772 protein-coding genes, 1 rRNA gene and 15 pseudogenes (1 of these 788 only partly in view) are annotated in these 922,746 nt (G+C 63.8%); 376 read left to right on the plus strand and 412 right to left on the minus strand.

Annotated elements, in window-relative coordinates; translation table 11 throughout:
• Positions 1 to 230: 230 nt before the first annotated feature.
• Positions 231 to 344 (plus strand): 5S ribosomal RNA (gene rrf / locus IAG25_RS00010).
• A 72-nt stretch (positions 345 to 416) separates the two neighbouring features.
• Here the strand turns inward: rrf and IAG25_RS00015 are convergent.
• The gene (locus IAG25_RS00015) at positions 417 to 1,607 is read right to left on the minus strand and encodes an MFS transporter (RefSeq protein WP_187602917.1); all 1,191 of its coding nucleotides are present in this window, start codon (positions 1,605 to 1,607) and stop codon (positions 417 to 419) included.
• Between the two features lie 149 nt (positions 1,608 to 1,756).
• On the opposite strand from IAG25_RS00015, the gene IAG25_RS00020 reads away from it, so the two are divergent.
• Positions 1,757 to 2,701: a GlxA family transcriptional regulator gene (locus tag IAG25_RS00020; RefSeq protein WP_187602918.1), complete on the plus strand. Its 945-nt coding sequence runs from the start codon at positions 1,757 to 1,759 to the stop codon at positions 2,699 to 2,701.
• On the opposite strand, the gene bfr is transcribed toward IAG25_RS00020, so the two are convergent.
• From bfr to IAG25_RS00055, 7 genes are all read right to left on the minus strand, one after another.
• Positions 2,702 to 3,178, minus strand: a complete 477-nt coding sequence (gene bfr / locus IAG25_RS00025) for a bacterioferritin (RefSeq protein WP_187602919.1) — start codon at positions 3,176 to 3,178, stop codon at positions 2,702 to 2,704.
• A 98-nt stretch (positions 3,179 to 3,276) separates the two neighbouring features.
• Positions 3,277 to 4,329, minus strand: a complete 1,053-nt coding sequence (locus IAG25_RS00030; protein WP_187602924.1) for an ABC transporter ATP-binding protein — start codon at positions 4,327 to 4,329, stop codon at positions 3,277 to 3,279.
• A complete protein-coding gene (locus tag IAG25_RS00035; protein ID WP_375336495.1) occupies positions 4,326 to 5,951 on the minus strand; it encodes an ABC transporter permease in 1,626 nt (541 codons plus the stop codon). Before IAG25_RS00035 ends, IAG25_RS00030 begins: the two co-directional genes overlap by 4 nt.
• Positions 5,952 to 5,965: 14 nt before the next feature.
• Positions 5,966 to 6,934 (minus strand): iron ABC transporter substrate-binding protein, encoded by a 969-nt coding sequence (locus IAG25_RS00040; protein WP_255503506.1) that lies wholly within the window; start codon positions 6,932 to 6,934, stop codon positions 5,966 to 5,968.
• 100 nt (positions 6,935 to 7,034) lie between these two features.
• On the minus strand, positions 7,035 to 8,321 hold the full coding sequence (gene efeB, locus IAG25_RS00045; RefSeq protein WP_187602928.1) for an iron uptake transporter deferrochelatase/peroxidase subunit: 1,287 nt from the start codon (positions 8,319 to 8,321) through the stop codon (positions 7,035 to 7,037).
• A 29-nt stretch (positions 8,322 to 8,350) separates the two neighbouring features.
• Positions 8,351 to 9,460, minus strand: a complete 1,110-nt coding sequence (locus IAG25_RS00050; RefSeq protein ID WP_187603679.1) for a hypothetical protein — start codon at positions 9,458 to 9,460, stop codon at positions 8,351 to 8,353.
• 97 nt (positions 9,461 to 9,557) lie between these two features.
• Positions 9,558 to 10,949: a carbohydrate porin gene (locus IAG25_RS00055; protein ID WP_375336496.1), complete on the minus strand. Its 1,392-nt coding sequence runs from the start codon at positions 10,947 to 10,949 to the stop codon at positions 9,558 to 9,560.
• A gap of 554 nt (positions 10,950 to 11,503) precedes the next feature.
• Here IAG25_RS00055 and IAG25_RS00060 point away from each other — a divergent pair.
• From IAG25_RS00060 to IAG25_RS00070, 3 genes are all read left to right on the plus strand, one after another.
• Positions 11,504 to 13,294 carry a serine hydrolase domain-containing protein gene (locus IAG25_RS00060; RefSeq protein ID WP_250487575.1) on the plus strand — a complete coding sequence of 597 codons (1,791 nt, stop codon included), beginning with the start codon at positions 11,504 to 11,506 and terminating at the stop codon, positions 13,292 to 13,294.
• Between the two features lie 265 nt (positions 13,295 to 13,559).
• A complete protein-coding gene (locus IAG25_RS00065) occupies positions 13,560 to 14,117 on the plus strand; it encodes a carboxymuconolactone decarboxylase family protein (protein WP_187602932.1) in 558 nt (185 codons plus the stop codon).
• A 31-nt stretch (positions 14,118 to 14,148) separates the two neighbouring features.
• Positions 14,149 to 15,036: a helix-turn-helix domain-containing protein gene (locus tag IAG25_RS00070; protein ID WP_187602933.1), complete on the plus strand. Its 888-nt coding sequence runs from the start codon at positions 14,149 to 14,151 to the stop codon at positions 15,034 to 15,036.
• On the opposite strand, the gene IAG25_RS00075 is transcribed toward IAG25_RS00070, so the two are convergent.
• The 4 genes from IAG25_RS00075 to IAG25_RS00090 form a co-directional block, all read right to left on the minus strand.
• Complete coding sequence (locus IAG25_RS00075; RefSeq protein ID WP_187602935.1) at positions 14,990 to 15,505, minus strand: hypothetical protein; 516 nt, start codon at positions 15,503 to 15,505, stop codon at positions 14,990 to 14,992. The genes IAG25_RS00070 and IAG25_RS00075 overlap by 47 nt on opposite strands.
• Before the next feature lie 45 nt (positions 15,506 to 15,550).
• Positions 15,551 to 16,789, minus strand: coding sequence for a glycosyltransferase family 4 protein (locus IAG25_RS00080; protein ID WP_187602937.1), 1,239 nt, complete (start codon positions 16,787 to 16,789; stop codon positions 15,551 to 15,553).
• 396 nt (positions 16,790 to 17,185) lie between these two features.
• Positions 17,186 to 18,409, minus strand: coding sequence for a glycosyltransferase family 4 protein (locus IAG25_RS00085; protein WP_187602948.1), 1,224 nt, complete (start codon positions 18,407 to 18,409; stop codon positions 17,186 to 17,188).
• Between the two features lie 470 nt (positions 18,410 to 18,879).
• Entirely contained in the window at positions 18,880 to 20,112 is a 1,233-nt protein-coding gene (locus tag IAG25_RS00090; protein ID WP_187602950.1) for a hypothetical protein, read from the minus strand.
• 543 nt (positions 20,113 to 20,655) lie between these two features.
• Here IAG25_RS00090 and IAG25_RS00095 point away from each other — a divergent pair.
• Positions 20,656 to 21,516 carry an ATP-grasp fold amidoligase family protein gene (locus IAG25_RS00095; RefSeq protein ID WP_187602952.1) on the plus strand — a complete coding sequence of 287 codons (861 nt, stop codon included), beginning with the start codon at positions 20,656 to 20,658 and terminating at the stop codon, positions 21,514 to 21,516.
• A gap of 31 nt (positions 21,517 to 21,547) precedes the next feature.
• Here IAG25_RS00095 and IAG25_RS00100 read toward each other — a convergent pair whose 3' ends face one another.
• The 5 genes from IAG25_RS00100 to prpB all read right to left on the minus strand — a co-directional run bounded on the left by IAG25_RS00100 (position 21,548) and on the right by prpB (position 28,975).
• Positions 21,548 to 22,675, minus strand: a complete 1,128-nt coding sequence (locus IAG25_RS00100) for a YbdK family carboxylate-amine ligase (protein ID WP_187602953.1) — start codon at positions 22,673 to 22,675, stop codon at positions 21,548 to 21,550.
• 130 nt (positions 22,676 to 22,805) lie between these two features.
• A complete protein-coding gene (gene prpF, locus IAG25_RS00105) occupies positions 22,806 to 23,999 on the minus strand; it encodes a 2-methylaconitate cis-trans isomerase PrpF (protein WP_187602955.1) in 1,194 nt (397 codons plus the stop codon).
• Positions 24,000 to 24,031: 32 nt separating this feature from the next.
• Complete coding sequence (gene acnD, locus IAG25_RS00110; protein WP_187602956.1) at positions 24,032 to 26,629, minus strand: Fe/S-dependent 2-methylisocitrate dehydratase AcnD; 2,598 nt, start codon at positions 26,627 to 26,629, stop codon at positions 24,032 to 24,034.
• Positions 26,630 to 26,891: 262 nt separating this feature from the next.
• A complete protein-coding gene (gene prpC, locus IAG25_RS00115) occupies positions 26,892 to 28,055 on the minus strand; it encodes a bifunctional 2-methylcitrate synthase/citrate synthase (protein WP_187602957.1) in 1,164 nt (387 codons plus the stop codon).
• Positions 28,056 to 28,078: 23 nt separating this feature from the next.
• Positions 28,079 to 28,975, minus strand: coding sequence for a methylisocitrate lyase (gene prpB, locus IAG25_RS00120; RefSeq protein ID WP_187602958.1), 897 nt, complete (start codon positions 28,973 to 28,975; stop codon positions 28,079 to 28,081).
• Positions 28,976 to 29,173: 198 nt separating this feature from the next.
• Between prpB and prpR the strand changes: the two genes are divergently transcribed.
• Complete coding sequence (prpR, locus tag IAG25_RS00125; RefSeq protein ID WP_187602960.1) at positions 29,174 to 31,120, plus strand: propionate catabolism operon regulatory protein PrpR; 1,947 nt, start codon at positions 29,174 to 29,176, stop codon at positions 31,118 to 31,120.
• Here the strand turns inward: prpR and IAG25_RS00130 are convergent.
• Entirely contained in the window at positions 31,104 to 32,900 is a 1,797-nt protein-coding gene (locus tag IAG25_RS00130; protein ID WP_187602964.1) for an ABC transporter transmembrane domain-containing protein, read from the minus strand. The genes prpR and IAG25_RS00130 overlap by 17 nt on opposite strands.
• 274 nt (positions 32,901 to 33,174) lie before the next feature.
• On the opposite strand from IAG25_RS00130, the gene pstS reads away from it, so the two are divergent.
• On the plus strand, positions 33,175 to 34,206 hold the full coding sequence (gene pstS, locus IAG25_RS00135) for a phosphate ABC transporter substrate-binding protein PstS (protein ID WP_187602965.1): 1,032 nt from the start codon (positions 33,175 to 33,177) through the stop codon (positions 34,204 to 34,206).
• Between the two features lie 20 nt (positions 34,207 to 34,226).
• On the opposite strand, the gene IAG25_RS00140 is transcribed toward pstS, so the two are convergent.
• From IAG25_RS00140 to IAG25_RS00180, 9 genes are all read right to left on the minus strand, one after another.
• Positions 34,227 to 34,673 carry a DUF2501 domain-containing protein gene (locus IAG25_RS00140; RefSeq protein ID WP_187602966.1) on the minus strand — a complete coding sequence of 149 codons (447 nt, stop codon included), beginning with the start codon at positions 34,671 to 34,673 and terminating at the stop codon, positions 34,227 to 34,229.
• Positions 34,674 to 34,800: 127 nt separating this feature from the next.
• Positions 34,801 to 35,646: an NAD(P)-dependent oxidoreductase gene (locus IAG25_RS00145; RefSeq protein WP_187602967.1), complete on the minus strand. Its 846-nt coding sequence runs from the start codon at positions 35,644 to 35,646 to the stop codon at positions 34,801 to 34,803.
• Between the two features lie 9 nt (positions 35,647 to 35,655).
• Positions 35,656 to 36,612, minus strand: a complete 957-nt coding sequence (locus IAG25_RS00150) for a D-2-hydroxyacid dehydrogenase (RefSeq protein WP_187602968.1) — start codon at positions 36,610 to 36,612, stop codon at positions 35,656 to 35,658.
• A 23-nt stretch (positions 36,613 to 36,635) separates the two neighbouring features.
• On the minus strand, positions 36,636 to 38,615 hold the full coding sequence (gene tkt, locus IAG25_RS00155) for a transketolase (RefSeq protein WP_187602969.1): 1,980 nt from the start codon (positions 38,613 to 38,615) through the stop codon (positions 36,636 to 36,638).
• Positions 38,616 to 38,670: 55 nt separating this feature from the next.
• Entirely contained in the window at positions 38,671 to 40,530 is a 1,860-nt protein-coding gene (locus tag IAG25_RS00160; protein ID WP_187603680.1) for a TRAP transporter large permease, read from the minus strand.
• A 5-nt stretch (positions 40,531 to 40,535) separates the two neighbouring features.
• Entirely contained in the window at positions 40,536 to 41,576 is a 1,041-nt protein-coding gene (locus tag IAG25_RS00165) for a TRAP transporter substrate-binding protein (protein ID WP_187602970.1), read from the minus strand.
• 86 nt (positions 41,577 to 41,662) lie between these two features.
• Complete coding sequence (locus IAG25_RS00170) at positions 41,663 to 42,427, minus strand: SDR family NAD(P)-dependent oxidoreductase (RefSeq protein WP_187602971.1); 765 nt, start codon at positions 42,425 to 42,427, stop codon at positions 41,663 to 41,665.
• Between the two features lie 52 nt (positions 42,428 to 42,479).
• Entirely contained in the window at positions 42,480 to 43,478 is a 999-nt protein-coding gene (locus IAG25_RS00175; RefSeq protein WP_035509509.1) for a transketolase family protein, read from the minus strand.
• Entirely contained in the window at positions 43,475 to 44,245 is a 771-nt protein-coding gene (locus IAG25_RS00180) for a transketolase (protein ID WP_222946356.1), read from the minus strand. Before IAG25_RS00180 ends, IAG25_RS00175 begins: the two co-directional genes overlap by 4 nt.
• A gap of 222 nt (positions 44,246 to 44,467) precedes the next feature.
• Between IAG25_RS00180 and gcvA (IAG25_RS00185) the strand changes: the two genes are divergently transcribed.
• The 3 genes from gcvA (IAG25_RS00185) to IAG25_RS00195 all read left to right on the plus strand — a co-directional run bounded on the left by gcvA (IAG25_RS00185) (position 44,468) and on the right by IAG25_RS00195 (position 47,631).
• The gene (gene gcvA / locus IAG25_RS00185; protein ID WP_187602973.1) at positions 44,468 to 45,361 is read left to right on the plus strand and encodes a transcriptional regulator GcvA; all 894 of its coding nucleotides are present in this window, start codon (positions 44,468 to 44,470) and stop codon (positions 45,359 to 45,361) included.
• Between the two features lie 95 nt (positions 45,362 to 45,456).
• Positions 45,457 to 47,130 (plus strand): hypothetical protein, encoded by a 1,674-nt coding sequence (locus tag IAG25_RS00190; RefSeq protein WP_187602974.1) that lies wholly within the window; start codon positions 45,457 to 45,459, stop codon positions 47,128 to 47,130.
• 105 nt (positions 47,131 to 47,235) lie between these two features.
• Complete coding sequence (locus IAG25_RS00195) at positions 47,236 to 47,631, plus strand: hypothetical protein (RefSeq protein ID WP_187602975.1); 396 nt, start codon at positions 47,236 to 47,238, stop codon at positions 47,629 to 47,631.
• A gap of 21 nt (positions 47,632 to 47,652) precedes the next feature.
• Here IAG25_RS00195 and IAG25_RS00200 read toward each other — a convergent pair whose 3' ends face one another.
• From IAG25_RS00200 to IAG25_RS00220, 5 genes are all read right to left on the minus strand, one after another.
• Positions 47,653 to 48,981, minus strand: coding sequence for a type II toxin-antitoxin system HipA family toxin (locus IAG25_RS00200; RefSeq protein ID WP_187603681.1), 1,329 nt, complete (start codon positions 48,979 to 48,981; stop codon positions 47,653 to 47,655).
• Positions 48,981 to 49,301, minus strand: a complete 321-nt coding sequence (locus IAG25_RS00205) for a helix-turn-helix transcriptional regulator (protein WP_187602976.1) — start codon at positions 49,299 to 49,301, stop codon at positions 48,981 to 48,983. Before IAG25_RS00205 ends, IAG25_RS00200 begins: the two co-directional genes overlap by 1 nt.
• Positions 49,302 to 49,425: 124 nt before the next feature.
• Positions 49,426 to 50,910 (minus strand): aldehyde dehydrogenase family protein, encoded by a 1,485-nt coding sequence (locus IAG25_RS00210; protein WP_187602977.1) that lies wholly within the window; start codon positions 50,908 to 50,910, stop codon positions 49,426 to 49,428.
• A gap of 2 nt (positions 50,911 to 50,912) precedes the next feature.
• Positions 50,913 to 51,878 carry an agmatinase gene (speB, locus tag IAG25_RS00215; RefSeq protein WP_035504913.1) on the minus strand — a complete coding sequence of 322 codons (966 nt, stop codon included), beginning with the start codon at positions 51,876 to 51,878 and terminating at the stop codon, positions 50,913 to 50,915.
• Between the two features lie 113 nt (positions 51,879 to 51,991).
• Positions 51,992 to 52,837, minus strand: a complete 846-nt coding sequence (locus IAG25_RS00220; protein WP_035504910.1) for a helix-turn-helix transcriptional regulator — start codon at positions 52,835 to 52,837, stop codon at positions 51,992 to 51,994.
• Between the two features lie 201 nt (positions 52,838 to 53,038).
• Here IAG25_RS00220 and IAG25_RS00225 point away from each other — a divergent pair, with 201 nt between their 5' ends.
• The 6 genes from IAG25_RS00225 (at position 53,039) to IAG25_RS00250 (ending at position 59,930) form a co-directional block, all read left to right on the plus strand.
• A complete protein-coding gene (locus tag IAG25_RS00225; RefSeq protein WP_187602978.1) occupies positions 53,039 to 53,386 on the plus strand; it encodes a cupin domain-containing protein in 348 nt (115 codons plus the stop codon).
• A gap of 157 nt (positions 53,387 to 53,543) precedes the next feature.
• On the plus strand, positions 53,544 to 54,893 hold the full coding sequence (locus tag IAG25_RS00230) for an NAD(P)/FAD-dependent oxidoreductase (protein ID WP_255503507.1): 1,350 nt from the start codon (positions 53,544 to 53,546) through the stop codon (positions 54,891 to 54,893).
• Positions 54,894 to 54,908: 15 nt separating this feature from the next.
• Positions 54,909 to 55,862 (plus strand): LysR family transcriptional regulator, encoded by a 954-nt coding sequence (locus tag IAG25_RS00235; RefSeq protein WP_187602979.1) that lies wholly within the window; start codon positions 54,909 to 54,911, stop codon positions 55,860 to 55,862.
• Between the two features lie 140 nt (positions 55,863 to 56,002).
• Positions 56,003 to 57,514, plus strand: a complete 1,512-nt coding sequence (locus IAG25_RS00240) for a purine-cytosine permease family protein (RefSeq protein ID WP_187602980.1) — start codon at positions 56,003 to 56,005, stop codon at positions 57,512 to 57,514.
• 183 nt (positions 57,515 to 57,697) lie between these two features.
• Positions 57,698 to 58,834, plus strand: coding sequence for a porin (locus IAG25_RS00245; RefSeq protein ID WP_187602981.1), 1,137 nt, complete (start codon positions 57,698 to 57,700; stop codon positions 58,832 to 58,834).
• A gap of 64 nt (positions 58,835 to 58,898) precedes the next feature.
• A complete protein-coding gene (locus IAG25_RS00250; protein WP_187602982.1) occupies positions 58,899 to 59,930 on the plus strand; it encodes a sensor domain-containing diguanylate cyclase in 1,032 nt (343 codons plus the stop codon).
• On the opposite strand, the gene IAG25_RS00255 is transcribed toward IAG25_RS00250, so the two are convergent.
• Positions 59,917 to 60,342, minus strand: a complete 426-nt coding sequence (locus tag IAG25_RS00255) for a hypothetical protein (protein WP_222946330.1) — start codon at positions 60,340 to 60,342, stop codon at positions 59,917 to 59,919. The two genes, IAG25_RS00250 and IAG25_RS00255, sit on opposite strands and share 14 nt — an antisense overlap.
• 58 nt (positions 60,343 to 60,400) lie before the next feature.
• On the opposite strand from IAG25_RS00255, the gene IAG25_RS00260 reads away from it, so the two are divergent.
• A complete protein-coding gene (locus tag IAG25_RS00260) occupies positions 60,401 to 60,721 on the plus strand; it encodes a hypothetical protein (RefSeq protein WP_187602984.1) in 321 nt (106 codons plus the stop codon).
• 108 nt (positions 60,722 to 60,829) lie between these two features.
• On the opposite strand, the gene IAG25_RS00265 is transcribed toward IAG25_RS00260, so the two are convergent.
• Positions 60,830 to 61,285: a ribonuclease gene (locus IAG25_RS00265; RefSeq protein WP_187602985.1), complete on the minus strand. Its 456-nt coding sequence runs from the start codon at positions 61,283 to 61,285 to the stop codon at positions 60,830 to 60,832.
• A gap of 322 nt (positions 61,286 to 61,607) precedes the next feature.
• Between IAG25_RS00265 and IAG25_RS00270 the strand changes: the two genes are divergently transcribed.
• The 5 genes from IAG25_RS00270 to gcvA (IAG25_RS00290) all read left to right on the plus strand — a co-directional run bounded on the left by IAG25_RS00270 (position 61,608) and on the right by gcvA (IAG25_RS00290) (position 67,387).
• Positions 61,608 to 62,504: an NAD(P)-dependent oxidoreductase gene (locus IAG25_RS00270; RefSeq protein WP_187602986.1), complete on the plus strand. Its 897-nt coding sequence runs from the start codon at positions 61,608 to 61,610 to the stop codon at positions 62,502 to 62,504.
• A 64-nt stretch (positions 62,505 to 62,568) separates the two neighbouring features.
• Positions 62,569 to 63,999: an aldehyde dehydrogenase family protein gene (locus IAG25_RS00275; protein ID WP_187603683.1), complete on the plus strand. Its 1,431-nt coding sequence runs from the start codon at positions 62,569 to 62,571 to the stop codon at positions 63,997 to 63,999.
• Between the two features lie 249 nt (positions 64,000 to 64,248).
• Positions 64,249 to 65,481 (plus strand): MFS transporter, encoded by a 1,233-nt coding sequence (locus tag IAG25_RS00280; RefSeq protein ID WP_222946332.1) that lies wholly within the window; start codon positions 64,249 to 64,251, stop codon positions 65,479 to 65,481.
• 153 nt (positions 65,482 to 65,634) lie between these two features.
• On the plus strand, positions 65,635 to 66,381 hold the full coding sequence (locus tag IAG25_RS00285) for an SDR family oxidoreductase (protein WP_187602988.1): 747 nt from the start codon (positions 65,635 to 65,637) through the stop codon (positions 66,379 to 66,381).
• Between the two features lie 91 nt (positions 66,382 to 66,472).
• The gene (gcvA, locus tag IAG25_RS00290) at positions 66,473 to 67,387 is read left to right on the plus strand and encodes a transcriptional regulator GcvA (protein WP_187602989.1); all 915 of its coding nucleotides are present in this window, start codon (positions 66,473 to 66,475) and stop codon (positions 67,385 to 67,387) included.
• Between the two features lie 10 nt (positions 67,388 to 67,397).
• Here the strand turns inward: gcvA (IAG25_RS00290) and IAG25_RS00295 are convergent, their stop codons facing one another.
• Positions 67,398 to 68,009: a TMEM175 family protein gene (locus tag IAG25_RS00295; protein WP_187602990.1), complete on the minus strand. Its 612-nt coding sequence runs from the start codon at positions 68,007 to 68,009 to the stop codon at positions 67,398 to 67,400.
• A 102-nt stretch (positions 68,010 to 68,111) separates the two neighbouring features.
• Between IAG25_RS00295 and IAG25_RS00300 the strand changes: the two genes are divergently transcribed.
• A complete protein-coding gene (locus tag IAG25_RS00300) occupies positions 68,112 to 68,804 on the plus strand; it encodes an NnrU family protein (protein ID WP_187602991.1) in 693 nt (230 codons plus the stop codon).
• A 22-nt stretch (positions 68,805 to 68,826) separates the two neighbouring features.
• Here IAG25_RS00300 and IAG25_RS00305 read toward each other — a convergent pair whose 3' ends face one another.
• Positions 68,827 to 69,483 (minus strand): helix-turn-helix transcriptional regulator, encoded by a 657-nt coding sequence (locus IAG25_RS00305; RefSeq protein ID WP_273654946.1) that lies wholly within the window; start codon positions 69,481 to 69,483, stop codon positions 68,827 to 68,829.
• A gap of 31 nt (positions 69,484 to 69,514) precedes the next feature.
• Positions 69,515 to 70,504 (minus strand): ornithine cyclodeaminase family protein, encoded by a 990-nt coding sequence (locus IAG25_RS00310; protein WP_304502643.1) that lies wholly within the window; start codon positions 70,502 to 70,504, stop codon positions 69,515 to 69,517.
• 190 nt (positions 70,505 to 70,694) lie between these two features.
• On the opposite strand from IAG25_RS00310, the gene IAG25_RS00315 reads away from it, so the two are divergent.
• The 3 genes from IAG25_RS00315 to bluB all read left to right on the plus strand — a co-directional run bounded on the left by IAG25_RS00315 (position 70,695) and on the right by bluB (position 73,463).
• On the plus strand, positions 70,695 to 71,477 hold the full coding sequence (locus IAG25_RS00315; RefSeq protein WP_187602993.1) for an ABC transporter substrate-binding protein: 783 nt from the start codon (positions 70,695 to 70,697) through the stop codon (positions 71,475 to 71,477).
• A gap of 22 nt (positions 71,478 to 71,499) precedes the next feature.
• Positions 71,500 to 72,741, plus strand: coding sequence for an NAD(P)/FAD-dependent oxidoreductase (locus IAG25_RS00320; RefSeq protein ID WP_187602994.1), 1,242 nt, complete (start codon positions 71,500 to 71,502; stop codon positions 72,739 to 72,741).
• A 71-nt stretch (positions 72,742 to 72,812) separates the two neighbouring features.
• A complete protein-coding gene (bluB, locus tag IAG25_RS00325) occupies positions 72,813 to 73,463 on the plus strand; it encodes a 5,6-dimethylbenzimidazole synthase (RefSeq protein ID WP_187602995.1) in 651 nt (216 codons plus the stop codon).
• 19 nt (positions 73,464 to 73,482) lie between these two features.
• Here bluB and IAG25_RS00330 read toward each other — a convergent pair whose 3' ends face one another.
• The gene (locus tag IAG25_RS00330) at positions 73,483 to 74,622 is read right to left on the minus strand and encodes a branched-chain amino acid ABC transporter substrate-binding protein (protein ID WP_187602996.1); all 1,140 of its coding nucleotides are present in this window, start codon (positions 74,620 to 74,622) and stop codon (positions 73,483 to 73,485) included.
• A gap of 265 nt (positions 74,623 to 74,887) precedes the next feature.
• Positions 74,888 to 75,253, minus strand: coding sequence for a BON domain-containing protein (locus IAG25_RS00335; protein WP_187602997.1), 366 nt, complete (start codon positions 75,251 to 75,253; stop codon positions 74,888 to 74,890).
• Between the two features lie 425 nt (positions 75,254 to 75,678).
• On the opposite strand from IAG25_RS00335, the gene IAG25_RS00340 reads away from it, so the two are divergent.
• The 6 genes from IAG25_RS00340 to flgM all read left to right on the plus strand — a co-directional run bounded on the left by IAG25_RS00340 (position 75,679) and on the right by flgM (position 79,999).
• Entirely contained in the window at positions 75,679 to 76,794 is a 1,116-nt protein-coding gene (locus IAG25_RS00340; RefSeq protein ID WP_255503509.1) for a SpoIIE family protein phosphatase, read from the plus strand.
• A gap of 12 nt (positions 76,795 to 76,806) precedes the next feature.
• Positions 76,807 to 77,370, plus strand: a complete 564-nt coding sequence (locus IAG25_RS00345) for a SiaB family protein kinase (protein WP_187602999.1) — start codon at positions 76,807 to 76,809, stop codon at positions 77,368 to 77,370.
• Between the two features lie 19 nt (positions 77,371 to 77,389).
• A complete protein-coding gene (locus tag IAG25_RS00350) occupies positions 77,390 to 77,785 on the plus strand; it encodes a DUF1987 domain-containing protein (RefSeq protein WP_035504868.1) in 396 nt (131 codons plus the stop codon).
• Between the two features lie 2 nt (positions 77,786 to 77,787).
• Entirely contained in the window at positions 77,788 to 78,513 is a 726-nt protein-coding gene (locus IAG25_RS00355; protein ID WP_187603000.1) for a GGDEF domain-containing protein, read from the plus strand.
• Positions 78,514 to 78,616: 103 nt separating this feature from the next.
• A complete protein-coding gene (locus IAG25_RS00360; RefSeq protein ID WP_187603685.1) occupies positions 78,617 to 79,525 on the plus strand; it encodes a CHAD domain-containing protein in 909 nt (302 codons plus the stop codon).
• A gap of 183 nt (positions 79,526 to 79,708) precedes the next feature.
• Positions 79,709 to 79,999, plus strand: coding sequence for a flagellar biosynthesis anti-sigma factor FlgM (flgM, locus tag IAG25_RS00365; protein ID WP_187603001.1), 291 nt, complete (start codon positions 79,709 to 79,711; stop codon positions 79,997 to 79,999).
• Between the two features lie 15 nt (positions 80,000 to 80,014).
• On the opposite strand, the gene IAG25_RS00370 is transcribed toward flgM, so the two are convergent.
• From IAG25_RS00370 to IAG25_RS00405, 8 genes are all read right to left on the minus strand, one after another.
• On the minus strand, positions 80,015 to 80,515 hold the full coding sequence (locus IAG25_RS00370) for a cupin domain-containing protein (protein ID WP_187603002.1): 501 nt from the start codon (positions 80,513 to 80,515) through the stop codon (positions 80,015 to 80,017).
• A gap of 99 nt (positions 80,516 to 80,614) precedes the next feature.
• Positions 80,615 to 81,391 (minus strand): sulfite exporter TauE/SafE family protein, encoded by a 777-nt coding sequence (locus tag IAG25_RS00375; protein ID WP_187603003.1) that lies wholly within the window; start codon positions 81,389 to 81,391, stop codon positions 80,615 to 80,617.
• Between the two features lie 428 nt (positions 81,392 to 81,819).
• Complete coding sequence (locus IAG25_RS42210; protein ID WP_187603004.1) at positions 81,820 to 82,164, minus strand: DUF4952 domain-containing protein; 345 nt, start codon at positions 82,162 to 82,164, stop codon at positions 81,820 to 81,822.
• 89 nt (positions 82,165 to 82,253) lie between these two features.
• The gene (locus IAG25_RS00385) at positions 82,254 to 82,856 is read right to left on the minus strand and encodes a hypothetical protein (RefSeq protein WP_222946334.1); all 603 of its coding nucleotides are present in this window, start codon (positions 82,854 to 82,856) and stop codon (positions 82,254 to 82,256) included.
• Positions 82,857 to 83,044: 188 nt separating this feature from the next.
• Positions 83,045 to 83,605: a hypothetical protein gene (locus IAG25_RS00390; protein WP_187603006.1), complete on the minus strand. Its 561-nt coding sequence runs from the start codon at positions 83,603 to 83,605 to the stop codon at positions 83,045 to 83,047.
• Positions 83,606 to 83,881: 276 nt separating this feature from the next.
• A complete protein-coding gene (locus IAG25_RS00395) occupies positions 83,882 to 85,681 on the minus strand; it encodes a thiamine pyrophosphate-requiring protein (protein ID WP_187603007.1) in 1,800 nt (599 codons plus the stop codon).
• 104 nt (positions 85,682 to 85,785) lie between these two features.
• Complete coding sequence (locus tag IAG25_RS00400) at positions 85,786 to 87,336, minus strand: alpha/beta hydrolase (protein WP_187603008.1); 1,551 nt, start codon at positions 87,334 to 87,336, stop codon at positions 85,786 to 85,788.
• A 19-nt stretch (positions 87,337 to 87,355) separates the two neighbouring features.
• Positions 87,356 to 88,519 (minus strand): citrate synthase family protein, encoded by a 1,164-nt coding sequence (locus IAG25_RS00405; RefSeq protein ID WP_309243898.1) that lies wholly within the window; start codon positions 88,517 to 88,519, stop codon positions 87,356 to 87,358.
• 113 nt (positions 88,520 to 88,632) lie between these two features.
• Between IAG25_RS00405 and IAG25_RS00410 the strand changes: the two genes are divergently transcribed.
• The 3 genes from IAG25_RS00410 (at position 88,633) to IAG25_RS00420 (ending at position 91,400) form a co-directional block, all read left to right on the plus strand.
• Positions 88,633 to 89,988, plus strand: coding sequence for an MFS transporter (locus IAG25_RS00410; RefSeq protein ID WP_309243899.1), 1,356 nt, complete (start codon positions 88,633 to 88,635; stop codon positions 89,986 to 89,988).
• A 55-nt stretch (positions 89,989 to 90,043) separates the two neighbouring features.
• Entirely contained in the window at positions 90,044 to 91,012 is a 969-nt protein-coding gene (locus IAG25_RS00415) for a 2-hydroxyacid dehydrogenase (protein ID WP_187603010.1), read from the plus strand.
• 94 nt (positions 91,013 to 91,106) lie between these two features.
• The gene (locus IAG25_RS00420; protein ID WP_187603011.1) at positions 91,107 to 91,400 is read left to right on the plus strand and encodes a hypothetical protein; all 294 of its coding nucleotides are present in this window, start codon (positions 91,107 to 91,109) and stop codon (positions 91,398 to 91,400) included.
• 74 nt (positions 91,401 to 91,474) lie between these two features.
• Here the strand turns inward: IAG25_RS00420 and IAG25_RS00425 are convergent, their stop codons facing one another.
• Together IAG25_RS00425 and IAG25_RS00430 are read right to left on the minus strand one after the other, a co-directional pair.
• Positions 91,475 to 91,921: a type II 3-dehydroquinate dehydratase gene (locus IAG25_RS00425; protein ID WP_187603012.1), complete on the minus strand. Its 447-nt coding sequence runs from the start codon at positions 91,919 to 91,921 to the stop codon at positions 91,475 to 91,477.
• Positions 91,922 to 91,925: 4 nt separating this feature from the next.
• Positions 91,926 to 93,212, minus strand: a complete 1,287-nt coding sequence (locus tag IAG25_RS00430; protein WP_187603687.1) for an MFS transporter — start codon at positions 93,210 to 93,212, stop codon at positions 91,926 to 91,928.
• Positions 93,213 to 93,400: 188 nt separating this feature from the next.
• Between IAG25_RS00430 and IAG25_RS00435 the strand changes: the two genes are divergently transcribed.
• Positions 93,401 to 94,186 carry an IclR family transcriptional regulator gene (locus tag IAG25_RS00435; protein WP_187603013.1) on the plus strand — a complete coding sequence of 262 codons (786 nt, stop codon included), beginning with the start codon at positions 93,401 to 93,403 and terminating at the stop codon, positions 94,184 to 94,186.
• A gap of 9 nt (positions 94,187 to 94,195) precedes the next feature.
• Here the strand turns inward: IAG25_RS00435 and IAG25_RS00440 are convergent, their stop codons facing one another.
• Together IAG25_RS00440 and IAG25_RS00445 are read right to left on the minus strand one after the other, a co-directional pair.
• Positions 94,196 to 94,525 carry a DMT family transporter gene (locus IAG25_RS00440; protein ID WP_187603014.1) on the minus strand — a complete coding sequence of 110 codons (330 nt, stop codon included), beginning with the start codon at positions 94,523 to 94,525 and terminating at the stop codon, positions 94,196 to 94,198.
• Positions 94,522 to 95,226, minus strand: a complete 705-nt coding sequence (locus IAG25_RS00445; protein ID WP_187603015.1) for a glutathione S-transferase family protein — start codon at positions 95,224 to 95,226, stop codon at positions 94,522 to 94,524. Before IAG25_RS00445 ends, IAG25_RS00440 begins: the two co-directional genes overlap by 4 nt.
• A 121-nt stretch (positions 95,227 to 95,347) precedes the next feature.
• On the opposite strand from IAG25_RS00445, the gene IAG25_RS00450 reads away from it, so the two are divergent.
• Both IAG25_RS00450 and IAG25_RS00455 read left to right on the plus strand, forming a co-directional pair.
• Positions 95,348 to 96,280 carry a LysR family transcriptional regulator gene (locus tag IAG25_RS00450; RefSeq protein ID WP_187603016.1) on the plus strand — a complete coding sequence of 311 codons (933 nt, stop codon included), beginning with the start codon at positions 95,348 to 95,350 and terminating at the stop codon, positions 96,278 to 96,280.
• A 129-nt stretch (positions 96,281 to 96,409) separates the two neighbouring features.
• Positions 96,410 to 97,300 carry an alpha/beta fold hydrolase gene (locus IAG25_RS00455; protein ID WP_187603017.1) on the plus strand — a complete coding sequence of 297 codons (891 nt, stop codon included), beginning with the start codon at positions 96,410 to 96,412 and terminating at the stop codon, positions 97,298 to 97,300.
• Positions 97,301 to 97,372: 72 nt separating this feature from the next.
• On the opposite strand, the gene IAG25_RS00460 is transcribed toward IAG25_RS00455, so the two are convergent.
• Complete coding sequence (locus IAG25_RS00460; protein WP_187603018.1) at positions 97,373 to 98,128, minus strand: SDR family NAD(P)-dependent oxidoreductase; 756 nt, start codon at positions 98,126 to 98,128, stop codon at positions 97,373 to 97,375.
• A 124-nt stretch (positions 98,129 to 98,252) separates the two neighbouring features.
• Between IAG25_RS00460 and IAG25_RS00465 the strand changes: the two genes are divergently transcribed.
• Positions 98,253 to 99,140, plus strand: a complete 888-nt coding sequence (locus IAG25_RS00465; protein WP_187603019.1) for a LysR family transcriptional regulator — start codon at positions 98,253 to 98,255, stop codon at positions 99,138 to 99,140.
• A 12-nt stretch (positions 99,141 to 99,152) separates the two neighbouring features.
• Here the strand turns inward: IAG25_RS00465 and IAG25_RS00470 are convergent, their stop codons facing one another.
• Positions 99,153 to 99,587: a hypothetical protein gene (locus IAG25_RS00470; RefSeq protein WP_187603020.1), complete on the minus strand. Its 435-nt coding sequence runs from the start codon at positions 99,585 to 99,587 to the stop codon at positions 99,153 to 99,155.
• Between the two features lie 327 nt (positions 99,588 to 99,914).
• Here IAG25_RS00470 and oxlT point away from each other — a divergent pair, with 327 nt between their 5' ends.
• From oxlT to IAG25_RS00490, 4 genes are all read left to right on the plus strand, one after another.
• Entirely contained in the window at positions 99,915 to 101,267 is a 1,353-nt protein-coding gene (gene oxlT, locus IAG25_RS00475; protein ID WP_187603021.1) for an oxalate/formate MFS antiporter, read from the plus strand.
• 205 nt (positions 101,268 to 101,472) lie between these two features.
• On the plus strand, positions 101,473 to 103,215 hold the full coding sequence (oxc, locus tag IAG25_RS00480; RefSeq protein ID WP_035504803.1) for an oxalyl-CoA decarboxylase: 1,743 nt from the start codon (positions 101,473 to 101,475) through the stop codon (positions 103,213 to 103,215).
• A gap of 29 nt (positions 103,216 to 103,244) precedes the next feature.
• Positions 103,245 to 104,498 (plus strand): formyl-CoA transferase, encoded by a 1,254-nt coding sequence (gene frc / locus IAG25_RS00485; RefSeq protein WP_035504801.1) that lies wholly within the window; start codon positions 103,245 to 103,247, stop codon positions 104,496 to 104,498.
• 108 nt (positions 104,499 to 104,606) lie between these two features.
• Positions 104,607 to 105,035, plus strand: coding sequence for a PAS domain S-box protein (locus IAG25_RS00490; RefSeq protein WP_187603022.1), 429 nt, complete (start codon positions 104,607 to 104,609; stop codon positions 105,033 to 105,035).
• 34 nt (positions 105,036 to 105,069) lie between these two features.
• Here IAG25_RS00490 and IAG25_RS00495 read toward each other — a convergent pair whose 3' ends face one another.
• The gene (locus IAG25_RS00495) at positions 105,070 to 105,258 is read right to left on the minus strand and encodes a hypothetical protein (protein WP_075583909.1); all 189 of its coding nucleotides are present in this window, start codon (positions 105,256 to 105,258) and stop codon (positions 105,070 to 105,072) included.
• A gap of 136 nt (positions 105,259 to 105,394) precedes the next feature.
• Between IAG25_RS00495 and IAG25_RS41165 the strand changes: the two genes are divergently transcribed.
• The 7 genes from IAG25_RS41165 to kdpE all read left to right on the plus strand — a co-directional run bounded on the left by IAG25_RS41165 (position 105,395) and on the right by kdpE (position 113,606).
• On the plus strand, positions 105,395 to 105,502 hold the full coding sequence (locus tag IAG25_RS41165) for a potassium ABC transporter ATPase (RefSeq protein ID WP_222946335.1): 108 nt from the start codon (positions 105,395 to 105,397) through the stop codon (positions 105,500 to 105,502).
• Positions 105,499 to 105,594 (plus strand): K(+)-transporting ATPase subunit F, encoded by a 96-nt coding sequence (kdpF, locus tag IAG25_RS00500; RefSeq protein WP_008350504.1) that lies wholly within the window; start codon positions 105,499 to 105,501, stop codon positions 105,592 to 105,594. Before IAG25_RS41165 ends, kdpF begins: the two co-directional genes overlap by 4 nt.
• The gene (kdpA, locus tag IAG25_RS00505) at positions 105,591 to 107,375 is read left to right on the plus strand and encodes a potassium-transporting ATPase subunit KdpA (RefSeq protein ID WP_187603023.1); all 1,785 of its coding nucleotides are present in this window, start codon (positions 105,591 to 105,593) and stop codon (positions 107,373 to 107,375) included. Before kdpF ends, kdpA begins: the two co-directional genes overlap by 4 nt.
• Before the next feature lie 85 nt (positions 107,376 to 107,460).
• Positions 107,461 to 109,518, plus strand: coding sequence for a potassium-transporting ATPase subunit KdpB (gene kdpB / locus IAG25_RS00510; protein ID WP_187603688.1), 2,058 nt, complete (start codon positions 107,461 to 107,463; stop codon positions 109,516 to 109,518).
• 5 nt (positions 109,519 to 109,523) lie between these two features.
• Positions 109,524 to 110,099 (plus strand): potassium-transporting ATPase subunit KdpC, encoded by a 576-nt coding sequence (kdpC, locus tag IAG25_RS00515; protein ID WP_187603689.1) that lies wholly within the window; start codon positions 109,524 to 109,526, stop codon positions 110,097 to 110,099.
• A 31-nt stretch (positions 110,100 to 110,130) separates the two neighbouring features.
• Positions 110,131 to 112,914: a sensor histidine kinase gene (locus IAG25_RS00520; RefSeq protein WP_187603024.1), complete on the plus strand. Its 2,784-nt coding sequence runs from the start codon at positions 110,131 to 110,133 to the stop codon at positions 112,912 to 112,914.
• Positions 112,911 to 113,606 carry a two-component system response regulator KdpE gene (gene kdpE / locus IAG25_RS00525; RefSeq protein WP_187603025.1) on the plus strand — a complete coding sequence of 232 codons (696 nt, stop codon included), beginning with the start codon at positions 112,911 to 112,913 and terminating at the stop codon, positions 113,604 to 113,606. Before IAG25_RS00520 ends, kdpE begins: the two co-directional genes overlap by 4 nt.
• 10 nt (positions 113,607 to 113,616) lie before the next feature.
• Here kdpE and IAG25_RS00530 read toward each other — a convergent pair whose 3' ends face one another.
• Positions 113,617 to 114,735, minus strand: coding sequence for an AraC family transcriptional regulator (locus tag IAG25_RS00530; protein WP_187603026.1), 1,119 nt, complete (start codon positions 114,733 to 114,735; stop codon positions 113,617 to 113,619).
• 160 nt (positions 114,736 to 114,895) lie between these two features.
• On the opposite strand from IAG25_RS00530, the gene IAG25_RS00535 reads away from it, so the two are divergent.
• From IAG25_RS00535 to IAG25_RS00555, 5 genes are all read left to right on the plus strand, one after another.
• Positions 114,896 to 115,330: a GFA family protein gene (locus IAG25_RS00535; protein ID WP_187603027.1), complete on the plus strand. Its 435-nt coding sequence runs from the start codon at positions 114,896 to 114,898 to the stop codon at positions 115,328 to 115,330.
• A 134-nt stretch (positions 115,331 to 115,464) separates the two neighbouring features.
• Positions 115,465 to 116,298 carry a class I SAM-dependent methyltransferase gene (locus tag IAG25_RS00540; protein WP_187603028.1) on the plus strand — a complete coding sequence of 278 codons (834 nt, stop codon included), beginning with the start codon at positions 115,465 to 115,467 and terminating at the stop codon, positions 116,296 to 116,298.
• Positions 116,295 to 116,471 (plus strand): hypothetical protein, encoded by a 177-nt coding sequence (locus IAG25_RS00545; protein ID WP_187603029.1) that lies wholly within the window; start codon positions 116,295 to 116,297, stop codon positions 116,469 to 116,471. Before IAG25_RS00540 ends, IAG25_RS00545 begins: the two co-directional genes overlap by 4 nt.
• A gap of 53 nt (positions 116,472 to 116,524) precedes the next feature.
• On the plus strand, positions 116,525 to 116,695 hold the full coding sequence (locus IAG25_RS00550) for a DUF3563 family protein (RefSeq protein WP_255503453.1): 171 nt from the start codon (positions 116,525 to 116,527) through the stop codon (positions 116,693 to 116,695).
• Complete coding sequence (locus IAG25_RS00555) at positions 116,688 to 117,539, plus strand: alpha/beta fold hydrolase (RefSeq protein WP_187603030.1); 852 nt, start codon at positions 116,688 to 116,690, stop codon at positions 117,537 to 117,539. Before IAG25_RS00550 ends, IAG25_RS00555 begins: the two co-directional genes overlap by 8 nt.
• 15 nt (positions 117,540 to 117,554) lie before the next feature.
• Here the strand turns inward: IAG25_RS00555 and IAG25_RS00560 are convergent, their stop codons facing one another.
• Both IAG25_RS00560 and tauA read right to left on the minus strand, forming a co-directional pair.
• Positions 117,555 to 118,544 (minus strand): sulfonate ABC transporter substrate-binding protein, encoded by a 990-nt coding sequence (locus IAG25_RS00560; protein ID WP_187603031.1) that lies wholly within the window; start codon positions 118,542 to 118,544, stop codon positions 117,555 to 117,557.
• Between the two features lie 52 nt (positions 118,545 to 118,596).
• Positions 118,597 to 119,631: a taurine ABC transporter substrate-binding protein gene (gene tauA, locus IAG25_RS00565; protein ID WP_187603032.1), complete on the minus strand. Its 1,035-nt coding sequence runs from the start codon at positions 119,629 to 119,631 to the stop codon at positions 118,597 to 118,599.
• A 205-nt stretch (positions 119,632 to 119,836) separates the two neighbouring features.
• On the opposite strand from tauA, the pseudogene IAG25_RS00570 reads away from it, so the two are divergent.
• The 5 genes and pseudogenes from IAG25_RS00570 to IAG25_RS00590 all read left to right on the plus strand — a co-directional run bounded on the left by IAG25_RS00570 (position 119,837) and on the right by IAG25_RS00590 (position 126,453).
• A pseudogene (locus tag IAG25_RS00570) lies at positions 119,837 to 121,166 on the plus strand (LLM class flavin-dependent oxidoreductase).
• A 282-nt stretch (positions 121,167 to 121,448) separates the two neighbouring features.
• The gene (locus IAG25_RS00575) at positions 121,449 to 124,466 is read left to right on the plus strand and encodes a patatin-like phospholipase family protein (RefSeq protein WP_222946336.1); all 3,018 of its coding nucleotides are present in this window, start codon (positions 121,449 to 121,451) and stop codon (positions 124,464 to 124,466) included.
• A 198-nt stretch (positions 124,467 to 124,664) separates the two neighbouring features.
• Positions 124,665 to 124,985, plus strand: coding sequence for a DUF4148 domain-containing protein (locus IAG25_RS00580; RefSeq protein WP_187603033.1), 321 nt, complete (start codon positions 124,665 to 124,667; stop codon positions 124,983 to 124,985).
• A gap of 155 nt (positions 124,986 to 125,140) precedes the next feature.
• Positions 125,141 to 125,626: a hypothetical protein gene (locus tag IAG25_RS00585; protein WP_187603034.1), complete on the plus strand. Its 486-nt coding sequence runs from the start codon at positions 125,141 to 125,143 to the stop codon at positions 125,624 to 125,626.
• On the plus strand, positions 125,623 to 126,453 hold the full coding sequence (locus IAG25_RS00590; protein WP_187603035.1) for a hypothetical protein: 831 nt from the start codon (positions 125,623 to 125,625) through the stop codon (positions 126,451 to 126,453). The genes IAG25_RS00585 and IAG25_RS00590 overlap by 4 nt, the downstream gene beginning before the upstream one ends.
• A gap of 29 nt (positions 126,454 to 126,482) precedes the next feature.
• Here IAG25_RS00590 and IAG25_RS00595 read toward each other — a convergent pair whose 3' ends face one another.
• Positions 126,483 to 127,259, minus strand: a complete 777-nt coding sequence (locus IAG25_RS00595) for a hypothetical protein (protein ID WP_187603036.1) — start codon at positions 127,257 to 127,259, stop codon at positions 126,483 to 126,485.
• A gap of 124 nt (positions 127,260 to 127,383) precedes the next feature.
• Between IAG25_RS00595 and IAG25_RS00600 the strand changes: the two genes are divergently transcribed.
• On the plus strand, positions 127,384 to 129,174 hold the full coding sequence (locus IAG25_RS00600; protein WP_187603037.1) for an ATP-binding response regulator: 1,791 nt from the start codon (positions 127,384 to 127,386) through the stop codon (positions 129,172 to 129,174).
• A 25-nt stretch (positions 129,175 to 129,199) separates the two neighbouring features.
• Here the strand turns inward: IAG25_RS00600 and IAG25_RS00605 are convergent, their stop codons facing one another.
• From IAG25_RS00605 to tssJ, 9 genes are all read right to left on the minus strand, one after another.
• The gene (locus IAG25_RS00605) at positions 129,200 to 129,955 is read right to left on the minus strand and encodes a hypothetical protein (protein ID WP_035504764.1); all 756 of its coding nucleotides are present in this window, start codon (positions 129,953 to 129,955) and stop codon (positions 129,200 to 129,202) included.
• Positions 129,952 to 130,650 carry a LuxR C-terminal-related transcriptional regulator gene (locus IAG25_RS00610; protein WP_187603038.1) on the minus strand — a complete coding sequence of 233 codons (699 nt, stop codon included), beginning with the start codon at positions 130,648 to 130,650 and terminating at the stop codon, positions 129,952 to 129,954. The genes IAG25_RS00605 and IAG25_RS00610 overlap by 4 nt, the downstream gene beginning before the upstream one ends.
• A 19-nt stretch (positions 130,651 to 130,669) precedes the next feature.
• Positions 130,670 to 132,541, minus strand: a complete 1,872-nt coding sequence (locus tag IAG25_RS00615; RefSeq protein WP_187603039.1) for an MltA domain-containing protein — start codon at positions 132,539 to 132,541, stop codon at positions 130,670 to 130,672.
• A gap of 71 nt (positions 132,542 to 132,612) precedes the next feature.
• On the minus strand, positions 132,613 to 134,451 hold the full coding sequence (locus IAG25_RS00620; protein ID WP_187603040.1) for a serine/threonine-protein kinase: 1,839 nt from the start codon (positions 134,449 to 134,451) through the stop codon (positions 132,613 to 132,615).
• Positions 134,448 to 135,194 (minus strand): type VI secretion system-associated protein TagF, encoded by a 747-nt coding sequence (tagF, locus tag IAG25_RS00625; protein ID WP_187603041.1) that lies wholly within the window; start codon positions 135,192 to 135,194, stop codon positions 134,448 to 134,450. Before tagF (IAG25_RS00625) ends, IAG25_RS00620 begins: the two co-directional genes overlap by 4 nt.
• Positions 135,191 to 138,817, minus strand: coding sequence for a type VI secretion system membrane subunit TssM (tssM, locus tag IAG25_RS00630; RefSeq protein ID WP_187603042.1), 3,627 nt, complete (start codon positions 138,815 to 138,817; stop codon positions 135,191 to 135,193). The genes tagF (IAG25_RS00625) and tssM (IAG25_RS00630) overlap by 4 nt, the downstream gene beginning before the upstream one ends.
• Before the next feature lie 2 nt (positions 138,818 to 138,819).
• Positions 138,820 to 140,130 carry a DotU family type VI secretion system protein gene (locus tag IAG25_RS00635; RefSeq protein ID WP_187603043.1) on the minus strand — a complete coding sequence of 437 codons (1,311 nt, stop codon included), beginning with the start codon at positions 140,128 to 140,130 and terminating at the stop codon, positions 138,820 to 138,822.
• Positions 140,131 to 140,150: 20 nt separating this feature from the next.
• Entirely contained in the window at positions 140,151 to 141,500 is a 1,350-nt protein-coding gene (gene tssK / locus IAG25_RS00640; RefSeq protein WP_187603044.1) for a type VI secretion system baseplate subunit TssK, read from the minus strand.
• 122 nt (positions 141,501 to 141,622) lie between these two features.
• Complete coding sequence (tssJ, locus tag IAG25_RS00645) at positions 141,623 to 142,183, minus strand: type VI secretion system lipoprotein TssJ (protein WP_255503455.1); 561 nt, start codon at positions 142,181 to 142,183, stop codon at positions 141,623 to 141,625.
• A gap of 152 nt (positions 142,184 to 142,335) precedes the next feature.
• On the opposite strand from tssJ, the gene IAG25_RS00650 reads away from it, so the two are divergent.
• The 6 genes from IAG25_RS00650 (at position 142,336) to tssC (IAG25_RS00675) (ending at position 156,227) form a co-directional block, all read left to right on the plus strand.
• Complete coding sequence (locus IAG25_RS00650) at positions 142,336 to 144,708, plus strand: CHAT domain-containing protein (RefSeq protein WP_309243900.1); 2,373 nt, start codon at positions 142,336 to 142,338, stop codon at positions 144,706 to 144,708.
• A 58-nt stretch (positions 144,709 to 144,766) separates the two neighbouring features.
• Positions 144,767 to 146,515 (plus strand): ShlB/FhaC/HecB family hemolysin secretion/activation protein, encoded by a 1,749-nt coding sequence (locus IAG25_RS00655; protein WP_187603045.1) that lies wholly within the window; start codon positions 144,767 to 144,769, stop codon positions 146,513 to 146,515.
• A 41-nt stretch (positions 146,516 to 146,556) separates the two neighbouring features.
• Positions 146,557 to 153,003, plus strand: coding sequence for a two-partner secretion domain-containing protein (locus IAG25_RS00660; RefSeq protein WP_187603046.1), 6,447 nt, complete (start codon positions 146,557 to 146,559; stop codon positions 153,001 to 153,003).
• A gap of 13 nt (positions 153,004 to 153,016) precedes the next feature.
• Positions 153,017 to 154,048, plus strand: a complete 1,032-nt coding sequence (tssA, locus tag IAG25_RS00665) for a type VI secretion system protein TssA (RefSeq protein ID WP_187603047.1) — start codon at positions 153,017 to 153,019, stop codon at positions 154,046 to 154,048.
• A gap of 84 nt (positions 154,049 to 154,132) precedes the next feature.
• Positions 154,133 to 154,675: a type VI secretion system contractile sheath small subunit gene (gene tssB, locus IAG25_RS00670; RefSeq protein ID WP_035499928.1), complete on the plus strand. Its 543-nt coding sequence runs from the start codon at positions 154,133 to 154,135 to the stop codon at positions 154,673 to 154,675.
• 46 nt (positions 154,676 to 154,721) lie between these two features.
• Entirely contained in the window at positions 154,722 to 156,227 is a 1,506-nt protein-coding gene (tssC, locus tag IAG25_RS00675) for a type VI secretion system contractile sheath large subunit (RefSeq protein WP_187603048.1), read from the plus strand.
• Between the two features lie 33 nt (positions 156,228 to 156,260).
• On the opposite strand, the gene IAG25_RS00680 is transcribed toward tssC (IAG25_RS00675), so the two are convergent.
• The 7 genes from IAG25_RS00680 to IAG25_RS00710 all read right to left on the minus strand — a co-directional run bounded on the left by IAG25_RS00680 (position 156,261) and on the right by IAG25_RS00710 (position 165,287).
• A complete protein-coding gene (locus IAG25_RS00680; protein ID WP_187603049.1) occupies positions 156,261 to 157,043 on the minus strand; it encodes a PP2C family protein-serine/threonine phosphatase in 783 nt (260 codons plus the stop codon).
• A 19-nt stretch (positions 157,044 to 157,062) separates the two neighbouring features.
• On the minus strand, positions 157,063 to 158,424 hold the full coding sequence (gene tagH, locus IAG25_RS00685) for a type VI secretion system-associated FHA domain protein TagH (protein ID WP_187603050.1): 1,362 nt from the start codon (positions 158,422 to 158,424) through the stop codon (positions 157,063 to 157,065).
• Positions 158,425 to 158,427: 3 nt separating this feature from the next.
• Entirely contained in the window at positions 158,428 to 161,091 is a 2,664-nt protein-coding gene (gene tssH / locus IAG25_RS00690) for a type VI secretion system ATPase TssH (protein ID WP_187603051.1), read from the minus strand.
• 94 nt (positions 161,092 to 161,185) lie between these two features.
• Positions 161,186 to 162,256, minus strand: a complete 1,071-nt coding sequence (gene tssG / locus IAG25_RS00695; RefSeq protein WP_309243901.1) for a type VI secretion system baseplate subunit TssG — start codon at positions 162,254 to 162,256, stop codon at positions 161,186 to 161,188.
• A gap of 2 nt (positions 162,257 to 162,258) precedes the next feature.
• A complete protein-coding gene (gene tssF, locus IAG25_RS00700) occupies positions 162,259 to 164,142 on the minus strand; it encodes a type VI secretion system baseplate subunit TssF (protein ID WP_187603053.1) in 1,884 nt (627 codons plus the stop codon).
• Between the two features lie 27 nt (positions 164,143 to 164,169).
• A complete protein-coding gene (tssE, locus tag IAG25_RS00705; RefSeq protein WP_187603054.1) occupies positions 164,170 to 164,676 on the minus strand; it encodes a type VI secretion system baseplate subunit TssE in 507 nt (168 codons plus the stop codon).
• An 11-nt stretch (positions 164,677 to 164,687) separates the two neighbouring features.
• Positions 164,688 to 165,287 (minus strand): type VI secretion system tube protein Hcp, encoded by a 600-nt coding sequence (locus tag IAG25_RS00710; protein ID WP_187603055.1) that lies wholly within the window; start codon positions 165,285 to 165,287, stop codon positions 164,688 to 164,690.
• Between the two features lie 150 nt (positions 165,288 to 165,437).
• Between IAG25_RS00710 and IAG25_RS00715 the strand changes: the two genes are divergently transcribed.
• The 4 genes from IAG25_RS00715 to IAG25_RS00730 all read left to right on the plus strand — a co-directional run bounded on the left by IAG25_RS00715 (position 165,438) and on the right by IAG25_RS00730 (position 172,286).
• Positions 165,438 to 165,920, plus strand: a complete 483-nt coding sequence (locus IAG25_RS00715) for an Hcp family type VI secretion system effector (protein ID WP_187603056.1) — start codon at positions 165,438 to 165,440, stop codon at positions 165,918 to 165,920.
• A gap of 35 nt (positions 165,921 to 165,955) precedes the next feature.
• Positions 165,956 to 168,337: a type VI secretion system Vgr family protein gene (locus tag IAG25_RS00720; protein WP_187603057.1), complete on the plus strand. Its 2,382-nt coding sequence runs from the start codon at positions 165,956 to 165,958 to the stop codon at positions 168,335 to 168,337.
• Between the two features lie 219 nt (positions 168,338 to 168,556).
• Positions 168,557 to 169,264, plus strand: a complete 708-nt coding sequence (locus IAG25_RS00725) for an OmpW/AlkL family protein (RefSeq protein ID WP_187603694.1) — start codon at positions 168,557 to 168,559, stop codon at positions 169,262 to 169,264.
• 193 nt (positions 169,265 to 169,457) lie between these two features.
• A complete protein-coding gene (locus tag IAG25_RS00730) occupies positions 169,458 to 172,286 on the plus strand; it encodes a DUF2235 domain-containing protein (RefSeq protein WP_187603058.1) in 2,829 nt (942 codons plus the stop codon).
• A 13-nt stretch (positions 172,287 to 172,299) separates the two neighbouring features.
• Here IAG25_RS00730 and IAG25_RS00735 read toward each other — a convergent pair whose 3' ends face one another.
• Positions 172,300 to 175,644 carry an adenylate/guanylate cyclase domain-containing protein gene (locus tag IAG25_RS00735; RefSeq protein ID WP_255503456.1) on the minus strand — a complete coding sequence of 1,115 codons (3,345 nt, stop codon included), beginning with the start codon at positions 175,642 to 175,644 and terminating at the stop codon, positions 172,300 to 172,302.
• Positions 175,645 to 175,954: 310 nt separating this feature from the next.
• Entirely contained in the window at positions 175,955 to 176,191 is a 237-nt protein-coding gene (locus IAG25_RS00740) for a GMC oxidoreductase (RefSeq protein ID WP_309243902.1), read from the minus strand.
• 62 nt (positions 176,192 to 176,253) lie between these two features.
• Between IAG25_RS00740 and IAG25_RS00745 the strand changes: the two genes are divergently transcribed.
• The gene (locus IAG25_RS00745) at positions 176,254 to 177,282 is read left to right on the plus strand and encodes a LuxR C-terminal-related transcriptional regulator (RefSeq protein ID WP_187603060.1); all 1,029 of its coding nucleotides are present in this window, start codon (positions 176,254 to 176,256) and stop codon (positions 177,280 to 177,282) included.
• A 34-nt stretch (positions 177,283 to 177,316) separates the two neighbouring features.
• Here IAG25_RS00745 and IAG25_RS00750 read toward each other — a convergent pair whose 3' ends face one another.
• Positions 177,317 to 178,087: a hypothetical protein gene (locus tag IAG25_RS00750; protein ID WP_035499937.1), complete on the minus strand. Its 771-nt coding sequence runs from the start codon at positions 178,085 to 178,087 to the stop codon at positions 177,317 to 177,319.
• A gap of 363 nt (positions 178,088 to 178,450) precedes the next feature.
• A complete protein-coding gene (locus IAG25_RS00755) occupies positions 178,451 to 179,392 on the minus strand; it encodes a LysR family transcriptional regulator (RefSeq protein ID WP_187603061.1) in 942 nt (313 codons plus the stop codon).
• Between the two features lie 186 nt (positions 179,393 to 179,578).
• Here IAG25_RS00755 and IAG25_RS00760 point away from each other — a divergent pair, with 186 nt between their 5' ends.
• The 6 genes from IAG25_RS00760 to IAG25_RS00785 are packed head-to-tail and all read left to right on the plus strand — an operon-like array spanning position 179,579 to position 187,713.
• Positions 179,579 to 181,624 (plus strand): hydantoinase/oxoprolinase family protein, encoded by a 2,046-nt coding sequence (locus IAG25_RS00760; RefSeq protein ID WP_187603062.1) that lies wholly within the window; start codon positions 179,579 to 179,581, stop codon positions 181,622 to 181,624.
• Between the two features lie 4 nt (positions 181,625 to 181,628).
• Positions 181,629 to 183,377, plus strand: a complete 1,749-nt coding sequence (locus IAG25_RS00765) for a hydantoinase B/oxoprolinase family protein (RefSeq protein WP_187603063.1) — start codon at positions 181,629 to 181,631, stop codon at positions 183,375 to 183,377.
• Positions 183,374 to 184,543, plus strand: coding sequence for a CaiB/BaiF CoA transferase family protein (locus IAG25_RS00770; RefSeq protein ID WP_187603064.1), 1,170 nt, complete (start codon positions 183,374 to 183,376; stop codon positions 184,541 to 184,543). Before IAG25_RS00765 ends, IAG25_RS00770 begins: the two co-directional genes overlap by 4 nt.
• On the plus strand, positions 184,540 to 185,352 hold the full coding sequence (locus IAG25_RS00775; protein ID WP_187603065.1) for an enoyl-CoA hydratase-related protein: 813 nt from the start codon (positions 184,540 to 184,542) through the stop codon (positions 185,350 to 185,352). Before IAG25_RS00770 ends, IAG25_RS00775 begins: the two co-directional genes overlap by 4 nt.
• A 51-nt stretch (positions 185,353 to 185,403) precedes the next feature.
• Entirely contained in the window at positions 185,404 to 186,765 is a 1,362-nt protein-coding gene (locus IAG25_RS00780; RefSeq protein ID WP_187603066.1) for an MFS transporter, read from the plus strand.
• 12 nt (positions 186,766 to 186,777) lie between these two features.
• The gene (locus IAG25_RS00785; RefSeq protein ID WP_187603067.1) at positions 186,778 to 187,713 is read left to right on the plus strand and encodes a hydroxymethylglutaryl-CoA lyase; all 936 of its coding nucleotides are present in this window, start codon (positions 186,778 to 186,780) and stop codon (positions 187,711 to 187,713) included.
• Positions 187,714 to 187,726: 13 nt separating this feature from the next.
• Here IAG25_RS00785 and IAG25_RS00790 read toward each other — a convergent pair whose 3' ends face one another.
• Complete coding sequence (locus IAG25_RS00790; protein WP_255503457.1) at positions 187,727 to 188,494, minus strand: alpha/beta fold hydrolase; 768 nt, start codon at positions 188,492 to 188,494, stop codon at positions 187,727 to 187,729.
• 249 nt (positions 188,495 to 188,743) lie between these two features.
• Here IAG25_RS00790 and IAG25_RS00795 point away from each other — a divergent pair, with 249 nt between their 5' ends.
• Both IAG25_RS00795 and IAG25_RS00800 read left to right on the plus strand, forming a co-directional pair.
• The gene (locus tag IAG25_RS00795) at positions 188,744 to 190,105 is read left to right on the plus strand and encodes an MFS transporter (RefSeq protein WP_187603069.1); all 1,362 of its coding nucleotides are present in this window, start codon (positions 188,744 to 188,746) and stop codon (positions 190,103 to 190,105) included.
• Positions 190,106 to 190,182: 77 nt separating this feature from the next.
• Positions 190,183 to 191,172: a D-2-hydroxyacid dehydrogenase family protein gene (locus tag IAG25_RS00800; RefSeq protein ID WP_187603696.1), complete on the plus strand. Its 990-nt coding sequence runs from the start codon at positions 190,183 to 190,185 to the stop codon at positions 191,170 to 191,172.
• Positions 191,173 to 191,205: 33 nt separating this feature from the next.
• Here the strand turns inward: IAG25_RS00800 and IAG25_RS00805 are convergent, their stop codons facing one another.
• Entirely contained in the window at positions 191,206 to 192,180 is a 975-nt protein-coding gene (locus IAG25_RS00805) for a helix-turn-helix domain-containing protein (RefSeq protein ID WP_187603070.1), read from the minus strand.
• Between the two features lie 93 nt (positions 192,181 to 192,273).
• On the opposite strand from IAG25_RS00805, the gene IAG25_RS00810 reads away from it, so the two are divergent.
• A complete protein-coding gene (locus IAG25_RS00810) occupies positions 192,274 to 193,518 on the plus strand; it encodes a DUF1479 domain-containing protein (RefSeq protein WP_187603071.1) in 1,245 nt (414 codons plus the stop codon).
• Positions 193,519 to 193,568: 50 nt separating this feature from the next.
• Positions 193,569 to 194,816, plus strand: a complete 1,248-nt coding sequence (locus IAG25_RS00815; protein WP_187603072.1) for an ABC transporter substrate-binding protein — start codon at positions 193,569 to 193,571, stop codon at positions 194,814 to 194,816.
• A gap of 10 nt (positions 194,817 to 194,826) precedes the next feature.
• Here IAG25_RS00815 and IAG25_RS00820 read toward each other — a convergent pair whose 3' ends face one another.
• Genes IAG25_RS00820 through IAG25_RS00840 form a run of 5 tightly spaced genes read right to left on the minus strand, consistent with a single transcriptional unit; the run spans position 194,827 to position 200,654 of the window.
• Complete coding sequence (locus IAG25_RS00820) at positions 194,827 to 195,630, minus strand: amidohydrolase family protein (protein ID WP_187603073.1); 804 nt, start codon at positions 195,628 to 195,630, stop codon at positions 194,827 to 194,829.
• The gene (locus IAG25_RS00825; RefSeq protein WP_187603074.1) at positions 195,627 to 196,634 is read right to left on the minus strand and encodes a hydroxyacid dehydrogenase; all 1,008 of its coding nucleotides are present in this window, start codon (positions 196,632 to 196,634) and stop codon (positions 195,627 to 195,629) included. The genes IAG25_RS00820 and IAG25_RS00825 overlap by 4 nt, the downstream gene beginning before the upstream one ends.
• Positions 196,631 to 197,692 carry a LacI family DNA-binding transcriptional regulator gene (locus IAG25_RS00830; RefSeq protein ID WP_187603075.1) on the minus strand — a complete coding sequence of 354 codons (1,062 nt, stop codon included), beginning with the start codon at positions 197,690 to 197,692 and terminating at the stop codon, positions 196,631 to 196,633. Before IAG25_RS00830 ends, IAG25_RS00825 begins: the two co-directional genes overlap by 4 nt.
• Positions 197,693 to 197,711: 19 nt before the next feature.
• Positions 197,712 to 199,607, minus strand: coding sequence for a TRAP transporter large permease (locus tag IAG25_RS00835; protein ID WP_187603076.1), 1,896 nt, complete (start codon positions 199,605 to 199,607; stop codon positions 197,712 to 197,714).
• A gap of 15 nt (positions 199,608 to 199,622) precedes the next feature.
• Positions 199,623 to 200,654, minus strand: a complete 1,032-nt coding sequence (locus tag IAG25_RS00840) for a TRAP transporter substrate-binding protein (RefSeq protein WP_187603077.1) — start codon at positions 200,652 to 200,654, stop codon at positions 199,623 to 199,625.
• 261 nt (positions 200,655 to 200,915) lie between these two features.
• Here IAG25_RS00840 and IAG25_RS00845 point away from each other — a divergent pair, with 261 nt between their 5' ends.
• Positions 200,916 to 201,557, plus strand: coding sequence for a dihydrofolate reductase family protein (locus IAG25_RS00845; RefSeq protein WP_187603078.1), 642 nt, complete (start codon positions 200,916 to 200,918; stop codon positions 201,555 to 201,557).
• Between the two features lie 50 nt (positions 201,558 to 201,607).
• Here the strand turns inward: IAG25_RS00845 and IAG25_RS00850 are convergent, their stop codons facing one another.
• A complete protein-coding gene (locus IAG25_RS00850; protein WP_187603079.1) occupies positions 201,608 to 202,735 on the minus strand; it encodes an aminotransferase class V-fold PLP-dependent enzyme in 1,128 nt (375 codons plus the stop codon).
• Between the two features lie 182 nt (positions 202,736 to 202,917).
• On the opposite strand from IAG25_RS00850, the gene IAG25_RS00855 reads away from it, so the two are divergent.
• Positions 202,918 to 203,847 carry a LysR family transcriptional regulator gene (locus tag IAG25_RS00855; protein ID WP_187603080.1) on the plus strand — a complete coding sequence of 310 codons (930 nt, stop codon included), beginning with the start codon at positions 202,918 to 202,920 and terminating at the stop codon, positions 203,845 to 203,847.
• Complete coding sequence (dctA, locus tag IAG25_RS00860; RefSeq protein ID WP_187603081.1) at positions 203,844 to 205,145, plus strand: C4-dicarboxylate transporter DctA; 1,302 nt, start codon at positions 203,844 to 203,846, stop codon at positions 205,143 to 205,145. The genes IAG25_RS00855 and dctA overlap by 4 nt, the downstream gene beginning before the upstream one ends.
• 15 nt (positions 205,146 to 205,160) lie before the next feature.
• On the opposite strand, the gene IAG25_RS00865 is transcribed toward dctA, so the two are convergent.
• From IAG25_RS00865 to IAG25_RS00880, 4 genes are all read right to left on the minus strand, one after another.
• Positions 205,161 to 205,943 carry a substrate-binding domain-containing protein gene (locus IAG25_RS00865; RefSeq protein ID WP_187603082.1) on the minus strand — a complete coding sequence of 261 codons (783 nt, stop codon included), beginning with the start codon at positions 205,941 to 205,943 and terminating at the stop codon, positions 205,161 to 205,163.
• 20 nt (positions 205,944 to 205,963) lie between these two features.
• Entirely contained in the window at positions 205,964 to 207,262 is a 1,299-nt protein-coding gene (locus IAG25_RS00870) for an MFS transporter (protein ID WP_187603083.1), read from the minus strand.
• A gap of 146 nt (positions 207,263 to 207,408) precedes the next feature.
• Positions 207,409 to 208,497, minus strand: coding sequence for an extracellular catalytic domain type 1 short-chain-length polyhydroxyalkanoate depolymerase (locus IAG25_RS00875; protein WP_187603084.1), 1,089 nt, complete (start codon positions 208,495 to 208,497; stop codon positions 207,409 to 207,411).
• 31 nt (positions 208,498 to 208,528) lie between these two features.
• Complete coding sequence (locus IAG25_RS00880; RefSeq protein WP_035499960.1) at positions 208,529 to 208,945, minus strand: CopG family transcriptional regulator; 417 nt, start codon at positions 208,943 to 208,945, stop codon at positions 208,529 to 208,531.
• Positions 208,946 to 209,189: 244 nt separating this feature from the next.
• Between IAG25_RS00880 and IAG25_RS00885 the strand changes: the two genes are divergently transcribed.
• Positions 209,190 to 209,834, plus strand: a complete 645-nt coding sequence (locus IAG25_RS00885; RefSeq protein WP_187603085.1) for a hypothetical protein — start codon at positions 209,190 to 209,192, stop codon at positions 209,832 to 209,834.
• A 12-nt stretch (positions 209,835 to 209,846) separates the two neighbouring features.
• Here IAG25_RS00885 and IAG25_RS00890 read toward each other — a convergent pair whose 3' ends face one another.
• Entirely contained in the window at positions 209,847 to 210,803 is a 957-nt protein-coding gene (locus IAG25_RS00890) for a GlxA family transcriptional regulator (RefSeq protein ID WP_187603086.1), read from the minus strand.
• A 162-nt stretch (positions 210,804 to 210,965) separates the two neighbouring features.
• Here IAG25_RS00890 and IAG25_RS00895 point away from each other — a divergent pair, with 162 nt between their 5' ends.
• Together IAG25_RS00895 and IAG25_RS00900 are read left to right on the plus strand one after the other, a co-directional pair.
• On the plus strand, positions 210,966 to 211,952 hold the full coding sequence (locus tag IAG25_RS00895) for a nitrilase-related carbon-nitrogen hydrolase (protein ID WP_187603087.1): 987 nt from the start codon (positions 210,966 to 210,968) through the stop codon (positions 211,950 to 211,952).
• Positions 211,953 to 212,035: 83 nt separating this feature from the next.
• A complete protein-coding gene (locus IAG25_RS00900; protein WP_187603088.1) occupies positions 212,036 to 212,578 on the plus strand; it encodes a carbonic anhydrase in 543 nt (180 codons plus the stop codon).
• Between the two features lie 19 nt (positions 212,579 to 212,597).
• Here IAG25_RS00900 and IAG25_RS00905 read toward each other — a convergent pair whose 3' ends face one another.
• Positions 212,598 to 213,143: a cysteine hydrolase family protein gene (locus IAG25_RS00905; protein ID WP_187603089.1), complete on the minus strand. Its 546-nt coding sequence runs from the start codon at positions 213,141 to 213,143 to the stop codon at positions 212,598 to 212,600.
• Positions 213,144 to 213,456: 313 nt separating this feature from the next.
• Between IAG25_RS00905 and leuC the strand changes: the two genes are divergently transcribed.
• The 9 genes from leuC (at position 213,457) to IAG25_RS00950 (ending at position 222,132) form a co-directional block, all read left to right on the plus strand.
• Positions 213,457 to 214,887 (plus strand): 3-isopropylmalate dehydratase large subunit, encoded by a 1,431-nt coding sequence (gene leuC, locus IAG25_RS00910; RefSeq protein ID WP_187603090.1) that lies wholly within the window; start codon positions 213,457 to 213,459, stop codon positions 214,885 to 214,887.
• Position 214,888: 1 nt separating this feature from the next.
• Positions 214,889 to 215,485 carry a 3-isopropylmalate dehydratase small subunit gene (gene leuD / locus IAG25_RS00915; RefSeq protein ID WP_187603091.1) on the plus strand — a complete coding sequence of 199 codons (597 nt, stop codon included), beginning with the start codon at positions 214,889 to 214,891 and terminating at the stop codon, positions 215,483 to 215,485.
• A 39-nt stretch (positions 215,486 to 215,524) separates the two neighbouring features.
• Positions 215,525 to 216,595 carry a 3-isopropylmalate dehydrogenase gene (gene leuB / locus IAG25_RS00920; protein WP_187603092.1) on the plus strand — a complete coding sequence of 357 codons (1,071 nt, stop codon included), beginning with the start codon at positions 215,525 to 215,527 and terminating at the stop codon, positions 216,593 to 216,595.
• A 96-nt stretch (positions 216,596 to 216,691) separates the two neighbouring features.
• Positions 216,692 to 217,717, plus strand: coding sequence for an ABC transporter substrate-binding protein (locus IAG25_RS00925; RefSeq protein ID WP_187603093.1), 1,026 nt, complete (start codon positions 216,692 to 216,694; stop codon positions 217,715 to 217,717).
• On the plus strand, positions 217,714 to 218,568 hold the full coding sequence (locus tag IAG25_RS00930) for an ABC transporter ATP-binding protein (protein WP_035499971.1): 855 nt from the start codon (positions 217,714 to 217,716) through the stop codon (positions 218,566 to 218,568). The genes IAG25_RS00925 and IAG25_RS00930 overlap by 4 nt, the downstream gene beginning before the upstream one ends.
• A complete protein-coding gene (locus IAG25_RS00935; protein ID WP_187603094.1) occupies positions 218,549 to 219,355 on the plus strand; it encodes an ABC transporter permease in 807 nt (268 codons plus the stop codon). Before IAG25_RS00930 ends, IAG25_RS00935 begins: the two co-directional genes overlap by 20 nt.
• Positions 219,356 to 219,372: 17 nt before the next feature.
• Entirely contained in the window at positions 219,373 to 220,128 is a 756-nt protein-coding gene (locus IAG25_RS00940) for an SDR family NAD(P)-dependent oxidoreductase (protein ID WP_187603095.1), read from the plus strand.
• Between the two features lie 36 nt (positions 220,129 to 220,164).
• Complete coding sequence (locus IAG25_RS00945) at positions 220,165 to 221,190, plus strand: ABC transporter substrate-binding protein (RefSeq protein WP_187603096.1); 1,026 nt, start codon at positions 220,165 to 220,167, stop codon at positions 221,188 to 221,190.
• Positions 221,191 to 221,208: 18 nt separating this feature from the next.
• A complete protein-coding gene (locus IAG25_RS00950; RefSeq protein ID WP_187603097.1) occupies positions 221,209 to 222,132 on the plus strand; it encodes an SMP-30/gluconolactonase/LRE family protein in 924 nt (307 codons plus the stop codon).
• Here the strand turns inward: IAG25_RS00950 and IAG25_RS00955 are convergent.
• From IAG25_RS00955 to IAG25_RS01015, 13 genes are all read right to left on the minus strand, one after another.
• Complete coding sequence (locus IAG25_RS00955; protein ID WP_187603098.1) at positions 222,123 to 223,040, minus strand: LysR family transcriptional regulator; 918 nt, start codon at positions 223,038 to 223,040, stop codon at positions 222,123 to 222,125. The two genes, IAG25_RS00950 and IAG25_RS00955, sit on opposite strands and share 10 nt — an antisense overlap.
• Before the next feature lie 127 nt (positions 223,041 to 223,167).
• Positions 223,168 to 224,103 (minus strand): LysR family transcriptional regulator, encoded by a 936-nt coding sequence (locus IAG25_RS00960; protein ID WP_035499977.1) that lies wholly within the window; start codon positions 224,101 to 224,103, stop codon positions 223,168 to 223,170.
• Positions 224,104 to 224,204: 101 nt separating this feature from the next.
• On the minus strand, positions 224,205 to 225,770 hold the full coding sequence (locus IAG25_RS00965) for a UbiD family decarboxylase (protein ID WP_187603099.1): 1,566 nt from the start codon (positions 225,768 to 225,770) through the stop codon (positions 224,205 to 224,207).
• 22 nt (positions 225,771 to 225,792) lie between these two features.
• Positions 225,793 to 226,518, minus strand: a complete 726-nt coding sequence (locus IAG25_RS00970; protein ID WP_187603100.1) for an enoyl-CoA hydratase/isomerase family protein — start codon at positions 226,516 to 226,518, stop codon at positions 225,793 to 225,795.
• Between the two features lie 23 nt (positions 226,519 to 226,541).
• Entirely contained in the window at positions 226,542 to 228,875 is a 2,334-nt protein-coding gene (locus tag IAG25_RS00975; RefSeq protein WP_187603101.1) for a xanthine dehydrogenase family protein molybdopterin-binding subunit, read from the minus strand.
• Positions 228,872 to 229,381, minus strand: coding sequence for a (2Fe-2S)-binding protein (locus tag IAG25_RS00980; protein ID WP_187603102.1), 510 nt, complete (start codon positions 229,379 to 229,381; stop codon positions 228,872 to 228,874). The genes IAG25_RS00975 and IAG25_RS00980 overlap by 4 nt, the downstream gene beginning before the upstream one ends.
• Before the next feature lie 29 nt (positions 229,382 to 229,410).
• Positions 229,411 to 229,878, minus strand: a complete 468-nt coding sequence (locus tag IAG25_RS00985; RefSeq protein ID WP_187603103.1) for an SRPBCC family protein — start codon at positions 229,876 to 229,878, stop codon at positions 229,411 to 229,413.
• A 22-nt stretch (positions 229,879 to 229,900) separates the two neighbouring features.
• Entirely contained in the window at positions 229,901 to 230,719 is an 819-nt protein-coding gene (locus IAG25_RS00990) for an FAD binding domain-containing protein (protein WP_187603104.1), read from the minus strand.
• Between the two features lie 24 nt (positions 230,720 to 230,743).
• Positions 230,744 to 231,511: an alpha/beta fold hydrolase gene (locus tag IAG25_RS00995; RefSeq protein WP_187603105.1), complete on the minus strand. Its 768-nt coding sequence runs from the start codon at positions 231,509 to 231,511 to the stop codon at positions 230,744 to 230,746.
• Positions 231,508 to 232,860: a fumarylacetoacetase gene (fahA, locus tag IAG25_RS01000; protein ID WP_187603106.1), complete on the minus strand. Its 1,353-nt coding sequence runs from the start codon at positions 232,858 to 232,860 to the stop codon at positions 231,508 to 231,510. The genes IAG25_RS00995 and fahA (IAG25_RS01000) overlap by 4 nt, the downstream gene beginning before the upstream one ends.
• Positions 232,857 to 233,390 (minus strand): VOC family protein, encoded by a 534-nt coding sequence (locus IAG25_RS01005; protein ID WP_187603107.1) that lies wholly within the window; start codon positions 233,388 to 233,390, stop codon positions 232,857 to 232,859. The genes fahA (IAG25_RS01000) and IAG25_RS01005 overlap by 4 nt, the downstream gene beginning before the upstream one ends.
• Positions 233,391 to 233,434: 44 nt before the next feature.
• Entirely contained in the window at positions 233,435 to 234,622 is a 1,188-nt protein-coding gene (locus IAG25_RS01010) for an FAD-dependent monooxygenase (RefSeq protein WP_187603108.1), read from the minus strand.
• Between the two features lie 186 nt (positions 234,623 to 234,808).
• The gene (locus IAG25_RS01015) at positions 234,809 to 235,387 is read right to left on the minus strand and encodes a UbiX family flavin prenyltransferase (RefSeq protein ID WP_035499986.1); all 579 of its coding nucleotides are present in this window, start codon (positions 235,385 to 235,387) and stop codon (positions 234,809 to 234,811) included.
• Between the two features lie 275 nt (positions 235,388 to 235,662).
• Here IAG25_RS01015 and IAG25_RS01020 point away from each other — a divergent pair, with 275 nt between their 5' ends.
• From IAG25_RS01020 to IAG25_RS01050, 7 genes are all read left to right on the plus strand, one after another.
• Entirely contained in the window at positions 235,663 to 236,754 is a 1,092-nt protein-coding gene (locus tag IAG25_RS01020; protein WP_187603109.1) for a porin, read from the plus strand.
• 238 nt (positions 236,755 to 236,992) lie between these two features.
• The gene (locus IAG25_RS01025; protein ID WP_187603110.1) at positions 236,993 to 238,378 is read left to right on the plus strand and encodes an MFS transporter; all 1,386 of its coding nucleotides are present in this window, start codon (positions 236,993 to 236,995) and stop codon (positions 238,376 to 238,378) included.
• Between the two features lie 148 nt (positions 238,379 to 238,526).
• A complete protein-coding gene (locus tag IAG25_RS01030; RefSeq protein ID WP_187603111.1) occupies positions 238,527 to 239,876 on the plus strand; it encodes an MFS transporter in 1,350 nt (449 codons plus the stop codon).
• Between the two features lie 393 nt (positions 239,877 to 240,269).
• A complete protein-coding gene (locus tag IAG25_RS01035) occupies positions 240,270 to 241,337 on the plus strand; it encodes a TauD/TfdA family dioxygenase (RefSeq protein WP_187603112.1) in 1,068 nt (355 codons plus the stop codon).
• Positions 241,338 to 241,458: 121 nt separating this feature from the next.
• On the plus strand, positions 241,459 to 242,262 hold the full coding sequence (locus tag IAG25_RS01040) for an ABC transporter substrate-binding protein (RefSeq protein ID WP_238286930.1): 804 nt from the start codon (positions 241,459 to 241,461) through the stop codon (positions 242,260 to 242,262).
• A gap of 13 nt (positions 242,263 to 242,275) precedes the next feature.
• On the plus strand, positions 242,276 to 243,421 hold the full coding sequence (locus IAG25_RS01045) for an amino acid ABC transporter permease (protein WP_187603114.1): 1,146 nt from the start codon (positions 242,276 to 242,278) through the stop codon (positions 243,419 to 243,421).
• A 12-nt stretch (positions 243,422 to 243,433) separates the two neighbouring features.
• Positions 243,434 to 244,177, plus strand: coding sequence for an amino acid ABC transporter ATP-binding protein (locus IAG25_RS01050; protein ID WP_035499995.1), 744 nt, complete (start codon positions 243,434 to 243,436; stop codon positions 244,175 to 244,177).
• Between the two features lie 23 nt (positions 244,178 to 244,200).
• Here IAG25_RS01050 and IAG25_RS01055 read toward each other — a convergent pair whose 3' ends face one another.
• Genes IAG25_RS01055 through IAG25_RS01070 form a run of 4 tightly spaced genes read right to left on the minus strand, consistent with a single transcriptional unit; the run spans position 244,201 to position 249,298 of the window.
• Positions 244,201 to 245,514 (minus strand): MFS transporter, encoded by a 1,314-nt coding sequence (locus IAG25_RS01055; protein ID WP_187603115.1) that lies wholly within the window; start codon positions 245,512 to 245,514, stop codon positions 244,201 to 244,203.
• Complete coding sequence (locus IAG25_RS01060; protein ID WP_035499998.1) at positions 245,511 to 246,053, minus strand: GAF domain-containing protein; 543 nt, start codon at positions 246,051 to 246,053, stop codon at positions 245,511 to 245,513. The genes IAG25_RS01055 and IAG25_RS01060 overlap by 4 nt, the downstream gene beginning before the upstream one ends.
• Positions 246,054 to 246,076: 23 nt before the next feature.
• A complete protein-coding gene (locus IAG25_RS01065) occupies positions 246,077 to 247,486 on the minus strand; it encodes an MFS transporter (RefSeq protein ID WP_187603116.1) in 1,410 nt (469 codons plus the stop codon).
• A 27-nt stretch (positions 247,487 to 247,513) separates the two neighbouring features.
• Entirely contained in the window at positions 247,514 to 249,298 is a 1,785-nt protein-coding gene (locus tag IAG25_RS01070; RefSeq protein ID WP_187603117.1) for a gamma-glutamyltransferase family protein, read from the minus strand.
• Between the two features lie 184 nt (positions 249,299 to 249,482).
• Between IAG25_RS01070 and IAG25_RS01075 the strand changes: the two genes are divergently transcribed.
• Positions 249,483 to 250,139, plus strand: a complete 657-nt coding sequence (locus tag IAG25_RS01075; RefSeq protein ID WP_035500002.1) for a FadR/GntR family transcriptional regulator — start codon at positions 249,483 to 249,485, stop codon at positions 250,137 to 250,139.
• 15 nt (positions 250,140 to 250,154) lie between these two features.
• Here IAG25_RS01075 and IAG25_RS01080 read toward each other — a convergent pair whose 3' ends face one another.
• A complete protein-coding gene (locus IAG25_RS01080) occupies positions 250,155 to 251,300 on the minus strand; it encodes a porin (protein WP_187603118.1) in 1,146 nt (381 codons plus the stop codon).
• Between the two features lie 222 nt (positions 251,301 to 251,522).
• On the opposite strand from IAG25_RS01080, the gene aldA reads away from it, so the two are divergent.
• From aldA to IAG25_RS01110, 6 genes are all read left to right on the plus strand, one after another.
• On the plus strand, positions 251,523 to 252,947 hold the full coding sequence (gene aldA, locus IAG25_RS01085) for an aldehyde dehydrogenase (RefSeq protein ID WP_187603119.1): 1,425 nt from the start codon (positions 251,523 to 251,525) through the stop codon (positions 252,945 to 252,947).
• Positions 252,948 to 253,075: 128 nt separating this feature from the next.
• On the plus strand, positions 253,076 to 254,377 hold the full coding sequence (locus tag IAG25_RS01090) for an MFS transporter (protein WP_187603120.1): 1,302 nt from the start codon (positions 253,076 to 253,078) through the stop codon (positions 254,375 to 254,377).
• Positions 254,374 to 255,591 (plus strand): mandelate racemase/muconate lactonizing enzyme family protein, encoded by a 1,218-nt coding sequence (locus IAG25_RS01095; protein ID WP_187603121.1) that lies wholly within the window; start codon positions 254,374 to 254,376, stop codon positions 255,589 to 255,591. The genes IAG25_RS01090 and IAG25_RS01095 overlap by 4 nt, the downstream gene beginning before the upstream one ends.
• A 27-nt stretch (positions 255,592 to 255,618) precedes the next feature.
• Positions 255,619 to 257,274 carry a GMC family oxidoreductase gene (locus tag IAG25_RS01100; RefSeq protein WP_187603122.1) on the plus strand — a complete coding sequence of 552 codons (1,656 nt, stop codon included), beginning with the start codon at positions 255,619 to 255,621 and terminating at the stop codon, positions 257,272 to 257,274.
• Positions 257,275 to 257,434: 160 nt separating this feature from the next.
• On the plus strand, positions 257,435 to 258,349 hold the full coding sequence (locus IAG25_RS01105) for a LysR substrate-binding domain-containing protein (RefSeq protein ID WP_187603697.1): 915 nt from the start codon (positions 257,435 to 257,437) through the stop codon (positions 258,347 to 258,349).
• A 47-nt stretch (positions 258,350 to 258,396) separates the two neighbouring features.
• Positions 258,397 to 259,278 (plus strand): LysR substrate-binding domain-containing protein, encoded by an 882-nt coding sequence (locus tag IAG25_RS01110; protein ID WP_187603123.1) that lies wholly within the window; start codon positions 258,397 to 258,399, stop codon positions 259,276 to 259,278.
• An 8-nt stretch (positions 259,279 to 259,286) separates the two neighbouring features.
• On the opposite strand, the gene IAG25_RS01115 is transcribed toward IAG25_RS01110, so the two are convergent.
• The 4 genes from IAG25_RS01115 to fae form a co-directional block, all read right to left on the minus strand.
• The gene (locus IAG25_RS01115) at positions 259,287 to 260,648 is read right to left on the minus strand and encodes an MFS transporter (RefSeq protein WP_187603698.1); all 1,362 of its coding nucleotides are present in this window, start codon (positions 260,646 to 260,648) and stop codon (positions 259,287 to 259,289) included.
• Between the two features lie 118 nt (positions 260,649 to 260,766).
• Positions 260,767 to 262,206: an NAD-dependent succinate-semialdehyde dehydrogenase gene (locus tag IAG25_RS01120; RefSeq protein WP_187603124.1), complete on the minus strand. Its 1,440-nt coding sequence runs from the start codon at positions 262,204 to 262,206 to the stop codon at positions 260,767 to 260,769.
• Complete coding sequence (locus IAG25_RS01125) at positions 262,203 to 263,240, minus strand: aldo/keto reductase (protein ID WP_187603125.1); 1,038 nt, start codon at positions 263,238 to 263,240, stop codon at positions 262,203 to 262,205. The genes IAG25_RS01120 and IAG25_RS01125 overlap by 4 nt, the downstream gene beginning before the upstream one ends.
• A 13-nt stretch (positions 263,241 to 263,253) precedes the next feature.
• Positions 263,254 to 263,766: a formaldehyde-activating enzyme gene (fae, locus tag IAG25_RS01130; RefSeq protein WP_187603126.1), complete on the minus strand. Its 513-nt coding sequence runs from the start codon at positions 263,764 to 263,766 to the stop codon at positions 263,254 to 263,256.
• Between the two features lie 678 nt (positions 263,767 to 264,444).
• On the opposite strand from fae, the gene aspT (IAG25_RS01135) reads away from it, so the two are divergent.
• The 9 genes from aspT (IAG25_RS01135) to IAG25_RS01175 all read left to right on the plus strand — a co-directional run bounded on the left by aspT (IAG25_RS01135) (position 264,445) and on the right by IAG25_RS01175 (position 276,430).
• Positions 264,445 to 266,133 (plus strand): aspartate-alanine antiporter, encoded by a 1,689-nt coding sequence (aspT, locus tag IAG25_RS01135; protein WP_187603127.1) that lies wholly within the window; start codon positions 264,445 to 264,447, stop codon positions 266,131 to 266,133.
• A gap of 138 nt (positions 266,134 to 266,271) precedes the next feature.
• Positions 266,272 to 267,957: an aspartate-alanine antiporter gene (gene aspT / locus IAG25_RS01140; protein WP_035500016.1), complete on the plus strand. Its 1,686-nt coding sequence runs from the start codon at positions 266,272 to 266,274 to the stop codon at positions 267,955 to 267,957.
• 22 nt (positions 267,958 to 267,979) lie between these two features.
• Positions 267,980 to 269,629, plus strand: coding sequence for a bifunctional aspartate transaminase/aspartate 4-decarboxylase (locus IAG25_RS01145; protein WP_187603128.1), 1,650 nt, complete (start codon positions 267,980 to 267,982; stop codon positions 269,627 to 269,629).
• 261 nt (positions 269,630 to 269,890) lie between these two features.
• Positions 269,891 to 271,534 carry a fatty acid--CoA ligase gene (locus IAG25_RS01150; RefSeq protein WP_187603129.1) on the plus strand — a complete coding sequence of 548 codons (1,644 nt, stop codon included), beginning with the start codon at positions 269,891 to 269,893 and terminating at the stop codon, positions 271,532 to 271,534.
• A gap of 21 nt (positions 271,535 to 271,555) precedes the next feature.
• On the plus strand, positions 271,556 to 272,023 hold the full coding sequence (locus IAG25_RS01155) for a MaoC family dehydratase (protein WP_187603130.1): 468 nt from the start codon (positions 271,556 to 271,558) through the stop codon (positions 272,021 to 272,023).
• A gap of 45 nt (positions 272,024 to 272,068) precedes the next feature.
• A complete protein-coding gene (locus IAG25_RS01160) occupies positions 272,069 to 273,772 on the plus strand; it encodes an alpha/beta fold hydrolase (protein ID WP_187603131.1) in 1,704 nt (567 codons plus the stop codon).
• 63 nt (positions 273,773 to 273,835) lie between these two features.
• The gene (locus IAG25_RS01165; protein ID WP_187603132.1) at positions 273,836 to 274,255 is read left to right on the plus strand and encodes a phasin family protein; all 420 of its coding nucleotides are present in this window, start codon (positions 273,836 to 273,838) and stop codon (positions 274,253 to 274,255) included.
• A 46-nt stretch (positions 274,256 to 274,301) separates the two neighbouring features.
• A complete protein-coding gene (gene phaZ / locus IAG25_RS01170) occupies positions 274,302 to 275,135 on the plus strand; it encodes a poly(3-hydroxyalkanoate) depolymerase (RefSeq protein WP_187603133.1) in 834 nt (277 codons plus the stop codon).
• Complete coding sequence (locus IAG25_RS01175; protein WP_255503458.1) at positions 275,132 to 276,430, plus strand: DUF445 domain-containing protein; 1,299 nt, start codon at positions 275,132 to 275,134, stop codon at positions 276,428 to 276,430. Before phaZ ends, IAG25_RS01175 begins: the two co-directional genes overlap by 4 nt.
• Here IAG25_RS01175 and IAG25_RS01180 read toward each other — a convergent pair whose 3' ends face one another.
• A complete protein-coding gene (locus IAG25_RS01180; protein WP_187603134.1) occupies positions 276,431 to 279,166 on the minus strand; it encodes a LuxR C-terminal-related transcriptional regulator in 2,736 nt (911 codons plus the stop codon).
• A gap of 301 nt (positions 279,167 to 279,467) precedes the next feature.
• Here IAG25_RS01180 and IAG25_RS01185 point away from each other — a divergent pair, with 301 nt between their 5' ends.
• Positions 279,468 to 281,258 carry an acyl-CoA dehydrogenase C-terminal domain-containing protein gene (locus IAG25_RS01185; protein WP_187603135.1) on the plus strand — a complete coding sequence of 597 codons (1,791 nt, stop codon included), beginning with the start codon at positions 279,468 to 279,470 and terminating at the stop codon, positions 281,256 to 281,258.
• Positions 281,259 to 281,418: 160 nt separating this feature from the next.
• Positions 281,419 to 282,537 carry a porin gene (locus tag IAG25_RS01190; RefSeq protein WP_255503459.1) on the plus strand — a complete coding sequence of 373 codons (1,119 nt, stop codon included), beginning with the start codon at positions 281,419 to 281,421 and terminating at the stop codon, positions 282,535 to 282,537.
• A gap of 62 nt (positions 282,538 to 282,599) precedes the next feature.
• Here the strand turns inward: IAG25_RS01190 and IAG25_RS01195 are convergent, their stop codons facing one another.
• Genes IAG25_RS01195 through IAG25_RS01205 form a run of 3 tightly spaced genes read right to left on the minus strand, consistent with a single transcriptional unit; the run spans position 282,600 to position 286,507 of the window.
• Positions 282,600 to 283,412 carry an acetoacetate decarboxylase family protein gene (locus IAG25_RS01195; RefSeq protein WP_187603137.1) on the minus strand — a complete coding sequence of 271 codons (813 nt, stop codon included), beginning with the start codon at positions 283,410 to 283,412 and terminating at the stop codon, positions 282,600 to 282,602.
• Positions 283,413 to 283,471: 59 nt separating this feature from the next.
• Positions 283,472 to 284,911 (minus strand): coniferyl aldehyde dehydrogenase, encoded by a 1,440-nt coding sequence (locus tag IAG25_RS01200; RefSeq protein ID WP_187603138.1) that lies wholly within the window; start codon positions 284,909 to 284,911, stop codon positions 283,472 to 283,474.
• 51 nt (positions 284,912 to 284,962) lie between these two features.
• On the minus strand, positions 284,963 to 286,507 hold the full coding sequence (locus IAG25_RS01205; RefSeq protein WP_187603139.1) for an acetolactate synthase large subunit: 1,545 nt from the start codon (positions 286,505 to 286,507) through the stop codon (positions 284,963 to 284,965).
• A 137-nt stretch (positions 286,508 to 286,644) separates the two neighbouring features.
• Here IAG25_RS01205 and IAG25_RS01210 point away from each other — a divergent pair, with 137 nt between their 5' ends.
• Complete coding sequence (locus IAG25_RS01210; protein ID WP_187603140.1) at positions 286,645 to 287,631, plus strand: LysR family transcriptional regulator; 987 nt, start codon at positions 286,645 to 286,647, stop codon at positions 287,629 to 287,631.
• 52 nt (positions 287,632 to 287,683) lie between these two features.
• On the opposite strand, the gene IAG25_RS01215 is transcribed toward IAG25_RS01210, so the two are convergent.
• A complete protein-coding gene (locus tag IAG25_RS01215; RefSeq protein WP_187603141.1) occupies positions 287,684 to 288,004 on the minus strand; it encodes a DUF4148 domain-containing protein in 321 nt (106 codons plus the stop codon).
• Positions 288,005 to 288,435: 431 nt separating this feature from the next.
• Between IAG25_RS01215 and IAG25_RS01220 the strand changes: the two genes are divergently transcribed.
• On the plus strand, positions 288,436 to 289,620 hold the full coding sequence (locus tag IAG25_RS01220) for a porin (RefSeq protein ID WP_187603142.1): 1,185 nt from the start codon (positions 288,436 to 288,438) through the stop codon (positions 289,618 to 289,620).
• A 35-nt stretch (positions 289,621 to 289,655) separates the two neighbouring features.
• Here the strand turns inward: IAG25_RS01220 and IAG25_RS01225 are convergent, their stop codons facing one another.
• On the minus strand, positions 289,656 to 290,699 hold the full coding sequence (locus IAG25_RS01225; protein WP_187603143.1) for a LacI family DNA-binding transcriptional regulator: 1,044 nt from the start codon (positions 290,697 to 290,699) through the stop codon (positions 289,656 to 289,658).
• Between the two features lie 275 nt (positions 290,700 to 290,974).
• On the opposite strand from IAG25_RS01225, the gene IAG25_RS01230 reads away from it, so the two are divergent.
• The 10 genes from IAG25_RS01230 to IAG25_RS01275 all read left to right on the plus strand — a co-directional run bounded on the left by IAG25_RS01230 (position 290,975) and on the right by IAG25_RS01275 (position 301,570).
• Entirely contained in the window at positions 290,975 to 291,889 is a 915-nt protein-coding gene (locus IAG25_RS01230; RefSeq protein ID WP_187603144.1) for a LysR family transcriptional regulator, read from the plus strand.
• 132 nt (positions 291,890 to 292,021) lie between these two features.
• On the plus strand, positions 292,022 to 292,942 hold the full coding sequence (locus tag IAG25_RS01235) for an intradiol ring-cleavage dioxygenase (protein WP_187603145.1): 921 nt from the start codon (positions 292,022 to 292,024) through the stop codon (positions 292,940 to 292,942).
• A 66-nt stretch (positions 292,943 to 293,008) separates the two neighbouring features.
• Positions 293,009 to 293,887, plus strand: coding sequence for a sugar phosphate isomerase/epimerase family protein (locus IAG25_RS01240; RefSeq protein ID WP_187603146.1), 879 nt, complete (start codon positions 293,009 to 293,011; stop codon positions 293,885 to 293,887).
• A gap of 42 nt (positions 293,888 to 293,929) precedes the next feature.
• Complete coding sequence (gene iolG, locus IAG25_RS01245) at positions 293,930 to 294,922, plus strand: inositol 2-dehydrogenase (protein WP_187603147.1); 993 nt, start codon at positions 293,930 to 293,932, stop codon at positions 294,920 to 294,922.
• A 24-nt stretch (positions 294,923 to 294,946) separates the two neighbouring features.
• Positions 294,947 to 296,035: a Gfo/Idh/MocA family protein gene (locus IAG25_RS01250; protein WP_187603148.1), complete on the plus strand. Its 1,089-nt coding sequence runs from the start codon at positions 294,947 to 294,949 to the stop codon at positions 296,033 to 296,035.
• A gap of 97 nt (positions 296,036 to 296,132) precedes the next feature.
• On the plus strand, positions 296,133 to 297,203 hold the full coding sequence (chvE, locus tag IAG25_RS01255; protein WP_187603149.1) for a multiple monosaccharide ABC transporter substrate-binding protein: 1,071 nt from the start codon (positions 296,133 to 296,135) through the stop codon (positions 297,201 to 297,203).
• A gap of 90 nt (positions 297,204 to 297,293) precedes the next feature.
• Complete coding sequence (mmsA, locus tag IAG25_RS01260) at positions 297,294 to 298,832, plus strand: multiple monosaccharide ABC transporter ATP-binding protein (RefSeq protein ID WP_187603150.1); 1,539 nt, start codon at positions 297,294 to 297,296, stop codon at positions 298,830 to 298,832.
• The gene (mmsB, locus tag IAG25_RS01265; RefSeq protein WP_375336492.1) at positions 298,810 to 300,033 is read left to right on the plus strand and encodes a multiple monosaccharide ABC transporter permease; all 1,224 of its coding nucleotides are present in this window, start codon (positions 298,810 to 298,812) and stop codon (positions 300,031 to 300,033) included. The genes mmsA and mmsB overlap by 23 nt, the downstream gene beginning before the upstream one ends.
• A 141-nt stretch (positions 300,034 to 300,174) precedes the next feature.
• Complete coding sequence (locus tag IAG25_RS01270) at positions 300,175 to 300,471, plus strand: Dabb family protein (RefSeq protein WP_187603152.1); 297 nt, start codon at positions 300,175 to 300,177, stop codon at positions 300,469 to 300,471.
• Positions 300,472 to 300,508: 37 nt separating this feature from the next.
• Positions 300,509 to 301,570 (plus strand): maleylacetate reductase, encoded by a 1,062-nt coding sequence (locus tag IAG25_RS01275; RefSeq protein WP_187603153.1) that lies wholly within the window; start codon positions 300,509 to 300,511, stop codon positions 301,568 to 301,570.
• Positions 301,571 to 301,605: 35 nt separating this feature from the next.
• On the opposite strand, the gene IAG25_RS01280 is transcribed toward IAG25_RS01275, so the two are convergent.
• The 5 genes from IAG25_RS01280 to IAG25_RS01300 form a co-directional block, all read right to left on the minus strand.
• Positions 301,606 to 303,009, minus strand: coding sequence for an MFS transporter (locus IAG25_RS01280; protein WP_187603154.1), 1,404 nt, complete (start codon positions 303,007 to 303,009; stop codon positions 301,606 to 301,608).
• Between the two features lie 97 nt (positions 303,010 to 303,106).
• Entirely contained in the window at positions 303,107 to 303,922 is an 816-nt protein-coding gene (gene aroE / locus IAG25_RS01285; RefSeq protein WP_187603155.1) for a shikimate dehydrogenase, read from the minus strand.
• Positions 303,923 to 303,937: 15 nt separating this feature from the next.
• A complete protein-coding gene (locus tag IAG25_RS01290) occupies positions 303,938 to 304,930 on the minus strand; it encodes a 2-hydroxyacid dehydrogenase (protein ID WP_187603156.1) in 993 nt (330 codons plus the stop codon).
• Between the two features lie 39 nt (positions 304,931 to 304,969).
• Complete coding sequence (locus IAG25_RS01295) at positions 304,970 to 306,160, minus strand: YncE family protein (RefSeq protein WP_187603157.1); 1,191 nt, start codon at positions 306,158 to 306,160, stop codon at positions 304,970 to 304,972.
• 19 nt (positions 306,161 to 306,179) lie between these two features.
• Positions 306,180 to 306,953: a glucose 1-dehydrogenase gene (locus IAG25_RS01300; RefSeq protein ID WP_187603158.1), complete on the minus strand. Its 774-nt coding sequence runs from the start codon at positions 306,951 to 306,953 to the stop codon at positions 306,180 to 306,182.
• Positions 306,954 to 307,103: 150 nt separating this feature from the next.
• Here IAG25_RS01300 and IAG25_RS01305 point away from each other — a divergent pair, with 150 nt between their 5' ends.
• From IAG25_RS01305 to IAG25_RS01315, 3 genes are all read left to right on the plus strand, one after another.
• Positions 307,104 to 307,997 (plus strand): LysR family transcriptional regulator, encoded by an 894-nt coding sequence (locus IAG25_RS01305; protein ID WP_187603159.1) that lies wholly within the window; start codon positions 307,104 to 307,106, stop codon positions 307,995 to 307,997.
• A gap of 383 nt (positions 307,998 to 308,380) precedes the next feature.
• Entirely contained in the window at positions 308,381 to 308,554 is a 174-nt protein-coding gene (locus IAG25_RS01310; protein WP_187603160.1) for a hypothetical protein, read from the plus strand.
• Between the two features lie 148 nt (positions 308,555 to 308,702).
• On the plus strand, positions 308,703 to 309,761 hold the full coding sequence (locus IAG25_RS01315) for an LLM class flavin-dependent oxidoreductase (RefSeq protein WP_187603161.1): 1,059 nt from the start codon (positions 308,703 to 308,705) through the stop codon (positions 309,759 to 309,761).
• 63 nt (positions 309,762 to 309,824) lie between these two features.
• Here the strand turns inward: IAG25_RS01315 and IAG25_RS01320 are convergent, their stop codons facing one another.
• Genes IAG25_RS01320 through IAG25_RS01335 form a run of 4 tightly spaced genes read right to left on the minus strand, consistent with a single transcriptional unit; the run spans position 309,825 to position 313,690 of the window.
• A complete protein-coding gene (locus IAG25_RS01320; RefSeq protein WP_187603162.1) occupies positions 309,825 to 311,066 on the minus strand; it encodes an acyl-CoA dehydrogenase family protein in 1,242 nt (413 codons plus the stop codon).
• Between the two features lie 19 nt (positions 311,067 to 311,085).
• Positions 311,086 to 312,090, minus strand: a complete 1,005-nt coding sequence (locus tag IAG25_RS01325) for an NrtA/SsuA/CpmA family ABC transporter substrate-binding protein (protein WP_187603163.1) — start codon at positions 312,088 to 312,090, stop codon at positions 311,086 to 311,088.
• 44 nt (positions 312,091 to 312,134) lie between these two features.
• On the minus strand, positions 312,135 to 312,854 hold the full coding sequence (locus IAG25_RS01330) for an ABC transporter ATP-binding protein (protein ID WP_187603164.1): 720 nt from the start codon (positions 312,852 to 312,854) through the stop codon (positions 312,135 to 312,137).
• Positions 312,851 to 313,690: an ABC transporter permease subunit gene (locus tag IAG25_RS01335; protein ID WP_187603165.1), complete on the minus strand. Its 840-nt coding sequence runs from the start codon at positions 313,688 to 313,690 to the stop codon at positions 312,851 to 312,853. Before IAG25_RS01335 ends, IAG25_RS01330 begins: the two co-directional genes overlap by 4 nt.
• Before the next feature lie 320 nt (positions 313,691 to 314,010).
• Between IAG25_RS01335 and IAG25_RS01340 the strand changes: the two genes are divergently transcribed.
• The 5 genes from IAG25_RS01340 (at position 314,011) to IAG25_RS01360 (ending at position 319,093) form a co-directional block, all read left to right on the plus strand.
• Complete coding sequence (locus IAG25_RS01340; protein ID WP_187603166.1) at positions 314,011 to 315,093, plus strand: ABC transporter substrate-binding protein; 1,083 nt, start codon at positions 314,011 to 314,013, stop codon at positions 315,091 to 315,093.
• Positions 315,090 to 315,929, plus strand: a complete 840-nt coding sequence (locus tag IAG25_RS01345) for an ABC transporter ATP-binding protein (protein ID WP_187603167.1) — start codon at positions 315,090 to 315,092, stop codon at positions 315,927 to 315,929. The genes IAG25_RS01340 and IAG25_RS01345 overlap by 4 nt, the downstream gene beginning before the upstream one ends.
• Positions 315,930 to 316,019: 90 nt before the next feature.
• A complete protein-coding gene (locus IAG25_RS01350) occupies positions 316,020 to 316,787 on the plus strand; it encodes an ABC transporter permease (protein WP_187603700.1) in 768 nt (255 codons plus the stop codon).
• Positions 316,780 to 317,658, plus strand: coding sequence for a substrate-binding periplasmic protein (locus IAG25_RS01355; protein ID WP_187603168.1), 879 nt, complete (start codon positions 316,780 to 316,782; stop codon positions 317,656 to 317,658). Before IAG25_RS01350 ends, IAG25_RS01355 begins: the two co-directional genes overlap by 8 nt.
• A 49-nt stretch (positions 317,659 to 317,707) precedes the next feature.
• Positions 317,708 to 319,093 (plus strand): LLM class flavin-dependent oxidoreductase, encoded by a 1,386-nt coding sequence (locus IAG25_RS01360; protein ID WP_187603169.1) that lies wholly within the window; start codon positions 317,708 to 317,710, stop codon positions 319,091 to 319,093.
• A gap of 93 nt (positions 319,094 to 319,186) precedes the next feature.
• Here the strand turns inward: IAG25_RS01360 and IAG25_RS01365 are convergent, their stop codons facing one another.
• Entirely contained in the window at positions 319,187 to 319,471 is a 285-nt protein-coding gene (locus IAG25_RS01365; RefSeq protein WP_035500077.1) for a hypothetical protein, read from the minus strand.
• Positions 319,472 to 319,792: 321 nt separating this feature from the next.
• On the opposite strand from IAG25_RS01365, the gene IAG25_RS01370 reads away from it, so the two are divergent.
• From IAG25_RS01370 to IAG25_RS01380, 3 genes are all read left to right on the plus strand, one after another.
• A complete protein-coding gene (locus IAG25_RS01370) occupies positions 319,793 to 319,996 on the plus strand; it encodes a cold-shock protein (protein WP_035500078.1) in 204 nt (67 codons plus the stop codon).
• A gap of 202 nt (positions 319,997 to 320,198) precedes the next feature.
• Positions 320,199 to 320,417, plus strand: coding sequence for a hypothetical protein (locus IAG25_RS01375; RefSeq protein ID WP_187603170.1), 219 nt, complete (start codon positions 320,199 to 320,201; stop codon positions 320,415 to 320,417).
• Positions 320,418 to 320,527: 110 nt separating this feature from the next.
• The gene (locus IAG25_RS01380) at positions 320,528 to 320,950 is read left to right on the plus strand and encodes a hypothetical protein (protein WP_187603171.1); all 423 of its coding nucleotides are present in this window, start codon (positions 320,528 to 320,530) and stop codon (positions 320,948 to 320,950) included.
• Positions 320,951 to 321,049: 99 nt separating this feature from the next.
• On the opposite strand, the gene IAG25_RS01385 is transcribed toward IAG25_RS01380, so the two are convergent.
• A complete protein-coding gene (locus tag IAG25_RS01385; RefSeq protein ID WP_187603172.1) occupies positions 321,050 to 321,235 on the minus strand; it encodes a hypothetical protein in 186 nt (61 codons plus the stop codon).
• A gap of 563 nt (positions 321,236 to 321,798) precedes the next feature.
• Between IAG25_RS01385 and IAG25_RS01390 the strand changes: the two genes are divergently transcribed.
• Positions 321,799 to 322,671 (plus strand): transglutaminase family protein, encoded by an 873-nt coding sequence (locus IAG25_RS01390; protein ID WP_187603173.1) that lies wholly within the window; start codon positions 321,799 to 321,801, stop codon positions 322,669 to 322,671.
• A 53-nt stretch (positions 322,672 to 322,724) separates the two neighbouring features.
• Entirely contained in the window at positions 322,725 to 323,528 is an 804-nt protein-coding gene (locus IAG25_RS01395) for a transglutaminase-like domain-containing protein (protein ID WP_187603174.1), read from the plus strand.
• A gap of 48 nt (positions 323,529 to 323,576) precedes the next feature.
• Here the strand turns inward: IAG25_RS01395 and IAG25_RS01400 are convergent, their stop codons facing one another.
• The gene (locus tag IAG25_RS01400; protein WP_187603175.1) at positions 323,577 to 324,665 is read right to left on the minus strand and encodes a LacI family DNA-binding transcriptional regulator; all 1,089 of its coding nucleotides are present in this window, start codon (positions 324,663 to 324,665) and stop codon (positions 323,577 to 323,579) included.
• A gap of 316 nt (positions 324,666 to 324,981) precedes the next feature.
• Between IAG25_RS01400 and IAG25_RS01405 the strand changes: the two genes are divergently transcribed.
• The 11 genes from IAG25_RS01405 to IAG25_RS01455 all read left to right on the plus strand — a co-directional run bounded on the left by IAG25_RS01405 (position 324,982) and on the right by IAG25_RS01455 (position 338,026).
• Complete coding sequence (locus IAG25_RS01405) at positions 324,982 to 326,001, plus strand: Gfo/Idh/MocA family protein (protein WP_187603176.1); 1,020 nt, start codon at positions 324,982 to 324,984, stop codon at positions 325,999 to 326,001.
• 33 nt (positions 326,002 to 326,034) lie between these two features.
• Positions 326,035 to 327,627 (plus strand): acyl CoA:acetate/3-ketoacid CoA transferase, encoded by a 1,593-nt coding sequence (locus tag IAG25_RS01410; RefSeq protein ID WP_187603177.1) that lies wholly within the window; start codon positions 326,035 to 326,037, stop codon positions 327,625 to 327,627.
• Positions 327,620 to 328,402 carry an enoyl-CoA hydratase/isomerase family protein gene (locus IAG25_RS01415; RefSeq protein ID WP_187603178.1) on the plus strand — a complete coding sequence of 261 codons (783 nt, stop codon included), beginning with the start codon at positions 327,620 to 327,622 and terminating at the stop codon, positions 328,400 to 328,402. The genes IAG25_RS01410 and IAG25_RS01415 overlap by 8 nt, the downstream gene beginning before the upstream one ends.
• 1 nt (position 328,403) lies before the next feature.
• Positions 328,404 to 329,945 (plus strand): aldehyde dehydrogenase family protein, encoded by a 1,542-nt coding sequence (locus IAG25_RS01420; RefSeq protein ID WP_187603179.1) that lies wholly within the window; start codon positions 328,404 to 328,406, stop codon positions 329,943 to 329,945.
• 50 nt (positions 329,946 to 329,995) lie between these two features.
• Positions 329,996 to 331,249: an ABC transporter substrate-binding protein gene (locus tag IAG25_RS01425; protein WP_187603180.1), complete on the plus strand. Its 1,254-nt coding sequence runs from the start codon at positions 329,996 to 329,998 to the stop codon at positions 331,247 to 331,249.
• A gap of 76 nt (positions 331,250 to 331,325) precedes the next feature.
• Complete coding sequence (locus IAG25_RS01430; protein WP_187603181.1) at positions 331,326 to 332,291, plus strand: carbohydrate ABC transporter permease; 966 nt, start codon at positions 331,326 to 331,328, stop codon at positions 332,289 to 332,291.
• Positions 332,292 to 332,331: 40 nt separating this feature from the next.
• On the plus strand, positions 332,332 to 333,225 hold the full coding sequence (locus IAG25_RS01435; RefSeq protein ID WP_375336493.1) for a carbohydrate ABC transporter permease: 894 nt from the start codon (positions 332,332 to 332,334) through the stop codon (positions 333,223 to 333,225).
• A gap of 5 nt (positions 333,226 to 333,230) precedes the next feature.
• On the plus strand, positions 333,231 to 334,337 hold the full coding sequence (locus tag IAG25_RS01440; RefSeq protein WP_187603182.1) for an ABC transporter ATP-binding protein: 1,107 nt from the start codon (positions 333,231 to 333,233) through the stop codon (positions 334,335 to 334,337).
• A 23-nt stretch (positions 334,338 to 334,360) separates the two neighbouring features.
• On the plus strand, positions 334,361 to 335,140 hold the full coding sequence (locus IAG25_RS01445; RefSeq protein ID WP_187603183.1) for a 3-ketoacyl-ACP reductase: 780 nt from the start codon (positions 334,361 to 334,363) through the stop codon (positions 335,138 to 335,140).
• Positions 335,141 to 335,151: 11 nt separating this feature from the next.
• Positions 335,152 to 336,843 carry a GMC family oxidoreductase gene (locus IAG25_RS01450; protein WP_187603184.1) on the plus strand — a complete coding sequence of 564 codons (1,692 nt, stop codon included), beginning with the start codon at positions 335,152 to 335,154 and terminating at the stop codon, positions 336,841 to 336,843.
• A 10-nt stretch (positions 336,844 to 336,853) separates the two neighbouring features.
• Complete coding sequence (locus IAG25_RS01455; RefSeq protein ID WP_187603185.1) at positions 336,854 to 338,026, plus strand: dihydrodipicolinate synthase family protein; 1,173 nt, start codon at positions 336,854 to 336,856, stop codon at positions 338,024 to 338,026.
• 21 nt (positions 338,027 to 338,047) lie between these two features.
• On the opposite strand, the gene IAG25_RS01460 is transcribed toward IAG25_RS01455, so the two are convergent.
• Positions 338,048 to 338,368 (minus strand): DUF4148 domain-containing protein, encoded by a 321-nt coding sequence (locus IAG25_RS01460; RefSeq protein WP_187603186.1) that lies wholly within the window; start codon positions 338,366 to 338,368, stop codon positions 338,048 to 338,050.
• Between the two features lie 302 nt (positions 338,369 to 338,670).
• Here IAG25_RS01460 and IAG25_RS01465 point away from each other — a divergent pair, with 302 nt between their 5' ends.
• Positions 338,671 to 340,545: an ATP-binding response regulator gene (locus tag IAG25_RS01465; RefSeq protein ID WP_187603187.1), complete on the plus strand. Its 1,875-nt coding sequence runs from the start codon at positions 338,671 to 338,673 to the stop codon at positions 340,543 to 340,545.
• Here the strand turns inward: IAG25_RS01465 and IAG25_RS01470 are convergent.
• Positions 340,466 to 341,218 carry a response regulator gene (locus tag IAG25_RS01470; protein ID WP_187603188.1) on the minus strand — a complete coding sequence of 251 codons (753 nt, stop codon included), beginning with the start codon at positions 341,216 to 341,218 and terminating at the stop codon, positions 340,466 to 340,468. The two genes, IAG25_RS01465 and IAG25_RS01470, sit on opposite strands and share 80 nt — an antisense overlap.
• A 203-nt stretch (positions 341,219 to 341,421) precedes the next feature.
• Between IAG25_RS01470 and IAG25_RS01475 the strand changes: the two genes are divergently transcribed.
• Together IAG25_RS01475 and IAG25_RS01480 are read left to right on the plus strand one after the other, a co-directional pair.
• Entirely contained in the window at positions 341,422 to 341,865 is a 444-nt protein-coding gene (locus IAG25_RS01475) for a hypothetical protein (RefSeq protein ID WP_187603189.1), read from the plus strand.
• 477 nt (positions 341,866 to 342,342) lie between these two features.
• Entirely contained in the window at positions 342,343 to 346,497 is a 4,155-nt protein-coding gene (locus tag IAG25_RS01480; RefSeq protein ID WP_187603190.1) for a CheR family methyltransferase, read from the plus strand.
• Positions 346,498 to 346,518: 21 nt separating this feature from the next.
• Here IAG25_RS01480 and IAG25_RS01485 read toward each other — a convergent pair whose 3' ends face one another.
• Entirely contained in the window at positions 346,519 to 348,201 is a 1,683-nt protein-coding gene (locus tag IAG25_RS01485; RefSeq protein WP_187603191.1) for an alkaline phosphatase family protein, read from the minus strand.
• Positions 348,202 to 348,537: 336 nt separating this feature from the next.
• Between IAG25_RS01485 and IAG25_RS01490 the strand changes: the two genes are divergently transcribed.
• From IAG25_RS01490 to IAG25_RS01505, 4 genes are all read left to right on the plus strand, one after another.
• Positions 348,538 to 349,215 carry a heavy metal response regulator transcription factor gene (locus tag IAG25_RS01490; protein ID WP_035500116.1) on the plus strand — a complete coding sequence of 226 codons (678 nt, stop codon included), beginning with the start codon at positions 348,538 to 348,540 and terminating at the stop codon, positions 349,213 to 349,215.
• Positions 349,215 to 350,678 (plus strand): heavy metal sensor histidine kinase, encoded by a 1,464-nt coding sequence (locus tag IAG25_RS01495; protein WP_187603702.1) that lies wholly within the window; start codon positions 349,215 to 349,217, stop codon positions 350,676 to 350,678. Before IAG25_RS01490 ends, IAG25_RS01495 begins: the two co-directional genes overlap by 1 nt.
• 131 nt (positions 350,679 to 350,809) lie before the next feature.
• Positions 350,810 to 351,085 (plus strand): DUF4148 domain-containing protein, encoded by a 276-nt coding sequence (locus IAG25_RS01500; protein WP_187603192.1) that lies wholly within the window; start codon positions 350,810 to 350,812, stop codon positions 351,083 to 351,085.
• Positions 351,086 to 351,178: 93 nt separating this feature from the next.
• Positions 351,179 to 351,448: a DUF4148 domain-containing protein gene (locus IAG25_RS01505; RefSeq protein WP_051626757.1), complete on the plus strand. Its 270-nt coding sequence runs from the start codon at positions 351,179 to 351,181 to the stop codon at positions 351,446 to 351,448.
• A gap of 723 nt (positions 351,449 to 352,171) precedes the next feature.
• Here the strand turns inward: IAG25_RS01505 and IAG25_RS01510 are convergent.
• From IAG25_RS01510 to IAG25_RS01525, 5 genes are all read right to left on the minus strand, one after another.
• Positions 352,172 to 353,599, minus strand: coding sequence for an efflux transporter outer membrane subunit (locus tag IAG25_RS01510; RefSeq protein ID WP_187603193.1), 1,428 nt, complete (start codon positions 353,597 to 353,599; stop codon positions 352,172 to 352,174).
• A gap of 11 nt (positions 353,600 to 353,610) precedes the next feature.
• Positions 353,611 to 354,780, minus strand: a complete 1,170-nt coding sequence (locus IAG25_RS01515; RefSeq protein ID WP_255503460.1) for an efflux RND transporter periplasmic adaptor subunit — start codon at positions 354,778 to 354,780, stop codon at positions 353,611 to 353,613.
• Between the two features lie 11 nt (positions 354,781 to 354,791).
• On the minus strand, positions 354,792 to 357,980 hold the full coding sequence (locus IAG25_RS01520) for an efflux RND transporter permease subunit (RefSeq protein ID WP_187603195.1): 3,189 nt from the start codon (positions 357,978 to 357,980) through the stop codon (positions 354,792 to 354,794).
• A 179-nt stretch (positions 357,981 to 358,159) separates the two neighbouring features.
• Positions 358,160 to 358,288 carry a hypothetical protein gene (locus tag IAG25_RS41310; RefSeq protein WP_255503461.1) on the minus strand — a complete coding sequence of 43 codons (129 nt, stop codon included), beginning with the start codon at positions 358,286 to 358,288 and terminating at the stop codon, positions 358,160 to 358,162.
• A gap of 138 nt (positions 358,289 to 358,426) precedes the next feature.
• Positions 358,427 to 359,251, minus strand: coding sequence for an undecaprenyl-diphosphate phosphatase (locus tag IAG25_RS01525; RefSeq protein WP_187603196.1), 825 nt, complete (start codon positions 359,249 to 359,251; stop codon positions 358,427 to 358,429).
• 325 nt (positions 359,252 to 359,576) lie between these two features.
• Between IAG25_RS01525 and IAG25_RS01530 the strand changes: the two genes are divergently transcribed.
• Positions 359,577 to 361,799, plus strand: a complete 2,223-nt coding sequence (locus tag IAG25_RS01530) for a TonB-dependent receptor (RefSeq protein ID WP_187603197.1) — start codon at positions 359,577 to 359,579, stop codon at positions 361,797 to 361,799.
• Positions 361,800 to 361,823: 24 nt separating this feature from the next.
• On the opposite strand, the gene IAG25_RS01535 is transcribed toward IAG25_RS01530, so the two are convergent.
• The 4 genes from IAG25_RS01535 to IAG25_RS01550 all read right to left on the minus strand — a co-directional run bounded on the left by IAG25_RS01535 (position 361,824) and on the right by IAG25_RS01550 (position 366,501).
• Positions 361,824 to 362,672, minus strand: coding sequence for an ABC transporter permease subunit (locus IAG25_RS01535; RefSeq protein WP_222946370.1), 849 nt, complete (start codon positions 362,670 to 362,672; stop codon positions 361,824 to 361,826).
• Positions 362,673 to 362,695: 23 nt separating this feature from the next.
• Positions 362,696 to 363,475: a taurine ABC transporter ATP-binding protein gene (locus IAG25_RS01540; RefSeq protein WP_035508026.1), complete on the minus strand. Its 780-nt coding sequence runs from the start codon at positions 363,473 to 363,475 to the stop codon at positions 362,696 to 362,698.
• A 231-nt stretch (positions 363,476 to 363,706) separates the two neighbouring features.
• A complete protein-coding gene (locus IAG25_RS01545) occupies positions 363,707 to 364,882 on the minus strand; it encodes an acyl-CoA dehydrogenase family protein (protein WP_187603199.1) in 1,176 nt (391 codons plus the stop codon).
• A 221-nt stretch (positions 364,883 to 365,103) separates the two neighbouring features.
• Complete coding sequence (locus tag IAG25_RS01550) at positions 365,104 to 366,501, minus strand: LLM class flavin-dependent oxidoreductase (RefSeq protein WP_187603200.1); 1,398 nt, start codon at positions 366,499 to 366,501, stop codon at positions 365,104 to 365,106.
• Between the two features lie 172 nt (positions 366,502 to 366,673).
• On the opposite strand from IAG25_RS01550, the gene IAG25_RS01555 reads away from it, so the two are divergent.
• Entirely contained in the window at positions 366,674 to 367,519 is an 846-nt protein-coding gene (locus IAG25_RS01555) for a glutathione S-transferase family protein (protein ID WP_309243903.1), read from the plus strand.
• 9 nt (positions 367,520 to 367,528) lie between these two features.
• On the opposite strand, the gene IAG25_RS01560 is transcribed toward IAG25_RS01555, so the two are convergent.
• Positions 367,529 to 368,899, minus strand: a complete 1,371-nt coding sequence (locus tag IAG25_RS01560) for an FAD-dependent oxidoreductase (RefSeq protein WP_187603201.1) — start codon at positions 368,897 to 368,899, stop codon at positions 367,529 to 367,531.
• Positions 368,900 to 369,015: 116 nt separating this feature from the next.
• Between IAG25_RS01560 and IAG25_RS01565 the strand changes: the two genes are divergently transcribed.
• Positions 369,016 to 370,566, plus strand: coding sequence for an alpha/beta hydrolase (locus IAG25_RS01565; RefSeq protein ID WP_187603202.1), 1,551 nt, complete (start codon positions 369,016 to 369,018; stop codon positions 370,564 to 370,566).
• Between the two features lie 28 nt (positions 370,567 to 370,594).
• A complete protein-coding gene (locus IAG25_RS01570) occupies positions 370,595 to 371,086 on the plus strand; it encodes a flavodoxin family protein (RefSeq protein ID WP_187603203.1) in 492 nt (163 codons plus the stop codon).
• 52 nt (positions 371,087 to 371,138) lie between these two features.
• On the opposite strand, the gene IAG25_RS01575 is transcribed toward IAG25_RS01570, so the two are convergent.
• Complete coding sequence (locus tag IAG25_RS01575; RefSeq protein WP_187603204.1) at positions 371,139 to 371,561, minus strand: ACT domain-containing protein; 423 nt, start codon at positions 371,559 to 371,561, stop codon at positions 371,139 to 371,141.
• Between the two features lie 282 nt (positions 371,562 to 371,843).
• Between IAG25_RS01575 and IAG25_RS01580 the strand changes: the two genes are divergently transcribed.
• A complete protein-coding gene (locus IAG25_RS01580) occupies positions 371,844 to 372,281 on the plus strand; it encodes a hypothetical protein (RefSeq protein ID WP_187603205.1) in 438 nt (145 codons plus the stop codon).
• A 5-nt stretch (positions 372,282 to 372,286) separates the two neighbouring features.
• On the opposite strand, the gene IAG25_RS01585 is transcribed toward IAG25_RS01580, so the two are convergent.
• Both IAG25_RS01585 and IAG25_RS01590 read right to left on the minus strand, forming a co-directional pair.
• The gene (locus tag IAG25_RS01585) at positions 372,287 to 372,754 is read right to left on the minus strand and encodes a YybH family protein (RefSeq protein WP_187603206.1); all 468 of its coding nucleotides are present in this window, start codon (positions 372,752 to 372,754) and stop codon (positions 372,287 to 372,289) included.
• 103 nt (positions 372,755 to 372,857) lie between these two features.
• On the minus strand, positions 372,858 to 373,481 hold the full coding sequence (locus tag IAG25_RS01590; RefSeq protein WP_187603207.1) for a glutathione S-transferase family protein: 624 nt from the start codon (positions 373,479 to 373,481) through the stop codon (positions 372,858 to 372,860).
• A gap of 289 nt (positions 373,482 to 373,770) precedes the next feature.
• Between IAG25_RS01590 and IAG25_RS01595 the strand changes: the two genes are divergently transcribed.
• Positions 373,771 to 374,595, plus strand: coding sequence for a GGDEF domain-containing protein (locus IAG25_RS01595; protein WP_187603208.1), 825 nt, complete (start codon positions 373,771 to 373,773; stop codon positions 374,593 to 374,595).
• A gap of 25 nt (positions 374,596 to 374,620) precedes the next feature.
• Here the strand turns inward: IAG25_RS01595 and IAG25_RS01600 are convergent, their stop codons facing one another.
• A complete protein-coding gene (locus tag IAG25_RS01600) occupies positions 374,621 to 375,535 on the minus strand; it encodes a DUF2950 domain-containing protein (RefSeq protein WP_187603209.1) in 915 nt (304 codons plus the stop codon).
• A gap of 11 nt (positions 375,536 to 375,546) precedes the next feature.
• Positions 375,547 to 377,130, minus strand: coding sequence for a DUF3300 domain-containing protein (locus tag IAG25_RS01605; protein ID WP_187603704.1), 1,584 nt, complete (start codon positions 377,128 to 377,130; stop codon positions 375,547 to 375,549).
• A gap of 265 nt (positions 377,131 to 377,395) precedes the next feature.
• On the opposite strand from IAG25_RS01605, the gene IAG25_RS01610 reads away from it, so the two are divergent.
• From IAG25_RS01610 to IAG25_RS01620, 3 genes are all read left to right on the plus strand, one after another.
• Entirely contained in the window at positions 377,396 to 378,097 is a 702-nt protein-coding gene (locus tag IAG25_RS01610) for a CBS domain-containing protein (RefSeq protein WP_222946371.1), read from the plus strand.
• Positions 378,098 to 378,339: 242 nt separating this feature from the next.
• Complete coding sequence (locus tag IAG25_RS01615; protein WP_187603211.1) at positions 378,340 to 379,335, plus strand: LysR family transcriptional regulator; 996 nt, start codon at positions 378,340 to 378,342, stop codon at positions 379,333 to 379,335.
• A gap of 62 nt (positions 379,336 to 379,397) precedes the next feature.
• A complete protein-coding gene (locus tag IAG25_RS01620) occupies positions 379,398 to 379,781 on the plus strand; it encodes an RT0821/Lpp0805 family surface protein (RefSeq protein ID WP_187603212.1) in 384 nt (127 codons plus the stop codon).
• Positions 379,782 to 379,792: 11 nt separating this feature from the next.
• Here IAG25_RS01620 and IAG25_RS01625 read toward each other — a convergent pair whose 3' ends face one another.
• From IAG25_RS01625 to IAG25_RS01635, 3 genes are read right to left on the minus strand one after another with little or no spacing between them, the layout of a single operon-like run.
• On the minus strand, positions 379,793 to 381,544 hold the full coding sequence (locus IAG25_RS01625; RefSeq protein ID WP_187603213.1) for a SulP family inorganic anion transporter: 1,752 nt from the start codon (positions 381,542 to 381,544) through the stop codon (positions 379,793 to 379,795).
• Positions 381,545 to 381,564: 20 nt separating this feature from the next.
• On the minus strand, positions 381,565 to 382,905 hold the full coding sequence (locus IAG25_RS01630; protein WP_187603214.1) for an SLC13 family permease: 1,341 nt from the start codon (positions 382,903 to 382,905) through the stop codon (positions 381,565 to 381,567).
• A gap of 18 nt (positions 382,906 to 382,923) precedes the next feature.
• Positions 382,924 to 383,985: an amino acid ABC transporter substrate-binding protein gene (locus IAG25_RS01635; protein ID WP_255503462.1), complete on the minus strand. Its 1,062-nt coding sequence runs from the start codon at positions 383,983 to 383,985 to the stop codon at positions 382,924 to 382,926.
• A 442-nt stretch (positions 383,986 to 384,427) separates the two neighbouring features.
• Here IAG25_RS01635 and IAG25_RS01640 point away from each other — a divergent pair, with 442 nt between their 5' ends.
• The 5 genes from IAG25_RS01640 to IAG25_RS01660 all read left to right on the plus strand — a co-directional run bounded on the left by IAG25_RS01640 (position 384,428) and on the right by IAG25_RS01660 (position 390,525).
• Positions 384,428 to 385,600, plus strand: a complete 1,173-nt coding sequence (locus tag IAG25_RS01640; RefSeq protein WP_187603215.1) for a monovalent cation:proton antiporter-2 (CPA2) family protein — start codon at positions 384,428 to 384,430, stop codon at positions 385,598 to 385,600.
• Positions 385,601 to 385,717: 117 nt separating this feature from the next.
• The gene (locus tag IAG25_RS01645) at positions 385,718 to 386,818 is read left to right on the plus strand and encodes an AI-2E family transporter (protein WP_187603216.1); all 1,101 of its coding nucleotides are present in this window, start codon (positions 385,718 to 385,720) and stop codon (positions 386,816 to 386,818) included.
• A gap of 13 nt (positions 386,819 to 386,831) precedes the next feature.
• On the plus strand, positions 386,832 to 388,376 hold the full coding sequence (locus tag IAG25_RS01650) for an efflux transporter outer membrane subunit (RefSeq protein WP_187603217.1): 1,545 nt from the start codon (positions 386,832 to 386,834) through the stop codon (positions 388,374 to 388,376).
• Positions 388,373 to 389,506, plus strand: coding sequence for an HlyD family secretion protein (locus tag IAG25_RS01655; RefSeq protein WP_187603218.1), 1,134 nt, complete (start codon positions 388,373 to 388,375; stop codon positions 389,504 to 389,506). Before IAG25_RS01650 ends, IAG25_RS01655 begins: the two co-directional genes overlap by 4 nt.
• A gap of 8 nt (positions 389,507 to 389,514) precedes the next feature.
• On the plus strand, positions 389,515 to 390,525 hold the full coding sequence (locus tag IAG25_RS01660; protein WP_187603219.1) for a DUF2955 domain-containing protein: 1,011 nt from the start codon (positions 389,515 to 389,517) through the stop codon (positions 390,523 to 390,525).
• Between the two features lie 43 nt (positions 390,526 to 390,568).
• Here the strand turns inward: IAG25_RS01660 and IAG25_RS01665 are convergent, their stop codons facing one another.
• Entirely contained in the window at positions 390,569 to 390,826 is a 258-nt protein-coding gene (locus IAG25_RS01665; protein WP_187603220.1) for a hypothetical protein, read from the minus strand.
• A gap of 191 nt (positions 390,827 to 391,017) precedes the next feature.
• On the opposite strand from IAG25_RS01665, the gene IAG25_RS01670 reads away from it, so the two are divergent.
• From IAG25_RS01670 to IAG25_RS01685, 4 genes are all read left to right on the plus strand, one after another.
• Positions 391,018 to 391,821, plus strand: a complete 804-nt coding sequence (locus IAG25_RS01670; RefSeq protein ID WP_187603221.1) for a MipA/OmpV family protein — start codon at positions 391,018 to 391,020, stop codon at positions 391,819 to 391,821.
• Positions 391,822 to 392,056: 235 nt separating this feature from the next.
• Positions 392,057 to 392,317, plus strand: coding sequence for a hypothetical protein (locus tag IAG25_RS01675; protein ID WP_187603222.1), 261 nt, complete (start codon positions 392,057 to 392,059; stop codon positions 392,315 to 392,317).
• A gap of 243 nt (positions 392,318 to 392,560) precedes the next feature.
• Positions 392,561 to 393,658 (plus strand): DUF3300 domain-containing protein, encoded by a 1,098-nt coding sequence (locus IAG25_RS01680; protein WP_309243905.1) that lies wholly within the window; start codon positions 392,561 to 392,563, stop codon positions 393,656 to 393,658.
• A gap of 10 nt (positions 393,659 to 393,668) precedes the next feature.
• Entirely contained in the window at positions 393,669 to 394,583 is a 915-nt protein-coding gene (locus IAG25_RS01685) for a DUF2950 domain-containing protein (RefSeq protein ID WP_187603224.1), read from the plus strand.
• 70 nt (positions 394,584 to 394,653) lie between these two features.
• On the opposite strand, the gene IAG25_RS01690 is transcribed toward IAG25_RS01685, so the two are convergent.
• The gene (locus IAG25_RS01690; RefSeq protein ID WP_255503463.1) at positions 394,654 to 395,595 is read right to left on the minus strand and encodes an alpha/beta hydrolase fold domain-containing protein; all 942 of its coding nucleotides are present in this window, start codon (positions 395,593 to 395,595) and stop codon (positions 394,654 to 394,656) included.
• Positions 395,596 to 395,766: 171 nt separating this feature from the next.
• A complete protein-coding gene (locus tag IAG25_RS01695) occupies positions 395,767 to 397,125 on the minus strand; it encodes an epoxide hydrolase family protein (RefSeq protein WP_187603225.1) in 1,359 nt (452 codons plus the stop codon).
• 429 nt (positions 397,126 to 397,554) lie between these two features.
• Between IAG25_RS01695 and IAG25_RS01700 the strand changes: the two genes are divergently transcribed.
• The 11 genes from IAG25_RS01700 to IAG25_RS01750 all read left to right on the plus strand — a co-directional run bounded on the left by IAG25_RS01700 (position 397,555) and on the right by IAG25_RS01750 (position 409,926).
• A complete protein-coding gene (locus IAG25_RS01700; RefSeq protein ID WP_187603226.1) occupies positions 397,555 to 398,184 on the plus strand; it encodes a TetR/AcrR family transcriptional regulator in 630 nt (209 codons plus the stop codon).
• A 45-nt stretch (positions 398,185 to 398,229) separates the two neighbouring features.
• Positions 398,230 to 399,141, plus strand: a complete 912-nt coding sequence (locus IAG25_RS01705; protein WP_187603227.1) for a LysR family transcriptional regulator — start codon at positions 398,230 to 398,232, stop codon at positions 399,139 to 399,141.
• A gap of 138 nt (positions 399,142 to 399,279) precedes the next feature.
• Positions 399,280 to 401,133 (plus strand): 3-hydroxyacyl-CoA dehydrogenase NAD-binding domain-containing protein, encoded by a 1,854-nt coding sequence (locus IAG25_RS01710; RefSeq protein ID WP_255503464.1) that lies wholly within the window; start codon positions 399,280 to 399,282, stop codon positions 401,131 to 401,133.
• A gap of 45 nt (positions 401,134 to 401,178) precedes the next feature.
• Positions 401,179 to 402,360 (plus strand): acetyl-CoA C-acyltransferase, encoded by a 1,182-nt coding sequence (locus tag IAG25_RS01715; protein WP_187603228.1) that lies wholly within the window; start codon positions 401,179 to 401,181, stop codon positions 402,358 to 402,360.
• A 13-nt stretch (positions 402,361 to 402,373) separates the two neighbouring features.
• Complete coding sequence (locus tag IAG25_RS01720; protein ID WP_187603229.1) at positions 402,374 to 403,582, plus strand: acyl-CoA dehydrogenase family protein; 1,209 nt, start codon at positions 402,374 to 402,376, stop codon at positions 403,580 to 403,582.
• Positions 403,583 to 403,592: 10 nt separating this feature from the next.
• Entirely contained in the window at positions 403,593 to 404,705 is a 1,113-nt protein-coding gene (locus IAG25_RS01725; RefSeq protein WP_187603230.1) for an acyl-CoA dehydrogenase family protein, read from the plus strand.
• A gap of 4 nt (positions 404,706 to 404,709) precedes the next feature.
• A complete protein-coding gene (locus IAG25_RS01730) occupies positions 404,710 to 405,522 on the plus strand; it encodes an oxepin-CoA hydrolase, alternative type (protein ID WP_187603231.1) in 813 nt (270 codons plus the stop codon).
• A gap of 38 nt (positions 405,523 to 405,560) precedes the next feature.
• Positions 405,561 to 406,769, plus strand: a complete 1,209-nt coding sequence (locus IAG25_RS01735) for a CaiB/BaiF CoA transferase family protein (RefSeq protein WP_187603232.1) — start codon at positions 405,561 to 405,563, stop codon at positions 406,767 to 406,769.
• 20 nt (positions 406,770 to 406,789) lie between these two features.
• A complete protein-coding gene (locus IAG25_RS01740) occupies positions 406,790 to 407,776 on the plus strand; it encodes an NAD(P)H-dependent flavin oxidoreductase (protein WP_187603233.1) in 987 nt (328 codons plus the stop codon).
• A 143-nt stretch (positions 407,777 to 407,919) separates the two neighbouring features.
• The gene (locus IAG25_RS01745; RefSeq protein ID WP_187603234.1) at positions 407,920 to 408,237 is read left to right on the plus strand and encodes a DUF485 domain-containing protein; all 318 of its coding nucleotides are present in this window, start codon (positions 407,920 to 407,922) and stop codon (positions 408,235 to 408,237) included.
• 3 nt (positions 408,238 to 408,240) lie between these two features.
• A complete protein-coding gene (locus IAG25_RS01750) occupies positions 408,241 to 409,926 on the plus strand; it encodes a cation acetate symporter (RefSeq protein ID WP_187603235.1) in 1,686 nt (561 codons plus the stop codon).
• Positions 409,927 to 409,981: 55 nt separating this feature from the next.
• Here IAG25_RS01750 and IAG25_RS01755 read toward each other — a convergent pair whose 3' ends face one another.
• The 6 genes from IAG25_RS01755 to IAG25_RS01780 all read right to left on the minus strand — a co-directional run bounded on the left by IAG25_RS01755 (position 409,982) and on the right by IAG25_RS01780 (position 415,832).
• Positions 409,982 to 410,929 (minus strand): LysR family transcriptional regulator, encoded by a 948-nt coding sequence (locus IAG25_RS01755; RefSeq protein WP_187603236.1) that lies wholly within the window; start codon positions 410,927 to 410,929, stop codon positions 409,982 to 409,984.
• Between the two features lie 72 nt (positions 410,930 to 411,001).
• Entirely contained in the window at positions 411,002 to 412,252 is a 1,251-nt protein-coding gene (locus IAG25_RS01760) for an acyl-CoA dehydrogenase family protein (protein WP_187603237.1), read from the minus strand.
• 24 nt (positions 412,253 to 412,276) lie between these two features.
• Positions 412,277 to 413,041 carry an SDR family oxidoreductase gene (locus IAG25_RS01765; RefSeq protein ID WP_187603238.1) on the minus strand — a complete coding sequence of 255 codons (765 nt, stop codon included), beginning with the start codon at positions 413,039 to 413,041 and terminating at the stop codon, positions 412,277 to 412,279.
• A gap of 53 nt (positions 413,042 to 413,094) precedes the next feature.
• On the minus strand, positions 413,095 to 414,123 hold the full coding sequence (locus IAG25_RS01770; RefSeq protein ID WP_187603239.1) for a phosphotransferase: 1,029 nt from the start codon (positions 414,121 to 414,123) through the stop codon (positions 413,095 to 413,097).
• Between the two features lie 39 nt (positions 414,124 to 414,162).
• Positions 414,163 to 414,837, minus strand: coding sequence for a histidine phosphatase family protein (locus tag IAG25_RS01775; protein WP_187603240.1), 675 nt, complete (start codon positions 414,835 to 414,837; stop codon positions 414,163 to 414,165).
• 110 nt (positions 414,838 to 414,947) lie between these two features.
• Positions 414,948 to 415,832 carry a LysR family transcriptional regulator gene (locus tag IAG25_RS01780; RefSeq protein WP_187603241.1) on the minus strand — a complete coding sequence of 295 codons (885 nt, stop codon included), beginning with the start codon at positions 415,830 to 415,832 and terminating at the stop codon, positions 414,948 to 414,950.
• Between the two features lie 151 nt (positions 415,833 to 415,983).
• Between IAG25_RS01780 and IAG25_RS01785 the strand changes: the two genes are divergently transcribed.
• Entirely contained in the window at positions 415,984 to 417,015 is a 1,032-nt protein-coding gene (locus IAG25_RS01785) for an NAD(P)H-quinone oxidoreductase (protein ID WP_187603707.1), read from the plus strand.
• A gap of 27 nt (positions 417,016 to 417,042) precedes the next feature.
• On the opposite strand, the gene IAG25_RS01790 is transcribed toward IAG25_RS01785, so the two are convergent.
• On the minus strand, positions 417,043 to 417,984 hold the full coding sequence (locus IAG25_RS01790) for a LysR substrate-binding domain-containing protein (RefSeq protein WP_187603242.1): 942 nt from the start codon (positions 417,982 to 417,984) through the stop codon (positions 417,043 to 417,045).
• A gap of 182 nt (positions 417,985 to 418,166) precedes the next feature.
• Here IAG25_RS01790 and IAG25_RS01795 point away from each other — a divergent pair, with 182 nt between their 5' ends.
• The gene (locus IAG25_RS01795) at positions 418,167 to 419,405 is read left to right on the plus strand and encodes a CaiB/BaiF CoA transferase family protein (protein WP_187603243.1); all 1,239 of its coding nucleotides are present in this window, start codon (positions 418,167 to 418,169) and stop codon (positions 419,403 to 419,405) included.
• 9 nt (positions 419,406 to 419,414) lie between these two features.
• Here the strand turns inward: IAG25_RS01795 and IAG25_RS01800 are convergent, their stop codons facing one another.
• Both IAG25_RS01800 and IAG25_RS01805 read right to left on the minus strand, forming a co-directional pair.
• On the minus strand, positions 419,415 to 419,864 hold the full coding sequence (locus IAG25_RS01800) for a MaoC family dehydratase (protein ID WP_187603244.1): 450 nt from the start codon (positions 419,862 to 419,864) through the stop codon (positions 419,415 to 419,417).
• A gap of 124 nt (positions 419,865 to 419,988) precedes the next feature.
• Complete coding sequence (locus IAG25_RS01805; protein ID WP_187603245.1) at positions 419,989 to 420,684, minus strand: TetR/AcrR family transcriptional regulator; 696 nt, start codon at positions 420,682 to 420,684, stop codon at positions 419,989 to 419,991.
• 283 nt (positions 420,685 to 420,967) lie between these two features.
• On the opposite strand from IAG25_RS01805, the gene IAG25_RS01810 reads away from it, so the two are divergent.
• The 5 genes from IAG25_RS01810 (at position 420,968) to IAG25_RS01830 (ending at position 426,949) form a co-directional block, all read left to right on the plus strand.
• Positions 420,968 to 421,732 (plus strand): enoyl-CoA hydratase/isomerase family protein, encoded by a 765-nt coding sequence (locus IAG25_RS01810; RefSeq protein WP_035498378.1) that lies wholly within the window; start codon positions 420,968 to 420,970, stop codon positions 421,730 to 421,732.
• Position 421,733: 1 nt separating this feature from the next.
• Positions 421,734 to 422,969: a CaiB/BaiF CoA transferase family protein gene (locus IAG25_RS01815; RefSeq protein WP_187603246.1), complete on the plus strand. Its 1,236-nt coding sequence runs from the start codon at positions 421,734 to 421,736 to the stop codon at positions 422,967 to 422,969.
• On the plus strand, positions 422,959 to 424,275 hold the full coding sequence (gene fahA, locus IAG25_RS01820) for a fumarylacetoacetase (protein WP_187603247.1): 1,317 nt from the start codon (positions 422,959 to 422,961) through the stop codon (positions 424,273 to 424,275). Before IAG25_RS01815 ends, fahA (IAG25_RS01820) begins: the two co-directional genes overlap by 11 nt.
• Positions 424,276 to 424,321: 46 nt before the next feature.
• Positions 424,322 to 425,686 carry an MFS transporter gene (locus IAG25_RS01825; RefSeq protein ID WP_187603248.1) on the plus strand — a complete coding sequence of 455 codons (1,365 nt, stop codon included), beginning with the start codon at positions 424,322 to 424,324 and terminating at the stop codon, positions 425,684 to 425,686.
• A gap of 75 nt (positions 425,687 to 425,761) precedes the next feature.
• Positions 425,762 to 426,949: a porin gene (locus tag IAG25_RS01830; RefSeq protein WP_187603249.1), complete on the plus strand. Its 1,188-nt coding sequence runs from the start codon at positions 425,762 to 425,764 to the stop codon at positions 426,947 to 426,949.
• Positions 426,950 to 427,014: 65 nt separating this feature from the next.
• Here IAG25_RS01830 and IAG25_RS01835 read toward each other — a convergent pair whose 3' ends face one another.
• The gene (locus IAG25_RS01835) at positions 427,015 to 427,497 is read right to left on the minus strand and encodes a MarR family winged helix-turn-helix transcriptional regulator (protein ID WP_187603250.1); all 483 of its coding nucleotides are present in this window, start codon (positions 427,495 to 427,497) and stop codon (positions 427,015 to 427,017) included.
• A 307-nt stretch (positions 427,498 to 427,804) separates the two neighbouring features.
• On the opposite strand from IAG25_RS01835, the pseudogene IAG25_RS01840 reads away from it, so the two are divergent.
• Both IAG25_RS01840 and IAG25_RS01845 read left to right on the plus strand, forming a co-directional pair.
• A pseudogene (locus IAG25_RS01840) lies at positions 427,805 to 428,953 on the plus strand (2-isopropylmalate synthase); the annotation flags it as partial.
• A gap of 188 nt (positions 428,954 to 429,141) precedes the next feature.
• Entirely contained in the window at positions 429,142 to 430,236 is a 1,095-nt protein-coding gene (locus IAG25_RS01845) for a branched-chain amino acid aminotransferase (protein WP_187603252.1), read from the plus strand.
• Positions 430,237 to 430,314: 78 nt separating this feature from the next.
• On the opposite strand, the gene IAG25_RS01850 is transcribed toward IAG25_RS01845, so the two are convergent.
• The 16 genes from IAG25_RS01850 to IAG25_RS01925 form a co-directional block, all read right to left on the minus strand.
• On the minus strand, positions 430,315 to 431,205 hold the full coding sequence (locus tag IAG25_RS01850; RefSeq protein WP_187603253.1) for a LysR substrate-binding domain-containing protein: 891 nt from the start codon (positions 431,203 to 431,205) through the stop codon (positions 430,315 to 430,317).
• Positions 431,206 to 431,278: 73 nt separating this feature from the next.
• Positions 431,279 to 432,004, minus strand: coding sequence for an amino acid ABC transporter ATP-binding protein (locus IAG25_RS01855; RefSeq protein WP_187603254.1), 726 nt, complete (start codon positions 432,002 to 432,004; stop codon positions 431,279 to 431,281).
• Positions 432,005 to 432,047: 43 nt separating this feature from the next.
• A complete protein-coding gene (locus IAG25_RS01860; protein WP_187603255.1) occupies positions 432,048 to 432,704 on the minus strand; it encodes an amino acid ABC transporter permease in 657 nt (218 codons plus the stop codon).
• Positions 432,701 to 433,465: an amino acid ABC transporter permease gene (locus IAG25_RS01865; protein ID WP_187603256.1), complete on the minus strand. Its 765-nt coding sequence runs from the start codon at positions 433,463 to 433,465 to the stop codon at positions 432,701 to 432,703. Before IAG25_RS01865 ends, IAG25_RS01860 begins: the two co-directional genes overlap by 4 nt.
• 43 nt (positions 433,466 to 433,508) lie before the next feature.
• Positions 433,509 to 434,321 (minus strand): transporter substrate-binding domain-containing protein, encoded by an 813-nt coding sequence (locus IAG25_RS01870; protein WP_187603257.1) that lies wholly within the window; start codon positions 434,319 to 434,321, stop codon positions 433,509 to 433,511.
• Between the two features lie 37 nt (positions 434,322 to 434,358).
• Positions 434,359 to 435,432 carry an ABC transporter ATP-binding protein gene (locus tag IAG25_RS01875; RefSeq protein ID WP_035498343.1) on the minus strand — a complete coding sequence of 358 codons (1,074 nt, stop codon included), beginning with the start codon at positions 435,430 to 435,432 and terminating at the stop codon, positions 434,359 to 434,361.
• A gap of 13 nt (positions 435,433 to 435,445) precedes the next feature.
• Positions 435,446 to 436,288 (minus strand): ABC transporter permease, encoded by an 843-nt coding sequence (locus IAG25_RS01880; RefSeq protein WP_187603258.1) that lies wholly within the window; start codon positions 436,286 to 436,288, stop codon positions 435,446 to 435,448.
• Positions 436,285 to 437,205 (minus strand): ABC transporter permease, encoded by a 921-nt coding sequence (locus IAG25_RS01885; protein ID WP_035498339.1) that lies wholly within the window; start codon positions 437,203 to 437,205, stop codon positions 436,285 to 436,287. The genes IAG25_RS01880 and IAG25_RS01885 overlap by 4 nt, the downstream gene beginning before the upstream one ends.
• 5 nt (positions 437,206 to 437,210) lie before the next feature.
• Positions 437,211 to 438,308 (minus strand): ABC transporter substrate-binding protein, encoded by a 1,098-nt coding sequence (locus IAG25_RS01890; RefSeq protein ID WP_187603259.1) that lies wholly within the window; start codon positions 438,306 to 438,308, stop codon positions 437,211 to 437,213.
• 160 nt (positions 438,309 to 438,468) lie between these two features.
• Positions 438,469 to 439,944 carry an aldehyde dehydrogenase family protein gene (locus IAG25_RS01895; RefSeq protein WP_187603260.1) on the minus strand — a complete coding sequence of 492 codons (1,476 nt, stop codon included), beginning with the start codon at positions 439,942 to 439,944 and terminating at the stop codon, positions 438,469 to 438,471.
• Entirely contained in the window at positions 439,941 to 441,638 is a 1,698-nt protein-coding gene (locus IAG25_RS01900; protein ID WP_187603261.1) for a 5-guanidino-2-oxopentanoate decarboxylase, read from the minus strand. The genes IAG25_RS01895 and IAG25_RS01900 overlap by 4 nt, the downstream gene beginning before the upstream one ends.
• Before the next feature lie 296 nt (positions 441,639 to 441,934).
• Positions 441,935 to 443,452: a hypothetical protein gene (locus IAG25_RS01905; protein WP_187603262.1), complete on the minus strand. Its 1,518-nt coding sequence runs from the start codon at positions 443,450 to 443,452 to the stop codon at positions 441,935 to 441,937.
• 78 nt (positions 443,453 to 443,530) lie between these two features.
• A complete protein-coding gene (locus IAG25_RS01910; protein ID WP_187603263.1) occupies positions 443,531 to 444,517 on the minus strand; it encodes an ABC transporter permease in 987 nt (328 codons plus the stop codon).
• On the minus strand, positions 444,514 to 445,494 hold the full coding sequence (locus IAG25_RS01915) for an ABC transporter permease (protein ID WP_187603264.1): 981 nt from the start codon (positions 445,492 to 445,494) through the stop codon (positions 444,514 to 444,516). The genes IAG25_RS01910 and IAG25_RS01915 overlap by 4 nt, the downstream gene beginning before the upstream one ends.
• The gene (locus tag IAG25_RS01920; RefSeq protein ID WP_187603265.1) at positions 445,491 to 447,053 is read right to left on the minus strand and encodes a sugar ABC transporter ATP-binding protein; all 1,563 of its coding nucleotides are present in this window, start codon (positions 447,051 to 447,053) and stop codon (positions 445,491 to 445,493) included. Before IAG25_RS01920 ends, IAG25_RS01915 begins: the two co-directional genes overlap by 4 nt.
• A 35-nt stretch (positions 447,054 to 447,088) precedes the next feature.
• Positions 447,089 to 448,216: a sugar ABC transporter substrate-binding protein gene (locus IAG25_RS01925; protein ID WP_187603266.1), complete on the minus strand. Its 1,128-nt coding sequence runs from the start codon at positions 448,214 to 448,216 to the stop codon at positions 447,089 to 447,091.
• Between the two features lie 377 nt (positions 448,217 to 448,593).
• On the opposite strand from IAG25_RS01925, the gene IAG25_RS01930 reads away from it, so the two are divergent.
• The 9 genes from IAG25_RS01930 to IAG25_RS01970 all read left to right on the plus strand — a co-directional run bounded on the left by IAG25_RS01930 (position 448,594) and on the right by IAG25_RS01970 (position 457,495).
• Complete coding sequence (locus IAG25_RS01930; RefSeq protein ID WP_187603267.1) at positions 448,594 to 449,322, plus strand: FadR/GntR family transcriptional regulator; 729 nt, start codon at positions 448,594 to 448,596, stop codon at positions 449,320 to 449,322.
• A 75-nt stretch (positions 449,323 to 449,397) separates the two neighbouring features.
• The gene (locus tag IAG25_RS01935) at positions 449,398 to 450,882 is read left to right on the plus strand and encodes a sensor histidine kinase (RefSeq protein WP_187603268.1); all 1,485 of its coding nucleotides are present in this window, start codon (positions 449,398 to 449,400) and stop codon (positions 450,880 to 450,882) included.
• Positions 450,867 to 452,249 (plus strand): sigma-54-dependent transcriptional regulator, encoded by a 1,383-nt coding sequence (locus IAG25_RS01940; RefSeq protein ID WP_187603269.1) that lies wholly within the window; start codon positions 450,867 to 450,869, stop codon positions 452,247 to 452,249. The genes IAG25_RS01935 and IAG25_RS01940 overlap by 16 nt, the downstream gene beginning before the upstream one ends.
• A 138-nt stretch (positions 452,250 to 452,387) precedes the next feature.
• Positions 452,388 to 453,176 (plus strand): hypothetical protein, encoded by a 789-nt coding sequence (locus IAG25_RS01945; RefSeq protein WP_187603270.1) that lies wholly within the window; start codon positions 452,388 to 452,390, stop codon positions 453,174 to 453,176.
• A 51-nt stretch (positions 453,177 to 453,227) separates the two neighbouring features.
• Positions 453,228 to 453,788 (plus strand): hypothetical protein, encoded by a 561-nt coding sequence (locus tag IAG25_RS01950; RefSeq protein WP_187603271.1) that lies wholly within the window; start codon positions 453,228 to 453,230, stop codon positions 453,786 to 453,788.
• A 78-nt stretch (positions 453,789 to 453,866) separates the two neighbouring features.
• A complete protein-coding gene (locus IAG25_RS01955) occupies positions 453,867 to 455,111 on the plus strand; it encodes an MFS transporter (protein ID WP_187603272.1) in 1,245 nt (414 codons plus the stop codon).
• Between the two features lie 7 nt (positions 455,112 to 455,118).
• Positions 455,119 to 456,372, plus strand: a complete 1,254-nt coding sequence (locus tag IAG25_RS01960) for an arsenic transporter (protein ID WP_187603273.1) — start codon at positions 455,119 to 455,121, stop codon at positions 456,370 to 456,372.
• A gap of 22 nt (positions 456,373 to 456,394) precedes the next feature.
• A complete protein-coding gene (locus IAG25_RS01965; protein ID WP_187603274.1) occupies positions 456,395 to 456,841 on the plus strand; it encodes a DMT family transporter in 447 nt (148 codons plus the stop codon).
• 6 nt (positions 456,842 to 456,847) lie between these two features.
• The gene (locus IAG25_RS01970) at positions 456,848 to 457,495 is read left to right on the plus strand and encodes a CHASE3 domain-containing protein (RefSeq protein WP_187603275.1); all 648 of its coding nucleotides are present in this window, start codon (positions 456,848 to 456,850) and stop codon (positions 457,493 to 457,495) included.
• A 7-nt stretch (positions 457,496 to 457,502) separates the two neighbouring features.
• Here the strand turns inward: IAG25_RS01970 and IAG25_RS01975 are convergent, their stop codons facing one another.
• From IAG25_RS01975 to IAG25_RS02005, 7 genes are all read right to left on the minus strand, one after another.
• The gene (locus IAG25_RS01975; protein WP_187603276.1) at positions 457,503 to 459,131 is read right to left on the minus strand and encodes an FGGY-family carbohydrate kinase; all 1,629 of its coding nucleotides are present in this window, start codon (positions 459,129 to 459,131) and stop codon (positions 457,503 to 457,505) included.
• A gap of 63 nt (positions 459,132 to 459,194) precedes the next feature.
• Entirely contained in the window at positions 459,195 to 459,923 is a 729-nt protein-coding gene (locus IAG25_RS01980) for an SDR family oxidoreductase (RefSeq protein ID WP_035498318.1), read from the minus strand.
• A 25-nt stretch (positions 459,924 to 459,948) separates the two neighbouring features.
• Positions 459,949 to 461,232 carry a sugar ABC transporter permease gene (locus IAG25_RS01985; RefSeq protein WP_187603277.1) on the minus strand — a complete coding sequence of 428 codons (1,284 nt, stop codon included), beginning with the start codon at positions 461,230 to 461,232 and terminating at the stop codon, positions 459,949 to 459,951.
• A gap of 27 nt (positions 461,233 to 461,259) precedes the next feature.
• Positions 461,260 to 462,063 (minus strand): ATP-binding cassette domain-containing protein, encoded by an 804-nt coding sequence (locus tag IAG25_RS01990; protein ID WP_187603278.1) that lies wholly within the window; start codon positions 462,061 to 462,063, stop codon positions 461,260 to 461,262.
• Positions 462,064 to 462,125: 62 nt separating this feature from the next.
• Positions 462,126 to 463,184, minus strand: a complete 1,059-nt coding sequence (locus tag IAG25_RS01995) for an ABC transporter substrate-binding protein (RefSeq protein ID WP_187603279.1) — start codon at positions 463,182 to 463,184, stop codon at positions 462,126 to 462,128.
• A 134-nt stretch (positions 463,185 to 463,318) separates the two neighbouring features.
• On the minus strand, positions 463,319 to 464,290 hold the full coding sequence (locus IAG25_RS02000) for an AraC family transcriptional regulator (protein ID WP_187603280.1): 972 nt from the start codon (positions 464,288 to 464,290) through the stop codon (positions 463,319 to 463,321).
• A gap of 204 nt (positions 464,291 to 464,494) precedes the next feature.
• Positions 464,495 to 465,556, minus strand: a complete 1,062-nt coding sequence (locus IAG25_RS02005; protein ID WP_250487685.1) for a LacI family DNA-binding transcriptional regulator — start codon at positions 465,554 to 465,556, stop codon at positions 464,495 to 464,497.
• A 236-nt stretch (positions 465,557 to 465,792) separates the two neighbouring features.
• On the opposite strand from IAG25_RS02005, the gene IAG25_RS02010 reads away from it, so the two are divergent.
• From IAG25_RS02010 to IAG25_RS02030, 5 genes are all read left to right on the plus strand, one after another.
• On the plus strand, positions 465,793 to 467,169 hold the full coding sequence (locus IAG25_RS02010; protein WP_051626643.1) for a uracil-xanthine permease family protein: 1,377 nt from the start codon (positions 465,793 to 465,795) through the stop codon (positions 467,167 to 467,169).
• Positions 467,170 to 467,178: 9 nt separating this feature from the next.
• Positions 467,179 to 468,609 carry an amidohydrolase family protein gene (locus tag IAG25_RS02015; protein ID WP_187603281.1) on the plus strand — a complete coding sequence of 477 codons (1,431 nt, stop codon included), beginning with the start codon at positions 467,179 to 467,181 and terminating at the stop codon, positions 468,607 to 468,609.
• Positions 468,610 to 468,621: 12 nt separating this feature from the next.
• A complete protein-coding gene (locus IAG25_RS02020) occupies positions 468,622 to 469,341 on the plus strand; it encodes a sulfite exporter TauE/SafE family protein (RefSeq protein ID WP_035498311.1) in 720 nt (239 codons plus the stop codon).
• Between the two features lie 52 nt (positions 469,342 to 469,393).
• The gene (locus tag IAG25_RS02025) at positions 469,394 to 470,482 is read left to right on the plus strand and encodes a porin (protein WP_187603282.1); all 1,089 of its coding nucleotides are present in this window, start codon (positions 469,394 to 469,396) and stop codon (positions 470,480 to 470,482) included.
• Positions 470,483 to 470,573: 91 nt separating this feature from the next.
• Positions 470,574 to 470,969: a tautomerase family protein gene (locus IAG25_RS02030; protein WP_187603283.1), complete on the plus strand. Its 396-nt coding sequence runs from the start codon at positions 470,574 to 470,576 to the stop codon at positions 470,967 to 470,969.
• Between the two features lie 11 nt (positions 470,970 to 470,980).
• Here IAG25_RS02030 and IAG25_RS02035 read toward each other — a convergent pair whose 3' ends face one another.
• Entirely contained in the window at positions 470,981 to 471,928 is a 948-nt protein-coding gene (locus IAG25_RS02035; RefSeq protein ID WP_187603284.1) for a GlxA family transcriptional regulator, read from the minus strand.
• A 175-nt stretch (positions 471,929 to 472,103) separates the two neighbouring features.
• On the opposite strand from IAG25_RS02035, the gene IAG25_RS02040 reads away from it, so the two are divergent.
• Complete coding sequence (locus IAG25_RS02040; RefSeq protein ID WP_187603285.1) at positions 472,104 to 472,904, plus strand: SDR family NAD(P)-dependent oxidoreductase; 801 nt, start codon at positions 472,104 to 472,106, stop codon at positions 472,902 to 472,904.
• Between the two features lie 23 nt (positions 472,905 to 472,927).
• A complete protein-coding gene (locus IAG25_RS02045) occupies positions 472,928 to 473,794 on the plus strand; it encodes a type 1 glutamine amidotransferase domain-containing protein (RefSeq protein WP_187603286.1) in 867 nt (288 codons plus the stop codon).
• An 88-nt stretch (positions 473,795 to 473,882) separates the two neighbouring features.
• Here the strand turns inward: IAG25_RS02045 and IAG25_RS02050 are convergent, their stop codons facing one another.
• Positions 473,883 to 474,986, minus strand: a complete 1,104-nt coding sequence (locus IAG25_RS02050; protein ID WP_255503468.1) for a LacI family DNA-binding transcriptional regulator — start codon at positions 474,984 to 474,986, stop codon at positions 473,883 to 473,885.
• A 128-nt stretch (positions 474,987 to 475,114) separates the two neighbouring features.
• Here IAG25_RS02050 and hisD point away from each other — a divergent pair, with 128 nt between their 5' ends.
• Positions 475,115 to 476,428: a histidinol dehydrogenase gene (gene hisD / locus IAG25_RS02055; RefSeq protein WP_187603287.1), complete on the plus strand. Its 1,314-nt coding sequence runs from the start codon at positions 475,115 to 475,117 to the stop codon at positions 476,426 to 476,428.
• A gap of 71 nt (positions 476,429 to 476,499) precedes the next feature.
• Positions 476,500 to 476,886: an acyl-CoA thioesterase gene (locus IAG25_RS02060; protein ID WP_309243906.1), complete on the plus strand. Its 387-nt coding sequence runs from the start codon at positions 476,500 to 476,502 to the stop codon at positions 476,884 to 476,886.
• Positions 476,887 to 476,918: 32 nt separating this feature from the next.
• On the opposite strand, the gene IAG25_RS02065 is transcribed toward IAG25_RS02060, so the two are convergent.
• Positions 476,919 to 477,350, minus strand: a complete 432-nt coding sequence (locus IAG25_RS02065) for a MarR family winged helix-turn-helix transcriptional regulator (protein ID WP_187603289.1) — start codon at positions 477,348 to 477,350, stop codon at positions 476,919 to 476,921.
• Between the two features lie 332 nt (positions 477,351 to 477,682).
• Here IAG25_RS02065 and IAG25_RS02070 point away from each other — a divergent pair, with 332 nt between their 5' ends.
• The 3 genes from IAG25_RS02070 to IAG25_RS02080 all read left to right on the plus strand — a co-directional run bounded on the left by IAG25_RS02070 (position 477,683) and on the right by IAG25_RS02080 (position 480,288).
• Positions 477,683 to 478,054 carry a tautomerase family protein gene (locus IAG25_RS02070; protein WP_187603290.1) on the plus strand — a complete coding sequence of 124 codons (372 nt, stop codon included), beginning with the start codon at positions 477,683 to 477,685 and terminating at the stop codon, positions 478,052 to 478,054.
• A gap of 114 nt (positions 478,055 to 478,168) precedes the next feature.
• Complete coding sequence (locus tag IAG25_RS02075; RefSeq protein ID WP_255503469.1) at positions 478,169 to 479,467, plus strand: MFS transporter; 1,299 nt, start codon at positions 478,169 to 478,171, stop codon at positions 479,465 to 479,467.
• A 62-nt stretch (positions 479,468 to 479,529) separates the two neighbouring features.
• Complete coding sequence (locus tag IAG25_RS02080; RefSeq protein WP_187603292.1) at positions 479,530 to 480,288, plus strand: SDR family NAD(P)-dependent oxidoreductase; 759 nt, start codon at positions 479,530 to 479,532, stop codon at positions 480,286 to 480,288.
• A 1-nt stretch (position 480,289) separates the two neighbouring features.
• On the opposite strand, the gene IAG25_RS02085 is transcribed toward IAG25_RS02080, so the two are convergent.
• Positions 480,290 to 481,390 carry an enolase C-terminal domain-like protein gene (locus IAG25_RS02085; protein WP_187603293.1) on the minus strand — a complete coding sequence of 367 codons (1,101 nt, stop codon included), beginning with the start codon at positions 481,388 to 481,390 and terminating at the stop codon, positions 480,290 to 480,292.
• Positions 481,391 to 481,439: 49 nt separating this feature from the next.
• Positions 481,440 to 481,832 carry a tautomerase family protein gene (locus IAG25_RS02090; protein WP_187603710.1) on the minus strand — a complete coding sequence of 131 codons (393 nt, stop codon included), beginning with the start codon at positions 481,830 to 481,832 and terminating at the stop codon, positions 481,440 to 481,442.
• Between the two features lie 104 nt (positions 481,833 to 481,936).
• Here IAG25_RS02090 and IAG25_RS02095 point away from each other — a divergent pair, with 104 nt between their 5' ends.
• A complete protein-coding gene (locus IAG25_RS02095) occupies positions 481,937 to 482,827 on the plus strand; it encodes a LysR family transcriptional regulator (RefSeq protein WP_187603294.1) in 891 nt (296 codons plus the stop codon).
• A gap of 27 nt (positions 482,828 to 482,854) precedes the next feature.
• Here IAG25_RS02095 and IAG25_RS02100 read toward each other — a convergent pair whose 3' ends face one another.
• A complete protein-coding gene (locus IAG25_RS02100) occupies positions 482,855 to 484,246 on the minus strand; it encodes an aminotransferase-like domain-containing protein (protein WP_187603295.1) in 1,392 nt (463 codons plus the stop codon).
• A 381-nt stretch (positions 484,247 to 484,627) separates the two neighbouring features.
• Here IAG25_RS02100 and IAG25_RS02105 point away from each other — a divergent pair, with 381 nt between their 5' ends.
• From IAG25_RS02105 to scpA, 9 genes are read left to right on the plus strand one after another with little or no spacing between them, the layout of a single operon-like run.
• On the plus strand, positions 484,628 to 485,110 hold the full coding sequence (locus IAG25_RS02105; protein WP_016348771.1) for an MSMEG_0572/Sll0783 family nitrogen starvation response protein: 483 nt from the start codon (positions 484,628 to 484,630) through the stop codon (positions 485,108 to 485,110).
• A gap of 5 nt (positions 485,111 to 485,115) precedes the next feature.
• Complete coding sequence (locus IAG25_RS02110; protein ID WP_187603296.1) at positions 485,116 to 486,123, plus strand: Nit6803 family nitrilase; 1,008 nt, start codon at positions 485,116 to 485,118, stop codon at positions 486,121 to 486,123.
• Positions 486,116 to 487,186: an MSMEG_0568 family radical SAM protein gene (locus IAG25_RS02115; RefSeq protein ID WP_187603711.1), complete on the plus strand. Its 1,071-nt coding sequence runs from the start codon at positions 486,116 to 486,118 to the stop codon at positions 487,184 to 487,186. Before IAG25_RS02110 ends, IAG25_RS02115 begins: the two co-directional genes overlap by 8 nt.
• Position 487,187: 1 nt before the next feature.
• Entirely contained in the window at positions 487,188 to 487,748 is a 561-nt protein-coding gene (locus tag IAG25_RS02120; RefSeq protein WP_187603297.1) for an MSMEG_0567/Sll0786 family nitrogen starvation N-acetyltransferase, read from the plus strand.
• Positions 487,745 to 488,695, plus strand: coding sequence for a sll0787 family AIR synthase-like protein (locus IAG25_RS02125; protein WP_187603298.1), 951 nt, complete (start codon positions 487,745 to 487,747; stop codon positions 488,693 to 488,695). Before IAG25_RS02120 ends, IAG25_RS02125 begins: the two co-directional genes overlap by 4 nt.
• 21 nt (positions 488,696 to 488,716) lie before the next feature.
• On the plus strand, positions 488,717 to 489,001 hold the full coding sequence (locus tag IAG25_RS02130) for an MSMEG_0570 family nitrogen starvation response protein (protein ID WP_187603299.1): 285 nt from the start codon (positions 488,717 to 488,719) through the stop codon (positions 488,999 to 489,001).
• A gap of 25 nt (positions 489,002 to 489,026) precedes the next feature.
• Complete coding sequence (locus tag IAG25_RS02135; protein ID WP_187603300.1) at positions 489,027 to 490,316, plus strand: MSMEG_0569 family flavin-dependent oxidoreductase; 1,290 nt, start codon at positions 489,027 to 489,029, stop codon at positions 490,314 to 490,316.
• A gap of 9 nt (positions 490,317 to 490,325) precedes the next feature.
• Entirely contained in the window at positions 490,326 to 491,150 is an 825-nt protein-coding gene (locus tag IAG25_RS41315; RefSeq protein ID WP_255503516.1) for a Pnap_2097 family protein, read from the plus strand.
• A complete protein-coding gene (gene scpA / locus IAG25_RS02140) occupies positions 491,147 to 493,261 on the plus strand; it encodes a methylmalonyl-CoA mutase (protein ID WP_255503470.1) in 2,115 nt (704 codons plus the stop codon). The genes IAG25_RS41315 and scpA overlap by 4 nt, the downstream gene beginning before the upstream one ends.
• A 1-nt stretch (position 493,262) precedes the next feature.
• Here the strand turns inward: scpA and IAG25_RS02145 are convergent, their stop codons facing one another.
• From IAG25_RS02145 to IAG25_RS02155, 3 genes are all read right to left on the minus strand, one after another.
• Positions 493,263 to 494,567: an MFS transporter gene (locus IAG25_RS02145; RefSeq protein WP_250487708.1), complete on the minus strand. Its 1,305-nt coding sequence runs from the start codon at positions 494,565 to 494,567 to the stop codon at positions 493,263 to 493,265.
• A 261-nt stretch (positions 494,568 to 494,828) separates the two neighbouring features.
• The gene (locus IAG25_RS02150) at positions 494,829 to 495,572 is read right to left on the minus strand and encodes a GntR family transcriptional regulator (RefSeq protein WP_187603302.1); all 744 of its coding nucleotides are present in this window, start codon (positions 495,570 to 495,572) and stop codon (positions 494,829 to 494,831) included.
• Between the two features lie 88 nt (positions 495,573 to 495,660).
• Positions 495,661 to 496,638, minus strand: a complete 978-nt coding sequence (locus tag IAG25_RS02155; protein WP_187603303.1) for a LysR family transcriptional regulator — start codon at positions 496,636 to 496,638, stop codon at positions 495,661 to 495,663.
• Positions 496,639 to 496,748: 110 nt separating this feature from the next.
• Between IAG25_RS02155 and IAG25_RS02160 the strand changes: the two genes are divergently transcribed.
• The 3 genes from IAG25_RS02160 (at position 496,749) to IAG25_RS02170 (ending at position 498,590) form a co-directional block, all read left to right on the plus strand.
• Positions 496,749 to 497,483, plus strand: coding sequence for an SDR family NAD(P)-dependent oxidoreductase (locus IAG25_RS02160; protein WP_187603304.1), 735 nt, complete (start codon positions 496,749 to 496,751; stop codon positions 497,481 to 497,483).
• A 72-nt stretch (positions 497,484 to 497,555) separates the two neighbouring features.
• Entirely contained in the window at positions 497,556 to 498,155 is a 600-nt protein-coding gene (locus tag IAG25_RS02165; RefSeq protein WP_187603305.1) for an NADPH-dependent F420 reductase, read from the plus strand.
• Between the two features lie 18 nt (positions 498,156 to 498,173).
• Positions 498,174 to 498,590 carry a nuclear transport factor 2 family protein gene (locus IAG25_RS02170; RefSeq protein WP_187603306.1) on the plus strand — a complete coding sequence of 139 codons (417 nt, stop codon included), beginning with the start codon at positions 498,174 to 498,176 and terminating at the stop codon, positions 498,588 to 498,590.
• Positions 498,591 to 498,617: 27 nt separating this feature from the next.
• Here IAG25_RS02170 and IAG25_RS02175 read toward each other — a convergent pair whose 3' ends face one another.
• The 5 genes from IAG25_RS02175 to IAG25_RS02195 all read right to left on the minus strand — a co-directional run bounded on the left by IAG25_RS02175 (position 498,618) and on the right by IAG25_RS02195 (position 504,087).
• Positions 498,618 to 500,351 carry a PHA/PHB synthase family protein gene (locus IAG25_RS02175; RefSeq protein ID WP_187603307.1) on the minus strand — a complete coding sequence of 578 codons (1,734 nt, stop codon included), beginning with the start codon at positions 500,349 to 500,351 and terminating at the stop codon, positions 498,618 to 498,620.
• A 95-nt stretch (positions 500,352 to 500,446) separates the two neighbouring features.
• Positions 500,447 to 500,848: a phasin family protein gene (locus IAG25_RS02180; RefSeq protein ID WP_187603308.1), complete on the minus strand. Its 402-nt coding sequence runs from the start codon at positions 500,846 to 500,848 to the stop codon at positions 500,447 to 500,449.
• Positions 500,849 to 501,023: 175 nt separating this feature from the next.
• Positions 501,024 to 501,899 (minus strand): DUF3667 domain-containing protein, encoded by an 876-nt coding sequence (locus IAG25_RS02185; RefSeq protein WP_255503471.1) that lies wholly within the window; start codon positions 501,897 to 501,899, stop codon positions 501,024 to 501,026.
• A 182-nt stretch (positions 501,900 to 502,081) separates the two neighbouring features.
• Positions 502,082 to 503,479 (minus strand): FAD-dependent oxidoreductase, encoded by a 1,398-nt coding sequence (locus IAG25_RS02190; RefSeq protein WP_187603310.1) that lies wholly within the window; start codon positions 503,477 to 503,479, stop codon positions 502,082 to 502,084.
• Between the two features lie 68 nt (positions 503,480 to 503,547).
• On the minus strand, positions 503,548 to 504,087 hold the full coding sequence (locus IAG25_RS02195) for a carboxymuconolactone decarboxylase family protein (RefSeq protein ID WP_187603311.1): 540 nt from the start codon (positions 504,085 to 504,087) through the stop codon (positions 503,548 to 503,550).
• A 119-nt stretch (positions 504,088 to 504,206) separates the two neighbouring features.
• On the opposite strand from IAG25_RS02195, the gene IAG25_RS02200 reads away from it, so the two are divergent.
• On the plus strand, positions 504,207 to 505,178 hold the full coding sequence (locus IAG25_RS02200) for a cupin domain-containing protein (protein WP_187603312.1): 972 nt from the start codon (positions 504,207 to 504,209) through the stop codon (positions 505,176 to 505,178).
• A gap of 28 nt (positions 505,179 to 505,206) precedes the next feature.
• Here IAG25_RS02200 and IAG25_RS02205 read toward each other — a convergent pair whose 3' ends face one another.
• Positions 505,207 to 506,322: an NADH:flavin oxidoreductase gene (locus IAG25_RS02205; protein WP_187603313.1), complete on the minus strand. Its 1,116-nt coding sequence runs from the start codon at positions 506,320 to 506,322 to the stop codon at positions 505,207 to 505,209.
• A gap of 105 nt (positions 506,323 to 506,427) precedes the next feature.
• Here IAG25_RS02205 and IAG25_RS02210 point away from each other — a divergent pair, with 105 nt between their 5' ends.
• Positions 506,428 to 507,324 carry a LysR family transcriptional regulator gene (locus IAG25_RS02210; RefSeq protein ID WP_187603314.1) on the plus strand — a complete coding sequence of 299 codons (897 nt, stop codon included), beginning with the start codon at positions 506,428 to 506,430 and terminating at the stop codon, positions 507,322 to 507,324.
• 187 nt (positions 507,325 to 507,511) lie between these two features.
• Positions 507,512 to 508,252, plus strand: a complete 741-nt coding sequence (locus IAG25_RS02215; protein ID WP_187603315.1) for an SDR family NAD(P)-dependent oxidoreductase — start codon at positions 507,512 to 507,514, stop codon at positions 508,250 to 508,252.
• 134 nt (positions 508,253 to 508,386) lie between these two features.
• Here the strand turns inward: IAG25_RS02215 and IAG25_RS02220 are convergent, their stop codons facing one another.
• Both IAG25_RS02220 and IAG25_RS02225 read right to left on the minus strand, forming a co-directional pair.
• Positions 508,387 to 509,256 (minus strand): manganese catalase family protein, encoded by an 870-nt coding sequence (locus IAG25_RS02220; RefSeq protein WP_187603316.1) that lies wholly within the window; start codon positions 509,254 to 509,256, stop codon positions 508,387 to 508,389.
• A gap of 638 nt (positions 509,257 to 509,894) precedes the next feature.
• A complete protein-coding gene (locus IAG25_RS02225; RefSeq protein WP_187603713.1) occupies positions 509,895 to 511,559 on the minus strand; it encodes an outer membrane protein assembly factor BamB family protein in 1,665 nt (554 codons plus the stop codon).
• A gap of 600 nt (positions 511,560 to 512,159) precedes the next feature.
• On the opposite strand from IAG25_RS02225, the gene IAG25_RS02230 reads away from it, so the two are divergent.
• The 4 genes from IAG25_RS02230 (at position 512,160) to IAG25_RS02245 (ending at position 516,780) form a co-directional block, all read left to right on the plus strand.
• Positions 512,160 to 512,819, plus strand: coding sequence for an SCO family protein (locus IAG25_RS02230; protein WP_187603317.1), 660 nt, complete (start codon positions 512,160 to 512,162; stop codon positions 512,817 to 512,819).
• 26 nt (positions 512,820 to 512,845) lie between these two features.
• On the plus strand, positions 512,846 to 514,810 hold the full coding sequence (locus IAG25_RS02235) for an RICIN domain-containing protein (protein WP_187603318.1): 1,965 nt from the start codon (positions 512,846 to 512,848) through the stop codon (positions 514,808 to 514,810).
• Complete coding sequence (locus IAG25_RS02240; RefSeq protein WP_187603319.1) at positions 514,811 to 515,248, plus strand: hypothetical protein; 438 nt, start codon at positions 514,811 to 514,813, stop codon at positions 515,246 to 515,248. It begins immediately after the preceding gene.
• 320 nt (positions 515,249 to 515,568) lie between these two features.
• Complete coding sequence (locus IAG25_RS02245; protein WP_187603320.1) at positions 515,569 to 516,780, plus strand: phosphatase PAP2 family protein; 1,212 nt, start codon at positions 515,569 to 515,571, stop codon at positions 516,778 to 516,780.
• Between the two features lie 163 nt (positions 516,781 to 516,943).
• Here IAG25_RS02245 and IAG25_RS02250 read toward each other — a convergent pair whose 3' ends face one another.
• The 6 genes and pseudogenes from IAG25_RS02250 to IAG25_RS02275 all read right to left on the minus strand — a co-directional run bounded on the left by IAG25_RS02250 (position 516,944) and on the right by IAG25_RS02275 (position 534,046).
• Positions 516,944 to 519,037, minus strand: coding sequence for an HlyD family efflux transporter periplasmic adaptor subunit (locus tag IAG25_RS02250; protein ID WP_187603321.1), 2,094 nt, complete (start codon positions 519,035 to 519,037; stop codon positions 516,944 to 516,946).
• Positions 519,037 to 520,386: an efflux RND transporter periplasmic adaptor subunit gene (locus tag IAG25_RS02255; protein ID WP_187603322.1), complete on the minus strand. Its 1,350-nt coding sequence runs from the start codon at positions 520,384 to 520,386 to the stop codon at positions 519,037 to 519,039. The genes IAG25_RS02250 and IAG25_RS02255 overlap by 1 nt, the downstream gene beginning before the upstream one ends.
• 10 nt (positions 520,387 to 520,396) lie before the next feature.
• Positions 520,397 to 521,164, minus strand: coding sequence for an efflux RND transporter periplasmic adaptor subunit (locus IAG25_RS02260; RefSeq protein WP_255503472.1), 768 nt, complete (start codon positions 521,162 to 521,164; stop codon positions 520,397 to 520,399).
• The gene (locus tag IAG25_RS02265) at positions 521,145 to 522,773 is read right to left on the minus strand and encodes a TolC family protein (protein WP_255503473.1); all 1,629 of its coding nucleotides are present in this window, start codon (positions 522,771 to 522,773) and stop codon (positions 521,145 to 521,147) included. Before IAG25_RS02265 ends, IAG25_RS02260 begins: the two co-directional genes overlap by 20 nt.
• Positions 522,774 to 522,795: 22 nt before the next feature.
• On the minus strand, positions 522,796 to 533,295 hold the full coding sequence (locus IAG25_RS02270; RefSeq protein ID WP_255503474.1) for a VCBS domain-containing protein: 10,500 nt from the start codon (positions 533,293 to 533,295) through the stop codon (positions 522,796 to 522,798).
• 238 nt (positions 533,296 to 533,533) lie between these two features.
• Positions 533,534 to 534,046 (minus strand): annotated as a pseudogene (locus tag IAG25_RS02275) (hypothetical protein).
• A 242-nt stretch (positions 534,047 to 534,288) separates the two neighbouring features.
• Between IAG25_RS02275 and IAG25_RS02280 the strand changes: the two are divergent.
• Together IAG25_RS02280 and IAG25_RS02285 are read left to right on the plus strand one after the other, a co-directional pair.
• Positions 534,289 to 535,053 carry a bestrophin-like domain gene (locus IAG25_RS02280; RefSeq protein WP_187603324.1) on the plus strand — a complete coding sequence of 255 codons (765 nt, stop codon included), beginning with the start codon at positions 534,289 to 534,291 and terminating at the stop codon, positions 535,051 to 535,053.
• 496 nt (positions 535,054 to 535,549) lie between these two features.
• Positions 535,550 to 537,049: pseudogene (locus IAG25_RS02285) on the plus strand (transglycosylase SLT domain-containing protein).
• A gap of 313 nt (positions 537,050 to 537,362) precedes the next feature.
• On the opposite strand, the gene IAG25_RS02290 reads toward IAG25_RS02285, so the two are convergent.
• Entirely contained in the window at positions 537,363 to 538,070 is a 708-nt protein-coding gene (locus IAG25_RS02290; RefSeq protein WP_187603325.1) for a TetR/AcrR family transcriptional regulator, read from the minus strand.
• A gap of 205 nt (positions 538,071 to 538,275) precedes the next feature.
• Between IAG25_RS02290 and IAG25_RS02295 the strand changes: the two genes are divergently transcribed.
• From IAG25_RS02295 to IAG25_RS02330, 8 genes are all read left to right on the plus strand, one after another.
• Complete coding sequence (locus IAG25_RS02295; RefSeq protein ID WP_187603326.1) at positions 538,276 to 539,544, plus strand: alpha/beta hydrolase; 1,269 nt, start codon at positions 538,276 to 538,278, stop codon at positions 539,542 to 539,544.
• A 36-nt stretch (positions 539,545 to 539,580) separates the two neighbouring features.
• Positions 539,581 to 540,453 carry a VOC family protein gene (locus IAG25_RS02300; protein WP_187603716.1) on the plus strand — a complete coding sequence of 291 codons (873 nt, stop codon included), beginning with the start codon at positions 539,581 to 539,583 and terminating at the stop codon, positions 540,451 to 540,453.
• Between the two features lie 32 nt (positions 540,454 to 540,485).
• Positions 540,486 to 542,204, plus strand: coding sequence for an AMP-binding protein (locus IAG25_RS02305; protein ID WP_187603327.1), 1,719 nt, complete (start codon positions 540,486 to 540,488; stop codon positions 542,202 to 542,204).
• Positions 542,201 to 542,677, plus strand: a complete 477-nt coding sequence (locus tag IAG25_RS02310) for an acyl-CoA thioesterase (protein WP_187603328.1) — start codon at positions 542,201 to 542,203, stop codon at positions 542,675 to 542,677. The genes IAG25_RS02305 and IAG25_RS02310 overlap by 4 nt, the downstream gene beginning before the upstream one ends.
• The gene (locus tag IAG25_RS02315) at positions 542,674 to 543,471 is read left to right on the plus strand and encodes a maleate cis-trans isomerase family protein (RefSeq protein WP_187603329.1); all 798 of its coding nucleotides are present in this window, start codon (positions 542,674 to 542,676) and stop codon (positions 543,469 to 543,471) included. Before IAG25_RS02310 ends, IAG25_RS02315 begins: the two co-directional genes overlap by 4 nt.
• Positions 543,468 to 544,619 carry an FAD-dependent monooxygenase gene (locus IAG25_RS02320; protein ID WP_187603330.1) on the plus strand — a complete coding sequence of 384 codons (1,152 nt, stop codon included), beginning with the start codon at positions 543,468 to 543,470 and terminating at the stop codon, positions 544,617 to 544,619. The genes IAG25_RS02315 and IAG25_RS02320 overlap by 4 nt, the downstream gene beginning before the upstream one ends.
• Before the next feature lie 21 nt (positions 544,620 to 544,640).
• Positions 544,641 to 546,029, plus strand: coding sequence for an MFS transporter (locus IAG25_RS02325; protein ID WP_187603331.1), 1,389 nt, complete (start codon positions 544,641 to 544,643; stop codon positions 546,027 to 546,029).
• 186 nt (positions 546,030 to 546,215) lie between these two features.
• The gene (locus IAG25_RS02330) at positions 546,216 to 546,413 is read left to right on the plus strand and encodes a DUF2934 domain-containing protein (RefSeq protein ID WP_187603332.1); all 198 of its coding nucleotides are present in this window, start codon (positions 546,216 to 546,218) and stop codon (positions 546,411 to 546,413) included.
• Between the two features lie 277 nt (positions 546,414 to 546,690).
• Here the strand turns inward: IAG25_RS02330 and IAG25_RS02335 are convergent, their stop codons facing one another.
• A complete protein-coding gene (locus IAG25_RS02335) occupies positions 546,691 to 547,929 on the minus strand; it encodes a Gfo/Idh/MocA family protein (protein WP_187603333.1) in 1,239 nt (412 codons plus the stop codon).
• Positions 547,930 to 548,611: 682 nt separating this feature from the next.
• On the opposite strand from IAG25_RS02335, the gene IAG25_RS02340 reads away from it, so the two are divergent.
• A complete protein-coding gene (locus IAG25_RS02340) occupies positions 548,612 to 549,823 on the plus strand; it encodes a DUF2252 family protein (protein WP_187603717.1) in 1,212 nt (403 codons plus the stop codon).
• A gap of 106 nt (positions 549,824 to 549,929) precedes the next feature.
• On the plus strand, positions 549,930 to 551,180 hold the full coding sequence (locus IAG25_RS02345; RefSeq protein ID WP_187603334.1) for an MFS transporter: 1,251 nt from the start codon (positions 549,930 to 549,932) through the stop codon (positions 551,178 to 551,180).
• Positions 551,181 to 551,406: 226 nt separating this feature from the next.
• On the opposite strand, the gene IAG25_RS02350 is transcribed toward IAG25_RS02345, so the two are convergent.
• From IAG25_RS02350 to IAG25_RS02380, 7 genes are all read right to left on the minus strand, one after another.
• A complete protein-coding gene (locus tag IAG25_RS02350) occupies positions 551,407 to 551,649 on the minus strand; it encodes a hypothetical protein (protein WP_187603335.1) in 243 nt (80 codons plus the stop codon).
• Positions 551,650 to 551,691: 42 nt separating this feature from the next.
• Positions 551,692 to 553,431 (minus strand): ABC transporter substrate-binding protein, encoded by a 1,740-nt coding sequence (locus IAG25_RS02355; RefSeq protein ID WP_187603336.1) that lies wholly within the window; start codon positions 553,429 to 553,431, stop codon positions 551,692 to 551,694.
• Between the two features lie 102 nt (positions 553,432 to 553,533).
• On the minus strand, positions 553,534 to 553,815 hold the full coding sequence (locus IAG25_RS02360; RefSeq protein WP_187603337.1) for a DUF2160 domain-containing protein: 282 nt from the start codon (positions 553,813 to 553,815) through the stop codon (positions 553,534 to 553,536).
• Positions 553,815 to 554,627 carry a carbohydrate ABC transporter permease gene (locus IAG25_RS02365; protein ID WP_061173924.1) on the minus strand — a complete coding sequence of 271 codons (813 nt, stop codon included), beginning with the start codon at positions 554,625 to 554,627 and terminating at the stop codon, positions 553,815 to 553,817. Before IAG25_RS02365 ends, IAG25_RS02360 begins: the two co-directional genes overlap by 1 nt.
• A complete protein-coding gene (locus tag IAG25_RS02370; protein ID WP_187603338.1) occupies positions 554,617 to 555,513 on the minus strand; it encodes a carbohydrate ABC transporter permease in 897 nt (298 codons plus the stop codon). Before IAG25_RS02370 ends, IAG25_RS02365 begins: the two co-directional genes overlap by 11 nt.
• Positions 555,510 to 556,634: an ABC transporter ATP-binding protein gene (locus IAG25_RS02375; protein WP_187603339.1), complete on the minus strand. Its 1,125-nt coding sequence runs from the start codon at positions 556,632 to 556,634 to the stop codon at positions 555,510 to 555,512. Before IAG25_RS02375 ends, IAG25_RS02370 begins: the two co-directional genes overlap by 4 nt.
• On the minus strand, positions 556,621 to 557,712 hold the full coding sequence (locus IAG25_RS02380; RefSeq protein WP_187603340.1) for an ABC transporter ATP-binding protein: 1,092 nt from the start codon (positions 557,710 to 557,712) through the stop codon (positions 556,621 to 556,623). The genes IAG25_RS02375 and IAG25_RS02380 overlap by 14 nt, the downstream gene beginning before the upstream one ends.
• 555 nt (positions 557,713 to 558,267) lie before the next feature.
• On the opposite strand from IAG25_RS02380, the gene IAG25_RS42085 reads away from it, so the two are divergent.
• From IAG25_RS42085 to IAG25_RS02395, 3 genes are read left to right on the plus strand one after another with little or no spacing between them, the layout of a single operon-like run.
• Entirely contained in the window at positions 558,268 to 559,401 is a 1,134-nt protein-coding gene (locus IAG25_RS42085; RefSeq protein WP_187603341.1) for an acyl-CoA dehydrogenase family protein, read from the plus strand.
• Positions 559,402 to 559,403: 2 nt separating this feature from the next.
• On the plus strand, positions 559,404 to 560,171 hold the full coding sequence (locus tag IAG25_RS02390) for a 3-ketoacyl-ACP reductase (protein ID WP_187603342.1): 768 nt from the start codon (positions 559,404 to 559,406) through the stop codon (positions 560,169 to 560,171).
• Positions 560,172 to 560,179: 8 nt separating this feature from the next.
• Positions 560,180 to 561,025, plus strand: coding sequence for a sugar phosphate isomerase/epimerase family protein (locus tag IAG25_RS02395; RefSeq protein ID WP_187603343.1), 846 nt, complete (start codon positions 560,180 to 560,182; stop codon positions 561,023 to 561,025).
• Between the two features lie 12 nt (positions 561,026 to 561,037).
• Here the strand turns inward: IAG25_RS02395 and IAG25_RS02400 are convergent, their stop codons facing one another.
• The 15 genes from IAG25_RS02400 to IAG25_RS02470 all read right to left on the minus strand — a co-directional run bounded on the left by IAG25_RS02400 (position 561,038) and on the right by IAG25_RS02470 (position 576,195).
• Complete coding sequence (locus IAG25_RS02400) at positions 561,038 to 562,627, minus strand: acyl CoA:acetate/3-ketoacid CoA transferase (RefSeq protein WP_187603344.1); 1,590 nt, start codon at positions 562,625 to 562,627, stop codon at positions 561,038 to 561,040.
• 13 nt (positions 562,628 to 562,640) lie between these two features.
• Complete coding sequence (locus IAG25_RS02405) at positions 562,641 to 563,801, minus strand: acyl-CoA dehydrogenase family protein (RefSeq protein WP_187603345.1); 1,161 nt, start codon at positions 563,799 to 563,801, stop codon at positions 562,641 to 562,643.
• A 12-nt stretch (positions 563,802 to 563,813) separates the two neighbouring features.
• Positions 563,814 to 565,361 (minus strand): CoA-transferase, encoded by a 1,548-nt coding sequence (locus IAG25_RS02410; protein WP_187603346.1) that lies wholly within the window; start codon positions 565,359 to 565,361, stop codon positions 563,814 to 563,816.
• A 1-nt stretch (position 565,362) separates the two neighbouring features.
• A complete protein-coding gene (locus IAG25_RS02415) occupies positions 565,363 to 565,827 on the minus strand; it encodes a MaoC family dehydratase (RefSeq protein WP_187603347.1) in 465 nt (154 codons plus the stop codon).
• A 33-nt stretch (positions 565,828 to 565,860) separates the two neighbouring features.
• Positions 565,861 to 566,679 carry an aldo/keto reductase gene (locus tag IAG25_RS02420; RefSeq protein ID WP_187603348.1) on the minus strand — a complete coding sequence of 273 codons (819 nt, stop codon included), beginning with the start codon at positions 566,677 to 566,679 and terminating at the stop codon, positions 565,861 to 565,863.
• A gap of 3 nt (positions 566,680 to 566,682) precedes the next feature.
• A complete protein-coding gene (locus IAG25_RS02425) occupies positions 566,683 to 567,441 on the minus strand; it encodes an enoyl-CoA hydratase/isomerase family protein (protein WP_187603349.1) in 759 nt (252 codons plus the stop codon).
• 11 nt (positions 567,442 to 567,452) lie between these two features.
• Positions 567,453 to 568,619, minus strand: a complete 1,167-nt coding sequence (locus tag IAG25_RS02430) for a dihydrodipicolinate synthase family protein (RefSeq protein ID WP_187603350.1) — start codon at positions 568,617 to 568,619, stop codon at positions 567,453 to 567,455.
• 40 nt (positions 568,620 to 568,659) lie between these two features.
• The gene (locus IAG25_RS02435) at positions 568,660 to 569,454 is read right to left on the minus strand and encodes a 3-ketoacyl-ACP reductase (protein ID WP_187603351.1); all 795 of its coding nucleotides are present in this window, start codon (positions 569,452 to 569,454) and stop codon (positions 568,660 to 568,662) included.
• A complete protein-coding gene (locus tag IAG25_RS02440) occupies positions 569,430 to 570,695 on the minus strand; it encodes a TRAP transporter large permease (RefSeq protein WP_187603352.1) in 1,266 nt (421 codons plus the stop codon). The genes IAG25_RS02435 and IAG25_RS02440 overlap by 25 nt, the downstream gene beginning before the upstream one ends.
• Positions 570,692 to 571,252 (minus strand): TRAP transporter small permease, encoded by a 561-nt coding sequence (locus IAG25_RS02445; RefSeq protein WP_187603353.1) that lies wholly within the window; start codon positions 571,250 to 571,252, stop codon positions 570,692 to 570,694. Before IAG25_RS02445 ends, IAG25_RS02440 begins: the two co-directional genes overlap by 4 nt.
• A gap of 23 nt (positions 571,253 to 571,275) precedes the next feature.
• The gene (locus IAG25_RS02450) at positions 571,276 to 572,259 is read right to left on the minus strand and encodes a TRAP transporter substrate-binding protein (protein ID WP_187603354.1); all 984 of its coding nucleotides are present in this window, start codon (positions 572,257 to 572,259) and stop codon (positions 571,276 to 571,278) included.
• A 226-nt stretch (positions 572,260 to 572,485) separates the two neighbouring features.
• Entirely contained in the window at positions 572,486 to 573,520 is a 1,035-nt protein-coding gene (locus IAG25_RS02455; protein WP_187603355.1) for a LacI family DNA-binding transcriptional regulator, read from the minus strand.
• Between the two features lie 72 nt (positions 573,521 to 573,592).
• Positions 573,593 to 574,408 (minus strand): shikimate dehydrogenase family protein, encoded by an 816-nt coding sequence (locus tag IAG25_RS02460; protein ID WP_187603356.1) that lies wholly within the window; start codon positions 574,406 to 574,408, stop codon positions 573,593 to 573,595.
• Positions 574,405 to 575,451, minus strand: coding sequence for a Gfo/Idh/MocA family protein (locus IAG25_RS02465; RefSeq protein WP_187603357.1), 1,047 nt, complete (start codon positions 575,449 to 575,451; stop codon positions 574,405 to 574,407). Before IAG25_RS02465 ends, IAG25_RS02460 begins: the two co-directional genes overlap by 4 nt.
• Before the next feature lie 84 nt (positions 575,452 to 575,535).
• Positions 575,536 to 576,195 carry a TetR/AcrR family transcriptional regulator gene (locus tag IAG25_RS02470; protein WP_187603358.1) on the minus strand — a complete coding sequence of 220 codons (660 nt, stop codon included), beginning with the start codon at positions 576,193 to 576,195 and terminating at the stop codon, positions 575,536 to 575,538.
• Positions 576,196 to 576,474: 279 nt separating this feature from the next.
• On the opposite strand from IAG25_RS02470, the gene IAG25_RS02475 reads away from it, so the two are divergent.
• The 5 genes from IAG25_RS02475 to IAG25_RS42095 all read left to right on the plus strand — a co-directional run bounded on the left by IAG25_RS02475 (position 576,475) and on the right by IAG25_RS42095 (position 581,513).
• Positions 576,475 to 577,230, plus strand: a complete 756-nt coding sequence (locus IAG25_RS02475; RefSeq protein ID WP_187603359.1) for an enoyl-CoA hydratase/isomerase family protein — start codon at positions 576,475 to 576,477, stop codon at positions 577,228 to 577,230.
• A 115-nt stretch (positions 577,231 to 577,345) separates the two neighbouring features.
• Positions 577,346 to 578,686, plus strand: a complete 1,341-nt coding sequence (locus IAG25_RS02480) for an MFS transporter (protein ID WP_187603360.1) — start codon at positions 577,346 to 577,348, stop codon at positions 578,684 to 578,686.
• 45 nt (positions 578,687 to 578,731) lie between these two features.
• Positions 578,732 to 580,336, plus strand: coding sequence for an acyl CoA:acetate/3-ketoacid CoA transferase (locus tag IAG25_RS02485; RefSeq protein ID WP_187603361.1), 1,605 nt, complete (start codon positions 578,732 to 578,734; stop codon positions 580,334 to 580,336).
• The gene (locus IAG25_RS42090; RefSeq protein WP_309243907.1) at positions 580,333 to 581,364 is read left to right on the plus strand and encodes a shikimate dehydrogenase family protein; all 1,032 of its coding nucleotides are present in this window, start codon (positions 580,333 to 580,335) and stop codon (positions 581,362 to 581,364) included. The genes IAG25_RS02485 and IAG25_RS42090 overlap by 4 nt, the downstream gene beginning before the upstream one ends.
• A complete protein-coding gene (locus IAG25_RS42095) occupies positions 581,274 to 581,513 on the plus strand; it encodes a DUF993 family protein (RefSeq protein WP_309243915.1) in 240 nt (79 codons plus the stop codon). The genes IAG25_RS42090 and IAG25_RS42095 overlap by 91 nt, the downstream gene beginning before the upstream one ends.
• On the opposite strand, the pseudogene IAG25_RS42100 reads toward IAG25_RS42095, so the two are convergent.
• Both IAG25_RS42100 and IAG25_RS41345 read right to left on the minus strand, forming a co-directional pair.
• Positions 581,507 to 581,569 (minus strand): annotated as a pseudogene (locus tag IAG25_RS42100) (hypothetical protein); the annotation flags it as partial. The gene IAG25_RS42095 and the pseudogene IAG25_RS42100 sit on opposite strands and share 7 nt — an antisense overlap.
• Before the next feature lie 61 nt (positions 581,570 to 581,630).
• Positions 581,631 to 581,726: pseudogene (locus IAG25_RS41345) on the minus strand (hypothetical protein); the annotation flags it as partial.
• Positions 581,727 to 581,735: 9 nt separating this feature from the next.
• Between IAG25_RS41345 and IAG25_RS42215 the strand changes: the two are divergent.
• From IAG25_RS42215 to IAG25_RS02505, 4 genes and pseudogenes are all read left to right on the plus strand, one after another.
• A pseudogene (locus tag IAG25_RS42215) lies at positions 581,736 to 581,780 on the plus strand (hypothetical protein); the annotation flags it as partial.
• A 94-nt stretch (positions 581,781 to 581,874) separates the two neighbouring features.
• Positions 581,875 to 582,321, plus strand: coding sequence for a DUF993 family protein (locus tag IAG25_RS41350; RefSeq protein ID WP_375336497.1), 447 nt, complete (start codon positions 581,875 to 581,877; stop codon positions 582,319 to 582,321).
• 20 nt (positions 582,322 to 582,341) lie between these two features.
• A complete protein-coding gene (locus tag IAG25_RS02500) occupies positions 582,342 to 583,181 on the plus strand; it encodes a sugar phosphate isomerase/epimerase family protein (protein ID WP_187603362.1) in 840 nt (279 codons plus the stop codon).
• 34 nt (positions 583,182 to 583,215) lie between these two features.
• The gene (locus IAG25_RS02505) at positions 583,216 to 583,716 is read left to right on the plus strand and encodes a MaoC family dehydratase (protein WP_255503476.1); all 501 of its coding nucleotides are present in this window, start codon (positions 583,216 to 583,218) and stop codon (positions 583,714 to 583,716) included.
• A gap of 57 nt (positions 583,717 to 583,773) precedes the next feature.
• On the opposite strand, the pseudogene IAG25_RS02510 reads toward IAG25_RS02505, so the two are convergent.
• Positions 583,774 to 584,005, minus strand: a pseudogene (locus IAG25_RS02510) (NAD(P)/FAD-dependent oxidoreductase); the annotation flags it as partial.
• 278 nt (positions 584,006 to 584,283) lie between these two features.
• Between IAG25_RS02510 and IAG25_RS02515 the strand changes: the two are divergent.
• A pseudogene (locus IAG25_RS02515) lies at positions 584,284 to 585,437 on the plus strand (ISNCY family transposase); the annotation flags it as partial.
• On the opposite strand, the pseudogene IAG25_RS41355 reads toward IAG25_RS02515, so the two are convergent.
• Both IAG25_RS41355 and IAG25_RS02520 read right to left on the minus strand, forming a co-directional pair.
• Positions 585,432 to 585,548 (minus strand): annotated as a pseudogene (locus IAG25_RS41355) (integrase); the annotation flags it as partial. The pseudogenes IAG25_RS02515 and IAG25_RS41355 sit on opposite strands and share 6 nt — an antisense overlap.
• 287 nt (positions 585,549 to 585,835) lie before the next feature.
• Positions 585,836 to 587,464: an electron transfer flavoprotein-ubiquinone oxidoreductase gene (locus IAG25_RS02520; protein WP_187603719.1), complete on the minus strand. Its 1,629-nt coding sequence runs from the start codon at positions 587,462 to 587,464 to the stop codon at positions 585,836 to 585,838.
• A 734-nt stretch (positions 587,465 to 588,198) separates the two neighbouring features.
• Between IAG25_RS02520 and IAG25_RS02525 the strand changes: the two genes are divergently transcribed.
• From IAG25_RS02525 to IAG25_RS02540, 4 genes are all read left to right on the plus strand, one after another.
• A complete protein-coding gene (locus IAG25_RS02525; RefSeq protein WP_187603363.1) occupies positions 588,199 to 589,488 on the plus strand; it encodes an MFS transporter in 1,290 nt (429 codons plus the stop codon).
• A 62-nt stretch (positions 589,489 to 589,550) separates the two neighbouring features.
• Complete coding sequence (locus tag IAG25_RS02530) at positions 589,551 to 591,239, plus strand: GMC family oxidoreductase (RefSeq protein ID WP_187603364.1); 1,689 nt, start codon at positions 589,551 to 589,553, stop codon at positions 591,237 to 591,239.
• A 112-nt stretch (positions 591,240 to 591,351) separates the two neighbouring features.
• Positions 591,352 to 592,269 (plus strand): TauD/TfdA dioxygenase family protein, encoded by a 918-nt coding sequence (locus IAG25_RS02535; protein ID WP_187603365.1) that lies wholly within the window; start codon positions 591,352 to 591,354, stop codon positions 592,267 to 592,269.
• A gap of 17 nt (positions 592,270 to 592,286) precedes the next feature.
• Positions 592,287 to 593,708, plus strand: coding sequence for an aldehyde dehydrogenase family protein (locus IAG25_RS02540; RefSeq protein WP_187603366.1), 1,422 nt, complete (start codon positions 592,287 to 592,289; stop codon positions 593,706 to 593,708).
• A gap of 67 nt (positions 593,709 to 593,775) precedes the next feature.
• Here the strand turns inward: IAG25_RS02540 and IAG25_RS02545 are convergent, their stop codons facing one another.
• The gene (locus IAG25_RS02545) at positions 593,776 to 594,126 is read right to left on the minus strand and encodes a BON domain-containing protein (protein WP_187603367.1); all 351 of its coding nucleotides are present in this window, start codon (positions 594,124 to 594,126) and stop codon (positions 593,776 to 593,778) included.
• A gap of 79 nt (positions 594,127 to 594,205) precedes the next feature.
• The gene (locus IAG25_RS02550) at positions 594,206 to 595,369 is read right to left on the minus strand and encodes a porin (protein WP_187603368.1); all 1,164 of its coding nucleotides are present in this window, start codon (positions 595,367 to 595,369) and stop codon (positions 594,206 to 594,208) included.
• Between the two features lie 277 nt (positions 595,370 to 595,646).
• Here IAG25_RS02550 and IAG25_RS02555 point away from each other — a divergent pair, with 277 nt between their 5' ends.
• The 9 genes from IAG25_RS02555 (at position 595,647) to IAG25_RS02595 (ending at position 606,606) form a co-directional block, all read left to right on the plus strand.
• Positions 595,647 to 596,264, plus strand: a complete 618-nt coding sequence (locus IAG25_RS02555; RefSeq protein ID WP_187603369.1) for a DUF2889 domain-containing protein — start codon at positions 595,647 to 595,649, stop codon at positions 596,262 to 596,264.
• A 130-nt stretch (positions 596,265 to 596,394) separates the two neighbouring features.
• Positions 596,395 to 599,241, plus strand: coding sequence for a LuxR C-terminal-related transcriptional regulator (locus IAG25_RS02560; protein ID WP_187603370.1), 2,847 nt, complete (start codon positions 596,395 to 596,397; stop codon positions 599,239 to 599,241).
• A gap of 157 nt (positions 599,242 to 599,398) precedes the next feature.
• On the plus strand, positions 599,399 to 601,279 hold the full coding sequence (locus IAG25_RS02565) for a feruloyl-CoA synthase (protein ID WP_187603371.1): 1,881 nt from the start codon (positions 599,399 to 599,401) through the stop codon (positions 601,277 to 601,279).
• Positions 601,280 to 601,324: 45 nt separating this feature from the next.
• Positions 601,325 to 602,464, plus strand: coding sequence for an acyl-CoA dehydrogenase family protein (locus IAG25_RS02570; protein ID WP_187603372.1), 1,140 nt, complete (start codon positions 601,325 to 601,327; stop codon positions 602,462 to 602,464).
• A 30-nt stretch (positions 602,465 to 602,494) separates the two neighbouring features.
• On the plus strand, positions 602,495 to 603,679 hold the full coding sequence (locus IAG25_RS02575; RefSeq protein WP_187603373.1) for a lipid-transfer protein: 1,185 nt from the start codon (positions 602,495 to 602,497) through the stop codon (positions 603,677 to 603,679).
• A gap of 30 nt (positions 603,680 to 603,709) precedes the next feature.
• Positions 603,710 to 604,150 carry a MaoC family dehydratase N-terminal domain-containing protein gene (locus IAG25_RS02580; protein WP_187603374.1) on the plus strand — a complete coding sequence of 147 codons (441 nt, stop codon included), beginning with the start codon at positions 603,710 to 603,712 and terminating at the stop codon, positions 604,148 to 604,150.
• A gap of 12 nt (positions 604,151 to 604,162) precedes the next feature.
• On the plus strand, positions 604,163 to 604,576 hold the full coding sequence (locus IAG25_RS02585; protein ID WP_187603375.1) for a MaoC family dehydratase: 414 nt from the start codon (positions 604,163 to 604,165) through the stop codon (positions 604,574 to 604,576).
• A 25-nt stretch (positions 604,577 to 604,601) separates the two neighbouring features.
• Entirely contained in the window at positions 604,602 to 605,426 is an 825-nt protein-coding gene (locus IAG25_RS02590) for an SDR family NAD(P)-dependent oxidoreductase (RefSeq protein WP_187603376.1), read from the plus strand.
• A gap of 103 nt (positions 605,427 to 605,529) precedes the next feature.
• Positions 605,530 to 606,606, plus strand: coding sequence for an MBL fold metallo-hydrolase (locus IAG25_RS02595; RefSeq protein ID WP_187603377.1), 1,077 nt, complete (start codon positions 605,530 to 605,532; stop codon positions 606,604 to 606,606).
• Between the two features lie 57 nt (positions 606,607 to 606,663).
• On the opposite strand, the gene IAG25_RS02600 is transcribed toward IAG25_RS02595, so the two are convergent.
• The 10 genes from IAG25_RS02600 to IAG25_RS02645 form a co-directional block, all read right to left on the minus strand.
• Positions 606,664 to 607,824 (minus strand): CaiB/BaiF CoA transferase family protein, encoded by a 1,161-nt coding sequence (locus tag IAG25_RS02600; protein WP_304502652.1) that lies wholly within the window; start codon positions 607,822 to 607,824, stop codon positions 606,664 to 606,666.
• Positions 607,825 to 607,958: 134 nt separating this feature from the next.
• Positions 607,959 to 609,515 carry an acyl-CoA synthetase gene (locus IAG25_RS02605; protein WP_187603379.1) on the minus strand — a complete coding sequence of 519 codons (1,557 nt, stop codon included), beginning with the start codon at positions 609,513 to 609,515 and terminating at the stop codon, positions 607,959 to 607,961.
• 58 nt (positions 609,516 to 609,573) lie between these two features.
• Entirely contained in the window at positions 609,574 to 610,368 is a 795-nt protein-coding gene (locus IAG25_RS02610; protein ID WP_187603380.1) for a crotonase/enoyl-CoA hydratase family protein, read from the minus strand.
• A 47-nt stretch (positions 610,369 to 610,415) separates the two neighbouring features.
• On the minus strand, positions 610,416 to 611,444 hold the full coding sequence (locus tag IAG25_RS02615; protein WP_309243916.1) for an acyl-CoA dehydrogenase: 1,029 nt from the start codon (positions 611,442 to 611,444) through the stop codon (positions 610,416 to 610,418).
• Positions 611,444 to 612,601 (minus strand): acyl-CoA dehydrogenase family protein, encoded by a 1,158-nt coding sequence (locus IAG25_RS02620; protein ID WP_187603382.1) that lies wholly within the window; start codon positions 612,599 to 612,601, stop codon positions 611,444 to 611,446. The genes IAG25_RS02615 and IAG25_RS02620 overlap by 1 nt, the downstream gene beginning before the upstream one ends.
• Positions 612,602 to 612,643: 42 nt before the next feature.
• Positions 612,644 to 614,212, minus strand: a complete 1,569-nt coding sequence (locus IAG25_RS02625; RefSeq protein WP_187603383.1) for an acyl-CoA synthetase — start codon at positions 614,210 to 614,212, stop codon at positions 612,644 to 612,646.
• Between the two features lie 33 nt (positions 614,213 to 614,245).
• Positions 614,246 to 615,181 (minus strand): SDR family oxidoreductase, encoded by a 936-nt coding sequence (locus IAG25_RS02630; protein WP_187603384.1) that lies wholly within the window; start codon positions 615,179 to 615,181, stop codon positions 614,246 to 614,248.
• Positions 615,182 to 615,252: 71 nt separating this feature from the next.
• Entirely contained in the window at positions 615,253 to 616,440 is a 1,188-nt protein-coding gene (locus tag IAG25_RS02635) for a lipid-transfer protein (protein ID WP_187603385.1), read from the minus strand.
• 25 nt (positions 616,441 to 616,465) lie between these two features.
• Positions 616,466 to 617,605 (minus strand): acyl-CoA dehydrogenase family protein, encoded by a 1,140-nt coding sequence (locus IAG25_RS02640; protein ID WP_187603386.1) that lies wholly within the window; start codon positions 617,603 to 617,605, stop codon positions 616,466 to 616,468.
• A 143-nt stretch (positions 617,606 to 617,748) separates the two neighbouring features.
• Positions 617,749 to 620,493 carry a LuxR C-terminal-related transcriptional regulator gene (locus tag IAG25_RS02645; RefSeq protein ID WP_187603387.1) on the minus strand — a complete coding sequence of 915 codons (2,745 nt, stop codon included), beginning with the start codon at positions 620,491 to 620,493 and terminating at the stop codon, positions 617,749 to 617,751.
• Between the two features lie 129 nt (positions 620,494 to 620,622).
• Between IAG25_RS02645 and IAG25_RS41365 the strand changes: the two are divergent.
• A pseudogene (locus IAG25_RS41365) lies at positions 620,623 to 621,318 on the plus strand (LysR substrate-binding domain-containing protein).
• A 712-nt stretch (positions 621,319 to 622,030) separates the two neighbouring features.
• Here the strand turns inward: IAG25_RS41365 and IAG25_RS02660 are convergent.
• Together IAG25_RS02660 and IAG25_RS02665 are read right to left on the minus strand one after the other, a co-directional pair.
• Positions 622,031 to 624,016 (minus strand): peptidase M4, encoded by a 1,986-nt coding sequence (locus tag IAG25_RS02660; RefSeq protein ID WP_187603390.1) that lies wholly within the window; start codon positions 624,014 to 624,016, stop codon positions 622,031 to 622,033.
• A gap of 1 nt (position 624,017) precedes the next feature.
• On the minus strand, positions 624,018 to 627,026 hold the full coding sequence (locus IAG25_RS02665; RefSeq protein WP_187603391.1) for a caspase family protein: 3,009 nt from the start codon (positions 627,024 to 627,026) through the stop codon (positions 624,018 to 624,020).
• A 381-nt stretch (positions 627,027 to 627,407) separates the two neighbouring features.
• On the opposite strand from IAG25_RS02665, the gene IAG25_RS02670 reads away from it, so the two are divergent.
• Positions 627,408 to 628,493 carry a DUF3616 domain-containing protein gene (locus IAG25_RS02670; protein WP_187603392.1) on the plus strand — a complete coding sequence of 362 codons (1,086 nt, stop codon included), beginning with the start codon at positions 627,408 to 627,410 and terminating at the stop codon, positions 628,491 to 628,493.
• Between the two features lie 300 nt (positions 628,494 to 628,793).
• On the plus strand, positions 628,794 to 629,294 hold the full coding sequence (locus tag IAG25_RS02675) for a hypothetical protein (protein ID WP_222946339.1): 501 nt from the start codon (positions 628,794 to 628,796) through the stop codon (positions 629,292 to 629,294).
• 261 nt (positions 629,295 to 629,555) lie between these two features.
• Here the strand turns inward: IAG25_RS02675 and IAG25_RS02680 are convergent, their stop codons facing one another.
• Genes IAG25_RS02680 through IAG25_RS02705 form a run of 6 tightly spaced genes read right to left on the minus strand, consistent with a single transcriptional unit; the run spans position 629,556 to position 636,500 of the window.
• Positions 629,556 to 629,978 carry a RidA family protein gene (locus tag IAG25_RS02680; RefSeq protein ID WP_187603393.1) on the minus strand — a complete coding sequence of 141 codons (423 nt, stop codon included), beginning with the start codon at positions 629,976 to 629,978 and terminating at the stop codon, positions 629,556 to 629,558.
• Positions 629,965 to 630,675, minus strand: coding sequence for a DUF3726 domain-containing protein (locus IAG25_RS02685; protein WP_187603394.1), 711 nt, complete (start codon positions 630,673 to 630,675; stop codon positions 629,965 to 629,967). Before IAG25_RS02685 ends, IAG25_RS02680 begins: the two co-directional genes overlap by 14 nt.
• 8 nt (positions 630,676 to 630,683) lie before the next feature.
• On the minus strand, positions 630,684 to 632,432 hold the full coding sequence (locus tag IAG25_RS02690; protein WP_187603395.1) for a hypothetical protein: 1,749 nt from the start codon (positions 632,430 to 632,432) through the stop codon (positions 630,684 to 630,686).
• Positions 632,429 to 633,988, minus strand: coding sequence for a BCCT family transporter (locus tag IAG25_RS02695; protein ID WP_187603396.1), 1,560 nt, complete (start codon positions 633,986 to 633,988; stop codon positions 632,429 to 632,431). Before IAG25_RS02695 ends, IAG25_RS02690 begins: the two co-directional genes overlap by 4 nt.
• A gap of 59 nt (positions 633,989 to 634,047) precedes the next feature.
• Positions 634,048 to 635,043 (minus strand): dipeptidase, encoded by a 996-nt coding sequence (locus IAG25_RS02700; RefSeq protein ID WP_255503477.1) that lies wholly within the window; start codon positions 635,041 to 635,043, stop codon positions 634,048 to 634,050.
• Between the two features lie 14 nt (positions 635,044 to 635,057).
• Positions 635,058 to 636,500: an aldehyde dehydrogenase family protein gene (locus tag IAG25_RS02705; RefSeq protein WP_187603397.1), complete on the minus strand. Its 1,443-nt coding sequence runs from the start codon at positions 636,498 to 636,500 to the stop codon at positions 635,058 to 635,060.
• A 104-nt stretch (positions 636,501 to 636,604) separates the two neighbouring features.
• Between IAG25_RS02705 and IAG25_RS02710 the strand changes: the two genes are divergently transcribed.
• Together IAG25_RS02710 and IAG25_RS02715 are read left to right on the plus strand one after the other, a co-directional pair.
• Positions 636,605 to 637,522: a LysR family transcriptional regulator gene (locus tag IAG25_RS02710; protein WP_187603398.1), complete on the plus strand. Its 918-nt coding sequence runs from the start codon at positions 636,605 to 636,607 to the stop codon at positions 637,520 to 637,522.
• A gap of 4 nt (positions 637,523 to 637,526) precedes the next feature.
• Positions 637,527 to 637,670: a hypothetical protein gene (locus IAG25_RS02715; protein WP_187603399.1), complete on the plus strand. Its 144-nt coding sequence runs from the start codon at positions 637,527 to 637,529 to the stop codon at positions 637,668 to 637,670.
• A gap of 118 nt (positions 637,671 to 637,788) precedes the next feature.
• On the opposite strand, the gene IAG25_RS02720 is transcribed toward IAG25_RS02715, so the two are convergent.
• Both IAG25_RS02720 and IAG25_RS02725 read right to left on the minus strand, forming a co-directional pair.
• Complete coding sequence (locus IAG25_RS02720; RefSeq protein ID WP_309243909.1) at positions 637,789 to 640,089, minus strand: two-partner secretion domain-containing protein; 2,301 nt, start codon at positions 640,087 to 640,089, stop codon at positions 637,789 to 637,791.
• 628 nt (positions 640,090 to 640,717) lie between these two features.
• Positions 640,718 to 642,382: an ABC-F family ATP-binding cassette domain-containing protein gene (locus tag IAG25_RS02725; RefSeq protein WP_187603401.1), complete on the minus strand. Its 1,665-nt coding sequence runs from the start codon at positions 642,380 to 642,382 to the stop codon at positions 640,718 to 640,720.
• Positions 642,383 to 642,765: 383 nt separating this feature from the next.
• On the opposite strand from IAG25_RS02725, the gene IAG25_RS02730 reads away from it, so the two are divergent.
• Together IAG25_RS02730 and IAG25_RS02735 are read left to right on the plus strand one after the other, a co-directional pair.
• Positions 642,766 to 643,257 (plus strand): low affinity iron permease family protein, encoded by a 492-nt coding sequence (locus IAG25_RS02730; RefSeq protein ID WP_035508998.1) that lies wholly within the window; start codon positions 642,766 to 642,768, stop codon positions 643,255 to 643,257.
• Between the two features lie 414 nt (positions 643,258 to 643,671).
• Complete coding sequence (locus IAG25_RS02735; protein ID WP_187603402.1) at positions 643,672 to 646,116, plus strand: two-partner secretion domain-containing protein; 2,445 nt, start codon at positions 643,672 to 643,674, stop codon at positions 646,114 to 646,116.
• Positions 646,117 to 646,258: 142 nt separating this feature from the next.
• Here the strand turns inward: IAG25_RS02735 and IAG25_RS02740 are convergent, their stop codons facing one another.
• Together IAG25_RS02740 and IAG25_RS02745 are read right to left on the minus strand one after the other, a co-directional pair.
• Positions 646,259 to 648,922: a DEAD/DEAH box helicase gene (locus IAG25_RS02740; protein WP_222946340.1), complete on the minus strand. Its 2,664-nt coding sequence runs from the start codon at positions 648,920 to 648,922 to the stop codon at positions 646,259 to 646,261.
• Complete coding sequence (locus tag IAG25_RS02745) at positions 648,919 to 656,469, minus strand: sacsin N-terminal ATP-binding-like domain-containing protein (RefSeq protein ID WP_187603403.1); 7,551 nt, start codon at positions 656,467 to 656,469, stop codon at positions 648,919 to 648,921. The genes IAG25_RS02740 and IAG25_RS02745 overlap by 4 nt, the downstream gene beginning before the upstream one ends.
• A gap of 557 nt (positions 656,470 to 657,026) precedes the next feature.
• On the opposite strand from IAG25_RS02745, the gene IAG25_RS02750 reads away from it, so the two are divergent.
• A complete protein-coding gene (locus IAG25_RS02750) occupies positions 657,027 to 658,691 on the plus strand; it encodes an alpha-amylase family protein (protein ID WP_187603724.1) in 1,665 nt (554 codons plus the stop codon).
• A 6-nt stretch (positions 658,692 to 658,697) separates the two neighbouring features.
• Here IAG25_RS02750 and IAG25_RS02755 read toward each other — a convergent pair whose 3' ends face one another.
• From IAG25_RS02755 to IAG25_RS02770, 4 genes are all read right to left on the minus strand, one after another.
• On the minus strand, positions 658,698 to 659,129 hold the full coding sequence (locus IAG25_RS02755; protein WP_187603404.1) for an RDD family protein: 432 nt from the start codon (positions 659,127 to 659,129) through the stop codon (positions 658,698 to 658,700).
• A gap of 52 nt (positions 659,130 to 659,181) precedes the next feature.
• Positions 659,182 to 659,394, minus strand: a complete 213-nt coding sequence (gene tatA / locus IAG25_RS02760; protein ID WP_187603725.1) for a Sec-independent protein translocase subunit TatA — start codon at positions 659,392 to 659,394, stop codon at positions 659,182 to 659,184.
• Between the two features lie 193 nt (positions 659,395 to 659,587).
• Positions 659,588 to 660,316 carry an SIR2 family NAD-dependent protein deacylase gene (locus tag IAG25_RS02765; protein ID WP_187603405.1) on the minus strand — a complete coding sequence of 243 codons (729 nt, stop codon included), beginning with the start codon at positions 660,314 to 660,316 and terminating at the stop codon, positions 659,588 to 659,590.
• Positions 660,317 to 660,422: 106 nt separating this feature from the next.
• Positions 660,423 to 660,803, minus strand: coding sequence for a nuclear transport factor 2 family protein (locus IAG25_RS02770; RefSeq protein WP_187603406.1), 381 nt, complete (start codon positions 660,801 to 660,803; stop codon positions 660,423 to 660,425).
• A gap of 340 nt (positions 660,804 to 661,143) precedes the next feature.
• On the opposite strand from IAG25_RS02770, the gene IAG25_RS02775 reads away from it, so the two are divergent.
• Entirely contained in the window at positions 661,144 to 663,135 is a 1,992-nt protein-coding gene (locus tag IAG25_RS02775; protein ID WP_187603407.1) for an AAA family ATPase, read from the plus strand.
• Here IAG25_RS02775 and IAG25_RS02780 read toward each other — a convergent pair.
• The 4 genes from IAG25_RS02780 to IAG25_RS02795 all read right to left on the minus strand — a co-directional run bounded on the left by IAG25_RS02780 (position 663,119) and on the right by IAG25_RS02795 (position 673,291).
• Entirely contained in the window at positions 663,119 to 669,325 is a 6,207-nt protein-coding gene (locus IAG25_RS02780) for an autotransporter outer membrane beta-barrel domain-containing protein (protein WP_309243911.1), read from the minus strand. The two genes, IAG25_RS02775 and IAG25_RS02780, sit on opposite strands and share 17 nt — an antisense overlap.
• 1,012 nt (positions 669,326 to 670,337) lie before the next feature.
• Positions 670,338 to 670,628, minus strand: a complete 291-nt coding sequence (locus tag IAG25_RS02785; protein WP_187603409.1) for a hypothetical protein — start codon at positions 670,626 to 670,628, stop codon at positions 670,338 to 670,340.
• 372 nt (positions 670,629 to 671,000) lie between these two features.
• Positions 671,001 to 671,534, minus strand: a complete 534-nt coding sequence (locus IAG25_RS02790) for a hypothetical protein (protein ID WP_187603410.1) — start codon at positions 671,532 to 671,534, stop codon at positions 671,001 to 671,003.
• Between the two features lie 797 nt (positions 671,535 to 672,331).
• Positions 672,332 to 673,291 carry an alpha/beta hydrolase gene (locus IAG25_RS02795; RefSeq protein ID WP_187603411.1) on the minus strand — a complete coding sequence of 320 codons (960 nt, stop codon included), beginning with the start codon at positions 673,289 to 673,291 and terminating at the stop codon, positions 672,332 to 672,334.
• Between the two features lie 191 nt (positions 673,292 to 673,482).
• Here IAG25_RS02795 and IAG25_RS02800 point away from each other — a divergent pair, with 191 nt between their 5' ends.
• From IAG25_RS02800 to IAG25_RS02825, 6 genes are all read left to right on the plus strand, one after another.
• Positions 673,483 to 675,852, plus strand: a complete 2,370-nt coding sequence (locus IAG25_RS02800) for an ATP-binding protein (protein ID WP_187603412.1) — start codon at positions 673,483 to 673,485, stop codon at positions 675,850 to 675,852.
• A gap of 90 nt (positions 675,853 to 675,942) precedes the next feature.
• Complete coding sequence (locus IAG25_RS02805; RefSeq protein WP_187603413.1) at positions 675,943 to 677,223, plus strand: acetyl-CoA hydrolase/transferase family protein; 1,281 nt, start codon at positions 675,943 to 675,945, stop codon at positions 677,221 to 677,223.
• Positions 677,224 to 677,283: 60 nt separating this feature from the next.
• Positions 677,284 to 678,555 (plus strand): CaiB/BaiF CoA transferase family protein, encoded by a 1,272-nt coding sequence (locus IAG25_RS02810; protein ID WP_187603414.1) that lies wholly within the window; start codon positions 677,284 to 677,286, stop codon positions 678,553 to 678,555.
• Positions 678,552 to 679,661, plus strand: coding sequence for an NAD-dependent epimerase/dehydratase family protein (locus tag IAG25_RS02815; RefSeq protein ID WP_187603415.1), 1,110 nt, complete (start codon positions 678,552 to 678,554; stop codon positions 679,659 to 679,661). The genes IAG25_RS02810 and IAG25_RS02815 overlap by 4 nt, the downstream gene beginning before the upstream one ends.
• 208 nt (positions 679,662 to 679,869) lie before the next feature.
• Positions 679,870 to 680,625 carry a DUF4118 domain-containing protein gene (locus IAG25_RS02820; protein WP_187603416.1) on the plus strand — a complete coding sequence of 252 codons (756 nt, stop codon included), beginning with the start codon at positions 679,870 to 679,872 and terminating at the stop codon, positions 680,623 to 680,625.
• 70 nt (positions 680,626 to 680,695) lie between these two features.
• Positions 680,696 to 681,532, plus strand: a complete 837-nt coding sequence (locus IAG25_RS02825) for an alpha/beta hydrolase (protein ID WP_255503520.1) — start codon at positions 680,696 to 680,698, stop codon at positions 681,530 to 681,532.
• Between the two features lie 66 nt (positions 681,533 to 681,598).
• On the opposite strand, the pseudogene IAG25_RS02830 reads toward IAG25_RS02825, so the two are convergent.
• Both IAG25_RS02830 and IAG25_RS02835 read right to left on the minus strand, forming a co-directional pair.
• A pseudogene (locus IAG25_RS02830) lies at positions 681,599 to 681,691 on the minus strand (H-NS family nucleoid-associated regulatory protein); the annotation flags it as partial.
• A 666-nt stretch (positions 681,692 to 682,357) separates the two neighbouring features.
• A pseudogene (locus IAG25_RS02835) lies at positions 682,358 to 682,471 on the minus strand (IS5/IS1182 family transposase); the annotation flags it as partial.
• 885 nt (positions 682,472 to 683,356) lie between these two features.
• Between IAG25_RS02835 and IAG25_RS02840 the strand changes: the two are divergent.
• From IAG25_RS02840 to IAG25_RS02855, 4 genes are all read left to right on the plus strand, one after another.
• Entirely contained in the window at positions 683,357 to 684,736 is a 1,380-nt protein-coding gene (locus IAG25_RS02840) for a DUF1329 domain-containing protein (RefSeq protein WP_187603418.1), read from the plus strand.
• Positions 684,737 to 684,851: 115 nt separating this feature from the next.
• Complete coding sequence (locus IAG25_RS02845) at positions 684,852 to 686,669, plus strand: DUF1302 domain-containing protein (protein WP_187603419.1); 1,818 nt, start codon at positions 684,852 to 684,854, stop codon at positions 686,667 to 686,669.
• A 67-nt stretch (positions 686,670 to 686,736) separates the two neighbouring features.
• Positions 686,737 to 689,097: an efflux RND transporter permease subunit gene (locus tag IAG25_RS02850; RefSeq protein WP_187603420.1), complete on the plus strand. Its 2,361-nt coding sequence runs from the start codon at positions 686,737 to 686,739 to the stop codon at positions 689,095 to 689,097.
• A 12-nt stretch (positions 689,098 to 689,109) separates the two neighbouring features.
• Positions 689,110 to 690,105, plus strand: coding sequence for a WD40/YVTN/BNR-like repeat-containing protein (locus tag IAG25_RS02855; protein WP_187603421.1), 996 nt, complete (start codon positions 689,110 to 689,112; stop codon positions 690,103 to 690,105).
• Positions 690,106 to 690,188: 83 nt separating this feature from the next.
• Here the strand turns inward: IAG25_RS02855 and IAG25_RS02860 are convergent, their stop codons facing one another.
• The 10 genes from IAG25_RS02860 to IAG25_RS02905 all read right to left on the minus strand — a co-directional run bounded on the left by IAG25_RS02860 (position 690,189) and on the right by IAG25_RS02905 (position 702,587).
• A complete protein-coding gene (locus IAG25_RS02860; protein WP_187603422.1) occupies positions 690,189 to 690,722 on the minus strand; it encodes a DUF1097 domain-containing protein in 534 nt (177 codons plus the stop codon).
• A 50-nt stretch (positions 690,723 to 690,772) separates the two neighbouring features.
• Complete coding sequence (locus IAG25_RS02865) at positions 690,773 to 691,789, minus strand: aromatic ring-hydroxylating oxygenase subunit alpha (protein WP_222946343.1); 1,017 nt, start codon at positions 691,787 to 691,789, stop codon at positions 690,773 to 690,775.
• Between the two features lie 51 nt (positions 691,790 to 691,840).
• On the minus strand, positions 691,841 to 692,800 hold the full coding sequence (locus tag IAG25_RS02870) for a PDR/VanB family oxidoreductase (RefSeq protein ID WP_187603424.1): 960 nt from the start codon (positions 692,798 to 692,800) through the stop codon (positions 691,841 to 691,843).
• 43 nt (positions 692,801 to 692,843) lie between these two features.
• Positions 692,844 to 693,689 (minus strand): alpha/beta fold hydrolase, encoded by an 846-nt coding sequence (locus tag IAG25_RS02875; RefSeq protein ID WP_187603425.1) that lies wholly within the window; start codon positions 693,687 to 693,689, stop codon positions 692,844 to 692,846.
• Positions 693,686 to 694,048, minus strand: a complete 363-nt coding sequence (locus IAG25_RS02880; RefSeq protein ID WP_222946344.1) for a RidA family protein — start codon at positions 694,046 to 694,048, stop codon at positions 693,686 to 693,688. Before IAG25_RS02880 ends, IAG25_RS02875 begins: the two co-directional genes overlap by 4 nt.
• A 146-nt stretch (positions 694,049 to 694,194) precedes the next feature.
• Entirely contained in the window at positions 694,195 to 695,955 is a 1,761-nt protein-coding gene (locus IAG25_RS02885; RefSeq protein ID WP_187603427.1) for a hydantoinase B/oxoprolinase family protein, read from the minus strand.
• Positions 695,948 to 697,735 carry a hydantoinase B/oxoprolinase family protein gene (locus IAG25_RS02890; RefSeq protein ID WP_187603428.1) on the minus strand — a complete coding sequence of 596 codons (1,788 nt, stop codon included), beginning with the start codon at positions 697,733 to 697,735 and terminating at the stop codon, positions 695,948 to 695,950. Before IAG25_RS02890 ends, IAG25_RS02885 begins: the two co-directional genes overlap by 8 nt.
• A 9-nt stretch (positions 697,736 to 697,744) precedes the next feature.
• Complete coding sequence (locus IAG25_RS02895; RefSeq protein WP_187603429.1) at positions 697,745 to 699,808, minus strand: hydantoinase/oxoprolinase family protein; 2,064 nt, start codon at positions 699,806 to 699,808, stop codon at positions 697,745 to 697,747.
• A 642-nt stretch (positions 699,809 to 700,450) separates the two neighbouring features.
• Positions 700,451 to 701,140 (minus strand): TetR/AcrR family transcriptional regulator, encoded by a 690-nt coding sequence (locus tag IAG25_RS02900; protein ID WP_187603430.1) that lies wholly within the window; start codon positions 701,138 to 701,140, stop codon positions 700,451 to 700,453.
• Positions 701,141 to 701,369: 229 nt separating this feature from the next.
• Entirely contained in the window at positions 701,370 to 702,587 is a 1,218-nt protein-coding gene (locus IAG25_RS02905; RefSeq protein ID WP_187603431.1) for a GGDEF domain-containing protein, read from the minus strand.
• 577 nt (positions 702,588 to 703,164) lie between these two features.
• Between IAG25_RS02905 and IAG25_RS02910 the strand changes: the two genes are divergently transcribed.
• A complete protein-coding gene (locus IAG25_RS02910; protein WP_187603432.1) occupies positions 703,165 to 704,346 on the plus strand; it encodes a porin in 1,182 nt (393 codons plus the stop codon).
• Between the two features lie 381 nt (positions 704,347 to 704,727).
• On the opposite strand, the pseudogene IAG25_RS41375 reads toward IAG25_RS02910, so the two are convergent.
• From IAG25_RS41375 to IAG25_RS02940, 6 genes and pseudogenes are all read right to left on the minus strand, one after another.
• Positions 704,728 to 705,018, minus strand: a pseudogene (locus IAG25_RS41375) (hypothetical protein); the annotation flags it as partial.
• 141 nt (positions 705,019 to 705,159) lie between these two features.
• Positions 705,160 to 706,605, minus strand: coding sequence for a DEAD/DEAH box helicase (locus IAG25_RS02920; protein ID WP_187603433.1), 1,446 nt, complete (start codon positions 706,603 to 706,605; stop codon positions 705,160 to 705,162).
• Between the two features lie 159 nt (positions 706,606 to 706,764).
• Positions 706,765 to 707,574 (minus strand): hypothetical protein, encoded by an 810-nt coding sequence (locus tag IAG25_RS02925; RefSeq protein WP_187603434.1) that lies wholly within the window; start codon positions 707,572 to 707,574, stop codon positions 706,765 to 706,767.
• A 194-nt stretch (positions 707,575 to 707,768) separates the two neighbouring features.
• Entirely contained in the window at positions 707,769 to 709,145 is a 1,377-nt protein-coding gene (locus IAG25_RS02930; RefSeq protein ID WP_187603435.1) for a nucleobase:cation symporter-2 family protein, read from the minus strand.
• A 54-nt stretch (positions 709,146 to 709,199) separates the two neighbouring features.
• Positions 709,200 to 711,476, minus strand: coding sequence for a xanthine dehydrogenase family protein molybdopterin-binding subunit (locus IAG25_RS02935; protein ID WP_187603436.1), 2,277 nt, complete (start codon positions 711,474 to 711,476; stop codon positions 709,200 to 709,202).
• A complete protein-coding gene (locus tag IAG25_RS02940; RefSeq protein WP_187603437.1) occupies positions 711,473 to 711,946 on the minus strand; it encodes a (2Fe-2S)-binding protein in 474 nt (157 codons plus the stop codon). The genes IAG25_RS02935 and IAG25_RS02940 overlap by 4 nt, the downstream gene beginning before the upstream one ends.
• A gap of 158 nt (positions 711,947 to 712,104) precedes the next feature.
• On the opposite strand from IAG25_RS02940, the gene IAG25_RS02945 reads away from it, so the two are divergent.
• From IAG25_RS02945 to IAG25_RS02975, 7 genes are all read left to right on the plus strand, one after another.
• The gene (locus tag IAG25_RS02945) at positions 712,105 to 713,004 is read left to right on the plus strand and encodes a LysR substrate-binding domain-containing protein (protein ID WP_187603438.1); all 900 of its coding nucleotides are present in this window, start codon (positions 712,105 to 712,107) and stop codon (positions 713,002 to 713,004) included.
• Positions 713,005 to 713,303: 299 nt separating this feature from the next.
• Positions 713,304 to 714,206: an amidohydrolase family protein gene (locus IAG25_RS02950; protein ID WP_187603439.1), complete on the plus strand. Its 903-nt coding sequence runs from the start codon at positions 713,304 to 713,306 to the stop codon at positions 714,204 to 714,206.
• A 44-nt stretch (positions 714,207 to 714,250) separates the two neighbouring features.
• Positions 714,251 to 715,177 (plus strand): amidohydrolase family protein, encoded by a 927-nt coding sequence (locus IAG25_RS02955; RefSeq protein ID WP_187603440.1) that lies wholly within the window; start codon positions 714,251 to 714,253, stop codon positions 715,175 to 715,177.
• A 122-nt stretch (positions 715,178 to 715,299) separates the two neighbouring features.
• Positions 715,300 to 716,724: a UbiD family decarboxylase gene (locus IAG25_RS02960; RefSeq protein WP_187603441.1), complete on the plus strand. Its 1,425-nt coding sequence runs from the start codon at positions 715,300 to 715,302 to the stop codon at positions 716,722 to 716,724.
• Positions 716,721 to 717,311 (plus strand): UbiX family flavin prenyltransferase, encoded by a 591-nt coding sequence (locus tag IAG25_RS02965; RefSeq protein WP_035498137.1) that lies wholly within the window; start codon positions 716,721 to 716,723, stop codon positions 717,309 to 717,311. The genes IAG25_RS02960 and IAG25_RS02965 overlap by 4 nt, the downstream gene beginning before the upstream one ends.
• Positions 717,312 to 717,349: 38 nt before the next feature.
• On the plus strand, positions 717,350 to 718,480 hold the full coding sequence (locus tag IAG25_RS02970; protein WP_187603442.1) for a CobW family GTP-binding protein: 1,131 nt from the start codon (positions 717,350 to 717,352) through the stop codon (positions 718,478 to 718,480).
• A gap of 183 nt (positions 718,481 to 718,663) precedes the next feature.
• Positions 718,664 to 719,761 (plus strand): porin, encoded by a 1,098-nt coding sequence (locus tag IAG25_RS02975; protein ID WP_187603443.1) that lies wholly within the window; start codon positions 718,664 to 718,666, stop codon positions 719,759 to 719,761.
• A 111-nt stretch (positions 719,762 to 719,872) separates the two neighbouring features.
• Here IAG25_RS02975 and IAG25_RS42220 read toward each other — a convergent pair whose 3' ends face one another.
• The 3 genes and pseudogenes from IAG25_RS42220 to IAG25_RS02985 form a co-directional block, all read right to left on the minus strand.
• A complete protein-coding gene (locus tag IAG25_RS42220; RefSeq protein WP_375336498.1) occupies positions 719,873 to 720,445 on the minus strand; it encodes a molybdopterin cofactor-binding domain-containing protein in 573 nt (190 codons plus the stop codon).
• A gap of 9 nt (positions 720,446 to 720,454) precedes the next feature.
• Positions 720,455 to 722,081, minus strand: a pseudogene (locus IAG25_RS02980) (molybdopterin cofactor-binding domain-containing protein); the annotation flags it as partial.
• A complete protein-coding gene (locus tag IAG25_RS02985; protein WP_035498132.1) occupies positions 722,082 to 722,537 on the minus strand; it encodes a (2Fe-2S)-binding protein in 456 nt (151 codons plus the stop codon).
• 106 nt (positions 722,538 to 722,643) lie between these two features.
• Here IAG25_RS02985 and IAG25_RS02990 point away from each other — a divergent pair, with 106 nt between their 5' ends.
• On the plus strand, positions 722,644 to 723,549 hold the full coding sequence (locus tag IAG25_RS02990; protein WP_187603444.1) for a LysR substrate-binding domain-containing protein: 906 nt from the start codon (positions 722,644 to 722,646) through the stop codon (positions 723,547 to 723,549).
• On the opposite strand, the gene IAG25_RS02995 is transcribed toward IAG25_RS02990, so the two are convergent.
• The gene (locus IAG25_RS02995; protein WP_187603445.1) at positions 723,527 to 724,420 is read right to left on the minus strand and encodes a LysR substrate-binding domain-containing protein; all 894 of its coding nucleotides are present in this window, start codon (positions 724,418 to 724,420) and stop codon (positions 723,527 to 723,529) included. The two genes, IAG25_RS02990 and IAG25_RS02995, sit on opposite strands and share 23 nt — an antisense overlap.
• A 150-nt stretch (positions 724,421 to 724,570) precedes the next feature.
• Here IAG25_RS02995 and IAG25_RS03000 point away from each other — a divergent pair, with 150 nt between their 5' ends.
• The 4 genes from IAG25_RS03000 to IAG25_RS03015 are packed head-to-tail and all read left to right on the plus strand — an operon-like array spanning position 724,571 to position 728,248.
• Positions 724,571 to 724,717: a hypothetical protein gene (locus IAG25_RS03000; RefSeq protein ID WP_187603446.1), complete on the plus strand. Its 147-nt coding sequence runs from the start codon at positions 724,571 to 724,573 to the stop codon at positions 724,715 to 724,717.
• 36 nt (positions 724,718 to 724,753) lie between these two features.
• The gene (locus IAG25_RS03005; protein ID WP_187603447.1) at positions 724,754 to 726,094 is read left to right on the plus strand and encodes a nucleobase:cation symporter-2 family protein; all 1,341 of its coding nucleotides are present in this window, start codon (positions 724,754 to 724,756) and stop codon (positions 726,092 to 726,094) included.
• Positions 726,095 to 726,118: 24 nt separating this feature from the next.
• Entirely contained in the window at positions 726,119 to 727,504 is a 1,386-nt protein-coding gene (locus tag IAG25_RS03010; protein WP_187603448.1) for an amidohydrolase family protein, read from the plus strand.
• A gap of 12 nt (positions 727,505 to 727,516) precedes the next feature.
• The gene (locus IAG25_RS03015) at positions 727,517 to 728,248 is read left to right on the plus strand and encodes a maleate cis-trans isomerase family protein (protein ID WP_187603449.1); all 732 of its coding nucleotides are present in this window, start codon (positions 727,517 to 727,519) and stop codon (positions 728,246 to 728,248) included.
• A 142-nt stretch (positions 728,249 to 728,390) separates the two neighbouring features.
• Here IAG25_RS03015 and IAG25_RS03020 read toward each other — a convergent pair whose 3' ends face one another.
• From IAG25_RS03020 to hpnJ, 3 genes are all read right to left on the minus strand, one after another.
• Complete coding sequence (locus tag IAG25_RS03020) at positions 728,391 to 730,715, minus strand: FdhF/YdeP family oxidoreductase (protein WP_187603450.1); 2,325 nt, start codon at positions 730,713 to 730,715, stop codon at positions 728,391 to 728,393.
• 236 nt (positions 730,716 to 730,951) lie between these two features.
• Positions 730,952 to 731,941: a DUF535 family protein gene (locus IAG25_RS03025; protein WP_255503479.1), complete on the minus strand. Its 990-nt coding sequence runs from the start codon at positions 731,939 to 731,941 to the stop codon at positions 730,952 to 730,954.
• A gap of 675 nt (positions 731,942 to 732,616) precedes the next feature.
• Positions 732,617 to 734,038 carry a hopanoid biosynthesis associated radical SAM protein HpnJ gene (gene hpnJ, locus IAG25_RS03030; RefSeq protein WP_187603452.1) on the minus strand — a complete coding sequence of 474 codons (1,422 nt, stop codon included), beginning with the start codon at positions 734,036 to 734,038 and terminating at the stop codon, positions 732,617 to 732,619.
• A 408-nt stretch (positions 734,039 to 734,446) separates the two neighbouring features.
• Here hpnJ and IAG25_RS03035 point away from each other — a divergent pair, with 408 nt between their 5' ends.
• The gene (locus IAG25_RS03035) at positions 734,447 to 734,788 is read left to right on the plus strand and encodes a hypothetical protein (protein WP_187603453.1); all 342 of its coding nucleotides are present in this window, start codon (positions 734,447 to 734,449) and stop codon (positions 734,786 to 734,788) included.
• Between the two features lie 61 nt (positions 734,789 to 734,849).
• Here IAG25_RS03035 and IAG25_RS03040 read toward each other — a convergent pair whose 3' ends face one another.
• Both IAG25_RS03040 and hpnI read right to left on the minus strand, forming a co-directional pair.
• Positions 734,850 to 735,860 (minus strand): lysylphosphatidylglycerol synthase domain-containing protein, encoded by a 1,011-nt coding sequence (locus IAG25_RS03040; protein ID WP_187603454.1) that lies wholly within the window; start codon positions 735,858 to 735,860, stop codon positions 734,850 to 734,852.
• Between the two features lie 46 nt (positions 735,861 to 735,906).
• Positions 735,907 to 737,088 carry a bacteriohopanetetrol glucosamine biosynthesis glycosyltransferase HpnI gene (hpnI, locus tag IAG25_RS03045; protein WP_187603726.1) on the minus strand — a complete coding sequence of 394 codons (1,182 nt, stop codon included), beginning with the start codon at positions 737,086 to 737,088 and terminating at the stop codon, positions 735,907 to 735,909.
• A 232-nt stretch (positions 737,089 to 737,320) separates the two neighbouring features.
• On the opposite strand from hpnI, the gene IAG25_RS03050 reads away from it, so the two are divergent.
• The 6 genes from IAG25_RS03050 to IAG25_RS03075 all read left to right on the plus strand — a co-directional run bounded on the left by IAG25_RS03050 (position 737,321) and on the right by IAG25_RS03075 (position 741,819).
• Positions 737,321 to 738,631, plus strand: a complete 1,311-nt coding sequence (locus IAG25_RS03050; protein WP_187603455.1) for an MEDS domain-containing protein — start codon at positions 737,321 to 737,323, stop codon at positions 738,629 to 738,631.
• Positions 738,621 to 739,265, plus strand: coding sequence for a response regulator (locus IAG25_RS03055; protein WP_187603456.1), 645 nt, complete (start codon positions 738,621 to 738,623; stop codon positions 739,263 to 739,265). Before IAG25_RS03050 ends, IAG25_RS03055 begins: the two co-directional genes overlap by 11 nt.
• 145 nt (positions 739,266 to 739,410) lie before the next feature.
• A complete protein-coding gene (locus tag IAG25_RS03060; RefSeq protein WP_187603457.1) occupies positions 739,411 to 739,650 on the plus strand; it encodes a hypothetical protein in 240 nt (79 codons plus the stop codon).
• Positions 739,651 to 739,761: 111 nt separating this feature from the next.
• A complete protein-coding gene (locus IAG25_RS03065) occupies positions 739,762 to 739,932 on the plus strand; it encodes a hypothetical protein (RefSeq protein ID WP_187603458.1) in 171 nt (56 codons plus the stop codon).
• 126 nt (positions 739,933 to 740,058) lie between these two features.
• Complete coding sequence (locus IAG25_RS03070) at positions 740,059 to 740,319, plus strand: hypothetical protein (protein ID WP_187603459.1); 261 nt, start codon at positions 740,059 to 740,061, stop codon at positions 740,317 to 740,319.
• A 624-nt stretch (positions 740,320 to 740,943) separates the two neighbouring features.
• Entirely contained in the window at positions 740,944 to 741,819 is an 876-nt protein-coding gene (locus IAG25_RS03075; RefSeq protein WP_187603460.1) for a lipid A biosynthesis lauroyl acyltransferase, read from the plus strand.
• Between the two features lie 318 nt (positions 741,820 to 742,137).
• Here the strand turns inward: IAG25_RS03075 and IAG25_RS03080 are convergent, their stop codons facing one another.
• Positions 742,138 to 742,728, minus strand: a complete 591-nt coding sequence (locus tag IAG25_RS03080; RefSeq protein WP_187603461.1) for a BPSL1445 family SYLF domain-containing lipoprotein — start codon at positions 742,726 to 742,728, stop codon at positions 742,138 to 742,140.
• 502 nt (positions 742,729 to 743,230) lie between these two features.
• Between IAG25_RS03080 and IAG25_RS03085 the strand changes: the two genes are divergently transcribed.
• Complete coding sequence (locus IAG25_RS03085; protein WP_187603462.1) at positions 743,231 to 744,736, plus strand: DASS family sodium-coupled anion symporter; 1,506 nt, start codon at positions 743,231 to 743,233, stop codon at positions 744,734 to 744,736.
• A 186-nt stretch (positions 744,737 to 744,922) separates the two neighbouring features.
• On the opposite strand, the gene IAG25_RS03090 is transcribed toward IAG25_RS03085, so the two are convergent.
• Positions 744,923 to 745,129 carry a hypothetical protein gene (locus IAG25_RS03090; RefSeq protein ID WP_255503480.1) on the minus strand — a complete coding sequence of 69 codons (207 nt, stop codon included), beginning with the start codon at positions 745,127 to 745,129 and terminating at the stop codon, positions 744,923 to 744,925.
• A gap of 198 nt (positions 745,130 to 745,327) precedes the next feature.
• On the opposite strand from IAG25_RS03090, the gene IAG25_RS03095 reads away from it, so the two are divergent.
• Both IAG25_RS03095 and IAG25_RS03100 read left to right on the plus strand, forming a co-directional pair.
• Positions 745,328 to 746,254, plus strand: coding sequence for an aldo/keto reductase (locus IAG25_RS03095; RefSeq protein ID WP_187603463.1), 927 nt, complete (start codon positions 745,328 to 745,330; stop codon positions 746,252 to 746,254).
• A 159-nt stretch (positions 746,255 to 746,413) separates the two neighbouring features.
• Positions 746,414 to 748,021, plus strand: a complete 1,608-nt coding sequence (locus IAG25_RS03100) for an acyl CoA:acetate/3-ketoacid CoA transferase (RefSeq protein ID WP_187603464.1) — start codon at positions 746,414 to 746,416, stop codon at positions 748,019 to 748,021.
• A gap of 57 nt (positions 748,022 to 748,078) precedes the next feature.
• Here the strand turns inward: IAG25_RS03100 and IAG25_RS03105 are convergent, their stop codons facing one another.
• The 10 genes from IAG25_RS03105 to IAG25_RS03150 form a co-directional block, all read right to left on the minus strand.
• Positions 748,079 to 748,894 carry an IclR family transcriptional regulator gene (locus IAG25_RS03105; protein ID WP_255503481.1) on the minus strand — a complete coding sequence of 272 codons (816 nt, stop codon included), beginning with the start codon at positions 748,892 to 748,894 and terminating at the stop codon, positions 748,079 to 748,081.
• A 24-nt stretch (positions 748,895 to 748,918) separates the two neighbouring features.
• Entirely contained in the window at positions 748,919 to 749,722 is an 804-nt protein-coding gene (locus IAG25_RS03110; protein WP_187603466.1) for a shikimate dehydrogenase family protein, read from the minus strand.
• Positions 749,719 to 751,341 carry an acyl CoA:acetate/3-ketoacid CoA transferase gene (locus IAG25_RS03115; RefSeq protein WP_187603467.1) on the minus strand — a complete coding sequence of 541 codons (1,623 nt, stop codon included), beginning with the start codon at positions 751,339 to 751,341 and terminating at the stop codon, positions 749,719 to 749,721. Before IAG25_RS03115 ends, IAG25_RS03110 begins: the two co-directional genes overlap by 4 nt.
• Before the next feature lie 25 nt (positions 751,342 to 751,366).
• Positions 751,367 to 752,218, minus strand: coding sequence for a fumarylacetoacetate hydrolase family protein (locus tag IAG25_RS03120; protein WP_187603468.1), 852 nt, complete (start codon positions 752,216 to 752,218; stop codon positions 751,367 to 751,369).
• Positions 752,219 to 752,246: 28 nt separating this feature from the next.
• Entirely contained in the window at positions 752,247 to 752,987 is a 741-nt protein-coding gene (locus tag IAG25_RS03125) for a hypothetical protein (RefSeq protein WP_187603469.1), read from the minus strand.
• Positions 752,988 to 753,002: 15 nt separating this feature from the next.
• Positions 753,003 to 753,797: an enoyl-CoA hydratase/isomerase family protein gene (locus IAG25_RS03130; protein ID WP_187603470.1), complete on the minus strand. Its 795-nt coding sequence runs from the start codon at positions 753,795 to 753,797 to the stop codon at positions 753,003 to 753,005.
• Positions 753,798 to 753,830: 33 nt separating this feature from the next.
• Positions 753,831 to 754,682, minus strand: a complete 852-nt coding sequence (locus IAG25_RS03135; RefSeq protein WP_187603471.1) for an ABC transporter ATP-binding protein — start codon at positions 754,680 to 754,682, stop codon at positions 753,831 to 753,833.
• Entirely contained in the window at positions 754,679 to 755,203 is a 525-nt protein-coding gene (locus IAG25_RS03140; protein WP_255503482.1) for a MaoC/PaaZ C-terminal domain-containing protein, read from the minus strand. The genes IAG25_RS03135 and IAG25_RS03140 overlap by 4 nt, the downstream gene beginning before the upstream one ends.
• Before the next feature lie 25 nt (positions 755,204 to 755,228).
• Positions 755,229 to 756,170, minus strand: a complete 942-nt coding sequence (locus tag IAG25_RS03145; RefSeq protein WP_309243913.1) for an ABC transporter substrate-binding protein — start codon at positions 756,168 to 756,170, stop codon at positions 755,229 to 755,231.
• Positions 756,171 to 756,303: 133 nt separating this feature from the next.
• On the minus strand, positions 756,304 to 757,164 hold the full coding sequence (locus IAG25_RS03150) for an ABC transporter permease (RefSeq protein ID WP_255503484.1): 861 nt from the start codon (positions 757,162 to 757,164) through the stop codon (positions 756,304 to 756,306).
• A gap of 530 nt (positions 757,165 to 757,694) precedes the next feature.
• On the opposite strand from IAG25_RS03150, the gene IAG25_RS03155 reads away from it, so the two are divergent.
• Positions 757,695 to 758,789, plus strand: coding sequence for a LacI family DNA-binding transcriptional regulator (locus IAG25_RS03155; RefSeq protein WP_187603474.1), 1,095 nt, complete (start codon positions 757,695 to 757,697; stop codon positions 758,787 to 758,789).
• A gap of 132 nt (positions 758,790 to 758,921) precedes the next feature.
• Here IAG25_RS03155 and IAG25_RS03160 read toward each other — a convergent pair whose 3' ends face one another.
• Positions 758,922 to 759,908, minus strand: coding sequence for an AraC family transcriptional regulator (locus tag IAG25_RS03160; RefSeq protein ID WP_255503485.1), 987 nt, complete (start codon positions 759,906 to 759,908; stop codon positions 758,922 to 758,924).
• 164 nt (positions 759,909 to 760,072) lie between these two features.
• Between IAG25_RS03160 and IAG25_RS03165 the strand changes: the two genes are divergently transcribed.
• Complete coding sequence (locus IAG25_RS03165) at positions 760,073 to 761,449, plus strand: NAD-dependent succinate-semialdehyde dehydrogenase (protein ID WP_187603475.1); 1,377 nt, start codon at positions 760,073 to 760,075, stop codon at positions 761,447 to 761,449.
• A 49-nt stretch (positions 761,450 to 761,498) separates the two neighbouring features.
• Here the strand turns inward: IAG25_RS03165 and IAG25_RS03170 are convergent, their stop codons facing one another.
• The 28 genes from IAG25_RS03170 to IAG25_RS03305 form a co-directional block, all read right to left on the minus strand.
• The gene (locus tag IAG25_RS03170) at positions 761,499 to 762,872 is read right to left on the minus strand and encodes an MFS transporter (RefSeq protein ID WP_187603476.1); all 1,374 of its coding nucleotides are present in this window, start codon (positions 762,870 to 762,872) and stop codon (positions 761,499 to 761,501) included.
• Positions 762,873 to 762,936: 64 nt separating this feature from the next.
• Complete coding sequence (locus IAG25_RS03175; protein WP_187603477.1) at positions 762,937 to 763,758, minus strand: enoyl-CoA hydratase-related protein; 822 nt, start codon at positions 763,756 to 763,758, stop codon at positions 762,937 to 762,939.
• 30 nt (positions 763,759 to 763,788) lie between these two features.
• Positions 763,789 to 764,565 carry an enoyl-CoA hydratase-related protein gene (locus IAG25_RS03180; RefSeq protein ID WP_187603478.1) on the minus strand — a complete coding sequence of 259 codons (777 nt, stop codon included), beginning with the start codon at positions 764,563 to 764,565 and terminating at the stop codon, positions 763,789 to 763,791.
• The gene (locus tag IAG25_RS03185; protein WP_187603479.1) at positions 764,562 to 765,803 is read right to left on the minus strand and encodes a CaiB/BaiF CoA transferase family protein; all 1,242 of its coding nucleotides are present in this window, start codon (positions 765,801 to 765,803) and stop codon (positions 764,562 to 764,564) included. The genes IAG25_RS03180 and IAG25_RS03185 overlap by 4 nt, the downstream gene beginning before the upstream one ends.
• 138 nt (positions 765,804 to 765,941) lie before the next feature.
• Entirely contained in the window at positions 765,942 to 766,826 is an 885-nt protein-coding gene (locus IAG25_RS03190; protein WP_187603480.1) for a LysR substrate-binding domain-containing protein, read from the minus strand.
• A gap of 191 nt (positions 766,827 to 767,017) precedes the next feature.
• Positions 767,018 to 769,075, minus strand: a complete 2,058-nt coding sequence (locus IAG25_RS03195) for a sigma-54-dependent Fis family transcriptional regulator (RefSeq protein ID WP_187603481.1) — start codon at positions 769,073 to 769,075, stop codon at positions 767,018 to 767,020.
• A 209-nt stretch (positions 769,076 to 769,284) separates the two neighbouring features.
• Positions 769,285 to 770,922, minus strand: coding sequence for a molecular chaperone GroEL (locus IAG25_RS03200; RefSeq protein WP_187603482.1), 1,638 nt, complete (start codon positions 770,920 to 770,922; stop codon positions 769,285 to 769,287).
• A complete protein-coding gene (locus IAG25_RS03205; protein ID WP_187603483.1) occupies positions 770,900 to 771,679 on the minus strand; it encodes an iron-sulfur cluster assembly protein in 780 nt (259 codons plus the stop codon). Before IAG25_RS03205 ends, IAG25_RS03200 begins: the two co-directional genes overlap by 23 nt.
• Positions 771,676 to 772,701, minus strand: a complete 1,026-nt coding sequence (locus IAG25_RS03210; RefSeq protein WP_187603484.1) for an amidohydrolase family protein — start codon at positions 772,699 to 772,701, stop codon at positions 771,676 to 771,678. Before IAG25_RS03210 ends, IAG25_RS03205 begins: the two co-directional genes overlap by 4 nt.
• A gap of 59 nt (positions 772,702 to 772,760) precedes the next feature.
• A complete protein-coding gene (locus IAG25_RS03215) occupies positions 772,761 to 773,114 on the minus strand; it encodes an MmoB/DmpM family protein (protein WP_187603485.1) in 354 nt (117 codons plus the stop codon).
• Between the two features lie 35 nt (positions 773,115 to 773,149).
• Positions 773,150 to 774,235, minus strand: a complete 1,086-nt coding sequence (locus IAG25_RS03220; protein ID WP_187603486.1) for an aromatic/alkene monooxygenase hydroxylase subunit beta — start codon at positions 774,233 to 774,235, stop codon at positions 773,150 to 773,152.
• A gap of 41 nt (positions 774,236 to 774,276) precedes the next feature.
• Positions 774,277 to 775,320 carry an NADH:ubiquinone reductase (Na(+)-transporting) subunit F gene (locus IAG25_RS03225; protein ID WP_187603487.1) on the minus strand — a complete coding sequence of 348 codons (1,044 nt, stop codon included), beginning with the start codon at positions 775,318 to 775,320 and terminating at the stop codon, positions 774,277 to 774,279.
• Between the two features lie 60 nt (positions 775,321 to 775,380).
• The gene (locus IAG25_RS03230; RefSeq protein WP_187603488.1) at positions 775,381 to 777,051 is read right to left on the minus strand and encodes an aromatic/alkene/methane monooxygenase hydroxylase/oxygenase subunit alpha; all 1,671 of its coding nucleotides are present in this window, start codon (positions 777,049 to 777,051) and stop codon (positions 775,381 to 775,383) included.
• A 210-nt stretch (positions 777,052 to 777,261) separates the two neighbouring features.
• Complete coding sequence (locus tag IAG25_RS03235; RefSeq protein WP_187603489.1) at positions 777,262 to 777,438, minus strand: hypothetical protein; 177 nt, start codon at positions 777,436 to 777,438, stop codon at positions 777,262 to 777,264.
• A gap of 2 nt (positions 777,439 to 777,440) precedes the next feature.
• Positions 777,441 to 777,755 (minus strand): hypothetical protein, encoded by a 315-nt coding sequence (locus IAG25_RS03240; protein WP_187603490.1) that lies wholly within the window; start codon positions 777,753 to 777,755, stop codon positions 777,441 to 777,443.
• A gap of 33 nt (positions 777,756 to 777,788) precedes the next feature.
• The gene (locus tag IAG25_RS03245; RefSeq protein WP_035498098.1) at positions 777,789 to 778,832 is read right to left on the minus strand and encodes an NAD(P)-dependent alcohol dehydrogenase; all 1,044 of its coding nucleotides are present in this window, start codon (positions 778,830 to 778,832) and stop codon (positions 777,789 to 777,791) included.
• A gap of 246 nt (positions 778,833 to 779,078) precedes the next feature.
• A complete protein-coding gene (locus tag IAG25_RS03250) occupies positions 779,079 to 779,330 on the minus strand; it encodes a DUF3563 domain-containing protein (RefSeq protein WP_187603491.1) in 252 nt (83 codons plus the stop codon).
• 163 nt (positions 779,331 to 779,493) lie between these two features.
• A complete protein-coding gene (locus IAG25_RS03255; protein WP_187603492.1) occupies positions 779,494 to 780,327 on the minus strand; it encodes a class II glutamine amidotransferase in 834 nt (277 codons plus the stop codon).
• A gap of 117 nt (positions 780,328 to 780,444) precedes the next feature.
• Entirely contained in the window at positions 780,445 to 780,939 is a 495-nt protein-coding gene (locus tag IAG25_RS03260; RefSeq protein ID WP_187603493.1) for an MOSC domain-containing protein, read from the minus strand.
• 148 nt (positions 780,940 to 781,087) lie between these two features.
• A complete protein-coding gene (locus tag IAG25_RS03265; RefSeq protein ID WP_187603494.1) occupies positions 781,088 to 781,921 on the minus strand; it encodes an AraC family transcriptional regulator in 834 nt (277 codons plus the stop codon).
• Positions 781,918 to 782,640, minus strand: a complete 723-nt coding sequence (locus tag IAG25_RS03270; protein ID WP_187603495.1) for an NAD(P)H-dependent oxidoreductase — start codon at positions 782,638 to 782,640, stop codon at positions 781,918 to 781,920. The genes IAG25_RS03265 and IAG25_RS03270 overlap by 4 nt, the downstream gene beginning before the upstream one ends.
• Positions 782,633 to 783,367, minus strand: coding sequence for an enoyl-CoA hydratase/isomerase family protein (locus IAG25_RS03275; protein WP_187603496.1), 735 nt, complete (start codon positions 783,365 to 783,367; stop codon positions 782,633 to 782,635). The genes IAG25_RS03270 and IAG25_RS03275 overlap by 8 nt, the downstream gene beginning before the upstream one ends.
• Complete coding sequence (locus tag IAG25_RS03280; protein ID WP_187603497.1) at positions 783,364 to 783,852, minus strand: DUF2000 domain-containing protein; 489 nt, start codon at positions 783,850 to 783,852, stop codon at positions 783,364 to 783,366. The genes IAG25_RS03275 and IAG25_RS03280 overlap by 4 nt, the downstream gene beginning before the upstream one ends.
• 98 nt (positions 783,853 to 783,950) lie before the next feature.
• The gene (locus tag IAG25_RS03285) at positions 783,951 to 784,721 is read right to left on the minus strand and encodes an SDR family oxidoreductase (RefSeq protein WP_187603498.1); all 771 of its coding nucleotides are present in this window, start codon (positions 784,719 to 784,721) and stop codon (positions 783,951 to 783,953) included.
• 10 nt (positions 784,722 to 784,731) lie between these two features.
• Positions 784,732 to 786,528 carry an IlvD/Edd family dehydratase gene (locus IAG25_RS03290; RefSeq protein WP_255503489.1) on the minus strand — a complete coding sequence of 599 codons (1,797 nt, stop codon included), beginning with the start codon at positions 786,526 to 786,528 and terminating at the stop codon, positions 784,732 to 784,734.
• A 19-nt stretch (positions 786,529 to 786,547) separates the two neighbouring features.
• Positions 786,548 to 787,882, minus strand: coding sequence for an aspartate aminotransferase family protein (locus IAG25_RS03295; RefSeq protein WP_187603500.1), 1,335 nt, complete (start codon positions 787,880 to 787,882; stop codon positions 786,548 to 786,550).
• A 51-nt stretch (positions 787,883 to 787,933) separates the two neighbouring features.
• On the minus strand, positions 787,934 to 789,061 hold the full coding sequence (locus IAG25_RS03300; RefSeq protein ID WP_187603501.1) for a branched-chain amino acid ABC transporter substrate-binding protein: 1,128 nt from the start codon (positions 789,059 to 789,061) through the stop codon (positions 787,934 to 787,936).
• A 13-nt stretch (positions 789,062 to 789,074) separates the two neighbouring features.
• Entirely contained in the window at positions 789,075 to 789,776 is a 702-nt protein-coding gene (locus tag IAG25_RS03305; protein WP_187603502.1) for an HAD family hydrolase, read from the minus strand.
• Positions 789,777 to 790,019: 243 nt separating this feature from the next.
• Here IAG25_RS03305 and IAG25_RS03310 point away from each other — a divergent pair, with 243 nt between their 5' ends.
• A complete protein-coding gene (locus IAG25_RS03310) occupies positions 790,020 to 790,772 on the plus strand; it encodes a TetR/AcrR family transcriptional regulator (RefSeq protein WP_035498086.1) in 753 nt (250 codons plus the stop codon).
• A gap of 41 nt (positions 790,773 to 790,813) precedes the next feature.
• On the opposite strand, the gene IAG25_RS03315 is transcribed toward IAG25_RS03310, so the two are convergent.
• The 7 genes from IAG25_RS03315 to IAG25_RS03345 form a co-directional block, all read right to left on the minus strand.
• On the minus strand, positions 790,814 to 792,172 hold the full coding sequence (locus IAG25_RS03315; protein ID WP_187603503.1) for an MFS transporter: 1,359 nt from the start codon (positions 792,170 to 792,172) through the stop codon (positions 790,814 to 790,816).
• 89 nt (positions 792,173 to 792,261) lie between these two features.
• Positions 792,262 to 793,785, minus strand: a complete 1,524-nt coding sequence (locus tag IAG25_RS03320; RefSeq protein ID WP_187603504.1) for an AMP-binding protein — start codon at positions 793,783 to 793,785, stop codon at positions 792,262 to 792,264.
• On the minus strand, positions 793,778 to 794,341 hold the full coding sequence (locus IAG25_RS03325) for a (2Fe-2S)-binding protein (protein ID WP_375336494.1): 564 nt from the start codon (positions 794,339 to 794,341) through the stop codon (positions 793,778 to 793,780). The genes IAG25_RS03320 and IAG25_RS03325 overlap by 8 nt, the downstream gene beginning before the upstream one ends.
• Positions 794,338 to 795,153 carry an FAD binding domain-containing protein gene (locus tag IAG25_RS03330; protein ID WP_187603506.1) on the minus strand — a complete coding sequence of 272 codons (816 nt, stop codon included), beginning with the start codon at positions 795,151 to 795,153 and terminating at the stop codon, positions 794,338 to 794,340. The genes IAG25_RS03325 and IAG25_RS03330 overlap by 4 nt, the downstream gene beginning before the upstream one ends.
• Complete coding sequence (locus IAG25_RS03335) at positions 795,150 to 798,149, minus strand: xanthine dehydrogenase family protein molybdopterin-binding subunit (protein ID WP_309243918.1); 3,000 nt, start codon at positions 798,147 to 798,149, stop codon at positions 795,150 to 795,152. Before IAG25_RS03335 ends, IAG25_RS03330 begins: the two co-directional genes overlap by 4 nt.
• A 281-nt stretch (positions 798,150 to 798,430) precedes the next feature.
• Complete coding sequence (locus tag IAG25_RS03340) at positions 798,431 to 799,303, minus strand: helix-turn-helix transcriptional regulator (protein ID WP_187603508.1); 873 nt, start codon at positions 799,301 to 799,303, stop codon at positions 798,431 to 798,433.
• A gap of 72 nt (positions 799,304 to 799,375) precedes the next feature.
• Positions 799,376 to 800,182 (minus strand): enoyl-CoA hydratase/isomerase family protein, encoded by an 807-nt coding sequence (locus IAG25_RS03345; protein WP_187603509.1) that lies wholly within the window; start codon positions 800,180 to 800,182, stop codon positions 799,376 to 799,378.
• 110 nt (positions 800,183 to 800,292) lie between these two features.
• Between IAG25_RS03345 and IAG25_RS03350 the strand changes: the two genes are divergently transcribed.
• The 3 genes from IAG25_RS03350 (at position 800,293) to IAG25_RS03360 (ending at position 801,763) form a co-directional block, all read left to right on the plus strand.
• Entirely contained in the window at positions 800,293 to 800,730 is a 438-nt protein-coding gene (locus IAG25_RS03350) for an ArsR/SmtB family transcription factor (RefSeq protein ID WP_255503490.1), read from the plus strand.
• 52 nt (positions 800,731 to 800,782) lie between these two features.
• On the plus strand, positions 800,783 to 801,229 hold the full coding sequence (locus IAG25_RS03355; protein ID WP_255503491.1) for an SRPBCC family protein: 447 nt from the start codon (positions 800,783 to 800,785) through the stop codon (positions 801,227 to 801,229).
• A gap of 78 nt (positions 801,230 to 801,307) precedes the next feature.
• A complete protein-coding gene (locus tag IAG25_RS03360) occupies positions 801,308 to 801,763 on the plus strand; it encodes a RidA family protein (protein WP_187603511.1) in 456 nt (151 codons plus the stop codon).
• Between the two features lie 34 nt (positions 801,764 to 801,797).
• On the opposite strand, the gene IAG25_RS03365 is transcribed toward IAG25_RS03360, so the two are convergent.
• From IAG25_RS03365 to IAG25_RS03395, 7 genes are all read right to left on the minus strand, one after another.
• Positions 801,798 to 803,279: a M81 family metallopeptidase gene (locus IAG25_RS03365; protein WP_187603512.1), complete on the minus strand. Its 1,482-nt coding sequence runs from the start codon at positions 803,277 to 803,279 to the stop codon at positions 801,798 to 801,800.
• Positions 803,276 to 804,547, minus strand: coding sequence for a Zn-dependent hydrolase (locus tag IAG25_RS03370; protein ID WP_187603513.1), 1,272 nt, complete (start codon positions 804,545 to 804,547; stop codon positions 803,276 to 803,278). The genes IAG25_RS03365 and IAG25_RS03370 overlap by 4 nt, the downstream gene beginning before the upstream one ends.
• Positions 804,548 to 804,583: 36 nt before the next feature.
• Entirely contained in the window at positions 804,584 to 805,285 is a 702-nt protein-coding gene (locus tag IAG25_RS03375) for an ABC transporter ATP-binding protein (protein ID WP_187603514.1), read from the minus strand.
• The gene (locus IAG25_RS03380; RefSeq protein WP_035498072.1) at positions 805,282 to 806,049 is read right to left on the minus strand and encodes an ABC transporter ATP-binding protein; all 768 of its coding nucleotides are present in this window, start codon (positions 806,047 to 806,049) and stop codon (positions 805,282 to 805,284) included. Before IAG25_RS03380 ends, IAG25_RS03375 begins: the two co-directional genes overlap by 4 nt.
• The gene (locus IAG25_RS03385) at positions 806,046 to 807,068 is read right to left on the minus strand and encodes a branched-chain amino acid ABC transporter permease (RefSeq protein ID WP_187603515.1); all 1,023 of its coding nucleotides are present in this window, start codon (positions 807,066 to 807,068) and stop codon (positions 806,046 to 806,048) included. The genes IAG25_RS03380 and IAG25_RS03385 overlap by 4 nt, the downstream gene beginning before the upstream one ends.
• Positions 807,065 to 807,925, minus strand: coding sequence for a branched-chain amino acid ABC transporter permease (locus tag IAG25_RS03390; protein ID WP_187603516.1), 861 nt, complete (start codon positions 807,923 to 807,925; stop codon positions 807,065 to 807,067). The genes IAG25_RS03385 and IAG25_RS03390 overlap by 4 nt, the downstream gene beginning before the upstream one ends.
• Before the next feature lie 84 nt (positions 807,926 to 808,009).
• Positions 808,010 to 809,218 carry an ABC transporter substrate-binding protein gene (locus IAG25_RS03395; protein ID WP_187603517.1) on the minus strand — a complete coding sequence of 403 codons (1,209 nt, stop codon included), beginning with the start codon at positions 809,216 to 809,218 and terminating at the stop codon, positions 808,010 to 808,012.
• A gap of 213 nt (positions 809,219 to 809,431) precedes the next feature.
• On the opposite strand from IAG25_RS03395, the gene IAG25_RS03400 reads away from it, so the two are divergent.
• The 3 genes from IAG25_RS03400 to IAG25_RS03410 all read left to right on the plus strand — a co-directional run bounded on the left by IAG25_RS03400 (position 809,432) and on the right by IAG25_RS03410 (position 812,622).
• The gene (locus tag IAG25_RS03400) at positions 809,432 to 810,268 is read left to right on the plus strand and encodes a FadR/GntR family transcriptional regulator (protein ID WP_187603518.1); all 837 of its coding nucleotides are present in this window, start codon (positions 809,432 to 809,434) and stop codon (positions 810,266 to 810,268) included.
• Positions 810,269 to 810,531: 263 nt separating this feature from the next.
• Positions 810,532 to 811,995, plus strand: coding sequence for a beta-1,3-glucanase family protein (locus tag IAG25_RS03405; protein ID WP_187603519.1), 1,464 nt, complete (start codon positions 810,532 to 810,534; stop codon positions 811,993 to 811,995).
• Between the two features lie 138 nt (positions 811,996 to 812,133).
• Positions 812,134 to 812,622 carry an Hcp family type VI secretion system effector gene (locus IAG25_RS03410; RefSeq protein ID WP_035498061.1) on the plus strand — a complete coding sequence of 163 codons (489 nt, stop codon included), beginning with the start codon at positions 812,134 to 812,136 and terminating at the stop codon, positions 812,620 to 812,622.
• 36 nt (positions 812,623 to 812,658) lie between these two features.
• Here IAG25_RS03410 and IAG25_RS03415 read toward each other — a convergent pair whose 3' ends face one another.
• The 12 genes from IAG25_RS03415 to IAG25_RS03470 all read right to left on the minus strand — a co-directional run bounded on the left by IAG25_RS03415 (position 812,659) and on the right by IAG25_RS03470 (position 823,792).
• Positions 812,659 to 813,588: an alpha/beta hydrolase family protein gene (locus IAG25_RS03415; protein WP_187603520.1), complete on the minus strand. Its 930-nt coding sequence runs from the start codon at positions 813,586 to 813,588 to the stop codon at positions 812,659 to 812,661.
• An 8-nt stretch (positions 813,589 to 813,596) separates the two neighbouring features.
• Entirely contained in the window at positions 813,597 to 814,127 is a 531-nt protein-coding gene (locus IAG25_RS03420) for a DUF2889 domain-containing protein (protein WP_187603521.1), read from the minus strand.
• Positions 814,124 to 815,056: an electron transfer flavoprotein subunit alpha/FixB family protein gene (locus IAG25_RS03425; RefSeq protein WP_187603522.1), complete on the minus strand. Its 933-nt coding sequence runs from the start codon at positions 815,054 to 815,056 to the stop codon at positions 814,124 to 814,126. The genes IAG25_RS03420 and IAG25_RS03425 overlap by 4 nt, the downstream gene beginning before the upstream one ends.
• Positions 815,056 to 815,805 carry an electron transfer flavoprotein subunit beta/FixA family protein gene (locus IAG25_RS03430; RefSeq protein WP_187603523.1) on the minus strand — a complete coding sequence of 250 codons (750 nt, stop codon included), beginning with the start codon at positions 815,803 to 815,805 and terminating at the stop codon, positions 815,056 to 815,058. The genes IAG25_RS03425 and IAG25_RS03430 overlap by 1 nt, the downstream gene beginning before the upstream one ends.
• A 24-nt stretch (positions 815,806 to 815,829) precedes the next feature.
• Positions 815,830 to 816,639 (minus strand): HpcH/HpaI aldolase/citrate lyase family protein, encoded by an 810-nt coding sequence (locus tag IAG25_RS03435; protein ID WP_187603524.1) that lies wholly within the window; start codon positions 816,637 to 816,639, stop codon positions 815,830 to 815,832.
• 19 nt (positions 816,640 to 816,658) lie between these two features.
• Positions 816,659 to 817,408: a GntR family transcriptional regulator gene (locus IAG25_RS03440; protein ID WP_187603730.1), complete on the minus strand. Its 750-nt coding sequence runs from the start codon at positions 817,406 to 817,408 to the stop codon at positions 816,659 to 816,661.
• Positions 817,409 to 817,479: 71 nt separating this feature from the next.
• The gene (locus IAG25_RS03445; protein ID WP_187603525.1) at positions 817,480 to 818,670 is read right to left on the minus strand and encodes a CaiB/BaiF CoA transferase family protein; all 1,191 of its coding nucleotides are present in this window, start codon (positions 818,668 to 818,670) and stop codon (positions 817,480 to 817,482) included.
• Positions 818,667 to 819,851 (minus strand): acyl-CoA dehydrogenase family protein, encoded by a 1,185-nt coding sequence (locus IAG25_RS03450; protein ID WP_255503492.1) that lies wholly within the window; start codon positions 819,849 to 819,851, stop codon positions 818,667 to 818,669. The genes IAG25_RS03445 and IAG25_RS03450 overlap by 4 nt, the downstream gene beginning before the upstream one ends.
• Positions 819,852 to 819,878: 27 nt before the next feature.
• Positions 819,879 to 821,279 (minus strand): MmgE/PrpD family protein, encoded by a 1,401-nt coding sequence (locus IAG25_RS03455; RefSeq protein WP_187603526.1) that lies wholly within the window; start codon positions 821,277 to 821,279, stop codon positions 819,879 to 819,881.
• Positions 821,276 to 822,622 (minus strand): MFS transporter, encoded by a 1,347-nt coding sequence (locus IAG25_RS03460; RefSeq protein WP_222946386.1) that lies wholly within the window; start codon positions 822,620 to 822,622, stop codon positions 821,276 to 821,278. Before IAG25_RS03460 ends, IAG25_RS03455 begins: the two co-directional genes overlap by 4 nt.
• A gap of 175 nt (positions 822,623 to 822,797) precedes the next feature.
• Positions 822,798 to 823,301 carry a MaoC family dehydratase gene (locus IAG25_RS03465; RefSeq protein WP_086968128.1) on the minus strand — a complete coding sequence of 168 codons (504 nt, stop codon included), beginning with the start codon at positions 823,299 to 823,301 and terminating at the stop codon, positions 822,798 to 822,800.
• A gap of 155 nt (positions 823,302 to 823,456) precedes the next feature.
• Complete coding sequence (locus tag IAG25_RS03470; protein WP_222946345.1) at positions 823,457 to 823,792, minus strand: DUF3253 domain-containing protein; 336 nt, start codon at positions 823,790 to 823,792, stop codon at positions 823,457 to 823,459.
• Between the two features lie 215 nt (positions 823,793 to 824,007).
• On the opposite strand from IAG25_RS03470, the gene IAG25_RS03475 reads away from it, so the two are divergent.
• Both IAG25_RS03475 and IAG25_RS03480 read left to right on the plus strand, forming a co-directional pair.
• A complete protein-coding gene (locus IAG25_RS03475; protein ID WP_255503493.1) occupies positions 824,008 to 826,197 on the plus strand; it encodes a TonB-dependent receptor in 2,190 nt (729 codons plus the stop codon).
• A gap of 176 nt (positions 826,198 to 826,373) precedes the next feature.
• Positions 826,374 to 826,676: a protealysin inhibitor emfourin gene (locus IAG25_RS03480; RefSeq protein WP_187603529.1), complete on the plus strand. Its 303-nt coding sequence runs from the start codon at positions 826,374 to 826,376 to the stop codon at positions 826,674 to 826,676.
• Positions 826,677 to 826,773: 97 nt separating this feature from the next.
• Here IAG25_RS03480 and IAG25_RS03485 read toward each other — a convergent pair whose 3' ends face one another.
• The 3 genes from IAG25_RS03485 to IAG25_RS03495 are packed head-to-tail and all read right to left on the minus strand — an operon-like array spanning position 826,774 to position 828,733.
• Positions 826,774 to 827,118 carry a hypothetical protein gene (locus IAG25_RS03485; protein WP_187603530.1) on the minus strand — a complete coding sequence of 115 codons (345 nt, stop codon included), beginning with the start codon at positions 827,116 to 827,118 and terminating at the stop codon, positions 826,774 to 826,776.
• 46 nt (positions 827,119 to 827,164) lie between these two features.
• A complete protein-coding gene (locus IAG25_RS03490) occupies positions 827,165 to 827,398 on the minus strand; it encodes a hypothetical protein (RefSeq protein ID WP_222946346.1) in 234 nt (77 codons plus the stop codon).
• Positions 827,399 to 827,428: 30 nt separating this feature from the next.
• A complete protein-coding gene (locus tag IAG25_RS03495; protein WP_187603531.1) occupies positions 827,429 to 828,733 on the minus strand; it encodes a M4 family metallopeptidase in 1,305 nt (434 codons plus the stop codon).
• A gap of 658 nt (positions 828,734 to 829,391) precedes the next feature.
• Here IAG25_RS03495 and IAG25_RS03500 point away from each other — a divergent pair.
• Positions 829,392 to 830,078, plus strand: coding sequence for a response regulator transcription factor (locus IAG25_RS03500; RefSeq protein WP_187603532.1), 687 nt, complete (start codon positions 829,392 to 829,394; stop codon positions 830,076 to 830,078).
• Between the two features lie 564 nt (positions 830,079 to 830,642).
• Here IAG25_RS03500 and IAG25_RS03505 read toward each other — a convergent pair.
• Positions 830,643 to 832,160 carry a P-loop ATPase, Sll1717 family gene (locus IAG25_RS03505; protein WP_187603533.1) on the minus strand — a complete coding sequence of 506 codons (1,518 nt, stop codon included), beginning with the start codon at positions 832,158 to 832,160 and terminating at the stop codon, positions 830,643 to 830,645.
• 264 nt (positions 832,161 to 832,424) lie between these two features.
• On the opposite strand from IAG25_RS03505, the gene IAG25_RS03510 reads away from it, so the two are divergent.
• Both IAG25_RS03510 and IAG25_RS03515 read left to right on the plus strand, forming a co-directional pair.
• Positions 832,425 to 833,192, plus strand: a complete 768-nt coding sequence (locus tag IAG25_RS03510) for a C1 family peptidase (RefSeq protein ID WP_187603534.1) — start codon at positions 832,425 to 832,427, stop codon at positions 833,190 to 833,192.
• A gap of 48 nt (positions 833,193 to 833,240) precedes the next feature.
• On the plus strand, positions 833,241 to 833,570 hold the full coding sequence (locus tag IAG25_RS03515) for a protease inhibitor I42 family protein (protein ID WP_187603535.1): 330 nt from the start codon (positions 833,241 to 833,243) through the stop codon (positions 833,568 to 833,570).
• 21 nt (positions 833,571 to 833,591) lie between these two features.
• Here IAG25_RS03515 and IAG25_RS03520 read toward each other — a convergent pair whose 3' ends face one another.
• Both IAG25_RS03520 and IAG25_RS03525 read right to left on the minus strand, forming a co-directional pair.
• Positions 833,592 to 834,407 carry a helix-turn-helix domain-containing protein gene (locus IAG25_RS03520; protein ID WP_187603536.1) on the minus strand — a complete coding sequence of 272 codons (816 nt, stop codon included), beginning with the start codon at positions 834,405 to 834,407 and terminating at the stop codon, positions 833,592 to 833,594.
• A gap of 258 nt (positions 834,408 to 834,665) precedes the next feature.
• Positions 834,666 to 835,154: a helix-turn-helix transcriptional regulator gene (locus IAG25_RS03525; protein WP_187603537.1), complete on the minus strand. Its 489-nt coding sequence runs from the start codon at positions 835,152 to 835,154 to the stop codon at positions 834,666 to 834,668.
• Between the two features lie 531 nt (positions 835,155 to 835,685).
• Here IAG25_RS03525 and IAG25_RS03530 point away from each other — a divergent pair.
• The 3 genes from IAG25_RS03530 to IAG25_RS03540 are packed head-to-tail and all read left to right on the plus strand — an operon-like array spanning position 835,686 to position 843,375.
• Positions 835,686 to 838,481 carry a PAS domain-containing protein gene (locus IAG25_RS03530; RefSeq protein ID WP_187603538.1) on the plus strand — a complete coding sequence of 932 codons (2,796 nt, stop codon included), beginning with the start codon at positions 835,686 to 835,688 and terminating at the stop codon, positions 838,479 to 838,481.
• Positions 838,478 to 840,148, plus strand: coding sequence for a CHAT domain-containing protein (locus IAG25_RS03535; RefSeq protein ID WP_187603539.1), 1,671 nt, complete (start codon positions 838,478 to 838,480; stop codon positions 840,146 to 840,148). Before IAG25_RS03530 ends, IAG25_RS03535 begins: the two co-directional genes overlap by 4 nt.
• A 29-nt stretch (positions 840,149 to 840,177) precedes the next feature.
• Entirely contained in the window at positions 840,178 to 843,375 is a 3,198-nt protein-coding gene (locus tag IAG25_RS03540) for a CHAT domain-containing protein (RefSeq protein ID WP_187603540.1), read from the plus strand.
• A gap of 122 nt (positions 843,376 to 843,497) precedes the next feature.
• Here the strand turns inward: IAG25_RS03540 and IAG25_RS03545 are convergent, their stop codons facing one another.
• Positions 843,498 to 844,745, minus strand: coding sequence for a TIGR02270 family protein (locus IAG25_RS03545; protein WP_187603541.1), 1,248 nt, complete (start codon positions 844,743 to 844,745; stop codon positions 843,498 to 843,500).
• 48 nt (positions 844,746 to 844,793) lie between these two features.
• Positions 844,794 to 845,228 (minus strand): DUF6484 domain-containing protein, encoded by a 435-nt coding sequence (locus IAG25_RS03550; RefSeq protein ID WP_255503494.1) that lies wholly within the window; start codon positions 845,226 to 845,228, stop codon positions 844,794 to 844,796.
• 230 nt (positions 845,229 to 845,458) lie between these two features.
• Between IAG25_RS03550 and IAG25_RS03555 the strand changes: the two genes are divergently transcribed.
• From IAG25_RS03555 to IAG25_RS03570, 4 genes are read left to right on the plus strand one after another with little or no spacing between them, the layout of a single operon-like run.
• Positions 845,459 to 846,550, plus strand: coding sequence for a DUF2169 family type VI secretion system accessory protein (locus IAG25_RS03555; protein WP_187603543.1), 1,092 nt, complete (start codon positions 845,459 to 845,461; stop codon positions 846,548 to 846,550).
• Positions 846,547 to 847,572 carry a hypothetical protein gene (locus tag IAG25_RS03560; RefSeq protein ID WP_187603544.1) on the plus strand — a complete coding sequence of 342 codons (1,026 nt, stop codon included), beginning with the start codon at positions 846,547 to 846,549 and terminating at the stop codon, positions 847,570 to 847,572. The genes IAG25_RS03555 and IAG25_RS03560 overlap by 4 nt, the downstream gene beginning before the upstream one ends.
• Entirely contained in the window at positions 847,569 to 848,510 is a 942-nt protein-coding gene (locus tag IAG25_RS03565) for a PAAR-like domain-containing protein (protein ID WP_187603545.1), read from the plus strand. The genes IAG25_RS03560 and IAG25_RS03565 overlap by 4 nt, the downstream gene beginning before the upstream one ends.
• Before the next feature lie 24 nt (positions 848,511 to 848,534).
• Positions 848,535 to 849,449 carry a WD40/YVTN/BNR-like repeat-containing protein gene (locus IAG25_RS03570; protein WP_187603546.1) on the plus strand — a complete coding sequence of 305 codons (915 nt, stop codon included), beginning with the start codon at positions 848,535 to 848,537 and terminating at the stop codon, positions 849,447 to 849,449.
• A gap of 150 nt (positions 849,450 to 849,599) precedes the next feature.
• Here IAG25_RS03570 and IAG25_RS03575 read toward each other — a convergent pair whose 3' ends face one another.
• Entirely contained in the window at positions 849,600 to 850,697 is a 1,098-nt protein-coding gene (locus IAG25_RS03575) for a transglutaminase domain-containing protein (protein WP_187603547.1), read from the minus strand.
• A gap of 278 nt (positions 850,698 to 850,975) precedes the next feature.
• Positions 850,976 to 852,556 (minus strand): isocitrate lyase, encoded by a 1,581-nt coding sequence (locus tag IAG25_RS03580; RefSeq protein WP_187603548.1) that lies wholly within the window; start codon positions 852,554 to 852,556, stop codon positions 850,976 to 850,978.
• Positions 852,557 to 853,000: 444 nt separating this feature from the next.
• Here IAG25_RS03580 and IAG25_RS41380 point away from each other — a divergent pair, with 444 nt between their 5' ends.
• From IAG25_RS41380 to IAG25_RS03605, 6 genes are all read left to right on the plus strand, one after another.
• The gene (locus IAG25_RS41380; protein ID WP_255503495.1) at positions 853,001 to 853,135 is read left to right on the plus strand and encodes a hypothetical protein; all 135 of its coding nucleotides are present in this window, start codon (positions 853,001 to 853,003) and stop codon (positions 853,133 to 853,135) included.
• Positions 853,136 to 853,187: 52 nt separating this feature from the next.
• The gene (locus IAG25_RS03585) at positions 853,188 to 854,723 is read left to right on the plus strand and encodes a hypothetical protein (protein ID WP_187603549.1); all 1,536 of its coding nucleotides are present in this window, start codon (positions 853,188 to 853,190) and stop codon (positions 854,721 to 854,723) included.
• A gap of 126 nt (positions 854,724 to 854,849) precedes the next feature.
• Positions 854,850 to 855,740, plus strand: coding sequence for a FecR family protein (locus IAG25_RS03590; protein ID WP_187603550.1), 891 nt, complete (start codon positions 854,850 to 854,852; stop codon positions 855,738 to 855,740).
• On the plus strand, positions 855,737 to 856,615 hold the full coding sequence (locus IAG25_RS03595) for a Tll0287-like domain-containing protein (RefSeq protein ID WP_187603551.1): 879 nt from the start codon (positions 855,737 to 855,739) through the stop codon (positions 856,613 to 856,615). Before IAG25_RS03590 ends, IAG25_RS03595 begins: the two co-directional genes overlap by 4 nt.
• 1 nt (position 856,616) lies before the next feature.
• Positions 856,617 to 858,005, plus strand: a complete 1,389-nt coding sequence (locus tag IAG25_RS03600) for a serine/threonine-protein kinase (protein ID WP_222946347.1) — start codon at positions 856,617 to 856,619, stop codon at positions 858,003 to 858,005.
• Positions 858,006 to 858,045: 40 nt separating this feature from the next.
• Positions 858,046 to 858,873, plus strand: coding sequence for a PP2C family protein-serine/threonine phosphatase (locus IAG25_RS03605; RefSeq protein WP_187603552.1), 828 nt, complete (start codon positions 858,046 to 858,048; stop codon positions 858,871 to 858,873).
• Here IAG25_RS03605 and tagF (IAG25_RS03610) read toward each other — a convergent pair.
• From tagF (IAG25_RS03610) to IAG25_RS03685, 16 genes are all read right to left on the minus strand, one after another.
• Positions 858,870 to 859,445: a type VI secretion system-associated protein TagF gene (gene tagF / locus IAG25_RS03610; RefSeq protein ID WP_187603553.1), complete on the minus strand. Its 576-nt coding sequence runs from the start codon at positions 859,443 to 859,445 to the stop codon at positions 858,870 to 858,872. The two genes, IAG25_RS03605 and tagF (IAG25_RS03610), sit on opposite strands and share 4 nt — an antisense overlap.
• Positions 859,445 to 862,855 carry a type VI secretion system membrane subunit TssM gene (gene tssM / locus IAG25_RS03615; protein ID WP_187603554.1) on the minus strand — a complete coding sequence of 1,137 codons (3,411 nt, stop codon included), beginning with the start codon at positions 862,853 to 862,855 and terminating at the stop codon, positions 859,445 to 859,447. The genes tagF (IAG25_RS03610) and tssM (IAG25_RS03615) overlap by 1 nt, the downstream gene beginning before the upstream one ends.
• Before the next feature lie 34 nt (positions 862,856 to 862,889).
• The gene (locus IAG25_RS03620) at positions 862,890 to 864,191 is read right to left on the minus strand and encodes a DotU family type VI secretion system protein (RefSeq protein WP_187603555.1); all 1,302 of its coding nucleotides are present in this window, start codon (positions 864,189 to 864,191) and stop codon (positions 862,890 to 862,892) included.
• 32 nt (positions 864,192 to 864,223) lie between these two features.
• A complete protein-coding gene (gene tssK, locus IAG25_RS03625; RefSeq protein ID WP_187603556.1) occupies positions 864,224 to 865,564 on the minus strand; it encodes a type VI secretion system baseplate subunit TssK in 1,341 nt (446 codons plus the stop codon).
• Positions 865,565 to 865,583: 19 nt separating this feature from the next.
• The gene (gene tagH, locus IAG25_RS03630; protein WP_187603557.1) at positions 865,584 to 866,930 is read right to left on the minus strand and encodes a type VI secretion system-associated FHA domain protein TagH; all 1,347 of its coding nucleotides are present in this window, start codon (positions 866,928 to 866,930) and stop codon (positions 865,584 to 865,586) included.
• 20 nt (positions 866,931 to 866,950) lie between these two features.
• Positions 866,951 to 868,957: a type VI secretion system Vgr family protein gene (locus IAG25_RS03635; RefSeq protein WP_187603558.1), complete on the minus strand. Its 2,007-nt coding sequence runs from the start codon at positions 868,955 to 868,957 to the stop codon at positions 866,951 to 866,953.
• A gap of 15 nt (positions 868,958 to 868,972) precedes the next feature.
• Positions 868,973 to 869,362 carry a DUF4280 domain-containing protein gene (locus IAG25_RS03640; protein ID WP_035498960.1) on the minus strand — a complete coding sequence of 130 codons (390 nt, stop codon included), beginning with the start codon at positions 869,360 to 869,362 and terminating at the stop codon, positions 868,973 to 868,975.
• 10 nt (positions 869,363 to 869,372) lie between these two features.
• Complete coding sequence (tssH, locus tag IAG25_RS03645; RefSeq protein ID WP_187603559.1) at positions 869,373 to 871,967, minus strand: type VI secretion system ATPase TssH; 2,595 nt, start codon at positions 871,965 to 871,967, stop codon at positions 869,373 to 869,375.
• Entirely contained in the window at positions 871,964 to 873,007 is a 1,044-nt protein-coding gene (tssG, locus tag IAG25_RS03650) for a type VI secretion system baseplate subunit TssG (RefSeq protein WP_187603560.1), read from the minus strand. The genes tssH (IAG25_RS03645) and tssG (IAG25_RS03650) overlap by 4 nt, the downstream gene beginning before the upstream one ends.
• Positions 872,992 to 874,887 (minus strand): type VI secretion system baseplate subunit TssF, encoded by a 1,896-nt coding sequence (gene tssF, locus IAG25_RS03655; RefSeq protein WP_187603561.1) that lies wholly within the window; start codon positions 874,885 to 874,887, stop codon positions 872,992 to 872,994. The genes tssG (IAG25_RS03650) and tssF (IAG25_RS03655) overlap by 16 nt, the downstream gene beginning before the upstream one ends.
• Complete coding sequence (gene tssE, locus IAG25_RS03660; RefSeq protein ID WP_187603562.1) at positions 874,884 to 875,432, minus strand: type VI secretion system baseplate subunit TssE; 549 nt, start codon at positions 875,430 to 875,432, stop codon at positions 874,884 to 874,886. Before tssE (IAG25_RS03660) ends, tssF (IAG25_RS03655) begins: the two co-directional genes overlap by 4 nt.
• Positions 875,433 to 875,473: 41 nt before the next feature.
• Positions 875,474 to 876,976 carry a type VI secretion system contractile sheath large subunit gene (gene tssC, locus IAG25_RS03665; protein ID WP_187603563.1) on the minus strand — a complete coding sequence of 501 codons (1,503 nt, stop codon included), beginning with the start codon at positions 876,974 to 876,976 and terminating at the stop codon, positions 875,474 to 875,476.
• A 4-nt stretch (positions 876,977 to 876,980) separates the two neighbouring features.
• Entirely contained in the window at positions 876,981 to 877,508 is a 528-nt protein-coding gene (gene tssB / locus IAG25_RS03670; RefSeq protein WP_187603564.1) for a type VI secretion system contractile sheath small subunit, read from the minus strand.
• 34 nt (positions 877,509 to 877,542) lie between these two features.
• Positions 877,543 to 878,592 (minus strand): type VI secretion system protein TssA, encoded by a 1,050-nt coding sequence (gene tssA, locus IAG25_RS03675; protein ID WP_187603565.1) that lies wholly within the window; start codon positions 878,590 to 878,592, stop codon positions 877,543 to 877,545.
• Positions 878,593 to 878,636: 44 nt separating this feature from the next.
• Positions 878,637 to 879,122 carry an Hcp family type VI secretion system effector gene (locus IAG25_RS03680; RefSeq protein WP_035498968.1) on the minus strand — a complete coding sequence of 162 codons (486 nt, stop codon included), beginning with the start codon at positions 879,120 to 879,122 and terminating at the stop codon, positions 878,637 to 878,639.
• A 174-nt stretch (positions 879,123 to 879,296) separates the two neighbouring features.
• A complete protein-coding gene (locus tag IAG25_RS03685; protein ID WP_035498969.1) occupies positions 879,297 to 879,533 on the minus strand; it encodes a hypothetical protein in 237 nt (78 codons plus the stop codon).
• Positions 879,534 to 879,701: 168 nt separating this feature from the next.
• On the opposite strand from IAG25_RS03685, the gene IAG25_RS03690 reads away from it, so the two are divergent.
• Positions 879,702 to 880,235 carry an RNA polymerase sigma factor gene (locus IAG25_RS03690; protein ID WP_035498970.1) on the plus strand — a complete coding sequence of 178 codons (534 nt, stop codon included), beginning with the start codon at positions 879,702 to 879,704 and terminating at the stop codon, positions 880,233 to 880,235.
• Complete coding sequence (locus tag IAG25_RS03695; RefSeq protein ID WP_238211708.1) at positions 880,232 to 881,062, plus strand: anti-sigma factor family protein; 831 nt, start codon at positions 880,232 to 880,234, stop codon at positions 881,060 to 881,062. The genes IAG25_RS03690 and IAG25_RS03695 overlap by 4 nt, the downstream gene beginning before the upstream one ends.
• Before the next feature lie 36 nt (positions 881,063 to 881,098).
• On the opposite strand, the gene IAG25_RS03700 is transcribed toward IAG25_RS03695, so the two are convergent.
• Entirely contained in the window at positions 881,099 to 881,818 is a 720-nt protein-coding gene (locus IAG25_RS03700) for a TetR/AcrR family transcriptional regulator (RefSeq protein WP_187603566.1), read from the minus strand.
• 175 nt (positions 881,819 to 881,993) lie between these two features.
• Here IAG25_RS03700 and IAG25_RS03705 point away from each other — a divergent pair, with 175 nt between their 5' ends.
• The 5 genes from IAG25_RS03705 to IAG25_RS03725 all read left to right on the plus strand — a co-directional run bounded on the left by IAG25_RS03705 (position 881,994) and on the right by IAG25_RS03725 (position 887,979).
• Positions 881,994 to 882,842, plus strand: coding sequence for a fumarylacetoacetate hydrolase family protein (locus IAG25_RS03705; protein WP_187603567.1), 849 nt, complete (start codon positions 881,994 to 881,996; stop codon positions 882,840 to 882,842).
• Positions 882,843 to 882,900: 58 nt separating this feature from the next.
• Positions 882,901 to 883,839 (plus strand): VOC family protein, encoded by a 939-nt coding sequence (locus IAG25_RS03710; protein WP_187603568.1) that lies wholly within the window; start codon positions 882,901 to 882,903, stop codon positions 883,837 to 883,839.
• 89 nt (positions 883,840 to 883,928) lie between these two features.
• On the plus strand, positions 883,929 to 885,545 hold the full coding sequence (gene mhpA / locus IAG25_RS03715; RefSeq protein ID WP_187603569.1) for a bifunctional 3-(3-hydroxy-phenyl)propionate/3-hydroxycinnamic acid hydroxylase MhpA: 1,617 nt from the start codon (positions 883,929 to 883,931) through the stop codon (positions 885,543 to 885,545).
• Positions 885,546 to 885,569: 24 nt separating this feature from the next.
• Complete coding sequence (locus IAG25_RS03720) at positions 885,570 to 886,670, plus strand: porin (protein ID WP_187603570.1); 1,101 nt, start codon at positions 885,570 to 885,572, stop codon at positions 886,668 to 886,670.
• A gap of 55 nt (positions 886,671 to 886,725) precedes the next feature.
• Positions 886,726 to 887,979 carry an MFS transporter gene (locus IAG25_RS03725; RefSeq protein ID WP_187603571.1) on the plus strand — a complete coding sequence of 418 codons (1,254 nt, stop codon included), beginning with the start codon at positions 886,726 to 886,728 and terminating at the stop codon, positions 887,977 to 887,979.
• 15 nt (positions 887,980 to 887,994) lie between these two features.
• Here IAG25_RS03725 and IAG25_RS03730 read toward each other — a convergent pair whose 3' ends face one another.
• Positions 887,995 to 888,930 (minus strand): LysR family transcriptional regulator, encoded by a 936-nt coding sequence (locus tag IAG25_RS03730; RefSeq protein WP_187603572.1) that lies wholly within the window; start codon positions 888,928 to 888,930, stop codon positions 887,995 to 887,997.
• A 151-nt stretch (positions 888,931 to 889,081) separates the two neighbouring features.
• Here IAG25_RS03730 and speB (IAG25_RS03735) point away from each other — a divergent pair, with 151 nt between their 5' ends.
• From speB (IAG25_RS03735) to mdcH, 12 genes are all read left to right on the plus strand, one after another.
• Entirely contained in the window at positions 889,082 to 890,056 is a 975-nt protein-coding gene (speB, locus tag IAG25_RS03735; protein ID WP_187603573.1) for an agmatinase, read from the plus strand.
• Between the two features lie 81 nt (positions 890,057 to 890,137).
• On the plus strand, positions 890,138 to 891,646 hold the full coding sequence (locus IAG25_RS03740) for an aldehyde dehydrogenase family protein (protein WP_187603574.1): 1,509 nt from the start codon (positions 890,138 to 890,140) through the stop codon (positions 891,644 to 891,646).
• A 46-nt stretch (positions 891,647 to 891,692) separates the two neighbouring features.
• On the plus strand, positions 891,693 to 893,213 hold the full coding sequence (locus IAG25_RS03745; protein WP_187603575.1) for a purine-cytosine permease family protein: 1,521 nt from the start codon (positions 891,693 to 891,695) through the stop codon (positions 893,211 to 893,213).
• A 26-nt stretch (positions 893,214 to 893,239) separates the two neighbouring features.
• Positions 893,240 to 894,931 carry a choline dehydrogenase gene (gene betA / locus IAG25_RS03750; RefSeq protein WP_187603576.1) on the plus strand — a complete coding sequence of 564 codons (1,692 nt, stop codon included), beginning with the start codon at positions 893,240 to 893,242 and terminating at the stop codon, positions 894,929 to 894,931.
• A gap of 254 nt (positions 894,932 to 895,185) precedes the next feature.
• Complete coding sequence (mdcA, locus tag IAG25_RS03755) at positions 895,186 to 896,847, plus strand: malonate decarboxylase subunit alpha (RefSeq protein ID WP_187603577.1); 1,662 nt, start codon at positions 895,186 to 895,188, stop codon at positions 896,845 to 896,847.
• Positions 896,847 to 897,737 (plus strand): triphosphoribosyl-dephospho-CoA synthase, encoded by an 891-nt coding sequence (locus IAG25_RS03760; RefSeq protein WP_187603578.1) that lies wholly within the window; start codon positions 896,847 to 896,849, stop codon positions 897,735 to 897,737. The genes mdcA and IAG25_RS03760 overlap by 1 nt, the downstream gene beginning before the upstream one ends.
• A gap of 8 nt (positions 897,738 to 897,745) precedes the next feature.
• A complete protein-coding gene (locus tag IAG25_RS03765; RefSeq protein ID WP_035498982.1) occupies positions 897,746 to 898,054 on the plus strand; it encodes a malonate decarboxylase subunit delta in 309 nt (102 codons plus the stop codon).
• Between the two features lie 5 nt (positions 898,055 to 898,059).
• Positions 898,060 to 898,911: a biotin-independent malonate decarboxylase subunit beta gene (locus IAG25_RS03770; protein WP_035499153.1), complete on the plus strand. Its 852-nt coding sequence runs from the start codon at positions 898,060 to 898,062 to the stop codon at positions 898,909 to 898,911.
• A complete protein-coding gene (gene mdcE, locus IAG25_RS03775; RefSeq protein ID WP_187603579.1) occupies positions 898,908 to 899,723 on the plus strand; it encodes a biotin-independent malonate decarboxylase subunit gamma in 816 nt (271 codons plus the stop codon). The genes IAG25_RS03770 and mdcE overlap by 4 nt, the downstream gene beginning before the upstream one ends.
• Positions 899,724 to 899,781: 58 nt before the next feature.
• Positions 899,782 to 900,177 carry a malonate transporter subunit MadL gene (gene madL / locus IAG25_RS03780; protein ID WP_035498984.1) on the plus strand — a complete coding sequence of 132 codons (396 nt, stop codon included), beginning with the start codon at positions 899,782 to 899,784 and terminating at the stop codon, positions 900,175 to 900,177.
• 14 nt (positions 900,178 to 900,191) lie between these two features.
• Positions 900,192 to 900,959, plus strand: a complete 768-nt coding sequence (madM, locus tag IAG25_RS03785; RefSeq protein ID WP_187603580.1) for a malonate transporter subunit MadM — start codon at positions 900,192 to 900,194, stop codon at positions 900,957 to 900,959.
• Positions 900,960 to 900,981: 22 nt separating this feature from the next.
• Complete coding sequence (gene mdcH / locus IAG25_RS03790) at positions 900,982 to 901,911, plus strand: malonate decarboxylase subunit epsilon (protein ID WP_187603581.1); 930 nt, start codon at positions 900,982 to 900,984, stop codon at positions 901,909 to 901,911.
• A gap of 4 nt (positions 901,912 to 901,915) precedes the next feature.
• Here the strand turns inward: mdcH and IAG25_RS03795 are convergent, their stop codons facing one another.
• On the minus strand, positions 901,916 to 902,830 hold the full coding sequence (locus tag IAG25_RS03795) for a LysR family transcriptional regulator (RefSeq protein WP_035498987.1): 915 nt from the start codon (positions 902,828 to 902,830) through the stop codon (positions 901,916 to 901,918).
• Between the two features lie 207 nt (positions 902,831 to 903,037).
• Between IAG25_RS03795 and IAG25_RS03800 the strand changes: the two genes are divergently transcribed.
• From IAG25_RS03800 to IAG25_RS03810, 3 genes are all read left to right on the plus strand, one after another.
• Positions 903,038 to 903,943, plus strand: coding sequence for a LysR family transcriptional regulator (locus IAG25_RS03800; RefSeq protein WP_187603582.1), 906 nt, complete (start codon positions 903,038 to 903,040; stop codon positions 903,941 to 903,943).
• 146 nt (positions 903,944 to 904,089) lie between these two features.
• On the plus strand, positions 904,090 to 904,794 hold the full coding sequence (locus tag IAG25_RS03805; protein WP_187603583.1) for a glutathione binding-like protein: 705 nt from the start codon (positions 904,090 to 904,092) through the stop codon (positions 904,792 to 904,794).
• Positions 904,795 to 904,877: 83 nt separating this feature from the next.
• Positions 904,878 to 905,333 (plus strand): DUF4437 domain-containing protein, encoded by a 456-nt coding sequence (locus IAG25_RS03810; RefSeq protein ID WP_187603584.1) that lies wholly within the window; start codon positions 904,878 to 904,880, stop codon positions 905,331 to 905,333.
• A gap of 7 nt (positions 905,334 to 905,340) precedes the next feature.
• On the opposite strand, the gene IAG25_RS03815 is transcribed toward IAG25_RS03810, so the two are convergent.
• Genes IAG25_RS03815 through IAG25_RS03860 form a run of 10 tightly spaced genes read right to left on the minus strand, consistent with a single transcriptional unit; the run spans position 905,341 to position 914,577 of the window.
• Positions 905,341 to 906,357, minus strand: coding sequence for a branched-chain amino acid ABC transporter permease (locus IAG25_RS03815; RefSeq protein WP_187603585.1), 1,017 nt, complete (start codon positions 906,355 to 906,357; stop codon positions 905,341 to 905,343).
• An 8-nt stretch (positions 906,358 to 906,365) separates the two neighbouring features.
• A complete protein-coding gene (locus IAG25_RS03820; RefSeq protein ID WP_187603586.1) occupies positions 906,366 to 907,250 on the minus strand; it encodes a branched-chain amino acid ABC transporter permease in 885 nt (294 codons plus the stop codon).
• Between the two features lie 15 nt (positions 907,251 to 907,265).
• Positions 907,266 to 908,030 (minus strand): ABC transporter ATP-binding protein, encoded by a 765-nt coding sequence (locus tag IAG25_RS03825; protein ID WP_187603587.1) that lies wholly within the window; start codon positions 908,028 to 908,030, stop codon positions 907,266 to 907,268.
• Positions 908,011 to 908,781 (minus strand): ABC transporter ATP-binding protein, encoded by a 771-nt coding sequence (locus IAG25_RS03830; RefSeq protein ID WP_187603588.1) that lies wholly within the window; start codon positions 908,779 to 908,781, stop codon positions 908,011 to 908,013. The genes IAG25_RS03825 and IAG25_RS03830 overlap by 20 nt, the downstream gene beginning before the upstream one ends.
• A 10-nt stretch (positions 908,782 to 908,791) precedes the next feature.
• On the minus strand, positions 908,792 to 909,481 hold the full coding sequence (locus IAG25_RS03835) for a DUF2848 domain-containing protein (protein ID WP_187603589.1): 690 nt from the start codon (positions 909,479 to 909,481) through the stop codon (positions 908,792 to 908,794).
• A 12-nt stretch (positions 909,482 to 909,493) separates the two neighbouring features.
• Positions 909,494 to 910,720, minus strand: coding sequence for an ABC transporter substrate-binding protein (locus IAG25_RS03840; RefSeq protein WP_187603590.1), 1,227 nt, complete (start codon positions 910,718 to 910,720; stop codon positions 909,494 to 909,496).
• Between the two features lie 37 nt (positions 910,721 to 910,757).
• Positions 910,758 to 912,101 carry an amidase gene (locus IAG25_RS03845; protein WP_187603591.1) on the minus strand — a complete coding sequence of 448 codons (1,344 nt, stop codon included), beginning with the start codon at positions 912,099 to 912,101 and terminating at the stop codon, positions 910,758 to 910,760.
• A gap of 2 nt (positions 912,102 to 912,103) precedes the next feature.
• Positions 912,104 to 912,490: a hypothetical protein gene (locus IAG25_RS03850; RefSeq protein ID WP_035498997.1), complete on the minus strand. Its 387-nt coding sequence runs from the start codon at positions 912,488 to 912,490 to the stop codon at positions 912,104 to 912,106.
• Positions 912,491 to 912,532: 42 nt separating this feature from the next.
• Positions 912,533 to 914,014, minus strand: coding sequence for a 4-hydroxyphenylacetate 3-hydroxylase family protein (locus tag IAG25_RS03855; RefSeq protein WP_035498998.1), 1,482 nt, complete (start codon positions 914,012 to 914,014; stop codon positions 912,533 to 912,535).
• A gap of 32 nt (positions 914,015 to 914,046) precedes the next feature.
• Positions 914,047 to 914,577 (minus strand): flavin reductase family protein, encoded by a 531-nt coding sequence (locus IAG25_RS03860; RefSeq protein ID WP_035498999.1) that lies wholly within the window; start codon positions 914,575 to 914,577, stop codon positions 914,047 to 914,049.
• 241 nt (positions 914,578 to 914,818) lie between these two features.
• Between IAG25_RS03860 and IAG25_RS03865 the strand changes: the two genes are divergently transcribed.
• Entirely contained in the window at positions 914,819 to 916,030 is a 1,212-nt protein-coding gene (locus IAG25_RS03865; protein WP_187603592.1) for an IscS subfamily cysteine desulfurase, read from the plus strand.
• Between the two features lie 20 nt (positions 916,031 to 916,050).
• On the opposite strand, the gene IAG25_RS03870 is transcribed toward IAG25_RS03865, so the two are convergent.
• Positions 916,051 to 916,593: a MarR family winged helix-turn-helix transcriptional regulator gene (locus IAG25_RS03870; protein WP_187603593.1), complete on the minus strand. Its 543-nt coding sequence runs from the start codon at positions 916,591 to 916,593 to the stop codon at positions 916,051 to 916,053.
• A gap of 80 nt (positions 916,594 to 916,673) precedes the next feature.
• Here IAG25_RS03870 and IAG25_RS03875 point away from each other — a divergent pair, with 80 nt between their 5' ends.
• Positions 916,674 to 917,255 (plus strand): hypothetical protein, encoded by a 582-nt coding sequence (locus IAG25_RS03875; protein WP_187603594.1) that lies wholly within the window; start codon positions 916,674 to 916,676, stop codon positions 917,253 to 917,255.
• A 13-nt stretch (positions 917,256 to 917,268) separates the two neighbouring features.
• Here the strand turns inward: IAG25_RS03875 and IAG25_RS03880 are convergent, their stop codons facing one another.
• The 5 genes in view from IAG25_RS03880 to IAG25_RS03900 are tightly spaced (at most 54 nt apart) and all read right to left on the minus strand, a layout consistent with a single transcriptional unit that may run on beyond the window.
• A complete protein-coding gene (locus IAG25_RS03880) occupies positions 917,269 to 918,582 on the minus strand; it encodes an MFS transporter (protein ID WP_187603595.1) in 1,314 nt (437 codons plus the stop codon).
• Positions 918,583 to 918,636: 54 nt separating this feature from the next.
• Positions 918,637 to 919,455 carry an enoyl-CoA hydratase gene (locus IAG25_RS03885; protein WP_187603596.1) on the minus strand — a complete coding sequence of 273 codons (819 nt, stop codon included), beginning with the start codon at positions 919,453 to 919,455 and terminating at the stop codon, positions 918,637 to 918,639.
• 22 nt (positions 919,456 to 919,477) lie between these two features.
• Positions 919,478 to 920,896 (minus strand): aldehyde dehydrogenase family protein, encoded by a 1,419-nt coding sequence (locus IAG25_RS03890; RefSeq protein WP_187603597.1) that lies wholly within the window; start codon positions 920,894 to 920,896, stop codon positions 919,478 to 919,480.
• Positions 920,893 to 921,651, minus strand: coding sequence for an enoyl-CoA hydratase/isomerase family protein (locus IAG25_RS03895; RefSeq protein ID WP_187603598.1), 759 nt, complete (start codon positions 921,649 to 921,651; stop codon positions 920,893 to 920,895). The genes IAG25_RS03890 and IAG25_RS03895 overlap by 4 nt, the downstream gene beginning before the upstream one ends.
• On the minus strand, positions 921,648 to 922,746 hold the 3' portion of the coding sequence (locus IAG25_RS03900; protein WP_187603599.1) for an acetate--CoA ligase family protein. Its footprint extends 1,004 nt past the window's final position; 1,099 of the gene's 2,103 nt are visible here — the last part of the coding sequence; its start codon lies off the right edge, out of view; the stop codon is at positions 921,648 to 921,650. Before IAG25_RS03900 ends, IAG25_RS03895 begins: the two co-directional genes overlap by 4 nt.

Genomic DNA, 922,746 nt, shown 5'->3' on the forward strand with positions numbered 1-922,746 from the left:
AAGTGCAGTAATGCATTGAGCTAACTGATACTAATTGCCCGTAAGGCTTGATCCTATAACCAGTGTGTTTCGCGATGATCGTCAGTGCTTCAGCACTTACGAGCATCTCGCCCCCGTAGGGGGTAGTACTGGTTGAGCAAAGCGTGTGTGCACAGTCACCACCCGAATTCTTTACCGCTTCTTCCCAGATTGGTTGTAGCGCCCCACAGGCGATACAACAACAAGTCATGCCTGATGACCATAGCGAGTCGGTACCACCCCTTCCCATCCCGAACAGGACCGTGAAACGACTCCACGCCGATGATAGTGCGGATCGCCCGTGTGAAAGTAGGTAATCGTCAGGCTCCTCATGCCGAAAACAAAAACCCCACCCCGAAAAGGTGGGGTTTTTGCGTTTATGGGCCGTTTCATAGATCTCATTCAATGGTCGTCCGCATGTTGACCGATTCGCGATGCCGAATGACTGGTCGCCGCATATAACGATGCGCAGCCTCGGCGAAAACGAAAGCCATTGCAATCAGCGCAGCAGCGATCAGGCTCAGATACTGTCCGCCGATTCTCGGAATCAACGCCCCGCCCAGCAAGCCCGAACACGCGAGTCCGACATACGTAGCGGTGTTATTCAGCGCGAGCACCAGCGGCGCGATATGCGGCGAGATCTGCACGAGACGATGCTGTTGTGGAACGAGAAGCCCCCATCCGCATACGCCCCATATAACGAGTGCTATCGCCGCACCGAATGCGTGTGCCGAAGTCCACGGCAAAGCACAAAAATTGATGACGGCGATCCACAGCATCGCATTGATCAGCGTGCGACTCTCGAACCGGTCCACGAGGCGGCCGGATAGCAGGTTACCGGCCGTCGCCGCTACGCCCCACAGCAAAAACAGGCCTGCGAGAACGCTTTCATCGCCGTGCGTCACGCGCTCCAGCACGACACCCGCATACGTGTAGACCATCAGGAATCCGCCGAACGCGAATAGCGACGTGAGCAAGGTGAGCGCGATACGCACATCGCGGACAGGCGCCAGTCGCTCTTGCAATCTGACCGATGCCGGCCGCGCAACCGATGGCAGCATCGCCCAAACGCCGATCATCGCGACAATCCCGAGCGCGGTGACGAACCACAGCGTCATCCTCCAGCTTCCGAATCCGCCGATGAACGTGCCCATCGGCGAGCCGAGCGCGGTTGCTGCCGTCAAACCGGCGGTAACCGTCGCCAGCGCGCGACCGCGTCTTTCGGGCGCTGCAACCGCCGAAGCAACGCCCAATGCGGTCGGCGAGAATAGCGCGGCGCCGAATCCGGCCAGCGCGCGGGCGAAGAGAACCCACTGCAAATCGGCGGCCAGGGCGCTGACCGCGTTGCCGACGACAAAGATGCCCAGCGCCGAAATCAGCAGAAGCTTGCGCGGCCAGTTGCCGGTGACGGCCGCCATCACGGGCGCGGCCACCGCGTAGGTCAACGCGTAGAAGGTCACCATCAGCCCGGCGAGGCCGATGGACGTATGCAGTGACGCGGCGACGTCTGGAAGAATGCCGGCGACGACAAAGTTGTCGGTGCCCATCGCGAACATGCCCGTTGCCAGTATCAGTAATCGACGATCCATACGAGAGTTTTTTCTGAGGCACGGTTGAGGTTCGGTCGTCCGGTCCGCTTTCACCCGCGGCAACGGCTCGTGGAAAAAGCATAATCGGCGTTGACCGTGTCTCAAATGTCATATATACAATCGATTTAGGACATGACGAGCGGCACGCGATGCACACGATCGGCTTTGTGGTCTTCCCGAACTTCTATCTGCTGGGATTCGCGGCGGTGACCGCCTTCGAGCTGGCCAACGCCGTTTTGGGCGAGCCTGCCTATGGCGTGACTGTTCTGTCCGAACAGGGCGGGCTCGTCCTGTCTTCGGCGGGCGTGCGCGTGGAAACGCAAGCGTTCGGCGATGCCGCATTCGACACGGTGATGTTCAGCTCGGGCGTCGAAATCGATACGAAGTCGGCCGCGTTGACTGCGTTCGTCAGGCGCTCGCTGAGCACGTCGCGACGAATCGCGGCTCCATGCACCGGCGCTTTCATCCTGGCGGAAGCAGGGGTTCTCGACGGCCGCCGCGCAACGACCCACTGGCGTTTCGCCAACGAACTGCAGCGCCGCTTTCCCAGGATCGCTGTCGAAGAGGACCAGATTTTCATTGTCGACGGGCCGATCTGGACCTCGGCAGGCATGACCGCCACGATCGACATGGCGCTCGCGATGATCGAAAAGGATCACGGCCAGGACGTTTCGCGTGCGGTCGCGCGCAAGCTCGTCGTCTATCATCGGCGCGCCGGCGGGCAGTCGCAGTTCTCGACTCTGCTGGACCTCGAACCGAAATCGGACCGCATCCAGAAAGCCATCGACTACGCGAGCGCCAATCTGCGCAATCCTTTGACCGTCGAGGAGCTAGCCGATGTAGCGAGCCTGAGCCCGCGCCAGTTCAGTCGCGCGTTCAGCGCCGAGACGGGGCAATCGCCTGCAAAGGCAGTTGAACATCTGCGTGTGGAAGCCGCGAGATTGTTGCTGGAGAAAGGGCGTCTGTCGCTAGACGTGATAGCGGACGAAGTCGGTTTCTCGGATCGGGAGCGAATGAGACGGGCGTTCCTGCGCACGACCGGGCAGCCACCGCAGGCCGTTCGTCGTGTCAGCAGGGAAAGCGCCGGCGCGTGATCACACGACCTTGTGAATGGCAGACTGCTGATAATTCTGGATGCCGATCTTGTCGATGAGGCCGATCTGAATCTCCAGCCAGTCGATGTGATCCTCGGTGGCGTCGAGAAGTTCGACCAGGATTTCTCTCGACACGAAGTCCCGCACCGACTCGCAATAGACGATGCCCTCCTTGCATTGCGCCTGAGCCGCCATCTCGAGCTTGAGATCGTTCTGGAGTGCTTCGAGCGTGTGACTGCCGATGGATAGCGGGTGCAGATCCTGCAAATTGGGCATGCCGTCGAGCATGAGGATGCGCTCGATCAGCTTGTCCGCATGCGTCAACTCATCCATCGACTCGTTGTATTCGTGCGCGCCGAGCTCTTCGAAACCCCAGTGCTTGTAGAGGCGCCCGTGAAGAAGATACTGGTGCACGGCCGTCAGTTCGTTCTTCAGTTCGGCGTTGAGGTAGTCAATCACTTTCGGATCGCCTTGCATACCGTCTCCTGCCTGATCACGTGGCTACCCAATCAGAATAGACGCTGAGCGACAACAGGCCCACAACGAGACTCATTTTCATTCGCAGGGCAAATTGGTCAGAAATCGCGCGATAGGCGATAAGCCACCGCATCGCCTTCGACCGATATATGGACTTGCTCGTCGATACGCGGCGCACGAAATCCCGGCACGCAGGCTACGACCGTGCACTCTTCCCCATGTTTCAGCCTGAGCGTGACGAGCGCGTCGCGGCCATTGAAGCCGACGTCGATCACGATCGCCTCGCGCGACGCGGGCGACGTTTCCGCGGCGAGGCGAATCTGTTCGGGCCGGATCATCACATCGACCGGGCCTGTCGCGACAGGACTCGAAAGCGGAAGCCTGCCGAGCGCGCAGCTCGCGAAATTGCCATTGGCGATGCCGCGCAGCAGCACCGCGTCGCCGACGAATGACGCCAGTTCGCGCGTCGCCGGCCGTCGATAGATCTCCTCCGCGGACGCGTTCTGCACGAGCCTGCCGTTCCAGAGCACAGCGACCTGCTGTCCCAGCGAGAGCGCCTCCGCCTGATCGTGCGTGACGAGCACGGCGGTCGTACCGGTTTGCGCCAGCGCACCCGCGACGGCTTTGCGCGTCTCGATCCGCAAGGCTGCATCGAGCGAAGAAAACGGTTCGTCGAGCAGGATCAGTCCGGGCGACGGCGCGAGCGCCCGCGCCAGCGCGACGCGTTGCTGCTGCCCGCCGGAAAGCTGTTGCGGCGCACGCTGTGCGTAGTCGAGCGGCAATCCGACCAGCGCCAGCAACTCCGCCACCCGATGATGCGCACGGCGCTCGCCACGCGGCAGCCCGAACACGATGTTTTCCGCCACCGACAGATGCGGAAACAGCGCGCCTTCCTGCGGCACATAACCGATGCGCCGATGCTCCGTCGGCACGAACGAGCCGAGGCCGTCCACCCGACGGCCGTCGATTTCGATGATGCCGCCATCCGCGCGCTCGAAGCCGCACAAGAGTCGCAGCAGCGTCGTCTTGCCGCTCCCGGACGGGCCGAGCAGCGCGAAAAGCGTGCCCCGCGAAACAGTGAGATCGACGCCATGCAGCACGGGATGGTCGTCGAAGGCCTTGCGCAGACCCTGCACGCGAAGTTCGCTCATGGGTTGGCTGAATGTCGAGGATCGAGCAGCGCGGAGCGTCCGAGCAATACGAAAAGCAGGCCCGACGCGCAGAACGAGATGAGCGTCAGCAAGGCCGCATAGGGCGCGGCGGCGGCGAATGCGAGCGTCGATGTATCGGACCAGACTTGCGTCGCGAGCGTGTGGGTGTCGAGTGGCGCAAGCAGCAGCGTGGCGTTCAGTTCCGTGACAACGGAGATGAAGACCATCGCCGCCGCCGCGCCGAAGCCCGGACCGGCGAGCGGCAGCATCACGCGCAGAAAGGTCTGCGTGACGTCGAGGCCGAGCGAGCGCGCGGTGTCTTCCAGACGCGGTTGCGCCTGCATCAGCGCGGCGCGCACGCTGACGAGCGCGAGTGGCAGAAAGAGAATCGCGTAAGCGGCGATCAGCAGCGTCACGCCCTGATACAGCGGTTGCAACGCGCGCACCGCGAGCGACACGATCGCCAGTGCGATCACGAGTCCCGGCACGCCTTGGGCGAGAAAGACGACGCGCTCCATCGCCGTCGCGATGCGTCCGGGATAGCGCACGAGCAAGAGCGCGAGCGGAAACGAAAGAACCACGGTGAAGACCGCCGCGAGCAGGCCGAAGCCGACGGAAGACATCGTCGCATCGAACAACAGTTTCGGCGATACCTCCGCAGGCGTGACGGCCGCCGCGCCTTCCTGCGTGAGCCAGAACGCGATCATGCCGAGCGGCACGCCGAGCGTGACGACGACGAGCGCGGCGAAGCCCCCGACGACCGGCCAGCGCCATCGTCCGAGTTCGTAACGCAGCGCCGCGCGGCGCGCGCCGCGATCGACGCGTTCGTAACGCGCGCGTCCGCGCAGCCGGAATTCGAGCGCGAGCACGATCAGACACAGCAGCAACAAAACGCACGCGACGAGCGACGCGCCGCCGCCGTCGAAACTCGTGCGGTACTCCGCGTAGATTTCCGTCGTGAACGTGCGATAACGCAGCATCTGAAACGCGCCGAACTCCGACAGCACGCCGAGCGCGACGAGCAGCATGCCGCCGAGCAGCGCGGGCCGCAATTGCGGCAACACCACGCGTGCGAACACGGCCCATCGACCGCAACCGAGCGACCGCGCGCTTTCCTCCAGTGCTGGATCCATGCCGCGCAAGGCCGCGGCGACAGGCAGGTAAACGAGCGGAAAGTATGCCGACGTAATCACGAGCAACGCACCCGCGAAGTCCTGCAGGTCGAGGCTGATCGATACCCACGCGTAACTCGATACGAAAGCGGGCATCGCGAGCGGCGCGGCGGCGAGCATCGCCCAGATGCGTCGTCCGGGCAGACGCGTGCGCTCGATGAACCAAGCCGCCGCCGTGCCGATCACCGCCGATGTGATTGTCGCGCCGAGCGTGATCCACAGCGTGTTGAGCAGCAACTCGCCGACGAGCGGGCGAAACAGCAGTTCGATTGCGTCATCGAGTCCGTTCGCGCTCGCGCGCCAGAACGTGAACGCGAGCGGCGCCAGCACGAGCAGCGCGGCGAGCGATGCGCACGCGAGCAAGACACGCGGCGCTCGCTTCGTCGTCCGAAGGAGCGCGCCGTCCGCGGACGGCTCCAGTGCCGCGACCGCTTCGCCCGGCTCGATCAATTCGCTCACCGGCTTCAGATCAGCCCGGCCTGACGCAGAAGCTTGCCTGCCTGACTGTCGTCGCCGAGTTGTTCGAGTGTGAGTGTGGGCGGCTGCAACTGGTCGAACGGTTTGAGCAGCGGATCGGGTGCGACGCCCGCGAGCAGCGGATATTCGTAGCTCACGCGGCTTTTCGCCATCAGCGCCTGCGCGCGTTCGCTGACGAGATACTTGAGGAACTGCTGCGCGCCTTCGACGTTATGGGCGCTCTTCATGATCGCCGCCCCCGACACGTTGACGAGCCCGCCGACATCGCCGTTGCCGTAGTGATAGATCGCGCTGCGTGTGGCCTTGTCGCCGAGTTCGGCATGCAGGCGCGCCCAGTAATAGTTGTTGATGATGCCGGTCGTCACGCCGCCGCGATTGACGGCCGCGACCACGCCTTCGTCGTCGTCGAAGATCTGTGCGTTCGTCTTCAGGCCCTTGAGCCATTGCAGCGTCTGTTCCTGACCCTTCAACGCGAGCACCGCGCTCACCAGCGGCAAAAAATCCGCGTCGCTCGGCGCGATGCCGACCTTGCCCTTCCATTCGGGCTTCGCGAGATCGAAGAGCGATGGCGGCAGTTGCGATGGCTGGATCTTGCCCGTGTTGTAGGCGAGCACGCTCTCGCGCGCGGTGACGCCGACCCATTGTCCGGTCGGCGAGTTGTAGCGCGCGGGAATGATCGAGAGCGTCGCCGGATCGACTTTGGCGAGGAGGCTTTTCTCTTCCAGCAACATGAGCTCCGGCGAATTCTCGGTGAAGTACACGTCCGCTGGCGTATTCGCGCCTTCCGCGACGAGCTGCGCCGCGAGCGCCGGCCCTTCGCCGTTGCGAATCTTCACGCCGATGCCGGTCTGCTGCTCGAAGTCTTTCGCGAGCATGTTCATGACCTGCTCGTGCTGCGCGTTGTACACGACGATCGACGCCGCGTGCGCGCTCACCGCGATCGACAGCGTCAACATCACCACTTGCGGCAACTGCCGCCATATGCCGAACCGAGATTGAGCCATGGAGCCTGTTCCTCTTGACGTTATGTTTTTATGCACGGGCCTGTGACTGTCTTCAGGCCTCGAACAACTGCGCGCCGATATACGAGCCTTCCTTCGCGCCCGGCGGCACCGCGAAAATCGCGCTGCCGACATGCGTGGTGAACTGGTTCATCATGTCGAACTTCGCGAGCTTCGCGTTGATCGGAATGAAGCCCGTGCGCGGGTCCGACTGATGCGCGATGAAGATCAGCCCCGCGTCGTATTCGGTTTCCTGCCGCCACGGCGGCCAGCGCTCGATATAGAAATTGGTGCCGTCGTTGTATGAGTACGAGCGGCGCAGGATCTGCATGCCGCTGTTGCTCTGGTGGTTCGACAGCCGCACGTGCGAGTTTTCCGCGATCGTCGGATTGCCGTCCTTGTCGGCGGCGTCGAGATCGACCGCATCGAATTCGTTCTTCTTGCCGATGGGCGCGCCGCTGTACTTGTGGCGTCCGAAGACCTGCTCCTGAAAGCCCAGCTCCATCGTGTCCCAGTGCTCCAGCGTGATGCGGATTCGGCGCACCACGGTGTACGTGCCGCCTTTCATCCACGGCGCGTCGGCGCCGTCGGCCCAGACGAACTGATTGATGAGCGGCGGCTGCGCAGTGGCCGGATTGTTGGTGCCGTCCTTGAAGCCCATCAGATTACGCGGCGTCTGTCCCTTCGGGCCCGACAGAAATCCGGCCTGACCCCAGCGGATCGTCGTCACGTTCGCGATCGTGCCCATGCGCGCGAGTTGCCGCACCGCGTGAAACGCGACCTGCGCATCGTTCGCGCAGGCCTGGATCATCAGATCGCCGCCGGTCTTCTCGGGGATGAGCTGATCGCCATTGAAGCGCGGCAGATCGACGAGCGCGGCGGGACGCTTCGATGCGAGACCGAAGCGATCCTTTCCGTCGCTCGTCTTGAAGAGGCCCGGCCCGAAGCCGAACGTGATCGTCAGCGCCGATGCGCCGAGGCCCAGCACATCGGCGGAGTCGGGCGCGGACTTGTCGTCGGGCGTGTTCAGCGCGGCGGCCGTGTCACCGCGCGTCATGCGCGCCGCGGCGATCGTCCATGCGCGCAGCAACGACACGAGTTCGTCGCGATTGTCGGTCTTCACGTCGAACGCCGCCATGTACGTGTGGCTCTGCTGCGGCGTCACGATGCCCGCCTGATGCGCGCCGTAGAACGGCTCGGTTTGCCGTTGCGCGTCGTCGGCGGGCGTGCGCGTGAGTGCGGCCCGCGCGACGCCCGCACCGGACGCGAGTCCCGCCGCCGCGCCCGCTTTCAGAAAACCTCGCCGGCCCGGACGGCGTGGCGTCGATTGATCGTCGTTCATGATGCTGCCTTCCCTCGCGTGCCCGCCCGTCACTTCGCGATGACGAGCGTGTTGACATCGTCCTGCACGTAATAGAACCCGTCGCCTTCCGGCGTCATCGCGATGCCGAACAGGTCGCCGTTGCCCGGAGGGCTTTGCGCCTTGTCGGTGTCGATCCAGCGCGCATAAAGCTGCTTGCCGCTTTCGGGAATGATTTCGACCACCTGGCCATTGAGCGCGTTGGTCACGAGCAGATGGCCGTTGGGCGCGGTGACCATCGCGAGCGGACGATGCAGCAGGCCGTCGGCGGTCAACTGCCGGCCGACGCCCGCGCTGGTGTCGCGCGTCAGCGGGTCATCGATTTCGTTGATGCGGTTGCCGATCGCATCCGATACATACAGCAGCTTCTTGTCCGCCGAAAGCGCGAGCCCGGTCGGGCCGACGAGGAACACGCCCTTGTCGGCCTGCGCGCCGAAGCCGCTGCCGACCACGGTTTCCTTCCTGATGACCGGCGGCTGTCCCTCGGGAATGTCGAGATCAAGCCGCAGCACGGTGGCCTGCTTGAACACGGGCGGCTTGCCTTCGGCGCTACCCACGCCGAAGCCCGCCATGCTGATGAAGAGCGTCGCGCTCGTGCCGTTGTCGTCCACGGCCATGTTGCCCCACGGATCGTTGATGTTCGGGCTCGACCACACCTTCGCGATCTTGCCGCTCGAATCGAGCACGACGAGACAGCCCGCGCCTTTGGTGCCGGTGGTGCCGTCGTTGCTGGGCGTGCTGCCGACGATCACCCAGCCCGACTTGAGCATGGTCATCGCCGTCGAGAGGCCGACGCCGCCCGGGCACTCTTTCAGATCGCGCGGAATCTGCGCGAACAGCGTCATCTCTTTCGTGTCGGGGTGATAGTTGACGATGGTGCTGCCCGTGCCCTGCAGATTGGCCGCGTTGTTGAAGTTGTCGATGAGCACGTCGCCCTTCTTTATCGTCCCCGCCGACACCGGCGCGACGAAGATCGCATACGGATTCTGGTCGCCGTTGTCCGGCACCGTGTTGATGAGCGTCGTGTTATGGTGCAGCGTTTCGAGGAAGCCTTGCGGCTCGGCGTGCGCCGCGCATGGAAGAAGGCTGGCGGCGATGACCGTCGCGAACGCGAGGAGCATGCGTCGCGTCGAAGAGAATGCTGCGCGCGTGTTTTGAGTGGCCGTCATGATCTGAATGCTTCGCTTGGGTCGTGGAATGTCGCGCGTCGATTTGGGCTTAGAACGTGAGGTTCGCCCGCACGCCGATCACGAAGGTGTTGCGCAGCGGCTGCGTCGGATCGTTCGGATTCTGGCCTGCGCCCGCGTTGAACGTATATTGCGCATCGGCCTGCATGGTCCACCACGGCGTGACCTGATAGATGTACGTCGCTTCGATGGTGGTTTCCTGCGTCCTCACGCCATACGGCGAGTTGAGGAAGTTGCGGTAATCGAGATCGAGATCGTGCACGTGATTGCCGACCTTGATGTAGGTGACCGCGAGACCCACGCTGTCGTCATCGCGTCCTTTGAAAGGCGCTTTCATGACGATGCCCGCGTTCGCCGCGAAGCTCACCAGATTGCGATCGCCCGGCGCGCCCATCAGCCGCGTGAACACGCCGATGCTGCGCGGTTCGTCGGGATCGGGACGCCAGATCATTTGATCCGCGACGGCATAGAAGCTGTAATTGCCGTGATGCGATTGCGGCACGCCCGTCGACGCGGGATTGGCCAGCGACAAGCCGGTGTTGTCGAAACGCTGATCGTCGAAGCGGTTGTTGTTGTACCAGACGCCCAGCTTGTAAGTGCCCGGCAGCTTGTTGCTGTTCATGCCGACCATCTCGCCGTCCGACGGCTGGTTGATCGCATATTGCAGTTCGCCGATGAACAGCGTGCCGTTGTGCAGATTGAAGTTGGTGCCGTGCAGATTGTCCGGGTTATTGCCGAGCGGATCGCCGTCGAACACGCCCGCGAGCGCGGTGAGTTGCGGCGTGATCTGACCGCGCACGCGCACACCGAGCGCGGAAAGCGGATAAGCGGGTCCGCCTGAAGGCATGTCGTACGAGGGCAGGGCGGGCCAGCCGAACATCGTGTTGATGAAGGTGGCGGAATACTGACTCGTGATGAATTCCTGATCGATACTTTGCTGACCGATCTTGATATCGACACGCTTGTCCAGGAACGACTGCTGATACCACAACTCCCACAGCCGCGTGGTGGCTTCCGCTTCGATTCCGCTCGCCGTGTTCAACGTGCCGAGATAGCGCGTGCTCAGATTGGTGCCGTGAATCTGCAGCGCGCTGACATTGAACTGGCCGCCGGGCAGGCCGAACGCCTTCTGCGTATCGATGCCTACCGTCGCCGTGGTGAGGCCATCGTATGCGCCGCCGCGACCGAGGCCGCCGCGCACGTTCGCGAGGTACTCGCTCGTCTCAGTCAACTGGAACGTGACGCCGTATTTGCCGAGCCACGGGCGCAAGCCGCCCATGTCGCCGAGCATGGTTTCGCGTGTCCAGAAGCCGGTCCAGAAGTTGGACGGCTGCGCCTGAATCTGAAGGTCGGCTTCGGGCGCTTCCGGCGCGGCATCGGGACTGGTGGCCGCGAACGCGCTGCCGGCGAGAGCGTTCAACATCAGCGCCGTGGCTACGGTCAGGCATCTGGCCGCGGGCATGACGGACCGCGCGGACGCCGCACGCCCGGTTCGTCGATGCCGATATGCGGATCGGTCGATTTTCATTGAACTCCTAATTGTTATTTTCTTGTCGATCGCATTGATCAGGAAAATTGAATTAATGCGGCGTTGCGACTTGAGTCCTGAATGGCTTGAATCGAATCGTACGTTGGACGTTTATTCTCGTCAATATAAATGAGAATGATTCTCAGGTAGGTTACTTTTACCTATCTTCATATTGCTGAATTGACAGGTTTCGTTGAGCTAATGGAAGTCGAAGCTAAGTTAGCGGTCTCTTAAAAAGGAGTGAAGGCAGCATCGACTTTCGATCAAGCGATGAGTCGCCGCGCAATTTCATGCCTATAATCCACCGCGAAAGGACCGAGCCGCACAAAAACACGCCCCTGCGAAAAACAACAAGGAGAGCCGTCGTGTCCCGATCCAACCGTACGAGCTTCAGCCCCCGTGCGCCCAGCGCGGGCCGACGGCAATTTCTCGGCGCGGCCGGCGCCGGCATGCTGGCGACGATCCTTCCGGGCTGCGGCAGCGATCACTCCGACTCGCAGCCGTATCCCCAAACGGTCGCGATGGGCCAACAGTCCATCCAGCAGATGATCGCGGACCCGGCGCAACCGGTCGCCGCAATTTCCGTCGCCATGCTCAAGGGCGGCAACGTGTTCTGGCAGCAGGCGTTCGGCGTGTCGTCGGTGCCGAGCCAGACCCAGGCGACGATCCAGACGCGCTTTAACATCGGCTCGGTCAGCAAGCTCTTTGCGGCGCTCGCGGCTGCGATTCTTCAGGATCGCGGACTCATCACGCTCGATACGCCGATCGTCCGATACCTGCCGACGTTCACGATGCTGTCCCCCGAGTACGCGAAGATCACCACGCGTCATCTGCTGTCGCACTCGTCGGGATTGCCCGGCACCAATTCGCGCAACCTCTTCACCTTCGCGCCGGTTCCCGGTTACGCGGCCGACACACAAGCCGAACTCGCGAACACACATCTCAAGCATCTGCCGGGCGAACTCGCCGTGTATTGCAACGACGGCTTCACGATGGTCGAGCAGATCGTCCTCGCGATGACCGGGCAAAGCTTTGCGAGCTTCGTCGAAGCGAACATTCTCGCGCCGCTGAAGATGACGAACTCCAGCTATCTCACGGCCGTGCCGAACGGCGGTTCGTTTTCCTATCCGTTCGCAAATGGCACGCAGTACCAGGAGTTCGTCAATGCGTACGCGACCGGCGGGCTGAGCTCGACGCCCGGCGACATGATGAATCTCGCGCAGATGATCATCGGCGGCGGCATGTTTCAGGGCCAACGCGTGGTGTCCGCGGCGGGCATCGCGGAGATGGGCACGGACCAGTCGACGGGACTCTTGATCAACCCATCGCCCGAATGGCGCTGGGGTCTCGGCTGGGACTCGGTCCAGCAGCCCGCGCTTCAGGCCGCGGGCATCCTCGGATGGGAAAAGGACGGCGGGACCGCGTTCTATTCGAGCGAATTTTTCGTCGTGCCGCAGGCGCAACTTGCGCTGATGGTGACCGGCAACTCGGGCTACGATGCGCGCAAGCTGGCGGAATCGCTCGTCCTGTCCGCGCTGAAGGAGGACGGCACGATCGCGTCGCTCCCGGCCAAGGTCAGCACGACGGCGCCGCCGGCCGCGTCGGCGCCGGGCATCGCGAATGCCGGCGGCATCTACGGCAACTCCGATTCCCCGCTGCAGGTGATCGCCAATCCCGACGGCAGCCTGCAACTGAATAAGTGGAACGGCCCCACGCGCGCGTGGACGCAGGTCGGCACATACCAGTACCGCAGCGACGGATGGTGGTGGAGCAACAGCGATGCCGCGTCCTATCGTTTCACGGTCGTGTCGGGAACCGATGGCGAGGGCAACGCGTTCAGTTATCGCTATGTGATGAAGCGCGTCGTGCCGGGCGCGGGCTACGCCTATCTCACGCTGCCGATCGGGCAGCAACTCGCGCCGCTGGCGCCACTCGACGCCGCGTGGCAGCAGCGCGCGGGCACACAGTGGACCTTGACGAACGATTCGCCGACGGCCGTACCGATCGTCATCCTGGGCAATCCGCCGGCCTTCCTCACCACGTTGCCCGAACTGGCGGGCTATGTCCTGTACGGCAACGAAGACCTTCGCTATCAGCTCTTCGTGCCGCTCGCGGACGATCGCGGCGGCATGTCGGTGAAGGTGCCCGGAAACTTCGGCCGCGATCTCTATGAAATCCGTTTCGGATCGACGGGCGGGACGACATTGACGCTGGGCAGTTCGATCTACGACAAGGCGTAAAGGCGTCCGCATCCACGCTGCCGGCCGGCGCCGATCGAGACATGATGTCTTTCCAAAGCCCGGCCAGCACGTCGGGCGCGTCCCCATAGCCCTGTCCGATACCCTGCCTCTCGAAGCCTCGGTGTTCTACAGCGCAGTCGCGAAGCGACTCCCGACCCGGCCCGCAAGTCGATTACATGCGATGTAATTGGCGCAATGCACGAGCGCTCCTACTCTATGGCTTTCGCGCCTCCGTTCCGGTTGCGCGTTACTGCCAGGAGATACCATGCTCAACTATCCCGTTCACACGATCGAATCCGCGCCCGCGCAATCGCGGCCCGTGCTCCAGCAATTGCAGCAGGCGTTCGGCCTGATCCCGAACGTCGCGGGCACAATGGCCGCATCGCCGGTGCTGATCGACGCTTTCATCGGCGTATTCCAGCGCGTGCATGCGAGTAGTCTGACCGAGCCGCAGATTCAGACCGTGCTGTTGACGAACGCGGTCGCGAACGCGAGCGAATGGCCGGTCGCGTTTCATACGGCGCTCGCGCTGAAGGAGGGCGTGCATCGCGGAGACGTCGAGGCGATCCGTCGAGGCGTCTTGCCCGGCGATGCCAAACTGGCCGCGCTGTCGGCATTGGCGCGTGCATTGATCGGCAAGCGCGGCCGTCTGGACGAGTCGGACCAGCGACGTTTTCTCGAAGCGGGTTTCGATGCCGCGCAGATACTGGAAGTGATTGCGGTGGTGGCGGCATCGACGATCACGAACTACACCAGCAGCGTGACGCGCCCGCCGCTCGAGACGCAGTTCGAAGCGTTCGTCTGGCATGCGCCGATAGCCTGAGTGTCCCTTCACAACCGATACCGGAGATCCGATGAACGCCATGCGTCCCGATCCGAATGCTCCGCCGGGCGAACTCGGTGATCTGTTGCGCTACTGGCGCGATGTGCGGGGCATGAGCCAGCTCGGTCTGTCGCTGGAGGCCGGCGTCTCGCAACGTCAGATCAGCTTCATCGAAAGCGGACGCAGCGTGCCGGGGCGGGATACGTTGCTGACGCTGGCGCAGACGCTCGATGTGCCGCTGCGCGAGCGCAACGCGCTGTTGCTCGCGGCGGGCTATGCGCCGATGTATTCGGAGGCGCCGTGGAACGCGCAGGAGATGCACGGCGTCGTGCGCGCGCTGGAACGCGTCGTTCGCCAGCATGAACCGTTTCCGGCGATCGTGATGGATCGCCACTGGAACGTCCTCATGACGAACGACGCCGCGCCGCGCTTCTTCGGCTGTTTCATCGACATGGCTTCGCGTGAAGGCCCGCGCAACATGCTGCATCTGATCTTCGATCCGCGAGGGATGCGCCCCTTCGTGGCCGATTGGGAAACCGTCTCGCGAAGCCTGCTGCAACGGGTGTATCGGGAATCGGTCGGCCATATGGTCGATGGCGGCACCCGGCTTCTGCTCGACGAACTACTCGCCTATCCGGATGTGCCGCGCGACTGGAACACCCATCACGGGCGATCCGCCGCGCCCACTATGCCGGTCATTCCGATCGGCTTCGTCAGCGAGGGCGCGGTGCTTCGCTATTTCTCGATGGTCACGACCGTGGGCGCACCGCAGAACGTCGCGACACAGGAGCTGCGTCTGGAGTGCATGTTTCCCGCCGATGACGAGACCGAAGCACGTCATCTGCAATTGCTCGACGCGCATTCGAAAGGGATCAGCGACTCGCGCCGAGATGCGACCGCCGGGCATCGAGGTCCTTGATCGCGGGAAACACCTCGTCGTCCCACGAATCCAGACCATAGGACCGAACGATTAGATTTTGCGCGACGAAGACCTCGAACATCGGCGTGCCCGGATGCAGGCGCTGCTCTTTTCGATTTCGCTCCGACAGCCAGCGAAGGGCCTGAGGATAATCGTCCGGCGTCTCGTTGCTGGCAATCGATGCGCGCTCGACGATGAAAAGCTGCGCGCCGGGATGCGTGCGCGCCCAGGATTTGAAGTGTCCCTGTCCCGCGAAAGGCCCCATCCAGCGCACGCAATATTTGCAGTCCGGAGCCGAGTGGACGACCAGCGTGATGACGTCGCCTTCGGCTATCGTCGTGCGGCTGACCTTTGCCGGGACTGCACTGTGCGCTTCATTCGGAAGGCGCGCATTCACGAACACCACGGCCAACGCGGCCAGCAGCGTTGCAAGCACGCACTTCACAGCAGCGTTCATGGAGTTGCGCATGATGACCTCGCAAGGCCGACTCGCTGACTTCTAACCCACCCGGCTTCAGTTCGCTTCCCGTCCCGTCGCCATCGACGGCTTTCGCTCTTCGACGCAAACCATCCCTTCGTACAATTCGACGTACGCGTTGATCATCGCGTCGTGGCTGAACTTCCTGGCATGCTGGCGCAGCCGATCATGTGCCGAGGGATCGTCGAGCAAGGCGCTCGCTTCGTGAATCTTGCCGATCATCGTCTCGGGGCGGGCAACGTCGAACAGGAGATTCGATTGCGGCTCGATGATCTCGGGGATGCCACCCAGGTTCGACCCCACGACGGGCACGCCGTGTGAGTACGCTTCGAGAACGACGAGCCCGAACGGTTCGTTCCACACGGACGGCACCACGAGAATATCGATACCGCTCAGGAAATCGGAGGGCTCCACCCGGCCAAGGAAAGTGACACGCGGGTCCGCATATTTCGTCTTGATGCTTTCGACGTAGTCCGGATCGCCGGTTCCGCCGACGGCGAGCGTCCAGTTGAGCGTCTGATCCGCGAGCAGTTGTTCGAGCAGGAGTTCGAGGCCTTTTTCGGGCAGCACGCGTCCGAGCATGCCGAGTTTCAATGGCGCGTTTTCGACTCGCTTCGAATACTGCTTCGCTGCTGAATCCAGGGTCGGCTTATAGCAATTGTTGATGACGGTGGTTTTCGCGGCACGCGAAAAAAACCCGCTCTCGATATGCTTCTGCAACACGAAGCCGCTCACGCCGATCGCCGCGTTGACCTGCGCGGACGCGAGCTGCTTCGGCTTTGCGTACAGCGAGCACACGCCGCATTGACTCGGGCAAGGCTTTCCGCCGGTCAGCATGGTCGCCGTGGGGCACAGCAGATAATAGTCGTGGATGGTGTGCACGATCGGCACGCCTGCGTTGCTCGCGACGCGCCACGCATCGACGGAAAGACAGGAGAGATTGGCCGTATTGACGATGTCCGGCTTCTCGCGCCTGATGATGTCGGCGAGCTTTCGTGACATGGCCGTGTTGCGTACGTCGATCGCGTGCCATATCAGTTTGGCGACGCGGGAATGCTCGCCGGGAGCATGCGGCCAGTAGAGATTGCTCGATCGAAGACGGTAGACCTTCGCGCCGTTGACTTCCTCGCTGCGGTCCTCGCCGACGCCGGTGGCGCAGACTACGCACACCTCTACACCGGCCTTGACCAGTCCTTCGGCAAGGAGTCGCGTCGCAACTTCGGCGCCGCCGACCTCGTCTGGAAAATATAACGTGTTCGCGATCAGTACTTTCACGGCGTATGAAGAAGATGCGGATCGATGCGGGCCGACGGCTTGACGGTCTGAAGGTCTTCGCGCAAGCCACAGCCTGATGAGCGCTTCCCGATGATTCGACGGGTCGTGTGTCCCTTCATGAGTCGCGGCTCCTGTATTCCTGCGTATGGCCTGACGGCTAACAGTTGGCGCCGCGTCATCTCGATCCGGTCGGCAAACGAAAACAATATGAATGTGACCGGGCGAACTGATCAAACTTGCTACGAGCTGTGCGGATCAGTTTACCCCATCGAAGCTTGAGGCATCGCAGTTTTTCAATTTGCGTGCTTCTGCTTACTTTCCAGGTTCCAGGTGAATCAATACTTCGATCCGGCTACCTGTAAAAACGATATGGGCCTCGACAAAAGTAGGCGAGGTTCACGGGCATACGACGCGCGGAATGGCCTGCTCGGTGAGCACGCTTTCATATAGCGCCCGATAAGCATCGACCATCGCATCCACGTTGAAGCGCCCGGCGTATTCGCGCAGACGCTCGTGTACGTCCGGGTCTTCGAGCAGCGCAATCGCTTCATGCAACTTGCCGATGATCGTCGATGGACGCGCCATGTCGAACACCAGATTCGTGCGCGGCTCGATGACCTCGGGAATGCCGCCGGTGTTTGCACCGACGACGGGCACGCCGTGCGAATACGCTTCGACCGTCACGCGACCGAACGGTTCGTTCCAGATCGATGGCACCACGAGAATATCGATGCCATTGAAGAATTCATCGGGGTTCACACGGCCGAGATACTCGATGCGCGGGTCGTCGTACTTCGCCTTGATCGCACTGAGATAGTCCGCATCCGCGTGGCCGCCGACGGCGAGCGTCCATTGCAGCGTGTCGTCGCCGAGCAGTTGCTCGAGCAGCACTTCCAGCCCTTTCTCTTTCGACACCCGCCCGAGCAGGCCGAGCCGCACCGGACCACCGCGATAACGGCGCGTGCGTTGCGGCAAGCTCGAATCTTCGTTCGACTCGCAGGCGTTGTAGATGACCGCCGTGCGTGCCGCGCGTGAAAAGTAGCCGCTTTCCAGGTGCTTTTGCAGCACGAAGCGGCTGACGCCCACGGCGGCCGCGACGCGCGCCGACGCGACGCGCTTGGGCTGCGCATACACCGCGCAGACGCCGCACTGCCGCTGGCACGGCTTGTCGTGAGAGAACATGATGGCCGTCGGACACATCAGATAATAGTCGCGCGCCGTATGCACGATCGGCACGCCGGCATTGCGTGCGAGCCGCCAGATATCGACGGAGAGGCAAGACAGGTTGCTGGTGCTGATGACGTCCGGCTTTTCGCGCGCGATGATGCTGGACAGCTTGCGCGACATGATGACGTTATATACATCGATGGCGTGCCAGATGAGCTTCGCGACGCGGCCGTGCTTCTCTCGCACATGCGGCCAGTAAAGATTGACCGAACGTAGCCGATACACCTTCACGCCGTTCACATCGTCGACACGGTCGGCGCCCGTGCCTGTCGCGCAGACCACGCAGACTTCGATGCCCGCCCTGACCAGGCCCTCGGCGAGAAGCCGCGTCGATATCTCGGCGCCTCCGGGTTCATCCGGAAAGTAGAGGGTGTTCGCGATCAGTATCTTCACGACGTCGAAGTCTCCTTGGAAAGGCCTATTCAGAAACACGGCGGTGCGAAGTGCTATCAGGGTGCAACAGTCGAGGACACGACAGAAAACCCTGTGAATCGAGGCATAAAGTTAAATCATCATACTCGACGTGAGATCACTCGACGTCGTGTCGATGCATTGAGCAGCAGCGCCCGGCGACGCAATGTCGTACCGTGCTCATCTCTGCCATGACAGGTACTCGCGCGAGCGCATTTCTGCTGCGGATAGAGAAGGCGTGCGCATCGTGAATCCGCTCGCAGAGACTACGCTGCAGAAAACATAACAGTTTGCGCACCATCGTTCAATGCAGTACCGCACAGACATCGCGGGTCCTGCCGTGAGCGTGCGCAGTCTCGGGAGAAACGACTGACGAGGATGCCTGAAGCACGATAGAGGTTCGCGAAAAATGAAAAACGCCGCGGCTCGCGCCGCGGCGTTCGTCCGCGAAGTTACTGCGGTTCGTACCAGGAGTACGTCGGAAGCGACGGCAACGGCGTGCCGATCTGGAACGTGATGTCCCGCAGCGAAGTCAGCACGATGTTGCGCGGGTCGCCCATATATCGACGGACATCGCCGTTATCGTTGATATACACCACGATATTGCCCGTGATACCCGCGACGTTCGTACTCGATAGCGGCTGTCCCCAGATATCGAAAACCTGGCCGAGCGTGAACGTCTTCACGTTCGGTGTTTCGATATGGATGATGCCGGTATTGTCATGCGTATGCATCTCGTAGTTGCACTGCGACAAGATGCCGACGTTCTTCGGGAACGCGAGCCACTGGCCGTCCTTGAAGATGGCGACATGCGAGTGCACGTGGAAGGTTTCGGCCATGCCCGCCGCGCAGATCACGCCATCCACCGGCGCGCCCGTGGCGCCTGTCGCCGTCATGCCGTCCGCCCAGAACGCGCTACCCACGACGCCGCCGAAAGAGAGCGTGGTGACGGTCGATGTGAACGGCGGCGGATCGGTCCATGTATATGTAGCGATCTGGGCCGGCGGCGTTCCGATGACGAGCGTCACTTCGCCGTGCTGCGGCAGCGCGAGGCTCGCGAGATCGCCGGTGTATTTCGTGAGCGTGCCGCCCGTGTTGACCCAGGCGGTCACCGTGCCGGTGATGCCTGCCACGTTGGTGGTGCTGAGCGGCTGACCCCATACGGCGAAGAATTGACCCAGCGTGTACGTGCCGTTCGACGTCACGTCCATGCGAATCTTGCCCGACGCATCGACCGTGTGGACCGGATAGACACAGCCCCGCTGCAGCGCCATGGTCGGCGCCACGCTGCCGATGTTCGCCGGCAACGCGAGCTGCTTGCCGTCCTGATAGATCGACAGATGCGCGTAGCTATACTTGTTACCTGCCACCGTGCAGGTGAGGTTACTGACCGCCTGGCCAGTGCCGCCGGAGGATGTCGAGCCGTCGTTCCATTGCGCGGTGCCGAGCGTCGCGCCGTCGAGGACGGCGGTGGCCGCGGCGAGCGTCGGTGTGGTGGGCGTTGTCGGCGTCGATGCCGGCGCCGGTGCGCTCGCGCCGGTATCGCCCGAGTTTGCGGGCGAACTCGAGCCGTTGCTCGAAGTACTGTCGCCGCCACCACCGCCGCAAGCGGCAAGCAATGCAAGCGCTGCGCCCGAGAGTGCGCCGGCGATCCAGCGCGTATGCATATGTTTCTCTTTGAGCATGTGTCGACTCCGCCCCTTGGATGGATTTCTGAAGGTGCTGCGGGCTGCACTGCGGGCGCATGCGCGATGCATGCGTGGCGTGCATCCGGCATCGGAAGCATCGCGATCCGCTCCGGCGCAAGAAGACGCTTGCCCGTCGAGACGGTACCGATGCGATTGACGCAAGTGTTGACGCCTGTCGCTGCGGCGTGCGGTTGAATGACCGGATGCGTATTGGTCGGCGCACGCCGATGAAGCTCAGCGATTCATCGAAAGAGAGAAACCGGTCCGGCCATCTGTTTCGCCGGCAGAGGCAATGTAGCGTCGATGTGTCGTAGTCGCAAGCAAAACTACCGTTGGATACGAGTTCAGGTAACGCCGTTTGCAAGTGTGTGCGGTCGCGTACATACGGCGGGTCGGCGCTTAAGCAGAAAATCAAGGTTGTGATCGAAGTGTCGTCCTTCAGCAAACAACGCCTCGATAAACGCGGTACGCTCAAGGCGCAACCGAAGCATGGGCGGGAGCGATTTCGTCTGACGTGTAAGGAAATTTGGAGGCGAGTGCATGACTCTCTCAAAGGCGCTGATCCACAGCGTACGGGACTGGTTGCCCGACAACCTGTATTTGAGCATTTATCATCGTCGCAGGATCGGGCGCTTTCCGAAGATGCGCCATCCGACGACATTCAATGAAAAGATTCTTCGACGCTGCCTCGAACCCGATCCGCGCTTTGGCGACCTTACCGACAAGCTGAAGGTTCGAGAATATGTTGCCGATAAGATCGGCAGCGAGTATCTCGTACCGCTCGTCGCCGAGCCGTCGGATTTCACCAGAGATGTTTTCGATGCGCTGCCGCCGGCGTTCGTCATGAAGGCGAATCACGGCAGCGGCTTCGTGCATCTCGTCAAGGACAAGAGCACCACGACGTTCGAAAAACTCGATGCGCTGGCGCAAAGCTGGCTGTCGACCGACTTCTATGCGATCGCACGTGAGCGGCATTACCGCACCATCGAGCGGCGCATTTTCTTCGAGGCGCTTCTTGTCGAACCGGATGGAAAGGTTCCACCCGATCTGAAGTTTCATGTCTTCAATAAGCAGTCGGGCGACCCGAAAATCTTCATCCTCGTGATCTCGGACCGCTTCGGCGAATCTCCGCGCGGCGATATCTACGACGCTGACTGGAACCGTCTCGACATCTCGATGGGCCACTACAAGCGCAGTGTAACGCCGGATCCGCGGCCGGAGAAACTGGACGCGCTGCTATCGGTTGCGCGCACGCTGGCCAGCGATTTCGAATTCGTGCGTGTCGATCTCTACGATTCGAATGACGCAATCTATTTCGGTGAACTGACGTTCACGCCCGGCGCGGGAATGTTTCGGCTGCGGCCGGACAGGGTGGACTACGAGTGGGGCAATCTGATGTGATTGCGGATGCGAAACGTGGCGTGCGGGAAGCCTATTCGAGCGCCTGCGCGCCACGCCATACGCGGCACTGCTGACGCACGACTTCATGCAGTGAATCGTGCGCACCGTAGATTCGGCGCAACCACATGGCATCGCTCAAGCCGGATGTCACGGTACGCCTGACGATGTCGAGACCTTCCTCCGCGCCCAGCACTTTCGCATGGCTCGCGATTGCGTCGAGCGTCGCAAGAATCTCGCCCCGGATCGTATCGCGCTGCCCGGTATGCGGATTCACGCAGGTGCCGTCGAGTCCGAAGCGGCAGGCCATGAAGCGATTGGTTCGATACACTTCATAGTCCCGCTCGCTGAGGCGCACAGGCTTGTCGATCAGCAGATAGCGTGCGAGCGCCTGAATATAAGCGGCAATCGCCGCAGCCCATTCGACACGCAGCGGCGTGTCCATCACGCGTACTTCGATCGTGCCGTAACCCGGGCTCGGACGAATGTCCCAGTAGAAGTCTTTCAGGCTTTTGACGAGGCCCGTGTTCGTCATGCGATCGAAGTACTCTTCGAATTCGGACCAGCTCGTCATGAAAGGCGCTTGCCCTGCCAGGGGAAATGGCGCGACAGAATTGAGCCGCGCACATTGAAACTGCGTATCGCTGCCCTGCACGAATGGCGAAGAAGCCGCGAGCGCGATGAAGTGCGGGACGTAGCGCGAAAGCGAGTGCAATAGAACGAGCGCCGAATCGGGATCGGGACAGCCCACATGCACGTGCTGGCCGAAGATCGTGAACTGCTGGTACAGCGCTCCATACAAACCCATGAGGTATTCCGAGCGCTCGCGCCCGTCGGAGCGTTGGTCGTACCAGTTCTGGAAGAAGTTCGTGCCTCCGCCGCACACGCCGACGTTCAGAAAGTCCGCTGCCCGAACGAGCGTATCGCGCAGCACCTGCAATTCGCTGCGCGCCTGATCGAAGTCCTTGCAGATGCCGGTCGACAACTCGATCATCCCTTCGGTCGTCTCCGGGTTGATCGCCCCCGCGAAGCTCTCTTCCTTTACGCGATTCAGCAGCTCCGTGGTCGCCTTGGTCAGGTTGTAGTCGTGAGTGTTGACGACCTGAACTTCGAGTTCGACGCCAATCGTGAACGGCTCTGATGACGCAAATGGCTGCAGCATGGGATGTCCTGTCGCACGGAGTCGAAGACCGAGATCGGCGTTTTCATTCTACGCGACTCGGCTCGACTCAATGACGCCTGCGTCACAGACGAGCGTGCGATTCGGCGGCGCCCACGGAACAAACGCCGGCTCAATCCGGCAACACGTTCGGAACCCACACGCGGCCTTCCATCAGCACGCGCGCGCTGCGGCTCATGATGGCTTTCTTAACCTGCCACTCGCCGTTCGCTTCGACAGCTTCCGCCCCGACGCGCAACGTGCCCGACGGATGCCCGAATCGCACCGACTGACGCTCGCCGCCGCCCGCCGCGAGATTGACGAGCGTGCCCGGAATCGCCGCCGCCGTGCCGATCGCGACGGCAGCCGTGCCCATCATCGCGTGATGCAGTTTGCCCATCGACATCGCGCGCACGAGGACATCGACATCGTCCGCGCCGATCCGCTTGCCGCTCGATGCGACATAGTCCGCCGGACGCGCGACGAACGCGATCTTCGGCGTGTGCTGCCGCGTCGCGATTTCATCGAGGCTCTTGATGAGCCCCATGCGCAGCGCGCCGTATGCGCGAATGGTTTCGAAGCGCTTCAACGCCGCGTCGTCGCCGTTGATCGCGTCCTGAAGCTCGGTGCCCTTGTAGCCGATGGCATCTGCGTTCACGAAGATCGTCGGAATGCCCGCGTTGATCATCGTCGCCTTGAAGGTGCCGATGCCCGGAACGTCGAGATCGTCGACGAGATTGCCCGTCGGGAACATCGCGCCTCCCGCGCCTTCTTCCTCCGCTGCCGGATCGAGAAATTCGAGCTGCACTTCGGCGGCGGGGAAGGTCACGCCGTCCAGTTCGAAGTCGCCGGTTTCCTGCACCGAGCCGCTCGTCATCGGCACATGCGCGATGATCGTCTTGCCGATATTCGCCTGCCAGATGCGCACGATCGCGACGCCGTTGTCCGGCACGCGTTCCGGATCGACGAGCCCGCCCGCGATCGCGAACGGTCCGACCGCCGCGGAAAGATTGCCGCAATTGCCGCTCCAGTCGACGAACGGCTTGTCGATGGCGACCTGACCGAAGAGATAATCGACGTCATGACCGGGCCGCGCGCTCTTCGAGACGATGACCGTCTTGCTCGTGCTCGACGTCGCGCCGCCCATGCCGTCGATCTGCTTGCCATACGGGTCCGGACTGCCGATCACGCGCAGGAAGAGCGCATCGCGCGCGGGGCCGGGCACGCGCGCCGCTTCGGGCAAATCGTTCAGGCGAAAGAAAACGCCCTTGCTGGTGCCGCCGCGCATGTAGGTCGCGGCGATCTTGATCTGTGGTGCGTGTGCCATGTGATTCCTTGTGAGAGAGATGGCGTCCGATGTCAGGCCGCCGCCTTCGACGACTCCAGGAAGTCCTGCGCGAAGCGTTGCAGCACGCCGCCGGCTTCGTAGATCGACACTTCTTCGGCCGTGTCGAGGCGGCACGTCACCGGCACCTCGACACGCTCGCCGTTCGCGCGACGGATCACGAGCGTGAGATCCGCGCGCGGCTTGCGCTCGCCGATCACGTCATAGGTCTCGGTGCCGTCGATGGCGAACGTCTGGCGATTCGCGCCCGGCTTGAATTCGAGCGGCAGCACGCCCATGCCGATCAGGTTCGTGCGATGAATGCGCTCGAAGCCTTCCGCAACGATCGCTTCGACGCCCGCGAGCCGCACGCCTTTCGCGGCCCAGTCGCGCGACGAGCCTTGCCCGTAATCCGCGCCCGCGACGATGATGAGCGGCTGCTTGCGCTCCATGTAGGTTTCGATCGCTTCCCACATGCGCGTGACTCGGCCTTCCGGTTCGATACGCGCGAGCGAGCCCTTCTTCTGTTGACCTTCGACGATCGCCATTTCGTTGATGAGCGTCGGGTTCGCGAAGGTCGCGCGCTGCGCCGTCAGATGGTCGCCGCGATGCGTCGCGTACGAGTTGAAGTCTTCCTCCGGCAAGCCCATTTTCGTGAGGTATTCGCCAGCCGCGCTGTTCGCGAGGATCGCGTTGGACGGCGAGAGATGGTCCGTCGTGATGTTGTCGCCGAGCACGGCGAGCGGGCGCATCCCCGTGAGCGTGCGCTCACCCGCGAGCGCGCCTTCCCAATACGGCGGGCGGCGAATGTACGTGCTTTGCGCGCGCCAGTCGTAGAGCGGGCTGATGGCTTCGCCGCTCGCCGGGGTCAGCGCGAACATCGGCTCGTAGACCTTTCGGAACTGCTCCGGCTTCACGCTTTGTTTGACGATGGCGTCGATTTCCTCGTCGCTCGGCCAGATGTCTTTCAGATACACCGGCTGACCGTTCGCGCCGATGCCGAGCGCGTCGCGTTCGATGTCGAAGCGGATCGTGCCCGCGATCGCGTACGCGACCACGAGCGGCGGCGACGCGAGAAACGCCTGCTTCGCGTACGGATGAATGCGGCCATCGAAGTTGCGATTGCCCGAGAGCACGGCGGTCGCGTACAGATCGCGATCGATGATTTCCTGCTGGATCGCGGGATCGAGCGCGCCGGACATGCCGTTGCACGTCGTGCAGGCGAACGCGACGATGCCGAAGCCGAGCTGTTCCAGATCCGGCAGCAAACCGGCTTCCTGCAAATACAGTTCGACCGCTTTCGAGCCCGGCGCAAGCGACGATTTCACCCACGGCTTGCGCGTGAGGCCTTGCGCATTCGCATTGCGCGCGAGGAGCGCCGCCGCGATCACGTTGCGCGGATTGCTGGTGTTGGTGCAGCTCGTGATCGCAGCGATGATCACCGCGCCGTCCGGCATCTGCCCCGGCGTGTCTTCCCATTTGCCCGCGATGCCGCGCGCCGCCAGTTCCGAAACCGGCAGGCGCTTGTGCGGATTCGACGGCCCGGCCATGTTGCGCACGACCGCCGACAGATCGAAGCGCAGCACGCGTTCATATTCGGCGTGCGTCAGCGAATCGGCCCACAGTCCCGCGGTTTTCGCGTATTGCTCGACGAGGCTCACTTGCTTGTCTTCGCGGCCGGTGAGACGCAGATACTCGATCGTCTGCTCGTCGATGTAGAACATCGCGGCGGTCGCGCCGTATTCGGGCGCCATGTTCGAGATGGTCGCGCGGTCGCCGAGCGTGAGGCTCGATGCACCTTCGCCATAGAACTCGAGATACGCGCCGACCACTTTTTCCTTGCGCAGGAACTCGGTGAGCGCGAGCACGATATCGGTTGCGGTGATGCCCGGCTGACGCTTGCCGCTCAATTCGACGCCGACGATATCCGGCAGGCGCATCCACGACGCGCGGCCCAGCATCACGTTTTCGGCTTCGAGCCCGCCCACGCCGATCGCGATCACGCCGAGCGCATCGACGTGCGGCGTATGGCTGTCAGTGCCGACGAGCGTATCCGGATACGCGATGCCGTCGATCGCGTGAATGACCGGCGACATGCGCTCAAGATTGATCTGATGCATGATCCCGTTGCCCGGCGGAATCACATCGACATTCTTGAACGCCTTCTTGGTCCAGTTGATGAAGTCGAAGCGATCCTCGTTGCGCCGGTCTTCGATGGCGCGGTTCTTCGCGAACGCATCCGGATCGAAGCCGCCGCATTCCACCGCGAGCGAATGATCGACGATGAGCTGCACCGGCACCACAGGATTCACCTTGGCCGGATCGCCGCCCTGGTCCGCGATCGCGTCGCGCAGGCCCGCGAGATCGACGAGCGCGGTCTGTCCGAGAATGTCGTGACACACGACGCGCGCCGGGAACCACGGGAAATCGCGCTCCCGCTTCCTTTCGACGAGCTGCATCAGCGATTGTTCGAGCATCGCCGGATCGCAGCGGCGCACGAGATTCTCCGCGAGCACGCGCGAGGTGTAGGGCAGCTTGTCATAGGCGCCCGGCGCGATGGCTTCGACGGCTGCGCGCGCATCGAAGTAATCGAGCGAGGAGCCGGGCAGGGGTTTGCGGTTTGCAGTATTCATCGCGGTGTCTCGGTCATTGCATGGTCTTTCAGATGCCACGCTCGAAGGGTACTGTGGGGAGACCCCTTCGTTTAATAATTCGGTCTATTTTATGCGCCGCTGGCGTTACGGTTCGAGGAGAGGTTACGCTCAACTCGCGTATCGGTCATCAGCGGCTTTCGCATCGATTGCGGCAAAAAAAGGGGCCCGCTGCCGGGTGCGGCAACGGAGCCCGAAGCCCTCACGTATCTCGCGTATCAACGTCAAGGGGGTTCGATGTGCCTCAGGCGCGCTTTGCCAGCGGGACGAACTCGAGGTTTTCCGGTCCGGTGTAATTTGCGCTCGGCCGGATGATCTTGTTGTCGATGCGTTGCTCGATGATGTGCGCAGCCCAACCCGACGTGCGCGAGATCACGAACAGCGGCGTGAACATCGCTGTGGGCACGCCCATCATGTGATAGGAAACCGCGCTGAACCAGTCGAGATTCGGGAACATCTTCTTCGCGTCCCACATCACCGTTTCGAGGCGCTCGGCGATATCGAACAGCTTCGTGTCACCTGCTTCCTTCGACAACTTCTTCGCGATTTCCTTGATGACCTTGTTGCGCGGATCGGAGATCGTGTACACCGGATGGCCGAAGCCGATCACGACTTCCTTGTTCTCTACGCGGCGCTTGATGTCGGCTTCGGCTGCGTCGGGCGTTTCATAGCGCGATTGAATGTCGAAGGCCGCTTCGTTCGCGCCGCCATGCTTCGGGCCGCGCAGCGCGCCGATCGCGCCGGTGATCGCCGAGTACATGTCGGTGCCGGTGCCCGCGATCACGCGTGCCGTGAACGTCGATGCGTTGAACTCGTGCTCGGCGTAGAGATTCAGCGATACATGCATCGCATCGACCCAGGACTTCGACGGCGCCACGCCATGCAGCAGATGCAGGAAGTGCCCGCCGATGGAATCGTCATCCGTTTCGACTTCGATACGCTTGCCATTGTGCGAGTAGTGATACCAGTACAGCAGCATCGAACCGAGCGAGGCCATCAACTTGTCGGCGATATCCTTCGCGCCCGCAACATTATGATCGTCCTTTTCGGGCAGGATGGTGCCGAGCACGGAGACGCCGGTGCGCATCACGTCCATCGGATGCGCGGACGCGGGAATCCATTCGAGCGCGGCCTTCAGGTTCGCGGGCAGGCCGCGCAGCGCCTTGAGCTTCGTCTTGTACGCCTTCAGTTCGGCCGCATTCGGCAGCTTGCCGTGCACCAGCAGATGCGCGATTTCTTCGAATTCGGAAGTGGTCGCGACATCGAGAATGTCGTAGCCGCGATAGTGCAAGTCATTGCCGGTCTTGCCCACCGTGCACAGCGCGGTATTGCCCGCCGTGACGCCGGACAGCGCGACGGATTTTTTCGGCTTGAATGCGCCTGCGGTGCTGTTGTCTGCTTCGCTCATTGATTTCGTCTCCTTCACAAGGGTTATTTCTTTGCTGCAAAAAGCTGATCGAGCTTGTCTTCGTAGGCGTGATAGCCGAGATACTTGTACAGATCGGCGCGCGTCTGCATCGTTTCGACAGCGGCCTTTTGCGTGCCGTCGCGCTTCACCGTCTCGTAGAAGTTGAGCGCGGCGGCGTTCATCGCGCGATACGCGCCGCAGCAATACAAGGCGATATCGACGTTCGCGTCCTTCAGTTCATCGACGGTGAAGAACGGCGTCGAGCCGAACTCGGTCAGGTTCGCGAGAATCGGCACGCGCACGGCGGCCTTGAAGCGGCGATAGTCGTCGAGCGTCTTCATCGCTTCGGGGAAGATCATGTCGGCGCCTGCTTCGACATACGCGACCGCGCGCTCGATCGCCGCGTCGATGCCTTCGGCGCCCGCGGCGTCGGTGCGCGCCATGATGACGAACGACTCGTCGGTGCGCGCATCGACGGCGGCCTTCACGCGATCGACCATTTCGCTCATCGGCACGACTTCCTTGCCCGGCCGATGCCCGCAGCGCTTCTGCCCGACCTGATCCTCGATATGAACGGCAGCCACGCCCGCCTTGATGAACGAACGGATCGTGCGCGCGATGTTGAACGCGCCGCCCCAGCCCGTATCGATATCGACCATCAGCGGCAGCGAGGACGCGTCGGTGATGCGGCGCGCGTCGATGAGCACGTCTTCCATCGTGCTGATGCCGAGGTCGGGCATGCCGAGCGAATTGGCGGCCACGCCGCCGCCGGACAGATAGAGCGCCTTGAAACCGACGGCTTCGGCCATTTTCGCGGCGTACGCGGTGATCGCGCCGACGACCTGAAGCGGGGCTTCGTCGCGGACGGCCTGGCGGAACCGCGCGCCTGCGGTCTGTGCGGACTGAAATTCGGAACTCACGTTTTGTCTCCTGATGAAGTCGGCTCATTAATGCAATTTGCTTGCCAGGGCGTTTTCTTTCTGCAAGTCATTGATTTTGCAGCACAAGCAAAATTTGACCGAACGTAAGTGCTTTCACGGATGAAATCCCGGATTTCGAATCTGAAACGGATGTTGCATACTAAATGAGCTCCATCGTTTCATTCACCGCAGAAGATCATGCAAACGGAAACCGCGTCTCGCCCGCGCATCTGGGCCGTCGGTATCAGCCGGCTCCGGGATTTGTTCATCGATATCGCCGGCGCCTATGCCGATCGCGCCGAACTCGACGTCGTCCCGCTCGGCTACGAGGACGCCGCGAACAGCATCGAAGGCGCGCGCGACGAGCGGCCCGATGTCGTCGTGGCGGGCGGCTCCAACGGCGCTTATCTCAAGAGCCGCGTGTCGGTGCCGGTCGTTGTGATCAGCCCGACCGGCTTCGACGTGATGCACGCGCTCACGAAGGCGCGGCGCGAGGGCGCGAGCGTCGCGCTCGTCACGCACGGCGACACGCCCGCCGAAATACGCCGGTTCCTCGCCGCATACGGCATCGACATGATCTGCGAATCGTATCGCTCGGCGCAGGACGCGGAGAGCCTCGTGCTCGATCTGCGCGATCGCGGCGTCGATGTCGTGGTCGGCCCCGGCCTCGTCGCGGACCTGGCCGCCGACGCGGGCATGAGCTCGGTGTTTCTGTATTCGCGCACATCCGTCGTCGCGGCGTTCGAGACCGCGCTGGAAGTCGCGCAGGCGATGCGCCGCGAAGTCGCGCGCCGCAATCGGCTCGACAACCTGTTGCAGCATCTTCGCGATGGCGTCGTCGCGGTCGATGCGGGCGGCCGCATCGAAGCGATCAATCGCCGGCTCGCGACCGCGCTCGGCATCGGCGACGCATCGCGCGCGGTCGGCCGGGCGCTTCTCGATGTCGCGCCCGAACTCGACGGCGTGTTGCCCGTCGCCGATGGCGATGTGTTCGGCGCCGTGCGCGGCGTGAGCTACGCCATCCATCGCGGACCGCTTGCGAGCGATGGCGCAGCGGGCGGCACGATCTTCACGTTCCAGGAATCGCGCGCGGTCGAGCGTCTCGACCGGACTTTGCGATCGCGGCAGGGCGCGCAGGAATTCGTCGCGCGCTATCGGCTGGAGGACGTCGTAGGCGAGTCGGAATCGATCGAGCGCGTGAGAGCGCTCGTGCGCCGCTACGCGAAGTCCGATGCCACCGTGCTGATTCTCGGCGAAAGCGGCACCGGCAAGGAAATGGTCGCGCAGAGCATGCATCGCCTGAGCCGCCGCAAGGACTTTCCGTTCGTCGCGATGAACTGCGGCGCGTTTCCCGAAGCGCTGCTCGAAAGCGAGCTGTTCGGCTACGAGGAGGGTGCGTTCACGGGCGCGCGCAAGGGCGGCAAGGCCGGGTTGATCGAAGCGGCGCATCGCGGAACCTTGTTTCTCGACGAGATCGGCGAGATGCCGCCTTCGCTGCAAAGCCGCCTGCTGCGCGTGCTGCAGGAAAGAGAAGTCATTCGCCTCGGATCGACGGAGCCGACGCGCGTCGATATCCGCGTGATCGCCGCGACGCATCGCACGCTCGCGGAAGGCGTCGCGGATGGATCGTTTCGGGCCGACCTGTTTTATCGAATCAATATCCTGAGCATCGCGGTGCCGCCGTTGCGCGCGCGATCCAGCGACATCCTGCCGCTGGCGACGGAGCTGCTGATGCAGGCCGCGAGACGCGACAAGGCGCTTGCGCAGCGCGTGCCCGGCCGCGACGATGCAGAGCGCCTGCTCGCGCCGCTGGAGCAGGCGCTCTGCGCTTATCCGTGGCCCGGCAACGTTCGTGAGTTGCAGAACATTGTCGAGCGCATTGCCGTGGAGATTCCGGACATGGACATCGACAAGGGGCAACCCCTTGCATTGACGCTCGAAGACTTGCTGGCGATCGCGCCCGAGCTGTCCGAACTCAGGACCGAAGGCAGCGCGGATCTGTCGCTACGTGACCTGAGCCGTTCGGTGGAAGCCGATCAGGTCCGTGCGACGCTCGCCGCGTTCGGAGGCGATCGGGACGCCGTCTGCAAGGCGCTCGGCATCAGCAAGACGACGTTGTGGCGAAGGCTCAACGCGAAGCGTTGAAGTCCTGGCGAGCGGCAACGGCCTGCTCGCCGAATTGCAGAGCCGCGAGTTGCGCGTAAAGCGGCGAGCTTCGCAGCAACTCGGCGTGTCGGCCTTGCGCGACGATGCGCCCCTGTTCCATCACGACGATCCTGTCGGCCTGCTGGACAGTCGCCAGCCGATGCGCGATGACGAGCGTGGTGCGGTTCTGCGCGGCGTTGTCCAGCGCCGTTTGCACGAGTCGTTCGCTCGCCGCATCGAGCGCGCTGGTGGCTTCGTCGAGCAGCAGAACGGGTGGATCACGAAGGATCGCCCGCGCGATCGCAATGCGCTGACGCTGCCCGCCCGACAGCCTCACGCCGCGCTCACCGAGAAACGTGTCGTAGCCCTGCGGAAGCTGCTCGATGAAACCGGCAGCGGCGGCCATGTCGGCGGCGTGCCGCACTTGCGCGAGCGTCGCGTCGGGCATGCCGTAGCGGATGTTGTCGAATACGCTTCCCGAAAAGATCACCGAGTCCTGCAACACGACGCCGACCGTCCGGCGCAACGTGCCGAACGACATATGCCGTGTCGCGACGCCGTTGATCGAAATGCTTCCGGACTGCGGGTCATAGAAGCGCAGCAGCAACTGGAACAGCGTGGTCTTGCCCGCTCCCGACGGCCCGACGAGCGCGACATGCTCGCCCGGTCGGACATGGAGCGAGAATCCGGACAGCGTCGCGATGCCTTCGCGGGAAGGATAGGAAAAGCTCACATCGTCGAAGCGGATGCCTTCGCCGGCGGCCGGCATCGGCGTGGTCGTTCCGGCCTCGGTGACGGGCGAGCGCGCGGCCAGAAGCTGCATGAGACGTTCGGTTGCGCCGGCGGCGCGCTGCAGGTCGCCCCACACTTCGGCGAGCGTGCCGACGGCGCCCGCCGTGAACACCGCGTACAGGATGAACTGCGACAACTGGCCCGCCGTCATCTGTTTCGCGAGCACGGCCTGCGCGCCGAGCCAGAGCACGAAGACGACGGCGGCGAACACGAACACGATGACCACGGCCGTCAATCCTGCGCGAGCGCGGATTCGCGTAAGCGCCGTCTCGAAGGCGGATTCCACGGCCGTGCCGAAGCGCTTCGCCTCGAAGGTTTCCTGCGTGTACGACTGCACCGTCGGCATTGCGTTGAGCACTTCGCCCGCCAGCGCGCTCGCGGTCGCGACCTTGTCCTGGCTGGCGCGCGAAAGCCGCCGCACGCGCCGTCCGAAGAAGACGATAGGCGCGACCACCACGATCAGCACAGCGATGATGTAGCCGGACAGCACAGGGCTCGTGGTCACCAGCATCGCGATGCCGCCGACCGTCAGCAACGCATTGCGCAATCCGAGCGACAGGCTGGTGCCCACTACCGTCTGGATCAGCGTCGTGTCGGTGGTGAGGCGCGAGAGGACTTCGCCCGTCTGTGTCGTCTCGAAGAACTGCGGGCTCATTCGCATGATGTGATCGTAGACCGCGCTCCGCAAGTCGGCCGTCACGCGCTCGCCCAGCCACGATACCCAGTAGAAGCGCAATGCCGTCGCGCCCGCGAGGACGAGCGAGACGACAAAAAGCGCGATGAAATAGCGGTCGATATGCGTCCGGTCACCGCTGGCGAATCCACGATCGATCAGGTATCTGAAAGCCATCGGCAACGCCAGCGTCGCGCACGCGGACGTCACGAGCGCGAGGAACGCGAGCGCCCAGCGCCCGGCATAAGGCCGCAGAAAGGGAGCGAGCGAAAAGAGCAGGCCGACGCGCGGCAAGCGAGCTGCTGCAGATGACATGGAATCCTGGCGTAGTGGAGAGCGGTCGATGGCATCGAGCGTTGCAAGCCAGTTTATCTTCTTGCGCGAGTGCTTCCATCTGCAAACACGAGCGTTCGTTCGATTCGAACCTTTCTTTCCGATCCGCGTAATCGCGAAGCGACGGCATTGGGAAAATCGTCCGCACATCCTAAGATCAGAAACAGTGACTTTGAGGGCGCGGCCAAGTGGCCGCGTCATGACGTTCCGGAACGCATCGTCCCGTACCGCGCAAAGCATGTCGAGGGTCTCAACGATGAACAAGAAACCGACCGGTTCAAGGCGACTGCTTCTTGCCGTCGCGTTCTGCCTCGCCACGTGCCATGCGGTGATCGCATTTTCCGCGGAGATTTCCGGCGCGGGCTCCACATTCGTCTACCCGCTGTTGCTGAAATGGGCGGACACCTACCATACGAAAACCGGTCAGCGAGTCGCTTACCAGCCTACCGGATCGGGCAACGGCGTCCGCCAGATCAAGGCAGCGAGAGTGACTTTCGGGGCATCGGACATGCCGCTCGCGCCCGAGGAACTGCGCGCGGCGGGACTGGCGCAGTTCCCGGTCGTGATCGGCGGCGTGGTGCCCGTCGTCAATCTTCCGGGCGTAGGTCCGGGGCAGATTCGTCTGACCGGGCCGCTGCTCGCCGACATCTACCTCGGCAAGATCGTCAACTGGAATGATCCGGCCATCGTCGCGCTCAATCCGAACGTCAGTGTTCCGAATCTGAAGATCGTCGTCGTGCATCGGAACGAGAGTTCGGGCACCACCTTCAACTGGGTCAGCTTCCTTTCGCAGAGCAGCGCTGCATGGAAGAGCGGCGTGGGCGCGGGCACGACGGTCAAATGGCCGACCGGCGTCGGCGCGGCCGGCAACGACGGCGTCGCGATGTACATCAAGAACGTGGAAGGCTCGATCGGATATGTCGAACTGACTTACGCGCTGCAACGAAATCTGGCCTTCACCGCCGTGCAGAACAGGAGCGGAGCCTTCGTGGAGCCATCGCGGGCGAGCTTCAGCGCAGCAGCCGCTGCCGCCGACTGGACTCAGCAGCCAGACTTCTATCAGATCGTGACGGACGCACCCGGAGAGAACGCATGGCCGATCGCCGGCGTGGTGTTCGTTCTCGTGCCGCGAGAGGCGAAGGACCCGGCCGCGTTGAAAGCCGCGCTCGCGTTCTTCAGATGGGCGCTCAACGAAGGACAGGCCGACGCCGATGCCGAGCACTACGTCTCCTTGCCACCCGTTCTCGTCAGGCAGATCGAGGCTTACTGGAACGAGAACATCAAATAAGCGCCGCTCGATCACGACCGTTACAGCAACGACTTTCCCTGAGCGAGAATCTTGTCGCAAACCTGCTTCGTGAGTTGTTCCTTCAGACCGCCGCCGCTCAGATCGACCTGCTTGCCGTTGCCGCTATCGAGGATACCCTTGGCGCCGCTGGTGTATCCGCTGTCGCTCGAAGCCGAACCGCCGAGCTTGCTCATGAGCCCGTCCTTGACCGACGATGCGCCGCCTCCGAGGTAGTTGTTCTTGATGCAGAACTCGAGCACGCCGGCGACATTGCTCGTGCTGCCGGAACTCAGCGAGTCGAGCGACATGCCGCTGCCCAATCCGCCGAGACTGCCGAGCGCGCCACCCGCGCCGCTGCTCTTGCCCTGATCGAGAAGGTTGCCGAGCTGGGCGTGAGCCATCGGGAGATAAAGCAAGCTTGCGGCCAGGATCGTACGGATCCAGAGGTGACGTTTGCACGAAATCATGGTGCCTCCGTTTTTGTGAGCTTTAACTATAGTTCTTCTGAAGGAAGCGAACAGCGGGCGTGTCACGTCATGGCGGAAGTCCGCGTAACCGCATCGAAAGTATTGGTGTTGTCGATGGCCGCGGCGCTCAGTCCCAGGTGTCGATGACGCGGCTGTCGTCGCGTGCGCCGAGGCCCGCGTCCGCTGCGGCGTGATAGCGGGCATTGGCGGTCGACAGCAGCGGCACATCGGCGCCGCACGCCCGCGCGGCCGCCACTACGAGATCGCTGTCCTTCACGAAGATGTCGATGGCGCTCGTCACGGTGACATTGGCGCCTTGCAGCATGCGCGGCCCGCGATCGGACAGCATCCACGAACCGGCCGCGCCTGTCTCGACCAGATCGAGCACGGCGGCCGGATCGAGACCGAGCGAGCGCGCCAGATTCAGCGCCTCCGCCGCGGCGACGATATGCACCGAACACAAGTGCTGGTTCACGAGCTTGATCGCCTGGCCGTCGCCGAGCTTCGTGCCTGTGATGCGCACGGTGCCCATCGCGTCGAGCACGGGGCGCGCGTCGTCGATGTCGCGTTGCGCGCCCGCCGCGAAGATCACGAGTTCGCCGCGCTTCGCGCGCGCGGTGCCGCCCGTCACGGGTGCGTCGATCACCCGCGCGCCCGCTGCCGCCAGCCGTTCGCCCTCTCGACGCACGGCGTCCGGGCCGACCGTCGACATGATCACCCACGTCTGGCCGGCAAGGTTCGCGCCGACGCCATCGACGAGCGATGCCAGTTGCTGCGGCGTCGCCACCATCGCGACGACGACGCTGGCGGCTGGCGCAGCCGCGAAGCCATCCACGGCGGCGAGGCCGCTTTCCTGCGCGAGCCCGCGCGCGCGGCTCGACAGATCCACGCCCGTCACGGCATGGCCCGAGGCGCTGATCCGCTGCGCCATCGGCAAGCCGATCGCGCCGAGGCCGATGAAGGTCACGTTCATGGCTGGCCTTTAGCGCACGACATTGACCGGCGCGCCCGCCACGAATGCCGCGATGTTGTCGATCAACTGATCCGCGAGCGTCTGTTGCGCTTCGTCCGATGCCCACGCGACGTGCGGCGTCACGATCACGTTGGGCCGGCCCGCGACGCGCATCAGCGGATTGCCGGGCGCGGGCGGCTCGGTCGCGAGCACATCGAAGCCCGCGCCGCTGATCCAGCCTTCATCGAGCGCCTCGACGAGCGCGGCTTCGTCCACGAGGCCGCCGCGCGCCGTGTTGATGATGAGCGGCTTCTTCTTCATCGCGCGAAATTCGGCCGTCGACAGCATGCCGCGCGTCTGCGGCGTGAGCGGGCTGTGAATGGTGATGACATCGCTCGTCGCGAGCATTTCGTCCCACGGCGTGTAGAGCGGGCCGAGTCCCTCGCGCCCCTTGTGCGCGGCGAAGATCGGCCGCATGCCGAACACGCGGGCGATTTCCGCGACGCGCTGCCCGAGCACGCCTTCGCCGATGATGCCGAGCGTCGCGCCGCCCAGATCGCGAATCGGATGATTGAAAAAGCAGAATTGCCCGGCCTTCTGCCATTCGCCTTCGAGCACGTCGTCGCGATAGGCGACCAGATTGCGCCGCAGTGCGAGCATCAGCGCGAACGTATGCTCGGGCACGGTGTTCACCGCATAGCCGCGAATGTTCGAGACGACGATGCCGCGCCGCTCGCACGCGCTCTTGTCGATGCAATCGGTGCCCGTCGCGGCCACCGCGATGAGCCTGAGCTCCGGCAACTGGTCCAGCAGCTCCGCCGTGAGCGCGACCTTGTTGGTGATCGCGATGCTCGCACCCGCGAGACGCGCCACCACTTCATCGGGCGCGGTGCGCTCGAACTCGACGAGCTCGTGTTCGAACGCGGGCCGCTTCAGGCGGATCTGCGGCGCGAGCGTCTCGCGGTCCAGAAAAACGATCTTCTGCATGCTCTTTCCTTGCTGTTCGGGATTCAAAGATGCCGCTTCACTTCTTCGACGATATGCCGCGGCGTGATGCCGAAATGTTCGTAGAGCGCCTCGGCCGGCCCCGAAGCGCCGAAGCCCTTCATGCCGACGAAACCGCCGCGCTCGCCGATGTAGCGGTCCCAGCCGAAGCGCACCGCCGCTTCCACGACGACACGCACCGCGTCCGCGCCGAGCACGCTCGAGCGATACGCCGCGTCCTCATCGTCGAAGCGTTCGCAACAGGGCATCGACACGACCGCCGTCGCGATGCCCGCCGCCTGCAACTGCTCGCGCGCCGCGAGCGCCAGCGCGACCTCCGAGCCGGTCGCGATGAGCGTCACGCGCCGCACGCCGCCTTCGGCCTCTGCGAGCACGTAGCCGCCGCGCGCCGAGCGGTTGTCGTCCTCGTGCTTCGTACGCACGAGCGGCAGCGCCTGGCGCGCGAACACCATCGTGCTCGGGCCGCTCGTGCGCTCGTAGGCGAGCATCCAGCATTCGGCGGCCTCGACGGCATCGGCGGGACGGAACACGTGCATGTTCGGCATCGCCCGCAGGGACGCGAGAATCTCGACGGGCTGATGCGTCGGCCCGTTCTTGGCGACGCCGATCGAGTCGTGGCTGAAGACGAACTTCACCGGCAGGCCCATGAGCGCGGCCATGCGCATCGCGGGGCGTTCGTAATCGGAGAACGCGAGATAGGTGACGGTGAGCGGGATCACGCCGCCGTGCGCGGCCATGCCGTTCGCCATCGCGCCCATCACGTGCTCGCGCACGCCGCAATGGACATAAGCGCCGCCGCGATCTTCGACCGTGAATGCGCGCAGGCTGCGCTTGTGGCTCGTCGGCGCTTCGAGATCGGCGCAACCTACCATGCGTTCGGGCAACACGTTCGCGAGGAGATCGTTGATCTCGGCGGAGATCATGATGCCGCCCGGCGCTTCGTCGCGCGTTCCGGCATCGCGCTTGTAGGTTTCCAGCGTTTGCCGCCATCCTTCGGGCAATTCGCCGGCCTGGATGCGGTCGAACTCCGCGCGCGCGGGTGCGGGCAACGAAGCGACACGCTCGCGCCATGCGCGATATTCGTCTTCGCTGCGACGTCCCGCTTCGCGCCATGAATGCAGTACGTCGTCGGGAATCTCGAAGGGCGCATGCGGCCAGTTCATCGCGTTGCGCGCGGCGTCGGCGTCCTTGTCGAAGAGACGTCCGCTGTGTCCGCCGCGCTGACCTTGCAGACGCGCGACGCCGCGTGCGATCGTCGTGCGGCATGCGAGCATCGACGGACGCGGATCGGCTTTCGCTTGCGCCAGCGCATCCGACACGGCTTCGAGATCGTGCCCGTCCACTTCGACCACATGCCAGCCCGCGACGCGAAAACGTTCGCTCACGTTCTCGCTGATCGAGAGCGTCGTGCTGCCGTCGTCGGTGATGCGATTGTCGTCCCAGCACAGAATCAGCTTGCCGAGCTTCAGATGCCCGGCGAGCGAGATCATTTCCTGTCCGACGCCCTCTTGCAGACAGCCATCGCCGACGAACGCATACGTGTAGTGATCGACGATGCCCGCGCCGAACTTCGCATTGAGATACGCCTCGGCCACCGCCATGCCGAACGCGTTCGCGATGCCCTGGCCGAGCGGGCCGGTCGTCACCTCGATGCCCGAGGCCGTGTCGAATTCCGGATGGCCTTCGCAATGCGAGCCCATCTCGCGGAACGTGCGTATCTGGTCGATGCCGAAGTTCGCATAACCCGTAAGATGCAAGAGCGCATAGAGCAGCATCGAGCCGTGGCCGTTCGAGAGCACGAAACGGTCGCGGTCGGGCCATTGCGGATCCGCGGGATTGAATTTCATGTGCCGCGTGAACAGCGCCGTGGCGATTTCCGCCATGCCGAGCGGCACGCCCTGATGACCTTCGCCCGCGCGCACGATGGCGTCGATGGCGAGAAAGCGAATGGCGTTCGACAGCTTTTGCTTGTCGATGGAAGACATGACTTCTCCTGGCCGCTCCATCGAAGGAGCGGCATCACTGAGCGTTGAACGGAATTTATTTCAGGAAGCCCGTGGAGATCCACGGAATCGCGGCGACGAAAATCAGCCCGACGATCAGGGCCGCGATATAGCCGACGATCGGCTTCATGCCTTCATCCGGATGGATGCGGCTCACTGCGCAGGCCGAGTAATAGCCGACGCCGAACGGCGGCGCGAACAGGCCCACGCCCATCGAGAGGATCACGACCATCGCGTAGTGCACGTCGTTGATGCCCATCTGGCGCGCGATCGGGAACATCAGCGGGCCGAACAGCACGATCGCGGGAATGCCTTCCAGCACGCTGCCGAGCACGATGAACACGAGTATCGACGCCGCCATGAACATCCATGTGCCGCCGGGCAGCGCGCCCATCGTGCGCGCGAGCTGGCCCGAAAAGCCCGATTGCGTGAGCGCCCACGCCATGCTCGTCGCCGCGCCGATGATCAGCAGGATCGCGCCGGAGAGCGCGGCGGTGTCGATCAGCATCGGCTTCAAGCGGCCCCATTCGAAGCGGCGATAGATCAAGAGACCCGCGATCACCGCATAGCCGATGCCGATGGTCGATACTTCCGTCGCCGTGGCGATGCCTTCGACCACGGCCGCGCGAATCACGAAGGGCAGCGCGAGCGCGGGCAGGGCGATCGCGAGCTTGCGCACGATCTCCTTGCGGGTCGCGCGCTTCACGCCGGAGAGATCGTCGCTGCGATAGCGCCACCAGACGACCGTGCACAACGTCACCGCGAGCACGATGCCGGGCAGCATGCCGCCGGTGAAGAGCGCCGAGATCGACACGCCCGTCACCGAGCCGAGCGTGATGAGCACGAGACTCGGCGGGATGGTTTCGGTCTGCGCACCCGTGGCCGCGAGCAGCGCGACGAGATCGCCCGGCTTCGCGCCGCGCGCCTTCATCTCGGGAAACAGCACGGGCGCGACCGCCGCCATGTCGGCCGCTTTCGAGCCGGAGATGCCCGACACCAGATACATCGCGCCGACGAGCACGTACGACAGGCCGCCGCGCACGTGGCCGAGCATGCTGGCGAGGAACGCGATCATCGCGTTGGCCATGCCTGTCATCTCGATCAGCTGGCCGAGGAACACGAAGAGCGGCACGGAAAGCAGGATCAGATGCGACATGCCTTCGTCCATGCGCCCGACGACCACGACGAGCGGCGTGCTCGTGGTGAGCGCGAGATAGCCGAAGGTCGCGAGACCGAACGAGAACGCGATGGGCACGCCCGAGAGCACGCACAGCGCGACGAGGCCGACGAAGAAGATCAGCAGGTTGAGATTGCCGAGGCCTTTGAGCAGCGGACTCGCCGCATAGAACGCGATGGCGACCGCGGCCACCAGCGCGAGCGCGCCGATGGTGAGCTTCCAGTTCCCCACGCGCACGAGCCGCAGGCACGCGACGAGCAGCATCAGGCCCGCGCCGATCGGCAACGCGGCGGCGCGCCACGAGTTGGCGATATCGAGCGCGGGCGTCGTGATGAACGATTCGTCCTGCGCGAAGTCCACCGCCGGTCCGATCACCATCAGCAGGAACGCGAGCGGCGCGGCGATCGCGATGACATCGAGAAACGCGCGCACGCCCGGCGAGGCCATGCCGACCAGCGCCGTCATGCGCATGTGCTCGCCGCGCCGCAGCGCCACGACCGCGCCCAGCATCGCGAGCCACAGGAACAGCATCGACGCGAGTTCGTCGGACCAGACGAGCGGCGTGTGCAGCGCATAGCGGCTCGTCACGCCGGCGAACAGCACCACGATCTCGGCCAGGACCAGCAGCGCGGCGGGAATCTCCACGCAGTGGCCGAGCCAGGTGTCGAGAAACGCGGCGACGCGGTGTGGCGCCGGATGCGGAAGCGGGATCGTGTGCATGGCTTTCATACCAGTTTTCCGGTGTACTTTTCGAGCGTGCCCCAGCCTTGATCGCCGTACTTGGCTTTCCAGTCGCTATAGAAGCTGGTCTTCTTGAGCGCGCCGCGGAAGGCTTCGCGGTCCACATCCACGATGGTGATGCCTTTGCCCTTCAACTGATCGCGCAACGAGCCGTTGAGCTGGGCGATGTCCGCGCGTTGCAGCATGCCGGCGGCGTCGAATTCGCGCGTGACGATGGCGCGCATGTCGGCGGGCAGCGCTTGCCACGCGCGACGGTTGCCGAGAATCCAGTACGCGTCCCACACGTGCGAGGTCAGGCTGATGGACTTCTGCACTTCGTAGAGCTTGGCCGTCGCGATGATCGGCAGCGGATTCTCCTGGCCTTCCACCACGCCGGTTTGCAGCGCCGAGTAGAGCTCGTTGAAGTTGATGGGCGCCGGGCCCGCGTCGAGCGACTTGAAGAGCGAGGTGAGCATCGGCGCTTGCGGCACGCGAATCTTGAAGCCCTTCAGATCGGCGGGCGTCTTCACGACGCGCGTGGACGAGCTGATCTGGCGAAAGCCGTTGTCCCACGGTTTCGACACCGCGAGAATGCCGGACTTCTCGACCTGCGAGCGGACATAGCCGCCGAGATCGCCGTCCATCGCTTTCCAGACGTGGTCGTAATCGGGGAACGCGAAACCCGTGTTGACGATGCCCGCGGCGGGCGTGAGCGTCGCGAGAATCGACGAGGCGAGATTGAAGAACTCGACGCCGCCGCTGCGCACCTGCGAGAGCAGGTCCGTGTCGGAGCCGAGCTGGTTCGCCGGGAACAGCTTGATGTCGAGCTTGCCGCCGGTGGCTTCGCGAATCTTGTCGCAGGCCTGCTGCGCGCGGATGTTCACCGGATGCGTCGGGTCCTGGCCCGTCGCGAGCTTGTACGAGAAGTCCGCCGCCGACGCCTTGCGTGTCGTGAGGCTCCAGAGCGGCGCGGCTGCGGCGATGGTGGCGCCCGTCTTCAGGAACGTGCGCCTGTCGATGCCGCTTTTGATCGAGCGGGTGGTCATGATGTGCTCCTCCAAACCTGGTTATGGCGATCGGTTTTGTCTGCGTGGAGCACGCGCTCTCGACGGCGCGTGTCTCCGATACTGCGTCAGCCGTGGATCAGCATGCCTCCGTTCACATCGATCACGGCGCCGGTGATGTAGGACGAAATCGGCGACGCGAGGAACAGGAATGCGCCCGCCACGTCGTCCGGCCCGCCGAGACGGTTGAGCGGAATGCCGGCGAGAATCTCGACGCGCTTCTCGTCGCTGATCTTGCCCGCGTTGATGTCGGTCTGGATCAGGCCGGGCGTCACGCAGTTCACGCGGATGCCGTCGTTGCCCAGTTCGCGCGCCATCGCCTTGGCGAGACCGAGCACGCCCGCTTTGGCCGCGGAATAGTGCGGGCCGCCGAGAATGCCGCCGCCGCGCTGCGCCGATACCGACGACATGCAGCCGATCGAGCCGCTGCCCTGACGCTTCATCTGCGGCACGACCGCCTGCGAGAGATACAGCACGCCGCGCAGGTTCACGTCGAGGACGCGGTCCCAGCTTTGCGCGTCGATGTCGAGCAGCTTCACGGCCTGCGTGATGCCCGCGTTGTTGATGAGCACGTCGATGACGCCGAAATCCGCGATGACTTGTTGCACGGCTTTATCGCAGGCGGCGCGGTCGGTGACGTTGCACGCGTAGCCGCGATGCTCCGGTCCGATTTCGCTGGCGGCTTCGCGCGCGGCGGTTTCATCGAGATCGAGAATGGCGACTTTCGCGCCGTGCTTCGCGAACATTCGGGCGGTCGCCATGCCGATTCCTCGCGGCGACGCCGCTCCGGAAATGACGGCGACCTTGCCTTCGAGAAGACGCGACTCTGACATGATGGTGTGCTCCTGATCGATGATGAAATTGTTCGGGACGAGTGGTGACGGCTCAGCCGAGCCAGCCTTTGATGGTGTTGCACATCGCTTCGGTGGAAATGCCGTAGCGATCGTGTAGCGTGGGCAATGCGCCGGCGTCGAGGAAGGCGTCGGGCAAGGCGATCTGGCGGAACGCCGGCGTCACGCCCGCGCCGAGCAAGGTGCGCGCGACCGCTTCGCCGAGACCGCCGATCACGCTATGGTTCTCCGCGACGACGACCATGCGGCCGGTGCGCTTCGCCTCGCGCAGAATGGTGGCGGTGTCGAGCGGCTTGATGGTCGGCACGTGCAGCACGGCGACATCGACGTTGTCCTGTTCGAGCGCTTTCGCGGCTTCGAGCGAGCGCATGGTCATGATCCCGGAGGACACCAGCAACACGTCGGCGCCGTCGCGCAGCAGCTTGGCTTTGCCAAGCTCGAAGCGATAGCCGTATTCGTCGAGCACGGCGGGCACATTGCCGCGCAGAAGTCGCGCATACACCGGACCTTTGTGTGCGGCGATGGCAGGCACCATCTGCTCGATATCGAGCGCATCGCACGGATCGATCACGGTCATGTTCGGCATCGCACGCATCAATGCGAGGTCTTCGGCCGCCTGATGGCTCGGGCCGTAACCGGTCGTCAAACCCGGCAGCGCGGCGACGATCTTCACGTCGAGATTGTCTTCAGCGATCGTCTGATGGATGAAGTCATAAGCGCGTCGCGTCGCGAACACGGCATAGGTCGTGACGAACGGCAGCGCGCCTTCATGCGCCATGCCCGCCGCCGCGCCCATCAACAGTTGCTCGGCCATGCCCATCTGGTAATAGCGCTCGGGAAATTCCTTCCCGAAGATATGCAGGTCGGTGTACTTGCCGAGGTCGGCTGTCATGCCGACGACATTCGCGTTGCTGCGCGCGAGTTCCGCGAGCGCGTGGCCGAACGGCGCGGAACGCGTGACCTGTCCTTCGCCCGCGATGGACGCGATCATCGCCGATGTCTTCAGGCGCGGCTTCTTCGCTACGGTGCTCATGCGTTTCTCCCGGCTTCCAGTGCTTCGAGCGCGAGTTGCCACTCGTGCGGATCGACGCGGATGAAGTGATTCTTCTCACGCTCTTCGAGGAACGGCACGCCAGAGCCCATCTTCGTATCGCACACGATGATGCGCGGCTTCGCGTCCTTCAAGTTGCGTGCGTTGTCGAAGGCCTGCTTCACGGCGTCGATATCGTTGCCGTCGATGCGCTGCACGTACCAGCCGAACGCTTCGAGCTTTTCGACGAGCGGCTCGAACGCCATGATCTGCGTCGAGGGGCCATCGGCTTGCTGGTTGTTCACATCGACCATCGCGATGAGGTTGTCGAGCTTCCAGTGCGCGGCGGACATGAGGCCTTCCCAGACCGAACCTTCGTCGAGTTCGCCATCTGAAAAGAGCGTGTAGACGAAGGACTTGGAGCCCTTGCGCTTCAGGCCGAGACAACGGCCTACTGCAATCGTGAGTCCTTGCCCGAGCGATCCGCCCGACATCTCCATACCGGGCGTGTAGCTCGCCATGCCGGACATCGGCAGACGGCTGTCGTCGCTGCCGTAGGTTTCGAGTTCGTCCTGCGGCAGGATGCCCGCTTCGAAAAGCGCGGCGTACAGCGCGATCGCATAGTGGCCGTTCGAGAGCAGGAAGCGGTCGCGCTCTTCCCAGTCGGGGTCTTCAGGGCGATAGTTCATCGCGCCGAAGTAGGCGACGGCCAGCACATCGGCGATATCGAGCGCCTGGCCGATATAGCCCTGGCCCTGCACTTCACCCATGAGTAGCGCGTTGCGGCGGATGCGATGAGCATGTTCCGCGAGCTGCGTGATGCTCGTGTTCACGGCGATGTCTCCTTGTTTGCTTTTGTCGGTTGCGCCTGCGATCCGGGTATTCCCTTGTTTGGTGCGTCAGGCCCGTATATGAAGCGTATTCGCTTGATGACGCGCGCTCAAACGAATTAAAGTGGCTGATCGTTGAACTGAATTCATGCGATCACTGCAATGCAACATCGAGTCACGCTCAAGTCCATACAGGCTTTCGAGGCCGCTGCGAGGCTTTCGTCCTTCTCGCTTGCTGCGGACGAGCTTTTCGTGACCCCTTCGGCGGTCAGTCATCAGATCAAATTGCTGGAGGAGCAACTGAGCGTGCGGCTCTTTCATCGCATGCACCGGACGGTGATCCTGACCGACAGCGGGCGGCGCTATGCGGAGGAGATCGGCGCGGCGTTCGCGCGCATCGACAAGGCGACGCGCGATATCGGGCGCGTGGCCAAGAGCGACATCCTCACGCTGCATTCGACGCCGAGCTTCGCGACGCAATGGCTGATGCCACGGCTCGCGCGCTTTTCGGCGCTGCATCCGGATATCGACTTGCGGCTGAATGCATCCAACGATCCGGTGGACCTGACGCGCGAGGCGGTGGATATCGATTTGCGTTATGGCGCGCGCCGCTTGCAGCCTGCGGGGACGATGGTGCTCGATCTGCCCACCGAAACGATCGTGCCGCTGTGCTCGCCGACGCTGCTCGAAGGCGAGCATCCGATACGCACGGTCGCGGACCTGCGGCATCACACGCTCATTCACAGCGAGGGATGTCTCGTCGGCTGGCGCGACTTCATGCGGCTGCATCGCAAGACGCCGATCGACATCTCACGCGGGCCGCGTTTCGATCGCTCGTTCATGGCGATCAGCGCGGCGACGGATGGCGGGGGCGTGTGTCTGGAGAGCTTACTTCTGGTGCAGCGCGAGCTGGAGACGGGGCGGCTCGTCGCGCCGTTCGGCTTCGACGGACTCAAGGTCAATGGCTATACGCTCAATCTGCTCAAGTCGTGCGCGGACTTGCCGAAGGTGCGCAGTTTTCAGGACTGGTTGTTCGAGGAGCTGGACCGGTCTTGAAGAAGCGTCAGCGTGATCGCACTGCTTTCTGAGACTTCGGGGTTCGCTCGCCATGCCCGATGTATCATCCGTCATGTCACTTGCGCCGACTGACTATGCCCGAGCACCGTACCCACAGGATCGAGGCAAGAGCGGGAGCCACCGGGTTCCTCTTCGTTGTCGCGTATGCGGCGCTTTCGTTGACAGCGATAGCGCTCGTCGGCCCCTATGGCTGGGACGACGGCGCCATCACCGTGGCCTATGCGCGCACACTCGGGCGGCACGGTTTATTTGCGTTGACGCCCGCTTCGGTGTCGGCCGAAGGTACGTCGAGCCTGCTCATGACGGCGATGCTGGCGATGGGGCAGTGGCTGCTTCAGCCAGGCTTTCTCGAAGCAATCAGGACGGCGCAATTGCTCTCCTTCATCGCACTGAGCGCGACTTTGGCGCTCGTGTGGCGCGCCCTTCAACCGTTCCTGCCGAGCCCGACGCATCGCCTCATCGTGGTGAGCTTGCTTGGGCTGCTGCCGGCCTGTCAGGCCGAGATCGTCAATGGCATGGAAATGACGGTCTTTGCGTTGCTGCTGTTTGCATTCGTGCTCTGCTGGCGCGCGCAATCGACGTTCGCCTTTGCCCTGTTGCCGCTTCTGTTGCTGGTCCGCTTCGAGGCGGTGTTCTATCTGGGTTTCGCGCTTGGCTGGATGGTCGTGTTTTGCCCGCACGATCGTCCGCGTGCCATTCGAATGTGCGCGTGGCTCATGCTTTGTTTTCTGCTGCTGACGATCTGGAGGTATTGGGTCTTCGGAGCGCTTGTGCCGAATACCATCCTGGCCAAGCTTCAGGTGCCCTACAGTAAAAAAGGCTGGGAGGGCGTAGCGGAGAAGCTGCGCGGGCTGGAGGATTTCCTCTTCGTGAACGCTGCGTTTCTGGCTGGCATGTATATGAGCCGGAAGCGCGTTCAGGAGCGCCGTCCGGATCCGATGCCCGTACTGCTGATATGTGCCTTCGGCGTGTTCGCACTGATATCGGGAAGAAACTGGGGTTATACGGGGCGGATGTTCGTGGCGGTGCTGCCCGTGTTCGTCCTTGCTCTCGCGGAACGTTTCGCAGATATGCGTCAGCCACGTGTATTGCGCGGACTATTGCTGTGCCTTTGTGGAAGCTTCCTGGTCAACCTTGCGGTGCTGCGCGAAAACGTCGACACGATCATCCTCGGTGCGGCGATGCGCGGCGTATTGCCGTCCGTATTGAATGCCGCCGGAGACGAGATCCGAAAGCGAGTGTGGGGCGAATCTCCCGGTGACTGGCGCGGTGTCACGCCACAGAACTACGCGATGACGGGTACATCGGTCGATCATCTGCGCGAGCATCTGGGGCAATCGACGCTCAAGTTCATGACGCCGGACGTCGGTGGCACCGCGTTGTGCTGCGAACGTCTTGACATTCTGGATTCGGGGCTCCTGACCAACCCTTCGCTCGCGCGTCGCGGGTATGCAGGGCTTGCCGAGTATCTGAACAAGGAGCGCCCGGAAGTCATCGAAACGCATGGCCTATGGAGCCGCGAAAGCGGCATATATTCGGTCGCCGAATTCGAGGCGAACTATCTGCCGGCGATATACGACGGAACGCTCTTCTGGTTGCGTCATGATGTCCTTCAGCGCCTGGTGGCTCGCGGCCTCGCCGCCGACCCTGTTCGGCTGGACAGGCTGCCTGATATTCGTTATCTGGGAGACAGTGGCGACGTTTCGCAACTGACGCGATTTTCCGCCGTGACAGTGCTCGGCCGATGAACCGGCAGTCTCCCGGATTCGCGTGGATGGTGAGTATGAAACCGCATGGACGAAAAGCCTCGTTTGCCTGATACTGTGCCCTCTCCAAAGGGCTGGGAGATTCAGATGCGCGCGTACGTCTCGCTGCCTGTTCTGGCTTTACCGATTCTCCTCGCCGCCTGCAACACGCCGCCCATTCCACCGGGGAAGTCGGTGGACATACCGACGGCGCTCCAGAATGTCCTGGACGGCGTGTGCAACTTCAAGAAGGCTCAGGCCGAACACGGGCAGAACTACGGCGTCGCGATCGATTCGATCACCGTTGAACTCGACCTGACCGTCGATGGCGCGCAAACCCCGCCCGTCTCCGTCGCGCCCGATATCAAGTTCATCCCGACCGTCAGTTACGGGCACATCATCACGGCGAATACGGGAAGCAGGCTGCTCGTGTCGCTGAAGAACGTCGATGGCGCGAAGGGCGCCGACATGAAGTGTCCATCGTCCGCGCCTCCGCCGAAATGAACGACGCCTCGGCGCACCCCGTCACACGAGCTTGCGTGCGAGCCGGCGCATGCCGTCGAAGATGGCGTCGGCGACGTCCATCGGGAAGTCGCCGGGTAGAAGCGCGGCCACTTCGTCGATGACCGCGGGCGTGCGCGCGCCGAGATCGTCGATCATCGATTCGACTTCGGGGACTGCGAGCCCGACGCGCCGTCCCTGCGCGATCCAGTGCCGGCGCTGGATTTCGCCGATCAGATAGTGGACGTTCTTGCCGCGCACGGCCATCGCGAGCCGCACGCGTCGCGCGGCGAACTTGTCGGGCCCGCGGCCGATGAGCGGATGCGCCGAAAGCACGTCGTAGAGCGGCGTCGATTCGTACTGGTTGCCGGGCAGATGCGCGATGCTGAAGTTCTTCGCATGGCCATCGGTTGCGGCGAGGAGCCAGAAGATCATCTGCGTCAGGAAAAAGTGACGGCGATCCTGCGCGGCGCGCATCGATCCGGAGAGCACGTCCATGATGCGCTCGATGCCCGGGCCGCCGTCCGATTCGTACTTGTGCAGCGCGGGCGTGCCGGTGGCCTGACACATGTCTTCCTGCGGCAGGCGCAGAATCCACGACTTGTCGCTCGACAGGCGGCGATCGAAGCGCTCGACGACCAGCACCTTCTGATCCGCGAACCGGTCCATCTCGCAGCGCGCGATGGGCAGGCCGTACGCGGCGACGATCTTCGAGCAGAGCCATTCGTTCTCGACCGACGTGCGCATGTCGGCGCGCATGTTACCGACGAGGCCGAGCGGCAGCTTGAAGATATGCGTGGTCGGGGTGCTGCCTTCCGGCAGAAGCCAGCGCCTGCCGTGACGCAGGAGCGCGGTCTTTTCCTGCGCGCCGGCGATGGACAGGCGCAGGTCGTCGACCGCTTCGTGCTGGCCGAGCTGCGGCGCGGTTGTCGTCTCGCGCAACAGTCGCGCGATCTGTGCTTCGGTGAGCGCGCGGCCCTTGATGCTTTCGAGATCGGCGGGCTCTTCGCCTGGCGGCAGCATCTGAATGGCGCCGACGCAATCGCGGCCCAGTTGCGCGAGCAACTCGAACGGCGTCGTGCCGCCGGTGCGAAAGCGCGTGGCGATGCGGCGGCGGATCGGCTCGCTGTCGGGCAGGAGGTTGTCGAAGAAATCCGTGACGACCTGCCCGCGCCACGGCTGATTGCCCGGCGTAAAGGGCAGCGACAGCGATAGCGGACGGCCTTGTGTATCGGCGATCCAGTCTTCGCGATAGACGAGCCGTTCGCCGCCGGCGCCGTTTTCCCAGTATCCGACGGGCAGACCGTTCATCCACAGGTCGAGCCGTCCTGTTTGCGTGCGGCGCGCCATGATTACCAGTTCTCCCGCTTTTTCGTGGCGTCGGTCTGCCGCGATGCGCGGCGGGTGCGCGCCGGCGTTGCTTTCGCGGCGACGGGCGGCGGGTCGGCCGGCGGGGATTCGCTTCGGGTGAGCGCGAGTTCGACGTCGAGCACGCGCAGAACCTTGAACAGGCGCTCGACGCTCACGGCCGCGGGATTGGCTTCGAGTTGCGCGTAAGTCTGCTGGGTGACGCCCAGACGTTCCGCGACCGTCGCTTGCGTCAGGCCCGCGGCCTTGCGGAAGCCGAGCAGGATCGGCCTGAGCTGGCCGAGTGTTTTCAGGGAATAGTCCACCGCGTGCTCCTACAGGCTTTAAGCTGTAAATCGATTTTACAGCTTATGGGCTGTTTGTGCAGAAAACAGGCCATCGACTGTAAATAAAATATACAGCTTATCGACTGTAGGAGGATGCGCGGCGCTATCCGCGTGACACGATGGTATGACGCAACTCCTGATAGCTGCGCAAACCGGCAACACCCAGTTCACGGCCGATGCCGCTCAAACCGAGTCCGCCCCAGCACACTTGCGGGAAGATCAGTTGCGGTGTGTTGATCCAGACGAGGCCCGCACGCAGCGCATTGCGATAGCGGCGTGCGGCTTCGTCGTCACGCGTGACGACCGTCGCCACGAGTCCATAGCGCGTGTCATTGGCGAGCGCGATGGCTTCGTCGTCGGTTCGGAACGATTTCACGCACGCGACCGGCCCGAACACTTCCTCCGTCCACAACACGTTGGCCGTATCCGGCTCCGCGACGACGACGGGCGCCATGAAAAAGCCTTCCGCGCAGGCACTGTCGAGCGCGCCGCTGAACGCGATCTTCGCGCCGTCGGCCACGCCTTGTTCGAGCAACGCTTGTACGCGCGCGCGCTGCGCGCCCGAAATGAGCGGGCCCATCGCGACGTTTTCAGTCCCCGGCGACCCGACCACGAGCGCGCGCACCGCCGCTTCGAAGGCGGCCATGAACTTGCGATAGACATCGTCGTGCACGATGACGCGCGAGGTGGCCGAACACATCTGCCCCGCGTTCGTGAACGCGCCGCCGACCGCGAGCGCGACCGCGTGTTCTATGTCCGCGTCGGCACGCACGATCAGCGCGGATTTCCCGCCGAGTTCGAGCGTCACGCGCTTCATGTCCTGCGCTGCGCTCTGCATGACCTTGCGGCCCACGGCCGTGCTGCCCGTGAACGAAATCTTGTCGACGAGCGGATGCGCCGCGAGCCGCGCGCCCACTTCGCCGCCGCCGTTCACGAGATTCACGACGCCATCGGGCACACCCGCTGCCGTCATGATTTCCGCGAGCCTGTGCTCGACCGGCGACGTGAATTCGGAGGGCTTCAGCACTACGGTGCAACCCGCAGCGAGCGCGGGCGCGATCTTCCACGAAGTCGTGACCATCGGGAAATTCCACGGCACGATCAGCGCGGCCACGCCAACCGCTTCGTAATGACGTTCGCCAGTCACGGTGTCGTCGGGCAATGCGAGCGCGTCGGCGGCGAAGAGCAAACCGTTCCCGCACAGGTCCGCGTAGTAATCGAACGTGGCGATGGCGTCGCTTACATCGGTGTCGGCTTCGAGCGGCGGTTTGCCGCTCACCTGCTGCTGCATCGCGGAGAGGCCCGCGCGCTCCGTTGCGAGCAGTTCGGCGATCTTGCGCAGCACCTCGCCGCGCGAAGCGGGCGTCCGGTTGCGCCATGCATCGAGCGCGGCGCGCGCCGCACGCACGGCGGCATCGATTTGCGCGGCATCGGCGTGTTCCTGCCAGCCGATCACCTCGCCCGTCGATGCATCGTGAATCGCATTGCCCGCTTCCCAGTTCGATGCGCCGTAGCGCGTACCCGCAATCGTCGCGGCGGGCAGCAGGAGCGAGCCGTCTTCGGGATGTCGTTCGAGTCGAGCAGCCATGTTCAACCTCGCGTGCTTTGACGGTAAGTGACGCCCGGCATCACGCAGAGCATTTCGAACGCGAGATTGGCGCCGACGAGCGCTGTCGTGCCGGCCTGATCGTAAGGCGGCGAGACCTCGACGAGATCCGCGCCGACGACGTTGAGCCCCTTCATGCCGCGCACGATTTCGAGACCTTGCTGCACGGTCAGGCCGCCCACTTCGGGCGTGCCGGTGCCGGGCGCGAACGCGGGGTCGAGCCCGTCGATATCGAAGCTCAGATAGACGGGCGCATCGCCCACGCGCGCGCGCACTTCCTCCATCAACGGCGCGAGCGACCTGTTCCAGCACGCTTCGGCCTGCACCACGGTGAAGCCCTGTTCGCGGCACCAGTCGAAGTCGTCGGCGTGGTAGCCGGTGCCGCGCAGGCCGATTTGCGTGACCTTGTCGCACTGGAGCAGACCGTCTTCCACCGCGCGTCGAAACGGCGTGCCGTGCGCGATCTTCTCGCCGAACATCGTGTCGTTGACGTCGGCGTGGGCATCGACATGCACCACGGCAACCTTGCCGTACTTCTTGTGCAACGCGCGCAGGATCGGCCACGCGATCGTGTGATCGCCGCCGAGCGTGATCGGACGGCAGCCGTTCGCGACGATCGCGTCGTAGGCCGATTCGATCAGGCGGATCGAATCCTTCAAATCATAGGGATTGGTGGCGACATCGCCGATGTCGGCCACTTGCAGCGAATCGAAGGGCGCGGCGCGCGTCGCCATGTTGTAGGGGCGCAGCAGCACGGATTCAGAGCGGATCTGGCGCGGCCCGAAGCGCGCGCCCGAGCGGTTGGAGGTGCCGATATCGAGCGGCACGCCGACGAAACACGCGTCGAGGCCTTCGGTGCTGTTCGCCTGCGGCAGGCGCATCATGGTCGCGATGCCGCCGAAGCGCGGCATGTCGTTGCCGCCGAGCGGCTGGTTGAGTTCACGCTGCATGGGCTCGTCTCCCGTCATCGTTATGTGGACGGGGCGATGTTAGGCGACGAGACTGCCGCGCAAATCACGAAGTCGAAATGTTCACATCGAGCCGGTTCGATGTGAACGGGGCTTCAGGTGGCCGTGAGACGGGGGCAAGCCTGCCCCCACGCGATCAGATCGCGCTTGGTGCGCACGCCGAGCTTCGCGAACGCGCGCTTCACATACGACTCGGCCGTGCCGATGCGCACGCCGATGATCTCCGCCGCCTCGGGCACCGTGCGGCCCGTGATGAGATGCGTGCAGATTTCGTACTCGCGTTTCGACAGGCGCACGTCGTCGGCGGCGATGCGCGCGTCGAACTGCGCGAGCGGATGCAGGAACGAAGTGGGATGCGCGACGCGTTTCGCCGCGCTCGTCGAAGCGTGCAATTCGAGCAGCGGAAACAGGAACTCGCTCACGTTGCGAAAGCGGTTCATCTCGGCGAGCGTGAACGGCGGCGCGTCGAGCGAGCGTTCGAGCGCGATCGAATCCTGCGCGTGAGGCGTGCCGCGCGCGAGCACGCATTCATGCGCGATCAGCGCTTCGTCGAAGAGGCGCTGGCGAAATTCGCCGGGCGGTATCGCGCCGATGTCGCGCACCACGAGCAGCGTGCCGATCTTGCCGCGAATGCCCGCGAAGAGCGGATCGGTATCGTAGAAGCGGTCGTAGTAGAGCGTCATGACTTCGGAGATCACGCCCGTGTCCATGCCCACGCCGCTGCTGCCGATCCATTCGCAGCGAAAGCCCGTGGGCTTGCTGCGGTCTACCCGCGAGCGCTCGATGTGCACGACATTGAGCGGCACGACTTCATTGAGAAGCAGCGTGAGACGCGGCACGAAATCCGGTGTGCCGACAGCTTCGATGACTTTGCCAAGCGTCTTGAACGAGAGCGCGAACTCGGCTTGATCCTGATTGAGCGGGGGTACGTTGAGCAGCATGGCGCGCCGCGAAGAAAAGTCCCTTCGATTGTAGACCATGCGTTATAGCCCTTGCCAGAAGGGGTTTTCAGCAAATCTAGGTATTTACCCGCGCTTCGCTAAACGCCGCTTGTCCCCCCCGCGGGGGGGCATACCGGGGCAGCGTGAATCGGTAACTTTGGCGCACCGATTCAATTCAAACCGACGCAACAAGGGAAGCACATGAGCAAGCTGATTCAGGACATCGCGCCGCTGGGCGAGGGCATCGGGCAGTTCACGAAGCTGGACTACGGCATGGACGAAAGCGACTGGCGCGCGGCCGAAGGCCAGAGCGGCAACTACGTGATCGGCTGGTGGGAAGGCAAGGCCGGCGCTGTCGATTTCCCTGCGACGACGGCCGACGAAGCGGTCTGGCTCGTCGAAGGCAGGATCGCGCTGATCGACGTGAACGGCGGCCGCAAGGAATTCACGGCGGGGCAGGGCTATCTTCTGCCCGCGGGTTTCGCGGGCCGCTGGGAAACGATCGAGGACGCGAAGAAGTTCTACGTCGTGCTCGAACCGCAGCAATAACCGTCGCGCGCCGCGCCCGAGGAGGAGACACGTCATGAACGAAAGCGCGCAACTTTTCGAAGCCGACATCGCCGCGCCCGCGCAGAAGGCGTCGCGCGGCGTGCGTCGCGCGTCTGTCAAATTGAGCGTCGAGGAAGCGCTCGCCCGCACGCGCCTCATGCCTTACTGGCTCGACAATCCCGCCGAGCCGCCCGCGGAACCGGCGCTCGTGAGCGATATACGCGCCGATCTGCTGATCGTCGGCGGCGGCTTCACCGGGCTGTGGGCCGCGGTGCAGGCGAAGGAGCAGATGCCCGAACTCGATGTCGTGCTGATCGAGGCAGGCCGGATCGCGCATGGCGCATCGGGGCGCGCGGGCGGCATCATATCGACATCGGTGATGCACGGGCTGCCCAACGCGGTACGCGTGTTCCCGGACGATATCGCGGAGCTCGAAGAGTTCGGCCAGCGCAACCTCGACGGCTTCGAGGCGACGCTCAAACGCTACGGCATCGATGCCGACATCGAGTGGAACGGCGAGATGACGGTGGCCGTCGATCCGGATCACGTCGATCATCTGCGTGCCGATTACGATCTGCACAAGTCTTATGGCCACGACGTCGTGCTGCTCGACGCGGCGGCCACGCGCGCACAGCTCGATTCGCCGCTGTTCGCGGGCGCGCTCTGGTCGCGCAACCGCAGCGGCATCGTGCATCCGGCCAAGCTCGCGTGGGGTCTCAAGCGCGCGGCGCTCGAACTCGGCGTGAGGATCTACGAACACAGCCCGCTGATGACCGTAAGCGACGAAGGCGAGACCGTCTTCGTGAAGACGCCCGCAGGCACCGTGCGCGCGCCGCGCGTCGTGTTCGGCAGCGGCACCGCGAAAGTGGGCATTCCGGACATCAACCGCCGTGTGTTGCAGGTGCGCGATCACGTGCTCGCAACCGAGCCGCTCACCGACGAACAACTGTCGCGCATCGGCTGGAAGCAGCGCCAGGGCATTTACGACACGCGCACGCAGCTCAATTATTTCCGCCTCACGAAGAACAACAACATCATCTTCGGCGGCCTCGTGAGCTATCACTTCGACGGCGATCCCAATCCGCCGAGCGACCAGCAGCGCGACACCTACTACCGGCTCGCCCAAGCCTTCTACACGACCTTCCCGCAATTGAGCGATGTGCGCTTTTCGCACGCGTGGGGCGGCCCGATCGACTATTGCTCGCGCGGCTCGGTGTTCGCGAAGCGCTATCTCGGCGACAAGGCGGTGTTTGTCGCGGGCTACACGGGTTTCGGCGTGGCCGCGAGCCGCTTCGGCGCGTTCATGGGCCTGAACATCCTGTTCGATCGCGCAAGCCCCGAGCGCGCGCTCGACATCGCCAATCAAAGCCCGACGTACATCCCGCCCGAGCCGGTGCGATGGCTGGCCGCGAAGGTGACCTTCCACGCGTTCGACGGCGCCGATGCAGAAGGCGGCTGGAAGCGCGCGTGGATCAAGGGCATCAAGGCGATGGGCTTTCCCATGTGAGCGCGGCGTAATCGTATGTTCTCCAATACCTCCGATCTCGACCTGCGCCTCGTGCGCGTCTTTCTCGCGGTCGTCGATGCGCGCGGCATCACGGCCGCCGAAGCGACGCTCGGCGTGCGCCAGTCGACCATCAGCTCGCAGTTGTCCGCGCTGGAAGCACGCATGGGCTTTCGGCTCTGCGAACGCGGACGCGGCGGCTTTCGGCTCACGTCGAAAGGCGAGCGTTTCGTCGCGTCGGCGCGCGCGCTGGTTGCCGCGACGTCGCAGTTCGTCGCTCAGGTGCGCGATATCGATCGCAAGCTCGTGGGCACGCTGTCGATCGGTTTGATCGGGCAGGCGTCGCACGTCGAAAACGCGCGGCTCGCCGAAGCCATCGGCGCGTTTCGCAAGCGCGATCAGGCCGTGCGTTTCGCGATGCACGTCGCGCCGCCGCAGGAACTCGAAGAAAGCCTCGTCAATCAGCAGCTCGATATCGCGATCGGCTACTTCTGGCATCGCGTCGCGGGACTGTCGTACAGGAGGCTGTTCAGCGAGCGGCAGGTGATCTGTTGCGGGCGCGGGCATCCGCTCTTTCATGCCGGCCCGCATGTGACGTTCGACGATCTGCGCGCGCACGACTGGATCTGGCGCAGCTATCCCGTGCCCGAAGAGCTTGCGAGCATCGGCGAGCGCCGCGTGACGGCCATCGCGGACAACATCGACGCGGCCACCGTGCTGATTCTTTCGGGTAGCCATATCGGCTATCTGCCCACGCATCACGCCGAACCGTTCGAGCAGCGCGGCCTGATCCGGGTGCTGGGACGTACCGCCTTCGGCTTCGACGTGCCGCTGCATCTCGCGATGAAGCGCGGCATGGCCGACAAGCCGATCGTCCGGGCCTTCTGTGAAGACCTTCTCGGCGTCTATGGCATGCGCACGAGCGAGCGCGAGTCGCTCATGGATCAGCCTGAACACGCAGTAGAGGTGTGAGCGCGGCCAAACATTGGCCGGACCTGATGTGAACGTTTTGACTACGCAATATGGCGCGCATTCCGCTGCAGCAGAATGACCGCCGATAACGATAGTGCGTGAACCGGCATGCCGGACCACGCCTCAAGGAGCGAGACAACATGGCAGACAACACCAGCATCACGCAGGTCGAAACATTCGGTTTCGAGCGCATTCCCGACGCTTCGCGATACGCGCGGCCGATCGATCTGTTCCGGCTGCTGTTCGGCGGTTGCAACACGTTTTCGACGTCGGTGCTCGGCAGCTTTCCGATTCTGGTCGGGCTTTCGTTCGAGGCGAGCCTGTGGGCCATCGTGCTCGGCGTGCTCGCGGGCACCTGCATTCTCGCGCCGATGAGCCTGTTCGGGCCGCGCAACGGCACGAGCGATCCGGTGTCGTCGGGCGCGCACTTCGGCATTCATGGCCGTATCGTCGGTTCGTTTCTCGCGGTGCTCACGTCGGTCGCGTTCTTTTCGCTCGCGGTGTGGAGCTCGGGCGATGCGCTCGTCGGCGGCGCGCACGACATGGTCGGCCTGCCGGTCAACCCGTGGACGCTCGGCACCGCGTACATGGTGTTTGCTGTGCTCGTGCTGATCGTATGCATCTACGGCTTTCGCTTCATGCTGTGGGTGAACAAGATCGCCGTGTGGGCGGCGAGCCTCATGTTCGTGCTCGGCGCGTTCGCGTTCGCGAAGGCCTTCGACGTGCACTACGCGGGCACGCTTCATCACGGCGGCGCGGGCTTCTGGGCGGCGTTCATCGGCGCGGCGCTCGTGGCGCTCAGCAATCCGGTTTCGTTCGCTTCGACGCTCGGTGACTGGGCCCGCTACATTCCGCAATCGACGCCGCGTCATCGCGTGATGGGCGCGGTGTTCGCCGCGCAGATCGCGACGTTCGTGCCGTTCTTCTTCGGCCTCGTGACCGCGACGATCATCGCGACGCAGGCGCCGACCTACATCAGCTCGAACGATTACGTGGGCGGTCTGCTCGCGGTGTCGCCGCGCTGGTTTCTCTTGCCGATGTGTCTCATCGCGATCATCGGCGGCATGTCGACGGGCACGACCGCGCTCTACGGCACGGGCCTCGACATGTCGAGCATGTTTCCGAAGTACCTCAATCGCGTGCGTGCGACGGCACTGATCGGCACGCTTGCCATCGGCTTCATCTTCGTCGGCCGCTTCGCGTTCAACCTGGTGGAAAGCGTGGCGACGTTCTCGACGCTCATCTGCACGTTCAGTTGCCCGTGGATGGCGATCATGGTGATCGGCTTCGTGCAGCGCGGCGGCTTCTATCTCGCGGACGATCTGCAAGTGTTCAACCGCGGCGGGCGCGGCGGCCACTACTGGTTCTCGCATGGCTGGAACTGGCGCGCGATGGGCGCGTGGCTGCCGGCGGCGTTGATCGGTCTCGCGTTCGTGAATCTGCCGGGGCAATTCGTCGGGCCGCTGGGCGCGCTCGCGGGCGGCTGCGATCTCAGCGTGCCGGTGTCGTTCGTGGTGGGCGGCATGCTGTATCTGGCGATGCTGTGGCGCTTTCCCGAACCCGACGCCGTTCATGGTCCGCAAGGACGCCGTCTCATCGGTGCGGCGCGCGAACGTGACGATGACGTCGCGCGCGCGGGATCTCGCGGGTAATCGCGAACAGGTCGAATAACGCTGCACGTTTCACAACGGAGCGCCGGGTCCGGCGCTCCGGTTGCGATCCTCACGCTCGAATTCCTCAATCGATAAAGCATGTGCTCGTGAATCGGGCAGGGCGCCGCGCGCGCTCGGGAAACATATAGAACTCAAATCATTCAAACGCTGGAGACAAGCAGCATGAATTCGAAGATGGTCCTCGCGGCGATATCGCTATTCGCCTGCGCCACCGCACATGCGCAAAGCAGTGTGACGTTGTTTGGCGTGCTGGACGAAGGCATCAATCTGACGAGCAATGCGGGTGGACACAAGGCATGGCAGACATCGAGCGTCGATCTGGTGACGAGCCGATGGGGCCTGAAGGGCAGCGAAGATATCGGCGACGGACTGCATGCGATCTTCGATCTGGAAAGCGGCTTCATGCTGGATAACGGCGCCGCCTATTACAACGGGCGGCTGTTCGGTTATCAGTCTTATGTCGGACTGCAATCCGATACGCTCGGGACGCTCACGTTCGGACGCCAGTTCGATTCGATGACCGATATCATCGGGCCGATGACGGCCAATGGTTACTGGGGCGGTTATCTGTTTTCGCATCCGCTCGATAACGACAATACCGACGCCACGTTTCATGCGAACAACTCGGTCAAGTTCACGAGCGGCGAATACGGCGGCGTCACGGCGACCGCGCTATACGGATTCAGCAATCAGGCCGGCGCATTCGCGGGCAATCGCATGTACAGCGCCGGGCTGAAGTACAGCTATGCGACATTCACGATCGGCGCCGTTTATGAAAACCTCGCGGCACCAGGCGCGACATCGACAGGCTCCGTGGCTTCGGACGAGGCGGGCTTCGTCGCGGCGAACCAGAAGATCTACGGTATCGGCGCGAGCTATGGAGCAGGGCCGGCGACGCTGGGTCTCGTCTATACCCATGTGAACGTGCAGCAGCCGGTGTCGTCGCTTTATCTCGGCGATCTCGGGGTGAATGACGCGAGCCTGCGTTTCGATAACATCGAATTCAACGCCAAGTACGACATTCAACCGGATTTGTCGATCGCCGGCATGTACACGTACACGATGGCGCATCTGAAGCATGGCGGTTTCGATAACTCGATGCACTGGAATCAGGTCGGCCTGATGGCTCAATACTTCTTGTCGAAGCGCACCGGCGTTTATACGCAACTGGTTTATCAGAAGCTGAGCGGCGGCAATACGGGCACGGCGCTCGATACGGCGTTCATTCCCGGCGCGGCGAGCCCGTCGTCGAATTCGCATCAGATGGTGGCGCGAATCGGGATGACGCACGCGTTCTGATCCTTTAAGCGAAGCCGACTTCCGCACCGTTACAATTCAGTTTCTCAGGCTAAACGAGGTGCCTATGGAATTGATGCTCGAGCGGCTTTCGGAGTCGGTGGCTTCAGCGCAAAGTCTGGAACAGCTCACGAGACCGCTGCTTGAAATGCTTGAAATCGTCACGGGGCTGGAGTCGGTCTATCTGACTTCCATCGATGAAGCCGCCGGGATTCAGTTCGTCGATTTCGCGCGCAACACGGGCGAGCTTCGCATCGATGAAGGACTGGAGGTGCCCTGGTCGGACACGCTTTGCAAGCGCTGCATCGAGGATGGACGCCGCTTCACGTCCAACGTCAGCGAAGTGTGGGGCGACTCGCAGGCTGCCCGGGCGCTCGGCATCGAAACCTATGCGAGTGCGCCGATATGCGCGAGCAACGGACTGATCATCGGCACGCTCTGCGGCGCGAGCAGAAAAAGCCAGGCTATCGGGCCGCGTGCGCGCAGTGCGCTCAACCTGTTCTCGAAGATCATCGCGCAGCATATCGAGCGTGAACGCCTGCTGGAAGAAGTGCGCCGCTCCAACGAATATCTGACGAAGTTCGCGCTGACGGACACGCTGACCGGACTGCCGAATCGACGCGCATTGCAGGACGAACTGGGACGGCTGCTCGCGAGGGCCGCCAGAGATGGCTCATATGTGATCGTCGGCATGATCGATCTCGACGATTTCAAGAAGATCAACGACGAGTTCGGGCACGCCGCCGGCGACAGTCATTTGAGGGACTGCTCGGAGCGTATTGCCAGCGTCACGCGCGACACGGATATGCTCGCGCGCATCGGTGGCGATGAATTCGCCTTCGTGGGTCCGGGTCCCGCCGATCTCGACGAGGCGAACCGGATCGCGGCCGAGATTCGGGCGCGCTTTGCGCGGGCAGGAAGTGGAACGAGCTTGCCCGGTCGTCACCCGGTGGGCGCTTTCGGCTTGAGCATCGGTGCTGTCGCGGTGCGGTTCGTGAGCGCGGATCAGGCGATCGCCCTCGCCGATACCGCGATGTACGAAGACAAGCGCGAACGAAAGCGCGGGCGAAACGAGGCCAACGATGTTATCGGGCGATAGCGCGCGCGAGTGACGAAGCGGGTCCTCGGTCGATTGCGGTCGGGGTATCGTCACGCTCCGCTTCGCCGATCTTCTCGATCCTCGTAAGCAGGTCGGCTACCGCCGAGAACTGATGGTGCAGAAGGTGCCGGCTGCGCAGCAAATGCTCCAGACGCCTGCGCCAATACAACATCGGAAGCGCCGAATTCGACTCGTGCAGAACCGCTTCGATCGCGAGTCGAATATGGGCGATGTCAGCGTCGATCATCCGAAGCTCGAACGCGCCAACGATGTTGGTATCACAGGTGTCCATAGCCTTGTTATCGACATGAACTCGATGCTTCTGAAGGGCATTGCTTTCTTGTCGTTGTACTGTCGAATCGGAAATGTAAGAGGGGCTGTAAAACTGCGGCACGGCGATTGCGGGGTTCATGTTAAGCAGGCGGCGAGCGTCTGCGTCCATACTTCAGCCCGATTAGGAGGGACGGAACATGAGCAAGACAATCAGCACTTTGATGGCGGCCGTGGCCGCACTCGCCCTGTCGGCGGGGGCTTATGCACAAACGGCTGGCGGCTCGAACGGCGCGGGCTCGGCTGGCAGTACGGCCAGCCCGGCAAATCAGGTCAACGGTGCGACAGGCGGCTATGGCACGCCAGGCATGACGAACTCGGACAGCGGCATGGGCGCCAGGGCGCCGAACTCGGGCCTGCCTAGCAGCACGAACAGCAACACGACTTCGGGCACCACCGCACCGACTACGAGCAATAACACGCTGGCGACTCCGAGCGTGAAGTCGCCTGCGGCGCAATAAAGACGGTAGAAATGACAACCTGCGGGGAATGGTGCCGGGTCGGGCGACCGACCCGGCAGTTCGTCGTGTTCAAACCCCTTCCACGATCTTCCGCCATCGCTGCACACCTCATTCGGCGATGCGCTTGAAGGTGACGTAGTAATCCTCAGTGTAATAGCACTCCGCGACGTGCTTGCGCGGCCCGCCGCATACGATGCGGCGCTGCCCGCGGTCGGTCGATCCGGGCGTGCGAACCGTGTATGCGTGGTAATAGCCGCGCGGATGCTTCGGTAGCAGGTTCGAACTGTTACGGAACAGGACGCCGTCCTCGCCGAAAGGGAAAGGTCCGCCCGCTTTGATGAGCCGCAGTGTCTCGCCCGCTTCCGCCGGCAACTGTGTCTTGGTGACGGTGCCTACCGCGCCCGATGCGGCGGGCGCTTCGCTTGCGTTTTGCGCCGGCTGAACCGGAGCCTGACTCGCGGATGCGCCCGATGCCTCGGTGGCGTTTTGCGATCCGCCCTTGTTGCATCCGCCGAGGATCGCGCCGACGACAACGACGCACGAGAAAACCCATGTTTTCTTCACGAAGCGGCTCTCCACTCGTTGACCAGGGCACGACGACAAGGATGGATGTAAAGGTATCGCTAATAGCGGAGCGAAGCAACGTGCGGCTGGGAATTGGCGGATTTTGTATGACCAGCGCGCAGGCTTGTCATGCGGTATCCCCGGCACGAATACGCCGGCGTTCTCAACGAAAAAAAGTAAATCGAAGTGACAGGAAAACTGAGTTGAGCGTGCCGCCGGCACGACATACCATTCAACCGAATTCTTCGACAAGGGCCGATACGACATGGCGTCAGCGCATACGTTCGCCAGTTCGCCCTCGTCACCAATCGGGAGACATGGTATGGCGACGTACGGATTCGTGGGGCTTGGCGCAATGGGCAAACACATGGTGTCCCATATGCTCGCCAAAGGCCTGGCGGTTGTCGTGTTCGACCGCAACGAAAATGCTATCCGCGAGGCCGTCAGCGGCGGCGCTGAACCTGCGAAGAGCGCCCGCGATCTCGCGGACCGCGCGGAGGTCGTGATGATCTGCCTGCCGACGCCGGATATCGTCGAGGCTGTCGCGACAGGACCGAACGGCTTGATCGAAGGATCGAAGATCAAAGTCTTCGTCGATCATTCGACGACAGGTCCGACGGTCGCACGAAAGCTCGCGGACGCATTTGCCGGGCGAAACATAGTCTCCCTGGACGCGCCGCTTGCAGGCGGCGTTGCCGGTGCGAAGGCCGGTACGCTCAGCGTTCTCGTGTCGGGTGCGGCTTCCGGATTCGAGAGCGCAAAACCCGCATTCGACGCATTCGGCCGCAATGTCGCGCATCTCGGCGAGCAGCCGGGACTGGGGCAGACCTTGAAGCTCGTGAACAACATGATCGCCGGCGCGGCGCTCGTCACTGCCGCGGAAGCGGTCCTCTTCGGCGTGAAAGCCGGAATTCCCGCACAGGTGATTCTCGACGCGTTGTCGAAGAGTGCAACTGCCCGAAGCTTCGCCGTCGATACGCTACTCGGCGAGAAGGTTCTGTCGCGCAACTTCGATTTCGGATTTCGGATGGACCTGATGCGCAAGGACATGCGCCTCGCTTTGAGTGAAGCCGAAGCGGTGAAATCTCCCATGCTGGCCTGCTCCGTAGTGAAGCAGGTTTTCGATGCAGCAATTGCGGACGGTTTCGATGGTGAAGACATGACGAAGGTCGTCATCCAGTTGGAAAAGCTTGCACACGCCGAGATAAAGGCGACCTGACGAACATCCCGGGCGAGCGATGTTCGTCTGCATGGCTTTTGTGAAAACCAGCTTGGGCTTGAAAATGGAAAGAGTTCTGAACTTCATCTCCGGGCAACCGGTCCCGCCTACCACGAACGAATATCTCGACAAGTTCGATCCTCGTTCCGGACTGAAGCAAAGTGAAGTTGCCGATAGCGGCGCGGCGGATGTCGATGCCGCCGTCGCGTCTTCTGTCGCGGCACAACCGCATTGGGCGGATATGCGTCCGTCCGCACGCGGCCGGATACTCGTTGAAATAGCGAGGCGCTTGCGGGACAGCGTGGAGCGACTCGGGTCGCTCGAACGCGCCGAAACCGGGAAGCCAGGCCGCGAGATGGCTCAACTGATGGATCTGACCGCGCAGTACTTCGAGTATTACGGCGGGATCGTCAATTCGATGGATGGCGAGATCATCAACGCCGGTGCCGACTATCACGTGTACACGAGACGCGACCCGTTTGGCGTCGTGGGCGTGATCCTGCCGTGGAACGCTCCATTGCATCAGGCGGCGCGCGCGATCGCACCGGCCCTGGCGACGGGGAACGCAGTGGTGGCGAAGCCGTCGGAATTCACATCCGCTTCACTGGTGGAACTGGCGAGACTCGCCATCGAGTGCGGCCTTCCGCCTGGGATTCTCAACGTTGTTGTCGGTACCGGTCCGAAGCTTGGGCCGGCGTTGGTCGGCAACTTGGATATCGGCAAGATTTCATTCACCGGCAGTGTGCGCGCGGGAAAAGAGCTGGGACGGCTTGCAGCAGAGCGAATCCTGCCGCTGACGCTGGAGCTCGGAGGCAAATCCGCAAACATCGTCTTCGACGACGCCGACATCGAAGCGGCGGCCAAAGGTTGTGCAACCGGTTTCACATGGAATGCCGGGCAGTGGTGCGCGGCGGGCACGCGCTTGCTCGTACAAGAGGACATTCACGATGAGTTCGTCGCCAGGCTCGTCGATCACGTATCGGCGCTCGATGTCGGACCCGGCGACGAGGCTTCCTATGGCGCGATCACTACGCAAGCTCAATACGAGCGGATCAAGGCCTACTTCGAGATAGCGAAGCAGGATGGACTGACGCCCCTCATCGGCGGCGAAGCGGGATTGAAGAAGGACGGCGGAAAAGGATGGTTCATCAAGCCGACGGTCTATGTCGATGTGACGAACCAGATGAGAATCGCCCGCGAGGAGATCTTCGGTCCGGTCGTGTGCGTTATCAGGTTTCGTGACGAGCAGGAGGCGATCGCTATCGCGAACGATTCGGACTATGGGCTCGCTGCCGGTATCTGGACGCGCGATGTGAGCAGGGTGCATCGCGTTGCACGTCGGCTCGACGCGGGTCGCATTCTGGTCAATGAGTACAGTGGCGGATTCGTTCAGACGCCGTGCGGCGGCTTCAAGCAAAGCGGATACGGCAGGGAACAGGGCGTCGAGGCGCTCGCTCATTACACGCAACTCAAGTCCGTCATCATTCGGCTGTAGCCACGCAGGCCATTTGTCCAGCGAGGGCACATTCAAATTAATTCGGAATACTATGCAAAAAGAACGAGCGATTGCGGGTCGCTCGACATTGATCAAAGGAGACTTCGTATGTCGATACAAACTGGAGTTGATATGGGCGGAACGGACGCACGCATGAATCAGCAAGAGCCGGCAGGAAGCGCCTGCCTTGCCACGCTGGATACCGCTCCCTCGATAACCGCCGAGCAGCGACGATCGAGAACGGCGATCGTGGCGGCATCGTTGGGGAATATGGTCGAATGGGTCGACTGGCTGATCTATGCGACGTTTGCCCCTGTATTCGCCGGTCAATTCTTCGATGCCAGCGAACCTCTCGCCAATCTGCTCTCCACCTTTGCGGTCTTTGCGGTGGGTTTCCTGATGCGGCCCGTAGGCGGGGCGGTACTCGGCGCATATGCGGACCGCTACGGCAGAAAGAAGGCGCTGACGCTATCGGTGCTGCTGATGGCGGGATCATCGCTCGTGATCGCGGGATGCCCGACTTACGGAACCATTGGCATCGCCGCACCGATCGTGCTCGTGCTCGCGAGACTCGTTCAAGGCTTCTCCGCCGGTGGCGAGTTCGGCTCCGCTTCTGCGTTTCTGGTCGAATCCGCCGCACCGGGCGAGCGGGCCTTTGTCGGTTCGTGGCAGCACTTCGCGCTCAACGGCGGGATATTGCTGGCATCGCTGATCGGATTCGTGACGACCTCATCGCTTCATGAAGGAGACCTTGCAGCGTGGGGCTGGCGCGCGGGCTTCGCGTTCGCCGGGGCGTTGGGAATCGTCACGCTCTGGGTCCGGAAGCATGCGAAAGAGACAGCGTCGTTCGAGCACATTCGGTCGTCGGGGGCGCGCAGGAAAAGCCCGGTGAAGGACTTGCTGCTGAAGCATCCCGGTGCCGCGCTCCGGGTCGCGGGCATTTCGATTGCCGGCACGCTCTTCAACTATCTGTGGATGGTGAACTTTCCGACGTATGCGCACTTGCGCACCGGCGTCGATCTGAAAACCGCGCTGCTGGCAAACGCGTGTGCGCTGGTGGTATTCCTCGTCCTGCTTCCGTTCGGCGGCAAGCTGTCGGACCGATATGGCCGCAAGCCGACATTGCTGGCCTTCTCGATCGGCTCTCTGCTCTATGTCTGGCCTGCCCTGCATTTCGTCTCCGCGAGCTTTCTCAGCCTGTTCATGACGCAGACGATCGGCATGGTGCTGCTCATCGGATACTGCGCCAACTGCGCTGCCGTGATGGCCGAGCAGTTCCCTGCGGAGGTTCGCGTCACGGGCATCGCGCTCCCTTATGCCATATCGGTGGCGATCTTCGGGGGAACAGCGCCTTACATCGTGACGTGGATGGTCAAGTCGGGGCGTGTCGACTTCGTGTGGGTGTATCTCGCGGCAGCGGCCCTGATCGGCTCGATTGTCTACGCGTGCATTCCGGAAACGAAAGGCAAGACGCTCGACTGAGCGCGCGTCATCGACGGGCCGCATAGTTTTTCTTTTCCGCCCCGCAAGATCTTCTCATTTGTCGGCATGGATGGCAGCGACGATAGTGTGTGCACCGGCAACGCAAAAGCCGATCGAAGTTTCCGATACGTCACACACATCAAGGAGTCTGTCATGAAGCTCAAGAACAAGATCGCACTGGTCACCGGCGGAACCTCGGGCATCGGCCTCGAAGCTGCCCGACTTTTTCAGAGCGAAGGGGCCACGGTCGTCGTGACGGGGACGAATGCCGAGCGGCTGGCGAATGCCGCCAGCGTTCTCGGCGAAGGCGCCATGACGCTGTCGGTCGATTTGCGCGACCCTGCGCAAATCGACAAGGCTATCGCGGATGTCGTCGAAACGTTCGGACGCATCGACGTGATCTTTGCGAATGCGGGGGCGGGAACGGCGGCGCCCCTCGAAGCGGTCACGCCTGAACAGATCAGCGACCAGTTCGCGCTCAACTTCAACGGTGTGTTCTTCACCATTCAAAAGGCGGCTCCGCATCTGTCGAAAGGATCGTCGATCGTCATTACGACGTCGTTTCTCAATGAAGTCGGTACGCCCGGCCTGTCGATCCTTTCCGCGACGAAGGCGGCGACGCGCTCGCTCGTACGTTCGATCGGCGCAGAGCTTGCACCGCGCGGGATCCGCGTCAATGCCGTGAGTCCCGGTCCGATTGCGACGCCGTTCCATGAAAAGTTGGGGCTATCGGAGAAACAGTTGGCCGATACCGGGTCCGCGATTCAGGCCGCTGTCCCTCTGAAGCGTTTCGGCGAAGCGCGCGAAATCGCAACTGCTGCGCTGTTCCTGGCGAGTGGTGATTCTGCGTTCATGACGGGTTCCGAGCTTGTCGTCGATGGCGGACTCACGCAGCTCTGAACCCGCGGGCACGCGTTGAAAGCGGGCGCTGCACGTTTGAAGACATGTCGCGGTAAAGTCCTGTTTTCGACTTTCGCGAGTACGAAAAGCGATGCGAGCGCCGAACAACCTTAACGCCCTGCGCGCATTCGAAGCTGTCGCGAGACATTTGAGTTACCCGGCCGCCGCCGCGGAGTTGAATGTGACGCCTGCGGCAATCGGGCAACTCATTCGCGGCCTCGAAGCTTATCTGGACATCGAACTGTTTCACCGCTCCAGTTCGGGCCCCGCGCGTCTATCGCTGACGGATGCCGCGCGTGCCGCGCTCCCCGACCTGCAAGGCGGCTTCGATCTCCTCTCGAGCGCAGTGGAGAGGCTGAGGGCGAGTAAATCCCGCATCATTTTTACGGTGACCGTCCCTCCGGCATTCGCGGAAAAGTGGCTTCTGTGGCGTGTCGGCCGCTTTCAGGGCCGACATCCCTATTACGATCTGCGAATCGAGACGAGCGGGCATCTCGTCGATTTCACCTCCGAGCGAATCGATGTCGGCATCCGATATGGTGCGGGTGCATGGCCCGATCTCATGTCCACCTTCTTGCTGCGCGACGAATTTTTCCCGGTCTGCAGTCCTGCGCTCGCGCACGGTCCGAATGCGTTGAGGCGGCCGTCTGATCTGAAGAATCACGCGCTGATTCATGACACATCGATGAGCGGCTTCGGTGTCTTTCCCACATGGCGATCGTGGCTGCTGCATGCGGGTTATCGCGATTCGTTCGAAACGGATCGGGGCCTGCAATTGAACGACTCTGCGATGGCCATTCAGACAGCGATATCCGGGAACGGCGTTGCGCTCGGAAGGACCACGCTGGTCGAACGTGATCTGGCGGAAGGGCGTCTGGTGAAGCCTTTCGATCATGTCCAGAGTTGTGAGCTGGCGTACTACCTCGTCTACAGGAAGGAGCGCGAGCAGCACGCGCCGGTGCTGGCATTCAAGGAATGGTTGCTGGAAGAAGTGGGCTCGAACTAGCGACAATCGGCTAATGCCCGCCCCGTCGACTTTGCACCGCCGATCTGGCGCGCCGGAACGGATCGGGACGGCAGTACAGAATGAGAAAGGAAGCGAGCAGCCCGAGCCGGAGAAGCGGCGGGATGATGACACCTGCGGCGGAGACAAAGAATACGCCGAACATGATCCACGCCCGGAACCACTGCCACTTGCGCGCGTACGGATCGTCGTCGCCTGTCTGGTGAGAAAAGCTTTCCCACATCAAAACCATGTAGGTGCCCTGCACGAGGAAAAAGACCAGCGCATAAAGCGTCAGCGGAAAAGTTGCCATTTCACTTTCGGCGAGCCAGGCTGTGGTAAATGGAATGAAAGAAATAGCGAACAGGTTGGCGAAGTTAGCGAGGGCAAGCGTACCGGTTAGCTGTTGTGCATGCCGGAGCACGGCGTGATGATTCAACCAGACCACGGCGATGAATGCGTAACTCACCGCGTAGCTGATGACATCGGGCCATAGGCCGATCAGCGCGTGGAAATCGTGACCTGTCGGCGGTTTGAACGCCAGGACCATCACAGTGATGATGACGGCGAAAATTCCGTCGGAAAGGGCGTAGAAACGCGCTAGTCCGTCTTCGACCTTGGCCATGATGTCGGCACCTTGAGGGGGCTTCGCCATATTACCCGGCATCCGGGCCGCCCTGTACGGACGTGACGGTCACCTACGACATGAGTTGAGGAGCACGGACAAATGGACAACAGCAATGCGGTTCTGGCTGCGGCGATCGCCTTCGTGGGCAGCCACTTTCTCCTGTCGCATCCGCTGCGCAAGCCTGTGATTCGCGCAGTCGGCGAAGCGGGATTTCAGGGCGTCTATTCGCTGATTGCGTTCCTGACGCTCGGCTGGCTCGTACTGGCCTACCGGAAGGCGCCCGTGACGGCGCCCTTGTGGCCGGTAGGCGACGTGCTCTGGGCGATCGTGACCGTGATCATGCTGATCGCGTCGATCCTCCTGATGGGCTCCCTGATTCGCAACCCGGCGCTTCCCTCCGGCAAACGTCCCGCCGCGTTTCCGGACGCGGCGCACGGCGTGTTCGCGGTGACGCGTCATCCGATGATGTGGTCGTTCGCACTCTGGGGGCTGTGCCACATCGCGGTGTTTCCGGTGACGAAAAACATCATCGTTGGGGCGGCGATCGTCATTCTTGCGCTCGTCGGCGCTGCTTTGCAGGACCGGAAGAAGGAACGTCTCCAGCCCGATCTCTGGCCGGCATGGGAATCGAAGACGAGTTACTTGCCGTTCGCGGCGATCGCGGCCGGACGCGCGCGGCTGGGCGGATTCGGCTTGCACGCGCTCTTGGGCGGACTCGTCGTGTGGCTTGCGGCGACGTGGGCTCATAAGCCGCTCGCCGGATGGGCAGCGGGTATCTGGCGCTGGTTGTAGGCCCGGACACGATGCGTGACGTTCACGCCCCGTCTTTCATCTCGCGCAGATGCTTGTAGACGGTCGCGCGCCCCATGCCGAGCACCTTCGCGACATAGTTCGCCGAGCTCTTGCCCTTGAACGCGCCCTGCGCGTGCAGCGCCTCCACGAGTTCGCGCCGATGATCGCGCGTAAGCGAGTTGAGCGCGAGTTGCCGATCGCGCAGCCATCCGTGCAGGAACGTGTTGATGCGTTCCTGCCAGTCGTCCTTGAATAGCTCGACCGGCTGCGCGACGACGCCCGCGCCGCGCAGGAAGACATCGAGCATGGAGCGCATCTCTTCGAAAGCCGCGATGTTGAAGTTGATGCACATCACGCCCGCGGCGTTGCCCGCGTCGTCGAAGAGCGCCGTGCTCACGCAGCGCATGCGGCGTCCGTCCCAGTTCAGCTTCTCGTACGGACCGACGAGCCGCTCGCGCGCAGTCTCTTCGACATCCTCCAGCGCGGAGTCGTCGCCGATCTCGCGCTTGGAAAGATTGTTCGAGAGATACGCGATCGTCTGATCCGAGAGATCGTGGATCACCACTTCCGCGTACGGGAAGAAGAGCGTCGTGATGCTGTCCGCGATGTGCGCATAGCGTGCGAGAAGCGCGTCGCTATCCGGCTTTTGCGTCTTGCGTCGTGGCATTGAAATAGACATGGATTCGAAACCGCGAAAACCGATGATACCGCTACGCCGCCGCGCGCCCCTTCGCGAGATGGACGTGCAGCGCATGCGCGAGCGCGATATCTTCGAGACCGAGACCGATCGAGCGGAAGAACGCCGGACGTTCAAAGGAAGGCGCGGGACATGCGCCGCGCACGAGTTCCGCGAGGTCGCCCCGGATGGCCTCCGGCGACCAGCCGTGACGCTCCCGCGCGATCACCATTTCTCCCGCGCTCGATGGCGTGGTCTGCCGATAATCGCAGTAGACATCGAGCGCGCCGAGCGCGGCCGGGTCGATCTCGTGGGCGCGCGCGACGTTCGTGCTGATCGACGTGACGAGCGCGGGCGTGGTGAGCGCGTCGAGCGAGAGAACCGGCGTGCCTGAAGATGTGCACAGCATGACGACATCCGCGTCGCGCACGCACTCGTCGACGGATGCCGCCACGCGTGCGCGCGCGTCGAGCGCTTCGATGGCGGCGATCCGCGCGCGATCGTTCGCGAGGCGCGGCGAATGGATGCGGATCTCCGACCATTCGCGCAATGGAGCGACGTGCCGCAGATGCGCGAGCGCGATGTCGCCCGAGCCGATGATCGCAAGACGCCGGCTCGACGCGCGCGCGAGGCGATCGACGGCAAGCGCGGTCGTGCCTGCCGTGCGCTCGGTGGTGAGGAGCGCGGCATCGCACCACATCAGCGGCGCGCCGGTGCGCATCGACATGAGCGCGGTCCACGCGGTGACGACCGGTGCGCCCGCATTCACGAGATAGGGCGAGAGCTTCACGCCGAATACTTCGTGTTTCGCGAGCACGCCGAGGTAGGTGATGAAATCTCCCGCGTCGCGCGGAAAGAGCGTGAGCGTTTGCGGCGGCTGGACGGCTTCGCCATCGCCGAGCGCGATGAACATGTTTTCGAGCGCGCCGCGGATGTCGAGCGACGGCAGAGCCTGCCGCACCTGCGCTTCGTCGGCGATGAAAGGCGCCTGGGCGCCACGCATGAGTTCGGGCGAGAGAGTCATTCGTCAGCCTCCGGTTCTCGAATGTTGCGACAGCGCGTTTCGTGCGGCGCCGTCCAAGAGTGGACATTTTTGTCTATTCTAGACTTTAATTTTATTTCTGGTCTATATTTCGGTGAGCGCGCGACAAACGCTGCGCGCCTGGTGCAGGACCTACGTTGCTGATTCACACACACGACCTTTGGTGACGACAATGAACTGGAAGATGATTTGCCTGGCGGGCGCGGCGGGCCTCGCGTTCACATTCGGCGTGGCGCATGCGGATACGCAGACCTTGCGATTCGGCGTCGAGGCGTCGTATCCGCCGTTCGAGAGCAAGACGCCGACGGGCCAGCTCGAGGGCTTCGATATCGACATCGGCAACGCGGTGTGCCAGCGGATCAAGATGAAGTGCGTCTGGGTCGAGAACAGCTTCGACGGGCTGATTCCCGCGCTGCAGGCGCGCAAGTTCGACGCGATCAATTCGGCGATGAACATCACCGACAAGCGCAGGCAGGCGATCGACTTCACGCCGCCCGTCTACGTGATGCCGATCCAGATGGTCGCAAAGCGCGGCTCGAACCTGCAGCCTTCGCCCGCGAGTCTGAAGGGCAAGTCGGTGGGCGTGCTGCAGGGCTCGACGCAGGAGGATTACGTGCGCAAGCACTGGGCGAACGAGGGCGTGCAGGTCGTCACGTATCAGAGTCAGGACCAGATTTTCGCGGACCTCTCGGCGGGACGGCTCGACGGCGCGGTGCAGGAAGTGCAGACGGCCATCGACGGCTTCCTCGCGAAGCCCGAAGGCAAGGGCTTCGATTTCGCGGGCGCGGCGCTGACCGACCCGACGACGCTCGGCGAAGGCACCGGCATCGGCTTGCGCAAGAACGATGCGGCGCTGAAGGCCAAGGTTGTCGCCGCGCTCGATGCGTTGAAAAAGGACGGCACGCTCAGTCAGTTGTCGCAGAAGTACTTCAAACGCGACATCATTGCGAAGTAGGCACTTCATCAGGCATCGGAATATGACTCAGGACGTGATCGTGCTCGGCGCGGGCATCGTGGGAGTGAGCGTCGCACTGCATCTGCGGCAGCGCGGATGGCAGGTGACGCTCGTCGATCGCCGCGCGCCCGGCGAGGCGACGAGCTTCGGCAATGCGGGGCTGATAGAGGCGTCGTCGGTCGTTCCGTATGCGTTCCCGCGTGACTGGGGCACCGTGCTGAAGTTCGCGCTCAACCGCTCGACGGCGCTGCGTTACGACCTGCGCTCGCTGCCGGCCTATGCGCCGTGGCTCGCGCGGTTCTGGTGGGAGTCGGCGCCCACGAGGCTCGCGGCGGCTGCGCGCGACATGCTGCCGCTCATCCGGATGAGCGTGGCGGAGCACGAGGCGCTGATTGCGCGGGCGGGCGTCGCCGATCTCGTGCGGCCGACGGGCTGGCTCGAAGCCTATCGCTCGCAGGATCAGTTCGAACGCGAGGCGGTCGCGGCACAGCGGATCGCGAAGGAGCACGGACTCGGCATGAAGGTGCTCGACGCGGGCGCGTTGCAGCGGCTGGAGTCGTCGCTCGATGGCGGCTACGCGGGCGCGATCCACTGGGCGGACCCGCGCAGCGTGATCGATCCGGGCGCGTTGACGAAGGGCTATGCGGCGCTCTTCGAGCGCGAAGGCGGACGCATCCTGACCGGCGACGCCGCGACGCTCGAACGAACGGGCAGCGGATGGCGCGTGATGACTGCGGACGGGCTGGTCGAAGCGCAAGCGGCGGTGGTGGCGCTGGGCGTGTGGTCGGGCGACGTGGCGCGCAAGTTCGGATATCGCATTCCGCTGATGGCCAAGCGCGGCTACCACATGCACTACGCGAACGATGGACGTGCCGCGCTTTCGAGGCCGGTCGTCGATATCGAGAATGGCTACGTGGTCGCGCCGATGCGCCGCGGCTTGCGGCTGACCACGGGCGTCGAACTCGCTTGCAGGAACCGGCCGCCGAGTCCGGTGCAGCTCGAACGTGCCGAGCGCATCGCGCGGCCGGTGTTCGGGCTTGGCGAGCGGCTCGACGAGTCGCCGTGGCTGGGATTGCGGCCGTGCACGCCGGACATGCGGCCCGTGATCGGCGCTGCGGAGCGGCACCCGGGGCTGTGGTTCGCGTTCGGGCACGCGCATCATGGGCTCACGCTCGGGCCGGTCACGGGGAGGCTCTTGGCGGAGATGATGAGTGGCGAGGCGACGTTTGCGGATCCGGGCGCGTATCGGGCGGGGAGGTTTTAAATCCTGTCGATAGCGCCGGCGACCCGACGCAGTATGATGCTTCTCCATGCGTTGAACCTTCATCGATATCCATGGAAAAAGCATTCAGCGAGGCGGATCGCGAAGCGGTCTATCGCGCCATTCACGAGCGTCGCGACATGCGTCACTTCGTGAGCGATCCCATCGCGCCGCCGGTCATGCAGCGGCTCATCGACGCCGCGCTGCATGCGCCGAGCGTCGGCTTCATGCAGCCCTGGCGCATCCTGCGCATCACGCGTGCGCACATTCGCGCGCAGTTGCGGGACGCCGTCGAACGCGAACGCCTGCTCACCGCCGACGCCCTCGGCGAGCGACGCGATTCGTTCATGCGACTCAAGGTGGAAGGTTTGCGCGACTGCGCTGAAGTGCTCGTCATGGCGCTGATGGACGGTCGCGAAGACTACGTATTCGGCCGACGCACGCTGCCCGAGATGGACCTCGCTTCGGTGGCTTGCGCGATCCAGAACATGTGGCTCGCCGCGCGCGCGGAAGGGCTCGGAATGGGCTGGGTTTCCCTCTTCGATCCGCAGGAAGTCGCCGCGTTGCTGAACATGCCTTCGGGCGCGAGACCCGTCGCGATTCTCTGCGTGGGGCATGTGGAACGCTACTACGCTGCGCCGATGCTCGAGACCGAGCGCTGGGCCAAGCGCCGTTCTATCGAGGAATGCGTCTTCGAGAACGAATGGCCGTCAGCGGAGGAATAAGAAGAGCGAGCGCCGTAGGTTACTTCTCCGCGCCGATGGTCGTCACCGGCTGCCACTTCATCGACTTCACCTGATAGAGCGTCGAGGTCGGGCTATTCAGATCGCCGTACTTATCGAACGAGATATGGCCGGTGATGCCGTTATATTGCATTGTGCGCAGCGTTTGCATGAATGTGGCGGGCTGCGTGGAGTTCGCCTGCTTCATCGCCGTGATGGCGAGCCATGCGCAGTCATAGGCGAACGGCGCATAGGTCAGCGTATCCGCGCCGAAGCGCTTCTTGAATTTGGCCGCGAACGCCCGGCCTTCCGGCAATGAATCGACGGGCCGGCCGTATTCCCAGGCCATCGCGCCTTCGGCCGCGTTGCCCGCAGAACTGATGAAGACGCTATCCGCGATGCCGCCGCTTCCGACAAACTGCGCGCGTATGCCGAGCTGCTTCATGCGTTTCACGATCAGGCCCGCCTGACCGTCGAGACCGCCGAAGTACAGCAGGTCGGCGTTGGCCGCCTTGATGTTCGTGAGTTGCGCGTTGAACTCGACGGCTTTGTCGGTGGTGTATTCCTCGGATACGATCTGGCCGCCCGCCGCCTGCACGGCCTTCTTGAATTCTTCGACCGCGCCTTGTCCGAATGCCGTGCGGTCGTCCATGACCGCGATACGCTTCGCCTTCGTGACCTTCACGGCATACGTGCCGGCGTTGCCGGAGTTCTGCGTGTCCGTCGCGATGATGCGGAAGATGTTGTTCAATCCCTGGCGCGTGATGGCCGGATTCGTCGCTGCCGGATCGATCAGCGGGATGCCCGCTTTCGCGAAGATCGGCGATGAGGGAAGCGCCACGCCGGAGTTGTAATAGCCGACGACGGCGACGACGCCATCGTCCACGAGCTTTTGCGCCACCTGCACGCCGATGCGCGGATCGCCCTGATCATCGACGGATGCGAGCTCGAACTGAACCGGCTGTCCGCCGATGTTGATGTGTTGCGCGTTCGCCTCTTCCACGGCGAGCCGCACGCCGTTTTCGATGTCCTTGCCATTGGCCGCGCCGATGCCCGTAAGCGGCGCCGAAACGCCGATGCGAACCGCCTGTTGCGCGCTTGCGATGAGCGGGGCGATGCACAACGCCGAGGCCGCCAGAAGAGAAAGGATCGCTTTTTTCATGACAGGGCGCTCATCAAGAGGAATGTCACGCGGTCGAGCCGGCGTCGCGAGCCCGCGTCGAATCAGGTGGCTGCCGAGCATCGTGCACAAGGCGCGTGATCCGACTCACTATATCGACAATGTTCCGGTCGAAAAAATGTTTCGGGAGCCATTCTCCGCTGAAATCCGCGTTTCGGTTCTCGGGGTAAATTCCTATCCGTGGCGCTATCCGCCGCGGACCGACCGTGATTCTCGTGGCCGGTCCGCGTCGCGGCGAGCGGCTTTCTTATTGCCCGATTTCGCGGATCGTCAACGCGTTCCTGACGGATGTCACGCCAGCCGTTCCCTTCGCGGCCTCGGTTGCCTTGTCGATCTGCGCGGCGTCGGGGACGGTGCCCGCGAGCGTCACGGCGCCGCCGTTAGCACGAACCGATATGTTCGACACACTCAAACCCTTCACCTTGGTCAGGCTCTTGCGCACGTCCTTGGCGAGTTGCCGGTTCGCGGCCTTCGTGGATTTGGCGCTCGGCGCGGCCGATGTCGCCGGCGCTGCGTCGCTGCTCTGAGCGTATGCGCTGCCGATTCCCGCATTGAGCGATACCGCGACGGCGAGGATGCCAGCCGCCAGTGCAAGTGGTTTTCGTGCATTCATTGTGATTCTCCTTTTTGAAGAAGTTAGTCAGACGCACCGGGCACGGGCCATTGCCTTCGCACGCGACTGGCGGCAAGCCCGAAGGGAGTGCGCTGGGAAGTAAAGATACGCCGATCCGCAAAGTGTTGTCAGTCGAGTGTCAGATATCGCAGACGACGGCGATTGCATCTCGTCGCACAGGGCAAACGATTGCGCGAACGATCGTTCTCCACATTCGCGCTAATCGGCCTATCTTTCTTTGATCTGACACATAAAGTACACACAGAAACCGTAGCGTGCGGGGTTTCTTCATATGTCATCCGCGTGCCATGCAGCCAGCGTTTTCGAGGTTTCGCCGATCTTCTGCCCAGATAGAGCCACGCACGGCGGGAGACTTATGTCAGGAAGTGCCATTCGTCGACGCAGAGGACTCCAACTCGCTTGTGATGGAGATTTTCTCGGCGCGTCGTGACATGGGAAGTCTCGCGGTCATCGATGGCCTTCGTCCTATCGGCCTGATCAACCGCGATATCTTCATGTCGCAAATGAGCAAGCCGTTTCATCGCGAGCTATACGATAAGAAGACCTGCATCGCGTTCATGGACAAGGAGCCTTTGATCGTCGATGCGGACGAGAGCATCGAAACGCTTGCATTCAGAACCGTCGAGGCCGGAGAGAAAGCGCTCGTCGATGGTTTCATCGTCACGCGCGGCGGCCGCTTCACGGGCGTGGGCAGCGGGCTGGAACTCGTCAGCGCCGTAGCGGAAATGCAGGCGGAGAAGAACCGCCAGATCATGCAGAGCATCGAGTACGCGAGCGTGATTCAACGCGCGATGCTGCGTACTTCCGATGAAACTTTGTCGACGCATATACGCGATGCCGCAATGGTCTGGGAACCGCGCGACGTGGTCGGCGGGGACTTCTATCATTTCGCGGCGAACTCCGGCGACTGGTTCGGCGCGATAGCCGATTGCACCGGTCATGGCGTGCCCGGCGCGTTCATGACGCTGCTCGCTTCGGCGTCTCTCTCGAAGGCGCTCGAACAGATGGGACCGCGCGATCCGGCCGCCTTGCTGTCGGCGCTCAACCGCAACGTGAAGGGCTTGCTCGGGCAGGTGAACAACGCGAGCGGAGGACCGCAATCCAACGACGGGCTGGATTCCGCGTTCTTCTGGTTCGATGCTGCAAAGAGCGTGCTGCATTTCGCGGGGGCGAGGATTGCGTTGCATATCCTGTCGCCCGACGCGACAGAGTTCGAAACGATCGCGCCCGATCGCATGGGCGTAGGTTATGTCGATAGCCGCGCAAACTATGAATGGAAGGCGCACGCCATTTCATTACCGAAGGGCAGCCTCTTCTTCATTTGCACGGACGGACTGACGGATCAGATCGGCGGCCCGCGAAGCATTTCTTTCGGCCGGCGCCGCGCGCTCGACGTGATTCGCGAACATCGGGCCGAGCCACCATCGACGATCTGCGAAGCGCTTCGGCTCGCGCTCGCCGACTGGCAACGCACGCAACCGCGCCGCGATGACGTCACGTTTTTTTGTGCCCGTATCTAGTCAATTTCCAGAATGTCTCAACTACTCGATCAAGACAGCGCCTTTTTCGATCTGGCGCGGCGACGCAATGTTCTCTTCTATCACAAGGGCTATTTCTCGCATAACATCGTCGCGGCGATGGGCGAGGTGGTCAAGCTGCAGCTGGAAGTCGCGGGCGTGAACGCGCCGACTCGCCGCAAGCTTTTCTCGTCTTTTGTCGAACTGTCGCAGAACATCGTTCACTACTCGTCGGACGCATTGAAAGCGGGCGGCGAGACGGCGGGAGCCATACGCGAGGGAGCAGTCTGCATCTCGAAGGACGGCGAGCATCACGTGATGTTATGCGTCAATCCGATGGCGACCGCTGAAGTCGAGAATCTGCGCAATAAGCTCGAACCCCTGCGCAATATGTCGCTTGAAGAAATCAGGCAGGCGTACAAGCTATCGCTGCGGTCCGACACGCCGGAAGACAGCAAGGGCGCGGGCCTCGGATTTCTCACGATGGCGCGCGATGCGAGTGCGCCGCTCGAGTTTGCTTTTCATCCGCGTGCCGACGACCCCGGAACCACGCTGTTTTGCCTCATGGCCAAAATCTGAGCAGGAAGGCGCAAGAACCATGGATAACCTCTATATCGCCGCCACGACGACGTCGCCCGAGGTCGATTTTCGCTTCGACCAGCACGCGTTGTCGCTCAAGGGCGAGTCATACCCGGAAAACGCGGCGGCTTTTTATGCGCCTGTCATCGAGCAGATGCGCAAGTATCTGGCCGAGAACGCGGGCGCTGTCATCACCATCGATGTCGCGCTGACTTACTTCAACAGTTCGAGCACCAAGATGCTGTTCAGCATGTTCGACGCGCTCGATCAGGCGGGTCAATCGGGAAGCCGCGTGTTGATGAACTGGTATCACGATGAAGAAGACGAGACGATTGCCGAATTCGGCGAAGAGCTGAAGGCCGATTTCGGCGCAATCGAATTCACGGATCGTCCCATCATCTATCAGGGACGTTAAGGATGCCCTCGACATCCTCGCCTGATCTGCCTCCGGACGCGGCGCCCGATCTGTTTCAGAAAGAGAGCGCGGCGCTCGTGAAAGCCCGCGCCGTGCATGCGGCCGCCGATGCGGATGCGCATGTATATCGCGAGTCGCTTGGCGAACTCATCGATCATTTCGAGCGGCTGATGCGGGACACGCGGCGTTTGATCGGCAGAAGCGATCGTGCCGAGCGCGAGATGCAGGCGCTTGCCACGCAGCTCGAACATCGCGCGTCGCACGATGCGCTGACAGGCGTGCTCAATCGCAGCGCCGTGATCGAGCGGACCGGCAAGATGCTGCGCACGAACAGCGCGGTGATGATTGTCCTGGACATCGACGAGTTCAAACGGATCAACGACGATTTCGGCCATCCCACAGGCGACGCAGTGATACTGGGCGTCGTCGATTGTCTGCGGCGAATCGTGGGCGAGCGCGGCTTCATCGGGCGCGTGGGTGGAGAGGAATTCACGGTGCTGTTGCCCGGTCATGATCCTTCCAGCGCCGCACTTCTTGCGGAACGCATGCGCGAAGCCATCAGCGATTCGCTGATTGTTCCGCCGGTAGATCGCCGCATCACCGCGAGTTTCGGCATCAGCAACAATGAAGCCGGAGCCGGCTTCGACACGGCCTATGCGTCGGCCGATGCAGCGCTCTATCGCGCCAAGCGAGGCGGGCGCAACCGCGTCGAATTCGCCGATCGATAAACGGGTTCTACCTTCATCAAATCGTCATCGAGTTCAGCTTTCGGGCACTTCGCTGTGGTATGGTCAAGTCCACCAAAATTCTGTCTGACTCGAGGCCTCGATGGTGGATATGGATGCTGACTGGCCCTTGCCGCGGCCGATCAATTTCAAGGAAGGCCGACGACCGGCCGATTCATCGACACCCGACGCGGAATCAATCGCGAGCACGTTTTCATCATTGGCGGCACCCGTGGTCGCCGAAGCCGTGAGGCGGGCGCGAGAAGTCGCCACGGATTGCGATGCCGAAGCATTCCATCAGCTTCGCGTCTCCTTCAGAAAACTGCGTGCCTTGTACTGGGCCTATTCGCCTTATCTCGGCGAAGAAGCGACCGCACACGCCACCGAAGAATTCAAGCGCCTGGCCGCTGTCGCCGGTGGAACGCGAGACTGGGATATCGCCGGCGATCTTCTGAAAGCCGCGCAGGCGTCGCGTGCATCGATGGGCATTCTCGTGGCCGCCGCGAGAGAAAAGCGGGCGCAGGCCGTGGTGCATAGCCAGACGATGATCAAGAGCGATGATGTCGAATCGTTTCTCAACGACGTCCTGCTTCGCGCGCAGATCGCATTGGAGTCGAGCTGCAACGATCTTCCCATTCGGGACTTCGCGGAGGATCGTGTTCGCCGGGCGGAGCGCGCGCTGAAGAAGCGCAGCAGATATGCATCGCGTAACGAGACCGCCCACGAGGAAGATCTCCATGACGTTCGCAAGGCCGGCAAGAAGCTGCGCTATCTGCTCGAGTTTTTTCAGCCCGTGATCAAGGGCGGACACGATCGCACGATCAAGGAATTGACGTCGGTGCAGAACAAGCTCGGCCAGTTCAACGACATCGCCGCGAGTGAAATGCTGATTCGCGACGCCTCATTCGACGACGTTCCGCCCGAAGTCGTGCAGGAGTCGCTGCAATGGCTGGAGAAGCAAAAGTGCCGGCGCATGCGCGCCGCAGCGCGACGCGTTCGAGCCATCGCGAGTTGACGCGATCGCCCTTGTGTGGCTTTGCTCACACTTTGTTTCAATTTGTTTCAAACGACTGAGACGCCCGCCCGATAAGGCTTCGCGGGTTGCGGCAAACGTCGGGATCGGTCACGCGTTCCCGCGCATGGTGAAGATTTCAAACCCCGGACCGTTAAAGGATTCAACACGTCGGGAGTAGACACCATGAAAATCGAATCCATTAACTACACGCTCGCAGCCGCCCAGAACGACACGCAACGCGCGACGAAAGGCGCCGTGCAGTCGGTGAGCGCCGCCGGTGCGCTGAACTCGACGGTGAATCTGTCGTCGATGTCTGCGCTGGGAGAATCGAGCGGTTCCGATATCGATACGGCCAGGGTCGAGTCGATCAAGGCCGCGCTGCGTGACGGTAGCTACAAGATCGATTCGGGCAATATCGCCGACGGCATGCTGAGCACCGCGCGCGACCTGCTGCAAGCGAGAAGCCACATCTGACCGCGCGTACGCCCGTTACGCGCTCAACGCGTCGGGCGCGAGTTCGGCGGACATCGTAAGCGGCGGACCGACAAACTCGATGTGCCACTCGTCGCCGAATGCTTTCAACACCGCCGGGTCCGGCGAACCATTCGCCATCACGTCACCGAGTTCGCTGAAAAACGCGTTGGCGTCCCAGCCAGGCGTGACCAGCACCAGCATGCGCGACGGTCGATCGTCGATGTTGATGAAACGGTGCGTGGTGCCTTGCTTCGCGACTATCGTCTCGCCTGCGCTAACGACGGTCTGCTTACCGTCCACGTCGAAAAGATAACGGCCTTGCACGACGTGAAAGACTTCCGTCTCGATCTCATGCCGATGCTGCGGCGGGCCGAACCCGGGCTGGTTCGTCGTTTCCAGTAGCGTCGCCGATGCGCCCGTCGCTTTCGAATCGATTCGTACTTGAAGACGCAGCCCGATGGCCGGAATATCGATAGGGGCGGCATTCTGCTCGCCGTGCAGGAAATCTGTTTTCATGACGTTTCTCCTTGAATCAGGGTGCGGGGTCCGCGGCCCGGTCAACGTCATGATGTCGGCGGCGACTTAGCTCAGAATTACTGCGAGGCGCGTCTTCGATCAGTGCAGCAAGTGAGCGAAATAACGTATCGACAGGTTAGCCAGCTCGCCCACGATCACGACGATGAGAAGGCCCACGATCCAGCGCCGTGCCTGCTCGGAGATGGCGAGCCGCGCACCCAGCAGGCCACCGGCGACGCTGCCGAGCGCCATGATGCCGCCCGTCGTCCAGTCGACGCTCTCGTGCCCGGCGAAGATTGCCATCGCCACCGCGGTCGCCGTGGCGGTCGCGACGTTTCTGAGCGCGTTCGCCTCGGGCAGCGCGAAGTCCGCCGCGAGGACGAGAACGAGCAGCATGTACGTTCCGGCATCCAGCACGATGAAGCCTGTCCAGACGCCGACGCAGAAAAGCAGAAGCATCACCTTCCAGTCGACTCGCGCGTCGCCTTTGGCGGCCGAGTTCAACAGCTTCTTGAGGTTGGTGAGGATGAGAACCAGCGCGACGGCCACGGCCACCACGATCACCATCCGAAGATCGTGACCGGGAATCCGTTCGCTCAGTAGCGCTCCTGCTGCCGCGCCCAGCGTGATCGGACCGGCCGTGCTCAGCGTGCGTCGCCAGGGGATGGCCCCGCGTCGCGCCAGTCCGACCGTGGCAGCAATGGCGCCGACGAGAACCGGAACGCGGTTGGTCGCATTGGCGGTGACGGCATGCAGACCGACCGACATCAGAACCGGAAGGGATACGGCAGATCCCGAAGAGGCGACCGCGTTGAGAAAGCCGCAAAACAGGCCGGCAGCGATAATGATGACGATGGTGTCGGGGGTTAAAACCATGGTGCTTGATCGGCTCGGATGCGTAGCGGGGCGCGCTCGTCCGGTGGGGGAGCGGTGGTTGCGTGCCGGGGGAGGTGGGCACGCGGGAAGTGTCGCTGGCTTGACTTAGTTGAGAATTACTTCGAGGGACGTGCGTCGAGTACTACGATGGGTGCGGCGAGCGCGTCAGCGAGCGCATAACGGGAAGCCCGACTGGTCGCCGAGTAGCGCGGCTAAATCCGGACGCGCTCATTTGCTTCCTGCCGGTGGCTTGCGAGAAGCATGCGAGCACGGCGCACGTTTGGGGCGTCGACAGGCGGGTGATGGTGGCCTCGTGCACCAGCGCGCGGGGGGCGCGTTTGCGTCAACCGCAGGAACTTCGGCCATCCGATAGCGGGTTAGGAACGCAACTGTTATGTCTCGAAAAAAAGCCGCCATGCATGATGCACTCAGGGACTTCGAAGATAGTGAGTCACGGTCAAGTGGAAAAACGGAACTTTTGGTAGGTCTCGACGCGAACTGACTGTTGTTTCTGCTGCCATGGAAACTTCATATTCGGAACCGTCCCGACCTTTGAAGTTCCCTCTACTGGTTTCCCAAATGCAACAGGCGCGTTTAAGGCGTCGAACGTGAGCGAGCTTGACCAGCCAGTTTTCGACGCTCGTGACATCTTTCCCTTGTACACGGTATTCCGCGCTGAGCTTGTCTATTCCGCCAAACTCTCCGGGCTTACACGCAACGAACTTTACGTCCGCGCGCTGAAGTCCTTCCGCTTTGAGAAAGTCGCCGCACATCGTTGGCGGGTCTAGTCGCTCGCTTGGCGGGTTCTCGTCTGCGCGAGCACCGCTTAACGCAACGGCTAGAAGGCAAGTTATAAACCACCTCACTTCGCTACCTCAATCATGGCGACGTACTTTCCCTGCTCATTAGGCAGACGATGCGAGATCAGGAAGCTATAAACATCATTCCATCGATCTAGTGCATAAGCGGTCACGCACCCTTCAGAGAGGTTGCCAATGTGAATGTATCTGCTCGAATTTCCGCGCGAACCTGCCAATTCGAGAGGAAACCACACCTGGTCCGCTACGATGTCTCCGAGGCCTTTCGTTTTTGCGTAGTCGACGTAGAAGTTTGTGTACGAAGCGTCATGCGGCGCATCCGGGGCCATGATACGGTGAGTTCCAACAGGTATTGGCGTAAAACTTCCGTTCCAGACCGAATTCAACGTTACAGTAATTGCGTTGCTTACTCCCGGAATGGCAAGCGTCCCCCACTGTTGGTCTAGCGCTTGATTGTTCCGAGGCTCCGAAAGCGCCACAGACCGCTTTCCATAACGAACCTTAAGAGTCTGCGCGAGGGTATTTGGAGGTTGTTTAGACAGGCAACTGTCAACATTATCGTCGCTGAGACTAACCGTTTCTCCGACATAATCGCTGTGCCCATCAGCTATTCGAAAGTACGTGCGGCCGCCCGTTGCTTTGATCATTGTGACTTTTGTGTATTCGCAAATAGACACTTTTTCACCTGTCCTTTCGCGCCGGACAAGTAGCCAGCGGTCCCGAAACGGTGCTCGGGTATACCGTGTCTCGACAGTCGCCGTGTGGATGCTGCCTTGATCGGCGTTCGTCTGTGCGCAGCGGTTTCTCAAATAGTCTACGTATGAATCAGCCATCTTTAAATCAGGAGTTCAATTTCAATGCTCATGGGAGCGTTCGTGCGCACACGCACCGTCTCGCCTGCGTCATTCGTGGTCCCATCCTGCGCCGACCCGTCAGCCGTCGTGATGCGAAAGCGCTGATTCGGAACCGGGTTGCCGTCTTCATCACACAACACGATCATTTCGTCGAAGCCCGAAGCATCGTTACCCGACGACCAGGACGCCCTCGAAGACTGCGCGTAACCATACGTTCTCGGGGTGTCCTCAATAATCCAGTACCTCCCGTAACGCGCCACGATTGTCGGTCTCGTACTGCATTGACATTGCACGAAGTCACCCGCGACCGCCTGCCGACGACCCGTTATTTCGTCGTACAAGCGACCACTATCGCTGCACCCTGAACCGCCGATGATCGTCCCGATGCTCTTGCACTTGCCGCAGTAGGCACTGCCTCCCACAAATGCCATCGTGCGATTGCCTTCGTCGATAAAAACTGCATTTGCGCCCGACGACATGACATAGCTATCGGAACTGCCGGAAAGTGGATCGCCTTCGACCGCCGAAAAATATTGGCCCATCGCGTTACGCCACCAGTGCGGTTGCGAAAAGATGCATCGTCCCGCTTTGTTTCATTGTCTCGACTCATAGTTGTGTGAAAGCATAAAGCTAACGGATGCCGAACTAATTTTGGAGTCCTTGAAGTCAAGATTTGTCGAGCGCTGAGCGCGATGAGACCACAACCGCGAGACTAATTGCCTATAGACATTCACATAAGGTGATGCAGCTGCCAGCGAGCAGGCACTAAAGCTCGCCTCGCTGTAGTCGTGAAGCCGCAGCTACCATCGAGCCGCGCCTTACTTCTCCTTATGCCCCGGCAACACCGCACCAAGCACCTGCTTCGCCGTATCGACGATCACGTTCGCCTGACTCGGATCACCCTTCATGAGCGTGGTCGCGAACGCCTTCGCCTGTTGCAGCGTGATGTGCGGCGGCAACGGCGGCACGTTCGGATCGGCCTTCACCTCAATCACCACCGGACGATCAGCGGCAAGCGCCTCATCCCAAACGGCCGCCATGCGCTCCGCATCATCGACATAAAAGCCCTTCAAACCGATCATTTCCGCGAACTTGTGATAAGGCACCGACGGAATGTCCTGCGACGCCTCGAACTTCGGATCGCCTTCCATCACGCGCTGCTCCCACGTGACCTGATTCAGGTCCTCGTTATTGAGCACCATGCAGATCCAGCTCGGATTCGACCATTGCTTCCAGTACTTCGCGACCGTGATGAGTTCGGCCATGTTGTTCATCTGCATTGCGCCATCGCCGACGAGCGCGATCACCGGCCGCTCCGGATACGCGAACTTCGCGGCGATCGCATACGGCACGGCCGCGCCCATCGATGCAAGCCCGCCCGACAGCGAGCACATCATGCCGCGCTTCACCTTTAGATCGCGCGCGTACCAGTTCGCGACCGATCCCGAATCGCTCGTGACGATCGCGTTCGCGGGCACGCGCGGCGACAACTCCCACACGGTGCGCTGCGGATTCACGCCGCCTTTCGCGGGCGTTATCGCGCGCTTCTCCAATGTCTTCCACCAGTCTTCGACCCAGTCCTCGATGTCCTTGCGCCACGCGAGGTCCGTCTTCTGTTGCAGCAAGGGCCGGAGCGCGCGCAAGGTCTCGGCGCTGTCGCCGACGAGATTCACTTCCATCGGATAGCGGATCGAGAGCATGTCCGCCTTGAGGTCGATCTGCACGCCGCGCGCGGCGCCTTCCTTCGGCAGAAACTCGGCGTACGGAAAGCCCGAGCCGATCATGAGCAGCGTGTCGCATCCGTTCATCATCTTGTAGCTGGGCTCGGTGCCGAGCAGGCCGATCGAGCCCGTGACGAACGGCAGATCGTCGGGCAACGCGGCCTTGCCGAGCAGCGCCTTCGCGACGCCCGCGCCGAGTTTGTCCGCAACCGCGATGACTTCGTCGGTCGCCTGCAACGCGCCCGCGCCGACGAGAATCGCGACCTTCTTGCCCGCGTTGAGGACATCGGCGGCGCGTTGCAGGTCATCGTCATACGGCACGATCTTCGGCGCGCGATAGCCGACGCCCGAATGCAGCGTGCCGTGCTTGCGGCCCGGCGGTTCGTATTCGAGGTCCTGCAAGTCGTTCGGCAGGATGAGCGCCGTCACCTTGCGCTCCGACAGCGCGATACGCACCGCACGATCGACGAGATGGCGAATCTGCGACGGCACGCTCGCCTGCTGCACGAAGGCGCCGGCCACGTCCTTGAACATTGAGGCGAGATCGACTTCCTGCTGATAGTGGCCGCCCAGAGCCGCACGCGCTTGCTGTCCCGCGATTGCGAGGACCGGCATGTGATCGAGGCGCGCATCGTAAAGGCCGGTGATCAGATGCGTCGCGCCCGGTCCCGATGTCGCGATGCACACGCCGAGTTCGCCGGTGAACTTCGCATGCGCGGAGGCCATGAAGGCCGCCATCTCTTCGTGCCGTGCCTGAATGAACTCGATCTTGCCTTTCGCGCGATTGAGCGCGCCGAATACGCCATTGATGCCGTCGCCGGGATAGCCGTAAATACGGCGTACGCCCCAGGCATGCAAACGTTCGATAAGAAAATCGCCGACAGTAGGATTGGACATGACGCGATGCTCCTTTTGACGTCCGGGTGAGAAGCAATCACCCGCGACGGATAGCATCGACGCGCAAAACGCATGCCGGGGTCGGGAAACACCGGAACGGCTGGCTATCGACCGGTATCGAATTTCAGCGTTTGTTTCGCGGCGCACGAGCCATCGACAGGATGCGTCGGATCATCGAGGAAGGCGGCCATGATCGATTGCGCGCAACCGGATTTGCCGAGCACCGAATGCCCCGTGTACGGAAACGACACGACCTGCGCGCGGCCGAGATCCGGCGTGATCGCCCCGACCCACGCCGGCGCGGTCGCGGCATCGAATGCGCCTTCGAGTATCAGCACGGGCACATCGCTCACGGTTCGGGCACTGGCCGAAGGACGCGCCTTGCCGACGTTCCAGACCGGACACTCCGTGAAGAGCCGCCCTTGCTTGGGCTGAATCCGGAGCACGCGTTCGGGAAAGCCGGGAAGGGCAGCTTTCGCTTTTGCGAGCGTCGCTGCCTCGGTCGTCAGATTGGCGCTTTCTTCGCAGAACACACCGAGGGCGAGACCCATGCCGCCCAAACCGACGAACTGCTGCGGACCGCGCAACGCGAGATAGCGGGCGGCGACCGCGCGCGCGTCGCCTCGCGCCGTATCGGAGATCATCCTCGGGACGTCTGACGCATTGCCGCGCTCGCTCGACATGATGAGCGTATAGGCGAACGCGAAGCCGTCGATGACTACGTTCACCGAAGCACCCGAGTCGTCCTTGACTCGTGTCGTAAGCGGCTTCCGATCGAGTCGCTTCACTGCGAGGTTCAGGTCGGCTTGCAGATGCGGGTAGGCCCGGGCGCAAGACGCGTCGGCGGCACACGCGGCGGAGATCGCCCTGAACGAACTCGCTGGAGCCGTCCACCAGTCCTCGACGATATTGACCGTGGGCGGCGATACCGAATCGAGCACCACGCTTCGAATGCCTTGTGGATGATCGCGCAGCAGAGTCAGTGCGAGCCGCGATCCATACGAGACGCCGTAGACGTCCCATTGGTCGATGCCGAGTGCGACGCGTAGATCGGCGATGTCGGCGGCGTTTTCGGTGGTGTTGTAGGCGGCGAGATCGACGCCGGCGGCGGCCATTGCATCGCGACACGACTTGAGAGCCGATGCGTCCGCCAGCGTGCCGGATCGAGTCGTGAAGCGGCTGCTGACGGAATCGAACACATACTGCTCCCACGCGGGGCACGCAAGGAGCGGATCGGCGCGGTGGGTGCCACGTTGATCGACGAAAATGACCTCGCGCCCGGCATTGATGCCCTGCTTCATCATGAACGCCGCTTCGAACGAGCCCGCGCCGCCCGGACCGCCCGACAGATAGACGAGCGGATCGCGCCGCGGTTTGTCCGCGACAGCGGGTGCGCGCATGACGAAGATGCGGATATGCCGTCCGTCGGGCAGCGCGCGATTTTCAGGGACGGTGAGATAGCCGCATTGAACGGTCGATGGGAAATCGAGATCGGGGAATCCGGCGATGTTCGGCTGCGGGCAAGGCGTAGTCTCGAACGAAGCCGCGTGGCTCGCTCGACTATCGGCACCGCCCGCAGCGCACGCGCAAAGCAACGACACGGTCGCGATGACCGCCGTCACTCGTACCAACAATCGTTTCGCAGTTCTAATCATGGAAGTGATCCGGCCGCACTCATTCACCGACAGCCAGCCCGACATAACGCGCGCGCGGCCGCAACAAACTTCCTTCCATCACGTGCTCGATCGAGTGCGCCATCCAGCCGACACTGCGCGCGATGGAAAACAACGCGAACGCCGCTTCGTCGGGAAGCGGGCAATGCTCGACGAGCGCGGCAAGCGCCATGTCGATCGCGGGCAGCTTGCCCGTCAAGCGTTCGACGCAATCGATCAGCTCGCGTGCATCGTCGGGCGCTTCGAAAGCGGAGAGGAGATCGGCCGCACGCGGATCGCCCTGCGGATAAAGCTCGTGACCGAAGCCCGGCAACGGCTCGCCTTGCGCGATCCTTCGCCGGACGGCGGTCTCGGTTCCGGATCGTCTGGCGTCATCCATCAATTGACGGACGCGCACGATCGCATTGCCATGCATGGGTCCGGAGAACACGGCGAGACCCGCGATCATGCTCGCCCCGAGCGACGCTCCCGTCGATGCGGCCACGCGCGCGGCGAACGAAGAACTCGTCAGTTCCTGATCGGCCAGCAAGACGAGCACGCGGCGAAGCAGGTCCGCATGACGCGGAACGTCCCACGCATTCGCGATGCGCAGATGCAATGGTCCTTCATCCGATCGCAACTCGACGAAATTGCTCGCGAGGCGGCCGACCAGCGCCGCAGCCTGTTGCGCCTCGTCCGCCAGATTGCGGGCCGACTCGATTCGATCATGCGCGGCGTCGCGGGCCAGGGCGGCGAAAACACGCGCACCGACGGGGCCGTCGAACGCAACCGGTTCGAACGACGCGAAGTGCGGCGCTTCGGCCACATTCCAGAGCAGGCGCGCGACATCTTCGAGCGTCGCCGATGCAGCCAGTTGCACCGCATCCTGGCCGCGATAGTAAAGCCTGCCGCGCGTGATCGTGGAGATGCTCGTATCGATGATCGGCTCGCCCCAGGCCATCGTGCTCGCGGCGATGTTTTTGCGCGCCCGCCCGAGGCTGCGCTTCTTGAGAAGCGTCGTGATATCCGCTGCGCGATACAGGTTGCGGTTTGCGTGCTGCGGATCGCCCTGGACTTCGATCTGACCGCGGCTGACATACGCATAGAGCGTTTGCTTGCGCACGCCGAGAGCCTCGCAGGCTTCTTCCTGCGTCATCCAGTTCTTCACGTTGATCGAATCAATCAAGATTGACGGTCATCCACGGCATCGGTCTAATGCGAAACATAAACCAACCCCGGACCAGGCGCTCGCATCGCGCGACATCGCGAACCGTTCAGGGGCATGAAGAGGAGATATCGGTGGCTACAGAGCGAACGACCCAGTATATAGCGGGCACGGCGGCCCGCACGACCCGCACGCGTTACTCGATCCTCGCGATGATACTGCTGCTGGCGACCGTGGCCTATGCAGATCGCGCCATTCTGTCGATCGCCGGTCCCGGCATATCGAAGGAATTCGGCCTGAATCACGTGCAGCTCGGCTATGTGTTGTCGGCGTTCAGCTGGGCTTATGTCGTCGGTCAGATACCCGGCGGCCTGCTGCTCGATCGGCTCGGCACCAAGACGATGTACGGCGCCACGCTCATTCTCTGGTCCATCGCGACCATGCTCGTCGGCTTCATCGGCAACTTCACGTCGGATCTGTCGGTCACTCTCGGCTTATTGTTCGCGCTGCGCTTCGCACTCGGACTGATCGAAGCGCCGAGCTTTCCCGCCAACGGCCGCGTCGCGGTCATGTGGTTCCCCAAGGAAGAGCGGGGTCTTGCCACGTCGCTGTTCGCATCGGCATCGTATTTCGCGGTGGCCATTTTCTCGCCGTTCGCGGGATGGCTCACGTCGCGCTTCGGCTGGCCTGCGCCGTTCATCGCACTGGGTTTGATCGGCATCGCGGCGGCGGGCGTGTGGGCGGTCGTCATGCATGAGCCGCGCAAGCATCCGCGCGTGTCCAGCGCCGAACTCGAACACATCATCGCGGGCGGCGCGATGATCGATATCGACTCGAAGCAGGAACTCAAATCACGTCCCGTGCTGGCGCCCGGCGCGATTCGCGCGCTGCTCGGCAATCGCATGTTGTGGTGCGCGTATATCGGCCAGTATTGCACCATCGCGTTGAGCTACTTCTTCATCACCTGGTTTCCGATCTACCTCGTTCAGGCGCGCGGCATGAACGTGATGCAGGCCGGCTTCGCGACGATGGTTCCGGCTGTCGCGGGCTTCGTCGGCGGCATTGCGGGCGGCACGATCTCCGACTGGCTCATTCGTCGCGGATGGAGCGTGTCGTGGGCGCGCAAGACGCCGTATATCGTCGGCATGGCAGTGGGCTGCAGCATCGTGCTCTCGGCCGTCACCGAAAGCAATGTCGTGATCGTCCTGCTGATGGCGCTGGCCTTCTTCGGCAAGGGCGCGGCGGCGGGCGCGGGAACGTGGGCCATCGTGAGCGACACGGCTCCGCGCGAGGCAGTGGGTCTTGCGGGCGCGATCTTCAACTGCATCGGCAACATCGGCGGCATCGTGACGCCGATCGTCTTCGGCTATATCGTGCAGGCGACGGGCGGCTATACGGTCGGACTGTACTTCGTCGCTGCGCACTGCCTGATCGCGGCCATCGTCTATCTGTTCTTCATGGGCAAGATCGAGCGCGTGAAGATGAGCTGAAGCTTCGTTGCGCGCTTCGCCCTGCATCAATTGCATACATCATCGAATTAGAACCATGACCAAGCCGATCATCCTCAACGCGGCAGAACTGCCCGAATGGACTCACGCGGAATTGCGAGCGCTTTTCACCGTGCTCGATCTGCCGCAAGAGCCCGAATCCGCGCGCGCGTTCCTGAAAGAGCACGGCGGCAAGGTGCGCGGGATCGCGCTGCGCAAAACGAAGATCGATACGGCATTCCTCGATGCGCTTCCCGCCCTCGAAATCATTTCGAGCTATAGCGCGGGACTGGATAACGTGGACATCGGCGCGACGCGCGCGCGCGGCATTCGCATCGAGAACACGTCGCATATCCTGGCGGAAGACGTGTCGAATGCGGCTGTCGGTCTCGCGCTCGCAGTCACGCGCGACTTCGTGAACGCCGACGCTTATGTGCGCTCGGGGCAATGGCCCGTGCAAGGTCAATACCGGCTCGGACGTTCCATCTCGCGCATGAAAGTCGGCATCGTCGGACTGGGGACGATCGGATCGGCGATCGCACATCGTTTAAAGGCGTTCGGTTCGAAGCTCGCGTATTTCGGACCGAGCCGCAAGCCCGTCGATATTCCGTACTACGACGACGTCACCCGGCTCGCGCGTGACTGCGACATGCTCATCCTCACGTGTCCGCTCTCGTCGGCGACGCATCATCTCATCGATGCGACCGTGATCGATGCGCTCGGCCCCGACGGATTTATCGTGAACATCGCGCGTGGTCCGGTGGTCGATGAGCAAGCGCTCATCGCGGCGCTCGCATCGGACAGGCTCGCCGGTGCCGCGCTCGATGTGTTCGAGCACGAGCCCGCCGTGCCCGAAGCGCTCATACGCGATCGCAGGCTGGTGCTCACGCCTCATATCGGCTCGGGAACGGAGGAGACGCGCCGCGCGATGGCGAAGAACGTCGTCGATGCGCTCGCGAGGCATTTCGGCATCGAGAGCCCGCGCAGCGGATTGGTCATCGACACGGAGCTCGCAAGCACGCATTGAAAGCCTGGAGTCGCCGGCCCTCGCCATCACGCAGGGCTGTTCAAGCCCTGCAAACCAGCTCCCGCTGCACAACCCCGCATTTTTTCGAATCGAAATGAGTGCCGAGTCGCGCATCGGTCAGGCCGACGTATGCGCGGCGGCCTACATGAAGGGCAGCAGCATCGCATCGACGACGGGAGAAAACGGCGGAGCAACATATCATCAGGGCGTGTTGAGCGCGGATTACTTTCTGTCCAAACGCACCGATGTCTATTTGATGGGCGTGTATCAGCATGCGTCCGGAACGGACTCGCGCAACCGGCCGGCGGTCGCGGCGATCAACAGCCTGACGGCGTCCACGAGCGATGCGCAGACCAGCGTGCATATCGGCTTGCGGCACAAGTTCTGACGCGCATCGCCAGGCAAGGTCGATTCGAACAGCGGGTGCACGCGGACTCATTGTGGAGCCCGCGTGCGCCGGGTTCAACTCTGAACGTCCCAGAGATCGTCAGCCGCGCGAATCGCCAGCAAGTAGCCATTCGCGCCAGCGCCGCAGATCACCGCCGTCGCCGCCACGGAGATGGTGGAGTGACGATATTCCTCGGAGCGCCGATGGATGTTCGTGATGTGCACTTCCACCACCGGCCGGCGCACGAGCTTCACCGCGTCGAGCACCGGAATCCGTCCGAACGAAAATCCGGCCGGATTGATGATCAGCGCGGCGTCCTGCAGAAACGCTTCCTGAATCCAGTCGATCAACTGGCTTTCGCTGTTGGTCTGACGGAATACGCAGTCGAATTCGAGCGTATCGGCCAGCGCGAGGCAGTTCTGTTCGATGTCCTTCAGCGTCGTGCTGCCATAGAGGTGAGGTTCCCTGACGCCCAGCATGTTCAGGTTCGAGCCATTGAGGATATAGAGCTTGCGGGTCATGGTTTCAGTGTGTAGCGCTGCGTTCGAGGGCGGTGCCTTTGGTTTCCCGGGACGTCGCGATCATGAGGAAGGAGAGGAGGTTCAGTGAGCCGCAAACCGCGACGATCGCCCACGGCGAACCGTGAAAGGCGTTGAGCAGCGCCACGGCGACGATCGGCATCGGCCCGCCGGTGAGCAGGTTCGCTCCCGAGTACGACAGTGCGGAGCCCGTGTAGCGCGCCTCGGTCGGAAACGATTCGGCGAACCACACCGGCTGGATGCCGCTCTGGAACTGCGTGAAGCCGAGGAACGCGCCCATCACGGCCATCGTCATGCCGATCGAGTGCTGGTTGAGGATCGGAAAGTAGATCAGGCAGCAGACGAGCGTGCAGAACGAGCCGATGAGCAGCGCGCGTTTGCGCCCGATCCGGTCGCTCAGATAGCCGCCCGCCAGGGCGCCGCCGATGGCGCAGACATTCGCGACCATCAGAAGCATAAAGCCGGTCTGCTTCGGAACGCCGAGGTTCTTGGTCAGATAGCTGAGCGAGAAGACCACGATCAGGTAGAACAGCGCAGCCGGGCCGCAGAAGAACAGCGTCAGGCGCAGCGCGGTGCGCCAGTGAAATTTGAAGACGACGCCGAGCGGATTCGCAGTGCGCACGCGCTCGCCCTTGTTCTTCTTGAGCGCTTCGAAGGCCGGAGTCTCGCTGACCTTCATGCGGATATAGATGCCCAGCAGCACGAGCACGAAGCTCGCGAGGAACGGGATTCTCCATCCGAACGATTCGAAGTCATCGGCCGAAAGCAGACCAGCCAGCGCGAACAGCGCCAGGTTGGCGAGTATCTGGCTGAGCGGCGAACAGATGCCGAGCAGGCCCGAATACAGCCCGCGTTTCGTCGCGGATGCATGTTCCACCGCCATCAGTTGCGCGCCCGTCGATTCACCGCCGAGCGCGAAGCCCTGAATGATGCGCAGCGAGACCAGCAGCGTCGGCGCGAGAATGCCGACCTGCTGATAGGTGGGCAGCAATCCCATCAGGAATGACGACACGCCCATCACCGAGACAGTGACCAGCATCAGGTTGCGGCGTCCCCAGCGGTCGCCGAGCATGCCGCAGATCACCGCGCCGAGCGGGCGTGCGGCCAGCCCCGCCCAGAAGCTCGCGAGCGACGCGAGCAGCGATGCGGTCGGGTCCAGCGACGGGAAAAAGAGCTTCGGAAAAATGGTTGCTGCGACCACGCCGTACAACGCGAAGTCGAACCATTCCAGCGCCGTGCCGACGGTGGCGCCCGCCACCGCGCGACGCGCCATCAAGTGAGTCTGTGCGGTTTGTTCGCCCGCGGCGATGTCTGAGTCAGCAAGAACTGACATGGTGTCTCCCCTTTGTTCGATATGGTGAATCGTTCGTTTCCGGCCACGAACAAGTGCTATTGTTTGCGCTGCAAAGGCGGGACGTTCCGCACCGGAACTGCATTTCATATCACGAAAACAAACGCGACATGTCGCTTAAAAACGGCCTGAAGATTCTCGATTTCCTCGCGTCGCAGGGCGAAGGCGCGGGGCTTCTCGCCATCGCCGATGCTTTGGCTTTGCCGCGCAGCACGTGTCACCGGTTGCTCGTCGATCTCGTCGATAGCGGATATGTCCGGCAACTGGTCGATCACGGCCGCTACATCCTGACCATGCGCATGACGTCGAACGGGCTGGAATTTCTGAGCTTGACGGGCATCGCGGATATCGCCCAGCCGATCATCGAACGCGTCGCCGCGCGGACCGGCGAACTGGCGCGGCTGTCGCTCGTGGACGGCGAGGCGATCATCTGGGTGGGCAAGGCGGACGGACAGCGCACAGGCTTTCGCTACGATCCGGACATGGGGCAGGCGGCACGGCTTTCATGCACGTCGACCGGGCACGCATGGCTCATGACGATGACCGACGAGCAGGCGGTCGCGCTCGTGTTGAAGCAGGGCTTCGGACAGCCGAACGAGTTCGGACCCAATGCGCCGACGACGCTGAAGGCCCTTCTGGGTTTTCTGCATGCGGCACGCGTGCGCGGCTACGCGATGATCGATGAAGTGTTCGCCCCGCGCATGTCGGCGGTGGCGGTGCCCGCGGTGAGCGGCTCGCGATGCGTCGGCGTCATCAGCCTGGCCGGTCCGCGAGTGCGGCTGACGGTCGAAAAGATTCACGAGTACTCGGTACTGCTGCGCGAGGCGGCCAATGAACTGGCGCAGTTGAGCAATATGGCCGGGTTTCCCGGCCGGCCGCCGCTCGGCAAGGGATAAATGCTTGCGTCAGACCGGCGCCTGCTTCAGCGCCGCGATCCCCGCGATGACCAGCACCGCGCCGATAACCCTCAGCGCGCTCACGGTTTCGCCGAACAGCACGACGCCGAGCACCACGGTTCCCAGCGCGCCGATGCCGGTCCATACCGCATACGCGCTGCCCACGGGCAATAGCGCCAGCACCTTGCCGAGCAGATAGACGAAGGCCGCGAGCAGCACGATCGACAGCGCTGTCCATCCGGGGCGCGTATAGCCCTGCGTCAACTTCATCGAGACGGCCCACGCTACATCGAGCAATCCGGACAGGATGAGCAGCAGCCACGCTGCACTCTGGCTCATCGCGGTCTCTTGGCGTCGGCGCGAAGCAGATACGCATCGCGTTCGTGCAGGAAAGCGCGCAAGCGCTGTGCGTAGTCCGCAGGCGCCGCGCCGATCACGCTCGGGCGCGCAGCGAGCGCGCGTCGCCATGCGATGACCTTCGGCGTATCGGTGAACACCTGAAGGTCCGCGAGTTCATCGAATACATCGAAATAGCGAAAGATCGGCGCGAACACGGCATCGACCATGCCGAACTCGCGGCCCGCAAACCACGGCCCCGCGTTCAATACGCGCTCGACCGTCGCAAACCGCTCCGCGAGCGCTTTTCGCTGGGCGTGATACGCCGATTCATCGATGGCGATTTCCAGCTTCCATATCTCGGCGAGAATCGACGAGCCGAACTCGATCCATCCACGATGCTGCGCGCGTTCGAGCGCATCCTGTGGAAGCAGCGTGCGGCCCGGCTGCGTTTCGTCGAGATACTCGCAGATCACGGCGCTTTCGAAAATCACGGCGTCTTCGCGGCCGTCACGCGCGATCATCAGCAAGGGCACTTTCCCGAGCGGCGAAAGCGTTTCGAACCATGCGGGCCTGTTCGCCAGATCGACGTAACGCTTCTCGAAACCGACGCCTCTTTCCGCCAGCACGATCGCAGCGCGTTGCACGTATGGACAAAGCGGATGACTGACGAGCGTGAGCGTCGGCGCTCCGATTGGCTTCATGACCTGCCTCCCGTTGATGTGTGTCTGCACAACGGCAGAGTAGTGGTTGCGATGATGCAAGTCCATTGTCAGCGCGAAAGCCGCGCTTGCATCGATGCAAGCGCTGGTTTAACGTCGATACATGGAAGACTGGAACGAACTCCGACTCGTGCTCGCGATTCAGCGTGGCGGCAGTCTCAATGCCGCATCCGAAGCGCTCGGCATCGATCATTCGACGGCGTACCGCCGTCTGAAGGCGCTCGAAACGCAGCTCGGCGCGCGTCTGTTCGAGCGCTTGCCGGGCGGCGTGTATCAGCCGACGGAGGCCGGCGCGCGCATTGCGGCGGGCGCCGAGCGTATGGAAGATGAATTCCTTGCGCTGGGGCGCGATGTCGTCGGCGGTGATCATCGGCTAAGCGGACGCTTGCGCGTCACATCGTCGGAAACGCTCGCTTATAGCCAGCTCACCACGCATCTCGCCGCATTCCGTCAGGCGCATCCTGGGATCGTCGTCGAACTGTCGATCGAAAATCGCGTGCTCAGTCTGTCGCGGCGCGAAGCGGATATCGCGTTGCGTCCGGTTCGGCCGAAAGAGGGCGAGCTATGGGGCAAGAAGCTCGCGGGCGTTGCGTGGGCGTGGTATGCCGCGCCGTCGTATGTCGCGGATGCCGGCGGCCTGCGTCGCAACTGGAAGCCCGACGATCACGCGTTGATCGGCTGGGATGAAACGGCGTCGGCTATTCGCGCGGCGCAATGGCTTGCGCTCAATGCGTCGCCGTCGTCGTTCGTGTACCGGACGAACAGTCTGGTGAATCAGTTGACCGCGGCGCGCGCGGGCATCGGCCTCGCGCTGCTGCCATGCTATCTTGGCGACGGCGATATCGGCGTCACGCGTGTCGCCGCGAATCCGGTCGCCGAACTGGAAGGTGAACTATGGATCGTCACGCATGCCGATCTGCGAAAGACCGCGCGCGTGCGAGCGTTTTTCGATGTGGTGGGAGAAGGGCTCGCGCAACAGCGTGATTTGTTCGAAGGCAAGCGCCGGAGTTCAAGGCAGGGCAACTCTTCTCGATGAAAGAAGAGTGCATTCTGCACGATGAGGATTCCGTCGGATTGGCGACGGGTGCACCATGCATTCAACGCTGCATCAGGACCGGTTTGAAGCGGATGCGGCACTCGATCATCTTTCACAGGAATTCTCGTCATGACTTCGATTCCCGTCGTTCGCTACCAGTCCGAAACCATCGATGGCGTCAATGTGTTCTACAGGGAAGCCGGCCCATCGGACGCGCCGGTTGTTCTTCTGCTGCACGGCTTTCCGACCTCTTCGCACATGTTTCGGAATCTAATCCCGATTCTCGCGCAGAAGTACCGCGTCGTCGCACCCGACTATCCCGGCTTCGGTGAAAGCGACTCTCCCGATCGCGCCGCGTTCAGCTACGGCTTTCAACGATACGCCGACATGATCGACGCGTTGCTCGGCCGGCTGAATATCGATCGCTTCGCGATGTACGTGATGGATTACGGTGCGCCGGTGGGCTATCGGCTTGCGCTCAAGAATCCGTCGCGCGTGACGGGCATGATCGTTCAGAACGGCAATGCCTATACCGAAGGTCTGCGCGAGTTCTGGGATCCGATCAAGGCCTATTGGGCCGATCAGTCCGTGAAGAATCGCGAAGCGTTGCACGGCCTCGTCACGCTCGACACGACGATCTTCCAATACACGGACGGCGTTTCCGATGTGTCGAGAATCAGCCCCGATAACTGGCTGCATGATCAGGCGCTGCTCGACCGTCCGGGCAACCGCGAGATTCAGATGGATCTGTTCCTCGATTACGGTACGAACGTCCCGCTCTACCCGCAGTTTCAGGCGTTCTTCCGCGAGCACCGGCCACCTACGATCATCGTGTGGGGCAAGAACGACAAGATCTTCCCGGAAGAAGGCGCGCACCCGTATCTGCGCGATTTGCCCGATGCGGAGATGCACATTCTCGACACGGGGCATTTCGCGCTGGAAGACAAGCTCGACGAAATCGCTCCGCTGCTGCTGAGCTTTCTCGATCGTTCGATCGGCGCTGCGTCCAAAAAGGCGTAAGGCGCTCAGGTTCACTAACGACGTCCCGGACAGGCTCGAAACTGCGAGCTTGTCCGGCACGCGAGCGGTCAATCAGACCTGGGCCAGCCCGCCGTCGACAAAAAACTCAGCTCCGGCGACGAAGCTGGACTCTTCCGATCCCAGGAACAGCACGACCTTGGCGACCTCGTCCGGATCGCCGACGCGTCCGAGCGGCACGTTCGACGCCATGTAGTCGAGCAGACCCTGCTGCTGCGCCGCATCGGGGCCCGCCAGCTCGACAAGACCCGGCGTCTTCACCGGTCCCGGGCTGACGACATTCACACGAATCCCACGCTCCTTCAGGTCCAGCGTCCAGCTACGCGCGAGACTGCGCACAGCGGCCTTCGACGCGCTGTAGACGCTGAACGCGGCGGTGCCGGTGCTGCCTGCCGTCGAGCCCGTGAGGATCACGGAAGCGCCGTCGCGCAGAAGCGGGATCGCTTTCTGAACGGTGAAGATCACGCCTTTCACGTTGCGCCCGAAGGTGTCTTCGTAATGTTCCTCGGTGATGGCGCCCAGCGGCAGCATGGAACCGCCGCCGGCATTGGCGAACAGCACGTCGATATTCGAATGCTTCTGCTGCACGGCATCGTAGAGCCGGTCGATATCCGCGAGTTTCGACATGTCCGCCCGGATGCCCACGACACGTCCGTGCATCGCTTCGACAGCCGCATCCAGCTCCTTCTGACGACGACCGGTGATGAACACCGATGCGCCTTCCGCGGCGAAGCGCTTCGCGGTCGCAAAGCCGATTCCGCTCGTACCGCCCGTCACGACCACGACCTTGTTTTCGAATTTGCCAGTCATTTTCAACTCTCCGTCTGGTTTGGCGGCGCAGGCTGCGTCGCGTTGAGAGCATCATGCCAATGAGACAATCGGCGCGGTAGACTGTGAAACCGGGTTTGATAGTTCCAAAAATGGGTCAATAGGCATGGCCGACATCAACGATTACGTCCTCTTCGCTGAAGTGGTCGGGCATGGCGGGTTCGCCGCGGCGAGCCGCGCGCTGCGCACGCCAAAATCGACCATCAGCCGCCGGATCGCCGCACTCGAAGTGCGGCTCGGGGTGCGTCTGATCGAGCGCTCGACGCGCCGCTTTCGGGTGACCGAGATCGGGCACGCCTTCCATGAGCGTTGCAGGACGATCATGCTCGACGTGCAGCAGGCCGACTCCGTCATCTCCGAGGCGCTGAGCGAACCTCGCGGGGTCATCCGCTGCAGTTGTCCGCTCGGGCTCATGCCGACACTCTCGAAGGCGTACAGCACGTTCCTCACGCGCTTCCCGAAGGCGCGTCTGCAGGTCATCGCCGTGGATCGCCCGGTCGATCTGATCGAGGAACGTATCGACATCGCCATTCGCGTGCGCGTGCGGCTGGATACGGACGCGTCGCTGATCGTGCGCACGCTGGGGCACTCGAGCCGCATTCTGGTGGCTGCGCCTTCGGTCGCGTCGCTTTGCATGAGCGGGGACATCGCCGCGCTCTCCGCCTTGCCGACGCTCGCCACCACGGATCAGATGGGCGAGATCGAGTGGACCTTCACCGGACCGGACGATGCATCGCATACGATCCGCAGCGAGCCGCGGATGACGTGCGTGGACTATGTCTCACTGCGCGATAGCGCGATGGCGGGACTCGGCGTCGCGTTGCTGCCCGATCACGCGTGCCGGGAGCAACTCGCGAGCGGCGCGCTCGTTCATGTATTTCCGGAATGGAAAACGGAGAGTGGCATCGTCCATCTCGTATTCACCACGCGCCGAGGACTGCCGCCCGTCGTCCGTGCGTTCATCGACCACGTGGCGTCCGTTTTCCAGCTTTGAAGCGCTTGCCGCTCAGTCGTGACGGTGATGCTTGTGGTGCTTGCCGTGATGACCGCGGCTGTAGTCGTCCTCGTACGAGTTCGAGCGCGAGACGTTGCCACCCAGCGCTGCGCCGGCGCCACCGCCCAGCGCCGCGCCCATCAGGCCGCCGCCACGACCGCCCATCGCGTTGCCTGCCGCTGTGCCCGCGCCGCCGCCCAGCGCGCCGCCGACGATCGCGCCCGTGCGCTCGCGCCGGTTCGACGTGACCGCGCCGCCAGCGCCGCCGCCGACCGCACCGCCGAGCACCGCGCCCGTGCTGCCACCGACAGCGCCGCCGAGCGCCGCTCCGGCCACACCGCCGAGCGCGCCGCCGAGCGCATTGTTCATATCGCCAGCCAGGGCCGGCACCGAGGCCGCCGCCGTGAGCGCTGCGACAGCAAGAAGTTTGATGATTCGTTTCGACATTGTTCGGACGTTTGATTTTGAGACGACGCCGAGTATAACCGCAGCGCTGAAAGGCTTTAGTAACGCGATCCGCCCCCGTCGGTAAGAGGTGTAACAAGTTCGCGATTGCTGCCGATGCCGTCGTGCGTCGTCATCCATTCACGATCGTGAATCCATATCGAAATTTTTTATAACTTTCCCCTATCGTTTTTCTGCCGCACGATGGCCTCGTGTATTTCCCCGATCCCCTTTGCATCGGGGCCGCGTGTCTCGCCACCGATGCATCGCGTCGGTTTTCGCAGTACCTCAGGCGCCGAACGAGCGCAATGACACATAACGGAGACAGACATGGCAAGCGCAGATACGGCGGTCGCCGGGCAGTGGCACGGACGTCGTCATAACAGGTGGGTGCAGTTGGTGATCGGCATCGTCTGCATGGGGCTCGTGGCCAATTTCCAGTACGCGTGGACGTTGTTCGTGATTCCGATGGACGCGAAGCATCACTGGGGGCAGGCGGCGATTCAGACCGCGTTCACGATCTTCATTGTCACTGAGACGTGGCTCGTGCCCGTCGAAGGCTGGCTCGTCGACAAGTTCGGACCAAGGCCCGTGGTGATGGGCGGCGCGATCTGCGCGGCGATCGGCTGGATCATCGATGCCCATGCCACCACGCTCATGCATCTGTACATCGCCGCCGTGGTCGCGGGTATCGGCGCGGGCTGCGTGTATGGCACGTGCGTCGGCACGGCGCTCAAGTGGTTCCCGGACAAGCGCGGTCTCGCGGCCGGTCTGACGGCGGCGGGCTTCGGAGCGGGCGCGGCCGTCACCGTGATCCCGATCTCGAACATGATCCAGCACTCCGGCTACGAAAGCGCCTTCATGTTCTTCGGCAGCCTGCAAGGCGCGGTCATTTTCGTGCTCGCGCTGTTGCTCGTGCGGCCGAAACCGCCCGCGAACATCGTGCCGGCCAAACGTGTCGTCGCTACCAAGATCGACTATACGACCGGGCAGATGGTGCGAGCGCCCATCTTCTGGGTGCTGTATGCGATGTTCGTCGCGGTGGCTGCGGGCGGCGTGATCGCCACCGCGCAGTTCGGGCCGATCGCCAAGGAATACGGCTTCGCCAATATGCCGGTGACAATCCTCGGCGCGACGTTGCCGCTGCTCGCGATGACGCTGTCCATCGATAACCTCTGCAACGGCTTCACGCGCCCGCTATGCGGCTTCATCTCGGACAAGATCGGCCGCGAAAACACCATGTTCATCATCTTTCTGGGCGAAGGCGTCGCGCTGCTCGGGTTGATGCAGTTCGGGCAGAGTCCCTACATGTTCATGCTGTTCGCGGCGTTGACGTTCCTGTGCTGGGGCGAAATCTTCTCGATCTTCCCCGCGACCTGCGCCGATACGTTCGGCAGCAAGTACGCCGCCGCCAACGCGGGGACGCTCTACACCGCGAAGGGCACGGCCTCGATGATGGTGCCGCTTGCATCGGTGCTGGCTTCGCTCGGCTCGTGGAACACCGTGTTCATCGCTACGGCGATCACATCGATCGCGGCGGGCATCTGCGCCAAGTTCGTCCTCGCGCCGATGCGCCGGCGCTGGATAGAGAACACGCTCGCGGAGGCTTCGCCGCAGCCGGTCATCGGCATGGCTTTTCAGCCTGACTGGACGGAAGCGCCGAGCAAGTCTTCAACCCGATGACAACGTCCGGCATGCGTGCTTCATAGGGCCGGCGAGGGGCCGCGCGACAGCAATGTCCGCGGCCCTTGAGCCATGCCGCAATGCACCAGAGCGTGCGCCGTATCTCTCCCTCAGTTTTTCGCACAAAACTCAAAATAAAGCTTTGACAAATGCAGTATCTGATATCTAGTATATCAGCACATAACCGGCCCTCAGGAGGAGACAAATGGCAGACGTACTCGAGGCAACAACGCAGGCGCCCGTTGAAACGAAGGCGCCGCAAGTGACCGATGGCTTTCACCTCGTCATCGATGCGCTGAAGCTGAACGACATCGACACGATCTTCGGTCTCGTCGGCATTCCAATCACCGACCTGGCGCGCCTCGCGCAGGCGGAAGGCATGCGCTTCATCGGCTTTCGTCATGAGCAGCACGCGGGCAATGCGGCCGCGATCGCGGGCTACATGACGCAGAAGCCGGGTATCTGCCTGACTGTGTCGGCGCCCGGCTTCCTGAACGGACTGACCGCGCTCGCCAACGCGACCACCAATTGCTTCCCGATGATCCTGATCAGCGGCTCCAGCGAGCGCGAGATCGTCGATCTGCAGCAGGGCGACTACGAAGAGATGGATCAGTTGAACGCGGCGAAGCCCTATGCGAAGGCTGCGTATCGCGTGCTGCATGCGGAGGACATCGGCGTCGGCATCGCGCGTGCGATCCGCGCAGCCGTGTCGGGGCGTCCGGGCGGCGTGTATCTCGATCTGCCCGCCAAGCTGCTCTCGCAGACGATGGACGCGCTCAAGGGCCAGCAATCGCTCATCAAGGTCGTGGACGCTGCACCGCGTCAGTTGCCGTCGCCGGATTCGGTGAAGCGCGCGCTCGACGTCATCAAGGGCGCGAAGCGTCCGCTGATTCTGCTCGGCAAGGGCGCTGCCTACGCGCAGGCCGACGCGCAGATTCGCGAGCTGGTCGAGAAGAGCGGCATTCCGTATCTGCCGATGTCGATGGCGAAGGGCCTGTTGCCCGACACGCATGAGCAGTCGGCGTCGGCGGCGCGTTCGTTCGTGCTGCAGGAAGCGGATTGCGTCGTGCTGATCGGCGCGCGCTTGAACTGGCTGCTTGCGCACGGCAAGGGCAAGACCTGGGGCGCGGCGCCCAAGCAGTTCGTGCAGATCGACATCTCGCCGACCGAAATCGACAGCAACGTCGCGATCGCCGCGCCGGTGATCGGCGACATCGGCTCGTGCGTGTCGGCGCTCGTCGCGGGCATCGGCGCGGGCTTCCCGAAGCCGTCGAGCGAATGGACGGGCGCAATCAACGAGCGCAAGAACAAGAACCTCGAAAAGATGGCGGCGACGCTCGCGAAGAATCCGTCGCCGATGAACTTCCACAGCGCGCTGCGCGCGATCCGCGACGTACTCAAGACGCGCCCCGACATCAACGTCGTGAACGAAGGTGCGAACACGCTCGACTATGCGCGCAGCATCATCGACATGTACGAGCCGCGCAAGCGTTTCGATTCGGGCACGTGGGGAATCATGGGCATCGGCATGGGCTTCTCGATCGGCGCGGCGGTGACGAGCGGCAAGCAGGTCGTGGCGATCGAAGGCGACAGCGCGTTCGGCTTCAGCGGCATGGAACTCGAAACCATCTGCCGATACGACTTGCCGGTCTGCACCATCGTCTTCAACAACAACGGCGTGTATCGCGGCACCGATGTGAATCCTACGGGTGGCAAGGACGTCGCGCCGACCGTGTTCGTGAAGAACGCGCGCTACGACAAGATGATCGAGGCATTCGGCGGGATCGGCTTCAACGCGACGACGCCGGAAGAGTTGACGCACGCACTGGAAGAGGCGATCAGATCGGGCAAGCCGACGCTGATCAACGCAGTGATCGATGAAGCGGCCGGCACGGAGAGCGGACGCCTGACGAATCTGAATCCGCAAAGCGCGGCGATGAAAAAGTAACGACGACAAAGCCACCCAGGAGAACTCAATTGAGCGACAAACCACTCAAAGGCATCAAGATCATCGACTTCACGCACGTGCAAGCCGGTCCCGCATGCACTCAGATGCTGGCCTGGTTCGGTGCGGATGTGATCAAGGTCGAACGTCCCGGGTCGGGCGACGTCACGCGCAACCAGTTGCGCGACATTCCGGACGCCGACGCGCTGTATTTCACGATGCTCAACAGCAACAAGCGCTCGTTGACGCTCGATACGAAAACGGACGAAGGCAAGGAAGTGCTGACCAAGCTGATCCGCGAATCGGACGTGCTGGTCGAGAACTTCGGTCCGGGCGCGCTGGACCGCATGGGCTTCTCGTGGGAAAACATCCACGAACTGAACAAGAAGTTGATCGTGGCATCCGTCAAGGGCTTCAGCGACGGCCACCATTACGACGATCTGAAGGTTTATGAAAACGTCGCGCAATGCGCGGGTGGCGCGGCATCGACGACGGGCTTCTGGGACGGTCCGCCGACCATCAGCGCGGCCGCGCTCGGCGACAGCAACACCGGCATGCATCTGGCGATCGGCATTCTCACGGCGATCATCGGCCGCCAGCAAACGGGCAAGGGGCAGAAAGTCGCCGTGTCGATGCAGGACAGCGTGCTCAACCTGTGCCGCGTGAAGCTGCGCGATCAGCAGCGTCTGGACCGCATCGGCTACCTGGAGGAGTATCCGCAATATCCGCACGGCACGTTCAGCGACGTGGTGCCGCGCGGCGGCAATGCAGGCGGCGGCGGACAGCCGGGCTGGGTGCTCAAGTGCAAGGGCTGGGAAACCGATCCGAACGCGTATATCTACTTCACGATTCAGGGTCACGCGTGGGCGCCGATCTGCCGCGCAATCGGCAAGCCGGAATGGATTCAGGACCCGAACTACATGACGGCCGAAGCGCGCCAGCCGCATATCTTCGATATCTTCAATACGATCGAAGCATGGCTCGCCGACAAGACCAAGTTCGAAGCCGTCGATATCCTGCGCAAGTTCGATATCCCGTGCGCGCCGGTGCTGACGATGAAGGAACTCGCGAACGATGAATCGTTGCGCGCGAGCGGCTCGATCGTCGAAGTGGATCACAAGGTGCGCGGCAAGTACCTCACGGTCGGCAGCCCGATCAAGTTCTCGGATCTGAAGCCGGAAATCACGGGCTCGCCGCTGTTGGGCGAGCACACCGAGGAAGTGTTGCTCGAGCTTGGCTATAGCCCTGAGCAGGTTGCACGCATGCAGGAGATCCGGGCCGTCTGACGCGGTTATATTGGCAGGTGAAGGGTAATCGCTGCCTTCTGCTGTCCGGCTTTTTTGCGGCAGAATGGCAGCGCCCTTCAAAAATACTATATCGATCCGGACGACACCATGACCCCCACCATCGACTACGAACAGCTCGTCAATGCGATCGGCGACGCCGTGATCATTTCGGATGCGAGCGGCGCGATCACGTTATGGAATCCGGCGGCCGAACGCATGTTCGGCTTCACCCAGAGCGAAGCATTGGGACAGTCGCTGGACCTGATCATTCCGGAACGCCTGCGCGGCCGTCACTGGGACGGCTATCACAAGACGATGGCGACCGGCGAGACGCGCTACGGACACGATCTGCTCAAGGTGCCCGCCGTCGATAAGGCCGGACGCACGATGTCGATTGCGTTCACGGTCGCGCTGTTGCAATCGCAAGGCGAAGTGACCGGCATCGTCGCGATCATTCGCGATGAGACGGCGCGCTTTCAGGAAGATCGCGCGTTACGCAAGCGCATCGCGGAGCTGGAGGCAAAAGCCACCGCCTGAAGATCAGTTCGAACCGCTGACCCGCAAACCGCGATCAGCGGCGCCCGCTGCGTCCCCACACGTAGCGCACCCATCTTTGCCATCGGGATTTCGGCGCAACTGATTTATGCGCGGCCTGCGCTTCGCGGTCGCGCTCGACCGATTTCCGCACCTGTTCGTGAATCTCCCGCAATGTCATTCCACCTGGGCCTTTCAGCTGCTCGGGATCGGGATCGTCTGTCATAAAAATCGCCTCGCGAGAATGGCAGTCCACATCTTTACACCATTTTTATACCTTCTCCCGACCTCTTGTTAAGTCGTTTACGTCCGTTTTCGTATTCTCCACCCTGTCCTGAACCGCATAAGGGGAGAACACCAAAATGGACTTCATTTATCTCGCCGGCATCGTCCTGTTCTGGGGACTTTGCGTGGCGCTCACACGCGGCTGCGAGCGACTGAGCCGCCGCGCGACGGGAGGCCGTCCATGAGCGCCTGGATGTTGTGGCTGGCGGCGGCTTCCACGCTGCTGCTCTTCGTGTACCTCGTGTACGCGCTTTTGCGTGCGGAGGATCTCGAATGAACGCCAATACTTTCATGCAGACGGCGATTTTCATCGTCGTTCTGATCGCACTCGCCATTCCGCTCGGCCGCTATATCTCGAACGTGCTCGATGGATCGTCCGTCGTCGTGCGCAGGATCGGGCGTCCGGTCGAGAACGTGCTGTATCGCATCGCCGGCGTCGATCCCGATGCCGAGATGTCGTGGAAGCACTACGCGCTCGCCGTGATGCTCTTCAACGTGCTCGGCGCGCTCGTGCTGTATGCCATCCTGCGCTTGCAAGGCATGCTGCCGGCCAATCCTCAAGGCTTCGCCGCGATGTCGCCGGACGCCGCGTTCAACACCGCCGTCAGCTTCGTGACCAACACGAACTGGCAGGATTACGGCGGCGAGAGCACGCTCGGCTATCTCGCGCAGATGCTCGGCCTCACCGTGCAGAACTTCCTGTCGGCGGCGACCGGCATCGCGGTGGTCATCGCGCTGATCCGCGGCTTCAAGCGCCATTCCGCGCAGACCATCGGCAATTTCTGGGTCGATCTGACGCGCACGACGCTCTACATTCTCGCGCCGCTCGCCGTCGTCTTCGCGCTCGTCTTCGTGAGCCAGGGCGCGATCCAGAACTTCAGGGCATATCAGGACGTATCGACGCTGCAGGTCACGAGCTATCAGACGCAATCGACCGACGCGCAGGGCAAGTCCGTCACGCAAACGCTCAAGGCCGACAAGCAGACTCTGCCGATGGGCCCGGTCGCCTCGCAGGAAGCGATCAAGATGCTCGGCACCAACGGCGGGGGCTTCTTCAACGCCAACTCCGCGCACCCGTACGAGAACCCGACGCCGTTTTCGAACTTCATGCAGATGCTCGCCATGCTGATCATTCCGGCGGCGCTGTGCGTGGTGTTCGGACGCACGGTCGGCGACAGGCGCCAGGGCTATGCCGTGCTCGCGGCGATGACCATTGCGTTCGCCGCCGCATGCTTGTTCGAGATCTCGGCGGAGCAGGCGGGCAATCCGGTCTATGCGTCGCTGCACGTCGATACGCAGGCGTCCGCGTTGCAGGCGGGCGGCAACATGGAAGGCAAGGAAACGCGTCTGGGCATCGCGCAGTCGGGCATCTTCACGGTCGCGACGACCTCGGCTTCCTGCGGCGCGGTCAGCAACACGCACGATTCGCTCACCCCGCTCGGCGGCCTCGTGCCGATGCTCCTGATCCAGCTCGGCGAAGTGATCTTCGGCGGCGTCGGTTCCGGTCTGTACGGCATGCTCGCGTTCGCGTTGCTGGCGGTGTTCGTCGCCGGGCTGATGATCGGCCGCACGCCCGAGTACGTCGGCAAGAAGATCGAATCGTTCGAAATGAAGATGGTGTCCATCGTCATTCTGCTGACGCCGCTGCTGGTGCTCGTGGGCACGTCGGTCGCCGTTCTGAGCGCGGCGGGCACGGCGGGCATCGCGAATCCGGGCGCGCACGGCTTCTCCGAAATCCTCTATGCGTTCAGCTCGGCCGCCAACAACAACGGCAGCGCGTTCGGAGGTCTTTCGGTGAACACGCCCTTCTATAACTCGATGCTCGGCATCGCGATGTGGTTCGGCCGCTTCGGCTCGCTCATCCCGATTCTCGCGATCGCCGGTTCGCTCGCCGCGAAGAAGCGTCTTGCCGTGACGGCGGGCACCTTGCCGACGCACGGTCCGCTTTTCGTGGTCCTTCTGCTCGGCACGCTGCTGCTCGTCGGCGCGCTCACCTACGTGCCCGCGCTCGCGCTCGGACCCATCGTCGAGCACATCACCATGATCGCAGGCCATTGAAGTCGAGGACAGCATGACTCAAATGAATCAACCGCCGATGCACCGCCCCGAGAATCTGGGGCAGGCACGCACGGCCGTACGTTCGATGTTCGACCCGGCGCTGGTCAAGCCGGCGATCGTCGATTCGTTCAAAAAGCTCGCGCCGCGCACGCAGTTGCGCAACCCGGTGATGTTCTGCGTCTATGTCGGCAGCATTCTGACGACGGTGCTCTTCTTCGCCGCGCTTGCAGGCCAGGCCGAAGCGCCCGCGGGCTTTATCCTCGCGATCGCGCTGTGGCTGTGGTTCACGGTGCTCTTCGCGAACTTCGCGGAAGCGCTCGCGGAAGGGCGCTCGAAGGCGCAGGCCGCATCGCTGCGCCAGGCGAAGCACAACGTGATGGCGAAGAAGCTCAACGAGCCGCATCCGAAGTCGCCGATCCGCATCACGACATCCACCGATCTGCGCAAAGGCGACGTGGTGCTCGTCGAAGCGGGCGATGTGATTCCCGCCGACGGCGACGTGATCGAAGGCGTCGCGTCCGTGGACGAATCCGCGATCACGGGCGAATCCGCGCCGGTGATCCGCGAGTCGGGCGGCGACTTTTCATCGGTGACGGGCGGCACGCGCGTGCTGTCGGACTGGATCGTCGTGCGCGTGGGCGTGAATCCCGGCGAGGCCTTTCTCGACCGCATGATCGCGATGGTCGAGGGCGCCAAGCGCCAGAAGACGCCGAACGAAATCGCGCTGACGATCCTGCTCGTCGCGCTGACGCTCGTGCTGCTCTTCGCCACGGCCACGCTGCTGCCGTTCTCGATGTTCTCCGTGGAAGCGGCGAAGCAGGGCCATGTCGTGACGATCACCGCGCTCGTCGCGCTGCTCGTGTGCCTGATTCCGACGACCATCGGCGGCCTGCTTTCGGCCATCGGCGTCGCGGGCATGAGCCGCATGATGCAGGCGAACGTGATCGCCACGTCGGGCCGCGCGGTCGAAGCGGCGGGCGACGTCGACGTGCTGCTGCTCGACAAGACCGGCACGATCACGCTCGGCAATCGTCAGGCGTCGATGTTCGTCGCGGCGCCGGGCATCGCCGAACGCGATCTCGCCGATGCCGCGCAACTCGCATCGCTCGCCGATGAAACGCCGGAAGGGCGCAGCATCGTCGTGCTGGCGAAGCAGCGCTTCAATATCCGCGAGCGCGACATGGCGACACTGCACGCGACGTTCCTCGCGTTCACGGCGCAGACGCGCATGAGCGGCGTCGATCTTCCCGGCCGCGAGATTCGCAAGGGCGCGGCCGACGCGGTGAGGAAGTACGTCGAGGAGCGCGGCGGGCGCTTTCCGCAGGAAGTGCAGAACGCTGTCGATGACATCGCGCGGCGCGGCAGCACGCCGCTCGTCGTGGCGGAGCGCGTGAACGAAACGGCGCGCGCGCTCGGCGTTATCGAGCTGAAGGACATCGTGAAGGGCGGCATCAAGGAGCGCTTCGCGGAACTGCGCAAGATGGGCATCAAGACGGTGATGGTCACCGGCGACAACCGCCTCACGGCCGCGGCGATCGCGGCGGAAGCGGGCGTCGACGACTTCCTGGCCGAAGCGACGCCCGAAGCGAAGCTCTCGACGATCCGCGCGCATCAGGCCGAGGGACGTCTGGTCGCGATGACCGGCGACGGCACCAACGACGCCCCCGCGCTCGCGCAGGCCGACGTCGCGGTGGCGATGAATACCGGCACGCAGGCCGCGAAGGAAGCGGGCAACATGGTCGATCTGGACTCGAACCCGACCAAGCTGATCGAGATCGTCGAGATCGGCAAGCAGATGCTGATGACGCGCGGCTCGCTCACGACGTTCTCGATTGCCAACGACGTCGCCAAGTACTTCGCGATCATCCCGGCGGCGTTCGCGACGACCTATCCGCAACTTCGGGTGCTGGACGTGATGCATCTGGCGTCGCCTTCGTCGGCTATCTTGTCGGCGGTGATTTTCAACGCGCTGATCATCGTGTTCCTGATTCCGCTCGCGCTCAAGGGCGTGAAGTATCGCGCGCTGGGCGCCGCCTCGCTCCTGCGCCGCAACCTGCTGATCTACGGCCTCGGCGGCATCATCCTGCCGTTCCCGTTCATCAAGCTCATCGACATGGTCATTACCGCACTTGGCTGGAGTTAAACATGATGAAGACAATTTTGCGTCCGGCGATCGTGTTGTTCGTCGCGCTGACGGTGCTCACGGGACTGGTTTATCCTGCTGTCGTCACCGCGATCGGGCAGGCGGCGTTCCCGCATCAGGCGAACGGCAGTCTGATCGAGCGCGACGGCAAGACGGTCGGCTCGGAGATCATCGGACAGCAGTTCGATGCGCCGCAGTACTTCTGGGGACGTCTGTCGGCGACGACGCCGAATCCGTACAACGCGGGCAGTTCGAGCGGCTCGAATCTCGGGCCGACCAACCCCGCGCTCGCCGATGAGATCAAGGGGCGCATCGACGCGCTCCACGCCGCCGATCCGGACAACCGGGCGCCGTTGCCCGTCGATCTCGTGACGTCCTCCGGCAGCGGCCTCGATCCGGAGATCAGTCCGGCGGCGGCGGCTTATCAGGTCGCGCGTGTGGCGAAGGCGCGCGGGATGACGTCCGCGCAGGTCGAGGCGCTCGTCGGAGAGGCCACGAGCGCGCGCCAGTTCGGCGTGCTCGGCGAGCCGCGCGTGAACGTGCTGAAGCTCAATCTGGCGCTGGATGCGGCGCGCGGCTGATACAGTGCGCCCTTGAAAAGAGACGATGACGATGACGCGGCCCGATCCCGACGAACTGCTCGACAAGCTTCAGCGAGAAGAGGAGAAGCGCCAGCGCGGGCGGCTGAAGGTGTTCTTCGGCGCCTCCGCGGGCGTCGGCAAGACCTTCGCGATGCTGCAGGCCGCGCGCCGTCGCCTCGACGAAGGCGCGGATGTGGTCGTCGGCGTCGTCGAAACGCATGGCCGCAAGGAGACGCTCGCGCTGCTCGACGGGCTCGACACGCTGCCCGTGGCGCGCATCGAATATCGCGGACGCCTGCTCGCGGAGTTCGATCTCGATGCCGCGCTCGCGCGCAAGCCGGAGCTGATTCTCGTCGACGAGCTCGCGCATTCGAACGTGCAGGGCTCGCGCCACATGAAGCGCTGGCAGGACGTTCAGGAACTGCTCGATGCGGGCATCGACGTCTACACGACCGTCAACGTCCAGCATCTCGAAAGCCTGAACGACATCGTCGGGCGCATCACCGGCATTCGCGTCTGGGAGACGGTGCCGGATCGCGTGTTCGATCTCGCCGATGAAGTCACGCTCGTCGATCTTCCGCCGGAGGAACTGCTCGACCGCCTGCGCGACGGAAAGGTCTATCTGCCGACGCAAGCCGAGCACGCGGTGCGCAATTTCTTCCGCAAGGGCAACCTGATCGCGTTGCGCGAACTCGCGCTGCGGCGCACCGCCGACCGCGTCGATGCGCAGATGCGCGAGTACCGCGCCGATCAGTCGATCGAGCGCATCTGGCGGGCGCGCGAGCGCCTGATCGCGTGCGTCGGTCCCGGTCCGGAAAGCGCGGCGCTCGTGCGCGCGGCCGCGCGGCTCGCGGCGGCGCTCAAGGCCGACTGGCTCGCCGTCTATGTGGAGACGCCGAAGCTGCAGCGGCTCTCCGATGAACAGCGGCGGCGCACGCTCGATGCGCTCAAGCTCGCGTCCGAGCTCGGCGCGGAAACCGTCACGCTCGACGGCGCCGACGCAGCCGCGACGCTCATCGACTATGCGCGCATGCGCAATGTGTCGAAGCTGGTGGCGAGCGCATCGATGACGCAAGGCTGGCGGCGCTACTTCGCGCGGCCGGTGAGCGAGCGCATCATCCGGCAGGCCGCGGATATCGACGTGACGCTCGTGTCCACCGGCACGCGCGAAGGTCCGCAACGCCCGCCGCTCACGTTCAGCGCGCTGCGGGACGGCACGCATTCCCCGCCGCGCGCCTACGCCTTCGCACTCGCGATCGGCGCAGGGATCACGCTCGTTGCGAGTGCGCTCGCCGCGCAGCGGTTCGCGGTGACCAATCTCGTGATGCTCTATCTGCTCGGCGTGATTTTCACCGCCGTGCGCCTCGGCCGCGGACCGGGCGTGATGCTCTCGTTCCTGTCGGTCGCCGCGTTCGATTTCTTTTTCGTCGCGCCGGTCATGTCGTTCTCGGTCGGCGATACGCAATACCTTCTGACGTTCGCGGTCATGCTGCTGACTTCGCTCACGATCAGCCATCTGACGTCGAGCCTGCGGCGCGAGGCGCGCATCGCCTCGCAACGCGAGCGGCGCACCGGCGCCATGTACGCGATGACCAAGGAACTCGCCGCCGCGCTGATGACCGAGCAGATCATCGAGATCGGCACGCGGCACATCGCGGAAGTATTCCAGGCGCGCGCGGCCATTCTTCTGCCCGACAGCGCGGAGAAGGTGCAGCAGAAGGTGGCGGAGGCGAGCCCGGAGACGACGATCGACAAATCGGCGCTGGACCTCGATATCGCGCAGTGGGTCTACGACCAGCAGAAGCCCGCGGGACTCAGCACCGACACCTTGCCTGCCGCGCAGGCGCTGTATCTGCCGCTCAAGGCGCCGATGCGCACGCGCGGCGTCCTGGCCTTCGCGCCGCAGCGCATCGCTGATCTCGCCATCCCCGAGCAGCACCGGATGATCGAGACCTTCGCGGCGCAGATCGCGCTCGCCATCGAGCGCGTCCACTATGTCGAAATCGCGCAGGACGCGCTCGTCAACATGGAATCGGAGCGCATGCGCAATGCGCTTCTGTCCGCCATCTCACACGATCTGCGCACGCCGCTCACGTCGATCGTCGGCTTCGCTTCGATTCTCGAAGAACAGGTCGATGCCGCCGAGCCAGGCGTCGGCCGCGCTCAGGAACTCGTCCATGCGATTCACGAGGAAGCGCTGCGCATGAGCGGTCTCGTCACCAATCTCCTCGATATGGCGCGGCTGCAAGCGGGCGCGATCCGGCTGAACCGGCAATGGTCGATGCTGGAGGAAACCGTAGGCGCCGCGCTCGCGGGACTCAAGCGGACGCTCGCGGGCCGCCGCGTGCAGACCCGCATTCCGCCCGACTTGCCGCTCTTGCAACTCGACGCCGTGCTGATGGACCGGCTCTTCGCCAATCTTCTGGAGAACGTCGCGAAGTACACGCCCAAAGGCACCGAGATCGAGATATCCGCGCGCGAGGAACAGCTATCGGGACAGCGATGCGTGCGCGTTTGCATCGACGATCGCGGGCCGGGCATTCCGCCCGGCATCGAGACGCGTCTTTTCGAAAAGTTCACGCGCGGACAGAAGGAGTCCGCGCAGTCCGGCGTGGGGCTGGGCCTCGCGATTTGCCGCGCGATCGTCGAAGCGCATGGCGGGCAGATCGGCGTCGAGAATCGTATCGAGGATGGCCGTGTCGCGGGATCGCGATTCTGGTTCACGCTGCCCGCGGACGGCACGCCGCCGACGCTAGACGTACCGGTGGACGAGCAGCCCGCGCTTGACCACGGAACCGGCGAGACGAGACCATGAGCGAAACCGGGCACACGGTGCTGATAATCGAAGACGATCCGCAGATCAGACGCTTCGTGCGATCGACGCTGGAGTCGCATGAACTGGCGGTCGTCGAGGCGGAGACGGGCAAGGCGGGATTGCGCGAGGTCGCCACGAGGCAACCCGATATCGTCGTGATCGATCTCGGCCTGCCCGATACCGACGGCATCGACGTGATCCGCGAGTTGCGCGGCTGGACGCAGGTGCCGGTGATCGTGCTCTCGGCACGCACGAGCGAAGCCGTGAAGGTCGAAGCCCTCGACGCCGGCGCGGACGACTATCTCACGAAGCCTTTCGGCGTGTCCGAGCTGCTTGCACGCGTTCGCGCGCATTTGCGCCGCAGCATACGTGCGCTGGAGGAAGCGCCCGCGGTATCGTTCGGCGAGGTTGCCGTGGACCTCGCGAAGCGGGAAGTGACGCGCGCAGGCCGGCCGGTTCGCCTTACGCCCACGGAGTATCGCTTACTCACGGTTCTGATGCGGCATGCCGGGCGCGTGCTCACGCATCGGCAGTTGCTGCGCGATGTGTGGGGACCGGAGCAGGTCGACAATGCGCACTACCTGCGCGTTTATATGGGACATCTTCGCCAGAAGCTGGAGAAGGATCCGGCGCAGCCCGAGCACATTCTTACGGAGACGGCCGTGGGCTACAGGCTCGTCGGCATCAGATAGCGGGTGGACATCACGCAGCGTCGTTGAGGCGGCGTTCAGGACGAGCATTCAAAGGCGTCGCCGCGGAAAATGGCGCGCAAGCGTCTTCGTTCGCATCGGCTCCAGCGAAGACCTCATCGGACGATGCTTCGTCGCTCGCGACGCGTCCCTGGCTGCGCCGCCAGCTCGCAGGCGGCATCCCGAACTGGCGCTTGAACGCCCGATTGAACGCTGCCTCCGATTCATAGCCGACACGCTCGGCCACCGCTGCGATCGAGCGCGGCCCGGAGAGCAGATCCTGCGCTGCAACCTGCAATCGCCAGCTTGCGAGATATTGCATCGGCGCGTGACCGAGCAACTGCGTGAAGCGCTGAGCCAGCGCGGAACGCGAGAGACCGACACGGCGCGCGAGTTCGTCGACGGTCCAGTCGTGCGCGGGCTGCGCGTGCAGCAATGCGAGCGCCTTGCCGACGAACCGGTCGGCGACGCCCGCGAGCCAGCCGCGGCGATCCTCGGGCATGGAGCCGATGCACCGCCGCACAGCCTCGACAAAGAGCAATTCCGAGAGTCGTGCGAGCACGGTCGCGCTGCCGGGGCGCCACTCGGCCGCCTCGGTCACCGCAAACCTCAGCGACGATTCGAGCCACGCGGATTGCGGATCGTCGCGCATGTCGACCTTGAAGAGGCGCGGCAGCGACGACAGCACCGGATTCGCGAGCATGTCGTCGCAAGCGAGAAAGCCGCAGACGATGCGCGTGCGGCCCGCTTCCTGGCTCGCGCCTTCGGCTCCGACGCTTAAGCGCATCACGTCGCCGGGAGACGTCGCCAGATATCTGGACACCATTTCGTCCGATGGTGTCGGCGTGAGTTCGAGCGAGCTGCCCATCAGATGCGCCTCGCCTTGCGGCACGACGAGCAACTCTCCCGCATCGACGCGAATGGCCGAGGCCGGATCATCGGTCAGCGCCGCCCAGCAGCTTCCTTCCAGAATCAGGTGATAGGACACGACGCGCTCGGCGCGCGGCAGAAACGTCGCGCACATCGCGGGCGAAACCTGACCGACCACGCACCACGGCGCCGTGAAATCGCCGTTCAGATACACCGCGCCGCTAAGACGCAGGAGACGAAGAACGTCGGAAAGCGCATCCATCGCAGGCCCCAAGTTTCGGCGTCCCGCGCAAAACATCTGGACGCTCGGTCATTCAAAGAAGCGATTCGCGCGCCGATACTGGCATCACGCGAAACATCACTGACGCAAGGTTAAGCGCAGTTCGACCAATCGCCAACCCACATTAACGAGGGATGCGTAAATGAATGACGCAGATACTTACCATTGCCAATGTTTTTGCGGTGCAGTGAAGTTCACGGTGACCGGCGAGCCCGAAGGCATGGGGTACTGCCATTGCGAATCGTGCCGGCGCTGGTCGGCGGGGCCGGTCAATGCGTTCACGCTCTGGAAGCCCGATGCCGTGACCATCACGCACGGGACCGATCATATCGGCACTTACAACAATACTGAGCACAGCTATCGGAAATGGTGCAGGGACTGTGGCGGCCATCTTTTCACCGAGCATCCGGGTCTCGGGCTAACCGATGTCTACGCCGCCGTCATTTCCGACTTCCAGTACGACCCGTGCGTGCACGTTCATTACGCGGAGTCGAAATTGCCGATGAGGGACGGTCTGCCCAAGATGAAGGATCTGCCGAAGGAAATGGGCGGTTCGGGCGTGAGCGTCGCCGAATAGTCCGAGTCGTGTGATCGGCATGCCGGTGCGTCGCGTCGGCGTGTCGAAGTGGGTCTTTTCGCGGCGCAATCGAAACAGGCAGTGCGAACCAACGGTCTCGCAACGCCGCCATCTCGTTTATCAGGAGCCATGTTATGTCCGCAGTCGATACCGCCATCTCGCCCGCCGCCGATCTCGCCGCCGTCAAGGTCCGTCAGCAAGCCGCCTGGTCGACGGGCAACTATGCCGTCGTCGGCACCACGCTGCAGATCGTCGGAGAAAATCTTTGCGAGGCGCTCGATCTGCGCTCCGGCAGCCGTGTTCTCGATGTCGCGGCGGGCAATGGCAATGCGACGCTCGCGGCCGCGCGCCGCTATTGCGATGTCGTCTCCACCGATTACGTTTCTTCGCTCCTCGACGCGGGCCGCGCACGCGCCAGCGCCGAAGGACTTGCCGTGCAGTTCCAGGAAGCAGACGCCGAAGCGCTGCCTTTTGCGGACGCTTCGTTCGACGCCGTGCTCTCGACCTTCGGCGTGATGTTCACGCCGAATCAGGAACTGGCGGCAAGCGAACTCATGCGCGTGTGCAGGCCGGGCGGAATGATCGGTCTCGCGAACTGGACGCCGGAGAGTTTTATCGGACAGGTCTTCAAGACGATCGGCAAATACATCGCGCCGCCTGCTGGCGTGAAGTCGCCCGCGCTATGGGGCACGGAGGCGCGTCTCGCGGAACTGCTCGGCAGCGGAGCCAAACGTATCGAAGCGAAGAAGCGCGACTTCGTCTTCCGATACCGCTCGCCCGCGCATTTCGTCGAAGTATTTCGCGCGTACTACGGTCCGATGAACAAGGCGTTCGCGGCGCTCGAAGGCGATCGGCAAGCCGCGTTTCACGGTGATCTGATGGCGCTCATCGAGAGTCGCAATCGGTCGGGCGATCAAACGCTCGTGTTGCCCAGCGAGTATCTCGAAGTCGTGGTGGAACGAAAATGATCCGATTCAAACATATGGTCGACGCTGCCCTGGAGATCGGGTCGCGCCTGCAATCGCTGCTGTGTTTTACAGGGCTTCGGTACGGGTCGGTGGTCATGACTTTGCCGCTGTTGTCGTCGGTGTGCTTCTTTGCTTTTCGATTCGCGCTGTCGCGGCTCGGAGTGCCGGTTTGAGGCGGGCTTAGCCGCTCCTTCGCCTTGAGCAGTTGCAAGGCGAAGGAGCCAGCATGTCCGCTCGAAGGAAGGGGAACATGTTCGTCTATCTTCTCTTGTGCCTCGAAAAGGCGCTCGATCGCGCGGAAAACAGCCGGCGCGACGCTTATCTCTCATCGGCTGTTGATATGGAAGAACTCGAACGTCGCATGCGTGCGATGGAAACGGATCGACGATATGAATAACCCTCTCCCCATCGAGCCCGTGTCGGCTCCATCGACGGTGATCGCATTGCATTGTTCCGGCTCGGGCGCGTCGCAGTGGCGCAAGCTGGGCGAGGCGCTCGGCTCACGCGTGTCGTTCGTCGCGCCCGAACACTACGGTTGCGACAGCACAGGACCGTGGAGCGGCGAACGCGCGTTCACGCTCGCCGACGAGGCCGGAAGAACCGTCGATATCATCGATGCCGCGCGAGGGAAGGTGCATCTCGTCGGGCACTCGTATGGAGGCGGCGTGGCGCTGCGGGTGGCGATGGAACGGCCGGAGCGTATCGCGACACTGTCGCTTTACGAGCCTTCGGCGTTCCATCTCCTGAGGACGATGGGCAAGCACGGCGCCCACGCGCTGGCTGAAATCGACGCGATATCGAAGCGCACCGCCGACAGCGTGAGTTGCGGCGACTATCGAGGCGCGGCGGCATCGTTTGTCGATTACTGGGGCGGCGAAGGCGCGTGGGAAGCGCTTCGTCCCTCGGTCAAGGCCGCGCTCACCCGCTGGGCGCCCAAAGCGCCGCTGGATTTCCGCGCGCTGCTCGATGAGCCCACGTCCGCCACGGCATACGCGAGCCTTCGTATGCCCGTACTCGTGATGCGCGGCGAACACGCACCGCTGCCCACGCGGGCGCTCGCCGAGCGCTTGCCGATCCTGCTCTCGTCGGCGCGGCTTGCAATCGTCCCGCGTGCCGGCCACATGGGACCGCTCACGCACGCTGACGAAGTCAATGCCGCCATCACGCGGCATATCTTCGCGTTCGAAGCGCACGGTCGCCCGAGGCACGTCGAACGCCGGCGCACGGCAGTCGTTTCATGAACGCGTCCGCGTCGCTCAGGCGAGATCGGGCGGCGCGGCCCTGAGCACATCGACGTGCTTCGGTATGAGGCCGAGTTCGACGAAGGTATCGGCGATCTGCTGCTGTTCGCCGATGATGTTCCGCGTAATCGCCTCGGTGCCGAACACCTGCCGGCTCACCGCAAGATCGACGACGGCTTTCGGCAAGCCCCATAGCCGCGCGAGCTCGCTCGCGAGTTCATCGGGATGCTGCTTGCCCCATTGATCGACCGCCCTGATTTCCTCGACGACGATACGGAGCACATCCGCATTCTTCGCGACATAACTCTGCGACGAAAAGTAGTACGCACGGTTGCCGACGACGCCGCTCGCGTCCGCCACGATGCGCGCATTCAGGGTCTTCTGCGCCGCGGCGAAGAACGGGTCCCAGATGACCCACGCGTCGATGGAGCCGCGCTCGAACGCGGCGCGCGCATCGGCGGGAGCGAGGAAGGCCAGTTCGACGTCGCCGTACTGAAGACCGTGCTGACGCAGCAGCTTCACGAGAAAGTAATGGACGTTGCTGCCTTTGTTCAGCGCCACGCGCTTGCCCTTCAGATCCGCCACCGTTCTGACCGGCGATTGCGCCGGGACGATCACGGCTTCGGATCGCGGGCGCGCCGGCGTCGCGGCGACATAGGCGAGCGGCGCACCGGCAGCCTGCGCGAAGATCGGCGGTGCTTCGCCGACATCGCCGAAATCGATCGAGCCGACATTGAGCGCTTCCAGTTGCACGGGCCCGGCGGAAAACTCCGTCCAGCTCACGGATACGTTGAGCGGAGCGAGCCGCTTTTCGAGCGTCGCGCGACCCTTGAGCAGGTTCAGATAGCCTTTCTGGTTGCCGATGCGAAGCACGCGCGGCTGTCCTTGCGCGCTCTGCTGGGCGAAGGATGCGGGCATCGCGGCCAACGCGGCGGCGCTCGCCGCGGCGCGCGCGGACAGGGACAGGAAAGCACGACGATCGAAGATGGATTTACGTTTGGACATGACGGGTATTCGATGTATTCGGAAGCAATTCAGCCGCGGATGAAAAGCGACGTCACTTCGCGGCCTGCTGCACGAAGCGCGGATCGACGCCCGTGGAGTAATCCGCGAGCACGTTCTGGATCGTGCCCTGCTGCCTGAGGAACTGCGCGGTGGCCGCAAGCGATTTCGCCGCGCCGGACTGCTGTCCGCCGCCGAGCCATGTCGGCGACGCCTGTTCGCCCGCGCTCGGGAAGGCGTAGAGCGCGAGACTCGCGGGCACGTCGGCGGCGTTCGCGCCGGATTCCTGCGCGACGGCCTGCACCTGTTTCGATGCGGCGGTCCAGTCGGCCTTGTGGTTGCGATATTGCGCATCGGTATCGGCGAGCACCTTGACGAGACCATTCAGGAACGCGGGATTGTCCTGCGCGAACTTGCGCGACGCGACGAAGCCGTCGAACGTCGCCTTGCCCGATTCCTTCGCCACTTCGCCCGACGTGATGAGCACGCGGCCGCTCTGCTTGGCCTTGGCGAGCACCGGGTCCCAGATGTAGGTCGCGTCGATATTGCCGCGCTCCCACGCCGCCGCGACTTCGGGCGGACGCAGATTGACGATCTTGACCGTCGACGGATCGACGCCCGCCTGCTGCAAGGCGACGAGCGTATGGAAGTGCGACGTCGATACATACGGCACGCCGAGCGTCTTGCCCTTCAGATCGGCGAGCTTGCTCACGCCGGAGCCGTTGCGCGCGACGAGCGCTTCGGCGTCGTTGATGTTGTCGAGAATCCAGAAGAGCGAGAGATCGACGCCTTGCGAGAGTCCCGCCGCGATCGGACTGGAGCCCGCTTCGCCCAGCTGTATGGAGCCCGATGCGAGCGCGCGGATGACGTCCGCGCCGCTGCCGAGCTTGCGATAGGTGACCTTGTATCCCGTGGCCTTCTCGACGGCGCCGCTTGCCTGCGCATAGCGCCACGGCACCACCATGTCCTGATAGCCGATGACGACCTCGCGCGTTTCGGCCCTGGCGTGAACGGGCGCGAGCGCGACGGCTGCGAGCATGAAGGAAGCGGCGCCGGCGATCAGCGTGCGGCGAAGGGTCGTATGTTTCATGGCGCGGACGGAGTGATGTGAAGAAGCCTCCGACTATAGGCACTTTGCATGCCGCCGCTACGAATCAATTGTGCGTAGCAAATGACACGGCGCGTGCTTCGCATATACGGTTCAGTCGAACGGCGAGCGGTCATTTCCATCTCAGCGCGTTTTGGCGAGTTGCAGTAACTTGGCGCGATCCGCCACTCGTTCATCAACCGACGCGATGCCATATACCCGACAACTCCACCTCGGCGCGTTCATGCGGCCGGTCAGCCTGCATACCGGCGCATGGCGATTTCCGGGCGCGTGGCCCGACGCCAACTTCAACTTCAGGCATATCAAGCGATTCGTGCAGACGCTCGAAAGCGCCTGCTTCGATGCGTTCTTCATGGCCGATCATCTCGCCGTGCTCAACATGCCGGTGGATGCGTTGAAGCGCAGCCATACCGCGACATCGTTCGAGCCGTTCACGCTGCTTTCCGCGCTCGCTTCCGTGACCGAACGCATCGGGCTGATCGCGACGGCTTCGACCACGTTCGACGAGCCGTATCACATCGCGCGGCGCTTCGCGTCGCTGGATCATCTGAGCGATGGGCGCGCGGGCTGGAATCTCGTCACCACATCGAATCCCGACGCCGCGCGCAACTTCGGCCGCGACGAACACATGGAGCACGACGAGCGCTATCGCCGTGCGCACGAGTTCTACGATGTCGTCACGGGCCTCTGGGATAGCTGGGCCGACGACGCCTTCGTGCGCGACACCGAAAGCGGCCTGTTCTTCGACCCCGACCGCCTGCATGTACTCGATCACAAGGGCGCGTATCTGTCGGTGCGTGGCCCGTTGAACATCGCGCGGCCGGTGCAGGGCTGGCCGGTGGTGGTGCAGGCGGGATCGTCGGAAGCGGGCAGGCAGCTCGCCGCCGAAACCGCCGATGCGGTCTTCACCGCGCAACCGAATCTCCCAGCGGGCAAGCGTTTCTATGCCGATGTCAAAGGCCGCATGGAACGCGTCGGCCGGGCGCGAGCATCTGAAGATCCTGCCGGGCGCGTTCGTCGTGGTGGGCGACTCGCGCGACGAAGCGCAGGAGAAGCGCGCGCTGCTCGATACCTTCGTGCATGACGACAGCGGCTTCGCGTCGCTCTCGATCGCGCTCGGTCACGATGTCTCATCGTTCGATCCGGATGGCCTCCTGCCCGAGATTCCGGAGACCAACGCGAGCAAGAGCGCGCGCGAACGCGTGATCGACATGGCGCGCGCCGAAGGGCTCACCGTGCGTCAACTGGCGCAGCGTGTCGGCGGCTATTCGGGCTTGCAGATGGTCGGGACCGCGACGGATATCGCGGACGAGATGGAGCAGTGGCTCCTCGAAGAAGGCAGCGACGGTTTCAACGTGATGTTTCCGTATCTGCCCGCGGGCCTCGATGACTTCGTTGCGAAAGTGGTCCCCGAGTTGCAACGGCGCGGCATCTTTCGGCGGGTTTACGAGGGCACGACGTTGCGGGAGCATCTCGGCCTGCCGAGGCCCGGCAACCGCTTCTTCGAGAATCGATGACCCGCTCTGTCATCCATAGGCGATATTGAACGGTAGAGCAAGCCTTTCGCGACAAACTCGAAAACAGTCATACTATTTTCTGTAACGCAATTGATAAGGGTTGCTGCTTATTCTATGCTTCGATGCATGCGAAGAATTCGGGGTACACGCTCGAACGCAGCGTGCATCGATCAGGATCACCGATCGTCAGTGTGACATTGCCCCGCGCCTTGAAAGGATGTGTCCCGAGCGGGCGGCGGCGTATGCGTCGCCTCGAATGATCCGAATCGAGCGAGGCTGGCGATGGCGAATCCCGATGGTCAGGCGGACACGAACAGCTCAGCGGAAGATCCTTTCAAAAAGGTGATGGCCGACGAGCTCAGGCAGATCAATCGCACGAGAAATGTGGTCTCTCCTTCAGCGCGCGACGCGATGACCGGAGAAGGAACCTCGCTCACCGGGCTCGCGCTCTCGGGCGGCGGCATTCGCAGCGCGACGTTTTGCCTGGGCATGATTCAGTCGCTATGCGAAAAAGGGCTGCTGCGTCATTTCGATTATCTTTCGACCGTTTCCGGTGGCGGCTATATCGGCGCATGGCTTTCAGCGCAGATCTACCGCAGGTGTTCCAGCGGCACGCCGAAGGAGTTGGAGGCGAAACTCAGTCCGACGACGGAGAAGGGTGTCCAGAAGGACCGTGAAGATCCGTCGATCGTCTTTCTGCGCGAGTACAGCAACTATCTGACGCCGAGACTCGGCCTGCTGAGCACAGATACCCTTGCCGCGATCGCCGCCTATCTGCGCAATCTCACGCTGATCCAGAGCATGCTGATCCTGATGCTCAGCTTCCTGCTTCTGGTGCCGAGAGTCCTGTTTCTCCTGATGCGCTGGACGCAGTCGCTCGTCGGGCAGGATGCCCAATGGCCGGTCGCCGGGATGATCGGGATCGTGGCCGTGCTGCTGTGGGTGAGCATCCGGAATATCGAGCGCAACATGAACTCGAACGGGAACGCAAAGACCGCCTGCACGAGCTTCGTGCTCGTGCGGATTCTCGGCCCCGGCATCCTCGCCTCGTTCATCCTCACGGCGGCGATGACGATTCTGGCAACGCTCGACCATCCGCTCCCCCGTGACGGCGTTCTGACCTGGATAGTCGTCTTCGTGGTCATCTTCGGCGTCGGCTCGACCATGCTTCCGGCCGAACGCAGGAACGTCGAGTTCGATGCGCCCGCGAACAAGCCGCAGACCGGTCCCGCGCCGCCGTCAGTGTCCAGTAACCGCGCGCGCTGGCGCAATCGCTGCTGGATCGTGTTCTTCGGCCTGTTCGCCGGCGCGACCGGCGGATTCGGGCTGTGGCTCGTCCGCAGCCTGCTCGGCGTTGCGCACGCGACGTTCGGCATAGCGGCTTCCGGCGCGCCGGATGTCGAGTCCGTGATATGGATCGCGATATCGGTCGCGCCGTTCCTGATTCTGGGCGTGCTCTCGTTGATCATAGTCGTGCATCTCGGACTCGTGGGCCGCATCTTCGAATACGAAGTGCAGGAGTGGTGGGCGCGCTACGGCGGCTGGCTGATGTCCATCATCGTTTTCGTAGGCGGGATTTTCGTCGTGTCGGTGTATGGGCCGGCGCTCGTCGTCTTCGGCTCGAACTGGGCGCGCGCGGGCGGTGCGGCGTGGCTGCTGGCGTCGCTCTGGGGCGTGCTGAAGGGGGCGTCGAACAAGACGGGCGGCCCGGGGCCGTCGTGGACCGAGCGTCTCCTGGTCGTGGTGCCGCATGTGTTCATCATCGGACTGCTAATCCTGCTCTCGTACGCGATTCACGCGATCTGGCAGGCGGCGCTCGATCCGTCCGACGTTTTGTCCGCATGCAGCACGCCGCCCAAGGGCGATTCGCACCCGTACCTGTGCGTGCTCGACACGACGCTCGCGCAAATGACGGCGCAGACCAGTCTTCCGGTCGTCAAGCCGTGGGCACATATGGGCTTGGTGGTCATGCTCGGCACGGCGGCTGCGTGGGCGTTGCTGGCGTGGCGCGTGGACGTCAATCTGTTCTCGCTGCACAACTTCTACCGTAACCGGCTGACCCGTTGCTATCTCGGCGCGTCGCGCTGCGGCGACGGGAATCGGAAGCGCGAGCCCGATCCGTTCACGGGTTTCGATCCCGCCGACGATATCCCGCTCGACCGGCTGGCCGCGTGCAAGCCCGAGCCGGAAAAGGGCGGCGGCGCGACCGCGCAGTGCGCGCCGCCGCAGGGGGACGAGGGCGCCTATGTGCAGCGGCCTTATCACCTTCTGAATACGTCGGTGAACCTGACCGAAGGTGAGAGCCTCGCGTGGCAGCAGCGCAAGGCCGGCTCGTTTTTCTTCTCGCCGCTCTATTGCGGCTTCGGCCTGCCGCCGGCCTACGTTTCCAGGCAGGAAGGGGCGGGCAAGTTCGTGCGGACCGCGGACTATATGCGCACCGGGTCCAGATCCGGATCCGTGCGCGCTCCGTCGCGCAAGTCCGGCACCCTTCGCGACGTCGGCCCGATGCTCGGCGGCGCGGTGGCGATCTCGGGCGCGGCGGCGAGCCCGAACTGGGGCTTCCATACCGATCCGGGCGTGGCGTTCCTGCTGACGCTCTTCAACGTGCGGCTGGGCAGATGGTGTCCGAACCCGGTCCGCGAGACGCCGGAAGGGCCGGTGCCGCCGAGTCCGGCGTTCAGCGGCAAACTGTATCTCAACGAGCTGTTCGGTCACGCGGACGCGAAATCCGACTATCTCTATCTCTCCGATGGCGGTCACTTCGACAATCTGGGCCTCTACGAACTCGTGCGCCGGCGCACCGAGCTGATCGTGGTCTGCGATTGCGGCGAGGACGCGCCGCTGCATTTCGACGATCTCGCCGACACGATCCGCAAGTGCTCGGCCGATTTCGGCGTCGATATCGTCATCGACGTGGATCCGCTGCGGCATCTGGAGAAGGGCAGCAAGAGGCCGCCGCCGCAGAGCAAAGCGTACGTGGTGGACGGCATCATCAAATATCCGGCGAGCAGCACGGATCGCACGATAAAATCGTTCTGCGGCACGCTGATTCTGGTCAAACCCACATTGACCAAGGACGTCATCTCGACCGCATCGGACCTCGTGAATTACGCGCTGACCAACGATACTTTTCCGCAGCAGACCACGCTCGACCAATGGTTCGACGAAGCTCAGTTCGAGAGCTACAGAAAGTTGGGATACCTGATAGGTTGCCGCTTGCAGAAGAAGTCATTCGGGAAAATGTTCGAGAAGGGCAAGACGCTTCAGGAGCTGCTGCACGGTTGCACGGGCATCGAGTGACCAGGGTGCAGCGGTATTCCAATTTTCCAGCCCGTCGTTCGTTTGATAGCTGCGAACAGGTGTCAGCCGTATCCCGTCATGTCGGATGGGCCGTGTCCGGTCGTATCGAAGTTGAAGGCTTCGCCGCCTAAACTCTGATGGCCAGCTACGGGTCTCCTTTTTCGAATCCTGCTCGCTGGCATTCATGAGGAGGTCGCCATGAAAATGTTCGTTATTGCGATTGCTGCTGCGTCGGCGCTCGCCGTGCCGCTTTCCGCGTTCTGTCAAACCGATGCGTCACCGACGCGTGCCCAGGTGCGCGCCGAACTGGAAAAACTCGAGCAGGCTGGTTATAACCCGGCAAAAGACGATCCAAACTATCCGGTGGACATTCAGACGGCTCAGGCGCGCGTATCGGCCCAGAGCGGCGCAACCGGCTATGGAGGCGTGACATCCGGCGCATCGACATCGGGTTCCCGCACTGTCGTTCAGCCCGCTTCATCCGAAGAGTTAAAGCAGATCTATTTCGGCGGACAGTAAGCGCTTCGATCGCCGTAGAACATGTGCGCCGCGGATTCGCGAATCTTCGGCGCATTTTCATTTCATCGCAACCGTTCCAACGCATTCAAACCAAATCGCTTCCGCTCGTCTATACGCAAGGAACAATCGAACAATCATCCGACGGGAAGGACATCATGGGTTTCTTCGATCTGGGCGTGCAGGAGGAAGCTTCGTTTCTCACAACCGTTCGACACACCGTTCTGGAAGGCCCGCTCACCGTGGTGCGCTTCTCGGACTCGAACCGCCACGAGCAGGGCGCATATGGCAAGTACTGGATGTACGGCTCGGAAGTGCTCGAAGCCCTGGCGCAGCGCACGATCGATCGCCTGATCCGCGATGTCCGGCGTCGCTGGGCCATCTCCAACGACTGGGGCGATCTGCGAAACTGCTGGGTGCTGCGCCTGCCGCAAGGCGCCGAGCTCAACGCCTACTGGGGTTTCACGAAACCGCAGTCACGGGTCTCCGAAGAGGCGGCGAAGAGCCTTGCTCAACCCACCACGAAGTGCTATGCGGGCGGCTCCATTCAACTGATCCTGTCGATCGGACCGCGCGAGCGTGGCTACATCACCGGACCGTTCAGCACGCTGTGCCTCACATCGGCGATGATCGAAGGCCGATGAAATTCGCCGTCACCGTGGTCTCGCCGCCGGGCTATGCGCATTCCGCCGCATTTCACGAAGTGGCCGAAACGCTTCATCATGCGCTCTGCTCGCTCGGTCACGACAGCGTGATGACATGCGAGGCAAAGCTCGACGGGCGGCGGCATATCGTGCTCGGCTCGAACCTTCTGCCGCATTGCGGGCTGACGCTCGCGCCGGACGCGATTCTCTACAACCTCGAACAGGTCCACGCGGGATCGGCATGGATCACGCCCGGTCTGCTCGCGTTGCTGCGCCGTCATGTCGTGTGGGATTACAGCGCCGCGAACGCACGCGCTTTCGCGGCGCTCGGCGTGCATGTCGGGCGTGTGGTGCCGATCGGTTACGTGCCGGAACTCACGCGCATCCGCTTCGCCGAGCCGCGCGATATCGACGTGCTGTTCTTCGGTTCGCTGTGTGCGAGACGCGCGAACATCATCGACAGGATGCGCGCGGCGGGCATCGATGCAATCGCGGTGTTCGGCCTCTACGGACGCGCACGCGACCGCCTCATCGCGCGCGCGAAGCTGCTGCTCAACGTGCACAGCCGTGCCGACGGCGTACTCGAGATCGTGCGGCTTTCATACTTGCTCGCCAACGGATGCGCGGTGCTGAGCGAGCGTTGCGCGAACCCGCAGGATGAAGCGCCGCTCGCGCGCGCCATCGCCTTCGCCGATTACGATGCATTGCCCGCACGCGCCGCCGAACTGCTCGCCTCGTACACGGAGCGCGAGCGGCTCGCGCGCGACGGTTTCGCGCAGATGCGGGCGCGTTGCGCGGCGGACTATCTGCACGCCGCGCTCGCATGAGGTGCGAGCGCGATGCGCTCAAGAAACCATCACGGCGCGCACTGACTGGACTCCAGCGCGAGCAGATTCAGCACGAGCAGAATGGCGGACTGATTATCCGCGCTGATCGAAATGCCGAGCGTGCCGCCGATCCATCGGCCGATCTTGGTCGCCGCGAAATCCTCGCTTTGCGCGGACTTTTTGAGCGTGACACCGAGCTTCAGCGCCCGATAGTGGTACGAAGGAATGTGATGCCGTGACGCGAGGCCGAAGAGGCCGCCCTTGTCGCCCGAGCACCAGCCGAAGGTGCCGGCGAGCACGAGTTGCTCGTACCTGTCGAGTCCGCCGATGAACTCGCGCGCGAGATGCCGCACGCGCGCTTCATCGAGTCCATGTTGAATCAGAACCGAGCGGATCGGATCGTCCACCGCGTGCGCGTGTTCGTCCATCTGCTCTTCGACGCCATCCACTTCCATCGACACATCGCGCTGATGGCTCGCGCTGCGCAGGTGATCGATCAGAAAGCGCCTGAAATACGCGCACACCGCGTAACCGCTCGATGGCGCGCTGTGCTCGCCTGCATGCGAAGCGCCGTGGCCGGGTTCGAGGCGCAACACCTTGGCATAGATGAACTGGGCGATCAGCTCTTCCTTGTCCTCGCGCAGCGCGTGCAGCTCGGGCGGATGATACGTGCGCAGCGCGCCTTGCACGAGGTTATAGATCGACAGCATCTCGTCGTGCGACAGGTTCGTGCGCCGCCGCCACAGATCGGTGAGCATCGGAGTCGCGCCGCTTGCCTGCGCGACGTCCAAGGTCAGGGTTTCCATCTCGTCATCCCCCCATTCAGGTGGCCACGAATCGAGTATGGTTTTTTCCTACCAACCGACCAATATGCCGTTGGTAATAGCCGTCGTCTAAACGCCTGGGTAAACCGGCCAAGGGGATGACAGAATGCATGGCGATCAACGAAAGCGCGAGCTCGACGCCGATATCGACCGCGATGTCGCGAGCGCGCTCTATGCCTCCGACCCCGCCTCCTTCGCGACGCACGCCTGTGCGATCGTGCTTCTCGTCGTCGTTTATGGTGCACGCGCAGGCGAAGGGCCGCTGCCGCTCTTTTGCGTGCTGCTCTATGGCGCGACGATCTGGCTTTCCATCGGCTTGTGGACGTGGCGTCGGCGCCGGCCTTTGCGATTCGGCGCGCGCCGGTGGATCGAGCTGCACGCGTTAAGGAACGTCGCGCTTCACAGCGCGCCGGGCCTGTCCGTCTGGCTCGCGTTCCAGCATGCGTCCGCGGGACTCGCCGCCGCGCATATCGTGCTGCTCGTCGCGCTCGCGGCGCTCGCTTATGGCGCGAACGGCCTGAACTTGCTCAACCTTCGCTGCGCGGTCATGCCGCTGCTTCTGCCCGCTGCCACGCTGCATCTTCTGCAACCGGAACATGGCCGGCTCGAACTGGGCGTCGCGCTCGTCATTTTCATCGCCGCCGTGGATCGGCTCGCATCGCAATATCGCGGACTCTTTCGCGGCATCGTCGAGGCGCGCGTCGATCAGCAGCGGCTCGCCGAAACCATCGCGCGGCAAAAGAGCGTGATCGAGGAGGCGAGCATCGCGAGGACGCGTTTCTTCGCGGCGGCGAGTCACGATCTGCGTCAGCCGCTGCATGCGATCGGCCTGCTCGCGCAGTCGCTCACCGATCGCCGCGCGAGCGAAGCCGAGCGCGAGGACACCGCGCAGCACATCGTCGGCAATGTCGAAGCGTTGAACCATCTCTTCAATCAGGTGCTCGATCTGGCGCGCATCGAGAGCGGCGTGACGCAGGTGATGCTGCAGCACTTCCATCTGTCCGACGTGCTCGCGCGCATCGAGCGGCAGTTTCGCCCCGCCGCGGCCGCGAAGGGGCTGGCGTTGCGCATCGCGCCGACGACCTGCGTCGCGTTCACCGATCCCGTGCTGCTCGAACGCGTGCTGGTCAATCTCGTCGCGAACGCGGTGCGCTATACCGAGCGCGGCGCTGTGTGGGTCGGTGTGCGCCGGGCCGCGAGCCGCGAGCGCTGCTTCGTCGAAGTGCGCGATTCGGGCATCGGCATTGCGCCGCAGGAGCACGCGCTCGTGTTCGAGGAGTTCTATCAGGCGCCGCTCGCGCATCGCGACGGCCGCCAGGGTCACGGTCTCGGCCTTTCGACGGTGCGCAGCCTCACGCACCTGCTCGGCTGCGAGCCGATGCTGCGCTCCGCGCCCGGCCGCGGCACGACCATGCGCGTGCCGGTCGAAACAGGCGATGCGAGCCTCGTCACCGCGAGCCTTGTCGCGTCGCCCGCGATGAGCGCGTTCATCGACGGCCGCCGCGTGCTGTGCGTCGATGACGATCCCGCGAATCTCGATGCGCTCGGCGCCTTGCTCGCGCGCTGGGGCTGCGTCGTGCGCGGCTGTCGGGACGAGCTCGCCGCGGTGCGCGCGATCTCCGAAGGCTTCGTGCCGGACGTGCTGTTCTGCGACTATCGGATCGACCGTCATCAGACGGGCATCGAAGCGATGCAGGCGGTGCGCGAGGCGTTGCGCCGTCGCGGCCACAACGGTCTCGCACGCGTGATGATCACGGGCGACATGACATCGCCCGAACTCGCGGCGCTGGCGGCCGAAGGCGTGCCGGTGCTGCACAAGCCGGTCACGCCGACGCGCCTGCGCCGCACGCTCGACATGCTGCTTCAACCGCACGGGCAAGGGCACGAGGCGGCGTGATTCGCGGGCTTGCGCTTGGCGCGCGTCACGCGACGTTGCCGCGCATGCGCAGCGCCCGCAGATACTGCCCGGCCACTTCCGACGCGCCGTAATGCACGACGGTCTCATCGACGAGCGCCCAGACTTGCGCGCCCGCGAGGCGCACGCGCCGGCAGAACGAAAGGTCTTCGGACAGGTAATGTCCCTGTTCCTCGATGGTGTCGAAGAAACCGTAGAAGCGGCCGTCGGGCAGCGCGTCGCGGTATTGCTCGGGCGGCGCATAGCATTGCGTGAACGGCAGCGTGACGTCGAACGCATCGCGGCGCGCGAGAAAGATGCCGGTGCCGACGTGCTCCGCTTCCACGAAACCATCGGTCACGCGCGCGTGGCCATCGCCGGAAGTCCTGAGGCGCACCGTGTAGTCCGCATGCTTTTCGAGCCATGCGCGCAGCGTCAGCCCCTGATCCGCCTCGCCGATGCACTTGTCGAGGTTCACGCGCCGGTACGGATACGCGACGCCCGCCACGCACTTGCCGGCGGCGAGCAGCTTCATGACCGCTTGCGGCGCGAAGCGCATGTCGGTGTCGAGAAAGAGCAGATGCGAGAACTCCGGATGCGCGACGAAATAGCTCGCGAAGAAGTTGCGCGCGCGAATGACGTGCGACGAGCCCACGTGCATCGTCTGGAAACCGCAGCCCGCGTCGGTGAGCGCGCGGGCGGTTTCCATCAGCGAGAAGGCGAAGTTGATGTGCACGTCGTCGTGATGGGTCGGCAGGCAGATGAGCACGTTGGGCGCGGTCATAGCTCGCGTCCCGTGCGCAGCCAGTCGTTGATGACGGCGATCGCAGCCGAGCGGCTGTGCACGCCGAGCGCCCGGAAGATCACCGAAAGGTGGACCTTGACCGTGCCTTCGGCGAGCTGCAGTTCGCGCGCGATCATCTTGTTCGTGCAGCCGCGATGCACGAGCCGCATGATCTCGCGTTGACGCGGCGAGAGGTTCTCCATCATATGCCGGTGATGCGATGCGAGCGGCGCGCCGGGCGCGCTCCTGAGCGGTTGCGTCGCGTCGGCGGGGTGCGGCGCGACGGCGTCCGCATCGACGAGGCAGAGCGCCTCGATCGGCACGTAGGCGCCGCCCGAAAGCACCAGCTCGATGGCCTTGAGCATCACGTTGGCGGGCTCGCGCTTGGGCACGAAGCCGAGCGCGCCGGCGGCGAGCACGGCGCGCATCTCATCGACGGATTCCTCCGCCGACAGCACGACGAGCGGCAGCGCGGGATTGGCCTTCAGCAGCGCCGTCAGCGACGACGCGCTCGCCATGCCCGACATGTGCAGATCGACGATCGCGAGATCGTGATTCGCGTGGGGATGCGCGGCGGCGGCGAGCGTGTCCCAGCTATCCGCTTCGTCGAACTGCGCTTCCCGATCCAGACCGCGCAACAGCGACTTCACCGCATGGCGGATCAGTTCATGATCGTCGGCGACGAGGAATTTCATGCTCGCTCCAGCGTGTGCTTCATGGCGCGCTCGATGGCGTATCGTCGACGCACAGGTCCGGGTCGCTCACGACGCAATCGGCGCTCGGCATCGCCGGGCCGCCGCGCACGCGCACCGCCGATTCCTTCGCCGAGATGCGCAGGCCCTTGGGCAGCAGCACCCACATCTGCGCCGGCTGCTTCATGCGGCTCGCCTTCTGTTGCGCCTTCTCGCCGGTGCCGAAGAAGTAGTCGGCGCGCACCGCGCCGCGAATCGCGCCGCCCGCGTCCTGCGCCATCAGGAGGCGCGAGACCTGCGAACCGTTCGCCGCTTCCGTCGCGTTGATGAACACCGGTGCGCCGAGCGGAGTCGTGCGTGGATCGACGGCCGCGGAGCGTTCCGCCGATAGCGGCACGCCGAGCGCGCCGATCGGTCCAGCGGCGGAATCGGGGATGGCCCGGAAGAAAACGTAGCTCGGGTCCGAGGATGCGAACGCATAGGCGAGCGATGGCGCGGGCGCGTCGGATGTGCCGGTGGCATCGGCGGCGGGCGCAGCGGATTGAACCGCCGTGTGCACCGCCGACGGCGAAGTGCTCACGCGCGCCGGCCGCACGGCGGGCGTCGCGCCCTTCGCGAGACTGAAGCCGCGCAACAGCGGCGATTCGGGCGGGCCTTCGGGGCGTGCCGCCGTGTCGTCGGGCGGATCGGCGTCGGCGGCGCCGCGCAGCAGCGCGGACTTGGGCGCGTCGTCGGAACCGGGCGCATCGATATGGCCGGGCGTTTCCTGCGTGCTCACGTCGCGTTCGTCCAGATCGATCTCGACGCCGCGCACGAGCACCTTGCGGCCTTGGCTCGACGCACTCGCGACCGGCGGATTGAACGCGAGCCCGTTCTGCTCGGCGTACGCGAGCCGGATGACGCCCGCGCCATCGGGCAGCACGATCTTCCCCGCGCCCTGCAACTGCATCGCATAGAGCATCGCGGGGTCCGCGACCCAGGCGAGCACCGGCGCGTCGATGCGCCCGCGCTCGATCTGCGCGCGCGAATAGTACGGCACGATGCGGTTGCCCTCGCGACGCAGCCGCAGCTTCTTGTCGCGGATGTCGGGCACGCTGTTGCCGAGGTCGAGCGCGTAGACGCCTTTCGCATTGCCGGTCGCGATCGCCGCGAGCGGCACCACCGTGCGTCCCTCGACGCGCGCCATGACCGCTTCGCTGCGCGCATTCGGCGGCAGGCGGCGCGCATCGAGGAACAGCATGTCGCGCGGCACGCCATAGACGGGAAAGACGTAGGGCGAGCCGTATTTGCGGCTACCGCGCAGGACCGGCTCGTAATAGCCGGTCAGCACGCCGCGCGAACTCCTGTCGACGTTGCGGATCTGGTAGACCGTGAAGTTGTCCTCGAAGAAGCGGCGCACCGCGGCGTTGTCGCTGGCGGCGATGCCGCGCGCCGCCGCACAGGGCGCCGCCCACGCGGCCTTGCCCGACAGCACCGAGCAGCCGCGCCGGAAGGCGTCCCACGATTGCGCGACGTCGTCGCCCGACCAGCCCGGCACGCTGGAAAAGGGCACGGGTGTGTAGAGCGCGTTCTTCGTGGCGAAGGGCGTCGCGGTTCCGGACAGCGCGGCTGTGGGACTCGCGGGCAACGGATTGACGATCCCCGGCTCACGTCCCGATGCGGCCGCGCTGACGATCGGCGCCTGTTCGACCGGCTCGTCGGAAGCGGCGCTGGTCGAAGCCGTGTCGCGCGCCTGCGCGACTTGCGGCGGCGTCTGCGTCGGCGAATTCGCGCACGCGGCGAGCGCGCCCGCGAGCATCGTGCAAAGCAGGGAAAGCGCGGCGCGCGCGGCTAAAGGAGAAACGCCGGGCGTGCGTCCCGACTCCGCGGCTCGGCCGCGCGTTCGTGGTGCCATGATGTCCTCGTCCAGCCGCAGTGGCTTTCGACTTGCCGTGCCGCGCGTCATCGGGCGTGAGGCGCGTTGCGCTATTTAGACGAATGGACGACATCGATTTTGAAGGCGGCCGCGCCGAACGTGACCGGGCACGAGGGCGTCCCGCTGCCGCACGACGGCACGCCCGCGAACGGCGACGCCGTGAGCGTGCGCTGCGCCGCCGCCGCGTTCTGAGCCTCGGGCGAGAGGCTCGCGAACACGGAATCGTGCGTCATGTCGAGTGCCGCGAAATCGCGCGGCGCGCTCGACACGATCGCGATGAAATGATTCGCGCCGACGGGCTCGCCCGCTTCCATCGGCCAGCTCGGGCGCGGCAGCACGAGGCGTTTCTTCGCGCCGATGCGGTTGTCGCGGTCGAGCTCGTTCGGGAACAGTTGCAGATACTGATTCGCCGGATCGACGACGAACACGTAGAGATAGCCATCGCGATTGCTCGTGATCGAGAAGCGCAGCCGGTCACGCCCGATCACGGCGCGCGGCTGCGGCACTTCCGCCTTCACGACGATGGACGGGTCCGCAAGCGAGACGATGCGCGCGAATTCATCGGCGGGCGTGAAGGATGGCAACGCGGGCGGCGGCGCGGGCGGCGGCTTTGCATCGGATGCAGCCGATGCCACCGCGACCGCCCCGGACGATGCCACGACAGGCGCGGCGGAAGTCGGAACCGGCGCGCTCGCGACGTTCGCCGCGCGATCGACAGAGTTCGAAGGCGCGTGCGACAGCAGCTTCGGCACGAAGAAGCCGAGCGCCGCCGCCGTCGCGAGTCCGCACGCCGCACCAAGCAACCAGCCGGCGCGTCGCCGCGCACCGGGCGTCATGCCGTTCGCGCCGCCGCTTGCCGCATCCTCGTCGAGGGAAATGCCGAGTTCGGCGGCGAACTGCCGGTCCGTCTGCGGCCGGTTCGCGGGCTGGACGCTGAGCGCGTGATCGATCGCCTTCAGGAAGCGCTCCGAATAGCGCCCGGCGGCGAGCTTCGCGAGCGGCTGATAGCTGTCCTTCACCATGCGCCCGACGGACGGCGGCGGCGTCTTCCCGGTGATCGCGAAGTAGACGAGCGCGGCGAGCGCGTAGTGATCGGTCCACGGTCCCTGCCTGAGCGACGGCACTTCGGCGTACTGCTCGATCGGCGCATAGCCCGGCTTCAGGATCACGGTCAGCGCCTGCGTCATGTCGCCGATCACGCGCCGCGCCGCGCCGAAATCGAGCAGCACGGGCCGATGACTTTCCTCCAGCAGAATGATGTTGTCCGGCGCGATATCGCGATGAAAACAGTTCGCCGCATGCAGCACGGCGAGGGCATCGACGAGCGGCGTGAGCAGCGCGCGCAGCCAGGCTTCGTCGGGCGGCGTTTTTCTGGCCTTGAGCGCGTCCCTGAGCGTCACGCCCTTGTAGTACGGCATCGCCATGTACGCGGTGCCGTTGGCTTCCCAGAAGCGGTACACCTTCACGAGCGACTGATGATCGAAGCGCGCGAGCAGCCGGGCCTCGTCGTTGATGAAGCTTTTCAGACCCGCGCGGAACATGCTCTCGTAGCGCGCGGAGCGGACCTGCACCTGCGTTGCGCCGACCCGCGCGGCGAGCGCCGACGGCATGTACTCCTTGAGCGCGACATGACGGTCGAGCGAGGTATCGAAAGCCAGATAGACGATGCCGAACCCGCCTTCGCCGATCAGCCCGAGAATCTCGAATTCGCCGAGCCGCGTGCCCGGCGGCAGGACGTTGTGCGTGGCGGCCTGCTCGAAGGCTTGCGTCGCACCTGAGGCGTCCTGTTGCCGAAAGCCGCTCACGATCACCGTCCGGTCGTCCCCGGCGTTGTTCTCGGTCCTGCCGTCGTCGCGGTCGTCTTCGGGCGCGCGGCCAGTCGCGTTCATGATCCGCAATCCCGCAACAGGGTGGTGAAGAGCGCCGTGTCCGGCAGCCCGTAGACCGGCCATACGGTGAACGGGCGCGGCGCGTCGTCGGGCGGATCGGCGGCGCTCGCGGCCTGCGCCGAGGTCCACATGCTCATGCCGTAGACCTCGCTCTGCCACGCCGGCGCGAAGCTGCGCGCGAGCGTTTCGGGCAGCGCCTCGGGCGACTGCACGATCCACGGCTCGTCGAGCACGGCCGAGCGCGTGGCGGCGGCCGGCGCGCTCAGCACCGGCACGGGCAGCGCGGCGAGTTGCTCGTCGAGGCGCTCGATGCTGTGATCGAAATCGAGCGCGACGAGCGCGACGCCTTCGATCGCCGAAAGCCATTGCCACAGCGCGGCGACCTCCGCGCCCGTGGACGGCGCGCACGGCAGCGCCGCCGCGATGGTCAGCGGGAAATGCCGTCCGACGCGGTCCACCGATGCCATCACGACGCCCGTCCAGCACGACGCGAGCGTCGGCGCGATCGCGCCGGGCATCGCGAAGAAGCGCCATACCGGACACGTGAGATAGAGTTCGAGCCAGTCCGCGCCGAGCGCGTGCTGCGTTTCCGCGACGCGCTGCGCGAGCCACGCGTCCCACGGCGCGACGAACGCGTCGGACAGACGCCGCGCGGCGAAATCGCCGAGCGAGGGCAGCTTGCCGTACCAGCCGGCGATGCCCGCGCCGCCATCGACGAGCGTCGCGCCGAGATCGTCGCTCATAGGCGTTCCGGACAGGAAAACTTGCGCAGATCCGCGAGGCGGAACGGATTCTCGACGCTGTTCGCCGTCACCTCGAAGCGCGCCTTGCGGCCTTCCACATCGAAGGTCACGATGAAGCGCTCGGGCTGATCGGTCGGCTCCACGTCGAGCCGGTCGAACATGCGGAACAGCGCCCACGGTCCTTCGAACATCACGTTGCTCGCGCCGCTCGACGGCGGCGGCGTCAGTTGCAGGCTCACGCGTCCCGAGCCGCGCGCGCCGGGCCACTGGATCGTCGTCGCGATCTGCGGGCCGTGCGCGTAGTTGAGCACTTGCCCGTCGACATCGAGCGTGAAGGAGAGAATCGTCGGGTCCATGTCGAGCGGCTTGAACTTGAGCGTGAGCGCGGGCGTCTTGCCGCCCGCCGCGAAGAACACGCCGCGGATGGTCGCGGCGCGCTCGAACTGCGCGAGTCCCGCGGGGCTCACTTGCGTCGCCGACGAATCCGATTTCTTGAAGGCCCACGGCTTCGCGGAAACATCGACGTCCTGCGCGAGGTTCTTCTGGAAGAAGTCGTCGAACTTGCCGCCCGGCGCGAACAGCGCGCCGAAATCCTCGGGCAGCACGTCGCGCGTCGAGCCGGGATTGAACGGATAGCGCCCGCCCACCGCGCTCACGCAGTACGCGGAAATCGACTCCTTCAGGTCGCCCGTCATGTTGGCGCGCCGCACCTGCTGCGTCTGCGCGGCGCCCTGACTGCCGAGATCGAGCAGCGCCGTGCGGATCGGCTCGGGCATGCGCGCCGCCTGCGTGCGCAGCTTCGCGGGCGCGTCCGAGGGCGGCGGCGCGGTTTTCTGCTGCAGGGCTTCGTCGGTCGCGCTCAGGTATGTGTAGACGTCGTTGATCAACGCGAGCATCTGCGTGACGGGCGGCGGCTGACCGCCGCCGGGGCTCGTCACGAGCGCGCGCAGCCCGGTGAAGCGGTCATCGACGATGCTCTCCAGGCGCGTGCCCGGCGCGACCGGCGCGATGCGCGTCGGGTCCGGCCCGCCGATGATGTTCAGCAATTGCTGGCGCGCCGCGCTGATCTTGTCGGTGGCTTTATCGACGACCGTGGTTTCGCTGTCGGGCTTCGCGCCGAGCGTGGTCTCGCGCGAGGCGGCCTTGATCAGCATCGCGAGCGGCGAATCCGGCGCGGACAGGATGCGGGCGATCTGCACCGACTGCGTCAGATTGTCCGAGCGCACGATGCGCACGTCGTTCAGAAACTCGGTCCAGACGCGCACGTAGTCCTGAAGATAGAGCAGCCGCACGTCTTCCGTGAGACGCTGCATCGCCGCCGGATCGCCGCGCGGCAGGCCGCTCTGGTCGCGGATGCCGAGCACCCACGGCTCTTCGGCGGCGAGCTGCACCGAGACCTGATCGACGGCCTTCAGAAACGCCTTGTGATAGCCGTCGAACGAATACAGGCCGGGCACGCCGCTCGTCAGCGGCTTGCCGCTCGAACGCACGAACACGAGCGACGCGTTCGGCCCCGCCGCGCGCGCCACGGTGAATTCGGGAAAGTCCGCGCCGACGCCTTGCTGCTTCACGCGCCCGTACACGCGCTGCGCGAGCGTGCTGGTGGCGAGCATCGCACGCACATGCGCGACTAGGCGTTCGTCGAACGGCAGATTCGGATGCACCACGCCGCGCGCGAACAGCGTATCGAGATGCGCGGCGAGGGTGGCGCGCTCCTCGTTGCCGACTTCGCGCGGCAAGCTGCGGTCCCAGTCGGTGACGATCCAGGTCTTGAGCGCATCGGCGTTCTGATGATCGGGCTGGTTCATCATCAGATACGCCTTCAGCGATTCATACGCGTAGCCGGGATTCGACGGGTTCGCACCGCGCGCCTGTTCCTCGATGCGCGCCGCGAGCTTCGGCAGGAACAGATCGTCGAGCAGGCGCTCGTACGCGTCGTTCGCTGCGGCGTCGAGCTTCGCGCCTTGCCACAGGCCGAGCTTCATCGCGAGCGGCGGATGCGCGGCATCGACCTGCGGAGTCGATGCAAGACTGCGTACCGCCGAGAGCAGCGGCAGCAGCGCGACCACATTCGCGTTCGCGGCCGTCGTGCCCGCCGCTGCTTGCTTCGCGAGCTGCGCGGTCTGATCGACGCTCGCCACGTAGGAACGGTTGCGCAGATAGCTCGTGCCCCAGAGCGTGAGCGCGCACGCGCTCACCGCCGTGATCGCCGCGTAGGCCGAAAGCCGCCACAGATGCCGCCGCCGCGCCCATTGCAGGTTCGATCCGGCGAGGCCCTGTTCCGTGAACACGACCCGCGTGAGCAGCCGTTCGAGAAAGAAGCTGCGCCCGCTCGATGCGCGCGCCGGCTGCACGCCTCGCTCGATGCCGAACGCGCGCGTGAGAGACCCCATCACGCGATCGATGGGTGTGCCTTCCTGCGTGCCGCTCGTGAAATAGACGCCGCGCACGAGTGGGATGTCGTCGTGTTTCGATTGCACGAAGGTCGCGCGCAATGCCTCGGCGAGCACCGGCTTCAGCGCGGCGAACTGCTGCGGAAAGCCCATGATCGCGGCGCGCTGCGCGATGCCGGTCTCCGCGTTCAGGCGCTCGGGCAGACGCGCGACGAGGCGTGCTTCGAGCGCATCCAGCTCGGCATCGACGCGCGCGGCGAATTCGGCTTCGCTGAGCGGGCGCTTCGGATCGTGCGGAAAGGTGAAGCCGAAGACCTGCGCGCGCTCGTCCTTCGACAGGTCCGCGAAAAACTCCGTGAAGCCCGCCAGCAGGTCCGTCTTGGTGACGAGCACGTAGACCGGAAAGCGCGTGCGGAATGCCTGCATCAGCTCGCGCATGCGCGCGCGAAGCGTCGCCGCCATGTCGCCGGCGCTCGCGGGCGTCGCGGCGAGCAGATCGGGCACGGCGAGCGTCATCAGCACGCCGTTGATCGGCTGGCGCGGACGCGTCTTGCGCAGCAGCGCGAGGAAGCCCTGCCACGCGGCCTGATCGGTGTCGCGGTCGCTTTCGTGGGTGGTGTAGCGGCCGGCGGTGTCGATCAGTACGGCGTCGTCGGTGAACCACCAGTCGCAGTTGCGCGTGCCGCCGACGCCGCGAATCTTGTCGGTGCCAAAGCGCTCGGCCAGCGGAAAGCGCAGCCCGGAATGCACCAGCGCCGTGGTCTTGCCCGCGCCCGGCGCGCCGATGAACATGTACCACGGCAACTGATACAGATACTGTCTGCCCGAGAGCGTGATCCAGTCGCGCCAGCCCGGCTTTCTTCCCGACGCGGTGATGCGCGCATCGCGCAGCGCGCCGAGCGCTTCGTCGAAGCGTTTGGCGAGCGTCGCGACTTCCGCTTCGCCGGGCGTGGGCGCGGCATTGGTTCGCGCGATCTCAGGCGGCGCGGCGAGTCCGGCACAGAGCGCGGCCTGCGTGCGCCGCGCGCGCCACGCGACCCACGCATGCCGCAGCACGAGCAGCAGCACGACGCAGCCCATCGCGATGAAGCGCGCATCGCGCGTTTCGAGCGGATACTTGCCGGCAATCGACACGAGCGGCCCGGCGATCCATATCGCGCCCGAAACGAGCAGGAGTCCGATGACGAGCAGCAGCAGCGGATGGAAGACGATCTTCAGAAGCTTCTTCATGGTCAGGACCCGGGCTTCGCGAACAGCGTGACTTCCACGCGCCGGTTGCGCGCGCGGCCGGCGAGCGAATCGTTCGGCGCGACGGGATCGGCTTCGCCCTTGCCTTCCGCCTTCAGACGCGCCGCCGGCACGGTGGCCGCGAGCAGGTCGCGCACGTTCGCGGCGCGCTCCTGCGACAGTTCCCAGTTCGACGGATAGCGCGCCGAGCGGATCGGCCGGTCGTCGGTGTGGCCGGTGACGAGCACGTTGCCCGGCACCGCCTTGAGCGCCGCCGCGATCCGTTCGATGAGCGGCCGCACCTCGTCCGACACTTCCGCGCTGCCGGGCCTGAAGACGTTGTCGCCGTGCAGCGTGACCACCGAGCGATCGACGCGGTCATCGACGGCGAGCTGGCCATCGCGGATTTCCTGCGCGAGAAATTCGGCGAGACGCGGCCGCGCCGCCTGCGTGACGACGAGCGGCCGTTGCGCGCCCGCGCGGATCGACGCGAGCGTGTTGAACGCGGGATCGGACAGTTGCCCCAGGCGAAAGCTCATCGCCAGATAAGCGAGCGTCAGCACCAGCAGCGCGAACGCGCCGGCGACCCACACCGGCAGCACGTCGGTCGTGCGCCGCCGGGCCGCGGGCACGCCTTCCCAGTGCGGCGAGAGCGCGCGTTCCGGCTCGCCGCGCTCCTTGCGGATCAGTTGATAGAGCCGCGCGCGGATCGCATCGAGCGCCTGCCTGCCTTGCGCCGCCACGCGATAGCGTCCCTCGAAGCCGAGCGCGAGCACCATGCTCGCCAGTTCCAGCAGATGCAGATGTTGCGCGGGCTTCTGCGCGAGCCGCGCGAGCAACTGGAACACTTTCTCGCCGCCCCACGCCTCGTTATGGAAGGTGACGAGCAGGCTCTGACGCGCCCACACCCCCGCGCCCCACGGCGTACACGAAGCGGCTTCGTCGAGCATCGTGCAGACGATGTAGCGCGCCGCCGTCACCTGTTCCGCCGCGACGCCGTTCACGCGCGCCTGCGCTTCGAAGCGGCGCACGCCGGCCGCGAGCGAATCGCGCAGCGCGGCAGGATCGGCGCACGCGCTCATCGTGCGGATGCGCGGCGCGAGCTGCAACAGCGGCGCGCACGCGGCGACCAGCGGATTGACCGCGCCGCCCTGCGCGAAGGCCGCGTCGAAGGCATGCGCGTTTGCATCGGGCGATGCCGCGCCGGGCGTGAACGGCCCCTGCGTGTTCCCGGTGCGGCGGCGCGCGCCGGGATTGGGCTTGATCATCGTCTGGTCGGATTCGAATCCGGCGAAGGGATCGTCGTCGTTCGTCATGTCGTCGGGAAACCTAATGATCAGTGGCGGATTGCCCAGCACTCCAGTTCCAGCGCCGGAAACTCGCCCGCGATGTACATCGCCAGATTGCCGGTCTGCTCCAGCTCCTTCCACAGTTCGCCGCCGCGATCCAGCTCGAAATACGAATAGCCGGCGTGAAACGGAATCTGACGCGGCGCGACCGGCATCGCGCGCAATTCGATGCCCGGCAGCGCGAGATTCACCAGATCGCGCAGCTTTTCGGCGGGTGCGACCTTGACCTGCGTCGGGAAGCGCGTGCGCAGCGCCTCGCCCGGCATCTGCGCGCTCGCGGCGAGCACGAAGCCGGCGGTGCGCAGCAGTTCGAGATCGTTGATGACGGCGACGCGCACGCCGGGCTTCCTGCTCTGCAATTCGATCGCGATGGCGTTCGGCTCCGGCACCTGCGCGAGCAGTTGCCGCACGTCGCGCATGAGCGGTTCGAAGGAACTGGCGAGATCGTCGTGGCGATACGGCGGATAGGCGAGCACGCGGCGGCGCTCGTCGAAGGCGGCGAGATCGCCCGCGAGCGCGAGGGTCGTCTGATAGAGGCGTTCGGGATGCAGGAGCGGCACCTGCAGCAGATGCGCGAACTGCGGCTCGAAGCGGTTCAGCGTTTGCAGCAGCAGGAAGTCCGCGATCTCGGAGACGCCGCCGCGACCCGGATTGGCGATATGCCGCGCGAGCCGGTCCGCATGCTGATGCAGCAGCCCCGCGATTTCCTGTGCGTGGCCGAGCAAACGCGCATCGGCGAGCGCGTGGAGCATCGGCGGGACATAGCGCGCGTCGAGCATCACGCGATTGTCCGCGCGCCGCTCAAGCACGCGCGCAATGCCGATGGTCGCGAACGCGTCGGTGGCGTCGCGGGCGAGCATGAGCCGCAGGTTCGGCGCGCCCACGCGCATCTCGGCGACGCGGTCGGTGCTGGTCGTGACATCGGCGACGGCGGTGTCGGTCGTGCGATAGCGCAATGCGTCGGCGTGACCGTTGAGCGCCGGAGCCGTGCCGTCGGGATCGAACTCCTTCGCGCCGGAGCGTTCCAGCGGCAGCGCGAGCAGCACGGTTTCGTCGCGCGCGCCGGCGGGGATGTCGAGCGGCGGCGGCGCGGGGAAGTCGTCGGGAAAGGAGAACGCGGTGCCGTCGGGCAACACGCCGAACGCGTGCGCGAGCGCGATCTTGCCGAGCCCGAGCGCGACTTCATCGAGCATGACCGAAGCCCAGCCCCACGACCATGCCTCGGTCGCACGCGCATGCGAGCGCACGAGATGCTCGATGAAGCGGTCGTGCTGCTGGAAATGCTGAGGTTCGAGAAACAGCCCCTCGGACCAGATCATGCGTTGGTGCCAGGTCATGGTGGCGTATCCGCTTCGCGTGGGTTCGGCGTTCCGCTCGCGCATTGCCGCTGCATGGCGCGAGCGCTCCGCTCATAGAACGATCCAGCGGCGCGAATTTGCAAAGCGGCGCGGGGGCGGATTCACTTCGCCTTCTTCTTCGACGGCGGCGGCGCGGGAGCGGGCTTCGCTGCGATCGACACATCGGCGGTGTCGATGCTCACGCTCATGATCGTCGTCTGGTTCGGCGGCACGGGCGCTGTTGCCCGCCAGCGCGAGCGCTCGATATCGCGATACGCCGCCACGACCGCGATGAACTTCGTGCCCGGCTGCACCGGCTGCTCGACGCTCTGCTTATCGCCGGGCTTGAGCAGGAACTCGTTCTTCGCATTGAGATCCGCACCCAAGGTCGCCTGATCCTTGCCGTAGAGCGTGAAGAAGTCGGCGCTGTCGAAGGCGGCGGTCGCCTTCAGCTCGTACACGCGCACGAGCACGGGCGACGGACGGCCGCTGCGATCCGGATTGACCTTATCGATGGCGTTCACGTCGATATGCACGATCGTCGGCGGCGGGGGAGGAGGCGGCGGCGGCGACTTGCACGCCGTGACGGCCAATGTGCACATCAGGACGAAAGGCGCGACGACGCGCGCGGCAATGAAGCGCATGAAGCGCCCGAAGCGTGAAATCGGCTCGACGTTGCTCATGGTTCGTCCGTATGCCTGCCAACACAGCAGCAGACGAACGGCGCCGCTGCATTTTTCAAACCGGCCGCAATGGATCGTCTACTCGTGACACCGCCGCGAACGTTTGCCGCTCGCGTCGAAACAAAAGCCGGGGTCCATCGAGGAGCGCATCTGTGAAACCGATCGAGCGGATCGCGTCGGCCTGTATCGAGGCCGATGCACACGCGCCCATGAGCGGCGCGGCCAAACGGGTCGAAATTCTGTTCGCGCTGCTTACGATGTTGGCGCTGAGTGCGCCCGCCGTTCATGCGCAGGCCACGCTGCGCGCTGCCGGATCGGCATGCGCACCGGATGCCGCCAGCATTCAGCTCGCGTCGAACGATCTGCACGAACCGGGCATGCAGCTCGCACAGAACGACGCGCCTGCCGGACAACCCGCGCGAGGCGCGCGCAACGCGCCGGACACGAAGGAAACGCACGCCGCGTCTGCATCGGACGCCGCGCAAGGCGCGCCGCTCACGAGCGCGGCGCGCGACGCCGAAGCCCGCGTGCGCGACGCCGAAACCATCGCGACGCTCTCGAAGGAAGGCCAACTGCTGCTTGCGCGCGATCAGGTCAAGCTAGACGGCTACGCGTATTGCAGCATGTCGGTGGCGGCGGCGGAGCGCGGCGACTTTCGCGAGAGCATCGAGGCGGCGTCGCGCGCGCTCGTCGTCGCGAAGGAGACGGACAACGCCAATCTCGCCGCGCTGTCGCGCCGCGATCTCGCGATCGCCTACAGCTACGCGGGCGATCTCGACGACGCCGCGCGCTACGCAAAAGAAGCGCTCGCCGCGGGCGAGAAGAATCCGCAGCAAGTGCTCGCGCCCGCGCACAAGGTGCTCGGCGACATCGCGGCGCGGCGCGGCGATGCGGCGGCGGCGCTCACCGAATATCGCGCGGCGCTGGATGCGGCCTCGCCGCGCTATCGGCCGCTGGTGCTCTTGTCGATCACCAATGCGCAGATCGCGAGCGGCGATGCGGCGGGGGCGCGCGCGACCTTCGAGCAGACCCGCGATGCCGACGGCACGCTGCTCGCGCCGCTCAGGAAACGTATCGAAGGCAATCTGCTGCTCGCCGAGAACAAGCCCGAGCAGGCGCTCGCCGCGTTCTCCGCGAGCGCGGCGAAGGGCGGCGGTTCGGATGCGAGCTACGACAATCTGTGGGCGCACGAAGGCATGGGCCGCGCGTATCTCGCGCTCGGCAAGCGCAAGGAAGCCCGCGATGCGTGGCTCGCCGCGCTCGACGATTCCGAATCGATCCGCGCGCGCTTTCGCAGCGACGAGTTCAAGACCGGCCTCTTCTCCGACACGCAGACGGTCTTCGAGGAAACCATCGCGCTGGTCGTCGAGGACGGCGACTATCCGCTCGCGTGGACGCTGTCGGAACGCAGCCGCAGCCGCGCGCTGCTCGACGTGGTGCGCAACCGGCTCGACAAGAACGTCGATGAAACGCAGCTCAACGGCCGCACGCTTGCGCTCGCCGACGTGCGCGCCACGCTCGCGCCCGGCGAGGCGATCGTCGAATATCACGGCCTGCCCGACCGGATGATCGCGTGGGTCGTGCGCGCCGATGGCATCACGGGCTTCACGCTGCCGATCAGGCGCCACGACATGACGCTCGCCGTGAGCGACTTCCGCAACGCGATCATTCGCGGCAAGCCGCAGGCGATCGCCTACGGCACGAAGCTCGATGCGCTGCTGATCGAGCCGCTTGACCTGCGTGCCGACGAGCGGCTCATCATCGTGCCGAACGGGGCGCTGCACTACATGCCGTTCCAGGCGCTCAAGAACGCGCAGGGCTTTCTGATCCAGCGTCACGCGATCTCGCTCGCGCCTTCTGCGAGCGTCGCGGTGCAGCTCGTGCGCCGCCAGCAGCACATCGCGAGCAATCTCGTCGCGTTCGGCAATCCGCGCATCGGGCCGGAGTACGAACTGCCGTCGGCGGAGGCGGAAGTGCGCGCCATCGGCCCGCTGTTCGCGCGCAACGAGACCTTCCTGCGCAGCGACGTGACGCGCAAGGCGTTCGACGACAACGCGCCGGCCGGCCGCATCGTGCATGTGGCGACGCACGCGCAGGCGGACACCATCGATCCGCTGCATTCGCGCGTGCTGCTCGCGCCTTCGAGCCAGCCCGCCGATGGCCCCGACCCGCTGCTCGCCGCCGACATCTACAACCTCAAGCTCGACACGGTGGCGCTCGTCACGCTGTCCGCGTGCGAGACGGCGCTCGGGCGCGTCGGGCGCGGCGACGAAATCATGGGCTTCACGCGGGCGTTCTTCTATGCGGGCGCATCGGCGCTGCTGGTGTCGATGTGGCCGGTCGCCGATGAATCGACCGAACTCACGATGCGCACGTTCTATGGCTCGCTCACGAAGGGCGAGCAGGCGATCGACGCGATGCGCGACGCCCAGCTCGCGGTGCTCGCCAATAGCCGTTTCGCCCATCCGTTCTACTGGGCGCCGTTCGATCTGATGGGCAACTGGCGGCTTTCGGTCGCCCGCTGAGTTTCGTCCGACGCCGTGCCGCGCCGGTCCCGATGAGGATGTCGCCGTGAACCATGCCATGAAAACCGAACTTCCCGCCCGGCGTTTGCCTTTGCGTCTGCGTCCGCGCCGTCTCGTGCGCATGGCGGGCGCGAGCCTCGCCTGCGCGAGCGCGATCACGGCGTGGGCGCAGCAGGTGCCGCTGCCCGGCACGGCGCAGGTGCCGAGCGCGGGCACGCTGCTCAACGAGCAGCCGCGCCCGCCCGTCACCGCGCCGCCGCCCGGCGGCGGGGCCAACGCGCTGCCCGCGCCGATCGCGCCGCCCGAGCCCGTGCCCGAGGGCAAGAAGTTCGTGCTCAAGAGCATCCGGCTCGCGGGCAACGAGACCTTGCCCGCCGACACGCTGCTCGCGCCCGTCGCCGACAGGATCGGTCAGGAAGTGTCCATCAACGATCTCAACGCGATGGCCGCGCGCGTCGCGCAGGTGTATCGCGATCGCGGCTATCCGCTCGCGCAGGTCGTGATTCCGCCGCAGGACGTGACCGAAGGCGATGTCACCTTCACGGTGCTCGAAGGCAAGATCGGGCGCGTGCGGCTGACCTTGGCGCCGGGCGCGCCGATCAAGGAGTCGCTCGTGCGCGCGCGGCTCGCCGCGATCGAGCCGGGCAAGCCGCTCAGGCAAGGCGAGCTCGAACGCACGATGCTGCTGCTCTCGGACGTGCCCGGCATCAAGGTGAGCTCGGCGCTGGAGTCGGGCAGCGCGCCCGGCACCGTCGATCTGAACGTGACCGTCGAGGCCGCGCGCCGCTACGACTTCGCGCTCGCCGGCGACAACTACGGCTCCGCGCCCGCCGGGCGCTGGCGTCTGGGCGCGGTCGGCCGGCTGGCGTCGCCGTTCGGCATAGGCGACAACCTCGACGTGAACCTGCTCGCCGCCGAGCGCGCGGACACGCTCTACGGACGCGTGGGCTATGACGCGCCGGTCGACGCCAACGGCACGCGTCTCGGGATCGCGTACTCGCATCTCTACTACTACCTCGGGCAGGACTTCTCGGCGCTGCAGGCGCACGGCAACGCCGATGTGGTCACGGCGTCGGTCACGCATCCGCTGATCCGCTCGCGCAGCCAGAACCTGCTGTTGCGCGGCGCGCTGGAGTATCGCTCGCTCACGGACAAGATCGATACCGTCAACTTCGACAATCCGCAGAAGCTGTATGTGGCGAGCGTCGGGCTGTCGTACGAGAGCCGCGACAATTTTCTGGGCGGCGGATTCAACAGCGCCGACCTGCAACTGGCCTTCGCACACCTGAATATCGATTCGACGGCCGGGCAGCTGATCGATCAGGGTCCGGGCGGACGCGACACCGCGGGCAACAGCGTGCGCATGATCATGCAGGCCAACCGCCTCAATGCGATCACGCCGAAGACGAGCTTCTTCGTCGGCGTGTCGGGGCAGTGGGCCAACCAGAACCTCGACAGCTCGTCGCGCTTCGCGCTCGGCGGGCCGAAGGCGGTGCGCGCGTACTCGCCGTCGGAGGCGATCGTCGACGAAGGGCTGGTCGCGACGGCCTCGTTGCGCTACGCCGTGATTCCGACGCTGACGCTTTCCGCCTTCTTCGATATCGGCGTGGGCCGCTACAACGCGCGCTCGGTGCCGGGACAGGGCGCCAACACCGTCACGCGCAGCGGGGCGGGCCTGGGCGTCTTCTGGAACGCGCCTTACGGCATCACCGTGGACGCCAGCGTGGCGTGGCGCACCACCCGCGCCGACAGCACCGGCGATGACAAGGTGCCGCGCGTATATGTTCAGGTTTCCAAATCGTTTTAGCTGATCAACGCCGCATCGGAGCGGTCAGACAGGAGTTCGACATGAGCGACGACATCAGCCTTCGGACCCGCCGGCATCGCCGGGAGTGGGAGCGAGCGATCCGGCGGCTTGCCAGGCGCGCCGCGCGCCATGCGGGCATCGACGTCAAGCCGGCCGCGCTGTTGCCGCTGATCGCGCTGGTGGCCGCGCCCGGCGTGTTTGCGCTGCCAGGCGGCGGGCAGGTGGTGACCGGCAACGTGAGCATCAGCCAGCCAGATCCGCACACGATGACGATTACGCAGGGCATGCAGAAGGGCATCGTCAACTGGAACTCGTTTTCGATCGGCGGGAACGAGACGGTGAACATAGCGCAGCCCTCGCCGCAGGCGGTGCTGCTCAATCGCGTGACGGGCGGCGAGGCGAGCAACATTGCCGGGCATCTCAACGCGAACGGGCGGGTGTTTCTCGTCAATCCGGCGGGCGTGCTGTTCACGCGCGGCGCGTCGGTGAACGTGGGTTCGATCGTCGCCTCGACGCTCGGCATTTCGGACAGCGATTTTCTCGCGGGCAAGTATCGCTTCACGAGCGCGCAGAACGCGGGCGGGCTGGTGCGCAACGAAGGCACGATCACGGCGAATGAGCGCGGCACGGTCGCGTTGCTCGGCGCGCAGGTGGACAACAGCGGCACGGTGAGCGCGAAGCTCGGCACCGTCGCGATGGGCGCGGGCAGCGACATCACGCTCGATTTCGCGGGCGACGGCCTCACCATGCTCAAGATCGACGGCCCGGCGGCGCAGGCGCTCGCGAGCAACTCGGGCGTGCTTCAGGCCGACGGCGGCCAGGTGATGATGTCGGTGCAGACCGCCGATGCGCTCGCCTCGACCGTGCTGAACCAGACCGGCACGGTGCGGGCGAGGAGTGTGGCGGAGCGCAACGGGCGCATCGTGCTCGATGGCGGCAACGCGGGCCTGACGCAAGTGGCGGGCAGCGTCGATGCGACCGGCGGCGCGGGCCTTGCCGGCGGCAATATCGATATCACGGGATATCACGTCGAACTGAAGAGCCCCGTGTTCGATGACGAGGGCAAATTGCTGCAGCAGGGCGCGACCATTGACGCGAGCGGCGGTGCGGGCGGCGGGCGCGTGCGCGTGGGCGGCGGCTCCGCAGGGAAGGAAACCGATATCCACAACGCCGATGCCGTGTGGATGGGGCCGGGCGCGCAAATCCACGCGGATGCGCTCGACAGCGGCGACGGCGGCAACGTCGTCGTCTACGGCGCAAACGCGGCGCGCGTGTACGGCACGCTCACGGCGCGCGGCGGGAACGTGGCGGGCAACGGCGGTCTGATCGAGACGTCGGGGCGGTTTCTGGATGTGGCGGGCGCGAATATCGATGCATCGGCGCTGCATGGCATAGGCGGAACGTGGCTGCTGGATCCGTACGACCTGACGATCACGTCGACCAGCATCGACAGCGGCGGCGGGCCCAATTTTTCCGCGTCGTCGGACCTCTCGACGATCTCGGTCGGCACGATCAACAACCGTTTGAACGCGGGGACGTCGGTCACCATCAATACCGGGACGGGCGGCACGCAGAGCGGCGACATCACGCTGCAAGGCATGATCGACAAGTTTCAGGGCAACGCGGCGACGCTGACTTTGCTCGCCGCGCGCTCGATCATCATCGACAGCACGGCGGAGGGAAGCGGCGGGGCGGGGATCATCTCGTCGCAGGCAAGCACCGCGCCGGCCAGCCCGCTGTCGGTCGTGCTGACGGCGAACACCGCGGGTCACACCGACGGCACCGCGCAAGTCCTGCTGCGCGGATCGGAAGGCAATGCGCCGCTGCAGTTCTTCACCAATGGCGGCGACGTCACCATAGGCGGGCAGGCGGGCGGCGTCGCGCCGCGCGTCGTGGTCGACAACGTCAACATGGACACGCGCACGCGCACGGATACGCTGTCGGGGGACGGAGCCGTCCAGATCGGCACGGATGCGCCGAGCGGCCGGATCTCGATCAATGGTTCTGCCCCGGTGGACGCGGTCGGCGACGCGCGCGGCCTCGGCTACGGCGTGAATGTCGAAGGCGGGTCCACGCTGCAAACGACGACCGGCGCGATCGCGCTGACCGGCGACGGCGTGACGGGCGGCGTGAAGGTCGGCGGCAGCGCCGGCAACAGCACGCGCGCCTCCAGCATCACTTCGACGGCGGGCGAAATCAGCCTGAACGGCACCGGATCATCGGCAGGAACCGGCGTGATTCTCACCGGCGCGAACCTGAGTTCGGGGGGCGGCGCGATCTCGGTGACGGGCACGGGCGGGACCGGCGGCGCGAGCACCGGCGTGGCCATGAGCGGCGGCAGCCTCTCGACGACGACGGGCAACGTCACGCTCACCGGCAACTCGTCCACGGGCGTCGGAGTCGCGATCAACGGCGCAACCCTCGATGCGACCGGCGGCGGCGCGATCACGGTTTCGGGCACGGGCTCCTCGCAAGGCGTGGCGCTTTCCGACGGCGCGCTCAGATCCGCCACCGGCAATCTCTCGGTCATCGGCAACTCGGCGGCGGGCAACGCCGTCTCCATCAGCGACGCGACGCTCTCCACGTCTGCCGGCGCAATCTCGGTGACGGGCACCGGTCTCGCAGGCGGCGTCACGCTCTCGAGCACGGACGTCGGCTCGGTGACGGGCAACGTGACCATCGACGGCACCTCCGCGGACGGCATCGGCGTCGCGCTCGGTCAGGCGACGCTCACGTCTCGCAGCGGCGCGTTCTCGCTGACGGGACACGGCGGCGCGGGCGGCGTCTCCGCGCAATCGGGCAGCATCGAGCCGGGTTCCGGCAACGTCACGATCGACGGCACCGCGCTCGCCTCCGGATCGGTTGCACGCGCGGACGGCGTCTCGCTCTCCGTGATGCCGATCACCACGACGGGCGGCATCACCATTCGCGGCCACGCCGCACTCGATGGCCCGCTTGGCGGCGGCGTGACCATCGAGGGAGCGGGCGAGGGCAACATCACGCTGCGTTCGGGCCTGCCCGGCATCCGCGTCTACGGCAGCGGCAACGGCTACGAAGGCGTCTCGACCTCGGCGGGCGGCGTGGACAGCGGCCGGGGCGTCTTCTTCGTCGCGTCCAACGGCAACGGCACCGGTGGCCCGATCGACATTCGCGGCGTGACCAACGGCACGGAAATCACCGCGTCGGGCGCCGATGCGCGCTTTCATTCGGGCGTGAAGCTCGTCAACGCGAGCCTCGACGGCTCGGACATCACGCTCGCCGGCTCCATCTCCGGCGGCGCGACGGTGGAACTGGCGGGGCTGCAGATCATCGATTCCAGCGTGGGCTCGACGGCCACGAAGACGCTCACGCTGCGCGCGTCGAACACTGCCGCGAACACGTCGTCCATTGCGTTCGATACCGGCTCGACCTCGCTCGATGCACGCTCGACGCTGGCCGCGCCCCACGGCACGCTCGTGCTCGCGCCGGGCAGCGTGTCGGCGACCGCGTTCGACATTGCCGCCGACGATGCCGCGCCGATCAGCATCGGCGTGACGGGCGCGACCGGGCGCGGCTTCACCATCGACAGCACGCTGGGCACCCGCTTCACGACGAGCGTCGATAACATCTATATCGGCTCCGCGTCGCACACCGGGCATATCGCGGTCGGCGCCACGTGCGCCGCCGCGCCGTGCGCGGGCCTGCCGACCTTCGGCAATCTGTCGGTCGCCAACGGCGGCGCGGGCAGCCAGGGCATTTCCTTGCTCTCGGGCATTTCGCTGGGCGGGAAGCTCACGCTCGATTCCGCCGGACCCGTGACGCAGGCGGCGCCGATTGGCGCGGTCGGGCTCCTGCTCACCGGGCCGGGCACGTTCACCCTGACCAACGCGAACAACGTCTTCGGGCCGGTCACGCTCGTCGGCACCGGCAATACGTCGCTCAGCGGCACGAGCCTGACGCTCGACAGTGGCAGCGGAACCGAATTCGATGCGGCCACCAACGCCTTCAGGACGATCGACGGCACAACCCGCTCGACGCTCGCGGGCAACCTGACGCTCACATCGACGACCGGCGATATCGAGATCGGAACGCCGCTCCAGAACGCATCGGGCCACGACATCACGCTCGATCTGCACAGCGCCGATTCCGTCACCATCGGCTCGAACATCACCTCGACGCTCGGGGCGCTCAATCTCGTCGCCGACGCGCTGAACGAAGTGTTCGTCGGCGGTTTCGCGAGCGGCGACGGCACGGCTTCGCGCGTCGCCATCCAGACCAACGGCGGCAACGTGACGCTGACCGGGCATGGCGCCACCGTGACCACGTCGGACGGCCCGACCAGCACCACCGGCGCGGGCGTCGTGCTGCGTCTGGCCGACATCGATACGCGCACGGGCGCGGCGAACGACACGCCGACGTCCACGGGCGGCGCCGTGACGATCCACGGCACCATGCCCGCGCCAGCCGGCGCCGCCGGATCGTTCCTGGGCACGCGCGCGGGCATCGAAGTCAACGACGCGACGATCGCGACCGGCAGCGGCGACGTCACCCTCATCGGGCAGAGTCTGAATCCCGGAGTGAATCCGGGCGGCGGCGTGGTGCTGGGCGATGCCGCGCAGTTCAAGTCCGGGCCGGGCGGTCCCGCGCGCATCACCACGGGCACCGGCGCGATCCGCATTTACGGCACCGGCAGCGGCCCCGGCTATGCCGGCGTGACGGTGACGGACGGCGCGTCGATCACGAGCGCGGGCGGCCTCATCGACATACGCGGCAGCAGCGCGAGCGTCTACGACATCACCGGCGCGAGCGCGTCTTCGCCTACTTACGGGGTGCTGCTGCTGAACGGCTCGATCAACGCGAGCGCGCCGTCCGGCACGGTTTCGATCGCCGGGTCGACGCCCAGCGCCGATGCGGGCATCGCCTACGGCGCCGTGCCGCTGCCGGGCTTCCCGCCGCTGACGGCCGGGCCGTTCTCGATCACGACGGGTGAGGGCGGCGTCATCTCGCTGCGGGCGTCCAACAACGGCACGGCCACGAGTCTCCTGGGCCGCGTAGGCGCGGGCTCGATCGATCCGAAGGGCGGCACGCTCGCGATCTCGGCTGCATCGGTCGATCCGTCGAGCTTCAACGTGACCGCGCTGAACGGCGTGCCGATCACGCTCTTCGGCACGAGCGCGACGCCGGGCCTCTCCATCGACAACGCCACGTATCAGACCTTCTCGACCAGCCTGCAAACCCTCGTGCTCGGCTCGCCGACGCAGACCGGGCGCATCACGGTCGCGGGACCGTGCGCGGGCGGCGCGGGCTGCGCCACGCGTCCGGCGGTTGCGACGAGCCTCACGCTCGAAAACACCGGCGCCGGCAGTCAGGGTATCGATCTGCCTTCCGGCATCGCGCTGCCGGCCAACGCCACGCTCGCGCTCGACACGACCGGCACGGTCAGCGATCCGGGCGGCGTTCAGACCGGCACGCTGGTGCTCGCGGGCGGCGGCGTCTTCAATCTGCTCGATCCCAACGACGTCGGTACGCTCGTCATCGCGGGCGCGGGCACGGTGAACTTCAGGAACGCGGGCAGCTTCACGATCGGCACCGGCCGCGCGAACGGCGTCGATGCGAACGGCCGCGTCGTCCCGATCGGCGGCCAGCCGGGCACGCTCACGGGCAATCTCGTCGCAATTTCCGACAACGGCCAGGTCACGCTCGGCGCGCCGAACGCGCCGCTGAATCTGCAGGCGGGCGGGAGCATCGACCTCGTGATGGAGAACGCATTCTTCGCCAATCCGTACGGGAGCACGCTGGGCGCGGGCAACGCGTGGCGCGTGTGGGCCATGACGTGGCAAGGGGAGAACCGCAATGGCATCGATCCGCGCGGCCCGCTGCCGAACTTCTACGGCTGCGTCTACGGCGGCGTGTGCGGCTGGAACGGCCGGCAGTCGATGGATGTCGTGTCGGGCAACGGCAATCATTTCGTGTACACGCAGCGGCCGGCGATCACCGTCGATATCGGCAATCAGGATCGTTACGCCGGGCAGGATAACCAGCCGTTCAGCTACTCGTCAGGGCAGCGCTTTCTGAGCGGCGATCAGCAGGGCAACGTGCTCGCCGGTTCGATGAGCTCGCCGGCGAACCGGAATTCCGCCCCCGGAACATACGCGATCAACGGCACGTTCTCGTCGGCCGTGGGCTACGACGTGACCGTCGTTCCCGGCACGCTCACGGTGATGGCGCCGCCCCCGCCGCCTCCACCGCCGCCCCCGCCTCTCGAAGGCGCGGTCTTCAACCGCACCGGCCTGCAACCGCTCTTCACCGCGCAGGAGCAGAGCTTCGTCTACGAGAGCAATCTCGGCGGCGTCAATGTCTGTGTTGGCACGAGCGAGCCGATCCTTGCCTTGCAGCAGTCCGAAGGACCGGCCGACTCGCTCGCCTCCGAATGGAAGCGCGTGCGCTCGCGGCCGAACCTGAACAACTGTCTGGTGGTGAACGGCCAGCACGGCTGCGGCGAATTCTGAGAACGGAGCCGTGATGATCGATGTAGAACCGCTGCTCGCGCCCGCCGAAACGATGCCGCCCGCCGGCGTCGATCTCGAATACGATCCGGCATTCCTCGCGTTCGAGGCGCTCGCGCGCGGCAATCCCGAGCGCCAGTTCGAGGCGCTCGCTGAACCGACCGCGTGGCCCGATGTGCTCGAAGAGTCGCGGGCGCTGCTCGCGAAGTCGAAGGATCTGCGCATCGCCGTGGTCTACGCGCGGGCCGCCGCGCGCGTCCACGGCCTCGCGGGTTTTCATGCGGGGCTGCGGCTTCTGACGGGCTTGTTCGAGCGCTACTGGGACAACCTCTATCCGCCGCTCGATGCCGACGACGACAACGATCCCGTGCTGCGCGTCAACGCGCTCGCGCCTCTCGCGGACGCCTACACGCCGTTCGCGGAAGCCGAAACCCTGCTGCACGACCTGCGCGAGACCGAAGTGTGCCGCGCGCGCGGCGAGCGGCTGACGGTGCGCGACATCCTGATCGCGCAGGGGAGGCTCATGGCGGCCGAAGGGGCGAGCGCCGCGACGCCCGCGCGGGTCGAAGGCATGCTCGCCGATGCGCTCGCGCAGGATCGCGACGTCTTCGCTGCCGGTATCGATCTGCCGCGCGTGGTGCAGACGCTCGGCATCGTCATGACCGGGCGGCTCGGCGCGGAGCGTACGCCGCTCATCGAAAAGATGATGGACACGGCGCGCTGGATCGCCACGCAGTTGCGCGCGGCGGCGCAGCCGGATGCGTCGGAGCCGGCCGATGCGGCTCCTCTCGGCGCGATGGCCCCGACGCCCGCGAACGCTCCCCGCGTGGCGGCGCGTCCCGGCGAGATCGCGACGCGCGAGGACGCCATCGCGCTGCTCGACGCGGTCTGCGCGTTTCTCGAACGCACCGAGCCTGCGCATCCCGCGCCGCTTTTGATCCGGCGCGCGCGTGGATGGCTCGGCAAGGACTTCCTCTCCGTGATGCAGGACCTGGCGCCGGAGAGCCTCACGCAGATTCACCTGATCGCGGGAACCAGGCCGCGTTGACCGCGCGGGCCGCAACCCGCTTTAAAACAAGCCACGCGTGAATCGTCTTCCAGGCGTGGCTCATGCACATGCACAGGAGGCCTCATGGCAACCAGCAGTCAGAAGTTCATCGCCCGCAATCGCGCGCCGCGCGTGCAGATCGAATACGACGTCGAGACTTACGGCAGCGAGAAGAAGATCCAGCTTCCGTTCGTGATGGGCGTCATGGCCGACCTCTCCGGCAAGCCCGCCGAAGCGCTGCCGCCCGTCGAACAGCGCAAGTTCCAGGAAATCGACATCGACAACTTCGACAGCCGCATGAAGGCGATGCAGCCGCGCGTCGCGTTCCAGGTGCCCAACAAGCTGACGGGCGAGGGCAATCTGAGCGTCGATATCACCTTCGATACGCTCGACGATTTTTCTCCCGCCGCCGTCGCGCGCAAGGTCGACTCGCTCTCGAAGCTGCTGGAGGCGCGCACGCAGCTCGCCAATCTCGTCATCTTCATGGATGGCAAGAACGGCGCGGAGGAACTGATCGCGCGCGTGCTCGACGATCCCGCGCTGCTCAAGACGCTCGCGACCGCGACGCCCGACAAGGCCGCCGCCGACGACGCTTCGACCCCAGCCGCCGCGCCCGCCGCCGAGTGAGCACATCGCGCAAGCCATCACGAACGAGCCCTGAAAGGTAACGACCATGTCCGACATTCCTCAAACGGCGGAAGCCGCACCCGAACTGCAGGGCGCGACGCTCGAAGGCAACGACCTCGCCTCGCTGCTGAACCGCGAGTTCCGCCCCAAGAGCGACGAGGCGAAGACCGCGGTGCAGACGGCGGTGCAGACGCTCGCGCAGCAGGCGCTCTCGCAGACGCAGATCATCTCCGGCGACGCCATCCGCTCGATTCAGGCGATGATCGCCGAGATCGACAAGAAGCTCACCGAGCAGGTCAACGAAGTGATGCATCATGCCGACTTCCAGAAGCTGGAAGGCTCGTGGCGCGGGCTGTACTACCTCATCAACAACACCGAAACCGACGAGATGCTCAAGATTCGCGTGATGAACATCTCGAAGAAGGACCTCGGCAAGACGCTCAAGCGTTTCAAGGGCGTCGCGTGGGACCAAAGCCCGCTGTTCAAGCAGATCTACGAGCACGAGTACGGTCAGCTCGGCGGCGAGCCGTTCGGCGCGTTCATCGGCGACTATTACTTCAATCAGACGCCGCCCGATGTCGAACTGCTCGGGGAGATGTCGAAGATCGCGGCCGCGGCGCACTCGCCTTTCATCGCCGCAGCCGATCCGAGTCTCCTGCAGATGGACTCGTGGCAGGAACTCGCCAACCCGCGCGATCTCACGAAAATATTCGGTACACCGGAATATGCGAGCTGGCGTTCGCTGCGCACGTCGGAAGATTCGCGCTATATCGGCCTTGCGATGCCGCGCTTTCTGGCGCGCGTGCCGTACGGCGCGAAAACCGAGCCCGTCGATGAATTCGACTTCGAGGAAGAAACGGGTTCCGCCGATCACTCCAAGTACACATGGGCCAATTCGGCCTATGCGATGGGCGTGAACATCACGCGTTCGTTCAAGCTCTATAGCTGGTGCTCGCGCATTCGCGGCGTGGAGTCGGGCGGCGCGGTCGAAGGGCTGCCCGTGCACAGTTTCCCGACCGACGACGGCGGCGTCGACATGAAGTGCCCGACGGAAATCGCCATCTCGGACCGCCGCGAGGCCGAACTCGCAAAGAATGGCTTCATGCCGCTGATCCATCGCAAGAACTCGGATTTCGCGGCGTTCATCGGCGCGCAATCGCTGCAGAAGCCATTCGAATACGAAGACCCCGACGCCACCGCGAACGCCGCGCTCGCCGCGCGCCTGCCGTATCTGTTCGCCTGCAACCGCTTCGCGCATTACCTGAAGTGCATCGTGCGCGACAAGGTCGGCAGCTTCAAGGAACGCTCCGACATGGAGATCTGGCTCAACAAGTGGATCACGCAGTACGTGGATGGCGATCCGGCCAATTCCTCCGAGCACACCAAGGCGCAGAAGCCGCTCGCCGCCGCCGAAGTGAAGGTGCAGGAAGTGCCGGGCGCGCCGGGCTACTACACGTCGCAGTTCTTTCTGCGTCCGCACTATCAGCTCGAAGGGCTGACGGTCTCGCTGCGGCTGGTGTCGCGTCTGCCATCGCAGAAGGAAGCGGCCTGAACGTTTCAGATGTTTCGTACGCTGATGCCCGCTTCACGCGGGCATCAGCAACACCGTGGTTTCCGACGCATCGCCCACCCACACCGCGCTCGCGGTGAAATTGTCGTGTCTGGGCCGCGCGCTGCCGCGCAGACGCGTCACCATCAGATCGAGCCAGGCGGCAGGCGTCTGCGCCTGTCCGATCGCCTCGATCATCATGGATTCGTCGAGATACTCCCAGAAGCCGTCGGTGCAGAGCAGGAACGCGTCGCCATCGGCGATCGGGAACGGCTCTCCGGACGCCGCAATGTCGAGATCGTCCGCCGTGCCGAGCGCCGAGAACAGCACGTTGCGTCGTGGATAGCTGCGCACGTCGCGTGCTTCGAGCAGGTTCGCATCGATCATGCTCTGCACGAGACTGTGATCCTGCGTCTGCACGACCGTCGCGCCGCGCCGGAAGCAGTAGAGCCGTGTGTCGCCGCAATGCGCCCACGACGCGAGGCCCGCCGCTTCGTCGATGCCGAGCAGCACGGCCGTCGAGCGCATCTGCGCCAGATCGCCGTCATGCTCCTGCGCATCGATGATGGCGTCGTTTGCGCGCAGCAGCACGCGCAACAGGTTCGGCCCCGTGAGTGCGACGCCCGTTTGCGCGACGCGCGCGAGTTCGGCGAGCACGGTATCGACCGCGATGCGCGAAGCGGTATCGCCGCCGCCGTGACCGCCCGCGCCGTCCGCAACCACGCTCGCGAACAGCGCCGCGTGCCGCCATTGCCCGTAAGCGTCCTCGTTGCGCGAGCGTCCGCCCACATCGCTCACGCTTGCGGTTTGAAGTTGCATGTCGGTTCTCCGGCGCGCGTCACGGGCGGCCGCGGCGTTTCAGTTCGCTGATCTGCGCTTCGTAGGCGGCGACGAACGCCCGGCCGAACAGCATGTGGAAATCTTCGGTCGCCTCGCTCGACAACTGGCCGTAAAGCTCGGTGAAGAGATCCCAGCAGCGTGCGCGGCGCTTCTTGCCGGACATGAGATCGTCGAACCGCGAGCGCCCGGGCAGACGCGCCTCGATGCGTTGCGGCTCGAAGCGCTCGAACACGCCGTCGAGCGCCGCGCGCATGCCGGCGACCATGCCGACCTGATGCGCGCGCAGATCGGCGCAGGCATCGGCGAGCGCCGCGGCGGGCGGCATGAAGCCGCGCGTGGGCCCGCTGAGCAGATGCGCGAGCGCGGCGTCCACGTTCGGCGAGAACTTGAGCGGATTGTTGTCCGCTGCCGCGATGATCGTCGCCTCCGTGCGCATTTCGCGCTTGAACGCGGCGCGCGCGGCGAGCAGTTCGAGCGTGCCTTGGATCGACTCGCGCAACAACGTGCCGATGAGCTGCATCAGCGCGGGCGTGAGCGCTTCGATCCGCACGCCGGGGGCGTCGAGGCCTTGCAATAGGGCTGCGATGAGGGCGCGCTGATCGCCCTGCACCGCAGGCGCGGGCGCAGGCGCGGCCACCTGCGCTGGCGCGGCGCGCGCGGACGGCGGCGTGAACGCGCTGTGCAACTCCGAGCCGGCGTCGGACAGCGTGGCGGGCGGCGCGACCGGCCGCGCCGCGCCGGTCAGACTCGCGAACGGGTCGTCGTCGTGGGCGGTGTTAGGTTGCGTGATGGGATCAATAAGCGGCTCGATGAGCGGTTCCGTCAGCGGATTCGACGCCCCCGGCGCGAGACCGAAAAGCTCGTCGATGGAACGCTTCGAAGCCGGATCGTCGAACTCGAAGTCGAAACGCTCATGCGGCGCGCCGGACTCGGGCGCGGCGAGCGGTTCGGCCGCGGCGGGCGCATCGAAGAGGCCCGCGAACGGATCGTCCGGAGTCGCGGCGGCGCTCGCGTATGCCGTCTCGAAGGACGTCTCCGTGCGATCCTCGTCGCACACTTGCGCGCGCAACTGATAGCCGCCGATCTGCACTTCGTCGCCGTGCGCGAGCGGCACTTCCTGGCCGGGATCGAGCGGCACGCCGTTGACGAGCGCGGGATTGCTGCCGCGATCGGTCAGCCGGTACGCGCCGTCGCGCCACGCGATCTGCGCGTGCATGCGCGAGACGGTGCGCTCGGCGTCGTCGAGCACGAGCCGGTTCGTCACCGCGCGCCCGATGGTGCCGCCCTCGGCGCTGAAGCTCGCCGCGAGCGGCGTGCGCGGCGGCTGGCCGTTGTGACGGGTCACCGTGAGTGTGAGCATGGTTCAGTCGAACGCGTAGACGAAGTCGTTCCCGCTCGCCGACAGCCGGATGCGCCCGAGCGCGCCGCCTTCGGTGAGCCGCGTCAGATACTCCGTGGAAATGCGTGGCAGCACGGTGTTGGTGAGCAGCGCGTCGATCACGCGTCCGCCCGATTCGGCCTCCGTGCAGCGCGACACGATCAGCCGCACGGCGTCGTCGTCGTAGTCGAACGGAATGCCGTGATTGTCCGACACGCGCCTGCGGATGCGCTCCAGTTGCAGACGCACGATATCGGCCATCATCGCGTCGGAGAGCGGATAGTAGGGCACCGTGACGAGCCGCCCCAGCAGCGCGGCGGGAAACACGTCGAGCAGCGGGCGGCGCAGCGCGGCGGCCAGCGCGTCCGGCGCGGGCGCGTGCGCGGGATCGCGGCACATCGACATGATCAGCTCCGAGCCGACATTCGACGTCAGCAGGATGATCGTGTTCTTGAAGTCGATGTAGCGTCCCTCGCCGTCCTCCATCCAGCCCTTGTCGAAGACCTGGAAGAAGATCTCGTGCACGTCGGGATGCGCCTTCTCCACTTCGTCGAGCAGCACGACGCTGTACGGGCGGCGGCGCACGGCTTCGGTGAGGATGCCGCCTTCGCCGTAGCCCACATAGCCGGGCGGCGCGCCCTTGAGCGTCGAGACCGTGTGCGCTTCCTGGAACTCGCTCATGTTGATGGTGATGACGTTCTGCTCGCCGCCGTAGAGCGTTTCGGCGAGCGCGAGCGCGGTTTCCGTCTTGCCGACGCCCGAAGTGCCCGCAAGCAGGAAAACGCCGACCGGCTTGTCGGGATTGTCGAGACGCGCGCGCGACGTCTGGATGCGCTTCGCGATCATCTCCAGCGCGTGGCGCTGGCCGATCACGCGGCGATCGAGCGCATCGGCGAGATTGAGCACGGCGGCCAGCTCGTTCTTGAGCATCCTGCCGACGGGAATGCCGGTCCAGTCCGCGACCACGCCCGCGACCACGCCCGCATCGACGCTCGGCAGGATCAGCGGCGCGTCGCCCTGCAGTTCGACGAGCCGCGCCTTGAGTTCGGCGAGACGCGCGAGGCGTTCATCGCGCGAGGGCGGCGCTTCGCCTTCCGCCGGGGTATCCACGGCCGCGCCGCTTTCGCGCAACGCGGCCCGCAACGCCAGCAATTCGTCGACGACCTGCTTCTCGTCCTTCCAGCGCGCTTCCAGGCCGGCGAGCGTGTCGCGTTCGCGGGCGAGCGCCGCTTCGACATCCGCCGCACGCGTGCCGACATCGACGCCCACGTTCGCCTCGCGCGCGATGATCTGCGCTTCCACGTCGAGCGACTCGATGCGCCGCTGGCAATCGTCGACCTGCGGCGGCGTCGCGTGCTGGCTGACCGCGACGCGCGCGCACGCGGTATCGAGCAGCGACACGGCCTTGTCGGGCAACTGCCGCGCCGGAATGTAGCGATGCGACAGCCGCACGGCCGCCTCGATCGCCTCGTCGAGCAACTGCACGCGATGATGGCCTTCGAGCACCGCCGCCACGCCGCGCAGCATGCGCACCGCTTTCGTTTCATCGGGTTCGTGGACCTGCACGACCTGAAAGCGCCGCGTGAGCGCCGGGTCCTTCTCGATGTGTTTCTTGTACTCCGCCCATGTCGTCGCGCCGATGGTGCGCAGGTCGCCGCGCGCCAGCGCCGGCTTGAGCAGATTGGCCGCGTCGCCGGTGCCCGCCGCGCCGCCCGCGCCGACGATGGTATGCACTTCGTCGATGAACAGGATCACCGGCTTCGGGCTCGCCTGCACATCCTCGACGACTTGCCGCAGCCGCTGCTCGAATTCGCCCTTCATGCTCGCGCCCGCCTGCAACAGACCGAGATCGAGCGACCAGAGCGCGACTTCGCGTAACGGCGGCGGCACGTCGCCGCGCACGAGACGCTGCGCGAAGCCTTCGACGACGGCGGTCTTGCCCACGCCCGCCTCGCCGGTCAGAAGCGGATTGTTCTGGCGCCGGCGCATCAGAATATCGACGAGCTGGCGGATTTCCTCGTCGCGGCCCGTGACCGGATCGAGCGCGCCACGGCGCGCCTTGTCCGTCAGATCGGTGGCGTATTTGTGCAGGGCTTCCTGCTTGCCCATGCTCGCGGGCGCGGTCTCGCCTTCGGGCGCGCTCGCTTGCGTGCGCGGCTCATCGGCGCTTTCCTCGACGGAATCCGCGACGATGCGTGCGAAGTTGTCCGAAAGATCTTCTGGCCTGATGCGCTCGAACTGCCGCGAGATGCCGACGAGCACGCCGCGCAAACGCGGTGTCTTCAGCATGCCGACGAGCAGATGGCCCGTGCGCACCTTGCTCGCGCCGTACAGCAGCGTGCCGTAGACCCAGCCGCGCTCGATCGCATCGGTGATGTGCTCGGAGATGTCGGAGATGGACGTCGCGCCGCGCGGCAGCCGGTCGAGCGCGGCGGTCAGCTCGCGGGCGAGCGCGGCGGCGTCCACGTCGTAGTGCGCGATGATCCGCTGAAGATCGGAGCGCGGCGTCTCCAGCATCTGCATGAGCCAGTGCGCGAGTTCCACGTAGGGATTGCCGCGCATCTTGCAGTACACCGTCGCGCTCTCCACGGTTTTGTAGCCGAGCCTGTCCAGCTTGCCGAACAGCGCCACACGACTGATTTCCGCCATCGTCCGACTCCTTTGAACGCGCGCGCGCCGACTGGAGGCGCGGCTTCATCCGATAAGACGGCGCTCGTGCGGTGTTTTTGCAAAGCGCATCGATTCAGGCGACATGCGCATCGGCGTCGAGCGCGAGATCGGCGCGATCGGTCTTGCGCGCGAGCGTGCCGAGCCACGCCGAATACCCGAGGCGGCCGTAGCGCCCCGGCTGTGCGGTCGGCACTTCCTTTGCGGCGAGCACGAGTTGCGCATCCCATGCAAGCTCGCCGTTCAGATGCCGGCGAACCAGCGCAACGAGCGTCGATAGCGCCGCGCCGCCCGGCAGGAACGATTCGTACTGCGCGAGCGTGAGCGGCCCGAGCACGAGCCGGAATGCGTGCTGACGGTCCCACACGCGCGCGCCGAGCACCGCGCCGTGGCCGAGTTGCGCGAAGCCCGCCGAACGCGATGACAAGCGCGCCGCACGCGATCGCAACGCGGTGCGCTCGGCGCGCGGCAGCGTCATCCAGTGCCCGCGATACGGCTCGATGCGCACCGGCACCCGCAACAGCGCGGACGCGATGCCTTCGAGCACGTCGGCCGGACGTGTCTGCATGTTCAGGAGACCCGCGAAATGCAGCTTCGCGTGATCGGACACGGCGTCGCGCGCCCGCGTTGCCGGATCGGCATGACCGATCAGCGCGCCGGCATAGAACGCGAAACGATCCTGCGCCGGACGGTCCAGCCCGTTGACCGGACGACCCTGCGCCCACGCGCGATAGAACAGCAGCAGAAAGCGATGCAGCAGCGTGTCGAGCAGCCGCGCGAACGCCGTGTCGCCATGATGCAGCGCGCGCTCGCGGGCGAAGTCGGTCAGATGCAGGGGCAGCGGCCCGTTCGGTCCGAGAAAGCCGAAGAAGCGCTGCGCGAGGCGCGGCGCATGGCCGCCGTCATCGCGTGCGAGCGCGGCGAGCGGCGCGGGCGCGAAGGCGAGCGAAACATCTTGCGCGAGCCGCAACGGTTCGTCGGCGGGCCGCGCGCCCGCGCCGAGACGCGGCAGCTCCGGCGTGAGCGCCTCGATATGGCGCATCAGCCGATAGAAGTCGTGGCGATGCGGCTCGGCGGCGACGGCGTCGAACAACTCCAGCAGCGCGCGCGTATGCGCGGGCGCTTCGGCGGGCGCTGGCCGCGCCACGGCTAGAAGATCGCTCGCGTGCCGCATCGCGCGGGCAGGCTCAGGATTTCGCCGCGCGCGCCGGTGCGCAGCACCGTCTGCACGAACGAATTGATCGACACGTAGCGCGCGAAAAAGCGGTCGAGCACGCAGCCGAAGAGCCACGCGCTGCCGCCCTGAAACGCGAGATCGTCGACGGTGACGTCGATCGAGAGGCCGCGCCCGAAGGCGATCGGGCCGGGCATCGGCAGGCGGCGCACGACGGGCTTCGCATCGACCGCGACCACGCCCGCGACCTGATTGCGGCCGGTGTGATCGGCGGGCGCGACATGCAGCGCCAGGAGGGCGCGCAGCGCCGCCGCCGCTTCGCGCGGACCGTTGCAGAGCGACAGATAGTGCAGCGACAACTGATCGATCAGACGCCAGGTCTGCGCGGCGTCGAGCGGCGCGGGCGCGGGCCGCGACGGTCCGCTCACGCATTTCACCGCGGCGACGGGCGCCGCGATGTCGAGCGAGAAGTCGCTGCCCGGACCGCTTGCCGCCATCATCATCGGCAGGTCGCGGTTGCTGCAAAGCGTTTCGAACGACAGTTGCCGCAGCGAGCCGCGATACGGCGCGGCGCGCGGATCGACGATCGACACATACGTCTCGCTGCCGACGTAATCGGTGCGCGCGCCGCTCTTGCGCCGCGCGGCGGGCACGAGGCGCGGCTCGCGCTCGGTCGTGAAGTACGCGGCCTCGGCGGGGCGGTCGGCGAGATAGTCCGCGTAGAACGGATGAAAGGTCTGCTCGCTGTCGTCGTGCGCGCCGTAGCCGGAGACGCCCGTGACCGAATGCACTTCGAAATCGAGCGGATGCGTGCGGTCGGGCACCACATGAAAGCGCGCGCTGGAATCGGTGACGAGCGCGCGATCCGCGTGCCTCGGAAAGAGATTGACGGCGGGCACGCAGTCGAGCAGCACGTTCTCCTTCGTGACGATGCGTTCGAGCGTGGCATCGCCCGCATCGAAGAGCAACGTGAGTTCGATGTCGCGCACGGCGAAGGCGGGCAGCACGTCCGCAAGCGCTTCGATGCGCGCGAAGCGCAGGCGCTGCGGCAGCGCGAAATATTCATGCAGCAGCCGATAACCCTGGAACGCGTTGGGCGTGACGGGCAGCAGCGCTTCGTCGTCGGCGAAGCCCGCGGGCGCGACGGCATCGCCCGGCAGCACGGCGAGTGTCGTGGCCGGACGTTCGGGCGTCGATACTACGATCGCGAGCGTGTGACCGAGCACGAGCTCGTGCAGCCGGAACGCGATGTCGTCGCCGCCGGCGAAGTAGAGGCTCAGCGCATCGAGACGCAGCGCATCGAACGAAAAGCCTTCCGGCGTCGCGAGCCGGATGCGCAGCGCGCCCTTCACATGCGGCGCGAGCGCGCGCGTCGCGGGCAGCGCGGCGAGCGGCAGATCGGGCGTCTGCGCGAGGTAGCGCGCATCGGTTACCTCGACGGGCCAGAGCGTGAGCGCGGCGCCGGTGCGGAACTCGCACGGCGTCGTCTGCGCGGGCGTGCGCAGCGAAAACAGCGCGGTGTGACGCGGCACGGTGAAGCCATCGGCGAGATTGGGATTGGCGAGATCGGGCGCAAGACGCGCGATCAGCATCGCGGGTGTGGGACACGCGGCCTGCGGCAGCACGACGTGCGTGAGCTGCTGCGTGAAGCGCGGAAACTCTTCTTCGAGCTTCAACTGGACGCGTGCGGCGAGAAACGCGGTGCCTTCGAGCAGCCGTTCGACGTATGGATCGGCGACGTCGATGCCGCTCATGCCGAGCCGCGCCGCGATCTTCGGAAACTGCTGCGCGAACTCCGCGCCCATCTCGCGCAGATGCGCGAGCTCGGTGTTGTAGTGACGCAGCAGGCGCGGGTCCATGAGTGTGCTTTCGTCCTTCGCGCGCGATCAGCGCGGCAGTTCCATCACCGTGATGCCGCCTTCTTCGAGATCGATCTGCGTGCGCAGCGCGAATTCGAGCGGCACCGGCTGCGCCCACAGGAGACCGCGAATGACGAGCGCGATCTGGTTGTGCATGTCGAGCACGGAGCGGTCGAGGACGGGTTCGATCTCCAGCGTCGACGGATCGATGCGCGGCTCGAAGCGCTCGATCGCGGTGCGGATCGCCTGTTCGAGCACGACGGGATCGACCGTCGATGCGAAGCGCCCCGACAGGCACGGCAAACCGTAGTTGAGCACCGACGCGAACGCATGCGCGAACTGGTCCTCGTCGATCTCGCTGCCGAGATTGGTCGTGTTGAAGAGCCACGAGACGTCGCGCAGCACCGCCGCGCGCAGCCCGCGATGCGAGAGAAAGCGCTCGCCGGCGGGTTCGGTGCGCGACGCGGGATCGTCGTCGATCAGCCGGTCGAGCAACGTGGGCTGGAGGCGATCGGCGGCGCTGGGTGCGTTCATCGACATGATGCTCAGCCGATGCGTCGCGTGGACACGTCGAGTGCGAAGGTCACGTCTGCGCCGCGCGCGCCGGTTTCGGTCTGCGGCGCGCAGGTCATCGTGAGTTGCTGCGCCGACAGCTCGAAAATTTCGCACAGGCGGCCGAAACGCGGGCTCGTGAAAATCTGATAGTTGCGCAGATACGCCTGTTCGAGCTTCATCGACAGGAACTCGATCTGCACGCCGTGATCGGTGCCCGCCGACTTGAAGCAGCGGATGTGCGCGAGCGCGAGCAATTCGGCCTGCGCGCACAGTTTGGCGATGACGGGCGAGGCCGAATCCACCGTGCGGATCAGGCCGAGCGAGCTCACGCGCAAGTCGCTCGCGTTGAGCGCGGCGGTGTGCTGTACCGCGTCGTAGCCCTGCGCCCAGCGCCAGCCGTGGATCTGCATCGGCGTGTCCCAGTCGCCGCGCTTGCTCGCTTCGCCCTTCACGGGCGTGTTGCTGCGCTTGGGCACGACCTGCAACAGCATGTCGTTGGATTCCGGCAGCGCGAGCTCGTCGAACTGGCGAAGGGCATCGAGCGAGAGGCAGTCGTGCGGGCGCGGCTCGCGCGTGTCGGAGCTTGGCATCGTCCTGGTCCGGGAAACGGTCATCGAACATAAGACGGCGGCTGCGCTGCGATTTTGAACGCGATCGATATTGAAAATTTTCCGCCGATGTTCGTCCTACCTGCAAGCGCGAATTCGCGCGACGCAAACCGGACCACTACGGAGGACCACATGGCAACGATCGACTGCTATCTGAAGATTGACGGAATCGAAGGTGAATCGAAGCACAAGGGCGCGGAGAACCAGATCGAGGTGCAGTCCTTCGACTGGGACGTGACCAACGCCGGCAGTCCGGCGGTCGGCGGCGGCAGCGGTCAGGGCAAGGCGAAGCCCGGCATGTTCACGTTCGCGCATTTCTACGACAAGGCCTCGCCCACGCTCGCGAAGAGCTGCGTGAGCGGCAAGCACCTCGCGAACGCGAAGCTCACCGTGAGCAAGTCGGGCGAAGGGCAGAAGGAATTCCTCACCGTCACGATGAAACAGGTGACCGTGACGCACGTCGGCATGGGCGGCGGCATGGGCGGCGAGTTGCACGAGAACGTGAGCCTGCTCTATGCGGACATCGAGTTCGAATACAAGCCGCAGGACGACAAGGGCGCGCTGGGCGGCGCCGTCAAGTTCGGCTACGACGCCTTGACGACCGAAGTGCGCTGACCTTCGCAACCGACTCTCAAGACGCGGGTGCGCCGATGTCCACCACCGATGTCGCAACGGCGCAGCCGCTCGCAAGCGTCGAGACGCCGCTCGCCGACGACTTGCGCTTCCTCTCGCTGCGCGCGAGCGCCGAGCTCGGGCGCATGCCGCGCTGTGAACTCACGCTTGTATCGAAGCGCGCGGATATCGACTTCAGCAAGATACTCGGCAAGCACGTGAAGGTATCGCTGCGCGTGGACGGCGCGAAACCGCGTGTGTTCGGCGGCTACGTGGTGAGCTTCCGGCAGACCGGGATGCGCGGACGTCTGTACGCTTATGAAGCGGCGGTGCGTCCGTGGCTGTGGCTGCTCACGCGGCGCAGCACCTGTCGCATCTTTCAGAACAAGACGGTCGAGGAGATCGTGAAGGCGGTCTTCGCCGATCCGGTCTACAAGCAGCTCGAACTGGGCGAGATCAAATGGAAGGCCAATTCGCGCGCGCACCGGGCGCGTGAGTACTGCGTGCAGTACCGCGAGTCGGACTTCAATTTCGTGAGCCGGCTGCTCGAAGACGAAGGCATCTACTACTGGTTTCAGGACAAGGACGGCAAGGAATCGCTGATTCTCACCGACACGCTCGCCGCGCACGAAAGCGTCGCGGGCTGCGAATCGCTGCCGTACGGCGCGGTGATGAGCGCCGCGCCCGGCATGGAGTACGTGAGCGAGTGGCGCGTGAATCACATGATCGAGACGCGCAACTGGGTGCTCACCGACTACGACTTCAAGCATCCGTCGCGGCCCTTGCAGAAGCAGGCCGTCAAGCAGATGCCGGGCTTCGACGCGTTTTCCGGGCTCGAACATTTCGATTATCCCGGCGGCTATGTCGAGGCGGATCACGGCGAGAGCCGGGCGAAGTCGCGCGCGGACGAAGGGCTCGTCGAGGCCAGCGTGACCGATGATCCCGCCATCAACTGGCATCAGGTCGATGCGCGCAGCAACGGCAGGAGCGTGCGCGCCGGCACGCTGCTGAAGCTCACGCGCCATCCGCGCGCCGATCAGAACGCGCAGTATCTCGTCACGCGCACGAACTACGAGATCGATCTCGCCGACTACGAAGCCTTCGACGGCGCGCAGTCGAATCGCTGCGAGTGCTGGTTCTCCGCGATCGACGCCAAGCAGCACTTCACGCCCGCGCGCGTGACGCGCAGGCCCTTCGTGCAGGGGCCGCAGACGGCGGTGGTCGTCGGCCCCGGCGGCGACGAGATTCATACGGATCAGTACGGGCGCGTGAAGGTGCAGTTCTTCTGGGACCGTCAGGGCAAGCGCGACGAGAACAGTTCCTGCTGGATTCGCGTGTCGCAGCCGTGGGCGGGCAAGGGCTTCGGCGCGGTTGCGATACCGCGCATGGGGCAGGAAGTGATCGTCGATTTTCTGGAGGGCGATCCGGACCGGCCGATCATCACGGGGCGCGTCTACAACGCCGAGCAGATGCCGCCGTACGACTTGCCCGGCAACATGACGCAGACCGGCATCAAGAGCCGTTCGAGCAAGGGAGGCAGCGCCGCGAACTGCAACGAGTTGCGCTTCGAGGACAAGAAGGGCGCGGAGCAGGTGTTGCTGCATGCCGAGCGCAATCAGGACATCGAAGTCGAAAAGGATGAGACGCATTGGGTCGGGCACGACCGCAAGAAGAACATCGATCACGACGAGACGACCGTCGTAAAGCACGATCGCACGGAGACGGTCGGGAACAACGAGAAGATCGACGTGACGATGAACCGCACGGAGACCGTGGGCGTCAACGAGAGCATCACGATCGGTGCGAACCGGACCAAGACCGTGAAGGCGAGCGAGACCGCAACGGTGTTGCTGCAACGCACGCATAGCGTGGGCATCAACGAGACGATTACCGTCGGCGCGGCTCAGGAAGTGACGATCGGCGCGTTTCAGGCGGTGACGGTTGGCGCTTATCAGGCGGTGACGGTCGGGGCTTATCACACTGAAACCGTCGGCGCGAGTCAGACGGTGAGTGTCGGATCGAGTCAGAGCGTGACGGTGGGTTCGGATCAGACGGTCAATGTCGGCGGGAAGCAGGCGACGACCGTGGGCGGGGATCAGTCGTTGAGCGTGAGCGGCGGGCAGACGGTGTCGGTCGCCAAGGACGCGAGCGAGTCGATCGACGGCGCGCAGGCGAGCAAGGTGGGGAAGGGGCGCACCACGGAGGTGGGCGAGGACGATGCGCTCAAGGTCGGGAAGAATCTCGTCATCGAGGCGGAAGAGTCGGTGGTTATCAAGACTGGCGATGCGAGTTTCAGCATGAAGAAGGATGGGACGATTCAGATCAAGGGGAAGGATATTACGGTGATTGGGAGCGGGAAGATCAATGTGAAGGCGGATGGGGATATCACGATGAAAGGGTCGAAGATTTTGCAGAATTGAAGGATGGAAGATCCGCGTACCCGAAACCAGGCACCCGATCATTTACAAAATCGCGTGCCCTTATTTCCCGAACACCCACCCCCACCACGCGTTACCACGCCGCGCCTCACTAAGCAATCGATAGTCATCCCAATCGTATCCGACATGCCCTCGCGTACGATCAATATTCCTGAGCGAATGCGATGCAGGGAGACACATCCAGTGAAAGCATCCCGTTTGATGGTCCTCTGCGCCGCGCTTGCCTCGTCTCCCATGACCAGTCACGCGCAATCCCTGCAGAATCTCTACGTCACCGCCGGCTGGTTCCATCTGGCGCCGCAGGACAGCAGCGGCCCCTTCACGGTGACTTCGGTGAACGGCCGGCCCGTCAACATCGTCCAACCCAACACAGGCGCGGGCGCATCGAGCGCCGACACGTTCGGCGGCACGATCGGTTACTTCGTGACCAGTCATATCACGGCGGAGCTCGAAATCGGCATCCCGCCGAAATTCGATATCACCGGCACCGGGTCGCTCGAAAGCTTCGGCAAGCTCGGCACCGTCAAGCAATGGAGCCCCGCGCTGATCTTCAAGTACGTGTTCTTCGAGCCGCAAGCGAAATTCAGGCCGTATATCGGCGTGGGCGTCACGCGCACTTCCTTCAGCGACGCGGAAATCACCAACACGGCGTTCGAAATGCGTGCGCTCGGCGGCACGACCACCGCCGACGCGGACTCCACCTGGGCGCCCATCTTCAACATCGGCTTCAACTACGCCGTCAACGAGCACTGGTTTGGCGTGATGTCGCTGTCCTACATTCCGCTGCATACGACCGGACACTTCACGACCACGAGCCAGACGCCTCTCGGGCCCGTCACCCGGCGCTCCGAGGCCAAGCTCACGCTCGATCCCATCGTTTTCTCGCTGCGCGTCGGCTATCGGTTCTGACGCGAAAAGGCAGCCCGGCTTTTCAAACCGGGCACGCGCGCTTCGTCTTGTCGGCATGATCCGCCCGAAATAGCACGGACGGATGGCGTAGCATTCCTAACGTCTGTCGGGAGGACATGCTGCGTCTGTCACATAGTGAATCGGCGCGAGACACCGTGACACGTGTGCCTGCCCAATCGACGGGAGCTCGGCGATGACCAGTATCGTGGTACTTTCGGACGGCACCGGAAACAGCTCCGCCAAAGCACAGAAGACCAACGTGTGGCGCATGTTCCAGGCGCTCGATCAATCGGCGAGCGATCAGATCGCGTTCTACGACGACGGCGTCGGCACATCAGCCAACAAGTATCTCGCGCTCGTCGGCGGTGCGTTCGGCTGGGGCCTCAAGCGCAACGTCATCGATCTCTACAAGTTCGTCTGCCGCAACTATCGGCCGGGCGACGACATCAGCGGCTTCGGCTTCAGCCGCGGCGCCTTCACGATCCGCGTGCTCGTCGGCCTGATCGACTCCGAAGGTCTGCTCGAGCCGACCTCCGAGGAAGATCTCGATCGCGATGCCCGCAGGGCTTATCGTCACTACCGTTCCGCGCGCTTTCCGTCGAAGAGTCCGCTGGTCTGGGGACTGCGCGCATTGCGCGACGGCTTGCTGTGGGCATCGGACCGGGTGCGGCGGCGGCCGCTCTATGCGCAGGTCGAGAAGCGGAAACAGATACCGATTCGATTCCTCGGTCTGTGGGACACGGTCTCCGCGTACGGCGTGCCGATCCTGCCGCTCAAGCGCGCAATCGACGCGACCATCTGGCCGATGATGTTCGGCGATCTCAAGCTGTCGCCGCATGTGAAGCGCGCGTGCCATGCGCTGTCGCTCGACGACGAGCGCTCGACCTTCCATCCGCTGCCGTGGGATGAAACCGGCGAACCGCAGACCGGCGACGCGCACGGCGGCATCCAGCCGGGGCGCATCACGCAGGTATGGTTTCCCGGCGTGCACTGCAACGTCGGCGGAGGCTATCCCGAAGATCAGCTTTCGCTCGTCTCGCTGCACTGGATCCTGAACGAGGCGATCGCGGTGGGAATTCGCGTGCTGCCTTCGGCGCTCTCCGATATCGTCGCGACACAGTCGCCCTTCGCGCGCGTCTACGATTCGCGCAAGGGGCTCGCGGGCGGTTATCCCTATCTGCCGAGGCTGGCGTTGCCCTGCGTGACGAAGGATGGGAAACCGTTCTGGCCGATCGTGCACTGGAGCGTGCCGGTGCGCGTCGCGTTCGGCACCGACCGCTATGCGCCCGTCGCGCTGCGCGAGAGCTTTCAGGTGCTCATGCCGGACGGCACGCTCGAAGCGGTTCCCGCGAATCCGGGCATCGCCGCTCCGCCGTTGCTGCGTCCGGCGCAGGCCGCGACGCGGCCCACGGGCGAAGCCGCCGCCAGGCTAAAGGAGAACGAAACGACCCTCCAACAGGCTCTCGCCTCGCTGAAGGAGCGTGACACCGCTGCGATGGGCCTCGCCTGGGACACGGTGTTCTGGCGCCGCGCAGCGTATCTCGCGACGCTCATCCTATCGGCGCTGCTGATCCTCTTCCCCTGGTTCACGATCGGCATCGAATGGCTGGAGAAGTGGCACAACGGCGCGCTGAGCGTTTCGAATCCCGCGCAACTCGAAGACGACATGTTCAACACGGCGCTGACCTTCATCAAGGGCATGCTTCCGTCGTGGAGTTCTCCGTGGACGAGCGCATTCGGCGCACATTCGAGCGTCTTCGTGCTGACGCTGCTCGTCTGGCTGGGCTCGCTCCAGTTCGGCGGCGTGCTGAGAAAGCGCGTGCATGACCGCGCCTATCTCGCGTGGCACCCGAAGCTTTGCCTCAACTATCTCGAATGGCGCCGGCTGTCGGAGGCGGGCAGCCGCAACATGACGCTGGCCGGCGCGGCGTTGTTCGCACTGCTCGCGGCCTTCGCGTGGGGCACGGTGAAGAACCAGCGCACCAGCTGGGAGCTGACGGGAGTCGCCGTCGCGCTATGCGCCCTCGCGTTGTGGCGACAAGCGCGCGTGAGGCGGCTCGACCGGAACCACAGGGCCGTGAACCAGCGCGATGCCTCGCCTGCGGCGATTGCGCAGGCCATGAAAGGCGGATTCGCGCTGAGCCTCGCGCGCAGGCTGCGTGACAACGGCGCATTCGGGTATGTCTGCAAGAAGATCGAATGCGTGATTCTGCCGGGCCTGTGCCTGGCGTTTGTCGGGCTGCTCGGCATCGCCGTGGCGAACCGCGCGTTGTTCGACGGGCTGAGCGCAGTCGGCAAGGTTTGCGCAATCCAGAAGGCCGGCGATACGGCGGCCGATCCCGCGAGGCCGATGGGCGTCGCGTTCCACACGAAGGATCTGTGCTGGGATTCGGGCGTGACGCTTGCGAAGGACGCGCGCTACGAAATCCGGCTCGTGACCGACGGCGACTGGCTCGACCGGAGCGAGCGCGCGGACGTGGGCGGTTTTCCGACGGATACGGCCGCTCACTTCGCCGCGGCCGGGCTCAAGCGCTGGTGGTTCGAAGACTGGTTCAAGCCGATCGCGCGGATCGGCGAGAAAGGGCACGACGAATATGTGCTCGAACCCGAAGCGCCGTTCGCATCGTATCGATATGCGAACAATCATCGCGCGGGCGGCGTGATTGCCGCGGGCTCGAAGCCGCCGCTGTGCGACGTCGGCGGCGTACATCTCGAACCGCTCGGCGCGCAGCAGGCCGCGTGCGTCGTGGGCGGCGATCCGACGCCCGCCGGCCGCAAGGTGCTCGTGTCGCAGATCACCGCGAAGTCGAGCGGGCGGCTCTTTCTGTACGTCAACGACGCAGTCGCCCCGATAGGCTTCGACAAGGGCCGCTTCTACCCCAACAACCTCGGCTGCGCGCAGGTGATCGTCTCGCAGGTGATGGACGACCGCACGCGTAAGCTCGTCGGGCAGAGCTTGCCGTGCTCGACGGCGTTGCCGGCCGCGAACGCAATCGTGCAGAACACGCCGCCGTCGCGATAGCGCGCGACGGCGTCTACTCCGGCGTCGCGCATGTCGACAGCAACTGCCGCGCTTCTGTGACGAGCGCGCAGTCCTGCTCTTCGGCGAAGCTGGCGACGAGCGCTTCGAGACACTCGCTCGCTTCGTTGCCGCGTCCTTCGATGCGCAGCACGCCGGCAATCTCGATGCTGGCGCGCAGTTCGAGCAGCCGCAGGTTCTGCGCCCGTGCGTCGGCAGCCGCTGCGCGCAGCAGCGTGAGCGCGCGACCCGGCTCGGCGCGCGGATCGGCTTTCTCGACGACGCCCGCCGCGTAGGAGAGATCGACGAGACCGGTCCGCTGGCCCGTGCGCAGGCAATCGGCGCGCGCCGCAGCAATGCACTGCCGCGCGTCGTCGTGGCGTCCGAGATGCGTGAGCGCCTGCGCGCGCCACGCGTGCACATAGGCGAGGTCGTTGCGCCCGCCGTTGCCCGCGAGATGCTCGACCGCTTCCTCCAGCCGTGCAAGCGCGCTCGCGTGCTGTCCTTCCCGCGCCGATGCGACGCCCTCATATACCATCGCCCAGCCTTTCCAGAACGGCAGACGCTGCGTATCGCACAGGTCGATGCAGCGGCGGCACAGCTCGCGCGCCGCGCCGATATCGCCGATCTCGACGAACGGCCGCGCCCCGACAGCCAGCGCCTGCGACAGCACGAACGGCTGAGCGAGCGCGTCGGCGTGATCGATCGCCATGCGCGCGAGCCAGCGGGCGCGGCCGAAGCGGCCCGCCGACAGCTCGCAATAGCCGAGCCAGCAGCACGCGGTCACCTTGGCGTCGTTGAAACGCCCGTAGCCGGTCGAATGCGCGAGGTCGTAAGTATCGATCACATACTGCAGGAGCTTTGCGCAGCGCTCGAACTGGGCTTGCTGATAGAGAATCGGCCCAACCGCTGCATAGGCCACGATCTTGCTGTCGGTATCCTGCGTGCCGGAAGCAAGCTCGATCAGCCGTTCCGAGGTCGCGACGCACTTGGGCGAATCCGCTGCGGCATAGGCAAAATTGTTGATGCCGACGAGCGCCAGCACGCGCAGCCGTTCCTGCGTCACGCCGTCGAGCAGCGCTTCGGCGCGGGTCCACAGCGCGGCGCATTCCTCGCACGCGTAACCCTTGAGCGCCCAATGGCATGCCGCGCCCATCACCAGTAGCGCGACCTCGCAGTCGGCGCGCCGGGCCGGATTCGAGTGCGCGACGAGCGCGAGCCCCGAATCGACATGCGCAAGCGCCTCGCGATGCCGATACCGCGCCATCGCGACCCGCGTGGCCGCGATCCATTGTGCAAGCGCTTCGTCGGTCAGGCCCGCGCGCGTCAGGTGCAGCGCGAGCAGTTCGGGACTCACCTTGACGCGATCGGCGAACACGTCCGCGAGCGCCTTCGCGATGCGCGCATGGATGCGCACGCGCTGACTCTTCAGGAGACTGTCATAGGCGACATCGCCGACGAGCGCGTGCTTGAAGCGGTAGATCGCGTCGTCGCCGCCGCCGCGCCGGAAGACCAGCCCGCTCGCTTCGAGCGACGCGAGCGCTTCGGCGAGCCGCGCATCGTCGACGGGCGCGATCGCGGCCAGAAGCGCGTGATCGAACTCGCGCCCGATGCACGCGCCGATCTGCGCGATGGTCTTGACTGGCGCGAGGTGATCGAGCCGCGCCATCAGCGAGTCGTGCAGCGTGAACGGAATCGCGAGCGGCGCGGCGGGCCCGTTCGTTTCCCAGTGATCGCCGGCGTCGCGCAGCAGCCCGGCTTCGAGCACGGTCTGCGTCAGTTCCTCGACAAAGAGCGGCACGCCGTCGGCGCGTTCGAGAATCTGTTCCAGGACGTCGGGCGGAAGCGGCTTGACGGCGGTCAGCTCCGCCGCGATCTGCGCACCCTGGCGCCTCGCGAGGCGGTTCAGATGCAGGAGCGTCACGTTGCCGTGCGCGGTCCACGCGGGGGTGAACTCGGGGCGGCAGGTGATCAGCATCAGGATCGGCCAGTGGCGGATTCGTTCGATGAAGCGCGCGATGGTTTCGAGCGTGTCGGCGTCGGCCCATTGCGCATCCTCGAAAATGATCAGGAGCGGCTGTCCGCTCGACAGCCGGATAGGCTGCTCGACGAGCGCTTCGATGGTCACTTCGCGCAGCCGCTGCGGGGAATCCATGCGCGGCGGATAGCGGTCGGTCGGCAGCGAGAGCAGCGCGGCGAACAGCGGCGCGACCTCGGCGCGCTCGCCGGGTTCGAGCCGCAGCGCCGCTTCCAGCTTGTCGAGGCGCGTTTCGGGCGAGTCCTGGCGCTGGAAGCCGCTGGTTTCCGACAGATGCCCGATGATCGGGTGAAACGACGAGCTGGTCTGAAACGGCGAGCACTGGTAGAGCAGGGTCAGATGCTGCTCGCCACTCAGCCGTTCGCGCAGCACATGGGCGATGCGGCTCTTGCCGATGCCAGGCTCCCCCATGAGCAAGACGGCCTGGCCTTCGCCGTCGCGCGCGGTGCGCCAGCGCGAGACGAGCAGATTGACTTCGTGTTCGCGGCCGACGAACGGCGTCGCACGAATCGGTCGGAACGCGCTGTAGCGGCTTTCGCGGTACGCGAGGCCCGCGACGCGGGAAAGGTTGACGGGCACGCTAATGCCCTTGAGTTCGTGCTCGCCGAGCTCTTCGAGTTCGAAGGTGCTGCCGAGCAGGCGACGCGTGCTCGGGGCGATCACGATTTCGTCGGGGCCGGCGTGGGCGCACAGGCGCGCGGCGAGGTTCGGCGTCGCGCCGACGGCGGTATCGAAAGGCGAGGATTCGTGGCCTTCGAGCTCGCCGACGACGACCGCACCCGTCGCGACGCCGATATGCACGCGCAGCGGCGCGCTGGCGGAAAGCCGCCCGACTTCGGCGACGATTTCGAGCGCGGCGCGCACCGCGCGCTCGGCGGCATCTTCGCGCGCCTGCGGGAATCCGAAATAAACGAGAACGCCGTCGCCGAGATATTGCGCGACGTGTCCCTCGTAACGCGTGACGACCCGTGCGCAGGTCTCCTGATAGATCCGCATCACTTCGTGCAGTTCTTCGGCGTCCAGACGCTGCGCGAGTTCGGTCGAGCCGGCGAGATCGCAGAAAAGCACCGTGAGCTGACGCCGCTCGCCCGGCGCACGATGACCGCGGGAGGGCAGCGGCGCCTGCCGCGCGGCTTCGCGCTGGGGTTGAGGGTGCGACAAGGCATCGAGCAGACGCCGGCGGTGACCGAGCAGCATGCCCAGTTCGGCGAGATCGCGATCGGTCAGGAGCGGCAGCGATTCCAGGTCCACGCCATTGGCCTCGAATACCGTCGCGTAACGTTCGAGGCCAAGCTCGCCAAGCCATGTCGAAAGCGGATCCATCGAGCGACTCCTCTGTGCCAACGTGCGTGCGCAACATCGGCACGCTGCGACTCGCGCGTGCATCGGCGACGGGTCGAATCGGCAGGACTACATGACGCCAGCGTTCCTCTGGCCTATTAGATTATCGTGGATATGCGCGCTTTTAATTAGCCCTAAGTGGGCTGTATCGAAATGATTTGCGCAGGCGCGACAGACGACGATGAAGCGGACGCTTCAAATGTGCCGATTGCCGGTCCGACGACGCACCGATCGCGCTCGCGGCGAACGATCGGTCACGTCAGGGTGAAGACGCGTGGGGCGCGTGCCGCGATCATCCGCGTCTTGCGTCTTCGAGGATCACGTCGCTGGCTCTCTCGCTGATCATGTACACGGGCGTGACGATGAAGAATCCCGGAATGCGCGGAAAAATGGACGCGTCCAACGCTCTCAGACCGGTCGTGCCGAACACGCGTAAGCGCGAATCGACGACCGCGGCCGGGTCGCCCGGCTTCATTTCGCGGCGCACGACCGCGCGCGAGCGGTGCATCACGCGGCGGGCGAACTCCACGCCCCTCACCACCGCATCGAGATATCGGGCATGGCGGCGCGAGTCGGTATAGCATGCATCGCATGTACATACTGCTTATCGGACCGGCGGGACTGCTTCGCGACGGCGTTGCGGCGCTCCTGCGCGCGTTCGTGCCGGATGCCGACGTGCAGGGATGCGAGCGTCTCGGCGCCGAATGGCCGGAGGGCCGCAAGCCCGATTGCATCGTGATGGATGGCGACTCCATGAGCGAGTCGAGCGAGGCGCTCGATGTCGTGCGCGGCCATGCACGCACCACGCCCGTCATCGTGCTGCTCGCCAGAGCGAAGCGCGAACATGTCGATGAACTGATCGCGGCGGGCGTCGCGGGATGCGTCGAGAAATCCGCGTCGGCGGAGCTGCTGACCGGTGCGTTGAGTCTCGTGCTCGCGGGCGGCGTGTCGCTGCCGCGTTCGCTTCTCGTAGCGGGGCGCGACGCGCCGTCCGCGTCATCGGAAAGGGCCGCGCCGCGCGCCGCGGCCGAGCCCGGTCCGGACCTGCATCTGACGCCGCGCCAGATCGAAGTGCTCGCGCTTCTCGCGCGCGGACGCTCCAACAAGATGATCGCGCGCGAGCTCGATTGCGCCGAAGCTACCGTCAAGACGCATCTGACGACGATCTTCAAGGCGCTGAACGTATCGAGCCGCGGCGAAGCGAGCGCGGTCGCGGCGCGCATGGAAAAGATCCGCGATACGCAGGTCAATCATGCGGTCAACGGCCTCTTGCCGGTTGCGCGGCTGCTCGGAAGGATGGAGAGCCAGCGGTTTCGCGCCGGCGAAGTGCTGTTTCGCAAGGGCGACCCGAGCGGCCAGATGTTCTACGTCGAGACAGGCGTCGTGCGGCTCTCGGAGCTCGGCATCGAACTGGGCGCGGGCACGGTGCTCGGCGAGATCGGGCTCTTCTCGCCGGAGCGCCGGCGCACGTCCACGGTGATATGCAAGACCGACTGCGAAATGCGCACCGTTTCGGCCGCCGACGCGATTCGGCTCTACTATCAGGAGCCCGAATTCGCGCTGTATCTGGTGCAGCTCATCGCGGGCCGCCTGCAGGCCGACAAGGAACGCGGCGCATAGGCGTTTCGTGACCCGAAGCATCGCCGCGCGTCGCTCATTCGTGCGCTTCCAGCGCGAGCAGGTTCAGCACGATCAGGATTGCGTCGCGATTCTCCGGCGTGATCTCGATGCCGAGCGTCTGCACCATCCATCGGCCGATTTTCGTCGCGGCGAAGCACGCCGGCGTCGCGTCCTTCTTCATCGTCACGCCGAGCTTGCGCGCGCGATAGTGATACGAAGGCACGTCGTATTGCTCGGCGACGCCCTTGAGGCCGCCCTTGCGTTCGCTGCTCGCGCCGAGGCTGCCCGCGAGGATGAGCCGGTCCGGCGCGTCGCACATCGCGATGAACACCCGTGCGAATGCCCGCACGCGCGCCTCGTTCAGCCCGAAGTCGGCGAGCGTGGCTTCGACTGGATCGTCGGGTGCATGTGCGCGGGAGTCGACTTCGTCCTGCACGCCGTCGACTTCCAGCGACAGATTGCGCTGCAGGCTCGCGCTGCGCAGGCAATCGATCAGAAAGCGGCGAAAGTACGCGCACAGCGCATACGCGGTGGACGGCGCGCTCTCGGCGGACGCGTGCGACGGGCGCTGCTCCGAGTCGAGCCGCAACACGCGCGAGAAAAAGAACTGCGAGATCAGTTCTTCCTTGTCCTCGTGCAGGCCGCGCAGTTCGGGCGGGTAGTAGGACCGGAGCGTCGACAGCACCAGCCGGTAGATATGCCCGATCTCGATATCCGAGAGGCTTGCGCGGCGATGCCAGAGGTCGGCGAGCGAATAACCCTCCCGCGCGAAGGCGCCGGCGTCCTGATGGGTCAGTGCGTCCATGACGGCACCGCATCGTGTGGAACCGGGGCGCGGCGCGCCGTGTGCATCGCCGTGAAGTCGAGTTTCTTGAACATGGCCCCTCCTGGGGAGACCGGTTCGCTGCCAAGCGAGTGGCCCGAGGCGCTTCGGCTTTGCAGCCGTTCCTGCGAGTCGGCGCTTACAAATTAGTGGCAGGAGGAGGGGGGCGAAATCAGCCGGACGACCTACATCGAAAGTCGTAGAGGGGCAATGCGGGTGCTGTAAGGCCAGCCGGATTCATCGGAGCCGGAGCGTCAGGGCGACGTCCATGCTCGTCACAGATAAGGACGATGGTGGACGCGGTATTTCGAACGCTTCACGACGCCTTGTCGGAGGATGCGCGCCCTAGCGAAGCTGTTCGTCCCGCTTTTGCTTGCATAGCTCGATGAATCTCTGCACCGGAGCGGTCGCCGTGGCTCCGCGACGCGTCGCGATTCCATAGGGCGCGCCGCGCCGCTCTATGCGGATCGGCAACACCGCCATCATTCCGTGCACCTGAAAGTACTGGGCGACTTTCAACGGCATCAGTGCGACGGTCCCCGCGCTGGCTCGCAGCAACGACAACGTGGCGAACGTCGAAGACGTTTCGATGGCGTAACGCGGAAAGGGCACCTCGGCGTCGTCGAAAAGCTGTTCGAGCAGGGAGCGCATCGGCAGGGCTGCCTGCGGCACGATCCAGGGGTTGTCGGCAAGCTCCGCAAGCGTCATGCGCTGCACGCTCGCGAGCGGATCGGCGCCGTCCACGACCAGACACACTTCCTCCACCTCGAGCGGAATGAAGTCGTAAGCTTCCGGATGCACGCTGATGCTCGGCCGCCCGATCACGAGATCCAGGAGACGCTGATCGAGCATCGATAACAAACGCGCGCTGTTGTCCTCCCAGACCTCGACGGACACGTCCGGCTGAACTTCCCGCAACGAGCGCAGTATGGGCGCCAGCCATTCGGGCATCGAGCCCATCACGGCGCCGATGGCGAGCATGCCGCCGCCGCCGCGCATGATGGCCGCAAGCTCGTCGCGCAGCGCACCGATCTCGGATCGCACGGCGCGCGCATGCCGGATCACGCAGCGCCCGAGTTCGTTCGGCACGATGCCGCGCGGCGAACGCGCGAACAGCTCCGTGCCGAACATCGACTCGATTTCGCGCAGCGACTTGGTCGTCGCGGGCTGCGAGAGCGACACCTGCTGCGCCGCTTTTCGCAGCGAGCCGTGGTCGTCCAGCGCGATCAGCAGCGCGACATGATTGCCGCGCAGCCGCCTCAATATCGCATCGATACTGGTTATCACCGATATAACTCCAACGTCTCACCTGATCGGAAGGTTTCATTATCTGGCCGCGTCGATGCCTCTTTAAACTGGCCCGGTCGATGTTCGTCACGGCGCGGCGCCCGGCGGCGCGGCTCGATCATAGCCGGAACACACGCGGCATGAGCAAGCGAACCAGAAATCACGCATCCACAGGAGAGAAGCAAATTGAAAAGAATCGGACTCGATGTCGGCGGCACCTTCACCGATGTCGTGATGGTGGACGATGAGACTGGGCGCATCTGGTCGACCAAGGTGCCGACGACGCCGAAGGATCGCGTCATCGGCACCATCGAAGGCTTCCGCAGGATTCTCGAACTGTCGGGCACCGACAGCGCGGACGTCTCGTTCCTCGGCCACGGCACGACGATGGCGACCAACATGGTCGTCGAAGGCACCGGAGCAAAGACCGCGCTCGTCACCACGCGCGGCTTTCGCGACATCCTCGAATTGAGGCGCGTGTCGCGTCACGATCGCGCCGATCTGTACGATCTGCTGTTCGACAACCCGCGTCCGCTCGTCGAGCGCCGCTGGCGGCTCGAAGTGAACGAGCGTCTGCGCCATGACGGCAGCATCGAAACGCCGCTCGATCACGCGCAGCTCGAAGCGCTCGCCGATCAGATCCGGGCGTCGGATATCGAAGCCGTCGCCGTGTGCTTCCTGCACGCGCATGTCAATCCAAGCCATGAACGCGAAGCCGTCGATACGCTGCGCCGCCTGTTGCCGGACCACTTCATCTGCGCATCGCACGAAGTGAATCCCGAATCGATGGAATACGAGCGCGCAAGCTCGACCGTCATCAACGCGATGCTCGGACCGGTGTGCGGACGCTACATCGGCCGGCTCATCAGCGCGCTGGCGCAACACGGCTTCGCGGGCAAGTTCCTCTTCATGCAGTCGAACGGCGGTCTCGCGAGCCCGGCGATGGTCGCGGACAAGCCCATCGTGCTGCTCGAATCGGGGCCGGCGGGCGGCGTCTCGGCGGCGATCCGCAACTGCGAGAAGAGCGAACTCAGGAACGCGATCCTCGGCGACATGGGCGGCACGACCTTCGACGTCTCGCTGATACGCGACTTCCGCCCCGAGCTGCGCAACAAGAGCCTGCTGCATACCTATACCGTGCGCTCGCCCAGCATCGACATCGATTCGGTCGGCGCGGGCGGCGGCTCGATCGTGTGGATCGACGCGGGCGGCGGCGTGCGCATCGGGCCGGAGAGCGCGGGCGCGGACCCCGGTCCCGCGTGCTACGGACGCGGCGGCACGCGTCCGACCGTCACCGACTGCAATCTGGTGCTCGGCTATATCGATCCCGACAGCTTTCTCGGCGGCGAATTCAAGCTCGATGCGCAGGCGGCGTGGCGCGTGGTCGATGAAGTCATCGCGCGGCCGCTCGGCGTCTCCGTGCCCGAAGCCGCGCAAGTCGTGCGCTCGGTCGCCAACGCGCTGATGGCTCAGGCCATCCGCATCATGACGGTCGAGCGCGGCTACGATCCGCGCGAGTTCTCCTACATCTGCTACGGCGGCGCGGGGCCGGTGCACGCGGTCGATCTGGCGCACGAAATGGGCATCCGCCGCGTGGTGATACCGCCGCTGCCGGGTCTCTTCAGCGCGTTCGGCATGACGGTCGCGGACCAGCAATACGACTATCAGCGCCCGCTCGAAAGCGATCTCGCGAGGATCGACGACGCAACCCTGCACGCCGCGCTCGACGAACTGACCGCGCAAGGCATGGACGAGCTGCGGCGGCACGGCGTCGAAGCGCAGGGCGTGAAAGCCGTGCGCCTCGCCGATTGCCGCTACGCGGGCCAGCCGGATGTCATCACCGTCGAAGTGCAGGGCGAGGCGCAGGGCATCCGCGAGGCGCTCGTGCGCGCCTTCGAAGACGCGCATCTGCGGCAATGGAATTTCATCAGCAAGGACAAGCCGGTGGTGGTCGCCAACGTGCGCCTGCAACTCGTGACGACGACCGGCTGGCGCGGCGGCGTGGCGAGCGCCGATGGCGGCGAACTGCCGAAGCCGGTACGCACCCGCGAGGTGTATTTCGATGGCGGCGTGCGCACCCTGCCGGTGTTCGCGCGCACGCAGATTCCGGTCGGCGCGACCATCGAAGGGCCGGCGGTCATCGAGGAGCACAGCAGTTGCGCGGTGCTGAAGGCGTCGCATGTCGCGCGCGTCGATCCCGATCTCAATCTCGTCATCGAACTGGCAGCCTGAATCCATGGACATCGTCACTTACGAAATCATCCGCAGCAGTCTCTTCGCGGTCGCGCGTGAAATGAAGATCGCGATGATGCGCACCGCCGGCAGCCCGCTCATGCACGCGAGCGGCGATTCGTCGGCCGCCATCTTCGACGCCGACATGCAACTCGTCGCGCAAGGCAACGACATTCCGACGATGCTCGGCTCGGCCGTCATCTCGACGCGCGTGTCGGTCGAAGCGGTCGGGCGCGAGAACCTGCGCCCCGGCGACGTCATCGTCAGCAACGACGCCTACGTGGGCGGCGGCAATCATCAGCCGGACGTGCAGTTCACGCGGCCCGTGTTCGCCGGCGGCAGGATCGTCGCGTTCGTGATGACGCGCGGCCACTGGACCGATATCGGCGGGCAGTCGCCGGGCAGCTACACCGTCACGACCTGGGACGTGTTCGCCGAAGGCATCCGCATTCCGCCGGTGTTTCTCTATCGCAACGACGAGCCGGTGCAGGACATGCTCAACCTGCTCACGAGAAACAGCCGCAACGCGCACGAACTGCTGCTCGACATCCAGGCGCAATACGCGGGCACCTTCGTGGGCGACCGCCGCATCGGCGAACTGGTGGCGAAGTACGGCGCCGATGCGCTGCGCGACGTGATGAGCCAGAGCCTCGATCACTCGGAAAAGCTGATCCGCGCGGAGATCGCGCGCATTCCCGATGGCGTCTATGAAGCGCAGGAGTATCTCGATCCGATCGAAGCGCCGGGCTGGAAACAGGAGCGCCCGCTGCTCAAGGTGAAGATCACCAAGACCGGCGACCAGATCACTTTCGATTACACCGGCACCGGCCCGCAGGCGCGCGGCGGCATCAACTGCCCGCTGTCGGTCACGTGCAACAGCACGTGGTTCACCGTGAAGGCGCTGACCGATCCCGGCATCCCGATCAACCAGGGCTGCTATCGGCCGGTGACGATCATCGCGCCCGAGGGCAGCGTGCTGAACTGCCGCTATCCCGCATCGGTCGTGTCGGGCAACACGGAAACCTCGCCGCGCGTGATCGACCTGCTGCTCAAGGCGCTCGCGCCCGCGGTGCCCGAGCGCATCACGGGACAAAGCAACTGCGCGTCGTGCGCGGGGATTTTCAGCGGACGCGATACCGATGCGGCGCGCGTCGTTCGCACCGGCCAGGAATTCGTCACGATGCACGATGTCCACGCCGGGGGCATGGGCGCGCGGGCACAGAAGGACGGCGTGAGCGGCGTGCGCGTCTATGTGGGCAACGCGGGCAGTCAGTCGGTCGAGATGATCGAAGCGACTTCGCCGCTGCTGGTCGAGGAATGGTCGCTCGTCACCGACAGCGGCGGCGCGGGTCGCCGGCGTGGCGGGCTGACCTCGCGGCGCGTGTATCGCGTCGAGTATGACGAAGCCACCTTCACGGTCTCCGGCGAGCGCGGACGTTCGGCGCCCGAAGGCCACTTCGGCGGCCAGCCCGGCACGCGTTTTCAGTGCGTAGTCGAGCGCGCGGACGGCAGCGAGCACAAGGTCGCGGCGAAGGGCGGGCAGACGGTCGTGTATCGCGGCGATCGAGTGACGGTGCAGCCCGCGGGCAGCGGCGGCTACGGCGATCCGGGCGAACGCGAGCAGACGCGTATCGACGCCGATGTCGCCGATGGCTACATCAGCGCGGACGCGGCGGCCCAACTCTACGGGCAACGTAATCATGCGGCGCCGGAGCAGGCGGCCGACGCGCCGTTGGAAGTGGCGGCGCCATGAGCACGCACGAAACCATGAGCCAGACACTGCCGCTCGCGGGCGTGTGCGTGATCGAGATCGGCCATAGCCTCGCCGCGCCGTACGCGGGCATGATCCTCGGTTCGCTGGGCGCGGAGGTGATCAAGATCGAGAGCGCGGAGCATGGCGACTACGCGCGCGACTGGGGCCCGCCCTTCGTCGATGGCGCGGCCGCGCTGTTTCATGCGGTGAACCACGGCAAGCAGAGCATCGCGATGTCGCTGTCGAATCCGGATGAAGCGCAGGCGTTGCGCGAACTGATCGCGCGTCGCGCCGACGTCGTGCTGCAGAACCTGAAGGCGGGCGGCACGGAGAAGTACGGTCTCGGCGGCGAGCAGATGTTGCGCATGAAGCCGTCGCTCGTTTATTGCAACCTCGGCGCGTTCGGCACGGCCGGGCCGCTGCGCGACAAACCCGGCTACGATCCGCTCGTGCAGGCGTTGTCCGGTCTGATGAGCTTTCTCGGCCAGCCGGGCGAACCGCTGTCGCGCATCCCGGTGTCGGTGAACGACATGGGCACGGGGCTTTGGGCCGCGATCGGCGTGCTCGCCGCGCTCTTCAGACGCCAGGCGACGGGCGCGGGCGAAGTCGTGTCGGTGTCGCTGTACGAAACCGCGATCAGCTGGGCGGGCATCCAGATCGCCGACTATCTCGCCTCGGGCGTGTTGCCCGGACGCTGGGGCTCGGGGACGGCCGCGATCGTGCCGCATCAGGCCTTCGAATGCGCGGACGGCACCATCATGGTCGCCGCCGGCAACGACCGCCTGTTCCGCCGCCTGTGCGACGTGCTCGCGATTCCCGCGATCGCCGACGACGCGCGCTTCGTCACCAACGGCGCGCGCGTGAGCAACCGGGTCGAGCTGATCGATCTGCTGCATGTCGAATTCGGCAAGCGCGGCACCGCGCACTGGCTCGATGCGCTCGATCGAGCCGGCATTCCGTGCGGACCGATCCAGACCATCGATCAGGTGGTGCGGCACGAGCAGACCAAGGCGCTCGACCTGCTGCGCACCACCGACGACGGCGCGGCGACGATCGTCGGCGTGCCGATCTCGTTCGGCGGCGCGCGGCCCGCGCACACGGGCGTCACGCCGAAGCTCGGCGAACACAATCATCTGCTGGCGAAGACGCCACTGGAGACATCTTGAAACTTGCATCGCAACTGGCTGGCGCGCTCGACGCGCTGACGCTCGAAGAAATCGACGAACAGATCCTCATCGTCAAGCTGAACCGTCCGGAAGTCTCGAATGCGATCAGCACGGCGATGGGCGAGGAAATCATCCGCGTATTCGGCGCGCTCGAAGCGAACCCGGCGCTGTATCGCTGCGTGATCCTGACGGGCGCGGGCGAGCGCGCGTTCTGCGGCGGCGCGGACCTCAAGCAACGCGAAGGCATGACCGACGAGCAATTCGGCGTGCAGCACTATCTGTTCGAGCGCATGAACCGCGCGATCACTTATTGCCCGGTGCCGATCATCTGTGCGGCCAACGGATCGGCGGTCGCGGGCGGGCTGGAACTGCTGCTCGCCTGCGACTTCGCCTATGCAGCGTCGAACGCGGTGTTCGGCTTCACGGAAGTGAAGCGCGGCATCATGCCGGGCGGCGGCGGCACGCAACAATTGCCGCGGACCATCGGCGTGCGGCGGGCGAAGGAGCTGATCCTGCGCGGCGCGAAGTTCACGGCGCAGGAAGCGCTCGCGTGGGGCGTCGTCAACCGGCTGTGCGAACCGGGACGTGTGCTGGCCGATGCCATCGACGCGGCGCGCGACATCTGCACGAGCGCGCCGCTGTCGGTCGCGCAGGCGAAGAAGGCGATCGACCTCGGCATGCAGGGCGACCTGCGCACCGGGCTGTATCTGGAAATCGAAGCGTACAACCGGCTGATTCCGACCGAGGATCGTCTCGAGGGCATCAGCGCCTACAACGAGAAACGCTCACCCCGATTCAAAGGCCGCTAGACCATAACGGCACGGCCGACCCGAAACCCGGATTCACCGGAGGAGACAGACATGACACCCGACATCGGCAGCTTCGACAGGCCGGACGCCGAAGCGACCTACGGCAAGATCACGCGCAGGCTCATACCGTTCCTGTTCCTGTGCTACGTGTTCGCGTTTCTCGATCGCATCAATATCGGCATCGCGCAGCTCGACATGAAGCACGACGTGGGCTTCAGCGATCTCACCTACAGCATCGGCGCGGGCATCTTCTTTCTCGGCTATGTGCTGATGGAAGTGCCCAGCAATCTGCTGCTCGCGCGCATCGGCGTGAAGCGCACGTTCTCGCGCATCATGATCCTGTGGGGCTTGATCGCGGCGGGCACGGCGTTCGTCACGCTGCCTTCGCATCTCTACACCGTGCGCTTTTTTCTCGGGCTCGCGGAGGCGGGGCTTTATCCCGGCGTGATTTTCTATCTCACGCGCTGGTATCCGGTCGAGCGGCGCGCCAAGGTGATCGCCATCTTCACCTGTGCGACCGGCATCGCGGGTCTTTTCGGCGGGCCGCTGTCGGGCGCGCTGATGACCTACTTCAACGGCTACTTCGGCCTGCACGGCTGGCAGTGGATGTTCATCGTGCAGGGCTTGCCGGCGAGCGTGCTCGGCGTGATCGCGTTCTTCTTTCTCGATGACGGTCCGCAGCAGGCGAAGTGGCTCACCGAGCGCGAGAAGGCCGTCGTGCTTCACGACATTCGCCGGAGTTCGAGCGTTTCGACGACCCACACGGAGCACACCTTCGGCCGCGCGCTTCGGGACTTCCGCGTCTATGTGATGGGCTTCGTGTGGTTCACGCAGATCGCCGGCGTATTCGCGATCGGCTTCTGGCTGCCGACGCTCATCAAGAGCGCGGGCGTGTCGAGCGCATTGCAGATCGGCTGCTATTCGGCGATCCCGTATTTCGTGAGCTGGATCGCGCTCATCATGCTGAACCGTCATTCCGACCGCACCATGGAGCGGCGCTGGCATTGCGCCATCGCGATGGTGTTCGGCGCGGCAGGCCTCGTCGTCGCGGCGTTCACGACGGGCAACCTCGCGTTGTCGCTGGCGGCGCTGTCGGTGGCGACGGCGGGCATCCTCGCGCCCAATCCGCTCATCTGGGCGATCTCGACCGATTACATTCGCGGCAGCGGCGCGGCGGGCGGCGTCGCGGTGATCAATTGTGTCGGCCTGCTTGGCGGCTTCGTCAGTCCGATGATCATCGGCTCGATCAAGACCATGACCAACAGCATGGCGGGCGGTCTCGGCGCGATCGCGCTGCTGATGGTGCTCGGCGCCATCGCCGCCGTGGTGCTCGCGCCTGCGACATCGACTGCATCGGCTACCGCCGGACATACCGATGAAAGCAGCGATGCGGTCGCCGATGCGACGATCTGAACCGGAGCTCACATGAACGATAGAGAAGTGCAGATTCGCGAAGTCGGCTTGCGCGACGGCTTGCAGATGGTGCGCACCATCCTCACGAGCGAGCAGAAGCTCGAATGGTGCGCGCGTCTCGTCGATGCGGGCGTGACCGATATCGAAGTGACGTCCTTCGTGCCGCCGAAAGTCGTGCCGCAGTTCGCGGACGCGGTCGAGGTCGCGGCGGGCGCGCTTGCCATCGACGGCCTTCATGCCGCGGCGCTGGTGCCGAACCTGAAGGGCGCGCAGCGCGCATTCGACGTGGGCCTCGCCAAGGTGCATTACGTGCTGTCCGCGAGCAACGAGCACAATCTGAAGAACGTGCGGCGCAGCACGGCGGAGTCGGTGGACGACTTCGTGCGCATCGCGGCGGCGCGCGACGAACTTAGCCGCGATATCGTGCTCGGCGCGGGCGTGGCGACCGCGTTCGGCTGCACGATCGCGGGCAAGGTGGACGAAAGCATCGTGCTGGGTCTGGTCGAAACGCTCATCGAAGCCGGCGCGCAGGAGATCACCATCGCCGACACGGTCGGCTACGCGAATCCCGCGCAGGTGCGTGCGCTCATGCGGCAGGTGCTGGCGCTTGCGGGGCAGGTGCCCGTCGCCTGTCATTTTCACGACACGCGCGGTCTGGGCCTCGCCAACGTCATGGCCGCGCTCGATGCCGGCGTGCGTGCGTTCGATGCCTCGCTCGGCGGTCTGGGCGGCTGTCCATTCGCGCCCAACGCGACGGGCAACATCAACACCGAGGACACGGTGTTCATGCTCGAAGCGCAAGGCCTGCGCACAGGTATCGATATAGACGAACTGCTGGCGATTCGCGAGACGATCGCCGCATGGCTGCCAGGCGAGCCGTTCACGGGCGCGATCGCCCGCGCGGGATTGCCGAAGACCTTCGTGCATCGGCAGGCAATCGCCGCGTGAGTCGCTCGAAGGCTTAGGACGCCGCCGCGAGCCGTTCGAGCAGATCGGCCAGCAGGACGGGCGCGAGTACCATCGCATCGTGGCCTGTGTCGATGCTCTCCCAGCCCCAGTCCGGCTGTCGCGACCGAACGTGTTCGCGCACGTGCGCCAGCGTGTCGTACGAAGGATTCGCGCAATGCACGTAGGTGCAAGGCAGCGCATTGCCGGGCGGATGCTCGAGCAGAAGCGGCGTGGTATAGGTCGCGAGCGGATGCGGCGTGAGCCGCCGGAGAACCCAGCCGGCAAGCGGATGATCGTCCGGAATGCCGGTGCCCTTCAAGCCGCTGACCGGCATGCCGAGTGACTGGCCGCTTGCCCTCACCGATTCGCGACGCTCGTCGACCACGCTTGCGGGCAGGACATCGAACGCGCACTGTCCGCTTTCCACGAGCAGGCTGTCGAGGAATACGATGGTGCGCAGCGCGTGGGGAATACGATCGGCGACGCCCGATGCAACGAGACCGCCATAGCTATGACCCACGAGCACGACATCGTTCAGTTCCTCTGCTTCGATGACGTTGACGATATCGGCGATGTTCACATCGAGCGACGTTGCCGATGCGATCAAGTGATGGCGCTCGCCGAGTCCGGTCATCGTCGGCGCCATCACGCGATGGCCGCGCCCGGTCAGTTCGTCCATGACGGATCGCCAGACCCAGCCGCCGTGCCAGGCGCCGTGGACCAGGACGAAGTTGAAGCGAAGCGGGGTATCGGGCGAGTCGTTCCGTGTGGTGTCGTTCAAGCCGGTCTCCTGATCGATGCATGCGTGCATGAAAGCACGGTGAATCGTCGCAGAGATAGAGCCGCTACGCAACCGATCGACGGGTGCTTCGAGCGTAGCCGGTTACTGGTTATCACCGATATAACCCGGGCGTCTCACCTGATCGGTACTTTTCATTATCTTCGCGCATCGATGTTTCTTAGACTGACCTGATTGCCGGATTCTCGAGCCGATCACATTAGCCCTAGCCGCAAGACATGGAGACAGCGAGTGAACCAGTCCGTTCTAGAGTCCGATCCGACATCAGCCGATTCTCTCGAGTCCGGCTCGAGCGCAAGCGCGCGCGAGCGCGCGCTCTATCTGCGAGTCACGCTTCGCATCGTGCCGCTGCTCTTCGTGTGTTACGTCGTCGCGTTCCTGGATCGCATCAATGTCGGCTTTGCGAAGCTGCAGATGCAGGATGCGCTCGGCTTCAGCGATAGCGTCTATGGTCTGGGCGCCGGCATCTTCTTTCTCTCGTACTGCCTGCTGGAAGTGCCGAGCGCAATGCTGCTCAGGCGCATGGGCGCGAAGAAGACCATCGCGCGCATCATGATCTGCTGGGGAATCGTCGGAGCGTGCTCCGCGTTCGTGACGAACGTCCCTCAGTTCTATGCCGTGCGTCTGCTCCTGGGCGTCTTCGAAGCAGGCTTCTTCCCAGGCGTGATCTTCTACCTGAGTTCATGGTTTCCGGAGAGAAGGCGCGGCGTGATCATCGCGTGCTTCATGGTCGGCTTCCCGGTCGCGGGGCTCGTCGGCGGACCGGTGTCGGGATGGGCGATGACGAGTCTTGCGCACGTCGCCAACCTCGCCGGATGGCAATGGCTCTACATCGTCGAGGCGTTGCCGGCGGTCGTGCTGGGTCTCGTCACGCTGTTCCTGCTCGACGACAACATCGACAAGGCAAGATGGCTCACCGAAGCGGAGAAGAGCGTGCTTCGTCAGGGCTTCGAAGTGGAGATGGAGCGAAAGCGCAGTGCCGGGCAGCATGGTCATGCGAAGCTCGCCGAGGCGCTTTCGGATCCGAAAGTCTATATGCTGGCGTTCATCGATTTCGCCTTTGTCTGCGGAACCTATTCGGTGACGTTCTGGCTCCCGACTGTGATGAAAGACGCGGGCATTTCGAATCTTTCCCTGCTCGGATGGCTTTCCGTCATACCCTACGGCATGGGCGCGATCGGCATGGTCGCGATAAGCCGAAGCTCGGATCGGATGCTCGAGCGCCGGTGGCATGCGGCCATCGCGGGCTTCATAGGCGCCGTCGCGTTATTGCTCGTGTCGCATCCGACTAATTCTCCCGCGCTGACCGTCGGGTTGTTGACGGTTGCCTGCGTCGGCATCTTCGCCACGAACGTGCTCATCTGGTCGCTCGCAGCGGACTATCTGAATGGCTCTCCGGCGGCCGCGACGAGCATCGCTTTCGTCAATTGCATCGGCTTGCTGAGTGGTTTTTGCAGTCCGTTCGTCATCGGATGGCTCAAGACCGCGACGGGCACGCTCGTCAGCGGCCTTTACGTGATGACGGCAATACTCGTGGCGGGCATTCTCGTCATGTTGCTCGGTTTCAGAGGCCGGGGCGAAGCGCAGGCATGATCTGCAACGAGAGGACCGATGCACAGGATGACGGACGTATCGGCCGAATTCGATTCGACAGGAACAGACTGAGACATATGCACAACATTGCCATTCTCGATGATTTCCAGAACACCGCGCTTCGATTCGGAGACTGGGACAGCTTGCGCGAACACGCCAACATCACCGTCTTCACGAACACGATCAGTGACGAGGACGATCTGGTCGAGCGTCTGCAACCCTACGACATCCTGTGCGTGATGCGCGAGCGCACCTGGTTCACGCAACGCATCCTGTCCAGGTTGCCGAATCTGAAGTTGCTGGCAAGCACGGGGCCGTGGAACGCAGCCATCGATATCGAAGCCGCGCATGAACTCGGCATCACGGTTTGCGGGACCGCATCGTCGCCAACGGCCGCGGCGGAACTTGCCTGGGCGCTTATCCTCGCGGCGACGCGGCACATCCCGAGCGAAGTCGCTTCGTTCCGGAACGGAGGCTGGCAAGTATCGGTCGGTGGCGACCTGCATGGCAGGACGATCGGACTTCTGGGCCTCGGCTACACCGGCGGCGCGACCGCGCGGGTGGCGCAGGCTTTCGGGATGCGCACGATCGCATGGAGCCAGAACATGACCCGGGAGTCGGCCGCGAAGCATGGCGCGCTTTACGTGCCGAAGGAGGAGCTGTTCGCTTCCAGCGATATCCTCTCGGTTCATGTACGGCTATCGGACCGAACGCGGGATCTGATCGGCGCAGCCGAACTGGCCACGATGCAACCGCACGCCTTGCTGGTGAACACCGCGCGCGGACCGATCGTCAACGAGCAAGCCCTGATCGATGCCTTGCGAGAGAAACGCATCGCGGGCGCGGCGCTCGACGTTTTCGATCAGGAGCCCTTGCCGGCAACGCATCCGTTCCGCTCTCTGGACAATGTGATAGCGACGTCGCACATCGGTTACGTCACCGATGAGTCTTATCGCATCTACTATGGCGAGTCGGTTGAAAACATTCGAGCCTGGATAGGCGGTACGCCCGTCCGCGTGCTTACGCCAGCGAAACGCGAAATCAGCTACATCGCGCAGAGTGCATAGACGCGCGTTTGCAGCCGACATGGCTGATACCGGCTAAGCGTCGACCGCTTCGCCGTTTCGCCGCCGCGCGGCTTTCGTTTTTCGTTGCAGCGACGGAGACCGTTCGGTCAGGCTGGTCGCCGTGTCCTTCTCCGCGATGCCCGCAGCCAGAAACCGACGCCGATACTCGGCCGGCGTCGTCTGCTTCGCGGCCTTGAACTGCCGATTGAAATTGGCGACATTCGCAAAGCCCGAGCGGGCAGCGATGACGGAAATGGGCAAGGACGTGTCGCCCAGCATCCGGCACGCATGGCCGATGCGAACCCGCGCGATATACCGTCCGACGCTCTCGCCGATATGCTGCACGAAATAGCGCGTCAGCGTGCGTTCCGACAGGCTGGCCGCCGCGCAGAGCTCCGCGAGCCGCAGCGGTTCGGCGAAGCGGGCATCGATCATCGAAAGGACGCGATTGATCCTCTCCGGTTCGTGGCCGGATGGGCCCGCGTTCGTCTGATTGAACGCGCTCGGCGACGCGAGCGGATGGCCGGGCGCTTCGCCGAGCGTGCACAGAATATCGAGCGCCGCGCTCAGGCGTTCGCGTGGCGCGTTCGAGAGCAACGGCCCGAGGCGGCCGCGCATCCATTCCCCTACAGCCGGCTCGAAAGCGAGTCCGCACGCCGCACGGCGCAAGAGCTTGCGAAGCGGCTCGTATTCACGGCAGCAATCCGCCATGCGCCGCGCCCACTCGCCGTCGAACCAGATGACGATGGCGACTTGCGGCAAGCCGGAATCGATCGACCGGTTCGATGACCACGTATGCGGCAAATCGGGCGGCACGAGCACGAGATCCTCGGCCTGATAGTCGTTGACCGAATCGCCGATGTAGCGCTTGCCCTGGCTGTTCATCGTCAGCGTCAGCTCGTATTCCGGGTGGTGATGCCATTCGAACGGAATGCGCGGAAGCCGCCGATGGTAAACCCGCACCGAACAATCCTCGCCGAACTCGACATGTTCGTACGCTGGTTTCATGGCCGAAAGTGCGAATGAATTGCCTGAATAGTATCACCCGCGCCTGCGCCGGCGTCATATGCTTTTCGCACAGAAATTTACGTGGAGACGATCATGGCGCTGAAAATCGATGACTTGTCGAGCGCGATCCGGCAGGCGAAAAAGGAACTGCGCGCGGCGCTGCCGAACTACCGGGAAGTCTTCGCAGAAGTCGAAGAATCGATCGGTGAAGAAGCGAAGCGAATCGCCGCGCAACGCGATCGCGGAGAGAACGTCATTCCCGAGATCCGGTTCTCCGACATCGCCGGACAACGTGTGAGCGCGGATGAAATTGCGCTCGTCAAATCGCGCGGCGCATGCGTGATCCGCAATGTCTTTCCTCGCGAGCAGGTGCAAAGCTGGGACGACGACATCGCGCAGTACGTCGAGCGTAACCATCTCGACAAGCGCCTCGAGAACCGCGCCGAAGACAAATACTTCGGGCAACTGGCATCGAGCAAGCCGCAGATTTACGGCGTGTACTGGTCGAAGCCGCAAGTGCTGGCGCGTCAGTCGGCGTCGCTCACGGCCGCGCGTGTCTTTCTCAACAAGCTCTGGCGCAACGAAAGCGAAGGGCGCGTTCACTTCGATCCGGAGCGCGTGCCCGTCTATGCCGATCGTCTGCGCCGCCGGCCGCCCGGCTCGGCGTCGCTCGGGCTGTCGGCGCATTGCGATGGCGGCTCGGTCGAACGCTGGATCGAAGGCAATTTCCGCAAGGTGTATCGACATGTGTTCGCGGGCGACTGGCGCGATTACGATCCGTTCGATGCCGCCTTCCGCCCCGATGTCGAAGAGATCGCATCGCCTGCCGTCTGCTCGATGTTCCGCACGTTCCAGGGCTGGACCGCATTGACGCCGCAAGGCCCTGGCGACGGCACGCTGCAACTCGTGCCCATCGCCAACGCGATGGTGTACATCCTCCTGCGCGCCCTTCAGGACGATGTCGCCGACGACGATCTGTGCGGCGCGATGCCGGGACGCGCGCTCTCGATCAAGCCGGAATTTCACGCGCCGCTGTTCGAAGCGCTGTCGTCCATCCCGAAGATGGAAGCGGGCGATACCGTGTTCTGGCACAGCGACGTCATCCACGCAGTCGAAGACGAGCACAAGGGCGCGGGCTACAGCAACGTGATGTATATCGCCTCCGCGCCCGCATGCGCGAAGAACGATGCCTATCTCAAACGGCAGTCGCCGAGTTTCCTGAAAGGCGAAAGTCCGCCTGACTTCCCGGCCGATCATTTCGAAACCGATTTCACGGGCCGCGCAACAGTCGACGATCTGTCGCCGCTCGGACGCGCGCAACTCGGGCTCGACCTGTAGCCGGCAAAGAACGCGTCGCATCACTCATAAAGACAAAATCGGAGACTGCAATGAATCACTCACTGACGTCGGCGGCAGCGGCCGTCGCGCTCGTCATCGCCGGTACGCATGCGGCACTCGCCGCCGAACAGATTTCGGTCCTGCACTGGTGGACGTCCGGCGGCGAATCGAAAGCCATCCGCGTGCTCAAGGACGACATGAGCAAACAGGGCTACGAGTGGAAGGACTTCGCTGTCGCGGGCGGCTCGGGCACGGCGGCCATGACGGCGCTCAAGACGCAGGTGATTTCGGGCAACGCGCCATCGGCTGCGCAGATCAAGGGGCCGCTGATTCAGGACTGGGCCGACCAGGGCGTGCTCGTCACGATCGATCAGGCGGCATCGGACTGGAAAAGCCAAACGCCCGCGCAGATCGATAAAGACGTGAAGGCCGGCGGGCATTATGTGGCGGCGCCATTTTCGGTGCATCGGATCAACTGGCTATGGATCAACAAGGCGGACCTCGACAAGGTGGGCGGTGCGCCGCCCACGACATGGCCGGAGTTCTTCGCGCTCGCCGACAAGTTTCGCGCAGTGGGCATCACGCCTGTCGCGCACGGCGGTCAGCCCTGGCAGGACATGACGATCTGGGAGACGGTGGTGTTGTCGCAAGGCACGGACTTTTATCGCAAGGCGCTCGTCGATCTCGATCAGAAAACGCTGACGTCGCCGCAGATGGTGCAGGTCTTCGAGACCGTGCAGAAGATCCGGACTTACTTCGACAAGGCCTATCACGGCCGCGACTGGAATCTCGCCACCGCGATGGTGATTGCCGGAACGGGCGGCATGCAGTTCATGGGCGACTGGGCAAAAGGAGAGTTCGCCAACGCGAACAAGAAGGCCGATGTCGATTTCATCTGCGCGCCCGCGCCGGGCACATCGAACGCCTACACGTACACGGCGGATGCATTCGTGTTCTTTCAGCAGAACGGCAAGAAGGACGCGACGCCGGGACAGCTCGCGATGGCCAAGACGATCATGTCCCCCGAGTTTCAGGAGCAGTTCAGTCTCAACAAGGGTTCGATACCCGTCAGGCTCGATGTGCCGATGGACAAGTTCGATAGCTGCGCGAAAAAATCGCGTGCGGACGAACAGGCGACGATCAAGTCGGGCGGATTCTTTCCTTCACTGGCCTTCGGCGAACTTCAGTCTCCGGTGACGGCCGGCGCAATCACCGATGTCGTGACGAATTTCATGAACTCGAACGAGGACGCGAAAGAGGGCGTGCGCAAGCTCGCTGCCGCGGCGAAGGTCAAGTAAAGGAATTCGATCAGAAGCCGTACAACGCCGCCGGATTATCGACGAGTATCTTGCGGCGAGTCTCGTCCGTTTCCACGAGCCGCATCGCCCAGTCGAGCATGCGCGTGTTGTCGGGAACGGGCTTGACGTTGGGGTGCGGCCAATTCGATGCCCACACGCCGCGCTCGGGAAATCGTGTCGAAATCGTGCGAACGAGCCACGACACGTCATCGAAACCGGGCGCGCCGTCGCGCGAACTTTCGTACGGCGCGGACAGCTTGATCCAGCAACGCGGCCCGTCGAGCAGACGGCACAACGACGCGAACCCGGGGCTTTCCGGCGTGACCGGCGCGAGAAACTTGCCGAGATGATCGATCACGAGCTTCGACGGCAAGCGCGCGAGCATCGCTTCGTGTTGCGGCAGCGTGTGGCCGTCGAGTTGAAGATTCACATTCCAGCCGAGCGGCGCGATGCGCGCCGACATATCCACGAGCGCGTCCCACGGCAACACGCCGCCCGGAAGCATCATGAATCGCACGCCGCGTATGCCCGCATCGTGCAGACGCTGGAGTTCGTCATCGCCGACGTCGGGCGGCACGACCGCGATGCCGCGCGCGCCGTCGCCGAGCTGCGCGATCGCCGCGAGCGTGCAGCGGTTATCGAAACCGTATCCCGTCGGCTGCACGACGATCGCGCGCGAGAAGCCCAGCGCGCGCTGCACGTCCCGATAGGCAGAGGCAGGCGCGGGCGGCGGCGTGAACGTCGCGCTCGCGGCCAGCGGATAACCCTTCTCGTACACGTGAATGTGGCAATCGCACGCGCCTTCGATGTTCATCGCGCGTCCGCCTGCAAGTGGAAACCCGAAAGGCGGAACGCATGCGCCGCATTCACCGCGCCGGCCGGCACGCGGCCCTGAAACAGCGCTTCGGTCTGCGCGACCGTTTCCATCGACTGATGCTCGATCGCGCCCGGCGTCAGTCCGCCGATATGCGGCGCGGCGATCACACGCGGATGCGCCGCGAGCTTCGGCGCGGGCATCTGATCGGCGGCGCGGCCCACATCGAGCGCGCAGCCCGCCAGATGACCACGCTCCAGCGCGGCGAGCAACGCGTCATCGTCGACGAGCTCGCCACGCGCGGCGTTGATGAAGTACGCGCCGGGTTTCATCGCGGCGAAGCTTTGCGCGTTCATGAGATTCGCGGTCTGCGCATTGGCGGGCGCGAGGCACACGACGAAGTCGGACTGCGCGAGCAAGTCATCGAAACGCACGTGTTGCACGCGGGCATCGTCGACGGTCGCGTATGGATCGGACACGAGCACGCGCATGCCGAATGCCAGCGCGAGATCGCACAGATAGCGCGCAATCTGTCCGTAGCCGATCACGCCGAACTTGCTGCCGCGCAACTCGCGGCCCATCTTCGGCACGGGCGCTTCGTGGCGGTGATACGCCTCGGCATACGCGGTCGTGCCGCGCGCGAGATCGAGCATCGCGCCGATCACCCATTCGGATACGGAGGGCACGAAGCCCGCGCTCGCCTGAGTGACGAGCACGCCCATTTCGCTGGCGGCATCGACATCGACGGTGCGGATATCCACCGCGCAGCGCACGAAGGCGGCGAGCTTCGGCAGCGCCTCGAACAATGCGCGCGGCGCGGGCGTCTGCCGGTACGCGATGATGACATCGGCATCGCGCGCGGCGTCGGCGAGTTCTTCGGTCGTCAGTTCGCGGTCTTCGGCGTTGTACGCGACGTCCGCAAACCGCGCGAGCGCAGCCGATGCGCGCGCGCCGAAGTAATGGTCCAGCATGTGCCGGGGATGACTCACGAAAACCTTGTTCATATCCTCGTCCTGAATTGCTTCGCGGGCCGCGCGACCGACTCGCGCTCGACCAGCGTGATATCCGTGAAAAGCGCCTGCTCGGATGCGGGCATCGGTTCGTCGTGCGGACGCATCGCGCGTTCGACCATCGCGGCGGCCATCGCGGGCACCGGAAGCTGGACGGTGGTCAGCGCCGGGTTCGAGATTGCCGCGAGGAAATGCCCATCCATGCCGACGATCGACACGTCTTCGGGCACGCGCAAGCCGCATTCGCGCAAGCCCGCCATCAGGCCGAGCGCCATCAGATCGTTGACGGCGACGACGCCCGTCGGACGCGCATCGTCTTTGGCCAGAAGACGCGCGAGCGCGCGGCCGTTTTCGGCGATCATCGAATCGCCGTATTCGTTCACCGGGCCGCTGTCGAGCACGCGCGCGTCTTTCGACAGGCCCGCATCCTCCGCCGCCGAAAGAAAGCCGTCGATCTTGTCGCGGCGGCTCATCGTCATGCCGGTCAGCGTGGCGAAGGCGAGCCGCGTGTGACCGTGCGCGATCAGATGCCGCGTCGCGATTCTCGCCGCCTCGAAATTGTCCGGCGTGACGTGCTCGACACGCGTGGTTTCGCCTTCGGTCGCGCGGCGGTCGTAGCTGACGACGACCATGCCGCGCTCGACGGCGGTTTCCAGATGGCGCTCGTTCGCGAGCGACGAGATCACGATCACGCGCCGCACGCCTTGCGACAGCAGGTCTTCGAAGAACGACGCTTCCTTCGCCGGATCGCGATACGTATTGCCGATCATCACGCGATAGCCGTAGCGCTCCTGCGCGCAGGTTTCGACTTCGCGCGCGATATAGCCGTACATCGGATTGGCGATCGACGGCACCAGAAGTCCGATCAGCGGCGTCTGCCCCGTCTTCAACTGACGCGCGAGCGTGCTCGGCCGGTATTGCAGCGCGCTCATCGCGGCCTGCACGCGCGCGAGCGTTTCCTGGCGCATCTGGTCGGTGCGGCCGTTGAGCACGTTGGATACCGTGCTGACGGACACACCGGCCTCGCGGGCGACATCCTGAATGGTGCTCATAAGGTTTTGCTTCTGCCGGCTACAGGCCGAGCCGGGTCGGCAACCACAACGAAAACGACGGCACCAGAATCAGCACCACCAGTGCGACGCACAGCACCAGCAGGTATTTGAGCATAGGACGCGCCACCGCTTTCATTTCCGTGCCCGTGATCGCGCAGGTCGCGAACAGGCCGAGGCCGACCGGCGGCGCGAACAGGCCGAGGCCCATCGCGACGACGATCACCGTGCCGAAATGCAGCGGGTTGATGCCGAGCTGCGTCGCGATCGGCGTGAGCAGCGGCCCGAAGATGATGAGCGCGGGCGCGCCTTCCAGCACCGCGCCGAACACGATCATGATCAGCACGGACAGCAGCAGGAACATCGTCGGTCCGTATTGATGCGCGAAGGCGATCATCGAATCGGACACGAGCGCGGGAATCTGCTCGATGGTCAGCGCGAACGACACGCTCGACGCCGCCGCCACGATGAACAGAATGCTGCTCGCCATCGACGCCGAGCGCACGAACACGCGCGCGACCGATTTCGGCGTGAGTTCGCGAAACGCCAGCCAGCCGACGACGAGCGCATAGACCACGGCGAACGCGGACACTTCCGTCGATGTCGCGATACCCGAAGTCACGCCCTTGCCGATCATCGTGATCATGACGAGCGCGACCAGCGCGCCGCCGGCAAGCGGCATCCACGCTCGCGGGTTGGAGAGCGCATCGGCGAGATTGATGCGGCGTCCGAAGATCACCGCGACGATCGCCAGCGCCACCGCCAGCACCGCCGCCGGCACGACGCCCGCGAGAAACAGCCCCGCGATCGAAATGTTCGCGACGAAGCCCATGATAATCATGTTCACGCACGGCGGAATGGTCTCCGCCATCACGGCGCTGCAGGCGAGCAACGCGGCGGCTTCGTTCGGGTCTTCCTTGCTCTGGCGCACGGCCGGCATCACGACACCGCCGACCGCCGCGATATCCGCGAGCTTCGAACCGGACACGCCCGAGAAGAACGCGGTCGCCATGATCGTGATGAGGCCGAGACCGCCGCGCACGCGTCCGAACATCCGCAGCAGGAGTTCGATCAGGCGTGAGGACATGCCGTTGGTTTCCATCAGCAGGCCGGCGAGCACGAAGAACGGAATCGCGAGCAGCACGAAGTGATCGGTGCCGGCCATCACCTGCTGCGAATAGACGAGCATCGGCAGGGACGGCTCCGCGAGGAAGTACAGCAGCGCCGAAAACGCGAGCACGAAGCCGATCGGCACGCCGAGCACGAGCCCGCCTATGAAGCCGGCCATCAGCAGGAAGCCGGGCCTGAGCGCGTGATCGGGCACGAACGCGTTCCACGCGAACACGGCCGCGGCGAGCAGCACGCAGCCGATCAGCGTGCCGAGCACGGTCTTGCGCGCGCCGTTGACGGCATTTGCGAGCGCGAACACCGTCATGAAGACGCTGCCGATCACGAGCGGATAGACGTTGATCCACGCGGGCAGGCCGCTCGGCGTCATCTGTCCGTAGGAATCGATCAGCAAGAGACACGACGACACGCACAGATTCCCCGCGACGCCCGCGATCACCCAGTGTCCGACATGCACGAGCGGGGTCTGCCAGCGCCTGGGCAGCATGCCGCGAAACAGATCGACGCCGACATGCTGGCTGCGCCCGAGCACCGTGGCGGCGCCGAAGAACACCAGCACGATCATGAGCGCGCCGGCGACTTCCTCGGCCCAGTCGAACGGATCGTGCAGAAAATAGCGGTAGATCACAGAGAGGAACACGACGAGCACGTCGGCCGCCAGCACGGCCGCGCACAAGTATTCGATCCAGTGCATGAGGCGCACGAGGCCGCGCGCGAGCACGGTCTCATGGCCGAAGCCCGGCGCGGCGAGCTGCGCCTCCGGTCCGGGCGTCGCGGAGAAAGTGGTCATGGTGTGCCTGCCTCGTTAGCCGCGCGTGGCGGCGATGGCGGTGAAGAGCGGCGCGGTCGCGGGATACTGCTTCGAGAAGCTCGCATACAACTGCGACTGCATCTCGCCGCGCGCGGTGTCGCGGTCGGCCTTCGACATCGGATAGAAGGTCATGCCGCGCTTTTTCAGCTCCTGCTCGGCGCTGGCAGCCGTCTGGATGGCCGAGACGCGCTGCTTCGCGGTTGCGTCCTGCGCCGCCTTCTGAAACGCGGGGCGCAGGTTCTCCGGAATCTTTGCGAGCGCGCGGCGGCCCATCGCGACGACGAGCGGGCTGAAGACGTGCTGCGTCTGCCAGCACGACTTCACGACTTCGTCGTACTTGCTCGCGAGCACGGTCGCGCAGTCGTGCTCGAAGCCATCGACGACACCTGTTTGCGCGGCCATATACAGCTCGCCGATGGGAATCGGCGTCGGAACCGCGCCCATCAGCTTGAAGGTCTCCATGAAGGCGGGCGTGGGCAGCACGCGCAGCTTCACGCCCTTGATATCGGCGAGCGATTGCGTGGGCTTCTTCGTGAACACGTTGCGCGCGCCGAACGAATAGCCCCACGTGAGCACCGAGCAGCCCGCGCGCTGTTGCAGCATGGTGTCGAACGACTTGCCGACGGTGCCATCCATCGCGCGGCCGACATGGTCGAAGTTGTCGAACACGTAGCCGAGATCGAGCATGCCGAGTTCCGGCAGCACGGTCGCCCAGATCGACGAGCCGGTGACCATCATGTCGACCGCGCCGACCTTCACCTGCTGGACGACGTCGCTTTCCTTGCCGAGCTGGTTGTTCGGGAAATAGTCGATGCGAATCTGGTCGCCGACGCTCGCCTTCAGGTTCGCCGCGAGATTCTGATACCACACGTAGTGCGCGGCGTTTTCGTTGGGCGGCATCGATGACGAGAGCCGCAACGTGGCAGCGGGCTGGGCGCGCACGATCGCGGGAAAACCGGCTCCCGCCGCCGCGAGCGAGGCCGCCGAGGCCGTTTGAAGGAATCGTCGCCGGGAAATCGAATGCATGGTGTTGTCTCCTGGATGCCGCTCCGAGCGCGGGCGGACGGGTTCAGTGCGACACCATGGGGCGGCGCGACTGTATCGATTTAGTGTATCGATACAGTAAGTCATCGGATCGGGCGGTCAAATGGGCGTTTACCCGCAACCGGGGCTCACTATGCGTTGTGACAAAACGAGGGAGCGTCGGTAGTAAAGTGAGCGCGTGTAGGAAAATCCGCCGGTGCGGATTTCGTGTCATGAAGATTCACAGCAGCTACGGAGATAAGAATGACCAAGGTAAAAGTGGCCGGCTTCAGTGTTTCGCTCGATGGCTTCGCGGCGGGCACCGATCAGAGCCTGGATAATCCGCTGGGTATGCGAGGCGCGGAGCTCTTTCAGTGGTTTTTCCCGACGCGGACGTTTCGTCAGATGCAGGGAAAAGACGATGGCGACACGGGCCTCGATGACAGCTTCGCGCGACGCGCAATGGATGGCTTCGGTGCCTTCATTCTCGGCCGCAACATGTTCGGACCCATTCGCGGGGAATGGCCGGACGAGGAATGGAAAGGATGGTGGGGCGACAATCCGCCTTATCACGCCCCGACCTTCGTGCTGACGCATTACCCGCGTGCGCCGATCGAGATGCTGGGCGGCACGACATTTCATTTCGTCTCGGAAGGCATCGAGGTTGCGCTGCAAAAGGCGCGCGAAGCGGCAGGCGAAAAGGACATCAAGATTGGCGGCGGCGCCGAAACGGTGAGGCAATACATTCAGGCCGGCCACGTGGATGAAATTCACCTCGCGTTCGCGCCGGTGGCGCTCGGCCAGGGGGAATCGCTTTTCAGCGGACTCGATTTACGCGCGCTGGGATATCGGACGATCGAGCATGTTCCGACGGAGCGAGCCACACACATCGTTCTAGCGAAGTAACTCGTCTGACCGGACGGTTCTCGGTCGAGAACCGTCTCTTGTCCAGCAGGTTAAAGAATACGGTCCAGTGCCTTGGCAAGCCTGTTCACGGAACCTTCGACGTCATGCAGTTTGTCCAGCCCGAACAGTCCGATACGGAAGGTCTTGAAATCCGCGGGCTCGTCGCATTGAAGCGGAACGCCGGCCGCGATCTGCAAGCCGGCATCCGCAAACTTCTTGCCGGAACGGATGCCGTCATCGTCGGTGTAGCAGACCACCACACCCGGAGCCTCGAAACCATCGGCTGCCACGCTCCTGAAACCTTTCTCGGCCAGCAGTGAGCGAACGCGCTTGCCGAGTTCGAGCTGCTCCGCTCTCACTTTGTCGAAACCGTACGCCTCGGTCTCCTTCATGACGTCACGAAGAATCGTGAGGCCGTCCGTGGGCATCGTGGCGTGATACGCGAACCCATTGTTCTCGTAGGCTTCCATGATTTGGAGCCACTTGCGAAGGTCGCAAGCGAAGCTGGTGCTGGTTGTCGAATCGATTCTCTCGCGGGCGAGCGGGCCGAGCATGACGAGTGCGCAACACGGTGAGGCGCTCCATCCCTTTTGCGGCGCGCTGATCAGGATATCGATGCCACTCGCCTGCATATCGACCCATACCGTGCCGGAAGCGATGCAATCCAGCACGAACATTCCGCCTGCTTCATGCGTCGCGTCGGCCACCGCGCGCAAGTAGGCATCGGGCAGCATCATTCCGGATGCGGTTTCGACATGCGGCGCAAACACCAGATTCGGCTTGTTTTCCCTGATCGCCGCGACCACTTCTTCGACCGGAGGCGGTGCATAGGCGGCCTGCCTCCCTTCCGCGACCGGACGCGCCTTCAGAACGATCGACTCCGCCGGAATGCCGCCCATGTCGAAAATCTGCGACCAGCGGAAACTGAACCAGCCATTGCGGATGACCAGACACTTCTTGTTCGTCGCGAACTGACGGGCGACGGCTTCCATGCCAAAAGTCCCGCTGCCCGGGACGACAACGGCCGACTTCGCGTTGTAGACTTTTTTCAGGGCATCGGAGATGTCGCGCATAACGCCTTGAAAGAGCTGCGACATGTGATTGATCGATCGGTCTGTGTAGACGACCGAATATTCGAGGAGCCCCTCGCGGTCCACATCGGGAAGTAACCCTGGCACGTTTGCCTCCTTTGAATTACGAATTCGACGTTCAGAAACAGATTCTAACGAAAGCGACCCACGGCTGACGTGACGACCATTGTGCCGCCAAATCGCGGGCTAACGCTTGAGCGCTGCCGCTTCGATAGGCACGCCCGTCGGCATGATGCAAAATACGCGCACGTCAATTGCGAGGATGGCTTGTGGGCGTTAATTTCGACCTGAACGATTTGCAGGCGTTTCGAGCCGTCGTCGAGACAGGCAGCTTTCGCAAGGCAGCGGAGGCCGTCAGCATTTCTCAACCGGCGCTGAGCCGGCGCATCGAGAAGCTCGAGGCGGCGCTCGGCGTGCGGCTCTTCGATCGGACCACTCGCAGCGTGATGCTCACCACCGTGGGCCGCGTGTTCGCCCACAGCGCGGAACAGCTTCTCGACGATCTCGATGTCGCATTGCTCGGCATCCGCGACGTCTCCAGCAGCCGCCTCGGTCACGTGACCATCGCGTGCGTGCCGTCGGTTGCCTACTATTTTCTGCCGAGCGTCGTGGCCGCCTATCACAGCCGCTATCCGCGGATCCGGATCAAGCTGCTCGATTCGAGCGCCAACGAAGTGCTCGGCTCGGTGATCAGCGGTGAAGCCGATTTCGGCGTCAGCTTCATGGGCAGCCAGGAAACCGAGGTCGAGTTCAAGGTCCTGCTGCAGGAACGGTTCGTCGCCGCGTGCCGTCGCGATCATCCGCTGGCAAGAAAGACACGCGTGTCCTGGAATGAGCTTTATGAACACGAATACGTTTCAGTCGACAAGACTTCCGGCAATCGCCTGCTGCTGGATCAGGCGTTGACCAGCGTGTCGCCGGCCGCGCCGAGCGTGTGCGAGACTCGCCATGTCACCACCATGCTCGGCCTGATCGAAGCGGGACTGGGTGTAGCGGCCGTGCCTTCGATGGCGATGCCCATGCGTGACCATCCGATTCTCACGAGCGTCCCGCTCGTCGATCCGGTCGTGACGCGGCGAGTGGGCATCGTCAGGCGGCGGGGACGCCCGCTCGCGCCGGCCGCGCAACAGTTCTATCAGATGATCCTCGAAACGAAACGCAGCGGCATGGGCCGAGCGGCGAAGAAGACCTCGAAGTGAACCTGCCAAGGCCCTTCAATCTGCTGTACGTACAGGTACTGCTCGGCATGGGGCTCGGCATGACCGTCGGCCACTTCTGGCCACAGGCCGGCGCGGCGCTCAAACCGCTCGGCGATGCGTTCGTCGCGCTGGTACGCATGATGATCGCGCCGATCGTCTTCTGCACGATCGTCACCGGCATCACGTCGCTGTCGAGCGGTTCGACAATCGGCCGGACCATCCTGAAAGCGCTGGCGTTGTTCTACGTCCTCACCGTCGCCGCGCTCGTTCTGGGCCTCGCGATGGCGTTCGCGCTGCAACCCGGCGCCGGACTGCACATCGATCCACGCCATCTCGACGCCGCCGTTCTGGCGCAGTATTCGCCGCGCACGCAGCCGCGCGGGTTCGTCGAATTCGCGCTGCATGTGATTCCGAAGACGTTCGTCGGCGCTTTCGAGAAAGGCGAGGTGCTGCCGGTCCTGTTGCTCGCGCTTCTGTTCGGCTTCGCGTTGAACGCCAGCCAGAGCGCCGGGCAGCGGGTACAGGAATTCATCGACGGCATCGCGCACGTGCTGTTTCGCATCCTCGCGCTGATCATGCGGCTCGCGCCCGCCGGCGCATTCGGCGCGATGGCGTTTACGGTAGGCCGCTTCGGAATCCGATCGATTGGCTCGCTCGGCATGCTGATGGTGACGTTCTATGCGGCATGCCTGCTGTTCATCGTATGCGTGCTCGGGCCGCTCGCGCGCCTGCATGGCTTCTCGCTGTGGCGGCTGCTGCGCTACATTCGCGAGGAACTCGTCATCGTGCTCGCGACGTCGTCGACGACACCGGTGTTGCCGCGCCTCATCGTCAAGCTGGAAGCGCTGGGCTGCGACAAAGGGATCGTCGGTCTCGTGCTGCCGGCCGGCTATTCGTTCAACCTCGACGGCACGGCGATCTACCTGACGCTCGCTACGATGTTCATCGCCCAGGCGTGCGACGTACAACTCTCCGCCGGCCAGATCGCGACGATGCTCGCGGTCATGCTGTTCACGTCGAAGGGCGCGGCGGGCGTATCGGGCAGCGGGCTGGTCGCGCTCGTCGCCACGCTCGCCGTCATCCCCGATCTGCCGCTGGCGGGTGTCGCGCTCCTGGTCGGCATCGATCGCTTCATGTCCGAGGCGCGCGCTCTGACGAGCGTGATCAGCAACGCCTGCGCGGTGATCTTCGTATCGATGTGGGAGCGCGCCTGTGACCGGGCGCGTCTGAAGAAAGCGTTGAGCGTTGCGCGCGAGCCGGAAGAACCGCTCGATCAGCCCGCCGACCTGCCGGGCTGAGGCGTTGCCGTCGTCTCAATGCGTGGCGACGGAATCGAGCCCGGTCGATGTCACCTCGGGCTGCACGGCGGGCGACGCGAGATAGTCGAGCAGCGCTTTCGCCTCCTTCGGATGCTGTGCGCCGACCGGTATGCCCGCCGCAAAGCGCGTGACGGATTGCACCGACTCCGGAATCTTGCCGACGTACGCCGCGCCCTTCACCGGCAGCAACTCGCTCACCTGCTGAAAGCCCACGTCATAGTCGCCGGTCGCAACCACCGACGCCACCGGGATCTTCGGAATCATTTTCGCCTTGGCCTTCACCTGGTCCTCGATGCCGAGCCGCCTGAACAACTCGCGCTCGATATAGACGCCGCTCGCGCTGTCCGAATAAGCGATCGACCGGGCATGCAGCAAGGTCTCCCTGAGCGCCGCCTCGGACCCGATGTCGGGCTTGGGCGCTCCGTCGCGCACGACCATGCCGATGCGCGAATCCGCGAGTTCGACGCGTGAATCGGGGATGACCTTGCCCTGCCTGATCAGGTCGTCGAGCGCGTAGCCGACCATGATCACGACATCGGCAGGCTCGCCGCGCTGAAGACGGTTCGGAATGGCTTCCGGCGACTTGCCCATCGACGGGCCGAGCGCGGTATCGAGCGTATTGCCCGTCGATGCCGCGAACTTCGGGCCGAGCAATTTGTACGCCGCGGTGAACCCGCCGGAGCTCATCACATGCAGATCGGCGGCCTGTACGTTTGCCGCCGCGACGGCGCAGCCGAGCAGCGCGGCGGTGCAGCATTTCAGCAGGATGGATTTCATGTTCGAACGCATCCGATATGTCAGGACGCCACTTGCAACGCCACAGGACGGCGCCGAAACAGCATCAGCGTCGCGGCGAGCCCGCACACGGCCGCGAAGCTCATCCAGTAGCCGGGCGCGGCCTTGTCGCCGGTCATGTGAATCAGCGCGGTCGAGATGACAGGCGTGAATCCGCCGAAGACCGCCGTCGCGAGGCTGTAGGCGAGCGAGAATCCGGCGACCCGCACTTCGACCGGCATCACTTCGGTGAGCGCGACGACCATCGCGCCGTTGTACATGCCGTACATGAACGAGAGCCACAACAGCACGAGCAGCATGTTGACGAAGCTCGGCGCGTGGGCAAGCAGCGACAGCGCGGGATAGGCGGTCGCGATCGCCAGAATCGTCATCGCGAGGAGGAGCGGGCGGCGACCGATCCGGTCCGACAGCGCACCGCCGATCGGCAGCCAGATGAAGTTGGAGATACCCACGCACAGCGTGACGAGCAGGCTGTCGGCGGTGCTCAGATGCAGGACCGTCTTGCCGAAGGTCGGGGCGTACACGGTGATCAGATAGAAGCTCGTGGTGGTCATCGCGACCATCAGGACGCCGGCGATCACGACAGTCCAGTTTTGCGCGAGCGTGGCGAAGACTTCCTTCATGCCCGGACGATGCTGGCGCTGCTTGAATTCCCGCGTTTCCTCGAGATTGCGCCGCAGAATGAAAATGAACGGCACGATCATGCAGCCGACGAAGAACGGCACGCGCCATCCCCACGCGGCGATCGTCGCCGTGTCGAGCCATTGGTTGAGCGCGAAACCGAGCGCCGCCGCGACCACGATCGCCACTTGCTGGCTGGCGGATTGCCAGCTCGTGAAGAAGCCCTTGCGTCCGGGCGTCGCCATCTCGGCAAGATAGACCGATACGCCGCCCAGTTCCGCGCCCGCCGAGAAACCCTGCAGCAGGCGGCCGATCAGAACCAGCGCCGGCGCAAAGAGTCCGATCGACGCATAACCGGGGACGATCGCGATCAGGATGGTGCCGGCCGCCATGATCGACAGGGTGACGATCAGGCCCTTGCGCCGGCCGACCTCGTCGATATACGCGCCGAGAATAATCGCGCCCAGCGGCCGCATCAGGAAGCCGGCGCCGAATACCGCGAAGGTCATCATCAGCGAGGCGAACTCGCTTCCCGCCGGGAAAAAGACGGAGGCTATCTGCGTGGCGTAGAAGCCGAACAGGAAGAAGTCGAATTGTTCGAGGAAGTTGCCAGCCGTCACGCGCAGCACGGCGGATGCCTTCGATTGAGTGGAAGCGAGGGGCGTAGGGGAAGGGTGCATCGAGGTGTCTCCAGATATTCTTGGCTTACGGTGTTCGGGCGATTTATTGTTTGCCGAATACTCGCCCGAACCTCGCGACACGATAAGTGCTATTTTTGGAACGATTGATGTGCGCCGGTTATCAATGCCGATCGGGCGCTCGTGCCTCAGTGACCGCGAGGATGCGCAAGGAAAAAGCGCACCATCTCCGCGCTGGCGTTCGGTCCAGTGGGGTCCGTATAACTGCCGTTCGAGGAACCGCCCGACCACGCATGAGGCGCGCCGTGAATGGTCCACAATTCCGCGGGCGTGCCTTCTGGCGACTTCATGCGCTGGACCGCGTGCTTGCGTGCGCCGCTATCGGTCGATGAGCGGTGTCCCGCTTCGGCCTCGTTCGGCGTGAATCCGCGCAACAGTTCGGTCGCGTTGACGGGATGCACGGTCGTGTCGGCATCGCCGTGAAAGACGATCAGCGGGCATCGGGATGTCGAGGTTGCGGCCTTCGGCTTGGTCTTGCCGCCGCGCATGGCCGCGAGCGCGGACGGCAGATCGTGTGCGCATCCGACAGGCAGGCCCGAGTGGACGCCCGCCGCCGCGTACAGATCGGGGTAGCGCTGCGCCATGACCGCCGCCATCGCGCCACCGGCAGACAGGCCCGCCACATACACACGCTTCGGGTCCACGTTGTGTTGCGTGATGATCTCGCGCGTGATGCCCGCTATCAGCGACGGCTCGCCCTGATCGCGTTGCTGATCCGACGGCTTGAACCAGTTCCAGCACCTGGACGGATTCGCGCCTTGCGGTTGAATCGGATACGCGACCATGAAGCCGTGGGTTTCGGCGAGCGCGTTCATCTGCGTGCCCGCTGCGAAATCGTCGGCGTCCTGCGTGCATCCGTGCAGCATGACGACGAGCGGCAGCGGCTCATCGCGATAGCTGCTCGGCACGTAAAGCTTGTAGCTGCGTTGACCCGCGCCGTTCGCATAGTGTCGGGTGCTGAAGTGCCCGCGATCCTGCACGTCGGCGTCTGTCCGAGCGGGCTGCGAGGGGCGCCGGGCGCGAAAGACATCGGTGAAGCGCGTTCGCGCCTTGTCGATGTCGATACCGATATCGGCGTCGTTGTGCGTGCGTGCCACGTTCGTCTGCTCGCCGTGCATGGCGCGCTTCACGATTTCAGCCGCCGCGGCGGGATCATTCTTGCGAAAGAGCGCAAACGCCTCTTTCATCGAGTCGAGAAAGCCTTCGTTGAGTTTCATGTTTTCCATTGCCGAGTATTGGGTGAGGCCGCTATCGGATGCGATCCGCCAGCGCAGCCTTGACTGCCGGTGATGCATGCAGCGCGCCGCGAACCAGGATCGAGTCGATCGTTGCCAGCGCGAGTTCGGGCGATACGTCGCTGGCGATGCTGGCAAGACCCAGCACCTGGATCTTGAGCCGCTGATTGGCGGCGCGCGCCGCTTCGAGGTCCTGCTTGGAAAAGTACTGGAGGCCCAGCACCAGTTCGCGTCGCGTCACGGTGTCCTTGACCACCGGCGCGTGTATGGACAACTGGTTGCGGATCGCCGTCCGGATGAGATCGGTCCGGTTCGAGTAAAAGCCTTCCTCCACAAGCAAATCGATCTGGCCCAGGTCGATCGGGCCGAGATTGATCGTGATTTTTTCGGTATCGCTGCCTCGGGAGCGATCGACCGGTTCTTTTGCCATATAGTCCTCTTGCCTTCCGGATACCATCCATATGGATGGTTATAGGCTGATTTCAAGGAAGAGGCAACGAAAGATTTCGATTCGGCTGGTCACCGGCGGAACAAGCCGCGCGCAGGTGTTCGGTCCGAGGGGGATCGTGAGATGATTGATGAACGCGCGCCATCATCCATCGCTCGAACAGACCGCTTTACAGCAAAGAGACGCGTGCACGTTCGAGCAGATCCAACCTTGCCACCAAACGACCATGAATAAGGGAAAGACGAAACTGACGCGTCAGGATGCCGAGCGCCTTTTCGAGGGGTTGCCCCCGTCGAATGCGAAAGTGTCTAGCCGGCCCGAGAATCCTTTTGGACCGGCGGCGCCCGACGTCGTCAAACGCGTCGAGGACGAATCCGCCCTCTGGAAGGACAGCCTGATTACGCTCCCGATCGCCATCGAGTTGCCTGCGGGCTACGCGTCGGTGGCTCGCCTGCGCGAAGCGGTCACGCGAGCGTGGCGCGTGAAGTGGGTGAGGGAGACCAAAGACGAGGTCGTCGCCGATTTTCCCGACGGATGGACCGCGGTTCGCCCGAAAAGCGGCCCCATCGAGTTGCGGGATCCGTCCGGCGTGGTCCGCGGCGTATTCGGCTGGGCCAAGGATGCCGAGCTCAGAATCCTGCCGCGCTATCTCATCGAATCGCAGGCAAACAGCTCGAACGGACTCGGCAGCGTGCTGATTCGCGATCGCGGGAACGGCCGGATTCTCGAGCGCTCTTCGACCTGGTCGGCGCGCACGGGTGTCAATCATCCGGATTGGCCCAGACTTGAAGCGTGGCTCGACCAACGCTATCCGGACCATCATGACCCGCTTCGATACTGGGACGATTGCGAGGAAAATCTTCGAGGCTGAGCGCGTTCGGATTCAGGCATCCGCGACTATTTCGCGTCGCGCGTTTCTGCGCAGCACATCGGCGGGCACACCGTAGGTTCGAACGAACGCGCGACGCATACGCTCCCTATCCGCAAAGCCCGTCTCCTGAGCCACGACGTTGATCGTATGTCGCCCTTGCTCGATCATGAATCTTGCCGCTTCCAGCCGAAGCTGTTCGACCGCCTTCGCCGGCGATTGACCGGTTTCGGCCAGAAACGCGCGGCTGAACTGGCGGGGGCTGAGGTTGGCCACATCCGCGAGTTCGTCGATGGTGAGCGGATTGCGCAGGTTGCGCCGTATGTGCGCCAGGACCAGTTCGATCCGATCTGACTTCGGCGTCATGTCGAGCAAAGCCGAGTGTTGCATCTGCCCGCCCAGCCGGCGCTGATTCATGACGAGGAGCCTCGCGACCAGCTTCGCGGCATCGGGACCGAGGTCGTTATCTAGCAGGGCCAGCGCAAGGTCGATACCGGCTGTCATGCCCGCCGAGGTCCAGATCGGACCGTCGTTGATGAAGATGCGGTCCTCTTCCGTGACGACATCGGGGAAACGTGCCCTGAACTCGGACGCATGCGCCCAGTGCATCGTCGCGCGCCTGCCGTTCAGAAGTCCCGCCTCGGCAAGCACGAATGCGCCGCTACAGATGGAGGCTATGCGTCTCGACGCTTTCGCGGCCTCTTTCACGAACGCGATGACGGCCGGATCGAATGGCGGAATCCGCATCTCGGTGATCGAACCCACGATGACCGTGTCGAATGCCGTCTCTTCGAATGCCGTGGTTTGAAGAGTCATTCCGCCGGACGATACGACGGGTCCGCCGTGTTCGGACAGCAGGCGAATGTCATAGCACGGGCCTCGCGGCGGCATGTTCGCAAGCTCGAACGTGGTGAGCGCGGCAAGACTCATCAGCTGAAATCTTTGCGGCACGATGAAGCCGATCCGATGCATATCCACTCCTGCCTTTCGTGATCCGGACGCGGTTGCCAGCGAGCCCGATCGCGACTCGCGCCCACGCGACGGATGGCACGAATGGTGGCAACAACGACATACATGCTAATGGCTCGCGGCGCTAAGGTATAGGCACTTCTTCAACCGCCAAGGAACGACGTCATGTCGAAAATCATCCGGGCCGCAGCCGTGCAGATCGCCCCCGTTCTCTATAGCCGCGAAGGCACTGTCGCCAAGGTCGTCCAGAAAATTCTGGAACTCGGTCGGCAGGGCGTCCAGTTCGCGACCTTCCCCGAAACCGTCGTTCCCTACTACCCGTATTTCTCGTTCATCGAATCTCCTTTCGCCATGGGCGCCGAGCATTACAAGCTGCTCGATCAGGCAGTGACGGTCCCGTCGGAGACGACCCGCGCGATCGGCGAAGCGGCGCGACAGGCGGGGATGGTGGTGTCGATCGGCGTCAACGAGCGCGACGGGCGCACGCTCTACAACACCCAGTTGCTGTTCGATGCCGATGGCACGCTGGTGCAGCGCCGTCGCAAACTCTCGCCGACTTATCACGAGCGAATGGTCTGGGGGATGGGCGACGGCTCGGGCTTGCGCGCGGTCGATACCGCCGTCGGCCGCGTAGGCCAGCTCGCCTGCTGGGAACACTACAACCCGCTCGCACGTTACGCGCTGATGGCGGACGGCGAGGAAATCCATTCGGCCATGTATCCCGGGTCATTCGCCGGCGATCTGTTCTCGGAGCAGATCTCCGTCAACATTCGTCAGCACGCGCTCGAAGCAGGCGCGTTCGTGGTCAACGCGACGGCGTGGCTGACGCCCGAACAGCAACAGCAGATTCTGCTCGATACGAACACGTCGCAGATCGGCCCGATATCGAGCGGCTGTTTCACCGCGATCGTGTCGCCGGACGGCGAGTTCATGGGCGGTGCGCCGCTGCGTGAAGGAGAGGGCGAGATCATCGCGGATCTGGACTTCTGGCAGATCGACAAGCGCAAACGCATGATGGACTCGCGCGGCCATTACAGCCGCCCCGACGTGCTCGGACTCGTGATCGACCGGGCGCCGAAGACGCACGTCATCGAACGTTCATTGCACGCGCCGGCAGAGGCGTCGCCCGTGGACCTGGAAGTTTCCGCCTGATGTGGCACGCGCTCATGCGGGCGCGCAGCGACGGCCGAAACGAAATCAACCGGGCGGCTTCGCCCGAACAACTTGGAGTGAGAATGGACTTCAACGATGTCATGCTCGAGCGCAATGCCGAGTTCGCCGAAACGGCTTTCTCGGCCGAACTCAAGATGATGCCGTCGACCGGAACCGTGATCGTCGGTTGCGTCGATCCTCGCGTCGATCCGGTGCACGTGCTGGGTTTGAAGCAAGGCGAAGCGGCAGTGATTCGCAATGTCGGCGGCCGGGTCAACAAGCCGCTGCTCGAAACGCTGGCGGTGCTTGCCGTCGTCGCGAAAGCGGCCGGACGTCCGGACGGCGCCCGCAATCTGGTTCTGCTCCAGCATACGGACTGCGGGATCATCGGTTGTCACAGGCATGCGCCGGCCTTGCTGGCGAAGCATCTCGGCGTCGAAACGGACGCGCTCGACGCGCTTGCCATTACTCAGCCCTACGAAGCAGTCGCGCTCGACGTCGCAGCACTCAGGGCGAACAAGGACTTGCCGGACAGCCTGATCGTGTCGGGGCTCGTCTACGACGTCAAGACCGGCCGTATCGAGACGGTCGTTCCTGCCGCGCCCTTGCGTGCGCCCGCAGCCTGAAGGGCTACGCGCGGAATAGTCAGCGCGTGAACTCTTTCGCCGACATCAATTTCGCATACCCGAAACGCAGCGCCGCCATGAAGGCCGCATGCACGTGCGCTGCCGGGACATGCACGCCATCGAATTCGAGATCGTGCGTCGCGCAGGCATCGTGGATCACGGTGGTCGCATAGCCGAGGTCCACCGAATGACGCGTGACCGCGTCGATGCACATGTGGCTCATGTTCCCGACCACGACAACGGTTTCGATACCATTCGCCTTCAACACGTGCTGAAGGTCGGTCTCGCGAAACGGATTCATGTGGTGTTTCAGGATCACTCGCTCGCCCGGAAGACTCGCCGCCTTCGGATGAAGCTGCGCGCCTTCGGTATCCGGCACGAAGAACGGCGCGTCTTTCGCCAGAGTTTCATGTCGAATATGAACGACGAGGTCGCCGTTCTTTCGCGCCTGCGCGAGCACGGCGGCTGCATTGTCGGCGGCAGCATCGACTCCGTTGAGAATCCACTTGCCTCCCGGAAAGTAGTCGTTCTGAATATCGACCGCGATAAGCGCCTGCTTTGTCATGCTTCCTTCTCCGCGTATGGGGATTGATGTCGTGCACCGCATGCTGCGATGCGATAGAAGGATCATGACCAATCCGACAGGATAGGGGAATGGCCCGATAGCGCAAACCACAATTCTCGCTTCGAGAATAATGTGGAGACGACAGCGCATGCGCGGCGCGATGCATGGTCATCGCGATCGGCGATGGTGCCTTTCCAAAAGACCACGAACAACCGCGCTCGCCTGGTCCATGATGCTCGCAAACCACAACCGATTGCGAAAGCGCATACCCGCGCTTGCCGCAGCCGGCAGATCGATGGAGCGAGACGAAGCAATGCAACTCGACCAGAAAAGCGATGGTCCGCGGACGCTTTACGACAAGATCTGGGACAGTCACCGCGTGATGTCCCGCGACGATGGACAGGATCTGCTATTCATCGACCGGCATTTCATCCACGACGTCACCGCGCAGTCGTTCGACCTGATGCGCCAGCGCGGGCTCAAACCTCGCTCGCCCGAGCGCATCTTCGGCACGGCGGACCACTACGTTTCCAGCACGGCAAACGACATCGCGGCAGTCGCCGATCCGGAACGGCGCGCCATGATCGAAGCGCTGCAGCGCGACACAGCCGAGTCGCGTATCACCCTGTTCGACATGAACGATCCGCGACGCGGCATCGTGCATGTCGTCGGACCCGAGCAGGGGCTGAGCCTGCCGGGTATGACCGTCGTCTGCGCCGATAGCCACACGTCGACGCACGGAGCAATGGGCGCGCTCGCGTTCGGCATCGGTGCGACCGAAGTGGCCCACGTGCTCGCGACGCAATGCCTGTGGCAGCGCAAGTCGCGAAACATGCGCGTCACGCTCGACGGCGAGCCGGGTGCGGGCGTCACCGCGAAAGACCTGATCTTGGCCGTGATCGCGCGGATCGGCGTGGCCGGGGCAGTGGGCCACGTGATCGAATATGCCGGCTCCGCGATCGCGGGCTTGTCGATGGAAGGGCGGCTCACGCTGTGCAACATGACCATCGAGGCTGGCGGTCGCGCGGGCATGATCGCGCCGGACGAAACCACGTTCGCGTATCTCGACGGGCGTCCCTACGCGCCTTCGGGCGACGAATGGAACCGGGCAATGGCGCACTGGCGCACCTTGTTCACCGACCCCGGCGCGACGTTCGATCGCGAAGTGCACATCGACGTGGCCGGCATCGCGCCGATGGTGACCTGGGGCACGACGCCCGAATATGCCTGCGCCATCGACCGCCGCGTGCCCGATCCCGCGATGCAGTCCGATCCCGATCTGCGCGCCGCGATGTCGCGCGCGCTCGACTACATGGGACTGGCCCCGGACGAAGCACTGGAAGGCGTGGCGATCGACAGGGTGTTCATCGGCTCGTGCACCAACGGACGCATCGAGGACATGCGCAGCGCAGCGGAGGTCGCGCGTGGCCGCCACATCGCGCCCGGCGTCGAGGCGTGGGTGGTGCCGGGCTCGCACGAGGTGCGCACGCAGGCGGAGGCCGAAGGGCTCGACCGCGTGTTCAAGGACGCGGGCTTTCAGTGGCGTTTCCCCGGCTGTTCGATGTGCCTCGCGACCAACGGCGATATCGCCGCGCCCGGGCAGCGCTGCGCTTCCACGTCGAACCGCAATTTCGTGGGCCGTCAGGGGCCCGGCGTGCGCACGCATCTGATGAGCCCGGCGATGGCGGCTGCGGCCGCGGTGACCGGCCGCCTGACCGATGTGCGCCGCCTCCTGGGAGCCTGACATGGAAAGCCTCACGCACCTCGACGCAGTGGCGGCGCCGATCGTCGCCATCAACTGCGATACCGATCAGATCCTGCCCGCGCGCTACCTGCAAAAACCCCGCTCCGACGATTTCGGCCAGTTTCTGTTTCGCGCGCTGCGCTTCGGCTCGGACGGCGCGGAACAGCCGGACTTCGTGCTCAACAGGACGCCTTTTCGCGAGTCGCGCATCGTCGTCGCCAACCATAACTTCGGTTGCGGCTCGTCGCGCGAACACGCGGTGTGGGCGCTCTACGACTACGGTTTTCGCGCGGCGATCGCCCCGAGCTTCGGCGACATCTTTTTCATCAACTGCCTGAAGAACGGACTGCTGCCCATCGTGTTGTCGGAGGCCGTGGTCCTGCCGCTCTTGGAGACGCTGTCGGCCAGTCCCGGCAGCCGCATCGCCATCGATCTGCCCGCGCAGACCGCGACCTTGCCCGACGGTTCGTCCCATGCCTTCGACATGGAGCCCTTCGCAAAGGAGTGTCTGCTGCGCGGGATGGACGAGATCGACTACACGCTTTCGCATCGGGACCGCATCGATGCTTTCGAGCGCAATCGTGCCGGAGACTTTTGAAGGCGCGCGCTTCCTGAAATCGACCAAGGAGAAGTACAGATGAAGATTGCAGTCATGCCCGGTGATGGTATCGGTCCCGAAGTGGTGGCGCAGGCGCTCAAGGTGCTGCGGGTCGTGGCGCCTCAGGCCGAGACTCAGGAGGCGCCCATCGGCGAGGCGGGCATTCAGGCGCATGGCGTGCCGCTGCCCGAGCCCACGCTCGCGATGGCGCGCAAGGCCGATGCCATCCTGTTCGGCGCGGTAGGCGTGGCCGATGAAGCCGCGATCGAGCGCGAACGCCGTCCCGGTACCGGCTTGCTGCAATTGCGCGAAGCGCTGACCCTTTACGCCAACTTCCGCCCGGCCTACATGTTCCCGGAGCTTATCGGCGCTTCGACATTACGGCCCGAAGTAGTCGACGGGCTGGACATCGTGATCGTGCGCGAGTTGAACGGCGACGCCTATTTCGGCCAGCCGCGCGGCTTCGAGATCAATCAGGCGGGCGAGCGGGTGGGTTTCAACACGATGCGTTATTCCGAATCCGAGGTCGAGCGGGTCGCGCATGCCGCGTTCCGGGCGGCGCGCCGTCGTCATCACAAGCTGTGCTCGGTGGACAAGGCGAACGTGCTGGAGGCGAGCCAGTTGTGGCGCGAGGTTGTCACGCGTGTCGGGCAGGATTACCCGGACGTCGAGCTGAGCCATCTCTTCGTGGACGCCGCCGCGATGATGCTAATGCGCCGGCCCAAACAGTTCGACGTGATCGTCACGGGCAACCTGTTCGGCGATATTCTCTCGGACGCCGCCGCGATGCTGACCGGTTCGATCGGCATGCTGCCTTCGGCCTCGCTGGGTTACGAGCGCAAGGGGCTGTACGAGCCGGTGCACGGTTCGGCGCCGGACATCGCCGGCAAGGACGTGGCCAATCCGCTCGCCGCCATTCTTTCGCTCGCGATGATGTTGCGCGAGAGCTTCGAGATGGACGATGCGGCGAACCGCGTCGAACAGGCTGTACGCGCGGTGCTGGCCGCAGGCTACCGCACCGCCGATATCCGCCAGGACGGCACGCAATGCGTCGGCACCCGTGACATGGGCGATGCGGTGGTCGAGGCGCTTCACGGGCAGGCGGCCTAGTCTCGAAGCGCGTCAGGCGGACCGGGTTCGGCATGAGGCCCGGTCATCCCAGGCAGTTGTTGCACCAGAAAATCCCGCGAAAGGGAGGAGACGATCATGAAGCTGAAACTTGGCATTGCGCTGTGCGCAGCGTTCGGGCTTGCCTTCGGTTCCGCCACGGCCGTGGCCAAGGATGTGCCCGAGAAGCCCGACCTGCACATCGCGGCGGCTTCGACAGGCATCACCTATCTGCCCATGCTCGTCGCCAAGACGCGTGGCTACTTCAAGGACGAAGGGCTCGATGTGACCATCGCCGCCTTCTCCGGCGGCTCGAAGACGCTGGAGGCGCTTCTTGGCGGCAGCTCCGACATGGTGGCGGGCGCCTATTCGAACACGATCACGATGGCGACCAAGGGCCAGCATCTGGTGGTGGTGGCGGCGCAGGTCATCTGTCCCGGCTGGATCTTCGGCGTTTCCCAGAAACGCCAGGCCGAAGTCAAATCGCCGAAGGATCTGAAGGGCATGCGCATCGGTGTGAGCGCGCCGGGTTCCAGCACGCACATGGCGGTCAATTACATCCTGCACAAGGCGGGACTGCAGTCTTCGGATGTGTCGATCATCGGCGTGGGGCAGGCGGCGGGAGCGGTGGCGGCGGTGCGGGCGGGACAGATCGACGCGCTGATCGTCAATGATCCGAGCGCCACGATTCTCGTCAAGGACGGCAGCCTCAAGCCGCTGGAGAACATGCGCACCGCCGACGGCAACGTCAAGGTGTTCGGCTCCGACTACCCTGAATCGAGCCTGTTCGCGACGCAGGACTTCGTCAACAAGAACCCGAAGACGGTGCAGGCCGTCGCCAATGCGATCGTGCGGGCCGAGAAGTGGATCGCGAAGGCCACGCCGGAGCAAGTCGCGGACAATGTGCCTCCCGAGTTTCTGGGCGACAACAAGGCGCTCTATGCCGAGGCCTTCACGAACAGCCGCCGCTGTATCGCGCAGAACGGGGAGATCACGGCCAAGGGCGCGCAGACCGTGCGCGACGTGCTGGCGGCGTTCGATCCGACCGTGGCCTCGGCCAAGATCGACCTCGCCTCGACCTATGACAACCGGTTCGTCAGGAAGGCCGCGGAGATCCAGCCATGAGCACCGCGACCTGCAGCATCCCGATCGATAGCGGACAAGCCGCGCGGCGCGAAGCCCTGCGCTTCGACAACGTGACATGCACTTTCGCGGGCAATGGCAAGAACGCGCAGACCTACACCGCCATTGCCGGGGGCAACCTGACGATCGGCGATGGAGAGTTCGTCTCGATCGTCGGGCCCACGGGCTGCGGCAAGTCCACGCTGCTGAATGTCGCGGCGGGACTGACCCGGCCTTCTTCCGGCAGCCTGAGCGTGTTCGGCGAGAAATTGACGAACGGCCTGAACAGGCAGGCCGCCTATCTGTTCCAGGTCGATGCGCTCATGCCGTGGAAGACGGCCGAAGAAAACATCGCGATGGGTTTGATCTTTCGCGGCACGCCGCGCGAAGAGGCCCTGAGCGTGGCGCACGACTGGTTAAAGCGCGTGGGTCTGCACGGGCACGGCAAGAAGTACCCGCACCAGCTCTCCGGGGGCATGCGCAAGCGTGCGGGCCTCGCGCAGGCGCTGGCGCTGAACCCTCGCATCATCCTGATGGACGAGCCATTCAGCGCGCTCGATATCCAGACCCGGCATCTGATGGAAAACGAGCTGCTGCAACTGTGGTCCTACGATCGCAAGTCGGTGATGTTCGTGACGCACGATCTGGAAGAGGCTATCTCGTTGTCGGACCGCGTCATCGTGTTGTCGGCGGGGCCCGGTACGCGGCCTATCGCCGAGTTCGAGATCGATCTCGAGCGGCCGCGCGAAATGTCGGAGATCCGCATGACGCAGCGTTTCCTGCAACTGCACACCCAGATCTGGGACGTGCTTCGAGGCGAGGTACTGAAAAGCTATGCGCGCAACCGTGTTTGACCCCAACAATCGATTCACGGTGCTGGTCGCCCGGCTGGCCATCCTGTTCGGTGTCCTGTTTCTGTGGTGGCTCGGCACCGGTCAGAAATGGCTGTCGCCGTTTTTCTTCGGGGATCCGGTCGGCGTGGCGCTGCGCATCGTCGACTGGTTCGTGACGGGTTCGGTGTTTCGCCATCTCTACACGACGCTGGTCGAAACCATGCTGGCGTTCGCGATCGGGACGGCGTTCGGCCTGGCGTTCGGTCTGTGGCTGGCGCTCAACCCGTTCCTCGCGGTGGTGTTCGATCCGTTCATCAAGGCCATGAATTCGATGCCGCGCCTGATCTTCGCGCCGATCTTCGCGCTCTGGTTCGGCCTTGGCATCTGGTCCAAGGTGGCGCTCGGCGTCACGCTGGTGTTCTTCGTCGTGTTCTTCAACGTCTATCAGGGCGTGCGCGAGGTCAGCCCGACGGTGTTGTCCAACACCCGCATGCTGGGCGCCAATTCGCGCCAGCTATTGCGGCATGTGTATCTGCCTTCGGCGACGAGCTGGGTCTTTTCCAGCCTGCATAACGCGATCGGCATCGCCTTCGTGGGCAGCGTCGTCGGCGAGTACCTGGGATCGGAGAAGGGCGTCGGCTATCTGATTCTGCTGGCCGAAGGCGTATTCGATATCAACTCGGTGATCGCGGGCATTCTGGTGCTGACCGTGTTCGCCCTTCTGCTCGATACGGCGGTGTCGATGGTCGAGGACCATCTGCTGCGCTGGCGCCCCGTCGCCGGCCAGACCGTGGCCGCGGGCGCCTGAACTTCGAGGAAACCATCTTGCAGACCAACGCGATCAATCTGAAGGACCGCGTCGCTGTCGTGACCGGCGGCGCGCAGGGCATCGGCCTCGCGGTCGGGCAGCGGCTGCTCGCCTCCGGCGCGCGGCTCGCGATCTGGGACATCAACCCCGCGGGCATGGAGCAGGCCCGTGCCGAACTGGGCGGGCACGATGTCCATTTCGAGCGTGTCGATATCGCCGATTACGAGAGCGTGCAGGCCGCGGTCTCGGGGACGCTGAAAGCCTGCGGGCGTATCGATATCCTGATCAACAACGCGGCGATCGTCGGGCCGAATGCGACGTTGATCGACTATCCGGTCGACGTGTGGAAGCAGGTGCTCGATATCGACGTCAACGGCACGTTCCACTGCTGCCGCGCGGTGGTGCCGGGCATGATCGGCCAGAACTACGGCCGCATCGTCAATCTCGCTTCGGTCGCGGGCAAGGAGGGCAACCCGAATGCGGCGGCCTACAGTTCGGCCAAGGCTGCCGTCATCGCGATGACCAAGTCGCTCGGCAAGGAGCTGGCGAGCCACGATATCGCCGTCAACTGCGTCACGCCCGCCGTGGCGCGCACGCCCGGCGCGATGGAGCAGTCGCCCGAGCATATCCGCTACATGCTGGGCAAGATCCCGCGCGGCCGTTTCCTCGAACTCGACGAAGCAGCCGCGATGATCGCCTGGCTTGCCAGCGAAGAGAATTCGTTCACCACCGGCGCGGTCTTCGACCTGTCCGGCGGACGCGCGACCTACTGAGTCGAGCCTCTGCATGAGGCCGGGAGACAAACCATCGTGAAAGCGCTTTGGCGTCTGGTGTTGCCGGTGCTGGCCACCTGCGCGGTCGTCGTGAATGCGTCGGCCGCCGGAGCCGCGCCTGTGCCGGAGAAACCGAAACTTCATCTGGCTGCAGCGGGCGTGGGATTCCCTTATCTGCCTTTCGTCATCGCGGACAGCCGCGGGTATTTCAAGCAGGCAGGGCTGGATGTGGAGATCGGCGTGTTCAGCGGCGGCGCGAAGGCACTTCAGGCGCTGATGGGCGGCAGCGCCGATATCGTGGCGGGCGCCTACTCCAACACGATCACGATGGCCGCCAAAGGGCAGCAACTGGTCTCTTTCGTGACGCTGGCCTCCTGTCCCGGCTGGGTGTTCGGCGTGACGCGCGCGAGCCACGGCAAGGTCAAGACGTATGCCGATCTCAAGGGCATGCGCATCGGCGTGAGCTCGCCCGGATCGAGCTTTCACATGGGCGTGAACTACCTGCTGAGCAAGTCGGGCGTGAAGCCGGGCGATGTGTCGATCATCGGCGTGGGATCGTCCGCCGGTGCGATCGCAGCGGCACGCAGCGGGCAAATCGATGCATTGATGAGCAACGATCCGGTCGCGACCGTGCTGCAAAGTAGCGGCGATCTCTTCCCGCTGGCCGTGATGCGTGATCCGGCCGGCACCCGCGCCACGCTGGGCGGCGATTATCCGGAAGCGGCCATCTACACGACGAAAGCGTTCGCCGCCAAAAATCCGAATACCGTGCAGGCGGTGACCAACGCGATACTCGCGGCCGAACGCTGGATGGCGCAGGCGACGCCCGAGCAGGTCGCGGCAGCCGTGCCGCAGCAATACGCGCTGGCCGACAAGGATGTCTTCGCCCAGGCCTACGGCAACATGCGAAGCTGCATCTCGCGCGACGGCCTGATGACGGACGCCGCCGCGCATACCGTACACGATGTGCTGGCCGCCTTCGATCCCGACATCGGCAAGGCGTCGATCGATCTGAAGGCCACCTACGACAATCGCTTTGTCGAGAACGCCGGCAAACACTGACCTGGCGAGGGAGCGACGATGGAGAGCGGCATCCGCATTCTGGCCGAAGGCCTGAAATTTCCCGAGGGACCGGTGGCGATGCCCGACGGCTCCGTCGTGCTGGTCGAGATCGAGCGCGAGACCATCAGCCGCGTGGCCGCCGACGGCACGGTGAGCGTGATCGCGCAGGTGAGCGGCGGGCCCAATGGTCTCGCGCTGGGACCGGAAGGCGTCTTCTACATCTGCAACAACGGGGGCTTTCTGTTCCGCACGGTCGCCGGGCTGAATCGCACCAGGCCGGGCGTGCATCCGGGTTATACCAGCGGACGCATCGAGCGATTCGATCCGCGCACAGGCGCGCTGACGACGCTGTACGACCGCTGCGGCGACCATCCTCTGTGCGGTCCCAACGACATCGTGTTCGATCACGACGGCGGCTTCTACTTCACCGACTTCGGCAAGAACCGGCTGCGCGATCGCGATCATGCGGGTCTCTACTACGGGCGCGCCGATGGTTCGATGATCGTCGAAGTCGCTTATCCGCTGACCACGGCCAACGGCGTGGGCCTGTCGCCGGACGACAGTGTCGTCTATGTGGCGGAGACCGAGACCGCGCGGCTGTGGGCGTTCGATCTGGAGGCGCCCGGCCGGGCGCGCAAGCATCCGTATCCGTCGCCGCACGGCGGGCGTCTGGTGTGCGGCCTGCCGGGTTATCAGCGCTTCGACAGCCTGGCCGTGGACGCGGAGGGCAACATCTGCGTGGCGACGCTCGTCACCGGCTGCATCACGGTGGTCGCGCCCACGGGCGAGGTGCTGCGGCAGGTGATGGTGCCGGACGGCATGGTGACCAACATCTGCTTCGGCGGCGCCGACATGAAGACGGCGTATGTCACGCTCTCGGGCACGGGGCGGCTCGGAACGCTGCCCTGGCCGCAGGCCGGACTGAAGCTGGCTTACTCGTGATCGCCCGATGCCGGGTGCGCATTCTGGCTCGCGAGCAGATGCTTGAGAAAGAGCTGAACCGGCGCGGGAAGCGACTCCGCCTCGCGCACGCAGATTTTCCAGTGCCGCTCGGCCCAGGGTTCGTCCAGCGTCACGGCGACCAATGGAGCCGAGCTGACATAGCGCTCGGCATGATGCTCGGGCACGAGGCCGATACCGAGGCGCGCTTCCACCATGCTGCGCACCGGCTCGAAGCCGTTGACCCGGATCGACAGCTTGAGCGGGTGATCGAGGTCCGCCGCCGCGCGCAACACCAGAGAGTTCAGATAGCTGCCCGCTTGCGGTCCCACCAGCGGGTACTTCGCCACTTCGCGGAACTTCACCCGACCGGCGTGACTGAGCGGATGATCGGGCGGCATGATGACCACCAGCCGGTCGCTGCGATAGGGAAAGACTTGTAGTCCGGTGGTCACGGTCGTGCCGCCGAACACGCCGATATCGGCCGTGTTTTCCGCCACCGCGCGGACCACCGCGGGGCTGAGGCTTTCCTGAAGATCGATGCGCAGCCCCGGGTGCAGCTCCAGGAACTCGCGGATGTCGTTGGCGATGTACTGCACGATCGTCGAGAGGCTGGCATGCAGCCGGATCTGACCGCGCACGCCTTCGGCATGATCGAGCAGTTCGCTTTCCATCTGCTGGATATCGCGTAGGAGCACGCGGGCATGCTGCAAGAGGGCCGCGGCCGCCGCGGTCAGTTCCAGCCCCTTGTTGCTGCGCACGAAGAGGGCGGTCTTGAGCGTGTCTTCGAGATGCGACATGCGCTTGCTGAGAGCCGAAGGCGCGATATTCTCGGCCTCCGCCGCGCGGGCAATGCTGCCCTGCTCGCAGACAGCGACGAACAATTTCAGCGATTGCAGATCGAAACGCATCGACTCTCCGGGAAGCCGTCTCCCAACGGCAGTGTTGCTTCGGTGCAGAGAGTATGCACGCGGGCAGTTGCAAGTGCAAAGCCACGGCAGTGGCAGGACCGATGCGCCGATTCGCCTCGCGCGAGTGTCAGTCCTCGTCCTCGTCGATATCGTTGTCGCCCACGCCGATGGGATCTTCCTTCGCGGCTTCTGTGAACATCGTCGTGAACTGATCGAGCGTGGCGAGCGTGTCGCGGCCGGTTCGCGTGATGCGATAGAACGACAGCGGCACCTCGGGTCGCAACGCATCGACGCGCACGTTGTAGCGGTAGCAGATATGTTCGCTGAAGGACGGCATGACCGCCGTGCCGAGCCCTTCCTGAGCCATCGCGATGGCCGTCTGAAGATGGCCCACGACGATGCGGCGGCTGACCGTCACTTCCTCTTTCGACAGCGTGGCCTCGATCAGCCTTTGCAGCGGATTGTCCTTCGGCAGCGTGATGAGCGGCTGATTCTCCAGCGCGGTCCAGCGGATGCCGGGACCGCGCAGCGGCGTGCCGGCTTGCGCGGGCGACACCGCGACGAGCCGCGTCGGGAAGATCGGCGTGCGGTCGATGCCGGAAAGCTGCGAGAAGAACACGCCGAACGCCGCATCGAGATGACCTTCCTCGACCATCTGCACGAGCTCGGTCGGATTGCGATCGACGAGTTCGATCTGCGCATTCGGATACACGCTCGAAAAGCGCGCGAGCACCGAGGGCATCAGGCTCGCGGCGATCATCGGCGTGCAGCCGAGCAGCAGCGACGATTGTTTCTGACGTCCCAGCTCATTGAGCTCGATGACCGACTTCTCCAGCGACTCGACGATCGCCATTGCGGTGGGATAGAAAAGGCGGCCCGCTTCGGTCAGCGAGACCGTGCGCGTGGTGCGTTCCAGCAGCCGGCAATCGAGCTGCGTTTCCAGCTCCCGAATGATCGCGGAAAGCGCCGCCTGGCTCAGATGCATGCTCTGCGCGGTCTTCGTGAAGCTCGACGCGTTCGCGACACCAAGAAAAACCTTGAGTTGTTTGAGGGACAGGTTCATTGACGACAGCCGTTTCTTTTTCGCGCGTGGAGCCCGATTCTATCCCGTCCGTTGCAGCGGCTGCCGTACCCTGGAACTGCGGTTCGGCAGCCGCCGGGGCGTTACGCGAGGACGTAGCGGCCTTCTTCGTCCCGCGCGATCCCACGGCGTTGCGCCGTGTCTTCGAGCCAGCGCACGACTTCGCGGCCGTCGCGCGTGCCCGTCGCGGCCATCAGCTCGGAAAAGCGCTTCGGCCCGTCTTCGAGCGCCGCGTCGAGCGATTCGAAGCGCGCGCCGCGATACGCAGGCGGCGTCGGCACGCGATGCTCAAGGTCGCGCTCGGCGCCCGGCGCAAGTAGCGGCAACGTGAGATCGAAGCCGGCCTTCGCGGTCTTCGTCGCACCGAGCAGCGACGGGTCGAGCGGCATCGCGCGCAGGCTGTCCTGAAGCACCAGATCGCGATCGGCCTGGAAACGCGTGGCGAGCGCCCAGTCCATCTGTTCGTCGGAGAACACGTCGATGTCCGGATCGACCACGAACACATGCTTCACGTTCGCGAGCGACGCGAACACCGCCGCGATCGCGTTGCGCGCCTCGCCCGGCACGCGCTGCTGCATGGCGACGCGCACGTTGAACATGCCGCCGGTGGCCGGGTTCGCATAGACGGCCTTCACTTCGCGCACGGCGGTTTCGAGCGCGCGCCACACCGTCACTTCCGTGCGCAGCGCGGCGAGTTGCGCGGTGTCGGTGCGCGCCATCGAGCGGCCGCCGATCGTGCAGGTCTGAAACACCGCGTCGCGCCGATGCGTGATCGCGGTCAGATGAAACAGCGGATTCGTCTTCACGCCGCCGTAGTAGCCGAGGAATTCGCCGTACGGGCCTTCGGGCTCGGCGTGGCCGCGTTCGTCGAGATAGCCTTCGAGGATGAACTCGGCGTCGGCGGGCACGAGCAGGTCGTTCGTCACGCACTTGACCACGCCCATCGGCGCGCCGCGCAGTGCGGCGACGAGTTCGAGTTCATCGGCGGGAATGCGCATGGTCGCGCCGACGTGATCGATCGGATGCGTGCCCACCGCGAACGCGATCGGCGTGCGCTCGCCGCGCTTCGCATGGCCGATGGCGATCGCGCGCAGATCCGATGGCGCGACGAGATCGATGCCGGCCGTGCGACGCCCGCGCAGCATCAGCCTGCGAATGCCGACGTTGGTCCAGCCCATTTCGGGATCGACCGCGAAGTCGATCGACGCCGAGATGTACGGCGCGCCATCCAGTTCGTGCTGGAGATGCACGGGCAGGGCGGTGAAATCGCAGTCGTCGCCGGTCAGCACGACCTGCTGCACGGGCGCTTCCTCGCGGCTCACTTCGACGAGCCGGCCCTTCGCGCGCAGGCGTTCGCGCACGGTGTCGAGCAGGCGTTGCGGCGTCGTGTCGAAGGCTTTCGCGAGGCGCGAGCGGCTCGCGGCGACGCTGCCCGCGAGCGAGATCGCGCCGCCGGACGGACGGCTGAACCACACGGCGCGCGGATTGCCTTCCATGATGCCGGCGATGTCGGCGAGATCGACGCTCGCGTCATGGCGTTCGAGTTCGGTCTCGTCGAGCGATTCGAGAAAGCGCCGCAGGCGGAAGCGTTCGAGGTCGGGCGCGGGCGTGCCGTCTGCGGTCGAGGGAATGGCGGTCTTGGGTCTCAATCTGGGTTCCTTGATGCGTGTCTTAGAAGCGCGCGGAAAGCGCCGTCGCCGCGAGATGGGCGGCGAAACCGCTCGCGCCGCTCGCCGGCATTTCAGGCGCGAGATGCAGGAACTGCTTCACCGCGCGCAGCGTGACGGCGCTGCAGCCGAGCAGGGTCTCGACGAGCGCGTCCGCTTCGGCGTCGAGGCTTGCGGCCGGGACGACGCGGCTCACGAGACCCGCCTGGAGCGCTTCGCTCGCGGACAGCCGCACGCGGCTCAGCACCATGTGCGCGACGGTCTTCACCGGCACGCGGCCGATCAGCGCCGACATCACGAGCGTCGGCGGAATGTCGCGTTCCATTTCGGGAATCTGGAACACGGCGTCGTCGGAGGCGAGCGCGATGTCGCATACGCCCGCGAGCGCGCAGCCGACGCCGAGCGCATCGCCGCGCACCACCGACAGCACCGGCACGCGCACCGCCTTGAGCGCGTCGTACAGCGCGAGCGGCGGCGCGGCGACCACGCGGCGCAGCGTTTCGGCGGACGGCTTTGCATCCTTTGGCGGCATCGGCGAGAGGCGGCCCTTGCAGAAGTCCGGGCCGCTCGAAAGGATGCGCACGAGCTTCACTTCGTCGTCGAGCGTCGTGACGGTGTCGATGATCGTTTCGCTCATCGGCGCATCGATCAGGTTGCCGTTTCCGGGATGGTCGAGCACCACGTCCACGAGCGGGCCGTTGCGTCGAATCGCAACGTGAGGGCTGGTCATGCAGGTCTCCTTGTTGAGCGTATTCATGCGTCGCGGTGGATGAATTCCCACACGACTTTCGGCGTGGCCGGCATCGCGAGTTCTTCGGTGCCGTATTCCTTCAGGGCATCGGCGAGCGCGTTGAAGATCGTCGCCGTGGCGGGCGTGATGCCGCTCTCGCCGCCGCCCTTCACGCGCAGCGGGTTGCCGTGCGTCGGGTCTTCGGTGAGTTCGAGATTGAGCCGTGGAATCACGCCGGCGCGCGGCATGCCGTAGTCCATGTACGAGCCGGTCAGCACCTGCCCCGTGTCGCGATCGAGATAGCAGGTTTCCGAAAGCGCCTGCCCGATACCCTGCGCGAGACCGCCATGCACCTGACCTTCGACGATCAGCGGATTGATCGGCTGGCCGACATCGTCGACGGACGTGTAGTTGACGAGCTTCACGACGCCCGTGTCCGGGTCCACCTCGAGTTCGCACACGGCCGCGCCCGTGGGATGCGCGGGCACGCGCGTGTTGACTTCGGCTTCCGCGTAGAGCTTGCGCGTGGAGCGCTCGCCGGGCATGCCGTCGCGCGCGATATGCGCGGCCACGTCGAAGAGGCCGATTTCGCGCGATGAAGCCGCATCGGCGAACACGCCGTTCGCGAAGCTCACGCGTTCCGGCGAGACATCGAACAACTCGGCGGCCACACGCTTGCCCTGCGCGACGATCTGCGCGGCGGTATCGACGAGCAGCATGCCGCCGAGGCGCATCGAGCGGTCCGAATGGCTGCCGCCGCCGACGCTCACGAACGCCGTGTCGCCGGTGCGCAAAGTGATCGATGCGATCGGCACGCCCAGATGCTGCGCGATGACCTGCGCGAAGGTCGTTTCGTGGCCCTGACCGGTGGACTGCGTGCCGGACACGATATCGATGCGGCCTTCCGGCAGCACCGTCAGCTCGATGCGTTCGCGCGGCGCGCCCACCGGCGACTCGATGTAGTTGGCAAGCCCGATGCCGCGCAGCATGCCGTTCGCACGCGAAGCCGCGCGACGCGCCTCGAAACCGTCCCACTCGGCGAGTTCCAGCGCGCGCGCCATGTTGCGCGCAAATTCGCCGCTGTCGTAGGTGAGGCCCATCGGGCTGCGATACGGCAGCTTCTCGTGAGCGACCAGGTTGCGGCGGCGAATCTCCGCGCGCTCGATGCCCAGTTCCGCTGCCGCGAGATCGAGCATGCGTTCGATCACGTGCGTCGCTTCGGGGCGGCCCGCGCCGCGATACGGCGCAGTCGGCACCGTGTTCGTCAGCACGGCGCTGATGTGCACGGCGGCGAGCGGCACGTCGTAGACGGTCGTCATGATGCGCGTGCCGTTCGACATCGGCACATAGGACACCGTATGCGCGCCGACATTGCCGATCCACGCGTTGTCGATGGCGAGAATGCGGCCATCGCGCGAGAAGCCGAATGTGGCGCGCACGATCTGGTCGCGTCCCTGATAGTCGGAGAGAAATGCTTCGCTGCGATCGCTCGTCCACTTCACCGGCCGTCCGATGCGCCGCGCGGCCCACACCACGGCAAGCTGCTCGACGTAGATGAACGAACGCGGACCGAAACCGCCGCCGGTATCGGGACAGACCACGCGCACCTGCGCGGGCGGCACTTTCAGCGCGACGGCGAGGCAGAGCTTCTGGCGCACCGCGCCCTGGCTGCCCGAGATCAGCGTATAGACGCCGCTTGCGCCGTCGAACACGCCGATCGCGCCGCGCGGCTCCATCTGGCAGTTCACGACGCGGCTGTGATGGAATTCGCGCGTGAGCACGAACGGCGCATCGGCGATGATGCGGCGCGCTTCCTCGCGATCGCCGATCTGCGTCTGAAAGCACAGATTGTTCGCCGCGCCGTCCCACAGTTGCGGCGCGCCGTCCTGCATCGCATCCGCCGCGTTGACTACGGCGTCGAGCACGTCGTAGTCGACGTCGATCATCTCCGTCGCGTTGCGCGCGGCGAGCGCGGTCTCGGCGATCACCATCGCGATCGGCTCGCCGACGTATCGCACGCGGTCGATCGGCAGCGGTATATGCGGCTGGTTGAAGATCTCGCCGGTCAGCGAGCTAAGGAAGGCTTTCTTCGTGGCATCGACGGCGTCGATGGGATTCGGCACGTGATCGACGCCCTGAAAGCCGTCATCGAGATAATCCTGGCCGACGAGCACCGCGATTACGCCGGGCGCTTCGCGCGCAGCCGATACGTCGACCGAGCGCAGCGCGGCATGCGCGTGCGGCGAGCGCAGGAAGGCGGCATGCACCTGGCCTTCGACGCGCAGATCGTCGGTGTACTGGCCGTTGCCGGTGACGAAGCGCCGGTCTTCGAGGCGCGGGATGGGTTGGCCGATCATCGCGTGGCTTCCTCCGTCGCGGCGTCGCCGGGCGTCGGATACATCTCGCGCGCCGCATGCCGCACGGCCTCGATGATGTTCACGTAGCCCGTGCAACGGCAGATGTTGCCTTCGAGCGCATGGCAGATGCTTTCTTCGTCGAGCGACGGCTGCTCGCGCAGATAGTAGCTCGACGCCATGATCATGCCCGGCGTGCAGAAGCCGCACTGCAAACCGTGACACTGCACGAACGCGTTCTGCACCGGATGCAGCGGCGCGCTGTCGTTTTCGCGCAGTCCTTCGACCGTCGTGACCGCGCCGCCGCTCGCCTGCGCGGCGAGCACCGTGCACGACTTCACCGAGACGCCGTCGAGATGCACCGTGCACGCGCCGCACTGGCTCGTGTCGCAGCCGACGTGCGTGCCCGTCAGGCGCAGCGTTTCGCGCAGGAACTCGACCAGGAGCGTCTGGTCCGGCACCTCGCGCTTCACGTCGACGCCGTTCACCCGTAGTTGGATTTCAGCCATGATTCACCTCGTTCGTCTTCCTGCGTGCTTTACTGCGCGGCGGCGGCGCTGGCTTCGGCGCTCATCGTCGCGTTGAAGCGCGTGAAGAATTCCGCCGCGAGCTTGTTCGCGACCGACGTGACGAGGCGCGAACCGATCTGCGCGAGCTTGCCGCCCACTTGCGCATCGGCGACATAGGTGAGGAGCGTGCCGCCCTCGTCGGCGTCGACGAGCGTGACCGTCGCGTTCATCTTGCCGAAGCCCGCGATGCCGCCTTCGCCCTGGCCCAGAATCCGGTAGCCGTTCGGGCCGTCGCGATCCGAAATCACGAGCGTGCCTTTGAAGCGCGCCTTCACGGGGCCGACCTTGGCGACCACCACGGCCTTGTATTCGTCGTCGCTTTCGCCGATGAACTCCTCGCAGCCGGGCACGCATGCCTGCAACACTGCGGCATCGTTCAAGCCTTTCCATACCTGCTCGCGCGTGGCGGCGATGGTCTGCGATCCGGTGAATTCCATGTCTTTGTCTCCTGAAAACGGTTTAGGCAGGCTGGCGCAGCGGCTGCGCCAGCAGCGCCCGCAATGCGCGGCGCGTGTAGGTTTCGATCAGATGGGCGCGATAGGCGGACGAACCGTTGGCGTCGTCGGGCAGTGCGGCGGCGTCCATCTTCAGCGGGGCGAGCGCGGCTTCGGACAGATCGGCGGCAAGCGCGGCTTCGGCATCGAGCCAGCGGAATACCGACGCGCCCGCGCCCGTCACCGCGACGCGAATCGCATCTTCGAATTGCGCGATGAACACGCCCACCACGGCATAGCCCGACGCCGGCTGGCGGAACTTCGCATAGGCGGCGCGCGAGGGAAGCGGATACTCGAATCCCGTCACGAGTTCGCCGGGTTCGAGCGCGGTCTCGAAGGTATCGACGAAGAAGTCGTCCGCGCCGATACAGCGTTGTGAAGTGAGCACGCGCGCGTTCAGCGCGAGCACCGCGCTCGGATAATCGGCGGCGGGATCGTTGTTCGCGACCGATCCGCCCATCGTGCCGCGATTGCGCACCTGCGGATCGGCGATCACGTTCGCAAGCTGCGCGAGCGCGGGGATCGCCGCGCCGACCACTTTCGATGCGGCCACTTCCGCGTGTTTCGTCAACGCGCCGACGCGCAGCACGCCGCCTTCGACGCTCACGCCGCGCATCGCTTCGATGCGCGTGAGGTCGATCAGATGCGACGGCGCGGCGAGGCGCTGCTTGAGCGTCGGAATCAGCGTCATGCCGCCCGAGAGCGGCCGGGCCTCCTCGTGTTCGCGCAGCAGGCCGAGCGCTTCGTCGAGCGAGGACGGGCGCAGGTAAAGGGTTTCGTACATGAAGTCTCCCGCGGCCAGTGGCCGTCAGGCCTGTTTCAGCCAGTTTTCGAGTGCTGTCGCGAGCGCGACCGGCACTTCGTACATCGGGTAATGTCCCGCGTTCGCCATCGTTTCGACGCTCGCGTGCGGATACCACGCGAGCCAGGTGCGATTCATCACGTCGGCGGTGAGCGTCGGGTCGTGTTCGCCGATGAAAAGCTTCACCGGCGTCGCGTTGCCCATCACCTCGGACGAGAAATCGCTCGCGGCCCAGTGCGGCAGATAGCCCGCGAAGGCATCGGCGCGCGCTTGCCGCTGCGATTCGCGCGCGAGATGCGCGGTGAAACGCGGCGCGAGACGATTGCCGGTCGAGAACGCGATGATCGCCGCGCGCCGCTCGATGTCGTCCACCGCCGCGCGAAATCCGGCGAGGCGCGTCTCATCCATGCGCGAACCGCACGCGGGCACGGCGCACACGCCCGCCATGCGATCGATACGCCCGTTCGCGGCAAGCAGCACACGCTGGATCGCGACACCGCCCATCGAATGGCCGATCAGACTGAAGGTGCCCCAGCCGAGATGATCGGCGAGCGCGAGCGCGTCGCCGGCGGCTTCGTCGAAGGTGAAGGCGCCGTCGCGTTCGCGTGAGCGGCCGTATCCGCGATAGTCGAAGAACACATAGGTGAAGGCATCGGTGTCGAGTGCGGGCACGAGCGGCTGCCAGTCGGCGGCGCTGCCGAACCAGCCGCTCATCGCGAGCACCTTGCGCGGACCGTGGCCGACCTGCACGTAGCCGTTGAGCGTCTGCGTCATGCCGCCACTCCCGCTTCGCGCGACGCGAACGCGAACGCCGGCGCGATGCGGCCACGGCATTCGCCAAAGCCGATCGATACCGCGCCCGCCTTCGACGCGCGCGCGCTCAGCACGATCTCGTCGCCGTCTTCGAGCGCGGTGCGTGTTTCGCCGTTCGGCAGGCGCAGCGGATCGCGGCCCGCGTTCGTCAGCTCGGTGAGGCAGGCGCGCGCCGCGTCGTTCGCGCCGGAAATCGTGCCGCTGCCGAGCAGATCGCCGCTGCGCAGATTGCAGCCGTTGCTCGTGTGATGCGCGACCATCTGCGCGAAGCTCCAGTACAGATTGTCCAGATGCGTGTGCGTGATGCGCACGTCGTCATGTCCGGCTTCGCGCAGTTGTCGCGTCGACAGATCGGCGTGCAGTTCCAGATGCAGCCCGCCTTCTTGCCGGTCGCGCGCGCCATGCAGATGCGCCATGAGCGGCGGATCGTCCGCGGCGCGCGCAACGGGCGCCTTGCGGAACGGCGCGAGCGCCTCGGACGTGACGATCCACGGCGACAGGCTCGAATGAAAGCTCTTGCCGAGAAACGGGCCGAGCACTTGTTCGAACCACTGAATGCTTTTCGCGGACCAGTCGTTGAGCAGCGAATAGCCGAAGATGTGCGCGTGCGCATCGTCGACGGAAATCGGTTGCGTGAGCGCGTTGCCTTCGCCGATCCACGCCGCCAGTTCGAGCTCGAAATCGAGCGCGGGCGCGGGGCCGAACACGATCTGTCCGTTCGCGTCGCGATACTGGCCGTGCGGGCGGCGCACGTCGCCGCCGCTCACGCGCAAGGACGATGCGCGGCCGTGATAGGCGATCGGCAGCGACTTGAACGCGGGCGGAAGCGGATCGGCGAGACCCTTGTAGCGCCCGTGCCGCTCGGTGTGATGCAGCGACGTGAGGAAGTCCGTGTAGTCGCCGACTTCGCAGGGCAGGCGCAGCTCGAGCGTATCGATGCGCGGTAGCAGGGCATCGGCTTGCGCCTGCATGCGCGCGCGCTGCGGCGCGTCGCTCTTCAGCAGATCGGACAGCGCGGCGCGCAGGGCGCTCGCATGGCGGGACGGCATCGCCATCAGGCGGTTCAGCGTGCCGCCGCGCGTGGCTTCGCAGGCGATCGCCGCATCGCTGCCCGCGTCGAGCAGGCCGCTGTCCGCGAGCGCGTGCAAGTCCACGGCATGTTCGCCGATGGCGACGGCGGCCCGAGCGACGCCGTCGCGCACGAACGCGCCAAACGGCAGGTTCTGGATCGGAAAGTCTGCTTCAGGAAGGTTCGCCGAGTCGATCCAGCTACGCCGGGCCGGATCGTGAGTGGAGTTGAGCGCGGTCATGCGAGCGGCGTCTCCGCGATGGCGCTCTTGCCTTCGCCTGCCCACGCGTCGAGTGCGGGCCGCGCCTGTCGTCGATAGGCAGCGAGCGTTTCGAGCGACGCGACGGGCACCGTCAGTTCGAGCCGCAGGCCGTTCGGATCGAAGAAATAGATCGAGCGCACGAAGTGATGATCGACGACGCCCAGCACTTCGATGCCGTGATCGACGAGGCGCTGCTTCATCGTTTCGAGCTCGTCGAGCGTGCCGAGCCGCAGCGCGATGTGGTTCACCCACGGCGGCGTGTTGGGCGAGGGCTCGGCGGCCGTGTCGTCGCCGAGATCGAAAAACGCGATGTTCGAGCCGTCCGCCATCTCGAAGAACAGATGCACGTAGGGGCAATGCTCGCCGGTGCTCGGCACGCGGTCGAGGCGGATCAGATGAACCAGCGGCAAGCCGAGAATGTCCTCGTAGAAATGACGCGTTTCTTCGGCATTGCGGCAGCGCCAGGCGAAGTGATGCAGGCCGCGCACGGGCGGCAGATGGTCGGACATGCTGTGTCTCCTTGATGCTGCTTGATGAAGCGAGCTTTGCGCGCTCAGACTTCGATGGCGTCGACGTCGTATTCGAACAGCCAGTTGTAGCGTTCCTTCACGCGCTCCTCGCTCCACTCGCGATCGACGTATTCCGCCGCGCCTTCCGCATGCGCGAGCGCGGGGTTGTGAAAGCGCTGCGTGTTCGCTGCCGAACCGCGCACGATGCGCGCCGTGCGTTCTACGCGCAGCGCCTCGTAACGTTCGAGCGCGCGCGGCAGATCGTTCGCGTGGCGCGCGAGGCAGCGCGCGATCAGATAACCGTCTTCGAGCGCCATGCCCGCGCCTTGCGCGAGGAACGGCAGCGTGGGGTGACAGGCGTCGCCGAGCAGCGTGGCGTTGCCCGACGTCCAGCGCGTCATGGGCTCGCGGATCATGAGCGCCCACTTGTACGGGATGTCGATGGCCGAGATCATCGTGCGCACGTCTTCATGCCAGCCGTCGAAATCGGCGAGACATTCGTCGATGGTGCCGCGCTCCGACCACGATTCGACCTGCCAGCCATCGCGCTCCACCGCGCCGACGAAGTTGATGAGCTTGTGGCCGCGCAGCGGATAGTGGATCACGTGTGCGCCCGGACCGACCCAGTTGGTGCCGTAGGGCGTGCGCAGATGCTCGGGCAGCTTGGTGGCGTCGATCACGCCGCGCCAGGCCATCACGCCCGAATAGACCGGCTCGTCGGCGCCGAAGAGCGCACGGCGCACGCGCGAGTGCACGCCGTCAGCGCCGATCAGCAGGTCCGCTTCGAACGTCGCGCCCGAGACGGTCTGCACTTCGACGTGGTCAGCGTGCTGAACGATCGACTCGACCTTGTGATCGAGCTTGATCGCATCGGGGCTGAACGCACGCACCGCATCGACGAGCGCTTCGTGCAGATCCGCGCGGTGCACGGTCAGATAGGGGAAGCCGTACACTTCGCGCGATGCCGCGCCGAGATCGAAGAGCGGCCAGGTCTGCCCCGTGTTCCAGAGGCGCACGCGCTTGCCGGGCGGTTCGCACGCGAGGCTTTCGAGGCGCTCGCCGACGCCGATTCCGTAAAGCACGCGCGTCGCGTTCGGACTCAGTTGCACGCCCGCGCCGATTTCCCCGAGGGCCTTGGCCTGTTCGAGAATGGTGACGTGAAAGCCTGCTTTCAATAATGCGGCTCCCGCCGTCAGGCCGCCGATACCGGCCCCTGCAATGACGATCTTCATTCGACCTCTTTCGTATTAACGCTGTCTCTTATCGAGAAGATTTATGATTCGATCGATAAATCTTTTAAATGGGGTTTCGTTCTGAAACAAAACCACTTTAAATGAACGTCAGCCGCTAAAGAAGCAAAAGAATTCGAACGAGTTATCAGTGAAAATTGATAATGCGAGAGAGCGCGCGCGTGAATCTCACATGCCCCAGCGATGCACCACGGAGGATTCGATGCCGAAGAGATCGAGCACGCGCCCGATGGTGTGATCGACCATTTCGTCGAGCGATTCGGGGTTCGCGTAGAATGCCGGCACCGGCGGATAGACGATTGCTCCGGCCTCGGTCACGCTCGTCATGCTGCGCAAGTGGCCCAGATGCAGCGGCGTTTCCCGAACCATCAGCACGAGCCGGCGGCGCTCCTTGAGCGTGACGTCGGCGGCGCGCGTGAGCAGGCCGCTCGTCACGCCCGTGGCGACTTCCGAGAGGGTGCGGATCGAGCAGGGCGCGACGATCATGCCCATCACGGGGAACGAGCCGCTCGAAATCGCCGCGCCGATGTCCGTGTTCGGATACGTGACCGTGGCGAGCGCGCGGACATCGGCGACGCTGTAGGGCGACTCGTGCGCGAGCGTGACCTGCGCGGAGCGGCTCATCACCAGATGCGATTCGATGTCGAGTTGCCTGAGCAATTGCAACAGGCGGACACCGTAGACGACGCCCGATGCGCCGCTGATGCCCACGATCATGCGCCTGGGCTGTACTGCGCTGAAATGCATCTGTGCTCTCCGTTTTATCGGTGATGAATTAAACGTCGCGGATGTTAGCACGGCGATTCAATCTGTCGATGAGGTTATCGGCATTTTTGGAATCGATGAGTAAATACCCTGAGCGAGTATTCGGGATGTTCGATTGATTGATAAATAACTCGTGATTCAAAAGCCGAATTGAAGTAGTTAAACTCGGTTCCGCATCGGGCAGAGCAGCACTGCGCGATGCAAGAAGCCGGCGCCGACGAGCGACCGGCCAACGATAAAAACATTGGAGACTTCGGTTGAGAACTTGTCTGCTGGTCGGCGGTTGCGCCGCGATCCTGGCTGGCCCCGCGTGGGCGCAGTCGTCTGTGACGCTGTATGGGAGCGTCGATGTTGGCGTCGATTTCGTATCGAACTCCCAGGGCAAGCGTCTGTATCAGGAATCGTCCGGCAAGCGCACGCCGGATCGCTGGGGCCTTTTGATCAAGGAAGATCTGGGCGGCGGCAATTCCGCGTTCGCGCGGCTGGAATCGGGCTTCCTGACCAACACCGGCGCGCAGATCAACCCGACGAGCTTCTTCAACCGCAATGCCTACGTCGGGCTCTCGAACGATACCTGGGGCTCGCTGAGCTTCGGGAACATCAACGACTACATCTACCAGTACGTCGGGCGGCTGAACAACTCGGTGCCGGGCATCTCGTCGTACTACACGCCCGGCAATCTCGACGGCCTCGCGAACACCCATGCGCTGAACAACGCCGTCAAGTACGAGACGATCAACTTCCACGGCTTCCAGGCCGGCGCGATGAACGCGTTCGGCAATCAGGCGGGCGACTTCAGCGCGGGACGCCAGTACAGCGTCGGCGCACAGTATTCGAGCGACACAGTGAATTTCGGCGTCGCGTACACGATGTCGCATAACCGCACCGCCGACATCTTCGGCACCTTCAGCCTCAACTCGCTGCTCGGCCAGCCGTTGAGACAGGGCACGATGTTCAATGCGAGCCGTTACAGCACGCTCGCCGCCGGGGCGTCGGTGAAGTTCGGCATCTTCACGCCGCACGTGACGTACACGGGCGTCAAGCTCCAGAACGCGCAGGGCTCGACCACGCTCAACAACTATCAGGCCGGCGTGAACACGGAACTGGTCGGCAATCTGGGCTTTTTCGTACTCGGCCTGTCCGCGGATCACTCCCTGTTTCAGGGACTCACGATCAACCAGTACAACCTGTTCCTGACCGATTATTTGTCGAAGCGCACGCAGGTCTACGCCGGCGTGGGCCTGCAGCGCGCTTCGGGCCCCGGCGCGCGCGCCGCGCAGTTCGGCTATCAGCCTTCGTCGAGCGGCAGCCAGACGGTCGCGCGCATCGGCGTCAACCATATGTTCTGAGGACACGGAGGGCGGCCATCGTGCGGTGAAACATTGTGCAAACGGGGTGCGAATGAGCGCGCGAGGCGGATTCATCACTTATTTCGATCGCATCATCGTTTCTTTTTGATTGAGCCGCGCGGGGCCGACTCTTATATTGTGGCTCGGGCCACGGCGCCGTCATGAGAGACATTCAGCAGCAGTGCAGGCGGGCGCGCCCCTCGGGTGCGTCCCTTGGCACGAGGTAAATGGGACATACATGCAAGCAGACCGGACTTTCAACATCGCGACATTGATAGAAGAGCAGAAGACGGGACGCTTCGCCGCCGGTCTGCTCTTCTGGTGTTTCCTGATCATGCTGATGGACGGCTACGACCAGACGGCCGTGTCGTTCGCGGCGCCGGCCATCATCAAGGACTGGCACGTCGCGCGCGGCGGCTTCGGCCCCGTCTTCGGCGCGGGCCTGTTCGGCACGCTGATCGGCTCGTTCATCTTCGGCTACCTGGGCGACCGGCTCGGCCGCAAGCGGGCGATCATCATCGGCAGTCTTTTCTTCGGCGCGCTGACCTACGCCTCGGTGTGGGTGACCTCGCTGCAGGAACTGATGCTGCTGCGCTTCCTGGCCGGCATCGGCATGGGCGGCGTGGTGCCGAACTCGGTCGCGCTGGTCGCGGAATATGCGCCGAAGCGTTTGCGCGCCACATGGGTCACGCTGATGTTTTCGGGCTTCTCGATCGGCGCGGGCTCGGGCGGTCTGGTGTCGTCGTCGCTGATTCACCGGTTCGGCTGGCCTGTCATGTTCGCGGTCGGCGGCGTCGGCTCCTTGCTCGTCGCGCTGCTGCTGATATTCACGCTGCCCGAATCCGCGAAGCTGCTCGCCATCCGGCAGCGCGATCCGCAGATGCTGCGCAAGCTCATCACGCGCCTGCGTCCCGATCTGACGATTCCCGCCGATGCGCAGTTCGTCGCCGGCGAAGTGCGCGAAAAGCAGCGCTTCGTGCTCAAGCTGATTTTCTCCGACGGCCTCGCCGCGATCACGCCCTTGCTGTGGATCGTGTTCATCGCGAACTCGATGGCGCTCTATTTCCTGCAGAACTGGCTGCCGATCCTGATGGAAGGCATGGGTATCGATCCGCGCGGCGCGGGTCTCATCACGATGATGTTCTCGGTCGGCGGCGTGATCGGCGGACTCGTGCTGTGCCGATTCGTCGATCGTCACGGCGTCGCGGCGATCATCTCGCTGCCCGTCATCGGTCTTCCGGTCGTGGCGGCGCTCGGTCACGGTTCCTCGCAGGGCTGGCTCATGCTCGCTGTCTTCGCCACCGGCTTCTGCGTGGTGGGCGCGCAGTACGGGCTGTATGCCGTGGCGGGCATGATCTATCCGACGTCGTTCCGCTCTGCCGGTGTGGGCAGCGCGATTTCGGTGGGCAAGATCGGCTCGGTGTCGGGGCCGGTGATCGGCGGTCTTCTGCTGTCGATGCATCTGCCGATCACGCAGCTTTTCTACGCGGCGTCGGTGCTGTTCCTCATTGCCGCCGTGTTCTCGACGATCCTCGCACTGCTGTACCGCAAGCGCTTCGGCGAAACGCCGGGCGTCGGGGCGACTGCTGAAACGGGCGGGGGTTCGCTGGTGCAGGACGCGTAATTTCCACAGCGAGGCATGTCGTATCGATGCCGCGCTTTGTGAATCGGTTCGGATACCGAAACATAAATGCGTCGACGAAAATAAAGGAGACAGAGATGCACCGAAACGGCGTGTCGCCGCGACATGAAGCCCACGGAGGTTCACGACGATGAGCAACGTCGCCGCCCCGGAGACCACCATCAACGTTTCGGCGTTGATCGAGCGCCAGAAGCTCAGCGGCTTCGCGCTCTTCCTGATCATGTGGTGCTTCCTGATCGTGTTGATCGACGGTTACGATCAGGTCGCGGCCGCCTTCGCCGCGCCTGCGCTGATGCACGCCTGGCACACGAATGCGGCCGGCTTCGGACGCGTGTTCGGCGTGGGACTGTTCGCCGTGCTCGTCGGGTCGCTCTTGCTCGGCTTCAGCGGCGACCGCTTCGGACGCCGCCTCACGATCATCTACGGCTCGCTCTGGTTCGGCATTCTGACCTTCATGTGCGGCTATGCGGACTCGCTCGGGCAACTCACGCTGCTGCGCTTTCTCGCGGGCATCGGCATGGGCGGGGTCGTGCCGAACACGGTCGCGCTCGTTTCCGAGTACGCCCCGAAAGCGCGCCGCGCGACATGGATCACGCTGATGTTTTCCGGCTTCTCGATAGGCGCGGGCGGTGGCGGAGCGGTCGCCTCGTGGCTGCTGCCGCGCTTCGGCTGGCCCGTCCTGTTCACGCTGGGCGGCGTCGCGGCGATCGTTGTGGCGCTGGCGTCGTTCGCGCTGTTGCCCGAATCGATCCGCTTTCTCATCATGAACGGGCGCGACGTTCGCAGGATTCGACGCATCGCGGCGCGTCTCGGCGCAACGGCCGAGGGCGAAGGCGTGCGCTATGTCGTGGATGATGAAACCCGCGTGCGCGTGCGGCCAGCCGCGCTGTTCCAAGATGGCCTCGCCAAGGTGACGCCATTGCTTTGGGCGATCTTCATCCTCAATTCGCTCGCGCTGCACTTCCTGCAGAACTGGCTGCCGATCCTGTTCAGCATGAGCACGCTCGCGCCCGCCCGCGCGGCTCAGGCGGCGATGATGTTTCCGGCCGGCGGCACCGTCGGCGCCCTTGCGCTGAGCCGCTGCGTGGATCGCTATGGCGTGCGCGTGATTCTGCTGCTTGCGCTGGCCGGTTGTCCCATCGCCGCATTGCTCGGCATGCAGATGCCGACGGCGTGGCTCTTCGCGGCCGTGTTCGCGAGCGGCGTGTGCGTGATCGGCAGCCAGTTCGCGCTCTATGCGGTGTCGGGCATGGTGTATCCGACCACGCTGCGCTCGACCGGCGTCGGCACGGCGATCGGTATCGGCAAGCTTGGTTCGGTCGCGGGATCGATGCTCGGCGGCGTGCTGCTGTCGATGCATCTGCCGGTCGCGCAACTGTTCTTCAATCTCGCCGCGGTGTTCGTGCTGATCGTGTTGCTATCGGCGTGGCTCGGCGGCGTGCGGCGATACGAGCGACGTATCGCAACGGAGCCATGCTGAACACGGGCATCGTCGCGTCGGGAAATGTCTTTGATTCGGGCGTCGTACGTGGCGCCCGTTTCTTCGTTGACGATCTCGCGTGATCGAATAATTTGTCTAGACAAGACTCGACGATTCATAGAATTCGCAAGAATAGAACCGGCCGCGCACGCTCCGCGCGGCCGTCGAGCATCGTATCCAGATACGCTTCGTCTCCATCCCGAACCGCTACCCGACGCGATAAAACCGGCCTAGGTGTTTGCCCGCATGGCTGTCACATCTTCTTGATGGAAAAGTCGAGCGGGTTTAGATTGCAAATCTTGTATATACAAGCGTGCGATTTGCCTAAGGCGCGCATTCGCTGGCGCGTCGCGGCATGCACCGAGCCCAAGGTCCCAAATCACTGGAGCGCAAATGTCTTCCGCCGAATATCTGCAAGGTGCGTGTGTGTGGAATGGCGTCGAAATGCGGGAGAATCAGCGATGGATCAAACAGATTCCTTCTGCCGTGCTCGACGAGATCGACGCGGCTGTCACCCGAACGGCCGATATCGGCTGGCGTGACATCACGCGCGAGAACTTCCCGCTGCCGGGCGCCGCTGCGTTCTTCGACGACGTGCGCGCCGAACTGGAAAACGGCTCCGGGATGGTCAAGATCCGTGGCCTCGATGTCAGCCGCTACGACGCGGAACAACTGCGCCGCATCTGGTACGCACTGGGTCGGCATCTCGGCACGCCGATGTTCCAGAACCGCCGCGGCGAACTGATGCGCGAGATCAGGGACGAAGGCGCGGGCGTCGGTGCGAAGCTCTATGGCTCGACGGTGGACGCATCGGGGAAGGAGTTTCTTTCGTCGGGTGCGCGGACACTGTCGCCGGGCGAGTTGCGTTTCCATACGGACCGTTGCGATGTCGTCGGCTTGCTGTGTGTGCGGCAGGCGTCGGAGGGCGGCGTGAGCAAGCTCGCGAGCAGCGCGACGATCTACAACGAAATGCTCAGACGCCGCCCGGACCTGCACGCGCTGCTTTGCAGGCCCATTCCGCGAAGCCGCTTCGGCGAGGAAGCGGGCGGCGAACACGTCGCCTACGATCTGCCGGTGTTCGGCGTACGCGACGGCAAGCTGACGAGCCATTTTTCGCTGACGTACATCGAGAACGCGCAACTGCTTCCCGGCGTGCGCAAACTGACCGATGCCGAGCACGAAGCGATTCGCCTGCTGCTCCAGCTTGCGCAGGAGCACTGCTTCGAGATGCGTTTCGCCCCCGGCGATATCCAGCTTCTCAACAACCACGTCATCTATCACGGACGCACCGCGTTCAAGGACGACGTGAGCACCGGCCAGGACAGGATGCTGATGCGTCTCTGGCTTTCGGTGCCCAACTCGCGCGCGCTGCCTGAAGATCATGCGATCCTCTGGGGCGATGTGTCGGGCGGCATGCCTCATGGCGGCATCGCGCAACCGGCGACGCCGTGCATGAACTGAGCGTGTTGCCGGTAGAAGTCGTGCTTCATTCCACCAAGAGGAGACTAACGTGATGCAAAGCAGTATGCCTCGCGCAACAACAGGTGCACTCCGGCTTCAACGAGCGATCGTTTCCATCGCGATGAGCGCGTTCGCTGTCGCGGCGAGCGCCGCGACGGACTATGGGAATTGCGAAGTCAAGGGCGACAAGGGCTCCGTCAAACTGACGACCGTCACGCCCGGCGCGCTTTCGGTGCGCCCCGTGCTCGGCGTGCCCGGCTGGTGGAACGGCGACTCGCTGGAGACCATCAAGGATGGCTTCGAGTACTGCATGGCCGCCAACATGGCTTATCGTGCGGGCCTCGATCGCGTCGTCCTGGTGAGCCGATCGTTTCAGCAGGTCCTCACGGGACAATCGCAGGGATTCGATATCGCGTTGAGCGAGATCACCATCACCGACGCGCGCAAGAAGGTGGTCAACTTCACCGAGCCTTACTTCAGCTCCGATCAGGGCGTGCTCGTGAAGGCAGGCACCAAGGTCGACAAGAGCAACCTGAGCAGCCTCCGTTATGCCGTCGAGCGCGGCACGACGGCCTACGATTACATCATGGAGAAGATCAAGCCCGCGGAGCAGCCCAAGGTGTTCAACGATCCTCCGTCGATGTACACGGCGCTGGCAGCCGGACAGGTGGACGCCGTGATCTACGACACGCCGAACGTGCTGTTGCGCGCGAAGAACTCGAATGGCGCACTGCAGGTGGTCGGACGCTTCGATACGGGCGAGAAGTGGGGCGGCGTGGTCAACAAGGATTCGCCGAATCTCGCGGCCTTCAACCAGCTGATCGAAGGTCTCAAGAAGGACGGCACGCTCGAACGGCTGAGCGCCAAGTATCTGACGCCGGAGCTCGGCACCGATCCGACCAAAGTGCCCGTGCTGAACCCCTGAGCGAGCCTGAACCATGAGCAACGCAACGCGACACACGAGCGAGGTGGGACAGGCACAGGCTCCGGTGACGAACGGCCGCCGCCTGAAGACGGGCGGCATGCCGTGCGTGCCGACGTCCCTGCTGAGCACGTCGATCGTGACGGTCGTGGCCGTCGTCCTGGCTAGCTGGTACACGATTGCCGTGATGCGAAGCTCGCTGCTGGCCGCGCAGCTCGACAGCGCGGCGGTCAACGCGCTCGCTGTCGTGCTGGCGTTGCTCTCCCTCGCGATCGTCGTGCCGCTCGTCAGGGCGCTGCGATTCGGCAATGCCATCCGCGATGCCGCCGCGCGCCGCGATCTGGCGAAGGCGCGCGGGGCCCGCTCGGCCACGAGGGATCAGTGCTTCATCGCGCTGGGTTATGCGCTGGCGCAACTGGTTCTGGTCATCGTGCTGCAGTTCTTCCTGATCAATCATCAGGCGGTCGCCAAGACGTTCTTCGCGGTGCCGTTGATGATCAAGACGTTTCCGCTGGTGCTCGCCGCCTTCTGGATGAACGTCAAGATCGCCGTCATCACGGAGATACTCGTCCTGATCTGGGGCTTGATAGTGGCCCTCGCGATGTTCGCGCCGGGCGCGGCGGGCAAGCCGGTGCGTCTCATCGCGACGGCGTATGTCGATATCTTCCGCGCCGTGCCCGCGGTGCTCGTGATCTATCTGGTCGGCTTCGGCATTCCGCTGACCGGCATCCCCGTTCTCAAGGACCTTTCGCTGACGATCTTCGTCATCGTCGCGCTGACGTTGACGGTGGGCGCGTACGTCGCGGAAATTTACCGCGCCGGGATTCTGAGCATCCACTGGAGTCAGAGCGCGGCCGCGCGCTCGCTCGGCCTGTCGCACTTTCAGACCCTGCGATTCGTGATCGTTCCGCAAGGCGTGCGGCAGATCATTCCGCCGCTGCTCAATTCGTTCATCTCCCTGCAGAAAGATACCGCGCTGGTGTCGGTGGTCGGCGTGATCGATTCGTTCAATCAATCCATGCTGATCGCGTCGAACTACTACAACCTGTCCGCGGTCAGCACCGTGGCGCTGCTGTTCATCGTGATATCGATTCCGCAGACGCGCTTCGTCGAGCGGATGATGCGACGCGACCGGGCGCGCATGCGTGCCGGCGAAGCCTGAGGAGACGAGCCCATGTCGTTCATCGACATCCGTGACATATCGAAGTCGTATGGCAAGGTGCCCGTCATCCAGCGTCTCGCGATGACGGTCGAGGAGCACGAGGTCGTGTGCCTGATCGGGCCGTCCGGCTCGGGCAAATCGACGCTGCTGCGTTGTATCAACGGTCTGGAACTGATCGACGACGGCGAGATTCTGGTCCACGGCGACCCGATCACCGGCCCCGGCGTGGACGTGGACGCATTGCGCCGGGACATCGGCATCGTGTTTCAGGGCTATAACCTGTTCCCGCATATGAGCGTGCTGGAGAACGTGACGCTCGCGCCGATCCGCGTGCTCAGGCAATCCAGGGCCGAGGCCGAAGAGCGCGCGATGGCGCTGCTCGGGCGCGTGGGTCTCGCGCACAAGGCGAAGGAATATCCCGACCGGCTCTCGGGCGGGCAGCAGCAGCGCGTGGCGATCGTCCGCGCGCTGGCGATGGACCCGATGGTGCTGCTGCTCGACGAAATCACTTCCGCACTGGACCCCGAACTCGTCTCGGAAGTGCTCAACATCGTGCGCGATCTCGCGAGCGAAGGCATGACGATGCTGCTTGCCACGCACGAAATGGGCTTCGCGCGGGAAGTATCGTCGAAGGTCTGTTTTTTGTGCGACGGCGCGGTGTATGAAGAGGGGCCACCGGAGCAGATCTTCGGCGACCCCGTGCGCGACAGAACCCGCGCGTTTCTCAGAAGCATTCGGGAAGCGAAGCGCATCTAGGCGACGGCTTCCCGGCGATCACATCAACGCGGCGTCAATGCTTCTGCTGCGGCTTCATCGGCCTTCGCATCGCGCGAGGGCGTCGCGGGGCCGGGATCGTTCGGTTCCCGTGCGCTCGTATCGTACAGGCGGTCGGGAATGAAGAACGCGCAGACGCCGCTCAGGAAGAACACCGCGCCGACCATCAGAAAGCTCACGCCGAACGTAAATTGCGTGGCGACATAGCCGATCACGACCGGCGCCGCGCCGGAGCAGAAGCGTCCCACGTTATACGAACCGCCGACAGCCGTGCCGCGAATGCGCGTGGCGAAGCTCTCGGACATGAACGCGCCCATCGTTCCCAATGGCACGCCGTAGAGAAAGCCGAAGAACAGCATCAACCAGACGATGTTCTCGCGCGTGTGAAGAAACACGATGACCGGCAGAAACAAGGCCGCGCCGATGCAGCCGAGCACATACACGCCGCGCCGGCTCCACAGGTCGCCGACCCAGCCCGCGACGATCTTGCCCACGAACGCGACGACGTACGTGCCGATCATATAGCCCGCCATCGAGCCGAAGCGCACGTGCAGTTCCTTCTCCAGATAGGTCGGCAACCAGTTGTTCAGCCCGTAAAAACCCGACAGCGCAAACACGGATGCGAGCGCCCACAGGATGAATATCTTGCGTGCCTCGCGATCCGAGAAGATCAGGTAATAGCGGTTCTCGCGCCACGGGCGGCGCACGCGCGGCGCGCCTTGCCGCATCGCCACGCTGGCGCGCCAGCCGGGCGGCTCGGGCACGAACCAGTGAATCGCCAGCGCCAGCACGACGGGAATCGTCGCGACGTAGAAAAGCATGCGCCAGCCGTAGAGCGGCAGAATCCAGTTGGCGAGCGAGATCACGACGATATAGCCCGCCGATACACCCGTCTGCAACATGCCGAGAATCAGCGAGCGCCGTTCGGTCGGAACATATTCGGCGACGAGCGTGCTCACGAGGACCATGCAGCCGATCCCGAGCGAGCTGATGAAGCGCACGAGCGCGAATTGCGCGAAGGTGTGCGTGAGTCCGAGCAGGCCTGCGCCGAGCGAGAAGAGCGCGAGCGCCCACACGACGACGCGCACGCGCCCGAGCGTATCGCTTGCCCAGCCGCCGAGGATGCCGCCCACCGCCATCCCGACGAGCGTGAGGCTGCCCAGCGCGCCCGCCTCGACATTGGTGAGGCCGAATTCGCTTTTGATGCGGGTGAGCGTGAGGCCGTACATCATCACGTCGGCGCCATCGACGAGCAGCGCGAGATAGCCGAGCGCGAACACCATCAGCCAGCGCCCGGTTTCAGGAGAAGCGCGATTCATGAGCGCGGTTCCTCGTCGGCGAAGAGCGGCATGCGGGCGACCAGCGCGGGCGCGAGAAACGAGCCGAGCAGCACGCCCGTGTCTTCGTGCTCGCGCTTGTACCAGTGCTCGACGTGCGTGAGATTCATCGTGCCGATGCATTCGCCGTCATAGGCGATCGGGATGTTGAGGATCGAGCCGAGGCCCATGTTCGCCATCGTCATGTGATCGTCGAACGCGCGGCGGATGTCGTGCGCGGTCTCGCCGCGAAACGGCCGCAAATCGTGGAGGATTTGCGTCGCCCAAGCGGTGCCGCGCTTCTTCTTGCGGCCCCCGGTCGGATAGACCTCGGGCATGTTGGTGAAGACGCGCTCCACTTCGTGATTGCGCGCATCGTAGGCCATGATGGTGAAGAGCCGGAAGCCGATGGTCTCGGCGGCGACCGCCGCGACAGCGTCGAAGAGCGTCGCGGGCTGGGCTCGCTCGCGCATCGCGTGTGCGAGCCGTTGCAGGTCGTTCAGTTGCAACGGGCGCGTGGTGTGTGCTTCGGTGTCGCGCATGATGTCGTTATCGGTGTAGGCGCTCAGCCGCGCAGATGGGTGGAGGCGAGACGATCGCGCGCATCGTCCTCGATCGCGCCGTTGATCTCGATGTCTTCGAGCGAGCGATTGCGCGTCTCCATGCCGAGGAAGAACACGACGCACGCGCCCGCGAGCAGCACGGCGGTCGTCATCGCGAAGACGCCGAAGAAGCCGAACGACGGATACACGATGCCGACGAGAATCGGCGCGCTCACCGAGCCGATGCGCCCGAACGAGGACGACGATCCGGTGCCTGTGGTGCGCACGGCGGTCGGGAAAATTTCCGGCGTGTAGGCATAGACGCCCGCGAACGCGCCATTCATGAAGAACGACAGGCAGATGCCCGCGGCCATGATCTGCACGCCGGTATGCGACAGCGACAGCATGATCGCCGCGATGCCGCCGAGCGTCATGTACGACGCCACCACGCCCTTGCGGCCGATCTTCTCGTTGAGCCACGCCGCCGAGAAATAGCCCGGAATCTGCGCGCCGTAGATGGCAATGGAGAAGCCGAAGCTCTTCGTGATCGTGAGCCCTTCCTTGACGAGCAGGCTCGGGATCCACGAGAAGAACGAGTAGTACGCGAAGGCCACGGCGAACCACATCAGCCAGCTGACGGCGGTCGTACCCGCGAGGCGCTTCGACCACAGCGTCTTCACGTTTTGCCAGGCGCTGCCGCTGCTCTTTGCGGTGGACGGAATCGCGCCCACGGCGGACAGCGGCGCGAGCGCGATGCCGCGTTGCGCATACCATGCCTCGATATCGTCGACGATGCTGCCGGCCTCGGCGACGCGGCCCTGGCTTTCCATCCAGCGCGGCGATTCGGGCAGCGTGCGCCGCCACCACAGCAGCATGACGACGGGCAGGGCGGTGATGACCGCGAGATAGCGCCAGCCGTCCGGGAAATTGCGCACGACGGTATAGCCGAGAATCGACGAGCTCAGATAGCCGAACGACATGAAGCCGACCAATGCGCCGCAGAACATGCCGCGATAGCGGCGCGGCACGAATTCGGCGAGAAACGGCGCGATCACGACGGTTTCGGCGCCCGAACCGAAGCCCGCGACGATGCGCAGCGCGAAGAACGTATGCCAGTCGTTGGCGGTGGCGCTCGCGAGCGACGCGACGCAATAGATCGCGAGCGCGCTCATCATGATGCGGCGCCGGCCGATGATGTCCGCGAGCACGCCCGACAGGAACGCGCCGAAGAAATAGCCGATATACGTGCTGCTCGCGACCAGCCCTGTCTGCGCGCTCGTCAGGTTCCATAGCTTGCTGACGACCGGAAGCAGGAACGCGAGCGACGACGAATCGAGGCCGTCGAACAGATAGCCCATTCCGCCGATGATCAGCAGCTTGCGATGAAAGCCGGATAGCGGCAGCCGTTCGAGGCGGGCGGCGACAGCGGACATGATCGATGTTCTCCGGTGGATGCTGCGTCAGCGCCCGATGGCGTAAGCCTGCATCTGGCGCGGCGTGGCGGCGCCGCGCATCAGGCCGTGGCGGATGCCCACGGCGCACACGCGCCCGAGCGACCAGGGTTCGGCGACCGTGAGTTCGTGGCCGCGCGCGCGCAGTTCGTCGAGCGTGGCTTGCGGAAACGCGCCTTCCGCCGACATCTTGCCGAGCTGAATGTCGCGCGGATAAAACGAGCCGGGGAAATGCGCGGTCTGGAACGAAGGCGAATCCACGGCGGCTTGCAGATTCAGGCCGAAGTGCACGTGCCGCAACAGCAGTTGCAGCGACCATTGATCCTGCTGATCGCCGCCCGGCGTGCCGAGCGCGGCATACGGCTTGCCGTCGCGGGTGACGAGCGTCGGCGAGAGCGTGGTGCGCGGACGGCGTCCCGGCCCGAGCGACGAGGGCAGTCCTTCTTCCATCCAGAACATCTGGCCGCGCGTGGTCACGTTGAAGCCCAGTCCGGGCACCGCGGGCGATGCCTGCAGCCAGCCGCCCGACGGCGTCGCCGACACCATGTTGCCCCAGCGATCGACGACATCGAGATGCACGGTGTCGCCGCGCAATTCGGGCAGCGGCGCGAACGTGGGCTCGCCCTGACCGAAGCCGCCCGGTTGCTGGCGGCCCGCGTTGGCCAGAATCTTTGCGGCGCGCGCCTCGCTGTCGAGCAGATTGCCCGGACGGAATTCGAACGATGCGCGGCGCGGATCGATTTGCCGGCGGCGTGCATCGTTATAGGCGTCGCTTAGAAGCGTGTCCATCGGCACGTCGGAGAAGTTCGGGTCGCCGTAGAAGACGTCGCGGTCCGCGAACGCGAGCTTCGCGCATTCGATGATCGTGTGAACGAAGTCCGGTCCCAGCGGGTCCATGCTCGCGAGATCGAAGCCCTTCAGCAAAGCCAGTTGCTGCAGGAACATCGGGCCCTGGCCCCACGGTCCCGTCTTGTGAACCATGAAGCCTTCGTATTCGTAGGAGACGGCGTCTTCGTAGGTCGCTTCCCAGCGCGCGAGATCGGATGCATCCAGCAGCCCGCGATTACGCTGGCCCGACGTATCGAGCACGTCGGTCGAGCGGAAGTACTGATCGATCGCATCCGCGACAAAGCCGCGATAGAACGCCAGGCGCGCGCGCTCGCACTGCTCCGCGCGGTCGCCGCGCGTGTTCGCTTCGCGCAGGATGCGCTTGTAGGTTTCCGCGATGGCCGGATTCGCGAACAGATGATTGGGTCGCGGCGCTTCGCCGTCGCGCAGCCATTGCTCGGCGGACGTGCGCCATTCGCGCTTGAAGAAATCCTGGATCGCGAGAATCGACGACGCCATGCGCGGCAGCACCGGATAGCCATGTTCCGCGTAGCCGATGGCATAGCTCAGCACGTCTTCCAGCGGCAACTGCCCGTAGTCGCGCAGCAAGGTCATCCAGCCGCCGAACGCGCCCGGCACGACGGCGGGCAAGAGGCCCGTGCCGGGCATCACGGTGAGGCCCAGCTCCTTCATGCGCTCGATGGTCATGGCGGCGGGCGTCACGCCCTGGCCGCACAACACGCGCACGCGGTCTTCCTTCGCGCTGTAGAACACGGCCGGCAACTCGCCGCCCGGCCCGTTCAGATGCGGCTCGACGATCTGTAACACGAAGCCGGCTGCCGCCGCCGCGTCGAACGCGTTGCCGCCTTTTTCGAGCACCGCCATCGCGGACGCGCTGGCCAGCCAGTGCGTCGACGCCACCATGCCGAAAGTGCCGATCAGTTCGGGTCTTGTCGTGAAGCTCATTACTGTCGTCCGTTGATTGAACCATTGTCGAATGGTTCGGTTTTTCAATACCGATGCGCGTATCGTAATGCGAAACATAAAGCGCTTCACGTAGCGTAAATCATCATAAAAAGTAAAGCAATCCGTGTGATTCAGCCGGCGATCTGCTACATTGAACCAATGCACATTGGTTCAAAAATAGATCATGGAAAAGCCCACGCTCGACAGACTGCTCGACTACGTCGCGCAACACAATCTGAAGGACGGCGACGCGCTGCCGTCGGAACGCAGTCTCGCCGAGGCGCTCGGCCTGAGCCGGCGCGAATTGCGCGGGGCGCTGGCATCGCTGGAAGCAGCGGGACGCGTGTGGCGCGGCGTCGGGCGCGGCACGTATCTGGGCACGCGTCCGCTTAAGTTTTCGGCGTCGCTAAGCAGTCTGCGCGCGGGGTCGAGCCCGGCGGATATCGCGGAAATGCGGCTGGTGCTCGAACCGGCGTTCGTCGAACTGGCGACGAGCAAGGCGAGCCCGGACGATCTCGCGGAACTGGAGAAATGCGCGCGGCGCAACGCCACGGCGAAGGACGATGACGAGTGGCAGCAGTGGGATCACCGCTTTCATTTGCTGATCGCACAGGCCACGCGCAATCCGGCGATCATCGCGCTGATGGAAGTGGTGAACGGCATGCGCATGAAGCCCACCGCACGCGAAAAAACCGCCGATCAGGACACGCGGCGGCATTTCGCGGAGCAGCATCAGGCTGTCGTGAAGGCGATGATCAAGCGCGACGGCGCGACGGCCGCCGCGCGCATGCGCGACCATCTACTGAATGTGCAATGGCGGATACCGTCGCAAAAAGGATGAGCGTGCCTGGCAGCCTCAGAACGCGTGCCGCACGGCCACGCGCGCGATGAACTGCTCCGCATTTGACGACACACCCTGCGCGCCCGGAATGTACGCCTGATCCAGAACCGAACCGGTCGATGCGCCGGCGATCTTCTGATACGCGCCTTGCACGTACACGTCGGTGCGTTTGGACAGGAAGTAATCCGCCATCAGACCGGCCGAATGGATACGCGGCTTCACGGTGCCGGCGGCCGAGTCGTAGGTTTCGATCGAATAGACATACTGCGCGCCGATGAAGAACGCCGGCGTGAACTGATACTTGCCGTTCACTTCGAAGTTCTGATAGCGGAGATTCTTGAGCGTGTTGCCCGCCGACGCGAGCGGCACGCCGATGTAGCCGTTCGTGACCGGATCGCGATAGCTGGAATTCGTGTATGCGAAGCCGACCGTGGCCTTGTCGAAGGTGTAGTTCACGCCCGCACCGAAAATCTGCATGCGTTGCGCGATGAAGCTCGCATCGTTCGCCGCGATCGCGCCATTGGCGTTGAGGCCCGTGCCGTCGGCGCGCAGATAGGCGGCGCCGAGCAGCAGGCCGGCGTTCGCATACGACGCGCCGAAGCTGTACTGGCGGTTGTTGGCGAAGTTCGTGTCGTTGCTGAAGCTGTACGTGCCGCCGAACCGGAAGCCGCCGAGCGCCGGGCTCGTGTACTTCACCGTGTTGTTCACGCGAAACGAGTTGTCCGTGTTGTCGTTGTCGAACGGATGCGCGAACAGGTAGCCCGCGAAATTGCCGTTGGCGGTGGTGGGCGCGAGATAGTCGACCACGGAATCGTATTGACGGCCGAGCTTGACCGAACCCAGGCGATCGTTCGCCAAGCCGACATAGGCCTGCCGTCCGAACATGCGGCCGCCTTGTCCGGCCGCACCATTGCTGATGTTGACGCCGCTCTCCAACTGGAACACGGCCTGCGTTCCGCCGCCCAGATCCTCGACGCCGCGCATGCCCCAGCGGCTGCCCGACGCATAGCCGCTGGTCAGTTCGTAGGCCCGGTTCGAGCCGACATTGCTGGTGAAATCGAATCCTTCGTCGAGGATGCCGTAGAGCGTGACGCTGCTTTGAGCATGCGCTGAAGTTGCGATGCAGGCGAATGCCGCCAACGAGATGGCTGTGATTCTCATGAAAGTCTCAAGTCTTTTAATTTTCGTCAAAAGTCCCGGCCATCAAGCGTCACCGGGACCGCGAGCGAGCGATTGTGCGACACGGAAGCGAGGGCTGCCAAAGGATTAAGTTGAAGGCCAAACGTGAGTTTTTCGAATGTTTCGCCCGCGAATTCTTCGCTTGTTGCTGCACTGCGAAGCGCGAAAGAATGGGCCGCAAATACTCACGGGACAGCGCTGCCAATGAAGCCAGAACGGAATTTTGTGAACGGGCGTTTCATCGCCCCTTTGAGCGATGACGTCGTCGCGATCCTGAATCCCGCGACCGAAGCGATCGCGGGTCACGTCCACAACGCGTCGCGCGATCAGGCGCTGCTGGCCGTCGAGCAGGCCGCCGCCGCGCAACGTCTGTGGCGCGCGCTGCCCGCCGTCGAACGCGGCGCGCACATGCAGCGTCTCGCGGATGAGATCACCAGCGCGTGCGCCGAAATCGGCGCCGCGCTCGCGATGGAATCCGGCAAGAGCGTCGCCGATGCGGGCAACGAAGCCGTCTACGCCGCGCAGATCACGCGCTATCACGCGGAATGGGCGCGCCGCATCGAAGGCGAAGTCATTCCGAGCGATACGCCTGACGAAAACCTCGTGCTGCATCGGGAGCCGATCGGCGTGGTCGCGTGCCTGATCCCGTTCAACTTTCCGATCTACACGCTGATGCGCAAGATCGCGCCGGCGCTGATCGCGGGTAACACCGTGGTCGTGCGGCCGAGCAACAACACGCCGCTGTCGGCCTTCGCACTCGCGCGTGCCGTCGAGCGCGCGGAGCTGCCCGCGGGCGTCGTCAACATCCTGGCGATGGATCACGCCACCGCCGAAGCCGTCTGCACACATCCTAAGGTCGGCATGATCACGCTGACGGGCAGCGTCAACGCGGGCCGCAAGGTGCTGGACTACTGCAAGGCGAATATCGCGAAACCGTCGCTCGAACTCGGCGGCAAGACGCCCGCCATCGTCGAGCCGGACGCCGATTTGCAGAAGGCGGCGCGCGAACTGGTCGCCTCGAAGCTCACGCATTGCGGGCAGCTCTGCACGGCGATCGAGCGCGTCTATGTGCACGAAAGCATTCACGACGCGTTCGTCGGCATGCTGCGCGACGAGATGCGGGCGAAGCGCATCGGCGATCGCAGCGAAGATGCGGGCTTCATGGGACCGCTCGTCAATGCGGCGTCGCGCGACGGCATCCACGCGATGGTGCGCCGCGCGATCGAAGCCGGCGCCCGGCTCGAAACCGGCGGCGAAGTGCCGGACCGCAAGGGCTTTTTCTATCCGCCGACGCTGCTGTCGAACTGCAGTCAGGACATGGAGATCGTGCAGGAAGAGACCTTCGGTCCGGTGCTCGCGGTGCTGAAATATTCGACGCTCGATGAAGCCATCGGGATGGCGAACGATCATCAGTTCGGGCTTTCTTCGGTGCTGTACACCGAGAACTACCGCAACGCGATGAAGGTCGCCAATTCGATCGAAGCGGGCGAGCTTTATATCAATCGCACGCCTGCCGATCCGTATCAGGGCTTTCACGCCGGATGGAAGCGCTCCGGCATCGGCGGCGACGACGGCAAGCACGGCATGCTGGAGTTCACGCAGACGCGTCTCGTCGTCATGAAGTACTGAGTTTCGCGGCCGGTTGTCAAAACGCAACCGGCCGTTTCGCAGCAACAAGTCCATCCATAAAAACATATCGAAGGCCAGCCGCGCGGCGTCCACATGCCGCGCGCCGCTGTCCTTTCAGGAGTACAAACGTGTCATCGAATCCCGCTCAATCCAGCCGGAGTGTCGCCGCGTCGCGCGAAGGCTCGCGCGCCGACCGCTATATCCAGCTCACCTTGCTCGTTCTGGCCGCCGGCGCCATTTATCCGATTCTGTATCTGCGGCAGGTTTATCAGCCGACGATGCTCGAAGTCTTTCACATCACCGAATCGCAACTCGGTTATCTGTATTCCGCGCTCGGCACGATCTTTCTCGTCTGCTATCTGCCGAGCGGCTGGCTCGCGGACCGCATCGCGCCGCGCGTGCTCATCAGCTTCTCGCTGATCGCGACGGGCGCGCTCGGCCTGTGGTACTCCACCGCGCCGGCGTTCGGCTCGCTGATCGCGATCTTCGGCTGCTGGGGCCTGACGACGGGCCTCACGTTCTGGGCCGCGATCATCAAGCGCGTGCAGATGATCGCCGGCACCGACGAACAAGGCCGCTTCTTCGGCTTTCTCGACGGCGGGCGCGGCCTGATCGAAGCGCTGCTCGCGACCATCGCGATATCGCTGTTCGCGTGGGCCACGCAGACGCACGGCGAATCGACGGCGGCGGGCTTCCGGCTCGTCGTCTACATGTACGCGTTCCTGTGCATCGGGCTCGGCGTCGTGCTCGGTCTCGTGCGCGATCCGGCCGCTGTCGAGGCGAAGGAAACGAAGCGCCGCGACAGCAACGTCATGCGCGATCTCGCCGTGCTGCTGAAGAACCCGCAACTGTGGCTGCTCGCCGCGATCGTGTTCTGCGGCTATCAGGTGTTCTGGGCGACTTACAGCTTCTCCGCGTATCTGCATGAGCGGGAAATCGGCCTGTCGGTGGTGGCAGCCGGCTTCATCACGACGCTCAAGCTGTGGATGCGCCCGATCGGCGGCATCGGCGGCGGCTTTCTCGGCGACCGCTTCTCGAAGACCTCGGTGCTCGTGTTCGCGCTGTTCGCGGCGGCCGCCGCGCTGCTCGTGCTGATGGCCGCGCCGTCCATCGGCAGCCACGCGGTCATCGCCGTGGTCGTGCTGTTCATCGGCGTGATGACCTACGCGATTCGCGGCCTCTACTGGTCGCTGCTCGATCAGTGCAAGGTGCCGCCCGAAACCATGGGCCTCGCCATCGGCCTCGTCTCCGTGATCGGCTATTCGCCGGATGCGGTGCTGCCGCTCATCAACGGCTATCTCACGCAGAACTATCCGGGCGTGCATGGCTACCAACTCTACTTCGGCTATATCGCCTGTATGTCCGTGCTGGGCGGTGTCGCCGGTCTCGTCTTCAAGCATCGTCTCGACAAACAAGAGGCTCAAGCATGAAAATCGCCGCGCTGGAAACTCATATCGTCGCCGTGCCGCCGCCGCATGTGGGCGGCATGTACTGGATCTTCGTCAAGCTGCGTACCGATTGCGGCATCGAGGGCGTGGGCGAGATCTATTCCGCGACGTTCCATCCGAAAGCGATGACGCCGATCATCGAGGACGTGTTCGAACGCTATCTGCTCGGACACGATCCGCATCATGTCGAGCGCTTCTATCGCGAATGCTATTCGAGCGGCTTCACGCAGCGCCCCGATCTCACGATGATGGGCGTCGTCAGCGGCCTGGAAATGGCGTGCTGGGACATCATCGGCAAGGCGGCGAACAAGCCGGTGTACGAACTGCTCGGCGGCCGCGTGCACGAGCGTCTGCGTTCGTACACGTATCTCTATCCGAAGAACGCGCGCGGCGAATACGATTACGACGATCCCGATCTCGCCGCCGAATGCGCCGCGCATAACGTGGAACTCGGCTTCACGGCCGTCAAGTTCGATCCGGCCGGCCCGTACACCGCGTATTCCGGACATCAGGTGTCGCTCGACGTGATGGACCGTTGCGAACTGTTCTGCCGCAAGGTGCGCGAGGCGGTCGGCAGCAAGGCCGATCTGCTGTTCGGCACTCACGGACAGATGGTGCCGTCGTCGGCGATCCGTCTCGCGCAGCGTCTGGAAAAGTACGATCCGCTGTGGTTCGAAGAGCCGGTGCCGCCGGGACAGGAAGACGCGATGGCGCAGGTCGCCGCGAAGACCAGCATCCCGATCGCGGCGGGCGAGCGTCTCACGACCAAGTACGAGTTCTTCAAGCTGCTCGAAGCGCGCGCGGCGTCGATTCTGCAGTTCAACGTCGGACGCGTGGGTGGCCTGCTCGAAGCGAAGAAGATCGCAAGTCTCGCCGAAGTCCATTACGCGCAGATTGCGCCGCACCTCTACAACGGGCCGGTCGGCGCGGCGGCGAGCATCCAGATCGCGGCGTGTTCGCCGAATTTCCTGATCCAGGAAAGCATCGGCACATGGGACGGCTTTCACGCCGACGTGCTCAAGTCGGGCATTCGCTGGGAAGACGGCTACATCATTCCGTCGAGCGAGCCGGGTCTCGGCGTGGAACTGAACATGGACGTCGTGCGCGCGCACACGCCGTACACCGGCGAGCGGCTGCATCTGCAGATGGCGGCGAAGCCGTTCGACGTAAAGGACCTCGCGCCCGCAAGGGGCTGAACCGAAGGCACTGAAGGCGACAGAATCATGGAATTCGATTACATCATCGTGGGCGCCGGATCGGCGGGCTGCATTCTCGCGGACCGGCTCTCGGAGTCGGGACAGCATTCGGTTTTGCTGCTTGAGGCGGGCGGCGCGGACAGTTCATTCTGGTTCAGGGTTCCGGTCGGGTTCACCAAGACCTACTACAACCCGGAATACAACTGGATGTACTACAGCGAGCCGGAAGCGCAGCTCAACGGCCGCCAGCTTTATTGTCCGCGCGGCAAGGTGCAGGGCGGCTCCGGCTCGATCAACGCGATGATCTACGTGCGCGGCCAACCCCACGATTTCGACGACTGGGCGCGTGCGGGCAACCCCGGCTGGAGCTTTCGCGACGTGCTGCCGTACTTCCGGCGCGTCGAATCGCACTGGGCGGGCAACACCGAATATCACGGCGCGGACGGCAAGATCGCCATTACGTCGATGAAGGACGGCGCGCATGCCATCTGCGGCACGTTCCTGGAAGGCGCGCGTCAGGCGGGTTATCCGGTTACCGGCGACATCAACGGCCCGGACTACGAAGGCGCCGCCATCTATGACCTCAACGCGCGCAACGGCGAGCGCTCGTCGAGCAGCTTCGAGTATCTGCATCCGGCGTTGTCGCGCAAGAACCTGCGCGTCGAGCGCAATGTCTCCGTGCGCCGCGTGATGTTCGACGGCAAGCGCGCGACGGGCATCGAGGCATCGCGCAAGGGCGAGCCGCTGACGTTTCGTGCCAAGCGCGAAGTCATTCTCTCGGCAGGCGCGGTCGATACGCCGAAGCTGTTGCAACTGTCCGGCGTCGGCGACGCGGCGCTGCTCGCGAAGCATGGCATTGCCGTGCAGCACGCGTTGCCCGCGGTGGGCCGGAATCTGCAGGACCATCTGTGCGTGAGCTTCTACTATCGCGCGACGGTCAAGACGCTGAACGACGAACTCCGTTCGCTGGCGGGCAAGGCGAAGGCGGCGCTGCGCTATCTGCTCTCGCGCAAGGGGCCGCTGTCGATGAGCGTCAACCAGTCGGGCGGCTTCTTCAAGGGCGACGCGCAGGAAGCGGAACCGAATCTGCAGCTTTACTTCAATCCGCTGTCGTACCGTATTCCCAAAAGCAGCAAGGCGCAGCTCGAACCGGAACCGTATTCGGGCTTTCTGCTGTGCTTCAATCCGTGCCGTCCGACGAGCCGGGGAAGCATCGAAATCACGTCGAACCGCGTCGAAGATGCCGCGGCGATCCGCATCAACGCGCTGACGACCGAAAAGGACCTGCATGAAGCCGTGCAGGGCAGCAAGCTGATCCGCAAGATCATGAATTCGAAGGCGCTGCGCGGCATCACGGCCGAGGAGATTTCGCCGGGACCGGACGTGCAAAGCGACGAAGCCCTGCTCGATTATTTTCGCGATCAGTCGGGCTCGATCTACCATCTGTGCGGATCGTGCGCGATGGGCGCGGATGCGGCCACATCCGTCGTCGATGCGCGGCTGCGCGTGCATGGCGTCGACGGGCTGCGTATCGTCGATGCGTCGGTGTTCCCGAACATCACGTCCGGCAACCTCAATGCCCCGACGATGATGGTCGCCGAAAAAGGCGCCGACATGATCCTCGAAGACACGCAGGCCGACCCCGCGCAGGCGTCCACGCCGGCGGAACTCGTGCCGGTGTGAGCTTCGCGGCGCGAGTACGCGTCGCCGAAGCTGCATAATTTGCCTCGATTCGTAAAATGCCGTCAAAGAACGGCATGCTCCGGTGCACTTGCGTGTCGAATGCGCGTCGCGTGCCGGAGCCGCCTCCGGCGGCGAAAAGGAGATCGTCTTGAAGCGAAAAATGCCCGCCCTCAATGCGCTGAGGGCTTTCGAGGTAGCCGGACACACCGGCAACTTCACACGTGCCGCGGAAGTGCTGCACGTCACGCAAAGCGCGGTGAGCCGGCAGGTCCGCCAGCTCGAAACGCAACTCGGCGAGACGCTGCTGGTGCGCCGCCATCATCATCTCGAACTTTCCGCGACGGGGCGCCTGTTGTTGCAGGCGCTCAAGTTGTCATTCGACCGCATCGAACTGACGGTACGCAGCATTCAGGAGAAGACGCACCTGAAGCGCCTGCGCGTCAACGTTCCGCCCACGTTTTGCAGCCGCTGGCTGATGCCGCGTCTGCAATCGCTGCGCGCGGCGGCGCCCGAACTCGAACTCACGGTGACATCCAGCGTGAAGGACGATCTCGTCGAATCGGGCTCGCTCGACTGCGCGGTGCGTTTCGGCGACGGCGAGTGGGACGGCCTCGACAATCAGTTGCTGATGAACGAGCGGCATCTCGCCGTGTGTGCGCCGTCGCTGCTCGGCGGAAGCACAGGCGCGGCGGAGAATTTCGGCGCGTTCACGCTGCTGCACGTTCTGGCGAGCAGCGATCAGCGCTACCTGACGTGGCAGCACTGGCTGAAGGCCGCGCATATCGACGATGTCGATCTCGGCGGCGGCCACGAATTCGATCTGCTCGATCACGCGATCCGCGCGGCGGTGGACGGGCTCGGCGTCACGATGGCCGACCGCCACATGATTTCGTCCGAGTTGCGGCAGGGGACGCTCGTGCCGCTGAGCGACGTCGAAGTGGACGGGCATCAGTCCTACTGGCTCGTGACGCGCACCGGCCAGGACGACGCGCCGCCGGTCGCCGTGTTCCGCGACTGGCTGCGTCGCGAGATCGAAGAACAGGAGCGCGGCTGGCCGTTGCGCGCGAGAGAATAGGACAGGCGGCCGGAGCGCCGCCGCCAATAAGAAACCAGGAGACAACCGTGCGCCGTCTGCCATCCCTGACCGCATTGCGCTTCTTCGAAGAAAGCGCGCGCCATATGAGCTTCAACAAGTCGGCGGCCGCGCTGTGCGTGACGCCGGGCGCGGTCAGCCGGCAGATTCGCCTGCTCGAGGATGCGCTCGGCACGAAGCTGTTCGACCGCGATCACAAAGGCATTCGCCTGACGCGGCAAGGCGAGGAACTGCTTCAGTGCCTGGCGCAAGCGTTCGATTCGATCGAGCGCGTGACGCGATCGCTGTCCAGCGCGAAACCCGGCGAACGCAAGCGGCTGACCGTGACCGCGCCGCCGACCTTCGCGTCGCGCTGGCTGTCGCCGCGGCTCGGCGCGCTGATGGACGCCGTGCCCGATATCGACCTTTCCGTGCGCACCGATGCCGCCGACGATCGTCATTGCAGCATTCGCTTTGGATACGAAGCGCGCGCGGATCATCGCTCGGAGTTGCTGTTCATCGAACGGCATGTGCTCGTCGGTGCGAAGAAATATGCCGGGCAGCCGGTCGAAACGCTGCTCGAACGCACGCCGACGCTGCATGTGCTGCACAACGACGTGCGCTTGACGCTCTGGCCCAACTGGCTCGATTCGGCCGGTTTGCCGCGCGCTTATGCGGAGAACGGCATCGAGTTTTCCACGCTCGATCAGGCGATCCATGCCGCGCGCGCGGGCTCGGGCCTCGCGGTGGTGGACCGCAACATGATCGTCGATGATTTGCATGACGGCGCGCTCGTGCAGTTGTCGCCGGTGGAATCGAGCGGGCCTTATGGCTACTGGCTGGATATCGCGCCGTCGCACGCGGGGCTGGATTGCGTGCAGGCGTTCGCGGAATGGCTGCGCGGCGAGGGGGCGAAGGCCGCGCAGCTCTGAGCGGGCGATCAGTTGCCGCTTGCCTGGTTCAAAGTCAGATGCTTCGTCTCCGGCGCCCAGGCAATCGACACGATCATGCCGACCAGCAGCACCGCGGCCAGCGCGAGCATGGTCATCTGGATGCCGGCTTGCGCAATGCCGACAGGCAGCAGAAACGTCCCGACCGCCGATCCCAGCCGGCTGCACGCAATCGACAGCCCCACGCCGCAAGCACGCGCCTCGGTCGGAAAGCACTCCGGCGGAAACACGCCGACGAGATTCGAGAACGCCGACATCGTCAGCGTGAAGATGCCGAACGCGACGATCATCCCGAGATTCGCCGAAGCCGGCAGCACCGCCAGCGCAAGCAGCGACGCGCAGCACACCGCGAAGGAACCGATCAGGAACGAGCGGCGCGACAGCTTGATGGTCAGCCAGATGCCGAGCAGCGCGCCGAGCACGAGAAACGCATTCAGCAGCAGATCGGCACCCGAGCCTTCGGGCACGCGAATCGCGGTGAGAATGCTCGGCAGGAACGTGTAGATCGCGAAATACGGAATCACGAGACACACGAAGAATGCGCAGTTGAAGATCGTGCGCCGGATCAGATCCGGCTTGAAGAGCCGCGCGAAACCGCCCGCGGGTGCGTGGTGTCCGCCAGAATCGGCGCCGAGCGTCACGTTCGGACCGAAGTGCTTGCGCACGATGCGCAACGCTTCGTCCTTGCGTCCCTGGCCAAGTAGCCAGCGCGGCGACTCCGGCGTGCCGATGCGCAGGATCAGCACGAGAAACGCCGGCACGCCAGCCGACGCGAGCAGCCAGCGCCACGCGTCCGGCGAGGCGTCGGCGTAATGCATACCGAGCACGTTCGCGATCACATAGCCGATCGTCCAGATCACACTGAACGAGCCGAGCAACGTGCCGCGATGCTTGCGCGGCGAAAACTCCGCGAGAATCGCGTGTCCTACGGCGAAGTCGCCGCCCATGCCGAAGCCGATCAACACGCGCAGGCCGACGAGCATCGCGGGCGTCGTCGCGTAGAACTGCGCGAAGGCGGCCGCCGTGATGATGACGAAGCTCAGCAGGAAGATCTTCTGCCGTCCGAGCTTGTCGGAGAGCCAGCCGAACACGAGACTGCCGATGAAAATGCCGATCAGCGCGGACGAGCCGAGCAGGCCCATCCAGAATGCATCGAGCGGAATCTGCCTGTTCAGCGACGTCAGCGCATAGCCGATCGTGCCGAGCGCATAGCCTTCCGTGAAATGCGCGCCGAAGGTCAGACCCGCGATCTTGACGTGAAAGCGGTTCAGCGGAACATCGTCGAGCGCGACGCGATCGGGGGTGCCGGCGAAAGGCGCGGCGGCATGCACAGCGAGCGCGTCCGCGCTCATGCTTCGAGTATCCAAGAGTATCTCCTCCAGTTCGGAGTGCAGCGGCGCGGATCGCGCCGCATGAAAGCCGCGCACGCGATGGTTTTATCGTTCGTGCGTGCGCGGCGGGGGTGATGCCTCAGCGACCGAGGCCGGCCATCATCATGTACTTGAGCTCCATGTATTCATCGAGCCCGTACTTCGATCCTTCGCGGCCCAGTCCCGACTCTTTCACGCCGCCGAAGGGCGCGACTTCCGTCGAGATGATGCCTTCGTTGATGCCGACCATGCCGCTTTCCAGCGCTTCGCCGACGCGCCATGCGCGACCCAGATCGCGCGTGTAGAAGTACGCGGACAGGCCGTAAGGCGTGTCGTTCGCCGCGGCGATGACTTCCTCTTCCGTCTCGAAGCGGAAGCACGCGGCCACCGGACCGAAGGTCTCTTCACCGGCGATCAGCATCGACGGCTTTGCGTCCGCGAGCACCGTCGGTTCGTAGAAGGTGCCGCCGAGCGCGTGCGGCTTGCCGCCGGTGAGAATCTTCGCGCCGTGGCTCACGGCATCGGCGACATGTGTCTGCACCTTCGCGAGCGCCGCCTCGTTGATGAGCGGACCCTGATCGAACTCGCCTGCCAGGCCGTTGCCGACGCGCAAGGCATGCACGGCGCGCGTGAGCGCCTGCGTGAACGCGTCGTAGACGCCGTCCTGCACGTAGAAGCGGTTCACGCAGACACACGTCTGTCCGGTGTTGCGGAACTTCGACGCGATCGCGCCCTGCACGGCGGCGTCGATATCGGCGTCGTCGAAAACGATGAAGGGCGCATTGCCGCCGAGTTCCAGCGAGAGCTTCTTGAGCGTATCCGACGATTGCTTCGCCAGCAGCTTGCCGACGCGCGTCGAGCCGGTGAACGACAGCTTGCGCACATCGCGCGATTCCGTCAGCGTCTGGCCGATAGCCACGGCGTCGCCGGACACGATATTGAACACGCCCGGCGGAATGCCGGCTTTCTCTGCGAGCACGCCGAGCGCGAACGCGGACAGCGGCGTTTCCTCCGACGGCTTCAGCACCATCGTGCAGCCCGCCGCGAGCGCCGGGCCGGCCTTGCGCGTGATCATCGCGAGCGGAAAATTCCACGGCGTGATCGCCGCGACGACGCCGACCGGCTCGCGCGTCACGATGATCTTCGAATTCGGCTTCGGACTCGGAATCACGTCGCCGTAGCTGCGCTTCGCTTCTTCCGCGAACCATTCGAAGAAGCTCGCGGCATACGCGACTTCACCGAGCGCTTCGGCAAGCGGCTTGCCCTGTTCGCGCGTCAGCAGTTCGGCGAGCGTGTCGCGGTTGGCGAGCATCAGTTCGCCCCAGCGCTTCACCCGAGCGCCGCGTTCCTTCGCGGTCAGCGCGCGCCAGGCCGGGAAGGCGCGCCGGGCGGCGTCGATCGCCTGGCGGGTTTCCGCGCTGCCGCCGCGCGCGACGTTCGCGATGACTTCGCCCGTCGCCGGATTGCGCACGGCATAGGTGCTCGCGCTCTCGCGCCACTGGCCGTCGATATAGTGATTCGTCTGCAACAGGGTCTTCATGCTGCGCGCTCCAAGGTGTCGTCGAACACGCCTTGCGCGGCACGCGCCTCGCGCGCGATGCGCCGTCCCGCCGTGTAGTCGTTGATGAGATCGCACGGCGTGTAGTTGCGCTCCAGCTCGTGCAGTTCGTCGGCGTCGAGGCGCGTGTCGAGTGCGGCAAGCGCGCTGTCGAACTGCGCCGCCGAGTCCGCGCCGACCAGCATGCTCGCGATGCCCGGACGGCTCAGCACCCACGCCTGCGCGATCTGCGCCGCCGATACGCCGCGCCGCGCCGCCACGCGCGCCACCGACGACGAGACTTCCTGCGAGGCATGGTCGCCGTACATTTGCGCGGTGAAGAAGTCGGTCTGATTGCGGTTGGACTTCGCATCGCAGGTCAGAAGGCCGCGCGCGAGCGGGCTGAACACCGAGATGCCGACGCCCTGATCGATGCAGTACGGAATCATCTCGCGCTCTTCCTCGCGATACGCGAGATTGAGCTGCAACTGCATGTTGACCGGCTTGTGCCAGCCGTGGCGCTCGCATGCCTGCATGATCTTGGCGAACTGCCAGGTGTACATCGTCGATACGCCGATATAACGCGCCTTGCCCGCGCGCACGATGTCGTCGAGCGCGCACATGGTTTCCTCGACGGGCGTGTTCACGTCGAAGAAATGCAGCATGTAGACATCGACGTAATCCATGTCGAGACGTCTGAGCGACGCGTCGATGCCGTCCATGATGTGCTTGCGCGAATGGCCGCCCGCGTTCGCGTGGCTCGCCATGCCGTAGCCGACCTTCGTCGTGACGACGATTTCGTCGCGCTTCACGAGACGCTTCAGGATGCGGCCGACGACTTCCTCGCCGACGCCCGTCGAATAGAAATCGGCCAGATCGATGAAGTTCACGCCGTGATCGAGCGCGTGCTTCACGATCGGCTCGCTTTGCGCTTCATCGAAAATCCACGGCTTCCATTGCGGCGTGCCCATGTTCATCGTGCCGAGGCACAGACGCGAAACCTTGAGGCCGGACTGGCCGAGACGCACGTATTCCATTTGCGAGAACTCCTCAGCTTTTCTTCGGCGTGTAGAACGGGTTCGACACTTCGCGTGCGGCCTTGAACACCGCTTCCTTGCGCGGCAGACCTTCCATTGCGGCGATGAGCGCGTTCTTGCACGCGCGATAGTTGTTTTCGTAGACGGCGTCGAGATCGTCGGTCTTCGGGTTGACCCAGTTCGCCGACACGACGACCCAGTCGTTCTCCGCTTCCGGCGGCAGCGTGCCGTTTTCGAGCGATTCCGCGACCGCCTTTGCGATGCCCGCCTGCGATGCGCCCCACGTCGCGTTGCCGTGGAAGTCGCCGTCGATCTGCGCCTTGTTGACATACAGCGTGAGCGGCTTGGTCGGCACGCCCGGCTGTGCGATCACGACGAACGGCGCGTGACCGGCCGAGGGTGTCGCGAGCGCGGTCGAGAATGCCTGACCGGCCGGGCCGTTGCGCGGTCCGACCAGCACGTTGATGTGGGCGAGGTTCACGCCCGGTCCTTCGAAGCCTTCGCCGATGAAGAGAGTCTTTTCCATTGCCACGTTCCTGTTTTCCGTCAGAGAGAATCGGTTGCGCCACCGCCGCGGTGGATGAAGGGCATTCTGCGGCGGCGCTCGCGCGAGCAGGAATCGACGATTTTTCAGGCCGGCGTTGAGGAAAGCTCAACTCGGGGTTGACCCGTAGGTTTTTCGGATTGGGTTGTGGCAATGTCCGCGCGGCGTCGTTATTTGCTGACCGGTCGGCGACGCGGGTTTCGTATTCGGTCAATACGAAACTTCATCGATGGTGTTTCGTCAATTCGAGGTAAAAACCGGTAATCCCGATTACGATATTGACGCCATCAGCGCGAGAAACTCAGGGATCAGTTTCGTATTGCCAAAGCGCAATCGATCGAGTCAATCGGTATAAAACTCGGCCCCATTTGGCGCGACAGCGCAAGCGCAGGTTCTGCCGGAGCCACGCCGGGAAGCTTTCAGATAGCGCCTTTGGACCTGTCTGCACGGCGAATGCTTTCTTGAAAGACATAGGCGTCTATCAGAAAAGCATTTCTCATAAATTTAATCGACTACCCAAAGCGGCGATTTATATTATCGGTCTAAGCCACGACCTTTCGCCAGCGCGACTTGTCGGAAGTTTCTCTTTAAACGGCTGAATTATCCGTTCGAGATTCAGAGCAATCCATACGAAGCGGCGCAATTTCCGGGGATGCGTAGATGATTGCCGAATTGTTCAGATCTCAGCCGGAAATTGCGTTGTTCGCGAGTCTTGCATTCGGCTATCTGATCGGTTCTTTCAAGATCGGCCCGATCCAGCTAGGCGGCGTGTGCGGCACGCTGATCGTTTCGCTGCTGCTCGGCCAGACAGGCGCGCGTCTGTCGCCCGACCTCAAGAACATCGCGTTCGCGCTCTTCATCTTCGCGCTCGGTTTCACGGGCGGCCCGCAGTTCTTCGCCAATGTCGGGCGCGGCTGGCGTTACGGGGTGCTGTCGATCGTCGAAATCGTCTCGGTGCTCACGCTCGTGATGATCGCCGTCGCCGTGCTGCATCTCGATCCCGGCACGGCAGCGGGACTGCTTGCGGGCGCGGCGACCGAATCGGCGGTGATCGGCACGGCGTCGGAAGCCGTCGCGAAGCTCGGCTTGCCCGACGCGGACACGGTGCGCCTGCAGGCGAATATCGTCACCGCGTACAGCGTCAGCTATCTGTTCGGACTTATCACCATCGTGCTCTTCACGAGTCAGTTCGCGGCGCTGCTATTGCGCGTGAATCTGCGCGAAGAAGCCGAGCGCGTGTGGCGCAAGCTCGGCGGCGGCGATTCGCTGGGCGAAGGCGAGCGGCTCGCCGCGCCCGCGCTGGTGGGACGCGCGTTTCGCGTCGGCCGGGCGGCGGGCGTGAGTGTCGGCGCATTCGAAGCGCAATACGGCCACAACCTGACCATCGAGGAGATCGAACGCGGCGGCGCGGCGCTTGCCGTCGCGCCCGGCCTGGTGCTCGCCGCGGACGATCTCGTGCTGGTCGGCGGGCGGCGCGAGGCGCTGATCGAGGCCGCGCCCGCGCTCGGGGAAGAGGTCGCGTCGGGCCATCATTTTTCGACGGCGCTCGCCGATATGGTCGACGTCGTGCTCACGCGCAAGGACGCGCGCGGCGCGACGATCCGTCAACTGCGCGAGCGCTCGGACCCCGAGCAGGGACGCGGCATCTACATCGCCGCCGTGACGCGGCTGGAGAACCGCATACCCGCGCTTCCGGGCACCGAGCTCAATCGCGGCGACGTGCTGACGCTGGTCGGCGCAAAGGCCGACGTGCTGCGCGGCGCGAAGCGGCTCGGCTACCTGCTGCCGGCGACCCTGAAAACCGACTTCGTGTATCTCGGCCTGGGCGTGCTCGTCGGCATGGCGATCGGCCGGCTGTCGGGCACCTTCGGCGGCGTCACGCTCGCGCTCGGCACGGGCGGCGGGTGTCTGCTGTCGGGGCTGCTGTTCGGGTGGCTGCGCTCGTTCCATCCGATCGTCGGTTCGCTGCCGCCGGCGGCCGCGCAAATCCTCAAGGACTTCGGACTCGCGACGTTCATCGCGGCCGTCGGGCTGTCGGCGGGGCCGGACGCGATCAAGCTCGTGCATCAGTACGGTCTCGCGTTGCCCGTCGCCGGGATTCTGCTGGTGCTGGTGCCGGGGCTGTTGTCGCTGTGGATCGGCCGCGCGTTTCTCAAACTCGATCCGCCGATGCTGCTCGGCGCGATCGCCGGCCAGCAGTGCAGCACGCCTGCGATCAGCGCGCTCGTCGGCGTGACGGGCAATTCGACGCCGGTCATCGGCTACACGATCACCTACGCGCTTTCGAACATTCTGCTGCCGCTGATGGGGCCCGTGGTGGTCGGCCTCGCCGCGCAGTTCAAGGGCTGAAGGGCGTCATGCGCAATGGACGCAACCGCGTCGATCGCGTTGCAGGCGCCGATTTGCGATCGGGCAAGGGAAGGTAGTGCCATGTCGTCCGCCGCGTTTCGTAGCGGACCCCAAGCGCGTTTTCAATGAGAGGGCACGATGGACTGGATACACAACATCTTTCACAAGTCACCCGAGATAGCGTTGTTCCTGTCGCTGGCCGTGGGGTATTTCATCGGCCAGATCAACTTCGGCAAGTTCCAGCTCGGCGGCGTCGGCGGCTCGCTGCTGGCGGCCGTCGTGATCAGCCAGGCGGGCGTGTCGATCGACAACGGCGTGAAAGCCGTGATGTTCGCCGTGTTCATCTACGCGGTCGGCTACGACTCGGGGCCGGGCTTCTTCAACTCGCTGAACCGCAAGACGCTGCGGGAAATCGCGATGGCGGTGTTTCTCGCCGTGTCGGCGCTCGTCACCGTCATCATCTGCGCGAAGATCTTCCATCTGAACAAGGGCCTGGCCGCCGGGCTCGCGGGCGGCGCGCTCACGCAATCGGCGATCATCGGCACGGCGGGCGATGCGATCGCGCGGCTCGGCCTGCCAGCCGAAGAAGTGAAGTCGCTGCAGTCGGACGTGGCCATTGCGTACGCGGTGACGTACGTGTTCGGCTCGCTCGGCGCGATCATCGTGTGCGTGAACATCCTGCCGAAGTTCATGGGCCGCGATCTGCGCTCGGCCGCGCTCGACGCCGAAGCGAAGCTCGCGGGCGGCACGCCGTCGCGCGCGCCGGGGCAACTGGCGGCGCTGCCCGAACTGGTCGGGCGGGCGTTCAGGGTCGGGGCGGCGGCAGGGCGCAAGGTCTCCGAGATCGAAATGGCGGCGCAGGACTTCGTGTCGGTCGAGAAGATACGGCGCGCGGGCAAGGAGGTCGAGCCGGGGCCCGATGTCGTGCTCGCGGCCGATGACGTCGTGCTCGTGGTCGGGCGGCGCGAAGGCATGGTGCCCATCGCGCCGAAGATCGGCACCGAAGTGTCGGACGTGACGGATGTCAGCGCGGTCATGCAGACGCGCCAGGCCGTATTCACGGCGAAGGGCCTGAACCATACGACGATCCAGAAAGTGCGCGAGACCGTCGACCGCGACTTGCGTCACGGCGTCTTCCTCGAAAGCATCACGCGCGTCGGGCAGCCGGTGCCGATCCTGCCCGAAACCAAGCTCGAACACGGCGACGTGCTCACCTACTTCGGCTCCGCGAAAGACACGAAGCGCGCGGTGGCGGCGACAGGCTACGAGCTGCCTTACTCGATCAAGACCGACTTCATCTATATGGGCGTCGGCATGGTCGTTGGCCTGTTGATCGGGCTGGTCGTGGTCAATATCGGCGGCGTGCCGCTCACGCTCGGGTCGGGGGGCGGCTGCCTGCTCGCGGGCCTCGTGTTCGGCTGGATGCGCGGCAAGCATCCGATGTACGGCGTGATGCCGCCCGCCGCATCGCGCCTGTTGCAGGACTTCGGGCTGGCGGCGTTCGTTTCGGTGGTCGGTCTGAACTCGGGACTGCAGGCGGTGACGACGATCAAGGAACTCGGCGTCACGATCTTCCTGCTCGGCGTGGTCGTGACGATGCTGCCGCTGCTGCTCACGATGCTGTTCGGCCGCTACGTGCTGAAGTACGACAACGCGGCGATCCTGGCGGGCGCGCTGTCCGGCTCGCGCAGCGCGAACCCCGCGTTCGGCGGCGTGCTGGACAAGGCCGAAAGCGCCGTGCCGACCGTGCCGTTCGCGATCACCTATGCGATCGCGAACGTGCTGCTCACATTACTGGGGCCGCTCGTCGTCGGCCTGGTTTGAATCTTTCACTGGAGAACGCATCATGGCAAAGGCCAACAAGAGCAAGGATCAGGCAGCGCTGCAGGCATTGAGTCCGTTCGAACTGAAAGACGAGCTGATCAAGGCGGCGGGCGGCGGAGCAGTCGAACGTCCGGCCAACATCTCGATGCTCAACGCCGGGCGCGGCAACCCGAACTTTCTCGCGACGATCCCGCGCCACGGCTTCTGGCAGCTCGGGCTCTTCGCGATGCGCGAGTCGGAGCGCTCGTTCGCATACATGCCCGAGGGCGTGGGCGGCTTCCCGAAGCGCGAAGGGCTGTCCGAGCGCTTCGAACTGTTCCTGCGCGAAAACAAGGGCGTGCCGGGCATCGCCTTTCTCGCGGGCGCCGTGTCGTACGTGCGCGATCAGCTCGGCCTGTCGGGCAACGATTTCCTCTATGAGATGTGTGAAGGCATTCTCGCGTCGAACTATCCGGTGCCGGACCGGATGCTGAAGCTCTCGGAGACCATCGTCGGGCAATATCTGCGCCGCGAGATGATCGGCAAGTATCCGTTCGTCGGCGAATTCGACATCTTCGCCGTCGAAGGCGGCACGGCCGCGATGACGTACATCTTCAACACGATGAAGCAGAACCACCTGATCAAGGCGGGCGACACCATCGCGCTCGGCCGTCCGATCTTCACGCCGTACATCGAGATTCCGACGCTCGGCGAGTACGACCTGAATGTCGTGAATCTGGATGCCGACGTCGAGAACAACTGGCAATACTCGAAGGCCGAACTCGACAAGCTGCGCGATCCGAAGGTGAAGGCGTTCTTCCTCGTGAACCCGAGCAATCCGCCTTCCGTGAGAATCAGCGACGAGAGCCTCGAATACATCGCGCAGATCGTCAAGGAACGCCCCGATCTGATCCTGCTGACGGACGACGTGTACGGCACCTTCGCCGACGACTTCGTGTCGCTGTTCGCGCTCGCGCCGAAGAACACGATTCTCGTGTACTCGTACTCGAAGTATTTCGGCGCGACGGGCTGGCGTCTGGGCACGATCGCGACGCACAAGGACAACGTCCTCGACAAGCTGATTTCCGAGTTGCCGAAGGACACGAAGAAGCTCCTGCACCATCGCTACGAGTCGATCACGACCGAGCCCGACAAGCTGAAATTCATCGACCGGCTGGTCGCGGACAGCCGCACCGTCGCGCTGAATCACACGGCGGGCCTGTCGACGCCGCAACAGGTGCAGATGGTGCTCTTCTCGCTGTTCTCGCTGATGGATACGCCGGATGCCTACAAGGACGCGCTCAAGCGCCTGATCCGCAGCCGCAAGCGCGCGCTCTATGAAGAGATCGGCATTGCGTTCGACGAGAAGGACGCGAACCAGGTCGATTACTACTCGATCATCGACATGGAATATTTCGGGGAGCGCGCGTACGGGCGCGAGTTCGTCGACTGGCTGCTCAAGCACACGGAGGCGTCGGAGCTGCTGTTCCGTCTCGCCACCGATGCGCGTGTCGTGCTGCTGCCGGGCATGGGCTTCGGCACGAAGCATCCGTCGGGGCGCGTGTCGCTCGCGAATCTCAACGAGTCCGACTATCGGAAGATCGGACGCGCGATCCGCAAGCTCACCGACGAGTATGTCGAGCGCTACAACAAGGAGACCGGCAAGAACATCGAGAGAAAAGAGGTCAAGTGAAGGCGTCGCGGCCGCGCCGCCGCGTTAGATGACCCGAACGACCGCTCGCCGCTCGCCGCTCGCGTCTCGCGAAGCGGGCGGGGTTTCCCTTACGTATAAACCCCTGAAGTCTCGGGGCTGAGCGGGCTCGATCACGGCTCGCTCCCCCGTTCAGGGGATGGTTCCGAATCCTGTTCCCTTCGATCATTCTCTTACCGGAAACGACACCGCCGCCAGCCGGCGATGTCCGCCCCTCTAACAGAATGAGACAAGGAGACACAGATGCGGGACGACCTCCAGGCCGCCGCGCCCTCGGCCTACGCCTACCCGTTGCTGATCAAGCAACTGCTGCACACGCCATTCCTTCAGGCGCCCGACCAGGAGATCGTCTACCGGGGCCGGACGCGCATGACCTACACGGGCCTGCGCGAGCGCATCGCGCGGCTCGCCGGTGGCCTGAGCCAGCTCGGCGTACAGCACGGCAGCACCGTCGCCGTGATGGACTGGGATAGCCACCGCTATCTGGAATGCTACTTCGCGGTGCCGATGATGGGCGCCGTCCTGCAGACCGTCAACGTGCGTCTCTCGAATGCGGAGATCGCGTACACGATCAATCACGCTGGCGCGGAAGTTCTGCTTGTCCATACCGATTTCCTTCCGGTGCTGGCGGCGATCAGGGATCAGCTCGAAACCGTGCGCACCTTCATCCTGATCGACGAACAGGACGGCGAGACCTGCGAGCACGCCATGTCGTTCGCGACCGAATACGAGGCGATGCTCGCCGCCGCCGCCGATCACTACGATTTTCCGGACTTCGACGAAAACACGCGCGCCACGACCTTCTACACGACCGGCACGACGGGTCTGCCGAAGGGCGTCTACTTCTCGCATCGCCAGATCGTGCTGCACACCATCACCGTGATGGCCGCGCTGGCGAGCCCCGAGTCGGGTCAGCGCTTTCATCGCGGCGACGTGTATATGCCGCTCACGCCGATGTTCCATGTGCATGCGTGGGGCATGCCCTACATCGCCACCATGCTGGGCGTAAAGCAGGTCTATCCGGGACGCTACGTGCCGGACCGGCTGGTGCGGCTGCTGCACGATGAAGGCGTGACGTTCTCGCATTGCGTCGGCACGATCCTGCACATGCTGCTCACTTGCGGCGAAGCGAAATCGGCCGACCTCAGCAGATGGAAGGTGGTCATCGGCGGCGGCGCGCTGACGCACGGGCTGGCGCGCGCCGCGCTCGATCGCGGCATCGATGTCTTCACGGGCTACGGCATGTCCGAGACGTGCCCGGTGCTGAGCCTCGCGCAACTGAAACCCGGCGACGAATCCCTCGACCTCGACGAGCAAGTGCGCCTGCGCTGCCGAACCGGTTCGCCGATTCCGCTCGTCGATCTGCGCATCGTCAACGCGAACATGGAAGACGTCGCGCACGACGGCAAGGCCAACGGCGAAATCGTCGTCCGCGCGCCGTGGCTCACGCAAGGCTATCTGAACAACCCCGAGGCATCCGGACAGCTCTGGGACGGCGGCTATCTGCATACGCAGGACATCGCGAGCATCGGCGCGAACGGCAGCCTTCTGATCACGGATCGCATGAAGGATGTGATCAAGTCGGGTGGCGAATGGATCTCGTCGCTCGAAGTCGAGAGCCTGATTTCGATGCATCCCGGCGTCGCCGAAGTCGCCGTGATCGGCGTCAGCGACGAGAAGTGGGGCGAGCGACCGGTCGCGCTCGTCGTGGTCCGCGCGGACGCGGTCATCACCGAGGACGAGATCAAGCGTCACGTGCTGACGTTCAGCGCATCGGGGCGCATCTCGAAGTACGCGGTGCCGCAAGTCGTCAGGTTCGTCGAGGGACTGGAGAAGACGAGCGTCGGCAAGGTGAACAAGAAGTGGCTGCGCGCCCAGTTCGTCTGATCGGTCACAAGGAGCCAGGCAATGTCGAGCATCAAGGAATACCGCGTCGCGTCGATCGAGGATTTCGTGGGTCGGGAGCTGGGCGTGTCGGACTGGACGGTCGTGGATCAGGCGCGCATCGATGACTTCGCGCGCTGCACCGGCGATACGCAGTGGATCCACGTCGATGTCGAACGCGCGAAGCGTGAAAGTCCGTTCGGCGGAACCATCGCGCACGGCTATCTGACGCTGTCGCTGCTGGCGCCGCTCGCAATGGAGATCGGCGTCATCCCCGAGGACGCGTCCGCCGGTCTCAACTACGGACTCGACAAGGTGCGCTTCATGACGCCGGTGAAGGCCGGCGCGCGCGTGCGCAACCGCGTGAGCTTGTTGTCAGTTGAGCGAAAGAGCGGCGGGCGGGTCATCGTCAAGACGAAGAACGAGCTGGAGATAGAAGGTGAGGACAAGCCGGCGCTCATCGCCGAGACGCTGGCGATGCTGATCGCGTAAGCAAACATAACGAAGAACCTGAGAGCAAGTCGGAGGAGCATCAAAATGGCGGTAAGCACTAAAAGACTGGCGCGCGGAGCGGCAGCGAACGACCTCGTGCATTCGGCAACGGAAGGCATGTCGGGCCCGAATCCGTTCGTCGGATTGCGTCCTTGCGACGTCGTCGCGACCGCGCGCCATATCGGCGCGCAGGCGTGGCGGCAACCCGCGCTGATCGTCGAACAGGAAGCCGCGCTGGTCCGCGATCTGATCGCCGCGCTGAGCGGCGACGCGCCGGGCGCGCCGCAGAGCGACAAGCGTTTCGCGGATGTCGCGTGGCGCGACAACGCGCTCTATCGCATGACGATGCAGGGCTATTTCGCGTGGCGCGATGCGCTCTCCGGCTTCGTCGACCGCTCCGCGCTCGACCCGAAGAGCAAGGAGCGCGCGCAGTTCGTGATGTCCCTCTTCACCGACGCGATGTCGCCGACCAACACCCTGCTCGGCAACCCGGCCGCGCTCAAGAAAGCCGTCGATTCGGGCGGCGCGAGCCTGATCGGCGGCCTGAAGAACGCCGTGACGGACATGGTGAAGAATCAGGGCATGCCCGCCCAGGTCGACCGGACCGCATTCGAGGTCGGCAAGAATCTCGGCACGTCGAAGGGCGCTGTCGTGTTTCGCAACGAAGTGCTGGAGCTGATCCAGTACGCGCCGGCGACCGCGAACGTGCATAGCCGGCCGCAACTGATCGTGCCGCCGCAGATCAACAAGTTCTACGTGTTCGATCTTTCATCTGGCAAGAGCATCGTCGAGCATCTGTTGAAGAGCGAGTTTCAGGTGTTCGTCGTGAGCTGGCGCAATCCGACCGCGGCGCAATCCGGCTGGGATCTCGACACCTACGTGACGGCGCTTCTCGAAGCGATCGCGGCCGTGCGCGACATCACCGGCAGCGACGATGTCAACCTGCACGGCGCATGCTCGGGCGCCATGACCATCTCGGCTTTGCTCGGACTTCTGGCAAGCCGTGGCGATAAATCCGTTCACGCCGCCACGCTGATGGTGGCCGTGCTCGACAACACGGCGGACTCGCAGCTCGGGCTCTTCGCGACGCCCGAAGCCATCGCGGCGGCGAAGCATGCGAGCACATCGCGCGGCGTGCTTGCCGGCGAGGAGATGGGACGCGTGTTCGCATGGATGCGGCCCAACGATCTCGTCTGGAATTACTGGGTCAACAACTACCTGATGGGCAACACGCCGCCTGTGTTCGACATCCTCTACTGGAACAACGACACGACGCGTCTGCCGGCGAAGCTGCACGGCCAGCTGCTCGACATCTTCACGGACAACCTGTTCACGAAGCCCGGCGCGCTGAGCGTGCTGGGAACGCCGATCGACCTGAACGACGTGGCCTGCGACAAATACATGGTGGCGGGCATCACGGACCACATCACGCCGTGGAAGGGCGTCTACGACACAGCGCGTCTCTTCGGCGGCAACACGCGCTTCGTGCTGAGTTCGAGCGGTCACATCCAGAGCCTGATCAATCCTCCGGGCAATCCCAAGGCGAAGTTCTATCTCAACCCCGAGCTGTCCGCGAGCGCCGACGCCTGGCTCGACGCTGCCGAACCGAAAGCGGATTCGTGGTGGAACGACTGGAGCGTATGGCTCGCCGCGCGCTCAGGCAAACGCCGCGCGGCGCCCGCCGCGCTCGGCAACGAACGGCATCCGTCGCTCGCGGCCGCGCCGGGCACTTACGTCCTGCAGGACTGACTTCGATGCGCCGGCCGCGTCGCGGCTGGCATCGACTTATTATCATCGAAAGGAAAACGGATCATGGAATCGACCAATCAAAGCAATTTCTTCGACGGATGCCTCAAGTTCATCAAGCCTTTGCGCTTGTCCGGCTTCAATGCCAACGCCATTCTGGATTCGCGCCGCAAGGACGTCGAAGCGCTCGCGACCGTCGGCACCACCGCGCTGACGGGCATCCAGTCGCTCGGCCAGAAGCAGATTGAAATCCTCTCCGGAACGATGACGCGGGTCCGCGCGCTGACCGGCAAGCAACCCGGCCAGGAGGCCAGGCCGGCCGCCGCGAGCGAAGCGGTGCAGCAGGCGTTCTACGCGACGCTTTCCGACGTGCGGGAACTCTTCGGCACGGCGTATCGGGCCCACTCCGACAGCTACGCGGTCATTTCGAAGCGCGTCGCGGAGAACGTCGAGGAGTTGAGGGCGCTGCTGCAACCGCGCAAGTAACGCGTCCCGCGCGGCGCATCAACGAGATCAGGTCTGGATGAGAGCAATGAATAACACTTCCGAGTCTGTCGGCATCATGGAAACCCAGACCGTCGATCTCGACGGTCAGCTCGTGCGCGTCGGCGTGCGGCAAGGAAGCGACGCATCGCCGCCGCTTCTGATCTTCAACGGCATCGGCGCGAATCTGGAACTCGTCGAGCCGTTCGTCGAGGCGCTGGGGGATGTCGGCGTCATCATTTTCGATATCCCCGGCGTCGGCGGTTCGCCCGTGCCGCTCGCGCCTTACCGCTTCTCGACGCTCTGCGTATTGACCGACAAGCTCCTTAAGCGGCTGGGACACGATGGGCCCGTCGACGTGCTCGGCGTATCGTGGGGCGGCGCGCTCGCGCAGCAGTTCGCGCGGCAATATCCCGAGCGCTGCCGCCGATTGATTCTCGCATCGACATCGGCGGGCGTGCTCATGATACCGGCGCGGCTTTCCGTTCTGTCGAAGCTGATCGGCCCGCGCCGTTACACCGATCCGGCGTATCTTCAGCAGGTCGGGCCGGAAATCTACGGCGGCGCGTACCGGCGCGATCCGGAGCTTCTCAAGGAGCACAGCCGCCATATCCAGCCGCCGCGCGGCCGCGGATATCTCTATCAATTGATGGCCGCCTGGGGCTGGACCAGCCTGCACTGGCTGGGCACGCTGCCGCAGACGACGCTCGTCATGCACGGCAACGACGATCCGATCGTGCCTTTGTCCAACGCGAAGATTCTGGCTGCGCGCATCCGGCAATCGGTGCTGTATGTGATCGACGACGGTCATCTGTTTCTGATCACGCGTGCGAAGGACGTCGCGCCGGTCGTGCGCAGGTTCCTGCGTCAGGAGCCGGGTTGAGCTTGCCGTTTCGCGACGGGCGAGGGGCGGCCGCGAACGCGTCCGCCGCGACGGAAAGCGAGAAGGAACGCCGGATGACCCGCATGCGGCGCGCGGCGACCGGTCTGCTCGGATGCATGGCCGTGCTGCTGTTCGCATGCGTCGTTCTCGAGGAGCGGTATCCGTGGCTCGCGTGGCTGCGATCGTTCGCCGAAGCGGGAACCGTCGGCGCAATCGCGGACTGGTATGCGGTGGTCGCGCTCTTCCGTCATCCGTTCGCGCTGCCGTTGCCGCATACGGCGATCATCGCGCGGAATCAGCCGCGCATCGCGGAGAGTCTCGGCAGGTTCGTCGAAGAGAATTTCCTGGAGCCCGAACTGATCGTCGCGAAGCTCGGCGGTCACAATGCCGCGAAGTCGCTGGCGCAATCGCTGTCGAATCGCGCGAACAGCGAGATCATCGCGGCGGCGCTCGTCGAATCGCTTCCCGGCGTGCTGGACACCATCGACGAGAACGAAGCCGCGCGCTTCATCGAATGGATGCTGCTGCCGCGTCTGCGCAGCTTCGACGCGTCGCGCGCGGCCGGCCGCGTGCTGGGCATGCTCGCCGAGGGCGACCGGCATCGGCCGCTCGTGGAGCACGGACTTCGCGCGCTCGAACGCTGGCTCGTGCGTCATGCGGGCGTGCTGAATGCGAAGTTCAGCGAGGCTTCGCGATACACGCCCGCGCGCTTCGACGCCTATGTCGTCGACCGTTTTGTTGCGGGCATCGTCGCGCTGGTGCAGGAAGTGGCCGCGACGCCGGATCATGCGCTGCGCCGCGAGATCGACCGCGCCTTCCTGACTTTCATCGAGCAGTTGCAGACATCGGATACGCATCGCCGCTTCGGCAAGTCGTTGCTGCGCGACTGCATTCGTCAGGTCAGGCGAGCGGGTCATGCGCGCGTCGTGCTGAGGCGCATTCGCCGCCATGTCGCCGAGGATGCCGGCCACGAGCGCTCCGTCACGCGCGCCATCGCGACTTCCATGCTGGTCTCTTTCGGCGACGGCGTGGCGCGCTCGCCGGCGCTTCAGCACACGCTCAACGCGTGGTGGCTGGAAGCGGCGCGCGCACTCGTCGTGCGCTACCGAAGCCGGTTGACGGAACTGATCACCGAGGTCGTCAAGGGTTGGGACGCAACCGAGGTCAGCCGGAAGATCGAGGCGGAAATCGGCCGCGATCTGCAGTTCGTGCGCGTCAACGGCACGCTGGTCGGCGGCATCGCGGGCGTGCTGCTTCACGCTGGCACGCTCGCCGTGGCGCATTACGCGATCTAGTCAGCCGTGGCGCACGAGCCCCAAAGCTTGCGCGCGCGCGACGGCGTGTGCGCGCTTGTCGACCGCCAGCTTCACGAAGATGTTCTTGACGTGCGACTTGATCGTCTCGGGCGTGACGCCCAGGTCGCGCGCAATCTCCTTGTTCGACAATCCCTGCGCGATCAGCTCGACGATGTTGCGCTCCCTCGCGCTCAGCGGTTCGCGTCCGGCGTCGCGGCGCGATGTGCCATCGGGCTGGTACTGCGCGCGCCAGCCATCGAGCAGACGGTCGATATAGCTCAGCACGTCGCGGGTCTGCGCCGAGTTGCGCGTGTCGTCGCGAAGCGCCTGCAGCAATGGTCCGATCTGCTCGCCCTGATCGAGCAGCGACTGATGGAGCCCCGCGGGCGCGGCCATCCTCACGACTTCGCCGATGACCTCAACCGCCTCGCCGCGCATGCCTGCGCTCATCCACGCAAGCGCCTGCATGGTGCGCAAGCGCAAGCCCAGGTAATGATTGTGCCGGCGCCCGGCGCTTTGCCGCGCCTCCTCCAGCAGATCGACGGCTTCGAGGCTGCGGTTCTGGCTCATCGCGACGCAGGCTGCCGCGAGCGCGCGATAATTCTCGATCTCCGCCGACACGGGAGCGTCCGCCCCGGCGCCGTGCGCGGCGAGCGCATCGAGCTGTGCCACGCATGCCGACGCTTCCATCGTTCTGCCTTCCCGCAGATGCAGCCGCGTGCGTTCGACGAGCCCCGCGGCAAGGAGGCGTTGCCAGCCGCGCTTGTGCCCGAGCGTCTGCGCGCGGTCGAGGAGCGCGTAGGCATGCGCCGGGTTCGAACGGGCGATCGCGATCCGGATCAGCACGCGATAGGCGCTCAGCACGCTGTCCAGCATGGCCGCCAGATCGACGACGGGCATCAGGTCGAGGAGCAGCGCTTCGGCTTCGTCGAGGCGTCCCTGCTCGTAGCGCAACTGCGCGATCATCGGCGCGCACAACGCCGCGGAGACGGACTGCGGGCCGGCGTAGCGCCGGGCCATGTGCATCGCCTCCGTGAAGTACTGCTCGGCCAGCGGGAAGTGCAACTGCTGCATTTCCGTATGGCCGAGCAGGCACAGCCGATAGACCGGCGTAACCACATTGCGCTGATCGTCCTCGATGGCGCAGGGAATCCAGGGCGTCGCATACAGCGCTTCGAGATTGCCCGCTCGCCAGTGCGCGAAGCGCACGACGTTGGAGACGACGTTGACCGTCCAGAGATCGCTCGACGGCCGTTCGAGACAGGTCTGCGCGAGTTCGAGCGCGCGTTGCGGGTCGTCCTGCAGGCCCGCCAGCACGGAGCGGATCGCCAGACATTCCCGGCGCAGTTGCTCCGCCTCGGCGGCGACGGCAACGCCGTCGGCATCGCGCTCCAGAGCGTCGATCATCGCGAGCGCGTCGTCGAAACGCAGCGCGAGCGCCATGCCCCACGCGATCGCCAGCCTCACCTGCAACTGCGCCTGCATCAGATTCGCCGGGAACTCGCGCTGCCAGCCGAGCAGCGTGAGCAGATCGCCTTTCATCACCAGCGTCATCGCGCAACGGCTCATCAGCGCGAGCGCCTCGTCGGTCGCGCCCGCGGCGAGCGCGTGCCTGACGGCGTCGGTCCATTGCGTCTCGCGTGCGTACCATCGGCACGCGCGCAGATGCAGGTCCGCCACCTGACGGCGATACAGCGTGTCGAGCCGCTGGCGCAGATAGTCGCGCATCAGATGGTGGTAACGGAACGAGCGCCCTTCGAGGTCCATCGGTTCCAGCAGGAGCTGGCGCGCGGCGATCGTCTCCAGCATGCCCTGGCTGTCCGCGACGCCGGTGATCGCCTCGCACAGCGACGCGTTTAGCCCCTCGACGATCGACGTGCGCAGCATGAACTCGACCACCTCGGCGGGCAGGCGCTTCAGCATCTCCTGCAGATAGGCCGCGAACGGCCGGGACGCGCCGGACGGCATCGGCGATTCGGCGTCCGCGCGAGACTCCTCGCGCGCCAGCACCGCCGCGGAAATTCGCAGTGCGGCGGCCCAGCCCTCGGTGTTCGCGAAGAGCGAGCGGAGCGTCGACGCGTTCAGCTTGCCTGGACACTCGCGTTCGACGAAGGAACGCGTTTCGTCGAAGTTGAAGCGCAACGCCGATGCATCGATTTCCAGCAACTCGTTGCGCGCCCGCAGGCGTGCGAGCGGCAGCGTTGCGTCATCGCGGGTGCAGATCACGACGTGGACATGCGACGGCGCATGCTCGATAAAAAACGCGACGACTTCGCGCACGACCGGCAGGCCGATCAGATGATAGTCGTCGAGAAAGAGATAAAGCTCGTCCTCGACTTCGATCAGCTCGTTGATCAGCGTCGCGACGATCGATTGCGCGGGCACGAGCGACGCATCGGCGGTCAGCGCGATCGCGGACGCACCGATGTTGCCGCACGCCTGCCGCAACGCCTGCGCGAGATGGTGAAGGAAGCGGGCGGGTTCGTCGTCGTCCGCGTCGATGGAAATCCACGCGACCAGCGCGCCGCGCTCGCGCAGCCAGCCGAGCCACGTGAGCGCAAGCGAAGTCTTGCCGAAGCCCGCGGGCGCCTTGATGACGGTGAGACGCCTGTTTTCGGCCTGCGCGGCCAGATCGACGAGCCGCGGCCGATCGATCAGCCCGGCGGGAAGACGTGGCGGAAGGAGCTTCGTGGCGAGCAGAAGGGTGGGCCTGATCGGCTCGATGACTTCGGTCATATGCGTCGGCGGCTGCGGTCCTCGGGTGACGCCCGGCTGCCATCTCCCGCCTATGCGAATCGCGCTCCCCTGTACGGGGGATATCGCGCGGCACCACGCTGGGAGACCATGGATTCCCATAGGGGAGATCGGCGTGCAGCCTGGCAACGGCGCAGTGCGAGGCACTGCTCACCCGATGATACGCGAGTCTCGATCGCGTGCATCGCATTGCAACGCACAAATCGATCTCGCCGGACGATACGACGCGATCCGCGTCCGCCGTATGTACCGAACTCATAACCGACAAACTTAGAGACAAACGATGAGCACTTACATTGCACCCGTGCGCGACATGCGCTTCGTGATGATCGAACTTGCGGACCTCGACGCGCTGTCGTCGCTGCCGGGTTTCGAAGAAGCCACGCCCGAGCTGGCCGACGCGGTACTCGAAGAAGCCGCGAGATTCGCCACCGAAGTGCTCGCGCCGCTCAACAAGACGGGCGATGCACAGGGCGCGCGTCTCACCGACGGCGGTGTGATCGCCGCCGATGGTTTCGCGCAGGCTTACCGGCAATTCGCGGAAGGTGGATGGACCGGCCTCGGCGGCGATCCCGAATTCGGCGGACAGGGATTGCCGGAACTGTTGCACGCGGCGGCGGTGGAGATGTGGAATTCGTCGAACATGGCCTTCGCGCTGTGTCCGCTGTTGAACGCGGGCGCCACCGAGGCATTGCGGCACCACGGTTCGGACGATCTCAAGCAACGCTATCTGCCGAAGCTCGTCAGCGGCGCGTGGACCGGCACGATGAATCTCACCGAGCCGCAGGCCGGATCGGACCTCGCCGCCGTGCGCACGAAGGCCGTGCCCGAGGGCGATCACTATCGGCTGCACGGTCAGAAGATCTTCATCACGTGGGGCGATCACGACATGACCGACAACGTGATCCATCTCGTGCTCGCGCGCACGCCGGATGCGCCCGAAGGCGTGCGCGGCATCTCGCTCTTTCTCGTGCCGAAGTTCCTGCCGAACGCCGATGGATCGCCGGGGCAACGCAACGACGTGCATTGCGTGTCGCTCGAACACAAGCTCGGCATCCACGCGAGCCCGACCTGCGTGATGAGCTTCGGCGACAAGGAAGGCGCGATCGGCTATCTCGTCGGACAGGAAAACAAGGGCCTCGCTCATATGTTCACGATGATGAACGAAGCGCGCCAGAAAGTCGGCATTCAGGGTCTCGCGATCGCGGAGCGCGCGTATCAGCAAGCCCGCGACTATGCGAAGGAGCGCGTGCAGGGACGTCTTGCGGCGAGCCGCACGGGCGGAGCGGTCGCGATCATTCAGCATCCGGACGTGCGGCGCATGTTGCTGACGATGAAATCGCAGATCGAAGCGATGCGCGCGTTCGCCTACGTGATGGCCGCCGACATGGATCGCGCGCATCGGCATCCTGACGCCGCCGAACGCGCGCTGCGTCAGGCGCGTGTCGATCTGCTGATTCCGGTGGTGAAGGGATGGTGCACCGAGCTGGGTGTCGACATCGCGTCGCTCGGCGTGCAGGTGCATGGCGGGATGGGCTTCATCGAGGAAACCGGCGCGTGCCAGTATCTGCGGGATGCGCGTATCGCTCCGATCTACGAGGGCACGACGGGCATTCAGGCGGCGGATCTGGTGGGACGCAAGCTCGCATCGGACGGCGGCGCCGCCATGTCCGCGCTGCTCGCCGAGATGCGAAGCGTCGCGCACGAACTGGAGCGCAACGCCGACGCGCGGCTCGCGCCGATGGCGCCCGCCTTCGCCGCGAGCGTGCAGGCGCTCGAAGACGTCACGAAGTGGATGTGCACGGCCGCGAGCACGCACGTCGATGAAGCGCTCGCGAGTTCCGTCGACTTTCTGATGATGACGGGCTATGTCTGCGGCGGATGGCAGATGGCGCGCGCCGCGCTGATTGCATCGGCGAACGAGGAAGCGGGAGAGGATCAGGAGTTTCACCGGACCAAGGTCGCTACCGCGCGTTTCTATATGGAGAAGATTCTTCCGAAGACGCACGCGCTTCGCGAGATGATTCTGCGCGGCGCGGCTGGAGCGATGGACATCGGGATCGAGCAGTTCTGAAAGCAGGCGCCACGGTTCGTGGCGTCGCTTTTATTTTCGTTAGGCATACGTATCGATTTAACTTTTCTAAGACGCAAAGAGAAAATCGATCCGACATGCCGGTTTCACACAAACATAAACGTGAGACAGGATGCATCACATGAAGGAGACAAAGAGGAGAATGAACAGCCGCCCGGTGAGCCTGCTGGCAGGACTCATGTCGACGGCGACGCTGCATGCCGTCCCGGCGGCGGCGCAGTCGACGGTGACGCTTTACGGACTTGTCGATGCAGGCGTTCGATACTCGACGCACGCGAACGCGGCCGGCGATTCGCAATATCAGGTGACGAGCGGGGCGAGCGAGAGCCACTTCGGCTTCAAAGGCACGGAGGATCTAGGCGGCGGCACGAAGGCCGTCTTCAATCTCGAGAATCGCTTCTTCCCGAACACGGGGCAGAGCGATCCGGCTTATCCGTTCTTCAATACGGCATTCGTCGGCCTGCAGTCCGACAGCTTCGGCAGGCTGACGATGGGACGCCAGCTCAATCCGCTGTCGGATGCGGTGATCGGCGCCTTCGCGAGCAATCGCTGGCTGCCGACGTTCTACCGCTTCCGCCCGGAAGTGACGATGGCTCAGGGCGTATGGACGAGCAACATGGTCAAGTACGCCGCACGATGGGAATACCTCAGGGCCGAAATCTCGTACGCGTTCGGCGGCACCGCGGGCCAGTTCGGCGCGGGAAGTCAGATCGGCGCATCGGTCCTGTATCTGCCGCCCGCGCCGCTCACTTTCGGCGCCGCCTATCTCGATTCGCGCGATGCCGTGAACACCTCCGCGCACTTCAAGTCGTGGACCGCGGGCGGCTCGTACACGTTCGGCTCGACGACCTTATCGGCGGGATGGGCCGTCAACCGGCAGGATCAGGGATTCGTCGGCAATTTTCCCAACGGCCCGTTCACGCCGCCCGAGTTGAGCGCCCTGAAATTCAACACGTTCAGCTCAAGGCAGATGTTCTTCGGCGGCGTGACGCAGCAGATCGGCTTCGCGACGCACCTCTCCGCGAACGTGTGGCGCACGATTCAGACCGGCAAAACCCAGTCCGCCGACGGCAACGCGACGCAATTCCAGTTGCTCGCCGATTACAACTGGTCGAAACGCACCGACACCTATCTTGAAGTCGATTACTCGCAGTATCGGGGAGGACTGGTGGGCGCGCAGTTGCAGGGGGTCAACGCGATAAGTTCGTCCTTCGGCACGACGCAGCTCGGCGTGATGGCAGGCCTGCGTTACATGTTCTAGTGGACGGATGTAATGACGCTCCCGCCAGCCGGTGGGAGCGTTGCGGCCTCTGGATTCGCCCGTCAGGCTTGTTTCGTGTTGTCCACCAGTGTCTCGAGATTCGTCACGCTATACGCCATCGAGCCGCGGAATCCGGCGCCCGTGCGTACGGGCTGGAGATCCGCGATCTCTTCGCCGTCAGCGAGCGGGAATGACAGCGCGCCTTCGCCGGTCCACACGTCGGTGATCTGCGCGTTATCCATGACCGACAGCACCAGCTCGTTCACGGCCGGCGTATCGTGCTGGCCGGCGGCGAGGCGCGGGAAGTAGCGCAGATTGACGACCGGCCGCCCGGCGATGGCGAGCTTCGACACGTCATCGACCGCCGATTCAAGCCTGACTTCCGCGCGCGCGATGCGTTGTCCGGCGGCGGACGCCGTCGCGGCGAAGCGGGTGCCTGCCGCGACCGGCGCGGCGGCCGGACTCAGTGCCGCGAACGAGCGCGTCTGGTGTACCTGGCCGTAGCGCTTCGGGAAGCCCTGGATCAGCCCGCGCATCATCGCGGAATCGTTGTCGACGAAGATGTACGGGCAATACGAAACGGGCTTGCCTTCGTAGAGCGCGTCGACCAGTACGAAAAACTCGCGATACTGATAACGCGCCGGATCGAGCATCTCGTCGTTGTCGGCGGTGAACTGCCAGTCGATGAAGAGCGCGGTTGCGTGTCCGGGCGACGCGGAGTCGGCGCTCAGGCCTTTCGGCAGCACGGCAGCCGCCGCGGTGGGATCCGCCCAGAACTCGACGAGCATGAAGTCGCCGGCATAGTGCCAGGGCGGCGGGGGCGCGATGCTCGACAGACCGCGCTGCGAAAGGGGAACGGCAAATTGCTTCGGCATGGAGAACTCCGTTTGGCGATGCCGCAATCGCTGCGGATCGCCGTGTTGAGATCGACTTCTCAGGCGTCGATCAGGCCATGAATCGCGGTTTCGGAAGCCGGCAGATACGGCGCTCGCATCAGCAGGTTCGACTCGCCGCCCACGCTCTGGAACACGACCGGTTTCGCGTGGCTGAACGTGCGGTATCCGTATTCGCCGTGGTAGTGGCCCATGCCGGATGCACCCACGCCGCCGAAGGGCAGCGTGTCGAAGAACACGTGGGTCATCGCGTCGTTGACGACGAGTGCGCCGGATGTGGTGCGAGTCGCGACCTGCCCGGACTCGGCTGCATCGTCGCCGAAGTAGTAGAGCGCGAGCGGTCGGGGACGCGCGTTGATGTACGCCAGTGCTTCGTCGAAGGTCTCGTACGTCACGACCGGCAGCACCGGGCCGAAGATTTCCTCCCGCATCACGCGCATGGCATCGGTGGCGCTGCGAACGATGGTCGGCGCCATCTTGCGCACGAGCGGATCGGACAGTTCTTCGCCAGCGGGAGCGAGACTTACGACCTGCGCGCCCTGGCTGCGGGCGTCGTCGACGAGCGCAAGCTGGCGCTCGAAGCCGCGAACATCGATCATCGAGGTGTAGTCGGGATTCTCGCGGATGGTCGGATACATCTGCGAGACGGCCGCTCTGGCGTGCTCCACGAACGCGTCGGCGCGATCGGCGGGAATCAGGACATAGTCGGGAGACAGGCAGATCTGGCCGGCATTGAAGGTCTTCACGGTCATCACGCGCTCGGCGGCGAGCCGAAGGTCCGCATCCTTCCCGATGAGGACCGGCGACTTGCCGCCCAGTTCGAGCGTGACGGGCACGAGGTTCTCCGATGCCGCGCGCATGACGTGGTGCGCGACCTGCGTGCTGCCTGTGAACACCAGATGATCGAACGGCTGCGCGCTGAATGCCGCGCCCGTTTCGGCTGCGCCGAGCACGGTCGTGAGTTCGTCGGCGTCGAAGTAACGGGCGATCAGCACGGCCATCAGTTCCGACGTGGCGGGTGTCAGCTCGGAGGGCTTGAGCATGGCCCGGTTGCCCGCGGCGAAGGCGCCGCCGAGCGGTCCGAACGCCAGTACGACCGGAAAATTCCACGGACTGATGATCCCGACTACGCCGAGCGGCTGATAGTCGACCCGCGTCCTGACGCCGGGAAACGGCTCAGCCGTCGCCGGTTGCGCCGTCCATGTTTCGAGGTGTTCGCGATTGAAGCGCAGCCCTTCGACCGACGCGAGGATATCGGCGAGCAAGGTCTGTTGCGTGTTGCGACAGCCGTAATCGGCATTGATCGCGTCGACGAACGCGCGCTTGTTCGATCGAAGCAGATCGATTGCGCGGTCGATACGGTCGCGGCGCAGCGCGGCGGACGGCGGACCGTCCCTGAGTTGCGCCTGCTTCATGGCGTCGAGGTGAGCGCGAATCTGCGCGGACGTAGGTTCGACGGGCAGTCTGAATTGATTTGGCATGCTAAATATAAAGAAATGTTGAGCGGTTCATTGGACTTGCTTGCGACGCGGTCAGATCACGGCTTCGATCAGCATCGGGCCGCGACGCTTCATCGCGTGCGCGAATGCGGCGTCGAAATCGCGGGCCGATTCGGCGCGCACCGCTTCGACGCCCATGCCCTTCGCAAGGGCGACCCAGTCGAGCGACGGATTGTCGAGGTCGAACATGGATGCGGCCTGCGCGCCATCCGTGCGGGCGCCCACGCGCGCGAGCTCGTTGGCGAGGATCCTGTAGCCGCGGTTCGCGTAGATGACGGTCACGACGTCGATGTTTTCCCGCGCCTGCGTCCAGAGAGACTGGAGCGTGTACATGGCGCTGCCATCGCCCTGAAGGTTGACGATCTTTCGGTCGGGGCAGGCGATGCCCGCGCCGATCGAAACGGGCATCATGCAGCCGATCGCGCCGCCGGTCAGCGCCAGAAGATCGTGCGGCGCGGCCGTTTCGGTGAGACCCGAGTACGCCATCGCCATCGATGCCTCCTCGGTGATGATCGCGCCTTCGGGCAGGTGCTTCGCGACAGTGCGCATGATCGACGCCGCGTCGAGCGTGCTGCCCGGCGAAAAATCGGCTGCGGTGAGCGCGTTCGTCCGGGCGACGGCACGCTGCGCGCCGAGCATGTCGACGAGGGCTTCGAGGGCAGCCGTGCCGTCCTCGTGAGGATGCGACAGAATCGCGATGCGGCATCCTTCGGGCGTGAGCCAGCTGGGTTTGTCCGGGTACGCGAAGAAGCTGACCGGCGCTTGCGCGCCGACGAGCACGAGCAACTCGATGCCGGCGAGGAAATCGGCGGCCTGCTCCGCAAAATACGGCAGCCGTTCGATGGTCACGCGCCCCGCGCCGCGCTCGATGCGCGGTGCGAAAGTGTCGCTGAGAAGCCGTGCGCCGGTCTTCGCGGCGATCTTGCCGGCCGCTTCAAGCCCCCGGCCCCGCAATGCCTTGCCGCGCAGCAGAAACGCGGTGCGCACGCCGCTTTGCGCGAGGGCGGCAACGCGCTCGATGGTGTCCGCGCCGACGAGGGCCGGCCTCGGGACCGGCAGCGGCGAAGCCACGCCGTCGGCTTGCGACCAGGCCGTGTCGGCGGGAAGGATCAGCGTTGCGATCTGGCCTGCGCCTTCCAGCGACGCCTGAACGGCACGGGCGGCATCGGCTCCGACTGTCAGCGCGCTGCCCGACGAATGGATCCATTCCGACACGGGGCGGGCGAAGCCCTTGATATCGGACGTAAGCGGCGCTTCGTAGCGGGCGTGGCTCGATGCATGATCGCCGACGATATTGACGACCGGACTCGATGCGCGGCGGGCGTTGTGAAGATTCGCGAGACCGTTCGCCAGCCCGGGGCCGAGATGCAGCAACGTGCAGGCGGGTTTGCCCGCCATTCTGCCGTAACCGTCGGCCGCGCCGGTAACGACACCTTCGAAGAGGCCCAGAATGGGACGCATGCCTTCGACCGAATCCAGCGCCGCCACGAAATGCATCTCGGACGTGCCCGGGTTTCCGAAGCAGACATCCACACCGCTCGCGATGAGCGAACGCAACAAGCTTTCAGCACCGTTCATATTGGATCACCTCGTTATCGATTCAATCAGTCCTTGCTCCGGGCGTTTCGGCACCCGGATGGCAACGACGTACGGGCTGATCCTAGCTATTTCGCCATCGTGGGAAAATACCGTCGGATTCGAAAAATTGTTACGTCATGCGCAAAAATCTCGACTATGGACTGCTTCACGCGATGACTGCGTTCGTGCGGGTCGTCGATGCCGGCAGCTTCACCGCTGCGGCGGAGCAAATGGAACTGACCACGGCGCAGGTGTCGCGGCTCGTCTCCGAGCTGGAGAATCGGCTGCAGGCGAAGCTGCTTCAGAGGACGACCCGGCGCATGGCCATGACGAGCGCGGGCGAGCGTTATGCGAACCAGTGCCGGACGATCCTCGAACTGGTGACGGAGGCAGAGGGCGAGGTCAGCGGCGCGCGCATCCAGCCGTCCGGACGACTGAGACTGCTATGCATGGCGAGCTTCGGCGATCACTACGTGGTGCCGCTGGTGGCGAAGTATTGCGCGATGTATCCGACGGTGACCGTCGAGTACAGCGCCTCGCAGTACGTGCCGGATCTGCTGGCGGAAGGGGTGGATGTGAGCGTCTATCTGACCCAGCGTCTGCCGGATTCGAGCGTCGTCGCGCAGCGGCTCGGCGCGGTTCACGGGGTGCTTTGTGCGGCGCCTGCTTACCTCAGGCGGCGCGGTTCCCCGAAGAACGTGGCGGACCTCGCGGACCACGCATGCCTGCGCCTCGTGAATGCGTCGACGACGCCGGACTGGGAACTCAGCGACGGCAAGACTTCGCTGTCGTTCGAGCCGGCGGGTCCGCTGATCGGCGATCATCCCGAAGCGGTCGTGCATGCTGCTTCGAGTGGACTCGGCATTGCGCTGCTGCCGGCTTTTGCGGTGCTGGACAAGATACGCAGCGGCGAACTCGTGCATGTCTTGCCGCGATGGCGCTCGCCGGATGTAGGCGTCTATGTGCTGATGCCTTCGAGAAAATATCTCGAAGCAAAGACGCGGGCGTGGATCGAACTGCTAAAGGCAGAGTTGCCGGCGGCGCTTCAGAGCGACGCGGAACAATTGCAGGGAAACGAGAAAGCGAAATCGCGACGCGCTCGTGCGACCGGCAAGTCGCGTTGAGCGGCCGCTTTGCCGATCTTCTCTCAATGTGCGTTAGCGTGTAGACCCGGCATCACGGCGCTACTGCCGGTGCGTTCGTTGGCTTCTGTCCAGCCGCCTTCTGCTGGGCATTCTGGAGATTCTGCGGATAGTTGGTCTGGCTTCCTCCCGGGTTGTACCCATTCTTTTCCAGCGTGCTCAGCTCGGCGTTCTTCTTTGCGCGCCGCGCTTTGCTTTCCGCCTTCTTCTGCGCCTTGAGTTCCTGCTTCGACATCGTAGCGCCGGATGCGTCCGCGTCGCTGGCGGCGGCGTGAGCTTGAACCGCCGGGATCAGGACGAGGCTCAAAGCCATACCTGCCGAGCCAGCAAAAACGGACAGTTTCTTGAGGTTCATACGTATCTCCGCGTAGGGTAGGTTGGCGACGGAAGACTGCTTCAACGTTAACTGGCTGGTTCCTGATCGGAACGCCCGAACCGTAAACGATGAGGCGTCGAAAGGGATACGGGGGTTAACCGCAAGGATCAACACAGCATACCGCTGAAGTGCTTTTGCGCGCGAGCCTCAAGCGACACTTTCCCTGATTCCGCGAAAGAGATTCCCCCTTCCGCTCTTTGTTCGAGTGAATAGGGAAGATAGACTCGCCAAAAATACACAAGAGCAGTGCGGGAGAAGGCGACATGCGGAAGTATCGTACCCCACGCTCGATGAACGATAGACGGGCGCGAAAGAAGCGAGCGTCAGCAGTTCACGCGTAAATGGCGGCACAAGTTAGCGCGTGATAACAAAGTATGTATGTAGCATAACTAAATGAATGGAGACGGATAATGAAGAAGCTCTTGTTCGGCGTGTTCGCGTTGTCAGCCACGGCGACAGCCACGGCTCAGAGCAACGTCACGCTATACGGCATCGTGGATAACGGTATCGTCTACGAGACAAATCAGCCGAAGGGTCATGTATTCGGAGCGCAGAGCGGAGGCTGGGCGCAATCCAGATTTGGCCTCAAGGGTGCAGAGGATCTCGGCGGCGGCACGCATGCGATCTTCCAGCTCGAGTCCCGGCTGAACACGATGAACGGCAGTGTCGCGAACGGGAGCTTCTTCGAAGGACAGGCGACTGTCGGCCTGCAGAACGACACGTGGGGGCAAATCAAGTTCGGAAACATGGGCTCGGCGGAGATTAGCCAGTATTCGGGCGATGTCGATCCGCAGCAGACGAAGAAGTACGCGATCGGAACACTGGTTCGCGGCCGCATCTTCTCGCAGGCAGCGAATGGCGTCGAGTATCTCTCACCGACAATCGCGGGCTTTACGTTGCAAGGCCAGTATGACCTGACCAACGCACCGACGTGGAATGCCGGCAACCCGGGCAGCGCGCCTGGTCAATTGGGCACGTCCACCGGACTCGGAAGCGCTCAGGGACGTTCCGATGGCATCAAACTGTCGTACGCGAATCGTGGTCTCTTCTGGCAAGCGACCTACGACGAAGTCCGCGACCCGAACGGCCAGTTCAGCAACGTGTACCTGACGTCGCGCTCGATTCTCACGGGCTTGACCTATGCATTCGGTCCTGTGACGGCGTATCTCGGCTACCAGCACCTGAGTGCTCCCGATGCATCCAACGCGGGGTATTTCGGTGCGGCGGCGCCGTCGGCATTGCCGTCGGGTACCGGCCTCCCGACGACCGTCAATCACGAATGGATCGGCGCAATCTGGCAGACGACGCCTGCGCTCGCTATCACCGGCGCGGTGTATCACGCCAACGCGAACAAGGGGAACGGGAACGCAACGCTGTACACGCTGGGCGCAAATTACTCGCTCTCGAAACGAACGCTCCTCTACACTGAACTCGCCTACGTGCGCAACAGCTCGACGTCCAACCTGGGCCTCGACGGCAGTCTGTACGGTGCGAACACCAATGACGATCCGGTCAACGGAAACCCGTCGAGCACTAACCCCAACTATGGCAAGAGCCAGTTTGGCGTGATTGCGGGGCTGGCGACGAGGTTCTGATGGCACGCTCACGAAGCGAGTTGCGAGCGGTCGAGTCAGTCGCGAAAGCGGCTGGCAATGTAATCCGGGATATTTTCCGGAGTGACGACAACGACCGAAGAAGAAGTCGCGACGGATGATGCTGGCAGAAGCTTGTGATAGTGCATGATGTGATGACAGGCCGAGCGCATGTCCTGTCGCAGGTCGTGATGCAGAATGGCCTGTATCCGTCCATCGCGCAGCAACTGCACATTGTCTCTGTCGAGGTCGTGTCCGATGAAGAAGACCGGCGCTTGTTGCTGCGCCTCCAGCGCGCGAAGAATGGCGATGTTGCCGCCGCCCATCGAATAGACGGCTGTGACATGGGTATCGCCGCCGAGCGCGCTGCGGACCCGGTCCTCGGTCGGCATATCGAGGCCATGTCCACCGCTCGCATCGACCAGCTTCAGACGCGGATGATGTTTGCGCAATGCCCGGCGAAAGCTGATCTCGCGTTCCTCTTCGCCCCGGAAATGCTCGTCACTCATCGTTATCAACACATTGGCGGGCTGCGTTCCCAGCAACAGGCCAAGAAGATACGCGGCCGTGGCACCGGCAGCGCGATTATCGAGCCCCGCATAGGCGATGCGCCCCGACAGCGGTATGTCGGTGACGATCGTGACGACCGGAATGCCGTGGCGCTGAAGCTCCGCCACCGCCTCTGCAATCTCGGGAACGTCCCGGGCCTTCAGGAAAACACCGTGACTTCCGCGTCGAATAATCGACCGGAGCGCCTCCACGACTTCCGAGGTCGTCATCGTCTCCTGCAACATAAAGCGCGGTCGAACGACCGCGGGGTGCATCAGAGCGAGTTCGCCTTCGAGGGCATGCTTGATTTCATCGCTGAACCGCAAAGGCGCCTCGACAACAACATCGACGATGAGTTTTCGTCCCGTGGTCGCGAGATTCAACTCCTGCTTCTCCAGCTCCTTGATGGCCTGCTCGACCCGCCGGCGAGTGTGCTCGCGGACGTTGGCACGCCCGTTCAGTACGCGGTCTACGGTCGCCACACCGAGCCCTGCCTGAAGCGCGATTTCCTTGATCAAAAACCGGTGAGCCACTGCGACCCTCCGCTACAGATAGATTCTTGATGTGTTTATGAGACTTCAGAAAAGCTATACCGGGCTATCCTACATCGAAAAAAAGAGGGATTGCGCTGTCTTTAACCTTGAACGCGAACTGATAGATTATTGATGCGTTTTTGTAGCATCAAGATAGATCTGCCGCACTATGATGATGCATGCGCGACACCCAAATAATGATTCGACGAGATCGCGCGTGCTCCCTCATTCCAACGGAGTGCGGGCGGAGTCAAAAGGCGTGATGGTGCAAGGGCATGGACCAGTTCAAGGAACTTCAGTTGTTTGTGGAAGTAGCCGAGTCGGGCAGCATCAGTCGCGCTGCGGAATCAGTCGACCTGTCCATTTCGGCGGCGAGCCGGTATCTGATCTCGCTGGAGGCGAGACTCGGAGTCCAACTGGTTCGCCGGACGACGCGTAACCTCTATCTGACCGAGGCGGGCGCCGAATTTCATCGGCGCTGCAAATCCATACTGTCCGACCTCGGCGAAGCCGAAGCCGTCATCAAGGAAGCCGTCGTACGTCCGAGCGGCGTGCTTCGAGTCACCGCTTCCTTGTCCTTCTGCATGCTGCACATCGCGCCGATGCTTCCCGAGTTCACCGCGCGTTATCCGGACATCGCTGTCGATGTGGTCGCGGCCAACCGCTACTACGACATTATCGAGAACGGCATCGACGTCGCGATTCGAACCAAAGTGCTCGAACCGGATAGCAACATCACGATCAGACGGCTCGCATCGACACGCCGGATTCTCGCCGCTTCTCCGGGCTACATCGAGGCGAACGGTCGCCCCCGGTTCCCGACGGAGCTCGTGAAGCACAGGTTGCTGAACTATCAACTCGCCGACAATGCACGCGAGCTCTCATTCACCCGCGGCGGCGAGAACGTGGTGGTCAAAGTGAAGCCATTGGTCGAGTCGAATGACGGTCAGATACTCCGCGTCGCCGCGCTCGACAACATGGGCATCCTTGTGCAGCCGAAATACATCGTCTACGACGACCTCAAGGCCGGCCGTCTGATCCCGGTGCTGGACGATTGGGATCTTCCGCGGCTCACCATGAACATCGCGTTTCAGACTCGCGCGCATCTGCCCGTGAAAGTGCGACTGTTCATCGATGCGCTACTGGAGCGCTTCCAGCAGAACGACTACGAACGTCACTGGACGGCGTGAGCCCGCTTCGCGCTGCCGTTGAGGCGTATTCCCACTCAGCGCGAAAGACTTTCCCTTTCTAGCTCTGTTTTGCCAGCCACGGCGAATATAGACTGGTCTCAAAGCTACACAAGAGATCGATGGAGACAAGTGATGCAAAGCGCATTCCCCGCAGTTCAGTCCGCCTCGCCGTATTTCGATGAAGCACGCTCGGCAGACGTGGTCAACGCTCGCATGAGCGACGACGCCGACCCTCGTCTGAAGCAAGTGATGTCGGTATTGGTCAGGCATCTTCATGCCGCCATCAAGGAAATCGAACCGACTCACGAAGAGTGGTTCGCTGCCATCCGCTTCCTGACCGAGACCGGTCAGATGTGCACCGACTGGCGGCAAGAGTACATCCTGCTCTCGGACATCCTCGGCGTTTCGATGCTGGTCGACGCGGTCAATCACCGTCGTCCGAGCGGCGCCACGCCGAACACGATTCTCGGACCCTTCTATGTCGCCGATGCACCCGAATATTCGAATGGCACGAACATCTGCCTGGATGAAAAGGGTGAGCCCATGGTCGTTGAAGGCCGCGTGACAGACATCGAAGGCAATCCGATTCCGAACGCGAAGCTCGAAGTGTGGCAGACCAACGATGACGGCTTCTACGATGTACAGCAAAAGGGCGTTCAGCCTGACTCGAACATGCGCGGCGTTTTCACGTCGGATGCCGATGGCCGCTACTGGTTCAAGTCCGTCAAGCCGCGCCACTATCCGATTCCCTCGGATGGTCCGGTCGGAAAGCTTCTCGGCGCGATGGGGCGGCACCCCAACCGGGCCGCGCATTTGCACTTCATCGTGACTGCGCCCGGATTCGACCCGGTCATCACTCACATCTTTACGCCGGACTGCCCGTACTTGCCCGAGGATGCGGTCTTCGGCGTCAAGCGTGAGCTTATCGCTGACTTCAACAAGATCGACGACGCGGATGCGGCGAAGCGCGTCGGGTTCTCGTCGCCCTTCTGGTCTGTGTCGTGGGATTTCACGCTCGCGACATCCGGCAACCTGCATCGGCAAAACACGTAGTCGTTTGGCACGTCAGAACGTGCTGCATGATCACAGATGATATCGAGAGACATAGGAGTACTACACATGAATGCAAAGAAAGAACTGCTGGCGGCGTACTGGACCCTCGCAGGCGACGTCTATCCGTGCGCAGCCAATGAAATCAGTCCGTTCCCGCTGCGCGACCGCTGCGAAGCGGCGATGCGTGCGGGATGGAGCGGCGTCGGCCTCATCCTCGATGACCTCGAATACAGCATCGAGAAGTACGGTCTGTCGGGTGTCAAGAACATTCTGGAAGACACGGGCATGAAGTACTTCGAGCTCGAAATTCTGATGGACTGGTACTTCGACGGCGAGGCGCGTGCGAAGTCGGACCACTCTCGCCGTCGCTTCATCGAATTGGGCGGCGAACTCGGCATGCGCAATCTGAAAATCGGTGCGAGCCCGTTCGACAACAATCCGCCCGACTTCCCCCGCATGACGGACGAGTTCGCAAAGCTTTGCCAGGACGTGGCGACGGTCGGCGCGACGGTCGCAATCGAGTTCATGCCTTTCTCTCCGATCCGAAACGTCGCAGAGGCGCTGAAGGTTGCGGAAGGGGCCGCACAGCCCAACGGTGGACTGATGGTCGACCACTGGCACGTGGCCCGCGCCAATACGCCGTATAGCGAGGTCGCGCAAATCCCGGCGCGCTTCATCAAAGGCGTTGAGATGGACGACGTTGCCGCACACGTGAAGGGAACGCTCTTCGACGACTCGACCTTCAACCGCCAGCTCTGCGGCGAAGGCGCCGGCGACTGCGTTGCGTTCGTCGATGCGCTAGAGCAGGCAGGCTGCACTTTGCCTTACTACGGCGTCGAACTGATCTCCGAAGTTCACCGGAAATTCCCTCTCGACGAGATGGCAAAGCGCGCCTACGACACCACCGTCGCACAGTTCTCTGCGAAGCCCGCCACTACCGCTTAAGCGCTTCCCACCCTAAACGACAAAGTACTTTTGGAGACTCACATGATTCGAATCGCCGTACTCGGTGCAGGCCGCATTGGCCGCATTCACGCTGGCAACGTCGCCGCGAGCCCCAACGCGAAACTCGTCGTGGTCGCGGACCCGATCGAAAGCGCGGCACAGTCGCTGGCGACCAAGCTCGGCTGCGAAGCGTCGACGGACCCGGCAGGCGTGCTGGAGCGCAACGACATCGACGCGGTGGTCATCGGCACGCCCACGGACACGCACATCACGTTCATGCTTGAAGCCGTGAAGCGCGGCAAGGCTGTGCTTTGCGAAAAGCCCATCGATCTCGACATGGCAAAGTCGCTCGCCGCCGCGAACGAAGTCGAACGCCAGGGTGGCCGCGTCATGCTCGCTTTCAATCGCCGTTTCGATCCGACGTCCCAGGCGTTCCGCAAGGCGATCGATGCGGGTGATGTCGGCGAAGTGCGTCAGGTCATCATTTCGAGCCGCGACCCCGGCATGCCGCCGCGCGATTACGTCGAGCACTCGGGCGGCATCTTCCGCGACATGGTCATCCACGACCTGGACATGGCGCGCTGGCTGCTGGGCGAAGAACCGGTCGAAGTGATGGCTATGGCCAGCCGCCTTATCGACAAGTCGCTGGAAAAGCTGACCGACTTCGATACGGTGATGGTTCAGTTGCGCACCGCTTCGGGCAAGCAATGCCACATCAACTGCTGTCGTGAGGCTGTCTATGGATACGACCAGCGCATGGAAGTGTCCGGTTCCAAAGGCATGCTTCTGCAAGAGAATCTCCGGCCGTCGACGGTTCGGCGCTGGTCGAAAGACGTCACGGACGCGCGCGAGCCGCTCCTCAACTTCTTCCTCGAACGCTACGTTGAAGCGTACAAGGCCGAACTCGAAGCCTTTGTAGATGCGCTGAACACGAAGTCCCCGTTGCCGACGTCGGTGCAGGACGGGCTGAAGGCGCTGCGCCTGGCGGATGCTGCACTCGAGTCCGCGCTGACGGGCAAAGCCGTCAAGGTGTAACCGAGAATCCGGAGGAGATACGTCATGACACGAAAGATTGGTCCCAACGAAACGCTCGGTGTGGCATGTCTTGGCATCACTCACCCGCATACGTCCGGGCGAGTCAAGGCGATTGCCCGCCGTTCCGACGCGAAGATGCTCGGCGCGTGGGATACGAGCCCGCTGCTTACGCCGTTCGTCGATGCGCTCGGCCTCGAAGCCCGCTCGAAGGAAGACATTCTGGCGGACAAGAATGTTCATGTCGTGCTGGTTCATTCGAAGAGCGAGAAGATGGCCGACCTGACCATCGAAGCACTCGAAGCCGGCAAGGCTGTGTTGTGCGAAAAGCCGGCCGGACGCAGCTCGGCGGATGCGAAGCGCATCGTCGACGCGGTCGAGCGTACCGGCGGACTTGTGCAGGTCGGTTATTGCTGGCGCTTCGCGCCTTCCGTGGACGCCATGCAGGCGGCGCTCAAGAGCGGCCGTCTCGGGAAAGTCGTTCAGGTGCGCGCTCACGGCGGATGCTCGCACGATGAGGCGGGCACGCCGCATATGACCCAGCCCGGCGACATCGGTGGTGCAGTGTTCGTTATCGGCTGCCACCTCATCGACCGCATTCTTCTGCATTTCGGTTTGCCGCGTTCGGTGAACGCCCGCATCACGAAGTTCCCGAACTTCCATGGCGACGAATCGCGTGAAGACGCGGCAGGCGCGGTGCTGAACTACGAAGACAAGATCGTCAGCGTCGACTTCATGTCGTGGGACGTCTTGCCGTGGACGGAAAGCTGGGACATCACGGCCTACGGCACTGAAGGCATCATGTCATCCCGCTCGCTGCCCTCTAGCTACAAGATCTATGACGCGGGCAAAGGCGACTATCCGGAAGGCTGGACCGAGTGGCAGGAGACCAGCTTCCCCGAAATCTGGGCGACGAAGAAGACGGAGTATTCGCCTGACATCGCTGAAATCGGCAATCCGGTGTACTTCGACCGCGAGTCGAACGCATTCGTCGACGCATTGCGCAATGGCACGCCTTCGGTTGTATCAGCGACGCAGGCATACAACATCAGCCGAGTTATCGAGGCCATGTTCGCTTCCTCGAAAGAAGCCGGCGCAGAGGTCTTTATCGGATAAGCGCTTGCAAGACTGACGCGCAAAAGCGTCAGTCAAAAAAATACGCAGATCATAAATCGGGAACGTAAATTCGTATTCCTAATCAGGAGACAGTGTCATGAAGATTTTGAAGAGTGTCGTGGTGGTTCTCGCAGCTTCGGCTGCTTTCGCAGCAGCTTCGGGCGCCGCTTTTGCAGAAGATAAGGGCGTCGTCGGTATCTCGTTGCCGGACAAGACGGAATCCCGCTGGATTACCGACGGGAAGAGCATGGTCGACGCGCTGAAGGCGAAGGGCTACTCGTCGGACCTTCAGTACGCGAACTACGATGTTCCCACGCAGGTCAACCAGGTCGAGAACATGCTCGCGAAGGGCGTCAAGGCGCTGGTCATCGCGCCCATCGACGGAAAGACGTTCTCTGACGCGTTGGCTCTCGCCCAGAAGAAGGGCATCAAGGTTATCTCCTACGACCGTCTGATCAGCCAGACGAAGGACGTCGACTATTACGCGACGTTCGACAACTACGGCGTCGGCGTTCTGCAGGCGCAGAGCATCGTCAATGCATGGCAGAAAGCGGGCAGCAAGACGCCGTTCAACATCGAAGTGTTCGGCGGCTCAAGCGATGACAACAACGCTCACATGGTCTACGCGGGCGGCATGTCGGTTCTCAAGCCGTACATCGACAGCGGCAAGTTCGTGATTCGGAGCAAGCAGGTTGCCTTCGAGAAAGTCGCGACGCGCAACTGGGATGGTGCGACTGCGCAGTCCCGCATGGATAACCTGCTGAGCGCGTTTTACGGCAAGGACCATCTGGATGCGGTCTGGGCGCCGAACGACGCGCTGGCGATCGGCATCATCTCCTCTCTCAAAGGCGTGGGATACGGTTCGGCTCAACAAGCAATGCCGATCATCACGGGACAGGATGCGGATGTTCAGAACGTGAAGAACATCGTTCGCGGCGACCAGACTTCCACTGTGTTCAAGGACACGCGCAAGCTCGCCGGCGTCGCAGCCGATATGGTCAACGACGCGCTCGCCGGCAAACAGGTGCCCGTCAACGACACGAAGAGCTACAACAACGGCGCGAAGGTTGTTCCCACTTATCTCGTGAAGCCCGTTCTGGTCGACAAGGCCAACTATCAGTCGGAGCTGGTCACGAGCGGCTACTACACGCAGGCCCAGATCAAGTAAGGCGCCTGAACGTCAGCGTGGCGCGGAATGTTGCAAGGCCCCGCCACGCGGGTACGCCTCGGAGCGTGACCAATCGGAGAAAGTTTGACCATGGATACCATTCTGGAGATGCGCGGCATTCAGAAAAGCTTTGGCCCTGTCAAAGCCCTGAATAACGTGAATATGAGGGTGCGCCAGGGCGAGATTCACGCCATTTGTGGAGAGAATGGCGCAGGAAAATCGACCCTGATGAAAATTCTCAGTGGCGTCTATCCGCACGGCTCGTACGGTGGCGACGTCCTTTACGACGGCCAGGAGCGAGCCTTCGCCGATATATCCGATAGCGAGGCGGTCGGCATCATCATCATTCATCAGGAACTCGCCCTCGTACCGATGCTATCGATTACCGAGAACATCTTTCTCGGTAACGAACAATCCAGGCGCGGGGTTATCGACTGGCAGATCTCGCGTGCGAAAGCCAAAGAACTGCTGGCGAAAGTCGGCCTCACGGATTCTCCCGACGCTGCAGTTGGCACGCTCGGGATCGGCAAGCAACAACTTGTGGAAATCGCAAAGGCGCTTTCTAAAGAAGTTCGTCTGCTCATCCTCGACGAACCGACAGCGAGCTTGAACGAGAAAGACAGCGACACGCTTCTTACGCTGCTGCTCGAATTGAAGGCGAACGGCGTAACGTCGATCATCATCTCGCACAAGCTGAACGAAATCTCGCGTGTCGCGGACGGGATCACCGTGATTCGCGATGGATCGACGGTCGATGTTCTCGACTGCAGTACTGAAGCCGTGAGTGAAGACCGCATCATCAAGGCGATGGTAGGGCGCGAGATGTCCGACCGCTATCCGCCGCGTACGCCGGATATCGGCGACGTGATTTTTGAAGTGAAGGACTGGCGCGTAAAGCATCCCACGCAGCGAGACCGCGCCGTCCTCAAAGGCGTGAATCTGACGGCACGCAAGGGCGAAATCGTGGGTATCGCCGGCCTGATGGGTTCTGGGCGCACCGAGCTTGCGATGAGTGTTTTCGGCGGCACGTACGGTCAGAACATCACAGGCCAGGTGCTGATGCACGGGAAACAGGTCGACACATCATCGGTGAAGAAGGCCATCAATGCGGGCATCGCCTATGTCACCGAGGACCGCAAAGGCAATGGCCTTTTGCTCGACGACAACATCAAGCGAAACATTACGCTGGCCAACCTGTCCGGTGTTTCGAAGCTCGGTGTCGTCGATGAGCATGAGGAGATCAAGGTCGCGACCGAGTTTCTCAAGAAGCTTCGAATTCGTGCGCAAGGCGTGACGCACGTCGTAGGAAACCTGTCGGGCGGAAATCAGCAGAAAGTTGTCGTCAGCAAATGGTTGTTTTCCGAACCCGAAGTGCTGATTCTCGACGAGCCCACGCGAGGCATCGACGTCGGAGCGAAGTACGAGATCTACAACATCATCAATCAGGCGGTTGCAGCGGGCAAATGCGTGGTCATGATTTCTTCGGAAATGCCCGAGCTACTTGGAATGTGCGACCGCATCTATGTCATGAACGAAGGCCGGTTCGTCGGCGAATTAACCGCGGAAGAAGCCTCGCAGGAAAGCATCATGCGAGCGATCATGCGAAATGGAGACATTCAAAATGCGTAAGGCACTCTCTCCGGTAGCCGCCGAAGGCGCCGAGGTCAAGAAAAGCGAAGTATTCGGGATGGTCAAGCGTATCGGTAGCGAATATGGGTTGCTGCTGTCGCTCGTCATCATCATGGTGTTTTTCCAGGTTGCGACGAACGGCGTGCTGATGCAGCCGCTCAATCTGACCAACCTGGTGCTGCAGAACAGCTATATCGTCATCATGGCGCTCGGCATGCTGATGGTGATTGTTTCGGGTCATATCGACCTGTCTGTCGGCTCGACGGCGGGGCTCGTGGGCGCATTGGCCGCCGTATTGATGGTGCAGTACGAAGTCAACTACGTGTGGGCGACCATCATCTGTATTGCGGCGGGCGCGCTCATTGGCGCTATGCAAGGCTACTGGATTGCTTTCTGGCGGATGCCGTCGTTCATCGTTACGCTGGCCGGCATGCTGGTGTTCCGCGGCATGACGAATCTCGTGCTCCAGGGACAGTCCATTGGACCGTTCCCCGAAGGGTTTGGCACGGTGAGTTCGGGTTTTATCCCGGATGTCTTTCACGGCCAGGCGCTTCACCTCACCTCCATCCTTCTCGGCGTATTCGTCGGCGTGCTCTTTTTCGTGATCGAGCTTCGGCATCGCGCTGGTGCGGCGAAACATGGCGTCGAGAGTGGCTCATTCACGATGTTCGTTACGAAGAACGTCGTGCTCACAGCGCTCATCGTGGGGTTCTGCTACCTGCTCGCATCTTATCGCGGCTTGCCGACGGTGTTGGTCATCATGGGCGTGCTGATCGGCGTGTACACGTTCCTCATGAATCGCACGACCATCGGACGTCGCATCTATGCGGTTGGCGGGAATGCAAAGGCTGCGCGTCTGTCAGGCGTCAGCGTGCCGGCAGTGAGTTTCCTGACGTTCGTGAACATGGGTATTCTCGCCGCGCTCGCGGGCCTCATATTCGCCGCGCGTTTGAATAGCGGTACGCCCAAGGCAGGTACCGGATTCGAGCTCGATGTGATCGCAGCGTGCTTTATCGGCGGTGCATCGGCCTCTGGCGGTGTCGGAAAGGTTGTCGGCGCGGTAGTGGGCGCTTTCATCATGGGCGTGATGAACAACGGCATGTCCATCATGGGTATCGGCGTGGACTATCAGCAGGTCATCAAGGGCATCGTGCTGCTCGCCGCCGTGTTCGTCGATGTCTACAACAAGAACAAGGCATAAAGCCCAGTTTCGACAGCAGACCAGATTCAGAAGTTGGCGGGACCGGTTGCGTGGTGAGGTTCCGCCGACATGCAGACTTGAATCACGAGATTGCATCTCGAACATTTGGCCTGTTTTTCAGCATCATCAATGGAAATGATTATGGTCAAGCATATCGTGATGTGGGACGTTCGCGGCAACACGCCCGAGCAGAAGAAGGAATCCGCAATGCTCGTGAAGTCCGCATTTGAAAGTCTGAGCGGAAAGATTCCCGGGCTTACGAAGCTCGAAGTTGGCGTCGATGTCAGCGCTGTCGACTACGCGTGCGATGTCGTCTTGTACACGGAGTTCGAAACCAGGGAATTGCTCGACGCGTACGCCTCGCATCCGGAGCATCTGCGGGTGAAGGAAGTCGTCGGTGATGTGCGTATCGCTCGTCATCAGGTCGATTACATCTGAGCGAGTTTCACGATGGACGAGCGAGGAAGCTACTCTCATGTATGAATTCACCTATACCACGCCTTCAGCCCGAGTTGTCTTCGGTGCAGGGAGCATGAAGCTTATTCAACAGGAAGTCGAGGCTCTGGGCGCACGGCGCGCGCTGGTGCTATGTACGCCGGAGCAGAAGGCTCAGGCGGAAGTCGTTTCGTCCCTCCTTGGTCCTTCGAGCGCGGGCGTCTTCGATGGCGCCCAGATGCATGTTCCGATTGAGAACGCTCGTCGCGCACGCGAACATGCGAAGGAAGTGGATGCCGACTGCGCGGTGGCCATCGGCGGAGGTTCGACGATCGGACTCGGGAAGGCGATCGCGCTGGAATCTTCGCTGCCGATCATTGCAATACCGACGACGTATGCCGGGTCGGAGATGACGCCCATCTACGGGATAACCGAGAAGGGCTTGAAAAAGACAGGCCGCGACGCCAGGGTCATCCCGAAGACGGTTCTGTACGACCCGGAACTGACGATGGGGTTACCCGTAAAGCTTTCGATCGTGAGCGGACTCAACGCAATCGCCCATGCTGCCGAAGGCTTGTATGCGAAGGACGGTAATCCCGTCATGTCGCTGATGGCGGAGGAGGGCATCCGCGCTCTTGCCACGGGTCTGCGTGGCGTGAAGAAAAACGAAAAGGACAAAGCCGCGCGCAGCGAATGTCTTTACGGCGCGTGGCTGTGCGGGATGGTGCTCGGCAATGTCGGCATGGCGCTTCATCATAAGCTCTGCCATACGCTGGGTGGCACGTTCAACCTGCCGCACGCCGAGACGCATGCGATCGTCCTGCCCCACGCGCTTGCGTACAACAGTGCGGTCGCGGGGGATGCCATGGAGCGGATTGCACGGGCACTGAGCGTGAGCTCGGCACCCGACGGACTCTATCAACTGAACAAGGAGCTTGGTGTGCCGCAAGGTCTCCGTGAGATCGGTTTGAAAGAAGCCGATCTCGATCATGCCTGCGAGGTGGCGCTGTCGAACCCGTACTGGAACCCGAGGCCGGTGGAGGAAAAGCCGCTTCGAGCACTGTTGCAGCGTGCCTGGGAAGGTGCGCGGCCTGCCGTCTAACGGTCGTTCGACCTGGTTCGTGAGGACGTCGCCGACTAAACAGCATCGGCCGCATCGCGCAAATCGTCGAGATCCCGGCCACGCGTCTCAGGCGTGTAGTACGTCGTCACGACACCGATCAGGCTCAGAATGGCGACATAACTCGCGAGCGGAATCCACGCGAGGATGCGTCCTTCGCTGCCGCCCCAGTGCGCGGTCGCCCACGCGATGATCGACGCTCCGATCAGCGGCGCGACCCCGCCCGCGATCACCGCGGACACCTCGCGGCCCACGGCGACGCCCGCATAACGATGCTGCGCGCCGAAGAGCTCGGGCAACAGCGCGCCTTGCGTGGCGAACATGCCCCAGACGCCCGCGAGCGCGACGCACAGCATCGCGATGCTGGCCGTCGCATTTCCCTGGCTCAGCACCCACCATGTCGGATAGGCGAGCAGCAACTGATACAGCGCAAAGGCGCGATAGACGGGCACGCGCCCGAAGCGATCGCTGAGCTTGCCGGTGAGCGGGATGATCACCGCGCCCGAGACACCGGCAAGCAGCAGCGCGATCGGCCCGATGGGACCTTTGAGTCCCGTCGCGGTCGCCATGTAGCTGATGGCGAGCGACTGATAGATCGACGAGCCGCCGTTTTCCGCCATACGCATGCCGATAACCTTGAGCAGCGTCGGCTTCGAATGCTTGATGAGATGTTTGAGCGGACTGTCATTGATCTGATGACGCGCTTCGAGTTTCGCGAACGACGGCGATTCCTTGAGCTTCAGCCGGATCCAGATCGCCACCGCGATGATGAGCACGCTCAGCAGGAACGGCACGCGCCACAGCCAGCTCTGCGAGATGTCTTCGACGCGCACCAGCGCGAAGTAGATCGCGGCCGCCATCACCGTGCCGAGCAGCACGCCCATGAAGGGGAGTGCGGCGAAGTAGCCGCGTCTTTTCGCGGGCGCGTATTCGGCCATCAGCACGGCGGCGCCGGCCTGTTCCGCGCCCGCGCCGAGACCTTGCAGCAGACGGCAGCCGACCAGCAGGATCGGCGCCCAGATGCCGGCGCTCGCATATGTCGGCAACACGCCGATGAGCGTGCTGGCGACGCCCATCAGCAGGATCGTCGCCATCAGCACGAACTTGCGGCCGTAGCGGTCGCCGAGGGTGCCGAAGACGATGCCGCCCACTGGCCGGATCGCAAAGCCGAGGAAGTACGCGCCGAAGCTCGCGATCAGCCCGATGGCGGGATCGGCCGAGGGAAAGAAGAGCGGCCCGAAAATCAGCGCCGACGCGAGGTTGTAGAGCGCGAAGTCGTAGTATTCGAGCGCGCTGCCGAGCGATGCGGCCCACGCGGCGCGATACAGGTCGCCTGTCGTGACCTCGTCGCGGTTCGTGCCGGCGCTGGCGTTGCGCGCGAGTCCGCCGTCGGCGGCCGCGATGGTTGGCTGGTGTTTCATGGTGTCTCTCTCCGTTCCTGCGACTACTGGCAGCCGTCCCGTTTCGTCTTCGCGCGAAATGCGGGACCGCCGGCTCTTCCTGATAGGCGAATGGGCGCTAGCCCACCCGGGCGATTTCGTCGAGGAGGGCGACGCTCATCGCTTCGAGCGGCGCCTCCTTGCCCGTGTAAAGCTCGACCTGGCCGCAGAACTGATGCAGCAGCATGCGCGTGCCGTCGATCACCCGGCAGCCGAGTTCGGCGGCATCGCGGATCAGCTTGGTGCGAACCGGGATGAAGGCCGCATCCATCACGACGAGATGCGGCGCGAGCTGTCCCGCCCGCAATGGATTCACGTCCGGCGCGCGGAATCCGGCGGCGGTCGCGTTCACGACGACATCGAACGCATGCGGATCGAAGTCGCCGAGATCGCCGCCGTATATGAGGCCGAAGTCGTGCGCGAGCGCCTGTCCGCGCGACGCGGTGCGATTGAACACGGTGACGCGCGCGCCGGCGCGCCGCACGCCCCACGCGATCGCGCGGGCAGCGCCGCCCGCGCCGAGCAAGGCGATGCGCCTTCCGTCGAGCGGCGTCGCCTCTTCGAGCGCACGCACGGCGCCTACGCAGTCCGTGTTGTAGCCCGTGAGATGCCCGTCGCGATTGTCGATGGTATTGACCGCGCCGATCTCGCGGGCGGTTTCGTCGAGCGCGTCGAGATGCGGTATCACCGCCTGCTTGTGCGGCATCGTCACGTTCAGTCCGCGGATGCCGAGCGTGCGCATCGCGTCGATCGCGCCGGCTGCGTCTTCCACGCCGAAGCTGACGAACGTGTAGTCCACGCCGAGCGCCCGATAGGCCGCGTTATGCACCTTGACGTTGAAGGTGAAGGGCTGGCCCGCGAGCGAGCCGCACAGGGAAGGAATCGAATGAGGCATGGTCGGAATGCTCGGTCAGTGCTGCGAAAGATCGAACGCGGCGACGGGCGCAACGCCATCGAGCGCTCGCAGCAGATTGTCGGTGGCGAGTTCGGCCATCGCGCGGCGCGTTTCGTGCGTCGCCGATCCGATATGCGGAAACGGCGTGACCTTCGGATGCGTGCGCAGCGGCGAATCCTGCGCGAGCGGTTCGACGGCGAACACGTCGAGCCCGGCCGCACGCAAATGGCCGCTTTCGAGCGCGGCAAAGAGCGCGTCCTCGCGCACGATCGCGCCACGCGAACCGTTCACGAAGATCGCGCCGGGCTTCATCGCGGCGAACGCCTGCGCGTCCATCAGGCCGCGCGTGTCGTCCGAGAGCGGCAGCGTCAGCGCGACGATGTCCGCGCGTGCGAGCACCTCGTCGAACGATGCGCGCGTTGCATGCCCGGCGAGCATCGCGGGAACCGGCACATCGAACGGATCGTGAAAGAGCACCGGCATGCCGAAGCCGAGCGCCGCGCGCCGTGCCACCGCCTGCCCGATACGGCCGAAACCGAGCACGCCGAGCGTCTTGCCGTGCACGTCCCAGCCGAACAGGTCTTCGCCGATGTTGCGCGTCCAGCGCCCTTCGCGCACATGATTCGACAGCTCGACCAGGCGGCGCGAACTCGCGATGATCAGCGCGAACACCGTGTCGGCGGTGGTTTCGGTCAGGACGCCGGGCGTATGGCAAAGCGTGATGCCGCGTTGTCTGAGATGCGCGAGATCGTAATTGTCGACGCCGACCGATATGCTCGAAATCACCTTCAGCCGCGGGGCGCGCGCGAGGTCGTCCGCGCCGATTTTGAAGCTGGAGCCGATCAGGCCGTCGGCGTCGCCCAAGGCTTCGCGAAAGCGCGGCAGTTCATCGGCGCGTCGCGGGTCGGCGACGGTCACGTCGTGTCTCGTCTGAATCCGGTCGAGCAGATCGTCCGGCAGCTTTCGAAAGACGACCACGTTCCTGCGTTCGGCGCTGGGCGTACGCATGCTTCTCTCCTGTTGTTCGTTGCGTGAAAGACGGGCGCGTCAGCGCGGCGTAGTGCGCAGGGACGAAGGTCCGCCCGTCAGTGAAATGCGTTGTCCGGTGTCGCGCAATTGGCCGCCGTTCACGGCGTAGAACGCGAGTTGCTTCTCGACGTTGAACTGCACGATCAGATGCTTGCTGTCGGCGGTGAAGACGATGCCCTGCGCCGCTTCGCCGCCCGGCGCTTCGGCGACCTTCACGGCCTGCCCATCGCGGATCGCGAACAGCAGCACCTTGCCGCGCGCGCGGCGTCCGGGGTTGTCCGGCGTCAGGTTGGAGCCGTCCATCGCCTGCACGCCGATCCATTTGCCGTCGGGCGAGATCGCCACGCCCTCGGGCAGCGACGGCACCGTCACGTGCTGAACCGCGCGAAACGGCGTGCGCGAGACGTCGATGAGCGTGACCGTATCGGCATCGCCCGCGAGCTTGCCCGGATAGCCGGGCAAGCCGGCCAGCCCGACATCGCTGACGACAGCCCACTTGCCATCGCTCGATACGTCGATCGTGTAAGGCGCGACGCCGCTCGAAAGCCGCGTGCCGCTGTCGGTCACGCGGCCGTTGGCGACGTCGAGCACGGCGACGCCCTGTTCGTCACGCAGCGCGACGAGCGCATGCGCGCCGTCATGCGTGAAGCTCACGCCGGCAAGCCGCTTCTGCGCGATCTTCAACGTGTCCAGAAGCGTCACGCGGTTGCCGTCGATGCCGAGCACCGCCACGCTGCCATCGACGCACGGGACGAGCGCGAGCGTGCCGCTCCGGTCGATGGCGATGCCCTGCGGATGGCTGCCGATATCGAGCCGGGTCACGGCGGGCGGCGTCGCCTGCAAATCGACGATCTGCACGAACGAATCCATCAGCAGTTTCTTCGCGGCGTAGTCGTAGCGCGTGGGCGCGCCGACCAGCGCAAGCCTCGCGTCGGGCGTGATGGCGACCGCCTGCGGCGGCCCTTGAATGCCGTTCTCGACTTCCACCTGCATCCTGACCCGCGGGGGAAAGACGCTTGCGTCCAGCAGCGTCAACGTGTCCGGCGCGGGGTTGTCCGGGTACGTGTCGCGGCCTTCGACGCGCTGATACTTGCCGTCGTTGCCCGACACGATCCAGTCGGACGCGTGCGCAGCGCACGCCGCGACGGCCATCGTCAGACCGGCGAGCGCCCGGACGCGGCGGCTTCGGTTTGCCAGTGAATCAAGCATCTTGTTGTCTCCTTTGGGCTCAGACCACGCTGGTCAATCCGCCATCGACGAAAAGCGTCTGGCCGTTCACGAAATCCGACGCCGCCGACGCAAGAAACACCGCCGCGCCGCACAGCTCCTCGACGCGGCCCCAGCGGCCCGCCGGCGTGCGCTTGCAGAGCCACTCGGAGAACGCCGGGTCGTCGACGAGCGCGCGATTGAGATCGGTCTCGAAGTAGCCGGGCGCGATGGCGTTGGCCTGAATGCCGTGGCGCGCCCACTCCGCGCACATGCCTTTGGTCAGCATGCGAACCGCGCCCTTGGTCGCGGCGTAGGGCGCGATGCCCGGCCGCGCCAGCTCGCTCTGCACCGAACCGATATTGACGATCTTGCCGCGCCCGCGCGCCAGCATGTGCCGCGCGACGGCCTGCGACACCTGGAACACGCCGTCGAGATTCACGCGCAGAAGGTCGTGCCAGTCGCGCTCGCTGAAGTCTTCGAGCGGCGCGCGGCGCTGGATGCCTGCGTTGTTGACGAGAATGTCGATTGCGCCGATATCTTTCTCGACGCGATCGATCGCCGCGACGACCTGCTCGCGGTCGGTCACGTCGAAGACCGCGTAGGCGGCGTCGAAGCCTTCGTCGCGCAGGTGTGCGGCGACGCTGGCTGCCTTTTGCTCATTGCGATCGTTGATGACGATCGCGGCGCCGGCGCCCGCGAGTCCTCGCGCCAGCGCCAGCCCGATGCCGCGCCCGGAACCGGTGATCAGCGCGCGCCTGCCGTGCAGGCTGAACAGTTTGAGTGTCTCGTCCATTTTTTAGCGCCCCATTCGTTGATGGATGCGGTTTGTCTCCGAATGCGCCTAGTTCACCCGAAGAACGGCCGTCGCGCCAATAGTCTTTCATGACGCTGTTATCATGAATCGTGATGACGGGCGCCGTACGCCCGCGAGCCGGGGGGTTTCATGGAGCTGAAGCATCTGCGCGCGTTCGTCGCGCTTGCCGAGGAATTGCATTTCGGCCGGGCTGCCCAGCGCCTGTGCATCGTGCAGCCGGCGCTGAGCATGCAGATCAAGGCGCTCGAAGAGGAACTCGACGTGCGCCTGTTCGAACGCGACCGTCACAAGGTCGTTCTTAACGCGACCGGCAGGCTTTTTCTGCCCGAGGCGCGCGCCACGTTGCATCAGGCGGGTCGTGCGGAGCAGATCGCGCGGCTGTCGGCGCGCGGCGAGATCGGCACGTTGCGCATCGCGTTCGTGTCGTCGGTGCTGCCGAAGCTGCTGCCGGCGCTCATCCGCGAAATGCACACGCGCTATCCGCTCATCACGCTCGAACTGAAGGATATGCCGACGCCGGATCAGATCGCCGCGCTCCGGGAAAATCAGCTCGACTTCGGCCTGATCCGCCTGCCGGTGAGTGTCAGCGGCCTCGACATCCGCGTGGTGCTCGAAGAACCGTTCGTCGTCGCGCTCCCCGACGATCACGCGCTCGCCATGCAAACGATGATTCATCCGCCCGATCTCCGGGGTTTTCCGGCTTTCGTCCTGGCGCGCCGTTACGCGCCGGGATTTCACGACGACATGCTGGTGGCGCTCAAGCGCGAGGGCGTGGACCTGAACATCGCGCAGGAACTCGGCGAATTCTCGACGATGCTCGCGCTGGTTTCAGCGGGGCTCGGCATCGGCGTGATTCCGGCTGCCGCAGCGATGGCGCTGCCGCCGAAGGTCGTTGCCCGGCCGCTCGAACTGCGCGATCACACGTCGGGCATCGGGCTTGCCTCGTGCGGCCCGGAAAATGCAATCAAGCGCGCCTTGCTCGATGTAATCGAGCTGTGCACCGACATTGGAAAGCAGGCGTGAGTAAGTGCGGCAGAGGCCTGAAAAAGAAAACGCCCGCGCTGAACGCAGGCGTTTCCGTGGCCCCGCTACCGCGCCCCAATGAACGGTTTCTCGTTCGTCTTTCTTCAGGGGCCGGCTTCCGCGCGGCTCACTTTCAGTATAGGCGATGCGGCGGGATATCCAAGCCGACGGATCATATTGCAGCGGTTAATTAACTGTCGTGGTTTTGATCGAGTGCTCACTTCCTCGTCAATGTAATTGGCAATCCAAAGCATTCGCGCGATGTAACTGAGGCCAGCGCTGATTTGCTTTCTTCAAAGCATTCGTTGGCGATGCGCGCATCGAGCTTTAGCATCGGGCGCCAGAGATGATTTTCACGCTCCAGCGCTTTCCAGGAAAACTTCATGCGATACAAGGGATATGACGTGGCACCGTCCGCACATGCATTGCCGAGCGGCCTGTATGCGGCGAACCTGATTATCGAGAGCCCCACGGCGGCAAGCGGCGCATCCTTCACCTTCGATGCGCTCGACTACTTCTTCGAGCCCGATCACGCCATCGCATATGCGGCGCGCTAGGCCCGGCTCTGGATCGATCAGCGCAGCAAGTCCGCGCGCGCCTAATGCCGATATGGCAATTCCTTATCGATAGAAATTGGATCGCCATGTGATCGCCCGGCGTTAGCATGAGCATCCTTTCCACTCTGTCTATCGGTTCATTCAAGCGATGTCCAAATTTCCCCGCTTCGGCGTCTGGGCGCTCGTGCATGGCAGCCGCGCGGCGCTGCAGGATCCCGAGGAGCCGTACGACGCCTCGTGGACGCGCAACAAGGCGCTCGTGCTGGAGGCCGAACGCCTCGGTTACGACTCCGTGCTCGTCGCGCAGCATACGATCAACCCGCACGATCCCTCGCTCGATCAGCTCGAAGCGTGGACGGCGTCGGCGGCACTGGCGGCGCTCACTTCGCGCATCGAGATCATCGCGGCCATCAAGCCTTATCTCTATCATCCGGTCGTGCTCGCGAAGATGGCGCAGCAGATCGAGCACATCAGCGGCGGGCGCTTCGCGATCAACCTCGTGAACGCGTGGAACCGTCCCGAGCTCGAACGCGCCGGCATCGGCTTTGCCGAGCACGACGAGCGCTATGCGTATGGCCGCGAGTGGATAGCTGTCGTCGAGGCGTTGCTGCGTGGTGAAGCCGTCACGCATCGCGGCGACCACTTCCGTATCGATGACTATCGGCTGCGTCCCGCCGATCCGTTCCGCGCGCGTCCGCGCATCTATGTCGGCGGCGAATCGGAGCCGGCGCGCTCGCTCGTGGCGGCGCATGGCGACGTGTGGTTCATCAACGGCCAGCCGCACGACGACGTGGCCGCCCTCATCGCCGATGTCTCCGCCCGCGCGCGACCGGCCGGACGCGAGGCGTTGCGCTTCGGCTTGTCGGCGTTCGTGATCGCACGCGAGACGCAGGATGAAGCGCAGGCGCATCTCGAACGTCTCTTCGCGCTGGCGGAACTCGACAAGCCGCTGCGCGAACGGCAGAAGGCCAATACCGATCCGAAAGCGGTGATGCACCAGACCTTCGCGCGCTCGGCGCGGGTCGGGTCGAATGGCGGCACGGCGGCGGATCTCGTCGGCGATTACGATACGGTCGCGCGGCGCATCGCGGAATTTCATCGGGCAGGCATCGAACTGTTCATGCTGCAGTTCCAGCCATTCGAGGCCGATATGGGCCGATTCGCGCAGGAAGTGATGCCGCGCGTGCGCCGTCTGCTGGGCGGCTGAGCACGCGGGTCCGCTCGTCGCGTCGGGCCTTCAGCGGCGCGCGAGCGGACCCGTTACGCACGATCAGAAGAACGCGCCCGTGGGCGGCAGTTGCCCGGTCAGCAGGTTCTGCCCGAGCAGGCGCTCTTTGTAGAGCCGCGGATTGTGCGAAGCGATCACCTTGATGTTGCGCCAGTGCCGGTCCAGTGCGCCGATGCGTGAGACGACCGAGCCCGAGCCGAGATCGATCAGCCAGCTCGCGATCTGCGGAGCGAGATCGTCGATCACGACTTTGGCTTCGGAAGCCGCGAAGGTGGCGGCGAGCGTGGTCTCGTATTCGTCGCGCGTGCCCTGCGCATCCCATACGCGTTGCAGAGCGACGACCGCGCGGTCCGCGGTCGCCTCGACGCTCGCCGCGTACGCGCGAATACGGCCGAGCAGCGATTGCAGCGCGGGTTCGTCGGCGGGATGCGCGGCTTCGCCGTGATAGAAGTTGCGTCCGCGCGCGCGCAGCACGTCCACGGCGTCCAGCGCCACGCGACGCACGATGCCCGCGATGCAGTTGGTCAGATAGACCTGATGGAAGGTATAGCCCCACGGCGCCGCTTCATCGGACTTGGGCGGGTCCGTCGGATAGAGATGCGCGGCGGGCAGCGTCACGTCGCGGAACCGCGCTGTGCCCGAGCCGGTCAGGCGCTGCCCGAAACCTTGCCAGTCGTCGTCATCGCTTACGCCTTCGCCGCGGTCCAGCACGTATTGCACGGTGCGGCCCGCGCGGCTTTCCACCGCGAGTCCGATGAACGCGTCGTTGTACAGATTGCCCGTCGCGTACACCTTGTCGCCCGAGCCGACGTAGACATCGCGGGACGCGTCCCATTCGAGCCGGCTCAGCACCTTCGTCGGGCGCGCGCCCGCCGCCGTCACGTCGCTGTCGACGAAGCTCAGCCCGATGGTCTTCTTCTGCGCAGTGAGTTCCAGCACGCGTGCATGAAAGGGATGCTCGCGCCTTCTGAGCGCGGCTTCCACTTGCCACAGATGATTGCGGAACGCATGGGCGATGTTCGAGTCCGCCGCGGCCACATCGCGCGCGACGACGAGCAATTCGCGCAGCGACACGCCGCGTCCGCCGGCATCGACGGGAAGCCGCAGCGCGCCGAAGCCGAGCGCCTTGAGACTTGCGATCTCCTCGCGCGGAAGGCGATGATCGCGTTCACGCTCGGCGGCGCTCGCGGCGATATCGTCGATGATCTGCGCGAAGCCGAGGCTTGCCGACAGCGGCGATACGAGCGCGGGCCCGGCGCTCGATACGTTGGTGTGTTCAGACATGATCTTGCATTTCCTCGAATCAGACCTTGATGCTGTAATCCGCGACCCTGATGCGCGAATTGATGATCTTGCGTTCCGCGAGCCAGTCGGCGGCGCGTTGAAATTGCGCGATGAAAGCGGCATCGTCGGGCTCGTGAAACTGATTCACGCGCTTGAGGCTCGCGAGATAGTCGCGCACCTGGTCCGGATACTTGCCTTCGCGTTGCACGAGAAGTTCGGCGTCGGCGGAATGCGCGGACTGCCATGCGCCTTCTACGCGGTACGCATCGATCACCGCGCGGATCAGCTCGGAGTTCTCTTCGGTGAACTTCCGGCGCGTCACGAGCGAGCTGTAGTCGATCAGGAAATCCAGATCGCGGCCTTCGTTGAAGATGTCCTTCGCGTCATTCGAGAAGCGCGAGATGTCCACGCCGGGCGACCACATCGACCATGCATCGACTTTGCCTTGCGCGAAAGCGGGCGCGGCGTCGGGCGGATTCAGATAGACGAACTGGACCTTGTCGCGATCGACGCGATGCTTTTCCAGCGCCGCGATCAGCAGGAATTCGCCGAGCCCCGAACGGTTGACGGCGACCTTGCGGCCCGCCAGATCGGCGACCGAATCGATGCCGCTCGACTTCTTCGCGATGATGGCCGTCGAGCGGGGCGAATAGATATCGAACGCGTTGAAGACGATCGGCGAGCCGGCGAGCATCGCGGCGAGCGCGGGGGTCGTCGATCCCCAGAAGCCGAAGTCGGCGCTGCCGCCGACCACGGCCTGAATCGAGGGCGCATGGTTCGGAAACGGGCCGATCCATTCGACCTTGATGCCTTTGGCGGCGAGCGTCTTCTCGAACACGCCGCGTTGCCTGGCGATGTCGGGCAGGCTGCCGTAGCCCCAGCCGATGCGCACCGTGTCGGTATTGCGCGTGAGCTTGCGCGGCTCGGCGGCTCGCGCGGGTAAAAGTCCGCTGGTGGCGACGCCGGCCAGCAGGCCTCCTGCCGCGCGTAACAACTGGCGGCGGGTCAGCGAAGAATCGGTCATCCTTTGAGGTCCTTCTGGTTGTACGGAAAGAGGTCAGTGAGAGGTCAGTGAGTCCGGACGCCCAGCTCCGCGAGCAGGATGGGCCGCAGCGCCAGCGGCGCGTGATCCTTGGGCTGGAACGCAGCCGCGATGCGTCCGGCGCGCATCACGAGAATCCTGTCGGCGAGCGTGAGCGCTTCGTCGACGTCATGCGTCACGATCAGCACGCCCGGCTGATGCAGCGCGACGAGTTCCTTGACGAGGCCGTGCATCCGGATGCGAGTGAGCGCATCGAGGGCCGCGAACGGCTCGTCGAGCAACAGCAGCGCAGGGTCGTGAATGAGCGCGCGCGCTAGCGCCACCCGCTGCGCCTGACCGCCCGACAGATTGCGCGGCCAGTCGTCCTCACGTCCGGCGAGTCCGACTTCGGTAAGCGCGCGCGCCGCGCCTTCGCGGCCGATCGTGTTTTCGTGACCGAGCGCGACGTTCTGCCATAACGTCGCCCAGGGCAGCAGCCGATGCTCCTGGAACACGACGGAAGGGCGCTCCGGCGCACGTATGTTTCCAGCGTCGGGCAGATCGAGCCCCGCCAGCGCGCGCAGCAGCGTGGTCTTGCCGCATCCGCTCTCACCCAGCAGCGCGACGAATTCGCCTTTGCGGATGTCGAGGTCGAGTGCATCGATGACGACACGGCTGCCATAGCGCCGTTGCAGTCCGCGCACCGATACGGCCAGCGCCGATGACGAACTCACGCGCTCGCGGGACAACACATTGCTCTGCGTCACTTGCGCGCCCCTTTGGCATAGTTCGCGTGCCACGAGAGGAAACGGGCTTCGAGCAGGCGCACGAGCGCATCCGCAACGACGCCGATGATCGCGTAGATGATCACGGTCAGCAGGATGACGTTAGTGTTCAGGAATTCGCGGGCGTCCATCGCGAGAAAGCCGATGCCTTTCGTCGTCGCGAGCGTCTCGGCGATGACGAGCGCGAGCCATGCATGCGCGAGCGCATAGCGCACGCCTGTCAGGATGGAAGGCATCGCGCCGGGAAGAATGATTCGCCGCACGATCGCGAGCCGGTCCATGCCGATCACGCGTGCGAGTTCCATCAGCTTCGGATCGATCTGCCGGATGCCGAGCATCGTGTTGATGTAGATGGGGAAGAGCACCGCGAGCGCGACCAGAAAGATCTTCGCGACTTCGCCGACGCCGAACCAGACGATCACGAGCGGCAGCATCGCCAGAAAAGGAATTGCGCGCACCATCTGGATCGAGCGATCGAAGAGCGCCAGCGCGAACGGCGAGAAGCCGACGGCGACGCCCAGCGCGAGCCCGATCGTCCCACCGATGACGAAGCCTCCCGCGGCACGCAACAGCGACACGCCGAGATGAACGAAAAGCTCGCCGTTCCTTGCGAGATTCACGGCGGTGTCGAAGACGCGGCTCGGAGCGGGAAGCACTTGAGGCGCGATCAGCCCGATGCGCGATGCCGCTTCCCACACGAGCACGACGATCGCGGGAATGGCCCACGAAAGCCATCGATAGAGCACGACTTTCGATATGCCCGCGCGAGGTGCATGCGAAGACACATAGCTGTTGCGGGTGGAAGTCAGGTCAGCCATTTCATTTCCGTATCAGCCATGAAGGATGGGCGCTGCGATAAAAGTTATCCGCGAGTCGAGAAGGAGAGCTGCTTATTAGAAGCCGCCGAATGGCGCGTCGACAAACGTTTTATTGTTCTTTGCTTTGCAGTGTTCATATCTGCCGATGCCGCTAATGCCATCGCGCATCGGCTGAATTGCATTTCAGTTTTCATCGCAAGAGCTATGCATATTTGCTTCGTTCGCGCGCGTCGCTCGCGGCGTGAGAATGCCTGAGCACCGCATGGCCGGTCGCGCCGTGCCTGACCATTTCCCTTTGCTGCTCTTCTCATCCCGATCCCATGAAGGCGTCCAATTCGCATCGCCGGCCATACGTTGCCGGAAAGCTCACTGTGGTGGCCTGCGCGGCCGCCGCGCTCGTTTTGCTGGGCGGCTGCAAGCCTCACGAAGAGCAGGCGCAATCGTCGGCGTCGCCGGTCGCGCAGAGTAGCCGGCAGGAGGTGACGTACTTCAAGTATCCCGACAACCCGGCGTTCGATCTCGTCTACCTCGCCGACAAGCTCGGCTATTTCGAAGGCACGAGCACGCGTCCGAAGTATGTCGGCAAGATATCCGCGCCGCAGATCATTCCGCTCGTCGGCACAGGGGAGATCGATTTCGGCACGCGCATGGTGCCGCTCGTCATCTCCGCGATCGCGAGCGGCGCGGATATCAAGGTCGTGTCCGCGGGCGGCGAGACGCTGCCCGATGCGCCGCATATGAAGTACTTCACACGCAAGGATTCGGGCATTCGCGGGCCGAAGGACTTCGAGGGCAAGACAGTGGCGTTCAACAGCTTCGGCGCCTGCGCGGAGTTCGTGACGAAGAAGTATCTGTCGCAGCATGGCGTGGACGTGTCGAAGGTCAACTGGCTCGTCGTGCCCGACAACCAGTCGCAACAGGCGCTCGTCACGAAGAACGTGGATATCGCCATCATTCATCCGCCTTTCTCCGGCGCGGCCGAGGCCGATCCGCAACTGCACAAGCTGTGGAGCGACTGGGACGAGGACGGCGGACTGGGCGGCATGGCGCCCTACAGCGTGAACGGCGCGTTCGCGCGCGCCCATCCGCAAGCGGTGAAGGATTTCGTGACGGCCATCGCGAAGGCCGGCAACTGGGTCAACGCGCATCCGGACGAAGCGCGCCAGCTCACGGCTGAGCGGCTCGGCATCGACGTGAAGCTGGTCGAGCGCTATGCCTACGTGAAGGATCTCGTGGTGACCGAACCGCCGATCCAGTACTACATCGATATCCTCGAACAGGCCGGCAAGATCCCGAAGGGCAAGGTGCAGGTGAAGGACGTCTACACGAACCAGTACAACCCGTTGGCCGCGAAGCAGTCGCAGGCAAACGCGACGCCGGTCGCGAACGGCAGGCCATCATGAGCGCGACACGCACGGCACCCGACAAGATCGTCGTGCGCGATCTGTCGCTCGCTTACGTCAACGAGGCGACGGCGTCGAGCCATACCGTGCTCGAACACTTCGACCTGCGCGTGCGCGAGGGCGAGTTCCTCGCCGTGCTCGGTCCGAGCGGCTGCGGCAAGTCGACCCTGCTCAACCTTCTCGCGGGGCTGACCTTGCCGACCTCGGGCCGCATCAGCGTGGACGGCGAGCCTGTCGGCGCGGCGCGCAACAAACTCGGCTTCGTGTTTCAGGGCTATGCGCTGTTTCCGTGGCGCACGGTGCGCAAGAACGTCGAAACAGGGCTGGAGATTCGCGGCGTGAAGCGGGCGCAACGCCGCAGCGAGGCCGAACGGTTCCTGCGTCTGGTCGGCCTGCTCGATTTCGCCGATCACTATCCGCATCAGCTTTCTGGCGGCATGCGGCAGCGTGTGGCGATCGCGCGGGTGCTCGCCTACGGCCCCGAAATCCTGCTGATGGACGAGCCTTTCGGCGCGCTCGATGCGCAGACGCGCGAGTCCTTGCAGCACGAGTTGCTGGGCATCTGGGAGCAGAGCGCGAAGACGGTCGTGTTCGTCACGCACAGCATCGACGAAGCGATTTTCCTGGCGGATCGCGTGGCTATCGTCGGGCGCGGGCCGGGGCGCGTGAAGGAGATCATCGATGTCGATCTGCCGCGTCCGCGTCCCGCATCGATACGACACAGCGCCGCGTTCGTCGCGCTGCGGCAGCGCGCGTGGGCGAGCCTGAGCGATGAACTGGACGACGCGCGCGGCGCACCGCGTGAGCTTGTAGCCGAAACACTGACGGGGGCATGAGACGTGGCAGAGCAAGAGACCTTGAACAAGCTGCCCGTGCTGATCGGCGCAAGGCGGGACGTTGCGCGCAAGGCCAAGCGCGGACGCGGCATGAACGTTTCGTACGCGTTCGAGCGTTCGATCGCGCTGATCGTTTTTGCGGTGCTGTGGGAAGTGCTGCCGCGCTCGGGCATCGTGAGTCCGGCGTATCTCAGCCCGCCCTCGCAAGTGGCGCTCGCCATCGCGCGCCTGTTCGATAGCGGCGACGTGTGGAAGCATCTCGGCGCGAGCGCGCTGCGCTCTATCGTCGGTCTCCTGCTGGCCATCGCGGGCGGCGTCGTGTCGGGCTTCGCGCTGGGATGGTTTCGTCGCGCCGAACGCATTATCGATCCGCTCTATCAGTTGCTGCGCCAGGTGTCCGCGTTCGCGCTGTTTCCGGTGTTCATGCTGTTCCTCGGCATCGGCGAGTCGTCGAAGATCGCGATCATCGTGTGGGCCGCGTTCTGGCCGGTGCTGCTCAATACCATTTCGGGCGTCAAGCAGGTGGAGCGCGTGTTCATCGATTGCGCGCGCTCGATGGGCGCTTCGCAAGGCTTCATCTTCGCCAAGGTGGTGCTGCCCGCCGCGTTGCCCGAGATTCTCACCGGCATCCGGCTCGCGGGCGCGTACAGCATCACGGCGCTGGTCGCGGCGGAGATGATCGGCGCGCGCTCGGGCCTCGGCTTCTACACGCTCAATTCGCAGGAGACGTTCCAGATTCCCGACATGTACGCGGGCATCGTGCTGCTCGCGCTGTTCGGTTTGCTGATCAACAAGAGTCTTTCCTTGCTCGAACGGCGCTTGCTTCGCTGGCGCGTGGGGCTCGCGCAAAATGGCTAGGAGCGCGTTCGCAGCGCTTCCGGGTCACGGCAAGCGGCTGCGCTGGCTTGCCCTTGCAGTCATGGCGATGGTCGCGCTCTCGTCGTTGCCGCTGCGCGATGCATGGCGCAATCGTCCGGACGATGACCGGCCCTTCGCCGCCGCGCTCGCACGCGGAACGCTGATCGTCGCGGTGCCGTCGCGACCTGCGCCGACGCTCAACGTCGGCCGGGTCGATCATTTCGCGCGCGTGGCGGACGGCTTTGCCGCGGCGCTGGCCGAAGACATCGGACGGCGCGCGGGACTGCCCGTTACCCTGTTGCTCGCCGGACCGCGCGAAGCCGCCGACGCGCTGCGATCGGGCCGCGCGGATGTCGCCGTCGCGGGCTTGGGCTTCAGCGCTGAACCGTCGATCGCCTATGCGCCGAGCGCCTATACGTCCGGGCGCGGCATGGCGCTCGTGCTTCGGCGCGGCGCGGTGCGCGACTGGAGCGATCTCGCGGACGGCGTGATCTGCGCATCGCGCGGCAGTCCGTTCGCGACCGAGGCCGCCCGCCGCGCGCATGCGCACATACAGGCGTTCGACCGTCCGCTCGATGCGTTGCTGGCGTTTCAGGCGGGCGAATGCGCCGCGCTCGTCGACGACGAGTATGTGATCCGCCAGTTGCTGAAGCAGCCCGACTGGGCTTATTACCGGAGTCTGCCCGGCACGGTTGCGCCTGCGCCTGCCTTCATCGCGACGCGCACCGGCGATATCGCGAGCACGGCGTTCATCGAACGGATAGTCGAGGGCTGGCGGCGGCAACGCTGGCTCTCGACGGTGCGCGAAGATCAGGCGACGCGTCTCGCATTCGACATGTTCAACGCCCAGAACGATCTGTATTGCCACTGAGCGGGCACGGCATAACCTGCACCGCACGCACAACGAGAAACCATCGGACATGACTCAACGGAACGGACATCTGCATCTCGGCGCGTTTCTCTATCCCACGGGCCATCACATCGCCGCATGGCGGCATCCTCATGCGAGCGCCGATGCGGGCAGCAATTTCGCCCATCACGTCCAACTCGCGCAAGCGGCGGAAGCGGCGAAGTTCGATCTGATCTTTCTCGCCGATGGCTCCGGCACGCGCGGCGACGATGCGCAGTTCCTGAGCCGCACCGCCCACAGCTACGTCGCGCAGTTCGAACCGCTCACGCTTCTTTCGGCGCTTGCGGCAATCACGCGGCGCATCGGTCTCGTCGGCACGGCATCGACCTCGTTCAACGAGCCGTATCACATCGCGCGCAAGTTCGCGTCGCTCGATCACATCAGCGGCGGACGTGCGGGATGGAATCTGGTGACATCATCGAGCGAGCATGAGGCGCGCAACTTCGGCTTCGACGAGCATCTCGCGCACGCGACGCGCTATGAGCGCGCGGACGAATTCGCGGATGTCGTGTCGGGCCTCTGGGATAGCTTCGACGAAGATGCGTTCCTGCGCGACAAGTCGTCGGGGCGATACTTCGATCCGGACAAGCGCCACGTGCTCGATCATCGCGGCGCGTTCTTCAACGTGCGTGGGCCATTGAACGTCGCGCGCTCGCCGCAGGGTCATCCGGTGACCGTGCAGGCGGGTTCGTCCGAGGCGGGCAAGGAACTCGCCGCCCGCACCGCGGAAGTGATTTTCACGGCGCAACAGACGCTCGACGACGCCGTCGCGTTCTACGCCGATGTCAAAGGCCGCATGGCGCGCCACGGCCGTCATCCGGACTCGCTCAAGATCATGCCGGGCGTGATGCCGATAGTCGGCCGCACGGAAGGCGAGGCGCGCGCGAAGTTCGACGAACTGCAGGCGCTCATCGATCCGGTCGTGGGCCTCGCGATGGTTTCGATGCTGACGGGCGGCTTCGATCTGTCGGCTTATCCGCTCGATGGACCGATTCCAGAACTGCCCGAGACCAACGCAAGCAAGAGCCGTCAGACGCTGATGATCGAGCTTGCGCGCCGGGAAAATCTCACGATTCGCGAGCTTTATCGTCGCATTGCAGGCGCGCGCGGACACTGGCAACTGGTCGGCACGCCTGCGCAGATCGCGGATGCGCTGGAAGAGCGCTTCGTGCATTACGGCGCGGACGGATTCAACGTGATGCCCGCGTTGCTGCCCGATTCGCTGAACGATTTCATCGAACTGGTGCTGCCCGAGTTGCGGCGGCGCGGACGCTTTCGCAGCGAATACGAAGGCCGCACGCTACGCGATCATCTCGGTCTTGCCAGGCCGGCGTCGCGTTATGCGAGCCGGGAAGATGGAAAGTTTGCAGTCCCCTGCGCGGCTCACGCGGCATAAAGAAATTCGCCAGCAATTGCGGTGGCGCGACGGCCACCTTGGCGAACGAGCCATTCGAATGGCTGCTTACACCAGGTACTCCAGGAATAAGGCTCACATATCGGCGACAGACGAGCCTTCCACCTTTCCATCGACGATATCCTCACCGCGTTGACGAGCGGCGCGCCGGGCAATTCCGAAGTCCACAAACACATCTTGCCGATCGAGCTTGAATACGCGGCTCGTGCCGGCCTCGCCCGATATCTCCGGGCGACAGATGCGAATCGCGACATCGTAGCCTTCGTCGTAGCGAGAATGCCTGTCGAAGCGGCTGAATGCGCGCGAGAACACGAGAGGATGGAGTTCGAAGCCCTTGTAAAGAGGCGGGAATGCTGGCATGAACGTCTCCTCGAGAATGAAGATCCACTATACCCGTAAAGCCCGCCGGGGTCGCGCGGTAAACGGTTTGCGTTATTCCGGACACGCAGGCCCGTCGGGGCGGGGACGAGCAGTTAGACAAATCGCTTGCCGTGCCGCGGGCCGAAAGATCTTGACGGTTTTCGAGGCGAGGCGTAATTTTCTTAATGAAGTCTTCAAGAAGCGCGATTGCTGCTCATCATTGACCGCAGCCTGCGGTGTTCGTTGTCCTCTCCCTCCTTGATCCTTTGTTCCGGGACCCTCTCGCGGTCCCATTTGTTCGTTCATCTTCAGGAGAGTTTCATGGATACCGGCACCGTCAAGTGGTTCAACGACAGTAAGGGTTTTGGGTTTATCACACCCGACAGCGGCGGCGATGACCTGTTCGCGCATTTCTCGGAGATTCGCGCCGAAGGGTTCAAGACGCTCGCGGAAAATCAGAAAGTCAGCTATGAGACGAAGAGCGGCCCCAAGGGTCTACAGGCCGCGAACATCACGCCGATCTGAGTAGCCTTCCTGCCGGTTCCGCATGCGGAACCGGCAGTTTCGTATCTGGGGTAATTAAACTTCGTTCAGGTGTTTTCGTCGAAATGAATAGCACGCCTGATCATTTCGATGCAGTGAACGCAAATGCCCGAGCCCCAGCGACACAAGCGCGGGTTCGTTCTTCATCGCGTGGTACGATGGCTCACCACTACTGGAGTTCTCGATGTCACGCATGTTGAAAGTTGGAAACCATGAATTCCATGTTGTGGTTCAACCGCTTCCTGCCGGTGGCTTCACCTACGCATGTGTCGATGTAGATTTGAGTAGTTCGAATGTCAGCGAGATCCGCTACGACAGTCATCTTCGCTTCGAGACCGAGGACGAGGCCTATGAAGGCGGCTCGGCTCACGCGCGACGCCAGGCGGTGAGAATAAGGCGTTAGCTCTTGCGCGACAAATCAAAAGGGCCGGACTTGCTTTTACAAATGAAGTCTCGCAAGCGCACGAGACGACGCGTAACCTGTTTGCTTGCATCGACGACGCGGAGGTCGCCATGTGGAACTGCAAGCACTGCAAAGTCGATGTATCCCGGCACAACGCGCATCCAGCCATCGATAGCCTCGGGATTTATTTCGTATGCCCGGGCTGCTTCGAACGTAATCCATTGACCGGATCAAAAAGAGGCGGCGTTCGTTTGCAGCAAGCCGCTGCTTCCGAGGCTCTGTCTTTAAATCGTCCTTTCCTTCGGTCAGACGGCGATCTTTTCTTCAGCCAGACAATCCAGAACAAGCGCTTGCAGGTGCAGGTCACGCGCGAATGCCTTGACCGTGTTTTCGGCTCGGACGGGTCGGTGTCGCAGGACAGCGAAGTCCTCCGTGTGAACCTGAATCACATCGTCGGGATAGCGACTCAGAAACAAAGGGATGGCTCCCGCTCACCGATCAAAGTGCTTTGCGCCGACTTCGGGCTCATCTGATACGTGTTCAAATGCCAGCTCGCATCTCACCAAAATAGTCAGAAATCCGAATCAAACTCCATGCCGAGATACCTCGTCAGAGGGAAACTTCGAAGCGATCTAGTTCGTCGGTGATACATAACGCCACTTCGCAGCGTTGACGTCGATGCGCGCATCGTTCTCGAGTCGCTTTTCGGCGCGGTCGGACTCTGCCTGCCGCAATGCTTCCACGCGCGCTTTTTGAGTTGCCGTAAGGTCCTGCTTTCGAAACGGTGCGGCGGGGTCGGTCGGGATTCGCTTCAGCATGTTGATGTCCGCAAAAAAAGAAGGTCGATGAACGTTAGCCACGCGAGCGTGCGCCGCATGGCGAAACAAAGCAAGAACAATCGTCAGACTCGACGGGGCGATGCATCGAGGAAATCTGCGGACGCGCCGCTCAACGCTCGTCGTCGAGCCAATTAAATAGACCGCGACAGCAATTAAAAATGCGCTCAGAATAGGCCAATTAGCGGCCCATTCCGTGGCCGCCACACAGGGGCGCAAAATGGCAAAGGGTCAAATGCGAAGTAATCGCGAGGCAAAGAAGCCCAAACAAGCCAAAAAATTGTCGGCGCCAGTCGCCGATCCGTTCAAGATCCCGGTTCCCAAGACTACGGGGTCAACCAGCGCCGCCAAAAAGAAATAGCCGATTGCCGCCATGCCTTGCATGGTCGTGTACGTGAGTCAGTCTTACTTCATGCCTGGCTTTTCATTCGATGTTCGGATTATTTGACGCGCTTCCGAGTCTCGGTTGACTCATTCGCGCATTTCCGCGCGGATTAACCCTTTGGGAGCGAAATAGTGATCCAGTCTCTCCGCTGCGTGCCGCAATGAGCGGCCCGCAACGTCTTACCGTGCGACATCAAAGTGCATATCGCTATTCGGAGCCGGTGCGCTTCGGAGAGCATCGCATGATGTTCCGCCCGCGTGCGAGTCATGATCTGCGTCTTCTGAGTACGCAGTTGATGATCAGCCCGACGCCCGATCGCCTGCACTGGTTGCATGACGTATTCGACAATTCGGTCGCAATTGCGACGTTCTCGGGCGAGGCGTCCGAATTGATCTTCAGAAGCGAGGTGACGCTCGAACACTACGAAGCGCCGTTGCCCGATTATTCGCTGGAAGGGTATGCATCGAAGTGGCCATTCGCATACACCAGCGAGGAGGCGTCGAATCTCGTGAACGCGCGAAGCCGGCCCATTCTTACCGGCGATGTGGACGCATGGGCGCGACGTTTCATCGGACCGGGCGGTTCGACCGAAACGATGACCTTGCTACGCAGCATGACGCTCGAGATCAAGAACAGCTTCACGTACGTGCGGCGAGTCGAGAAGGGCGTCAATCAACCTGCCGAGACGCTTCGGCTGGGCAGCGGCAGTTGCAGGGATTTCGCGGTGCTCATGATGGATGCGGTCCGCTCGCTCGGCCTGGCGGCCCGGTTTGTCAGCGGCTATATCTTCGTGCCGAACCACGACACCACGCTGGGCGGCGGCGCGACGCACGCATGGTTGCAGATCTATCTGCCCGGCGCCGGCTGGGTCGATTTCGATCCGACCAACAGCATCATCGGAAATCGGCATCTGATTCGTGTGGCCGTAGCCTGGAATTCGGATCAGGCGCTGCCGCTGTGGGGCACATGGCACGGCGCGATGCATTCGTTCCGGAGCCTCGACGTAGACGTGAGCGTCACCGAAGACAGCTGATGGAAACATCTTTGCGCCCCGCGCCAATGACTTCTCAATGCAAGGATGATTCGATGAAACTCCGCGTGGGCTATGAACTGATCTACGAGTGTCCGCAGCCGACCCCGATGATGCTGATGTTGAACACGCACTTCTCCCGCGCGCAGGATGTGCTGTCGGGTGATCTGCTGGTCGTCGATCCACCCGTGCCGATCACGCAGTATCGCGACAGCTTCGGTAATCTGTGCAGTCGCATCGTCGCACCGGCGGGGCTGATCTCGCTGTCCACCAGCGCATTGCTCGAAATCTCCGACCAACCCGAGACGCGCGAACCGCTCGGGCATCAGCATCCCGTCGAGACGCTGCCGGATGAATGTCTGGTGTTTCTGCTCGGCAGCCGATATTGCGAAACCGATCTGTTGTCCGCCATCGCATGGAAACTGTTCGCCGCGACTGCCCCGGGGCGTGACCGGGTGCAGGCGATCTGCGACTACGTGCATGGCCACATCAAGTTCGGATACGGATTCGCACGACCGACCAAGACCGCGTTCGAGGCGTTTGAGGAACGACAGGGCGTTTGTCGCGACTTCGCTCATCTGGCCGTGGCGCTGTGCCGCGCGATGAATATTCCGGCGCGCTACTGCACCGGCTATATCAGCGATGTCGGCGTGCCGCCGCCCTATAGCGCGATGGATTTCGCCGCCTGGTTCGAAGCCTATGTGGGCGGTTCATGGCAGACCTTCGACCCGCGCAACAACGTGCCGCGTATTGGCCGCGTGCTGATGGCTCGAGGTCGCGATGCCGCCGATGTCGCCATCAGCAATACCTTCGGCCCGACCAAGCTGATCAAGTTCGACATCCACTGCGCGCCTGTGTGAGTTCGAACGGGCAGCATCGAGCGCAACGCAACGCGCGCATTGGTTCGTTCACGAGGCCCGGGCTGTACGCTTGCGGCCGGGCTGCTTGCCTCGAACGGTTTGCGTGGCGTCTTCCGCATCGATCGCATGCTCGCTTGATTCACGGATGATGAGTTCCGGCACCGCAAAGAATTGCTTTGCCGGACCATCCGCCACAGCGCCTTCGACCAACCTCGAGAGAAGGGTCTCGCTTGCAAGCGTGCCGAGTTTATCGGAGCCTGCCGAGAGCGTCGTAAGCGGTGGATTCGTATGTTCGGCCGCCACGATGTTGTCGCAACCCACAACCGCCAGATCCTTGCCTGCACGTTTGCCCATCCGATCGAGTTCATGCAGTACGCCGATCGCGACCTGGTCGTTGTAGCAGAGCACGGCCGTGGGACGGAGCGCCATATCAAAGATCGCGCGCACCGCTTTCTGGCCGCCCTGTGGCGTGAGCTCGACGTCGATAGTCCACTCGTCGGCGACAGGAAGCTCGTGCTGCTTCATCGTTGAGAGATAACCCTCGCGACGCTGACTAGCCACCGCGTAGCCTTTGCGATTGCCGGCGAACGCGATGCGCGTATGTCCCTGGGCGATCAGGTGCTCAGTGGCGAGCGCGAAGCCGAAAGCGTTATCGACGCCTATGGTATCGACGTCGTCGCCCATCGGACGCATCACCAGCACGAGCGGAATGCCCCACGATCGAATCTCCGCCGGAAGCGCATCGTCCGTCCCGAGCGCGGGCGACATGATCAAGCCGGCGACATTCTGTTCCCGCATCGAGCGCAGCACGCGAGTTTGCGTGGCGACGCTTTCGGCCGTATGCGCCATCAACGTGGTGTAACCCGCCTCGGCGAGCACGCGTTCGATCGCCACCAGCAACTCGACGAAGAAGGGGTTCGTCAGGTCGTTGATGACCATGCCGATCGTGGCGCTGCGTCGACCGCGCAACGCCGCCGCGCCCCGGTTGTACACGTATCCGAGCTGTCGCGCGGCCTGCCGCACCTTTTCCGCGGTGTCTGCCGGGATACGCGGGTTCTCCTGCAACACCAGCGACACGGTCGATTTCGACACGCCCGCGGTTCTGGCGATGTCGAGGATGGTTGGATTGCTTTTCATGTGGGACGGGGCTCGGGAACGGCTTGCTCACCGGAAGATTATCACCGCAGCTAGAACGTTCCACTGAATTTTTTGAATAGTCGGATGTTTTGCGTGCCCGGTTATCCAAGGGATCAGGGTTCGTCTCTAGTTGACTCGCCAGAACCTGCGAACTACATTAAGTGGAACGATCCACCACGAAGAACGGCGCCAGGCGCCGAATTTTTCAGCAGCTTAGTGGAACGATCCACCAACGGTGACGATAGCCAGGAACGCGGAAAACGCGTTTTTTCCCTCCGCTAGTGGAACGTTCTACTTGAACGATATGGAGACAAACATGGCGGCACGATTTGGATGGGCGCTCGTTGGCGCCAGCACGATCGCAGACGAGTGGATGGTCGACGCCATCCGGGCCCAGGCTGACGCGACGATCGAAACCGTCGTCAGCGGCAATGCAGCGCGCGCACGAGAATTCGCCGCGAAGCACGGCATCGCCAGGCATTCCACCGATCTCGATGCCGTGCTCGCCGATCCGGCAGTCCAGGCGGTGTACATCAGCAGCACCAACGAGAAACATCTTCCGCAAGTTCTGGCCGCGGCGCGCGCCGGCAAACATGTTCTCTGCGAGAAGCCGCTTGCTCTTTCCGAAGCAGACGCAGCCCGGATGATCGAGGCCTGCGCCGAACACGGTGTCATTCTCGGAACGAACCACCATCTCCGGAATGCTTCCACGCATCGCAAGCTGCGCGAACTCATCATCGAAGGCGCGATCGGAACGCCGCTCTTTGCCCGCGTCTTTCATGCGGTGTCGCTCCCGCCACATCTGCGCGGGTGGCGCATCGAAAAGCAGGACGCTGGCGGCGGTGTCGTGCTCGACATCACCGTTCATGACGTCGACACGCTGCGCTTCGTGCTGAACGCGGAGCCGATCGAAGTCAGTGCAATGACGACCACCGGCACGATGAGCAACGCGGGTCTTACCGACGGCGTCATGGCGATCGTGCGTTTTGACAATGGCGTTCTCGCGCAACTCCACGACGCCTTCACCGTGCCATTCGCGGCGACCGGACTCGAAGTGCATGGTTCGGACGGTTCGCTGATCGCAAAGGACGTGATGACCCAGCGCGCAGTCGGGGAGATCGAACTCCGCGACGCGAACGGTGTGCGTTCGATCGAGGTGGAACACGCAAACCTCTACCACACCGGCGTTGCCCAGTTTCACCGAGCCATCCGCGAAGGCCAGAGCCCCGCCGCCAGCGGCGTGGACGGATATCGCTCGCTGATCACGGCCCTCGCGGTCGCACAGGCTGCGCAAGCCGGTGGACATGTCGATGTGTCGCGTCGCTACGCCGAATAAATCAGCCAGAACCGCTTTATCAGGAGACTCACCGTGAGTTCCAGCAAGGTCATCACCCTCGCACAAGCCGCCAGCCTCATCAACGATGACGATGTAGTCACCGTCAGTTCGTCGAGCGGCCTGGGCTGTCCGGACGCGATGCTCGCCGCGATCGGCGCGCGCTTTGACGCGCAAGCGCATCCGCGCAATCTGACGATGCTCCATCCTATCGCCGCCGGCGACATGTACGGGATCAGAGGCATCGATCACGTTGCAAAGAAAGGGCTCATCAAAACGGTCATAGCCGGCTCGTTCCCCAGCGGCCCGTCGAGCCTGCCGATGCCGGATATCTGGCATCTGATCGTCGATAACGAGATTCGTGCGTACAACCTGCCGAGCGGCGTGTTGTTCGATATGCATCGCGAGGCGGCCGCCAAGCGTCCCGGCGTATTGACCAAGGTCGGACTGGACACGTTTGTCGATCCGTCGCGCCAGGGCGGCGCAATGAACGCCAGCGCGGCCGAACACCCCATCGTGGAGAAGGTGACTTTTGCCGGCGACGAGTGGCTGCACTACCGGAACTTCGTCCCGCGCGTTGCCATCGTTCGCGCGACGACCGCGGACGAGCGCGGCAACCTGTCGTTCGAACACGAAGGCGCGCTGCTGGGCGGACGCGATCAGGCGCTTGCGGTGCGCAACAACGGCGGCATCGTTATCGCGCAGGTCAAGCGTGTCGTGAAAGCGGGATCGCTGCACACGCAATCGGTGCACATTCCCTGCAATCTAGTCGACTACGTCGTGGTCGATCCGGCTCAAAAGCAGACCACGCAGATCGAATACGACCCGGAGATCAGCGGCGAAATCAAGCTGCCCGAAAGCGCATTCGAGTTTGCGCAATGGCATCCGGACAAGATCATCGCCCGGCGCGCCGCGATGGAGCTGGCGCAGAACGACGCGGTCAATCTGGGCTTCGGGATCTCCGCGAATGTGCCGCGCGTCTTGCTCGAAGAAGGCTATCCGAACGATGTGACGTGGGCCATCGAGCAAGGCGCGGTGGGCGGTGTGCCATTGCTGGGTTTCGCGTTCGGCTGTTCGGGCAACGCGGACGCCATCATGCCGTCGCCGTCCCAGTTCGTCTATTTCCAGGGCGGCGGTTTCGATGTGTCTCTGCTCTCGTTCATGCAGGTCGATCGCTTCGGCAACGTGAACGTATCCCGGCTCCCGAGCAAGCCGTATTTGACGGCGGGGTGCGGGGGCTTCATCGACATCACGACGCATGCGAAGCGCCTTGTCTTCAGCGGCTACTTTACGGCTGGCGCGCAATTCGAAGTCGGCAGCGGAAGACTTTCGATCGTCAAGGAAGGCAAGAGGAAGTTTGTTGCCGATGTTGATCACGTGACCTTCAGCGGTCGCATGGGGCAAGCCCGCAATCAGGAAGTCCTGTACATCACCGAACGGTGCGTGATCAGGCTCGGCAAAGACGGGCTCGAAGTCGTCGAGATCGCTCCCGGTATCGATCTGCAAAGGGACGTGCTGGATCAATGCGATATCGAGTTGAAGGTGTCGTCGTCGCTCAAGCCGATGGACCCCGCGATCTTCACGGACGCGCCGTTCGGACTCAAGCTGAAGGAGGCGCGTCATGGCTGATCAAGCCTTTATCCGCATCGAGAAACGCGGTCCGGTTGCGGTCGTCACGCTCGATCGGCCCGACAAGCTCAACTCGCTCACGCCGTCGATGCTTGGACAACTCGAAGACGCCGCTGCGCAACTCGAAGCGGACAGCAGTCTGCGCGCCGTCGTGCTGACAGGCGCTGGTGAACGTGCCTTCTGTGTCGGTGCGGATATCAATGAATGGTCCGCCCTCGCGCCGCTGGATATGTGGCGTGTCTGGGTCACGCGCGGACATCGCATCTTCGATCGTTGGGCTGCACTGCGCCTGCCCGTGATCGCTGCGATCAACGGTCATGCGTTCGGCGGCGGTCTGGAACTCGCCGCAATCGCCGACGTTCGCGTGACCGATCCGGCCGCGACCTTCGCGCTGCCCGAAGCGAGCATCGCGACCTGTCCCGGCTGGTCGGGAACGCAGCGGCTCGTGTCCCTCATCGGACCCAGTCACGTGAAGTCGATGGCGCTCACCGCACGACGCATCGACGCGCAGCGCGCCTATGCAATCGGCCTCGTCGACGAAGTGTCCGAAGCGGGCAAGTCGCTCGATGCGGCGATCGCCGTCGCCGGGCAGATCGCGACGCTTGCGCCCGTGTCCGCGCAACTCACGAAGCAACTGATCAACGCAGCCGCAGGCTTCAATACCGGCGCCACGCTGGAAGCGATGGCCGGCGCGCTGTCCGCCACGACGCAAGACGCCCGCGAGGGTATGGCCAGTTTCCGCGAACGCCGCAAGGCGCAATACGAGGGTCGATGAAATGACGAGTCAGATTGCTGTTCCCGCCGCAACGGCGCTGCTTGAGAATGCAAAGCCGCTGCAACACGAGGCGTTCGCCGGAAAGATGTTCATCGATGGCCAATGGAAGGAGGCCGCAAGCGGCGAGCGCTTCGAGCGTAGCAGCCCGGCTCACGGTCGAGTGGTGAGTTCATTTCCCGAAGCCACGGGCGCAGACGTCGAAGCCGCGATCCAGGCCGCTGACGTCGCTTTCAGGAAAGGCCCGTGGCCCCGGATGAAGGGCGTCGAGCGCGCTCGCGTGTTGCTCGCCGTGGCCGAGGGCATCAAGGCGCGGGTCGAAGAGATGTCGTTGCTCGAATCGCTGGAGACCGGCAAGCCCCTCACGCAAGCGCGTGGCGAAGTCTCGGGCTGCGTCGATCTCTGGCAGTACGCCGCGAGCCTCGCCCGTACGACGAGCGGCGACGCCTACGACTCGCTCGGCGAAGACATGCTGGGGATCGTCCTGCGTCAGCCGATAGGCGTGGTCGGGCTCATCACGCCTTGGAATTTCCCTATCTGGATTCTTTCGCAGAAGCTTCCGTTTGCCCTTGCCGCAGGCTGCACGTGCGTCATCAAGCCGAGCGAACTGACTTCGAGCACGACGGTCATCCTCGCGGAAATTCTCGAACAAGCTGGCGTTCCGAAGGGCGTCGTGAACGTTGTCACCGGCAAGGGGCCCACGGTCGGCCAGCCGCTCGCCGAACACCCGGCCATCGGCATGCTGTCTTTCACGGGTTCGACGCGCGTGGGCGGACTGCTCGGCGGCATCGCGTCGAAGCAGTTGAAGAAGGTGGCGCTCGAACTCGGCGGCAAGAATCCGCAGATCGTCTTCCCCGACTGCGATTGGGACGCGATGGTCGATGCCGTTGTCTTCGGCGTCTATTTCAATGCGGGCGAATGCTGCAATAGCGGCAGCCGTGTTCTCGTTCATGAGTCGGTAGCGGAGCAGTTCGCGCAGGCTGTCGTCGAGCGCGCGCGACAGGTTCCGGTGGGCGATCCTCTGCACCCCGAGACCAAGATCGGCGCCATCGTCAGCGAAACGCAGCTTGGGGAAATTCTCGCCAACATCGACAAGGGCGTAGCCGCCGGCGCGCGCCTTCGTCTGGGCGGCAAGCGCTACGACGCCAAGGGTCTTTATCTCGAGCCGACCATCATCAGCGATGTCACGCCAGAGATGAGCGTCGCGCGCGACGAGATCTTCGGTCCCGTTCTCTCGATCGTGACGTTCAAGGACGTCGAAGAAGCGATCGAGATCGCCAACGACTCGGCGTATGGACTGTCGGCCGCCGTCTGGAGCAACGACATCAACACGTGCCTCACGGTCGCACGCGGCGTAGACGCAGGGACTGTATGGGTCAACACGTTCCTCGACGGCTATCCGGAACTGCCCTTCGGCGGCTTCAAGTCCAGCGGCGTCGGTCGCGAACTCGGCAAGCAGGCGGTCGAGGACTACACCGAAACCAAAACCATCCAGCTGCACATCGGCGCACGCAAGAACTGGTGGCTGCCCCAGTCCACCAAGTGACAGTCATATACGAACGCTCCCGTCGCGGGGCGATCAACAAGGAGACGAAGATGTTCAAGAAGCGTATTGCCGCCGTCGCGGCTGGATTGTTCGCGTGCCACGCACTCTCGGCGATCGCCGCCGACAAGCAAGTGGAAGTGATGCACTGGTGGACCTCCGGCGGCGAGGCCAAAGCGCTGGGCGTTCTGAAAGACAACCTGAAGCAGCGAGGCTATGCCTGGAAAGACAGCCCGATCGCGGGCGGCGGCGGCGAAGCGGCGCGCACGGTGTTGCGCGCGCGCATAGCTTCGAACAATCCGCCCGACGCGGTGCAGATGCTTGGCTTCAGCGTGCTGGATTACGCGGAGCAGGACCTGCTCACAAACCTCGACAGCATCGCCAAGAAGGGCGACTGGGACAAGCAGGTGCCCGCTCCGCTGCAGCGCTTCTCCAAGTCGGATGGACACTGGTATGGCGTGCCCATCGACGTGCATAGCGACAACTGGATCTGGGCCAACAAGAAGATCTTCGATGAACTCAAGCTCACGCCGCCGCAAACCTTCGAAGAGCTCGTCGCCGACGCGGACAAGATTCGGAAGGCGGGTTATATCCCGCTGGCTCACGGCGGACAGGCGTGGCAGGAAGCTACGATTTTCGACAGTGCAGTGATGTCGGCGGGCGGCCCCAAGTTCTATAACGATGCGTTGGTCAAGCTCGATCCCAAGGCGCTCGGCTCGAAGACAATGGAAAAGGCGTTCGACCAGTTGCGCGCGTTGCGTGGCATGGTGGATCCGAATTTCCCCGGCCGTGACTGGAATCTCGCTACCTCGATGGTCATCAATGGCAAGGCCGCCATGCAGATCATGGGCGACTGGGCGAAAGGGGAATTCGCCAACGCGGGCAAGAAGCCGGGCGTGGACTACCTTTGCATGCGATACCCCGGCACGCAGGGCGACTTCATCTTCGTGACCGACCAGTTCGCCACCTTCAAGGCGGGCGGCGACCGGCAGGCCGGACAGTACGCGTTTGCGGAAGCCGTGATGGACCCCAAGGTTCAGGCCCAGTTCAATCAGATCAAGGGCGCAGTGCCGGCACGTCTCGATGTGCCCGCCGATGGCTTCGACGAGTGCGGTCAGAAGTCGATGGCCGACATGCGTACGGCGCTCAAGAACGGGACGATGGTCGGCAGCTTCGCCCACGGCCAGGCGATGCCCGAAGCATCGAAGACAGCGCTCTATGACGTCGTCACGCACTTCTTCAATTCGAATCAGTCGTCGGCCGACGCTGTTAAGGCGCTCGTCACGGCTATCCAGAATTCGAAGTGACGATCTGACCGCTCAGGCGGACGGCAAGCGTCCGCTCCGCTCTCGTGTTCGATGTTCTCGACGTGCAGGTGAAATCATGCTCTTACACTCTCGTGCCCAGTCCATAGACCCGGCAAAGTCCCCAGCCCGAGCGGAGAAAGTCGGGAAAAAGCGTTCTGCGCGCAACGCGTTCGAAGCGCTTCTCCCGAAGCTCGTGCTCAGCCCGACACTCATCATCACGCTGGTGTTCGTCTATGGCTTCATCGTCTGGACGACGGTGCTCTCGTTCACACGTTCCCGCGCATTCGCCACGTTCAAGTGGGCTGGATTCACACAGTTTGCGCGCGTGTGGGAGCACCCTCGCTGGCACGTCGCCGTGGAGAACCTCGGCATCTATGCGTCGCTGTATGTGGTTCTGTGTCTTGCAATCGGCCTTGCGCTCGCGATCCTTCTGGATCAGCGCATTCGGGCGGAAGGTTATTTGCGCGCGATCTTCCTGTACCCGATGGCGTTGTCGTTCATTGTCACCGGCACCGCGTGGAAGTGGATTCTCAATCCGGGGCTCGGCCTGACGAAGCTCTTCCACGACTGGGGATGGACGAGCTTCCAGTTCGACTGGATCATCAGCGACGACATGGCAATTTACACCGTCGTCATCGCGGCGGTCTGGCAAGCGTCCGGCTTTGTCATGGCGATGTTCCTTGCGGGCTTGCGCGGCATCGACCAGGAGCAGATCAAGGCAGCGTCGATCGACGGCGCACGCATGCCCTCGATCTATCGCCGCATCATCATTCCGCAACTGCGCCCGGTCTTCATCTCGGCACTCGTGATTCTGGTTCACCTGGCTGTGAAGAGCTATGAGCTGGTGATCGCCTTGACGGGTGCGGGCCCTGGTTATTCGACCGAACTGCCTTCGACGTTCATGTACTCGTTCACGTTCACACGTAACGAGCTGGGTATGGGAGCCGCGAGCGCCGTGATGATGCTCTGCACCGTTGCCGCAATCATGGTGCCCTACCTCTACTCGGAAATGCGCCCCCGTCGTTCCGGCGGCGGTCACTGAAGCAATTCGTACCTATCCACGTAGCCTGAAGGAGACAAGCATGGCTGCCAAGACCTGGGACTCGCCGCAAATGGTGGTGGGAAAGCATAACAACGTATCGCGCATCGTCATCTATTCGATGTTGTTGATCGTCGCACTCGTATATCTCGTGCCGCTCGTGGTGATGTTGCTCACCTCGTTCAAACCGCTTCAGGAAGTGTATGCGGGCAACATTCTCGCGCTCCCGCACGAATGGACGCTCGCTGCATGGGAGAAAGCCTGGGGCTCGGCCTGTGTCGGTCTCGACTGCTCCGGCGTGAAAGGCTTCTTCTGGAACTCGTTCCGCATGGTCTTTTCAGCAGTGTTCCTTTCGACGCTGATCGGCGCGCTCAATGGCTATGTGCTGACGAAGTGGCGCTTCAAGGGCGACAACGTTTTGTTTGCGCTCGTCCTGTTCGGCTGCTTCATCCCGTTCCAGATCGTGCTGATCCCGATGGCGACGTTTCTCGGCAAGATCGGTCTCGCTCAATCAATCACCGGCCTCGTGTTCGTGCATGTGGTCTACGGGCTGTGCTTCACGACACTGTACTTTCGCAACTACTACATCTCGTTTCCCGATGAACTCGTGAAGGCCGCGATGATCGACGGCGCGCGCTTCTTTCGCATCTTCTTTCGGATCCTCCTGCCGAACTCGGTGCCGATCATCACCGTGACCGTGATCTGGCAGTTCACGAACATCTGGAATGACTTCCTGTTCGGCGCGTCGTTCACGACCGGCGCATCGGCACCGATCACGGTAGCGCTCAACAACATCGTCAACACTTCTACCGGCGTCAAGGAATACAACGTGCAGATGGCCACCGCGATGATCGCGGCGCTGCCCACGCTGCTCGTCTACGTCGTTGGAGGTCGTTATTTCGTCCGCGGTTTGATGGCTGGTTCGGTCAAGGGGTAATCATCATGTCTTCTCTTCATGTCAGCAACGTGCGCAAGGCCTACGGCTCTACGGAAATTCTTCGCGAGATCAATATCGACGTGAACGATGGCGACTTCCTCGTGCTCGTCGGCCCGTCGGGTTGCGGCAAATCGACCTTGCTCTCGCTCATTGCCGGACTCGATACGCTATCGGGCGGCGAAATCCGCATCGGTGACGACAAGGTCAACGACCTGCATCCGAGCGAGCGCGATATCGCCATGGTTTTTCAGAGCTATGCGCTGTACCCCAACATGACCGTAGGGCAAAACATCAGCTTCGGGCTCGAGATGCGCAAAGTCTCGAAGGCCGATCGCGAGAAGGCGGTACAGGATGCGGCGCGTCTTCTCCAGATCGAACATCTGCTCGATCGCCGTCCGGGTCAGCTTTCGGGCGGCCAGCGCCAGCGCGTCGCAATGGGCCGTGCGCTCGTGCGCCACCCCAAGATCTTCCTGTTCGACGAGCCGCTCTCCAACCTCGACGCGAAGCTGCGCGTGGACATGCGCACGGAAATCAAGAAGCTGCACCAGCGGCTGGGCGCAACCATCGTCTATGTGACGCACGATCAGATCGAAGCGATGACGCTTGCAACCCGCATCGCGGTGATGAAAGGCGGCATTCTTCAGCAGCTCGGCACGCCGGCCGAGGTCTATAACACGCCTGCCAACACGTTCGTGGCGACGTTCATGGGATCGCCGTCGATGAACCTCATTCCCGCGCGCATCGAGGGCAGAGACGGTTCGCTGCATCTGAAGATCGGTCAGGGCAATGACGCGCTGGATCTCGAACTTCCGCCGCAATCTCAAGCCGTGGACCGCTATGTCGGCAAGGAAGTCATCGCAGGGTTACGGCCGGAGGCGATTGGCGTAGAGAACGAGCGCGCGGCGTCTGCTATTCGAACTGTGCCCGTCAGGATCAACGTGCTTGAACCCACTGGACCGGACACGCTCGCTGTCCTCGATTTCGGCGGCATGGAAGTGTCCGCGCGGCTCGGGCCGGACATGCCGCACGAGTCGGGTGAACGTTGCGAACTGCGTGTCGATCTGTCGAAGCTGGTGCTGTTCGATAAAGACACGGAAGCACGCATTCATTGATCGATGACTCGGACGGTGGACTTATGAGCAAGTCGAATGGACCATGCCCGACCGCGCTGGTTACGGGCGGACGCAGGGGAATCGGCCGATCGATCTGTGTCGAACTGGCACGGCGCGGTTTCGATGTCGTGCTGACCGACGTGACCGATGACGAAGACGCGCACGCGACGTGCGACCTTATCCGCAACGAGGGACAAGATGCGCTTTTCGTTCGCAGCGACCTGAGCGATATCGAGTCGCACGCAGAGGTTGTGAACGCCGCGATAGGTTTCAAAGGCAGCTTGGAGTGCCTCGTGAATAACGCGGGCGTGGGTTCGCCAAGTCGCGGCGACCTCCTCGACGTTCGTTCAGACGCGTTCGACACCGTGCTCGGCATCAACCTTCGCGGCACGTTCTTCATGACGCAAGCTGTCGCGCGGCACATGATCGCGACGCCATCGAAACGTGCGCGCTCGATCGTGACGGTCTCGTCGGTCTCGGCGCAGATGGCCTCGACGGAGCGAGCGGAATACTGCCTGTCGAAATCCGCTTTGCCGATGCTTACGCAGCTTTTCGCGTTGCGACTGGCGAAGTCGAACGTCGGCGTCTTCGAAGTACGGCCCGGAATCATCCGCACGCCGATGACGGCAGGCGTCGCACAGAAGTACGAGGCCCGATTCGAGGAAGGGCTCGTCCCCGCGGCTCGTTGGGGTGAGAGCGAGGAAGTGGCCCGCGCGGTCGCAACGCTCGCCGATGGATCTCTTCCGTTCTGCACTGGCAGCGTGTTGCACGTTGACGGCGGCCTTTCGATCCCTGCATTTTGAGCGTGACCGACATGAATACGACGACATATGACTACGTGATCGTGGGCGGCGGCTCGGCTGGATGCGTGCTGGCGAATCGGTTGAGCGCGGACCCCGCGGTGAACGTGCTTCTTCTGGAAGCGGGCGGTTCGGATCGCCACCCGTTCTTTGCGATGCCGGCAGGCTTCGCGAAGATGACCAAGGGCATCGGGTCATGGGGCTGGCATACCGTGCCGCAGAAGCATCTCAACAATCGCGTTCTGCGCTTCACGCAAGCAAAGGTGATCGGCGGCGGCTCGTCGATCAACGCGCAACTCTATACGCGTGGTGTGCCCGCCGACTATGACGAATGGGTCAGCAAGGCCGGAGCGACGGGTTGGTCCTATCGCGAGGTACTGCCGTATTTCAAGCGTTCCGAAAACAACCAGCGCTTCGCGAATGAGTTCCACGCGTACGGCGGACCGTTGGGCGTCTCGAATCCGATCAGCCCGCTTCCTATCTGCGAAGCGTTCTTCCAGGCCGGGCAGGAGTTAGGCATTCCGTTCAACCCCGATTTCAACGGCGCTTCGCAAGAGGGCCTTGGGTACTATCAACTGACGCAACTTGACGCGCGTCGTTCGTCGGCAGCGACGAGCTTCATCAAGCCGGCGCTTGGACGACGTAACCTCACCGTGCAAATGGCCACGCGCACGTTGCGCGTCATCGTCGAGGGCCATCGCGCGGTGGGTGTCGAGGTAGTCGTCGGCGACAGCCGCGATACGCAAATCATTCGAGCCGCGAAAGAAGTGATCGTGTCTTCCGGCGCTATCGGCTCGCCGAAGCTTCTGCTGCAATCGGGCATCGGACCCGCAGCGCATGTTCAGTCTGTCGGGATCAAACCCGTCCATGATCTGCGCGGCGTCGGTGAAAATCTTCAGGATCACCTCGATCTGTTCGTCATTTCTGAATGCACGGGCGATCACACCTACGACAAATACAACAAGCTGCATCACGCTGCGTGGGCCGCGTTGCAATACCTCGTGCTGAAAAAGGGCCCGGTGGCGTCGAGTCTCTTCGAAACCGGCGGGTTCTGGTACGCAGACCGTGACTCGCCCGACCGCGACCGCTCGCCCGATATCCAGTTCCATCTGGGGCTCGGTTCGGGAATCGAGGCGGGTATGGCCAAGCTGCAGAACGCGGGCGTGACGCTGAACACGGCTTATCTTCGGCCACGGTCGCGCGGCACGGTTCGTCTCGCGAGCAGTAATCCCGCCGATGCGCCTCTGCTTGATCCTAACTACTGGTCGGACCCGCACGACAGGGATATGGCAATCAAGGGCTTGCGTTTGGCACGCGATATTCTCAGCGCGCCCGCCATGCGCCGCTTCGTGCAGAACGAAGTTCTTCCGGGATCGCGGGCCAACAGCGATCAGGAGCTTTTCGAGTACGCATGCGCAAATGCGAAGACCGACCATCACCCGGTGGGGACATGCCGCATGGGACAGGCAAACGATCCGGACGCGGTGGTCACGCCCGACTTGCGGCTGATCGGTCTCGATGGACTGCGCGTCGTCGATGCGTCGGTGATGCCTTTCGTGCCTTCCTGCAACACCAATGCGCCGACCATCATGGTCGCCGAGAAAGCAGCGGACATGATCATTCAATCCGCGTCTGCGAGCATCGCCGCGCCTACGGTTGCACCCGTCACGCACCTGTCCGACTTCGCCATTCCTTCCAGACACTGAGAGGTACAGCATGAACATCAATCTGCCACTGCAGGACGGTACGGTCCGGGCATATTCGCTACAGAATCTCGAGAACCAGCTTCCGGGATCGAACGCACCGACGTTCAACCGGATCGCGTATGCCGCCGCGCACGTCGTCATTGATCCGCGTTCTGCTTACGAGCCGTCGGGTGATGCACCCGCTGTCGATTGGGACGCCACGTTGGCATTCCGTACGTACCTTTATAGTCTCGGATTCAAGGTCGCCGAAGCGATGGACACTGCCCAGCGCGGCATGGGCATCGGCTGGCCTGTCGCGGCCGAATTGATCCGACGCAGCATCGCTCACGCGAAGTCGATTCCCGGCGCAGACCTCGCATGCGGCGCGGGCACCGATCATCTCGACGGCAAGAAAGCGCATTCTCTCGACGACATCGTTGCCGCTTACAACGAGCAGTTCGAGGTTGTCGAATCTGCGGGCGGCCGTCCGATCATGATGGCGAGCCGCGCGCTCTGCGCCGCTGCGCGCTCCGCCGACGACTACAAGTACGTCTACGAAAAAGTCGTCTCCGCGTCGCGCGAGAAAGTCGTGCTGCACTGGCTCGGCGATGCGTTCGATTCGGCGCTCGCCGGTTACTGGGGCAGCAGCGATGTCGATACCGCGATGGCCACGGTGCTCGACATCATCGGTCATCAAAAGGAGAGGATCGAAGGAATCAAGATCTCCCTGCTCAACGCGGAGTATGAACGGCAGTTGCGCTCGAAGTTGCCGGAAGGTGTCATCATGTTCACCGGCGACGACTACAACTATGGCGAACTCATCGCCGGTGACAACACAGGCAAGTCACATGCATTGCTCGGCATCTTCGATCCGATCGCGCCGGTGGCGTCGAAGGCGCTGGCATCGCTGGCCCGAAACGACATCGACACCTATCACGCGCTAATGGCGCCGACGGTCACGCTGTCTCGCGAACTCTTCGTCGCGCCGACTCAGTACTACAAGGCTGGCGTCGTGTTCCTTGCGTGGCTCAACGGACACCAGAACCATTTCTCGATGGCAGGCGCAATGCAATCGGCGCGATCGGCACTTCATTACGCGGACGTCTTTCGTAAAGCCGATGCTTCCGGCGTGCTGATCCGTCCAGAACTTGCAGCAAGGCGGATGAAGCATTTCATGCAGCTGGTCGCCGGCATAGAGAACTGAGCGCTCGACGATTACCAGATGCTACTGGCCGCCAGAATAGAGGTGCTTCATGTCTTCGTCGGAGGCGGGGCGAACGACGGTGCGCGATCCGGACGTGGATGAGCCGGATGGCATGCCGCCATACTCTGTCGCGTGATCGGTCGATACTCGTGCCTCAGCCGCCTGGATGTCGCCCGGATAACTTGCATCCGCGCTTTTGGCCGGATCATAGCCGGCCTGTTCGAGCTGTTGCAGCTCCGCACGCACCTGGGCACGCGTCAATGCCGGATCCGTCTGGGAGAACGCAGCGAGAGGCAAGGAAAGCGCCGACGCTGCGGCGACCGCGATAACGACTGATTTCATGACAACCTCCTCGTAAATGCCAGGCAGAAGATTCAGGTGCAAAGCGGCCGTTACGAAAGACAGGTCAAGTCTCGGCTCTGTGCACCGTCGTATCGATTGTCGGCCAGTGCCGATGCCGTCGACACCCACGTAGGTAGGCGAGCGCCCGAAATCGCGCCGCGAAGATGTAGGCATTCTTAAGCGAACAGATACATTCGTACCGCTACATTTGTATATCCGCATTCGAATGCGGTCCTGCTATTCTGTCTGGATGTCATGCTGCCGTATTCGCGGACGGCGACATTTCCGGATCGGGCATCGCGATGAGATCGTCAGACCTCTGGGTGCGCAGGTTCAGATCGGCGGCTCAGGAACGGGCGTTTCTGAGGGACTACGCGCAGCGCATGTCCGGACAGCGAAGACTCGCCATCGCGATCTTCACCGCGTTGTGGATCGTTTTTTCGATCCGTGACTTCGGGCGGATCGACATACTCGATCCCGCCCATCTGCACCACCACGAAATCATCTTCGCGAGAAGCGCCGCGGCCATCGGCATGAGCGTGGCCGTCGTACTATGGACGCCGCGCGCACTCGATGAACGCTGGGCCGTCGGGCTGCTCTGCCTGTGGACGCTCAGTGCGTGGCTCGCCACCTTGAGATTGCTGCAGATCGTGGACCTGCCGTGGCACGAACACTATTCGATCCTGACACTCACGCTGTTCACGATCTTCATGGCGTTCCGGCTACGCGTGGTCACCACAGTGTGGCTCGTCGGGCTGTGCATTGCGAGTTACCTGCTCATGCTGTTCCTCCAGCCTCCGGGTGAGAAGTTCGGCATGCACCTGTCGTCGGTGATCGCGCACGGCACGAGTCTGCCGCTGACGTATGCCATCGGTCTGCTCGTCAGTATTCCGCTGGAACGCTCGGCACGGCGCGAATTCATGTACCGCCGCACCTTGCGCGCGGCCAAGGCGCGCGTCGAAGCCACGTCGCGTGCGATCAACGAGCAGAACAAACGCATGCAGGAACTCGTCAAGGAGAAGGAGCGGTTCTTTTCGTCGGCGTATCACGACATCCAGCAGCCGCTCGCCGCGATCAACCTCTTCATCCGCAGCGCCCGGACGAGGATCAGGGACGGACACGCGGTGGATCGCGATCTCGACGTGATCGAAGAGACCGCGTCAGAGATCCTCGACATGTTCAAGGAGATCCAGGACTACAGCGAGCTGGGCTCGCAGGCTCCTCGCCTCGTGCCGGTCAATACGTTCGATCTGCTGACCGAAGTCCTCGAGCAATATCGGGAGACGGCCCAGTCGCGAGGAATCGATCTGAGACTCGCGAGGCGGCGAGTCGAGCCGCCGTCCATCGAGACCGACCGGTCGCTCTTCAAGCGGGCCGTATCCAATCTCGTATCGAACGCGATCAAGAACACGTCGTCGGGCGGCGTCGTGCTCGGCTGGGTGCAGGTGGATGACCGGTTGAGAGTCGATGTATGGGACACGGGAATCGGCATTGCACCGGCCTATCGGGAAGCTATTTTTGCCGAGTACTACCAGATCAACAATCCGGGACGCGACCGTTCGAAAGGGCTGGGACTGGGGCTGTCGATCGTGCAGCGGGTGGTTCGCATTCTTCCGGGACACGCCATGAGTTTCGCTTCGGTCGAAGGGCGCGGATCGCGCTTTTCGCTCTACGCGAGCACATCGGCATCGAAGCCGGCTGGCGGGACGCCCCAGCATGGCGAGCGCCACCGCCCCGATCTCGACGGCACGTTCATGCTGCTGTGCGACGATGAACCGATGGTCCTCGAAGGCCTGCGACGCCTCTTTTCGAGCGCGGGCGCGCTCGTGCAGGCCGCCGAATCGCTGGCCGGGTTCGAAGCCATTCTTGCCGATGACAGCCGCATTCCCGATCTCATCGTGACCGATATCCGGCTGCGCGATGGCGTCTCCGGCAAGGAGGTCGCAGACCGGATCAGGCGTCACTTCGCGTGGGCCGGCGTGATTCCCGTCGCTTTCATCACCGGCGAGTTGCTGTCCGTTCAGGTGCTGCGCGACTTCCCCGAGCCGTTCGTGCTGCTGCGCAAGTCGTCGGCGCCGGAAGACTTGCTGGCGGAGATCAGCCGCTTCGTTGCCGCCCATCGGCAGATGAATCCCGATCTCGCGACGGATCTGTCACCGGCAGCGTCCCGAGCTTGATGCCCTTGTCGGCCAGCATCACGATCAGTTCGGTGCGCCGCCGCAGATTGAAGTGCGCGAGCAGATGACTGATGTACTTGCGCACCGTGATGTCTTCGAGCCCCATCTTCGACGCGATGGCTTTGGACGGGAGGCCGCGCACGAGCCACGCGAGCGTTTCGTATTCGCGGGGCGTGAGTCCGAGATCCGGCGCGTCCCAACGTGCCGCGCCACCGTGCGTCGGCTGTGCATGCCCTGATTCGCGTGCCGGCGCCTCGGCCATGTCGATCGTGCGCCTCAACCCGGCGATGCTCGCCGCGGGCAGGTAGACGCCGCCCGAAAGCACGGCGACGATCGCGGCATGGAGCGCTTCGGGCGACGACGATTTCGGCACGTAGCCCATCGCGCGCAGTGCGAGGCATCGACTGACCGTCTCCATGCGCTCATCGGCCGATACCACGACCACGGGCAAGGACGGTCGTGCGTCTTTCAGGCGGACCAGCGCGTCGCAACCGTGCCCGTCGGGAAGTTCGAGGTCCAGAAACACGATGTCCGGATGATCGATCATCGCCGAATCGACTCCATGCGACAACGTGCTCGCATGCAGCAGTTCGACATGCGGAAAAAGCTCCTTGATGAGCAGTGCAAAACCGGCTCTGAAGAGCTCGTGATCATCGATGAGCAGCACGCGCATCGCATCGTCTCCCTGACGGTACTCGAATAACTTTATACGCGGTTTACGGCTGGGACGTGGTTATTCGATCCCTGTCGATCAAGATTCCCTGCGACCTTCGACGTACACCGTCTAGCCGATAGGTTCGATATCCCGCGGATTGTAGGCTCATGCAATCGCACGAGATTCGGCGTGGCACGCAAGCAGTGTCGCCTTGAACGAGGATGTGCGATATCGAGCGTGCTCGTCGACTGACCTCGATATTCGGCACGCGCAATTTACCAGCAATGAAGGAGCGAAGCATGGAAATGAAAGCGCACGATCCGTCCCCGGAACAAGCGGTCACTCATGAAGTGAGCGCCGACCATCACGGCGTCGTTCAGACTCGTCTGTCCGGCACCATGACTGGCGTGGCGTATCGCTACGATGCGTGGCCCTCGCTGCACGGCGAGGTGTCGTTCGGGTTCAACGCAGGCCCGATCCAGGCAGGATCACACGTGTTCGTGTCCGTCAGCGAATGCGATAACGGCGGCAACCGCTTCATGGGTTCTGCCATCTACACCGTGCAAAACATCGTGGTGAAGCCGGGCCGTACCGAGTTCCGCATCAATATCGGATGGAATTCGCCGCTTCGGGTATCGACCGATATTCTCGTCATCAATCCGTAAGTTTCGCCGCGCGGCCTGTCTCTTCGTACATCAAGTAGTTCGGATGGCGAAGTAATGCGCGAGAGACGAGCTTTTGCGCGAGGAGACCTCACGTACAGAGGGCGCAACAGAAAGCGCAGAAGCAACCGAGCGCCGCGCCCCGATTCGCACACGATCCCGCATTGGTATTGCACGTCCGTATCGCGCGTCACGAAGCCGCCGCGGCCGGGTAGCCTGGCGACGCCCGCTAGCATATAGCCGAGCGGGGCGCCCTAGCGCAGAGTTCAAAGCCTGCCGCTACGTTTGGCTTATCGATGCGCGCGCACGCCACGTGCGCGCGCTTTTCGTTTGCCGGCGCGTTCGATTCGCATGCTTCACGCATGCGCCTTCTCTGAGGCGCCGCCGATATCCGACTGCAGCGCGACGAACCCGCGTCTGCTCCCACGCACGCCGGATCGGCTTAAACTACCTTCAGACCTACCTCAATTTCTTCGTCAGATGGAAAACGCAAATCACGCCGCGGGCAACCCGACCGCAGCGCACCGCGCGAAGCCTGCGCTCGACTTTCCGGTTGTCGGCATTGGCGCATCGGCAGGCGGCATTCAGGCCTTGATCCGGTTCTTCGAACACATGCCACGGGATCCGGGCATGACGTTCGTGATCGTGCTTCACCTCTCGCCTTCGCACGAAAGTCAGGCCGACATCGTTCTGCGGCGCGTCACGCGCATGCCGGTTTCGCAGGTGACCGGAGCCACGCCCATCGAAAAAAATCATGTCTATCTGATTTCTCCGGCGACCGCGCTATCGATGAACGATGGCTACCTGTCCGCCACGCCGGCAGAGCGCGGGCGAGGCCGCGGGCGAGGGCGGGCCGTCGCGATCGACCTGTTTTTCCGCAGCCTCGCCGAAGCACACGGCGAGCGTGCGATCAGCGTCATCCTGTCAGGGTCGGGCAGCGACGGCGCAATAGGCATCGGCCGCATCAAGGAGTGCGGCGGCGTCACGCTGGCCCAGTCGCCGGAAGATGCCGAGTATGGAGAGATGCCGGCCAATGCGATGGCAACCGGCCAGGTCGACATCGTGTTGCCGGTGGTCGACATCCCGCAGAAGCTGATCGAACTGAATGAGAACGCTCGTTCGATCGTTTTGCCGTCAGCCGATATTGAGCCGGCAGGGGCGGAACCCGACCCGGCGGAGGACGGCACGGTCTCGGCGGAACACGCGCTGCAACGCATTCTGAAGACGCTGCGCATCCGCACCGGCCATGACTTCCGGCACTACAAGCGCGCCACCGTATTGAGGCGAATCGAGCGCCGTTTGCAGGTCAACGGCCTGCCGGACCTGCTGGCCTATCAGCGCTTCGTCGAAACGCATCCGGAAGAAACGGGCGCGCTGCTTCGCGACATGCTGATCGGCGTGACGAACTTCTTTCGCGACCGTGACGCGTTTGAGGCCGTCGAGCGTCAAATCGTGCCGGCCGTCATCGAGAGGAAGACAGAAGGCGATCCGATTCGCGTATGGGTCGCCGGATGTTCCACAGGTGAAGAGGCCTACTCGCTCGCCATGCTGTTCAGCGAGCGCAAGGCGACGGGCGCCGAGTTACCGAGACTTCAGGTATTCGCAACGGACCTCGACCAGCAGGCGATCGAACTCGCGCGCACGGGCAGCTACCCGGAGTCGGTGCTGACCGACATCCCGCCCTCGCGCCTGCGGCGTTTCTTTACGCTGGAACGCGGCCGCTATGTCATCAACAAGGCCCTGCGCGACAGCGTGCTGTTCGCGCCGCACAACGTGCTGCGCGATCCGCCGTTCTCGCATCTCGATCTAGTGTCGTGCCGCAATTTGCTGATCTATCTCGACCGGACCGTGCAGCGTCAGGTGCTCGAAACCTTCCATTTCGCGCTTCAGCCTGGCGGTTTGCTGTTTCTGGGGACCTCGGAGTCGGTCGACATCGCGGACGATCTGTTCAGCACGGTCGACAAGAAGAACCGGATTTATCGGGCGAGGATGCTGCCCACGAAAGTCCCCGTGATCTCGTCGCCGGCGGTGACCGGCAACCAGGCGGCCGCGCCGCGTGCGCTCGCGCCGGCGCCCATGCGCGACTCGGCGAGCCTGACTTTCGCGAGCCTTCATCAGCAGGCGATCGAACGCTACGCACCGCCGAGCGTGCTGGTGGACCGCAACGCGGAGATCCTGCACATGTCCGATGAAGTCGGGCGGTTCCTGCGCTATGTCAGTGGCGAGCCCTCGCACAATCTGCTCACGCTCATCAATCCTGACCTCGGGCTCGAACTTCGCACCGCGCTCTTTCAGGCGCTGCAAAACGGCAGGAGCGTCGATGCGGAGCGCGTGCGCTTCTCGCGCGGCGACACGCATTCCTACGTGACCATGACCGTTCGTCCGTTCAACGACGCGACGAACTCGCCGGAGTTCTGCACGATTTTCTTCGATGAAGTCGATGAGACGACCCGGCCCGACGAAGCAGCGCAAGACGGCGCGGATCAGAATCCCCTCGTCGCGCATCTCGAGGGCGAACTGCATCGCACCAAGGAACTGCTGCGACTGAGCATCGAGCAATCCAACGCATCGAACGAGGAACTGAAGGCGTCGAACGAAGAACTTCAGGCGATCAACGAAGAGATGCGCTCGGCGACCGAAGAACTCGAAACGAGCAAGGAAGAACTGCAATCGGTCAACGAGGAACTCGTCACCGTCAATAGCGCGCTTCAGCTCAAGGTCGAAGAAACGGCGAAGGCCAACGACGATCTGCAAAACCTCATCGCGTCGACGGGCATCGCCACGATTTTTGTCGACAGCGACATGCGCATCAAGCGATTCACGGCGCCCGCCGTCAGGTTGTTCAACCTGATCGAATCGGACATCGGACGTTCGCTGTTCGACCTCACGCATCGCCTGATTTACCCGGAGCTGGCCGTCGACGCGAGTGCCACTTTCCAGAGCCTGCAGATCACGCAACGCGAAGTCGGCACGACGAGCGGCGAATGGTATCTGGTCCGGCTGCTGCCTTACCGTACCGCCGAAGACCGCATCGATGGCGCGGTGCTGACGTTGATCGACGTCACGGAGCGGCGCGTGGCCCAGCACGAGGTTCGCCTGGGAGAGGAACGGCTCAAGCTCGCCGCACTCGCCACAGACGATTACGCGATCATCGTGCAGGACCTGGACGGCAGAATCGTGAGCTGGAACAAGGGCGCGCAGCGCGTGTTCGGTTACGACGAACGGGAGGTGCTGGGCAAGCCCGTCGATCTCATCTTCACGCCGGAGGATCGCGCGCAGGATGTCGCGCTTCGGGAACGCGAGACCGCGAAGGCGATCGGCCGGGCGGAAGATGAACGGTGGCATCAACGCAAGGATGGCCGGCGAATCTATTGCAGCGGGGTGATGACCACCATCACCAGCGAGGGCTTCAACGGACTGGCCAAGATCGTCCGCGACATGACCGACAGGAAGAGCGTAGAGAGTCAGCAGCAATTGCAGCTCGAGATCGAGCGAGCGACGCGTGCCCAGGCGGAATCCGTCAATCGGCAGAAGGACGAGTTCTTCGCGGTGCTCTCACACGAACTCAAGAATCCGCTGAATCTCATCCACGTGAAGGCTGAACTGCTCGGTCGTGCGCCGGATGCAAGGCACATTCCGCTGGTTCAGAGTGCGGCCGAGGCCATTCAGCGCTCGGTGATCAGTCAGGCGAAGATCATCGACGATCTGCTCGACCTGTCGCGGGTGCGCACGGGAAAGCTCGCGCTGAATTTCGCCGACGTCGATCTCGCGGCTGTCGTTCGCTCTGTAACGGAAGCCTGCGCCAGCGATGCAAGGAATAGCGGCATTGCCCTGAGTACGTCGCGGACCGAGACTGCGCTCGTCATCCAGGCCGATACCGTGCGCGTCGAACAGATGCTATGGAATCTGCTTCGCAACGCGCTGAAATTCACGCCTTACGGAGGCAGTATCAGGGTCGTGCTGTCCGAAGACAATCGCTTCGCCTGCATCGAAGTGACGGACTCGGGCAAGGGCATTGCGCCGGAGTTCCTGCCCAAGGTCTTCGACATGTTCAGTCAGGCGGAAGGAAGCGTCAAACGTGACAGCGGCGGACTCGGGATCGGTCTGTCGCTCACGAAGCAACTGGCGGAAATGCATGGCGGAAGGATCGAAGGGGAATCGGCCGGGATCGGTCGAGGCGCCTGTTTCCGGTTGTGGTTGCCCAAGAATTCGCCTTTTGCCACGCGCGCGAAGATGACGGGCGTCGCCGACCCGAGCATCCTCAGGGGGCTGAGGATCCTGCTCGTGGACGATTCGATCGAAGGCCTCGAAGCGTTCGGCGCGCTGCTCGAACTCGAAGGCGCCGAGGTCACCGCCGAGTCGAGTGCGCGAAAAGCGGTCGCCCTGGCGATGGATGGTCAGTTCGATCTGATCTTGTCGGACATCGCCATGCCCGACATGAGCGGGTACGAATTAATCGAAGCACTGCGCGAGCAACCCAATACCGCGAACGTTCCAGCCATAGCGCTGACGGGGTTCGGGCGCGATCAGGATGCTGCGCGTGCGTTGCGCGCCGGCTTCGATGCGCATATCGGAAAGCCAGTGACGTTGAGTGCGTTACTGGCTGTCCTCGGAGCGAACATGCTGCGACCGTAGCAAGCCGGCGCGTGCGCTTTACTAGAAGCGGTCGCCTTCGAAACCGGGCAATGCCTGCGTTCCTTCGATCTCGACCGAATGCAGACGCCTTGCATCCACGCCGAGAAGTCTCAGCATGGTCGGCGCGACCTGCGTCGTCAGCACGCGGTCATCGACCGTGCGGCCCGCGTGCTTCACGCCCGGCGCGTACACGATCAGGCCGAGGTGACCGTCGTCGGGTGCGTTGCCGCCGTGCTCTTCATCCTTCGATCCGCTCGACGTATAGATCACACCCGGATTCGGCTGCACGATGATGTCCGGCGTGCGCCCCTCGCGCGGATCGCCGAAAGCGGCCGCGATGCGCGGACCATAGAGCAGATAGGCATGGGGCCCATCCGCGCAGATGCCCGGCGCGTTACAGCTCAGATTGTCCTTGAGCGACTTCACGGCTTGCGCCAGTTGATGCTGATCGCGCAGCCAGATGAGACTGACATCGTCGCTTTGCACAAAGCCCGTGTCGACGAGGCCGCTACCATCGTTCAGGTTGCCGGTCTTCGTCGCATTCTGGCCGTAGTTGCCCTTCGGATCGAGATAGTTGTTCGCCTGAAGCAGCGCCGCGACCGTATCGCCATTCTTCACGAGCTTGCTGTGATCGGTCGGCGACTGGCCGTGCTTGGCCGTCACGATGATCGCCGTGGACCGGTACAGCCCGCGCTGCTTCAGTTCCGACACGATGCGCCCGAGCGATGCATCGACATAAGCGATGGCCGCGCTCACCTGCGGACCCGGCGTGAAGCTCGCGTCGAGATAGCCGCCGTTCGTTGCCACCGTGGCCTTCTGCGCGACGCTCAGCGTCTGGAAGTTCGCGCCGAAGATGGTCGGAACGCCGGGCGCGGCGTCGCCTGCCGAACTCTTGCCGTCGATCTGGTTGATGAGCGCCTGCACATGGAGATCGTCGAAGACTTCGGTGTGCGTGTAGATGTCGGTGTAGTTCGTGTTCGTCTTCGGGTCGATCGCGTTGATCTCGGTGCGCATGAGGTCGTCGACGCCCGTACCCGACGGTCCGTTCAGCCAGTCGTAGCCCCACGCATGTTTGTCGGCCCACGCCGTGCGCGCCTGCGGCACGCGCGCCTTAATGACTTCGAAGACGGTGTTGGTCTTCACATAATCGTGCGGATAAACGGGCTTGCAGACGCCATCGACTTTCGCATGAGGAATCGCTTGCGGATTGAATGCATTGCCGCCGTCGAGATGCACGAGTGCGCCGCCGTTCTGGGCATCGATGCCGGTGGTTTCGTCGAAGACCACATTCCAGCCCTGCGCGCCGCTGCAGTTGGTGTCGGACGGGGCGTACAGGGTGCGGTCGTACGACACGTCGTAAAAGAGTCCGGTCGTCTTGGGCGAACCGCCGGTCACGAGTGCGGCGAGACCGGGAAAGGAATCGGACAGCCCCGGCGTATGAGCATTGGTGTAAGTGACGCCGTCCCTGGCGAGCAGCGCAATGTTGGGACACGCATTGGATGCCACGCAGCGCGCGACGTCCTGTTCGTGCAGACCGTCGAAGCTGATGAGAATCACATGCTTCGTGACGGCGCGGTCATCATGATCCGAACGGCGATGATCGCGGTCGTCCGCCCTTGCATGCGACGCGTTGAATGTAGCCGCCGCGAGAATCGCGACGACGAGAGGGCTGTGCCTGAGGGTGCGTCTGTTCGTCTTCTTCATGTCTCACCTTGTTGTCAATTGATGAAGCTTTCGCAGAGGCCTATCAATTTGCGGTGCAATTGCGGCGTGTCCATGAACAAGGGCTTTCGTTTGACTGTCTTCTGCGTACTTTATTTTTCGTCGGATGCGGTCGTTGTTAAGGATTTCATAAGGAGTGTTGTGCTTCGCGGGGGTAAGAAATGGCCGCGCGGCGATTGCCCGGCTTCTGTTCTCCATCGAGATTCGCAGGAAAATCGTCTGACTGAATCATCCCCAGATAACAGATTTGTAATTCAGCCTGCGTAAGGCGCGCGTAGAATTGCTTGCAGACGAACTGGAGCAAACGGGACTGCCAGAATGCGGGTACTCATTGTCGAAGACGAGCAGAAGGCGGGCGCCTACATAAAAAAGGGCCTCGAAGAAGCGGGTTATTTTGTCGACGTCGTTGGCGACGGCGCCGAGGGCCTCATTCTCGCGAAAGAAGAGAACTACGATGTGATCGTTCTCGATGTCATGCTGCCGTCGATGGACGGCTGGTCCATCGTCAAGAACCTGCGCGAGTCGAAGTCGACGCCCGTTCTCTTTCTGACCGCGCGCGATGACGTGGCGGACCGCGTGCGTGGCCTGGAGCTGGGCGCCGACGACTATCTGGTCAAGCCGTTCGCCTTTGTCGAACTGCTCGCGCGGGTGCGCTCACTTGCGCGTCGCGGTCCGCCTCGGGAGAGCGACCTCATCGTTCTCGGTGATCTGGAAATCGACATCACGCGGCGGCGCGTCAAGCGCGCGGGCAAGCGCATCGATCTCACGCCGCGCGAATTTGCGCTGCTTCAACTGCTCGCGAGGCGGCACGGCGAAGTATTGAGCCGCACGCAGATTGCGTCATACGTCTGGGACATGAACTTCGACAGCGACACCAACGTGGTGGAAGTCGCGATACGAAGACTCCGCGCGAAGATCGACGACGAATTCGCCACCAAGCTGATTCAGACCGTTCGCGGTGTGGGTTACGTCATCGCGCTGGAAGACTCCGCGTGATCAGGCCACGTTCGCTGACCACCACACTTGCTCTGGCGTTCGCGGCGACCACACTGGCGGTATTCGGGCTTGTCGGCACTTTCGTCTACCTTGCGCTGGAACAACAGGTCAAGGTTCAGGACGATCTCGATATCGTGCTCGCGGCCCGGCACACACGCCGCCTCGCCGACGAGCTGAGCGATTACGCCGATATTCTGCGGCATCGAGAGCGACTCGAAAGCCAGGTGCTCGGCAACGAAGCACTATCGCTGCGAATCTCGGACTCGGCCGGAAAGACGCTTGTGCAACACAACGTCGATCCGGCGATTGGCACGCTCGAGATGCCCGCCGCCGCGGTGCCTGCCAACGCCCAGATCACGGAGCGTGCCATCGCGCCGCTCGCCACCGCCGGCGGTGCGCTGATTCGCGCGCTCGCCGTCGATGCCGCGCTGCAGAACGGAACGATCGCGACCATCGTCGTCATGCGCGACATGCACGATCGCTGGCTGTTGCTGGATCGATACCGCGACAAGCTGCAACTGGCGGGCGTGCTCGGCGTTCTGCTGGCATTCTGCATCGGCTATTTTCTCGTGCGCCGCGCGATGCAGCCGGTGCGTGAAATGGCGGTCAACGCAGCCAGCATCACCGCGGACAAGCTCGATACCCGCATCGAAGCGTCGCGCGTCCCCATTGAACTCGAACCGCTCGTCGTGTCGCTGAACGGGATGCTCGCCCGACTGGAGAGCAGCTTTCAACGACTCTCGCAGTTCACCGCCGATCTCGCGCACGACATGCGCACGCCGCTTTCGAACATGCGCGGCGCGATGGAGGTGGCGCTTGCGCGGCCACGCCCGGTCGAGGAGTATCAGGCGACACTCGAGTCCGGCCTCGAAGAATGCGAGCGGCTTTCGCGGATGATCGAGAACGTGCTGTTCCTCGCGCGCGCCGAGCATCCGCAGTTTTCGAAGAACATGCGCGTCATCGATGGCGGCAAGGAATTGCAGCATATCGCGGACTACTTCGAGGGATTGGCGGACGATGCCGGTGTTCACATCGTCGCGTGCGGGTCCGCGACGTTGCGGGTCGATGTGGAACTCTTCAGGCGCGCGGTCAGCAACCTGCTTGCCAACGCGATGCGATTCACGCCGGCGCAAGGCATGATCACGCTGTCGATCCACAGCGCGGAAGACCGGGTCCGCGTATGCGTCGAGAACGAAGGCGCGCCTATTGATCCTTCCTTGCTCGAACGGATCTTCGATCGCTTCTACCGGGCGGATCCGTCGCGCGGTGCATCGGGGACGACCGCGGGATCGGCCGGACTCGGACTTGCAATCGTTCGCACGATCATGGACCTGCACGGTGGCCGTGCGCACGCCGAGAGCGATGCGCGCAGCACGCGGTTCATACTGACCTTCCCGGTCGTGGAAGCGTCTGACCTGCCCGAAGGCGGCAGCGTTTCACGCGCTCAGATTTCAAACTTGTAACGTCAGCGTCAGACTTTCGGCAGTGCTCCGAATCCAGAATAACTTCAACGTCGGCATTCATTGAAGCCGGTGTCGCGAAGGTAAATTGCACTCGGGCAAGACCCTCGTCTTCTATTCGGAGAGGGAACACCATGAAAGCTATCGCATGTGTCGTGCTGGCAGTAACAACGCTGCTGCCGTTCAGCGCTTTCGCGCAAACCACGGGCGGGCAGGTGACACGCGCGGAAGTGCGGGCCGATCTCGCGCAACTGGAAGCGGTCGGATATCGGCCGAGCACGCATGACGCGGATTATCCCAATGCGCTCATGTCCGCCGAGGCGAAAGTCGCAGCGATGCAAGGCCACAACGCCGCGTATGGCGGCGATCAGGGCGGCGCGCAACAAGTGGGTAGCGCAGGCGCGCAATAACTTGTGAAGCGGCATCGCCGCGAAACTCATTCAATCGAATCACATTAGTCGAGTCATCGGCTTATATTCACGCACTCCTTAAGGATTAAGATCATGAAAAAGACTGTTTTGCTTCTTCTCGCTTCATTGGCTATCGGTGTGGCGGGGCAGGCGTCCGCGCAGACCAGCGGAATCACGCGCGCCGAAGTCAAGCAACAACTGGTTCAAGCCGAAGCGCAGGGTCTGTTGCCTGCGAACGGCGTCGACTATCCGCCGAACGCGGCCGCCATCGCACGGAACAAGGCCGCCTTTCAGGCGCGAGAGCAAGCGCATGCCGCGGCAACGGGTTACGGCGGAGCAGCGGACGGTCAGACGTCGAACTGAACGCTGGCGCGTGTTATGTGCTTTTTCTAAGAAATGCAGAATTTCTTGGAGAGAGCGCGTGACACGCTTCTGGCTTTTCGCTGGATCCCGTATTCGTGTCGGTCTATTGGCACTGCCCCTCCCCGGGGCGGGGGTCACTTTCTTTGCTGCTGCAAAGAAAGTAACCAAAGAAAGCAGCTTCTCACCGCCCGCGGTCACACGCACGTTGGCCATGCTTGCCAGCCCGCGGTGGCCCTCGCCTAAGTGTCGCCCTCGAAGGACCAACCGGGCTTGGCTCGCGCACGGTCTGCCACCCCAAATGTTTTAGCGCGCTGGTTCAGCACAAAAGAGCTTCGGCACAGCGCTACGCGCTGCCGTTGGGTATGCGAGGGAAACCATCGAAGAAGAAGCGCGCGCGCACCCGATTGACCCCTCAGCCGCGAAGCGGGCTGGAGCTATTTGGTGCTGAACCAGTTTCTTATGTGGTGCGATGTATCAGACCGTGCGCGGTCCAAGCCCTTGTCTGCTTGTGGGGGCACTCGCTACTGCCGGGCCATTAGGCCAATCGCCTGTGCCGCGGCCGGCATGAAGTGCTTAGGCTGGGGATAGCTGTTTCTTTGGTTACTTTCTTTGCAGCAGCAAAGAAAGTGACTGCCGCCCCGCACAGGGGCAGTGCTAATAGACCACTAAGAAATCGGGATCCAGCGAAAACGCCCTCATCAGGCCACATTGCCAAGCCCGATATCACTGATCTGCGCGTACCCGCCAGTCGCCGCCCAGCGCGACCAGGAGGCCCACGGAGGCGACGGCCCGGCGCGCATCGATCTGCTCGGCGGTGCGTTCGTTGGTGAGCGCAATGGTCTGCGCGGTCACGACATCCAGATAACTCACGGCGCCGGCATCGAAACGATTCGTCACGAGCTTCAGCGAGAGCGCCGCCGCGTCCGATGCCAAGCGTTGACTGCGTGCTTCGTCCGCAAGTGCGTTGAGCGCGGTGAGGTTGTCCTCGACTTGCTGGAACGAAGTCAGCACGGTTTGCCGGTAATCCGCGACATAGCCGTCATAGCGCGCATGCGCGCTCGCAAGCGATGCCTTCCGACGCCCGCCATCGAACAAGGTGCCCGCAAGCTGCGGACCGAGTGACCAGAAGAGACTCGGCGCGGTGAGCCAGGGCGCGAAGAAGCTCGACTCCAGACCCGCGCTCGCGCTCAGGATCAGATCGGGAAAGAACGCCGCGCGCGCCTCGCCGATTTGCGCATTCGCCGCGAACACGCGGCGTTCCGCTGCGGCGATGTCCGGCCTGCGTTCGAGCAATTGCGAAGGCAGCGCCTGCGGAATGTCCGGCAACAGGAAGGCTTGCTTGCGCGCGGGTATCGAGAAGGTCGAAGCCGGTTCGCCGATGAGCGTCGCAATCGCATGTTCGAGCATCGCGCGTTGCGAGGCGGCCTCGGTTGACTGCGTGCGCGTGCTTTCCAGTTGCGCCTGCGCCTGCGCCACCGCCGATGCATCGATCGCGCCGCTCGCAAGTTGCCGCTTCAGCAGTTGCAGGGCGGCGTCATAGGCGGTGACGGAATCGTCGAGAAGCTGCTTCTGAGTATCGAGCGAGCGCAGATTGAAATAGTCCACCGCGAGCTGACTCGAAAGCGACAGACGCAGCGCTTCGACATCGGCGGCGCTCGCCTCGGCGCTGGCTTGCGCGTCGAGCGTGGCATCGTGTATTCGGCCGAAAAGATCCGGTTCCCACGACGCCGATACGCCTGTCGAATAGTCGGAGATGGTCTGTCCCGCCAGCGATTTGCCGAGCAGATTCTGCGATGTGCGGTAGCGGCTCTGCGCCACGCCGGCTGTCACTGTCGGGAAGAAACCCGCGCGCTGATAGTCGACCATGGCGCGCGCTTCCTGCAACGAAGAGACGGCTTTCTTCAGCGACTGATTCGAGACGTTCACACGCGCTTCGAGATCGTCGAGTTGCGGGTCCTTGAATGCCGTCCACCAGGGGCCGCGCGGTGTCGAATCGGCGGGAGCGGCAACCGACCATTGCGGTGAGCCCGCGAAATGCGCCGGAACGGCGACCTCCGGTGTCTGATACGGCGGCACGGTCGAGCAAGCGGCGAGCGTCACGCAGACGAGGGCAGCGGCGCAACGGCGCAGCGCGAAAGGGACACGTTTCATTCTGTCCTCCTTCACGATGCGCTCGCGGACTTTGCGATCTTCACCGCTTCGCCGCTCGTGATCGCGTCGCCGGGGTTGTCGATCACTTTATCGGACGACTGCACACCGGTCATGATCTCGACATGCGTGCCGAAATCTCGGCCGAGCGTCACCGTCTTGAGACTGATCCTGTTCGATGCATCCACGGTCGCCACTGTTACGCCGTTCGGCCGGAAAAGCAGGGCGCTGACGGGGAGATCCAGTTTCGGCGTCTGACTGACGAGCTCCAGATGCGCCTGCGCGTAAGCGCCCGGCAACAGCGCGCCATCGCCGTTCGCGACATCCAGTTCGACGCGCAAGGTGCGGGTCACCGGGTCCATCGCGCCGGCATTGCGCGCGACCGTCGCGGGGAAGCGTCGTCCGGGATATTGCTGCGCGGTGAGATAAGCCTGGGTCGTCGAGGTCACGTAAGGCGCATCGCCTTGCGGCACATCGATGAATACGCGCAAGGTATCGCTCTGCACCACATGGAAGAGTTCGCCCGTGGTGCCGCCGAGGCCGGGCGTGCCGCCCGCCGTGACGAGCGCGCCGACATCGACACGTCGCGCGCTGACCACGCCATCGAACGGCGCGAGCACTTTCTCGTAGGACACGAGTTCCGTGAGGCGGCGCACGTTGGCTTGCGCGGATGACAACATGGCCTGCTTCGCGAGCATATCGCCCGACTTCGTATCGGCGTCCTGTTGCGACACCGACTGCGTCTTCAGCATGTCCTGCCAGCGTGCGGCCGTGTCCCGCGCATAGACATAGTTCGCTCGCGCGGTGGCTTCGTCGGCGCGTGCCTGCTGCAATTGCGCATCGACTTCGGGTGTCTGGATCACCGCGAGCAACTGCCCTTGCTTCACGTGCGCGCCGATGTCGGCATACCAGTGCTGAACATAGCCGCTGGTGCGCGCATAGACCGACGCGTCCGAGTACGCCGACACGGCGCCCGGCAACAACAGCTCCTGCGTGGCCGGGGCCTGACGCGGCGCGATAACCGATACATTCATCACGCTCTGGACATCGGCCTGCGCGGCGAGCGCGCTCTGTGCGTGCAGGCGCGGAATGATGCCGGCGCCGAGCAGCGCGGCGGCGATCCCGAGAAGGATTAGCGCTGGGAGAAAGCGCCGCTTGGTCGTGTGTTCGTCTTGCTGGTTCATGATGGTCGCTATTAGGCGTCGATGGAAGGTTGTGCACTCGATGCGCCCCTCGCAGCCTGCCGGCGCGCGAGCCATGCATGCACGACGCCGAACACCACGGGCACGAAAAGGAGCGTGGACACCGTGCCGAGCATCAGGCCGCCGATCACCGCGCGTCCGAGCGGCGCGTTCTGTTCGCCGCCGTCGCCCAGTCCGAGCGCCATCGGCAGCATGCCGATCAGCATCGCGAGCGCGGTCATCAGCACCGGGCGAAAGCGTGAGAAGCCCGCTTCGATCGCGGCCTGAACCGGTGCCATGCCGTTGCTCAAGAGTTCGCGCGCGGCGTTGATCACGAGGATGCTGTTCGCCGTCGCGATGCCGATACAGAGGATCGTCCCGGTGAGCGCGGGCACGCTCAGCGTGGTGCCGGTCGCGAAGAGCATCCACGCGATGCCCGCAAGCGAAGCAGGCAATCCGCCGATGATGATGAGCGGATCGAGCCACGACTGAAAATTCACGACCATCAGCAGATACACGAGCGCGATCGCGAAGACGAGTCCGAAGCCGAGGCCGCTGAACGACTGCGTCATCGACTGGACCTGCCCGCGCATGACGATGGTCGAGCCGCCCGGCAGATGCGCACGGCTCTGTGCGATCAGGCGCGACACGTCCGCGGCGACGCCGCCCAGATCGCGACCCTGCACCGACGCGTAGATATCGAGGACGGGCTGCACGTTGTAATGCGACACCACCGCCTGCTGCGAGCCGCGCTGCATGTTGCCGAGCGACGCCAGAATGCTTTGCGGCGCGCTAGACGCCGCGTGCTGGTCGAGCGGCAGATTGGCGAGCGTCTGCAACGAGTGGATATCGTACTGAGGCACCTGCGCCATGAGCGGATAACTCACGCCGTTCTTCGGATCGAGCCAGAAATTCGGCGTGGTCTGCGAGCTGCCCGAGAGCGAGATCAGCATGTCCTGCGCGATCTGCTTCTGCGTGAGGCCGGCCAGCATCGCCTTGGTGCGATCGACGCGGATATTGATCGCCGGGGCATCGTCGGGTTGCTGGATGTGGGCATCGACGAGGCCGTGCACGCCGCGCATTCTGGCGAGCAGATCGTTGGCCACGGCACGATTGGCGACCAGGTTCCTGCCGACGATCTGTACGTCGATCGGCGCGGGCTGGCCGAAGTTGAGAATCTGGCTCGTGATGTCGGCGGGCAGGAACGAGAACGTCGTGCCGGGGAATGAAGCGGCCAGCACGCCGCGCAGTTTCGCGACATAGGATGCGGTCGGCGCATGACCGGGCTTGAGGGCGATCATGATGTCGGCATCTTCCGAACCGATAGGCGCCGACGACGAATACGTGAGGTTGATGCCGCTCACCGGCAGGCCGATGTTATCGAGCAGCGACGCCTCTTCGGACTTCGGTATCACGGTACGGATTTTCGCTTCCACCTGATCGGCGAGCCGCGCGGTCTCTTCGATGCGCGTGCCGGTCGGCGCGCGCATGTGCAGGCGAATCTCGCCGGTATCGATACTGGGAAAGAAGTCGCGTCCCGCGAATGGAATCAGCGCCATCGAAGCTGCGCAGAAGAGCGCGAAGAGCAGGATGACCGTGCGCGGCCGGCCCGTGTTGTTCGTGAGCGCGGCCTTGTATCGCAGGCGCAGGCGCTCGAAGCGATGTTCGAACGCCGCTTGCCCGCGCAAGAGAAACGCAAGCCGGCCGGCCGGCGCCTCGTTCGAGCGTGCCTTGAGCAGGTACATGGCGAGCGTCGGAATCAGCGTGCGCGAGAAGAAGTACGACGCGCACATCGCGAACACGACCGCTTCGGCCATCGGCACGAAGAGATAGCGCGCCACGCCCGACAACATGAACATCGGCGCGAACACGATGCAGATGGAAAGCGTCGAAACGAAAGTAGGCACGGCGATTTCGCCGGAGCCGTTGAGAATGGCATCCGCGAGCGGCGCGCCGTTCTCCAGATGATGCGTGATGTTTTCGATCGCGACGGTCGCATCGTCCACCAGAATGCCGACGGCGAGCGCGAGTCCGCCCAGCGTCATGATGTTGATGGTCTCGCCGAGCGCGGACAGCGCCAGCAGCGAAGTGATGACCGACAACGGAATCGTCACCGCGATGATGAGCGTCGCGCGCCAGCTGCCGAGAAAGAGCAGGATCATCATCGCGGTCAGGCACGCGGCGATGAGCGCCTCGCGCACCACACCGAGAATCGCGGACTTGACGAACACCGATTGATCCGCGAGCGGCACGATATGCAGCGCCTTGGGCAAGCCGGCCGAGATCGTGGGCAGCATCGACTTGATCTGCTGGATGATGGTCAGCGTCGACGTGCTGCCGGTCTTCTCGACGGTCAGCAGCGCGGCGCGCTTGCCGTCGCTGCGCACGATGTTGGTCTGCGGCGCATAGCCGTCGCGCACCTGCGCCACGTCGCGCAGATAGACCACGCCGCCGTTGACCGCCTCGATGGGCAAGTCGTTGAGCGCGGCGACGCTCTCGGTGCTGCCGTTCATCTGAACGTTGTATTCGCGCGTGCCGATCTTCGCGGTACCGCCCGGCAGAATCAGGTTCTGCACGTTCACCGCATTGACGATATCGCTCGGCGACAGATTGCGCGCCTGGAGCTTGCGCGGATCGATATCGATCATGATCTGGCGGATCTTGCCGCCATAGGGCAGCGGCACGGCCGCGCCCTGCACGGTGGCGAGCTGCGTGCGCACGAAGCTGTTGCCGAGGTCGTACAGCGATTGTTCCGGCAGCGTCGCACTGGTCAGGCCCAGTTGCAGGATGGGCACCGTGGACGCGTTATACGTGATGATATTGGGCGGCAGCGTGCCGGGCGGCAGCACCCGCAGAATCGACGCCGAGCTGGATGTCGCTTGCGCCACTGCACGATTGATGTCCGCGCCGGGGTGAAAGAAGATCTTGATGATCGACACGCCATTGAGCGATTGCGACTCCACGTGCTCGATATTCTCGATATCCGACGTCAGCGCGCGCTCATAGTTGGTCGTGATGCGCCGGGCCATGTCCTCGGCTGAAAAGCCGTTATAGGACCAGACGATGCTGACCACCGGAATATTGATGTTGGGGAAGATATCGGTCGGCGTGCGCAGGATCGTCAGCGGGCCGATGATGAACAGCAGCAGCGCCAGAACGATGAAGGTATAGGGCCGCCGAAGGGCCAGGCGAACGATCCACACGAGCAGTATCCACGGTTGTTACCCGACGCCAGTAGGCGCCGGGTCTTGTGATTGCACAACGGGATGGAGTGTGCGGGCGGCCGCCTTACCTGATACTGTCCGCTAAATGACAAGCTTGTAATCTGCGTCGACGTTTGGCGACGCGGCTAGCCCGGAGCCGAGCGTGTACCGGACCGTCTTCAGGCGAAGCGTCCGTGCCGTCGCGTCGTCTCGCTAAGTTCGATCCGCTCGAAAAATCGGCCCATCGACAGGGTTAACAATGCGCCCAGCGAGACGGCGTAGACGGAGCCAATGATCAGTGTCAGCATGAAAATATCCTCGAGAGTGATTCGATTGATTGAGGCGCTCGCGAAGCGTTCTTCTTATAAAATCGACGTCGCGCCTTCGACCAAATTGCTACCGAATCCTTAGCAGCGTCTTAGTACGAGAATTTCGTCCAGGGCCCGTCAGTCGGCCCAGCTGACCCAGCCGAAGTGCGCCGTCACCAGCACCGCGACGCCGAACGCGATCCGATACCACGCGAACGGCACGAAGTCATGCGTCGCCACGTAGCGCAGCAGCCAGCGCACGCACACCCATGCGCTCAGGAACGAGAAGATCAATCCGACGGCGAACAAAGGCGCGTCGGTCGCCGAGAGCAGATGACGTTCCTTGAAGAGGCTGTACGCGCCCGCGCCGATGAGTGTGGGTATCGCGAGAAAGAAGCTGAACTCGGTCGCCGCGTTACGGCTCAGTCCGACCAGCATTCCGCCGATGATGGTCGATCCCGAACGGCTGACGCCCGGAACAAGCGCGAGACATTGCAGGAGACCGACCTTGAGCGCATCGAACGGCGACATGTCGTCGACGGTGAAAACGCGCACCGTGCTCTTGGGACGGCGCTCGGCCCACAGGATCACCAGCGCGCCGGCGATGAAGGACGTGGCCACGACCGTCGGAGTGAAGAGATGCGCCTTGACCGCCTTGCCCACGAGAAGACCGATCACCACCGCGGGCAAAAACGCGATCAGCACGTTCAGCACGAACCGCCGGGCGCGCGATGAATCGCCGAGTGCGGCGGCGGTGTCCACGAGACGACGCCAATAGAACAGGATCACGGCGAAGATGGCGCCCGTCTGGATCGCGATGTCGAATACCTTGGCTTTCTCGCTGGTGAAGTCGAGCAGCGACCCGGCCAGGATCAGATGCCCGGTCGACGAGATCGGCAGAAACTCCGTCAACCCTTCGACGATTCCCATGATCGCGGCTTTGACGAGTAACAACGTATCCATGTGCGTTCCGGTCTGGTTTTTTGATTGGTATGAGTTCGCTCGGGCTCACGCGTCGAGTCAGGCGGCACTCTGCCGGGGTTTACTTAGACGTCGCTTAGTGACCTCTGTTTACTTAGCGTAATCTTTCATTTTTACTGTTTCGCCTTATGTGGCGGGGCATTTCGGCAAATGCACGTCCGAAGACGTTTACACCTTTGTAAATAAACATTACAATCCGTCCCGTCAGTTATTGAGGATGATTCTCATTAACTGAGTCTAACGCGATCCGTCTCGCGCCCGTCCGCTCCATGCAACGTGGGGCTTCATCCTTCTTCACATTGTCACCATGCCCGCTCTGTTAAAGACGCGGACGCGTCTGCTCGCGTCCGTCGGTGCTCTTTATTGCGCAAGTTTTCTCGCTCCGTCCCAGGCCGTCGCGCAGTCCGTGTCGGCGCCTGGCTCGAACGACGCTTCGCCCCAATCCTTGCCCGCGGTTCAGGTGAACGCGACCACGGCGCAGTCCGACCTGCAGACGAAGGAACTGCCTTCGTACAAATTCACCGCGCCGCTGCTGGACACGCCGCGCTCGATCACGGTCATTCCCGAAGAACTCATCAAGGAAACCAACGCGACGACCTTCGCCGACGCGCTCAAGACCGTGCCGGGCATCACGTTCCTCGGCGGCGATGCGGCAGCGAATCCGTCGGCGGACCGGCCGGTGATCCGCGGTTTCGAATCGCGCAATTCGATTTTCGTCGATGGCATTCGCGACTCGGGCGTGCAGAACCGCGAGACGTTCGACATCGAGAGCATCACGGTGATCAAAGGTCCGGACTCGGTGTATGCGGGGCGCGGCGCGGTGGGCGGCTCGATCGACATCGAAACCAAGATGCCGAAGAACGAGAACTTCATCAACGGCAGCGCAGGAATCGGGACCGATGCGTACAAGCGCCTGACGCTCGACGTGAACCAGAAGTTCGCCGGCGACAACGCGTTCCGCTTCAACGCGATGGGCTTCGATGCCAATCAGGCGGGCCGCAATAACGTCTATAGCAAGCGCTGGGGCATCGCGCCGTCCGTCGCATTCGGCCTGAACAGTCCGACGACGGTCACGCTCAGCTACTACCATCTGAATAGCTATGACATGCCGGACTTCAGCGTGCCGTTCCGCTCGACGGGCGGCACGCCGATCAACAGCGATCGCGGCCAGTTCTACGGCCTCAATAACCGCGACTATCGCTATGGGCAGACGGACACGGGCGAGGTGCGCATCGAGCATCGCTTCAACGAAAACCTGAAGCTCAGAAACACGACGATGTTCGGCCGGTCCACGCTCGATTACATCGCGACGAATCCTCAGTTGACGAGCCCGACGTCGAACATTCTCAGCCTGCAGGCGAAGAGCGGCAAGTACGCGACCAACAGCATCACGAACCAGACCGAGCTGACCGGCAAGGCGACACTCCTCGGCATGCAGCACACGATGACGGGCGGCGTCGAGTTCAGTCACGAACATAGCCTCTATGAAGGCTATCTCGTCTCGGATAGCGCCGGAAACAATATCCGTACGGGCGGTCCGTGTTCGGTGGCATACAACTGCACGCCGGTCAACGCGTGGAACCCGGACAATCCGTGGCTCGGCAGCGTTCTGCTCAACGGCGACAAGGGCTTTCCCGGCGCGGCGACGCATACGCAGACCAATACCGCATCCGCGTATCTCTTCGATAGCGTGAAGATCACGGACCGATGGATCTTCAACGCGGGCGTGCGTTTCGACCGCTTCGACGTCACCTCGACTCAGGCAGGCGCGAAAGACCTCTCCAACAACTCGAATCTCTTCAGCTATCAGCTCGGCCTCGTGTACAAGCTGATGCCGACAGTGAGCCTGTACACGTCGTACGGCACGTCCGCGAATCCGCCGGGCGCGAACGCGGGTCTCGGCGGCGGCACGGATCAGCTCACGGCCACGAATCAGGATCTGTCGCCGGAGCGCAGCCGCAACATCGAAGTGGGCGCGAAGTGGGACGTGCTGGATCGGCTGTCGATGAACCTCGCGCTGTTCCAGACGGACAAGACCAACGCGCGCGTAAGCGACGGGCTGGGCGGCACGATCAACGCGGGGCATCAGCGCGTGCGCGGCGTCGAAGTCGGCACCGCGGGCAATATCACGGGCAAGTGGAGCGTGTTCGGCGGCTACTCGTATCTGGATGCGATCACGATCGACGCGGGCGCGGCCAGCGCGGCATCGTCCGGTCTGCCGATGGTGATGGTGCCCAAGCACAACTTCACGCTCTGGTCGTTCTATGACGTGCTGCCGAAGCTAAAGGTCGGCGCGGGCGCGACGATCGCGAGCAAGTCCTACGCGTCGGTTTCGCCGACGGTGCTCAAGTGGACGCCCGGCTATGCGCGCTTCGATGCGGTGGCGACTTATCACGTCGCGAAGAGCGTGGACTTGCAGTTGAACGTGAACAACATCTTCGACCGCAAGTACTTTTCGAGCGCGTACCCGATCTATGCGACGTGGGCGCCGGGACGTTCCGCGATGCTGACGCTCAACTTCTATCAGTGACGTCACCTTCGACTTGCACGCGGCTCAACGCCCCTTCCACGGCACGAGCCGCCGTTCCAGCGCGCGCATGCCGAAGTCGAAGATCCACGCGATCGCGCCGATCAGCACGATGCCCATCACCACCACGTCGGTGCGCAGAAAGCTCGATGCATTGAGCACCATCTGCCCGAGGCCAGCGGTGGCCGCGACCATCTCGGCGGCGACGAGCGTGGTCCACCCGAAGCCCACGGCGATGCGCAGGCCCGTGAGTATCTCGGGCAACGCGGCGGGCAGCACGACGTGCCGCACGACCTGCCGGAAGTTCGCGCCGAGCGACCATGCCGCGTTCACCTGCTCGGCGGTCGCGCTCTTCACGCCGGCGCGCGCGGCCATCGCGATCGGCGCGAAGCACGCGAGCCAGATCACGACGATCTTCGCGGTCTCGTCGATACCGAAGTAGATGACGACGAGCGGCAGATACGCGAGCGGCGGCAGCGGCCGATAAAACTCCAGCGGCGGATCGAGCACGCCGCGCGCGATGCGGCTCACGCCCATCAGAATGCCGACAGGCACCGCCGTGACGACCGCCAGCGCGAATGCGCCGAACACGCGGATCGCGCTCCACAAAAGATGTTCGGAGAGCGGCAGGCCGCCCTGGAGCCGCCCATGCAGTGCATCGACGAATGCCTGCCAGACGGCCTCGGGCGAGGGCAGAAAGAGCGGCGGCAGCCAATGAAAATGCGTGGCGGCCCACCACAGCAACGCGAGCGTCGCGACGCACAGCGCGCTGGGCAGCGCGGTCGGGCCCGCGCCCGGCATGCCGCGATAGCGCGCGCGTTGTTTCGTGCGGGCGGCGCGTCGTGGAGTCTGCGGCGTCGTGGCGGCGCGCGGCAGCGGGACTTCGTGTGCGGGATGAGTCACGCTACCTCCGTATCGGTGCGATGCAGGCGGCGCGTCAGCCGCTCGCGCCACTCGATGAACGCGGGCGACGACTTCACCGCGCGGGCATCGCGGTTACGGATGTAGTCGCGCGAAAAGGGCAGTTCGTGCACTTCCTCGATGCGTCCGGGGCCGGGCGTCATCAGCACGAGGCGCGTGGCCAGAAAGAGCGCTTCCTCCACGCTGTGCGTGATGAAGAACACCGTCTTGCCGGTGCGCGCCCACACGTCGAGCACGAGTTCCTGCACGTTCTCGCGCGTGAGAGCGTCGAGCGCGCCCATCGGCTCGTCCATCAACAGCACTTCGGGATCGCTCGCGAGCGCCCGCGCAATCCCGACGCGTTGCTGCATGCCGCCCGAAAGCGCGTAGACCTTCGCCTGCTCGTGCTGCGCGAGGCCGACGAGCGCGAGCGTGCGGCGCGCGATCTCGCGGCGCTCGTCGCGCTTCACGCCGCGAAAGCGCAGGCCGAGCGCGACATTGTCGATGACATTGAGCCACGGCATCAGCGCATGTTTCTGGAACACGACGCCACGCTCGGCACCGGGCCCGACGATCGGCTCGCCGTTGAGCGATGCATCGCCTTCGGTCGGTTCCAGAAAGCCGGCGAGGCAATTGAGCAGCGTGGTCTTGCCGCAGCCCGATGCGCCGAGCGCCACCACGAACTCGCCGCTGCCGATCTGCAAGTCGACGCCCTTCAACGCGGGCGTGCTCGCGCCTTCGTAGGTGACGCCGAGATTGCGGATGGAAAGCGACGTCATTTCGCCCCGCCAACGATCAGCGTGCGGCGATGGATAGCAGGTTTCATGGCGCGGACGAAGTGATGTAGAGAAGCCTTCGACTATAGGCACTCTGCATGCCGCCGCTACGAATCAATCATGCATAGCAAATCACGCGTCGCGTGATTCGCATATACGGCCGGCCGTACTTCGAACCGTTCGATGCGAGCGGTCATCACTTGCCGACGATGCGAACCGCGCCATGCGCGACGCTCACGAATAGAACGAAGGCTTCGGAATCTTTTCGTTGAGCGCCCAGTCGCCCAGTTCGCGCACCTTGTAGTCGATCGGATCGTGCAGCGTATGCACACGCACGTTGCGCCAGAACCGGTCGAGGCGCAATGCCGCCGTGGTCGAGCGCGCGCCCGCCACTTCGAACATGCGATGCGCGACCTCCAGCCCCGCGCGCGCCGCCGCGACTTTCGATGCCGCCACGGCGACCGCCACTTCGCCGCGCTCATGTTCGGTCAGGTCGAGTCCGCGCGACCACGCGCGGTCGAATGCCTGCATCGCACGCTCGACGAAGAGGCGCGCGCCTTCGAGCGCGACCCAGAAGTCGCCGTAATGCGCGAGCACGTAGGGATCGTCGGCGGGACGCTCGGCAGCCGAAGCGATCCACGGCCGCGTCTGCGCGAGCGTCGCGTCGCGCGCGGCCTGCAACGCCCCTTCGCCGATGCCCAGATAGATGTGGCTCAGGATCGACTGCGCGAGCAGCGGCCGTAGCGTGGCGAACGGGCTGGAGAGCGGTCCGGGCTGAAGCAGCAGTTCGTCCGTGGCGATAGGCACGCGCTCGAACACCACCGTGCCGCTGTCGGTCTGACGCTGACCCATGTTGTCCCAGTCGTCGAGCACGGTGATGCCCGCGCGATTCGTCGGCGTCGCGCCGATGAGCAGACGCCCGTCGCCGTCGAAAGCGGAAGCGAGCAACTGGTCCGAATCGCGTGCGCCGGAACAGAAGCTCTTGCGGCCGTCGAAGACATAGCCGCCTCCGTTATCGGGCAGGGCGCGCGTGCTCTTGTCGAGCGGATTGAGCGCATTGCCCCAGAACCACCCTTGCTCGACGGTCTCACCGAGCCAGCGGCGAATCTGCGTGTCGCTTCCGAACAGACGGATCGTCGCCAGTTGCAGGTGATGGAACGCGAAGAGATGCGCGAGCGAACTGTCGACCTGCGCCATGCGCCGCACGACATCGAGAGTCGTCGACCAGTGCGCGCCGTCGCCGCCGAGCTCCACCGGAATCGAAAGCCTGAGCAGGCCGCTTTCGCGAAGCAGGTTGCGTTCATGAAAAGCGGTGCCGCCCGACTTGTCGCGCGCGGCGGCCGTTTTCGCCCACTCGGTTAATACCGCGTTCAACGGCTCGATCCATGCGGCGTCTTCGGTACGACTCATTGCGCTATCTCCTGGATTTTCACGGTTTCGCCGATGCGGAAAACCATTCGTTGATTTGGCTTTTCGTGGCCGGTTTGCTGTGTCGCGTCCATTGCAGACGCGAGAGCCACATGAATGAGTTTCGCCGATTGCGAGCCAGCGCGCTGGTTATCGCGTCGGGTTCGCTTCGTCCGGAGAGGGCTTCATCCTCGAAGCGGCTCTGGAGCAGGGCATCGAATGACTCATCGCGCGTGTGTCGTCGTTGCGTCAGACAGATCGCGAAAGCTCGCGGCCGCGTGACGCGGCCCGAGCCGCGCGCCATCGCCGAAAAGCTTTTCACGCAGCGTTCCCTGCGCATACGAAGTCTTGTAGATGCCGCGCGACTGCAACTCGGGAATGACGAGATCGATGAAATCCTCGTAGCTTTCCGGCGTCACCGTGCGCGCGAGATTGAAGCCGTCGACGCCGGCTTCATCGACCCAGGATTGCAGCGCGTCGACCACCTGCACGGCATCGCCGACGATGGTCGTATAGCGTCCGCCCAGTTGCATCTGGTCGAGCAGATGCCGCACCGTGATGCCGCGCTTGCCGTCGGTCACGCGCTGCACCGATGATTCGATGCCGCGTCCCTTGTGGCCGCCGGGGGGCGCGAGTTCGTCGTCGGGCGCGTAAGTGGAATAGTCGATCCCGCTGCCCGCCGCGAAGTGCGCCAAACCCGCTTCGGGACTCGCATACCGCGCGTATTCGGCGAACTTCTCCTCGGCCTCGCGCTGCGTGCGGCCGACCACCACGGTGATGCCCATGACGATCTTCAGATCGCTGGCGGCGCGTCCGGCCGCGACCGCCTGCGCGCGCAACGCGTCGACCAGCTTGCGCGTGCCTTCCTTGCTCTGGCTCGACACGAACACGCATTCGGCGTGACGCACGGCGAACGCCTGACCGCGCCCCGACGATCCCGCCTGGAACAGCACCGGCGTGCGCTGCGGCGAAGGCTCGCACAGGTGATAGCCTTCGACGTCGTAATAGCGGCCGCGATGCCGAACCTTGCGGACTTTCGCGGGATCGGCGAACACGCGGCCTTCACGATCGCGCCGCACGGCGTCGTCCTGCCAGCTTCCTTCCCAAAGCTTGTAGAGCACGTCGAGATATTCGTCGGCGCGGTCGTAGCGCTCGTCGTGCGGAATCATTTCGGTGCCGCCCATCGCGCGCGCGGCGCTGTCGAGATAACCCGTCACGATGTTCCAGCCGATGCGGCCTTCGGTCAGATGATCGAGCGTCGAGAAGCGCCGCGCGAGCAGATAGGGCGCTTCATACGAGAGATTCACCGTGATGCCGAAGCCGAGATTCTGTGTGACGGCGGCCATCGCGGAGACGAGCATCATCGGATCGTTCACGGGCAACTGCACCGACTCCTTCAGCGTGATATCGACCGACTGCCGATAGATGTCGTAGACGCCGACGATATCCGCGATGAACAGTCCGTCGAACAGGCCGCGTTCGAGCAGCTTCGCGAGATCGGTCCAGTAGGAAAGCTTCCGATAGTCCGTCGAACGATCGCGTGGATGGGTCCAGAGACCATGATTGATATGGCCGACGCAGTTCATGTTGAACGCGTTCAGAATGATGTGCTTCTTGGTCATGGAAGGACGGGCGTGAGATTCAGGCGACGCCGATGCGCCATTGTGATTCGTGAAGCGAAGATTATCAGCAACGACCGCGCCGGCGCTAAACGACGAATTGTCAGAAGCTAAGGCGAAATCGTCGTGACATGGCAGCTTCAGGCATTCGAAATATTTATCGATTGCCTGTGGCGTGCTGTCGTCGGAAGGTTCAGACTCATTGAGTCGATCAGTCCGTGCCAACGCGTGGACGCGCAGTGCATCCGTCATGGAGGAAAACATGCGCAAGCTTTTCTTCACAACAGGATCGCCCTTCGCGCGTGCCGTACGCATCGTGCTCGTCGAAAAAGGACTCGACTTCGAGCGTGAGGAAACCTACACGACGCCCAGCGCCGAAGAACGTGCGAAGGTGGCGCCCACTCTGCAAGTTCCTACATTGGTCGATGGCGAGCTGACCTTATGGGATTCGGCCGTGATCATCGACTATCTCATGTCGAGTTATGCGGGGAGTCCTGTGCCCCAAGGCATGCCGCCGCTTGCGACTGATTACGTGCGCGCGACGGAAGGCTGGCACGACAAGCTCGTTCTCGCCACGTTGCAAACCTTCGGCGTGTCGACGACGACGGTGTCGCAACTGCAATGGTCCGGAGTCCGGCATGAAGAGAACGGACATGCCGCGCGATGCGCCATTCGCAATCAGCATCTACTCGACTGGTTCGAGGCGCAGCTCGTCAGCGTCGACGACGGTTTCGTCGCCGGCGTGGTTTCCGCTCAGGACATCCTGCTTGCATGTTTGTGTCACTTCATCGAACGTCGGCCACTGCGATTATCGTGGCGGTCTCCATCTCGGCCCAAGATCGAGTCGTTGGTGGCGCGAATGGAAAGACGACCGTCTTTCCAGCAGGAGGGCGCGCTCTGGTGGGAGCCGGGCGTGACGTATGCAACCGTCGCTGAAGTGGAATGGGCGAGCCGTAAGACCATTTACGACGGGCCCAGCTTCAGCGACTGGTCCGCGCAGTCCGCAGGCTCCAGACAGTAACCGCCCACGCTATTGCGCCTCGTTGGTTCGATTGCAGGCGAGCGCATGAACGGATGCAGGCCGCCGGTTACCCTGCCAGACGCGTCTGACGATCGCGGGGCTGAACAGCGACGACGGCGGCATCATCAGGTTGACGACCTTCAGAAACGCGGTCGCCAACGTGCTGTCCCGTGTCGCGGCGAGATGAAGCTTGCCGATGTACCAGTTGATGAAACGCATCGCCGGCGAGCGCGCGCCCTTGACGTCCGGATGGCGGAGATCGTTGCCGACCGCGATGTCCCACGGAATATCGACGATCCTTGCGGCCGCCCCGAAGAACCGGCGCGCAAGGCCGGTCGAGCCCGCGCGCAGGCATTGATGCAGCGTCAGCGCTTCCTCTGCCGCGACCGTCATGCCCTGGCCGTAGACAGGATTGAAGCTGCAGATGGCGTCGCCGAAAACCAGGTAATTGTCGGGGAAACGCGCGAGCCTTTCGTACCGCCGGCGCAGGCTGGAAACGTGGCGGTAGCGCCTGTAATCGGTCAGCGGCTCCGCTCTTGCGACGACGTCATGAATCTCCATGGTCGGCAGCGTCGCCAGATATGCGAGAAAGCCCGCGTCGTTGTCGGGGGCGTCGTCGCCAAGATATCCACCTGCGCTGACGATCCAGGTTTCGTTTTCCTGTGCGAGCATGACGCCGTTGCGCCAGTTCGGCGCGCTGCCCGCGACGACGATACCGTGCTTGCCGTCGAGATCGCCCGGTCTGCGCCGATAAGTACGGGTTATATAGCAGATGCCGATCTCGACCTTCTCATCGGCGGGTGAAGGGTAGCCGAGCGCTTCGAGCCACGCGGGACTGGATGAGCCACGACCGGTTGCATCGACGACAAGGTCCGCTTCGATGATCTCTTCCGGCTTGCCCTCGGCACATGCGCGCACGCCCGCCACGCGCTTGCGAGCGGGATCAGTGACAAGCGCCCGCACAGCGCAATTTTCGATGGCATGCACGTTGGGGAACCTCAGAAGCCGTCGACGCAGATGGCCTTCGAGCACCGGACGGCTCGCAAGCAGACCGATCAGGTCGCTTGTGCCGTTTGCAAGCCTGACGTTGCGGCCGATCCAGATCACATCGTTGGCTACATCGCCGATCAGACCGCCGCTTTGCGCGACGACGTCATCGTTATATCCGGGGAAGAACTCCTCGAAGATCGCACTGCCGCGGGCAAGTAGCCCGTGCGTATGACGACCCTGCGGCACGCCCTTGCGCGCGCTGTCCGTCGCCGGAAACGCATCGCGTTCGAGCACGGTGACGCTGGTATAGAAATCCGACAGTACGCGGGCGGCCAGAAGCCCACCTACGCCGGCGCCGATCACGATCGCATGCTCGCCCAGTTTCTTCATGGCAATCCTCCAGTTCAGTCTGTCGCGATGAGCCGGCGGCCATCGTCTGCAGGCAAATGCTAGGATTGCGTCGTCCCCTGAGCGTCCCCCGGACGCCGTCGTCGAGAGCTTCCTTCATGGCTTTGTTCAGCGTGCGAACGCTTGGATTTCCGGAGATTCGTCGGGACGGCCGGCCGTGCCAGCTGGCCTTGCGCAAGGGCCTGGCTCTGCTGGTCTATCTGGCCGAAGCGAAGACGCCGGTCGGGCGCGACGCCTTCGCCACGATGCTGTGGCCGGAAGGCTCCGAAGAAGTCGTGCGGGCGCGGCTGCGGCGTCTGTTGCATCGTCTCCAGCTCGCGCTCGGCGAGAGCGTTTTGACCATCGACCGCTCGACGGTTCGATGGTCGGAATCGATCGACCTGCGAGTGGATTCACGGCTATTCGAAGAGGCCTGCGACCGCGGCGAGTTCGAGCGGGCGTGCCGCGAATATTCGGGCGACTTTCTCGAGGGTTTTTCGCCCGGCGACTGCCCCGAGTTCGACGAGTGGGCTTTCTTTCGCCGCGAAGCGTTGCGGGGCCGGGCGATCCAGGCGCTCGAGCGAGTGGTGCAGGACAAGAATGCGGCCGGTGATTATGCTGCGGCGGCCGCGCACGCCGGCCGTCTTGTCGAGTTCGATCCGCTCAGTGAAGTGTACGGCCGTCATCTCATCCGCAACCTTCTGCTTGCCGGAGACCGGGCCACGGCCCAGCGGCACTTCGAGGCGCTGACACGTCGCCTTCGCGACGAGCTTTGCGTGACGCCCGAATCCGAGACGCGCGCGCTGCTGAGCGACAGCGCAACGTTGACCATCGACGATCCGCCGTCGACGCGCTACGTGAGCGGCGGTGGCGTCCATCTCGCGTACCAGACCTACGGCGTCGGCCGGATCGATGTTCTGCTTCTGCCCGGTTTCGTCTCCCATGTCGAGCGGGTGTGGGAGGAGCCGCGTTGCCGGGCGTTTCTGTCCGCCCTCGCCAGCATGGGCCGTCTCATCCTGCTCGATCGTCGCGGTGTCGGACTCTCCGATCGCGTTGGGTTCAATCCCGGCGTCGACGCAACCGCGCAGGACATCGGCACGGTACTCGACGCCGCCGGCAGCCGTCGGGTCGTTCTGTTCGGCGCGTCGGAGGGCGGGCCGGCGTGCATCAAGTTTGCCGTCGATCACCCCGATCGCGTCGCCGGCCTCATTCTGTTCGGCTCCCTGGCGAAAGGGACCGCGACGCATGACTATCGCCACGCGCTGCTGGCAGATCAGTATGACGAGTGGCTGCGGCAACTCATTGCAAGCTGGGGCGGGCCTGCGGGCATTGAGACATTCGCGCCGAGCCTGTCCGGCGATCCTCAGGCGAGAGCGTGGTGGGCAGGCATGCTTCGGGCTGCGTCGAGCCCGGGAGCCATCAAGGGCGTGCTGGAGGCGTTGCGCGATATGGATGTGCGGCATCTTCTGGGCCGGATTTCCGTCCCGACGCTGGTGCTGCACCGTTACGACGACCGCGCCGTTCGCATCGGCGCGGGCCGCCATCTCGCCAGCCATATCGCGCATGCGCGATTCGTCGAACTCGATGGGGCGGATCACTGGGCTTTCGCCGGAGATCAACGACCTGTCCTGGACAACGTCAGGCAGTTCGTCGAAAGTCTTGCGGCCTAAGTGCGAATGGAGGGCACACAGACTAGTTATGAAGACATTGTTGATCGTCTATCACACGATGACCGGCGGCACGCAACAAATGGCCGAGGCGGCCGCTGCCGCCGCGCGAGAACAATCCGGTGTCTCGGTCAATTTGAAGCAGGCCATAGAAACAGGCCCGGAAGACGTCCTTTCGGCCGATGGTTACCTGTTCGCAACGCCGGAAAATCTCGCGACGATGTCGGGTCTGATGAAGGACTTCTTCGATCGCTGCTACTACACGGCGCTCGATCGCCTGAACGGCCGTCCCTACGCGGCGATGATCTGCGCAGGTAGCGATGGACAAGGCGCGTTGCGCCAGATCGAACGTATCGCACTGGGATGGCGTCTAAACGCGGTGGCGCCGGGAATCATCGTCTGTACGCATGCACAGACGCCAGAGCGCATTCTGGCGCGCAAGGTCATCGGTAGCGCCGATCTTGCGCGCTGCGCGGAGCTTGGCGCGGGATTGGCGGCCGGTCTTTCGCTCGGCGTGTTCTAGCGTCGCATCGACCTTTAGAGGCGCGACAACCCGGCGGTTCGATATGAGCGGTTCAGGCCCTCTGCAAGATGTCCATCGCCGTCTCGGTATCCTGCAAGGAATCGACGGCGATATAGGCGATGAACTGTGAGCCAAGCACCGCGGCGGACACACCGCGAAGGTTGACGCCACCATCGGCAAGCATTTGAGTTACTCGCGCGACGATTCCCAGTTGATCCATACCCATCACACGGACGGAGTGAAGGCTCGGAGTCACGCTGAATCCCGCCTGCGTAGCGGCACGGATCTCGCTTTCGCCCTGCAATGGTGCGACGAATACGACGCCCTTACCCGATGCTTCAGGCGTGCGCCGCGCGACGACGAATTGCAGATCGACGCCAGCATCGCGCAATGCATTCAACACCTGTGCAAGGCCGCCCGGTTTGTCATCGATGGTGGCGGCCCAGACATCGACACGTTCGACGTGCAGTTCCATGGCAATTTCTCCCGACAATCGCATTGCAAATCAAAATCTAGTTCATCGATCGCGTGCGAACAAGAAACCGAGTTAAGCGACGCGCGAAGACTGGCGGTTACGCATCAGGAGCCTGCGGCCTCGGTTGTGCGGTGTTGTCATCCGTGGAATAAGCAAAAACTTATAGGTCGGCGATAAATACTAAATAGTGTAAATATTTTTGGGACCTTATATTTTTTGTCGACGTCAAACGAGCCGGCCCACGGCGACGTGCACGCATTCAACGATTCTGAGAGGCAAGCAATGGCAATCGACGCGATCGTAGCGAACATGGACCCCGTATGGACCAGCACTGTCGAAGACACGAAGCCGGCAGTGAGATACGAGCAGAGCGCCGCGCTCAAGCGCTTCCTGCAAAGCGTGCGGGACGACGGTTATCCGCTGCTGCTCATGAGCGAGCTCAACGCGGAGACGCTGAACGACGCCATCAGCGAAACTCTCGGTGACGACGGCATTACATACTTCTCATCGATCCTGTCATCGAGCGCATGCATCTCGCGCTATGAGGTGGCGCTTCATACGCTCGCGACGCCCGCGCACCGCGTGGTCGCGGTGGGTGTCGATGAACGTGAAATGGAAGAGGCGCGTAGCTCGGGCATCACGCAGTGTGTGCCTTTGAGCGATGCATTGCGCCGCGGCGACGCACGGTTCGGTCCGTCCGATCGCAACGAATCGGTGTAAAGCACTCAGTCTTTTTCAGGGTAAGCAATATAACGGATGATCTTCCAGCTACCGTCAGGCTGGCGGCCGAATACGTCGAGGCCCGTCTCATCGTTGGACTCCTGCTTGCCGTCCTTGGTAACGATCGATCTCCATGTCAGGCGCACGATCGCGAGGTCGCCGGAGACGATGATCTCCTTGATCGTGAGGTCGTAACGAAGCGTTTGCGCAGGGTCGGCCAGCGCGTGGTGCAGACGGGCACATAACATCGGATAGGAACGCTCGGGCGCGCCGTAGAAATCGTAACGAAGATCGGGCGCGAAGAGGTCGCAGATATGCGCGGCACGTCGAGCGTTGAAATCTTCGCGCCACTGTGTCAGAGCGGAGCGGATGGTGCTCGCGGGATCATCGTTGACTGTCGCTGCGTTCAGCGCGCAAGAGAGTGCGGTGAAGATAACGCCGACCGTGGCGATGCGGAGTATCCGTCGAGTCATTTCGGCTCCTCTTTTATGCGTGCGCGGGATCGTTAGGATTCCGCAGGTAATCGCAGGACACGGCACTACTGTCGATGCACAAACACGAAGTCCAGTTCGCTGGTCAAGGCACGCCGTTTCGGCAGTATTGAGCGAAGCCGGGCCGGTCGAAAAGACGTTCCAGATACGCGGATACGGCGGGCAACGCCGGATGGTCGAACGGCGTTTCAAGCCAGCGATTCACGGAAAGCGCAATCGGAATATCGGCGAGGGAGAATCGCTCTCCCGCTACGAACGCTTCAGTTGCATTTAACTGTCCGTTCAGTATCTCCATGTTTCTGTTCCATGCAGCGATCGATTGGGCGGTCTCTTCCGCCGCGCGGTGTGTCGGCGACTGCCGAACCAGCGCAAGGAACGCGTAGCTCCACGAGCGGTTCAAGTCTGTTGCTTGCCAATCCATCCACTGGTCGACACGGGCACGCATCTTCGGCTCCGCTGGATACAGGTGCAGACCATCGTAGCGTGACGCAAGGTATCGGATGATGGAGTTTGACTCCCACAGAATGAAGTCATCGTCCTTCAGCACGGGCACCTGGCCGTTCGGATTCAACGCAAGAAAATCGGGCGTCAGCGTGGACCTGAATCCGCTGCCCCAATCCTCTCTCTCGAAAGGCAGGTGCAACTCGGTGCAGGTCCATAGCACCTTGCGCACATTGATCGACGAAGCCTTACCCAGGATGTTGAGCATGGAGAGTCCTGAAAGCGGAGGGTTCGCGTCACTGTAGACCGCGTTTCGATGCGAACGCAATGCACAGTTTTGCGCGATACCGCCGCTTCAGTCCGATTCGTGGACGACCTGATGTAGTTCTCTAGTAAGGCCTGTTTTACGCATTCTTGCGGCGACTTGTCGCGGATTCGGTCCAACGGACCAATTATTATTTGCTTGATCCGTCAACCATTGCCCAGGCCAAAAATATCCAAAGCAGCGTGACGGTCCCGGTACCCATCAGGGCCCGGCACTTGAAGAGATTCGAGTCATGGCAACGCGTCATCCCCGCAGCTCGCCGGCCAGAAGTTATACGGGCGTCAGCACGCAAGTCGTTTTAAGCCGGACTGCGCAGATTCTCGGCGTGCACCCGATGATCATCGGGGTCCTTGGCACCGGTCTTGCGATTGGTTTGATGACCTTAATGCTCGATGCGGTACAGATGAGTCTCGGCGATGCAACGGTGCTCGTGCTCGCGGTGACGCTTGGGTTCGTTGCTGTTTGCGCCTCCTGGCTCCTTGCATTCATGCTTCGTGAGCAGGTCAGCAAGGAGACCAAGCTCAGGCGCTTATCATCGACCGACCCGCTTACCGGGCTTGCCAATCGCCGCAGCCTCGAACTGCATCTTGCTCAGGAGTGGGACAAGGCGCGGGAACGTGGCTCGCCTCTTTCCGTCCTTTTCATCGACATCGACCACTTCAAGCGATTCAATGACACGCTCGGACATGCTGCCGGCGACGAGGTGCTCATCGCGGTCGCGCACTGTGTTCAGCGGGTGGCTCGTCGGTCCGTCGACTTTGTCAGCCGGTACGGCGGTGAAGAATTCGTGGTGGTCTTGCCCAAGGTGACGGCCGAAGCAGCATCGGCGATGGCCGATGCGATCAGGACGGAAGTGCAGGGCATGAAGCTTCCGCTCCTCACGGGCAAGGATCAATGCATCACGGTATCCATCGGTGCTGCGACATGCGATCCGGATGACGACTTCGCGCCGATCCGCCTGGTCGAAGCGGCCGACGCGCAGATGTACGCCGCCAAAATGGCTGGCCGCAATCGCGTATGCGCTATCGCATTGGGCGAAGCCGCTGTAACGACTTGAGCGTTACTGTAGGCAAGGCAGCGCTTCAGGGCGACTCCTTTTCCCAACCCGGTCCGGGATCGAACGACTTCATCGCCTGCGCCTTTTTCGCACCGTCCGGGCCAAGATCGCGTTCATAGACCTGTCCGTCGTGACTGACCATAAAGCTCTTGATGCCGGTTTCCCCATAATGGGCGGGCCACGCGATCACGGCAAAGCCGCCGAACAGACGGCCGTTGACCATATAGTCGTATGCGCCGCCCGGTGCGTGAGACCCCTGGGCGCGGAGCAGCTTGTAGTGATAGCCGTAGTAGCCACCCTCCGATCTCGCACGGGCGCCGGCCGTCAGGAAGGCCGGACCGAGCGGGCTCGGTTCTTCATCGGTGCTGGTCGGCCAATACAGTCCGTCGTGCTTGCCGTTGCTGCTGGCGAACTTGTCGGCGTAGACATAGACCTTGTTGCCGTCGTGATACTTCGATGCGTAGTCACGTTGGGCATCGTAGATGGCGAGCATCGTCTGGATCACGGCAAGCTCGTTGCGTCCGATCTGCCGAAGGCGCATCTCGTCGGCGCCTGCGCGCATGTCGAATTCCCAGCCTCGCTGTGTTTTCACGAGCGGGATGGGCAGCGTCCAGCCATCGTTGCCGACGACGATCCGGGCGTGGTCGCTGTCGGTCGTCTTGATCGCGTGGGAAGCCTGCCACGCGGTCAGGAACTTGCTGCGGAGGTCCGCGCCGACCGAAGGAATCACGTCGCGAAAGTCGGCGCCCAGCAAAGCCTTGAGTTCGCCTTCGTCGTTGTCGGCGATCGCGGTTCCGAAGGCGTTCATCGCTGCATCGGGTGTCTGGAAGAACTTCTGCGCGCTTATCGCCGGAACCGGGATGACGGCAAGCGTAAGCGCGACGATCATCGTGGTTCCGGCCACGGCGAGGAGCGCGCGAATCTCAGGTAGTCTTTTCATGATCGCTCTCCTCATCGCCGTCCGCCGCCACGCCCACCGCCGCCACCGCCGCCGCCACCGCCATGACGCGCGCCGCCACCGCCGCCACGATTGAAGTTCGACGACTGGACGCTCGACTGTCCACGGTTGAAATCGCGTTGCGCCGCACCACCCCCGCCTCCGACGCCCTGAAATGCGGTGTCGCGCGCGCCGCCGGCGTATGCCCCTCGATTGCCTGCCTGCGCGCTCGCTGCGCCGCCACGGGCGGGCGATTGAGCGCGATCCGGCATTTGAGCCGCCCGATTGGCGGTCTGAGGACGATTGCCCGCCGCCGCCTGACGATTAGGCGTATTCGCTCGATTGCCCGCCGCCGCCTGACGATTGGGCGTGTTCGCGCGATTGCTCGCGCCCGCGGTATTTGCGCCGGCGCGGTTGGCGACGTTCGCGTTGTTTGCGCGGCCCGTCCGGTTAGCGGCTCCCTGGTTGCGTGCCGCCGACCGATCCGCCGTGCTCACGCGCTCGGGCGTAGCGCCGGTGCGTCCGCGATAGTCGCGTCGCGCATCGGCGCCTTGCACGCCGCGTGAGTACTTGTCGCGCGTCGCGTTATCGCGATAGGCAACGCCCTGGCGGTGCCCCGCGTCATGCTGCCACTTGCCGCCGCCTTGGACCTTGGTGCGATCGAAGTTGCGGTCGATGTTCGTCGCCTTGTTGATGTTGACGTTGACGTCGTTGTTGTTCCAGTTGCAATTGCTGAAGATCGCGCCCGCCGCGGCGATGCCCAGGCCCCACGCGAATCCACTCGCGAGGGCGGCTCCGGGGTAATAGGCCGGTGGCGGCGGCCAGTACGTCGGCGGGTAGGCCGGGGCGGGCCAGGCGCCATACACGACGGTCGGATTGTAGGAGGGCACATAGATGACCTGCGGGTCGGCAGGTTCGATGCGCACGATATTTTGCGTGGGAGGTGCCTGACCCGGCTGGCCGGTCTGGCTCGTGGCGGAACGTGGTTCGACACTCACTTTCTGCTGCGGGGTCGACTTCAGATGTCCGGAATCCTGCGCGCGAATCCTCAGGCGCTGCACCGCGGCGAGCACGTCGTTTGGCTGAGCGAGAAAGGCATCTCCGAGTCGCTGGGTCCAGTCCAGCTTGTCGTTCATCGGTACGAGCACCTGCGGAAACGCCACCAGGGATTTGACGCTGACGTCCCATGTCTCATTCTGGACGGCCTTTACCGCGGCGTCGCCCTTCACGTCCGGATGCGCTTTGACCCACCGGCCGGCGTGCACGATTTCCAGCGGATACGTCGAGGCCATCAGCACCTGCGACAACAGCGAATCGGGATAGAGCGCGATGGGCGCGACCAGCGCCTCCAGTTCCTCGGGCGGATATTGTTGAGCCGAAGGCTGGGACGTCGAGGCGGGCAACGGAGGCAACGCCGCAGCGGAGGCCGGAGCGACCTCCGAGGCCGGCGCCGCGACGGAGGCAGGGGCTGCTGCCGAAGCTGGAGCGGGCGTTGATGCGGACTGACTCTGAGCCGGCTGATCCTGTTGTTTCGAAGGGCAGCCTGTCAGCAAGACGAGGAGGCTTGCGCTAAGGAGCCGTCCACTCCATGTCGTCATGACCACCCCCGTTCAGTCCGTTGTCGGCAATACGGTCGCTCAGTGAATAATGGTCTGGCTCGTCGTGTCGGGTGAGCGGCCACACTATCAGCATAGGTCGGGTGGTCGTGTCTGTCAGGTTATCGCCGACACATCGTCTCGTTGAGACACGCACGCGTCCAGTTCCTTGAATTCACTCTGGTGTTCGCATACTGTGACCAAAGAAGCCGTCTGCTCTCTTGTGACGGGAGTGACGTAGCGGACCGCGATGACTTCCCTGAAGGAGATGAACGTGCGAGCTTCCGACATCATGACGACTTCGATCATTACGGCCAGCCCGGACATGTCGATACGGCACGCTGCGGGAATGATGGTGTTCGCCGGCATCAGCGGGATGCCTGTGGTCGACGCGTCCGGCAGGCTGCTCGGCATGGTTACGGAAGGCGATCTGATGCGTCGCGCGGAGATCGGGACGGGCGTCAAACAGCCCTCGTGGTGGCTCGAGCTTGCCGCGTCCACGACTGAACTCGCGAGCCAGTATGTGAAGGAACACGCGAGGAAGGTCGAAGATGTGATGACGACCGACGTCTCGACGGTGACCGAAACATGTCCCGTCGCCGATATCGCCGAGTTGCTCGAGCGTCGGCGTATCAAGCGCGTGCCGGTCATGCGCGACGGAAAGGTCGTGGGCGTGGTAAGCCGGGCCAACCTGATTCGCGCGCTCGTGACCATGGCGCCCGACGTGTCCACGGCGGCGGAGAGCGGCGATAACGCCATTCGCGAAGACGTACTCGCGGCCATGAAGGATCATCCCTGGGCGCTCGCGCGGGAAAACGTCACCGTCGAAAACGGAACCGTGCATCTCTGGGGGCCGGTCGTTCGTCCGGAAGAAGGCAACGCGATTCGCGTCGCAGCCGAGAACGTGCCGGGCGTGAGAGACGTCAAGACGCACTTCGGGCTTCCGCCGTCCGATTCGTCGTCGCGCTAGCAAAGACGAACTTCTTTATTAGCGTCGATCGCGCGAAACTGTCCACGACAGGTGCGCGAGTGTCAGTCGCGTTGTCGGTCGGCGCTTGACGAGCCGCACAAAAAACCAGTGACAAACGATGAACAATCAACTATCTACTTTGAGAGATTGAAATAGTTGGCGTGGTCCGATATTGCTTTCGCGGTGCGCAGCAAACTATGTAATACGCAGGCAAGACAATTCCGCGCATTGAGGGCGATCAAATGAACGAGATTCATGCGATGCGTGTCTTTGTGCGCGTAGCGGATACGGAAAGTTTCCACAGTACCGCTCGACAACTACGGGTCTCCAACGCGTTGATCAGTCGCGCGATCGCCTCGCTCGAGGCGCGGCTGAAAACCCGGTTGATCAATCGCACCACCCGCAGGGTATCACTGACCGAAGCTGGCGCGCGCTACCTCGAAGGATGTCGCACATTTCTGGAGGAGCTGGATCATCTCGGGTCTACCATCGCGCGTACGGAAGACGAACTCAGCGGCGCGTTGCGCGTCGTCGCTTCGACCGTGGTTTCACAGTTCACCTTGACTCAACTCGTCGACGGGTTCCGAAAGCGCTATCCGAGCGTAACGGTACGGCTGACGCTTGCCGAGCGGCATGTCCATTTCGTCGAAAATGGATTTGATGTTGGCATTGTCACGGGAATGGCGGATGACACCGCGGTCGTCAAGCGGACGGTCGGCGTCAATGCGTTTGTCCCTGTGGCCACGCCGGCATTTCTGCGCGAGCATGGCTTTCCTGCCACGCCGGGAGAGTTGCGCAGCCTGTCGTCGGTCGGATTGCAAGAGGAGATACGCAGTCAGACCTGGAATTTCCGTGACCGTCACGGCATCGTGGATGAAGTCACGCTCGCACCGGCGTACTCGGTCGATAACTGGTTTCTGGCTCGTCTCGCGACGCTGCACAGCATCGGGTTCTCGATCCTGCCAAGAGGCGTGGTGCAGACGGATCTCGACGACGGCATACTCGTTCGCCTGTTGCCGGACTATTCGATCGACGAGCCCGACATGCATATCTTCATTGCCTATCCGGCGCGTCAGCATTTGCCTCGCAAGACGTGCGCGTTCATCGAATATGCACTGGACTATCTGAGCCGGGAACTGGCAGTCTCGAATCGGCGAACTGAAGACATCGACACGTCGGCTCTGCAGCAACCGCGATCGCTTCCTGATGCGATAAGCGTCGCAGCGAATGCGATCTGACGGATAACGAAATAAATGAATAGTTGTTTTAGATCGGCCTAATGCTATGAACGGAGGCGGACATGAAGGTGAACCCACGTGGTTTCACAGGTCGCGTTCTTGCCGGACTGTTGTTGTCATGCACATGCGCCCATGCTGCGAACCTGAACTTCCTCAAGGACACGCCGATCAGCTATATGAAGCCCGCCGACCGCAAGGCGCTCAATCGCGCCGCTCAGGAAGCGCTCGATACGAAGAAGGACGGCCAGTCGATCAAATGGAACAACAATGGCACGGGTAACACGGTGCATATCGAAGGCACGGTCACGCCGCGCGACACCGTGAAGCGCGACGGCGGGACGTGCCGCAAAGTCACGCTCGTCGCGGTCGCGAAGGGACAGACGCAGACCTGGACGCCGACCGCGTGCAAGAAAGGGGGCGCGGAGTGGCGCATCGAGAAGCAATGACGCGCCGACCCTCAGATCGAAGATGTGCGATGCGCGCGCGCGGCGGCGCGATACGCATCGACCGCGCTGCCGATGGTCGGATGAAAGCACGCGTCGGGAAAAATCGACGTCAACTCGAAGCGTCTGAGCTTGTCGCGGACGGGGTCTTTCATCTCGGCGAAATGCAGCTCGATACCGCGTTCTCTCAACGCGCGATGCAGCTCGCGCAGCATGTCGGCGGACGTCACATCGACGCTCGTCACCGGCTCGGCAGTGACGAGGACGCGCTTCACCGGCGTCGGTGCTTGATTCACCGCTTCGATCACACGCTGCTGAAACAGCTCTGCGTTTGCGAAGAAGAGCGGCGCATCCCAGCGAAACAGCAGTAGTCCCGGAATCTGTTCCGCGTTGGGGTAGCGCTTCAGGTCGTGATAGCCGCGCAATCCCTCCACACGGCCGAGCACCGCGAAGTGCGGGCGCCAGCCGTCCCATAGGAACTCGATGACCGCGATCACCACGGCGATGCAGATGCCGGGTATCGCGCCGAACACGGCAACGCCGACGAAGCAGCACACGGAAAGCCAGAACTCCCATTGCTGGATACGATAGATGCGCTTCAGATCGCTGAATTCGAAGAGGCCGATCGCCGCCGCGATCACGACGGCCGCGAGCGCGCTATTGGGCAGATGCCGCAGAAGATTCGGCGCGGCGAGCAAGACGGCCGCGACGGCGAGCGCGCCGACGATGCCCGTCACCTGCGTGCGCGCGCCCGCCGCTTCGGCGACCGGCGTGCGCGACGAACTGCTGCTGATCGGAAAGCCCTGGAAAAGCCCGGTCGCGAGATTGGCGACGCCCAGCCCGATCATTTCCTGATTCGGATCGACTCGCATGTTGGCGCGTGCCGCGAAGGTGCGCGACAGCACGCTCGTGTCCGCGAACGCGATCAGCGCCACGGCGCAACCGCCGAGCACGATCCGGACGATATCCGCGCCGTTCGCCCACGGCAGCGACAACGCGGGCAATCCCTGAGGAATCGTCCCGAGCACCTTCACACCTTCGCGGTCGAGATGAAACACCATGACGCACAGGGTCGCGAGCACGACCGCGATCAGAATTCCCGGCACCTTGTCGAAGCGCTTCAGCAGCAGGATGAGCGCGAGACTGCCTGCGCCCACGGCAAAGCTGCTCCAGTTGGATTGCCCGGCCGCGATGGCTTTGACAAGTTCAAACAGATCGCGCAGCGGTCCGCGGTCCTCGATGGAGATCGCGAAGAGCTTGGGCAACTGGCTGATCAGCACTGTCAGCGCGATGCCGTTCATGTAGCCGTAACGGATCGGCTTGGACAGCAACTCCGTGACGAAGCCGAGCTTGAGCAGGCCGAAGACGATGCAGACGACGCCCGACACGATCGCCATCATGCCCGCGACTGCGATGGCGCGCGAAGGATCGCCCGACGCGCCGATCACGACGACCGCGAGGACGGGCGCGGCGAGCGCCGAGTCGGGACCGAGCACGAGAATCCGGCTCGGACCGAAGATCGCGTAGGCGAGCAGAGGCACGATCGTCGCGTACAGACCGCAGACGCCGGGCACGCCCGACGCCTCCGCGTACGCGATGCCGACCGGCACGAGCATCGTCGTCAGCACGAGGCCGGCGATGATGTCGTTCTTCAGCCACCCGGCGCGATAGCTCCCGAACATCGCGACAATCGGCAGATGGCGCATCCAGCGCTGCACCGTGCCGGTGACGACCTGTCGCGACCGGGGCGTGTGATCAGTCTGCATGGATCGGCATCGTCGAACGTTCAATGAAGAAAGCGCGCAAGCACGACGACGTATGCCGCCGTGATCGCGAGCTGACATAGCGTCACCGGAAGGCCATAGCGCAGGAACCGGCCGAAGCTGATCGGCGCGCCTTCCTGCGTGCAGATTCCCGCAGCCACGACATTCGCGGCGGAACCGACGAGCGTCGCGTTACCTCCGAGCGTCGCGCCGTACATCATCGCGATGAAGACGGGAATGACCGGCGCGGGCCACTGCGTGAACTGGTCCGACAAGGCCGATTCCGGCACGAATTCCGCCGTGACGAGATAGCCCTTGACCATCAGGATGGACGCGGCCGCGACCGGCACGTTCGCGAGCAGCGAAGAAAGCAGTCCGATCCCGCAGATCATCGCGAGCGCGACGAGCGTGAGGCGTGTGCCGAACACCTCGTATAGCTTGAGCGACATGACCTGCAGCAGGCCGGTCTTCGCCATGCCCTGCACGAGACAGAAGATGCAGGCCAAAAAAAGCAGCGTCTTCCAGTCGACATCGCGCAGCACGCGATCGGTGGGCTCGACCTTGAACGCGTACGCGACGAGCAGCGCAAGCGCGCTGGCGATCACCGCGACCACGGGCGGCACGATGCGCGTGGGCAACTCCTCGCCGAGCACGAAAAGCACCATCATGAGCGCGAGCACGAGGACCGCCAGCGCGGCGTAGAGCGGCCGCTTCAGTTTGGCCCGAGAAGTGCGGGGCGGCAGGGGCTTGACGCTGCGCCAGATGCCGCGCATCAGAACGGGCAGGAGCGGAATCACCACGCCGATCGCGAGCAGGCCGCCGAGGCTCGCACGCTTCAGATACTCGCCGAAGCTCATGCCGATCGAACTGCCGACGAGAAAGGTCGCCGGGTCGCCGACGAGCGTCAGCAGGCCGGCGGCGTTGCTGAGGAGGGCGGTCAGGATCATCGGCGGCACGATGTCGATGTCGAGCGCACGGGCGACGCGAATGATGATCGGAGCGAGCAGGATCACCGTCGTCGCATTGGGAAGCAGCGCGCACAGCGGGGCGACGATCACGATCAGCAGGAGCAGAAAGCGCTTGCCGCTGCCCGCCGTGGCCCTGAGATAGTAATCGCCGACGAGATCGAAGAGGCCGGTGGTCGCCAGTATGCGCGCGACGACCATGCCGCCGAACAGCAGGCTGAGCGGCCCCGCCGCGGTTCGCGCGGTCGCGAGCAGATCCTGTTCGTCGATGATGCCGAGCGCGATCAGCACGCTCGTGCCGACGAGCGCGGCGACGGCCATGTCGATCAGATCGAAGGCGATCACGAGGATCACCACCGAGAACACGCCGACGACGAGATAGATTTGCCAGTCGCTCATGATGGGCCCGCGCAGGCGTCATTGCATCGGCGGCGCGTACATCAGGCCGCCGCGTGTGTAGAGCTCGTTCAGGCCGCGATCGAGCTTGATCGGACTTCCGGTGCCGAGATTGCGGTTGAACATCTCGCCGTAGTTGCCGGCGCTCTTGAGCGCGCGAAGCGTCCAGCCAGGGCCGATGCCGAGCGTCGCGGTCACGCTCGGGTCCGGAACCAGCGCGCGAGCCACGAGCGGATCTCTCACGCGCTCGGCCTGATTCTGACGGGTCACGCCGAGTTCTTCCGCGGCGATCAGCGTGAAGAGCACCCAGCGCACGATGACGAGCCATGCGTCATCGCCGCCGCGCACGGCTGGCGCGTGCGGCTGCTTCGAGATTCGTTCCGACAGGATCGCGAGCGCCGATGCACCGCCGGGCGTGCGGCTGCGCAGCGTGGCGAGCAGGGATAGATCGGCCGTCACGGCGCGGCATCGCCCGGAGGTGAAAGCCTGCTCGAGTTCTGCCGCCGAGCCGAGCACCACCGGCTTAAGATCGAGCGCATTCGCATTCGAGTAGCCGACGAGATTGTCTTCGCTGGTCGTCTCACGTTGAACGCAGACGGTCACGCCCTTGAGGGATGCGAGCGTGCGAACGCCGCTCGACGTCGAAACCATGAAGGCCTGCGCGTCATAGAACAGCACGCCCGCGAATTGAATCCCGAGTGTGCCTTCACGCAAGAGCGTCCAGGTCGTGTTGCGCGCGAGCAGATCGATGCGGCCCATTCTGAGCGCCGGGAAGCGGGCGGACGCCCGGAGCGGGACGAAGGCGACCTTGTTCGCATCGCCGAGCGTCGCGGCGGCCACCGCGCGGCAGAAATCCACGTCGATGCCGGACCATTGTCCCGACGCATCCCGCTGGGAAAAGCCGGCGATGCCGTCGCTGACGCCGCATCGCAGGACACCTCGCGCTTCGACCTGCGCGAGCGTTACCGATCCCGCCGCGAAGGCGGGGACCGGCGCTGCCGGCAGCGCGAGCAGCGCGGCGCCTACGATCGCGATGAGATTCGCCGCAGAATTGCGCATCGTCTTCTCGATATGAAGACTCATGTTCACGTCGTCTTGTCACGCGGTTCGCCGTCCGGCGGGACACATGCCAGATTAGGTTGTAGACGAAAACTGGTCCAGTTCAAGCGTTCGTTTCTTCGAAGTCGCGCGCGTTGGCAGCCAAGAAGCAGGACGAGATCACGATCCAGTGAAGCATGTGCCTACGGGCTCCACGTTATCGACGCACGCCCGGCGCGGAATCTGTCTGCTCGCGACAAACCTTGAACCCTTTACGTATATCACTATGCTGTAAGAAGGCCGAAGCCCGATCCGCGCGTGAGCGGTCCCGGGTTTCCTGCGTTGTCCGCGCTCGATGACCCGAACGCCTCGCCGCGTCGAACAACCGCTTTCGTCAAGCGCGCCAGCCGCCGGTACAACGATGCAGATGCGTCGACGCAAGTTTTCGTGTCTGCGTTGGTTGCGAGCCGGTTCAGGAGAACAACGCATGACAAAGCTGCTGATCGACGTGGTCATCTTTCTTGCGTCGGCGCTGATCACCGTGCCGCTCGCCGTTCGCTTCGGCTTCGGCGCGGTGCTCGGCTACCTGCTTGCGGGCGTCCTGATCGGCCCGTGGGTACTGAGGCTCGTGACCGATGTCGACGCGATCCTTCACTTCTCCGAGCTGGGCATCGTGCTGATGATGTTCGTGATCGGACTCGAAATGAAGATCGACGCGTTGTGGGCAATGCGCCGCACCATCTTCGGCTACGGGACCATGCAGATGACCGTTTGCGCCGCCGCGCTGCTGGGCGTTTTCATGATGCTGGGGCTGCCCTGGCGCATTGCATTGACGGGCGGCCTTGCGCTGTCGCTTTCGTCGACGGCGATGGTCATGTCCGAACTCCAGGAGCGCAAGCTCATGGACATGCCGACGGGCCGCGCCGGGTTCGGCATTCTGCTGTTCCAGGACATGGCCGCCATTCCGCTGATCGCGCTTCTGCCGCTGCTCGGGCCGACGTTGCCCATGCCCGCCGCGGAACCGGGCTGGCTCCTCGCGCTGAAGGCGCTCGCCATGCTGGGCGCAATCGCGCTCGTCGGGCGCTATCTGCTGAACGCCGTGCTGCGGCTCATCACCAGCACGGGCGTCCCGGAGATCTTCACCGCATTCGCGCTGCTGTGGATCGTCGGCATCGCGCTTCTCATGCAGAGCGTGCATCTGTCGATGTCGCTGGGCGCGTTCGTCGCGGGCGTGCTGCTCGCCGATTCCGACTTTCGTCACGAAATCGAAGTCGATATGGCGCCGTTCAAGGGCTTGCTGCTCGGTTTGTTTTTCATCGCGGTAGGCATGTCGATGGATTTCAGCGTGCTCACGCGTGAGCCGGTGCGGGTAGCGGTGCTCGTCGTCGCGGTGGTCAGCGTGAAGGCGGTCGCGCAGTGGTTCCTTGCGCGCCGCTTCGAAGTGCCGGCATCGCACCGGAGCTTCTTCGCCATTCTGCTGTCGCAAGGCGGCGAGTTCGCGTTTGTCGTGATGGCCGCGTCACTGGCGGCGGGTGTCATCGATCAGCGTCAGGCATCGCTCGTCACGCTGGTCGTCGCGCTCTCGATGGTCTCCACGCCCCTGTTGCTGCTCGTGCACCGCCGGCTGTCCGAAGCGACTACGCGGGCTCGGGCAGGGTAAGCGTGTTTCCTCGATCACCGCATTCATACCGCGATCGCCGGCTTCATGCGCCGATTTGTTCTGGAAGTCATGCTGCCCGTCCCGTATTCGAACGGGTCAACGCGAGGAGGCACGAAAATGCTATCGCCGATTTCTGAGCGCACGCTCTCCAGGGAACTGCTCGATGTTCTGATACGCGCCGGTCTCGTCGCCGTTCTGGCGGTCTTCTGTTTTCGGGTATTCGTGCCGTTCCTCGACCTGATGGTCTGGGCGCTGATTCTCGCGGTCACGCTGTACCCGCTTCAGGTTCGGCTCCGCGGCGCGTTTGGAGGCAAGGACGGTCTGATCGCCACGTTGATCATCTTCGTCGCGTTCGCCGTCATCCTCGTGCCGACGTACCTGCTCGGCGTGGCGGTTGCGACGTCCATCGAGCGCGCGATGGGCGTCGTCAGGAGCGGCACCTTCCAGATTCCGCCGCCCGCGGAATCGGTGGCCGCGTGGCCTCTGGTCGGTCAGCGGGTGTACGACTTCTGGGCGCAGGCATCGACGGATGTCTCGGGTCTTGCGCAGAAGTTTGCGCCGCAGATCAAGGAAGCCGGTCTTGCCGTGCTCGGCACGATCACGGGACTTGGCGCCGGGCTGATCGTGTTCTTTCTCGCGCTGATCGTCGCGGGTATCTTCATGGCGCATGGCGAGAAGGGTTATGGCAGCGCCGTGCAGATCGCCTCGCGCATCTCCGGGCCCGAGAACGGCCAGCAGATCGCGGATCTTTGCACGGCCACGATTCGCGCGGTGGCGCAAGGCGTGGTCGGGATCGCGTTCATCCAGATGCTGTTGATCGGCATCGGCTTCGTCATCATGGGCATTCCCGGCGCGGGGCTGCTCGCGCTCGCCGTGCTGCTGATCGGCATCATGCAGTTGCCGGCGACGTTGATCACGATTCCCGTCATCATCTTCGTGATCGTGACAAATGGCGTGAGCACGGCGACGATCGTCTTCTCGGTCTATACCTTCATCGCCGGTCTCGCCGATAACGTGCTCAAGCCGATGCTGCTGGGTCGCGGCGTCGCGGTGCCCATGCCCGTGGTGCTGATCGGCGCGCTCGGCGGCATGGTGACGGGCGGCGTGATCGGCCTGTTCATCGGTCCCGTGATGCTCGCGGTCGCCTACAAGCTGTTCTGGCGGTGGGTGAAACAACAACCGTCCCTGGAACCCCCGCAACAACAGGAGCGGCTCTGAGAGGTCGCCTTCGATGCACGCCTCCCGGATCAGACGGCCGCGGCTGACGGACTGCGTCATCGTGGGCCTTGCGTCGTTGCTGAGCGGCTGTATGCGCGTGGGGCCGGACTTTCATCCGCAACACGAGCCCTGGAGCGAACACTGGAGCAGCACGTCGCTCGAACAGGTCACGCAGCAAGCGCCGCAGCCCGATGTCCGGCAATGGTGGCGAATCTTCGGCGACGAGAATCTCGAACGCCTGATGGAACAAGCCGATGCCGGGAACGGCGACCTGCAGATCGCCGGATTGCGCGTGATCGAGGCGCGCGCACAACTGGGCATCGCGCTCGCGGGACGCTATCCGCAAGTGCAGCAGGCCAGCGCCGAGGCGCTTGCGTCGGCGCAAAAGCGTTCGGATGGTTTCGATCCGCGCTCGGGCGTGTATCTGCAGTACGGCGCGGGCTTCGTCGTCGGATGGGAGCTCGACTTCTGGGGGCGTTTCGCACGCGCGATCGAGTCGGCCGACGCCGCGTTCTTCGCCGCGCAGGCGAACCGCGACGCCGCGCTGGTCCTTCTGCACGCTCAGGTCGCCGAAACCTATTTCACGCTGCGCACCGGCGAGGCGCGCCTGCGCATCGCCCGCGAGAACGCTCAGTTGCAGAAACGCAGCTACGACATCGCGCAAAAACTCTTCAAGGCCGGCGAGACGGATGAACTGGATTTCCAGCAGGCGAATACGCAGTATCTGGGCACGTTGAGCAGCATCCCTGAACTCGAAAGCCAGATCGTGCTCGCGAAACACGCGCTGTCCCTGCTGATGGGCCGGCCGCCCGGCCCGTTGCCGGAACTCGGCGTGTCGTCCGGTAAGGGTGGCGTGATTCCGCTGGTGGATCGCGCCGTCCTGCAGGACGTACCCGCCGATCTGCTGCTGCGCCGCCCCGACGTGCGCGCCGCCGAATATCAGATGGCCGCGCAATCGGCGCTCATCGGCGTGGCGGAAGCGGATTTCTATCCTTCGGTCTCACTGCTTGGCACGCTCGGCTTCAGCGCGAGTTCGCTGAAGGGCTCGCCGAGCACGCTTGCCGTGGCGATCGGTCCCAGCGTGGTCTGGAACGTCTTCGATCACGGCAGAATCACGAACAATGTGCGCGTTCAGGACGCGCGGCTGCAACAGCTGACGGTCGCTTATCAGAATACCGTGCGCGAAGCGGCGCGCGAGGCCGATGACGCCGCCACCTCGCTGATCGCCGCGTCGCGCCGCGATGCCATCCTGAACGAGGCGCAAGGGGCCGCGCGGCGCTCGCTGACGCTCGCCAGCACGATCTATCGGGAAGGTTACTCGGACTTCCAGCGCGTGCTCGATGCGCAGCGCGCGCTGTTCGCCCAGCAGGACGCGTATGTCGTCAACCGGCGCAACGCGGTCGGCAGCCTGATCGCGCTCTACAAGGCGCTGGGCGGCGGCTGGACCACGCGCCAGCCGCTCGTCGATGCCGCGACACGCCAGCAGATGCAGCAACGCACCGACTGGGGCGATCTGCTGAACGAGGTGAGCGTGCCATCCGAAGGAGCGGCCCGATGAGCGAAACGTCCGGGCCTTCGGAAACCGCATCGGCGCGCACGCCGCCGCCTGCTCCGGCTAACGATCCTTCGGGCAGGGCGCTGAAGTGTGTGATCACGCTGATCGTCGTGAGCCTGATCTGGTATCTGCTTGCCGACCGCATCACGCCCTATACGCAGCAGGCGCGCGTGCAGGCCAATGTGGTGCCTGTCGCCGCGGAAGTATCGGGCCGGGTGACGCGCGTGCTGGTGCGTGACAATCAGGAGGTCAACGCAGGCGACGTGCTTTTCGAAATCGACGGCGAGCAATACCGGATCACTGCCGATCGCGCGCGCGCCGATCTCGAAACCATGCGCCGGCAGATCGGTGCAAACACGGCCGGCATCGATTCGGCGCGTGCGTCGCTGCGCGCGGCCATCGCGAACGAGGTCAAGGCGCGGCAGGACAGCGAGCGGCTTGAACGGCTGTATCGCGAGGACGAAGGCACGATCTCGCTGCGGCGCCTCGAAGTGGCGCGAGCGACTTACGAGCAAGCTCAGAGTCAGGTTGTCGCGGCGCGTGCGGAAGTCGAGCGTGCACGCGAACAGCAGGGCGGCATCGAGGCGGAGAACGCGCAGTTGCGTAGCGCGGCCGGGGCGCTTCAGAAGGCCGACCTCGATCTCGCCAACACGCGCATCAGGGCGCGAACCGGCGGCGTCATCACCGATCTCGGCACGGAAGTCGGCCAGTTCGCATCGGCAGGCAAGCCGGTGATGACGCTGATCGCGATCCGCGACGTGTGGATCAGCGCGGACATGACCGAAAACAATCTCGGCCGCCTGAGGCCCGGCACGCCTGTGGCCATCGTGCTGGATGCGCTGCCGGGCGAAGTCTTCAATGGGCGGATTCGCAGCATCGGGTTCGGCGTAAGTGTGGGACAGAGCACGCCGCCCGGCAGTCTGCCTTCCGTACAGACAAGCCGCGACTGGCTGCGGCCGGCCCAGCGCTTTCCGGTGATCGTCGAATTCGATAAGGACGAGCGTGCGCGCCTCTACAACATGCGTGTCGGCGGGCAGGCCGAGGTGATGGCGTTTCCGAGTCAGGGCAATCCGCTCAATCCGCTCGGCCGCATGTTCCTGCGCGTGATGAGCTGGCTGGCGTACGTCTACTGAGCACGCCGATGGAAAACACGCTCCAGCTTCCGGGCCGTCGCACGCTGCGCATGGCGACCGGGACGGCGCTGTGCCTCGCGATCAGCTTCGCGTTCGATTTCCCGATTCCCGTGATCGCGCCGGTGTTCGCGGTCTTTCTGCTCGCGACGCAGAACCGGCCGATGTCGTTCAGGGCAGCCGCGATGTTGGCGCTGGTCGTGATGCTGACGACCGGTAGCGGCCTGCTGCTCGTTCCGCTGCTTCGACATTACGCGCTCGCCGGTGTGATGCTCGTCGGCCTGTTGATGTTCGTCGCTTTCCTCTATGGCGTGCGCGGCGGCAACAACCTCGTCGCGACCTTTCTGGTGGCGGGGCTCACGATGATCTCCGCGGCCGGCACCGCCGACTTCCAGGTGGGCGCAACGGTGGTCGGCGCGCTGGTGAAGGGGCTGCTGCTCGCTTTGCTGGTGTCGGCGCTCATGCACGGCCTGTTTCCCGAGAACGCGAACGCGCGGCCACCGCCTGCCGCGAGAACCGTGTCCGCCGATCAGGCCGCGCGCATTGCACTTCGCGCTGCGCTCGTGGTCATGCCGGCGTACCTCCTTGCAATGACCGACCCGGCGAGCTATATGCCGATCATCATGAAGTCGGTCAGTCTCGGCAGACAGAGTTGCACTACGACCGCACGCGGCGCGGCGCGGGAGCTTATCGGCTCGACACTGCTCGGCGGGCTGCTCGCGATCCTGTTCTGGTTCGCGCTGAAACTCTCGGTGCACCTGTGGATGTTCTTCCTGTGGATGCTGCTGTTCGGTTTGATGGTCGGGCGCAGGCTCTACGGCATCAGGATGACGCGCTACCCGCCGGGAGTCTGGCTGAACGGCTTCATCACGATGATCATCCTGCTGGGCCAGTCAGTACAGGACAGCATCGCGGGCAAGGACGTCTATACGGCGTTTGCGGTGCGCATGGGGCTTTTTCTTGCGGTCAGCCTGTACGCGTGCCTGATGCTCCAGGTTTTCGACCGGCCGCGCAACGGCTGATGGCGCATGACTCGCACGTTCGACTTGACCGCGTCTCGTGTAATCAGTATTTGATGTCTCTTGCGGTTTGACGCCCGTGCTGCTTCGTCTGCCGCTTGTCGTGCCGGCAATGCGCGTTCGATTGCTGGTTGGCGGCGCGGCAGTCCTGCTTGGTGTGCCGGGAGTCCTGGCGCGTATCCTGACGAACGTCGCGACCGGCGCGACGTTGTTGTGCCTGCTCCGTTGCCAAGGACACGTCCGGCCAGGAGCAGACGAGCATCGCAGTGACCAACGCAGTGAGCCTGAGGTTGCGAGCGAACATGATGTGAGTTCCGGAGGACGAGTCGAGACATCTTGGATAAGGTGCGTGCATCAAGATAGCTGCATCCTCGACCATTGTGAATCGGCTTTTGCAACGGCGACGCATAGCGGTAAGCAGCACGATGATTCGATTGATCAAGAAATCGAAATACTGCCACGCAGACGGGCTCATATCGACCGGAGAGCGCACCCGTGAAACGATGCAAAGCGATCACCGGAGCATGCTTCTCGCTTGTCGTAGGCAGCGCCTGCGCAAGCCCGGTCGATTTTTCCAACGCATTGCCCAATTTCTTTGGCGCGGGGATCGGTTCGACCACCGAATATGCCGGCGGCAAGGATCGCATCGTCGGTGTGCTTCCTGGTATGCGATACGTGACGAGCGGCGGCCACCTGTTCGAGTGGTACGGAACATATACGCAATACAACTTCGGGAGTCTTACCGGATTTCAGTGGGGTCCGGCGCTGGCGCTTCGTCTGGGACGACGGAATGTCGATGACGCGGTCGTGTCGCAGGTTCACGACGTCTCCACCACGGTGGAAGGGGGCGGATACGTCGGCTACGAATACAGTCACGTCGGCGATGTGCCGTTCCGCTTGCGAGGGGAGGTGACCGTTGTCACGAATGCCGGCTCCGTCTACACGGGTGCGCGTACCACGCTGAATACGAGCGCATGGCTTCCACTGCATTCGCGCGTGTTCATCGGCGGCGGACTCGGTGCGACATGGGTGAGCGGCGGCTTCAACGAAACCTACTACGGCGTGACATCCGAGGACTCTCAGAAAAGCGGATTACCGGTCTTCAATCCCGGAGGCGGCCTCAATCAGATTACCGGCTGGGTCGCCGGTATCTTTCAAGTCAGCCCGAAATGGTACGCGGGCGCGATGGTCTATTACCAGCGCCTGATGGGTGATTCGGCAGCGAGCCCCATCGTGACGCAGCGTGGCACGCGCAATCAACTTACATACGGCGTCGGGATCGCTTATGCCTTTCAATGACCTTCACTGAAACCGGCGCCAACGGGCGCGGTTGATCGGCAATTCCATCATCGTCTGGGTCCACATCGATCTGATCAGGTTGCTTGAATTCACGAACGAGTTCGCATACTGTGAGCAGAGCAGCGTGCGGTTTATACCGCGTTGTCGTTCCTGGAAAAGTTCGCGCGGAGAGGAACGGCCGGCACACCTCATATCTCCGTGAAGCGTCGATAGCAGTCAAAGAGAGGAGGTAGCCATGAATCGTCTCAAAGGAGCTGTAGTGCTGATGTCGATCGCGTTCGCAACGAATGCGTGGGCACAAACCGATCAGGGCGCGGCTCAGCCCGCGCATAACGACGAAATCGTCAAGATGCGAATGGAAGTCTCCGCAGCCAACAAGAAATATAACCAGAAGGTCGCAGCGGCCAAGAAGGTTTACGACCACAAGAAGGCGGAAGCCGCCAAAGAGCGCGACGCGGCCATCGCGGCAGCACATGGTGGTGCGACTGCGCAATGATCGCTGCGTGAAAGGGCAAGTGCAATCCGATGTTCTTTGGAACTGAGACGGCCCTGTAACGACCCGGGCTCTGGAACACGCGCGGTATAGCCGATCCTGGTGGTGCTGGACATGCGTGAGTACTTTAGCGTGATGGTCATCGCATCCGCGCTGTGTGCAGGCGGGTGCGCAGTTCCTCAAACGCCACCGGAAAGCGGTGCGCAAACGGTCGCTCCGACATCTGCCGCAAGCGGTACGCAAACCGTGGCTCAGGCGTCGGAGGCAGCACGTGCGCAACCCGTCGCGATGGAGTCGGGTTCGCTGGATGCGCTCGTCGGTCCGATTGCGCTCTATCCCGACGATCTCGTCGCGATCATTCTTCCTGCATCGACTTATCCGGTCGAAGTGGTGCAGGCAGACCGGTTTCTCGATCGCAGAAAAACCGAGAAGGACTTGCCGGTCAACGAAGCGTGGCAGGATCCGATCAAGGCGCTGCTGAACTACCCCGAAGTGCTCAAGACAATGAGCACCAACCTCGACTGGACCGTGGCGCTCGGCGAAGCCGTGGTGACGGATCAAAGCGCCGTGTTGCAGGCCGTGCAGCGTTTCCGGCGTCAGACTCAGTCGGTGGGGAATCTCAAGACGGATGACAAGCAGACGGTGGTAGTCGAGAAGGAAGTCATCAAGATCGTTCCTTCGAATCCCGAGGTCATCTACGTGCCGCAGTACAACCCGTCGACGGTCGTCATCAGCAGCCCGACGCCGGTGTACACCTACTGGCCAGCGCCTTATCCGGTCTACTACTATCCCTACGCACCGGGCGCGGTGTTCGCGACTGGCCTCATCTGGGGCGCCGCGATCACGGCGGCGTGGAACGGCGGGCACTACGTGTCGCACTACGAGGGCGGCAACAACACCATCAACATCAACCGCGAAGGTAATGTCAACCGGGCCGAGGTCAAGAACGAACTGAGCAATCGTGCTGCGAACCGCTCGGCGGACGGAACCTCTGCGTCTCAGCGCTCGACCCAGTGGCGCTCGGAAAAGAAGCCTGGACAGGTATCGGGCGCGAGCACGCGTGCATCGGCGCAACGCGTGGGCGATGCGCCATCTCGCGCCGGCGCGCGAGCCCCGACGACCGCGCAGTCGCCACGCGCACAGAGCGCCGGCAACCTTCAGGGCCGAGGCGGCGACGCGTTCAGCGGCTACGGGTCCGCCCAGGGCGCAAGAGCGGACAGTGCGCGCGGCGCGGCGAGCCGTCAGTCGATGTCGGGCGGGCAAGGTGGACGCAATTTTCAGGGCGGCTTTTCCGGCGGCGCGCGTGGTGGACTTGGCGGAGGCGGCCGCGGCGGTCGCCGATAGGAGACGCTTCATGAATAGCACGTCTCGTCGATTCGTCGCATGCGCGATCGTCGCGATGCTCATCGTTCCTCTGCGCGTTCTCGCCGCCGGGGATCAGGAGACGTTCAGGACACCGGAAGAAGCCGTCAGCGCACTGGAACAGGCGCTCAAGTCGAACGACGACGCCGCGCTCATCGCCATCTTCGGCAATGCGCACAAGGAACTCGTCGTGACGCCGGATGAAGCCGAGAACCGCGAGCTGCGCGCCAATGCGCTCGCCGAGTTCAATGCGTATCACATGCTGGAGGAAACGTCGCCGGACCGCCGCGTTCTGCGTATCGGCGATGAAGCGTGGCCCATGCCGATTCCGCTCGTCCGCACGCAGGGCGCGTGGCGCTTCGCGACCGAAGAGGGTGAGCAGGAAGTGCTGGACCGGCGCATCGGCGCGAACGAGCGCGAGGCCATCAAGGTGATGCGCGCGTATGTCGATGCGCAACGCGAGTACGCGACGCGCGACCGTGTGGGCGATGGCGTGCTGCAATACGCGCGCAAGCTCGGCAGCACGCCAGGCAAGCGTGACGGGCTGTATTGGCCCGCGGACGAATCGAAGGGTGAAGAGGCGAGTCCGTTCGGGCCGCTGATCGCAGCAAGCGCGAATTATCTCAAGGATCGAAATCCGGGCGACGCGTATCACGGCTATTACTTCCGCATTCTCACGCGACAGGGAAAGCACGCGGCGGGCGGTCCTTTCACGTACATCATCAACGGGCGCATGCTGGCGGGCTTCGCGATGGCCGCGTACCCCGCGCAATATGGCGCAAGCGGGGTGATGACTTTTGTGGTCAATAACAACGGTGTCGTGTATCAGAAGAATCGCGGCGCGTCGGCGAAGCCGCTGACCGAGTTCGATCCGGATGCGTCGTGGAGCCGTGTGCAGCAGCCTTGAGGGTGCACGGGTCTTGGCCTGCAATCGGCCACGAGCGCGGCGCAAGATCTCATAACAATGCCCGAGGCGATCATCTTCCCATGTGTTCGTCCAGGAAAGCGGCGGTCTGATCGAGCGCTTCACGCGCGGCTTCCAGGCGCTCGACGTTCTGCTGAAACACGTGGTCCATGCCCATCCACTCCTGGAGCGTGACGGCGTGGCCGGCAGCACAGGCCTTTTGCGCATAGCGCGAGGCGTCGTCATAGAGAATTTCCTCCGAGCCCACCTGGAGGAGCAGCGGCGGCAGCGCATCGGGAATATCGAACAGGGGAGACGCGCGTGGATCGTCGGATGCAGCCGAGCCGAGATAGCCGCGTGCGGCCTCGCGAAGATTGGTCTCGTCGAGCAGCACATCTCTCGATGCGCGTTCGCGGACACTCGGCCCGCTCAAGGTCAGATCGGTCCACGGTGAAAATACGACCGCCGCCGATACCTTCGCGACTCGCGAGAGCGTTGCCAGCGTGAGACCGCCGCCAGCCGAGTCGCCCACGACACCGACCTTGCCATGAATGCCGAGCAGCCGTTCGAGTGCTCCGGAGGCGAGATCGAGCGCACCGGGCAACGCGGTTTCGGGCGCGAGCGGGTATTCGAGGATGAACGTCGTGCGCCGCGCGCGCGACGCGATCTGGCTGACAAAGCCGCGATACGCCGGCGCCGTGCCCATCATGTATGCGCCGCCGTGAAGATAGAGCAGCGCCTGATCGTCCACGCGCTTGTCCGGCACGCAGATCCAGCCCGGAATGGCTGCGTCCGTGGACGGATGGAACGTCACGTCGGGCGATGGCGGCGTCATCGCGAAGAACGCATCGTACGCGACGCGCGGCGCGGTCTTCGCAAGCGTACCGGACCATAGATGCCTGAACGTCGCATGTAGCGCTGGGAGGGCGTCCCGGTCCGATGACGTCAACGGAAAGACTTCGACCGCTTTCGGGTCGGCGTTGTCGCGGGTCATGCGGGATCGCGTCGTGGTCATCGTCGTCGTCTCCTTGCGGGATGTATCGCAGCTTAGTCGTCCGGGCGCGCGAAACAAGGCGCTGGCGCCGGACGCTGCGTGCAACGCGTTGGACGATCGGCGCGCCGGGCCTTGTTCCCGGCTCCCCCGCGCGGGCGTCCGAGCGGCACGTCGGTCGACGAGCGCGCCTGTCTAAGTACGCAGCGACCTCAACCCAGCACGGACTTCGTCGGCGAAGAGATCCGGCTGTTCCCACGCCGCGAAGTGGCCGCCCTTGTCGAGCCGGTTGTACCAGATGAGGTTGTGATACGCGCGTTCCGTCCAGCTTCGCGGCGCCTGATAGTTCTCGCGCGGAAATACGCTGACCGCAGCGGGCACCGACACGTCCGCCGCGCCGATGAAGTTGAAGTGCGATTCCCAGTAGAAACGCGCGGCCGAGACGCCGGTGTTCGTCAGCCAATAGAGCGTGATGTCGTCGAGCACGTCGTCGCGCGTCATCGCACCCGACGATTCGCCGTTGACGGTGCGCCCGAACACCGCCGACGTCAGCGCTGCCGCGGGCTGCACGTAACCGTCGCCGTGATCGAGCAACCAGCCCGCAAGACCGATGGGCGAATCCGCGATACCGTACAGCGTCTGTGGGCGCGTACCCATTTCCAGCGCGTATGCGCGGCGTTTCATTGCGGCGCTGGCGAGCTGGTCGTACGCGTGCTTCTCTTCATCGTTGAGCGCCGCGGGCGGCGGATCGCCGGCTTGCAGCGCCTTGGCGATATCGGCGGGAACGGTCGCCGGGAAGTTGACATGGATGCCGAGCAATTCGGGCGGCGCCTGCTTGCCCATCACGTTCGCGACGACACCGCCCAGATCCCCGCCTTGCGCCGCGAACTTCTGGTATCCGAGCCGCTTCATGAGCGTCACCCAGGCGCGTGCGGTGCGTTCGGGGCCCCAGCCGGTTTGCGTCGGCTTTCCCGAGAATCCATAGCCGGGCAGTGACGGAATGACCAGATGAAAGGCATCCGATGCACTCGCGCCGTGTGCCGTGGGATTGGTCAGTGGATCGATGATCTTGAACTGCTCGATCACCGAACCGGGCCATCCATGCGTCACGATGAGCGGCATGGCGTTGTCATGCTTCGAACGAACATGGATGAAGTGAATGTCCAGTCCGTCGATCTCGGTCACGAAATTCGGATAACCGTTCAGTTTCGCCTCGACCTTGCGCCAGTCGTAATCCGTGACCCAATGACGCGCAAGCTCTTGCATCATCGCGAGCGGCACGCCTTGAGAATCGTCGGATACGGTTTCGCGTTCGGGCCATCGCGTCGCTCTGATGCGTCGACGCAGATCGGAGAGTTGCGCCTCGGGTACGTGCACACGAAGCGGACGAATGGCGTCGTTGTCGCCGTTCGCCGCCTTCGCAACTGAAACAATGGACGGATTCGTTTCGGCAAAAGCCAGCCGGCTCAGCGATACCGCCGCGACACCGGCCGCTGCGGCCTCCACGAAACGGCGGCGTGAGGGAGATGGGGGAACGGTCTTGTTGTCGAACATGAGAACTCCTGATGAAAATTAAGCGATCCACGTATCGCCGAAGACACCCACCGCGCCGGCATCGCCCGTTACGAGAATCGGCCGATCGTGTCCAGATGAGTTTTTCGTTTCAATCTTTTGCTTGTGTACACGCACATACATACATGTGCAGTGTTCGAAGCGTTGATGAGTTTCAGATGATATGCGCCACGCTCGCTGATTGTTTCAGGCTGCTCGTTCTGAAGCGAAGTGCCCGCTGTTCTTATTGAAGCGTGCGAACGTATCCCGCACGTGTCGAAAAGCGACGCGTTGAGTAAGCGTGCGTATCTGCATGAGCCGCAGATACGTTGCGATACACAATCGAGTGCGCAGATACACGTCAATGGTGATCGACATTGTATTTTGTTAAGGACGCTATAATCGAACGGAGAACGATGCGGAGCATGGACGATGGGCGTTTCGAAACAGCAAGCGGCGGAGAACCGCAAGGCGATCATCGCGGCGTCGGAGAAGTTGTTCCGTGAGCACGGGATCGACGGCGTCGGGCTGAGTGCGTTGATGAAGGCCGCGGGCTTTACTCACGGCGGCTTCTACAACCACTTCGAATCGAAGGAAGCGCTGGCCGCCGCGGTCGTGGCGAATGCGATGGACAAGGCCAATCGCGACCTGAAGGAAGCCATCGACGCACCGATCGGGCGCGGCGGCAACCGCCTGAAGCGCCAGGTGGACTTCTATCTGTCCGGCTCGCATTGCGGCGACATCGAGCAGGGTTGCGCGGTGGCCGGACTGACCGCCGACGTGCGCCGCCTCGGCCCCGAAGCGCAGTCGCACTTCGCCAGCGGCTTCGAAACGATGATCGATACGCTGACCGCGCTCATCGCAGAGCAGCGCGGCGTAGGCGCGGAACACGACGCAGCCCGCAGCGAAGCACTCGCGTTCTATAGCGAGATGGTTGGCGCGCTGATCCTCTCGCGGGCGATCGGCGGCGCGAATCCGGCGCTCGGCGAGGAAATACTGGAGGCGAGCCGGCGGACGCTTCTCAGGAACTTTGCACTGGACGGGCGACGCGGCAAGCGCTGAAGCCGTGAAGCATCGGTCAGAGAGTCAGACGACGGAACGTTCCTCATGGACCTGAACCTCATCGGCCTGTTCGTCGAGATCGTCGAATCGCGCAGCCTGAGCGACGCCGCGCGCAAGCTCGGCATGACGCGCGCGAACATCAGTCAGCGGCTCAAGCTGCTGGAGCGCGAAACCGGCGCGCAACTGCTGCGCCGCTCGACGCGCAACCTCGAACTCACGCAGGCCGGCCACACGCTCTACGACTGCGGGCGACGCATGCTGGAGGACCTCGGCGCGGCGCGCGCATCGATCGACACTCTCGGGCAGTCGCTGACCGGCCGTGTGCGCGTCAGCGTGCCGACGGGCTTCGGGAGAATGTTCATCGGAACGAAGCTGCTCGACTTCGCGCACACGCATCCGGGCATCACGCTGAACGTGACGTTCAACAACCGCATCGAGGATCTGATCGCGTCGGAAGTGGATGTCGCGTTGCGGATCACGAGGACGCCGCCGCTCGATTGCGTGGCGCGCAATATCTGCTCGTTCGACTGGAGCCTGTACGCGTCGGCGGACTACGTCGGCAAGCATGGGCCGATCGAATCGCCGGCGGATCTCGAAAGGCTGGCGCTGGTCGCGGCGCCGCATCCAGACCGGCGGATCACGATGACGCTCACGCATCGGCAGGACGAAGCCGACGTCCACGCCATCACCATGCAGCCCGCGCTGCAGTCGTCCGACTTTCCGTTTCTTGCGGAGGCGGTATGTGCGGGGATGGGCGTGGGGCTTCTTCCGGCCTATGTGCCGTATGCGCCCGCGGGCCGTGGACTGCTGCGCATCCTGCCGCAATATCGTGTCGCGGGCCCGCTGAACACGCTTTATATCGTGACGCTCCCCAACCGCTTTCCTTCGCCGGCGACACAGGCGCTGATCGACTATCTGCGCACCGAAATCACGGCGCTCGCACAAACCTGGGCCTGAGTTCAGGCTTCTCCTTCGATGGCCGCGCGGTCATCGATGTCAATTTTCAGTTAACAGTTCGTCAACTGCCACTTGGATTGTCAAGGCCAACACTGCATTCCACAATCGCCTCACACCAAATATACGGAGACAAGGGCGATGACCCCGGAAGTGTCTGCAGACGTCGTCCCGCAGGAATTGCGCGGCCGCATCCTCGTCGTGACCATCGACAACCCGCCCGTCAACGCGCTCGGCGCGAACGTGCGATACGAACTGCAACTTGCCATCGAGGCCGCTGAAACCAATGCCGCCGTCGATGCCGTATTGCTGCTCGGCGCGGGGCGCAACTTTATTGCCGGCGCGGATATCCGCGAGTTCGGCAAAGCGCCGCTGCCGCCGTCGCTGCCCGATGTGTGCAACCAGATCGAAGCCTGCGGCAAGCCTGTCGTCGCGGCGATCCAGGGCGCGGCGCTTGGCGGCGGCCTGGAAATCGCGCTCGCGGCGCACTACCGTATCGCGCTCGCCGATGCAAAGCTGGGCCTGCCCGAAGTGACGCTCGGCCTCCTGCCCGGCGCGGGTGGCACGCAGCGTGCGCCGCGTCTGCTCGGCGCGAAAGCCGCACTCGATCTGATGTTGAGCGGCCGTCATTTGGGCGCGAAGGAAGCTCACGCAATCGGGCTCGTCGATCGAATCGGCGAAGGCGACGATGTTCTGACCGAAGGCCTCGCCTATACGCGGGCATTGCTGGCCGCGCGTGCACCGGCGCGCCGGACGCGCGACGCGAACGGCCTGGCCGATCATGTCGCGAGCCGCGCGGCCATCGACGTGGCGCGAGCCGAAACATCGAAGAAATCGCGCGGACTCTTTGCGCCGCTGAGGATCGTCGATGCCGTGCGCGCGGCGCTCGAATCGCCCTTCGACGAGGGCTTGCGCCACGAACGCAAGCTCTTCCTGCAATGTCTCGACAGCCCGCAGCGCGCGGGGCTGGTCCACGCCTTCTTCGCGGAGCGCGAGGTGCTCAAAGCGCCCGAAACGCGCGATGCCACGCCGCGCGCGATCGCGAGCGTGGGCGTGGTGGGCGGCGGCACGATGGGCGCGGGCATCGCAGTGGCCGTGCTCGATGCGGGTCTGCCGGTCACGATGATCGAGCGTGACGACGCGGCGCTGGCGCGGGGCCGCGCGCATGTGGAGAAGGTCTACGACGCACTGATTGCGAAGGGCCGCATGACACCCGAGACCAGGGCCGCCGTCCTCGCGCGCTTCAGCGGCAGCACGTCGTACGATGCGCTGGGCGCGGCCGATCTCGTGATCGAAGCGGTGTTCGAAGACATGGCCGTCAAAGAGGCCGTGTTTGCCGAGCTCGACCGCGTCTGCAAGCCGGGCGCGGTGCTCGCGACCAACACTTCGTATCTCGACATCGATGGGATCGCCGCGAGCATTTCGCGCCCCGCGGATGTCGTGGGCCTGCACTTCTTCTCGCCGGCGAACGTCATGAAGCTGCTGGAAGTCGTGGTGCCCGCGCAGGTCAGCGCCGACGTTGTCGCCACCGCATTCGAACTGGCGAAGAAACTGCGCAAGGTGCCGGTGCGCGCGGGCGTGTGCGACGGCTTCATCGGCAATCGTGTGCTCGCGATCTATCGCGCGGCCGCCGATCACATGATGGAAGACGGCGCTTCGCCCTACCAGATCGACCGCGTGCTGCGCGAGTTCGGTTTTCCGATGGGACCGTTTCAGGTGTCGGACCTCGCGGGCGGCGACATCGGCTGGGCCACGCGCAAGCGCCGCGCCGCCACGCGCGATCCGAAAGCGCGCTACGTGCAGATCGCCGATCGCAAGACGGGACGCGGCTACTACCTGTATCCCGATGGCGCGCGCAGCGGCGTGCCCGATCCCGAAGTCGAGGCGATCATCGACGCCGAGCGTGAGCGCGCCGGCATCGCGCCGCGCGCTTTCACGGACGTCGGGCTCGTCGAACAGGGCGAAACGCTTGCGAGCCTCAACCAGTCCGCCTGATCCGTTCGATATTTTATTTTTTTCATTGACTTAGGATTACTACGCATGCGAGAAGCCGTCATCGTTTCTACCGCGCGCACGCCGCTGACCAAGGCGCATCGCGGCGAATTCAACATCACGCCCGGTCCCACGCTCGCGTCGTTCGCGGTGCGCGCCGCCGTGGAGCGCTCGGGCGTCGACCCGTCGATGATCGAGGACGCGATCCTCGGCTGCGGCTATCCGGAAGGCATCACCGGCCGCAATATCGCGCGCCAGACCGTGATCCGCGCGGGCCTGCCGCTGTCGATCGCGGGCACGACCATCACCCGCTTCTGCGCGTCCGGCCTGCAGGCGATCGCGATGGCGGCGGGCCGCATCGTCGTCGATGGCGCGCCGGCGATCATCGCGGGCGGCGTCGAAAGCATCTCGGGACTGCGCACCCGCGAGGACGGCGTGAGCGGCCTCGATCCGTGGATCGTCGAACACAAGCCCGAGGTCTATATGGCGATGATCGACACCGGCGATATCGTTGCGCGTCGCTACGGCATCAGCCGCGAAGCGCAGGATCGTTTCTCGGCGCAGAGCCAGCGCCGCACGGAGGAAGCTCAGCTCGCCGGGCGCTATGCCGACGAGATCGTGCCCGTCACGACGACGATGGCCGTCACCGACAAGGCAACGGGCGCCGTCAAATACCGCGAGGTGACCGTTTCCGGAGACACCTGCAACCGCCCCGGCACGACCTACGAAGCGCTCGCGAGTCTCGTTCCCGTCAAAGGCCCGGACAAGTTCGTCACGGCGGGCAACTCGTCGCAACTGTCCGACGGCGCATCCGCCTGCGTGATGATGGAAGCCAAAGCCGCCGAGCGCGCGAACCTCACGGCGCTCGGCGCATTCCGGGGCTTCGCGGTCGCGGGTTGCGAGCCCGACGAAATGGGCATCGGCCCCGTGCTCGCCGTGCCGAAGCTGCTTGCGCGTCACGGTCTCACGGTGGACGACATCGGCCTGTGGGAACTCAACGAAGCGTTCGCATCGCAGGCGCTCTACTGCCAGCAACGACTCGAGATTCCATCGGAACGTCTCAACGTCGACGGCGGCGCGATTTCCATCGGTCATCCGTTCGGCATGACAGGTTCACGCCTCGCGGGACATGTGCTCATCGAAGGCCGTCGTCGCGGCGTGAAGTACGCCGTCGTCACGATGTGCATTGCCGGTGGCATGGGCGCCGCCGGGCTGTTCGAAATCTACTGAGAGACACGACGTCATGGATCTGAAATTCAACGCCGACGAGGAAGCCTTTCGCGCGCGCGTCGTGCGCTTCCTCGAGGAGAAGCTGCCGGCGCGGCTATCCGCAAAGGTACGCGGCGGTCTGCGCCTCACGCGCGCCGACATGGCCGAGTGGCACGCCATCCTGAACGAGCAGGGCTGGCTCGCGAACCACTGGCCCGAACAGTATGGCGGGCCGGGATGGAGCGCCGTGCAGAAGTTCATCTTCGAAAACGAATGCGCGCTCGCGGGCGCGCCGCGCATCGTGCCCTTCGGCGTGAACATGCTCGGGCCGGTGCTCATCAAGTACGGCAGCGAGGCGCAGAAGTCCTGCTGGCTGCCGCGCATCCTCGATGGCTCCGACTGGTGGTGCCAAGGCTATTCCGAACCGGGCTCGGGCTCCGATCTCGCGTCCGTGAAGACGAGCGCGGTGCGCGGCATCGATGCACAGGGCGAGCACTACATCGTCAACGGCCAGAAGACGTGGACCACGCTCGGCCAGCACGCGAACATGATCTTCTGCCTCGTGCGCACGGCAACCGACGTGCGCAAGCAGGAGGGCATCAGCTTCCTGCTCGTCGATATGAACAGTCCGGGCGTCGAAGTGCGTCCGATCATCACGCTCGAAGGCGAGCATGAGATCAACGAAGTGTTCTTCACCGACGTGCGCGTGCCCGCAGCCAACCTCGTGGGCGAAGAGAACCGGGGCTGGACGGTCGCGAAATATCTGCTGACTTACGAACGCACGAACATCGCGGGCGTCGGGTTTTCGGTTGCGGCGCTGGCGCGCTTGCGGCGCATCGCGTCGAAGCTGAAGCGCCGCGGCCGTCCGCTCGCCGACGATCCGCTCTTCGCGGCACGCATGGCGCGTGTGGAGATCGACCTCGAGAACATGAAGACGACCAACCTGCGCGTGATCGCCGCAGTGGCGGGCGGCGGCGTGCCCGGCGCGGAAAGCTCGATGCTCAAGATTCGCGGCACCGAGATCCGGCAGGAAATCTCGTCGCTGATGCGGCGCGCGATGGGTCCGTATGCGCAGCCGTTCATCGAAGAGGCGCTGCACGAAGGCTACGACGAAACGCCCGTCGGACCGGAAGGCGCCGCGAGCGCCGCCGCGCTTTACTTCAACAACCGCAAGCTGTCGATTTTCGGCGGCTCCAACGAAATCCAGAAGAACATCATCTCCAAGATGATCCTGGGACTGTAAGGGGATCGCGATGAATTTTCAGCACACGGAAGACCGCCGCATGCTGGCGGATACGCTGAACCGTTTCGTTGCCGAGCAGTACGGCCTTGCGATGCGCGATGCGGGTTTCAATGCGGACATGTGGCGGCGCTTGGCCGATCTGGGCGTGGTGGGCGCGCTCTTCAGCGAGGCCGACGGCGGCTTCGGCGGCGATGGCTTCGATATCGCCGTCGTCTTCGAGAGCCTCGGGCGCGGCCTCGTGGTCGAGCCTTTCTTGGGCGCGCTGGTGGCCGGTCATGCGCTCGCTCATGCGGGCAACGAAGCGCACAAGGCGCTCATCGCGGGCATGGTCGAGGGCCGCACCGTCGCGGCGCTCGCCCATGACGAAGCCGGCTCGCATTACGAACTGTCGCGCGTATCGACGCGTGCGACACGCAGTTCGAACGGCTGGGTGCTGACGGGCACGAAGGCCGTCGTACAGCAAGGCGAAGCGGCCGACTTCTTTCTCGTCTCCGCGCGAACGAGCGGGGCGAACGATGCCGAAGAGGGCATCTCGCTCTTCGTCGTCGCCCGTGACGCGGCGGGCGTCGAGCTGCGCGGCTATCCGAAGATCGATGGAGGACGGGCCGCCGAGGTGCGGTTCAAGGAAGTATGCATCGCCGATCACGCGTTGCTCGGCGAGCCGGACGCGGGATTCGCGACGCTCGAGCGCAGCATCGGCGCCGGCGTGCTTGCCTTGTGCGCCGAGGCGATCGGCGCGATGGACGTCGCGAAGGAATACACGCTCGACTATCTGCGCACGCGCAAGCAGTTCGGCGTGCCGATCGGCAGCTTTCAGGCGCTGCAACACCGCATGGCCGATCTGTTGCTGGAGATCGAGCAGGCTCGTTCGGCGGTCATCAACGCGGCCGCCGCTCTGGGCGCGAGTCGCATCGAGCGCGAGCGCGCGCTGTCGGCGGCGAAGTACACGATCGGGCGCATCGGCACGCGCGTGGCCGAAGAGTGCATCCAGATGCACGGCGGCATCGGCATGACCTGGGAGCTGCCGCTCGCGCACTACGCCAAGCGCCTTGTGATGATCGACCATCAACTCGGCGACGAAGATCACCATCTCGAACGTTTTATCACTCTCGGCAGGAGCTGAAGCCATGAACGAACCCATTCTTGCGCGTCGCGACGGCGCGGTGCAGGTGTTGTCCCTCAACAATCCGTCCGCGCGTAACGCGCTCACGGCGGAGGTGTACAAAGCGCTGCCGGCCGCGCTCGCCGAGGCAGAGCGCGATACGAGCGTCGGCGCGATCGTGCTGACGGGCGTGGGCGCCACTTTCTGCGCGGGCGGCGATCTGAACCGCCTCGCGCAACGGCGCGCGATGACGCCATCCGAGCGGCGCGAAGGCATCGAAAGTCTGCACGGCATGATCCGCGCGATCCGCGACTGCGGCAAGCCGGTGATCGCGGCCGTGGAAGGCGCGGCGGCCGGCGCGGGCCTGTCGATCGCGCTCGCGTGCGACTTGCTGGTCGCGGCGCGCAATGCGTCGTTCTCGGTGGCGTACGTGAAGGTCGGACTCTCGCCCGACGGCGGCGCGACCGCGTTTCTGTCCGACTTCGTCTCGCGGCAATTGCTGACCGAGCTATGCCTGACCGGCAAGCCCGTGACGGGCGAGCGCATGCAGGCGCTGGGCGTGGCGAATCGCCTCGCGGAGCCGGGCGACGCGCTCACGGAAGCGCTCGGCATCGCCCGCACGCTCGCCGCCGGTCCCGAGCGCGCGATCGGCAGGATCAAGGCGCTGTGCCGTCGCGCGGGCGAGAACTCCGTCGATGCGCAACTGGATCTCGAAGCGCGCTACATGGTCGAGTCGCTCGGCGATGACGAAGCTGCCGAAGGCATCAATGCCTTCTTCGGCAAACGGCCCGCCGATTTCGCCGCCTTGCGTCTCGCGACGGTCGCGCAGTCCGATTAGGTTTCGATTCGGCATCCTAATTTTGTATGGAATTCGCCATGTCAAACATGCATTCTTCTTTACCGCTCGCCGGCGTGCGCGTGCTCGATCTGTCGCGCGTGCTCGCGGGGCCCTGGTGCGCGATGGTGCTCGGCGATCTCGGCGCCGAAGTCATCAAGGTCGAGCACCCGACGCGCGGTGACGATACGCGCGACTGGGGCCTGCGCGTCGGCGCGACGGAGACGACCTATTTCAACAGCGTCAATCGCAACAAGCGTTCGGTGTGCCTCGATCTGCAAACGGCGGAAGGCCAGCAAATTGCGCGGGAGCTCGCGCAGCAAAGCGATGTCGTGTTGCAGAACTTCAAGTTCGGCGGCGCGGAAAAGCTCGGCCTCGGTTACGAACAACTCAAGGAAGGACGCGACGATCTCATCTATCTGTCCATCGCCGGATATGACCGCCACGGACCGGAAGCGGCGCGTCCCGGCTACGACATCGTCGTTCAGGGCGAGGCGGGATTGATGGCGATGAACGGCAACGCGGACCAGCCGCCGCTCAAGTTCGGCATCGCCGCGGTCGATCTGTTCACCGGGATGTATTCCGCGCAAGCGGTGCTCGCCGCGCTGTTCGAGCGTCAGAAGACCGGCAAGGGACGCCACATCGAGATGGCGCTCTTCGACTGCGGCCTGATGATCACCTCGTACTGCGGACTCGAATCGATGCAGCTCGACGGCGACCCGCCGCGCTACGGCAATGCGCATCCGTCGATCGTGCCCTACGGCGTGTTCGATGCGCAGGACGGGCCACTCGTGATCGCGGTGGGCACCAACCGCCAGTACGAGCGCTTCTGCCGCGAGGTGATCGAACGCCCGGATCTCGTCGATGACGACCGCTTCCGCACGAACATCGTCCGTGCTGCTAACCGCGACATGCTCGTGCCCGAACTCAGGCGTGCGATCGGTACGCAAAAGCGGCAAGTGCTGTTGGAGCGCTTGGTAGGCGCCGGCATTCCGTGCGGCGAAGTGCTCGGCCTTCACGAGGCGCTCACGTCGAAGCGCGCGGGAGAAGCCGGCCTCGTGACGACATACAGCCATCCCGAAGCGGGCGAAACGCACGTGCTCGCGCCGCCGTATCGCTTCGACGGTGCGCGTCTGCCGGTGCGCAGCGCGCCGCCGCAACTCGGGGAAGGCACCAACGACGTTCTTCGGTCGCTGCTCGGGCTGTCCGAAGAACGACTCTCGCGACTGAAATCCGAAGGCATCGTATGAGCGTTCGGGAAGGACATATCATGACTCAGCCTGTTTTTTCGAACGCCGTCACCGAACTGTTCGGCACACGCTTGCCGATCGTCGCCGGCGGCCTCATGTGGCTCGCCGATGCGGACTATGTCGCCGCCGCGTCACGCGCCGGCATCATCGGCTTCATCACGGCGGCGAGCTTTCCCGAGCCGCAAGCGTTGCGCGACGAAATCCGCCGCTGCCGCGACCTGTGCGAAGGCGGCCCGTTCGGCGTCAACGTGTCGATGCTGCCGAAACTCGTCCCCGGCGAGAAGACGCGGGATGTCTTCGAACTCATCGTCGATGAAGGCGTGAAGTGCGTCGAAACCTCCGGGCGCAATCCGGAGGAATTCATGCCGCTTCTGAAAAGTGCCGGCGTGAAGGTGCTTCACAAGGTGCCGTCGGTACGGTTCGCGGTCAAGGCGGCCTCGGTCGGTGTCGATGCGGTCGCCATCGTCGGCGCCGAATGCGGCGGGCATCCGGGGCTCGACATGGTCGGATCGTTCGTGAACGCCGCGTGGGCCGAGAGCCACCTCGAGATTCCTTACCTCATCGGCGGCGGCATCGGCCGTGGTTCGCAACTTGCCGCGGCGCTCGCGATGGGCGCGTCGGGCGTGGTCGTCGGCACGCGTTTCGCCGTGGCCGAGGAGATCTGGGCGCACGATGACTACAAGCGCCGTCTGGTGGAAGCCGGACCCACGGACACCGAGCTGTGCATGCACTCCGTGCGCAACACCGTGCGCTCGCTGCGCAACGAGACCACGGCCGCCGTGATGGAAATCGAGGCGCGCAACCCGAACGTGACCATTCAGGATCTGATGCCATTCGTCGCCGGCAAGATCGGCCGCGACGCCTACGTCACCGGCGACTGGTCCAAGGGCTTGCTCTCCGCCGGGCAGTCGCTCGCTTTCGTCGACCGCATCGAACCGCTCGCCGACATCGTTAATCGCTTCGAGCGCGACATGCGGCAGGCGCTGGCGCGCGTGGCAATCGGCTGACCTGTGTTCATCGACGCCGCGTGGCCGTGCCGGCGTCGGGCATCGACTCAAAACAAGAGCTGCCTGAGGCAGCCGCTGAATACGTTGCAATCGAGGCCGTTCCGATACTCGAAACATCATCCTGAAACAGGAGGGAGACATCCATGCAGCAAATCCATATCGATCTGACCAAGGCAAGCCCCGCATACAGGCGGCTAGTCGCCTCGCGCCGGCGCTTCAGTTTCACGCTGACCGCGCTGATGATCCTTACGTACTACGGCTTCATCCTGTTCGTCGCGCTGGCGCCGCACATGCTCGCGCATCCGCTGTATGCGGGCGCCACGACGAGCATGGGTATCGTCGCGGGCGTCGGCGTCATTCTCGTCGCCGTGGGCCTGACCGGCTGGTACGTGCTGCGTGCGAACCGCGCTTTCGATCCGTCGATGCGCGCGCTCATCTCCGCTGCCGCGCAAGGAGACTGACCCATGAAACCCGGTCGTTTTCTTCAGGGCGCGACGCTCGCCTCGATGTCCGCGCTCGCTCATGCTTCATCCATCGAAGGTCCCGTGCCGGATCATGTCGATCTGAATCCGGTCGCGATCGGCACGTTCCTGCTGTTCGTGCTTGTCACGCTCGGCATCACACGCTGGGCCGCGCGCAGGACGCGCACGACGAAGGACTTCTACAGCGCGGGCGGCGGCATCACGGGCTTTCAGAACGGGCTCGCCATCGCCGGAGACTACATGTCCGCGGCTTCGTTCCTGGGCCTTTCCGGCATGGTGTTCGTGTTCGGTTTCGACGGTCTCATCTATTCGATCGGGTTTCTCGTGGGCTGGCCGTTCGTGATGTTTCTGCTCGCCGAGCCCTTGCGCAATCTCGGCAAATTCACGTTCGTCGACGTCGTCGCGTATCGCTTCGAACAGGCACCGATCCGCCTGCTGACTGCCAGCACCTCGCTCGTCGTCGTGATCTTCTATCTGGTCGTGCAGATGGTCGGCGCGGGCAAGCTGATCCAGTTGCTCTTCGGCTTGCCCTACTGGATGGCCGAAGTCATCGTCGGCGCGCTGATGGTGGTCTACGTGTTCTTCGGCGGCATGACGGCCACCACGTGGGTGCAGATCATCAAGGCCGTCCTGCTGCTGGGCGGAGCGACGTTCATGGCCGTCATCTCTCTCGCCCAGTTCGGCTTCAGTCCGGAGGAGATGTTCCGGCGCGCCGTCGAGATTCATCCGGGCGAAGCGAGCATCATGGGCCCCGGCAAGCTGCTGAAGGACCCGCTCAACGCGCTCTCGCTCGGCATTGCATTAATGTTCGGCACCGCGGGATTTCCGCATATCCTGATGCGCTTCTTCACCGTGCCCAATGCGAAAGAAGCACGCAAGTCCGTGTTCGTCGCAACCGGGTTCATCGGATACTTTTATCTGCTGACCTTCATCATCGGCTTCTCCGCGATCACCTTGCTCGCGCAACATCCGGAGTTCTTCAAGACGGCGGTGGACGGACACTTCAACCTCACGCGCGATCTGCTCGGCGGCTCGAACATGGTCGCGGTCAAGCTGGCGCAGGCCGTGGGCGGCAATCTGTTCTACGGCTTCATCGCCGCCGTCACCTTCGCGACGATCCTCGCGGTCGTCGCGGGCCTCACGCTCTCGGGCGCGACCACGGTATCGCATGATCTCTATGCCTGCTGGCTCGCGCGCGGCAAAGGCAGCGAAGCGCAGGAGATGCGCATCTCACGCATCTCGACGCTTATGCTCAGCATCGTGGCGATCGGGCTCGGCATTCTCTTCGAACACGTGAACGTGGCTTTCCTGGTTGGCCTCGTCGCTGCTGTTGCGGCGAGCGCGAACTTCCCGGTGCTCGTGTCATCGATATTCTGGCGCGGCATGACGACACGCGGTGCGGTTGTGGGCGGCGGTCTCGGACTCGTCTGCGCAGTGCTGCTGACGCTGTTCTCGAAGTCCGTATGGGTCGATGTGCTGCATCAGGCGCACGCGCTGGTAGCGCTCGACAATCCGGCGCTGATCTCGGTGCCGCTCGCGTTCGCGGGCATCTGGCTCTTCTCGATGCTGGATCGCGGCGCGCGTGCGCAGCGCGAACGCGAGGCCTTCGCGCTGCAGGAGTTTTATTCGCAGACAGGCATTCTGGCGCTGAAGGCAGCCGAGCATTGAGCGCGATGAGCGTTGCTTGCCGAACGCTACAAACGCTCGCCCGAAGGACGAAGTTCTACGCCGGGGCCTTGCCGGCCCGGCGCTTGCGCTTCGGCACATCGAGCGTCGCCGCCGGGCCGCTCAGAATATCGATTATCTTTTCGCCGAGCCAGATGCTGGCCTGGTCCTGTTCGCTGCTGCGATGCCAGTACAGGTGCCATTCCTGCCTCGGAAGCTGGAAGGGCAGTTCGAGAATCCGCGCGTCGTGGCGTTGCAGCAGTTGCATGGGAGCACTCAGCGCGAGGTCGGTGCGCAAGGCCACGAGCGGCGCAACCATGTAATGCTGCACGCGCATTTGTATCCTTCGCTCCTTGCCGAGCTTCCTTAGCTCCGCATCCACGAGACCGCTGCCCTGACGCCGGCTCGATACCTGGATATGGCCGAGAGCCAGGTAGTCGTCGATGCTCAAGGCGTCGCCCCTGAACGAATGGTCATGCCGCAGCATGCAGGCATAGCGGTCGCTACCGAGCGACGCCTGACGCAATTGCGGGTCGTTGATGAGCGGCACGTCGATTGCGAAGTCGATCTTGCGCGTCGCGAGTGCGGAGGACACCTCGCTGCGCGGCGTGAAGTAGCTCTCGATGCTCATGCTGGGAGCCTGCTGCTGAAGCACTTCGCCGAGCAAAGGCAACAGAACCGCTTCCGTCAGATCGGGCATGCTCAGGCGAAACGTGCGCCTGGACGTGCCCGGCACGAAGACGTCGCCTTCGGACGCGCTCGCCTCCAGCAGTTGCAGCGCCTCGCGCACGCGGCCGATGATGTTTTCGGTGAGCGGCGTGGGCACCATGCCCGATGGCGTGCTCACGAAGAGCGGATCATCGAAGGCCTTGCGCATGCGCGCAAGCGCATTGCTGACCGCGGGCTGAGTGATGTATAGCGCCTCCGCCACGCGAGTCAGATTGCGCTTCTCATAGATCGACTCGAATACGACGAACAGGTTCAGATCCAGCTTCGGCAAACGCATCTTGCAGTCTCCGTTTGCACGACATCATAAGCGAGAGGCGTCGGAGATGCGTTCGCCAGAATTCTCGACGCTTCAGTTTCGCGGCGGAATGTTCAGGTACGCTGCCGTCGCGCCGAGCCTTTGCTCGCCATGCGCGATTTCCATGCGCGCAATGGCTTGCAAGTGGACCTCATCGGGGCCGTCCGCGTAACGCAATGCGCGGGCCCAGGTCCAGTGGTCGGCGAGCGGCGTGTCCGGGCTCAGACCCATCGCGCCGAAGACCTGCATCGCACGGTCGCATACCGTCGAATAAACCTGCGGCACCAGTGCCTTGATCATGGAAATCTCCTTGCGCGCTGCTTTCGCGCCGACTTCGTCGAGGAGCCACGCCGCCTTCAGCACGAACAGGCGAGCCTGATCGATTTCGATTCGCGATTTCGCAATCCATTCGCCGACCGTGCCGTGCTGATGAAGGAACTTGCCGAACGCCTTGCGTTCTACGGCGCGCTCGATCATCAGTTCGAGCGCGAGCTCGGCCGCGCCGATGGAGCGCATGCAGTGGTGAATACGGCCCGGCCCGAGCCTCGCCTGAGCGAGCGCGAAACCTCCGCCTTCTTCGCCGAGCAGATTCGACGCCGGCACGCGGACATTCGTGAACACGATCTCGCAATGACCTTCCGGAGAAACGTGATTCATCACCGTAATGTTGCGCACGATGCTCACGCCGGGCGTGCCCGCCGGCACGAGAATCATGCTCTGCTGCCGATGACTTTCCGCGTCCGGATCGGTCTTTCCCATGACGATGAAAAGCTTGCAGTTCGGATGGGCGGCGTTCGTGATGAACCACTTGCGCCCATTGATCACGTAGTCGTCGCCGTCGCGCCGGATGGAAGTCGTGATGTTCGTCGCGTCGGAAGAGGACACGTCAGGCTCGGTCATCGCGAACGCCGAACGGATCTGCCCATGCAGTAGCGGTTCGAGCCAGGCCTTGCGCTGCGCTGGCGTGGCGAACATATGAAGCAGTTCCATGTTGCCGGTATCGGGCGCGCTGCAGTTGAAGACTTCGGAGGCCCACGAGACGCGGCCCATCAGCTCGGCGAGCGGGGCGTATTCGAGGTTCGTGAGGCGAGTGCCTGGCTCGCCGTCCTCGAGATGCGGGAGGAAGAGATTCCACAGCCCTTCGGCCTTCGCCGTGGCTTTGAGGTCTTCCATGAACGAGACAGGATATTGGCCCGCGTGCACTTCTTCGAGCCACTGTCGCTGGCGCGGCACGATATGTTCGTCCATGAAACCGCGCACGCGGCGCAGCAGATCTTCGACTTTGGGGCTATTGGCAAAATTCATGATGAGTTTCTTCTGTGCTGTTGACTAGATCGTCAGCCCGCCATCGACGACGATACATGCGCCATTCGTGTAGCTGGCCGCGTCGGACACGAGATAAAGAACGGTCCCGGCCATTTCCTGCGGCTCGCCGTGACGGTGCAGCGGGATCTCGTTGATGAGGCGGTCGTAGATCTCCCGGTTTTCGAACAGCGCGCCGGCGAATTTCGTCTTCGTGATACCGGGCAGCAATGCATTGACGCGAATGCCCAGCGGCCCGCATTCCCTGGCAAATGCCCTTGTCATGTGAGCCACTGCGGCCTTCGAGATGGAGTAGATCCCCTGCATGTCGCCGGGCTGCAACGCGTTGACCGAGGCGACATTGACAATGGCGCCGCGACCCTGGCTCTTCATGAGCTTTCCGGCTTCGACCGACATGAAGAAATACCCGCGGATGTTGACCTCGACAGTCTTGTTGTAGGCGGCGAGGTTGGTATCCAGGATGTGACCGAAATAGGGATTCGTTGCCGCGTTGTTGATGAGTATGTCGAGCCGGCCATGCTGTTCGCGGATATGAGCGAACGTCGCGGCGATGTCTTCCATGCGGCCGACGTGGCAGGCGAGTGACTCGGCGCTGCCGCCGGTCGCGCGGATGCTTGCCGCGACCGATTCGCAGTCGTCGAGCTTGCGGCTCGACACGATCACATGGGCGCCCTGTTCGGCGAGGAGCCTCGCGATGGCTTCGCCGATGCCGCGGCTTGCGCCTGTCACGAGGGCGATCCGGCCCGTGAGGTCAAAGAGGTTCGTGCTCAATTTTGTATCCTTGGTTCGGGTTGAATGGCATGGCGCGTCATGCACGTCGTGCTTCAGGCGATCAGTTCCACGGCGAGACTGGCGAGCGGCTCGACCATCCCGCCCACCTCGGACGCGCGGGCGTTCGAAGCGTTGCCCTGCAGGGCGCGCGACTTGACACCCTGGGCAATCGAGGCGAGCCGGAAGAAGCTGAACGCCAGATAGAAGTTCCAGTTCTCGATACCGGGCAGGCCGCGCAGTTCGCAGTACTGCGCAACCATCTCCTCTTCCTCGGGGATGCCGAGCGCCGAGCGGTCGTGGTCGCGCAGTCCCGTGATATCTCCCGTCGACGGCAGGCGCAGGCACATGGAGAAATACGCGAGGTCCGCAAGCGGATTGCCGAGCGTCGACAGTTCCCAATCGAGCACGGCGCGCACGCGAGGCGCGTCGCTGGCGAAAATGAGGTTGTCGATTCGAAAGTCGCCGTGCACGAGCGAGGGACGTTGCGTATCGGCGGGGCAATGTGCGGGAAGCCACGCGATCAGCGCTTCCATCGGCGCGATTCGTTCTGTTTCGGCGGCGCGGTATTGCCGCGTCCAGAGTTCGATCTGACGCTGGAAGTAGTTGCCGGGACGTCCGTAGCCGGAGAGACCCACCGCATCGACGTCGACATCGTGAAGCGTCGCGAGCGTCGCGACGATCGACTCGTAATAGTCGCGGCGCGCGTCGCGATCGATCTCCGGCAGGGCGGGGTTCCAGAATATGCGCCCTTCTTCATAGCTCATCAGATAGAACATGCTGCCGATGACTTCGCGGTCTTCGCACAAGTGCCATGCATGCGCGACGGGCACAGCGGTTTCGCCGAGCGCGCTCAGCACGCGGAATTCGCGATCGATGGCATGGGCGGACTTGAGCAACTGCCCCGGCGGCTGACGGCGCAGGACGAAGCGGCCGCCGGGCGTGTCGAGCAGGAACGTCGGATTGGACTGGCCGCCTGCGAACTTCGTCGCTGTCACGGGCCCCTGAAAACCGCGCACGTGCTGCTGCAGGTAACGGACGAGCCGGTCTACGTCGAGAGCGGGTTGGGTCGATTCGCTGGTCATAGGTTTCGCTGCCTGACTCATGGGACTTGAGGACGGGATTCAACCGTAGGTCTGAAACGCATGGCGTTGCAGGCTGTCGAGATGTGCGACGACATTGAAGCTCGACAACTGAAAAGTTGCGCGGTTGAAAAAGCAATGAGTGACGCTGCTGTTGCGGATCTGCATGTTGAGCGCGATGGCCGTCGATGCCGGCGCTTGCAACGCCTGCTGCATCAACGCTCCGATCACGCCGCCCGAGGTGACGGCCAGGACGCGCTGCCCGCCGCCTTGCTGGATGGCCGCACGCGCAGCGGCGACGCGCTGCTGGAATGCGCTCCACGTTTCGGGCACGCGGTCGTCGAGCGCGCCTTCGGCCCATCGTTGCAGCACCCGGCGCAGGGCCTTGAAGAACTCGCGCGGATCGCTGGTCGCGGATTCGGCAAGGTGGCGATGTTCAGTGCCCGTCGCGCGAAACAGCGCGTGGAAATCGTACTCGTCGAGTTCAGGAAGAATTTCGCATTCGACGGGCAGATCAGGCAGCGTGCGACGGATCGCATCGAGCGTCTGCGCATGGCGCCGTAGCGTGCCTGTCACGACGCGATCGAACTGCAGATCGTTCTGCGCGAAATGCTCGGCGAGCCACACGCATTGCTGCTCGCCCTTTTGTGAAAGCCGGTCGTAGTGCTCGGAGCCAAGCGACGCTTGCCCGTGTCGCACGAGGTAGAGTTCCGCCATCGCAATCTTTGCCCGTGGAGAAGGTAGGGCCAGCGTAGCGAGGCTGGAGGCATTGATGAAGTTTATTTTATTGATGCATCGTCATTCATGTGCGTGATGCTGCGGCGTGATCATGCCGATTGTGTTCGATGATCTGCGAACGCTGAGACGATGCCGTCGATCATTGCCGCGATGCGCGCGGTATGCCGAAGGTCCTGGTGCGTGACGAGCCAGATTTCATAAACCGCTCCGCGTGCGGATGAAGGCCCTATCTGCACGAGGCCGTCGTGTTCGGCGAGATGTATCGGAAGCTCGCCGATGCCGATGCCGGCCTTTATCGCGGTGCGCAGCATGAGGCTTGAATTGAAGGTCGATACGATGCGCCCCGCATGGTTCGGTTCGCCCGCAAGCGACGGTGATCGGTTATTGGTCCAGTTCCCCTGATAGACGACAAGATCGTGGCCCGCGAAACCCGAGCCGGCGGCGGGTTTGCCATGCTGCTCCAGATAAGCATTCGATGCGAAGAGCGCCATCGGCCACCGCGCAAGGCGACGCGCGACGAGATCGGGATTCTCCGGCCTCACTGAACGCACCGCGATATCCGCCTCACGCTTTGCGAGATTCAGCATGCGTGTCGACGTGTCCAGCAGAACGCGCACTTCGGGATGTGCAGCGTGCAGGCGTTCGATAGCCGGAAGCAGGAATTCGAGCGCGATCGAATCGGTGCTGGTGACTCTTACGTCGCCCGCGAGCCGCGTATCCGTGCCTTGAGTCCGCCGGACGAGTTCGTGTGCGGAGTGCTCCATCTTCTCCGCCGATCTCAGCGCGGCTTCGCCCGCGGCGGTCAGCGCGTAACCGTCGGATGTGCGCAGGAAGAGCGTTGCGCGTAGCGCGTGTTCCAGCGCCGCGATCCGTCTGCCGACCGTCGCCTGATCGAGATTGAGCGTCCTGGCCGCTCCACGAAGCGTTTTTTCGCGCTCCACCGCGAGAAATACCCGCGCGTCATCCCAGTTCATGGTGCCTCCCTCCTGATGCAAATTTGCATCTGCCAATCTGAATATTGCTGCATGTATTCATCAAGGTCGAGGCCTAAACTGAACTCAGGAGTTCCTCGTTCAATGATCCGCCCGGATCGATCGAGCCTCATTTTCCGAAGGAGTGTCATCCATGTCTGCTTCAACGTATCGTGTGCCGTCGTCCATGACGGCGATTGAAATCAAACAGCCCGGCGGTCCCGAAGTTCTGGTGCCGACAACGCGCCCGATTCCGATGCCGGCCGGCGATCAGGTTCTGATCCGCATCCACGCGGCTGCCGTGAACGGCCCGGACGTTTTCCAGCGCAAAGGGCTGTATGACCCGCCCCCCGGCGCTTCGGACATTCCGGGGCTGGAAGTGGCGGGTCAAGTAGTAGCCGTCGGTTCCGACGTGTCCAGCTTCCGGATCGGAGAACTGGTGTGTGCATTGATTCCCGGCGGCGGATACGCGGAGTATGCAGTCGCGCACGCCTGCAACACGATGCATATCCCCAAGGGCCTGACGCTGGTGGAAGCGGGGGCCATGCCCGAAACGTTCATGACGGTGTGGCTGAACCTCCTCCAGCGCGGCAAGCTGCTTGCCGGCGAATCGGTGTTGATCCACGGCGGCGCGTCGGGTATCGGAACGACGGCGACCATGCTGGCGAAGGCGCTCGGCGCTGCCAAAATCATCACGACGGTCGGCTCGCAGGCGCATCGAGAGGCGAGCCTGAGGTTAGGCGCCGACGTCGCGATCGATTACCGCGAGGAAGATTTCGTCGCCGCAACGAAACGGGCTACCGATGGAAAAGGCGTCGACGTGATCCTCGACATCATTGCTGGCGACTATGTGGCGAGAAACTACGACGCCGCTGCCATGGACGGACGAATCCTGCAGGTGGGCGTGATCAAGGGCCCGGCGAAGGATCTGAACGTCGTGCCGATGATGACGAAGCGTCTGACCCATATGGGCTCGACATTGCGATCCCGTACACCCGAGGACAAGGCGACCATCATCAGCGAACTGGAGCGGCACGTATGGCCGCATATCGAGAGCGGCATGATCAAGCCGGTCGTCTACAAGACCTTCGCGCTTGCCGACGCTCGCGGTGCTCACGAACTGATCGATTCCGGTACGCACTTCGGGAAGATCGTCCTTACGACGGGCGCCGATCTCATCGGCTAATAAAGCCGGTGCGGGTGCGCGGCGGCCTCAGGCATCGCGACTCGCTGCCGTCTGCTTTTTTCTGTACCCGGTCGTTTCCCCATGCCGCGCCGCCTCCCGCGCGATCCATTCGCGAAAGGCGAGCAGCGCGGGATTGTGGGACTTGCTTTCGGGAACGATGAGGTAGTACGAGCGACCGCTCGGCATTTCATGTGCGGCGATCTGTACGAGCAGGCCGCGACGCAACTCGTCTTCGATGATCAGGCGGGGAATGAGCGCGATGCCCATGCCGTGAACGGCCGCCTCCGTGAGCATGGAGAAGAGTTCGAAGCGCGGCCCCGTCATGTCGCCATCGACCGACATGCCGCGCGAGGCGAACCATTCGCGCCATGCATAAGGACGCGTGCTCTGTTGCAGTAGCGTATGGCGTCGCCAGTCGGCGGTCGTCAGCTTCTTGCGCGGCGCGATGAGATGCGGACTGCACACCGCGATCAGCGTCTCCTGCATGAGCCACTCGCCCTCCGTTCCCGGCCACGGCGCGACGCCCGGATGGATCGCCGCATCGAAATCCGTTTCGGCGAAAAGAAACGGCCGTGTGCGCGAAGCGAGATTGATCGTGATGTCCGGATGCTCGTCGACGAAGCCCGGCAACCGGGGCAGGAGCCACTTCGTCGCGAACGTCGGCACGACCGCGAGTTCGAGCGCGCCGCCGTGGCCTCGTTTGGCCATCAACTCCAGCGTGTCGCGCTCGGCTTCATCGAGCAGCGCCGTCACCTTGCGGCTATAGGCCAGCCCCGCCTCCGTCAGCGCGACGCCGCGCCGGTCCCGGCGAAAGAGCCTGAGTCCGAGGAAGTCCTCGAGCGAAGCGATTTGCCGGCATATCGCGCTTTGCGTCACCGCGAGTTCGTCGGCGGCCTTGGTGAAGCTCTGATGGCGCGCCGCCGTTTCGAACGCGGAGAGCGCGGCGGTGGAAGGGATCTTTCGACGCATGATGAAGGCTCGACAAGGTGTTCGTTCAATTGTGCGATCTTCGCACAGGTCCATGAGAACAAGTCGGTTGTGGTGCGTACGCGATCCCTTTAAATTGCAGACAGGACTTCCGATCGGCTCAATGTGGCGTGCGATTTCCGCACAGATCGGAAGCGCGATCCGATGACACTCCACATGACCCCATGAATCCATCCTTGCAGGAAGGCGCGCTCTCAGGCCTGCGTGTTCTCGATCTTTCCCGCGTGCTCGCCGGTCCCTGGGCCGGTCAGTTGCTCGCGGATCTCGGCGCGGACGTGATCAAGGTAGAGCGTCCGCAAAGCGGCGACGATACGCGCGCCTGGGGACCACCCTGGCTTGCCGACGCCGATGGAGAGCCGACGGGCGAATCGGCGTACTATCTCGCCGCGAATCGCAACAAGCGCTCCGTGACGGTCGATCTCGGCCGGCCAGAGGGGCAAGCGCTGATCCGCCGGCTGGCCGACAAGGCCGATGTGCTCATCGAGAACTTCAAGGTCGGCGGCCTCGCCCAATACGGGCTGGATTACGCGAGCCTCAGCGAGGTGAATCCGCGCCTCGTCTATTGCTCGATCACGGGCTTCGGACAGACCGGCCCCTATGCCGCGCGGGCGGGCTACGACTTCCTGATGCAGGGTATGGGCGGGCTGATGAGCCTCACTGGCCGCGCCGATGGCACCGCCGGAGAAGGGCCGCTGAAAGTGGGCGTCGCGCTCACGGACATCATGACCGGTCTTTACGCGACCGTGGCGATCCAGGCGGCGTTGGCGCATCGCGCACGCACGGGGAAGGGGCAGCACATCGACCTCGCATTGCTCGACGTGCAGATCGCATGCCTCGCGAATCAGGCTTCGAATTATCTGATCGGCGGCGTGGTGCCGGAGCGCATGGGCAACGCGCATCCGAGTATCGTGCCGTATCAGGATTTCCCCACCGCCGACGGTTACATGATCATCGCGGTCGGCAACGACGGCCAGTTCGCCCGATGCTGCGAAGCGCTTGGCAGACCCGAGTGGAGCCGCGACGATCGCTTTGCGCGCAATCCGCAGCGCGTCGCGCACCGTGACACGTTGATCGCGCTGATGCGTGACATCACGCCGAACCGCACGACGAGCGAGTGGATCGGCATCATGGAGGCGGCAGGCGTGCCGTGCGGGCCGGTCAACAGCATCGACAAGGTATTCGCGGACGCGCATGTGCAATCGCGCGAGATGCGCATCGAGATGGCGCATCCGTTATCGGAGACGGTGCCGCTGGTCGCGAATCCGATCCGCCTGTCCGAATCGCCCGTGCAATACCGCCACGTTCCGCCGACGCTCGGCGCGCATACCGACGAGGTCCTCGACGCCTGGCTGGCCATGTCCGGTGCGGAGGTCCAAACGCTTCGCCGCAACGGGGTCATCTAGACCGCCTGGTCAGGCATCGCGTGCCGTCACGAGCAGTTTCGATACGAGGCGTTGCACGACTTCGCCGGAGTCGTCCATCGTTTCGGACATCACGGTCGCGATGCCTTGCGATGGCTTCGATCTCGATCGCTGCACCTCCTGCACGGTGCTCACGACCCGAAGCACATCGCCGGGACGCACCGGCCTGACCCAAGCAAGCTCCACGCTCATGCCGACGATGCCGCCCGCGAGCGGCAATCCGCCCGATACGAGCAGACGCATCGTGAGCGCCGCGGTATGCCAGCCACTCGCGGCGAGGCCACGAAACACCGACGCCTTCGCGGCGGTTTCGTCGAGATGGAATGGCTGGGGATCGAATTCCGATGCGAAGCGGCGAATGTCCCCCTCGCTCACCAGGAACTCCGGCGAATCGAACTGCATGCCCGCTTTCAGGTCGTCCAGATAAAGAGGTTCGGTCATCGCGTGTGCTCCGGATTGCGCAGCGAGCGACGTGCTTCTTGTCAAATCGCGCTCACGATCATAATATGCGCATATCAACATATGGGCAAGACGCAGTGCGCGATGGGAGCAAGAGTGCGCCGCGTCACGCTTTCGGGGCTGCGGCGCGGGTGTCGCCGTTCATCGCGGGAAGCTGATCGAGCATGTTTTCGAGGTGCGTGGGGCCCGCCGCGACCGCGCTCAGGAACATGCCGATCGAGAAGTGAATCATGTGATCTATCTCCACCGGACGATCGGAGCGCGGCACGCGATCGGAAAGAATGAGCGTGGCGAGCCCGTGTTCGATGCTCCACGCCGCGTGCGTGACGAGCGTCAGCGTGCTTTCGGGCCAGCCGTTTTCGAGCGCGGCCCGCTCGACCGAGGATGCGAACAGCCTGAACGAAATCGAGCCTTCCTCCGTGAGTTCGGGATGCAAGTCGCGCGCGACGATGCGCGGTCCGACCATCAGATCGAACAATCCCTTGTGGCGCTGCGCGAATTCGACATACACGCGCAGCATGCGATACGCGACGGTCATCGCGGTATCGTCGGTGCCGAGGATTGCGCGACGCATGGCGGCGAGATCCCGCCAGCCGTCGGCCGCGATCGCGGCGAGCAATCCGTCCTTGCCGGCGAAGTGCCGGGACGGCGCCGCTTCCGAAACGCCGACCGCGCGGGCGAGGTAGCGCAGGCTCAACTCATGCGCGCCGACATCCTCGAGCGCACGCCGGCCTTCGGCGATCAGGGCTTCACGCAGGTTTCCGTGGTGGTAGGGCACATCGGCGGATGGTTTCGGGCTCACGATTCGGCGGCATCTCGGTTAGAGGTGGGAAGGAATTATAGGTGTGCGGCTTCGCTGGCGGCAACGTGCGGCAGGCGCGCGGGAATAGCGGGATTACCCTGATTTTCTTCAAAGTTAACACTGTTATCATCAATCCCAGTTCGAGCCGGTTAACGCAGATGCGGCGCCAGTTCATCGGATGTCGCGCTTTACCGGCGAGGCGATCATTCGTAATCCTATTGGAAATTTGGATCGTTTATTTCGTTCGTCTGACGTGAAGTCGGACTCACATGCAGGAGGCCAAATGAGCACGGTCGTGTTTGAAAAGGACGGTATGGTCGGCGTCGTGACGATGTCGAAGCCACCTCACAATCTGATCGAGGATGCATTCCTCAAGGATCTGCTCGCTGCCTACGGCAAAGCGGTCGAGTCGGGATGCCGGTCGATCCTCTTGCGCAGCGGCATGCGCCATTTTTGCGCCGGCGCGGACGTCGCGGGCTTCGCAAACGGCGGCCGTCGGCGCGATCAGGCCAGCCTCGACGCGTTGCTCGATGCACTCGAGAACGTGCCGCTTCCTTCCGTTGCGGCGGTTCATGGCGGCGCGCTCGGCGGCGGCTTCGAGCTCGCGCTGACTTGCGACATGATCGTCGCAGCCGACACCGCCTTCTTCGGCATGGCCGAAGCCTCGCTCGGCCTGCTGCCGCTTCTGGGCGGCGTGCAGCGAGTCGTGCAGCGCGTCGGTCCGGCGCGTGCGAAAGAAATGGCGATGTTCGGACGCCGCCACGATCCCGCGGCGCTCGAACGCTGGGGCGTGGTCAATCTCGTTGCGGCGGAAGCGGAGCTGGCGGCCGTATCGATGTCGTGGGCGCGGCAACTGGCTTGCGGCCCAACCGTCGCGCTGCGCGGCATCAAGACGCTGGCGAATCTGTCGGCGCGGCACGGCATCGCGGGCGCGGATGCGCAGCAGACCGACGTGAACAACATGATGTGGGCGAGCGCGGATCAAAAGCGCGGGCTCGCCGCGTTTGCCAAAACCGGCCCCGGTTCGGCCGTCTTCGAGGGGAACTGATATGGGCGCGCCTCTTGAGGGACTGAAGGTCATCGACTTCACGCGGGTTCTGGCGGGCCCGCTGTGCACCAAGACGCTGCGCGACCTGGGCGCGGAAGTCACCAAGATCGAACCGCCCGGCGGCGATTCGGGACGCGGCGGCGTGCCGCACATCGGCACGATGTCGGTCTATTACGCGCAGCAGAACGCGGGCAAGCGCAATCTCAGTCTCGACCTCAACTGGCCCGAAGCACGCGCGATCGTGACCGACCTGTGCCGCGAAGCGGATGTCATCGTCGAAAACTTTCGGCCGGGCACGCTGGCGCGCTTCGGGCTGGGCTACGAACAGGTGCGCGAGTTCAATCCGGCCGTCGTGTATGTGTCGATGAGCGGCTACGGGCAATCGGGCCCGTGGCGCAACCGGCCGGCGTTCGCGCCGACGGTGCAGGCGGAAACCGGTCTCACCGATATCCTGCGCGAGCACTACGGCCATGCGCCCGACGCGCTGATGAACGACGCGTGCAGCCACGCGGACGTCTACACCGGCCTGCATGGCGCGATCGCCGTGCTCGCCGCGCTCGCGCAGCGCGACCGCACGGGCGAAGGGCAGCATGTCGACGTGTCGATGGCCGCGACCATGCTCGCCGTCAACGAGCGCGCCGGCGCGCAACTCGCGGGCGTCGACACGAACGGCGAGCCGCCTGCGCTGAGCGCGCCGGAATCGCATATCTTCATGTTGCCCGACGGACGTCAGGTGACGATCGCGGCAAGCCCGATCTATTCGCCGATGTTCGTGCGTTTCTGCTCGATGATGCGCCGCACGGACCTCTTGGGCGATCCGCGTTTCGCGAGCGCAACGCTGCGTCGCCAGAATCTCGAAGTGCTGCTCGCCGAAGTGCGCGCGTGGATTCTCACCTTCAACGATCTCGAAGAGCTTCAGGCGCAGGTCAGCGAGCAGGGACTGGCGATCGGCGTGGTGCGCAGCACGCGCGAGCTGGCCGAGTCCGAGTGGGCTGCCGACTGGGGCGCGATCGTCAATGTCGACGATCGCACGGGCGGCACGATGCGCATGCCGGGGCCGCCCTGGCGCTTCAGCGGCGCGACCTTGCCGCAGCCGGGAATTCCGGCGTTTCAGGGCGAGCACAACATCGAGCTGCTCATGGAGCGCAACGTCGACCCTGCGATGATCCACGAACTCAGGCAGCGCAAGATCCTGCTGAGCCGCAAGAGCCTGCGTGGTGATTTCGATGAAGTCTGACCATACGCACGACATCGATGCGAGAAGCTGGCTCGCCTCGGCCAACGACGCGTCCACGCCTTTTCCTTTGCAGAACCTGCCGTTCGGCGTATTCCGGCGCGCCGGGACGAACGAGGCGTTTCGTGGCGGCGTCGCGCTGGGCGATCAGGTGATCGACCTCGGCGCGTTGAGCGAAGCGGGCGCGTTCTCGGGACTTGCGGCCGACGCCGCGCGAGCGTGCGCGCAGCCGTCGCTGAACGCGTTCTTCGACATGGGCCCGGACGCGTGGCGTGCGCTTCGCCATGCGCTTTTCGCACTGTTCGACGCACGCCGCGAAGGCGCGGGTTCCGGCCAAGACTGTCTCGTGCCGCAAGCCAGCGTGGAACACGGCATGCCCGCGCATATCGGCGACTACACGGACTTTTATACGTCGATCGATCACGCGCGCAACATCGTGAAGCTGCTGCGTCCGGACGGAACGGTGTCGCCGAATTTTCAGTGGATGCCCGTTGCGTATCACGGGCGCGTATCGAGCATCGGGCTTTCCGGACAGAACGTTCGACGGCCCTGCGGCCAACGCATGGCAGTGGGTGCGCGCGTGCCGGATGTCGGACCGTGCACGCGGCTCGATTACGAGCTTGAACTGGGCATCGTCATCGGCGTCGGCAACGGGCAGGGCGAGCGCATTCCCGTCGCGTCGGCCGAGGATCACGTGTTCGGCCTGTGTCTGCTCAACGACTGGTCCGCGCGCGATATCCAGGCGTGGGAATCCACACCGCTCGGACCGTTTCTCGCCAAGAGTTTCGCAACGACGTTATCGCCGTGGATCGTCACGATGGACGCGCTCGCGCCGTATCGCACCGCGTGGACGCGATCGGCCGACGATCCGCAGCCGCTTGCGTATCTGTCGGCGCCTGCGCTTGGAGAAAGCGGCGCGATCGATATCCGGCTGGACGTCGCGCTCGAAACCGCGATGCATCGCCGCGACGCGCTGCCGCCGACGCGCCTCTCGCGCACGAGCTTCCGTCATCAATACTGGACGCTCGCGCAGATGGTCGCGCATCACACGATCGCGGGCTGCAATCTGCGCAGCGGCGATCTGCTCGGAAGCGGGACGATATCGGGTCCATCGCGCGAAGAGGCGGGCGCGCTGATCGAGCTGACGCAGGCAGGCCACGCGCCGATACGCCTGCCGACCGGCGAGACGCGCGCCTTCCTCGAAGACGGCGATGCCGTCGTGATGAGCGGATGGTGCGAGCGTCCCGGTTATGCGCGCATCGGCTTCGGCGAAAACCGTGCGGAAGTGCTTCCGGCGAAATGGGACTGACCGGCTCCGGATGACGAGACGGCCCTGCAAATCAGGAGACAAATCGATGAACGCGGTATTCGAAACAGACGCGCCGCTCGCCGGCAAGGATGCGGACCGGGCTTTGCGCGATGCCTATCGCGCGACGGAATGGCGCATCATGCCCATTCTCTTCGTTCTTTGGCTGCTCGCGTGGGTCGATCGCGCGAACGTGGCCTTCGCCAAGCTGCAGATGCTGTCGGACCTGCACTTCAGTGAAACCGTATACGGCCTCGGCGCGGGTTTGTTCTTTCTCGGCTACGTGGTGTTCGGCGTGCCGAGTTCGATGATCCAGCAACGCGTCGGCGCGCGCACGACCATATCGGCGATTGCGCTTGGCTGGGGCGTGACCAGCGTCGCGATGATGTTCGTTCACAACACGGCCACGTTCTATGTGCTGCGTTTTTTGCTCGGCGCCTTCGAGGCGGGCTTCTATCCGGGCGTGATTCTGTACATGAACCAGTGGTTCCCGTCGAAGCGGCGCACGCGCAACTTCAGCATCTTCCATTCGGCGGCGATCTGTTCGACCGTGGCGGTCGGCCTGACCGGCGGCTTCGTGCTGGAGCACATGAGCGGTCTTTTCAGCATCGCCGGATGGCGATGGATGTTCCTGCTCCAGGCGGTGCCCACGGTGCTGATGGGATGCATCGCGTTCGCCGTGCTGACGGATGGACCGGGCAGCGCGCGCTGGCTGTCGCCGCAACAACGGCGTCTCGTGCAGGCCGATCTCGAACGCGATCGTGGCGACGCGCCTCCGGCTATCGATCGCGCCGGCTCGTTGCTCGCGAATCCGCTCGTGTGGATGCTGTCCGCCGCGTACTTCTGCATTCTGACGGCGAACTCGGCGCTCAGCTTTTTCATCCCGACGATCCTTCACGAAGCGGGCTTCGGCGGCTACAGCGCGATCGGCAATGCGATCGCGGCGATCTGCGTGCTCGGCGCGCTCGGCAACATCGCGCTCTCGACCTTTGCCAGCCGTTACCGCGATGTCCGGGGACATTGCGCGATCGCGTCGCTGATCAGCGTCGCAAGTCTGCTGGTGCTCGTTTTCGTGTGGCATAGCAGCCGGTCGGTCACGTTCGCCACGCTGGTGCTCGGGCTCGCCGGCACGGGCGCGGGCATCTCGCTGTTCTGGCAGATTCCGGGACGCTATCTGCACGGCAACGCGATGGCGCTCGGCGTGCCGTTCATCAGCTCGGTCGCGAATCTCGCTGGCTTCCTGACGCCCTGGCTCACGGGCTATGTACGCGACGTCTCCGGCAGCTATACGAGCGGATTCGTGACCGCCGCCGTGGTTCAGTCGCTTGCCGCGATCGTGCTCGTTGCCGGCGTGCCGATAGCCGCCCGCAGACGGAACATGCGCGCCGCGACGCGCGGACACGAACCCGCCTGATTCATCGGCAAGGTCGTTCTTCGAAGGAACGACTCGATGAAAAATAATTAGATATACGAATCAACGGAGACAGGAATGAAAAAGTCCATGCGGCTGGCGGGCGCATTCGTCGTGCTGACGCCGATGACCGCGTTCGCTCAAAGCAACGTCACGCTCTACGGACTCGTCGACGCGGGCATCAGCTACGCCAACAACGTCGCGCCCAAGGCCGGCGCTGTCGGCGGACGCAAGATTCAGGAGACGAGCGGCGTCGGCGTGCCGTCACGCTGGGGCTTGCGTGGCGTCGAGGAACTGGGCGGCGGAAACACCGCGGTCTTCGTGCTGGAGAACGGCTTCAGCGTCGCGAACGGCACGATGCTGCAAGGCTCGCGTCTCTTCGGACGCCAGGCCTATGTCGGCCTCGGCAACAAGCAACTGGGCACGGTCACGTTCGGGCGTCAATACGAATCCGTCGTGGACTTCGTCGGCCCGTTCGTGTCCGCGCGGCAGTGGGGCACGCAATACGGCGCGCATGTCGGCGATATCGACAATCTCTACACCACGTTTCGCATCAACAACGCGGTCAAGTATCAAAGCGCGACGCTGTGGGGCATCACGCTGGGCGGTCTCTACGCGTTCAGCAATCAGGCCGCGGGGCCGGGCGGGACGGGCTTCGCGAACAATCGCGCCTGGAGTGTCGGCGGCAGCTATACGCACGATGCATTCTCGTTCGGCGTCGGGCATTTTCATCTGAGCAACCCGTCGGCGGGCGGAACGGATGGCAGCAATACATCGGGCGCGGTGGTCGGGGACTATTCGAATCCCACGGCCATCTTTTATACGCGGCCGGTGACATCGCATGAAGTGACCGCGGTGGGCGCTGCCTATGCGTTCGGCGCGTTCACGCTGGGCGGCGCCTATACGTATGCGCACCTGAGCTATGCAGATCACACGAGCTTTTCGATGTCCAACTACGAGGCCAACGCGCGATACCGCTTCACGCCGGCGCTGGTAGCGGGCATCGCGGCGATATACAGCGTCGGGGACGTCGGAGGCGCGTCCTCGATCGCCAATATCAGCGACGGGCCGCATCCACACTGGCTGCAATTGAACGCCGGTCTGATCTACTCGCTAAGCAAGCGCACGGATGTCTACGGTGCTGTCGTGTATCAGAAAGCGTTGAACGGCGCCCTGACTGCCGCGATCGTGAATGTCGGCGGACCGAGCGGCACGAACTCGCGGTATCAGATTGCGACGACCGCTGGTGTACGGCACAGGTTTTGAAGGCACTACAAAAGTCTGTGGCCGGACTGCAATTGCATCGGCCGATATCGTGCCGCGGGCGCTGACTACTCGCCTGACGCCGCCGCTTCGCCCTCCGACCACGGACTGAAACCGCTCTGCAGCACACTGCGCAACGAACTGCGCAATGCCTCGGCGCGCTTTTGTCCGAAGCTGTCTTCGAACTCCCGCTGAACCGCTTGCCACAGCGGAAACGCCATCCGGTAACGCGATAAACCTGCGCTCGTGATAACCACCTTTCTGACGCGCCGATCTTCTCCAGGCACCATTTCGAGCAGCCCGTCACGATCGAGCGGCTTCAGGTTTGCCGATAGGGTGGTGCGGTCCATCGCCATCGACTCCGCGAGCTCGCCGATGGTGAGCGGTCCATTGCGGGCGAGCCTGTACAGGATCGAGAATTGGGTCGACCGTAGGTTCGACGGGCTTAGAGCCTGATCGTATGCTGCCGTGAGATATCGCGCGGCCTGACGTGCCGCGAGACAGGTGCAGGTTCCGTCGATGTTTTCTACTCGCTCTTTTCTCGATGCCATCTCGCGTTTGTTTCGTTTGAAGTCGATGTGATGCTTGCCAGTGTGTCCCGATTCATCATGATATGTGCATGTCAACGTATAGTAAAGGCAGGGTGAGCATGGGCCGGGCGTGCGCGCCGGAATGATCCGAGGTTGGCTCGAACACGCGATGCGCGAACCAATCGATGCGGGTTGACCCTAGATTTGCCCGCGTCATCGTTAGCTATAATCGCGCGGTCAGGCGCTGTGATCCAGCGTCACGACACGCAGGAAGGGTTACCCCCCATTCCCTGATCAACGCAATTGCCGTTCCCCACAGGAGACTGGCATGTCAGACCGACTCATCATTTTCGACACCACCTTGCGCGATGGAGAACAGTCGCCGGGTGCCTCGATGACCAAGGACGAAAAACTGCGCATCGCCCGACAGCTCGAACGCATGCGCGTCGACGTGATCGAAGCAGGCTTTGCCGCGAGTTCCGAAGGCGACTTCGAGGCGATTCGGGCAATCGCCGGCGAGGTCAAGGACAGCATCGTCTGTTCTCTGGCGCGGGCGAACGAGCGTGACATTTCGCGTGCCGCCGAGGCGCTGAAGCCGGCCAGCCGATTCCGCATTCATACCTTCATCGCCACATCCGCGCTGCACATGGAAAAGAAGCTGCGCATGTCGCCCGATCAGGTCTATGAACAGGCGCGGCGCGCAGTGCGTCTCGCGCGCGGTCATACCGATGACGTCGAGTTCTCGCCGGAAGACGCGAGCCGCTCCGACCTCGACTTTCTCTGTCGCGTGATCGAAGGCGTGATCGACGAAGGTGCGACGACCATCAATGTCCCCGATACGGTCGGCTATGCCGTTCCGGATGGCTACGCTGCGTTGATCCGCGAACTTCGCGAACGCATTCCCAATTCCGACCGGGCGGTCTTTTCCGTCCACTGTCACGATGATCTCGGCCTGGCCGTGGCCAACTCGCTCGCGGCTGTCAAGTCGGGCGGAGCCAGGCAGATCGAATGTGCGATCAACGGTCTCGGCGAGCGGGCGGGCAATACGGCGCTCGAGGAAGTCGTGATGGCAGTCAGAACGCGACGGGATGTCTTCGGCCTCGATATGCGCGTGGACACGACTCAGATCGTCGAAGCCTCGCGACTGGTTTCGGAGATCACGGGGTTCACGGTGCAACCGAACAAGGCGGTCGTCGGCGCCAATGCGTTCGCTCATGCGTCGGGGATCCATCAGGACGGCGTGCTGAAAGCGCGCGACACTTACGAAATCATGCGCGCGGAAGACGTAGGCTGGAGCGCGAACAGGATCGTGCTCGGCAAACTGTCGGGTCGAAACGCATTCAGGCAGCGCTTGCAGGAGCTGGGAATCGAGATCGACAGCGAAGCCGAACTGAATGCCGCGTTCGTTCGCTTCAAGGCGCTTGCCGATCAGGAAGCCTCCGTGTCCGACGACGCACTCGTCGCCTTGTCGCGGCAAGGCAAGGTCGCGGATACGACCGGCGTGCAACACTGACGACGTGCGCCGGATGCAACGATGCGGTTCGACGAAGACATGCCTTCGAAAACGCCAGTTCCGGGAGACGAACGCCTCCGCGTTCGCTCTCCTTCCATTTCAATCCCTCGCGAGTCTGGTGGGACCCGTCCCGTCATTGGTCGCTTGAAAGTATGAAAACCGCTATGCCTACACAGTTTGCCGTTTCCCCGAGCGCGACGCCGACTCCGCACGATGAGATCGTCGCGAGCATTTCAAACCCCGTGTTCGGTAAGGTGTTCACCGATCACATGGCAACGATGCGCTGGACCAACACGCTTGGCTGGCACGATGCCAAGGTCGAGCCTCGCCGGCCGTTTCAGATCGATCCCGCGTGCGCGGTGTTGCACTATGCGCAGGAAATTTTCGAAGGCATGAAAGCGTACCGCGGCGAAGACGGCTCGATCTCGCTGTTCCGCCCGTTCGAAAATGCCCAGCGGTTTCGTGCGTCCGCCGCACGTCTTGCCATGGCCGACCTCCCGGAAGCGCTCTTCGTCGATGCGGTGGAATCTCTCGTCAAGGTAGACCGGGACTGGGTGCCCGGTGGCGACAGCAGCCTCTATCTGCGTCCGTTCATGTTTGCGTCCGAGAGCTTTCTCGGCGTGCGCGCATCCCACGAGTACGTGTTCTGCGTCATCGCCTGCCCGGTAGGTCCGTACTTCAAGGCAGGCAAGTCGTCGGTGACCGTCTGGGTGTCCGACCAATACACTCGCGCGGCGCCGGGTGGAACGGGCTCGGCCAAATGCGGCGGCAACTATGCCGCCAGCCTGATCGCGCAGACCGAGGCGGCGGCCAAAGGTTGCGACCAGGTCGTTTTTCTCGATGCCGCCGAGCACAAATGGATCGAAGAGATGGGCGGGATGAATCTCTTCTTCGTCATGGACGATGGCTCGCTGACGACGCCGCCGCTGTCCGGCACGATTCTGCCGGGTATCACCAGGGCGTCGATCATCGAGCTTGCGAGGCGTGAAGGCATCGTGGTCAACGAAACGCCTTATGCATTCGATGCATGGCGTGCGGATGCCGCGAGCGGCCGTGTGCGGGAGGTATTCGCTTGCGGGACCGCCGCTGTCGTCACTGCGGTCGGTGAGGTTCGCCATGCCGCCGGAGAATTTCAGATCGGCGACGGGGGAGAAGGACCGGTGACACAACGCATGCGCACGCAGCTGACCGGAATCCAGCGCGGCAGGCTCGCCGATCCTCTCGAATGGGTGTATCGCATCGACTAAGGCCGATTGGGCCTTTAGTCGCGCTCGTCCTCTGCGACATGAGTGCGTGACGTCATGCGTCGCGCACTTTCCGCGAAGTTACCCGACAGCCAAAGCAGTATCCCGGTTGCGCGTGATCCATTCGCTGAAGAGCTTGACCTTCGGCTGATTCGCGACGCAATCCGGATAGACGAAGTAGTAGCGCGACCCCGTCTCGAGCACGGTGTCGAACGGCATGACGAGCCGCCGGGCCGCCACGTCTTCGCTGACCAGCGTGCGGTCGCTGATCGCGACCCCGAAGCCCTGCATCGCGGCGTTCGTCGCCAGATCGAGCGTTTCGAATGTCGGACCGAGCGTCGCGTCGATCTCGCTCGCTCCCGCACGATCGAGCCACAGCTTCCAGTCGCGATGATCGCGCGTCGGATGCAGCAGCGCATGATGCGCCAGATCCGCCGCTGCGGCGAGCGGCCGTTCGCTGAGGAGATCGGGCGAGCACACGGGCGTGAGCTGCTCGTTGAAGAGCGGCACCGCGTGCACGTCCGCGCCGGGCGATGAGCCGTAGATGATCGCCGCATCGAACGATTCAATCTGAAAATCGACGTCGTGCTGCCAGGTCGTCGTGATCTGCAATTGCAGTTCGGGATGCTCGCTCTGAAAGCGCATGATCCTCGGCAGCATCCAGCGCATTACGCATGTCGGCACTTTCAGCGCGAGATCGGTGCGCTGGCGCGTGAGACGCAGCGATACCTCCTCGATGCGCGCGAAACCCTCTCTCACCACGGGCAGCAGCACGTCGCCTTCTGCCGTCAGCGTCAGCCCCCTTGCGCCCCGTTTGAAGAGCGGAAAGCCGAAATATTCCTCCAGCGTGAGAATCTGTCTGCTGATCGCCCCTTGTGTGAGGCACAGATGCTCCGCCGCACGCGTGAAACTGCGGTGACGCGCGACCGTCTCGAAGATCTGCAGCGCATTGAGCGGAGGAAGTCGTCGCATGGGCGTGTCTCCGATCATGGAAGGCATGTCAGTCGGAACTATAGTGCAAGTCCGACGCGACGTAACGGCGGTGTTAGTGGAGTATCTTGCCCAGGAATTCCTGCGCCCGTTCGGAGCGTGGATGCGCAAAGAACGCATCCTTGGCGTCGTCTTCGACGATGCGCCCGTGATCCATGAAGATCACCCGATGCGCGACCTTCCTCGCGAACCCCATCTCGTGCGTGACGCACATCATCGTCATGCCTTCCTGGGCCAGTTCGACCATGACGTCCAGCACTTCGTTGATCATCTCCGGATCGAGCGCGGAAGTCGGTTCGTCGAACAGCATCGCGACGGGGTCCATCGACAGCGCACGCGCGATCGCCACGCGTTGCTGCTGGCCGCCGGAAAGCTGTCCGGGATACTTGTCCGCGTGCGCCCGCAGGCCGACTCGCTGGAGCAGGCGCAGCGCCTTGTCGGATGCTTCGTCTTTCGAGCGACCCAGCACTTTCGTCTGCGCGAGCGTGAGGTTCTCCGTGATCGACATATGCGGAAACAGCTCGAAATGCTGAAACACCATCCCGACCTTCGCGCGCAGTTTCGACAGATTCGTCCGCTTGTCGTGGACGGCCTCGCCGTTGATCGTGATGCGCCCGCTCTGGAACGGCTCGAGTCCGTTGACCGTCTTGATGAGCGTCGATTTGCCGGACCCGGACGGCCCGCAGACCACGACCACTTCGCCTTTACTGACTGTGGTGGTGCAATCGGCCAGAACCTGAAACTGGCCGTACCACTTCGACACGTTACCGATGGAAATCATGCGCAAACCCGTTTTGAAATGACGTTGGACACCGCGTCGAACTTCAGCGATGCCTGCCGATCCGATACCGGCGTTCGAGCGCACGCGCATACCAGGTCAGCGGAAAGCACATCGCGAAGTACAGCAACGCGACGAGGGCGTAGATCGGGAAGGGGCGAAACACCGCGTTCGTGATCATGGTCCCGGTCTTGGTCAGCTCCGTGAGCCCGATGATCGACGTGAGCGCCGTGCTCTTCACGACCTGCACGAGAAAGCCGACGGTAGGCGGCACGGCGATCTTCCATGCCTGCGGCCAGACGACATAACGCAACTGCTGCATCCACGTCATGCCGAGGCTCGCCGCCGCGCTCCATTGACCGCGCGGCACCGCTTCGACGCAGCCTCGCCAGATGTCGGAGAGATAGGCGCCCGTATACAGCGTGAGCGTGACCGTAGCGGCGGCCCACGGCGACACCTCGACGCCCAGCATCGGCAAGCCGAAGAAGCCGAGGAAGAGCTGCATCAGGAGCGGCGTGCCCTGGAACACTTCGACATACAGCACGACGAACCTGCGCAGCCACGGCAAGGGCGAAACGCGCATGGCGAGCAACACCAGCCCTGTGAGGCCGCCGCCGGCGAACGCGATCAACGAAAGCAACAGCGTCCAGCGCGCGGCGAGCATCAGGTTGCGCGCGATATCCCATAGCGTGAACTCGATCATCGTGAACGCTCCTTCGGAAGGCCGGGATCTACCACGGCTGCACGCACGGAGAAGAGGCCGCGCAACCCGCGTCGAGGCGCAATCGTGACGCCGCGAGCGGCGCGCCCCGCGAACAGCCGCTTGCCGAGCCGGTTGATCAAGAGGCGCAGCACGATCGACAGCAGCAGATAGATCGCGGTGACGATCACGTAGCATTCGAACGAACGGAAGTTACGCGACTGAATGAAGCTGGCTGCATGGGTCAGGTCCGGCACCGAAATCTGCGATACCACCGCGGAGCCGAGCATCACGATCAGCACCTGGCCGAGCAACGCCGGAAATACGTTGGCGAGCGCCTGCGGCAACACGACGTGGCGAAAGACGTGCGGACCCCGCAAGCCGAGCGCCATCGCGGCCTGGACTTGTCCGCGCGGAATCGAGTCGATGCCCGCCCGGACGATTTCCGTCGCATACGCACCGAGGTTCACTGTCATCGCGAGCACGGCGGCCTCTATTTCGCCGATGTGCACGCCGAAGCTCGGCAGCCCGAAGAACACGAAGAACAGCTGCACGAGAAACGGCGTGTTGCGAATGAGCTCGACATACGCGGCCACGACGGCACGAAGCGGCTTCGGCCCCGCCACGGCGATGCACGCTCCGCCGATGCCGACCAGACCGCCCAGGAGCGTCGATACGGCGGTGAGGCCGAGCGTGACCGCGATGCCATGCGCGAGCACGTCCACATAGAGGCCGAAGTCGCTGAAATCGAACGTGTAGGTCATCGAAGCATCCTCGGCGTGCGATCGAACGAAAAGGCGAAGCGCATCACAGATCGGCCGGCAGCGGCGCGCGCAGCCACTTCTGCGAGATGGCGTTCATCGTGCCGTCCTTCTTCGCGGCGGCGATGGCCTCGTCCACCTTCTGCTTCAGACGCGGCTCGTTCTTGTTCAGGCCCACGTGATCGGGCGAGCTGAAGAGCGAAAACTTCTGCTCGGGATCGATCGAGGGGTGACGGGCGATGATCGTCGCGCCCACGTCGTTACCGACCACGAGCAATTGGGTCTGTCCCGCGAGAAACGCGGAGATAGCGCCATTCGGGTCATCGAATCGCTTGATGGTCGCGGACGATGGCGCGACCTTGCTCACGCTCAGGTCTTCGAGCGTGCCGCGCGCAACCGCGATGCTCTTGCCGCCCAGATCGCCCGCGTTCTTCACGGCGAGCGACTTCGGACCGAACACGGCGAGGTTGTACGGCGCATAGGCTTGCGAGAAGTCGATCACCTTTTCGCGTTCCGGTGTCTTGCCGACCGAGAGCAGCATGTCGGCCTTATGGTCGACGAGATACGCCATGCGGTTGTCGCCCGTGACCTGAATCAGTTCGACCTTCGCGTTGAGGGTCTTGCCGATCAGACTGGACACGTCGATGTCGTAGCCTTGCGGCTTCATGTCCGGCCCGATCGAGCCGAACGGCGGATAGTCCTCGAACACGCCGATGCGCACCACACCGGATTTGCTGATCGAGTCGAGCGCATCGGCCTGCGCGAGCGGCGCAAATGCGCCAAGGCCCACGACGCCGGCGAAGGCGAGCGTGACGGACGAGCGTTTGAAGAAGCGCTGCACGGAAGTCGTCGTGTTCATAGGGTGTCTCCTGTGACTATGGTTTGGTCGGCGTGAATCAATGCGCGGTACGTGCCGCAATGAGCTTGCAGGCATGCGGCGGCAATTCCGCGAAGATGGGCATGCCCACCCGAAGATCCGGTGTTTCGCGCGGGGTCGTGGCCGCGGTGAGCGTGAAACCGGCGCAGTCGATGGTGGCTTCGAGCGACGAGCCGACATCCCGGATGAACGCCACTTTGCCGGCCAGCACGTTGGGTCCCGGATTGGCCGTGACCGCCCGCATCGATACGTCCTCGGGGCGAATCAGCAAGCGGACATCATCGGTTGCGGCGCCTGCGCGCGGCGCGCCATCGACTGTGATCTGCTGGCCGTTAGGAAGCGCGATCCGGTTCGTGCCGTCGAGCGTGACGGGCAGGATATTGCCGAGGCCGATGAAATCGGCGACGAATTCGCTGACGGGATTGCGATAGATATCGAGCGGCTTGCCGATCTGAGCGATGCGTCCTTTTTCCATCACGACGATTTCGTCGGCCATCGTCATGGCCTCGCGCTGGTCATGCGTCACCATGATCGTCGTGATGCCGAGACGTTGCTGCAGCAGACGGATTTCGACCTGCATCGCTTCGCGCAGCTTCGCATCGAGCGCGGAGAGCGGCTCGTCGAGCAGCAGCAGCTTCGGCGACGACGCGATCGCGCGGGCGATGGCGACGCGCTGGCGCTGTCCGCCCGAGAGCCGCGAGACCGGACGGTCCGCCATGTGCGGCAACTGGATCAGTTCGAGCAGCTCGGCGACCCGCGCCGCCTGCGCGTCTTTCGCGACGCGGCGCAGCCGCAGCGGATAGGCGATGTTCTGCGCCACCGTCATGTGCGGGAAGAGCGCGAGCGACTGGAACACCATGCCGAAATCGCGCTGGTTCGCCGGCACGTTCGTCAGATCGCGCCCGGCGAATGCCACGGTCCCGGACGTTGCCGTTTCGAGGCCCGCGATGATCCGCAACAGTGTCGTCTTGCCGCAGCCGGACGGTCCGAGAAAGCACACCAGCTTGCCGTCGGGCACGGCGAGATCGACGTGATCGACTGCGTACGCGGTGTGAAAGCGCTTCGTCACCGCCTGAAGTGTCAGATGAGTCATGAGGGTTCCCTCGTTAAAGCGCGACGCCTTCGTCGCCGACCAGCTTTTCGAGCAGCCAGATCAAGGCGAAGTCGATGAGCACGATGACGACCGCGAACGAAAACACGGTCGGATCCAGCGACGACACGGTGCGGCTGTACAGCCAGACGGGCAGCGTCATCGTGTTGATGTCGTATAGAAAGAACGTCACCGTGAACTCGTTGAAGGAGATGATGAAGGCGAACAGCATGCCGGCGAGGATGCCCGGACGCATGAGCGGCAAGACCACATCGACGATGGCGCGGCGCGGGCTTGCGCCCATCAGGCACGCGGCTTCCTCGAACTCGGGGCCGATCGAGGCGACCGAGGCCGCGCAGTTCTTCACGGTGAACGGCAGGACGAGAATCACGTGCGCGATGATGAGCCGCAGCAGGCCGAGTTCGACGGGCAGCACGTTGAACACGAGCAGCAGCGAAAGCCCGAGCATCACGAGCGGATAGACGAGCGGCAGCGCGACGAGCTGTTCGATCACGGCCTTGCCGCGAAAGCGGTAGCGCGAGAGCGCGTAGGCGGCGGGCACCGAGACCGCGGTGGCGATGATCATCGTCGAGACCGCGACGATGAGGCTCGTCGTCAAAGCGGTTCCCATCGAGAGCACGTCGCTCGCGTCGGGCGACACGAAGGTGTGCCACGCGGCCTGATACCAGCGCAGCCCGAAGCTCGGCGGCGGGAATTCGAGCGTATCCGAATTGCCGAACGACATCGTGATCATCGTGAGGATCGGCAAGGCCGCGAGAAACAGCACGGTCGTAGCCAGCAGGCTGGTTGCACGGCCCAGACGTCCGGGCATGGCCGAGGCAAGGCGCAAGGTACTCATGAGCGGGATTCCTCCGTGCGTTGCATGCCGCGAACGAGCCGTTGAGACACCGACATGACGACGAGCGTCGCCGCCATCAGCACCACGCCGGATGCCGACGCGGCCGGCCAGTTCAGAAGCGGGGCCACCTGATCGTGCACGAGCACGGCGAGCATGGGCACGCGTCGGCCGCCGAGCAGCAGCGGGACGGCGAACGCACTCGCGTTGTAGGCGAAGACGAGCAGGGCGCCGGAAACGAGGCCGGGCATCGCGAGCGGCAGGACGATGTGGCAGAGCGTCTGCCAGCGAGTCGCGCCGAGCGTGGCGGCCGCTTCCTCGTAAGCGCGCGAGATGGCGCGCATCGCGCTCGCGAGCGGCAGCACGGCGAGTGGAAACGCGGTCTGGATCAGGCCGAGCAGCACGCCGTTCTCGCGATAGAGCCACTGCACCGGGCGCTGCACGACGCCGGCGGCGAGCAGCGCATGATTGAGCAAGCCGGCCGGCCCCAGCATGACGAGCCAGCCGTAGCCCTGCAGCAGCAGGTTGACGAGCAGCGGCAGAAGCACGCCTGCGAGGAGCAGCCGGCGCGCGAGCCGCGACTCCGTGCGCGCCATGGCAAGCGCCACGGGAATCGCCAGCAGCACCGCGCAGACCATGCTTTGAAACGCGAGTTTCAGCGTGAGCCAGAGCGAGTGCAGGAAGTACGAATCGGCGAGGTCCGCGTAATTGCGCAGCGTGAGCGCGTGCCACTCGTTCCCCGACACGCCGAAGCTCATGCGCAGCACGACGAGCGAGGCTGCGACAAGCACGGCGAGAAAGGCCAGGATGGGCGCGAGCAGCACCCAGGGCGGCACCCTGGGCAGCGCAGGCGCCGGCGCCTGCCCGTGGGCGACGTCTGCCATCGCTGCCGTCCTGCGGCGGAAAAGAAGTGCGGACATGGGGCTCAGGCCGAGAAGAGTTCCGTATAGCGCTTGATCCAGGCGGGCTGCACCGCCGCCAGCGCCTTGTCGTCGTGCAGCACGGCGTTCTGCGCGATCTGCTGGGCCGACGGCACGAACGCGCGGCTTTCGGCGGGAATCAGCGCCTTCGAGTTCACCGGACCGTTCAGCACGTCGGCGGCCATGCGGCCTTGCACGCCGGCATCGAGCGAATGGTTGATGAACGCGTGGATCAGGTCGATGTCGCCCGGATGCGCCTTCGGGATGACCGTGAACATCAGCTGGGTCGCGAAACCTTCCTTCATGCCGTACGTGACGGCCATCTTGTACTCGGGCTTGCGCAACTGGTTGGGGAAGAATGCCGGGGAGTAGATGCCGCCGATGTCCAGCGATCCGGTGCGAAACAGATCGGCGACCTGATTCGGATTCTCGCCGAGCGTGAGCACCCGGTCCTTCAGTTGAGCGAGCTTTTTGAAGCCGGGCTCGATGTTCTGCTGCGAGCCACCGGCCATCTTCGCCGCGATGATCGCGAGATCGACCGCTTCGGCCCATTCCGGCGGCGGCAGGAAGATCCGGCCCGCATACTTGGGATCCCACAGCGCCTCGTAGCTCGACGGCGCCGTCTTGACCGACGACGTGCTGTAAATAAGCCCGTCCGACCACAGCAGGTAACCGATGCCGAAGCCATTGGCGCCGGTCTGATACTGCGGGGCGACATCCTTCAGGTTGGGAAGCCGGTTCAGATCGGGCTTCGTCAGCAGGCCGGCATCCGCGAGACCCGAGGCGCCCACGCCCGCGAGCGTGATCACGTCGTAGGTGGGCTTCTCGCCGGCCGCTTTCACTTTCGCCACCATGCCGGAGGTGCCGTCCGCACGGTCGGCGATGACCTGCGCGCCGGTCTTCTGACTGAAGGTCGCGGCGATGTTGCGCAGAGCCGCCGCGCCCGTGTCGTCGGACCATGTGAGCAGACGCAGCGTCTTGCCGGCGAAGCTCTTTTCCTGCGCCCGCGCCGTGCTGATGAACGGCATCGGCAGGCTCGATGCAGCGAGCGCCATGCCGATGGTCTTGATGGCCTGCCTTCTGCCTCGTTTGATGTCCTGCATGGTTATCTCCTCGCTGAGCGTGCAGCAGTCGGTCGATGCGGTCGGTCGATCTGAAACGGCGTTGGTGAGAACACTCTAGGGATGCCAAATTTCGGCAACAATCGAAATCTCGGCATGGTTGCCATGAGCCGAGCGCATGGCTCGAGCTTGAAAAGACCTTTCAGACGGGGCCCGTTGCGCTCAGGACCTGCTTGATTTCCTGGAAAGCCGCGAGCCCGAACGGCCCGAGTTCGCGGCCGATGCTGCTCTTCTTGTAGCCGCCCCACGAAGTCTGAGGAAAGATCAGTTGCGGTGCATTGATCCAGACGACGCCCGCCTCCAACGCCCCGGCGACCCGCTGGCCGCGCGCCGCGTCGCGCGTGACGACGGTGGCGACCAGCCCGAACTCGGTGTCGTTGGCCGCGGCGATCGCATCGTCTTCCGTATCGAAAGCGCGCACGCACATCACGGGTCCGAAGATCTCTTCGCGCCAGATCGCACTGTTCGTGGGCACGTCGACGAACATCGTCGGCTGCACGAAATAGCCCGGCCCTTGCGGCGCCGAGCCCTCGACCACGAGACTCGATCCGTCGGCCTTGCCCCGCGCGATGAAACGCTGCACGCGTTCGTACTGCGCGCGGTTCGTGAGCGGCCCCATCTGCACGCCGGACGCGAACGGATCGCCGACGACGGTTCGCGCCACCCGGTCGGCGAGGCGCGCGATCAGCGCCTCCGCGAGCGGCCGCTCGACGAGCACCCGCGACGTGGCCGAGCACATCTGTCCGGCATTGAAGAACGCGCCGCCCGTGACGAGATCGACGGCGAGATCGAGGTCGGCGTCCGCGAAAACGACGATCGACGACTTGCCGCCCAGTTCGAGGCTCACGCCCTTGATGGATTGCGCCGCCGCTTTCATGACCTGCTCGCCGACCGCCGTGCTGCCGGTGAACGACACCTTCGACACGAGCGGATGCGTCGTGAGCGCCGCGCCGACCTCCGTGCCGGTGCCGGTCACGACGTTGAATACGCCCGGCGGCAGACCCGCCCGCTCGACGATCGCGGCCAGTTCAAGCTCCGGCAAGGGCGTGAATTCGGAGGGCTTCAGCACGACCGTGCATCCCGCGGCGAGCGCGGGGGCGAGCTTCCACGCCGTCGTGACCATGGGAAAGTTCCACGGCACGATCAGGCCGACCACGCCCGCCGGTTCGCGACGGATCACGGCGCGATGATCGCTGCTCGGAATCGCGATCTCTTCTTCCACTGCGTCCAGCGTTTCGGCGAGGCCCGCGTAGTAGTCGAAGGTCGCGACCACGTCGCCGACGTCGATGCGCGATTCGGCGATCGGCTTGCCGTTGTTAAGCGACTGAAGCGCGGCGAGTTGTTCGCCGTGCGCCTCCACGCCGCGCGCAATCGCCCGCAGAAAACCCGCGCGCTCCGTGCCCGATGTCTGCTTCCAGGTGCGAAATGCACGCGATGCCGCGCGCACCGCGCAATCGACATCGGCGGGGCCGCCGGCCTCCACTTCGACGATCGTTTCCTCAGTCGATGGATCGATGACGGGCAGCCGCTGCCTCGTCTCGGGCATGCACCAGCAGCCATCGATGAAGAGCCGGGTGCGCAGCGGAAAATCGAAAACCGGGCGTGCCTGCGCGCTCATGACGGCACCCGTGCAAACCAGTCGGCTTCGCGAACCTCGATCACGGTCGGGACCTCGCGCGATACCGCCCGCCGCAATTGCGCGTCGAGCGCCTGTGGTTCGTCGACGCTCGCGGCCTCGCATCCGAAGGCTTTCGCCAGCGCCATGAAGTCGGGCGTGTAGATATCGACGCCAACGGGCGAGATATCGCGCTGGTCCATGTATTTGCGGATCTCGCCGTAGCCGAAGTTGTTCCAGAGCAGCACGATCACGGGCACGCGCGCTTCCATCGCGCTCGCCAGTTCCGGCAGCGTGAACTGAAGGCCGCCGTCGCCGATCAGACACACGACGGGCCGCTCACGCGCGGCGAGCTTCGCGCCGATTGCGGCAGGCAGCCCGTATCCGAGCGTGCCGTAACCGGTCGACGAGTTGAACCATGAGCGCGGGGCCGGCGCATCGTGGAGGAAATTGCCCGCGTAGACCGGGCTCGTCGAATCGCCTGCAATGATGACGCCCGGCAGCGCGTGCACGATCTTGTCGATCAGGCGCTTCTGCGATCGCATCGCGGCGTCGCAGTTGGCGAAGATGGCGTCGCGCACCGCCGTCACGCGCGCCGCGCCCCAGTCCGGCGACGCGGGAAGCACTTCTCGCTCGTGCAGTCGCGTCGACAGTGCGCTCAGCGTCTCGCGCGAATCGCCGACGATAGCCACGTCCGGCCGGGCATTGCGCATGACCTGCTGCGCATCGATATCGATGCGGATGAGTTTTCCGTCGATCGCGATGCCGCCATCGAAGAGCACGTCGTAGTCGGTCTCGCCCAGTTCGGTTCCGACCGCGAGCACGACGTCGGCTTCGCGAATCATCGCGCGGGTCGGCGGCAGCGATTGCGTCGAGCCGATGAGAAGCGGGTCCGCGCCCGGCAGAAGTCCTTTCGCGTTGGTGGTGAGCGCGACGGGCGCCTGAAGCCGCGCGGCGAGTTCGCGCAATTCGACCGCGGCGTGCGCCGCGCCGCCGCCGGCGAGAATGAGCGGGCGGCGGGCATCGGCGAGCAGGTCCACGGCAGAAGCGAGCGCGGCAGGATGGGCTGCGGGCTTCGCCGCGCGCACGGCGGGCGCAGCCTTTATCGCGTTCGCCGGCGACACGATGACATCGAGCGGAATCTCGATATGCACGGGCCGCGGCCGCGCGCTCTCGAACACGGCGAACGCGCGCGCCAGCACCTGAGGCAACTCGGCGGCATCCAGCAAGGTGTGAGAAAACGCGGCGAGGCCGTCGAATACTTCGCGCTGCGAAGGAAGTTCATGCAGACGTCCGTCTCCGTTGCCGAGGTGGCTACGTGCATTGACGCTCGATATCACGAGCATCGGAATGGAGTCGGCATAGGCTTGCGCCATCGCGGTCGCGATGTTGGTCATGCCCGGCCCGGTGATGATGAAGCACACGCCGGGTTTGCCCGTGACACGCGCGTATCCGTCGGCCATGAAGCCCGCGCCCTGTTCGTGACGAGGCGTAACGTGCCGGATCGAGGAGTCTGCCAGCCCGCGATACAGCTCCACGGTGTGCACGCCCGGGATGCCGAAGACATACTCGACGCCATAGGTTTCGAGCAACGTGACGAGCGCTTCGCCACAGGTTCGAAGACGTGCGCCCGCACGGCCGTTCGCCGCTCGTGCATTGCGTTCGTCGAAGTGCTTGCTGGATTCGCGAAGGTTCATCGGTCGTCGCATTCCTGGTTGGTTTGAGCGCGGACGCAGTCGGCTCTACGAGTCGACAGTGCGCACGGGTCTCGGGCATCGGTGGAATCATTCTCGATGCGGCCCGGTCGCGACGACAATCGAAAAGATCTCATGGGGCGCATGACTTCCCTGCATGAGGCAGTGAGGGCGTGAGCAGACGGATATCGTCGGAGATGGCGATCGAAGAGATCGCGCTGACGCGGAAGGCGCGCGTCGAGACGACGGAGCAGGGCGTTACCGGGAAGGCGCGGACTGGCCTCCGGTCATGTGGCGTTTCATTGCTCGTCGCACGCGCTGCGGCCGTGATCCGGGCCGTCCGGCAGGTCGGTATCGCCGAACATCTGGCGCACGAAATCGAGCAATGCGGGGTTCATCACGTCGCCGTGTCCGTCGATGATGCTCGAGTCCGCCTTGACGTTCCAGACGAGCGTCTGCGCGTTGACGACGCCATCCTTCGCCTCGACGTCGAGCGTGGCGCCGCCGCAGAACTTGCGTTGCCATGTCGATGGAGCCGGCCGTTGCGCATTCAGTCCCGCGATGAAGGCTTGCGACTGCGCCACTTCGAGCCGCTTGTTGTTCGTCACCGCCCGCGCGAGTTCGTCGTTGGTCATGCCGAGCAGCTTGTCGCCCGACGTCCAGCCATCGCAGACGGCGCTGTGCGCCGCCGATGCGTCCTGTGCCGGGCCGTGCAGCCGATGCGTGATATAGCCGTCGTCATGACCCGGCGTCTGCTTGATGGCGGTCGCCTGCGCGTCGGAGGAAGTGGGGCGCTCGAAGAGCGTGTTCAGGAAGCGGCCGGCGGGAAAGGCGATACCGGTGGCATCGTCGGTTGCGGACGTGATCGACATGAACATCGGCGCAACGTAGCACCGATGCTGCTGCCGGTTCGCCACGCGATAGAGCGCCTCGAACTGCGACGCCTCGAACGCCGGGTTCACGAGCACGATCATGTCCGCGACACGTTCAGCCTCGGCGGTGCGCTCGTTCGACGCGCTCTGCTGCAAGGGCGGCAGGTCCGCGAGATCGCTTTCCTCGGTGAGCGTCTCGATCAACGGACCCGACGTGGCGGCGTACAGAATCAGCCCGCCGAAGCTGTGGCCGATCATCAGCGTGCGCATCGCGGGGCGGCGGCCTTCCTTGAGCGCCTCCAGATTGAAATAGCGCTGCATGCTGCGCAAGCGAGCGAACAGTTCACGCACGGTGCCCGCCGATACGCGCGACGCCGTAGCCTTGCGGTTCCAGAACGAGAGATTCAGCACGGGATCGGGCAGCAGCCAGGGCTTGCCGCGCCATCCGATATAGATGCCTATGACCTGACGCTTGCTCTGCTGATAAAGCTCGTCGGAAGCCGCGCGTTCGAGCAGGCGGCGGAACTTCATCACGTTGTCGTCGTCGGTCTCGGCGTTGTGCTTCCAGCCGTGCACGAACAGGATCACCTTGACGTCGGTTCTTGCCTTGAGATACTGCTTGAGGTTGTCCATCATCGCATCGATTTGCATTGCCGACTGATCGGGCGCGGCATCCGGCGACGCGGCCGTCTGGGGATGCAGCCAGCCCTGATCGTCGAACTCGACGAAATGCAGTTCGTATTTTCCGTCGACGATTTCCGGCGTGCGTCCGGCGCATTCGGGCGCGGTCTTGCCGTCGCGATCGGTGCGACATTGCTGGCTGTCGAGCCAGGGATTGACGACCTGGGTGCGATAGGCTTCGTGAGAGGCGCAGCCGCCGAGCATGATGGCCGCTAGAAACATGACGATCGCCGCGATTGCATGCACGGATCTGCTGGCAGCCATGATGGAATGACCTCGCTGATAACCCTCGCTCTCAGGAGAACGAATGCAGATCGCTTCTTTTGAACCGATGCGTCGGCCCTACGCCTCCGGCTTGCTGCGCCCGTACAGCAGCAGCATCGCCGCGATCACCACGCCGTAGATGATCTGACGCCCCGCTTCCGGCATCTGCGCGACCGAGAGAATCGACTGCAGCAGCGTGATGAGGATCGCGCCAGCCACGGTGCCGAGGTACGACCCGCGACCGCCCAGAATCGACGTGCCGCCGAGCACGACCGCCGCGATGGCCGGCAACAGGTAGGCATCGCCCATCGACTGCGCGGCCTTCGACGCATAGCCCGCGAGCAGCACGCCGCCGAACGCCGCGAACGCGCTGCACACGGCGAAAGCGGCCACGGTCACGAGCCGCGTATCGATGCCGGAAAGGTATGCCGCGCGTTCGGTGTTGCCGATCGCGTATAGCGTGCGGCCAAAAGTCGTGCGCGACAGCAGAAACATCGTCGCGCCGCCGATCACGACCCACAGCGCGACCGCGTTCGGCACACCCGGCACGAGCCAGCCCGCCGCGAGCCATCGCATGACGTCCGGCGCGGAATCCTGCGGCGACGATCCCCCCGTGTAGACGATCATGATGCCCTGCGCGACTGCATTGGTCGCGAGCGTCGCGATCATCGACGGAATGCGCAGGAGCGCGACGAGAATGCCGTTGACGACGCCGATCAGCACGCCGCAACCAATCCCGACGGGAATCGCGAGGACGCGTCCCAGTTCGCCGTGCCCCGCGACGGCGCACGCCATCATCGCGCCGACCGTGATCGTCCACGGCAACGACAGATCGATGTGGCCGAGCAGGATCACCATCATCAGTCCGGTCGCGATGATGCCGAGAAACGCGCCGACCTTCAGTTGCAGCAGGATGTACTCCGGCGACAGAAAGCTGCGCGAATACATCCCGCCGACCAGCAGCAGCGCGACGATGCACGCGAACGCGATCACGATCGGCTTGTCGATCCGGCGTGCGAGCCTCGACACGAATGTGCTGCGTCCGTTCGCGGAAACGTCGCTCATTGGAACCACTCCAGGCGGTTGCGCACCCGGAACAGCCCGCACGCGCCGATCGAAACGGCGAGCAGAAGAATCACGCCCTGGAAGAGCGGCTGCCATAGCGCATCGACGTTGAACACGAACAGCAGGTCGCCGATCGAGCGGAACGCGAATGCGCCGAAGACCGCGCCGATCGCGCTGCCCCTGCCGCCCAGCAGCGACACGCCGCCGATGACCACGGCGGCGATCGAAAACAACGTGTACGAGTTGGCGCTGCCGAGGCTGGCTTCGCCGGTGTCCGTGAAGAACGTCAGAAAGAGGCCGCCGATCGCGGCGAGCAGGCCGGCGAGCGTATAGCTCATGAACTTCGCGCGGCGGATCGGCATGCCCGAGAGAAAGGCCGCGGGTTCGGAGGAGCCGGTTGCATAAGCCGCGCGGCCGATCGCGGAGCGCTTGAAGGGAACCCAGACGATCACCACGGCCGCGAGCAGAATCAACAGGCTTGCCGGCACGACGCCGGCGACCTTGCCGGTCAGCGCGTCGGCGAGGTCTTCGTTGATCGCGCCGCCGGGAACCGGGCGAAGCAGCAGCGCCAGTCCGTAGTACACCGCGCCCGTTGCGATCGTCGTCACGATGGGCTGCAAGCGCCCGAAAATGATGATGACGCCGTTGAGCGCGCCGCACAGCGCGCCCGCCGCGAGCACACCGGCAATGCCGAGCGCGCTGTGCAGCGCGCCGCCCGTGACGATCCACGATCCCAGGCAATTCGTCAGCACGAGCATCATCCCGATCGACAGGTCGATGCCCGCCGTCAGTACGACGAGCGCCTGGCCCATCGACACCAGCGCGAGCAGTACCGCCTTGTTCGCCGCCGTCTGAAACACATTCGCCGACAACGTCGACGGATAGTTGAAGAGGTAGATCGCGAACATCAGCACGAACAGGGCGAATGCGAACGCCGACCCGCGATTTTCCGCGTACCAGTAGCGCAATCCGCTCATGGCGCGACTCCTTTGGAAAGCGCGACCTGTCCGACGGGCAGGTCGAGCGCACTGGCGATGAGATTCTGCTCGGTGATCGCGGCCCCGGCGAGCTCCTTCTTGATCCTGCCTTCGTACAGCACGAGGACGCGGTCGCAGCAACCGATCAGCTCGTCATAGTCGGTCGAATAGAACACGATTGCTGCGCCCTCGTCGGCGAGCCGCCTGAGCAACTGATAGATCTCCTGCTTGGTGCCGACGTCGATCCCGCGCGTCGGGTCGCACAGGAGCAGGATGCGCGGCTGCCGGACCAGCCATTTCGCGATGACAACCTTCTGCTGGTTGCCGCCCGACAGCGAGCCCACGGCCGCGTCGGTGCTGAACGACTTGATCGCGAGGAGCGCCATCATCCGGTCGACGAACGACTGCTGGCGGTCGCGATCGATCACGCCCGCGGTGGACATGCGATCGAGCGCGGCGAACGACAGGTTCTCGCGCACCGACATCGGCAGCATCAGGCCTTCGGTCTTGCGGTCCTCCGGAATCAGCGCCATGCCGATGCGTTTGGCGCGGGCGGCCACGGGGCTCCCGATCGACACCGCCTTGCCGTCGATCTCGATCACGCCCGCGCAACCGCGCAGCACGCCGAACAGCGCGAGCAGCAGTTCGCGCTGGCCTTGTCCGTCGAGGCCGCCTAGCCCGAGGATTTCGCCGGGCCTCACCGAAAAGCTGACGCCGCGCAATGTGTCGTTCCACGCGAGGTCGCGGCAGGCGAGAACCGCTTCGGCGGGGCCGCGTTGCCCGGGCTCGTTCGCGGGCTTGGCGGGAAACACATGCTGGTACTTGCGGCCGATCATCATCTCGACGACCTCGTTGTCGGAGCGCGTGCCCGCCTCGAAGCTCATCACGTGACGACCGTTCCGGTAGACGGTGCATTCGTCCGCGAGCGCTTTCACCTCGTGCATCCGGTGCGAGATGAAGAGCAGCGCGAGCCCTTCGTCGCGCAGGCGCTTGAGCACGTCGATGACGCGCGCCACGTCGGCCGCGGTCAGCGCCGACGTGGCTTCGTCGAGAATCAGGATGCGCGGCTCGTGCGCCAGCCCCTTCGCGAGCTCGACCATCTGCTGGCGCGACAGCGGCAGATCGCGGACTTTCGTGAGCGGATTGATGTCGGCCGCGCCGGCGCGGGCCAGCGCGGCCTCGGCCTGGCGGCGCTGCACCCGGCGATCGATCATGCCGAAGCGCCGTGGCGGATTCGCAGCGAAGATGTTGTCCGCCACGCTCAGGTCGGGGATCAGCGACAGCTCCTGATACACGCAGACGATGCCCGCCGCGTTCGCCGCGGCGGGCGACGCGAACGAGACTTCGCGGCCATCGAGGTGCATCGTGCCTTCGTCCGGCTGCACGACGCCGGACATCACCTTCAGCAGCGTGGACTTGCCCGCGCCGTTCTCGCCGAGGACCGCGTGGATGCGTCCCCTGCGCACCGCCAGTTCCGCGTGATCCAGCGCGACGGCGCCGCCGTAGCTCTTCGACACGCCGGACATCTGAAAGAACGGCCGCTCTGCGTCGTCCCGCATGCTTCGTCTCCCGTCACGTCGCCGCCATTATCCGCTTACTGGTTGCCCTGGCTCTGCTTCATGATTTCCTGCGCGGAGAAGTTGATGCCGCATGTCGGAAACGAGTTGCCGACAAAGAAGTTGTCGGATTCGTTCGGGAAGTAGTTGACGCCCGCCTTCAGCTTCGCGTCGTCCGTGATGTCGAGGGGCAGCTTGATCGCCACCGGAATCGTCTGACCGTCGAGTGCCGAGAGCGCGGTCTTGATCGCCACGGCCACCTGCGCGGGACCGCTGCCCGCCGACGTGCATTTCAGGCCCTGGCTGCCGTACTGCGCGCAGAACTTGCGAAAGCCGTTTTCCGTCTCGCCGCCGAACGGCACGAACGGATGCTTCGCGTCGATCATGGCGCGCACGACGCCGGTGTCGCCGCCCTGCGCCGAAATGCCGTCGAAATGGCCTTGCACCGCGATGGCGTCCGCGGCGGCCTTCTGCGCGACGCCGTCGTCCCATTTGCCGTAGACCTGCACGACGTTCCACTTCTTGCCGGTCTCGTCGAGCGTTTTCAGGAAACCGTTGTGCCGGTCCGTATCGACCGACGTGCCCGCCACGCCGCGAACCTCCAGCACCTTGCCGCCGTTCGGCACATGGGTCGCGAGCCACTTGGCCCACAGCACGCCGAGCCCGTACTGATCGACGTCGACGTTGATCGCGTCTTCGCTGTCGAGCGTGTTGTCGAACGCGATCAGCACGACGCCGGCTTTCTTCGCGCGGCGGATCGCCGGGCCGAACGAGGAGGGATTCTGCGCATCGACGATGATCGCGTCGTAGCCCGCATCGATGAAGTTGTTGACGGCCGAGATCTGCGCCGGGACGTCCTCGCCGGTGGAGACGACCTTGAATTCCTTGAGCTTCGCGGCGACCGCCGGTTGCGCCGTGTAGGCCTTGGCCGTCTTGATCATCTGGATGCGCCAGGTGTTGGCGATATAGCCGTTCACGAGCGCGATGCGGTACGGGCCGTTCTTCTTCGGATACTTGACGAACTTCGTGTCGCTCTTCCAGGGAACCATGCATGCGGGATCGCTGGATGGACCGGAAACGATCGAAGCCTGCGCGAAAGCCGCACTCGTGCACAACGCCAATGCCGCGCTCGCCGTCACTCTGAGCACCTGGATTCCTGGACGCATGTTGTCTCCTTGTTGTTGGATTCAATCTACCGACTGCGGGCGCGCATGGCTCGTCGTGGATTGGCGACACGGTGCGCGAGAAGCACGGAATCTTGCGGATTTGCCAGGCGGGACGCGATCGAACTAGCAGCAGGACCATTTTCAAAAGCGCCCCTCGAAGTGTCAGGAGGGCACGCGCGTGCGCGTTCGCGTCTGACAGTACTGGCATACCAATCCACGCGCGATAGTGGTTTACGAGCGTGCGCCGTTCGGCTTGAAACGCTTGATGGGTAAGGCTAGCCCGCGATCGGCCGATGCTGCGTTGCACAGGGATTGGTGTACCATTTTGACCAGCTTCGAGCGCCGCCCGGCGTCCTTGACGATCTCGAGAGTCCCAGATGGCCGATCTTTCGCACACGCCAGCCGGCCGTCTCGCCAACACGGACGCGGGCGACCGTTCGTATGTCGGGCTGGCGAACCGGATCTACGACCTGATCGCGGCCGGCGACATCGGGCCGCGCGCCCGCCTGCCTTCCGAACGCACGCTGGCCGAGCGTTTCGGCGTGAGCCGCACGCAGGTGAGGGAGGCGATCATCGCGTTGGAAGTGCAGGGCGTCGTCGAGGTGCGTGTCGGGTCGGGCATCTACGTGGCCGAAGCACCGGAGGCGCGCTCCGTGACGTTCAGGATGCCGCGCGGGCTGGGCCCGATCGAGACGCTGCGCGCCCGGGCGGTGATCGAAAGCGGGATCGCGGCGCTCGCCGCTATCGAACGCAAGGATGCGGACCTCGACCGGCTCTTCGCCGCGTTGCGCGCGATGCGCGAAAACATGCACGACAAGGCCGCCAACGAAGCCGCCGACCGCGATTTCCATCTGGCGATTGCGCGGGCGACGGGAAACGAAGTGCTCCACTCGGTCGTGACCGCGATATGGGACAACTCCCGCGCCGATCCGTTGTGGAAAAAGATCGAGGAGCACTTTCACACGCCCGCGTTGCGCGAGGCTTCGCAGGATGACCATCAGCGCATCTTTTCGGCCATTATGGCGCGCGATGCGAGCGCTGCGCGCGGGGCGATGCAGGCGCATCTCGCGCGCGTGGTCAGCGAGTTCACGCAGGCCTGGCGCTAGCGGGCGGCGACGTAACGGACCGTGGCGAGAGACTTGCTTCAATTCGCACCAACCCAATTGGCGCAGAGACTCTTCATGCCGCGACCGTCGTTCTCCACCCAGCTCTTCGCGCTCTGGATTCTCGTCGCCATCCTGTGCGGGCTGCTCACGGCGGCCGTGTGGCTCATCCTTTCGTCGGCGCTCGGCGAGCGCGTCACGACCGCGAAGCAACAGGCGGCTGCGGCCTGCACGGCGGTCGCATCGCGCTACGACCTGTCGATGCAGCGCCCCGGCGAAACCAACATCGATCTCATGCACGCGGTGCTCGATCTCGTGCTGATCCGCACCGATGGCATCGAAGGCGGCTTCTGGAACGACAAGACGACGGCCGGCGCGCCCAACGGCTTTCTGGCCTATGCGTTTCCCACCTACGAAGGCAGCGGCGTGAAGCGCGATGTCCCCGAGGCCGAGACGCCGCTCATTCTGCGCACGCTCAGAAAAGCGGGCGGCGCGGGCCAGATGCAGGTCGATGTCGTATCGAGCGGCGCGGATGCCGTGGTCGCGGTCGCCTGTCCCGTGCCGCGCCACACAGGCCTGCTGGCGTGGATGCTCACGCGCGCGCGGCCGCCGCTCGGACCCTACGGCGAGCGCGCCGCGACCATCCTGGCGGGCGTACTCGCGATCATCGTCGTGCTGGCCTTGTTTCTGGCCGTCGCGCTCAGGCGCTGGCGGCGCAACCTCACGCGGCTGGAACAGGCGCTCGCGCCCGATGGCGGATTCGAGCAGGGCCGGCGGCTCGAACGGCTCGGCGAGCGCGATCTGGACCAGATCGTCGATGCACTCAATCGCTATGTCGAGCGCGCCGCGCGTCTCAAGCGCGAGGCGAACGCGCTCAGCACGCAACTGGCGCAGGCCGAGCGATTCGGCGCGCTCGGCAAGATGGCGGCGCAGATCGCGCACGAGATCCGCAACCCTGCGGGGGCCATGCGTCTGAAGGCAGAGAATGCGCTCGCCGGCGACGGCGCGCGCCGCGAAGCCGCGCTGCGGACGATCATCGAGCAGGTGGGGCGCATCGAGGCGCAGGTGACCAGTTTGCTCGCGCTCACGCAGCCGGTGACCGTGAACGCGCGCGCCGTCGATCTGCACGCGTGGCTCGGCGACATCGTTCATACGCATGAAGCGAGCGCCGAGAGCCGCGCGATATCGTTGCGCGCGGAGATCGAAACCGGGGCGACGCAGCCCGTCTTCGATCCCGCGCAAATGGCGCGCGCGCTCGACAACCTGATCGTGAACGCGCTGCGCCATGCGCCGCCGGGCGGCCGCGTGACGGTGCGCGCGAAGGGCGCACAATGGACCGGAGGCGAACGGCTCAGGCTGGAAGTGACCGACGATGGTCCCGGCGTGAGCGCGGCCGAGCGCGAGCGCATTTTCGAGCCGTTCGTGACGGGCCGCCCCGATGGCTCCGGCCTCGGCCTCGCCGTCGTGCGCGAGATCGCGGCGGCGCATGGCGGACGCGCTTACCTCGCGGAGGATTCGAACGTGACATGCTTCGTGATCGAGGTGCCATGGCGACCATACTGATCATCGACGACGACGACGCCTTTCGCGAAGGCCTCGTCGAAACCATCCAGGACCTCGGTCACACGACGCTCGAAGCGCGCTCGGGCGAAGCGGCGCTGGAGCACTTGCGCGAGCGTTGCGCGCCGGACTGCATCTTTCTCGACTTCCGTTTGCCGGGCGCGGACGGTCTCGCCGTGCTCGAATCGCTGCGCGGCATGGCGGGCCTGCAACATGTGCCGGTCGTAATGCTGACCGCGCATGCGACGAGCGACAACACCATCGGCGCGATGCGGCTCGGCGCGTTCGAGCATCTCACCAAACCCGTCGGCCGCGACGAGATCGCGGTGCTGCTCGCACGCATGCTCGCGGCGCATCCCGATGCGCCCGTCGCCGCGACGCCTGCCTTCGCGGACGAAACGCCGTCGCGCGAGCCGCAACTGCTCGGCGTGAGCGATGCCATGCGCGATGTGCAAAAGCGTCTGGGCCGCGCGGCGGGCACGCACTCGACGGTCCTCATCACCGGCGAGACGGGCACAGGCAAGGAAGTGGCGGCGCATGTGCTGCATCGCGCTTCGGCGCGGGCGGGCGGGCCGTTCGTGGCGGTGAACTGCGCGGCGATTCCGGATGACCTGCTCGAAAGCGAGCTTTTCGGGCATGGCAAGGGCGCGTTCACCGGCGCGCACGCGGAGCGGCGAGGGCGCTTCGAGGAGGCGCACGGCGGCACGCTCTTTCTCGATGAAGTCGGCGACATGCCGCTCGCGATGCAGGCCAAGCTGCTGCGCGTGCTTCAGGAACGGCAGGTCACGCCGCTCGGCACGAACCGGCCCGTCGCCGTCGATGTGCGCGTCGTGGCGGCGACCCATCGCGATCTGCCGGCGATGGTCGCCGCGGGAACCTTCCGGCAGGATCTGTTGTATCGGCTGAACGTGATCCCGCTGCACTTGCCGCCCCTGCGTGAGCGGGTAGCGGATATCCTGCCGCTCGCGGAGCATTTCCTGTCGACGCTCGCGGCATCGCCGGATGCGGCTCACAAGCGGCTCTCCGCCGATGCGCAGCGCATGCTCGTCACGTTCAGCTGGCCCGGCAACGTGCGTGAACTGGCGAACGCGATGGAACGGGCGAGCGCGCTCGCGCCGGGCGCGCTGCTCACGCGCGAGGACTTCGCCTTCCTCTTCAACGCGACCGCGAGTCCGAGTGACGCGATCCCTGCCAGCCTCGCCGAGCTTCCACTCAACGATGCGCTCGCGCAACTCGAACGCGCGCTGATCGTCCGCGCTCTCGCGCTCACCGACGGCAATCGCGCCGAGGCGGCGCGCAGGCTCGGCATCAGTCGTCAATCGCTCTATACGCGTCTGGCGAACCTCGGGATGTCCAGCTCCGACAGTTGAGTGTCAAGAGATCGGACACCCGGCGTCCGATTCCCCGACACCACCGCGCGCTTCGTCACGCCGATACCTTGAGCAGTGGGCTTTCGTTGGATGGCATAGCCCTTGCAGATCACTCCGCGTCAAGCGAAGGAGTGAATCATGCAATCGACATCGACCAAGGCAAGCCGCAGCAACACCGCCCGCATCGCAAGCGCGATGAGTCTCACCGCGCTGCTGGCGATCAGCGCGGGTTGCGTTGCCCAGACCCAACCGCCCGTTGCGCCTGCGCCGCCCGTCGCGGCAGCGGGTTTGCCGCCGCCGCCGCCCGGAGCCGCGCCTGTGCCGCCGGCGCCCGGAGCCGGCCCCGCGCCGCTCGCGGACCAAGGAACGGCGGTTACGACGCAAGCCACGGTGTCGCGTTTTCTCATCAACCCCGATGGCGATGTCGACGGCTTCCTGACCGGCGACGGCGCGCTCGTCCACTTCCCGCCGCACATGAGCGCACAGCTCACGTCGGCGATACATCCGGGCGACAGCGTGCAGATCGAAGGGTGGCGCGATGCGGGCGGCAATCTCAAGGCGCAACGCATCACCGATGCGAGAAGCGGCCAGCAACTCACCGATCAGCCACCGCTGCCGGGCGCGCAGCCGCTGCCGCGAGAGTTGCGCGGCGCGGGTCTGTCGCGCCTGAGCGCGCAGGGACAGGTGGCGCACGTCACCACTGCTCCGCGCGGCGAGCCTGACGGCGTGATTCTCGCGGATGGCACCGTCATCAAACTCACGCCGCCCGTCGCCCAGCAATTCCCCCGGCTCGTGCAGGCGGGCGCGCGGGTATCGGCGCAAGGCTACGGCACGCGCAACCAGTACGGCACCGCGCTTCAGGCGACATCGTTCGGTGCGCCGGGCAACCTGACCCGGCTCTATGACCGCGCGCCGCCGAACCCATGAGCGTGTCGATGACCGACGCGCTTTCATCATCATCAAACGAGGATCAACGACATGCATTGGATCGACCCTGAAAGCCTTCCCGAAACGCGCGGCAAGGTGACGCGTTTTCTGCTGAACCCGCACGGCGAAATCGACGGCATCGTGCTCGGCGTGCGACAGGCGCTGCAGGTTCACTTTCCGCCTCATCTGTCGCGACAGATCGCGCGGCAGGTCGCCGTGGGCGACGAGGTTCGCGTGCGGGGCGTGAAGCCGCGCGGCGCGGACATGATCGCGGCGGTCTCGCTTACGCCTAAGAACGGCAAGGTCATTCTCGACGAAGGCCCGCATCACGATGGCGAGAAACATCAGAAGCCGCACGTCGAACGCAAGCCGATGGAAGCGAGCGGCGAAGTGGTGCTGTCGCTCTTCGGACCGAAAGGTGAACTGCGCGGCGCGCTGCTCGACGATGGCACGTCGCTGCGGATGCCGCCGCATGCCGCAGCCGAACTGACCGCGTATCTCGCGCCGGGCGCGCACGTTCAGGCGTGGGGGCACGGCATCCGCAACCGCCACGGGCGGACGATCGAAGTGGATGAGATCGCCGAACTGATCGACGCGCCGGTCGCCGCCTGACGCAACACGGGCGTGCAACTCTGGAGAGCGACATGCCGAGCTGGCCCAACAAGAACGGACGTCCCTGGTGAGCAGCCCATGAACCCTCTCTATGCGCTCGAAGGACTGAGCTTTTTCATGGCCGATGTGCAGGCGGGCATCGGCCCTTTCCTCGGCGTTTTTTTGCAGGCGCAGGGCTGGCATCCGGCATCGATCGGCACCGTGATGACGCTCGGCGGCATCGCCGGCATGCTCGCGACTTCCCCGGCGGGCGCGCTCGTCGATGCGACGCATCACAAGCGCGGCCTCATCGTGACGGCGGGCGTCATGACGACGCTCGCATCGCTCGTGCTGTGGGTGTCGCACGACTTCTGGATGGTCGCCGCCTCGCAGATTCTCACGGCGGTGACCGGCGCCGCGCTCGGTCCGGCGGTCGCGGGCGTGACGCTCGGCATCGTGCGCGAACGCGGCTTCGACCGGCAGTTCGCGCGCAATCAGGTGGCCAATCACGCGGGCAATGTCGTGGGCGCGGCGCTTTCGGGATGGCTCGGCTGGCGCTTCGGATTCGGCGCGGTGTTCGCGCTCGCGAGCGTATTCGGAGCGCTGACGGTTCTATCGACGCTGCTGATCCGCGCGGATTCGATCGATCACGACAGCGCGCGCGGCCTCGCCACCTCGTCGCCAACGTCGTCGTCTTCGGAGCATGAGCACGCGAGCGGCTTTCGCATGTTGCTCACGTGCAGGCCGCTGCTGTTGCTCGCCGCCGCGCTCGCGATGTTCCACCTCGGCAATGCAGCGATGCTGCCGCTCTATGGCCTCGCCGTGGTCGCCGCGCATCAGGGCGATCCGAGCGCGTTCACCGCGCAGACGATCGTCGTCGCGCAACTCGTGATGGTCGCGGCAGCGTTTTTCGCAAACCGGCTGATCCAGCGCACCGGCTACTGGGGCGTGATTCTGATCACGTTCCTTGCGCTGCCGTTGCGCGGTCTGGTCGCGGCGATGTTCATCAACGCATGGGGCGTGTGGCCCGTGCAGGCGCTCGACGGCATCGGCGCGGGGCTGCAAAGCGTGGCTGTTCCCGCGCTCGTGGTGCGTTTGCTGCAAGGCACCGGGCGCGTCAATGTCGGGCAGGGCGTGGTGATGACGGTGCAGGGCATCGGTGCCGCGCTCAGTCCCGCGCTGGGCGGCGCGCTCGCACAGCATTTCGGCTATGTGACCGCGTTTCTCGCGCTGGGCGCCGTGTCGACGGGCTCGCTCGTGCTCTGGCTCTCTTTCGGCACATCGCTCAAGAAAGCATGCGGCAGTTGCCGCGATTCCGCCAACGATCCTTCTCTCGCCACATGATCGCCACATGAATCCGATTTTTCTGTCCTGGGGCATCGGGCTGGCTGCGACCGCCGGCGTCATCCTCCGTCCCTTCAGATGGCCCGAGGCGATCTGGGCCGTCGCGGGCGCCTTGCTGCTCGTCGCGCTCGGCCTGCTTCCCGCGAATCTCGCGTGGCAGGCGGTCGGAAAGGGCACCGATGTGTACCTGTTCCTCATCGGCATGATGCTGCTCTCCGAGCTCGGCAGGCGCGAAGGCCTGTTCGACTGGATCGCGGTCCTTGCCGTGAATCATGCGAAGGGTTCGCCGCGCAGGCTCTTCTTGCTGGTGTATCTCGTCGGCGTCGTGGTGACGACTTTCCTTTCCAACGATGCCGCCGCCGTCGTGCTCACGCCCGCCGTGTTCGCCGCGGCGAAGAAGGCGCAGACGAAGCCGCTGCCGCTTCTGTATGTGTGCGCGTTCATCGCGAACGCGGCGAGCTTCGTGTTACCGATATCGAATCCCGCCAATCTCGTGCTCTATGCGAATCACACGCCGGCGCTGGGCCTATGGGTAGCGCGCTTCGCGTTGCCCTCGGTGCTGTCGATCGTCGCGACGTTTTTCATGCTGCGCTGGACGCAACGCGGCGAGCTCGTCGGCGCGTGCGCCTCCGATCTTCCCGTCGACAAGCTGAGCACGAACGGGAAGGTGACGCTCGCGGGCATCGGCGTGACGGCGATCGCGTTGCTCATCGTTTCCGCCCTCGACATGCAACTGGGCTTGCCGACGGCCATCCTCGGCATTCTCACGGCGCTGGTCGTGCTCGTGAAGGAACGTCAATCGCCGGTCGAACTCGTCAGCGAGATTTCGTGGAGCGTGCTGCCGCTCGTCGCGGGCCTGTTCGTGCTCGTGGAGATGCTCGCGCACACGGGCGTCGTCGCGGCGCTCTCGCATGTGCTCGCGAGCATGGCGCAACAGAATCAATCGCTCGCGGCTGCGGTGTCGGGCGTCGTCGTCGCTTTGGGCAGCAATGCGATCAACAACCTGCCGGCCGGGCTCATCGCCAGCGCGACGGCGTTGCAGGCGCACAGTCCCGAGCGCGTGATCGACGCGTTGCTGATCGGCGTGGATCTCGGGCCGAATCTGTCGATCACCGGTTCGCTCGCGACCATTCTCTGGCTCTCGTCCATTCGGCGCGAGGGCGAGGAAGTGAGTTTCATGCAGTTCTTCAGGGTCGGCGTGGCCGTCATGCTGCCCGCGCTCGTGCTGGCGCTGGGTGCGCGGCTTCTGATCGCGCATTGAACGAAAACAACGGAGGACAACGATGAGCCAGGTGTGGATTTTTCCGTTCATCATCGCGGGCGGCATCCTTCAGGCCGCGGGTGCGCCCATCAACGGCGTGCTGAAAGGCTCGCTCGTCAATCCGTGGCTCGCGTCGAGCATTTCGTTTCTGCTGGTGACGTTTCTCGCCGTCGCGTTGTTCTTCATCCAGCCGACCCCGCTGCCGACGCTCGACGATCTGCGCAGCATGAAATGGTGGGCGCCGCTCGGCGGCATCGTCGGGGCTGTCGCCGTATTTGCAGGTCTGACGCTGGTGCAGAAAGTCGGTGTCGGCACGCTCAATGGGCTGACCATCTGCGCGAACCTCGTGGCGTCGGTCGCGATCGATCACTTCGGTTTGATCGGCGTGGCGGAGCATCCCATCAGCTGGTTGCGCTTGCTGGGCACCTTGCTGATGGTGGCCGGTGTCGCGCTCGTGATGCGCTTCTGAACGGCGATGAAACGCGAACGCGGACGGTGGCGTTTTCGCGAGTCGTTCGACTGGCGCGTCGTGCCGCTCACGGCGCTCGTGATCGTCGCTGCTGCGACGTCCTATGGCTATCACCGCATCCTGCTCGCGCAACGCGACTGGATCGAACACACGTATCGGGTGATGTCGACGCTGGAGACGACACTCCAGTTGATGACCGATGCCGAGACCGGTCAGCGCGGCTACATTCTCACGGTCAACGAAGCGTATCTCAGGCCGTATTTGCAGGCGATCAAGGAAGTGCAGGCGGAACCGACGAAGCTCAGGAAACTGGTTCACGACAGCCCCGCGCAGCTTGCGCGCGTCGATGCACTGGACCTCGCCTTGCAAGACAAGCTTGCCGAACTCGCACGGACGCTGAGTGTTCTGAAGGAGCAAGGGACAGCGCAGGCGCGCGACATGATACTGAGCGATGTCGGCCTCGAACGCATGGACCGGATTCGGATGCTGATTGCGCAGATGCGTCAGTCGGAAACCGAACTGCTGATCGAGCGCACCGATCGTGCAACACGAACCGAGTGCGCGATGCTCGTCGTGACGATCAGCCTTGCGATGCTCTCGATAGCAGCACGGCTCGGGCTGCATTTCGTGCGCGGCAATAAAGCGAGAACCTGAACGCGATCTAACCCTCGCGAATCTCCCGCGCGCAAGCCTGCAAGCGGATGAATGCGCGGTACCGCGCATCGTGCAACTGCGCGAGGTCGCCGCTTGCCGGCGTGTACGTCTCCTTGACGCGCGCCATGCCGCTCATCGCCGAGCGAACGTCGTCGAACAGGCCGCCCGCCACGGCGCCGAGCATCGCAGCGCCGAGCAGCACGGGCTCCTCGGCCTGCGTGGCCAGCACCGGCTTGCCGGTCGCATCGGCGAGCAGTTGCCGAACCAGATCGAGCCGGCCCGCGCCGCCGCTGATCATCACACGCTCGATCGGCGCGCCGGCCTGAGCCTGCGCTTCGATGATCTGACGCAGGCCGTAACTGATGCTGCACACGCCGGCGACATACAGCGCGACCAGACTGTCGAGGCCGGTTTCCATGCCGAGACCGGCGATGACCGCGCGCGCGTGCGGATCGGCGAAAGGCGCGCGGTTGCCGAGGAACTCGGGAACGATGTGCAGGCCGTCGGCGAGCTTTACCGCGTCGGAAAGGCTTCCGGACGCCTGCGCCGCGAGCCCGGCCAGCATGCCCGGGAGCGATTCGCCGCGCTCTTGCGCGCGCCTCCCCGCATCGGCGGCGGCGGGATGCATCGCGAGCAGGCGTTCGATCGCCGCGCCGGCGACCGACTGACCGCCTTCGTTGAGCCATGCCTGCGGCACCATCGCCGAGAAGTAGGGGCCCCAGACGCCGGGCACGAAGACCGGCTCCGCGGTCGTCGTCATCGTGCATGACGAGGTGCCGAACACATAGGCCAGGCAGGACTCCGGATTGCCTTGCGCGCCCACGGTGCCGATGCCGCCCGCATGGGCATCGATCACACCCGCGCCGACCGGCGTTCCGGCGATCAGGCCGAGTTCCGCGGCGGCACGTTCGGTGAGCCCGTTGCCGAGTCGCGTGCCCGGTTCGACCACCTGCCGACCGATGCGCGCGAAGTCCTCGTCCGCCAGCGCGCCGAGTCCGATGGTCCGGAAATAGCTGTCGTCCCAGCGCCGTTCATGCGCGAGATAGGTCCACTTGCAGGTCACGGTGCAGACCGACCTCGACAGATCGCCGGACGCGCGCCATGTCAGGAAGTCGGTGAGATCGAAGAACTGCCACGCGGCGTTAAAGGTCTGCGGGCGGTTTTCCAGAAGCCACAAGAGCTTCGGCGTCTCCATTTCCGGCGAGATTCTGCCGCCGACGAACTTCAGCACCGCGTGGTCCGTCGCGTTGATGCGCGCCGCCTGTTCGAGCGCACGATGATCCATCCAGACCACGATGTCACGCCCGGCCACTTCCGACGGTCCCACGGGCAGCGCCGTGCCGCCATCGCCCAGCACGACGAGCGAACAGGTTGCGTCGAAGCTGATTCCGGCGACGGACTCGGGCGCGATCGCCGCCTGCGCGAGCGCTTCCTTCACGGCATGGCAGACGGCGTTCCAGATTTCCCCGCTCGACTGCTCGACGATGGCGCCGCTCTCATGGAACAGCGTAATGTCCTTCTTCGCCGAGGCGGCCATATTGCCGGCGGCATCGAAAATTCCGGCGCGGGCGCTGCCGGTGCCCACGTCGACGCCGATGACATGGCGTGCGCCGGCGCTCGGGTTGCTTGCGTTCATCTCTCTGTCCGTGGTTGGAGTGGGGTCATGACGGCGAGCCTACATCGCCCGCCCGATGCGTGCTCACAGATCGACGCTGTTGGGCAGGATCACGAGATCGCGAATGGTCACGTTGCGCGGACGCGTCAGCATGAAGAGCACGGCTTCGGCGACCTCGCGCGGCTGCATCAGACTGCCGGATGCGAGCGCTTCCTCCATCTTGGCTTTCGGCCAGTCGTCGAGCAGGGCGGTGACCACCGGGCCGGGCGCAACGGCGCCCACGCGCACGCCGTGCTTCGCGACCTGACGCCGCGTGGTGTGCACGAACGCCTGCACGGCGAACTTGGATGCGGTGTAGATCGGTTCCCACACGACCGGCACGATGCCCGCGATCGAACTGGTGAACACGATATCGCCCGATTTCTGCGCGACCATATGCGGCAGGACGGCGTGCACCGAGCGGAACGCGGCGTTGATGTTCAGGTTCAGCATGCGATCCCATTCGTCCGGATTGCCGTCCACGATTTCGCCGCCGATATACGCGCCCGCGTTGGCGTGAAAGATGTCGAGACCGCCGGCGAGATCGAGAATCTTCGGCAGCATCGCCGAGACTTCGGACGGCTTGAGCAAATCCACGGACAAGGGCAGCGCGTTCGCGCCCAGTTCCGCGCAGCAGGCCGCGAGCCGGTCCTGCGCGCGATCGATCAGCACGACCTTCGCGCCTTCCTCGATCAGGACGCGCGCGCACTCCAGGCCGATGCCCGACGCCGCGCCGGTGATGGCGGCCACTTTTCCCGCGATGGATACTGACATTGACGATTCTCCTGTTTGAGTCCGATCACGCGCGACCGTGCGACACGCGCGATTGCCGGGCGAGCGAATCGACGATCACCGCGATGGCCAGCACCGCGCCGGTGATCATGAAGCGCAACGAAGAAGACAGATTCAGCAGCGTGAGGCCGCTTGCAATCGACTGAATCACGATGATGCCGAGCACCGCCGAATACGCGTTGCCGCGGCCGCCGAACAGACTCGTCCCGCCGATCACCGCCGCCGCGATGGCGTTCAGGTTGACGTCGCCGGTGCCGGCCTGCTGGCTCGCGGATGCGAGGCGGGCTGCGGTGAGAATGCCGCCGAGCGCGGCGAAACTCGCGCACAGCACGAACGCGCTCGTATAGATGCTCGCGACCTTGATGCCCGCGCGCCGCGCGGCCTCGCGGTTGCCGCCGACCGCGTTCATCGAGCGGCCCCAGCGCGTGCGCGTCAGCGCGTAGTCCATGAGCACGGTGAGGCCGAGGAAGACGCCGAACATCAGCGGCACGCCGCGCCCCGAGTTGAGATAGGCGACGACGATCTCCAGAAACACGGTGATCGCGACGGCGCGCGCCAGCAGGCCGCCCATCGAGGGCGCGGAAAGCCGCGCGGCCTGACGGCGCGCGCGCGTGCGTAGACCGAGCACGAGGATCGTCACGCCGGGCAGCAGCGCCAGCACGTGCGAGACGAGCGCGGGGATGATCATCAATTGCCCGAAGTCCACCATCGTCGTGGAGTACGGCAGGTTGATGGAGCCGCTCGCGCCCAGCACATAGAGCTGCATCCCGAGAATCGCGAGCAGTCCCGCGAGCGTCGAGACGAAACTCGGCATGCCGAGCCGGTTGAGCAGCAACGCGTACAGCGCGCCGATCGCGCCGCCCACCACGATTGCCGCGACGCACGCGAGCAGCACGGGCCAGCCTTCATTGACCCACAGCGTGCCGACGAGCGCGGAGGCGAAGCCGCTCATCGACCCCACCGACAGGTCGATCTCGCCGACCAGCAGCACGCAGACGATGCCGAGCGAAATGACGCCGACCGTCGAACAATCGAACAACAGGTTCACGAGATTGTTGGCGGACAGAAAGACCGGGTTCAGACTCGTGAACACGGTCCAGATGATGATGAGACCCGCGATGACCGGCAGCGATCCGAGATCGCCGGAGCGCACGCGGTCGACGAACGCGGAAACGCTTTCACCGACGCCGCTCGCGTGCTTGACGCGGACATCGCTGCGGTCGAGCAGGGTGGAAGGCTGGGGCGCGCTTTGCGTATCGGGCGGCGCGCTGCCCGGAGTGTGCTTGCTCATGATCGATCCTTTACCCGATGTCCTGTTTCATGCGTCCTGTTGAGCCTGACGGCGTCCGGCGCGGCGCGATACGGCGTTCTCGGTCGCGCCGGTGATCGCGGCCACCAGCTCCGCGTTCGACGAATCGGGATAGAAGATGCCGTTGTTGCGGCCGAGCCGCAGCACCACGATGCGGTCCGCGACCGCGCGCACGTCCTCCATGTTGTGACTGATCATGATGACCGCGTGGCCGCGATCGCGTACGCGCTCGATCAGGTTCAGCACTTCGGCCGTCTGCGCGACGCCGAGCGCGGCCGTCGGCTCGTCGAGCATGATGAGCTTCGGGTCGAGCAGCAGCGAACGCGCGATGGCGACCGTCTGGCGCTGCCCGCCCGAGAGCGAGGCGACGACGTCGCGCACGCTCGGAATGCGCGCCGAGAGTTCGTTCAAGAGCGTCCAGGCGCGCACTTCCATCGACACTTCGTCGAGACGCATGGGAGCGAGCTCGCGCCCGAGATAGATGTTGGCGACGACATCCAGGTTCTCGCACAAGGCGAGGTCCTGGAAGACCGTCGCGATACCCAGGTCGAGCGCCATGCCCGGATCCGACAGCGTGACTTCCTTGCCGCCGAAGGTGATTGTGCCTGCGCTCGGCTGATGCACGCCCGCGAGGATCTTGACGAGCGTCGATTTGCCCGCGCCGTTGTCGCCCACCAGCGCGACGACTTCGCCGGCGTGGACGTCGAGCTCGATGTCGGTGAGCGCCGACACCGCGCCGAAATGCTTCGAGACGCCGCGCAGGCTCAGCACCAGCTCGCCGCGCCCGGCGTGTGGAGTGGGGATTGCATTCATGATGTTCCTCTTCGGTGCGGCGGAACCCGCAGGCAGCCGGGCTTCGCCGCGATCAGTCCCGGTCAGTGCGTGATGCCGAGCTTCTTGCAGCCGTCCGCATAACGGTCCGTGCAAAGCTCCTTCGCGTTCGCGAAGCCCTTGTCCACCACTTCGGCCTTCAGGTTCTGCGCCGTGATGACCGACGGTTTGAACAACTGCGTCGGCGTGTTGAAGAGCGAGGTTTCGCCCTTCGGCGCCTGTCCCGAGAGAAAGCCGACCGCTGCCTTCGCCGCCGCCGCCGCGACGATCTCGCTCGGCTTGAGGATGGTGTTGTACTGGTCGCCCGAGATGATGAGCTGCAGGCCGGCGATGGTCGCATCGTTGCCGGTCACGGGCGGCACGGGATTGACGCCGGCCGCCTTGAAGGCAGCGATGGTGCCGCCGGCGGTGCCGTCGTTGGCCGCCACCACGCCGACGATCTGCGAGCTGAAGCGCGTGATCTGCCCGCTGACCCATTGCTGGGCCTTGGGCGGCGCCCATTCCGGCGTGTCGTATTCCGCGAGGGTCTTGTAGCCGCCGCTTTGCAGACCGGTGTGAATGCCCTTCTTGATGAGACCCGCCGCCGCATCCGTGGGCGAGCCGTTGACTTCGAGCACGCCGCCCTTGCTGGTCGCGACGCCCGTCGCCTTGAGATGTTCGACGAGCGACGTCGCGATTGCCTTGCCGATGCCTTCGTTATCGAAGGAAACGTAATAGTCCGCCGGCGTCGACGGCACGGGCCGGTCATAGGCGATGACCTTGATCCCCTGACTCTGCGCCATATGCACGAGCGACGCGGCAGCCGTGGAATCCACCGGATCCAGGACGATCACCTTCGCGCCTTGCGCAATCACGGAATTGAACTGCTGCTGCTGCGTCGCGACGGCCGCATTGGCGTTCTGATAGAGCACTTTGCAATCCGGACAAAGCTTCGCCATTTCGGCCTTGAAGCCGGGAAAGTCGTGTTGCTCGTAGCGCGTCGAGGCCTGATCGGGCATCAGGAACGCAACCGTGCCGCTGGGCGCGGCCAGCGCCGGCAGGCTGCACGACAGGCCGAGACTCAGCGCGCCCGCGCTGATCAGTTGGGTTGAGAGCTTTTTCATTGCATGTCTCCGGGTTCTTGGGATTTGAATGTCGTACTACCGTGGTTGGCCTGCCGTTTGCGCCTTTGAACAGGTTAGGTATCCTTTTCAAGAAGTCTGTTATCGGATGCCTGACGCCGCCATTGCGCCGCACCCTAGCCGGCGATTTCCGGCATCTCGACCTGTTCGATCGAATCAGCCGCGCTCGCGGCGTTGAGCCGTTGATAGGTGCGCCAGCGCGTCGGCGACATCTGCTTGAGCAACAGGAACTGGCGATTGAAATTCGAAAGATTATTGAAGCCGACCTGATAGCAGATATCGGTGACGCTCAACTCATCCGACATCAGCAACTGGCAGGCCAGGTTGATGCGCAGGCGGTTCACGTACTGGACGAACGGCACGCCCGTATGGCGGCGGAAATAGCGCGAGAAGGCGCTCGCGCTTTGTCCCGCGAGTTCCGCCAGCTCGGTCTCGCGCAACTCCTGCGAGAGATTCTTCCCGATGAACGAAAGCACGTGATTGATGCGGGTCTCGCCGTAACGGTCGGGGTCGGCGCGATAGGCGGCGCTCGCGAGCCTTCGCGGTTTTTCGCTCTGGGCGAGCAACTCGAACAACGCCGCCAGCAGGCCGATGCGCCGCATGCCTTGCGCGCCGAGCATCTCGCGCATGATCGGTTCGGCGGCCGCGCCCGTCTCCTGTGTGAAGAGCAGGCCCCAGCGCGATGAATCGAGGAGTGACTCCATGCGCCTGAACTCCGGAAACGCCTCGGTCGCGCGCGTGACGAATCCGCTATCGAACTGGAGCACGAGGCAGCGTTCGGCGACGCGATCGCCGCCCGGGACGTTGCTGACCCAGTTGTGCGGCAGGTTCGATCCAACCATCACGAGATTGCCCGGCGCGAAATTGCCGATGTGATCGCCGACGAAGTATTTGCCCGTGGTCGCGGTGATGAGATGGATCTCGTACTCGGGATGAAAGTGCCACCGCACGGTGCGATAGGGATAGCCATGCGACCACACCTTGAACGACTCATCGCGCGGGACAGCGACCAGCTCCAGATCGGGCTCGGTCGCTTTGGCGCGACGGGCATCGTCGTTGCGCGCCATCGTCTCCCGGTTTGCTGTCATGCATCGTCTCCACGGCTTTTTGTCCTTTTGCGCAGCGCGTTTCATCGCGTCTTGCCATGACTGAAAAGTAGCCCTTTCGGTGTCATCTCACCACTTAAAATAACACCGCGGACTGATACTTTCTTGCATCGGGGTTAGTCCTTAGCGGAAGAAAGTCAACTTTTGTGCAAAGCAGCAGCATGCCAGGGGCGACGATGCGCGCGGCTATTTGGCGAGCCTCGCGTCCGCGACGCCGGAGGATTCGCGCATCACGAGTTCCGGCAGGGCCGGCACGACCGACCGCGCGCCTTCCTTGCTTCCGAGATGGGCGAACAGCAACTCGACAGCTTGCAGCGCCATGTCATCGAGATGCAGATCGACGGCGGTGAGCGGCGGCCGGCAGCTTCGCGCGCGCATGCCGTCGTAGCGCGTGACGACCTTGATGTCCTCGGGCACGCGCTTGCCGGCCTGCGCGATCGCCTGAACCGATCCGACCGCGAATGCATCGACGAGCGCACAGAGGCCGTCCACCTCGGGATGGTCGCGCAGCAATGAAGCGCACGCATCGCGGCCCGCATCCTCGCCGCCCGATTCGTCGGCGATCGCGATCACCGGCGTCATGCCGTGCGCCGCGCAGAAACGCTCGTAACTCGCGCGCGCTTCGATGTACGAATTGCGCTGCTGCGCGCCGATGAGCAGCGCGATCCGCTTGCTGCCCTGTTCCCGGAGATGGTTCAGCAGCAGCTCCGTGGTCGCCGACGAGTGGATGTCGACGAACGGTACGGCATCGTTGCCCGGCTGACGTCCGAGGCATACGACGGGCAGGCCGCGATCCTGCAGATGCGCGACATTGGCGTCGTCCGTCGTGGGCTCGATGACGATCGCGCCGTCGATGTCGAGTTGCCCGAGCGGCAGTCGTCCCGCCATCACCGGCGGCACCAGCACGAGCGCGAGCCCGCGCGTGAGCGCGGCCGCCGCGGCGACGGCGGCGACTTCCATGAGGAAGCCGAGCCTCGATGCGCCGCCCGCGATTTCGAAGGGCATCGACGAGATCAGCGCGATGGTGTGGGCCTCCCCCGTGCGCAACCGCTGCGCTCGCACGCTCGGGCGATAGCCGAGCGCGCGCGCCGCTTCCTTCACGCGCTCGCGTGTGTGCGGATCGACGTAACCCTTGTCGTTGAGCGCGTGCGAGACGGTCGTCGTCGAGACGCCCGCGGCGCGCGCCACATCGGCGATGGTGGGCCGCTGCTTGTTCGGCGCCGGGTTCTGCATGGTCTTTTCGTTCACGCTGCTCACGTTTCGATGCGGGATTCTCTCACGGCACAGCCGCCCCTCCGGCGATCGATTCCTGTGATCAAAAACCGAAGACGACTTCGCTTGACCTGATGAAATCCCCTGCTTGACAGGCCAGAAATGAAGCACCATTCTACGATCACAAATCGATTTGGGGCAGATGCCCATTTCTTTTGTCGCGGTCCCAAATCGATTTGGGATTCATTAATCGTCCACCGGAGTCGACCGTCATGGCCCATCATCCACCGGTTCACGCAGTCGACGAGCGCCTGCCGCTCGCGAAGCTCGTCCTGTTTGGTCTGCAGCATGTCCTCGTCGTGGCGGCGTCGCCGATCACGGCCGTGTTTCTGGTGGCGAAGGCGCTCGGGCTTTCGTCCGCGCTCACCGTCGATCTGATCAGCGCGACGTTTCTCGTCTGCGGGCTCGGCACGCTGTTGCAGTCGTTCGGGCCGCTCAAATTCGGCGCGCGCCTGCCGTTCATCATGGTGCCGGGCGGGGCGCCGGTCGTGCTGTTCGTGCTCATCGCGCAGCAGACGAATCTCCAGACCGCCGCGGGCGCGACCATCCTCACGGGCCTGTTCTACTTCCTGCTGCTGCCGGTCTTCGCGCGCTGCCTGCGCTTCTTTCCGCGCATCGTGATCGGCACGATGCTGATTCTCGTCGCCGTCAATCTGATCCGCATCTACGGCGTGGTGATCGTCGGCACGCCGGGCACGGCGGAGTTCGGCAGCCCGCTAGGGATCGGCCTCGCGCTCGCGACGGTCGGCTTCACGGTGCTCTTCGCGAAGCTCTTCAAGGGCATGCTTGGGCAGCTCGCCGTGCTGCTCGGCCTGTTCGCGGGCGCGGCGCTCGCCTGGGCGCTCGGCGTGATGAGTTTCGCGGACGTCTGGAACGGCGCGCTCGTCACGCTGCCCACGCCGCTGCCGTTCGGCATGCCGCGCTTCGACGTGCTCGCCGCGCTGCCGCTCATCATCTTCAGCGTGATCTCGATGGCCGAAGCCACCGGTCAGACGGTCGCGATCGCGGAAGTGGTCGGCAAGGAAATCGATCCTCAGACCGAAGTGCCGAAGACCATTCGCGGCGATGCGTTGATGTCCGTGCTCGGCGGCCTCTTCGGCACGTCGCTGATCATCACGAGCAGCGAGAACATCGGCATCGTGCAGGCGACGGGCGTGCGCTCGCGCTTCGTCACGGCGGCGGCGGGCGTGCTGCTCGTCGTCATCGCGCTGCTCGCGCCGCTCGGACGGCTGGCGAACGCGATCCCCGCGCCGGTGGTGGGCGGCACGGCGCTCATCGTGTTCTCGATTATCGGCGTGATGGGCATCAACCTGCTGCGCCAGGTCGAGCTACGCTCGCGCGCCAACATGTACACGCTCGCCGCGGCGCTCACGATGGGCGTGCTGCCGATCGTCGTCCCCGGCGTGTACAGCCGCTTTCCGGCCGCCTTGCAGATCGTGCTGGGCAACGGCCTCGCGATGGGCGCGCTCACCGCCGTCCTCGTCAACGCGCTGTTCGCGCATCTGAACCTCGACTGGCGCGAACGCCGCGCCGCCGATCCCGCCGCGCATCTCGAAGCCGCCGTCAACGACAACCGCTCCTGCCACTGAAGAACCATCATGAAGAACGATTCCCTCACGCCTGCCCGTCTGCACGACGACGAATTCCTGCTCCTGCCCGGCTATGTGCTGCTCGCCGACGGCCCGCAGCGCGATCACGCCGTGGTCGTGTCCAACGGCACGTTCACGGCGGTCGGCCCCGCCGATGAACTCATCGCGCGCCATCCGCATCTGAGCCCGCTTGCGCTGCCGGAGAAGCTCGTGATGCCGGGCTTCGTCGATGCGCATCATCACCTGACGCAATCCTTCGGCAAGGCGCTTGCGTTCGGCGAGCCTTCGGAGATCTATCGGCGCATCTGGGTGCCGCTCGAGAACTGTCTCGACGAAAACCTCGTGTATCTGTCCGCGAAGCTCGCCGCGCTCGAAGCGCTGCGCGGCGGCTTCACGACCGTCTGCGATGCGGGCACGCGTGCGAGCGGCGATGCATCGACGATCGCGGCGGCCACGCAGGAAGCCGGCGTGCGTTGCGTGCTCGGCCTCATCTGCAACGATCTCGCCGACGACATCGACGCCCGCGCGCGCGCCGCGATCGTCGTGCGCGCGCAGCAGCATCTGGCGCGCTGGGAAGGGCATGCGCTCGTGCATCCGTCGCTCGCGGTCTCGGTGCCGGAAGCGGGCTCGGACGGCATGCTGCAAACGGCGGCCGCGCTGTGCGCCGACGCGGGCGCGGTGTTCCAGACGCATGCGAACGAGCATCTCGCGGCGGTCGAGCGTTCCATCGTGCGACGCAAGATGCGGCCGATCGAGCATCTGCATTACGCGGGCGCGCTGGGGCCGCAGACGCTGATCGCGCACGCGACGCTCGTCACGCCTTCGGAGCTGAACCTGCTGGCCGGAACCGGCGCGGCCGTGAGCTACAACCCGGTCGCGAGTTCGTGGAAGGGCAATGCCGTCGCGCCCGCGTTGCAGATGGCCGCGCTCGGCATCCGTTTCGGTCTCGGCACGGACGGCACGCGCAGCGACGCGTTCCGCCTGATCGATGCGGCCGAAACCGCGCAGCGCTTCGCCTTCGGCCTCGCGACCGGCGATTCGTCGTGCGGCGGCGGCGAGCTGTGGCTCGATCGCGCGTTGCGCGGCGGCGCAAACGCGTTGCGTCTCGACGCGCGCATCGGCGAGATCGCGCCGGGCAAGGCGGCGGACTTTCTGCTCGTCGATCTCGACGTGCCCGAGATGCGTCCGTCGTGGGACCTCACATGGGAACTGGTGCGGCTCGCGAATCGCAGCCAGATCGAAGCCGTGTTCGTCGCCGGCAAGCTGCGTCTCTGGCAAGGCTGGCCGACCGACTGGGACGCGCGCGCCTTCCTGCGCGAAGTCGACGAAATCGCGAGCGAAGTCGTCGCGCGCGCGCCTATCCAGCGCGTGCACAGCGCGCCGCGCGTGCACGAAGCCGCGCGTCACGCGGCATCGGACGCGATCCTTCCCACCGCCTGAGAGAGCCTGCCCGTGAGTCTCACTGTCTTTATCGTTCTTGCATCGACCGTCGCGATCGCCGCGTTCATTCAGGGCGCGGTCGGCGTCGGCTTCGCGCTCATCTGCGCACCCGTGATCGGACTGATCGAGCCGGGCCTGCTGCCGGTGTCGCTGCTGATTTTGATGCTGCCCCTGAACGTCTATCTCGCCTGGCGCGAGCGGCCCGCGCTCGATTCGAAAGGCACGCTATGGATCACGGTCGGCAGAACGGCCGGCGCGGTGGCGGGCGTGTGGATCATTTCGCGCATCTCGGCGCACGACCTGAACGTGTTCATCGGTGCATCGACGATCGCGGCCGCGGTCGCGACGCTGTGCGCGCCGAGCTTCCTGCCGGGCCGTAATGCGCTGATGGCGGCGGGCGCGGTGACGGGCATCACCGAAACCGCGACGGGCATCGGCGGCCCCGCGCTCGCGATGGTCTTCCAGCACTATCGCGCGCCGGCGCTGCGTTCGACCATCGCGCTGTGCTTCGCGATCGGCGAGGCGCTCTCGCTCGCGATGCTGAGCGTGACGGGCACGATCACCGGCGCGAAGTTCATGTCGGCGCTGTGTCTGGTGCCGCCGGTGATCGTCGGCGCGTGGATCAGCCAGCACGTGCATCAGCGGCTCAATGCGCGCGTGTTGCGCATCAGTGTGATGGCGTTCGCCATCGTCTCGGGCGCGGCGATTCTTTATCAGACGCTGGCGTCCTGACCCTTCGCCGGCGTTCGGCCGGCTCATCCCTTCGATCGATCGAGAGACCCTTATGAACAAGAGTCGGAATGCGCTCGCCTTGTCGATGCTGCTCGTCGCGTGCGGCGTGCATGCGCAAAGCAGCGTCACGCTGTACGGCAGTCTGGATGCGGGCGTCGGATACGTGAGCAATCTGCGCGGCGGGCGCGCGTTCATCGCGGAGCAGGGTACCCTGCAGGCCGATCGCTGGGGGCTGACCGGCGTCGAGGATCTGGGCGGCGGGCTCAAGACGGTATTCAAGCTGGAATCCGGCTTTTCGACGATTACCGGCGCGATGTCGAGCGCGGGCACGCTGTTCAACCGGCAGGCTTACGTCGGACTGAGCGAGAGCAGCATCGGCACGGTCACGCTCGGACGGCAGACGGACTTTCACTTCGAGATGCTCGGACCCGTGTCGACGGCGCAGACGCTCGGCGATTTCTCCGCGTTTCACCCGGGCAATATCGACGGTCTGGGCAATACGGTGCCCGTCGAACTGTCGAACACGATCAAGTTCCGCAGCCGGACGATCGCGGGCGTGACGCTCGGCGCGATGTACGGCTTCACCAATCAGTCGAGCAGCACGACAGGGCGCAGCATCAGCTTCGGCGCGACATATGGCTATGGCCCGCTCAATCTCGCGGCGGCTTACTCGGAGTATCGCGATCGCACGTTGAATCTCGCGGGCGGCCTCGGGCTGACGAGCTTCGAGGGCATCGGTCTCACGGCGGGCGCGCCCTTCGTCGCCGACAGCGTGAGGAACGCGGGCATCGGCGGAAGCTTTCAGATCGGACGCGTGCAGTTGCACGCGCTGCTCACGCAGGTGCGTATCGAGGAACGGGGCAGGGCGGACAACTATCGGACGATCGACGGCGGCGCGAACTTTCAGGTGACGCCCGCGTATATGATCGGCGTGGGCGCATGGACCACGACATTCGCCGGCGAGCGCTGGACCCAGGTGACGATCGCCAACGTCTATGCGCTCTCGAAGCTCACGCAGCTTTACGCCGACGTAATGGTGGAGCAGGCGTCATCGGGGGCGGTGGCGAACACGCTGGGCATCGGGCCATCGTCGTCGAACCGGCAAACGGTCGTGCTGGCGGGCATTCATCACCTGTTCTGAGCGTGTCGCGTGTCCGGAAAACCTTGTACATGCGACATTGGAACGGCGCTGCATCCGGTGAAAAATGAGGCTTTCGAGGAGTGTGACGACCATGCCCTACCTGCAACTGGACGTGAACGACCACTATTCAGTGGAAGACAAGCGGCGCCTCGCGCTGAAGATGAGCGAAACCTACGCGCGGATGATGTCGGTGGACATCAGGCGTATCAGCGTCGCGATTCGAGAACTGGGCGAGGGAGGCGTCTGGCGGATTCCCGAAGCCGGCGAGGAGCCAACGCCGGTCGCGGTGATGATGCTGGACATCAGAAAGGGCAGGCCGCCCGAACTGCGTATGGACGTGGCCAAGGCGCTTTGCGCGCATTGCATCGAAATTCTCGGCTTGCGTGAAGACCGGCTCAACGTCGAATTCACTCAGCATTCCGGCGACGAGATGTATCACCCGGCATTGGGTGGCTATAGCCCGGAATGGACGCCCGGGGAGCAGTAAAGCGAGCGACGCTAAAGCGCAAGCGGCGTGACACCCGACGCCCGCTGAATGGTTTGCGGCGGCTGACCGAACGCACGCAGGAACGCCTGACGCATGCGTTCACGGTCACCGAAGCCCGTCTCTCTCGCGACCACCTCGATCGGATGACGCGTCGTTTCCATCATCAGGCGGGCGGCCTCGACGCGTAGCCGCTCGACTGCCTTGGCGGGCGATTGACCCGTTTCCTCACGAAATACCCGGCTGAACTGGCGGGGGCTGAGTCGCGCCGCTTCGGCCAGCCGCTCGACCGACAAATCGCTCGCCAGGTTTTCACTCGCGTAGGTGAGCGCCATCTGCACGCGGTCCGAGCGTGCTCCCATCTCGAGCAGCGCCGAGAACTGCGACTGGCCGCCGCCGCGTCGCTGATACAGCACGAGTTTGCGGGCGACCATGCGCGAAGTCTCCAGCCCGAAATCGCTTTCGACGATCGCAAGCGCGAGGTCCACGCCCGCGCTCATACCCGCTGACGTCCACATCTGATCGTCGACCACGTAGATGCGGTCTTCTTCGAGCCGGATGTTCGGATACTGCGCCTGGAAGGCACGCGCGTGGAACCAGTGCGTCGTTGCTCGCTTGCCTTCCAGCAGACCCGCGGCGGCCAGAACGAACGCTCCCGTGCAGATCGAAGCAATGCGCCGTGAATGGCGCGGTGCCTGCCGAAGGTATTCGACAAGCGCTGCCGAAGGCAGGCGGCATTCGTTGTCGCCCGCGACGATGAGCGTGTCGTAACCCTCTTCGGCCAGCGGTTCGCTATGAACCGAAAACCCCTGCGATGACGCGACCGGTCCGCCGTGCTCGGACACGATGCTGAACTGGTACGACGTCTCGCCGCGCAGAAGGTTGGCGTATTCAAAGACGCTCGCCACGGCCAGCGCGAGCGACTGGAAATTCGGATAAACGAGAAGTCCGACGGTATGCATGATGTTCGGTGTTCGATGGCCTGATTCGTTGAAGTTAGCACAAAAGAGACAGGCGCAACGGCAAATCGATGGCCTGAATCATTGCATATATGGCATTGAGGTCGAGGGCAGTCGAGGTCAGAATTCGCTCCATGAACCAACACCCTGTTGGCTCAACCCACTCAAAGGAACGATCATGACTGCTTCTACGAAAGGTTTTGCACTGGTTACGGGCGCATCGGCCGGCATCGGCGCCATCTACGCGGACCGCCTCGCCCGTCGCGGCTTCGACCTGATTCTGGTGGCGCGCAACCAGTCCCGGCTGAATGCGCTCGCAGACCGCCTCACGAGAGAGACGGGCCGCGCGATCGAGACCGTCGCCGCGGATCTCAACGACAAGGCCGCGCTCGCGAAAATCGAAACCGTGCTTCGCGAAGACCCGCGCATCACGATGCTGGTGAACAACGCGGGAATTGGTTCGGTTGCGTCGGTGCTCGACGGCAATGTCGACGCCATGGAATCGATGATCGACCTGAACATCACGGCGCTGACACGCCTCACCTATGCAGCCGCGCCTGCGTTCGTTGCGAAGGGTGCGGGCACCATCATCAACATCAGCTCGGTGGTCGGCATTGCGGTCGAACTGCTGAACGGCGTCTATAGCGCGTCAAAATCCTTTGTGCTGAGCTTCGGCCACGCGTTGCAACGCGACCTCGCAGGCAAGGGCGTGCGCGTGCAGACCGTGCTGCCGGCCGCGACGGCAACGGAGTTCTGGGACGTGGCGGGTTACGCGAAGCAAAAGGAAGCGGCGAGCACGATGACCGCCGACGACCTCGTGGATGCCGCGCTCGCCGGTCTCGATCAGGGCGAACTGGTGACCATCCCGACGCTGCATGACGGCGACCAATGGACGAAGTGGGAAGCGGACCGTCGCGCGCTGACGCCCCGGTTCGCGAATGCCAAGGCTGCGCCGCGTTATGCGTCGAATGTCGAGTAACCCTGCGTCTAAAGAGAACCATCATGAATATCCTCAAATTCGGCGCGGCCGCGCTCGCGATGGCCACTGCCTTTGCGTTGCCGGCGAGCGCGTCGGCACAATCGCGCGGCAAGGTGCTTGTCGTGATGTCGAGTGCGCATGAACTCGAACTGCGCGATGGCAAGCACTATGAAACGGGCTACTACCTGAACGAGTTCGTCGTGCCGTATCGAAAGCTCGTCGAAGCAGGCTACGAGCCGGTCATCGCGAATCCGAAGGGCGACATGCCGGTCATGGACGCCAATTCGAACAACAAGATGTTTTTCGGCGGCGATGACACAGCGCGCGCGGATGCACTCAAGTACGCGCAAGGCATCGCTCAGCTGAAGCATCCGAAGACGCTTGCCTCGGTGGTCGCCGAGGGAACGGGCGGGTATGTCGGCCTGTTCATTCCCGGTGGCCACGCGCCGATGGTGGATCTGCTCAGAGACCGCAATCTCGGCAAGATCCTCGTCAGCTTCCATGACAGTGGGCGTCCGACCGGAATCATCTGTCACGGGCCGATCGTGTTGCTGTCGGCGCTCCACGATCCGGACGCCTTCATCGCATCGATGATCGCCAATGACGGCAAGGCGAATTCGTTTGCGGCGGGCTGGCCGTATGCGGGTTATCGCTTGACCGTTTTCTCCACGGGCGAGGAACAGCAACTCGAAGGCCCGAACGGACTCGGCGGCAATATGCAGTTCTATCCGGTGAATGCGCTTGCGGAAGCGGGCGCGCATGTCGATACGGTCGCGAACTGGCATAGCAACGTGATCGTCGACCGTGAGCTGATTACGGGTCAGCAGCCGATGTCGGCGCCGGAATTCGGTGACCTGCTGGTGGCGAAGCTGAATGCGCAGACTCACTGACGTCTGAGCCTGGGCGCGCACGTGAACGGACCGGATTGCGTGGTTGATACCGATCTCAAACTGATTCCGACGTTCTACGTGATTCTTTTCAGCCCATCGGCCCCGTTGTATCGCGACGAACCAGCTGGATGGGCAGGACATCGTGGACCGGTGCGCCCATCCCTCCGGCTCGAATGCGCTCGACGAGTCTGCGTGCGGCGGTGCGCGCCATGGCTTCGACGGGCTGTCGGATCGACGTCAACCCGACCAGCGGCGATCCCGCAAGGGGCATGTCGTCGAAGCCGATGATCGAGAGTTGCTGGGGCACCGCGATGCTCTGCCTTTTGGCCGCTTCGAGCACACCGAGCGCGATCGTGTCGTTTCCGGCGACGATGCCCGTCACTCGGTTTTCCTCGCTCAGCATCGCGATGGCGCTGGAGTATCCCGCCTCGCTGGTGTAATCGCAGTAGATCAATGGCACCGATGTCGGCGATATGCCCGCGCCCGCAAGCCACTGCAAGGCTCCTTTGACGCGGTCTCTGCTGGTCGACGTGTTTTGCGAACCCATGACCAGCCCGATCCGTCGATGCCCAAGCTGATACAGATGCTCGACCGCGAGGGCGCCGGCGTGAACGTTGTCGACCTCGACCGTATCGACCTTCACATCGTCCACGGACCGGACGACGAGCACCAGCGGAATGCCGCGTCTTTGCATCTCCGCAACCACGGGTGAGTCGAGCGTCGCGGTGGCGAAGATCATCCCGTCGAGATAACCGTCAATCAAAGGTCGAAATGCCAGCAGATTGTCCGCGTCGTTCATCGAGTCGATCATCAAGGTGATCTGATAGTCGAACTCCTGCAGGGCGTCATGAAGATGCGTCAGCAACAAGGTCATGAACCGGTTATGCAGCGCGCCGACGACCACCCCGATCAGCTTCGTCGCCGACTTGCGCGTGGATCGACCCTGTGACGGCATTCGGTAGCCCAATTCGGCCGCAACTGCCTGCACGGCGCCACGGGTCTCGCTACTGATGGCGGGGTGACCGGCCAATGACCGTGACACCGTGGACACCGATATGCCAAGACGCTCCGCAACATCTTCGAGCCGGACTTTCGAAGCCCTTGCGCGGATGCCTGTACGAGGTTTCGTTTGCATAAATTTGCATTGATGCGTTGTGATTGCGATGCCGTATTTCCGCTTGAAATCGGCCATCTAGGGAAAGTATCGAGCATTTGCGCAAAATTTGCATAAAAATTTGCGCTACATTTTCATCAACGCAGCGAGCCTTCAAACATACGGCGCACGCTGCTTCCCGGTCACCCCGCAAAAAGGAAATGCAAATGGCAATCCAGTACTTGAAGCATGGTCGTAGCGCGGAAGAATCGTCGCAAGACGCCGCCAAGGTTCGTGACGTGGTTACGGGCATCCTCGGCGACGTTGCATCGCGCGGCGACGCAGCGGTCGCCGAACTCTCGGCGAAGTTCGACAACTGGTCGCCCGAAAGCTTCCGGCTGTCGGAAGACGAGATTGCGCGCTGCGTTCGCACGCTGTCTCCGGGCCAGCTCGACGACATCAGGTTTGCACAGGCTCAGGTGCGCAACTTCGCTCAGGCACAACGCGAGTCGATTCGTGATGTCGAAATCGAAACGCTGCCGGGCGTAGTGCTGGGCCACAAGAACATGCCGGTCGACAGCGTGGCGTGCTACGTCCCAGGCGGAAAGTTTCCACTGGTTGCATCGGCACACATGGGCGTCGTGACGGCGAAGGTGGCGGGCGTTGCGCGCATCATCACCGCATCGCCGCCGGTCGGTGGCAAGCCGAATCCCGCTGTGGTCGCGGCCATGCACCTCGGCGGCGCCGACGAGATTTACACGTTCGGCGGTGTACAGGCGATCGCGGCGATGGCGCTCGGCACGCAGACGATCGATCCGGTTGCGATGGTGGTCGGACCGGGCAATGCCTATGTCGCGGAAGCGAAGCGTCAATTGTTCGGCCGCATCGGCATCGACCTGATCGCGGGGCCTTCCGAAACGCTGGTGATTGCCGACGACAGCGTCGATGCGGAACTGTGCGCGACCGACCTTCTGGGTCAGGCGGAGCACGGCTTCAACACACCGGCCGTTCTTCTCACCAACTCGATACAACTGGCGAAGGACACCATCGCCGAAGTCGAACGCCTGCTCGAAATTCTGCCGACCGCCAACACGGCAGGCGTCTCGTGGCGCGACTATGGCGAAGTGATCGTGGCGGATACGCTCGAAGAGATGGTTTCGGTGGCCGATCGCATCGCATCCGAGCACGTTCAGGTGATGACGCGTGACCCGGATTACTTCCTGAAGAACATGAAGAACTACGGTGCGCTCTTCCTCGGCGCCCGTACCAACGTCGCTTATGGCGACAAGGTCATCGGCACGAATCACACGTTGCCGACTGGTAAAGCCGCTCGTTACACCGGTGGTTTGTGGGTCGGCAAATTCATCAAGACCTGCACATATCAAAAGGTGCTGACGGATGAAGCGAGCGCGCTGATTGGCTCGTATTGCTCGCGGCTGTGCGCGATCGAAGGCATGATCGCGCACGGCGAGCAAGCCAACATTCGTGTGCGTCGCTTCGGCAATCGCGATGTGCCGTACGGCACGGCCGTTCCCGCGTAATTGCCGCTGAGGAGACGCTCATGACTCGGACCAGACCGCGGCCTCGAAGTGACTTCCACTGGTTTTGTCAGGTGAACACCCAGTGGAAAGACATCGACATCTACGGGCACGTGAACAATGCCGTTCATTACACCTGGTTCGATACCGCGGTCAATGGATGGCTGATCGATCGCGGTCTTCTCGACCCGGTTCGCGGCGAGGCTGTCGGGCTGGTTGTGCGCACGAGCTGCGAGTACTTCGATGAGGTCGTCTTTCCGGACCTCGTCACGTGCGGATTGTGCGTCAGCCGAGTGGGGACGACCAGCGTGACATACGAGATCAGTCTGTTCAGAAACGACCGTGATCAGTCGTTCGCGCATGGCACTTTCGTTCACGCCTACGTCGACCGTGTTACGCGAAGGCCTGTGTCGCTGTCTGATGAATTGCGGCAAGCGGTCCATCAGATCCAGGGACCTTGAAGATGCACATCGACGACACGCGGCGCAGCGCTCTACCGTTCACCGCCCACGTTCTGCAGCGTCTCGAGCGCCTCCAGGAGCACATTTCTGGCCGGCCCCTTGAGGTACTTCCTGAGTTCTTTCTCGACCTGAGTCTGCGCCGCGCGCCAGTGCGGCTCAGCCTCCTTCAATACGCGGGTGCCGGCAGGGCTGAGCTTCGCCAGTTTGTAGCGCGCATCGTCGTCGCTGGAGACCTCGACCCATCCGGCATCGATGAGTAATTTGATGTTGCGCGAGATAGTGGTCTTGTCGAGCGATAACTCGGCTGCAATCTCGTTATAGGTTGCCGAGCCAAGTCGATCGAGGCCGCGAAGCAGGGTGTGCTGGGTGATTTTCAGGCCCACCGGGCGCAAAGCCTCGTCGTAAATGCTCGTCAGGGCATTCGCGGAGCGCCTGAACTGGGTGCAATAGCATTCGGTGAACATCGACGATCCCTTTTAAAGAGTGATCAGTGTATATGCAACTATCGTAGCACTTCCTGACGAGAGACGGCACAGGCTTTCCGGAGAAAGAGGCCGGTACGGGTTCTCACTAGGTTGAAGAGGTATCGATTCTTACTAGACTGTTGCATATACATCGGTTGTAGATGCATCTGTTTAGATCGGCATGGTCATCACGGGCCGGTGCGGCAAACATCGATTTCCGTGCGCATCGGCTTTCCTTGGACACGCTGCGCCCATATAGATGCATATGCAACAGATTAATCGGTGCCGTTCAAAGACTTATTCCCCAACTAGCTTCGAAGGAGTTACCGGAAATGCCCATCATCGTTTGCAACACGCGCGCCGGACTGGACGTCGACATCAAGCGCAAGATCGCCAAAGCGATCACCACCGCCGTGAACGAGACAATCAAGTCGCCGCTCGAAATCATCAGCGTGGTCTTCAACGACCTCGCGTCCGAAAGCAGTTACGTGGGCGGAGAACCGGGCGGCGACACGCTCATCATGTGCAATATTCGCGCGGGTCGATCGGACGACGCGAAGCTCACGCTGGTCAGAAAAGTGAGCGCTATTTTCAGCGACTATGCGGGCGTCCCGGAAGACCGTATCGAAACGGGCCTGCTCGAATACAACCCCAAGTTCATCATTCGCGGCGGCCAGCAGTTGCCTGATCCACCCTACGCGTGATCGACGACACGGTAAGTGAACAATCGATAAGTTCATACATTTTGCATTCCTATGCATCAGGAGACGGGCTTGAATACTAGACACTCGACTGCGACAGCGCATTCGTCACCGAAGATGCTGACGATCGCCATCGCCAGTTTCATGGGAAGCGCCATTGAATGGTTCGACTTCTTTCTCTACGGAATCACCTCGGCGCTCGTTTTTGGCAAGCTGTATTTCCCCGGTGGCGATCCGTTGACCGGAACGCTTCTGGCATTCGGCACATTCGCGGTCGGATTCATCGCACGACCATTCGGCGGCATCGTCGCGGGTCACCTTGGCGATCGTGTCGGACGAAAATTCGTGCTGGTCACGACACTGCTGGCAATGGGCGTTTCGACCACGCTGATCGGTCTAGTGCCGTCGTACAACAGCATCGGACTCGCTGCGCCGATTCTCCTGATTCTGCTTCGCATCGTGCAAGGGTTGGCCGTAGGCGGCGAATGGGGAGGGGCCGCTCTGATCGCCGTCGAGCACGCCAACCCGAATCGCCGTGGCCTCTATGGCAGCTTCCCTCAGATGGGACTTCCCGCAGGGTTGTGTATGGCGGTGGGCGGGATGGAGCTGGCTAGCCGCCTGCCTGAGACGGAGTTCCTCGCGTGGGGCTGGCGTATCCCGTTCCTGTTCAGCGCGGTACTCGTCGCGGTTGGTCTCGTGATCCGCCTCCGTATCGAAGAACCACCCGCTTTCAAGAAGGTGCTCGACTCCGACTCGACCGTCAAGCTGCCCATCGTCGAGGCGGTTCGCAGATTTCCGAGGGCGATCCTGATGTCCGCGGGACTTCGCTTTGCAGACAATATTATGTACTACGTATTTACAACCTTCGGCCTGACTTACATGACGAGCCATCTCGGCTTGCCGCGAAAGACGGTGCTGGTCGCCATCCTGATTGCGGCCGCACTTGAACTGCTAACGAATCCGATCTTTGGTGCGTTATCGGACAAGTTTGGTCGAAAGCAGATCGTGATCTTCGGCGCACTGGTCGCAGTCGTTGCGCCATTCCCGTTCTTTCACATGGTAGGAACCGGGAATCCGACGATGATCCTGCTTGCCGAGATCATGGTGATCACGATTGCTCATGCGGCCGTGTTCTCGCCGATGGCTGCATGGTTCGCCGAAATGTTCAGCCCCGAAGTCCGTTATAGCGGGGTGACGATCGGATTCCAGCTGGGTGCACTGCTCGCCGGCGCGCCCACGCCGCTGATCGCCACGGCGCTGCTCGCAAAGTACGGTGACTACACCCCTGTGGCCATCTTCGCGATGATCGCGGCAGGCATCACGCTCGTCTGCGCCCTGTTCGCGAGGGTCGTTCAGGAGCGCAGAGCGCCGTCAGCGGCGACCCTGATTCCAGCCAGCACGACGCAGGAAGGCTGACCGAACTAACGCCCGAGTCGTGACGCAATCGATCAACCGAATTTGAAATCCTGAAGGGACATATGTCTAACGAACTTTTTAACCTTGAAGGGAAGAGCGCTGTCGTGACTGGCGCGGGGCGTGGCCTTGGCGCGGACATCGCTTCTTTGCTCGCACAATCCGGCGCGCACGTCTATCTGCTCAGCAAGGATGCGCGAGAACTGGATGAAGTCGCCGCTCGCATCCACCGAAACGGTGGCGCGTGCACACCTGTCGTATGCGACCTCCTGAAAGACGATCAACTGGAGCGGGCGTTCAGCGAACTTCCCCGACTGGACATCCTCGTCAACAACGCGGGCACCAACGTCCCTGCGCGACTCGCAGACGTCAAGACTTCAGATCTGGATTTCGTGATCGGCCTGAACGTCAGAGCGACATTCCTGGCGACACGAGCGGCCGTTCGCAAGATGCTCGAAGGTGAAGCAACCGACGACCGCGCCATCATCAACATATCGTCGCAGATGGGGCATGTAGGCGCGCCCGATCGATCCGTGTACTGCATGACGAAGCACGCGATGGAAGGGCTGACGAAAGCAGCCGCAGTCGAGCTTGCACCGAGGATACGCGTGAACTCGGTGGCGCCTACGTTCGTCGATACACCGATGACGCAGCCGTTCTTCGAGAACGAGCAGTTCAAGCGCTGGGTCTTCGACCGCATCCCGATGGGCCGTCTGCTCTCGAGCGATCACGTCGCTGCGGCGGTGCTGTATCTCGCGTCTCCTGCCGCATCGATGATCACCGGAACGAGTTTGCGTATCGACGGAGGATGGACGGCGCAGTAGATCAGTCAAACGCGAAACGGGACAGCGCCTCCTTATCGAAGTCGAACCCTGTGCCTGGCCGATCTGGAATCTCGATCAGGCCGTCTTTGACAGGAAACGGCGCCTCCAGGATCGGGTCGACCCAGTCCTGCCATTCGAGCCAATGGGCTGTTTCGGTAACCCGCAGAAGGTGCGCGGAGGCCTCCGGATACAGATGACTCGAAACGTCGATGCCCAATGCGCCCGCAATGGGTACCGAGCGAAGCCAGCCCGATACGCCGCCGATGCGCATCATGTCCGGCATCATGAAGGTTCCTGCCTTCGCCGTGACCGCACGCGACAGCGCACGCGGCCCGTAGAAATTCTCACCGAGGCAGAGCGGGGTCTTGAGCCTGGCCGCCAGGTCCGAGTAGCCGTCGATGTTGTCGTAGGCGATGGGCTCTTCGAACCAGTAGAGCCCGAAATCGTCCAGTTCATGGCAGCGGCGCACTGCATCTCCGAATCTCATGCCCTGATTGAAATCGACCATGAGTTTGATGTCGCCGCCCACGGCATGGCGGACCGCTTCGATGGCGTCGATATCCTTCTGCAATCGATCGCGCCCGAGCCGGAGCTTGATTGCCCCAAAGCCTCCTTCGGCGATCAGGGCAAGCGCTTCGTCGGCCAGCTTGCCGGTATCGGTGAGCCACAATGCGTTGCTGTTATAAGCGGGCACCGTGCCGATGTCGCCGCCCAGCAATCGCGCCAGCGGGAGCTTCACGGCTTTCGCCAACGCGTCCCAGGCCGCCATATCCAGGCCTGCGATGGCGATCATCGCAAGACCTTCGTAACCGACCAGACTCAAAGACTTGCGCTCGGCCTGAAAATCGGACAAAGGCGCGATGCGCTTACCTTTCTTATTGGCCGCCAGGTCGCTCATGATCGATACGATGTACTTCATCGAATGAGCGAGATACGGTTCGAGATAGCTGCATCCGCTTACGCCTTCGTTGGTCCTGAGCGTGATGGCGACGACCGGCCAGTCCGAGAAGCTTCCGACCTTCGACACGATTGGTCGCTTCAACGGGATCAGCACGGGCTGTAACTCGAGCGAGTGAAAGGTCAAATGCTCCAGTGGCTTCATGTCGTCCTCCATGCTGATATCTTTTTGGCGGGCTTATACCGATGCGAGGCTAATCCGCAGGCGCGTATTGCATTTCCCCGTTGCCGAACGACCAGTTCTCTCGTGCGACCTCGACCAGACTGATCCAGACATCTTCCTTTCGCAGACCCGTCTTCGAGGAAATGCCGTTGGCGATGGCAGCGTAGAACGCCTTCTTCACATCGATCGAACGACCGATATTCCAGGTGATCTGGATGAAGACAATCAACGGAGAGTAGGAGATGCCGAGATAGCCATCGGCCGGATAGACGAGTTCGTCAGCGTCGTGTCGGGTGACGATCTGAAACTTGTCGTTGGCGGGGACGCCGGCGATCGAGGTCATCGCCTCGTAGACGGTGTCGCTGACAGCCTGAACGACGGCGGGTGCCGCGGCTTTCGAAAGATCGATTCGGACGAGTGGCATAGTGGCCTCAAAACAAGAGTGCGTGATAACGCCCACTAGGCTAGACTCAATCGATGCTTTCCTAAAGCGAATATTCAGACTGCTTTGAATGACGGAATGGAATAATGATCGAGGAACTGAAGTCTTTCGTGACGGTGGTGGAGGAAGCCTCTCTGACGCGTGCCGCACAAAAGCTGTGCGTGACGCAGTCGGCGGTATCGAAGCGCATCCAGCGACTGGAAGATGTGCTCGGCGCGCAACTGCTCGACCGCAATTCCAAACCTCCCCGTGCAACTGCACTTGCGCATCGTATTCACGAGCATGCCGTGCCATTGCTCGCTGCCTTCGACCGGCTGATGAATGTCACCCGGGAAGACGGAGATCCTTCGGGAAAGCTGCGTTTTGGTTTGCCACAGGGTATCGCCGATATCGTCCTGTTCGATGCGCTGACCGCGCTCGGCGATGCATTTCCGGCGCTCGACGTGACACTCAAGTCGGACTGGAGTCCCGGTCTGCTTCGTCTGCTCGACGCGGGCGAACTGGATGCCGCCGCAATTCTGAGTCCGAAGGGCAGACAACCCGCCGACGCATACGTGCGCCGACGCGTCTCGACCATCGAACTGGTCGTCGTGCAAAGTAAAAGGCGTCCGCTGGTTTCGAGTCGGGCGACACTCCCCACCATCGCGGACGGTGGATGGATCCTGAACCCGGAAGGATGCGGTTATCGGGCGGCGCTGCAACACGCAGTCGAAGCGGCCGGCTACGCGTTGCGCGTCAAAGCGGATACGCACGGCAGCGAAATGCAATTGCAGCTCATCGCCTCAGGCTTGGGATTGGGTCTGGTTCCGCGAAGTGTGCTGACTCATAGTGCGTGGCAGCGGCGGCTCGAAGTCGTGAAGGTCGCACGCTTCGCGCCTCAGCTAGACGTTTGGCTTTTGCATCCGCCTCATCTCGGGAATCTCAGCCGCGCGGTGGCGCGCCTCGGAGACAGGATGGAAGCGTCGTTCAAGTCTTGAGGCCTCCGTCCCGAGTCTCCAAACGTTTCAAAGCGTCGGCATATGCAGATGGTGCGGATCGCCCATCATGTCGGCGACGCGCCTTAGCGCCTCGCGGCAATCTTCCCGGTTCTGAGGTCCGCCAAGGCACAAGCGCAGCGCATTCGGTGGATTCCCGTCTGCGGAAAATGCGGCACCGGCCACCGCGCCGATGCCTTGAGTCCGCAACTGGAGAGCCAGTTCCGGCGCACTCCAGTCACACATCGAAGGCACGGGCAGCCAGAGATGAAACCCGTGCGGGTCGGCGTCGAACGCGAGGCCTCGAAGCTCGTCCGACGCAATCGCCTGTCGGGCCGATGCCTCTTCGCGAATAGCGTCGAGCACGTCTGATGCCGTACCGTCGTTGACCCATTGGGTCGCGAGAAGGACGGTGAAAGGACTCGGCATGACCGTGGTCGCACGCAATGCGCCCGCGATCCGCTGCGTCTGCCGCAGCGTCGGCGCTTTGAGATATGCCACGCGCAACCCCGCACCCAGCGTCTTCGATAAACCCGTCACGTGATACGTCAGTTCGGGCGCGAGTTCCGCGAGCGTGGCGGGCGCATCGAGAGGCAACATGCCGTAAGGCTCATCTTCGATGATCGGCACGTTGTAACGCAAGGCCACATCGGCGAGGGCTTCGCGCCGCTGCCGTGTCAATGTCAATGTGCTCGGATTCTGCAGCGTCGGATTGCAGTAGAACGCTCCCGGCTTCTCCGTCTTGCACAACGCTTCGAACGCATGCGGCAACGGCCCTTCGTCATCGCGGGCGAGGGCCTGCAAGCGCACGCCCAGTTGCGAAGCAATCGCCTTGATCCCGGGATAAGCGAGCGAATCCAGACAGATGATCTCGCCCGGCCGCGCAAGCTGCGACACCAGCGCAACGAGCGCGCCATGAATGCCCGGACAAACGAGCACGTTATCGACATCGCAATCCGCAACGCGCTTCCGAAGCCATTCGCGTCCCGCCGCGCGATCCGCCGCCGTACCGCCGAAATCCTGGTAACGCAACAACTGGAACGGATCGGCACGCTCCATCAGGCTCGCCGCCGACGCGCGCAGTCGCGCTGCCACGAGCGGCGGTTCGGGCGGCATGTTCATCGACATCTCGACGCTGCCGCCCCCGGCGAGCGGCAAGGTCTGCGTCCTGCCGCGCGCGAAGGTTCCGCTGCCCGCGCGCGCATCGAGCAGGCCGCGCTTGCGCGCTTCCGCGTACGCACGCGCGACCGTCGTGTAGTTGAGGCTGAGCAGGTCGGCGAGATCGCGCAGACCGGGCAATCGATCGCGCGGCCGCAATCGTCCGGTCGCAAGGTCCTCTTCGATCAGATCGGGAATCGTCAGATAAGCGGGCTTTCTACTCTCTTCGAGCTTTCTGATCCAGTGATGCGCCGGCTGATTCATGACCGCGATGTCCTCGGCAAAGGTTCGATTCACCTTAGCATGACAAATCAATCAAAAGAAAAGAGATCGCATGCGCTGATCGCAGTTGATTGCATTGATCGCTTTTATGCACGGCTTCGGTGTGCTACGCACCACGCAAAGGATCGGCTGCGCTGAAAGTGTGCGCGCATCGCTCGTGCAAGGCTCCCGCCCATGACAGCGAAAGGCCGCCCGGATTGGCTTGGACGAAAATTTTTCGCGTCGCGCATGCAAGTTCGTTTTGCTTGATTGCAAAGTGATTGCATTTTACGGGCCAATCATTGGCATATCCGTTGCGTTTGAGCGTTCGCCGTCGCGATGAAACGAGACGGTAGAGACGTGAACCCAACATCGGAGAATGCCATGCCCGCAGTCAATCAACCGCTTCACAAGAACGGCGACTATCTGGTCGACTACGAAGAGAAAGTATTCGAAGACGTGAAGGCCGAACCTGGCGAAAAAGCGCTCGTCACGTTTCATACGGTTGCATTCGAAGGCTCGATCGGCTTCGTGAATCTGCTGCAAGCCACGCGTCTGCAACGCAAGGGCTTCGACACTTCCGTGCTGCTCTACGGACCGGGCGTGACGCTCGGCCTCCAACGCGGCTTCCCGACGCTCGGCGACGAAGCATTCCCCGGCCATCTCAACTTCAACAAGCAACTGCAGAAGTTCATGGCCGAAGGCGGGAAGGTCTACGCATGCCGCTTCGCATTGCAGGCTCTGTACGGACACGGCGAGGCGTCGCTCATCGAAGGCATTCGTCCGATCAACCCGCTCGATGTGCTCGATCTCCAGCTGCTTCATCGCAAGGAGAACGCGCTCGTCATTCATACGTGGACCGTGTGACGATCATGGCCGATGACCTGACGACCAAGCGCGTCGTGCGCGCCGCCGCCGTGCAGATCGCGCCGGATTTCGAGCGCCCGAACGGCACGCTCGACCGCGTCTGCACGGCCATCGATGAAGCCGCCGCGAAAGGCGTGCAGCTGATCGTGTTTCCCGAGACCTTCGTGCCGTATTACCCGTACTTCTCGTTCGTGCGCGCACCGGTTGCCTCGGGCGCGGATCACATGAAGCTCTACGAACAGGCAGTTGTCGTGCCGGGTCCGGTCACGCAGGCAGTCGCGGAACACGCGCGGCTCGCGAACATGGTGGTCGTACTCGGCGTGAACGAGCGCGATCACGGCAGCCTCTACAACACGCAGCTCATCTTCGATACCGACGGCCGCCTGCTGCTCAAGCGCCGCAAGATCACGCCGACCTTCCACGAACGGATGATCTGGGGACAAGGCGATGCCGCGGGGCTGAAGGTCGCCGAGACGCGCGTCGGACGTGTGGGCGCGCTGGCGTGCTGGGAGCACTACAACCCGCTCGCGCGCTACGCGCTGATGACGCAGCATGAAGAGATTCATTGCAGCCAGTTTCCCGGCTCGCTGGTCGGCCCGATCTTCGCGGAGCAGATCGAAGTGACGATCCGGCATCACGCGCTGGAGTCGGGCTGCTTCGTCGTCAATGCGACAGGCTGGCTGACCGATGCGCAGATCGAAGCCATCACGCCCGATCCGAACCTGCAACGCGCGTTGCGCGGCGGCTGCAACACGGCGATCGTCTCGCCCGAAGGCCAGCATCTGGCCGAGCCGCTGCGCGAAGGCGAAGGCATGGTGATCGCCGATCTCGACATGTCGCTCATCACCAAGCGCAAACGCATGATGGATTCGGTCGGCCACTACGCGCGGCCCGAGCTGCTGAGTCTCGCGATCAACGACCGGCCCGCCACGCCCGTCACTTCTTTCAAGGACACCTACGACGATGAGCGCAAGAGAGAACCTGCCGGCGTCGAGCCGGCAATTGATGACTGAGCTTCAGTCGAGCGGCCTGCGGCTGGTCGATCCGCGCGCCGGTGTGTCCAGCCGGCGCGGCGGCGCGGGACCATCCGATCACAAGGCGGTCACCGTCGATGGCGTGACCATCATGGTGCCCGTGCACACGAGCACGGCATGGGATTCGCCGTTCGTCGCGGGCCAGCCGGACGCGAACGGCAACAGCCCGCTGATGCGCAACACGATCCCGATCGCGAGCATCAGCTTTCCGAAGGCGCCGCGTTTCTACGCGATGCAGACACTCGACGGCGTGCCGTATTCGCACATCGCGACGCTGCACAGCGCCGATGTGCTCGCGACGACCGTGCTGCAAACCTGCATCCGTTACGAAAGCCGCCGCAAGTCGTGCAAGTTCTGCGCGATCGGGCAGTCGCTCGCGGCGGGACGCACCATCGCGCGCAAGACACCGGAGCAGCTCGCCGAGGTGGCGCGCGCCGCCGTGTTGCTCGACGGCGTCAAGCACATGGTGCTGACCACCGGCACGCCGCCGACGCCCGATCGCGGCGCGCAGATTCTCTGTGAGAGCGCGTTCGCGATCAGGGCAGCCGTCGATCTGCCGATCCAGGCGCAGTGCGAGCCGCCCGATGACGACCGCTGGTTCGAGCGCATGAAGGCGAGCGGCATCGACACGCTCGGCATGCATCTCGAAGCGGTGACGCCCGCGGTGCGCGAGCGCATCATGCCGGGCAAGGCGAGCGTGCCGGTGTCGCGCTACATGGAAGCCTTCGAGGCGGCGGTCGCGGTGTTCGGGCGCGGTCAGGTGAGCACGTACATCCTCGCGGGACTCGGCGACAGCGCGGACGCCATCGTCGACATGGCGCGCGATCTGATTGCGCTCGGCGTGTATCCGTTCGTCGTGCCGTTCGTGCCGATCAGCGGGACGCCGCTCGAAGATCATCCCGCGCCCACACCCGATTTCATGCGCTCGGTGCTCGCGCCGATCGGCGCGATGCTCGCGCAGGCGAACATGCGTTCCGCCGATATCAAGGCGGGCTGCGGCAAATGCGGCGCGTGCTCGTCGCTTTCTTCGTACGAGGTGTGACATGTTCGTCGAAGCCATCGAGGGCGATGCGTTCGAGCTCGACTACACGCCGGTCGAATACCGCGTGAAGTGGGCGACGCTGCCGTGGGAAGAAGATGAAGCGTACAAGCTGCGGCGCGCGGTGTTCTGCATCGAGCAGGGCGTGTTCGTCGGCGACGATCGCGACGAGATCGATGAGCGCGCGCAACTGCTGGTCGCGCTGAGTTGCGTCGCAGGCATGCCGGAGCAGGTGGTCGGCACGGTGCGCATCCACGAGACGGAGCCGGGCGTGTGGTTCGGCTCGCGGCTCGCGGTGCATGCGGCCTTCCGCTCGCACGGCAAGATCGGCTCGACGCTCATCCGGCTCGCGGTATCGAGCGCGCATGCGCTGGGCTGCGAGACTTTTCTCGCGCATGTGCAGGCGCAGAACGTGCCGCTCTTTCGCCGTCTGCGCTGGGACACGCAGCAGGAGGAAACGCTCTTCGGCCGCCCACATCATCTGATGCGCGCGCAACTCGACGCGTACCCGCCGTGCATCACGCCGCAAAGCGGTTTCGTCGCGCTGGCGCGGAGGCTGCCGTGAACGCGCTCGCCGGACTCGTCGAACGCCTGCGCGAGAGTCGCGGCTTTCGTCACAAGCGCGATATCTCGCATGTGCTTTCGCGTCTTCCTTCGAACGCGCAATCCGTGGCGATCGGCGATGACTGCGCCGCGATCCCCGATGGCGATGGTTATCTGCTCTTCGCGATCGAAGGCATGGTGAGCGATTTCGTTCATTCGATGCCGTGGTTCGCAGGCTACAGCGGCGTCATGGTGAACGTGAGCGACATCTACGCGATGGGCGGCCGCCCGCTCGCCGTCGTCGATGCGCTGTGGAGCGGCAGCGCGGACGCCGCCAGCGAAGTGCTCGCCGGCATGGCGGCGGCATCGGAGGTGTATGGCGTGCCTGTGGTCGGCGGGCACAGCAACGTGCGCAGCGACGGCGCGCAACTCGCGGTCGCGATCGTCGGGCGAGCGCGCAAGCTGCTGACCAGTTTCGATGCGCGCCCCGGCGATGCGCTCGTGATGGCCGTCGATCTGCGCGGCAGGTTCGAGGAGCCGTATCCGTTCTGGAACGCATCGGTGGGATCGCCCGAAGGCCGCGCTCGCGCCGATTTCGAACTGTTGCCCGCACTCGCCGAAGACGGTCTGTGCGATGCCGCGAAGGACATCAGCATGGCGGGCGCGCTCGGCACCGCATTGATGCTGCTCGAATGCTCGGAGGTTGGCGCGCGCATCGATCTCGATGCATTGCCGTGTCCCGCCGATGTCGATATCGAACGCTGGCTCACGGTATTTCCGAGCTTCGGCTTCGTGCTTTCAGTGCGTCGCGAGCATGTCGGCGAGGTGCTGGCGCGTTTCGCCGGGCGCGATCTCGCGAGCGCGGTGATCGGTGAAGTCGATGATTCGCGCGAAGTGGTCGTAACGCAAGGCAATGAGGCCGCCTTGCTGTGGAACTTTCGCGAGGAACCGTTCATATGTGCGCGATGAACCCATAACGGAGGCTCGGACATGCCTGTCATGCACTTTCGAATTCGCTGGCCGGATGGCGTCGAAGCGAATTGCTATTCGCCCTCGACGGTCGTCGGCGAATACTTCGCGGCGGGCGAGAGCTATGCCGTCGGCGACTTCGTCGCGCGCTCGCGCGAGGCCCTCAGCATCGGCTCCGAGCGCGTGCGCGAGAAGTACGGCTTCGCGTGCTCCGCGGCGTTCGATCAGCTTGCACGTATCGAAGAGGACGCGCGACGGTTCAGCGAGGCGCACGATGCGCGCGTGACCGTGCTCGCGCTCGATTGACCCATTTGTCGAAGAGGAAGCGGATATGTCGAACATCGAATCCACTCAGGCCGCGCCGGAGCATGTCGGCGTGATCGTCATCGGCGGCGGCCAGGCCGGACTCTCGGTCAGCTACTTTCTGCAACAGGCGAATATCGGGCATCTCGTGCTCGAAAAGCACAGCGTCACGCACACGTGGCGCACTCAGCGCTGGGACACGTTCTGTCTCGTCACGCCCAACTGGCAATGCGCGCTGCCGGGCCATCCATACGATGGCCCGGACCCGCACGGCTTCATGAAGAAGGACGAGATCATCGCCTATCTCGATGCGTTCATCGCCAAGGTGAACGCGCCGGTGCTCGAAGGCGCGGCAGTCACGCGGGTAACACGTGACGCCAATGGCGGCTACGTCGTGCAAAGCACGCGCGGAACGTTTGCGGCCGATCAGCTGGTCGTCGCGTCGGGCGGCTATCACACGCCGATCGTGCCGCGCATGGCGGAGCGCCTGCCGCAGAGCATCGTGCAGATGCAGTCGTCGGAATACCGCAACGCCGACGCGCTGCCACCCGGCGCGGTGCTCGTCGTCGGCTCGGGGCAGTCGGGCGCGCAGATCGCGGAAGATCTGCACCTGTCGGGCCGCAAGGTGCATCTCGCGGTCGGCGAGGCGCCGCGTTGCGCGCGCTTCTATCGGGGCCGCGATGTCGTCGACTGGCTGGCCGACATGCGCTACTACGACATGCCGGTGACCGATCATCCGCTGCGCGAAGGCGTGCGCGACAACACCAATCACTATGTGACGGGCCGAGACGGCGGACGCGATATCGACCTGCGCCGCTTCGCGTCCGAAGGCATGGAACTGTTCGGGCGGCTTGAGGACTTCCGCGATGGAAAACTGCGCTTTGCCCCGAACCTGCGCGCCAACCTCGACGACGCCGACGACACGTATAACCGCATCAACGCGAGCATCGACGGTTTCATCGAGAAGCATGGTATCGATGCGCCGGCTGCCGCGCGGTACGAGCCGCTGTGGCATCCGCCGGGCGAACGCGCGGAACTCGATCTGCAGGCGAGCGGCATCACGTCCATCGTGTGGTGCATCGGCTTCACGCCGGACTTCGCCTGGCTCGACGCGCCGGTGTTCAACGGGCGCGGATATCCGGCGCATATGCGCGGCGTGACGGCCGTTCCGGGCATCTATTTCGTCGGTCTCCCGTGGCTGCATACGTGGGGCTCGGGACGCTTCTCCGGCGTCGCGCGCGACGCGCAGTACATCGTCGACGCGATCTGCGCGGAGCGTTCGAACGTGCCCGATCATGTATCGATTGCGTGTGCGTGAAGAAGCATGATGCCTCGCCACGACGACACTTACCGCGCCGGCATGCCGCAACTCAACTACGCGGGCCTGTCCGAAAACTGGCTGCTCAAGGAATGCGGCGACCGGCACTGGGGCGCACTCGCGCAAGCCACCGGCAGCGACTTCGTCGCCGATGAAGGCACGCGCGCCTATGCCGCGTTCACGTCGATCCGGCTGCGCGCGCACGGCATGCACGAGGTGCGCGAGAACGACGCGTTGCGCATTCGCACGGAGCTTGCGCGGATCGGCGCGGCGCGCCATGTCAGCGAGCATCGCGTGGAGCGTGAACATGGCGCGATCGCCTCGCTGTCGATGATGTCCACGTTCGTGCGGCGCACCGAGGCGCGCAACAACCGCTCGGTCGCGCGCGCGAGTTTTGCGAAAATGAAGGGCGACATTGCGCCGATGAACGCGGCGATCACCGACATGCAGGAGGCCGCGCGCGAACTGCGTCTGCGCGAAGCGGGGCCGCGCATCGCCGAAATGGGCGTGCGCGCGGCGGACTGCGCGCCGGTCGAATTTCTGCCGTGCCCTTACAACGATTTCAACGGCGCGGACTTCCTCTATTTCGCGAGCTTCCAGGGCTTCGTCGATCGCGCCGAATGGCAGACCTGGCGTCTCGCGGATACCCCCGCGCTCGTTTCGCGCGAACTGCACTATCACGGCAACATCGATGTCGGCGAGCGCTTGCGGCTGACGTTCCGGTGCGCGTTCGTCGACGAGACGCGCGTCGCGCACTGGTGCGAGATCGAACGCACGAGCGACGGCAGGAAGATCGCCGATGTCCTCACGCACAAAGCACGGAGGCGCGCATGAGCCGTCCGCGACGCGTTCCATTGAAGCCGCTCTACACGTCGGCGGATCTCGACGGCATCGGGCATCTCGGTTCGCAACCCGGCGCGCAACCATTCGTGCGCGGACCGTATGCGTCGATGTACACGTCGAGGCCCTGGACCATTCGCCAGTACGCCGGTTATGCGGACGCCGCGGATTCGAATCTCGCGTTTCGCAAGGCGCTCGCACATGGGGCGCAAGGCTTGTCCGTGGCCTTCGATCTGCCGACGCAGCTCGGCTACGATTCCACCGATCACGAAGCACGCGCGGACGTCGGCCTTGCAGGCGTGGCGATCGATACGGTCGAAGACATGGCGCGTCTTTTCGAAGGCATCGCGCTCGATCGCGTGTCCGTCTCGATGACGATGAACGGCGCGGTGCTGCCGGTGCTCGCCGCTTTCATCGTCGCGGCCGAAGAGCGCGGCATTGCGAGGGATTCGCTCTCGGGCACGGTGCAGAACGACATTCTCAAGGAATTCATGGTGCGCAATACGTATGTGTTCGCACCGGAGCCTTCGATGCGCATCGTCGCGGATGTCGCGCAGTTTCTGCATGATCACATGCCGCGCTTCAAGGCGCTTTCCGTGTCGGGCTATCACTTTCAGGAAGCGGGCGCGGATGCTTCGCTGGAACTTGCGCTCACGTTTGCGAATGCCCGCGAATATCTTCGCGCGTTGCGTGCGCGCGGTCTGGAGGCCGATGCCGTTTGCGAGCAACTGAGCTTTTTCTTCGGCACCGGAACGGACTTTTATACAGAGATCGCGAAGCTGCGCGCCGCGCGCCTGCTGTGGTCGGAAATCGCGGCGCAAGAGGGTGCGAGCACGCCGAAAAGCCGTGCGCTGCGCATGCACTGCCAGACTTCGGGCTGGTCGCTCAGCCCGACGCGCACGCATAACAACATCGTGCGCACGACCGTCGAGGCGATGGCGGCGGTGTTCGGCGGCACGCAGTCGCTGCACACGAATGCGCATGACGAGGCGCTCGCGCTGCCGTCCGCATCGGCGTCGCAACTTGCACGCGACACGCAACTGATCCTTCAGCACGAATTGGGCTTGTGCGACGTGATCGATCCGTGGGCCGGCTCGTACATGATGGAATCGCTGACGGCCGATCTTGCCGGGCGGGCGCGCGAAATGATCGATGAAATCGAGGCGGGCGGCGGCGCGCGCGAGGCGATTCGCACGGGCTGGGTTCGGGAGCAGATTCACGCAAGCGCGGCAGCGACGCAGGCGCGCATCGATACGGGCGAACAGATGATCGTCGGCACTAACGCCTTTCCGGCAATCGAGGCCGATGACGATGTTCCCGAATGCGTCGCGATCGATGGAGAGCGCGTGCGCGTGCAACAGTCGCGCAGAATCTCCGACGTCAAGCACCGACGCGACGAATATCGCGTGAGCACCACGCTCGCGGCATTGACTCGCGCCGCACACGACGATGCCGGCAACCTGCTTGCACTGACGATCGACTGCATGCGCGCGCGGGCGACAGTGGGTGAGTGTACGCGTGCCCTTGAAGCAGTTTGGCCACGCTATGTGCAGCCATCGGACGTTACGTCGAATGCGTATGGAACACAATGCGCAGAGGACGAGGCATGGCACGCGGCGAGCGCACAGGTTGCGCGACTCGCGCAGAAGCTGGGCAGAGAGCCGCGCCTGCTGATGGCGAAACTCGGACTCGACGGACACGATCGCGGCGCGAATGTGGTGGCGGCGGCGCTGAAGAACGCGGGCTTCGATGTTGCGATGAGCGGCCTGTTTGCTTCGCCGACGCGTGCAGCGAGATTTGCAGCGGACGAAAGGTGCGACGTAATCGGCATTTCGTCGCTTGCGGGAGCGCACGAAAGTCTGGTGCTTCAATTCATGGGCGAGCTTGGAGAAAGAGACGTATGTGCGCCGGTCGTCGTCGGCGGGATCGTGCCGGATAATGACGCGCTTTCGCTACGGAACATGGGCGTGGCGGAAATCTTCGGACCGGGGACAACCGTACACGAGATCGTCGCGCGGCTCGTGCGGCTGATCGAAACGAGCCGCTTCGATGTGTCGGCCCGGCCAGGACGCGTCACTGATCTAGACCGGGAGCGCTACGGGTGACTCAGGTCCGCTGCACGGTGGTCCCTACTGCCTGACGCCGGGCGCCGACCGACCGTGCGATGGCTGTTCCGATCGCGAGCACTAAAAGACATGCGGTAGGAACAAGCATCGGCGCAGTGTGGCTCTCGCTGATCTTGCCGACATAGGGCATGAGGTTTTGGCCGAAGAAACCTCCAAGATTTCCGATGCAGTTGATGGCCGCAACGCTCGCTGCGGCTCGGGCACCCGAGAAGAAGCGCGGCGGAAGCGACCAGAAGCACGGATACAGCAAAGGAATACACGCCCCGCCCAGGCACAGAGCAATGAAGCGAAGGGAAACGGTTGGCAATACCAGGCTCGAAGCGAAGCAGACGACTCCAACGCCCGCAACGACGGTCATCGCTCGAAGGACAACGCGCTCTCGTTTGAGCTTGCCCGGCAGCCACAGCAGGAGCAAGGCCGCCAGTGCCCACGGAATCATGTTGAGCAGACCGTTGACCGTCGACGAGACGCCATAGCTTTTCACCAGCGTAGGCATCCAGTAGGTCACGCCATAAAGTGACGTCGACATCAGCATGTAGGTCGCAGCGAACATGAGAACCTTGGGGTCGATGAATGCAGCCCAGGGATGCGACGCCTTCGCCTCGGTAGGCGCCTCCCTTTGAAAAGCCGCCAGTACAATCTCCTTCTCCGCCTGCGAGAGGAATGGCGCGACTTGCACCGAGTTCGGAAGATACTTCAGCGCGACAAAGGCGATGAGGATGGCCGGAATGCCGGTTGCGATGAACACCCACTGCCAGCCCTGCAAATCCCACGTGCCGCCGAGCGAAAGCAGCAGTCCACCGACAAGCGACCCCAGCATGTTGGCCAGTGCGCTACCCAGGGTGAAGAACCCGAGCACCCGCGTTCGATAGCTCTGCGGGAACCATTGCGTGAGGTAGTAGATGACGCCAGGATAGAAGCCGGCCTCAGCTACGCCGAGGGCGAACCTGTAAAAGTAAAACAGGGGCAGCGACTTCGTAAAGGCGAGCAGGACAGTGATGATGCCCCACGTAATCATGATTCGCGCCAGCCATGTACGCGCCCCAAAGCGGTGGAGCGCCAAAGTGCTTGGCACCTCGAACAGCAGATAACCGATGAAAAACAGTGATGCGCCAAAACCGTAGGCCGCCTCGGTCATCCCCAGCGCCTGCACCATTTCAAGCTTTGCGAATCCGACATTTTGCCGGTCGATGAACGCGATGAGGAACATCACGATGAGCAGCGGCATGAGTCGCCACGCCATCTTTCTCATCACGTGCTGTTCAGAAATCGGAATCGAATCCATGTACCCCCCAGAAATGTCGCCTGCAACACTGGTCCCTCGCGGAGATGGCCGGTAGCATCCAGTGCAAGATATAAACATATATATCTTTATATCTCTGGATGACGTCGGTGAACTATGAGGTGTTACCCGAACGATGCAGGGAGCAGCCGGAGCGCGAACATAAGTCGGTCAGGCGCAAAAGGGCACGCGCGGGTTGCGCGAAAAGCCGGGAGAACGTTGTCTGTCAAGGAGCCCGCGCTCGGGCGGGCTAGAGAGGGAGGGTTACCGGATTTCTACCTGATATTGGAACCCTGTCGCGGCACCTCGCGTTGTGCGCCATTCAATCGGCGTTCCGGCGAAGTCCAGCGCCACTCGATTGACCATAATGACGGGGCTGCCGACGTCAACGTGAAGTGCCGCCGCATCCTCTTGATTGGCCTGTTCGACGGTCAGGGTTTCAGTAGCCGATGCCACTATCTGCCGGCAAGCCCGCTCATAGAGGGGATACATGAGGTTCCCGAAGTCGTCGAGCGGAAGGGTCGCCAACGCATCGAAGCGGGGTCGGGCGAGCCAGATTTCCTCGCGCAGAACCGGTTTCGAATCGATGAGGCGCACTCGGGACAGGTGGATGCTCTTTTCAGTCGGCTCCATTTGGAGCGCATCGCGGATCGCCTTAGTCGGCTTCACGATCTCACGCTTCAAAACTCGGCCGATCGGCTGGACTGCTTGGCCTTCCGCCGATTTGAACCGAAAGAAGCGAAAAAGGGATGAATCGAACCGCGGACGACGCACGAACGTTCCTTTCCCTTGCGTGCGCGTGACGACGCCTTCCGCTACGAGCAGTTCGATGGCTTTGCGTAGCGTACCGATCGAGACGACATAGGCCTCGCAAAGGTCGGCCTCGGTCGGCAGCGCCTGCTCGGGCGTCCATTCCCCATTGGCGATTCGACGCACGAGGTCGTCGCGGATCAGCTGATAGCGCGGAAGCCGTAGGTCGGCGTTAGCGTGGAAGGAGGCCGTGTTCATGATTCATATAGTTAACCACAACTCTAGCTCTCCGTGTGGATTCAGGACGAGTCCGCACCATTCAACTCACGATTGGTTGCTTTCGGGTTTACGACCGTCGCTTGCGCGTCGCAGGTCTTCGGACTTTTTTGCCCTTGGGTGAGACGGAGCGCTGGCTGGCATCCTTCGGCAAGCGCCGAGGATCGCCAAGGAGTTCGACCAGCCGTGTCTCGCATTCGGAAAACGAGTATCCGCGCCGCTGCGAGACCACAAAGGTGAGGGGGCGCATGTGCCATGCGCGCCGTTGAAGTTCGACAAGGCTTCCATTCACGAGGTCTTCCGCGACGATGTGATGCGGCATGTGCCCCCAGCACAGGCTTCCCTTTAGCAGATCGTGCTTCGCGCCGAGGTCATTCACTCGCCACTGGCGTTCGCTCGCAACCCCCTGTTGTGTCTTTTCTGCATCGGGCTGATTGTCGGTTACGACGAGCTGGATGTGCCGGCCAAATTCCTCCCGCGGGATCGGCCCCGCGATTGCGGCCAGCGGATGCGATGGCGCACAGACGGTCACCATGCGCGCTTCACATAAATGCTGCCTTTCTATGGTGCCTGGGCTCAACTCCGGCACGTCGGTGATCGTCACTGCCAATGCGCACGTGCCTTCGAGAACCAGACGCTCGCCGCCTTGCATCGTCGTCATGCGCAGATTGATTGCAACCGTCGGAAAGTCGGCCTGCAGGGTACGCAGGCATTCGATCAAATGCGCACGCGCAAAATAGGTATCCACGGCAACCGAGACCTGTGGAACCCCGGCCTCGGCAATCGACGCCGCGCGCATCTTCATTTCCTCGGTGCGTGAGATCACCCCGCGCGCATCGGGCAAGAGGCTGCGGCCCGCGGCCGAGAGCGTCGCTTTCCGAGTATTGCGCTCGAACAGCACCACGTCAAAGGCGCTCTCGAGCGCGTTGATCGCGTGACTGATCGCCGACTGTGCACGTCTCAGCTCCCGTGCAGCCCCGGAAAAGCTTCCTTGGTCGCACACGGCGACGAAGGCGCGAAGTTGATTGATGGTGACGTTGTCGAGCATGGATAGATATCTAAAAATTAGATGGCACTTATAGATATTCAGTCAATTGGCTTCATGAAACAAGAGTCTCAGAATGGTGTTTGTCACTTTTGTTTCGAAGGAAGCACGACATGAACAGACTGAATGGAAAGACCGCTGTGATCACCGGCGGCGCTACCGGCATCGGCCGCGCCGCGGCAAAGCGCTTCATCGAGGAGGGCGCCTTCGTCTTCATCTTCGGCCGCCGGCAGGAAGCGCTCGACGCCGCTTTGGCCGACCTTGGGCCCAATGCCCGCGCGGTGAAGGGCTCGGTCTCGGATCCGGCCGACCTGGATCGACTCTACGCGGCGGTGAAGGCCGAGCGCGGAACTCTCGACATCGTCTTCGCCAATGCAGGAGCGGGAAGCCAGCTTCGGCTGGGCGAGATCACCGCCGGGCACATTGACGAAACCTTCGACACCAATGTGAAGGGTTCGATCTTCACGGTCCAGCAGGCGCTGCCGCTAATGGGCGAGGGCGGTTCGATCATCCTGACCGGATCGAGCGCCGGCACCACGGGCGCCCCGGGAATGAGCGCCTATAGCGCGAGCAAGGCGGCAGTGCGCAACCTCGCGCGGACCTGGGCGGAGGACCTGAAGGGGACCGGCATCCGCGTAAATGTGCTGTCGCCCGGAGCGACGGCCACCGAACTCGCGAAGGAGGCGCTGGGCGAGGAAGGCCAGAAGGTTTTCGCTTCGATGACGCCGCTTCAGCGGATGGCCGATCCGGCGGAGATCGGAGCGGTGGCCGCCTTTCTCGCGTCGCCGGACAGCAGCTTCATGACCGCCAGCGAGGTCGCCGTCGACGGCGGCCTTGCGCAACTCTGACACGCCGCGCCCTGCCGGTCACTCCATTCGATACTCGCGGCCCGCAGGGCGTTGCAAACCAAAGGAGATTAAATGAGCTACGCAATCATTGGTTTCGGCAAGATCGGCCAGGCGCTTGCCAAGGCGTTTGCCCGAAGCGGCATCGAAGTATGCGTCGCGACCACTCGCGACCCGGAAAGCTTTGCCTCCGCCGCGGCTGCCATCGGACCCACGATCGTTCCAACGAAACTGGCTGAAGCGGTCAAGGCGGACATTGTCTTCCTGGCTGTCCGGTTCGAGTCGCACCAGGATGTCGCGAAGGCGTTGCCGAGCTGGCAGGGGAAGACCATCGTCGATGTGACCAATGCATACGGCGTGTCCCCCGAGAAGCTGGGAGGACAAGCTTCGTCCAGGTTCGTCGCGCAGGCCTTCGCTGGTGGAAGGCTGGTCAAGGGCTTCAATCATCTGGCCGCCGCGGTCCTCGCGCAAGACCCGGCCGTACATGGTGGGAGGCGAGTCGTGTTCCTGGCGAGCGACGATGACGGCGCCGCAGCGGAGATTGGTGCGCTTGCGGAAAATCTCGGTTTCTCGCCGATCGAACTTGGCGGACTTTCGGAAGGCGGACTGCTCGTGCAGGGGCGCGGAAACAGCTGGGGTCAACTGATCTTCAAGGACCTGGTCAAGTTCGACTGATGAAATGGAGAGATTTCGATGAGCACTGAAGAGAATGTCCGGATCGTGAAGGACTTTTTTGCAGCAATCGGTCGCGGCGATGAGCAAGCTCTGCTGGCGTTGGCTGCCGAAGATATCGAGTGGATCATTCCGGGCGAGGATTGGCCGCTGGCTGGCACGCATCGCGGGCACGCGGCATTGGCGAACGTGCTTCAGAAGGCTTCGAACGAGGTGGACATGACATACCCGGAGCCCCCCGAATTCGTGGCGCAGGGAGACCGGGTTCTGGTCATCGGCGTCGCTACGGGCAAAATCAAAGCGACGAACAAGACGTTCAAGGACGATTGGGTCTTCGCCATTACCGTTAGAAATGGCAGGCTCGCGAACATCCGGGAATATATCGATACGCAAGCCCTCGCACGGGCCAGCGAGACGGACACGACCCCTGGATCCTGACCCGGCTTTCGGCGTGTTTATGAATGCTCAGGCGACCGTTGCCTCCGGTGGATGCTTCGCAACATAACGTCCCGGCGCGGGCTCGATCGGCGCGAACTTCGCGCTGCCCAGCTTCTTCGGCGCGGCGACCTGCTCGCCCGCGTACGTTTGCAGCCACTTGCTCCAGTGCGTCCACCAGCTTCCCGGCTGCGAAGTGGCCGATTCGAGCCACGCTTCTGGATCGTCGCCGAGCTTGCCGTCGATCCAGTAGGAGCGCTTGTTCTTCGATGCAGGATTGATCACGCCCGCGATATGTCCGCTCGCGCCGAGCACGAACTGCGTCTCGCCGCCCAGGAGACGCGTCGACTGATACGCGCCCTTCCACGGCACGATGTGATCCTCCTGCGTCCCGAAGATATAGCTCGGCATGTCGATGCGCGCGAGATCCACCGGCGTGCCGCACATGGTGAGCCGCCCCGGCTGGCAAAGGTTGTTCTCGAGATACATGTTGCGCAGATACCAGGCGTACATCGGCCCGGGCAGGTTGGTGCCGTCGGCATTCCAGTAGAGCAGGTCGAACGCCTGCGGCGCGCCGCCCTTGAGGTAGTTGTCGACGACATACGGCCAGATCAGGTCGTTCGCACGCAGCGTCTGGAACACGAAGCCCAGTTCGCCGCCCGAATAAATCCCGCCGCGCCCGATGGTCTGCTCGCGCTGCGTGACGCCCGCCTCGTCGATGAATACGCCGAGGTCGCCGGGATCGCTGAAATCGAGCATCGTCGTGAGCAGCGTGAGGCTCGCGACCGGATCTTCGCCGCGCGCGCGCAGCACCGCCAGCGCCGACGACAGAATCGTCCCGCCGACGCACCAGCCGACCGCATTGACCTTGTCGGCGCGGCTGATCGCGCGCGCCACTTCGATCGCCTTGATCGCGCCGCTCTCGATGTAGTCGTCCCAGGTGATGTGGCCCAGTTCCTTGTCGGGGTTTCGCCACGACACGAGGAACACGGTCTGCCCCTGTTCGCACGCGAAGCGCACGAACGAATTCGCCGGCTGCAGGTCGAGGATATAGAACTTGTTGATGCATGGCGGCACGATGACGAGCGGCCGCTCGGCAACCTTCTCCGTGAGCGGCGCGTACTGGATCAGTTGAAACAGTTCGTTCTCGAATACCACCGACCCCTTCGAGACCGCCACATTGCGCCCGACTTCAAAGGCACTTTCATCCGTGATGGAGATGCGTCCGCGCCTGAGGTCTTCGAGCAGATTCGCGAACCCCGTGCGCATGCTCTTGCCCTGCGTCTCGATCGCGGTTTGCATCGCCTCCGGATTGGTGACGGCGAAATTGACCGGACTCATCGAGTCGATGAACTGGCGCGCGTAGAAACGCAGCTTGTGCTTCTCCTTCGCGTTGATATCCGCAGCTTCGACCATGTCGTTGAGCAGCTTCGAATTGAGCAGATAAGTCTGCTTGAGGAGGCTGTACCACGGATTGTCGTGCCAGGAATCCGACTTGAAGCGGCGGTCGCCGCGCTCCGGCTGAATGGCGGGCTCTGGCTTCTGGCCGGTCGCGCTCGCCATCATGCCCGCATAGAGCGCCATCTGCTGCTGCCAGTAATGCGCCTGAGCCTGCGCGAGCGCCAGCGCGGGCAATGTCCTGCCGGACCTCGAAGGCGAGTCGGTCGTGGTGCCGGCCACGCCCATATAGGCTTCCAGCAGCGTCTGCCCGGATTTGAAAAGCCCCCGGACGAACTCCTCCGGCATGTTGAACGGCGAGGCCATGTTGTCTCCCTGGGGTCATCGTCAAAGGCACGCCGCGCGCCTTGTCGTCAGACAGGGCGCGCCGGGGTGCAGAATTGCGACTGGACGAAACCGCGCTATTTTTGCTGCAGCATCTTCTTTATTTCGTCGACGTGCTCGTTGGCGCGCTGCGTGATGTTCGCCATCGTGTCGGCCTGCGACTTCCGTGCGATTTCCGCGAGATCCTTGATGTCTTCGAGCGCTTTCACGCAGGCATTGCGCACGAATTCGTTTTGCTTGCCCGGATCGCTGATGCCGGTTTTCGCCGCTTCCTGAATGTCCTGCATCGCGCGCGTGAGCATGTCGGTCTGCTTGCGGGCGAGTTGCTGCATGGACTCGTACGCGGTCTTGTTCGCTTCGACGATAGCCTCGATGTCTTTCTTGCGCGATTCGACCAGTGCCGACATGTCGACGCCGGGCACCTTGAACTGTTCGAGCATCCTGGTCAGATCTTCGAAGGGATTCTTTGGGTCAGCCATGACTGTCTCCTGGGTTGTTTGTGTGATGCGGAGGGCTCGGATCGCGATGCTGGATTCGCGGAACGCTCGTGCGGTTCGTCGGCTTGGGTGGCGCGTCGAGAACCGGGCCTCGCGGACATCACTTTACGCCGTCCGGGCGCAGCGTGCTCCGCGCTTTGCACAAGATGTTCCGTGGTTACGCCGTGTAGAGCGTGATGAGAAATATCGCGAATCGGTAGCCTAGAGCGATGAGGCCAGCCGTCAGCGCCAAAGTTGCCGCTTTAAGGAGCCTTGTCATCCCGTGAGAGCCGAAGACTGGGTTCAACGCCAGGAACACATAGCCGCCGCAGAGGCTTAGATTGAGGATCGAAAGAAGGTTGTCGACGACGGGTGAATCGAGTCCGAGGCCGCCGAGACGGACCTCGATGGCCGCGACGCCGAGCGCGAGCGAGAACAGCAACAGCAGGAACGCATAGAGATGGAGCGAGAAATAGACAAATGTGACGAATGGCTTGCGCGCGCGGAGGAAGGTCATCCACAACAGCAGCGTGAACGGAATCACCATGAGAATGATGAGTGACTTGGCATTGAGCACCGCCGCACGGTCGAAAATGGACGTGTACTGGGGCAGGTCCGTCCGTAGTTTCGCGACGCGTTCGGCCACCAGCGACCGCGCCAGTGGACTCCAGTCCTGAAGATAAAGATGGGACTGCAGCGTCGAGCCGAAGACCTGAGTGTCGGTCAGCGACTGCATCGCGAAGAAGAACGCGTTGGCGATGAGAAACAGTTGGAACGGCGGCACATAAGGCATGCGCTTTCCGTTCAGATGCGCGACCGTCAGCTCGCCGGGATGACGCAGCAAAATCCAGATCGTGCGAAGCAGGCGCCCGTCGATGGTCGTCGCCGCGTGCAGGAGCTTCGCTCCGATCCCGCGCAGGGTCAGGTCGGGAGGCCGGAGCGGGCTCTCGCCGCACATCGGGCAGAACGGTGTGGTGACGTGATTGGCGCACGTCGGACATATCCAGGGTTCGGTCGCAGACATGACGTCCTCCGTTGGACCGCTCGTACACATGGACTAACAGAGTCGATCGTGAGCCCTGCGGCCGTATCATCTGCGCGATGCAGCGACGAATCTCACCCGTCGAGGGGGCGCAACGGGCTCTGCGCCATGGAAGCAGTTTAGACGACGAACGGCTTCGCACATGCTGCGAACAGGCGCGGTAGCTCGGACTCCCGAGCTACCGCGCGCCACTACTACACGGCGCGCTCAGGCAACCTGGACAGCAATGGCCCGAGACCTTCGGCAATCGTCAAATGGGAGATCACGGCATCCCGGAGCTTCGGATACGGAAGTTCCGCGATCATCGCCGTCTGCACCGCGGCCAGCACTTCTCCCGCCTCCGAGCCGATCATCGTGAAGCCGAGAATGCGGTCGTCTTCCGCGCCGACGAGCACCTTCATGAAGCCCTGCGTTTCGTCGGTCGCTTCGGTTCGCAGCACACTGCTCATCGGGAGCGTCGCGACGCGCGTGGCGATTCCCTCGCGCCGCGCATCGGTTTCGCTCAGGCCGACACGCGCGAGCGGCGGATCGGTGAACAGCGTGTATGGAATCAGCCGATCGCCGGTGCTGCGTTGTCCGCCCGCCATGTTGTCGCGCACGATCCGGAAGTCATCGACGGAAACATGCGTGAATTGCGGGCTTCCCGCGACCTCTCCGATTGCCCACACATCGCGCGCCGACGTTTGCAACCGATCGTTCACGCGGATATAGCCGCGCTCATCCAGTTCGATGCCTGCACGCTCCAGGCCGATATCGGTTGTGTTCGGAATGCGCCCGGCCGCGACCAGAATGTCGCTGCCCTCTACGGTCTGCTCGCCCGAAGACGTGCGCACGACGACGCGCACCTGCGTGCCCGAGTGTCCTTCGACGCGGATCGTCTGCGCGTCCAGCACGACGTCGATCTTTTCCGCGCGAAGTATGCGCAGCATTTCGTCGCCGATGTCCGCGTCTTCGCGGGCCATCAGTCGCGCACCGCGCTCGATGATCGTCACGCGGCTGCCGAAGCGCCGATACGCCTGCGCCATCTCGACGCCGATATAGCCGCCGCCCATCACGATCAGATGCGCTGGCGCGCGATCGAGATCCAGCGCGCCGATGTGCGTCAACGGATCGGCCGACGCCAGGCCCGGCACATCCGGAATCGCGGCATGCGTGCCGACGTTGACCACCACCTGATCGCCGCCGAGCGTGCGGGTGCCGCCGTCGTTGAGCTGCACCCCGATGGTCTTCGGCCCGACAAACTGTCCGACGCCCATGATCAGCTCGGCGCCGCTCGATGCATACGCCTGCACGTGAAACGCGGCTTCCCGTTCGACCATGCCGCGCTTGCGATCGCGAACCTTCGCCATATCCACGGCAACGGCTCCCGTCGCTACGCCGAAATCGGCGGCATGCCGCGTCAGATGCGCCACGCGCGCGCTCCAGATTTCATTCTTGCTAGGCAGACACGCGACGGCGGGACACGAGCCGCCTACCCACTGCCGCTCGACGACGGCGACGCGCTGCCCCGAGCGCGCCAGATGCCACGCCAGAAGCTTGCCGCCCTGACCACTACCGAGAATCAACGTATCGAACTGTTCGATCTGAGACATGACCTTCTCCCAATCAGCTAACGGATGAATCGATGTGGAGCGGACGGGTCCGCTCGCGAATGTCTGCATTACTCGACGGGCGGAAAATCGACGTCGGTGTCGTTGATGCGGTTGAACGTGTTGGTGAAGATCGTCATCGCAATCGCCAGCGATATCTCCGCCAGTTGCGAATCGCGATAACCAGCGGCGCGAATGGCGGCGAGTTCGTCAGCGCCGATCGTGCCGCGCGTCGTCTGCAAAAGCCGCACGAAGCGGATCAGCGCATCGCGCTTGAGATCACCGGTCGGCTGGCCGGCGCGAATTTGCCTGAGCGCTTCCGGCGTCAGACCGGTCATCTTGCCGAGCATCACGTGCGCGGCTACGCAGTAGTCACAACCCGTCTGCTCGCTGACCAGCAGCTTGATGGTTTCCAGATCCTGCTTGCTCAGGCTGCTGGCGGCCAGCGCGCCTTCGGCGTCGAGCGCGGCGTTCAACGTCGCGGGCGCGAGATGGCCGAGCGCCGCGAACAGATTCGGCACGCTGCCGCCCGCGATCTTGCGAACGCGTGCGTAGACGTCGGCGGTGTCGCCGGTGGCGTTGGCGACGGCGGGAATGGCGATGCGGCTCATGGTGGACCTCATTCGGTGGTGGTTAGGAGCCTCCACTTTAGGGTCGCCGGATGAGCTTGTTGAGTCGCTAAATTCTCAATATCATGCTCAAAAGTCTCATCGTTTCATTCGAGGTAAGCATGTCGATGTCGATCGATTGGCTGAGCCGCCTGCTCGGCATGATGACCGTGCGCGGCCAGCTCGAACTTCGTTGTTCGTACGGCGCGCCGTGGGAAGTCATCTACGCCGATTCGGACGCGGGCGAGATGCCGTATCACATCGTGCTCGGTGGATCGGCCGTGCTGGAGACGCCCGGCGGCGGCAAGCCGCAACATCTGCGCGCCGGGGACATCGTGATGCTCACGCACGGTTCGGCGCATACGCTTCGCGATGGCAGCGGGGCGCGGCCCAAGCCTGCCCGGCAACGGGCGGCGCTGAACCTGATCATCAGCGAAAACAAGGGCGCCGGCGAGCGTCTGGACATGCTGTGCGGACGGATCATCCTCGCGCCGCCGCATGACCGCTTCGTTCGTGCATATCTGCCGGCGCGGCTCGTCGTGCGTACGTCGATAGCGAAGGGCAGCGGACAGGGCGCGGCGCTGGAACAGTTGAATGGTCTCGTCGCGTTGATGCGGACGGAATCGATCGCCGACAATCTCGGCGGCTACGCGATGATGAACGCGCTGTCGGCGGCGCTTTTCGCGCTGGCGTTGCGTGCGAGCGCGGAGTCCGACGAAGCGCCCGCCGGTCTGCTGACGCTCGCGGGACATTCGCGTCTGTCGCCCGCGCTCGCCGCGATCTTCAACGAGCCGGCGCGCGACTGGACGTTGCCGGAACTGGCGAGTCTATGCAGCATGTCGCGCGCAACGTTGATCCGTCATTTTCAGAACAGGGTGGGGCGTTCACCCATCGATCTGCTGACCAGCGTCCGAATGGCGCTGGCGGCAAACGAGTTGAAGAGGCCAGGCGTCTCGACCGAAGTGGTGGCCGAGACCGTCGGCTACCAATCCGTCGCGGCCTTCAGGCGTGCGTTCAGTCAGCACTTCGACATGACGCCGGCGCACTGGCGGCGCTCGCATGTGGAGACGCAGCAGGCGCGCGTCGAGGATTGAGGATACGCGCCCGCGCTCACAATCGCGTTCAGGCGGAGAACTGCATCGCGAGCTCGTCGTCCTTGATGCTGGCGATGGGTTGCAGTATCGAGCTATCGAACTGCCTCGGTTCGCGCCCGCTCGCGAGCATCATCGGCAGATCGGGATTGGCGAGCGCGCCGCGTCCGACCGTCACGATGTCCGCGCCGGACCCGAGCGCATGGGCGATACGCTCGGCCGTATGCAAGCCGCCGTTCGCGATGATCGTCGCGTTCGGCGCATAGCGGCGCGCCAGTGAGATGAGGCTATCGCGCGTGCCTTCGAATGCGGGCTGCCACGCTTCGTGCTCGGTCACGTGGATGAAGTTCACGCCTGCGTCGGCGAGCGTGCCGAAGATCACTTCGGCGTCCGCCTCGCCGCCGGGCCACTTCGATGCGAAGTCGTTGACCTTGCCCTGCGAGATGCGGATGCCGACCGGCACTGCATCGCCGACGCCGAGCCGGACCGACTTCACGACATCGACGAGCAGTTGTACTCGCGCCCTCGTGCTGCCACCCCAACGGTCGTTTCTGAGATTCGTGTGCGCGCCCAGAAACTGGTCGAGTAGATAGCCATTCGCGCCGTGAATCTCCACACCGCCGAATCCCCCGATATTCACCGCGCGCCGCGCCGCCTGCACGAAGCCCCGGATCGCCTCGTCGATCTCGGCATCCGTCATCTGCCGGGGTTCGGGATACGGTCCATCGCCGTAGTAGAACGCCATTTGTTCGCCTTTGGGCCGCACGGCCGATGGCGCCACCGTGTGCTTGCGATAAACATTGCCCTGACTCAGCGCGCCTGCGTGCATCAGTTGCGCGAACACGCTTGCGCCATGTGCCTGCATGTCGCGATTGAAGTCTGCCCATGCGCGCGCCTGTTCGTCATCGGCCAGGCCAGGCTGAAAACGGTATCCTTGCGAAAACGCCTTGTCGGTATAGATGCCTTCTGTCGTTACGAGACCGAAGCCGCCTTTCGCGAACCGGCTGTAGTAGTCGAACATCGTCTGTGTCGGATGGCCGTATTCGGTGGCCGTGATGCGCGTCATCGGGGCGACTGCGATGCGGTTGCGCACTGCAATGCCGTTGCCGTCGTAAGGGGAAAGGATCTGCGAGGTGAAGTCGTTCATTTCGCGGCTCGTCAAGGAAGGAAAGTGACTTCATCCTAGGCGTTGGGAGGGCGGGGAAACAGACGTCGAATGGTGAAGCCGCCGTAACGTTATCGGATATAAACCATGTTCCTTCCAGACGTTCGAACCTTCCTCGCCGTTGCGTCGGCGGGCAGTCTTTCCGCTGCGGCGCGCCAGCTCGACGTCGTTCCCATGCAGGTGTCGCGTCGCATCGCCGCGCTGGAAGAAGATCTCGGCGTGCGTCTTTTTCATCGCACGACCCGGTCGCTCACGCTGACTGCCGAAGGCGAAGCGTTCGTCCCGTTCGCCTCAGCAATGGTGGATGCGGAATCCGGCGCGCGCGCCGAGCTCAGCCCGTCGCAGGGAAAGGCATCAGGCGTGCTTCGTCTGACGGCGCCGAGCGGGTTCGGACAATCCGTCGTGCTGCCCATGCTTGCGAGTTTGCTCGAAGCCAATCCGGAGCTTCGCATCGACCTCGATCTTTCGGATCGTCAGGTCGATATCGTCGGGCAGGGCCTCGACGTGGCCTTGCGGATTGCGCCCCTGGAGGACTCCGAGCTGGTGGCGAAGAAGATCGCTCCCAATCCTCGCCTCGTTTGCGCCGCGCCGGCCTATCTGAAGAAACACGGACGACCTTCGTCGGTTGCCGATCTGGACAATCACGCCTGTATCCGACTGAGTGCGGTGCGACGGTGGCCGCTTGTCGTCGACGGCGCGTTGATCCGCAAGCGCGTGGATGCTTGTTTCACCACGACCAGTGTCGAAGCGGCGCGAACCGCTGCCGTGCAAGGTCTCGGACTCGCGCAGTTGACATATTGGGACGTCTTCCGACAATTAGCCGACAACTCGCTCGTGCAGATTCATTTGGAGGATGCGGCGATGGAGGACTTGTCGGTCTGGGCGGTGATGCCGAGCCGGCGATACGTGCCCAACAGGGTGAGTGTCTTTCTTGGCGCGCTGCAAAGTCAGATCGCCGAACTCGGCGAAGGAGATCGACGCTGAACGCTGGCTGCCTGATCAACAGGAAATCAACCAGAAATGTTGGCCGCCGAACATTCGCCGAAAGGAAAGACCGTCCACAACTCTTCAACCGCCTATAAATAACGGGGCTTGAATCAGCACACCCGGCGCGCTTTGTCATCTGGAAGCCGAAGCGGACCGTTCGACTCACCGAAAGCATGGAGTTCTTATGACTAAGCTAAGTAATAAGGTTGCCCTTGTGACGGGCGGTTCGAGGGGCATCGGCGCTGCCATTGCGAAGAGACTGGCCGCAGACGGCGCGCGCGTGTCGATTACTTTCTCCAAGGGCAGCGATGCGGCCGACAACGTAGTCAAAGAAATAAAAAGCGCCGGCGGAGAAGCGATTGCGATCCAGGCAGATGCAGCGAAGCCGGAAGCGATCAATCAGGCGGTGCAGCAGACGGTTGCCGCGTACGGCGGCCTGGACATCCTGGTCAATAACGCGGGGACGGCGATTCCGAAACCCTTCGAAGAGACGACTATCGAGGAACTCGATCACGTCATCAACCTGAATGTTCGGGGCGTGTTTCTGACAACGCAGGCAGCCCTCAAGCATTTGAAGGAAGGCGGCCGCATCATCAATATTGGCTCGTGCGTCGGAGAGCGAATGATGACTCCGGGCCTCGTCCCATATTCTGCGACGAAGGCAGCCATACGGATGTTCACGCAGGGCCTGTCCCGGGAAGTTGGCGAGCGAGGTATCACGGTCAACAATATTCAACCCGGCCCCATCGACACGGATCTCAATCCTGCGGCGGGCGATTGGGCAGCGCCTCAATTGGCGATGACCGCGCTCAAAAGATACGGGAAGGCCGATGAAATCGCGGCGATCGTCGCTTTCATTGCCAGCGATGAGGCGGCGTACATCACTGGGGCAAATCTTACGATCGACGGCGGCACGAATGCCTAGCGTCAGGGGCACTCAGATCATTTGCTTGCTTTCCGCTTCTTGTCCCGGCTGGTGGTGAACGTCGATTCGACTGGCAAGCCGCACCGGATGAATCCGTACGGCTTGCCTGCCTCATGAAATGCCTCGCAAGGCGCTCAGCTCGTCTGACCCGAGCCGATCTCCGCGCCCGTGACAGGATCACTTGACGGATCGGAAGCTGTCCGTGCCGCCATCGCCTTGAGCACCTCGACATCGGCCTGATTGACGCCTACGCGTGCTGTCCCGTCTCCGCCATCGACTGCCGGTTGCGGATCCTCGATGAACTTCCAGTCGTTTCCCTCATTCCACGGGCCACGCGCGTCCTCGCCCTGCGACATGTTGTAGTAGACGCTCGCGTATTCCGGCACGCCCGGCAACTTTCCTTGCGGGAAGTTGGGCTGGATGGAATGCAGCGCTTTTTCGAATGACTTCTGATGCGCGATTTCACGGGTCATCAGAAATCCGAGCGCATCCTTGATACCCGCATCGTCCGTCACATTGATGAGCCGCTCGTAGACGATTTTTGCGCGGGCTTCCGCGGCGATGTTCGAGCGAAGATCAGCGGTCGGCTCGCCGATCGTGTCGATGTAAGCGGATGTCCACGGAACGCCGGCGGAATTAGTGAGGGCCGGTCCGCCGCCGTACAGCAGCGCCGTCGTGTGCGAGCCGTTGCCGTTACCCGTCATCGAGCGGTACAACTCGGCCTCCGATTCGACGGCTTCGGCAAGCTGGCCTTTCGCGCCCTTGTTGAGCATCGCGACAATCGAGCCGATGATTTCGAGGTGACTCAGTTCTTCCGTTGCGATGTCGAAGAGCAAGTCCTTCCGACCGGGATCGTCTTCACTGACGGCCTGGGTGAAATATCGGCACGCGGCGGCCAATTCGCCTTGCGGACCGCCGAACTGCTCGAGCAGCAGATTGGCGAGCCCCGGATTGGGTGCAGCCACGCGGACGGTGTACTGGAGGCGCTTGTTATGAACGAACATGAACCACTCCTTTTCGTTAGGACGACCTGAGCCACTGCGCTGACGGCGAGTCGCGCAGGTCAAAAGTTGACTGTTTGGAAGTGCCTTGCAACGGCAGGCCGAGGCACGCGGATGCGTTACTGGCCTACTCGGTTCAAGGTCTCGGAGCGAATGCCCCGGCGTGTGCCCAGCCCGAACATGTTCGGGCGGTTGAGGCCGGCTCGGTTGTCCGGCAGCAACGTAGGCGCGAGATAAAACGAATGGTTGAGCGCTTCGTGACGGCATCGGACGTCACGACTTCGCTGGGAGGTGTTCCGCAAACGCCGTACCCGGCACGTGCTAACCTTGGTCGCCAGACCGACATCTGGTCCGCGGTCTTCTTGAGTTGTGACACGAAATGATCTGCAGAACTCCTCGACTTCCAGCGTGCCGCGAAGGCGCGGCTACGTCGAGGAAAAGGCGTTTCCGGGTCGGCGCGGGCTGCGTCCGCGCGTGAGCGAGAACCTCCGCGACCCCAATGCGCCCACGGTCGGTCTGGGCAGGACGCACTGGCAAGTGGCAAACATTCCGCCGTCGCACAACGACGCTCCAGGAAGGACCGAGATCTCGTTCCGTTCCTGGAGCATGTGCGCGACGTGCTCGTTCATAGGCAGACAGCGCTATTGCGACCGCAACCCGAACACGGCGACGCCATTCTTCGCGCCCACGTACACCTTGCCGTTCGCGATCATCGGCGTGATGAACTTGTTGCCCGCACCGAACTGGTCGCGCCCACCGGCATCGACGCTGCTGTAGAGCTGGTGATTGAGATTGGTCGCGTCGTAGGCGCGCAGAACGCCGATCGACCCGTTCTCCGCCGCCCACAGAATCGCGTTCGACGTGCCGTTCGCCGAAATGCTCGGCGTCGCGCCCGGGAAGCCGAACGAGTTCAGCGTCTGACTCGACGGCGTTCGCGACAGCGCGGCGTTCGTTACCGTGAACGCCTTGATGTTGTCGCCGACCGAGCCGAAATAGACCCTGTTGTTGAAGTACGCGGGTGCGCCGAACATCGGTCCGCGTATCTGGCCGACGAGCTCCTGATAGATGTGATCCGCATTCGAATCGAACTTGCCCATCGACCAGCGGTTCACGACATAGATCGTCGAGTTCTTGCCCGCGCCGACCGCGAGACGCCAGACCTTGCCGTTTGCATCGGTGAAATCGGGCAAGACCATCGCGCCGCCGGAACCGAGGTCTTCGTCCTCGTTCGATTCCTGCACCGTGTTCGAGGGCTGGAAGTAGTCCTGCACTCTCAATGGCCCGAGGTTCAGCCGCAGGAAGCCATTGCCGAAGTTGCCGTTGATCGGCATCTCGTGCTCGTTCTGCGTCGGATCGAAGGTGCCGTTGGCATCGAGGAAATAGATCGATTCGCCGTCCGATGCAAGGCCCGCGCCGCTCATCCAGATCGAGCCCATCTGGCCGTTCGGCGTGACGTTCAGCACGCTCGACTGTTGCAGCGTGTTCGCGTCATAGCCCATGACCCAGCCGGTGTACGGCATGTAATCGCAATGCGAGGTCCACGCGGTGTAGACAACGCCGTTGAGCAGGAGCAACGACGCGCGCTCGGCGTACTGGCCCGGATCGAACGTGAGCGTGCCGTTCTGGCTGCCCGCGCCGTTGCCGGAATAGGTCGCGCGGATTTCGGTCGGGCCATTGAAGAGCTCGGCGCCCGTCGTGATGTCGAGCGCGTGGATGCGCTGGTGATAGCCGCCCGACGCGTCCTTCGACATGCCCACGACATACATCGCGCCGTTCGGTCCGCGCCCGCGATCGATGACGGGCGTCGCCGTCACACCGATGGTCGGCGTGATCTGATTGCACTTGTGATCGTCGCTCGGATTCTCGCCGTTACCGAGCGTCGAGATTTTCCATAGCGTCGCGCCGCTATCGGCATCGAATGCGTAGACGCTCCCGTTCTCGGTCGCGGCGTACACGACGTTATGCGTGGCCCCCGCGATCGGGACGCCCGCCAGAAAGAGCGGCTGGGCATCGACGGCGCCATCGACGGAATAGAAAGCGAGCTTGCCGAACGTGTTTTGATTGACGTTCGCGAGCGTGAGGGTCGTTTCAGCGAGTTGCTGGCCAGTGCGAGCGATGTCGTTGTGCCAGGTGACGACGTCCATCGCGTTGCCGGGCGACGATGCATTCGCGACGCTCGAAGCGGCCCGGCTCGCTGCGGCCGATGTTGCACCGCCGCCGGAGTCGCCGCCACTGCACGCGGCGATGATTGCCGCGATCAGCACGGCGCCGAGTGCGGCGGCAAAAGCGGAAAAGCGCGCGTTCATTTGCATTCTCTTTCTCCGGAAGGGCCGGAACGGACAACGCGGTGTCGGGCAACATCGTGCTGCAACAGAGCAATCGTGATGCCCCGTAACAGCGTCTACCCGCAAACCAGCGCATCAGCGAGGCGAGGAAGCCGTCGAGCGCAGTGAGTGACGCCAATCGGCCGCTATTGAACATCGAGAAACGGAGGGCGAGCGATCAGCCTGGCTTACAAAAGAGCGCGTCAGCTTTGCTCGCGACTCGGGCGCCCCGCGGGATGGTGACGGAGAACAGGAACAGTCTCGCCACCGAACGTTCGGGCAACGTGGAAGGCTCTTTACCGATTGAAAGCTATCGCAAATCGCGGAGGGAAGCAATCGCGCAGGTTTTACAGTGCGCTTTCGAACCCGAAAGCGCCGTCGGCCATACGTTGCCGGGATACAAAAACGAATGTGTCCAAATGCACATATTTACCTACTTATTTCGTGTTTCGAATTTTCATTGCCGATTTGGGCTGCTAATCTTTGACGCAATGGTCATGCAAATCGCGACGCTTGACTGTGCGCATTTCCGAAATGTAAGTCTCACCTTGAGAGCCCTCACCGGGGATCATGAACGTGCCGATGACGACGATTTCGGAAAGCCGTGAAACGATGCCCGATAGCATTACATCCGGCATGCATGCACCTGCGCCATCACCAGCTCGCCGCTCGCTGCTTTGCCGCATGGCCGCGCTGGCTCTTGGTGCGGTGTCGTCGCCCTCGTTCGCGCAGCATGGCGATCTGGGACTCGTCACGCCGCCAGTTCGTCTCGACGATGCCTGGCTCGTCGATCAGACCGGCGAGAAGCGTCTGCTCAGCGACTTGCTGCACCAGCGCGTGACCGCACTGCAAACGGTCTATACGGGTTGCGGCACGATATGTCCCTTGCAAGGCGCGCTGTTCAGCGCGGTTCAGGGACGGATTGCGCAAATCCGCACGCGTCGTCCCGTGCATTTGCTGTCGGTCGGGATCGATCCGCTTTCGGATTCACCCTCGGCATTACGCGCGTGGCTCGCGCGCTTTCAGGCGGGTTCCGCGTGGAATGCGGCGACGCCGGCACTGGCCGATGTGGACCGGATGCGCGCGGCGCTGTCGGGCAGCAACGCGCCGCTCGGCGACATCGCTGACCATTCCACGCAAGTCTATTGCTTCGATGCCAACGCGATGTTGCGCTGGCGAAGCGCCGATCTTCCTCGTGTCGAAGACATCTGCGATGTACTCGGCGCGCTCGCGCGTACGTAACCCGCTTTCATGTACGGGGGGCAACCATGCCTGCAATCCGTTCGACGAGCCACGCGTCCAGCCTGCTCGTCCAATGCATGCGCTTCTTGCTGCTCGTCGCGTTGCCGCTGGCATTGGCGGGCATGCCGCACGCCGTCCGCGCGCAAAGCTCGGCGCCGATCACACTGAGCGGCACGAGCCTGTGCGCCGACGTCAGCGGCGAGTCCCGAACGCCGGGCGCGCCCGTGATTTCGTGGGTCTGCACGGGCGGCGCGAATCAGCAATGGTTCCCGTCCGCTACCGGCACGCGATATAACCTCATCAATCAGAACAGCGGCCTGTGCATGGACGTGTCGGGCCAAAGCCTGAGTCCGGGCGGTCCCATCATCCAGTGGACCTGCAATGGCGGCACGAATCAGACCTTCTCGTTGACGCCGCAAGGCGCGGGCTATGCGATCGTCGCGGGACATAGCGGCTTGTGCGTGACGGCATCGAGCACGACGTCGCAAGGAATCCAGTTGACGCAGCAGGTGTGCAACGCAAGCGCGACACAGACGTGGCAAGTGGCTGGCCTGCCGATACAGCATGCCGCATTGCCATCGAAGTGGACGACGCCTTATCAGTTGCCGCTCGTTCCGCTGGAAGCCGCCAATCTGCCCAATGGAAACGTGCTCGTCTGGTCGGCCGACGCCCCGCTCGACTTCACCGACAGCGCGAATCCGCCGGCGAGAACCTACACGGCGATCTTCAATCCATCGAACGGCACGAGTTCGCAAATGATCGTGACCAATACCGCGCACGACATGTTCTGCCCCGGCATTTCCAATCTCCCCGATGGCCGCATCTTCGTGACGGGGGGATTGAGCGTGCGACAGACCAGCATCTATTCACCGACGACCGGCACATGGACCGCGAGCGATCAGATGAACATCCCGCGCGGCTATCAGGGCAGCGTGACGTTGAGCAACGGCAATGTGTTCGTCATGGGCGGTTCGTGGAGCGGAGGGCTCGGAGGAAAGTCCGGCGAAACGTGGACCTCGGGTTCGGGCTGGCGGATCAATAGCGCGATCCTCGACGACTACATCCTCACGAACGACGCGAGAGGCCTGTTTCGCTCCGACAATCACGCATGGATGTTCGCGGTCGGCAATGGACGCGTGTTCCATGCGGGACCGAGCCGGGCCATGCACTGGTTCGATACGGCAGGCAACGGCAACGTGAGCGCAGCCGGCAACCGTGGCAGCGACGGCGACGCGATGAACGGCAATGCGGTCATGTACGACGTCGGCAAGATTCTCGCGGTCGGTGGCGCGCCGAGCTATGATCAGTCACCGGCGACGGCCAACGCGACGCTCATCGACATCAGCAGCGGCAACGCGACAACGCAGACCATCGCGCCGATGAGTTACCGGCGCGCGTTCAACAACAGCGTCGTGCTGCCGAACGGCCAGGTCGTCGTGATTGGCGGACAAACCTTCGCCGAGCCCTTCTCGGACAACAACGCGGTCCTCACCCCGGAGCTGTGGGACCCCGCGACCAACACGTTTTCCCCTCTCGCCCAGCAGGCCGTGCCGCGCACCTATCACAGCGTCGCGCTGCTGCTGAACGACGGACGTGTGCTCAGCGGCGGCGGCGGTCTGTGCGGATCATGCTCGACCAATCACACCGACATCGAGATATTGACGCCGCCGTATCTGCTCAACTCCGACGGATCGGCCGCGTCACGTCCGACTCTCAGCTCCGTGCCGAGCGATGCGCAACTCGGCACGACGATCGTAGTGACGGCCAGCAGGAGCACGCGCGCATTCGTGCTGATGCGCTCCTCATCGGTCACGCATTCGCTGAATAACGAGCAACGGCGCGTGCCGCTCACGTTCAGCGTCGGCACCGCGGGGGAGTTTCAGTTGAACATTCCTTCCGATCCGGGCGTCGTGGTCCCCGGCTATTACATGCTGTTCGCGTTGAACGCCAACGGCGTGCCGAGCGTTTCGCGCGTGCTGCGCGTGCATTGAATGGCCCGACGCCGCTTCCTTGAAGCGCGGGCCGCAGCGATGCTCGTTGCACTCGTCGCGATGACGCCGCTCGTGCGCGCGCAGACCGCATGCGAATCCGCCGACATGGGCTGCGCGATCTTCAACGGACAACACCCGATGACCGCACATCTGCGCGACGACGATCGCCCGTTGCCTTCCTTTACGACGCGATGCGTCAATTGCCATGTGAGCACATCGACGAAACCCGCGTTCGCGCCGCCGCTAACGCACGACGCCTTGCTCGGCGCCGCAAGCCGCCGCGGCGGGCCGATCAGTCACTATGACGCGATGGCTTTCTGTCGCGCCGTGAAGGACGGCGTCGACCCGGCGGGCGTCCTGCTTCGCAAGTCGATGCCGCACTACCGGATTGCCGACACCGAATGCCAGGCGCTTTGGCAATACGTCATGCATCGATGAGGGCGGGTGCGATTGCTCAGTTGCGCTGAGACCGGCACGCTCACGGCGTGGTTGGTCGAAACCGGCGACAGTGCCGACGCTCTGCTCGTCGGGTTCGGCGATCGTTCTGAACGGGCCGGCGGCTCGCACTCGTTGCTGGCGTGAACGGCTCGCGCTGGCTCGATGACAGACGTTGGCTTGTGCCAGCCGGCTTGCGGTACGCGGCCGCGCAGTATCCGGTTCGTCCAAAGTAGGAAGCCGCCATTTATAGGGCGCTTCTATTCCCAAAGCGGGCCGAAGGGAGAGGCGAACGGGGCGACCTTTGCGGAAGTTGGAGCGGGTTGAGTTCTACATCCGCATTGCGGCGGCGAATTGTTGACGCTGGCGGCGTCATGCGCCTGCGGTTGCCTAAAGTTTGCAATGCGTCTGCCGTTAGAAAGGGCGCGACCCTGCAACAGGCCGACCGACGAAACTTACCACGCGCGATCGAAGCGATTCGCTTTCCATACATGATTCAGAGTGATTGTGCCGATCTTGGCCGTGCAAGTTTGCGACCGTCTATGTCGCGGCGATATGCTTTCGGCTGCACCATCGTCTTGCTTATCGCCGTCATTGATACGGCGTGGATGTCGCTAAGCGGGCATGCCTTCGTTTTGGCGAGCATTTCCGACAAATGCAGGGCGGCAGGATCCATGATTTTTCTTGTTGTACTGTTGCGCGCGCTCATGTGTGTACGAGGGTATCGCGCTGTTGCGCAGAGGTTTCAATACCCCAGAGTGGCTGACACGGCCGCATGGGGCGCGCTGCTCATCTGCTTCGTATCAGCTGCTGGCGTTCTTTCATATCTCTGCGTGTCGATAGACGCGCCACTCATCGACGGCCGCCTGATTGCTTTCGACCGCGCGCTCGGGTTCGACTGGCTTGCCGTCTACAAATGGGTACAAGCTCATCCTTACCTGCGCGAAGCACTTCAACTCGCTTATGGAAGTGGACACGTCCAATTGATAGCGATCCCGCTGATTCTCGGCTTAACCGGCAAGCCGGAAGAATTGTCGGATTTTTTCTTTTATCTGGCGATCGCAACCGTTTACCTTGTTTTGATCTCGACACCCTTCCCAGCAACGAGCGCGTTTATTCACTTCGATGTAGAGGACCGCGCTGCTGCGGAAACCGTCTCCGATTTTGCCTTGCTCCGTGACGGCTCATTGAAGATGATTGACCTTTCCAACCTGCAAGGTTTGGTGTCGATGCCATCTTTTCACACGACATTGGCGGTCCTGTTCACTTATTCTCTCGCGAGGATTCGTTGGCTGTTCTGGATTGCCATTCCACTTAACGTGACCATGATCGTTTCCACGCCGACGCAAGGCGGCCATTATCTGGCAGACGTTATCGCAGGACTCTTTTTGTCCATGTTGACCGTCCAGACCTACAAGAAAATTGCCAGACGAAGCGAGCGCACTTTTGTTACCCGTCGCACGCCTTCAACCCAAAGGATAGCTGAGGTCACGTCTGAGCGTCTGCTGCAAGCGCATCCCTCCGACCGCATTTAGGAGAGGGGTTGCATTGGAGGCGGGAAAGACTGAGCGCGCTCGGCGCCGGCGACGTGCGAATGGCCGGAGCGAGCTTCCACCTAATCAGCGCCCGATAGAAACATCCGTTCGACCGCCCGCCGGCAGGCTCCCCGTCACAACGCCTTCCTCAAGCGCGAACGCCTCAAAACCCGCTCTGCCGGATCAGCGCGCCGAGCACATGCGTGCCGCCCTCGATCAGCAGACTTCGACGCGCGCCATCGATCTGCAACTGCCCGCGCGTTTCCCACAGGTTGGCGGGCGGCGCATCCAGCCCAACGAGCACATGGAACAGCGCCGGGTTGGGAACCAGCGCGCCACGCTCCGACGAAACCGCAAGCGGCCCCTTGTAGCGCGAAGCGAGCATCGGGTGATCGAGCTGACGCACGCGCGTGGTGTCGATGGCAAGCACACGCCCGGCGATCGGCGCGACCTGTCCGACGGGATAGAAGCGCGCCCGGTCGCCGACGGCGATACGCTGAACCTCGTCCTGTTTGACGAACGCGTCGACCTGCCAGCTACGCGGATCGATCAGCACGCCCACCGGCACCTTCGGATTGATCCATTGCCCGGCGCGCCATTGCGGATCGACGTCGGTCCAAAGGCCTGCGAACGGCGCACGCAGGCTCAGACGCGCGATCTCCGAGTGCGCCGCGGCGGTTTCCTCGTATTGCACGCGCAGGCGCTCGCGCACCGAGGTCTGCTGGTCGAGGCCGTTCGCATCGGCGATGAGACCCGCGAGCCGCCCTTCGTAACCGCGAATGCCGGCCTCGCTGCGGCGCATTCGCGCGGCGATGTCGGGTTCGTCCATCTCCATCAGCGTCGCGTCGGAGCTCACCGGACTGGAAGGCAGAATCGTCTGGATGCGTGCGGGAAACGGCACGAACACGCGCAGCACGCGCTCCGCGCGCGCGACGCCGTCCGCGTGGATCTGCGTGCGCCACGGCACCGCGAGCAACACGAGCGCGCCGGCGACAAGCACGCCGAATACGAGCCGGCGCCCATGCGCCACGCGCCGCCGATTCGCCCACCAGTAGCCGAGCTCGCGCCATACCGGCAGCACGATAAACCAGCTCACTTCCACGACGAAGAGCATGATGCCGAGCAGCTTGAAGAAGAACAGATACACCGTGACCGCGATGCCGAGAAACAGCACGAGCCGATAGAGCCAGGTCACGAACTCGAACGCGACGAGCAGGCGCCGCTGCATGCGCTCGAACGGCTCGGGCCACGGATCGTCCAGGCCGAGAAGCGCGCGTCGCAGACTCACCCGCGCGAGCGCGGACGCGCGGAAATGCAGGTTCGGAAAGTCGAGCAGATCCGACAGGATGAAGTACCCGTCGAAGCGCATGAACGGACTCGCGTTGAGCGCAAGCGAGAGCACCCAGCTCGTCGTCGCGAGATAGAGGAACGCGTTGCGCAGCGGCCCCGGATCGCTCAGCGCCCAGCACAGCGTCGAGAGGCCCGCGAGCGAGAGTTCGCACAGAATGCCCGCCGACGCGATCGCGAGCCGCTGGCGCGCACGCTTGAGCTTCCAGCTTTCGCCAGTGTCGGTGTAGAGCATCGGCCACAGCACGACGAACGCCACGCCCATGTGCGCGACCTTCAACCCGAGGCGCGTGGCGACGATCGCATGCGCCATCTCGTGCAGCGTCTTGGCAACGATGAGCGCAAGCGCGAAGCTCAGCATGCCTTCGACGGAGAAGGACTCGACCACGGCCTTCGTGAACACGTCCCACTGCTGAAGCACGAGCACGATCCCGACAATGCTCGCGATCACGACGATGATCGGCGTAACCGGCGTGAAGAGCCAGTCGAGGCGCATCGCGAGCCATGCGAGAAAACGCTGCGGGCGCACCAGCGGAATGCGGAAGAACAGATAGTGATGGAGCCACCAGCGCCACGTGAACCATTGCGCGCGCTGGGCGTTGCGCAGGCGCGCGAGCGTGTCGGGTGTCGGCTTCAGCAGCCCGTGTCGTTCGAGAAACGCGCGGAACGCGATCACCTGTTCGATCACGGGCCGCAGCGCAGTATCCCGTTCGATCTCGCTGCAGATCTGCGCGGGCGGCCGGTCCCAGCGCAGCAGACATTCGAACTCCAGCCAGCCGATGCGATAGAAGCGGTTGACGACGACGTCCTGGATCACCCACGCGGGTTCGCCATTCCTTCCCGGCGATGCTTCCGAGAGACGCAGGTCTTCGCGCAGGGCGGGCGAGGGCGCATCGGGATCGATCGTCATCACAGTCCCGTCCAGGCGCGCAGCGCGGCGAGCGGGCGGCGCAGCAGGTAGTACGCGAGGCTCACCGGCCGGCCGTACAGTTTCGCGGTGCCGTGCAGGCCGAGCCGCGCATGCTCGCGCTCGTTCGCATCGTCATCGACGCTCGCGAGCAGCCGGTACGCGACGATGTCATCCTCGGTCGCCTTCGCTTCGTAGCTCGTCTCGACGATGCGGCCGTGCAGCGGCGCGAGCGGCCACGCGGTCAGATAGAGCGTGACCTCGTCGCCGGGATCGAGCGCGATGGCGTCCGCGACGGCCAGATGAATGAGGATCGCGGGCTTGCCCGGATCGGCGAGTTGCAGGATGCGCTCGCCCGTGATGACGGGCTTGCCGATCCAGTCGTTCGGATCACTGAACACGGCCACGCCGTTTTCCGGCGCGAAGACGCGCGTGCGTTGCAACTGCGCCGTCACCGCCGCGAGTTCCGCGCGGCGCTGTTCCGCGACGCCGTTCAGCAGGGTCAGCTCGTTCTTGCTCTGCGCGTTGTCGAAGGCGCGCTGGCTCGCGGCGGTCAGTTCCGCATCCGCGACAGCGACCTGTCTTTGCAGCACGTCGACACGGCTCTTCAGCGACGTTTCGTCGAGCGAGAAGAGCAGCGCGCCCGCGTCCACCCGCTGATTGGGCCGCACGGCGAGCGAGGCGATGACGCCGTCGATCGGCGAGCTGATGATGCGTGCGCTGCCCGAGACGATTTCCGCAGGCGCGAGCACGGTCTGCCGCACGGGAACGAACAGCAGCAGCGCGGCGGCCGCGCACGCGGCGAGCGCCTGCCGGCGCGACGGCCGCCAGCCGAAGCGCAGGCTGCGCCGGGTGAGCGACCACCAGCAGTAGCCCCAGGTCTTGACCGTGCCGCGCAGCACGGCGGCGAAGGCAACGGCCGGCGGATCGTCCAGCAGCACGAAAAGCAGCGCGAGCCGCTTGCCATTCGGCGCATGCACGGGCACGCACCAGACGCCCTTCGGCCACCATTCGGCCCAGCCATCGGCGATGTCGGGCGGCGGATCGACGGCGTCACGCGCGAACCATTGCGGCTCGTCGCTGGCGAGCTGCGCCGCGATCCACGCGCTCGCGCGTCCGAGCCAGACGAGATAAGGCGAGTCCTCGGCGGGCGAAGCGAGACCGGATGCGCACACGAGCTCGCAATGCCTGCCGCGATCGGCGAACACGAGCGCCTGTCGAAACGGCTGCACCGCGTGCAGATCGTTGGCCATCGTGAACGCGAGCGCATCGACGGATTCAGCCGCCATCGCGCGTTCGCGCAGCGCGTCCAGATAGAGCAGCAGCGGCGCGGGCGGGAAGGGTTCGTTCATCGCGGCTCGTTCAGGGATTCGCCGGAATCCGCGCGACGCCGCTCATGCCCGCGACGAGATCCTGGGGCGCGCCGTCGAGTTGCGCTTCGAGTTCGACCGTCTGCGCGACCGCATCGACGCGCGCGTTGACCGCGCTCACGTGCGCCGGATAGGTCTTGCCGGTTTCGTGAATCGTTATGTCGAGCCGGCTGCCCGAGCGCAGCCTGACGAGCAGCGCGGATGGCACATTCAGCCGCACTTTGAGGGCGCCGTCGCTGACCAGATCGACGATCGGCGTGCCCGCGCTGACGGTCTGATACGGCTTGACATACACCTTGGCAATGCGTCCGCTGAAAGGCGCGATCACCTGGCAATAGCCGAGCTGCGCTTTCGCGAGCGAGAGCGCGCCCTTGGCCTTCTCGACATCGGTGGACGCCATCGCCACCTCGATGTCGCCTGCCGCCTTCAGTTCGCGCAGGCTGCGCTTGGCGGCGAGATTCTGGTTCGCCATGTTCAGTTCCGCCTTCGCGACGCTCGCGCGGGCTTGTACTTCGGCGCAGTTCATCTGCGCGATCACGGCGTTCTTCGCGATAGGCTTGCCGAGCGACGCATGCAGATCGGTGACGGTGCCGTTCATCTCGCTCGACAGCGTGGTTTCGAGACTGGGCGCGAGCAGCACGCGGATCGCGTTGGGATCGTCGAGACCGTCGCCGGCAGGCTTCGCGGCCTGCGCGAGCGGCAGCGCGAACAGCAGGAGCGCCGCCGCGCGCCGGATGCGTTCAGCGCACGGATAGGGCATCGCTCGCTCCGGCGGGCTGGGCGACAAGCGGTTGCGCGATTTCATGCGCGGGCGGCGACATCTGTCCGAACGGCGCGAGCGGCGCGGCCGAATCGGGTGCGGGAAGCCTCGGCAGATACTCTTCCTGCCGCGTCATCGTGCGCTTGATTTCCAGTGCGAGCGTATCGACGTCGTCTTTCGCGATGGCATCGGGCATGACGTCGTAGCCGAGCGAGTTGTAGAGCCGTCCCCACGCCGACTGGCAGTCAGAATACGCCGCCTCACGCAGATAGCGCGACAGCAGATAACGCCCTTCGGCGCGGATCACTTCGAGCTCTGACCCGATCGACGCCGTGCGGGCGGCGTTGGCGTAGTCGAGGAGATCGTGATCGACGCGCAGGCTGTCGTCGGCGAAGTTCAGTTCCTGCAACGCAAGCTGATAACGCAGCGAGCCGATGCGCACCTGCGTAAGAATCGCCATCGAAAGGGCCATGCGCCGCAGGTTGTCGGTCTGCTCCTGCGAGGCCGCCTGCTCGTTCAGCGCCGGCAGTTGCAGCAGCCGGAACAGGTTCAGCGACACGCGCACGCCTATCGCCGCCCAGTAGTTGTTGTAGAGATAGGTGTTGGAGTCATAGTTCACGTTCATGTCGATGCCGATGTTCGGCCACAACTGCGCCTTCGCGATCTTGATGTCGTTCTCGTTGACCCGCTTGCGATACCACTCTTCCATGATCTCCGGGCGGTTTTGCAACGCGATCAGTTCGAGCGTCGGCTGCGGCGTGGACAGGGGCGGCAATGGCAGCGCGCCGTCGTTGGTATCGGCGAGCACGAGCGGCGTGCCGGGCGGCAGCGACATCAACGCGACCAGTTCGGCCTGCGCGAATTCGAGATCCTGCCGGCGCACGGTCAGGAGCGAGATGGCGTCGAGGAGCGCGCGCTGATAGGCCAGCACGTCCTGCCGCGGCATGAGCCCCTTGTCCTGCGCCTCGTGTGCATTGCGCAGCGCGGCCTGGGTGCGCGCGATCAACTGATCGACTTCCGGTTTCAGGCGCTGCGCGGACAGCGCGCGCCAGTAGGCGTTGCGCACGTCCTGAAGCACGTTCTGCGCGACCTTGCGGCGGCGCTCCTCGGCCATCAGCATCTGATCCGACCGTTGCTGCGTGCGGTAGTACGCCATGCCGAAGTCGATCAAATTCCACGTCATGCCGAGCGACACGAGTTCGTGATAGCGCTGCTCCGAGGTAGACGGCCGCAAGCTCACCTGCCGATCCTCGATGCCGATCGACGTGCCGCCCGAGTCGTTGCTGCGATACGAATAGCCCGCCGAGGCCACCAGTTGCGGCAGGAGTGCATTGGTCGAGACATCGCGCAGATTCGCGGCGAGCGCGCTTTCCATCAGCTTGAGCCGGTAGTCGAGGTTGTATTTCAGCGCCCGCGCGGAGGCCTGATAGAACGTGATGGGGCCTTTGACCGGCTCCTGCGCGTCGTACATGGCGAGCTGGTCGGTGACGACGCGGTCGCGAATCTGGTCGGTCGTCGCGGGTTGCGGCTGAAGGGACGAGCAGCCCGCGAGGACGCACAGCGCGAAGGCGGTCGCGGCTCCGGACAGATGCGGCTGATGTCGTGGCATGGCGCGAATCCTCGTTCGAGAGCTAGCGACTGGCCGTTCTGCCGCGCATGGCGGGCAGCTTGCGCGCGGCTTCATGCAATTGCGACCCGAAAGCTTGCGCGGTCTTTGCCGGCTCCTTTTCGACGGGCGGATGCATGCCGTCCGTCAGATGGCTCGCGAGCGCGGCGAACACCGAAGGATCAGCGAGCAGGCCGTCCGCATCGAGGCTCACGCGTCCGTGCCGGCCGAATATCCACGCCTGATCGAAGGTGCTCGCGAGCTGACTGTCGCGCACCGTGCGGCCGACGAACTCGCCAGGCTGAAGCTCGGGCATCGTGCGGGACGCCAATGACACATCGGGTTCGAGCGGCCAACCGATCTGGCTGCCGTCCGCCTCGCGCGAGCGCTCGGTCGCACGCACGGCATCCGCCTCGACGACGGGCGTCACGAACACGGTGGGCACGAAGTTCTGCTCCGTCTGCGAATTGGCCGTCGTCGCGAGTGCCTCGTTCCAGTACGGGCCCGCGCCCGCTGGCGGAATATAGGGCGACGAAATGTCGAGATGGATGACCAGCGCGGCTTGCGCGGTCGCGCCCGCGGTGTCGCTCACGGTGTAGGTGAACGTGTCCTGCAGCACCTGGCCGAGCCCGGCCGCCGCCAGCACTTGCGGGTTCGTCAGGTCGATCGCGTAGACGTACGTGCCGTCCGCGTTCAGCGTGAGCGTGCCGTAGCGGCCCGCCAGCGCGTGCCCCGGCGCAGCCGTGGCGCCGGTTGCCGACTGCACGCCGGCGACGTCGAGATGATCGTTCGCATCGACATCGCCGTCATTGGGGAGCACGTTGCCGCGTGCCTGCGGCGCGGACGTCTGATCGCTCGCGACGTTGCTGTCGTCATGCGGGGCGGGCGTATCGTCGGCGCCGTGGATCGTGACCGTGAGCGTGGCTCGCGAGTTCGCGCCCGCCGTATCGCGCATCTGGTATGCGAACGTTTCGGTGAGCGTATCGCCGCTCGTGCGCAGCGCCTGCACGGCCGCATTGGCATTGTCGACCACATAGTCGTAGCTGCCGTCCGCCTTCACGACGAGCGCGCCGTAGTGCCCCGCGAGCGCCTGTCCCGCTTCGGCGCTGCGGCCCGCTTCGCTCGCGATGCTCACGACCTGTTTCGTCTCGCCGTTGGCCGTGGTGTCGACATCGGTATCGTTGGCGAGGACGTTGCCGGTAGCATCCCGTCCCGGCGTGCCGTTGCTCACGCCGCCCGCTTCGATCGCCGTGCTGCTGTCGTCGTGCGCGACGGGCGCGTCGTCACGCCCGTCGATGGTGACGCGCAACTGCGCCGTGCCCTGCGCGCCGAGCACATCCTCGCTCGTATAGGTGAACACGTCCTGCAGCGTCTGGCCGCTCGTGCGCAGCGCCTGCACGGCGGCCGACGCATTGTCGAGGGCATAGCGCCAGGTGCCGTCGGCGTTCATCGTCAGGGTGCCGTACGCGCCTTGCAGCGGCGTGCCGACCGCGCCGCTTTCGCCCTGCACGGCGCTCACGTGGATGGCGTCGCCGTCGGCGTCGGAGTCGTTGGCGAGCACGTTGCCCGACGGATCGACGCCTGGCGTCGCGTTGTTCACGCCGCCTGCTTCGACGGCGGTTGCGGTGTCGTCGCGGGCGACGGGCGCATCGTTGCGTCCGCGCACGACGATCGTGAGCCGCCCGAGGTCCGTCAGATCGTCGCGATCCCGCACCCGATACGTGAAGACATCGTCGACGGTCTGCAGCGGACCCAGCGCGATGACCGTCGGATTGGTCGCATCCACGCGATAGAGATAGGTGCCGTTCGCGCCGATGAAGAGCGTGCCGTACTGCCCTTGCAGAATCGTGGCGTCGACGCTGCTGCTGCTGCCCGGTGCGATCGCCGACAACGGCACGGCCGCGGCCGGGCCGCCTGCGCGGGCCGCGTTGCCGCTGAGCGAGTCGTTCAGGTCGACGTCGGTGTCGTTGGCGAGCACGTTGCCGACGGCGTCGAACGCTCTGCCGTTGCCGATATTCGCCGAAGCGAGGGCGAAATCGTCGTGGGCGACGGGCGCGTCGAAAGCGCCGCGAATCTGCACGGAGATTTGCGCCGTGTCGGCAGCGCCCGCTGCGTCGTGCATGCGATAGGTGAAGGTTTCCTGCACGCTCTGGCCGATGATCAGGCTCTGCACGGCAGGCAGGCTGTTGTCGACGACGTAGGTGTAGCTGCCGTCCGGGTTGATCGTGAAGGTGCCGTAGGTGGCCTTGACCGAGGTCGCGCCCGCGACGGCGGCGAAGCTGCCCGGCGAGGCCTCGGCGCCGGCCCGCACGCCATCGACGGCTTTGGTATCGCCGGCGTCGACGTCCGTGTCGTTGAGCAGCACGTTGCCGGACGGATCGATGCCCGGCGTCTGGTTGAGCGTGCCGCCGGCTTCCAGCGCGCTCGCCGCGTCGTTTTGCGCGACCGGATTGTCGTTTCTGCCCGAAATGACGATGTCCAGCTCGGCCTGCGCCGCCGCGCCGTGCGAGTCCGTGACCGTGTAGGTGAAGCGCTCGGTGAGGGTGTCGGTCGCGAGCCGCAGCGCCTGCACGTTCGGGTTGGCGTTGTCGACGATGTATTGCCACGCGCCGTTCGCGCCGAGCGTCAGGCTGCCGAATGCGCCGCGCAGCGGCTGGCCCGGCACGCCCGCCGTGCCCGCGCCCGACGATGCGCCCGTGCGGATCGCGGTCACGGTCAGCGGGTCGTGCTCGGGATCGCTGTCGTTGGCGAGCACGTTGCCCGACGGATCGACGCCCGGCGTGCCGTTGTTCGCGCCGCCTGCTTCCACCGCACGGCCGGTGTCGGTCTGGGGCGTCGGCGCGTCGTTCACGCCGCGCACGGTGATGACGAGTTGCGCCTGATCCGCGAGGCCGCTCGTATCGACAATGCGGTACGTGAAGGTTTCGGTGAGCGTCGCGCCGGCCGCGAGCGCGCGCACCGCCGCGTTGTTGCTGTCCACCGCGTAGTCGTACGCGCCATTCGCGCCGATGCGGATCGTGCCGTACAGGCCCGCGATGCTCGTGCCGTTCGCGGCGGTCGTGCCCGCCACGACCGCCGTAAGGCTGCCGCCCGCCGCTTCTGCGCCCGTTCGGACGCCGTTCACCACGAGCGACGTGTTCGGATTGTCGGTATGGTCGACGTCCGTGTCGATGCCGTTGCCGCCCGGCTGCGTCGGCGTGCCGGGGCGGCTCGCCTGCGTGACGACGTTGCCGGTCGCATCGACGGGATTCACGCCGGTACTGACCGAACCGGCGCTCGCCGCGCCCGCGTCGTCGCTCGCGACGGGATTGTCGTTCGCGCCGTGAACCTCGATGCGCAACTGGGCGAGATCGGAGAGCCCGCCCGCGTCCGCCAGCGCATAAGTGAAGGTGTCGACGAGCGGCGCATCGGCGGGCACGAGCGCCTGGACTTGCGCGTTGCTGTTGTCGATCACATAGCGATACGAGCCGTCCGCGCCGATGATCAGCGTGCCGAACGCGCCCGCGATGCTCGTGCCATTGCCGCTCGTCGTGCCTGCGGAGACCGTCGCGAGCGGCGCATCGACCGCGCTTTCGGGCCGATTCGTGATGCCCGTCACGCGATGCGTTTCGCCGTTGGCCGCGCTGTCGACGTCGGTGTCGTTGGTGAGCACGTTGCCCGTCGCGTTGCCGCCGGGCGTGCCGTTCGCGACGCCGCCCGCTTCGGTAGCGGTTCCGGTGTCGTCGACGCCGATGGGCGTGTCGTTCGCGCCGTGGATCGTCACGGTGAGCGTCGTGCTGGCGCTCGCGTTCGCGCTGTCGTTCACGACATAGGTGAAGCGTTCGGTCAGCGTCTGGCCGGAGAGCCGCAGCGCCTGCACCGCCGCATTGGCGTTGTCGACGACATACTGATAGCCGCCGTTCGCGCCCAGGCTCAACGTGCCGTACAGCCCGGCGATGACGCCGCGCCCCACGTTCGGCAGAAAGATGCTCGCGCCGCTCTGGTTGCTCACCTGCACGACGCGCAGTGCGTCGCCGTTGGTGGCGATATCGACGTCCGTGTCGTTGTTGAGCACGTTGCCGGTCGGATCGACGCCCGGCTGCGCGTTGGCGTTGCCGCCGGCTTCGGTCGCGCTCGCCGCATCGGGGACGGCCACGGGGGAGTCGTTGACCGCTGTGATCGTGATCGGCAGCGTGCTGGTGGCGATGCGCGCATCGGCCGCTTCGCCCGGAATGCCGTTGCCGTTGAAGTCGCCGAAATTGCCGCGGTCGTTGGTGCTGACCGTCAGCGTATCCGGGCCGTTGAAGTTCGCGTTGCCGAGATATTGCAGGTTGGCGAGCGCGCTGTTGAGCGAAGCGAGCGTGCCCGTCAGCGTGAGCGTCGCGGTGTGATCGCCCGATTCGGTGACGCCGGCGGGCAGGGCGCTCAGAAAGAGCGTGCCGTGCAGCACGTTGAGCGCGACCTGAAGCGTGCCGCCGCCCGCGTCCACGTCGCTCACGGTGATGCCCGCGAGGCTGAGCGTCGTGTCTTCGAAACCGGTCGGCGATGCGGGCAGCGTGTTGACAGGCGCATCGTTCTGCTCGACGTAGCCCGCATTGGCGCTCGCCGTGCCGCCATCCGCGAGCGTAAAGCCGATGGTGCCGAGCGGCGTGGCGGCATCGCTGTCGATGCGCACCGCGAGCGCGCCGACCGGTTGCGGATAGGTGATCGCGCCCGTGGGCGCCTGAATGCGATAGACGCCGAGCGGCAGCACGCCGAATGCGTAGTGTCCGTTCGCGTCGGTGGTGGCGGTGTAGACGAGATTGTCGGCGGTGGTGGCGAGGTTGCCGTCCACGCCCGCCCACGTCAGCGTGACGGTCTGGCCGGCGAGGCCGGGGCCGTCGGGCGTCGCCGACGTTGTCGCGGATGCCGTGTCGTCCCACAAGGTGCCGCTCACCACGCCGAGGCCCGCCGCGCTCGTGCGCACGTAGGTGTTGGGGCTCGTGCCCGCGCCGGTGCGCTCGCCGTCCGCCGTGCCCGCGACGCCGACGCCCGAGCCGCCCCAGTTCGTGAAGCTCTCGGGCAGGCTGGTCCACGTGAGCGTCGCGTTGGTCGGCGCGATGGGCGCGGCGTTGGGCACATCGGCTGAATAGAACACCTGCACCTGACTGTTCACCGCGAGTTCGGCGAAGGTGACGCGAAGGCCGTTGCTCGTGTCCACCGCCGCGCCGATGCCCGCGAGCTGCGCCGCCGTGTAGGTCGTGCCGTTGAGCACGAGACGGTCGAACGTATAGCCGGTCGCGCCCGTGAAGCTGTCGGTGAGCACGACGTCGTAGGCCGGTGACGTGCCGCTCTGCGTGAAGCGCACGTCGACCTGAGCCGTGCCGCCATTCGTGCCGACGCCCGGATCGAAGCCGTAGACCTGCTTCTGCACGCCGGTGAAAGTCGGCTCGACGATATCCTCGCGCACCGTATCCGCGGTCGACAGCAGATTGGTGCCCGAACGGTCGACGGCGCTCATCGTCAGCGCCGCGCCCGCAACATTGGATGCCTGATTGGCCACGCGCGTGTTGAATTCGAGCGAGATGCCTTCGAGGTCGGCGTCGTTGTCCGGGTTGACGATGTTGCCGAGCCGGAACGTGATGGTCTCGTTGCCGCTCGCATCGGTGACGACGCTGATGTTCGCCGCGTTGAGCACGCCCGTGGGCGCGGCGCCCGACAGGTCCGGCGTGATCGGCAGCGCCTCGGGGCTGGTTTCGTTGCCGGTTTCGTTGAGCGTGCCGCCCGTAACGAGACTGGTGAGGTCCGTCGTGATGCCGTTGTTCGAGATGAACACGATGCGCGCCGTGCCGTCGTTGATGAAATGCAGGCCGTTCTGCAGCGTGATTTGCAGCGAGTAGTCGTTGGTCGCGCCCTCGGCGAGCAGCGACACCACGCGGTATCGGACCACTTCGCCCACAGTGACGCTTTCGTCCGATGCGTCGGTGGGCGAGGGCGCGGGCGTGTCCGCGAGGCCGCCCACGCGCGAGATCCTCACGACCTGCGCGACCGGCACCGTGAGCGTCGCGCTCGTGCGGTAGTCGTTGAGCGCGCCGCCGTTGAGCAGGCCGTCCGCGCCGGTGCGCTCGCCGGCAGGATCGGCGCTGGCCGATGTGGTGCCGTCGAGGCTCGTCCACTGAACCGTCGCGGTGTTGTCGAAGGACGGCACGCTCGCCGCCGACGCGAGCACCGTTCCCGAGACGCGGATCGTCACGCTGCCGCCCTTCGCGATGTCGACGTTCGCGCCCGCCGCCGTGCGCAACTGGCCGCCCGCCAGTTCGAAGTCCGGGCCGCCGTGGTTGGTCGCGCCGTTCTGGTACGTGACGCCGAGGATCGCCAGATTGCCGAGCTGCGCGGGAAGCGTATCGAGAAAGCTCACGTCGAACGCGTTGAAATCGGTCGCGGCCGCGCCGTTGCCGATCGTGATGTCGTACTCGACCGTATTGCCCGCGTCGACACCGAAGCGCGGTAGCGCGGGCGTCGTCTGCGTGACCTGCAGCGTCGGCTCGCGGATCACGACGGTCGGCGACGCGCCGCTCTGCGCGACGCTGCGATCGAGCGCGGCCGTGCCGTTGGGCGTGTCGCCGTCCGGATCGCTGTAGACCAGCCGGCCTGGATCGGCGAGCGTCACGCCCGCCTGATTGCCCGTCGTGTTGCTCGCCACCAGATGCACGCGGACCACGAAGGAGTCGTTCGCGCCGATGTTGTCGGCGTTCGCGCCCGCGCTCGCGAAGGTCAAGCGCGCGCCCGCACCGTCCGCGCCGAGCTGGCCCGAAAGCGCCGCGAGGCTCGCCACGCTCACGCTGCCGTTGAAGTCCGCCGCGAGCGCGGCGCTGCCCGCGGCGGTCGTGATGATTTGATAGCCGAGCCCGCCATTGAAGCTCGTGTCGAGGCGCAGGCCGGCGGGAATTAAATCGTCGACGCGCAGATTGCGCGTGCCGCCTTCGGGCAGTGTCACCACGATGTCGTAGGTCATGCTCTCGCCGATCACGAGGTCGCTGCCGGTCGTGTGGCTCGCGCTCGAATCGGCGTCGTCGAGCGTGCCGCCGCCGTACTGCACGCTGACGGTGGGCGCGGCGATCTGCTCGTTGGCCGTGTCGGTGAGATCGGTCGGCGTGAAGTCCGTGCCGCCCTCGACGCTCGCGTAACGCGTGAGCGCGGCGCTCGTCTGTAGCGTGCTCCCCGCGGCGATGCCATTGACGACCGTCGCATCGTAAGTCACGACGACGACATTCGAGCCCGCCTGGTCCGCCGCCGTGCCGGCGCGCCCGGCGACGAGCGTCGCGACGCCGCCTGCGTCGAGGAAGGTGATCGTATTGCCGCTGACGCTGTAGTCCACGCCGGCCGTCAGCCGCGTGCCGTCGCCGCGATAGATGGCGAGATCGGCTGCCGCGAGACTGCCGCCGACGAACTGAAGGCCGCCGGGCAGCGTGACCGTGGTCGAGGCGTCGAACGCGCCGCCGCCGCCCGTGTTCTTGATCGCGGTGGCAAGACGCACGGTGTCGCCGCCGTCGATGCCGCTGACGTTGCCGTCGACGGCTCTCACATCGGTCACCGAGCCCGCGAAGGGCACGCCGCCGCTGCCCGGCGCATTCCAGGTTCCGGTCGTGCCGGACACGGTGCCCTCGCTGCTCGACACGACGCCCTGTCGGATATCGAGCACCGGTTCGGCGACCGATGCGACCACGGCGACATCGGACGATACGAGCGGCGTGTGCGCGATCGTCGTGACCTGGTTCGATTGCGCGAGCACGTCGAAGGAGCGCTGATCGGCGTAAGGCTGATCGCCCACGCGCATCGTGAAGAGAATCTGGATGGTGCTGCCGCTCGTTGCGCCCGTCGCGAAGCTGCCGAAGTCGAACACGAGCGAGTTGCCGCTGCCTTCGGTCACGCTGATGAGGCCGCCCGCGTTCGTATTGGCCGCGCCGAAGCTCCACTGGCCGACGCCGCTTCCCTGCGTCCAGTTGATGCCGGTCGCGTTCAGGAGCGGCAGCGGCAGATAGGCCGCGAGCGAGAACCGCTCGTAGTCTCCGGTCGCGAGGTCGTAGCGCAGGCTGAAGGTGACGACGTCGCCCGGATTCAGCTCGCCGCTCGCGGGCGGCGTCGTTCCGTTGACCGTGACGAGCGCGATATCCACGTGACCCGTGGGCACCGTGCTCGTCGTCGATGAATCGTCGCTTACAGAGCCGCCCGTCAGGTTGAGCCGGTCGAGCAGCAGCGTCGCGGCGACCGTCGCGTGATTGCCGAACGAATCGCCCTCGTTGATGTCGCTCTGCGTGTAGTTGCTCGCGTAGCGCTGGCCGACCACCGCGAGATAGTCGATGCGCGCCGTGGTCGCGCCCTGCCGGCTACCATCGGAGATGATGTCGCCCGCCAGCGCGCCGGGTTGCAACGCGCGCGCCGTCGCAATCGACGCGCCGATGTCGAAGGCGAGCGTGGTCGTGCCGTTCGCGTTGACGGTGCGCGTCGAGACGAGCGCGATGGTGTGCGCGACGCCGTCCTGCGTGTAGGTGAGCGTCGGGGTGCCGGTGAGCGTCTGGCCGTCGCCGAGCTGGTCCGTCACGATGAACTGTCCCGCGCCGAGCTGCGTCTTGCCGAGCGCGAAGTAATCGGACAGCGCGACATCGAGGGAATAGGCGAGCGTGTCGCCGGGCGTCGCGCCCGCCGTGCCGGTGTCGGTTTGTTCGCTGACCTGCTTCTCCAGCGTCGCCGCCTTGGCGATGAAGGTCGTGCCGGTGCCGTCGGCCGAGCCGGAAAACGCGACGCTCGTATTCGGCGGCGTGAGATCGCGCGGATCGAGCGGCACCCACTGACCGCTTCCCGATGCCGTGCCGAACGCGATCGTCACCGGCGCGCCCGTGGTCGGATTGATCACGCTGGCGCCGGACGCATCCGTTTGCGGCACGTAGAAGCTGACCACGGTATCGACCGAACCGCTGAGACTCGCATATTCGACCGAGTACGAACGGATGAACACGGTGTCGCTGCTGATCGCGGCACTGATGAGCGCGGCATTGGTCAGCACCGACCCGTCCTGCAACGTGAGCGACGTGATCGTGCCGCCCGCGCCCGGCGTGATCGCGGTGATTTGAACGTTTGCGGGGACGTCCTGATTGATGACCACATCGGTGAGCGTCTGTCCGGTCGCGGCGGTTGCGGTGACGGTTTCCGTGCGCACGAAGTTCGGGCCGGTGGCGGTCTCGCCTTCGGGCGTATTGACGGTCTGCGTCAGCGATACGACCGTCGGATGCACGGTGAAGTCCCGCAGCGCGGTCTCGATGATCGCCGGGTCCGCCGTCGGATTGTCGAGCGAGTCGTTGCCGAACTGGAATGCGCCGCGCGCGCCGATCGTCAGGTCGGGGCTGCTGTCGGAGAACGCGGTGTCGGCGAGATTGCTCAACTGCGCGTTGACCTGCACCGTGATCGCCGGCTGCCCTTGCGCGACGCTCGCGAACGGGAGTTCGAGCACGACGAGTTCGTCGCCGGGGCGCAGGCCGTAGGTGGCGGCGTTGACGACGAGCGCGTTGCCGCTCGCGTCCTTCGCGAGCGGATGCACCGCTCGGCCGTTGGCATCGAATGTGATGGTGAAGGCCGTGACCGCCTGGCCGAGATAGCTCGCGGAGACGAACGTGACGCCATCGTTGCCGTCGCGGCCCGTGGAGGGCATCAAAAGGTCGACATAAGGACCGTATCCGACCTGGCTCGACGTGTTCGTGAACGAGACATCGAAGGAGAACTGATTGCCGAGCAGGACGTTCTGCGTCGCCGTCGCGAGCGTGACCGTTGGGCTCGCGTCGGCGAGCAGATGGTCATAGTGCGCGAGCGCGTAGGCGGAGAGCGCGATCGGCTTGTCGAGCGTGCCGCTCGTTACTTCGAGCGTCCAGTCGCCGCCGAGCGCGGCGCTGCCGGTTGCGTCGTCGGATGCGCCGACGGTTGCGCCCGTCGTGCTTGCGAGCGTGTGCACGAGTGACTTGCCGGCCGCGCCCGCGCCGATGTCGCAACCGTAGAGCTCGATGTCCGCGTCGCGATTCAGATGGCTGCGCCACGTGCCGAGCGCATCGGCCATCTGTATGAGTGTCGTGCTCGTGAAGGTCTGATTGCCGAGGGTGAACTGGCCCGCCGCGCCGTGCGAGAAGATCTGCACCGAGTCCGCGTGGCCCATGCCGGCGAGGGCGGCCGTGATCGCACCGATCGCATCCTGCCCCGGCTGAACGACGAGCACCTGCGTGCCGGGCGGCTTTTGCGCAACCAGATCGCTGCCGTTCTCGACGCGGCTGTCCAGTACCACCAGGTTACGTGGCGCGACCGGCGCTGCCGCTGGCGCCGAGGCCGTTGCCGTGCCACTGCGCGCGTCCGGTGCTGGAGCGACTTCGGGCGCGGCTGCGGCATGGGCGGAATCGGCATGATGCTGGTGATCGGCGGCCGATGCGGCGGCGCCGTCGAACAGGATGCGCTGTTCGAGCGCCAGGGCCTGGCTGCGCGGCCGCAGATGAAGGGCGCCATTCGACGAACACGGGAAGTCGGCCATTTTCGCCTCGCAGATGCCTGCTGAATTGAAAGCGCTCCCCGGAGTTCATTCTTCGACTTTCAGAGACACGGCGAATTTCGCTTTCCGAAACGAAATGGGCCCGTATTTCTATTTTTCTTCGAAATGCATCTCGTTCTTTCGAATGAATTGGTATACGTAAATATATAAAGGACGGCTCCGAACGCAACACGCGGCATGAGATTTTTTCGATTTTTTCGCGCCGCGTTGCAGCAATCGGTCAGTCGCGATGAGGAGGGAGGGGGCCGAAGAAGATTGTTTTGAGTCGATCTCGGCCGAATGCCCGGGAGAGCTCCGCGATCATGCAATAGTTGAAGATCAGGGTGACGAGCAGAATCTGAATGGCCTAGAAGCGCGACCAGTTGATGCCGGCCCACAGCTCGTGATTTGCGGCGATGAGGTTGGGCGCGTCCTTCCAGGAATCGTACAGGCGCTCGAGGTAATGAACGACGAGTGCTACGAGCGCATACATCAGCGTCTTCCAAGAGACGTTCCAGATCAGCGGCTTTTCGGGGAAACGGTTGATGAACGGGAGCATGTCGGCAACCAGCACCGACTTGCCGAGAATGAGCGATGCAAAAAGGACCGATGCCGACGACTCCATCGAAATCCCGGTGCCGCGAATCATCAGGGCGCGAATCAGTACAACGATATGCAGAATCACAAAGAAGAAGATCGTAGGCGGCAGCGCCTTGATGAGTTCATGTTTGAGTTTTGCTGCGACCGTGCTCATGATGCGAACCTCCCAATGTTTCCCGGCGCCGGCAGAGTCGTCGTAAGCCTTGCTTTTGAACCAGCCATTCAAGAGATTGAAGCGTCACTGGTCTATTGCTACGTGATTTTCATAGTTTAAAACGAATATATTCTCGCCAGTGCTTTCCATTATCGATTGAAGGTCGATGAACGCCCGCTGGCAGCCGCGATCAATCGCAAATTCCCAACCTGCGCTGCTTATCTATACGACAGGGGTTTCGAATGACAGGATTCGTGGATCATCCGGCTGTGTTGTTCGTTGTTCTTCTGGCGTTGTTCGTCGGCGCGGTGGCAGTCGGCGCGTTAGTTTTACGACGCCTTGCTTCGCTCCCGGCGGAAGACCACGAAGACTTCAATATCATCCAGACGTCCACGCTGACCCTGCTCGCACTTCTGGTCGGTTTCAGTCTTTCGATGGCAGTGAATCGGTACGACCTCCGCAAAACTTTGGAGGAAAGCGAAGCCAATGCTATCGGCACTGAGTATTCGCGCGCTGATCTCGCCGATGTTGTCGTGGGCGCGCAGATCAAGTCAGCCTTGATCCGGTATGCGAAGCTTAGATTGGCCAACTATAAGACGCGAGAGCGCGATGAACTCGCGAAAATCAACCGCGATACCGCGAATGTCGAGACGGAACTATGGCAACTCGCGACGCGGGTGGCGAAAATGCAACCGACACCCATCGGTGCGCTGGTTGTCTCCGGCATGAACGACGTTCTGAACTCCCAAGACTACTCGGAGGCCGCGCGCATCAATCATATCCCGCTAGGCGCGTGGTACCTGATGATCGTTACCGCGCTGCTCGGTTGCGTTTTGCAGGGCTACGGGGCAAAGGGCAGCCTGCGCAGGGGACTACTCATCACGATTCTACCGACCACCATCGCGTTGTCGCTCGCGCTCATCGCGGATATCGACAGCCCGAAAGGTGGAATGATCCACATCGAGCCCCGAGATCTCACAAGACTGATAACTTCTCTTGAACCATAAAATAACGTGGACAAAAAGTAGTGCGAAATGGGGACGGTCGCTTCGGCCAAAGCTTTCGTCGCGCGTTAATCGTCTGAGCGGAAATAATTCTTGCCAACCGCTCGTGGAAGCGATATCGCTTCGACGTGCAGGTGTCAGCTGTTGTCTGGCTCTTCAGCAGCCGTTGGTCCAATACGCGGATGATTAGCTTCAATGTGTCGTGCGTCTTTCGACAGTCTAGGGCGACGAAAATGAACCTTGGAGCATGTTTCACGTAGGTGGCAAGACCGTTGGCGCGCGAACGTTCGACGAATGGCATAGAAAAGACGTTGGTCGCGTGCTGGTGAACCTGTTCGAAACGGCTGTCGTGCAGACGATGGCGCGTCCCGCGCAGACGTGTGTGACCGCTGAATTCTGTGGCAAGGCGCTTGCGATTGGACATGACGGCGAAGTCTTGGAGCGACAAGGAAGCACGGGGAGACTGGATATGCTTCACTGCAGATTGTCGATCTGGGCAATGGCGCTTTGCATTTCGGTCGTGTTCACGGGGTCGCAGGCGGCAGAACCGGCCGCCCCCGAATCGGCGCCGGCCGCCGCCAGTGTGCTTCCAGAATCTTCCGCCCCGCCAGCTGAGCCGAAAGGTGATGCCCGGCAACTGAGCCTCACGAACAAGCCCTGGACGGGCGACTTCGACGCCATGCTCGACCGGCGCATGATCCGCTTTCTGGTGCCCTACAGCCGTACCCTTTACTTCGTCGACAAGGGGCGCGAGCGCGGGCTTGCTGCCGAGCTGGCGCGCGACTTCGAACGCTATGTCAACAAGAAGTATGCGGCCCAGTTGAACAAGCGGCCGCTCACCGTCTATCTCATTCCGACGACGCGTGACAAGCTGCTGTCGTCGCTCAATGATGGGCTAGGCGACATCTCTGCGGGCAACCTGACCGCAACCGACGAGCGCCTGAAAATAGTCGATTTCATCGCGCCGCGCGATCGCAAACCTGTGCGCGAGCTCGTAATCACTGGACCGAACGCGCCATCGCTGGTCAAGCTCGACGATCTCGCGGGCAAGGAAGTCTTTGCGCGACGTTCGTCGAGCTACTACGAGAGCCTGAATGCGCTCAACGAGCGCTTTCAGAAGGAAGGCAAGGCGCCGATACGGATCACGCCGCTGCCGGAAGCGCTCGAAGACGAAGACGAGATGGAGATGCTGAACGCCGGGCTGCTGGGCATAGTCGTGGTCGACGACTGGAAGGCGCGTCTCTGAGCTCAGGTGTTGCCGCGCGTTAAGGTGCATGAGGATCTCTCCGTTAGCGACGAAGGCTATCCGGGTTGGGCGATACGCAAGAACAGCCCGCAACTGCAGGCGGCGCTCAATGACTTCTACATCAACTTCGTGAAGAAGCAGGGCGTGTACGAGTACCGACTCGCGCAGTACATGAAGAAGATCAAGCAGATCCGCAACAACGCCGGTGACGCCGAACAAAAACGCTTCCAGCAGACGCTAGAACTCTTCCAGAAGTACGGCACGCAATACGGCTTCGATCCTCTGATGCTCGCTGCGCAGGGCTTCCAGGAATCGCAACTGAATCAGCAGGCGCGCAGCCACGTGGGCGCAATCGGTGTCATGCAGCTCATGCCGGCGACGGGCAAGCAGATGGCGGTGGGGAGCATCTCAGTGACGGAGGCAAACATCCATGCCGGCGCGAAGTACATGGATCAGCTGATGACGAAGTACTTCAAGGACGCGAAGTTCAGCGAGACCGACCGTCCGCTATTCGCGTTCGCGAGCTATAACGCGGGGCCGGGCAACATCGCGAAGATGCGTCAGCTCGCCGCGCAGCGCGGCCTCGATCCCGACAAGTGGTTCAACAATGTCGAGATCGTCGTGGCCGAGAAGATCGGCATCGAAACGACCACTTATGTACGCAACATCTACAAATACTATGCGGCGTACAGGTTGATCGTCGATGCGCAATCGGCGCGCGAGAAGGCGATGGAGGGGTTGAAAAAGCAGTGAACGGTGAAACGCATTGGACGTTGAGGCCAGTGGGGTCGCCGTAGCCGAGTTGCGCCTTCGAACGGCGGTTGCGCGTTCAAGACCGGTCGGCCGAGTGCTCAAATGGCGAATGGCGGAGATGGGTCGCGAAGACTCATTCGCCGTTCCCGGAAGCCGACATTCAACTGCGCCACACCGCCAACGACAGCGATAGCACTAGTCATGTAACCCGTAAGCCGCGATCTTCCCTCGCAACGCAAGTTGTTTCAAAGCGAACTGCGCCGAGGAAGATTCACGTGTCGCTCAGAACTCGATGCGCTCTTTCGTTGAAGAATCAGCGACGCTCGGGGATGCTCCCGTCCGACGAGAGACGCCGTTCCAGCATGTCGATATCGTCGCGCAGCAACTGAATCACTGCGGCGGTGCTCGGCTCCCGCAACTGTCTTTCGTTTTCCATTTGGACAGCGTGCAGGGCCATATCGGCGATCTGCTCCGCGACCTGCTCGAGCGAGCGCGGACCGGAAGGCGAATACCACCACGCACTCCAGTTGCACATGCCGATGATCGAGAAGGCCGCCACCTTCGCATCCAGCGCGCGAAACTGCCCTTGCCCGATGCCGAATTCGATCGCGTGCTGAAACTGCTCGAGCACCGCTCGGCGCGCCTGCTCCGCCAGTTCGCGTTGCTTTGGCGGCAGGTTGCCTTCGTTTCTCTCCACGACCCGAAACTGTAGCGGATGCGTGAGGATCAATTGCGCATGACGCAATACCAGATGCCGCAGCATGCCTGCCGGATGCTGCATGTGTTCGGGCACCGCCTCTGACGCCAGTTGTCCCGCCGCACGCGTAACCGTCTCCGTGAGCACTTCGAGAATCGCTTCCTTGCTCTTGAAATAGTAGTAGAGCGCGGGCCGGCTCACGCCGATCGCATCGGCGATGTCGTTGAAGCTCGTGCCGTCGAAGCCTCGTTCGATGAAAAGGCGCGTCGCCACTTCAAGGATGTTTTCGCGCAAGGCGTCGCTCTTGGTCTGGGTTCGGGTCATACGGCGTTTTTCGACGAATCTGTCAGAAAGAACATCACGATACCTCATTCGGGCGTCGCGCCGTGAGCCCGCCGCTCTTGGTGGCAAGGGCACGCGTGGCAAACCGCACCGCTCGATGAGTTGACGTATCCGTAAAAACCATAATCAAAAATCGACGATATCGTAAAATAATTCGACTAAGATGTAAAAAAAGGAGATGGCCTCGATGAATCGATCTGAACAAGTACGCGTTGGCGGCACGACCGCAGGATTTCTCAACACCGACTGGAATCCGCGTGATCTGCCGGCGGGCGCCAGCACGCGCAACGTCGTGCTGCGCACACAGGACGGTGCCGCGACGAGTGGCTCGCTGTATTCGAGCGGTGCGGCGGATACGGTCGTCTGCATCATGCATCCGCGCGAATTCATGGCCTGCCATTACCTGATCCCGGATATCGTCGCGGCGGGCTACGCCGCGTGGACACAGGCGCCGCGTTCGGTGGGCAACGACATGCGCCTCGAACACGAGTTCGCACTTTACGACGTAGCGGCCGGCATGCGATTTCTGCGCGACGCAGGCTTCAGGCGCGTCGTGCTGCTCGGCAATTCGGGGGGCAGCGGGCTCTACGCGCTCTATGTGCAGCAGTCGAATCTGGAGCCGGCGCAGCGCATCGAACGCACGCCGGGCGGACGGCCAACGAAGCTTGCGTCGCTCGACATGCCGCCCGCGGATGGCGTGATATTCGTCGCCCCGCATCCGGGACAGGGCGCGTTGCTGCAAGGCTGCATCGATCCTTCGGTCACGAACGAAAACGATGCGCTCAGCGTCGACGATGCGCTCGATCCGTTCGCGAGGTCCAACGGGTTCGACGCGCCGCCTCGTCCCTCCCACTACGACGCAGCCTTCGTTACACGCTATCGCGCGGCGCAAATCGCGCGCGTGGAACGGCTCGACGCCATCGCGCGCAATCTGATCGACGAGCGCCTCGACGCCCGCGCGCGCGTCAAGTCCGCCGGAGAGGCAGCCGATGCCCGCTCGCGCCGCGTGGCCGCGCACACGCCGCTGATGACCATCTGGCGCACCGATGCCGATCTGCGCTGCTTCGACCTGTCGCTCGATCCGTCGGATCGCCGCTACGGGTCGCTGTGGGGCGCGGACCCGTTCGCATCGAACTACGGCTCGGTCGGCTTTGCCCGATGCTGCTCGCCAGAAGCGTGGCTGTCGACGTGGTCGGGCGTGTCGTCGAACGCGCTGCTGTCGAAGACAGCGCCCGCGGTCACGCAACCCTCGCTCGTCGTCGAATACACCGGCGATCAGGCGTGCTTCCCGAGTGTCGTCGCGGACATCTACGCGAGCCTCGGCTCGTCGGCGAAATCGCATCGCCGGGTACGTGGCGATCACCACGGCCGGGCGCTTGCCGAAGGCGAGGAGGCGGGCCGCTATATCGCCGGGCGCATCGTGCGTGACTGGCTGCGCGAAACCTTTCCCCAATGAGATCCGCTTGATCAGATACGGAGTACCGATATGAAAATGAGCGACATGCCCGCCGAAGGTCAGACCCTGCGCTTGAGCGGCGTAGATCACACAGCGCGTCCGACCTGGAGGCTCAAGGAGACCGTCGAGTTTTATCGCGACGTGCTCGGCCTGCCTTTGATCCATACGATTTCCGCGCGTGGATGGGGGCCCGCCACGCACCCGGATTTCCTGCACTTCTTTTTCGATAGCGGCAACGGCAGCACGATCGCGTTTTTCTACTACCTCGGAAGTCGCGAACCCGACACGCTGGATGGAAGGGCGACGCATCCGCCGCGTCCCGACGATCATGTCTTCGATGCCACGCACACGGCCTGGCTGGTCGACACGCAAGAGGAACTGCAAGCGTGGAAGTCACGGCTCGCGTCACGCGGGGTGGAGGTGTCGGTGGAGACGGCCCACGAGGTGATCGAGTCGATCTACTTTCGCGACCCGAACGGCTATTTCATCGAGATCACGCGCAAGCTGCGCGCTTTGGAGCCGCTCGATTCGCACGACGCCGCCGCGACCCTCGAAGCGGCAATCGAACTGGAGACGCGCGAGCGAGGCCTGACTTGCATCGATGAAGTTTGGGCGCGCAAGGCGGAACGCATCGGCGAGCGTCGCGAGACCGACACCGGGCACTTGCAGATCTTCGTGCTGAATGTGCCGGAGTTCGCGTCGCTCATCGAAGCGGCGCGCAAGCTGGCTGGCTGCCGTGTCGAAGATCGCGGCGATTACACGGAAATCAGCGCCGCCGGGCCGGTCTCGTTCGAGCGCCGCGCGCTGGGCCTGAAGCCCGCCGTCTGGTACGGGCTCTTCACCGGCGGACTGAACGGACGCATCGAGCGCTATGACCGCGATGTCGTGCGCATCGCGCCGCGCGGATGAAACGGTACATGGACATGCGGGAGACAGAACATATGAGAGGCATTTTTCACCCGATCGAAGGCGTGATCTATGGTCCGCGCGAGCTCGCGCAAGGCTATTTCGCATCGGGCGCATGGATCGACACGACCCTCGGCGACGCGCTGCGCGCCACGGCCGCGCGTGTGCCCGAGCGGCCCGCCTACATCTCGGACGAAGCGACCATCACGTTCGCGGAACTCGACGAGCGCAGCGAGCGGCTCGCCGCGGCACTGCTCGAAACCGGGCTGCGCCCCGGGGATCGCGCGATCTTCCAGATGGGCACGACGGTCGACACGGCCGTCGCGCTGATGGGCGCATACAAGGCGGGCATCGTGCCCGTGTGCGCGGTGCCGCAGTATCGTGAAGTCGAAATCGGCCAGCTTGCGGCGCAGTCGGAACCGCGCGGCTACTTCGTGCAGGCGGATTTCTCGGCATTCGATCTCGTCGGCTTCGCGCAGCAGATGTTCGGGCGGATCGCATCGCTGGAACATCTCATCGTTGCGCGCGCCAGGGAGACGGAGGTCGGCGCGGGCCATCGCACGATCGACGCGCTCATCGACGCGATGCCGCTATCGCGCGCGCGCGCCGTGCTGGGCGACATCCGCATCGGCAGCGAGGACGTGCTGAGCTTCCAGCTTTCCGGTGGCACGACCGGCGTGCCGAAGATCATTCCGCGTTTTCATGCCGAGTACATCGGTCACGCGCTTGCCTGGATGCGTCACATCGGCATGAGCGAGGCGAGCCGCATGATCTGGTCGCTGCCGTTGCTGCACAACGCAGGTCAGTTGTATGCGTTCGTCTCGACGGTGGCCGCAGGCACGACGACCGTGCTGATGCCGCGCGTAGACATCGCCCGGATGCTGGAGCTGATCGAAACGCATCGCGTGACACACGGGCTTTCCATCGGCCCCGTCGCGCCGCAGATGATCGCGTATCGGGAGATGGCGCGGCACGATCTGTCGTCGTTGCAACTGTTCGGCACGTTGAGCCGCGCCGATTCGCTAGAAGCGCATCTCGGCGTGCCGTGCTTCAACCTGTACGGCACGACGGAAGGGCTGCTGATGGGTGCGGGACCGGCACATGCCGCTCAGTTGCGGCATTTCACACAAGGCCTGTCGGGTTGCCCGGCGGACGAGATCCGCGTGCTCGTGCCCGGCACGGACGTACCCGCGACGGAGGGCGAGGCAGGCGAGTTGTGCTTTCGCGGACCATCGAGTCTACGCGGCTACTTCCGCGCGCCCGAGGCGACCGCGCAGACGCTGACGCCCGACGGCTTCGTGCGCACCGGCGACATGGTGACGCAAAGGCTGATCGACGGCGTGCGCTGCTTCGCATTCGAAGGGCGGCTGCGCGACAACATCAATCGCGGCGGCGAGAAGATCGGCTGTGAGGAAGTCGAGGCGTACGTGAGCCACCATCCGGCGGTCGCGGATGCGAAGCTTGTCGCCATGCCCGATGCGCTGTACGGCGAGAAGGCCTGCGTCTATCTGATCCTGCGCGCGGGCCATACTGCGCCGACGGTGCGGCAGCTTGCCGATTTCCTCGTCGCTCAGGGGCTTGCCAAGTTCAAGTGTCCCGAACGCATCGAGATCGTCGACGAGTTTCCGGTGACGCGCGTGGGCAAGGTCGACAAGACGGCCCTGCGCCGCGACGTCGCCGCGCGGATGGCGCAAGAGCAGCCCGCACACGCCTCGCATGCCGATGCGCCGGGCATCGCGAAGGAGGGCGCATGACCGGCACCGAATACGTCGCGCTCACGCAGCCGTTCGTCGTGCGCCGTCGCGTTCGCTGGGGCGAGTGCGATCCGGCGGGCGTCGTCTACACCGCTTCGTTTTCCGATTACGTCATCTCGTTCGCGGAGCTCTTCTACGGCTTTCTACTCGATGGCGCGCCGCAGGCGGCGAAGAACCATCACGGTTTCGGCACACCCACGCGCGCGCTCGAATTCGACTTTCGCCGCTCGCTCAGACCCGACGAGACCTTCGACGCGACGGTGGAAGTCGAATCGATCCGCACCCGCACGTTCACGCTTGTTATCACCGCGCGCATGACCGATGGCGAGATCGCCTTCATTGCGCGCCTCACGCCGGTATGCATTCGCCGCGACGCGCGCGAATCGATCGAGATGCCCGTCGTGTTGCGCGACGCGCTGGAACAGTATCAGGCGCGCTGCGCCGAACACCCTGACGCAGGAGAAACCGAATGACGCAGGCAACATCCCGCACGTATCGGATCGGCCAGATCGTGCCGAGCTCGAACACGACCATGGAGACCGAGGTTCCCGCGATGCTGCGCGCGCGCGAAAGCATCTTGCCGGAGCGCTTCACGTTCCATTCGAGCCGCATGCGCATGCATCGCGTGGTCAAGGAAGAGCTGGAGGCGATGAATCGCGAGGGTCTGCGCTGCGCGGCCGAACTCGCCGATGCGCGCGTCGATGTGATGAGCACCGCGTGCCTCGTCGCCATCATGGCGATGGGGCCGGGCTATCACCGGCAGGTCGAGCAGGACCTGCGGCGCATCGCACGCGAGAACCACTGCGAGGCGCCCGTGATGACGTCGGCGGGTGCGCTCGTCGCCGGTCTCAAGACAATGGGCGCGCGCAGGATCGCGCTCATGGCGCCGTACATGAAGCCGCTGACGGCCGCCGTCGTCGCTTATATCGAGGACGAAGGCATCGAAGTATTGGATGCGCTGTCGTTCGAGATTCCAGACAACCTCGAAGTCGGTCGCCGCGATCCGCTGCAACTGCTCGACGATGTCCGACGGCTCCATATCGCGAATGCCGATGCGGTCGTGCTGTCGGCCTGCGTGCAGATGCCGTCGCTCGCCGCGATCCAGATCGCGCAGGACAGGCTCGGCGTGCCGGTCACGTCCACGGCCGTCTGCACGGTGCGGCAGATGCTCGATCATCTCGGCCTCGCGCCGATCGTGCCGAACGCCGGCGCGCTGCTTGGCGAGTCCGCGCGTCATCTCACGGAAATGCTGAGGAAAACATCATGAAGATCGCGGTGATTGGCGGCGGCCCCGCCGGGCTGTATTTCTCGATGCTGATGAAGCAGCGTTATCCCGGCGACGAAATCGTCGTTCACGAACGCAACGAGGCGGGCGCGACTTACGGCTGGGGCGTGGTGTTCTCTGATGTCGCGCTGAGCTTTCTGAAGGAAGCCGACGAAGCGTTCTTTCGCAGGTTCACGGCGCATCACGAGCGCTGCGACTATATGGAGATCGTGCATCGCGGCGTGCCGGTGCGTCTGTCGAATAACCATTTTTCGCGCACATCGCGCATCGATTTGCTGAACGTGTTGCAGCAGGCGTGCCGCGACACGGGCGTGGTCGTGCGCTACGGCAGTTGCATGAACGATCCGGCCGCACTGGAAGATTACGACGTCGTCGTCGCCGCGGACGGCGTGAACAGCGAAGTGCGCGCGCGGCTTGCCGAACACTTCCAGCCGAGCTTCGACGAGCGGCGCAACAAGTTCGCGTGGTACGGCACGACGCGTCTGTTTCATCCGGTGTCGCTGATCTTCCGCGACACGCCGCACGGCGTGTTCATCGCGCATGCGTATCAGTACAGCAAGACGCATTCGACTTTTCTCGTCGAGGTCGATCCGCAGACGTGGCGGCGTTGCGGGCTGGATACAGCCACCGAGGATGAGAGTCGCGCGTTCTGCGAGCAAGTCTTCGCGGAAGACCTGCAAGGCGAGGCGCTGTTGACGAACCGCTCGCAATGGTTTCAGGCCAAAGTAGTCAGCAATGCGCGCTGGTCGCACGGCAATGTGGTACTTCTCGGCGACGCACTGCGCAGCGTGCATTTCTCGCTCGGCTCGGGCACGCGCATGGCGATGCAGGACGCCATCGCGCTGTGCGAAGCGCTGTCGGTTCATCGCGATGACGTTCCCGCTGCCTTCGCTGCTTTCGAGGCGAGCCGGAAGGACGCGTCGAATCGCTTTCAGGACGCGGCGCGCAAGAGTCTCGACTGGTACGAGTCCGTCGATACCCGCATGAACCTCGATCCTGTCAGCTTCGCCTACGACTACATGCGACGCACCGGGCGGGTCAGTCACGAAGACCTTCGCGAGCGCGATCCCGCGTTCATCGAGCAGGTGGAAGCCATCGCCGCCAGCAAAGCGCAAACCGCGCACGTCTGAGCATCACGTCAAGGAGACTTCATGGACGCCAACGAATTGCGGCGTGAGCCGGTGAACGTGCGCGACATCATTGACGAGGCGCGCGTGTCGCGCTTCCAGATCATGATCGGACTGCTGTGCTTTCTGATCGTGGCGCTGGATGGATTCGATATCGCCATCATCGGCTTTATCGCGCCGCATGTGCGCAGCGACTGGAACCTGTCGGTGATGGCGCTCGGACCGCTTTTCAGCGCCGGTCTGCTCGGTCTGATGCTGGGCGCCTTCCTGAGCGGGCCGTTGGCGGACCGCATAGGGCGGCGCGGCGTGCTGATCCTGTCGGTCGCGTGGTTCGGCGCGGCATGCCTCGCATCGGCGGCCGCGCCGGACATCGTGTGGCTGGTCGCGCTGCGGTTCCTGACCGGGTTCGGACTTGGCGGCGCGATGCCGAATGCAATCACGCTCACATCGGAATTCAGTCCGGAGCGGCGGCGCGGTACCTTGCTGACCTTGATGTTCTGCGGCTTCTCGCTGGGCTCCGCGCTGGGCGGCGTGGTCACGGCGTATCTGGTCGCGGAGTTCGGCTGGCGCGGCGTGCTGATCATCGGCGGGTTGCTTCCGTTGATGCTGGTGCCGGTCTTGTGGCTCGCGTTGCCCGAATCGGTTCGCTTCCTCGCGCTCGGCAAAGGAAACGAAATGCGTATCGCAGCGATCCTGAAACGCGTGGCGCCGGATCGCGCGGCAGCCGAGCAACGCTACTTCGCATCCGACGAGCGGGCCAGTGCGTCGCCCGTCAGGCGCCTCTTCGATCCCGATTATCGGCGCGGCACGCTGCTATTGTGGCTCGCGTTCTTCATGAGCCTGCTGCTCCTCTACATGCTGATCAACTGGCTCCCGATTCTCGGAGCGCGTTCGGGCTTGTCCCTCAAACAGGCGTCGGTTTTCGCGGGCCTGCTGCAAGGCGGCGGCGTGCTTGGGGCGATCGTGCTGGGCGTGATGATCGACCGGTTCGACGCCTACAAGGTTGTGAGCGCGGCTTATCTCATCGGCGCTGCGGCGGTCGCATCGCTCGCGGTTGCGGGCTCGGCCTGGTGGCTTGCCGCGTGCATCTTCCTGACGGGCTTTTGCGTGAGCGGCTCGCAGGTTTGCGCGAATGTCATCGCATCGGGTTTCTATCCGACATCGAGCCGGGCGACGGGCGTGGCCTGGGCGCTCGGCGTCGGGCGGATCGGCGCGATCGCGGGATCGTTTGGTGGCGCGTTGATGCTGTCAGCGGGCTGGTCCAACGCAGCGCTCTATCTCATCCTGGCAGTCCCCGCGACACTGTCCGGCGCGGGTATCTTCTTCGCCGGCGCCCGTCGAGCGCGGATAACGGCGGCTTCGTCTGGCGCGGACGCTGCACTGGACATGCCCGGTACCGAGATGGGCTCATAGCCGATCCGCCGCTTCGGTCGGCATTGCCTTTCAGGCGGCGCCGACCCAGAAGCGGATTCCTGCAGGCAATTTGCGCAAGGTCTTTCCGAAAGACGGGCGCAGGGAACGCACGCGGCACGATGGTTGCGTCATCGTCGTGCAAGCTTCGATCCGGCGGCGACATTGCCGCATTCCAGGGAGAAGGTCATGGATGATCAGAAAGAGCAAGACCGCATTCGTCGTCGTGCCTATGAGATATGGGAGCGGGAAGGCTCCCCTGAGGGGCGCGCGGAGGAGTTCTGGGAGCAGGCGATAGCGTCGATCAGCGCAGAGGACGCGCAAGGGGTAACTCCGAGCAATGCCGCCGCAGACGAGCCCGTACAAAAAGAAGGGGCCAGCAAGTAGATCACTCGTCGTAAGAATCGGACTTCCGCTGCTTACATGGCGCGCAGATTGCGTCTGCTCGTCTAATGCTCGAGCCTGGTACAACCTCGAACGATCGACTCGTATGCAACCGACTATGAGGCCCGCGCGCAAGCCGCTCGACCGGGAACTGGAAATTGCGCTGCGACGCGTCTTCGGTTTTCCGAATCTGCGAGCAGGCCAGGAAGACGTCATTCGCAGCGTGATGGATGATCCCGGATGTGTCCTCGTCCGCACGAAGGATGAATCGCAGAACTGCTCAAAACTCTTCCATCTGCGGATCGGGGCCGCGTGTCGGGACTGCGGGCGCGGCGAGCCGGATTGCGCGGCCGGTGCGCGCGGACTCGTAGATCGCCTCGATGATCCGCTGATCCTGTAAGCCTTCTTCGCCCGGTGTGTGCGGCACGATGTCATCTTTCACGCACACCGACATGTGATCGATCTCGCGCGCGAACTGATTCTGCGGATCGATCTGCACTTCGGTGGTCGCGCTCTTGCCGTCCAGCAATGTGCCGTGCCGCATGCGCAATCCGTTGTAGCCGAACGCCGGATCCATCTCCACCCAGCCCTGCGCGCCCTGCAGCCTGAAGAAACGCGACTCGTGACTTGCATAGCTCGACATGCACGTCGCCGTCAGTCCGCTTGGAAATCGCAGGATGAAGTGCACGGACGCCTCCACTTCGACAAAGCGCGGATCGGACTCCGGCCGATACACCGTCGCGATGACTTCCTGCGGCTCCTCGCCGGAGAGAAAGCGCGCTGCATTCAGGCAGTAAAGCCCGATATCGGGCAATGCACCGCCGCCCGCCAGCGCTTTGTTCAATCGCCATTGCGACGGATCGCCGACGTTCTGTGAATTGCCCGCGATGAACTCGCGCAGCGGCCCAAGTTGCCTGTCCTTCACCATCTTCGCGATCATGCGATCCATCGGCTCGTATTGGCTGCGATATGCGATCATGAGTTTGCGGTTCGCGCGCTTCATCGCGTCGACCATTACCTGGCAATCGGCGACGCTGTTCGCCATGGGCTTTTCGCAGAGCACGTGCTTGCCGATCTTCGCGGCACGCAACGTGAATTCCTTGTGCATGCCGTTGGGTAAGACGATGTAGACGACCTGCACGCGCGGGTTGTCGGCGAGGCGCTCGAAACTCGGATAGTCGTGGACGTCAGCCTCCGGCACGCCGTACTGGTGCGCGACGCGCAGCGCCTTCGTGCGATCGCCCGAAACCAGCGCGGAGACCTTCGAGTATTTGCACTGCGCGAGCGCGGGCAGGATCTGATTGAGCGACAGTCGACCGAGTCCGACGATCGCATAACCGATGCGATCGTCGGGCGGCAGGTTGGCGTCCGGCGTCTCTTCCTTCTGCTCGGTGTTCGGATCCTGAATCAGCGGGAGCTTGACTTGATTGGCGTCGGAGCCCGACGGACCGGAGGACCACGCGCTGCCGGCCGAAGCGGCGGTGAGCGCAACCGCGATGCCCGCGCTTCCGCGTAACAAGAACGAGCGCCGCCCGGTTTCTGGCGGAGTGGAAGTCGATTGGGATTCAGCAAGCGTGGGGTCGTTGCGGACAGGCATCGGAGGCTCCAGGGACAGGCGTGATGCGGCAGGGCCGTCCGGTGGAAATCGGCCGTCGCGGCGTTGAGACAGTGTCAGCATTGACCGTGCCGTCGGCTCGTCGACTGCGGGTGAGGCGAGTTTTTTTGGGGAACCGAACTCTTCCATGTCGTCCTCGACGGCGCGTGCGTGCGCGCTTCGAGACCCGATCGTCGCTCGGCGCTGCTCGATCACATGGGGCAATCGCAATGCGGCGGGCTGAAAGCGAAGGAGAGAGCCGCTCGCGTCGCGATCGAGCGAGTACGCGGGTACGCGATTACGCGAGCGACTATCTGCGAGCACTGGCTGCGTGGATGCGCGGCGGCGGACCGCTGCCAACGGCAGAACGTTTTCTCGGGCCGCTGAACGATGCGTCCGCGGCTATCCGGTCCGACATCGCGGCCGCTATTTCCGGCATCGAGGCAGATTTACGTCAGTTGCAGTCGTTGTCGAGGCTGTCGTTCGCACTGGAACAGGTCGGGGGAAATTTGGAGAGCATCACCGGGCACTTTGCCGACCGCGTAAGCCGTTTGGAAGACAACGGCACAGCTCCTGCTCTGCTGATCAGTCACCCACGGCAAACAACATGACCAAGAACAGCGAAACGAACAAGCGGATGCCCGCGCCCGATGACCGACAGGCGCTTCTCAACGAACTGCGCCGTTGCAAGATGGCACGCTCGCCGCACGCATACGTCAGGGGCAATACAGAACGATTTTACGAGTGGGTGATCGAAGCGAACGGAGATTCGCTGCCTCACGGCCCGGCGATCTGGATTTGCGGCGACTGCCACACCGGCAATCTCGGGCCGATCGCCAATGCGAAAGGCAAAGTGGAGATCCAGATTCGCGACCTCGATCAGACGGTGATCGGCAATCCCGTGCATGACGTCGTCCGCCTGGGATTGTCGCTCGCGACGGCTGCGCGCGGGTCCTCATTGTCCGGCCTGAACGTCGTGCGAATGATCGAGGCGCTGGCTGCCGGATATGAATCGGCGTTCGCAGGTGAGGTCATTGACATCAAACGTCCTGAACCCGTTCACGTAACGATGAAGGAAGCCGTGCGCCGGTCGTGGCAGCATCTCGCGCGTGAGCGCATCGACGATCTGCATCCGGCGATTCCCCTGGGAAAGCGATTCTGGCCTCTTGCCAGAGACGAGCGAAAGGCGATCGAAGCGCTTTTCGCCGACGAAGACATTGCGAGTCTGCCGACCAGCCTGAAGGGTCGCAAAGACTCGGGCGAGGTTGTCGTGCTGGACGCGGCGTATTGGGTGAAGGGTTGCAGCTCCCTCGGCCGTCTGCGCTATGCGGTCCTGCTCGATGTCGATGGTGGCGTCGTGGAAGGCGACGACCTGTGTCTGATGGACATCAAGGAAGGCGTGAAGCCCGCGGCGCCCCGTTATGATGATGTGGCGATGCCGCGCGACAACGCGTTGCGTGTCCTTGAAGGTGCCCGAAACCTCTCGCCGTATCTCGGTGAGCGAATGCGCGCAGCGCGCCTGCTCGATCGCGGCGTCGTTATCCGCGAGTTGTTGCCGCAGGACATGAAGCTCGAGATCGAGGAACTCGGCAAGGATGACGCGATGCACGTCGCGCACTATCTCGCGGCTGTCGTAGGTAAGGCACACGCGCGGCAGATGGACGACGCAACGAAGCGGGAGTGGCGAGCGGAACTCGGTCGCAATCGATCGAAGACCATCGACGCGCCGCTATGGCTTTGGAACAGCATCGTCCAATTGGTGAGCAACCATGAAGCGGGGTACCTCGAGCATTGTCGGCGTTACGCGACCGGAACTTGACCGTACGATTCAATCCGATTACTCGATGCGGTCGCGCCCGCTGTGCGTGCTCGGAGGCATGCCTGGCTTTTCTGGTTGCGCAACAGACTCGCGATCTTCGCGCGACATGGAAGACGATCAAATGACCGTGGGGCGTTCGCTGCGTTCGATAAGCGTGATGCGCGCAAAAGGCTTCATGCCGCTCTGGACCGCCGGAGCGGTGTCGACCTCGATGATGTGGCTCGAAATGCTGGCCGCCGCGCTGTTCACCTTCAAGGCGACGAACTCCGCCGTGGACGTTGCGGTGGTCTCTGCCTGCCGAAGTCTGCCGCTTCTTCTAAGCGGAGCGGTCATGGGCGTGGTCGCCGAGGCAGTGGACCGGAAGAAGATCGTGTTTTTCGGATTGCTACTGGCGAGCGCTTCGTCGACGACAGTCGCGGTCTTGTCGTTCCTCGGCGCGCTGTCTACGTGGCAACTTTGCGCTGCCGCGTTCGTAAGCGGTGTCGTCTATGCCACCGAGATGCCTGCACGACGGCGCATGATCGCCGAGACGGCAGGTACCGCGAAGGCGTCTCGCGCGGTCGCCATCGACAGCATGACCAACTATGCGACGCGATGCATCGGCCCGTTGCTGGGAGGCTGGATCTACGGAGCGCTCGGGGTCGCTACATCGTACTTTCTCTCTGCGGCGGCTTCTCTTTGCGCCGCCGCGCTCATTTACCGACTCGATACCGTGCAAGTGTCGACCGGGCGGCTTTCCTTGTCCCGGATTTGCGGAGATCTCGTCGAAGCAGGGCGTTATGCGCGCGACAGCAGAACGATCATGGCGCTTCTTACCGTGACGGTTATCACGAACTTGTGCGGTTACAGCTACAACGTTCTGCTGACGCCTCTCGGAAGGGAGACCTTCAACCTGTCGGCCTTGATGATTGGCGTGCTGTCCTCTGCGGAACCGGCGGGTTCCTTTGTCGCCGGCGCGGTGATAGGAAGCGCTCGGATGCGCCGGCACTCTCTTCGCTGGTTGCTGTCGGGATCGATCCTCCTGTTTCTGGCGATAGCGGTTGCCGGATTCGCGAGCTCATACCAATGCCCGGTTGCGTTGCTGCTGCTTGTGCTCTTCATCGGCGGACTCGGGAGCGCCGCATACAACATTCATCAGACGACCATCGTGATCGAGTCCGTGCCCGGTGCCATGCGCAGCCGTGTCTTCGGCCTCGTGACTGTGGGAATCGGATGTTGGCCAATCGGAACGCTTCTGGCCGGCGCACTTGCAGCGGCGATCGGACCGACCGGAGCGCTGATGCTGTTGGGCTTGACTGGCATCGCTGGTAACGGCCTATTGGCACTCCGTGCAGCGCGGGCTGGATGGCTTCGGTAGGTCGGCCGTCGGCGACGCAAGCGCTGGCGTGACGCCCTTCATCCTCGAATCGAGAGCCGGGCGCCGCGCGATTCGCTCATCGGTGTGCAAGCATGTACTGACGCTTCGGCACGAACGCACGAACGCACGAACGCGACGCGGCTAAAGACCTCAGACTTTGACGACTCCGATGCGGTACTACGCTACGAAGGCGGGCCAATCCACATGCTGCGCCAGCGGCAGACCTTCAATAGCTACCACCTTCGCTCGTGCCCTGTGAAAGAGAGCAATGCACGGCGCCGGAAAATTGTTTCGAGAAGGGTAGAGCAGGTCGAAGATCGGTCCTTCCTTCGGTACCAGTCAACCCGTGGATCTGCCCGGAGATACGCTGCATGTAACGTCGGCTGGCAAGTAGCGTCTCGACGTAGGCGCCGCGCTGCTGCGGATGCAATTCGTCGACAGGACGCGATAAAAAAAACGGCGGCACCATCAAGTGCCGCCTTTTCATAAGCGCCGAGCGCCGTCGGATGACTTACCGCACCTTGCCCGCCTTCCACGCCGACAGCAGTTGCTCATACTTCACTGTTTCGCCCTTCGGTTTTTCGTTGGCGAGCGCCTTCCACGGCGCGTGTTGGTCCGACAGCCACTTGGACGGATCGCTTTGCGCATTCAGCTCCGGCGCGCAAACCTTCATGCCGGCCCGCTGCAAACGGGACAACACCTGGTCCATTTCCTTCGCGAGGTTATCCATTGCAGCCTGAGGCGTTTTTTCGCCGGCGACGGCGGTGCCGACGTTCTTCCACCAGAGTTGCGCCATCTTCGGATAGTCGGGCACGTTGTTGCCGGTCGGCGTCCACGCGACGCGCGCCGGGCTGCGATAGAACTCGATCAGGCCGCCGTACTTGTCCGCGTTTTTCGTGAAGTAGTCGCTATGAATGTCAGAATCGCGAATGAACGTGAGGCCGACAATCGACTTCTTGAGCGACACGCTCTTCGACGTCACGAACTGCGCGTACAGCCACGCGGCGGCGCGCTGATTCGGCGGCGTCGACTTGAAGAACGTCCACGAGCCGACGTCCTGATAGCCGTTTTGCATGCCGTCCTTCCAGTAAGCGCCGTGCGGGGACGGCGCCATGCGCCACTTCGGCGTGCCGTCCGCATTCGTGACGTTGCCCGGCTTGAGCATCGACGCCGTGAACGCGGTGTACCAGAACACCTGTTGCGCGATCCGGCCTTGCGCGGGCACAGGGCCCGCTTCGCTGAAGGTCATGCCCGACGCTTCTGGCGGCGCGTATTTCTTCAGCCAGTTGATGTATTTGGTCGTTGCATAGACCGCTGCCGGGCTGTTAGTGCCACCGCCGCGCGACACCGACGCGCCTACCGCATGACAGCCGTCAGGCGTCACGCGAATGCCCCATTCGTCGACGGGCATGCCATTCGGAATGCCCTTGTCGGCTTCGCCCGCCATGGAAAGCCATGCGTCCGTGAAGCGCCAGCCGAGCGACGGGTCTTTCTTGCCGTAATCCATATGACCGTAGACTTTTTCTCCGTCGATGGTTTTCACGTCGTTCGTAAAGAACTCGGCGATGTCTTCATACGCGGACCAGTTGACCGGCACGCCGAGATCGTAGCCATATTTCGCCTTGAACTTGTCCTGCAAGTCCTTGCGTGCGAACCAGTCCGCGCGGAACCAGTAAAGGTTCGCGAACTGCTGATCGGGAAGCTGATAAAGCTTTTTGTCCGGCGCGGTCGTAAAACTCGTGCCGATAAAGTCTTTCAGGTCAAGACCGGGGTTCGTATATTCCTTGCCTTCGCCTGTCATGTAATCGGATAGCGGAACGATCACGCCATAGCGATAGTGCGTGCCGATCAGGTCCGAGTCCGAGATCCAGCCGTCGTAAATGCTTTGCCCGGATTGCATCGAGGTCTGCAATTTCTCGACGACGTCCCCTTCCTGAATGATGTCGTGCTTCACCTGAATGCCGGTGATTTCACTGAACGCGGTGGCAAGCGTTTTGGACTCGTAGGTATGCGTGTCGATCGTTTCCGATACTACGTGAACCTCCTTGACGCCTTGCGATTTGAGTTTCGCCGCGGTGTCGATGAACCATTTCATCTCGTCCATCTGTTGCTGCTTCGAAAGCGTGCTTGGTTGAAACTCGCTATCCACCCATTTCTGCGCCTCAGGCGTGCCCGCCAAAGCCTGGTTCGCGAAGGCACCAGACACGATGCTTGCCACTGCCAGCGCGACGATCCGTCTCCTCTGATGCATGGTCTTCTCCTGTGTCTTTCGTGCCCCTTCGATCTTGCCGGCACCCGCTGGGGGCATCAGCGGAACCGGAAGTTGCCAGTCTTCATTGCATGCGTCGGCTTTCTAGCCCTTCCACATGATCGCGAGCAACACCAGCACCGAGGCTGCGAAGCCCGGCCAGGAACTCGAGCCCTCGGCGCTGATCGCGAGCCACGCGAGATTCACAAACGCGGCAGTCAGCAGGCCGATGAACAGGCGATCACCGCGAGTCGTCGCGATAGGCAGAAAGCCCTTGCGTTCATGAGTCGGCGAGCGCAGTTCCCATACCGTCATGCCACCCAGCATAACGACGATGCAACCGAAGAAGATCGCCACCTCGGGCGTCCAGTACATCCACGTGAACATCACACTCTCCCCATCGCGAAACCCTTCGCGATGTAGTTGCGCACGAAGTAGATCACCAGCGCGCCGGGAACGATGGTCAGCACGCCCGCCGCCGACAGCACGCCCCAGTCCATGCCGGCCGCCGACACGGTGCGCGTCATCACGGCCGCGATAGGTTTCGCGTTGACCGACGTCAGCGTGCGCGCGAGCAGCAGTTCGACCCAGCTGAACATGAAGCAGAAAAAAGCCGTGACGCCGACGCCCGATTTGATGAGCGGCAGGAAGATCTTCACGAAGAAAGCGGGAAACGTGTAGCCGTCTATGTACGCGGTTTCGTCGATTTCGCGCGAGACGCCCGACATGAAGCCTTCGAGAATCCACACGGCAAGCGGCACGTTAAACAGCATGTGCGCAAGTGCGACGGCAATGTAAGTGTCGGTCAGGCCGACGCTCGAATAGAGCTGGAAAAACGGCAGCAAGAATACGGCGGGCGGCGTCATGCGGTTGGTGAGCAGCCAGAAGAACATGTGCTTGTCGCCGAGAAATCGATAACGTGAGAACGCGTACGCGGCAGGCAGCGCGACCAGCACCGACATCACCGTGTTCATCAGCACGTAGATGATCGAATTGATGTAGCCCCAGTACCACGAAGGATCCGTGAAGATCACCTTGTAGTTTTCGAACGTCACGTGCTGCGGCAGCGTGGCGAACGTCGACATGGTCTCCTCGTTTGTGCGCAGGGAGATCGAGAACATCCAGTAAAGCGGAATCAGCGCGAACAGCATATAGACGACGAGCATCAACGTCCGCATCCAGCGGCGCTTATCCTGCATGGTCATCTCCTTGCGCGGCGGGGCCACCTTTGCCCACGCGGCTCATCCAGTTATAGAGAATGAAGCACAGCAGCAGAATGATCAGGAAATAGATCAGCGAGAAAGCCGCGGCCGGGCCAAGATCGAATTGGCCGACCGCTTTTTGTGTCAGATACTGACTGAGGAAGGTTGTGGAATCGCCGGGACCGCCGCCTGTCAGCACGAACGGCTCGGTATAGATCATGAAGCTGTCCATGAAGCGCAGCAGCACGGCGATCATCAGCACGCCGCGCATCTTCGGCAATTCGATGTAGCGGAATACCGCAAAACGGCTTGCGCCATCTATTTCCGCAGCCTGATAGAAGGCGTCCGGAATCGCGCGCAAGCCCGCATAGCAGAGCAGCGCGACGAGCGGGGTCCAGTGCCAGATGTCCATCACCAGCACGGTGAGCCATGCGGCCGTGGGACTCGCCGTGTAGTTGTAGTCGAAGCCAAGACTATTGAGCCAGTAACCGAGCAGTCCGATGTCCGGGCGCCCGAAGATCTGCCAGATCGTGCCCACCACGTTCCATGGAATCAGCAACGGCATGGCAAGCACGACGAGCGTGGCCGATGCGCGCCATCCCGAAGCCGGCATCGAAAGTGCGAGGCCCACGCCCAATGGAATCTCAAACAGCAGAACGCACGCGGAGAAAATGACCTGTCTGCCGAGCGCTTCGCGCAAATCCGGATCGGTCATGATGTTGCGAAACCACTCCGTACCGACGAACACATGCTGCGTCGGGCCGATGATGTCCTGCACCGAATAGTTGACCACCGTCATTAGCGGCAGGATCGTGGAGAAAGCGACGCAGATGAACACCGGAATGACCAGCAACCACGCTTTCTGATTGACGGGCTTGTTCATCGCGCGGCCCCATCGGAGATGCGTGTCTCGATTCTTTCGTCGTTGCAGAAGAACACGGTTTCAGGCGCAATGAGATGCAGCCAGGCGGGTCCGTCGACAATCCGCACATGCGGCTCGAGCCTCGCATTAAACACATTGCCGTCGCATTGCGCGGTAACCAGTTGATAGTTGCCGAGCTGCTGCGCGCGCAGCACCCGCGCGTTGACCGCGCCGGCTCCTCCTTCCTGCGAAAGGCGGACGAATTCCGGGCGAATCCCCAGTTTAAGCGCGCCGTTTGCCTGCTGATGCGCGGCACGTAGCGTCGCAAGCGTGCCGGCGTCGAGCGGCAAGCGCTGCGAGCCGATTTTTGCGCCGTCGGCATCGAGCTCGATCGGACAGAGATTCATGCCCGGACTGCCGATGAAGTAGCCAACAAAAGCGTGATCGGGCCGCAGAAAAAGCGCATCGGCTCCGCCCTTCTGAACGACGCGGCCATTTGTCATGACCACGACTTCATCGGCGAAAGTCAGCGCCTCTACCTGATCGTGCGTCACGTAGATAAGCGTGAGCTTGAGTTGCTGGTGGATCTTCTTCAACTGCCGGCGCAGGATCCACTTCATCGCGGGATCGATCACGGTCAACGGTTCGTCAAAGAGAATCGCCGCGACGTCCTTTCGCACGAGGCCGCGCCCGAGCGAGATTTTCTGCTTGGCGTCGGCGGCCAGATTGCTCGCCTTGTTCGGCAGGTCGTGCGTCATATCGAGAATATCCGCGACTTCGTGCACGCGCTTCGTGACCTCGGCGGCTGACATCTTGCGATTGCGCAGCGGAAACGCGAGGTTGTCGAACACGGTCATCGTGTCGTAGACCACGGGGAACTGGAACACCTGGGCGATGTTGCGCTGGCGCGCGCCGAGCGCCGTCACGTCGCGTCCGTCGAACAGCACCTTGCCCTCCGACGGCCTGACGAGCCCCGACACGATGTTCAGCAGCGTGGTCTTGCCGCAACCCGATGGCCCGAGCAACGCATAAGCGCCGCCGGAATCCCAGACCATGCTCATGGGTTGAAGCGCGTAGTCGTCGAGCGTCGCGGGGCTCGGTCCGTATGCGTGCGCGAGGTTCTGGAACTCAATGCACGCCATAAGCCGCCTCCGGGCTGGACACCAGTTGGGTGTCCGCGCCGAACACAAACAGTTCGTCAGGGTCGATGAAAACGTCGAGTTGCGTGCCGAGCTCGATCTGATGCACGCCCTGCAACTGCGCGACCAGGTCGACCGCGCCGGTCAGCGTGCGCAAGTGCAGGTAGGTTTCCGAGCCGCTCAGCTCAGCGAGTTCGAGCCGGCACGGAACAGCGATCGCATTAGAGGCCTTCGCCTGAAGACGCAGGTGTCCCGGCCGGATGCCGATGCGGCATGCGCCGTTCGCAGCGGGACCGTTCTGGACTGGAACCTCCACGCCGATCGGCAGACGCGCGCGGCCGTTGCCGCAGTCGCTCGTCAGCATGTTCATCGGCGGGTCGTTGAAGACGGCCGCGGCCGCGATGTTGACCGGCGCGTTATACACATCGAGAGTCGGACCGAACTGCAGAACCCGGCCTTTGTCGACGATTGCCGTATAGCCGCCGAGCAGTAGCGCTTCGAGAGGCTCCGTGGTCGCGTAGACGACGGTCGTCTTGCCGTCAGCGAAAAGCGTCGCCAGTTCCATGCGCAATTCCTCGCGCAATTTGTAATCGAGATTCACGAGCGGCTCGTCGAGCAGCACCAGCGACGTGCGCTTCACGAGCGCACGCGCGAGCGCGCAGCGCTGCTGCTGGCCGCCCGACAGTTCACCTGGCCGCCGCTCCAGCAAATGGTCGATATGCAGTTTGGCGGCGACCTCCTGCACGCGCCGGCGGATTTCGGCAGGGTCGGTTTTTTGCAGGCGCAAAGGCGAGGCGATGTTCTCGGAAACCGTCATCGCCGGGTAGTTGATGAACTGCTGATAGACCATCGCGAGATTGCGCTGGCGCACGCTGACGCCTGTCACGTCCTGGCCGTCGACGAGCACTCGGCCGCCGTTCGGCCTGTCCAGACCCGCCATCACGCGCATCAGCGTGGTTTTGCCGGCCTGGGTGGGTCCGAGAAGCACATTGATGGCGCCTGGGACGAGGCGCAAATCCACGCCGTACAGATACGGTTGCCCGCCAGAAACGACACTGACTCGCTCCAGTTCCAGGACCAAATCGCTCTCCTTTGCGGCGTGCGCGACGCCAGCCGCAGAAGCCGGCGCTTTAAGGTGGCGTCAATTGGATTGCACTTGGATTACATGCAGCAGGCAAAATGTCCCTTTTGTTGGTTTGCGTTTAAATCGGGGTAAACCTTACGACAGGATGAAATAGAGAGCATCCTCGGCGGGTTGGGGGGAAATCGCGACGAGATTGGTTGAGATCCAGCGTTGACTTGATTGCCGACACGCGACGGCGACGATCATGCAAAGGGCGTCTGACCTGCTACCTGCGGAGCACGCGGACCGGGAAAAAACGGCAGAGCAGGGGTGGATGCAATCCAGGGAGGCTAAATAGGATGGCAGCACCGAGTTTTGTTAATACGATTTTCTGTATCGCAAAGATACTCGGAGGGCTGAAAGTCGCTGTCAGCCGGCGTTTAAAAAGACCGATTCTCGACCCAGTCCTACATCCAACACCTCCTCCACGACCTGCTTGCTAGATCGATCTAACAGGCATAAAGTAACGTCACGTCAGCACAGCGAACACCGCGCATAACCAAGGGAGACGAGGTGATTCTTTCCACCGAGCATCAGCAAGTCGCGGACATGGCCCGGCGCTTCTCCAACGAAGTTATCCGGCCCGAAGCAGAGCGGCTGGACCGCGAAGAGTGCTTTCCGGCCGAGATATACCGGCAGATGGGCGAGACCGGCCTCTTTGGCATCACCGTGCCCGAGTCGATGGGCGGCGCGGGGCTCGACTGCCTCGCGTATTCAATCGTCATGGAAGAGCTGAGCCGCGGCTATTCGTCGGTGGCGGATCAGTGCGGGCTGGTCGAACTGCTCGGCACGCTGCTCGGCAAGCACGGTACGCCCGCGCAGATCGACCGCTGGCTCGGCTCGCTGGTGCGCGCGGAATCGAAGGGCGCGTACTGCATCACCGAGGCCGGGGCGGGGAGCGATGTATCCGGCGTGAAGACCACGGCCGTGCGCGATGGCGACGGCTGGTCGCTCAGCGGCTCGAAACTGTGGATACACAACGCGCCCGTCGCGGACGTGGCCCTCGTGCTTGCACGCACCGACCCCGACGCGGGCAAACGCGGCATGAGCATCTTCATCGTGGATTGCGCGTCGAAGGGCGTATCGCGCGGGCCGAAAGAGCACAAGTTCGGGCAGCGCGCATCGCAGGTAGGGGAACTGCATTTCGACGATGTGAAACTTCCCGCCGACGCACTGCTCGGCACTGAAGGGCGCGGCTTTCACATGATGATGAGCGTGCTCGAAAAAGGACGTGTGGGCATCGGCGCGCTGGCCGTAGGCATCATGCAGGCGGCGCTGGAGGCGGGCATCGAACAGGCGAAGATGCGCAGGCAGTTCGGCCAGCCGATCGCCGAGTTTCAGGCCATCCAGTTCATTCTCGCCGACATGGCCAAGGACACGGAAGCGGCGCGCCTGCTCGTGCGCTCCGCGGCATCGAAAATGGATTCGGGCGTCGAGGCGACCGTCGCCGCGTCGATGGCGAAATGCTTCGCCGGGGACGCCGCCGTGCAGCACACGAGCAACGCCATCCAGATTTTCGGCGGCAGTGGCTACATTCGCGGCTATGAAGTCGAACGTCTCTATCGCGACGCCAAGATCACGCAAATCTACGAAGGCACGAACCAGATTCAGCGGATCATCATCGCGCGTCAATTGCTGAAGGCATGACCATGAGCAGAACCGCAATCGTCACCGGCGCCTCGCGCGGGATCGGGCGCGCCGTCGCGCTCTCGCTCGCCGCCGAAGGCTTCGATATCGCCGCCATCGCCTTGAACGACGCCGACCGGCTGCGCGCGCTGGAAGCCGAAGTCGAAGCGCTCGGGCGCCGTTGCGCGAGCTTCGATCTCGATATCGGCGATATCGACGCGCACGCCCGCGTGCTCGCCGCGATCAACGAGCGCCTCGGCGACATCGACTGCCTGGTGAACAACGCGGGTGTGTCCGTGCTAAGCCGCGGAGATCTGCTCGACGTGAACGCGCAAAGCTACGACCGCTGCTTCGACATCAACACGCGCGGCACGTTCTTTCTGACGCAGGCCGTCGCCAGGTCGATGACAGCGCAAGCGCCGGCCGCCGAAGGCGCGCGCAGCATCGTGTTCGTGACATCGTCGAATGCGGTGGTGGCGAGTGTCGAACGCGGCGAATACTGCATGTCCAAAAGCGCCTCGTCGATGGCCGCGCGTCTGTTCGCGCTGCGGCTGGCGTCGCATGGCATCGGCGTATTCGAGGTGCAGCCCGGACTCATCCTCACGGAGATGACCGCGCCGTCGAAGGGCAAGTACGATGCGCTGATCGCCGAAGGCATGACCGCCACGCCGCGCTGGGGCCAGCCCGAAGACGTGGCGCGCGTGATCCGCACCATGGCGGCGGGACTGCTGCCGTACACGGTGGCGCAGGAAGTGCGCGTCGATGGTGGGCTGATGATTCAGCGCTTCTGAGGAACACCATGCGCAACTTGAACGGACGCGGCGATCTCTGCTGCATCAATACCGGCACGCTGGGTTACCGCGAGCCGATCGAGATGACGGCCGCGCGCATCGCCGGGCAAGGTTTCGGCTGGATCACGCCGTGGCGTCAGGAAATCGACGAGACCAAGCCGCAGGCCGCAGCCAGCGCCATTCGCGCCGCGGGCCTCAAGGTCAACGCGTATTGCCGCACCGCGTTTTTCGCGGCGAACGACGCGGCGGGGCGTCGCGCGGCGATTGATTCCAACCGCCGCGCGCTGGAAACCGCCGCCGTGCTCGGCGCGCCGGTGCTGGTCGCGGTGGTGGGCGGTCTGCCGCCCGGTTCGCGCGATATCGACGATGCACGCGCGCAAATTCTCGACGGCCTCGCCGCGTTGCAGCCGACCATGCAGGAGACGGGCGTGCGCATCGCGCTGGAGCCGCTGCATCCCGTCTATGCCGCCGACCGCAGCCTGCTCAACACGCTCGATCAGGCGCTCGACTGGTGCGACACGCTCGATCCGTCGCGCGAGGGACATTTCGGCGTAGCCATCGACGCTTATCACGTGTGGTGGGACCCGGCGCTGATGCCGGCCATCGCGCGGGCGGCGGGGCGCATACTCGCGCTGCACGTCTGCGACTGGCTCGTCGAAACGCGCGATCCGCTTCAGGACCGCGGCATGATGGGCGATGGCGTGATCGACCTTCGCCGTCTGCGTGCGGCGGTAGAAAGCGCCGGTTTCGACGGTCCCGTCGAAGTGGAGATCTTCTCGCGGCTCGACTGGTGGGCGCGCCCCGCCGACGAGACCTTACGCATCTGCCGCGAGCGCCTGTTCGCGTGCTGCTGATGCTGCTCAGTTCTACGAGCGCTCGCGCGGCTTGAGCCGGAGTCCGAACGGCGCATCGGTGAAGAGCGCGGTGCTCATTGTGCGGAGATCGGGCGCGACCTTCAGCGCGATCTCCGCCTGATCGAGAATGTCGCGTCGCAGGTCCACGCCGGGCGCGATTTCACACACGGTCAGGCCATCGTCCCTCGACTCGATGACGCAGCGCTCCGTCACGTACGTCACGCGCTGCCCGCGCTCGCGTCCGATACGGCCGCTGAAGGTGATCTGTTCGGTCGTTTGCACGAACTTGCGCGTGCGGCCTTCCGCGAGAATCGAAAGCGTGCCGCCGCCCACATCGAGTTTCGCGCCGGCCGTGAAGAAGCCCGAAAACACGATGCGTTTCGCATGCGCGGTGATATCGACGAAGCCGCCGCAACCGGCAGTCAGATACGGCTTCGATGCGAGCCGCGACACGTTCACGCTGCCGTCGCCATCGACCTGAAGAAAGGACAGCAGCGCGATATCGAATCCGCCGCCCTGAAAATACGTGAACTGATTCGGCGACGCCACGATGGCATCCGCGTTCGACGCGCAACCGAACGCGAATCCGAGCAAGGGCACGCCACCGACCGCGCCCTGTTCGATCGCCCACGTCACCTCGCCATGCAGTCCTTCTTCCAGCAGAATGCGCGGCACATTCGCCGAAATGCCGAAGCCGAGATTGGCCGCGTAGCCGTGTGCGAGTTCCATCGCGGCGCGGCGGGCGATGACCTTTTCCGGGCCCCAGGGCGTGCTGTCGAACGCACTCATCGGCAACGAGACTTCGCCGCTGATGGCGGGATCGTACGGCGTTTGCGTGGTCTGCCACTGATCCGCATCGACGACGATGTAATCGACCAGATTGCACGGCACGCGCACGTCCTGCGGCCGCAGCGTGCCGGACCTCGCCACGCGCTTGACCTGCGCGATCACGATGCCGCCGCTGTTGCGCGCGGCCAGTGCCTGATCGATGCCGCCCAGAAGCGCGCCTTCGTGCTCGTATGAGAGATTGCCGGCTTCGTCGGCGGTGGTCGCGCGAATGATCGCCACGCGCGGCGCGATGGCCGGGAAATACAGCCAGTCGCCGCCATCGAACGAGACCTTGCGCACGATCGGCTTCGCGCGCGCGGCGGCGTTCATCGCGCAGCCTTGCAGTTCGGGATCGACGAACGTGCCCATGCCGACCTTCGTCAGCACGCCGGGGCGGCGCGCGGCGGCGTCACGGTGCATGTCGAAGAGGATGCCGCTCGGAACGTTGTACGCCTCGATCTCGTTGTCGACGATCATGCGCCATACGTTGGGCATCGGCAGCGACGACGGCCCGCTCGGATACGATCCGGCCAGCGTGCGCGCGAGCAGCCCGCGCCGCGCGAGATGATCGATGCCCTTTACGCCGTACATGTCGCCCGCCGCGATCGGATTCAGCGTCGTGATGCCGCGCGGCCGTCCCTCGCGCTCGAAGCGCGCGCCGATGGCCGCCAGCACCTTGTCGGGACAACCCAGGCCGCTGGACGAACTGATGCTGACAATGTCGCCGTCGTGAAGCAGTTGCGCGGCTGCGTCTGCGGAAATGACCTTGCTCATGGCGATGTCCGTCCTAGCGGTGAAGATCGAACAACGCCGCGCCGCGCTTCATCGCATGACGCGCGATGATGCCGCGATGAATCTCCGACGTCCCGTCGAAGATGCGATAGACGCGCGCATCGCGGTAGTAACGTTCGATGGCCAGCTCCTTGCAGAAGCCCATGCCGCCGAACACCTGCACCGCGCGGTCCACCACGCGGCCGAGCGTTTCCGACGCCTGCACCTTGACCATCGAGATCCACGCGCGCGCGTCCTGCCCGGCGTCCATCATCGCGGCGGTGTTGAGCAGCATGAGACGCGCCGCGCTGATCTCCATGACGCTGTCGGCGATGAGTTGCTGGATCATCTGAAAGTCGCCGATGCGCGTGCCGAACTGCCGCCGCTCGCCCGCATACCCGATCATCATCTCCAGGACGTGCGTGGCCTTGCCGATGCCGCGCGCGCCGATCAGCGCGAGACGCACGCGGCCGAGCATGTTCATCGCCAGTCTGAAGCCTTCGCCCTGGTTTCCGATGAGCGCCATCGGTTCCAGCGGGACATCGTCGAAGAAGAGTTCGTGATGCGGCGTGCCGCGCAGGCCCATCATCTGCTGATCCTTGCCGAGCGTGAAGCCGGGCAGGTTCTTGTCCACCGCGAACAACGAGATTTCCTTTTCGCCGGTGCGCGCCGAGACGAGGAAGAAGTCGCTCCATTGCGCATCGCTGATGAAGTGCTTGCTGCCGTTGAGCACCCAGCCGGACGCCGTCTTGCGCGCAGTGGTTCTGATGCCCTGTGCATCCGAACCCGCGCCCGTTTCGGTGATCGCGAGCCCGCACGTGCGCTCGCCCTCGACCGATGGCCTGAGCCAGCGGTCGATCTGTTCGCCTTCGCAGGCGAGCAGCGCGTCGTAGACGTTGCCGAACGCGCGCCGCACGAGAATGTCCGAGCTATGGCCGAACTGCTCCTCGCAGAGCATCGAATCGACGGTATTCAGGCCGCCGCCGCCCAGTTCGGCGGGCATGTTGACTGCGTACAGCCCGAGCGCGCGGGCGCGGTTTTGCAAACCCCGCGCGATGTCGCGCGGCAGCGCGCCTTCGTCTTCCACTTGTTGTTCGAGCGGCTGCAACTCGGCGCGCACGAAGCGCCGCGCCGTCTCGACCATCATCTTCTGCGTGTCGCCGAGCGTGAAATCCATCGATATCTCCGGTCAGCCTTCGCTGGAAGCCGCCGCGTGCGACGCCTGCTCCGCGCGCTCGCGCAGCGACGGATGCAGCGCCACTTCGAACGGCATGCGCTCGAGCACGTCGCGCACGAGGTCCACGCCCGGCGCGACTTCGATCAGCCGCAAGCCCTCGGCGGCGAGTTCGAACACGGCGCGCTCGGTGATGTAGATCACCTGCTGGCCGTCGGCGCGCGCCCGCCTGCCGCTGAACGTGATGTGGCGCACCTGCGGCACGAGCTTCGGCACCGCGCCGTGGCGGCGGATATGCACCTGTCCGTCCGCGAGTTCCACGTCCAGTCCCTTCGCTTCGAACGTGCCGCAAAACACGACCTTGCGCGTGCGCTGCGTGATATCCACAAAGCCGCCCGGCCCGACGATGTTCTCACCGAGCCACGACACGTTGACGTTGCCTTGCGCATCCAGTTCGCCCATGCCCAGAAAGGCGATGTCGATGCCGCCGCCGCTGAAGAAATCGAACTGGTCGTTGGACTTGAGGATGGCGCTCGCATGGCGCGTCGCGCCGAACAAATCGCCGCCGAGAAGCTCGCCATTGTGGGAGCCCTGCTCGATGACCGTCCAGCTGATATCGACGCCCGCTGCGTGCGCCACGGCCGGAATGCCGTCGGGCAGGCCGTACCCGAAGTTGACGCACGCGCCCGGCACCAGCTCTTGCGCGGCGCGCTTCGCGATGATGTAGCGGATGCCCTGCGGCAAGGCGGGCGGCGTGCGCATGTCCGGCGCGGGCAGCTCGCCGCTGATGGCGGGATCGTAGGCTGCGCCGGTCGTCTGCTTCTGTTCGGCGTGGACGCAGATGTCATCGACGAGCACGCCCGGCACCGTCACCGCGCGCGCGGGCGTGATCGGCGCCGCCGATACGTCGCGGACCTGCGCGAACACGCGGCCGCCGCCATTGTGCGCGGCAAGCGCGGCGGCGAACGCATCGATGTCGGCGGGTTCCTCGCGTGACGTGAGATTGCCCTGCATGTCCGCAGTCGTGCCGCGCACGATCGCGAAATCGATCTCGAAAGGCTTGTACCAGAGCAGTTCCTTGCCGCCGAGCGTGATGACTTCGACGAGATCGTCGCGTGCGCGGGCGTTGACGCGGCCGCCGCCGTGACGCGGATCGGCGAACGTGTCCAGACCGATGTGCGTCACCAGTCCATGCCGCCCCGCGCCCGCTTCGCGGATCAGCGTCTGAATGACGCCTGCGGGCATGGTGTACGCTTCGACGCGCTCTTCGCGGGCGAGCTTCTGCATCGGCTTGGACCAGGTCCAGTGGCCGCCGACGACGCGCTTCACCATGCCTTCGTGCGCGAAGCGGCTTACGCCGCTAAAGAGCCCGTCGCCGATGCCGAGTCCGTGAATCAGCGTGAGATCGCGCGGATGCCCGGTCGTGAGAAAGCGCCGCTCGATGGCCGACGTGATGTGATCGGGTTCGACCAGACCGCCGCCCGAGCCGCTCAATACGACGACCGCGCCATCGAAGATCGCGGCGGCCATGACGTCCGGATCAGTCAGGTTTGCACGTTTCATTTCATTGTTCCTCGTGGCCCGTCCGCGCGCCCGTGCGGACCATCAGCACATTGATGCCGTCCTGGATCAGCACGCCGTCCTGGTTGCGCACTTCCACCTGCAGACGCACGATGCCGCGATCGCCGCGCCGCGTCGGCCGCTTGTCGAGCACGGCGATGCGCCCCTGAATCCTGTCGCCGATCAGCACCGGCTTGTGAAAGCGATACGTCCATTCGAGCGTCGCGACGGCGGCCAAGCGCGTGGCCGCGCGATTCTTCAGGCCGTCGACCATCGCGAGGCACAAGAGGCCATGCGCGACGCGCCCCGAAAAGCCGACGCCGCGCGCGAATTCGTCGTCCATGTGGACATCGAAGAAATCGCCCGAAATGCCTGCGAACTGCACCACGTGGCTTTCCGTCACCACGATGCCCGATGTCGCGAAGGCGAGACCCGGTTCGATCTCCTCGTAAAGCAGGGAATGGCTCATGTCGTTGTCCTTGTCGGCTATCCTGCGTCGCAGTCAGTCGAATTCCGGCGCATGCGGCACCCGATCCCGATTGACGATGCGGTGATTCGTCGCGTTCAGCGCGTCGATGCGTTCCATGTCGACGCTCGACAGCGTGAAGTCCATCACGTGGAAATTGGCCTCGATGTTCTTGCGCTGCGTGGACATGGTGTTGATCGGCACGCCTTTCTGGAGAATCCAGCGCAGCACGACCTGCGCGGCGCTCCTGCCGTATTGCGCGCCGATCTCGCCGAACAGCGGATACTTGAAGACTTCGCCGCGCGCGACCGAGCAATACGAGGACAGCGGAATGCCGGTTTCGGTCGCGGCGCGCAGCAAGATGCGCTGGTCCAGCAGCGGATGAAACTCGACCTGATTCGTGACGAGCGGCAGCGCCGTCGCGGCGCGGGCGGCGCGCATCATCGCGGCGGTGAAGTTGCTCACGCCGATATGCCGCGTCAGTCCCGCGCGCTGCGCCTGCTCGAGCCTTCGCACCGAAGGCCCGACATCGCCATCGGCGGGCGGCCAGTGCAGCAGGAGCATGTCGACCTGTTCGACCTTCAGCTTGTCGAGGCTTTCGCGCAGCGTCGGCATGAAGCGTTCGTCGGAATCGTTGGCGGGCGCGATTTTCGTGGTGATGTACAACTCGTCGCGCGGCACGCCGATCGCACGCAGCGCCGAGCCTACGCCGATTTCGTTGTCGTAGAGCTGCGCGGTGTCGATCGCGCGATAACCCGTTTCGATGGCGGCGGCGAGGGCGTCGTGCAGTTGCCGGCCCTGTAGCGGCCACGTGCCGAACGAGCGTTGATGCGTGCGCTGGAAGAGAACGTTCATGGTTTAGAAGACAGCGGTGGTTTTAGCGAAGAAGGCGTCGATGCCGCGTTGCGCGTCGGCGCTGTTGCGCACGTCGAGCGCGGCTTGCGGATAGGCGATGCGCGCGTCCTTGGCATCATCGAGAATCAGCGCCTTGGCGGAGGCGGCAGCGCGCGGCGACACCTCGCACAGCCGCGCGGTCCAGTCGGCGAGGTGTGCGCCGGCGGCTTGAGGCGCGCAGACGGCATTGAGGACGCCCCATTGCAGCGCGGTCGGCGCATCGATCTCGCGCGACAGCAGCACGGCTTCGAGCGCGCGCGCGCGCCCCGCGATGCGCTGCAGGCGGTCGCCGCCTTCCCAGCCGGGAATCGCGCCGATGGCCACTTCCGGAAAGCGCAGCCGCGCGGCGCTCGTGGCGAGCCGCAGATCGCAGCACAGCGCAAGCTCCAGCCCGCCGCCGAAGCACAATCCTTCGATCAGCGCGACGCTCGGGCAGCGCAGGCGCTCGAAGCGCCGGAACGTTTCGTTGCCTTCGCCGACCCATTTGCGCGCGAACACCTCCGGCTCCAGCGCGGACCATTCGCGGATGTCCGCGCCCGAACTGAACGCGCCGCCTTCGGTGCCGCGCAGCACGACGGCGCGAATGCGTTCGTCTTCTTCGATGTGCGCAATCTGCTCGTCGAGCGCGGCGAGTATCGTGAAATCGAGCGCGTTCGCCTTGCGCGGATTGCACAGCTCCAACGTGAGCACGGCGCCGTCGCGGCGCGCGATAAGTTGTCCCATCGAATGTCTCCTCAGTCCTGGGACACGCCGTAGACGGCGAGAAAGCGCTTCATGCGCGCGACCGCGAGTTCCGGTTGGCGCAGCAGGCCGGCGGCATCGGCGAGTTTGAAGAGATCGACGAAATAGGGCAGAGGGCGCATGGCCTGATGGCCCGCGAGCATCGTCATATGCGATTGATGGCCGTTCAGGAACGCGAGAAAGACAATGCCCGTCTTGTAGAAGCGCGTCGGCGCGCAAAAGATGTGGCGCGACAGCGGCACCGTGGGCGCGAGAATGGCGTGGAAGCGTTCGCGACGTCCCGCCGCGAGTTCGGCGAGCGCGGCCGAAGCGGCGGGCGCGATGCCATCGAAGATGCCGAGCAGCGCGTGCGAATAGCCCGCTTCGTCGCCGGCGATCAGTTCCGGGTAGTTGAAGTCGTCGCCCGTGTACATCTTCACGCCGGCGGGCAGCAGGCGGCGCATGTCGATCTCGCGCTGCTTGTCGAGCAGCGACACCTTGATGCCGTCCACCTTCGCGGCGGATTCGCGCATGACTTCGAGCGCCACGTCGCGGGCGGCGGTGAGATCGTCCGTGCCCCAGTAGCCGGCGAGCGCGGGATCGAACATGTCGCCGAGCCAGTGCAGGATAACCGGCTGCTCCACCTGCGCCAGCACCCGGCGATACACCGTCGCGTAGTCCTCCGGCGTTCGCGCGATGCGGGCCAGCGCGCGGCTCGCCATCAGGATCAGCCGGCCGCCGGCCGTCTGGATGGCATCGACCTGTTGCAGATACGCGCTGATGACGGCATCGAGCGAATCGACGGATGCGGGATCGAGATGGTCCGTGCCGCAGCCGTTGAAGATCGGCACGCGGGCGTCGGCGAGTTCCGCGCGCGTGCGGCGAATCAGTTGCAGCGCTTCCTGCCAGCTCAGGCCCATGCCGCGCTGCGCGGTGTCCATCGCTTCGGCGATGCCGAGTCCGAGCCCCGCGAGATAGCGGCGATATTCGAGCGTCTTGTCCCAGTCGATCCGGCCGCCGTCGCAAGGATCGGCGTTCGCGAACGGATCGGCCACCACGTGCGCCGCCGACAGCGCGATGCGGTTGAAGGGTGCGGCATTTGGCACATCGGGGAGCGGCGTGCCGGCGAGCGTATAGCGTTCCAGCGCACCGGAAGAGGTAGGCAGTTCGAGGCTGTTCATGTCGCGTGACTCGCGCTTGAGTTGAAAAAGGACGGAAACCTCACAGACGGGGGATGGACAACGCGCCGTCGATATTCAGCACGCTTCCCGTGGCGAAACCCATGCGCCCGGACGCGAGCGCCGCCACCGCCGAGGCGACGTCCTGCGGCGTGCCCCAGCGCTGCATCGGCACGATGCCGCCGGCGATGCGTTCGTCGTATTGCGCGGCGACGGATTCGGTCATCGGCGTGCGGATGATGCCGGGCCGCACCTCGAATACGCCGATGCCGAGCGCCGCGAGGCGCAGCGCGAAAAGCCGCGTGAGCATGCCGAGACCCGCCTTCGACATGCAGTATTCGCCGCGCTCGATGGACGCCAGCTCCGCGCTCACCGACGACACCGTGACGATGGCGCGCGCATGCTCGTTGCCGCTCGACGCCATGTGCCGCGCCACCGCCTGAGTGAGAAAAAACGTTCCCCGCATGTTGATGTCCACCACCCGGTCATAGGACGATTCGCCGAGTTCGAGCAGGTCGCCGCGCCGGTCGGCGGACACGCCCGCGTTGTTGACGAGACAAGCGAGCGGCCCGCACGACGCGACGATGCGCCCGACGAGCGCCGGATGCGCGGCGCTGTCGGCGAGATCGTGCCGCCAGAAGCCCGCGCGGCCGCCGTGCGATTCGACGGCGGCGCAGGTATCGTTCGCGCCGGTTTCGTCGATATCGACCAGCGCGAGGTCGAAGCCGCAGCGCGCCAGTTCCACCGCGATGGCCGCCCCGATGCCGCGCCGCGCGCCGGTCACGAGTGCGAGCGGCCGCGCCCGTTCGGGCGCTAGTACAGGAGACGAGGCAGCCATTCGGAGAATGCCGGCACGAAGGCGAGCAGCAGGATGGTGACGAACATGACGGCCATGAAGGGCAGCATCGGCCGGACCAGATTAACCATGCGGATATTGGCGACGCCGGTGACGATGAAGCAGGCCGTGCCGATCGGCGGCGTCACCAGCGAAATGCCGACGATGGCGATGGCGAGAATCGCGAAGTGAATGTCGCTGAAGCCCGCGTCCTGCGCGATGGGCAGAAACAGCGGAATCAGCAGGATGAGCGCGGGAATGCCGTCGAGCAGCGCGCCCAGCAGCCAGAACACCACGACGATGAACACCGTGAACACGATCTTGTGGCTGGTCAGTTGCGAGGCGAATTCCGCGACCTGTTCGCCCACCGAGTTGTAGGCCAGCATGTAGCCGAGAATCTGTGCGACGCCCACGAGCGACAGCACGATCGCGCTCGTGCGGCCCGCCTTGATCAGGATGCCGAGCCACGCGCGGCTGGGAATCGAGCGTTGCAGGAGCGTGATGATCGTCACGTAGGCGACCGCCGCCGCCGCCGATTCGGTCGCCGTGAAAAAGCCCATGAAAATGCCGCCGAGAATGATGATCGGCGCACCCAGCGCGGGAATGGCGAGCACGAACGCGCGGCCCAGTTCCGGCACGCTGAAGTGGACCGGCGCGACCGGCGGCTCCAGGCGCGCCCGGTACATGATGATGAGCATCTTCGTCACGCCGACCAGAATGGCGGGCAGCGTGGCCGCGAGAAAGAGCTTGGTGACCGACATGTTCGCCACCGTCGCGAGCACGATGATGGTGATCGACGGCGGAATCAGGATGCCCGTGCCCGCCGCTGCCGCGATGATCGCAGACGACCATTCCTTGCGGTAGCCGGCCTTTTCCATCGACGGGAGCATGGCGGAGCTGATCGCGGCGGCGTCGGCGTTCACCGAGCCGCTCAGGCCCGAGAACACCATCGTCGATGCCACCGCGCTCACGCCCAGTCCGCCCGGCACGCGGCCGACGAGCAGGTTCATGAAGTTGACGAGCCGGCCCGCCGAGCCGGAGTGGAACAGGATTTCGCCGGCGAGGATGAACAACGGCACGGCGAGCAGCGTGAACGAGTCCACGCCGTGATACATCGCCTGCGCGATATTGGTGAGCGGCAGGCCCTGCATCAAGCCGTCGATGGTGCCGACCGCGCCCAGCGACGCGATGATCGGCGCGCCGGCGAGCACGAACAGCGCGAGCAGTCCGATGGTCAGAATCATTGCGTCCTCGTTTCGGTATGGCCGTGGCCGCGATGCGCGCCGTTGTCGAGATCGACGTGCGCCGCGACGTCCCACGCATGCGCCGCGAGATGCACAAGCCCGAGCGCGCTGCCGGCCGGAATGGCGGCGAACGAGATCCACTGCGCAATGCCGCTCGGCGTGAGTTGATTGAAGCCGAGTTCCGTGAACTGCCAGCCGCCCCACGCGAGCGCGACGAGCAGAAAGCCCATCAGCAGCATCTGCACGAGCGAGGCAAACGTGAGCCAGCGGCCGCTCAGCTTGTCCTCGAACAGTTCGAAGGCGACATGCACCTTGTCGCGCACGCCCACCGCGATGCCGATGAACGTCATCCAGATCATCAGCGTGACGCTGATCTCGATGTTCCACGAAAGCGAAACGTGAAAGACGAAGCGGGACAGAATGCCCGCGAGCACGACGCAGAAGATCGCGAAAACCAGCACGGCGATCAGCAGATCTTCGGCGCTCGCGAGCACGCGAAACGCGCGGGTCTGATTGATGCCGTCGCGGTGCGCAGGCGAAAGCGGTAGAGGTTTCATGTCGGAGAACCTGTGGCTGAAGGTCAGAGATCCGGCAGATACGTCGCCAGTTCGGCGAAGTTCGAGCGGTACTTCGTGTAGATCGGCTTGACCGCCGTGCGGAACGCGGGAATGTTCGCGTCGTTGAAGGCCGCGCCGTTCTTCTTCGCTTCGGCGAGATACTTCGCGTCCGAAGCCATCCACAGTTCGCGCTCGTGCTGTTGCGCTTCGACGCCCGCCTGCTTCACGGCGTCGCGCTGTTTCGGGTCGAGCGCATCGAACCATTTCTTGCTGGCGAGCATCGGGTCGATGGAGAAGAAGTGATTCGTGTACGAGTAGTACTTGGCCACCTCGCTGTGATGCTGCTGCACGAAGAACGTGACGGAGTTCTCCGCGCCATCGACCACGCCTTGCTGCAGCGCGGAGTAGATCTGCGTGGTGTCGAGCGGCGTAGCCTGAGCGCCAAGCTGGTTGAAGGTGGCGATCATGATCTGATTGCCCTGCGTGCGTACTTTCAGGCCCTTGAGATCGTCCGGTTCGTGAACGGCGCGCGTGCGGTTATAGACGCTGCGCTGGCCCGAATCGAACCAGCCCAGCAGCACGAAGCCGAGCTTGTCCAGAATGCCCGCGTACGCCTGGCCGAGCGCACCGTCCTGCGCCGCGTACAGCGACTTGCGATCGGGAAAGGCGAAGGGCATCGCGAACAGTCCGAGACGCTTGTCGTAGCCTTCCAGATCCGCGACGTTCGTGACCGTGATTTCGAGCGTGCCGTTGCGCAACTGCTCGTTCATGCGCGTGTGCGAGCCGAGGACGCCGTCGGGAAACACGCGCGCGTCGAAGCCGGTCGATTCCTTCAGCTTCTTCGCCATCACGTTCTCGGTGATGACTTCGGGATTGTGGCGATCCACGACATCGCCGATACGGATGGTCTGTCCGTCTGCCAGCGCGAGGCGCGGCATATAGCCCGCGGCGGCGGACGCGGCGGCGAGGATCAGCAGCTTGCGGCGAGAGAGCAGGTAGTCACGCATGAATCGGATTCCTATGGTTTTCATGTCCGTATCGCACTTGCACGGAGGAGCGGCTGGAACTGACCGGAAGGCTGCCGCATGAACACGTCGTTGACCTGTGTTAGATCGATCTACTATGGGCGTAGATTAGGGGCTGCGCAGACGTGACGCAAGCGGATTTTGCCTAAGGGAAACCCGAACCGGGCGGCTCGGGAAAGTTCGGACGATGAGAAAGCGAGCCTGTTTTTCAGGGCTTGCCGCGTGCGCCGCAGGTTCCGCGCACGATGAGCACCGGCTCCGACACGATGCGCGTCGGCGTGCGCGACGGCTCCGTCATGCGCTTGAGCAGCAGGTCGGCGGCGGTCTGGCCGATCTCGTCCTGCAAGACCTGTACCGTGGTGAGCGGCGGCTCCCACAGCGCGGCTTCGGGGACATCGTCGAAGCCGACGACGCCGAAGTCCGCGCCCGGTTCGATGCCGTGCGCGCGCAGGCCGAGCATCACGCCGAACGCGACGATATCGTTGCCGCACACGACCGCCGTCGGCGGATTCTTCAGGCGCAGAAGTTCGGTGATGATGCGCTTGCCGTCGGAGCGCGTGAGCGGCGACGGCACGATCAGCCGTTCGTCGAGCTTGATCTTCGAGGCGCGCAGGGCTTCGCGATAACCTTCGGCGCGGTCGCTGCCGGTGGAGGCGCGCATCACGCCGCCGATCATCGCGATACGGCGATGCCCGAGGCCGATCAGATGCGAGGTCGCGAGCGCCATGCCGCGCCGGTTGTCCACGCCCACGTAATCGGCCTGCAGGCCCGCCACATAGCGCGAGGCGAACACGCACGGAATGCCCCACGCGAGCACCTGACGCATCTGCGACGCCGTGGTGGACTCAGTCGGACAAACGATGAGACCGTCGATGTTGTGCTGCCGCACCGTATCGAGAAAGCGGCTTTGCCGTTCGAGCGATTCGTCGGTGTTGCCGAGCAGCGTGATGAAACCTTGCGTGCTCAGGCTCGCCTCGATGGCGCGCACGAGCATCGTGAAATAAGGATTGGCGAGATCGTTGACGACCACGCCGACCGTGTGCGTCTGATTGCTGCGCATGCCCGCTGCGTGGCGGTTATAGACATAGCCTTTGCGCTTGAAGGCTTCGAGCACGCGCTCGCGCGTAGCCTCGGAAATGCGCGGGCTGTTGCGCAGAACGAGCGAGACCGTGGCGCGAGACAGGCCGAGATCGTTGGCGATGTCCAGCAGCGTGACGGATGAACCTGGTTTGCCTCGGGACATTGGAACGGTCGATGAGTCGTATGCCCGGAGTGTATCCGAAACGGCCGGACGTTCCGCTGCCGGCGTCTTGCGTCACATCGGTGCGATGCCGAAGAACTCCGCGACGAGTTCCGCCTGATTCTCCAGCAGATGCCGGCCGAGATGGATGCGATGTCCGCGCTCTTCCGCCCGACAGAGCAGCGGCGTGCGCTCCGGCTTCATGATGATGTCGGCGACCAGCACATCGCGGCCGAGCCTGTCGATGGCGAACGGCAGCGGGTCGCCCGGCGCCATGCCGCACGGCGTGGCGTTCACCACCATATCGACGTCCTCGGGTTCGGCGCCGCCCGCGACGACGCGCACGTCCGGATACGCCCGCGCGATCTGCGCAACGAGCGCGTCCTGCTTCGCGCGATCCACATCGGTCAGTTGCAGCGAGCGCACGCCCGCGCGGGCGAGCGCATGCGCGAGCGCCTTTCCCGCGCCGCCCGCGCCCGCCTGAAACACCGCCATACCGCGCGGCTCGTGGCCCTGTTTGCGCAGTCCGCGCGTGAAGCCTTCGCCGTCGTACATGTCGCCTTCCCATTCGCCGTTTTCGGCGCGGCGCATGCAGTTGATCGCGCCCACTTGCTGCGCGGCGGGCAGCAGCCGGTCGACGAGTTCCGTCATCGCGATCTTGTGCGGCACCGTGACGACGATGCCGTCCAGATTGCCGACGGCCTTGAGTCCCGCGATCGCCGTTGCGAGCGAAGCCGCGGGAATCCGCATCGGCACGAGCACGGCATTGACGCCCATGCGCCGAAAGATGTCGTTGAACACGAGCGGCGAGCGTGCCTGCGCGATGGGATCGCCGACGATGGCGAAAAGGCGCGTATCGCCGGAGACGGCGGCATTGAGCGTGTGGGTCATGTTGGCGAGCCGGGCTTGACCGGCATGGGTCGACGATTCGCCGACGACGCGATGAGCGCATCGATCAGCAGGTGAACGGTGAGCGCGCTGCGCAGCGACGCGACCGGCTCGGCGCCGCGCGTGGCGGCATCGATGAAATTGGCCATGACCGCCCGATGCGCATGGTGCGAGAAGGCCATCGGATTCGCACCCGAACCGAGGGACGCCGTTTCGCCTTCCTCGATCACGGAGCCGTCCATGTAATGCACGACGAGCCTGCCGCCGCTGAGCGTAGCGCTGCCGTTCGCACCGCTGATCTCGATGCGTTCGTCGAAGCCGGGATACGCCGCCGTGCTCGCGTGCAGCGACGCGACGCAGCCGCTGCCATAGCGCATGACGCCCGCGACCGTGTCCTCGCATTCCATGCGATGCGCGCGGCTGGTGATCGCGTAGGCGAACACTTCGTCGGGACAGCCGATGAGCCACAGGAACAGATCGAGCGTATGAATGGCCTGCGTCATCAGCACGCCGCCGCCGTCGCGGGCGAGCGTGCCGCGCCCGGGTTCGTCGTAATAGGATTGCGGACGCCACCACGGCACCGCGACGCTCGCGCTGTGGATGTCGCCGAGGGCGCGCGCATCGAGCAACTGGCGCAGCTTGCGTGAGGCATCGCGCGTGCGATGCTGCAACACCGTCGCCGCGACGATGCCGTGCCGCTCGCATGTGTCCGCCAGTTCGCTGGCGCGCGCGGTCGTGACATCGATCGGCTTTTCGATCAGCAGATGCTTGCCCGCCGCTGCGATCCTCGCGCCGAGCTCCAGATGCGTGTTCGGTGGCGTGAGCAGCAGCACGGCGTTCACGCGCGGATCGGCCAGCGCGGTGTCCAGATCGAGCGTGACGCGGGCCCGCGGCAGAGCATGTGCGAAGGCGCGCGCGCGGTCTTCGGAACGCGCGACGACATGGCGCACGGTCACCCGCTCCCGCAAGTCCAGAAGACCCGCGAGATGCGGCGCGGATGCCATGCCCGCGCCCACGACGGCGATGCTGAAAGCGTTATCGCTCATGAATTGTCTCCGTACCTCGACAATAAGGTAGATCGATCTAATTGTCCAGCGCGCGGCACGTCCGCGATGCGCAAAAACGCTGGATTACTTCGTGTATTTCGCGAGCACGACGCGCGAGAACGAGTTCATGAATTGCTCGACGCGCTCGAAGCCACCCGCGTCCTGGGCGAACACCGACAGGCTGTCGATCAGATGCGTGAGCAGGAAGATCAGGTCTTCCTTGGGCGTGTCGCGCTTGAGCTCGCCGCTGCGGCTCGCGTGCGCGACCGCGAACTCCACCGCGCCGTGGATTTCGGTGGTGAAGCCCGCGAGCGCGGCGCGCGCTTCGTCGGTGAGGACGTCGCTTTCGAGGCGCAGCCGGCCGATCAGGCTCCACGGCTTGCGCGTCTTGCCGGTGGGGTTGTACTTGCGAAAGAGATTGCGGTTGAAAGCGATTTCCGCCTGCACCTTTTCCTGCAAGGACATGGTTTCGTCGAGCCAGATATTCTTCTGACCTTCCGTTGCGCCGGCCACGTAATCCTTCACCACTTCCTCGACGAGACTGTTCTTGTTGCCGAAGTGATAGTGGATGTTGGTCGTCGTGATGCCGAGTTCCTTCGCGATCACGCCGAACGTCGTCTTGTGATAACCGTGCGCGATCAGAAGCCGCTTGGCCACGTCCTTGATGCTGTCGTACATGGAGGACCGCTGCCGGGTCGCTGGAGCCGTCTTGTCGGTTTTCGCGGGCTTCTCGGTCTGACTCAAGGTTTTCCCTCGGTGAGGATCGGTGTGGTGACTAAGCCTCATACGGGGCGAAGCAACGGCTGATTTTACACGACCCCTATCGGTCGGCCGCTTTCCTGCGTGTGCTTCGAGCGTCTTCCCATGCGCTGTGTCGCCTCGCATTTTTCCCTCCTCGAAATTCCCGTTGCGCAACGTTTGAGATTGATGTTAATGTCCGCTCAAGCTACTTACTAGTAAGTAAGTATAAGGGAAAACACGAAAGGGACATGACTGCCACGGCAGTCGGCAAAAGGAGGCGCGATGCAGGAACAGATACTGATGCGCAAGCACGGTGCGGTGGCGGAGATCGTCATCAACCGGCCGGAGAAGATGAACGCGATCACGCCCGAGATGACGCAGACGCTCGTCGGCATCCGGCAGGACATCGAGCGCGACGAGACGGTTCGCGTGGTGATGCTGCGCGGCGAAGGCGAACGCGCGTTCAGCGCGGGCAGCGATCTGCATTCGCTCAAGGCGTACCGGAGCGCGTGGGAATTCCGCGCGCGCACCGATTACGCGATGGTCGTGCGCGATTTCACGAAGCCCGTGGTCGCCGCACTGAAGGGCTGGGTGCTCGGAGGCGGACTGGAAATGATGCTCGGCGCCGATATCCGCGTGGCCGGCCGGAGCGCGAAGTTCGGCGCGCCCGAAGTGCTGCGCGGCTGGGTGGGCGGCGGCGGCGCCTCGCAGATGCTGCCGCGTCTGGTCGGCTACGGACAGGCGATGCGCCTCCTGCTGACCGGCGACACCATCGATGCGGACGAGGCACGCAGTATCGGCCTGGTCGAGATGGTGGTGGACGACGAGGCCGTCGTCGATCACGCCATGTCGCTGTGCCGCAAGATGGCCGAGTTCAGCCCGATCGCCACGCAGTCGGTGAAGGCAGCGGTGCGCGCGGCGCTCTCCATGAGCGTGGACCAAGGCATCCGCTACGAGAACGAACTCACCTCGCTCTGCTTCGCATCGGGCAATTACGAGGAGGGCGCCAGCGCGTTCGGCAATCGCGGCCGGAGCTGATTCACGAGATCGACACGATCGACACGATCAGCAGCGAAACCGTCAACGGATGCCGTGACCTTCAGGCGCGCGGCATCGCACACGAGATCAGACAAGAAAAGCAGGAGACAGCGCCATGCAACCAGCACTCGCGCGGGCAGACCGCAGGAACATCCGGCGCGCCGTATTCGCGTCCACGCTCGGAACCATCATCGAATGGTACGACTATGGGCTTTATGCGGCGGCATCGGGCCTCATCATCAACAAGCTGTTCTTTCCGCATTTGTCGTCGCTGGCGGGCACGCTCGCCGCGTTCGCGACGTTCGCGGTGGGCTTCATCATCCGGCCGCTGGGCGGCATCGTCATTTCCCACATCGGCGATAAGTACGGCCGCAAGCCCGCGCTCGTGTTCTGCGTGACGATCATGGGCGCGGCGACCGTCGGCCTCGGGTTGTTGCCGACCTGGCAGCAGGCGGGCATCCTCGCGCCAATTCTGCTCGTGCTCTTGCGCATGATGCAGGGCTTCGGCGCGGGCGCGGAACTCGCGGGCGCGATCACGCTGATCGCCGAATACACGCCGCCGAGCCGCCGCGCATTCTTCACGTCGATTCCGAACGCCGCGACCAACTTCGGCGTGATGATCGCCATCGCCACCTTCCTGATGATTTCGTACGTGCCCGAGGACATTCTCTTCTCGTGGGTGTGGCGCGTGCCGTTCCTGTTGTCGCTCGCGCTGTTCGGCGTCGCCATCTACATTCGTTCGAAACTCGACGAAACGCCCGAGTACGTCGCCGCGATGGAGAAGGCGAGCGAGCAGGCCAAGGCCGGGAAAGTGCCCGTGGCCGAGCTGTTCCGCAACAGCCGGCGCGAACTGCTGTGCGGCTTCTTCGCGATGGGCGGCCATCAGGCGCTGTCGTACGTGCTCAACACCTTCGCGCTGAGCTACATGACGAACACCGTCGGCATGGCGAAGGCGGACAGTTTAGTCGTGCTTATCATCGCGCTCGGCTTTTCACTGTTCTGCGCGCCCGTCGGCGGCATGCTCGCGGACAAGTACGGCAGCGGCAACGTGTTCGCCGCCGGCGCGATGATCGCGCTCGCACTCGTGTGGCCGCTCTTCCAGGCGATCGATTCGAAGGACGTCGTGCTCGCCACCATCGCGATGAGCGCAGTCTACGGCATCAGCTGGGGCTGCACGTGCGGCGCGCAGGGCGCGTTCCTCTCCAACCTGTTTCCGACCCAGTACCGCTTTTCCGGCATCGCCATGTGCCGCGAGTTTTCGGGCGCGTTCATCGGCGGGCCGACGCCTTTCATCGCGACGGCGCTGGTCGCCTATGCCGACGGCAAGCCGACCTACGTGATGCTGTACCTCGCCGCGTTCTGCCTGTTCACGCTGATCGCCGCGCTGCTCGGCAAGCATCTTTCGCGTCACCGCGACGACGAGCAGGTATTCGCGGAATCGCGCTCGGCGGCATAGCAGCGGCACGCATCGACAGACACAGAAAACACCGGAGCAGAGAACATGCAAATTTTGACCGCCGACCAGGCTGCATCCCTCCTGAAGGACGGCGACACGTTGATGATCGGCGGATCGGGAAGCGGACACGCCGTGCCCGAATCGCTCATCGAGGCGCTCGAGCGCCGCTTTCTCGCGCAGGGCGAGCCGCGCCGGATCACCTCCGTGCATCCGGTCGGTCTCGGCGATCGCGGCGAGCGAGGCGCATCGCGGCTCGCGCATGCGGGACTGCTCAAGCGCGTCGTGTGCGGCACGCTGGTCGATTCGCCGGCGCTCGCGCAGATGGCGCTGAACAAGGAAGTCGAAGCGTGGACGCTGCCGCAGGGCGCGCTGTCGCAACTCACGCGCGAAATGGCGGCGGGAAGGCCGGGACTCGTCAGCCACGTCGGCCTGCATACCTTCGTCGATCCGCGCAACGGCGGCGGCCTGCAAGGTGCGCCGAGCGACGACGAGCTCGTGAGCCTGATCGAGATCGAAGGGCGCGAGTGGCTGTTCTACAAGCCTTTCGAAGTCGATGTCGCGTTTCTGCGCGGCACGACCGCCGACGAAGACGGCAACGTATCGATGGAGCACGAAGCCGTGTTCGCCGACATGCTTTCGATGGCGCAGGCGACCCGGCGCAACGGCGGCCTCGTGATCGTGCAGGTCAAGCGGCTCGCGCGGCGCGGCACGCTGCCCGCCAAGACGGTGAAGATTCCCGGCATGCTGGTGGATGCGGTGGTCGTCGAACCGGATCAGCCGGTGACCTACCAGACCGCCTATGATCCCGCCTTCACCGGCGAACTGCGCATCCCGCTCGGCGGTTTTCCGCGCCTGCCGCTCGACGAACGCAAGATCATCGCGCGGCGTCTGGCGATGGAACTGCGCGTCGGCGCGGTGTGCAACGTGGGTTCCGGCGTGTGCACGGGCATCGGGCTCGTCGCGGCGGAAGAGGACGTGCTGCATCACATCGTGCTGACCAACGAGCAAGGGCTGATCGGCGGCGCGCCTGCCGCGGGCCTGGACGCGGGCGCTGCGCGCAACTACAGCGCCATCGTGGACATGCCCTATCAGTTCGATTTCTACGATGGCGGCGGCATCGACATCGCGTTTCTTTCCGCCGTGGAAATCGACGCGCAGGGCAGCGTGAACATCAGCCGCTTCGCGAACAAGCTGATCGGCGTGGGCGGGTTCATCAACATCAGCCAGAACGCGCGCAAGATGGTGTTCGGCGGCACGTTCACGGCGGGCAGCCTGCAAGTGTCGTGCGAAGGCGGGCAGTTGCAGATCCTCAAGGAAGGCGCGCACCGCAAGTTCGTGTCGAAGCTTCAGCAGGTGTCGTACAGCGGGCCGTACGCGCGGGAACTCAACCAGACGACGCTCTTCGTCACCGAGCGCGCGGTGTTTCGCGCCATCGAGGGTGCGCTGGAACTGATCGAGATCGCGCCGGGCATCGATCTCGAACGCGACGTGCTTGCGCACATGGCGTTCAGGCCGGTCATCTCGCCCGATCTCAAGCTGATGGACGAACGCCTGTTCCGCCCCGAGCCGATGGGCCTCGCTGCCGCGATGGACGCACAGTCGTGGCCGCGTCATGCGCGCCTCGCCGGTTTCGCGGAGGGACAGCGGTGACGCCACCAGCCACGCGCAAGCATCGCATCGGCGGGGCGACGCGCTTGTTCGGCATCGTCGGCATTCCGGTGACGCAGGTGAAAACGCCGCAATTGATGAACGCGCTGTTCGAAGCGGGCGGCATCGATGCGGTCTGCCTGCCGTTCGATGTCCCCGTGAATGTGTTCGAGCCGGCCGTCGCCGGGCTTCAGGCGCTCGGCAACGTCGACGGGCTCGTCGTCACGGTGCCGCACAAGGTGCGCGCCATGTCGATGGTCGATGAAGTCTCCGACACCGCCCGCCGCGTCGGCGCGATCAATGTCATGCGCGAGCGTCCCGACGGAAGCTGGTTCGGCGACATGTTCGACGGCACCGGCCTCGTGCTGGGCCTGAAGCGCATCGGTTTCGAGGTGCGCGACAAGCATGTGAAGCAACTCGGCGCGGGCGGCGCGGGCGCGGCGGTGGCGCATGCGCTGGCGGAAGCGGGCGCGGCGAGCATCGCGCTTGCCGATCCGCAGCGCGAGTTGCCCGAGCAACTGGCGGCGCGGCTGAACCGGTTCTATCCGGGCTGCGCGGCGAGCGTCGATATCGATCCGGCGAATCTCGCGGGCATCGATCTGCTCGTCAACTGCTCGCCGGTCGGCATGCGGCCGGGTGACGGCATGCCCGCGGCGTTCGGCGCGTTCTCGCCGGCGCTTCAGGTGGTCGACATCATCATGACGCCCGCCGAGACCCCGCTGCTCGAACATGCGCGGCAGTGCGGCTGCCGCGCGACCAACGGCCGGCCGATGATCGAAGGACAACTCGCGGCGTTCGCGAACGTTCTTCGGCATCGAAATGCCCGCCTCGTTTTCATGTTTCTCCGACGAGCACGCCTGAGCGCGCCACCACCATCATGCAAATCGTTCTTCCGGCCGCTTCCGGCCAGTTCGACACCTACACGCTCAAGGGCGACCCGATCGGCGGTGCGCCGGCGGGCGCGACGTTCAACCGCATCGCGTATTCGGCGGCGCATGTCGTCGCCGATCCGCATCGCAGCGGCGAATTGAATCAGCCTGCCGCGCTCGACTGGCCGCGCACCATCGAATACCGGCGCTATCTTGATCGGGCAGGGCCTCGGCATTGCCGAAGCGATGGATTGTCGCCGAGCCAGTGCAGAATCACGGGCTGTTCGCACATCGCAAGCACTTCGCGGTAGACCCGCAGATAGTCGTCGCGGTGCCGCGCCACGCGTGCGAGCGCGCGGCTCGCCATCAAGGATCACGCGGCTGCCGGTGCGCTGAACGGCGTCGAGCTGCATCGCGTAGGCGCGAATCACGTCATCGCACGATGTCGCCGCATGCGCGGGAAGATGGTCGGTGCCGCAGCCCGACGCGATCAGCGCGTTAGGCATGTCGCGCGTTTCGGCCATCGTGCGTTGATGTTCGATCCCGAGCTCAAGGGCTATTGGGGCAGCGACGATCTCGACGAAGCCGCCGATGCCTGCCTCGCGGTGATCGCGGAGAACGCGCAGAAAATCCGACGGCATCAAGATTTCGCTGCTCGACGACGCGCGCGAGATCGCGTTCCGCCGCCGTCTGCCCGAAGGCGTCAAGATGTATACGGGCGACGACTTCAACTATCCGTTGCTCATCAAGGGCGACGAAGCGGGCTTTTCGCACGCGCTGCTCGGCATTTTCGATGCGATCGCGCCCGCCGCGTCGCAGGCGCTCGCCGCGCTCGCCAGCGGCGATATCGGGCGATACGAGCGCGTGCTCGAACCCACGGTCGCGCTCTCGCGGCACATCTTTCGCGCGCCGACGCAGTACTACAAGACGGGCGTCGTCTTTCTCGCGTACCTGAACGGATTCCAGCCGCACTTCTTCATGCCGGGCGGCCATCACGGCGCGCGTCCGCCGCTCTATCTCGCGGACGTGTTCCGTCTCGCCGATGCGGCCAACCTTCTGCGCGATCCGGAGCTCGCGGTGCATCGCATGCGGCTCGTCATGCAGACTTTCGGCCTGTGAACGATGCAAGGGAGCGCGAGATGGATTCACTGAATCGATGCGCCATCAATACCGCGACGCTCGGACATCGCGAATCGCTCGATGTGACGCTGGAGCGCATCGCGCGCGCGGGCTTCGGCGGCGCCGCGCCGTGGCGGCACGAGGTCGAGGCGATCGGCGCGCAAGCGGTCGCGCGCCGGCTTCGCGCGCTGCAACTCACGGTCACCGGCTATTGCCGCTCGACGTATCTGACCGGCGCGACGCCAGCGGACCGGCGCGCGAGCGTCGACGGCAATATCGCGGCGCTGCACGATGCCGCCGAACTCGACGCGCGCTGTTTCGTGCTCGTCGTGGGCGGCGTGAACGCGAACGGGCGCGATCTGGCGGGCGCGCGTGCTCAGGTCGACGAGGGCATCGCGCGTTTGCTCGAAGAGGCGCGCAAGCTGAAGGTGCCGCTTGCCATCGAGCCTTTGCATCCGATGTACGCGGCGGACCGTTCCGTCGTCAACACGATCGGGCAAGCGCTCGCGATGTGCGAACGCATCGCGCCGGACGATCCGTCGATGCTGGGCATCGCCATCGACGTGTATCACTGCTGGTGGGACCCGCTGCTGTCGGCGTCGATCGCGGCGGCGGGCCGCGCGCGGCGGATTCTCGCGTATCACGTGTGCGACTGGCACGCCGACACGAAGGACATGCTGATGGATCGCGGCATGATGGGCGACGGCGTCATCGATCTGGCGGGCTTTCGGCGCGAGATGGAAGACGCGGGCTACGCCGGCATGATGGAAGTCGAAATATTTTCGCGCGACCGATGGTGGAAGGTCGCGCCGGACGAAGTGCTGGCCGTATGCGCGCAGCGCCTGCAATCGGTTTGCTGACGACAACAGAGACGACAGAGACAAGAGACAGGACATGACACAGGACATGACCCAGGCAATCAACGAAGACGCGCGCACGGGACGTCTGCTTCCGGCGGGCAAATACGACCTCAACGACATCGAGCCCGGCGATCACTACGTCACCTCGGGGATGACGGTAACGGAGTCACACGTCGTCAACTACGCGGGCGTCTCGGGCGATCTGTACGACCTGCATATGGACGACGTCGCCGCGCAGGAGGCGGGCTTTCCAGGACGCATCGCGCATGGATTGCTCGGACTCGCGCTGGCCGACGGCCTCAAGACACGCAGCGACGTCCGCTTCAGCGCACTCGCGACGTTGAGCTGGAACTGGGCGTTTCGCGCGCCGCTGATGATCGGCGATCGAATTCAGGTGCGTATCGAAGTCGTCGAGAAGCGCGTTACCAAACGAACCGACCGCGGCATCGCGACGTTGAAGCTGACCGTGCTGAATCAGCACGGAGCGGTGCTTCAGGACGGGCAAACGCTTTTGCTGATGGCGAATCGGGGTTAGCGTATTGGGTGACGCATTCCGCACGGCGCGTTCGTGTTTTCGCCGTTCGCTCGAGCAGAACCGATCCGCACGATACGGACGCGGGTGCACGAGCGGATGCTCGCCGATCATCATCTCGGCGATGATGCGTCCGGTGATCGGGGCCGAGCGTGAGCCCGTGATGCGCGTGACCGAATGCGAACCACAAATTTGCATGGCGCGGCGCCGGGCCGACCACAGGCATCATGTCAGGCGCGCATGGTCGGCGCCCGAGCCAAGGCTCGGCGTCGAGGCGCCCGCCGAGCGGGAACGGCCGTGTAGAAGGCCGTCGTGGAACTGGACAAATCGCTCGCCGTCAGGCTGCTGCCGCGTTCACTGCACGTTGGAAAAAGGTCAACGGCGCGAGCGGTGGAGTTCTCGGCAATTCGAAACGGTGTCGGGATAATCTATGGAGTTTACATAAACCTAATTATCGACTTTTTGTTTGTAGCGGCAATATCCTAATGTCGTGTTCTAGCAAGATAGAAATGTCGTGTTTTGCTACGGGTGCCATGCTGGGCGCTTCCGATCCGACGCCGGGAGTTCGCCATGAAGCCAACCGAACGGGTGACCTTGACTATGCACGAACTCGAACGCATCAAGGTGATCGAGGCAGTCTGCGAGCATCGGCTGACGATGGTGCGGGCTGCCGAGCGACTGGGCCTGTGCGAGCGCCAGATTAGCCGTCTGGCTCGCCGCTATGCCGCGAGCGGTCCGGCCGGGTTGATCTCGGGCAAGCGTGGACAGCCGAGTAATCGCGAATTACCCGTTGATCTGCGCGCCCGGGCAATGGCGCTGGTGCGCGAGCGCTATGCCGATTTTGGGCCGACGCTCGCCTGTGAGAAGCTGCGTGAATGTCACAACATCGAGTTGGTCAAGAAACGGTACGGCGCTGGATGCGCGATGCCGGGCTCTGGATTCCGAGCCGGCAGCATCCACCGACGCTACACCAGCCGAGGAACCGCCGATCGTGTCTGGGTGAACTGATTCAGATCGATGGCAGCGATCATCGCTGGTTCGAGGATCGCGCACCGGCTTGCACGCTGCTGGTGTTTATCGATGACGCGACGGGCCGGCTGATGACCCTGCACTTTACGGCGACCGAGTCGACCTTCAGCTACTTCGAGGCCATGCGCAAGTATCTTTAAGCGCATGGCAAACCAGTGGCGCTATACAGCGACAAGGCTGCGGTATTTCATTGCAACAACCACGCCGAGGCCGCTGGCAAAGGCGTCACGCAATTTGGACGGGCTTTGTTTGAGCTCAACATCGATACCTGGTGCGCCAATAGCAGCCAGGCGAAGGGACGGGTCGAGCGGGCCAATCTGACCTTGCAGGACCGGCTGGTGAAGGAACTGCGCCTACGTGGCATCAACACGCAGGAAGACGCCAACGCTTACGCGCCCCACTTCAGTGCCGACTTCAACGACCGCTTTGGCAAGGTTCCAAGAAGCGCGTTCAATGCCCATCGCGCGCTCAGAAGCGACGAGAACATCGAGTTGATCCTGACCTCACGCGTGGCGCGGCGCGTGACCAAGGTGTTGACGGTTCAATACGACCGGGTCATTTACATGCTCGACGATACGGCGCAGAACCGCGCGCTGATCCACCAGTATCTCGACGTCTTCGAGTACCCGGATGGGCGTATCGAGATCCGCGTGAATGGGGCGGCCCTCGCCTATCGTCGATACGCTCGGCTTGCTGTCGATTGCAAGGTTGAACAGCGCCAGCTCATGAGCATTAGACGACATCCGGAGCCTCGTCCGAATCGCCCAGATCTCACGGAGCTTCAATGGTGGCTTCTGACCGGTCAGCCGTCTCTTGTTTCAAGGCATCCGGCGCGAGTCCGAGGCATTAAGCGTTTCCATGACAACCTCCTCGTCAATGAAGGGAGATTGTTTTTGTGTCTCGGGAAATGGTCGCTGTCCGACCCACTCCAGCCATTCGCGCTACCCGATCCGAACAACCGTTGCCGGCTCGATAACGGCCATCGCATCGCATGGAACTTGCAACGCAGGGCTGAAAAGCAGGGCCGTCCGAACCGATATCAAACGGCCCCATCCCTGAACCCCGGCGGTGTACGACCGACCGGCAAGTCCAATCACATATTCGAATAATTCGGACCGCCGCCACCTTCCGGCGTGACCCATACGACGTTTTGCATCGGGTCCTTGATATCGCACGTCTTGCAATGCAAGCAGTTCTGCGCGTTGATCACAAGGTGCTCGCGGCCGCCAGCATTCTTCGCAAACTCATACACCCCGGCTGGGCAGTAACGCGATTCCGGCCCGGCATAGATCTGCAAGTTGACACTCACCGGCGCGGTCGAATCTTTCAGCGTCAGGTGAGCCGGCTGGTTCTCTTCATGATTCGTATTCGAGATGAACACCGAAGACAACCGATCGAACGTCAGCTTGCCATCCGGCTTCGCATATTCTATTGGCTTGAACTCCGAAGCCGGCCTGAGCATCTCATGATCCGAATGCCGGTGATGCAGCGTCCACGGCACGTTACCGCGCAGCAGCTTCTGCTCGATGCCGACCATCAGCGTGCCGAGGAAGAGCCCTTTACTCATCCACTGCTTGAAGTTGCGCGCGCGATACAACTCGCCATGCAGCCACGACGTCCTGAAGCTTTCCGGATACGCGGCGAGTTCGTCGGCCTCGCGGCCCGACTGCACCGCGTCGAAGGCGGCTTCGGCTGCGAGCATGCCGGACTTGATCGCCGCATGCGAACCCTTGATCCGCGATGCATTCAGGAAACCCGCATCGTCGCCGACCAGCGCACCGCCGGGGAAAACCAGCTTCGGCAGCGACATCAGGCCGCCCGCTGTGATCGCCCGCGCGCCGTACGACAGTCGCTTGCCGCCCTCCAGAATGGCGCGGATCGCCGGATGCGTCTTGTAGCGCTGAAATTCCTCGAACGGCGACAGATAGGGATTCGTGTAGCCCAGCCCCACCACGAAGCCGACCACGACCTGGTTGTGATCCATGTGATAGAGGAACGAGCCGCCGTACGTGTCGTTCTCGAGGGGCCAGCCGGCGGTGTGCATCACCAGCCCCGGCTTGTGCCTCGTCGGGTCGATCTCCCACACTTCCTTGATGCCGATGCCGTAGACCTGCGGATCGGCCCCGTCGCTCAGGTTGAACCGGTCATTCAAACGACGCCCCAGATGCCCGCGCGCGCCTTCGCAGAACAACGTGTACTTCGCGTGCAGTTCCATGCCCGGCTGGAAGTGCGCGGTGGGTCGACCGTCCTTGCCCACGCCGAGGTTGCCGGTCGCGACGCCTTTCACCGAACCGTCGTCGTTGTACAGCACTTCAGCGGCCGGAAAGCCCGGAAAGATTTCGACACCCAGCGCCTCGGCCTGCTGTCCCAGCCAGCGCGTGACTTGCGCGAGGCTGACGACGTAGTTGCCGTGGTTCCTGAAATTGTCCGGCAGCGCCCAGGCCGGCACGCGCTTCGAGGCCGATTCGGTCAGGAACAGGAAGCAGTCTTCGATCACCTCCACCGTGAGCGGTGCGCCTCTCTCCTTCCAGTCCGGGATCAGCTCGGTTAGCGCGCGCGGGTCCATCACCGCGCCCGACAGGATATGCGCTCCGATCTCCGAGCCCTTTTCCAGCACGCACACACTGAGCTCAACGTCTCTTTCCGCGGCCAGTTGTTTCAGGCGGATCGCCGCGGACAGGCCAGCCGGGCCGCCGCCGACGATCACAACGTCATACTGCATCGACTCGCGCTCGACAGCGATCTCATCGTCAAGGATGGTCGGGATTGACACTGCGTTGGTCTCCGATACTTTTGAATGGATGAAAAACAGGATGTCGGGCCGCGGTCGACATTCAACCCGCCGACGCAATCGGGCCCGGCTCGCCGTGCGGAGCCGGCATGCGCGACGCATTCATCGTCGGCCGCCGTGCTTGCGGCGGGAACACGGACCACGACCCGTCTTCGTGGCGAAAGAAGAAGATCGATAGCTCGCCGCTCGCTCGCCGCGACGCCACACACACGTACCGCCAACGGCTTGCCCGCGAGTGACTGAAAAGCGTCACGCGCGCCCGAATTTCCGACTCGGGCCCAAGCCACTTTTCCACAAGACGGCGCAACGACGTTTCCCGGGTATTCACTGCCCCTCCTCTCGCGCAGGCTGACACGGATGCGAAACGGGGACGGTCATCGACCAGACCTCGGATTCCGCCTGATCTGCGATCGCCCCGATACTGCCAGCCGCCACGGTAAGGCAATGCTCCCGTCGAACCACCACTCCTGCCGGGTAGAAGACGGTTGCGAGCACACCAACAGCCAGGACCGCATACCTGCGATCCCGGAAAACAAGGTTTTCCCTAACCTACCTGATCCGGGTGGTGGCCCATCCCCCCGTACCGCTTACCTTGGCGCTACAAAGTCCGCTTCACAGGCAAGGACAGGAACGCCCACCGTGAACGGGACGACAGGAGACAACCCATGACCGCCTCACCCGATTTCCAGGCGAAGTCCGCCTGGACGATGACCCTGCTGCTGACCGGGCTCGCCCTCATCAATTTCCTGGACAAGATCGTGCTCGGTCTGGTGGCGGTGCCATTGACGGCTGAACTGAATCTGTCGCCGGAAAAATTCGGTGTCGTCGCCGGCAGCTTCTTCTGGCTTTTCTCGCTTTCGACTGTCCTCGTCGGCTTCCTCGCGAACCGCTTTCAGACCCGCTGGCTGCTCCTCGCGATGGGACTCAGCTGGGCCGCGCTTCAGTTGCCGCAAGCCTGGGCGACGAGCGCGCTCGGGCTGCTCGTCTGCCGCGTGATCCTGGGCGCAGCCGAGGGGCCCGCGTTTCCGGTCTCCGTGCACGCGCTGTACAAGTGGTTCCCCGACCGCAAGCGCAATCTGCCCGTGGCCGTCATCAACCAGGGCGCGGCGTTCGGCATGCTGCTCGCCGGCCTGCTGATTCCGCTCGTCACGAGGCAGTGGGGATGGCGCATGAACTTCCTGCTTCTCGGCGCGATCGGCGCGGGGTGGAGCGTGCTATGGGCGTGCTTCGGGCGCGAAGGAACACTCGGCAGACTAAAGGCCGCGCCCATCGTGCAAATCGACGCGCAACGCCTGCCCTACCGGCGAATCCTCGCGGACCGTTCGGTCCTCTCCGTGTTCGCACTCGGATTCACGGCCTACTGGACGCTGGGTCTGAGCCTGACGTGGATACCCATGTACTTCGAAAAAGGACTCGGCTTCACCGGCGTCGAAGCCGGTCGCTGCTTCGCGATCGTGGTCGCGACCACGACGCCCGTCAACGTCGGCCTGAGCTGGCTGTCTCAGCTGATGCTCGGACGCGGCGTAAGCGCACGCAAGGCGCGGGTACATCTGATCTGCGTGTCGGCGGTGGCCGGAGCACTGACATTCATCGCCCTGATGCTGCTTCCGTTGCAGCCGTTGCAGAAAGTGGCGCTGCTGGCGATCGCATGTGCGCTGCCCACGCTGAGCTTTACGCTCGCTCCTGCACTGCTCGCCCAGATGGTCCCGGACAGCCAGCGCGGATCGCTCGTCGCCATCCACACGGCGCTCGCCAGTCTCGGCGCCGCATTCGCGCCCGCCGTGATGGGACGAATCGTTCAGGTCCATGGCGGCGCTAACAGCCATGCGTATGAACTCGGCTTCGCGGTCAGCGCAGCGCTGCTGATCGCGGCCGCCCTCGCGGCGCTGCGCTGGCTTCATCCCGATCGTTCGCACCACACACTCGACCACCTTTCGACGCGCGCCGCGGCCTGACGGCGGCGAAAAAGCAGCGGCCACCGTGCTTACCCAAACCCCTTCCATTGAACAGACGCGCAATGACCCGAACCGGCAACCACGCCCGCAACAGAAAGATCGCCGCGGAGTATGACTACATCGTCGTGGGCGCAGGCTCGGCGGGCTGCGCGCTGGCTGCGAGGCTCGCCGAGGATGCATCGGTCACGGTCGCGCTGCTCGAAGCCGGGCCGCATGACCACCACATGAGCGTGTGGATGCCGATCGGTCTTGCATCGACTGTGCAGAGGGCCGGTCCGCGCAACTACGCCTATTACACGGAGCGCCAGAGCGGCCTCGACGGACGCCCCTCCTATCAGCCGCGCGGACGCGGACTGGGCGGCAGTTCGTCGATCAACGGAATGGTCTACATCCGGGGACATCGAAGCGACTACGACGAATGGGCGAGCCTCGGCTGCACGGGCTGGAGCTATGACGACGTGCTGCCCTATTTCCGGCGCAGCGAATGCAATCAACGCCATGCAGGCCGCAGCGACGACCGCTGGCATGGCGGCGACGGCCCGCTGCACGTGAGCGATCTGCGCACGCCGAACCCGTTCTCACATCGTTTTGTGAAAGCCGCGCTGCAAGCGGGCTTGCCGCTCAACACGGACTTCAACGGCGAGGAGCAGGAAGGCGCGGGGCTCTATCAGGTCACGCAATACAACGGCGAACGCTGGAACGCCGCGCGTGCCTATCTGCATGGCGGCAATGCAAAAGACGCGGATCTGAATGGCGGCCGTGCGAATCTTGCGGTGCTCACGGACATGCAGGTATTGCGTGTGGTCATCGAGGACAAACGGGCGCGCGGCGTCAGCGTCGTGCGGGGAGGTGTCGAGCAAATACTGCGGGCCCGGCGTGAAGTCGTGCTCAGTTGCGGCGCGTTCAATTCGCCTCAACTGCTGATGGCATCGGGCGTCGGTCCGGGCGAACATCTGCGCAGCCACGGCATCGAGGTCGTGAAGGATCTGCGCGGGGTCGGCGAGAACCTGCAGGACCACCTCGACGTGATCGTCAACAAGCAGGTCAGGTCCACCGATCTCTACGGCTATTCGACAGGCGGCTTCCTGCGTCTCGCCTCCGCGATGTTGCGTTACCGGCGCAACCGCACGGGCATGGTCAGTTCCAACTTCGCGGAAGCGGGCGCGTTCGTGAAGAGCCGTCCTGATCTGGCGCTTCCGGATATCCAGCTGGCCTTCGTTCTCGCGCTGCTTGGCAATCGCAACGTGGCGAAGCGCCGCGCGCTCGGGCATGGCTACTCCTGTCACGCCTATGTCCTGCGTCCGCAGAGCCGTGGTCGCGTGCGTCTGCGCAGCGCTGACATGCGCGATGCGCCGTCGATCGACCCGCGCTTTCTGTCGGCGGAAGCAGACATGGACGCGCTGGTCGCTGGCGTCAGGATCGTGCGACGAATCTTTGCGCAGCCCGCGCTCGCCGATGCAGGTGGAAAGGAATTGCTCACCGACGATTTCGGACCCGACGATTCCAACGAAGAAGCAATCCGCGCGTTCGTGCGCGCTCATGCCGACAGCGTCTTTCATCCGGTCGGCACCTGCAAGATGGGTATCGACGAGATGGCCGTGGTCGATCCGAGCCTGCGCGTGCACGGCATCGAAGGTCTGCGCGTGGCGGACGCGTCGATCATGCCGACGCTGATCGGCGGCAACACCAACGCGCCCGCCATCATGATCGGCGAGAAAGCCGCCGATCTGATCCGCGCCGGCGACCGCTAGCCTGTGCCTTTCGCCGCCTGACAGCAAAAAAAATCCGGCATACGCGAACCGCGTGCGCCAGTGACATCGACCCAGCCGCAGCCCGGCGGACCCAGACAATTGGAGACATGACATGCAAGCAACAGAGATCGCACCCGATACGAGCCTGGCGCAGCCGGCTTCCGGCGCGTGGCCCTTCACCGTCGAGCGCCATACGCCGACGATCGGTGCGGAGATTCGCGGCATCGACTTGCGCGATCCGCTCGACGACGAAACGTATGCCGCGCTGCGTCGCGCATTGCTGAAGTACAAGGTGCTCTTCTTCCGCGATCAGGATATCAGTCCATCCCAGCATGTCGCGGTGGCGAGGCGCTTCGGCGAACTGGAGATTCATCCCGCGTTTCCGCATCATCCCGAGCATCCGGAGCTCGTGATACTCGGGCGCAACGACACGAAACGCGGCCGCGAGAACCTCTACCACTCCGACGTATCGTGGCGCGAAATCCCATCGATGGGTTCCATGCTGCGATGCGTGCACTGCCCGGAAGTCGGCGGCGACACCATCTGGATCAACATGGCGGCGGCCTACGACAACCTGCCCGACGACGTGAAGGCGCGTATCGACGGCCTCAATGCGGTCCACGACTTTCTGCCGCTCTTCGGCATTGCGGTGCCGGAAGACCAGCATCCGGCAATGCGCGCCAAGTATCCGCCCGTCGAACATCCGGTCGTGCGCGTACATCCCGAAACCGGCGAGAAGATCCTCTATGTCAACGAGGCGTTCACCACGCATCTTTCGAATTACGGCCGCCTGACCGCGCAGGAATATCGCATCGGCTTCGACTACAAGCTCGCCGAAATGGAACTGCTGCAGTACCTGTTCCGCCAGGCGCAGGCACCCGAGTACCAGGTCCGCCTCAAGTGGCGCCCGAACACGATCGCGTTCTGGGATAACCGCTCGTGCCAGCACTACGCGGTGCAGGACTATTTCCCGGCTCCGCGTCACATGATGCGGGCGACGGTGATCGGTGATCGCCCGGTCGCGGGCTGAGAATCCGAGGAAACGAAATGAAAACGCTGAACACCTTTTATATCGATGGCCAATGGGTCGAACCGTCCGCCGGCGCCACGCAAATGGACATCGTCGATCCGGCCACCGAGACGCTGACCGGACAGCTCTCGATGGGCACCGCGCACGACGCGGACCGTGCCGTCGCCGCCGCACGGGCCGCGTTTCCGGCCTGGTCGGAATCGAGCCGCGCGCAACGGATCGCACTGCTCGAACGGATCATCGAATGCTATCGCGCACGGCTCGACGACATTGCCGATGCGGTGCGCATCGAGATCGGCGCGCCCATCACGCTGTGCAGACAACTGCAGGCCGCGATCGGACTCGCGCAGCTTCAGGCCGCGGTGGAAACGCTGCGTCACTTCGAGTTCGAGACGCATCACGGCAAGAGCTACGTGCGTCACGAGGCAGTCGGCGTCGCGGCATTGATCACGCCGTGGAACTGGCCGTTGAATCAGATCGCAGCGAAGGTCGCGCCCGCTCTTGCCGCAGGTTGCACGGTCGTGCTGAAGCCTTCCGAGATCGCGCCGCTCGATGCCGTCATTTTCGCGGAAATCATGCACGAAGCGGGCACGCCGCCCGGCGTGTTCAACATGGTCTTCGGTGACGGCCGCGTGGTCGGCGCGCGCTTGTCCTCGCATCCCGATGTGGACATGGTGTCGATCACCGGATCGACGCGCGCCGGCGTCGAAGTGGCGATCAGCGCCGCGCCCACGGTCAAGCGCGTGGCGCAGGAACTCGGCGGCAAGTCCCCGCTCCTGATTCTCGACGACGCCGACCTGAAGGCAGCAGTGACGAGCGGAGTGTCGCAATGCATGGTCAACTCGGGTCAGACCTGTGTCGCACCCACGCGCATGCTGGTACCGCGCGAGCGCTACGACGAAGCCATCGCGATCGCCGCAGCCGTAGCCAACGGAATCGTCGTCGGCGACCCGGCGGACCCCGCCACGAAAATGGGTCCGATCTCCAATCGCGCCCAATACGAGAAGGTGCAAGAGATGATCCGCGCCGGTATCGAGGAAGGCGCGCGCGTGATCGCCGGCGGTCCGGGCAGACCCGAGGGACTGGCACGGGGCTTCTACGCGCGCCCCACCGTATTCGCGGATGTCCGTAACGACATGAAGATCGCACGCGAGGAAATCTTCGGACCGGTGCTCGTGCTGATTCCATACGACGGCGAGGAACAGGCCATCGCAATCGCCAACGACACGCAGTATGGCCTCGCGGCGTATATCGCCACGGGCGACGCCGAGCGCGCGCGCCGCGTGGCTGCGCGCCTGCGTGCGGGATCGGTGCGAATCAACGGCGCGATGCTGGACATCACGGTTCCGTTCGGCGGCTACAAGACATCGGGCAACGGGCGCGAGTACGGTCGCGAAGGGCTTGCGGAGTTTCTCGAATGCAAGTCGGTCACGGTCTGAGGCTTCAAACAAAAGGCCCGCTCATCGATGATGAGCAGGCCCTGTTGCAACTTCCGGCAATGCCTCTCTACAGCGTCGACAACGTCAGCGCATTCGTCACCGACGTGACGCCTTCGACACCTTCGGCCGCCTGAGTCGCCAGCCCCATCTGCGACTGTTCGGGCACCGTTCCTTCCAGCGTCACCACGCCGTTGCGTGCGCGCACCGTGATCGTGGTAGCCCTGAGCCCTTTCGTCCTGCTCAGCGCGCGAATCACGCTCTTCTGCAGCGCGCGGTCGGCGGTCTTGGCGGCTTTCGCATCCGATGCATACGGCCGCACGGGCGCGGCCAACGCATCGCTGCTTTGTGCGTATGCGTCGAGTGAGGCCAGAACCAGCAGCGCCCCGCTCACCAGTCGGCAAACCTTTCCTTGATTCATCGATTTCTCCCCGTCGTCGTGTTGAAACCTCGAAGACACGTCCGACGCCGCCGGGCGGCGTCGATCGCGCCTGTCGTCGTCAGAAGCGATGCGTCATGCCGAGCACCGCGAGAACCTGCTTCGACCCGCTCGCGACAGCCGTAACACCCGGCCAGCTCATGTTCGCGGTGCCGTTGTTCTTCAGATAGCCGGCTCGCATGTAGAGGCTCGTGCGCTTGGAAAGACTATGATCGACGCCCACCTCGATCCCGGGCGTGTTGTCGTGCACGCCGCGCACGTTTCTCTCGATGCCGGCGATCGCGATCACGTCCTCCGGCGTGGCCTGGATCGTCGCCCCCAGTTCCATGATGCTGTATGAGTGAACCAGCGAAGCAAGCGGCACCTGAACGGCGGGCGTGATCGCCACCACCGCGCCGGGCGGAGGATCCTTCGGCCGGTTATACGAATAGTTGAACTGGAAATTCACGATGCCCACGCGGTAGGCGAGCGCGCCCGTGAAGTGTTCCGTCGCCATCAGGTCGAACGTGGTCAGCAAGCCCGGCGCGCTCGCCACGAGCGGCGCAGTCTCCTGCGCGCCATGCTGATACTGATAGCCGACGCCCGCGTAGAAGCCATAGCCCGAATAGTTCGCCGCCAGGTCAAGCATCGCGCCGGAGCGAACCGGCACGGGTTGCGTCACGGTGGCAGGCAGCGCGTACATCGCGTAGACGTGCACGCCTCTCAGATCCGGCGACGTGTACACGATCGAATTGCTGGTCCGCCCGGACACATACTGCGTGGCGAGCGTGGACCGGTCGGTCGCGCCCGCGAGGTCGGCAGCCGCCAGCGGCGACAGCACTTCGTTGCCGCGAAACGGATCGGTGAAATAGACGGCCCAGAAGCTCGGCTGATACTGGCGGCCGAACGTGAGCGATCCATAGGTATCGTGCTTCAGCCCCACCCATGACTGCCGATAGAACATTGCCGTCGAGTCGGCGAAGAAGGCACCGTTATTGATGTTGTAGCCGTTCTCGAGGTCGAACACCGCCTTGAGCCCGTTGCCGAGGTCTTCGACTCCCTTCAGGCCGAACAGGGAACCGGTGGATCCGCCGCTTCGTACGGAGTACGAATGTTTTCCGCCATTGTCGAGGTACTGGACAAAGGTGTCCGCGACCCCGTATAGCGTTACGCTCGACTGAGCCGCCGCTCCTCCGGCGGCCAATAACAACGTAGCCCCACACATACCCTGACTCATGAAACGCATGCATGTCTCCTCTTTGTGATTGCCGTGTCCGATGGGCACGGGTCAAGCCAACTCATGCAGATGCCATCCAGGACGACGCGCGGCCGATAGCCGTGCCGATCGTTGCGGGGCCATCTTGCAGGGACGTCGGGGCGGATCAACTACCCGAACAGAGGGGGAACGGGAATACCCCGAGCAATGAAGAGACAGCAACACGCGTCACGCCCCCCCGATGCAGGGGGCGGCCGGCGTTCGTCGTTCACCTAGGATCGGTGCTATCGATCACCTGCAATCACCTATGCCTGCCATTCCATCGAATCCTTCGGCACGTCGGCTCGTGCATACGCGCCATGTCGAATGCATGGGCTTCGAACGAAGCGACGGTCTGTTCGACATCGAAGGCCGCATGCGCGACACGAAGTCCACCGACTCCGATCTGCTCTTCAAGACCGTGCCCGCCGGTTCGCCGATTCACGACATGCACATCGTCGTCACGATCGATGCGAAGCTCGTGATCCGGCGCATCGACGCGCATAGCGACGCCGCGCCGAGCCGCTTCTGCGCGGAAATCAATCACGCGTATCGGAGCCTCGAAGGTCTGAGCATCGGCGCGGGCTTCATGAAGGAGGTCAAGAGCCGGTTGAGCGGATCGAAGGGCTGCACGCATCTGACCGAGCTGCTCGGTCCCATCGCCACGACAGCGATCCAGACACTGATGGGCTGGCGCAAGCCCGCCGACGCGCCGAACGGCGCCGATGAAGGGCAGCCAGCCGTTCAGGCCCATCCGATGATCGACACCTGTCACGCATGGCGCGCAGGCGGCGAGGTCGTGCAATTCGCTCTCCGGCGCAAGCATGAACTGGCGCCAGGCGAAGCGCACGTCGACGACGCGGACCCTCCGTCGCATCGCGGCTGATCCGGGTAGTCACTCCCCTGCGGGCGATGAAAACGCTGCCAGCGCTGCGCTACAATGTGCCGATCATCATTTCGTCCTTTGGCCGTCGCCGACGAGGCGCAAAGCCGAAGCGCGCAAGGCGCAGGTCACGATGCCGCAGAATTCCTCTCCCGCGGACCCGCGCCGCGCCCAACGAGGCGCCGCCGAGTTCCGGGCTGATCCACGCTTGATTCCGCCCCGCAACACCGCCCGCATCGTCGCGCGCGAACGTCTGCTGGCTCAGTTGCTCGACGCGCGGCGCAATCGTTGCGTCGTGCTCCAGGGGCCCGCCGGCTGCGGCAAGACGAGCCTCCTGATCGCGTGGCGCGAAGCACTGCTTTCGCTCGGCTTCGATATCGCATGGCTCACGCTCGCGGCGGAAGACAACGAGCTCACGCACTTCCTCGACTACCTCGTTGCGAGCCTCACCCGCGTCGACCCGGCGATGTGCCATGAAGCGACGCTGCTGGGCGGCCGCGGCATGGACGATGAAGCGGTCGAGCGCACGATCATCTCCCTCGTGCGCGGCATCGCCGCCCATTCGAACGATGTCGTGCTGGTGCTCGACGACCTGCATCACGTCTCCAACGCGCGCAATCACGAAGCATTGCAATGGCTGCTCGATTACGCACCCGCCAATCTTCACCTCGTGCTGGTCTCGCGGGCCGCCGTGCCGCTCTCGCTCGGACGCCCGCGCGATCAGGGTCTGGTGCTGGAACTGGACATGCGCGACCTGCGCTTCACGGCCGCCGAATCCGAGGCGTTCCTTAAAGCTCAGTTGGGTGAGATCAGCCAGCGCGATGCGCGCCACTTGCATGAACTCGCCGACGGCTGGGTGGCGGGACTGCAACTCTTTGCAATGCGCCTGAAAGGCAAGAAGCAGGCGGCGACGGACCCCGCGTCCGCCGATCCGCTCGCGAATGCCCAGCGTCTCGATGCCCGCGGCTTTGCCGCGTATTTCGAGCGCGAGGTGCTGTCGCGTCTGGCGCCCTCGGAAGTGGAGCTGCTGGTCCGGATGGCGAGTTGCACGCGCGTGTGCGCGCCGCTGTGCATCGCCCTGACCGGCGAGGAGCAGTCGCCCGCCGAAGTGCGCGCGCTGCTGACGAGACTCGAGAGCGATAACCTGTTCATCGCGCCCATCGAGAGTTCGGGAAGCGAGACGTGGTATCGGCTGAACCCGCTCTTTCGCGAAACCTTGCTCGAACGTTTTCGCGAACGCAGCGAACTGCATCAGCGCGAGGTGCATCTCGCCGCGTGGATCTGGTTCCGCGACCACGAACAGCCCGACGATGCCGTGCGCCATGCGTTGCTCGCCGGCGAATCGTCGGCGGCGGCCGATCTCGTGTTGCGCGTCGCGCGCACGATGCAGATCAGGGGCGAGCTGCGTCAACTGGTCGGGCTGATACGCTTGCTGCCGCTCGCCGAAGTGCAGGCGCGCATCGGGCTGCGGCTGTGGATGGTGCACCTGCAACTGTATGCGCGCGAATTCGATGCCTGCGCGGCGGCCATCGCGCGTCTGCAGGCCGACATCCCGGAAGACGATATGCATTCGCGCTATCGGCTCATCCTGTTGCGCGCCGCCCTTGCCCTCCAGCGCGACGAAACCGACGAAGCAATGGCCGTGTTGCCGCAGATGCTGCAAATCCCCGCCCACGCCGACAGCCTCGCCGTGGGCGGGCGCAACAATCTGCTGTCGTGGATCTACATGCGGCGCGGCGAATACGAAGCGGCGCGGCGCGTGCAGAGCGAAGCGCCGCAGCTTCTGGTCGAAGGCATGCCGCTCGTGGGCACCTCGGCGGGCATGCTGAACGGCCGCTGCATCGCCGGGTTCAGCTACGCGCTGGAGGGCAAATTCATCCAGGTGGAGCGCATCAGCCGCGACGTGTTGTTCGAAGCCGATCAACTCGGCAGCGCCGCCGCCGAAGCCGCGTGTTTTGCCGCGGCGCTGCTCGGCGAAGTGCTGTATGAGTTCAACGAACTGGACGCGGCGCGCAGACTGTTGGAGGACCGCGTCGACGTGCTCGAACGTGTCTCCATTCCGGATTCCGTGTTGCGGGTGTTGACCGTACTGTCGGCGGTGCATGGGGCGGCGGGTCATCACCTCGATGCGTTCGCCTATCTCGAACGTCTCGAAGAGTACGCGATGCAATACGGCCTGCATCGGCTCATCGCCCATAGCGTGGCCGCACAGATCAGTCGGCATCTGCAGAGCGGCCAGTTCGACGCGGCGGAAGCAGGCCTCGCCAGAATCGACATGATCGCGGCGCGCATCCCGATGCCGCCGGCCGAGACCGCGATCGGGACGGCCGCGGAAATCCATGCGATGGCGCAGGGCGCGCACGTCAACTGGTGTATCGCTCATGAAGATTTCGACGGCGCCGCAAGCCGTCTTCAGGCGCTGATTCCATTCTGCGAAGCGCGCGGCTGGCAACGGCATGTGGCGCACTTCCAGCTCCAGGCCGCCGTCGTCGATGCGCGGCGCGGCCGGGCCGACGCCGCTCGCGCCGCCGTGCTCGCCGCGCTGCGCCGGGGCCATCGGCTGGGTCTGGTGCGCAGCCTGCTCGACGCCGATCCCGGCGCACTGGATCTCATCGACGCCGTGGTCCAGCGCGAGACGCACGACCCGGTCCTGTCCTTCTATGTGAGCCGGCTACACGCCGCGCAGAACGCGACTTCGGCCCTGCGCGCGCAGCCGGCGACCAAACCCGGCAACCGCGGCGCGCCGCCCACCGGCGCGGAAACGCTGAGCGAGCGCGAGGCACGAGTCGTCGGCCTGCTCGCGCAGGCACTGCCCAACAAGAAAATTGCCCGCACGCTCGGCATCTCGCCCGAGACCGTCAAGTGGCACCTGAAGAACATCTACGGCAAGCTCGGCGTGTCGAGCCGCGACGAGGCCGTGGCCCGCGTGCGCGATCTCGAACTGGGCACGCCTCCCGTTGCTGGTGGCGAGACGAACTGACGCCCCCCGCTACCCGGCTCGGGTGGTCCGTAATCGTGCGCGAGCCACTATTCTGTGACTCAAGGGATCGCGCGCAATCGTCGATGACAGGCGCACCTCATAAAAACCAACGCCGGCGCGCGCCAAGACGCGCGCTGAAGCTCAGGAGACACGCGTAATGACTACGCTCATCGCTGGTGAATCCACGGTAGCGCCTTATCGTCCAGTACGCTTTCCGGACCGGCGGCCGATCGTCGAACGCCGCGCCGACGGCACGCTGGTGCTGCGCTCGTCCAGCCTGCCTCCCGATATCGCGCAGAACAGCTTCGCCGCGTTCATCCCCGAATGGGCCGAGCGTCTCGGCGACAGCCCGGCGTTCTGCCAGCGCGATGAAAACGGCGCGTGGCGCTCGATCAGCTGGCGCGCGCTGTGGCTTCAACTGCAAGCGGTCGCGGCCGGCCTGCTCGACATGGGCCTCGGCCAGACGCGGCCGCTGGTGCTGCTTTCGGGCAATTCGATCGAGCAGGTGGTGATGCTGCTTGCAGCCGAGTACGTCGGCATCCCCGCCGCACCGGTGTCGCCCGCCTACTCCACGCTGAGCAAGAATTTCGCACGCCTGAAGGGCGTGCTCGAACTGGTGCCTCCCGCTGCGGTGTTCGTGCAGGACTCGGCTCAGTTCGAACGCGCGCTCTCCGTTACCGAACTGGCCGCGACGCCGGTCATTGCGGTGCGCAACGTCCAGCACACACAGCGCGCCTGGGCCGACCTGCTCGCCGCCGACCTGACACCGGCGCGCGTGGCCGCGGTTGCGGCAGCGCACGCGTCGATTCGCCAGGACGACACGGCGCGCATCCTTTTCACGTCGGGCTCGACCGGTACGCCGAAAGGCGTGCCCCTCTCCTACGGCAATTTCCGGGCGGTCGCCTCGTACTACGCCGACAATCTCGGCTGGATGCGCGAGTCGCAACCGGTCTTCCTCGACTGGCTGCCGTGGCATCACGGCCTCGGCGGCGTACTGAATATCGGGCGCTCGATCCAGTTCGGCGCGACTCACTATATCGACGATGGACGGCCGCTTCCCGGCCTGATCGAACGTACCGTGCGCAACCTGCGCGAAGTCTCGCCGACGATCTTCACCAGCGTTCCGTCCGCATGGGCCGTGCTGGCAACCGAAATCGAGCGAGACCCCGTGCTTGCCCGCAGCCTGTTCGCCAATGTGCAGTATTTCGGCTACGGCGGGGCCAGCCTGCCTACAGACGTCTGGCAGCGCATCCAGCGCGCGGCGGTCGACACGGTCGGCTTGCGCATCGTCTTCTCGACGGGCCTCGCCTGCACCGAGACGAGCGGCATGGGCACCTATTGCGGCTGGCCCTCGGGCGATGTCGGCAACATCGGCGGGCCGGTGCCGGGCTCGGAAGTGAAGCTCCTGCCGCTCGAAGGCGGTGACGGACGCTACGAGATCCGCATGCGTGGCGCAAATGTGTTTGCGGGCTATATCGGCAACCCGGCGCTCACGGCCGCCGCTTTCGACGATGAGGGCTACTTCCGGCTGGGCGACGCGGTGCGCCTCGCGAATCCGGACGATCCGGGCCAGGGCCTGCTTTTCGCGGGCCGCGTGGTCGAGGACTTCAAGCTGATGAACGGCACCTGGGTGCAGACCGGCGCGGTGCGCCTCGACCTGCTCGACCTCTGTGCGCCCCTCATCTCGGATGCGGTGATCTGCGGCCATGACCGCGACTTTCTCGCCGCGCTCGCGTGGCCGAACGTGGTCGCCTGCCAGCGCCTCGCGCCCGAACTCGCCGAACTCGATGCGGCGGCGCTGGCCGAGCATCCCGTCGTGGTCGCGGCGCTGCGCGAACGCCTCGCCAGGAACCAGGGCGGCGGTGCGAGCCGCACCGTCGAGCGCCTGATGCTGATGGCCGAGCCGCCTTCGATCGATGCCAACGAGATCGCCGAAAAAGGCTATGTAAACCAGGCCGTGACGCGAGCGCGCCGCGCGCATCTGATCGAGCAGCTCTACCGCACCGAAACAGCAGCGCATATCGCCCGCATGCGATAACGCCATTCACGCAATCACGCCGACTCCAATTTCAGGAATTTAGTTATGCAAATTACACGCACCGTCTTTCGTGACGATCATGAAATGCTGCGCACCACGGTTCGCCGCTTCCTGGAACGGGTGTGCGCGCCCAGACAGCTGGAATGGGACAAGGCCGGCCGGGTCGATCGCGAGACCTGGCTCAAGGCAGGCCGCGAAGGTCTGCTGTGCCTCACCTTGCCGACGGAATACGGCGGCGGCGGCGGGGACTTCGGCCACGCGGCGATCCTCAACGAGGAAGTGAATCGCGCCGGCCTGAGCGGTCTCGGCTTCGGCGTGCACTCGGACATCATCGCGCCGTATATCGCGCGCATCGGCAACGAGGAGCAGAAGCAGCAATGGCTGCCGAAGGCGTGCACCGGCGAATCCATTCTCGCGATCGGCATGACGGAGCCGGGCACCGGCAGCGACCTGAAGGCGATCCGCACCACCGCATTGCGCGACGGCGACGAGTACGTGATCAACGGCAGCAAGACCTTCATCAGCAACGGACTGAACGCCGATCTGATCGTGCTCGTCTGCAAGACCGACCCGAGCGCGGGCGCCAAGGGCGTCAGCCTGATCGTCGTCGAGGCGAGCCGCGAGGGATTCCGCCGCGGCCGCAAGCTCGACAAGGTCGGCATGCATTCGCAGGATACGGCCGAGCTCTTCTTCGACAACGTCCGCGTTCCGGTGAGCAACCGTCTCGGTGAGGAGGGCAAGGGCTTCGCGTACCTGATGGGCGAGTTGCCGCAGGAGCGGCTCTCGATCGCCATCGGCGCCGCCGCGAAGCTGGAAACCTGTCTCGAACACACCATCAACTACGTGAAGGACCGCAGGGCTTTCAATCAGACCGTATGGGACTTCCAGAACACGAAGTTCAAGCTTGCCGACATCAAGGCGCAGGCAACCGCCGTGCGGCTGCTGGTCGATCACTACCTCGCCGAGCATGTGCGCCGCCGCCTGACGCTGGAAGAAGCGGCGATCGCCAAGCTGTTCGCAACGGAATCGCTCGGCAAGGCGCTCGACGACATGGTGCAGTTGCACGGCGGCTACGGCTACATGCTGGAGTATCCGGTGGCCCGGGCATTCGCCGATGCGCGCGTCAACCGTATCTACGGCGGCACGAGCGAGGTCATGCGCGACCTCATCTCCCGCAAGCTGTAATTCGAACATTCCATACCAAGGAGCAGTGATATGACTCGTAACGTGTTCGTCGCCGGCGTCGGCATGATTCCGTTCAAGAAGCCCGGCACCAGCGATGCCTACGACGTGATGGGCGCGGGCGCCGTGCGCGAGGCGCTGGCCGACGCGGGCATCGATTACGCGGACGTGCAGCAGGCCTACGCGGGCTATGTGTACGGAGATTCAACCTGCGGTCAGAAGGCGCTCTATCACGTCGGCATGACGGGGATCCCCGTCATCAACGTGAACAACAACTGCGCGACGGGATCATCGGCGCTGTTTCTGGCGCGGCAGGCGGTGCAAAGCGGCGCGGTCGATTGCGCGCTCGCGGTGGGCTTCGAATTCATGCAGCCCGGCGCGCTGTCGTCGAAGTGGAGCGATCGTGCGCCGGCACTCGAACGTGCGCTGAATCTCGTCAACGAACTGGTCGATCGCACCGATCTGCCGGGCGCGATCCGCCAGTTCAGCGGCGCGGGCCGCGCCCACATGGAAAAGTACGGCACGAAGCTCGAAACCTTCGCGAAGATTCGCGCGAAGGCGAGCCGGCACGCGGCGCGCAATCCCCTGGCCGTGTTTCGCACCGTCGTGAGCCCGGAGGAAGTGCTCGCCTCGCCGATGATCTGGGAAGGTGTGCTCACGCGCCTGATGGCCTGCCCTCCGACCTGCGGCGCCGCCGCGGCGATCGTGGTGTCGGAAGCATTCGCACGCAGGCACGGCCTGCGCACCGACGTGCTGATCGCCGGCCAGTCGCTGACCACGGACCAGCCCAGCACCTACGACACGCGCGACATGATCCGCGTGGTCGGCTTCGACATGACGCGCGCCGGCGCCGCGCTCGCCTACGAGCAGGCCGGCGTCGGCCCGGAGGACATCGACGTGATCGAACTGCACGACTGCTTCGCGCAGAACGAACTGCTGACGTACGAAGGGCTCGGTCTGTGCGCGGAAGGCGAAGCCGAAAAGCTCGTCAACGACGGCGACAACACCTATGGCGGCAAGTGGGTGGTCAATCCATCGGGCGGGCTGCTGTCGAAAGGACATCCGCTGGGCGCCACCGGTCTCGCGCAGTGCTACGAACTGACGCATCAGTTGCGCGGCACGGCGGAGCAACGCCAGGTCGAAGGCGCGAAGGTCGCGCTCGCGCACAACCTGGGGCTCGGCGGCGCGTGCGTGACCACCGTGTACAAGGCCGCCTGATGCGCTGCCGCTTCCAACGGAGTGTTCGACATGATCGATAAAAAGCACATCGGGAAGGTCATTCCCGCGTTTCGCGCGGTGGCCGAAGCGGGCCGGCTGCGGTTCTTCGCCAAGGCGACCGGCGAAACCGATCCGGTGTACTTCGACGAGTCCGCCGCCCGCGATGCGGGTCATCCGGGCCTGCCCTTGCCGCCCACTTTCCTGTTCTCGCTGGAACTGGAGCAGCCGGACAAGCGCTGGCGCGACGAGATCGGCATCCAGGTCGCGCGCATCCTGCACGGCGAGCAGTCGTTCACCTATCACCGGATGGCGTATGCGGGCGACGCGCTCCTGTTCGAATGCCATATCGCCGATATCTACGACAAGAAAGGCGGCGCGCTCGATTTCGTGGTGCGCGAGACCCGCGTGACCAACCAGAGGGGCGAGCACGTGGCCGATCTGCGCAGCGTGCTGGTGCATCGCAACGGCTGAGGAGAGACACGAATGAACCCATTGTTCGACAACGTAAAGGTCGGCGACACGCTGCCGCCGCTGACGCTCGCGCCCATCGACCGCACGACGCTGGCGCTCTTCGCCGGCGCGTCGGGCGATCACAACGCGGTCCACATCGACCTCGACTTCGCGCGCCGCAGCGGCATGCCCGACGTGTTCGCGCACGGCATGCTGTCGATGGCGTATCTCGCGCGCCTCTTGAACGGCTGGGTGGACCAGCGCCAGTTGCGGCAGTTCGGCGTGCGCTTCGTCGGCATCACGCATCTCGGTCACTGCATCACCTGCAGCGGGCGCGTGGTCGAGAAGTTCGAGGCCGATGGCGAGCGCCGCGTGAAGGTGGAGATCCAGACGGCCAATCAGTATGGCGAACCACGCGTCCTCGGCGACGCCGTGATCGCCCTGTAAATGCATCAATCAAGGAGACAAGGAAATGGGCAAGCTTGAGGGCAAGGTGGCGCTCGTCACGGGTTCGGGTCGCGGCATCGGCCGGGCCATCGCCGAGAAACTGGCGAGCGAAGGCGCACGCCTCGTGATCAACGATCTCGACGCCGACCCGGCGCACGAAACGGTCGAAGTACTGAAGAAGATGGGCACCGACGCCGTCGCCTGCGTGGGCAACGTGGGCGCGCCGGACTTCGCGGACCGCTTCATCAATACGGCGATGAGCACGTACAAGGGCATCGACATCATCGTCAACAACGCGGGCTATACGTGGGACGACGTGATCCAGAAGATGACCGACGAACAGTGGTACGCGATCATCGACTGCCACATGACCGCGCCGTTCCGCATCCTGCGGGCCGCCTATCCGCACGTCAAGGCGCTGCACGCCGCCGACAAGGAAGCGGGCCGCGACGTGTATCGCAAGATCGTCAACATCTCGTCGACGTCGGCGCTCAACGGCAATGCCGGCCAGATGAACTACTCGTCCGCCAAGGCCGGCGTGATCGGCATGACGCGCGCGCTGTCGCGTGAATGGGGACGCTTCAACGTCAACGTCAATTGCGTCGCGTTCGGTCTGATCCACACACGCATGACGACCGCCGACGCCCACGCCGGCGCGACGGTGAAGATCGAAGGACGCGATATCCGCGTGGGCGTCAATCCCGACGCGCTCAAAATGCACGCGCAGCGCAATCCGCTCGGCCGCGGCGGCACGCCGGAAGAAGCGGCTGGCGGTGTCTACCTGTTCTGCTCGCCCGAGTCGAACTACATCACCGGTCAGACCATCGCGGTAGCGGGCAATCTGCAGTAACGCACGAGGGACGGGCTTTGTCTTCGCTGGCATGCGTCGAGGCGCTTGCCAGCGTTTTCATTTCCGGCCTCATGCGCCTCGTTCGATCATCAGGAGCCAGACCATGACCGATCTCACACGCGCCGACTCCAGCGGCAGCGCGCCTGCTTCGGTGAGCTATCCGTTCGCCTCGCCTCCCGCTCCCGGCGGCGCCGTGGAAGTCGCCCCGGGCGTGCAATGGATTCGCATGCCGCTGCCCTACTCCCTGGATCACATCAACGTGTGGACGATCGCGGACGGCGACGGCCAGGCGATCGTCGACACGGGCGCGCGCACGGACGCCGCGACGGCCTTGTGGCGGCGCATCTTCGCCGGATCGCGCGCGCCGCGCCCCGTCACGCGCGTTTTCGTCACCCACATGCACCCCGATCACGTGGGCATGGCAGGCTGGCTCACGCGTACCTTCGAATGCCGTCTGTGGATGACGCGCGTCGAGTATCTGAACTGCCGCGTCGCCGCTTCCGACAGCGGCCGCGAAGCGCCTGACGACGGTGTCGACTTCTACCGTCGCGCGGGCTGGAGCTCGGCGGCGATCGAGCTTTATCGCGCACGCTTCGGCCGCTTCGGGCAGCACATCCACGCGCTGCCGGACAGCTTCCGGCGCTTGCAGGACGGGCAGGAAATCGCCATCGGCGAACACGTGTGGCGGGTCATCGTCGGCACGGGCCATTCGCCGGAGCACGCGTGCCTGTACTGCCCGGAGTTGAAGCTCTTCATATCGGGCGACCAGGTGCTGCCGCGAATCTCGTCGAACGTGTCGGTGTATCCGCTCGAACCTCACGCCGATCCGATGGCCGACTGGTATGCGTCGATCGACAAGCTGAAGCAGCAGGTGCCCGACGATGTGCTGGTGCTGCCGGCCCACAACGACTGTTTCCGCGGCCTGCATGCGCGGCTCGACCGTCTGCGGCGCGGCCAGGACCGCAGCCTCGACCGCTTGCGTGAGACGCTCGGCGAACCGCGTCGCGCCGTCGATGTATTCGGCGCGCTGTTTGCGCGCCACGTCGGCGAAGAGGATATGTCGCGCATGAGCCTCGCGACCGGCGAAAGCCTCGCGTGCCTGAACTATCTGATCGGGCGCGGCGAAGTTCGATGCGAACTTCGCGATGATGGAATCAACTGGTATTCGCTCGTGGCATGAAAGCGCCAAGGGCATCGCCGCGCGATGCAGCGATGCCCTTGAACGCGTCGAACAGGCTCACGCTTCAGGCTTATAACCCAGGCCGTGTTCGCGCATTCGTTCGACCGCGGCCTCGTCGAAGCCCCAGTCGCGCAATGCGGCGAGCCCATGTTCGCCGCGCTCCGGCGCGGGCTTCGCGATCGTCGACGGCGTCGCCGAAAAGCGCGGCGCAGGCGCGGGCTGAACCACGCCCGCCACTTCGACGAAGCTCCCGCGAGCACGATGCTGCGGATGCGCCGGCGCTTCCGAGAAGCTCAGCACCGGCGCGACACACGCGTCGCTGCCTTCGAACACGGCGCACCATTCGTCGCGCGTGCGCGTGAGAAACGCCGCTGCAAAACGTTCGCGCAGCACCGGCCAGCCGCTCCGGTCGTGCTGTGCGGGCAGACCCGCGTCCGCAAGACCGAGCTTCGACAGCAACTCCGCATAGAAACGCGCTTCGACCGCGCCCACCGACATGTACCCGCCATCGCGCGTGCGATAGCTGTCATACCAGGGCGTGCCGCCATCCAGCAGATTGCTCTCGCGCTCTTCCCGCCAGTTGCCCGATGCGAGCAGGCCCCAGATCACCGAACCCAGTTGCGCCGCGCCCTCGATCATCGCGGCATCGACGACCTGGCCCTCGCCGCCGCGCTGAACGTTGAACAGCGCCGCCACCACGCCCAGCGCCAGCAGCATGCCGCCACCGCCGTAATCGCCCACGAGGTTGAGCGGCGGCACGGGCGGACCGTCGGCGCGGCCGATGCCCGACAGCACGCCCGACAGCGCGATGTAGTTGAGGTCGTGACCCGCGCGCTGCGCGAGCGGACCCGTCTGCCCCCAACCCGTCATGCGGCCGTAGACGAGACGCGGATTGCGCGCCAGGGCGGCTTGCGGTCCGAGCCCGAGCCGCTCCATCGTGCCGGGGCGAAATCCTTCGATCACCACATCGGCGCGCGCCATCAGATCGAGCGCGGCTTCGGCCGCCCGGGGCTCTTTCAGATCGAGCGTGACCGAGCGGCGGCCGCGCCCCGTGACGTCCGCACGCTTGCCATTGGTCTTCGGCCCCAGGTCCTGAGGCGCGAGCGGCCTGTCGATACGCAATACGTCGGCGCCCATGTCGGCGAGCAACATGGCGCCGAACGGTCCCGGTCCAATGGCTTCGAATTCCAGCACGCGAATACCGCTTAAAACACCCATCATCCCTCCACGTTCCGTTTTGTATCGCGGCGAAGCGCCTTCGCCGTCGATGATCTCTTGTCAGACATTGCCTGAATGGAAGTAAGCCAGAAAAAGCGGCAGACCGGACCACCCGGGCGGAGTGGCGAGGCGCGCTAGTTGCCCGCGCGCGTCTTCTGCGCCCAGTACGGCGCGCGAATTTCGCGCTTCAGAACCTTGCCCGCGCCCGACAACGGCAATCGATCGCGGAACTCGACCGTCTTCGGGCATTTGTAGCCTGCGATCGCCTGCCGGCAATGCTCGCGCACCTCTTCTTCGGCGAGCGTCGCGCCTGGCTTGCGCACGATCACCGCGTGCACGGCCTCGCCCCAGATGTCATGCGGAATTCCGATGACCGCGCACGCGGCGACCGCCGGATGACGGACGATCACGTTCTCCACTTCGGCGGAATAGACGTTCTCGCCACCGCTGACGATCATGTCCTTGATGCGATCCACGATGTAGAGATAACCCTGCGCGTCCATGTAGGCGCCGTCGCCGGTGTGCAGCCACCCGTCGCGCACGGCCTGCGCGGTTTCGTCGGGCTTTTTCCAGTAGCCCGCCATCACGTTCGGCCCGCGCACGGCGATCTCGCCGACCGTACCGCGCGGCACTTCTTCGCCGTGCACATCGACCACTTTCACCATCAGGCCCGGCAGGCCGCGACCGATCGAGCGGTACAGGCCGCTCCGGCGCCCCGCCTCGTCGTGGTTCGACGGCGGGTTCGCCGAAATGCTCGGACACGCCTCCGTCATCCCGTATGAATGCGCGAGCTCGACGCCGGGCAGCGACGCGATCACCCGGTCGAGCAGCGCTTCGGGGATCGGCGAGGCACCGTAGGTCAGCCGCTTCAGGCTGCTCAGATCGGTGCGGACGAAGTCAGGATGATCGAGCAGCGACTGGATCATGGTCGGCACGAGCAGCGTTTCGCTCACGCGCTGCGTGCCGATCGCGTCGAGCACGTCGCCGGCATCGAAGGCGGGAATGATGACGTGCGCCTCGCCGGCCATGAACTGCACGAGCGCGCGGCCGAGTCCTGCCGCATGGAAGAAAGGCGCCGCGTGCAAAACCGCGCTGTCGGGCAATGGCGCTGACTCGGCGATCCGCATGATGCACGAGGACCACATGTTCAGATGCGTCTGCATCACGCCTTTCGGAAAGCCGGTCGTGCCGCCGGTGTACATGATGCACGCAAGGTCCTCGCCGCCCCGGCCGGCGTCCGGCAGCGGCGACGCGGCCGCGATCAGCGCGTCGAACGAAAGCATGCCGGCGGGCGCCGCGCCGTCGCCCGCGTGGATCAGGATCGGCGTCGTGCGGGCAAGCACGCACACGGCGCGGGCCGTATCGACGAAATGGTCATCGACGATCAGGATGCGGGTGTCGCAATCATCCAGCGAATAGGCGATCTCCGGCGCGCTCCAGCGGGTGTTGACCGGATTGAGCACGCCTCCGCCCCACCACACGCCCATCACGTATTCGAGGTAGCGGTCCGAATTGAGCGCGAGCATGCCGACCCGGTCGCCTTCCGCCATGCCGAGGCCGCGCAACGCGGCGGCGAGGCGCGCGACATGATCCGCGAAATCGCGGAACGTGCGCCGGCGCTCCTTGAACGTGATCGCCAGCCGATCCGGATTCTGCTGCAGCGAGCGATGCAGGCCCTGGGTCAGATACATGCGTTGTCTTCCTGCCGTGTTTGAGCGCAAGCGGCGCGCCGGATGATCCGCAACCGCTCTATCCGTGGAATGCCGGTGACCGTTTCTCGATGAATGCAGCAACGGCTTCGCGATGATCGGCAGTCTGATGCGAGAGCGCCTGATACGCCGCCGACATTTCCAGCAGCGTATCCAGGCGGCAGTGCATGCCTTCGCGCAGCAGCCGTTTCGCGAGCCGCACCGCGTGGGGCGGGTTGGCGGCGATCGCTTGCGCGAGACCTTGGGCGGTCGCGAGCAGCGCGTCGTGCGGCACGACACGGGACACCAGATTCCAGTCGAGCGCCTGTTGCGCGTCGATCGTCTGGCCGGTGAAGGTCAGCTCCGCCGCGCGCGACAGACCGACGATGCGCGGCAGCAGCCACGCGCCGCCGTCGCCGGGGATGATGCCCAGTCTGACGAAGCTCTCCGCGAACTTCGCGCGCTCGGACGCGATGCGGATATCGCACATGCACGCGAGATCGAGCCCCGCGCCGATCGCCGCGCCGTTGACGGCGGCAATGACCGGCACTTCCAGATTGAACAGCGCCAGGGGCAGTTGCTGAATGCCGTGCCGGTAGTCCTGGCGAATCTCCATGCCGGGCATGCTGTTCGACGCGTGCCGCTCCATGTCGTGGATATTGCCGCCCGACGAGAACGCCGTGCCGGCGCCCGTCAGAATCACGGCACGCACTGAACGGTCGGCTTCGATCCTTCCGATCGCCGCCAGCAACTCCGCCACCGCCGTGTTGCCGGTGAGCGGATTGCGCCGCTCCGGTTCGTTCATCGTCAGCGTGACGATGTGCTGGTCCTGCTCGTAGCTCAGAAAGTGATTCATAGGATGTCTAATCGTCTACGCTGCTGTAAAGGTGCCCGTGCGTGCGCTCAGGCGGCGACGTCATACGGCGCGGTGCGTGCGAAATCCACGATCGTGCCGTGCTCCCGCGCGAGCGCCGCGCTTCCCACCATGCGGTTCCAGAAAGTCTCCGAGCCATCCGCGATACGCCATTCGTGCAACCTGCGCGTATAGAGCTGGAGATCGTATTCGGCGGTGACCCCGATCGCGCCATGCAGCGCGTGCGCCGTCGATGCGATCAACGGCACCGCCATGCTGGTGCGCGCCTTGGCGATCGCCGTCGCGAGCCGTCCGGGGACAGCGCCCGGGCCGCAGAACGCCAGCGCCGATGCCATTCCGGCCGACGCCACGTGCTGGGCCATCACGCTCAACTGATGCTGGACCGCCTGGAACTTGCCGATCGATTTGCCGAACTGCGAGCGATCGTTGCAGTACTGGAGCGTCATCGCGAACACGCGATCCATCGCGCCGGCGATAGCGGCCGCATGAATCGCCGCGCTGAAGAGCAGCACCTCGTCGCCGTTCGAACCGAGCGATGCGGGAACGGCGTCCGGGCGCCAGCGAAGCGTGCCGCAAGAGCTTCCGTGCACGCCGTCCGGCTCGCGCCCGGCACGCGTCGCGTCGAGCAACAGCAGATTGCCGTCGACGTTGGCGAGCACCTGATCGCAGATCATGCCGAACGGCACCTGCGGCGCTTCCAGTGAGCCGTCCGCGTGACGCCGGCAGTTACCGGCGAGCGTCGTCATTCCGGCCGGGGCCGTCACGCCGGTGTCGCGCAACAACGCTCGCGCCGCGATGCTCTGTGCGAGCGGAACCGGCACCGCATGGCGTCCAAAGGCTGTGAAAATCGGCTCGATCGCCGACAGTGACAATCCGGCGCCGCCTGCGCTTTCCGGCGTCAGCAATTCCAGAAATCCGGCTTCCTCGAAGGCGCTCCAGATCGACTCGGCCGAGCCGCCGTTTTCGATTGCGCGTACCGCTTCGGATGTGGCGCGGTCGCGCAGAATAGCTTCAATGGCTTCGGTGAACATGCAGGTCTCTTTCGTGGTCCGTAGGATTAGCGCAATCCGAGTCCGCGCGCGATCATGCCGCGCAGCACCTCGCGCGTGCCGCCACGCAGCGAAAACGTCGGCGAAATCTGGCTGAGGTACGCCACCGTGCGATAGAGCTCGGGATCGACGGTCTGCGCGGGGTTCGCGCCAAGCACGGCTTCAAGTTGCGCGGGAATGGCCTGTTCGAACCCGGTGCCGATATCCTTGACGAGCGCCGCCTCGATCACCGGGCTCTCGCCGCGCGCGAGCCGCGCCGTGACCGCGATCGACAGACAGCGCAACGTGGCCAGTTGCGTCGCGAAGCCGCCGAGCAGCGCAAGCTCGGCGTCGCTGGCGCCGTGGCGGCGCAACTGCTCGCGCCAGCAGTCGAGCAGCACGACGCTCGAATAGAGCCGCTCCGGTCCGCTTCGTTCGAACGCAAGCTCGGCCGTCACCTGCTCCCAGCCCGCGCCTTCGTCGCCGATCAGCGCATCGTCGGCGAGCAGGACGTCGTCGAATGTCACCTCGGAGAAGTGCGCGTCGCCGGCGAGATCGACGATCGGCCGCACATGAACGCCAGGCAACGACAGATCGACGATGAATTGCGACAGCCCCTTCTGCCGGTCTTCCGGCGCACCCGACGAGCGCACGAGCGCGATCATGTACTGGCAATGCTGCGCGTTGGTCGTCCAGATCTTGCGCCCGGTGAGACGCCAGCCGCCGTCGCAGCGCACCGCGCGCGTGCGCACGCTCGCGAGATCGGAGCCCGCGTCGGGCTCGCTCATGCCGATGCAGAAGAACGCGCGCGCGGCACAGATGCGCGGCAAGTAGAAGTCCTTCTGCGCCTCGGTGCCGTAGCGCAGGATCAGCGGGCCGCTTTGACGGTCGGCAATCCAGTGCGCGGCGACGGGCGCACCCGCGGCCAGCATTTCCTCCACCAGCACGAAGCGGCGGAACGCATCCATGCCCGCGCCGCCGTAGCCCGTCGGCAGTGTCAGTCCGATCCAGCCGCGCGCGGCGAGGCGCCGGCTGAACTCCGCGTCGAAGCCCATCCACGAGCGCGCGCGAACGTCGGCCGGCGCAGGCGGCAGGTGTTCATCGAGAAACTGCTTCACTTGCGCGCGAAAAGCTTCGGCCTCGGCGGGCAGCGCCGTCAGGTGGAAAGCATCCAGCAGGTTGTTCACGTCTCACTCCAGATTTTTTTGTGGTCGCCGTTGCGCGGGCCGCTATGACTGCGCGTGTCCCGCCTGTCCGGCGTAGCGCGCGCGCAGAGCCTGCTTGTACAGTTTCCCGGTGGGCAGGCGCGGCATCGTGTCGATGAAGTCGATCGAGCGCGGCAGCATGTAGCGCGCGACGCGCGTGCGCAGATAAGCCAGCAGCGCTTGCGCGAGCGCGTCCGATGGCACGACGCCAGGCGCCGGTTCGACGATCGCCTTGACCTGCTCGCCCATCTCGGCGTCGGGCACGCCGATCACGGCCGCGTCCTGCACGTCGGGATGCACGGCGAGCGCGTCTTCGATCGCTTGCGGGTAGATGTTGACGCCGCCCGAAATGATCATGAACGCCTTGCGGTCGGTGAGATACAGATAACCGTCGCCATCGACATGACCGATGTCGCCGACCGCCGTCCACGCCGGATGACGCGGGTGCTGTGCGGCACGGGTCTTGTCCGGATCTTTGTGGTAATGAAAAGGCAACTGGTCACGTTCGAAGTAGACGAGCCCGTCTTCGCCCGCCGGCAATTCGTTACCCTCGTCGTCGCAGATATGGATGACCCCGAGCAACGCGCGCCCGACCGAGCCCGGATGCGCGAGCCACTCTTCGGTATTCAGCGTGGTCACGCCATTGCCTTCGGTGGACGAGTAATACTCCTCGATGATCGGCCCCCACCAGTCGATCATCTGCCGCTTGATCTCCTGCGGGCACGGCGCGGCTGCGTGGATCGCCACCCGATGACTCGACAGGTCGAAGCCATTGCGCAATGCCGGGCCGAGTTTCAGCAGGCGGATCAGCATGGTCGGCACCCACTGGCTGTGCGTGACGCGATAACGCTCGATCGCCCGCAATGCGTCGAGCGGATCGAACTTCTCCATGAACACGACAGTGCCGCCGCCGAACTGCGTCTCCAGCCCGTAGCCGAGCGGCGCGGTGTGATAGAGCGGCGCCGGAGACAGATACACCGTCTGCGCATCGAAGCCATAACGCTCGAACTGCGGGCGGCGCGCGGAGCCAGACCCTTCCGAGACGCGCCCTTGCGGCTGCGCGCGAATGATGCCCTTCGGGCGGCCGGTCGTGCCCGAGCTGTAGATCATGGTCGCGCCTAGCCATTCGTCGTCGAGCCGCGTCGGCGGATAACGGTCGATCACCGCTTCGTAGCTGTCCCAGCCGGCGATGGTGCCGTCGATCATCAGCCGCAGGCCGCAGGTCGGCATCATGCCGGTCAGTTCGGCTGCGAGCTCACGCATCGCATACGAGCTGACCACGACGCGCGCGTCGCTGTCCGCGATGATGCCGGCCGCCTCCGGCGCAGTCAGGAAGCGGTTGACCGGAGTGATCAGCAGGCCCGAACGCAACGCCGCCCAGCACACTTCGAAGCAGCGCATGTTGTTCTCGAGCACCATCGCGATGTGGTCGCCGCGCCGCAGGCCGATCGCGTACAGACACTGCGCGAAGCGATTGGAACGCTCATCGAGTTCGCGGTAGGTCAGCACGTCGCCGGTGGTGCTGTTGATTGCCGCGGGCTTGCCGGGCGTCAGCTCCGCATGGTCGCCGAGGTACTTCGGGAGTTTGCTCATCCACGCTCCTGCGATTCGAGACGGTTCGGACGCTTACGCCATCGCTGCCGGAATTTCGCCGGAGGTCAGCGCGTTCGGCGCGGCCCGTTCCACCAGTTCCGGTATCAGCGCGCCGAGTTCGGCCGCATCCCAGCGCCCGTGCTTTTCGATGCGCGGACCGGCGCTCCAGCCTTCGGCCATCGTGATACGGCCGCCGCGCACGCCGAACACGCGTCCGGTGACGCCGCTCGATGCATCGCTGCCAAGCCATGCGACCAGCGGCGCGACGTTGCTCGCATCGAGCGGATCGAAACCGGGCGCGGCGCCTGCGGTGAATTCGTCGCGCCGGGCCGCGAAGATGTCCTCGGTGAGGCGGCTCATCGCGGTGGGATAGATCGCGTTCACGGTCACGCCGTAGCGCTCGAGCTCGCGCGCCGCAATCACCGACATCGCCGCGATGCCCGCCTTCGCCGCGCCGTAGTTGGCCTGCCCCGGATTGCAGTACAGCCCCGACGACGAACTCGTATTGATGAGCCGCGCCACCCGCGCGCGACCCGCCTTCGCCTCGTCGCGCCAGTATGCGGCGGCGTGGCGCGAGGGCGCAAAGGTGCCGCGCAGATGCACGCGAATCACCGCGTCCCAGTCTTCTTCGCTCATGTTGGCGAGCGTGCGGTCGCGCAGAATGCCGGCGTTGTTGACCAGCACGTCGAGTCCGCCGAAGGCGGAAATGGCCGTGTCGATCATGCGTCTTGCGCCGTTCCAGTCGGCGACGTCATCGAAGTTCGCGACAGCGTGGCCGCCGAGCGCTTCGATTTCGGCGACCACGTCGAGCGCGGGGCCGCTCGCGGCGCCGGAGCCATCACCGTGGCCGCCGAGATCGTTGACGACGACCTTCGCACCCTGCCGGGCGAACTCCAGAGCGTATTCGCGTCCGAGGCCGCGCCCGGCCCCGGTGATGATGACGACGCGGTCCTTGCAAAGCTGCTGCATGGGTAATCCTCAATGCTGTTTGCGATCCGGGTTTGCACGAGGCGCGCCGTGGCGCCTTCCGTGCCCAAGGTTCAGTGCTTGCCGTACAAGGTCACCACGCACGCGCCGCCGAGCCCGAGGTTGTGCTGAAGCGCATGCCGTGCGCCCTGCACCTGCCGCTGATCGGCGGTGCCGCGCAACTGGTGGGTCAGCTCGTAACATTGCGCGAGGCCCGTCGCGCCCAGCGGATGCCCTTTCGAGAGCAAACCACCGGACGGATTGACCACGACCTTGCCCCCGTACGTGTTGTCGCCGTCGCTGACGAACTTCTCCGCGCCGCCTTCCGGACAGAAGCCGAGCGATTCGTAGCAGATGACTTCGTTGTGCGCGAAGCAGTCGTGCAGCTCGCATACGTCGATGTCTTCCGGTCCGATCCCGGCTTTCTCGTAGACCTGGTTCGCGGCCGAGCGCGTCATATGGGTGCCGACGTAGTTGAGCATCGACGGCGGATCGAACGAAGCGGGCGGATCGGTGGTCAGCGCTTGCGCAACGATCTGCACATCCGTGCGCAGGTTGTGCCTGCGGGCAAATTTCTCGGAGACGAGGATCGCCGCCGCGCCGCCGCACGTGGGCGGACAGGCCATCAGACGCGTCATCACGCCGGGCATCAGCACCGTGTCGTTCATCACGTCTTCGGTCGTCACCTGCTTGCGAAACAGCGCGAGCGGGTTGTTCGCCGCGTGGCGGCTCGCCTTCGCGCGCACCGCCGCGAAGGTTTCCATACGGGTGCCGTAGCGCTGCATATGCTCGCGTCCCGCGCCGCCGAAGGTGCGCAGCGCCTGCGGCAGATGCGCGAGGTCGGCGGTCAGGCCGTGCATGATCGGCACGAAGCGCGCACGCGTCACGGGCCGGTCGTCCCAGTGCGACTTCAGCGCGCCGGCCTGCATCTGCTCGAATCCGAGCGCCAGCACGCAGTCCGCATCGCCGGTGGCGATCGCCTGGCGCGCGAGATAGAGCGCGGTGGAACCCGTCGAGCAATTGTTATTCACGTTGACGATCGGAATGCCCGTCATGCCCACTTCGTACAACGCGGTCTGTCCGCAGGTCGAGTCGCCGTACACGTAGCCGGCGAACGCCTGCTGTACGAGGTCGTACGCGATGCCGGCATCGGCCAGCGCGCGGCGGGTTGCTTCGGCGCCCATTTCGGTGTAGCTCCGGCTCGCGCCCGGCTTGGCGAACTGAATCATGCCGACGCCCGCCACCAGTACTTTTTCGCTCATCTTGCTGCCTCGAAAGATAGGGGATTCAAAGCTTGCGCGAGATCAGATCCCGCAACACTTCGCTGGTGCCGCCGAAGATGCGCGTCACGCGCATGTCGGCGAAAGCACGGGCAATCGGGTACTCCAGCATGTAGCCGTAGCCGCCGTGCAGCTGAACCATCTCGTCGATGCACTTCCACATCGCTTCGGTCGCGAAGAGTTTGGCGATCGCCGCTTCCTGCAGCGTGAGCTTGCGCTCCATGTGCTCGCGAATGTAGTAATCGACCAGCGTGCGGACCGCGACGGCTTGCGCCTTCACGTCGGCCAGCTTGAATTTGGTGTTCTGGAAGTCCCACACGGTCTGATTGAACGCGCGGCGGTCCTTCACGTATTGCAGCGTCAGTTCGAGCTGCCGTTCCAGCTTCGCCGCGCAATACACCGCGATGATGAGCCGCTCCTGCGGAAGCTCTTCCATGAGGTGAATGAAGCCGCCGTTCTCGTTGCCGATCAGGTTGCTCGCCGGTACGCGGACGTCGTCGAAGAAGAGTTCGGCGGTGTCGGCGGCGGCCTGGCCCACTTTCTCCAGCTTGCGGCCACGGCGAAAACCCGCGCGCCCGGTTTCGACCATGATGAGACTCACGCCCTTCGCACCCGCCGACGGATCGGTCTTGCAGACCACCACCACCATGTCGCAGTTCAGGCCATTCGAAATGAAGGTCTTGCTGCCGTTGATGATGTACTCGTCGCCGTCGCGCACGGCAGTCGTGCGGATCGATTTCAGATCGGAGCCGGTGCCGGGCTCGGTCATCGCGATCGCGAGGATCTTTTCGCCGCGGCAGATCGGCGGCAGCCACTTGCGTTTCTGTTCTTCCGTGCCGAGCCGCACGATGTACGGCGCGGTGATGTCGGAATGCACGGAATAGCTGAAACCCGACACGCCCGCACGATGCAGCTCTTCCGCGACGATGGCCGAATGACCGAAATCGCCACCGCCCCCGCCATACTCTTCCGGCACGGTCACACACAGCAGACCTTCGCGGCCGGCCTTCAGCCAGGTCTCGCGATCGACGCATCCGGCCTCGTCCCACTGAGCCTGACGCGGCAGGCACTCGCGTTCGAAGAAACGGCGCGCGGTATCGCGCAACATTTCGTGATCCTCGCGATAGACATTACGCTTGACTTCCACCGCACGCTCCTTATCGATTGAATGCGTTGGCAGTGCGGACCGGTGTTGCGCGATCGGCTGGCTGCTTTGATGAACGCATTGTGCGTGGCGGGAGGAGCGAGCAAGCCTACCCCCGTGGAGTGGGGGCGACAGGTGCGCGAGCGCTAGCGCGCGCCCGCGTCGCGCATTCTTGCGACAGCGCCGTCGCGACCGGTCACTTCCAGCTTCCGGTAGATGTTCTTGAGGTGCCACTTCACCGTGTCGAGCGACACGTCCATCACGCGCGCGATCTTCTTGTTCGGCAGTGCTAGCGCGAGCAGACCCAGCACTTCGTTTTCGCGTTCGCTCAGCGACTGGATCGGCACGCGCATCGCAGCCGTTTGCGGTTCGACAGCCGTGGCCGCCTGTGCGGCGTCGATCAGCCGCTGCGCATAGAAGCCCAGTACGGGGTCGAAGTCCGCCTCCAGCGGCAGACGCTCGAGGATGGGCCGGCATTCGCCAAGCTCGTCGAGCAGGCTGCGCATCAGCCCCAGCCGGTGGCCCACGCGCAAGGCTTCGACCAGATGCTCACGGGCCGCTCCGTCGTTGCGGCGTCCCATTTCCGCAATCGACATCTGCAAGCGCAAACCCACCACGCGGCACCACCGCCCTCCCGCTTCGGACAATGCGTGAAGCGGCTTGAGCCGGCGCATGGCGCCTTCGAAGTCGTTCAGATGCAGGCACATGCGAATGCGCGCGAGATCCGCGCAGACCCTGATTTCCCACGTCGTGCTGCGCACCGCGCCCGCATGGCGCGCCGCCAGCGCTTCGCAGCGCAATACCGCCGCTTCGGCTTCATCGGGCCGGCCTTCTTCCAGCAGCCAGCGCGTGCGCAAACACAATGCGTTGGCGAGCAGCCGATCCACACCATGACGCTTCGCGTGATCCTCGAGCCGTTCGAGGCAATCACGCGCCTCGAGGCGGCGTCCCGCGAACCAGTGCGCGCTGGCGAGCACCGTCAGGGCGCGCAGGACCGTATCGGGAATCGACACGCGCTCGAGCACGTCGATGCGTTCGTCCATCAGCCGGAGTGAAGCATCGACGTCGTTCAGTTCGTAAAGCGCCTCGCCCAGCAGGGCCGCCGCCATGCACGCAATACCGACGTATGCCGTGCCCTGCTTTTCCGCCTGCGCCAGCACGTCGCGGAACACGCGCTCGGCGACCAGCACCCGGCCCTCGGCGGCATGCGTCATGCCGCTCATGCAGCGACCGAGCAGGATGCCGCGCGGCGCGCCGCCATGCGCCGCGCCCTCCTCCAGGACCTTGCGAGCCTGCTCATGCTCGCCACGATGGATGAACATCCACGAAAGGATATTGCCGCGCGCGACCCGGGTGAAATCGTCCGCGTTGGGCGGCACGCGCTGCAACTCCGGCAATAGCGCCACGACCAGATCGGTATCGTCGCGCTGTAGCGCGAGGCCGCCGCGAAGCAGCGCGAGCGCGTAGCGCTGACGTGGATCCGGTCGCTCGCTATGCGCGGCGATCTGCTGAATGCTCTGCATCAGCGCATCGGTTTCACCGGCGTACATCTGCAGATACGCGGTGATCACGCGCAGATCGAAGCGCTCCGCGATCTGCGCCGGCGGCAGGCGGCGCACCAGACCGGCAAGCTGGCGGAGTTCGCCGCGCGCGAGCAGATCGTGTGCGCATCCTTCGACGAGATCGCCGGCAGCCTGCGCGTTGTCCGCCAGTACGGCGTGATGCACGGCTTCGTCGACGTGGCCTTGCGCATCGAACCACTGCCACGCCGCCGCGTGCAGCTCGCGCAGTTCCGCTGGCGGCAGCTCGGCGACGCGGCGCTGCAGGACCTCGCGCAGCAGAGGATGCAGGCGATACCAGGGTTCTCCGTCCCGTCCGACGCCACTCTGAGTAATGAACAGATTGTCGTCTTCCAGACGACCGAGCCGCGAGGCGACATCCGCGACGGTGACCGGATGCCGCATCAGGCCAGCGCAAAGGGGTGCGCAAAATCGCTCGCAAAGCGCCGCACGAGTGAGCAGCAGCAGGTCCTCGGACGCGAGTCGGATCAGCACTTCGCGTTCGAAATAACAAGCGAAGGTTTCGGCATCGCGCACGGTCGCCGGCGTGAAGGCCGCGCCTTTGCGCGTCTTCAGGTCGATCGCGAACAATTGCAGGCCCGCAGCCCAGCCGTCGGTCAGCTCATGCACCACGCGCGCGTCGCGTCTGGCGATTTCGCCGAGCTGCTCGCGCAGGAAGCGCTCCGATTCCTCGGCTGAAAAGCGCAGATCATGGCGATCGAGTTCGATCGCGAGACCTTGCGAACGCAGACGCGCCAGCGAGAGGGGCAACGAACGCCGCGAAGCCAGCACCACGTGAAGCTGCGGTGGCGCGTAATCCAGCAGCCAGCGCAAGGCTTCGACGATCCGGGCGTTCTGGAGGTAGTGAACGTCGTCGAGCATCAACACCAGCTCGCGCTTGCGGCGGCCGATAGCGCGCACGAGCGTGATGACCCAGTGCTCGACCGCGGTCTCGTCGCTCTCGCGACCGACCAGCAATTCCGCTTCGCGCACGATCGCCGGGTCCACGGTAGCAAGGCTTGCGAGCAGGCCGTGGAAGAACGCAGTCAGGTCGTCGTCTTCGGGGGCGAGGGAAAGCCAGGCGACATCGAAGTCCAGTGTGAGCATCGCCTGTCTGAGAGCCAGCATCGTGCTGGTTTTTGCGCTCCCGGCCGGTCCCTGGACCACGACGCAACGATGCCGGCGCGCTTCGAGAAGCCGCGCCATCAATCCTTCGCGCGGCATGAGTTGCCGTGCGCAACGCGGCGGGATCAATCTTCCGCCTGTCACGGCCTCCACGGAGCGTCGGGGCGAGACGTCACGGTCTATTGGATGATCTGCGGAATCGGACATGCTGGGAAAACGAAAAGGCGAAGATCGTAGGTCGAGTCAGGCGACTGTTGCGCTCGCGAAGGAGCGTGTTCGACACGAGTATAGATTCGCAATGCGGTCGTTCGACGCGAACCTGTGGTCACCCACCCGATGCGGGTGGGTGCGAATCTCGGGCTTGCCTCCGACGTATGGAGCGATGTTCGGTCCCAGGTTGTGAAAAAGGCCGCTTCGAACGCCCGAGCGAACGCCGCGACAGCGACGCAGCTCGGCGCACGGGACACCGAGAGCGTCGTAAGAGAATTATCGGTTGGCTGTTTTGCAACCCCAGGCGCGCGCCACCTTCCGCCGATCATCCGGCATTTTCAGAATCACTACCCCGACGTTCGGCTGATGATCCGGGAAGGTGATCCTGTCGAAGAGGTGGAACGGGGCACGCTAGATCTGGCGCTGATCTACGACATGGATCTCGCGCGCCAGGTAGTACTTCACACGTTTGGCGAGTAATCACCCTATGTGCTGCTACCAGAGGGTCATCGGCTTGCGAGGCCAGTTGTCGTAACGATCCATGACCCGGTCGATGAGCCGTTCTTCCTCCTCGACATGCCACACAGTCGCGACTATTTTCGTTCGTTGTTCCGGCTAGCTGGCATATCGCCGACGGTTGCGCTGGAATTGCGCTCCGTCGAGATGATCCGGTCGCTGGTCGCGAACGGGCACGTTTGCTGTCCTTTTGACTCCACTGTGCCTGCACAACGGGTTTTCGCCGCAGCGCCGCAGACCGCACAGCGGCCGAGGCCGGCTACCGCGTTTCTTGAGGTGATGCGCGACCGGTTCATGAAGTCCTAAAAAGTCGAGTAGTGCGAGACGCATGATCGAGTTCGTTACATTTGTCTCGCTGAATCGAAATCCGGAGACTGGGACTTGTTTGTCGTGACTTCGAGACGGGATAGTTCGACGTCGGAACGACCGTTGCCAGGACAGTGCCGCCGTTGGGATGTCTGTCTGCGCACTCGATCGGATGGCCGAAAGTGGCCGTAGCCGGAGATGGCAGTAGGAGCGCTGCGCATCATCGGCGACCTCGGGCGGTACTTCCGAACCCGACACGAAAGAGACGTTCAGCTATTCCTTGTATGAACGTCGGCTTCGGGATACAGAAGGGACACCCGTGAGCTGCGATCTTTCCCCGAGCCCATGCGACGAAATACAGCGGGTCAGGCTACAGCTAGGCGGGCCTGCAGATCGCTTTACATCTGACTGCAAAACGGACAGCTCCATGTGCAGCCCACCGTGCCGCAGTCGTGGGTCATGTCCGTGGCTGCCGATCGACGATCTGAGCAGAAATTGACATCGATCTACTGCAATCGCATTCGCCTGCGTGAACGCTGAACATTGCAATGCGCGCTAAATACGGCATGGCGGAATCGCGGTTGTAGCCTGCCTCGGAAACGCTGCCCGCCGAATTCGCCGCGCAACCAAACCCAGTTCGATGCCAGCGGAGGTTTTTCCGAAGATGTTCTGCCTCTAGGGATGGGGTCCATGAACGCCGTACTCAGATGCCTTAGCGACCTTTCGGAGGCCGCGCAGGTGTCGTTTCGGCGTCGTGTCCGTGAAGCGCGAGGAAGAGCGGGTGCGTCTGCTTGTAACGGTCACCCGCGATGGACCAATACGCCTCACCCTGCGACGACGCCATATAATCCGCCCTCCGCTGCATGCGTCCGTCGCCGAGCACGCTTTTTGAAATGGCATAGCGCACGTCCCCGTCAGGGCCAAGAATGACGGTGCATCCGCCGTAGATCGTGAAGCCCGGCCCGCGTGCGCCGGGTTCGACTTCGCAGGTCTGAATCACTTCGCTGACGAGATCGAAGATCACCTGCCCGTTCGGGCCGATGCGTCGCGCGGTGCGGATCGACTCGACCTGCACCGGCGTCGCGTGCATGCGGCGCCCGCTCACATCGCTCGTGCCGGGCGGGATGATGCCGAAGTCCGCGCGATGCGCCGGACGCGACACGAATTCGCCAAGCACGTGCGCTTGCCGCACGAGTTCCGCGGCTTCGGCGGGTTGCGCCGGATCGCCGCGAAAACGCAGATGCGCGAAATCCAGTTCGCGAATGCACGCCCGCGTAACGGTCGGAGGACGCCACAGCAGCGCGTCCTCCGAGAGGCTGCTCACGTTGCGCGGATAAATATCGCGGCGCAGGAACGCATCGATGAGCGCTTCGCGGTAGCCCCACTTGTCGTCGGGAACGAGATCGAAATCCGCGGTCACGGCGGCGCGCAGAAATTCGCCGAACGACAGGTCGACAGGAGGACAGTAATCGATCGCGCGGATAAGCACATTGAGAAACTGGCTCGCGAGCCTGCTCGCCTGTTCGGCGAGCATCTGCGCGAGTTCGGCGGGCACGTTGCCGGGCGGAAGAATTCCGGTGCCGTGGGTCGCGAGCCGCAGGTAGGGCGCGATCTTGCGCCGATACACCGTCTCAAAGGCCTCGAACACGGCGGCGACCAGCACGCTGCCGAGTTCGTGCGCTTCGAGACGGCGGTCGTACTGGCGCGGCGGATCGGCATCGATCGCGCTGCGCAGCGCCTGCTTGTGACCGAGACTGTGCCCGAACTGGCGCGCGAGATCGGTCAGCAACTGCGCCTTGCCGATGTCCGCGCCGTTTGCGCGAATCGCCGCGAGCACCACTTCCGGATAGCTGAAGTGTTGAAACAGCGCGATGAGGTCCGCGAAGCCTTCATGAAACGCGCCGACATCCGGACCGCTCGGCACCGCGAGGCTGGAGCGCAGGCCGTCGAGCAAGGCGTGCGTCATCTCGTGCGCGACGATATCGTGCGACAGGCAGGTGAACACATATCCGCCGGGCAACGTGCGATCGGTGGACGGCCCGTTGCGCGCGGCATAGTAGCCGAAGCACAACTCGCCGTTGACTTCGTCGTACCACGCGTTGTCGCTTTCGAACGCGTGCGGCCGGATGATGAGCTGGTCGGCGCCTTCCGTGCGCTTGAATCCCCATGAAACCTGCCGTCCGAGCGCCGCGCAAAACGCCGCATGTACATTGCTGCACACGGCATACACCATTTGCTGATGAAAGCGCGGATCGGCGGGCGACGGATCGACCCCGCGCCTGAGCAGCACATTGTGATCGTCGAGATCGAGCCGCCGATAACGCACGCCGCGCGTGTCGTCGATATCCTCCACGCGCAGCAGACGCCCGACCGGCCCGGGTTCGAGCCGTTCGTAAGGAACGTTCAGCTCGGCGAGCGCCCCTTCGAGACGCGAGGCCGCAGGGTCCAGCGCGTAGATGCGGAGCGGCCGGTACAGCGGCTCCTGCGGCTTGCGCAGCGGCGGCACGGGCTGCGTGCGCATCACGTTCGCGCCGACGCCGTAGCGCGTGCCGTAGCCGTCGCGACGGCCTTCGTCGAGCGGCGCACGCCGGTTGACCGCGCGCATCGGCTGCGCGCTGTCGCGGCTCTGCGCGCGCGCCGCGACAGCCTCCGGCGTCGCCGGCCCGGCGGCCGGAGACGAGATATTCTCGCGCTTCATCTCAGGCGGGCCCGCGCCGCAGTTCGTCGATCGCGCTCTGCAGTGCACCGATCACGCGGTTCACATACAGTTCGCCCGCGTAGATGCCGTCGCCGTTCTCGCGGCCGTCGTGCATGTCCGGCGAAAAAACATCGCTGTTCGCATTGCCATTAGCTTTGCCGTCGATAGCGCCATTGCCAGGCGGATACGCGCTCGCGTATCCGTTGATGCGGCCGTTCGCATGCCCGTTGCCAGTGGCCCACGCCTGCGGCCTCGCGAACCTCACGGGCGCGACGCCGAGCGGATGCAGGAGAAGGTTGTCCTGCGCATCGCTCATGGCATACAGGCGCGGATGCTGGTTCGCGTTCGGCCCGAACGCGTCGGTCATCTGCTGCGCGAAGCCGGCGTTCGTCAGCCCCGACGCCCCCGGTCCCGACAGCACGCGCATTGCGCGGTCGGTGAATGCGCCGTGTCCGTTGCTCTCCCACGCCACTTCTTCGGCAAGACACGCGGCGAACAGCAACTCGCGGCGCGCCTCGGCCTGCGCCGCACGAACCGCGCGCGAGCGGAACGTCGAGCCCGACCGGCGAAAGCGCTCGTGCGCCGCGATCAGCGACGCCGTGGGGATGACGAAGCGCGCCCGTGCCCCGCCCGGCCCCGCTATCACTCCGCCGTTGGGGCCTGCGCCCGCGAAGCGCGAGATCGTACCCGAATGACAGCAGTCCGTGAAAAGCGTGAGGTTGACACCCGCCGGAAGCCGGTCGCACAGTTCGCCGATGTCGTCATCGATCAGGAACGCGCCGTTAGCGAAGTCGTAAGGGCAGATCGCTTCGTCCTTGCCGTCCGGGCCTTCTTCATCGCCGTTCAGATCGGGCAGTTGCGTGCCGTGGCCCGAGTACTGGAACACGATGACATCGCCCGCGCGGCTCCCGTCGATGAGACTGCCGAGCGCGCTCACGATCTGCGCGCGCGTCGCCTGCTGATCGAGCAGCAGCGCCGGCGGTTCGAAGCCGAGGCGGATGAGCGCGTCGCGCCATGCTTTCGCATCGGCCACGCAGCCGCTGAGCGGCGCGGTCGGATAGCTGTTGATGCCCACGCACAACGCACGCCGCCGCCCCGCGCGCCCGCTCGCGACACGCGGCTCGAAGCGCCGCGACCGCTCCTGCGTCACGCGCGAAGCGGATGCGTCGGCGGGCGCGGTGTACGGATACGCGTCCGCGCCCCACACTTGCGCCTCGCGCGAAGCAGGCACGATGCGCTCGTAGTCGGTAATGGGATCGGCGTCGCTCTTGTTCAACACGCGGCGCAGGACGCTGTTCATGGTGGCCGCGTCGTCGTCGAATCCGCCGTGCGTGTAGGAACTGCTCGCGCTCCTGCCCGCCCCCGTAGCCGTCTTCGACCAGACGATATTGAACGCGCGCGACGCGGGCATCTTCAGGAACGACGCGAGTTGCGGCTCGGCGCGCAACGATTCTTCGAGACCGAGAATCGGCGCGCGCGGCTCCGGTTCGAGCGCATGATGAATCAGATACAGCAGCGACTTCCGGTAGATGAACGCGCAATTGTCGGCCTTCTCGAGGTCCTTGCTCATCGTGAAGATGGACAGGTTTTCGATGCCGTTCGACTGGCCCACGTGCGGCAGCAGCGTGCGCGTGAAAAGATCCATGCGCGCGGCGGGCGCGAGAAACGCCACCGACTTGAACTGCGGCACGCCAAGGAGGAGCGCCGCCGGAATGAAATAGCTATGGAAAATGGACCCCGCGCTATGTCCGACCGCATGTACCTCCACCTTGCCTGCGTGGTCCTTGCAGAAAGCCGCGAGCCGCTTCGCCACATACCAGCCGCCGCCCGCATCGGCCTCGGACGCCTGCAACGCGCTCAGTTTCATGGCGCCCCAGATCTGCGGACCGCGCAAGCCGCGCACCACTTTTTCTATGATCGGATCGCTCGTATAGTCCGCGAGATCGCGTGATGCTCCCGCCTCGTCGCGCGCACGCCTGAGCAATTGACCGATGCTCTCGAACGCGCCCGTTTCCCACACGAAATACAGCGGATAGACGTGATTGTCCTTCCACCATTGCAGCGCCTTGTGCGCGATCTGCAGACCACTTTTCTCGTCGACCAGACCGCCGTGCGAGAACACGACGACGCGCAACGGCTCCGACGCCGCCTCTCGTTCGCGCAATGCCTGCACGAGATGGTCGTCGAAGATCGCGTCGACATCGCTTGCCGATGTGGCCCATTCGCCGTCGTTCGAAAAGCGCCCCATGGTGAGGTTGACGACGTGCGGACGCATGGCCTGAAGATCGTCGGGCGTGAGATCCCTGAGGGTATCGCGCGAGCGATCGTCCTCCCTCGCCGCATGCGCGTGGTCACCGTGCTCGGCGTTGGGGTCGTCGTGTAGCGTGGAGGGCGCGCGCCGCAGCATGGACAGCGCTTCTTCGATGTCCGCATCCGGCTCAATCGCATGCGCGGGGAAAGGATCGTTCGCGCCTCGCGAGCGCGTTTCGTGCGCCGCGCGCGCTTCCGTGACGGCCGCGATCATCGCGGCGCGATCGATGGAATCGCCCGGACAAGTCTTTGACGACATCATGTTATGGAACATGAGCGTTTCGGCCGCGAGTCCGAAGCGCTCCTGAATGGCCGCGATGACGCCGATGGCCGTGTCGCGCTGCGCGCCCTCGAACGGATCGCGGCCCACGTCGAAGTCGCCGATCATCTCGAACATGAACGGCCCCGCCGATTCATTGCCGTTGTGACCCACCGCGCTCGCGGGCGGCATGTTCCAGTTGCGGCCGGTCCAGATCATGCCGTCCGGATCGATGGTGATGTGCTGTGCGATATCGGACCAGTGGTTCGTCTGTGTATGAAACTTCCACATCGACTCGATCGTCGATTCGCCCTTGAAGTCCGCATGCGAGGGCTTCCACGTGTGATGCATGTGAACCGCGTTGATGCGACGGACCCACTCGAACTGCCCGACCAGCTCGTTGAACTGGGCGAGCGAAAGCCTCTTGAAGCGCGACGGCATGGCGGTCTCCTGACGTGTGAGGAACGCGCGCGATCGCATGCCGCATCCGAGCTTCATGCAATCTATTTGTAATGGTTATCGGCCGCGCATTTCAAATTAGTTACACGTCTTTCATAAGTCAAGGGCCAAAAATGCGAACCCACGTCCTTTAAATTTGGATGACTATCCAATTTGAAAGCGGTCGACAGTCGTGACTGGCCGACCGGTCGAAGCATTCGGCGCTTTGAATTAATCGCTTACCCGTCCGACCGGGAACGCGTGTGCGCTTGCGCACATAAGCCGCTTCATTTTCCGGAATCCTTTCGATCAGCTTCTAAGCTGGAAAGCAAAAAGACAACTCGAAATCACCAGCGCCGCATCGACAACGACACGAGGTTCACCATGCCAGGCGAGACCATCACCGCGCGTCCGACAGGACAATTGCGTCTCTACTTCGAAGGCGCCGATGCGAACGCGACGCCCGCAAGTCTTTCGGCGGTCGAGCAGATCGACAACGCGCTGTGGGTCGCGGGCGACGAGTCGACCACGATCGAAAGACTCACGAGCGACGATTACGCCAACTACAAGGATCACGTGAGCCTGGATCTCACGCGATCGTTCGACTTGCCGGGCAAGGAGCAAGAGGAGATCGACCTCGAAGGCATTGCATGGGACAAGAAAAACGAGCGCCTGTGGCTCGTCGGCTCGCATAGTCTGCGACGCAAGAAGCCGCGTCCCGACGACTCCGACGCCGATGCCTTCAAGGCGCTCTCGAAGATCAGCCGTCAGGACAATCGCTATCTGCTGGGTTATTTGGACTTCACGCGCTCCGACCGGCGCGGCGACGCACGCGCGCTGGCGGCGCATCCGCCGTCGGGGCATGCCTTGCCGTTCGACAAGGAGGACAACGCGCTGATCAGGACATTGCGCAAGAGCAAGACGTATGCGCCGTTTCTCGATCTGCCGTCGAAGGACAACGGCCTGGACATCGAAGGCATGGCGGTGGCGAACGACCGCGTTTTCCTCGGCTTGCGTGGGCCGGTGTTGCGCGGCTGGGCGACGATCCTGCAAATCACGCTGGACCTCCGCGCCAACGGCGAGCTTGAGCTTCGACCGACGGACCGTAAGGATCGCGATTACGTGCGGCATGTTCTCGATCTTGACGGACTCGGCATTCGCGATCTGTGCGCGCACGGCAACGACCTGCTGATTCTCGCCGGCCCGACGATGGTGCTCGATGGCCCGATGCGCGTCTTCCGCTGGCGCGATGCGCTCGGGCATGAACAGGGCAAGTGCATCGACGGGCGACAACTTGAAATGCTGCTCGACCTGCCTTATGGAGACCGCGTGGATCACCCGGAAGGCATCACACTGTTCGAGCAGAATGGTGCGGCGCCGCTGCTTCTCGTGGTGTACGACAGTGCGTCGGGCGGCCGGATGCACGAGGGCGAATATTTCAAAGCCGATCTCTTCGCTTATCCCCAATGACGCGCTCGCTGGCCGCGCCACCGGAGACGACTCCAAGCGTAGTCACGCGGCCCCGAGTGCGCAAAGGCTCAGGACGGCGGGACGGATACGCCAAGGCCGGTAGTCCTTCGCGCTAGGACTCGTGTTTGCGTCGCGCGGCTGGTAGACGAAACGTGGCGCTACGTACGCTGGTTCGCCAACGACCAGCTTGTTCGGACTCACAGCGTTCGATTTTGGCGTTCAACCCTTGAAGGCCACACGTGTCCTTCAAAATCCGCGGCGATGGGCGTGAGCGGGTTTGCCATATCGGAGGAAATGAAAATGACTGAAAAGCATTCCTCACCATACCTTACCGATGGCAACCGACTGGGAGACGTGATTGCGGCGATTCAAGTGATGGCTGTCTACAAGTCCTACAAGCTTCCATTCGACCAATGGGCCTACCGAATTACTGCCGACAAACGCCAAGCTGACAGATGGAAAATCGTGTTCCTCGAACACCCCGAATTCTTTCGCCTTGATTCCGAGCGTGAACGCGCATCGCTGGTGTGGCGACGTCAATTCCCGCGTCGTTACGATGTGGACGAAGAACGGGTGCTTACACCTAATGAATACGCAGCGCTCCCGCAGCAACGGAAAGCGGAACGCGTTTCTCGCATTCCGCTCTCCTCTAGCGACATCAAGGCACTCATCGATACCGCAGTCAATCTTCATTCTCGAGCACTCGAGGAACAAAAGGACCGGCGCTGGTGGGTGGCGCTGGCTGGCGCGGCGGGCGGCTTGGTTGGCTCGATCGTCGGCGGTTTGTTGAAACCTCATTAGATTGCGAGAGCATCAGGGGAAAAGCACAGTAGTAAAACGCGTGATTATTCGTCTAGAGGGCGTCGAGTCCATGATGTCGTGCGACTGCGGATGGCATACCGGCAGTCCACAAGGTCACATGTTGATACATCAACATCGTTGGTCTAACGGCCGTTGATCGAGCGAAGACGTCGGCCAAATGTCCAAAGGACGGGCCACGACGAATGACGCGTCCTGGCCGAGCCAGGCCACATCAAATCGACACCGCAGCAACGCATCTAGTCAGGCATTGTTCCCCACGCCTGCGTACGCAACGATCTCGATTAGCATCTCTTCGCGCGCGAGACCGGCCACGACGAACGACGCACGATTTGGAAACGGCGCCCGAAAATGCCGCAGCCAGACCGCGTTGACGAAAGGAAGCCACGCCCGGTCCGTCACGTAGATGAGCACCTGAGCGACGTCGCCGGCCGTAGCGCCCGCGGCCTCGAGCGTCCGGAACAGGTTTGCGAACACCTGCTCCGTCTGTGCCTCGATGCCGCCGCTCACAAGCGCGCCGTCCGCGCTCACGGGAATTTGTGCGGTATAGAGTGTTCCGTTCGCCGCGACCGCCCAGGAGAAGAGCGACTCGGCGCGCTCCGGTAGTCCGGTGTGAATCTGCCTGACGCTGCGCGCCCCCCGCGCGTTCCGGTCAGAAGCCGTCATCTGAACCTCCTGCCCCATGCGTGCGCGACGCCTCGCTCTCGGCCACTAGCACGCGGCGCTTCCAGTCGACTAGCCGCGCCAGTTGCGCGGGCTCTACATCGACGCCATTCCAGATCGCTCCGTAATGCCGCGCTTCAAACTCTTCCGGATCAAGCTCGTGCGAGAGGCCGGGTTCTACGTCGATCGGCGAAGGAATCGCATCGCTCGTGCGGCAGCATACGACGATCTCTCCAGTGGCCGCACCGGAGCGCGCGTTGCAGCCCAGATAGGTGGGGTAAAGGCTGCGCCCATCCGTCCAAGCGAAATGACAGCCGCCCGCGTCTTGCCACGAAAGATCGAAGCGGCGCGAGCGCCCGCTCATCGTCTTCAGACCATGCAGCGCGAGACGCGGCGCAAGTGCACCCGAAACGCGCACCACGCCGATGCCGTCTTTCGTCGCCCTCGCCCATGCAAGCTCGAACGCCAGCACGCATCCGGCGAGACCGGGCGCTTGCCGTGCCGGATGTTCGCCACAGGCCGCGCCCTTGACGGTGTATTGCTCACGCGCCTGCGCGCCGAGCATGCCATCAAGCGCTTCCAGACCGCCAAAGCCTACGGCCTGAAGCCATACGGCCGCATCGGCTGCATCCTCGTAATCGCCCTGCGCCCATCCGCTGCCTTCCAGCGCCGCGCGGCACAGCGACGTCAACTCATTCATCGCCGTCTTCATGCTTGTCCAATTCCTCTTTCGTTGCTGTCCGGCACGCACGGAAAAATCCAGTCGTCGGCCATGTCTGTCGCGAGCTCATCGAGTGTCGGCGCGCCCTGGAACAATGTGACGCGCACCCAGAGGTTCGACTTGGGATCGAACTTGCTCGCACCGAACATCGCGAGCTTGGCACGCATCAGGTCGATCGGCAGGGTGTCCGCCGCCAGCAGGTTCTCGCGGATCTCGCCGTATGGCCGGCCAACCAGGGTCTGCACGCGGCGCACGATCGCGCGGTGCTCCGGATGCATCGCGACGAACTCCGCGACGCTCATGTCATCGTCGCGCAGCGCGTGCAGGGCCGCGTGAAGCCGTCCGACCTGGCGCGCGATATCGAGTGGCAGTTCACGCTCCGAGCCCGGCTCACGGTCTCGTACGCCCAGACGCGGTTCCTCTTTTTCCGCCGAGCGATACCAGAAGAAATGCGTATCGTCGCGGAGCGCAGAGGGCTGCTGCAACGCCCATCGATAGTCGTCCTCAACGAGCTGGCGCAACTCGCCCGTACGCATATCGGAATCGAGGCGCAAGGTATCGTCGACGGGCGCGCCGCAATCGATCGAATCGACGAGTTCTGGATAGAGTTCCAGCAGGACGGCCACCAGCACCTCCTGCGCGGCGCTCGACACCCGCTCGCCGGTCCACGCCAGCAACATATCCCAGTGGAATGCTTCAGGCGTCGCGGCAAGGCGCCGCAGCGCATCCTGGATGATCGGCAGCTCGCCGACGATCACCGCGTTGCGCGCGGCCTCGCGCGGATGGTCCGTGTGCACCTGCGCGATGTGACGCGCCGCGCGGGCCAGCAGGGCTTGCGCGCGTGTCGTCGCAGGGGCATCGACGGACTCGACGGCCAGCACGCGTGCTAGCGCGGTCTCCCGTCCGCGCACCCATTGATCGAGCTGAAGCGGATGCCGTACGAGGAACGGCGCCATGCCGAGCCCAGTGGCGTTGCCGACGCCGAGATAGCGCCGGCAACTGCGCGCGAGCTTCACGGCGATGCGTGGATTACGGCGCACCGCGACGTGTTCGGCGAGACGCACGCTGAAGTCGCGCAGCACATACACGGCGCACATCTGCGCCGAAAAACCCGAGCGAAACGCTCGAGTGCCGGCAATCCGCGGATAGTCCGCGATACCGAACTTGCCGTTGCCATACACGGCCGTCGTGCGAATCAGGTAGCCGACCCGCTCGAAGACGGATGAATCCGGCTGACGCCCTTCGGCGAGACAGCTCACCACATGGTCGAAGTTGCGCACGCTCTTGTTGGCGCGGCACAGCACGAGATCGTTCGCATCGAGCCGGCCCGCCTCCTGCAACGGCACATTGGCGCGCAATCGCTCGAGGTCGCCCGGCTGCGGCACGCCGCAGATGAGTGCGGACGTGATGTCCCACTTCTGCGCGATCACGCGATCCGTGCGCTCCGCCGCGTCGAGATGCCGCGAGAAAATCACCTGGCTGTATCGCTCGCCATAGGCTTCGATCGAATAGATGCAGACGCCGTAGCCCTCGTCGTCCAGCTCCGTGTGCGCGACGCGAACCCGCCACTGGTCGCGCGCCATGCGCCTGACGAGCGCCCGCACGAAGCTCAGCCGCGTGCCGTGCATCGCGCCGAGACGTTCGGTACGGTTCGTGAGGTCGGCGCTGCGCAGCGCCGGATGCGTGTTCTGCATGATGCTCACGCTGTCGTCATTCATGATGGCCTCATCGTTCATCGGTCGACTCCTTGCTCGATCGCCATCGTCCGGGCAATGCGCACGGCGTCCCAAAGCGAGGGCAGAATCAGGATCGACACCGGCACCGCCGTGATGACGATGAACGACTGCAGCGCGCTGACGCCGCCTGAGCCCATCGTGATCAGCACCGCGCCCACCAGCCCCATGCCGATGGCCCAGAAAATCTTGAGCCAGTGACGCGGCTCGCCGCGATCACCCGACATCGCCATGGCAATCGTATAGGCCATCGAGCCGCCGTTGGTCACGACCGAAAAGAAGCTGAGAAACAGGAACAGCGCCGAGATCAGGTTACGCAACGGCAGCGCCTGCGCCACGCCGAGCAACAGCGCCTCGGGCAGGCTTCCGTGCGAAACGACGCTGCCCGGTGAGGCAAGCTCGATGCCGATGCCCGCGCCGCCCACCAGCGTGAACCACAGCATCGTGACCACGGGCGCGGCGATGGAAAGCAGCACGACCAGCTCGCGAATGGTGCGGCCGCGCGACACCTTCGCGACGTAGATCGCCATCATCGGCGCATAACCGATGAACCAGCCCCAGTAAAAGAGCGTCCAGGCATTGAGCCACTTGTCGTCGCCGCGATACATCGCGGTCTGGACAAAATCGACGACATGCGTCGCGAACGCCTGGAAGAACACGCTCGTCAGAAAGGCCGTCGGCCCGAAGACGTAAAGATAGGCCGCCAGCCCAAGCATGAGCCACACGTGGATCTTGCAGACGAAGCGCAGCCCTTCCAGACCCGCGATGCAGGCCGACGTGAAGATCACGGTCACCGCGAGAATCACGAGCGCCTGTGTCACGACGGTGTCGGGCACGGCCCAGACCGAATGCAGCACGTAGGCGATCTGCAGCCCGAGAAAGCCGATCGGGCCGATGGTGCCGGCAGCCACCGCGATGATCGAGGTGGCGTCGGCGAGCGTCGCGATCGGGCCCTTGAGCGCGCGCGCTCCGAAGAGCGGATAGAGCAGCGTGCGCGGCGCGAGCGGCAAGCCGCGGTCGAAGTGCAAATGCATCAGCACGATCGCGAGCAGGCTGCCGAGCACGGCCCACGCGAGAAAGCCCCAGTGCAGGAAGGACTGGGCGAGCGCCGCCACGGCTCCTGCCTGCGTGCGCGGCGCCGCGCCGAAGAACGGCGGAGGGCTCATGAAATGCATGAGCGGCTCGGCGGCGGCCCAGAATGCGCCGCCGCCGGCCAGCAGCGCGCACATGATGATGACGACCCAGTTGAACGTCGAGTTCGACGGAACCTGCGCGGCGCCGCCCAGCTTCACGCGGCCGAGCTTCGAGAAGGCGATCGCGAGACTGACCGCGAAGGTCGCGAGCATCAGCACCTGCCAGTAGAAGCCGAAGACGCGCGTCGCCCAGCCGAAGGCGGTATCGACGACCGTCGAGAGCCACGAGAGGTTGCACAGCGCCGCCACCAGGAACAGCACGAAGAAGCCGCCGCTGATGAGAAAGATGGGCCAGTCGATGCTGCGCGTATGAACTTCCCGCTCATCGCGTCTGGCCGCGAGCGCGGGCGTGGTATCTATTTCCATGTCTCCTCCAGTTTGAATAGTAGTCTCGTGCGATGCAGTCTCGTGCAACGCACCGCGCGCTAGTCGCGCCGCTCGGCGTCGCACAGAATGCGCATCCAGTTGCCGCCCATGATCTTCGCCACCTCGGCATCGGAGAATCCCGCGCGGGCAAGCGCCTCGGTGAGCTTTGGAAAGTCCGCGTTCGAGCGAAACCAGTTCACGGGGTCGGGCCACGCGGCGTGCTCCGCGCTGCCTTCGCCGTAATCCGTCTGTTTGCTCCAGCGGCCGTTGCGCATCCATTCGAGCACGCTGTATGGCTGTGCCTGACACAGGTCGCTGCCGATGCCCACGTTGTCGACGCCGATCATGTCCACCGTGCGCGCCACCATGTCGGTGAACTCGCCCGTCGTGCAGCGGCTGCCGTTCTTCAGGTGAAACGGATAGAGGCTGAAACCGACGAGACCGCCCCGCTCCGCCAGCGCGCGCAGCACCGCATCCGACTTGTTGCGCTTCGCCGCATGAAAGAAGGAAGGGTTCGCGTGACTGATGACGATCGGCCGCTTCGACAGCGCGATTGTTTCGAGCGTCGAACGCTCCGCGCTGTGCGACATGTCGACGATCATGCCGACGCGGTTCATCTCCTCGATCACCGCGCGCCCGAAGCGCGTGACGCCGCCGTCGCAGGCTTCATAGCAGCCCGTCGCGAGCAGGCTCTGATTGTTGTAGGTCAGTTGCATCGTGCGCACGCCCAGATCGCGGAACACCTCGACGAGACCGATGTCGTCCTCGATCGGCGAGCAGTTCTGCAGCCCGTAGAGAATCGCGATCCTGCCGCTGCGCTTCGCGACGAGCACGTCGTCCATGGTGCGTGCCGGCATCACGAGATCGGCATGGCGCTCGAAACGCGCGTTCCATTCAGCAATGCGCGACAGCGTTTCACGCGCGTTTTCCCAGTAGACGATGGTGGCGTTCACCGCCGCCACGCCACCTTCGCGCATCTCCTCGAAAATCTGCCGGTTCCAGTTCGAATACTGCGTGCCGTCGATCACCACCAGCGAGTCGTGCAGGCTCATCATGTTTCCTTGTCCGTTCATGCCCGTGTGTAGGCGGTCTTGAGCGTCGTGTAGAACTCCGCCGCGTGCGGCCCCTGCTCGCGCGGACCGTGACTCGACGCCTTGCGGCCGCCGAACGGCACGTGATAGTCCGTGCCCGCGGTGGGCAGATTGACCATCACACAGCCGGTTTTCGCGTGGCGGCGGAAATGCGTCGCGTGCCGCAGCGACTGCGTGACGATGCCCGCCGTGAGCCCGAAGGGCGTGTCGTTCGCAACCGCCAGCGCTTCCTCGTAGTCGCGCACGGGAATCACGCATGCGATCGGCCCGAAGATTTCATCGCGATTGATCTGCATGTCGTTGCGGCCGTCGTCGAACAGTGCGGGCGACATGCACCACGCGCGCTCCGGCCGGGCCAGTGCCTCGCCGCCGCACACGAGCCGCGCGCCCTCCTGTCGGCCCAGCGCGACGTATCGAAGGTTCGATTCGAGCTGACGCTGGTCGACCACCGGCCCCATCTGCACGCCGTCGTCCAGCGACCGTCCGACACGCACGTCACGCAGACGCTGCGCGAGCCGTTCGACGAACGCCGCATGGATTCCGGGCGTCACGACGAGGCGCGACGAAGCCGTGCACTTCTGTCCGGTGCCCGAGTAAGCGCCGTTGAAAGCGCAATCGACGGCGAGGTCGAGATCGGCGTCGTCGAGCACGACCAGCGCGTTTTTGCTGCCCATTTCCATCTGCAGCCTGATGAGCTGCGGCGCCGCGGCGGCGGCCAGGCGCCGGCCCGTTTCGAGCGAACCGGTGAAGGTGATGCCGTCCACGTCAGGCGAATCCGCGAGCGCGCGACCGATCGCCTCGCCCGGCCCCATCACCAGGTTGAACGTGCCGGCGGGCAGCGCCTGCCGGCTGATGATCTCGGTCAGCGCCCAGGCGCTCGCCGGCGTCAGATTGGCCGGCTTGAACACCACCGCGTTGCCGAACGCGAGCGCGGGCGCGATCTTCCAACTCGCGGTGGCCATCGGGAAATTCCAGGGCGTGACGATACCGACGACGCCGAGCGGCTCGCGCTGGATATCGATCTCGACGCCGGGACGGACGGAATCAGCCTTGCCGCCGAGCTGACGCAGCACTTCCGCGGCGAAATAGTGAAAGAACTGTCCCGACCGCGCGACTTCGCCGATGCCTTCGGCAAGCGTCTTGCCCTCTTCGCGCGACAGCAGCCGGCCCAGTTCGTCGCGGCGCGCGATCAGTTCATCGCCGATCGCGCGCAGCACGTCGTGACGCGCTTCGAGACCGTTCGCCGCCCAGCGCGGTTGAGCCATGCGCGCCGCTTCGATCGCCTCGCGCGCCTGCGCCGGCGTGGCCTGCGCGTAGCGGCCGATCACGTCCTCGGTGTCCGACGGACTCCGGTTGTCGATGAGTTCATCGCCGGCCTGCCAGCGTCCATCGATGTAATTCAAAAAGGTCTGCGACGTCATACCCGATCTCGCTTTTTCCATTGACTTGAAGCGATTCTAAAAATCGGGCTAAGATAATCAAAGCCAAATATTTTTATGATTTTATTTGCTTCTCTTATCGATAAATGGACCGCCTCCCCGACGTCAAGATCACCCAACTGCGTCATTTCGTGGCCGTGGTCGAGTATCGCGGCTTCAAGGCTGCCGCCGCCGCCGTGTTTCGGAGCCAGCCCGCGCTGTCGCTGTCCATCAAGGAGCTGGAAAGCGCGCTGGGCGCCGCGCTCTTCGAGAAGGGCAGTCACGCGTCGCCCACACCCTTCGGCACCATGCTCTACGGCGAGGCGCGCAAGCTGGTCGAGCATTACGAGCGCGTGATCGGCTCGGCCGTCGACGTCGTCCGGGTTCGGCATGGGCGCGTGCGCGTGGCCGCGGTGCCGTCCATCGCGCACGAAATGCTGCCGCGCGCGATCAGCCGCTTCGCGCAGCGCTATCCCGGCATCGAATTGCACGTGGAAGACGGTACCGCGGACTATATTCACGACCGGGTGCGCTCGGGCGTGATCGACTTCGGCATCGCAGGCGAGCCCAAGGGAGAGCCGGAGTTGAGCTTCACACCGCTTCTGTCCGATGTGATGTGCGTCGTGGTGAAGGCGGGCCATCCGCTCTTCCGGCATCGGAAGATCAAGTGGAAGGATCTGTCTGGCTATCAGCTCATCGGCAACGGTACGATGCGCGCATTGCCGGCATCCCTGCTCGATGCGATTGGACAGATGGAGATCTTCATCGCCAACACCACCGCCCTGCTCTCGGCCGTCGAGGGTGAAGTCGGTCTCACCGTACTGCCTTATCTCGCGCAGCAGCGACATCGGGACATGCTGCGTTTTATTCCGCTTGACGAACCGCCTGTCGAGCGCACCGTGGGCTTCGTCGAGCCGACCGGAAGGTCGTTGAGTCCGGCAGCGCTCGCGCTGCGCGAGAGTTTCCTGGAGAATCTCGGCGTGTCGGTACTACCGAAGCAGGTTCGCCGCTTGACGTTCGATTGATGCGATGGTCTGGAACGCGCAGATCGCGGACATGCTGAATGCGGGCCAGCGTGATCGCACTATCGGTAAAGCGTTCAACCGCGTTGGGACGGCAGCGCGCCGCATTGCTGACCTCCGCGATGCGGTGCAGTCGAGCGTCGGCTTTTAAGGACAGCGAACGAGTCTTGACGACCCTCTTCTCCCGCCCGGCACTTCTCCCGCTCAAGGTCGCATCCTGAATAAGTGCGGTCGCTCAATGAGGCCACGTCACGGGCCGCAAAGAGTTCTCAATGCGCCGTCAGTTGCCAGCGCAACACGGGATACGTCGCGCCCGCCGGCATCGCCCAGACGCCTGAAGGCCCGAAGTTCCACGACACGAAGCTCGCCGGATTGCTCATCTGCGCAGTGGTCAGTCCGTTTGTCGCGGGCGGTGCCGTGCCGCCCTCGCCGACATGCACCGCGTTCAACTGATTCGTCGTTTCCTTGTTCCAGTACACGTCGTTGCGGATCGTCCCCGAGTTCAGCGTGGCGATCGCGCCGTTGATATCGGGCGTCGGTCGCTCACTCGACCGCCCCACGGCAAACGACTCTTCGATGATGCCCGTGCTGGCGTTGTATTCGACAAGTGCACCGTCTCCCATCAAGGAGCCGACAGGACCCGTGCCATAGGATTGTTGAATCACCCCCGTGTTCCTGGCGACCAGTCCGCCGCCGCTCGCGTGCGAGCCGCCAACGTTGATCGAGCCGGTCGCGAAAGACTGCACGATCCAGCCGTCGTTCTGGTTGACGAGGCCGCCATACGAACCATTGCCGCCAACGGATGCGCCGCTCCACGACCGTTCTATCGTGCCCTTGTTCCACCCGACGAGACCGCCACCCCCGACGCCGCCGAACGCCGCGCCCGACCCCACTCCACCGGTCGACCATGCATAGGCGACGACGCCATCGTTTCGCCCGGCGAGCGCGCCGAAACTGCCGCCGATACCGCCCTCCACCTCGGCGTTCGCCACCCCGACGTTCCGTACGACGCCGCTCGTTCCAACGACACCGAACAGCCCGGCATACGGAACGTACGCTTGAGCGGGGACCTGGATATTCAGGTTACTGACGACATGGCCGAAGCCATCGAATTGCCCGGCGAAGGGCGCCGTGTCGGTCGGTGCGATCGGAGTGAAGGAGGTGCTCTGCGTCGTCTTCAGGTCGATATCCTTGCCGAGGGCGTAATTGCCCTTCAGATCCCGCGACACGTTCATCAGATCTGTGACGTTGTTCACGAGTGTGTACGCGGTGATCTGCGTGACATAGCCGCTGAAGGGCAAGCCCGGCCAGCATCGGTTGGCGAGCAGCGTTCCGGCCGAATAGCTGCCATTCATGTCGTAGAGCAGACTTACGATGCCGCTGCTCCTCGACCAGTCGATCGTGCCTTGATTGCCGATGCCGCCGCCATTGTCGATGCCGGTTGCATCGGCGCGAACGGTGAGGTTTCCACCGCCGGTGTTGCGAATGGCCGAGCCAGCGGCGATCGACACGCTATGCGCGGAATTCAGCGCGAGCGATGCGCCGCCTTGCCACTCGACGTTGCCGCTCACCGTGATATCGCTGTTCGCGCCTGTGACCGTAACGTCCACCGATGTGCCCTTGCCCAGGCTGCGCGAGATTGCATTGGCGGCGTTCGCGTCGATCGTGAAGATCGGTGCGCTCAATGTCCAATGGCCCGCAAGCACCGTCGCGCTGCCGATGTCGAGCGTCGTTGCGCGCGTGTCGACGGCGCCGCCGCTGCCGTCCGCATTCTTCGCGATGATCGTGCCGTCCGCATGAACTTCGCCCTTGTCCGCGACGAGCCAGACGTGGCCATCGCGGGTTGCAGTGCCGGTCGCGCGGATCGCAGCGCTGTTGCCCGCGAGGGCATACACGTTGCCATCGGCGGCTTGCAAGCTGGCTTGCGCCGCCCCGATCGTGCCCGCGTTCATCACCGTGCCGCCGCTTCCCGCCTGCACGAATACCTGTTGGCCAGCGGACGCGTCCTGCAACAGCACCTGATTGCCTGCCACCAGTTCAACCGTTCCCTTCGGCGCATCGATGCTTCCGGCGTTGATCACCGACTTGCGCGACACGAGGAACACGTCGCCGCCGCTCGAACCGATCTTGCCGAGATTGATCACCACTCCGTTGCCTCCGCCCGAAAACGCGAGCGGACCGCCCTGCATGAAGGCGTTCGGATCGATATTCAGGGTCGATGCAACGAAGCGCCCGCCCGTCGCAATCACGCCACCCGGGGCCACGAGCACGCCGTGCGGATTGATGAGATAGACACTGCCGCTCGCGTGCATCTGCCCCAGGATCGTGGAAGGATCGCCGCCCGTCACCCGATTGAGCGTCGCGCCGCTACCGTTGTCGAAGGTCACCGTGCGAGACGACCCGATCGAAAAACTGCGCCAGTCGATGACGCCCCGCGACGACGTCTGATTGATCGTGACGGACTGGCTGCCGGTCGTTATAGCGCCGCTGCCCGCGACGAACTGGCCGCCGCCAGGGAGCGGCGGTGCCCCGGATACCGCGATCGCGTATGCAGACGCCAGGCCAAGCACGAACGGTCGCATCAGAAGGCAATATTGATTTGGGGTACGAATCCATGAACACCGCGCCAAGCGTTGCATGTTTCCCTCCTTTGCCCTGAGCCGCTTGCTACTCAGTCGGGCATTCAGTCGCCGTTAAAGAGTAGTTTGTCCAAGCATAAGCGGATAGTAGTCCGGAAGGCGGCAACGTGTACGTATTCACGCCCGATCTCGCTCATTCTGCGCGAACGCTGCCGGCGTTCGTTCAGCAGTCCGCGCAACAAAGACGCAAGGAATTCGGCGAATTGGAGGTCGCGACCATCTTTCGCGCGGTCGCTACGATAGAACTATCCAGTCGCCTGACGTCATCGCTAACCCTCCTGCTCGAGTTTCACTATCGCGAACCAGGCAAGGCATTGATATTCGCGACAGTGGTCGCTCACCGTCCGAGCTTGCGCGACAGCATCGGTCAACCTGGCGCACCCGATCTCCAATTCACCATCAGCGCGAGCGAGAAGCGCCTCTTCCCGCATGAGCTCAAGCACCCGCAGGTTACGGCGTCTGGCCATCGCGCCGGTGTCGGGTGCGCTCGATGTCGTTCGCCAGCTGCGTCAGCCGTGACAGGCTGTAAAGGCCCTCGACCACGTCAAACAAAGCGCCTCTACGCTCCGGCAGCCTGCTCGCGCATGCGGCGAGCTTCGTCGCGCAGGAACTGCTGATAATCGTCGAGATCGCCGTCGAAGGGCTCGACGCCACCCTTGGTGACGAGCCAGAATTCATCACATACCGCTCGCAGGAGGGACCGGTCGTGACTGACCAGCATCACCGTGCCTTCGAATTCGTTGAGTGCCATGCCTAGCGCTTCGCGGGTAGCCAGGTCCAGGTGGTTGGTAGGCTCGTCGAGCAGCAGCAAGTTGGGACGCTGCCACACGATCATGCACAACACGAGCCGGGCCTTTTCGCCGCCGCTCATCGTGCCGACTGCCTGATGGACCATGTCGCCGCTGAAACTGAAGGTGCCGAGAAAGGTGCGAAGGGATTGTTCAGTACCACTCTGGCCGGGCGCGCGCATGTGCGCCGGCGTGTCCTTGGCGAGCCGAATCATGTGTTCCATCGGCGTGTCGAGAGGACGCAGCACGTCGAGTTCCTGCTGTGCGAAGTAGCCTATGTTCAACCCTTTGCCTTCGCTGATTTCGCCGGCAATCGGCGCCAGCGCGTGCGCCACTGTTTTCACCAGCGTGGACTTGCCCTGGCCATTGGCACCGAGAATGCCGATGCGTTGACCGGCCAGCACAGATCGGTTGATGCCCCGAACGATGACGGTGGGCGGCGTGCCCGGCGGTGCGTCGGCCGGCGCCGGATAGCCGAAGCTCGCATCCAGCATCGACAACAGCGGGTTCGGAACGTTGAGCGGCTCCTTGAACTCGAAGTTGAACTCTGCGTCGGCAAGCACTGGCGCGATCTTTTCCATGCGTTCGAGCGCCTTGACGCGGCTTTGCGCCTGCTTCGCCTTCGAAGCCTTGGCCTTGAAACGGTCGATGAATTTTTGCAGGTGGGCGATCTTGTCCGCTTGCCTGGCCATCGCGGCCTGCTGCAACAGGAGTTGCTCAGCGCGCATGTCTTCGAACTTGCTGTAGTTGCCGCCGTAACGCACGAGCTTGGCGTTGTCGACGTGCACCGTCACCTGCGTCACCGAGTCGAGAAATTCGCGATCGTGGCTGATCACGACCAGCGTTCCTTGATAGCGCTTGAGCCATGCTTCAAGCCAGACCAGCGCGTCGAGGTCAAGGTGATTGGTCGGCTCGTCGAGCAGCAGCAAGTCGGACGGGCACATCAGCGCGCGCGCCAACTGCAATCGCATGCGCCAGCCGCCGGAGAAACTATTGACCGGCTCGCCAAGCTGCGCAACAGTGAAGCCAAGGCCCAGGATCAGCGCCTGGGCGCGCGCGGGGGCATCGTGTGCACCGGCGTCGTGCAGGGCCATGTAGGCGTGCGCCATGCGCATGCCGTCCTCGCTGGCCTCAGCGGCGGCAACTTCGGCCTGCGCGGCAAGCAGTCCGATGTCACCCTCGATTACGAAGTCGGTCGCACTCAGCTCTGTTTCCGGCATATCCTGCGCGACTTGGCCCATCTTCCACGCAGCGGGAATCGAAAACTCGCCGCCGTCTTCGTGCAGCGTACCGTTGAGAAGGCCGAAGAAGGACGATTTTCCCGCGCCATTGCGGCCAACAAGGCCAATCTTTTCGCCAGGGGTGAAGGTTACGGACGCGCGGTCGAGCACGACATTGACGCCGCGGCGCAGCGTGACATTTCGGATGGAAATCATGAGGAGCGGCTTCGAAGAGGATAGGCATGATAGCCGACCGGACGTACAGACCGGACACTTTTCGGGCCGCACGGGTGAAGAACCACTTTCGCTTTGCTGCGTCCACCGCTCACAAAGCAAGGCGAACGCTGACGCACGGGCGTTCCAGTTGCGGGGACATCGACCATATTGTGAAAGGCGGATCTTGGTCGATCGTGAAATTACAAGGCTGGACCCGAACAACAGCGATCGATGATTGAAAGGCGAACGTTCCTAGACGACCCACAAGAGACGCTCGTCCCACTTTGAAACGGTCATTTAGTGCCTGCAAGTCACATCAGTAGAAAGAAGCGAATCCACCGTCTATGCCATCATCCGGTACATTGACCCGACTACCGGAGATCATGATGAGCAGCAAGTGGTTTTCGAAATTCGCGAGCTACCTTTCCACGATGACCGGTAGACCCGCCACCTTTGTGATGGCCGTTGCCCTTGTGCTCGTGTGGGCGATCACCGGCCCGTTCTTTCACTACAGCGACACATGGCAACTCGTGATCAACACGTCGACCACGATCGTCACGTTCCTGATGGTCTTCCTGATCCAGAACACGCAGAACCGTGACACGGCCGCGATGCAGATCAAGCTCGACGAGCTGATCCGCGCAATGGAAGGTGCGCATAACGCGCTGCTCGATCTCGAAGAACTCGAGGAAAAAGATCTGAGTCGTTTCCGAAAACACTATGAAAAATTGGCGGAAGAAGCGCGGACCGCGCTGCGCGCGGGCGACAGCGACACCGGTTCGCCGTTCGTCGACAACCACGATGGCAATGATGACGAGCGGCGAGGCGATGAGAATCGCGATGCCAAACCGGGGGCCGCGCCGCTACGCGGCTAGCAAACGCGCTGTCCGACTGCGGTGCGCATTTGCTTGCGCGCGTCAACACCTTGGCTGGCGCTTTTCTAGACGGCGAGCGAATGACCGAAAGTGGCCGACTGCCGAAGATCGCAGTTTCGAGCGCCCCGCCCGGTCCTCTTGCGCGAAGAGACCCCGTTCTTCAACATGGCTAATGGCATAAGCGTCACCGACAATGCTGAACTTCACAGCATGCCCCCCGCGATCACGCCTGCGTACCCCGCCACGGACCGCCTTGCGCACTGAACGAACGTACAAGTCCCCGCTGGCCGGCTTCCGGGTCGATACTATCTGCACGCCTGCTAGCACGTCGATGTTCACGCCCTTGAAGATCCAGCGGTGAGCTTCACCAGCAGCCGGACGACGATCGCATGTCTGATTCCGTCTGGAGGGCATATGCAGCTCGATTCAAGTTTTGGATTGTCGGTACGTCCCGCCCGAAACTCCCACCTTTCTCATCATCCCAGGATCCGCGCGCGCCGTTTGCGGGTTCGTCCATTGTCGGTGGCGCTGCTTTTCGCCACCGCTTGTTTGGAGCTATCCAGCATCGAGGCGCACGCGGCTCCGCCCTTGCCGAAGGGCGGACAGTTCGTCGCGGGCAGCGGCTCGATCAGCGGCGGCGGGCAGTCGCTGACGATCAACCAGACCACCTCACGCGGCGTGATCAACTGGTCCAGTTTCTCGATCGCCAACGGCCGCGCCGTCATGTTCAATAACGGCAGCGGCGCGACGCTCAACCGCGTCACGGGCGGCGATCCGTCGGTGATTCTCGGCGCGCTCAACGCGAGCGGCAGCGTCTATCTGATCAACCCGCAGGGCGTGCTCGTCGGGCCGACGGGCGTAATCGCGACGGGCGGGCGCTTCGTCGCCTCGGCGCTCGACGTCGATAACAATGCGTTCATGCAGGGCGGCGCACTCACGCTTTCGGGCGGCGGGAGCGGCGTCGTCGTGAATCTGGGCCGCATCGGGTCGAGCGGCGGCGATGTCTTCCTCGTCTCGCGCACGCTCGTGGCGAACCTCGGCAGCATCGATGCGGCGCAGGGCACTGCCGAACTCGCGGCAGGCAGCCAAGTGCTGTTGCAGGATGCATCGGGCATCCAGCAGGTGTTCGTGCAGACGGGCAGCGGCGGCACGGCGCTGAACGCGGGCGCGATCCGCGCCGCGCAGATCAACCTGCAAGCCGCCGATGGCAACGTCTATGCGCTCGCCGGTCACAGCGCCGCGGTCCGCGCGACCGGCACGGCCACGCGCGATGGTCATGTCTGGCTCGTCGCGGATTCGGGCGGCGTGCATGCGAACGGCAACGTGTCCGCGAGCAACGCAAACGGCAGCGGCGGCACGGTGGAGACGCGCGGCAACACGCTGGACGTCGGCGGCGCGACGGTGTTGGCCGGTACGTGGAAGCTCGGCGCGCCCGCCTTCACCCTTGACGGAAGCAATGCGGGCGCGGTCTCGCGCAGCCTGAATGCTGGCACGTCCGTGGATGTCGAGGCGTCGGTGGGCGATCTGGCCGTCAACGGCAACGTGCAATGGAACGGCGCGGCGGCGCTGACGCTCGGCGCGGCTCACGACGTGACGATCGCTGCGAACACGACGATCGCCAATGCCGGAAGCGGTAACCTCACGCTGCGTGCGGACAGCGGCGGCGTCGACAACGGCGGGAGCATCAAGAATGGCGGGACGATCGACTGGTCGAAGAGCACCGGCATCGTCAGCGCTCTCTACGATATGACCGGGAACGACTCGCCGGGCACCGTGCTCGCCAACACTAGCTGGACCGCGGCGCCATATAGCGGGCTCGTCACGCAGATTACCGCGTACAGGCTCGTCAACAACGTCAACGACTTGCAGAACGTTGCGCTCGATGTCGCGGGGAACTACGCGCTCGGCAAGGACATCGACGCGAGCGGCACGACGGTCTTCAATCCGATCGGGTCACTGCCCGGCCCGATCGCCGCACTGTCCGACGCGCCGTTCACGGGCCAGTTCGACGGCATGGGCCATACGATCGACAACCTGAGGATCAACGGCGTGGCCTACGGACCGATCGACATCGGCCGGGGCGGACCCACCGCGGCGCTGGGTCTCTTTGGGGTCGTGGGGAAGAATGGCGTGGTGCGCAATGTGAACCTCGCCAACGCAGCCATCGGCGTCGGATCGAATGTCGGGTCGTTCGGGCTGCTCGTCGGCGTCAATTACGGGCTCGTCACCTACTCGTCCAGTTCCGGCAACGTCACCGACTTCATCATTATCGGCGGTGGTCCCGACGGCGGTCTCGTCGGCAGCAACTACGGCACCGTCGAGCGATCGTCCAGCAGTGCAGCGGTGCGCACGCAAGGGGATGCGGGCGGGCTCGTGGGCGACAACCACGGGACCATCGCGCAGTCGTTCGTCACCGGTTCGGTCGGCCGCGGCTCGCACGGCGGCACCGGCGGCATCGTCGGGACCAATGCGGGGCTCCTCACGCAGTCATATGCAACAGGTTATGCGCAGGACGCGGGGCTCGCCGATGACAACACGGCGACCGGCATCATCGACCAGTCGTTCGCGGCCAACCTGGTCAGCGGCCCCGGCGAGCCAGGCTCGTTTCACGGCGGCGTCGCGTTTTATAACTACGGCGCGATCCATAACAACGTCTACTGGGACAGGACGGTGACGACGCAAACGAGCGCCTTCACCATCGGCAACGGCACCGCGCCGCCCGACAGCAACGGCCTTACCACGACGCAGATGAGCAACGCGTCGAACTTCCTCGGCTGGAACATCCCGGCGGGAGGCGTCTGGGCGATGCCAGTTGGCGCGACGCATCCGGTGCTGCAGTGGCAGCAGGGACATTATTAATACGAGGACATTCGATGACCTTGGCCATGACCCAGATCAACACGCCATGTTTATCAAGGTGTGACAAGCGAGACTTTGCCGCCGATGCTGACTCAGCAGCAAGCAGTGGGAAAACGTGCGCTGCACGCAGGCTAGGCGCGCATCACAAGCTCGTCCAGAACATGGCGATTTCTTCGATATGCAAGGAATCGAATAGCAGTTCCTGGCTCGCGAACAGTGACGGCATGGCTGCCGACGCCTGCGAGCCCCAACCGCGCGCCGCTTCGGCCCAGCCATTCGGCCCAAACGCCGGCTCCGGCTTCAATGCGCACGCGTTCAGCATGCGCAACACTTCCCAGTCCTTGCACAGCCTGAAACTTCCCGGCGCGCCCGCGACGCCGAAAACCAGCCGCCCCGACAGCCCCGCCCTGCCCGTGACCTTGCTCGACACGGCGATCACGCGCAATGGCGTCTCCAGCGCTTCGGCCATGCAGATCACGCCGTGCAGACGAGAGGCGGCCTGCAGCACCTTTTCCATCAGCGGGTGACCCACGCCCATCAGATCTCCGGTATTGGCAGGCGCCTTGCGATCGAACAACAGGTTGTCGTAGTGACGGCGGATGGCGTGACTCGTGACCCACTCCTCGGGCGTCTTGAAGGACAGCGCGAGGTCTTCCACTTTCGGACGCCGCCGGTTATGCACCAGCGAACCTTGTACGAACGGAAGCAGGTCGGGAAGATCGACCGGAGGAACCTCCTTCAGCGCCGACAGATCGAATCCCGCGGCACGGCCCACGAGGTCGCGCACCGTCTGAATGGCCGACACGCCGCCGAGCGTTCCCGTCACTTCGTCGAACCAGGTATCGAGCCGTTCGCGCGGCAGGTCCGGCGCGCCGGCAAAGAGTTGTTCGAAAAGACGCTCGCCGCTCATGCCGAGAACCAGCTGAAGCAGATCTTCCGGCTCGTCCATGGCGGAGCCGACGGCGCGCATGATGCTCGCGAGCTTGCTCTCGAGTTTCTCCCAGATCATGGATTCGACCGTGTCGGGATTGCGCAGCGACACCACCAACACCGTGCGCGTCTGCCCGTAGCGGTTCAGCCGCCCGACGCGCTGATGCAGGCGCATCGGGTTCCATGGCAAGTCGACGTGAATCAGCGCGCTGCAACGGCGTTGCAGATCGATGCCCTCGCCGCCGGCTTCCGTGGACACGAGAAAGCGGATGCGGCCTGCGTTGAAGGCATCGCACGTGTCGTCCCGGCGGCTCGGCAGCGACGTCCTGCGACCGTCCGGCAGCAGCACGCTGTCGAGGCGGTCATCGCCATTCAGGAAGCCGACGCTGCCTTGCCCGAACCCGGCCATCAACGCCGATACGATCAGCGACTGGGTCTGCTTGTACTCCGTGAACAGCAGCACGGGCTCGCCAGCAAAGCGCTCCCTGATGACTTCGATCACCTTGCGCACACGCGTTTCTTCCGTCACCTGCTGGCCGGCTTCGATCAGGTCGTCGAGATAACGTCCCTCGTCTTCCATCAACCGAAGACGGGCGCGGCGGTCGTCGCGCATCCAGACGTCGAGCGCCTTACGGGTATCGTCGTCGTCCGTCTCGGACTCCAGATCGAGTTCGCTGCGCGAGCGGATCGCTTCCTGTCTGAGCCTTTTGCGCCGCGTATCCAGCGCCGCCAGCACCGCGGCAATGGAACTGGATGCCAGCTTTTGCAGCGCGATGAGCACGAGCATCACCTGCCCACCTTCGGTCCGGTTCAGCGACGAGGCATAGGCGCGCCCTTCCATGATGAACCTGGACATCAGCTTGTAGAACACTTCTTCCGCGGGCGTGTAGCGGAACGTCTCCGGATGCTGCTCCACCGGCTTGAAAAGTCGCTCGCCGTGCATGTCCGTGGCTTTCTGCTTTGCATTGCGGATCAGATAGCGCGGCAGCGCGGCGAGCATCGCGGCTTCGTCGCGTTTCGGGCCGAACACGTCGCGGTCGACCAGACTCATCAGCGACCAGAAGCCATAGCTCTTGCCGCGGTGCGGCGTGCCGCTGAACAGCACGCACGAATCGACCTTTCCGGCCAGTTGAAGTTTGTCGAGGAGATCGAAGCCCAGCGTTCGTTTGGCGCTGTCATCGACATTCAGATGATGCGCCTCGTCCACGATCACCATGTCCCAGGCGGGCGCTTCGAGCAAACGCTCGTGACGGCCCTTGTTGTCGGCACGCAAGGTCGGCAGCGATGCGACCACGATCTGATGGATGCCCCAGAAGTCGGCGCGCTGCGTGTCGACCTCCGGGTGATAGATGGCCGCGCGGATGTCGAACATGCTCTTCAGGCGCTGCTGCCATTGTTCGACGAGCTTCGCCGGCGCCAGGATGAGCACCCGCTGTACCTTGCGGCTGGCGAGCAGCGGCCACAGCACGAGGCCGGCCTCGATGGTCTTACCCATGCCCACGTCATCGGCGATAAGAAGGCGGATCGGCCACTCGCGCAGGGCACGATGACACACCCAGAGCTGGTGGGGCAGCAAGGAGATGCGCGAGCGCGTAAACACGCCCCATGCATCGTTGACCGAAGCGATCGCGGCGGCCTGAGCCTTGAGCCCCACTTCGAGCGATGAGGCCAGCGTCACTTCAGGCACGGCATCGGAAACCGATGCGAGTTCGGTCAGTTCCGCGCTCAGCACTTGTTCGATGCCATGCGCGAACCGCACGATCGAGGTCGCACCATCGATCAGAAGCACACTTCCCTGCCCGAAGCCCCGATGCATCACCGTCATGCCCGCGGCCATGCGCGCGCGCTCGCCATTCGTGTCGGCGGGTTGGTTCATAGTGTTTCCTTTTCGGCTTCGCATGCGCCGTAATCGTCGCGATCCTCGTTGTTCCATTGGATCACTTCGCGCTGGCGGTCCGGATTGTTCGCGAGCAGGAGCAGCGGTATGTCGAAGTCGCCGGCAAAGCTTGCCCGTTGCACGTCGCCAAGTTCTTCCAGCAGCAACGCGTGAATGTCCTCGCTCGTTTCCACGGCCTCGTAACCCATGCCGGACACCAGCTCGCGCACGCCCCGCACTGGCATGAACGCCATCTGATGCGTGGCTTCCGAATTCAGCACGCCGGTGCGCAGCAGTTCGCGGATCACCAGGTTGTGGCCGAGGTGCAAGGTCCGATGAAGCGTCGGCGCTTCCAGGTCCGAACCGCTGAGCGAGGCGTCGGATGCGGGCGTCAGCAGATGCCGTAGCGTCTGCGTATCGCGAAGTTGCGCACTCTGGAAAAGCTCGACGTAGTTATCGAACCAACGCGCCATGCGATAGAGGCGCGGAAACCCGTCCATCCATTGTTCGAACTCGGCCGAGACCTGGCTCGACTCGGCGTAGTCGCGCAGGATGTTCATCCAGTCTTCGACCGCTTCCTGCGGGTCCAGCTGGCTGATCGTGTACCACCAACCCTTGCGTTCGAGGAAGTCGAGGAAGCCGCGATGCTGTGCGTCATTCGCGCGGCCCACGCGCCTGAACACGGCCAGGCTGAAAAGCGTCATCCAGGCTTCGCGATCGACGGCCTCAGCGGCCAGGCGCTGCTTGTCGATGCGCTGCGGCCACAAGCCACGCTCATAGTCCGGCAGCAAGGTGTCGCGGTTCGCCTCCCACCAGTCGTGAATCATGTCGAAGGTGAGTTCGGCTGCGGGGTCGCCGTACGTTTCGGCGGCGTCCGCTTCGTCTTCGGGGATGCGACCGAGCAGCGAAAGCATGTAGGTGCGTTCGGACTCGCGCAGATGCGCCAGTAGCTCATGCCCGACATGCAGGCCGCCTATCCAATTGTCAAACAAGGGCGAACCGCGGATCGCGGTCCAGACCATCTCCCGGTTCAGATGGTGCGACAGCCACTCGATCGCGGCAGCGCGGCTTTCGCGCGAAGCGGCCTGCACGCACCAATTCGCCACTTCGGAATCGTAGTCGGGGCGCGAGTACAGATTGTCTCGTATGACTTTCCACGCGTGCGCGTGGGTCTCGTAGGCCGGATCGAGGAGCAATTCCGCCGGAGCCAGCCGCAGCAGCGCGTCGCCTGCCTGCAGATTCGTGAGTAGTGCGCCGGCGCGCTTCCACGTCCCGGAACGCGCGCGGAAGTGCAGTTCGAGGAGAACCCCCGTCCACGGCATCTCGGGCAGATTGGTCTGTGGCCACGCCTGCATGATTTCGGCGAGGATCGGCACGTCTTCGGGATTGACGCGCCGATTCGGACCAAACGCATGCAGAACGCTACCGCGCGCGAAATCTTCGATGACCGGCGCATCCTCCGTCTCCGGCCGGCGTTCCAGCCAGTCCTGTACTTCGCGCGCGCACCACGAAGCGCGCGGGAACTTGGCGGTGAAGGCGGCCCATCGCGACAGAATCGGCAGCAGCGACTGAAAGCGCTCGTAGGCAAACGCCAGTTCGATACTGTCGATATCGACGAACGCGGACGCTTCACCGCGCAGTCCGTTCGGCACGATGCCGGTGGCGTCGGTCACGCCATCGAACAGGGTCGATGCGAACGCCTCGGCGAGCAGCGCTTCCTGCGACGCATCCGCCGCAGGCTTGTTACCGATGATCTGTGTCCAGAGCGCGTGCCAGTACTCCGCCACGCTCAACTGCGACGACGCCGACAAGGTGTCCGCCCAGGCAGCCCAATCCCCGCTCGTGCGATTCAGAAGCTCGACGACGACGGGCGTCAGCGCCTCGGCCAGCGCGGCGGCGGTTCGCTGGTTGCGCGCCGCCGCCGCGCCATGCGGCAGGCTGCCCCGCCCGGTATCGATATCGAAGCGGGCGTTGAGGATCAGGCCTGTCGCCGGCATGCCACGGGTCGGCGCATTGACCCACACGGCGGGTGCGGCATGCTCGGCATCGTGCGCGAACGGAACCGCCCTGTCTTCGATGCGCAGCGCAACGGCGCCTTGCGCGCATCGCAGCACGAGAAGATTGCTCGGCGCGAGTCCTTTGCCACGCGGCAGCGGCAGTTGCACCCGGCCAAGCTCGCACCATGCACCGGACGTGACATCGATCAGACGCCTGGGCTGCCACGAGTGCGTGGCGCCATCGACCTCGATATGGCGCACCTGGCGTGTGAAGACGGCACACATGCCCGCCAGCGATACGAAACGCGGCAGCATGGCGTCCGCGACCTCCTCGCTGACCGGCAGCTCGACGACCGTTGCCCGCAGTCCATCCTTCTTCTGAAGCCGGACCACTTCCCTGACGGGCGCACTCAGTTCGGCCCGCTGCGGCAGGCAGCCCGCGATGATCTCGAAACGCAGGTCGCCGCTCGACACGACAGGCCGGTCCGTGGCAAGCAGCACGCTCTTGAAGCCGAGGCCGAACTTGCCCGTGGTGCCCTCTTCGTCTTCCTTGCCGGATGCGCCCAGCATGAGCATGCGTTCGAGGTCGCGCGCGTGTTCCTGCCGGTAGCCTTTCCGCTTGCCCGACGTGTTGATCGGACGCCCCCAGTGCATGAACATCACGCTCGCACCGCCGCGCGCCATGACGAAGCGGCCGATGTCCTTCTCGGAAAATAGCGGGCGCTTTTCTTCCTGCTGCATCGACTGGAACTCGAGGACGGCGTCATCGGCGTTCTGCAGCAGTTCGAAGGGCACGCTCGAACGCTCGTAGTGATACGTCTGGACCTTCTTCCGGATGGCCGCGAGAATCCGGTCCTGCACGGATAGATCGGTGTTGACGAGCTCCGCCAGCCAGGCTTGCGCTTGCATGACCTTCTCGTCGGAATTCACAAAGCCGGACCGTCTCCGCCGCGCACTGTGATGCTCGTTTTTCGCCGACCGCAGGGCGTCGAGCGCGCGCTGAACCGGCTTGTACTTGCACACCTGAGGCCATTGCTGCAACAGGGACGGCAAGCTATCCAGAATGGCGTCACGCGCCACGTCCAGGTCGACCTGATCCGACTCCTCGAAGCGGCTCCACAAGGCGGTCAGATTCGCATGCGGCTGGTTGTAGAGATGCAGAAACAACTCTTCCGCCGTGCGCTGCAGGATCTCTTTCTGGCGCGCCAAATCGAAGCGGAGCAGGCAATCGGCGGGACGCATGCGGACTTCGACGCCGCCGCCGTTGAGCCAGTAGAGGCTGCCGGCCAGCAAACTGGACATCGAGTCGACTGCTGCCAGCGGAAGCACGCGCTCCTCGCCGGTCAGCGACTTCACGCGCACCTCCGAACCTTTGCATTCGATCAACATGGGCTGCAGTATCTGGAACGGCTGTTCCGGCGACGCGTGGCCGCCCATCCACCTTTTCCGCCTGACCACGCCGTTTTCATAACCAGGATCCGTCCAGTTCAGATCCAGCAGATATTCGGCATAAGGCAATTGTCCGAGCCAGCGTTCGCTCAGTTTCCGCGCGCGGCTTCCAAACAACCCGATCACCGCGCCGACCGCCTGTTCGACCGACGTCTGCGCGAGCGGATCGCACCATTCGGCGAGCGCAGTTTCGAGGTCCGCAGCGTCCGCGTGTTCTGCATGCTCGGTATGGCCGGGGGCGGCTTCGGTCTGATCGGCGGAATTTAGATCGTTTCTGAGGATAACGCCCGTCAGAATCGCCAGCGCCTGCGGATGCAGCGAGTCCGCCTCGGCAATGCCGAACGCTCCGGCGGCCAGTTCCGACGCCCGGCGCCACTGGCGGTCGGCCGACAGCAAACTGAGGTGCGGGAGCCGGAGCCTGAGCACATCGGCGGGTGCGCTGTCGACCCACTCCTTCAGATAGAGCACGAAAGCTGACTCGACCGACGGGCTCGCGTTCTTGCTCGACAGTTCGGCCAGCACCTGCTCCGTCTGTTCGACAGACAGCGGCCGCGTGATCTTCTCGAGCACCGTCGATTTCACGGCGCCGAGGTTGACCGCGCTCGCGGCCTTGTAAACCAGCGCCCAGCCCGGCAGGCTTTCCAGCGACGAGAGCACGCCGCGCAACTGTTCGAGGCAGCTCACATCGAGTTGTGCAGCGGCGCGGCCTATCCGGCGGTCGGCGCACTCCATCATCTCGGCAAAGGCCGTCAACGCCTCTTCGCCGCAAGACACGTGTTCCTCGAGCGCATCGAATTGGCTGTGACTACGCACGGCATCCGCGAGATCCTGCAGGCCGGCGAAGTAATAATCGCATCGCTGGGCCATGTCGCTGATGTCCGCGCGAAGTTCATCGAGCCGGACAAGGTTCGACAGGGCGATCTTCCCGCCGGATGCGAGCGGTAGCCAGGGCGTGTCGCGCCACAACGCCCCAAGGTCCGAAGCCTGCAGATCGGGGAGCAGATTCATCAGATGCGTCCAGTGACGAGACGCATCGTCCGATGCCAGAAGCGCGCGCGCCGCCTCGTTCGCCGACCATTTCGTGATCAGCGCCCTCTGACGACGGGCGTGTGCGCTGCTGTCGGACGGCGCGATAATGCGCAACCCGTGCCTGAACTCAGGCGGAAGCATGGACCGGACGCCGAGAAAACAGGCGGGCGTGATCGGACCGAAGGTTCCATCCGAGTCGCGATGCAAAGGTAGACGCCGCCACACATCCTCGTGTTCGATCTCGCCGAGCAGGGTATCGCGTTCCGCAGGCGTGAACTGCGCTGCATCCACTTTGTCGAGGCCGCCGCCCTTTGCCAGTGATTCGATCACCGATTGCTGTTCCATCGACTGAATGTTCAGTTGCCCGCAACATTGAGGGTTCAGGTGGCGTGTCAGCGAATACGGAAGAACGTTCCACGAATCAGCGGCGGCCATTCGCAAGAGCCGTACCCACGGCGAATCGTGGTTAGACGAGTCTTTCCAGAGCGGCTCGGTTGATTTGAACTGCTCGGTCCGGCCATGTAGCAGATAGCGGATGCCATCGCGTACGGGCGCCGTGGTCAGATCGGCGTCCGCGACGCTGTTCAGAAGCGCGGCACGTTGTTCGGACGTTCCGAGCGCGCGTACGGCGGTCTGCATGCCAATGGCGCGAAACATGGCAGTCGCATCGTTGGCCCGCGGAACCTCGCGCTTTTGCCCCAGCTGGGCCGACTCGACCAGCATACCGAGGGACTTATCGACGACCAGCGGACGAAGTCCCGGCACCGCATGCGCCAGCTTCCTACACAACCCGATCGTGTCGATGTCAGCCGCCCGGAACAACTGACTGCTTTGGTGCGAGTCGGACAACGCCACCAGCGAGCAGGCGAGTTTGTCTCCGCTTCCGGCATTCACAGCGCTCAAGACGCGCAGGTTCGGCCAGTGGCGCAGCAAGTCGTGCTGCGCCTTCTCCGGCCCGGTCGCCTTGATCAATCCGTCCGCGGCATCCAGACAGGCCGTCATATCCATGCCCTTTTCGACCAGCCCTGCGACGCTACGCAGCCAACTGACGATGTCCGCGCTCGCGGGGCGGCCGTTGTCATTCGATGGCGCCATCTCGGCGGGGATGAGCAGCGCCTCGGCCTCGACGTCGAACAGCGCGCGATAGACGAATTCGGGCAAGGCGCGCTTCGCATCCTGTTCGCGCGTGCCAAGACCGAAGCGCCGCGCAGCCGGCAACAATTCGATGAGTTCCCGGAACGGAGAGCGGTTGGCGCGCAACGCCGCCAGCGGCAAGTCGCGCAATGCCTTGCGCAGTGCGGCGACCAGCCGCGTCTGAACATCCGACATCTGCAAGGCTACGAACCGATGCATCCGCAGAAAGTCCAGCAGATAGCGCAACTCGCTTGCGCCCTCGAGCGTGGACGCCTGGATGGAATCGATCACGCGGCAGACGTCTTCCGGTTCCCACTGCAACTCGGCGTGACACAGGCGCGGCGCGGTCTCGTCGATGAAGGTCGTCTCTTCGAATGCGGCCAGACCTGGCAAGGCGCGCCAAGGCCGCGCATGATCCTGATTGACCGGCTTGGGCAGCGGCAGCAGCCGGCCTGCGACGGGGCGCAACTCCCACGCCGGCCCTTCGCGGCGCAGAACGCGGACCCAGAGGTGCTCGCTGCACACGTGGGCTCCGAAAAGTTGCATGAAACGCGCGCCGGTCCCTGCTTCCTGCGAGGTGGCGCAACGCATCAGCGCGTCGGTCAACAGGCCGGTTTCGGCATCGTTGAACTTTTCGGCCCGCACATAGGCATCCAGCGCCGGCAGCAGGCCCGGCAGCACCACCTGCTGCGCCAGCGTCTGATTCCACGCGAGCTGCACAGCCGATTCCTTGCTCGCTTCGCCGGGTTCGATGACCGCATCTGCAAGCTGATCGATGCCATCGATACCGCGACGGCCGGCATCGACGAAAAACTGGCCATGCAGCGCGATGCGATACTCGCGCGAACTGCCATGCATGCGCGCTTCGTACGAGAAGCGCTGTTCGTCCGTCGGCAGGAACACGGCCCATTGCAGGCTGAGCCGGCCCACGCGGCCATCCGCATGCGAGAAGGCGACCGCGCCCTCGGGCTCGCCCTTGTCGGGCACCGGACCGCGTTTTCCAGCCGCGAGGATTGTATTGGTCTTCGGCCAGCCGGGCAGGCCCTTCAAGTGCGAGAACTGCTTCTGGCCGATCCGCGCCGTCTGCCGCGCCATGAAATGCAGGTGACCGGATTTCGGGCCGCCATCGTCGACCTTGCCGGCGATACTTAGGCCATCGGTGAGGTGATCCAGACGCCGCGGCGGGTTGCCCGCTTCGATGCGCAGCGCGAACCCCGGACGCTTCTGCGTGCCGGCGAACTCAACCGTCTCCAGGCAGCGCAAAAGCGGCAACAAGGCGCCGATGCGCTGGTCCATGCCGGCTTCGTCGAAGAAATCGAGATCGGGCTCGCCGTCCTCGCCTGGATAGCGGTCGATGATCGGCGCCGTCGGCACCCCGCCGATCTGCGGCACGTGGCTGCGCCGGCGCAGCGGCACCCACAGCATGAACCAGCTCTGGGCCGCCTGAGCCAGCGAACCGGCGGCGGCGACATCGCGGAGCGCCTGGAGATCGCGCGCGCTGCACGTTTCCCAGCGCTGATGCATATCGTGCGCGTTTTCATCCTGAATCCACGGATTGAGGACATCGTGATAATCCGTGTCGCCATCGTTTGCGACATAGAAAAACGCTTCGCACAGGTGATAAACGCTCTTCATGCCGAGCCCGAACTTGCCGATAGCACCCGTCTCGGCGGCCTTGCTGTTCACGCCGAACGATGCAATCGCGCTCTTGTCCGTTGCCCTGAAGCGGCCGTTGTTCAACACCCACAGCGCGGGACCACGCAGCAATTCGTGATCGGCCGACTCCTTTAGGCCCACGTGATATCCGAACAGGAGTGACGAAGCACCGGCGTCGTCGGCATTCTGAACGAGTTCCTTGAGGATGGGAAAACCGGTCTTGTACCGGTCGCGCAGATTGTTCGAAATCAGGTTGACGTAGTCAGTCTTGAACCCTGTCATTTGCCCCTCGGCTTAATCATTATTATTTGCAGTTGCGCTTGCGGTCAAAAAGCCTTATTTGTATTCGTCCAACGCAGCGCACAGCCAGCTGCGGATTATTGCACGGTGACTACGGCGCCCTTCGGTTAGTAAGTCATCAAAAATGTTTGCAAATCGGAAATCGCAGCCATTGATTTGAGATTCGACATGGTGCGCTGCCAGGCCGCGCACATCCACGCAGAATCGAAGAAGCGCTGTCGGATGGCAGCGTCCGTCTAGTTCAAGAACATCACGAAGCAGTGGGGATGCATGGATTCGTGCTGTCTCGCCACGGCTACTTCCTAAAAGTCGAACGGCCAGTCCGCGTATGGTCCCGCGACCGGGACGTGTACCCGCGGCGTCTAGACTTTGCCGGCATCCTCGGGTCCAGTTCAATTTAAGCGCTTCTACAAAAGCGGCAAATACACCAATCCGCGAACGCTGCCGGAACACTTCTTGCTCCATGCACGGGCAACAACCCGTTCGATTCCCCGTCCAATCCACGGAAGCCCTCGTAAGCCGGACTTCATTCAAGGCCTCTGGTCAACGATCTCTGGTACAAAAACGCGATCATCTACTGCCTGTCCGTTGGCACGTTCATGGACGCGAACGGCGATGGCGTCGGTGACTTCCGAGGCCTGCTGCGTCGGCTCGACTATCTTCAGGGGCTCGGCATCACCACGATCTGGCTGATGCCCTTCCAGCCGTCGCCCGGCCGCGACAATGGCTACGACATCACCGACTACTACAACGTCGATCCGCGCTACGGCTCGCTCGGCGACTTCACGGAGTTCACGCACGCGTGTCATCAGCGCGGCCTGCGCGTGATGATCGATCTCGTAGTGAATCACACGTCGGACCAGCACCCGTGGTTCCGGGAAGCGCGGCGCGATCCCGAATCGAAATATCGTGACTGGTATGTCTGGTCGAAGAAGCCGCCGGCCAACGCGAAGGATGGGGTGGTCTTCCCCGGCGTGCAAAAATCGACATGGACCTACGACAAGGAAGCGGCCATGTGGTACTTCCATCGCTTCTACGAGTTCCAGCCCGACCTGAACACGGCCAGCCCTCTCGCGCAGGCCGAGTTGCTCAAGATCATGGGCTTCTGGATCCAGCTCGGCGTCTCGGGCTTTCGCATGGACGCCGTGCCGTTTGTCATCGCCACCAAGGGCGCGCAGGTGAAAAGACCGGTCGAACAATACGACATGCTGCGCACGTTTCGCGAGTTCCTGCAATGGCGCAAGGGCGACGCGATCATTCTCGCGGAGGCGAACGTACTGCCCGACACCGATATGAAGTACTTCGGCGACGCCGGCGAACGATTGCAGATGATGTTCAACTTCCAGGTCAATCAGAACACGTTCTATGCGCTCGCGAGCGCGGACGTCGCGCCTCTGAAGAACGCGCTGGAGGCGACGAAGTCACGCGCCGCAACGGCTCAATGGGGCGTATTCCTGAGAAATCACGACGAACTCGACCTCGGCCGGCTTTCGCCCAGGCAGCGTGAAACCGTGTTCGCGGCGTTCGGCTCCGATCCCGCCATGCAGCTCTACGATCGCGGCATCCGCCGCCGCCTTGCGCCGATGCTCGATGGCGATCGTCGTCGGCTGGAACTTGCGTACAGCCTGATGCTGACGCTGCCGGGAACGCCCGTCGTGCGTTACGGCGATGAAATCGGCATGGGCGACGACCTGCGCCTGCCCGAGCGCGAAAGCGTGCGCACGCCGATGCAATGGTCCACCGAGCCGCATGCCGGCTTCACGAAGCATGATCGCCCCGTCTGTCCGGTGATCTCTGGCGGACCGTACGGCTTCGAACGCGTGAATGTCGCGAACCAGCGCCGCGACCCGAACTCGCTGCTGAACTGGATCGAGCGAATGATCCGCATGCGCAAGGAAGTGCCTGAGATAAGCTGGGGCGATTTCGCGATTCTGAAGGCATCGCGCGATGACGTGCTCGCAATGCTTTACCACTGGCGCAACAACTCGGTGGTCTGCGTGCATAACTTCAGCGCCGCTGCGTGCACGGTGAAGTTCCGCGTCGGCTCAAAAGCCGGCGAAAACGACGTACTCGTGAACCTGCTCTCCGACGACCACAGCCAGGGCAACGCGAAGGGGCAGCACACGGTTGTGCTCGAGCCTTACGGCTATCGATGGTTCCGGGTAGGCGGTCTCGACTACCTCCTGAAGCGCAGCGAAGTGTGACGTACATCAGGACGATTTCCGCAGTCCACCGACGACGACAGTGTTTGCGATCCGGTCATGGAGGGCTTGCTTGCGCGGATTGAATAATACCCAGAGAAAGCCCGCTCCACACATCGTGAACGTGAGGACGTAGCCCACCGTGCGCAAGACTGCTTGCCTGCGGGTCATCGGCTCGTGACTATCGGCGTCCACAATCCGCAATCGCACCACGCGCTTTCCCGGTGACGTGCCCCACACGACCCATAAAACACCGGTTACCAGTAGTGGGATGCATTGGGCCACGATCAGCCACAGGATGAAAGTCGCCGCGAGCGCATCGGGCGACAGCGGGATTTCTTCGGAGGACGGCCCTAACGGGATAAACAGAAGGATAACCGTCCACCAGATCGAGTCGATGAACAAAGCGCGGGCGCGCTCGGAATAAGTGGCGAGGCGCATCTCGGACTCCGGCGTGAAATCGTCTCACCGGTAGTGCGGCCGCCTTGCGTCGTTACCGTGCAGTGACATCCCTGGCTTGAACATCAACGGTCGCCGGGATCGAGTTTGCCGTGGAGGCCGACGTTGAGGCATCGCCCACGCCGTCTTTGAAAGACTTGACGGCACCGCCCAAGTCGGAGCCGACACTACGCAACTTCTTCGTGCCGAAAACAAGCGCAACGATCGCCAAAACGATAAGCCAATGCCCGATGCTGAGACTTCCCATATCACCCATCCATAAAGAGAAACGCTTAAATTCGAGCGGAATGCGCAATATTTACTTCACGACCCGCCCCACTAATGTCGTATTCTGTCATAAAAATCAATGGCTTATGTGACCCCGTTTCGCATCGAGACGCGGCGGGCGACAGGCTCCGGTGGCAACCTTTCGCCCCGCAAGTGCAGAGCGCGTCGGAAGGCTATCCCATGAGACCCGCAATTTGTTCCTCGAGATGCTGTAGCCCGGTTGTCGCAGGCTGCGCCTCTACGACGCCGAACATGTCGGTTCGGTTCGGCGACGGGTCTACGAGGAAGTTTCTCGGATGCTCGTTTTGTCGGTCCCGAGGAAGCATTGCCTCGGGCGGAACAACCTCGAAAGCGCTCCCGATGGCGAGAAACAGATCGCACGCGCGCATCTCTGCCCGAAGCCGATGGAGATTGAGATAGGCAGGGGCCGCCTCGCCGAAGAATACGACTCCCGGTTTGACGCCTTCGTGGTTTCCGCAAATCGGGCAGGCAGCCGCAGCGTCGAAATACAGCCCTTCTTTCGGAAACGCGAGATCGCACGCGGTGCACAACAACGAGTTCAAATCGCCGTGGAGGTGGATGACGGAGGTGGCGCCGGCTTTCTCGAGCAGGTCATCGACGTTCTGAGTCAGCAACTGGACGCGTTCGGCTCCCCACTTGTTCTGCCACTTGGCGAGGAGCTTGTGCGCGGCATTCGGCTCGGCGCCATGCTTCTCGCGAATGCGATCGTTGTAGAACTGGAAGACGGCCTGACGGTTCTTGCGCCATGTGTGGATATTGCAGACCTCGTCGACGCTGTTGCGAGTCCAGATACCGTCGCCTGTACGGAATGTCGATAGACCACTTTCGGCGGACAATCCCGCGCCGGAAAACACGTAGAGCTTGGGCGTCCTGTTATCCATATCTCGATGCTTGCGCCTTGCGCGATTCCGTAAGTTTCGTTGTGCGTCCGCCCTTAAAGCGTCGCTCCGAATCCAATCGACTGCAGAATTCGCGTCGTCATTTGATTCAGCCGTGCGCAGCCGTATCGAAAAATTCGAGCCATCGGCTCACCCGACCGTTCTCGACTGTGAAGATGTGTACCCATTCTGTCTCGAACGGTCTGCCCGTCGCCTTGACGACAGCGGCGACGAAGCCGATCACGACAATACGATCGCCAGCATCAATGAATTCGCGGGGCTCGAATCGGGTGATCTCTTCCGCATCGAGCAGGTCCTTGAAGAAGCGTTCAACCTCCTCGCGTGTTCGACAGCAGGTCGCGTAAGGCAGGCTCGACGGTCCGACGACCCGCCAGTCAACTACATCGGGAATCAAAGCCAACACGCCAGCCACATCGCCACAGGCAAAGGCGGCATACGCTTTCTTGACCACGTCTATCGCATTGGGCATGTCAACCTCCGAGCGGCTGTCTCATGTTTGAAGTGAGGCAACCCGGACTTGACGTCGACGCTCTGCCCCTCGAAATCATAGAAGCTGCCAATGCGCGATTCACGCTGCACTGCGACGCATGATAAGCCACGAAAACCCCCGGATCACGCGCCGCGCCGTCCCAAAGCGGTCACGCGCACGGACGCGAATCTTCAGCGCGTGCAACATTCGTAGCCTGCGCTCCCGCGTTGCCGCCTTAAGAAAAATGCGCGCAAACATGACACGCGCAAGGGCCGGAGCATGAGAGGCAAGTCTCCGCATGAGAGAGACGCACACGTACGCGATACGAGGAAGAACCCCCATGAAACCGGGAAAGAATGGACCGTGGACTCGGCTGCGTGGCCGACGGCGACTGCTGATCTCCGTCGTTGCGTTCGTCGCCGTACTGATCGCGATCGGCTCGGGCGCACTGCGGCATCGCATGGCGGACCAGCATCACGATCCGCTTGAGACCACGAGCATCGTCTATCAGATGCGGCAGGATCCGTCTCCGTGGGCACGCACCGAGAACGACGCCTCGCGCATGCTCACGGATATCCGCGAGAAGCGCGTGGCCGCGATCGGCGTGACGCTCGACGCCATCCTCGTGTCGACAAAAAGCGGCCTGCGGTACTTCGTCAGCGACCGGTTCGCGGTGTTCTCGCAGTCGTTGCTGCTCAATGCGATCAAGGGCGAAAGCGCGCCGGACTACCAGATCGCGTGGCTTCCGAACGTGTCCATCGGCGCACAGGCGGGCATAGGTCCGTTGCTCGCCGTCTTGCGTGATTCGGTCGTCATGCTCGTGTACGTGCTGATGCTGGGCCTTATGCTCTGGTACGTGCGCCGCGAAATGAAGGGTGACGCCACGCTGATCACCGCGCCACCCGACACGAGTTTCGACGACGTGATCGGCGCGGTCGAGGCAAAGGCCGCGCTCGAGGACATCAAGGCCTATCTGCGCGATCCGAAGTCGTTCACGAAGCTGGGCATCCGTCCGCCATGCGGCGTGCTGATGACGGGCGGTCCGGGGGTCGGCAAAACGCGGCTTGCGCAGGCGCTGGCGGGTGAGTGCGGCGCGCGCTTCATCGCGATCACGGGGAGCTTTTTCAGCGCGAAGTACTACGGCGTCGGCATTCAGAAGGTCAAGCATCTGTTCAAGACGGCGCGCAAGCATGGCCCGGTGGTGATCTTCATCGATGAAGCCGACGGGCTCGCCGCACGCACCAGCGGCGCGTCCGGTTCCGCCGACGCCGAAAGCAACCGCATCATCAATCAACTGCTCGCGGAGATGGACGGCTTCGAGAAGAACGAAGGCGTGATTCTCGTCGCCGCGACCAACTTCCCCGAGAATCTCGACGAAGCGCTCCGCCGTCCGGGCCGCTTCGATCGCATCGTGCCGGTGCGTCTGCCGGACGTATCGGATCGCGTGAAGATTTTCGAGTATTACCTGGGCAAGCTGCCGTCGTGTTCGACCGATATCGACTGCAATCAACTGGCGCGGCTGACGGTCGGCTTGTCGCCCGCGTCGCTGTCGATGATCGTCAACCAGGCCGGGTTGATCGCGCGCAGGCAAGGCGCGGGCATGGTGTGCGCGGAGCATCTGCGCGAGGCGGTCAAAGTCGCGCGCATCGGCGACGTGAGTCGTACGGAGAAGGCGCTCGACGCGGACGAAGTGCGTCGCGTCGGCGTACATGAAGCGGGGCACGGCATTGTCGCTGCGCTGCTGGGCGCCGGCGTGCTGGAGGAACTGACGGTGCTGCCGCGCGGCGGTGCGTTGGGCATGGCGCTCATCACGAAGCCGCAGGACAAGCACCTGTATCGCCGCAGCGAGCTGGAGAAGGAACTGATGGTGCTGCTCGGCGGCCGCAATGCGGAGTTGCTGGTGTTCGGCGAGGCATCGAGCGGCGCGGCGCAGGACTTGCAGGAAGCATCGCGCATCAGTCTGGAGATGGTGTCGCGGCTCGGCTTCGGACGCGAAGGCAATCTGTTCAGTCTCGCCGCGCTACCGCGCGAGAGCGCCGGACGGCAACTCGACGGTGCGATCGAACAGGCCAATGCGCTATTGAACGAGATGAACGAGCGCTGCTTCGACCTGCTCGCGCGAAACGAATCGATCCTGCGCGATGTCACTCTTGCGCTGACCAGGACCGAGACGGTCCCCGGCGCATATGTCTATGATCTCATCCGCGAGAGCGAAGTCACGCGGCCGCCCAAGCTGGAAGCGGTGTATTTCAGTGCCGCGGCCAGCGAGCGGGCTGCCGATGACTTGATGCCTTTCGCGGCTCCCGACGATGCCGTCAGAATCTGTACTTAAGCCGGACCTGTCCGCCGTTCTCAACCTCGTGCGCGGCAACGACCCCGTCGTACTCCAGACGCACATCGAGGCGCTTGGTCGTATACACCTCCACCCCGGCGGAGAACTTGCCTGCGACGTGCGCATTGGTGAGCGTATTGGTGAAGTTGCCGTAACCCGGGGCAGCGGCGAAGGACGCGTCGGTCGTGTAGCTATTGCCTGCAATGAAGCTGACCCCGGCGCCGACATAGGCGTCGACTGTCGCTGACCCGATCTGCGCACGCGTCCCGATCCGCAGATTCGGTGTGCCGCTCGCAATGAGGCTGTTCGCGCTCTTCACCTTCAGGTTCAGCGCACCCGCGCCGCTCTCCGTGTAGCCGGGGAGATTGACGTCGTTCAGATCGGCGTCGAGCGCCGGCTCAAGGTAGAAGCGGTCGAACGGGATCTGGTAGGCCGCGCGCAAGTGCAGTCCGAGCGTGTACGAATCGGGCGAGGCGGTCGCCACTGCGTTGGCGCCCGGGATGACGCGCGAGCTGTTCATCCAGCCGTAGCTGGCGTCCGCCGCACCGGTGAAAGTCCACGGCCCGACCTCGTGCTTCAGCGCGACGACGCCCAGAAGCGCATTGCCGTTGGCGCTCGTCAGGTTGTCGTTGCCGGTGAAGCGGTCGGTCTCGTAGCCGATGGCGCCGCCGAGGAACCAGCCGGGCTGCAGTTCGACCTGACCGCCGACCTTCATCGTCGAACCTTGCCAGCCGTAGCCCGGGAAAGAAGCGTCGGCGCTGCGATTTTCCCACATGCCCGAGGCGCGGAACCACACGCAGGAGCCCTGCTTTCTCACGGTGGTGTCGTCATCGGCGAAGACCGGGCAACTGAAGACGGAGCGCGCGAACGCCTGGCTCGCCTGGTAGCGGGCCGCAGCGATGCCGAGCAGTTCCTGGCCGGAGACGGCGGTCAGCGTCTGCGCATAGCCCGACGCGCTACCGACATTACCGAAGGCGCCGAAGATGGGTGCAAAGGCGGGATCGGCACTGTTCCACAGCCGGTCCAGGTTGGCTGCGACGCTCTGCTGTGTGGCCGAAGTACCCTTGCTCGCACCCACGAAATCCGCATCGGTCTTGATCGCGACGGTGTTGCCCTGCATCACTGGCGTGAAGCGGTAGACGGGCGTCGAGGTACCCGCGAGCGTCGCATCGGGCTGGATGCCGCCGGCCGCCGTCAGCACGGTGCTCGTACTCTTCAGATAGCTCACCGGGTCGACCTGCACCTTGCCGGCAAGCGCGGCGGTACCGGTAACATCGAGCAGATCGGATCGCTTGTTGGCCGGGTCGATCTGGACGTTCAGCGCGCCAGTCGGACTCTGCACGAGATTGCCGGTGAGCACCGTCTTGCCGACCGAGTTGGCGCCGCCGACTTTGAGCGTGCCGGCGTTGTTCACCGTGCCGCCTCCGACGTTCAGCTTGGTAGGTGTGTCGATCACGCCTCCGGCCAGATTGTTGACGACACCGCCGCTGCCAATGTCGATGTCGCCGGTGATCGTGCCGGAGTTGTTGACCGTGGTGCTGGCAGGCCCGCCCCCGTACACCGTGGGGTACGCCAGGATCGCGTATTTGCCTAGCGTCTGTATGGTGCCCTGGTTGGTGATGACGTTGTTATTGCCCCCAAGCAGACGGATTGCGGCAGCATCGCGATACTCCGGGTCCTGCCCCACCATCTTGCCCGTCGGGAAATTGGGATCGGTCGTGCCGCCTACGACTCTCGAGCCGGGCGCCAGGTTGATCGAGATGCGCCCGCCTGTCTGGCCGTCGCTCTGCGCCAGGATGCCGGCGGACCCGACGCCTGTCGCCATGACCGTGTCGTTATTCCTGACGTTGACGAAGACCGGGCCGCCCCCGCCCGCGCCACCCGCGCTGCCCTCTCCCATCACATTCGGCAAGTTGATTGCGTTGAAGTTGGAGACCACCAGACCACCGCCGCCGCCGATCGATTGCGCGAAGATCGCGGGCGCGTACCGGCCGGTCGTCACGACCTTCCCGCCGTTTGCCACGATGACGTTGACGGTGCCGCCATTGCCGCTGTTGGCGAATACCGCGTTGTTCGTAGCGCCACCGTAGCCCTGTGGGGCGGACGGGTCGCCGGCAAAGCCCCCGCCACCGCCGACCGATTGAGCGACGATCCCATACGCGCCGTCGCCGCTGGTGGCGACCGTGTTATTGGTGTCCACGACGAGAACGTTGCCGCCATCGCCCTTCGCGCTACCGGCGCCGGAGGTCGCGTTCGCGATCTGTCCGCCCACCACGAACCCGCCCCCGCCGCCGATCGACTGCGCGACGATACCGTGCGCGTCGAGTCCGCTCGTCGTCACGTTGCCTTCCGTGTTGACAGTGACGTCGCCGCCCTTTCCCGAACTGCCGTTCTGACCGCCGAAGCTCAATGTCACCCCGTAGACGTCGGCGAGCCGTCCCTGAGGATTCACGATGATTTTGGAGGGATCGAACGTCTCATCGCTGCTCGCGGTCGTCACGACACCGCCGCCGCCGCCGATGCTTTGCGCGAAGATGCCGACGCTGTGCTTGCCCAGTGTCGTGACCGTGCCGTCGTTGTCGACGCTCACGGTGCCGCCATTCCCGGCGCCTCCGCCATTGCCGCCCACGGCGACCGACAGGCTTTTCAGCGAACCGCTGATCGCCCCCGACATCGCGCCGTTGCCGCCACCGCCGCCTACGCTCTGCGCGTACACGCCGAACGCTTCCACCCCCTGCGTCTCGACTGCGCCACTCGCATTCTGCACGACACTCACCGCACCGCCCGAGCCGGCCGCGCCGCCGCTGCCGCCCACGGCGACCGCGGCCTGTACCTTCGAATCATTGTTCGACTTGCCGACCGAACTCGCCGCGCCGCCGCTGCCGCCGCCGCCGCCGACGCTCTGCGCGAAGATGCCGTGGGATTGCGCGCCATAGGTGCCGATCGCGCCGGTGTTGCTGGTGTTCACCGCGCCGCCCTGGCCACCCGCGCCGCCGTTGCCGCCGACCGACACGCCAACGCTGATCTGTGACACGGTGCCCAGAACTTTCGATACCCCATCCGGCTGAGTGAGGAGTTTTTCCAGATCGCCATAAGTCGCCTTGATTTTTTCGCCGACCACGCCGACCTGCAGAATGTTGTTGCCGAGGTTCTGCACATCCTGGTTGAGGCCGAGGCCCTGACCCAGAATGCCGAACAGGGTCTGGGCGTTGGAGATCGTGTCGAGGCCGCCGCTGCCGCCCGCGGCCGCCGCGCCCTTGCCGCCTTTGCCCCCGCCGCCGCCGACGCTTTGCGCGAAGATGCCTGTCGAGGCCGCGCCGCGGGTAACGATGTTGCCGTTGTTGGTCGTCGTCACCGTGTTGCCGTCGCCGCCGACGCCACCCTTGCCGCCGACACCCACGGCGATAGCATCCTTGCCGCCGCTGGCCGCAGCGGTACCGCCGCCGCCTGCGCCGCCGCCGCCGCCCACGCTCTGGGCGAACACGGCGTCCGAGCCGTCGCCGCGCGTCGCGATCGAACCGTCGTTGGTCAGGCCGACCGTGCCGCCCGTCCCCCCCGTTCCACCCGTTCCGCCCACCGCGATCGACGCGCTGAAGCTGGCTTTGGCGTTAGCCGCCGTTGCCGAGGCATCGCCCGTGCCGCCATTGCCGCCGCCACCGCCAATCGACTGTGCGAATACGCCGTGGGCGTCCTGGCCCAGGGTGGCGATCAGCCCGGAGTTTTCCAGCTTGACGGCGCCGCCCGTGCCGCCCGTGCCGCCGCTGCCGCCGAGAGCCACGGAGACCGACAGGGCCGCACCCTTGGCAGGCGACGCGGAGTAGGACGCGGCGGTTGCGTCGCCGCCCGTGCCACCGCCGCCACCAACGGATTGCGCGAAAACGCCGGTCGCGCTGTCGCCCGCCGTGGTGATCAAGCCGGAATTATCGAGCGTGACATTGCCGCCAGTGTTACCGGTCCCGCCGGCGCCGCCGATCGCGACGCTGACACTGATTGCAGGAATGTTGGGGCTGCCCGATGCGGCAACGGCACGCGCCGTGGCGCTGCCGCCGGAGCCGCCGCCGCCGCCGATGCTTTGCAGCACGACTCCTTCGGCATCCGAACCATACGTGGAAACCTGTCCCGTGTTGGTCAGCGAAACCGCGCCGGCCGCGCCGCCTCCGCCGCCTTGTCCGCCAATGGCAACCGAACTCGACAGAGGGCCGCCGACCGTGAACGCTGTAGCGTTGCCGCCATTGCCGCCACCGCCGCCGATCGACTGGGCCTTGATGCCGGCTGCGTGGTCGCCGTGGGTCGTGACGAGCGCGCCGTTGTCGACCGTGACCTGGCCGCCCGAGCCGCCACCGTGGGCATCCCCGCCGATCACCATAGTGATGAGCCCTCCGCCGGCCGACGTCGCGCTGCCGGCGTTGCCGCCCGAACCGCCGATGCTTTGCGCGAGTATCCCCGCGCCACCGCTCTGGTCGAGGCTGCCAAATACGCTGTTCTGGCCCAGCGTGAGTTTCACCGCGCCGCCATTGCCGCCCTGGCCGCCGTTGCCGCCGATCTCGAAACCCGCACCAACGGTGACGCCGCTGGCGTCGCCGCCGCTTCCGCCGCCACCGCCGATGCTCTGGGCGATCAGCGGGATGCTGCCTTCGCCCGATGTGCTGCCGACCGTGACGAAGGCGTGGTCCGAGTTCACCGTGACCGCACCGCCATCGCCGCCCGCGGCGCCTCCACCGCCCGAGCCGTTCAGCACGAAGCTGACACTGCCGCCATTGCCCCCGCCGCCGCCGATACTCTGCACCAGGGCGCCATGCGTATAGGGGCCGTTCGTTTTGATTGTCGCCGTGTTTGTCGCGTCTCCGAGGGCCAGCGAAGCGCTCCCTCCGGCGCCTGCCTTACCACCATTGCCGCCTTCACCCACGGTAGTGTGCTGGGCGCCGTCACCGACACCGCCGGCGCCTCCATTGGCCTGTACCAGCACCCCCTCGCCCCCGATCAGCCCGCCAGCAGACTGCCCTGCCGGAACACTCGCGGTGTAATCGATGGAACCAAGGACGGTGGCGCTCGCGCTGCCCCCATTCCCGCCGTTGCCGCCCGCACCACCCTCATTGCGGACGTTGCCGTCGATGGCGGTGCCACCTTCCCCGCCCGCTCCGCCATTGGCCTTGGCGGTTACGCCGCTGCCCGGCTGATTCTGACTGTTCACCGGTTGCATCTGATCGGAGAAAGCGATCTGGCCACCGCTGCCGAGTTCCGCGCTGGCTGTGCCGCCGTTACCTCCGTCGCCGCCGGTCCCGCCAAAACTGCCACTTCCACCGAACGCGCCGCCAGCGTAGCCGCCCTTACCGCCATCGGCATCGGCCTGCATCGGAAAGATCTGGCCTGTAGGGGTGCTGGCGGTCAGACTGCCGTTCTGATACGCAAGTGTCGCGGTACCGCCGGCGCCGCCATTGCCGCCCTTGCCTCCATGGCCTTCCACGACAAGATCAGCCGGAGTGGGCGAGTTACCACCTTCCCCGCCGGCCCCGCCCACGGCGGACGCTCGCAGGCCGACGCCATAGAACTGGATATTGCCGGAGGCGGTAAGCGTCGCCTGACCACCCCGCCCCCCTTGTCCCCCGTTGCCGCCATAGAGCGGCTGTCCGCCTTGGGTATTGGACTCGGCACCCGCTCCGCCGGTACCGCCATTGGCTTCCACGTCGAGCGCAACTTCCGGAAGGACACCTTTCGAGTCGGGCCCAACCGTGCCGCTGAACTGCACGGAGACCGCGCCGCCATTGCCAGCCGCTCCGCCGTTTCCCGTGTAGGCCGAGCCATTGGCGTCAAAACCGCCTTGTCCGCCGGCACCGCCGGCACCACCGTTGACGGACCATCCCGCTCCTATCGTGGGGCTGATGAAGGTCGGCGCGAAGCCCCCCTTCACCGTAATGCCGCTATTGACGCTGTTGAAGGAACCACCCGACTGGCCAGCGAAGCCATCCTGGCCCCTTCCGTTCCAGGAGCCGTCGTCAGCGCCTTTGCATCCCATCTGCCCTGAGGCGTTCAGGTAATACTGGGGAAGCGGCGCTGCGCCAAACGACTGATTGGAGAAGTTGGTCTGTGCAGGCGCCGAAGGCAGCGCGGGATTGGCGCTGCTGTTGCACTGGGCGCGCGCTGCGACCGGAACCAGCAGCGTAGCAAGCGACGCCACGGCCAACGCAACCACCGTCCGACGCCTGGCTCCGCAGCCATCCTCTACAAAAAGCGCCGACGTCACTGCCCGCGCGGACTCACAATTCGATGAATGCTTGAATATGTACACGATCTTCCCCAAACTGGTTTCAGTCTTTTTAAAAAAGACATCGAATTTGTCTGCGAGTCGCGCAGAGACTGGTTTTGCTAGCGATCCAGATCGATTGGAAAAACTCCGATTTCTGGATGCTTCGATTAACCGGAAGTCGGCACTGGCAAGTGACCCTTACGAAATTGAGTCTCGCCCAGTGTGATTAATCTTTAAATGTCGTCAATATATTGGCGGCGGCGGTTTTCTAACTTGATACAGGCTGTTGGAATGAGCTGATCCGCATTCTCAAGCGTCTTGCCGCGAAGCCCCACGTGGATCTGATCAGACTTGAGTCAATCAGCAGACGCCATGTTGCTACACGTCGCAACTAGACACATAAGCATGAAACGCAATAACGATTTAATATGATCGAACATTCTCATAAAAGCCAATATCGGTCTCATTACACAAGTTAAGCCCTGCCTGAGTTTGCGCCCAGGTTTTACCGTAGTTGATAAATACGGATGAGAAGACACCAATGCCGATGCACCCAATGCGCATTTGAAAAACACCAATCAATTGCGCGTATTCAGGATAGTGCTCGCGGTGAATTAGAAATTTATTAGTAGGATGGAACGGCAGGTATCGCGAGCCGTTCTTTGTTCAATTCAAGGCACTAGAGGTGAACCGTCAGCCCAGCTTGCAGACCGATTCAAACGGAATGTTCGATAAGGAGGCAGCGTCGCGCAAGCGGATCGCAGCCAGCGGGACTAAGTCCTTGATTGTGGTCCTAGGGCCACCTTCGAGTTGGACGACACGATGGAATGAAGAGCGACGCTGCTGTCGTGAAAGATCCTGAGGATGCCAGGATTCGGCCGACGTCTACGGCGTTCGTTGCTACGAAGTTCGTGTCATACACGGGCGGCATGACGATCCGCGCGTGAGCGGTCCCCGCCTACTCTATGCCTTGAAAATAGCTCATGCCGCCCGCGACCCTGCCAGAAATATCGAATTGTGGCAAAGAGATACCGATGGTCATAAAGCTCTCTCGAATTTTCAGTGGTGACTTGGGCGTTGCCTTGCGATGCAGGTCCACCAGGCGGATTGCTCCACCGTACTGGATGATCCGGCCATCGGGCGAGCGGATGACTGCGTTGTGAGCTTTCAGGCTATTTGGCAGGACGCCGAATCTTCTCCCGGCGCCCTCGACCAGAAATGCGCGCGCCTGAGCTGCGGCGTGGAGCAACGCGCTTCCGCTGTCTGCAATGGCGTGGCGAGCGGCGGTGAGTCCATCCGTGTGAATGTCAACCCGCCTTGAACACGGAAAATCTGAAAAATAGAATCGGATGGCGATGTCGTCGAAAAAACCACCGGGGACTCAGATAACATCCGCCGTGTATAAAAACTTTGCCACTTTTTGAATCAGGCACCGCATGACCAACGGACGAATAAAGACAATAACCAACTCCATTAGCGCATGTCCCATCTGGCCGACACAGACCGCTCAGAAAGTCGGCCAGATGATTGACGAAATCAAGCAGGCCAACGCCATCATGAGCAACATTTCAGCGACTGCGCAGCACGATGCAGTCAAGGCTGGCTTTGCTGCTGAAACCTTTCATGGAGAGGGATTCAACATCAGCGCTTTTTCGAAATCGGCATAAAACGCCTGCGAGAGATACAGGTACTTCAACGCGTGGCGCGCGGCGACGCCGTTACCGACGACTTGCTGCGTGGCATCGAGCGTGAGTCTGAAGTTCTTCTCGACGTGGTTGTCGAGCGCGACATTCATCGCGAGCGAGGTGATCATGCCGCCCACCAGACTGCCGACGAGCGCGGCCGCCGGGCCGCCCAGCGCGCCGATCGCTCCGCCCACCGAAGCGCCAACCACGGCCCCGCCGGTTTGGAGGACATTTTTGCCGGTGCGTGTCTCGCGTTCTTCGCGCGTCATCTTGCCCGCCGCGAATAGCACGATGCATTGCACGAGATCCACCGCGCAGATGGCCGCACCGGCGACCGTCCCGGTGGCGAAGCTGCTCTGGAAAGCCGGGCCCGCGAAAAGCTGCGGAAGCGCGCGCGCGGTCATGCTGACGCTGGCGGTCGCGACACCGGCCTTCAGCGCGCTGTCGCCGGCGGCGATAACTGGAGTCATCTGGCCGCCAATGAGCAGGGCATCTTGGGTGTTCATTACGCCAACAGGCATGAAGAAACGATGCTTCGAGTCGGCCGTTATATTTGCCGGGCTAGGGCCTGAGAGTCGCTACTGTTGTCGGCGGGCAGAAAGAAGAAGACGCCCGACCGCGGTTATGTGAAAGTACAAGGGTTTCCGCTGAGCTTCCAGGTTTGATACTCAAACTGCTCTGATGATCTCAACGGCAGCAGGCGCGGATTTCCTCTACTGTCACTAGGAATACCTTAAAGCCATTGCTTTACTAATCGTATTCTCAATTGCTACTACCAACATGGGGTTCCGCAGAGATTCTCTAAATTAGACTAACGCAATCGATTGCCAGGATCGTACAGGTGCAACGTTAATTGAACGACGCGGAAACACGGCGCAACGCGACGAATGACGATCCGAAATACCTGCGTCGACGACTCGCCGCTCGCAAGCGCCGCACTGCCTCATTCGATTCTGCGAACGGTAAATTGCGATCATGGAGTCTCTCCCATGAGCGATCGCGCGCAGCACGGCCCGGGCTGCGGCATGGCAATTCAACCTGGGAGAGTTGTGCTTCTGACGCTGGGGCGGCGGTGGGAGCAGTTCAGGCGGCGAAGTCTGGCCCTGGCTCGCGCACCCGCCCCCTTGGGTCCCGCCCCAGATGCGTCAGGATCTTGTCGATCAGTCCCGGCCCCCTCGGCCTCAAGTCCTCTCGACCAACCCCGCCCCAACCCGCAAGAGAACAGACCGAACCCGCCTCTCGGCAACGATTCCTCGTTAAACATCGCTCAGTTCGGATGAGGTTCCGCAGGCCAGGCAAGCTCGGTACGCGGATCATGCCCCCGCACCGTGTAGCAGGAACGCACGAAACTGCGGTAGGCGTCGACGATGCCGGTGCCGTGCGTCTCGCCCCGGATCACCTCGGCCGTCGCGCGCAGTCCCGGCAGCGGGGTGCGGCGGATACGGTCGACGACCGCCAGGTAGTTGTGCGAAAGATCTCGGTAGAGGGCGAACTCGCTGCTCGTCTCGCTGTCGTTGATCGTCAGGTGCAGCCGGGGCGGCAACGTGCTGTCGCCCTCGGCGATGCGGCGATCGTAGCGCCGGAACACTTCACTCTGCGCCGACAGTATGCCGGGGCTACTCGCTCCGATCACCGTGAACAGCGGGCTGGCCGTCGCGAACACGTACATGGCGAAGAGGCCGCCGTAAGAGTAGCCGAACAGGCCAACGTCATCGGCATCCACCCGCCAGCGCTCGGCGATCCGAGGGTGCAGTTCGCGCTCGATGAAGGCAAGGAACCGATCGCCGGCGGAGTGGCTGAGATCCGCGAGGATCGCGGCGTACTGCTCCTCGCTGAGTGTTCCCCGTTCGACGCGCGGGCGCAGATGAGCCGCCATCTGATGAGGGAACGGCTCGCCCGGCGGCACGAGGTCACGGTTGCGCACCTTCAGGAAGTTTCTCGCGTCATCGCCCAGGTATCCGATTGTCACCTGAATGAACGGCCGGATCGGACTGGTCTCGTGCATCATCATCAGCGAGCCAGTGGGGGCGGTGATCGCAAGTTGCGTGTTGCCGTCCGCGACGTAGACGACGGGCAGTGCCGCATCGCCCGCGCCATATCCCGGCGGTACCGTCACCCAGACCGCAAAGGCGCCGCCGACGATCTCCGAGCGCAGGGTGAACGATCGTGTAGTCGCGATCACCTCGCGCAATTCCGGTTGCCAGGCTTCGAGCGCGGGTGCTGTCATTCGATACTCCTTTCGTCACTCCCCAAGGGAGAAATCCGTGCGTGGCTGGATCTCGGCTACGAGCGTCTCGTAATATAAAGTATTTTATGGTGCTGGATAAATGACGACTCGCAGTTCGGCCACTGGCCAAAGGAAGCAGCAGATGCGGCATCCGCACCGACACCTGCAGCGCCATCGGCGCCGGAGCGAGCATGCCTTCGCCTGACCAGGGCAATCTGCCGGCCGAGGTATCGAGCTTCATCGGTCGTACAGCCGAGCTTGAGGAGGCGCGCGCCCTGCTGGGCTCGACGCGCCTGCTGACCCTGATCGGCTCTGGCGGGGTCGGCAAGACTCGCCTTGCCAAACAGATCGCCGCCGAGCACCAGAAGGCCTTTCGCGACGGCGTATGGTTCGTCGATCTCACGGATATCACCGACGGCGACCTGCTCCCATCGGTGATCGGCGCGAGGCTCGGCCTCTTTCACACTCCGACCGAGACCGCCGGCGATCTCGCCGGGCACCTGCGCGGACAGCGCCTGCTGCTCGTCGTCGACAACTGCGAGCATCTGATCGAGCCGGTCGCCGTATTGCTCCACGATCTGCTTGCGGCCGCCCCCGGGCTTCGCGTGCTCGCGACGAGTCGGCAGGTGCTGGGCGTGACCGGGGAACGCGTGCTTCCGATACCCCCGCTCGCAGCACCGCCGGCCGACGAAGCGGCCGCGAACCGCGACGGTGCTGCTCCCGCGGGAGCAGCATCCCCGGCGATCCCGGACGCGGTCTCGCTGTTCGCGGACCGCGCGGCGGCGGCGCTGCCCGGGTTCGTCATCGACCACTCCAACCGGGATCTGCTGCACCGGATCTGCCACCGCCTGGAGGGGATTCCCCTCGCGATCGAGCTCGCGGCAGCGCGGCTGCGTGCCTTCTCGCTCGACATGATCCTCGAGCGACTCGACGGCTCCCTCCACGCGCTCGCAAGCACGCTGCGAACGACGCCCGAGCGTCACCGCACCCTCGAGTCGACGGTGGCCTGGAGCTATGAGCTGTGCTCCGCGCCCGAGCAGGTGCTGTGGGCTCGACTCTCGGTGTTCGCCGATGGTTTCACCGTCGATGCGGTCGAAGACGTCTGCAGCGGCGGGCCGATCCTGCGCGAGCAGATCTTCGACCTGCTTACCGGGCTGGTCGACAAGTCCATCCTGACCCGTGAGGGAGGCTCGGGCGGCGGACCGTCACGGCTGAAGATGCTCGGCCTGCTTCGCGAGTTCGGGATCGAGCGGCTGCGCAAAGCGGGCGAGGAGGCGCAGTTCAGGCGGCATCACCGCGACTACTTCTGCGCGCTGGCGAGGCACGGCCAGACAGCGTACTTCAGCCCCCGCGAGATGGAGTGGGCGCGTCGCGTACGAGACGAGCACGCGAACCTGCGAGCGGCCGCCGAGTACTGCGCCGAATTACACGATCACGCCTCGGTGATGGCGATCGTCGCGCCCCTCCAGTTGTACCGGGTCGGCGCCAGCTACGTCGTCGAAGAATATCGCTGGCTCGCCTCTGCGCTCGAGCACGACCGCACCCCGAACGAGACCCGCGCACGCGCGCTCGTGGCGTGCAGCTATGCGGCGTCGCTCATGGGCAATGGCGACGAAGCCGAGCAGCGCGCGCGTGAGGCCGCCGACCTCGCCGACGCCCTGAATCTGCCCGGTGTTGCGGCCGACGCCGCGTCCGGCATCGCGCGCGCTAGCTTCCACGGCGGAGATCGCGCGCGTACGCTGCGGCTCTCTGAAGCAGCGGTCGCCCTCTGTATCGCTTCGGGCAATCTCGCGGGCGCTTGCGACGCGCTTTATCGCGCAGCGGTCACCGCACTCGGCATGCACGACGACCGAGCCGCCGAGTTCGCCCGGGCGTCTCTTGCCCTCGCGCAAGAGCATGGATCCCCCTATCGCATCGCGAGCGGGCTGTGGATCGACGGCTTCTGCCTCTGGCGCGCCGGCGATCATCAGTTCGCCACGGCCCGCCTGCGGGAAGCGCTGCCGCTCTACGAAGCCCGAGGCTTCATAGAGGGCATCGCGATGTGCTGCGAAGGACTGGCGCTGACCGCCGCCGCACTCGGACAGGCCGACCACGCGGCGACCCTGAAGGGGGCCGCCCACGCCGCGTGGCGCAGAGCCGCGGCTCCTTTTCCGCAGGCCGTCGTGCGCAGTCTCGGCACCGACATCGTCGACGAGCAGATCCGGAAGGCACTCGGCGAGGCGCGCTACCGCGCCGCATTCAACCACGGCGCCGCGTTCTCGGTGGCCGAGGCGGCTCGCTATGCCGTCGGCGACGCACCCGGCCTCACCCCGACCGAAGCGCTCGCGCGCCGGCCGGCCGACGCCGCCAAAGCACTCGTTGCCGAGGGACTCACCCGACGCGAGGCCGAAGTCGCAGCCCTCATCGCCGAGGGGCTCAGCAACCGGCAGATCGCGGAGCGGCTCGTGATCGCGCAGCGTACCGCCGAGGGGCATGTGGAGCGGATCCTCGCCAAGCTCGGCTTCCGATCGCGCGCAAGTGTGGCCTCGTGGGTCGTTAAGCGGCAGCGAATACCCGAATGAGTACCGGGGAGCGATTCAGGTATTTCTCCCGGCGCGCGCGGCGACACGCATGGGTAACATGCATCCATCATCGCTCCGACGCACGCATCCATGACCGCCCCGACGCATGCCTCCTCCGAATTCTCAGTGGCCGATTACCTGCGACCGCATGACACCGTGCTGGTCGGTCAGGCCGCTGCCGAACCGCACGAACTCGTCGCGCAGCTCATCGACGCATCGCAGCAGATCGCGAATCTCACCGTGGTATGCGGGTACGCGCTCTCGGACGACTGGAAGCGCGTGACGCGCGGCAAGCCGCGAGTGGCCACCTACTCCGCGCACGGCCCGCTGCGTGGCCTGGCGCGCTCGGGCGAGATCGACATCCTACCCAACCACTACAGTCACTTTGAGCGTCTCGTCACCACCGGCGCGTTTCAGCCCGACGTGATCCTGCTGCAGCTGCCCCCGGCCGATCCGGACGGGTACCACAGCTTCGGCACCTCGGTCGATTACGTCGCGAAGGCCGCGCAAGCGGTTCCGGCAGCCGCACCGGCAGGATCCGCGGACCGTCGCGGCCCCATCGTCATCGCCGAGATCAACGAGAACATGCCCTCTACGCGCACGAAGTGGCGACTGCACCACTCACAGATCAGCGCTTCGTTCACGACACATCGACCGCTGGAGGGCACGCCCGCCCGCGCACTCTCGGACATCGACCACGCGATCGCGCGCAACGTCGCATCCGTCGTGCCCGACGGCGCCTCGATACAGCTCGGCATCGGCGCACTTGCGACAGCGATCGGGCGCGCACTCGGCGAGCACCGCGAGCTGCGCGTGCGATCCGGCCTCGTCGGAGACTGGCTGCTCGACCTCGATGCTTCGGGGGCACTGGCAAGCGGTGAGGACGTCTGCGTCGCGGGCATGGCACTTGGCAGTCCTGAACTCTACGACTTCGTCGCGCGGCACGACCGGATCCGTTTCATGCCCATCACCGATCTGACCGCATCGGAGGCCCTCGCATCCTGCGATCCCTACATCGCGGTGAACTCCGCCCTCGAAGTCGACCTGCGCGGGCAGGTCAACGCCGAAGTCGTCGGCGGCCAGTACATCGGTGCGCTCGGCAGCCAGGTCGACACTTTCCGCGCGACCCGCATCGCGCCATCAGGCCTCGCGATCGTTGCAATGCCGGCCCGCAGCCCCAAAGGCGCCACCCAGATCGTCCCCGCGCTCAGCGGACCCGTCACCTCGTTGCAAAGCGACATCGACATGGTGATCACCGAATACGGTGTCGCCGATCTGCAGGGCACCACCGCCGCGGAACGTGCGGAGCGCCTGATCGCGATTGCCGCCCCTGAGCACCGCGACGCGCTGCGTGAGGCGCGTCGAGCCTGACACCAGACCGCGTACCAGCGCACACCAAGCGCACCGATCACACCCGACGAGGAGCCCGATATGCCCAACATTCCCTTCACCATCGGAGGCGCCGAACGCGGCGCACTGCCGCTGAGCGGCGTTCGCGTGGTCGATCTCACCCAGGTGGGCGCCGGCCCCTACTGCACCTCGCTGCTGGGCGATCTCGGCGCCGATGTCATCAAGGTCGAGCCGCTCGAAGGAGACAGTTTCCGCTACGTCGACGACGCATTCGGCGAGGGCGAAAGCGCCTACTTCTACGGCGTGAATCGCAGCAAGCGCTCCATCGCGCTGAACCTCAAGAGCGAACGCGGCTTCGAGGTGCTCACCCGGCTCGTCAAGGAAGCCGACGTGTTCGCCGTCGCATTCAGGCCCGACGCCGTGCGGCGCATGGGCATCGACTACGAGTCCCTGCGCAGGATCAACGACCGCCTCATCTACTGCTCCATCACCGCATTCGGTGAAAGCGGACCGCGTGCGCACTTGCCCGGCATGGACATCCTCGCGCAAGCGATGAGCGGGATCATGGGCGTCACTGGCGAGATCGGCGGAGGCCCGGTGAAGGTCGGCGTGCCGATCGCCGACTTCGTCGCCTCCTATCTGCTCGGCTTCGGCGTCTGCGCCGCGCTGCGCCTGCGCGAGCAGACCGGTCATGGCGACAAGGTGACGGTCAACCTGCTCGACGGCCTGATCGCCAGCTTCGCGAACTACCTGACGGTGTACGACAAGACTCGCGTGCCGTTCCGCCGTCAGGGCGGCGGGCACCCGCAGCTCGTGCCCTATCAGCCGTTCCTCAGCTCCGACCAGCGGCACTTCATCCTCGCCTGCATGAACGACAAGTTCTGGCAGAAGATGCTGCCGCTGCTCGATCGCTACGGCGACTTCCATGATCCGCGCTTCGCCACGAACACCGGCCGCGTCACCCATCGCTCGGAACTGTGCAGTCGACTCGAAGCGATCTTCGCGACACAGCCCGCCGAATACTGGCTCGCGGAGCTCGAAGCCGCCGGCGTGCCCTGCGGCCCGATCCACGCGCTCGAAGACGCGATCGAAGATCCACAAGCCATCGCCAACGAATCCCTCACCACGCTCAATCACCCGATCCACGGCGAGTACCGCGTGCCCAACAACCCGATCCGTTTCGCGGAAGCTGCCACCGGCCCTCGCGGCTACGCGCCCGCGCTCGGTGAGCACACCGCCGAGATCTTGCGCGAAGCCGGGTTCGACGACACGGAGATTGCATCGCTGACGCGCGCCGGCATCGCCCGAGAAGCATCGACACAGCAGCAGAACCACACGGAGACAGCATCATGAAGGCACTCGTCATCGGGGGCACCGGCCCCACAGGTCCGTTCATCGTCGAGGGGCTGCGGCAGCGCGGCTACGAGACCACCATCCTGCACACGGGGCGGCACGAGATCGACCTGCCCGACGACGTGCCGCACATCCACACCGATCCGAACTTTCTCGACGGCCTGACCGAGGCGCTCAAGGGCCGTCGCTACGACCTCGTCGTGGCGACCTACGGGCGCCTGCGCCTCTTCGTCGACGCGCTCGCGGGTGTGAGCGAACGGCTGATCACCATCGGCGGCGCGGCCTACGGCGACAACCTGGCGCGCCCCTCCGCCGAGGACGGCCCACGCAAGACGGGGCACAAGCTCAGCGAGAAGATCGTGCAGACCGAGCAGATCCTCATGGACGCACACGCGGCCGGACGCTACAACATCACTCACCTGCGCTATCCCTGCCTGTTCGGCCCCCGCCAGCTCGCGCCCCGTGAGTGGAGCATCATCCGACGCCTGCGCGATGGACGCACCCACGTCCCCGTCATCAATGGCGGCCTGACTTTGGAGACCAAGGCGTACGTCGAGAACGCTGCGAACGCGATCCTGCTCTGCGTCGATCAACCTGAAGCATCGTCGGGACAGATCTATAACGTTGCCGACGCCTACACGCCATCCGACGCGACCCTGGTGCGCACCATCGCGAAGGTGATGGGCGTGGAAGTCGAACTCGCGAACTTCACGCCCGAGATGGGCCGACCGGCCTACTTCTGGGGCGCCAACCGGGATCTCAACTTCACCAGGACCGGCCTCCCGCCCACGACCCACCATCTGCTGATCGACAGCGGCAAGATCCGCAGCGAGCTCGGCTACACCGACCTCGTGAGCTTCGAGGAAGGCATCGAGCGCACCGTCGAGCACTACCTCGAACATCCTCTCGAGAGCGCGGCGGAACAGCAGATCGGGGACCCCTTCGACTACGCGGCAGAGGACACGTTCATCGCGATGCTCAACGAGATGAACACGCGCGCCGCGGAGCTGCCGTTCGCGGGTGTGCGTTACCAGCACCCCTACGCGCATCCCAAGGCTCCGGGCGCGGTCGGGGCTGGAGAGACTGGCGCTGCGTCTCAGAGCTGAAGATCCCAGGCGCTCCGGCTGACGATTCGACGGCTGCGTGAGCCGTCGAATGGCGACCGTACGCGCCGACGAGCAGCATTCAAATTCAGCAAAAGACGATGTTTGACGAAGAACACGGCTGATACGATTCGCGCCTTTTGCTGCGCATCTGTCCCCCAAGTTGGCTGCTCGGCAAAGCTCCTCGGAACGACGGCCCACAGTCAGACACATGCAAGTCCAAAATGCCCGTCGCTGGGCGCCTCGCGGGGCACGGAGATGGATTATCGCGCTCGTCGCGCTAGGTATCGCGAGCGCAGTGCGGCTGCTATTGCATCCGCTGCTGGGTCCGGTGATGCCGGGCACGGCCTTCAGCATCGCAGCCGTTCTCATCGAGTATTACTTTGGCCTCGCGCCCGCGCTGACGGTGCTGCTGGCGGGACTGTGCATCGCCGATTTTCTGTTCGTGCCACCCTACGAGGCGGTGGGAATCATCGATCGGTCGGATGTGATGTTCGCGGTTTCCTATCCGCTGGTGGCGCTCGTCGTCATCACCCTGCTTGAACGGTTGCGGCGCGCGCAGTTTCGAGCCGAGCTGATCGCATCCGTCGCGCAGTCGCGTTACGAGATGCTGCTGCGCCTCGACAACGAGCGCGCGCTCGCGCGCCGCGCCGTCGACGAGACGCATCGGCTGCTGCGCCATCTGTCGCAACATCACGAGCGGTTCGTGCTGATTCAGGCGATCGAGCGCCCGTCCGCAGGCGCTGGCGTGGCGCCGCGTCAACCCATCGGGATCGCACCTGGCCCGCGCTTTGACGACGTTGATCCGGACGACATCCGCCGTTTCTCGAATGCGCTCGTGCCGGGAAGCCATCGCGTGCGCCTGCGCTCGGCGAATGCGTCCGTTGCGGCGCAGCTCGTCGACTGCATCTGCGAACGATTCATCACGCACGCGGGCGATTTCCTCGTGCTACGCATCGGCGACTGACGGAGGGCATGCCGTGAACAACAACGTCGAGCGCACCATTTTCAACGAGGGCGACGGCCATGCCGTGCTGATGCTGCACGGGCTTTCCAGCTCGCCGCTCGAAATGCGCTACCTCGCCCGCGTCCTTAACAAGGAAGGCTTCACGACATGCGCGCCCGTGCTCGACGGTTACAGCGCAGGCACGCGCGAACAGGCGATGGAACATTGGCTCGACGCCGCGACGCGCGAATACGACGCCCTCGCCGCACGCTACGAACGCGTGTCGATCTGCGGACTGTCGATCGGCGCGGCACTTGCCCTTGCGCTCGTGCATCGGCGGCCGCAAGCACAGGCCGTCGCACTGCTGTCACTCACGCTCGCCTATGACGGCTGGGCGATCCCCTGGTATCGCTTCCTGCTGAACCTGGCCTATTACTCGCCGATGCGCTTTCGCTACCGCTATCGCGAATCGACGCCATATGGCCTGCGCAACGAAGCGTTGCGCGCCAAGATCGCCCGCGCGATGCAACGGGACGATCTCAGCGAAGTCGGTCCGTCCACGATCTCGTTGCCGGCGCTTCATCAGGCGAACCGGCTCGCAGCGCACGTGCGCGCGCGCACGTGGTCAATCCGCAACGACTGCCTGATCGTCCACGCAATCGACGACGAGACGTCGAGTCCGCACAACGCACGCATCGTCGCAGGCTCGATCGGCTCGGCCATCCTGCGCACAATCTGGCTCGACGATTCGTACCACATGATCACATCCGATAACGAGCGCGAGATCGTCGCGCGTGAAACCGCGCTCTTTCTGCGCGATAGCGAAATGGCGAGCCGCACGGGTCATGCCGGCGGACAGCCGGTTGCATCGAAAGCGTTGACGCGGCGTCTGCGCCAACTGGCGGCGGTCGGAAAGAAGAGCGCGTGAAAGACGGGTAGCACACTTCACACACACCGCCCCGCCCGGGTGGTGACTGCCGCGTCAAAAGAAACATTAGCCCACGATCTGGAACCTCTCGCGCTTCTTGCCCTTGATCCATAATGGCTCACGACCGCGCCCACTCCACGTCGCGCCCGTCTTCGGATCAGCCTTCCATCGGGTCAGCGCGCAGTTATGAAACGTATGTTGCCGATCCGTATGGTGCACTTTTCCTGAACGGGCGTCTGGTAAGCTGCCGCGAGATACGTCTTCGTGGGCATCCATAATGCATCGAGCATCGATCGCAATCCGAACATTCTTCGCGCTGTGCTTACTCGGGGCAACATTTAATCATCTCGCGGCGATCTTCCAGCACGGGTTGCTTTGGGACTACGGCTATGGAGCCGCAATCTCGCCGGCCAGTAAGGTCTATTGGGATACTCTGGCGTTCCTCGATCCGTTGGGCGCAATGCTTTTATTTCTCAAACCACGAGCCGGTGTGTGGCTAACGGTGCTTATCATCGTAAGCGACGTGCTGCACAATACCTACTACGTGGCAATGCACGATCAGTGGTCAGCTCCGTTCTATCTGGCACAAGCTGGATTCCTTGTTGTTGTGCTGTGTTTCGCGCCCGTCGCAATGCGAGGGCTGTCGTCGCGGAGACCAGCGACGAGAAGTGCGGCGTAATCGTCAGCGGTTGCAGCGATGGGCAACTTCGCGAACAGCCATACGAGATAGCGAACCGCGTGGCCGGGAGCTCTGGCGTGCACGCTGCGTTCGGCACGGTCTCTTCCGCTTTGATGAGGCCACGGCGTACGTGCGCGCAGCATCCAGATCACCGCGCACAGTTCGGCCAACGGCACAATGGCGTTCATCGTGTCGAAAAACTCGTCACGCCGCGTGCGCTTGCGGCGCGTCTCGAATCCCGCACCCTCACCTGCCTCCATCGCAAGCGTCTGCTGAGAGAAAGAAAGCTCAGATACACATCGAATGGACGTAAAACCGATCCAATCGGCGCGTCAGTGACTTAATATTAACGCTGTGCATAGCGTCAATATGAATACTTCCCTTTTGCTTATGCGGCAGGAACAAAGTTCCAGTGTCGCCATAAATTAGATAGTTGAGACGAAGTATGAGAGGTACAGTATCCCTTACAAAGAACGCCAGCCTGGATTTCAGTTGACGGTGGCCTGACCCGCCGAAGCCGCTGAAGACTTACATGAGAACGCGTGGCCAGCGCGCCGATGACTCGCCCCGCACAGACCCTCCAAAGGCTTGGCGTTGATCGCGGATAAGCACGGCCCACGGTGACCGAGGCGAGCGAACCAAGTATCTAGCCCATGCTCTCTTATCGGTATACATACCTATTAATCTTATTACTAAGGGTATGTCCCACGCTTTTTGTAGCTCTCCTACGACCCGAACGTCTTGCTTTATAGGCCGAGATACCTACAATATATCTTCAATGTGACCTATAAATTTGTTGACGCCGGAAATATGCATGGTTACCGTCGCTTTCCATGACAGCCCACTCGAAAAGAAATTCATGACAGCCGCTCGGTCCGGGATCGGATGATCGCTTTCCGCGGAAGAGTCGTCAGTCTCGACGTTTGATACATGCCGAGGCAGCCGTAATGGACTGTTTCATTTCGACAGATATATTTCGTTATCCGAATTTTTATTCGATGCTCGATTCGATAACTAGAAAAGTCCGCATTGCCCGGTAACTCGTTCTCGACGAAACCACGCACTATGATCACCCGCATCGATTGTGTCGGATTTTGCTTTGGTCAGACGCAATTCCAAGTCCTGTTACACGAGGAGTCAACACCGTGAATTTCAGTCAAGCTGTCATCGCCCTCGCAGTCCTGGGCACGCTTTCCAATGCGTCGTACCCGGCGACGCAGGCCGATGCTGACCGGCTAGGCAATGACCTGACTCCGGTCGGCGCGGAAAAGGGCGCCAGCAAGGACAACGCCATTCCTGCCTTCACCGGTCCGAGCAAGCCGACGGGAGACTGGTCATACGGCAAGGTCCGCGAAGACTTCTGGAAGTACAAGGATGAGAAGGCCTCGTTCATCATCGACGCCTCGAATGTCGACAAGTACGCGAACAACCTCTCGGCGGGCCAGATCGCCCTGATCAAGCAAGTCAAGGGCTACACGATGCCGGTGTATCCGACTCATCGTGAATGCAGCGTGCCCGATTTCGTCGCGCAGAACACGAAAGACGGAATACTGAAGTCCTCCATTGCGAAGGACGGATGGTCTCTCGAGAACGCCACCCTGCCGGGCGTGCCGTTTCCGGTCCCGACAACCGGCATACAAGTGATGTGGAACTGGATGATGCGGTATCAGGGCGTCGGCGTGGAGTGGCCGGACGGGTACACCTATGTGTCGCCACGCCCTGGCGCGGCGCCCATTATCGTGCGCTGGAACCAGCAGACGTACTACCCGTGGGCGAAGAAGGGGCAGCACACGCCGGAGGACGAGCAAGGCCTGCACACGGGCATTTTCTACGGCTATTCGGAACCGGCGGCGCTTGCAGGACAAGGCATCGTGCAGCGCTACTACTACAAGAAAGACACCGACTCCTTCTACTATTTCACCGGCCAGCGGCGCGTCCGCCGTCTGCCCGCATACGCCTACGACGCGCCTGCCATCGGGTATGACAATCAGTACCCCTATGATATGAACTACGTCTTTACGGGCAATCCGGATCGTTTCGACTGGAAGCTCGTCGGCAAGAAGGAAATCTACATCCCGTACAACGAGCTTGCGATGCAACGATTCAACAGCAAGCTGAGCGATGCGACACAACCGGATCTCGTGAATCCCGCGTTGAGACGCTATGAATTGCATCGAGTCTGGGAAATCCAGGGCACCGTCAAGGCCGGCTTCCGCCATACGACGCCGACCAAGACGCTCTATGTCGACGAAGATAGCTGGCTCGTCGCCATCGGCGACGATTTCGACGCCCAAGGGAAGATCTGGAAGGTCAAGGAAAACTACATCGCTCCCGAATGGGAAATCGGCGCCTGCTCGCTTGCCGGCGCCAGCTACACCGACCTGATCAGCGGCCGCTATATCTTCGATATGACCGTCATCGGCACCGGCAAGGACCTCAAGTTCTACTCTCCCGGCGCGACAGAGCCGCGATTCACCAGCAGCTACTACACCGGCGAAAACCTGAGCGCGATCAGCAGTCGATAAACCGCCCGAACTTCCCACAACCCGGCGACAGAAACGCACGGTACGACGCCACGGAGCGTCGTGCCGTGCTGCGTCACGCGTATCGCCGCTCACGACATCAGCCCAGGAGGCAGACATGGCACGGCTTGCAACAAAGGCATTGCTCTCCGTCGTATGCGGCGCTTGCGCGTCCGACGCGGCCCAAGCATACGAGTTCGATACCGGCATCAAGGATATGCACGCTTCATGGGTAACGAACCTGACGGCCGGCATGGGGATTCGCACCAAGAACCCCAGTTGCTCATTGACGGGCGACCCGACCGCGAACGGTTGCGGCGCGGGCGCGAACACCGCGCAGTGGGCCAACGGCGATGACGGCGATCTCAACTATAAAAAGGGCAAGCCTTTTACCACCTCGTTCAGCGTGACGAGCGAACTGCTCCTCACGATGCCCGCCGATGGCTGGAAGGCCATGATCCGCGGCACGGCAATGTACGACTTCATGGCCGCCAACACCCAGCGCACCGAGTTGAGCCAGGCGGCGCAGAACCAGGTCGTGCGTGACGCGCAACTGCTCGACCTGTGGGTCCAGAAGGACTTCACGATCGCCGACCAGACCGCACACATTCGAGTCGGCAATCAGGTCATCAACTGGGGCGAGAGCTACTTCGCGCCGGGCGGCATCAACGCGACGAACTCGCTCGACATCCAGAAGCTCCTCGTTCCGGGCACGCAACTGAAGCAGGCCATTCTCCCCGCGCCGATGATCAGTTTCGCCACGGGCCTGCCCGCCGGGTTCTCGACCGAGGCCTACTATCAGGCGTTCTGGAACGGCAACCGCTTTCCTCCAGTCGGCTCGTACTGGTCGGTCACCGACGTTTTTGGGCGCGGCGCTCAGCCATTCTCGCTCAACACGAAGAACTTCAACGTCAGTGGATACGACGCCGCGACCATCGCGGGCGTCGGGGCCAAGAATTCTGCATTCCTAAATGGTGTCAACCAGAATCTCGTCAACGGTATGTACGCGGGGCCGCCGTTCAACTCGCTGGGTTCGCCTTCGAACGTCTATCTTCCGGGCAACAAACCGCAGTTCGGCGTGAAGCTGGGTTACAAGCCGCCGGCCATCGACGCGAGCTTCGCCTTCTACTACATAAACTATACCGACAAGTCGCCGGTGCTGACGTATCTCGCCAACGGCGGTACACGCTGGGACAACCAGACGAACCGGCAGCTCTTTGGTGTCAGCAGTAATTTCTCGCTGGGCGACTGGTCGATCGGAACGGAGTTGTCCTACCGCCCGCGTGATGCCGTCACTCTCTCGGGCTGCTATGCGGCGGGCGGCCCGGCCGACGCGAACACCAACTTCGGCGGTGTCGACTGCAAGGCTTACATGGACGCCAAGAAACTGCAGTTCGACATCAACGCCCAGTTGAGTCTCACGCGGTCCACCTATCCGATACTGAACCTCATGAAAGCGGATATGGCGCTCTTCACGGCCGAACTGACCTGGATCAAGTACCCCGGCCTCAGCTCCGACTCCCAATACTTTCGCACGGTGAACGGGAAGACCGTCTATCAGCTGGCGGACGCGGGATATCTACCGTGGCTGAACAACAGTTCCGGTCTTGGCTATCCGATCGCCGCGGGTAAAGGCACGTCGAATTCCGTCGGCTTGACGGTCGATTTCAACTGGACCTATGACGGCACGCTGGTCCCCGGCTGGCAGGTCACGCCGGGCATCACGTTCTATGACGCGCTCACGGGCTACACGCCGACGCTGCAAGCGAACTACATGCAGGGCGCGAAATCGGTCAACGTCTATGTGCTCTTCAACCATAACCCGACGACGTGGCAAGGCGGCATCAACTTCACGGCATTCTTCGGCGGCAACTCGCTTTCGCAGCCGTATGCCGATCGCAATTTCGTCGGCCTTTTCGCGACTCGCAATTTCTAGGCGTTTCGTGTGCATCCGGACTCCGCGCCCGGATGCACCGCCCAGTCCAAATAAATGAGGACGTCTCATGCTAAACAGGTTGATCGGTCACCTGGAGAACCAGCTTTTTCGCCATCGCTTCGTCGTGTTGCTGGCCCTTGCGCTGCTGACGGCAACCATGGGATGGTTCGCGGTCCAACTCAGGATGGACGCGGGGTTCGAAAAGCAGATTCCCGTGGGGCACGAATACGTCAAGACCTTCCAGCAATATCGCAACGAACTCTTCGGCGCGAATCGTCTGACCGTGGTGGTCAAGGCGCGTCACGGAACAATCTGGACCAAGGCTGCGCTGACGCGCCTTTACAAGGTCACGCAGGCGGTGATCCTGCTGCCCAACGTCGATCGTCTGGGCGTCCAGTCGCTCTGGACGCCCAACTCGTTCGTCAACGAAATCACCGAGGAAGGCTTCCGCAGTCAGCCGATCATCTCCGGCACCCTCACCGACGATACGCTGACTCCTGACGATGTCGCGAACATCCGGCGCTCCACGTCGGACGGCGGCTTTATAGGGTCTCTCGTCTCACGCGACCAGACCGCCGCGATGATCACCGCGGAGATCAATGAAACGGGCGCGGATGGCAAGAAGATCGACTATGTGGCGTACAACCACATGCTGGAAAAGCTGCTGCGCCAGCCCTACGAGGACGGCGACTATGAAATACAGATCATCGGCTTTGCCAAGCAGATCGGCGATATCGCCGACGGCGCGAGTTCGGTGCTGGTGTTCTGCGGAGTGGCGCTCCTTCTGACCGCGCTCGCGGTCTACTGGTATTGCCATTCGGTGCGCTTCACGATTCTTCCTGTCATGTGTTCGCTCACCTCGCTCGTCTGGCAGTTCGGCGCGCTGCGCTTGCTGGGCTATGGACTGGATCCGCTCGGCGTGCTCGTTCCCTTTCTCGTCTTCGCGATCGGCGTATCGCACGGCGTGCAGCAGATCAACTACATGACCCGCGAACTCGGTCACGGCAAGTCGTCGATGGAGGCGGCCAGGCTCAGCTTTTCGGGCCTGTTCGTTCCCGGCACGCTTGCCCTCCTCACCGCGCTCGTCTCGTTCGTCACGCTGCTGCGCATACCCATTCCGATGATTCGCGAACTCGCGATCACCGCCTCGCTCGGCGTGGGCTTCAAGATCGTCACCAATCTCGTCATGCTGCCGCTCGTCGCGTCGTACTTCACCTTTTCGCGCGATTACGCCGCCAAGGTGATGAAGAAGCGCGAGCAGCGCGTCGGGTGGCTGCGCACCCTGGCGCGCGTGGCAGAACCGCGCAATGCGGTGATCGTGCTGGTGGCGGTCGGCGCCCTGTTTGCGACGGCGGTCTGGGAAAGCCGCGACCGCGTCGTCGGGACGCTTCAGCCCGGCGCGCCAGAACTGCGTCCCGAGTCGCGCTTCAACCGCGATGCGGTGGCGATCGCGAGCGGCTTCGACGTCGGGCTCGACTGGTTATCCGTCGCCGTGGAGGCCCCGGCCGACTCGTGCGACAACCCCGCCGTCGGGACCTTCGACGATCAGCTCGCCGATTCCCTCAGACGCGTACCGGGCGTGGTGTCGGTTGCGTCCTACCCGGCGATGCTCCGGCAGTACAACGAAGGTTATAACGAGGGCAATCCGCGCATGAGCGTCGTGCCGATCGACCCGGTGAACTACGCGGGGCTCTCCGCCGAGATCGGGCGCGTGCGCGGCTATCTGAACAAGGATTGCAGCATGACGGCCATCCATGCGTATCTCAGCGACCACAAGGCCACCACCATCAACGCCGTTATCGCGGCCGTCGTGAAGTATCGCGACAGTCATCCGACGCCCGGCATCAAGGTGCGGCTCGCCGCCGGCAACGCCGGCTTGCTGGCGGCAATCGACGACGAAGTCGAGAAAAGCGAGCTGCCCATGATGCTGTATGTCTACGCGGCGATCGTCCTGCTCGTGTTCTTCGCGTATCGCGACCTGCGCGCGGTCATCGCGTGCTGTCTGCCGCTCACGGTGGGAACCTTCATCGGCTACTGGTTCATGAAGAAGTTCGAGATCGGCCTGACCGTGGCGACCTTGCCCGTGATGGTGCTGGCGGTCGGTATCGGCGTGGATTACGCGTTCTATATCTATAACCGGCTGCAGGCTCATCTCGGCGCCGGCGAGGAGATCGTCCGGGCGCTCGAACATTCCATTCTCGAAGTGGGAATGGCGACGATATTCACGGCCATCACGCTCGCCATCGGCGTCGCGACGTGGAGCTTCTCCGCGCTCAAGTTTCAGGCCGACATGGGCAAGCTGCTCGCCTTCATGTTCATCGTCAATCTGGTCATGGCGATGACCGCGTTACCGGCACTCGCTGTCGTGCTGGACAGGCTGTGTCCGCGCCGCAAGCCGGTTCGGCCGCCCAGCGTATTCAGTCATTGACAGGAGGCGAACGTGAAGAGATTCCCTTTCGGCAAGAGGTTCGCGGCGTGCTGTATTGCGTCGGCTTTTCCGGCGCTCGCGACAGTGGCCGCAGCAACCGCCGGCACGGACCAGGGCGGCCCTCAACTGCGCGTCCAGCCCGCCGAGCAACTGACGACCGCGACACGAACGCAGATCCTCGCGGCCACGCGCGCCGGCAAGCGCATCGTCGCGGTGGGTGATTTCGGCGTGGTGCTGCTGTCCGACGACGATGGCGCCACGTTTCGGCAGGCGCGCTCGGTACGTGCGCGCTCGACGCTCACGTCGGTCACGTTCGTCGACGATCGTACCGGCTGGGCCGTGGGTCACTGGGGCACCATCCTGAAGACGGTCGACGGCGGAGAAACCTGGGCGCTCGAGCGCTCCGACGTCGCGAGCGACCGGCCGCTCTTCTCCGTGTACTTCAGGAATGCGCGCGAAGGATTCGCCGTGGGCCTCTGGTCGTTGCTGCTGCACACCATCGACGGGGGCAACACCTGGTCCGAGATCAAGGTTCCGCCTCCTCCGGAATCGAAGAAGGCCGACACGAACCTGTATCACATCTTCGCGAACGCGCGAGGCACGCTCTTCATCGCGGCTGAACAGGGGCGCGTCCTGCGCTCCGCCGATGGCGGCGCGTCGTGGCACTACCTGAACACCGGCTACACGGGATCGTTCTGGACCGGCGCGGTCACCAGGGACGGCACGGCGATCGTCGCGGGTTTGCGCGGCACGGTCTACCGGAGCACGGATGACGGCGAGCATTGGCAGCGCGCGGCGACACCGCTGCAAGGATCGATCACCGATATCGAGCAGCTCGAAAACGGTGACATTGTCGCCGCTGGTCTCGATGGAGATGAATACACGAGCCACGACGGCGGCGTGTCATTCCAGGGCGTGCAACGCGCCGATCGCGCCGCACTGACCGCCGTGGCGGCTGCATCGGGTTCGAAACCGGTCTGGTTTTCCAAGAATGGACCTGTCAGATAGACTTGTCCGCCGCGCTCGTGCTTGAGCGCGGCGGATATTCACCGAAGAGCGCAGAAGCTCCGGTGATTCGCCGGTATCGGCACCTATCGCGTCCGGCTCACGAGGCGCGGACCCGCGATGAGCACCCAGCCCGCGGCAGCGCCGATAAACCCGGCCGTCGCAAGGCTGACGAACGCCATGGCATCCGGGCTGAGTCCGCTTGCGAAGTAAGCGGTCATCCCGAGAAAATAGCCCACGATGCTGTTGAGCAGCGTGAGTTGCGCAAGCATCGCGACGACCACCAGCAGGAACACGACGACCGGCAGCGCAAAGGCCCCGAGCACGGGCGCGAGATGACCGACTCCGACAAGCCCCGCCATGCCCAGCAGATAGCCGATCAACAGGCAGCAAACCGCCACCGCCCCGGCACGCACGTTGCCGCGTCCCGAGCCGAACGCCGTCCAGCCGATGAACATCATCCAGACGGGCAATGACAAGATCGCGCTCGCCTGCGCCGCCAGCGCGGCGACCAGCGACACGAATACGACGGTCACGGCGAACTGTCCGCCGCGCGCCGCATTGGACCGTGTGGCTGACGCTTCGGCCGGAGCCGCCTGACTCATCTGATCCTCGTTCATCGTCATTCTCCAACTGTCATGGATAGAACCACCCGTCTTCGTCCCGCAACTCACGAGACAGCCTGCTCGCCGAGCCCGAGCCTTGCCAGCGCCCGCCGATACTCGATCGACATGCGATCCGCGGGAATATGGATTTCATCGCGCAAATCGAGCGGCAACTGATTGGGAGACTGCGCTTCCACTTGCGGCGCATCTTCCGCATTGATCCGCATCGTGAAGTCGATCAGCGCTTCTGCCGGCGTGAGGCGGCTTTCATCCACCACGATCTGGAAGATCCGCGTCGAGCTCGCGCTGACCGGCGATGCGATGTCGTAAATCCGGTAGACGTGCCCGGTCTTCGGATCGAAGACCTTGACCGACGATGCAAACGGCAGCGTCAGTTCGTAGGAGTAGACAGCGTGCCGATAAACCGGTGCGGCATCGGGGTTCGAGCTGTCGGCATAGCGCACCTGTTCGGTGATGTCGGCCTGGAAGGAAAGCCGCGTCTCCGATATCGAGACGTCGTACGGTGCGATGACCTCTTCGGGTCCGCCGAAGGTGCCCGTGTGCACCCACGGCACATGGCAGATGTCGTTGAAGTTCTCGACATGCCGTGCCGCCGACGACTGCCACGTGCTCGGCGGCACCACCGCCACGGTGCCGCTGCCGTTTTCGACGGCGGGCCATTCGGGCAGGCCGGCGCGTGGCGTCGACGCGAGGCATACCCAGACGAAGCCATAACGCTCCGTGCACAAGTACGTCTGCAACCGCAGCTTGCCCGGCACCGGAGAACCGGCGGGCAGCGCAGGAATCCGCACGCACACGCCCGCGCAGTCGTAGTGAAAGCCGTGGAAGCCGCACACGAGCACGCCGTCCTTGATCGAGCCGAGGCTCAACTTCCCGCCGCGATGACTGCATACGTCCCGCGCCGCCTTCACGCCATCCGGCGTTCGGTAAAGGACCACGGGCACGTCGAGCAGGCGCACGCCGGCCGGCTTGTCCGTCACTGCCGACGAATGCGCGACCGGATGCCAGAACGCCGACAGCACGTTCCAGTCGGATTCGCTGAAGCCTGTGTTCGACGGCATCGCCGGCCTGGTCTGAGTATTGTTGACCGGGAGGAACATTGTCTCGACTCCTTATAGATCCAGCGTGAGTGTTGTGCCGGGCTTGCCTCGCGACACGCAGATCATCATTCTGTCGCCGCATGCCCGTTCCCCTGGCGAGAGGCAGTAGTCGCGATGTTCGATGTCGCCACCGAGCACGGTCGTCCGGCAGGTGCCGCAGATTCCCTGTTCGCAATTCAGTGGCGGCTCGACGCCATGCTCCCGAAGCACTTCGACGATGCTGCGATCGGCCGGCACGGTTGTCTCGACCTTGCTGCGCGCCAGTACCAGGTCGAAGCTCGCCGCCTTCGGTTCCGGTGCGACGGGCGCGGCGAAATATTCGGTGTGCAGCGTTACGTCATGACGCTCGCCCACCGACGCGGACACGGCCTTCATGAAGCCCGTCGGTCCGCACAGGTACACGTGCGCGCCCGAGGGAATGCCTTGCGTGAGCCGCCCCGCGTCGAAGCGCTGATAAGGCGGCCCGTCGTCGAGATAGAGGTTTACTTGCTGCTCGAACGCGGCATGCTTCAGTTCGTCGCGAAAGGGCGTTCGCGCAAGCGAGCGCGTGGCGAAATGCATCGCAAACGGGCGGCCGTCGCGTGACAGACGCCGCGCCATCGCGAGGAGCGGCGTCACGCCGATGCCGCCCGCGACCAGCACCGCCGGCGCATCGACATCCGCGAGCGCGAATGCGTTGCGCGGCTCTCCGACCGCGAGGCGGCTGCCGGCCTCCACTACGTCGTGCATGAACGCCGAACCGCCCCGGCCATCGGCGACTCTCAGCACGGCGATCACGTACCGGTCACGATCTGCATCGTCGTTCAGCAGCGAATACTGCCGCACTGCTCCGTTCGGCAGATACACGTCGATATGAGCCCCTGCCTCGAACGAAGCCAACGGGCCGCCATCGGGCCGCACCAGCTCGAACGAACGAATCCCGTCGGCTTCGTCGATGACGCGCCTGACTCTTAGCTCCATCCTGTCGTTCATGACTCACATCCTCGGATTCGATCGCGGCGCCGTTCCGCTTTTGCTACGTCCAGCTCTCCGGGCCGACGATCGAAGCCCCTGAGTTGCGCTCGCTCGACAGGAACGCGGATAGCGCAGCCGCGAACTCCTCGGGCGCTTCGATGTTGCAAAGATGGCCCGCGCCCTCGATGACCGTCAGCCTGCTTCCGGCGATGTGCTGCGCGAGGTACTCGCTTTCCGACAGCGCGAACACCCGGTCATCGTCTCCTGTGACGACGAGCGTTCCCACCTCGATGGACGGCAGCGCCTGACGAAAATCGGTCGTGACGAGCGCGCGCAGCGCCTGCTTGTACGATTCCGGCCGCAATGCGGTGAGCGACAGGCGCAGCCGCTCGCGAATCGCGGCATCGGCTCTTTTGCCGGCCAGCACGTCGACGAGACCCGGCGCGATATCGGCAATCGAATGGCCCGCCTCCAGCGGTCTGAGCCGCTTCGCGAGGAAGTCCTCGCGTTCCGCCGCGGTGAGCAGATTCGCGCCAGCGCTCGTCGCCGCGAGCGTGAGCGTCGCGACGCGCTGCGGACAACGCATATAGAAGCTCTGCGCGATGAAGCCGCCCATCGACAGACCGACCACGTGCGCACGCTCTGCGCCGAGATGGTCGAGCAAGGCTTCGAGGTCGAGTGCGAAATCGTCGAAGACGAGTGTCTCGCCGGGGTCGTCGCTGTCGCCATAGCCGCGGGCGTCCCATGCGACGCAGCAATACGCACCGCCCAGCCGCTCGAGTTCGCCTCGCCAGTTGGAACGATTCCCGCCGACGCCGTGCAGAAACACGGCGAGCGGTCCGGCGCCGGCGCGCTCGTATGCGAGCCGCACGCCACCGCGGCGGTAATAACCGGTCGAGCTGTTCATTTGAGCTGGTCCGGCAACACCGCGATCGCCTCGATCTCGATCAGGACGTTCGGATAGATCAGCGCATCCACCTGCACGCCGGTGCTCGCGGGCTTGTACGCACCGAAGTGTTGCTGGCGAACGGCCCAGTATTCGGCGGTGACGTTCTCGGTGAGTTCGCAGGCGAAATAGGTAGTCAGCTTGACGATGTCGGTCATCTTGCCGCCCGCGCGTTGCAGGATGGCCCGGATATTGGCGAAGCACTGATGCGCCTGCGCGGCCAGGTCGCCCTCTCCCACGAGCTTCCCGTCCGATCCGAGCGCGATCTGCCCGGACAGATACACCGTGTTGCCTCCCCGAACGGCGGGTGCGGGCGGCATGGCGTGCTCCCAATCCCATTCGGGCCGGATAGAAACGATATGGTTGTTGAACATTTTTTCCCTTGGAATGCGTACATCGCTGCCGCTGCGGCGGGGCGCGCGCGGCAGCCGTTTCGGAGTGGGTCGTCGCCTGCCGGGCGCGCGTGCTATCCGGCGGCGGGCACCGCGGCCCGCAGCCGCGCCCGCAGCGCTTGCGTCTCGGCAAGATCGACACGCGGCGCGTCCATCTCGACGATCACGACGCCGTAGTCCTCGAATGCACTGTTGGGCGAAACGTATTCGTCGAGCACGTCGCGCAGGACCAGCTCCGGGTCGCGCTCGAGCGGATCGCCCCAGCCGCCGCCGCCTTGCTTGCGCGCGAACACGATCTCGCCGGGCTGCTGGAAATAGCTCTCCCGCGCGATGTACACCGGCTCTTCGTTGGGCCCCGTGTAGTCGAGCACGACGAGATTGCCGACACTGTCGCCGCCGCCCGCGAAGCCTTTGAGCGGATAGCGCGAATGCTGGACCTGGAAGTGATTGCCGACCGCATCCGTGGTGGCGCGCCGCTGCATCAGGTGCGCCGGAGAGCCGCGCCAGCGGCCGGGCGCGGCGGTGTCGATGCCGTACTCGTTCTGCAAATAGAGAAAAGGGAACAGCACCTCCATCAGCTCGAACGACGGAATCCGCAGCGATCCGTGAGGCGCCGCATAGCCGCCCCATCCGTCGGCGCCATACGCGCCGCCGCTCGACACGGGCGCGGCCGAATAGTCGAAGCTGATGTAAAGCTCGCTGTCGTAGCGCTTGTTGAGGCCGAAGATCACATCGATGGTCAGGTCGATGAACGCCGAGCCGGTGCGCTCCGGCACGACCTTCTCCAGCGCTTTCATCGTCGCCTGGCCGATGTCGTTGCCGATGCACAGCGTCGAGTTGCCGACCGGCGCCGGCGAATACGGATTCACCACGGTGCCTTTCGGCAGATGGACCTTGATCGGCCGGAAGAATCCCGAGTTCACGGGAATCCCCGCCATCGCTACCGAGAATTCGGTATAGACCCACGACAGGCTGTTGCCGGGCGCGCTATTGATGAAGCCCTGCGTCTGTTCGTGCGTACCCGTCAGATCGACCGAGCAGGTGTCGCCTTCCACGGTGATCGCCACGTCGACGTTGATGTCCTCGCCGCCGCCGAAGTCATGATCGAGAATGCTCTGGCCGCGATACACGCCGTCGGGCCATGCCGCGATCACGGAACGTACCTGCTTCTCGCTGTAGTCGAGCAGGTAGCCGATCGTATCGATGATCGTTTCGAGACCGTATTTTTCGATGAGCCGCAGGATCCGGTCTTCGCCGACCTTGCACGAACCGATCATCGCGTTCAGATCGCCCATCATCGCGTCGGGCAAGCGATTGTTCGCGCGCAGCAGATCGACGACGTCACGCCGCATCTCGCCCTTCTCGCAGATCTTCATCGGCGCGAGGCGGAAACCTTCCTGCCAGATCTCGCTGGCCTTCGAGTTGTAGCCGCCCGGCACCGGTCCGCCGATCTCCATGAAGTGCGCGCGCACCGCCGGAAAGAAGACCGGCTTGTTGTTGTAGAAGATCGGCTTCATCACCGTCCAGTCGGGAAGATGACTCCCCCCGAAATACGGATCGGTCGCGATGATCATGTCGCCTTCGTTCAGGTTGTACTTGAACTCGCGCAGCATCGCCTCGACCGAGGTCAGCGAAGCGTAGATGTGGACCGGTTGCGAATTGGCGCGCGCGAGCAGATCGACCTGCGTGCCGCGTGCATAGAAAATGCCGGTCGAATAGTCGTGCGCTTCGGAGAAGGCCGGCGAGACCGATGTGTTTTCCATCGTCTTGCTGATCTCTTCGGAGACCGTCTCCAGATATTGCCGGACGATCTCGGCGGTGATCCTGTCAACCATGTTCGCGCTCCCGGGTTTCAGTGAGTGCTGCGTGTACGCCGCGGATGAGCTCGGTGGCGGAATGATCGAGCGTCAGCGATTCGGGGTCGATCGCCACGCCATAGCGCTGGTGCGCGGCCTCGACGCTCACGAGCCCGTCGACGACATCGGTCAGCACCTGCTCGGGCGCTCGCGCATACGGGTCGCCCCAGCCGCTCCCGCCGCCCATGACGACCGTGATCGTCGCCTCGTCCCGCAACGGCCAGCCGGTGAGGACATCGAGGACGTCCAGCTCCTTTTCGCCGATGCTGCGAATCTCGATTGCATTGCCGCTTCCCGCCTGCCCGCCATGCGGCGCGAGCCCGCTCCCCGAACGCGGAACGACGACGGCGGTCAGCCGCAGTTCACCGGCCGGCGGACGCGGAAGCGAGATGACCGCGCGCGTTCCCGGACTTCCCCGCTGCGTGCCGGGACCGCCGGAATCGGTCGCGTATTCGAATTGCTCGACGCGTCCGCCTCGCCCGGCTTCGTACAGTTCGACCGAAGGCAGCGGCACCCGCGCCGCGATACCGGGCAAGCCCCAGCCGTCGTGTTCGGCGGTGGCGTCGGTGTCGCCCAGCGCGAAGTTGGAGAAGTCGAACATTTCCGCCTGCTCGACGGTGCGGCCGTGACGGGCGAGATGATGGATGGAGAACAGCAGCATCGCGTTCGACGTGACGCGTCCGCCGCGTCCCGGCAGCGCGAGATCGATCGCGGCGCTCACGGCCTCCGCGATCTCGCAGCCGGCATGCTGCAAGCCCCATCCCGTCGGCGCCGGGTAGCGCGGATTCACGAGCGTTCCCTCCGGCGCGATCACGTTCACGCATCGCATCGATCCGGCATTGCACGGCACTTCGCCGCCAAAGGCCACGATGAGCGGCAGGACGGCAAACGTCGAACTCACGGACCGGCTCGCGTTGACGAAACCCGGCGACTGCGCGTCGGTGCCGGAGAAGTCGATCGTCACCGTGCCGTCGATTGCGCTCAGCGCCACCCGCACGGTTGCGTCGCGGTTGCCGTGGGCGTCGTGTGCCAGCACGCCCCGGCCTTCATGACGGCCGGGCGGAAGCTGTTCGATCAGCGCGCGCATGCGCCGCTCCGAATAGTCCAGCACCCAATCGACCGCCGCGAGCAACGGCTCGCGGCCATAGCTGTCGAGCAGGCCGCCGAGGCGCGCCCGGCCGATCTCGGCTGCCGCCATCATCGCTTCGATGTCCAGTCCGAACGCCACCGGATTGCGGCTGTTGAGCGACAGGGTTTGCAGCAGGTCGCGGCGCAGCTTGCCTTCCCGCACGAGCCGCACCGGCGTGCAGCGCGCGGCTTCCGCCCATAGCTCGGTCGCGCCCGGGTCGAGATTGCCGCGCACGTTGCCCGCGAAATCCTCCGTGTGACCGCACACCGCGACGTACAGCGTGATGGAATCGCCGTATGCGACGGGCGCAACCAGCGTGAAGGTTTGCAGTCCCGCGCCGCCGCCGTAGGGATCGTTCGTCAGCAGCATGTCTTCGGCGGACAGGTCGTACTGGAAATAGTCGATCACGGTGGCGGCCGTCATCGCCATCGGATACATGTAGAGCGGATTGCTGACCGCGATCAGTTGCCCTTCTTCGGTGAACAACGCGGTCGCGCACCGGCGCGATACGCCGATGGTCGGCGAGTACGCCGTGTTGGCCAGCGTCGCTTCCATCTCGGCGACGACAGCCTCGAACTTGCTGCGCAAGATCGCGGCGGAAACAACGTCCTGTCTGGGTGGCATCGTCATGGCTTCCCCTTAGTCCAGGCTTTCGATGACGTAGGTCTGGTAGTGGTCGAGCACCGCTTCCTGGCCGGGATAGATGACGATCGTCGTCGCGGGTTCCTCGATGATCGACGGTCCCGCGATGATGTTGCCGGGTGTCACTTTCGTGCCGTCGTACACCGGCACGTCCAGATAGCCGAGACCTTCGAAGCTCGCCGAGCGCGTGCCCTTGCGCGCCTGATCGGGCTTCTCCGAACCGAACGGCTGGCTGCGGTACTTCATCGTGTCGCGCGTGCCGATGAGGTCGGAGCGCACACTCAGAATTTCGACCGGCTGTTCCGGCCGCTTGAACGAGTACAGCTTCGCGTGCAGATCGTGGAAGTCCTGCAACGTCTTCTTGAGCGTGAGATCCGACACGCGCTTCGTGCGCGAGCGGATCGGCACGGTCACTTCGTGCGTCTGGCCGACATAGCGCATGTCGATCGAGCGTTGTGCAACGACTTCGATCACACCGTGCGCCGAAGCGAGAAGCGCTTCCGGTTCACGCTCGATATCCTCGAAGATGCCGTTGAGCACATCGAGATCCACCTGGCCGATACGCGAGATGTAACTCTTGACCTTCGAAATCTTGAAGTCCGATATAAGGCAGCCGAGCGCGCAGAACACCCCGGCGTTCTTCGGCACGAGCACCGTCTTGATGCCGAGATCCTTCGCCTGCACGCCCATGTGGATCGGCCCGGCGCCGCCGAAGGCCATCAGCGCGAAGTCACGCGGATCGCGTCCGCGCGACACCGACACGTAGCGCACCGCATTGGTCATCGCACCGTTGGAGATGCGGAAGATGCCGCTCGCCGCCTCTTCCACCGAGATGCCCAGCGGCTCGGCGATGCGTGTGCGGACAGCTTCGCGTGCCGCCTCGATATCGAGCGCGATCTTTCCGCCGCCGATGGCACCCGGATTCAGGTAGCCGAGAATCAGATTGGCATCGGTGACGGTCGGCTCCTTGCCGCCGCGCCCATAGCAGGCAGGGCCGGGGTTGGAACTCGCGCTGCGCGGGCCCACGCGCAAGGCGCCGCCCTCGTCGATCCAGGCGATCGAACCGCCGCCCGTGCCGATCGAGTGGATGTCGATCATCGGCGCGGCAACGCGATAGCGATTGACCCACGAATCGACACCGACGTCCGGCGCACCGTCGTTGATGAGGCAGACGTCGTAGCTCGTGCCGCCCATGTCGACCGCGATGATGTCCTTGAACCCCGACCACTCGCCCACCGCGATCGCCGCCGTCACGCCGCCGGAAGGTCCCGACTGGATCAGTTCGACGCCGCGTTCCGTGCAGTAGGCGAGATCCATCACGCCGCCGTTCGAGAGCTTGATGAACAGCTTGCCGCCGAAGCCGCTCTCGACGAGGCGCGCTTCCAGTCTGCGCAGATAGTTGCTGAGTTTCGGGCTCAGATAGGCGTTGAGCAGCGTGGTGCTGAAGCGCTCGAACTCGCGCACTTGCGGCAGCACTTCGGACGAGATGGAAATGTGCGCGTCCGGCAACTCTTCGCGAACGATCTCGCGCGCGCGAATTTCATGGACGGCATTCTGGAACGAAAACAGAAAGCAGATCGCCACCGATTCGACGCCGAGCTTTTTGAGTTCGCGCGCCGCCTCGCGCACTTCAGCTTCGTCGAGATGGAAAACGATCTTGCCTTCGCTATCGATCCGCTCGGTCACGCCCTTGCGCTTCTGCCGCGGCACGATCGGAAAAGGCGCTGGCAGACGGATGTCGAAATGATCTTCCTTGAAGCCGGTGCGCAGTTCGATGATGTCGCGAAAGCCCTTCGTCGTGATCATCCCGGTGTTGGCCCCCGCATACTCCAGGATGGCGTTGGTGACGACCGTTGTTCCGAGAACGAAGGAACTCGTCTCGCGGAACAGCGTCTGCACGTCGGTGCGAAAATGCTCGGCCATCATGGCCACTGCATTGAGAATGCCGGTTGCCTCATCGGAAGGTGTGGTCAGCGTCTTGCCGCTGAACGTTTCACCTCCATTTCGGACAACGAAATCTGTAAATGTCCCGCCGACGTCGATGCCAATTTCGTAACCCACGAACGCTCTCCCTTATCAACATGCGCGGGCTGTCTCTAATGCCCGCGCTCATGCCGGATTTCGTCCTCGGAACGTGTCGCGTTCATCGGACGACCGCACAGTTCGACAGCGCCGCACGACGTCCCGATGTGAATCAGGAACGATCGAGCCGATCTGCCACCTTGCAAAGCCACATGCAAATGATTTCGATGCGCCGGAAAAAGCTCATGGGCGCGGGTTTTCTCGCGAGCCATCGTGACGCCGTCGCCATACCGAACGCGACCGGCAGTCTCGATGTCGTTCCTACGTCAATCACTTTATAGGTAACACTACATATAAAGTATAGGTAGTTTAACCAGCAAATCAAGATAGATCGGCTGTTTGTCCGCGTTCCCAAAGGCTAGGACATACCCTGACTTTTCTAATCAATAGGTACGTCGACCGATTAAGGTGCATATTCGGATCGAAATGGGGAATGCGACAGGACGCGCGTAGATCGGCGTATCGGCAAAAAGGAGTCGATAGCGCCGCATGGCGGGCGATCATTGTGACGAGCGGCTGTAAGGAGGGAGGCCCAGGCGCGCGGGCTTTGGTTCGACTATGCGATGAAGACGCCTTTGTGACGACGGGGCGACGGCGGGTCGCCGACATACGACATGCAGGTCAGGTCGAGGCGTTGCTCAGCGCTCTCCAGACGCCCTTTGTCGCGCGTCGCAGCGCGTCACGCTCGGGCACGCCCGGTCCGCTGCGTCGGCAGAATACGATGAGTCCCTGCACATGGGCCATGATCAGCGTGCCGCGCATGGTGCATTCCTCGGCTGACAGGTTCGGATTGATTGCCGCGATGAGGTCGATCCAGATCTGGCAGAGTTGCTTGTTCCCCTCCACGACGAGTTCGCTTACGCCTTTGTCGCGCTCCGCCAGCGTCCAGATGTCGAGGCAGAAGGCTGCCACGCTGGACTTCGGCTGGGCCGCATCGACCAGAACGTCGTCGAAAAAATCGTCGATCATTGCATCGAGACGCGCTTCGGGCGTGCGAAGCTTGTTCCTGCTCAGCTTCGAATAGCGCTCGATATAGCGGCTGTACGATTCGCGGATCGTCGCATGTAGCAGTTGGTCCCGCGTGCCGAAGTAGTGCTGGAGGGTGCTCAGCCGTAACCCGACGGCCTGGGCGACGCGGTTCGCGCTGTAGCCCGCGTAGCCTTCGGATGCGAAAATTTCAATTGACGCTTCGAGGATTTCAGGAATGCGGCTCGCCTTGTTGCCGCGCAATCTCACTTTCTTCGCGGCGGGCTTGTCCCGTTCTTTACCTAGAATGTCCGCCGAAGTGATTTTGATCGCCATCGTTTTCATCAGGAAGTTCCAGTATCGAAATTTCTCGTCTTCGCGGTATCGGTGGGAATTTGCGCTTATCGCGCGGCGTCCGTTCACTTTTCCCGGACAGTTGCATGCGATGCAACTATGCCACGTCTTGGATATTAGCATGTCAGAGCGGGGAAATAGGTTCTATTACCTATTATCAGACGAGCCGACGCGGCGCAGCGTGCGTGCCGCTGGTGCTGGTTAACTCCGGAAAGCAAGCTCAGAGGACCGTCACGCGGCGGTCCGGAGCATCGTCGAGATTCGTGCGGGTCGTTGCGCCTCGCGCGATCTCAAGCCGATTGCCACCGCGCGATTTTGCGCTATAGAGCGCGCGATCCGCGGCCGCGAGAACCTTTGCCAGCGTGTCTTCTTCGGTCCCGAAGCGCGCCATGCCGATGCTCACCGTCGCCGCGATCTCCACACCGCCCGCCGTGCGCGTGACCGTCTGTGCGAATCGGCGCACAACGGCTTCGGCCAGGTCTTTCGCGCGGGCGCTTTCGTGCCCCGGCAACAGCGCGGCAAACTCTTCACCACCGATGCGCGCCAGGATCACATCGCGTCCGAGCACGCTGCTGAGAATCCTGGCGAACGACTTCAGCACTTCATCGCCGGCTTCGTGACCGAAGCGGTCATTGATCGCCTTGAAGTGGTCGAGGTCGAGTGCGAGACAGGACGCCGGCGGAAAGGCGTTGCTTTCGCGGATGGCGCGTGCGCCTTCTTCGAAGAACCATCGGCGGTTGCCCAAACCAGTGAGGTAATCGGTCTGCGATTCGCGTCGCAGATCGGCGTGGGCTTCGTCGCGCGCGAGGCGCAAAAGCGTCATCGGCAGGATGACCGAATAGAGCACCCCTTCGTACATCGTCGCCTGGCCGACGATCGCCAGCAAGTGCGGTCCGAACGATGCCGCCAGCCACGGCAGAATGGTCGCCCTGAACGCGTAGAAGAGCGCGTGACCGCCCGTTACGGCCACGGCGATGTTGCGCGACTGCCTCCATTTCGAATCCCGTGTGCCGAGGAGTTCGCGCGCGGTTAGCCCGCACACCACGGAGATGGGGATGGCGCTGAGATACGCCCACATCACCGCTTCGCCGCGCTCGCCCGCGATGGCCCAGGCGAGCGCGAGCATCGACAAAATGGTGACTGAGATCCGGCCGTAGCGGCGTCCGTTCAGAAGCGCGACGCCTTGCAGGTTCAGCAGATACCCGCCGACGATGATGAGATTCGCCAGCGCGGAGCCCACGACGCCCGAAAGGCCCGGAACGTTATGCCGAATCGCGGCGGTGGCGCAGCCGAACGCGAGCGTAGCGTAGCCTGCTGCGAGCACGCCAAGTTCGCGCCTGCGCCGTGGATACGACCGGCGTTCCCAGAGCGTCAAGGCGCTGCTGGCGAGTAGCGTTCCGATTGCTAAAAGGTAAAGGGTGATGAGGTCGACACGCATGCGCTCGTTAAGCTTTCTCCCAGCCAAAGACGATCTAACATGACTCGTTTACGGCGGGAAAATCAGAAAATTGAGGCGAGCAGGTCTGATTGCATTGTCTTTTTTCGATTCATTTAGCCATGACCGTCGGAGCAGTCGCTTTGCACAAGGTCGACCTCTGCCGACGTCCGAAGAGGATCCCTTGGACGTCAGCGAATCGATCATCGGAGCCGTGCGGCGTGCATTGCGATGCGTGCATGATCACCCGCTCGATGTCGCGATGGTTTGCTTCGGCAAGGTATCGCCGGATCGCGAAGGCTTGGCGGTCGGGATCAACGCAGATGTCCAGCACGCAGTATCTGCCGTTCTGAAGGTCCAACGGACACGGACCTGCATATCGACGCATGTAGTCCAACGCCGATCTTTCGAAAGGCCTATTTCAAGTTGGCGAATCTGACTGTAGTCGCATAGAGTGAGTGAAGCACATCGCGCCTTTTCGTATCGATGATTCGCACGGCCGCATGCGTGCGGACATCGAGGTCTGTGTAGAAAGCGTTCCAGGAGAACCGCGTCTCCCGGACTTGGCTGGAGCAGGCAAATGAACAAGATGCTTATAACCGGTGCCACGACGATCATCACACTCGCCGGCGCAGCGCATGCGCAAAGCAGTGTCACGCTTTACGGGCTCATCGACGCGGGTCTGACCTACACGAACAACCAGATCACCGGGACGGGAGGCGGACACAGCAACTGGGAGATGACAAGCGGTGCCGTTCAGTACAGCCGCTGGGGCTTGCGCGGGGCTGAAGACCTCGGCGCAGGGTTGAAAGCCATCTTCACCCTGGAGAGCGGCTTCAACCTGAACAACGGGCAGTTCTCGTCGAGCAATCGCATTTTCAATCGCCAGGCTTATGTTGGCTTGTCGAGCCGCGACTACGGCGCGCTCACGCTGGGCCGCCAGACCGACGGAATGGTCGATTTTGTCGCGCCGCTCTCATTGACCGGAACGGAGTTCGGCGGCACGCATTTCGCGCACCCGTTGGACAACGACAACCTGAACGATTCGTTTCAGATAAACAACTCCGTGAAGTATCTGAGCCCGTATTTCGCCGGCTTCAGATTCGGCGCGCTTTACGGCTTTTCCAATCAGGCTGGTGGCTTCACGAACAATCGCGCCTATAGCTTCGGAATGTCGTATGTATCGGGAGCGTGGAGCTTCGGGGCCGGTTACCTCCAACTCAATAGTTCCGCGCGCACGCCGGCACAGTTGAATGCGAATGGCGCAGTCACCGATACGACCGGCTCGTCCCTGCAAAGCGCGCTCACGCCGACCGCTGTGCCTTTAGGCGTGCTGGCCAGCAGTCAGAAGACTTTTGGCGCCGGCGTGAACTACACCTTCGGCCCGGCTGTGGCGGGCTTCGTCTATTCGCACAGCAAGTTCGCCCAGTTCTTCCAGAATTCGTTAAGTGGGACTTTCCAGAACTTCGAGGGCAACATTCGCTACGCGCTCACGCCGGCGGTCGAATTATCGGGTGCCTATACCTATACGCGCGCTGGCGGAAATGGCGGCGCCGGCGGAGTTCCCCATTGGAATCAGGTGAGTGCGATGGCCGACTACCGCTTCTCGCGGCGCACCGATGTGTACATTCAAGGTGTGTGGCAACGGGTGAGTCCAAGCGGCAATTCGCCACTGGGCGTGGCATGGATTAACGGCGTCACCGAGCCGTCTTCCACGAGCAATCAGATCGAGGCGACCGTCGGCTTGAGGCATCGCTTCTGATGCGTTAGGAACGGTTGAGTTGCCGGAAAGCGGGATGAAGGAGACCAACTGTGAAGTTCATGCGCTCCTTATCTTCGTCCCGATAGCAATTGGATTTGGAAGTCCTCGCTTCCAATCATCATCGCCTTATCTGCATCGCCTCGTCGCTCGCTATCCTGCCCCTTGCTAGGTGGATGGGGCATGCCATCGAGCAACTCGCCGAACTCACGTATAAGGCTATTGCTGTCGACTCTAGCTCTCGTCAGAGGCCGGACGTGTTGCGAATTCCTGGCCCTGAGGCTGAAGTAAATCTCTCGTCCGATACGTTGCCCGAGTCTCGAGCTGTTGAACAGCAGCGCGCCTTTTTGGAGCCAACGACCCTAGCGTTTCCAACATGTGAGCCGTCGCGTCCCGTCCTGCTTCCACGACGGTGCCGAAATCCGCAGTCTGAAGTGCAGCGGTGTCAGCGCCCGCAATTGGACGTTTCCGCATGGCCAGCCTCAGGATGAGAGTCTTGTGCTGATAAAAGAGTTCGAGTTGCCCCGCATCCGATGCACGAGGTGCCAAGTCGAAACTCTCTTCAAGCGCCCGGCGTGAGATATGAAAACGTTGAAGTCCGCGAATCACGCGAACCTGGAACACGACCCCGTCACTGTTGTGAGGGATTGCTGCCCAAACCAGCGCGCTGCCCATGCCATGCCTCCATTTGACTTCAAGCCTGATTCAAAACTCCTTGCCCTATGATGGCGCTCAAAAAATACGTTTCAAAATACGACTTCGTGGCTTTGACATTTTTACGACACGAGGCTTGTGAGCCTTGACCTGGACTACGGTTCAGGGTCGCCGTTTGCCGCGGCCACCAGCGGGTTTCCCAGCCGGCTTATGGGAACCCGCAGCTGGCTTGCCTGCGGGTTTGCTGCGTGGCTTTTGCACATTGAATGGATTACTGCTGGGCGAGATCGTGCTTTTCCCTGCGGCCACAGCGCCCTGAGCCGCAGGCTTGCGCTTGTTTTTGGCACTTTGCGGGTGCAGTTCTTTGCTGGGCACCTGCATGGAGCCCGGCGCAGCTTGCGGCACTTTGGGCTTCTTGGGCTTTTTGGGTTTCTTGATGAGCTGGCCTGTCGCGCTGGTTTGCGGCACGCGGTGATCGGCCTCAAAACCCGGCTCCTCTTGACGGGGTAACGTTTGCCGGATCAGCGCTTCAATCGCGGCCAGTTGCGGCGCTTCATCGGCACATACGAGAGACACTGCCACGCCGCTCGCGCCCGCGCGGCCAGTTCGGCCAATACGGTGCACATAGTCTTGCGCCACGATCGGCAGATCGACGTTGATCACTAGCGGCAGGTCGTCGATATCCAGCCCACGCGCAGCCACATCGGTGGCTACCAGCATATCCACTTCGCGTGTCTTGAAACGCTCCAGCGCACGCAAGCGCGCGGGTTGCGGTTTGTCGCCGTGGATGGTGTCGACCGCATAGCCCGCCTCATCCAGCATCGCGGCCAAGTAATCCACGCCGTTGCGGGTTTTGACGAACACCAACGCATGCTTCCATTTGTTCTCAGCCAAGAGGTGCATCAAGAGGTCGGGCTTGTTCCTTTTATCCACCGGCACCACCCATTGCTTGATCCTGCTAGCCGTAGCATTGGGCGGGCTAACACTGATATTGACAGGGCCGCGCAGAATGCTTTCCGCCATGGCGCGGATATCATCGGTAAACGTGGCGGAAAACAGCAGGGTCTGGCGCCGAGCGGGCAAAGCAGCAAAGACGGCGTTGAGTTCGCGCGCGAAGCCCAGATCCAGCATGCGGTCGGCTTCATCCAGCACGAGCGTTTGTACCTGATCAAACTGCACTGCATTCTGGCGATTGAGATCCAGCAAACGGCCCGGCGTCGCAACGAGCACGTCCACGCCTTTGCGCAACTTCATCATCTGCGGATTGATACTCACACCGCCGTAGGCGGCCAAAAAGCGTAAGTCGAGGCCTTTGCCGTACTCGATAAAGCTTTGCAGCACCTGTTCAGCCAGTTCACGCGTGGGCACCAAGACCAGAACCCGTGCGCGATTGCTGGACACCGCCGGGCCGAGCTGCGTCAGCCGTTGCAGCAGCGGCAGCGCAAAACCCGCCGTTTTGCCGGTGCCGGTTTGTGCCGCAGCCATGATGTCCTTGCCGCTGAGCACAGCAGGAATCGCCTTGGTCTGCACCGGCGTAGGTGTCTGGTAATTGAGGTCCTGCAAATTGCGCAGTAACGGATCGATCAGGCCGAGCGAAGCAAAAGACATGCGCGTATTCCGGACTAAAACCGCAATTTTAGCGGTTACCGGGCTGATTGCACCGCACGGAACGATGGTCGAAAGAATCGACGTTGGTTGCAGTTGAGAAATCTAGTGGTAGCCTCGGCGGGCTCGTGGCTGCTTTGTGGAGCGGCTCGCAACCGTCGGCTACCTGTCCGGCGAACTGAGCGATCCGCCCGGACCGTAGGGGTCCGGGTTGCCGAATCGAGGAAGCGAACCGTTCAACCGCGCCTTGCGAAGTTCGTCTTGCACGTCCTGCCGGGATTTTGGAGCCGGTGCCGCTGGCGAGGGCAGCGGAGCGTCGACCGGCCCCGGCAGGCTTTGGATTGCAGGCTGAGTCGTCTCATCCCACGATGCTGAGTTCGTCGTTTCGGGCTGCACAGCGAGGAATGCGTCATGGCTCGGGCTGTCCGCTTGATCGATCTGCGCTTCACGATGCTCGGAGGACAGAGTGTTGTCGTGTACGCTTTCCGCGCGCTCATTGCTCTGCTGCGCTTTATGCTTCCGCTCGGCAGGTCGCCCCGGCTGCTGCGTGATATTAGGTAGGGCTCGAGATGTCGTCGGCGGAAGCCTTCTTTTTCCGACGCTCGAAGTCTGCGCGGTCTCCTCTCGCGGACTCGAATCCAGTTCATCGCCAGCGTCTGGCCCACCCGCGCTCGACGCCGTTTCCAACTTGCTTGCGTCGATATCTTCCCGCTCTTCGGAATCGCCGATCGCCGGACCGGCACTCGCCCTGGGCGCCGACGAACCAACAGCGCCCGTCACTACCGATGCCTGTTGCCGCGATGACCAGGCTTGTTCATCCGGATGGCGCTCATGATGCTGTAGCAACGCGAACAAGCCGATGATCGATATCCCAATCACCGACAGGCCAAGTATGACGATACGGTCTGAAGTTCTAACCATCAGATTATTGCTCCCTGCTTGTACGCCCACGGCTTCGGACCAGCGGCCCATATCCGCGCACGCCCGAGGCCACTCTCATCTTGCATACGGAGCGGAGCGCCACAGAGATTCAAGTCGTTACAGATTCTTTCACTTGAGACGTACAGGATCAGAGGTTACCGCTGTCAGGGGGCTGAGGCCACACCCACTCTCGCGGCGCGCGGCGCCATCCGCACGCGCCGCGTCACCCGCCACAACCAGCCGCCCTATTGCTCGACGAGACATACGGACCCATCGTCTTCGATCTGCGGATGCGGATCGGCGCGAGGAATGCCGTTGAACAACAGGTTCAAGCCGACCGAGGTAAGACAGGCCAACAGTATGCTGCTATGCAGGAGCGGTTGAATCCAGGCCGGAAGTTGCTTGAACAGGGTTGGAGAAAAGGTCGGTAACAGCGAAATGGCCAGCGTTGCGGCGACGATATACACGTTGCGCCGGCTGCTTTCGAAATCTACCCTGGCCAAGGTCCGGACACCCGCCGCCGTGACGACGCCGAACATGAATAGCCCCGCCCCGCCCAGCGCCGGCAAGGGCACCGATGCCACAATCGTCGCGAGCTTCGGCAACAGTCCAAGGACACAGAGGATCACCCCAGCGGCCACCGCGACCCAGCGGCTTTTAACGCCCGTAACGACGACCAGCCCGATGTTCTGGCTGTAGATGGTGTAGGGAAAGCCGTTGAATACGCCGCCGATCACGCTTGCAAGCCCGTTCGCTCGCAGACCATCCGTCATGTTCGCGGCCGTCAGGTGCTTGCCGGTGACGTCGCCTGTCGCCAGAAAAAGACCCATCGATTCGATCATGATGATGACCATCACGATCACGATGGTCGCTATCGCGAGGGGGTCGAAGACAGGCCAGCCAAAATAAAAAGGCTTGACCATGTCGACCATCGGCGCTTGCTCCACACCGTGGAAATTGACCATCCCGAAGGGGATCGCGACCAGCATGCCTGCCGCCAGCGCGAGCAAGACCGATATATTCGACCAAAACCCCTTCAGCCAGCGATTGATCACGAGGATCATGGTGAACACGAACGCCGCCAGCGCAAGGTTATGCGGCGCACCAAAATCCGCCGCGCCTCTGCCACCGCCGACCCAACTCACGCCCACGGGAAACAGCGATAGCCCCACCACCATGACGATCGAACCGCCCACGATCGGCGGGAAATATCTCACGAGTTTGCCGAACACCGGCGAGATCAACATGGTCAGCAGCCCACCGGCTATCACCGCGCCGATCACCGCTGTCAGGCCGAGCCCCGGACTTGTGGCGATCACCAGAATGGGCGGGAGCGCGCTGAACGCGACGCCCTGCATGACAGGCATCCGCACGCCGAAGCGCCAGAATCCGCCCGACTGCAAAATCGTCGCAATGCCGCACGTGAATAGATCAGCGTTGATGAGTACAGCGATAGCTTCCTTCGGAAGCTTGAGCGCGCTGGCGATGATCATCGGCACTGCGATAGCCCCAACATACATCACCAGTACATGCTGGAAGCCAAGCATGAAGAGTAATCCCGGCTTCGGCACTTGATCGACAGGGGCCGGTTCGGGGCGTCGCAATTCAGATCGTGCATGCATACATTGTCTCCTGCATAACTGGGCATTGCGCCAGCGTTGTGAGTATGGTCAAGATCAGGTTTGGGCCATAACGAACGGCGTTGCGCGCAGTCGTTTGCCAGTTGCAGCGAAAATCGCATTGCCTATGGCTGGTACGACGGGGGGATTCGACAGTTCTCCAACACCTCCCGGCGGGCGTCCGGACGGTGGCAATATCTCAATCGCCAACTCGGGTGCTTCGTGTATGCGCAGCACGGGGTAGTCGTGAAAGTTGCTCTCACGCACCTGGCCGTTTTCGATGTGGATCGCATTCGTCAGTGCGGTCGACACGCCCCAGATAATCCCGCCCGCCAGTTGCTGATTTACCGAACTGGGATCGACTGCAAGTCCGCAGTCCACCACGCAAGTGATCTTATTGACCTTGACCGTGTCCTCCTTCACTTCTACGTCGGCAACGATCGCGATATAACTTTTATATCCTTCGTAGACGGCGACGCCCTGCCCGCGGCCCGTGCCGATATCGCGGAAGTTATTCGCTTTCCAACCGGCGAGGATAGCCGCCCGATCGAGTACAGCTTGCAAATTGGGCCGACTGGAAAGCGCTCTGCGACGATAGTCCACCGGATCCTGTCCGGCCGCGTACGCAGCTTCGTCGATAAGACTCTCGATCGCGAAGATGTTGGGTACATAGCTCACCGCGCGCCACCACCAGATCGGGAAACCGGGTTCGTGCCGTACCCATGCGAGGTCGAGCGAGGCGATGTCGTAGTAAAAGTCGTCGCGCATGCCTTCGGTGCAACTGGGATCTACCGGAACCTTTGCCAGAAAGCCTGGGTCATCCGGTTCCTTGATCGACGGCACCACCGCACGCAGACTGAAGCCCAGCAGATTGCCGGAAGCGTCGAGTGCGGCGCGTGCCTTGTGCACGCTGGCGGCGTGATAGTACAGGCCGCGCACATCGTCCTCGCGACTGTAGAGCAGCTTGATCGGGCGACCCATGCGCTTCGAGATAAAGGTGGCTTCCAGAATCTGATGCAGTCCCTCGCGCGCTCCGAAGCTGCCTCCAGCTTCGGTCAAGTGAATGCGGACCTTGTCACGTGGCACGCCGGCAATCGATTCCGCCGCTTGCTCGCACCGCGAAGGCACCTGAATGCCTCCCCAGTATTCGACTCCATCCGGCTTGACCCACGCCACCACGCTCAACGGCTCCATCTGAGCATGCGCCTTGTACGGCATGCTGTAGACCGCCTCCACGACGCGCGGCGCGTCCCTGAACGTCGTTTCAGCGGCGCCTTTCGTCTTCGACTTCATGCCTGGATCGTCGACGTGTTTCTTCATCTCTTCGAGGACGGTATCGGAATTGAAGCTCGCGAGGTCGCTCTCGCCCCACTCGACTTTCAATACCTTCCTTGCGCGCTGCGCAGCCCAGAAATGATCGGCAACGATGGTCACACCGGGCTGCGCCACGCCGTTTGCAACTGGCATCGCGGGCATGTTCTCGCGAAAGTGCGCGATAACATCCGGAATCTCGATGGCAAAGACATCGCGTACGCCAGGCAACGCCTTGACCGCGTCCGCGTTGAATGACTTCACGCTCGCGTTGACGACAGGCGGATGAATCACGATCGCGGTCAGCATGCCCGGCAGCTTGACGTCGATTGCGTATTGAGCGCGCCCTGTTACCTTGTCGGCAACCCGATAGCTGCGGCGCTCCTTTCCGATCAGGACGAACTGATCGGGGCGCTTGAGCGTCACCTGTGCCGGAACCGGTCCGCCTGCCGCGCCCGCCGCAAGTTCGCCATAGGATGCCTTGCGTCCGCTCGCGGGATGAAACACCACGCTAGCCGCAGCGTTGCAGGCATCCTGGTCGACCGACCAACGCCGGGCGGCTTCAGCGACGAGCATCGCCCGGGCAGTCGCGCCGGCGCGCCGCAGGGTACCCCATTCAAGCGACACGCTCGTACTGCCACCGGTCGCGTGCATTCCCCAGAGCGGATGAAGATAGGCCTTCGCCAGCGGATCGTCCGGTTGAATCACTCGCACCCGATCCCAGTCCGCGTCGAGTTCTTCCGCCAGCATCAAGCCGAGCGCGTTCTTGACGCCGGTGCCGCTATCGAACTTGTGGACGACGAGCAGCACTTGATTGTCCGGCGTGATTCGAACCCAGGCGTTCGGTGCGAAGTTGCCGGCTGTGCTGTCCGTTATCGAGGCTGCCCGCGCGCTGCGAATGCCGATCCCCGTCGCGTGGATCTCGAGCAGCAGGCCGCCCGCGAGTGCAGCGCCGGTCTGGAGAAAGCGTCGGCGACCCGCGGAAACGTCGGGTGCGCGCAGATTCGGTTGATCGCGCTTCATGCTGCCGACTCCTTGCGAAGGGCGTCGGCAGCGCGATGAATCGCGCGGCGAATCCGGACGTACGTCCCGCAGCGGCACAGGTTGCCCGCCATCGCCGCGTCGATCTCTTGATCGTTGGGATTGCGCGTATGTCGGAGCAACGCGGCAGCCGACATGATCTGACCGGACTGACAGTAGCCGCACTGTGGAACATCTTCTTCCTGCCACGCCTGCTGTAGTGCGTGCAGCGTCTGCGGCGCGCCCAGGCCTTCGATCGTGGTGACGCGCTGCGCGGCGACGGACGCCAACGGTGTCTGACAGGCCCGCACCGCCTTCCCGTTCAAATGGACCGTGCAGGCGCCGCACAGGCCCATTCCGCAGCCGTATTTAGTCCCGGTGAGATTCAGTTCATCGCGCAGCACCCATAACAGCGCCGTGTCGCCCGGCATGGCAACGGTGCGGCGCTCGCCATTCACTTCGAGCATGGTCATGTTGTCTCCTGGGTTACCGTCGGTGCGGCAACATTCTCGTAAAGGAATCGCAACGCACGGCGACTGCATCGACGTCTTATGGCCGTGTGGGTAAAGCCTATGTGCACAAAATCGATATGTGAAATACGATTTCAGAATCCATTCGATACGAGAAACATATGGATATCCGGCAGCTCCGCTATTTCATTTCAGTCGCTGAGGAAGGCAACTTCAGTCGCGCGGCCGAGCGTCTGCACATCTCGCAACCGCCGCTGAGCCAGCAGATCAAGTCGCTGGAAGACTCGCTTCGGGTTACGCTTTTTGTGCGCGGACGCCACGGGGCACGGTTGACGCGCGCCGGAGAGGCACTCCTTGTGCGTGCGCGCAGCATCGTCGGCGACTGCGACTCGGTCGAAAAGCTTTTGCGCAGAGTGGCCGATGGACTCGAGGGCTATATCCGCATCGGGATCATCAACTCGGTGATGTACGGCCCGTTGCCGAGGACCATGCATCAGTTTCAGAAGCACAATCCTGAAGTCGAGTGGACGCTGCATGAGCTGTTGCCCGATAAGCAGCAAGAGGCGTTGGTGCGGGGGCAAATCGACGTTGGCTTTGCCTGCAGTCCGACGGAGCATCGCGAGCTTCGGTCGATCCTGGTCTATCCGCAACCGCTGGTCGTCGCGCTGCCGGACAGCCACCCGCTTGCAGATTGCCGTTCCGTTCGTCTGCGAGTGCTCTCCGTTGACCGGTTCGTCTTGCTCAACACACAGAGTCCGATGATTCGAGGCATTCTCGCCGCGTGCATCACAGAGGGCTTCCAGCCGCGTGTGCTGCACGAGTCCGCCGATCCCGAGACGATACTCAGTCTCGTGGGTGCCGGCGTCGGTATCAGCATCCTGCCCGAGTCGCTCTCGACCACGCCGCGCGAGAACGTCGCGTTCGTCGCACTGGACGAACCCGAGATGAATGCGGACCTCTACGCCACGGTCCGGCGTGACGACTCGCTGCCCGCGCTCGAGCGTTTTCTGGCGTTGCTGAGCGAAGTCACTAACGCGTGGCGCAGCGAATCATCCAACTGACGCATCGATAAAAAAGCATTCGTTGCGGGTTTTCCATGCCCCAAATGCAGTCGCCTTTCTCTTGACAAGCAAATCTCGACCGCTGCATGATTCGCTCGTGGGTAGAAGCGGTCGATTGAACATGCAGCGGCGCAATGCCGCGATCGTTCAACTGGAGATTGCTCACTGACGGAGTATTTGTCAGTGGCGCCAGTTTCCTTTCTCTGCCCTCGACAATGCTCCCGAATGCAAGATGCAGTCCGCTCGGCTCATGCCGCGGTCTGCCTGCCTTCAACCTAAGCATTGCGAGGAGATCCCGCATGATTATCGACACCAGCTGCTACCCGACGAATCTCGTCGATCTGGCATGGCGGCATGATGGCGAACCCTTCACCGGAGAACGCCTGATCCAGATGATGGACGGTCCGTTCACGATCAACGGCAAGCCGCGCCGCATCGATAAGGCCTTCATCCAGCCGCCGCAAGGCAACACCATCTACACCTACACGGACGGCAACAAATCCGGCGTCGAGTCCATCGACGCGTACATGGCTTATACGGTGGAAATGGTCGAGAAGTATCCCGACCGCTTCATCGGCTGCTTCGTCTACAACCCGCGCTGCGGTGTGGAGAACGGCGTCAATGCCATCGAGCATTACGTTCGCAAGCTCGGCTTCAAGATGGTTCAGTTCCAGGCCAACATGCACGCCTACCGGCCCGACCGCGCGCTCGACTGGCTGCGTCCGGCGCTGCAAAAGTGCGCGGAACTCGGCGTGATGGTCAAGCTGCATACGGGCGATGGCCCGTACAGCATTCCGACTGAGTGGGTGCCCATGATCAAGGAGTTCCCGACGGTCAACTTCATCATGGCGCACTTCGGTGTGCAGACGGGCGGCGTCTATTGTTTCGAGCCCTTCCAGATGGCGATGGACCTGCCGAACGTGTATTGCGAGTCGGGGTGGTGCCTGCAGTCGCGCATCGTCGAGTTCGCGAAGGTGCTGCCGAAGCACAAGATCCTGTTCGGCTCCGATACCCCGCCCAACGAGCCGGGCATGTGGCTGCGTCTGCTCGAAGTGCTTTGCTTCGAACCGCCGCAGGGTCTGAATCTCGATGAAGACACGCTCGAAGATTATCTCGGCAACAACACGGCTCGCATGATCGGGCTCGACCCCACGCCCGCGCCGCGCTCCGTCGAAGAAGCGAAGACCTTGCTGGCCGCCTGAGCGAAGCTGCGGCACGCCAATTCACAAGATACTGGAGTACCAGCATGATCATCGATACCCATCTGCACCCGACCAATCTCGTCGACGAAGCGTGGCGACACACCGGCGAGCCGTTCACAGGCGAGCGTCTGCTGAAGATGATGGATGGCCCGTATGTCATCAACGGCAAACCGCGCCGCATCGACATGGGCTTCATCCAGCCGCCGCCGGGCAATACCGGCTATCGCGACGGCAACCGTCGCGGCCGCGAGGGCATCCGCGACTACATGGCTTACGTGGCCGAACTGACACAGAAGTATCCCGACCGGTTCATCGGCAACTTCACGTTCAATCCGCGCTGGGGTCCGGAAGAAGGCGCGCTCGAACTCGAATTCCATGTGAAGGAGTACGGCTTCAAGATGCTGAAGCTGCACGCGAACATGCACGGCTATCGTCCGGATCGCGCGCTGGACTGGCTGCGCCCCGCGATGAAGGTTTGCGCGAAGTACAACGTGGTCGTTCTGATCCACACCGGCGACGGTCCCTATACGATCCCGACGATGTTCTACCCGATCATCCGCGAGTTCCCGATGGTGAATTTCATCATCGGCCACTTCGGCATTCAGACGGGCGGCAACTACTCGTTCGAAGCGTTCTGGATGTCGATGGACACACCCAACGTGTACTGCGAGTCGGGATGGTGCTTCCAGTCGCGCATTGTCGAGTTCGCCCGGCAACTGCCGCGCGACAAGATCGTTTTCGGCACGGACACGCCGCCTAACGAACCGGGCATGTGGCTGCGCGAGCTGGAGATGTTGTGCGGTCCCGCGCCGCAGGGCATGGACCTCGACGAGGACGGTCTCGAAGACTATATGGGCAACAACATCGCCCGTCTGGTCGGCATCGAGCCGTCTCCGCCGCCGCGCAATCTCGATGAAGCCGAGCTGCGCCTGAAGGATAGCTACGCAAAGCTCAACGACGTCGTAGCGTAAGCGGACGTATGGCGGGCCGGCGCATCGACGGCCGGCCCGCGATAGCAGCCGAGCGCAGCGGCCCCCGGGATACGGTCGACACCGGCAACCGGGCGCTGCAAGGCTGATGACAAGGAATACTAATGACATCGTCTAATTCATCTGCCCTCGCCTGCTCGCGCGCAAATCCGCAAGATTTCCGCCATTTTCTCGACGGCTACAGCATTGCAAATCCGGGCGACGTTCTGACCATTCGCGAAAGCGCGAGCGCGAATCAGGACCCGACCGCAGTGATATGGCAGCTTGCCGCGAGGGGGCAACATCCTTTACTGATTTTCGATCGGGTCACGGGTCTTCGGAGTCCGTTGGTGACCAACGTCTTCGCGTCGCGCAGCCGGATTGCGTGGATGCTCGATTCGTCTCTCGCGAATCTGCACACGGCATTCCAGCAGCGCAGCCGCCGGATGGTTGCGCCGCGCGTGCTGGCAAATGGCCCGGTGCTGGAGCACGTCCAGACCGATAACATCGATCTGACCGACATTCCGGCCATCACCCATTTCTCGACCGATCGCGGTCCGTACATCACGAACGCCATCCTGATTGCCGAGGATCCTGAAACGGGCGTCGGGAATGCAAGTTATCACCGTTCGACGCTCCATTCGACCACCGAAATCGCCACCAGCCTGCATTCGCGCGGGCATCTCTGGCGCATGCTCCAGCGAGCTCAGGAGCGTGGAACTTCGCTGCCGGTGGCCATGGTGATCGGCGCGCATCCCTTGTTCATGCTTGCCGGTGCGGCACGGTTGCCCTACGGGGTCGACGAGCGTCATGTGGCGGGCGGCCTGTTCGGGGCGCCGCTCGACGTCGTGCGCACGCCGAGACACGGTATCGCGATACCGGCGTACGCGGAAATCGTGCTCGAAGGCGTCATCGATCCGCAGGCACGCGCGGACGAAGGCCCTTTCGGCGAGTTCACGGGTTACTCATCGGACCGCTCGACGAACAACCTCTTCCGCGTGCAAAGCGTGCTGCGCCGGCGCGATGCGATGCTGATCGATGTGGCCGGCGGCAATTCCGCCGAGCATCTCAACCTGGGTCGCATTCCGCGCGAATCGGAGATGGTCGAGAAGCTCAAGGAGCGCTTTCCGAGCGTAACCGCGGTCCACTATCCCTCGTCCGGCACGCACTTTCATGCCTACGTGGCGCTCAGGCAAATGCGCGCCGGCGAAGCGCGACAGGTCATGCTCGGCTTGCTGGGTTGGGATCCCTATCTGAAAACGGTCATCGCCGTGGACGCGGACGTCGATATCACGCGTGACGAAGAGGTGCTGTGGGCCGTGGCCACCCATTTGCAGCCGCACCTCGATGTCGTGATCATCGACGGCTTGCCGGGCAGCGCGCTCGACCCGTCCGCATCCGGTGTGGGGACGACATCGCGAATGGGGCTCGACGCAACGCGCGGTCCCAACTTCGACGGAGTGCGCGCGCAGATCAGCGCCGAAGCCATGGCGCGCGCCGCACAACTGATCGCTACAGCCAGATCGCACACAGGGCCGGATAGCGTATGACGAAGCGCATGATCGTTGGCATCACGGGCGCGAGCGGCGCGGTTTATGGCGTGCGTCTGCTGCAGAATCTCGCGCAACGCCCGGAGTGGGAAACGCACCTCGTGCTGTCCGCGTCCGGACTGTTGACGGCGGGGCACGAGCTCGGTCTGCAGCGCCGCGAGATCGAGGCCATGGCGAATGTCGTGCATAACGTGCGGGATATCGGCGCGGCCGTCGCCAGTGGTTCATTTCGTTGCGACGGCATGGCCATAGCACCGTGCTCGATGCGCACGCTGGCGGCGATAGCCACGGGCCTCGCCGACAATCTGATCACGCGCGCGGCCGACGTAATGCTCAAGGAACGCCGCAAGCTGGTGCTCATGGTGCGCGAGACGCCGCTCAATCTCATCCACCTGCGCAATATGACCACCGCGACCGAAGCGGGGGCCATCGTGTTGCCGCCCGTGCCTGCCTTCTATAACCACCCTCGAACTGTGGACGACATCGTCAACCATACCGTCGGGCGCGTGCTCGACCTTTTCGACATCGATCACGACGGTCTCGTCGGCCGCTGGCAAGGGCTTCGGCCTGAACATTCAGCGGCATAAGCACCTTCTCGAACATCGACACCATTGCAGGAGACATCATGAGCCAACTCGACACTCGACATGCTTCTTCCAACGCGCCCGTTCCGGTCACGATCCTGACCGGGTTCCTCGGATCAGGCAAGACGACACTGCTGAACCATATCCTGACAGAGCGGCATGGACATCGCATCGCCGTGATCGAGAACGAATTCGGGGAAGTCGATGTCGACTCGGATCTCGTCATGACGTCCGATGAAGAAATCTTCCAGATGACGAACGGCTGCATCTGCTGTGTCGTCGATGTGCGTACCGACCTTGTTCGCATCCTGCAGAAGTTGCTGGAGCGTCCGGAGAAGTTCGATCACATTCTCGTGGAGACGAGCGGTCTCGCCGATCCCACGCCGGTGGCGGCGACGTTCTTCATGGACCACGACGTGGCGCGCCAGGTGACGCTGGATGGCGTCGTCACGCTGGTCGACGCGGTTCATATCGAGAGCCATCTCGACGACCCGGCCCTGCGAGGGCGCGACAATCAGGCAGTCGATCAGATCGTGGCCGCTGACCGGATCATCATCAACAAGACCGACCTGGTGCCGAGCTGGTTCGTCGTCGCCCTTGAACAGCGGTTGCACCGGTTGAATGAGGGTGCGCAAATCCTGCGCTCCAACTATGCGCAGGTCGATCTGAGCCAGATCCTGGGGATAGGCGGATTTACGCCAACGTCGGCAAGTCTGGACGTCGAAGAAGAACATGAGCATACGCACGACCACGCTCACGACCCTGACCACGTGTGCGACGAGGCTTGCGAGCACGCCCACGACCATCATGAACACGACGAAGGCGATAGCACACCGCATGGTCATCGCCATGATCCTTCGGTAACGTCCGTGTCGCTCGTGTTCGACCGTCCGTTCGATCGCTCGCGACTCGATGCCGGTTTGCGCGCGCTACTCGCGGCTCAAGGCGACGATGTATTCCGTATGAAGGGGATCTTCGATATCGCCGACGAGAATCAGCGCTATGTCGTTCAGGCGGTGCACCGTCTCTTCGACCTGCATCCGGCCGATCTGTGGGCTGCAGGCCCGCGCGAAAGCAAACTGGTGTTCATCGGACGCAATCTGGATCGGCAGCGTCTCAAGGTGCTGCTCGACCTGTGTCTGTCGCGGCAACATGCGGACGTCGTTGTGTGAGGCCTCCCGGCTTGGCGTTTTCGTAGCGTGTGACCCCGACGACGCGTCAAGCCGAATTCTTTTGTCTTGAATACATCAGTTGAGGTCGGACCTTATCAATACAGATAAGGATAACGAATCAATAGTATCTATTCAGCCAAAGTGATCGGCCGTACTTAACCAAGAGTGTTGACTGGAAACCATATGAAATCGAAACATATCGTGGCGGACTGCATTCCGAAATCGGCGAAACTGACTGCGCTTCTTTTTGCAGCGCTATCGGCGGGAACGGCCTACGCGCAATCCAGCATACAGCTCTATGGTCAGATAGACGAATGGGTCGGTTACCAGAAATTCCCCGCGAACGAGCATGCGTGGAATGTATCGGGCGGCGGGATGTCCACGTCCTATTGGGGCATGAAGGGGACCGAGGATCTCGGCGCTGGATTCAAGACGATCTTCGCGCTGGAAGCGTTTTATCGCCCGCAGAACGGCCAAAGCGGGAGATTTCAGGGCGATACTTTCTTCGCGCGTAACGCGTATGTCGGCATGTTCTCGCCGTACGGCACGCTGACGGCCGGGCGCATTACGTCGAATCTGTTTGTGTCGACAATCCTCTTCAATCCGTTCGTCGACTCGTATGTGTTCTCGCCGATGATCTATCACACGTACCTCGGCACCAGCACCTTTCCTGCCTATCGGACAGACCAGGGCGCGGTCGGTGACTCGGGTCGGAGCAATTCCGTTGCCTATACTTCGCCGGACTTCTCCGGCCTGAGCGGTTCGGTGATGTACTCGTTCGGCAACGGTGCCGGCGCAGGCGGCCAGCATAAAGACAGCGCGCAAGTGCTGTATCTGAATGGGGCGCTCAGTGCGACCGCGGTCTATCAGTACGTGAACTACAAGAATGTCGCCAACGATTTCTCGAACCCGGCCTCGGCCAACATCATTGCCGGCTTGCGCAGCCAAAGTATCGGCCAGCTTGGCCTGACCTACGATTTCAAGCTGGTGAAGCTATACGGGCAGTACATGTACACGCAGAATTCCGTGTCGTCAGGGGACTACCACGTGAGCACCGGTCAGGCAGGCTTCACGATACCGATCGCAAACGGCAAGGTCATGGCGTCCTATGCATATTCGAAGGATTCCGGCGGTTTCGATCAAACCAGGAGAACGTGGGCGGTAGGCTACGATTACCCGCTATCCAAACGAACCGATGTGTACGCCGCGTATCTGGATGACAAGATATCGGGCGAATCGCACGGCGAGACATTCGGTGTCGGGATTCGCGCGAAGTTCTAGCGTTGCCTAGCCGCGATGCTGGATCAAGCTCTCGAGCGCTATCGGGAAAGGAACCGAGGCGCTACCTCTCTAAAAGCAGGCTGCCTCGGCGGCGTCGATAAAACGATCGCCTCAGACTCGAACTTGCCGCAGATCGAATGGCGTCTCGCGCAAGCGCTTGCCCGTCAGCCTGAACACGGCATTGGCGATCGCCGGTGCAACCGACGGACTCGACAACTCGCCGACACCACCGGGCTTCGCCGGATCGCCCTGCACGATGTGTATGTCGATGTCGGGCATGTCGCTCATGCGCATCACGCGATACGAACCGAAATTGGTCTGCTGAACCTGACCGCCGCGGATATCGATGCGGTCTGCGAGCGCGTGTCCGAGGCCCCACATCAATCCGCCGTACAACTGCTCTTCGACGCCGCCCGGCGACACCGCGAGCCCGCAGTCGGCCACGCATGTGAGCTTGTCGATCACGATGCCATCGTCCCGGCGCGTCACGCGCGCAATCACCGCGATATAGCTGCCGTATGCCCGATTCGTCGCGACGCCGAGCGCGGTGCCGCGCGGCAACGGCTTGCCCCAGCCGGCTCGCGTCGCCGCCTCGCGCAACACGGCGGCATGCCGCGCATCCTTCATGTGCGCAAGCCGAAAGTCGACCGGATCGCGATGCCCGGCATGCGCGGCTTCGTCCATGAATGACTCGACCGCGAACACGTTCGGGATATAACTCACCGCGCGATACCAGCCGGTCGGCACGCCCGTTTCGTGACGCACCCAGCCGATATCCACATGCGGCGCGCCATAGGCGAACTCGAATTTGCTGATGGCTTCCGTGGTGCTGTAATCCATGCGATCGGGGCGATCGGTATAACCCGGCTCCCATTGCTCGGGCGATGCGGGCATCACCGCGCGCAGTTGCAGCGCCGAGAGATTGCCGCGCGCATCGAGCACGGCCCTAGCACGATGATGGCTCGCCGAATGATAAAAGAGCGCGCGCATTTCGTCTTCGCGGCTGTTCATCAGCTTGACCGGCTTGCCGGTTTGCAGCGCGAGCCACGTGACTTCGAAGAGCCAGTACTTCGATTCGCGCACCGAAGCTGCCACCCGAAACCAGCTCATGCAGCACGACGCGATTCGCCGGAATGCGGCCGATCACTTCGGCCGCCTCCCGTGCCATCGATGGCACCTGCAGGCCTCCCCAATACGCGATGCCACCGTCTTTCGCCCATGCCGTCACGTTGACGGGTTCGAGCGGATTCTGCGCCTTGTAAGGCATCGAGTACGACGCCTCGATCACATGCGAACCGCGCTTCAGGATGGATGCGGCGTCGCCGTTCATCACGGTCGGCACGACGCGGGCGGCGGGATCGTCGAGCCATGCGGCCTGACGCGCGGACAGATCGCGGCTGTCGAACTTTTCGAACGCACTGTTTTCCCATTCGATGCGCAACGCGGCCTGCCCCTTGTGCGCGGACCAGTAATCGTCGGCGAGCACGGCCACGCCAGCCTGATTGCCGCCGAGCACATCCGGGCGTCCAGGTATCTGCAACACCTGGCGCACGCCTGGCACGGCGAGCGCGGCTTTGGCATCGACGCTGCGCACGCGCGCGTCGATCACGGGCGCGCGCGTGACGACCGCGACCAGCATGCCGGGCAAGCGCACGTCAATGCTGTATGCGAACGCGCCGCACACCTTCTGCGCGGCATCGCGCTTCTTGCGCAGCTTGCCGATATACCTGAACTGCGACGGATCTTTCAGCGGCACGTCTTTCGGCGCAGGCAAGCTCGCGGCGACGGCGGCCAGCGTGCCGTAGCTCGCGCGCGCGCCACTCGCCTTGTCGATCACGAAGCCATCGTCCGTGGCGCACGCGGACGGCGGCACGTTCCACTGTTTCGCGGCCGCCGCAATCAGTATCGCGCGGGCGGTCGCGCCCGCATGCCGCAAGCGATCGTATTCGAGCGACACGCTCGTGCTTCCGCCCGTCGAGAACACCTTCCACAAGGGATGAATGTAATCCGCGTAGAACGGATTCTCGGGCGTGATCACGTCGATGCGAAACGGATCGACATCCAGTTCTTCCGCGACCATCGCGGCGAGCGCGGTGCGCGTGCCGGTGCCCGAATCGTGCTTATGGACGACGAGCTTGATGGTGTCGTCGGGCAGCACGCGCACCCAGGCGTTCGGCTCGAATTCGCCGTCGCGTGGGTGCGGATCGCCGCTCTTCGCCGACGCCTCGGGCAACCGAAAGCCGATCGCGAGCCCCGCTGCCAGCAACGCGGACCCTTGCTGCATGAAATGGCGACGCGCCGCGCGATGTTCGATCCGCATTCAGGCCTCCGCCGCCGCGCGTTTGATCGCCCGGCGAATGCGCGAATACGTCCCGCAGCGGCAGATGTTGCCGGACATCGCCGCCGCGATGGCGTCGTCGCTGACGGACGTCTTGCCCTTCAGAAACGCGGCCGCCTGCATCAATTGCCCCGACTGACAGTAACCGCATTGCGGCACGTCTTCCGCGATCCACGCACGCTGCAACGGACTCGCGCCATCCTTGGACAGACCTTCGATCGTCGTGATGCGCCGGCCCGCGACGGCCGCGATCGGCAACAGGCATGAGCGCACCGCTTCGCCCTCCAGATGCACCGTGCATGCGCCGCAAAAGCCGCCGCCGCAGCCGAATTTCGTGCCCGTCAGACCCAGCGAATCGCGCAGCACCCACAACAGGGGCATGTCTTCCGGTACATTGTCGAGCGAGTGCCGCGCGTCGTTGACGATGATTTCTATCATGCGCTGTCTCCTGAATGTCGTTCGTGTTCGCGGCCATTATGGGAAGCCGCCGCGGCGGAACGCCAGCGACGATTTCTTTGATCATCCGTAAGCCCGGCTAACACCCATGTTGAAGCGCTACCCTTCCATCCAGTCGATGCAGGCCTTTCTCCAGGCCGCGCGCGCCGGCAGCTTTTCGAGCGCGGCGCGTCAGTTGTCGCTCACGCATAGCGCGATCAGCCAGCAGATCCGCACGCTCGAGGAGTTCGTCGGCCAGCCGCTCTTCGTGCGCGAAGGCGCGCGCGTCGTGCTGACCGATGCGGGCGCGCTCTTCGCGAATCAACTGGGCGATGGCTTCGAGCAGATCGATCGTGCGCTGTCGTCGGTGAAGGAACGCGAGGTCACGCAGTCGATCACGCTCGACGTCGATCCCGAACTCGCGCAAAGCTGGCTCGTCGCGCGCCTGCCCGCGCTGCTCGGCGCGCTGACAGGCGTGGCGCTGACCGTGTTGTCCGCGCCGCGACACGATCGCAGCGCATTCGAGCGCGTGGATCTCGCGCTGCGTTACGGCTATGGCGAATGGGATGGCTTCGAGAACGCGCTGATTTGCGGCGATCGCCTGACGGTCATGGGCGCGCCCGCGCTGCTGCAGGCGCGTGGACTCACCGCGCCGCTCGCGCCGGAACACGTGCTCGCGCTGCCCTTGCTCGGCTACACGAAGCGCTCATGGATACCGTGGCTCGCCTCCGCCGGTCTGCCGGAAGTGGAACCTCATGCGGTCGCCGTCTTCGACAACGCGGCGGGACTGATCGCGGCCGCGAGCGCGGGCGTGGGCGTCGGACTCGCGCGTGGCCTGCTCGCCGCCGATGCGCAGCACGACGGCAGGCTGATCGAATTGACGCAAGTCGAGATCCCGACGCACTACAACCTCTACGCCGTATGGCCGCGCGAAAAGTCGGCACGTGTGGCGCCGCTCGTCGATGCGATACGCGCGCTCGTCGCGCAAACGCTCAACGCGCGCGTTCCGCGCTGACGACCTCGCGCACCGTTTCGAGAAACCGCGCCAGCACCGGCGACGGCGTTTCCGCGCGATAACGCGCATGCAGCGAAACTTCGGGACGCGGCCCCGCGAGCGGCACGAAGGCGACGCCGCCGCCCGACAACTGCGCGGCCGACGCCGGCAGCAGCGCAACGCCGAGCCCTTCGCGTACGAGACATAGAAGCGTGTGCAGCTCCACGACTTCCTGCTCGATGCGCGGCGTGAATCCCGCCTCGACGCAACAGTCGCGCAGGAATCGCGCGAGTTGCGACTGCAGCAAACCGAACGACAGGAAGCGCTCGGCTTCGAGTTCGCGCAGCGCGATCTCCTCGCGCGACGCGAACGGATGCGTCAGCGACAGCGCGACCACGGCGGGTTCGCGCAACACGACTTCGCTGACGATCTCCGGATCTTCGCGCGCCACGCGAAAGAAGCACACATCGAGCCGGCGCTCTTTCAACGCCTGAATCTGCGCGGCAGGCGTCATCTCGTGCAGCGTCCATCTCACTTGCGGATGCTTGCGCGCGAATACGCCGAGCGCGCGTGGAATGGGCTCGACCATCGCCGAGCTGATGACGCCGATCTCCAGGCTGCCCACTTCGCCGCGTCCCGCGCAACGCGTGAGATCGATCGCGCGCTCGAACTGCGCGAAGATCAGCGGCGCCTGTTCCTTCAGTGTTTTCCCTGCCTCGGTAAGCTCGACGCGATGTTGCGAGCGCAGGAAAAGCGCGGTGCCCATCTCCTCTTCGAGGATGCGGATCTGCTGACTCAGCGGCGGCTGCGAAATGTGCAGCCGCGCGGCCGCGCGGCCGAAATGCAGTTCATCGGCGAGCACCGCGAAGTACCGCAAAAGCCGCATATCCATATCGCCAACGTATCAAAGTCGTGGTCAAAAAATATTGTACAGAGCGTGCGCAACTTGTGAGACTGCATCGCAAGCAGCAGTGCACGTCAGTGTGACACTCGATGCCGGCGAGGGGAAGACGCACGCAGAACGCGTCTTGCAAAAGGCCGCATGGGCAAGCTCGCGAGAGCTTTCGTTCCATCGACGCGCCTGTCCGCGATCAGGCAACTGGACAAGCCAGTTCCCCTCAAGGAGATCGAGACCGTGATCATCGACACGAGCGGGCTCGCGGCTCCGTATCCGGTCGCGCAGACCTGAACAACCCCGCCGACAACGATAATCAGGAGACACGTGATGAACCCCGAACAACACCCCGTCGATCGCATCTTGCCCAAGCGGCAGATGATCACGCTCGGCCTGCAGCACATGCTCGTCGCTTATATCGGCGCGATTGCCGTGCCGTTGATCGTCGCATCCGCATTGAAGATGTCGCCCGCCGACACCACCGTGCTCATCAGCACGGCGCTCTTCTGCTCGGGCATCTCGACGGTGCTGCAGACCGTCGGCATCTGGAAGTTCGGCGTACGCCTGCCGATTCTGCAAGGCGTTGCGTTCAGCAGCGTGGGTCCGGTCATCGCGATCGGCATGAGTCCGGGCGTCGGCTTTGCGGGCGTGTGCGGCGCGGTGATCGGCGCGGGCGTGTTCACGATGTTCGCCGCGCCGCTCGTCGGACGTCTGCGGCGCTTCTTTCCGCCTGTCGTGACCGGCTGCATCGTCACGGTGATCGGGCTGCAGCTCTTTCCCGTCGCGTATCAATGGGCGGGCGGCGGCGAGAACGCGCGGCAGCACTTCGGCGCGCTGCCTTTTCTGTGCGTCGCGCTCTTCGTCGCGCTCGTGATCCTCGCCGTCAACCGCTTCGCCAATGCTTTCCTGCGCAATCTGTCGGTGCTGATCGGCCTCGTCGCGGGCAGCGTGCTGGCCTGCGCGCTCGGCATGGGCGACTTCGGCAGCGTCGCCGACGCGCCGTGGTTCACGATGCCGCTGCCGTTTCACTTCGGCATGCCCGTGTTCTCCGTGGTGCCCGTGCTGACGATGATCGTCGTCATGGTCGTGCAGATGGTCGAATCGATGGGCCTCTTCGTCGCGATCGGCGATATCGTCGACAAGAACATCAGCGAGGAAGACGCCGTGCGCGGCATGCGCGCGAACGGTCTCGCGAGCGCGATCGCCGGCATGTTCGCCGCGTTTCCGTTCATCGCGTTCATGGAAAACGTGGGCCTCGTGATTCTGACCGGCGTGCGCAGCCGATGGGTCGTGGCGGTGAGCGGCGTGCTCATGTGCATCGTCGCGCTGGTGCCGAAGATCGGCGCGGTCGTGGCCGCGACGCCCGCGGCCGCGCTCGGCGGCGCGGGGGTCGCAATGTTCGGTGTCGTGGTCGCGGCGGGGGTGCAGACGCTCTCGAAAGTGGACTTCGAGCGCAATCGCTACAACGTGCTGATCGTCGGCTTCACGATTGCGACCGCGCTCATTCCCGTGATGGCCCCGCAAGTCTTCAAGCAGATGCCTGAGTGGACGCAGCCCTTCGTGCACAGCGGCGTCGTGCTCGCGTGCCTCGTATCGGTCGTGCTGAACGCCGTGCTCAACGGTGCACACGAAGAAGAAGACGTGCCTGCGCACAGCATGGTGCGCGAGTGAAACGTAATGACAGGACTACCCTTCATGAACATGAAAAACGAAGCGCTGCTGATCAGAAATCCCGTCGCGGTGATGAGCGGCTTGCGCGGCGATGACGCGCGTCTCGGACAGGTCGATATTCGCATCCGCAACGGCATCATCGAGGCCATCGCGCCCGATCTCCAGGCTCGCGACGGCGAGCGTGTCATCGATGCGAGTGCGTGCGTCGTCTATCCCGGCTGGGTGAACACGCACCATCATCTGTTCCAGAATCTGCTCAAGGCGGTGCCTTCGGGCATCGACGCGGATCTGCAGGAATGGCTCGCAGCCGTGCCCTATCCGCGCCTTGCGCGCTTCACGCCGGAGCTCGCGCGCGTCGCCGCACGCCTCGGCATGGTCGAACTGCTTTTGTCGGGCGTGACGACGTGCGCGGACCATCACTATCTCTATCACGCGGACGGCACGACGGAAACCGGCGATCTGCTCTTCGACGAAGCGGCGTCTTTCGGCTTGCGCTTCGTGCTGTGTCGCGGCGGCGCGTTGCAGGCGGCGGGCGATCACCCCGGCTTCTCGAAGGTCGCGCTCAAGCCTGAAACACTCGATCAGATGCTTGCCGATATCGAACGGCTGAAGGCGCGCTATCACGATCCACGCACGGCATCGATGCGCCGCGTGGTGGTCGCGCCGACGACACCGACCTTCTCGCTGCCTCCCGCGCTTCTGCCCGAAATCGCGCGCGCGGCGCGTGGCATGGGTCTGCGCATGCACACGCATCTGTCGGAGACGCGGCGCTATGTCGAATTCTGCCGCGAGCGGTTCGACATGCTGCCGGTCGAGTTCGTCGCCGAACACGAATGGCTCGGCCCCGATGTATGGTTCGCGCATCTCGTGCATCTCGAAGCGAGCGAGATCGCGATGCTCGCCGAAACGGGCAGCGGCTGCTCGCACTGCCCTGTCAGCAACGCTCGGCTCGGCAGCGGCATCGCGCCCGCGCCGGCGATGGCCGCGGCGGGCGTGCCGATGTCGCTCGCGGTGGATGGCGTCGCGTCGAACGAGTCGGGCAGCATGATCAACGAGGCGCACTTCGCGTGGCTCGTGCATCGTGCGGCGCAAGGCGCGTCGGCGACGACGGTGGAGGAAACCATTCACTGGGGCAGCGCGGGCGGCGCGGGCGTGCTCGGCCTCGATGCGGTCGGCTCGATCGAAGTCGGCAAGGCCGCAGACCTCGTGCTGTACGACATCGACGATCCGCGCTTTTACGGCTTTCACGATCTCGCCGTTGCGCCGGTGACGGCGGGCGAACCCGCGCGCGTGCGCTACAACATCGTGAACGGGCGCGTGGTCGTCGATGACGGCGTGATTCCCGGTCTCGATATCGATGCCTTGCGCCGCGAGGCCGCCGAGGGCGTGAAAGTATTGCTGGCCGACTAGCGAGGGCTCGACATGCAAACGAAACGATTGAGGATCGGCATTCTGACGCCCTCGTCCAACACGGCGCTCGAACCGATCACCTGCGCGATGCTGAGTGCGCTGCCGCAGTTAAGCGCGCACTTCGCGCGCTTCACCGTGACGGAAATCAGCCTGACGAATCAGGCGCTCGGCCAGTTCGACGTGAGCCGCATTCTCGATGCGGCGAAGCAACTCGCCGATGCGCGGGTCGACGTGATCGGCTGGAGCGGCACATCGGCGGGCTGGCTCGGCTTCGAGCGCGACGAGGCGCTGTGCCATCAGTTGACTGAGGCGACTGGCATTCCCGCGACGACATCGGTGCTGGCGCTGAACGAGATTCTCGCGAAGACGGGCGTGCGCCGGCTCGCTCTCGTTTCGCCCTATACCGACGATGTGCAGGAGCGCATCATCCGCAACTACGAGAACATCGGCGTCGAGTGCGTGGCGGAACGGCATCTGGGACTGAGCGAGAACTTCAGCTTCGCCGAGGTGCCAGACACGCTTCTCGCCGACATGATGCGCGAAGCGGCCTTCGCCCGGCCCGATGCGGTGACGACGTTCTGCACGAATATGCACGCGGCGCATCTGGCGCAGCCGTTCGAGCGCGAGACGGGCATTGCTGCCTACGATACGGTGGCGACGGTCGTGTGGAAAGCGCTGCGCATGCTCGATGTCGATACGTCGCCGTTGGCGGAATGGGGGAGCGTCTTTGCGATGAGTGCGTGATGTGGATGGAGGGATGCGAGTTGATCGAAGAACGCGCCGGGCTTCATTGGGCGAGCGTCGCTTGTTATGTCGCTTGGCGCGCTAGCTATCGTGCATTGTCTGCGATCCGCCGACGCGAGGCGTGTCGGACGCCTTGCGTGATTCACGTCAACGCTTCGCGCGGCCTTCCATTCACCTCGACGATCAGCACAGGAATCGACTTCGCGCCCGGCACCTTGCTTTCCTTGGCGTAATGCCATAACGGCAGCAGCGGATTGCACTCCGGGTAATAACCGGCGATGCATCCCTGCGGTATGTCGTAGGGCTGTATGCGCAGGCCTGCGACGCGTCGCTCGAAGCCATCGTCGGCGATCGTGCGCAACGTGATGCGGTCGTTTTTCCTTAGACGGTGTTGCGTCATGTCGGCCTCGCACATGAAGATCACCATGCGATCGCCCTTGATGCCGCGAAAGCGGTCGTCGAGACTATAGATCGTCGTGTTGAACTGGCTGTCGCTGCGCAGCGTCATGAGGCGCAAGGACTGCGGCTCGCGCTCGGGCATATCGGGATCTTCGCCGAGGGTCTCGGGCACGGAAAACTCCGCCTTGCCGCTCTTCGTCTGCCACTTGCGTTCACGCACGGCCAGATTGCGCGGGAAGCCGCCTGGCGTCCACATTCTTTCGTTGAAATCGTGGAAGGTGTCGGGATAGGTTTTCGCGATTTCGTCACGCACCAGCGCATAGTCGTTGCGCCAGCGATCCCAGTCCACCGTCGAACGCGCGCCGAGCGTGTGCTTGGCCAGTTCCGCGACGATGTGCGGCTCCGAGCGCGCATCCTGCGAAGCGGGCTCTGCCACGCCGCGCGAACCGTGAATGCAGCCGGTGCTGTCTTCCATCGATACCGCCTGCGCGCCGCTTGCCTGCGTATCGATTTCGATGCGGCTCAGGCACGGCAGAATGTACGACTTCTCGCCATGCACGAGATGACTGCGATTGAGTTTCGTCGCGATATTGACCGTGAGTTTCAGATTGCGCCATGCCGGCTCGATGCGCATGCGGTCCGGCACCGAACGCACGAGATTGCCGCCGAGATTGATGACCGCGCTGACCTTGCCGTCGAGCATCGCCTCGAAAGTCTCGACGATGTTCATGCCCTTCTCGCGAGGCGGCTCGAAGCCGAACTGGCTTGCAAGCTCGTCGAGCGGCGCGAGTTCTGGCTTTTCGGTGATGCCCACCGTGCGTTGACCCTGCACGTTCGAATGCCCGCGCACCGGAGACGGCCCCGCGCCCGGCTTGCCGACATTGCCGCGCAGAAAGAGCAGATTGCATAGCATGCGCACGTTCTGCACGCCTTGCCTGTGCTGCGTGATGCCCATGCCGTAATGCGCCATCACCGCGTTCGCGCGCATGTATTCCGCAGCGGCGGCTTCGAGGTCCGCGCGCGGCAGTCCTGACACGCGTTCGATCTCGCTCCACGACGCGGCGCGCACATAGTTCGCGAAGGCTTCGAATCCCACGGTGTGTGCTTCGATGAAATCGACATCGAGCACGCGCGGCTCGCCGCGTTCCCGGGCGCGATCGTCGGCGTCGATGACGGTCTTGCAGATGCCGAGCAACGCCGCCGTGTCGCCGCCCGTCTTCACCTGATGATATTGCGTGCTGATCAGCGTATGCGCAGGCGTCATCATCTCGACCGGCGATTGTGGATTGCTGAACTTCAACAAGCCCGGCTCGCGCAATGGATTGAACGTGATGATCGGCACGCCGCGCTTTCTGGCTTCCTGTAGCGGATGCAGCATGCGCGGACTATTGGTGCCGACGTTCTGGCCGAAGAAGAACATGAGATCGGTTTTCTCGAAGTCTTCGAGTCTCACGGTGCCGACGCCCACGCCGATCGCTTCCTTCAGTCCGACGCTCGTGCTCTCGTGACACATGTTCGAGCTGTCGGGCAGATTGTTGGTGCCGTACATGCGTGCAAAAAGCTGGTACATGTACGACGTTTCCAGCGATGCGCGACCGGATGCATAGAACGCGACGCGCTTCGGATCGAACGTGCGCAACTCGCGGCCGATGTCCTCGAAGGCTTCTTCCCAGCTCACGCTCACGTACTTGTCGGTGGCGGCGTCATAGCGCAACGGCGCGGTGAGACGCCCGGCGTCTTCGAGATCGTGATCGTGCCACGCGCAGAGTTCCGTCACCGTGTGGAGCTCGAAGAACTGCGGCGTCATGCGCTTAGCGGTGAGATCCCACGCGGTTGCCTTCGCGCCGCTTTCGCAGAATTCGAAGGTGTGCGGATCGGCGGGCTTTGCCCACGAGCAGCTCACGCACGCGAAGCCTTCCGGTTTGTTTTGCTTGAGCAGCACCGTGCTGAACTTGAGCGGCACTTTCTCGTGAATGAGTGCGCCCGTGACGGCCTTGAGCGATCCCCATCCACCCGATGAATACGGGTATGCGGCGTTCTTGCGAACGACGTTGTCTGATTCGGCCATGTCTTTGCCTCGCGCGCTTTCGATGAATTTGCTTAACGCGCAAGCAAGCCGCATACCCCTTAGCACGGCTTTCAACAGCAGTTGGCCGGCGCTGTATTCGTGCGACTAGTTCGGTTCATCGACTCGGCACGGAGGGCGTGTGCGATAGCGCCGTCGGTTGACCATCTTCTCCCTTCGAAAACTCTGTGCGGGAATTCGAATGGAAGAATCGCGCACGTTCCGTGGCTACCGGACAATCACGCTGGTTCCGCGTCACGATAGTTATCTGCCATCGCGACAGCGAGTTCCCGCAGAGGGGCGCCGTCCTTCACGTGATTCAGATGAACCGTGCTCGCATCTGCCGTCAAGCCTTCGTGGACTGTCCCACCGATCTGCGCCAGCAAATCCGCAATCAGCGCCTGGCGCCTGCGAAATGCAGCCCGCCGGTTTGACGGAACCTCGCTGATGTCGCGGTGCCACTGGCGAAGCGGCAGCAAGAACCGTCCATCGGCCTCGACTCCGCCTAGCTCGCGCCAGAAGCCGTCATAGTCCGCGGTAAACTGGATTGCGGTTGCAGCGGAAACGTGCGTCTTCTTCGTCACGCCAGCAAGTGCGTCCACCCTCGCCATCCTGCAGAGTTCGCCAACCGCTTCCATTACAGCGGCCTTCGGTCGTAGACCATGACATGCACGTGTAGCCTCGCGCACCCGCTCTCTGTCTCCGCCAGCCGGGCCTTGCAATCCCCCGATCAGCGCTCCCCGTTTCCCTGAGCCGGTATGCATTTCGAAGCTGATGGTCGCCCACGCAAGATCGACGTGCTCAAGCTCGTCGCGCCAGGCGACGGTCAGCAAGCCTTCGCGCCAGCAGCGTACCGGCTCGCTCACAACAAGCGAATACCTTCCCGTCGATGCCAACGTCACATATTCCGAGTTCAGGTAGACCCTGCGCGTCAGATCTTCACCGAACAGCTCCTGCACGACCGGAAAATGGCCGCACAGCAGCTCTGCACGCGCGTAGGCAGATATATCGGCCTGAGCGAAACAATGAAAGGGGCGTTCGAGGTAGCGCCGGTTGCGGACAACAATATCCGCAAGCAGGGGGTTCGTCGTCAACGCCTTCAACCAGATGCGTGCCGCGGACGGATTGAGCATTGCGTACATCAAAACGCGCGCCCGTCGGAAGATATCGTGAGGAGTTCGTTTGGGAATAGCTCTGGCTAACAGATTGCAAGCTTCAAAAAGCGACATAATCGACCACGATATATTTTCTTATTCGCGAAAGGCGCAGGCACGAAAGCGCCCGTGGCATTGCGAAAGTCGCTGCCAGAAAGTGCTTCGTAAGACACGGCATTTCGCTTCGTAAGCCCAGTCACAAACCTCGTCACGAATGTTTGTATTCACACCGGGCCATGCGAGCATTTCTTTCGATGCGGTGCGGCTAGCATCGGATTATTACGCGATATTTCTAAACGTAACGGGAGATTACAGGATAACTCGACGGTCGCCTAGGCCAGTTGAATTTTCTTGAGGGGAGCAGTAAGCGGCCGGAGAAGCAGTCAGTGCTGGCTGGAACCTGGTCGTGCTTCAGCACACTGATTGTGGAATCAAAGGTGCTCCCGTCGCGCGTCGAACTTGCGTCGCCGACGACAAGCTCGACGATCTCGCGATCACCGATCCGTACAAAGCGGTCGCGATCGACGTGGCGGCACTCGAAGCCGACCCGAATCTGCCGGGCGGGATCACGGTGACGGGTCTCGTCTATGACGTCAAAACTTGCCTCATAGAGACAGTTGTCCCAGCCACAGTGCTGCGGCACGACTTGACCCGATTCCCGCCGCGCGTCTTCGTATGCGACGGCCCTGCGAGGAGTGCGGCGGTGTCAAACCTGTCGCGCTCCAAGAACACGCACCGGGGTTTCGCGCTTCACGCCCTATGGTCGCGGAGGAATCTGAAGAACTCCACCCCTTCCTGCAGGCGTCGTTTCATCATCTCCCAACTCACCAGCATCTCGCGCACGATTTCCCAGATCTTTGTGGGTCTGAAATAGAAGCGCTTGTAAAACTCCTCGACGCCAAGAAAAATCTCTTCGCGCGACAGGTGCGGATAACCGATAGCCGATTGCTGAGTGCCGGCGGAATTGACAAGCGTGATAACTTTGCTTTTCTCCAGCCACCCGTTCTCGACAGCTTGCTTATGAAGGACCGTCCCCGGATACGGCGCGGCGAGCGATACCTGGATCGTGTGCGGATTGATCTCTTTCGCATACTGGATCGTTTTTTGTATCGTCTCTTGTGTTTCTCCCGGAAGCCCAAGAATGAATGTGCCGTGGATCTTGATGCCGAGCTTCCGGCAATCATCACTGAAGCGGCGTGCCATATCGGTCCGCAGCCCCTTTTTGACATTGACCAGAATCTGGTCGTCACCCGATTCGTAGCCCACTAGCAAAAGCCGCAGCCCGTTCTCCTTCATCACCTTGAGGGTTGAATACGGCACGTTCGCTTTCGCGTTACAGGACCACGTCACCCCTAGCTTGCCAAGGCCGCGAGCGATCTCCTCGGCCCTCGGCCTGAGATCGGTGAAGGTGTCGTCATCGAACATGATCTCCTTCACTTCGGGCATGTTGTCTCTGATCCATTTCACTTCTTCGAGGACGTTATCCACCGAGCGGGTGCGATAGCGATGCCCCCCGACCGTATGCGGCCAGAGGCAAAATGTGCACCGCGACTTGCAGCCCCGGCCTGTGTATAGGGAAACATAGGGATGCTTGAGGTATCCGCTGAAGTAGTTCTCAGTCTTGAGGTCGCGCTTATAGATGGGAGCGACGAACGGCAGTTGATCCATGTCCTCAAGAATCGGTCGGGCCTCGTTGTGCATGATTCCACCGTCGGGCAACCGATAACTCAGACCGAGAATCGACTCGAACGGAACGCCTTGCGCGATGTCGCGGCACGTGAAGTCGAATTCTTCCCGACATACGAAATCGATCGCATCGCTCGCAGCAAGCGAGCCATGAGGATCGACGGCTACCTTTGCCCCGATCATTCCGATCAGGATGCTGCGTTTGCGTTGTTTCAGATGCTCCGCGAAATGCGCATCGCTTGAGAACGACGGCGAGCTCGTATGAATGATGACCAGGTCGTATTCCTGAGCGATATCCAATGTCGCATCCAGAGAAAGACCATCTGCGGGAGCGTCCACAACACGGCTATCAGGAACCAGTGCTGCAGGCTGGACGAGCCACGTCGGATACCAGAATGACCGAATCTCGCGTCTCGTCTGGAAACGTGAGCCTGCTCCGCCATCGAAGCCATCGAAGGAAGGTGCCTGTAGAAACAGTGTTTTCATTGATGCCCTCAAAGATAACAGTCCGCTTGCAGGGATCGGTCACCCAGACAGACTCGCCGGGTTCTGGTGATGTTCGTATTGCTTCAGGCTTTCACAAAACTGTGCCGGACAGTGGCTAATGGACGCCACGCTCGCCGGTGAGAACATTGGAATGTGGCGGGACGCTAAAGAATACTACGACTCCCGCCTTATAAATTGCAAACGCTCGAACATAAAGTTATGCCAAGCATCGGCTCGACCGAAACGAGAACGCTTTCGCGTGTCGAGAAGTTCGACTGCTCACATGATTTGTCTCATACTGGCAGGAAGCGTCAGTTGATCCGATAAAGCAGCAACGACGGCGAAAAGCAGATCGACGCTAACGCGCGTGACTTCACTCGCTCAGTGTATTGAATCGGGAGACGACGGATGAAGCGAACTCGAGACGACACGGACGGTGTGCCCGTTGGCAACGGGCGGCATATCAGCCCAGCCGAATTTCTATTGATGGCCGGCTTTCTTGTATATCGCGCCCCTTTGGCGTCGGCCGATGCTCGAGCGGCGGCCCGCCGCGTTTTGACTACTGTTCTGGAGGTAGCGACTGCTCATGGGTTCGTCGATTCCGATGCACTTGAAGCGATGATGTCGAATGCCGAAAAATCTTCACGTATGTGGCGACTTGCAGAGCAAGCCACGGCCGCTGTCGGCGATACGGCCACCTATCTGCAAGTGATTCGTAGCGCTGGCGTAATCATTGATGCGAGCGCATGAAAGCTGCCGCTAATGAAAGTACTGAGTTGCGACGAACGACGTGGAATTTACCGTTACGGGACTACTTCGCGTTCGCATTGCCCGGCTTGGCAGCCATTGACCGCCGAGGGCCGAACGAGCGCTCGGCCGCTTGCCAGTAAATAAGTCCTGGCACAAAGAACAGAATATCGCGCACGCGTCGCGCACCTGCGAGTGCGAGGCACGTGGGCGCATCGATACCCAGCATGCCGCCGATCAGAACGAAGCCGCCTTCCTGCACGCCGATGTTACCCGGCACGACAAAGGCCACACTGCTTACGAGTTGAATCAGCGCCTCTAACACGAACGCTGTCGCGAAGCTTGCATTCGAGCCAAGCACGCGCAATGCTACCCAAATCTCCAGCGCCAGGCCGAGGCACTGCAGCGTTTGCCAGATGAACAAATAACGCACGACTATGCCGGTCTGCCGCCAGATCAATCTGATGGACTGATCGATTCGCGTTGACTTCCCGACTAGCGTGTACACCTTTCCACTGGTGACTTTGTTGAGCGTTCGCGCGGCACGTTCAAACGGCCGCGCATGCTGCACGAGCACGAATAGCAAGAGCACTGGCATGAGTCCGGCAAGCCCCCACGCGAACTTTCCCGCGAGACGCACGGCATCCGATGATGTCTGCCCCAACACATAGCCGATGGCTACGAGTGCAAAGACGACCTGGCTGATCAGCGTGAGTTGCATGTCGACGACGAGACTCGCCACGGCTGTTGCCGGACGCACACCGACACGGCCGAGCAGGCGAAATGAAACAATCTCTCCGCCGATTCGCGCGACGGGCAGCAGTCCGTTGATCGACTCGCGAATCCAGACGAGCTTGAGCATGGTTCCGAAGGAGGGCCGCTCCGCATCGCGGATCAGCAGGCGCCAATCCCAGGCGTTCGGTAGCATCGGGATGATATGTACGAGCGCGGCGAGCAGCAGCCCTGCACCGCCGGATTCCAGCAAATGCAGGATCGCTACAGGATCATCGCGCCAGATGAGCCACCCTGCGATCACCAGGCCGAGCAACGCGGCAACGGACCCGATAAATTTCATTTGAGCTCGTCCTGTCCAGGACGAGCGTTAGATGTCGAATCGATGATCATTCCAGCCCTGGGTCAGGTTGAACACACGACATCAAACCGTCTTCGTCGACATCGAAGCGTTGTCCACGCCATAACACGCGACACGAGAGGAAACTCGACAGGTAGATCGTGAATTGAAGGACGTCCCAGAGCGGTAACCATGCGAAGTTGCCGCAGCGCTCTCCCGTCGAGCGATCCGTTTGCCACACTAACAGTGCGCGAACGATGAGTGTCAGCGCGACCAACCCGCAGGCCAGCAGATTGCCAAAAGAAAAGAACATGGCGATCAATGCAAGCGGAAAAGGATGCATCACGATAGCACCGAGATGCCCCATCCTGTCCGCGGCGCGAATCGTGCGGCTCCATCGCAACTCGTGCGCGAACAGTTGGGAAAACGTCGTTTCGGCGCAGGCGTGACGCACGATAAAAGACGGAATCGCGACTGCAAAACCGCTGCTGCGGACTGCTTCGCCAATCGCGTGGTCCTCCGCGAGATGATGCCCAAACTGCGCGAGACCACCAATGCGCCGCAGTGTTGCGCTCGTAATGACAATCGTCTGGCCGAAGCAAGGTCGCGCGCGTTCGATCGAAAGTCCGGTCACCACGCCGGGCAGGAAGTGATAGTCGGTCATGGCGCCGCTGACCCGAGGCCAGAACCCGGGCGCACACATTCCACGATAGGCGCACGTGACCAGACCGACGCCGGGTTGTTGTAGCGCACCTACGACATCGCGCAGGAAGCTGGGTCTTACACGTACGTCGCTGTCGGCAAAGCAGAGCAGATCGTGCTCGGCACGATCCAGCATGTTCGTAAGATTGGCAATTTTCCGGTTAGGCCCGTACACCCTGCCGTCAACAACGACCGTTATATCTTTCTCAGGAAAACGCGCTCGCAATATGTCGAGGCTTTTTAACGCGGCATCACCTTCGTCATGGACGCCGAAAACATATTGAACCGCTCCCGGATAGTCTTGCTCCACGAAGCTCGTCAAGTTCTCGAATAGCTGCCACTCGGCGCCATGCAACGGCTTGATGATGGTAACCGCCGGGAAGCAAACGGCCGCACTTATCGGACGCGAAAAGAAACGTCGCATAACGAAGCCCGCCGACACGGTGTACACGATACCGATGCCGGAGCACAGTGCGGATAACGCGGCGGCACAGGCAAAGAGCAGGTGGACAACATGCAGTTGAGCCATATGCTTCAGGTCCATAGCGCCGTCGGGATGCCAAGCCTGCGTGACGGTTGCTTATGACAAGCTTAAGGATGGTATTTCTATTGCGTTTCCGGATTCGACTCGAAGCTGTCGTGGACGAGGCCGGGCTACACGCGAAGCGGCACGTTTTCGGCCACGTACACGAATGGTAAGATCGGTCGCATCGCTGATACCGGCGGCGAACGTCCAGGTGCAAAGCGGCGAGGACCATTCGATGTGCAATCATGCCGTGCAGTTTTATGAGAACGACTGGTTTCTGTGTGAACGCGTCGCCAACTTTATCCATGAGGCTGCCCAGGCTGGCGAACCGACTCTCGTCATCGTCACCCGCGCGCACCGCGAGGAGATCGAGCGGGTGCTCGGCAAAACCAGGGATCTCGCATCGGCCTCCACCACAGGTCCGTCCGACGTCGTCTGGCTCGATGCCGAGGCTACGCTGGACACATTGCTGATCGAAGGATGGCCGAACGCTGCTAGCTGCGACTCTGTCCTGGGTACGCTGATCGGCACGCTTTCCGGGAACGGCAAAGTTCCTGTCCGGGCGTTCGGCGAGATGGTCGCCATCCTGTGCGCCCGCGGAGAGTCCGGGGCGGCGCTGCATCTGGAGCAACTGTGGAACGATCTCGCACGCAAGCATGCATTCTCGCTTCTGTGCGCCTATCCCACACGCGTATTCAAAGGCAGCGAAGAGGCGCGCGCGTTTCACGCAATTTGCTCGGCCCATGACTCCGTTTTGCCGCCCGAAGCCTTCGTTGCGACGGCCGATGACGCCGTGCCCTATCAGCTGGCTGTCGCGGCGTGGCAGCACAAGACGAAGGCACTCGAACTGGAGATCGCGCGTCGAGCAGACATTCAGCGTGCACTCAGCGAGCTAAGCGCTCACCAGCACCGAATCCGGGAGAACGAGCGCAAGAGGATCGCCCGCGAGATTCATGACGAACTGGGTAGCGTTTTAACCGGCATCAAGGCATATGTCTCGGTTGCAGTCGATCGCGCGCGACGCGAAGGCAGCGCGCCCGATCCGCAACTGGTCGATGCCGCGCGATTGGCCGATGACGCACTCGACACCGTCCGCCGTGTAATCACCGAATTGCGTCCGACTGTGCTGGACGACCTCGGTATCTGGGTAGCGCTCGAATGGTATATCGAACAGATCGAAAAACAGACTGGATTGCCGTGCTCGCTGACGATCGATCCGAGGCTGAGCGCATCCGAGGTCGGTCCTGAACTCGGCACTGTGCTCTTTCGCATCATCCAGGAAGCGCTGACGAATGCGGTCCGGCATGCGCAGGCAAAATCGATGGTCGTGCGCGCGCAATGCGACGAGGCCTTCGCCGTCTTCGAAGTCTGCGACGACGGCAAGGGCATCGATGCCGTGCGACTGCTCGGCCAACACTCCTGGGGCATTGCCGGAATGCACGAGCGTGCGCGACACTTTGGCGGCGCGCTCACCATCGCGGGCGCGCCCGGCATGGGCACCACGGTGAGCCTGCGATTACCTCTCGAGACGTTGTATGACGGCTGAATCCGTTATCAGAGTATTGTTGGTCGACGATCATGCGGTCGTTCGCAACGGCGTTCGCCTGATGCTCGGAACCAGCGACGATATCGAGGTTGCCGGAGAAGCACAGACTGCCTCCGATGCCCTGCTGCTCGCCAGGACTCAGTCTTTCGACGTCGCGCTCGTGGATGTCGCGCTGCCTGATCGCAACGGGCTCGAACTGGTGAGGCCGTTGCGAGCGCAACAACCCACGCTGGCGGTGCTCATGCTCAGCATCTACGCCGAAGAGGTGTATGCGTTGCGCGCAATCAAGCATGGAGCGGCGGGTTATCTCACGAAGAGTGTGTCTGCCGAAACCCTCATCGCCGCCGTGCGCAAGGTTCATTCAGGCGGCAAATACATCACGGCCTCTCTCGCGGAACGCTTCGCCCAGCATGTCGGCGAGGCACTGGGACCGGCACACGAAACGCTGTCCGACCGCGAACTGGAAGTATTGAAGTTGATCGCGGGCGGCGAAAGCCTCGCCAATATCGCGACCACATTGCACCTGAGTCCCAATACGGTCACGACGTATCGAGCGCGAATCTGCCAGAAAATCGGCTTGAAGAGCAATGCACAATTGGCGCGCTACGCGCTCGAGCACGGCTTGCTCGTTTGAGCGGCTAAATTGAAGGCCCGCTGATTTTGTATTGATTCCCCTACACAACGTGTATTGCTTTCTTGCCTGTGCGCGCGGGGCACGAACGTCATACTGGTTCATCTTATTTCAGCTGGGTAGCGCTTTGGACGCTAGATCCCGCGACATGGACCAGACGCTGACGCCTCACGAACTCGCGACGCTGATTCGCCTTATTCGATCACCTGCCCAGGTTCAGATCGATTCGCTGGATTTTCGGGCACTTGCCCAGCGTGGCCTCGCGTGCATCGACACGATCGCGCAGAAATCAGGTCAGGCACGTGTTACCGCAACCGGCCACGCGCTGGCGAGACGGCTCGGCATGGTTTGGCCGGTTGCCTCGTGCAGAGCTGCGCGGTCAGAGTGAACAACGGTACGTGCATGCACATGCTTCGGGAGCGTCATCCAGTTAAACGACAATCTAACTGTGCGCTCCAAAGCAATCGTGACAATCTCAATTGCGCATTCGGAGATTCCAATGAGCGAGTCATGGATACCGATCGTCATCGGCATTGCGGTGATGCTGGTCGCGACAGTCTTGATCGCCCAGCATTATCGGCGGGAGCAGCGTCGGCAGCATAACTTGAGAAAGTGGCAAGAACCCTTTCAAGAAACATGGCGATGTCGTGAATCGCACCACCGCCGCTAGAAGTGGCACGGTACGACCGCTTCGCTCGCGGGCGCTCTCCGGCGCGGAGCCACGGTTCCCGAATCGGACGTTGCGTGCATAACCGCGACGCGGTTTGACCATCACAGACACGGACGAGAGACGCTTATGTCACGCGACTATCGTGAGGAGCAGGAATTGGCTCACATCCGGGCCATGATTCTGGAGCTCGAGCGCATGGCCGATGAATATCGCATTCAGCATAATGCGGTGTTGCAACCGGACTATTGGCGAGAGCGTATTGCGACGATTCTCGTCGATCCAGATCTGCCCTACCCGCTCGAGAAGCACGCCACCGAGCTTCTGAACCGTTTGGACCGGATCGCTTCAGCCCCTCAGCGGTCACATGCCGATTCTTCGAGAAGATGACCGTCAGGGCAAGAGCGTAAAACTTATGAGCGGACCAACTGGTGGAATTCATCAATCGCTTATATCGCGTAACACACTGTAACCACATCCGAGACCGTCTTCTCGACGATTACCGTTAAACTCCTCAAGGTCGTTCGCATGACGTTGATCGGGACGAGGGCTCTGCGCAGGCGAGTTCAGCCGTTATTAGCAGCATATTCGCGCACCATTCGTTCGATACGTTTCATTTCGTCGAGCATTCGCCAACGCGGCCGCTGGCGGTGAGCACCCCACCGCTAGCACGCAGTCCGCATCGGGGCCGTCCTGGACAAACGCGAACGATACGGCAACAGCAGTTCCGCCTCCGCAGACGGCAACGGACGGAACATCCGTCGCTCCAATATCGCAATAGCGATTTCTCATCGAATCAGATCAGGCCACGCCCTGAGCCCCACGATCGACAGGCTTCGTCGGCTCATCAGCTCAACCCGACGAGTCAAAGTCAGTAACGAGTCACGCACGGTCGCCGCAGGGAGATGGGTACACCTGTCAGGCGCCGACTAAATCACAGCACGTGCCGCTGGGAAGGCAATCGGCTTCGGACGCCCGCCCAGATATGTGCCGTTCGCCGCATTGGAGCTGGTAGTGAAACATTTCGGTCATCTTATCGTCGTCGCGCTACTTCGAACGCTTGCGATACTTCCCTACAAGTGGGTCGCGAGGCTGGGAAGCGCTGTCGGCGCGGCCTTATATGCGCTTCCCAGCCGCCGCAAACATATCGTTCTTGTCAACCTGCACTTGTGCTTTCCCGCAAGGTCGGAACATGAGCGCGATGAGCTTGCAAAAGATCACTTCCGGCATGTTGTCCGGAGCTATCTCGAACGCGGCGTTCAATGGTTTGGCAGCGCTGAAAAAATCAACAAACTCGTTCAGATCGAAAGCGCGATCGATCTCGACGACGTGAATGCCCCGCCCACGATCTTCATGGGGTTCCATTTCGTTGGTATCGAAGTTGGATGCCTGCATTACTCACTGAAGATGCCCGCTGCTTCGTTATATACGCACATGTCGAACAAGCGTCTTTGCGATTTGGCGCGACGGCAGCGCGGCCGATTCGGCGCCGAGATGATCGAACGTTCGACGAGCGCGAAGAAGATCGTGCGACTTCTTCAGGGAGGCAAACCCGTCATGCTTGCCGCAGACATGGACCATGGCATCGAAAACTCCGTGTTTGTGCCATTTTTTGGCATCCCTGCGTGCACGCTGACTTCTGTTTCGCGACTGGCAAAAATGGGCGGTGCGCGCGTAGTGCCATTCGTCACTGAAGTACTACCGAATTTCGAAGGCTATAAGCTGACCGTCTTTGCGGCGCTCAGTGATTTCCCATCGGGAAGCGACACGAATGATGCGCGGTGCATGAATGCGTTTCTCGAGAGCCAGATACTCAAGTTCCCTGCACAGTACTACTGGGTGCATCGACGCTTCAAACATCGTCCCGCAGGCATGCCCGCGGTATATTGATGAACGGTGCGGTGAATTCGCCGCCGCGCCCATAACATTCGTCATCGGTTTCGCTTGCCCGACGCATCGAGCGTGATGGAGCGCATTCGACGAAGCGCCTGTCATTGAAGCTGGAGCCGGGACGCTACGCGACGGACATGCATAAGTCCTTCGTCGTCGCGCGCTGAGACGATTCGAGTTACGTCGCGCTTCGCGAGGATATCGACGCGGGCAAGCTCTCCAGTCACGAGAGAACTCGAAAGCCGTAAAAGACTTCGCGCAACGGATGCGACGTAACCGAAGGGTTACGTCACATGCCGCCGCAGCCTGCGCAACGCGTCACTCGGTCAGGCGCGATATCTTCGTGCCTTGAAGCGAGGCGTCGGCCATCAGCCCGGCATTGGTCAGCACGAACGCTTGGACCGGCTTGGTTGCGGTCGTGGTGTCGACCATGCCGTTCGCACCCATCCTGACGAGCGCCACGGACGCATCCGCACCGGCCGACCAGCCGTCGGAGTTGCGGAATTTGCTGAGCGCGTCCTGCGTCATGAACAAAAAGATGAGCGCCTTCGATTGCGCGCCCGCCTGCAGGCCGAGCGAGCCTGAAGTGGTGCTGTAATAGCCGACGGTATGACCGCCCACGCGCAGCGCGCCTTTGCCATACTGCGCGCCGACCACGAGGCCAGCCTGGAGCACGGATGGGAACACGAGTACGCCGCTCGCCTTCGCGACCAGTTCGCGCGAGCCGCCTACCGTGGAATAGAGACGCTGCAAGGTGCCGTCGGCGTCGGCATCGATGGAGCGGCGCAGATCAGCAGCGCCCGCAGCCTGTTCGGCTCCTGTGTTTCTGTTCGCCGTGCAGCCGGCAAGCGCGAGGCCGCCCAGCGCCAGGACGGCGGTCGACTTGAGCACGAAGTTCCGTCGTTGCATCGTAGTTCTCCACGTTGAAATACGGGAAACCGCATAGATCCGGAGCGAAGGGCACGACCACTTATAACACAGCGTAGCGGATGGGAGTTTCGCGACGCGAAAAACTGAGGCGGGAAAAACTCGCCTTGCAGTGCACGCCAATAGCGAAAGAGTAAGACGAATGTGCGACATATCGAACCCTTAACGAACCTGATACTAACCGTAAAGGAATGCTTCGTTAAGCTCGGCTCACATCGCCCAGCAAAGCCGTGCCGCCGAACGATCAACTCGATATCGTCCCTCCAGGTGGCTTGCCCACCACTAAACAGCACGTCCACTGGCGGACCAGGCACTTCCGGTGATGGCTGGCGCCCAGGATGGGCACGTAAGCATCGTTTGTAGATCTAGATGTGGTCCGGTCTCCACCACGGCAGCATCGGAAAGGCAAGCTGCTCATTGCCAAACGGTCCTGTCTAAACTATGTTCCAGCGGACGCGCCAACTATTCCGGGAAGGATCGCAGAATGTTCACGAGACTAAAAGCGACGTTCCGCTACTTCAACAGCGTTGTGCCGTTTCGACTTGGTCCCGCGCTGATCACAACGGCTGTGTTGGTAACCCTGCTGCTGCTACCCGTGCCCGAGGGGCTGAAGCCCAAGGCGTGGGGCCTCGTCGCCATATTTCTGACAACAATCGTCGCGATTATTTTGAAGGTCATGCCGATCGGGGTCATGGCGGTGATGGCGATCGTAGTTCTCTCGCTGTCACAGGTGACGTCGACCTCGTCCAAGGGAGCCATCGCCGATGCGCTGACCGCCTTCGACAGCCCGCTGATCTGGCTGATCGTAGTGGCCATCCTGATCTCCCGCGGGCTGAAGAAGACCGGGCTGGGCAGCCGCATCGGTCTGATATTCATCTCGCTGCTCGGCAAGCGCACGGTAGGCATCGGCTATGGTCTGGCCGTTTGTGAACTGGTGCTCGCGCCGTTCACACCAAGCAATACCGCGCGCGGCGGGGGTATCGTGCATCCGGTCATGAAGTCGATCGCCAACGCGTTCGACTCGGATCCGGCCAAGGGCACCGAGGGCAAGGTCGGCACCTACCTCGCGATGGTCAACTATCACGCCAACCCTATCACCTCGGCCATGTTCCTGACCGCCACCGCGCCCAATCCGCTGGTGGTGGACTACATCGCCAAGGCGACCAACCAGAGCCTGCATCTGACCTGGACGAGCTGGGCGCTGTGCATGCTGTTGCCCGGCGTGCTATGCCTGCTCGTCATGCCACTCGTGATCTATGCGCTCGCGCCGCCGCAGCTCCATGCCACACCGAACGCGGTAGCGTATGCCCGCGCCGAACTGGCGAAGATGGGCCCCATGTCACCGAAGGAAAGAGTCATGCTGGGGACCTTCGCGCTGCTACTGCTGCTGTGGGCCGACGTGCCGGCGATGGTGTTCGGTCCGTCGTTCATCCTGGATCCGACCGTTGTGGCCTTCGTCGGCCTGTTTCTGCTGATCATCACCGGCACCATTGACTGGGACGATGTGCTGTCGGAGAAGAGCGCCTGGGACACGCTGGTGTGGTTTGGTGCGCTGATCATGCTGGCCGAGCAACTGAACAAGCAAGGCGTGATCACCTGGTTCTCGGAAGCCATGAAGAGCGCGATCGTTGCCAGTGGCATCGGCTGGGGCGCCACTGCCACGATTCTGGTACTGGCTTTCGTTTTTTCACACTACCTGTTCGCCAGCACGACGGCGCACATCAGCGCGATGATGCTCGCCTTCCTGACGGTTGGGGTTCATCTGATACCACCCGGATATGTGGCGCCGTTCATGCTGATGATGGCGGCCGGCTCGGCGATCATGATGACGCTGACCCACTATGCGACGGGCACGTCGCCGATCATCTTCGGTAGCGGCTACGTCACGATGGGAACGTGGTGGCGCGTCGGTTTTGTGATGTGTGTGGTGGAGTTGTTGATCTTCGCGGTGGTCGGTAGCCTTTGGTGGAAGTTGCTTGGCTTCTGGTGAAGCAGTGGGTTGTCAAACTTCTGCGTGCTGACTGCGACGAGGCAAGGGGTCTCGAACAGCCAGACGGCTCGGGGTCCGCCTCTGACCGACCCCGGTCTGATGGTGCGTCGCTGAACGGTTTGCGTCATTAACGCTTCCGTGTTGGTCAGCAGTCGAGCCACAACTGTCGTTCGTCGCGGCGAGCCTTCAATAGCTCAATCCTCCGAATGCAAGGCCGCCGATCCAGCGAACGCCGCGTCTGCGTGCAATGTCGCCAAGGACGAACGCGATCGCCAGAAAATCCAGCGCGTCGTTCACCCACACGCCCCACGCCCCGCGCCGCCACGAGCACTCGCCATTGCGACGCCGTGATGTCTCGATACCACGGTCCGGTGGATTCGGGAGATCCGACAACTTAAGAATCCATGCTCTCTACGTCAGATCCGACACAACCGACGGTAAGATGTAACCGGTATCATTTCACGGCATAATACGAAGCATCCATTCTCAGAGGATCTCCCTACGCTGCCAATTTTTCCAGCCTTGCGTGAGCAACATTAAAGTAATGTCTTGCCCAGCTTAATCCTGAAACCGCATACACCAGGAGGTCAAATGAATGAAGAGGCAAGCGCACCTGCCGAGAACCGAAGCCCGGACACATTAGCCGTGATCGGCTGCTCGAAGGTCGTAGCCGGAATGTGGCGCGTTCGCGAGTGGAACATGTCCGCCGCGGAGCTTAATCGCTACGTGCAGCAAAGCATGGCGTTGGGCGTCACGACGTTCGATCACGCCGACATCTACGGCGGCGGCGAGGTCGAAGCGCTGTTCGGCGATGCGCTGACGCAGACGCCGTCGTTACGCGACAGCATGCAGATCGTCAGCAAAGCGGGAATCAGGCCGCGCGGTTCATCTGCGGGTGCCGTCGGGGTCAAGCACTACGATACGAGTCGCGCCTATCTGCAAGCGTCAGTCGAGCGCTCCTTGCAGCGTCTGAAGACCGATCACCTCGATCTGTTTCTCATCCATCGCCCGGACCATCTGGCGAACAACGACGAGATCGCCGACGCGGCAGAAAGCCTTATACGGCAGGGCAAAATTCGCGCGTTCGGTGTTTCGAATTTCACGACGCGACAGTTCGATTCCCTTCGCGCCAAAGTACCGCTCGCGACCAATCAGATCGAGTTCTCCCCTTTTGAACTTCAGGCACTGGACGATGACGTTTTCACCGCACTGTCATCGGCAGCGGTGTCGCCGATGATCTGGTCCGCTCTCGGAGGCGGACGTCTTTTCTCCGAGACCGACGAACTCGCGCTTCTGCTTCGCCGCGAGCTGATCACGCTGGCAGAAAAGTACAACGCATCCTCCTGGGTTTCGATCGTCTATGCGTGGATCTTCACGCTTCCCTGTGCGCCCTACCTGCTCGTGGGTAGCCGACGCGTGGAGTCGTTGCAGCAGGCGCTCGACGGTCTTCGCATCACGTTGAGTCGCGAAGACTGGTACGCAGTCCTCGAAGCCGCTCGCGGGAAACCTGTTCCCTAAGAACATCGATGCGCGCGGAAGCGGTTACATTCCCGACAAGTAATGCACTTTTCCCGAGATTACCCTGATGGAGCTTCATCAACCGTGAAGCCATAATGAGACCGGTTACATTATATCGGGCAAGTAGGCTCCGCCCTCAGTCCGAATCCGAGAAACGCCATGCAACGAATCACCTCTGACGAAGCCGCGAGCCTGGTGCGGACGGGCGACACTCTGCTGATCAGCGGATCGGGCGCAGGGCATGCCGTACCCGAAGCACTGCTCGCGGCAGTCGGACAGCGATTCCGGAACGAACAACAGCCGCGCGACCTGACATCGATCAGCGTGGTAGGCATCGGAGACCGCATGTCGCTGGGCGCCGATCATCTCGCACAGGTCGGGCTGATCAGGCGCGCCATATCGGGCGCGCTCATCGACTCGCCGGGCCTGTTGAAGATGGCTGCAAGCGATCTGATCGAGGCCTACACGCTGCCGCAGGGCGTCCTCTCGCAACTCATGCGCGAAATGGCCGGGGGACGACCTGGATTGATCACGAAGACGGGCTTGCATACCTTCATCGATCCTCGCCAGCGAGGTGGCCGGCAAAGTCCGAGGACGGAAGAACAACTCGTCGAACTCATTCATCTCGACGGCGAAGAGTGGCTTCGCTTCAAACCGCTTTCCATCGATGTTGCATTTCTCCGTGGCACCACAGCCGACGAGGACGGCAATATCACCATGGAACAGGAGGCCGTGCTGGGCGAAATGCTCGCGATGGCACAGGCCACGCGCCGTGCCGGAGGCGTGGTCGTCGTGCAGGTGAAACGAATGGCACGCAGCGGCACGTTGCCGCCGAAGCAAGTAAAGATCCCGGGCATTCTGGTGGATTTCGTCGTGGTCGAGGCGGAACAGCGACAGACCTACGCCACCTACTACGATCCGAGTTATTCGGGCGAATTGCGCGTGCCGGTTGCCGAGATCAAGCCTATTGCGTTCGGCCCGCGCAAAGTGATCGTGAGACGGGCGGCGATGGAACTGTATCCGTCCGCTATCTGCAATCTCGGCGCCGGAGTCTCGACAGGCTTATCGACCGTCGCGGCCGAAGAAGGATTGCTCGATGCCGTCGTGCTGACGAATGAACAAGGGCTGATTGGCGGCGCGCCCATCACGGGCCGTGACTCGGGCGGCGCGCAGAACTTCGCCGCCATGATCGAGCAGACATCACAGTTCGATTTCTACGATGGCGGTGGCCTCGACCTCGCCTTTCTCTCCTTCGCGGAAGTCGACGCGCAAGGCAACGTCAATATCAGCCGCTTCGGCGACAAGATCGTCGGGGTCGGAGGCTTCGTCAATATCAGTCAAAACGCGAAACGCGTGATTTTCAGCGGCACGTTCACGGCCGGCGGGCTGGATGTGCAATGGACGCATGGCCGCGCGACTGTCGTTCGGGAAGGACAGCATCGCAAGTTCGTCAGCGCGCTCGAACAAATTTCCTATAGCGCTGCATTCGCAAGACAGCGCGGCAACTCCGCGCTGTTCGTGACGGAGCGGGCCGTGTTCCGGGCTGGAGAGGCGGGCCTTGAACTGATCGAGATCGCGCCGGGCATCGATCTCGAGCGCGATATCTTCGGGCAAATGGCATTCAGGACGCCCGTTGCTTCCGATGTGCGGGAGATGGACGTGCGACTCTTCGGCACCGGCCTCATGGGTCTCGCCGAGGACATGTCACGCAAGGAGCGACGCTATCGCTCCGAGCGGGTCGCCGAATGGTCACGCACGCATGGCTGACAGGTTCGCCAAGTTTCACGCTTTAGCGAACGCTTCAATGAGACAGCTTCCGCTCCATCACGCAGCGATCATATTGCTGGCGGTCGCCAGCTTGCTGGGACGCGTACGCAGCGGCCAGAAAGACGCGAGTTCCGTCGCGGCCTGCATGACCAACGGGGCCATCTCGGCGATACGGCTTTCCGTCATGCGCGCGCTCGGTCCCGCCACGCTGACGACGCCCAGCGCGGGGCCGCCGCTCTGTGGACGAATTGCCGCCGCTATCGCGCTCACGCCCGGCTCGCCTTCGTTCACCGCGATGCCGTATCCGCGACTCCTCGTCGCCTCGATCTCTTGCAGAAGCGCGTCCAGCGAACGGATGACGTTCGGGCCGTACTTCTCGGCATCGCCGAATCCGACACGCAGCACATTCTCCGCCGCTTGCTCGGTGGCCAAGGTAGCGAGCCACGCCTTGCCCGTGGCCGTCGCGTGCAGCGGAACGGTGTTGCTGCCCAGCGTGGGTTGATAGAGCAGCCCGCCCGTTGCGCCCTGCGCGTGCGCGACCCATGTCAGCGACGATCCGTCGACCACCGCCAACCGCACGAATTCGCGGGACTGGCCCGCCAGACGATCGACCAGCGGCTGGCAGATATCCGGAATGCCGGTGGCGACGAAAAATCGCTGCCCCAGAATGGCCAGCCGCATCGACAGTCGATAAAAACCGGTCTCCGCGTCCTGTTCGGCCCATCCGAGATCGACCAGAGTCGCGAGCAATCGATGGGCACCACTCTTCGGCAGATCCAGTCGCGTTGCGATCTCACCGAGCGGCATCGTAACAGCACCGTCCGCGAGCAATTCGATGATGTCGAGGCAGCGCTCTGCGGGAATATGAGCCATAAGATTACCGGTCAAAAAAAGAAACTACGTGCGTGCGACGAAGAAGTTCATGATGGCGTCGATCTGGCCGGAATGCATGTCGCGGCCATCCGCCCACTGACATCCATGATCGAGCGCCGCCTGAATGAAGGCGGTCGGCGTCGAGGACAGGACGACATCGCCGAACAACGTGTCTGACGTCACCGCACCCGGATCGCCCGGCAGTCCGTCGCCCGAACGCATGCCTACAGGCGACGCATTCACGATCATGTCGATAACACTGCGATCGTCGCTTGCGGCCTGCACATCGCATTCGGGAAACACCTTCGCCAACGACGCAACGAGCGATTGCGTCTGCCGCGGGTCCGGATTGACGATACGAATCGATTGCACGCCGGCGTTTGCAAGCGCGCATGCGATAGCGCTTCCCGCGCCGCCCGCGCCAAACTGCAGCACGCGCCGGCCGCGAACACGCGCGCCCTTCGCAAGAAGACCGCGAACGAAGCCTTCGCCGTCGAACATGTCGCCTGTCCAGGAACCGTCGGCCTCGCGCCGCAACGCATTGACGGCGCCAATGCAGGAGGCCGTCGGGCCGAGGCGATCCGCGAATGCCGCCACGCGCGCTTTCAAGGGCGCCGTGACAAGCAAGCCATCGAGATTGCCCAGGGCCATCAACGCCGGAATGATCTCCGCACATCGGTCGGCGGGCACTTGCATCGGGACCAGAACGGCATCGATGCCGGCGGCCGCGAACTGTTCGGTGTACACCTGCGGCGATCGCACCTGAACAATCGGGTCCCCGACGATGCAAAACAACCGGGTCTTTCCCGTGATGGTAGGCGCGCTCATCGCCGGGCGCCTCCATCGCGGGAATTATGCCACTTCGCAACGCGCTCGGATCGGTAGCGCCGTGCCTTGCCATGTACGTCCGCGCCGAGCCCCATGAGAGCGGGATTGAAGATTCGCGCATCCATTTCCTTGAGCGCCTTCGACACCGCCGGTCTGAATCCCATGTGCGCAATCACGTCGCGTTCCACATCGACGCCCGGTGCGATCTCGATCAATTCGAGCCCATGCTCGCCGATCGTGAATACCGCGCGTTCGGTGACGAAGAAAGCAGATTGACCCTTCGCGCGCGCCATCGACGCGCTGTAGCAGATCTGCTCGAGCTTCGGCACGAATTTCTGATGCCGCCCCTCTTGCCCGATGATCGTGCGGCCCTGCTCCCAGCCCACGTCGAGATCTCCTGCCGTCAAGGTCCCGCTGAAGACCATGCATCGGGCGTTCGCGCTGATATTGATGAAGCCGCCCACGCCGATGATCTTGTCGCCGAATCGGGACACGTTGACATTGCCCTGCGCATCGACCTCTGCGAACGAAAGGAACGCGACGTCGAGTCCGCCGCCATCGTAGAAATCGAACTGCGCGGGCTGCTCGATCATGGCGGCGAAATTCTGGCCGCCTCCGGAATCTCTTCCGGTAATCGGCGCGCCGCCGATGATCCCCTGTTCGTTGGTCAGATAGACCGCGTCGAGCAAACCCTCTTCTGCGGCTATCGTTGACAGGCCCGTCGAAATTCCCGCGCCGAGATTGCAGATCGCGCCCGGAAAAAGCTCCATCGCTGCACGTCTGACGATGACCTTGCGGGCACTGAACGGCAAAGGCTTGATGCCTTCCACCGGAATCCGCAGTTCGCCGGAGTAGCTCGGGTCATAGTACGTCGCGTAGGTCTGACGCTGCTCGGCATCCACAACCACGAAATCCACCAGAATGCCGGGGATCTTCACCTGCTTGGCCGGCAAGGTTCCGCGTCTGGCCATCCGCTTGACCTGAACGATGACGATGCCACCCGCGCGGCGCGTCGCCTGCGCCATCGCGAGCATTTCGCCCAGGACCGCTTCTTCTTCCATCGTGACATTGCCATCTTCATCTGCCGTCGTCCCGCGAAGGAATGCGACGTTGACAGGCACCGGCTTGAAGAAGAGCCACTCCTCGCCCGCGAGATCGACGACTTCGACGAAACCCTCTGGCGTACACGGGCTCTGTCGCGCACCTTGCTGACGCGGATCGACAAACGTATGGAGTCCCGTCTTTGTCAGAAGACCGGGCCGCCCGGCGGCCATGTCGCGCATCAATTGCGAAAGGACGCCTTGAGGAAACGTGTAGGCTTCGATCTTGTTTTCGGCGGCCAGACGCACCAGACCGGGCGAGTCGACCAGCGCGCTCGTGATCGCACGATGCAACAGGCCCTCGTGCGCCAGATGGCTTGCACCCAGTGCCGCGCGGTCTCCCACGCCCACTACGCTGACCGACGTGAGTCCCTGTGGCTTGCTTTCTTCGAGAAAGCGCCGCTCCACGGCCGCAAGCAACGCCTCCGGCACCGAATGCCCCCCGCCCGATCCGCTGATGAGGATCGCGTCTCCGTCCTCGATCAGCTTCGCCGCTTCGTCTGCAGTTATTCGTTCCATGATCCGCCCAGTCTTTCGTGATCGATCACTGTTCGCCCCAACGCAGAACGCGCTGTTCCTGCACACCGAGCCCGTCCACGCCGAGCCGCATGACATCGCCAGGCTTCAGATAAGCCTCCGGCTTCATGCCCAGACCGACGCCCGGCGGCGTGCCGGTGGTGATGATGTCGCCCGGCAGCAGGGCCACGTACTGACTCACGTCGGAAAGAATCTTCGCGATCGAAAAAATCATGTCGCTGGTCGATGAGTTCTGGATGCGCTTGCCGTTCAATTCGAGCCAGAGCCCGAGGTTCTGCACGTCGGCGATCTCATCGGATGTGACGAGCCACGGACCAATGGGTCCGAAGGTGGGAAACATCTTTCCTTTCTGCCACTGGCCGCTTCGTTCGAGCTGGAACTCGCGCTCCGACACATCGTTGCAGATGAAATAGCCCGCGATGTAATCGAGCGCCTCGGACTCGTCGACATAATGAGCGCGCTTGCCGACGACGAAGGCAAGCTCCACTTCCCAGTCGGTCTTGGTCGAGCCTTTGGGAAGAAGCACCGGGTCGTTCGGACCGGACACGCATGACGGCGCCTTGCTGAAGATGATGGGATCCGTCGGGATCGGCGCGTTCGTTTCGATAGCGTGCTGCACGTAGTTCAGGCCGATGGCGAGGAACGTCCCGGGTTGCGCGACGCAGGCCCCAAGACGCGTATCGGCTGCGACGACCGGAAGGCTCTGCAAGTCGATCTCCCTCAACTGCCGCAGGCCATCGCCCGCGAAAAACGCAGGGTCGAAATCCTTGCAATGGTCGCCGAGGTCGCGAATCTGACCTTGCGCGTCGATGATGCCCGGGCGCTCCTGGCCGGGTTGCCCGTGTCTTACGAGTTTCATTCGCAGTCTCTCTTGAGTGGTCCAGCGTTCAAATGTCTGCCGGAGCATTGGCCAGCCGGCAGATTTCCATCGAATACGTTGTGCCGTCGGGGCGCACCGTCACACCGAGCGCTTCGAGCTTCCGGGCGTCGAGCAGATGACGCGCGCTTTCGGCCGCTTCCGGTGTAGTGGTTTCGACGAGTACGACCCAGGCAGGCACGTCGAACTCACGCGTGCTCGACTCGGCGGTGTCGATATGGCTGCCGGATTGATCGGCCATGTAGAGATGGCAGGCGACGACGCTCGTCAACGCGGCGGCACGCGGAAACACGTCGGTGCACAGATATGTCTTCATCGCTTCGGCCCGCGCCGCGGGCACATCCAGACGCAATGCGAGCACGTAACCGCCGCTGCTCGACCCGACCGAATGCACGATCCGGCATACCGCTCTCGATGTATTGCGGAAGTACTGCAGCGTATCGACCGTTGCGGGCGTCGGTGTGTTCAGGCGTTCGAGATAAGCTGGCGACACCACCACGTTCAGATCGACTGCCTCGTACATGGTCAGCCACTCGGGCGAGTGACCCGAGCGGACATATCGGCGTCCGCGCCGGAAGCCCGGAATCGAAAGCCTTTCGGGGATGTGCTCCTTGTCATGCCACTCGTAGAACTTGTCGCGGCCTTCGGACACCACATCGTTCCAGACGAGAACCGCGCCGTCGCCGAGCAAGGCCGAGTCAGCCGCTTGCGCGTTTTCGGTCATGCCGATTTCCAGATTCATTTCACTCATGATCTTGGCTTACCCTTAATGGCCCTTGAACGAAGGTGGGCGCTTGGAGAAGAACGCATCCACACCTTCATGCAGGTCGCGGCTGTCGAATATCTTCTGGAGCGCCACGGTCGACATCGACAAGCCCGCATCGAGCGGGAAATCCTGCGCGGCATCGACGAGTTCCTTGGCGAGGCGATTCGACACCGGCCCGCGAGCGGCGATGGTTCCGGCAAGTTCGAGCGCGGCATCCAGCGCGGTTCCGTCATCGGTCACGCGATCGACCAGACCCCACGACAGCGCCTGCGCGCAATCGATCGTTTCGCCGGTGAACAACATCAGCTTGGCTCGCGCCGGGCCGACAAGGCGCGTGAGTCTCAGCGAACCGCTACCGGCGAGCCCGCCCAGACGCGATTCGGTGAGGCCCATCGCCACGCCGTTTCGCGCCACGCGCAGATCGCAAGCCAGGGCGAGTTCGAGACCGCCGCCGAGCGCTGCGCCGTCGATCGCCGCGATGGTCGGCATCGGCAGGCGCGCCAGTTGACGCAGCACCATGTCTTCGAAAAGGATCTTCTTTTCGCTGGCCTGCTCGCGAATGCGCGCGAATTCCTTGATGTCGCTGCCCGCGCAAAAGGCGCGCGACTGACTTCCATGCAGAATCACACAACGGATATCGCGCATCGCGGACACAGCCGAGAACGCCTCGTTCAACTCGCGCAACAGGTCGGTCGTGACCAGATTCAGCGGCCCGTGACTGATCCCCACGGTGGCGATAAAACCGTTCACCTCGGTCGTGACCAGGCGGCTAAAGTGTTCCGTTGCTGTGCTCATGTCGTCCTGTCGCTTTGCCTTCGATTACCAGATTTACGATGCCGCCGACGTGGCCTTGGGCACCTCGATGCCATGCAGCACGCCCATGCGTTCGAAATGCCCGTAGATGCGGTCGACGTAGGCCGCGAACTCCGGCGCGTCGCCGAGCACGATGGGTCGCGGACGCGGCAGATCGACCGTAATCTCGTCGACCACCTCGCCGGGGTTCGGGCTCATCACGAAGATGCGGTCCGACAATCCCACCGCTTCTTCGACGCTGTGCGTAATGAACACGACTGTCGGGCGGCGACGCAGCCACAGCGCCTCGAGATCCATCCGGACCTGAAGCCGGGTCAGCGCGTCGAGTGCGCCGAATGGTTCATCCATCAGAATGACGGACGGATCGTGAACCAGCGTCCTGACGAGCGAGACGCGCTGCCGCATGCCGCCCGACAACTGCCGCGGATACTTCTGCATCGCGTGCGTCAGACGCAATTGCTCGAACAGTTCTTTTGCACGTGCCTCGATCTTCTTCTTCGGCAGCCCGCGAATGTCGGCCTGCAGCATCACGTTTTCGAGCGCCGTTCTGAATTCGAGCAGCAAGTGATCCTGAAACGCGATCCCGACATCGGTGATCGGCTTCGTCACCGGCTTGCCGTTGACCAGAATCTCGCCCTGACTCTGCTTGAGCAGACCCGCGACCATCAGCATCAAGGTGCTCTTGCCGCATCCGGAAGCACCGACGATGGAGACGAACTCGCCCGGCTGAATGTCGATATTGACTTCCTTGAGCGCCTGAAACGGCTTGTCGCTGTCTTCGCCGAAGGTCTTGGCGATGCGTCGGATACTGATCGGTACGCCGGACTTCGTCGCAGCGTCCCGCTGTTCCGCAACCTGATTACTCATGACTTGCGCTCCTCGCCGCTCGCGGCGGACGAACTACTTGCTGCGACAGCAGAAAGGGGAACCTTGGACACCAGCAAGGCTTTTTTGCCTTTCTGAACGACCCGGTTGTCCTGATCCACGACGGAGACATCGAAGGTCGCGATGGCTTGCGTCGGCCTCGACTTGCTCTCGCGAAGCCCACTGATCTCGTAGTTGACGAAGATCGTGTCGCCGACAAAGATGGGATTGAGGAACTTCCATTCGTTGATCCCGAGAAACGCGATCGCGGTCTCGCGCAACTCGCCCGTGCGCGCCCACATCAGGCCGTGCGCATAGGCGAGCCCGAGCATGCCGTGCGCGACGCGGCGGCCGAACTGGCTGGCTTTCGCGTACACATCGCTCGTATGAAGTTCGGAGAAGTCACCCGTGAGACCTGCGAACCCGACCAGGTCCGCATCGGTGATCGTTCGTCCGGGGCTGCGAAATTTCAATCCAACTTCGAGGTCCGAGTAACGCAGTCCCATGTTTCGCTGTTCAGTCATGACAGTCCTTTAGTCACTTCTTTAGTCACTTGCACGCACGCATGGCCGACGTCGGCGGAAGGAAGTCGTTCGTGTAGTACGACTTCGGATCGCGACCCGCGGGCAACAGACCGACCTGCGACAACAGATCCTGCGTCTTCACCCATTGCGCGTCTTCCGCCTTGCCCACGTACTTCGCGCCGCCGCTGCAGAAGAGCGGCGTGATGGCCGCAAGCTCCGCCGTTGCCGTCTTCTCCGACAGATTCGGGAAGACCGCCTTCAGATCCTTGATTGCCTTGGCCGGGTTATCGAGCGCGAAGCTCCAGCCTTTCAGGCTCGCGGCGACGAATTTCTTGACGACATCGCTGTTGTCCTTGAGATAGGTATCGTTCGCGAAGATCGACGTGCTGACGGTCGGCACGCCGTAGTCCGCGAAGCGAAAGTTGGTGAGCTGCGCGCCTTGCGCTTCCAGCTGGATCTGATACGAATCGATCGATCCGAGAATTGCGTCGACTTGTCCCTGCAACAAGGTCGGGACCATGGACGTCAACGGCATGTTGATCAGATTCACTTCCGATTCCTTCAGCCCGTTCGCCTTCAGGAAAAGCGGCAGCATCGTCGTTTGAGACGAACCGGACGGGACGCCCACCTTCTTGCCTTTGAGGTCGTTGATCGAGTTGATATTCGTCTTCTTCAACGCCGAGACTTCGTTGGGATTGGATTGATAGACTGTCGAGATGACCTTCATCGGCGCGCCCTTCGCGATGAGCTGACTCACCGCGACGGCATCGGCGTAGGCCAGCTGCACGCGATTCGCGGCCACGAGTTGAGCCGTATTGCCCGATCCATTGCCTTCGATCAACGTGACGTCGAGGCCCGCTTCCTTGTAGTAACCCTCGGTCAGCGCCGCGGCAAACCCCGCATTCGAACCCCCTGCGACCCAATTCAGCTGGAAGGTGACAGGCGTCGCTGCGACGGCGGCACTCACTCCAAGAGCCAACGCTGACGACACAGCGCTCGCGGCCAGCGTACGGCTGATAAAACGAAGCATCTTCTTAGTCTCCAAAGGTGTTGGTATCGGCCACGGCGACATCGGGCCAATCGCTCTTTCGTTCTCGACGTCAGTTTTTATCGCGTTGCCAGGGTGTCATCGCCCATTCGGCGAATTCGACGATGTAGTTGATGGCAATGCCGATGAAGGTCAGCACGGCGATCACCGCGAAGGTCAGGCCGATGTCCATCGTGCTGGTCCCCCGGAGCAGCACATAGCCCAAGCCCTTGTTCGCGCCGACGAACTCGGCGACGATCGCGGCCGTGGCGGCGATGGTGGCGGACGTCTTGATGCCGGAGAAGATGACCGGCAGCGCTGAGGGAAGGCGCAGATAGCGGAAGGTTTGCCACGAGCTCGCGCCCATGGATTGCGTCAGATAGAGCAGACGATTGTCCAGAATCTGGAAGCCGCTGACGCTGGCCAGCAGCAAGGGGAAGAAGGTCATCAGGACGGTGAGCAGCACCTTCGACTCGATGCCGAAGCCAAGCCAGACCAGGAACAGCGGCGCCACTGCGATCTTCGGCACGAGCTGGAGAAACATGAGCGGCGGATAAACGACCTGTTTTGCAAGCGGCGACAGCGCGATGACGAGCCCTACCGGGATCGCAGTCACGATCGTCAATCCGAAGCCCCAGACAATCTCCGTTACTGTGACGATCGAGTTGCTCCAGAGCTGCGGATATTCCTCGACGAGCCGTGAGAAGACCAGCCCGGGACCCGGCATGAAGTACGCGGGGATGTCGAAGAGGCGCACCGCCGCCGCCCAGATCGCGATGATGGCCACGAAGGTCAACGGCGGAAGCAGATTCCAGCCGAGCCGCCTGATCTTGCGCATTCCGGCGGACGGACGTGGCTTGGGGCGTTCGGCCGCTCCCGGTTGCCCTCCGTTCCCGCTTTGCAGGCCATCGACCTGCCGCGACGATAACTTCATTGACATCTGTGTCTCCTTCCGCGAGTGAAGTGCAGCGATCGTTCAAGCATTTTTTTGGCAGCACGGGCGCGCCGATCCGAGCAGCGTCTCGTGCCGGATAAGACATCAAGATCTTACGACGTTCGTTGATTGAACTCTATTCAATCTTGGATGAAAGCTATGTAGGGAATTTCCCGGATCGGGGGTGTGAGCCGCGCCAGCATTGGAATTGGCGTCCTTTACGCGGGTATACCCGGGTATCGAATCCGGCTTTTGGATCCATTTGAATGAGGCGTCTCAACCTGCCGTAGGCCTGATGCGGACACCGCGCCACGTCGCGAAATGCGGCATCGCGAGGGTCAGCGGGATCACATGCGCGGCGCGCAAACTGTTCTGTTTGCCGCGAGGCGGCCGAACGGATGCTTCATGGTTCTCGTGAGTGCAACCATATCTGTAGGTGTACTATGCAAAGGTCTTCGCTTAAGAGCGGCGTGACGAAGAAAGGCGTTGATATAATCGGTCACCTCGCGCGAATCCGACCATCCCCACGCATGGCGAAGAGCAAACCAATATCAGCAGAAGCGGCCGAACCGCACGCGCCCGGCAAACGGTCGCGCACCTCGGGGGTGACCTTGCGGGACGTCGCTCGCTTTGCCGGCGTGTCATCGGCGACCGTTTCCAGAGTGATGAACAATCCGACGGTCGTCTCGGACGAGTTGCGCTCCCGCATCATGGTCGCGATCGATCATCTCGGCTGGGTGCCGCACGCCGCAGCGCGAGCACTTGCAACTCACCGGACCGGAACAATCGGGGCAGTTTTCCCGACGCTGGCGAATGAGCATTTCGCTTCAGCCATACAGGCGCTCCAGGAATCGCTCGAACAGGCTGGATACACGCTTCTGCTCGGTTGCTCGGAGTACGACCTCGATCGCGAATATCGACAAGTCAGAACCATGCTCGAACGCGGAGTCGATGCTGTCGTACTGGTGGGCGAAGCTCATCATCGAGATCTGCAACCCCTTCTATTGCAGCGTCGGATTCCGTTCGTCAACACATTCGTTTATCGGGAAAACAGCGATGCGCTTTGCGTGGGTGTAGATAACCACCGCGCATTCTTCGACTTCGCGACTTATCTCGTCGGTCTGGGGCATCGCCGTTTTGCGATGCTGTCGCAGCACACCGATACCAACGATCGCGCGCAGGCCCGACGTGAAGGGGTGCGCGATGCGCTTGCAGAGCACGGATTGGGAATATCCGCCGCTCACATGGTCGACGGCGTGTGGGGCGCGCGCGTCGGACGGCAACTCTTTTCGAAAGTGATGAACACGCCGCAGCCGCCGACCGTGGTGATTTGCGGCAACGGTTCGTTTGCAATGGGCGCAATGCTCGAAGCGATACAGCAAGGCTACAAGGTTCCCGGCGACCTGAGCATTGCCGGATTCGACGATTTCGAGCTCATGTCCGAGCTACCCATACCGATTACTACCGTCCGTGTTCCGAGCGCTGCAATCGGAACAAATGCTGCAAAGATGATTCTTTCCGAGCTTTCAGAACCGGGTACCGCGCGAACCGTTGAACTGGAGGCCGAGTTGATCGTGAGAGCGTCATCGGGCGCGCCACCGAAGGCCCAGAAGAAGCGTACCTGAGCGCTGCTGCTTCGCCTCTTCGTTGGTGCGCTCGGCCAGTCAGCGGATCGAGGCCCGAGGAACTCGACATCGCTCGAAGCTCTATCGTCCAGATTCCACGAAGACGATAGTCGACCCCCTTCACCCGCCGAATCAATGCGACGAAACATATAGCGCGGACCCCGACGCCGCCTCCGGGATTGCAAAATGCCGTTTCATTCGCCGCAATTCTTCCGAAGGCGTGCCACCAAAGAGCCGCTTGAACTCGCGGCTGAACTGTGACGCGCTCTCATAGCCCACCCGCGCGCTCGCCGCAGCCGCCGTCATGCCTTGCCGCGCCATCAATAGCCTCGCCTGATGGAGTCGCGTCGACTTGATGTACTGCAGCGGAGAAGTGTTCGTGGCCGCCTTGAAGTGCAGATGAAACGACGGCACGCTCATTGCCGCTTCCCTTGCGAGCGCTTCGATCGTCAGCGCCTCGGCATAACTCGAATGAATCATGCGCAGCACTTTCGATATGCGCCCGAAGTTGCCATCGAGGTTGAGCGCCGCGCGCATCGAAGCGCCCTGCTCTCCGATGAACACGCGAAAGTAGATCTCCCGCACGAGGGTCGGCCCCAGAAGCGCGGCTTCGAGCGGATCGCGCATCGCATCGAGGAACCGCAGCATGGTTTCGCCGAGCGCCACATCGAGCCTCGTCGTGGCCATGCCACCCGGCTCGCCCGGCACCACGCCGTTGCGCTCGTCGATCTGCAGCAACACATCGGCGGCAAGCGTCGGATCGAGGCGCACGTACACCGCGAGCAACGGTTCGTCCGCGGTGGCGTCGGTTTCCATCGAGAACGGCAGCGGCAAGGCGACGGCAAGATAATGCTGCGCATCGTAGACATACACCTTGCTGCCGAGATAACCGCGCTTGCGGCCTTGCGCGATGACCACGATACCCGGCTCGTAGAGCACCGGCGTGCGCGTGAGCGGACGATTCGATCGCAACAGGCGAATGTCCGGCATCGGCGTCGCGTTATAGCCTTCGTTCGGCGCGAGCTCCAGCAGGCGGCTCACCATCGAAGCGTGCACGCGAGCCAGCGCGGCGGCTTCGGTTTCCATCGTCGGCAACTTGGGAGAGCGGTGCGTTTCCATACTTCGAGTTCGATATCCGTGCGTTCATAGAATCGGGCAAGCTTCGCAGACGATCATGCGTTCTCGTCTCGTCGCAACATTCCTAACATTCGATCATGCATCGCACGCGCGAATCACGACGCGTCGATGCGCAGAGAAGGCTCACTCACTTCGGAGAATAAAGCATGATCGATGTAATCAATCCCGCCGACGGCACGCGTGTCGGGCAAGTCGAACATCATTCGGAAGCGCAGGTGCGCGCCGCCATCGACCGCACATGCGCGGCCTTTCCGGCCTGGTCGCGCACTCTGGCACGCGAGCGGAGCGAACTGCTGCGCAAATGGTTCGACCTCGTCAGCGCCGACAAGACCGCATTCGCCGAGCTGATCTGCCGCGAGAACGGCAAGTGCGTGTCGGAAGCCTTCGGCGAAATCGAATATGGGTTGGGCTTCATCGAATGGTACGCGGAGGAAGCCAAACGCATGTACGGCGATACCATCCCCACTCACGCGAAAGACGCAGCGGTGATCGTCACGAAAGAACCTGTCGGGCCAGTAGCGTCGATTACACCATGGAATTTTCCGTTCATGATGATCACGCGCAAGGTCGCGACCGCGCTCGCAGCAGGTTGCACGATCCTCCTGAAGCCCGCAGAGGAAACGCCCCTGACCGCGTACAAGCTGCTCGAATACGCGCGCCGCGCCGGCATTCCGGAAGGCGTGTTCGAGATGGTCACGGGCGACCCCGTGCAGATCGGCAGGCTCATCACCGACGATCCGCGCATCCGCAAGATCTCGTTCACCGGTTCGACCGCGGTCGGCAAGTTGCTCGCCGCGCAGTGCGCCGGCACGCTCAAGAAGATGACGATGGAACTGGGCGGCAACGCACCGTTCATCGTCTTCGACGACGCCGATCTCGACGAAGCCGCAAAGGCGCTCGTGTCCGCGAAGCTGCGCAACAGCGGGCAGGTCTGCATCTCGCCGAACCGCGTGTATGTTCAGGCCAGCGTGCATGACGCGTTCGTTCAGCGCGTGAAGGCGCTCGTCGAAGCGATTCCGGTCGATCAGGGACTGCAGGAGGGGTTCGTCGTCGGTCCGCTGATCAATCGCGCGGCCATCGACAAGGTCGCCAGGCTCGTCGACGATTCGCGCGAACGCGGCGCCAGGGTCGTGCTCGGCGGACATCCGCATGCGAAAGGCGGACTTTTCTATGCGCCCACCATCCTCGTCGATGTCGAGGACGATATGCCGATCGCCTCGTCCGAAATATTCGGACCTGTCTTCCCGATCTACCGCTTTTCCACCGAAGCCGAAGTCATTGCACGCAGCAACGACAGCGAATATGGTCTCGTCGCCTATGCATTCACGCGCCAGCTGGGCCGCTCGTTCCGGCTGTCGCGCAACCTCGAGGCGGGCATGGTGATCCTGAACTCCGGCTCGGTCGGCACGGCTTCGGTGCCGTTCGGCGGCGTGAAGCAATCCGGTTACGGGCGCGAAGGTAGTCATCATGGAATCGAGGAATATGTGCACGTCAAATACACGCTCATGAGCGGTCTCGCCTGAACGATGCGAGGCGCGGCATCACGATGCCGCGCCTCGTGTCACGGTCGAATCAGCGTACCGGCAACTGTCCCGCGTCCGCAGGGCTTGCGCACTGTACTTCGCGACTGCGCTGACGGATGAGCCTATCCTGCCGCAGTCCCCAGAAGAACGTGACGGCAAGACAGGGCAACAACGACGCGATCGAGTACCCGACGCCGGCAAGCGGGTTGCCTGTCAGATTGACGAGCGAAAGACTGATCAACGGAAGAAACCCGCCGAACAGCACATTGCCGAGTTGTTGCGACAATCCGAAGCCCGTGGTCCTGCTTTGCGGCGGAAAACATTCGGCGATGAACGCGGGCAGCGGCGCCATGATCATCGCCGTCAACACGGCCAGCAGCGCGACGAGCATTGTCACCGTGGCCCAGCCGCCTGCGAGCGCATTCGTCCTGATGCCCGCGAACGCAGGATATGCCGCAAGTATCCACAGCACGATGCCGATCAGCATCACACGCGCGCGGCCGATCGCATCGGACAGACGGCCGAATGCGGGATAAAACGGCGCAGCCACGACGATAGCGATACCGAGGCACATATTCGCGCGCGCAGGATCGACCTTCAACACGTTTTGCAGGAAGTACAGCATATAGACGATCGACGTATAGAGCGACACCGACGTCCCGCCTTGCGCGCCGAACATCGCGACAAGGATCGCTTTCCACGACGTCGCGCTCGTCAAGGTGTCCTGCAGCGGCGATTTCGACAGACGGCCCGCCTGCTTCATCTCCGCGAACACGGGCGTTTCCGTCATGCCGAGGCGAATCCATGTCGCCACCGCGACGATCGGCGCCGAGATCAGGAACGGAACGCGCCAGCCCCACGATTCGAATGCCGACGCATCGAGCGCGAACTTCAGCGCCGACACGATCGCCAGCGCCAGCAACAGTCCGAGGCTCGCGGTACCTTGCAGCACGCTCGTCGCCATGCCCTTTCGGCCTGCGGGCGCATGCTCCATCACGTAGACGACCGCAGAGCCGTATTCGCCGCCGAGCGCGATGCCCTGCACCACGCGCAGCGCGATCAGTCCTATGGGCGCGAGCAAGCCGGCCATCGCGTAGGTCGGCAGACAGCCGATGCCCACTGTCGCGATGCCCATGATCGCGAGCGTGATGACGAATGTCTTCTTGCGTCCGATGCGGTCGGCCATCGGGCTGAAAATGATCGTGCCCAACGGCCGCGCGATATACGCGATGCCGAAGGTGGCAACGCCCGCCATTGCGGCGACGGTCCGGTCCGTCGATGGAAGAAACAGGTGCGTCAAGGTCGATGTCAGCGCGACATAGACGAAGAAATCGTAGTACTCGAGCATCGTGCCGAGGCTCGATGTCGCGATGATCCGCAGCATGCCGGGCTTTGGATTGCGGGCTCCGGAAGTCGTGGACATGGTCGTCTCCTGTGATTCGGTTTGTGAGGCCTCGCGCGATCGACGCGATGGCCGTATCGGCGCATCACATGTGTGTGCGCTTCTTCGCCGCCTGCTGCTCCAGAAACCGGCCGACGGCCTCCTTGTGCTCGCGACTGCACAACAGAATGGCCTGCATGCTTGCCGCCATTTCGAGCGTCGTCGCAAGCGATGCATCGGCCGCTTCGCGCACGAGCCGCTTCGCCATGCGCAGCGCCGTCGGCGGGTTCTGCGCGATGCGCTTCGCCAGCGACCGCGCATCGATATCGAGCGCGTCCTCGGGCACCACCTTCGACACGATGCCGAGGCCCAGCGCCGCTTCGGCGTCGATGAACTCGCTGGTCAGCGTCAATTCCAGCGCCTTCGCATAGCCCACGATCCGCGCGAGGAACCACGATCCGCCGATGCCCGACACCAGTCCGAGCCGCAGGAAACTCTCTGCGAACACGGCTTTCGTGCTCGCCACGCGGATATCGCACATCAACGCAAGGTCGCAGCCCGCTCCGACCGCGGCGCCATTCACCGCGCATATCGAAGGCACATCGAGACCGCTCAGTGCGCGCGTGATTCTGTGCAGGCTGCGATGCAGGCGGTCGCGTACATCCTCGACACTGCCGCTCATGAGATCGCTGCCGCTTTGCATGTCCTTCACGTTGCCGCCCGTGCAGAAGTGCGGCGACGAGGAACGCAGCAGCACGCAGTGCACGTCGCGCCGCTTGTTGATTTGCTCGAGCGCGTCCGACAGCGCCTCCGTCATCGCGACGTTCAGCGCGTTGCCGTCGCTCGGGCTGTTGAGCGTGAGCGTGAGCACGCCGTCATCGACGGACGATTCGACCAGTGAACCGGCATCGTTTGCATGTGTTGACACGAAGAAGTCTCCTGATTGTTTGCCCGGCCGCTACCGGTTCTGGAATGCCGCCTGACGGCGTTCCAGAAACGCGGCCATGCCTTCTTTCTGATCGGCGAGCGAAAAGCCCGCGTGAAATAGCCGCCGCTCGAACAGAAGTCCTTCCGACAGCGACGACTCGAACGCGCGATTGACGGCTTCCTTGATCGCGACGATCACCGGCAGCGAATGACGCGCGATCTGTTCGCCGACGCGCATCGCTTCGTCGATCAACCGTTCGCGCGCGACGACCTTCGACACGAGTCCGTAAGCCAGGGCCTCGCGGGCGCTGAGCGGCTCGCCGGTCAGACACGCGAGCATCGCGGTCGATTTGCCGACCGCGCGCGGCAGACGCTGCGTGCCGCCCGCGCCCGGCACGATGCCGAGCTTGATCTCCGGCTGGCCGAAGAGCGCGTCGTCCGCGGCGATGACGACGTCGCACATCATCGCCAGTTCGCAACCGCCGCCGAGCGCATAGCCGCCTACCGCCGCGATGATGGGTTTGCGGGCCGCGCGGATGCGGTCCCAGCTACGGCCGATGTAGTCATCCGAGAATGCGTTTGCGTAATCGAGCTTCGACATCGCGACGATGTCCGCGCCGGCGGCGAAAGCTTTGTCGGACCCTGTCAGAACGGTCGCGTGAACCTGCGGGTCGGCTTCGTTGCGCAGCAGGACGTCGATCAGCTGATCCATCAACGCGTCGGTCAGCGGATTGAGCGGGTTGTCCGACGCGAGATGCACGAGCGCGACCCGCCCGCGTCGTTCGTTCCGGATCATCGCGGCGCTCATGCGCTCACCTTGCGGTCTTCATCGCTGGTTTCGCGCGATGCGCGGCCCACGCGGATGACGCCCGCGTTCAGCAGGCCCGCGATCTCGCTTTCAGCGAAGCCGTATCGCTCCAGCATCTGCAGCGTGTGCTGGCCCGTCAGCGGTGCGGGCAAATCCGGCGCGCTCGGGCGATCGGATGGACCGAGCGCGAAACCGTGCGTGCGCATGGCGCCCGCGACCGGATGATCGATCGTCTGCGCCAGTCCGCATTCGGCGTACTCCGCTGTTTCGACGACATCGCCGTAAGTTGCGACGGGCGCGCACAGAATGTCGCGCGCCGCGAGCCGTTCCATCCAGTCCGCAGTCGTGCGTTCGACGAAGCGCGCGGCGAGTATGTGATGCAGGGTCGCGCGATGGCGCACGCGATCGTCGTTGGTGGCGAATCGCGGATCCGCTTCGAGTGACGGCGAAGCGAGCACCTCACATAGCGCGTGCCATCGTTCCGGATGGTAGGCGACGACCATCATCCAGCCGTCCCGCGTTGGGAACGCTTCGTTCGGGCACGCGTAAGGCGCGGCACTGCCGGTCTTTTCCGGTTCGCTTCCGGACGCGAAGAATGCGGCGAAGCCGATCTGCTGGAGCATCAGCGTCGCGTTGTAGAGACTCACGTCGAGATGCTGCCCGCCGCCGCCCGTGCGCACCTGATGCAGCGCGCCGAGAATCGCGATCGACGCGAGATAGCCGCCCATCATGTCGGCGACGGGGATCGGGACTTTGAGCGGCTCGGCGCTCGTCGTGCCGAGCGTGCTCATCAGACCGCTGACGGCCTGGATCACGCCATCGACGCCAGGCCGCTTGCGATTCGCGCCCGTCTGGCCGAACGCGGAGATCGAGCAGTAGACGAGCCGGGGATTCAGTTGCCGCAATGCGTCGAAGTCGAGTCCCATCGACGCCATCACGCCGGGCCGGAAGTTTTCGACCAGCACATCCGCCTCCAGCAGCATGCGGCGAACGGCCTCGCGCCCTGCATCGGTTTTCAGATCGATCGCGACGCTGTACTTGTTGCGGTTGACGCTGATGAAGGCCGGGCTTTCACCGCTTATCCACGGCGGCCCGATGCGCCGCCCGATCTCGCCGTCGGGCGGCTCGATCTTGACGACGTGAGCGCCGAGATCGGCGAGCGTCATCGAGCAGACCGGCCCGGCGAGGACGTGCGAGAAATCGATCACCCGCACGCCGTTGAGGCTGTCTCTTGGCATTTGTGATTGTCCTGTCTCGTGACTCGCCACAGTGACGAATCATGCCGACGAGAATAGGTACTCACCGGCCTGCCGGACAATCTACAATTTGGAAACGAGTCGTTGACTTTTTGTTAAAAGGTCGGCGGCTGGCCGGACCTATTCGCTGAGCAACGTAAGCAGCCATCGGCGAAAAATCTTCAATGCATCCGATTGCGCACGCTCCGTCGGCCACGCGAAGTAGTAGGTGTGATGCCCGCGATCGAGCTCGAACGAAAACGGTGTGACGAGCAGGCCGCTTTCCAGTTCGCCACGCACCAGCGCCTTCTGCGCGATCGCGACACCGTGCCCTTCTATCGCCGCCTGGTACGCGAGCAGCGACGTTTCGTAGCGCATCTCGCGGCGTCGCGCGTTCAAGGGAAGCCCCGCCGCCTTCAGCCACAAGGTCCAGTCTTCCGGGCGCGCGAGCGTGTGCAGAAGCGTCTCGCCCTGCAACTGCGAGCGTGCCTTGACCTGTCTGGAAGGCGCTGCAACGGGCACCAGCTCGTTCGCGATCAGACGTTGCACGCGCAGGCCGGGCCACTTGCCGTCGCCTAGCTGAATGCCGCCGTCGATGTCCTCACGCGCGAAATTCAGCGGAGCCGGGGATGTCGTGAGTTGCACGTCGATGTTTTCGTGCAGCCGATGAAAGCTCGCGAGACGCGGAATCAGCCAGCGCACCGCGAAGGTCGCGGGCGAGCGGATCTTGAGCACGCGGGCACGCCGCTCGGACGATCGCAGGCTGTCGGTGGCTTCGCGCAGGGATGCGAAGAGCGGCATGAGTTCCGCCAGATACCGCGCGCCCGCCGACGTCAGCTCCAGTCGCCCTCTCACGCGTTCGAACAGATCGACGCCCAAGTAGGTTTCGAGCGTACGCACCTGCCGGCTGACTGCGGCGGGCGTCACGGCCAGCTCGTCAGCGGCCTTGGAAATGCTCAGCAGGCGACCGGTCGCCTCGAACGCCCGGGCGGGATTCAACGGGGGAAGCGGTGCTCGACGTTGCATGGCCTATCCGTGTGGAAGCATATCGAGATTGTGACTCGAAATGCCCGAAGGACGGAGCAGGAGGCTGTTTCGGCAGCGTGCGGATCGCGCAGTGTCTCGCGCGAAAGAAGGCCGGGCCAGAGGCCCGCGCCGGTCAGAAAGCAAGTGCCTCGAAACCGGCGCGCATGTGATACGTGGAGACTGAAAAGGAGCTAATGCGACGAGACCACCGAAGCCTCGGCGCGAATCCGGTACTGCTCCATCTTTCGATACAGCGTGCTGCGCGACACGCCCAGCGCACGCGCGGCCTGCGCCATGTTGCCCTGCGCCTGCCGCAGCGCCCGCGCAATGGCGAATCGCTCGGTTTCCTCAAGACTTCCCGTGCCCGGCGCGGCGCCGGATGTCACGCTGTCGCGCGCGGCGGGAGATTCATCGAGCACCTCGGCGGGCAATTCGGCCAGCATCACGCGCTTGTCATTGGACGTGAGCAGCAGGTTCTCGACGAGATTGCGCAGTTCGCGCACATTGCCGGGCCACGAATAAGCGCGCAGCACTTCCATCACGATGTCCGCAAACTCTCTCGCCGGCACGCCATGCCGCAGCGCGATCGCGCGATTGAAGTGCTCGATCAGCAGATCGACGTCGCCGTCGCGCTCGCGCAGGCTCGGAATGCAGATCCGCGTCACGCCGACGCGATAGTAGAGATCCGCGCGAAAACGCCCGCACTCGACCTCTTCGCGCAGGTTCCGGTTCGTCATCGCGAGGAGCCGCACATCGACGCGGCGAGGCTGGGTATCGCCGAGTCGGTAGATCACGCCTTCTTCCAGCGCGCGTAGCAGGATGGGCTGGAGATCGAGCGGCAATTCGCCGATTTCGTCGAGGCACAGCGTTCCGCCGTGCGCGAGTTCGAAGCGCCCGGGCCGCCCTTCCGCCGTCGCGCCCGTATAGGCGCCGCGCACGTGCCCGAACAGTTCCGCGCCGATCAGCTCCTTCGACGCCGCCCCGCAGTTGTACGCCACGAACGGACCCTCGCCCGACTCCTCGCCGTGGATCGCGCGCGCGAAAAGCTCCTTGCCGACGCCCGTCTGCCCTTCGATCAGCACCGGCACCCGGCGCCGCGCAAGCTGCCGTCCGCGCTCGATGGCGCGCTGCATCGCCACGCTCTGACAGATGATCTGCGCGAAGCAGTTGCGTTTGGGATCGGCTTCGCTGCGCCCCTGAACCTGCACGCCAACGCGCCGCGCACCGCTCGTCAGACGCGACGCGCCCGACAGTCCGGAAGGCGCCGGCACGATGAGCATCGCGCCGATCGCTTCGCCGTCCGCGACGACCGGATCGAACCATTCCGGCGGCAAGCCTTGCGGAAGATGATTCGGCCAGTCTTCGATCGGGCAATGCTCGCTCATGCCGGGAAACCGCTCGCCCAGGTTGATGGGCAGCGCAATGCGCGCGGTGGTGTGTACGAGCCGCCCGCGCCGGTCGATGGCGATGAGCCCCGCCGCATCCGCCGACGACAGCCGTTGCAGGCAATACGCAAGCAGGCGCATCTGCTCGCGCGCCACCTGCTCCGCGAGCACCATTTCGATCTGCCGCGCGGCCGTCACGGCGAGCGTCAGATTGTTGATCTGATACGTCGATGGCGGCCCCGAAATGTCCAGCACGCCGAGCACCGCGCCCGTTCCCGGCTCGCAGATCGGCGCGGCGGCGCAGCTCCACGCCTTGATGCCCTCGCAGAAATGCTCGGAGGCGTGGATATAGGTCGGCTGGCGCGTCGCCAGCGCCGTGCCGATGCCGTTGGTCCCGGCCGTCGCCTCGCGCCAGTCGCCGCCCGTCATCAAATGGATTTTTTCGCCGGCGTCGAGCGTGCGCAGGTCGCCGGCGGCCTTGAGAATGACGCCGTCGGCATTGGTGAGCAGCAGAATCGAGGACGAATCGGCGAAGAGATCCGCCGTCGCCATGAACAGCCGGTCCGATGCCGCCAGCAGTTCGCGATGACGCCAGCGCAGCGCGTCGATCGCATCGCCATGCACCGCGAACGGCGCCGCGCCCGAGGTCGGATTGACGCCCGATTGCAGACTCCGCTTCCACGACGCGATGAGTTCGGTCGGTGCGGCGGTCGTGATTTCGCCCGCCAGAAAGCGTTCCCACGCGAGCATGGTGCTGCTGTCCGAATGAAATCCAGCGTTCACGTCGGGTCGTGTCCGGCCGGCGATACCGCGTTCGCTTGCGGAATCGTCATCAGCCGGCATGCCGATGAGGCGCCTCGTCATGTGTCTCCTCCGTACGAGGTGGGGACGCGCGGCCCGCTCTGCGGCGGACCTCGGCGCGACTCGCGAGGACGTGCCGGCTAGCCCCGGGCAAAGCGCCCGGCGGCTGCGCGGCATCGTCCGCTGAGTATAGACCTCACGCGTGCGCCGCGCCCTTTTGGGGAAACGCTTCCGGCGGCCGGCAGCATGCCGCGACGCACAAGGCCGGCCGCCTATTTTCTCCCGAGCAGTTCGGCGCCCGCGCCGAGCGCCGGCCCGGCTGTCGGATCGGCGAGATCGGGCTTTTTGGCGATCAGCGTCTGGGTCGTCAGAATCAGCCCGGCGACGGATGCCGCATTGCGCACCGCGCTATACGTCACCTTCACCGGATCGATGATGCCGCGCTCCAGCAGATCGACGATCTCGCCGGTGCGCGCATCGAGTCCGACACCGCGGCCGGCCGCCGCCACCTGCGAGACGATCGCATGGCCGTCCAGTCCGCAATTCGACGCGATCGTGAAGAGCGGCTTCTCCAGCGCCCGCTTGAGCAGCAGCGCGCCCAGCTGCGCCGCGCCGCGCGTGCGTCCGATCAGGTCATCCAGTTGCGCCGATGCGCGCAGCAACGCCGTGCCCCCTCCAGGCACGATGCCTTCCGCGATCGCCGCGCGCGCCGCGTTGATCGAATCCTCGATCAGATGCAGACGACGCTTCTGCTCGACCGGCGTCGCGCCGCCCGCGAGGATCATCGCGGTGCCGCCCGAAAGCTTCGCCAACCGGACTTCGAACTTGTCGCGCTCGACGTTCTCCGGCGCCATCTCGTACTGACGCGCAACCTGCTGACGCCGCGCCGCCACCGCCGCCGGATCGCCGCCGCCCGCGGTGATGATGGTCTGGTTGGACGATATGCGGACCTGCCGCGCGCTGCCCAGATCGCGCATTTCGACGGCTTCGAGCCTGCCGCCGAGATCGCGTGCGATGACGCGCCCGCCGGTGACGATCGCGATGTCCTCCAGCATGGCCTTGCGCCAGTGGCCGTATTCGGGCGGATGAATCGCCGCAACGGCGGGCCCGCCGTTGTCGCGGCTCGCGAGCAGCGTGACGACGCACGCGGGCGCGACCTCTTCCGCGATGATCAGCAGCGGCCGCTTGCTTGCGTTCGCGAGCGCGAGCAGCGCCGTCACTTCGGCCTGGTTTTGCAGGCGCTGATCGGTCATCAGGATGAGCGGGCTGTCGAGCACCACCTGCATGCGTTCGATGTCCGTGACCATGTGATGCGAGAGGTAGCCGCGATCGAACGCCATGCCGTCGACCACTTCGAGCCGCGTCTCCACGGTCGTGCCGTACTCGACATCGACGATGCCGTCCGGCCCCACGCGCTCCAGCGCCTCGGCGACGAGACCGCCGGTGAAGTCGTCGTTGGCCGCGACCACGGCGACCGCGCGCACTTCCTCCGGCCCGCGCAGCGGCGTGGCCGCGCGCCTCAGCGCAGCGATGACTTCGTTCACCGCCGCGTCGAGCCCCTGCACGAGCTCGACCGGATTCGCGCCGTCCGCGAGACATTCGAGACCTTGCTGCACGAGCGTATCCGCGAGCACGGTGGCCGTGGTCGTGCCGTCGCCGGCGACTTCGTTGGTCTGCTTCGAGACTTCGCGCACGACCTGTGCGCCGATGTTCTCGAACGGATCTTCCAGCTCGATCTCGCTCGCGATGCTCACGCCGTCGCGCGAGATGATCGGCGAGCCGATCGGCCGGTCGATGATCGCGTTCATGCCTTTCGGGCCGAGCGTGGCGCTCACCGCGCGCGCGAGCTTGCCGACGCCGCGTCCGAGCGCCGCGCGCGCTTCTTCGTCATGCAGCATGATGTTGGGCATCGTGTGCTCCTGTCTCCGGTTTATGGTTGTCTCGTTCGAGCGGTCGCGGGAAAAAACGAATCGGCTGCTCCTCGACTTCGCCGTAGCGGGCCGCGAGCAGGCCACGGCAGAGCGCGCTGTTGAATTCGGCATTCACGCCCACGCGCCGCAGCGCGCGCAGATAAGCGCCGAGTGTCGCGGGATCGATGGGCGCGCTGTTCGTATCGACGAAGGCGAGTTCGTGCGTACAGACGTGACGGCGCTCGAGGTATCGCCGGATGAGACGCCCGGTTTCGGGATCGTCGCCGAGCGCTGCAAGCTCGTCCGTGGCGAGCGCAAGCAGCTTCGCCCCTTCGTGCCCTTTGGCGAGCAAATGCGACAGCAGCGCCTCCTGCCTGCGCTGGAACGCCTTGACGAGAAACGTCCGGCGCACCTCGTCGAGATCGTCGCTGGCGGCGTCTCCGAAGGCTCGCCGGAACGACAGGTTCTGCGCCATGCCGCGATTGATCTCGTCCGCGTACATGTGCTCGTCGAGCGTGAGGCCGATGCGCGTCACCCACGGCAGGCCCGCGACGGCCGCGCGCATGTCCGACGCCATCAAATACGCGAAGTTCGCCGCGCACCAGTAAGTCGGCAGACGATACGCGATGTCCACGCCGCCTTCGGCATCGACCTCGACGGTGGTGACGAAGCCGAGCTCCGTCACCGGCTCGTCGAGTTCCGGATCGATGACGGATGCGAGTCGCGCCCAGACCTGCTGCGCGCGATCGCCGCTCATGCGTGCGCCACCGCAGCGCGCGGCGCCTCTTCGAGCAGCTTCTTCTGCGCGTCGATATCGATGCCGTACAGGCGCGCCGCATTCAGCCCGAGGATCTTCTTCTTCGCTTCCAGCGTCAGCTTCACGCCCGTTTCCTTGCTGACCGATCCCGGCAGCTCGAACGCCATGAACTTTTCGATCAGCCATTTGGGCGACCAGATCGCGTAATCGCTGCCGTAGAGAATGCGGTCCTCGCCGATCCAGAACAGCAACTCCGAAATCACATGCGCGAAGTATTCGGGCCGCGTGTGGATGAACGGCAGCACGACGGCGAGCCCGCCATAGACGTTCGTTTCCTGCGTGGCGATCCAGCAGAAATCGTCCAGGCGCGGCAGCCCGCAATGCTCGACGATGAAGTTCAGTCCCTGGAAGCTCGTCGCGACATCGTCGATATCCGCGACGTCGAAGGCATCGCGGTTGAGCGGCAGAATCGTCGGGCCCTTATGCACGTGAATGTTCCTGATGCCCAGTTGCTCGCATCGCTCCAGGAAGCGATACGCGCCCGGATCGGACAGCTTGTAGCCCTTGCTGTCGCCGCGCCATTCCGCCGTATAGAGCTTCACGCCCTGAATCTTGTATAGCTCGGCAAGCTCGTTCAGGCGCTCCAGCCCCGCCTCGCCATCGCGCGGATCGAACGCGCCGTTCACGATGAAACGGTGCGGATACTTCTTCTTCACCACGTAGTTCGCCTCGGTGGTGTTGAAGCCGTTCTTGTAGAAGTCGGTGAGATAGGTCGGCTGGCAGATCGCCATATCGTCGTAGCCGGTGACGAACAGGTCTTCATACATGACTTCTTCGCCGTACTTGTCGAACTTCTCCTTCGGCCACAGATAATCCTTCGGGCTCAGATTCTTGTGATACGCATAGAAGCAGTCGATGAACTGCTGGCCGTGCACGTTCTTCAGATTCGCCTTGCTGCCGTCCCATAGATGAACGTGCCCGTCGATGATGAAAATCTCCTCGCCGTCCTGAGTTCTGAACATGTGTGTGTCTCCGTGGGGTTGCCGGACAGCGGCGCGCGCGCGGCGCGCCGTCGCGGTTTTCATTCGTAGGCCATCGCGTCTTCCATGTTGCCGAACAGCACGACGGTGTCGTCATCGACCATCACCATGCGGCCGTAATGCGTCGACGTCGATATCTCGAACAGATGAGGCGTCATCTCGCGGCCCAGCACTTCGCTGATTTCGCCCATCCTGAACTCGATCTTGTCCTGCCCGTCGATGCGGATCATCGCCGGCAGATATGTGACCGTGATGCCCGGCTTGCTTCCCATGAGCTCGGCGATCGCGCGGGCCTCGACGCTTTCGTTCATCGTCACGCCGCACTGATGCGAGATGGTCTGCTCGAATCGAAGATCCTTGATCGACTTGAAGATGTTGTCGGTATGCACTGACATGAGCTGCTCCTGTTCGCGGTGGATTCAATCGAGTCTCAGGCTTCGATCGCGAGTGAAGACGGAATGCCGATTTCCTTGGCGATCAGTTGCGCACGCTCGATGGAACTGTTCAGGCAATCGGTGAATTGCGCCGCTTTCGCATGGGGAATCGACCAGACCGGCTGCAAGTGCCTGGCCGCATCCGCGGCGAGCGCGCCGTGCTTTTCGAGCCACGCTCCGAACAGCGCGCGGTTCGCCTCGCCGTGCGCCGGATCGTTCGCGAGCATGTGGAACAGCTCGACCGCGTTGGCGAGATTGCGCTCGTAGTCGCCTTCGGCGGCGGACACGACGGTCGGCGTCACGAAGTCGTTCTGCGCGGCCGCGATCTGCATGATGAAACCGCTGCGGAACAGATCTCCCACCAGCGGCTCGAAGACCACATTGACGGCGAAATACTTTTCAAGGTAATCGGTCGCGCCGCCGATCGTCTCGATGGCGAGGCGCGTCGGCTGCCAGAGCGGATCTTCGAGCCAGTGCTTCTTGCCGGCATCGAGATCGAAGCCGGGCAGATCGAGCGCGATCTCGCCGAGATACAGCGTCAGGTCCTGTGCGAAACGCAGCTTGTACGAAGCGTTCGTCAGGATCGCGCTGTTGATCATCTGCGTGTAGCCGTAGCGTTGCGCGTGCATGGTCGCGGTGCCAAGGCCGAATTCCGCATGCTTGTAGGCGCCCAGATGCTGCTCCAGCACCTTCACCCACGCCTTGTCGAAACGCTTGACCGCGCCCGTGCGCCGCGCATTGGCGATCGCATTCGTAACCATCCCGACGATGGTCGACTGACGCTGATAATGCGTGCGCTCCCATTCCTCATCGACCGCGCGGAACGTGTGCCAGTCCGAGCTTTTCGCCGCGGTCCACGTTTCCGAGTAGGTCGGCGTGCCGTCGGCGAACTGAAGGATCCAGTCCTGAATCAGATAGCGCTTCGGGTCCGGCTGCACATCGACGGTCATGTCCTCGTAATGGCTCGCCTTGCGGCCCTTCGGCTCGAAATAGTTGTACTTGCGGCTGTCCCAGCCCACGAACTGCGCCGCGCCCGCGGCGCCCGACTTGAGCGCTGCCGACTGCTCCGTCACTGTACTCATGTCGCGTCTCCTTTACTTAGCCTTGTGCACCGATGAATCGATCATCGGACCGCCTGAGTGAACTTGTCGAAGAAGAGCCGCTCCGGTTCCACGCCCGCCATCTGCAACGCGGGAATCACGGCGTCGATCATCGCCGTGGGACCGCATGCGTAGGCGTCGATGTCGCCCGCGAGCGATTCCTCGCGCAACGTACGGCTCACGACTTCATGGATGAAACCCGTCTCGCCCGTCCAGTCGTCGCCCGGTTCGGCATTCGACAACGCCGGAATGAAGCGGAAGTCCGGCAGCCGTTCGGCGAAGTCCGCGAACTCGTCGAGATAGAACAGGTCGCGGCGGGTGCGCGCGCCGTAGAAGAACCGCACGGGCCGTTCTTCGCCGCTTTGCACGTGATCCTGCAGGATCGACCACAACGGCGACATGCCCGAACCGCCGCCGACCAGCACCATCGGGCCGGGCTGATCCTCGCGCCGAAAACACGTGCCGTAAGGGCCTTTGGCAACGAGCCGGTCGCCGGGCTTCAGGCCATCGTCGAGCAGCGAAGAGAACGCGCCGTTCGGATACTTCTTGATGATGAAGCGCAACCGCCTTTCGCCATCGGGCGGATTGGCCATCGAGAACGAGCGCGTGATGCCCGCGGACGGCATCGTCAGATCGACGTACTGGCCGGCCCAGAAGCGCAACGGACGGCTCAGTTCGACTTCGAGCAGACGGATGTCGTGCGTGAGCGGCGCGATGCTCGTGACCGTCGCGTCGTATTCGGCTACGGGTATCGAGCGGCGCATCAGGTCTTCGTCGAAGTTCAGCAGCTCGACGGTCAGGTCGCTGTAGGCGAGCGTCCTGCACAGCAGAATATGACCCGACTCCTTTTCGTAGTCCGGCAACGCGAAGGTCGAATACTTCTTCAGCTCGACGTCGCCCTCGACGAGCAGCGACTTGCAACTGCTGCACTGCCCTTCCTTGCATCCGTGCATGACGGCGATGCCCTGCCGGAACGCCGCCTCCAGCACCGTCTCGCCCTCCTCGACGGACATCTCGACGCCGACCGGCTCGAAGCGGACCGTATGCGTCTGATTCGAATCGCTCATAGGTTTTCCCATGCTCGTCGCGGCCCGCTGCGCACGAACGCAGCGGGCCGCAGGCCCGTCTCAACTGCACGGATTGATCGTGAAGCCCGCGCGATATTCCGCGATGTGCTTCTCGCGCTGCTCCGGCGTCATCTCCCGCAACAGCACGATCGGACTCTGGATGGTGTGGCCGCGAACATGGTCGAGCGTCCACATGTCGCGGTTGTCGAAGCGCAGATGCGGTTGCGGCACGAGGGTCCTGCCGTCGCTGCGAACGAAGCCGAGATCCTTGATGCAATCCGCGAGATCCCAGCCGTGATAGACCTCTTCCCATTCGCGGCGGCCGCTGAAGCGGCCCATCGCGGGCGTCGGACGGCCTTCGTATTCCGACGCGAACGCGACCTTGTGGGTCCAGCGGCACAGCTCCGAGCAGTACGTGTAGAGCTTGCCGTCGACTTCATCGACGCAGAAGTCCTCGCGAATCAGGCACGGCACGAGGCAGCTCCAGCACCGATGCGGATACACATAGCCGTTCTCCTGATCGAACAGCATGTTGGTTTCGCCCGGCACGCTCTTCTTCGCATACCACTTCCAGTAGTCGCCGAACTCCGCATACCAGCCCGGATACTTATGCTCGAACCACTCGAAGTCCTTCTCGGTCTGCGCCTCGATGCGCCAGAAGTTCACCGGCCAGCCGACCGAGAAGAATTGCGCGACCTTGTGCACGTAGTTCTTCTTGACGAGGCGATCCCACGCGGCGGCGACATCGTCGTGATGAATCTTGATGCCGTACTTTTCGAGCGGCAGCATGTAGGTGCGGTAGTAATCCTCGTAGATCCACCGGTGCCACAACTCCGCATACGACTCCTTCTTCTTGTCGCGATCGGTCGTGCCGTACTCGATGAACGTGCCGATGGCCGCATCGACGATGGCGTGGTTCTGCCAGAACGCATAGCGCAGATCGCGTTCGAGCAGCAGGTGATTGTCCGGATCGTTGATGACCGACATCATCAGCGAGTGACCATTGCCGATGTGCCGGCTCTCATCCGACTGCACGGAGAGGAATACGGTCGGCAACGCATAGTCGCCGTTGCGCGCCGCTTCCGATGGCATCGCGACGAACAGCGTGTTGGTGAAGGCGGTTTCCGCGACCACCTGCAAAAACACGTTGGCGGCCGTCACGGCATCGCCCGTCAGAAAGCCTTCCGCGAACTGCCTGCCGATGGTCGTCGCGTAGCACTTGCCGAACGCGGCTTCGGTGATATCGAAGCCCGCCGGGTCGATGTAGTTCTCCATGTACCACTTCTTCAGATTCATCTGGATCGTCGAGTGGCGAAACTCATCGACCATCTGCATCGTGAAGCCGGTGCGCAGTTCTTCTCCGGGCGCGAGACGGCCGAGCATCGCCATCGAGCGTGCGGCTGAGATTTCCGGAAAGGGGATGATCGCGAGGAACAGCTTCATCCACTCGACCCAGCGCGGCTCGACATTACGGAACATGTCGCCGCGCAGCGCCGCGTCAAGCGCGCCGTAGACGCGGTTGTCCTTTTCCTCCTGCATAGGGAAATACGAGCGCAGCACCTGCTTCATGGGATCGCGCGGCGCCTTACTGATCTTGTAGTCGGTCGGGAAGGTCATCGCTTCCTGAACGTAACTGGGTGTCCAGCCGAGATCCGCGACGCGTTTGGCCGCCTCGCCGATGCTGATTCCTCGCTGGGACGTGATCTTGTTGAGCGTTAATGCATCTGACATCGAGCTCTCCTTGTCCGGTTACAGGGGGACCGGCGGCTTCTCGCGCGCAGGTCCGTGATCACCAACACATGCGCCGCTTTCGTCGGCACGGCCCGATATAGAGCGACAAGCGTGCCATGCGCTTCGGGCCCATGCGGCAAGGCTGCGCTTGCGATCGTGTCGTGGAACGCGACGTGTGCGTTCATACGGTGTCCTAATCTGCGACATCGTTCACGGGCTGTTCGCAGGCGTCGATTCGTTCTGAACGGGCTGACCTTGCGCGATGCAGCGCGCGGCAACGATCAGCGCGCCCATCGCGAAGTCGCGGCCGAACACGCCGATCATCTCGTCGGACAGCGCGCCCAGCCGTTCGAAGAACGCTTCTTTCGTGGTTGCATCGGTCGTCATGTTCATCTCCCTGGTTCCGAGATCCGGCGCGCCGCCGCTTCCAAGTCCGCCAGCGCAGCCGTGAGACGCGCGCGTTCTTCCTCGAGCGCGCGCATCGATTCGTTCGCCTCGTGCAGCCGTTCGCGCAGCATCTCGATGTTCAGACATTGCTGCGACGTGCGCGCTTCGGGCGGATTCGCCGCCAGCGCGCCTTCCAGCTCGATCTCGACGCCCGCGACGCGGCTCTGGCTGCGCAGATGATCCGAATTGATCTGCGTCAGCGCGATCACGAGCCGCACGCGCTCCGAGATGGGCGTGACATTGCCTTGCGCCGCCATGACGCTCTCCGTTCGAGTCCTGTTGACCGGCTGCTAGGGAATGAGGACCGCGCGTCCCTTGATCCTGCCGTGATGCAGATCCTTGAGCGCCTGATTCGCGTCGCTCAGCCGGTATTCGCGCGTGGCCAGATGCACGAGCCCGCGATCCGCGAGCGCCATCAGCTCGACGAGTTCGGGATAGGTGCCGACCAGATTGCCGACGATGGTCTTTTCGCTCGTGATCATGTCGATGGTCGGAATTTCGATCTTCCCGCCATAACCGACGATGTAGTAGAAGCCCGCGTTGCGCGTCATCGCGAGACCCTTCGCGATGGCATCGCCTTCGCCGACGAAATCGATCACGGCTTCCGCGCCGTTGCCGTGCGTCAGTTCGAGCACGCGTTCCACTTCGCCTTCGCCGCCTTGCACGGTGTGATGCGCGCCGCACTCTTTCGCTAGCGCAAGCGCGGTCTCCGAACGATCGACGACGATGATCTCCGCCGCGCACAATGCATTGAGCACCTGAATGCCGATATGCCCCAGTCCGCCCGCACCGATCACCACGGCGAACTGGCCGGGCAGCAAGTGACGCGACGCCTTCTTCGCGGCGCGATATGCGGTGAGGCCGGCATCGGTGTAGGGCGCGACGTCTTTCGGCGCGAGCGTGGATGGCAGACGGATCAGCGAGCGTTCGCCGGTCGACAGATATTCGGCGTAACCGCCATTCGCGTTGATGCCGGGAAAGCGGCTCTCGGTTGCGTGCATGTCGTCGCCGCGCCGGCACGCGAGACAGTGGCCGCTCGTGACGAGCGGATGACAGACCACCGGATCGCCGACCTTGACGCTTTCGACGGCGCGCCCGACGGCCTCGACCCAGCCGGCGTTCTCGTGGCCCATGATGTAGGGCAGCGCGACATCGACCTTGCTGCGCCAGATTCCCTCGACGACGTGCAGGTCGGTGCGGCACACGCCTGCTCCGCCGATGCGGACGATCACGTCGGTCGGCCTGACGATGTCGGGCGTTTCGACGTCTTCATAGCGAACGAATTCGTCGCGGGACAAGGTTTCGTCGTACTCATGCAGCACGGCAGCCTTCACGTTATGTCTCCTTGGTCGTTATCGTCGAGTCAGCGCGGCGCTGCCCGCGAGCCTCTGGAGCAAGGATTACGCCAATGAAGACCGATGCGCGCAGAACCCGGATTCCTGCACGCCTTCGCGGCAATCGGCTACACGATACGCGCATGACTCCGGGCGGGTTTTGGGGAGACGTGTCGCAGTTTCGGACACTTTGACGAAGCTTTGTCGTATGAGGATGTCGCAACTTGCGACGGCCAGCGCAGACGATCAGACCGGCTCTTTTCGCCGCGCGCTGTCGTCCTGATCAATCACGATGCGAGCAAACGCATGCCTGTCACGCGATACCGCGCCGCGCAGCGGCATGCCGTTGGCGCGGACCTCTTCTTCGATCTGGCGCATGCGATGTTGAAGATCGCCGCGATCATCCGCCGCTGCGTAACGAGCGTAACGGGCGCGATGCGCAGACACGCTGTAGCGGGAAATCAGCCGGCCGACCAGGCGAGAAAAGAGTGCGGACATGATGTGCTCCTTGTCGGGTTAGTTCGGCGTTTGCCGCAGCGCATATGTCGTCTCTTTCCTGAGGCTGCCTTGCATGCACCGCCGATGCAAAGCAGGTTACAAGCCGTGAATTAGGCTGGAATGAGCGGGCCGGCGAGCTGACTCGAGATCCCGCGCGAGGCACTCAGGCTGCTTGCGGCTCGAAAGGAAATTGCTCGATCTCGCCGCCTTGCGCCACTACTACCGTGCTCTCCGGAATCTCCTGCCACCATCCCGGCAAATCGCCGAGCGGCTCCGACAGAACCAGAAACGCATCTTCCCCGGCCATCGCGATGCGTGGATCGTCGGGATACAACTCGTGCAGATGACGGAACGACGTGTTATGAAACAGCGAGCGCGACTCTCTTTCGCTCGAATAGCGCACCGCGACGATCTGCTCGCCGTCGGTTGCGCAGATGGTCATGTTCAGCGGATTCTCCACGCCGTGGCGGCGGCCGGTTTCCTCGACAAACGCCACCATTCGCTTGAGCGCGCTGACAGGCGCCAGTTCCAGACCGAATGTGAGCGCGAGGAAGAACAGCACTTCGGAATCGGTCGATCCTTCGATCGACGGAAATAGCTCCGGTGCGATCGCAACCATGAGATCGCGGCGCATCACCGGAAAGTTGCGCACGAGGCCGTTGTGCGCAAACAGCCACCGGCCGTGACGAAACGGATGACAGTTGGTTTCCTGCGACGGCGTGCCGGTCGCCGCGCGAATATGCGCGACGAACAGCGGCGCGTGAATCGCGCGTGCGGCTTCACGCAGATTGCGATCGCTCCATGCCGGCTGGATACAGCGATAGCGAAACGGAATGTCGGTCGGATGCCCATACCAGCCGATTCCGAAGCCATCGCCGTTGGTCGTCGTGTGGCCAAGCCGCGAATGCAGGCTCTGATCGATCAGCGAGTGCTTCGCGTTGAACAGTACGGTTTCGAGCTGAAGCGGTTTGCCGGAATAGGCGAGCCAGCGGCACATGAGATGTCTCCTGGAGAAGCGGGTCGGCATGACTTGCGCGCGCCGACGCACGGTAGCAGGAACGACGATACACGTAATCACGCTCCACCTCGAAAACGCTGTTCGCCTGTATCACGATCAGCGCAGCGGTTCGATCACGCTAGAAAGATCGATCCTGCCGCTTTCGACGACGCGCGCCGTGATGCCGCCGAATCCGCGCACCGCGTTATAGCCGCCCACGCCGAACGCCTCTTCCATGCGCGAGCACGGATGACACTCCCCGCTCGCTTCCAGCACCGCGCCGCCGATACGAAAGCGCCGGTCCTTCAGCGCGTGAAGATTCATGCCCGCCGTGACGATATTGCGCCGCAGATCCAGGGGCGAAACGTCATCGAGACCGAGGTGGCTCGCTATCGCGCGCAGGCTCTCCGCCTGAATCAGCGTCACTTGCCGGTTGCCGCCCTTGCGGCTGTAGTGATCGCCTTCGAGACCGCCGTCCGTCAGCGCGAGTGCGAACTCGACCACGTCGAGCGGCTCGCGCCGCGTGCCGCGCAAGCCTATCCATACGACTTTGCCCGGCCTCACCGGAGCATTCATGAGACGTGCGAGAGGGGAATCGGGATTGAGCGGCATGGCATTAACCGTGAGTGATTCGCACGATTTTATCGGTCATGCCATGCGGTAGGTTCAAAGGGGGTTTAATGCGGAAATGGCCTGGCGGCGGCATTGGCCGCGCGATGATCGTCACACGCTCGCTATGACCGAATATTCGTCGAACGATTCATGAAAACGCAGCCTGATAGATCTTCGGTGTCACGCCGGTCTGCTGCTTGAAGACGCGCGTGAAGTGTGACTGATCCGCAAAGCCGGTTCGAGCGCCGACTTCTGCAATAGGTCTGCCGTCGCGCAGCATCGGCATCGCTGCACGTAAGCGTTCCTGCTGCTGAAAGGCATGAGGACTCAGTCCCGCCTCGCGCACGAAAGCGCGTAACAGCACGAACGGCGTAACGCCGAACTCCGACGCAAGCGTCGACAACGTCACCCTCGCATGAAGGTCTTCGCGCAAGCGACGCCTTATCGCACGTACCAGAGCAGGTTCGCTTCGCACTGTAGGCAGGTCGCCGGAGCGTCCAGGGTGGCGCGCGTACAAACCAACGATAGCGCAGGCCAGGGCCTCGCTGCGCTTGAAAGGATCGTCGTTTTTCTCGGAACACCAGTTCACGCCGTAGAGGTGCCGCGACAACGCATTGTCGACGACAAACGGGCTCTCCAGTTCGAATCGCTCGCGCCGTGGAATGCCAAGCCGGTCACAGTAGGCGGCCAGTTCCGCAGGCTGCACATGTTCGACGCGCATCTTCCATTGGCCGTCACCGGCAGCGGCGCCTGAATGCACCACGTCGGCATCGATGACGATGACATCACCGCGCCGGCATATGCGTCGCTGTCCCCGAACCTCGACCGCCAATTTCCCGCCGGTAATGACCGCGAGGCAATGCGTATCGTGTGCGTGCGGCGGATACCGGTGGCCGACGAACTGGCCCTTCAGCATGACGGCGTCCATTACGTCGGGTGCGCGCCAGACCTTGACCGAACGAATCGCCGATGCAGCTTTCATGATGAAACCGTCCGTGGAAGTGCTCTGAACACGTCATCATAATCCTCGAGCAGCGGCATTGTGATGCGCGGTCGCGTGTCGTGGCTATCGATGAAGTCGCACCAGCGCGCCAATGTGTCGGCCCGCTCAGCGTCCGAGCAATAGGGAACGTGCCAGGCGAAGAACGGCTCAACCACTTCATAGCCCACATATCCCAACGTGCCTTGCAGCAAATGACGCAACATGCCGCTCGCCAGTTCACCATGAATACCTTGAGCGCCGAACATGTGCTCCCGACCACCGAGTGTCACGCCGATCACGGCGCGCTTGCCGACCATGCCGCCGCGCCCGTAGATACGCTTGCCGCCATACATCGCGCCCGACAGGAAGCAGCGGTCGATCCAGCCCTTGATCAGCGCGGGCACCGAGAACCAGTAAAGCGGAAACACCAGCATCAGCGTGTCGCTGGCCAACAGTGCCTCGACCTCTCGCCGCACGTCGGGTGCAAGCGCATCGTGCTCGAGCGCGTGCCGTTGCTCCAGTGCATAGACCAGATAGTCGTTGTTGGCGCGCTCGGTGAACTCGCTGGCGCGAACCACGGGATCAAAGTTGAGCGCATACAGGTCAGAGAAGCTCACATCGTGACCGCGTAACTTCAGTACGCGTTCGGCTTCGCGGGCCATTGCTGAACAGAACGAGTGCGGCTCGGGGTGAGCGTGAACAAGGTGGACTTTAGCCATGAGGAATCGATCTCCAGATGCACGCCGGAATGAAGGCATTGAGATGGAAGAACTCCCGCTCGATCGCCTCTCGCGCCGGTAACGTAGCGCCTTCCAGAATCAAACGCCGAGTGGTCTGCAAAGCACCCGGCGGTTTAGCGGCTAGGCGCTGGGCGTATTCGTTTGCAACGGCGCGCACGTCCGCGTCCGGTACTACGCGGGACACAAAGCCATGCCGCAAGGCTTCCGATGCCGTTACCGCGCGGCCGCTCATCAGCCAGTCGCGTGCCGCGAGATCGCCTACCCTGCGAGCCAGCAACGCTGTCGCTCCCGCTTCGGGCACGATACCGAGATCGGAAAACGGAAACCGGAAGGTCGCGCTTTCGCCGGCGGCCACCCAGTCCGCGTGTAACAGCATCGTGGCGCCGAATCCAACAGCCGCGCCGTTGACAGCGGCAATCAGCGGCTTGGGCTGCTCGGCGAACGCCGCGATGCATCGCCGGATCGCACCGTCTTCGGCTTGCGGCCACAGTGTGCCGAACGCAGCGGTATCGTGCCCCGCGCAGAAGCTCTCGCCGGTTCCTTGCAGCAGCACGCAGTGCACGCGTTCGTCGCCCTGCGCGATGCGCAGCGAGTTCGCCAGCGCATCGAACATCAGACCGTCGAGCGCGTTCCGCTTGTCGGGGCGGTTCAAACTGACAGACCAGATCCGACCGATGCGCTCCGATGTAATTCGCGCTTCCATCATGCAAACAGCGAAAAGCCGCCGACCAGTTTGCTGACACGGTTCCTGGGGCCGACCAGTCCGACCGCCAGATATTGAAGCGATTCGCCGGCGTGCGCCTCCACGGCTTCGAGAAACATGGCGTAATCCGTGGTGGCCTGCCCTTGTACGGGAAAGTCCACAACGTCACACTGGGCGAGCGATTTCCGGCGAAGCTCGCTCAGTTGAAGAGCGGTTGCCTTCAGTACCGGAATGCCGATGGGAATGAGGCCCGGATGCGCCGTGCCGTCCCGCTCGACCAAAGGCGCACCGACGAGACGGCTGTGGCGCTGGCCCAGGGTGAACGCCACGACCGCCGCAGCGTTCGACGCCTTGCCCGGCGGCAACGCTTCATCGACGACGATCACACAACGCTCCAGCTTCGGCGGCACTTTCTGCGCGTCCGCCGCGATTGCTTCGGTATGCAACAGCAATGTCTCTCTCCTGAAAAAATCGACCCTGGAGAGCATGCTAGGCATTCCATTGCCAAAAGTATTGGACGATTTTGCAGCGAGCCGAGCCTATCGAGTCGAGGTCGGCGCGGACCGGCGCCGCGCGCACATCCGGATCAGCCTCTGCCGACGAACGGCATCTTTGTCGCCATGATCGTATGGAACAACACGTTGGCATCGGGCGGCAAACTCGCAAGATACGCGACCGAGCGCCCGACTATCGCCGCGTCGATCAGCGGCTCGGCTGCGAGCTCGCCGTTCGCCTGCGGCACGCCGTGCGCCATCGCCGATGCCAGCGCGCTGTGCGCATTGCCGACATCGATCTGGCCGACGGCAATGTCATGCGCGCGGCCGTCGAGCGACGCGCAGCGCGTGAGGCCCGTGACGGCGTGCTTGGTCGCCGTGTAGGCCGTCGAATTGGGCCGCGGCGCCCAGGCCGATAGCGAACCGTTATTGATGATGCGGCCGCCGCGCGGCGTCTGCGCCGACATGATCCGGAACGCGCGCTGCAGGCAAAAGAACATGCCGTTGAGGTTCACGTCGACGACCCCGCGCCATTGCTCCGCTGTCCACGTATCGAAAGGCCCGGGCGGATTGCCGACGCCCGCGTTGTTGAACAGCAGGTCGAGCCGGCCGAAATGCGCGACGACCGCATCGAACGACGAAGCCACCGCCGTCGCATCCGACACGTCGCACGATAACGCGAGCGCGCGGCCCGCGAACTCGGGGTCATGCGCGATCTCGAAGAGCGGCTCGCGCCGCCTGCCGAGCAGCGCGATGGACCAGCCGTCGCGCAGCAATTCGATTGCCGCCGCCCTGCCGATGCCCGAGCCCGCGCCCGTCACGACGCCCACGCGCGGCCCCTGCGCGCCGTCCAGTCGATTCATGCGCGCTCCGTCAATGGTTGTCGCGCGCTTCGCCGCGCGCCTCGACGATGTTCAGAAAGAGCGTCGCCGGTTCGAGACACGCGCCGCTGCCCTGCTGCCCCACCATACTTCGATAGATGGCTTCCCACGGCGTCTGGTTCGCGAGTTCGGGCCGCCTCCATACGGCACGTCGCGCGGCGAGTTCATCGGCGGATACGAGCAGATCGACACGCCGCGCGCCAAGATCGATACGCAGGCGGTCGCCGGTCCTGAGCAGCGCGATCCCGCCGCCCACCGCACTTTCCGGCGACACGTTCAGAATCGACGGACTGCCCGACGTCCCGCTCTGACGGCCATCGCCCATGGTCGGAAGCGTGTCGATGCCGCGCCGGATCAGCGCGGCGGGCGGCTGCATGTTGACCACCTCCGCGCCGCCCGGATAACCCACCGGGCCGCAATTGCGCATGACCAGGATCGAGTGTTCGTCGATGTCGAGTGAAGGATCGTCGATGCGCGCGTGATAGTCCTCCGGGCCTTCGAAGACGACTGCCTTCACCTCGAACGCGTCCGGATCGGCGGCGTTCGAGAGAAAGCGCTCGCGAAAGCGCGCGTCGATCACGCTGACTTTCATCACGGCGTTATCGAACAGATTGCCGCTCAGCACGACGTGACCGCCCGCTGCTTTCAGCGGTGTATCGAAGGCGCGAATCACCTCGCGGTCGGGCTCGGCGACGCCGGCGAGATTCTCCGCGAGCGTGCGTCCCGTCACGGTCATCGCATCGCGATGAAGCCGGCCCGCGTGCAGCAGCTCGCGCATCACGCCAGGCACGCCGCCGGCGCGATGGAACGCCTCGCCGAGAAAGCGCCCGGCCGGCTGGCAATCGACCAGCAACGGAATCTGCGCGCCTACGCGTTGCCAGTCGTCGAGCGTATGGTCCACGCCGATGTGACGCGCAATCGCGATCATATGGATCGGGCAATTCGACGACGCGCCGATCGCCGCCGCGAGCGCGACCGCGTTCTCGAACGCCTCGTGCGTCATGATCTCCGACGGCCGCAGGTTCTCCGCAATCATCGAGACGATGCGCCTGCCCGTCTCGTAGGCGAACCAGCCGCGCTCGCGGTACGGCGCGGGCACCGACGCGCAACCGGGCAGCGACATGCCGAGCGCCTCGGCGAGCGCGTTCATCGAAAGCGCGGTGCCCATCGAATTGCAATGCCCGGCGGATGGCGCGGACGAAGCCACTTTCTCCATGAACGTGTCGTAGTCGATCTGGCCGGTCGCGAGTTCCTTGCGCGCCTCCCACACGACCGTGCCCGACCCCGCCAGCTTGCCGCGATGCCAGCCGTCGAGCATCGGTCCGCCCGACAGCACGATCGACGGAATGTTGACCGTCGCCGCCGCCATCAGGCAGGCGGGCGTGGTCTTGTCGCAACCGGTCGTGAGCACGACGCCATCGAGTGGATAACCGTGCAGCACTTCGACGAGACCGAGATACGCGAGATTGCGGTCGAGCGCGGCCGTCGGACGCTTGCCGGTTTCCTGGATCGGATGCACGGGAAACTCGAGCGGAATGCCTCCCGCGTCGCGAATGCCGTCGCGCACGCGCTTCGCCAGTTCGAGATGGTGCCGGTTGCACGGCGCGAGATCAGAGCCGGTCTGCGCAATGCCCACGATCGGCTTGCCCGACTGCAACTCTTCGCGCGTGATGCCGAAGTTCATGTAGCGCTCGAGATAGAGCGCGGTCATGCCGGGATTCGACGGGTCGTCGAACCAGCGGCGGCTGCGCAGACGCTTCGGTTCGGCCGGTGACTGAGGGGAATTCAACGATGTCTCCATGAATGATCTAGCGTGCGCCCAATAGCGCTTCATGACGATCGACGAACGACGCCACCGCTTGCGCGAAGCGCTCCAGATCGCCTTCGTCGTGCGCGAGCGTCAGCACGATGAAGCCGCGCCGTGCGACATAGCAGCCGCGCTCCAGCATGTGAAAGAAGAACAGGTCCTTGAGCGGCGACTCGCCTTCGACGAAGTCCTCCACCGAATGGATCGGATGCACGCCCGCATGCAGATTCATCAACGATCCGATACCCGTGAACTGCATCGCCACGCCGCGCTCTCGACATAGCCCGTTCAATCGCGCGCGCAGCCGCTCGCCCTTTTCGCTGAGCGCGGCGGCAGCGCCCGGCGTATAGAGCCGCGAGAGACCCGCATGACCCGCCGACATCGACAGCACGTTGTTGTTGAACGTACCCGCGTGCGGCGTCGCGCCGGGCCTGCGCGGATCGAATTGCGCCATCACGTCCGCCCGGCCGCCGAACGCGCCGAACGACATGCCGCCGCCGATGTACTTGCCGAACGTCGTGAGGTCGGGCCTGATCCCGAGCAGCGCCTGCCGCCCGCCGCCCGACAGCCGCGAGGTCACGACTTCATCGAAGATCAGCAGCGCGCCGTGACGCTGCGTCAGATCGCGCAGGCCGTCGAGAAAAGCCGGTTCGCCGACGATGCAACCGCCCGCGACCTGCATCGGTTCGACGATGACCGCGGCGATTTCGTCGCCATGCGCGGCGAAGATCCGTTGCGCGCCGGCCAGATCGTTGTACGACGCGACGATGAACTCGTGGGGCACGTTCACGGGACTGTTGCCACTGCCGAAGGTCAGCACGCCGCCGTGATATCCGCCCGTGAATGCGACGACTTTCCTGCGCCCCGTGAAGATGAGCGATGCCGCGATGGCCATCAGGTTCGATTCGGTTCCAGAGTTGGTGAAGCGCAAGGACTCGACCGATTCGAAGCGTTCGCGCAACAGGCGCGCGAGCGGCACCTCCAGCGTGTTATGACCCGTCAGGTTCAGGCCGTTGTCGAGTGCTTCGACGATCGCCGCGCGTATCACGGGATGGCTGTGGCCGTACATCGCCGTCGTGTATTCGGCGAGGAAATCGGTATAGGCGTGGCCGTCAAGATCCCACAGGCGCTTGCCTTCGCCGCGCGCGATCGTCAGCGGGAAAGGCGCATAGAACAGCACCGAGCGCGTGTTGCCGCCGGGCATGACAGACAGCGCATCGAGATGGGCGGCGGCGCTCTTCGGGTTCGACTCCGCAAAGACGCCGGCGGCGCGCTCCGCGGCACGGCCGAGCCCTTCCACGTCGAGTTGTGGCGATACTGCGTTTTCAGTGGACATACGCTTCCTGGATTGTTCGAGGTTCGTTCATGATCGGTATCCCTCCCGCGTTCAATCGACCGGCACGATCGATCCGCCGGCCGACCAGTACACCGTCATCGGCGCCTTGATCCATTCGCCGCGCTGATCGAAGCGCACCTGACCGAACAGCGTATTGAAGGTCGTCTGATGCAGCGTCTTGTCGAGCGCTTCCGGAGACAGCGACTGCGCCGACGAGATCGCGTCGCCGATCATCATCGTCGCTGCATAGAACGACGGTCCCTTCTGATCCGGATTCACGCCGTAAGCGGCCTTGAAGCGCGTCTCGAAACGCTTTCCTTCCGGTAACGCGCCGAGCGGCGTGCCGCCCTGCGGACAGTACATTTTCTTGTCGAGCGCGCCGTCCGCGAGACGCGGAAATTCGCCTACGCACAGCCCGTCACCGCCCATCAATACCCCGCTGACCGCGAGATCGCGCATTTGCCGGGCAAGATAGGCGGCCTGACCGTAGTAGCCGCCGTAGAAGATGCCGTCCGGTTTCGCCGGCTTGATCTTCGACAGAACGGCCTTGAAGTCCACCGTGTGATCGGTCGAGTACTCGCGTGTCACGATGTCGATGCCGAGCTTCTTCGCCGTGGCGACGAACACATCCGCGACGCCGGAGCCATAAGCGGTGCGATCGTCGATCACGGCGACGCGCTTCAGATGCAGCGTATTGGCCGCGTAATCGGCCATCCTCGCGCCGAGCACGTTGTCGTCGGTGGTGAGGCGAAACACGTACGGATAGCCCGGAACGGTCAACGCCGGGTTCGACGCCGCGGGCGTGATCATGATCACTTTGGCGTCGTTGTAGATCTTCGACGCGGGAATCGTCACGCCCGAATTCCAGTGGCCGATGACCGCGATCACCCCGCTGTCCACGAGCTTCTGCGCGGCGGTCACGCCGGCTTTCGGGTCCGACTCGTCGTCCACCGAAATGAGCTCGAACCTGAGCGGCTGGCCGCCGAGCGTCATATGTTTCGCGTTCAGGTCATCGATCGCCAGCCTGGCGCCGCGTTCGTTGTCCTTGCCGCTTGCGGCCTGCGAGCCCGTCAACGGTCCTGCCACGCCGATCTTCACGAGCGTGTCCGCATGGACGGCCGGCGCCGCGCACGCCACGCTCAGACATAGAACGAGGGTCTTGATTGCTGCTATTTGCATGATCGTGCTCCTGTCACCGGTCGATGAGACGTTCCAGCACGCCGCGCACCGGTTCGAGCGTGGCGAATTCGTGATCCGGGCGCGCCTGCCAGTCGCCCAGCCGCTCGTTGCCGCGATTGATCCACGCGACCCGGATGCCGAGCGGTTTCGCACCGTCGATGTCCGCCCAGGTGCCGATCGAGCAATGGAAGATCTCGTCGGCATTCAGGCCGAGCGTCGCGAGCCCGGTCTTGAAGATCGTCTCGGAAGGCTTGTAGGCCCGCGCCATCTCAGCCGTCGTCACCCGCTGGAAGTAGCGCACGAGACGGCTGCGTTTCCATAGGTCCGTATCCATGTTCGTGATGGGCATCAGCGCGAAATGTTCACGGGCCCAGTCGAGGAAAGCGACGGCGTCGTCGAAAGGCGGCGAGGACTCCACCAGATGCGTGAGCAGCAGTTCGGTCAGCGCCGCCATGTCCCGGCCATCGGTGCATCCCTCCGCATGCGCTTCCAGACAGCCCGTGAGCGCATGCTGCGCGACCACGCGATAACGCATATACGCGTGGCTCCTGTACGTCTGGACCGCGCGCATGTCCCAGTCGAGATAGACGTCGGCGGCGGACTTCGCCGGATCGAGAGAGAACTGCTGCAACACCGCTTCGATGCCGCGTATGCCTCCCGTCGTCACGTCTACGAGCGTGCCGAAGTAGTCGAAGGTAAGCGCCTTGGGCTTCATGGACCGATCCTTTATGTAGTATGACTAATCAAAATGAATGTCGCGCCGCTCGCATGAGCGTCACCCTCTCCGGACAGAAAACGGGTATGCCCGAGATGTCCGTGCCGTCGATTTGCATTTACTGTACGCCGTACAATTAAATCGTGCAAGCGAGCGAATTGCCGGGTTTTCCCGCACTTGTCGCATGTCGCCACCGATTGCAGTAGAGTGACGCTCGATCGGACTCAAACTCGGGAAGTCACGTTGAGAAAAAAGGAAGAGGCAGCGCCGGAAAAGAAGCGACGGGGCCGCTCCGCGCGCGACCAGGGGCTTTCGCGGGAACGCGTCGTGGAGGCGGCGCTCGCGCTGATCGACGCAAAGGGTTACGCAAACTTCAGCCTGCGCGATGTGGCGCGGGAGCTCGGCGTCTATCCGACCGCCATCTACTGGTACGTCACGAGCCGCGACGAACTGCTGGTCGAAGTCATCACGCGCGCGCTAGGCGATCTCATTCCCGGGCCGCTTCCCGCCGGGCGCTGGCGCGACTGGCTGAAGGAACTGTTTCATCGCTACCGTCGCGCGGTCGCGCGGCATCCGAACGTCGCGCCGCTGCTCGGTTCGCAGATCATCTCGAACGCCAGTATGAATCCGGTGATGGTCGAAGCGGTGCTTCGAACGCTGTTGTCCGCGGGCTTCAAATCGGAGGAACTGATTCACGTCTATAACACCGTGATCACCGCGATGGTCGGATTCGTCACGCTCGAATTCGCCGGCCACGGCGCCGATGAGCGCGACGAATGGGAGGACAGGCTGCGCGTGCGCTTCGAGGAGCTCGATCGTGATGAGTTTCCGCTGTTGACCGCGAACATGACGCGCATGTCGAATCAGGCGTTCATCGTGCGATGGAAGGGAGGAACGAATCGCGCGCTCGAACAGAGCTTCGATCGATATATCGATGTCGTACTGGATGGACTGCAGAGACAACTGGCGGGCGATGCGGATACGCAGAAGCAATGAACCCGACAGCCGCGCAATCCGCGGCAGTCGGGTCGAATCATTCAGTCCTCTTCGTTCAGACGACCCATCGTTTCAGGCACGATGAACGCACCGATGAGGAACAGCACGCTGATCACGACGAGCGCGACCGCGAGCACGACCGGCAAATCGACAGGCGATTTCGCGACCACGGAAACCACCGTCGGCATGATGCCGCCCACTGCAAAGCCCAGATTCCACGACAAGCCCGTTCCCGATGCGCGTATCGACGTAGGAAAGCGTTCGTTCAGGAATATGAGGATCGGCGCATAGCCTGCACTGCCGAGCGTGCTCAACACGATCGCATAGAAGCCGATGAGCCACACGCCGTCCGCATGCGGCATCGCGAGATAGAGCAGCGGAAAGCAGATCAGACGCGCGACGCCGAGCCAGATGAAGCTGCGCTTGCGTCCGATCAGCGTGCTCAGATGTCCCGCCGCCGTCGATGCGATCACCACGGCCACGCTCGACCACATCAGAATCCATCCCGCGCTCGTCGCCGACGTATGCGTGACGACCTTCAGGAACGTCGGCAAGTATCCCGACGTCAGGTAATAGCCACTGCCTCCGCCGACGGTCAGCAACAGATTCACGAAAAGGATCGAGCGATACTTCTTCGAGAACAAGACGCGTAACGGCGAAGCGACCGGCCCTTGCTGCGCCGCGCCTTTCGCGCGCGCGGCCGCCTTCTTTCGTGCGGCGAGCTCGGCCCACAGCGGCGATTCTTCGAGCCTGTTGAAGACGAACACGCCGAGCACGGAACTCACGATGCCCGCGAAGAACATGCAGCGCCAGCCCCACACTTCGAACGCCGCGCCCGGAAAGATCGCGGTCGTCGCCAGATAGACGAGCGATGCGAGCAACGCGCCAAGTCCCGCGCCACCGCCGCCGACGAACCCGGACACCGCACCGCGCCACTTGAGACTGACCGTCTCCGTCCCGATCGTATGCGTCGATGCAACCACGCCTCCGACGAACACGCCCTGCACGAGACGCAGCAAAAGGAAGAGCGCGGGCGCGACGATGCCTACCTGTGCGACGGTCGGCAACATGCCGAATGCGGCCGTCGAAACACCAACGCCGACGACCGACACCACCATTGCGCGCTTGCGTCCGTGTTGATCGGCAAAGGAACCGAAGATCGCGGAGCCGAGCGGCCTCATCAACAGCGTGACGGCGAACGATGCATAAACAGCCGCGAGCGAAAGCATCGGATTGGACGACGGAAAGAACAGATGCCCCACCACCGGTGCCACGAACAGCACGACGAACAGGTCGAACAGATCGAGCGCCCATCCGAGGCACGATGCCATGACGGCGACCGCCACCTGACTTCCCTTCACATCTTGCGCGACTTCATCGCGCCGGTACACTTCGTCCATTTCCGATCTCCATGTCCAATTTTAATTTGGATACCTATCTATATGATTTTTACGTCTCGCCTTCCGGGACACCTCGCGACGGTCCTTTCCTATCGCTCCGGTTCGTATTCGCCGCTGGAAAGCTTGCGTCGCAGTATCTTTCCGACGGGCGATTTCGGTATCTGATCGACAAACACGTATTCACGCGGACGTTTGAAATTGACGAGGTCCGAGGTGCGGCAAAACTCGTCGAGTGCGCGCTCGTCGACGTAATGCGATCGCTTGACGAACGCGACTACTTTCTGGCCCCAGCGCTCGTCCTTCACGCCCGCGACGGCGACCTCATCGACGGCGGGATGCAGCGACAATACCGACTCGATATCGACCGGCGATATGTTCTCGCCGCCGCTGATAATCATGTCGTCGACGCGGCCGGTGACGTAGAGATCGCCGTCCGCATCGAGATAGCCGGTATCGCCGGTGAAGTACCAGCCGTCGCGTAACGACTTCGTGTTCGCATCGGGACGGTTCCAATAGCCTTCGAAGGCTTCATCGCCAAGCAGTTCGACGATGATCTGCCCTTCCTCGCCGCGCGCTGCAAGCTGTCCAGGCGATGCGGCGTCGAGCTTCACGACGCGCAGGCGCGTGTTGAGGCCCGCGCGTCCCGCGCTTCCGGGTTTCTTCGTCGCGTCCTGATCGATGCTGAACGTGTACACCTCGGACGAGCCGTAATGATTCACGAAGAGCTCGGGCTCGAACGCGGCCGAGCAGCGCTTGAGCAGGCCGTCGTTCATCGGCGCGCCCGCGAATCCCAGCTTCGTGACGGACCGCGTGCGCGCGCTCGAAAAGCCGGGCGCGGCGAGCAGATCGTGATATAGCGTCGGCACGAGATAGAGGCAGGTCAACGCATGCGTTTCGATCGAGTCGAGCGCGAGTTGCGCATTCCATCGCCGCACGCAGACGAAAAGTCCGTCGACGAGCGCCATCGCGAGCAGCGAGCGCACGCCCATCGTGTGATAGAGCGGCATCACGCCGAGCGTGCGTTCGCCGTGCCGATAGAGATTCTGTGCGACATGCGCGAGCGCGGCGGCTCGCTCATGCCGATGCCTGCGCGGTACGCCCTTGCCCATGCCGGTCGTGCCGGAGGTGTAGAGCATCACCGAGTAGTCGTCGGCCGCCGCTTCCGTGGCAAGCTGCGCAGGCGCGCACGCTCGAAGCACATCGAACGCATGCGTCGCACCCTCGACGTCGTCGAGGCCGATGCGCGCGATATCCTGCGCCGCCGCGCTCTGCGTCACGGCTTGCGCGGAAACGCCTTCATAGACGATCGCGCGCGCGCCCGCATCGGTCACGCTGTAGTTGAGCTCCTCGGGCTTGATACGCCAGTTCAACGGCACGATGACGATGCCCGTGAACTGACACGCCCAATGCAGCGTCGCCATCTCCCAGCGATTTTGCAGCGCGACCAGCAGACGATCGCCGCGCGTCAGGCCGAGCGCCTGGAGACCTGTCCCGACTCTGGCGATTTCGTCGAACCATTGCGCATAGGTGAACGCGATATCGCCGTCGACGAGCGCGAGCGCATGCGGGCAGCGCTCCACCGATTGCATGAACGTGCGGCCGAGATCAAACATGGCTCGCCTCCTCTTCACGCGAATGCGTCTGACGCCGCTTCGCCACGTCGAGCACCGCCGCGACGATCGGCGTATAGCCCGTACATCGGCACAGGTGGCCGGACAACATCTCGCGCACCTCGTGTTCATCGGGTTTCGGCACGCGTTGCAGGAAGTCCGTGCACGACATCAGGATGCCCGCCGTGCAAAAGCCGCACTGCAACGCATGATGACGGGCGAACGCTTCCTGAAGATCGCCGAGCGTCTGCGCCGACGCGGACAGTCCTTCCACGGTGTCGATGCGCCGTCCGTCCGCCTGCACCGCGAGCATGAGGCACGAACGCGCCGCGACGCCATCGACGAGCACCGTGCACGCGCCGCACACGCCATGCTCGCACCCGACATGCGTGCCGGTCGCGCCAAGCTCATGACGCAGGAAATCGGACAGCAGCTCGCGTGTTTCGCATGCGCCGCGACGCGTGACACCGTTGAGCTCCAGCGTCACGGCGCATGATGTGTCTTCTGCAAGTGCGAAGCGCAATGCATCGCCGGAACCTGCGTGTTGGGTCTTTCTCACTTCGCCTCCTGTATGACTTGCCATCCGAGCTGGCGCACGAGATGACGTCGATATGACGCGCTGACATTCGCGTCGTCGCGCGCGCCGAGCTTCCAACTGAAATCGTTCAGTGCGCCGCGCAGATCGTCGCCTTCTAGGCGCGGCAGGCACTCGAGCACGGGCCTGTCGGCGACGCCGCCCACGCCGATGCGGATCGAATCGTCCGTGACGAGCACCGCGCACGAGACCAGCGCGAAATCGCCATGACGCGCCGAGAATTCCGTGAAGCCGAAGCGTTGTCCTGGCTTCTTCAGCGGAAAGCGCACGGACTCGACGAGTTCGTCCGGCTCGCGCGCGGTCATCAACATGCCTTGAAAGAAATCGGCCGCGCTTAACGTGCGCTTGCGCTTCGCGGAACGCAGCGTGACGTCGCCGCCGAGCGTGAGCAGCGCGAGCGGAAGTTCCGCGCTCGGATCCGCATGCGCGATGGAGCCGCATACGGTGCCGCGATTCCTGATCTGAAAATGCGAAATAAGGGGGAACGTCATGCGCAGGAGCGGCACTTCATCGTCGAGCGTCTTGCGCCATTCGACGCTGCCTTGCGTCGCCGCCGCGCCCACGACGAGATGTCCCGACTCCACGCGCACCGTGTTCAGTTCCGCGGTGCGCGAAATGTCGATGAGCCAGCGCGGCTGCGCCAGCCGCATGTTGAGCACCGCCATGAGCGACTGGCCGCCCGCGAGCACGCGCGCGTCGGCGCCGGCCTGCGCAAGCGCGTCGAGCGCGTGGCGCGTGTCCTGCGCGCGCAGATAGGCAAACGGCGCGGGCTTCATGACGACCTCCGCAGTTTCGCGAGCATGCGTCCGAGCCACGATGCATTCGCGCGCACGGCCTTGCCCGATGCCTGTCTTCCAAGCGATTCGAAGAGTTGCCGCAATACCACCTGCGCCGCGCCTTCGAGCATGCGTGCGCCGACCGCCGCGACCTTGCCCGACACCTGCGCTTCGTAGTCGTACGCGAGCAGCGTGCCTTTCGCGGTCGGCTCCAGCCTGACGAGGCCTTCGCCCTGCGCGCTGCCGAGCGGCGATATGCCCGCGCCCGCGAGACGCAGGCTACGCGGTGCATCGATGTCGGAGAGACCGATCTTCGCCTCGAAGCGCGCCTTGATCATGCCGACGCCGACCGTCACATCGGCGCGATACTGATTCGGTCCGATGGTCTCCAGCGCATGACAGCCCGGCACGACTTTCGCGAGGGCCTCGGGGTTCATCAAGACCGCGAAGATGGCCTCGGGCGTCGCTTCGAGTTCGACGGTGCCCTGCGCGGTGAGCGCCTTGCCGCCGCCGCTCACCGGCTTTTTCGCCGGCGCGGCCTCGCGATACTCGGGCCGCGACGGCGGCGGATCGTCGATGCCGATCATCGCCATGACCTTCGCCGGCGTGAGCGGCAGGCGAATGTCCGACACGCCGAGCGCATCGGCCACTGCATTCGCGATGCAGGCCGGCGTGCTCATGTTGTTGCCTTCGCCGAGTCCCTTCGCGCCGAGCGGCGTAAATGGCGAAGGCGTTTCCAGATGCACGATGACTGGATCGGGCACCTCGCATGTCGTCGGCATCAGATAGTCGGCGAGCGTGCCCGACTGAAAGCTGCCGTCCGCGCCATAACGAAACTCTTCCATCAGCGCCGCGCCCAGGCCCTGCGCGAACGCGCCGCGAATCTGGCCGTCCGCGAGCGCGGGATTGAGCAGCGTGCCCGCATCGTGCGCCGTCACATAGCGGTCGATGCGCACGCGTCCCGTCGCGCGATCGATCTCGACGCCGCACATGTCGAACGCGAAGCCGTAGCACGCGGACGTGTTGATGCGATCCTCGTCATCGGGCGGGGTCATGTTGGGCGGATTCCAGAACACGGTTTCGCGCAGCCCCGGCGACTCGCCTTCGGGCAAGAGCGCGGGCGACCAATGCGGCGCGTTGCTCGCGACGCGCGCGAACGGTAACGCTTTTTCGGGCGCCTGCCGCATGTACACGCGCCCGCCTTCGAAACACACGTCCTGCTCCGTGCAAGCGAACTGCTTCGCGAGAATGCGCGCGAGCTTGTCCTTCACGCGCGTCGCGGCGAGATGAACCGTGCCCGCGACCGCACCGGCGAACCGGCTCGAATAGTTGCCGGCGGCGACGGACCACGCGTCCTTCTGCGTGTCGAATTCGACGTTCACGACGATATCCGCCGGATCGAGACCGAGCACATCCGCGACGACCTGCGCGCACACGGTCATATGCCCTTGCCCCGCCGGCGTCGATGCAATGGTGACTATCACGCCACCCATCAGATCGACGCTCACGGTCGCGCTCGCGATCGCACCGCTCTTCGGGCCGGCCTTGCGGCGCGCTTCGGCGGGCATGACCGTCGTGATGTAACCCATGTTCGATACGGACGGCTCGACGATCGCCGCGAAACCGATGCCATACAGGCGCCCTTCGCTGCGCGCGATCTCGCGGCGCGTCTTCAGTTCGTCATGGCCGCCCTGCGCCAACGCACGCCGCAGCGCTTCCTGATAGTTGCCCGAATCGAGCAACGCGCCCGCTGCCGCGCGGTATGGAAACGCATCGGCCCTGACGAAGTTGCGGCGATAGACATCGAGCACATCGAGCTTCAGTTCGTCCGCGATGCGCTGAATCAGGCGCTCCAGCGAGAAATACACCTGCGGTCCGCCGAAGCCGCGCACGAGTCCGGTCGGCGTTTTCGTCGTCAGCGCGACGCGATTGCGCACGAGCAGGTTCGCAATGTCGTATGCGCCCGTCAGACATCCATGCATGCGATAGAACGTGGCGGGCTCGGGCGCGCGCAGATAGCCGCCGCAATCCTCGATCTGATCGTAGGACAGCGCCGTGATGCGCCCGTCGCGTTCGACGGCGGCCTCAAGCGTCGCCAAGCGCGCCGTCGCGGAGGTCGCCGCGCTCAGATGTTCGAGGCGGTCTTCGACCCACTTCACCGGCGAGCCGCATTTTCTCGATGCGAGGCACATGAGCACGACATACGGAAACACCGCCTGCTTCACGCCGAAGCTTCCGCCCGAATCGCGCGGCGCCTTGTGACGCAGACGATTGGCGGGCACTTTCAGCGCCATCGACATGACCGCGTGCAGCGAGAACGGCCCCATGAAATTCGAGGTCACGTCATAGCCTTCGTTGCCCGGCAGGCATTCCGCGATCACGACGCCGCATTCGATCGGCGCACACGTGTTGCGCGGGTAGTGCGTCGTGATCGACACGCGATGCGGCGCGTTGTCGAACGCCGCTTCCGGCTCGCCATAACGAAAGCTGCGGTCGCTGACCACGTTGCTGCCGATCTTCTCGTGAAGCACCGGCGCATCGTCGGCGACAGCCGCTTCGATCGACACCACCGGCGGCAGCGGCGCATAGTCGACCTTGACGAGATCGAGCCCGTCCTCGGCGATAGCGCGCGTCTCGCCGATCACCACCGCCACCGGCTCGCCGCTATAACGCGCGCGATCCATCGCGAGCGCCCAGTGCTCCATCGGCGACTTCACGCCGACGACGAACGGCTGCGACCATGCACGCACATCGTCGCGCGTGAGCACGGCGCGAATGCCCTTGTGCGCGAGCGCGGCGCTCACGTCGATGCTCCTGATCTCCGCATGCGCATAAGGCGAGCGCAGCACGGCGGCGTGCAGCGTGCCTGTCTTGATGGCGATATCGTCGCCGTAGCGGCCGCGGCCCGTGAGAATCGCGGGGTCTTCCAGGCGTTGCATCGGGCGGCCCACAAACGGGCGAGTGGACGCTTGCGCTTCGTCGCGACCGGAAGCGATCGTGGGCGTCTTGCGTTCCTTCAGGGCGATGTCGGTATCGGTGTCGCTCACACGTGTCTCCTGCATGGCTGTGCGAAATGTTCAGTAAGAGCGTGTCTCGCGCTTGCGGCGAGACACATCGCATCATCGATTCAATGTACTGCCCGACTGCGCAAAATCGCTTACCAAGCGGTCGGGCGAATTACCTTACAGTCCGATGCTTTTTCGCCAGGCAAGCCCTGGTGACAGACGCGACAGTTCAGCGCACGCGTGAGATCGCGTGCGCGAGGATGTGTCCACGCTCAGATCTGTACTTGCCTGGAATCCGCTTCGTACAACTGCACCACGCGGCGATACTCGCTCGGCGTGATACCCAGGTTCTGCTTGAAGAAGCGCGTGAAATGCGCGGGCGCCGAAAAACCCAGATCGTATGAGATGTCCGTCAGCGAATGCGCGCCCGCGGATAAATCGTTGATCGCCGTTTCCATACGCAGCACGTTCAAATACACGTTGGGCGTCACGCCCGTGACGCGATGAAACAGCGCGAAGAAATGCGCGCGCGACAGCCCGCAATGTTCCGCCAGACGATTCATGTCCGGTTCCGCGCCCGTGTTCTCGCGCAAGTACGCAATAGCCTTGCGGATGCGCGGATCGTTCGGACGCCGGCCCGCCAACTCCATCTGCCGCGACGACTCGTGCCAGCTTCGGCTCGGATCGATCACCGAAAGCATCAGCTCGAAGAGCAGCCCCTCCAGACGCCCGGCGGCGACGCTATCCGCCCACCACATCTCCATCGCGAGCTCTTCGGCGCGCTTCTTCGCATGGTTCGACATGCGCACGCACGACTGCGGAAAGAAGCGCGGATGACCGCCGCTCACGAGCGGATGCTGAATGGCGGTCAGCCAGTCCGGCTCGATATACATCGCGAGAATCACCGTGCGCTGCTCGGCATGTTCGATATGACGATACGCGTGCGGCTCCCACGGATTGATCAGCACCGCGGTGTCGCCGGTCAGCGGCTGGAGTTCATCGTGAACGGCGAAGAACGTGTCCGGTCCTGCCGCCTTGATCAGAAGATGGCAGTGATGATGCGCGTGCTGAATGAGCGGCGCATCCATGTCGAGCAGCGCCACTCGTCCAAAACGTCCCTGATAGATCTTGATCGCACTAGACACTCGTTTTGCCTCACTCCATGCCGCTGCCGCTTTGCGCGGCTTATTTTCGGTCGAGTTTAAACCCGCTCCGGTTCAGGAGCCCTTGAACGCGGCCCTGCGTTTTTCATGAAACGCTTCCACGCCCTCGCGGAAGTCGTCGGAACTGCGCAAGCGACTGTAGTTGAGCCCTTCCAGTTCGATGGCGACCGACAGCGGCGCATCTTCCGTGTCGTTCAGAAGCTTCTTCGCGGTGCGCTGCGCAAGCGGCGAGAACGCGAGCAGTTCGCGCACGAGCGAATCCGTGGCGCTTTCCAGTTCGGCATCGGCGACGAACTCCGTCGCGATGCCCCATTCATAAGCCTGCGATCCCGTGATGCGGCGTGAGCGCATCACGATGTCCTTCGTACGCCCGATGCCCACCATCTTCTGCAGCCGCGCGGAGCCTCCCGAGCCGGGAATCTGTCCGAGCTTCTGTTCGGGTAGCGCGTAGAGCGTCGTTTCTGTTGCGATGCGGAAATCGCAGGCAAGCGACAGCTCGAAGCCGACGCCGAAGCAATAGCCGCGATTCGCCGCGATGACCGGTTTGCTGCAACGCGCCGGCGACGCGATATTCCAGGCGAGCTTCGCCACATGCTCGGGCGATGCCTCGATGAAGCCCTTGATATCGCCGCCGCTGGAAAAATGCTCGCCCTTGGCGCGCACGACGATCACCCGTACGGCGTCGTTGGCGTCGAGCGCTTCGAACGTCAGACGCAATTGCTCGCGCTGATGCATCGACACGATATTGAACGGCGGCCGGTCCAGAACGATGTCGGCGCGCGAATCGGCGGAATTGAATTCGACGTGAAAACCGTCGAGTTCAGCGAGCAGCGAATGAGCTGGGTGAGCGAGCTGGGTCATGAATTGTCCTTCGATGAGCGATGCCTGAACGAGATCCGTTGCTTAAGCCACGGTTCAAGTATCCGCGCCTCGCTGACATCCTGCTTACCCCTGATTCCGGCGAGTTACCCATGAGTCTGATTTTGCGCCACGAAAGCGTTCCCTTGCCCGCCTTCGATAGACATGCAATACTGAACCATATGGCTCAGTATTCTGAAAGAACCCGAATCGACGCTTCGTTCGCCGCGTTGGCCGATCCCACCCGGCGCGGCGTGCTGGAGCAGTTGATGCGCGCCGATGCGTCCGTCACCGATCTCGCCGAGCGGTTTCACATGACCCTGACCGGTATGAGGAAACACATCGGCATACTGGAGCAGGCGGAGCTCGTCACCACGGAGAAGGTGGGGCGCGTGCGGACCTGCAGGCTGGGCTCGCGCCGCCTCGAAGAAGAGTCGGCCTGGATCGAGCACTACCGTCAGACGTGGGCCGCGCGCTTCGACGCGCTGGATACCGTCATCGAGGAACTCAAACGCAAGGAGAAACGCGATGGTCGCAAGCAGAGAGAATGAGCCCGGCGGCGCGAACAACCGTACTACGACGGAGCGAACGTCCGATCGCGAGATGGTCATCACGCGAACCTTCGACGCCCCGCCGCGGCTCGTGTTCGAAGCGTGGACCACGCCCGAGTTGTTCAGGCAGTGGTGGGTGCCGAAGTCGAGCGGCGCGACACTGCTTTCTTGCGAACAGGATGTCCGTGTCGGCGGCGGCTATCGTCTGGAGTTTGCGCATCCCAGGGCGGCGGCGCCCATGGCGTTCTTCGGCAGATACCTCGAAGTCGTGCCGAACGCCCGCCTGGTCTGGACCAACGAGGAAAGCGAGGACGGCGCCGTCACGACGGTGACCTTCGAGGAGAAGGACGGCAAGACGCTGCTGGTGATGCGCGAACTCTATCCGTCGAAGGAAGCACTCGACATCGCCATCGAAGGAATGGATGAGGCGATGCCCGAGACGTTCGAGCAGCTGGATCAATTCCTGATTGCCCGTGGCGCGGGGGCGGAACGGAGCTGAAGTCGTCGTTCGTACCGCTGCGTCGAACGGAATCGACCGAGTTACTCTATGGTTCCATCACATCACTCTGAGCCGAACATGAACGTATCCGAACGCCTCGCACAGGCGGGCCTCGAATTGCCGCCGCCCATCGAGCCGCTCGGCTCCTATCGAACGGTCTCCATTTCGGGGAGTCAAGTCTATGTCTCCGGTCTCGGGCCCTTCGAGAATGGCAAGCCGATCGTCGGAATAGTCGGCGGCGATGTGTCTCTGGAAAGGGCTCAGCACGCTGCACGTCTGACGATGCTCATGATCCTGGCGTGCGTCGATCAGGCATGCGGGCTCGACAACATCGACAGATGCAGCCGGCTGACCGTGTACGTGCGTGCCGATCAGTCGTTCACCCAGCATCCGCAAGTAGCCAATGGCGCCAGTGACCTCCTGCTGACATTGTTTGGGCAAGACAAGCTTCCGGCTCGAAGCGCTCTAGGGGTGTACACGTTGCCGATGGGTATCCCGGTAGAGATCGACAGCATCTTCGAATTGAAGCGATAAAGATGCGCCGGTTCGCGCTATACCTCGCCCGCGATCAATACTCGATACCCGAATCCAGCGGATAGACAGGCCGCCTCAGGTTCTCGAACGAGAAAAGGCCATAGTCGGAGCTCGTGACGCCACGGCTATCGCATTCGACGAGTCCGCCCGAAATCGGCACGAACACCGGGCGGCAATACATGCGCGACTTGAGTATCAGAAACCTCGCGCCGCGCGGATCGATACCAACGCTCTCGAACACGCCAAGGTCCCACGGTTCGTGCGTCCGCTCCGTGACCAGGATGCGCGCAACCGGCGTTTCCAGAACCGCGGCGCGACCCATATATGCGCGTTGTCCCGTGTAGGTTGGGCCGCTGATGATGTACTCGCCATCGGTCAGCGCGCGCACGATACCCGTCACTTCGAGCGGCGGCTTTCCGCGTGATGCCACGCTTGCAAGCTTGTTGCCGATGCCGACCGTGACCGTCGCGCCCTCGCCTGCTTCAAAGAGCGTGGCCACCGCTTCGGGATCGCACAAAGGCCCGACGACGATCCCATCGAGGCCTTGCTTCAACGCCTCTTCGAATGCATCGGTCGTGTCGCATGTTCCGCCCGACATGCAGTTGTCGCCGTGATCGAGGAGCAGCAGGGGCTTGTCGGTCTCGCGCGCGAGTGCGGCGCCTTCGCTTATCGAATGCGCAAGCGGCGCGCTGCGATACACGAAGTCATCGCGCTCTTCCCAGATCTGCCGCGCGATGCGGTCCGCGACTTCCTGCGCCTTCGCGCGCGCGCCGTTCGCCACGACGACGACGCTGATGCAAGGCGCGTCGATATCGGCAAGCGAGAAGCCCGACAGTACCGACACGGCCAGCACGCCATCCTCGCCCTCGGCGGCGCGAGCGGCATCGACGGCGCGCTTCATCGCACCCCCGGCGGTCGAACTCCTGAGCGTGTGCGTGAGCAGCGGCGGCTGCGCCCATGCGATCACGGGCCTCGCCTTGCCATGAATGAGATCGAGCAAGAGCCGCGCCGCATGCTCGCCGCTCTCGTACATGTCGACGTGCGGATAGGTCTTGAAGCTCGTTATCACGTCCGCGTTGTCGATCATCTTCTGCGTGACGTTCGCGTGCAGATCGAGCGACACGGCGATCGGCGCATGAGGCAGCGCACGCCGCACGCGTTCCAGCAAATCGCCTTCGCCATCGGACGAGTTTTCTGCGACCATCGCGCCGTGCAGATCGAGCATCACCGCATCACAACCGGCTGCGGCATCGACGATCGCCTGGCAGATCGCGTCATAAGCCGCAGCGGCCACGCGCCCGCTCGGATTCGCCGATGCCGATATCGGCGTGACGACCTCGGCCTGCTCGCGCTTCGCGGCATCGATGAACGCGGACATCGCCGTGCGCATGCCCGCATTCTCGCGATACGCGTCGTCCCCATAGCAGGGGCCTTCGCGCCCGAAGGCCTCGAGCGGCGTCGCGACCGGCGAAAAGGTATTGGTTTCGTGATTCATCCGCGCGATGAGAATCTTCATGCGGCCTCTCCTTCGACGCCTTCGGCAGATGCATTCGCCGCGCGCAGCATCACTTGCAGGAGCACGTTGCAGCCCGCTTCGAGATGATCGGCGCGTGCATCCTCGATTTCATTGTGACTGATGCCGTCCTTGCACGGCACGAAGATCATCGCCGCAGGCGCCACACGCGCGAGATACACGGCGTCGTGTCCCGCGCCGCTCACGATATTCATCGAGTTCAGGTCGAGCGCCTGCGCGCTCTCTCGCACCGAAGCAACCAGCGATGCTTCGAACGGCTGCGGCGCGAAGTAGACAACTTCGTCTACCTGCACCGGCAAGCCCGCTTGCGCGCACGCTTCGCGCAATGCACGGTCCATCGCGAGGAGCGCGGCGTCGTCTGCGGCGCGCAAATCGACGCTCAGCTTCACGCGCCCCGGAATCACGTTGCGCGAATTCGGATGCACGTCCACCCAGCCGACCGTGCCGCGTCCATGCGGCGCGTGATCGAGCGCGATGCGATTGACCGTGCGAATCAGATCGGCGGCGGCCAGCAGCGCATCGCGGCGCAACTCCATGGGCGTCGGGCCCGCGTGCGCTTCCATGCCGTCGATCGTCACGTCGTACCAGCGCTGGCCGAGTGCGCCCTGCACGACGCCGATCACCGTGTCGTTCGCCTCCAGCACCGGTCCCTGCTCGATATGCGCTTCGAAATACGCGCCCACGTCATGCGCCGCAACGCGTTCGCCCGCATAACCGATGGATGCGAGCGCATCGCGCACCGATACGCCTTCGCGATCCGTCTGCGCCAGCGCATGATCGAGCGTGAATGCGCCCGCGAACACGCCTGAGCCCATCATCACCGGCACGAAACGCGAGCCTTCCTCATTGGTCCATACGGCGACTTCGAGCGGCGCTTTCGTGCGCACGTTGTTGTCGTTCAGCGTGCGCAAGACTTCGAGGCCCGCCAGAACGCCGTAGTTGCCGTCGAACTTGCCGCCGGTCGGTTGCGTATCGATGTGGCTGCCCGTCATCACGGGCGGCAGATCGTCGCGCGTGCCCGCGCGGCGCGCGAAGATATTGCCGATCGCATCCACGCGCACCGTGCAGCCGACTTCCTTCGCCCATGCGACGAAAAGATCGCGGCCCTGCTTGTCGAGCGGGGTAAGCGCCAGTCGGCATACGCCGCCCTTTGGCGTCGCGCCGATGCGCGCGAGCTCCATCAGGCTGTTCCAGAGACGCGCACCGTCGATGCGCAAGCCGGCCAGCGCCGGCAGATCATGAGCTTGCATGAAGAGTTCCTGAGCTGAGTGTTGCTGATACGACCTTCAGACGACGCCAACGCCGAGATAACGATCCTTGATCGATTCATCGGCGATGAACGCATCATTCGAGCCTTCGTACACGATGCGTCCCTGCTCGATGATGTAATGGCGATCGGCGAGTTGCGTGCACACTTCGAGGTTCTGTTCGACGAGAAGAATCGCCACGCCCGCTTTGCGGATCAGCTTCAGTTGCGCGACGATTTCCTCGACGATCACCGGCGCGAGTCCTTCCACCGGCTCGTCGAGCATCAGCAGACGCGGATGATTCATCAGCGCGCGTCCGATCGCGAGCATTTGCTGTTCGCCACCGGAAAGCTGTCCGCCGCCGTTTGTGCGACGCTCATGCAAACGCGGAAAGATGCGATAGATGTCCGCGAGCTGCCACGGCGAGTCCTTGCGCGCGCCGAGGCGCAAGTTCTCTTCCACCGATAACAGCCTGAAGATGCCGCGATGCTCCGGCACGAAGCACACGCCGCGCGCAGCGATCTTGTGAGGCGGCAACTTCGAGAGCTCGGCTCCCTTGAATTTCACGCTGCCCTGCTGCGCCGTCACGACGCCCGCGATGCTCTTGAGCGTCGTCGATTTGCCCGCGCCATTGCGCCCGAGCAGAGTAACGGTCTCGCCGTCGCCTATCTTCAGCGAAACGCCTTGCAGGATATGGCTCTTGCCGTAATAGCCGTGAATGTTATCGACGTCGAGCATCATGCGCGGCCTCCGGTGATCATGTTGCCGAGATAGGCGCTGCGCACGCGCTCGTCGCCACGAATATCGGCGGGCTTGCCCTCGACGAGCACGCGGCCTTGCTGCATCACCGTGATCGTGTCGGAGATGTCCATCACGATATCCATGTTGTGCTCGATCAGAACGACCGTGTAGTCCTCGCGCAGGCTGCGGATCAGATGCTTCATGTCGTCGAGATCGTCGATGCCCATGCCCGAGGTCGGCTCGTCGAGAAAGATCGCCTTCGGCCGCGCGGCGAGCGCCATGCCTACTTCGAGGCGCCGTTGCTGACCATGCGACAGCGCGCTCGCCTGCGTCGATGCGAAACGTTGCAGCGCGAGGCGCTCCAGAATGCCATCGACCGTATCGCGATGTTCGAGCGCGCCACGCGGCGGCGTCCATGCATCGAGCGCGCGCTTCGAATCCACGCCTTGCGCGGCGAGCCGCAGATTCTCGCGCACCGGAAGATTCGCAAACAGGCTCGTGACCTGAAACGAACGCGCAATTCCGCGCTTCACGCGCCGGTGATCGGGCTCGTGCGTCACATCGTGACCATCGAACACGATACTGCCCGCGGTGATCGGCACCGTGCCCGTCAGCACATGAAAGAGCGTGGTCTTGCCCGCGCCGTTCGGGCCGATGACGGAATGCACCGTGTTCCTCGCGATGCGCAGATGCACATCGGTGAGTGCCGCGAACTTGCCGTAGCGTTTCGCGACGCCCTTCGCTTCCAGTATCGACACGCTCATGCCGGCTCTCCCCGATCGCGCTTCACCATGCGCCAGATGCGTTCTCCCAGTCCCCACAAACCGCGCTGCATGAAGAGGCTCACCGCGATCAGCACGAGACCGAGCAACAGCAGCCAGCGCGGCCAGAGCGTCGACAGCCAGTCGGCGAAAAGCACATAGAACGCCGCGCCGAGCACGGAGGAAAAGAGATTGCCCGTGCCGCCGATCACCGTCATCACGAGAATCATCTCGCTCGTGTGATAGTCGATGTTCGATAGCGGCGCGATACCCGTCATCATCGCGTGCAGTGCGCCGGCGAGCCCCGTGACCGCGCCCGATACCACGAACGCCACGAGCTTGAAGCGCCTGACGTCGTAACCAACGGCAGCGGCGCGCGCTTCGTTGTCGCGGATCGCAAGCAAGGTGCGGCCGAAGACCGAATGCGACACGCGCAGCATCAGCCAGAACGCGATCAGGAACAGCACCGCCACGAACGCGTAGTACTGCCACGGCGATGCGATCGATACGAGCGGCTGACCGAAGATCGACAAGGCAGGACGCGGAATATCGAGCAGGCCGTTGTCGCCGCCGGTGAGATCGGGCGTCGTGTAGGCGAGAAAGTAGAACATCTGCCCGAATGCCAGCGTGAGCATCACGAAGTACGCGCCGCGCTGACGGATCGAGAACCATCCTACGATGGCCGCCGCGACCGCACCCACGACGATCGCACCGAGCAACGCCACGGGTACTTGCAGTCCTGACTTCGTGAGTATCAGGCCGGCGCTATAACTGCCGAGGCCAAAGAAGATGCCTTGCCCGAAGGACAGCAAGCCCGTATGCCCGAGCAACAGATTGCAGCCGAGCGCGGCGAGCGCATAGACGAGCACTTCGGTGGCGAGCGATCCGGAACGCATCGTCATCGGCAGGATGCAGACGACGATCGCCGCGAGCACCAGAAACCGATATCGATGCAGCGAATGCCTGAGGGATCGTTGGGGCACGCTTACGTCCAATGTATTCGAATCGAGCTTGGAATTCATGCGGTCCTCCCGAGCAATCCGTTCGGACGCAGCAGCAGCACCGCCGCCATCGCGACATAGATCATGAGACGCGCGCCTTCGGGCCATAGCGTGCTCATCACGCTTTGCACGATGCCGACCAGCAATCCGCCGACGAGCGCACCGAGAAAGTTGCCCATGCCGCCCACCACGACGACCACGAACGCAACGCCGAGCGCCTCGATGCCCATGAACGGATCGACGCCGCGTATCGGCGCGGCGAGCACGCCCGCCAGCGCCGCCGTGCCCGCGCCGAGCGCGAACACGAGACTGAAGATGCGCGTCACGTTGATGCCGAGCAGCGACACCATCTCGCTCGATTCACTGCCCGCGCGCACTGCGCTGCCGAGGCGCGTGCCTTCGAGCACCCACCATAGAACGCCCGCCAGCACGGCCGTGAACGCGATCACGAAGAGGCGGTATTTCGGGTAGATGAAGCTGCCCCACATCACGACGCCGTTCAGGATGTCGGGCACGGCCACGTTATCGCCGAGGGGTCCCCACACGATGATCGCGCACTCCTGTATCACGAGCGCAAGACCCACCGTCGCGAGAATATGGAACTCGTGCTGCTGCGCATAGACATGCCGCAGCACGAGTTTCTCGACGATCCACGCGCACGCGCCGACGACGACGGGCACGATGACGAGCGCGGCCCAAAAGCTCATCGACCACTGCATCGCCTGATAGCAAAAATACGCGCCCAACAAATAGAACGCGCCGTGGGCGAAGTTCACGAAGCGCAGCAGCCCGAACACGATCGACAAACCGACCGCGAGCAGAAAATACAGCATGCCCACGCCGATGCCGTTCACGACCTGCAACAGATAAACGTTCATGGCCTTGCATCAGAAAGGTGGCGGCGCGAATGCAGGTCTCGCCCGCATTCGCGTGAGAATGATCTGCGTCAGTACATCACGCGATCAGGCGAGCTTGCACTGCGTCTTGTCGAGCGGCAGGAACGACTGACCCGAACTCACGATGTCGGCGTAATCGTCCTTGTCTTTCATCTTGCTCTTGGGCTTGCCCTTCAGCAGATAGTAGTTCTTCAGCACCTGATGATCGCCCGCGCGAATCTCTTCGGGACCGGTCAGGCCCGCGTACTTCATACCCTGGAGCGCGGCGATGACTTTCTTCGGATCGGCGGTGCCCGCCTTCACGATGCCATCGAGCAAAATCTTCGTGCAGATATACGATCCGGCGAGGCTGTAGTTCGGGTTCGACTTATAAGCCGCGCTCACGCGCTTGACGAGATCGTGGTTGAGCGGTGCGTCGATCGCATGCCAGTATTGCGCGCCGAAATACACGCCCTCGCAGATATCCGGCCCGAGCGCTTCGAACTGCTCCAGACCCGATGCCCATGCCATCAGGATCGTGCAGTTGTTCTTCATGCCGAAGCTCACCGCCTGGCGCAACGTGTCCGACGATTGCGAGCCGAAGTTGAGAATGAGAAGAACGTCGGGCTTGGCAGCGACCGCATTGGTCAGATAGCCGCTGAACTCCTTTTCATTGAGCGAGTGATAGCTGTTGCCCACATGCTCGATGCCCTTCTCCTTGAAGATGTTCTTCGCCGCGGACAGGAGGCCGTCGCCGAACACATATTGCGGCGTGATCGTGTACCAGCGCTTCGCCTTGGGCATCGATTCGATCAGCGGGCGCACGGTCTGCTCGATCGCACCGAAAGTCGGCACCGACCAGCGGAACGTCGCGCTGTTGCAGTCCTTGCCGGTGAGTTCATCCGCGCCTGCCGTCGTGATGAAAATGCCGTCGGCCTTTTCGGCTTCCTTGCCCATCGCGAGCGCTTCAGAAGAAAGAATGCCGCCCGCGAAATAGCGCGCGTTCTTTTGCTGCGCGATTTCCTGCACGCGCCGCACAGCCGTTGCGGGTTTTCCCTCGGTATCGAGCGTCGTGTAGGCGAGCGGCTGGCCGAGCACCTTGCCGTATTGCTCGATCGCGAGCTTCATGCCGAGATCGGCGTACTTGCCGTTCGCCGCGAACGGACCGGACATGGGCACCGGGCACGCGAACTGGATCGGCGAGCCCTGCGCGAAGGCGCTTCTTGCGACGAGCGCTTCGAACGATCCCGGAATGGCCGACAGCGCGGCCAGCTTCAACATGTTTCGGCGATTCAAAATTGACGCTCCTTGAGAAGATGACCCGCGCAGCCGCTACGCTTTATTTTCGTGGTAGCTTCAAGCCTCGGCCCGGTTCATTCTATTTATCATGATAAATAGAATGAACCTGATGCTAGAAACAATAAATTCGCGTGTCAATAAGGCAAAATTCCAAGTCCGACGAGCGGGCCGTGCGCGCGTATAAAGCAGACAAAGACAGGGAGCATCGACATGGTGATGGAGCGTGCAAAACGCGCGGGCGCAGCAATCGAGATCGCGCAGCAGCCGATCAAGCAGCCGAAGCGTGCCGACCTGGTCGCGGAGGAGATCAAACGGCTGATCACGGAAAAGAACCTCAAGCCCGGCGACAAGCTGCCGCGCGAGATCGAATTGCAGCAACTCTTCTCCGTGAGCAAGAGTACGACGCGCGAGGCGCTCAAGTCGCTCGAAGTGCAAGGGCTCATCAAGGTGACGACAGGGCCTTCGGGCGGCGGCACGATCGTCGAGGTGCCGCTCGATCGCACCTTGCAACTGCTGCAGAACTATCTGTTCTTCAAGGACGTGACCATCGACGACATCTACACGGTGCGTCAGTTACTCGAGCCCGAACTTGCGGCGGGCGCGGTGCCGCATCTCACCGACGAGGATTTCGCGGCGCTGGAAACGAACATCGCATGTTGCGACGAACCTGCTTCGAAGCATCCGGATCGCGACATCGTGCGGCAACGTCAGGAAGACGTGAACTTCCACGACATTCTCGCCGCGGCAAACCCCAATCCCTTTTTGCGCTTCACGTGCGAGCTCATCAACGAGATGATCCGGCAGCTCATCGAGTTCAGGAACGACACGCCGCCAGCCGAGCATGAGCGCTTCGGCCGCGCGAATGTGAAGATCCATAAGGCGATCACGGAAGCGGCGCGCGCACGGGACGCGGACAAGGTGCGCGAACTGATGGTGATCCATATGACCGAGGCGCCGCGCTATGTGAAGCGCATGAAGGGCAAGTTGCGGGGGCGGCTGATTCTCGACTCGGAGATTCGCAAGCGCATGGGCGCACGCGGCAATTGATCGCGGGGGTTCGCCAGAGACCTTAAGGGACCAGCCCGAGGTCCAGCGAAACTACTCTCGAATCTTCCACCTTCAGCGCCGTCGTGACGCACCGCCCGAGACGATTGGACACCGCTTAGCCTCAAGCCACCGCCTTCGCTTGCCGATAACCCGATCAGTTCCCGAACCCTGCGTCGTGCCAGGAAGCCCTCGCACGCGTATCCCCTGGCGCGGGTTATCTACCCTGCCGCCTTTAACCGTATGCTCCGACGAAGGACCCGAAGATGACGACCAAATCCATCAGCCGACGCACTTTTCTTCTCGGCATGGGGGCATCGGGCCTCCTCGCGGCATGCGGAGGCGGTTCGGGTTCGAATCCGGCATCGGGATCCACGGCGTCGTCGTCCGGTCCCGCTTCCCCGTCCGGGCCGCAGGCAGGAGGCGCGCAATCCACCGCGAAGACGCCGTTGACGCTCGATCTCACGCACACCGATCTGCCGACCGGTACGGCCGTCTATGCCTACGTGATCGGCGAGACGAGTCTCGCCTCCGGCGTGACGCAGTACTGGGTGGACTCGACCGGCACGCCCCATGTGATGAGCGCCGCCGACAACACGATCGCCGCGAAGACGTTCCCCGGCTCGTCCGCACTGCCCGGCAGCGAAGCCGCCGCGCTTGCCGAAACGTATCCGCTCGCATGGGCCGATTACAGCATTCCGCTCACTGTCGGTTCGAGCTTCGTACTGGATCTGTCGAAGCTCAACGCAACGAGCATTCCGGGTCTGGGCACCGGCACGGCGGCGTTCAGCGGCCGCATTTATCTGTCCGTCGGTGTGCCGAAACTGCCGTTCACGGCGCTCAGCAGCAGCGCATACACGGCCCCTGTGACCGTCGACGGTCCCGGCTCACTCACTTTGTTCGACTGGATCGAATTCTCGTTCGACAGCGAAGGCAATTTCAACGGCAACACCACGCAGGTCGACCAGTTCGGCTTTCCGCTATTGCTGAACGGTACGCCGGGCGGCGCGCAGCAAGGTCAGTACGATTCGTCGCGTCCGGCTATCCTCGAGGCGGTATCGAAGCTGCCCGCCGCGTTCTACCTGCCGCAGAGCGTGCCTGCGCCGTCCGCGTTTCCGGCGGGACTCGCGGTCAATGGCAGCGTCACCTTGCGCGCACTCTCGCCCAAGAGCATCTCGGCGCAGAACCAGTACAGCGGCTCGCTGCTGACGTATTTCGATCAGACCATCGAGAACTGGTATCAGACGTGGACCACCACGCCGCTGTCGGTCACCGATCTCGCGACGGGCACGTACACCGGCATCGTGCAATCCGGTGCCGGCCTGACGTTCTACGCCGGTTCGACGACGAGCGGCACGGCGGCGTTCACGGTCGGCGGCGCGGGCACGCCCGGCATCTCCAGCTATGACGTCTGGCAGTGCGCGAACAGCCTCGCGACCGGCAGCGACGCCGCCAAGAACGTGCAGAAGATGCTGGCCGCTGCGTTCAACCGAGGCGTGATGTCGAACACACTCGCCGATGCGACGTGCAAGAACGACGCAGCCACCTTCTATCAGATCGCGAACCCCAACACGCTCGTCTTCAATCCGTGGGCGCAGTTGTTCCATCGACTGAGCACGAACTCACTCGCCTACGCCTTCCCGTACGACGACGTGTGCGACCAGAATCCGTCCATCGGACTGACGGCGACGCAGTCGGTCACGATTACGCTCGGAAAGTTCTTCAGCTGAGTTTCGACGAAGTGGGATAAGCGCCATGTTTCATTCGTAACCTGAATCCCTTTTTCTGAAACTCGGCGGTAACGGCGCGTGCACAGAATACATCTCATGCGCTAAACGAAACGCGCCAAACAAACCGGAGAACAAATCATGCCGATGCCGTGCTACCTCACCCTCGAAGGCCAAAACCAAGGCAAGATCGAAGGCTCGAACAAAGTCCAGGGTCACGAAGGAAAGATTCTCGTCCAGGCCGTCGATCACACCATCGAAATTCCGAAGAGCCCGCAAACGGGCCTGCCCACCGGCAAGCGCGTGCATGGCGCGATGACGATCACGAAGGAAATCGACAAGTCCTCGCCCAAGCTGTTTCAGGCGCTGACCTCGGGCGAGCAGATGAAGGACGTGTCGCTGGAGTTCTATCGCATCTCGCCGAAGGGCACGGAAGAGAAGTACTACACCGTGAAGCTGTCGAACGCGATTCTGACGAACATGAAGTCGTGGACGCCGAACGCGTTGGACCCGAACAACAAGCAAATGGGCCACATGGAAGACCTCGCGTTCACGTACGAGAAGATCACGTGGACCTACGAACCGGACGGTATCGAAGCCGAAGATTCGTGGCTTGCGCCGAAGGCCTGATGTCGAGTTGATCGGTGCACGGTGGTTCCGCTATGGTTATTGCTTCATCGACACCAGAGGGGAAAGGAACTGCTCGACGTGCGGCAACCAGATGGGAATGGAATCGGTGACGGCAAACATCCCGTGACCGTTCCTTCCAAAAGGCGGCTCGACGATCATCTCTCCCTGACCGCCAGCCGCCTGAAACGCTGCAAACCAGGTCGCCACGATCTGGGGCGCAAAGTACAAATCGTTTTCGACATAGTGCCAAAGTACCGGCACTTTTATCGTCGATGAAAAATGCCGGATCGCGTCGGCCATCTGTTGCGGGCCGCAGGGTATGCCCGGATGTTTCGCCGGGTCACCACCGCGACCGCCCGAGAAGTTCACGACCGCGACCAGCCCCTTTGGGGCATAGCTCGCCGCTGCGAGAGACGCGAATCCGCCTGCCGACTGACCCACCAGGACGACGTGATCCCTATCGACCTGTGGCAACGTCCCTGCATAGGCGACGGCTGCGAGCACATCCTGCGCCGCGTCTTTGCCTGCCTGAAGATAGTCGGGGTTCTTGCATGAACCGAAGCCCTCTTCATAAGTCCCGCCTGTAGCGCCGAAGCCCCGGCGAATCGGCACGATGACTGCGAAGCCGAGCTGGACGAATGTCCGGATTTGCGGCAATTCACGGTAGCGGCCGACCTTCGGGCGGTCCCTCGGATCAGGCGGACTGCCGTGGCTCAACACGATCAACGGAAAAGGTCCGTCGCCGTCGGGCATATAGGTGGTCGCGACGATGTCGCGTTCGTGTTCGCCGAACAGGCCGTGCTCGATCATCGGCACCTTGACGACGGTTTCGTGCAGATCGGCAGCGCGCGTGTCCATGTCGTCACCAGCCAACGCGACGTTGGCGATACCCCAAATCGATGCGCCTAACGTCATCGACCACGCCAGGCGGATCAGAATCCCTTTTCGACGATTCATCGGGCTCATATCAAGGCTCAGGCGCGCGGTCGCGCCCTGTACCACTTCGGATGAAATGCTTCGACGAGCGGGCCATCGATGCGCAGCGCATGGCAACCGTCGATTTGAAACGGCCGTGCGGCGCCGCTCGCGTTGATCTCTTCGCTCATCGTCTGGAACGCGGCCGTCGCCACTGCACCGATCAGCTCCGTCAGATGCGTGCAGCCCTGCACGCCGCCGAACAGGCTTCTGATCTCACGCATGAAACCCGGCGCGAGTGTCATACCTTGCAGCTTCCGATACTCCGGCGCGATCGTGTCGCAATGGCCGACATAGGGCACGGTAATCGACTCGGCATGCGCATCGCGAATCACGAAGTCGACGCCTATCGTAATGCGCAGCATCATTTCGTGTACCGGATCGCCTGCCTTGACCACCACGCCATGCGACGCGCGGTCGTATGACTTCGTATCGCGCAGGCGGCCTTCGATGTCGTAGAGGCCGTCCGCGCGTTTGAAGCCTTGCAGTGTGATCTGCCGCGTGTGCAGCGGCACGCGATCCGTCGTCACAGCGTGCTCGCGAGTTCCGGTACGACCGTGAACAGATCGCCGACGAGACCGTAATCGGCCACGCTGAAGATCGGCGCTTCGGGGTCCTTGTTGATCGCGACGATGACCTTCGAATCCTTCATGCCGGCCAGATGCTGAATCGCGCCCGAGATGCCGACAGCCACATACAGTTGCGGCGCGACGATCTTGCCGGTTTGACCGACCTGATAGTCGTTCGGGACATAGCCAGCATCGACTGCCGCGCGCGATGCGCCCAGCGCCGCGTTGAGTTTGTCGGCGAGCGGTTCGAGCGTTTTCGTATAGTTGTCGCCGCTACCCAGTCCACGTCCACCCGACACGATGATGTGCGCGCTCGTCAGTTCCGGACGATCCAGCTTCGTCACTTCACGGCTCACGAACTGCGAGATGCCCGCGTCGGCTGCTGCTTCGATCTTTTCGATCTGAGCGTTACCACCTTCCGCAGCAACCGGATCGAAGCCCGTCGCGCGCACCGTGACGACCTTGATCGGATCGCTCGATTGCACCGTGGCGATCGCATTGCCCGCGTAGATCGGGCGCTCGAACGTGTCGGGGCTATCGACGGCGGTGATATCGCTGATCTGCGCGACATCGAGATGCGCGGCGATACGCGGCGCGATGTTCTTACCGTAAGCGGTCGCCGGCGCGAAGATGTGCGAATAGTCCTTAGCGATGTTCAACACCGTGCCGTCGATGTTTTCAGCCAGGCCGTCGGCGAGTTGAGGCGCATCGGCGAGCAGTACCTTTGCGACGCCCGCGATCTTCGCCGCCGCATCCGCCGCGCCCTGCGCGTTCGAACCCGCGATCAGCACATGCACATCGCCACCGATCTTCAACGCAGCCGCAATCGTGTTGAGCGTCGCGGCCTTGATCGACGCATTGTCGTGTTCCGCAATAACGAGAGTCGTCATCAGATTACCTTCGCTTCGTTCTTCAGTTTTTCGACCAATGCCTTCACGTCGGGAACCGTAATTCCCGCGCTGCGTTTCGACGGCTCGACGACCTTCAGCGTCTTCAGACGCGGTGCGACATCGACGCCCAGATCGGCGGGCTTCACCGTCGACAAAGGCTTCTTCTTCGCCTTCATGATGTTCGGCAGCGTCACGTAGCGCGGCTCGTTCAGGCGCAGATCCGTCGTGACCACTGCGGGGAGCTTCAAAGAAAGCGTTTCCGCGCCGCCATCGACTTCACGCGATACTGTCGCCTTGCCATCCGCGACTACGACCTTCGATGCGAACGTCGCTTGCGGCAGACCTGCCAGCGCCGCAAGCATCTGGCCGGTTTGATTCGAGTCATCGTCGATTGCCTGCTTGCCGAGAATGACGAGTTGAGGCTTTTCCTGATCGACCAGCGCCTTCAACAACTTTGCGACGGCCAAAGGCTGCAAGTCTTCCGACGTTTCCACCAACACAGCGCGATCCGCGCCAATGGCAAGCGCAGTACGCAACGTCTCCTGACACTGCGTCACCCCGCACGACACCGCGATAACTTCCGTCGCAACACCCGCTTCTTTCAGACGCACTGCTTCTTCAACAGCAATCTCGTCGAACGGATTCATCGACATCTTCACGTTGGCGATATCGACGCCCGTGTTATCCGACTTCACCCGGACCTTGACGTTGTAATCGACCACACGCTTGATCGGCACCAGAACCTTCATTCCTCTTATCTCCTCATGTCCGCTTCACGCGGCCTGAATTCGTCGGGCACGATCGACGATCGGCTTGTCTACGAGCTTCCCGTCCACCGAAATCGCGCCGCGCGGATTGGCTTCGAGCGCGGCCAGAACACGCGCCGCCCATTCGCGTTCCGCCCCGCTCGGCGCGAAACCCGTGTTCACCGCCTCGACCTGCTTCGGATGGATGCATAACTTGCCGCCGAAACCGAAACGGCGCGCATCGAGCACGTCGGCGTTGATCGCATCGATATCGCCGGTGGCGAGCGTCACGCCGTCGACCGGCGGCGGCAGTCCCGCAAAGCGCGACTCGATGACAAACTGCGAGCGCACGTAATCCAGCTCGCGCCCGGTGCCATCGATGCCCGCGTCCACGCCGAAATCGAACGAACCGAAGGCGAGCCGCGCCACGCGTCCGCTCTGCGCGATCTCGCGCATGCGCACCACGCCCGCGACGCTCTCCACCAGCGCGATCAGCTCGACACCTTCGACACAGCGCGCCGCGATATCGGCGAGTTGCGCCGCGTCCTCGGCCTTCGGCGCCATGACGGCGCGCATGTTAGCCGCGCGCACCATCGACACATCTTCCTCGTGCCACGGCGTGCCATAGGCATTCACGCGTATCACGACGCGCTCGCGCACCTCGTCCGATAGCGGCGATTGCAACCATTGCGCGATCTGCGTGCGAGCCTGTGCTTTCGCGTCGATGGCGACCGCATCCTCCAGATCGATGACGACGCGATGCGCCGCTGTCGCCAATGCCTTGTCGAAACGCTCGGGACGATCGCCCGGAACGAACAGATAACTACGTGCAATCATGCGCAATTCCTCGAATGCTTCAGGCGCCGCTCCAGCCGCGCTGGAACGTCTCCGAATAGCTGAAGCGGTCGGCGGGATGGATGCTGACCGCCGCCTCGACGATCTCCCCGCGCTTGTTGAAGTACCGGCGCGACAGCCACAGCGCGGGCGAACGCGCCTTCGCGTTGACGAGGCGCGCGATGTCCGCAGGCAACGCCATCGCGCGAATCTCCTGCTCCACGCGTGCGATCTGCTCGCCGAACTGACGCTCGATCATCGTGAAGATCGGCGTATGCGGCTCGTCCTCGATGCCCGTCAGCGAACGGAACGCGGGCTGTATATAAACTTCGGTATGACAGATCGGATCGACACTCTCCGGCGAGCGCCGGATGCCTTCCAGACGCAGCCACGTTTCGCCGGGCTTCGCCTGCAACATCGCGCACAGCGAGGCATCGCTCACTTCGACGGTCTCCTTCTTCAGGACCTGAAGCGCTGTGTCCGCGGAATAGCGATGCAGGTCGCTCAGTTGCTGCATGACCTGCCGATAACTGCCTTCCGAATTCAGCGCCTTGACCGTGGTGCCGATGCCCGCCTGCCGCACCACCATGCCGAGCTGCACGAGCTGCTTGACCGCTTCGCGCACGGTCGAGCGGCTCGCGCCGAACTGCTCGCACAATTCGAATTCGGTGGGAATGGTGGAGCCCACCGGAAAGCGTCCGTTCTGAATTTCGTTGATGAGCGTCTGCGCCAGTTGCAGATAACGCGGTTGCTGACCGAGCACGTTGACCATCTTTTGCACGCACGATGAAGGATTGACGGACGGACCCGCCATTCGCGCGACATCATCCGGTGCAAGCATCATCATTGCACCGCGCCGCTTTCGCGCAAATGAGCGATCCGTCCAGCATCGTAACCGAGTTCGGCCAGAAGCCTCGCGTTGTCCTGCCCGAGTTCGGGCGCGGCGCGCGCCGCCAGCGTTTCGTTCACGCGCACCGGCGCGGCCACATTGCGGACCTTGCCGAAGCGCGGATGCTCCGCTTCCGTCACGCTCTGACGCTCCGCGACGAACGGATTGTCGAGCGCCTGCTTGACGTCGTAGACCGGCGCGGCAGGCACGCGGCCACCCAGGCGTTCGAGCCATTCGGCCGTCGTCGCGCGCGAGAGCGCCGTATCCAGTTCCTGTTCCACGAGATCGCGATTCGCGAGCCGCGCCTTGAAATTGCAGAAGCGTTCGTCGGTGATCCATGACGGCTTGTCGAGTATCTCGGCCAGCACGCCCCAGAACTTTTCCTTGTTGCACATCAGGAAGATCCAGCCGTCCTTCGTCTTGTACAACTGGCTCGGCGTGAGCGACGGATGCGCCGATCGACGGTCGCGTCCGGTCACCGTGCCGCCGTTCAAATACCATGTGCCGACATACGCGAGGTTATGCAGCGCGACATCGAAGAGGCTCGTGTCCATGTCGCGGCCGATGCCCGTCGTGCGCGCCTGCACGAGACCCGCGAGCAGCGCCATCGCGGCGGTGGTCCCGGTCATCAGATCGATGATCGAGAGGCCGAAGCGCGCGGGCGGCGCGTCAGGCTCGCCGGTCACGGACAGATACCCCGCTTCCGCCTGCATCAGATAATCGTAGCCGGGCCACGATGCGCGGCTGCCGGTGCGTCCATAAGCCGACAGATGCGCGCAGACGATCGCCGGATTCGCGTCCTTCAATTGGTCGTAGGTGAGACCCAGTTTCACGGGCAGATCGCCGCGCAGATTGTTGAAGACCGCATCGCTCGTCTTCACGAGATCGAGCAGCACTTCACGCCCCTCGGGCTTCTTCAGATCGAGCGTCAGACTGCACTTGTTGCGATTGAACGCCTCGAAGAAATGGCTATCGCCCTCGCCGAAAAAATAAGGACCTACATTGCGGCCGACATCGCCGCCTTCGCGGAAGTTCTCGATCTTGATGACTTCCGCGCCGAGATCGGCGAGATGCTGCGTCGCGAACGGACCCGCACCGTATTGTTCGATGGCGACGATACGTACGCCGGAAAGAGGCAGGCTCATGCGGGGTTCCTCGCAATCAGCATCTTGGCGATGATCAGGCGTTGCATCTCGTTCGTGCCCTCGCCGATGGTCAGGAGCGGCGCATCGCGATACAGCCGCTCGACGTTGTATTCCTTCGAATAACCATACGCGCCGTGGATGCGCATCGCTTCCATGCTGTTCTCGACAGCCGCTTCGGTGGCGAAGTACTTCGCCATGCCCGCTTCCATGTCGCAGCGCAGGCCCTTGTCATACGCGCGCGCGGCCGAGTCGGTCAGAAGGCGCGCGGCTTCCACGCGCGTCGCCATCTCGCCGAGCTTGAGCGCGATCGCCTGATGCTCGCAGATGGGCTTGCCGAAGGTCTTGCGCTGCTGCGAATACGCGACCGCTTCATCGAGCGCGGCCTGCGCGACGCCGACACCACGCGCCGCCACATTGATGCGACCGAGTTCCAGACCGCTCAGGATCTGCTTGAGCCCGAGCCCTTCCTGACCGCCGATCACGCGCGACACCGGCACGCGAAAATCGGTGAACGTGAGCTCGCAGGTATCGATGCCCTTGTAGCCGAGCTTCTGCAACTGGCGGCTCACTTCGTAACCCGGTCCCTTCTCGACGATCAAGAGGCTCATGCCTTTATGACGCGGCTGCGCGTCCGGATCGGTCTTCACGAGCAGCGCGAGCACGTTGCCGTACTTGCTGTTCGTGATCCAAGTCTTGTTGCCATTGACGACATACTCGTCGCCTTCGCGGCGCGCGACGGTGCGGATCGCCTGAAGGTCCGTGCCGCAATCCGGCTCGGTCAGGCCGATGCCGCCGCGCAGTTCGCCCGTCGCCATGCGCGGGAGAAACTCGCGCTTCTGGTCTTCGGTGCCGTTGCGCTGGATCGTCATCGCCATGATGAGGTGCGAGTTGATGATGCCGCTCACTGACATCCACACCGCCGAAATGCGATCGACGATCTTCGCGTAGGTCGCCGTCGTCAGACCGAGACCGCCGTACTCGGGCGAGATCAGGCAACCGAACAGCCCCATGCCCTTCATCTTCTCGACGATCTCATGCGGATACTCGTCCTTCGCGTCGAGCTCGTGCACATACGGCTTGACTTCCGTCTTGAGGAAGCGGTCGAGCATGTCGAGAATGAGCGTCTCGTTCTCTGCGTAGTCGCTCATGTCCTGCTGTTGATCGGCGTCGATGGTAGCCATTGCTTCTCCTGTATTCGTGTGTACGTCTTACGCGAGCGCGTGCGCCAGCGTGCGTGCCGGATGCGCGTCGAGCGAAAGCACCGCTTCGCAGATGCGTTCGGCGGCATCGCGCGAAACGTTGCGCTGCGCGTTGTCGAAAAACTTCGCGACGATGTCGTCGTTGGTGAGCGGCTTGTCCGACGAGCCGCGATTGATCGACTCGCGATGCGTCAGCGTGCGGCCGTCGCGCGTATGCACGATCACCTCGCCCGTGTAGTGACGCGGGTACGTCGAGTCCGGGTCCGCCTCGTGCACGACGCGCGCCGCGAGTGCGCGCACGGTTTCATCGGAGAGCGCTGCGGGTTCGAGATCGTCGAGCGTGAAGCGGCCATGCAACAGCCCGGTCGCGACGATGTACGGAATGCTGAACTGCGCGTCGTAACTGTTCGAAGGATTCTGCTTCGGCGCGACCGGCTCGCAGACGATCGGGATCGTCGGGCCGGGCACGCGCACGATCACGCGCTCGATATCGCTCGCCTTCAAACCATGCGCGCGATGCAGCGCGATCGCCGCATCCGACGATGCATGCGTGAAATGGCACGCGGGAATCGGCTTCAGCGCAACGCCGTCGATTTCCCATGTTTCACCGAGGCCCGCCGTCGCGATGTCGATATCGCCCGCTTCGAGCGACTGCTTCATATAGAGCGCATAGAGACCGAAGCGGCCTTCATACGCCGCGCCCGGGCCGATATAACCATGCTTCGCGAGCGTCGCGGAAGTTGCGCCCGCGACCGCGGCCCATCCCGGATGCAGACGCTTGGTCCATGCGCCGTCTTGCAGAAATTCCAGATTGCCCGATGCCATCGACAGCACGATGCCTTGCGCATGCTGCGCCTTCTCGACCGACAAACCGAGCAGACGCGCCGCGCCCAGCGCGCAGCCGAACGCGCCTACGAGTCCGGTCGGATGAAAGCCCGCGTTATGGAAGCCGCTCTTCGCAGCGGACCCTACGCGCGTCGAGACTTCCATCGCGCAGAGATAGGCGGTGAGCAGATCCGCGCCGCTCGCGTTCTCCCGCTCGGCGAGATTGAAGGCGACGGGCAACGCGCTCGCCGTCGAATGAATCACGCCGCGTGCGTGGGTGTCGTCGAAATCGAGGCTGTGAATCAGCAGGCCGTTGAGCAGCATCGCATCGCGCAGCGCGAGCTTTTGCTCGTGTCCGAAGACCGTCGCTTCGCCGCTGCCGAGTTCCTGCATCGCGGCGAGCGTCGAGCTTGCGTACGGCAGCTTCAGCGTCGCATAGGCGAGGCCGATGCTGTCGAGGATCAGATGCTTCGCGCGTTCGCGCACGCGCTCTGGCACGTCGCTCAGTTGCAGATGCGTCGTAAAGGAAGCCAGGCGCTGCGACACCGTTTGTGCCTGCTGCTGAATCTCGTTGCGTGCATTCATCGCGCGGCTCCCTGATGGTTGAGCGACAGATCGTTGGCGGCAGGCTCGTCATCGGGCGAGACGTCTTCCAGCGAGAACTGGTTCGCGTCCACACCGAGAGTCAACACAGCGATCACGAGCAGGATCAGAACGCCCGCGACCATGCCGAGCACGCCGAACAGACCGAGTTGCGCGTACAGGATCACTGCGGCATACGAAGTGAGCATCGACGCGACGCGTCCGCATACGCCCGCCACGCCCGTGCCGCGCAGACGCAGCGCGGTCGGGAAAAGTTCGGGCACATAGCCGAACAGACCCAGCGTGACGATGCCGAAGATGCAGCTCACGAGCGTGAAGCCCACGACGGCGATCGCGGCATTGGCCGTCATCTGCGGATAGACGAAGCCCAGCACGATGGTGATGACGCTAAAGAACACGAGTCCTTTCGCGCGGCCCAGCCGATCGGCGGTCACGTAGCCGAGCACCGCGCCGAAGGGCGCACCGAAGGACATCAGCGTCGTGAAGCCGAGCGAAGTCACGATGTCGCGACCTTCGCGCACGAAGAAGGTCGGCAGCCAGGCGACGAAGCCGTACACCGCGACATTCACCGCGACAGCCGTCAACGCCGCCGTGAGCGTGCGGCCGATCATGCCGCGGCGAAACAGCGCCGCCAGCGGCACGCTCGGCACCTGAAGATTCTGCGTGCGCGGGACATCGGACAGCGGGCCTTTGCGCGCGGCGACTTCGGCTTCGATGGCGCTCACGGTTTCTTCCGCTTCCTGCGTGCGTCCGACCGATTCGAGCCAGCGCGGCGACTCGGGCATGCGATGACGCAGCGCCCACACGATCACCGCACCGATGCCCGCGATGCCGAACATCCAGCGCCAGCCGAGATGCGGAATGACCACATAGCCCACGCTCGTTGCGATCACGAGGCCCGAGTTGACGATGAGCCCGAGCAGCGAGATCCAGCGTCCGCGATACGCGGGCGGAATGAATTCGCACAGGGTGCCCGCCGCTACTACCAACTCTGCGCCGAGCCCGATGCCCATGACGAAGCGCGCGCCGATCAGCCATTGGATGTTCGGCGCGAATGCGGCGACGAACGACATCAAGCCGAAGAGCGCGAGATTGAACTGATACGAAGAGCGGCGGCCGAAGCGGTCGCCGAGATAGCCGGACAGGCCCGCGCCGATCACCATGCCGAGAAAGCCCGACGAGACAAACAGCGCGTTGAGTTGCAGCGTCGAGAAGCCCGATTTCAGCATCGCGGCGGACACGCCGCCCGCGAGATAGACATCGAATGCGTCGAGGCACGCGCCCGCGCTGATGAGACCGAGAATCTTCCAATGAAAACGCGACATCGGCAGCCGGTCTAGCCGGGCGCCCGAGCTTACGTAATGACTCACAGTTGTCTCCAGTACTGTGACGATGAACCGTCGCGCCGCCGCGTGTCGTCGTTGCCGAGCGGTCTTGTATGCGAAACGGAAAGGGAGCGCCGGCGGCATGGCGCCGGCGGGATGGGCCAGGTCTGCGAACTCAGTCTTCGGCGGTGCCGTGGCCGCGCTTTGCGATCAGCGCGGTACGGATGAAGTCCATGACGGGCTTGCCGTCCTGATTGAATGCACGCGTATGCACCGTGACGACGCCCTGCGTCGGGCGTGATTTCGATTCGCGCACTTCGAGCACTTCCGACTCCGCATACAGCGTGTCGCCCGCAAAAACGGGACCCGTCAGGCGAATTTCCTTCCAGCCGAGATTGGCGATCGCCTTGCCGCTCACGTCGTTCACCGACATGCCCAGCACGATCGCGACGGTCAGGCCGCTGCTCACGAGAAGCTTGCCGAACTCGCTCTTCGATGCGTGATGCGCGTCGCAGTGCATCGGGTGGAAGTTCATCGTCAGCAGCGAGAACTGGATGTTGTCCGCATCCGTGATGGTGCGGCCCGGGCGATGCTCGTAGATATCGCCGACGGTGAACTCCTCCAGATAACGACCGTAGCTGGCCCGGTAACGCTGTTTGCCCACTCTGTCCGAATGCATGCTTCACGCCTCCTGTCTTAAACGTTGCTTTGTACGGACAAAGTATCGTTTGTGATGGCGGTAGCGTCAAGATGGAATGTGTAGCGGTAAACCCTTCCTGCGTTCGGAAGGGCGACGGCTCGGCCAGTGGTGGACGTAGTCAGCCACGATTGCGTTCATTCTGGCGCAATGAATTTCAGTCCGCGTCGCAACCGAATCGGGCCATGAATGCTCGACTCGGGATTCAATCGCGCCCCTTTCTGCGTCATCACAATGCGCTCCTCACGCGCAAGCCTCGCAGCGACTTGCCTTATCGACGGCATCAATGCTCGCCATCCGTCTTCATCGCGAACTAAAGCACGCGCGACATCCGATGGACAAATCGAGGCCGTCGTAGCGCGCCTGCCGAGCAACTCCAGCATGCATTTCTCGATGTCGACGTTCGTTACGGTCATGGCTGTCTCGTGCTCTCGTGTCTGACGGTCCTGTTCTGCAACACCGTCCAGGAACATGGCCGTTTGAAATGATCGAGTCAATCGCGACGGTTGACATCAGTTCTTCGGGCACAGCTTTACACCCGTCGCCTCGCCACAACACTTTCTGATACGACAAATCGATATGTGTACCGTTCGTTTAATTTCTTGGCCTACAATCGAGAATAATTCGCATTTACATATTTCGCTTACAACCCAACCAAGAAGAGTCTGGCCTTATGTCGCAACGGGGAATGCACCAAACAACTCATCGGCGCACTGCGGTGTCATGGGCGGTCGACCGCCTGTTCGTCGGACTGATCGCCGCAACCGCACTGCAGGCGAGCGCCCACGCGCAGAGCACGACCGACGGCACCGACGGCACCGACGGCACCGCATCGCAATCGACGGCGCTGCCCGCCATCGTGGTGAAGGGCACCGCCGAGGCTGGCGATTTGCCCGCGCCCTACGCGGGCGGACAAGTGGCGCGAGGCGGCAGCATCGGGGTACTCGGGACATCGAACGTGATGAACCAGCCGTTCGACACCACCAACTACACCGAGCAGATGATCCGCGACACACAGGCGCGCACCATCGCCGATGTCGTCACCAATAATGCCTCCGTGCGCACGGAACAGAGCAGCGGCGGCTTCGGCGATGTCTTCCAGATTCGCGGCTTCGATGTGCAACCGACCGATGTCGCGCTCAACGGTTTGTACGGCATGGTCTCGGCGGCGCGCGTGCCCGTGAATCTGCTCGAGCGCGTGGAAGTGCTCGAAGGCCCGGGTTCGCTGATGTACGGCATGGGACCGGGTGGCAGCGTCGGCGGCGCGATCAACATCGTCACCAAGCGCGCCGACGATACCCCGCTCACGCGTCTGACGGCGCTGTTTCAGACCAAAGGACAGTTCGGCATCGCCGCCGATGTCGGCCGCCGCTTCGGGGACGAAGGCCAGTGGGGCATCCGCTTCAACGGACAGATCAAGGACGGGCAGACGGGCATCGCGCACGGCAATCAGCTCCAGGGCGACAGCGCGATCGGGCTGGACTATCGCGGCAAGCAACTGCGCTGGTCGTTCGACGCCTACAACGTCTCTGAAAACACCGACGAGTTCCGTTCGCAAATCGGCTTCGGCACTGCGACTGCCGTGCCGGCGGTGCCGTCGGCGTACAACAACCTCTATCCCGGTTCGAAGCTGAAGCTGCGCGATTCGGCCGTCATGACGCGCGCCGAGTACGACATCAACAGGTACGTGACCGTGTACGGCGCGGCCGGCGAGCACTACGGCACGTCCGAGCAGAACTTCCCGTTCGCGAGCGGCATGACGGCCGCGGGCGCCTTCGACGTCGCGAACGGTTACTACGATCAGTACACTCGCACGAAGACCGTCGACGCGGGCCTGCGCTTTCACTTCGATACCTTCGGCGTCAAGCACACGCTCGTCACCGGCGTCACGAGCCTGAATCAGGAGATCGGCTACTTCTATGCGCTGTCGTCGGATTCGGTGGCGTCCAATCTCTACAGTCCGACGCCGCTCGCACCGGTGGGCGTCCCGCGCGGCGACATGCAGCGCAGCAGCCAGACGCGTTTGAACAGCCAGCAGGTCATCGATACGATGTCGTTCCTTAACGATCGTGTGCTGATCACGGGCGGCTTCCGCCGTCAGACCATCGGGCAGGACAACTACGATCCGACCACGGGCACGCAGCAAAGCTCGATCGATCAGCAGGCGATCACGCCGCTCGCGGGCATCGTGGTGAAGCCGCTGTCGAACGTTTCCGTGTACGGCAACTTCACGTCGGGTCTCAGCAATGGCGGCACCGCGCCGGCCGGCACCGCGAATGCAGGACAGGCATTCGCGCCGTACAAGTCGAATCAGTACGAAGCGGGCGTGAAGGCGGACTGGGGCCACGTGATGACGTCGGCGGCGATCTTCCAGATCTCGCAGCCGAACGCCGTCACCGATCCGACGACGAACATCTACGGCTACAACGGCAAGACGCGTGTGCGCGGGCTCGAACTGGCGGCTTACGGCGAGGTATATCGCGGTCTTCGCATGATGGCGAGCGCGACGTTCTACGATCCGAAGGTCTCAGGCACGGCGGGCGGCACGCAGGACGGCAACGATCCGGGCGGCGTGCCGAAATTCGCCTTCAACCTTGGCGCGGACTACGACCTGCCGTGGATTGCGGGGCTGAGCGTCAACGGCCGGATCATCCATACGGGCGCGCAGTACTACGATTCGAGCAACACCTTGCGCCTGCCGGCGTGGACGCGTTACGACGTCGGTGTGCGTTACGGAATGCGGATCGCGCAGAAGGACGTCGTGTTCCGCGCGAACATCGAGAATCTTTTCGGTAGCCGATACTGGATTCAGCAAGGCACGTATGTGATGAATGCCGCGCCGCGCACGTTGCTGCTTTCCGCGCAGATCGATTTCTGATTGCGAGCTGTGTATTGCGGTTCGCCGTCATGACGCGAAGGTGGCGGCCAACCAAAAAGCGGGCGACGAGCGGGCGCAAATAGCAAAGGGCCCCGATACCCGACAAAACGCGCCCGGCATTTCTATACTGGAAAGGAGCTTTTCAAACGCACAATCGAACCTGAAGGGAGCACGCGATGCACGCGGAACTGACAACCGACGGTGGCTGGACTGCCGGCGTTCCCGGCCTGGCGAAGCCGATGGTTTTGAACGAGACAGAGCTTTCGGCTGGCGAAAACGACGCGTTCGCCAGGCTGGTCGCGGCTGCCCGCGCAGAGAGATCGATCGCGACAGAAAGCACGACGATTCCGGACGGCCAAAACCACCGAATCGTGATCGTCGATGGAGATGCGCGAACCGTGCTCAGCGCGGCTGATCCGTCGCCGCCGCCTGAATTTTGCGCACTGATGCATTTCATCAGGGAACACGGGCATCGATAAGGACGAAAGCGACAGCCGGTTTAAAATATCGACAGCTCGCCTCGAATCAAAATAAAACTGGCGCCTGATCCAGGCGCCAGTTTCTTGAAACGCGATCTTATTTCGCGCCTTTCTTTCCAGCCGTTTGGGCCTCCTCAGGATGGGGCGGCGGCGCTTCATCACTGCCTCCTGAAAGCGCCGCCGGATTCAAATCCGGGATCGGCGGAGCCGATGTTGCTTCCAGAAATCCGGCGCCGCCAGAAAATGGAGTCGGGATTTCCTCTTGCGCACCGGCCGCGCCCGACTTCATATCCGGGAAAGGAATCGAACTGTTCAAGCCGGTATGCATGACTGCGTCGGAAGAAGGAGTCGGAGCGGCATCTCCCCCGGAAATATCCTTGACAGTCGTGCCACTCCCGTCCTGACCAAATTCAATCTTGATCGTGATGGATGATGGGTTCATGAGAATGGGTTCCTTTTCATGCAACGCTGCGAGCGTCTTTACGGGTTCAGTTCAGATATAGCGTATAGAGCTGCCCCGTGGCGTCGTCGTATGAACCCGACACCGTTCGTCCGCTGATTTTCGCCGCATTCAGCATGACGAACATATTGGAAACGCCGTCCGTGCTGATCGGCTGGGGCTTTCTCCAGGGCTGCGTTTCGATCAAAGCCCATGCGTTCATCGAATGCGGGCTGCAAAAAGTCATGCTGACCTTGACGTTGGAAAAGTTCACGTATGCCATGATAAATCCTCCTTTCACTATACTCGTTACTTACACGGAATAAGCCTGATAGATGGTCGTGCCATCGAGGTACACGTTCACCCTGGCGTTGACGCTTTGCGCATCGACCAGCAAGGCGAAGGTATTCGTGACACCGTCCGGCGTCAGGGATTGAACCTTTCTCCAGCCGTTGTCCTGGATGTATGCCCAGGCGTTCATGGAGTGCGGGCTGGTATAGGTCGACAAGACCGCTTTATTGTTTTGCCATGACACGATCGCCGCGACATTAATGCCGACTTGCTGCCACGCCTGCACGACAGCATTGCCAACGGTCGCGCCGTAAAGCTTGTTCGCGTTGTCGACGGTAAGATTCGCGAAATCCTGGAATTGCGCGGAGGCCGAAAGCCGGGTATCGAGCAGCGTGTTGTACCAGATATGGCCTGCCCTATCCCACGAGTTTCCACCCAGTGCAATCGACGTAAGATAAAACGCCTTGTTCGGAATGCCGGAATTGATATGCACCCCGCCGTTATCCGACGTCGTATTGACATACTTGCTCATGTGATCCGGCTGAGGATCTTTCCCCAGAACCGGATCGTCGTAAGCCGTGCCGGGAGCCTTCATCGACCGCAACGCAACGCCCTTCACGCCCGCTGCCAGCAGACCCGCTCCGATGAGCCAGTCGGCCTGCGCCGATGTCTGCCCGAGCGCGTATTGCTTCACCATCGAGCCAAAGACGTCCGAGACCGATTCGTTCAAGGCGCCTGACTGGTTGCTATAAACGAGCTTCGCGGTGTATTGCGTCACGCCGTGCGTAAGTTCGTGCCCCATCACATCGATGGCGATGGTGAATCGGTTGAACAGCTTGCCGTCGCCGTCGCCGAAAACCATTTGCGAACCGTTCCAGAACGCATTGTTATATTTGACTCCGTAATGGGTCGTCCCGATCAGATCCATTCCGGCATTGTCGATCGAGTTGCGCTGGAAGATGTTGTTATATAAATCGAACGTGGCGCCGAGACCGTTATATGCTTCGTCGATTTCCGCATCGCCGGATGCTCCCTGTCCTTCGCTTCGCACGAGGTTTCCGGGGAGACCCGTGCCATTGGCGGCGGTATAGATTTTCCGGCTTTTATGCGCGGCGCCGGCAGTTTCATCGGCAAGCTGAGCGGGGCCCGTTTCGCCTACCAGACTCAGGCGCTCCAGCCGCATTTGCTCGGTCAGATGCAATGTTTGCGCGGCGGCAATGCGCTGCTCCGCATCGCCGTTCTTTATAATCGCCTCGAGCATATGAGGCGGAACAATGCCGCATCTGCATCGATATTGGCCGTGGGCCACTGGGTCATCGCATTTCATACTGCCTCCTTGGTCGAGCGGTAGTGCAAATGGACCTGAACGAAACTGCCGACATTTTCGGAACTCAACTCCCCTTGCGACGAATGCGCTGGAGTGCCGGCCCGGCTAATGCTCCCTCGTGCTTGCTTTTTCAATATTCGAATTGGAATGAAACAGCGCATTACGCCAGGGCGTGCCATACGCCTTGGGAAATAAGCTTGGTGTTTGAACGTGCGGCAGCCCTTCAGGTGCTTCCGAACGCGCACGTATCTCGGCCCCGGCATTATTCGTCCGGATCTCGTCGTTTCACTCGTATATCTGGAATCTCGTTGGGATGACTAAACGCTTTCATCTGGACTCTGCTTAAGCGCAGTGTAATGGAAGCGTTTGCGGTTCCGTTATAACGATCCTGCTACTCGCTATGACTATTGTGCTTTTATCTCTTCGAGTGCCAATGCCTCAATCTTCGGTATGTGCAGACTGAAAAGCTATAGATAATCGACTTTCGCACCGTGCCCCCTCGATCCGGCTCCCTCTTTCAGAAGGGATTGCGTTTATGGTCGGCGACTTTATGATCGCTATCACGTGCATTCGGCCAGGCTTGCCTGAAACCGGCGCGTTGCTTGCGCTACGGATTTCGCAGTTCTTTCGCAGCACATGGAAGGCAGGAGAAACGGCAATGAAAATCGTGTGGGCAGACAGTCACGAGCTTCACTGCATCGCGCTCGCGCACTATCTTGAACTGAACGCGGAAGAGCTCGGCATGGCGTGCATCAAGGTCGTGCCGGTCTTCACGTTTGCGCGTGCCATCGATGAACTGACCCGCGATCCCCCCCCCGACTTCGTGTTTCTCGATCTCGATCTCGACGACGCGCCGCGTGGCGCCCGCACCCTCGAACAACTTCAGGCTCACAACCGGCACAATGTACCCGTCGCCGCATGGATGACGCACGGGCATATCGACGATCAGGCCGTCGAAACCATCCGCACGTGCCTCGGCGATCACGCGGCGCAAGGCATTCTGGTGGGACGCAACGATCATCGGCATACGCTGAACGGCCTGCGACGCATCCTCGCCGGCGACCTCTGGATTCCCGATGCCGTCCTGCGTCGCCTCACATGCACGCGCCTCGACGAGCGCATGCGCAATCCGCACGGACTGTCGCCGCGCGAATGGGAGGTCGCGCGTCGTATCGGGCGCGGCCTGTCGGGAAAGGAAATCGCCCGTGAGCTCGACATCAGCCCTGGCCACGTCAGGCAGGTCTCATGTGCAATCTACGACAAGCTGGGTGTGCGCAACCGCACCGAGGCCGCGATCCGCGTGAATGAACTCGCGGAGAAGGAAGTGGAGAAGTGCGCGGGATAAACAAGAAAGCGACGAGAGCATGAGGCTCTCGCCGCTTCGAGTGTCCTGCTTGCCGCGTGTGTGAATTGACAAATGTCGCCGCCGATATGGCCGACAACTTCTTCGTGACCTTCTCAGGCACGCATGCCACCGTCTTTAATGTTCCTTTCTCAGGCCATTGAGATGGCTACAGAAAAGATGGCGGCACGGGGCGCCATCTGTCAACTGCTCTGCATCTTTGCAAAACTGCCGGGCCATTGGGTGCCGACATGGCGCCCTGCCCGAATTCCTTCACGGGCGCCATCGGTTTCATGCAGTCGGCTCGAATTAGGCCGCAGCAAGACTCGTGTCGCAAACATTTTGCTCTCCTTGAAACTCTGTCTCCCGACTCGTCGCACGTTTTGATCGCGAGGTCATCTCGACAATGGGGACTATCATCACGCATCCGCGGCGCGTGGGGAAGTGCCATATGTTCGCCCGCGTTGCGCACGATATGAGGCTACGCCTGCTCGGTCGACAGCCGAACATATGCGATGCGCATTGAAGTTATTTCACACCGGACCGCGCATATCGCGAACCTGCGGTTCAGCGGATGCGCAACGCCCTTCTATACGGCGCCTGTATTTCCCAGTCCATGCCGTCATCGGGATTGGCGTCCACCTGCAGCAGATCAGGGCGCATCTCGTAGGTCACGAACGCGACGCCGTCAGGACCGACCTCCGCCGCGCGGCCCACCAGAAAGCCGCATCGGAAGAGAAACTGGGAGATCTGCATCGAATGCCGGTAAGGAGCGCCGTCGATGTCGGGAATGGACTTGGCGCTCTTCGTGCGGACATAAGCCTGCGTGATCTTGCGGCCGAGTTCCGTCGTGGTGTAGCTGCGCTCGCCATTGCTGAAAATCTCGATCAGCTTTCGCAGGTCCGCGAACTGGTGTCCGTGCTCGTTGTAAAGATCAGCGAGCCGCCGCTTCCCGAACTCCGGCATGATCTCGTTGATCTCATTGACGCCGATCCGGGCGCTGTTATTCACCACAGCCCTGTTGCCGGCGAGCCGGCAGAGCTGAGCCATCCATCGCGGTCTGCCACCGGCAAAAATTCGCAGCACGTTGATAGGCGGAACACCTTCGCTGCCCCACTTGAATCTGCGGGCAAAGACGAGTTCCGTGAGCGCGTCGGCGTCGGCCGCAATGGTCCAGTTCTTCGCGATGCTGCAGGCGGGATACTCGCGCTGCACATAGGCATGAATCCGTTTGACGACGATATCCTTCTGCTGGTTCGTGGTCCATGCAATGTCGCAAATGTACTGCTCGAACTTGTCGAGATCTTCCACGCTGGTCAGACCCGACCAGACGTCGCTCCTGACCGTGGCGCGAATCGAGATGCCGTTGATTTCACGAATCAGGCTCCTGCATGCGGAAAAGAACGAAGCCACATAAGCCTGCTGAGCGGGCACGTTTCTGAACCGGGTGTCGATGTCGTCGAGCAGGAACCAGACATCCCGCGCATCGCGCTCCGCATCCTGCATGCGCTTGAGCATCTGGTCATGGTTCTGCACCGGGATGGACTTCTGCGTGATCTCGATCGCGCCGAAGAGGCTGATCTTGCCGAGCAGACGGCTCGTGAGCGCCCCGACGAGGCTCTTGCCCCTGAACCCCGCCAACTCGGCGGTCTCGACGAGCGTGATGTCGTCGTCGCGCCAGGCGAATCCGATCGACTTGGCGATTTCGAAATTGATCGCGCGGCAAATCACCTGTTTCCAGTAGTTCTCGAGCATCACCGCATTGTCGCTGTCCGGCGGTGCGAGCATGCCGGCGAGCGTGGATGGCACCACATTGACGATGAGCGGTCTGCACGGCAGTGCAGCGAGGTCGTGCGCGAACTTGGCAAGCAGCGCCGATTTGCCCATGCCTTTACGCGCCCGCGCCACCTGAAGACGAACCTTCGGGTCGAGGAACTCCCCGAACGCAGGCTGGTTCACGAAATACGAAGTGAGGACATCGATGTTTTCGTCTTCACCCGCGTCATTGCCGAACAACGTCCTGTCGTTCAGCCTGATCTGAACCTCGGTGGTGTCGCTGTCGCTTGAAGGCGTCGGATTGCTCATGACTTCATGCGCCCCACTCGGATGTGAACCGGCACGTTCACGCAGCATACGCCACGCACTTGTCCCCGGCAACGTGGCGATTCACCCGACATCGCATCGGCAGCACGATTCTCCTATTCATCCAGCAGGATCGTACTAACGCGGCCCACGTGTGCCGCCGTAATCTTTGCCGTGCAGCCGCCGGACGGTCGCGATGAACATCGCACGCGAACCGTCGACCGCGTGCGCGCGACCTCGAATGATCGACTTCCAAAGGAGACTGACATGGCATTCAAGACCAAGCACTACGGATGGGTGCGAGACCTGCCCGACCATCGGGACCATCTTTACGCTGCGCCCGTCACGCGGCTCGCGGCGCTGCCCGCCAGCGTCGACCTGACCGCCCAGTGTCCGCCGGTCTATGACCAGGGCAGCCTCGGCAGTTGCACGGCCAACGGTATCGCCGCGGCGCTGCAGTTCGACCGCATGAAGCAGAACCTCCAGCCGCCCTTCAATCCCTCGCGGCTCTTCATCTACTACAACGAGCGCGTCATCGAGCACACGGTCGACTCGGACAGCGGCGCAATGATCCGCGACGGATTCAAGTCCGTGGCGAAGCAAGGCGATTGCCCCGAAACCAGCTGGCCCTATGACATCGGCCAGTTCAGATCGAAGCCGCCGAAGAACTGCTACACGGAAGCGCTGAAATACAAGGTCGTGCAGTACTCGCGCCTGGTGCAGAACCTGAATCAGATGAAGGGATGTCTCGCCGACGGCTATCCGATCGTGTTCGGATTCAGCGTCTACGAGAGCTTCGAGAGCGCCGAGGTGGCGCAGACCGGCATCGTTCCGATGCCCTCGCCTCAGGAACAGCTGCTCGGCGGGCATTGCGTCGTCGCCGTCGGTTATGACGACGCGCAGCAGCGCTTCATCGTCCGCAATTCGTGGGGCGAGGGCTGGGGCAAGAACGGATACTGCACGATGCCCTATGCTTACCTCACCGATACGGACCTGTCGTCCGATTTCTGGACGATTCGCCTCGTCGCGGCCTGAACGGTCGCGTCCGTAGGTCACGCATCGAGATCCGGAGCAAGCACGCCCATGCGCAGCACGACTGTCACGCAAACGGACTCGGGCCGTACCGTCGAACTCGAGCTCGATGATGAACTCATCGTCGAGCTCGATGAGACGCCGGCCACTGGCTTTCGCTGGACGCTCGTCCGGAGCGCCGACGGCGTGCTGACGTCGCGCGGGTCCGGCTACATCGCGGGGCAGCGTCCGCCCGGTGCGGGCGGCATGGCGAGATGGGCTTTCGTTGCGAGCGGCGCGGGCCGTGCGCGGATCGTTCTGAACTGCGTACGCGCATGGGAAAAGGATCCTTCGCCATGCTCGACCTTCGAGCTTGACGTCGATGTTTCTCCCCGCTCCTGAGATCGCGGCCGCGCCGCCCTTTTACGCAGGCATCGGTGATGCCTGCTGTCGGATCGCGCCGGCCTGAAACTCGGTCGGACACAATCCGAACTCCCGGCGAAATGATCGCGTGAAGTACGAGAGATCATTGAAGCCGACTTCAAAGGCGACTTCTCCGACGAGCACATCGGCGAGGCTAAGCCGCTCGCGCGCACGATCCATGCGATAGCGAAGCAGGTAACGCCCAAAGCTCACGTGATGCTCCTTCTTGAACGTCCTGCAAAACTGCGAAGGACTGAGCCTGCACTGCGCGGCGACATCGCTGATCGTGATCCTGCCCATGTAGTGGCTCGCCACGTACGAGATCGCCGACGATGTACGCACGATACCCGGTCGCTCGTCGGCTTTACCGGCGACCGCGGGCCACGCTTCCCGTGACCCGCCCGGCTGAAACGTCGCGACCATCGCACGAATCGTCCTGTGCAATTCCGTGGCGCTGACCGGCTTGATGATGACGTTCCACACGCGCAGGCGTATGGCACACAGCGCCGCCATCGACGAGCCGTGCCCGACGACGATGAGTGCGGGCAGATCGGGACAGGCCTCGCTAACACGCTTGAGCATGTCGATGCTCTTCGGACCGGCCTCGCCGCCGCTCTCTTCCGCGAGTTCCACGCAGATGAAGGGCGGCGCGCAGTGTTCGATAGCCCCGACGATATGCTGCGGTTCGCGCACCGTTCTGAACTCGAATTCGCCGGCTATCGAATGCGCGACGGACAAGGATGGTTCTTTCGTGAGGTCGATCCAGACGAACGCGTGTCCGTCAGAAACGCGAATCTGCTGCTGCATTTGCCGCATGATTGCCGCCCCTTCGTTGAGCCGTCGAGAGAACTTTCCGTCCTCGGACTGGCCCGATATGCAATGGATCAAACCACTGCCTGATCCGTACTTTGAACGTTCGGGGCGTTTCTTGAAACCCGCGCTTCGCGGGACTACGGTCCCCACTTGCGCAGGGCTCTTTTCATCCACCACATGGTTTTCTTCAAGAGAAGACTGTCGATATTAATTTAGTTATCCTTAAATTTGATCATAAGTCGTGACTTTTCGGCGGGAAGGCTACCCGTCCTGAGCGCTGTGCGAGTCATCGACGCGATGCATCGACATCGTCTTCAGTTCGCTCGGGCATGTGCCGAAATAGCGCTTGAATGAGCGCGCGAAATACGACATATCGTTGAATCCCACCGCATAAGCGACTTCCTTCACCAACTCCCGGTTCGATGTCAGGCGATGCAGCGCCATCCAGAGCCGGAATCGAAGCACGAACTCCCCGAAGCTCAGATGCTGTTCCACCTTGAACGTTCTAGAAAACTGAGACGGACTGAGCCGGCACAGATCCGCTACCTCCTTGAGCGCGATCCTGCGGGAGAAGTTCTCCCGAACATGCCGGATCGCGGGTGAGGTGCGCTTCAGGCTTTCCTGTTCTTGCTCGATCTGCGCGAACCAGACCGGCTTCTGACAGGACAACCGAAGGTCGGACAAAGCCGGTCCGATGTCGTCGTCGGACAAGAGGTCATCGGTGCTTTCCTGTCGCGTAGTCGTGCTCATGAAGCACCTTCAACAAACGGGTGAACGGGCTATGAGGGTAATGGCAGCGTCGACGCGCGGCCACGACGAACCATGCGCGAAGCAGTTCGATCGAACGGAAGCAGGATCGAAAACGAGCCGGTCGCCGGGAGAGGGTCGCGCAGAGGTACATCGCGATCAAAAGACGACTGGAATCCAGGAATTTGAATTCGTGCTGTCGATATGGACTGACGGGCGCTCATGTATGCGCTCAATGAAGAAAGCATGAAACGTTTCGGGCGCATTTTTTAAAATCCGACATCGTGCCGCGTCTTTCAGTCGAGATACTTCACGCGCATTGCAGAGAACACAACGTTTCGACGGCAACCCCGTGAGCATCGCAAGCCCGAGCCGCAAGTTTGAGGAATACATAACAACTACGCGCCCGACAAACGCATCGTCGTAGGGCGCGCCCTCGATCTGACCGAAGCTGCGTTTTCGGTCAAACGTTTGCCCGCTCCCGGACACATGCCAGCCGTCCTTCAAGTCCCCGCACGAACATTCGGAGGATCCATGAGCAGCGAACCCTGTGTCAGTCTCGTCTCACCGGCCGATACGCTTTTCGCACAATTTCCCGACTCCCTCCTGTCGTCGGGAAGCCCCTGTGTGATCGTCGACCGCTCGAACGTCGTCTGCAAGGCGAACGCCGCCTTCGAGCGACGTCTGCCGGCAGCGGCCGGCAGACGGATCGACGACCTGTTTCGCATCGACGGATTACATGACGTCGCGGCGCGGGAGGAGCCGGTCGCGAGTCCCGTCGAGGCGCTCTACTACGGGCCGGATGGCGCGCTCATTCCCGCGTGGCTGCACACGGTGTGCGAATGGCCCGACACGGGCGAGAGGCTGTTGCTCGTCGCCGACGGCGCGCCGCTTCGGCACTCGGAGATGGAGCGTCTCCAGGACGCGCCGCTCGCCGTGTTGCGCGTGTGCGCCGACGGCGTCGTGCGCTTCGCCAACGACGCCACATACTCGGCGCTGTCGCTCGTGCCCGAACGGGTCATCGGCCGCACGCTCGTTTCGCTCTTCGGCCACGCTCGCGACGACGTCTTGCGTCGCCCCGAATCCGATGATCCTTGCCTCAAGCGCTGCTTCCAGGAGTGTCTCGTCACGCTCAAACCGGTGAAGCTCGAAATTTCGGTTGCCCAGTACACCGGCGGCGAGCGCGAGGCGGCGCCGCTCCTGCTAATCCCGGACCTCTCGCCCGGCGGGCACGTTCTGGGCGTGGTCGCGGTCATCGAGCTCACATTGGTCGACCGGGTGCGCGAGCAGATCGCACGGATCGCGCGCGACGCTTCTTTCGCGACGTGGCAGTTGCAACTGGAGTGCATCCTCGAGCAAGTCAGGCGGCTGATACCGTTCGACCACGCCAATTTCGGCATGTATGCAGACGATGTCCGCTTCTTCCGCGCCTTCATGCTCTATCCTCGCGACCGCCTCAAGTGGACCGAGCGCTGGCTTCCGTTGCCGGCCGGCATCAAGGCGTGGATCGACCAGGGCCTCGGCGCGGTCCCGGACGTGCATCAGTTCATCGACAACTTCCCGGAGCTGCGCAAAAGCCAGGTCGTGGCCATGTACGAGGATCGCGGCATGCGCTCGTCCGCGACGCTCATCGCGAAGGACAAGAGCGGCCCGACTTCCGCGCTGACGCTTTGCTCGCAACAGGCGCACGCCTTCACCGAACGCGATGTCGAGTTGTTGCGAAACCTCGACCTGGAGCCGGTGCTGATCCGTATCGAAGAACAGATCCAGAGTCAGCGCGCGGCACTCGGCGACAAGCTCAGAAAGCAGCTCGCCGAGGCGACGTCGCTGGCGACGGTCGCGGGCGATATCGTCGATCAACTCGCGCTCAGTTTTCACTGGAACTATGTTTCGCTGTACCGGCTGGACCGGCAGAAGAAAGAATTCCAGCTGGTGCACGAAAGTCCTTGCCCGGAAACCTTCCGTATCGATCCGCCCGACTATGTTCAGTCATTCGAGGTCGGCATGCTGGGCGCGAGCCTGAAAGCGGAACAGACGCTCATCGTCAATCAGGTCGGCGAACCCGGCGTCGAGCAATACGGCTATCTGGCGCTCGGACGCGAAGGGATAGGCTCCGCGATGACCATTCCGCTCCGGCTGAATCACCGCATCCGCTGGATGCTGCATATCGAGACGTCCGAGGCTCACGCGTTTCACGGCCCCGACACGGCGGCGATCGAGGCGCTCGTCAATACCTTGCAGGACGGGCTCAGACAGCGCGCGGTCGAGGAGATCAATCACGCCGTGCTGCGCGAAACCCGCCAGGGCGTCGTCGTGGTGGGCATGGAAGGCGCGATCCTGTGGATGAACACGGCGGCGCGGCGGCTTCTGGCGGTGAAGGGCGAAAAGCCTTGCCACGATTTTCTGAGCGATTACGCGTCGAGCGACGATCCGTGCGGCGTCGAGGTACTCAACGGCTTCGGCTCGACCATACGGCGGCGCGTGGTGCTGCTGGGCGAGGACAATCGCACGCGGCCGGTGCTCGTGACCCGGCAGGTGCTCGACGGCAGCTTCGACACCGCGATCTGGTTTCTCATCGACCTGCGCGGCCGGGCGTGGGAAGTCGACATGCGCTTTCTGCGCGAGACGGTCGCCGACGTCGCGCAGCAGACCCGCGCACCGCTCGCTCTCGCGAGCAATCTCGTGCGGCAGTTGCCGAAGCTCTGCGCGAGCGGCAAAGCCGCCGGCAAGAGCGAGCAGGAAAGGCTCTCGGAGCGGCTGCTCGCCGAGATCGGCAAGGTCGACATCACCTTCGAGCGGCTCGCGCAAGGCGTCGAAATCCGGCGCTATCCGAAGCGCACCGAAACGCCGGTCGATCTCGCCCGCTGCATCACGCGAGTCGTCGAGTCGCTGCCGCTGCGCGACCAGAAGGAAATCCAGCGGCAGCCGAACGCGCCCGCCGGTCAGGTGAGCGCCGATCCGGAGCGGCTCGAATTCGTGATCCGCTCGCTGCTCGCGCATTTGTTGCGTGTGCGCGCGGACGACGGCAGCGTCGCGGTCGCGCTCGCCTACGAGGACGGCACGGCACGGCTCGATCTCACGCTCACCGATAGCGCGCCGGCGCGAACCAGCGGCAAGACCAACAGCCGAGGCCATCGCGACATGCTCTGGCGAGCGCTGCGCCAGGCGCGCGAGGACGCGAGCCTCGGGCTCGAGGCGCTGACGCGCGTGATCGAGGAGCATGGCGGCACGCTCAGGATCGACGAGGGCGCCGATACGAGCGGCGCCGCGACGCCGCCCTGGACCGGATTTCACGTCACGCTGCCGGCACTGCGGGGAGAACCTTCATGAACACCATCACCGACGCCATCGATCTTGCCCGGACCAGGCGCATCGCGCTCATCTCCGACGACGCCGCGAAAGCCGAGCTGGTCGGCGATGCGTTCGCCTTCATCGCCGATTCGGACGGAGCGCCCCCGGATGCGGACGGCGCGCGCGCCTTCGCGCGCATGAGCATCGCGACCTACTCTTCCACCGACCGCGCTCACGCGAAGCTCTTCACGGACGCGCAGGCCTGCGCGTCGCTCGGGCTCGTCGTGCTCGACGGCATGGTCCGCAAGGAAACGAGCGGCGGCGCGCCGGGCAACGGCTCTGCCGCCGTGAGCCTGCTCGACTGGCTCAACGAGGCGCTGCCCGAGGTGCCGGTCGTCGTGCTGGTGTCGTCGCGAGTGGAAGGGCTCGACCTGCGCCTCCTCAAGCGCAGGAACATCACGTCGCTCAACATTCGCGAAATGGATTTCAACGCCGCGTTCAGGCGAGCGCTGGATGGCGTCGTGCGTAGCGGGCCGCCCGCGCTGCGCCGGCTGACGGTCGAGGTCGGCGAATACGAAGCGCGTTACTACATGCTCGATGGCAGCGACGTGCGCGACCAAGGGTCCTACCAATACAGAAACATGACCGAGCTCCTGTATCTGCTCGACAAAACCAACAGCTATTCGCCGATGTCCGACGGCCTGGCGGTGCCGGACTGGCAAACCTACTTCGCCGAACTGGGCGAGGAAATCTTCAACTCCTTCATTCAGGGGACGATCGGTCATTACATCCTCGGGCACTTCCAGGACAGCGACGACTCGGACGAGACGCCGCCGGAGCCCGTCGAACTGCGTATCGACATCGACGTGGGGAGCGACGAGTGCGCGCGCCTGTTCGGCCTGCCCTTCGAGCTCGCCAAGCCGCCCGAGTATCTCGACAGCTTCCTGTGCACGCGGGTGCCGATGGCCCGCCGCATCCGCTTCCTCAAAGGCACCGGCGCGGGCGGCGCGCAGAAGGCGAAGCGCCTTGCCGATGCGCCGCATCCGCCGCGGCGGGTGCTGTTCATCAACGCGAGCTTTCAGGGCGAGGCCATCGTGCAACACGAGGTCACCGGCGAGCCCGTGCCCATCAGCAAGCTCAACCGCCTGCTCAATACGCCGGACGAGCTGGAAGTCGTCCAGAGCTTCGCGACGCCGGAGGAGAGCTACGCGCTCGACGCTGTGACCGTGGTCGGAGGCAAGCGCGGCGAAACCGCGCGCGAGCTGGCGAAGCAGATGCAGCGTCTCGTGAGCAACGAAAAATTCGACATCCTGCACTTTTCCGGCCATTCGATCACGCTGCCCGACAACGGCGGCACCTTTCTCATCTTCCCCGACAAGAGCGGCGTCGGCCGGGGCGTGTCGATGCGGGTGGTAGCCGACTGGGTGCGGGAGGCCGGCATCCGGATGGTGCTGCTGTCCTCGTGCAGCAGTTCGTCCCTGCGCACGGCCATCGAGCTGATGCGCACGAAAGCCGATGCCGTCATCGGCTTTCGCTGGGACGTCAACGATCACGCCTGCGTGGAGTATTTCGAAAACTTCTACCGGATGTACGTGAAGCAGAGGAAGTCGATCGCCGAGGCATATTGCGGCGCGTGCCGCAAGGTCCGGATGTCGAGCCACGGCTTGCCGATCTGGGCGTCCGCGATCGCGGTCGTCAAGGATTGAATTCAGCGAATCAGACGAAAGGAGTCGCCATGTGCGAGCGCGAAGTACCCGGCACCGATCTTCACTACCATCTCGTCCTCTTCGATGAAAACGGCACGGAGCGCAGGCAAGCCGATGGCACCCTCGCGAGCGAGACCATCGTCGCGCGGCTTCTGGACCCGGCGCGGCCCGTTACGGACGTGCTGGTCGCGTCGCATGGCTGGAAAGGCGACGTACCCGCCGCCATCGAGCAGTACGATCGCTGGATCGCGGCGACAGCGTCGGTCCCGGGCGACGTCGAGCGACTCCGCAAGGACACGCCGGGATTCGCGCCGCTCGTCATCGGCCTGCATTGGCCGAGTTTGCCCTGGGGCGCGGAGCAGTTCCCCGACGATGCGGATGCAGCGCCCGCGGCGACGTTGTCGGCGCACGGCCGCGCCGCGCCTCGGCCGGTCGAGTCGATCTGCGCGTCGATCGTGGATACGAAGGCCGCGCGCGCGGCGATAGAGACGGTGCTGAAGGAAGCCGACAACGCGAGTTCGGCGCAGCTCTCGCAGAAAATGTACGACGCCTACATGACGCTGTTCAACGAGGCCGGCTTGCGTGCCGACGGCATCAACGGGCGTCCGGGCTTCGATCAGGCGCGCTTCGATCCGCAGGCGATCGTCACGGCCGCGCGCAGCGAGCATCGTGCCGGCGCGCAAGCGGGCGAACCACCGCGCGTCCTCGGTCTCGCCAGCGGCCTGAAAGACGCCCTGCTCTCGCCGTTGCGACAGCTTTCCTTCTGGACGATGAAGGATCGCGCCCGCCGCTTCGGTGAAACGGCCGCGCACGGTCTGCTCGGCACGATCCAGCAGGCCGCGCCGGACGCGCGCGTGCATCTGATGGGCCACAGTTTCGGCTGCATCGTGATGTCCGCGATGGTCGCGGGGCCGCAGGACGGCGCGCGGCCCGTGCGCCCGGTCGATTCGCTCTTTCTCGTGCAAGGCGCGCTCTCGCTGTGGTCGTACGGCAATCAGATCCCTTACGCGCTCGGCTCGACCGGCTATTTCCACCGCATCGTCGCCAACGGCCTCGTGCGCGGACCGCTGATCACCACGCGCTCCGCGCACGATACGGCGGTCGGACGCTTCTATCCGCTAGGCGCGCGCGTCAAGGGGCAGCGACTGCTCGGCGCGGCCTATCCGGAATACGGCGGCATCGGCGCGTTCGGCATCCAGGGCATCGGCGGCGGCAGGTTGGTCAGCGACTTGCGGATGATGCCGGGCGACCTCGCCTTCGAGTGTAACGAGGCGCGCATCTACAACATCGATGCGAGCGCCGTCATCCGCAACGGCGATGGCCCGTCCGGCGCACACAGCGACATCGCGCATCCCGAGGTCGCGCATGCGTTCTGGTCCGGCGTATCCGGCGGCATCGCGATCGCAAGGCACGCCCGGTCCGTGACGCTCGATGCGTCCGCGCCCGTCAGCACCGCGCCTGCCCTGCCCGACAAGCCGCGCCGCGGCGGGATGCTCGGCGCCGGCGCCACTCGGGGTGCGAAAGCCTCCGGCTCGCCGGCGCTGTCGAAACAAATGCAGAAGATGCTCGGCTCGCGCGGCGCGGGACGCGCCACCGATGACAAGACGCGCTGGATCAACGCGACCTTCGAAGGCGCCGGGAAGGTGACCACGCTCGTCGCGGGCAAGTGGTATCAACTGGCCTTCGACGTGGACGTCGAGGCGCAGCTCGGCCTGCTCGGCGCGGTCCGCCTGGACGAGGCCGCCGTCGCGAGCGAAAGCGAGGAAGACGTGATTCTCACGGTGCAGATCGACACCGCCAACTTCGATGTGTCCGGCCGCGTCGGCCAGATGCGCGTGCCGCGCTCGGGAGCGGGCCACACGAAGGCGCGCTTCGATGTCTCGCCGCTCGCGAACGGACCGGCGAGCATCAAGGCAACGATCCTGCGCGACGGCAACTTCGTGCAGCAGATGGATCTCGCCTTCGTGGTCGGCGCGCCGCTGCCCTCGCGCGCGATGGTCGACGCTCGCGGACGGGCGCTGTCGGCGGCTGCGGTGCTCAGGCCTCGCGACATCGGATTGTCGATCGCGCCGAGCGGCGACGGTTACGACTGCGTGGTGTGGGGACCGGTGTCGGCACGGGCGCGGCTGCCCGTCTCTCCCGCGCATCTGGACAGCGCGATCGACGCCGTGCGCAAGACGCTGCTCTCCGTCGTCGAGCAATGCGAGGGCGACGATCCGGTGTTCCAGACGCGCATCGACATTCCGCGCGCGCAGTCGAACCAGGCGCTGCGCGCATTGGCGATCGCGGGCGCGAATCTCTTCATCGAGCTGTTCGAAGGTCCGGGTGCCGGCGCGGATTCGCTGGCCGTGGGCGCATTTTTGCGCAAGCTGTGCGCGGAAGAAGCCGGCAGCCTGAAGATTCAGATCCTCGCCGAGCGTCTGCCGGTCCCGTGGGGCGTGCTCTATCTCGGCGACGTTGCCGAACTGGACGAGGCCACGGACGCAGTCCCCGACTGGGGCAATTTCCTCGGCATGCGTCACATCATCGAGCAGATTCCGTTGCAGCCCTCGTTGAACGTCTGGGATCACGGCATCGTCAGCGACAACCCATCGCTTGCGATCAGCGTGAATCTCAACAAGACGATCGACGACGCCTTTCCCGAGGAAGGCTACGTCAGGAAGCAGGAAGCGTTCTGGGAGCGCCTGGCGCTCGGCGTGAAGACGCGGGTCAATCGCGCGGACGTGCTCGACGCGCTCAGGAACGCCGCCACGCCCGACCAGATCCTTTACTTCTACTGTCACGCGATCTCGGCGAAGCTGACCGACGAAAACGGCCCCGACGCCTCGTGCCTCGAACTGAGCGACGCCGCCATCACGCTGAAGGACTTGCGCCTCAAGGCGCCCGCCAAAATTCAACTGCCCGGCAATCCGCTGGTGTTCATCAATGCATGCCAGTCGTCGAAACTGTCGCCGACCTTCTACGACGGCTTCGTGCCTTACTTCATGAGCAAGGGCGCGCGCGGCGTGATCGGCACGGAATGCGACACGCCGGCCTACTTCGCGATGGAATGGGCGCACAGGTTCTTCGAGCGATTCCTCTCCGGGCAGCCGCTCGGCGAGGCGTTCCTCGAGTTGCGGCAGCAATTCATGAAGGATCATCTCAACCCGCTCGGTCTGCTCTATGCGGTGCACTGCGATGCCGACACGGAGATCCGTCCGCCACGCGCGATAGCGATAGCGGCGTGATGCGCGAGCGCCCCGTCTCACCGCCAGCGACTCACGAAGCGGTCAGTTTGCTCAAAGGGGCATGCATTGCGGCGTGGACAACGGCATCACTCACGCCGCCGCAGGTCTGCGCATGACACGGATTATTCAGGATAACGAAACTTCTGCTGGCGCGACGAAGGTGCAGCGCAGTTGAAAAGCACCGTGCCGGGCGTCAGCAGGCACAGATGGCGCGCGGCGGCCATGCGCTGAGGTTGGAAGCCCTCCTTCAACACTTCGATACAGTGCGGTACCGAAGGCGCCGCGCCCGCCAGATAGCGTTTCCCGCTCTGGAACCGTTGCGCGTTCACCTGCCACCAGGACTTGACTTTATCTGCATCGGGCCAAGGCGCGCCGTCGTCTTCGTCCATCGAGGTGTCGGGATCGTTCGGATCGTCGTTGGGACCGGCCGGGATGCGCTCGGGCGGTCTGCGCTCGAGATCCAGCCAGGCGAGGTCTGCACCCGTGATGAAGCTGAAGCTCTCGCCGGCGAGGCGCGCGTTCACATCGTCGCACATCAGGTCGATCAGCCACGGCACGTAACGCGGATCTCCCGCCCGCGCGATGGTGCGAATCAACAGGCGTTTGCCGGACGACTTCGCGGCGATCGTTTCGAGCAAGACTCGCACATCGGACAAAGGCAACGCGCTCGCTGCAAGCGCGCCGGCATCGGGGATGGCTACCGCGAGCTTGCTGAGCACGTCGAGCGATGCTCTGCGCTCGCCAAGCAGCAAGGCGGATTGCGCGGCGTGGAACCGGCATAGCATGTCCTCGTCATCGAGGTGCGCGATGCACTGCGCGAGCAGATCGACTCGTCCGAGCTCGCCAGCGCACTGCAGCGCCCGGGCGCGCAGTCGCGAGTCTGCACAGGCGACGGTAATGTCAAGGAAACGCTTCGGATCCACGCGATGTTGCGCGCACGCGATCAGGCCGGCGAGTCGCGCGGCGGGGTCGTCGTGATCGAGAAGCAGCCGGATGGTGCCCTTCAAGTGGCTCGCACAGACCCAGCCGAATGCGGAATACAAGCCGGACCTCGCATCGGCCAGGGCTTCGGCGAGCGCGATGAGCCGCAGGAGCGTTTTGTCCGAATGCGCTTCGATGCATCCCACCGCTGCAACGAACAGTTCTCCTTTGCCTGGCCGATCGAGCGCCTCCATGCTCGACTGCATACCGGCGCGGGCGGCCACGCCGATACCGTCGAGATGCGCGGCGATGCGCTCGTCGAGACGCGCGAGGTGCCTCAGCTTCACGTGCGGCGCGCGCACGAGGTACGAACGCGTGTTGCGAAGGCACGCGGCGTCTTCGATGTGTTGCCGGACAATCACCGGCACCGAACCCGTGCGTTCATTCATAAGCAGTCCAACTGTGTTGGCGGCGCCCGGCTCATTGTTCGCGGCATCTCAATTGATCTGTACCGAGCCGCCTTTCAGGCGGTTCACGCCCGACGATCGGCTCGACACATACGTGCCGCGGATAAGGACCTTGCCGGCCCTCGTGAGCGTGATGCTGGCCTGTCCGCAGCGCAGGACGATTTCCTCTTTCGCCGTGACGATGAGGCGCTGCCCGTCGGAATCGGCTTCGACGTGTGCCGGCGCTTCGTCGAGCGGCCACGCCTGATCGGCCTGCAGGCAGCCGACGATGACCGGCCGCATCGGATCGCCTGCCTCGAACATCAGCAGGACCTCGCGGCCGATATGCGCGCCGCGCAGGTCCGCTACCGTGCGAGCAACCAGCGCCGCGCCGCCGGGCTGCCCGGCATACACGACGAGCGGACGCGCGCCTTCTCCGCTGAAGCCGATCAGTTCGCCGATGCGCACACCATCGATCGCAGGCATCGCCGGTTCAAAAAAATCCCGTCCGCTCATCACGCTCTCCCGGTGGTCGCTCGTCGCCAGACAAGCAGAGAACGAACGAGCACGCGCATTTTCAAAGAGCATGGTCCGCCCCCCGTGGGATATAGCGTTCGATGTGCCACGGCATCCCGGCCTTCTCGGGAAGCCACGGTTAAAAGCTTTGCTGTCTCGTTCGTTTACCTACGAGTGCATCTTCCCGCAAAACGAACGCGATGGAATTCATCAACGCCACACGCATGGTCGCCGGTTACACCATGGGACTCGAGCCCAGTGGGCGCGAACTTCTGGTCATCGTGATCAAGGGCACCTTCCGCTTCCCGCATCCGGAGGAGCCCGCCGGGCACTTCGCGTTGGCTGACGCGCAGTTGCCGCTGGTCATGGCCGACACGTTCACCGGAGAAGCCGGTCTTTCGGCGCCGGTGTACGAAGTCGACTTTGCGCCGCGCAAACTGCATTGCGACATTCTGTTGCTCGGCACTGCGCACGCCCCGCTGGGTCGCCCGATTTCGCGGGTGGAGGTTGGAATACGGATCGGGACGTGGAGCAAGACGTTCGCCGTGACGGGCCCGCGGCACTGGGAATGCACCCTGGGCGGTGCGCACACCACACCGCCTGCCTGTTTTCTGCAGCAGCCCATCTCGTATGACGTCGCGTTTGGCGGCACCGACCTGCTCCACGAAGATCCGGCACAGCATGCGGCATTCATGCCCAACCCGGTTGGTCGCGGATTCCACAAGCACACGCGCAAGGAGTGGATGGACGGCTCGCCATTACCCAATACCGAGGAAATCGGACGGCCCGTGCGAGACTCTGCCGGCAACTATCGGCCCATGGCTTTTGGCCCTCTTGGCCGCGGCTGGTCGACTCGCGCGTGCTTCGCGGGCACTTACGATGACAATTGGCTATCCCGCCAGTTTCCTTTCCTTCCATCCGATTTCGACGAACGGTATTACCAGTCCGCACCAGCCGACCAGCAACTGCCGCTGAACTTCCTTGAGAGCGGCCGTGCCGAAGTGACGCTTGCGAATCTGACGCCGGACGGCGTGACGCGGCTCACGATTCCTCAGTTCGTCGCGCCCGTGCATGTGTTCCCGCGACGCGGTGAACGCGAGGACTACACCGCGTCAGTCGACACCATTCTCTTCGAGCCCGACCAGAAGCGATTCTCCATGACCTGGCGCGTCACGCGACCGCTTCGCCGCAGCATGTTCGAGATTGAACGCGTTCTCGTCGGCCGTAAAGGGATGTCGTGGTGGCAACGGCGTGACGAGTCGTTTTTTCCAATTGCGGTGGTAAGCGAATGAGCGACGAGAACATCGCGTTGAGTGCCGCCGGACTGGTGACATCGGTGGGGCAAACGATGCCGTCCGCGTGCGCGGCGATTCGCGCCAAATTGGCCAATCCGGGAGAGACCCGCTATATCGGTGCGCACGGCTCCTGGCTCGTCGGACACATGGTTGCTCTGGATCGCCCGTTCGGCGCGCTGACCAAGCTCGTGAAGATGGCGGCGATGGCGATCGAGGAAGCCCTTGATGCCGTGCCACGAAGCGAATGGGACCGCGTGCCGCTGCTCATGTGCGTCGCTGAATCGGACAGGCCCGGCCGTCTCGACGGGCTCGATACCCGTCTGGTCGCCGAACTGCAGCGCGAGTTGGGTACGCCCTTCGGCGCAGGATCGGCACTGGTGGCTCATGGACGGGTCGGCATCGCGCACGCACTGGCTCGAGCCCGCCGCTTGCTGTATGACCATCGCCTGCCATATGTGTTGATCGCCGCAACGGACAGCTACCTGTGCTGGCCAACACTCAGACACTATGAAGCCGCGGACCGCTTGCTGGGTCGTCGCAACTCCAATGGATTCCTGCCCGGTGAAGGGGCGGGCGCCCTGCTGGTCAGCAGGCCGAAAGCAGGCGATTTGATATGTACCGGAATTGGGTTCGGTACTGAACCTGCTCCGATAGGATCGGACGAACCGCTGCGAGCGGATGGCCTGACAACCGCGATCAACTCCGCGCTGCGCGATGCGCGTCGTGCGATGCAGGACATGGACTTTCGTATCGCCGATCTGTCCGGTGAGCACTACTACTTCAAGGAAGCAACGCTCGCACTATCGCGCACACTGCACGTCCGCAAGGAACGCTTCGACATTTGGCACCCTGCCGAGTGCACCGGCGAAGTTGGCGCGGTCGCCGGAGTCACGATGCTCGCGCTGGCGAATTGGGCAGGCCGCAAGGGCTACAGCGAAGGACGTACCGCCCTTTTGCACATGGGAACCGACGCGGGCGAACGTGCGGCGCTGACGGTCAGTCTCGGGGAAATCCGATGAGCAACGAGGTGTACGCGAACGGCATGGAAATCGCCTGTAAAGCCGCCGCCGGCAAGTCGATTTGCGCCTTTCCGGACGTCTGCTTCACGCCGCCGCTCACGCCTGCGACCCCGCCCGGCGTGCCCATCCCCTACCCTAACACCGGCCTCGCGTCGGACACCTCCGACGGCTCCACGACGATTCAGATTTCGGGGCAGGAAGTCATGTTGAAGAACAAGTCGTTCTTCAAGTCGAGCACTGGAGACGAAGCCGGCAACGCGCCGAAGAAGGGCGTGGTCACCAGTTCGATAAAGGGTAAAGTCTACTTCAACGCCTGGTCGATGGACGTCAAGGTCGAAGGCGAGAATGTCGTTCGCAATCTTGACCTCACGACGCACAACCACGGTTCGTTTCCCGGTGATACGCCGGGATGGCCATATATCGACGCAGCGGATCTCGAGAAGGGCGGCGACTGTTACGGTGTAGACACGAAGTTCGCGATGACTCCATACAGCGACGGCTGCAAGGGAGGCAAGACCCCGCACCACGCTATTCCGGATCGCCAGCTATATCACGGGACCGGTTCAAAGCGCTTTTCCAACTATACCCACGGCAGCGCGCCGTGTATCTGCGTGGACGGTGTAAATCAGTATGAAGACGAGCATGGCCAATACCATGCCGTAGTCGATGCCCATGAGTATGAGGCACACCTGAATGAAGAGGATTTTACCTATGCAGACGCGCGGGAGGGGGCAGTCAACTCGGTAGTCGCAGTCAATGAGCTGGATGAAGACACGAAGAAGACGCAACAGATCACCAAGTGCGTCGAAAAGCAGTTGGACAACTACTACAAAGAGCGATGCAATGCGAGTGAGACCTCGCCCATGCGAAAGTCGGGACGGCGCGGAAAAAATGTGCCGAAACCGAAGAAAACGGCTAAGGGCGTTTCGCGCCCGTAACCTTCTGCGTTGACCGGAGAACATATGAACCGCGACCCGACCAAAGAACTCTTCTTCAATGTAGGCGCAGCCAGGGACGGCGAAGATTTTTTTCTGGCCGGGCTCTTCTATGAACTGGAGGGAACGGATACCGAATGCACACGCGTCATGGCATTCGAGGCCCCTGACTACTGGTTCTACCTCGATGATGTCGATGGCATAGTCACGATGTTACTGGCGTTCCGGCGCGCCGGTAAGCTGAATACAATGGCCATCACCCGCACGGGTCACGTCGCGAATTTTATCCGTGAGAAGCGCACCGATGCGCAGATTCCCATTGATCCCGGTTTTCTGTTTTATGCCGTGGCGGCCGGCACCGACGTTTTTGCTTGCGGATCGCAGAATCAAATCTGGCGTTGGAATGGCAAGACATGGTCACGCGCCGGGACGGGGGCGAATGTGAATCAACAGATCGGCGCCGCCACGGCATTGTTCGGCATGTGCGCTCAGGCAGAAGATGACGTTCATGCGGTGGGAAGCGGCGGCACGATTCTGCATTTCGACGGCACGAGTTGGGCTCCCGTGGACAGTCCGACCAACGTCGCGCTTCATCGCGTTCTGAATCTGGGAGGTGGAGAGCTTTTTGTCGTCGGGCGTTTCGGCCAGGTCTTCAGAGGGTCTGCCGAATCCGGATGGTTCTCCCTTGCCATCGAAGGGATGACGGAGAACTTCTGGGGGCTGTGCCGATTCGGGCAAGCGATCTACTGCAGCACCAGCCAGGTTCTTTATCGCGTGCAAGACGACAGGCTGGTTCGAGTCGATACCGGCGACAACGGTCCAAAGAGCATCGCCCGTCTATTTACGAACGATCAATATATGTGGCTGACGACCGGAACGGACGCGATCTTCCGCTTTGACGGCGCAAAGTGGGAGGAGATTGTCTGCCCCGAGAACACTTGAAGCACACTTCGGGCGAGCCCTCGGAGTCGCCGAGCACCGCATCGCCTCATGCGATGCTTTGCATAAGCCCGCCCCCCGTCTCCGTACGCGAGTCACGCTCGCGACAAGAGCCTGCGCTCAAGCCGATACAAAATCACCTAGACGCCTCACTCAACGCCCCGCCACACGTATCAACCTCGCCGCCTGCTCCGCCTTCTCCACCGCTTCAACCTGCTCAACAGCAACGCGCCACTTCGGAAACACCCCGGACCTATCGACTTTCCACGGATCGCCCATTTCATCGACATACATCGCGCTCGCGCTTCGCCCAACCGCCGATGCGCGTCGCAGCGCGCCCGGCGCGGCACGTTCGAACGAACGGCTGCCCTCTTCGTTGAACACGGTCGCGATGGGCCGCCGCGCCTGGCCTGACAGACTGAGCGGCGTAGTAAGCGGTCCGGCGGGCGCGCGCAACACCGCGTCGGCGGGCTTGCGGCCGGCGAGGATCGCACCGAGCAGCATGGACGGACCGTTGGCCGTATCGTCGGACCGCTTCACGGTCGGCGCGCCCGGTGAATCGAGTGCGAGCGGTTCGCTCGCGCCGTCGATCTGCACGACGAGAATGACGTGCCAGTCGTCCGGCGTGTTGTTGTAGCGCGGCGCGAGCGACACGAGACGCAGTCGCGCGATATCGAAACCCGCGTCGCGCAGCAGCAGATATTTGGCGACGGCGAAGTCCTTGCATACGCCGCTTTCGGCAAAGAACCGTGCCGGCGCGTAGTAGCTGCCATCGGTTCCGTCGCGGTAGCGCACCTCGTTGACGAGCGCATCGGCGAGCAGCGCGGCCGACGCATCGCCGGCCTTCGCGCGCTCGGCCCGCACCTGCGCAACGAGGCGGCTCCATCCGGCAGGCTGGCGCGTCTGGTGGCTGCGCATCGCTTCGCGCAGACGCTGCACGCGGCCGATCGCATCCGACGATGGCTCGAGTTTCTTGTCGGCAAGCGGCAAGAGAAACATCAGGTCGCCGACTTGCGCGAGTTCCGGGCGGATCTTCCGGTTGGCTTCCCACCACGTCCCGGTGCGCAGGCGCTCGATGCCAGTCTTCAGCGCGTGAGGCATGGCCGAAGCGCTGGGATCCTCTTCGCGCGTTCCGGGTTCATAGCTGTGCGATGCGGCCGGCAGACTCGCGGCGCCCGCAACGAATGACAAAAGCACCGCCGCAGCGAACGTGCATCTGAGAAAGCAGAGAAGCAGTCGGGCGAGCGGCATGGGTTGACTCCGGTGTTTCGAAGCCTCCCGATGCCGTTCTACGTCATTCCGCGCAAGGCAACGCTGGCTCGACACCAACATTGCATGGGACGTGCCAATTCGCCGTGTCGCTCTATGCCATTGATTAAACGTGGAATCGTCTTTGATGGACGAGGGCCACAAGCCGCACATGACGCCTGCTACCCGACAGACCCGCGATATCCGTTGGCGTCACCCGAACACTTAAAAAAAACGCCAACCCGCATGGGTTGGCGTTCTGCTCGAAGTGTCGCTGTTTATCAGAACTGGTTCATGGTGTTGTCTTTACCCGCCGCCTTCAGGGCCGCTTCGCCGCTGAAATACTCCTTGTGATCATCGCCGATGTCCGAGCCGGACATGTTCTGATGCTTCACGCAGGCGATGCCCTGACGGATCTCCTTGCGCTGCACGCCAGCCACATAACCCAGCATGCCCTGATCGCCGAAGTATTCCTTGGCGAGATTGTCGGTCGACAATGCGGCAGTGTGATAGGTCGGCAGCGTAATCAGGTGATGGAAGATACCCGCTTCGCGCGATGCGTCGGCCTGGAAGGTACGGATCTTTTCGTCGGCGAGCTTCGCCAGTTCGGTCTGATCGTATTCCACGCTCATCAACTGGGCACGGTCGTATGCCGAGACATCCTTGCCCGCTTCCTTCATCGCGTCGAACACCTGCTGGCGGAAATTCAGCGTCCAGTTGAACGACGGGCTGTTGTTGTACACCAGCTTCGCGTTCGGGATGACCTTGCGAATCTCGCTCACCATGCCGTTGATCTGCGCGATGTGCGGCTTTTCGGTTTCGATCCACAGCAGGTCGGCGCCGTTCTGCAGCGCGGTGACGCAATCCAGCACGCAGCGCGCTTCGCCCGAGCCTGCGCGGAACTGGAACAGGTTGCTCGGCAGGCGCTTGGGACGCAGCAGCTTGCCGTCGCGCTTGATGATGACGTCGCCATTGCCCAGTTCGTCGGCCGACAATTCCTCGCAATCCAGGAACGCGTTGTATTGGTCGCCCAGGTCGCCCGGCGTATGGGTCACGGCGATCTGCTTGGTGAGGCCTGCGCCCAGCGAATCGGTACGCGCCACGATGATGCCGTCGTCCACGCCCAGTTCCAGGAACGCGTAGCGGATCGCGCGGATCTTGGCCAGGAAGTCCTCGTGCGGCACGGTGACCTTGCCATCCTGGTGGCCGCACTGCTTCTCGTCGGACACCTGGTTCTCGATCTGGATGCAGCATGCGCCCGCTTCGATGAACTGCTTGGCCAGCAGATACGTTGCTTCCGCGTTGCCGAAGCCCGCGTCGATGTCGGCGATGATCGGCACGACGTGAGTGACGTGGTTATCGATCTTTTCCTGGATCGCGGCCTTCGCAGAGCCTTCGGCCGCGTCGAGCTGACGGAACAGGCCGCCCAGCTCACGCGCATCGGCCTGACGCAGGAAGGTGTACAGCTCGCGGATCAACGCGCTGACGGAAGTCTTTTCGTGCATCGACTGATCGGGCAGCGGGCCGAACTCGGAGCGCAGCGCGGCAACCATCCAGCCGGACAGGTAAAGGTAACGGCGGTCGGTGCTGTTGAAGTGCTTCTTGATGGAGATCATCTTCTGCTGCCCGATGAAACCGTGCCAGCAGCCCAGCGACTGCGTGTACTTGGACGGATCGGCATCGTAGGCGGCCATGTCGTCACGCATGATCTTCGCCGTGTACTTGGCGATATCCAGGCCCGTTTTGAACTTGTTCTGGGCACGCATCCGAGCGGCGTACTCGGGGTTGATGGCGTTCCAGGCGCTGCCGTTGGTTTCTTTCAGACCAGCAACTGCCTTGATGTCTTCTTGATATTGGGCCATGTGACTCTCCTGAGAGCAAAGCGCGGTTAACTAAACGGTTTGGCGTGTCGCGACGTTTGTCGAAGCGAACTGCATGACTTAATAGTACCGCCGTTTATCGGCTCTTGGTGAAGTCTTATATAAGACATAAGACATAAATTACGCTGTCTTTTCAATGAGTTACGCGGCAGTTTTTGCGATGCAAAAACCGTTTTCAAGCGGCAAAAAAGCACGACTGCGCAAATTTCCGGGAAGTCCCGCAATGTGAAATGTGCTTTCGAATGTTGAGGGCGCGTCGTGACACTTCAGAGCCGCGTTTATTCCTTTCTCGCCCGCAAATAAAGTCCCCCTCGCACGCGGAACAAATCCTCCCACCCCGCTGTTTTGCTTTCGACGGTCGCGACATCCCACGGCGACCACGATCGCCAGGATTCGCTCAGCGAACCGCGCCCGACAGGAGGCATCATGCACCGCGAAATCTTTGTCCTCGAGCACAACTTCTTCAGTTTCGGCTGCATCTATCGAGTGGACCTGCGCAGCCGCAGCGGCCGCCTGATCGAAAGCCGCTACGTGAAGCTGAACGATATCGCCTGGTGCTAGGACGCCTCCCCGACAGTCAATCACCACCTCAGGTTTTCGAGGAGACCTCTCCATGCCCTACGCTTATGCCCAGTTGCCCGACGTCGTTGCCCACGATGAATGGCTCAGAGGAACCTCGGCGCTGCTTCAGGTACGCGGCGCCGCGCTGAAGGATCTGGATCAGCAGATCCTCATGTATCACCGCAACCGGACGGTTCATCAGTTTCACGCGCTGGTGCAGGCGTTCGAGCGCTGGCGACTCTCGGCCGGTCCCGACGATGCCTGGAGAAGCGCGTCGCGCAACGGCTCGAAGTACTTCACGCTGCTCGATCAGCAACTGCACGGCAACGGCGACACGGACGCCGCGGCAGGCGCGCAGGACTTCATGACGCCCGCGCTCATCAACGCGCGCCTCGGCGTGCTGTATCTCTTCGGCAACCTTGAACTGGAAGACGATACGTTTCAGGTGCTGCTGGAAGGCGCTTTCGATATCACCAACGTCGGCCTCGGGTTCGCGCCGGACACCAATGTCGCGGCGGCGCGCGCATCCGCGGTGCTGGACAACAGCGTCGTGCAGAAATCGGCGTCGCTCGCGCTCGAACAGGTGCAGAAGAAGATCAGAAGGCACAAGGAACCGACGCTCACGAAGTCGAATCAGCTCACCAACGCCACGCTCACGTTGCCGGCGTTGAGCAGCGCGGCGCAGCGGCTGTACGAGGCCATCCGCGCCAAAGTCGAGGAAGGGGCGAGAAAACTGTGGGACATGATTCGCGAAAAGGTCGCGGACATCCGTAACGATCCCGGCGGTTTCGCGCTCGACACGATGCCCGCGCTCTTGCGCAAGCTCATCGATTTCCTGTGCGGCAAGCTGCTCGCCACGCTCGCGCCGTTCATCGGTGCGGGCCTCGATATCGCCAAGGGCATCGCCAATACCGTCGATAGCAGCATCACCAAGTATCGCGAATGGGTGCAAGGCCGCGACGTGCAACTGCTGACCGGGCATCCCGGAACCATCGTGGAAGCGATCAGGCGCGCGATGAAGCTGAGCATCGGTTCCGGCGTCTATGACCTCGTGAAGGGCGGCGCGAGCCTCGGGCTGCAGTTCGCGAGCCAGGGTGCGTCGACCATCATCGATGCGGTCGTGTCCATCATGGAAACGCTCGCGAAGGTCATCTGGAAGATCGTGGAGATCAAGCGCATCAAGCGCTTTTGCGAGCAGGCGAAGGGCTACTGGGAAGCACGCATGCAACGCGACGCGCTGCATACGCGGCCGATCGCCTTCAACGGCTGGTTCAAGCGCTATGCGGTGCCGATTCCGGCGCTCTCGGTGCTGGCTCTCAACTCCGGCATTTGCGGCGACAAGATGCACTTCCTCGCGATGTTCAAGGATGACGAGAACATCGTCACGCAGGCGGAATTCACGGCTGGCTGCAAGTACGTGGACAGCCTAAAGGTATGGGGATCGGACTATCTGAGCGATGCGGGCTTCGCGTTCAATTCCGACGACGCGATGATCAAAGGTCTGCTCACGCTCGCCACGAGCCACACGGAAGAGCAGACCTGGGATCTGAAGGTGCGCAAGGCCGTGCTCGGTTTTCTGAACGGCTAGCGCCTTCGCGCATGAAATGACCGGCGCCGCTTTTGTTCCATCGATATAGGGGAAATTCATGTGGAATAGAAACCGGCGCACGGCTGTTTTCGTCGCAATACCTTCACGCTCCGAGGCATCGCCGCGATGAACGCCCGAACCCTGCTGCACACTCTTCGCTTGAGCGTCGCCCTTGCATGTTTGTGCTCGCTTCACGACGCGCAAGCGGGCCAGGCGATGCTGCTGCCCGAAGGAACCGTCACGCTGATCCGCGCGACGACCGCGTTCAACATCGATATGCCCATCGCGCTTCAGCCAGGCGATCTGCTCGCCACCGATGCGCACGGCGGCGCGCAAATCGAGGACGGCGACGGCACGATCATCGCGCTCGGCGCCGACACGCGCGTCGCCATCGATGCCGCGCCGCACGGCAATGCACTCGCGCTTCTTTCAGGCTGGATCAAGATCGCACGTCCGCACGCGGGCGCGTTTGATCCCTTGTCGATCGATACACCCACGCTCAATGCGAGCCTGCGCGACGGCTCGGCCGTACTCCATGCCAGCCGCGACATGACTTCGCTCTTCATCGAAGCGGGCAGCATGATGCTCGCCCTGCCCGACCATGCCGACGCGCATCAGCAACTCGACGGCGAGCACTACGCCGAACGCGAGACCGGCAAGCCGCTCGTTGTGGGCACGCGCCCGGCGACGTCGTTCATCGCCGCGATGCCGCTGCCTTTCCGCGATCCGCTCGCGTCATCGGCGACGCCCGCGAAGGCGAAGCCCGTCGCGCCCGCGCAGGGCCGCCCGGCAACGTATGCCGATATCGCCGACTGGCTGAGCGCGCCGCTGCCCATCCGGCGCGGCTTCGTCGCGCGCTTTCGGCCGCTCGCGCAGGGCGAGCCGTTTCGCGCCCAGGTGCGTCAAAACCTGCGCACGCTTCCCGAATGGCGGCGCGTGCTGTGTCCGCCTCCCGCCATGCCGCGCCGGCGCGCGGTCTCGCCCGCGCAGAACCAATCAACCGAGGTGGAGTCATGAGACTGTCGCTCGCCGTCAAGTTCAATCTGGTGTTTCTCGCTGTCTTTGTCGTCGGCTTCGTGTCGGCCGGGTTCGCCGCGCGCGAGTTGCTGCGTCGCGCGGCCATCGACGAGACGGTGCAGAATGCGCGCGTCCTCATGGAAGCGGCGAGCGCGGCGCAGAACTACACCGCCACGCAAGTCACGCCGCTTTTGCAGACGCAGCTCAAATACAGCTTCGTGCCGCAATCGGTGCCGGCCTTCTCGGCAGTCGAAACGCTGATGACGCTGGAAAAGCGCCTCGCGGGCTACTCCTATCGCTCGACGATGCTGAACCCGACCAATCCGCGCGACCGTCCCTCGGACTGGGAAGCGGACGTCATCCGCCATCTGCACGACAAGCCCGAGCTCAAGGAAATCGTCGGACTGCGCGACACGCCGACCGGGCAGAACCTGTATATCGCGCGCCCGAACCGCATCAACGACGCCGCCTGCATGGAGTGCCACAGCGTGCCCTCGCGCGCGCCGAAAACGCTCATCGACAAATACGGTCCCGACAACGGCTTCAACTGGGCGATGCACGATGTCATCGGCGCGGATTTCGTCTCGGTGCCGATGGCGCTGCCCGTCGCGCGCAGCGATGCTGTCCTGCGCACCTTCCTCGGCTCGCTCTTCGCCGTGTTCGTGCTGTTGCTGATCGCGCTGAACGTAACGGTGCATCTGCTCGTCACGCGGCGCATCCGCGCCCTCTCGCGCGCCGCCGACGAGGCCAGCCTCGGACAACTCGACGGCGCGAACTTCACCGAGCGCGGCCGCGACGAGATCGCTTCGCTCGCCGCGTCGTTCGCGCGCATGAAGACGAGCCTCGTGGAAGCATTCAAGATGATCGAGGCATGAGGTGAAAGCCGCCGCGATGGACCCGCCGCGCATCGCGCAACTCGGCAAGTACCGCATCGACGCGGTGCTGGGCGCAGGCGCGATGGGCGTGGTCTATCGCGCCTTCGATCCGCACATCGAGCGGCACGTCGCGCTGAAGACGGTGCGCCACGATCTGTTCGAAACCGGCGAGCGCGCGAGTCTGATGACGCGCCTGCGCAGCGAGGCGCAGGCCGCCGGACGGCTCACGCATCCGAACATCGTCGGCGTGTACGACTATGGCGAAGCCGATGACACCGCCTATATCGCGATGGAACTCGTCAGCGGACACGCGCTGAAGCCCTTGCTCGACGCGGGCCGTCCGCTCGCACTCGCGACCGCGCTCGACTGGTTCGCACAACTGCTCGCCGCGCTCGGCTTCGCGCACGAGCACGGCGTCGTGCATCGCGACATCAAGCCCGCGAACCTGCTCGTCAGCGAGCAAGGCCGGCTGAAGGTCGCGGACTTCGGCGTCGCGCATGTTGAATCATCGACGCTGACGCTGGCGGGGGCGATGATCGGCACCCCTTGCTATATGTCGCCGGAGCAGTTCACGGGAGAGCCCGTCGATGGGCGCTCCGACCTGTTCTCCGCCGCCATCGTGCTCTATCAGATGCTCACCGGATGCCGGCCGTTCGCGGGCGCATCGCAGGCGGAAGTGATGCGGCAAGTCATGCACGAGACGCCGCGCTTGCCGTCCGTCTGCAACCCGGCGCTGCCGGCCGGAATCGATGACGTGCTGATGCGCGCGCTGTCGCGTCGTCCCGCCGCGCGCTTTCAGACCGCTGATGCGTTGCGGCAGGCGCTTCAGCATGTTTCGGACGACAGGCCCGCGACCCCGGATGACTGCACGATTCTCGAAGCGCAGCCGATGACGCCAGCCGCTCCGCTCGCATCATCGGGAACGGGCTCGTTGCGCGGCGATTCGCTGCCATCGCTCACGATGTGGCCCGCCGCCACGCTCGCCTCGGTCGAGGCGCGACTCGCCGCGCAGATCGGTCCGGTCGCGCGTCTGTTGGTGCGGCGTGCGGCGGCGCGCATCGCGGATGCGCCGGATCTGCCTGCGCTCGTCGCGCTGCTCGCGCCGCATGTGCCTTCCGATCGCGGCCGCGCGCAGTTCGTCGCCGCCTTCGCGGACGGGTCGGGGACGGGCACGGCGCAAGGGGCGACATCGCCTTCTTCATCGCTCGATGCGCAAGAGGTGCGCTCCGCCGCGCTCAAGCTCGCCGTTTATCTCGGGCCGATCGCCACCATCATCGCGAAACGCGAGGCCGCTCGTGCGACGAGCCTGCGCGCGTTGTACGAACGGCTCGCGGTGGCGATCTCCGATGAACACGACCGCACGCGGTTCCAGCGCGACGCCGGGCTGTAGCGCCCATTCACCACGACACGCATCCGAAGGAGCACGACCGATGAATCCCGACACGCTCATCCGCCGCGCGCCGGTCCGCCTTGCCGCATGCACGGCGTCCGGCCTTACCGACCCCGGCCGCGTGCGCCGCGAGAACCAGGATGGCTTTCTGATCGATCCGGCGCTGAACCTCGTCGCGGTCGCGGACGGCATGGGCGGCCATGCGTTCGGCGCGCGCGCCAGCGCGACCGCGCTCGACTGCATCGCCACGCGGCTCGCCGCCGATACGACCTGTCGCGCTCACGCCGGCACCGCGCACACCGACGATCCCGACGCCACCGTGCACGATGCCTCGGCATGCGCGATGCGCGCCGCCGCCGACGCGCTCGACCACGCCAACGCGACGCTTCACGCGATGAACCTGCGCGAAGGTCTCGCGCACCGCTCGATGGGCACCACGCTGACCGGCATCTGGCAGCCGTCCGGCTCGGCGCGGCTGATCTCGCTGCACATCGGCGACAGCCGCCTCTATCGCTATCGCGACGGCGCCCTCACGCAACTGTCGCGCGACCAGACGCTCTATCAGCAGGCGCTGGAGCACGGCGTCATCGAACATTTGCCGCCGCGCAACGTGCTGCTGCAGGCGCTGGGGCCGCTGCCGTCGATCGCGCCCGTCGTCGAAGCGCACGCGTGGCTGCCCGGCGACCGCTATCTGCTGTGCAGCGACGGGCTGCACGGCGAGGTGCCGCATGGCGAGATCGAAACGGTCCTCGCAACGATGACGCCGCAAGCCATCGACGACGCCTGCGAGCAACTGGTCGCGCTCGCGCTCGATGCGGGCGGCAAGGACAACGTCACGGCGGTCATTGCCTGCTTCGACGGCGGCTAACCAACCCGGTCATCGAAGAGTGCCGCGACGAACGCGGCATCGGGCAGACCTGCGCTCGTGCGCGCGGTTTGCGCGTGCCACCAGACGCTCGTTCCCCAGGCCCCTGCATGCAACGGCGTCGAAGCGTCGTGTGCGTCGTATTCAGGCGATAGCGCCAGCAACCCGGCATCGAAATCCGCGAGACTTGCGCCCTTGTCGAGCGTCGCGAGCGCGAGCGCGCCGCAACGCGCAAACCACGCCTGCGCATACGGACGCCAGATAGACCACGCGCCCGGTTCGACGGGCGCGGCGATGGTCAACGGAAAGTGCCGGCCCGCGCTGTCGACGCTCGGCATCAGCACGCCTGCCCAGCCATCCGCACCCAGCACGCCGCCGCCGAGCGCGAAGCACCACAGCGGGGCGGTCAGATACGAATTGAGCCACGCACGCCCGCGCGCCGCGCGGCCCGCGAGCAGGCCCGCCTGCAACATCGCGTCCCAGGGACCGACAAAACTTTGCGGCAGACGCCGCGTCACGAAGTCGCCGTTGCCGCGCAGCTTGCCGAAGCATCCGGCGACACCCGGCGATGCCATCACAGATGCTCCGGACAGCGAAACTGTTCGAGCGGCGCGCGCCGGAAAGGATTGACGACGCTCGTCGCGTCCAGCTCCAGCACGGCCTTGCGTCCGGCGGAATCGAGCGTGAGCTTGTAGCGATCGGGTTGAGCGGTGGCGTCGAGCCTGCCCGCGTCGATGAGATGCAGGAGCGCCCACGGACCGCTCGCGTCGAGCGGCGCGGCTTGCGTCGCCGAAGCCGGATCGAACTGCGCGCTCGCGCGGCCCGTGTTCTTGCCGCTCGGCCACTGCAGCAGCATCGACTGAAGGCCGTCCTGTCTGAGCGCAAGCTGCTGCCCGTCGATGTCGAGATTGAGTTGCGTCAGCGCCAGATCGAACGCAAGCGCCTTCACGCGAAAGCGGATCGACATGTCGCGGCTGCCGTCGTGGAAGAACGCATCGCGGATCTGCGCTGCGCGCTGGAATTGCGCGAGGGCGTCGCGCGGCATGCCCGCCGGCGGCGTGCCGGCGCGCCATTGCCAGACCGGCCCGCTCGTATCGACCAGCGCGGCAAGGTTCTTCTGGAAGAAATCGTCGATGAGGCCGCCCGGCGCAAACAGCTTGCCGAAATCGTCGGCGGCGACGTCGCGGGTCGAGGCGCGCACGAAAGGATAGCGGCCATCGAGCGCACGGCGGCACAGCGGGCCGGCGTTCGCGTTCCACTGCGCATCCAGCCGGGCGCGCTCGCCGCCTTCGAGAAGCGCCGTGCCCGCCGTGGCGATCGATGCGGCGACTGGCGTGAGCGGCGCCGGGCTCGTCTGGCTCGCGAGCCGCAGCTTGCCGAGCGCATCGCCGGCGGGCGCGGGCTGGCCCATTCTGCGCGCGGCGTCGGCGGCATCGAGATAGACGGCGGCGTCCTTGAGCGGCGCGAGCGCGCGATCGAGCGCCGTGGCGTCGCCCGGCTTGCCCGCGAGCTGATGCAGCGACTGGAAGTGGTCATCGACGCGCGTCGGCGAATTCGCGCCGAGCGTCGTCTCGCGCGCCGCCGCGACGATGAACTTCCTGAGCGGCGAGTCGGGCGCGGACAGCTCGTTCGCGACACGCGCGCCATCGGCGAGACCGGTGACGGGCGCAGCGCTCACGTCGTCGAGCAGTGCGTCCCATGCGTGGATATACGCGTCGAAGTAACGCTCGTCGAGTGCGGCGCGCAACGCGGCGATGCCGTCGGGCGTGAGCGCGACGTCGTCGTGGCCGAGCACCCAGGCGTCCTTCTCGACATTGGCGAGCGCGGCATCGCGCAAGCGCGTGTATTGCGCGTAGCCGGCGCGGGTGTACGCGCCCGCGACGCCCGCCGTGAGCGGCGCGCCGCTCGTGCGCCGCAGCAACAGCGGCGCATTGGGTCCGGCCGCGGCGCTCACGCTGAACGCGGCGATGTTGCCCTGCGCGAGTTCGCCGTCCACCCGGTTGCCGACGCGCTGCGACAGCGGCAGCTCCGCCAGGCGCGCGCGCGCCGCCTTGATGAGCGCGTCGTCGAGCGGGAGCGACGGATCGAAGTGCGTCTTGTCGAACAGCGCGGCGAGATGCGCGTCGAGCGCGCTGCGTTGCGCGGGATTCGCGTCGCCCGCGAGCGCCGGAACCAGATGCGCGCGCAGCGCGGCGGCGTCGAAATGGCGCGCGTCGCCGAGCATCAGATAGGCGCGCAGCGCTTCATATCGATCCGCTTCGGAAGCCGAACCGTTGTCCGTTGCGCCATCGTGCAATTCCTGCGTCAGTTTGCCGACCGCGAGCGGCAGCAAGCTCTGATCGAGCAGTCGCCGGTACGTCACGCGCGCCTCCTGACCGAGCTTGTCGCCCTGATAGAGCCAGAGCCGCGTGAGCCACGGCACCGGCTTGCCGGCGTCCGCATAACCGCCGGGCAGCGCGCGCGCCGCGTCCAGGAGCGGCAGCACCGCGAGCGGATCGGCGGCCGCGTTCGCCTCGCGCGCCAGTTGCCCGACATGCTGCGTCGCGCGCTCGAACTCCGCGACATAGGCGCGATTGCGCTGATAGCTCACGGCCATGCACCCGAGCGCGAGCGCGAGCGTCACGCCGACCAGCGCGAGCGCGCCGCGCCGCAGCCACGCGCTGCAACGCTCGAAGCGGGCGTTCGCGCCCACGAGCCCGGCTTCCGCGATCACCACGTCCTTGAGCATCCGGTTGATGAAATACGCGCGCCCCGACGCATCGCGGTTATACGCGGCGTCGCGACGCAGGCCGAGCGATTGCGCGATGCTGCTGATCGCGCGGTCGATCGGCCGGCCGTGCTGCGTGCCGCTCGTGAAATAGACCCCGCGCAAAAGCGGCGACGCCTCGAAGCGCGTGCCGCGAAACGCGCCGTCGAGAAAGCGGCCGAGCGCCGGCTGCAGCCCCGCGAACTGCTGCGCGAAGCCATAGATGCGCGCGCGCCGCGCGACGTCCGTCTCACGCTGCATGCGATGCAGCACGCGCGTCTGCAGCCGTGTGCCGAGCGCATCGAATTCGGCGGGGAATGCGCCGAGCGCCGCGCTCGCCCCCGGCGATTCGTCGAGCGCGAAGGTGATGCCCCAGACCTGGTTGCGCTCCGCTTCGCCGAGATCGTCGAAGAACTCGGTGAAGCCCGCGAGCAGATCGCACTTCGTCACGACGACATACACCGGAAAGCGCACGCCGAGCCGCTCGCTCAGCTCCGTGAGACGGCTGCGGATCGTGCGGATGTGCGCATCGCGGGCGGCGTCGTCCTCGCGCACGAGATCCGCCGCCGACAGCGTGACGATGACGCCGTTCAGCGGCCGCCGCGGCCGGTACTTGCGCAGCAGTTGCAGGAAGCCCGTCCACGCGGATTCGTCGGCCTGTGCGTCGCTGTCCTGCGTCGTGAAGCGGCCGGCCGTATCGACGAGCACGGCGTCGTCAGTGAACCACCAGTCGCAGTGACGCGTGCCGCCGACACCGCCGATCGCGTCCTCGCCCAGCGTCTCGCGCAGCGGAAAGCGCAGGCCGGAATGCGCGAGCGCCGTGCTCTTGCCGGTGCCCGGCGCGCCGATGAACATGTACCACGGCAACTGGTAGACCCATTGACGGCCGTTGACGCCTTTCATGCGCGCCTGCCGCAGGATCGCGAGCGCCTGCTCGAAGCGCTCGCGCAGCACCGCAAGCTCCGCGCTGCCGGCCGCTGCCGCCTGTCCCCGCCCCGCCACGCCGCTCATGAAGCGCAGATTGACGAGCCGCGCGGCGACGAGGCGCGCGCCCCAGACGAGCCCCCACACGGCGACGAGCGCGGCCATCGCGATCCAGCGGCTGCGCGGCGTCTCGAGCGGCGCGTGGCCATCGAACGCGAACAGCGGCCCTTCGAACCACACGACGACGAGCAACGCGAGCACGCCCGCGAGCGTGAGCCATTGCGGCGTCCTGAGCGTTCCTGCGATCTTTTTCATCGATGTCTCCATGCTGATCTGTGTCCCGGACGCGTCACGACGACGCGCCGGGCGCGAGCAGCGTGATCTCCACGCGGCGGTTTTTTGCGCGACCTGCGGGCGTGTCGTTCGACGCGAGCGGTTCGGCGTCGCCGCGCCCTTCGGCCGAAAAGCGCGCGCTCGCGCCGGTGAGCGACGCGAGCATCGCGCGCACGCTTTCGGCGCGGGCCTGCGACAGATGCCAGTTCGACGGGAAGCGCGCCGACACGAGCCGCTGATCGTCGGTATGGCCGGTCACGACGACCTTGCCGGGCACGCCCGCGAGCGCCTGCGCGATGCGTCCGATCAGCGTGTCGTAGGCGGGGTCGAGCGTCGCGCTGCCGGAGGCGAACAGGTTGTCGCCGTTGATCGTGACGATCGAGCGGTCCGCCGCCTCGCGCACCGACACCAGGCCTTCGCGAATCTCGGGCGCGAGGAAGGCGGCGAGATTCGCGGCGGCGGCGGGCATCGCGGCGGGCGCGATCACGCTCGCGGGCGCGGCGGGCCGCTCGCTCACGCGAATGCGATCGAGCGCTTCGAACACGGGGTCGGACGTGCGATTCAGGCTCATCGCGAGCGCGATGTGCGTCGCCACCACCACGACGCCCGCGAGTGCTGCGCAGACCCACGGCGGCATGCGCTGGCCGAGCGGCCGGCGCGCGCGCTCGGCGGGCCGCCAGTGCACCGATAGTTCGTTCTCGAACGCGCCGCGCTGGTCGCGGATGATGCGTTCGAGCCGCTCGCGCATTGAGTCGAGCTGGCTGCGTCCGCCGTCGATCAGGCGATAGCGTCCTTCGAAACCGAGCGACAGGATCACGTACAGAAGCTCCAGCACGTCGATGTTGCGCGCCGGGTCCTGCGCGAGCCGCTGCAGGATCAGAAAGAAGCGCTCGCCGCCCGACGCCTCGTTGTGAAAGGTCACGAGCAGGCTGCGGCTCGCCCAGACGCCGCTGCCCCACGGCGTGCCCGAGATCGCCTCGTCGATGCAGGTGCACAGGCAATAGCGCGCAGCCGCGAGCTTTTCGGTATCGATGCCGCTTGCGCGGGCCTCCTGCTCGAAGGCGCGCACCATGCGCACGAGCTCGCCTCGCAGCGCTTCGATATCGGTCATCGCGGCCCGTTGACGCAGTGGCAACGCCAGTTCGATCAGCGGATTCGCCGCGCGCACAAGCGGGTTCAGGCCGCTCGCGGCGGGCAGCGCCGGCGCGCGCGGTGTTTCGTCCATGCGCGCGCGCTCCGCCAGGCGTCCGCCCGGTTGCGGAATCAGAATGGTGTCGTCCGGGTCGAAGCCGGCTTGCGGCAAAGCGGGTGCATTCACGATGCGTTCCTTCGTCGAATGAAGCGGGGGATTCAAGGGCGGATCGCCCAGAACTCGAACTCGATGCCGGGAAAATCCCCCGCGACGTGCAGCGCCACGCCCGCCGAGGTCGCGAACTGCCGCCACAGATCGCCGCCGCGTTCCAGCTCGAAATACGTGAAGCCCGCATGGAACGGCAACTGGCGCGGTGCAACCGGCAGCGCACGCAGCGCGATGCCCGGCAATTGCAGATTGACGAGATCGCGGATGCGCTCGACCGGCCCGAGCTTGGCCTGCTGCGGAAAGCCGTTGAGCAGCGCGGCGGGCGCGAGATCGGCCTTCACCGCGAGCACGAAGCTCGCCGAGCGGAACAGGTCGCGGTCCGGCACGATCGCCACGCGCAGGCCGTACTTGCGTTCTTCCAGCGCGATCGGCACGGCGTGCGGGTCCATCACGGCGGCGAGCGCGGCGCGCAGCGCGTTGACGATCGGCGTGAAGGTCTCGTCGAGCCGTTCGTGGCGATAACCCGGGAACGCGCCCGGACGCTTGCCGGACAGGCTGAAGGTGGCGAGCTCGCCCGCCAGTTGCAACGCGTGCTGATGCAGGTCGTGCGGATGCAGACCGGTCGTCGACGCAATCCCCGCGAACAACGGCTCGGCCCGGTTGAGCACTTGCAGCAGCAGAAAGTCGGCGATCTCCGCCGCGCCGGTCGCGGCGGGCTGGGCGAGGCGCGCGGCGAGCGCATCGGCGCGCTGGTGCATGAGGCCCGTGAGTTCGTCGACGAATCCGCACAGCCGGCGCGACACGCGATAGTCGAGGCACGGCGGCGCGTAGGCGGCATCGAGCACGATGCTGTTGTCCGCGCGACGCTCGACGATGCGCGCGATCCCGAGCGACGTATGCGCGTGCGCCACGTCCTCCTCGAACGCGAGGCGCAGTTGCAGCTTGCCGACCTGCACGAGCGCGGCGCCGGTCGCGCCCTCGTTGCTGTCGAGCACTTCTGTTTCCGCGATGCGGTGGCGCGCGAAGCCATCGTGACCGGCCTGCGCCGCGTACGCCGCTTCGGGCGCGCCGTGACGCGCGACGGGCAGCGCGAGCACGATCGTCAGATCGCGCGCGTCCTCGGGCACGGCGAGCGGCAGCGGGAGTTCATCGTCGGCGGGAAGCCGGAACGGACTGCCATCGGGCAGCACGCCCGCGCACGCGTTCAGCGCGATGCGGCCGAGCTTCAGTTGCTCGACATCGATCTCCAGTTCCGAAAAGCCGAACGCATAGGGCCGCAAGGCGGCGCAGCGCGCGTCGATCTGCGCGCGCACATAGCGGTCGTGCTGCTGCAGATGCTGCGGCTGAAGCAGCATGCCTTCGGACCAGATCACCTTGTTGTTCCTGGACATCGTCGCCTCGCGCTTGGATTCAATGAAGGATGGAAGGAGCGAGCGGCTTCGTATCGGCGAAACCGTTCGCCTGCCGCTCGTATGCGTCGTTGAAAGCGCTGCCGGACAGCGCCTGGAGGTCGTCGGCGCTCGCGCGCGTCAGTTCGGCATGCAGCGCCACCAGACGCTCCCACTGACGCGCCTTGCGGCACGCGGGCAGCCAGTCGAGCCAGCCGCGCCGTGTGTCGGCAGCGGCTATCGCCTGTGGATCGAAGCGGCCGAGCAGATGCTGCATGGCCGCGCGCGTGCCCGCGAGGACCGCGAGTTCGTGACGGCGGATATCGTCGAAGGCGCTTTCGAGCGCGGTCTGCGCGGGCAGATAGCCGGCGCTCGCGCCACGCAGCATCTGCCCGAGCGCACCGTCGCCGTCGGGGAAGAACTTCAGCGGGTTGTTGTCGCGCTGGACGAGCATCGTCGTGTCGAGGCTGATTTCGCGTTTCATCACCGAGCGCGACAGCAGCACGTCCACCACGCCTCGCACCGCCGTGCGCAGCATCGCGCCCGCGAGCCGCGCGACCTCGGCGGCGTTGCGTGTGCCGAGCACTCCGTCATCGACGCCCATGCCGTCGAGCAGCGCCGCGTAGGCCGATTCGGCGATGGCGTCGTTCGCCGCGACCGTCGTGTGGATCGGCAACTCCGGGGCGCTCGTGCAAGGCGCAAGCGCGATGTCGCCGAGCGGATCGTAGTCGTGCGGAATGCCGCCCGCCGGCGCATGCGTGGTCGTGTGCACGGGCGGCACGTAGGCGACCTGCTCGGGCGGCACGTGATCGCTCTGCGATCCGGCGAACGCCGCATGGCCGTCGAGCCGATGGGGCATTTCCTCTTCACCGCCGAGCGGATCGAAGCGCGGGCCCGGCAGCGGCGAATCCGCCAGCACCGCCGCGCAGGCGAGCGGGTCGTGCGCGAACGCCTGCGCCGCGCCCGCTTCGTGCACGCTCGCCGCGTCCAGCGGATCGAAGCCGCGACGGTCGTGCACGCCGAGCGGCGCGTCGAAAGCCGCGGCGGGCGCGCGCGCCATCGTGCGCACGCCGAGCCGGTAGCCGCCGATCTCCAGCACGTCGCCATCGGCGAGCGGCGCGGGCTGGCCGCCCGCGAGCGGCCGGCCGTTGACCCGGCTCGGATTGCTGCCGAGATCGGCGAGCCGCCAGCCGTCCTCGCTCCAGTCGATCCGCGCATGCACGCGCGACACGGTCTTCGCCGCATCCGGCAGCATCAGCACGTTGCCGGGGCCGCGTCCGATCGTGCCGCCCGCCGCGCCGAAGCGGCACGCGAGCGGCGCATCGGGCGCGCTGCCCTGATAGCTCTCCACCGTGAGCGTGAGATACATGGCGTCTCCTTCCTGTCCGTTCATCTGGTGCCGTCGTCGGCCTGGCGGGGCGCGGCGGGCGCATCGGGCGACGCGTTCGCCGCGCCCGCCCCACCGCCTGCACCGCCGCAATTGATCTGCACGACCACGCCGTCGATCGACACCGGCCCGGCCGCGCTGATCGCGATGCCGGACGGTCCGAGCACGATGGTGTTGCCGCCCGCCTTGAGCGTGAGCGTCACGCCGGCCTCGATGGTGACGTTCGCCCCGCCCTTCACATCGACGTTAACACCCGCCCCCACCGAAATATTCGCCCCGCTTTTGTGATGCGTATCGCCGCCGATATCGAGGGAAAATTTGCCGCCGACCCGCGTGCGCTGGGCGCCCTGCACCTCGTCGCTGCGATTTCCGCCGCAGCGCGCGTAATCGTCCTGCTCGACGATTACATGCCGCTCGCGGCCGATGCGTGTGAGCGCGTCGTGCTTGACCCAGGTTTCCAGATCTCGCTCGGCGTGAAAGAACAGTTGCTCGGCATCCTTCGTATCGTCAAAGCGCATTTCGTTGAAACCGTTGCCGCCTTTCGTCGAATTGCTTTTGAGCGTGGTGCGGGCCATTTTCGCGGGCAGTTCGTAAGGTGTCGTCTGCGCGGCGTTGTAGACGCTGCCGATCACGAGCGGCTGATCCGGATCGCCTTCGATGAAATGCACCAGCACCTCCTGCCCGATGCGCGGCAGGAAGAATGCGCCGTAGCCCTTGCCGGCCCAGGGCTGCGCGACGCGCACCCAGCAGCGCTGCAGCGACTCGCGCGACGCCTCCGGTTCCAACTGTTCCCAATGAAACTGCACCTTGATGCGGCCATACTTGTCGGTATGAATCTCTTCGCCCTTCGGGCCGACGACGACCGCCGTCTGCGGCCCCGCGACGCACGCGCGCGGCGTGCTGCGCGCGGCGCGAAATCCGGCGTCGCGCGGCAACGCCGTGAACGCGCAATCGAAAACGGGCGGACGGTCGCGTGCATCGAAAGTGGAAATATAGTCATCCGAATTGATTTCATACTCGGCCGAAACGACGAGATACTCGCCGTTGTGCTGCGCGAGCGGATGATCGCTCAGATGCACGATGCCGCCCGGCCAGATGGCGCGCGCGGTCGTGCGTGCACTCACGCAGACATTGCCCGCCTGATGCGCCTCGACGCGCGCGCGCGCGAGACGCTCGGCGTCTTCGTGGCGCGTGTAGCCCGGCGCGTGCTCCTGCATCGCGTAGACGGGCTCATCGAAACGCTTCACGCGATGCGCACGCGCGACGAGACCTTGCTGCGCCGATTGCGACGGCTTCTCGAAGTCGTAATCGTTGATCTCGACGATGCCCGTCGCCACTTCGCCGCCCGTGGACCATGCATAGACCCACTCATGCTCGTGCGGCGCGCCGGTCTGCGCGCGAAAGGGCAGCGCATTGCAATGCGGCGTCGCGCCATGCACCTGCGACGAATCCGTGAGAATCAGCCGATGCTTCCCGCCCCGATGCTCGACGTAGTAGTAAATGCCTTCGCGCTCGGCGAGCCGGCTCACGAAATCGAAATCCGTCTCGCGGTACTGCGCGCAATGTTCGAGGCTCGGATAGCTCGCCGAGCACTTGTTCTCGAAGTCGATGTGATAGTCCGCGAGCACGCGGCCGATGATCGCCGGCACGGTCATCCGGTGAAAGAAGCGGCAGTGCGATGCGCGCGTGAGCAGCCACAGGCGCGGGCGCACCGTCGCGCGATACAGCGCCGGGCGGTTGGGCTGCGTGCTCGCGGGCCGCGCCAGCTCGAACGCCGTGACGATGCCGTTGTACTCGCGCGTGCCGCCCGACGGAATCGCCAGCGACAGCGAGAAGTCACTGCCGAGCATCTTCGCGATGTCGAGATTCGAGCGGTCGGCGAGCAGTTCGAGATCCCATTGCGCGAGGCGTCCCAGTTCCTCGCGTCCGCGCATGCGATAGAGCACGAGCGCGTTCGTGCCGAGCGCGCAGGTCACCTGCGCGATGCGATCGTTGTCGGTGAGCATCATCGGTGGCCTCGTCGTTCAGGGAATCTGCGTTTCGCACGTCGCCGGATCGACGATCGTCACCACGCCGCCCCAGTTGCAGAGGCATTTGGAGACGTTGTCGAGCGACGGCTGGTTGCCGAGCAGCACCGTGACCGCGCCGGGCACCCAGGGCGCGAGGGTCGCGGGCACGCAGGGCATCGGCGTCGGCGTGCCGAGCGCGGCGGCGGTGGCCGCGGCGACTTCGGGATTCGCCTGCGAGGTGCACATGCCGAACGGCATGATGTTCACGAGCGGCTCGTGATCCATGATGTTCGCGGCAATCGACCCTTCGCAGCGCACGCGATTGACGGGCAACACGACGAGCGCGGACGGCGTCACGCCGAACGAGCATTGCAGCGTCGCGCCCATGACGACTTGTTGTGGCATGACCGGCTCCTCAATCGAACGAATAGGTGAACTCGCCGTCGCATACGCCGACTTCGACTTTCGCCACGCTGCGGCCATCGACGAGACGGCTCAGGAATTCCGTGCTCACGCGCGGCAGCACGGTGTTGGTGAGAATCGCGTCGATCATGCGGCCGCCGCTCGCGAGTTCCGTGCAGCGCCGCGCGATCTGCGCGACCACCGCGTCGTCCCAGGCGAAGCTCACGCGCTGCCGCTCCCCGATACGCCGCCCGATGCGCGCGAGCTGGAGGCGGATCACCGCATCGAGCATCGCTTCGTCGAGCGGGTAGTACGGGATCACCGCGACGCGTCCGAGCAGCGCCGGCGGAAAAGCTTCGAGCAGCGGCTCGCGCAGCGCGCGCGCGATCTCTTCCGGCGACGGCGCTTCACGCCCGCCGCCGCACAGATCCGTGATGAGTTCGGTGCCGACATTCGTCGTGAGCAGGATCAGCGTGTTGCTGAAATCGATCTCGCGCCCTTCGCCGTCTTCCATGCGGCCCTTGTCGAAGACCTGGAAGAAGAGCTTGTGCACGTCCGGGTGCGCCTTCTCGAACTCGTCGAGCAGCACGACGCTATAGGGACGGCGTCGCACCGCTTCGGTGAGCACGCCGCCCTCGCCATAGCCGACATATCCCGGCGGCGCGCCCTTCAACAGCGACACGGTGTGCGCTTCCTGGTACTCGCTCATGTTCACGGTGACGACGTTGTCCTCGCCGCCATACAACGCCTCGGCGAGCGCGAGCGCAGTTTCGGTCTTGCCGACGCCCGAGGTGCCCGCCAGCATGAACACGCCGACCGGCTTGCAGGGATCGTCGAGTCCGGCGCGCGCGGTCTGAACGCGGCGCGCGATCATGTGCATCGCGTGATCCTGTCCGACGATGCGGCGGTTCAGCGTCGCGGCCAGATCGAGCACGCTGGCGGCTTCGTCGCGCACCATGCGGCCGACCGGGATGCCGGTCCAGTCCTGCACCACCGATGCGACCGCGTGCGCATCGACGCCCGGCAGGATCAGCGGCGTTTCGCCCTGGCGCTGGGCGAGTTCGTCGGTCAGCGCTTTCAGGTCGGGAAGCGCGACGGACTCGCCGCCCGCCTCGATCGACCGCCGCGCCGCGAGAATGCGCCCGACGAGCGCACGCTCCGCCTCCCAGCGCGCGGTGAGATCGGCGAGGCGCGCACGTTCGGATTCGAGCCGGGCGGCGACGTCGGCGGCGCGTTCGCGCGTATCGATGCCGAGCGCCGCCTCGCGCGCGACGATCTCGCTTTCCGTCGTCCACGTCTCGATGCGCCGCTTCGCATCGTCGATGGCGGGCGGCAGCGCCTGCTGGCTCACCGCGACGCGCGCGCAGGCGGTGTCGAGCAGGCTCACGGCCTTGTCGGGCAACTGGCGCGCGGGAATGAAGCGATGCGAGAGCTTCACCGCCGCCTCCAGCGCCTCGTCGAGCACCTGCACGCCGTGATGCCGCTCCATCTTTTGCACGAGGCCGCGCATCATCGCGATCGCGCCGGCTTCCGTCGGCTCCGGCACCTTGACCACCTGAAACCGCCGCGTGAGCGCCGGGTCCTTCTCGATGTGCTTCTTGTATTCGACCCAGGTCGTCGCCGCGATCGTGCGCAGCGTGCCGCGCGCGAGCGCGGGCTTGAGCAGGTTGGCGGCGTCGCCGGTGCCCGCCGCGCCGCCCGCGCCGACGAGCGTGTGCGCCTCGTCGATGAAAAGAATCACCGGCTTGTCCGACGCCTGCACCGCTTCGATCACCTGCTTCAGCCGGCTCTCGAACTCGCCCTTCACGCTCGCGCCCGCCTGCAGCAGACCGACATCGAGCGTGCGCACGACGGCATCGCGCAACGCGGGCGGCACGTCGCCCGCGACGACGCGCTGCGCGAAGCCTTCCACCACCGCCGTCTTGCCGACGCCCGCCTCGCCGGTCAGGATCGGGTTGTTCTGCCGCCGCCGCATGAGAATGTCGATGACCTGGCGAATCTCCATGTCGCGTCCGACGATCGGATCGAGCTTGCCCTCGCGCGCCTCGGCGGTCAAATCGACGGTGTAGCGGGCGAGCGCGTCGTTCTGCGCGAGCGGCGCGGCAGGTTCCGCCGCGGGCGCAACCTGCGCTTCCGGCGAGCCGTCGAGCAGCGCGTCGAAACGCGCGGACAGCGCATCGAAACTGATCTTCTCGAACTGGCGCGACAGCGCGTAGAGCGCATTGCGCAGGTTCGGCGTGCGCAACATGCCGATCACGAGATGCCCGCTGCGCACCTTCGACGCATTGAACATCAGCGAGCCGAAGACCCAGCCGCGCTCGACGGCTTCATCGACTTGCGCGGAGATATCGGAAACGGAGGTCGCGCCGCGCGGCAGGCGATCGAGCGCCGCGGTCAGATCGCGTTCGAGCGCGGCCTCGTCCAGCTCGAAATGCCGCACGAGGCGACGCAGATCCGAATCCGCCGCGAGCAGAATCTGATGCACCCAGTGCGCCAGTTCGACATACGGATTGCCGCGCAGCTTGCAGAACGCCGCGCCGTTTTCGATCGCACGATAGGCAAGCGGATCGAGCTTGCCGAACAGGGCCATGCGGCTGATTTCAGTCATGAGAAGTCTCCTTGCGTGGGGGCTTGCTTGTGGTTCGCTTGCGCCTGCCCGGCGATCACGACCCGATGGTTGTCATGGACCGGCGCGCCGCTCGTGAGCCAGGTGTTCCAGCCGATGCGCGCGCCTTTCGTCGAATTGCCTTGCAGACGCAGCGGCGGCACTTCCTCGCGCTTCAGATGCAGCGCCACGTCCCAGTCGAGCGGATCGCGCACGTAGTTGCGGACCCAGTCGGCGAGTTTCGCGAGGCTCGCGCCGCCCGGCAGAAAGCGCATGAAATCGACATAGCCGAGCGGTCCGATCACGATGCGAAACTTGTGCTGGCAGTCCCAGACCCGCGTGCCGACGACCGTCGATACGCCGAGCCGCGCGCCGGACAGACGTGTGCGCGCGTCTTCCGGCAGCGCGATCCAGTGGCCGCGCCACGGCTCGATCGACACGTTCACGCCGAAAAAACGCGCGAGAATCAGCCGCAGTCCGCCAGCGTGGCGCGTCGGCGCGGCGAGCACGCCCGCGAAGTGACGCTTGGCGGAATCGGGCACGGCGTCGCGATCGGCGAGTGCGGGCGCGCCGAGGCCGAACAGGCTGCCAACGTAGCCCGCGAAGCGATCGTCGCGCGGACGGTCGGCGCTCACGACCGGCTGCGCATCCGCCCACGCGCGGTAGAACAGCGACAGCATCCGGTGATGGAACACGTCGAGAAAGCGCGCGAGCGTCGGATCGTTCGCGTTGCGCGCGCGCTCGCGCACGTAGGCGGTGAGGTGCGTCGGCAGCGGGCCGTTCGGTCCGAGCAGGCCGAGAAAATTCACCGCGAGCCGGCCGGGCTTGCCGTCCTCGCCCGGCACGAAGTCGCCGAGCGTCGTCGGATGAAAGATCAGTTCCGGGTCTTGCGAAAGCCGCACGGCGTCGTCGCGCACGGACAGCGAGCGGCCGAGGCGCGGACGCTCCCCATGCGCCTGCTCGATCAGCCGCAGCGCCTGAAAGAAGTCGAAGCGGCGGGCGTCGCGGGCGAGCATGCCGTCGATGGTCAGAGCGTCGCGCATCGTCCGATCCTCGCGGGCCACTGCATGACGGGACCACGCGCGAGCGTCGCGACCTGGGTCTCGGTGAACGAATTGATCGACACGTATTGCGCGAAGAACTGTGCGAGCACCGCGCCGAGCAGGAACGCGCTCGCGCCCTCGAACGCGGCGTCGTCGAAGTGCAGCGTGATCGCGAGGCCGCGCCCGTAGACGATCGGACCCGGCGAAGGCAAACGGCGCACGACCGGCGCGCACGACACCGAACGCAGCCCTTCGACCTGCCGGTGCGCGGCGGCATCGTCGGCGGGGCAGTAGAGCGCGAGCAGCTCGCGCAGCGCGCGGGCGCCTTCCTGCTCGTTGGTATCGACGAGCGACGCGTAGTTGAGCGAAAGATGATCGAGCAGCCGCCACGCCGCCGGCCCTTCTGCGAACGAAGGCAGCGGCCGGCTCGGGCCCGCGACGCAGCGCACGGCGGTGACGGGCGCTTCGGCATCGAGCGTGAAGTCGGTCGAGCCCGCGCCGACCGGCATCGACAGCGGCAGATCGCGGTTCGTGCACCACGCGCCGATGCCGAGCTGGCGCACTTCGCCGCTGTCGGGCGCGCCCGCAGCATCGACCAGCGCAATGAAGGCTTCGCTGCCGAGGTAGCTGCTGCGCGCGCCGTTCTGCTGCTGCCGCGCCGACGCGCGCCGTGGCTCGCGCCGCAGTTGATAAAACGCGCCGCCTTCGCCCGGCATGTCGAGATCGTTCGCGCAGTGGAACGGCCGATACTGCTTCTGCGCATCCGCGCCCGCGCCGTAGCCGGTGACTTCGTCGAGCTGATGGATTTCGTAGTCCATCGGACGCGTGCGATCGACCACGACGTGATATTCGAACGCCGTGTCCGACAGCGCGACGCGGTCGGTGCGGCGGCGAAACAGGTTGATGGCGGGCGTGCAGTCGAGCGCGAAATTCGCAGCATCGACGCCGCGTTCGAGCGACGCATCCGCCTGATCGAGCAGGATCACGATCTCCGCTTCCCGCCCGCGGCAATGACGCAGCGCGTCGCGCAAGCCGGCCAGTTCGACGAACATGAAGCGCGGCGCGAAAGCGAAATACTCCTGAAGCAGACGATAGCCGTCGAACGATTGGCGGCCGACCGGCAAAAGCGCCTCGTCTTCGGCGAAACCGAGCGGTTGCAGCGCTGTCCGGGGCAGCACGGCGAGCGTGGTCGCGGCGCTCGCGCCATTGCCCGGCTGCATCACCGCGACGCCGACGCAATGCGCGAGCAGCCGCTCGTGCAGCTTCGCAGGCAGGCCATCCGGGCCGCGCAGATACAGCGCGAGACGGTCGAGCGAAAGGCGTTCGAAGCCGAGCGAGCCGGTCGCGCGCAAGCGCAGGCGCAATCCCGCCTTGACGCCCGCGGGCAGCGCCGGCGCCGACGCGTTCAGCGAGCCCGCATGCGTGAAGAACTTCGCCTGAGCGATCTCGACGGGCCACAGCGTGACCGCATGCGCGGTGCGATATTCGCAGCGCGTCGACGCGGACTTGTCGAGCATGCCGCGCAGCGCCGTATGACGCGGCACGACGATGCCATCGGCGCTCGCCGCGAGTTGCGGGTTCGCGTGATCGGCCTGCAACTGGACGACCGTCATCGACGGCGTCGGCGCGAGATAGTGCGGATACGCCAGTTCCAGCAGATGCTGCGTGAAGCGCGGGAACTCGGCGTCGAGCTTCATCTGCACGCGCGCGGCGAGAAAGCTGAAGCCTTCCAGCAGCCGCTCGACATACGGGTCCGCGCATTCGACGCCATCGAGCGCGAGCCGCCCGGCGATCTTCGGAAACGCGGCGGCGAATTCGCCGCCCATCTCCCGGACGTGCTGAAGCTCCTGGCTGTAGTACCTGAGGAACGCGGGATTCATGTCTGCTGCTCCCCGGCCGATGCATCGCAGACGCGCACTTCGCCCGCTTCGAGATCCAGTTCCGTGCGCAGGAAAAGCCGCTCGGGATACGGCTGCGACCACATGTCCGCCTCGATCTCGAAGCGGATCACGTGGCCGCCTCGCGTGCTTTTTGGTGCTGCTGCGCCCTTCGCTTCGTCGATCGCCGTCACGCGCACCGATTCGCGCGCGAGCCGCGGCTCGAAAGCCCACAGCGCGTCGCGGATGATGCGTTCCAGCGCGCCGGCCGCGAGCGCGGCGACATCGCGGCCCGCGAGATCCGGCAGGCCGTAGTTGAGCACCGACGTCGCGACATGCGGCAGATTCGCCGCGTCCTCCGCATGCGAGCGCTCGCCGAGACCGCTCGCGTTGAGAAGCCAGCCGATATCGCGCTGCACGCTGTCGCGCAGCGCACGCGCCGAGATCACGCGACGCTCGCGGGATTCGTGACGCGCGTGCGGTTCGAAATCGGTCAGGCGGTCGAGCAACGACGGCTGCAGCCGGTCGCGGGCGGAAGGTTCGGACATGGGCGGCTCCTTTTGCGGGCAATGGGCGGACGTGACGCGGCTCAGGCGGCCTTGGCCGTCGGCAGTTTCGACACGAGCCGCAGCGACACCGTCAGACCTTCGAGCTGGTAGTGCGGGCGCAGGAAGAACTTCGACGTGTAGTAGCCCGGATTGCCCGCCACTTCCTCGACGATGACCTGCGCGTCGGCGAGCGGCTTGCGCGCCTTGGTGTCTTCGGAGGAATGCGCGGGATCGCCATCGACGTATTGAAGAATCCAGTTCTGCAGCCAGCGCTCCATGTCGTCGCGTTCCTTGAACGAGCCGAGCTTGTCGCGCACGATGCACTTCAGGTAGTGCGCGAAGCGGCAGCACGCGAACAGATACGGCAGACGCGCGGCGAGATTCGCGTTGGCGGTGGCGTCCGGGTCTTCGTATTCGGCGGGCTTGTGCAGCGATTGCGCGCCGATGAATGCCGCGAAGTCCGAGTTCTTCTTGTGCACGAGCGGCATGAAGCCGTTCTTGGCGAGCTCGGCCTCGCGCCGGTCGCTGATCGCGATCTCGGTCGGGCACTTCATGTCGACGCCGCCGTCGTCGGTCGGGAACGCATGCACCGGCAGACCCTCGACCGCGCCGCCCGACTCGACGCCGCGAATGCGCGAGCACCAGCCGGAAGTCTTGAACGAGCGCGTGATGTTCGCCGCCATCGCATACGATGCGTTCGCCCACGCGTACTTGCTGCTGTTCGCGCCCGCGGTGTCTTCCTCGAAGTCGAACGCCTCGACCGGATCGGACTTCGCGCCGTAGGGCGCGCGCGCGAGAAAGCGCGGCATCGCGAGGCCGATGTAGCGCGAGTCCTCGGAATCGCGCAGCGAGCGCCACGCGGCGTGCTCGGGCGTCTGAAAGATCTTGGTCAGATCGCGCGGATTGGCGAGTTCCTGCCACGACTCCATCAGAAGCGCCGCCGGGTCCGCGCCCGCGATGAAGGGCGCATGCGCCGCCGCCGCGATCTTCGCGATCTGCGTGAGCAGGTCCACATCCGGGCCGCTGTGGTCGAAGTAGTAGTCAGCGACCAGCGCGCCGTAGGGCTCGCCGCCGAACTGGCCGTACTCTTCCTCGTAGAGCTTCTTGAAGAGCGGGCTTTGATCCCACGCGACGCCGCGATATTTCTTCAGCGTCTTGTGCAGTTCCGCCTTGGAGATGTTCAGCACGCGGATCTTGAGCGACTCGTCGGTCTCGGTGTTGTTCACGAGGTAGTGCAGGCCGCGCCATGCGCTCTCTACCTTCTTGAACGGCTCGCTGTGCAGGATCAGGTTGATCTGCCCGGTGAGCGTCTGATCGATCTGAGCGATCAGCGCTTCGATGGTCGCGAGGACATCGCCGGAAATCACGCCGGTGTCGCGCAATGCCTGCTCGGCGAGCGTGCGCACCGCGTTCTCCACGGCGTCGCGGGCGCGCTCGGACTTCGGCTTGAACTCCTTTTGCAGCAGCGTGGAGAAGTCGTCGAGTTCGGGCGCCGCGTCCAATACGGCGGGGCTTGCCTGTTGCTGGATGCTGAGATCGTTCATCGCGTCATGCTCCGGTGATGGGTTGGTCGGCGTCGTCGTTCTGACGAGGCTGGGTGGCGAGCGCCTTCATCAACGCGGGCTCTTCGAGCAGCCGGGCGATCAGCGCTTCGGCGCCGGTCTTGCCGTCCATGTAGGTCAGGAGGTTCGCGAGTTGCGTGCGCGCTTCCAGCAATTGCCGCAGCGGCTCGACCTTGCGTGCGATCGCGGCGGGCGTGAAGTCGTCCATGCTCTCGAAGGTCAGATCGACCGCGACGTTGCCGTCGCCCGTCAGCGTGTTCGGCACCTGCACCGCGACGCGCGGCTTCATCGACTTGAGACGTTCGTCGAAGTTGTCCACGTCGATCTCGAGGAACTTCCGTTCGGCGGCGGGTGCGAGCGGCTCGGCGGGCTGTCCCGCCAGATCCGCGAGCACGCCCATCACGAAGGGCAGGTTGACCTTCTTCTCCGAGCCGTAGATTTCGACGTCGTATTCGATCTGCACACGCGGCGCGCGATTGCGCGCGATGAATTTCTGACTGCTTTCCTTTGCCACGATGTTTCTCTCCTTTGCTTGTGTCCGGGGCCCGTCAGACGACGCCGCCCAGATGCCTGAATTGATGCGCGCCGTCCGGCGCGACGTCTTCGATGATTTCGATGAAACTCTTGCCGACGAGCCTGCGCGCGCGTTGCAACAGCACCGGCAACGGGCTCGACGGCTCGCACTCCGCGTAGTACGCGCAGATCGCGTCGAGCGCGTCGCTCACATCTTTCGCGCTCGCGATGCGCCGGGGCGCTGCGGGCCCGGCCGCGACGGCGCGATGCGCCGCCGGACCGGAGCCCGCGCCCTCTTCACTGCTGCTGGTCTCCATCGCCCTTCCCCCCGTATCCGGATCCAGCACCTCGGCCCGCGCCGCCACGAAGTCCCCGATGCGTCCGAGCGGCCGCGAAAGCGGACCGAAATCGAGCGCGCGCGCCGGCCCGACGCGAGCGGTCAGCGTGCTCTCGATCTTTTCGAGCGACGCCCCCGCCGACGAGAGCGCCGCGCACATCGCCCGCGCCGCGTCGATGCCTGCCTGCGCGAACGCCGCATCGATGGCCGCGAGCGTCGGCATCTCGTCGCCTTCGGAAAGCGGCGCTTCGCCCGCCATCACATCGAGCTCGCGCAGTGCGAAACCGCGCTGGCCGCGCGGCGCGACGAAGGGCACGTCGCGCAGCTCGCCCACGAGCCCCGCGTCGTCGACGAGCGCCGAGAGCGCGTTGACCCGCGCGGTCGGATCGTCGTCGTCGCTGGCATCGAGCTGCGGATGCACGCCGCCCCAGTGCCGATCGAGCAGCCCTTCGATCAGCGCGAGGCCTCGCGCCAGCCCGATGAAACCCTCGCGGACCGTGCCCGAACGCGTGTAATGCACCGCCACGCGCAGATCGCGCGTGCGTTCGAGCAAGGTCATCGAGAGCGAGTGGGCGAGCGTCCAGTCGGGCGGCGTGGCGGCGATCACGGTGCCGCCGTACTGGGCGTCGGGCTTGCCGGCGAGCGCCTCTTCCAGAGACCGGAAATCGGCGCTGTACTCTTCGTCCTCGCCGCACGGAACATCCGGCGAGAGGTCGGTGAGCCAGGCTGCGATATCTGCGCGATTCATGGTGAAGTCCGTAAGAGGCGTGGGTTAGTGTGCGAACCGGCGGTTCATTCCGACTTGTTCTTCGGGATGTTCCACTTGCCCGTCACCACGCCGCCCTTCTTCGCGCCGGTGTTGTCCTGCGGCTGATACTCCATGTTGAATTGCGCGAAATTGAGCGTGACGCTCTCGGCAATCTGATCGCCGCCGCCCGAGCCCACCGAATGGCTGCTGATGAGCACTTCCTTGAGCGTGATCTTCAGATACTCGACCGGCTCGTTGCCGCCCGCCTTGCGCAGCGTGAGCACGGCCTCGGGCATGTGCACGCCCTGGCAGCACGACTGCACGATCGTGGGCGAGCTTTTATCGACGTACTTGCTGATCGTGAGGTCCTGCACCGACGCGGTTCCGGTGCCGCCGCCCGTGCCGGTGTGCGTCGTGCCCATCTGCGAGCAGCCCCAGGACCAGCTCAGCACCTCGATCTCTTCGGTGTGACCCACCGCCAGAGATTCACCCTTGATATCGCCCAGCTTGAGAAACATATCCACAGCCATGTCAGTCTCCAGAGAAAAATGCGCCTTGCGGCACAGGCAAAATTCGCGTCGCCATTGGATCGCGAAGCTTGGTTTGCGGGCTATAAACGCACCGCATTGATTCGGATACCTAATTCATAACGATGCTTCGGCGCATTCGAAACGCCGCGCATCAACCCGAATTCAAATCAAAATTCATTCGCCGAGCGCGCGGCGGATCGCCGCCGCCACGGCTGTCGCGTCGCCGCGTTCGCAGAGCGCGGCCCAGCTTTCAAGCGTGTTACGACTCACCGCCGGTGCTTCGCAAAGCTGCGCAAATCGTGCGAGGGTTGCCGTCGAACCGGCTATGCTATGAAAACGTTCGCGTCCGATGCACGCGTCCAGCATGACCGCCATGCCTGCCTGCCGGGCGCGGTCGAGGAGGGTCTCCATGATCTGTCTCCTAATCGGTGGTTCGAGTGCGCGCCGTTGCGCGATCCGTGACCCGAAAACAGCCGCCCCCGCCCGCTTATTCCGCAAAAAAAATCGAAAAATTTTCGGAATAGATCGGCTTCTGGAGTGTTGTCAATCATGAGCGCGCCCATCACAGGAGCTGCCCCGATGAACGACGACGACCTGCCGACCGTCCTGCCGACGCTGTTGCCTCGGTTATGGCGGTTCGCGCTGCGGCTCACGCAGAACCAGCACGACGCCGAGGATCTGGTGCAGCGCGCCTGCGTGCGGGCGCTGGAGCGGCGCAGCCAGTTGCAGCCGGGGACGTCGACGCTGAGCTGGCTGTTCTCGATCGTGCATTCGACGTGGATGAACGAATTGCGCGCGCGTTCGATTCGCAGCCGCGGCAGCATGGACTGGCAGGACGAGGAGATCGAATCGTTCGCCGATCCTTCGGCGCGTAATCCGGAGCTCGATTTGCTGCATCGCCAGGTGATCGACGCGGTGGAGACGCTGCCCGAAGCGCAGCGGGTCGTGATGGTGCTGGTGGCGATCGAAGGCCTGAGCTATCGCGAGGCGGCCGAGGTGCTCGACGTGCCGATCGGCACGATCATGAGCCGGCTGTCGCGCGCGCGGCTTACGATCGGTCAGAAATTCAGCGTGCAGGCTCCGGCGGCAACCAGAAAAGGAGAATCCTTATGATGAATGTCGATGATTCGCTGCTGATGTCGTACGTCGACGGCGAGCTTTCGCCGGAACAGCGCGCGGAAATCGAAGCGGCGATCGCGCATTCCGACGAACTGGCGGCGCGCGCAGCGGCGCTGCAGGCGTCGGTCCTGCCGTATCGCGCCGCCTACGACCGGCAAACGGTGCCGCCCGTGCCGGAAAGCCTCACGCGCCGCATCGAGGAACTGGTGAGCGTCAGCGCGCCGCAAGAACGCAAGGCGCCGCGCGGCACGCGCCGCTTTTCGATGCAGTGGGCGGCCGCGGCCTTCGTCGCGGGTGCGGTCTGCTCGGGCGTGCTCACCGGTTATCTCGGCGGCTACAATCCGTTGAATCGCGGCGCCGATCCGTGGGTGCAGAGCGTGGCGGATTATCAGGTGCTCTACGGGCGCGACACGGTTTCCAATCTGCGCGAAGACAAGGCCAGCACGGAGCAGGTTCTGGCCGATATCCACCAGCGCGACGGCATGCCGGTCGATGTTCCGGACCTGCGTCAGGTCGGCCTCAAGTTCAAGCGCGTGCAGCGCCTGAATTACCATGACCGCCCGCTCATCCAGATGGTGTATCTGCCGGAGCGCGGCGATCCGGTCGCGCTGTGCGTGATCGAGGAAAACGAGAGCGACGCGCCGGTGCGCTCCGGTCAGGTCGGGGACATGAAGACGGTCACGTGGCGCACGAACCGGCTCGCTTACGTGCTGCTCGCGAAAGCGCCTTCGCTCGACCTTCAGGCTGTCGGCAACAGCATCGCCAGCGGGAAGACCGTTCCGCTTTACAGCGACCGCGCGGAGGGAGCGCGCGACAGTTAGCCAAACGCGTGCGCCGCGGCGTTCCTTCTTCCGGCCTTAACCAGCCGCGTCACGACGCGCGCCGCCGTCTTCGACCGCCAATGCATCGACTCGCTCGAAGATGGCGCCGCGTGGCGCTGAAGGATCGGCGATCGGCGCGTAGGCGAGTTTTCGGGCTTCCTTCGCTCCGATGCCAAAGGCGCGCATGAGCGCGTACATCGATTGCTCGGCGTAGTCGACGGGCGCGTCGCCGGATAAAAGCGTTTCGATGCCGTACATGATCGAGCCGAGCGCGATATCACGCGCGACGACCACATCCGCGACGTCGAAGCGGCCGGCATCCAGGGCCATCTGCAAATCCCGCATGAGGTACTCGTCGAGCAGACGGCCTCGCGATCCCCGTTTCGTGCCCACTCGCGTGATGAACGCGCCCCACAGCGGATAACGCGCCGCCATGCTCATGTAGAGGCGCGAACCCACCACCACGCGCTGCGCCGGATCGTCGATCGCGCGCACGAGCGGATCGATGACGGCGAGCACTTCGTCGCTGCTTTCGCCCGCCACCGCCGACAGCAGTTCCGCCGTCGTGCGGAAGTAGTTGTAGAACGTCCCACGCGCGACGCCCGCCGCAGCGATGAAATCGTCGATGGTCGGAGCGTCCGCGCCCTTCTCCGCAAAAACCGCCAGCGCGCTTTCGATCAAACGAATGCGCGTCTTTTCGCGTCGCAACGCTCCCACGCGCGTCCGATGATTTTCGCTCGATTCTGTCGCTTCCATTGGCTATCCCGTTGATCCGGTTTGATTTTAGCAGCGCCCACACTGTGCGGGTTTGTCCTGATCGAATTCATATTGACGCGTTTGTCATTTTGCATAGAATTGGAACTGACAAATTCGTCAATACGAGATTCAGCAAACCCGAGGCGCTTCGTCTCCGGGTCCACAGGAGGCAGAAATGAGGTTCGTCAGTTTCGAAAAGAATGGCCGTGCAACCCTCGGCGTGCGCGAAGGCGATTACGTGCGCGTCATCGGTGACGAGCCGCTGGAATCGCTGCTCGCACGCGGCGTCCGGCTCGATGAATATGCAAAGAGCAACGCGACGGAGGACAAGATCCCTGCCGCCGGCCTCAAGTACCTTCCGCCGTTGCAAAAGCCGCCGAAGATCGTTTGCGTGGGTCTGAACTACGCCGACCACACGAAGGAAAGCAAGTACGAGCAACCCGACTACCCGACGCTGTTCCTGCGCGTCAACACGAGTCTCGTCGCGCACGACCAGCCGATGATTCGTCCGTCCGTGACCGATTCCGAAGGGCTCGATTACGAAGGCGAAGTCGCGGTCGTGCTGGCCACGGGCGGCCGCCACATCTCGAAGGAAGCCGCGCTCTCGCACGTCGCGGGCTACGCGCTCTTCAACGACGGCTCGGTGCGCGAGTATCAGTTCAAGACGCCGCAGTGGACCGTCGGCAAGAACTTCGACGGCACGGGCGCGTTCGGCCCCGATCTCGTGACCGCCGACGAGCTGCCCGAAGGCGCGAAAGGCCTGCTGCTGGAAACGCGCATGAACGGCGAGGTGGTGCAGTCGGCCAGCACCGACGACATGGTCTTCGATGTCGCGACGCTCATCAGCGTGATCAGCGAGGCCATCACGCTCGAACCGGGCGACGTGATCGTGACGGGCACGCCCTCGGGCATCGGCTGGGCGCGCACGCCGCGCCTCCTGATGAAAGCGGGCGACGTTTGCGAAGTGTCGGTGGAAAAGATCGGCACGCTGCGCAATGTCATCGCCGACGAAGCCGCGCGCTAATTCCTTATCCGCGAAGCCGGTCGCAGAGCCGGCGCTTATCGAACATGGAGACACGGTCATGAGCGACCCTGCCGTAGCATCCGCATGCGCGAGTGTTCACTCGATCGATCACTTTGCGCTCAACGTTCCTTCGCTTGCCGATGCCGAGCGTTTCTTCAGCGCCTTCGGTCTCGATGTGACAGCGACCGCCGACGAACTCGAGTTGCGCGCAGCCGACGGACATCGCTGGGCGCGCATCGTTTCCGCATCGAGAAAGTCGCTGGCGTACTTGAGCTTCAACTGCTTCGAAGCGGATTTCGCGGCGATCCTCGAACAAGTCAAGGCGACAGGCGCGGATGTGATTGCATCGCCCGAAGAAGGCTTCTGGTTCCACGATCCCGACGGCAATCTGATCCAGGTGAAAATCGGCCCCAAGACGACGCCGTTCGACAAGGCACCGTGCGTCGTCGCATCGAGCCATGCGGACGAGCGCGGCGCGCACATGCGCTCGGAAGCGAAGACCGTGCGTCCGCGACGCCTCTCTCATGTGCTGCTGTTTTCACCGGACGTCCTCGGCGCGCTCGATTTCTACGGCAAGGCGCTCGGCCTGCGCCTGTCGGACAAGTCGCTCGACATCATCGCGTTCACGCATGCGCCGCACGGCAGCGACCATCATCTCGTCGCGTTCGCCAAGAGCAGCGCGCGCGGCTGGCACCACGCGGCGTGGGATGTCGATAACGTGAACCTCGTCGGTCAGGGCGCGTCGCAAATGGCCGCAGCCGGCTTTACGAAAGGCTGGGGTACCGGCAGGCACGTTCTGGGCTCGAACTACTTCCATTACGTGCAGGACCCGTGGGGTTCGTTCTGCGAGTACTCCGCCGATATCGACTTCGTGTCCGCGGGCGAAGCGTGGCCCGCCGGCGATTTCGCGCCGGAAGACTCGCTCTATCTCTGGGGTCCGCCGGTCCCCGACGACTTCATCCACAACACCGAAGCCGGCGTCGTCTTAGCAGACTGATCGCTTCACACCCTTTGCATCGATTCGATGGCAGCCGGTTCATCCGGCGCCAGGGCACAACTCGCTCTATTTTCAGCAGGTGAACCGAAATGACAGATCAAACCATTCTCGACGTCGCTATCGTCGGATACGGACCCGTCGGGCAATCTCTTTCGATATTGCTTGGAGAACGCGGCTATAACGTCGCGGTCTTCGATCGCTGGCCTTCGCTGTATCCGCTTCCGCGCGCCGTATTTCACGACCACGAGATCCGTCGTGTATTCCATGCGATGGACATCGGAGAAGACGTCGAGCGCATCTCGCAACCGTCGTCCAAGTATCAATGGTTCAACGCGGACTGGAAGACGCTCGTCGAGATCGACTGGTCGGCGGAATCGATCAGCGATGGACCGGTCGGTTATCTCTTCAATCAGCCGTCGCTCGAAGCGCTGCTCGACAAAAAGGCGAAGTCGCTTCCGAACATCTCAGTGCAACAGGGCTGGGAAGCAACCGCTTTGCGTCAGTTGTCCGACTGTTGCGAACTGACTTTGCGTCGCGGCGTAATGAACGGCGCAAGCTGGGATCCGACCGGCGAGACGCAGACGGTGCGCGCACGCTATGTCGTCGGCGCGGACGGCGCGAACAGCTTCGTGCGCAAGTCGCAGAACATCGAGTTCGATGATCTCGGCTTCCAGGAAGACTGGCTCGTGATCGATCTCAAGCCGAACGACGGCGTGAAGCTCGACGTACCCGACATCGGCCAGTGGTGCAATCCGGAGCGCCCGACGACGATGGTGCCGGGCGGCCCGGGGTTGCGTCGCTGGGAGTTCATGCGTCTGCCGCACGAATCGATCGAAGAGCTGCAAAAGCCGGAGAAGGTGTGGGAACTGCTGTCGCCCTGGGTCACCCCGGAGAACGCGACGCTCGTGCGCCATGCCGTCTATAAGTTCCGCTCGCTGATCGCACGAAACTGGCATAGCGGGCGCGTCGTGCTCGCGGGCGACGCTGCCCATCAGATGCCGCCGTTCATGGGACAGGGCATGTGCTCGGGCATTCGCGACGCATGGAATCTCGCCTGGCGTTTCGATCTGATCCTCAAGGGCATTGCATCGGACCGCGTGCTGGAAGGCTACACGCCCGAGCGTCGTCCGCAAGTGCGTGCGGTAATCGATGCATCCATCGCGATGGGACAGGTCGTCTGCATCTCCGACAAGGAAGAAGCGGCTCGCCGCGACGCAGCGTATCTCGCCGGCGACGTGCCTGCGCTTCCGCCCTTCCCCGGTCTCACCGATGGCCTGATCTGCAAGGACCCGGCGTTCGCCTGCGAAAGCGTGGCCGGACTGCTGAGCGTTCACGGCAAGGTAATGAACGTGGGCGAAGCATCCCGTTACGACGAAGCAGTGCCCAACGGCTTTCACGTCATTGCGCTCGACGCGCACCCGAACCGCTATCTCGACGCGCAAGGCAAGGCCGCTCTCGCTGCCATCGGCGGGCGTTCGATCGGCATTACGAGCGACGCGGACAAAGCCGTCAAGGATCGCGTGCTGCTCGACGTCAGCGGCAAGTACAGGCAGTTCTTCGATGAGCACGGCGTCAACGCCATCATCGTGAGGCCCGACTACTACATCTTCGGCGGCGTGAAAACGCTAGAAGACCTGCCGATGTTGCTGAGCGATCTCGTGTCGCGCCTTTCGGTCGACGAGCGCACGGAAGCGGTCGTCCTCTGACTCAAAACAAAAAAGGAAGAGAACATGAGGAAGACACTATGCGGGCTGGTCGCGGCATGCGCGCTCGCTCCGCAAGCCAGAGCGCAAAGCAGCGTGACGCTGTTCGGTATTCTCGACGTCGGCGTGAGCTATGTGAGCAACGAAAACGGCAGCCATAACTTCAAGGCCGACGACTCGATCTGGACGCCGAGCATCTGGGGCGTCCGTGGCATCGAGGATCTCGGCGGCGGCTACAAGACCCTCTTCGAGCTTGCGTCGCAATTCTCGGTGAACAGCGGCGCGGGGATTCCGGGACCGGGCGCCGACTTCAACCGGCAGGCTTTCGTCGGTCTGTCGAAGGACGGCGTAGGGCGCATCACGTTCGGCCAGCAATACAACCTGATGGCCGACTTCCTCTTCTTTCCGCCTGCGAAACTGGACGGCAGCTTCACGTATGGCGGCCTCTACAACATGCGCCAGGGGCCGTTCGCCGCGCTCGGCATTCCCCAGAATCCGACCGGCTCGTTCGACTTCGACCAGACCGGCGGAACGTCGCGCGTGTCGAACTCGGTCAAGATCGTCTCGGCCACGTTCTCAGGCCTGAGGCTCGGCGCACTGTACGGCTTCGGCAACACGCCCGGCTCGTTCTCCGCGAACAACACGATCGGCTTCGGCGTGAACTATGCGATCGGCGGCTTCGGTATTGCGGCCGCGTACAACGAAACCCGGTACGCGGCGCTGAACGACGGCCACGACGGCATCCGCAATTTCGGAGGCGGGCTCAGTCAGACCATCGGCGATGTGTATCTCAACGCGCTCTATACCAACACGCGCAATACGCTGACGGGCGGCGTCGTGCAGGCGGTTCAGGCCGGCGCCTTGTACACGTTCATGCCGGATATCCGCTTCGGCGCGAACTATCAGTACATGAAGGGCAACGCGCAGTTGAGCCACAACAGGGCGCAGCAAGTCACGAGCGTCGCTCAATATCTTCTTTCCAAGCGCACCACGTTGTACGCCGAAGCGGTCTTTCAGTGGACCGGCGGCGATGTCGAAGGCGGACACAACGCCTGGATCAACGGTGCGGGTCAATCGAGCACCACGCATCAGGTCATCGGCCGCCTCGGCCTGCAGACTTCTTTCTGACATCAATCGCTCGTCGCGTGCGACGACATCGCTCTACGATCTGGAGATCGCAAACATGGAACACAACAGGGTTTCAGGGTGGGATATCGCCTATGAGTGGAAAGCCGTGGCCTTGCTGTCGCTCGGCTTCGGACTGGTCGGTATCGACCGGTTCATGATCATGCCGCTCTTTCCCGTCATGATGACGGATCTGCATCTCGACTATCAGGACCTCGGGCACATCACCGGTGCGCTCGCCGTCGCGTGGGGCATCTCGGCGATGTTCATGGGCAATCTCTCCGATCGCGTCGGCCATCGCAAGGTCATCATTCCGGCGATCATCGTGTTTTCGTTGCTGGCGGGCTTGAGCGGTCTTGCAACGGGCGTCGGCTCGTTGATCCTGATTCGCGCCGTGATGGGCTTTGCCGAAGGCGCCTATACGCCTGCGAGCATCATCGCGACACTCGATGCATCGAAGCCGACGCGTCACGGCCGCAATATCGGCATTCAGCAGATGGCGCTGCCGCTCTTCGGTCTGGGCATCGCGCCGATCCTCGTCACGCAGTTGCTGAAAGTGCTGCCGTGGCACTGGATATTCGCGGTGGTGTCGATTCCGGGTTTGCTGGTGGCTTACCTGATGTTCAGGGTGCTGCGCAATACGAAGGCTTCGGCCGCTGCACAGCACACGGCGACGCGCGATGCCGCCACCCACAGATGGACCGATGTCTTTCGCTACCGCAACATAGCGTTGAACATCGTCGGCATGCTGTGCTGGCTGACGTGTCTCGTCGTGCTGAGCGCACTCTTCCCCAGTTACCTGATCGACTATTTGCACCTGAGCATGCAGCAGATGGGCTACGTGCTGTCCGCGATCGGTTTCGGCGGCACGCTCGGCACGCTCGTGATGCCGGCACTGTCCGACAAGCTCGGCAGGAAGCCGGTCATGATCTTCTCGGTGATCGGCGCGGCCGTCTTCCTCTTCCTTCTCATGCGGACCGGTGCGAACCCGACCTTGCTGTTCACGTACCTCACGCTCACGCTTCTGTTCGTCTTCAGCATGATCACGCTGACAGTGGGACCGTTGAGCGCGGAGTCGGTGCCGGCGAAGCTGATGTCGACGGCTTCGGGTCTGGTGGTCGGCATCGGCGAAGTTTTCGGTGGTGGATTCGCCCCGGCGATCGCGGGTTACATCGCAAAGCATTTCGGCATTCAGTACATCATGCATCTCGGACTGGCTGCGCTCGCGATCGGGTTTGTCGTGGCGCTCAGTCTGAAGGAAACGGCACCCTCCCGAACGCGTGTGCAGGCGGGTGCGGTCGCGCTGGATTGATGTGATTTCGCGTGGCTATAGGGATCGGTTGCCGGGCGGAGCCGATCTCAACACCTCCTGGCAACCCTGCAGATCGGCCATGAACGCCTTCAGAATGGAAGGCATGGAAACACCCCGCCGCGTGATCGCGCAGAACGGCCACTGTCCGCCCAGCCGCTCTGCGCTGATCCGGCGCATGTCACCGGTCTCGACCCAGCGCGCCGCGTAGTGATTGGGCAGGAACCCCACGTACGCCCCCGACAGAATCAGGATGGCCTGAGCTTCGACATTGTCGACAGTCGCTGCTGCCTTGCTCGCGCTCAACATGCGCAGATCATGCTGCTGGAAATAGCCGCGCGCGACGATCCGGCTCTCGGCGATCGTTTCGGACGACACGTCCGCATCGAACGCGCGCGCATAAAGCGGATTCCCCTTCCCGCAATAGAGGCCATCCGGTTCCGCATAAAGCTCGGCGTAGCTCAGGCCCGGCACATGAATCGGAAAGTGGCCGATGGCTACATGCAGCCGCCCGTCCAGCACGCGTTCCTCGAGTTCGGCAGGCGAGCCGACATAGACATCCACATGCACATCGTGCCCGCGCGAGACGAACTTCTGCAGCACATGCGGCAGCGGCGATGTCTTGTCGGAAACCGTGTTGTCGATGGTCCCGAGATAGAGCCTTCCCGAGATGTGCTTCTTCAGCGCATCCGTATCCATGCAAAACGCTTCCACCGCAATCTGCAGCCGCTGCGCCGCTTCGTAGGTCGCGATGCCATGCTCGGTCAGACGGAAACCGCCCCGGCCCCGTTCGCATAACTTCAGGCCGAGACGGGTCTCGAGCGTCGTCATCTGTTCGCTGATCGTCGACTGGCTGACGTTCAGGCTCGCCTGCGCCGCCGAAAAGCCGCCGCATCGCACCACGGCCATGAACACCCGCAACAACTTCAGATCTACGTCCTGCAACTGGGTCATCGGGTTCGCGCCTCCACGCGTCGTTGCTTCGGAAATTCCGATATGAACATCCGATACTCATGATTCTCGTGCCCGCCATTCCTGTTCATAGTCTCTCAAAACAACGCGCAGGCTCAACCTGCGGCCCATCTTGACAGAACAGGAGATGCAGATGCAGGAAAACAACTACGAATCCGGACGGCTCAATCTGCCGTTCGTCGGTCATTGCACGTTCGCGAAATCGCCGGTGTGCCTCGACTGGAACCGCATCGACGCCGACGTGGCGATCCTCGGTGCGCCGAACGACATGGGCACGCAATGGCGCTCCGGCGCACGCTTCGGGCCGCGCAGCATCCGCGAGGCGTCGACGCTGTTTTCGTTCGGTCACGCCGGCGCCTACGATCACGAAGACGACGTGCTGTATCTGAGCCGCGATCAGGTGCGCATGGTCGACGTCGGCGATGCCGACATCGTGCACACCGACATGGCGAGCAGCAACGCGAACATCGAGCTCGCGGTGCGCAAGATCCTGGCGTGCGGCGCGATGCCCGTCACGCTGGGCGGCGATCACTCGATTCACGCACCGGTGATCAAGGCGTTCGAAGGCAAGGGGCCGATTCACATCATTCACTTCGATGCGCATCTGGACTTCGTCGACGAGCGGCACGGCGTGCGCTACGGGCACGGCAATCCGCTGCGGCGCGCCTCCGAGATGGCGCATATCGTCGGCATGACGCAGCTCGGCATTCGCAACGTGTCGTCGTCGAACCGCGACGACTACGACGCGGCGCGCCGTGCCGGGTCGGAGATCCTGTCTGTCCGCGACGTGCGCAAGCTCGGCACGGAAGGCGTGCTCGCGCGGGTTCCCGAAGGCGCGGCCTACTATATAACCATCGACATCGACGGCTTCGATCCATCCATCGCGCCCGGCACAGGCACGCCGAGCCACGGCGGTTTCCTGTACTACGAGGTGCTCGAAATCATCCAGGCGCTCGCCCGGCGCAGCCGCGGAAACATCGTAGGAATGGACCTCGTGGAAGTCGCGCCCGCCTACGACCCCGCCGGCGTCACGCCGATTCTCGCCGCCCAATTGCTGATGAACTCGATCGGCTTCATCTTTCACGAGCGCAGCAAAGCGAATCGTTGAAGGCGCGCCCGCAGGCGAACGGTTCACATCGACATTCACGGGACTCGACATCACGAAGTCCCGGAAAAACAGGAGACGAAGTTGGATACCATTGTCCGCAATTATCTGGAGCGTTTCGGCGTTCAGGAAGCCACCACGCGCTTTTTGAACAAGCCGCAGACGATGTTCATCGGTGGCGAGTGGGTGACGGGCGGCGCAGGAGAGACGCTCGATGTCATCGAGCCTTCGACCACGGGTTGCATCACGCAGATTCCGCTCGCAACAGTCGGGGATCTCGACCGCGCGGTTCAGGCGGCGCGCAAGCAGTTCGACGGCGGGCCGTGGCGCAAGCTCAAGCCGCTGGAACGCGAGCGCCTGCTGCATCGGCTCGCCGATCTGATCGAAGCCAACGCGACCGAGCTCGCCGAAATCGAATCGATCGACATGGGCAAGTCCGCCGCGCAGGCCCGCGACGTCGACGTGCAGGGCACCATCGATACGTTCCGCTACTTCGCCGGCTGGGCCTCGAAGCTGCATGGGCGCACCGTCGAGCCGTCGCTGCCGGGCGACTATGTCGCCTATACGCGCAAGGAGCCGGTCGGCGTGGTCGGCATCATCGTGCCGTGGAATTTCCCGCTCCAGACGATGGCGTGGAAGCTCGCGGCCGCCCTCGCCGTGGGCTGCACGGCGGTCATCAAGCCGGCCGAGCTCACTTCGCTATCGACGCTGCGCTTCGCCGAGCTCGTGCAGGAAGCCGGCATTCCGGCGGGCGTCGTCAACGTCGTAACGGGGCGCGGCAACGTGATCGGCGCGGCGCTCGCGCGTCATCCCGGTATCGACAAGCTCACGTTCACCGGCTCGACGGACGTCGGGCGCAACGTGGGCCAGGCGGCCGTGAGCGATATCCGCCGCGTGACGCTGGAGCTCGGCGGCAAGTCGCCGGTGCTCGTGCTCGACGATGCGGACGTCGACGCCGCCGCGCGCGCCGTCGCTAACGGCATGTTCTTCAACTCGGGCCAGGTGTGCGATGCGGGCACGCGCGTGTATGTCCAGCGCAAGATCCACGAGCGCTTTCTCGCCGCGCTCGTCGACTACACGCGCACGTTGAAGATCGCGCCCGGCCTCGATCCCGATTGCTTCATCGGTCCGCTCGTGTCGGCGCTGCAAAAGGAGCGCGTGAGCGCGTATATCGACACGGGACGCCGCGAAGGGGCCGAGCTCGTCTACGGCGGACGCAGGCGCGATGAAGCCGGCTACTTCGTCGAGCCCGCGATCTTCGCGCATTGCCGCAACTCGATGAAGATCGTTCGCGAAGAGATCTTCGGGCCCGTGCTCGTGACATCGCCCTTCGATGATATCGACGATGCCGTGCAGCTCGCGAACGACTCGCCGTATGGTCTCGCCGCAGCCATCTATTCGAACGATGTGAACCGCATTCACAATCTGGTGCCGCGGCTGCGCGCGGGCAGCGTCTACGTGAACGCGCACAGCACGATCGACCCGTCGATGCCGTTCGGAGGATTCAAGGAATCGGGCTTCGGCAAAGACCTCGGGATGGAGCAGCTCGACCATCTGACGGAGACGAAGGCCGTCTGGATCACGTTGCACTGAGCGTCTCTCCCCTCTTACGGCATCAGCTTACTGATCGAGGTACGCGATGAAATCATACGAAAGCGCGGCGAGCACGAACGCGGCGGCGAGCGAGCACGGCGCGATCGAAGGTCATTCGATCGACTTCATTCCCGAGCACGAGCGAACCGACCGGCTCTCGCGACAGGGGCCTTTCTGGTTCCTCGGCAACTTCACCTTCTTTACGATGACGATCGGCTTCGTCGGGCCGAGCGTCGGTCTCACGTCGTGGTGGACGACGGTCGCCGGCACGCTCGGCATCATGTTCGGCACGCTGTTCATGGCGTTTCATGGCTCGCAAGGCCCGCATCTCGGCTTGCCGCAGATGATCCAGTCGCGCGCGCAGTTCGGCTATCGCGGCGTGATTCTCGTGCTGTTCGCGACGCTGTTCGTCTTCGCGGGCTTCAACATCGTCAATCTCGTGTTGATGATGCAAGGCCTGAAGACGCTGTTCGGCTGGGACCCGTTCAGGGTAGCGCTCGCGGTCACCGTGCCGGCGTCGATCCTCGCCGTGCTCGGCCACGACTGGATGCATCGCAGCTTCAAATGGGCGCTGTATCTGTCGCTTCCGCTGTATGGGCTCGTCACCTTTGCGGTGCTGATGCACTGGGTCCATGACATCCCGCTGCCGGCAGCGGCGGCAGGCGCGAATCCGCCGGCGCCGCTCGGCTTCAACTGGACAGGCTTCATCGCCCAGTTCGCGGCGGCCGCGAGCTATAACATCGCCTATGCGCCCTATGTGTCCGACTACTCGCGCTATCTGCCGAAGAACACGCCGGGCGGCAGGCTGATCGCGGCGGTTTTCCTGGGCGCGTCGCTGTCGGGTGCGTGGATGATCGCCGTCGGTGGCTGGCTCGCCGATCACCTGCACGCGAGCGATGTGCTCGTCGCGCTGAATCAGGTCGGCAGCGATCTTGCACCGGGGCTCGGCAGCGTGGTCGTCGCGGTCACGATACTCGCGTTCCTGCCCGTCATCGCGATGAACATCTACAGCGCGAAGCTCACGGCCATCACCGGCGTGGATTCGTTCAGGAAGATCCGGCCGACGGCCAGAACGCGCATCGTCGCGGTGCTGTTCGTCGTGTGCCTGCAGCTCGGCGTGGCGTTGAGCATCTACACGTCGGGCAAGGGATTGTCGGTGCTGAACATCTATCTCGTTGTGATGCTGTACTTCCTCGTGCCGTGGACGGCGGTCAACCTCACCGACTACTTCTTCGTCCGCAAGGGCCGCTATGCGATCCCGCATTTTTTCATGCCGCACGGCAGCGTGTATGGCGCGTGGGGCGCGCGTGGACTGATCTCGTATGTCATCGGCTTCGCGGCGATGATCCCCTTCTTCTGCATCTTCGATGGACAGGACGAAGTCTATGTCGGTCCGCTTGCACGGGCGATCGGCAGTGTCGATCTGGCATGGCTGGTCGGCCTCTTGGTGTCGGCGATCGCGTACTTCCTGCTCGCACGCTCGCTCGACATGAGAAAGGAAGAAGCGGTCATCGCTCACATCGAAAACACCCAGCCCCAGTACACGACCGGCGACAAGCGCTTCTAGGCCGAGCCGTCACTCAAGGAAAAGACATGTCAACCGATCAATACGATTACATCATCGTCGGGGCGGGTTCGGCCGGATGCGTGCTGGCCAACCGCCTCACCGAAGACCCGAATGTGCGCGTGCTGGTGCTGGAGTATGGCGGCAGCGATCGCAGCATCATCATCCAGATGCCGAGCGCGTTTTCGATGCCGATGAACACGAAGAAGTACAACTGGAAGTATCAGACCGCGCCGGAACCCCATCTCGAAGGACGCCAGTTGCATTGTCCGCGCGGCAAGGTGCTGGGCGGGTCGTCGTCGATCAATGGTCTCGTCTACATTCGCGGCCATGCCTGCGATTTCGACGAATGGGAATCGCTCGGTGCGCGAGGCTGGGAATACGCGAACTGCCTGCCGTATTTCCGGCGCGCCGAGAGCTACAAGTTCGGCGGCGATCAGTATCGTGGCGAGAGCGGGCCATTGTCGACGAACAACGGCAACAACATGCGCAATCCGCTGTACGGCGCATGGGTCGAGGCCGGCGCGCAGGCGGGCTACATCAAGACCGACGACTGCAACGGCTACATGCAGGAAGGCTTCGGCGCGATGCACATGACGGTCAAGGACGGCGTGCGCTGGTCCACCGCGAATGCCTATCTGCGCCCGGCGATGACGCGGCCCAACCTGCATGTCGTGACCCACGCGATGACACGTCGCGTGCTGATCGAAGGCAAGCGCGCGGTGGGCGTCGTCTACGATCAGGGCGGCGTGACGCATACCGCGCGCTGCCGCGCGGAAGTGCTTATTTCTTCGGGGCCGATCGGTTCGCCTCATCTGCTTCAGCGCTCGGGCATCGGGCCGGCGGAGGTGCTGCGGCGCGCGGGCGTGGAGGTCCGGCACGATCTGCCGGGCGTCGGAGAGAACCTTCAGGATCACGCCGAGATTTATATCCAGTACGCATGCAAGCAGCCGGTCACGCTCAACAGCAGGATGGACCCGTTCAGCAAGTTCATGATCGGGCTGCGCTGGCTGCTGTTCAAGGATGGGCTCGGGGCCAGCAATCACTTCGAAGCCGGCGGCTTCATCCGCTCGGAAGCGGGCCTGCGCTGGCCGGACATCCAGTTCCACTTCCTGCCCGCCGCCATGCGCTATGACGGCGACAAGCCACTCAAGGGACACGGCTTCATGGTGCTCACCGGCCCCAACAAGCCGAAGAGCCGGGGTTACGTGCGCCTGAACGAAGCCGATCCCTATGCGCATCCCGAGATCCGCTTCAACTATCTCGAACGCGAGGAAGATCGGGAAGGATTCCGGCGATGCGTGCGCCTAACGCGCGAGATCATCACGCAACCGGCGATGGATCCGTTTCGCGATGTCGAGCTTGCGCCCGGCCCCGGCGTCCAGACCGACGACGAGATCGACGCCTTTGTCCGCGCGAACCTGGAAAGCACGATGCATCCTTGCGGATCATGCCGCATGGGCGAAGACGCGATGGCCGTGGTGGATTCGGAACTGCGGGTGCGGGGAATGGACGGGCTGCGCGTGATCGACTCGTCCGTTTTTCCGACCGAGCCGAACGGCAACCTGAACGCGCCCACGATCATGCTGGCCGAACGTGCCGCCGATCTGGTGAAAGGCGGTCCCATGCTCGAACCTTCGCACGCGGATGTGGGTCTCGCGGAAGGTTGGGAAACGCGGCAACGAACGCATCAGCCCAGGCGCAAGTTGCATCACGCCTGAACGACGGGCGCGTTGTCGATGCACGGGCGGCGAAACGGCCGTTCGGCCGGAAATGTCCGCCCGTGCACTTCGGCCAAGCCGCCGCGAGGGAAAACCCTCATCATCGGATTTCAGCCCCACAGCCCCGCCCCGCGCGGCACACACGATGCACCCCGACCGATCGTTACCCTGACGATAACGAACGCATTCCGAAGCTGATTGAACGCGCCTCTCCCGCTCCCTAGACTCGCCTCAAGTCTTGAGCGAGAGTCCACATGTCCAGTCAAAGTCAGAGCCAGTCCCGCTGGGCCACGCGCCGCGCGGAGAAACATCGTCGGCTTGCGCGGGTTGCATCGATAGCGGATGGCATGGTGCTGCCCACCGAACGCATCGTCGATGTCCTGCAAGCGCTCGTCGCACCCGGCGACCGCGTGGTCGTCGAGGGAAACAACCAGAAGCAGGCGGATTTTCTGTCGCGTTCGCTTGCGAAGGTCGATCCGGAAGTCGTCCACGACCTGCATCTCATCATTCCGAGCGTGAGCCGCGCCGAACATCTCGATCTCTTCGAGCGCGGCATCGCAAGAAAGCTCGACTTCGCGTATGCCGGCGCGCAAAGCCTGCGCATCTCGCAGTTCCTTCAGGACGGCATCCTGGAGATCGGCGCGATTCATACCTACATCGAGCTGTATGCGCGGCTCTATGTTGACCTGACGCCGAACGTCGTGCTGTGCGCGGGCTACAAGGCGGATCGCGCGGGCAATCTCTATACCGGTCCGAGCACCGAGGACACGCCCTCGCTCGTCGAAGCCGCCGCGTTTCGCGACGGCATCGTGATCGCGCAAGTCAACGAGATCGTCAACGATCCTAAAGACCTGCCGCGCGTCGATATCCCCGGCTCGTGGATCGATTTCGTCGTGCAGGCCGACAAGCCCTTCTTCATCGAGCCGCTCTTCACGCGCGATCCACGTCTCATCACGCCGATCCAGGTGCTGATGGCGATGATGGCCATTCGCGGCATCTACGAGCGGCATCAGGTGCAGTCGCTCAATCACGGCATCGGCTTCAACACCGCCGCCATCGAACTGATCCTGCCGACCTACGGCGAAAGGCTCGGCCTCAAGGGCAAGATCTGCCGCCACTGGACGCTCAATCCGCATCCGACGCTGATCCCGGCGATCGAAACCGGCTGGGTGGAGAGCGTGCATTGCTTCGGCGGCGAGCTCGGGATGGAAGCGTATGTCGCGCAACGGCCCGACATCTTCTTTACCGGCCGCGACGGCTCCATGCGCTCCAATCGCACGATGTGCCAGCTCGCCGGGCAATACGCGGTGGACATGTTCATCGGCTCGACGTTGCAGATGGATGGCGCAGGCAATTCATCGACGGTCACGCACGGGCGGCTCACCGGCTTCGGCGGCGCGCCGAACATGGGCCACGATCCGCACGGCCGGCGCCACGCCACGCCCGCATGGCTCGATCTGCTGCAAACGGACAGCCCGCTCGAACGCGGCCGCAAGCTCGTCGTGCAAATGGTCGAGACGTTCCAGGCGGGCGGCCAGCCGACCATCGTTGAATCGATCGATGCCGTCGAGGTCGGCCGCGAGTCCGGCATGCCGCTCGCACCGGTCATGATCTATGGCGACGACGTCACGCACGTGCTGACCGAGGAAGGCATCGCGTATCTCTACAAGGCGCGCTCGCTCGAACATCGCAAGGAGATGATCGCGGCCGTCGCGGGCGTCACGCCTGTCGGCCTCAAGAGCGACGCAGGCAAGCTCGCCGCGCTGCGCCGCGACGGCTTCGTCGCGCTGCCCGAGGACCTCGGCGTCCATCGCAGCGAGGCGAGCCGGTCGCTGCTCGCCGCAAAAAGCATGGCCGATATCGTCGACTGGTCGGACGGGCTGTACGAACCGCCCGCACGCTTTCGGAGCTGGTAATGCGCGAGAACCTCGCAATGAACGCGGCGTGGCCGCTGCGCCGCGCGCCGGATCTGGCCGAGCGTTTCGGCGCGCATGTAGTGCAAGCGCTGATCGATGAAGTCACGCTTGCGCCGAAACCCGGTCTCGTCGATATCCGCAGCCGTGGCGCGCATCGCGATCTCGACTGGAGCCTGATGTGCGTATCGGCGCTTGCATTGCAGCCGACGTTCGTCGAGCTGGCGCGCGCCGGCATCGACATCGAACCGATGCGTGCGCTGCGTGAGCGCATCGGCGCAATCGGACGCGACGGCGAAGCGCGCATGCTCGACGCGACCGGCGGCGTGAACACACATCGCGGCGCGATCTGGGCGCTCGGGCTGCTCGTGACCGCGGCGGCGCGCGAACCTTCGGAACTCGATCCGCGAGCCGTCGCGTCGCGTGCCGGCTCCATCGCTCGCGTGCAGGATCGCCACGCCCCGGCGATCACCGGCAACAAGGGCGAGCAGGCGTGCATCGACTACCACGTCGGCGGCGCGCGCGGACAGGCGCAGGCAGGCTTTCCGCATGTCGTGGATATCGCGCTGCCGGAACTCATGCGCTCGCGCGCGCGTGGCGACAGCGAAACGGCTGCGCGCCTCAACGCGTTGCTCGCCGTGATGGCGACGCTCGACGACACCTGCGTGCTCGCGCGCGGCGGACGCGACGCGCTCGCCGAGATGCAGCACGGCGCACGCTGCGTGCTCGAACGAGGCGGCGCCGCCGCGCTCGCGGGGCGACGCGAACTGAAGACGCTCGACCGGCGTCTCGTCGAACTGCACGTATCGCCCGGCGGCGCCGCCGATCTGCTCGCCGCAGCCCTCTTTCTCGACCGGCTTCAGGGCGAAGCCGATCGGCCGTCGAACGCATAGGAACACACATGGAAACCATCGTCCTCGAATTCCCGGCGGGGCAGCCCGCGCAAGGCCGCGCGCTCGTGGGCGTCGTCGCTTCGGGCGACCTCGAAGTGCTGCTCGAAGCGAACGCGGCGAATCGCACCGTCGTGAACATCACGACTTCCGTCGACGGAAAAGGCCGACTCTGGCAGGCCGTGCTCGAACGCATTTTCGGCGACGGCTCGCTGCCCGCCGCGAAACTCGAAATCAACGATTCGGGCGCGACGCCGGGCGTCGTGCAGATGCGCATCGGGCAAGTCTTCGAACAACTGCAATCAACCGGCGGAGCGTGAAGATCATGGATACACAGCAACTGCTCGAACGCCAGAGCTTCATCGAGCTCGATGCGCGCAGCCGCGCGAAAAGGCTCCTCGACCAAGGCACGTTCAGCGAACTGCTCGATCCGTTCCAGCGCGTCACGTCGCCGTGGCTCATGCGCCAGGGCATCGTCACGCAGGCCGACGACGGCATGGTGGTCGCGAAGGGCAGCATCGACGGGCAGCCCGCCGTCGTGCTCGGCATCGACGGCGGATTCCAGGGCGGCAGCATGGGCGAGGTGTCGGCGGCGAAGATCGCAGGCAGTCTCGAACTCGCGGCCGAGGACAACCGCAACGGCATTCCGACGCGCGCGGTGATCCTCTTCGAAACGGGCGGCGTGCGCCTGCAGGAAGCCAATCTCGGGCTCGCGGCGATCGCGGAGATTCACGCAGGCATCGTCGACTTGCGGCGGTATCAGCCGGTGATCGGCATCACGGCCGGACCGATCGGCTGCTATGGCGGCATGTCGATCGCGGCGGGCCTGTGCAGCTATCTGATCGGCACGCGCGAAGCGCGCCTCGGCCTCAACGGCCCGGCGGTCATCGAACAGGAAGCGGGCATCGCCGAATTCGATTCGCGCGACCGTCCGATGATCTGGAGCTTCACCGGTTGCGAGCAACGGCATCGCACGGGCCTTGTCGATGACTACGTCGCCGACGACGCCGATGCGATTCGCGCGGCCGTCATCGACCTGTTTCGCGCGGGGCGGCCCGACGCATGCCGCAGCGAACGCGTCGCGGGATTCCTCGCGCGGTTGTCCGAGGTCGATCCGGGCGTGCAGGCCACGCCCGAACAGGCAGCCGCCATCTATGGCAAGGGGTTTCAGTCATGAGCACACAAGAGCTTTCGAAGCGCGGCGCGGTCTGGCTCGACGCGCTCACGTACAGCGCGCCGTTGCAGCCCGGCTATCCGCCGTCCGTGCGTGTCGCCGATGCGCGGCTGGGCGAGCATCGCGCGCGCTACATCGCCGTGGTGCCCGACCCGGACAACCCGTTTCCGCGCGCACGCAGCGGCGAGGTCGGGCTTGTCGAGGCGTGGGAACTCGCGCGGGCGGTGCGCGAAGTCATCGCGGCCGACAAGGCGCACGACGAGAAGCGCGCGATCGTCGCGGTCATCGATGTCGCGAGTCAGGCGTATGGACGGCGCGAAGAAGCGTATGGCATTCACCAGGCGCTCGCCGGCGCCGCCGATGCTTACGCCAGCGCACGGCTCGCGGGTCATCCGGTGATCGGGCTGATCGTCGGACGCGCGATGTCGGGGGCGTTTCTCGCGCACGGCTATCAGGCCAACCGGCTGATCGCGCTCGCCGATTCGCAGGTCATGGTTCATGCGATGGGCAAGGAATCGGCCGCTCGGGTCACGCTGCGCTCGGTCGCGGATCTCGAAGCGTTCACGGCGCGCGTGCCGCCGATGGCCTACGACATCGACAACTATGCGTCCCTCGGATTGCTATGGAAGCTCCTGAGCGTAAGCGACGCCGATGCGCCCAGCCGCGCCGATCAGACCGCCGTCGAGAAGTCCCTGCAAGCCGCCTTCGACGACATTCGCCGCGACCCTTCACGCGGTTTGGAAAGCCGGCTCGGCAGCGAGCATCGTGCTGCTTCCTCGACGGTGCGGCGCAAGTTGCGGGAGCAGTGGCGCTAGAACCCGCCTTGCGCAGCGGCTCGCTGGAAACCAATAAATTCATTAACGGAGACACGACATGATCATCTACGGAACCGCCCTTCTGGCGTTCTGCCACCTGGCAGGACTCTTTCTCGGCGATTTGCTCGGCGTTGCCATCGGCGTGAAGACGAACGTCGGCGGCGTCGGCATCGCCATGTTGCTGCTGATTTTCCTGCGCCTCTATCTGCACAAGAAGGGCTGGCTGCCGAAGGAGACCGAAGCGGGCGTGGGCTTCTGGGGCGCGATGTATATCCCCGTCGTCGTCGCGATGGCGGCGAACCAGAATGTCGTCGCCGCGCTCAAGGGCGGTCCCGTGGCGCTGTTGTCGGCGCTGGGCGCTGCCGCTGTCTGCGCGGGCTGCATCGCCGTTCTTTCCCGCACCGGTCACGACAGCACGTCGTTCGTGAGCGCCCCCCACCTCGAAGAAATCTGAAGCAGGAGACCGTCATGCTGCATATGCTCGACAAGATTTTGATCCAGAACGGCCTCGTCACGTCGTTCTTCCTCGTGGGCCTCATCATGTGGGTGTCGTCGCTGATTTCGCGCAAGCTGACCTTCGGGCGCGTGCACGGCTCGGCGATCGCGATCGTCATCGGCCTCGTGCTCGCCTACATCGGCGGCGCGTTCACCGGCGGACAAAAAGGTCTCGCGGACCTGCCGCTATTCACCGGGGTCGGCCTGATGGGCGGTGCGATGCTGCGCGACTTCGCCATCGTCGCGACCGCGTTCGAAGTGCAGGCGACCGAAGCGCGCAAGGCGGGGCTGATCGGCGTGGTGTCGCTGCTGCTCGGGACGGTGCTGCCGTTCATCGTCGGCGCGAGCATCGCGCATGCGTTCGGCTACACGGATGCGGTCAGCATGACGACCATCGGTGCGGGCGCGGTTACGTATATCGTCGGTCCGGTGACGGGCGCGGCGATCGGCGCGAGCTCGGATGTGATCGCGCTCAGCATCGCGACGGGTCTCATCAAGGCGATCATCGTGATGATCGGCACGCCGATCGCGGCGGGCTTCATGGGGCTGAAGACGCCACGTTCCGCGATGATCTTCGGCGGGCTGGCCGGCACGGTGAGCGGCGTCAGCGCGGGACTCGCCGCAACCGACCGTCGGCTCGTTCCCTACGGCGCGCTGATCGCGACCTTCCATACGGGCGTTGGCTGCCTGCTCGGACCCTCGCTCTTGTTCTTCGCGACCAAGGCGCTGATGGGCGCGTGATGCGCCAAGGAGATGCAGCATCATGAGCGTGCTATTCACGTTTCCGGGCCAGGGCTCGCAGCGCGCCGGCATGCTGCACGCGCTGCCGGCGCACGCGGAAGCCGCCCGCACGCTCGAAGAAGCCAGCGACGTGCTCGGCTACGACGTGAAGTCCATCGACGACGCGGCAGCGCTTCGCTCGACCGTCGCCGTGCAGCTTTGTCTGTTGATCGCGGGCGTCGCTCAGGCGCGCGTCATTCGGGCGTGCGGCCACGAGCCCGACATGGTGTCGGGACTGTCGATCGGCGCGTATCCCGCCGCCGTGATCGCCGGCGCACTCGCCTATTCCGACGCCATCAGGCTCGTCGCGTTGCGCGGCCAGTCGATGGAGCGCGCCTATCCGGGCGGCTACGGCATGACTGCGATCGTCGGCATGACGCAACGAGCGCTGGAACGGCTGATCGCGCAAGTGCACGGCGATGTCTTCCTCGCGAACATCAACACGGAAACGCAGATGGTCGTCGCGGGCAGCGATGCCGCGATGCAACGTCTGTCCACGCTTGCAATCGAACAGGGCGCGCAACGTTGCGAGCGTCTCGATGTCGCGGTGCCGTCGCATTGCACTTTGCTCGATGCGCCCGCCGCCGCCCTTGCCGAAGCATTCGCCCACGTCGACGTGCGCGCGCCGCGTATCGTGTATCTGAGCAGCAGTGCCGCGCGGCCACTTTTCGACGGTGCGCGCATCGCCGCCGATCTTGCCGGCAATATGGCGCGGCCGGTGCGCTGGCACGACACGATGAGACTCGCGTGGGAGCGCGGCGCGCGCCTTGCGATCGAGATGCCGCCCGCAAACGTCCTGACGCGGATGGCCAGCCCGCTTTTCGCGGAGGGCGTCGCGGTGAGTTGCAGCGAGACCTCGCTGACGGACCTCGGCGCGCTCGTCGAGCGTGAACGGACACGCGACGAACGCTGAAGGGTCAGCCGGCGCTTCTCGTGCGCAGACGGCAGACGGCCATCAGCGCGAGCAGGTTCGGGTCGCGCTCACGCGCGCGCAGGAAGCTCACGCCGATGGTCTGACGCATCAGGTACTGCGGCTTGAGCGGAATGAATTGCACCTTGTCGCCGAAGACGCCGCGCACGCGCCCGGGCAAAAGCGTGTAGCCGACGCCGCCGCTCACGAGGTTCATCAGCGAGAAGATATCGCCGGTGCGCATCGTCACGTTCGGCGTGAAGTCGGCGACGCGAAATGCCTCCACGAAACCGTGATAGGTCGCAAAGCCCTCGCCGAGCGAAACGAATGCTTCGTCGCGGCAGTCCCGCAGATCGACTGCTTCCTGATTCGCGTAGGCGGAACCCGCCGGTGCGGCGAAGAAAATATCGTCCTCGAAAAGGGGGATGGATTCTATCTCGGGTTCGGCATCCGGCACCGCCATCAGCGCCGCATCGATTTCGCCCCGCTTCAGTTTGTCGACCAGTTCCACATTCGGACCGAGCACCAGTTCGACGTGCAATGTCGGCCGGCGCACCTTGATATCGACGACGATGCCGGGCACGGTCTTGATGGTCAGCGAATACAGCGAACCGATCCTGAGGCGGTCTGACGAATAACCCGCCGCCTCGCGTGTCGCGCGAATGCCGTCGGACATCAGCGTCATTACCTCTTGCGCCACGTCGGCGAGCATCTGCGCCGCTTCGGTCGACTTGAGATTGCGGCCCTCGTGACGGAACAGCGCGCATCGCACGCCTTGTTCGAGCGAGTGCAGCGCGCGATGCACGCTGACCGTGCTCACGTTCAGCGCTTCGGCCGCCTTCGCCAGATTGCCCGTCTCCATGAATGCGAGCAGGACTTCGAGCTTGCGGAAGGTGATCTCATCGTCGATTCGGTCGCGCATCTTGGTTCATCGAGTGGTCGAATGTCCTGATTATCGCCTCGCAATCGCGTTGGACGAATAGCGTTTATCCCTCAAGGCGTTGTTGTTAGTCTCGCAGTAAGCCCGCTTCCCCTATCATTGCCTATCGTTCATCGAGTATCCGCCCATCCGCCGGGACTCGATAGCCCGCGGCATCTGCCTCGATTCTTCTTTCGGGTCGCGTCGAATATGGACAAACTTCAGGCTATGGCGACTTACGTGACGGTCGTCGAAACAGAAGGTTTTTCTTCGGCGGCACGCAAGCTCCAGGTCTCGACATCCGTTATCAGCCGTCTGGTCAACGATCTCGAGGAGCATCTCGGTGTGCGCCTTCTGAACCGCACGACGCGCATCGTCCGAACGACGGACGCCGGCGCCGCATTCTTCGATGAATGCCGCCGCGTTCTCGCGACCGTGGAGGCGGCGGAACTCGCCGCGGCCGGCGCGCGCACGTCGCCGCGAGGCCAGTTGACGGTGACCGCGCCCATCGTTCTCGGCAATACCCATGTGACGCCGATCGTCCAGGAATATCTCGCGCGATATCCGGATGTCATCGCGAGCTGCTGGTTTCTGGACCGAACCGTGAATCTGGTCGACGAGGGCGTCGACGTTGCGATCCGTATCGGCGATCTGCCCAATTCTTCTCTTCAGGCGATCTCGGTGGGCAAGGTGCGCAGCCTTCTTTGCGCGTCGCCGGCCTATCTCCAGGCACGCGGCGAGCCGCAAAAGCCCGAGGATCTCACGTCACATGTGACGATCCAGTCGCTTCCCTCGACGCCATCGCCCGAATGGCGCTTTCGCGTGGACGGCAAGCCGATCGTCGTGCCCATCCAGCCACGCCTGATCACGACGACAAACGACTCGGCGATGTCGGCTGCGATCTCCGGACTGGGAATCGTGTGCCTGCTGTCCTGTCAGATCGCACCCGCGCTGGCGGCAGGAAAGCTGCAAGTCGTGCTGCCGGAGCACGAGCTGGCCACGCTTCCCATCAACGTCGTGCATCGCGAGGGCAGACACGTCAATCAAAAGGTGCGCGTATTCGTCGATCTGGCGGTGGAAACGTTGAGGGCCGACACCGCACTCTGGTACGCATAGCCGACGCGCGCAGTCTCAGCTTTCGCGTTTCGCGAAAGATCCTTTCGGGCTAGCCCTGTTTCTCACCTTCCGGCCACGGCACATACTGGGCGCCATCAATCGCACCAACCGTGTGATCCCCCGTATGAACAGTGAGAAATCCCATCATGAACACAGCAGCGAACGCAACCGCCGCCGATGTCGACTTCTACTACTGGCCGACTCCCAACGGTCAGAAGGTCGCCATTTTCCTCGAAGAAGCTCTGGTGAATTACCGGGTTCACCCCGTCGATATCGGCAAGGGTGTCCAGTTCACGCCTGAATTCGAGAAGCTTTCCCCAAACAATCGAATGCCTGCCATTGTCGATCATCAACTCGATGTGTCGATCTTCGAGTCCGGCGCGATTCTTCTGCACCTGGCCGAGAAAACGCGCCGGTTCATTCCGGCCAACCCACAGGGTCGCGTCGAAGTCTTGCAATGGTTGTTCTGGCAAGTGGCCGGCCTCGGGCCGATCCTGGGCCAGACAGTCTTCTTTCGAAACTATGCGCCGGAAGCGCAGCCGCTCGCGATCGACCGGTTCAGTAAAGAAGCGAAGCGCCTCTACTCAGTTCTGAACAAGCGCCTGGCCGATCGGGAATATATTGCGAACGAGTATTCGATTGCCGATATGGCGGCTTTCCCCTGGGCTTTGCAATACGCCATGCAGGGAATAGCCCCGGATGAGTTTCCCCATGTCGCCCGCTGGCTGGATCGAGTCGGCAATCGACCGGCCGTGAAGCGCGCATACGCGCTGGGTGAAGAGATCCGTCCTTCGCAATTGACGGATGAACATCGCAAACAACTGTACGGTCAGCAAACGCAAAAAGCCTGAACACACGGTGCCGGAGTTCTATCTCCGGGCCAAAATTCTTCGCAGCAAACGATAGATTCGACAACATCCTAAAGGAATCCGAAATGTCTCTCTCAACCAAAGCCAAACGACTCGCAGCAGCAGCATTTCTCGCGGCAATCCCCGTACTTGCCGCAGCGGCCGGCGACAAAGCCGATCTTTACGCCGATACATCGAAGGTCGTTCCAGTAACCGAGTTGAAGTTCTACCAGAACAAGGAAGGTCTGACCATCGCGAACGGCTGGGGCGACCCGGCGTCCAGTGCTCACAGCAACTACATCAAGATGGCTGGCGGCACTGCCAGCGGCGTCCACACGCACACCTACTCGTATTACGGCGTCGTCATTGCTGGCGTCGTTGCCAATGAAGCGCCCGGCTCGAGGCAGGATCGTCCGCTTGCGGCCGGCTCGTACTGGTATCAGAAAGGCGGCGAACAGCACGTGACGAAGTGCATCTCGCAGACCGAGTGCATCTTCTTCGTCACGTCCAAAGGTCCGTTCGATTATCTGCCTGCCAAGTAACGACAACTCAGGTACTGTCGTGGCTGACCAGATGCGCGGGCAAGCGTCCGCCTTCACGGTCACGACGACCGTACCACTGAGCCAACTCCCCCACGATGCCGCGCCGGAACAGCAGCACGCAGGCGACAAACATGATTCCGGTCACGATGCTGACCGATTCGCCCAGTCCCTGAAACCACGCGATATGCGTAAGCTCCGCGAGCCACGTGCCGAACGCGGCCAGCTTCGTTTCGAGCCCGACGACGATCACCGCGCCGACCGCCGGGCCGAACCGCGTGCCGAGACCGCCCAGCAGGGTCATGAGAATCACGGTGCCCGACATCGTCCAGTGCACGTCGGACAGCGTGGCGAAGCCGAGCACGAGCGTCTTCATCGCGCCGGCAAGGCCCGCGCATGCAGCCGATATGACGAACGCCAGCAGCTTGAAGCGATCGACGTCGTAGCCGAGCGAAACCGTGCGCGCCTCGTTCTCCTTGAGCGCGCCGAGAATCCGGCCGAACGGCAAATCGATCACGCGGCCGATGAATGCGAACGCGATCGCACCGATGGCCAGCACGACATAGTAAAGCGTCAGGTCGTCGTCGAGCGGGAGCACGCCGAAGAGCCGCCCGCGCGGCACGCCCTGCATGCCGTCCTCGCCGCCCGTGAACGGCGCCTGCACGCAGAAGAAATAGATCATCTGCGCCAGTGCGAGCGTGACCATCGCAAGGTAGATGCCCTTGCGGCGAATCGCGAGCACGCCCATCACGAGGCCGAGCGCGGCCCCAGTGCCCGCGCCGAGCAGTAACGCGGCTTCAGGCGGCAAACCGTGATCGCGCAACGCGCTGCCCGCGACGTAGGCCGCGACGCCGAAGAACGCCGCATGACCGAACGACAGCAGGCCGACATAGCCGAGCAGCAGGTTCAGCGACGTGGCGAACAACGCGAAGCACATGAGCTTCATCATGAAGACCGGATAGGCGCCGAGCCACGGCGCGGCGGCGAGGACGGCCAATGCGACGACGAATGCGAAGCGGTTATGCATGAGACACCTCATTTCGATTGACCGAACAGCCCGGCGGGACGCACGAGCAGAACCAGCGCCATGACGGCGAACACCACCGTCGCCGAAGCCTCCGGATAGAACAGCTTCGTCAGGCTTTCGAGGATGCCGAGCGCGAGACTCGTCAGCACCGATCCGGCGATCGAGCCCATCCCGCCGATCACGACGATCGCGAACACGGTGATGATCACGCTCTGCCCCATCAGCGGCGACACCTGCATGACCGGCGCGGCGAGCACGCCCGCGAACGCGGCGATCGCAACGCCGAAGCCGTAGCTCAGCGACACCATGCGCGGCACATCGACGCCGAACGCCGCGACGAGGCGCGGGTTCTCCGTCGCCGCGCGCAACAGCGCGCCGAGGTGCGTGCGCTCGATCGCCCACCACGCCGCCCCGCACACGGCGAGCGATGCGACGACGACCCATGCGCGATACGCGGGCAGCATCATGAAGCCGAGATCGACGGCGCGCGCGAGGCTATCGGGCGCGGCGTACGACATCCCCGAGACGCCGTAGACGGAACGCGACAGCCCCTCGAAGATCAGCGTGACGCCGAGCGTGAGCAACAGCCCGTAGAGATGATCGAGCTTGTAGAGACGGCGCAGCATCGAACGCTCGACCAGCACGCCGACCGCGCCCACCGCCAGCGGCGCGATGACGAGCATCAGCCAGTAGTCGAAGCCGAAATAGTTCGTGCCCATCCACGCGAACAGCGCGCCGAGCATGAAGAACGCGCCGTGCGTGAAATTGATCACGTTCAACAGGCCGAAGATGAGAGACAGGCCGAGGCTCAGCACGGCATAGAAGCAACCGTTCATCAGACCGAGGACGAGCTGACCCGACACCGCCTGCAGCGGCATACCAAAGAATTCCATGACGTTTCGCTCCGGTCAGATGTTGAGCAGCGCTTGCAACGTGGCCGTTTTCTCGGGAAGACGAGCCGATTCGAACGCATCGACGATGCGTCCGTGCTCCATCACATAGAAGCGATCGGCGAGCGGCGCGGCGAAGCGAAAGTTCTGCTCGACGAGCAGAATCGTGAAGCCCCGCGACTTCAGCAGCCTGATGACGCGCGCGAGCGTCTGCACGATCACCGGCGCGAGCCCTTCGGAGATTTCATCGAGCAGAAGAATGTCGGCGCCGGTACGCAGAATGCGCGCGATCGCAAGCATCTGCTGCTCGCCGCCCGACAGACGCGTGCCCTGACTCGCGCGACGCTCGGCCAGGTTCGGGAACATCGCGTAGATTTCTTCGAGCGGCATCGGCGTGCCCTTCGCGTCCGGCAGACGCGGCGGCAGCAACAGATTCTCTTCGCACGACAGCCCCGCGAAGATGCCGCGCTCCTCCGGGCAATAGCCGACGCCGAGGCGCGCCACGCGCTGCGGCTCGTGGCCGATCGTCTCGCGGCCGTCGATGCGGATCGAGCCGCTGCGCCGATCGGTCAGGCCCATGATCGCCTTCAGCGTCGTGCTGCGGCCCGAGCCGTTGCGCCCGAGCAGCGTGACCACTTCGCCGCGCGCCGCGCGCAGGTCCACGCCATGCAGGATGTGCGATTCGCCGTACCACGCTTCGAGGCCCGTGACGCGCAGCGCGTCTTCGCACGTCGCCGTGTCGATGCCGGCATCATCCGGCGCTTCAATGTGCGAGCGATTCATTTTCGGTCCCCATGTACGCTTCCTTCACTTGCGGGTTCGTGGAGACGGAAGCGTAATCGCCTTCCGCCAGAATCTCGCCACGCTGAAGCACCGTGATCGTGTCCGCGATGCTCGACACCATCTTCATGTTGTGCTCGACCATCAGGATCGTCCTTCCGCTCGATACCTTTTTGATGAGCGCCGTCACGCGATCGACGTCCTCGTGTCCCATGCCCTGCGTCGGTTCGTCGAGCAGCATCAGCACAGGATCCATCGCGAGCGTCGTGGCGATTTCGAGCGCGCGCTTGTGGCCGTATGACAGCTCGACGGTCTTCACGTCGGCGTATGCGGCAAGGCCGACCTCGCCGAGCAAATCGAGTGCGCGCTCCCGCAGGCGCGTCAGCATCGCGCTGCTTTTCCAGAAGCGAAACGACACGCCGAGCGGACGCTGCAAGGCGATGGTCACGTTCTCGACCGGCGTCAGATGCGGGAACACCGCCGATATCTGGAACGAGCGGATCACGCCCTTGCGCGCGATCGCGGCGGGCGCGGCGCGCGTGATCTCGCGGCCGTCGAAAAAGATCTGTCCCGAAGTCGGCGTCAGAAACTTCGTCAGCAGGTTGAAGCATGTGGTCTTGCCCGCGCCGTTCGGTCCGATCAGCGCGTGGATCGTGCCTCGCCGCACTCGAAGATCGATGCCCTTGACGGCCGTGAAACCGTTGAACTGCCTGGTTAAACCCCTTGTCTCCAGAATCATGTCTGCATGCGTCATCGCGCTCTCCTCAGCCCATCACTGGCAGCGTCTCGATCTCATAAGCGTGGCTCAGCGCGCGGCCGAGCACCGGGTCTTCGAGCACGGTCTCGAAGCGCTGCGCCGGGCGGATTCCGCCGATGGCCGCCAGCGTGCCGCAGAGCATCGCGGTTCCATCGACGAACTCGCCGCCGCGTTGCGCGAACTGGTCGAGCAAGTCCTGCGGCGAGCGCATCGCGGTCACCTTGCCGTCCTGATAGAGCACGCGCTCGCCGTCGATCGTCGCGTACGAACGCAGCAGCAACGCATCCCAGTGATCCGCCACGTCGCTCAGCCGCCACAGCGTGTTCGAGCACGGTTTGTCGCACATCTGCTTCGACACGGTGATGCCATAGGCCTCGACCTGCCGGTCCGTGTGATCGGAAGCCACGCCGACAAACACTTCGCCGCCGTCCTTCACCAGCACGAATTCCGCTTCGCCGCTGCTCTCCTCGCCCGAGACTTGCATCGTCGATGCAGGCCCGAAGCGATCGGCCGCCACGCGATAGAACACCGGGGTATAGGCAGGCCTTTTGATGCCCAGTTCTTCGAGCTCGCGGATGTGCTTTTCCATCGCTTCGGTGTCGCGCCCGGTCCAGCCCGCGATGACGAGCGTGTCGATTGAAATGGCGCGCTCGACACTGCCGTCGCGCGTTTCGATGTTGAATGTGATCGCCTTCATCAGTGTCTCCGTTTATTTCGATGCAGCGACTTTGCCGCCGACCAGCGGGCAACGGCTCGCGCCGAGCGGCGCATAAGCGTCCTGCGCTGAAATGGTCTGCTTGATCGCGTAGTAATCCCAGGGCTTCTTCGATTGCTCCGGGCTCTTGACCTCGGCGATGTACATGTCGTGCACCATCAGCCCATCCGCGCGGATCACGCCGTTGGTCGCGAAGAAGTCGTTGACGGGCGTCTTGCGCATCTGCGCGAGCACCGCGTCGGATGCATCGGTGCCGCTCGCCTGAACGGCCTTCAGGTAATGCAGCGTCGATGAATAGACGCCTGCCTGAATGAAGGTCGGCATGCGGCCTGTTTTCGCGTAGAAGCGCTGCGACCATGCGCGGCTCGCATCGTCGCGGTCCCAGTAGAAAGGCGTCGTCAGCATCATTCCCTGCGCGGACTTGAGGCCGAGACTGTGAACATCGCTGATGAACATCTGCAAGCCCGCGATCTTCTGCTTGCCCGGCGCGTTGATGCCGAATTCGCGCGCGGTCTTGATCGCGTTGACGGTATCCGCGCCCGCGTTGGCGAGACCGATCACCTTCGCGTGGGAAGCCTGCGCCTGAAGCAGATTCGAGGAGAGGTCCGCGGCGTGCATCGGATGCTTCGATTCGCCGAGCACCTTGCCGCCCGTCGCGTTCAACGCCGCCGCGGAATCGCTCTTCAGCGACGCGCCGAGCGCATAGTCGACCGTCAGGAAGTACCACGAGTCGTCGCCGGCGCGCGCCATCGCCTTGACGAGGCTCGTGGTCAGCGCATAGGTGTCGTACGAATATTGAATCGTGTACGGCGAACACGCCTCGTTGCTGAGCTTCGTCGTGCCCGCGCCGCTCGCGATCGCGATCTTGTGTTTCTCTTTCGCCACGTTCGACACGGCAAGCGCAACGGACGACGGCAGGAGGTCCTGCACCATGTCGACCTGTTGATTGTCGAACCATTCACGTGCAACGGTCGCGGCGACATCGGTCTTGTTCTGGTGATCCGCGCTGATCACCTTGACCGGCGCGCCGAGCACCTTGCCGCCGAAATCGTCGACGGCCATCTGCGCCGCCACGACCGAGCCTTTTCCGCCGATATCGGAAAAGATCGACGACATGTCGGTGAGCACGCCGATCTTCACCACGCCGTCGCTGACGCCGGCCGCGTTTGCCGTCATCGCGACCGCGGCGCACACCGCGCCGCACGCGAGTTGTCTGTACATGGAAGTCTCCTGATACGTATTTGTTAAGCAGACCGCATCATTGCGGACGTACGACCGACTCGACACCGATACCCATCGCGAGCAACTGGCGATCGCTCATGTGCCTGCCCATCAACATCAGTCCCACGGGCGCGTCGCCGTTCGCGTGACACGGAATCGACAGCGAACACAGATCGAGCATGTTGGCAATCGACGGATTGCGCAGCAGCAAGCGATTCGTCGATGTGTACGCGGGCTCTTCGTCGAGGTCCGCGATGCGCGGCGCGACGATCGGCACCGTCGGGCAGACGATGGCGTCGAAGGGACGCAACTCATCGTCGGCCTGACGGCATAGCTGCGCACGCAACGCCCGATTGCGCAGGTACTCCGCGGTGCTGTGCTCGCTGCCGAGCCGGATGCGGGCGATCACGCGCGGGTCGTAATCGTCGGCATGACGCTTGATGAGTCCGACATGCCACGCCCATGCTTCGGCCGCGACGAGGCCGCCGTGCTGAGCGATCGTCGCAAGCTGCTGCCAGCTCTCGAACGAGACTTCGCGCACGATCGCGCCCGCCGCCGTCAGACGTGCAATCGCGCGCTCGAACGCAGCGGCGACATGCGCGTCCATGTCGTCGAGCACGATCGTCTTCGGTATGGCGAGCCGCAGCCCGCTCAACGGCAGCGGCAGGATCGCGGCAGGTTGCGTATCGCCCGCCATGATCGAATCGAGCGCGGCGCAGCACGCGACGCTTCGCGCGATGGAACCGATCGAGTCATAGCTCGACGACAACGGCACCGCGCCTTCGAGCGGGATGCGCGCGGCTGTCGGCTTGAAGCCCGCGAGACCGCACAACGCTGCGGGAATCCGGCACGAGCCGCCTGTATCCGAGCCGATCGCGGCAGCGGCCATGCCATCGCTCACCGACACGGCCGCGCCCGACGACGATCCGCCGGGAATTCGCGCGCCATCCCGGTCGAAAGGATTCGCGGGCGTGCCGTAGTGCGGATTGATGCCGAGGCCCGAGTACGCAAACTCGGTCATGTTGGTGCGGCCGACGAACACCGCGCCCGCCGCACGCAATCTGCCGATCGCGACGGCGTCGCGCGTAGCGGTCTGCTCCGGAAGGACCCGACTGCCGGCGCGCGTGATTTCGCCCTGCACGTCGAACAGATCCTTCACCGAAACCGGAATACCCGAGAGCGGACCCGCGACGCCATGACGGCGCAGCGCATCGCTCGCCGTCGCCTGCGCTGTCGCCGCGGCGCTCACGCCGTGCGGAAAGACGCGCTTTCCTTCGCCCGAGTCATCGCCGATACGTTCGATGCACGACGCGAGAAGCGACGCGGCATCGATACGGCCATCGGCGAGTTGGGCACGCAGAGAATCGAGAGCGGGCAGCATGATCAAGCCGGATCGTAGTAGTGCACTTCGAGCAGCACGCAACCGCCGTTCGACTTGAACGGGCCATGCCACGCGCCCGGCGGGCGCACCGCGTAGGTGTAGCCCTCGAAGGGCTTGCCGCCCTCGCCTTGCTCGTCATTGCCGACGGTCAGATCGCCTTCGACGAGAAAAACTTCTTCCCAATAGTCGTGGACGAACGGCTTCGTCGTGTACATGCCGGCGGGAAGGCGCAGCAATCTCGTGCGGCTGCCGCGCTTGTTGCCGGTATCGAGCGCGCCGGAAAGGATCAGCTCCTGTGCGCCGGAACCGGGCGCATAACCTTCCGGCAACTGCCAGCCGTCGGCCATGTCGAGTCCGTGAAACTCGTCGTGAAGTTTGTTGATAGCCATGTGTTTCTCCTGTGGGGAAGCGTTGATTGCGTCGAGTCGGTCTCAGGCGGCCTGGCGCGTCTTCGCCAGTTCCGAATCGAGCGAATAGCTCGACAACATGGTGTCGACGAGACCCGTCGCACGGCGCCAGTCGTAGCTGCGATACGCATGGCCCTTCGTCACGAAGGACGCGCCCGCATAGAACAGCTCATACTGGTTGTGACGCGAGGCGAACTCCGAGCCGACCGCGTCCCACGCGAGCTTGAAGAACTTCACGCGTTCCTCCGCGCTGCAGATGGGCGACTTCTGCGTCTTCTCGATGATGCGTGCGAGGTCCGGGTTCTCGAAGTCGTGCACGCTCGAAGGCAGCATGATCATTCCGCCGCCCGCGAGCTCGCGCAGCGTCGTGAGGATCTTCGAATAGAGCTGTTGCGTGAGCACCTGCGAGCTGTACAGCATGTTGCGGTCGGGCACGTAGTAGCCGTTGACCACGCTGCCTTTCGCTTCCATGCCGTACACATAGGCCTCGACCATCGATGCTTCCGATGCGAGCTGTCCCAGCGTCTCGCGCACTTGCGGAAACGCATTCGTGCCGTTGATTTCCGAAATGCGCAGACCGAGGCCGACGAGAAAGCGCAGCTTCGTCATCAGGCGCACCTGACATTGATAGTTCTGGTAAACGTGCGCGGGCGTCACATGAAACTGCTTCGCGCACATCGCCACATCGCCGGCGACGAAGATACGTTCCCACGGCACCTTGACGTCGTCGAAGTACAGCACTGCGTCGTTCTCGTCGTAGCGGCTCGACAGCGGGTTGTCGAACACGGATTGCGCATGCTCCTCGTACGACTTGCGCGACATCACCTTCATGCCTTTCGCGTTCATCGGAATCGCGAACGACAGCGCGTACATCTCGTCGCCTTCACGCAGCGGCTGAATGCAGCTACAGAAAACTTCGTTCGCCATGATGCCGCTCGTCGCGAGCATCTTCGCGCCACGTACCGTGATGCCTTCCGCGTCCTGATCGACGATGCCGACCGCCAGATACTTGTCCTCCTGCTCATGCGCCGACTTCGACTGATTCGCCTGCGGATTAACGATCACGTAGGTCAGGAAGAGATCGTTGTCGCGGGCGTACTTGTAGTAGTCGCGCAGCGCGCCGGCGCGTGCCGGGTCGTATTGCTCGAACAGATCGATGCCCATGACCATGCCCGAGATGCACGACGCGACGTGATCCGGCGAGCGGCCCATGAAGCCGAAGTGCAGTTCCGTCCAGGCTTCGAGCGCGATGCGCCGTTCGACGAGTTGCTCATAGGAGGTCGGCAGCTCCCAGATGCGGCTCACGCGATTGCCGGAATCGGGCGATACGAACGTCATCTTCTCGACGTTTTCCGGACGCGCCTGGTAGTCGTACAGATTCGCGTAACTGCGAATCGAGTTGCGGAACGCGGGATGCGTGGTGACGTCGCCGACCGCCTTGCCGTCGAGATAGACCTGACGTCCGTCGCGCAATGACGCAATGTGTTGAGTGCCGTTCTTGATCATGATGTTCTCCAGAAATGAGTTCGTCCGCCGTTTCAGGCCGACGCTGCTTGAACGCCGTTGAGCGTGTGATAGCGGCCGCCGAAGAAAATGAGCGGACGTCCTTGCGAGCGTGTTCGATGACGAATCACGCGGCCGACGAAGATCACGTGATCGCCGCCGTCGTATTGCGCGTAGGGCTCGCATTCGAAGGTCGCGAGCGTGTCGGGAAGCAGGACCGGCTCGCGGCACGGGTTCGTGGCGGCATCGCGCCAGCTCCACTTGTCGCCGTTGGCTTTTGCGAAGCGATTCGACATGTCCTGCTGCGATTCTTCGAGCACGTTGACCGCGTAGCTGTTTGCCACGCACAGATCGGCGAGGCTCAGACTGCGGCGGTCCACCGAAAACAGAATCAGCGGCGGATCGAGCGACACCGAATTGAACGATGCGACCGTCATGCCGATCGGCGCGCCCTCATCTCTCGGCGCCGTGATGACCGCGACGCCCGTGGCGAACATGGACAATGCGGACCGGAACTGACGCTGCGTTTCCGGATCGCTGCCCGGCCGTACGATGCTGTCCTTCATCTCGTTCTCCTTCGCGCCGCTGCTCGCGACGCCTTCATCGGACCCAACAAAGCGTTTGTTTTTAGCTTTGTTTCATAGCTTTTATTACATGACAACAGAACGAGCTGTTCAAGCTATCGTTTACCCTCGGCTAAAAAGCTTTGTATGAAAGACAACCCTACTCGATGAATGGGTGTTGGCCCGAAGAAGCGAGCGTCCGGGCTACACTGCGGCCAACTTCCATTACGAGGGAACACGATCAATGACTGCACGTCCCGTCTACATGGACTACAGCGCGACGACGCCGGTCGATCCGCGCGTGGTCGAGAAAATGATTCCGTACCTTTACGAGCGCTTCGGAAATCCCGCTTCGCGCAGCCACGGCTACGGCTGGGAAGCGGAAGAAGCAGTGGAGAATGCGCGCCGGCATGTGGCCGCTCTGCTGCGCGCGGACCCGCGGGAAATCGTCTGGACTTCGGGCGCGACCGAAGGAAACAATCTCGCGATCAAGGGCGCGGCGAACTTCTACAAGGGACGCGGCCGTCACATCGTGACGGTGAAAACCGAGCACAAGGCCGTGCTCGATACGTGCCGGGAACTGGAGCGGCACGGGTTCGACGTCACGTATCTGGAGGTCGGGCACGACGGACTGCTCGACATCGCCGTGTTACGCGCGGCGTTGCGCGCCGATACGGTCCTCGTCTCGGTCATGATGGTCAACAACGAAACCGGCGTGATACAACCGGTTGCTGAAATCGGCGCGATGTGCCGGCAGAAAGGCATCGTGTTTCATTGCGACGCAGTGCAGGCGGCGGGCAAGATCGACATCGACGTCGCTGCGCTCAACGTCGATCTGCTGACGGTGACCGCGCACAAGGTCTATGGCCCGAAAGGCATCGGCGCGCTGTATGTGCGGCGCAGACCGCGCGTGCGCATCGAGGCGCAGATGCACGGCGGCGGACACGAACGCGGCATGCGCTCGGGCACGCTGCCGACGCATCAGATCGTCGGCATGGGCGAGGCGTTTCGGCTCGCGAAGGAAGAGATGGAAACGGAAAGCCGGCGCGTGCGCGCATTGCGCGACCGGCTGCTTGCGGGGCTTCTGGAACTGGATGAAGTCTATGTCAACGGCGATCTGACACAGCGTATCGCGCACAATCTGAACGTCAGCTTCGCGTTTGTCGAAGGCGAGTCGCTCATCATGGGCATCAAGGGTGTCGCGGTGTCGTCGGGATCGGCGTGCACGTCGGCGTCGCTGGAACCGTCATACGTGTTGCGCGCGCTCGGACGCAGCGATGAACTGGCGCACAGCTCGATTCGCTTCACGCTCGGCCGTTTCACGACCGAAACGGAAGTGGACCAGGTGATCCGGCAGGTTCAGGAGACCGTGATCAGGCTGCGCGCGTTGAGCCCGCTGTGGGACATGCATCTCGATGGCGTCGATCCGAACTCGATTCAGTGGGCCGCGCACTAGTCATGCCGTGCGCCGCGCGGTCACGACTTTTCCTGTCGCGCAATCAGATGCGACAGATCGAGCGTCGCGCGGTCGCCATTGGCGACGAGCCTGTCGACGACCGAGCACAGCGCCCTGAATTCGGTCTTCGTCACGCCTTCGAACAGCACGTTGTTGATGTGCTGCTGCGTCGCGGCCAGTTCGCGAAGCAGCTTCACGCCGTTCGATGTGACCGTCAGGCGCATCTTGCGCTTGTCGTGCGGGTCCGAGCGCTTGTCGATATAGCCGAGCTTCTTGAGCTTGCCCGTTTCGATGGTGACGAACGCCCCGCTCAGATGCAGATGGTCCGCGAGCCGGTTCACCGTGACCGACTCGCCGTGCGAGAGATGCGAGACGGAGACGAGCAGCGAATACTGGATGCCGGTCAGGCCGATGATCGTCCCGAAGCCGTCGCGCACGGACAAAAGCCGTGCCGCGAATGGCAGGAGGCCATTGATCAGATGGCGGAATTCCGTGTCTGTCCCGTCGACGAGGCACGCTGGATTGGTAATCGTCAGAGCGGATTCGTCGATCTGTTTCGGCATGACACTCAAACTCCCGTATGCTAATGCAGTTACCTTTTAAAGGTAATTATACGGCAAAGCTTAACAAACGAGATTCAGCCATGAACCCTGCAATTTCGACGTCTTCCGTGCGCTCGCTTCTGGAATGCTATATCCGTGCGAAGGACGAGAACCAGCCTGCGTTGATCTTCGATTGCTTCGCCGGCGATGCCGAGCTGACGTTTTCGATCGCAACCGATGCAATCGACTTTCCCCGCAGCGTGAGCGGCGCATCCTCGATCGCGAAGACGCTCGTCGCCGACTTCGGCGAACGGTTCGACCGGTGCCGTACCTATTACGTCTGCACCGCGCCTGAAACGGATGGAGACGGCATCTGCACGATGCCGTGGCTCGTCGCGATGCGACAGAAGGACAATGAGGCGCTGCGGCTCGGCAAGGGCACGTACAGGTGGCGCATTGCGCGCATGGCCGATGGGTCCGAGAGAATCGCCGGGCTGCATATCGCCATCGATCGCATGGACGTGATCGACGATCCGGGCTCGATGAAGCTGCAGGAGTTACAGGACGCGCTGACATATCCGTGGCTGGCCGAAGCCACGTTGGCGCAGCGCGCGGCATCGCTAATGTCGATGTATCCGGATACTGCCCTTGCTGAAGCTCTGCAGCATCATGTCCGGCAATGACGACAGGCAGCCCTCAACGGTTCACCACATCCGCCGGAACCCAACGCAGAATCATCATCGACGCGATCAGCAGGCAGCCCGATACGACCATCAGCCCGACGGCAAGAGAATGCGTCGTTCCATGCAGCCAGCCAAGCAAAGCCGGCCCGACGAAGCTCGCGAGGTTGCCTGTCGAATTGATCAGCGCGATGCCCGCCGCTGCGCCCGCGCCGCCGAGAAACGACGAAGGCAGCGCCCAGAACATCGGCAGCGATGTGATGATGCTCGCGGTCGCGATGGTGAGGCCGATCATCGCGATCAGCGGTTCGTGGCCGCCGAACGCGCACAGCAGGAAGCCGGGAACCGAGAGCAGCACGGGCACGACCGCATGCCAGCGGCGCTCGCGCATGCGGTCCGAACTGCGTCCCGCGTAGATCATGCCGATGAGCGCGGCAAGATAGGGAATCGTCGCGAGCAGGCCGATCATCAGCGGGTCCTTCACGCCTGAGTTACGGATGATCGTCGGCTGAAAGAAGCCGATCGTGCTGGTGCCCATCACGATGAAAAAGAGGATCGCGCACAGCAGCCAGACGCGGCCGCCCGTGAGGCCGTAGCGAATCGACGTATGCGTGCGTGAGGCCGCATCGGCTGCGATCTCGGCGCTCGCGACGGCGCGTTCGCCGGCATCGAGCCAGCGCGCATCGGCGACCTTGTCGGTCAGAAAGAAGTACACCGCGAGCCCGAGCAACGCGGCGGGCGCGGCTTCCAGAAGAAACAGCCATTGCCACGCGGCCATGCCGTGCCAGCCGTTCATCGCGTGAAGGATGTAGCCGGAGACCGCGCCGCCGATGATGCCCGACACAGGGTTGCCCGCCATCAATATCGCCACCATCCTGCCGCGCCGATGCGCCGGAAACCACTGGCTCAGATAGAGCAGAATGCCCGGCAAAAAGCCGGCTTCGGCGACGCCCAGCAGAAAGCGCAACACGTAGAACTGCGTGGTCGAGTGCGTCCACGCCATCGCCGCGGACATGATCGCCCACGTCACCATGATGCGTCCGATCCAGCGCCGCGCACCCACGCGATGCAGGATCAGATTGCTCGGCACCTCCGCCATGAAATAGCCGATGAAGAAAATGCCCGCGCCGATGCCGTACGCCGCATCGCTGAAACCGAGATCGTTCAGCATCGTCAGCTTGGCGAAGCCGACGTTCACGCGATCGAGGTACGCCACCACGTAGCAGATGAACAGCAACGGCATGAAGCGCCACGCGATCTTGCGAAAGACGGCATCGCCCGAGCGCGCGTTTTCTGCGGGCAGCGTGCCCGCGTTCAGGTCCAGATCCATTTTCGTGTCTCCTTGGTCGGCTCTGTCGGCCATGATCGTGTCGGATGTTCGCGTTCAGGCGCCGGTAAATCGCGCCGGACGACGTTCGATGAAATGCGCCACGCCTTCCGTGAAATCCTCGCTCTGGATGCTGTAGAACATCTCGCGATTCGCCAGCTTGACGGCTTCGCCGAGCGTCTGAAACGGCGCCTCGCCAAGCTGCTGCTTCATGATGCGGATCGAGCGCGGCGAGACGTTCGTCGCGAGATCGTCGGCGTAGGCGATCACTTCGGCAAGCAGATCGTCGTGCGGGATGATGCGCTCGATAAGACGCATTGCGAGCGCTTCGTCCGCGCTCACCTTGCGCGCGGAATAGAGCATGTCGGCCGCGTGTCCCGGCCCGACAACGCGCGGCAGCATCCACGCGATGCCATGCTCGGCGATCAATCCGCGCTTCGCGAACGCCGTCGAGAAAATGGCCTTGTCGCTGGCGAAACGGACATCGCTGTAGAGCGCGAACACGAGGCCGAGCCCGGCGGCCGCGCCGTTGATCGCGCTGATGACCGGCTTCTTTACGCCCATGAAATACGAATAGCGGCTTTGAAAATCGGCGCGGCGGTTCATGTCGTAGGGGCGCATCCATTCGGCCGCGCGAATGTCTTCGGGCGGCAGGACTTCGAGTTCGGCGATATCCATGCCCGCGCAGAACGCGCGCCCGTTGCCCGTCAACACGATGGCACGCACGGCGTCGTTCCGGTCGAGCGTATCGAAGGCCTCGCGCAATTGCGCTTCCATCACCTTGGTCAATGCATTCATCTTGTCCGGACGATTGAACGATACGACCGCGACCTGCTCACGCGCGCCCGCGCGGGTGATTTCGATTTGCTGATCCATCTTCGTATTCTCCTGAATCATGTCATTGCGCGAGCTGAATGGCGCGAAGCTCGACGAATTCCTCGATGCCGAACGCGCCGCCTTCGCGTCCGGTGCCCGACGCCCCGAAGCCGCCGAACGGCGCGAGCGCGTTGAACGGCGCGCCGTTGATATCGATCTGGCCTGCCCGCATGCGTCGCGCGACGCGTTGCGCATGTTCCGCCGATGCGCTCCATACCGCGCCCGCGAGTCCGTACGCCGTGCCGTTGGCGAGCGCGACGGCTTCGTCTTCGGTCGAATACGTCTGCACCGCGAGCACCGGACCGAAGACTTCTTCCTGCGCGAGTTCCGCGCCGATCGGCACGCGGCCGAAGATCGCCGGCGCGACGAAATAGCCTCGCGGCGGAACATCCGGTTTCACGTCGATGGCGATATCGTCATGGCCTGCCTGTTCGGCGCGCGCGATATACGCCTGCACCCGCCGCCGATGATCCGCCGAGACGAGCGGCCCGATGCGCGAATCGGCATCGCGCGGATCGCCGACGCGCAGCTTCGCGACACCTTGCCGAAGCTGCTCGCGATACGCCGCATACTGCGCTTCGGGCACGATGAGCCGAGTGATCGCGCTGCATGTCTGCCCCGAGTTGAGCATGCACGAGGACAGCGCATGCTTCACCACCATCGCCTGATCCGCGTCCGGCAGCGCGATACTCGCCGACTTGCCGCCGAGTTCGAGCGCCACGCGCTTGAGTTCCGCACCGGCGGTCGCCGCGATCTGTTTGCCGGCCACCGTCGATCCCGTGAACGAGACCATGTCGATGCCCGGATGCGCGACGAGCGCTGCTCCGGTCGCGCGATCGCCGTGGACGATGTTCAGCACGCCGCGCGGCAGGCGCGCGTCGAGCACGGCTTCGCACAATGCGCCGACGACGCCCGGCGCCAGTTCCGACGGCTTCAGCACCACGCAGCAACCAGCGGCGAGCGCGGCCGCCAGCTTCGCCGTGATCTGATGCAGCGGATAATTCCACGGCGTGATCGCGGCGACGACACCGGCCGGTTCCTTCGTGATCACCGAATGCGCGACGCGCATTTGCGCGAGCGCATCCGCAACCAGCGACGCCGCCGCGCGCCACGCCGCGATGGGCGCCTGCACCTGGATGCGCCGCGCGAGCTTGAGCGGCATGCCGACTTCGGCGACGACGGCGTCGGCCATGCGATCGGAACGGGCTTCGAGCGCATCGGCGATGGCGCGCAGATAGCTCGCGCGTTCATCGACGGACGTATTCGCCCAGTGTGGAAAAGCCCTGCGCGCCGCAACGACTGCGGCATCGACTTCCGACGCGCTGCCATGCGCGACGCTCGCAATCGGCGCTTCCGTCGTGGAATCGTGGATGGTCGTCGTGGCCGCGCTCGTTGCGGTGCGCATGTCGCCATCGATCAGATGCTGGTTGTAGTGGATCATGTCGTCGAACTCCTGAGAAACGCGCGCATGGCCACCTGCGGCTCGCCGTGCGCATAGCATTCGGTTTGCGCTTCGATGCCCGCGGCGCACGCTGCATCGAAGCCGGGCTGCGTCATCGCGCGCAAGCGTTGTTTGGAAAGCCTGATCGCGTGGGGCGGAAGTCTTGCGAGTTTCGTCGCGCGTTCGAGCGATACGCCGAGCACGCTCGATTGCTCCGCGAGTTCCGTGACGAGGCCGATTTCATACGCGCGCCGCGCATCGATCAGATCGCCGGACAGCGACATCTGCACGTTGTGCGTCATGCCGACATGCAGCGTCATCAAATACGATCCGACGATGCTGGCCAGCCCCGCCTTCACCTCGGGTTGCCCGATACGCGCGTTCATCGCCGCGATGCGCCAGTCCGCGCACAGCGCGATCTGAAATCCCGCGCCGGCCGCGACGCCGTTCAAAGCGGCGATGCACGGCTTGTCGAGATCGCGCACCGCCTGATACATCGCGCGCTGATTGTCGAGCCACGCAGGAATGCGCGCGATATCGACGCACGCGGCTTCTTCGAGATCCTGACCCGCGCAGAACGCGCGCTCGCCCGCGCCGGTCAGCACGATCGCTCGCACCGCCGCGTCGCCGTTCAGACGCGCGAGCGTGTCGATCAGCGATGCGCGCAGCGCCTGATTCACCGCATTGAGTTTCGCAGGGCGATTCAGCGTGACGAGCGCAACGCCGTCGTGAATATCGCAAAGGACTTCGCTCATGCGCGCTCTCCGAATTGAACGACCGCATCCACGACGACGACACCTTCGCCGCGCGCCATCACCATGACGGGATTCATGTCGACGGACACGAGCGACGTGCGATAGGCGATCGCGAAATCGCCGAGCGCGACGGCGGCATGCGCGAGCGCGTCGGCATCGAGCGCGGGCTGTCCGCGATAGCCATCGATCAGCGGCGCGATACGCAGACGGCGCATGGCCGCGAGCGCGTCATCCGCGGTGAACGGCGCGAGCAGCGACGCGACATCGCCGCGCACTTCGACGAGCGTGCCGCCCTCGCCGATCACGACAATCGGACCGAGCAACGGATCGACCGTCACGCCGAGCATGAATTCGTGCAGCCCGCGCGCCATGCGTGCAACGACGACGCGCGGCGCGCCGACATCGAGCGACTTCAGACGTGCAAGGCACGCAGCGGCGGCCGCACGCACATCGCCCGCGCCGACGCCGATGTGCACGAGGCCGTGCTCGCTCTTGTGCGGAATCTCGGCAGCGCAGCCTTTCACGACGACTCTTTCGCCGAACGTGTTCGCGAGCGCCTCGGCTTCGTCCGCGTCCGCGCACACCGCGTGATCGACGACCGGCACGCCGTAGCGTTGCAGCAGGCTCAGGCTCGCGGCTTCATCGAGCAGGCCGTGCGGCACGTCCGCTTCGGCGGGCGGCAGCGCAAACGCCGGCGGCGCACCGCGCATGCGCTCGCTGCGCGCGTACTGCCAGAGCGCGTTAATCGCATCGGTTTCGCCGATGTAAGTCGGCACGCCGCACGCGTCGAACTCGGCACGGACCGAGCGCTGCGGCGCGGTGACGACGAGCGGCTTGCGATGCGTCGCCATGAAACGCGCCGCCGTGCGCGCAAGCTCGGGCACGTCGTAGCCCGGACCGGCGACCGGCACGCCGATCGCGAACATGTCGGCTTGCGGATCGTTGCCGAGCACGTCGAGCACTTGCGAGAACAGCGCGCCGTTGCCGAGCAGCGAGGCGGTCAGATCGAGCGGATTGCCCGCCGTCGCGAAGCCGGGAAGGATCCGCGTGAGCGCGTCGATCGTCGCCGCCGACAAGCCCGCGAGCGGCAAGCCC

Origin of the sequence: Caballeronia sp. EK, from assembly GCF_014384845.1 — a bacterium.
Taxonomy (GTDB): domain Bacteria; phylum Pseudomonadota; class Gammaproteobacteria; order Burkholderiales; family Burkholderiaceae; genus Caballeronia; species Caballeronia jiangsuensis.

What these genes read in the sequence shown, in the direction of transcription:
- IAG25_RS02625 (WP_187603383.1), bottom strand. Translation starts at nt 614,212, where the DNA reads ATGAGCAAACTCCCGAAGTACCTCGGCGACCATGCGGAGCTGACGCCC.
- IAG25_RS03550 (WP_255503494.1), bottom strand. Translation starts at nt 845,228, where the DNA reads ATGCCTGCGATCGATGGTGTGCGCATCGGCGAACTGATCGGCTTCAGC.
- IAG25_RS02090 (WP_187603710.1), bottom strand. Translation starts at nt 481,832, where the DNA reads ATGCCACTCGTCCGAATCGATCTTTCGAAAGCCGCGGCACCCGCCGTC.
- IAG25_RS03255 (WP_187603492.1), bottom strand. Translation starts at nt 780,327, where the DNA reads ATGTGCCGCTGGCTCGCCTATTCCGGCAAACCGCTTCAGCTCGAAACC.
- IAG25_RS03230 (WP_187603488.1), bottom strand. Translation starts at nt 777,051, where the DNA reads ATGTCAGATGCATTAACGCTCAACAAGATCACGTCCCAGCGAGGAATC.
- IAG25_RS01220 (WP_187603142.1), top strand. Translation starts at nt 288,436, where the DNA reads ATGAAGAAGCTCTTGTTCGGCGTGTTCGCGTTGTCAGCCACGGCGACA.
- IAG25_RS00130 (WP_187602964.1), bottom strand. Translation starts at nt 32,900, where the DNA reads ATGTCATCTGCAGCAGCTCGCTTGCCGCGCGTCGGCCTGCTCTTTTCG.
- IAG25_RS00575 (WP_222946336.1), top strand. Translation starts at nt 121,449, where the DNA reads ATGGCGAATCCCGATGGTCAGGCGGACACGAACAGCTCAGCGGAAGAT.
- IAG25_RS00240 (WP_187602980.1), top strand. Translation starts at nt 56,003, where the DNA reads ATGGCAGACAACACCAGCATCACGCAGGTCGAAACATTCGGTTTCGAG.
- acnD (WP_187602956.1), bottom strand. Translation starts at nt 26,629, where the DNA reads ATGAATACTGCAAACCGCAAACCCCTGCCCGGCTCCTCGCTCGATTAC.
- IAG25_RS03710 (WP_187603568.1), top strand. Translation starts at nt 882,901, where the DNA reads ATGAGCGACCCTGCCGTAGCATCCGCATGCGCGAGTGTTCACTCGATC.
- aspT (WP_187603127.1), top strand. Translation starts at nt 264,445, where the DNA reads ATGATTGCCGAATTGTTCAGATCTCAGCCGGAAATTGCGTTGTTCGCG.
- IAG25_RS02680 (WP_187603393.1), bottom strand. Translation starts at nt 629,978, where the DNA reads ATGACGGCTTCTGACCGGAACGCGCGGGGGGCGCGCAGCGTCAGGCAG.
- IAG25_RS03200 (WP_187603482.1), bottom strand. Translation starts at nt 770,922, where the DNA reads ATGCCCAACATCATGCTGCATGACGAAGAAGCGCGCGCGGCGCTCGGA.
- IAG25_RS01695 (WP_187603225.1), bottom strand. Translation starts at nt 397,125, where the DNA reads ATGTTCGACAACAAGACCGTTCCCCCATCTCCCTCACGCCGCCGTTTC.
- IAG25_RS00595 (WP_187603036.1), bottom strand. Translation starts at nt 127,259, where the DNA reads ATGGAAACCCTGACCTTGGACGTCGCGCAGGCAAGCGGCGCGACTCCG.
- iolG (WP_187603147.1), top strand. Translation starts at nt 293,930, where the DNA reads ATGATTCGAATCGCCGTACTCGGTGCAGGCCGCATTGGCCGCATTCAC.
- IAG25_RS00735 (WP_255503456.1), bottom strand. Translation starts at nt 175,644, where the DNA reads ATGGATCCGCTTTCGACATGGCTTGGCGAGCTTGGCCTCGAACGTTAC.
- IAG25_RS01165 (WP_187603132.1), top strand. Translation starts at nt 273,836, where the DNA reads ATGGAATCGACCAATCAAAGCAATTTCTTCGACGGATGCCTCAAGTTC.
- hisD (WP_187603287.1), top strand. Translation starts at nt 475,115, where the DNA reads ATGGCAATCCAGTACTTGAAGCATGGTCGTAGCGCGGAAGAATCGTCG.
- IAG25_RS00990 (WP_187603104.1), bottom strand. Translation starts at nt 230,719, where the DNA reads ATGTACGAAACCCTTTACCTGCGCCCGTCCTCGCTCGACGAAGCGCTC.
- IAG25_RS00385 (WP_222946334.1), bottom strand. Translation starts at nt 82,856, where the DNA reads ATGATCAAAGCAACGGGCGGCCGCACGTACTTTCGAATAGCTGATGGG.
- IAG25_RS00870 (WP_187603083.1), bottom strand. Translation starts at nt 207,262, where the DNA reads ATGCACCCTTCCCCTACGCCCCTCGCTTCCACTCAATCGAAGGCATCC.
- IAG25_RS00065 (WP_187602932.1), top strand. Translation starts at nt 13,560, where the DNA reads ATGCTCAACTATCCCGTTCACACGATCGAATCCGCGCCCGCGCAATCG.
- IAG25_RS01355 (WP_187603168.1), top strand. Translation starts at nt 316,780, where the DNA reads ATGGCTAGGAGCGCGTTCGCAGCGCTTCCGGGTCACGGCAAGCGGCTG.
- IAG25_RS01325 (WP_187603163.1), bottom strand. Translation starts at nt 312,090, where the DNA reads ATGACCGATTCTTCGCTGACCCGCCGCCAGTTGTTACGCGCGGCAGGA.
- IAG25_RS02345 (WP_187603334.1), top strand. Translation starts at nt 549,930, where the DNA reads ATGGAAGACGATCAAATGACCGTGGGGCGTTCGCTGCGTTCGATAAGC.
- IAG25_RS01055 (WP_187603115.1), bottom strand. Translation starts at nt 245,514, where the DNA reads ATGAATCGCGCTTCTCCTGAAACCGGGCGCTGGCTGATGGTGTTCGCG.
- IAG25_RS01980 (WP_035498318.1), bottom strand. Translation starts at nt 459,923, where the DNA reads ATGTCAGTATCCATCGCGGGAAAAGTGGCCGCCATCACCGGCGCGGCG.
- IAG25_RS03410 (WP_035498061.1), top strand. Translation starts at nt 812,134, where the DNA reads ATGCCGATGCCGTGCTACCTCACCCTCGAAGGCCAAAACCAAGGCAAG.
- IAG25_RS00150 (WP_187602968.1), bottom strand. Translation starts at nt 36,612, where the DNA reads ATGCAGAAGATCGTTTTTCTGGACCGCGAGACGCTCGCGCCGCAGATC.
- IAG25_RS03885 (WP_187603596.1), bottom strand. Translation starts at nt 919,455, where the DNA reads ATGGATCAGCAAATCGAAATCACCCGCGCGGGCGCGCGTGAGCAGGTC.
- IAG25_RS00375 (WP_187603003.1), bottom strand. Translation starts at nt 81,391, where the DNA reads ATGGTTTTAACCCCCGACACCATCGTCATCATTATCGCTGCCGGCCTG.
- IAG25_RS03165 (WP_187603475.1), top strand. Translation starts at nt 760,073, where the DNA reads ATGATCGATGTAATCAATCCCGCCGACGGCACGCGTGTCGGGCAAGTC.
- gcvA (WP_187602989.1), top strand. Translation starts at nt 66,473, where the DNA reads ATGCGAGCGCCGAACAACCTTAACGCCCTGCGCGCATTCGAAGCTGTC.
- IAG25_RS02015 (WP_187603281.1), top strand. Translation starts at nt 467,179, where the DNA reads ATGAAGAACGATTCCCTCACGCCTGCCCGTCTGCACGACGACGAATTC.
- IAG25_RS02770 (WP_187603406.1), bottom strand. Translation starts at nt 660,803, where the DNA reads ATGCCCAATGCGATAGACGTGGTCAAGAAAGCGTATGCCGCCTTTGCC.
- IAG25_RS03725 (WP_187603571.1), top strand. Translation starts at nt 886,726, where the DNA reads ATGGAACACAACAGGGTTTCAGGGTGGGATATCGCCTATGAGTGGAAA.
- IAG25_RS01705 (WP_187603227.1), top strand. Translation starts at nt 398,230, where the DNA reads ATGGACCTGAACCTCATCGGCCTGTTCGTCGAGATCGTCGAATCGCGC.
- pstS (WP_187602965.1), top strand. Translation starts at nt 33,175, where the DNA reads ATGAACAAGAAACCGACCGGTTCAAGGCGACTGCTTCTTGCCGTCGCG.
- IAG25_RS00875 (WP_187603084.1), bottom strand. Translation starts at nt 208,497, where the DNA reads ATGAAACTCAACGAAGGCTTTCTCGACTCGATGAAAGAGGCGTTTGCG.
- IAG25_RS03085 (WP_187603462.1), top strand. Translation starts at nt 743,231, where the DNA reads ATGTTCACGAGACTAAAAGCGACGTTCCGCTACTTCAACAGCGTTGTG.
- IAG25_RS03765 (WP_035498982.1), top strand. Translation starts at nt 897,746, where the DNA reads ATGGAAACCATCGTCCTCGAATTCCCGGCGGGGCAGCCCGCGCAAGGC.
- IAG25_RS01080 (WP_187603118.1), bottom strand. Translation starts at nt 251,300, where the DNA reads ATGAGAATCACAGCCATCTCGTTGGCGGCATTCGCCTGCATCGCAACT.
- flgM (WP_187603001.1), top strand. Translation starts at nt 79,709, where the DNA reads ATGAAAATCGAATCCATTAACTACACGCTCGCAGCCGCCCAGAACGAC.
- IAG25_RS03280 (WP_187603497.1), bottom strand. Translation starts at nt 783,852, where the DNA reads ATGCTCTCCAGGGTCGATTTTTTCAGGAGAGAGACATTGCTGTTGCAT.
- IAG25_RS03155 (WP_187603474.1), top strand. Translation starts at nt 757,695, where the DNA reads ATGGCGAAGAGCAAACCAATATCAGCAGAAGCGGCCGAACCGCACGCG.
- IAG25_RS00245 (WP_187602981.1), top strand. Translation starts at nt 57,698, where the DNA reads ATGAATTCGAAGATGGTCCTCGCGGCGATATCGCTATTCGCCTGCGCC.
- IAG25_RS02505 (WP_255503476.1), top strand. Translation starts at nt 583,216, where the DNA reads ATGACACAGGACATGACCCAGGCAATCAACGAAGACGCGCGCACGGGA.
- IAG25_RS01760 (WP_187603237.1), bottom strand. Translation starts at nt 412,252, where the DNA reads ATGAATTTTGCCAATAGCCCCAAAGTCGAAGATCTGCTGCGCCGCGTG.
- IAG25_RS01060 (WP_035499998.1), bottom strand. Translation starts at nt 246,053, where the DNA reads ATGCGCGACACCGAAGCACACACCACGCGCCCGTTGCAACTGAACGAC.
- IAG25_RS00820 (WP_187603073.1), bottom strand. Translation starts at nt 195,630, where the DNA reads ATGAACATCGAAGGCGCGTGCGATTGCCACATTCACGTGTACGAGAAG.
- IAG25_RS03595 (WP_187603551.1), top strand. Translation starts at nt 855,737, where the DNA reads ATGAGACTGTCGCTCGCCGTCAAGTTCAATCTGGTGTTTCTCGCTGTC.
- IAG25_RS01700 (WP_187603226.1), top strand. Translation starts at nt 397,555, where the DNA reads ATGGGCGTTTCGAAACAGCAAGCGGCGGAGAACCGCAAGGCGATCATC.
- IAG25_RS01205 (WP_187603139.1), bottom strand. Translation starts at nt 286,507, where the DNA reads ATGAACGGTGCTGAAAGCTTGTTGCGTTCGCTCATCGCGAGCGGTGTG.
- IAG25_RS03295 (WP_187603500.1), bottom strand. Translation starts at nt 787,882, where the DNA reads ATGTCCACTGAAAACGCAGTATCGCCACAACTCGACGTGGAAGGGCTC.
- IAG25_RS02545 (WP_187603367.1), bottom strand. Translation starts at nt 594,126, where the DNA reads ATGAATCAAGGAAAGGTTTGCCGACTGGTGAGCGGGGCGCTGCTGGTT.
- IAG25_RS02790 (WP_187603410.1), bottom strand. Translation starts at nt 671,534, where the DNA reads ATGACTCCAGTTATCGCCGCCGGCGACAGCGCGCTGAAGGCCGGTGTC.
- IAG25_RS00600 (WP_187603037.1), top strand. Translation starts at nt 127,384, where the DNA reads ATGCATGGCGATCAACGAAAGCGCGAGCTCGACGCCGATATCGACCGC.
- IAG25_RS02185 (WP_255503471.1), bottom strand. Translation starts at nt 501,899, where the DNA reads ATGTGTACGAGCGGTCCAACGGAGGACGTCATGTCTGCGACCGAACCC.
- IAG25_RS03485 (WP_187603530.1), bottom strand. Translation starts at nt 827,118, where the DNA reads ATGAACCCATCATCCATCACGATCAAGATTGAATTTGGTCAGGACGGG.
- IAG25_RS02590 (WP_187603376.1), top strand. Translation starts at nt 604,602, where the DNA reads ATGGGCAAGCTTGAGGGCAAGGTGGCGCTCGTCACGGGTTCGGGTCGC.
- IAG25_RS03070 (WP_187603459.1), top strand. Translation starts at nt 740,059, where the DNA reads ATGTCACGCGACTATCGTGAGGAGCAGGAATTGGCTCACATCCGGGCC.
- IAG25_RS01595 (WP_187603208.1), top strand. Translation starts at nt 373,771, where the DNA reads ATGGCAACGCGTCATCCCCGCAGCTCGCCGGCCAGAAGTTATACGGGC.
- IAG25_RS00720 (WP_187603057.1), top strand. Translation starts at nt 165,956, where the DNA reads ATGTCCACCACCGATGTCGCAACGGCGCAGCCGCTCGCAAGCGTCGAG.
- IAG25_RS02325 (WP_187603331.1), top strand. Translation starts at nt 544,641, where the DNA reads ATGGACGCCAACGAATTGCGGCGTGAGCCGGTGAACGTGCGCGACATC.
- IAG25_RS00555 (WP_187603030.1), top strand. Translation starts at nt 116,688, where the DNA reads ATGAATAACCCTCTCCCCATCGAGCCCGTGTCGGCTCCATCGACGGTG.
- IAG25_RS00440 (WP_187603014.1), bottom strand. Translation starts at nt 94,525, where the DNA reads ATGAGCCAGAGTGCAGCGTGGCTGCTGCTCATCCTGTCCGGATTGCTC.
- IAG25_RS03015 (WP_187603449.1), top strand. Translation starts at nt 727,517, where the DNA reads ATGCAAACGAAACGATTGAGGATCGGCATTCTGACGCCCTCGTCCAAC.
- IAG25_RS02665 (WP_187603391.1), bottom strand. Translation starts at nt 627,026, where the DNA reads ATGCCGTCGCGCTTCAAGAGGCTTTCGCTCGCCCAGTTCAACGAGCTG.
- IAG25_RS03355 (WP_255503491.1), top strand. Translation starts at nt 800,783, where the DNA reads ATGGTCATCACGCGAACCTTCGACGCCCCGCCGCGGCTCGTGTTCGAA.
- IAG25_RS03635 (WP_187603558.1), bottom strand. Translation starts at nt 868,957, where the DNA reads ATGATGCTCACCGACAACGATCGCATCGCGCAGGTGACCTGCGCGCTC.
- IAG25_RS03235 (WP_187603489.1), bottom strand. Translation starts at nt 777,438, where the DNA reads ATGACGACCGATGCAACCACGAAAGAAGCGTTCTTCGAACGGCTGGGC.
- IAG25_RS01430 (WP_187603181.1), top strand. Translation starts at nt 331,326, where the DNA reads ATGCTCTTACACTCTCGTGCCCAGTCCATAGACCCGGCAAAGTCCCCA.
- IAG25_RS02935 (WP_187603436.1), bottom strand. Translation starts at nt 711,476, where the DNA reads ATGAAGCGCGATCAACCGAATCTGCGCGCACCCGACGTTTCCGCGGGT.
- IAG25_RS00800 (WP_187603696.1), top strand. Translation starts at nt 190,183, where the DNA reads ATGCACAACATTGCCATTCTCGATGATTTCCAGAACACCGCGCTTCGA.
- IAG25_RS01965 (WP_187603274.1), top strand. Translation starts at nt 456,395, where the DNA reads ATGAGCCAGGTGTGGATTTTTCCGTTCATCATCGCGGGCGGCATCCTT.
- IAG25_RS01780 (WP_187603241.1), bottom strand. Translation starts at nt 415,832, where the DNA reads ATGAACTGGGATGACGCGCGGGTATTTCTCGCGGTGGAGCGCGAAAAA.
- IAG25_RS02920 (WP_187603433.1), bottom strand. Translation starts at nt 706,605, where the DNA reads ATGTCTTTTGCTTCGCTCGGCCTGATCGATCCGTTACTGCGCAATTTG.
- IAG25_RS41165 (WP_222946335.1), top strand. Translation starts at nt 105,395, where the DNA reads ATGGACTTCATTTATCTCGCCGGCATCGTCCTGTTCTGGGGACTTTGC.
- IAG25_RS03110 (WP_187603466.1), bottom strand. Translation starts at nt 749,722, where the DNA reads ATGAGCGCGCCTACCATCACGGGAAAGACCCGGTTGTTTTGCATCGTC.
- tssC (WP_187603048.1), top strand. Translation starts at nt 154,722, where the DNA reads ATGTCCGACATTCCTCAAACGGCGGAAGCCGCACCCGAACTGCAGGGC.
- IAG25_RS02000 (WP_187603280.1), bottom strand. Translation starts at nt 464,290, where the DNA reads ATGACAGCAAACCGGGAGACGATGGCGCGCAACGACGATGCCCGTCGC.
- IAG25_RS01625 (WP_187603213.1), bottom strand. Translation starts at nt 381,544, where the DNA reads ATGCAGACTGATCACACGCCCCGGTCGCGACAGGTCGTCACCGGCACG.
- IAG25_RS01450 (WP_187603184.1), top strand. Translation starts at nt 335,152, where the DNA reads ATGAATACGACGACATATGACTACGTGATCGTGGGCGGCGGCTCGGCT.
- IAG25_RS03705 (WP_187603567.1), top strand. Translation starts at nt 881,994, where the DNA reads ATGAGGTTCGTCAGTTTCGAAAAGAATGGCCGTGCAACCCTCGGCGTG.
- tssC (WP_187603563.1), bottom strand. Translation starts at nt 876,976, where the DNA reads ATGAACGATCTCAGCATCCAGCAACAGGCAAGCCCCGCCGTATTGGAC.
- IAG25_RS02910 (WP_187603432.1), top strand. Translation starts at nt 703,165, where the DNA reads ATGAACAAGATGCTTATAACCGGTGCCACGACGATCATCACACTCGCC.
- IAG25_RS00235 (WP_187602979.1), top strand. Translation starts at nt 54,909, where the DNA reads ATGTTCTCCAATACCTCCGATCTCGACCTGCGCCTCGTGCGCGTCTTT.
- IAG25_RS02945 (WP_187603438.1), top strand. Translation starts at nt 712,105, where the DNA reads ATGGATATCCGGCAGCTCCGCTATTTCATTTCAGTCGCTGAGGAAGGC.
- IAG25_RS01650 (WP_187603217.1), top strand. Translation starts at nt 386,832, where the DNA reads ATGCACGCCTCCCGGATCAGACGGCCGCGGCTGACGGACTGCGTCATC.
- mhpA (WP_187603569.1), top strand. Translation starts at nt 883,929, where the DNA reads ATGACAGATCAAACCATTCTCGACGTCGCTATCGTCGGATACGGACCC.
- IAG25_RS03770 (WP_035499153.1), top strand. Translation starts at nt 898,060, where the DNA reads ATGGATACACAGCAACTGCTCGAACGCCAGAGCTTCATCGAGCTCGAT.
- IAG25_RS03475 (WP_255503493.1), top strand. Translation starts at nt 824,008, where the DNA reads ATGCACCAAACAACTCATCGGCGCACTGCGGTGTCATGGGCGGTCGAC.
- prpR (WP_187602960.1), top strand. Translation starts at nt 29,174, where the DNA reads ATGCAAACGGAAACCGCGTCTCGCCCGCGCATCTGGGCCGTCGGTATC.
- IAG25_RS01575 (WP_187603204.1), bottom strand. Translation starts at nt 371,561, where the DNA reads ATGGAACTGCACGTCGAACGTGTCGATGTCTGGGCCGCCACCATCGAT.
- prpF (WP_187602955.1), bottom strand. Translation starts at nt 23,999, where the DNA reads ATGGCACACGCACCACAGATCAAGATCGCCGCGACCTACATGCGCGGC.
- IAG25_RS00530 (WP_187603026.1), bottom strand. Translation starts at nt 114,735, where the DNA reads ATGGATGCGCTTTCCGACGTTCTTCGTCTCCTGCGTCTTAGCGGCGCG.
- IAG25_RS03575 (WP_187603547.1), bottom strand. Translation starts at nt 850,697, where the DNA reads ATGCCGCTCGCCCGACTGCTTCTCTGCTTTCTCAGATGCACGTTCGCT.
- IAG25_RS03125 (WP_187603469.1), bottom strand. Translation starts at nt 752,987, where the DNA reads ATGAGTGAAATGAATCTGGAAATCGGCATGACCGAAAACGCGCAAGCG.
- IAG25_RS02135 (WP_187603300.1), top strand. Translation starts at nt 489,027, where the DNA reads ATGTCGAACATCGAATCCACTCAGGCCGCGCCGGAGCATGTCGGCGTG.
- IAG25_RS03845 (WP_187603591.1), bottom strand. Translation starts at nt 912,101, where the DNA reads ATGCTGCCCGCTCTCGATTCTCTGCGTGCCCAACTCGCCGATGGCCGT.
- IAG25_RS01100 (WP_187603122.1), top strand. Translation starts at nt 255,619, where the DNA reads ATGGAATTCGATTACATCATCGTGGGCGCCGGATCGGCGGGCTGCATT.
- IAG25_RS03470 (WP_222946345.1), bottom strand. Translation starts at nt 823,792, where the DNA reads ATGTTCCTGGACGGTGTTGCAGAACAGGACCGTCAGACACGAGAGCAC.
- IAG25_RS01985 (WP_187603277.1), bottom strand. Translation starts at nt 461,232, where the DNA reads ATGAGCAAGCACACTCCGGGCAGCGCGCCGCCCGATACGCAAAGCGCG.
- IAG25_RS00490 (WP_187603022.1), top strand. Translation starts at nt 104,607, where the DNA reads ATGACCCCCACCATCGACTACGAACAGCTCGTCAATGCGATCGGCGAC.
- IAG25_RS02930 (WP_187603435.1), bottom strand. Translation starts at nt 709,145, where the DNA reads ATGCATGCACGATCTGAATTGCGACGCCCCGAACCGGCCCCTGTCGAT.
- IAG25_RS02465 (WP_187603357.1), bottom strand. Translation starts at nt 575,451, where the DNA reads ATGAGCGATAACGCTTTCAGCATCGCCGTCGTGGGCGCGGGCATGGCA.
- IAG25_RS41310 (WP_255503461.1), bottom strand. Translation starts at nt 358,288, where the DNA reads ATGCTGACACTGATCATTGGCTCCGTCTACGCCGTCTCGCTGGGCGCA.
- IAG25_RS03895 (WP_187603598.1), bottom strand. Translation starts at nt 921,651, where the DNA reads ATGAGCGAAGTCCTTTGCGATATTCACGACGGCGTTGCGCTCGTCACG.
- IAG25_RS01675 (WP_187603222.1), top strand. Translation starts at nt 392,057, where the DNA reads ATGAATCGTCTCAAAGGAGCTGTAGTGCTGATGTCGATCGCGTTCGCA.
- IAG25_RS02410 (WP_187603346.1), bottom strand. Translation starts at nt 565,361, where the DNA reads ATGAAACGTGCAAACCTGACTGATCCGGACGTCATGGCCGCCGCGATC.
- IAG25_RS02870 (WP_187603424.1), bottom strand. Translation starts at nt 692,800, where the DNA reads ATGAACGACAGGATGGAGCTAAGAGTCAGGCGCGTCATCGACGAAGCC.
- IAG25_RS02525 (WP_187603363.1), top strand. Translation starts at nt 588,199, where the DNA reads ATGACCGCCTCACCCGATTTCCAGGCGAAGTCCGCCTGGACGATGACC.
- IAG25_RS03100 (WP_187603464.1), top strand. Translation starts at nt 746,414, where the DNA reads ATGCAACGAATCACCTCTGACGAAGCCGCGAGCCTGGTGCGGACGGGC.
- tssB (WP_035499928.1), top strand. Translation starts at nt 154,133, where the DNA reads ATGGCAACCAGCAGTCAGAAGTTCATCGCCCGCAATCGCGCGCCGCGC.
- IAG25_RS01730 (WP_187603231.1), top strand. Translation starts at nt 404,710, where the DNA reads ATGAACGAACCCATTCTTGCGCGTCGCGACGGCGCGGTGCAGGTGTTG.
- IAG25_RS00810 (WP_187603071.1), top strand. Translation starts at nt 192,274, where the DNA reads ATGGCGCTGAAAATCGATGACTTGTCGAGCGCGATCCGGCAGGCGAAA.
- IAG25_RS01915 (WP_187603264.1), bottom strand. Translation starts at nt 445,494, where the DNA reads ATGAGCGGATTGCGCTACTGGTACGCGGAAAATCGCGGGTCGGCGTTC.
- IAG25_RS02480 (WP_187603360.1), top strand. Translation starts at nt 577,346, where the DNA reads ATGCAACCAGCACTCGCGCGGGCAGACCGCAGGAACATCCGGCGCGCC.
- fae (WP_187603126.1), bottom strand. Translation starts at nt 263,766, where the DNA reads ATGGAAAAGACTCTCTTCATCGGCGAAGGCTTCGAAGGACCGGGCGTG.
- hpnJ (WP_187603452.1), bottom strand. Translation starts at nt 734,038, where the DNA reads ATGAAAACACTGTTTCTACAGGCACCTTCCTTCGATGGCTTCGATGGC.
- IAG25_RS01885 (WP_035498339.1), bottom strand. Translation starts at nt 437,205, where the DNA reads ATGTCCGCACTTCTTTTCCGCCGCAGGACGGCAGCGATGGCAGACGTC.
- IAG25_RS02875 (WP_187603425.1), bottom strand. Translation starts at nt 693,689, where the DNA reads ATGAACAGCTCGACCGGTTATTACCGCCGCGGTGGCGTGCGGCTCGCA.
- IAG25_RS02810 (WP_187603414.1), top strand. Translation starts at nt 677,284, where the DNA reads ATGCCCAACATTCCCTTCACCATCGGAGGCGCCGAACGCGGCGCACTG.
- IAG25_RS00430 (WP_187603687.1), bottom strand. Translation starts at nt 93,212, where the DNA reads ATGGCGCGTCGCGCGGTGGCGGGCGCCACCGTCGGCACGGCGCTGGAA.
- IAG25_RS00815 (WP_187603072.1), top strand. Translation starts at nt 193,569, where the DNA reads ATGAATCACTCACTGACGTCGGCGGCAGCGGCCGTCGCGCTCGTCATC.
- IAG25_RS00580 (WP_187603033.1), top strand. Translation starts at nt 124,665, where the DNA reads ATGAAAATGTTCGTTATTGCGATTGCTGCTGCGTCGGCGCTCGCCGTG.
- IAG25_RS00230 (WP_255503507.1), top strand. Translation starts at nt 53,544, where the DNA reads ATGCCTTACTGGCTCGACAATCCCGCCGAGCCGCCCGCGGAACCGGCG.
- IAG25_RS01790 (WP_187603242.1), bottom strand. Translation starts at nt 417,984, where the DNA reads ATGCGTCGAAAGATCCCTTCCACCGCCGCGCTCTCCGCGTTCGAAACG.
- IAG25_RS00140 (WP_187602966.1), bottom strand. Translation starts at nt 34,673, where the DNA reads ATGATTTCGTGCAAACGTCACCTCTGGATCCGTACGATCCTGGCCGCA.
- IAG25_RS01095 (WP_187603121.1), top strand. Translation starts at nt 254,374, where the DNA reads ATGAAAATCGCCGCGCTGGAAACTCATATCGTCGCCGTGCCGCCGCCG.
- IAG25_RS00455 (WP_187603017.1), top strand. Translation starts at nt 96,410, where the DNA reads ATGACTTCGATTCCCGTCGTTCGCTACCAGTCCGAAACCATCGATGGC.
- mdcA (WP_187603577.1), top strand. Translation starts at nt 895,186, where the DNA reads ATGTCCAGTCAAAGTCAGAGCCAGTCCCGCTGGGCCACGCGCCGCGCG.
- IAG25_RS01690 (WP_255503463.1), bottom strand. Translation starts at nt 395,595, where the DNA reads ATGACCACGACGCGATCCCGCATGACCCGCGACAACGCCGACCCGAAA.
- IAG25_RS00170 (WP_187602971.1), bottom strand. Translation starts at nt 42,427, where the DNA reads ATGTCAGAGTCGCGTCTTCTCGAAGGCAAGGTCGCCGTCATTTCCGGA.
- IAG25_RS01310 (WP_187603160.1), top strand. Translation starts at nt 308,381, where the DNA reads ATGCGATACAAGGGATATGACGTGGCACCGTCCGCACATGCATTGCCG.
- IAG25_RS00935 (WP_187603094.1), top strand. Translation starts at nt 218,549, where the DNA reads ATGCGCGCAACCGTGTTTGACCCCAACAATCGATTCACGGTGCTGGTC.
- tssF (WP_187603561.1), bottom strand. Translation starts at nt 874,887, where the DNA reads ATGAATCCCGCGTTCCTCAGGTACTACAGCCAGGAGCTTCAGCACGTC.
- IAG25_RS03480 (WP_187603529.1), top strand. Translation starts at nt 826,374, where the DNA reads ATGCACGCGGAACTGACAACCGACGGTGGCTGGACTGCCGGCGTTCCC.
- IAG25_RS01635 (WP_255503462.1), bottom strand. Translation starts at nt 383,985, where the DNA reads ATGAGTCTTCATATCGAGAAGACGATGCGCAATTCTGCGGCGAATCTC.
- IAG25_RS03440 (WP_187603730.1), bottom strand. Translation starts at nt 817,408, where the DNA reads ATGGTCAACGTGCTCGGTCAGCAACCGCGTTATCTGCAACTGGCGCAG.
- IAG25_RS03495 (WP_187603531.1), bottom strand. Translation starts at nt 828,733, where the DNA reads ATGAAATGCGATGACCCAGTGGCCCACGGCCAATATCGATGCAGATGC.
- IAG25_RS00825 (WP_187603074.1), bottom strand. Translation starts at nt 196,634, where the DNA reads ATGAACAAGGTTTTCGTGAGTCATCCCCGGCACATGCTGGACCATTAC.
- IAG25_RS02130 (WP_187603299.1), top strand. Translation starts at nt 488,717, where the DNA reads ATGCCTGTCATGCACTTTCGAATTCGCTGGCCGGATGGCGTCGAAGCG.
- IAG25_RS02685 (WP_187603394.1), bottom strand. Translation starts at nt 630,675, where the DNA reads ATGAATGAGTTGACGTCGCTGTGCCGCGCGGCGCTGGAAGGCAGCGGA.
- IAG25_RS03795 (WP_035498987.1), bottom strand. Translation starts at nt 902,830, where the DNA reads ATGCGCGACCGAATCGACGATGAGATCACCTTCCGCAAGCTCGAAGTC.
- IAG25_RS02815 (WP_187603415.1), top strand. Translation starts at nt 678,552, where the DNA reads ATGAAGGCACTCGTCATCGGGGGCACCGGCCCCACAGGTCCGTTCATC.
- IAG25_RS00835 (WP_187603076.1), bottom strand. Translation starts at nt 199,607, where the DNA reads ATGACCACTTTCTCCGCGACGCCCGGACCGGAGGCGCAGCTCGCCGCG.
- IAG25_RS02605 (WP_187603379.1), bottom strand. Translation starts at nt 609,515, where the DNA reads ATGTATCTGACCCAGGGCCTGCATCGCTCGCTGCAGCAGAATCCGGAT.
- IAG25_RS02755 (WP_187603404.1), bottom strand. Translation starts at nt 659,129, where the DNA reads ATGCGCCTCGCCACTTATTCCGAGCGCGCCCGCGCTTTGTTCATCGAC.
- IAG25_RS03345 (WP_187603509.1), bottom strand. Translation starts at nt 800,182, where the DNA reads ATGACCCAGCTCGCTCACCCAGCTCATTCGCTGCTCGCTGAACTCGAC.
- IAG25_RS03210 (WP_187603484.1), bottom strand. Translation starts at nt 772,701, where the DNA reads ATGTTCAGAACTCAGGACGGCGAGGAGATTTTCATCATCGACGGGCAC.
- IAG25_RS03250 (WP_187603491.1), bottom strand. Translation starts at nt 779,330, where the DNA reads ATGTCCGCACTCTTTTCTCGCCTGGTCGGCCGGCTGATTTCCCGCTAC.
- IAG25_RS01565 (WP_187603202.1), top strand. Translation starts at nt 369,016, where the DNA reads ATGGCTTTGTTCAGCGTGCGAACGCTTGGATTTCCGGAGATTCGTCGG.
- oxc (WP_035504803.1), top strand. Translation starts at nt 101,473, where the DNA reads ATGGCAGACGTACTCGAGGCAACAACGCAGGCGCCCGTTGAAACGAAG.
- IAG25_RS03585 (WP_187603549.1), top strand. Translation starts at nt 853,188, where the DNA reads ATGCCCTACGCTTATGCCCAGTTGCCCGACGTCGTTGCCCACGATGAA.
- IAG25_RS03530 (WP_187603538.1), top strand. Translation starts at nt 835,686, where the DNA reads ATGAGCAGCGAACCCTGTGTCAGTCTCGTCTCACCGGCCGATACGCTT.
- IAG25_RS01185 (WP_187603135.1), top strand. Translation starts at nt 279,468, where the DNA reads ATGAGCACTTACATTGCACCCGTGCGCGACATGCGCTTCGTGATGATC.
- IAG25_RS02085 (WP_187603293.1), bottom strand. Translation starts at nt 481,390, where the DNA reads ATGAAGCCACTGGAGCATTTGACCTTTCACTCGCTCGAGTTACAGCCC.
- IAG25_RS00020 (WP_187602918.1), top strand. Translation starts at nt 1,757, where the DNA reads ATGCACACGATCGGCTTTGTGGTCTTCCCGAACTTCTATCTGCTGGGA.
- IAG25_RS01295 (WP_187603157.1), bottom strand. Translation starts at nt 306,160, where the DNA reads ATGCTTGATTCACTGGCAAACCGAAGCCGCCGCGTCCGGGCGCTCGCC.
- IAG25_RS03875 (WP_187603594.1), top strand. Translation starts at nt 916,674, where the DNA reads ATGAACCCTGCAATTTCGACGTCTTCCGTGCGCTCGCTTCTGGAATGC.
- IAG25_RS03010 (WP_187603448.1), top strand. Translation starts at nt 726,119, where the DNA reads ATGAACATGAAAAACGAAGCGCTGCTGATCAGAAATCCCGTCGCGGTG.
- IAG25_RS03150 (WP_255503484.1), bottom strand. Translation starts at nt 757,164, where the DNA reads ATGAAGTTATCGTCGCGGCAGGTCGATGGCCTGCAAAGCGGGAACGGA.
- IAG25_RS02575 (WP_187603373.1), top strand. Translation starts at nt 602,495, where the DNA reads ATGACTCGTAACGTGTTCGTCGCCGGCGTCGGCATGATTCCGTTCAAG.
- fahA (WP_187603247.1), top strand. Translation starts at nt 422,959, where the DNA reads ATGAAGTCTGACCATACGCACGACATCGATGCGAGAAGCTGGCTCGCC.
- IAG25_RS00355 (WP_187603000.1), top strand. Translation starts at nt 77,788, where the DNA reads ATGCCCTCGACATCCTCGCCTGATCTGCCTCCGGACGCGGCGCCCGAT.
- phaZ (WP_187603133.1), top strand. Translation starts at nt 274,302, where the DNA reads ATGAATAACACTTCCGAGTCTGTCGGCATCATGGAAACCCAGACCGTC.
- speB (WP_187603573.1), top strand. Translation starts at nt 889,082, where the DNA reads ATGCAGGAAAACAACTACGAATCCGGACGGCTCAATCTGCCGTTCGTC.
- IAG25_RS41315 (WP_255503516.1), top strand. Translation starts at nt 490,326, where the DNA reads ATGCCTCGCCACGACGACACTTACCGCGCCGGCATGCCGCAACTCAAC.
- IAG25_RS02315 (WP_187603329.1), top strand. Translation starts at nt 542,674, where the DNA reads ATGACGCAGGCAACATCCCGCACGTATCGGATCGGCCAGATCGTGCCG.
- IAG25_RS01035 (WP_187603112.1), top strand. Translation starts at nt 240,270, where the DNA reads ATGTCTTCCGCCGAATATCTGCAAGGTGCGTGTGTGTGGAATGGCGTC.
- IAG25_RS03830 (WP_187603588.1), bottom strand. Translation starts at nt 908,781, where the DNA reads ATGACGCATGCAGACATGATTCTGGAGACAAGGGGTTTAACCAGGCAG.
- IAG25_RS03025 (WP_255503479.1), bottom strand. Translation starts at nt 731,941, where the DNA reads ATGTCGCTTTTTGAAGCTTGCAATCTGTTAGCCAGAGCTATTCCCAAA.
- IAG25_RS03490 (WP_222946346.1), bottom strand. Translation starts at nt 827,398, where the DNA reads ATGGCATACGTGAACTTTTCCAACGTCAAGGTCAGCATGACTTTTTGC.
- IAG25_RS00560 (WP_187603031.1), bottom strand. Translation starts at nt 118,544, where the DNA reads ATGTCCAAACGTAAATCCATCTTCGATCGTCGTGCTTTCCTGTCCCTG.
- IAG25_RS02300 (WP_187603716.1), top strand. Translation starts at nt 539,581, where the DNA reads ATGAGCGACATGCCCGCCGAAGGTCAGACCCTGCGCTTGAGCGGCGTA.
- IAG25_RS03685 (WP_035498969.1), bottom strand. Translation starts at nt 879,533, where the DNA reads ATGGAGACCCTCCTCGACCGCGCCCGGCAGGCAGGCATGGCGGTCATG.
- IAG25_RS01775 (WP_187603240.1), bottom strand. Translation starts at nt 414,837, where the DNA reads ATGGCGGAACTCTACCTCGTGCGACACGGGCAAGCGTCGCTTGGCTCC.
- tssJ (WP_255503455.1), bottom strand. Translation starts at nt 142,183, where the DNA reads ATGAGCAACGTCGAGCCGATTTCACGCTTCGGGCGCTTCATGCGCTTC.
- IAG25_RS01920 (WP_187603265.1), bottom strand. Translation starts at nt 447,053, where the DNA reads ATGCGGGACGACGCAGAGCGGCCGTTCTTTCAGATGTCCGGCGTGTCG.
- IAG25_RS00015 (WP_187602917.1), bottom strand. Translation starts at nt 1,607, where the DNA reads ATGGATCGTCGATTACTGATACTGGCAACGGGCATGTTCGCGATGGGC.
- IAG25_RS03890 (WP_187603597.1), bottom strand. Translation starts at nt 920,896, where the DNA reads ATGATCCACTACAACCAGCATCTGATCGATGGCGACATGCGCACCGCA.
- tatA (WP_187603725.1), bottom strand. Translation starts at nt 659,394, where the DNA reads ATGGGAAGTCTCAGCATCGGGCATTGGCTTATCGTTTTGGCGATCGTT.
- IAG25_RS02430 (WP_187603350.1), bottom strand. Translation starts at nt 568,619, where the DNA reads ATGAACAGCCTCGAACTGCCTACCTCTTCCGGTGCGCTGGAACGCTAT.
- IAG25_RS03415 (WP_187603520.1), bottom strand. Translation starts at nt 813,588, where the DNA reads ATGAGCCCGATGAATCGTCGAAAAGGGATTCTGATCCGCCTGGCGTGG.
- IAG25_RS00845 (WP_187603078.1), top strand. Translation starts at nt 200,916, where the DNA reads ATGACCAAGGTAAAAGTGGCCGGCTTCAGTGTTTCGCTCGATGGCTTC.
- IAG25_RS01475 (WP_187603189.1), top strand. Translation starts at nt 341,422, where the DNA reads ATGTGCGATATCGAGCGTGCTCGTCGACTGACCTCGATATTCGGCACG.
- tssF (WP_187603053.1), bottom strand. Translation starts at nt 164,142, where the DNA reads ATGGACCCGCGCCTGCTGCGTCACTACAACACCGAGCTCGCGCATCTG.
- IAG25_RS00300 (WP_187602991.1), top strand. Translation starts at nt 68,112, where the DNA reads ATGGACAACAGCAATGCGGTTCTGGCTGCGGCGATCGCCTTCGTGGGC.
- IAG25_RS02595 (WP_187603377.1), top strand. Translation starts at nt 605,530, where the DNA reads ATGACCGATCTCACACGCGCCGACTCCAGCGGCAGCGCGCCTGCTTCG.
- IAG25_RS01465 (WP_187603187.1), top strand. Translation starts at nt 338,671, where the DNA reads ATGAGATCGTCAGACCTCTGGGTGCGCAGGTTCAGATCGGCGGCTCAG.
- IAG25_RS02965 (WP_035498137.1), top strand. Translation starts at nt 716,721, where the DNA reads ATGACGAAGCGCATGATCGTTGGCATCACGGGCGCGAGCGGCGCGGTT.
- IAG25_RS00785 (WP_187603067.1), top strand. Translation starts at nt 186,778, where the DNA reads ATGAACGATAGAGAAGTGCAGATTCGCGAAGTCGGCTTGCGCGACGGC.
- IAG25_RS02975 (WP_187603443.1), top strand. Translation starts at nt 718,664, where the DNA reads ATGAAATCGAAACATATCGTGGCGGACTGCATTCCGAAATCGGCGAAA.
- IAG25_RS01400 (WP_187603175.1), bottom strand. Translation starts at nt 324,665, where the DNA reads ATGAAAAGCAATCCAACCATCCTCGACATCGCCAGAACCGCGGGCGTG.
- IAG25_RS01895 (WP_187603260.1), bottom strand. Translation starts at nt 439,944, where the DNA reads ATGAGCGCGCAGGCACGCCCGGTTTTCGATTTTCCGCTGCGCACCCGG.
- IAG25_RS03605 (WP_187603552.1), top strand. Translation starts at nt 858,046, where the DNA reads ATGAATCCCGACACGCTCATCCGCCGCGCGCCGGTCCGCCTTGCCGCA.
- IAG25_RS01180 (WP_187603134.1), bottom strand. Translation starts at nt 279,166, where the DNA reads ATGACCGAAGTCATCGAGCCGATCAGGCCCACCCTTCTGCTCGCCACG.
- IAG25_RS01910 (WP_187603263.1), bottom strand. Translation starts at nt 444,517, where the DNA reads ATGAGCGACGTTTCCGCGAACGGACGCAGCACATTCGTGTCGAGGCTC.
- oxlT (WP_187603021.1), top strand. Translation starts at nt 99,915, where the DNA reads ATGGCAAGCGCAGATACGGCGGTCGCCGGGCAGTGGCACGGACGTCGT.
- IAG25_RS02885 (WP_187603427.1), bottom strand. Translation starts at nt 695,955, where the DNA reads ATGGTTGACAGGATCACCGCCGAGATCGTCCGGCAATATCTGGAGACG.
- tagF (WP_187603041.1), bottom strand. Translation starts at nt 135,194, where the DNA reads ATGAGCGACGATCTCGGCGCGACGCTCGTCGATGGCGGCGCGGGCATC.
- IAG25_RS00880 (WP_035499960.1), bottom strand. Translation starts at nt 208,945, where the DNA reads ATGGCAAAAGAACCGGTCGATCGCTCCCGAGGCAGCGATACCGAAAAA.
- IAG25_RS02425 (WP_187603349.1), bottom strand. Translation starts at nt 567,441, where the DNA reads ATGGGACAACTTATCGCGCGCCGCGACGGCGCCGTGCTCACGTTGGAG.
- IAG25_RS02225 (WP_187603713.1), bottom strand. Translation starts at nt 511,559, where the DNA reads ATGAACGCGCGCTTTTCCGCTTTTGCCGCCGCACTCGGCGCCGTGCTG.
- IAG25_RS00315 (WP_187602993.1), top strand. Translation starts at nt 70,695, where the DNA reads ATGAACTGGAAGATGATTTGCCTGGCGGGCGCGGCGGGCCTCGCGTTC.
- IAG25_RS01630 (WP_187603214.1), bottom strand. Translation starts at nt 382,905, where the DNA reads ATGAGCGACTGGCAAATCTATCTCGTCGTCGGCGTGTTCTCGGTGGTG.
- IAG25_RS02355 (WP_187603336.1), bottom strand. Translation starts at nt 553,431, where the DNA reads ATGCATCAGAGGAGACGGATCGTCGCGCTGGCAGTGGCAAGCATCGTG.
- IAG25_RS03695 (WP_238211708.1), top strand. Translation starts at nt 880,232, where the DNA reads ATGATGAATGTCGATGATTCGCTGCTGATGTCGTACGTCGACGGCGAG.
- IAG25_RS01300 (WP_187603158.1), bottom strand. Translation starts at nt 306,953, where the DNA reads ATGGACGAGACACTCAAACTGTTCAGCCTGCACGGCAGGCGCGCGCTG.
- IAG25_RS01710 (WP_255503464.1), top strand. Translation starts at nt 399,280, where the DNA reads ATGACCCCGGAAGTGTCTGCAGACGTCGTCCCGCAGGAATTGCGCGGC.
- IAG25_RS01975 (WP_187603276.1), bottom strand. Translation starts at nt 459,131, where the DNA reads ATGAACGCAAGCAACCCGAGCGCCGGCGCACGCCATGTCATCGGCGTC.
- IAG25_RS02905 (WP_187603431.1), bottom strand. Translation starts at nt 702,587, where the DNA reads ATGCGTGTCGACCTCATCACCCTTTACCTTTTAGCAATCGGAACGCTA.
- IAG25_RS41380 (WP_255503495.1), top strand. Translation starts at nt 853,001, where the DNA reads ATGCACCGCGAAATCTTTGTCCTCGAGCACAACTTCTTCAGTTTCGGC.
- IAG25_RS00040 (WP_255503506.1), bottom strand. Translation starts at nt 6,934, where the DNA reads ATGTTGACGCTGTCGATCGCGGTGAGCGCGCACGCGGCGTCGATCGTC.
- IAG25_RS00220 (WP_035504910.1), bottom strand. Translation starts at nt 52,837, where the DNA reads ATGCTGCTCAACGTACCCCCGCTCAATCAGGATCAAGCCGAGTTCGCG.
- IAG25_RS02350 (WP_187603335.1), bottom strand. Translation starts at nt 551,649, where the DNA reads ATGGTGCCGCCGTTTTTTTTATCGCGTCCTGTCGACGAATTGCATCCG.
- IAG25_RS01550 (WP_187603200.1), bottom strand. Translation starts at nt 366,501, where the DNA reads ATGACCAAGAAGCACATCATTCTGAACGCGTTCAACATGAACTGCGTC.
- IAG25_RS02570 (WP_187603372.1), top strand. Translation starts at nt 601,325, where the DNA reads ATGCAAATTACACGCACCGTCTTTCGTGACGATCATGAAATGCTGCGC.
- IAG25_RS00460 (WP_187603018.1), bottom strand. Translation starts at nt 98,128, where the DNA reads ATGACTGGCAAATTCGAAAACAAGGTCGTGGTCGTGACGGGCGGTACG.
- IAG25_RS00400 (WP_187603008.1), bottom strand. Translation starts at nt 87,336, where the DNA reads ATGATTAGAACTGCGAAACGATTGTTGGTACGAGTGACGGCGGTCATC.
- IAG25_RS02860 (WP_187603422.1), bottom strand. Translation starts at nt 690,722, where the DNA reads ATGAACGAGGATCAGATGAGTCAGGCGGCTCCGGCCGAAGCGTCAGCC.
- IAG25_RS02080 (WP_187603292.1), top strand. Translation starts at nt 479,530, where the DNA reads ATGTCTAACGAACTTTTTAACCTTGAAGGGAAGAGCGCTGTCGTGACT.
- IAG25_RS01120 (WP_187603124.1), bottom strand. Translation starts at nt 262,206, where the DNA reads ATGAAGACCCTGTTGCAGACGAATCACTATATCGACGGCCAGTGGCGC.
- IAG25_RS42210 (WP_187603004.1), bottom strand. Translation starts at nt 82,164, where the DNA reads ATGTGCGGCGACTTTCTCAAAGCGGAAGGACTTCAGCGCGCGGACGTA.
- IAG25_RS02270 (WP_255503474.1), bottom strand. Translation starts at nt 533,295, where the DNA reads ATGGCCGACTTCCCGTGTTCGTCGAATGGCGCCCTTCATCTGCGGCCG.
- IAG25_RS02075 (WP_255503469.1), top strand. Translation starts at nt 478,169, where the DNA reads ATGCTGACGATCGCCATCGCCAGTTTCATGGGAAGCGCCATTGAATGG.
- IAG25_RS01315 (WP_187603161.1), top strand. Translation starts at nt 308,703, where the DNA reads ATGTCCAAATTTCCCCGCTTCGGCGTCTGGGCGCTCGTGCATGGCAGC.
- IAG25_RS01500 (WP_187603192.1), top strand. Translation starts at nt 350,810, where the DNA reads ATGAAAGCTATCGCATGTGTCGTGCTGGCAGTAACAACGCTGCTGCCG.
- IAG25_RS01545 (WP_187603199.1), bottom strand. Translation starts at nt 364,882, where the DNA reads ATGAGTCGTACCGAAGACGCCGCATGGATCGAGCCGTTGAACGCGGTA.
- IAG25_RS02150 (WP_187603302.1), bottom strand. Translation starts at nt 495,572, where the DNA reads ATGAACACGGCCTCCTTCCACGCTAACGCCGACCTACGGCTTCCGCGC.
- IAG25_RS01900 (WP_187603261.1), bottom strand. Translation starts at nt 441,638, where the DNA reads ATGAACCTTCGCGAATCCAGCAAGCACTTCGACGAACGCAATGCACGA.
- IAG25_RS01280 (WP_187603154.1), bottom strand. Translation starts at nt 303,009, where the DNA reads ATGAAACACCAGCCAACCATCGCGGCCGCCGACGGCGGACTCGCGCGC.
- IAG25_RS00470 (WP_187603020.1), bottom strand. Translation starts at nt 99,587, where the DNA reads ATGTCGAAACGAATCATCAAACTTCTTGCTGTCGCAGCGCTCACGGCG.
- tssH (WP_187603559.1), bottom strand. Translation starts at nt 871,967, where the DNA reads ATGACTGAAATCAGCCGCATGGCCCTGTTCGGCAAGCTCGATCCGCTT.
- IAG25_RS42220 (WP_375336498.1), bottom strand. Translation starts at nt 720,445, where the DNA reads ATGGACGAAGCCGCGCATGCCGGGCATCGCGATCCGGTCGACTTTCGG.
- efeB (WP_187602928.1), bottom strand. Translation starts at nt 8,321, where the DNA reads ATGAACGACGATCAATCGACGCCACGCCGTCCGGGCCGGCGAGGTTTT.
- IAG25_RS00710 (WP_187603055.1), bottom strand. Translation starts at nt 165,287, where the DNA reads ATGCCAAGCTCCGACACGCGCGAGCCGCGCCCGCACGACTGCCTCTCG.
- leuB (WP_187603092.1), top strand. Translation starts at nt 215,525, where the DNA reads ATGAAGATTGCAGTCATGCCCGGTGATGGTATCGGTCCCGAAGTGGTG.
- IAG25_RS01505 (WP_051626757.1), top strand. Translation starts at nt 351,179, where the DNA reads ATGAAAAAGACTGTTTTGCTTCTTCTCGCTTCATTGGCTATCGGTGTG.
- IAG25_RS02210 (WP_187603314.1), top strand. Translation starts at nt 506,428, where the DNA reads ATGTTCCTTCCAGACGTTCGAACCTTCCTCGCCGTTGCGTCGGCGGGC.
- IAG25_RS02440 (WP_187603352.1), bottom strand. Translation starts at nt 570,695, where the DNA reads ATGATTCTGACCATCGGACTGCTCGCGCTGTTCGTGCTCGCCGGCGCG.
- IAG25_RS02010 (WP_051626643.1), top strand. Translation starts at nt 465,793, where the DNA reads ATGGCCCATCATCCACCGGTTCACGCAGTCGACGAGCGCCTGCCGCTC.
- IAG25_RS00330 (WP_187602996.1), bottom strand. Translation starts at nt 74,622, where the DNA reads ATGAAAAAAGCGATCCTTTCTCTTCTGGCGGCCTCGGCGTTGTGCATC.
- IAG25_RS01795 (WP_187603243.1), top strand. Translation starts at nt 418,167, where the DNA reads ATGAATCCATCCTTGCAGGAAGGCGCGCTCTCAGGCCTGCGTGTTCTC.
- IAG25_RS00655 (WP_187603045.1), top strand. Translation starts at nt 144,767, where the DNA reads ATGAAAACCGAACTTCCCGCCCGGCGTTTGCCTTTGCGTCTGCGTCCG.
- IAG25_RS01025 (WP_187603110.1), top strand. Translation starts at nt 236,993, where the DNA reads ATGCAAGCAGACCGGACTTTCAACATCGCGACATTGATAGAAGAGCAG.
- tauA (WP_187603032.1), bottom strand. Translation starts at nt 119,631, where the DNA reads ATGAAACATACGACCCTTCGCCGCACGCTGATCGCCGGCGCCGCTTCC.
- IAG25_RS03115 (WP_187603467.1), bottom strand. Translation starts at nt 751,341, where the DNA reads ATGGAACGAATAACTGCAGACGAAGCGGCGAAGCTGATCGAGGACGGA.
- IAG25_RS01305 (WP_187603159.1), top strand. Translation starts at nt 307,104, where the DNA reads ATGGAGCTGAAGCATCTGCGCGCGTTCGTCGCGCTTGCCGAGGAATTG.
- IAG25_RS01950 (WP_187603271.1), top strand. Translation starts at nt 453,228, where the DNA reads ATGCATTGGATCGACCCTGAAAGCCTTCCCGAAACGCGCGGCAAGGTG.
- IAG25_RS00730 (WP_187603058.1), top strand. Translation starts at nt 169,458, where the DNA reads ATGACCAGTATCGTGGTACTTTCGGACGGCACCGGAAACAGCTCCGCC.
- IAG25_RS01525 (WP_187603196.1), bottom strand. Translation starts at nt 359,251, where the DNA reads ATGGATACGTTGTTACTCGTCAAAGCCGCGATCATGGGAATCGTCGAA.
- IAG25_RS01610 (WP_222946371.1), top strand. Translation starts at nt 377,396, where the DNA reads ATGAACGTGCGAGCTTCCGACATCATGACGACTTCGATCATTACGGCC.
- IAG25_RS02630 (WP_187603384.1), bottom strand. Translation starts at nt 615,181, where the DNA reads ATGCAGCAGCTTTGCAAGGACCGCGTCGTCATCATCACCGGGGCCGGG.
- IAG25_RS00055 (WP_375336496.1), bottom strand. Translation starts at nt 10,949, where the DNA reads ATGTTGAACGCTCTCGCCGGCAGCGCGTTCGCGGCCACCAGTCCCGAT.
- IAG25_RS03745 (WP_187603575.1), top strand. Translation starts at nt 891,693, where the DNA reads ATGAAATCATACGAAAGCGCGGCGAGCACGAACGCGGCGGCGAGCGAG.
- IAG25_RS01160 (WP_187603131.1), top strand. Translation starts at nt 272,069, where the DNA reads ATGGCGGTAAGCACTAAAAGACTGGCGCGCGGAGCGGCAGCGAACGAC.
- IAG25_RS02120 (WP_187603297.1), top strand. Translation starts at nt 487,188, where the DNA reads ATGTTCGTCGAAGCCATCGAGGGCGATGCGTTCGAGCTCGACTACACG.
- IAG25_RS02560 (WP_187603370.1), top strand. Translation starts at nt 596,395, where the DNA reads ATGCCGCAGAATTCCTCTCCCGCGGACCCGCGCCGCGCCCAACGAGGC.
- IAG25_RS00715 (WP_187603056.1), top strand. Translation starts at nt 165,438, where the DNA reads ATGGCAACGATCGACTGCTATCTGAAGATTGACGGAATCGAAGGTGAA.
- IAG25_RS00610 (WP_187603038.1), bottom strand. Translation starts at nt 130,650, where the DNA reads ATGAAATTCCTCGTCGCCGACGATCATGAACTGATCCGCCATGCGGTG.
- IAG25_RS01390 (WP_187603173.1), top strand. Translation starts at nt 321,799, where the DNA reads ATGAGCGGCCCGCAACGTCTTACCGTGCGACATCAAAGTGCATATCGC.
- IAG25_RS02040 (WP_187603285.1), top strand. Translation starts at nt 472,104, where the DNA reads ATGACTGCTTCTACGAAAGGTTTTGCACTGGTTACGGGCGCATCGGCC.
- IAG25_RS00535 (WP_187603027.1), top strand. Translation starts at nt 114,896, where the DNA reads ATGAATGACGCAGATACTTACCATTGCCAATGTTTTTGCGGTGCAGTG.
- IAG25_RS02725 (WP_187603401.1), bottom strand. Translation starts at nt 642,382, where the DNA reads ATGATTTCCATCCGAAATGTCACGCTGCGCCGCGGCGTCAATGTCGTG.
- IAG25_RS00090 (WP_187602950.1), bottom strand. Translation starts at nt 20,112, where the DNA reads ATGCTCAAAGAGAAACATATGCATACGCGCTGGATCGCCGGCGCACTC.
- IAG25_RS00190 (WP_187602974.1), top strand. Translation starts at nt 45,457, where the DNA reads ATGCCCGAGCACCGTACCCACAGGATCGAGGCAAGAGCGGGAGCCACC.
- IAG25_RS03205 (WP_187603483.1), bottom strand. Translation starts at nt 771,679, where the DNA reads ATGAGCGGCGATCGCGCGCAGCAGGTCTGGGCGCGACTCGCATCCGTC.
- IAG25_RS02540 (WP_187603366.1), top strand. Translation starts at nt 592,287, where the DNA reads ATGAAAACGCTGAACACCTTTTATATCGATGGCCAATGGGTCGAACCG.
- IAG25_RS02330 (WP_187603332.1), top strand. Translation starts at nt 546,216, where the DNA reads ATGGATGATCAGAAAGAGCAAGACCGCATTCGTCGTCGTGCCTATGAG.
- IAG25_RS02890 (WP_187603428.1), bottom strand. Translation starts at nt 697,735, where the DNA reads ATGACGATGCCACCCAGACAGGACGTTGTTTCCGCCGCGATCTTGCGC.
- IAG25_RS03120 (WP_187603468.1), bottom strand. Translation starts at nt 752,218, where the DNA reads ATGAAACTCGTAAGACACGGGCAACCCGGCCAGGAGCGCCCGGGCATC.
- tssA (WP_187603047.1), top strand. Translation starts at nt 153,017, where the DNA reads ATGATCGATGTAGAACCGCTGCTCGCGCCCGCCGAAACGATGCCGCCC.
- IAG25_RS00980 (WP_187603102.1), bottom strand. Translation starts at nt 229,381, where the DNA reads ATGGCTGAAATCCAACTACGGGTGAACGGCGTCGACGTGAAGCGCGAG.
- IAG25_RS03850 (WP_035498997.1), bottom strand. Translation starts at nt 912,490, where the DNA reads ATGGCTATCAACAAACTTCACGACGAGTTTCACGGACTCGACATGGCC.
- IAG25_RS00750 (WP_035499937.1), bottom strand. Translation starts at nt 178,087, where the DNA reads ATGGACGCACTGACCCATCAGGACGCCGGCGCCTTCGCGCGGGAGGGT.
- IAG25_RS01040 (WP_238286930.1), top strand. Translation starts at nt 241,459, where the DNA reads ATGAGCGCGTTCGCTGTCGCGGCGAGCGCCGCGACGGACTATGGGAAT.
- IAG25_RS03435 (WP_187603524.1), bottom strand. Translation starts at nt 816,639, where the DNA reads ATGATTGCACGTAGTTATCTGTTCGTTCCGGGCGATCGTCCCGAGCGT.
- IAG25_RS01935 (WP_187603268.1), top strand. Translation starts at nt 449,398, where the DNA reads ATGCCGCGACCGTCGTTCTCCACCCAGCTCTTCGCGCTCTGGATTCTC.
- IAG25_RS01340 (WP_187603166.1), top strand. Translation starts at nt 314,011, where the DNA reads ATGAAGGCGTCCAATTCGCATCGCCGGCCATACGTTGCCGGAAAGCTC.
- IAG25_RS00680 (WP_187603049.1), bottom strand. Translation starts at nt 157,043, where the DNA reads ATGCAACTTCAAACCGCAAGCGTGAGCGATGTGGGCGGACGCTCGCGC.
- IAG25_RS00495 (WP_075583909.1), bottom strand. Translation starts at nt 105,258, where the DNA reads ATGACAGACGATCCCGATCCCGAGCAGCTGAAAGGCCCAGGTGGAATG.
- leuD (WP_187603091.1), top strand. Translation starts at nt 214,889, where the DNA reads ATGGAAAGCCTCACGCACCTCGACGCAGTGGCGGCGCCGATCGTCGCC.
- IAG25_RS03400 (WP_187603518.1), top strand. Translation starts at nt 809,432, where the DNA reads ATGGTGATGGAGCGTGCAAAACGCGCGGGCGCAGCAATCGAGATCGCG.
- IAG25_RS02950 (WP_187603439.1), top strand. Translation starts at nt 713,304, where the DNA reads ATGATTATCGACACCAGCTGCTACCCGACGAATCTCGTCGATCTGGCA.
- IAG25_RS02160 (WP_187603304.1), top strand. Translation starts at nt 496,749, where the DNA reads ATGAACAGACTGAATGGAAAGACCGCTGTGATCACCGGCGGCGCTACC.
- IAG25_RS02485 (WP_187603361.1), top strand. Translation starts at nt 578,732, where the DNA reads ATGCAAATTTTGACCGCCGACCAGGCTGCATCCCTCCTGAAGGACGGC.
- IAG25_RS01070 (WP_187603117.1), bottom strand. Translation starts at nt 249,298, where the DNA reads ATGAGCTTCACGACAAGACCCGAACTGATCGGCACTTTCGGCATGGTG.
- IAG25_RS01425 (WP_187603180.1), top strand. Translation starts at nt 329,996, where the DNA reads ATGTTCAAGAAGCGTATTGCCGCCGTCGCGGCTGGATTGTTCGCGTGC.
- IAG25_RS01365 (WP_035500077.1), bottom strand. Translation starts at nt 319,471, where the DNA reads ATGCCAGCATTCCCGCCTCTTTACAAGGGCTTCGAACTCCATCCTCTC.
- IAG25_RS01720 (WP_187603229.1), top strand. Translation starts at nt 402,374, where the DNA reads ATGGATCTGAAATTCAACGCCGACGAGGAAGCCTTTCGCGCGCGCGTC.
- IAG25_RS02765 (WP_187603405.1), bottom strand. Translation starts at nt 660,316, where the DNA reads ATGGATAACAGGACGCCCAAGCTCTACGTGTTTTCCGGCGCGGGATTG.
- IAG25_RS03855 (WP_035498998.1), bottom strand. Translation starts at nt 914,014, where the DNA reads ATGATCAAGAACGGCACTCAACACATTGCGTCATTGCGCGACGGACGT.
- IAG25_RS02255 (WP_187603322.1), bottom strand. Translation starts at nt 520,386, where the DNA reads ATGAACGAACCCTTCCCGCCCGCGCCGCTGCTGCTCTATCTGGACGCG.
- IAG25_RS02735 (WP_187603402.1), top strand. Translation starts at nt 643,672, where the DNA reads ATGCAGCTCGATTCAAGTTTTGGATTGTCGGTACGTCCCGCCCGAAAC.
- IAG25_RS02565 (WP_187603371.1), top strand. Translation starts at nt 599,399, where the DNA reads ATGACTACGCTCATCGCTGGTGAATCCACGGTAGCGCCTTATCGTCCA.
- IAG25_RS03690 (WP_035498970.1), top strand. Translation starts at nt 879,702, where the DNA reads ATGAACGACGACGACCTGCCGACCGTCCTGCCGACGCTGTTGCCTCGG.
- IAG25_RS02800 (WP_187603412.1), top strand. Translation starts at nt 673,483, where the DNA reads ATGCCTTCGCCTGACCAGGGCAATCTGCCGGCCGAGGTATCGAGCTTC.
- kdpB (WP_187603688.1), top strand. Translation starts at nt 107,461, where the DNA reads ATGTTCGACCCGGCGCTGGTCAAGCCGGCGATCGTCGATTCGTTCAAA.
- IAG25_RS02865 (WP_222946343.1), bottom strand. Translation starts at nt 691,789, where the DNA reads ATGCCGTCGAACACAGGCTTCAGCGAATCCGACTGGAACGTGCTGTCG.
- IAG25_RS03285 (WP_187603498.1), bottom strand. Translation starts at nt 784,721, where the DNA reads ATGAATCGACTGGACGGCGCGCAGGGGCCGCGCGTGGGCGTCGTGACG.
- IAG25_RS00225 (WP_187602978.1), top strand. Translation starts at nt 53,039, where the DNA reads ATGAGCAAGCTGATTCAGGACATCGCGCCGCTGGGCGAGGGCATCGGG.
- IAG25_RS03330 (WP_187603506.1), bottom strand. Translation starts at nt 795,153, where the DNA reads ATGAAGCCCGCGCCGTTTGCCTATCTGCGCGCGCAGGACACGCGCCAC.
- IAG25_RS01050 (WP_035499995.1), top strand. Translation starts at nt 243,434, where the DNA reads ATGTCGTTCATCGACATCCGTGACATATCGAAGTCGTATGGCAAGGTG.
- tssA (WP_187603565.1), bottom strand. Translation starts at nt 878,592, where the DNA reads ATGAATCGCGCAGATATCGCAGCCTGGCTCACCGACCTCTCGCCGGAT.
- IAG25_RS00270 (WP_187602986.1), top strand. Translation starts at nt 61,608, where the DNA reads ATGGCGACGTACGGATTCGTGGGGCTTGGCGCAATGGGCAAACACATG.
- IAG25_RS03580 (WP_187603548.1), bottom strand. Translation starts at nt 852,556, where the DNA reads ATGGCCCAATATCAAGAAGACATCAAGGCAGTTGCTGGTCTGAAAGAA.
- IAG25_RS00160 (WP_187603680.1), bottom strand. Translation starts at nt 40,530, where the DNA reads ATGCACACGATCCCGCTTCCGCATCCGGCGCCACACCGCGTCGCCGCG.
- IAG25_RS01200 (WP_187603138.1), bottom strand. Translation starts at nt 284,911, where the DNA reads ATGCCAAATCAATTCAGACTGCCCGTCGAACCTACGTCCGCGCAGATT.
- IAG25_RS02970 (WP_187603442.1), top strand. Translation starts at nt 717,350, where the DNA reads ATGAGCCAACTCGACACTCGACATGCTTCTTCCAACGCGCCCGTTCCG.
- IAG25_RS03700 (WP_187603566.1), bottom strand. Translation starts at nt 881,818, where the DNA reads ATGGAAGCGACAGAATCGAGCGAAAATCATCGGACGCGCGTGGGAGCG.
- tagF (WP_187603553.1), bottom strand. Translation starts at nt 859,445, where the DNA reads ATGGCATCGCCGGGTGTCGCCGGATGCTTCGGCAAGCTGCGCGGCAAC.
- IAG25_RS02580 (WP_187603374.1), top strand. Translation starts at nt 603,710, where the DNA reads ATGATCGATAAAAAGCACATCGGGAAGGTCATTCCCGCGTTTCGCGCG.
- IAG25_RS03555 (WP_187603543.1), top strand. Translation starts at nt 845,459, where the DNA reads ATGGAATTCATCAACGCCACACGCATGGTCGCCGGTTACACCATGGGA.
- IAG25_RS02180 (WP_187603308.1), bottom strand. Translation starts at nt 500,848, where the DNA reads ATGGCTGACCCAAAGAATCCCTTCGAAGATCTGACCAGGATGCTCGAA.
- IAG25_RS01360 (WP_187603169.1), top strand. Translation starts at nt 317,708, where the DNA reads ATGACTCAACGGAACGGACATCTGCATCTCGGCGCGTTTCTCTATCCC.
- IAG25_RS02095 (WP_187603294.1), top strand. Translation starts at nt 481,937, where the DNA reads ATGATCGAGGAACTGAAGTCTTTCGTGACGGTGGTGGAGGAAGCCTCT.
- IAG25_RS01620 (WP_187603212.1), top strand. Translation starts at nt 379,398, where the DNA reads ATGAAGGTGAACCCACGTGGTTTCACAGGTCGCGTTCTTGCCGGACTG.
- IAG25_RS00420 (WP_187603011.1), top strand. Translation starts at nt 91,107, where the DNA reads ATGAGTGCCGAGTCGCGCATCGGTCAGGCCGACGTATGCGCGGCGGCC.
- IAG25_RS00255 (WP_222946330.1), bottom strand. Translation starts at nt 60,342, where the DNA reads ATGAACCCCGCAATCGCCGTGCCGCAGTTTTACAGCCCCTCTTACATT.
- IAG25_RS03135 (WP_187603471.1), bottom strand. Translation starts at nt 754,682, where the DNA reads ATGAGTAATCAGGTTGCGGAACAGCGGGACGCTGCGACGAAGTCCGGC.
- IAG25_RS00425 (WP_187603012.1), bottom strand. Translation starts at nt 91,921, where the DNA reads ATGACCCGCAAGCTCTATATCCTCAATGGCTCGAACCTGAACATGCTG.
- IAG25_RS03405 (WP_187603519.1), top strand. Translation starts at nt 810,532, where the DNA reads ATGACGACCAAATCCATCAGCCGACGCACTTTTCTTCTCGGCATGGGG.
- IAG25_RS00075 (WP_187602935.1), bottom strand. Translation starts at nt 15,505, where the DNA reads ATGCGCAACTCCATGAACGCTGCTGTGAAGTGCGTGCTTGCAACGCTG.
- IAG25_RS03260 (WP_187603493.1), bottom strand. Translation starts at nt 780,939, where the DNA reads ATGCCGCTCAATCCCGATTCCCCTCTCGCACGTCTCATGAATGCTCCG.
- IAG25_RS01810 (WP_035498378.1), top strand. Translation starts at nt 420,968, where the DNA reads ATGAGCACGGTCGTGTTTGAAAAGGACGGTATGGTCGGCGTCGTGACG.
- IAG25_RS02290 (WP_187603325.1), bottom strand. Translation starts at nt 538,070, where the DNA reads ATGACCCGAACCCAGACCAAGAGCGACGCCTTGCGCGAAAACATCCTT.
- IAG25_RS03005 (WP_187603447.1), top strand. Translation starts at nt 724,754, where the DNA reads ATGAACCCCGAACAACACCCCGTCGATCGCATCTTGCCCAAGCGGCAG.
- IAG25_RS02880 (WP_222946344.1), bottom strand. Translation starts at nt 694,048, where the DNA reads ATGCCGCCCGCACCCGCCGTTCGGGGAGGCAACACGGTGTATCTGTCC.
- IAG25_RS00210 (WP_187602977.1), bottom strand. Translation starts at nt 50,910, where the DNA reads ATGGCTGCTCGACTCGAACGACATCCCGAAGACGGCTCGCTCCTGCTG.
- IAG25_RS02420 (WP_187603348.1), bottom strand. Translation starts at nt 566,679, where the DNA reads ATGAACGTTCTCTTCCAGCGCACGCATCAACGCTCGTTCGGCACGTGG.
- IAG25_RS03515 (WP_187603535.1), top strand. Translation starts at nt 833,241, where the DNA reads ATGCGCAGCACGACTGTCACGCAAACGGACTCGGGCCGTACCGTCGAA.
- IAG25_RS01380 (WP_187603171.1), top strand. Translation starts at nt 320,528, where the DNA reads ATGTGGAACTGCAAGCACTGCAAAGTCGATGTATCCCGGCACAACGCG.
- IAG25_RS01800 (WP_187603244.1), bottom strand. Translation starts at nt 419,864, where the DNA reads ATGACCGAACCTCTTTATCTGGACGACCTGAAAGCGGGCATGCAGTTC.
- IAG25_RS02610 (WP_187603380.1), bottom strand. Translation starts at nt 610,368, where the DNA reads ATGAATCACTTTCTGAGCTACGAGCAGGACCAGCACATCGTCACGCTG.
- IAG25_RS02715 (WP_187603399.1), top strand. Translation starts at nt 637,527, where the DNA reads ATGGTCTGGAACGCGCAGATCGCGGACATGCTGAATGCGGGCCAGCGT.
- IAG25_RS02850 (WP_187603420.1), top strand. Translation starts at nt 686,737, where the DNA reads ATGCTAAACAGGTTGATCGGTCACCTGGAGAACCAGCTTTTTCGCCAT.
- IAG25_RS03265 (WP_187603494.1), bottom strand. Translation starts at nt 781,921, where the DNA reads ATGAAAGCTGCATCGGCGATTCGTTCGGTCAAGGTCTGGCGCGCACCC.
- IAG25_RS01375 (WP_187603170.1), top strand. Translation starts at nt 320,199, where the DNA reads ATGTCACGCATGTTGAAAGTTGGAAACCATGAATTCCATGTTGTGGTT.
- gcvA (WP_187602973.1), top strand. Translation starts at nt 44,468, where the DNA reads ATGCAACATCGAGTCACGCTCAAGTCCATACAGGCTTTCGAGGCCGCT.
- IAG25_RS03390 (WP_187603516.1), bottom strand. Translation starts at nt 807,925, where the DNA reads ATGAACGTTTATCTGTTGCAGGTCGTGAACGGCATCGGCGTGGGCATG.
- IAG25_RS03055 (WP_187603456.1), top strand. Translation starts at nt 738,621, where the DNA reads ATGACGGCTGAATCCGTTATCAGAGTATTGTTGGTCGACGATCATGCG.
- IAG25_RS03315 (WP_187603503.1), bottom strand. Translation starts at nt 792,172, where the DNA reads ATGGACGAAGTGTACCGGCGCGATGAAGTCGCGCAAGATGTGAAGGGA.
- mmsA (WP_187603150.1), top strand. Translation starts at nt 297,294, where the DNA reads ATGGATACCATTCTGGAGATGCGCGGCATTCAGAAAAGCTTTGGCCCT.
- IAG25_RS00970 (WP_187603100.1), bottom strand. Translation starts at nt 226,518, where the DNA reads ATGACCAGCCCTCACGTTGCGATTCGACGCAACGGCCCGCTCGTGGAC.
- IAG25_RS01370 (WP_035500078.1), top strand. Translation starts at nt 319,793, where the DNA reads ATGGATACCGGCACCGTCAAGTGGTTCAACGACAGTAAGGGTTTTGGG.
- IAG25_RS03350 (WP_255503490.1), top strand. Translation starts at nt 800,293, where the DNA reads ATGAGTCTGATTTTGCGCCACGAAAGCGTTCCCTTGCCCGCCTTCGAT.
- IAG25_RS03730 (WP_187603572.1), bottom strand. Translation starts at nt 888,930, where the DNA reads ATGACCCAGTTGCAGGACGTAGATCTGAAGTTGTTGCGGGTGTTCATG.
- IAG25_RS01740 (WP_187603233.1), top strand. Translation starts at nt 406,790, where the DNA reads ATGACTCAGCCTGTTTTTTCGAACGCCGTCACCGAACTGTTCGGCACA.
- IAG25_RS03190 (WP_187603480.1), bottom strand. Translation starts at nt 766,826, where the DNA reads ATGCAACGTCGAGCACCGCTTCCCCCGTTGAATCCCGCCCGGGCGTTC.
- IAG25_RS01460 (WP_187603186.1), bottom strand. Translation starts at nt 338,368, where the DNA reads ATGAAATCAGTCGTTATCGCGGTCGCCGCAGCGTCGGCGCTTTCCTTG.
- IAG25_RS03430 (WP_187603523.1), bottom strand. Translation starts at nt 815,805, where the DNA reads ATGAAGGTTCTGGTGCCGATCAAGCGTGTGGTCGATTACAACGTCAAG.
- IAG25_RS00590 (WP_187603035.1), top strand. Translation starts at nt 125,623, where the DNA reads ATGAAATTCGCCGTCACCGTGGTCTCGCCGCCGGGCTATGCGCATTCC.
- IAG25_RS02940 (WP_187603437.1), bottom strand. Translation starts at nt 711,946, where the DNA reads ATGACCATGCTCGAAGTGAATGGCGAGCGCCGCACCGTTGCCATGCCG.
- IAG25_RS00520 (WP_187603024.1), top strand. Translation starts at nt 110,131, where the DNA reads ATGACGCGGCCCGATCCCGACGAACTGCTCGACAAGCTTCAGCGAGAA.
- tssG (WP_187603560.1), bottom strand. Translation starts at nt 873,007, where the DNA reads ATGCGCGACGCTCTGACCATCGACGGCATGCTCGCCCGCGACGCCCGC.
- IAG25_RS00885 (WP_187603085.1), top strand. Translation starts at nt 209,190, where the DNA reads ATGAATAAGGGAAAGACGAAACTGACGCGTCAGGATGCCGAGCGCCTT.
- IAG25_RS02795 (WP_187603411.1), bottom strand. Translation starts at nt 673,291, where the DNA reads ATGACAGCACCCGCGCTCGAAGCCTGGCAACCGGAATTGCGCGAGGTG.
- IAG25_RS01640 (WP_187603215.1), top strand. Translation starts at nt 384,428, where the DNA reads ATGACAAAGCTGCTGATCGACGTGGTCATCTTTCTTGCGTCGGCGCTG.
- kdpA (WP_187603023.1), top strand. Translation starts at nt 105,591, where the DNA reads ATGAACGCCAATACTTTCATGCAGACGGCGATTTTCATCGTCGTTCTG.
- IAG25_RS00550 (WP_255503453.1), top strand. Translation starts at nt 116,525, where the DNA reads ATGTCCGCTCGAAGGAAGGGGAACATGTTCGTCTATCTTCTCTTGTGC.
- IAG25_RS02695 (WP_187603396.1), bottom strand. Translation starts at nt 633,988, where the DNA reads ATGGAAATAGATACCACGCCCGCGCTCGCGGCCAGACGCGATGAGCGG.
- IAG25_RS03215 (WP_187603485.1), bottom strand. Translation starts at nt 773,114, where the DNA reads ATGTCAGTGCATACCGACAACATCTTCAAGTCGATCAAGGATCTTCGA.
- IAG25_RS02775 (WP_187603407.1), top strand. Translation starts at nt 661,144, where the DNA reads ATGAAACCGGGAAAGAATGGACCGTGGACTCGGCTGCGTGGCCGACGG.
- IAG25_RS03220 (WP_187603486.1), bottom strand. Translation starts at nt 774,235, where the DNA reads ATGAGTACAGTGACGGAGCAGTCGGCAGCGCTCAAGTCGGGCGCCGCG.
- IAG25_RS01925 (WP_187603266.1), bottom strand. Translation starts at nt 448,216, where the DNA reads ATGCGTCCAGGAATCCAGGTGCTCAGAGTGACGGCGAGCGCGGCATTG.
- IAG25_RS02025 (WP_187603282.1), top strand. Translation starts at nt 469,394, where the DNA reads ATGAACAAGAGTCGGAATGCGCTCGCCTTGTCGATGCTGCTCGTCGCG.
- mmsB (WP_375336492.1), top strand. Translation starts at nt 298,810, where the DNA reads ATGGAGACATTCAAAATGCGTAAGGCACTCTCTCCGGTAGCCGCCGAA.
- IAG25_RS02530 (WP_187603364.1), top strand. Translation starts at nt 589,551, where the DNA reads ATGACCCGAACCGGCAACCACGCCCGCAACAGAAAGATCGCCGCGGAG.
- bluB (WP_187602995.1), top strand. Translation starts at nt 72,813, where the DNA reads ATGGAAAAAGCATTCAGCGAGGCGGATCGCGAAGCGGTCTATCGCGCC.
- IAG25_RS03185 (WP_187603479.1), bottom strand. Translation starts at nt 765,803, where the DNA reads ATGCCAAGAGACAGCCTCAACGGCGTGCGGGTGATCGATTTCTCGCAC.
- IAG25_RS00620 (WP_187603040.1), bottom strand. Translation starts at nt 134,451, where the DNA reads ATGAACGCGACTGGCCGCGCGCCCGAAGACGACCGCGACGACGGCAGG.
- IAG25_RS00335 (WP_187602997.1), bottom strand. Translation starts at nt 75,253, where the DNA reads ATGAATGCACGAAAACCACTTGCACTGGCGGCTGGCATCCTCGCCGTC.
- IAG25_RS01480 (WP_187603190.1), top strand. Translation starts at nt 342,343, where the DNA reads ATGGAAAACGCAAATCACGCCGCGGGCAACCCGACCGCAGCGCACCGC.
- IAG25_RS02175 (WP_187603307.1), bottom strand. Translation starts at nt 500,351, where the DNA reads ATGGCCTCGCCGTTCAACATGCCGGAGGAGTTCGTCCGGGGGCTTTTC.
- IAG25_RS03510 (WP_187603534.1), top strand. Translation starts at nt 832,425, where the DNA reads ATGGCATTCAAGACCAAGCACTACGGATGGGTGCGAGACCTGCCCGAC.
- bfr (WP_187602919.1), bottom strand. Translation starts at nt 3,178, where the DNA reads ATGCAAGGCGATCCGAAAGTGATTGACTACCTCAACGCCGAACTGAAG.
- IAG25_RS03060 (WP_187603457.1), top strand. Translation starts at nt 739,411, where the DNA reads ATGGACCAGACGCTGACGCCTCACGAACTCGCGACGCTGATTCGCCTT.
- IAG25_RS02260 (WP_255503472.1), bottom strand. Translation starts at nt 521,164, where the DNA reads ATGCCCTATCCGTGCGCTGAACGCATCCGGCGCGCGGCGGCGCTCCTG.
- IAG25_RS00390 (WP_187603006.1), bottom strand. Translation starts at nt 83,605, where the DNA reads ATGGGCCAATATTTTTCGGCGGTCGAAGGCGATCCACTTTCCGGCAGT.
- IAG25_RS00895 (WP_187603087.1), top strand. Translation starts at nt 210,966, where the DNA reads ATGTCGAAAATCATCCGGGCCGCAGCCGTGCAGATCGCCCCCGTTCTC.
- IAG25_RS02110 (WP_187603296.1), top strand. Translation starts at nt 485,116, where the DNA reads ATGGCCGATGACCTGACGACCAAGCGCGTCGTGCGCGCCGCCGCCGTG.
- IAG25_RS03020 (WP_187603450.1), bottom strand. Translation starts at nt 730,715, where the DNA reads ATGGCCGAATCAGACAACGTCGTTCGCAAGAACGCCGCATACCCGTAT.
- IAG25_RS00060 (WP_250487575.1), top strand. Translation starts at nt 11,504, where the DNA reads ATGCTGGCGACGATCCTTCCGGGCTGCGGCAGCGATCACTCCGACTCG.
- IAG25_RS02455 (WP_187603355.1), bottom strand. Translation starts at nt 573,520, where the DNA reads ATGTCCCGAGGCAAACCAGGTTCATCCGTCACGCTGCTGGACATCGCC.
- IAG25_RS01075 (WP_035500002.1), top strand. Translation starts at nt 249,483, where the DNA reads ATGGAAAAGCCCACGCTCGACAGACTGCTCGACTACGTCGCGCAACAC.
- IAG25_RS00450 (WP_187603016.1), top strand. Translation starts at nt 95,348, where the DNA reads ATGGAAGACTGGAACGAACTCCGACTCGTGCTCGCGATTCAGCGTGGC.
- IAG25_RS02365 (WP_061173924.1), bottom strand. Translation starts at nt 554,627, where the DNA reads ATGCAGGATAAGCGCCGCTGGATGCGGACGTTGATGCTCGTCGTCTAT.
- IAG25_RS03130 (WP_187603470.1), bottom strand. Translation starts at nt 753,797, where the DNA reads ATGAGCACAGCAACGGAACACTTTAGCCGCCTGGTCACGACCGAGGTG.
- IAG25_RS01560 (WP_187603201.1), bottom strand. Translation starts at nt 368,899, where the DNA reads ATGAAGAAACTGGGCGAGCATGCGATCGTGATCGGCGCCGGCGTAGGT.
- IAG25_RS03455 (WP_187603526.1), bottom strand. Translation starts at nt 821,279, where the DNA reads ATGAATGCACGCAACGAGATTCAGCAGCAGGCACAAACGGTGTCGCAG.
- IAG25_RS00145 (WP_187602967.1), bottom strand. Translation starts at nt 35,646, where the DNA reads ATGAACGTGACCTTCATCGGCCTCGGCGCGATCGGCTTGCCGATGGCG.
- IAG25_RS02105 (WP_016348771.1), top strand. Translation starts at nt 484,628, where the DNA reads ATGCCCGCAGTCAATCAACCGCTTCACAAGAACGGCGACTATCTGGTC.
- IAG25_RS01735 (WP_187603232.1), top strand. Translation starts at nt 405,561, where the DNA reads ATGTCAAACATGCATTCTTCTTTACCGCTCGCCGGCGTGCGCGTGCTC.
- IAG25_RS03375 (WP_187603514.1), bottom strand. Translation starts at nt 805,285, where the DNA reads ATGATGCTCGACGTCGATAACATTCACGGCTATTACGGCAAGAGCCAT.
- IAG25_RS02520 (WP_187603719.1), bottom strand. Translation starts at nt 587,464, where the DNA reads ATGCAGTATGACGTTGTGATCGTCGGCGGCGGCCCGGCTGGCCTGTCC.
- IAG25_RS01065 (WP_187603116.1), bottom strand. Translation starts at nt 247,486, where the DNA reads ATGTCCGCTGTCGCCGCCCGCCTCGAACGGCTGCCGCTATCCGGCTTT.
- aspT (WP_035500016.1), top strand. Translation starts at nt 266,272, where the DNA reads ATGGACTGGATACACAACATCTTTCACAAGTCACCCGAGATAGCGTTG.
- IAG25_RS03460 (WP_222946386.1), bottom strand. Translation starts at nt 822,622, where the DNA reads ATGTCGCGTTTTCATTGGAAGATTCTCGGTCTCATCAGCGCGGGCGCG.
- IAG25_RS02320 (WP_187603330.1), top strand. Translation starts at nt 543,468, where the DNA reads ATGAAGATCGCGGTGATTGGCGGCGGCCCCGCCGGGCTGTATTTCTCG.
- IAG25_RS02230 (WP_187603317.1), top strand. Translation starts at nt 512,160, where the DNA reads ATGACGACGATTTCGGAAAGCCGTGAAACGATGCCCGATAGCATTACA.
- IAG25_RS00930 (WP_035499971.1), top strand. Translation starts at nt 217,714, where the DNA reads ATGAGCACCGCGACCTGCAGCATCCCGATCGATAGCGGACAAGCCGCG.
- tssK (WP_187603044.1), bottom strand. Translation starts at nt 141,500, where the DNA reads ATGACCTGGCACCAACGCATGATCTGGTCCGAGGGGCTGTTTCTCGAA.
- IAG25_RS03450 (WP_255503492.1), bottom strand. Translation starts at nt 819,851, where the DNA reads ATGGCTACCATCGACGCCGATCAACAGCAGGACATGAGCGACTACGCA.
- IAG25_RS01875 (WP_035498343.1), bottom strand. Translation starts at nt 435,432, where the DNA reads ATGACTCATCTGACACTTCAGGCGGTGACGAAGCGCTTTCACACCGCG.
- IAG25_RS01415 (WP_187603178.1), top strand. Translation starts at nt 327,620, where the DNA reads ATGGCTGATCAAGCCTTTATCCGCATCGAGAAACGCGGTCCGGTTGCG.
- IAG25_RS01240 (WP_187603146.1), top strand. Translation starts at nt 293,009, where the DNA reads ATGAATGCAAAGAAAGAACTGCTGGCGGCGTACTGGACCCTCGCAGGC.
- IAG25_RS01210 (WP_187603140.1), top strand. Translation starts at nt 286,645, where the DNA reads ATGCGCAAAAATCTCGACTATGGACTGCTTCACGCGATGACTGCGTTC.
- IAG25_RS03240 (WP_187603490.1), bottom strand. Translation starts at nt 777,755, where the DNA reads ATGGCGGCGCAAGGCAATGTCACGCCCATCTCGGAGCGCGTGCGGCTC.
- IAG25_RS01590 (WP_187603207.1), bottom strand. Translation starts at nt 373,481, where the DNA reads ATGCTCAACATCCTGGGTAAGGCTTCGTCGATCAATGTGCGCAAGGTG.
- IAG25_RS01190 (WP_255503459.1), top strand. Translation starts at nt 281,419, where the DNA reads ATGAACAGCCGCCCGGTGAGCCTGCTGGCAGGACTCATGTCGACGGCG.
- IAG25_RS00615 (WP_187603039.1), bottom strand. Translation starts at nt 132,541, where the DNA reads ATGGCACCACGAACGCGCGGCCGAGCCGCGGAGTCGGGACGCACGCCC.
- IAG25_RS01580 (WP_187603205.1), top strand. Translation starts at nt 371,844, where the DNA reads ATGGCAATCGACGCGATCGTAGCGAACATGGACCCCGTATGGACCAGC.
- IAG25_RS02265 (WP_255503473.1), bottom strand. Translation starts at nt 522,773, where the DNA reads ATGCCACGACATCAGCCGCATCTGTCCGGAGCCGCGACCGCCTTCGCG.
- IAG25_RS03815 (WP_187603585.1), bottom strand. Translation starts at nt 906,357, where the DNA reads ATGCATAACCGCTTCGCATTCGTCGTCGCATTGGCCGTCCTCGCCGCC.
- IAG25_RS00585 (WP_187603034.1), top strand. Translation starts at nt 125,141, where the DNA reads ATGGGTTTCTTCGATCTGGGCGTGCAGGAGGAAGCTTCGTTTCTCACA.
- hpnI (WP_187603726.1), bottom strand. Translation starts at nt 737,088, where the DNA reads ATGGCTCAACTGCATGTTGTCCACCTGCTCTTTGCCTGTGCCGCCGCG.
- IAG25_RS03525 (WP_187603537.1), bottom strand. Translation starts at nt 835,154, where the DNA reads ATGAGCACGACTACGCGACAGGAAAGCACCGATGACCTCTTGTCCGAC.
- betA (WP_187603576.1), top strand. Translation starts at nt 893,240, where the DNA reads ATGTCAACCGATCAATACGATTACATCATCGTCGGGGCGGGTTCGGCC.
- IAG25_RS02220 (WP_187603316.1), bottom strand. Translation starts at nt 509,256, where the DNA reads ATGTTCGTTCATAACAAGCGCCTCCAGTACACCGTCCGCGTGGCTGCA.
- IAG25_RS02395 (WP_187603343.1), top strand. Translation starts at nt 560,180, where the DNA reads ATGCGCAACTTGAACGGACGCGGCGATCTCTGCTGCATCAATACCGGC.
- IAG25_RS01905 (WP_187603262.1), bottom strand. Translation starts at nt 443,452, where the DNA reads ATGGCTGCCAGCAGATCCGTGCATGCAATCGCGGCGATCGTCATGTTT.
- IAG25_RS03385 (WP_187603515.1), bottom strand. Translation starts at nt 807,068, where the DNA reads ATGAATTCCAAGCTCGATTCGAATACATTGGACGTAAGCGTGCCCCAA.
- IAG25_RS01320 (WP_187603162.1), bottom strand. Translation starts at nt 311,066, where the DNA reads ATGTCTGAACACACCAACGTATCGAGCGCCGGGCCCGCGCTCGTATCG.
- IAG25_RS00050 (WP_187603679.1), bottom strand. Translation starts at nt 9,460, where the DNA reads ATGCTCCTCGCGTTCGCGACGGTCATCGCCGCCAGCCTTCTTCCATGC.
- speB (WP_035504913.1), bottom strand. Translation starts at nt 51,878, where the DNA reads ATGCAGCGTGAACTCAACCAGCCGCTCGGCGGCAACGACATGCCGCGC.
- kdpE (WP_187603025.1), top strand. Translation starts at nt 112,911, where the DNA reads ATGAGCGAAACCGGGCACACGGTGCTGATAATCGAAGACGATCCGCAG.
- IAG25_RS03380 (WP_035498072.1), bottom strand. Translation starts at nt 806,049, where the DNA reads ATGAGCGTGTCGATACTGGAAGCGAAGGGCGTCGCGAAACGCTACGGC.
- IAG25_RS00960 (WP_035499977.1), bottom strand. Translation starts at nt 224,103, where the DNA reads ATGAACCTGTCCCTCAAACAACTCAAGGTTTTTCTTGGTGTCGCGAAC.
- IAG25_RS02030 (WP_187603283.1), top strand. Translation starts at nt 470,574, where the DNA reads ATGCCCTACCTGCAACTGGACGTGAACGACCACTATTCAGTGGAAGAC.
- tagH (WP_187603050.1), bottom strand. Translation starts at nt 158,424, where the DNA reads ATGCTCACACTCACGGTGACCCGTCACAACGGCCAGCCGCCGCGCACG.
- IAG25_RS01830 (WP_187603249.1), top strand. Translation starts at nt 425,762, where the DNA reads ATGAAAAAGTCCATGCGGCTGGCGGGCGCATTCGTCGTGCTGACGCCG.
- IAG25_RS03050 (WP_187603455.1), top strand. Translation starts at nt 737,321, where the DNA reads ATGTGCAATCATGCCGTGCAGTTTTATGAGAACGACTGGTTTCTGTGT.
- tssM (WP_187603042.1), bottom strand. Translation starts at nt 138,817, where the DNA reads ATGAAGAAGCTTCTGAAGATCGTCTTCCATCCGCTGCTGCTGCTCGTC.
- IAG25_RS01990 (WP_187603278.1), bottom strand. Translation starts at nt 462,063, where the DNA reads ATGAATGCAATCCCCACTCCACACGCCGGGCGCGGCGAGCTGGTGCTG.
- IAG25_RS01275 (WP_187603153.1), top strand. Translation starts at nt 300,509, where the DNA reads ATGTATGAATTCACCTATACCACGCCTTCAGCCCGAGTTGTCTTCGGT.
- IAG25_RS03300 (WP_187603501.1), bottom strand. Translation starts at nt 789,061, where the DNA reads ATGCAAATAGCAGCAATCAAGACCCTCGTTCTATGTCTGAGCGTGGCG.
- IAG25_RS03810 (WP_187603584.1), top strand. Translation starts at nt 904,878, where the DNA reads ATGTCTCTCTCAACCAAAGCCAAACGACTCGCAGCAGCAGCATTTCTC.
- tssE (WP_187603054.1), bottom strand. Translation starts at nt 164,676, where the DNA reads ATGAACGCACCCAGCGCCGCCGATCGCCTCCAGCCCACGTTGCTCGAC.
- IAG25_RS00770 (WP_187603064.1), top strand. Translation starts at nt 183,374, where the DNA reads ATGAGCACGCACGAAACCATGAGCCAGACACTGCCGCTCGCGGGCGTG.
- tssM (WP_187603554.1), bottom strand. Translation starts at nt 862,855, where the DNA reads ATGAAAAAGATCGCAGGAACGCTCAGGACGCCGCAATGGCTCACGCTC.
- IAG25_RS02985 (WP_035498132.1), bottom strand. Translation starts at nt 722,537, where the DNA reads ATGATAGAAATCATCGTCAACGACGCGCGGCACTCGCTCGACAATGTA.
- IAG25_RS02200 (WP_187603312.1), top strand. Translation starts at nt 504,207, where the DNA reads ATGTCGATGTCGATCGATTGGCTGAGCCGCCTGCTCGGCATGATGACC.
- IAG25_RS01145 (WP_187603128.1), top strand. Translation starts at nt 267,980, where the DNA reads ATGGCAAAGGCCAACAAGAGCAAGGATCAGGCAGCGCTGCAGGCATTG.
- IAG25_RS00725 (WP_187603694.1), top strand. Translation starts at nt 168,557, where the DNA reads ATGGTCCTCTGCGCCGCGCTTGCCTCGTCTCCCATGACCAGTCACGCG.
- IAG25_RS00310 (WP_304502643.1), bottom strand. Translation starts at nt 70,504, where the DNA reads ATGACTCTCTCGCCCGAACTCATGCGTGGCGCCCAGGCGCCTTTCATC.
- IAG25_RS02190 (WP_187603310.1), bottom strand. Translation starts at nt 503,479, where the DNA reads ATGTCTCAGATCGAACAGTTCGATACGTTGATTCTCGGTAGTGGTCAG.
- IAG25_RS02235 (WP_187603318.1), top strand. Translation starts at nt 512,846, where the DNA reads ATGCCTGCAATCCGTTCGACGAGCCACGCGTCCAGCCTGCTCGTCCAA.
- IAG25_RS03680 (WP_035498968.1), bottom strand. Translation starts at nt 879,122, where the DNA reads ATGGCTGTGGATATGTTTCTCAAGCTGGGCGATATCAAGGGTGAATCT.
- IAG25_RS01865 (WP_187603256.1), bottom strand. Translation starts at nt 433,465, where the DNA reads ATGACCTACACGTTCGATTTCAGCGACTTCGGCCTCTATGTGGACGTG.
- IAG25_RS02710 (WP_187603398.1), top strand. Translation starts at nt 636,605, where the DNA reads ATGGACCGCCTCCCCGACGTCAAGATCACCCAACTGCGTCATTTCGTG.
- IAG25_RS03180 (WP_187603478.1), bottom strand. Translation starts at nt 764,565, where the DNA reads ATGAGCGCCGCGATGATCCGGAACGAACGACGCGGGCGGGTCGCGCTC.
- IAG25_RS02925 (WP_187603434.1), bottom strand. Translation starts at nt 707,574, where the DNA reads ATGGGCCGCTGGTCCGAAGCCGTGGGCGTACAAGCAGGGAGCAATAAT.
- IAG25_RS01880 (WP_187603258.1), bottom strand. Translation starts at nt 436,288, where the DNA reads ATGAGTACCTTGCGCCTTGCCTCGGCCATGCCCGGACGTCTGGGCCGT.
- IAG25_RS00765 (WP_187603063.1), top strand. Translation starts at nt 181,629, where the DNA reads ATGGACATCGTCACTTACGAAATCATCCGCAGCAGTCTCTTCGCGGTC.
- madM (WP_187603580.1), top strand. Translation starts at nt 900,192, where the DNA reads ATGCTGCATATGCTCGACAAGATTTTGATCCAGAACGGCCTCGTCACG.
- IAG25_RS01855 (WP_187603254.1), bottom strand. Translation starts at nt 432,004, where the DNA reads ATGATTTCCATCGGTAACGTGTCGAAGTGGTACGGCCAGTTTCAGGTT.
- IAG25_RS02675 (WP_222946339.1), top strand. Translation starts at nt 628,794, where the DNA reads ATGACTGAAAAGCATTCCTCACCATACCTTACCGATGGCAACCGACTG.
- IAG25_RS02845 (WP_187603419.1), top strand. Translation starts at nt 684,852, where the DNA reads ATGGCACGGCTTGCAACAAAGGCATTGCTCTCCGTCGTATGCGGCGCT.
- scpA (WP_255503470.1), top strand. Translation starts at nt 491,147, where the DNA reads ATGAGCCGTCCGCGACGCGTTCCATTGAAGCCGCTCTACACGTCGGCG.
- IAG25_RS02805 (WP_187603413.1), top strand. Translation starts at nt 675,943, where the DNA reads ATGACCGCCCCGACGCATGCCTCCTCCGAATTCTCAGTGGCCGATTAC.
- IAG25_RS02405 (WP_187603345.1), bottom strand. Translation starts at nt 563,801, where the DNA reads ATGGATTTCACGCTCGGCGACACGCAGAAGATGATGGTCGAGACGGCG.
- IAG25_RS03835 (WP_187603589.1), bottom strand. Translation starts at nt 909,481, where the DNA reads ATGAAGGCGATCACATTCAACATCGAAACGCGCGACGGCAGTGTCGAG.
- IAG25_RS02065 (WP_187603289.1), bottom strand. Translation starts at nt 477,350, where the DNA reads ATGTTCACCGAATGCTATTGCACCCAGTTCAGGCGCTCCGCGAATGCC.
- IAG25_RS01715 (WP_187603228.1), top strand. Translation starts at nt 401,179, where the DNA reads ATGCGAGAAGCCGTCATCGTTTCTACCGCGCGCACGCCGCTGACCAAG.
- IAG25_RS00950 (WP_187603097.1), top strand. Translation starts at nt 221,209, where the DNA reads ATGGAGAGCGGCATCCGCATTCTGGCCGAAGGCCTGAAATTTCCCGAG.
- IAG25_RS00635 (WP_187603043.1), bottom strand. Translation starts at nt 140,130, where the DNA reads ATGACGAACGACGACGATCCCTTCGCCGGATTCGAATCCGACCAGACG.
- IAG25_RS01685 (WP_187603224.1), top strand. Translation starts at nt 393,669, where the DNA reads ATGAATAGCACGTCTCGTCGATTCGTCGCATGCGCGATCGTCGCGATG.
- tssH (WP_187603051.1), bottom strand. Translation starts at nt 161,091, where the DNA reads ATGGCGGAAATCAGTCGTGTGGCGCTGTTCGGCAAGCTGGACAGGCTC.
- IAG25_RS01850 (WP_187603253.1), bottom strand. Translation starts at nt 431,205, where the DNA reads ATGCGACGACTTCCTCCGCTCAATGCGCTGCAGATCTTCGAGACGGTC.
- IAG25_RS03825 (WP_187603587.1), bottom strand. Translation starts at nt 908,030, where the DNA reads ATGAATCGCTCGCACATTGAAGCGCCGGATGATGCCGGCATCGACACG.
- IAG25_RS00905 (WP_187603089.1), bottom strand. Translation starts at nt 213,143, where the DNA reads ATGACAAAGCAGGCGCTTATCGCGGTCGATATTCAGAACGACTACTTT.
- IAG25_RS03320 (WP_187603504.1), bottom strand. Translation starts at nt 793,785, where the DNA reads ATGTTTGATCTCGGCCGCACGTTCATGCAATCGGTGGAGCGCTGCCCG.
- IAG25_RS01995 (WP_187603279.1), bottom strand. Translation starts at nt 463,184, where the DNA reads ATGAAAAAGCTCTCAACCCAACTGATCAGCGCGGGCGCGCTGAGTCTC.
- IAG25_RS01645 (WP_187603216.1), top strand. Translation starts at nt 385,718, where the DNA reads ATGCTATCGCCGATTTCTGAGCGCACGCTCTCCAGGGAACTGCTCGAT.
- aldA (WP_187603119.1), top strand. Translation starts at nt 251,523, where the DNA reads ATGAAGCCAGAACGGAATTTTGTGAACGGGCGTTTCATCGCCCCTTTG.
- IAG25_RS02900 (WP_187603430.1), bottom strand. Translation starts at nt 701,140, where the DNA reads ATGAAAACGATGGCGATCAAAATCACTTCGGCGGACATTCTAGGTAAA.
- IAG25_RS02295 (WP_187603326.1), top strand. Translation starts at nt 538,276, where the DNA reads ATGAATCGATCTGAACAAGTACGCGTTGGCGGCACGACCGCAGGATTT.
- IAG25_RS01615 (WP_187603211.1), top strand. Translation starts at nt 378,340, where the DNA reads ATGAACGAGATTCATGCGATGCGTGTCTTTGTGCGCGTAGCGGATACG.
- IAG25_RS02995 (WP_187603445.1), bottom strand. Translation starts at nt 724,420, where the DNA reads ATGGATATGCGGCTTTTGCGGTACTTCGCGGTGCTCGCCGATGAACTG.
- IAG25_RS03160 (WP_255503485.1), bottom strand. Translation starts at nt 759,908, where the DNA reads ATGGAAACGCACCGCTCTCCCAAGTTGCCGACGATGGAAACCGAAGCC.
- IAG25_RS02550 (WP_187603368.1), bottom strand. Translation starts at nt 595,369, where the DNA reads ATGCGTTTCATGAGTCAGGGTATGTGTGGGGCTACGTTGTTATTGGCC.
- IAG25_RS01045 (WP_187603114.1), top strand. Translation starts at nt 242,276, where the DNA reads ATGAGCAACGCAACGCGACACACGAGCGAGGTGGGACAGGCACAGGCT.
- IAG25_RS03565 (WP_187603545.1), top strand. Translation starts at nt 847,569, where the DNA reads ATGAGCAACGAGGTGTACGCGAACGGCATGGAAATCGCCTGTAAAGCC.
- IAG25_RS02705 (WP_187603397.1), bottom strand. Translation starts at nt 636,500, where the DNA reads ATGACGTCGCAGACCTTTTTGAATTACATCGATGGACGCTGGCAGGCC.
- IAG25_RS02145 (WP_250487708.1), bottom strand. Translation starts at nt 494,567, where the DNA reads ATGGATTCGATTCCGATTTCTGAACAGCACGTGATGAGAAAGATGGCG.
- IAG25_RS01435 (WP_375336493.1), top strand. Translation starts at nt 332,332, where the DNA reads ATGGCTGCCAAGACCTGGGACTCGCCGCAAATGGTGGTGGGAAAGCAT.
- IAG25_RS02100 (WP_187603295.1), bottom strand. Translation starts at nt 484,246, where the DNA reads ATGAATCAGCCGGCGCATCACTGGATCAGAAAGCTCGAAGAGAGTAGA.
- IAG25_RS01490 (WP_035500116.1), top strand. Translation starts at nt 348,538, where the DNA reads ATGCGGGTACTCATTGTCGAAGACGAGCAGAAGGCGGGCGCCTACATA.
- IAG25_RS02475 (WP_187603359.1), top strand. Translation starts at nt 576,475, where the DNA reads ATGCAGGAACAGATACTGATGCGCAAGCACGGTGCGGTGGCGGAGATC.
- IAG25_RS00070 (WP_187602933.1), top strand. Translation starts at nt 14,149, where the DNA reads ATGAACGCCATGCGTCCCGATCCGAATGCTCCGCCGGGCGAACTCGGT.
- IAG25_RS01665 (WP_187603220.1), bottom strand. Translation starts at nt 390,826, where the DNA reads ATGTTCGCTCGCAACCTCAGGCTCACTGCGTTGGTCACTGCGATGCTC.
- IAG25_RS01345 (WP_187603167.1), top strand. Translation starts at nt 315,090, where the DNA reads ATGAGCGCGACACGCACGGCACCCGACAAGATCGTCGTGCGCGATCTG.
- IAG25_RS00540 (WP_187603028.1), top strand. Translation starts at nt 115,465, where the DNA reads ATGTCCGCAGTCGATACCGCCATCTCGCCCGCCGCCGATCTCGCCGCC.
- IAG25_RS00350 (WP_035504868.1), top strand. Translation starts at nt 77,390, where the DNA reads ATGGATAACCTCTATATCGCCGCCACGACGACGTCGCCCGAGGTCGAT.
- IAG25_RS01605 (WP_187603704.1), bottom strand. Translation starts at nt 377,130, where the DNA reads ATGACGACATGGAGTGGACGGCTCCTTAGCGCAAGCCTCCTCGTCTTG.
- IAG25_RS02035 (WP_187603284.1), bottom strand. Translation starts at nt 471,928, where the DNA reads ATGCATACCGTCGGACTTCTCGTTTATCCGAATTTCCAGTCGCTCGCG.
- IAG25_RS03805 (WP_187603583.1), top strand. Translation starts at nt 904,090, where the DNA reads ATGAACACAGCAGCGAACGCAACCGCCGCCGATGTCGACTTCTACTAC.
- IAG25_RS00370 (WP_187603002.1), bottom strand. Translation starts at nt 80,515, where the DNA reads ATGAAAACAGATTTCCTGCACGGCGAGCAGAATGCCGCCCCTATCGAT.
- IAG25_RS00030 (WP_187602924.1), bottom strand. Translation starts at nt 4,329, where the DNA reads ATGAGCGAACTTCGCGTGCAGGGTCTGCGCAAGGCCTTCGACGACCAT.
- IAG25_RS01540 (WP_035508026.1), bottom strand. Translation starts at nt 363,475, where the DNA reads ATGACGTCGCTTTCCATCCGCAATCTCGGCGTCACCTACGAAGGCGCG.
- IAG25_RS02305 (WP_187603327.1), top strand. Translation starts at nt 540,486, where the DNA reads ATGAGAGGCATTTTTCACCCGATCGAAGGCGTGATCTATGGTCCGCGC.
- IAG25_RS00925 (WP_187603093.1), top strand. Translation starts at nt 216,692, where the DNA reads ATGAAGCTGAAACTTGGCATTGCGCTGTGCGCAGCGTTCGGGCTTGCC.
- IAG25_RS01005 (WP_187603107.1), bottom strand. Translation starts at nt 233,390, where the DNA reads ATGTCCGACCATCTGCCGCCCGTGCGCGGCCTGCATCACTTCGCCTGG.
- IAG25_RS01335 (WP_187603165.1), bottom strand. Translation starts at nt 313,690, where the DNA reads ATGGCTGACCTGACTTCCACCCGCAACAGCTATGTGTCTTCGCATGCA.
- IAG25_RS02690 (WP_187603395.1), bottom strand. Translation starts at nt 632,432, where the DNA reads ATGAACGATGAGGCCATCATGAATGACGACAGCGTGAGCATCATGCAG.
- IAG25_RS01290 (WP_187603156.1), bottom strand. Translation starts at nt 304,930, where the DNA reads ATGCGTACGCCCAGCGCCGAACGCAGGAACGTGGTCGTCTTTCGAAAG.
- IAG25_RS01940 (WP_187603269.1), top strand. Translation starts at nt 450,867, where the DNA reads ATGGCGACCATACTGATCATCGACGACGACGACGCCTTTCGCGAAGGC.
- IAG25_RS00605 (WP_035504764.1), bottom strand. Translation starts at nt 129,955, where the DNA reads ATGACCGCGCCCAACGTGCTCATCTGCCTGCCGACCCATCACGACGAC.
- IAG25_RS02115 (WP_187603711.1), top strand. Translation starts at nt 486,116, where the DNA reads ATGACTGAGCTTCAGTCGAGCGGCCTGCGGCTGGTCGATCCGCGCGCC.
- IAG25_RS01015 (WP_035499986.1), bottom strand. Translation starts at nt 235,387, where the DNA reads ATGCATTTCAGCGCAGTACAGCCCAGGCGCATGATCGTGGGCATCAGC.
- IAG25_RS03860 (WP_035498999.1), bottom strand. Translation starts at nt 914,577, where the DNA reads ATGAAGGACAGCATCGTACGGCCGGGCAGCGATCCGGAAACGCAGCGT.
- IAG25_RS00780 (WP_187603066.1), top strand. Translation starts at nt 185,404, where the DNA reads ATGACACCCGACATCGGCAGCTTCGACAGGCCGGACGCCGAAGCGACC.
- IAG25_RS02170 (WP_187603306.1), top strand. Translation starts at nt 498,174, where the DNA reads ATGAGCACTGAAGAGAATGTCCGGATCGTGAAGGACTTTTTTGCAGCA.
- IAG25_RS00100 (WP_187602953.1), bottom strand. Translation starts at nt 22,675, where the DNA reads ATGCTGCAGCCATTTGCGTCATCAGAGCCGTTCACGATTGGCGTCGAA.
- IAG25_RS03445 (WP_187603525.1), bottom strand. Translation starts at nt 818,670, where the DNA reads ATGAGCCTGCCTCTTTCCGGCGTACGTATCGTCGCCATCGAACAATAC.
- IAG25_RS01405 (WP_187603176.1), top strand. Translation starts at nt 324,982, where the DNA reads ATGGCGGCACGATTTGGATGGGCGCTCGTTGGCGCCAGCACGATCGCA.
- IAG25_RS03140 (WP_255503482.1), bottom strand. Translation starts at nt 755,203, where the DNA reads ATGACTGAACAGCGAAACATGGGACTGCGTTACTCGGACCTCGAAGTT.
- IAG25_RS00345 (WP_187602999.1), top strand. Translation starts at nt 76,807, where the DNA reads ATGTCTCAACTACTCGATCAAGACAGCGCCTTTTTCGATCTGGCGCGG.
- IAG25_RS02360 (WP_187603337.1), bottom strand. Translation starts at nt 553,815, where the DNA reads ATGTTCACGTGGATGTACTGGACGCCCGAGGTGGCGATCTTCTTCGGT.
- IAG25_RS01930 (WP_187603267.1), top strand. Translation starts at nt 448,594, where the DNA reads ATGGCCGATCTTTCGCACACGCCAGCCGGCCGTCTCGCCAACACGGAC.
- IAG25_RS03520 (WP_187603536.1), bottom strand. Translation starts at nt 834,407, where the DNA reads ATGCGGCAAATGCAGCAGCAGATTCGCGTTTCTGACGGACACGCGTTC.
- IAG25_RS02415 (WP_187603347.1), bottom strand. Translation starts at nt 565,827, where the DNA reads ATGAGCCATTCCCTGCTTTACGAGGAGATCGAACCGGGTCTCGCCTTC.
- IAG25_RS03560 (WP_187603544.1), top strand. Translation starts at nt 846,547, where the DNA reads ATGAGCGACGAGAACATCGCGTTGAGTGCCGCCGGACTGGTGACATCG.
- IAG25_RS01010 (WP_187603108.1), bottom strand. Translation starts at nt 234,622, where the DNA reads ATGAAGATCGTCATTGCAGGGGCCGGTATCGGCGGCCTGACGGCGGGA.
- IAG25_RS02155 (WP_187603303.1), bottom strand. Translation starts at nt 496,638, where the DNA reads ATGCTCGACAACGTCACCATCAATCAACTTCGCGCCTTCGTCGCCGTG.
- IAG25_RS03540 (WP_187603540.1), top strand. Translation starts at nt 840,178, where the DNA reads ATGTGCGAGCGCGAAGTACCCGGCACCGATCTTCACTACCATCTCGTC.
- IAG25_RS01745 (WP_187603234.1), top strand. Translation starts at nt 407,920, where the DNA reads ATGCAGCAAATCCATATCGATCTGACCAAGGCAAGCCCCGCATACAGG.
- IAG25_RS00745 (WP_187603060.1), top strand. Translation starts at nt 176,254, where the DNA reads ATGTACATACTGCTTATCGGACCGGCGGGACTGCTTCGCGACGGCGTT.
- IAG25_RS01655 (WP_187603218.1), top strand. Translation starts at nt 388,373, where the DNA reads ATGAGCGAAACGTCCGGGCCTTCGGAAACCGCATCGGCGCGCACGCCG.
- tssK (WP_187603556.1), bottom strand. Translation starts at nt 865,564, where the DNA reads ATGTCCAGGAACAACAAGGTGATCTGGTCCGAAGGCATGCTGCTTCAG.
- IAG25_RS01960 (WP_187603273.1), top strand. Translation starts at nt 455,119, where the DNA reads ATGAATCCGATTTTTCTGTCCTGGGGCATCGGGCTGGCTGCGACCGCC.
- IAG25_RS02700 (WP_255503477.1), bottom strand. Translation starts at nt 635,043, where the DNA reads ATGATGAGCCTGCACGACTCGCTGGTGGTGATCGACGGCACGCAGTAT.
- IAG25_RS01250 (WP_187603148.1), top strand. Translation starts at nt 294,947, where the DNA reads ATGACACGAAAGATTGGTCCCAACGAAACGCTCGGTGTGGCATGTCTT.
- IAG25_RS00275 (WP_187603683.1), top strand. Translation starts at nt 62,569, where the DNA reads ATGGAAAGAGTTCTGAACTTCATCTCCGGGCAACCGGTCCCGCCTACC.
- IAG25_RS01150 (WP_187603129.1), top strand. Translation starts at nt 269,891, where the DNA reads ATGCGGGACGACCTCCAGGCCGCCGCGCCCTCGGCCTACGCCTACCCG.
- IAG25_RS03545 (WP_187603541.1), bottom strand. Translation starts at nt 844,745, where the DNA reads ATGAATGAACGCACGGGTTCGGTGCCGGTGATTGTCCGGCAACACATC.
- IAG25_RS02535 (WP_187603365.1), top strand. Translation starts at nt 591,352, where the DNA reads ATGCAAGCAACAGAGATCGCACCCGATACGAGCCTGGCGCAGCCGGCT.
- IAG25_RS02205 (WP_187603313.1), bottom strand. Translation starts at nt 506,322, where the DNA reads ATGAACGACTTCACCTCGCAGATCCTTTCCCCTTACGACGGCAACGGC.
- IAG25_RS03305 (WP_187603502.1), bottom strand. Translation starts at nt 789,776, where the DNA reads ATGAAGCCCAAGGCGCTTACCTTCGACTACTTCGGCACGCTCGTAGAC.
- IAG25_RS00195 (WP_187602975.1), top strand. Translation starts at nt 47,236, where the DNA reads ATGCGCGCGTACGTCTCGCTGCCTGTTCTGGCTTTACCGATTCTCCTC.
- IAG25_RS01600 (WP_187603209.1), bottom strand. Translation starts at nt 375,535, where the DNA reads ATGAAAAGACTACCTGAGATTCGCGCGCTCCTCGCCGTGGCCGGAACC.
- IAG25_RS03720 (WP_187603570.1), top strand. Translation starts at nt 885,570, where the DNA reads ATGAGGAAGACACTATGCGGGCTGGTCGCGGCATGCGCGCTCGCTCCG.
- IAG25_RS02375 (WP_187603339.1), bottom strand. Translation starts at nt 556,634, where the DNA reads ATGGCGTGCATTGAGTTCCAGAACCTCGCGCACGCATACGGACCGAGC.
- IAG25_RS02635 (WP_187603385.1), bottom strand. Translation starts at nt 616,440, where the DNA reads ATGAGCGAAAAAGTACTGGTGGCGGGCGTCGGCATGATTCAGTTCGCC.
- IAG25_RS00320 (WP_187602994.1), top strand. Translation starts at nt 71,500, where the DNA reads ATGACTCAGGACGTGATCGTGCTCGGCGCGGGCATCGTGGGAGTGAGC.
- IAG25_RS01585 (WP_187603206.1), bottom strand. Translation starts at nt 372,754, where the DNA reads ATGACTCGACGGATACTCCGCATCGCCACGGTCGGCGTTATCTTCACC.
- IAG25_RS01970 (WP_187603275.1), top strand. Translation starts at nt 456,848, where the DNA reads ATGAAACGCGAACGCGGACGGTGGCGTTTTCGCGAGTCGTTCGACTGG.
- IAG25_RS02280 (WP_187603324.1), top strand. Translation starts at nt 534,289, where the DNA reads ATGACAGGATTCGTGGATCATCCGGCTGTGTTGTTCGTTGTTCTTCTG.
- IAG25_RS00900 (WP_187603088.1), top strand. Translation starts at nt 212,036, where the DNA reads ATGGACTTCAACGATGTCATGCTCGAGCGCAATGCCGAGTTCGCCGAA.
- IAG25_RS01825 (WP_187603248.1), top strand. Translation starts at nt 424,322, where the DNA reads ATGAACGCGGTATTCGAAACAGACGCGCCGCTCGCCGGCAAGGATGCG.
- IAG25_RS01195 (WP_187603137.1), bottom strand. Translation starts at nt 283,412, where the DNA reads ATGCCGAAGCAATTTGCCGTTCCCCTTTCGCAGCGCGGTCTGTCGAGC.
- IAG25_RS01230 (WP_187603144.1), top strand. Translation starts at nt 290,975, where the DNA reads ATGGACCAGTTCAAGGAACTTCAGTTGTTTGTGGAAGTAGCCGAGTCG.
- IAG25_RS02585 (WP_187603375.1), top strand. Translation starts at nt 604,163, where the DNA reads ATGAACCCATTGTTCGACAACGTAAAGGTCGGCGACACGCTGCCGCCG.
- chvE (WP_187603149.1), top strand. Translation starts at nt 296,133, where the DNA reads ATGAAGATTTTGAAGAGTGTCGTGGTGGTTCTCGCAGCTTCGGCTGCT.
- IAG25_RS01105 (WP_187603697.1), top strand. Translation starts at nt 257,435, where the DNA reads ATGCCCGCCCTCAATGCGCTGAGGGCTTTCGAGGTAGCCGGACACACC.
- IAG25_RS00285 (WP_187602988.1), top strand. Translation starts at nt 65,635, where the DNA reads ATGAAGCTCAAGAACAAGATCGCACTGGTCACCGGCGGAACCTCGGGC.
- IAG25_RS02435 (WP_187603351.1), bottom strand. Translation starts at nt 569,454, where the DNA reads ATGGCTGCCTCGTCTCCTGTACTAGCGCCCGAACGGGCGCGGCCGCTC.
- IAG25_RS01445 (WP_187603183.1), top strand. Translation starts at nt 334,361, where the DNA reads ATGAGCAAGTCGAATGGACCATGCCCGACCGCGCTGGTTACGGGCGGA.
- IAG25_RS01955 (WP_187603272.1), top strand. Translation starts at nt 453,867, where the DNA reads ATGAACCCTCTCTATGCGCTCGAAGGACTGAGCTTTTTCATGGCCGAT.
- tssE (WP_187603562.1), bottom strand. Translation starts at nt 875,432, where the DNA reads ATGTCCGAACCTTCCGCCCGCGACCGGCTGCAGCCGTCGTTGCTCGAC.
- aroE (WP_187603155.1), bottom strand. Translation starts at nt 303,922, where the DNA reads ATGCCTCATTCGATTCCTTCCCTGTGCGGCTCGCTCGCGGGCCAGCCC.
- tagH (WP_187603557.1), bottom strand. Translation starts at nt 866,930, where the DNA reads ATGTATCTCACGCTCACGGTGGAGAGCTATCAGGGCAGCGCGCCCGAT.
- IAG25_RS02195 (WP_187603311.1), bottom strand. Translation starts at nt 504,087, where the DNA reads ATGAGCCGCATCGCCATTCCCGCCGTCGCCAACGCCACCGGCGACACC.
- prpC (WP_187602957.1), bottom strand. Translation starts at nt 28,055, where the DNA reads ATGAGCGAAGCAGACAACAGCACCGCAGGCGCATTCAAGCCGAAAAAA.
- IAG25_RS02240 (WP_187603319.1), top strand. Translation starts at nt 514,811, where the DNA reads ATGGCCCGACGCCGCTTCCTTGAAGCGCGGGCCGCAGCGATGCTCGTT.
- IAG25_RS02825 (WP_255503520.1), top strand. Translation starts at nt 680,696, where the DNA reads ATGCTGCACGGGCTTTCCAGCTCGCCGCTCGAAATGCGCTACCTCGCC.
- IAG25_RS01270 (WP_187603152.1), top strand. Translation starts at nt 300,175, where the DNA reads ATGGTCAAGCATATCGTGATGTGGGACGTTCGCGGCAACACGCCCGAG.
- IAG25_RS01815 (WP_187603246.1), top strand. Translation starts at nt 421,734, where the DNA reads ATGGGCGCGCCTCTTGAGGGACTGAAGGTCATCGACTTCACGCGGGTT.
- IAG25_RS00985 (WP_187603103.1), bottom strand. Translation starts at nt 229,878, where the DNA reads ATGGAATTCACCGGATCGCAGACCATCGCCGCCACGCGCGAGCAGGTA.
- IAG25_RS03000 (WP_187603446.1), top strand. Translation starts at nt 724,571, where the DNA reads ATGGGCAAGCTCGCGAGAGCTTTCGTTCCATCGACGCGCCTGTCCGCG.
- IAG25_RS03270 (WP_187603495.1), bottom strand. Translation starts at nt 782,640, where the DNA reads ATGGCTAAAGTCCACCTTGTTCACGCTCACCCCGAGCCGCACTCGTTC.
- IAG25_RS01845 (WP_187603252.1), top strand. Translation starts at nt 429,142, where the DNA reads ATGAAAACCGCTATGCCTACACAGTTTGCCGTTTCCCCGAGCGCGACG.
- IAG25_RS02500 (WP_187603362.1), top strand. Translation starts at nt 582,342, where the DNA reads ATGGATTCACTGAATCGATGCGCCATCAATACCGCGACGCTCGGACAT.
- IAG25_RS03360 (WP_187603511.1), top strand. Translation starts at nt 801,308, where the DNA reads ATGAACGTATCCGAACGCCTCGCACAGGCGGGCCTCGAATTGCCGCCG.
- IAG25_RS00395 (WP_187603007.1), bottom strand. Translation starts at nt 85,681, where the DNA reads ATGTCCAATCCTACTGTCGGCGATTTTCTTATCGAACGTTTGCATGCC.
- IAG25_RS03370 (WP_187603513.1), bottom strand. Translation starts at nt 804,547, where the DNA reads ATGCAAGCTCATGATCTGCCGGCGCTGGCCGGCTTGCGCATCGACGGT.
- IAG25_RS02460 (WP_187603356.1), bottom strand. Translation starts at nt 574,408, where the DNA reads ATGACCCACACGCTCAATGCCGCCGTCTCCGGCGATACGCGCCTTTTC.
- IAG25_RS02340 (WP_187603717.1), top strand. Translation starts at nt 548,612, where the DNA reads ATGACCAAGAACAGCGAAACGAACAAGCGGATGCCCGCGCCCGATGAC.
- IAG25_RS02250 (WP_187603321.1), bottom strand. Translation starts at nt 519,037, where the DNA reads ATGACGATCGATCCCGATGCGCCCTCGCCCGCCCTGCGCGAAGACCTG.
- IAG25_RS01530 (WP_187603197.1), top strand. Translation starts at nt 359,577, where the DNA reads ATGCCCGCTCTGTTAAAGACGCGGACGCGTCTGCTCGCGTCCGTCGGT.
- IAG25_RS00660 (WP_187603046.1), top strand. Translation starts at nt 146,557, where the DNA reads ATGAGCGACGACATCAGCCTTCGGACCCGCCGGCATCGCCGGGAGTGG.
- IAG25_RS02960 (WP_187603441.1), top strand. Translation starts at nt 715,300, where the DNA reads ATGACATCGTCTAATTCATCTGCCCTCGCCTGCTCGCGCGCAAATCCG.
- IAG25_RS01125 (WP_187603125.1), bottom strand. Translation starts at nt 263,240, where the DNA reads ATGGAATACGTGCGTCTCGGCCAGTCCGGCCTCAAGGTTTCGCGTCTG.
- IAG25_RS02645 (WP_187603387.1), bottom strand. Translation starts at nt 620,493, where the DNA reads ATGTCCGATTCCGCAGATCATCCAATAGACCGTGACGTCTCGCCCCGA.
- IAG25_RS00175 (WP_035509509.1), bottom strand. Translation starts at nt 43,478, where the DNA reads ATGAGCACCGTAGCGAAGAAGCCGCGCCTGAAGACATCGGCGATGATC.
- IAG25_RS02740 (WP_222946340.1), bottom strand. Translation starts at nt 648,922, where the DNA reads ATGAACCAACCCGCCGACACGAATGGCGAGCGCGCGCGCATGGCCGCG.
- IAG25_RS01725 (WP_187603230.1), top strand. Translation starts at nt 403,593, where the DNA reads ATGAATTTTCAGCACACGGAAGACCGCCGCATGCTGGCGGATACGCTG.
- IAG25_RS01385 (WP_187603172.1), bottom strand. Translation starts at nt 321,235, where the DNA reads ATGCTGAAGCGAATCCCGACCGACCCCGCCGCACCGTTTCGAAAGCAG.
- IAG25_RS01660 (WP_187603219.1), top strand. Translation starts at nt 389,515, where the DNA reads ATGGAAAACACGCTCCAGCTTCCGGGCCGTCGCACGCTGCGCATGGCG.
- IAG25_RS01785 (WP_187603707.1), top strand. Translation starts at nt 415,984, where the DNA reads ATGTCTGCTTCAACGTATCGTGTGCCGTCGTCCATGACGGCGATTGAA.
- IAG25_RS03590 (WP_187603550.1), top strand. Translation starts at nt 854,850, where the DNA reads ATGAACGCCCGAACCCTGCTGCACACTCTTCGCTTGAGCGTCGCCCTT.
- IAG25_RS03105 (WP_255503481.1), bottom strand. Translation starts at nt 748,894, where the DNA reads ATGGCTCATATTCCCGCAGAGCGCTGCCTCGACATCATCGAATTGCTC.
- IAG25_RS03095 (WP_187603463.1), top strand. Translation starts at nt 745,328, where the DNA reads ATGAATGAAGAGGCAAGCGCACCTGCCGAGAACCGAAGCCCGGACACA.
- IAG25_RS03840 (WP_187603590.1), bottom strand. Translation starts at nt 910,720, where the DNA reads ATGTACAGACAACTCGCGTGCGGCGCGGTGTGCGCCGCGGTCGCGATG.
- IAG25_RS00305 (WP_273654946.1), bottom strand. Translation starts at nt 69,483, where the DNA reads ATGTCTATTTCAATGCCACGACGCAAGACGCAAAAGCCGGATAGCGAC.
- IAG25_RS00260 (WP_187602984.1), top strand. Translation starts at nt 60,401, where the DNA reads ATGAGCAAGACAATCAGCACTTTGATGGCGGCCGTGGCCGCACTCGCC.
- IAG25_RS00250 (WP_187602982.1), top strand. Translation starts at nt 58,899, where the DNA reads ATGGAATTGATGCTCGAGCGGCTTTCGGAGTCGGTGGCTTCAGCGCAA.
- IAG25_RS00180 (WP_222946356.1), bottom strand. Translation starts at nt 44,245, where the DNA reads ATGGGTGAAGTGCAGGGCCAGGGCTATATCGGCCAGGCGCTCGATATC.
- IAG25_RS03500 (WP_187603532.1), top strand. Translation starts at nt 829,392, where the DNA reads ATGAAAATCGTGTGGGCAGACAGTCACGAGCTTCACTGCATCGCGCTC.
- IAG25_RS02990 (WP_187603444.1), top strand. Translation starts at nt 722,644, where the DNA reads ATGTTGAAGCGCTACCCTTCCATCCAGTCGATGCAGGCCTTTCTCCAG.
- IAG25_RS02600 (WP_304502652.1), bottom strand. Translation starts at nt 607,824, where the DNA reads ATGGGTGTTTTAAGCGGTATTCGCGTGCTGGAATTCGAAGCCATTGGA.
- IAG25_RS00975 (WP_187603101.1), bottom strand. Translation starts at nt 228,875, where the DNA reads ATGATCGGCCAACCCATCCCGCGCCTCGAAGACCGGCGCTTCGTCACC.
- IAG25_RS00545 (WP_187603029.1), top strand. Translation starts at nt 116,295, where the DNA reads ATGATCCGATTCAAACATATGGTCGACGCTGCCCTGGAGATCGGGTCG.
- IAG25_RS03080 (WP_187603461.1), bottom strand. Translation starts at nt 742,728, where the DNA reads ATGCAACGACGGAACTTCGTGCTCAAGTCGACCGCCGTCCTGGCGCTG.
- IAG25_RS03870 (WP_187603593.1), bottom strand. Translation starts at nt 916,593, where the DNA reads ATGCCGAAACAGATCGACGAATCCGCTCTGACGATTACCAATCCAGCG.
- IAG25_RS02955 (WP_187603440.1), top strand. Translation starts at nt 714,251, where the DNA reads ATGATCATCGATACCCATCTGCACCCGACCAATCTCGTCGACGAAGCG.
- IAG25_RS03195 (WP_187603481.1), bottom strand. Translation starts at nt 769,075, where the DNA reads ATGACGAGGCGCCTCATCGGCATGCCGGCTGATGACGATTCCGCAAGC.
- IAG25_RS02400 (WP_187603344.1), bottom strand. Translation starts at nt 562,627, where the DNA reads ATGAGCAAGGTCATTTCCGCAGACGCAGCCGCGCAACTGCTTCACGAC.
- IAG25_RS03365 (WP_187603512.1), bottom strand. Translation starts at nt 803,279, where the DNA reads ATGAAGATTCTCATCGCGCGGATGAATCACGAAACCAATACCTTTTCG.
- IAG25_RS01750 (WP_187603235.1), top strand. Translation starts at nt 408,241, where the DNA reads ATGAAACCCGGTCGTTTTCTTCAGGGCGCGACGCTCGCCTCGATGTCC.
- IAG25_RS00295 (WP_187602990.1), bottom strand. Translation starts at nt 68,009, where the DNA reads ATGGCCAAGGTCGAAGACGGACTAGCGCGTTTCTACGCCCTTTCCGAC.
- IAG25_RS03040 (WP_187603454.1), bottom strand. Translation starts at nt 735,860, where the DNA reads ATGAAATTTATCGGGTCCGTTGCCGCGTTGCTCGGCCTGGTGATCGCA.
- IAG25_RS03535 (WP_187603539.1), top strand. Translation starts at nt 838,478, where the DNA reads ATGAACACCATCACCGACGCCATCGATCTTGCCCGGACCAGGCGCATC.
- IAG25_RS03820 (WP_187603586.1), bottom strand. Translation starts at nt 907,250, where the DNA reads ATGGAATTCTTTGGTATGCCGCTGCAGGCGGTGTCGGGTCAGCTCGTC.
- kdpF (WP_008350504.1), top strand. Translation starts at nt 105,499, where the DNA reads ATGAGCGCCTGGATGTTGTGGCTGGCGGCGGCTTCCACGCTGCTGCTC.
- fahA (WP_187603106.1), bottom strand. Translation starts at nt 232,860, where the DNA reads ATGACCGCGCTCAACTCCACTCACGATCCGGCCCGGCGTAGCTGGATC.
- IAG25_RS02215 (WP_187603315.1), top strand. Translation starts at nt 507,512, where the DNA reads ATGACTAAGCTAAGTAATAAGGTTGCCCTTGTGACGGGCGGTTCGAGG.
- IAG25_RS02445 (WP_187603353.1), bottom strand. Translation starts at nt 571,252, where the DNA reads ATGAAACCTCTACCGCTTTCGCCTGCGCACCGCGACGGCATCAATCAG.
- IAG25_RS00840 (WP_187603077.1), bottom strand. Translation starts at nt 200,654, where the DNA reads ATGCATTCGATTTCCCGGCGACGATTCCTTCAAACGGCCTCGGCGGCC.
- IAG25_RS00465 (WP_187603019.1), top strand. Translation starts at nt 98,253, where the DNA reads ATGGCCGACATCAACGATTACGTCCTCTTCGCTGAAGTGGTCGGGCAT.
- IAG25_RS03570 (WP_187603546.1), top strand. Translation starts at nt 848,535, where the DNA reads ATGAACCGCGACCCGACCAAAGAACTCTTCTTCAATGTAGGCGCAGCC.
- IAG25_RS00415 (WP_187603010.1), top strand. Translation starts at nt 90,044, where the DNA reads ATGACCAAGCCGATCATCCTCAACGCGGCAGAACTGCCCGAATGGACT.
- IAG25_RS01570 (WP_187603203.1), top strand. Translation starts at nt 370,595, where the DNA reads ATGAAGACATTGTTGATCGTCTATCACACGATGACCGGCGGCACGCAA.
- IAG25_RS01155 (WP_187603130.1), top strand. Translation starts at nt 271,556, where the DNA reads ATGTCGAGCATCAAGGAATACCGCGTCGCGTCGATCGAGGATTTCGTG.
- IAG25_RS01945 (WP_187603270.1), top strand. Translation starts at nt 452,388, where the DNA reads ATGCAATCGACATCGACCAAGGCAAGCCGCAGCAACACCGCCCGCATC.
- IAG25_RS01350 (WP_187603700.1), top strand. Translation starts at nt 316,020, where the DNA reads ATGAACGTTTCGTACGCGTTCGAGCGTTCGATCGCGCTGATCGTTTTT.
- IAG25_RS01420 (WP_187603179.1), top strand. Translation starts at nt 328,404, where the DNA reads ATGACGAGTCAGATTGCTGTTCCCGCCGCAACGGCGCTGCTTGAGAAT.
- IAG25_RS03275 (WP_187603496.1), bottom strand. Translation starts at nt 783,367, where the DNA reads ATGATGGAAGCGCGAATTACATCGGAGCGCATCGGTCGGATCTGGTCT.
- IAG25_RS02165 (WP_187603305.1), top strand. Translation starts at nt 497,556, where the DNA reads ATGAGCTACGCAATCATTGGTTTCGGCAAGATCGGCCAGGCGCTTGCC.
- IAG25_RS03035 (WP_187603453.1), top strand. Translation starts at nt 734,447, where the DNA reads ATGAAGCGAACTCGAGACGACACGGACGGTGTGCCCGTTGGCAACGGG.
- IAG25_RS03865 (WP_187603592.1), top strand. Translation starts at nt 914,819, where the DNA reads ATGACTGCACGTCCCGTCTACATGGACTACAGCGCGACGACGCCGGTC.
- IAG25_RS03170 (WP_187603476.1), bottom strand. Translation starts at nt 762,872, where the DNA reads ATGTCCACGACTTCCGGAGCCCGCAATCCAAAGCCCGGCATGCTGCGG.
- IAG25_RS03800 (WP_187603582.1), top strand. Translation starts at nt 903,038, where the DNA reads ATGGACAAACTTCAGGCTATGGCGACTTACGTGACGGTCGTCGAAACA.
- IAG25_RS03880 (WP_187603595.1), bottom strand. Translation starts at nt 918,582, where the DNA reads ATGGATCTGGACCTGAACGCGGGCACGCTGCCCGCAGAAAACGCGCGC.
- IAG25_RS00995 (WP_187603105.1), bottom strand. Translation starts at nt 231,511, where the DNA reads ATGACGCAGACGCTCAACGGCTACGTGCAGGTCGGCCACGGTCCGCGC.
- IAG25_RS03225 (WP_187603487.1), bottom strand. Translation starts at nt 775,320, where the DNA reads ATGAGCGATTCGAATCAGACGCATACGGTCCGCTTCGAGCCGGTCGGC.
- leuC (WP_187603090.1), top strand. Translation starts at nt 213,457, where the DNA reads ATGCAACTCGACCAGAAAAGCGATGGTCCGCGGACGCTTTACGACAAG.
- IAG25_RS01235 (WP_187603145.1), top strand. Translation starts at nt 292,022, where the DNA reads ATGCAAAGCGCATTCCCCGCAGTTCAGTCCGCCTCGCCGTATTTCGAT.
- IAG25_RS01860 (WP_187603255.1), bottom strand. Translation starts at nt 432,704, where the DNA reads ATGATCGAGTTCACGCTATGGGATATCGCGCGCAACCTGATGCTCGCC.
- IAG25_RS01440 (WP_187603182.1), top strand. Translation starts at nt 333,231, where the DNA reads ATGTCTTCTCTTCATGTCAGCAACGTGCGCAAGGCCTACGGCTCTACG.
- IAG25_RS00890 (WP_187603086.1), bottom strand. Translation starts at nt 210,803, where the DNA reads ATGCATCGGATCGGCTTCATCGTGCCGCAAAGATTTCAGCTGATGAGT.
- IAG25_RS02070 (WP_187603290.1), top strand. Translation starts at nt 477,683, where the DNA reads ATGCCCATCATCGTTTGCAACACGCGCGCCGGACTGGACGTCGACATC.
- IAG25_RS02820 (WP_187603416.1), top strand. Translation starts at nt 679,870, where the DNA reads ATGCAAGTCCAAAATGCCCGTCGCTGGGCGCCTCGCGGGGCACGGAGA.
- IAG25_RS01755 (WP_187603236.1), bottom strand. Translation starts at nt 410,929, where the DNA reads ATGCGTTTGCCGAAGCTGGATCTGAACCTGTTCGTCGTATTCGAGTCG.
- IAG25_RS01215 (WP_187603141.1), bottom strand. Translation starts at nt 288,004, where the DNA reads ATGAACCTCAAGAAACTGTCCGTTTTTGCTGGCTCGGCAGGTATGGCT.
- IAG25_RS02730 (WP_035508998.1), top strand. Translation starts at nt 642,766, where the DNA reads ATGATGAGCAGCAAGTGGTTTTCGAAATTCGCGAGCTACCTTTCCACG.
- tkt (WP_187602969.1), bottom strand. Translation starts at nt 38,615, where the DNA reads ATGTCTTCCATCGACAAGCAAAAGCTGTCGAACGCCATTCGCTTTCTC.
- mdcH (WP_187603581.1), top strand. Translation starts at nt 900,982, where the DNA reads ATGAGCGTGCTATTCACGTTTCCGGGCCAGGGCTCGCAGCGCGCCGGC.
- IAG25_RS01485 (WP_187603191.1), bottom strand. Translation starts at nt 348,201, where the DNA reads ATGAAGAAGACGAACAGACGCACCCTCAGGCACAGCCCTCTCGTCGTC.
- IAG25_RS00435 (WP_187603013.1), top strand. Translation starts at nt 93,401, where the DNA reads ATGTCGCTTAAAAACGGCCTGAAGATTCTCGATTTCCTCGCGTCGCAG.
- IAG25_RS01835 (WP_187603250.1), bottom strand. Translation starts at nt 427,497, where the DNA reads ATGGCATCGAGAAAAGAGCGAGTAGAAAACATCGACGGAACCTGCACC.
- IAG25_RS03640 (WP_035498960.1), bottom strand. Translation starts at nt 869,362, where the DNA reads ATGCCACAACAAGTCGTCATGGGCGCGACGCTGCAATGCTCGTTCGGC.
- IAG25_RS01770 (WP_187603239.1), bottom strand. Translation starts at nt 414,123, where the DNA reads ATGACCAGCGAATCGACCCAACCCGCTCTCGACGTAGACCGGCTCGTC.
- IAG25_RS00340 (WP_255503509.1), top strand. Translation starts at nt 75,679, where the DNA reads ATGGAGATTTTCTCGGCGCGTCGTGACATGGGAAGTCTCGCGGTCATC.
- IAG25_RS01030 (WP_187603111.1), top strand. Translation starts at nt 238,527, where the DNA reads ATGAGCAACGTCGCCGCCCCGGAGACCACCATCAACGTTTCGGCGTTG.
- IAG25_RS02745 (WP_187603403.1), bottom strand. Translation starts at nt 656,469, where the DNA reads ATGACAGGGTTCAAGACTGACTACGTCAACCTGATTTCGAACAATCTG.
- IAG25_RS01870 (WP_187603257.1), bottom strand. Translation starts at nt 434,321, where the DNA reads ATGAACACGACGACTTCCGTGCAGCGCTTCTTCAAACGCTCGTCCGTC.
- IAG25_RS03425 (WP_187603522.1), bottom strand. Translation starts at nt 815,056, where the DNA reads ATGACGACTCTCGTTATTGCGGAACACGACAATGCGTCGATCAAGGCC.
- IAG25_RS01115 (WP_187603698.1), bottom strand. Translation starts at nt 260,648, where the DNA reads ATGAGCGCGGACGCGCTCGCTGTGCATGCCGCCGCGCCTTTCGCCGGC.
- IAG25_RS02670 (WP_187603392.1), top strand. Translation starts at nt 627,408, where the DNA reads ATGCCAGGCGAGACCATCACCGCGCGTCCGACAGGACAATTGCGTCTC.
- IAG25_RS02045 (WP_187603286.1), top strand. Translation starts at nt 472,928, where the DNA reads ATGAATATCCTCAAATTCGGCGCGGCCGCGCTCGCGATGGCCACTGCC.
- IAG25_RS03465 (WP_086968128.1), bottom strand. Translation starts at nt 823,301, where the DNA reads ATGCATTCGGACAGAGTGGGCAAACAGCGTTACCGGGCCAGCTACGGT.
- IAG25_RS03760 (WP_187603578.1), top strand. Translation starts at nt 896,847, where the DNA reads ATGCGCGAGAACCTCGCAATGAACGCGGCGTGGCCGCTGCGCCGCGCG.
- IAG25_RS02555 (WP_187603369.1), top strand. Translation starts at nt 595,647, where the DNA reads ATGCCTGCCATTCCATCGAATCCTTCGGCACGTCGGCTCGTGCATACG.
- IAG25_RS01470 (WP_187603188.1), bottom strand. Translation starts at nt 341,218, where the DNA reads ATGCGCGTGCTGCTCATCGATGATCACGAGCTCTTCAGAGCCGGTTTT.
- IAG25_RS00445 (WP_187603015.1), bottom strand. Translation starts at nt 95,226, where the DNA reads ATGAAGCCAATCGGAGCGCCGACGCTCACGCTCGTCAGTCATCCGCTT.
- mdcE (WP_187603579.1), top strand. Translation starts at nt 898,908, where the DNA reads ATGAGCACACAAGAGCTTTCGAAGCGCGGCGCGGTCTGGCTCGACGCG.
- IAG25_RS01890 (WP_187603259.1), bottom strand. Translation starts at nt 438,308, where the DNA reads ATGCAGGACATCAAACGAGGCAGAAGGCAGGCCATCAAGACCATCGGC.
- IAG25_RS00830 (WP_187603075.1), bottom strand. Translation starts at nt 197,692, where the DNA reads ATGAGCACCATTCAGGATGTCGCCCGCGAGGCCGGTGTGTCCGTCAGC.
- IAG25_RS01515 (WP_255503460.1), bottom strand. Translation starts at nt 354,780, where the DNA reads ATGAACCAGCAAGACGAACACACGACCAAGCGGCGCTTTCTCCCAGCG.
- IAG25_RS02310 (WP_187603328.1), top strand. Translation starts at nt 542,201, where the DNA reads ATGACCGGCACCGAATACGTCGCGCTCACGCAGCCGTTCGTCGTGCGC.
- IAG25_RS02450 (WP_187603354.1), bottom strand. Translation starts at nt 572,259, where the DNA reads ATGCGTGACTACCTGCTCTCTCGCCGCAAGCTGCTGATCCTCGCCGCC.
- IAG25_RS02660 (WP_187603390.1), bottom strand. Translation starts at nt 624,016, where the DNA reads ATGAAGCGCGAGAATATCTCGTCTCCGGCCGCCGGGCCGGCGACGCCG.
- IAG25_RS03505 (WP_187603533.1), bottom strand. Translation starts at nt 832,160, where the DNA reads ATGAGCAATCCGACGCCTTCAAGCGACAGCGACACCACCGAGGTTCAG.
- IAG25_RS00095 (WP_187602952.1), top strand. Translation starts at nt 20,656, where the DNA reads ATGACTCTCTCAAAGGCGCTGATCCACAGCGTACGGGACTGGTTGCCC.
- IAG25_RS03065 (WP_187603458.1), top strand. Translation starts at nt 739,762, where the DNA reads ATGAGCGAGTCATGGATACCGATCGTCATCGGCATTGCGGTGATGCTG.
- IAG25_RS01510 (WP_187603193.1), bottom strand. Translation starts at nt 353,599, where the DNA reads ATGAAACGTGTCCCTTTCGCGCTGCGCCGTTGCGCCGCTGCCCTCGTC.
- IAG25_RS02050 (WP_255503468.1), bottom strand. Translation starts at nt 474,986, where the DNA reads ATGGCCGATTTCAAGCGGAAATACGGCATCGCAATCACAACGCATCAA.
- IAG25_RS00955 (WP_187603098.1), bottom strand. Translation starts at nt 223,040, where the DNA reads ATGCGTTTCGATCTGCAATCGCTGAAATTGTTCGTCGCTGTCTGCGAG.
- IAG25_RS02370 (WP_187603338.1), bottom strand. Translation starts at nt 555,513, where the DNA reads ATGAACAAGCCCGTCAATCAGAAAGCGTGGTTGCTGGTCATTCCGGTG.
- IAG25_RS01455 (WP_187603185.1), top strand. Translation starts at nt 336,854, where the DNA reads ATGAACATCAATCTGCCACTGCAGGACGGTACGGTCCGGGCATATTCG.
- kdpC (WP_187603689.1), top strand. Translation starts at nt 109,524, where the DNA reads ATGAAGACAATTTTGCGTCCGGCGATCGTGTTGTTCGTCGCGCTGACG.
- madL (WP_035498984.1), top strand. Translation starts at nt 899,782, where the DNA reads ATGATCATCTACGGAACCGCCCTTCTGGCGTTCTGCCACCTGGCAGGA.
- IAG25_RS01395 (WP_187603174.1), top strand. Translation starts at nt 322,725, where the DNA reads ATGAAACTCCGCGTGGGCTATGAACTGATCTACGAGTGTCCGCAGCCG.
- IAG25_RS00805 (WP_187603070.1), bottom strand. Translation starts at nt 192,180, where the DNA reads ATGAAACCAGCGTACGAACATGTCGAGTTCGGCGAGGATTGTTCGGTG.
- IAG25_RS00865 (WP_187603082.1), bottom strand. Translation starts at nt 205,943, where the DNA reads ATGAAATCCATCCTGCTGAAATGCTGCACCGCCGCGCTGCTCGGCTGC.
- IAG25_RS02390 (WP_187603342.1), top strand. Translation starts at nt 559,404, where the DNA reads ATGAGCAGAACCGCAATCGTCACCGGCGCCTCGCGCGGGATCGGGCGC.
- IAG25_RS00165 (WP_187602970.1), bottom strand. Translation starts at nt 41,576, where the DNA reads ATGACCACCCGCTCGATCAAAAGCGGCATCGACAGGCGCACGTTCCTG.